The organism is Mycobacterium adipatum (genome assembly GCF_001644575.1).
Classification (GTDB): domain Bacteria; phylum Actinomycetota; class Actinomycetes; order Mycobacteriales; family Mycobacteriaceae; genus Mycobacterium; species Mycobacterium adipatum.
In genome coordinates, this window is the sequence record NZ_CP015596.1 from 2,734,645 (window position 1) to 3,649,799 (window position 915,155).

General features: G+C 67.3%; 858 protein-coding genes, 5 tRNA genes, 3 rRNA genes, 1 other RNA gene, 5 pseudogenes and 2 riboswitches (2 of these 874 only partly in view). Of the genes and pseudogenes, 447 read left to right on the plus strand and 425 right to left on the minus strand.

Features of this window, described 5'->3' with window-relative positions; all coding sequences use genetic code 11:
• The 3 genes from A7U43_RS12960 to A7U43_RS12970 all read right to left on the minus strand — a co-directional run.
• Nucleotides 1-211, minus strand: partial view of a bifunctional cytochrome P450/NADPH--P450 reductase gene (locus A7U43_RS12960; RefSeq protein WP_067995684.1) — the beginning only. It extends 2,933 nt beyond the left edge of the window; only the first 211 of its 3,144 coding nucleotides appear in the window; the start codon lies at nt 209-211; the stop codon falls past the left edge of the window.
• Nucleotides 212-306: 95 nt separating this feature from the next.
• Complete coding sequence (locus tag A7U43_RS12965) at nt 307-1,440, minus strand: cellulase family glycosylhydrolase (RefSeq protein WP_067995689.1); 1,134 nt, start codon at nt 1,438-1,440, stop codon at nt 307-309.
• Nucleotides 1,441-1,521: 81 nt separating this feature from the next.
• Complete coding sequence (locus tag A7U43_RS12970; RefSeq protein WP_082902120.1) at nt 1,522-2,370, minus strand: SDR family NAD(P)-dependent oxidoreductase; 849 nt, start codon at nt 2,368-2,370, stop codon at nt 1,522-1,524.
• 68 nt (nt 2,371-2,438) lie between these two features.
• Here A7U43_RS12970 and A7U43_RS12975 point away from each other — a divergent pair, with 68 nt between their 5' ends.
• The 3 genes from A7U43_RS12975 to A7U43_RS12985 all read left to right on the plus strand — a co-directional run bounded on the left by A7U43_RS12975 (nt 2,439) and on the right by A7U43_RS12985 (nt 5,360).
• A complete protein-coding gene (locus A7U43_RS12975; RefSeq protein WP_067995693.1) occupies nt 2,439-3,752 on the plus strand; it encodes an HNH endonuclease signature motif containing protein in 1,314 nt (437 codons plus the stop codon).
• Between the two features lie 184 nt (nt 3,753-3,936).
• A complete protein-coding gene (locus tag A7U43_RS12980; protein ID WP_197500004.1) occupies nt 3,937-4,467 on the plus strand; it encodes a YdcF family protein in 531 nt (176 codons plus the stop codon).
• Nucleotides 4,464-5,360, plus strand: a complete 897-nt coding sequence (locus tag A7U43_RS12985; RefSeq protein ID WP_067995696.1) for an alpha/beta fold hydrolase — start codon at nt 4,464-4,466, stop codon at nt 5,358-5,360. The genes A7U43_RS12980 and A7U43_RS12985 overlap by 4 nt, the downstream gene beginning before the upstream one ends.
• Here the strand turns inward: A7U43_RS12985 and A7U43_RS12990 are convergent.
• From A7U43_RS12990 to A7U43_RS13015, 6 genes are all read right to left on the minus strand, one after another.
• Entirely contained in the window at nt 5,357-6,436 is a 1,080-nt protein-coding gene (locus tag A7U43_RS12990; RefSeq protein WP_067995697.1) for a GGDEF domain-containing protein, read from the minus strand. The genes A7U43_RS12985 and A7U43_RS12990 overlap by 4 nt on opposite strands.
• Nucleotides 6,437-6,580: 144 nt before the next feature.
• Nucleotides 6,581-9,454: an MMPL/RND family transporter gene (locus tag A7U43_RS12995; RefSeq protein WP_067995700.1), complete on the minus strand. Its 2,874-nt coding sequence runs from the start codon at nt 9,452-9,454 to the stop codon at nt 6,581-6,583.
• Nucleotides 9,455-9,542: 88 nt separating this feature from the next.
• Nucleotides 9,543-10,346, minus strand: a complete 804-nt coding sequence (locus A7U43_RS13000) for a transglutaminase-like domain-containing protein (protein WP_068002591.1) — start codon at nt 10,344-10,346, stop codon at nt 9,543-9,545.
• 55 nt (nt 10,347-10,401) lie between these two features.
• Nucleotides 10,402-11,097 (minus strand): TVP38/TMEM64 family protein, encoded by a 696-nt coding sequence (locus A7U43_RS13005; RefSeq protein WP_067995702.1) that lies wholly within the window; start codon nt 11,095-11,097, stop codon nt 10,402-10,404.
• Complete coding sequence (locus tag A7U43_RS13010; protein ID WP_067995703.1) at nt 11,094-12,506, minus strand: NCS2 family permease; 1,413 nt, start codon at nt 12,504-12,506, stop codon at nt 11,094-11,096. The genes A7U43_RS13005 and A7U43_RS13010 overlap by 4 nt, the downstream gene beginning before the upstream one ends.
• Nucleotides 12,503-14,848, minus strand: a complete 2,346-nt coding sequence (locus A7U43_RS13015) for an AAA family ATPase (protein WP_068002594.1) — start codon at nt 14,846-14,848, stop codon at nt 12,503-12,505. Before A7U43_RS13015 ends, A7U43_RS13010 begins: the two co-directional genes overlap by 4 nt.
• Nucleotides 14,849-15,051: 203 nt before the next feature.
• Here A7U43_RS13015 and A7U43_RS29670 point away from each other — a divergent pair, with 203 nt between their 5' ends.
• Nucleotides 15,052-16,803: a hypothetical protein gene (locus A7U43_RS29670; protein ID WP_067995704.1), complete on the plus strand. Its 1,752-nt coding sequence runs from the start codon at nt 15,052-15,054 to the stop codon at nt 16,801-16,803.
• Between the two features lie 73 nt (nt 16,804-16,876).
• Here the strand turns inward: A7U43_RS29670 and A7U43_RS13025 are convergent, their stop codons facing one another.
• Nucleotides 16,877-17,284, minus strand: a complete 408-nt coding sequence (locus tag A7U43_RS13025; protein ID WP_067995706.1) for a hypothetical protein — start codon at nt 17,282-17,284, stop codon at nt 16,877-16,879.
• Nucleotides 17,284-18,024, minus strand: a complete 741-nt coding sequence (locus A7U43_RS13030) for an SDR family NAD(P)-dependent oxidoreductase (RefSeq protein WP_067995707.1) — start codon at nt 18,022-18,024, stop codon at nt 17,284-17,286. Before A7U43_RS13030 ends, A7U43_RS13025 begins: the two co-directional genes overlap by 1 nt.
• 64 nt (nt 18,025-18,088) lie before the next feature.
• On the opposite strand from A7U43_RS13030, the gene A7U43_RS13035 reads away from it, so the two are divergent.
• The 3 genes from A7U43_RS13035 to A7U43_RS13045 are packed head-to-tail and all read left to right on the plus strand — an operon-like array spanning nt 18,089 to nt 21,350.
• Nucleotides 18,089-18,622: a hypothetical protein gene (locus tag A7U43_RS13035; RefSeq protein ID WP_067995710.1), complete on the plus strand. Its 534-nt coding sequence runs from the start codon at nt 18,089-18,091 to the stop codon at nt 18,620-18,622.
• A 44-nt stretch (nt 18,623-18,666) separates the two neighbouring features.
• Nucleotides 18,667-19,695, plus strand: coding sequence for an NAD(P)H-dependent amine dehydrogenase family protein (locus tag A7U43_RS13040; RefSeq protein WP_068002600.1), 1,029 nt, complete (start codon nt 18,667-18,669; stop codon nt 19,693-19,695).
• Between the two features lie 35 nt (nt 19,696-19,730).
• Nucleotides 19,731-21,350, plus strand: a complete 1,620-nt coding sequence (locus A7U43_RS13045) for an Hsp70 family protein (RefSeq protein ID WP_082902411.1) — start codon at nt 19,731-19,733, stop codon at nt 21,348-21,350.
• 29 nt (nt 21,351-21,379) lie between these two features.
• Here A7U43_RS13045 and A7U43_RS13050 read toward each other — a convergent pair whose 3' ends face one another.
• On the minus strand, nt 21,380-22,462 hold the full coding sequence (locus tag A7U43_RS13050; protein WP_067995712.1) for a class I SAM-dependent methyltransferase: 1,083 nt from the start codon (nt 22,460-22,462) through the stop codon (nt 21,380-21,382).
• 66 nt (nt 22,463-22,528) lie between these two features.
• Between A7U43_RS13050 and A7U43_RS13055 the strand changes: the two genes are divergently transcribed.
• Nucleotides 22,529-23,281, plus strand: coding sequence for an SHOCT domain-containing protein (locus A7U43_RS13055; protein ID WP_067995715.1), 753 nt, complete (start codon nt 22,529-22,531; stop codon nt 23,279-23,281).
• A gap of 9 nt (nt 23,282-23,290) precedes the next feature.
• Here the strand turns inward: A7U43_RS13055 and A7U43_RS13060 are convergent, their stop codons facing one another.
• The 3 genes from A7U43_RS13060 to A7U43_RS13070 all read right to left on the minus strand — a co-directional run bounded on the left by A7U43_RS13060 (nt 23,291) and on the right by A7U43_RS13070 (nt 26,313).
• Nucleotides 23,291-24,424 carry a beta-mannosidase gene (locus A7U43_RS13060; protein ID WP_231963583.1) on the minus strand — a complete coding sequence of 378 codons (1,134 nt, stop codon included), beginning with the start codon at nt 24,422-24,424 and terminating at the stop codon, nt 23,291-23,293.
• A 174-nt stretch (nt 24,425-24,598) separates the two neighbouring features.
• Entirely contained in the window at nt 24,599-25,231 is a 633-nt protein-coding gene (locus tag A7U43_RS13065) for an MBL fold metallo-hydrolase (RefSeq protein WP_067995718.1), read from the minus strand.
• A complete protein-coding gene (locus A7U43_RS13070; RefSeq protein WP_067995719.1) occupies nt 25,228-26,313 on the minus strand; it encodes an S-(hydroxymethyl)mycothiol dehydrogenase in 1,086 nt (361 codons plus the stop codon). Before A7U43_RS13070 ends, A7U43_RS13065 begins: the two co-directional genes overlap by 4 nt.
• A 111-nt stretch (nt 26,314-26,424) precedes the next feature.
• Here A7U43_RS13070 and A7U43_RS13075 point away from each other — a divergent pair, with 111 nt between their 5' ends.
• The 4 genes from A7U43_RS13075 to A7U43_RS13090 all read left to right on the plus strand — a co-directional run bounded on the left by A7U43_RS13075 (nt 26,425) and on the right by A7U43_RS13090 (nt 30,676).
• A complete protein-coding gene (locus A7U43_RS13075) occupies nt 26,425-28,047 on the plus strand; it encodes a helix-turn-helix transcriptional regulator (RefSeq protein ID WP_067995720.1) in 1,623 nt (540 codons plus the stop codon).
• 88 nt (nt 28,048-28,135) lie between these two features.
• The gene (locus A7U43_RS13080; protein WP_067995721.1) at nt 28,136-29,206 is read left to right on the plus strand and encodes a class I SAM-dependent methyltransferase; all 1,071 of its coding nucleotides are present in this window, start codon (nt 28,136-28,138) and stop codon (nt 29,204-29,206) included.
• A gap of 10 nt (nt 29,207-29,216) precedes the next feature.
• Nucleotides 29,217-30,053: a serine hydrolase domain-containing protein gene (locus A7U43_RS13085; RefSeq protein WP_067995722.1), complete on the plus strand. Its 837-nt coding sequence runs from the start codon at nt 29,217-29,219 to the stop codon at nt 30,051-30,053.
• A 110-nt stretch (nt 30,054-30,163) separates the two neighbouring features.
• Entirely contained in the window at nt 30,164-30,676 is a 513-nt protein-coding gene (locus A7U43_RS13090) for a DUF3145 domain-containing protein (protein ID WP_067995725.1), read from the plus strand.
• Here A7U43_RS13090 and A7U43_RS13095 read toward each other — a convergent pair.
• The 3 genes from A7U43_RS13095 to A7U43_RS13105 are packed head-to-tail and all read right to left on the minus strand — an operon-like array spanning nt 30,673 to nt 33,431.
• Nucleotides 30,673-30,960: a DUF1905 domain-containing protein gene (locus A7U43_RS13095; protein ID WP_067995730.1), complete on the minus strand. Its 288-nt coding sequence runs from the start codon at nt 30,958-30,960 to the stop codon at nt 30,673-30,675. The two genes, A7U43_RS13090 and A7U43_RS13095, sit on opposite strands and share 4 nt — an antisense overlap.
• A 9-nt stretch (nt 30,961-30,969) precedes the next feature.
• Complete coding sequence (locus A7U43_RS13100) at nt 30,970-31,860, minus strand: diacylglycerol kinase (protein ID WP_068002608.1); 891 nt, start codon at nt 31,858-31,860, stop codon at nt 30,970-30,972.
• A 2-nt stretch (nt 31,861-31,862) separates the two neighbouring features.
• Nucleotides 31,863-33,431 (minus strand): FAD-binding oxidoreductase, encoded by a 1,569-nt coding sequence (locus A7U43_RS13105; protein WP_156526114.1) that lies wholly within the window; start codon nt 33,429-33,431, stop codon nt 31,863-31,865.
• Nucleotides 33,432-33,481: 50 nt separating this feature from the next.
• Here A7U43_RS13105 and A7U43_RS13110 point away from each other — a divergent pair, with 50 nt between their 5' ends.
• Nucleotides 33,482-34,066: a TetR/AcrR family transcriptional regulator gene (locus A7U43_RS13110; RefSeq protein WP_067995754.1), complete on the plus strand. Its 585-nt coding sequence runs from the start codon at nt 33,482-33,484 to the stop codon at nt 34,064-34,066.
• Nucleotides 34,063-35,598 (plus strand): glycerol-3-phosphate dehydrogenase/oxidase, encoded by a 1,536-nt coding sequence (locus A7U43_RS13115; protein WP_067995758.1) that lies wholly within the window; start codon nt 34,063-34,065, stop codon nt 35,596-35,598. Before A7U43_RS13110 ends, A7U43_RS13115 begins: the two co-directional genes overlap by 4 nt.
• Before the next feature lie 75 nt (nt 35,599-35,673).
• Here A7U43_RS13115 and A7U43_RS13120 read toward each other — a convergent pair whose 3' ends face one another.
• Nucleotides 35,674-36,549: a LysR family transcriptional regulator gene (locus tag A7U43_RS13120; protein WP_067995765.1), complete on the minus strand. Its 876-nt coding sequence runs from the start codon at nt 36,547-36,549 to the stop codon at nt 35,674-35,676.
• Between the two features lie 83 nt (nt 36,550-36,632).
• On the opposite strand from A7U43_RS13120, the gene A7U43_RS13125 reads away from it, so the two are divergent.
• Nucleotides 36,633-37,382 (plus strand): SDR family oxidoreductase, encoded by a 750-nt coding sequence (locus A7U43_RS13125; RefSeq protein ID WP_067995767.1) that lies wholly within the window; start codon nt 36,633-36,635, stop codon nt 37,380-37,382.
• Nucleotides 37,383-37,465: 83 nt separating this feature from the next.
• On the opposite strand, the gene A7U43_RS13130 is transcribed toward A7U43_RS13125, so the two are convergent.
• The 7 genes from A7U43_RS13130 to aceE all read right to left on the minus strand — a co-directional run bounded on the left by A7U43_RS13130 (nt 37,466) and on the right by aceE (nt 47,068).
• Nucleotides 37,466-38,887, minus strand: a complete 1,422-nt coding sequence (locus tag A7U43_RS13130) for an acyl-CoA carboxylase subunit beta (RefSeq protein WP_067995772.1) — start codon at nt 38,885-38,887, stop codon at nt 37,466-37,468.
• Nucleotides 38,888-38,940: 53 nt separating this feature from the next.
• Entirely contained in the window at nt 38,941-40,194 is a 1,254-nt protein-coding gene (gene kasB, locus A7U43_RS13135; RefSeq protein WP_067995773.1) for a 3-oxoacyl-ACP synthase KasB, read from the minus strand.
• A 54-nt stretch (nt 40,195-40,248) separates the two neighbouring features.
• Entirely contained in the window at nt 40,249-41,499 is a 1,251-nt protein-coding gene (gene kasA, locus A7U43_RS13140; RefSeq protein ID WP_067995774.1) for a 3-oxoacyl-ACP synthase KasA, read from the minus strand.
• Nucleotides 41,496-41,789, minus strand: a complete 294-nt coding sequence (gene acpM, locus A7U43_RS13145; protein WP_067995775.1) for a meromycolate extension acyl carrier protein AcpM — start codon at nt 41,787-41,789, stop codon at nt 41,496-41,498. Before acpM ends, kasA begins: the two co-directional genes overlap by 4 nt.
• 62 nt (nt 41,790-41,851) lie before the next feature.
• Nucleotides 41,852-42,757, minus strand: coding sequence for an ACP S-malonyltransferase (locus tag A7U43_RS13150; RefSeq protein ID WP_068002611.1), 906 nt, complete (start codon nt 42,755-42,757; stop codon nt 41,852-41,854).
• A 145-nt stretch (nt 42,758-42,902) separates the two neighbouring features.
• Nucleotides 42,903-44,186, minus strand: a complete 1,284-nt coding sequence (locus A7U43_RS13155; RefSeq protein ID WP_067995776.1) for a PucR family transcriptional regulator — start codon at nt 44,184-44,186, stop codon at nt 42,903-42,905.
• 92 nt (nt 44,187-44,278) lie between these two features.
• Nucleotides 44,279-47,068 (minus strand): pyruvate dehydrogenase (acetyl-transferring), homodimeric type, encoded by a 2,790-nt coding sequence (aceE, locus tag A7U43_RS13160; RefSeq protein ID WP_067995780.1) that lies wholly within the window; start codon nt 47,066-47,068, stop codon nt 44,279-44,281.
• Nucleotides 47,069-47,259: 191 nt separating this feature from the next.
• Here aceE and A7U43_RS13165 point away from each other — a divergent pair, with 191 nt between their 5' ends.
• From A7U43_RS13165 to A7U43_RS13180, 4 genes are all read left to right on the plus strand, one after another.
• Nucleotides 47,260-47,802: a hypothetical protein gene (locus tag A7U43_RS13165; RefSeq protein WP_197500005.1), complete on the plus strand. Its 543-nt coding sequence runs from the start codon at nt 47,260-47,262 to the stop codon at nt 47,800-47,802.
• 110 nt (nt 47,803-47,912) lie between these two features.
• Nucleotides 47,913-48,347 carry a DUF3052 domain-containing protein gene (locus tag A7U43_RS13170; RefSeq protein WP_067995786.1) on the plus strand — a complete coding sequence of 145 codons (435 nt, stop codon included), beginning with the start codon at nt 47,913-47,915 and terminating at the stop codon, nt 48,345-48,347.
• A gap of 2 nt (nt 48,348-48,349) precedes the next feature.
• On the plus strand, nt 48,350-48,811 hold the full coding sequence (locus A7U43_RS13175) for a peroxiredoxin (RefSeq protein WP_067995789.1): 462 nt from the start codon (nt 48,350-48,352) through the stop codon (nt 48,809-48,811).
• Between the two features lie 48 nt (nt 48,812-48,859).
• A tRNA-Val gene (locus A7U43_RS13180) sits at nt 48,860-48,934 on the plus strand.
• 92 nt (nt 48,935-49,026) lie between these two features.
• On the opposite strand, the gene A7U43_RS13185 is transcribed toward A7U43_RS13180, so the two are convergent.
• Genes A7U43_RS13185 through A7U43_RS13195 form a run of 3 tightly spaced genes read right to left on the minus strand, consistent with a single transcriptional unit; the run spans nt 49,027 to nt 52,373 of the window.
• Nucleotides 49,027-50,343, minus strand: coding sequence for a hypothetical protein (locus A7U43_RS13185; RefSeq protein WP_068002614.1), 1,317 nt, complete (start codon nt 50,341-50,343; stop codon nt 49,027-49,029).
• A 57-nt stretch (nt 50,344-50,400) separates the two neighbouring features.
• Nucleotides 50,401-51,792 (minus strand): tyrosine-type recombinase/integrase, encoded by a 1,392-nt coding sequence (locus tag A7U43_RS13190; RefSeq protein WP_067995790.1) that lies wholly within the window; start codon nt 51,790-51,792, stop codon nt 50,401-50,403.
• Between the two features lie 2 nt (nt 51,793-51,794).
• Nucleotides 51,795-52,373 (minus strand): hypothetical protein, encoded by a 579-nt coding sequence (locus A7U43_RS13195; RefSeq protein ID WP_067995794.1) that lies wholly within the window; start codon nt 52,371-52,373, stop codon nt 51,795-51,797.
• A 69-nt stretch (nt 52,374-52,442) separates the two neighbouring features.
• Here A7U43_RS13195 and A7U43_RS13200 point away from each other — a divergent pair, with 69 nt between their 5' ends.
• The 6 genes from A7U43_RS13200 to A7U43_RS13225 all read left to right on the plus strand — a co-directional run bounded on the left by A7U43_RS13200 (nt 52,443) and on the right by A7U43_RS13225 (nt 57,369).
• Complete coding sequence (locus A7U43_RS13200; RefSeq protein WP_067995796.1) at nt 52,443-52,691, plus strand: helix-turn-helix domain-containing protein; 249 nt, start codon at nt 52,443-52,445, stop codon at nt 52,689-52,691.
• A gap of 260 nt (nt 52,692-52,951) precedes the next feature.
• Nucleotides 52,952-54,889 (plus strand): AAA family ATPase, encoded by a 1,938-nt coding sequence (locus A7U43_RS13205; protein ID WP_067995799.1) that lies wholly within the window; start codon nt 52,952-52,954, stop codon nt 54,887-54,889.
• Nucleotides 54,890-55,443: 554 nt separating this feature from the next.
• Complete coding sequence (locus A7U43_RS13210; protein ID WP_067995800.1) at nt 55,444-55,941, plus strand: hypothetical protein; 498 nt, start codon at nt 55,444-55,446, stop codon at nt 55,939-55,941.
• On the plus strand, nt 55,938-56,405 hold the full coding sequence (locus A7U43_RS13215) for a flagellar hook-length control protein (RefSeq protein WP_067995802.1): 468 nt from the start codon (nt 55,938-55,940) through the stop codon (nt 56,403-56,405). The genes A7U43_RS13210 and A7U43_RS13215 overlap by 4 nt, the downstream gene beginning before the upstream one ends.
• Before the next feature lie 137 nt (nt 56,406-56,542).
• Complete coding sequence (locus A7U43_RS13220) at nt 56,543-57,145, plus strand: recombinase family protein (RefSeq protein WP_067995804.1); 603 nt, start codon at nt 56,543-56,545, stop codon at nt 57,143-57,145.
• Nucleotides 57,142-57,369: a hypothetical protein gene (locus tag A7U43_RS13225; RefSeq protein ID WP_067995805.1), complete on the plus strand. Its 228-nt coding sequence runs from the start codon at nt 57,142-57,144 to the stop codon at nt 57,367-57,369. The genes A7U43_RS13220 and A7U43_RS13225 overlap by 4 nt, the downstream gene beginning before the upstream one ends.
• A gap of 16 nt (nt 57,370-57,385) precedes the next feature.
• Here A7U43_RS13225 and A7U43_RS13230 read toward each other — a convergent pair whose 3' ends face one another.
• Nucleotides 57,386-57,886: a hypothetical protein gene (locus tag A7U43_RS13230; protein ID WP_067995808.1), complete on the minus strand. Its 501-nt coding sequence runs from the start codon at nt 57,884-57,886 to the stop codon at nt 57,386-57,388.
• A 3-nt stretch (nt 57,887-57,889) separates the two neighbouring features.
• Here A7U43_RS13230 and A7U43_RS29675 point away from each other — a divergent pair, with 3 nt between their 5' ends.
• From A7U43_RS29675 to A7U43_RS13280, 10 genes are all read left to right on the plus strand, one after another.
• Nucleotides 57,890-58,126, plus strand: coding sequence for a hypothetical protein (locus A7U43_RS29675; RefSeq protein WP_156525905.1), 237 nt, complete (start codon nt 57,890-57,892; stop codon nt 58,124-58,126).
• A 218-nt stretch (nt 58,127-58,344) separates the two neighbouring features.
• Nucleotides 58,345-58,578: a hypothetical protein gene (locus A7U43_RS13235; protein WP_068002617.1), complete on the plus strand. Its 234-nt coding sequence runs from the start codon at nt 58,345-58,347 to the stop codon at nt 58,576-58,578.
• Complete coding sequence (locus A7U43_RS13240; RefSeq protein ID WP_067995811.1) at nt 58,575-59,240, plus strand: hypothetical protein; 666 nt, start codon at nt 58,575-58,577, stop codon at nt 59,238-59,240. The genes A7U43_RS13235 and A7U43_RS13240 overlap by 4 nt, the downstream gene beginning before the upstream one ends.
• Entirely contained in the window at nt 59,237-60,052 is an 816-nt protein-coding gene (locus A7U43_RS13245; protein ID WP_082902126.1) for a hypothetical protein, read from the plus strand. Before A7U43_RS13240 ends, A7U43_RS13245 begins: the two co-directional genes overlap by 4 nt.
• A gap of 285 nt (nt 60,053-60,337) precedes the next feature.
• Nucleotides 60,338-61,057 (plus strand): hypothetical protein, encoded by a 720-nt coding sequence (locus A7U43_RS13255; RefSeq protein ID WP_067995815.1) that lies wholly within the window; start codon nt 60,338-60,340, stop codon nt 61,055-61,057.
• Between the two features lie 71 nt (nt 61,058-61,128).
• Nucleotides 61,129-61,395, plus strand: a complete 267-nt coding sequence (locus tag A7U43_RS13260) for a hypothetical protein (RefSeq protein ID WP_067995821.1) — start codon at nt 61,129-61,131, stop codon at nt 61,393-61,395.
• Nucleotides 61,392-62,897 (plus strand): terminase large subunit domain-containing protein, encoded by a 1,506-nt coding sequence (locus A7U43_RS13265; RefSeq protein ID WP_067995823.1) that lies wholly within the window; start codon nt 61,392-61,394, stop codon nt 62,895-62,897. Before A7U43_RS13260 ends, A7U43_RS13265 begins: the two co-directional genes overlap by 4 nt.
• Before the next feature lie 86 nt (nt 62,898-62,983).
• Complete coding sequence (locus A7U43_RS13270) at nt 62,984-63,187, plus strand: hypothetical protein (protein WP_231963584.1); 204 nt, start codon at nt 62,984-62,986, stop codon at nt 63,185-63,187.
• 40 nt (nt 63,188-63,227) lie between these two features.
• Entirely contained in the window at nt 63,228-64,049 is an 822-nt protein-coding gene (locus A7U43_RS13275; RefSeq protein WP_082902127.1) for a hypothetical protein, read from the plus strand.
• Between the two features lie 40 nt (nt 64,050-64,089).
• Nucleotides 64,090-64,527: a hypothetical protein gene (locus A7U43_RS13280; RefSeq protein ID WP_068002625.1), complete on the plus strand. Its 438-nt coding sequence runs from the start codon at nt 64,090-64,092 to the stop codon at nt 64,525-64,527.
• Between the two features lie 284 nt (nt 64,528-64,811).
• On the opposite strand, the gene A7U43_RS13285 is transcribed toward A7U43_RS13280, so the two are convergent.
• Complete coding sequence (locus tag A7U43_RS13285) at nt 64,812-65,369, minus strand: PadR family transcriptional regulator (protein WP_067995834.1); 558 nt, start codon at nt 65,367-65,369, stop codon at nt 64,812-64,814.
• A 118-nt stretch (nt 65,370-65,487) separates the two neighbouring features.
• Here A7U43_RS13285 and A7U43_RS13290 point away from each other — a divergent pair, with 118 nt between their 5' ends.
• Entirely contained in the window at nt 65,488-65,904 is a 417-nt protein-coding gene (locus tag A7U43_RS13290; protein ID WP_067995837.1) for a nuclear transport factor 2 family protein, read from the plus strand.
• A gap of 111 nt (nt 65,905-66,015) precedes the next feature.
• Here A7U43_RS13290 and A7U43_RS13295 read toward each other — a convergent pair whose 3' ends face one another.
• On the minus strand, nt 66,016-66,264 hold the full coding sequence (locus tag A7U43_RS13295; RefSeq protein ID WP_067995838.1) for a hypothetical protein: 249 nt from the start codon (nt 66,262-66,264) through the stop codon (nt 66,016-66,018).
• 540 nt (nt 66,265-66,804) lie between these two features.
• Between A7U43_RS13295 and A7U43_RS13300 the strand changes: the two genes are divergently transcribed.
• The gene (locus A7U43_RS13300) at nt 66,805-67,077 is read left to right on the plus strand and encodes a hypothetical protein (RefSeq protein WP_067995839.1); all 273 of its coding nucleotides are present in this window, start codon (nt 66,805-66,807) and stop codon (nt 67,075-67,077) included.
• Nucleotides 67,078-67,144: 67 nt separating this feature from the next.
• On the opposite strand, the gene A7U43_RS13305 is transcribed toward A7U43_RS13300, so the two are convergent.
• The 3 genes from A7U43_RS13305 to A7U43_RS13315 all read right to left on the minus strand — a co-directional run bounded on the left by A7U43_RS13305 (nt 67,145) and on the right by A7U43_RS13315 (nt 70,217).
• Nucleotides 67,145-68,668 carry a sensor histidine kinase gene (locus tag A7U43_RS13305; RefSeq protein ID WP_231963586.1) on the minus strand — a complete coding sequence of 508 codons (1,524 nt, stop codon included), beginning with the start codon at nt 68,666-68,668 and terminating at the stop codon, nt 67,145-67,147.
• Between the two features lie 66 nt (nt 68,669-68,734).
• Complete coding sequence (locus A7U43_RS13310) at nt 68,735-69,361, minus strand: SOUL family heme-binding protein (protein WP_067995841.1); 627 nt, start codon at nt 69,359-69,361, stop codon at nt 68,735-68,737.
• A 28-nt stretch (nt 69,362-69,389) separates the two neighbouring features.
• Nucleotides 69,390-70,217 (minus strand): oxygenase MpaB family protein, encoded by an 828-nt coding sequence (locus A7U43_RS13315; RefSeq protein WP_067995842.1) that lies wholly within the window; start codon nt 70,215-70,217, stop codon nt 69,390-69,392.
• A 37-nt stretch (nt 70,218-70,254) separates the two neighbouring features.
• Between A7U43_RS13315 and A7U43_RS13320 the strand changes: the two genes are divergently transcribed.
• Entirely contained in the window at nt 70,255-71,217 is a 963-nt protein-coding gene (locus A7U43_RS13320) for a cobalamin biosynthesis protein (RefSeq protein WP_067995844.1), read from the plus strand.
• On the opposite strand, the gene A7U43_RS13325 is transcribed toward A7U43_RS13320, so the two are convergent.
• Genes A7U43_RS13325 through A7U43_RS13335 form a run of 3 tightly spaced genes read right to left on the minus strand, consistent with a single transcriptional unit; the run spans nt 71,171 to nt 73,156 of the window.
• A complete protein-coding gene (locus A7U43_RS13325; RefSeq protein ID WP_067995847.1) occupies nt 71,171-72,010 on the minus strand; it encodes an SURF1 family cytochrome oxidase biogenesis protein in 840 nt (279 codons plus the stop codon). The two genes, A7U43_RS13320 and A7U43_RS13325, sit on opposite strands and share 47 nt — an antisense overlap.
• Nucleotides 72,007-72,432, minus strand: a complete 426-nt coding sequence (locus A7U43_RS13330; protein ID WP_231963643.1) for an arsenate reductase/protein-tyrosine-phosphatase family protein — start codon at nt 72,430-72,432, stop codon at nt 72,007-72,009. The genes A7U43_RS13325 and A7U43_RS13330 overlap by 4 nt, the downstream gene beginning before the upstream one ends.
• Nucleotides 72,433-72,478: 46 nt before the next feature.
• Nucleotides 72,479-73,156: an HAD-IA family hydrolase gene (locus A7U43_RS13335; RefSeq protein ID WP_068002629.1), complete on the minus strand. Its 678-nt coding sequence runs from the start codon at nt 73,154-73,156 to the stop codon at nt 72,479-72,481.
• 16 nt (nt 73,157-73,172) lie between these two features.
• Here A7U43_RS13335 and cobC point away from each other — a divergent pair, with 16 nt between their 5' ends.
• Genes cobC through A7U43_RS13355 form a run of 4 tightly spaced genes read left to right on the plus strand, consistent with a single transcriptional unit; the run spans nt 73,173 to nt 77,138 of the window.
• On the plus strand, nt 73,173-74,234 hold the full coding sequence (gene cobC / locus A7U43_RS13340; RefSeq protein ID WP_067995851.1) for an Rv2231c family pyridoxal phosphate-dependent protein CobC: 1,062 nt from the start codon (nt 73,173-73,175) through the stop codon (nt 74,232-74,234).
• Nucleotides 74,231-75,361 (plus strand): Nif3-like dinuclear metal center hexameric protein, encoded by a 1,131-nt coding sequence (locus A7U43_RS13345; protein ID WP_067995853.1) that lies wholly within the window; start codon nt 74,231-74,233, stop codon nt 75,359-75,361. Before cobC ends, A7U43_RS13345 begins: the two co-directional genes overlap by 4 nt.
• Nucleotides 75,358-76,086 carry a zinc ribbon domain-containing protein gene (locus A7U43_RS13350; RefSeq protein ID WP_067995855.1) on the plus strand — a complete coding sequence of 243 codons (729 nt, stop codon included), beginning with the start codon at nt 75,358-75,360 and terminating at the stop codon, nt 76,084-76,086. The genes A7U43_RS13345 and A7U43_RS13350 overlap by 4 nt, the downstream gene beginning before the upstream one ends.
• Entirely contained in the window at nt 76,083-77,138 is a 1,056-nt protein-coding gene (locus A7U43_RS13355; RefSeq protein WP_067995857.1) for a bifunctional RNase H/acid phosphatase, read from the plus strand. The genes A7U43_RS13350 and A7U43_RS13355 overlap by 4 nt, the downstream gene beginning before the upstream one ends.
• Here the strand turns inward: A7U43_RS13355 and A7U43_RS13360 are convergent, their stop codons facing one another.
• On the minus strand, nt 77,139-77,708 hold the full coding sequence (locus A7U43_RS13360; protein WP_067995859.1) for a helix-turn-helix domain-containing protein: 570 nt from the start codon (nt 77,706-77,708) through the stop codon (nt 77,139-77,141).
• A 47-nt stretch (nt 77,709-77,755) separates the two neighbouring features.
• Between A7U43_RS13360 and A7U43_RS13365 the strand changes: the two genes are divergently transcribed.
• The 3 genes from A7U43_RS13365 to A7U43_RS13375 all read left to right on the plus strand — a co-directional run bounded on the left by A7U43_RS13365 (nt 77,756) and on the right by A7U43_RS13375 (nt 82,448).
• The gene (locus A7U43_RS13365) at nt 77,756-79,285 is read left to right on the plus strand and encodes a bifunctional NAD(P)/FAD-dependent oxidoreductase/class I SAM-dependent methyltransferase (RefSeq protein ID WP_068002632.1); all 1,530 of its coding nucleotides are present in this window, start codon (nt 77,756-77,758) and stop codon (nt 79,283-79,285) included.
• Between the two features lie 175 nt (nt 79,286-79,460).
• Complete coding sequence (locus tag A7U43_RS13370; RefSeq protein ID WP_067995862.1) at nt 79,461-80,744, plus strand: IS481 family transposase; 1,284 nt, start codon at nt 79,461-79,463, stop codon at nt 80,742-80,744.
• A gap of 96 nt (nt 80,745-80,840) precedes the next feature.
• On the plus strand, nt 80,841-82,448 hold the full coding sequence (locus tag A7U43_RS13375) for an HNH endonuclease signature motif containing protein (protein WP_067995864.1): 1,608 nt from the start codon (nt 80,841-80,843) through the stop codon (nt 82,446-82,448).
• Nucleotides 82,449-82,450: 2 nt separating this feature from the next.
• On the opposite strand, the gene A7U43_RS13380 is transcribed toward A7U43_RS13375, so the two are convergent.
• Together A7U43_RS13380 and A7U43_RS13385 are read right to left on the minus strand one after the other, a co-directional pair.
• The gene (locus A7U43_RS13380) at nt 82,451-82,885 is read right to left on the minus strand and encodes a VOC family protein (RefSeq protein ID WP_067995866.1); all 435 of its coding nucleotides are present in this window, start codon (nt 82,883-82,885) and stop codon (nt 82,451-82,453) included.
• 10 nt (nt 82,886-82,895) lie between these two features.
• The gene (locus tag A7U43_RS13385) at nt 82,896-83,348 is read right to left on the minus strand and encodes a helix-turn-helix transcriptional regulator (protein WP_068002635.1); all 453 of its coding nucleotides are present in this window, start codon (nt 83,346-83,348) and stop codon (nt 82,896-82,898) included.
• Between the two features lie 29 nt (nt 83,349-83,377).
• Between A7U43_RS13385 and rnpB the strand changes: the two genes are divergently transcribed.
• Nucleotides 83,378-83,788, plus strand: an RNA gene (gene rnpB / locus A7U43_RS13390) — RNase P RNA component class A.
• Nucleotides 83,789-83,791: 3 nt separating this feature from the next.
• Here the strand turns inward: rnpB and A7U43_RS13395 are convergent.
• Nucleotides 83,792-85,252 (minus strand): CYTH and CHAD domain-containing protein, encoded by a 1,461-nt coding sequence (locus tag A7U43_RS13395; RefSeq protein ID WP_067995868.1) that lies wholly within the window; start codon nt 85,250-85,252, stop codon nt 83,792-83,794.
• A 142-nt stretch (nt 85,253-85,394) separates the two neighbouring features.
• On the opposite strand from A7U43_RS13395, the gene A7U43_RS13400 reads away from it, so the two are divergent.
• Nucleotides 85,395-86,177: an enoyl-CoA hydratase/isomerase family protein gene (locus A7U43_RS13400; protein ID WP_067995869.1), complete on the plus strand. Its 783-nt coding sequence runs from the start codon at nt 85,395-85,397 to the stop codon at nt 86,175-86,177.
• Here A7U43_RS13400 and panB read toward each other — a convergent pair.
• Entirely contained in the window at nt 86,171-87,001 is an 831-nt protein-coding gene (gene panB / locus A7U43_RS13405) for a 3-methyl-2-oxobutanoate hydroxymethyltransferase (protein WP_067995870.1), read from the minus strand. The two genes, A7U43_RS13400 and panB, sit on opposite strands and share 7 nt — an antisense overlap.
• 159 nt (nt 87,002-87,160) lie before the next feature.
• Between panB and A7U43_RS13410 the strand changes: the two genes are divergently transcribed.
• From A7U43_RS13410 to A7U43_RS13420, 3 genes are all read left to right on the plus strand, one after another.
• Nucleotides 87,161-88,552, plus strand: a complete 1,392-nt coding sequence (locus A7U43_RS13410; RefSeq protein WP_067995872.1) for a WS/DGAT/MGAT family O-acyltransferase — start codon at nt 87,161-87,163, stop codon at nt 88,550-88,552.
• A gap of 42 nt (nt 88,553-88,594) precedes the next feature.
• Nucleotides 88,595-90,103 (plus strand): alpha/beta hydrolase, encoded by a 1,509-nt coding sequence (locus tag A7U43_RS13415; RefSeq protein WP_197500006.1) that lies wholly within the window; start codon nt 88,595-88,597, stop codon nt 90,101-90,103.
• A gap of 80 nt (nt 90,104-90,183) precedes the next feature.
• A complete protein-coding gene (locus A7U43_RS13420; RefSeq protein ID WP_067995877.1) occupies nt 90,184-91,680 on the plus strand; it encodes an alpha/beta hydrolase in 1,497 nt (498 codons plus the stop codon).
• Here A7U43_RS13420 and A7U43_RS13425 read toward each other — a convergent pair.
• Entirely contained in the window at nt 91,653-92,855 is a 1,203-nt protein-coding gene (locus tag A7U43_RS13425; protein WP_067995882.1) for a hypothetical protein, read from the minus strand. The two genes, A7U43_RS13420 and A7U43_RS13425, sit on opposite strands and share 28 nt — an antisense overlap.
• Before the next feature lie 83 nt (nt 92,856-92,938).
• Between A7U43_RS13425 and A7U43_RS13430 the strand changes: the two genes are divergently transcribed.
• Complete coding sequence (locus A7U43_RS13430; protein WP_067995885.1) at nt 92,939-94,276, plus strand: glutamine synthetase family protein; 1,338 nt, start codon at nt 92,939-92,941, stop codon at nt 94,274-94,276.
• Nucleotides 94,277-94,285: 9 nt separating this feature from the next.
• Nucleotides 94,286-97,246: a bifunctional [glutamine synthetase] adenylyltransferase/[glutamine synthetase]-adenylyl-L-tyrosine phosphorylase gene (locus A7U43_RS13435; RefSeq protein ID WP_067995887.1), complete on the plus strand. Its 2,961-nt coding sequence runs from the start codon at nt 94,286-94,288 to the stop codon at nt 97,244-97,246.
• A 35-nt stretch (nt 97,247-97,281) separates the two neighbouring features.
• Here the strand turns inward: A7U43_RS13435 and A7U43_RS13440 are convergent, their stop codons facing one another.
• Nucleotides 97,282-102,012 (minus strand): Ig-like domain-containing protein, encoded by a 4,731-nt coding sequence (locus tag A7U43_RS13440; RefSeq protein WP_156525906.1) that lies wholly within the window; start codon nt 102,010-102,012, stop codon nt 97,282-97,284.
• Nucleotides 102,013-102,160: 148 nt separating this feature from the next.
• On the opposite strand from A7U43_RS13440, the gene A7U43_RS13455 reads away from it, so the two are divergent.
• Nucleotides 102,161-102,790, plus strand: a complete 630-nt coding sequence (locus A7U43_RS13455) for a PaaI family thioesterase (RefSeq protein WP_067995907.1) — start codon at nt 102,161-102,163, stop codon at nt 102,788-102,790.
• Here the strand turns inward: A7U43_RS13455 and A7U43_RS13460 are convergent.
• The 3 genes from A7U43_RS13460 to glnA form a co-directional block, all read right to left on the minus strand.
• On the minus strand, nt 102,787-103,203 hold the full coding sequence (locus A7U43_RS13460; protein ID WP_067995909.1) for a DoxX family protein: 417 nt from the start codon (nt 103,201-103,203) through the stop codon (nt 102,787-102,789). The two genes, A7U43_RS13455 and A7U43_RS13460, sit on opposite strands and share 4 nt — an antisense overlap.
• Nucleotides 103,204-103,236: 33 nt before the next feature.
• Nucleotides 103,237-103,662: a DoxX family protein gene (locus tag A7U43_RS13465; protein ID WP_067995911.1), complete on the minus strand. Its 426-nt coding sequence runs from the start codon at nt 103,660-103,662 to the stop codon at nt 103,237-103,239.
• 206 nt (nt 103,663-103,868) lie between these two features.
• On the minus strand, nt 103,869-105,305 hold the full coding sequence (gene glnA, locus A7U43_RS13470) for a type I glutamate--ammonia ligase (RefSeq protein ID WP_067995915.1): 1,437 nt from the start codon (nt 105,303-105,305) through the stop codon (nt 103,869-103,871).
• A 126-nt stretch (nt 105,306-105,431) separates the two neighbouring features.
• Here glnA and A7U43_RS13475 point away from each other — a divergent pair, with 126 nt between their 5' ends.
• A complete protein-coding gene (locus tag A7U43_RS13475) occupies nt 105,432-105,899 on the plus strand; it encodes an RDD family protein (protein WP_068002638.1) in 468 nt (155 codons plus the stop codon).
• A gap of 28 nt (nt 105,900-105,927) precedes the next feature.
• On the opposite strand, the pseudogene A7U43_RS13480 reads toward A7U43_RS13475, so the two are convergent.
• The 6 genes and pseudogenes from A7U43_RS13480 to sucB all read right to left on the minus strand — a co-directional run bounded on the left by A7U43_RS13480 (nt 105,928) and on the right by sucB (nt 112,848).
• Nucleotides 105,928-107,752, minus strand: a pseudogene (locus A7U43_RS13480) (amidohydrolase).
• Nucleotides 107,753-107,816: 64 nt separating this feature from the next.
• Nucleotides 107,817-108,569 (minus strand): DUF4191 domain-containing protein, encoded by a 753-nt coding sequence (locus tag A7U43_RS13485; protein WP_067995918.1) that lies wholly within the window; start codon nt 108,567-108,569, stop codon nt 107,817-107,819.
• Nucleotides 108,570-108,573: 4 nt separating this feature from the next.
• The gene (gene lipA / locus A7U43_RS13490; RefSeq protein ID WP_067995920.1) at nt 108,574-109,518 is read right to left on the minus strand and encodes a lipoyl synthase; all 945 of its coding nucleotides are present in this window, start codon (nt 109,516-109,518) and stop codon (nt 108,574-108,576) included.
• The gene (lipB, locus tag A7U43_RS13495; protein WP_067995923.1) at nt 109,515-110,171 is read right to left on the minus strand and encodes a lipoyl(octanoyl) transferase LipB; all 657 of its coding nucleotides are present in this window, start codon (nt 110,169-110,171) and stop codon (nt 109,515-109,517) included. The genes lipA and lipB overlap by 4 nt, the downstream gene beginning before the upstream one ends.
• A 10-nt stretch (nt 110,172-110,181) precedes the next feature.
• Nucleotides 110,182-111,093, minus strand: a complete 912-nt coding sequence (locus A7U43_RS13500; protein WP_067995933.1) for a TIGR01777 family oxidoreductase — start codon at nt 111,091-111,093, stop codon at nt 110,182-110,184.
• 3 nt (nt 111,094-111,096) lie between these two features.
• Complete coding sequence (sucB, locus tag A7U43_RS13505; protein ID WP_067995936.1) at nt 111,097-112,848, minus strand: 2-oxoglutarate dehydrogenase, E2 component, dihydrolipoamide succinyltransferase; 1,752 nt, start codon at nt 112,846-112,848, stop codon at nt 111,097-111,099.
• A 144-nt stretch (nt 112,849-112,992) separates the two neighbouring features.
• On the opposite strand from sucB, the gene A7U43_RS13510 reads away from it, so the two are divergent.
• Together A7U43_RS13510 and A7U43_RS13515 are read left to right on the plus strand one after the other, a co-directional pair.
• A complete protein-coding gene (locus tag A7U43_RS13510; RefSeq protein WP_067995940.1) occupies nt 112,993-113,349 on the plus strand; it encodes an oxidoreductase in 357 nt (118 codons plus the stop codon).
• 2 nt (nt 113,350-113,351) lie between these two features.
• Nucleotides 113,352-115,118, plus strand: a complete 1,767-nt coding sequence (locus tag A7U43_RS13515) for an SDR family oxidoreductase (RefSeq protein WP_068002641.1) — start codon at nt 113,352-113,354, stop codon at nt 115,116-115,118.
• On the opposite strand, the gene A7U43_RS13520 is transcribed toward A7U43_RS13515, so the two are convergent.
• On the minus strand, nt 115,115-116,629 hold the full coding sequence (locus tag A7U43_RS13520) for a leucyl aminopeptidase (protein WP_068002644.1): 1,515 nt from the start codon (nt 116,627-116,629) through the stop codon (nt 115,115-115,117). The genes A7U43_RS13515 and A7U43_RS13520 overlap by 4 nt on opposite strands.
• Before the next feature lie 10 nt (nt 116,630-116,639).
• Entirely contained in the window at nt 116,640-117,722 is a 1,083-nt protein-coding gene (locus A7U43_RS13525; RefSeq protein WP_067995943.1) for an adenylate/guanylate cyclase domain-containing protein, read from the minus strand.
• A 44-nt stretch (nt 117,723-117,766) separates the two neighbouring features.
• Here A7U43_RS13525 and gcvT point away from each other — a divergent pair, with 44 nt between their 5' ends.
• Together gcvT and A7U43_RS13535 are read left to right on the plus strand one after the other, a co-directional pair.
• A complete protein-coding gene (gene gcvT / locus A7U43_RS13530) occupies nt 117,767-118,864 on the plus strand; it encodes a glycine cleavage system aminomethyltransferase GcvT (RefSeq protein WP_068002647.1) in 1,098 nt (365 codons plus the stop codon).
• Nucleotides 118,865-118,887: 23 nt separating this feature from the next.
• Complete coding sequence (locus tag A7U43_RS13535; protein WP_067995949.1) at nt 118,888-119,994, plus strand: branched-chain amino acid aminotransferase; 1,107 nt, start codon at nt 118,888-118,890, stop codon at nt 119,992-119,994.
• Between the two features lie 151 nt (nt 119,995-120,145).
• Here the strand turns inward: A7U43_RS13535 and A7U43_RS13540 are convergent, their stop codons facing one another.
• Genes A7U43_RS13540 through A7U43_RS13560 form a run of 5 tightly spaced genes read right to left on the minus strand, consistent with a single transcriptional unit; the run spans nt 120,146 to nt 124,554 of the window.
• The gene (locus tag A7U43_RS13540; protein WP_067995952.1) at nt 120,146-121,546 is read right to left on the minus strand and encodes a protein adenylyltransferase SelO; all 1,401 of its coding nucleotides are present in this window, start codon (nt 121,544-121,546) and stop codon (nt 120,146-120,148) included.
• A 10-nt stretch (nt 121,547-121,556) separates the two neighbouring features.
• Nucleotides 121,557-122,279, minus strand: coding sequence for an adenosylcobinamide-GDP ribazoletransferase (locus A7U43_RS13545; RefSeq protein ID WP_067995954.1), 723 nt, complete (start codon nt 122,277-122,279; stop codon nt 121,557-121,559).
• A gap of 10 nt (nt 122,280-122,289) precedes the next feature.
• The gene (gene cobT / locus A7U43_RS13550; protein WP_067995957.1) at nt 122,290-123,336 is read right to left on the minus strand and encodes a nicotinate-nucleotide--dimethylbenzimidazole phosphoribosyltransferase; all 1,047 of its coding nucleotides are present in this window, start codon (nt 123,334-123,336) and stop codon (nt 122,290-122,292) included.
• Nucleotides 123,333-123,881 (minus strand): bifunctional adenosylcobinamide kinase/adenosylcobinamide-phosphate guanylyltransferase, encoded by a 549-nt coding sequence (locus tag A7U43_RS13555; protein ID WP_067995961.1) that lies wholly within the window; start codon nt 123,879-123,881, stop codon nt 123,333-123,335. The genes cobT and A7U43_RS13555 overlap by 4 nt, the downstream gene beginning before the upstream one ends.
• Before the next feature lie 10 nt (nt 123,882-123,891).
• Nucleotides 123,892-124,554: a DUF3043 domain-containing protein gene (locus A7U43_RS13560; RefSeq protein ID WP_068002650.1), complete on the minus strand. Its 663-nt coding sequence runs from the start codon at nt 124,552-124,554 to the stop codon at nt 123,892-123,894.
• A gap of 72 nt (nt 124,555-124,626) precedes the next feature.
• Here A7U43_RS13560 and A7U43_RS13565 point away from each other — a divergent pair, with 72 nt between their 5' ends.
• Nucleotides 124,627-125,685 (plus strand): glycerate kinase family protein, encoded by a 1,059-nt coding sequence (locus A7U43_RS13565; protein ID WP_067995963.1) that lies wholly within the window; start codon nt 124,627-124,629, stop codon nt 125,683-125,685.
• A gap of 73 nt (nt 125,686-125,758) precedes the next feature.
• On the plus strand, nt 125,759-126,115 hold the full coding sequence (locus A7U43_RS13570; protein ID WP_068002654.1) for a HesB/IscA family protein: 357 nt from the start codon (nt 125,759-125,761) through the stop codon (nt 126,113-126,115).
• A gap of 19 nt (nt 126,116-126,134) precedes the next feature.
• Here the strand turns inward: A7U43_RS13570 and A7U43_RS13575 are convergent, their stop codons facing one another.
• Complete coding sequence (locus tag A7U43_RS13575) at nt 126,135-126,725, minus strand: Rv0361 family membrane protein (RefSeq protein ID WP_067995965.1); 591 nt, start codon at nt 126,723-126,725, stop codon at nt 126,135-126,137.
• A gap of 158 nt (nt 126,726-126,883) precedes the next feature.
• Here A7U43_RS13575 and A7U43_RS13580 point away from each other — a divergent pair, with 158 nt between their 5' ends.
• On the plus strand, nt 126,884-127,870 hold the full coding sequence (locus A7U43_RS13580; RefSeq protein WP_067995968.1) for a carbohydrate kinase family protein: 987 nt from the start codon (nt 126,884-126,886) through the stop codon (nt 127,868-127,870).
• Nucleotides 127,871-127,883: 13 nt separating this feature from the next.
• On the opposite strand, the gene asnB is transcribed toward A7U43_RS13580, so the two are convergent.
• A complete protein-coding gene (gene asnB / locus A7U43_RS13585) occupies nt 127,884-129,815 on the minus strand; it encodes an asparagine synthase (glutamine-hydrolyzing) (protein WP_067995970.1) in 1,932 nt (643 codons plus the stop codon).
• A gap of 126 nt (nt 129,816-129,941) precedes the next feature.
• Here asnB and ctaC point away from each other — a divergent pair, with 126 nt between their 5' ends.
• The 4 genes from ctaC (at nt 129,942) to A7U43_RS13605 (ending at nt 132,998) form a co-directional block, all read left to right on the plus strand.
• Nucleotides 129,942-130,976: an aa3-type cytochrome oxidase subunit II gene (ctaC, locus tag A7U43_RS13590; RefSeq protein WP_067995974.1), complete on the plus strand. Its 1,035-nt coding sequence runs from the start codon at nt 129,942-129,944 to the stop codon at nt 130,974-130,976.
• 9 nt (nt 130,977-130,985) lie between these two features.
• Nucleotides 130,986-131,405 carry a cytochrome c oxidase subunit 4 gene (locus A7U43_RS13595; protein ID WP_067995978.1) on the plus strand — a complete coding sequence of 140 codons (420 nt, stop codon included), beginning with the start codon at nt 130,986-130,988 and terminating at the stop codon, nt 131,403-131,405.
• Nucleotides 131,406-131,535: 130 nt separating this feature from the next.
• Complete coding sequence (locus tag A7U43_RS13600) at nt 131,536-132,363, plus strand: MmpS family transport accessory protein (RefSeq protein ID WP_067995980.1); 828 nt, start codon at nt 131,536-131,538, stop codon at nt 132,361-132,363.
• On the plus strand, nt 132,363-132,998 hold the full coding sequence (locus tag A7U43_RS13605) for a DUF2561 family protein (protein ID WP_067995986.1): 636 nt from the start codon (nt 132,363-132,365) through the stop codon (nt 132,996-132,998). The genes A7U43_RS13600 and A7U43_RS13605 overlap by 1 nt, the downstream gene beginning before the upstream one ends.
• Here A7U43_RS13605 and A7U43_RS13610 read toward each other — a convergent pair.
• The 5 genes from A7U43_RS13610 to ctaE all read right to left on the minus strand — a co-directional run bounded on the left by A7U43_RS13610 (nt 132,995) and on the right by ctaE (nt 137,986).
• The gene (locus A7U43_RS13610; protein ID WP_197500007.1) at nt 132,995-133,429 is read right to left on the minus strand and encodes a mycothiol transferase; all 435 of its coding nucleotides are present in this window, start codon (nt 133,427-133,429) and stop codon (nt 132,995-132,997) included. The two genes, A7U43_RS13605 and A7U43_RS13610, sit on opposite strands and share 4 nt — an antisense overlap.
• A 240-nt stretch (nt 133,430-133,669) precedes the next feature.
• Complete coding sequence (gene qcrB / locus A7U43_RS13615; protein ID WP_067995988.1) at nt 133,670-135,319, minus strand: cytochrome bc1 complex cytochrome b subunit; 1,650 nt, start codon at nt 135,317-135,319, stop codon at nt 133,670-133,672.
• A complete protein-coding gene (gene qcrA, locus A7U43_RS13620) occupies nt 135,316-136,512 on the minus strand; it encodes a cytochrome bc1 complex Rieske iron-sulfur subunit (RefSeq protein WP_067995991.1) in 1,197 nt (398 codons plus the stop codon). The genes qcrB and qcrA overlap by 4 nt, the downstream gene beginning before the upstream one ends.
• Nucleotides 136,509-137,348 carry a cytochrome bc1 complex diheme cytochrome c subunit gene (qcrC, locus tag A7U43_RS13625; protein WP_067995993.1) on the minus strand — a complete coding sequence of 280 codons (840 nt, stop codon included), beginning with the start codon at nt 137,346-137,348 and terminating at the stop codon, nt 136,509-136,511. Before qcrC ends, qcrA begins: the two co-directional genes overlap by 4 nt.
• A gap of 26 nt (nt 137,349-137,374) precedes the next feature.
• Complete coding sequence (ctaE, locus tag A7U43_RS13630; RefSeq protein WP_067995996.1) at nt 137,375-137,986, minus strand: aa3-type cytochrome oxidase subunit III; 612 nt, start codon at nt 137,984-137,986, stop codon at nt 137,375-137,377.
• A gap of 125 nt (nt 137,987-138,111) precedes the next feature.
• Here ctaE and trpD point away from each other — a divergent pair, with 125 nt between their 5' ends.
• Nucleotides 138,112-139,191 (plus strand): anthranilate phosphoribosyltransferase, encoded by a 1,080-nt coding sequence (gene trpD / locus A7U43_RS13635; RefSeq protein WP_067995999.1) that lies wholly within the window; start codon nt 138,112-138,114, stop codon nt 139,189-139,191.
• A 1-nt stretch (nt 139,192) separates the two neighbouring features.
• Here trpD and A7U43_RS13640 read toward each other — a convergent pair whose 3' ends face one another.
• Entirely contained in the window at nt 139,193-140,953 is a 1,761-nt protein-coding gene (locus A7U43_RS13640; RefSeq protein ID WP_231963680.1) for a DEDD exonuclease domain-containing protein, read from the minus strand.
• Nucleotides 140,954-141,105: 152 nt separating this feature from the next.
• Between A7U43_RS13640 and A7U43_RS13645 the strand changes: the two genes are divergently transcribed.
• The 4 genes from A7U43_RS13645 to A7U43_RS13660 all read left to right on the plus strand — a co-directional run bounded on the left by A7U43_RS13645 (nt 141,106) and on the right by A7U43_RS13660 (nt 144,634).
• Entirely contained in the window at nt 141,106-141,363 is a 258-nt protein-coding gene (locus A7U43_RS13645) for a hypothetical protein (protein ID WP_068002657.1), read from the plus strand.
• Nucleotides 141,364-141,527: 164 nt separating this feature from the next.
• Entirely contained in the window at nt 141,528-142,661 is a 1,134-nt protein-coding gene (gene ripC, locus A7U43_RS13650) for a peptidoglycan hydrolase RipC (RefSeq protein ID WP_067996001.1), read from the plus strand.
• Between the two features lie 84 nt (nt 142,662-142,745).
• Entirely contained in the window at nt 142,746-143,471 is a 726-nt protein-coding gene (locus tag A7U43_RS13655) for a peptidase (protein ID WP_156525911.1), read from the plus strand.
• Between the two features lie 26 nt (nt 143,472-143,497).
• Nucleotides 143,498-144,634 carry a glycosyltransferase family 4 protein gene (locus A7U43_RS13660; protein ID WP_067996009.1) on the plus strand — a complete coding sequence of 379 codons (1,137 nt, stop codon included), beginning with the start codon at nt 143,498-143,500 and terminating at the stop codon, nt 144,632-144,634.
• 12 nt (nt 144,635-144,646) lie between these two features.
• On the opposite strand, the gene A7U43_RS13665 is transcribed toward A7U43_RS13660, so the two are convergent.
• Entirely contained in the window at nt 144,647-146,446 is a 1,800-nt protein-coding gene (locus tag A7U43_RS13665) for an AMP-dependent synthetase/ligase (protein WP_067996011.1), read from the minus strand.
• A gap of 99 nt (nt 146,447-146,545) precedes the next feature.
• Here A7U43_RS13665 and A7U43_RS13670 point away from each other — a divergent pair, with 99 nt between their 5' ends.
• The 5 genes from A7U43_RS13670 (at nt 146,546) to A7U43_RS13690 (ending at nt 149,859) form a co-directional block, all read left to right on the plus strand.
• The gene (locus A7U43_RS13670) at nt 146,546-146,923 is read left to right on the plus strand and encodes a polyketide cyclase / dehydrase and lipid transport (RefSeq protein WP_067996014.1); all 378 of its coding nucleotides are present in this window, start codon (nt 146,546-146,548) and stop codon (nt 146,921-146,923) included.
• 57 nt (nt 146,924-146,980) lie between these two features.
• The gene (locus A7U43_RS13675) at nt 146,981-147,424 is read left to right on the plus strand and encodes an SRPBCC family protein (RefSeq protein WP_068002660.1); all 444 of its coding nucleotides are present in this window, start codon (nt 146,981-146,983) and stop codon (nt 147,422-147,424) included.
• The gene (locus tag A7U43_RS13680; protein ID WP_068002662.1) at nt 147,421-148,695 is read left to right on the plus strand and encodes an ArsA family ATPase; all 1,275 of its coding nucleotides are present in this window, start codon (nt 147,421-147,423) and stop codon (nt 148,693-148,695) included. Before A7U43_RS13675 ends, A7U43_RS13680 begins: the two co-directional genes overlap by 4 nt.
• A complete protein-coding gene (locus tag A7U43_RS13685; protein ID WP_068002665.1) occupies nt 148,692-149,057 on the plus strand; it encodes a hypothetical protein in 366 nt (121 codons plus the stop codon). Before A7U43_RS13680 ends, A7U43_RS13685 begins: the two co-directional genes overlap by 4 nt.
• Nucleotides 149,058-149,145: 88 nt before the next feature.
• Nucleotides 149,146-149,859 carry a lysophospholipid acyltransferase family protein gene (locus tag A7U43_RS13690; protein ID WP_067996015.1) on the plus strand — a complete coding sequence of 238 codons (714 nt, stop codon included), beginning with the start codon at nt 149,146-149,148 and terminating at the stop codon, nt 149,857-149,859.
• Here the strand turns inward: A7U43_RS13690 and A7U43_RS13695 are convergent.
• On the minus strand, nt 149,856-151,142 hold the full coding sequence (locus A7U43_RS13695) for a glycosyltransferase family 87 protein (RefSeq protein ID WP_067996019.1): 1,287 nt from the start codon (nt 151,140-151,142) through the stop codon (nt 149,856-149,858). The two genes, A7U43_RS13690 and A7U43_RS13695, sit on opposite strands and share 4 nt — an antisense overlap.
• A gap of 95 nt (nt 151,143-151,237) precedes the next feature.
• Here A7U43_RS13695 and A7U43_RS13700 point away from each other — a divergent pair, with 95 nt between their 5' ends.
• Genes A7U43_RS13700 through A7U43_RS13710 form a run of 3 tightly spaced genes read left to right on the plus strand, consistent with a single transcriptional unit; the run spans nt 151,238 to nt 154,052 of the window.
• Complete coding sequence (locus A7U43_RS13700) at nt 151,238-152,095, plus strand: hypothetical protein (RefSeq protein WP_067996022.1); 858 nt, start codon at nt 151,238-151,240, stop codon at nt 152,093-152,095.
• Between the two features lie 3 nt (nt 152,096-152,098).
• Nucleotides 152,099-152,599 (plus strand): polyadenylate-specific 3'-exoribonuclease AS, encoded by a 501-nt coding sequence (locus A7U43_RS13705; protein WP_067996025.1) that lies wholly within the window; start codon nt 152,099-152,101, stop codon nt 152,597-152,599.
• Between the two features lie 52 nt (nt 152,600-152,651).
• Complete coding sequence (locus A7U43_RS13710; protein WP_067996028.1) at nt 152,652-154,052, plus strand: class II 3-deoxy-7-phosphoheptulonate synthase; 1,401 nt, start codon at nt 152,652-152,654, stop codon at nt 154,050-154,052.
• Nucleotides 154,053-154,076: 24 nt separating this feature from the next.
• On the opposite strand, the gene A7U43_RS13715 is transcribed toward A7U43_RS13710, so the two are convergent.
• On the minus strand, nt 154,077-155,303 hold the full coding sequence (locus A7U43_RS13715) for a protein kinase domain-containing protein (RefSeq protein WP_067996031.1): 1,227 nt from the start codon (nt 155,301-155,303) through the stop codon (nt 154,077-154,079).
• Between the two features lie 37 nt (nt 155,304-155,340).
• Between A7U43_RS13715 and A7U43_RS13720 the strand changes: the two genes are divergently transcribed.
• Nucleotides 155,341-155,742, plus strand: a complete 402-nt coding sequence (locus A7U43_RS13720; protein ID WP_369321150.1) for an Rv2175c family DNA-binding protein — start codon at nt 155,341-155,343, stop codon at nt 155,740-155,742.
• Between the two features lie 9 nt (nt 155,743-155,751).
• Here A7U43_RS13720 and A7U43_RS13725 read toward each other — a convergent pair whose 3' ends face one another.
• From A7U43_RS13725 to A7U43_RS13740, 4 genes are all read right to left on the minus strand, one after another.
• Nucleotides 155,752-157,272 carry an alpha-(1->6)-mannopyranosyltransferase A gene (locus A7U43_RS13725; RefSeq protein WP_067996038.1) on the minus strand — a complete coding sequence of 507 codons (1,521 nt, stop codon included), beginning with the start codon at nt 157,270-157,272 and terminating at the stop codon, nt 155,752-155,754.
• A 4-nt stretch (nt 157,273-157,276) separates the two neighbouring features.
• On the minus strand, nt 157,277-158,362 hold the full coding sequence (gene idsA2, locus A7U43_RS13730) for a bifunctional (2E,6E)-farnesyl/geranyl diphosphate synthase (RefSeq protein ID WP_067996040.1): 1,086 nt from the start codon (nt 158,360-158,362) through the stop codon (nt 157,277-157,279).
• A gap of 146 nt (nt 158,363-158,508) precedes the next feature.
• Nucleotides 158,509-159,186 carry an LppM family (lipo)protein gene (locus tag A7U43_RS13735; RefSeq protein WP_197500060.1) on the minus strand — a complete coding sequence of 226 codons (678 nt, stop codon included), beginning with the start codon at nt 159,184-159,186 and terminating at the stop codon, nt 158,509-158,511.
• A 28-nt stretch (nt 159,187-159,214) separates the two neighbouring features.
• The gene (locus A7U43_RS13740; RefSeq protein WP_068002668.1) at nt 159,215-159,772 is read right to left on the minus strand and encodes a GNAT family N-acetyltransferase; all 558 of its coding nucleotides are present in this window, start codon (nt 159,770-159,772) and stop codon (nt 159,215-159,217) included.
• Between the two features lie 253 nt (nt 159,773-160,025).
• Here A7U43_RS13740 and A7U43_RS13745 point away from each other — a divergent pair, with 253 nt between their 5' ends.
• The 19 genes from A7U43_RS13745 (at nt 160,026) to A7U43_RS13835 (ending at nt 180,171) form a co-directional block, all read left to right on the plus strand.
• Entirely contained in the window at nt 160,026-160,430 is a 405-nt protein-coding gene (locus A7U43_RS13745) for a DUF3040 domain-containing protein (protein WP_068002671.1), read from the plus strand.
• Between the two features lie 385 nt (nt 160,431-160,815).
• Nucleotides 160,816-161,247 (plus strand): division/cell wall cluster transcriptional repressor MraZ, encoded by a 432-nt coding sequence (gene mraZ, locus A7U43_RS13750; protein WP_067996046.1) that lies wholly within the window; start codon nt 160,816-160,818, stop codon nt 161,245-161,247.
• Nucleotides 161,222-162,346, plus strand: a complete 1,125-nt coding sequence (gene rsmH, locus A7U43_RS13755) for a 16S rRNA (cytosine(1402)-N(4))-methyltransferase RsmH (protein ID WP_082902131.1) — start codon at nt 161,222-161,224, stop codon at nt 162,344-162,346. The genes mraZ and rsmH overlap by 26 nt, the downstream gene beginning before the upstream one ends.
• Nucleotides 162,343-163,401 carry a cell division protein FtsL gene (gene ftsL / locus A7U43_RS13760; protein WP_067996053.1) on the plus strand — a complete coding sequence of 353 codons (1,059 nt, stop codon included), beginning with the start codon at nt 162,343-162,345 and terminating at the stop codon, nt 163,399-163,401. The genes rsmH and ftsL overlap by 4 nt, the downstream gene beginning before the upstream one ends.
• A complete protein-coding gene (locus A7U43_RS13765) occupies nt 163,398-165,272 on the plus strand; it encodes a peptidoglycan D,D-transpeptidase FtsI family protein (RefSeq protein ID WP_082902132.1) in 1,875 nt (624 codons plus the stop codon). Before ftsL ends, A7U43_RS13765 begins: the two co-directional genes overlap by 4 nt.
• 46 nt (nt 165,273-165,318) lie before the next feature.
• Nucleotides 165,319-166,824 carry a UDP-N-acetylmuramoyl-L-alanyl-D-glutamate--2,6-diaminopimelate ligase gene (locus tag A7U43_RS13770; protein WP_067996056.1) on the plus strand — a complete coding sequence of 502 codons (1,506 nt, stop codon included), beginning with the start codon at nt 165,319-165,321 and terminating at the stop codon, nt 166,822-166,824.
• Entirely contained in the window at nt 166,821-168,326 is a 1,506-nt protein-coding gene (locus tag A7U43_RS13775; RefSeq protein WP_067996059.1) for a UDP-N-acetylmuramoyl-tripeptide--D-alanyl-D-alanine ligase, read from the plus strand. Before A7U43_RS13770 ends, A7U43_RS13775 begins: the two co-directional genes overlap by 4 nt.
• Nucleotides 168,323-169,402, plus strand: coding sequence for a phospho-N-acetylmuramoyl-pentapeptide-transferase (gene mraY / locus A7U43_RS13780; RefSeq protein ID WP_067996063.1), 1,080 nt, complete (start codon nt 168,323-168,325; stop codon nt 169,400-169,402). Before A7U43_RS13775 ends, mraY begins: the two co-directional genes overlap by 4 nt.
• Nucleotides 169,403-169,611: 209 nt before the next feature.
• On the plus strand, nt 169,612-171,237 hold the full coding sequence (ftsW, locus tag A7U43_RS13785; protein WP_067996066.1) for a putative lipid II flippase FtsW: 1,626 nt from the start codon (nt 169,612-169,614) through the stop codon (nt 171,235-171,237).
• Nucleotides 171,238-171,293: 56 nt separating this feature from the next.
• Nucleotides 171,294-172,358 carry an undecaprenyldiphospho-muramoylpentapeptide beta-N-acetylglucosaminyltransferase gene (murG, locus tag A7U43_RS13790; protein WP_231963682.1) on the plus strand — a complete coding sequence of 355 codons (1,065 nt, stop codon included), beginning with the start codon at nt 171,294-171,296 and terminating at the stop codon, nt 172,356-172,358.
• Nucleotides 172,359-172,390: 32 nt separating this feature from the next.
• A complete protein-coding gene (murC, locus tag A7U43_RS13795) occupies nt 172,391-173,785 on the plus strand; it encodes a UDP-N-acetylmuramate--L-alanine ligase (RefSeq protein ID WP_231963683.1) in 1,395 nt (464 codons plus the stop codon).
• Nucleotides 173,782-174,765 carry a cell division protein FtsQ/DivIB gene (locus A7U43_RS13800; RefSeq protein ID WP_067996077.1) on the plus strand — a complete coding sequence of 328 codons (984 nt, stop codon included), beginning with the start codon at nt 173,782-173,784 and terminating at the stop codon, nt 174,763-174,765. The genes murC and A7U43_RS13800 overlap by 4 nt, the downstream gene beginning before the upstream one ends.
• Nucleotides 174,766-174,947: 182 nt before the next feature.
• On the plus strand, nt 174,948-176,099 hold the full coding sequence (ftsZ, locus tag A7U43_RS13805) for a cell division protein FtsZ (RefSeq protein WP_067996079.1): 1,152 nt from the start codon (nt 174,948-174,950) through the stop codon (nt 176,097-176,099).
• A gap of 6 nt (nt 176,100-176,105) precedes the next feature.
• Nucleotides 176,106-176,813 carry a peptidoglycan editing factor PgeF gene (gene pgeF / locus A7U43_RS13810; RefSeq protein WP_082902133.1) on the plus strand — a complete coding sequence of 236 codons (708 nt, stop codon included), beginning with the start codon at nt 176,106-176,108 and terminating at the stop codon, nt 176,811-176,813.
• Entirely contained in the window at nt 176,810-177,550 is a 741-nt protein-coding gene (locus A7U43_RS13815; RefSeq protein WP_067996085.1) for a YggS family pyridoxal phosphate-dependent enzyme, read from the plus strand. The genes pgeF and A7U43_RS13815 overlap by 4 nt, the downstream gene beginning before the upstream one ends.
• Nucleotides 177,551-177,615: 65 nt before the next feature.
• Nucleotides 177,616-178,263: a cell division protein SepF gene (locus tag A7U43_RS13820; protein ID WP_067996088.1), complete on the plus strand. Its 648-nt coding sequence runs from the start codon at nt 177,616-177,618 to the stop codon at nt 178,261-178,263.
• Between the two features lie 166 nt (nt 178,264-178,429).
• Nucleotides 178,430-178,732, plus strand: coding sequence for a YggT family protein (locus A7U43_RS13825; RefSeq protein ID WP_067996091.1), 303 nt, complete (start codon nt 178,430-178,432; stop codon nt 178,730-178,732).
• A gap of 175 nt (nt 178,733-178,907) precedes the next feature.
• A complete protein-coding gene (gene wag31 / locus A7U43_RS13830) occupies nt 178,908-179,738 on the plus strand; it encodes a DivIVA-like cell division protein Wag31 (RefSeq protein ID WP_067996093.1) in 831 nt (276 codons plus the stop codon).
• A gap of 28 nt (nt 179,739-179,766) precedes the next feature.
• On the plus strand, nt 179,767-180,171 hold the full coding sequence (locus tag A7U43_RS13835) for a hypothetical protein (protein ID WP_067996095.1): 405 nt from the start codon (nt 179,767-179,769) through the stop codon (nt 180,169-180,171).
• Here A7U43_RS13835 and A7U43_RS13840 read toward each other — a convergent pair.
• Entirely contained in the window at nt 180,168-180,815 is a 648-nt protein-coding gene (locus A7U43_RS13840) for a phosphoribosyltransferase (protein WP_067996098.1), read from the minus strand. The genes A7U43_RS13835 and A7U43_RS13840 overlap by 4 nt on opposite strands.
• Nucleotides 180,816-180,867: 52 nt before the next feature.
• On the opposite strand from A7U43_RS13840, the gene A7U43_RS13845 reads away from it, so the two are divergent.
• Nucleotides 180,868-182,208 carry a TIGR01777 family oxidoreductase gene (locus A7U43_RS13845; RefSeq protein WP_067996100.1) on the plus strand — a complete coding sequence of 447 codons (1,341 nt, stop codon included), beginning with the start codon at nt 180,868-180,870 and terminating at the stop codon, nt 182,206-182,208.
• Here the strand turns inward: A7U43_RS13845 and A7U43_RS13850 are convergent.
• The 4 genes from A7U43_RS13850 to A7U43_RS13865 are packed head-to-tail and all read right to left on the minus strand — an operon-like array spanning nt 182,187 to nt 186,488.
• Nucleotides 182,187-182,915 (minus strand): type 1 glutamine amidotransferase, encoded by a 729-nt coding sequence (locus tag A7U43_RS13850; RefSeq protein ID WP_156525913.1) that lies wholly within the window; start codon nt 182,913-182,915, stop codon nt 182,187-182,189. The genes A7U43_RS13845 and A7U43_RS13850 overlap by 22 nt on opposite strands.
• Nucleotides 182,916-182,924: 9 nt before the next feature.
• Nucleotides 182,925-184,151, minus strand: coding sequence for a serine hydrolase domain-containing protein (locus A7U43_RS13855; protein ID WP_067996104.1), 1,227 nt, complete (start codon nt 184,149-184,151; stop codon nt 182,925-182,927).
• Nucleotides 184,152-184,155: 4 nt separating this feature from the next.
• Entirely contained in the window at nt 184,156-184,824 is a 669-nt protein-coding gene (locus A7U43_RS13860; protein ID WP_068002680.1) for a response regulator, read from the minus strand.
• An 8-nt stretch (nt 184,825-184,832) separates the two neighbouring features.
• A complete protein-coding gene (locus A7U43_RS13865) occupies nt 184,833-186,488 on the minus strand; it encodes a sensor histidine kinase (protein ID WP_067996107.1) in 1,656 nt (551 codons plus the stop codon).
• Between the two features lie 68 nt (nt 186,489-186,556).
• Between A7U43_RS13865 and A7U43_RS13870 the strand changes: the two genes are divergently transcribed.
• The 4 genes from A7U43_RS13870 to A7U43_RS13885 are packed head-to-tail and all read left to right on the plus strand — an operon-like array spanning nt 186,557 to nt 189,986.
• Nucleotides 186,557-187,540 carry a Bug family tripartite tricarboxylate transporter substrate binding protein gene (locus tag A7U43_RS13870; RefSeq protein WP_067996110.1) on the plus strand — a complete coding sequence of 328 codons (984 nt, stop codon included), beginning with the start codon at nt 186,557-186,559 and terminating at the stop codon, nt 187,538-187,540.
• A complete protein-coding gene (locus A7U43_RS13875) occupies nt 187,537-188,052 on the plus strand; it encodes a tripartite tricarboxylate transporter TctB family protein (RefSeq protein WP_067996113.1) in 516 nt (171 codons plus the stop codon). Before A7U43_RS13870 ends, A7U43_RS13875 begins: the two co-directional genes overlap by 4 nt.
• Nucleotides 188,053-189,594, plus strand: a complete 1,542-nt coding sequence (locus A7U43_RS13880; RefSeq protein WP_067996115.1) for a tripartite tricarboxylate transporter permease — start codon at nt 188,053-188,055, stop codon at nt 189,592-189,594.
• Nucleotides 189,591-189,986, plus strand: coding sequence for a universal stress protein (locus tag A7U43_RS13885; protein WP_067996118.1), 396 nt, complete (start codon nt 189,591-189,593; stop codon nt 189,984-189,986). The genes A7U43_RS13880 and A7U43_RS13885 overlap by 4 nt, the downstream gene beginning before the upstream one ends.
• A 9-nt stretch (nt 189,987-189,995) precedes the next feature.
• Here A7U43_RS13885 and A7U43_RS13890 read toward each other — a convergent pair whose 3' ends face one another.
• On the minus strand, nt 189,996-191,555 hold the full coding sequence (locus tag A7U43_RS13890; RefSeq protein ID WP_067996121.1) for a DUF222 domain-containing protein: 1,560 nt from the start codon (nt 191,553-191,555) through the stop codon (nt 189,996-189,998).
• Between the two features lie 179 nt (nt 191,556-191,734).
• On the opposite strand from A7U43_RS13890, the gene A7U43_RS13895 reads away from it, so the two are divergent.
• Both A7U43_RS13895 and A7U43_RS13900 read left to right on the plus strand, forming a co-directional pair.
• Entirely contained in the window at nt 191,735-192,493 is a 759-nt protein-coding gene (locus tag A7U43_RS13895; protein ID WP_068002684.1) for an SCO6745 family protein, read from the plus strand.
• 286 nt (nt 192,494-192,779) lie between these two features.
• A complete protein-coding gene (locus A7U43_RS13900; protein ID WP_082902135.1) occupies nt 192,780-193,478 on the plus strand; it encodes an ABC transporter permease in 699 nt (232 codons plus the stop codon).
• 2 nt (nt 193,479-193,480) lie between these two features.
• Here A7U43_RS13900 and A7U43_RS13905 read toward each other — a convergent pair whose 3' ends face one another.
• Nucleotides 193,481-194,362, minus strand: coding sequence for a LysR family transcriptional regulator (locus tag A7U43_RS13905; protein WP_067996123.1), 882 nt, complete (start codon nt 194,360-194,362; stop codon nt 193,481-193,483).
• Between the two features lie 66 nt (nt 194,363-194,428).
• Between A7U43_RS13905 and A7U43_RS13910 the strand changes: the two genes are divergently transcribed.
• The 7 genes from A7U43_RS13910 to A7U43_RS13940 all read left to right on the plus strand — a co-directional run bounded on the left by A7U43_RS13910 (nt 194,429) and on the right by A7U43_RS13940 (nt 205,069).
• A complete protein-coding gene (locus A7U43_RS13910) occupies nt 194,429-195,784 on the plus strand; it encodes a malate:quinone oxidoreductase (RefSeq protein ID WP_231963310.1) in 1,356 nt (451 codons plus the stop codon).
• A gap of 4 nt (nt 195,785-195,788) precedes the next feature.
• Nucleotides 195,789-196,187: a TM2 domain-containing protein gene (locus A7U43_RS13915; protein WP_068002689.1), complete on the plus strand. Its 399-nt coding sequence runs from the start codon at nt 195,789-195,791 to the stop codon at nt 196,185-196,187.
• Nucleotides 196,177-196,578, plus strand: coding sequence for a DUF2752 domain-containing protein (locus A7U43_RS13920; protein ID WP_067996127.1), 402 nt, complete (start codon nt 196,177-196,179; stop codon nt 196,576-196,578). The genes A7U43_RS13915 and A7U43_RS13920 overlap by 11 nt, the downstream gene beginning before the upstream one ends.
• 96 nt (nt 196,579-196,674) lie before the next feature.
• Entirely contained in the window at nt 196,675-201,219 is a 4,545-nt protein-coding gene (gene gltB, locus A7U43_RS13925) for a glutamate synthase large subunit (protein ID WP_067996130.1), read from the plus strand.
• Nucleotides 201,212-202,714 (plus strand): glutamate synthase subunit beta, encoded by a 1,503-nt coding sequence (locus A7U43_RS13930; RefSeq protein WP_067996134.1) that lies wholly within the window; start codon nt 201,212-201,214, stop codon nt 202,712-202,714. Before gltB ends, A7U43_RS13930 begins: the two co-directional genes overlap by 8 nt.
• A gap of 27 nt (nt 202,715-202,741) precedes the next feature.
• A complete protein-coding gene (pyk, locus tag A7U43_RS13935; RefSeq protein WP_067996137.1) occupies nt 202,742-204,160 on the plus strand; it encodes a pyruvate kinase in 1,419 nt (472 codons plus the stop codon).
• Between the two features lie 30 nt (nt 204,161-204,190).
• A complete protein-coding gene (locus A7U43_RS13940; RefSeq protein WP_067996140.1) occupies nt 204,191-205,069 on the plus strand; it encodes an acyl-CoA thioesterase II in 879 nt (292 codons plus the stop codon).
• Here the strand turns inward: A7U43_RS13940 and A7U43_RS13945 are convergent.
• The 6 genes from A7U43_RS13945 to A7U43_RS13970 all read right to left on the minus strand — a co-directional run bounded on the left by A7U43_RS13945 (nt 205,066) and on the right by A7U43_RS13970 (nt 211,940).
• The gene (locus A7U43_RS13945; protein ID WP_067996143.1) at nt 205,066-205,503 is read right to left on the minus strand and encodes a DUF4190 domain-containing protein; all 438 of its coding nucleotides are present in this window, start codon (nt 205,501-205,503) and stop codon (nt 205,066-205,068) included. The two genes, A7U43_RS13940 and A7U43_RS13945, sit on opposite strands and share 4 nt — an antisense overlap.
• A gap of 11 nt (nt 205,504-205,514) precedes the next feature.
• Nucleotides 205,515-207,029 carry an ATP-binding cassette domain-containing protein gene (locus A7U43_RS13950; RefSeq protein WP_067996146.1) on the minus strand — a complete coding sequence of 505 codons (1,515 nt, stop codon included), beginning with the start codon at nt 207,027-207,029 and terminating at the stop codon, nt 205,515-205,517.
• Nucleotides 207,016-208,617 carry a thiol reductant ABC exporter subunit CydD gene (cydD, locus tag A7U43_RS13955; protein ID WP_068002692.1) on the minus strand — a complete coding sequence of 534 codons (1,602 nt, stop codon included), beginning with the start codon at nt 208,615-208,617 and terminating at the stop codon, nt 207,016-207,018. The genes A7U43_RS13950 and cydD overlap by 14 nt, the downstream gene beginning before the upstream one ends.
• 83 nt (nt 208,618-208,700) lie before the next feature.
• A complete protein-coding gene (gene cydB, locus A7U43_RS13960; protein WP_067996149.1) occupies nt 208,701-209,741 on the minus strand; it encodes a cytochrome d ubiquinol oxidase subunit II in 1,041 nt (346 codons plus the stop codon).
• A 10-nt stretch (nt 209,742-209,751) separates the two neighbouring features.
• Nucleotides 209,752-211,200, minus strand: a complete 1,449-nt coding sequence (locus A7U43_RS13965; RefSeq protein WP_067996152.1) for a cytochrome ubiquinol oxidase subunit I — start codon at nt 211,198-211,200, stop codon at nt 209,752-209,754.
• A 101-nt stretch (nt 211,201-211,301) separates the two neighbouring features.
• The gene (locus tag A7U43_RS13970) at nt 211,302-211,940 is read right to left on the minus strand and encodes an HdeD family acid-resistance protein (RefSeq protein WP_082902136.1); all 639 of its coding nucleotides are present in this window, start codon (nt 211,938-211,940) and stop codon (nt 211,302-211,304) included.
• A gap of 355 nt (nt 211,941-212,295) precedes the next feature.
• Here A7U43_RS13970 and A7U43_RS13975 point away from each other — a divergent pair, with 355 nt between their 5' ends.
• The 7 genes from A7U43_RS13975 (at nt 212,296) to A7U43_RS14005 (ending at nt 219,162) form a co-directional block, all read left to right on the plus strand.
• A complete protein-coding gene (locus tag A7U43_RS13975) occupies nt 212,296-213,159 on the plus strand; it encodes an ABC transporter substrate-binding protein (protein WP_156526120.1) in 864 nt (287 codons plus the stop codon).
• A 15-nt stretch (nt 213,160-213,174) separates the two neighbouring features.
• The gene (locus A7U43_RS13980; RefSeq protein WP_067996164.1) at nt 213,175-214,101 is read left to right on the plus strand and encodes an amino acid ABC transporter permease; all 927 of its coding nucleotides are present in this window, start codon (nt 213,175-213,177) and stop codon (nt 214,099-214,101) included.
• 32 nt (nt 214,102-214,133) lie between these two features.
• A complete protein-coding gene (locus A7U43_RS13985; RefSeq protein WP_068002695.1) occupies nt 214,134-214,886 on the plus strand; it encodes an amino acid ABC transporter ATP-binding protein in 753 nt (250 codons plus the stop codon).
• Between the two features lie 2 nt (nt 214,887-214,888).
• Nucleotides 214,889-216,031: a MacS family sensor histidine kinase gene (gene macS, locus A7U43_RS13990; RefSeq protein WP_067996167.1), complete on the plus strand. Its 1,143-nt coding sequence runs from the start codon at nt 214,889-214,891 to the stop codon at nt 216,029-216,031.
• A 20-nt stretch (nt 216,032-216,051) separates the two neighbouring features.
• Entirely contained in the window at nt 216,052-216,702 is a 651-nt protein-coding gene (locus A7U43_RS13995; protein ID WP_068002698.1) for a LuxR C-terminal-related transcriptional regulator, read from the plus strand.
• 66 nt (nt 216,703-216,768) lie between these two features.
• Nucleotides 216,769-218,619 carry a DUF2339 domain-containing protein gene (locus A7U43_RS14000; RefSeq protein WP_067996168.1) on the plus strand — a complete coding sequence of 617 codons (1,851 nt, stop codon included), beginning with the start codon at nt 216,769-216,771 and terminating at the stop codon, nt 218,617-218,619.
• A gap of 39 nt (nt 218,620-218,658) precedes the next feature.
• A complete protein-coding gene (locus tag A7U43_RS14005; protein WP_067996171.1) occupies nt 218,659-219,162 on the plus strand; it encodes a Dps family protein in 504 nt (167 codons plus the stop codon).
• On the opposite strand, the gene A7U43_RS14010 is transcribed toward A7U43_RS14005, so the two are convergent.
• The gene (locus A7U43_RS14010; RefSeq protein WP_231963311.1) at nt 219,137-220,408 is read right to left on the minus strand and encodes an adenylate/guanylate cyclase domain-containing protein; all 1,272 of its coding nucleotides are present in this window, start codon (nt 220,406-220,408) and stop codon (nt 219,137-219,139) included. The two genes, A7U43_RS14005 and A7U43_RS14010, sit on opposite strands and share 26 nt — an antisense overlap.
• A 617-nt stretch (nt 220,409-221,025) precedes the next feature.
• On the opposite strand from A7U43_RS14010, the gene A7U43_RS14015 reads away from it, so the two are divergent.
• A complete protein-coding gene (locus tag A7U43_RS14015) occupies nt 221,026-222,870 on the plus strand; it encodes a cellulase family glycosylhydrolase (protein WP_231963686.1) in 1,845 nt (614 codons plus the stop codon).
• 92 nt (nt 222,871-222,962) lie between these two features.
• Here the strand turns inward: A7U43_RS14015 and A7U43_RS14020 are convergent, their stop codons facing one another.
• The 5 genes from A7U43_RS14020 to A7U43_RS14040 form a co-directional block, all read right to left on the minus strand.
• Entirely contained in the window at nt 222,963-223,628 is a 666-nt protein-coding gene (locus A7U43_RS14020; RefSeq protein WP_067996179.1) for an HXXEE domain-containing protein, read from the minus strand.
• A complete protein-coding gene (locus A7U43_RS14025) occupies nt 223,625-224,101 on the minus strand; it encodes a TetR/AcrR family transcriptional regulator (protein WP_231963312.1) in 477 nt (158 codons plus the stop codon). The genes A7U43_RS14020 and A7U43_RS14025 overlap by 4 nt, the downstream gene beginning before the upstream one ends.
• A 213-nt stretch (nt 224,102-224,314) precedes the next feature.
• The gene (locus A7U43_RS14030; protein ID WP_067996184.1) at nt 224,315-225,460 is read right to left on the minus strand and encodes a sensor histidine kinase; all 1,146 of its coding nucleotides are present in this window, start codon (nt 225,458-225,460) and stop codon (nt 224,315-224,317) included.
• Entirely contained in the window at nt 225,457-226,113 is a 657-nt protein-coding gene (locus A7U43_RS14035) for a response regulator transcription factor (RefSeq protein WP_067996187.1), read from the minus strand. Before A7U43_RS14035 ends, A7U43_RS14030 begins: the two co-directional genes overlap by 4 nt.
• Before the next feature lie 120 nt (nt 226,114-226,233).
• On the minus strand, nt 226,234-226,656 hold the full coding sequence (locus tag A7U43_RS14040; RefSeq protein ID WP_156525915.1) for a hemophore-related protein: 423 nt from the start codon (nt 226,654-226,656) through the stop codon (nt 226,234-226,236).
• A gap of 147 nt (nt 226,657-226,803) precedes the next feature.
• Between A7U43_RS14040 and A7U43_RS14045 the strand changes: the two genes are divergently transcribed.
• Both A7U43_RS14045 and A7U43_RS14050 read left to right on the plus strand, forming a co-directional pair.
• Nucleotides 226,804-227,511, plus strand: a complete 708-nt coding sequence (locus tag A7U43_RS14045) for a polysaccharide deacetylase family protein (RefSeq protein WP_068002701.1) — start codon at nt 226,804-226,806, stop codon at nt 227,509-227,511.
• A gap of 252 nt (nt 227,512-227,763) precedes the next feature.
• Complete coding sequence (locus A7U43_RS14050; RefSeq protein ID WP_156525916.1) at nt 227,764-228,213, plus strand: hypothetical protein; 450 nt, start codon at nt 227,764-227,766, stop codon at nt 228,211-228,213.
• A gap of 130 nt (nt 228,214-228,343) precedes the next feature.
• Here A7U43_RS14050 and A7U43_RS29680 read toward each other — a convergent pair whose 3' ends face one another.
• From A7U43_RS29680 to A7U43_RS14085, 10 genes are all read right to left on the minus strand, one after another.
• Nucleotides 228,344-228,559, minus strand: a complete 216-nt coding sequence (locus A7U43_RS29680) for a hypothetical protein (RefSeq protein WP_156525917.1) — start codon at nt 228,557-228,559, stop codon at nt 228,344-228,346.
• Between the two features lie 161 nt (nt 228,560-228,720).
• The gene (locus A7U43_RS29685) at nt 228,721-229,053 is read right to left on the minus strand and encodes a hypothetical protein (RefSeq protein WP_156525918.1); all 333 of its coding nucleotides are present in this window, start codon (nt 229,051-229,053) and stop codon (nt 228,721-228,723) included.
• Nucleotides 229,050-229,364 (minus strand): hypothetical protein, encoded by a 315-nt coding sequence (locus A7U43_RS14055; protein WP_067996196.1) that lies wholly within the window; start codon nt 229,362-229,364, stop codon nt 229,050-229,052. Before A7U43_RS14055 ends, A7U43_RS29685 begins: the two co-directional genes overlap by 4 nt.
• 2 nt (nt 229,365-229,366) lie before the next feature.
• Nucleotides 229,367-230,239, minus strand: coding sequence for a phage major capsid protein (locus A7U43_RS14060; protein WP_067996198.1), 873 nt, complete (start codon nt 230,237-230,239; stop codon nt 229,367-229,369).
• 118 nt (nt 230,240-230,357) lie between these two features.
• Nucleotides 230,358-230,849, minus strand: coding sequence for a hypothetical protein (locus A7U43_RS14065; RefSeq protein WP_067996200.1), 492 nt, complete (start codon nt 230,847-230,849; stop codon nt 230,358-230,360).
• 14 nt (nt 230,850-230,863) lie between these two features.
• Nucleotides 230,864-232,231, minus strand: a complete 1,368-nt coding sequence (locus tag A7U43_RS14070; RefSeq protein WP_067996204.1) for a phage portal protein — start codon at nt 232,229-232,231, stop codon at nt 230,864-230,866.
• A 7-nt stretch (nt 232,232-232,238) separates the two neighbouring features.
• Entirely contained in the window at nt 232,239-233,696 is a 1,458-nt protein-coding gene (locus tag A7U43_RS14075) for a terminase large subunit domain-containing protein (RefSeq protein ID WP_067996207.1), read from the minus strand.
• A 419-nt stretch (nt 233,697-234,115) separates the two neighbouring features.
• Entirely contained in the window at nt 234,116-234,514 is a 399-nt protein-coding gene (locus A7U43_RS29690; RefSeq protein WP_156525919.1) for a hypothetical protein, read from the minus strand.
• Nucleotides 234,511-234,942 (minus strand): hypothetical protein, encoded by a 432-nt coding sequence (locus A7U43_RS29695; protein WP_156525920.1) that lies wholly within the window; start codon nt 234,940-234,942, stop codon nt 234,511-234,513. Before A7U43_RS29695 ends, A7U43_RS29690 begins: the two co-directional genes overlap by 4 nt.
• Before the next feature lie 235 nt (nt 234,943-235,177).
• On the minus strand, nt 235,178-237,421 hold the full coding sequence (locus A7U43_RS14085) for a bifunctional DNA primase/polymerase (RefSeq protein WP_082902138.1): 2,244 nt from the start codon (nt 237,419-237,421) through the stop codon (nt 235,178-235,180).
• Between the two features lie 158 nt (nt 237,422-237,579).
• On the opposite strand from A7U43_RS14085, the gene A7U43_RS14090 reads away from it, so the two are divergent.
• Nucleotides 237,580-238,281 (plus strand): plasmid pRiA4b ORF-3 family protein, encoded by a 702-nt coding sequence (locus A7U43_RS14090; protein ID WP_052543539.1) that lies wholly within the window; start codon nt 237,580-237,582, stop codon nt 238,279-238,281.
• A gap of 7 nt (nt 238,282-238,288) precedes the next feature.
• Here the strand turns inward: A7U43_RS14090 and A7U43_RS14095 are convergent, their stop codons facing one another.
• Complete coding sequence (locus A7U43_RS14095) at nt 238,289-239,611, minus strand: ISL3 family transposase (protein ID WP_052545499.1); 1,323 nt, start codon at nt 239,609-239,611, stop codon at nt 238,289-238,291.
• 543 nt (nt 239,612-240,154) lie between these two features.
• On the opposite strand from A7U43_RS14095, the gene A7U43_RS14100 reads away from it, so the two are divergent.
• On the plus strand, nt 240,155-241,282 hold the full coding sequence (locus A7U43_RS14100; protein ID WP_067996216.1) for a tyrosine-type recombinase/integrase: 1,128 nt from the start codon (nt 240,155-240,157) through the stop codon (nt 241,280-241,282).
• A gap of 24 nt (nt 241,283-241,306) precedes the next feature.
• Here the strand turns inward: A7U43_RS14100 and A7U43_RS14105 are convergent.
• A tRNA-Leu gene (locus A7U43_RS14105) sits at nt 241,307-241,383 on the minus strand.
• 99 nt (nt 241,384-241,482) lie between these two features.
• On the opposite strand from A7U43_RS14105, the gene A7U43_RS14110 reads away from it, so the two are divergent.
• From A7U43_RS14110 to A7U43_RS14135, 6 genes are all read left to right on the plus strand, one after another.
• A complete protein-coding gene (locus A7U43_RS14110) occupies nt 241,483-242,100 on the plus strand; it encodes an ANTAR domain-containing response regulator (protein ID WP_067996219.1) in 618 nt (205 codons plus the stop codon).
• A 202-nt stretch (nt 242,101-242,302) separates the two neighbouring features.
• Nucleotides 242,303-243,514: a branched-chain amino acid ABC transporter substrate-binding protein gene (locus A7U43_RS14115; RefSeq protein WP_067996221.1), complete on the plus strand. Its 1,212-nt coding sequence runs from the start codon at nt 242,303-242,305 to the stop codon at nt 243,512-243,514.
• A 108-nt stretch (nt 243,515-243,622) separates the two neighbouring features.
• Complete coding sequence (locus A7U43_RS14120; protein WP_067996224.1) at nt 243,623-244,633, plus strand: branched-chain amino acid ABC transporter permease; 1,011 nt, start codon at nt 243,623-243,625, stop codon at nt 244,631-244,633.
• Entirely contained in the window at nt 244,630-245,805 is a 1,176-nt protein-coding gene (locus A7U43_RS14125; RefSeq protein WP_067996227.1) for a branched-chain amino acid ABC transporter permease, read from the plus strand. The genes A7U43_RS14120 and A7U43_RS14125 overlap by 4 nt, the downstream gene beginning before the upstream one ends.
• On the plus strand, nt 245,802-246,650 hold the full coding sequence (locus tag A7U43_RS14130; RefSeq protein WP_067996230.1) for an ABC transporter ATP-binding protein: 849 nt from the start codon (nt 245,802-245,804) through the stop codon (nt 246,648-246,650). Before A7U43_RS14125 ends, A7U43_RS14130 begins: the two co-directional genes overlap by 4 nt.
• Complete coding sequence (locus A7U43_RS14135; RefSeq protein ID WP_067996233.1) at nt 246,634-247,383, plus strand: ABC transporter ATP-binding protein; 750 nt, start codon at nt 246,634-246,636, stop codon at nt 247,381-247,383. Before A7U43_RS14130 ends, A7U43_RS14135 begins: the two co-directional genes overlap by 17 nt.
• 10 nt (nt 247,384-247,393) lie before the next feature.
• Here A7U43_RS14135 and A7U43_RS14140 read toward each other — a convergent pair whose 3' ends face one another.
• From A7U43_RS14140 to A7U43_RS14150, 3 genes are read right to left on the minus strand one after another with little or no spacing between them, the layout of a single operon-like run.
• Complete coding sequence (locus A7U43_RS14140) at nt 247,394-247,621, minus strand: DUF167 domain-containing protein (RefSeq protein ID WP_067996236.1); 228 nt, start codon at nt 247,619-247,621, stop codon at nt 247,394-247,396.
• Between the two features lie 14 nt (nt 247,622-247,635).
• Entirely contained in the window at nt 247,636-248,838 is a 1,203-nt protein-coding gene (locus tag A7U43_RS14145; RefSeq protein WP_067996240.1) for a lipid-transfer protein, read from the minus strand.
• Nucleotides 248,835-249,275 (minus strand): Zn-ribbon domain-containing OB-fold protein, encoded by a 441-nt coding sequence (locus tag A7U43_RS14150; RefSeq protein WP_067996243.1) that lies wholly within the window; start codon nt 249,273-249,275, stop codon nt 248,835-248,837. The genes A7U43_RS14145 and A7U43_RS14150 overlap by 4 nt, the downstream gene beginning before the upstream one ends.
• A 152-nt stretch (nt 249,276-249,427) precedes the next feature.
• Here A7U43_RS14150 and A7U43_RS14155 point away from each other — a divergent pair, with 152 nt between their 5' ends.
• Entirely contained in the window at nt 249,428-249,796 is a 369-nt protein-coding gene (locus A7U43_RS14155; protein ID WP_067996246.1) for a hypothetical protein, read from the plus strand.
• A gap of 78 nt (nt 249,797-249,874) precedes the next feature.
• Here the strand turns inward: A7U43_RS14155 and A7U43_RS14160 are convergent, their stop codons facing one another.
• A complete protein-coding gene (locus tag A7U43_RS14160) occupies nt 249,875-250,681 on the minus strand; it encodes an Ig-like domain-containing protein (RefSeq protein WP_067996249.1) in 807 nt (268 codons plus the stop codon).
• 237 nt (nt 250,682-250,918) lie between these two features.
• Between A7U43_RS14160 and polA the strand changes: the two genes are divergently transcribed.
• From polA to A7U43_RS14185, 5 genes are all read left to right on the plus strand, one after another.
• Nucleotides 250,919-253,579 carry a DNA polymerase I gene (gene polA, locus A7U43_RS14165; RefSeq protein ID WP_197500061.1) on the plus strand — a complete coding sequence of 887 codons (2,661 nt, stop codon included), beginning with the start codon at nt 250,919-250,921 and terminating at the stop codon, nt 253,577-253,579.
• A gap of 31 nt (nt 253,580-253,610) precedes the next feature.
• A complete protein-coding gene (locus tag A7U43_RS14170) occupies nt 253,611-254,828 on the plus strand; it encodes a threonine/serine exporter family protein (protein ID WP_067996255.1) in 1,218 nt (405 codons plus the stop codon).
• Between the two features lie 96 nt (nt 254,829-254,924).
• On the plus strand, nt 254,925-255,392 hold the full coding sequence (locus A7U43_RS14175; RefSeq protein ID WP_067996257.1) for a nuclear transport factor 2 family protein: 468 nt from the start codon (nt 254,925-254,927) through the stop codon (nt 255,390-255,392).
• A complete protein-coding gene (locus A7U43_RS14180) occupies nt 255,389-256,234 on the plus strand; it encodes a Rossmann-fold NAD(P)-binding domain-containing protein (protein ID WP_067996260.1) in 846 nt (281 codons plus the stop codon). Before A7U43_RS14175 ends, A7U43_RS14180 begins: the two co-directional genes overlap by 4 nt.
• Complete coding sequence (locus A7U43_RS14185; RefSeq protein ID WP_067996263.1) at nt 256,231-256,824, plus strand: TetR/AcrR family transcriptional regulator; 594 nt, start codon at nt 256,231-256,233, stop codon at nt 256,822-256,824. Before A7U43_RS14180 ends, A7U43_RS14185 begins: the two co-directional genes overlap by 4 nt.
• Here the strand turns inward: A7U43_RS14185 and A7U43_RS14190 are convergent.
• A complete protein-coding gene (locus A7U43_RS14190; RefSeq protein ID WP_067996266.1) occupies nt 256,806-257,993 on the minus strand; it encodes a PrsW family intramembrane metalloprotease in 1,188 nt (395 codons plus the stop codon). The two genes, A7U43_RS14185 and A7U43_RS14190, sit on opposite strands and share 19 nt — an antisense overlap.
• Before the next feature lie 194 nt (nt 257,994-258,187).
• On the opposite strand from A7U43_RS14190, the gene rpsA reads away from it, so the two are divergent.
• On the plus strand, nt 258,188-259,633 hold the full coding sequence (rpsA, locus tag A7U43_RS14195) for a 30S ribosomal protein S1 (protein ID WP_067996270.1): 1,446 nt from the start codon (nt 258,188-258,190) through the stop codon (nt 259,631-259,633).
• Nucleotides 259,634-259,750: 117 nt separating this feature from the next.
• On the plus strand, nt 259,751-260,914 hold the full coding sequence (coaE, locus tag A7U43_RS14200; RefSeq protein WP_068002704.1) for a dephospho-CoA kinase: 1,164 nt from the start codon (nt 259,751-259,753) through the stop codon (nt 260,912-260,914).
• An 11-nt stretch (nt 260,915-260,925) separates the two neighbouring features.
• Here the strand turns inward: coaE and A7U43_RS14205 are convergent, their stop codons facing one another.
• Genes A7U43_RS14205 through A7U43_RS14215 form a run of 3 tightly spaced genes read right to left on the minus strand, consistent with a single transcriptional unit; the run spans nt 260,926 to nt 262,284 of the window.
• Entirely contained in the window at nt 260,926-261,474 is a 549-nt protein-coding gene (locus tag A7U43_RS14205; RefSeq protein WP_067996273.1) for a hypothetical protein, read from the minus strand.
• Nucleotides 261,475-261,484: 10 nt separating this feature from the next.
• Nucleotides 261,485-261,988 carry a ribonuclease FAU-1 family protein gene (locus tag A7U43_RS14210; RefSeq protein WP_068002707.1) on the minus strand — a complete coding sequence of 168 codons (504 nt, stop codon included), beginning with the start codon at nt 261,986-261,988 and terminating at the stop codon, nt 261,485-261,487.
• Nucleotides 261,989-261,990: 2 nt separating this feature from the next.
• Nucleotides 261,991-262,284 (minus strand): hypothetical protein, encoded by a 294-nt coding sequence (locus tag A7U43_RS14215; protein ID WP_067996276.1) that lies wholly within the window; start codon nt 262,282-262,284, stop codon nt 261,991-261,993.
• Between the two features lie 72 nt (nt 262,285-262,356).
• Here A7U43_RS14215 and uvrB point away from each other — a divergent pair, with 72 nt between their 5' ends.
• The 6 genes from uvrB to A7U43_RS14245 all read left to right on the plus strand — a co-directional run bounded on the left by uvrB (nt 262,357) and on the right by A7U43_RS14245 (nt 270,563).
• On the plus strand, nt 262,357-264,531 hold the full coding sequence (uvrB, locus tag A7U43_RS14220) for an excinuclease ABC subunit UvrB (protein ID WP_067996279.1): 2,175 nt from the start codon (nt 262,357-262,359) through the stop codon (nt 264,529-264,531).
• Nucleotides 264,532-264,593: 62 nt separating this feature from the next.
• Nucleotides 264,594-265,994 (plus strand): MFS transporter, encoded by a 1,401-nt coding sequence (locus A7U43_RS14225; protein ID WP_067996282.1) that lies wholly within the window; start codon nt 264,594-264,596, stop codon nt 265,992-265,994.
• A gap of 54 nt (nt 265,995-266,048) precedes the next feature.
• Nucleotides 266,049-266,801: a DUF899 domain-containing protein gene (locus A7U43_RS14230; RefSeq protein WP_067996285.1), complete on the plus strand. Its 753-nt coding sequence runs from the start codon at nt 266,049-266,051 to the stop codon at nt 266,799-266,801.
• A 487-nt stretch (nt 266,802-267,288) separates the two neighbouring features.
• A complete protein-coding gene (locus tag A7U43_RS14235; protein ID WP_156525921.1) occupies nt 267,289-269,208 on the plus strand; it encodes a cellulase family glycosylhydrolase in 1,920 nt (639 codons plus the stop codon).
• A gap of 91 nt (nt 269,209-269,299) precedes the next feature.
• Nucleotides 269,300-269,370, plus strand: a tRNA-Cys gene (locus A7U43_RS14240).
• A 92-nt stretch (nt 269,371-269,462) separates the two neighbouring features.
• Nucleotides 269,463-270,563 (plus strand): ferritin-like domain-containing protein, encoded by a 1,101-nt coding sequence (locus A7U43_RS14245; protein ID WP_067996291.1) that lies wholly within the window; start codon nt 269,463-269,465, stop codon nt 270,561-270,563.
• A gap of 8 nt (nt 270,564-270,571) precedes the next feature.
• Here the strand turns inward: A7U43_RS14245 and A7U43_RS14250 are convergent, their stop codons facing one another.
• Nucleotides 270,572-271,084 (minus strand): hypothetical protein, encoded by a 513-nt coding sequence (locus A7U43_RS14250; RefSeq protein ID WP_067996295.1) that lies wholly within the window; start codon nt 271,082-271,084, stop codon nt 270,572-270,574.
• 50 nt (nt 271,085-271,134) lie between these two features.
• A complete protein-coding gene (locus tag A7U43_RS14255; RefSeq protein ID WP_067996298.1) occupies nt 271,135-271,680 on the minus strand; it encodes an RNA polymerase sigma factor in 546 nt (181 codons plus the stop codon).
• 143 nt (nt 271,681-271,823) lie between these two features.
• On the opposite strand from A7U43_RS14255, the gene A7U43_RS14260 reads away from it, so the two are divergent.
• From A7U43_RS14260 to A7U43_RS14280, 5 genes are read left to right on the plus strand one after another with little or no spacing between them, the layout of a single operon-like run.
• The gene (locus tag A7U43_RS14260; protein ID WP_067996300.1) at nt 271,824-272,300 is read left to right on the plus strand and encodes an Asp23/Gls24 family envelope stress response protein; all 477 of its coding nucleotides are present in this window, start codon (nt 271,824-271,826) and stop codon (nt 272,298-272,300) included.
• The gene (locus tag A7U43_RS14265; protein ID WP_067996304.1) at nt 272,300-272,605 is read left to right on the plus strand and encodes a hypothetical protein; all 306 of its coding nucleotides are present in this window, start codon (nt 272,300-272,302) and stop codon (nt 272,603-272,605) included. The genes A7U43_RS14260 and A7U43_RS14265 overlap by 1 nt, the downstream gene beginning before the upstream one ends.
• Entirely contained in the window at nt 272,602-272,784 is a 183-nt protein-coding gene (locus A7U43_RS14270) for a DUF2273 domain-containing protein (protein WP_067996306.1), read from the plus strand. The genes A7U43_RS14265 and A7U43_RS14270 overlap by 4 nt, the downstream gene beginning before the upstream one ends.
• A gap of 1 nt (nt 272,785) precedes the next feature.
• On the plus strand, nt 272,786-273,541 hold the full coding sequence (locus A7U43_RS14275) for a hypothetical protein (protein WP_067996309.1): 756 nt from the start codon (nt 272,786-272,788) through the stop codon (nt 273,539-273,541).
• A gap of 14 nt (nt 273,542-273,555) precedes the next feature.
• Nucleotides 273,556-274,095 carry an alkaline shock response membrane anchor protein AmaP gene (locus tag A7U43_RS14280; RefSeq protein WP_231963313.1) on the plus strand — a complete coding sequence of 180 codons (540 nt, stop codon included), beginning with the start codon at nt 273,556-273,558 and terminating at the stop codon, nt 274,093-274,095.
• Nucleotides 274,096-274,176: 81 nt separating this feature from the next.
• On the opposite strand, the gene A7U43_RS14285 is transcribed toward A7U43_RS14280, so the two are convergent.
• A complete protein-coding gene (locus A7U43_RS14285) occupies nt 274,177-275,031 on the minus strand; it encodes an SDR family oxidoreductase (protein WP_068002711.1) in 855 nt (284 codons plus the stop codon).
• 272 nt (nt 275,032-275,303) lie between these two features.
• On the opposite strand from A7U43_RS14285, the gene A7U43_RS14290 reads away from it, so the two are divergent.
• Both A7U43_RS14290 and A7U43_RS14295 read left to right on the plus strand, forming a co-directional pair.
• Entirely contained in the window at nt 275,304-275,747 is a 444-nt protein-coding gene (locus A7U43_RS14290) for a universal stress protein (RefSeq protein ID WP_067996316.1), read from the plus strand.
• A 300-nt stretch (nt 275,748-276,047) separates the two neighbouring features.
• Nucleotides 276,048-276,962, plus strand: a complete 915-nt coding sequence (locus A7U43_RS14295) for an LLM class F420-dependent oxidoreductase (protein ID WP_068002715.1) — start codon at nt 276,048-276,050, stop codon at nt 276,960-276,962.
• 3 nt (nt 276,963-276,965) lie between these two features.
• Here A7U43_RS14295 and A7U43_RS14300 read toward each other — a convergent pair whose 3' ends face one another.
• Both A7U43_RS14300 and A7U43_RS14305 read right to left on the minus strand, forming a co-directional pair.
• Nucleotides 276,966-277,460, minus strand: a complete 495-nt coding sequence (locus tag A7U43_RS14300) for a DUF427 domain-containing protein (protein WP_231963314.1) — start codon at nt 277,458-277,460, stop codon at nt 276,966-276,968.
• Nucleotides 277,457-278,143 (minus strand): MBL fold metallo-hydrolase, encoded by a 687-nt coding sequence (locus A7U43_RS14305; RefSeq protein ID WP_082902139.1) that lies wholly within the window; start codon nt 278,141-278,143, stop codon nt 277,457-277,459. The genes A7U43_RS14300 and A7U43_RS14305 overlap by 4 nt, the downstream gene beginning before the upstream one ends.
• A gap of 85 nt (nt 278,144-278,228) precedes the next feature.
• Between A7U43_RS14305 and uvrA the strand changes: the two genes are divergently transcribed.
• Complete coding sequence (uvrA, locus tag A7U43_RS14310; RefSeq protein ID WP_067996319.1) at nt 278,229-281,135, plus strand: excinuclease ABC subunit UvrA; 2,907 nt, start codon at nt 278,229-278,231, stop codon at nt 281,133-281,135.
• Between the two features lie 64 nt (nt 281,136-281,199).
• Here uvrA and A7U43_RS14315 read toward each other — a convergent pair whose 3' ends face one another.
• Nucleotides 281,200-282,357, minus strand: coding sequence for a winged helix DNA-binding domain-containing protein (locus A7U43_RS14315; RefSeq protein WP_067996322.1), 1,158 nt, complete (start codon nt 282,355-282,357; stop codon nt 281,200-281,202).
• The gene (locus A7U43_RS14320) at nt 282,357-282,620 is read right to left on the minus strand and encodes a hypothetical protein (RefSeq protein ID WP_068002722.1); all 264 of its coding nucleotides are present in this window, start codon (nt 282,618-282,620) and stop codon (nt 282,357-282,359) included. Before A7U43_RS14320 ends, A7U43_RS14315 begins: the two co-directional genes overlap by 1 nt.
• A 163-nt stretch (nt 282,621-282,783) precedes the next feature.
• On the opposite strand from A7U43_RS14320, the gene A7U43_RS14325 reads away from it, so the two are divergent.
• The 3 genes from A7U43_RS14325 (at nt 282,784) to A7U43_RS14335 (ending at nt 286,405) form a co-directional block, all read left to right on the plus strand.
• Nucleotides 282,784-283,287: a lipoprotein LpqH gene (locus A7U43_RS14325; protein WP_067996325.1), complete on the plus strand. Its 504-nt coding sequence runs from the start codon at nt 282,784-282,786 to the stop codon at nt 283,285-283,287.
• Nucleotides 283,288-283,382: 95 nt separating this feature from the next.
• Nucleotides 283,383-285,080 (plus strand): hypothetical protein, encoded by a 1,698-nt coding sequence (locus A7U43_RS14330; protein ID WP_067996327.1) that lies wholly within the window; start codon nt 283,383-283,385, stop codon nt 285,078-285,080.
• Entirely contained in the window at nt 285,071-286,405 is a 1,335-nt protein-coding gene (locus tag A7U43_RS14335) for a CHAT domain-containing protein (protein WP_067996329.1), read from the plus strand. Before A7U43_RS14330 ends, A7U43_RS14335 begins: the two co-directional genes overlap by 10 nt.
• Before the next feature lie 14 nt (nt 286,406-286,419).
• Here the strand turns inward: A7U43_RS14335 and A7U43_RS30075 are convergent, their stop codons facing one another.
• Nucleotides 286,420-287,064 carry a hypothetical protein gene (locus tag A7U43_RS30075; RefSeq protein ID WP_067996332.1) on the minus strand — a complete coding sequence of 215 codons (645 nt, stop codon included), beginning with the start codon at nt 287,062-287,064 and terminating at the stop codon, nt 286,420-286,422.
• Between the two features lie 91 nt (nt 287,065-287,155).
• On the opposite strand from A7U43_RS30075, the gene A7U43_RS14345 reads away from it, so the two are divergent.
• Together A7U43_RS14345 and A7U43_RS14350 are read left to right on the plus strand one after the other, a co-directional pair.
• Nucleotides 287,156-288,484 (plus strand): hypothetical protein, encoded by a 1,329-nt coding sequence (locus A7U43_RS14345; RefSeq protein ID WP_068002724.1) that lies wholly within the window; start codon nt 287,156-287,158, stop codon nt 288,482-288,484.
• Nucleotides 288,481-289,551, plus strand: a complete 1,071-nt coding sequence (locus A7U43_RS14350; protein ID WP_067996335.1) for a hypothetical protein — start codon at nt 288,481-288,483, stop codon at nt 289,549-289,551. The genes A7U43_RS14345 and A7U43_RS14350 overlap by 4 nt, the downstream gene beginning before the upstream one ends.
• Here A7U43_RS14350 and A7U43_RS14355 read toward each other — a convergent pair.
• The 3 genes from A7U43_RS14355 to A7U43_RS14365 all read right to left on the minus strand — a co-directional run bounded on the left by A7U43_RS14355 (nt 289,545) and on the right by A7U43_RS14365 (nt 294,717).
• Nucleotides 289,545-290,891 carry an alpha/beta hydrolase gene (locus A7U43_RS14355; protein WP_068002726.1) on the minus strand — a complete coding sequence of 449 codons (1,347 nt, stop codon included), beginning with the start codon at nt 290,889-290,891 and terminating at the stop codon, nt 289,545-289,547. The genes A7U43_RS14350 and A7U43_RS14355 overlap by 7 nt on opposite strands.
• Before the next feature lie 54 nt (nt 290,892-290,945).
• A complete protein-coding gene (lysX, locus tag A7U43_RS14360) occupies nt 290,946-294,290 on the minus strand; it encodes a bifunctional lysylphosphatidylglycerol synthetase/lysine--tRNA ligase LysX (RefSeq protein ID WP_067996337.1) in 3,345 nt (1,114 codons plus the stop codon).
• Nucleotides 294,291-294,357: 67 nt separating this feature from the next.
• On the minus strand, nt 294,358-294,717 hold the full coding sequence (locus A7U43_RS14365) for a DUF1844 domain-containing protein (protein ID WP_067996340.1): 360 nt from the start codon (nt 294,715-294,717) through the stop codon (nt 294,358-294,360).
• Between the two features lie 285 nt (nt 294,718-295,002).
• On the opposite strand from A7U43_RS14365, the gene infC reads away from it, so the two are divergent.
• From infC to A7U43_RS14385, 4 genes are read left to right on the plus strand one after another with little or no spacing between them, the layout of a single operon-like run.
• A complete protein-coding gene (gene infC / locus A7U43_RS14370) occupies nt 295,003-295,614 on the plus strand; it encodes a translation initiation factor IF-3 (RefSeq protein ID WP_197500062.1) in 612 nt (203 codons plus the stop codon).
• A 24-nt stretch (nt 295,615-295,638) separates the two neighbouring features.
• A complete protein-coding gene (gene rpmI, locus A7U43_RS14375; RefSeq protein WP_067996343.1) occupies nt 295,639-295,833 on the plus strand; it encodes a 50S ribosomal protein L35 in 195 nt (64 codons plus the stop codon).
• A 51-nt stretch (nt 295,834-295,884) separates the two neighbouring features.
• Nucleotides 295,885-296,274 carry a 50S ribosomal protein L20 gene (gene rplT, locus A7U43_RS14380; RefSeq protein ID WP_067996345.1) on the plus strand — a complete coding sequence of 130 codons (390 nt, stop codon included), beginning with the start codon at nt 295,885-295,887 and terminating at the stop codon, nt 296,272-296,274.
• Complete coding sequence (locus A7U43_RS14385; RefSeq protein WP_068002730.1) at nt 296,271-297,038, plus strand: TrmH family RNA methyltransferase; 768 nt, start codon at nt 296,271-296,273, stop codon at nt 297,036-297,038. Before rplT ends, A7U43_RS14385 begins: the two co-directional genes overlap by 4 nt.
• A gap of 100 nt (nt 297,039-297,138) precedes the next feature.
• On the opposite strand, the gene A7U43_RS14390 is transcribed toward A7U43_RS14385, so the two are convergent.
• Together A7U43_RS14390 and A7U43_RS14395 are read right to left on the minus strand one after the other, a co-directional pair.
• Complete coding sequence (locus A7U43_RS14390; protein ID WP_067996349.1) at nt 297,139-298,374, minus strand: acyl-CoA dehydrogenase family protein; 1,236 nt, start codon at nt 298,372-298,374, stop codon at nt 297,139-297,141.
• A gap of 3 nt (nt 298,375-298,377) precedes the next feature.
• Nucleotides 298,378-299,433, minus strand: coding sequence for an oxygenase MpaB family protein (locus A7U43_RS14395; protein WP_067996353.1), 1,056 nt, complete (start codon nt 299,431-299,433; stop codon nt 298,378-298,380).
• Between the two features lie 223 nt (nt 299,434-299,656).
• Between A7U43_RS14395 and A7U43_RS14400 the strand changes: the two genes are divergently transcribed.
• The 14 genes from A7U43_RS14400 (at nt 299,657) to A7U43_RS14465 (ending at nt 314,308) form a co-directional block, all read left to right on the plus strand.
• Nucleotides 299,657-300,562, plus strand: a complete 906-nt coding sequence (locus A7U43_RS14400; protein ID WP_067996356.1) for an adenylate/guanylate cyclase domain-containing protein — start codon at nt 299,657-299,659, stop codon at nt 300,560-300,562.
• 36 nt (nt 300,563-300,598) lie between these two features.
• Nucleotides 300,599-301,630 carry a phenylalanine--tRNA ligase subunit alpha gene (pheS, locus tag A7U43_RS14405; protein WP_067996359.1) on the plus strand — a complete coding sequence of 344 codons (1,032 nt, stop codon included), beginning with the start codon at nt 300,599-300,601 and terminating at the stop codon, nt 301,628-301,630.
• Entirely contained in the window at nt 301,630-304,128 is a 2,499-nt protein-coding gene (gene pheT / locus A7U43_RS14410; RefSeq protein ID WP_067996362.1) for a phenylalanine--tRNA ligase subunit beta, read from the plus strand. The genes pheS and pheT overlap by 1 nt, the downstream gene beginning before the upstream one ends.
• A gap of 124 nt (nt 304,129-304,252) precedes the next feature.
• A complete protein-coding gene (argC, locus tag A7U43_RS14415; RefSeq protein ID WP_067996364.1) occupies nt 304,253-305,284 on the plus strand; it encodes an N-acetyl-gamma-glutamyl-phosphate reductase in 1,032 nt (343 codons plus the stop codon).
• Nucleotides 305,239-306,477, plus strand: a complete 1,239-nt coding sequence (gene argJ / locus A7U43_RS14420) for a bifunctional glutamate N-acetyltransferase/amino-acid acetyltransferase ArgJ (protein ID WP_411289571.1) — start codon at nt 305,239-305,241, stop codon at nt 306,475-306,477. The genes argC and argJ overlap by 46 nt, the downstream gene beginning before the upstream one ends.
• Nucleotides 306,474-307,346 carry an acetylglutamate kinase gene (gene argB, locus A7U43_RS14425; RefSeq protein WP_067996370.1) on the plus strand — a complete coding sequence of 291 codons (873 nt, stop codon included), beginning with the start codon at nt 306,474-306,476 and terminating at the stop codon, nt 307,344-307,346. The genes argJ and argB overlap by 4 nt, the downstream gene beginning before the upstream one ends.
• Nucleotides 307,343-308,512 (plus strand): acetylornithine transaminase, encoded by a 1,170-nt coding sequence (locus tag A7U43_RS14430; RefSeq protein WP_067996373.1) that lies wholly within the window; start codon nt 307,343-307,345, stop codon nt 308,510-308,512. The genes argB and A7U43_RS14430 overlap by 4 nt, the downstream gene beginning before the upstream one ends.
• A gap of 3 nt (nt 308,513-308,515) precedes the next feature.
• A complete protein-coding gene (argF, locus tag A7U43_RS14435; RefSeq protein WP_067996376.1) occupies nt 308,516-309,439 on the plus strand; it encodes an ornithine carbamoyltransferase in 924 nt (307 codons plus the stop codon).
• 1 nt (nt 309,440) lies between these two features.
• Entirely contained in the window at nt 309,441-309,917 is a 477-nt protein-coding gene (locus A7U43_RS14440; protein ID WP_067996379.1) for an arginine repressor, read from the plus strand.
• A gap of 38 nt (nt 309,918-309,955) precedes the next feature.
• Nucleotides 309,956-311,155, plus strand: a complete 1,200-nt coding sequence (locus A7U43_RS14445; RefSeq protein WP_067996382.1) for an argininosuccinate synthase — start codon at nt 309,956-309,958, stop codon at nt 311,153-311,155.
• Between the two features lie 77 nt (nt 311,156-311,232).
• A complete protein-coding gene (gene argH / locus A7U43_RS14450; RefSeq protein ID WP_067996384.1) occupies nt 311,233-312,645 on the plus strand; it encodes an argininosuccinate lyase in 1,413 nt (470 codons plus the stop codon).
• Nucleotides 312,646-312,660: 15 nt separating this feature from the next.
• Nucleotides 312,661-313,275, plus strand: coding sequence for a hypothetical protein (locus A7U43_RS14455; RefSeq protein WP_067996388.1), 615 nt, complete (start codon nt 312,661-312,663; stop codon nt 313,273-313,275).
• Nucleotides 313,272-313,853, plus strand: a complete 582-nt coding sequence (locus tag A7U43_RS14460; RefSeq protein ID WP_067996391.1) for a hypothetical protein — start codon at nt 313,272-313,274, stop codon at nt 313,851-313,853. Before A7U43_RS14455 ends, A7U43_RS14460 begins: the two co-directional genes overlap by 4 nt.
• Nucleotides 313,850-314,308, plus strand: coding sequence for a hypothetical protein (locus A7U43_RS14465; RefSeq protein ID WP_067996395.1), 459 nt, complete (start codon nt 313,850-313,852; stop codon nt 314,306-314,308). The genes A7U43_RS14460 and A7U43_RS14465 overlap by 4 nt, the downstream gene beginning before the upstream one ends.
• Here the strand turns inward: A7U43_RS14465 and A7U43_RS14470 are convergent.
• Both A7U43_RS14470 and A7U43_RS14475 read right to left on the minus strand, forming a co-directional pair.
• Complete coding sequence (locus tag A7U43_RS14470) at nt 314,274-315,584, minus strand: hypothetical protein (protein WP_067996398.1); 1,311 nt, start codon at nt 315,582-315,584, stop codon at nt 314,274-314,276. The genes A7U43_RS14465 and A7U43_RS14470 overlap by 35 nt on opposite strands.
• 14 nt (nt 315,585-315,598) lie before the next feature.
• A complete protein-coding gene (locus A7U43_RS14475; RefSeq protein WP_067996401.1) occupies nt 315,599-317,386 on the minus strand; it encodes an ABC-F family ATP-binding cassette domain-containing protein in 1,788 nt (595 codons plus the stop codon).
• A 118-nt stretch (nt 317,387-317,504) separates the two neighbouring features.
• Between A7U43_RS14475 and A7U43_RS14480 the strand changes: the two genes are divergently transcribed.
• The 3 genes from A7U43_RS14480 (at nt 317,505) to A7U43_RS14490 (ending at nt 321,273) form a co-directional block, all read left to right on the plus strand.
• Entirely contained in the window at nt 317,505-320,486 is a 2,982-nt protein-coding gene (locus A7U43_RS14480) for an acyl-CoA synthetase (protein WP_067996404.1), read from the plus strand.
• Nucleotides 320,487-320,560: 74 nt separating this feature from the next.
• Complete coding sequence (locus tag A7U43_RS14485) at nt 320,561-321,058, plus strand: hypothetical protein (protein WP_156525923.1); 498 nt, start codon at nt 320,561-320,563, stop codon at nt 321,056-321,058.
• Entirely contained in the window at nt 321,052-321,273 is a 222-nt protein-coding gene (locus A7U43_RS14490) for a Trm112 family protein (RefSeq protein ID WP_156525924.1), read from the plus strand. Before A7U43_RS14485 ends, A7U43_RS14490 begins: the two co-directional genes overlap by 7 nt.
• Here the strand turns inward: A7U43_RS14490 and A7U43_RS14495 are convergent.
• Genes A7U43_RS14495 through A7U43_RS14505 form a run of 3 tightly spaced genes read right to left on the minus strand, consistent with a single transcriptional unit; the run spans nt 321,245 to nt 323,417 of the window.
• Nucleotides 321,245-321,859, minus strand: coding sequence for a TetR/AcrR family transcriptional regulator (locus tag A7U43_RS14495; RefSeq protein ID WP_067996411.1), 615 nt, complete (start codon nt 321,857-321,859; stop codon nt 321,245-321,247). The two genes, A7U43_RS14490 and A7U43_RS14495, sit on opposite strands and share 29 nt — an antisense overlap.
• Nucleotides 321,860-321,891: 32 nt before the next feature.
• Entirely contained in the window at nt 321,892-322,665 is a 774-nt protein-coding gene (locus A7U43_RS14500) for an ABC transporter permease (RefSeq protein WP_231963315.1), read from the minus strand.
• On the minus strand, nt 322,662-323,417 hold the full coding sequence (locus tag A7U43_RS14505) for an ABC transporter ATP-binding protein (RefSeq protein ID WP_067996416.1): 756 nt from the start codon (nt 323,415-323,417) through the stop codon (nt 322,662-322,664). The genes A7U43_RS14500 and A7U43_RS14505 overlap by 4 nt, the downstream gene beginning before the upstream one ends.
• Nucleotides 323,418-323,426: 9 nt before the next feature.
• Between A7U43_RS14505 and A7U43_RS14510 the strand changes: the two genes are divergently transcribed.
• The 11 genes from A7U43_RS14510 to recN all read left to right on the plus strand — a co-directional run bounded on the left by A7U43_RS14510 (nt 323,427) and on the right by recN (nt 336,986).
• Nucleotides 323,427-324,086 carry a DNA-3-methyladenine glycosylase gene (locus A7U43_RS14510; protein ID WP_156526125.1) on the plus strand — a complete coding sequence of 220 codons (660 nt, stop codon included), beginning with the start codon at nt 323,427-323,429 and terminating at the stop codon, nt 324,084-324,086.
• Nucleotides 324,087-324,103: 17 nt separating this feature from the next.
• Nucleotides 324,104-325,396: a tyrosine--tRNA ligase gene (tyrS, locus tag A7U43_RS14515; RefSeq protein ID WP_067996419.1), complete on the plus strand. Its 1,293-nt coding sequence runs from the start codon at nt 324,104-324,106 to the stop codon at nt 325,394-325,396.
• A gap of 408 nt (nt 325,397-325,804) precedes the next feature.
• Nucleotides 325,805-327,322 (plus strand): 16S ribosomal RNA (locus A7U43_RS14520).
• Nucleotides 327,323-327,759: 437 nt separating this feature from the next.
• Nucleotides 327,760-330,875: ribosomal RNA gene (locus tag A7U43_RS14525) — 23S ribosomal RNA — on the plus strand.
• Nucleotides 330,876-331,055: 180 nt separating this feature from the next.
• A 5S ribosomal RNA gene (rrf, locus tag A7U43_RS14530) occupies nt 331,056-331,168 on the plus strand.
• The 16S, 23S and 5S rRNA genes sit together here, the layout of an rRNA operon.
• A 192-nt stretch (nt 331,169-331,360) precedes the next feature.
• Nucleotides 331,361-332,251 (plus strand): tetratricopeptide repeat protein, encoded by an 891-nt coding sequence (locus A7U43_RS14535; protein ID WP_082902141.1) that lies wholly within the window; start codon nt 331,361-331,363, stop codon nt 332,249-332,251.
• A 1-nt stretch (nt 332,252) separates the two neighbouring features.
• Nucleotides 332,253-333,248, plus strand: a complete 996-nt coding sequence (locus A7U43_RS14540; protein ID WP_067996421.1) for an HAD-IIA family hydrolase — start codon at nt 332,253-332,255, stop codon at nt 333,246-333,248.
• A gap of 26 nt (nt 333,249-333,274) precedes the next feature.
• Nucleotides 333,275-333,466 carry a hypothetical protein gene (locus tag A7U43_RS14545; protein ID WP_068002740.1) on the plus strand — a complete coding sequence of 64 codons (192 nt, stop codon included), beginning with the start codon at nt 333,275-333,277 and terminating at the stop codon, nt 333,464-333,466.
• An 18-nt stretch (nt 333,467-333,484) separates the two neighbouring features.
• On the plus strand, nt 333,485-334,291 hold the full coding sequence (locus tag A7U43_RS14550) for a TlyA family RNA methyltransferase (RefSeq protein ID WP_067996424.1): 807 nt from the start codon (nt 333,485-333,487) through the stop codon (nt 334,289-334,291).
• Nucleotides 334,288-335,226 (plus strand): NAD kinase, encoded by a 939-nt coding sequence (locus A7U43_RS14555; protein ID WP_067996428.1) that lies wholly within the window; start codon nt 334,288-334,290, stop codon nt 335,224-335,226. The genes A7U43_RS14550 and A7U43_RS14555 overlap by 4 nt, the downstream gene beginning before the upstream one ends.
• On the plus strand, nt 335,226-336,986 hold the full coding sequence (recN, locus tag A7U43_RS14560) for a DNA repair protein RecN (RefSeq protein WP_067996432.1): 1,761 nt from the start codon (nt 335,226-335,228) through the stop codon (nt 336,984-336,986). Before A7U43_RS14555 ends, recN begins: the two co-directional genes overlap by 1 nt.
• Here the strand turns inward: recN and A7U43_RS14565 are convergent, their stop codons facing one another.
• A complete protein-coding gene (locus tag A7U43_RS14565) occupies nt 336,987-337,883 on the minus strand; it encodes a pyridoxamine 5'-phosphate oxidase family protein (RefSeq protein ID WP_067996435.1) in 897 nt (298 codons plus the stop codon).
• 9 nt (nt 337,884-337,892) lie between these two features.
• Nucleotides 337,893-338,354, minus strand: a complete 462-nt coding sequence (locus A7U43_RS14570) for a VOC family protein (RefSeq protein ID WP_067996438.1) — start codon at nt 338,352-338,354, stop codon at nt 337,893-337,895.
• Nucleotides 338,355-338,461: 107 nt separating this feature from the next.
• On the opposite strand from A7U43_RS14570, the gene A7U43_RS14575 reads away from it, so the two are divergent.
• From A7U43_RS14575 to xerD, 6 genes are all read left to right on the plus strand, one after another.
• Nucleotides 338,462-338,983 (plus strand): CGNR zinc finger domain-containing protein, encoded by a 522-nt coding sequence (locus A7U43_RS14575; RefSeq protein WP_067996441.1) that lies wholly within the window; start codon nt 338,462-338,464, stop codon nt 338,981-338,983.
• Between the two features lie 100 nt (nt 338,984-339,083).
• Entirely contained in the window at nt 339,084-340,268 is a 1,185-nt protein-coding gene (gene steA, locus A7U43_RS14580) for a putative cytokinetic ring protein SteA (protein ID WP_067996444.1), read from the plus strand.
• Nucleotides 340,269-340,300: 32 nt separating this feature from the next.
• The gene (locus A7U43_RS14585) at nt 340,301-341,233 is read left to right on the plus strand and encodes a copper transporter (protein ID WP_067996447.1); all 933 of its coding nucleotides are present in this window, start codon (nt 340,301-340,303) and stop codon (nt 341,231-341,233) included.
• A gap of 120 nt (nt 341,234-341,353) precedes the next feature.
• Nucleotides 341,354-343,102: a CTP synthase gene (locus tag A7U43_RS14590; RefSeq protein ID WP_067996450.1), complete on the plus strand. Its 1,749-nt coding sequence runs from the start codon at nt 341,354-341,356 to the stop codon at nt 343,100-343,102.
• Nucleotides 343,095-343,709, plus strand: coding sequence for an NUDIX domain-containing protein (locus A7U43_RS14595; RefSeq protein WP_067996453.1), 615 nt, complete (start codon nt 343,095-343,097; stop codon nt 343,707-343,709). Before A7U43_RS14590 ends, A7U43_RS14595 begins: the two co-directional genes overlap by 8 nt.
• Before the next feature lies 1 nt (nt 343,710).
• On the plus strand, nt 343,711-344,658 hold the full coding sequence (gene xerD, locus A7U43_RS14600) for a site-specific tyrosine recombinase XerD (protein ID WP_067996456.1): 948 nt from the start codon (nt 343,711-343,713) through the stop codon (nt 344,656-344,658).
• Here xerD and A7U43_RS14605 read toward each other — a convergent pair.
• Nucleotides 344,640-345,398 carry an O-methyltransferase gene (locus A7U43_RS14605; protein WP_067996459.1) on the minus strand — a complete coding sequence of 253 codons (759 nt, stop codon included), beginning with the start codon at nt 345,396-345,398 and terminating at the stop codon, nt 344,640-344,642. The two genes, xerD and A7U43_RS14605, sit on opposite strands and share 19 nt — an antisense overlap.
• Before the next feature lie 108 nt (nt 345,399-345,506).
• On the opposite strand from A7U43_RS14605, the gene A7U43_RS14610 reads away from it, so the two are divergent.
• The 8 genes from A7U43_RS14610 (at nt 345,507) to A7U43_RS14645 (ending at nt 352,678) form a co-directional block, all read left to right on the plus strand.
• Complete coding sequence (locus tag A7U43_RS14610; RefSeq protein WP_067996462.1) at nt 345,507-346,367, plus strand: ParA family protein; 861 nt, start codon at nt 345,507-345,509, stop codon at nt 346,365-346,367.
• The gene (locus A7U43_RS14615) at nt 346,364-347,176 is read left to right on the plus strand and encodes a segregation/condensation protein A (RefSeq protein WP_067996464.1); all 813 of its coding nucleotides are present in this window, start codon (nt 346,364-346,366) and stop codon (nt 347,174-347,176) included. The genes A7U43_RS14610 and A7U43_RS14615 overlap by 4 nt, the downstream gene beginning before the upstream one ends.
• On the plus strand, nt 347,176-347,910 hold the full coding sequence (scpB, locus tag A7U43_RS14620) for an SMC-Scp complex subunit ScpB (RefSeq protein WP_067996468.1): 735 nt from the start codon (nt 347,176-347,178) through the stop codon (nt 347,908-347,910). The genes A7U43_RS14615 and scpB overlap by 1 nt, the downstream gene beginning before the upstream one ends.
• Before the next feature lies 1 nt (nt 347,911).
• On the plus strand, nt 347,912-348,655 hold the full coding sequence (locus tag A7U43_RS14625) for a pseudouridine synthase (RefSeq protein ID WP_067996471.1): 744 nt from the start codon (nt 347,912-347,914) through the stop codon (nt 348,653-348,655).
• Nucleotides 348,652-349,338, plus strand: a complete 687-nt coding sequence (gene cmk / locus A7U43_RS14630) for a (d)CMP kinase (protein WP_067996474.1) — start codon at nt 348,652-348,654, stop codon at nt 349,336-349,338. Before A7U43_RS14625 ends, cmk begins: the two co-directional genes overlap by 4 nt.
• Nucleotides 349,335-350,735, plus strand: coding sequence for a ribosome biogenesis GTPase Der (gene der, locus A7U43_RS14635; RefSeq protein ID WP_067996477.1), 1,401 nt, complete (start codon nt 349,335-349,337; stop codon nt 350,733-350,735). Before cmk ends, der begins: the two co-directional genes overlap by 4 nt.
• A 43-nt stretch (nt 350,736-350,778) precedes the next feature.
• Nucleotides 350,779-351,546, plus strand: a complete 768-nt coding sequence (locus A7U43_RS14640) for a sulfite exporter TauE/SafE family protein (RefSeq protein WP_067996480.1) — start codon at nt 350,779-350,781, stop codon at nt 351,544-351,546.
• Nucleotides 351,547-351,751: 205 nt separating this feature from the next.
• Nucleotides 351,752-352,678 (plus strand): sulfite exporter TauE/SafE family protein, encoded by a 927-nt coding sequence (locus tag A7U43_RS14645; protein WP_067996482.1) that lies wholly within the window; start codon nt 351,752-351,754, stop codon nt 352,676-352,678.
• On the opposite strand, the gene A7U43_RS14650 is transcribed toward A7U43_RS14645, so the two are convergent.
• A complete protein-coding gene (locus A7U43_RS14650; RefSeq protein WP_067996484.1) occupies nt 352,658-354,148 on the minus strand; it encodes a cryptochrome/photolyase family protein in 1,491 nt (496 codons plus the stop codon). The genes A7U43_RS14645 and A7U43_RS14650 overlap by 21 nt on opposite strands.
• 102 nt (nt 354,149-354,250) lie before the next feature.
• Here A7U43_RS14650 and A7U43_RS14655 point away from each other — a divergent pair.
• Nucleotides 354,251-354,327, plus strand: a tRNA-Pro gene (locus tag A7U43_RS14655).
• Nucleotides 354,328-354,467: 140 nt separating this feature from the next.
• Here the strand turns inward: A7U43_RS14655 and A7U43_RS14660 are convergent.
• Nucleotides 354,468-355,334 carry a CPBP family intramembrane glutamic endopeptidase gene (locus tag A7U43_RS14660; protein WP_067996487.1) on the minus strand — a complete coding sequence of 289 codons (867 nt, stop codon included), beginning with the start codon at nt 355,332-355,334 and terminating at the stop codon, nt 354,468-354,470.
• 501 nt (nt 355,335-355,835) lie between these two features.
• Here A7U43_RS14660 and A7U43_RS14665 point away from each other — a divergent pair.
• On the plus strand, nt 355,836-356,942 hold the full coding sequence (locus tag A7U43_RS14665; RefSeq protein ID WP_082902142.1) for a type III polyketide synthase: 1,107 nt from the start codon (nt 355,836-355,838) through the stop codon (nt 356,940-356,942).
• A gap of 9 nt (nt 356,943-356,951) precedes the next feature.
• Nucleotides 356,952-357,461 carry an isoprenylcysteine carboxyl methyltransferase family protein gene (locus A7U43_RS14670; protein ID WP_067996490.1) on the plus strand — a complete coding sequence of 170 codons (510 nt, stop codon included), beginning with the start codon at nt 356,952-356,954 and terminating at the stop codon, nt 357,459-357,461.
• Between the two features lie 70 nt (nt 357,462-357,531).
• Here the strand turns inward: A7U43_RS14670 and A7U43_RS14675 are convergent, their stop codons facing one another.
• Nucleotides 357,532-358,068, minus strand: coding sequence for a TetR/AcrR family transcriptional regulator (locus A7U43_RS14675; RefSeq protein WP_067996493.1), 537 nt, complete (start codon nt 358,066-358,068; stop codon nt 357,532-357,534).
• Between the two features lie 380 nt (nt 358,069-358,448).
• Here A7U43_RS14675 and A7U43_RS14680 point away from each other — a divergent pair, with 380 nt between their 5' ends.
• The gene (locus A7U43_RS14680; RefSeq protein ID WP_067996496.1) at nt 358,449-359,756 is read left to right on the plus strand and encodes an MFS transporter; all 1,308 of its coding nucleotides are present in this window, start codon (nt 358,449-358,451) and stop codon (nt 359,754-359,756) included.
• 114 nt (nt 359,757-359,870) lie between these two features.
• Here the strand turns inward: A7U43_RS14680 and A7U43_RS14685 are convergent, their stop codons facing one another.
• The 4 genes from A7U43_RS14685 to A7U43_RS14700 all read right to left on the minus strand — a co-directional run bounded on the left by A7U43_RS14685 (nt 359,871) and on the right by A7U43_RS14700 (nt 363,735).
• Nucleotides 359,871-361,013, minus strand: a complete 1,143-nt coding sequence (locus A7U43_RS14685) for a sulfotransferase family protein (protein WP_067996499.1) — start codon at nt 361,011-361,013, stop codon at nt 359,871-359,873.
• Nucleotides 361,010-361,792, minus strand: coding sequence for an SDR family oxidoreductase (locus tag A7U43_RS14690; protein ID WP_067996503.1), 783 nt, complete (start codon nt 361,790-361,792; stop codon nt 361,010-361,012). The genes A7U43_RS14685 and A7U43_RS14690 overlap by 4 nt, the downstream gene beginning before the upstream one ends.
• Nucleotides 361,793-361,795: 3 nt before the next feature.
• Nucleotides 361,796-362,923: a hypothetical protein gene (locus A7U43_RS14695; protein WP_067996507.1), complete on the minus strand. Its 1,128-nt coding sequence runs from the start codon at nt 362,921-362,923 to the stop codon at nt 361,796-361,798.
• A gap of 122 nt (nt 362,924-363,045) precedes the next feature.
• Entirely contained in the window at nt 363,046-363,735 is a 690-nt protein-coding gene (locus A7U43_RS14700; RefSeq protein ID WP_231963317.1) for an SRPBCC domain-containing protein, read from the minus strand.
• A gap of 100 nt (nt 363,736-363,835) precedes the next feature.
• On the opposite strand from A7U43_RS14700, the gene A7U43_RS14705 reads away from it, so the two are divergent.
• Nucleotides 363,836-364,684: a mycofactocin-coupled SDR family oxidoreductase gene (locus tag A7U43_RS14705; RefSeq protein ID WP_068002748.1), complete on the plus strand. Its 849-nt coding sequence runs from the start codon at nt 363,836-363,838 to the stop codon at nt 364,682-364,684.
• Nucleotides 364,685-364,748: 64 nt separating this feature from the next.
• Here A7U43_RS14705 and A7U43_RS14710 read toward each other — a convergent pair whose 3' ends face one another.
• Entirely contained in the window at nt 364,749-365,606 is an 858-nt protein-coding gene (locus A7U43_RS14710; protein WP_067996512.1) for an oxidoreductase, read from the minus strand.
• A gap of 69 nt (nt 365,607-365,675) precedes the next feature.
• Entirely contained in the window at nt 365,676-366,680 is a 1,005-nt protein-coding gene (locus A7U43_RS14715) for a 1-aminocyclopropane-1-carboxylate deaminase (protein ID WP_067996513.1), read from the minus strand.
• 148 nt (nt 366,681-366,828) lie between these two features.
• Here A7U43_RS14715 and A7U43_RS14720 point away from each other — a divergent pair, with 148 nt between their 5' ends.
• Entirely contained in the window at nt 366,829-367,503 is a 675-nt protein-coding gene (locus A7U43_RS14720) for an SRPBCC family protein (RefSeq protein WP_067996515.1), read from the plus strand.
• A gap of 41 nt (nt 367,504-367,544) precedes the next feature.
• The gene (locus A7U43_RS14725) at nt 367,545-368,111 is read left to right on the plus strand and encodes a dihydrofolate reductase family protein (protein WP_068002751.1); all 567 of its coding nucleotides are present in this window, start codon (nt 367,545-367,547) and stop codon (nt 368,109-368,111) included.
• A gap of 28 nt (nt 368,112-368,139) precedes the next feature.
• Here A7U43_RS14725 and A7U43_RS14730 read toward each other — a convergent pair whose 3' ends face one another.
• The 5 genes from A7U43_RS14730 to A7U43_RS14750 all read right to left on the minus strand — a co-directional run bounded on the left by A7U43_RS14730 (nt 368,140) and on the right by A7U43_RS14750 (nt 371,115).
• A complete protein-coding gene (locus tag A7U43_RS14730) occupies nt 368,140-368,427 on the minus strand; it encodes a hypothetical protein (RefSeq protein WP_231963318.1) in 288 nt (95 codons plus the stop codon).
• A gap of 94 nt (nt 368,428-368,521) precedes the next feature.
• Entirely contained in the window at nt 368,522-369,193 is a 672-nt protein-coding gene (locus A7U43_RS14735) for a dienelactone hydrolase family protein (protein ID WP_067996519.1), read from the minus strand.
• Complete coding sequence (locus A7U43_RS14740; RefSeq protein ID WP_067996523.1) at nt 369,190-369,624, minus strand: CBS domain-containing protein; 435 nt, start codon at nt 369,622-369,624, stop codon at nt 369,190-369,192. Before A7U43_RS14740 ends, A7U43_RS14735 begins: the two co-directional genes overlap by 4 nt.
• A gap of 64 nt (nt 369,625-369,688) precedes the next feature.
• Complete coding sequence (locus A7U43_RS14745; protein ID WP_067996526.1) at nt 369,689-370,123, minus strand: nitroreductase family deazaflavin-dependent oxidoreductase; 435 nt, start codon at nt 370,121-370,123, stop codon at nt 369,689-369,691.
• Nucleotides 370,124-370,185: 62 nt separating this feature from the next.
• Entirely contained in the window at nt 370,186-371,115 is a 930-nt protein-coding gene (locus tag A7U43_RS14750; protein WP_067996528.1) for an alpha/beta hydrolase, read from the minus strand.
• Between the two features lie 210 nt (nt 371,116-371,325).
• Between A7U43_RS14750 and A7U43_RS14755 the strand changes: the two genes are divergently transcribed.
• Entirely contained in the window at nt 371,326-372,453 is a 1,128-nt protein-coding gene (locus tag A7U43_RS14755) for a GGDEF domain-containing protein (protein ID WP_067996531.1), read from the plus strand.
• 6 nt (nt 372,454-372,459) lie between these two features.
• On the opposite strand, the gene A7U43_RS14760 is transcribed toward A7U43_RS14755, so the two are convergent.
• The gene (locus A7U43_RS14760) at nt 372,460-372,882 is read right to left on the minus strand and encodes a nitroreductase family deazaflavin-dependent oxidoreductase (RefSeq protein ID WP_067996534.1); all 423 of its coding nucleotides are present in this window, start codon (nt 372,880-372,882) and stop codon (nt 372,460-372,462) included.
• A gap of 182 nt (nt 372,883-373,064) precedes the next feature.
• Here A7U43_RS14760 and A7U43_RS29705 point away from each other — a divergent pair, with 182 nt between their 5' ends.
• Nucleotides 373,065-373,220: a hypothetical protein gene (locus tag A7U43_RS29705; RefSeq protein ID WP_156525926.1), complete on the plus strand. Its 156-nt coding sequence runs from the start codon at nt 373,065-373,067 to the stop codon at nt 373,218-373,220.
• 32 nt (nt 373,221-373,252) lie between these two features.
• Here A7U43_RS29705 and A7U43_RS14765 read toward each other — a convergent pair whose 3' ends face one another.
• Complete coding sequence (locus tag A7U43_RS14765; RefSeq protein WP_082902146.1) at nt 373,253-374,233, minus strand: lytic transglycosylase domain-containing protein; 981 nt, start codon at nt 374,231-374,233, stop codon at nt 373,253-373,255.
• 143 nt (nt 374,234-374,376) lie between these two features.
• Entirely contained in the window at nt 374,377-374,748 is a 372-nt protein-coding gene (locus tag A7U43_RS30080; RefSeq protein ID WP_197500109.1) for a hypothetical protein, read from the minus strand.
• A 16-nt stretch (nt 374,749-374,764) separates the two neighbouring features.
• Between A7U43_RS30080 and A7U43_RS14770 the strand changes: the two genes are divergently transcribed.
• Nucleotides 374,765-376,237 (plus strand): alkaline phosphatase family protein, encoded by a 1,473-nt coding sequence (locus A7U43_RS14770; RefSeq protein ID WP_231963319.1) that lies wholly within the window; start codon nt 374,765-374,767, stop codon nt 376,235-376,237.
• Here A7U43_RS14770 and A7U43_RS14775 read toward each other — a convergent pair.
• A complete protein-coding gene (locus A7U43_RS14775) occupies nt 376,234-376,854 on the minus strand; it encodes a VldE C-terminal domain-containing protein (protein ID WP_067996539.1) in 621 nt (206 codons plus the stop codon). The two genes, A7U43_RS14770 and A7U43_RS14775, sit on opposite strands and share 4 nt — an antisense overlap.
• Before the next feature lie 364 nt (nt 376,855-377,218).
• Between A7U43_RS14775 and A7U43_RS29710 the strand changes: the two genes are divergently transcribed.
• Nucleotides 377,219-378,949 (plus strand): hypothetical protein, encoded by a 1,731-nt coding sequence (locus A7U43_RS29710; RefSeq protein WP_156525927.1) that lies wholly within the window; start codon nt 377,219-377,221, stop codon nt 378,947-378,949.
• A 132-nt stretch (nt 378,950-379,081) separates the two neighbouring features.
• Complete coding sequence (locus tag A7U43_RS14785; protein ID WP_067996545.1) at nt 379,082-381,415, plus strand: esterase-like activity of phytase family protein; 2,334 nt, start codon at nt 379,082-379,084, stop codon at nt 381,413-381,415.
• A 134-nt stretch (nt 381,416-381,549) separates the two neighbouring features.
• Here A7U43_RS14785 and A7U43_RS14790 read toward each other — a convergent pair whose 3' ends face one another.
• A complete protein-coding gene (locus tag A7U43_RS14790) occupies nt 381,550-381,987 on the minus strand; it encodes a VOC family protein (RefSeq protein WP_067996547.1) in 438 nt (145 codons plus the stop codon).
• A gap of 70 nt (nt 381,988-382,057) precedes the next feature.
• Complete coding sequence (gene aceA, locus A7U43_RS14795) at nt 382,058-384,349, minus strand: isocitrate lyase ICL2 (protein ID WP_067996551.1); 2,292 nt, start codon at nt 384,347-384,349, stop codon at nt 382,058-382,060.
• A gap of 115 nt (nt 384,350-384,464) precedes the next feature.
• Here aceA and A7U43_RS14800 point away from each other — a divergent pair, with 115 nt between their 5' ends.
• Nucleotides 384,465-384,863, plus strand: a complete 399-nt coding sequence (locus A7U43_RS14800; protein ID WP_067996554.1) for a DUF4267 domain-containing protein — start codon at nt 384,465-384,467, stop codon at nt 384,861-384,863.
• Here the strand turns inward: A7U43_RS14800 and A7U43_RS14805 are convergent.
• Nucleotides 384,847-386,121, minus strand: a complete 1,275-nt coding sequence (locus A7U43_RS14805; RefSeq protein WP_067996556.1) for a spinster family MFS transporter — start codon at nt 386,119-386,121, stop codon at nt 384,847-384,849. The two genes, A7U43_RS14800 and A7U43_RS14805, sit on opposite strands and share 17 nt — an antisense overlap.
• A 195-nt stretch (nt 386,122-386,316) precedes the next feature.
• On the opposite strand from A7U43_RS14805, the gene A7U43_RS14810 reads away from it, so the two are divergent.
• From A7U43_RS14810 to A7U43_RS14830, 5 genes are all read left to right on the plus strand, one after another.
• Complete coding sequence (locus A7U43_RS14810; RefSeq protein ID WP_067996559.1) at nt 386,317-387,870, plus strand: alanine/glycine:cation symporter family protein; 1,554 nt, start codon at nt 386,317-386,319, stop codon at nt 387,868-387,870.
• Between the two features lie 78 nt (nt 387,871-387,948).
• The gene (locus A7U43_RS14815; RefSeq protein WP_231963320.1) at nt 387,949-388,590 is read left to right on the plus strand and encodes a sensor domain-containing protein; all 642 of its coding nucleotides are present in this window, start codon (nt 387,949-387,951) and stop codon (nt 388,588-388,590) included.
• A 55-nt stretch (nt 388,591-388,645) separates the two neighbouring features.
• Nucleotides 388,646-389,974 carry an acyltransferase family protein gene (locus tag A7U43_RS14820; RefSeq protein ID WP_067996562.1) on the plus strand — a complete coding sequence of 443 codons (1,329 nt, stop codon included), beginning with the start codon at nt 388,646-388,648 and terminating at the stop codon, nt 389,972-389,974.
• A 9-nt stretch (nt 389,975-389,983) separates the two neighbouring features.
• Nucleotides 389,984-392,344, plus strand: coding sequence for a Tex family protein (locus tag A7U43_RS14825; RefSeq protein WP_067996565.1), 2,361 nt, complete (start codon nt 389,984-389,986; stop codon nt 392,342-392,344).
• 20 nt (nt 392,345-392,364) lie between these two features.
• Nucleotides 392,365-392,634 (plus strand): YdeI/OmpD-associated family protein, encoded by a 270-nt coding sequence (locus tag A7U43_RS14830; protein ID WP_068002762.1) that lies wholly within the window; start codon nt 392,365-392,367, stop codon nt 392,632-392,634.
• A 2-nt stretch (nt 392,635-392,636) separates the two neighbouring features.
• Here the strand turns inward: A7U43_RS14830 and A7U43_RS14835 are convergent.
• Nucleotides 392,637-393,880: pseudogene (locus tag A7U43_RS14835) on the minus strand (MCE family protein).
• A 113-nt stretch (nt 393,881-393,993) separates the two neighbouring features.
• Nucleotides 393,994-395,151 carry an acyl-CoA dehydrogenase family protein gene (locus tag A7U43_RS14840; RefSeq protein ID WP_067996569.1) on the minus strand — a complete coding sequence of 386 codons (1,158 nt, stop codon included), beginning with the start codon at nt 395,149-395,151 and terminating at the stop codon, nt 393,994-393,996.
• A gap of 89 nt (nt 395,152-395,240) precedes the next feature.
• On the opposite strand from A7U43_RS14840, the gene A7U43_RS14845 reads away from it, so the two are divergent.
• From A7U43_RS14845 to A7U43_RS14855, 3 genes are all read left to right on the plus strand, one after another.
• A complete protein-coding gene (locus A7U43_RS14845) occupies nt 395,241-395,861 on the plus strand; it encodes a TetR/AcrR family transcriptional regulator (RefSeq protein ID WP_067996572.1) in 621 nt (206 codons plus the stop codon).
• 73 nt (nt 395,862-395,934) lie between these two features.
• On the plus strand, nt 395,935-396,321 hold the full coding sequence (locus A7U43_RS14850; RefSeq protein WP_068002765.1) for a YidH family protein: 387 nt from the start codon (nt 395,935-395,937) through the stop codon (nt 396,319-396,321).
• Between the two features lies 1 nt (nt 396,322).
• Entirely contained in the window at nt 396,323-396,670 is a 348-nt protein-coding gene (locus A7U43_RS14855; RefSeq protein ID WP_067996574.1) for a DUF202 domain-containing protein, read from the plus strand.
• Here the strand turns inward: A7U43_RS14855 and A7U43_RS14860 are convergent.
• From A7U43_RS14860 to A7U43_RS14880, 5 genes are read right to left on the minus strand one after another with little or no spacing between them, the layout of a single operon-like run.
• Nucleotides 396,667-398,013: an MBL fold metallo-hydrolase gene (locus tag A7U43_RS14860; protein ID WP_068002769.1), complete on the minus strand. Its 1,347-nt coding sequence runs from the start codon at nt 398,011-398,013 to the stop codon at nt 396,667-396,669. The genes A7U43_RS14855 and A7U43_RS14860 overlap by 4 nt on opposite strands.
• 35 nt (nt 398,014-398,048) lie before the next feature.
• Complete coding sequence (locus A7U43_RS14865) at nt 398,049-398,453, minus strand: DUF302 domain-containing protein (RefSeq protein WP_067996577.1); 405 nt, start codon at nt 398,451-398,453, stop codon at nt 398,049-398,051.
• A gap of 13 nt (nt 398,454-398,466) precedes the next feature.
• The gene (locus A7U43_RS14870; RefSeq protein ID WP_067996578.1) at nt 398,467-398,736 is read right to left on the minus strand and encodes a metal-sensitive transcriptional regulator; all 270 of its coding nucleotides are present in this window, start codon (nt 398,734-398,736) and stop codon (nt 398,467-398,469) included.
• 60 nt (nt 398,737-398,796) lie between these two features.
• Nucleotides 398,797-399,678 carry a sulfite exporter TauE/SafE family protein gene (locus A7U43_RS14875; protein WP_067996581.1) on the minus strand — a complete coding sequence of 294 codons (882 nt, stop codon included), beginning with the start codon at nt 399,676-399,678 and terminating at the stop codon, nt 398,797-398,799.
• 5 nt (nt 399,679-399,683) lie between these two features.
• Nucleotides 399,684-400,280 (minus strand): rhodanese-like domain-containing protein, encoded by a 597-nt coding sequence (locus tag A7U43_RS14880; protein WP_067996585.1) that lies wholly within the window; start codon nt 400,278-400,280, stop codon nt 399,684-399,686.
• Between the two features lie 206 nt (nt 400,281-400,486).
• Here A7U43_RS14880 and A7U43_RS14885 point away from each other — a divergent pair, with 206 nt between their 5' ends.
• The 3 genes from A7U43_RS14885 (at nt 400,487) to A7U43_RS30085 (ending at nt 404,574) form a co-directional block, all read left to right on the plus strand.
• Nucleotides 400,487-401,866 carry an MBL fold metallo-hydrolase gene (locus A7U43_RS14885; protein ID WP_067996588.1) on the plus strand — a complete coding sequence of 460 codons (1,380 nt, stop codon included), beginning with the start codon at nt 400,487-400,489 and terminating at the stop codon, nt 401,864-401,866.
• A 24-nt stretch (nt 401,867-401,890) separates the two neighbouring features.
• Nucleotides 401,891-403,087, plus strand: a complete 1,197-nt coding sequence (locus A7U43_RS14890; RefSeq protein WP_067996591.1) for an NAD(P)/FAD-dependent oxidoreductase — start codon at nt 401,891-401,893, stop codon at nt 403,085-403,087.
• A 260-nt stretch (nt 403,088-403,347) separates the two neighbouring features.
• Nucleotides 403,348-404,574, plus strand: coding sequence for a DUF7159 family protein (locus A7U43_RS30085; RefSeq protein ID WP_197499848.1), 1,227 nt, complete (start codon nt 403,348-403,350; stop codon nt 404,572-404,574).
• 7 nt (nt 404,575-404,581) lie between these two features.
• Here A7U43_RS30085 and A7U43_RS14900 read toward each other — a convergent pair whose 3' ends face one another.
• From A7U43_RS14900 to A7U43_RS14920, 5 genes are read right to left on the minus strand one after another with little or no spacing between them, the layout of a single operon-like run.
• Complete coding sequence (locus A7U43_RS14900; RefSeq protein WP_067996598.1) at nt 404,582-405,784, minus strand: cytochrome P450; 1,203 nt, start codon at nt 405,782-405,784, stop codon at nt 404,582-404,584.
• A gap of 1 nt (nt 405,785) precedes the next feature.
• Nucleotides 405,786-406,310 carry a hypothetical protein gene (locus A7U43_RS14905; protein ID WP_067996601.1) on the minus strand — a complete coding sequence of 175 codons (525 nt, stop codon included), beginning with the start codon at nt 406,308-406,310 and terminating at the stop codon, nt 405,786-405,788.
• Nucleotides 406,307-406,909: a carboxymuconolactone decarboxylase family protein gene (locus tag A7U43_RS14910; RefSeq protein WP_068002772.1), complete on the minus strand. Its 603-nt coding sequence runs from the start codon at nt 406,907-406,909 to the stop codon at nt 406,307-406,309. The genes A7U43_RS14905 and A7U43_RS14910 overlap by 4 nt, the downstream gene beginning before the upstream one ends.
• Nucleotides 406,910-406,923: 14 nt before the next feature.
• Nucleotides 406,924-407,346 carry a hypothetical protein gene (locus A7U43_RS14915; protein WP_067996606.1) on the minus strand — a complete coding sequence of 141 codons (423 nt, stop codon included), beginning with the start codon at nt 407,344-407,346 and terminating at the stop codon, nt 406,924-406,926.
• Nucleotides 407,346-408,701 carry an aromatic ring-hydroxylating oxygenase subunit alpha gene (locus tag A7U43_RS14920; protein ID WP_067996610.1) on the minus strand — a complete coding sequence of 452 codons (1,356 nt, stop codon included), beginning with the start codon at nt 408,699-408,701 and terminating at the stop codon, nt 407,346-407,348. The genes A7U43_RS14915 and A7U43_RS14920 overlap by 1 nt, the downstream gene beginning before the upstream one ends.
• Nucleotides 408,702-408,813: 112 nt before the next feature.
• Here A7U43_RS14920 and A7U43_RS14925 point away from each other — a divergent pair, with 112 nt between their 5' ends.
• Genes A7U43_RS14925 through A7U43_RS14935 form a run of 3 tightly spaced genes read left to right on the plus strand, consistent with a single transcriptional unit; the run spans nt 408,814 to nt 410,800 of the window.
• Nucleotides 408,814-409,419, plus strand: a complete 606-nt coding sequence (locus tag A7U43_RS14925) for a TetR/AcrR family transcriptional regulator (protein WP_067996615.1) — start codon at nt 408,814-408,816, stop codon at nt 409,417-409,419.
• Nucleotides 409,420-409,445: 26 nt separating this feature from the next.
• A complete protein-coding gene (locus A7U43_RS14930; RefSeq protein WP_067996618.1) occupies nt 409,446-410,363 on the plus strand; it encodes an SAM-dependent methyltransferase in 918 nt (305 codons plus the stop codon).
• Entirely contained in the window at nt 410,360-410,800 is a 441-nt protein-coding gene (locus A7U43_RS14935; protein WP_067996621.1) for an SRPBCC family protein, read from the plus strand. Before A7U43_RS14930 ends, A7U43_RS14935 begins: the two co-directional genes overlap by 4 nt.
• 36 nt (nt 410,801-410,836) lie before the next feature.
• Here A7U43_RS14935 and A7U43_RS14940 read toward each other — a convergent pair whose 3' ends face one another.
• A complete protein-coding gene (locus A7U43_RS14940; RefSeq protein ID WP_067996625.1) occupies nt 410,837-411,502 on the minus strand; it encodes a TetR/AcrR family transcriptional regulator in 666 nt (221 codons plus the stop codon).
• A 62-nt stretch (nt 411,503-411,564) separates the two neighbouring features.
• On the opposite strand from A7U43_RS14940, the gene A7U43_RS14945 reads away from it, so the two are divergent.
• Nucleotides 411,565-413,010, plus strand: coding sequence for a carotenoid oxygenase family protein (locus A7U43_RS14945; protein ID WP_067996628.1), 1,446 nt, complete (start codon nt 411,565-411,567; stop codon nt 413,008-413,010).
• A gap of 12 nt (nt 413,011-413,022) precedes the next feature.
• On the opposite strand, the gene A7U43_RS14950 is transcribed toward A7U43_RS14945, so the two are convergent.
• The 5 genes from A7U43_RS14950 to A7U43_RS14970 are packed head-to-tail and all read right to left on the minus strand — an operon-like array spanning nt 413,023 to nt 419,265.
• On the minus strand, nt 413,023-414,687 hold the full coding sequence (locus A7U43_RS14950) for an acyl-CoA synthetase (protein ID WP_067996632.1): 1,665 nt from the start codon (nt 414,685-414,687) through the stop codon (nt 413,023-413,025).
• A 52-nt stretch (nt 414,688-414,739) separates the two neighbouring features.
• Nucleotides 414,740-415,174: a cupin domain-containing protein gene (locus A7U43_RS14955; RefSeq protein WP_067996636.1), complete on the minus strand. Its 435-nt coding sequence runs from the start codon at nt 415,172-415,174 to the stop codon at nt 414,740-414,742.
• Between the two features lie 22 nt (nt 415,175-415,196).
• Nucleotides 415,197-416,387, minus strand: a complete 1,191-nt coding sequence (locus tag A7U43_RS14960) for an FAD binding domain-containing protein (RefSeq protein WP_067996639.1) — start codon at nt 416,385-416,387, stop codon at nt 415,197-415,199.
• A complete protein-coding gene (locus tag A7U43_RS14965; RefSeq protein ID WP_067996643.1) occupies nt 416,384-417,745 on the minus strand; it encodes an MFS transporter in 1,362 nt (453 codons plus the stop codon). Before A7U43_RS14965 ends, A7U43_RS14960 begins: the two co-directional genes overlap by 4 nt.
• A gap of 32 nt (nt 417,746-417,777) precedes the next feature.
• Complete coding sequence (locus tag A7U43_RS14970; RefSeq protein ID WP_082902147.1) at nt 417,778-419,265, minus strand: aldehyde dehydrogenase family protein; 1,488 nt, start codon at nt 419,263-419,265, stop codon at nt 417,778-417,780.
• Between the two features lie 167 nt (nt 419,266-419,432).
• Between A7U43_RS14970 and A7U43_RS14975 the strand changes: the two genes are divergently transcribed.
• The 4 genes from A7U43_RS14975 (at nt 419,433) to A7U43_RS14990 (ending at nt 424,694) form a co-directional block, all read left to right on the plus strand.
• Nucleotides 419,433-421,229 (plus strand): helix-turn-helix domain-containing protein, encoded by a 1,797-nt coding sequence (locus A7U43_RS14975; protein WP_067996647.1) that lies wholly within the window; start codon nt 419,433-419,435, stop codon nt 421,227-421,229.
• A gap of 83 nt (nt 421,230-421,312) precedes the next feature.
• A complete protein-coding gene (locus tag A7U43_RS14980; RefSeq protein WP_068002780.1) occupies nt 421,313-422,482 on the plus strand; it encodes an FAD binding domain-containing protein in 1,170 nt (389 codons plus the stop codon).
• Nucleotides 422,483-422,602: 120 nt separating this feature from the next.
• Nucleotides 422,603-423,595: an amidohydrolase family protein gene (locus tag A7U43_RS14985; protein WP_067996650.1), complete on the plus strand. Its 993-nt coding sequence runs from the start codon at nt 422,603-422,605 to the stop codon at nt 423,593-423,595.
• Between the two features lie 4 nt (nt 423,596-423,599).
• Complete coding sequence (locus A7U43_RS14990) at nt 423,600-424,694, plus strand: NADH:flavin oxidoreductase/NADH oxidase (RefSeq protein ID WP_067996653.1); 1,095 nt, start codon at nt 423,600-423,602, stop codon at nt 424,692-424,694.
• Nucleotides 424,695-424,704: 10 nt separating this feature from the next.
• Here the strand turns inward: A7U43_RS14990 and A7U43_RS14995 are convergent, their stop codons facing one another.
• On the minus strand, nt 424,705-425,109 hold the full coding sequence (locus A7U43_RS14995) for a hypothetical protein (protein WP_067996656.1): 405 nt from the start codon (nt 425,107-425,109) through the stop codon (nt 424,705-424,707).
• A 69-nt stretch (nt 425,110-425,178) separates the two neighbouring features.
• Entirely contained in the window at nt 425,179-425,535 is a 357-nt protein-coding gene (locus A7U43_RS15000) for a hypothetical protein (protein ID WP_067996659.1), read from the minus strand.
• 37 nt (nt 425,536-425,572) lie between these two features.
• On the opposite strand from A7U43_RS15000, the gene A7U43_RS15005 reads away from it, so the two are divergent.
• From A7U43_RS15005 to A7U43_RS15015, 3 genes are read left to right on the plus strand one after another with little or no spacing between them, the layout of a single operon-like run.
• Nucleotides 425,573-426,373, plus strand: a complete 801-nt coding sequence (locus tag A7U43_RS15005; RefSeq protein WP_067996663.1) for a nuclear transport factor 2 family protein — start codon at nt 425,573-425,575, stop codon at nt 426,371-426,373.
• A 54-nt stretch (nt 426,374-426,427) separates the two neighbouring features.
• A complete protein-coding gene (locus A7U43_RS15010) occupies nt 426,428-427,021 on the plus strand; it encodes a hypothetical protein (protein ID WP_067996666.1) in 594 nt (197 codons plus the stop codon).
• 20 nt (nt 427,022-427,041) lie between these two features.
• Nucleotides 427,042-427,398 (plus strand): DUF732 domain-containing protein, encoded by a 357-nt coding sequence (locus tag A7U43_RS15015; protein ID WP_067996670.1) that lies wholly within the window; start codon nt 427,042-427,044, stop codon nt 427,396-427,398.
• Here A7U43_RS15015 and A7U43_RS15020 read toward each other — a convergent pair.
• Together A7U43_RS15020 and A7U43_RS15025 are read right to left on the minus strand one after the other, a co-directional pair.
• On the minus strand, nt 427,384-428,181 hold the full coding sequence (locus A7U43_RS15020; RefSeq protein WP_067996672.1) for an SGNH/GDSL hydrolase family protein: 798 nt from the start codon (nt 428,179-428,181) through the stop codon (nt 427,384-427,386). The two genes, A7U43_RS15015 and A7U43_RS15020, sit on opposite strands and share 15 nt — an antisense overlap.
• Before the next feature lie 141 nt (nt 428,182-428,322).
• Nucleotides 428,323-428,610 (minus strand): hypothetical protein, encoded by a 288-nt coding sequence (locus A7U43_RS15025; protein ID WP_156525928.1) that lies wholly within the window; start codon nt 428,608-428,610, stop codon nt 428,323-428,325.
• 112 nt (nt 428,611-428,722) lie between these two features.
• Between A7U43_RS15025 and A7U43_RS15030 the strand changes: the two genes are divergently transcribed.
• Complete coding sequence (locus tag A7U43_RS15030) at nt 428,723-429,193, plus strand: NUDIX hydrolase (protein WP_067996678.1); 471 nt, start codon at nt 428,723-428,725, stop codon at nt 429,191-429,193.
• Between the two features lies 1 nt (nt 429,194).
• On the opposite strand, the gene A7U43_RS15035 is transcribed toward A7U43_RS15030, so the two are convergent.
• From A7U43_RS15035 to malQ, 3 genes are all read right to left on the minus strand, one after another.
• Nucleotides 429,195-430,598, minus strand: a complete 1,404-nt coding sequence (locus tag A7U43_RS15035) for a serine/threonine-protein kinase (RefSeq protein ID WP_067996682.1) — start codon at nt 430,596-430,598, stop codon at nt 429,195-429,197.
• A 23-nt stretch (nt 430,599-430,621) separates the two neighbouring features.
• A complete protein-coding gene (locus A7U43_RS15040; RefSeq protein ID WP_231963321.1) occupies nt 430,622-431,059 on the minus strand; it encodes a hypothetical protein in 438 nt (145 codons plus the stop codon).
• 64 nt (nt 431,060-431,123) lie between these two features.
• Nucleotides 431,124-433,244, minus strand: coding sequence for a 4-alpha-glucanotransferase (gene malQ / locus A7U43_RS15045; protein ID WP_067996684.1), 2,121 nt, complete (start codon nt 433,242-433,244; stop codon nt 431,124-431,126).
• Nucleotides 433,245-433,310: 66 nt separating this feature from the next.
• Between malQ and A7U43_RS15050 the strand changes: the two genes are divergently transcribed.
• The gene (locus A7U43_RS15050; protein ID WP_067996687.1) at nt 433,311-434,531 is read left to right on the plus strand and encodes an MFS transporter; all 1,221 of its coding nucleotides are present in this window, start codon (nt 433,311-433,313) and stop codon (nt 434,529-434,531) included.
• On the opposite strand, the gene A7U43_RS15055 is transcribed toward A7U43_RS15050, so the two are convergent.
• Nucleotides 434,500-434,823 (minus strand): DMT family transporter, encoded by a 324-nt coding sequence (locus tag A7U43_RS15055; protein WP_067996690.1) that lies wholly within the window; start codon nt 434,821-434,823, stop codon nt 434,500-434,502. The genes A7U43_RS15050 and A7U43_RS15055 overlap by 32 nt on opposite strands.
• Nucleotides 434,823-435,164: a DMT family transporter gene (locus tag A7U43_RS15060; RefSeq protein ID WP_067996694.1), complete on the minus strand. Its 342-nt coding sequence runs from the start codon at nt 435,162-435,164 to the stop codon at nt 434,823-434,825. The genes A7U43_RS15055 and A7U43_RS15060 overlap by 1 nt, the downstream gene beginning before the upstream one ends.
• Before the next feature lie 136 nt (nt 435,165-435,300).
• Here A7U43_RS15060 and A7U43_RS15065 point away from each other — a divergent pair, with 136 nt between their 5' ends.
• From A7U43_RS15065 to A7U43_RS15080, 4 genes are all read left to right on the plus strand, one after another.
• Nucleotides 435,301-436,827: a carboxylesterase/lipase family protein gene (locus tag A7U43_RS15065; RefSeq protein WP_231963322.1), complete on the plus strand. Its 1,527-nt coding sequence runs from the start codon at nt 435,301-435,303 to the stop codon at nt 436,825-436,827.
• A 60-nt stretch (nt 436,828-436,887) separates the two neighbouring features.
• Nucleotides 436,888-437,808 (plus strand): sterol desaturase family protein, encoded by a 921-nt coding sequence (locus A7U43_RS15070; protein WP_067996697.1) that lies wholly within the window; start codon nt 436,888-436,890, stop codon nt 437,806-437,808.
• Nucleotides 437,809-437,847: 39 nt separating this feature from the next.
• Nucleotides 437,848-439,254 carry an NAD(P)/FAD-dependent oxidoreductase gene (locus tag A7U43_RS15075; RefSeq protein ID WP_067996700.1) on the plus strand — a complete coding sequence of 469 codons (1,407 nt, stop codon included), beginning with the start codon at nt 437,848-437,850 and terminating at the stop codon, nt 439,252-439,254.
• Nucleotides 439,255-439,434: 180 nt separating this feature from the next.
• On the plus strand, nt 439,435-440,181 hold the full coding sequence (locus A7U43_RS15080; RefSeq protein ID WP_067996703.1) for an Rv1815 family serine proteinase: 747 nt from the start codon (nt 439,435-439,437) through the stop codon (nt 440,179-440,181).
• Here the strand turns inward: A7U43_RS15080 and A7U43_RS15085 are convergent.
• A complete protein-coding gene (locus A7U43_RS15085; protein ID WP_067996705.1) occupies nt 440,094-440,534 on the minus strand; it encodes a nitroreductase/quinone reductase family protein in 441 nt (146 codons plus the stop codon). The genes A7U43_RS15080 and A7U43_RS15085 overlap by 88 nt on opposite strands.
• A 101-nt stretch (nt 440,535-440,635) precedes the next feature.
• On the opposite strand from A7U43_RS15085, the gene A7U43_RS15090 reads away from it, so the two are divergent.
• Genes A7U43_RS15090 through A7U43_RS15100 form a run of 3 tightly spaced genes read left to right on the plus strand, consistent with a single transcriptional unit; the run spans nt 440,636 to nt 443,399 of the window.
• On the plus strand, nt 440,636-441,352 hold the full coding sequence (locus A7U43_RS15090) for a TetR/AcrR family transcriptional regulator (protein ID WP_067996711.1): 717 nt from the start codon (nt 440,636-440,638) through the stop codon (nt 441,350-441,352).
• Nucleotides 441,353-441,397: 45 nt separating this feature from the next.
• A complete protein-coding gene (locus tag A7U43_RS15095; protein WP_067996712.1) occupies nt 441,398-441,892 on the plus strand; it encodes a VOC family protein in 495 nt (164 codons plus the stop codon).
• Between the two features lie 22 nt (nt 441,893-441,914).
• Complete coding sequence (locus A7U43_RS15100; protein WP_067996716.1) at nt 441,915-443,399, plus strand: FAD-binding protein; 1,485 nt, start codon at nt 441,915-441,917, stop codon at nt 443,397-443,399.
• A gap of 27 nt (nt 443,400-443,426) precedes the next feature.
• Here the strand turns inward: A7U43_RS15100 and A7U43_RS15105 are convergent, their stop codons facing one another.
• Entirely contained in the window at nt 443,427-445,370 is a 1,944-nt protein-coding gene (locus A7U43_RS15105) for an ABC transporter ATP-binding protein/permease (RefSeq protein ID WP_067996718.1), read from the minus strand.
• A 193-nt stretch (nt 445,371-445,563) separates the two neighbouring features.
• Here A7U43_RS15105 and secA2 point away from each other — a divergent pair, with 193 nt between their 5' ends.
• From secA2 to A7U43_RS15170, 13 genes are all read left to right on the plus strand, one after another.
• Complete coding sequence (gene secA2 / locus A7U43_RS15110) at nt 445,564-447,834, plus strand: accessory Sec system translocase SecA2 (RefSeq protein WP_231963689.1); 2,271 nt, start codon at nt 445,564-445,566, stop codon at nt 447,832-447,834.
• 64 nt (nt 447,835-447,898) lie between these two features.
• Complete coding sequence (locus tag A7U43_RS15115; RefSeq protein WP_156525930.1) at nt 447,899-448,519, plus strand: CDP-alcohol phosphatidyltransferase family protein; 621 nt, start codon at nt 447,899-447,901, stop codon at nt 448,517-448,519.
• Nucleotides 448,512-449,420, plus strand: coding sequence for a DUF881 domain-containing protein (locus tag A7U43_RS15120; RefSeq protein ID WP_067996727.1), 909 nt, complete (start codon nt 448,512-448,514; stop codon nt 449,418-449,420). Before A7U43_RS15115 ends, A7U43_RS15120 begins: the two co-directional genes overlap by 8 nt.
• 38 nt (nt 449,421-449,458) lie before the next feature.
• Nucleotides 449,459-449,791, plus strand: a complete 333-nt coding sequence (locus A7U43_RS15125) for a small basic family protein (protein WP_067996730.1) — start codon at nt 449,459-449,461, stop codon at nt 449,789-449,791.
• Nucleotides 449,792-449,794: 3 nt separating this feature from the next.
• Nucleotides 449,795-450,571: a DUF881 domain-containing protein gene (locus A7U43_RS15130; RefSeq protein WP_067996732.1), complete on the plus strand. Its 777-nt coding sequence runs from the start codon at nt 449,795-449,797 to the stop codon at nt 450,569-450,571.
• Between the two features lie 31 nt (nt 450,572-450,602).
• Nucleotides 450,603-450,998: a glycine cleavage system protein GcvH gene (gene gcvH / locus A7U43_RS15135; protein WP_067996736.1), complete on the plus strand. Its 396-nt coding sequence runs from the start codon at nt 450,603-450,605 to the stop codon at nt 450,996-450,998.
• Between the two features lie 200 nt (nt 450,999-451,198).
• Nucleotides 451,199-451,663 (plus strand): glycogen accumulation regulator GarA, encoded by a 465-nt coding sequence (gene garA, locus A7U43_RS15140; RefSeq protein WP_057166076.1) that lies wholly within the window; start codon nt 451,199-451,201, stop codon nt 451,661-451,663.
• Between the two features lie 26 nt (nt 451,664-451,689).
• Nucleotides 451,690-452,433, plus strand: a complete 744-nt coding sequence (gene ftsR / locus A7U43_RS15145; protein ID WP_067996738.1) for a transcriptional regulator FtsR — start codon at nt 451,690-451,692, stop codon at nt 452,431-452,433.
• A gap of 45 nt (nt 452,434-452,478) precedes the next feature.
• Entirely contained in the window at nt 452,479-452,973 is a 495-nt protein-coding gene (locus A7U43_RS15150; protein ID WP_067996741.1) for a bifunctional nuclease family protein, read from the plus strand.
• 212 nt (nt 452,974-453,185) lie between these two features.
• Nucleotides 453,186-453,809 (plus strand): MerR family transcriptional regulator, encoded by a 624-nt coding sequence (locus tag A7U43_RS15155; protein ID WP_067996744.1) that lies wholly within the window; start codon nt 453,186-453,188, stop codon nt 453,807-453,809.
• Between the two features lie 246 nt (nt 453,810-454,055).
• A riboswitch (glycine riboswitch) is annotated at nt 454,056-454,154 on the plus strand.
• Nucleotides 454,155-454,245, plus strand: a riboswitch (glycine riboswitch).
• A 36-nt stretch (nt 454,246-454,281) separates the two neighbouring features.
• Nucleotides 454,282-457,110 (plus strand): aminomethyl-transferring glycine dehydrogenase, encoded by a 2,829-nt coding sequence (gene gcvP, locus A7U43_RS15160; RefSeq protein WP_067996747.1) that lies wholly within the window; start codon nt 454,282-454,284, stop codon nt 457,108-457,110.
• A gap of 9 nt (nt 457,111-457,119) precedes the next feature.
• On the plus strand, nt 457,120-457,986 hold the full coding sequence (locus tag A7U43_RS15165; RefSeq protein WP_067996750.1) for an alpha/beta fold hydrolase: 867 nt from the start codon (nt 457,120-457,122) through the stop codon (nt 457,984-457,986).
• Nucleotides 457,987-458,048: 62 nt separating this feature from the next.
• Nucleotides 458,049-458,903 carry an endonuclease/exonuclease/phosphatase family protein gene (locus tag A7U43_RS15170; RefSeq protein WP_082902150.1) on the plus strand — a complete coding sequence of 285 codons (855 nt, stop codon included), beginning with the start codon at nt 458,049-458,051 and terminating at the stop codon, nt 458,901-458,903.
• A 5-nt stretch (nt 458,904-458,908) separates the two neighbouring features.
• Here the strand turns inward: A7U43_RS15170 and A7U43_RS15175 are convergent, their stop codons facing one another.
• The 9 genes from A7U43_RS15175 to A7U43_RS15215 form a co-directional block, all read right to left on the minus strand.
• The gene (locus tag A7U43_RS15175) at nt 458,909-460,939 is read right to left on the minus strand and encodes a vWA domain-containing protein (protein WP_067996753.1); all 2,031 of its coding nucleotides are present in this window, start codon (nt 460,937-460,939) and stop codon (nt 458,909-458,911) included.
• Nucleotides 460,940-460,985: 46 nt separating this feature from the next.
• On the minus strand, nt 460,986-463,169 hold the full coding sequence (locus A7U43_RS15180; protein WP_067996756.1) for a malate synthase G: 2,184 nt from the start codon (nt 463,167-463,169) through the stop codon (nt 460,986-460,988).
• A gap of 27 nt (nt 463,170-463,196) precedes the next feature.
• Nucleotides 463,197-464,090, minus strand: coding sequence for a 3-methyladenine DNA glycosylase (locus A7U43_RS15185; RefSeq protein WP_067996759.1), 894 nt, complete (start codon nt 464,088-464,090; stop codon nt 463,197-463,199).
• Nucleotides 464,090-465,142: a hemolysin family protein gene (locus A7U43_RS15190; protein WP_067996762.1), complete on the minus strand. Its 1,053-nt coding sequence runs from the start codon at nt 465,140-465,142 to the stop codon at nt 464,090-464,092. The genes A7U43_RS15185 and A7U43_RS15190 overlap by 1 nt, the downstream gene beginning before the upstream one ends.
• Entirely contained in the window at nt 465,132-466,499 is a 1,368-nt protein-coding gene (locus tag A7U43_RS15195) for a hemolysin family protein (RefSeq protein WP_067996765.1), read from the minus strand. Before A7U43_RS15195 ends, A7U43_RS15190 begins: the two co-directional genes overlap by 11 nt.
• Nucleotides 466,500-466,713: 214 nt before the next feature.
• Nucleotides 466,714-468,150: a GuaB1 family IMP dehydrogenase-related protein gene (locus tag A7U43_RS15200; protein ID WP_067996767.1), complete on the minus strand. Its 1,437-nt coding sequence runs from the start codon at nt 468,148-468,150 to the stop codon at nt 466,714-466,716.
• Nucleotides 468,151-468,250: 100 nt separating this feature from the next.
• Complete coding sequence (gene gndA, locus A7U43_RS15205) at nt 468,251-469,705, minus strand: NADP-dependent phosphogluconate dehydrogenase (protein ID WP_067996770.1); 1,455 nt, start codon at nt 469,703-469,705, stop codon at nt 468,251-468,253.
• 77 nt (nt 469,706-469,782) lie between these two features.
• Nucleotides 469,783-470,730, minus strand: coding sequence for a M56 family metallopeptidase (locus A7U43_RS15210; protein WP_067996773.1), 948 nt, complete (start codon nt 470,728-470,730; stop codon nt 469,783-469,785).
• A gap of 14 nt (nt 470,731-470,744) precedes the next feature.
• Nucleotides 470,745-471,161 (minus strand): BlaI/MecI/CopY family transcriptional regulator, encoded by a 417-nt coding sequence (locus A7U43_RS15215; protein WP_067996775.1) that lies wholly within the window; start codon nt 471,159-471,161, stop codon nt 470,745-470,747.
• A gap of 216 nt (nt 471,162-471,377) precedes the next feature.
• Between A7U43_RS15215 and A7U43_RS15220 the strand changes: the two genes are divergently transcribed.
• The 8 genes from A7U43_RS15220 to A7U43_RS15255 all read left to right on the plus strand — a co-directional run bounded on the left by A7U43_RS15220 (nt 471,378) and on the right by A7U43_RS15255 (nt 477,079).
• Entirely contained in the window at nt 471,378-472,157 is a 780-nt protein-coding gene (locus A7U43_RS15220; RefSeq protein WP_068002792.1) for an iron reductase, read from the plus strand.
• Between the two features lie 154 nt (nt 472,158-472,311).
• Nucleotides 472,312-472,713, plus strand: coding sequence for a PaaI family thioesterase (locus A7U43_RS15225; RefSeq protein ID WP_067996778.1), 402 nt, complete (start codon nt 472,312-472,314; stop codon nt 472,711-472,713).
• 46 nt (nt 472,714-472,759) lie between these two features.
• Nucleotides 472,760-473,062, plus strand: a complete 303-nt coding sequence (locus A7U43_RS15230; RefSeq protein WP_067996781.1) for an urease subunit gamma — start codon at nt 472,760-472,762, stop codon at nt 473,060-473,062.
• 10 nt (nt 473,063-473,072) lie between these two features.
• Nucleotides 473,073-473,387, plus strand: coding sequence for an urease subunit beta (locus A7U43_RS15235; RefSeq protein ID WP_067996785.1), 315 nt, complete (start codon nt 473,073-473,075; stop codon nt 473,385-473,387).
• Entirely contained in the window at nt 473,384-475,105 is a 1,722-nt protein-coding gene (locus A7U43_RS15240) for an urease subunit alpha (protein WP_067996789.1), read from the plus strand. The genes A7U43_RS15235 and A7U43_RS15240 overlap by 4 nt, the downstream gene beginning before the upstream one ends.
• A complete protein-coding gene (locus tag A7U43_RS15245; protein ID WP_067996792.1) occupies nt 475,105-475,734 on the plus strand; it encodes an urease accessory protein UreF in 630 nt (209 codons plus the stop codon). The genes A7U43_RS15240 and A7U43_RS15245 overlap by 1 nt, the downstream gene beginning before the upstream one ends.
• 31 nt (nt 475,735-475,765) lie before the next feature.
• On the plus strand, nt 475,766-476,446 hold the full coding sequence (ureG, locus tag A7U43_RS15250) for an urease accessory protein UreG (protein ID WP_067996795.1): 681 nt from the start codon (nt 475,766-475,768) through the stop codon (nt 476,444-476,446).
• On the plus strand, nt 476,447-477,079 hold the full coding sequence (locus A7U43_RS15255; protein WP_067996799.1) for an urease accessory protein UreD: 633 nt from the start codon (nt 476,447-476,449) through the stop codon (nt 477,077-477,079).
• Here the strand turns inward: A7U43_RS15255 and A7U43_RS15260 are convergent.
• The 3 genes from A7U43_RS15260 to A7U43_RS15270 all read right to left on the minus strand — a co-directional run bounded on the left by A7U43_RS15260 (nt 477,076) and on the right by A7U43_RS15270 (nt 480,244).
• Complete coding sequence (locus tag A7U43_RS15260; RefSeq protein WP_067996802.1) at nt 477,076-478,476, minus strand: NAD(P)/FAD-dependent oxidoreductase; 1,401 nt, start codon at nt 478,474-478,476, stop codon at nt 477,076-477,078. The genes A7U43_RS15255 and A7U43_RS15260 overlap by 4 nt on opposite strands.
• Nucleotides 478,477-478,577: 101 nt before the next feature.
• Nucleotides 478,578-479,504, minus strand: coding sequence for an LLM class F420-dependent oxidoreductase (locus tag A7U43_RS15265; protein ID WP_067996805.1), 927 nt, complete (start codon nt 479,502-479,504; stop codon nt 478,578-478,580).
• 68 nt (nt 479,505-479,572) lie between these two features.
• Nucleotides 479,573-480,244: an SDR family oxidoreductase gene (locus tag A7U43_RS15270; RefSeq protein WP_067996807.1), complete on the minus strand. Its 672-nt coding sequence runs from the start codon at nt 480,242-480,244 to the stop codon at nt 479,573-479,575.
• A gap of 335 nt (nt 480,245-480,579) precedes the next feature.
• On the opposite strand from A7U43_RS15270, the gene A7U43_RS15275 reads away from it, so the two are divergent.
• The 3 genes from A7U43_RS15275 (at nt 480,580) to A7U43_RS15285 (ending at nt 482,319) form a co-directional block, all read left to right on the plus strand.
• Nucleotides 480,580-481,551 (plus strand): APA family fibronectin-binding glycoprotein, encoded by a 972-nt coding sequence (locus A7U43_RS15275; protein WP_067996810.1) that lies wholly within the window; start codon nt 480,580-480,582, stop codon nt 481,549-481,551.
• A 198-nt stretch (nt 481,552-481,749) separates the two neighbouring features.
• Nucleotides 481,750-482,013 (plus strand): GlsB/YeaQ/YmgE family stress response membrane protein, encoded by a 264-nt coding sequence (locus tag A7U43_RS15280; RefSeq protein WP_067996811.1) that lies wholly within the window; start codon nt 481,750-481,752, stop codon nt 482,011-482,013.
• Between the two features lie 9 nt (nt 482,014-482,022).
• A complete protein-coding gene (locus tag A7U43_RS15285; protein ID WP_067996815.1) occupies nt 482,023-482,319 on the plus strand; it encodes a GlsB/YeaQ/YmgE family stress response membrane protein in 297 nt (98 codons plus the stop codon).
• 24 nt (nt 482,320-482,343) lie between these two features.
• Here the strand turns inward: A7U43_RS15285 and A7U43_RS15290 are convergent, their stop codons facing one another.
• Nucleotides 482,344-483,120 (minus strand): CPBP family intramembrane glutamic endopeptidase, encoded by a 777-nt coding sequence (locus A7U43_RS15290; RefSeq protein ID WP_067996818.1) that lies wholly within the window; start codon nt 483,118-483,120, stop codon nt 482,344-482,346.
• Between the two features lie 84 nt (nt 483,121-483,204).
• Here A7U43_RS15290 and A7U43_RS15295 point away from each other — a divergent pair, with 84 nt between their 5' ends.
• The 3 genes from A7U43_RS15295 to A7U43_RS15305 are packed head-to-tail and all read left to right on the plus strand — an operon-like array spanning nt 483,205 to nt 488,498.
• A complete protein-coding gene (locus A7U43_RS15295) occupies nt 483,205-485,562 on the plus strand; it encodes a CaiB/BaiF CoA-transferase family protein (RefSeq protein ID WP_067996822.1) in 2,358 nt (785 codons plus the stop codon).
• A complete protein-coding gene (locus tag A7U43_RS15300; RefSeq protein ID WP_067996825.1) occupies nt 485,559-486,986 on the plus strand; it encodes an aldehyde dehydrogenase in 1,428 nt (475 codons plus the stop codon). Before A7U43_RS15295 ends, A7U43_RS15300 begins: the two co-directional genes overlap by 4 nt.
• Nucleotides 486,987-487,022: 36 nt before the next feature.
• Complete coding sequence (locus A7U43_RS15305; RefSeq protein WP_067996827.1) at nt 487,023-488,498, plus strand: acetyl-CoA acetyltransferase; 1,476 nt, start codon at nt 487,023-487,025, stop codon at nt 488,496-488,498.
• On the opposite strand, the gene A7U43_RS15310 is transcribed toward A7U43_RS15305, so the two are convergent.
• From A7U43_RS15310 to A7U43_RS15340, 7 genes are all read right to left on the minus strand, one after another.
• Entirely contained in the window at nt 488,499-489,494 is a 996-nt protein-coding gene (locus A7U43_RS15310; RefSeq protein ID WP_067996830.1) for a malate dehydrogenase, read from the minus strand. It lies immediately after the preceding gene.
• Between the two features lie 24 nt (nt 489,495-489,518).
• The gene (locus tag A7U43_RS15315; protein WP_067996834.1) at nt 489,519-490,742 is read right to left on the minus strand and encodes an NAD(P)/FAD-dependent oxidoreductase; all 1,224 of its coding nucleotides are present in this window, start codon (nt 490,740-490,742) and stop codon (nt 489,519-489,521) included.
• Between the two features lie 103 nt (nt 490,743-490,845).
• Entirely contained in the window at nt 490,846-491,178 is a 333-nt protein-coding gene (locus A7U43_RS15320) for a TfoX/Sxy family protein (RefSeq protein ID WP_067996836.1), read from the minus strand.
• A gap of 3 nt (nt 491,179-491,181) precedes the next feature.
• Nucleotides 491,182-491,559, minus strand: a complete 378-nt coding sequence (locus A7U43_RS15325) for a nitroreductase family deazaflavin-dependent oxidoreductase (protein ID WP_067996841.1) — start codon at nt 491,557-491,559, stop codon at nt 491,182-491,184.
• 9 nt (nt 491,560-491,568) lie between these two features.
• The gene (locus A7U43_RS15330) at nt 491,569-492,036 is read right to left on the minus strand and encodes an OsmC family protein (RefSeq protein WP_067996844.1); all 468 of its coding nucleotides are present in this window, start codon (nt 492,034-492,036) and stop codon (nt 491,569-491,571) included.
• A gap of 110 nt (nt 492,037-492,146) precedes the next feature.
• Nucleotides 492,147-494,477, minus strand: a complete 2,331-nt coding sequence (gene lon, locus A7U43_RS15335; protein WP_067996847.1) for an endopeptidase La — start codon at nt 494,475-494,477, stop codon at nt 492,147-492,149.
• 70 nt (nt 494,478-494,547) lie between these two features.
• Nucleotides 494,548-495,474, minus strand: coding sequence for an alpha/beta fold hydrolase (locus tag A7U43_RS15340; protein ID WP_082902151.1), 927 nt, complete (start codon nt 495,472-495,474; stop codon nt 494,548-494,550).
• A 190-nt stretch (nt 495,475-495,664) separates the two neighbouring features.
• On the opposite strand from A7U43_RS15340, the gene A7U43_RS15345 reads away from it, so the two are divergent.
• Both A7U43_RS15345 and A7U43_RS30090 read left to right on the plus strand, forming a co-directional pair.
• Nucleotides 495,665-497,434 (plus strand): BCCT family transporter, encoded by a 1,770-nt coding sequence (locus tag A7U43_RS15345; protein ID WP_067996853.1) that lies wholly within the window; start codon nt 495,665-495,667, stop codon nt 497,432-497,434.
• Nucleotides 497,435-497,600: 166 nt separating this feature from the next.
• Nucleotides 497,601-498,083 (plus strand): hypothetical protein, encoded by a 483-nt coding sequence (locus A7U43_RS30090; RefSeq protein ID WP_197499850.1) that lies wholly within the window; start codon nt 497,601-497,603, stop codon nt 498,081-498,083.
• A gap of 119 nt (nt 498,084-498,202) precedes the next feature.
• Here the strand turns inward: A7U43_RS30090 and A7U43_RS15355 are convergent, their stop codons facing one another.
• Entirely contained in the window at nt 498,203-499,198 is a 996-nt protein-coding gene (locus A7U43_RS15355; RefSeq protein ID WP_067996859.1) for an esterase family protein, read from the minus strand.
• A gap of 183 nt (nt 499,199-499,381) precedes the next feature.
• On the opposite strand from A7U43_RS15355, the gene A7U43_RS15360 reads away from it, so the two are divergent.
• Complete coding sequence (locus A7U43_RS15360; protein WP_067996862.1) at nt 499,382-500,713, plus strand: NAD(P)/FAD-dependent oxidoreductase; 1,332 nt, start codon at nt 499,382-499,384, stop codon at nt 500,711-500,713.
• Between the two features lie 12 nt (nt 500,714-500,725).
• On the opposite strand, the gene A7U43_RS15365 is transcribed toward A7U43_RS15360, so the two are convergent.
• From A7U43_RS15365 to A7U43_RS15405, 9 genes are all read right to left on the minus strand, one after another.
• Nucleotides 500,726-502,006 carry an alpha-amylase family glycosyl hydrolase gene (locus A7U43_RS15365; protein ID WP_068002795.1) on the minus strand — a complete coding sequence of 427 codons (1,281 nt, stop codon included), beginning with the start codon at nt 502,004-502,006 and terminating at the stop codon, nt 500,726-500,728.
• Nucleotides 502,007-502,060: 54 nt separating this feature from the next.
• Nucleotides 502,061-502,267: a hypothetical protein gene (locus tag A7U43_RS15370; protein WP_067996866.1), complete on the minus strand. Its 207-nt coding sequence runs from the start codon at nt 502,265-502,267 to the stop codon at nt 502,061-502,063.
• Nucleotides 502,268-502,400: 133 nt separating this feature from the next.
• Nucleotides 502,401-504,077 (minus strand): tetratricopeptide repeat protein, encoded by a 1,677-nt coding sequence (locus A7U43_RS15375; protein WP_067996869.1) that lies wholly within the window; start codon nt 504,075-504,077, stop codon nt 502,401-502,403.
• 20 nt (nt 504,078-504,097) lie between these two features.
• Entirely contained in the window at nt 504,098-505,141 is a 1,044-nt protein-coding gene (locus A7U43_RS15380; RefSeq protein WP_067996872.1) for a hypothetical protein, read from the minus strand.
• Between the two features lies 1 nt (nt 505,142).
• A complete protein-coding gene (locus tag A7U43_RS15385) occupies nt 505,143-505,754 on the minus strand; it encodes a TetR/AcrR family transcriptional regulator (protein ID WP_067996875.1) in 612 nt (203 codons plus the stop codon).
• 102 nt (nt 505,755-505,856) lie between these two features.
• Nucleotides 505,857-507,452 carry a SulP family inorganic anion transporter gene (locus A7U43_RS15390; protein ID WP_067996878.1) on the minus strand — a complete coding sequence of 532 codons (1,596 nt, stop codon included), beginning with the start codon at nt 507,450-507,452 and terminating at the stop codon, nt 505,857-505,859.
• A 12-nt stretch (nt 507,453-507,464) separates the two neighbouring features.
• Nucleotides 507,465-508,154 carry a cysteine hydrolase family protein gene (locus tag A7U43_RS15395; protein ID WP_067996881.1) on the minus strand — a complete coding sequence of 230 codons (690 nt, stop codon included), beginning with the start codon at nt 508,152-508,154 and terminating at the stop codon, nt 507,465-507,467.
• Nucleotides 508,151-509,551: an allophanate hydrolase gene (locus A7U43_RS15400; RefSeq protein ID WP_067996884.1), complete on the minus strand. Its 1,401-nt coding sequence runs from the start codon at nt 509,549-509,551 to the stop codon at nt 508,151-508,153. Before A7U43_RS15400 ends, A7U43_RS15395 begins: the two co-directional genes overlap by 4 nt.
• 56 nt (nt 509,552-509,607) lie before the next feature.
• On the minus strand, nt 509,608-510,279 hold the full coding sequence (locus A7U43_RS15405) for a GntR family transcriptional regulator (protein WP_067996887.1): 672 nt from the start codon (nt 510,277-510,279) through the stop codon (nt 509,608-509,610).
• A 132-nt stretch (nt 510,280-510,411) separates the two neighbouring features.
• Here A7U43_RS15405 and A7U43_RS15410 point away from each other — a divergent pair, with 132 nt between their 5' ends.
• On the plus strand, nt 510,412-511,035 hold the full coding sequence (locus A7U43_RS15410) for a PaaI family thioesterase (RefSeq protein WP_067996890.1): 624 nt from the start codon (nt 510,412-510,414) through the stop codon (nt 511,033-511,035).
• On the opposite strand, the gene A7U43_RS15415 is transcribed toward A7U43_RS15410, so the two are convergent.
• Nucleotides 511,007-513,025, minus strand: coding sequence for an FUSC family protein (locus A7U43_RS15415; RefSeq protein WP_067996892.1), 2,019 nt, complete (start codon nt 513,023-513,025; stop codon nt 511,007-511,009). The two genes, A7U43_RS15410 and A7U43_RS15415, sit on opposite strands and share 29 nt — an antisense overlap.
• A gap of 61 nt (nt 513,026-513,086) precedes the next feature.
• Here A7U43_RS15415 and A7U43_RS15420 point away from each other — a divergent pair, with 61 nt between their 5' ends.
• The gene (locus tag A7U43_RS15420) at nt 513,087-513,797 is read left to right on the plus strand and encodes an EthD domain-containing protein (RefSeq protein ID WP_067996895.1); all 711 of its coding nucleotides are present in this window, start codon (nt 513,087-513,089) and stop codon (nt 513,795-513,797) included.
• Nucleotides 513,794-514,549 (plus strand): enoyl-CoA hydratase/isomerase family protein, encoded by a 756-nt coding sequence (locus A7U43_RS15425; RefSeq protein WP_067996898.1) that lies wholly within the window; start codon nt 513,794-513,796, stop codon nt 514,547-514,549. Before A7U43_RS15420 ends, A7U43_RS15425 begins: the two co-directional genes overlap by 4 nt.
• A 3-nt stretch (nt 514,550-514,552) precedes the next feature.
• Here A7U43_RS15425 and A7U43_RS15430 read toward each other — a convergent pair whose 3' ends face one another.
• On the minus strand, nt 514,553-514,747 hold the full coding sequence (locus A7U43_RS15430) for a (2Fe-2S)-binding protein (protein ID WP_067996901.1): 195 nt from the start codon (nt 514,745-514,747) through the stop codon (nt 514,553-514,555).
• Nucleotides 514,748-515,239: 492 nt separating this feature from the next.
• Between A7U43_RS15430 and bfr the strand changes: the two genes are divergently transcribed.
• The 6 genes from bfr (at nt 515,240) to A7U43_RS15460 (ending at nt 521,313) form a co-directional block, all read left to right on the plus strand.
• A complete protein-coding gene (gene bfr / locus A7U43_RS15435; RefSeq protein WP_067996904.1) occupies nt 515,240-515,731 on the plus strand; it encodes a bacterioferritin in 492 nt (163 codons plus the stop codon).
• Nucleotides 515,732-515,812: 81 nt separating this feature from the next.
• Nucleotides 515,813-517,846 carry an MDR family MFS transporter gene (locus tag A7U43_RS15440; protein ID WP_231963323.1) on the plus strand — a complete coding sequence of 678 codons (2,034 nt, stop codon included), beginning with the start codon at nt 515,813-515,815 and terminating at the stop codon, nt 517,844-517,846.
• Between the two features lie 41 nt (nt 517,847-517,887).
• Complete coding sequence (locus A7U43_RS15445; protein ID WP_067996910.1) at nt 517,888-518,370, plus strand: carboxymuconolactone decarboxylase family protein; 483 nt, start codon at nt 517,888-517,890, stop codon at nt 518,368-518,370.
• 21 nt (nt 518,371-518,391) lie between these two features.
• Entirely contained in the window at nt 518,392-519,762 is a 1,371-nt protein-coding gene (locus A7U43_RS15450) for a type I glutamate--ammonia ligase (protein WP_067996912.1), read from the plus strand.
• Complete coding sequence (locus A7U43_RS15455) at nt 519,762-520,871, plus strand: amidohydrolase family protein (protein ID WP_067996915.1); 1,110 nt, start codon at nt 519,762-519,764, stop codon at nt 520,869-520,871. The genes A7U43_RS15450 and A7U43_RS15455 overlap by 1 nt, the downstream gene beginning before the upstream one ends.
• Nucleotides 520,872-520,875: 4 nt before the next feature.
• A complete protein-coding gene (locus A7U43_RS15460; RefSeq protein ID WP_067996918.1) occupies nt 520,876-521,313 on the plus strand; it encodes a hypothetical protein in 438 nt (145 codons plus the stop codon).
• Here A7U43_RS15460 and A7U43_RS15465 read toward each other — a convergent pair.
• From A7U43_RS15465 to A7U43_RS15485, 5 genes are all read right to left on the minus strand, one after another.
• On the minus strand, nt 521,264-522,130 hold the full coding sequence (locus A7U43_RS15465; RefSeq protein WP_067996921.1) for a cytochrome c biogenesis CcdA family protein: 867 nt from the start codon (nt 522,128-522,130) through the stop codon (nt 521,264-521,266). The two genes, A7U43_RS15460 and A7U43_RS15465, sit on opposite strands and share 50 nt — an antisense overlap.
• On the minus strand, nt 522,131-522,574 hold the full coding sequence (locus tag A7U43_RS15470; RefSeq protein ID WP_082902423.1) for a protein disulfide oxidoreductase: 444 nt from the start codon (nt 522,572-522,574) through the stop codon (nt 522,131-522,133).
• A 120-nt stretch (nt 522,575-522,694) separates the two neighbouring features.
• Nucleotides 522,695-524,053 carry a cytochrome P450 gene (locus tag A7U43_RS15475; RefSeq protein WP_067996927.1) on the minus strand — a complete coding sequence of 453 codons (1,359 nt, stop codon included), beginning with the start codon at nt 524,051-524,053 and terminating at the stop codon, nt 522,695-522,697.
• A gap of 31 nt (nt 524,054-524,084) precedes the next feature.
• A complete protein-coding gene (locus A7U43_RS15480) occupies nt 524,085-524,528 on the minus strand; it encodes a nuclear transport factor 2 family protein (protein WP_067996929.1) in 444 nt (147 codons plus the stop codon).
• On the minus strand, nt 524,518-526,323 hold the full coding sequence (locus A7U43_RS15485; protein ID WP_067996932.1) for an N-acyl-D-amino-acid deacylase family protein: 1,806 nt from the start codon (nt 526,321-526,323) through the stop codon (nt 524,518-524,520). Before A7U43_RS15485 ends, A7U43_RS15480 begins: the two co-directional genes overlap by 11 nt.
• 95 nt (nt 526,324-526,418) lie before the next feature.
• Between A7U43_RS15485 and A7U43_RS15490 the strand changes: the two genes are divergently transcribed.
• Nucleotides 526,419-527,324, plus strand: coding sequence for a dienelactone hydrolase family protein (locus A7U43_RS15490; protein ID WP_067996934.1), 906 nt, complete (start codon nt 526,419-526,421; stop codon nt 527,322-527,324).
• A 6-nt stretch (nt 527,325-527,330) separates the two neighbouring features.
• Here the strand turns inward: A7U43_RS15490 and A7U43_RS15495 are convergent, their stop codons facing one another.
• Complete coding sequence (locus A7U43_RS15495) at nt 527,331-528,257, minus strand: SDR family oxidoreductase (RefSeq protein ID WP_067996937.1); 927 nt, start codon at nt 528,255-528,257, stop codon at nt 527,331-527,333.
• 129 nt (nt 528,258-528,386) lie between these two features.
• Between A7U43_RS15495 and A7U43_RS15500 the strand changes: the two genes are divergently transcribed.
• Nucleotides 528,387-529,493 carry a glycosyltransferase gene (locus A7U43_RS15500; RefSeq protein WP_067996940.1) on the plus strand — a complete coding sequence of 369 codons (1,107 nt, stop codon included), beginning with the start codon at nt 528,387-528,389 and terminating at the stop codon, nt 529,491-529,493.
• A 57-nt stretch (nt 529,494-529,550) separates the two neighbouring features.
• Entirely contained in the window at nt 529,551-529,961 is a 411-nt protein-coding gene (locus A7U43_RS15505) for a hypothetical protein (RefSeq protein ID WP_067996944.1), read from the plus strand.
• Between the two features lie 4 nt (nt 529,962-529,965).
• Here the strand turns inward: A7U43_RS15505 and A7U43_RS15510 are convergent, their stop codons facing one another.
• On the minus strand, nt 529,966-530,610 hold the full coding sequence (locus A7U43_RS15510; protein WP_231963325.1) for a TetR family transcriptional regulator: 645 nt from the start codon (nt 530,608-530,610) through the stop codon (nt 529,966-529,968).
• A gap of 40 nt (nt 530,611-530,650) precedes the next feature.
• Between A7U43_RS15510 and A7U43_RS15515 the strand changes: the two genes are divergently transcribed.
• The gene (locus A7U43_RS15515) at nt 530,651-531,976 is read left to right on the plus strand and encodes an NAD(P)/FAD-dependent oxidoreductase (protein WP_231963326.1); all 1,326 of its coding nucleotides are present in this window, start codon (nt 530,651-530,653) and stop codon (nt 531,974-531,976) included.
• On the opposite strand, the gene A7U43_RS15520 is transcribed toward A7U43_RS15515, so the two are convergent.
• Both A7U43_RS15520 and A7U43_RS15525 read right to left on the minus strand, forming a co-directional pair.
• On the minus strand, nt 531,973-533,256 hold the full coding sequence (locus A7U43_RS15520; protein WP_067996952.1) for a cytochrome P450: 1,284 nt from the start codon (nt 533,254-533,256) through the stop codon (nt 531,973-531,975). The genes A7U43_RS15515 and A7U43_RS15520 overlap by 4 nt on opposite strands.
• A gap of 49 nt (nt 533,257-533,305) precedes the next feature.
• Complete coding sequence (locus A7U43_RS15525; protein WP_067996954.1) at nt 533,306-533,713, minus strand: DUF6188 family protein; 408 nt, start codon at nt 533,711-533,713, stop codon at nt 533,306-533,308.
• Nucleotides 533,714-533,989: 276 nt separating this feature from the next.
• On the opposite strand from A7U43_RS15525, the gene A7U43_RS15530 reads away from it, so the two are divergent.
• Nucleotides 533,990-534,859 (plus strand): cyclopropane mycolic acid synthase family methyltransferase, encoded by an 870-nt coding sequence (locus A7U43_RS15530; protein ID WP_068002797.1) that lies wholly within the window; start codon nt 533,990-533,992, stop codon nt 534,857-534,859.
• A gap of 4 nt (nt 534,860-534,863) precedes the next feature.
• On the opposite strand, the gene A7U43_RS15535 is transcribed toward A7U43_RS15530, so the two are convergent.
• Entirely contained in the window at nt 534,864-535,295 is a 432-nt protein-coding gene (locus A7U43_RS15535; RefSeq protein ID WP_067996958.1) for an acyl-CoA thioesterase, read from the minus strand.
• A 61-nt stretch (nt 535,296-535,356) separates the two neighbouring features.
• Between A7U43_RS15535 and A7U43_RS15540 the strand changes: the two genes are divergently transcribed.
• Complete coding sequence (locus A7U43_RS15540; protein WP_067996961.1) at nt 535,357-536,343, plus strand: threonine ammonia-lyase; 987 nt, start codon at nt 535,357-535,359, stop codon at nt 536,341-536,343.
• Here A7U43_RS15540 and A7U43_RS15545 read toward each other — a convergent pair.
• Nucleotides 536,311-536,532, minus strand: a complete 222-nt coding sequence (locus A7U43_RS15545; RefSeq protein WP_067996963.1) for a hypothetical protein — start codon at nt 536,530-536,532, stop codon at nt 536,311-536,313. The genes A7U43_RS15540 and A7U43_RS15545 overlap by 33 nt on opposite strands.
• A 218-nt stretch (nt 536,533-536,750) precedes the next feature.
• Nucleotides 536,751-538,222: pseudogene (locus tag A7U43_RS15550) on the minus strand (peptide MFS transporter).
• A gap of 260 nt (nt 538,223-538,482) precedes the next feature.
• Here A7U43_RS15550 and A7U43_RS15555 point away from each other — a divergent pair.
• Nucleotides 538,483-539,745 carry a DUF7159 family protein gene (locus A7U43_RS15555; RefSeq protein ID WP_067996965.1) on the plus strand — a complete coding sequence of 421 codons (1,263 nt, stop codon included), beginning with the start codon at nt 538,483-538,485 and terminating at the stop codon, nt 539,743-539,745.
• A 109-nt stretch (nt 539,746-539,854) separates the two neighbouring features.
• On the plus strand, nt 539,855-540,595 hold the full coding sequence (locus tag A7U43_RS15560; RefSeq protein WP_068002798.1) for a L,D-transpeptidase: 741 nt from the start codon (nt 539,855-539,857) through the stop codon (nt 540,593-540,595).
• A 19-nt stretch (nt 540,596-540,614) separates the two neighbouring features.
• On the opposite strand, the gene A7U43_RS15565 is transcribed toward A7U43_RS15560, so the two are convergent.
• The 3 genes from A7U43_RS15565 to A7U43_RS15575 form a co-directional block, all read right to left on the minus strand.
• Nucleotides 540,615-541,262: a sterol desaturase family protein gene (locus A7U43_RS15565; RefSeq protein ID WP_067996968.1), complete on the minus strand. Its 648-nt coding sequence runs from the start codon at nt 541,260-541,262 to the stop codon at nt 540,615-540,617.
• Nucleotides 541,259-541,981 carry a FadR/GntR family transcriptional regulator gene (locus tag A7U43_RS15570; protein WP_067996970.1) on the minus strand — a complete coding sequence of 241 codons (723 nt, stop codon included), beginning with the start codon at nt 541,979-541,981 and terminating at the stop codon, nt 541,259-541,261. The genes A7U43_RS15565 and A7U43_RS15570 overlap by 4 nt, the downstream gene beginning before the upstream one ends.
• 66 nt (nt 541,982-542,047) lie before the next feature.
• A complete protein-coding gene (locus A7U43_RS15575; protein ID WP_082902152.1) occupies nt 542,048-542,860 on the minus strand; it encodes a helix-turn-helix domain-containing protein in 813 nt (270 codons plus the stop codon).
• Nucleotides 542,861-542,910: 50 nt separating this feature from the next.
• Between A7U43_RS15575 and A7U43_RS15580 the strand changes: the two genes are divergently transcribed.
• A complete protein-coding gene (locus A7U43_RS15580) occupies nt 542,911-543,264 on the plus strand; it encodes a hypothetical protein (protein ID WP_067996972.1) in 354 nt (117 codons plus the stop codon).
• On the opposite strand, the gene A7U43_RS15585 is transcribed toward A7U43_RS15580, so the two are convergent.
• Nucleotides 543,224-544,465 (minus strand): cytochrome P450, encoded by a 1,242-nt coding sequence (locus A7U43_RS15585; RefSeq protein ID WP_067996975.1) that lies wholly within the window; start codon nt 544,463-544,465, stop codon nt 543,224-543,226. The genes A7U43_RS15580 and A7U43_RS15585 overlap by 41 nt on opposite strands.
• Before the next feature lie 207 nt (nt 544,466-544,672).
• On the opposite strand from A7U43_RS15585, the gene A7U43_RS15590 reads away from it, so the two are divergent.
• Nucleotides 544,673-545,140, plus strand: coding sequence for a hypothetical protein (locus A7U43_RS15590; RefSeq protein WP_067996977.1), 468 nt, complete (start codon nt 544,673-544,675; stop codon nt 545,138-545,140).
• On the opposite strand, the gene A7U43_RS15595 is transcribed toward A7U43_RS15590, so the two are convergent.
• From A7U43_RS15595 to A7U43_RS15605, 3 genes are all read right to left on the minus strand, one after another.
• Nucleotides 545,141-547,378, minus strand: a complete 2,238-nt coding sequence (locus A7U43_RS15595; protein ID WP_067996980.1) for a molybdopterin-dependent oxidoreductase — start codon at nt 547,376-547,378, stop codon at nt 545,141-545,143.
• Between the two features lies 1 nt (nt 547,379).
• A complete protein-coding gene (locus A7U43_RS15600; RefSeq protein ID WP_067996984.1) occupies nt 547,380-547,943 on the minus strand; it encodes a TetR/AcrR family transcriptional regulator in 564 nt (187 codons plus the stop codon).
• 251 nt (nt 547,944-548,194) lie between these two features.
• Nucleotides 548,195-549,325: a nitronate monooxygenase gene (locus A7U43_RS15605; RefSeq protein ID WP_067996987.1), complete on the minus strand. Its 1,131-nt coding sequence runs from the start codon at nt 549,323-549,325 to the stop codon at nt 548,195-548,197.
• Nucleotides 549,326-549,520: 195 nt separating this feature from the next.
• On the opposite strand from A7U43_RS15605, the gene A7U43_RS15610 reads away from it, so the two are divergent.
• Together A7U43_RS15610 and A7U43_RS15615 are read left to right on the plus strand one after the other, a co-directional pair.
• Nucleotides 549,521-550,141, plus strand: a complete 621-nt coding sequence (locus A7U43_RS15610) for a fatty-acid--CoA ligase (protein WP_067996990.1) — start codon at nt 549,521-549,523, stop codon at nt 550,139-550,141.
• Nucleotides 550,141-550,341, plus strand: coding sequence for a (2Fe-2S)-binding protein (locus tag A7U43_RS15615; RefSeq protein ID WP_067996992.1), 201 nt, complete (start codon nt 550,141-550,143; stop codon nt 550,339-550,341). The genes A7U43_RS15610 and A7U43_RS15615 overlap by 1 nt, the downstream gene beginning before the upstream one ends.
• Here the strand turns inward: A7U43_RS15615 and A7U43_RS15620 are convergent.
• Both A7U43_RS15620 and A7U43_RS15625 read right to left on the minus strand, forming a co-directional pair.
• Entirely contained in the window at nt 550,283-551,032 is a 750-nt protein-coding gene (locus tag A7U43_RS15620) for an HAD family hydrolase (protein WP_067996994.1), read from the minus strand. The genes A7U43_RS15615 and A7U43_RS15620 overlap by 59 nt on opposite strands.
• A gap of 25 nt (nt 551,033-551,057) precedes the next feature.
• Entirely contained in the window at nt 551,058-552,134 is a 1,077-nt protein-coding gene (locus A7U43_RS15625) for an NAD(P)H-dependent amine dehydrogenase family protein (RefSeq protein ID WP_067996997.1), read from the minus strand.
• A 103-nt stretch (nt 552,135-552,237) separates the two neighbouring features.
• Here A7U43_RS15625 and A7U43_RS15630 point away from each other — a divergent pair, with 103 nt between their 5' ends.
• From A7U43_RS15630 to A7U43_RS15645, 4 genes are read left to right on the plus strand one after another with little or no spacing between them, the layout of a single operon-like run.
• The gene (locus tag A7U43_RS15630; RefSeq protein ID WP_067997001.1) at nt 552,238-552,981 is read left to right on the plus strand and encodes a glucose 1-dehydrogenase; all 744 of its coding nucleotides are present in this window, start codon (nt 552,238-552,240) and stop codon (nt 552,979-552,981) included.
• Nucleotides 552,982-553,038: 57 nt separating this feature from the next.
• Nucleotides 553,039-555,729, plus strand: a complete 2,691-nt coding sequence (locus A7U43_RS15635; protein ID WP_231963327.1) for a glycoside hydrolase family 2 protein — start codon at nt 553,039-553,041, stop codon at nt 555,727-555,729.
• Between the two features lie 39 nt (nt 555,730-555,768).
• Nucleotides 555,769-555,993 (plus strand): hypothetical protein, encoded by a 225-nt coding sequence (locus A7U43_RS15640; protein WP_068002807.1) that lies wholly within the window; start codon nt 555,769-555,771, stop codon nt 555,991-555,993.
• A 25-nt stretch (nt 555,994-556,018) separates the two neighbouring features.
• The gene (locus tag A7U43_RS15645) at nt 556,019-557,293 is read left to right on the plus strand and encodes a competence/damage-inducible protein A (protein WP_067997004.1); all 1,275 of its coding nucleotides are present in this window, start codon (nt 556,019-556,021) and stop codon (nt 557,291-557,293) included.
• Here A7U43_RS15645 and A7U43_RS15650 read toward each other — a convergent pair.
• Genes A7U43_RS15650 through A7U43_RS15660 form a run of 3 tightly spaced genes read right to left on the minus strand, consistent with a single transcriptional unit; the run spans nt 557,290 to nt 560,031 of the window.
• Nucleotides 557,290-558,192: an LLM class flavin-dependent oxidoreductase gene (locus A7U43_RS15650; RefSeq protein ID WP_068002811.1), complete on the minus strand. Its 903-nt coding sequence runs from the start codon at nt 558,190-558,192 to the stop codon at nt 557,290-557,292. The genes A7U43_RS15645 and A7U43_RS15650 overlap by 4 nt on opposite strands.
• Nucleotides 558,193-558,235: 43 nt before the next feature.
• Complete coding sequence (locus A7U43_RS15655) at nt 558,236-559,096, minus strand: LLM class F420-dependent oxidoreductase (protein ID WP_067997007.1); 861 nt, start codon at nt 559,094-559,096, stop codon at nt 558,236-558,238.
• Between the two features lie 14 nt (nt 559,097-559,110).
• A complete protein-coding gene (locus tag A7U43_RS15660; protein WP_067997011.1) occupies nt 559,111-560,031 on the minus strand; it encodes an alpha/beta fold hydrolase in 921 nt (306 codons plus the stop codon).
• Between the two features lie 123 nt (nt 560,032-560,154).
• Here A7U43_RS15660 and A7U43_RS15665 point away from each other — a divergent pair, with 123 nt between their 5' ends.
• Nucleotides 560,155-560,535, plus strand: a complete 381-nt coding sequence (locus A7U43_RS15665; RefSeq protein ID WP_067997013.1) for a nuclear transport factor 2 family protein — start codon at nt 560,155-560,157, stop codon at nt 560,533-560,535.
• Between the two features lie 30 nt (nt 560,536-560,565).
• Here A7U43_RS15665 and A7U43_RS29165 read toward each other — a convergent pair whose 3' ends face one another.
• The gene (locus tag A7U43_RS29165; RefSeq protein ID WP_082902154.1) at nt 560,566-560,835 is read right to left on the minus strand and encodes a WhiB family transcriptional regulator; all 270 of its coding nucleotides are present in this window, start codon (nt 560,833-560,835) and stop codon (nt 560,566-560,568) included.
• Between the two features lie 121 nt (nt 560,836-560,956).
• Here A7U43_RS29165 and A7U43_RS15670 point away from each other — a divergent pair, with 121 nt between their 5' ends.
• On the plus strand, nt 560,957-561,574 hold the full coding sequence (locus tag A7U43_RS15670; protein ID WP_067997016.1) for a TetR/AcrR family transcriptional regulator: 618 nt from the start codon (nt 560,957-560,959) through the stop codon (nt 561,572-561,574).
• Between the two features lie 5 nt (nt 561,575-561,579).
• Here the strand turns inward: A7U43_RS15670 and A7U43_RS15675 are convergent, their stop codons facing one another.
• Nucleotides 561,580-562,455, minus strand: coding sequence for an AraC family transcriptional regulator (locus tag A7U43_RS15675; protein WP_067997018.1), 876 nt, complete (start codon nt 562,453-562,455; stop codon nt 561,580-561,582).
• Nucleotides 562,456-562,479: 24 nt separating this feature from the next.
• Here A7U43_RS15675 and A7U43_RS15680 point away from each other — a divergent pair, with 24 nt between their 5' ends.
• Nucleotides 562,480-563,742 (plus strand): amidohydrolase family protein, encoded by a 1,263-nt coding sequence (locus A7U43_RS15680; RefSeq protein ID WP_067997020.1) that lies wholly within the window; start codon nt 562,480-562,482, stop codon nt 563,740-563,742.
• 56 nt (nt 563,743-563,798) lie between these two features.
• Nucleotides 563,799-564,461, plus strand: a complete 663-nt coding sequence (locus A7U43_RS15685; protein ID WP_067997023.1) for a GNAT family N-acetyltransferase — start codon at nt 563,799-563,801, stop codon at nt 564,459-564,461.
• Nucleotides 564,462-564,498: 37 nt separating this feature from the next.
• Here A7U43_RS15685 and A7U43_RS15690 read toward each other — a convergent pair whose 3' ends face one another.
• The 5 genes from A7U43_RS15690 to A7U43_RS29720 all read right to left on the minus strand — a co-directional run bounded on the left by A7U43_RS15690 (nt 564,499) and on the right by A7U43_RS29720 (nt 569,643).
• Nucleotides 564,499-565,608, minus strand: a complete 1,110-nt coding sequence (locus A7U43_RS15690) for a hypothetical protein (protein WP_067997025.1) — start codon at nt 565,606-565,608, stop codon at nt 564,499-564,501.
• 181 nt (nt 565,609-565,789) lie between these two features.
• Complete coding sequence (locus tag A7U43_RS15695; protein ID WP_067997028.1) at nt 565,790-567,157, minus strand: WS/DGAT/MGAT family O-acyltransferase; 1,368 nt, start codon at nt 567,155-567,157, stop codon at nt 565,790-565,792.
• Nucleotides 567,158-567,200: 43 nt separating this feature from the next.
• Entirely contained in the window at nt 567,201-568,319 is a 1,119-nt protein-coding gene (locus A7U43_RS15700) for an esterase family protein (RefSeq protein WP_067997031.1), read from the minus strand.
• Between the two features lie 80 nt (nt 568,320-568,399).
• Nucleotides 568,400-569,146 (minus strand): peroxide stress protein YaaA, encoded by a 747-nt coding sequence (gene yaaA / locus A7U43_RS15705; RefSeq protein ID WP_067997035.1) that lies wholly within the window; start codon nt 569,144-569,146, stop codon nt 568,400-568,402.
• 44 nt (nt 569,147-569,190) lie between these two features.
• Nucleotides 569,191-569,643, minus strand: coding sequence for a hypothetical protein (locus tag A7U43_RS29720; protein WP_156525933.1), 453 nt, complete (start codon nt 569,641-569,643; stop codon nt 569,191-569,193).
• 15 nt (nt 569,644-569,658) lie between these two features.
• Between A7U43_RS29720 and A7U43_RS15710 the strand changes: the two genes are divergently transcribed.
• Entirely contained in the window at nt 569,659-569,916 is a 258-nt protein-coding gene (locus A7U43_RS15710; protein WP_082902156.1) for a hypothetical protein, read from the plus strand.
• A 7-nt stretch (nt 569,917-569,923) separates the two neighbouring features.
• Here A7U43_RS15710 and A7U43_RS15715 read toward each other — a convergent pair whose 3' ends face one another.
• Nucleotides 569,924-570,598, minus strand: a complete 675-nt coding sequence (locus A7U43_RS15715) for a FadR/GntR family transcriptional regulator (RefSeq protein WP_067997038.1) — start codon at nt 570,596-570,598, stop codon at nt 569,924-569,926.
• A gap of 26 nt (nt 570,599-570,624) precedes the next feature.
• On the opposite strand from A7U43_RS15715, the gene A7U43_RS15720 reads away from it, so the two are divergent.
• Complete coding sequence (locus tag A7U43_RS15720) at nt 570,625-571,911, plus strand: MFS transporter (protein WP_082902157.1); 1,287 nt, start codon at nt 570,625-570,627, stop codon at nt 571,909-571,911.
• Nucleotides 571,912-571,916: 5 nt separating this feature from the next.
• On the opposite strand, the gene A7U43_RS15725 is transcribed toward A7U43_RS15720, so the two are convergent.
• The 5 genes from A7U43_RS15725 to A7U43_RS15745 all read right to left on the minus strand — a co-directional run bounded on the left by A7U43_RS15725 (nt 571,917) and on the right by A7U43_RS15745 (nt 576,843).
• Nucleotides 571,917-572,492, minus strand: a complete 576-nt coding sequence (locus A7U43_RS15725) for a C40 family peptidase (RefSeq protein WP_067997041.1) — start codon at nt 572,490-572,492, stop codon at nt 571,917-571,919.
• A gap of 244 nt (nt 572,493-572,736) precedes the next feature.
• The gene (locus A7U43_RS15730; RefSeq protein WP_067991450.1) at nt 572,737-573,171 is read right to left on the minus strand and encodes a DUF5078 domain-containing protein; all 435 of its coding nucleotides are present in this window, start codon (nt 573,169-573,171) and stop codon (nt 572,737-572,739) included.
• Nucleotides 573,172-573,182: 11 nt separating this feature from the next.
• On the minus strand, nt 573,183-573,506 hold the full coding sequence (locus tag A7U43_RS15735; RefSeq protein ID WP_418287652.1) for a DUF732 domain-containing protein: 324 nt from the start codon (nt 573,504-573,506) through the stop codon (nt 573,183-573,185).
• Nucleotides 573,507-573,508: 2 nt separating this feature from the next.
• Nucleotides 573,509-576,412: an MMPL/RND family transporter gene (locus A7U43_RS15740; RefSeq protein WP_067997044.1), complete on the minus strand. Its 2,904-nt coding sequence runs from the start codon at nt 576,410-576,412 to the stop codon at nt 573,509-573,511.
• The gene (locus tag A7U43_RS15745) at nt 576,409-576,843 is read right to left on the minus strand and encodes an MmpS family transport accessory protein (protein ID WP_067997047.1); all 435 of its coding nucleotides are present in this window, start codon (nt 576,841-576,843) and stop codon (nt 576,409-576,411) included. The genes A7U43_RS15740 and A7U43_RS15745 overlap by 4 nt, the downstream gene beginning before the upstream one ends.
• A 270-nt stretch (nt 576,844-577,113) precedes the next feature.
• Between A7U43_RS15745 and A7U43_RS15750 the strand changes: the two genes are divergently transcribed.
• From A7U43_RS15750 to A7U43_RS15760, 3 genes are all read left to right on the plus strand, one after another.
• On the plus strand, nt 577,114-577,650 hold the full coding sequence (locus tag A7U43_RS15750) for a hypothetical protein (RefSeq protein ID WP_156525934.1): 537 nt from the start codon (nt 577,114-577,116) through the stop codon (nt 577,648-577,650).
• Between the two features lie 148 nt (nt 577,651-577,798).
• Nucleotides 577,799-578,986, plus strand: a complete 1,188-nt coding sequence (locus A7U43_RS15755) for an acyltransferase family protein (RefSeq protein WP_067997050.1) — start codon at nt 577,799-577,801, stop codon at nt 578,984-578,986.
• Between the two features lie 76 nt (nt 578,987-579,062).
• Nucleotides 579,063-579,746, plus strand: coding sequence for an Rv0518 family GDSL lipase (locus A7U43_RS15760; RefSeq protein WP_067997054.1), 684 nt, complete (start codon nt 579,063-579,065; stop codon nt 579,744-579,746).
• Here the strand turns inward: A7U43_RS15760 and A7U43_RS15765 are convergent.
• On the minus strand, nt 579,743-580,402 hold the full coding sequence (locus A7U43_RS15765) for an MOSC domain-containing protein (RefSeq protein WP_067997056.1): 660 nt from the start codon (nt 580,400-580,402) through the stop codon (nt 579,743-579,745). The two genes, A7U43_RS15760 and A7U43_RS15765, sit on opposite strands and share 4 nt — an antisense overlap.
• Nucleotides 580,403-580,456: 54 nt before the next feature.
• Between A7U43_RS15765 and A7U43_RS15770 the strand changes: the two genes are divergently transcribed.
• The 3 genes from A7U43_RS15770 (at nt 580,457) to A7U43_RS15780 (ending at nt 583,894) form a co-directional block, all read left to right on the plus strand.
• Nucleotides 580,457-581,599, plus strand: coding sequence for an alkaline phosphatase family protein (locus tag A7U43_RS15770; RefSeq protein WP_068002824.1), 1,143 nt, complete (start codon nt 580,457-580,459; stop codon nt 581,597-581,599).
• Between the two features lie 74 nt (nt 581,600-581,673).
• Nucleotides 581,674-582,633: an o-succinylbenzoate synthase gene (locus A7U43_RS15775; RefSeq protein WP_067997057.1), complete on the plus strand. Its 960-nt coding sequence runs from the start codon at nt 581,674-581,676 to the stop codon at nt 582,631-582,633.
• 4 nt (nt 582,634-582,637) lie between these two features.
• Nucleotides 582,638-583,894 carry a cytochrome P450 gene (locus A7U43_RS15780; protein WP_067997060.1) on the plus strand — a complete coding sequence of 419 codons (1,257 nt, stop codon included), beginning with the start codon at nt 582,638-582,640 and terminating at the stop codon, nt 583,892-583,894.
• 17 nt (nt 583,895-583,911) lie between these two features.
• Here A7U43_RS15780 and A7U43_RS15785 read toward each other — a convergent pair whose 3' ends face one another.
• On the minus strand, nt 583,912-585,504 hold the full coding sequence (locus A7U43_RS15785) for an HNH endonuclease signature motif containing protein (RefSeq protein ID WP_082902426.1): 1,593 nt from the start codon (nt 585,502-585,504) through the stop codon (nt 583,912-583,914).
• Nucleotides 585,505-585,637: 133 nt separating this feature from the next.
• On the opposite strand from A7U43_RS15785, the gene A7U43_RS15790 reads away from it, so the two are divergent.
• Nucleotides 585,638-586,921 carry an IS481 family transposase gene (locus A7U43_RS15790; protein ID WP_067995862.1) on the plus strand — a complete coding sequence of 428 codons (1,284 nt, stop codon included), beginning with the start codon at nt 585,638-585,640 and terminating at the stop codon, nt 586,919-586,921.
• Nucleotides 586,922-587,018: 97 nt separating this feature from the next.
• Here the strand turns inward: A7U43_RS15790 and A7U43_RS15795 are convergent, their stop codons facing one another.
• Nucleotides 587,019-587,912 (minus strand): aminoglycoside phosphotransferase family protein, encoded by an 894-nt coding sequence (locus tag A7U43_RS15795; RefSeq protein WP_067997065.1) that lies wholly within the window; start codon nt 587,910-587,912, stop codon nt 587,019-587,021.
• 74 nt (nt 587,913-587,986) lie between these two features.
• Between A7U43_RS15795 and tpx the strand changes: the two genes are divergently transcribed.
• Both tpx and ripD read left to right on the plus strand, forming a co-directional pair.
• Nucleotides 587,987-588,481: a thiol peroxidase gene (gene tpx / locus A7U43_RS15800; protein WP_068002826.1), complete on the plus strand. Its 495-nt coding sequence runs from the start codon at nt 587,987-587,989 to the stop codon at nt 588,479-588,481.
• 277 nt (nt 588,482-588,758) lie between these two features.
• Nucleotides 588,759-589,379: an NlpC/P60 family peptidoglycan-binding protein RipD gene (ripD, locus tag A7U43_RS15805; protein WP_068002829.1), complete on the plus strand. Its 621-nt coding sequence runs from the start codon at nt 588,759-588,761 to the stop codon at nt 589,377-589,379.
• 15 nt (nt 589,380-589,394) lie between these two features.
• Here ripD and A7U43_RS15810 read toward each other — a convergent pair whose 3' ends face one another.
• The 3 genes from A7U43_RS15810 to A7U43_RS15820 are packed head-to-tail and all read right to left on the minus strand — an operon-like array spanning nt 589,395 to nt 593,213.
• On the minus strand, nt 589,395-589,949 hold the full coding sequence (locus A7U43_RS15810) for a DUF4334 domain-containing protein (protein ID WP_067997066.1): 555 nt from the start codon (nt 589,947-589,949) through the stop codon (nt 589,395-589,397).
• Nucleotides 589,950-589,972: 23 nt separating this feature from the next.
• A complete protein-coding gene (locus A7U43_RS15815; protein WP_067997069.1) occupies nt 589,973-592,645 on the minus strand; it encodes a helix-turn-helix transcriptional regulator in 2,673 nt (890 codons plus the stop codon).
• Between the two features lie 43 nt (nt 592,646-592,688).
• Nucleotides 592,689-593,213, minus strand: a complete 525-nt coding sequence (locus A7U43_RS15820) for a DUF4333 domain-containing protein (protein WP_231963328.1) — start codon at nt 593,211-593,213, stop codon at nt 592,689-592,691.
• Between the two features lie 143 nt (nt 593,214-593,356).
• Between A7U43_RS15820 and A7U43_RS15825 the strand changes: the two genes are divergently transcribed.
• The gene (locus A7U43_RS15825; protein WP_067997072.1) at nt 593,357-593,719 is read left to right on the plus strand and encodes an NYN domain-containing protein; all 363 of its coding nucleotides are present in this window, start codon (nt 593,357-593,359) and stop codon (nt 593,717-593,719) included.
• Here the strand turns inward: A7U43_RS15825 and A7U43_RS15830 are convergent.
• Nucleotides 593,700-595,250, minus strand: coding sequence for a class I adenylate-forming enzyme family protein (locus A7U43_RS15830; RefSeq protein WP_067997075.1), 1,551 nt, complete (start codon nt 595,248-595,250; stop codon nt 593,700-593,702). The genes A7U43_RS15825 and A7U43_RS15830 overlap by 20 nt on opposite strands.
• Before the next feature lie 66 nt (nt 595,251-595,316).
• Entirely contained in the window at nt 595,317-595,997 is a 681-nt protein-coding gene (locus A7U43_RS15835; protein ID WP_067997079.1) for a DUF899 domain-containing protein, read from the minus strand.
• Nucleotides 595,998-596,090: 93 nt separating this feature from the next.
• Here A7U43_RS15835 and A7U43_RS15840 point away from each other — a divergent pair, with 93 nt between their 5' ends.
• From A7U43_RS15840 to A7U43_RS15860, 5 genes are all read left to right on the plus strand, one after another.
• The gene (locus tag A7U43_RS15840; RefSeq protein WP_067997082.1) at nt 596,091-596,423 is read left to right on the plus strand and encodes an ArsR/SmtB family transcription factor; all 333 of its coding nucleotides are present in this window, start codon (nt 596,091-596,093) and stop codon (nt 596,421-596,423) included.
• Nucleotides 596,420-596,857 carry an SRPBCC family protein gene (locus tag A7U43_RS15845; RefSeq protein WP_067997084.1) on the plus strand — a complete coding sequence of 146 codons (438 nt, stop codon included), beginning with the start codon at nt 596,420-596,422 and terminating at the stop codon, nt 596,855-596,857. Before A7U43_RS15840 ends, A7U43_RS15845 begins: the two co-directional genes overlap by 4 nt.
• A gap of 252 nt (nt 596,858-597,109) precedes the next feature.
• Nucleotides 597,110-597,313, plus strand: a complete 204-nt coding sequence (locus A7U43_RS15850; protein ID WP_067997087.1) for a cold-shock protein — start codon at nt 597,110-597,112, stop codon at nt 597,311-597,313.
• A 139-nt stretch (nt 597,314-597,452) separates the two neighbouring features.
• On the plus strand, nt 597,453-598,097 hold the full coding sequence (locus tag A7U43_RS15855; RefSeq protein ID WP_067997089.1) for a dihydrofolate reductase family protein: 645 nt from the start codon (nt 597,453-597,455) through the stop codon (nt 598,095-598,097).
• 111 nt (nt 598,098-598,208) lie between these two features.
• Nucleotides 598,209-599,807 (plus strand): threonine/serine exporter family protein, encoded by a 1,599-nt coding sequence (locus A7U43_RS15860; RefSeq protein ID WP_067997091.1) that lies wholly within the window; start codon nt 598,209-598,211, stop codon nt 599,805-599,807.
• A 4-nt stretch (nt 599,808-599,811) separates the two neighbouring features.
• Here A7U43_RS15860 and A7U43_RS15865 read toward each other — a convergent pair whose 3' ends face one another.
• Nucleotides 599,812-600,939 (minus strand): TIGR03364 family FAD-dependent oxidoreductase, encoded by a 1,128-nt coding sequence (locus A7U43_RS15865; RefSeq protein WP_068002835.1) that lies wholly within the window; start codon nt 600,937-600,939, stop codon nt 599,812-599,814.
• A 140-nt stretch (nt 600,940-601,079) separates the two neighbouring features.
• Between A7U43_RS15865 and A7U43_RS15870 the strand changes: the two genes are divergently transcribed.
• Nucleotides 601,080-601,736 (plus strand): hypothetical protein, encoded by a 657-nt coding sequence (locus A7U43_RS15870; protein ID WP_067997093.1) that lies wholly within the window; start codon nt 601,080-601,082, stop codon nt 601,734-601,736.
• A 1-nt stretch (nt 601,737) separates the two neighbouring features.
• Here the strand turns inward: A7U43_RS15870 and A7U43_RS15875 are convergent, their stop codons facing one another.
• The gene (locus tag A7U43_RS15875) at nt 601,738-602,103 is read right to left on the minus strand and encodes an RNA-binding S4 domain-containing protein (protein ID WP_067997096.1); all 366 of its coding nucleotides are present in this window, start codon (nt 602,101-602,103) and stop codon (nt 601,738-601,740) included.
• Nucleotides 602,104-602,143: 40 nt separating this feature from the next.
• Nucleotides 602,144-602,854: a cutinase family protein gene (locus A7U43_RS15880; protein ID WP_067997098.1), complete on the minus strand. Its 711-nt coding sequence runs from the start codon at nt 602,852-602,854 to the stop codon at nt 602,144-602,146.
• Nucleotides 602,855-603,003: 149 nt separating this feature from the next.
• On the opposite strand from A7U43_RS15880, the gene A7U43_RS15885 reads away from it, so the two are divergent.
• The gene (locus A7U43_RS15885) at nt 603,004-603,306 is read left to right on the plus strand and encodes a putative quinol monooxygenase (protein ID WP_231963329.1); all 303 of its coding nucleotides are present in this window, start codon (nt 603,004-603,006) and stop codon (nt 603,304-603,306) included.
• Nucleotides 603,307-603,311: 5 nt separating this feature from the next.
• Here the strand turns inward: A7U43_RS15885 and A7U43_RS15890 are convergent, their stop codons facing one another.
• From A7U43_RS15890 to A7U43_RS15900, 3 genes are all read right to left on the minus strand, one after another.
• Nucleotides 603,312-604,052 (minus strand): cutinase family protein, encoded by a 741-nt coding sequence (locus A7U43_RS15890; protein ID WP_067997100.1) that lies wholly within the window; start codon nt 604,050-604,052, stop codon nt 603,312-603,314.
• Between the two features lie 115 nt (nt 604,053-604,167).
• Complete coding sequence (locus A7U43_RS15895) at nt 604,168-604,839, minus strand: nitroreductase (protein WP_067997102.1); 672 nt, start codon at nt 604,837-604,839, stop codon at nt 604,168-604,170.
• Nucleotides 604,840-604,928: 89 nt separating this feature from the next.
• The gene (locus A7U43_RS15900; protein ID WP_231963330.1) at nt 604,929-605,615 is read right to left on the minus strand and encodes a cutinase family protein; all 687 of its coding nucleotides are present in this window, start codon (nt 605,613-605,615) and stop codon (nt 604,929-604,931) included.
• A gap of 173 nt (nt 605,616-605,788) precedes the next feature.
• On the opposite strand from A7U43_RS15900, the gene A7U43_RS15905 reads away from it, so the two are divergent.
• Entirely contained in the window at nt 605,789-606,463 is a 675-nt protein-coding gene (locus A7U43_RS15905) for a Crp/Fnr family transcriptional regulator (protein WP_068002844.1), read from the plus strand.
• A 44-nt stretch (nt 606,464-606,507) separates the two neighbouring features.
• Here A7U43_RS15905 and A7U43_RS15910 read toward each other — a convergent pair whose 3' ends face one another.
• Nucleotides 606,508-607,170, minus strand: a complete 663-nt coding sequence (locus tag A7U43_RS15910) for an FKBP-type peptidyl-prolyl cis-trans isomerase (RefSeq protein WP_197500068.1) — start codon at nt 607,168-607,170, stop codon at nt 606,508-606,510.
• Nucleotides 607,171-607,356: 186 nt separating this feature from the next.
• Here A7U43_RS15910 and A7U43_RS15915 point away from each other — a divergent pair, with 186 nt between their 5' ends.
• Nucleotides 607,357-607,572: a hypothetical protein gene (locus A7U43_RS15915; RefSeq protein WP_067997105.1), complete on the plus strand. Its 216-nt coding sequence runs from the start codon at nt 607,357-607,359 to the stop codon at nt 607,570-607,572.
• A 9-nt stretch (nt 607,573-607,581) separates the two neighbouring features.
• Here the strand turns inward: A7U43_RS15915 and A7U43_RS15920 are convergent, their stop codons facing one another.
• Nucleotides 607,582-608,199, minus strand: coding sequence for a DUF5701 family protein (locus tag A7U43_RS15920; protein ID WP_067997107.1), 618 nt, complete (start codon nt 608,197-608,199; stop codon nt 607,582-607,584).
• A 98-nt stretch (nt 608,200-608,297) separates the two neighbouring features.
• Here A7U43_RS15920 and A7U43_RS15925 point away from each other — a divergent pair, with 98 nt between their 5' ends.
• Together A7U43_RS15925 and A7U43_RS15930 are read left to right on the plus strand one after the other, a co-directional pair.
• A complete protein-coding gene (locus A7U43_RS15925; RefSeq protein ID WP_197499852.1) occupies nt 608,298-609,029 on the plus strand; it encodes a TetR/AcrR family transcriptional regulator in 732 nt (243 codons plus the stop codon).
• A gap of 99 nt (nt 609,030-609,128) precedes the next feature.
• A complete protein-coding gene (locus tag A7U43_RS15930) occupies nt 609,129-609,557 on the plus strand; it encodes a type II toxin-antitoxin system Rv0910 family toxin (protein ID WP_067997113.1) in 429 nt (142 codons plus the stop codon).
• Between the two features lie 20 nt (nt 609,558-609,577).
• Here A7U43_RS15930 and A7U43_RS15935 read toward each other — a convergent pair whose 3' ends face one another.
• On the minus strand, nt 609,578-610,429 hold the full coding sequence (locus A7U43_RS15935) for a phosphotransferase (protein WP_068002850.1): 852 nt from the start codon (nt 610,427-610,429) through the stop codon (nt 609,578-609,580).
• Between the two features lie 177 nt (nt 610,430-610,606).
• Here A7U43_RS15935 and A7U43_RS15940 point away from each other — a divergent pair, with 177 nt between their 5' ends.
• Together A7U43_RS15940 and katG are read left to right on the plus strand one after the other, a co-directional pair.
• Nucleotides 610,607-611,038: a Fur family transcriptional regulator gene (locus tag A7U43_RS15940; RefSeq protein ID WP_068002854.1), complete on the plus strand. Its 432-nt coding sequence runs from the start codon at nt 610,607-610,609 to the stop codon at nt 611,036-611,038.
• 45 nt (nt 611,039-611,083) lie between these two features.
• On the plus strand, nt 611,084-613,324 hold the full coding sequence (gene katG / locus A7U43_RS15945) for a catalase/peroxidase HPI (protein WP_067997115.1): 2,241 nt from the start codon (nt 611,084-611,086) through the stop codon (nt 613,322-613,324).
• Nucleotides 613,325-613,384: 60 nt separating this feature from the next.
• Here katG and A7U43_RS29730 read toward each other — a convergent pair whose 3' ends face one another.
• On the minus strand, nt 613,385-613,804 hold the full coding sequence (locus tag A7U43_RS29730) for a hypothetical protein (protein WP_156525935.1): 420 nt from the start codon (nt 613,802-613,804) through the stop codon (nt 613,385-613,387).
• Between the two features lie 175 nt (nt 613,805-613,979).
• Between A7U43_RS29730 and A7U43_RS15950 the strand changes: the two genes are divergently transcribed.
• Both A7U43_RS15950 and A7U43_RS15955 read left to right on the plus strand, forming a co-directional pair.
• Entirely contained in the window at nt 613,980-615,281 is a 1,302-nt protein-coding gene (locus tag A7U43_RS15950) for an FAD-dependent oxidoreductase (RefSeq protein ID WP_067997118.1), read from the plus strand.
• A 149-nt stretch (nt 615,282-615,430) separates the two neighbouring features.
• Nucleotides 615,431-616,153: an alpha/beta fold hydrolase gene (locus tag A7U43_RS15955; RefSeq protein WP_231963331.1), complete on the plus strand. Its 723-nt coding sequence runs from the start codon at nt 615,431-615,433 to the stop codon at nt 616,151-616,153.
• 6 nt (nt 616,154-616,159) lie between these two features.
• On the opposite strand, the gene A7U43_RS15960 is transcribed toward A7U43_RS15955, so the two are convergent.
• Entirely contained in the window at nt 616,160-617,146 is a 987-nt protein-coding gene (locus tag A7U43_RS15960; RefSeq protein WP_067997123.1) for an NAD(P)H-quinone oxidoreductase, read from the minus strand.
• Nucleotides 617,143-617,685, minus strand: coding sequence for a hypothetical protein (locus tag A7U43_RS15965; RefSeq protein WP_067997126.1), 543 nt, complete (start codon nt 617,683-617,685; stop codon nt 617,143-617,145). Before A7U43_RS15965 ends, A7U43_RS15960 begins: the two co-directional genes overlap by 4 nt.
• Before the next feature lie 112 nt (nt 617,686-617,797).
• Between A7U43_RS15965 and A7U43_RS29735 the strand changes: the two genes are divergently transcribed.
• The 4 genes from A7U43_RS29735 to A7U43_RS15980 all read left to right on the plus strand — a co-directional run bounded on the left by A7U43_RS29735 (nt 617,798) and on the right by A7U43_RS15980 (nt 620,473).
• A complete protein-coding gene (locus A7U43_RS29735) occupies nt 617,798-617,965 on the plus strand; it encodes a hypothetical protein (protein WP_156525936.1) in 168 nt (55 codons plus the stop codon).
• 34 nt (nt 617,966-617,999) lie between these two features.
• Nucleotides 618,000-618,578: a TetR/AcrR family transcriptional regulator gene (locus tag A7U43_RS15970; protein ID WP_067997128.1), complete on the plus strand. Its 579-nt coding sequence runs from the start codon at nt 618,000-618,002 to the stop codon at nt 618,576-618,578.
• Nucleotides 618,579-618,691: 113 nt separating this feature from the next.
• Nucleotides 618,692-619,558: an SDR family NAD(P)-dependent oxidoreductase gene (locus A7U43_RS15975; RefSeq protein ID WP_067997131.1), complete on the plus strand. Its 867-nt coding sequence runs from the start codon at nt 618,692-618,694 to the stop codon at nt 619,556-619,558.
• A 96-nt stretch (nt 619,559-619,654) separates the two neighbouring features.
• Nucleotides 619,655-620,473 (plus strand): alpha/beta hydrolase fold domain-containing protein, encoded by an 819-nt coding sequence (locus tag A7U43_RS15980; protein WP_068002856.1) that lies wholly within the window; start codon nt 619,655-619,657, stop codon nt 620,471-620,473.
• Here the strand turns inward: A7U43_RS15980 and A7U43_RS15985 are convergent.
• Nucleotides 620,454-620,957 (minus strand): DinB family protein, encoded by a 504-nt coding sequence (locus A7U43_RS15985; protein WP_067997134.1) that lies wholly within the window; start codon nt 620,955-620,957, stop codon nt 620,454-620,456. The genes A7U43_RS15980 and A7U43_RS15985 overlap by 20 nt on opposite strands.
• A gap of 232 nt (nt 620,958-621,189) precedes the next feature.
• A complete protein-coding gene (locus A7U43_RS15990; protein WP_082902159.1) occupies nt 621,190-622,071 on the minus strand; it encodes a sialate O-acetylesterase in 882 nt (293 codons plus the stop codon).
• A gap of 143 nt (nt 622,072-622,214) precedes the next feature.
• Here A7U43_RS15990 and A7U43_RS15995 point away from each other — a divergent pair, with 143 nt between their 5' ends.
• The 3 genes from A7U43_RS15995 to A7U43_RS16005 all read left to right on the plus strand — a co-directional run bounded on the left by A7U43_RS15995 (nt 622,215) and on the right by A7U43_RS16005 (nt 624,637).
• Nucleotides 622,215-623,435: an oxygenase MpaB family protein gene (locus A7U43_RS15995; RefSeq protein WP_067997136.1), complete on the plus strand. Its 1,221-nt coding sequence runs from the start codon at nt 622,215-622,217 to the stop codon at nt 623,433-623,435.
• A gap of 179 nt (nt 623,436-623,614) precedes the next feature.
• Entirely contained in the window at nt 623,615-624,058 is a 444-nt protein-coding gene (locus A7U43_RS16000) for a hypothetical protein (protein ID WP_067997139.1), read from the plus strand.
• A 114-nt stretch (nt 624,059-624,172) separates the two neighbouring features.
• Nucleotides 624,173-624,637, plus strand: a complete 465-nt coding sequence (locus A7U43_RS16005) for an SRPBCC family protein (RefSeq protein ID WP_067997142.1) — start codon at nt 624,173-624,175, stop codon at nt 624,635-624,637.
• 19 nt (nt 624,638-624,656) lie between these two features.
• On the opposite strand, the gene bla is transcribed toward A7U43_RS16005, so the two are convergent.
• Nucleotides 624,657-625,556, minus strand: a complete 900-nt coding sequence (bla, locus tag A7U43_RS16010) for a class A beta-lactamase (RefSeq protein ID WP_067997145.1) — start codon at nt 625,554-625,556, stop codon at nt 624,657-624,659.
• 161 nt (nt 625,557-625,717) lie between these two features.
• Between bla and A7U43_RS16015 the strand changes: the two genes are divergently transcribed.
• Together A7U43_RS16015 and A7U43_RS16020 are read left to right on the plus strand one after the other, a co-directional pair.
• A complete protein-coding gene (locus A7U43_RS16015) occupies nt 625,718-626,599 on the plus strand; it encodes a LysR family transcriptional regulator (protein WP_067997147.1) in 882 nt (293 codons plus the stop codon).
• Nucleotides 626,596-627,489, plus strand: a complete 894-nt coding sequence (locus A7U43_RS16020; protein ID WP_067997150.1) for a serine hydrolase — start codon at nt 626,596-626,598, stop codon at nt 627,487-627,489. The genes A7U43_RS16015 and A7U43_RS16020 overlap by 4 nt, the downstream gene beginning before the upstream one ends.
• 18 nt (nt 627,490-627,507) lie before the next feature.
• On the opposite strand, the gene A7U43_RS16025 is transcribed toward A7U43_RS16020, so the two are convergent.
• Nucleotides 627,508-627,717 (minus strand): DUF3072 domain-containing protein, encoded by a 210-nt coding sequence (locus A7U43_RS16025; protein WP_067997153.1) that lies wholly within the window; start codon nt 627,715-627,717, stop codon nt 627,508-627,510.
• A 192-nt stretch (nt 627,718-627,909) separates the two neighbouring features.
• Here A7U43_RS16025 and A7U43_RS16030 point away from each other — a divergent pair, with 192 nt between their 5' ends.
• Complete coding sequence (locus tag A7U43_RS16030; protein WP_197499853.1) at nt 627,910-629,133, plus strand: ISL3 family transposase; 1,224 nt, start codon at nt 627,910-627,912, stop codon at nt 629,131-629,133.
• A 53-nt stretch (nt 629,134-629,186) separates the two neighbouring features.
• Here the strand turns inward: A7U43_RS16030 and A7U43_RS16035 are convergent, their stop codons facing one another.
• A complete protein-coding gene (locus A7U43_RS16035) occupies nt 629,187-630,335 on the minus strand; it encodes an SGNH/GDSL hydrolase family protein (protein ID WP_067997155.1) in 1,149 nt (382 codons plus the stop codon).
• Nucleotides 630,336-630,398: 63 nt separating this feature from the next.
• On the opposite strand from A7U43_RS16035, the gene A7U43_RS16040 reads away from it, so the two are divergent.
• Nucleotides 630,399-631,670, plus strand: coding sequence for an MFS transporter (locus A7U43_RS16040; RefSeq protein WP_231963332.1), 1,272 nt, complete (start codon nt 630,399-630,401; stop codon nt 631,668-631,670).
• 6 nt (nt 631,671-631,676) lie between these two features.
• Here the strand turns inward: A7U43_RS16040 and A7U43_RS16045 are convergent, their stop codons facing one another.
• Nucleotides 631,677-632,486 (minus strand): LLM class F420-dependent oxidoreductase, encoded by an 810-nt coding sequence (locus tag A7U43_RS16045; RefSeq protein WP_067997159.1) that lies wholly within the window; start codon nt 632,484-632,486, stop codon nt 631,677-631,679.
• A 135-nt stretch (nt 632,487-632,621) separates the two neighbouring features.
• Between A7U43_RS16045 and A7U43_RS16050 the strand changes: the two genes are divergently transcribed.
• On the plus strand, nt 632,622-633,224 hold the full coding sequence (locus A7U43_RS16050; protein ID WP_067997162.1) for an LGFP repeat-containing protein: 603 nt from the start codon (nt 632,622-632,624) through the stop codon (nt 633,222-633,224).
• Nucleotide 633,225: 1 nt separating this feature from the next.
• Here the strand turns inward: A7U43_RS16050 and A7U43_RS16055 are convergent, their stop codons facing one another.
• The 4 genes from A7U43_RS16055 to A7U43_RS16070 form a co-directional block, all read right to left on the minus strand.
• Nucleotides 633,226-634,911, minus strand: coding sequence for a GMC family oxidoreductase (locus tag A7U43_RS16055; protein WP_067997164.1), 1,686 nt, complete (start codon nt 634,909-634,911; stop codon nt 633,226-633,228).
• A 56-nt stretch (nt 634,912-634,967) separates the two neighbouring features.
• The gene (locus tag A7U43_RS16060) at nt 634,968-635,201 is read right to left on the minus strand and encodes a hypothetical protein (protein WP_067997167.1); all 234 of its coding nucleotides are present in this window, start codon (nt 635,199-635,201) and stop codon (nt 634,968-634,970) included.
• Between the two features lie 50 nt (nt 635,202-635,251).
• Nucleotides 635,252-636,406 (minus strand): serine hydrolase domain-containing protein, encoded by a 1,155-nt coding sequence (locus tag A7U43_RS16065; RefSeq protein ID WP_067997169.1) that lies wholly within the window; start codon nt 636,404-636,406, stop codon nt 635,252-635,254.
• A 94-nt stretch (nt 636,407-636,500) separates the two neighbouring features.
• Nucleotides 636,501-637,448: a helix-turn-helix transcriptional regulator gene (locus tag A7U43_RS16070; protein WP_068002864.1), complete on the minus strand. Its 948-nt coding sequence runs from the start codon at nt 637,446-637,448 to the stop codon at nt 636,501-636,503.
• 63 nt (nt 637,449-637,511) lie between these two features.
• On the opposite strand from A7U43_RS16070, the gene A7U43_RS16075 reads away from it, so the two are divergent.
• Nucleotides 637,512-638,162: a TIGR03086 family metal-binding protein gene (locus A7U43_RS16075; RefSeq protein WP_197499854.1), complete on the plus strand. Its 651-nt coding sequence runs from the start codon at nt 637,512-637,514 to the stop codon at nt 638,160-638,162.
• A gap of 96 nt (nt 638,163-638,258) precedes the next feature.
• On the plus strand, nt 638,259-638,507 hold the full coding sequence (locus A7U43_RS16080; protein ID WP_067997174.1) for a DUF3297 family protein: 249 nt from the start codon (nt 638,259-638,261) through the stop codon (nt 638,505-638,507).
• An 8-nt stretch (nt 638,508-638,515) separates the two neighbouring features.
• Here A7U43_RS16080 and A7U43_RS16085 read toward each other — a convergent pair whose 3' ends face one another.
• Nucleotides 638,516-638,725, minus strand: a complete 210-nt coding sequence (locus A7U43_RS16085) for a hypothetical protein (RefSeq protein WP_067997177.1) — start codon at nt 638,723-638,725, stop codon at nt 638,516-638,518.
• A 78-nt stretch (nt 638,726-638,803) separates the two neighbouring features.
• Complete coding sequence (locus A7U43_RS16090; RefSeq protein ID WP_197499855.1) at nt 638,804-639,928, minus strand: amidohydrolase family protein; 1,125 nt, start codon at nt 639,926-639,928, stop codon at nt 638,804-638,806.
• A 171-nt stretch (nt 639,929-640,099) separates the two neighbouring features.
• Here A7U43_RS16090 and A7U43_RS16095 point away from each other — a divergent pair, with 171 nt between their 5' ends.
• Entirely contained in the window at nt 640,100-640,519 is a 420-nt protein-coding gene (locus A7U43_RS16095; RefSeq protein ID WP_067997181.1) for a hypothetical protein, read from the plus strand.
• Between the two features lie 226 nt (nt 640,520-640,745).
• On the opposite strand, the gene A7U43_RS29175 is transcribed toward A7U43_RS16095, so the two are convergent.
• The gene (locus A7U43_RS29175; RefSeq protein WP_082902160.1) at nt 640,746-640,919 is read right to left on the minus strand and encodes an SDR family oxidoreductase; all 174 of its coding nucleotides are present in this window, start codon (nt 640,917-640,919) and stop codon (nt 640,746-640,748) included.
• A gap of 466 nt (nt 640,920-641,385) precedes the next feature.
• Between A7U43_RS29175 and A7U43_RS16100 the strand changes: the two genes are divergently transcribed.
• A complete protein-coding gene (locus A7U43_RS16100) occupies nt 641,386-642,159 on the plus strand; it encodes an HAD-IIA family hydrolase (RefSeq protein WP_067997183.1) in 774 nt (257 codons plus the stop codon).
• Nucleotides 642,160-642,531: 372 nt separating this feature from the next.
• Here the strand turns inward: A7U43_RS16100 and A7U43_RS16105 are convergent, their stop codons facing one another.
• Complete coding sequence (locus A7U43_RS16105) at nt 642,532-643,578, minus strand: AraC family transcriptional regulator (protein WP_067997186.1); 1,047 nt, start codon at nt 643,576-643,578, stop codon at nt 642,532-642,534.
• A 165-nt stretch (nt 643,579-643,743) separates the two neighbouring features.
• Here A7U43_RS16105 and A7U43_RS16110 point away from each other — a divergent pair, with 165 nt between their 5' ends.
• The 5 genes from A7U43_RS16110 to A7U43_RS16130 all read left to right on the plus strand — a co-directional run bounded on the left by A7U43_RS16110 (nt 643,744) and on the right by A7U43_RS16130 (nt 648,981).
• Nucleotides 643,744-644,304 (plus strand): 2,4'-dihydroxyacetophenone dioxygenase family protein, encoded by a 561-nt coding sequence (locus tag A7U43_RS16110; RefSeq protein WP_067997189.1) that lies wholly within the window; start codon nt 643,744-643,746, stop codon nt 644,302-644,304.
• A gap of 13 nt (nt 644,305-644,317) precedes the next feature.
• The gene (locus A7U43_RS16115) at nt 644,318-645,148 is read left to right on the plus strand and encodes an SDR family NAD(P)-dependent oxidoreductase (RefSeq protein WP_067997191.1); all 831 of its coding nucleotides are present in this window, start codon (nt 644,318-644,320) and stop codon (nt 645,146-645,148) included.
• Nucleotides 645,145-646,017, plus strand: coding sequence for an alpha/beta fold hydrolase (locus A7U43_RS16120; protein ID WP_067997194.1), 873 nt, complete (start codon nt 645,145-645,147; stop codon nt 646,015-646,017). The genes A7U43_RS16115 and A7U43_RS16120 overlap by 4 nt, the downstream gene beginning before the upstream one ends.
• Nucleotides 646,014-646,397: a DUF1330 domain-containing protein gene (locus tag A7U43_RS16125; protein ID WP_067997197.1), complete on the plus strand. Its 384-nt coding sequence runs from the start codon at nt 646,014-646,016 to the stop codon at nt 646,395-646,397. Before A7U43_RS16120 ends, A7U43_RS16125 begins: the two co-directional genes overlap by 4 nt.
• 220 nt (nt 646,398-646,617) lie before the next feature.
• Entirely contained in the window at nt 646,618-648,981 is a 2,364-nt protein-coding gene (locus tag A7U43_RS16130) for an arylsulfatase (protein ID WP_082902430.1), read from the plus strand.
• Nucleotides 648,982-649,534: 553 nt separating this feature from the next.
• On the opposite strand, the gene A7U43_RS16140 is transcribed toward A7U43_RS16130, so the two are convergent.
• The 3 genes from A7U43_RS16140 to A7U43_RS16150 all read right to left on the minus strand — a co-directional run bounded on the left by A7U43_RS16140 (nt 649,535) and on the right by A7U43_RS16150 (nt 652,657).
• Nucleotides 649,535-651,133 carry a hypothetical protein gene (locus tag A7U43_RS16140; RefSeq protein ID WP_231963333.1) on the minus strand — a complete coding sequence of 533 codons (1,599 nt, stop codon included), beginning with the start codon at nt 651,131-651,133 and terminating at the stop codon, nt 649,535-649,537.
• A 76-nt stretch (nt 651,134-651,209) separates the two neighbouring features.
• The gene (locus A7U43_RS16145; RefSeq protein WP_067997206.1) at nt 651,210-651,557 is read right to left on the minus strand and encodes a helix-turn-helix domain-containing protein; all 348 of its coding nucleotides are present in this window, start codon (nt 651,555-651,557) and stop codon (nt 651,210-651,212) included.
• Nucleotides 651,554-652,657 carry a tyrosine-type recombinase/integrase gene (locus A7U43_RS16150; protein ID WP_231963334.1) on the minus strand — a complete coding sequence of 368 codons (1,104 nt, stop codon included), beginning with the start codon at nt 652,655-652,657 and terminating at the stop codon, nt 651,554-651,556. The genes A7U43_RS16145 and A7U43_RS16150 overlap by 4 nt, the downstream gene beginning before the upstream one ends.
• 677 nt (nt 652,658-653,334) lie before the next feature.
• Here A7U43_RS16150 and A7U43_RS16155 point away from each other — a divergent pair.
• Entirely contained in the window at nt 653,335-654,465 is a 1,131-nt protein-coding gene (locus A7U43_RS16155) for a tyrosine-type recombinase/integrase (protein WP_082902162.1), read from the plus strand.
• Nucleotides 654,466-654,853: 388 nt separating this feature from the next.
• Here A7U43_RS16155 and A7U43_RS30095 read toward each other — a convergent pair whose 3' ends face one another.
• Nucleotides 654,854-655,753: a hypothetical protein gene (locus A7U43_RS30095; protein WP_197499856.1), complete on the minus strand. Its 900-nt coding sequence runs from the start codon at nt 655,751-655,753 to the stop codon at nt 654,854-654,856.
• Nucleotides 655,754-656,827: 1,074 nt separating this feature from the next.
• Here A7U43_RS30095 and A7U43_RS16170 point away from each other — a divergent pair.
• From A7U43_RS16170 to A7U43_RS16210, 10 genes are all read left to right on the plus strand, one after another.
• Complete coding sequence (locus A7U43_RS16170) at nt 656,828-657,550, plus strand: TnsA-like heteromeric transposase endonuclease subunit (RefSeq protein ID WP_082902164.1); 723 nt, start codon at nt 656,828-656,830, stop codon at nt 657,548-657,550.
• Nucleotides 657,547-659,610 carry a Mu transposase C-terminal domain-containing protein gene (locus A7U43_RS16175; protein ID WP_067997218.1) on the plus strand — a complete coding sequence of 688 codons (2,064 nt, stop codon included), beginning with the start codon at nt 657,547-657,549 and terminating at the stop codon, nt 659,608-659,610. Before A7U43_RS16170 ends, A7U43_RS16175 begins: the two co-directional genes overlap by 4 nt.
• A gap of 81 nt (nt 659,611-659,691) precedes the next feature.
• Nucleotides 659,692-660,612: a TniB family NTP-binding protein gene (locus tag A7U43_RS16180; RefSeq protein ID WP_197499857.1), complete on the plus strand. Its 921-nt coding sequence runs from the start codon at nt 659,692-659,694 to the stop codon at nt 660,610-660,612.
• Nucleotides 660,613-661,634: 1,022 nt separating this feature from the next.
• A complete protein-coding gene (locus A7U43_RS30100) occupies nt 661,635-661,910 on the plus strand; it encodes a hypothetical protein (RefSeq protein ID WP_024445222.1) in 276 nt (91 codons plus the stop codon).
• Nucleotides 661,907-662,077, plus strand: a complete 171-nt coding sequence (locus tag A7U43_RS29190) for a type II toxin-antitoxin system Phd/YefM family antitoxin (protein WP_197499858.1) — start codon at nt 661,907-661,909, stop codon at nt 662,075-662,077. The genes A7U43_RS30100 and A7U43_RS29190 overlap by 4 nt, the downstream gene beginning before the upstream one ends.
• Nucleotides 662,078-662,291: 214 nt before the next feature.
• Complete coding sequence (locus A7U43_RS16190; RefSeq protein WP_024445221.1) at nt 662,292-662,819, plus strand: hypothetical protein; 528 nt, start codon at nt 662,292-662,294, stop codon at nt 662,817-662,819.
• Between the two features lie 40 nt (nt 662,820-662,859).
• Nucleotides 662,860-663,714, plus strand: coding sequence for a hypothetical protein (locus A7U43_RS16195; protein WP_067997228.1), 855 nt, complete (start codon nt 662,860-662,862; stop codon nt 663,712-663,714).
• A gap of 80 nt (nt 663,715-663,794) precedes the next feature.
• Nucleotides 663,795-664,163, plus strand: a complete 369-nt coding sequence (locus A7U43_RS16200; RefSeq protein ID WP_024445219.1) for a hypothetical protein — start codon at nt 663,795-663,797, stop codon at nt 664,161-664,163.
• A 49-nt stretch (nt 664,164-664,212) separates the two neighbouring features.
• Nucleotides 664,213-665,091, plus strand: coding sequence for a hypothetical protein (locus A7U43_RS16205; RefSeq protein ID WP_067997229.1), 879 nt, complete (start codon nt 664,213-664,215; stop codon nt 665,089-665,091).
• 4 nt (nt 665,092-665,095) lie between these two features.
• The gene (locus tag A7U43_RS16210; protein ID WP_051226544.1) at nt 665,096-666,109 is read left to right on the plus strand and encodes an ImmA/IrrE family metallo-endopeptidase; all 1,014 of its coding nucleotides are present in this window, start codon (nt 665,096-665,098) and stop codon (nt 666,107-666,109) included.
• 300 nt (nt 666,110-666,409) lie between these two features.
• On the opposite strand, the gene drmC is transcribed toward A7U43_RS16210, so the two are convergent.
• The 13 genes from drmC to A7U43_RS16275 form a co-directional block, all read right to left on the minus strand.
• Nucleotides 666,410-667,114: a DISARM system phospholipase D-like protein DrmC gene (gene drmC / locus A7U43_RS16215; protein ID WP_067997232.1), complete on the minus strand. Its 705-nt coding sequence runs from the start codon at nt 667,112-667,114 to the stop codon at nt 666,410-666,412.
• A complete protein-coding gene (gene drmB, locus A7U43_RS16220) occupies nt 667,104-669,155 on the minus strand; it encodes a DUF1998 domain-containing protein (RefSeq protein WP_067997235.1) in 2,052 nt (683 codons plus the stop codon). Before drmB ends, drmC begins: the two co-directional genes overlap by 11 nt.
• Complete coding sequence (gene drmA / locus A7U43_RS16225) at nt 669,155-672,868, minus strand: DISARM system helicase DrmA (protein ID WP_067997238.1); 3,714 nt, start codon at nt 672,866-672,868, stop codon at nt 669,155-669,157. Before drmA ends, drmB begins: the two co-directional genes overlap by 1 nt.
• Nucleotides 672,868-676,824 (minus strand): DNA methyltransferase, encoded by a 3,957-nt coding sequence (locus A7U43_RS16230; RefSeq protein ID WP_231963335.1) that lies wholly within the window; start codon nt 676,822-676,824, stop codon nt 672,868-672,870. The genes drmA and A7U43_RS16230 overlap by 1 nt, the downstream gene beginning before the upstream one ends.
• Before the next feature lie 131 nt (nt 676,825-676,955).
• Nucleotides 676,956-679,253, minus strand: coding sequence for a DISARM system SNF2-like helicase DrmD (gene drmD / locus A7U43_RS16235; protein WP_082902166.1), 2,298 nt, complete (start codon nt 679,251-679,253; stop codon nt 676,956-676,958).
• A 259-nt stretch (nt 679,254-679,512) separates the two neighbouring features.
• The gene (locus tag A7U43_RS16240) at nt 679,513-682,962 is read right to left on the minus strand and encodes a helicase-related protein (RefSeq protein ID WP_067997243.1); all 3,450 of its coding nucleotides are present in this window, start codon (nt 682,960-682,962) and stop codon (nt 679,513-679,515) included.
• Nucleotides 682,959-686,966, minus strand: coding sequence for an Eco57I restriction-modification methylase domain-containing protein (locus tag A7U43_RS16245; protein ID WP_067997246.1), 4,008 nt, complete (start codon nt 686,964-686,966; stop codon nt 682,959-682,961). The genes A7U43_RS16240 and A7U43_RS16245 overlap by 4 nt, the downstream gene beginning before the upstream one ends.
• A 40-nt stretch (nt 686,967-687,006) precedes the next feature.
• Entirely contained in the window at nt 687,007-687,186 is a 180-nt protein-coding gene (locus A7U43_RS16250; RefSeq protein WP_067997248.1) for a helix-turn-helix domain-containing protein, read from the minus strand.
• Between the two features lie 270 nt (nt 687,187-687,456).
• Complete coding sequence (locus A7U43_RS29195) at nt 687,457-687,957, minus strand: hypothetical protein (RefSeq protein WP_231963336.1); 501 nt, start codon at nt 687,955-687,957, stop codon at nt 687,457-687,459.
• A gap of 62 nt (nt 687,958-688,019) precedes the next feature.
• The gene (locus A7U43_RS16260) at nt 688,020-690,347 is read right to left on the minus strand and encodes a tyrosine-type recombinase/integrase (RefSeq protein WP_067997252.1); all 2,328 of its coding nucleotides are present in this window, start codon (nt 690,345-690,347) and stop codon (nt 688,020-688,022) included.
• On the minus strand, nt 690,344-691,342 hold the full coding sequence (locus A7U43_RS16265) for a tyrosine-type recombinase/integrase (protein WP_231963692.1): 999 nt from the start codon (nt 691,340-691,342) through the stop codon (nt 690,344-690,346). Before A7U43_RS16265 ends, A7U43_RS16260 begins: the two co-directional genes overlap by 4 nt.
• A 53-nt stretch (nt 691,343-691,395) precedes the next feature.
• Nucleotides 691,396-692,862 carry an SNF2-related protein gene (locus A7U43_RS30335; protein ID WP_231963337.1) on the minus strand — a complete coding sequence of 489 codons (1,467 nt, stop codon included), beginning with the start codon at nt 692,860-692,862 and terminating at the stop codon, nt 691,396-691,398.
• Between the two features lie 326 nt (nt 692,863-693,188).
• Nucleotides 693,189-695,192 (minus strand): AAA family ATPase, encoded by a 2,004-nt coding sequence (locus A7U43_RS16275; protein ID WP_067997256.1) that lies wholly within the window; start codon nt 695,190-695,192, stop codon nt 693,189-693,191.
• Between the two features lie 48 nt (nt 695,193-695,240).
• Here A7U43_RS16275 and A7U43_RS16280 point away from each other — a divergent pair, with 48 nt between their 5' ends.
• The 8 genes from A7U43_RS16280 (at nt 695,241) to A7U43_RS16315 (ending at nt 708,896) form a co-directional block, all read left to right on the plus strand.
• Complete coding sequence (locus A7U43_RS16280; protein WP_067997258.1) at nt 695,241-696,452, plus strand: exonuclease/endonuclease/phosphatase family protein; 1,212 nt, start codon at nt 695,241-695,243, stop codon at nt 696,450-696,452.
• Nucleotides 696,453-696,559: 107 nt separating this feature from the next.
• Nucleotides 696,560-700,327, plus strand: a complete 3,768-nt coding sequence (locus A7U43_RS16285; RefSeq protein WP_067997260.1) for a GTPase — start codon at nt 696,560-696,562, stop codon at nt 700,325-700,327.
• Nucleotides 700,324-701,946 (plus strand): GTPase domain-containing protein, encoded by a 1,623-nt coding sequence (locus A7U43_RS16290; RefSeq protein WP_067997265.1) that lies wholly within the window; start codon nt 700,324-700,326, stop codon nt 701,944-701,946. Before A7U43_RS16285 ends, A7U43_RS16290 begins: the two co-directional genes overlap by 4 nt.
• 112 nt (nt 701,947-702,058) lie before the next feature.
• Nucleotides 702,059-704,272, plus strand: a complete 2,214-nt coding sequence (locus A7U43_RS30340) for an AAA family ATPase (protein WP_067997266.1) — start codon at nt 702,059-702,061, stop codon at nt 704,270-704,272.
• Between the two features lie 2 nt (nt 704,273-704,274).
• Entirely contained in the window at nt 704,275-705,372 is a 1,098-nt protein-coding gene (locus tag A7U43_RS16300; protein ID WP_024445205.1) for a 5-methylcytosine restriction system specificity protein McrC, read from the plus strand.
• Nucleotides 705,373-705,460: 88 nt separating this feature from the next.
• On the plus strand, nt 705,461-705,568 hold the full coding sequence (locus A7U43_RS29205) for a helix-turn-helix domain-containing protein (RefSeq protein ID WP_231963338.1): 108 nt from the start codon (nt 705,461-705,463) through the stop codon (nt 705,566-705,568).
• A gap of 809 nt (nt 705,569-706,377) precedes the next feature.
• Nucleotides 706,378-707,685, plus strand: coding sequence for an NtaA/DmoA family FMN-dependent monooxygenase (locus A7U43_RS16310; protein ID WP_067997267.1), 1,308 nt, complete (start codon nt 706,378-706,380; stop codon nt 707,683-707,685).
• Between the two features lie 80 nt (nt 707,686-707,765).
• Nucleotides 707,766-708,896, plus strand: coding sequence for a ligand-gated ion channel (locus A7U43_RS16315; protein ID WP_067997268.1), 1,131 nt, complete (start codon nt 707,766-707,768; stop codon nt 708,894-708,896).
• Nucleotides 708,897-708,927: 31 nt separating this feature from the next.
• Here A7U43_RS16315 and A7U43_RS16320 read toward each other — a convergent pair whose 3' ends face one another.
• Nucleotides 708,928-709,314 (minus strand): hypothetical protein, encoded by a 387-nt coding sequence (locus tag A7U43_RS16320; RefSeq protein ID WP_197499860.1) that lies wholly within the window; start codon nt 709,312-709,314, stop codon nt 708,928-708,930.
• A 187-nt stretch (nt 709,315-709,501) separates the two neighbouring features.
• Between A7U43_RS16320 and A7U43_RS16325 the strand changes: the two genes are divergently transcribed.
• From A7U43_RS16325 to A7U43_RS16355, 7 genes are all read left to right on the plus strand, one after another.
• A complete protein-coding gene (locus A7U43_RS16325) occupies nt 709,502-710,767 on the plus strand; it encodes an alpha/beta hydrolase family protein (protein ID WP_067997269.1) in 1,266 nt (421 codons plus the stop codon).
• Between the two features lie 15 nt (nt 710,768-710,782).
• Nucleotides 710,783-712,195 carry a wax ester/triacylglycerol synthase family O-acyltransferase gene (locus A7U43_RS16330; RefSeq protein WP_067997270.1) on the plus strand — a complete coding sequence of 471 codons (1,413 nt, stop codon included), beginning with the start codon at nt 710,783-710,785 and terminating at the stop codon, nt 712,193-712,195.
• 36 nt (nt 712,196-712,231) lie between these two features.
• Complete coding sequence (locus A7U43_RS16335; RefSeq protein WP_472418833.1) at nt 712,232-713,857, plus strand: alkaline phosphatase D family protein; 1,626 nt, start codon at nt 712,232-712,234, stop codon at nt 713,855-713,857.
• Between the two features lie 153 nt (nt 713,858-714,010).
• Complete coding sequence (locus tag A7U43_RS16340; RefSeq protein ID WP_082902171.1) at nt 714,011-714,736, plus strand: cutinase family protein; 726 nt, start codon at nt 714,011-714,013, stop codon at nt 714,734-714,736.
• A gap of 124 nt (nt 714,737-714,860) precedes the next feature.
• On the plus strand, nt 714,861-715,895 hold the full coding sequence (locus A7U43_RS16345) for a nitronate monooxygenase (protein ID WP_156525939.1): 1,035 nt from the start codon (nt 714,861-714,863) through the stop codon (nt 715,893-715,895).
• A 96-nt stretch (nt 715,896-715,991) separates the two neighbouring features.
• Entirely contained in the window at nt 715,992-717,341 is a 1,350-nt protein-coding gene (locus tag A7U43_RS16350; RefSeq protein WP_068002878.1) for a cryptochrome/photolyase family protein, read from the plus strand.
• 17 nt (nt 717,342-717,358) lie between these two features.
• Complete coding sequence (locus tag A7U43_RS16355; RefSeq protein WP_067997276.1) at nt 717,359-717,811, plus strand: SRPBCC family protein; 453 nt, start codon at nt 717,359-717,361, stop codon at nt 717,809-717,811.
• Nucleotides 717,812-717,828: 17 nt separating this feature from the next.
• On the opposite strand, the gene A7U43_RS16360 is transcribed toward A7U43_RS16355, so the two are convergent.
• On the minus strand, nt 717,829-718,713 hold the full coding sequence (locus A7U43_RS16360) for a universal stress protein (protein WP_067997277.1): 885 nt from the start codon (nt 718,711-718,713) through the stop codon (nt 717,829-717,831).
• A gap of 174 nt (nt 718,714-718,887) precedes the next feature.
• On the opposite strand from A7U43_RS16360, the gene A7U43_RS16365 reads away from it, so the two are divergent.
• Nucleotides 718,888-719,766 carry a universal stress protein gene (locus tag A7U43_RS16365; RefSeq protein WP_067997279.1) on the plus strand — a complete coding sequence of 293 codons (879 nt, stop codon included), beginning with the start codon at nt 718,888-718,890 and terminating at the stop codon, nt 719,764-719,766.
• 7 nt (nt 719,767-719,773) lie between these two features.
• On the opposite strand, the gene A7U43_RS16370 is transcribed toward A7U43_RS16365, so the two are convergent.
• Together A7U43_RS16370 and A7U43_RS16375 are read right to left on the minus strand one after the other, a co-directional pair.
• A complete protein-coding gene (locus tag A7U43_RS16370) occupies nt 719,774-721,333 on the minus strand; it encodes a hypothetical protein (RefSeq protein ID WP_082902173.1) in 1,560 nt (519 codons plus the stop codon).
• 28 nt (nt 721,334-721,361) lie between these two features.
• A complete protein-coding gene (locus tag A7U43_RS16375; protein WP_068002885.1) occupies nt 721,362-721,829 on the minus strand; it encodes a winged helix-turn-helix transcriptional regulator in 468 nt (155 codons plus the stop codon).
• A 95-nt stretch (nt 721,830-721,924) separates the two neighbouring features.
• Between A7U43_RS16375 and A7U43_RS16380 the strand changes: the two genes are divergently transcribed.
• The 6 genes from A7U43_RS16380 to A7U43_RS16405 all read left to right on the plus strand — a co-directional run bounded on the left by A7U43_RS16380 (nt 721,925) and on the right by A7U43_RS16405 (nt 727,722).
• The gene (locus A7U43_RS16380; protein WP_068002888.1) at nt 721,925-722,626 is read left to right on the plus strand and encodes an SDR family oxidoreductase; all 702 of its coding nucleotides are present in this window, start codon (nt 721,925-721,927) and stop codon (nt 722,624-722,626) included.
• A 25-nt stretch (nt 722,627-722,651) separates the two neighbouring features.
• On the plus strand, nt 722,652-723,077 hold the full coding sequence (locus A7U43_RS16385) for a tautomerase family protein (protein WP_067997281.1): 426 nt from the start codon (nt 722,652-722,654) through the stop codon (nt 723,075-723,077).
• Nucleotides 723,078-723,143: 66 nt separating this feature from the next.
• The gene (locus A7U43_RS16390; protein ID WP_067997284.1) at nt 723,144-724,460 is read left to right on the plus strand and encodes an alkaline phosphatase; all 1,317 of its coding nucleotides are present in this window, start codon (nt 723,144-723,146) and stop codon (nt 724,458-724,460) included.
• A 40-nt stretch (nt 724,461-724,500) separates the two neighbouring features.
• Complete coding sequence (locus A7U43_RS16395; protein WP_067997286.1) at nt 724,501-725,127, plus strand: hypothetical protein; 627 nt, start codon at nt 724,501-724,503, stop codon at nt 725,125-725,127.
• Entirely contained in the window at nt 725,114-726,598 is a 1,485-nt protein-coding gene (locus A7U43_RS16400; RefSeq protein ID WP_067997287.1) for an adenylate/guanylate cyclase domain-containing protein, read from the plus strand. Before A7U43_RS16395 ends, A7U43_RS16400 begins: the two co-directional genes overlap by 14 nt.
• Nucleotides 726,598-727,722: an epoxide hydrolase family protein gene (locus A7U43_RS16405; RefSeq protein ID WP_068002892.1), complete on the plus strand. Its 1,125-nt coding sequence runs from the start codon at nt 726,598-726,600 to the stop codon at nt 727,720-727,722. Before A7U43_RS16400 ends, A7U43_RS16405 begins: the two co-directional genes overlap by 1 nt.
• On the opposite strand, the gene A7U43_RS16410 is transcribed toward A7U43_RS16405, so the two are convergent.
• On the minus strand, nt 727,694-729,136 hold the full coding sequence (locus A7U43_RS16410; protein ID WP_067997291.1) for a purine-cytosine permease family protein: 1,443 nt from the start codon (nt 729,134-729,136) through the stop codon (nt 727,694-727,696). The two genes, A7U43_RS16405 and A7U43_RS16410, sit on opposite strands and share 29 nt — an antisense overlap.
• 385 nt (nt 729,137-729,521) lie before the next feature.
• Here A7U43_RS16410 and A7U43_RS16415 point away from each other — a divergent pair, with 385 nt between their 5' ends.
• From A7U43_RS16415 to A7U43_RS16430, 4 genes are read left to right on the plus strand one after another with little or no spacing between them, the layout of a single operon-like run.
• Nucleotides 729,522-730,562: an ABC transporter ATP-binding protein gene (locus tag A7U43_RS16415; RefSeq protein WP_231963693.1), complete on the plus strand. Its 1,041-nt coding sequence runs from the start codon at nt 729,522-729,524 to the stop codon at nt 730,560-730,562.
• A 41-nt stretch (nt 730,563-730,603) separates the two neighbouring features.
• Entirely contained in the window at nt 730,604-731,794 is a 1,191-nt protein-coding gene (locus A7U43_RS16420; RefSeq protein WP_067997293.1) for a polyamine ABC transporter substrate-binding protein, read from the plus strand.
• 31 nt (nt 731,795-731,825) lie between these two features.
• Nucleotides 731,826-732,701 (plus strand): ABC transporter permease, encoded by an 876-nt coding sequence (locus tag A7U43_RS16425; protein WP_067997296.1) that lies wholly within the window; start codon nt 731,826-731,828, stop codon nt 732,699-732,701.
• The gene (locus A7U43_RS16430) at nt 732,698-733,531 is read left to right on the plus strand and encodes an ABC transporter permease (protein ID WP_067997298.1); all 834 of its coding nucleotides are present in this window, start codon (nt 732,698-732,700) and stop codon (nt 733,529-733,531) included. Before A7U43_RS16425 ends, A7U43_RS16430 begins: the two co-directional genes overlap by 4 nt.
• A 2-nt stretch (nt 733,532-733,533) precedes the next feature.
• Here the strand turns inward: A7U43_RS16430 and A7U43_RS16435 are convergent, their stop codons facing one another.
• The 6 genes and pseudogenes from A7U43_RS16435 to A7U43_RS16460 form a co-directional block, all read right to left on the minus strand.
• Nucleotides 733,534-733,884, minus strand: a complete 351-nt coding sequence (locus tag A7U43_RS16435; protein WP_067997301.1) for a PNPOx family protein — start codon at nt 733,882-733,884, stop codon at nt 733,534-733,536.
• A gap of 9 nt (nt 733,885-733,893) precedes the next feature.
• Nucleotides 733,894-734,772 (minus strand): EamA family transporter, encoded by an 879-nt coding sequence (locus tag A7U43_RS16440; protein WP_067997305.1) that lies wholly within the window; start codon nt 734,770-734,772, stop codon nt 733,894-733,896.
• 59 nt (nt 734,773-734,831) lie between these two features.
• The gene (locus A7U43_RS16445) at nt 734,832-735,644 is read right to left on the minus strand and encodes an acyl-CoA thioesterase domain-containing protein (RefSeq protein WP_067997308.1); all 813 of its coding nucleotides are present in this window, start codon (nt 735,642-735,644) and stop codon (nt 734,832-734,834) included.
• Between the two features lie 62 nt (nt 735,645-735,706).
• Nucleotides 735,707-736,397: pseudogene (locus A7U43_RS16450) on the minus strand (response regulator transcription factor).
• Entirely contained in the window at nt 736,394-737,611 is a 1,218-nt protein-coding gene (locus tag A7U43_RS16455) for a sensor histidine kinase (RefSeq protein WP_067997310.1), read from the minus strand. The pseudogene A7U43_RS16450 and the gene A7U43_RS16455 overlap by 4 nt, the downstream one beginning before the upstream one ends.
• 153 nt (nt 737,612-737,764) lie before the next feature.
• Nucleotides 737,765-738,421 carry a nitroreductase family protein gene (locus A7U43_RS16460; RefSeq protein ID WP_067997314.1) on the minus strand — a complete coding sequence of 219 codons (657 nt, stop codon included), beginning with the start codon at nt 738,419-738,421 and terminating at the stop codon, nt 737,765-737,767.
• Nucleotides 738,422-738,576: 155 nt separating this feature from the next.
• Here A7U43_RS16460 and A7U43_RS16465 point away from each other — a divergent pair, with 155 nt between their 5' ends.
• Nucleotides 738,577-739,047, plus strand: a complete 471-nt coding sequence (locus A7U43_RS16465; RefSeq protein WP_067997316.1) for an RDD family protein — start codon at nt 738,577-738,579, stop codon at nt 739,045-739,047.
• Nucleotides 739,048-739,106: 59 nt separating this feature from the next.
• Here the strand turns inward: A7U43_RS16465 and A7U43_RS16470 are convergent, their stop codons facing one another.
• On the minus strand, nt 739,107-740,501 hold the full coding sequence (locus A7U43_RS16470) for a GntP family permease (protein ID WP_067997318.1): 1,395 nt from the start codon (nt 740,499-740,501) through the stop codon (nt 739,107-739,109).
• Nucleotides 740,498-741,001 (minus strand): gluconokinase, encoded by a 504-nt coding sequence (locus A7U43_RS16475; RefSeq protein ID WP_082902175.1) that lies wholly within the window; start codon nt 740,999-741,001, stop codon nt 740,498-740,500. Before A7U43_RS16475 ends, A7U43_RS16470 begins: the two co-directional genes overlap by 4 nt.
• Before the next feature lie 120 nt (nt 741,002-741,121).
• On the opposite strand from A7U43_RS16475, the gene A7U43_RS16480 reads away from it, so the two are divergent.
• Complete coding sequence (locus A7U43_RS16480; RefSeq protein ID WP_067997324.1) at nt 741,122-741,850, plus strand: FadR/GntR family transcriptional regulator; 729 nt, start codon at nt 741,122-741,124, stop codon at nt 741,848-741,850.
• A gap of 8 nt (nt 741,851-741,858) precedes the next feature.
• Nucleotides 741,859-742,737 (plus strand): SCO6745 family protein, encoded by an 879-nt coding sequence (locus A7U43_RS16485; RefSeq protein WP_067997325.1) that lies wholly within the window; start codon nt 741,859-741,861, stop codon nt 742,735-742,737.
• An 11-nt stretch (nt 742,738-742,748) separates the two neighbouring features.
• On the opposite strand, the gene A7U43_RS16490 is transcribed toward A7U43_RS16485, so the two are convergent.
• Genes A7U43_RS16490 through A7U43_RS16505 form a run of 4 tightly spaced genes read right to left on the minus strand, consistent with a single transcriptional unit; the run spans nt 742,749 to nt 748,629 of the window.
• Nucleotides 742,749-743,075 (minus strand): YnfA family protein, encoded by a 327-nt coding sequence (locus A7U43_RS16490; protein WP_067997326.1) that lies wholly within the window; start codon nt 743,073-743,075, stop codon nt 742,749-742,751.
• Between the two features lie 28 nt (nt 743,076-743,103).
• Nucleotides 743,104-745,110, minus strand: a complete 2,007-nt coding sequence (locus A7U43_RS16495) for a DUF7064 domain-containing protein (RefSeq protein WP_067997328.1) — start codon at nt 745,108-745,110, stop codon at nt 743,104-743,106.
• A 41-nt stretch (nt 745,111-745,151) separates the two neighbouring features.
• A complete protein-coding gene (locus A7U43_RS16500) occupies nt 745,152-747,065 on the minus strand; it encodes a primary-amine oxidase (RefSeq protein WP_067997332.1) in 1,914 nt (637 codons plus the stop codon).
• A 52-nt stretch (nt 747,066-747,117) separates the two neighbouring features.
• Nucleotides 747,118-748,629 (minus strand): carboxylesterase/lipase family protein, encoded by a 1,512-nt coding sequence (locus tag A7U43_RS16505; protein ID WP_068002898.1) that lies wholly within the window; start codon nt 748,627-748,629, stop codon nt 747,118-747,120.
• Between the two features lie 65 nt (nt 748,630-748,694).
• Here A7U43_RS16505 and A7U43_RS16510 point away from each other — a divergent pair, with 65 nt between their 5' ends.
• Nucleotides 748,695-749,384, plus strand: a complete 690-nt coding sequence (locus A7U43_RS16510; protein ID WP_067997335.1) for an RAD23 family protein — start codon at nt 748,695-748,697, stop codon at nt 749,382-749,384.
• Here the strand turns inward: A7U43_RS16510 and A7U43_RS16515 are convergent.
• From A7U43_RS16515 to A7U43_RS16525, 3 genes are all read right to left on the minus strand, one after another.
• Nucleotides 749,381-750,049, minus strand: coding sequence for a hypothetical protein (locus tag A7U43_RS16515; RefSeq protein WP_067997339.1), 669 nt, complete (start codon nt 750,047-750,049; stop codon nt 749,381-749,383). The two genes, A7U43_RS16510 and A7U43_RS16515, sit on opposite strands and share 4 nt — an antisense overlap.
• Nucleotides 750,050-750,152: 103 nt before the next feature.
• Nucleotides 750,153-751,361: an alpha/beta hydrolase gene (locus A7U43_RS16520; RefSeq protein WP_067997342.1), complete on the minus strand. Its 1,209-nt coding sequence runs from the start codon at nt 751,359-751,361 to the stop codon at nt 750,153-750,155.
• 18 nt (nt 751,362-751,379) lie between these two features.
• Nucleotides 751,380-751,739 (minus strand): hypothetical protein, encoded by a 360-nt coding sequence (locus tag A7U43_RS16525; protein WP_068002901.1) that lies wholly within the window; start codon nt 751,737-751,739, stop codon nt 751,380-751,382.
• A 133-nt stretch (nt 751,740-751,872) separates the two neighbouring features.
• Here A7U43_RS16525 and A7U43_RS16530 point away from each other — a divergent pair, with 133 nt between their 5' ends.
• Nucleotides 751,873-752,208 carry an RNA polymerase-binding protein RbpA gene (locus tag A7U43_RS16530; RefSeq protein ID WP_057165293.1) on the plus strand — a complete coding sequence of 112 codons (336 nt, stop codon included), beginning with the start codon at nt 751,873-751,875 and terminating at the stop codon, nt 752,206-752,208.
• 89 nt (nt 752,209-752,297) lie between these two features.
• On the opposite strand, the gene A7U43_RS16535 is transcribed toward A7U43_RS16530, so the two are convergent.
• From A7U43_RS16535 to cobN, 8 genes are read right to left on the minus strand one after another with little or no spacing between them, the layout of a single operon-like run.
• On the minus strand, nt 752,298-753,071 hold the full coding sequence (locus A7U43_RS16535; RefSeq protein ID WP_067997345.1) for a polyprenol monophosphomannose synthase: 774 nt from the start codon (nt 753,069-753,071) through the stop codon (nt 752,298-752,300).
• Nucleotides 753,068-754,837: an apolipoprotein N-acyltransferase gene (gene lnt, locus A7U43_RS16540; RefSeq protein WP_068002903.1), complete on the minus strand. Its 1,770-nt coding sequence runs from the start codon at nt 754,835-754,837 to the stop codon at nt 753,068-753,070. Before lnt ends, A7U43_RS16535 begins: the two co-directional genes overlap by 4 nt.
• Nucleotides 754,830-756,434 (minus strand): amidohydrolase, encoded by a 1,605-nt coding sequence (locus A7U43_RS16545; protein WP_067997348.1) that lies wholly within the window; start codon nt 756,432-756,434, stop codon nt 754,830-754,832. Before A7U43_RS16545 ends, lnt begins: the two co-directional genes overlap by 8 nt.
• Before the next feature lie 12 nt (nt 756,435-756,446).
• Nucleotides 756,447-756,947, minus strand: a complete 501-nt coding sequence (locus A7U43_RS16550; protein ID WP_067997351.1) for an FxsA family protein — start codon at nt 756,945-756,947, stop codon at nt 756,447-756,449.
• A 48-nt stretch (nt 756,948-756,995) separates the two neighbouring features.
• Nucleotides 756,996-757,388 (minus strand): PPOX class F420-dependent oxidoreductase, encoded by a 393-nt coding sequence (locus A7U43_RS16555; RefSeq protein ID WP_067997354.1) that lies wholly within the window; start codon nt 757,386-757,388, stop codon nt 756,996-756,998.
• Nucleotides 757,389-757,395: 7 nt separating this feature from the next.
• Nucleotides 757,396-758,292: a formyltetrahydrofolate deformylase gene (gene purU, locus A7U43_RS16560; RefSeq protein WP_067997359.1), complete on the minus strand. Its 897-nt coding sequence runs from the start codon at nt 758,290-758,292 to the stop codon at nt 757,396-757,398.
• 2 nt (nt 758,293-758,294) lie between these two features.
• Nucleotides 758,295-758,678 carry a PPOX class F420-dependent oxidoreductase gene (locus A7U43_RS16565; protein WP_067997363.1) on the minus strand — a complete coding sequence of 128 codons (384 nt, stop codon included), beginning with the start codon at nt 758,676-758,678 and terminating at the stop codon, nt 758,295-758,297.
• 31 nt (nt 758,679-758,709) lie between these two features.
• A complete protein-coding gene (gene cobN, locus A7U43_RS16570; RefSeq protein ID WP_067997366.1) occupies nt 758,710-762,306 on the minus strand; it encodes a cobaltochelatase subunit CobN in 3,597 nt (1,198 codons plus the stop codon).
• Between the two features lie 348 nt (nt 762,307-762,654).
• Here cobN and A7U43_RS16580 point away from each other — a divergent pair.
• From A7U43_RS16580 to A7U43_RS16605, 6 genes and pseudogenes are all read left to right on the plus strand, one after another.
• A pseudogene (locus A7U43_RS16580) lies at nt 762,655-762,900 on the plus strand (TauD/TfdA family dioxygenase); the annotation flags it as partial.
• 41 nt (nt 762,901-762,941) lie between these two features.
• On the plus strand, nt 762,942-764,072 hold the full coding sequence (gene cobG, locus A7U43_RS16585; protein ID WP_067997374.1) for a precorrin-3B synthase: 1,131 nt from the start codon (nt 762,942-762,944) through the stop codon (nt 764,070-764,072).
• Nucleotides 764,073-764,082: 10 nt separating this feature from the next.
• Entirely contained in the window at nt 764,083-764,709 is a 627-nt protein-coding gene (locus A7U43_RS16590) for a precorrin-8X methylmutase (protein WP_068002905.1), read from the plus strand.
• Nucleotides 764,706-766,172: a precorrin-2 C(20)-methyltransferase gene (locus A7U43_RS16595; RefSeq protein WP_067997376.1), complete on the plus strand. Its 1,467-nt coding sequence runs from the start codon at nt 764,706-764,708 to the stop codon at nt 766,170-766,172. Before A7U43_RS16590 ends, A7U43_RS16595 begins: the two co-directional genes overlap by 4 nt.
• Nucleotides 766,173-766,224: 52 nt before the next feature.
• On the plus strand, nt 766,225-766,905 hold the full coding sequence (locus A7U43_RS16600) for a TetR/AcrR family transcriptional regulator (protein WP_067997378.1): 681 nt from the start codon (nt 766,225-766,227) through the stop codon (nt 766,903-766,905).
• Complete coding sequence (locus tag A7U43_RS16605; RefSeq protein ID WP_067997380.1) at nt 766,902-767,951, plus strand: phosphotransferase family protein; 1,050 nt, start codon at nt 766,902-766,904, stop codon at nt 767,949-767,951. Before A7U43_RS16600 ends, A7U43_RS16605 begins: the two co-directional genes overlap by 4 nt.
• Here the strand turns inward: A7U43_RS16605 and A7U43_RS16610 are convergent.
• Genes A7U43_RS16610 through A7U43_RS16625 form a run of 4 tightly spaced genes read right to left on the minus strand, consistent with a single transcriptional unit; the run spans nt 767,944 to nt 771,365 of the window.
• Nucleotides 767,944-768,669 carry a cobalt-precorrin-6A reductase gene (locus A7U43_RS16610; protein WP_067997383.1) on the minus strand — a complete coding sequence of 242 codons (726 nt, stop codon included), beginning with the start codon at nt 768,667-768,669 and terminating at the stop codon, nt 767,944-767,946. The two genes, A7U43_RS16605 and A7U43_RS16610, sit on opposite strands and share 8 nt — an antisense overlap.
• Nucleotides 768,670-768,671: 2 nt before the next feature.
• The gene (gene cobM / locus A7U43_RS16615; protein ID WP_068002908.1) at nt 768,672-769,427 is read right to left on the minus strand and encodes a precorrin-4 C(11)-methyltransferase; all 756 of its coding nucleotides are present in this window, start codon (nt 769,425-769,427) and stop codon (nt 768,672-768,674) included.
• Nucleotides 769,424-770,602 carry a bifunctional cobalt-precorrin-7 (C(5))-methyltransferase/cobalt-precorrin-6B (C(15))-methyltransferase gene (locus tag A7U43_RS16620; protein WP_067997385.1) on the minus strand — a complete coding sequence of 393 codons (1,179 nt, stop codon included), beginning with the start codon at nt 770,600-770,602 and terminating at the stop codon, nt 769,424-769,426. The genes cobM and A7U43_RS16620 overlap by 4 nt, the downstream gene beginning before the upstream one ends.
• A gap of 16 nt (nt 770,603-770,618) precedes the next feature.
• A complete protein-coding gene (locus A7U43_RS16625; RefSeq protein ID WP_067997387.1) occupies nt 770,619-771,365 on the minus strand; it encodes an SDR family NAD(P)-dependent oxidoreductase in 747 nt (248 codons plus the stop codon).
• Between the two features lie 35 nt (nt 771,366-771,400).
• Here A7U43_RS16625 and A7U43_RS16630 point away from each other — a divergent pair, with 35 nt between their 5' ends.
• Nucleotides 771,401-771,814 (plus strand): F420-dependent biliverdin reductase, encoded by a 414-nt coding sequence (locus tag A7U43_RS16630; protein WP_067997388.1) that lies wholly within the window; start codon nt 771,401-771,403, stop codon nt 771,812-771,814.
• Nucleotides 771,815-771,819: 5 nt separating this feature from the next.
• Here A7U43_RS16630 and A7U43_RS16635 read toward each other — a convergent pair whose 3' ends face one another.
• The gene (locus A7U43_RS16635; RefSeq protein ID WP_068002912.1) at nt 771,820-772,968 is read right to left on the minus strand and encodes a M24 family metallopeptidase; all 1,149 of its coding nucleotides are present in this window, start codon (nt 772,966-772,968) and stop codon (nt 771,820-771,822) included.
• Nucleotides 772,969-772,985: 17 nt separating this feature from the next.
• Here A7U43_RS16635 and A7U43_RS16640 point away from each other — a divergent pair, with 17 nt between their 5' ends.
• Nucleotides 772,986-773,945, plus strand: a complete 960-nt coding sequence (locus tag A7U43_RS16640) for a 5'-3' exonuclease (RefSeq protein ID WP_067997390.1) — start codon at nt 772,986-772,988, stop codon at nt 773,943-773,945.
• An 11-nt stretch (nt 773,946-773,956) separates the two neighbouring features.
• Here A7U43_RS16640 and A7U43_RS16645 read toward each other — a convergent pair whose 3' ends face one another.
• From A7U43_RS16645 to ectA, 15 genes are all read right to left on the minus strand, one after another.
• Nucleotides 773,957-774,703: a DUF4333 domain-containing protein gene (locus tag A7U43_RS16645; protein WP_067997392.1), complete on the minus strand. Its 747-nt coding sequence runs from the start codon at nt 774,701-774,703 to the stop codon at nt 773,957-773,959.
• A 67-nt stretch (nt 774,704-774,770) separates the two neighbouring features.
• Entirely contained in the window at nt 774,771-777,506 is a 2,736-nt protein-coding gene (locus tag A7U43_RS16650; protein ID WP_067997394.1) for a DEAD/DEAH box helicase, read from the minus strand.
• Nucleotides 777,496-778,440: a twin-arginine translocase subunit TatC gene (gene tatC / locus A7U43_RS16655; RefSeq protein ID WP_067997395.1), complete on the minus strand. Its 945-nt coding sequence runs from the start codon at nt 778,438-778,440 to the stop codon at nt 777,496-777,498. Before tatC ends, A7U43_RS16650 begins: the two co-directional genes overlap by 11 nt.
• Nucleotides 778,441-778,519: 79 nt before the next feature.
• Entirely contained in the window at nt 778,520-778,771 is a 252-nt protein-coding gene (tatA, locus tag A7U43_RS16660) for a Sec-independent protein translocase subunit TatA (RefSeq protein WP_068002916.1), read from the minus strand.
• A gap of 30 nt (nt 778,772-778,801) precedes the next feature.
• The gene (locus A7U43_RS16665) at nt 778,802-779,788 is read right to left on the minus strand and encodes a helix-turn-helix transcriptional regulator (RefSeq protein ID WP_067997397.1); all 987 of its coding nucleotides are present in this window, start codon (nt 779,786-779,788) and stop codon (nt 778,802-778,804) included.
• Entirely contained in the window at nt 779,785-780,771 is a 987-nt protein-coding gene (locus A7U43_RS16670; protein WP_067997399.1) for a helix-turn-helix transcriptional regulator, read from the minus strand. The genes A7U43_RS16665 and A7U43_RS16670 overlap by 4 nt, the downstream gene beginning before the upstream one ends.
• A 47-nt stretch (nt 780,772-780,818) precedes the next feature.
• A complete protein-coding gene (gene pafA / locus A7U43_RS16675; RefSeq protein ID WP_156525941.1) occupies nt 780,819-782,177 on the minus strand; it encodes a Pup--protein ligase in 1,359 nt (452 codons plus the stop codon).
• Between the two features lie 78 nt (nt 782,178-782,255).
• Complete coding sequence (gene prcA / locus A7U43_RS16680; protein ID WP_067997404.1) at nt 782,256-783,008, minus strand: proteasome subunit alpha; 753 nt, start codon at nt 783,006-783,008, stop codon at nt 782,256-782,258.
• Nucleotides 783,008-783,859, minus strand: coding sequence for a proteasome subunit beta (prcB, locus tag A7U43_RS16685; RefSeq protein WP_197499861.1), 852 nt, complete (start codon nt 783,857-783,859; stop codon nt 783,008-783,010). The genes prcA and prcB overlap by 1 nt, the downstream gene beginning before the upstream one ends.
• On the minus strand, nt 783,856-784,047 hold the full coding sequence (locus A7U43_RS16690; RefSeq protein ID WP_067997406.1) for a ubiquitin-like protein Pup: 192 nt from the start codon (nt 784,045-784,047) through the stop codon (nt 783,856-783,858). The genes prcB and A7U43_RS16690 overlap by 4 nt, the downstream gene beginning before the upstream one ends.
• 74 nt (nt 784,048-784,121) lie before the next feature.
• On the minus strand, nt 784,122-785,630 hold the full coding sequence (gene dop, locus A7U43_RS16695; RefSeq protein ID WP_067997408.1) for a depupylase/deamidase Dop: 1,509 nt from the start codon (nt 785,628-785,630) through the stop codon (nt 784,122-784,124).
• Nucleotides 785,631-785,673: 43 nt separating this feature from the next.
• Nucleotides 785,674-786,588, minus strand: coding sequence for an ectoine hydroxylase (gene thpD / locus A7U43_RS16700; RefSeq protein WP_067997411.1), 915 nt, complete (start codon nt 786,586-786,588; stop codon nt 785,674-785,676).
• A complete protein-coding gene (locus tag A7U43_RS16705) occupies nt 786,585-786,974 on the minus strand; it encodes an ectoine synthase (protein ID WP_067997414.1) in 390 nt (129 codons plus the stop codon). The genes thpD and A7U43_RS16705 overlap by 4 nt, the downstream gene beginning before the upstream one ends.
• Nucleotides 786,975-786,996: 22 nt before the next feature.
• On the minus strand, nt 786,997-788,292 hold the full coding sequence (gene ectB / locus A7U43_RS16710) for a diaminobutyrate--2-oxoglutarate transaminase (RefSeq protein WP_231963339.1): 1,296 nt from the start codon (nt 788,290-788,292) through the stop codon (nt 786,997-786,999).
• Between the two features lie 61 nt (nt 788,293-788,353).
• Entirely contained in the window at nt 788,354-788,905 is a 552-nt protein-coding gene (gene ectA / locus A7U43_RS16715; protein WP_067997417.1) for a diaminobutyrate acetyltransferase, read from the minus strand.
• 474 nt (nt 788,906-789,379) lie between these two features.
• Here ectA and A7U43_RS16720 point away from each other — a divergent pair, with 474 nt between their 5' ends.
• Nucleotides 789,380-790,054 (plus strand): response regulator transcription factor, encoded by a 675-nt coding sequence (locus tag A7U43_RS16720; protein WP_067997419.1) that lies wholly within the window; start codon nt 789,380-789,382, stop codon nt 790,052-790,054.
• Here A7U43_RS16720 and A7U43_RS16725 read toward each other — a convergent pair.
• A complete protein-coding gene (locus A7U43_RS16725) occupies nt 790,030-791,406 on the minus strand; it encodes a HAMP domain-containing sensor histidine kinase (protein ID WP_067997421.1) in 1,377 nt (458 codons plus the stop codon). The two genes, A7U43_RS16720 and A7U43_RS16725, sit on opposite strands and share 25 nt — an antisense overlap.
• Before the next feature lie 75 nt (nt 791,407-791,481).
• Here A7U43_RS16725 and A7U43_RS16730 point away from each other — a divergent pair, with 75 nt between their 5' ends.
• Nucleotides 791,482-792,648, plus strand: coding sequence for a hypothetical protein (locus tag A7U43_RS16730; RefSeq protein WP_197499863.1), 1,167 nt, complete (start codon nt 791,482-791,484; stop codon nt 792,646-792,648).
• Between the two features lie 123 nt (nt 792,649-792,771).
• Nucleotides 792,772-793,062, plus strand: coding sequence for a DUF732 domain-containing protein (locus tag A7U43_RS16735; protein ID WP_197499864.1), 291 nt, complete (start codon nt 792,772-792,774; stop codon nt 793,060-793,062).
• A 10-nt stretch (nt 793,063-793,072) separates the two neighbouring features.
• Here the strand turns inward: A7U43_RS16735 and A7U43_RS16740 are convergent, their stop codons facing one another.
• Nucleotides 793,073-793,972: a DMT family transporter gene (locus A7U43_RS16740; protein WP_082902432.1), complete on the minus strand. Its 900-nt coding sequence runs from the start codon at nt 793,970-793,972 to the stop codon at nt 793,073-793,075.
• A 72-nt stretch (nt 793,973-794,044) separates the two neighbouring features.
• Between A7U43_RS16740 and A7U43_RS16745 the strand changes: the two genes are divergently transcribed.
• The gene (locus A7U43_RS16745; RefSeq protein ID WP_067997430.1) at nt 794,045-794,953 is read left to right on the plus strand and encodes a LysR family transcriptional regulator; all 909 of its coding nucleotides are present in this window, start codon (nt 794,045-794,047) and stop codon (nt 794,951-794,953) included.
• Here the strand turns inward: A7U43_RS16745 and A7U43_RS16750 are convergent.
• Nucleotides 794,935-795,558, minus strand: a complete 624-nt coding sequence (locus tag A7U43_RS16750) for a hypothetical protein (protein ID WP_231963340.1) — start codon at nt 795,556-795,558, stop codon at nt 794,935-794,937. The two genes, A7U43_RS16745 and A7U43_RS16750, sit on opposite strands and share 19 nt — an antisense overlap.
• Nucleotides 795,559-795,567: 9 nt before the next feature.
• Nucleotides 795,568-797,400, minus strand: a complete 1,833-nt coding sequence (arc, locus tag A7U43_RS16755) for a proteasome ATPase (protein ID WP_067997434.1) — start codon at nt 797,398-797,400, stop codon at nt 795,568-795,570.
• 145 nt (nt 797,401-797,545) lie between these two features.
• On the opposite strand from arc, the gene A7U43_RS16760 reads away from it, so the two are divergent.
• On the plus strand, nt 797,546-798,040 hold the full coding sequence (locus A7U43_RS16760) for an MTB12 family secreted protein (RefSeq protein WP_067997435.1): 495 nt from the start codon (nt 797,546-797,548) through the stop codon (nt 798,038-798,040).
• Nucleotides 798,041-798,052: 12 nt separating this feature from the next.
• Entirely contained in the window at nt 798,053-798,580 is a 528-nt protein-coding gene (gene lppK, locus A7U43_RS16765; protein WP_067997436.1) for a lipoprotein LppK, read from the plus strand.
• Between the two features lie 14 nt (nt 798,581-798,594).
• Here the strand turns inward: lppK and A7U43_RS16770 are convergent, their stop codons facing one another.
• Nucleotides 798,595-799,437: a tRNA (adenine-N1)-methyltransferase gene (locus A7U43_RS16770; RefSeq protein ID WP_082902178.1), complete on the minus strand. Its 843-nt coding sequence runs from the start codon at nt 799,435-799,437 to the stop codon at nt 798,595-798,597.
• Between the two features lie 70 nt (nt 799,438-799,507).
• Between A7U43_RS16770 and A7U43_RS16775 the strand changes: the two genes are divergently transcribed.
• Nucleotides 799,508-800,347 carry a RecB family exonuclease gene (locus A7U43_RS16775; protein ID WP_067997437.1) on the plus strand — a complete coding sequence of 280 codons (840 nt, stop codon included), beginning with the start codon at nt 799,508-799,510 and terminating at the stop codon, nt 800,345-800,347.
• Complete coding sequence (locus A7U43_RS16780) at nt 800,344-801,135, plus strand: thioesterase family protein (protein ID WP_156526137.1); 792 nt, start codon at nt 800,344-800,346, stop codon at nt 801,133-801,135. The genes A7U43_RS16775 and A7U43_RS16780 overlap by 4 nt, the downstream gene beginning before the upstream one ends.
• Before the next feature lie 62 nt (nt 801,136-801,197).
• Here A7U43_RS16780 and A7U43_RS16785 read toward each other — a convergent pair whose 3' ends face one another.
• The 5 genes from A7U43_RS16785 to A7U43_RS16805 form a co-directional block, all read right to left on the minus strand.
• A complete protein-coding gene (locus tag A7U43_RS16785; RefSeq protein ID WP_067997441.1) occupies nt 801,198-802,577 on the minus strand; it encodes an FAD-containing oxidoreductase in 1,380 nt (459 codons plus the stop codon).
• Nucleotides 802,577-803,059, minus strand: coding sequence for a DUF4126 family protein (locus A7U43_RS16790; RefSeq protein WP_067997444.1), 483 nt, complete (start codon nt 803,057-803,059; stop codon nt 802,577-802,579). The genes A7U43_RS16785 and A7U43_RS16790 overlap by 1 nt, the downstream gene beginning before the upstream one ends.
• 64 nt (nt 803,060-803,123) lie before the next feature.
• Entirely contained in the window at nt 803,124-803,975 is an 852-nt protein-coding gene (hisG, locus tag A7U43_RS16795; RefSeq protein WP_067997447.1) for an ATP phosphoribosyltransferase, read from the minus strand.
• A complete protein-coding gene (locus tag A7U43_RS16800; RefSeq protein ID WP_067997449.1) occupies nt 803,975-804,256 on the minus strand; it encodes a phosphoribosyl-ATP diphosphatase in 282 nt (93 codons plus the stop codon). Before A7U43_RS16800 ends, hisG begins: the two co-directional genes overlap by 1 nt.
• A 48-nt stretch (nt 804,257-804,304) precedes the next feature.
• Nucleotides 804,305-805,777: a sugar porter family MFS transporter gene (locus tag A7U43_RS16805; RefSeq protein ID WP_067997452.1), complete on the minus strand. Its 1,473-nt coding sequence runs from the start codon at nt 805,775-805,777 to the stop codon at nt 804,305-804,307.
• Nucleotides 805,778-805,975: 198 nt separating this feature from the next.
• Between A7U43_RS16805 and A7U43_RS16810 the strand changes: the two genes are divergently transcribed.
• Nucleotides 805,976-806,797, plus strand: coding sequence for a serine hydrolase (locus A7U43_RS16810; RefSeq protein ID WP_067997454.1), 822 nt, complete (start codon nt 805,976-805,978; stop codon nt 806,795-806,797).
• Nucleotides 806,798-806,823: 26 nt separating this feature from the next.
• Here the strand turns inward: A7U43_RS16810 and A7U43_RS16815 are convergent, their stop codons facing one another.
• Nucleotides 806,824-807,507 carry an HAD family hydrolase gene (locus A7U43_RS16815; protein WP_067997456.1) on the minus strand — a complete coding sequence of 228 codons (684 nt, stop codon included), beginning with the start codon at nt 807,505-807,507 and terminating at the stop codon, nt 806,824-806,826.
• Nucleotides 807,508-807,582: 75 nt separating this feature from the next.
• On the opposite strand from A7U43_RS16815, the gene A7U43_RS16820 reads away from it, so the two are divergent.
• A complete protein-coding gene (locus A7U43_RS16820) occupies nt 807,583-808,395 on the plus strand; it encodes an SDR family oxidoreductase (protein ID WP_067997459.1) in 813 nt (270 codons plus the stop codon).
• Here A7U43_RS16820 and metH read toward each other — a convergent pair.
• Nucleotides 808,377-812,174: a methionine synthase gene (gene metH / locus A7U43_RS16825; protein ID WP_067997461.1), complete on the minus strand. Its 3,798-nt coding sequence runs from the start codon at nt 812,172-812,174 to the stop codon at nt 808,377-808,379. The genes A7U43_RS16820 and metH overlap by 19 nt on opposite strands.
• A gap of 323 nt (nt 812,175-812,497) precedes the next feature.
• Here metH and A7U43_RS16830 point away from each other — a divergent pair, with 323 nt between their 5' ends.
• The gene (locus A7U43_RS16830) at nt 812,498-813,346 is read left to right on the plus strand and encodes a PAC2 family protein (RefSeq protein WP_156526139.1); all 849 of its coding nucleotides are present in this window, start codon (nt 812,498-812,500) and stop codon (nt 813,344-813,346) included.
• A gap of 34 nt (nt 813,347-813,380) precedes the next feature.
• Here A7U43_RS16830 and A7U43_RS16835 read toward each other — a convergent pair whose 3' ends face one another.
• The 3 genes from A7U43_RS16835 to A7U43_RS16845 form a co-directional block, all read right to left on the minus strand.
• Entirely contained in the window at nt 813,381-814,262 is an 882-nt protein-coding gene (locus tag A7U43_RS16835; protein WP_067997483.1) for an SDR family oxidoreductase, read from the minus strand.
• A 26-nt stretch (nt 814,263-814,288) separates the two neighbouring features.
• Nucleotides 814,289-815,527 carry a cysteine--1-D-myo-inosityl 2-amino-2-deoxy-alpha-D-glucopyranoside ligase gene (gene mshC / locus A7U43_RS16840; protein WP_067997486.1) on the minus strand — a complete coding sequence of 413 codons (1,239 nt, stop codon included), beginning with the start codon at nt 815,525-815,527 and terminating at the stop codon, nt 814,289-814,291.
• Between the two features lie 122 nt (nt 815,528-815,649).
• Nucleotides 815,650-816,393, minus strand: a complete 744-nt coding sequence (locus A7U43_RS16845; RefSeq protein WP_068002932.1) for a 3'(2'),5'-bisphosphate nucleotidase CysQ — start codon at nt 816,391-816,393, stop codon at nt 815,650-815,652.
• A 132-nt stretch (nt 816,394-816,525) separates the two neighbouring features.
• Here A7U43_RS16845 and A7U43_RS16850 point away from each other — a divergent pair, with 132 nt between their 5' ends.
• A complete protein-coding gene (locus A7U43_RS16850) occupies nt 816,526-816,927 on the plus strand; it encodes a DUF2628 domain-containing protein (RefSeq protein ID WP_067997489.1) in 402 nt (133 codons plus the stop codon).
• Here A7U43_RS16850 and A7U43_RS16855 read toward each other — a convergent pair.
• The 5 genes from A7U43_RS16855 to A7U43_RS16875 are packed head-to-tail and all read right to left on the minus strand — an operon-like array spanning nt 816,924 to nt 820,236.
• Complete coding sequence (locus A7U43_RS16855; RefSeq protein ID WP_067997490.1) at nt 816,924-817,751, minus strand: SCO1664 family protein; 828 nt, start codon at nt 817,749-817,751, stop codon at nt 816,924-816,926. The genes A7U43_RS16850 and A7U43_RS16855 overlap by 4 nt on opposite strands.
• Nucleotides 817,735-818,325, minus strand: a complete 591-nt coding sequence (locus A7U43_RS16860) for a DUF3090 domain-containing protein (protein ID WP_067997505.1) — start codon at nt 818,323-818,325, stop codon at nt 817,735-817,737. Before A7U43_RS16860 ends, A7U43_RS16855 begins: the two co-directional genes overlap by 17 nt.
• Nucleotides 818,326-818,358: 33 nt before the next feature.
• Complete coding sequence (locus A7U43_RS16865) at nt 818,359-819,042, minus strand: histidine phosphatase family protein (RefSeq protein WP_067997509.1); 684 nt, start codon at nt 819,040-819,042, stop codon at nt 818,359-818,361.
• 15 nt (nt 819,043-819,057) lie between these two features.
• Entirely contained in the window at nt 819,058-819,888 is an 831-nt protein-coding gene (locus A7U43_RS16870) for an undecaprenyl-diphosphate phosphatase (RefSeq protein WP_068002935.1), read from the minus strand.
• A 36-nt stretch (nt 819,889-819,924) separates the two neighbouring features.
• The gene (locus tag A7U43_RS16875) at nt 819,925-820,236 is read right to left on the minus strand and encodes a hypothetical protein (RefSeq protein WP_197499865.1); all 312 of its coding nucleotides are present in this window, start codon (nt 820,234-820,236) and stop codon (nt 819,925-819,927) included.
• A 108-nt stretch (nt 820,237-820,344) separates the two neighbouring features.
• Here A7U43_RS16875 and A7U43_RS16880 point away from each other — a divergent pair, with 108 nt between their 5' ends.
• Genes A7U43_RS16880 through A7U43_RS16890 form a run of 3 tightly spaced genes read left to right on the plus strand, consistent with a single transcriptional unit; the run spans nt 820,345 to nt 822,687 of the window.
• Entirely contained in the window at nt 820,345-821,358 is a 1,014-nt protein-coding gene (locus tag A7U43_RS16880; RefSeq protein WP_082902179.1) for a YncE family protein, read from the plus strand.
• 25 nt (nt 821,359-821,383) lie between these two features.
• Nucleotides 821,384-821,626, plus strand: coding sequence for a DUF5703 family protein (locus A7U43_RS16885; RefSeq protein WP_067997518.1), 243 nt, complete (start codon nt 821,384-821,386; stop codon nt 821,624-821,626).
• Nucleotides 821,626-822,687: a quinone-dependent dihydroorotate dehydrogenase gene (locus tag A7U43_RS16890; RefSeq protein ID WP_068002938.1), complete on the plus strand. Its 1,062-nt coding sequence runs from the start codon at nt 821,626-821,628 to the stop codon at nt 822,685-822,687. Before A7U43_RS16885 ends, A7U43_RS16890 begins: the two co-directional genes overlap by 1 nt.
• On the opposite strand, the gene A7U43_RS16895 is transcribed toward A7U43_RS16890, so the two are convergent.
• Nucleotides 822,684-823,208, minus strand: a complete 525-nt coding sequence (locus A7U43_RS16895; RefSeq protein WP_067997521.1) for a YbhB/YbcL family Raf kinase inhibitor-like protein — start codon at nt 823,206-823,208, stop codon at nt 822,684-822,686. The genes A7U43_RS16890 and A7U43_RS16895 overlap by 4 nt on opposite strands.
• A 9-nt stretch (nt 823,209-823,217) precedes the next feature.
• On the minus strand, nt 823,218-824,561 hold the full coding sequence (locus A7U43_RS16900; RefSeq protein WP_068002941.1) for a M20/M25/M40 family metallo-hydrolase: 1,344 nt from the start codon (nt 824,559-824,561) through the stop codon (nt 823,218-823,220).
• 119 nt (nt 824,562-824,680) lie between these two features.
• Here A7U43_RS16900 and A7U43_RS16905 point away from each other — a divergent pair.
• A tRNA-Leu gene (locus A7U43_RS16905) sits at nt 824,681-824,766 on the plus strand.
• Between the two features lie 11 nt (nt 824,767-824,777).
• On the opposite strand, the gene A7U43_RS16910 is transcribed toward A7U43_RS16905, so the two are convergent.
• Complete coding sequence (locus tag A7U43_RS16910) at nt 824,778-825,632, minus strand: helix-turn-helix transcriptional regulator (protein WP_067997526.1); 855 nt, start codon at nt 825,630-825,632, stop codon at nt 824,778-824,780.
• Nucleotides 825,633-825,710: 78 nt separating this feature from the next.
• On the opposite strand from A7U43_RS16910, the gene ilvD reads away from it, so the two are divergent.
• Entirely contained in the window at nt 825,711-827,555 is a 1,845-nt protein-coding gene (ilvD, locus tag A7U43_RS16915) for a dihydroxy-acid dehydratase (RefSeq protein WP_067997528.1), read from the plus strand.
• A 4-nt stretch (nt 827,556-827,559) separates the two neighbouring features.
• Here ilvD and A7U43_RS16920 read toward each other — a convergent pair whose 3' ends face one another.
• The 3 genes from A7U43_RS16920 to A7U43_RS16930 form a co-directional block, all read right to left on the minus strand.
• Nucleotides 827,560-827,769: a hypothetical protein gene (locus A7U43_RS16920; RefSeq protein ID WP_067997531.1), complete on the minus strand. Its 210-nt coding sequence runs from the start codon at nt 827,767-827,769 to the stop codon at nt 827,560-827,562.
• 79 nt (nt 827,770-827,848) lie between these two features.
• Nucleotides 827,849-831,862, minus strand: a complete 4,014-nt coding sequence (locus tag A7U43_RS16925; protein ID WP_068002944.1) for a bifunctional nitrate reductase/sulfite reductase flavoprotein subunit alpha — start codon at nt 831,860-831,862, stop codon at nt 827,849-827,851.
• 138 nt (nt 831,863-832,000) lie between these two features.
• A complete protein-coding gene (locus tag A7U43_RS16930) occupies nt 832,001-833,392 on the minus strand; it encodes an MFS transporter (RefSeq protein WP_067997534.1) in 1,392 nt (463 codons plus the stop codon).
• Between the two features lie 363 nt (nt 833,393-833,755).
• Here A7U43_RS16930 and A7U43_RS16935 point away from each other — a divergent pair, with 363 nt between their 5' ends.
• The 4 genes from A7U43_RS16935 to A7U43_RS16950 all read left to right on the plus strand — a co-directional run bounded on the left by A7U43_RS16935 (nt 833,756) and on the right by A7U43_RS16950 (nt 838,689).
• Entirely contained in the window at nt 833,756-834,109 is a 354-nt protein-coding gene (locus A7U43_RS16935) for a molybdopterin oxidoreductase (protein ID WP_067997537.1), read from the plus strand.
• On the plus strand, nt 834,110-836,623 hold the full coding sequence (nirB, locus tag A7U43_RS16940) for a nitrite reductase large subunit NirB (protein WP_067997539.1): 2,514 nt from the start codon (nt 834,110-834,112) through the stop codon (nt 836,621-836,623).
• Complete coding sequence (locus A7U43_RS16945) at nt 836,620-836,916, plus strand: Rieske (2Fe-2S) protein (protein WP_067997542.1); 297 nt, start codon at nt 836,620-836,622, stop codon at nt 836,914-836,916. Before nirB ends, A7U43_RS16945 begins: the two co-directional genes overlap by 4 nt.
• Nucleotides 836,917-837,033: 117 nt before the next feature.
• Complete coding sequence (locus A7U43_RS16950; RefSeq protein ID WP_082902180.1) at nt 837,034-838,689, plus strand: DUF222 domain-containing protein; 1,656 nt, start codon at nt 837,034-837,036, stop codon at nt 838,687-838,689.
• A 21-nt stretch (nt 838,690-838,710) separates the two neighbouring features.
• Here the strand turns inward: A7U43_RS16950 and lgt are convergent, their stop codons facing one another.
• The 6 genes from lgt to A7U43_RS16980 form a co-directional block, all read right to left on the minus strand.
• Nucleotides 838,711-840,756, minus strand: a complete 2,046-nt coding sequence (lgt, locus tag A7U43_RS16955) for a prolipoprotein diacylglyceryl transferase (protein ID WP_067997548.1) — start codon at nt 840,754-840,756, stop codon at nt 838,711-838,713.
• The gene (gene trpA, locus A7U43_RS16960) at nt 840,753-841,541 is read right to left on the minus strand and encodes a tryptophan synthase subunit alpha (protein ID WP_067997551.1); all 789 of its coding nucleotides are present in this window, start codon (nt 841,539-841,541) and stop codon (nt 840,753-840,755) included. Before trpA ends, lgt begins: the two co-directional genes overlap by 4 nt.
• Nucleotides 841,538-842,797 (minus strand): tryptophan synthase subunit beta, encoded by a 1,260-nt coding sequence (gene trpB, locus A7U43_RS16965; protein ID WP_068002947.1) that lies wholly within the window; start codon nt 842,795-842,797, stop codon nt 841,538-841,540. The genes trpA and trpB overlap by 4 nt, the downstream gene beginning before the upstream one ends.
• Nucleotides 842,798-842,868: 71 nt before the next feature.
• The gene (gene trpC, locus A7U43_RS16970; protein WP_067997554.1) at nt 842,869-843,687 is read right to left on the minus strand and encodes an indole-3-glycerol phosphate synthase TrpC; all 819 of its coding nucleotides are present in this window, start codon (nt 843,685-843,687) and stop codon (nt 842,869-842,871) included.
• Nucleotides 843,688-843,803: 116 nt separating this feature from the next.
• Entirely contained in the window at nt 843,804-844,427 is a 624-nt protein-coding gene (locus tag A7U43_RS16975) for a TIGR02234 family membrane protein (protein ID WP_067997557.1), read from the minus strand.
• Nucleotides 844,424-845,974, minus strand: a complete 1,551-nt coding sequence (locus A7U43_RS16980; RefSeq protein WP_067997560.1) for an anthranilate synthase component I — start codon at nt 845,972-845,974, stop codon at nt 844,424-844,426. Before A7U43_RS16980 ends, A7U43_RS16975 begins: the two co-directional genes overlap by 4 nt.
• Nucleotides 845,975-846,035: 61 nt before the next feature.
• Between A7U43_RS16980 and A7U43_RS16985 the strand changes: the two genes are divergently transcribed.
• Together A7U43_RS16985 and A7U43_RS16990 are read left to right on the plus strand one after the other, a co-directional pair.
• Nucleotides 846,036-846,491, plus strand: coding sequence for a peroxiredoxin (locus A7U43_RS16985; protein WP_197500071.1), 456 nt, complete (start codon nt 846,036-846,038; stop codon nt 846,489-846,491).
• Nucleotides 846,492-846,493: 2 nt separating this feature from the next.
• Nucleotides 846,494-847,291: an ABC transporter ATP-binding protein gene (locus tag A7U43_RS16990; protein WP_068002953.1), complete on the plus strand. Its 798-nt coding sequence runs from the start codon at nt 846,494-846,496 to the stop codon at nt 847,289-847,291.
• Here A7U43_RS16990 and A7U43_RS16995 read toward each other — a convergent pair.
• Genes A7U43_RS16995 through hisD form a run of 10 tightly spaced genes read right to left on the minus strand, consistent with a single transcriptional unit; the run spans nt 847,288 to nt 856,306 of the window.
• Nucleotides 847,288-848,283, minus strand: a complete 996-nt coding sequence (locus tag A7U43_RS16995; RefSeq protein ID WP_067997563.1) for a hypothetical protein — start codon at nt 848,281-848,283, stop codon at nt 847,288-847,290. The two genes, A7U43_RS16990 and A7U43_RS16995, sit on opposite strands and share 4 nt — an antisense overlap.
• The gene (locus A7U43_RS17000; RefSeq protein WP_197499867.1) at nt 848,273-849,892 is read right to left on the minus strand and encodes an HsdM family class I SAM-dependent methyltransferase; all 1,620 of its coding nucleotides are present in this window, start codon (nt 849,890-849,892) and stop codon (nt 848,273-848,275) included. Before A7U43_RS17000 ends, A7U43_RS16995 begins: the two co-directional genes overlap by 11 nt.
• Nucleotides 849,893-849,927: 35 nt before the next feature.
• A complete protein-coding gene (gene hisI, locus A7U43_RS17005) occupies nt 849,928-850,272 on the minus strand; it encodes a phosphoribosyl-AMP cyclohydrolase (RefSeq protein ID WP_067997568.1) in 345 nt (114 codons plus the stop codon).
• Entirely contained in the window at nt 850,269-851,042 is a 774-nt protein-coding gene (gene hisF, locus A7U43_RS17010) for an imidazole glycerol phosphate synthase subunit HisF (RefSeq protein WP_067997569.1), read from the minus strand. Before hisF ends, hisI begins: the two co-directional genes overlap by 4 nt.
• A gap of 1 nt (nt 851,043) precedes the next feature.
• Nucleotides 851,044-851,856, minus strand: a complete 813-nt coding sequence (locus A7U43_RS17015; protein ID WP_067997573.1) for an inositol monophosphatase family protein — start codon at nt 851,854-851,856, stop codon at nt 851,044-851,046.
• Nucleotides 851,856-852,590 (minus strand): bifunctional 1-(5-phosphoribosyl)-5-((5-phosphoribosylamino)methylideneamino)imidazole-4-carboxamide isomerase/phosphoribosylanthranilate isomerase PriA, encoded by a 735-nt coding sequence (gene priA, locus A7U43_RS17020; RefSeq protein ID WP_067997576.1) that lies wholly within the window; start codon nt 852,588-852,590, stop codon nt 851,856-851,858. Before priA ends, A7U43_RS17015 begins: the two co-directional genes overlap by 1 nt.
• Nucleotides 852,591-852,613: 23 nt before the next feature.
• The gene (gene hisH, locus A7U43_RS17025; RefSeq protein WP_067997580.1) at nt 852,614-853,240 is read right to left on the minus strand and encodes an imidazole glycerol phosphate synthase subunit HisH; all 627 of its coding nucleotides are present in this window, start codon (nt 853,238-853,240) and stop codon (nt 852,614-852,616) included.
• 2 nt (nt 853,241-853,242) lie between these two features.
• Entirely contained in the window at nt 853,243-853,851 is a 609-nt protein-coding gene (hisB, locus tag A7U43_RS17030; protein WP_067997584.1) for an imidazoleglycerol-phosphate dehydratase HisB, read from the minus strand.
• Nucleotides 853,848-854,978 (minus strand): histidinol-phosphate transaminase, encoded by a 1,131-nt coding sequence (locus A7U43_RS17035; protein WP_067997587.1) that lies wholly within the window; start codon nt 854,976-854,978, stop codon nt 853,848-853,850. Before A7U43_RS17035 ends, hisB begins: the two co-directional genes overlap by 4 nt.
• Nucleotides 854,978-856,306: a histidinol dehydrogenase gene (gene hisD, locus A7U43_RS17040; RefSeq protein ID WP_067997589.1), complete on the minus strand. Its 1,329-nt coding sequence runs from the start codon at nt 856,304-856,306 to the stop codon at nt 854,978-854,980. Before hisD ends, A7U43_RS17035 begins: the two co-directional genes overlap by 1 nt.
• A gap of 67 nt (nt 856,307-856,373) precedes the next feature.
• Here hisD and A7U43_RS17045 point away from each other — a divergent pair, with 67 nt between their 5' ends.
• Entirely contained in the window at nt 856,374-856,808 is a 435-nt protein-coding gene (locus A7U43_RS17045; RefSeq protein ID WP_067997592.1) for a nitroreductase family deazaflavin-dependent oxidoreductase, read from the plus strand.
• Nucleotides 856,809-856,830: 22 nt separating this feature from the next.
• On the plus strand, nt 856,831-857,466 hold the full coding sequence (locus tag A7U43_RS17050) for a LysE family transporter (RefSeq protein WP_067997596.1): 636 nt from the start codon (nt 856,831-856,833) through the stop codon (nt 857,464-857,466).
• Here A7U43_RS17050 and nadC read toward each other — a convergent pair whose 3' ends face one another.
• Genes nadC through nadA form a run of 3 tightly spaced genes read right to left on the minus strand, consistent with a single transcriptional unit; the run spans nt 857,467 to nt 861,007 of the window.
• Nucleotides 857,467-858,351, minus strand: coding sequence for a carboxylating nicotinate-nucleotide diphosphorylase (nadC, locus tag A7U43_RS17055; RefSeq protein ID WP_068002955.1), 885 nt, complete (start codon nt 858,349-858,351; stop codon nt 857,467-857,469).
• Between the two features lie 8 nt (nt 858,352-858,359).
• Nucleotides 858,360-859,949, minus strand: a complete 1,590-nt coding sequence (locus A7U43_RS17060) for an L-aspartate oxidase (RefSeq protein WP_067997599.1) — start codon at nt 859,947-859,949, stop codon at nt 858,360-858,362.
• Nucleotides 859,946-861,007 carry a quinolinate synthase NadA gene (gene nadA / locus A7U43_RS17065; RefSeq protein WP_067997602.1) on the minus strand — a complete coding sequence of 354 codons (1,062 nt, stop codon included), beginning with the start codon at nt 861,005-861,007 and terminating at the stop codon, nt 859,946-859,948. The genes A7U43_RS17060 and nadA overlap by 4 nt, the downstream gene beginning before the upstream one ends.
• Nucleotides 861,008-861,055: 48 nt before the next feature.
• Between nadA and A7U43_RS17070 the strand changes: the two genes are divergently transcribed.
• Both A7U43_RS17070 and A7U43_RS17075 read left to right on the plus strand, forming a co-directional pair.
• Nucleotides 861,056-861,748, plus strand: a complete 693-nt coding sequence (locus A7U43_RS17070; RefSeq protein ID WP_067997605.1) for an NUDIX hydrolase — start codon at nt 861,056-861,058, stop codon at nt 861,746-861,748.
• 42 nt (nt 861,749-861,790) lie between these two features.
• A complete protein-coding gene (locus A7U43_RS17075; RefSeq protein ID WP_067997608.1) occupies nt 861,791-863,143 on the plus strand; it encodes a lipase family protein in 1,353 nt (450 codons plus the stop codon).
• Between the two features lie 4 nt (nt 863,144-863,147).
• On the opposite strand, the gene A7U43_RS17080 is transcribed toward A7U43_RS17075, so the two are convergent.
• The 4 genes from A7U43_RS17080 to bioB form a co-directional block, all read right to left on the minus strand.
• The gene (locus A7U43_RS17080) at nt 863,148-864,059 is read right to left on the minus strand and encodes an ATP-grasp fold amidoligase family protein (protein ID WP_067997611.1); all 912 of its coding nucleotides are present in this window, start codon (nt 864,057-864,059) and stop codon (nt 863,148-863,150) included.
• 97 nt (nt 864,060-864,156) lie between these two features.
• Nucleotides 864,157-864,798, minus strand: a complete 642-nt coding sequence (locus A7U43_RS17085) for a DUF2567 domain-containing protein (protein ID WP_067997615.1) — start codon at nt 864,796-864,798, stop codon at nt 864,157-864,159.
• On the minus strand, nt 864,798-865,034 hold the full coding sequence (gene bsaP / locus A7U43_RS17090) for a biotin synthase auxiliary protein BsaP (RefSeq protein ID WP_068002958.1): 237 nt from the start codon (nt 865,032-865,034) through the stop codon (nt 864,798-864,800). The genes A7U43_RS17085 and bsaP overlap by 1 nt, the downstream gene beginning before the upstream one ends.
• Before the next feature lie 11 nt (nt 865,035-865,045).
• Nucleotides 865,046-866,041 (minus strand): biotin synthase BioB, encoded by a 996-nt coding sequence (bioB, locus tag A7U43_RS17095; protein ID WP_068002961.1) that lies wholly within the window; start codon nt 866,039-866,041, stop codon nt 865,046-865,048.
• 55 nt (nt 866,042-866,096) lie between these two features.
• Between bioB and A7U43_RS17100 the strand changes: the two genes are divergently transcribed.
• Nucleotides 866,097-866,717 carry a TetR family transcriptional regulator gene (locus tag A7U43_RS17100; RefSeq protein WP_067997618.1) on the plus strand — a complete coding sequence of 207 codons (621 nt, stop codon included), beginning with the start codon at nt 866,097-866,099 and terminating at the stop codon, nt 866,715-866,717.
• On the opposite strand, the gene A7U43_RS17105 is transcribed toward A7U43_RS17100, so the two are convergent.
• From A7U43_RS17105 to A7U43_RS17120, 4 genes are read right to left on the minus strand one after another with little or no spacing between them, the layout of a single operon-like run.
• The gene (locus tag A7U43_RS17105) at nt 866,687-867,217 is read right to left on the minus strand and encodes a 2'-5' RNA ligase family protein (protein WP_067997622.1); all 531 of its coding nucleotides are present in this window, start codon (nt 867,215-867,217) and stop codon (nt 866,687-866,689) included. The genes A7U43_RS17100 and A7U43_RS17105 overlap by 31 nt on opposite strands.
• Nucleotides 867,196-867,897, minus strand: coding sequence for a dethiobiotin synthase (gene bioD / locus A7U43_RS17110; protein ID WP_067997624.1), 702 nt, complete (start codon nt 867,895-867,897; stop codon nt 867,196-867,198). The genes A7U43_RS17105 and bioD overlap by 22 nt, the downstream gene beginning before the upstream one ends.
• Nucleotides 867,894-869,039, minus strand: coding sequence for an 8-amino-7-oxononanoate synthase (locus tag A7U43_RS17115; RefSeq protein ID WP_067997628.1), 1,146 nt, complete (start codon nt 869,037-869,039; stop codon nt 867,894-867,896). Before A7U43_RS17115 ends, bioD begins: the two co-directional genes overlap by 4 nt.
• A gap of 49 nt (nt 869,040-869,088) precedes the next feature.
• Nucleotides 869,089-870,390, minus strand: coding sequence for an adenosylmethionine--8-amino-7-oxononanoate transaminase (locus tag A7U43_RS17120; RefSeq protein WP_067997630.1), 1,302 nt, complete (start codon nt 870,388-870,390; stop codon nt 869,089-869,091).
• A gap of 92 nt (nt 870,391-870,482) precedes the next feature.
• Here A7U43_RS17120 and A7U43_RS17125 point away from each other — a divergent pair, with 92 nt between their 5' ends.
• From A7U43_RS17125 to treZ, 4 genes are read left to right on the plus strand one after another with little or no spacing between them, the layout of a single operon-like run.
• Entirely contained in the window at nt 870,483-872,657 is a 2,175-nt protein-coding gene (locus A7U43_RS17125) for an acyltransferase family protein (protein WP_067997633.1), read from the plus strand.
• A gap of 1 nt (nt 872,658) precedes the next feature.
• Entirely contained in the window at nt 872,659-874,788 is a 2,130-nt protein-coding gene (gene glgX / locus A7U43_RS17130) for a glycogen debranching protein GlgX (protein WP_067997636.1), read from the plus strand.
• 13 nt (nt 874,789-874,801) lie between these two features.
• Nucleotides 874,802-877,090, plus strand: a complete 2,289-nt coding sequence (gene treY, locus A7U43_RS17135) for a malto-oligosyltrehalose synthase (protein ID WP_067997639.1) — start codon at nt 874,802-874,804, stop codon at nt 877,088-877,090.
• Nucleotides 877,083-878,810: a malto-oligosyltrehalose trehalohydrolase gene (treZ, locus tag A7U43_RS17140; protein WP_067997641.1), complete on the plus strand. Its 1,728-nt coding sequence runs from the start codon at nt 877,083-877,085 to the stop codon at nt 878,808-878,810. The genes treY and treZ overlap by 8 nt, the downstream gene beginning before the upstream one ends.
• Here the strand turns inward: treZ and ilvA are convergent.
• Nucleotides 878,798-880,078 (minus strand): threonine ammonia-lyase IlvA, encoded by a 1,281-nt coding sequence (ilvA, locus tag A7U43_RS17145; RefSeq protein WP_067997645.1) that lies wholly within the window; start codon nt 880,076-880,078, stop codon nt 878,798-878,800. The two genes, treZ and ilvA, sit on opposite strands and share 13 nt — an antisense overlap.
• A 103-nt stretch (nt 880,079-880,181) precedes the next feature.
• Here ilvA and A7U43_RS17150 point away from each other — a divergent pair, with 103 nt between their 5' ends.
• Nucleotides 880,182-880,376 (plus strand): hypothetical protein, encoded by a 195-nt coding sequence (locus A7U43_RS17150; RefSeq protein WP_082902181.1) that lies wholly within the window; start codon nt 880,182-880,184, stop codon nt 880,374-880,376.
• Nucleotide 880,377: 1 nt separating this feature from the next.
• Here A7U43_RS17150 and A7U43_RS17155 read toward each other — a convergent pair whose 3' ends face one another.
• Together A7U43_RS17155 and dnaE are read right to left on the minus strand one after the other, a co-directional pair.
• Nucleotides 880,378-881,208, minus strand: coding sequence for a hypothetical protein (locus tag A7U43_RS17155; protein ID WP_067997649.1), 831 nt, complete (start codon nt 881,206-881,208; stop codon nt 880,378-880,380).
• 257 nt (nt 881,209-881,465) lie between these two features.
• Complete coding sequence (gene dnaE, locus A7U43_RS17160) at nt 881,466-885,002, minus strand: DNA polymerase III subunit alpha (protein ID WP_067997651.1); 3,537 nt, start codon at nt 885,000-885,002, stop codon at nt 881,466-881,468.
• Nucleotides 885,003-885,151: 149 nt separating this feature from the next.
• Between dnaE and A7U43_RS17165 the strand changes: the two genes are divergently transcribed.
• The 3 genes from A7U43_RS17165 to A7U43_RS17175 are packed head-to-tail and all read left to right on the plus strand — an operon-like array spanning nt 885,152 to nt 887,609.
• Nucleotides 885,152-886,084 (plus strand): daunorubicin/doxorubicin resistance ABC transporter ATP-binding protein DrrA, encoded by a 933-nt coding sequence (locus A7U43_RS17165; RefSeq protein ID WP_067997653.1) that lies wholly within the window; start codon nt 885,152-885,154, stop codon nt 886,082-886,084.
• Nucleotides 886,081-886,818: an ABC transporter permease gene (locus A7U43_RS17170; protein WP_067997656.1), complete on the plus strand. Its 738-nt coding sequence runs from the start codon at nt 886,081-886,083 to the stop codon at nt 886,816-886,818. The genes A7U43_RS17165 and A7U43_RS17170 overlap by 4 nt, the downstream gene beginning before the upstream one ends.
• The gene (locus tag A7U43_RS17175; protein WP_067997659.1) at nt 886,815-887,609 is read left to right on the plus strand and encodes an ABC-2 transporter permease; all 795 of its coding nucleotides are present in this window, start codon (nt 886,815-886,817) and stop codon (nt 887,607-887,609) included. Before A7U43_RS17170 ends, A7U43_RS17175 begins: the two co-directional genes overlap by 4 nt.
• A 4-nt stretch (nt 887,610-887,613) precedes the next feature.
• Here A7U43_RS17175 and A7U43_RS17180 read toward each other — a convergent pair whose 3' ends face one another.
• Nucleotides 887,614-888,546, minus strand: a complete 933-nt coding sequence (locus tag A7U43_RS17180) for a glycosyltransferase family 2 protein (RefSeq protein WP_067997663.1) — start codon at nt 888,544-888,546, stop codon at nt 887,614-887,616.
• Between the two features lie 3 nt (nt 888,547-888,549).
• Nucleotides 888,550-889,872 carry a UDP-glucose dehydrogenase family protein gene (locus A7U43_RS17185; RefSeq protein ID WP_068002968.1) on the minus strand — a complete coding sequence of 441 codons (1,323 nt, stop codon included), beginning with the start codon at nt 889,870-889,872 and terminating at the stop codon, nt 888,550-888,552.
• 842 nt (nt 889,873-890,714) lie between these two features.
• Between A7U43_RS17185 and A7U43_RS17190 the strand changes: the two genes are divergently transcribed.
• Both A7U43_RS17190 and A7U43_RS17195 read left to right on the plus strand, forming a co-directional pair.
• Nucleotides 890,715-891,830 carry a glycosyltransferase gene (locus tag A7U43_RS17190; RefSeq protein ID WP_067997666.1) on the plus strand — a complete coding sequence of 372 codons (1,116 nt, stop codon included), beginning with the start codon at nt 890,715-890,717 and terminating at the stop codon, nt 891,828-891,830.
• Nucleotides 891,827-892,663: an FkbM family methyltransferase gene (locus A7U43_RS17195; protein WP_067997669.1), complete on the plus strand. Its 837-nt coding sequence runs from the start codon at nt 891,827-891,829 to the stop codon at nt 892,661-892,663. Before A7U43_RS17190 ends, A7U43_RS17195 begins: the two co-directional genes overlap by 4 nt.
• On the opposite strand, the gene A7U43_RS17200 is transcribed toward A7U43_RS17195, so the two are convergent.
• From A7U43_RS17200 to lspA, 4 genes are all read right to left on the minus strand, one after another.
• Entirely contained in the window at nt 892,660-895,767 is a 3,108-nt protein-coding gene (locus A7U43_RS17200; RefSeq protein WP_067997672.1) for an MMPL/RND family transporter, read from the minus strand. The two genes, A7U43_RS17195 and A7U43_RS17200, sit on opposite strands and share 4 nt — an antisense overlap.
• A 65-nt stretch (nt 895,768-895,832) precedes the next feature.
• On the minus strand, nt 895,833-896,747 hold the full coding sequence (gene rarD / locus A7U43_RS17205; protein ID WP_067997674.1) for an EamA family transporter RarD: 915 nt from the start codon (nt 896,745-896,747) through the stop codon (nt 895,833-895,835).
• The gene (locus A7U43_RS17210) at nt 896,744-897,673 is read right to left on the minus strand and encodes an RluA family pseudouridine synthase (protein ID WP_067997677.1); all 930 of its coding nucleotides are present in this window, start codon (nt 897,671-897,673) and stop codon (nt 896,744-896,746) included. Before A7U43_RS17210 ends, rarD begins: the two co-directional genes overlap by 4 nt.
• Nucleotides 897,673-898,326: a signal peptidase II gene (lspA, locus tag A7U43_RS17215; protein WP_067997681.1), complete on the minus strand. Its 654-nt coding sequence runs from the start codon at nt 898,324-898,326 to the stop codon at nt 897,673-897,675. Before lspA ends, A7U43_RS17210 begins: the two co-directional genes overlap by 1 nt.
• A 68-nt stretch (nt 898,327-898,394) precedes the next feature.
• Between lspA and A7U43_RS17220 the strand changes: the two genes are divergently transcribed.
• A complete protein-coding gene (locus tag A7U43_RS17220; protein WP_067997685.1) occupies nt 898,395-899,324 on the plus strand; it encodes an asparaginase in 930 nt (309 codons plus the stop codon).
• Nucleotides 899,325-899,337: 13 nt separating this feature from the next.
• On the opposite strand, the gene A7U43_RS17225 is transcribed toward A7U43_RS17220, so the two are convergent.
• Nucleotides 899,338-900,669 (minus strand): DNA polymerase IV, encoded by a 1,332-nt coding sequence (locus tag A7U43_RS17225; RefSeq protein WP_068002972.1) that lies wholly within the window; start codon nt 900,667-900,669, stop codon nt 899,338-899,340.
• Between the two features lie 59 nt (nt 900,670-900,728).
• Between A7U43_RS17225 and A7U43_RS17230 the strand changes: the two genes are divergently transcribed.
• A complete protein-coding gene (locus A7U43_RS17230) occupies nt 900,729-900,941 on the plus strand; it encodes an RNA-binding S4 domain-containing protein (RefSeq protein WP_067997689.1) in 213 nt (70 codons plus the stop codon).
• A gap of 2 nt (nt 900,942-900,943) precedes the next feature.
• On the opposite strand, the gene ileS is transcribed toward A7U43_RS17230, so the two are convergent.
• Both ileS and A7U43_RS17240 read right to left on the minus strand, forming a co-directional pair.
• Complete coding sequence (gene ileS, locus A7U43_RS17235; RefSeq protein ID WP_067997692.1) at nt 900,944-904,081, minus strand: isoleucine--tRNA ligase; 3,138 nt, start codon at nt 904,079-904,081, stop codon at nt 900,944-900,946.
• A gap of 240 nt (nt 904,082-904,321) precedes the next feature.
• A complete protein-coding gene (locus A7U43_RS17240) occupies nt 904,322-904,966 on the minus strand; it encodes a hypothetical protein (RefSeq protein ID WP_156525946.1) in 645 nt (214 codons plus the stop codon).
• Between the two features lie 134 nt (nt 904,967-905,100).
• Here A7U43_RS17240 and A7U43_RS17245 point away from each other — a divergent pair, with 134 nt between their 5' ends.
• Genes A7U43_RS17245 through A7U43_RS17255 form a run of 3 tightly spaced genes read left to right on the plus strand, consistent with a single transcriptional unit; the run spans nt 905,101 to nt 907,562 of the window.
• On the plus strand, nt 905,101-905,478 hold the full coding sequence (locus A7U43_RS17245; RefSeq protein ID WP_067997695.1) for a helix-turn-helix transcriptional regulator: 378 nt from the start codon (nt 905,101-905,103) through the stop codon (nt 905,476-905,478).
• 55 nt (nt 905,479-905,533) lie between these two features.
• Nucleotides 905,534-906,268, plus strand: a complete 735-nt coding sequence (locus tag A7U43_RS17250; RefSeq protein WP_067997697.1) for a hypothetical protein — start codon at nt 905,534-905,536, stop codon at nt 906,266-906,268.
• Nucleotides 906,269-906,308: 40 nt separating this feature from the next.
• The gene (locus A7U43_RS17255) at nt 906,309-907,562 is read left to right on the plus strand and encodes a glycosyltransferase (protein WP_067997699.1); all 1,254 of its coding nucleotides are present in this window, start codon (nt 906,309-906,311) and stop codon (nt 907,560-907,562) included.
• Between the two features lie 3 nt (nt 907,563-907,565).
• Here A7U43_RS17255 and A7U43_RS17260 read toward each other — a convergent pair whose 3' ends face one another.
• The 6 genes from A7U43_RS17260 to pks2 all read right to left on the minus strand — a co-directional run.
• Nucleotides 907,566-908,903 carry a hypothetical protein gene (locus tag A7U43_RS17260; protein WP_231963342.1) on the minus strand — a complete coding sequence of 446 codons (1,338 nt, stop codon included), beginning with the start codon at nt 908,901-908,903 and terminating at the stop codon, nt 907,566-907,568.
• A gap of 44 nt (nt 908,904-908,947) precedes the next feature.
• Nucleotides 908,948-910,714, minus strand: a complete 1,767-nt coding sequence (locus tag A7U43_RS17265) for an AMP-binding protein (protein WP_067997705.1) — start codon at nt 910,712-910,714, stop codon at nt 908,948-908,950.
• A 42-nt stretch (nt 910,715-910,756) separates the two neighbouring features.
• Nucleotides 910,757-912,115 carry a WS/DGAT/MGAT family O-acyltransferase gene (locus tag A7U43_RS17270; RefSeq protein ID WP_067997707.1) on the minus strand — a complete coding sequence of 453 codons (1,359 nt, stop codon included), beginning with the start codon at nt 912,113-912,115 and terminating at the stop codon, nt 910,757-910,759.
• 18 nt (nt 912,116-912,133) lie between these two features.
• Nucleotides 912,134-913,489, minus strand: coding sequence for a wax ester/triacylglycerol synthase domain-containing protein (locus A7U43_RS29750; protein ID WP_068002978.1), 1,356 nt, complete (start codon nt 913,487-913,489; stop codon nt 912,134-912,136).
• Nucleotides 913,490-913,521: 32 nt separating this feature from the next.
• The gene (locus tag A7U43_RS29755; protein ID WP_197499868.1) at nt 913,522-914,982 is read right to left on the minus strand and encodes a condensation domain-containing protein; all 1,461 of its coding nucleotides are present in this window, start codon (nt 914,980-914,982) and stop codon (nt 913,522-913,524) included.
• A 61-nt stretch (nt 914,983-915,043) separates the two neighbouring features.
• Nucleotides 915,044-915,155 carry the end of a sulfolipid-1 biosynthesis phthioceranic/hydroxyphthioceranic acid synthase gene (gene pks2 / locus A7U43_RS17285; RefSeq protein WP_231963696.1) on the minus strand. Its footprint extends 6,134 nt past the window's final position, so the window shows 112 of its 6,246 coding nt (coding positions 6,135-6,246); the start codon falls outside the window, past its right edge — the gene reads right to left on this strand; its stop codon occupies nt 915,044-915,046.

Below are 915,155 nucleotides of genomic sequence, written 5' to 3' on the forward strand. Positions count from 1 at the left end.
AGAGTTCGTCGACCAGTTCCATCGAGCACGCGTAGAGCTTGCGGACGCCGTTGTAGTCGGCGTAGAAGATCGGGCCGTGCAGCTCGGCGAGGATGTCGATGGGCAGTGCGTAGGGCCGGCCGGCCAGGTCCGCCGCGGTGGGCAACGGCTGCCCCTCGATCGACGGAACATTGTCCAGTGTGGGCGGCAGCGACGGCGCGAACTCGGGCATTCACGCAGCGTATGCGCTGATCGCGATGTCGCTCAGCGGATCGCCCGCAATTTACGACTTCGACATTTCGTCGTGGGTTTGAGAGGTGCGGTGCGTCAGGCCGGTGGGGCGGGGGCGGTCAGCTTCTGGATGGTGGCGATCTCGCTGGGGCGGTAGGCGCGGCCGTCCGGCTGGATCAGGTCGTGGAACCACGTCTTCGGTGGCGCGTCGTAGGGGTTGTCCCAGGAGTCCCAGGGCAGGTAGGTCTGGGTGCGGCCGGCGATCAGCCCCCAGTTGTAGACGCCGACCCCGCGTTTCTTCGCAACGGGGAGGATGCCTTCCACGGTGCTGCCCTCCTCGCGGGCCAGGTACTCGGTGCAGATCATCGGGCGCCCCAGCGGGGTGAGTTCGTCTATGCGGGCGTCGAATTCGTCAGGGTCGCCGTAACTGTGGAAGGTGATGACGTCAGAGTTGTCCAACTGGATGCTCGCGATGGCGCTGCGACGACTCGGGGCCCAGCTGCCCTGCCACACCCCGCTGGTCAGTGGTTGAACGGGATCCACCGCGCGCGCCCATTCGAAGACCTGCGGCAGCAGCTTCGCCACCACTTTCAGCTTGTCGGCGCGCTCGACCTTGCGGTACTGCTTGGCGGGATTGTCGGGTTCGTTCCAGAGGTCCCAGCCCAGGACGCGACTGTCGGCACGGAACGCGCCGATGATCCCGGTGACGTAGTCGTGCAGCACGGGAAGGTAGGCGGGGTCGTCGATCAGGTCGGCGCCCGGGCCCTGCACCCAGCCCGAGTTGTGCACCCCCGGTGTCGGCGCCCGTTGCGGACCGACCTTCGGATGGGGATCCCAGCAGGAATCGAAGAGCACGAACAACGGCTTGATGCCGCGGTTGGCGGCGATGGTGACGAATTGCTGTACGCGGCGCAGGAATCCGGCGCGGTCCTGGGCCCATAGCTGATCGTGCAGGAACACCCGCACCGTGTTCATCCCGATGCGCCGCGCCACCTGGAGTTCCCCGTCGATGCGCCGAGGGTCGTAGGTGCCCGGCTGCCACATCTCGATCTGATTGCTGGCCGTGACCGGAACGTAGTTGGCGCCGACCAACCAGCCCTGCGCCTTATACCAGCTGTTCGCCCGGGCCGCCGGCCAGCGGGCTGCGGCCGCGGAGGCGACCGGCACGGTGCTCAGGGTGGCGCCCGCCGCCAGCAGCAGCGGGAGTTTGAGGGCCGTCCGACGGTGCACCTACAGAATCTACGGTGGCGCGATCGTCGGCTTCGACCCCGCGCACTGCTTCGCAACCGGTCGGAGGTCAAACCGTGATGATCAGTCCGATTTCCCGAGCCCCTTGGCTTGGAAGCGTCCGATCGACACCACCGCGCGACGGCGCGACATCAGCCGCGTCTGTGCGAGCAGGAACAGCCGATTGGGCAGGCTCGGTACCAGCATGTGCTTGCGGCCGACCGCCTTGAAGACCCGGCGCACCACGGCGTGTGGTTCGGAGATCAACCACTGCGGATAGCTGTCGAACATGTCGCCCTGGGTGTTCATCAGGCCGCCCACCATCACCAGGACATCGACGCCGGTGCCGAGCAGCTCGAACCAGAGCGCCTCACCGAGGCCGATCTGAAAAGCCTTGTTCGCGCCGTAGGCCCCGGTGAAGGGGCTCGATGTCAGGCCGACCCCCGACGACACGATGATGATCGACCCCCGTCCCCGGGCCCGCATCCGGTTGCCGAAGCGGTGGATGAGATCGGTGTATCCGCGGGCATTGATGTCGATCATGCGACGGTGCATCTCCAGCGGCATGTCCAGGATCTCTGGAGTGTCCGCCGGCGTGAACATGTGGTTGCACACCAGCACATCGATGTCGACGCCGCCGGCAGCCTGTTCGATCTGCTCGATGGCGTTGGTATCGGCCATATCGCACGGCACGGCGCGAACGTCGACTCCGAATTCGGTGCGCAACTCCGTGACGCGGCTGGTCAGTTCCTCGTCGAGCACGTCGACGAGAATCAGGTTCAACCCCTCGGCCGCGAGTTGCCGCGCGAACGCATACCCCAGACCGACCTCGCGTGCCGAGCCCGTCACCACCGCCCACCCACCCCGGTAGGCGCTGATGCGGGATCGCCGCAGCCGCCGTAATCGGGGGCGATGCGAGGCCGTGCGTGTCATCCGAAGTCCTCTCGCTGCACCCCGCGACGCTATCCGAACGTGTCGTACCCCTCTGGGAGAATCGTGGTATGCCGCCTCCGACAGCGCCTTTGGATCGCGATCGGTTCGCGCCCAAGCGTATCGAGGTGTTGTTCGACGAGATGGCGGAGTTGACCGGGCAGCGCAATGCCATCGATGGCCGGTTGGTGGAGATCATCGCCGAGATCGACGGCGCGGGTAGCGCCGATGGCAACGCGTTGTGGGGTGCCACCGGGTGTCGGTCGTTGCCGGGGTTGGTGGCGTGGAAGACCGGGGTGAGCCCGCGGCGGGCCGAGACCATGGTCGCGGTGGCGCACCGGCTGTCAGAGCTTGGACGCTGCGCGGCGGGGCTGCGGGAGGGTCGGGTGTCGCTGGATCAGATCGGGGTGATCGCCGAGCGTGGCGGGCCGGGCTGCGATGAGCATTACGCGGAGTTGGTAGCGGTCGCCACGGTGAGCCAGTTGCGTACCGCGGTCAAGCAGGAACCCCGTCCCGAACCCGACCCGGCGGTGGAGCCGCAGCGGGCCTTTTCGCAGGTCGAGGGCGAGGGCTACACCAGCTACCGCCTCCGGCTGCCCACGGTGGAGGCGGCGATGTTCGAGGCCGGCCTGCAGTCGCACCGCGACAAGCTGATCGCGCAGTGGAAACGCGATCACGATCCCCGTGACGTGATTGATCCGCGCGAGGGGGATCAGTACGACGTCGACAGATCCGACACGATTTCGGTGCAGGCGCCGCCGTTGCCGAATCTCGTGGATGCGTTCATGAGTTTGGTGGTGGCCGGCTGGGATGCCGATGTGGCGGCGCGTCCGCACGGTCAGCACACCACCGTGGTGATTCACGCCGATGTGGACACCCCGGTCGCGGCGCTGCACCTGGGTCCGGCGCTCTCGGAGGCCGATCGCCGGTATCTGCTCTGTGATGCCACCTGTGAGGTGTGGTTCGAACGCCACGGTCGTCCTATCGGGGCGGGGCGGGTGACCCGGACGGTGGGGCGGCGGCTGCGCCGGGCGTTGGAGCACCGTGACCGTACGTGTGTGGTGCCCGGGTGTGGGGCGACCCGCGGGTTGCATGCCCATCATCTGGTGCACTGGGAGGACGGCGGGCCTACCGAACTGTGGAATCTGGTGTTGCTGTGCCCGTTTCATCACCGCTTGCATCACCAGGGTGGCATCACCCTCACCGGGCCCGCTGACACGCTGAAAGTCACCGACAGCGATGGCGAGGAACTGACCAATGCCGCGTTGGCCCGCCCACCCACCACGGCGGCACCCGAGGTGCCACCGTGCCCCGGCCCGAAAGGTGAACGCGCCCAATGGTGGTGGTACACACCATTCCAACCACCACCGGCGTCGATGAACTAGTCGTGGGGCCGGCCCGCGGTTGTGATCGAATGGGCTGATGACTGCCGGAAGACGACGGGTAGCGGTGACGACGGCAGCCCTGAGCATGGCGTTCTGCTGGGCCGAGTGGAGGACCTGGAGAGCGTCCAGAGACGCGCTTCCGAGCGGAGCTACCGATTCGCGGGACATCACGTCCGGTGAGTGTGTGCTAGTGCTGGGAAATCCACTACCGATTCTGCACCGCTGGCGGGTACGCATCGCGGTGCGCTCGACCGATCCGGATCGCGCGCGGTTCGTGTTCTCCGGCGGGGCCGTGCGCACCACCATTCCGGAGGCACGGATGATGGCCGACTATGCGGTGAACGAACTCGGCGTGCCGGCAGGCAACGTGGTGGTCGAGGACCAGTCGAGGACAACCGTCGAGAACATCAGGTTCACGGCACCGTACCTGGCCGACAGCCCGGTCATCAAGATCGCGTCGGACACCTTCCACGCACTGCGCGCCCGTCAGATTCTTCGCGACGAATCACCCGCGTTGGCAGATAAATTGGCCCGGGCGCGTGACTATCTGCCGGGGGAGTGGGGGCCGTTGCACACCGTCTTGGTGCTCTTCGAGTGCTGTCGGGTTCGACGCGCTCGTCGGAGGGCGGCTTCGGCATCTCGGCACGAACCGCGGCCGGGACGTCCACACGTTGGGCGTGTCATTACAGTTGATCGGCATGGGGGACCTGCATGACTGAGCCCGCACGCGGCCCGAGCGAGGCGGGTTCCGGCGTCGAGCCACCGATCGCGCCCCATGTGCGGGAACGGTTCGCCCTGCTCGAGCGGTTCGCGCCCGGTGAGGGCGCGCGGTGGGCCGCCGAATTGTGGTGCACCCCGCCGGCGGTGGAGATGAGCCTGCGGATGCCGCCGGGTGTCCCGCCGAGTCGGCCGATCGAAGCGGCCTGGGACGGAAACCGGGTCATCGGCGAGTCATGGGGGGAGGGCGATCCGGTCTACCTGGTGCACGGCTGGGGTGGCTGCCAGGCGCACCTGGGCGTGTTCGTCAAACCGCTCGTCGAGGCCGGCTACCGTGTCATCGCCTTCGACCTGCCCAGCCACAACGGGTCCGATCCGGGCGCGATGGCCCCGGGCCGCACCACCATCGTGGAATGCGCCAAGGCCGTCCACGCCGTCGTCGACGAATTCGGCCCCGCGCACGCGATCCTCGGCCACTCGCTCGGCGCCAAGGCCACCGCGCTCGCGGTGTCGTGGGGGGCCGCCGCGCAGCGGTTGGTGTTCCTCGCGCCGATGGGCGACTTCTCCTGGTACCTGGACGTTTTCACGCAACGCCACGGTTTCGGGCCGCGCATCCGGGATGGGCTGCACCGACGCCTGGACCAGAAGCTCGGGATGCCACTGTTCGACACCGACATCGCCGCGGTGGCCGACCGCCCCGACAATCCGCCGCTACTGGTCATCCACGATCCCGACGACCCCGACAGCCCGTACGGGTTCAGCGAACAGATCGTGACCGCGTGGCCGAACGCGTTGCTGCACACCACCAAGGGGCTGGGGCGGCTGGCGCACTACCGCATCCTGCGGCACCGGCCGGCGCTGGACGCGGCCGTCGCGTTCATCGCGTCCTAGGCCGGGCGGGCGTTCTTCGCCTCGTACATGAGCTCATCGGCGCGCGCCAGCAGTTCCTCGACAGTGCTGATGTCCTCGGCGGGCACCGCCATCAACCCGATGCTGGTGGACACCTCGTAGGAGCGGGCCGCGGTGTCGTTGAAATGCTGCATCGCCGCCGTGATGCGCGCCTTGAGTGCGGCCGGCTCGCTGTCCGCCCCGACGGCGAGCACGCAGAACTCGTCACCGCCGATCCGGGCCAGCAGATCGGATGTGCGTAGCGTCGCTCGCAGCACGTGTGCCACGTCCACGATGAGGGCGTCCCCGACGACGTGCCCCTGCCGGTCGTTGACCTTCTTGAGGCCGTCCACGTCGATGAAGCCGAACAGGCAGCCCAGCCCGTCGCGGCGGGCGGCCGCCAGCACCGATTCGGCCAGCAGATAGAACCCGCGCCGGTTGGTCACGCCGGTCAGGTCGTCGGTGACCGACAGCTGCAGCATCTCGTTGTTGACCCGTTCCAGGTCGGCGGTGCGGGCGAGCACCCGCTGCTCGAGTTCGGCGTAGATCTGCACGTTCTCCATGGCGACCGACGTCGCGTCGGCCAGCGCCTGCAGCAGTGACACCTCCCGTTCGGTGGGCATGTGCTCGTCGGCCCAGTAGTTGCCGATCGCACCGACCGGGTCGAGCGTGCGGATGGGCACCATGACCAGACTCTGCACGAACGTCGGGCGGTAGGCCTCGTGCGGTATCCGGTCGTCGTCGTAGATGTTGCGGATGACGACGGCACGACGGTTCAGCATGGTCCAGCCGCTGATACAGGTCTCGATGGGGAAACGCCTGCCCTTCCACAGCGGGGCGATGGCATCCTCGTCGGCGTACCAGCACATGTCGTTGTCCCGCAGGACGAAGGTGGCGCCGTCGCATCCGGTGAGCGCGCGCGCCGCGGCCCGGACGATCCGCTGGATCTCGGGAAGCCCGCGGGCCAGGGAGAGCTCCTGCACCGCTTGCAGCAGGTGCCCCATGCTGCCGGCATGGTCGTCGTCGGCGGACCAATCAGCGGTGGACGGGGCGGCGCGCGAGGGATCCTCGACGCTCATCCAGCCTCCGCGTGTCTCCTCCAGCGCCCCACCCGGGCGGTCCCGTCGAGATCGTACGCGGGATGCCGGTAGTTAGCGCGCGTTGACCGGACTCAGGTCATGAGCGGACACGCATTTGCTGAAGCCGCATGATCGGCACGAAAATCAGCGGGCGGGTTCGAGCGGCTGCGGCGGGGTGGCCGGCTGTGCGGGCCGTTGCCGAACCAGTTGCGGCCACCAGAACCACTTGCCCATCAGTGCGGCGATGGCCGGCGTCATGAAGGACCGGATCACCAGGGTGTCGAACAGCAGGCCGAGGCCGATGGTCGTGCCGACCTGCGCCACCACCGTCATCTCACTGACGAACATGGACATCATCGTGAAGGCGAAGACCAGACCGGCGGCGGTCACCACCGAACCCGTGCCGCCCATCGCCCGGATGATGCCGGTGTTGAGGCCCGCATGGATCTCTTCCTTCATGCGCGCCACCAGCAGCAGGTTGTAGTCGGCGCCGACGGCCAGCAGCACGATCACCGCCATCGCCATCACCATGAAGTGCAGTTCCACGCCCATGATGTGTTGCCACACCAGGATCGACAGCCCGAATGATGCGCCGAGCGACACCACGACGGTGCCGACGATGACGGCCGCGGCCACCAGCGCCCGGGTGATGAGCAGCATGATGATGAAGATCAGGCTCAGTGCCGCGATCCCGGCGATGACCAGATCCCAGTTGTTGCCCTCCTGCATGTCCTTGAAGGCGGCGGCGGTGCCGGCGAGGTAGATCTTCGATCCCTCCAGCGGGGTGCCCTTCACAGCTTCCTTCGCCGCGGTCTTGATCTCGCCGATCAGCTTGATGCCGTCCGGGGTCAGCGGGTCATCCTGGTGAGAGATGATGAACCGCACCGACTTTCCGTCGGGGGAGATGAAGCTGTCCATGCCGCGCTTGAAGTCCTCATTGTTGAAGGTCTCCGGCGGCAGGTAGAAGGTGTCGTCGTTCTTGGCGTCGTTGAACGCCTCGCCCATCGCGTGCTGGTTCTCCGACATCGCCATGCCCTGGTCCTGCATGCCCTTCTGGGTCTGATACATCCGCAGGATCATGTCGCGGGAGGATTCCATCGATGCGATCTGCGAGGGCATCGTCTCGATCATCTGCGGCATCAGCGCGTCGAGTTGATGCAGGTCGGGGATGACCGCCTCGAACTGGGTGGTCAGCCGGTCGGTGCCGTCCAGGGCGTCGAACACCGAGCGCATCGACCAGCACAACGGGATGTTGTAGCAGTGCGGTTCCCAGTAGAAGTAGTTACGGATGGGCCGGAAGAAGTCGTCGAAGTTCGAGATGTTGTCCCGCAGTTCGGCGACGTCGACCGCCATCTGCTCGGTTTTGCCGACCATGCTGTGTGTGGTGGCGCTCATCTCCCGCATCAGGTCCACCATCCGGTTCATCGTGTCGATGGTGGACTGCATGTCGTCGGCCTGCAGCAGCATGTTCGCGAACATGTCTTCCATGTACTTCTGGTTCATCTGCCGGTTGGTGCCGCCCATGCTCATCTGGGCCGGGATGGTGCTGAACTCCAGCGGCTCGCCCGACGGGCGGGTGATGGTCTGCACGTTGCCCACCCCGGGCACCTTGAACACGGCCTTGGCGATCTTGTCGATCACCAGGAAGTCCGCGGAGTTGCGCAGATCCTTGTCGGTCTCGATGAGCAGGAGTTCGGGGTTCATCCGGGCGACGCCGAAGTGCCGCTCGGCGGCCGCGAAGCCCTGCTGGGCGGGCAGGTCCTGCGGCAGGTAATTGCGGTCGTTGTAGTTGGTCCGATATCCGGGCAGCGCCAGCAGGCCGATCAGGGAGAGCGCGATGGTGGCCATCAGGACCGCGCCGGGCCAGCGCACCACCACCGCGGCGACACGTCGCCAGCTCCGGATGCGCATGGCGCGCTTGGGTTCCAGGATCTTGCCGAACCGGCTGGCGACCGTGATGATGGCCGGGCCGAGGGTGAGTGCGGCCACCACGACCACCACCATGCCGAAGGCCATCGGGACACCCAGGGTCTGGAAGTAGGGCAGGCGGGTGAAGTGCAGGCACAGCATCGCACCGGCGATGGTGAGGCCCGATCCCAGCACCACATGGGCGGTGCCGTGAAACATGCTGAAGTAGGCCGATTCCCGGTCCTCGCCCACCGATCTCGCTTCCTGATAGCGGCCTATCAGGAAGATCGCGTAGTCGGTGGCAGCGGCGACGGCCAACGTCACCAGCAGTTGGGTGGCGAATGTGGAGAGCCCGATGAGCTCGTGGTATCCGAGGAACGCGACGACCCCGCGCGCCGCCGTCAACCCCAGCACCACCATCACCAGCACCAGCAGTGTGGTGACGATGGAGCGATACACCAGCAGCAGCATCGTGATGATCACGACGAAGATGGCGCCCTCGATGATCTTGACGCTGCGGTCACCGGAGATCTGTTGATCGGCGGCCAGCGCCGACATGCCGGTGACGTAGACCTTGACACCCGGTGGCGGGGGTACGGCCTCGACGATCTTCGTTGCGGCCTCGACGGATTCGTTGGCCAACGACTCGCCCATGTTGCCGGCGAGATACACCTGCACGTAGGCCGACAACCCGTCGGAGCTCTGCGCCCCGGCCTCGGTCAGCGGATCACCCCAGAAGTCCTGGACGTGCTCCACATGGGCGGGGTCGGCCAGCAACCGGTCGACCATGTCGTTGTACCAGTAGTGCGCGTCGGCGCCGAGGGGTTGCTCGCCCTCCAAAACGACCATCACCGAGCTGTCCGACTTGTATTCGTCGAACACCTGCCCGACCCGCTTGCTGGCGATCACCGAGGGGGCGTACTCCGGTGTCATCGACACCGAGCGCATCTGCCCGACAATCTCCAGCGGTGGAACCGTGATGCTGAGCAGCGCGACGATCGCGATCCAGCCGATGATGATCAGGACCGCGAAGCGCCGGATGAAACCGGCGATACCGCCGCGTCGCTGCTGATGGGGGGTGACGACCGCGGCCGCTGAAGAGTCGGGCACGTCCGGTCAATCTCCTGATCATGTTTAGAGGTACTTGTTTTCTACCAGATTCGCGGCGGCGATGGCAGGACAGCCTTTCCTCACTCGCTCAGTGCAGCGTCGCCAGTTCGACGGGCGAATCCGACGGCAGCAACCCGTCGGTGACGGCGCGCACGTTGAGCAGGCTGAGGAAGATCGCCCCGTTGTGGTTGTCCAGGAAGGCGGTGTCGGCCGCGTCGCGCCCGGTGGCGATGCGCACCAGGCTGTCCCGCGGTGCCAGCAGCGTCGCGTCGACCACCCGCCACTGCCCCTCGACGAAGGCCTCGGCGACGGCATGGAAGTCCATCGGGTACAGGCCGGGGGCGTAGACCGACACCAGCCGGGCCGGCACCTTCACCGCGCGCAGCAGCGCGACGACCAGGTGGGCATAATCGCGGCACACCCCGGCGCCGGCCAGCATCGTGTCGACCGCTCCGTCGATCGGATCACTGGAGCCCGGCACGTACTGCAGTCGCCGGCCCACCCAGGACGACACCCGTTCCAGCAGACTCGCCGCGTCGCCGAGTTGGCCGAATTCGGTTCCGGCGAAACCGAACAGCTTGTCCGATTCGGCGTAGCGGCTGGGGCGCAGATACATCGACTGGTCGTACGGGGTGACCGGTGGCGGATCTGCGTAGCCGACGATCGTCGCCGCATAGTCGACCCGCAGATGGCCGACCCCGGCATCGAACTTGTGGATGCGGTTGCCGTGGGTGCCGCTGATCTCCAGCGGTTCGACCGGTTGCCCGTCCAGCACAAAGCTCAGCGACTCGGTCACCTCGGCGCCGGGGTGCGGCGCGACGGCGATCTGGAATTCGAGGGTTGTCGGAGCCAGGATGTCGACTTCGAGCTCGGCCGCGACGTCGCGTTGCATCACCCGATCATGCGGCAGGCGCGGCGAACATGCGAACCGGCGCCGGTGTGGTGCGTTACTCGGCCGAGTCGGTGCGGCCGGCGCGCCACCCCCGGTAGCCGCGGTGCGCGGCGAACGCACCGATGACGGCCGTCATACACCACACGGCGATGGCCACGTACACCAGCGGCGAGGACAGATCACCGACGGACGCCCCGAGCGCGGTGTAGACGAAAGCCCGTGGTGCCGACCCGATGAAGGCGCCGATCATCATCTGCCACAACGGAACCCCGAACGCACCGAACGCATAGGAGGCGGCGGCGTCGGAGATGCCCGGCACGAACTTCTGACCCACCACCGCCCAGAGTCCGCCGCGGGCGATCAACGCGTCGATGCGGTCGGCGCGCTCGGCGCCGAGCAACGCCCGGGTGCTGTCGCGCCCCGCCCGCCGTCCCGCGATACCGGCGATCGTGGCGGTGCCCACCGTCGCACCCAGGGTGACGAACGTCCCCAACACCGGACCGAACAACAGGCCGCTGCCGGCGGCCAGCAGGGGCCCCGGAACGAACACGCTGCCCAGCAGCGCGGACACCGCCACGTAGACCAGCGGGGCGGCCGGCCCGGTGGAGGCCACCGCATCGCGGATGTCGGTGATGTCGAGAATGCGGGCAACACCGATCAGATACCACAGCCCGAGCAGGAACCCGGCCAGCAGGACCAGCCGGACGATATGCGCTCGCCGGTTCGGGTTGACGACGTCGACGACGCTCACACCCCGATCAGAGAGTCGACCCAGCCGCGCGCGAAGTACAGCAGGAACCCCGCCGCGACCACCCACAGCAGCGGGCTGACCTCGCGGCCCTTACCGGCTGCCGTCCGCACGATGGCCCAGGAGATGAAGCCGACCCCGATACCGTTGGCGATCGAATAACTCAGCGGCATCACCGCCACCGTCAGCACCACCGGCAGGGCGACCGAGAAGTCGGCGAGGTCGATCTCACGCAGGTGCGAGGCCATCATGGCGCCGACGATGACCAGCGCGGCGGCCGCCACCTCGGTGGGCACGATGGCGGCCAGCGGCGTGAGAAACATTGCGGCCAGGAACAATACGCCGGTCACCAGGCTGGCCAGCCCGGTGCGCGCGCCCTCGCCGATACCGGCGCCGGATTCGATGAACACCGTGTTCGACGATGCCGAGGCCGCGCCACCGACCACCGCGCCCGCGCCCTCGACCACCAAGGCCGACTGCAGCCGCGGGAAGTTGCCGTGTTCGTCGGCGACCCCGGCTTGGCGGGACAACCCGGTGAAGGTGCCCATCGCATCGAAGAAGTTGGTGAACACCAGCGTGAACACCAGCATCACCGCGGCCAGGATGCCGATCCGCCCGAAGCTGTCCAGGCTGAATTCGCCGACCAGCGAGAGGTCGGGCACCGCGAACGGGGATCCGCTGAGCGTCGGCACCGACAGGCCCCACCCGCCGGGCTTCTCGGTGGCCGACCCCAGATGCCAGATGGCCTCGATGACAACGGCCACGACGGTGCCGGTGATCAGTCCGATCAGAATGCCGCCGCGGACCTTGCGGGCGACCAGGATGCCGGTGATCAGCAGCGTGAACACGAACACCACGGTCGGGATGCTGGTGACCGACCCCTCGCCCTGGCCGCCGAGACCGACCGGCGGGGACGGGCTGCCGGTGGAGGCCACGAACCCGGCGTCAACCAGACCGATGAACAGGATGAACAGACCGATACCTGCGGTGATGGCCAGTTTCAGCGGCATCGGCACCGCGTCGAAGATCATCCGCCGCAGCCCGGTGACGGCCAGCAGCACGATGATCAGGCCGTTGATCACCACCAGCCCCATCGCCTCAGGCCAGGTGAGCGAGCCCACCACCGAGGACGCCAGGAACGAGTTGATGCCGAGACCGGCCGCGAAGGCGAACGGCAGCCGGGCGACGACACCGAACACGATCGTCATCACGCCGGCGGCCAGCGATGTCACCGCCGAGACCTGGGTGAAGCCGAGCTGATTGCCCGCCACGTCCGGTGCTCCCGACAAGATGATCGGATTGAGCACGATGATGTAGGCCATCGCGATGAAGGTGACGACACCGCCGCGCATCTCGGAGGCGATCGACGACCCGCGCGCGCTGATTTCGAAGAAGCGGTCCAGCCGGTTCACGGTTCGACCTTAAGGTGCCCCGCGGGTGGGCGCTCGATGGCCCCGCCCGAATTCACCCAGGCCAGGAACTCGTCCGCCGAGATCACCGGCTTACCGAACTCGTGGGCCTTGCGGGCCTTACCGGACTGGGTGCCGGCCTCGGCGGTGACGAGCACCTCGCAGCGGGTCTTGGTCACCGTCTTCACCGCCACCAGCCCGGCCGCCTCGGCGAACGTCATCATCTGCTCGCGGGACACCTCGCGCCCCGCGGCGTCCTGCGCGGTGCCGGTGAAACAGACGCGCGCACCCGGCACCAGCACCGCGTCGATATCGGCACCGGCCGCTGCGGTCTGCACCGCGTCGTCGATGATCTCCACGCCGAGGATGCGCTGGGCGGCCCGCAACCGGGCCATCACCTCCTCGGTGAGCCGCACCCGGGTCGCCGCCGCCCGCAGCTGCGCGGCGACCGAGTGCCGTGCCGCGGCGATCCACGGGGTCACCTCTGCCGGTGCCGCCGCTACCTGCTCACCCAGCAGCGCGGGCCCGATCTGCCGGCTGACCTCCAGCAGCGCCGACAGGGCCGGTAGCGCCGCGGCCGTCGGGGTGGGCACCGGGTGGCTGCGGGTGACCAGATGCCCGGACAACGATTCCGGCGGGTCGCCGAACGGGGTGGATCCCGCGGTATCGACACCCGATTCGGTGAACTCGGCCAGCGCTGTCATCGCCTGGTCCAGCGCGGTGCCGCGGGTGCGCGGAGACCGCGGCAGATCCACACCGAGTGGCATCACCGTCACCTGGCCGAGGCGTTTGAGCTCGAAGTCGATCAGCCCGAGGGTGTCGTCGATGTTCGCGCCGACCGGTGTGCACCCGGTGAGCATCGGGGCGATGACACCCCACGCCTCGGCCAGCGTCGGTGCCAGCAGGATGTCGGACACGCTGATTCCGTAGGCCGTGCGGGCGTCGGCGAGGTCGCGTTGCGGGTTGAGCAGGCTGCTCACCGCCGTGCCGTCCGCGAAGGCGACGGCGATCTCCAGCGGACGCGGACGCGACAGGCGGCCCTCGTCGCCGACGGTCGATATGGCGATCGCACAGAACCGTTGCGGGGCAGCGCCGTCTCCGGTGCCCTGCAGGAAGCGGGCGATCCGGCGGTCGGTCTTGAGGTCCTTGGGCAGCACCGGCCGCTTGAGTACCAACCCGGCCATCGAGGTGCACCGGCTGAGCGCCACGTAGAGCTGCCCGTGCGAGAACATGCCACCGGTGAGATCGACGACCAGACGGTCCAGCGTCTGGCCCTGGCTCTTGTGGATGGTGATCGCCCAGGCGAGTTTGAAGGGCAACTGGGTGAACGTGCCGCAGACCTCGTGGCGCAGGGCACCGCCGTCCACGACCGGCTGGGTCGCCTCCCAGGTGAACAGCCCCACCTCGGCGCGGCTGCCGTCGGTGAACTCGACGACGACGGCGGTGTCGGGGCCGGCGACGCGGGCGATGACCTTGCCCAGTGTCCCGTTGACCCAACGGTCGGCCTGGTCGTTGTTGAGCATCATGATCTGGGCGCCGACCTTGAACCGCAGGGTTTCGTCGGCGGGTGGGTCGAACAGGCTCAGATCCCCGGTCTGGCGGGCGTGGTGCACGATCTCGTCGCCGGCGAGGCGCTCCAGCTGCTGACGGTTGCGCGCGGTCACCAGACGGTTCGTCGGGGCGAGGGTCAACCAGAACTCGTCATCGGGCGGCACGAAGTCGGGATCGGTGCGCGCGTTGAGTTGTTCGCGCGCGTGCCCGAGCAGCAGACCCTCGCGGATCTCGTTGAGAATCGCGGTCATCCGGTCATCGCCGAACTGGCGGAACACCGTCGTCAACGTGACGGTCGGGAACTCGTCGCGATGGAACGTGTCGGCGGAGAAAAAGTACGGCGTCCGGTAGCGGTCTGTGAAGAAGCCGGCCTCGGCCTCGGTGACGACCGGCGGCAGCTGGTAGAGGTCACCGACCAGGACGAGCTGCACACCGCCGAACGGGCTACCCGGGTCGGGGCCATAGCGGTGCAGTGCGGCGGCGATCTTGTCGAACAGGTCGGCGCGGACCATCGAGGCCTCGTCGATGATGAGGGTGTCCAGGGCCTTGAGGGTGCGGGCGAACCGCCCGGGGTAGTAACGGCCGGTGCTGATATCGGTGAGGGTGGTGGTGCTGGTGAAGCCGAACAGCCGGTGGATGGTGTAGCCCTGCACGTTGAGGGCCGCGATGCCGGTGGGCGCGACGACGACCACATTGCGATCCGTCTGGGCCATGAACCGGCGGATCAGTGTCGACTTCCCGGTGCCGGCCTTGCCGGTGAGGAAGACGTGGCTGCCGTGGGCCAGCAGGGCCATCGCGTCGCGGAATTCGTCGGTGAGGACGAAGTTGCGGGCGGGCACGCGACGATGGTGCCAGACGCTGTAACGCTGCGGCGCCCACGGCGATGAACTAGGCGAGACAGCTGCTGGGCCAGACGGCCGGTGTCGGGGGAGATGACTGCGAATCGCAGTAGTGGCTGAGAATTGCCCTGCTCCTGAAATCGAGGAGTCGATGCACGATGGGTGCAGCGCGTGAGGAGTTTCTGAGGCGTTCCATGGTGGCCGGACTGGCCTCGACCGTGGTGATATCGCTGACCGCACTCACCGCCGGCGTGGCGCCCGCGCTCGCGGATCCGGACACCGTGGTGACGACGACGGCGCAGGCACCGTCGGGTTCCGGCGGCTCGGAGGGGTCCGGCGGTTCGGGCGGTTCGGGCGGCGAAGGACGCGGCGGCCAGGAAGAGGCGCCGTCCGCCGCACCGGTCGCGACGCCGCAGGTGCCGGCCCAGCTACCCGCGGTCACCGAGGCACCGGCCGTCACCCAAGCGCCCGTCCCGACCGAGACACCCGTCCCGACCGAGGCGCCCGTCGTCACTCCGGCGCCCGTCGAGACGCCGCGTGCGACTCTCGCTCCCCAGCCGGTTGCCCCCGAGACGGTTGCCCCGAAGCCCGAGCCCGCGGTGCAACAGCCGACGACCACCACCACCAAGCGGCCGAGCACCCAGGTCACGACCGCCCCGGCGACCCCTTCCGCTCCCGAGGCCGCACCGAGCAGTGCGGCACCCGGCCCGGCCGCGGACGAGCCCGGGCGGACCGCACCGTCGAGTGCGGCGCCGTCGACCACCGAGGTGCCCCGGCCCGCCGGCGAGACACCGGAGTCCGCGCCGGCCGCCACCGAAACGGCCACCGAGACGGCCACCGAGACGACCAGCGAAACCTCGGCGGAGACGTCCAGCGCGGGAACGGCTCCCGAAACATCGCAAGTCGAGCAGCAGGCTGCGCGCGTCATCGAGACGCTGAAACCCGAGGTGCTCGACGCCCCGGCCGAAGATGTCGTGCTCGCCCGCAACGCCAAGCCCGTCGAGGTCAACCCGGAACCGGCCAAGGTGGAGGAACTCGCCCAGCTGTCATCGCTGATCGGCGTCGCCGACGAGCGCGACCGCCTCGCCGAGGAGCGCCGCGAACTCCGCGAGGACCAGCGCGAGTTGCGCGACGACCAGCGCCAGCTGCGCGAGGACCAACGCGAACTGCGCGCCGAACAACGGGATTGGGATCGCCGGGTACGGCAGTGGAGCCCCGACTGGGTGCAGTACGACGAGTTCTACCGGCCCATGATCGTCAACCCGTACCGGGATCCGGTGCGGATCGTCTACGAGTACCAGAACCAGCCCCGGGTGGTGACGATCCCGCCGTTGCAGCGGATGGTCATGTACGTCGCCGACCTCGCGGCATACAGCTTCACCGCCGTGGTGCTCAACACGATCAACACCGTGGTCAGCACCGCGGTGGGCGTCGCCGTGGGCAGCTTCTTCGGCGGTGGCTTCATCCCGACCATCGCGAACATCGGGGCCATCGCGCCGCCACCTCCGCCGCCGCTGTTCCGCTACGACAACGTGCCGGTCCAGGTGCGCTACTCGGACGCGGTGTACGAACCCTTCCGGGTGCAGCGCATCGTCGACGTCGGTGACGACGCGCGCTACGGCGAACGCCGGGTGCTGCTCGACGGGGTGACGCCGGCCTGGGGTGTGTGGAAGCAGAACGCCGCCGGCGAACGACAATTCGAGATACACCGCACCCAGCAGTACCCGGGTCTGGACACCCCGCGCGAGGGCCCGCTGCCCGGTGACTACCGGTTGCGGCTGGCCTCGGAGGAGGCGCCGTCGGGCACCGGTGGCAGCCAGACCGGGCTGATCGTCGCGGCCGTCGCGTGCGCGGTGCTTAGCCTGGGCGCCGTCGGGGCGGCCGGTCTGATGGGGCGCCGCCGGGTCTAAGCGGCAACGGTCGAGTGGCCAGTTATGACACGCCGATGAGCCAAAGGTGTGCCATAGCTGGCCACTCGGCGCATCAGGCGTGGACGTTGCGCAGGCCGACGCCCCCGCGCAGGCCGGAGCAGTTGACGCAGCCGACGCAGCCGACGCAATCGGTGCATGCCACGCACCCGATGCAGGCCCGGCACTTCCGACACGCCACGCAGCCCACGCAGGCGACGCATCCGACCAGGGCGGCGCACAGCAGCAGGAACGCGCTGCCCACCACGGCGAACCCGCCGGCCACCCCGGCGCTGCCACCGGTGCCGATCGACCCGGCGACGCCGGCGCTGTTCACCGTCGCGATGCACCCGGCGACGCCGGCGCTGCCGACGGTACCGATCGAACCGACCACTGCGGCGCTACCCACGGTGCCGATCGACGCTTCGGTCGCACTGCTGCCGACGGTGCCGAGTGAGTCTGTGCGCGTATCGATTTCGTCCATCAGTCGGCGCCCTTCCCGTTGTCGACGCGGTACACCGCGCCGTGGATCGCGGCCGCGTCGTCACTGGCCAGAAACGCGATCGTCTTGGCGACGTCGACCGGATCCATCATTCCGCGCGGCGCGGCGATCCGCATGATCAACTCCCAATCGGCGTCCTGCGGCGCGGAGAACTCGGTCACCTGAGCGGTGAGCATGCCGCCGGGGCAGACCGCGTTGACGCGGAGCTTCTCCATGGTGAACTCCACGGCCAGCGCGCGGGTCAAACCGATCAGCCCGTGTTTGGCCGCGCAGTACCCGGCCGAGTACACCTCGCCCTCGACACCGGCCACCGAGGCGACGTTGACGATGTTGCCGCCGGATTCCAGCAGGTGGGGCAGCGCGGCCCGGCTCAGGTAGAACGGGCCGTTGAGGTTGACCGCCAGGTCGAGATCCCAGTCGGCGTCGGTCACCGACGCGGTGCGCCGCATCTGGTGAAAACCCGCCACGTTGGCCAGCACATCGATGCGCCCGAAGGCCGCGACGCAGTCGGCCACGGCCTGCGCGCAGGCATCGGCGGTGCCGATGTCATAGGAGCCGAACCTCCCGCCCGGCACCTCGGCGAACACCTCGGCCATCCGGTCGCTGTCGCGGGCCACGCCGTACACCGTGGCGCCGCGTTCGGCGAACAGCCGGGCCGTTGCCGCACCGAGCCCCGCCGACGCGCCTGTCACCAGTGCCACTTTTCCGTCCAATGAGGTCATGTCCGTGACTCTCTCACGGGGCAAACCGCGAACGCGCCCGAGGCGTCCTGCAATACTGCGAGGCGTGAACATACTTCGCGGGTTGTTCAGTGCCGCCCTCCTGGTTGCTGCCATGGTCGGATTCGCGGCGCCGGCCCAGGCCCAGCAGCAGGTGCTGGAGGGGGTCTACAACTACCACCAGGAGGGCGTGGCCGAGGCCGGGACCTGGACGATCTACCCGGTGTGCGTGCCGGTGGTGGGTGACCTTCGTGCGGAGATCCGTGACCCGGTCGCGTGCATCCTGCACGTATCCGGCACGCCGACCAGCTGGGTCACCGGCGGTGACGCCAAGCTCACCGGCGGGCAGTGGGCCTATTCGGTGAACAAGAAGGACGGTCTGACCTGCCCGGATGGCAGCACCGCGCCGACTTTGACCACCGTCAAGTTCAACACCGACACCATGAGCGGCACCACCAGCGTCGCGCACAACCAAGTGTGCGGGATGCCGGCGACCATCGAGACCACACCGTTCACCCTGAGCTTCCGGGAGCCGCTGCCCATCCCGGTCCAGCAATACCCGCTCTACTGCGAACCCGGCGGCCTCAGGCGCTGCTTCTAGTGACCAAGCGAGTCGTGGTCTGGGGTACCGGCTTCGTCGGGACGATGGTGATCGCCGAGATCGTGCGGCACCCGCAGTTCGAGCTTGTCGGGGTGGGGGTGAGCGCCCCGGCCAAGGTGGGCCGTGACGTCGGCGAGATCTGTTCGCTGGGAGCGCCGTTGGGATTGACCGCCACCGACGATGTCGACGCGCTGATCGCCCTGAAACCCGACGCCCTGGTGCACTATGGGCCGACGGCCGCCCAGGCCGACGCGAACATCGAGCTGATCACCAAATTCCTGCGGGCCGGTATCGACGTCTGCTCGACCGCGATGACCCCGTGGGTATGGCCGAAAATGCATCTGAACCCGCCGAACTGGATCCAGCCCATCACCGATGCCTGCGCCGCCGGCGGGGCGTCCTGCTTCACCACCGGGATCGACCCGGGCTTCGCCAACGACCTGTTCCCGCTGACCCTGATGGGACTGTGCGCCGAGGTCAAGACGGTGCGCGCCTCCGAGCTGCTCGACTACACCCACTACACGGGGGATTACGAGTTCGAGATGGGCATCGGCCGCCCGCCCGGATACCGCCCGCTGCTGGAGAGCCCGGAGATCCTGATCATGGCGTGGGGCGCGACGGTCCCGATGATCGCCCATGCCGCCGGCATCACCCTCGACGAGATCACCACCACCTGGGAGAAATGGGTGACCCCGACCGACCGCGAGTCCGCGAAGGGCGTCATCGAGGCGGGCAATGTGGCCGCGGTCCGGTTCACCATCAACGGCCGGTTCCACGGCGAGACCCGTATCCAGCTCGAGCATGTCAACCGGATCGGGCTCGATGCCGCCCCGGACTGGCCGACCGGCAACGACAACGACGTGTACCGCGTCGATATCGAGGGCACTCCGAGCATTTCGCAGGAGACCGCCTTCCGGTTCACCGACGGCTCCGGGCGCGACGCCGCCGCGGCGGGCTGCCTGGCCACCGGGCTGCGCGCACTCAATGCGGTGCCCGCCGTCAACGATCTGCCGCCGGGCTGGGTGACCGCCCTGGATCTGCCGCTCATCCCGGGTGTCGGCACCATCCGCTGAGTAACGTGCACGGCGCGGCGGGCGATGTCGACGGTGTGAGTAACGCACCGGTGGGGCTGTCGATCGGTGCCACCAATCTGACGGCCGTCGCGGTGGGCCGCACCTCGCTCACCCGGCCGGCCCAGGTCGGCGTGCCCGGCCGGGAACTCACCGATTTCGTCGACCGGGTGGGTGACCCGGTGGCAATCCTGGCGCCCGACGGATCATCGCACCGCCCGGAGACGCTGCTGGTCGAGGCGTTGCGCGCGATGCTGCCGGGCGTGGGCGGCGCATCGCAGCTCGGCGTCACCCATCCGGTGCACTGGCGTCCGGCCGCGATCGATGCGCTGCGGGCGGCACTGGCAACGGCACCCGAACTGGCCGGCGCCGCACTGGTCGACGACGCCAGTGCCGCCGCCACCGCGCTGGCCGACCACCCGGGTCTGCCCACTCGGGGTGCCATCGCGGTATGCGATTTCGGTGGGTCGGGCACCAGCATCACCTTCGTCGACGCCGCCAACGGCTACCGCCCGATCGGGCCGGTGGTGCGCCATCTGGAACTGTCCGGGGCCATGGTCGACCAGGCCCTGTTGCGTCGCGTGCTGGCCGATCTGCCGGACTCCGCGACCGGGGCGGCGGGGACGTCGGCGCTCGGTTCGCTGTCGCGGTTGCGCGACCAGTGCCGGGCGGCCAAGGAACGGTTGTCCGATGTGGTCGCCACCGCGCTGCAGGTCGATCTGCCGACGCACCGGGCCGAGGTGCGGCTGACCCGCGACGAGCTCGATGCGCAACTGCGGGCCCCGTTGGCCGAATTCGTGCTGGTGTTGCGGGATGCCATGCAACGCAACGCTATCCGTCCGGGTGACCTGGCGGCCGTCGCGAGTGCCGGTGGTGGCGCGCGGATCCCGGTCATCACCACCACGCTGTCCGAACACCTGGGGATACCGGTGATCACCGCACCCTATCCGGCCTTGTCCGCGGCGATCGGGGGCGGCCTCACGGCGGTGGCTCGCGCCGGCGGCGACGCGGTCACCGCCGTGGCGACCGCTGCGCCGGTGCTCGCCGCCCCCGCGGTACCGGCATCCAGCCCGCCGCAGTTGGCCTGGTCGCAGGACACCGGCGCCATCGCCGAACCGGTGCCCTACGCCGGCCCGGTGCACGACCCCCGCCCGGAAGTCCGGTTCTCCGCCGATGACGCGTCCGAATCCGTTGCCGCCGTGTTTGTTCCGTGGTATCGCCGTCCGCACGTCCTGCTCGGGCTCGGTGCCGCGGTGGTGCTGGCGGCCGCCGTCACCGCCGTGGTCCTGCTGCAGCACGCCGACGACACTCCGGCGCCGAACCTCGATTCGACGTCCACCACCGCCGTGCCGGCGAGCCCGGAAACATCCGCGCCGGCACCCGCACCGCAGACCCCGGCGCAGACCGGCACCGTCGCCCCGCCGCCACCGGCGACGCAGGCGCCTCAGCCGGCGAGCGAGGCGCCGCCACCGGCGACACAGGCCCCCGAGCCGGCAAGTGAGGCGCCCGCGCCGTCCAGCACGGAAGCGCCACCGCCGCCGCCGCAGACGCAGACGCCGCCGCCGGCCATCCCGACCATTCCCACCATCCCGCCGATTCCCACGATTCCCGGTCTGCCGCCGTTCATTCCTCAACCCGGGCAGCTGGTTTCGCCCTAGCCCCGGTGCCGTCGCCGGCGGAGTCGGTCTTACAGCACCCGGGGACGCTTGTGCAGCACCACCTGGGCCATCGGGATCTGCATCTGCTCCGGCGCGGCCGCCAGCCGGGCCGCGACCCCGGCCTCGAGCGCGTCGCAGAACTGCGCACGCCGGCCAGGTGCGTCGTCGAGGGTGCTCGCCAACGTCTGGAACACCGCGGCGCGCAGGAACGCGCTCCACTGTGCGCCGAAGGCCGGCGCGTCGCCGTCCTTCTGATACTGCCGCCAGAACCTGTCCTCGGCATCGAACACCTCCAGGTGTTCGATGGTCAGCTGCTCCAGACGCCCGGACGGGGCGAACGGCGTGGTGAAGTCGGCCGCCCGGCGCCCACTGATCGGGATGCACATCCCGATCAGCTCGTCGGCGGTGATGACCGACCGCGCCACCAACTCGGCGAGTTCGGCGACCAGCGCCGCGAACAGCGGCCGGTAGCCGAACTCGCCGTTCTCACCGATGGCCATCGTCATCACGACCGCCCGGCCGCCCGGACACAGTTCGCGCCCACGGTAGGCGACGAACTCGTGCCAATCGCGGGCGGCGAGGCGCTCGTGGGCCGACCGGGTCGCCTCGTCGGCGCTGTAGGCGGCGTGGATGTGATCGGTGACCGGCGCGGGCACCCGGCTCAGCCACAGCACCGACCAGGCCGACCAGCCCAGGCTGACGGTGTTTGACGGCAGGATCTGGCCGTAAAAGGAGCGCCCGACCGCCGAGGAGAAGGCGGCCGGGTCATGGCGCAGGTAGCTGTCCGGATCATCGTCCAGGGTGCGAAATAGCGCGCTGAAATCGTTGTCCGGCACATCGGTGTGGGTCACCAACACGGAATGCTCGGGACGGGTGCGTCGCCGCAGGACGGAGATCGCCGCGTTGATCGGCAGCAGCGAGTTGTGCCCGTTGGCGGCGCCGTAGTCGGCGATCACGATCGGCAACGGTGCCGGGGGGATCGGCACCGCCGCGGCGGCCTGCTCGAACAGCGCGATGGCCTCTTTCAGCCCGGCGGCCTGCAGCCGCGAACTCGCGCTGTAGTCACCGCTGCCCACCGGCACCGGACGCACCACCACGCTTGATTCGGGCATGCCGTGAGGGTAGTCCCGTCTCGCCGTGCACGCCGTCGAAGCAACCGTCGTGCCAGACTTCCAGCCATGAGGTCGGCAACCGTCCCGCGTCTGCTCACCATCCTCGCGGTGGTGACCATGGTGGTCGCCGGGATCGGCTTCATCGTGACCCTGATTCTCAACGCGTTCGTCTTCGACAAATACAACGCCTACGGGGAGGTGCCGATCCCCGGTTCGGCGCAGCTGCAGTTGCCCGCCGGCGAGGTCGTCATCAGCTTTCACACCCAGATCATCGGCAGCGCCGGGGGCGGTGGCCTGCCGCTACCGGACCTGCAGATGGGTATCGACCCACCCGCCGGTGTGGCTGAACCGACGGTCAACGAGAGCATCGGCGGCACCACCACGGTGAACAACGATGCCCGCGTCCGGGTGTGGGTTGCCCAGTTCGCCGAGCCGGGCCGCTACACGATTCGCACCGACGGCAACGTCGGGGCGTACCTGAGCCCGCGGCTGGCCTTCGGCCACGGCAGCGCGTGGGGAGCGCTGCCGTGGTGGTGCGCCGCGGTGTTCGGACTGGCCGTCGTCGGCCTCGTCATCGCGCGGCTCTGGGCGGCCAAGGTGCGCCGTAGGCCCCGGCCGGTCGCGCCCGGCATGCCGGCGCCCACCTTCACCATCGGCGATGCGCCGCCGGTCACTCATCAGCCGCCACCGTCCTACATCCCCACCGAGGACGGTATCCGGATCGAGCAGCTGAAAACGCTCGCGGCTCTGCGTGATTGTGGTGCGCTGACCGATGCCGAGTTCGAAGCCGAGAAGCGCAGGCTGTTGGGCGGCGGGTGAGACCCTGCGTCAGTTCGGGGCGGTTCCGACGAGGCGCATCAGCGGGTCGGCGGGGCCGATGTCGAGTGTGCATTCGGTGGGTCGCGGGTCCGGGACGTAGGCCCAGAACATCGCACCCGCCGAGCCCCGATTACGCATCTCGGTGAAGGCGGCGCGCAGTACCCGCTCGCGCTCGTCGATCGATCCGCAGGATCCGGCCGCCATGCCGATTTCGGTGATCAGCAGCGGCTTGTTCAACGCCTTGGCCTGCTGGGTCCGCCGGGCCAGCCCGTCGAACACATTTCCGGGCAGGTAGTCGATGCCTTGGTAGAAGTGGTACTCCAGCACGTCGATCCCCGGTGAGGCGTTCACGAGCTCAAATGCGTCTCCCGCCGAACCGCATTGCCCGCCACCGGCGTGGCCGCTGAAAATCACTGCGCCGGGGTCGAGTTCGTGTATGCGGGCGCCGGTGGCGTCGTAGAACGCGCGGAGCACCCCGGCCGCGTCCGGGTCGCAATACCGTTGTGTCCAGTCGCATTGCCGGTCCCGGCACTGCGAGGGTTCGGGTTCGCCGACGGCCGTCCAGCCGGCAAGCGCAGGTGAGTCCGCCCAGCGCCGCACCACGGTCTCCATCCACGCCTGGAACGTCATCAGCAGGCCTGGTGTGATCTCCGACCGCCAGCCCTCGGTGTACCACCGGTGGTCCTTGAAGGTGCCGCTCTCGCAGCTGCCTTCGTTGCTGGAGAGCACCGCGATGAGCAGCTGGCCGTGCCGCTCGGCGGCGCGGACCACCGCGTCGAGGGCGCTGAAGTCGAGCTGGCCGGTGTGCTTGTTCACCGCAAGACTGGAGAATGCGTTGAACCGGGTCAGCGAATGCGGTTGCAGCTGACCGAAATACGTGTCGAGGTCCACCTGCGCACCGCAGCCGGCGTTCACCGACCAGTCGGTGCCCAGCTGATAGGCGTTGATGCCGATCGGCCACCACGGCTTGCCGTCGAGGGTCAACGATGTGCCAGAAACCCCGACGACCGGGATGTGGGCTGCGGGTGCGGTCGCCGAGTGCGTCGCTGCCCACTCGGGCTCAGCGGGCTGCGGGCCGGCGCAGCCGATCGCCATGGCCAGCATCAGGCACAGCGTAAGAGTCCGGAACGGCCGACGCGCCATGCGCCGACTTTAGCGTCCACCGCTCGCGTTTCGCGCATCTGACCTGCGGCTTTGTCGGAGAAGCGAGCGTCGGCGACGTTTCAGCAACGTCGCCGGCCGGGTGCCTTCGCCGAATTCCACGACATGGTCACGCGCGGTGCGAACACAGCAACCATTCGCCGAATTTCGCCGGACTCAGTGCCCGCGCGCCACCCATTCGTCGTAGTGCACGATTTCGCCGCAGATGGTGGTGGTGTCGCCGTGGCCGGTGTAGACGACGGTCTCGCCGGGCAGCGTGCCCAGCTTGGTGGAGATGGAGTCCAAGATGGTGGGGAAGTCCGAATAGGACCGACCGGTGGCACCCGGCCCGCCCTGGAACAGGGTGTCCCCGGAGATGACGGCGTTCAGTTCGGGAGCCGACCAGCACACCGATCCGGGGGAGTGCCCGGGAGTGTGCAGGGCGTGGAGTTCGATACCGCCGGCGGTCAGCACCAGACCCTCGGTGACGGTGCGGAATTCGGCATCGGGATGCACGGCGCGCCACAGCATCTCGTCGGCCGGGTGCAGGAACACCGGGGCGTCGAGGGTGCTGGCGAGTTCGGGGGCGACGGTGATGTGGTCGTTGTGGCCGTGGGTGCAGATCACCGCCACCACATTGCGGCCGCCGACCGCCTCGACGATCGGTGCGGCGGTGTGGGCAGCGTCGAAGACGATGACATCCTTGTCGTCACCGACGAGCCAGATGTTGTTGTCGACATCCCAGCTGCCGCCGTCGAGTTCGAACGTTCCGCTGGTGACCACGCGCTCGATGTTGGACGGTCCGCTCACAGCACGACCACCGAACGCAGGACCTCACCGGCGTGCATCTTGTGGAAGGCATCCTCGACGCCGTCGAGCGTGATGCGCTCGGAGACGAACTTCTCCAGCGGCAGGCGGCCCTGCAGGTAGAGGCTGATCAGGGTGGGGAAGTCGCGCTCGGGCAGGCAGTCGCCATACCAGGACGACTTCAGCGATCCGCCGCGGGAGAAGAAGTCGACCAGCGGCATTTCCAGTTTCATGTCCGGTGTCGGTACCCCGACGAGCACCACGGTCCCGGCCAGGTCGCGGGCATAGAAGGCCTGCTTCCAGGTTTCGGGGCGCCCGACGGCGTCGATCACGACGTCGGCGCCGAAACCGTCGGTGAGGTCCTGGATGGTGGCCACCGCATCGAGGTCGCGGGCATTGACGGTGTGGGTGGCGCCGAATTCGCGCGCGGTGTGCAGTTTGCGGTCGTCCACGTCCACGGCGATGATGCGGCGCGCGCCGACCAGGGCAGCCCCGGCGATGGCGGCGTCCCCGACGCCGCCGCAGCCGATCACCGCCACGGTGTCGTCGCGGTTGACCGCACCGGTGTTGACCGCGGCGCCCAGGCCGGCCATCACACCGCAGCCGAGCAGGCCTGCGACGGCCGGGTCGGCGGCGGAATCGACCTTGGTGCACTGTCCTTCGTGCACCAAGGTCTTGTCGGCGAAGGCCCCGATGCCCAGGGCGGGGGACAGTTCGGTGCCGTCGGTGAGCGTCATCTTCTGGGTGGCGTTGAAGGTGTCGAAGCACAGGTGCGGCCGGCCGCGCCGGCACGCCCGGCACTCACCGCAGACCGCGCGCCAGTTCAGGATGACGAAGTCGCCGACCTCCACGTGGGTGACGCCCGCACCGATCGTCTCGACGATGCCGGCCGCCTCGTGGCCGAGCAGGAACGGGTACTCGTCGTTGATGCCGCCCTCGCGGTAGGTCAGATCGGTATGACAGACACCGCACGCCTGGATCGCCACCACGACCTCACCGGGCCCCGGATCGGGGATGACGATGTCGACCAATTCGACTGGCTGACCTTTGGACCGGGAAATGACACCTCGCACCGTCTGACTCATGCCTATAACCTAATACCCGACCCCCGGGTTTGCCGGACAGGTGTCCAGTTTCGGGTGTCGGCCCAGCTGGGGGCTGTTGCCCCCGCGGTACCCGTAATACGGTGGACGCCGATGACAGCGTTGCGCACGGTCGAGGATCTGCTGCACGAGGCGCGGGCCGCGCACGCGCGGCGGGACTGGCGTGCCGCCTACGAAGGCTATGCCCGCGCCGACGGTGTGGGCCCGATGGGACTGGACGACCTCGACGCGTACGCCACCGCGGCATGGCGATTGGGCGAGATCAGAGACTCCATCCGATTGTCCGAGCGGGTGTACGGCCAGTTGGTGCGCCGCGACCCGGCGGCGGCGTCGATGAAGGCCGTCGAGATCGGCCTGGAGTGGTTGACCCGCGGCGATGTGACCATCGCCAACGGGTGGATGAATCGCGCGCGCCGGCTGCTCGCCGACGCACCGCCGGGGCCCACCCATGGCTACCTCGCCTACCTGGATGCGCTGGCCGCCTCGGCCAACCAGGACACCGGCGAACTCAACCGCCTGGCAGCACATATGAGCGTCATCTGCGAGCCCCTCGACGACCCGTCGCTGACCGCGCTGTGCCTGATCACCCGTGCGATATCCGCCATGCACGACGGGCGGGCCAGCGACGGCAACGATCTTCTCGACGAGGCGATCCTGACGCTGCTGACCGGCGACGTCCGCGTCGAATGGGCCGGGGACATCTACTGTGTCGTGCTCAACCTGTGCCACAAACTGGCCGATCAGCCACGCATGCGGACGTGGACCGACGCCATGGCGCGGTGGTGCGATGTCGATGGCAGCGCCGCCTACTACCGCGTCTGCGATGTGCATCGTCTGCAGCTGGCCGCCGCCGACGACGACTACCGGCAGCTGGAGAACCACTTGATCGTCGCCAGTGCGGCATTGGAGGGCGTCAACGCCTGGGTCGGCGCCGAGGGTTTCTATCAGCTGGGAGAGGTGCGCCGGCTGCGCGGAGACACCGAGGGAGCGCTGGTGGCGTTCACCAAGGCTCGCAGTCTCGGTATCGACCCACAGCCGGGTGAGGCACTGCTGCAGTGCCGGCTGGGCGACACCGAGGCGGCCTGGGTCGGCCTGCGGGTCGCGATGGCCGGGGCGGGAACCTTCGAGCGCATGCGCATGCTGCGCCCGGCGGTCGAGATCGCCTTGGCGCGTGACGCGTTGGACGAAGCCGAGCAGCACTGCCGAGATCTGGAGGCCGGCGCCGCGACCTTCGCCACCCCGGGTTATCGCGCGTGGGCGGCGCACGCCCGGGGCGCGGTTCTGGTGCGCCGCGGTGAGCATGAGGGTGCGCTGCAATCCCTTGAGACGGCGCTGCGGGCCTACCGCACCCAGCGGTCCCGCTACGAGACCGCCGAGGTGTACGAGTGGATAGCCCTGGCGCACAGCGGTATCGGGGCGGATGCTGCGGCCGCTGCGGACCTGGCGACCGCCGACACCATCTACGAGCAACTCGCGGTGCAACCGGCCGGGACGTGCGGGCGCCAGAGTCCCGGTGGCCTCACCAGGCGCGAGATCGAGGTGTTGCGGGTCATCGCGGGCGGTGCCACCAACAGGCAGGTCGCCGCGCAGTTGCACCTGTCGGACAAGACCGTGGGCAGGCACCTTGCCAACATCTACGCAAAGCTCGGCGTGTCGACCCGCACCGCGGCCGCGCATTGGGCCCATCAACAGGGTGTGCTCGCCGGCGACGGGTGACCTACAGCATTTGCACCACAGGCCGGCGGCGGGCGAACACATGATCTGCCCGATGACCGCGGCAGGTGGGTCGGCCTAGCGTGCTGACATGACCGAAACCACCGAAGAATTCGCCGGGCGCCTGATCGGCGCCATCGACGCGGCGAGTATCGCCCTGCTGCTGTCCATCGGGCACCAGACCAAGTTGTTCGACACCTTGGCCGCCCTGCCGCCGGCCACCAGCGCACAGATCGCCGATGCCGCCGGACTCAACGAACGCTATGTCCGGGAATGGCTCGACGGCGTGGTGTGTGGGGGCATCGTCGACTACGACGCGACGGCACAGACCTACGCCCTGCCCGGGCACCGTGCGGCCGCCCTCACCCGGGCCGCGGGCCCGGACAACCTCGCCCGCGTCGCCCAGTTCATCCCGCTGCTCGGTGAGGTCGAGCAGAAGGTGATCGACTGCTTCGTGAACGGGGGTGGGCTGTCCTATGCGGAGTACCCGCGCTTCCACACGCTGATGGCGGAGGACAGCGGCGAGGTCTTCGACGCGGCGCTGGTGGACGTGATCCTGCCGATGGTCGACGGTCTGCCCGAGCGGCTGGGCAGCGGCGCCGACGTGGCCGACTTCGGCTGCGGCAGCGGCCACGCCGTCAACGTCATGGCCGGCGCCTTCCCGGCCAGCCGATTCACCGGCGTCGACTTCTCCGAGGAGGGGGTGGCCGCCGGCGCCGGCGAGGCCGGACGGCTTCAGCTGGACAATGCCACTTTCGTGGTGGCCGACGTCGCCCGCTACGGTGCCGCGGAGGCCTTCGATGTCGTCACCGCGTTCGACGCGATCCACGACCAGGCGCACCCGAAAGCCGTGCTGGCCAACATCCACCGCGTGCTCCGCCCGGGCGGCACGTTCCTGATGGTCGACATCAAGTCGTCCAGCCGGGTCGAGGACAATATCGGAAAGCCGTTCGCGCCCTACCTCTACACCGTCTCGACCATGCATTGCATGAGTGTGTCGCTGGGTCTCGACGGTGACGGTCTTGGCACCTGCTGGGGGCGGGAGAGGGCCACCGCGATGCTCGCCGACGCCGGGTTCGGTGATGTTGAGGTGCGCGAGATCGACTCCGATCCGATCAACTTCTACTACGTGGCACACAAGAGCGGGGAGCCCGCTCAGTAGCATCCAGCGGGTGGGTGCTCTGGAACTTCTCGACAGTTGGCCGGTTCCGACGGCGGCCGCGGCGGTGGTCGGGCCGTCCCGCGGGGGTGTTTGCGTGCTCGCCACCCACGGCGACACCGCGGCCCGGTTCCGGCTGGCCTCGGTGACCAAGCCGCTGGTCGCCCGCGCCGCGCACGTCGCGGTGGAGGAGGGCGCCTTCGAGCTGGACACCCCGGCCGGCCCGCCCGGTTCCACGGTGCGCCACCTGCTGGCGCACGCCTCCGGGGTGAGCATGCAGGGGCCGGATCACCTGGCCGCGCCCGGGACCCGACGGATCTACTCCAACTACGGCTTCACCCTGCTCGCCGAGGCGCTGCAGGGGACCACCGAGATCGAGTTCGGCAGCTACCTGCACGAGGCGGTCTTCGAACCCCTGGGGATGGCCTCGACGGCACTGACCGGCGGGGCCGCGGCGGCCGGGTACGGCGGCGAGTCGTGCGTCGATGACCTGGCCCGCTTCGCCGCGGATCTGCTGCGCCCGGTGCTGGTGACGTCCGATCTGCATGCCGAGGCGACCACGGTGCAGTTCCCGGGCCTGGACGGCGTGTTGCCCGGATTCGGGTCGCAACGTCCCAACGACTGGGGGCTGGGGTTCGAGCTGCGTGCACACAAGTCGCCGCACTGGACCGGATCGGCGAACTCGCCGGCGACATTCGGGCATTTCGGCCAGTCAGGGACGTTTCTGTGGGTGGATCCGGTCGCCGACCTGGCCCTGGTGGTGCTCACCGACCGCGATTTCGGGGACTGGACGCACGCGGTGTGGCCGACCATCTCTGATGGAGTCCTGAGAGAATTCGGCGCACACTAGCGCAACACCCGTCTCACAGGGCACAATAGACACGCACGAAACAACTGCACATTTCGGTAACACCAGGTCGTTGGGGAAGACGTCCCTCGTGGAGCCGAAGGAGCAAAAGTATGCGTGCGTCGAACCAGTTCGCCGAGGCGACAACTGGCGTGGTTTACGTTCACGCCTCGCCTGCGGCGGTATGCCCACACGTGGAGTGGGCACTTTCGTCGACCCTGTCGGCGCGGGCGAACCTCAAGTGGACGCCCCAGCCCGCCATGCCCGGACAGCTGCGTGCCGTCACCAACTGGGTGGGCCCGGTGGGCACCGGCGCCCAGCTGGCCAACGCGCTGCGGTCCTGGTCGGTGCTGCGCTTCGAGGTGACCGAGGATCCCAGCGAGGGCGTCGACGGTCACCGCTGGTGCCACACGCCCCAGCTCGGTCTGTGGAGCGGCACCATGAGCGCCAACGGGGACGTGATGGTCGGTGAGCAGCGGCTGCGCACACTGATGGCTTCCGGAGCCGACGCGCTGGCCGCCGATCTGGACTCGGTGCTCGGCACCGCATGGGACGAATCGCTGGAGCCCTACCGCGGCGGTGGCGACACCGGCGAGGTCAGCTGGCTCAACCGCGGCGTCGGTTAATCGCCGACGCTCAGCCGCACCCGCACGACATCACCGTCGTCGATGCCTTCGGGCCGGCGTAGCGCCACCTTCAGCGGCACGAGGTAGACATCGTCTTTGGGGATCAGCGATGTCGTCACCTCGGTGGCGCCGACGCGCACCCGGGCCGGGATGACACCCCATCCGTACGTCAGCTCACCGAGATGGGCGTGCAGGAAATCGTCGACCTCGGGCGGTGTGGGAACGAAGAAGTACGGGGCCGGGCCGCGCCATTGGAACACCTCAGCGTCGAACTCCCAGTCCACCGCCTCAGATTAGGGCGTGAGGATCTTCAGCGCGCCCGGTACCGCGGACACCGTCACGGGCAGCGGACACACGTACTCACCGTCGGCGTAGGCATTGATACCTGGTGAATCGACGGTGATCGTCTTCGCCCGTGCCGTGCGCACCTCGTCCAGCTCGACGTGGGTGCCCTTGAACACGGTGGGGAACAGGCGGATCAGCTTCGTCCGCGACGCGGAGGCCACCATCGTCGCATCGAGCAGACCGTCCGTCGGGTCCGCGCCGGGGCAGATCAACATGCCGCCGCCATAGCTGCGGGTGTTGCCGAACGCCGCCAGCGTCAGCTCGGTGACCACCTCGTCACCCCCGTCGAAGCTCAGCCGGAACGGCAGCAGCCGCAGCTTGGAGATCTCGGCCACCATCGCCAGGTTGTAGCGCATCCGGCCGTGCGGCCAGGTCATCCGGTTGGTGCGGTCGGTGACCAGCGAGTCGAACCCGGCGGCCATCACGGTGCCGAACCAGCGGTCGGTGCCGTCGGCGCCGGAGATGCGGCCGAGATCGACCTCGGCGATGTTGCCATCGGCGATCACATCGGCTGCCGCCTCGGGATCCCTTGTCGGGATGCCGAACTCGCGCGCATGGTCGTTACCGGTGCCCGCCGGGATGAGGCCGAGGGGAATGTCGGTCCGGGCGAGCACCTGCAGGGCCAGCGAGATGATGCCGTCGCCGCCGACGACGACCAACGCGTCCATGCCGCGTTCCAGTGCGCCCTCGACGAGTTGGCGGGCATGCGCCGAGTCGCGACCCGCGATGGCCACCACGTCCACCCCACGGCGGTGCAACTGCGTGATCGCGCGTTCCGCGGCATGCGGTGCGCTGCCGTGCCCCGATGCCGGGTTGGTCAGCACGGTGACCCGGCCGATGGTCACGGAATCAGCTTGCCGGGGTTCAGGATTCCGACCGGATCCAGCGTCGCCTTCACCGACTTGAGGATATCCACGCCGAGATCGCCTATCTCGGCCTGCATCCAGGGTCGGTGATCGGCGCCGACGGCGTGATGGTGGGTGATGGTGGCGCCGGTGCGCACCATGGCATCCGTGGCGGCGGTCTTGGCGCGCTGCCACTGCGCGAGGGGATCACCCTGCTGGGCCGCGACGACGGTGAAGTACAGCGACGCTCCGGTGGGGTACACGTGCGAAATATGGCACATCACCAGGGCCTGGCCGAGCGATTCGGTCAGCGCTGCGGTGACGGCCGCCTTGAGCGTGGGCACATTGGACCAGTTGGTCGCGGTCTCCAGGGTTTCGCACAGCGCGCCCGCCGACAGCAGCGAATCACGCAGATACGGCGCGTTGAAGCGGCCGTGCTCCCAGCCTCTGGCCGGTGCTTCGCCCAACGAGGTGCCACCGTGCGCCCTCAGCAGCGCGGCGGTCTCGGCGTGCCGGCTCTCGGTGTGTGCGGCGCTGCCCTCGAACACGGTGATCCCCAGACAGCCCCCGGTGATGCTCTGCTCGCCGATGCTCTCGGTGGTGGCCAGGTTGACGCCGGTTTCGGCCTCATCGGACAGCCGGATCACGGTGGGGCCGGTGCCGGTCTGGATGACGGCGCGCAACGCGTCGGCGCCGGTGGCGAAGTCCGGGAATGACCAGGCCTCGTAGCGGGTCGACTGCGAGACCGGATGCACCCGGACCCGCACGCTGGTGATGATGCCGAAGACGCCTTCGGAACCCACGATCAGCTGGCGCAGATCCGGCCCGGCGGCCGAGGCCGGGGCGCGGCCCAGATCGAGCACCCCGGCCGGTGTGACTACGCGCAGGCCGCGGACCATATCGTCGAATCTGCCGTAGCCGGCCGAATCCTGTCCGGAGGACCGGGTGGCGGCGAACCCGCCGATGGTCGCGAACTGGAAGCTCTGCGGAAAATGCCCGAGGGAGTAGCCGTGCGCGCCGAGCAGTTCCTCGGCCCGTGGGCCGGTGACACCGGCACCCAGTTCGGCCTCACCGGACACGGTGTCCAGACCGTGCAGGGCGTCGAGCCGGCGCAGGTCCAGCGAGATGACCGCGGCGAACTCGCCGCGCTCGGGGTCGACCCCGCCGACCACGGTGGTGCCACCACCGAACGGCACCACGGCGATCCGGCGCTGCGAACAGACGCGCAGCACGTCGGCGATGTCGTCCTCGCCGGCGGGTAGCAGCACCGCATCCGGCGCGTCCTGGACGCCGGTGTCCTTGCGTCGCAACAAGTCCGGTGTGGATTTGCCGCCGGCGCGACGCAGCCGGCTGTCGTCGTCGGTGCGGCAGAACTGCGCCCCGACGATCGCTTCCAGTGCCTCGCGGTCGCTGTCACCCAGCGTCGACGGGCGCACCCGAACCTCGGTGATCTCCAGGTCCGGGGTGGCGGGCCCGTCGACGCCCAGGGCCTGCTTGAGCAGTGTCTTGATGCCGTCGGACAGCGGCTTCGCGGCCTGCGGGTCTCCCCAGGCATTCCACTTCATCGGGGGTTGCAGGGCTGCATCGGCGTGCGTCATGCGTTACAGTATTACATATGGTGTCAATCAGTAACGAGGAATCGGAAGCGCCCGTCGGGGATCGAATCCTCGATGCGGCCGCCGCCTGCGTCCTCGCCTACGGCGTCGAGCGGGTCACCCTCGCCGAGATCGCCCGCCGGGCCGGTGTCAGCCGACCGACGGTGTACCGGCGCTGGCCGGACACCCGGTCGATCCTGGCCGCGTTGCTCACCGCCCGGGTGACCCGGGTGCTCGACGACGCCGGTGACCGCGAGGTCGGCCGCACGGCACTGGTTGCCCGCATCGTCGCCGTCGCCGGACGGTTGCGCGACGACCAGATCGTGATGTCGGTGCTGCACAATGCGCCCGAACTGGCGATGGTCTACATCTCCGAGCGGCTCGGCACCAGCCAGCAGATCCTCATCGATGCCACCGCCGGCCAGATCAAACTGGCCCAGGAGCACGGCAGCGTGCGCGCCGGTGACCCGCGCCGGCTCGCCGCGATGTGCCTGCTCATCACCCAGTCCGCGGTGCAGTCCGCGCAGATGGTCGAGCCCATCCTCGGCGCGGACGAGCTGGCCGTCGAACTCGCCCACGCACTGAACGGATACCTGCAGCCATGACCCCGGCATCGATCGACGCCACCGCCCTGAACCGCGACCGGCGCAGTGCCGAACTCGCCGCGCTCGCCGACGGCCCCGCAGTCGATGTGCTGGTGATCGGCGGCGGTATCACCGGCACCGGTATCGCCCTGGACGCGGCCACCCGCGGGCTGCGGGTCGCGCTCGTCGAGAAACACGATCTCGCCTTCGGTACCAGCCGGTGGAGTTCCAAACTCGTGCACGGCGGACTGCGGTACCTGGCGACCGGCAGTATCGGCATCGCCCGTCGCAGCGCCATCGAACGCGGCATCCTGATGACCCGCAATGCGCCTCACCTGGTGTCCGCGATGCCGCAGTTGGTCCCGCTGCTCCCCGCGATGGGCCGGGCCTCGCGCGCCCTGGTTCGGGTGGGCTTCGCGGCCGGCGACGGATTGAGGGCGCTGGCCGGCACCCCGGCCCACGTGCTGCCCAGGTCACGCCGCGTCGACGCCGCGCGCGCCGTGCAACTGGCCCCGACGGTGCGCCGCGACGGGCTCGACGGTGCCTTCCTGGCCTACGACGGCCAGTTGATCGACGATGCCCGGCTGGTCACCGCGGTGGCCCGCACCGCGGCCCAGCACCGTGCCATCGTGTTGACTCGGGTCGGCGCCCATGCGGCACAGGGTGATTCGGTCCGCCTGGTCGACGAACTCACCGGGGAATCGTTGCACGTACGGGCTCGTGCGGTGATCAATGCCTCCGGTGTGTGGGCGGGAGAGGTCGATCCGTCGATCACGCTGCGGCCCAGTCGCGGCACCCACCTGGTGTTCGATGCGGCCGCCTTCGGCAATCCGACCGCCGCGCTGACCATCCCGATACCGGGGGAGCTCAACCGGTTCGTCTTCGCGATGCCCGAGCAGCTGGGCCGGGTCTACCTCGGCCTCACCGACGAGGACGCACCCGGGCCGATTCCCGATGTGCCGCAACCCACCCCGGCCGAGGTGTCGTTTCTGCTCGACACCGTCAACACCGCCCTGGACACCGCACTGACCCAAGCCGATGTCCGCGGGTCCTATGCCGGGCTTCGACCGCTGATCGAATCCGGCGGGCATACCGCCGATGTGTCGCGTGAGCACGCGGTGACCGAGTCACCCAACGGTGTCATCAGCGTGATCGGGGGCAAACTCACCGAATACCGCTATATGGCCGAGGATGTGGTGGATCGCGCGGTGGCGCTGCGCGGGCTGGCCGCCGCGGCCTGCCGGACCCGCAACCTGCCGCTGGTCGGGGCGCCGGGGAACCCGGTGTCCACGCTGCGCGCCCCGGTCGATCTGCCCGCGTCGCTGGTGGCGCGGTACGGCGCGGAGGCCCGCCACGTCATCGCGGCGGCCACCTGTGAGCGGCCGGGCGATCCGGTCGCGCAGGGGATCGACGTGATCCGTGCGGAATTCGAGTACGCGGTGACCCACGAGGGCGCCCTGACCGCGGAGGACATCCTGGACCGGCGCACCAGGATCGGCCTGGTGCCGGGCGACCGCGAGCGAGCCGAGGTGGCGGCGCACGAGTTCGTCTGAAACGACGAAACAGCATTCCCGACGGCAAATGTCGAGTGACGGCCGTCCGGAATGCTGTTTCGGCAAGGACAGGGGTTACAGCGGCACCGCGCTCAGGATGGCCTCTCGGACCGCCGACCGGGTATGGCGTTGCCACAGCGCCTGCACGCCGACCAGGAGCTCGGGTTCCAGGTCGATCACGTGGACGCGTCCGTCCATCGCCGGACCGGCCTGTGTGGTGACGAAGGCTACCGCGCCGGTGGTCAGGGGAGCGGCGACCGTGGCGGCGCCCTGCACGCGGCTGACGACGAAGTCGGGTTCGAATCCGGCGCGACGGCAGGCGCCCATCAAGAAGTCGCTGTAGTAGGACGACCCCGGCGGCGACCAGAGTGCGATGCGCTCACCGGCCAGGTCGTGGATATCGGCGGCCGGCGCGCCGGCCAACCGATGGTCGGCGGGCACCGCGAGTCGCACCCGGTCGTAACCGACGACGGCGGTGGACAGCTCGCTACTGGGCACCACGCCGCGGCGCAATCCGAGTTGTACTGTGCCCGAGATTATTTCCTGCCGAAGCTGGTCCGGGTAGAGCTGTCGGAAGGTGACCGAAAGATGAGGGAAGGCGGCAATGGCAGGTTCGGTGCAGGTGTACACCTCGGCGCCGCTGAGCGCGGGAGTGTGCCCGACGACGAACTGTTCATCGGCACCGTCGGCGGTGCGTGACACCCGGTCGGCGACGGTCCCGGCCGCGGCCAGCAGCACCTGGCCCTCGGCCAACAGTTGGGTGCCGGCGGCGGTCAAGGTGATGCGGCGGCCCGATCGGACGAACAGCGGTGCCGCCAGATCCTTTTCGAGCAGTTGCACGGATTGACTCAGGGCCTGCTGGCTGATGTGCAGTCTGGCCGAGGCCGCCGTGAAGCTGCCTGCGTCGGCCACCGCGACAAAGTGGGTCAGCCGTCGCAGGTCCAGGAGCATGATATCAATCTACAACTTATGTTTGTTGAAAAGCAGATTATCTCTGTTTTTCAATTGTCAAATGGCTGGCTAGCGTTCTGGCCATGAGTGAAATCAGAGGAAAGTCAGCAGTCGTCGCCGCCGGTGCCAAGAATCTCGGTGGCCTGGTCAGCAGGTCGTTGGCGCAGCGGGGAGTCAATGTCGCGGTGCACTACAACAGCGCGGCCACCGAAGCCGACGCAGACGCCACCGTCGCCGATATCGAGGCCGCCGGTGCGCGCGCCATCAAGGTCCAAGGTGACCTGACCGTGCCCGCCAATGTGGAGAAGCTGTTCGACGCCGCCATCGAGGCGTTCGGCAGTGTGGATATCGCGATCAACACCGTGGGCAAAGTGCTTCGCAAACCGATCGTGGAAACCACTGAGGCCGAATATGATTCGATGTTCGACATCAACGCCAAGTCCGCGTACTTCTTTCTGCAGCAGGCGGGTGTGCGACTGGCCGACGGCGGGTCGGTCACCACGATCGTCACGGCGCTGCTGGCGGCGTTCACCGACGGCTACTCCACCTACGCCGGGGCGAAGAGTCCGGTCGAGCACTTCACGCGTGCGGCGGCCAAGGAGTTCGCCGACCGCGGCATCAATGTCAACAACGTCGGGCCCGGACCGATGGACACGCCGTTCTTCTACGGGCAGGAGACACCCGAGCGGGTGGACTTCCACAAGTCGCAGGCCATGGGTGGTCGGTTGACGCTCATCGAGGACATCGCCCCGCTGGTGGTGTTCTTGGCCGGCGAGGGGCATTGGATCACCGGCCAGACCATCTTTGCCAACGGCGGCTACACCACCCGCTGACCCCCAGAAACGACGAAACAGCATTCCAGACGGCAAATGTCGAGTGACGGCCGTCCGGAATGCTGTTTCGGCAAGGACAGGGGTTACAGCGGGATGTTCTTGTGGCGGCCGCGTCGTGCGGGCGCCTCGGCCAGCGCTTGGGTGATCACGCTGCGGGTGTGCGCGGGATCGATCTTGGCATCCACCACGCCGATCTCGATGGCGCTGTCCACGCCGCCGGCGATCCGCTCGTGCTCGGCGGCCAGTTCCTCGTGCAGGGCATCGCGCTCGTGGTCGGCGGCGGCGGCCAGCTTGCGCTTGTGCAGGATGCCGACGGCGGCCTTGGCGCCCATGACGGCGACCTCGGCGTCGGGCCAGGCGAATACCTTGGTGGCACCGAGGGAGCGCGAGTTCATCGCGATGTAGGCGCCGCCGTAGATCTTGCGGGTGACCAGGGTGACGCGCGGGACGGTGGCTTCACCGAACGCGTGCAGCAGCTTGGCGCCGCGCCGAACCACCCCGCCCCACTCCTGATCCACGCCGGGCAGGTAGCCGGGGACGTCCACCACGACCACCAGCGGGATGCCGAAGGCGTCACATAGGCGCACGAAACGTGCCGACTTCTCCGCACTTTCGGAGTTCAGGCAGCCACCGAGACGCAGCGGGTTGTTGGCGATGACGCCGACGCTGCGGCCGGCCAGCCGGCCCAGGCCCACCACGATGGACGGGGCCCAGCGGGACTGGAACTCCTCGAACGGGGCGTCCCGGTCGAGGAGAGCCTCGACGATGGGGTGCACGTCGTAGGCGCGGCGCGCGGACTCGGGCATCAGGGCCTTGAGGTCGGTATCGCCGGCCTCGGCCTTGCTGCGGTCGAAATGGCCCTGCTGGCAGAACAACCCGACCAGGCGGCGACCGCGCTCGTACGCGTCGAGCTCGTCGTCGGCGACGATGTGACAGACGCCGGACTTCTTGTGATGCGCTTCGGGGCCGCCGAGGGAGACCATGTCGACGTCCTCGCCGGTGACGCTGCGCACCACGTCGGGGCCGGTGACGAAAATCTTGCTGTCCGGAGCCATCACGATGACATCGGTGAGCGCCGGACCGTAGGCGGCGCCGCCGGCGGCGAAGCCGACGACCACCGAGATCTGCGGGATGTAACCGGACGCGCGGATCATCGCCTCGAAGACCAGGCCGACGGCATGTAGTGCCTTGACGCCCTCGGCCAGTCGCGCACCGCCGGAGTGCCAGATGCCGACGATGGGGCTCTGCTCCTCGATGGCGGCGTCATAGGCGTTGACGATGTGGGCGCAACCCTCGATACCCATCGCGCCCCCCATGACGGTGCCGTCGGTGCAGAACGCGATGGTCTTCACACCGTTGACGGTGCCGGAGGCGGCCAGCACCCCGGACTTGTCGCGCTCGTGCAGCACCGAGACGCTGCCGTCGTCGAAGAACGTCTGCAGCCGTAGCAGCGGGTCGCGCGGGTCGAGTGACTCAGCGGCCGCTTCGGGAGCCATGATGGTCATCCAGTCCTCCTGGTTACGCGTCGGAATGGTGACCGGCGCCTTCGGTACTTCTGTCAGTACTTTCCGAAGGTGAGCGCCACGTTGTGCCCACCGAATCCGAACGAGTTGTTGATCGCGTACTTGTAGTCCCCGGTACGGGGCTCGCCAGCCACCACGTCCAGGTCGATCTCGGGGTCCAGATTCTTGAGGTTAAGCGTGGGCGGGACGATCCCGTCACGCAACGCGAACACTGTGAGAATGGACTCCACCGCGCCCACCGCGCCCACGGAGTGCCCGAGCGCCGATTTCGGTGCGTACACCGCGGGCTTGTGACCCTTCATCGCATTGTTGATGGCCACACCCTCGGCGACATCACCGACGCTGGTGCCGGTCGCGTGCGCGTTGATGTGGTCGATATCGCTGGGCTGCAGGCCCGCGAGCTGCAGAGAGCGCGTCATTGCGTACCCGGCCTGCTCGCCGTTGGGATCGGGGGCCACGATGTGGAAGCCGTCCGAGGTGACGCTGGCGCCCATGATGCGGGCCAGGATGTTGGCGCCGCGGGCCTTGGCGTGCTCCTCGGTCTCGATGACCATCATGGCGCCGCCTTCACCGAACACGAAACCGTTGCGGTCCCGGTCGAACGGCCGGCAGGCACCGGCCGGGTCGTCGTTGGTGTTGGAGAGCACGATGCGCATCTGGGCGAAGCCGGCGATCGGCACCGCCTCGATCTTCGTCTCGACGCCGCCGCAGATGGCGATATCCGCCTCGCCGAACACGATGTTGCGCCAGGCGTTGGCGATACCTTCCGAACCCGACGCGCAGGCCGAGATCACGGTGGTGACACCGGCTTTGGCCTTGCGCTCCAGTCCGACGGCAGCGGCTGCACCGTTGGGCATGTACATCTGCACGACCAGCGGCGAGACCGCGCGCAGGCCCTTGGCCCGCATGCCGTCGTAGGCGAAGACGAGTTCCTCGGCCGATCCCAGGCCGGTGCCGATGGAGACCATCAGCCGCTTGGGATCGACCTCGGGGGACCCTGCGTTCTCCCATACCCGACGGCCGATGACCGTCGACATCTTCTGCAGATAGGACAGGCGACGCAGTTCGACCCTGGTCAGCTCGCTGTCGAAGTCCTCGAGCAGATGACCGCCGATTCGCACCGGCAGGTCGTACATCTCGATGAAATCGTCTTCGAGCGTCCGGATGCCGCTTTCGCCCGCCAGCAGCTTCTTCCACGTCGTATCGGCGTCGGTCGCCAACGCGGTCGTCATGGCTACGCCAGTGACGACCACGTTGGGAAGACCGTTCCCCGTCGAGAGCCCAGTCACGCTGTTCCCCACCTCTTTACTGCCGCATTGCTTGGAGGACTCTCCCCTGAATCCTCAGTAACGTCCGAACGCCAACGCCACATTGTGGCCACCGAAACCGAACGAGTTGTTGATGGCGTACTGGTAGTCGCCATAACGAGGCTCGCCCGCAACAACATCGAGATCGATCTCAGGATCGGGGGTCTCGTAGTTGAGGGTCGGCGGGATGACACCGTCGCGCAGTGCCAGCACCGTCAGAATCGACTCGAGGGCGCCGACGGCGCCGATCGAGTGGCCCAGCGCCGACTTGGGCGCGTACACCGCGGCATGACCGACTCCGGCGACGCGCAGCGCATTGGCCTCTGCGGTGTCACCGATGGGCGTTGCCGTGGCGTGTGCGTTGACGTGGCTGATGTCCGAGGGGGACAAGCCCGCCGTCTCCATGGCGCGCTTCATCGCGTGGCCGGCCCGAAGACCGTCCGGTGCCGGAGCCACCATGTGGAAGGCGTCCGACGAGATGCCGGCACCCATGAGACGGGCCAGCGGCTTGGCGCCGCGAGCCTTGGCATGCTCCTCGGTCTCGATGATCATCATCGCCCCGGCTTCGCCGAACACGAAGCCGTCACGGTCCTTGTCGAACGGCCGCGACGCCCCTTCGGGATCGTCGTTACGCGTCGACATGGCCCGCATCATCGAGAACGCCGCGATGGGCAGTGCCTCGATCATGCCTTCCACGCCACCGCACACGGCGATGTCGGCGTCACCCATGACGATCTGACGCCACGCGTGGGCGATGGCCTCCGAACCGGACGAACACGCCGACACCGGGGTGATGACCCCGGCGCGGGCGCCGAGCTCGAGACCCACGACGGCGGCGGCACCGTTGGGCATGACCATCTGAACGGCCAGCGGCGACACCTTGCGGGGTCCGCCCTCGTTCATCGCGTCATACATCTCGACGATCTTCTCGCCGCCACCGAGGCCGGTGCCGATCACGACCGAGAAACGGTCGGGATCGACCTCGGGCTTACCGGCGGATTCCCACAGTTGATTACCGACGTACTTCGACATGCGCTGGACGTACGACATGCGCCGCAGTTCCAGGCGGGACATCAGCGGATCGAGCGGCTCCGCGAGGTGCCCACCGATCTTCACGTTCAGATCCCACTTGCCCACGAAGTCGTCTTCGAGGACACGAATGCCACTCTCGCCCGCCAGCAGACCCTTCCACGTGCTCTCGATGTCCGGCGCGAGCGCAGTGGTCGCCGTGACGGCGGTCACGACGACGTTGGGGAAACCGCCATTAGCAGTGGAAGGACGTGTCACTGTGCGAACTTCTCGCGCAGTGCGGCGGCAGCCTCGGGGTTCTCTTCTTCCAGCTTCTGGATGTAGGCGACGACGTCACCGACGGTGCGCAGGCCGGCCAGATCCTCGTCGGGGATCTTCACGCCGTACTTGTCCTCGGTCTGCACGGCGATCTCCACCATCGACAGCGAGTCGATGTCCAGGTCGTCGACGAAGGACTTCTCCATCGTGACCTCGGACGGCTCGATGCCGGTGACCTCTTCGATGATCTCGGCGAGGCCGGCGATGATTTCTTCTTGGTTGGCCACAATGGCTCCTTCTTGTTACGACACTCCGGCTATCGGAGTGCGGTTGGTTTCGGGTGGTACCTGGGCTAGAGCTCGGCGAGTCCGTCCAGGTCTGAGGGGGCCTTCACCGCGTGTGTCGGTGTGCCCTTCAGTTCTCGTTTGGCGATACCGACCAGGGTTCCCGCCGGCGGGAACTCCACGATGGCCGTGACCGCCATGCCGCGCAGGGTCTCGTTGCACAGATCCCAGCGCACCGGGCGGGTCATCTGCGCGACGAGTTTGGCCATCGCGTCGGCCGCCGAGTCGACCGGCTTGCCGTCGGCGTTGGACAGCAGTGTCGCGGTGGGCTCGTTGGTGGACACCGTCGCGGCCGCGGCGGCATAGCCCTCGGCGGCGGGTGCCATGTAATGGGTGTGGAACGCCCCGGCGGTGGCCAGCACGCGGACCCGGGCCTTGGCCGGCGGGTCCTCGGCGAGCTTCTCCAGCGCGGCGACCGCGCCGGCGGCGACGATCTGTCCGGCGGCGTTGCGGTTGGCCGGGATCAGGTCCAGTGACTCGAGGCGGGCCAGTACCTCGGCCTCTTCGCCGCCGAGCACGGCGGCCATCCCGGTGGGCTCCAGGGCGCAGGCCTTGGCCATCTCCGCACCGCGGGTCGCGGCCAGCCTCACGGCGTCGTCGGCGCTGATCACACCGGCGATGGCGTAGGCGGCGATCTCGCCGACCGAGTGGCCGGCCACCGCGGCGTCACTACGCAGCACACCGCGCCGGGTGGCTTCTTCGTGGGCGAGCAGCGTCGCGGCCACCACCAGCGGCTGGGTCACCGCGGTGTCGGTGATCTCCTCGGCGGTCGCGGTGGTGCCCAGGCGTGCGAGGTCGAGTCCGCTGATCTGCGACCAGGCGTCCAGGCGTTCAGCGGCGCCGGGCAGCTCCACCCACGGCGCGAGCATGCCGGGGGTCTGGGAGCCCTGTCCGGGCGCCAGCAGCGCAAGCACATTCATAGGGGGCACGGATTAAGAAAACACTGTGAGTGCCTCATAGTGCGGTGTAAGAGATTATGAACCTTGTCTTATTCTTTTGTGGAGTTTCCACAAAAGCGCACGTGAAGCGACCGGGCCGAGACCTGGCCGCAACAAGGGCTCACGGGTTGTAGCCGCCCCAGCGGGTGGGCTGTTGTCCACCTGACGCCGCGGAATAGCCGTTTGGCGAGCTGAAGTGGCTTGCGTCACCTTTGAGCCGACCCACCGTGGTGGCGACGCGCAGGATGTACGCATCCCGGGGAACGGTCGGATCGCGACCCGTGAAATCGGTGATTCGTTTGAGGCGATATCGCACGGTGTTTGGATGAACCGTCAATTTGCGGGCGCACGCCTCGATGGCGCCGCCGGAGTCGAGGTAGGCGTCGAGCGTCTTGGTGAGCGCGGGGTCGGCATCGGCGAGCGGTCGCATCACCTCGGTCGCCAGCACCGCCACCGCGGTGGGGTCACCCAGCAGGGCCCGCTCCGGGAGCAGTTCGCGCGAGGACACCGGCCGCGGTGCGCCGCTCCAGCCCGCGACGGCATTCATCCCGGCGATGGCCTCGGCAGCGCTGCGGTGGGCGGCACCGAGGGTCGGCACCGTCGGGCCGATGACCACCGGGCCGTCGCCGAACACGGTCATCAGTTCGGCCAGGAAGCGTTCGGTCGGGGAGAGCCCACCGGTCACGATGGTGACCAGCCACGTGCCGTGCACGTCGGAGAGCGCCGCGCGGCCGCACCGGTTGGCCGCGTCGTGCACGTCGTCGCCGGTCTGTTCGATGCGATCGGGCCGCGGCAGACCGACGATCACGGTCGCCGCCGCGGTCGCGTCCCAGTTCAGCGCCGCCGCCTGGGATTGCAGCTCCGGTCCCATGTCCCCGCGCACCACGGCATCGACCAGGTTGGCCTCCATCCGGGTGTCCCAGGCTCCGCGGGCCTCGGCCTGGTCCGCGTAAGCGGTGGCGGCGGCGAACGCCAGGTCGCGGCTGTAGCGCAGGATGCCCGCGGTCAGCGCCGTGAGCTGCTGCTCGTTGCGCGCCAGCAGCGGCACCACTTCCTCGAAGTACTCCATGGTGACCCGCACCATCTCCACCGACTGCCGCAGCGCGACCCGTCGGCGCAGATCCTGGGGCACCACCTCGAAGGCCTGGGCGGTATAGCCGACATCGCTGTTGGGGTCGCGCATCCACTCCACGAAGTTGATCACCGCGGTCTGCACGACCAGCTGCACACTGGCGCGCTGGGATGCCTCCAGGTCGGCGAAGAAGGGCAGCCGGGTCTCCAGGGCGTGCACGGCCTCGGTGGCCAGGCGTCCGGAGTACTGCTTGAGCCGGCGCAACGCCGATTCGGGAACGCTCTGCAGGACCTCCAGGGTGGACGCCGGCGGAGGGGAGAACTTGTCGACCACCCCTAAAATCTACGCCTATCTTTTGTAGAGATCCGTCCCCATGAGTTGTGGAGCGTCGGCCGCGATGGTGGCGGCCGACGCTCCATAATTCGTCAGGCGCTTCCGGTGTCGGCGTAGGAAACGTCGGCGGCCGTGACGTCGTCGATGCGGTACTCCCTGGCGGCGGCGATGGCCACCGAGGGGTCGATCTCGCCGTCGCGGGCCAGGGCTTCGAGCACCGCGACCACCACCGACTCGGCGTCGGTGTTGAAATAGCGGCGCGCCGCCGGGCGGGTGTCGGAGAATCCGAACCCGTCGGTGCCCAACGTGACGTAGGTGTTGGGCACCCACGGGCGGATCTGCTCGGGGACGGCGCGCATCCAGTCCGATACCGCCACCACCGGGCCGGCGGCGTCGGCGAGCACCTGGGTGACATAAGCCGTCGGCGCGGGTTTGTCGGGATGGCGCAGCACCTGCTTTTCCACCTCGACACCGTCGCGGTTGAGTTCACCCCAGCTGGTCACCGACCACACGTCGGCCGCCACGTCCCACTTCTCGGCCAGCATGTCGGCGGCCTTGACGGCTTCGGGCATGGACACGCCCGAGGCCAGGATCTGCGCGGTGCTGCTGCGCTTCTCGGGTGACCTGCGGAACCGGTACATCCCGCGCAGCACACCCTGGGGGTCGAAGTTCTCCGGCTCGGCGGGTTGGACGTAGGGCTCGTTGTAGATGGTGATGTAGAAGAACACGTTCTCCGGGTTGTCCCCGTACATCCGCTGCAGCCCGTTTTCCACGATGTGGGCGATCTCGTAGGCGTACGCCGGGTCGTAGGTGACCGCCGCCGGGTTGGTCGAGGCGAGCAACAGCGAATGCCCGTCGGCGTGCTGCAGACCCTCGCCGGTGAGCGTGGTACGCCCGGCGGTGGCGCCGAGCACGAACCCACGGGCCATCTGATCGGCCGCCGCCCAGAATCCGTCGCCGGTGCGCTGGAACCCGAACATCGAATAGAAGATGTAGATCGGGATCATCGGCTCGTTGTGGGTGGCGTAGGAGGTGGCCACCGCGGTGAACGACGCGGTCGAGCCGGCCTCGTTGATGCCCTCGTGCAGGATCTGGCCGACCTCGGATTCCTTGTAGGCCAACATCAGCTCGGAGTCCACGGCGGTATAGAGCTGGCCGTTGCGGTTGTAGATCTTCAGGCTCGGGAACCACGAGTCCATCCCGAACGTCCGGGCCTCGTCCGGGATGATCGGCACGATGCGTGGCCCGATGTTCTTGTCGCGCAACAGTTCCTTGAAGGTGCGCACGGTGGCCATGGTGGTGGCCACCGGCTGCTTGCCGGAACCCTTCTTGAGCGCCTTGTAGGTCTCGGTGCCCGGCAGTTTGAGCGCCTTGGACTTGGTGCGCCGCTCCGGCAGGAACCCGCCGAGGGTGCGTCGCCGGTCCAGCAGGTAACGGATCTCGGGAGCGTTGGGACCGGGGTGGTAGTACGGCGGCAGATACGGGTTCTCTTCGAGCTGCGCATCAGAAATCGGCACCCGGGTGACATCGCGGAAGGACTTGAGGTCTTCCAGGGCAAGCTTTTTCATCTGGTGCGTGGCATTGCGGCCCTCGAAGTGCTGGCCCAGCGTGTAACCCTTGATGGTCTTGGCCAGGATGATCGTCGGCTGGCCCTTGTGCTCCATCGCGGCGCGGTAGGCGGCATACACCTTGCGGTAGTCGTGCCCGCCGCGCTTGAGGTTCCAGATCTCTTTGTCGGTCATCGGATCGACGAGGGCCTTGGTACGCGGGTCGCGGCCGAAGAAGTGGTCGCGGACGTAGGCGCCGTCATTGGCCTTGTAGGTCTGGTAGTCACCGTCGGGGGTGGTGTTCATCAGGTTGACCAATGCGCCGTCGCGGTCGGCATGCAACAGTGCATCCCATTCGCGGCCCCACACGACCTTGATGACATTCCAGCCGGCGCCCCGGAAGAACGACTCGAGTTCCTGGATGATCTTGCCGTTGCCGCGCACCGGGCCGTCCAGGCGCTGCAGGTTGCAGTTCACCACAAAGGTCAGATTGTCCAGCGCCTCGTTGGCCGCCACCTGGATCAGGCCGCGGCTTTCGGGCTCGTCCATCTCACCGTCGCCGAGGAACGCCCACACGTGCTGATCGGAGGTGTCCTTGATGCCGCGGTCGGTCAGGTAGTGGTTGTAGCGGGCCTGATAGATGGCGTTCATCGGGCCCAGGCCCATCGACACCGTGGGGAATTCCCAGAAGCCGGGCATCAGGCGCGGATGCGGGTAGGACGGCAAGCCGCCACCGGAGTGCGAATGCTCCTGACGGAAACCATCCAGTTGGTCGGTGGAGAGGCGGCCCTCCAGGAAGGCCCGTGCGTAGATACCGGGGGAGGCGTGGCCCTGGATGAAGATCTGGTCGCCACCGCCGGGGTGGGACTTGCCGCGGAAGAAGTGGTTGAACCCCACCTCATAGAGCGAGGCCGAGGATGCGTACGTCGAAATGTGGCCGCCCACACCGACTCCCGGGCGCTGAGCGCGGTGCACCATGATGGCCGCGTTCCACCGGATCCAGGCGCGGTAACGTCGCTCGACGTCCTCGTCGCCGGGGAACCAGGGCTCCAGTTCGGTGGGGATGCTGTTGACGTAATCGGTGGAGGTGAGCGCGGGGATCGCGACGCGCTTCTCCCGGGACCGTTCCAGCAGGCGCAACATCAGGTAGCGCGCCCGGGCCGGGCCGGATCGCTCCAGCAGATCGTCGAACGATTCCAGCCATTCGCCGGTTTCGTCGGGGTCGATATCGGGCAGATAGGAGGCAACGCCCTCCCGGATCACACGAACCCGGTCGGGTTCGCCTGTGGTGCCAGAGTTTTGGGCCAGGTCTTGGCGCGCGAACTCGGTGGTCAACTACGGCTCCTCGGTTGAAAGGTGCTTGGTGTCGGATACTTGGTGCTTGTGGCACCCTCTATCGTCCCCCCATCCTGCCGCAGATCACCGGGCGGGGTTGCCTACTGCGATGATCTGCCCTTTGCGGCGGTGAACCGGTAAGTTTGGCGGCGATGCTGAACAGTTGGCGGGGCTCCGCAGCACCGCGGCGGATGCGCATCGCTGCGTTGGCAGCGGGTGCGCCTGCAACGCTCGCCCTCATCGTGGTGGGGTGCACGAGTGTTACCAGCGGTACCGCCACCCTGGACAAGGCCGACGCGCCGATCTACCAGGCGTCGGTGTCCGCATCGATCGCCGAGTCGGCGGCGAGTTCCAGCTCCAAGGAATCCGAACGCCAGGTGTCGATCACCAACCGCGCCGTCCGGACGTCGTGCGAGGCGATCAGCAACAGCAGCGCCGACGCGATCAGTGAGGTCAATGCCTACGTCGACGCGTACAACCAGAGCGCCGACGTGGCAGCCACCGCGGGTCCGGCGATCGACGCCCTCAACGGCAGTGCCGACCTGGTGGGCCAGAGCCTGTCCGACCCGCTGGGGCCCGAGCTGTCCGGTGCGCTGACGCGCTGGGTCGACGCCGCGCGGGCGGTGGCCTCGGCGATCGCCACGGACATCGGACCCGGTCCGTTCAACGACGCCATCAATGAATTGAACGATTCCCGGACGGTGGCGCTGGACCTGTGCGACGCGGCATATTGACGAACACGATCAAACTTGCCGCCGGTGAGCGGTTAGTACAGCACGACGTGCGACGATAGGGCTCCAGAAGTTCGGAGGCACATACGAAGCAGGATGAGGGAGGACAGAAGGTGGTCGCGGCGGGGAAGGATTCCGACCCGAATTACGCCCAGAAGCTGGGCATCGCCAAGGGGCAGGTCGTCCAGGAGCTGGGCTGGGACGAGGACACCGACGACGACATCCGGTTCGACATCGAGGATGCGTGCGGCGCTGAGCTCCTCGACGAAGACTCCGACGAGGTTGTCGACGTAGTGCTGTTGTGGTGGCGCGATGACGACGGTGACCTGGTGGACCGGCTGATGGACGCCATCACCCCGCTCGCCGATGACGGCGTGATCTGGGTGGTGACGCCGAAGACGGGCAAGCCCGGCCACGTGCAGCCGGCCGAGATCGCCGAGTCCGCGCCGACCGCGGGCTTGATGCAGACCTCGTCGGCGAATCTGGGGGACTGGATCGCCAGCCGATTGGTGCAGCCCAAGGCCAAGGCCGTCGCGAAAAGCCGATAGGCATGCTCGCTGTCGGCGACAGCGCGCCGGACTTCACGCTCAAGGACCAGCACGGCCGCGCCGTCACGCTGTCCGGACTCCGCGCCAAGAATGTCCTGCTGGTGTTCTTCCCGCTGGCATTCACCGGGGTGTGTCAGGGCGAGCTCGGGGAGATCCGCGACCAGCTGCCCGAGTACGAGAACGATGACACCGCGGTGCTCACCATTTCCGTCGGACCGCCGCCCACCCACAAGATCTGGGCCGCCGAGAACGGCTTCGCATTCCCGGTGCTCTCCGATTTCTGGCCGCACGGGGCGGTGGCGCAGTCCTACGGCGTGTTCAACGCCGACGCCGGCTACCCGAACCGGGGAACCTTCGCCATCGACCGCGGCGGCGTGATCCGGTTCGCGGAGATGATGCAACCCGGTGAACTGCGCGACCAGTCGGTCTGGCGCCACGCCCTGGAGGCGCTGCGGCGCCGGTGATCGAGGATTTCTCCGCAAGCGGGCACGGCGTGTAAGTTGCCTGCGACGGGGCGCGTAGCTCAGTGGTAGAGCTCTGGTTTTACACACCAGCGGTCGGCGGTTCGATACCGTCCGCGCCCACCATCAAAATCGCAGTTCAAGGCCTATTTGCCGGGCTGGGGACGGTTAGAGTCAACCCCCCGAGTGGCCAAGAAATGGTCAAGGGGGTCGGAAACCTAACCATCCGTGGCCGGGTTGTCTGCGGCGGCGTCGCTAGTCGCGGTATATCGATCTTCCTCACCCGACGCGTCGGCCTCCGCAATCATGTCCTCCCATGGCCAGCGCACCGTGGCGAAGCGGCGGTAGAGCAGAAGTTGGTGGTCGACGACCCGCACACGGCCCTCGGCGTACGACAGAACCAGCCCGCGCCCGTCGGAATCGACTTGCAGCCGTTCGATGTTCCCAAGTGCGGTCGTTAGGTTGCCCCTCTTGATCCGGTCCTCGCGGGCGTGGGCGACGGCGTAGATGTCTTGCTGCGGGATTCCAGCGATCAGCTTCTCGTCCGGCTCGTCGAGAACAGCGGCCATGGCGTGCGCGTAGATGCCGGTGGCGTTGTTCCGTCGGCGAATGCCGTTGGCCACGTTTTGCGCGAACTTTTGGTAGACGGTGTTCAACTCCTCGGCGTAGAACATCGCGGCGGCTTCGACGTGGCCGACGTCGGTTACCTGCTGCGATGTCAGCTTGCGCTCGTAGATCCCGGCGTGGTCCAGAGTGTCGATGGTGATGCGCTGCAAGATCCCGGCGTTGCCATAGCTGATGTCGACCAGCTTCTCGCGCACCTCGTGCGACATGTGGACGTTCAGGGCTGCGCAGCCACGGTCGAGAATCTTCCGAAGATCGGGGTCGGTCCAGATGACCGGCACCTCGCGTACGCGCCCCGTGAGGTCGGGGTTCAAATGGAGCAAGAGGTTGTTGTCACTCCAGACCCCGACCACGACGATATAGAGGCCGAGGTCCCACATCGACTTCATGTCGAAGCTGAACTTTTGACGCTCGGCCTGGTCGAGGTAGTGGAAGTCCTCGATGACCAGCCGTCGACCGGACTCCTTGATCAGCTCGCAGACGAAGTCGAGGTCGTTAATATTTTGGCGGAGCTTTTCGGTCGTGGTCTCGCTCGTCTTGGCGCCACTGAATCCGAGTTTCGCCTTCACCTTGCCGATGAGGTTGATGCCGAGTTCGGTCTCTGCCTCGACCGCGCCCTCCAGCGTGCTCGACTTCGTGGCGCTGGTCTCAAGCTTCACGCCAAGCTGACCGAGCGCTTCGCGGTAGATGTCGGTGACGGTCTTCTCGAGGCGGCATTGGATCTTGATGGGATCGTTCAGGATTCGCTGACGCAACCACGATTTACCGCTCTTTGATGCGCCGCGGATGGCGATGTGGTTGTCGCGTTCCAGGTACGACTCGATCTTGCTGTCGAGGTCGCCGCGGTCGACGTAAGAGTCCTTCAGGATCTCTGTCGACACACCAAACACCTCGGTGGACTTCTTAAACATGAACTCGACGATAGTGAACCCCTCCGACGACACGTCCACGCGACGCGGCCAAAGTGGTCAGTTGCCGTTCTCAATGGCCCGTGATCGGCCCATCAGGGCGTCGCCCGCCGAGGCCAGCGCGTCGTCGTAGACATGGCCGTACACCCGCAACGTGATGGCCGGATCATGGCCCAACCACTTGGCGGTGGCCAAGGGCGTGGTTCCGCCGTCGAGCAACATGGTGGCGGCGGTATGTCGGACGTCGTGAAGCCGGATCACTGGGACGCCCGCCGCCGCGCAGTGAGCGGCGAAAACCTTGGAGTAGGTCTCGGGCCGGATGGGGGAGCCGTCGGCGTTGACCGCCACCAGGTCGGTCTCGGGCCAGCCCGCGCCGAGGGCGAGGTGCTCCTCGGCTTGCCGAGTCTTGAATGCCCGCAGAGCGTTCAACAAGTCACGCGGCATTGGGAGCGTCCGCGCCGAGCGGGCGGACTTCGGCGCGCCAGTCACCGTGCCGCCGCTGACCACCACGCGGCCCTGAGCCACGGTGATCGTCCCGGCGTCGTGGTCAACGTCGGCCCACCGCAAACCCAGCACCTCCGACCGGCGCAACCCGGCCAGGGTCAAGAGCCAGCACGCCGCCAGCCTGTCGTCGGCCACATGGGCGCGGAACGCCGCCGCCTGTTCCGGTGTCCAGGTGGCCATCTCGGCGGTGGTCACCTTGGGCCGCTTGACCAGTCGGGCGACGTTGCGGGCGACGAGCCCCTGGGCCATGGCGTCATCGAGCGCCGAGGACAACACCACCAGCATCGTGACCACCGTGCGCGCGCTGGTACCACCGGCAACCTTGGGACGCTCGGGATCGGTGTCCCGCGCGGCGGCGTACCGTCCGCGCGCGGGCCGGGTCACTTCACCGGAGGCCATCAGGCGCGCCAGGGCTTTCTCTCCGGCGTTGCCGAACTCGGCGTACATCTCGCCGAAGCTGACTCCCTCAGGCCGGTCCCGCAGCCAGGCCAGCACCTCAGCCGACCGGCGACCGCGTTTGTCTCGCTGCGCCACCGACTGGCCTGCCATGCGCAGCGTCACCAGGGCGTCGAGGTCAATAGTCCGCAGGTGTTGCAGCGGGATCACACCGAGGTGGTCGATGACCGGCTTGAGGGAGTAGCGGTACCCAGTCAGCGTGCCCAGCCGGATATCGCGCCGGGCGTCCAGCCACTCGGTCAGGAACTCAGCCACGGTGGTCTTGTCACGCTTCACGAAGGTGCCCGCTGCCACCTCGGTGGAGACGCGTCGGTACTCCTTGCGGGCCTCGGCCAGCGTGGGGTAGGTGAACTGCTGCCGTAGACGGGTGCCATCAGGATTGATACCCAGATCGACGCGGAAGCGGTAGGACACCGCGCCGTTCTTGGCCACGTGCTTGGTGACCGGCTCGGCTCGGCGGGTGCGCTTGGCGGGCTGCGGTTCGCTGGTCATGGCTACTCGGTCTCCTGCGTGTCAGCGGTGGCGGTGCTCCAGTCGCGCCGAAGAAAACCGCGCTTCTTGGCCTGGGCGATCCAGCGGTCCAGAGTGGGGAGAGTCACCCCGAAGTAGTCGGCGGCGTAATCCCTTGGGGCCAGGCCAATCTCCCGTGCCCAACTGATCTGTGCGGCGACCTGGCGGTAGTGCTCATCGCCGAGGTTGCGGCGGCGCTTTCCTGGCTCTAGGTCGGGCCGGGCTGGGCCGGTCGGGTCATACACGTCACCGGCATCTGCGATGCCGTGCTCGGTCAAAGAGACGAACTTGGCGGCGGCCTTGGCTAGTCGGCGCACCGGGACGTTGCGCACAGCGGCGGGGTCAATCTCGCAAGTCCCGGTCTCGGCGCACACCATCCGCAGCTCGGTCAGGCGGGGCGTTCCGGCGCTGCGGTCGATGCGTACCTGATACCGGAAAGGGTGCCCATGCAGTGGGACTTGGATCAGGCCGTCGTCACTGCCGCGCTTACCACTCAGGCGTCGAATGTCATCGGCGAGAACGTCGCCCACGATGGGCGTGAAGGCGGGGTTATCACTCGTCACGAAAAGATGATAACCATAAAGATAGCAAAACGCCTAGACAACTATCACTAATCAAGTCAATGTGAAGACATGCCTGATTTAACCGACACCACAAAGACTTACCCGTCGCTGGAGCGCCTGCGCCAGGGGCCGCCCACCGTGAGCATTGAGACCTCCGCTGAATACCTTGGTGTGTCAAGGGCTTTCGCCTACTCGATGGCCAAGACGGGCCGACTGCCCGTGATCCACCTCAGCGCGAAGCGGAAACGGGTGCCCACCTCGAAGCTGCTCAAGATGCTGGAGGGGGAAACCGCCCAGGCCGCCGGGGGTGCCGCGTGAACCTCTATCGAACGAGTGCCTTCGAGGCGCGGCTGGAGGTGTACACGGTGATGCTGAACAGGTTGGCGCGCACTGTTTTTGGCCCCTGACAACAGCGATGCCGCACCAACTCCGCGCGTTTGGCTTCGGCGCGATGTGAGCCGGTGCGGCATCACCCCAACGACGACCCGCCGCCCAGGTGGGTCAACCCCTCTAGACCGACCAAAACCCAGAAGGAACATTGTGAATACTACCGCCAAGTCCGGCGACGAGGCCCGCCGATGAGCGGCGTCAACGGGGCTGACCCGTTCGCCGCTGTCGCTGACCCGGTGGGCTATTCGCCCGAACGCACGCTGGCTGAGGAGCCGGACCATCCTGACCCCGCCTCGGCGTTCCCGATTGAGATGGTGGTGCACAGCCTTGGCGCTGAACCCGGCGACGAGATCGCGGCGTACCTGACCGAGCCATCGCAATGGGAGCGCCTGCGAACCTGGGGGGCGCAGCAAGGGATCAGCATCGTCGCGCCCAACCCGGTCACCGAACGTGAGGGCACCCGATTCGAGGATCTGGGCGCGTTACCGGCAGGCGTGGCGGTGATGCTGAGCCCCGACCTGGACGGCACCAGCAAGGCCCAGGTTGCAGAGTTCATCGAGAACGCGGTGCTCTACGGCGACATCTCCGACCCTGAGGCCGAGCTGGCGCAGCGGGCCAAGGAGATCGACGCGCGCAAGCGTGAGCGGTCCGCCCAGCAGCAGCGGCTCAAGAAGGTCAGCGTCCCGCCTCACACGCCTTACAGCCTGGCCGAGATCGAGACCCGTTGCGGGCCTGAGGTGGCCGACCGCGCCCGTCGGATGATCGCGCAGCACAACACCGACACCTGGAACATGGGTCCGGCCGCCCGCAAGAAGCGCCGCGAGGAGCGCCCCTATCTGGTCAGCGCCGCCGATCTGGTCGGCCCGCTCGGGGTGGAGCCCGAGACCATCAAGGCGCTCACGGCGGCGACCGCCACCGACATCAGCGCCGCGTGGGCCGAACTGGCCGACGCGCGGACCCTGCACAAGTCGGGCGGCAATGCTGTCCAGAATCCGGTGAGCCGCCGCTGGCGCACCCTCAATGACCTCGACAACTTGCCGGGCGCTGACTGGCTGGTGAACCAGTTCTTGCCGGCCTCTTCACTGGTGCACCTGATCGGCATGTCTCAGTCCCTCAAGAGCTTCATCGCGCTCGATATGGCGCTGGCGTTGGCCAGCGGCACGCCGTTCGCCGGGTCGCCGAGGTTCGGGGTGAGCGAGCCGGTGCCCGTGCTGTACGTGGTCGGTGAGGGCGTGCGTGGCATCGCGAAGCGCGTGCGGGCGTGGTGCAAGCAGCGCGGCATCGACCGCCGTCAAGTGATGGCCAACTTGATCGTGCTGGAAGGCGCGGCGCAGCTCGGCTCCCAGCGCGACATGGATGACGTGACCGCCAAGGTGGTCGAGACCGGCGCGCAGCTGGTGGTGTTCGACACCCAGGCACGCTGCACCGTTGGGCTGGAGGAAAACTCGGCCACCGACCAAGGGCGCGCCGTGGCCCAGCTCGACACGCTCATGCGCCGGACGGGCGCGGCGGTGCTGGTGTTGCACCACACCACCAAGGCTGACCCCCGCAACGCGCGCGGATCGGTGGCGTGGCTGAACGCAGTCGACGTGCAGCTGATCGCGCTGCGAGACAGCCCCAAGGCCATGGAGGTCACCGTCGAGATCGGCAAGATGAAGGACGACGCCGTGAAGGGGCCGTACCAGCTCACGGCGGTCAAGGTCGAGCTACCCGGCGGCGACGATTCTCTGGTGATCGGGCCAGGCCCTGACCCGCACGCTGGCGAGGTCGACCCCGACCTGCCGATGGAGAAGTGGACGGGCAAGGGCAAGGCGTTCGTCAAGCCGATGTACGCGCTCGCCCAGGAGGCGTGCATCCCTGGTGAGGGTCTGACCCAGACGCGGCTGGCGGAGATGGCCAACGAGGTGACCGGCGAGGAGCGGACCCACTCGGGCATCACGCGCAAGGTGCGCCGGGTGTGCAGCAAGCACACCGCCACCGAGGCCGTAAAGCTGTTGGTAGAGCACAAGAAGCTGGTGGTCGCCAAGCGCGATCCCCTCGGCCATGTGTTCTATGAGCCCGTCGACTACCGGCCGTCTGACCCCGCCGCCATCAGCGCGTTGACCGGCCCGGCCCCGGCGGCCTGACAAGTCGACGGGCCGCGCCGTGTCAGCCGCCGCCCACACCGTCTCACCATCCTCGAAACTGGCTCTGAGCTGCGGAAACCCACCCCCCACCCACCTTGAGCGCGCGCCAGGGTGGGTGGGGGTAGCCCCTGATATCGAAAAACCGCTGGTCAGGGCGTTTCCCGCCGACCTCCGTCAGGGTGGGCCTGGGGTGGGTCCGGCCCCATCTCGGTGTGGTGGTGACCCACCCTGACCCAAGTCCCGACCCACCCCGCCTGAGCTGCGAAAACCCACCCAGACCCACCCGAAGACCCACCCTCAGCCCAACCCCACCCAAGTGTCGTCCCCCCCCTATGTAATAGGGGGACTTGGGGGTAGGGGACCCACAGCGAAGATGACCGCGCCGCCTGGCGCTGGGCCATGCAAGGAGCGGCGGCACCATCACTGGCGCGCCCGCTGGCTGGCTCAGCCGGGCAGGTGTGGGAGCGGCGGCACAGTCATTGGAGCCGAATCCTGTTGATTACCCGAGTAACTCGGTATTCTCGTTCTGCACCCTATGAAGACACAATGGGTACATGGCACCAACGATGAACCGGCAGGACTCCCGTGGCCGCGCTGAGGAGGCGTTCCGACTGCGGGCGGCGGGGCGCACCTGGGCCGAGATCAGCCGCACGCTCGGGTACAAGAGTCGGGGCGCGGCGGCCCTGGCCGTGAAACGCATGATGGACCGCAACCCGCCCGCCACCGCCGAGAACGCCCGCGCCACCGCTGACGAGAGCCTGCGCATCACTCAGTCGGTTCTGTTCGGTCGGCTGGCAGCGGCGACTCAGCGCGGCGACGACGAGACCCTCACCAAGGTGGCCAAGGAGATTCGCGCCACCGTGGCCGAGCGGTCCAAGCTGGCCGGGGCCTACGCGCCCGAGCGCCAGCAGGTGGACGTGAACGTGACCACCGACGCCACGGCCATCATCGACCGCATGGAATCCGAGCTGCTGGCCCTGGTGGCTCAGCGGCCTGCCCAGACCGCCCTGGGCGGCAACATCATCGACGCCGAGATCGAGGAGATCCGATGACCATCACCACCCCCGAAGACGCAATCAAGGCGGCGTCGTCCATCGCCCGTGACGTGGCCGACGGCAGGCTGACGCCCGCCGACATGGAGGCCCAACTCCAGACCGAGCTGCGCGCCCTGGTCGGTACCGTTGTTGGCGAAGGCGATCCGCTGTTCGACCTCCAGGTTGAGATCGCGCGCGGCGTGCTGGCCGTCGGCGGCATCCCTGTCGATGAGCTGGCCGAGTGGCTGGCGGTGGCCCGCCACCGGGCCGGCGAGCCCGTCAGCGTGCCCGAGCCCGACGATGCCCCGCCCGAGCCGGTTTCGTTGCCCACCGTGGCGCTCAGCCCCGAGTCTGTTGACGTTGAGGCCATCACCGAGACCCCCGCCGACGCTGAGCCCGCCCCGGTGGTCACGCCGCCGCGCCAGGCCGACGGGTATGACCCGCTGGCCGGGTGGCAGCCCGGCGGCGCGCGCCGACGCTGAGCAGACCGTCTCGAAACTTTAGCTTTGAGACACCTCCGCGCTACGCTGCTGGCACTGCCATCAACGGTGGTGGCGCGTCTCGAAAGTTGTCTCGTATTGAAATGATGTCGCACCGCTTTTTGAGATAGGCTCAGGCCATGACAACCGCCACAGCTGAGGCCACCGGCACCCTCCTCGGCTATGCCCGCGTGTCCACCGGCCACCAGTCCCTGGACGCCCAGGCTGACGCGCTCACAGCCGCCGGGGTGGAGCCGGCCAGGGTCTACTCGGACAAGCTCACCGGCACTTCCACCAAGGAGCAGCGGCCCGGCCTGGCCGCTGTTCTCGACTACGCCCGCGAGGGCGACACCATCATGGTGGTCGGCATAGATCGCCTGGGCCGCAACGCCGCCGAGGTGATGCTGACCATTCGCGACCTCGGCAAGCGCGGCATCGCGCTGCGGTCGCTGCGGGAGGGCATCGACACCACCAACGCCACCGGGCGCATGATCGCCGGGGTGCTGGCGTCACTGGCTGAGCTGGAGCTGGAGCTGGGCCGTGAGCGCCGGGCCGCCGCCAAGGCGTCACGCAAGGCCCGCGACCTTCCGATCGGTCGGCCCCGTTCACTGACCGCTGATCAGATCGCCTTGGCCGAGCGGATGCGCGCCAGCGGTGAGCCGGTGCCGGTGATCGCCGAAACCCTCGGCGTGAGCCGTGCGACGCTGTACCGGACCCTGGCCGAGAAGGAGACCGCACGATGACCCGCCAGAACTGGACCGAGGCCGACACTATCGCCGCTGATGACCTGTACCGGCGGCTCGGTGAGAAGCGGCTGGGTGCCACGCACCCCGAGGTTGTCGCGTTGGCCGAGCGGTTGGGCCGCGAACCGTCGGCGGTCGCGGCTCAGATCAACAACCTGCACAAGGCCCACAGGAACACTCACTGGCGTGCTAGCGAGATGGCCCGCAAGGCGGCCGAGCGATGATCCCGGCGACGCGCGCCTAACCCCCGCTACTCGCAATCGACGCCGCAATGAGCGTGGCCGCGATCAACGCCACAGTCGCCACGGCGAGCACCACGGTCGCCCACGCTGTCATGCGCGCTGCCCTGGCAGCTTCGCGCGCAAGGTCGACGTTCGCCTTCGTCAGTTCCGCCGCGTCGAGACTGGCGAGCTCATTTTGAAGGGATGCGGCCTTTCTGTGAGCATTCTCCAATGCCCACAGCTTCATCTCGCGATGCACGCGAAATCGCTCCACATCGGCCGAGGTGTGGGCGAGGGGCGTCCGAAGCACCTCGATGAGTTCACTGTCGGCCGACGCTAATTCCGCCGAAGTAATGAATTCATCGAGGACGGCAACCTCGAGAGACCTCTTGATCTGGTCGCGTGATGTGCGGTCGAAATGCGTCTGATTGACCGCCTCCCCGAACAGCTTGGCGCGTGTCTCACGAGCCGCCTTTACGACCTCGTCCGCAACCCGGCCGTCTTCCCACCAGTTCTCCATGGCGTGCAGTCAATCACTTTGCTCGCGCATGGCTGCGCGGCTCGCTTATCCTTCGGCTCGACATTTGGCAAGCGTGGAGGGCGTTCGCTGCCCGAGCACACCGCCTTCGACATGAACGCTCTCGTCGGCTCGGTGCTGGTTGAGCCGACCGCCCCGGCCGGTGAGGTGGTCGACGCCGCCGAGGCGGAAGCCGAGGCTGTCCTTGATGACGGTGTCGACGACGACGAATCAGACTACTGACCTCGGCCAGGGCTGGCGACCACGTCAGAACGGTCTCGACTGACACACCCGACACGCCCGGCGAACCCCGGTCACTGACGCTGGCCGGGATTCGCTGCGTCGCAGCTGGCCACTGGCGTTTGTTAGCCCTCCATTTCGGTATATAAAGATTATATCCAATTGCGCTGCAACATATTTCATCGTCGCAGCGACGCACCGCCGCGTCTACGGTGGTGTTCATGACAGGCGTTCTCACCACCGACCCGGCAGCGCGTTCGGCGGCCAGTTGGTCGGCCACGCTGGCGTCCCTCAAAAGTCGCGGCGTACCCGATGATGACCCCCGCGTCATCGCCGCGCGAGAGGGCTTGGCCTACCACCGGGTACACCGGGCGGTGACCGCCGAGTCTGGCCACCTGAGCGCCGTTGGTGTCGATCGGCTTGTCGCCCAGCTCCGACAGGGGTTCTCGGCATGACCATTCGAGCCAAGAACCGCACCTACGCCGCGCTGGCCCGCCGAGCTGGTGTGCCCGAACCGACGTATAACCAGACCGAGCAGCGCGACCGGCGGCGTCAGGGCTTCACCGGGCTCCTAGGCGGCGGCTGGTCACTCAGCGCGGAGGTCGCCGCGATCTGCTCGCCTCTGGCCAATCGTTGCGCCGAGCGGGGCGCACCACGCGCGTTCGTGCGATACGTCGAAGACGTTGCCGACGCGGTAGCCGAACTCATCTTCGTGGCTACCGGCCTGCTCGCTGAGGCCGATGCGCAGCGCCGGACACGGCATCTTCCGCTCCAGGAGCGGGAGCGCGCCCGCATCGCAATTCGTGCACTCACTCCGCGTCCGCAGCTCCCCGAGATCGCCAGTGACGATGTCGGTTCTGGCACTTGGGCTACCGCGCTGGCGACCCTGGCTGAGCCCTACAGCGCCGATCTGGCCCGACTGCTGGGCAACGCCGCGTCCAGCGCCGTGTCGGACCGCCTTCTGCGCGCCCTGGCTGAGGTTGACCACGCCGCCCGCGCGCTGGAACGCCGACTCGACCGCGACGACCGGCCCCGGTCGACCCGGTCATCCCAGACCCCCATCAGCGAGGCCGACCGCGCCCGCGCCGAACTCGAATCGCTAGGAGTGTCCCTGTGACCGCCCCGACTTCCCTCCCCGACTTCCTGGTCACCGAACACTCCGCACCGCTGGCGGTGCCGTTCACGCCGCCGCCGGTCAATCCCGCGCCCGGCGGCCTGAACGCGGCGGTCCAGTGGCTGCCAGAGTCCGGCCCCACGCGCTGGCTCGGCAGCGGCGTGCAGGTTCGTCCAGCGGGCAATTATGGCGGCGCTCAGTCCTCCGGGGTGTGGAACGCGCCATGGTGCGCCAGCCTCGATGACCTCACCCCTGAGGACCGCAAGGTCGGGCTCCGGCCCGAGGTGGCCGAGCCGTTCGAGGCCATGACCGTCTGGGCCGCCGACGAGTGCGATCTCACCGAGCCCAGCCGCGCCGAGGTCGAGGCCCGCGCCGCTCAGGTGTTCCGGCTTGAAGAACACGCCGCGCTGGAACGCCATTTCGCCGCCCGGCTGCTGACTGACGCCGGTGACCCCGCCGAGGCCGACAACATCATCGACGCGGTGAGCCAACTGGAGAACATGCTGGCGCGCACCGGCACCGTGGGGTTCATCCACGCCTCTACGGGGTGGGCAGCCCTGGCGGCTCAGGCCAACCTGCTGATCCGCACCGGCACCGGGTACACCACGCCGCTGGGTCATCGGTGGGTGCTCGGCGGTGGCTACATCGACGGTCTGACCTCCACGCTAGTAGCCACCAGCCAGCCCTACGGGTGGCGCAGTGAACTCCAGCTCCGCACCGCGATTGACGAGCGCGCCAACAGCTTCATCGCCATCGCCGAAAGGTCAGTCGTCGTCGGCTACGAACGCTTCATCGGCGCGGTGGAGATCGGCTGATGGGCACCTGTCAGAGCTGCGGCGGCCCGTGCCTCACCTACAAGGGCTCGGTCTGGCAGTGGACGTGCCAGACGTGCGTCCGCCTGGCGATGGACGCCCGCGCGGCCCGCGCCGACGCCAAGGACCAGCAGAACCGCGAGCGCCTGGTACACAGCCTCAAGACTCACTCCTCTGGTCGAACAACGCCGAAGGGCGGTGGCTCCGATAGCTATGTGCCGCACCGCCCTTCGGCGTTCGCTCCGAACCCGTGATGACCGCTGATAACCGGCCCCGAGAGGACCAATCATGACCGACCTGTTTCCTGCCGAGCTGGTGGCCACCGTGGCCAGCGCAGCCGTGAAAGCCACCCTGGCGGCGTCGGGTGGCGGCCTCAAGACGCCGAAGACGCCCACCCCGTCCCGGCCCGTCAGGCCGAGCTTGGCACCGGCGCGACCGGTCAGGCCTACCCATCAGACGCGGGCCACCGCCGAGGGTGCCCGCCGGGACCGCCTGGCCGTTGCGGTACACGAAGCTGGGCACGCCGTGGGGGGCGTTGTCCTCGGCGCTGAGCTGCGGTCGGCGGTGCTCCCGCCCGAGGGCGTGGAGCTGCGGGGCGGGCTCAAGGGCCAGACGTTCTTCAATGACCAGGCCGCCCACCACGATCCCCAGGTCGCCTACGCCGGGCCATGGGCCGAAGCGAAGTTCCACGCTGGTGGTCGCCGCCCGACTCAGCGGCAGTTCTACGCCGTCATGGACAGTCACGGCTGCCACGACCGGCGCGTGCTCACCGCCGCCGGAGGCACCCACGAGGGCTCGGGTGTGGTGCCGATTCTGCACCGCTGCTGGCCCGCTGTGCTCACCGTGGCCCGCACGCTCCACCACGTCGGCGAGATCCACCAGGAGGACGTACTGAGCGCCCTCGGCGTCACCGACGGCGGCGGGCCGTTCAGCGTCCAGCTCGCCAGCCTCCGCAGTGGCGGGCATTCCGTCCCGCCGTTCAACCCGAAGACGCGCCAGCCCGCCTGATTGTTCGGCCACCACAACCACCCACCAAAGGCACGGACACCTCACCCCAACGACCGAGGAGCCCAACGACCGTGACCGCCCCGACCATCACCCCCGAAGCCGCCCAGTTCCATGACCTCTGGTGCGGCGATTATTGCCCCACCTGCAACCCCGCCGGGGAGCACGCCGACCGTTGCGCCCGCCAGTGCTCCCTCACCGAGCCCGACGCCGTCACCTGGGGCGGCGGTGTCCGATTGCTCTGCGAGTACGTGTGTGACCGCTGTGGCCATCAGTGGCGGCGGGCCGACCTGTGGACCCCTGAGAACCTGGGCTTCGTGCCCCAGAGGAGCGCCGCGTGACCACTGTGAAGACACTGACCACCGCGCGTGCCTTCGGCGCTGCCCGAGGGCGTCGGCGTCCAGAATCGCCGGCCGAAATGGCCCGCCGGTTGATTCCCGGCTATGTGGTCACCCCCGCCATTCAGATGCTCTCTGATGAGCTGGTGCGCGCCGTCGAGACGCCCGACTCCAGGCTGATCGTGACGATGCCGCCCAGGACCGGAAAGAGCGTGCTGACCTCACAGGTGTTCCCGGTGTGGCAACTGTCCCGCGACCCCGACGCCGAGATCATCGTGAAGTCTTACGGTGATCAGCTCGCCGAGGAGCACAGCGCCGCAGCCCGCCGACTGATCGCGGAGAACCCCGAGGTGGTCGGCATCGAGCTGGCACAGGACAAGCAGGCAGTGGGTCGCTGGCGAGTGGCTGGCCACCGGGGCGGCATGCTGGCGGGCGGAATCCTGTCCAGCACTACGGGCTTCGGTGCAACCGTGCTCGTAGTCGATGACCCGATCCGAGGCGCAGCGGACGCTGACTCAGACGCCTACCGGCGGCGTCTCGCATCAGCCATGAACGCGGACCTCCTGACCCGGCTCATGCCCAACGGATCGGCCACCGTGGTCACTACCCGCTGGCACGCCGAGGACATCGCGGGCAGGCTGCTTAACGCGCCCGGTAGCCGCTGGCGGTGCGTCAACATCCCCGCCATCAGCACCGCCGGGGTGCCCGACGCCCTTATGCGCGAACGAACCGGCGTGGCCATGACCAGCGCGGTGGGCCGCACCGCCGCTCAGTTCCGCGAGATCGAAGCCGAGGTCGGTTCCCGCGCCTGGGCGGCAATGTATCTCGGCGCGCCCAGCACTCCCACCGGCGGCCTGATCAAGACGGCGTGGCTGGAGGATTGGCGGTTGCCGGCAGCGCCGCCGGGTGCCGTCAAGATCGTGGTTGGGGTGGACCCTGCTGACTCCGGGCAGGGCGACGAAACCGGCATTGTTGCAGCCAGCCTGGGCGCCGACGGCGTCATCGCGTTCATTGCGGATGTCAGCGGCCACATGACCAGCGACCAGTGGAGCCGCCGCGCAGTCGAGCTCGCCCGAGATGTCGGGGCCAGCGAGATCGCCATAGAAGCGTTCAGCGCCCGTACCACCTACACCAGGTTGGTCACTGAGGCGTTGCCGAAGTACACCCTCAATAGCCCAGTGCGCGTGACGGGTTGGCCCCCGAAGGGAACCGACAGGGGCAAGGGTGACGCCGTGGCGCGGGCCACCGGCCTGCTGGCCGCGCTCGAAACCGGCCGGGCCAGGGTGGCCGGGTACCTTCCCGAGTTCGAGGCCCAGGCGGTGACCTGGGAGGCCGGTCAGCACCAGCCCGACCGCGTGGCGGCAGCAGTGGTGGCCTACGACGTGCTGGCGCACTCCATCGGCCAAGGGATGACCATCGTCAGCCCGCTCGACACCGCCCGCCGAGCACGCGACGCGGGCCATCGCCCACCGGCGTGGATGACCCGCAGGGTAGGTGGCCGGTGAGCTACCGGGCCGCCCCGACCGTCTGCGCCAGCGCCCCCTCTGGCGGTCGGCTGGCTCAGCGGGGCAGGGCCATGCTCAGGACCGAGATGACCACGACGGGCGAAACCACCGGCTGCCCCTGCGGTGGGTGCTCGCCACCTCCTCCGCTCACGGACCTGGAGGTCCAGGCCGCGCTACACCACGTCTCGAATCAGCACGCGGTGGCGTTCGCCCAGGGGCAGGTCACGCTGGTGAGCTACTACGGGTGCCCCGAATGTGGGAGTTGGGTGCCGACGTTCACTGAGGCGTAGCGCCGCGGGAATGTCGGAGGCCGGTCGTACAGTTCGGCCTATGGCCCCGCAACCCACTCCGCAAACCATCATCGAGGGCTTCATTCTGCGCACCCGCCGCGTGATGGCACACTCGCTGATCCGCGAGCAGGCGGCGTTGATGACGAAGCTCAATTCCGGCGAGATCACCATCATGGTCACGGTCAACACCAAGACCGGTGAGGAGAGTCATCGGCGCAAAGCCGAGTACCCACCCGAGGAGGCGCTGGAGTCGCTCGCGAGCCGTGTGCGTCCGATGATCCTGAGTGGTGAACCGATCTACTACGAGAACGCCCTGAACGCGCTGGAGCAGTTGGTCGGTGCCGACGCTCTGAACGACGAGATCGACTTGGACTGGTGGAAGGGCTACTGGCGTCACGCCATTGACGGAAACCTGGGCGCGCAGGCGTACTGGGTCGCCACGCCCAGCGGAACGGTCACCGACCGGAAACTGATGTACGCCTGGCTCTACGGCGATGTGATCCACGCGAAGTCACCCCGGTCCGCGGTAATCCGCGACCTCGATATTGACCAGAGGTACTACGCCGCCGCCCCGGGCATCGCTCGCATCTGCGACCGGGTGATCTACACGAGCATCATGCTCAAGGGGCTGGTCGACAGGGGCCTGTTGACCGTGGCTCAAGACGTGCTGGATGAACCTGTGGTGGTCACCAAGACCACCGTTGACGAAGAGGTGATGGTCCGCGTCTCGGACGTTGGGGTGCCCATCCCTAGCGACCTCACCACCGTCGGTCCCGATGCCCTCGACCCCGAGGTCTGGCGGACACCTCACCAGGACATCGCCGCTCTCAGGGCTGATAACGCCGATCCGCCGACGGCCTAACCCCTCCTGGTTGTCGGTGGCCCTTGGCATACTCCCGGCCATGACCGAGGACACATGGCACAACCGCGACCTGCCGGTACTGAGAGCGGCGGTGGACATCTACGAGCGGACTGGGCGCACCATGAAGCCGCGCCAGATCGAGCAGGAGTGTGGTTTCGATACCGAGACCGTCCAGCGCGCGCTCCGGATGCTCAACCGAGAGCCCTACTTCGAGAAGGTCAGCGGAGCGTTCGGTGGCCCCATCCTGCTCGTGGGGGCACCGACGGCCGATGCCTTTCGGGTGGCAGGGAAGTGGCCGACGCCTCAGAACCAGCTTGAGCGCATGGTCGCCGCCCTTGAGGTCGCCGCCAACGAGGATGGCCGTCCCGAGGAGGAGCGCGGTCGGATCCGGCAGGCTATCTTGACGTTGCGCGGGGCCGCGTACCAGGTCGCCATCGGCGCGCTTGGCGGCGCTGGCGGCAACATGCTGACCGGCTAGCGGGAGGCCTCTCAACATGGCGACCCAACCTGTCGAACACCTGGTCGACCCAACCCCCCGCGTGGCCAAGAAGTGGCCAAGACGCGCCTAAACGGGCCGACACAAAGCTAGACGGGTTAGACAAAACAGCCTGGCAGCGTGGCATTTTCGCAGACGCAACGTCACGACGAGATACGCACTAGACATACCGTCACAGATTTACACACCAGTGGTCGGCGGTTCGATACCGTCCGCGCCCACCATCACCATTGCCTGTCAGGCACGCGTTTCGGCCGCCCGACGGGTCACTGTCCGAATCGTTGGTCGATGAGCGTCAGCGCATGTTCGGCCCAGTGGATGTTCTCGTGTTCGAAGGCGATGCCGCGTAGCAGGGTGAGATAGGGGCCGAGCGACTGGGTGTCGGCGAGGTACTGCTCTTCGCTGCGGTCGCCGAGCATCCGGATGCGCAGGCGTTCGAGGGCGGTGAGTTTATCGGTGGCCCAATGGATTTGTTGTGCGACGGCGTCACGGACGGTGGTGGTGTCGCCCGCGTCGAGGGCTTGCACCATGACGAGCAGGTCATCGCGGATGGCGATGGGTTTGGGCTGTTGGCGGGTGAACTCCCGGACGTGCTCGTAGCCGGCCGGCGTCACCGAGTACAGCCTTTTGGTGGGACGGCGTTGTTGTGGAACCACGCGGGCTTCGATGAGCCCGTCGGTGGCCATGGCGTCCAGCTCGCGGTAGAGCTGCTGGGGGGTGGCCGTCCAGAAGTTGGCGACCGAACGGTCGAAGCGTTTCGCGAGGTCGTAGCCGGATGCCTCGCCCTCCAGCAGTGCGGCCAGGACCGCATCACGAAGCGCCATGGCTGCGAACCCTATCAGCGCTAGTCAACAAAGTGATTATTAGTGTCTGGACGTAGCCGGCACGTCGGCGCTACTGTCACAGGCGATTACTCACTTTGATGACTAAGAGGGGTGTGGCATGCAACGGTTCCGTCAGGCCGTCGAGGCGCGTGACGAGCAGGCCATCGCGGCTCTGCTGGCCGACGATGTGGTGTTCACCAGCCCGGTGGCGTTCACGCCCTATCAGGGCAAGCCGATCACCGCGGCGATTCTGCGTGCGGTGATGCGGGTGTTCGAGGACTTTCGCTACATCCGTGAGATCACCGATGACGGCGGCCGCGATTCCGCGCTGGTGTTTCAGGCCGTCGTGGACGGCAAGCAGGTGACGGGCTGCGACTTCCTTCATGTCAACGACGACGGCCTCATCGATGACTTCATGGTGATGGTGCGGCCCCTGTCGGCGGCCAATGCGCTTTCGGCGGCGATGGCCGCGCAATTCGACCGCATTCAACGTGAGGCCACCGAAGCAAGCGAATCCCACGCCGCCGGCGCGTGATGGTGCCGACGGCCGCAGATGACAGCGCGGCCGGTGAGGCTGGGATGTCACGCCGCAGCACAAGAAGCGGGTCCGAACAGTGTTCGGACCCGCTTCTCGTATTGCGCTCGGTCAGTCGTTGGGGCCCTCGACGGTCTGCTGCGGCGCCGTCACCGGCGGGGTGAAGACGTTACCGCCGGTGGGGTTGATCGACTTCTCGGTCGGGGTCAGCGAGGACTCCGTGGTGGTGGTCGTGGTGGTCGACTCTTCGGGCTTGTCGCTGTCGCTGCTGCAGGCCGCGGTGAAGCCGATCATCGCGATGATGGCGGCACCGCCCACCGCTGCCGAAATCCGACGACGAGCCAGACGTGTTGATGCCATCTTCGGTCCTTTACTAGTTCTCGATGTGGTGAAATCTCGGTCGGCGCGAGGTCCGCGAAAACCGGGCAACAGTCCCAGGTGGCGCCCGGATCTGGTGTCAGAAACTCTAACGCAGCACCTGTGTCGTTGCATTCCTTTTGCCCGTGCGCGGCCACGCACGGGCAACTGTTCCCGTACCGGCGGTGTGGGGGCCGGCGCGGGTGGGGAAAACCCCCGGTGATGTCTCGGGCTTCCCACCTGGACAACAACCTTGACGAAATTCGACGATATACCCGGAATGTTCCTCGGTGCCGCAGTGTTGGTGTTTCGTATGAGTTCCGTGACGGCGTTCGTCGGGGGCCATACCGTGAAAGACATGCGAAGGTCAGTTCATGAAAGGCGGGTCTTTGTGCCTGAAACCAATTGAGATGCAAGCAAATAACGCGTAGTACACGTCACACCTAGTCATAGACAGCACGTTTCCCAACATCACGCGAACAGCCAGCGGGCGCGGCACTTGCGCTTCCGGGTGGATGGTCGCTGCCAGAAAGGCGTTTCACAATGCACAAGACTCGCTTCGTCACCGCCGGCCTGATCGCTTTGTCGGCAACGGTTCTCGGGACGGCACCCGCCGCGTTCGCCGCTCCGTCGGGCACGGCTTCGGCCGCCGAGACGGTGGAGGACCTGCGCGCCCAGGGATACAGCGTTCAGGTGAACGGCACCCGCAACGGGCCGTTGTCCAATTGTTCGGTCGAGTCCGTGCGCGGGCTCTCCGACACCCCGGGGTCGACGGTCTACGTGGACCTGTCCTGCCCGGCCGAATACCAGTACTGACCCCGCTGACCCGGACATGGTGGCGCCACGGTGGTGGCGCCACCATGTTTGTCTGCGCCGCGGGCGCCTAGCCTGTCGGCGCGGGTTCGACCCTCTCGTGGGCGATGGGCAGCCGGATGGTGAACGTGGTTACCCCACCGGCAGATTCGGCGGTGATCGACCCCGCGTGAGCCTCCACGATGGACGCGGTGATCGACAGGCCGAGCCCGAAGCTGCCGCCGTCATGCGAGCGGGACTTGTCGGCGCGCACGAAACGTTCGAACAGGTGCGGTAGTAGTTGCGGCTCGATTCCGCTTCCGTTGTCGGCCACGGTCACCACGACGTGGGGCGCACCGGGGTCGGTGGTGACCGTAGTGGTGACGGTGGTGCCGGCGGCGGTGTGCACCCGGGCGTTGGTCAACAGGTTCGTCAACGCCTGATGAAGCCGGGTTCGGTCACCGCGCAACCAAACCGGGTTGTCGGGCACGTCGGTGACCCAGCGCTGCGCCGGTGCGGACACCGCGACATCGTTGACCGCGTCGACGACGACGGTGACGATGTCGAATTCCGCGGTCTCCAGATCTTGGCCCTCGTCGAGGCGGGCCAGCAGCAGCAGGTCGGCCACCAGCGCGTTCATCCGCTGGGTTTCGGATTCGATACGCGCCAGCGAGTACTCGGTGGTTTCCGGGAGCACCGCACTGTCCTGGCGGGTCAACTCGGCGTAACCGTGGATGGCGGCCAGCGGTGTGCGCAGTTCGTGGCTGGCGTCGGTGATGAACTGCCGCATACGCCGGTCGGAGGCCGCGACATCGCGCAGCGCGCGTTCCACATGGTCGAGCAGACGGTTGAGCGTGTCACCGACCAGGCCGACCTCGGTGCGAGGATCGGTGTCACCGTCGGGCACCCGCACCGTGATCTCGTGATGATGGCGGTCCAGCGGAAGCGTGGCCACCTCGGCGGCCGTGGCGGCCACCCGGCGGAGCGGGCGCAGCGCGAACCGCACCACCGCCACCGTGCTCAGCGCCGCGATCAGCAGCGCCACGGCCGTCAGGAGGGCGACGATGGCGGTCTCGCGGACCATCGCTTGCCATGCCGGCGCGCGGGAGACAGCGGTGACCAGCAACTCACCCCGGTCGGTGGTCCGGGCGGTCATGCGGTACCACCCCAGTTCGGGCAGCTCGACGGTGCGCGCATCCGGTCCCAGTGACAATCCGGCGATCGTGCGCAGCGTCGCCGGCGGCGCCGGCCGCGCCTCGCCGTCGACGAAATAGGCGGAGTCGACGACCTGCCCGTCCCGGATCATGGCCACCACATTCCCGGGTGCCTGGCCCATCAGATACACCAGCGGCTTCATCGAGCCCGGCGGTGGCAAGGCGCCGCCGGGTGTGGGCGTGCTGCGGTATTTGGTCACGCCGGTGCTGAAGTTGTCGGCGGCCCCCGCGAGCTGGGCGTCGATGATGCCGAGTATCGAGGACCGCAGGGTCAGGATCGACGTGGTCCCGATGGCGGCCACGGCGATCATCACCACCACCGACACCCCGACCACCAGTTGACGGAGCAGGGTCCAGCTTCGCCAGACACGTCTCACTCCGGTGGCAGGCGCTGACGTCACGACAGTCATTCTCGTTGTAGCAGGCCTGCGGCGGCCCACCTTCATAGCGGATTCACATCCGCGCGCTCACGCGCTCAGCGGGACCGCGACCTCGTTGCGCCGGCGAAACGGCAGCGTCCACGGCGGATCGTAGAACCAGGCGACCGGCGGCCCGTCCGCATGGAAGGCGCTGCCGTGCAGGGCGTGCAGCAGCTCGGCGGACTTCGCGGTGACGGCGGTGCTGCTGCGGTCGCCGGTGAACCTCAGGACGGCGAACCGCTCGGCGGGCACCTCCACCACCGTCACCGCCGGGTCATCGGGTTCGGGCAGGGTTTCCATGGACCACTTGGACGGCATATAGAACCGGATCACCGAATCGCCACTGCCGCCGTCATTGCTCTGCGCCACCGGGGCGGTCATCGCGATCTTCTCGCCGTGCTGGGCGACTGGGGCGGTCATGGCGATCTTCGTCTTGCGGTGATTGGCCCCGAAGATGTAGCCGGCGAGCCGGCGGAACCCGGCGCTGCGGGCGTCCTGACCATCGCCGGGGACCCGGGTCTGCGCCGCGATACGCGGCCCGTACCGGCGGATCTCGATATCACCGAGGTCGTCTTCGTGCACATAGAGCGGCTCCTCGGTGCCCAGCCGGATGCCGAAGATGCCCCCGACACCCTCGGCGAGTTGGGCAACGGAACCTGCGATCTTGGTCAGCATGCCTGAGAGGTACCCGCTGCCGTGCCGCTCACACCACCGGTTTGCCGCGTCTCGCGCGGGCGCGCAGATCCCACAGATAGAGCTGGTAGCCGAACAGCCACAGATCGCGCGGGACCACCCGGTCGGCGGCCCGCAACACGACGATCAGCGCGTCGAACGCGCGTTGCCGCCGCGCGGTCCACGGCAGCCGCATCAGGGTGCGGAACTCGGCGGGCAGGAAGCCGCTGGTCGCGAACAGGTTCAGCGGTCCGGCGAGCTGGCGCAACGGGGTGGGCAGGAACGCCAGCGCGGCCACACCGTGCAGATGTCTGCGCACCGGCTCGTCGATCCGCAGCTCGTCCAGCGACCGCTTCCAGTACTCCTCGAACGCCGTCCGATCCGTCGGCCACATGTCCTCGCGCACCTGCAACGTGGTGCCGAGCCGGGCGGCGTCGCGGTACACCGCCTCGGCCGCCTCGTCGTCGAGCGGGCCGTACAGGAACTCGTGCTGATCGACGAAGTAGCGGTACAGGCAGGCCGCCACCCACAGCTGCAGCGCCGGGTCGAATGCGTTGTAGCGCACCGGGCTGCCTGGGCGCGACCGGATCTGGCGGTGTGCGGTGTCGACCGCCGCGCGGATCAGGGCCCGGTCGTGCTCGGTGCCGATGGTGGCCGCCGCCAGGTAGGTACCGGTGGTGCGCGCCCGTTTGAACGGATGCTTGTACACGTTGCCGCGGTCCACCGGGCTTTCCAGCACGCCGTACCCGACGGCCGGGGCGGCCAGTTGCATGATGACGTTCGCGGCGGGCGCGAGCACCGCGGCCGGGTTGAGCAGATCGGCGACACGTCTCGGATTCCGTGGGGGACCGAGCCTCATGTCATCGAGTACATCACCTTGTGAGACGCTGCCCGACGTGTTTGCGCGCAGAGGTTCCGCACGCGCCGTCGGCCTGGCCGCCGGTTATCTGGCTGATCTGTGCTTCGGCGATCCGCAGCGCGGGCACCCCGTCGCCGCATTCGGCACTGCCGCGGCGGCCTTGGAACGCCGCACCTACGCCGATGACCGGGCCGCCGGCGCGGCCCACACCGCCGTACTGCTCGCCGCGCTGGGCACCGTCGGGCTGCTCGTCGAGCGCGCCGCGTTCCGCCGCGGCCCGGTGTGGACGGCGGCAGCCACCGCGGTGAGCACCTATGTGGTGCTCGGCGGCACATCGTTGGCCCGCACCGGCGCCCGGCTGGCGCAGACCCTGGAACGCGACGATCTCGACGGCGCCCGCGCGCTGCTGCCCTCGCTGTGCGGCCGTGACCCGGCCGCGCTGGACGCCGACGGTCTGGCGCGCGCCGCGCTGGAATCGGTTGCCGAGAACACCTCCGACGCGCAGGTTGCGCCGATCCTGTGGGGCGCGGTCGCGGGCGTGCCCGGGCTGCTGGTCTACCGCGGGGCCAACACGCTCGATGCGATGATAGGCCACAAATCGCCCCGGTATCTTCACTTCGGTTGGGCGGCAGCACGGTTCGACGACGTCGTGAACTATGTGGGGGCGCGTGCGACCGGGCTGACGGTGGTGGCGGTCGGCGGCGCGCCGGTATCGGCGTGGCGGGCCTGGCGGCGCGACGCCGCCAAACATCCCAGTCCCAACGCCGGCGTCGCCGAGGCATCCTTCGCCGGCGCCCTCGGGGTGCAGCTCGGCGGCCCCACCCAGTACGCACACCGACTGGAGATGCGTCCCACCCTGGGGGACGGACCGCCCCCCACCACCGCCGATCTGCGTCGCGCGGTGCGGCTGTCGCGGGCGGTTCAGGCCGGCGCGACGCTGCTGGCGGTGGCGGTCAGTGTCGCTTGCCGTACCGGTCGGCGAGTTTCTGTTCGGCGGTGACCGGCTTCGGGGCCGCACCCGGATCGGATTCGGTGTGCGGGCGCGCGAGTTCCTTCTCCCGGCGTCGCACCCGCACCTCGGCGAGAATGAAATATCCGACCCCGATGGGCGCGATGATGCCGAACGCGATCCACTGGATTCCGTAGGACAGGAACGGGCCGGCGTCGAGCACGGGCAGTGGGATCACGCCGAGCCCGCCGGGCTGATCCTCGACGAGTTGCAGATAGGAACCCGTCAGTGGAACGCGGGTCACCTGGGATACCTGACCGGTGTTGATCGTGTACACCTGCATCGCGCCCTCGGCGCGGAACGGCTCCCGACCGGCGGCCAGCATCTCCGAATCGCGCAGCCGCCCGGTGATGGTGACCGTACCGGTGGGGGCGGGGGCGATGGGCGGCACCGCGGTGCCCTGCTCGGGTTTGACGTAGCCACGGTTGACCAACACGGTCGGGCCGCCGTCGACGACGAACGGCACCAGCACCTCGTAGGCGGGCGCACCGTCCACCGAGCGCAACCGGGCCAGCACCTGAGCCTCGGGCAGGTAGTGGCCGGTGGCCGTCACGCGTTGCCATTGGTGCTCGGGAGCGGACGCATCCTGGCGCGGCAGATATGTGGTCAGCGGGACCGGCTCGGTGTTCAGCGAGTTGGCGATCTGGGTGTTCTCGCGTGAGGTCGTGGTGTTCTTGCCGAGCTGCCACGGCGCGAGCACGGTGAAACACAACCAGGCGAAGGCCGCCACGACGACATACAGCGCCAGCCATTGCGGCCGGAACAAGAAGCCGAACCGTTTCATGAATGCCCCAGCTGTTCGTCGATCCAGTCGTGCAGGCCCGGCAGCGCGGCCTCGATGACGGCGAACACCGCCTCGAAGTCCTCCGGCCCGCCGTAGTAGGGATCCTCGACGTCCAGGGTGAAGGCGGCCGAACGCGGGTCGAAGGAACGCATCATCCGCAGCCGCTCCGCCGGCACGCCCATATCGGCGAGCATCCGGGCGTGGTTGCGGCCCATCGCGACGACCATGTCGGCGGCGAGGTGGTCCTCGTCGAGTTGGGCGGCGCGGTGCGCCGTCGGATAGCCGTTGGCCTGCAGGACCGCGTTGGTGCGGTGGTCGGCGCCGTCGCCGGCGTGCCAGCCGCCGGTGCCGGCGCTGGTCACCCGCACCCGGTCGGCGAGGCCGCGCGCCTCGATCTGGTGGGCCAGCATCTTCTCGGCCATCGGGGAGCGGCAGATGTTGCCCGAGCAGACGAACGTCACGTGCAGGCTAGACACCGAGCACCCTCCGCAGCTCCTCGATGGTGGCCACCCGGTGCCGCGGCGCGGGTGCGCCGGGTCCGTCGAAATCGGCCGCGCCGTAGCCCCAGCCGACCACCACGGTGTCGATACCGTGCGCGGCCGCCCCCTCGACATCGTGGCTGCGGTCACCCACCATCAGCACCCGCTCGGGCAGCGGGTCCAGCCGCTCCAGTGCGTAGGCCACGACGTCGGCCTTGGTGGCGCGGGTGCCGTCCGGGCTGGCGCCGGCGATGACCTCGAAGTACTCGTCGAGTTCGAAGTGGGTCAGGATGCGCTGCGCGGTGGGCTGGGCCTTGGAGGTCGCCACCGCCATGCGTACCCCCGCGGCGCGCAGCATCTCCAGCAGCTCCGGGATGCCGTCGAACAGCCGGTTCATCGACCAGCCGCGGGTGGTGTAGTCGGCCCGGTAGGCGGAGATGGCCTCGTCGGCGCGTTCCCCGAGACCCATCGATGTCAGGGTGTGATGCATGGGCGGGCCGACGATGCGGCCGGCGAGGTCGCCGTCGGGGACGTGGGCCCCGATGCTCTCCAGCGCGTGACGGAAGCTGGCGACGATCCCTTCCGCGGAGTCCGTCAGGGTGCCGTCGAGGTCGAAGAGCACCAACTGCGGAGTTCGGATCACGGTTTCAGGAACAACGTCGGTCACCACACCATTGTCGCCGATGTACCGGTGCCGCTGGTCGGCGCACTACTGTCGTGCTGTGGTTCACGAGGTCCGGCAGGCGGCGCGCTATCACGGCGACCAGGCCGTCACGTCCGGAATGCTCGACTTCGCCGTCAACGTGCGCCCCGGTGGGCCGCCGTCGTGGCTGCTCGAACGCCTCGGCGCCCGGCTGTCCGACCTGGGTGATTACCCGCGCGCCGCCGATGTCACCCGCGCCACCGAGGCGGTCGCCCGCCGGCACGGACGCGCCGCCGACGAAGTTGCGTTGCTGGCCGGGGGTGCCGAAGGCTTCGCGCTGCTGCCGAATCTCCAGCCGCGGCTGGCCGCGCTGATCGCGCCCTCGTTCACCGAACCGGAAGTCGTGCTGAGTGCCGCCGGGGTGCCGCTCCGGCATGTCGTCGTGCCGCCACCGTTCACGCTGACCGGCGTCGCGGTGCCGGAGCACGCCGATTTGGTCGTCGTCGGTAACCCCACCAATCCGACCTCGGTGCTGCATCCGGTGCGCGACATCCTCGCGTTGCGCCGGCCGGGCCGGATCGTGGTCGTCGACGAGGCGTTCGCCGATGCCGTTCCCGGTGAGCCGGAATCACTGGCGGCGGCGTCACTGCCCGATGTGCTGGTGCTGCGCAGCCTGACCAAGACGTGGTCGCTGGCCGGGCTGCGCGTCGGGTATGCCCTCGGTGCCCCCGAGGTGCTGGCTCGGCTGACCGCCACGCGGGCGCACTGGCCGTTGGGGACACTGCAACTGGAAGCGGTCTCGGCGTGCTGCACGCCGGACGCGGTGGCCGAGGCCGACGCCGGCGCGCGCCGGCTCGCCGCGCTGCGCGCCGAGATGGTCGCCGGTCTGCGGGACGCCGGGGTGGACGCGCTCGACGGCCGCGCGCCGTTCGTCCTGTTGCGCGTCGCTGACGCCCAACTGACTCGAAAGCACTTGGACACCAGGGGGATTGCCGTGCGTCGCTGCGACACCTTTATCGGCATGGACGGCGAGTACCTGCGGGTCGCCGTCCGTCCCGAGTGGCCACTGCTGGCCTCGGCACTGGCCGAGGTGGCGCGATGAGCGTGTCCCTTGCCGAGGTGATGGACGTGTTGGACGCGGCGTACCCCCCTGGGTTGGCCCATGACTGGGACTCGGTCGGGCTGGTCGCCGGTGACCCCACAGAGCCCGTGACATCGGTGACGGTGTCGGTGGACGCCACCGACGCCGTGGTCGCGGAGGTGCCCGAGGGGGGACTGCTGCTGGCCCACCATCCCCTGCTGCTCCGCGGCGTGGACACGGTGGCCGCCTCGACGGCCAAGGGCGCTCTTCTGCATCGGATGATCCGGTCCGGGCAGGCGTTGTTCACCGCCCACACCAACGCCGATTCGGCCACGCCCGGGGTCTCCGACGCCCTTGCCGACACCCTGGGCCTGGAGGTGGAGGATGTCCTCTCGCGTGGGCCGTCCGGACCCGAACTGGACAAGTGGGTGGTGTTCGTCCCGGTCGATCATGCGGCGCAGGTGCGGGATTCGCTGTTCGCGGCCGGGGCGGGGCAGATCGGTGATTACTCCTGTTGCAGCTGGAGCGTCACCGGGACCGGACAGTTCCTGCCGCACGCGGGCGCGACGCCGGCCATCGGCGAGGTCGGCACCGTGGAACGGGTCACCGAGGACCGCGTCGAGGTGATCGCCCCGGCGCGGTTGCGTTCCCGGGTGCTCACCGCACTGCGCGCCGCGCATCCCTACGAGGAGCCGGCCTTCGATGTGCTCGCGTTGGCGCCGCTGCCTGCCGACGTCGGCATCGGGCGGATCTGCGCCCTGCCGGAGCCGGAACCGTTGTCGGTGTTCGTCTCCCGAGTGCGCGCGGCCCTGCCCGCCACCACATGGGGCGTGCGCGCCGCCGGGGTGCCTGACGCGCTGGTGTCCCGGGTCGCCGTGTGCGGCGGGGCGGGGGATTCACTGCTCGGCGCGGTGAACGGGGCCGGCGTACAAGCCTATGTGACCGCAGACCTGCGGCACCATCCCGCCGACGAGCACGGCCGGGTATCAGATGTGGCACTGGTCGACGTCGCACATTGGGCAAGTGAGTTCCCCTGGTGTCACCAGGCGGCAGCGCTGCTGCGCGGCAATTTCGGCGAGGCATTACCGGTGCGCGTCAGTACTGTGCGCACCGATCCGTGGAATATCGATGGAGGTTCCGAATCATGAAAGCCGAAGTGAGTCAGCAACGTTCACTGTTGGATCTGGCCGAGGTCGATGCCGAGTTGCGCCGCGTGGACCACCGCGCCGGAAATCTGGCCGAGCAACAGGAATTCGATCGCGTGCAGGCGCTGCACCAGGAGGCCAGTGATCGGCTGGCCGTGGTGGAGATCGCTCTCGAGGACCTCGACGGGGAGATCACCAAGCTGGAGAGCGAAATCGATTCGGTGCGCCAGCGCGAGGACCGCGACCGATCGCTGTTGCAGGGTGGCACGGTCAACGCCAAACAGTTGAGCGAACTCCAGCACGAGTTGGAGACGCTGGAACGTCGGCAGGCATCCCTGGAGGATTCGCTGTTGGAGGTGATGGAACGCCGTGAGGTACTGCAGCGCCAGCAATCCGAGCAGTTGGCCGGCATCGAGGCCCTGAAGAACGAGATGTCGGCGGCGCAGTTGGCCCGCGACGCCGCCCTGGTGGCCATCGACAATGTCCGTCAGGTGTCCGCGGCGCGACGCGCCGAGCTGACGTCGTTTCTGAACGATGACCTGGTCGCGTTGTACGAGAAGCAACGCGAGCGGGGTGGCGCAGGTGCTGGCCTGCTACAGGGAAAGCGTTGTGGCGCTTGTCGTATCGAGATCGACCGAGGTGAGATGGCCAGGATATCCGCCGCCGCCGACGACGATGTGCTGCGGTGCCCAGAATGTGGGGCGATCCTGCTGCGGTTCACCAAGTGAAGGTCATCGTCGAGGCGGACGGTGGATCGCGGGGCAACCCGGGCCCGGCCGGTTACGGCGTGGTGGTGCTCAGCGACGACCGTGGCGCGGTACTTGCTGAGCGCAAGGAGTCGATCGGCCGAACGACCAACAATGTCGCCGAGTATCGCGGGCTGATCGCCGGGTTGACCGCGGCGGCCGAGCTGGGTGCCACCGAGGTGGTGGTCTTCATGGATTCCAAGCTGGTGGTCGAGCAGATGTCCGGGCGTTGGCGGGTCAAGCATCCCGACCTGCTGGAGCTCCATCGTGAAGCCACGCAGGTGGCCCGGCAGTTCGCGCGGGTCGACTACGGCTGGATCCCTCGGGCGGAGAACCTACACGCGGACCGGCTGGCCAACGAGGCGATGGACGGTGCACAGCCCGCGTCGGCGCCGGCTTCTCCGGGGTGGAGCGGCGCCCGCGGTGAACCCACCCGGCTGATGTTGTTGCGGCACGGCCAGACCGAGCTGTCGGTGGACCGTCGGTACTCGGGTCGGGGTAACCCCCCGCTCACCGAGCTCGGACGCGGCCAGGCCGCCGCGGCCGCCCGGCACCTCGGCGAGAAGGGCGGCATCGACGCGATCCTCTGTTCTCCGTTGGGGCGTGCTCAGGAAACGGCCGGCGCCGCCGCGAAGGCACTCGGTCTCGAGGTCGTCGTCGACGACGAACTCATCGAGACCGATTTCGGCGCCTGGGAGGGCTTGACTTTTTCCGAAGCCGCACAACGCGATCCGGAACTGCACAGCCGATGGTTGCGTGACACCACGGTGGCCCCGCCGGGCGGGGAGAGCTTCGATGCGGTGGCCGAGCGGGTACGCCGGGCACGCAACCGCATCGTCGAGGAGTATGCCGGGTCGACGGTGCTGGTGGTCTCGCATGTGACACCGATAAAGACGATGCTGCGTCTCGCTCTCGACGGCAATGCCGGCATTCTTTACCGCCTGCACCTGGATCTCGCCTCGTTGAGCATCGCCGAGTTCTATCCGGACGGGTTGGCCTCGGTGCGGCTGGTGAACCAGACGTCGTACCTGTAGTCAGCTGGAGTGCAGGTGCAGCCGTTCCCCGTGCACATCGAAGATCATGATTGCCTCGACCGGCCCGTCGACGGTGCCGAACCAGTGCGGGGTCCACGTCGAGAACTCCACCGCCTCACCGGGTTCGATGATGAAATCGCGTTCACCGAGAATCAGGCGCAGTTGTCCGGAGAGCACATACATCCATTCCTGACCTTCGTGCACCGGGAGTTCCGCGGGCGGCGTGTGGCGTTTGGTGCTCACCCGGACCTTGAAGGTGTGCCGGCCGCCGGTGGGGCCGTGCCGGGTCAGCGGCCAGTAGGTGACCCCGTGCCGAGTGTGCGAGCTACCCCGCACCCGGGGATCGTCGGACTCGGGTTCACGTAACAGTTCATCGGTGCTGACCGCCAATGCGGCGGCCAGTCGCGGCAGGTGATCCAGGGCCAGACGTCGTTTGCCGGACTCCAGTCGGCTCAGCGTCGACACGTCGATGCTGGCGCGGGCGGCCACATCCTGCAGAGTCAGACCTTGCTGGGTGCGTAGATCGCGCAGTCGCTTACGCACCGTGTCATCCACACTCTTTGCCTCCATGGCAAACCAGCTTGGCATCTGTGCGGTGGGTCGGCAAGCTCGACAGCATGAACAACGAATGGGACTGCATCATCGTCGGTGGCGGAGCGGCCGGCTTGAGCGCTGCGCTGGTGCTTGGTCGCGCCCGTCGTCGCACCCTGGTGCTCGACGACGGCGAGCAGAGCAATCTGGTCGCGCACGGCATCGGTGGGCTGCTGGGCCATGACGGTCGGCCGCCTGCGCAACTCTACGAGGCGGGGCGTGCGGAACTTGCCCAGTACCCCAGTGTCAGCTTCCGTGCGGCGCGGGTGATCGAGGCCAAGCCGGACGGCGACGGCTTCCTCGTCGAAATGGCCGATGGGAGTCGAGACCATGCCCGCCGAGTGCTGCTGGCGACCGGCATGCAGTACCGGCCTCCGCAGGTCGCGGGCTTGGAGTCGCTGTGGGGAGGATCGGCGTTTCACTGCCCGTTCTGCCATGGTTGGGAAGTCCGCGATCAGCCGCTGGCCGTACTCGCCGACGGTGACCGGGCGGTGCACATGGCGCTGATGCTCAAGAGTTGGACCGACGACATCGTCGTGCTGACCAACGGCGCGGCGCTGCAGGATGACCTGCTGGCCGCCGCCGGGATCACCGTCGATCACCGGGTGGTGTCAGAATTCCACGCCGAGGGCGGTGAACTGACCGAAGTGCGGTTCACCGAGGGTGCGCCGCTGCCGCGACGCGGTGTGCTGGTGGCGGCGGTGCTGCATCAGCGTTCACACTTGGCCGCCCATCTCGGCGTGACGTTCGCGCCGGCGAACCCCGTTGCGGCAGATGCCATCGTCGTCGACCAGTTCCAGCGCACCACGGTGCCGGGCGTATTCGCGGCCGGTGACGTCAGTGTGCAGATGCCCCAGGTGGCGGCCGCGGTGGCCAGTGGGTCGCTCGCGGCGGCTGCCGTGGTGCAGAGCCTGCTGGCCGATGACGTCGGGCTGCCCGTCCCGGCGTGGCCCGCGCCCGATGTCCAACAGCACTGGAACGAGCACTACGGCCAGCGCGATCGGGTGTGGAGTGGACGGGTGAACCTGCGGCTGTCCGAAGTGGCTGAGCCGCTGACCCCGGGGCGTGCCCTGGACCTCGGGTGTGGCGAAGGCGGGGACGCCATCTGGCTGGCGTCGCGGGGATGGTCGGTGGTGGCCACCGATGTCTCGCAGGTGGCTCTGCAGCGGGCCGCCGCCGATGCGGGGGAGTTGTTGAGTCACATCGACTTCCAGCACCACGACCTCGAGGTGAGCTTTCCCGAAGGTGACTTCGATCTGGTGTCTGCACAGTTCCTGCATTCGAAGATCCCACTGGACCGGGCACGGGTGCTGAAACGGGCGGCGGCTGCGGTGGCACCCGGGGGGCTGCTGGTGATCGTCGATCACGGCGAAGCGCCGCCATGGTCGAACCACCGGCACGTGGAGTTCCCCAGCGCGCAGGAAGTGGTCGACTCGCTCGACCTCGACGACGGTTGGGAGCGCGTGCAGGTGGGCCCGGTCGCGCGCGAGGCCACCGGCCCCGACGGGCAGCCGGGACATCTGATCGACAACGTGATGGTGTTGCGGCGGACGTGAAGTGACTCCCCGGGCGAGCGACATTCTCGGCTGCAGTGGGCAACTTGGGTTGGGAAATAGCCGCTCAACTTGTCACCCTGTTATGTCTCAAGACATCGGTGACAGTTCTGCATCAGGACATCGGTGACACTTTGAGGGGTCTTGGTGGTGACACTTCTGCGCCGAGGCTGCGGGGGTGGCTGTCAATGAACCCATCGATCCTCGTGTCCGCCTCGCGATCTCTCAGTGGCCTGATGACGCGCCGCGTGGGGCGGTCTCGACGTTCTGCGCTGAGCATGGCATATCACGAAATTCGTTCTACGAGTTACGTAAACGCGCCAAGACTGACGGGCCGGCTGCGGTTCTCGAACCTCGGACACGCCGACCGAAGTCGAGCCCGTCGACGCTGAGCGATGAGGTCAAAACCCGCGCCGTGGCCGTGCGGTCCGCGCTGGAGGTCTCCGGTCTGGATCACGGGCCGATCAGCGTGTACGAGAAGATGCGCGCGATGGGCCTCGATGAGGTTCCGTCCACAGCCGCGCTGTCGCGCATCTTCCGTGAGGCTGGTGTGGCTCGTGTGGAGCCGAAGAAGAAGCCCCGCTCGGCGTGGCGACGGTTTGTCTATCCGTGCCCGAACGCGTGCTGGCAACTCGACGCCACCGGGTACGTGCTCACTAGTGGACGCACGTGTGTGATCTTCCAACTCATCGATGACCACTCCCGCTACGCGGTCGCCTCGCACGTGGCCTGGAGCGAAACCGCCGAGGCGGCGATCGCCGTGGTCGACAAAGCGATCGCCACCCATGGCGTGCCCCAACGGCTGCTGACCGACAACGGATCAGCGCTGAACCCGTCACGGCGAGGATATGTGGGCCAACTCGTCGCTCACGTGAGCGCACTCGGAATCGAGGCGATCACCGGAAAGCCCTACAAACCAACCACGCAGGGCAAAAACGAACGCTTCCACCAGACCCTGTTCCGCTACCTCGACAAGCAGCCATTGGCCGACACACTGGCCGAGCTCCAAGCCCAGGTCGATGCCTTCGACCACATCTACAACACCGAGCGCCCCCATCAAGGCCTGCCCGGGCGCATCACCCCGCTTACCGCCTGGGAAGGGACCCCCAAGGCAGATCCACCCCGCCCCACAATCGATCGGCCGGCCTATGCACAGCCCGTCCCGAAGCGATACCAATTCCCGCGAGCACAGTCGCCCGTCGATCTGCCCGCCAACACCGTCATCCGGACGGTGGGCTCCATAGGCAACATCAGCTTGGACTCCGTCAGCTACCGAGTCGACGCACAACGCGCCTTCCAGCAAGTCCTGGTTGTCAGCGTCGACGACAAGGTCATCGTGACCGACCTGCACGGCGAAGTCCTCATCGAACACACCCGACCCGCACCGGGCGTGAAGTACGTCGGCAACGGACGCCCCCGCGGTCCGCGCCTCAAAAACGAGAAACCGTCACCGATGTCCTGATACATCAACTGTCACCGATGTCCTGATGCAGAACTGTCACCGATGTCCTGATACATCACACTCAACTTGTCACCCTGTCCGGGTAATATCGCACACATGTTCGATAGGGTCGGGTTGGCGGGGATGGGCGATGAAGCTCTCATCTCGGCGTTGACGGCTGCGACCCAGGATGAGGCCAAAGTGGCTGCCCGCAGGTTGGCGTTGATCGGTGAGGTGATCGCCCGCCAGTGCGATGGCGAGGACGATGATCACGCCCATCAGGTGGTCGACGGGTGGGCCTGGGCCCAGGCCGCGGTGGCCGCGGCCTGCAACCTGAACCCGCATGCGGCGTCCAAGCAGATGCGCATCGCCCAAGCCCTACGTGATCGGCTGCCGCGGACCGCGGCCCTGTTCGCATCGGGGGTGGTGTCGGCGACGGTGATCGATGCCATCACCTGGCGTACCCACCTGGTCGAAGACCCCGATGCGCTGGCCCTGATCGATGCGGCGATCGCTGGGGAGGCCGGCGAGTACGGGGCGCATTCGGAGAAGCAGTTGATCGGTGCGGTGGATGTGTGGGTGGAGAAGTTCGACCCCGACGCCGTGGTGCGGTCCAAACGCAACGCCAGGGATCTGTATGTGGAGTTCGGCGATAAGGACGACCCGAACGGGGTGGCCTCGTTCTGGGGGCGGCTGCGGGTCACCGACACGAAGGTCCTGCAGCAGCGCCTCGACGCCTTGGCTGACACGGTGTGCCCGAACGATCCACGCCGCCGCGGGGAACTACGCGCGGCGGCGCTGGCCGCGCTGGGCGTCATCGGCCCCGCACTGCAACGCCTGACGTGCGGGTGCGGGAACCCCGACTGCGAGGGCAGCGGGAAAGATCCCCGGGCCGGGGCGGTGACGATCTATGTGCTGGCCGATCAGGTGCCCGCCGCCGGCCAACAGGCACCCCAGCAGAGTGTGCCGGGTGCGGCGGGCACCCCGGAATCCGAACCCACCACGACCGAGCCCGAGACCACGTCCGAGTCTGACTCTGTGCCTGAGTCTGGTGGCGACAGCGAGCCGCAGGCACCGGCCGCGCAGTCTCGCCCCGCGGCTCCCGCGGCCTGCCATCCCAGTCCGGCGGTGATGCTCGACGGGGCCATCATTCCCGCCGCTATGCTCGCCGAGCTCGTCGCCGGCGGGGCCACCGTCAAACCGCTCGCCGAGATCGCTGACCTCCCTACCGAACGGCAGTACCGGCCCTCAGTAGCCTTGACCGCATTCGTCCGGATGCGGGCCATGACGTGTAGCTTTCCCGGCTGCAGCCGGGCCGCGCACCGCTGCGACCTCGACCATCTGATCCCGTGGCCGGCAGGGCCGACGCACCCGGGCAATCTCGGACCGCTCTGCCGTCTGCACCATCTGCTCAAGACTTTCGGCGGTTGGACACCCACCGCGAAACCCGACGGCAGCATCGGCTGGAGCGCGCCGACCGGGCACACTTATTCCAAGGCGCCCGGCGCGGCAATCCTGTTCCCGCACTGGAACATCCAGGCACCCATCCCGCGGAAACGCGCCATCACCCTGCTCGACGACACCGACCGCGACACCAAGATGCCGGTCCGGCAACGCACCCGCGCACAAGACCGCGCCCAACGCATCAACACCGAACGCACCCGCAACCACCAAGAACGCGCACTCGAACTCGCGGACCTGCAAGCGAACCCGCCACCCTTCTGAGTTCAGTTGAACGCGCTCACATCGGCGAGCTGAGTGAGTCGGACACTGTTGCCCGACGGGTCGCGGAATCCGCAATCGATGCCATACGGCATCGCGTGTGGCTCCTCGGTGAATTCCACTCCGCGGGAGCGCAGTTCCTCGAAGGTGGCCTGGCAGTCCTCGGTGGTGAGAAACACCGTTCCAGCGAAACCCTTCGCAGTAAGCTCGCGGACCTGCTCCTGGGTGGCTGTGTCCATCACCGGCGGCCCTGGGACGGCCATCAGGACGATCGACACATCGTCCTGTCCCCGGGGGCCGACCGTCAGCCAACGGAACAGGCCGTCGATGTCGGGTAGTGAAACATCCTGGCGTACTTCGAATCCGACCTTCTCGGTCCAGTATTGGAGAGCGACTTCCTGATCGTGCACCCAAAGGTGCGCGCTGGCAATTTTGATCATGAGGACAACGCTACGACTGCTTGTCGGTGCCCGTCTTCTTCCCGTGTGCTTTATTGACCCTGCTGGCCGGGGCACGTCGGGTATCGCGCTTGACGATGCAACTTGGCACTCGCGCGTAAGAGCTGGCAGCTGGCAGTGCGGCGCGATAGGCGGCCGGCGGGTTGCCATACACCCTCGCGAATGCCGTCGTGAAAGAGCCCACGCTGGTCAAACCGACCATCGCGCAGATGTCCGCAACCGAGCGGTCCGTATAGCGCAGCAGCGCCGCGGCCCGCTCAAGGCGGCGGCTCTGCAAGTACGCGCGAGGCGATTCCCCGAACGTGCGGCTGAACATCCGACTGAAGTGCGCCCGGGACAAACCGGCGGCCGCGGCAAGGTCATCGACGGTGATCGGCTCGGCGTAGCGCGCATCCACGAGATCCTTCGCGCGGAGCAAATATCGGGCTGTCGGCACCGGCGCCATGCACATAAGGGTACCGTGATCGGCGCGGACGAGTTGGCCGGGCGGCCGCGGATCCCGGGTTCACCCCGGGACTCGAGGAAAGTCCGGACTTCACAGAGCAGGGTGATTGTTAACGGCAATCCGGGGAAACTCGCGGGAAAGTGCCACAGAAAGTAGACCGCCACCTGTGCCCTTCGGGGCGTAGGGGGTAAGGGTGAAACGGTGCGGTAAGAGCGCACCAGCATCCCGGGTGACCGGGATGGCTAGGTAAACCCCACCCGAAGCAAGGCCAAGAAGGCCGCAACCTGGTTGTGGCTGCGCACGCGTTCGAGGGCTGCTCGCCCGAGCGTGCGGGTAGGCCGCTTGAGGCACCCGGCGACGGTGTGTCCAGATGGATGGTCGCCGCCTCACCGGATACCTCCGGTGAGGAACAGAATCCGGCTTACAGGCCAGCTCGTCCGCCCCTACTTCTTGACGGCCTTCTTCAGGGCCGCGAGGGCCTCGTCGATCCCATTCTCGGACTGCAACGCCACCTCGACCTCCTTTTGGTACAGCAGCCCGTAGGTGAAGGTGTCCTCGCCGGCGGCGTGTGCCGCGTCGGCCTGCTCGAGCAGGTGCGTGCGGCTGACCACACTGTCCTGATGATCGCCGAGCAGGCTTTGGATGGTCTTCGCCTTGGCCTCCACGGCCGAATTCCCAGTCGCCGCCGCCGTATAGCGAAGACGCTTGGCCCGCTTACGGATCCGGTGCAGTGACTCGTCGGTGCCGTCCTCCTCGGCCTGGTTCGCGGCCTTGCGGACCTTCTTGTAGGCGGCGGCCAGGCTCGCCGCGGCGGATTCGTCGCCGGATTTCTCCGCGGTCGGCGATGGCGCGGCCACCAGCTCATCCAACGCATCGAGCAACCGGAAGTACCGCTCGGAGCGCATCGCGTGCAGCGAACGACGCCACCCACTGACATAGCGCTGCTTGGCGCCGTCCACCAAGCGTTCGCGGACCGGCCCGCGCACCAACTCCGGCGCCAGCGCGTCGAGCGACTCCTCGTACTTCTCGGCAAGCACCTCGGCATCGCGCGCCACGCCGAGAATGCCCGCCAGCAGCTTCAGTTCGTCCAGTACCCAGGTGTCACCGGTCAGGCCGAACGACTCGTCGGCCAGCAGGCTGCGGATCTTGCGGGTGGTGACCCGCATCTGGTGCACGGAATCGTAGACATCGGCGCGCACCGCGCGGTCCCACGCGACCAACTCCTCGACGTTCGCCGCGACGGCCCGGCGCACCGGGTCCGAGGGCTCCACCGCGTCCGCGGCGGGTTCGGCGGTGGCCAGCACCCTGGCCAGCTTGGAGCCGTGACCGGCCGGCACCGCTCCCGCGTCGAACAGCCGGTTCGACAGCCGGTCCAGCACATCGGTGGAGCCGGCACCCTCGACCAGTTCCAGCTCCCATTCCCGCCAGGTCTGCGGCTCGCTGTCCGGGCGCAGCGCGGCCGCGGTCACCTGGTCATCGCAGAACTCCGCGACGGGCGCGTCATCGGCGCCGAACAGCAGCGAGACGGTGCGCTCGGTGGTGATCCGGGCCACGGCCCCCAGCGGCCGGTCCCGCACGATCGCCGCGACCACATCGCGGATGTCCTCGGGTACCGAATCGGCCAGTGGTGCGCGCACCTCGGTGCGGGCATCCGGGCCCGCGGGAAGCTTCACATGCCAGCCCGCGTCCGCCCCGCCGGTGCGCCGTCGCAGCGTGATGCGCTTGGCCGCCAGGTCGTAGTTGGGTGTGTCGTAGTACACCGCTTCCAGCGTCTGGCTGGGTGTGTGTTGCACCCTCGACACCACCGCCAGGCCCTCGAACGACGGCGAGACGGTGGTCTCGACCACGTCGAACTTCCGCTCAACCTCGGTGTGGCGCGACGCTTTTGGCTTATCAGCAGGCATGTTCACCCTTGTTCGGTACAGCTCGTGTCAGAAGTTGTGAACAGCGTGCCACATGCAGGTGAACAACCCCGGGTCGTGCGGCGCACCCGAATCGGGGGGCGCGTGTTACACATCGCGGCACCGCCGTAATACGGTGAGCGCCATGACCGCTTTCGAGACGCTGAAGTTCACCCGAGCCGGATCCGTCGTCAACATCGTGCTGGACCGGCCCGAGGCCGCCAACGGGATGAACGCCGCGATGACACGCGACCTGGCCGACGCGGCAACGTTGTGTGACACGGCGGAGACCAAGGTGGTCACCCTGACCGGCGCGGGGCGCTTCTTCTGCGCGGGCGGCGACCTCAAGGCGATGGCTGCCGCCGAGGATCCGGGCGTCTTCGTCAAGGGCATCGCCAACGATCTGCACCGCGCGATGTCGACCTTCGCCCGGATGGACGCGGTCCTCGTCACCGCGGTCAACGGGGTGGCCGCCGGGGCCGGGTTCTCCCTCGGCGTCTCCGGGGACCTGGTGCTGGCCGCCGAGTCGGCGTCGTTCACGATGGCCTACACCAAGGCCGGGCTGAGTCCCGACGGCGGCGCCTCCTACGTGCTGCCGCGGCTGGTCGGGCTGCGCCGCACCCAGGAACTGATGATCACCAACCGGGTGCTCAAGGCCCCGCAGGCCCTGGAGTGGGGTCTGGTGACGACGGTGGTCCCCGACGCCGACCTGCCCGCCGCGCTCGAGCAGCTGGCCGACGAGCTCGCTTCCGGGGCAAGAGGTTCCAATTCCGCGGTGAAGCAGCTGCTGCTGCACACCTATGGATCCGACTATGAGGCGCAGTTGGAGCGCGAAGCGCGCTTCATTGCCGGTAACGCCGCCGGCGCCGACGGTCGGGAAGGCGTGGCGGCGTTCCTCGGCAAGCGCGCCCCGGAGTTCTCTCAGTAGGAGTGCTCGTCGGCGGGGAACACTCCGCCGGCGACCTCGTCGGCGTACTGCGTTGCCGCACGCCGCAATTCGTTGCCGATCTCGGCGAATCGCTTCACGAACTTCGCGGTCTTACCCGAGGTCAGCCCGGCCATGTCCTGCCACACGAGAACCTGAGCGTCGCAGTTCGGTCCGGCGCCGATACCGACGGTGGGGATGGTGAGCTTGCCGGTGATCTGAGTGGCCAGTTCGGCGGGCACCATCTCCAGCACCACGGCCACCGCGCCGGCCTCGGCCACCGCGATCGCATCGTGGATGGTCTGGTCGCCGGCGTCGCCGCGGCCCTGCACGCGGAAACCCCCCAGACCGTTCACGCTCTGCGGGGTGAAGCCGATATGCGCGATCACCGGGATGCCGGCCTGGGTGAGGGCGGCGATCTGGGCGGCCACCCGCTCACCGCCTTCGAGCTTGACCGCGTGCGCGCCGGTCTCCTTCATGAACCGGGTCGCCGTCTCCAGCGCCTGATCGGCGCTGCGCTCGTAACTGCCGAACGGCAGGTCTGCGACGACCAGGGCGTGCTCGGCGCCCCGGACGACGGCCCGGACCAGCGGGATGAGTTCGTCGACGGTCACCTGCACGGTGGTGTCGTAGCCGTACACGACATTGGCGGCGGAATCGCCGACCAGCAGCACCGGGATGCCGGCGTCATCGAAGATTCGGGCGGTGGAGAAGTCGTATGCGGTGAGCATCGACCATTTGTGGCCTTCGGACTTCCACTTCTGCAGGTGGTGGGTGCGTACCTTCACGGGCGTCTTGGTGGCACCATAAACGGACTGCTCAGACATCTTTGTCCCTCGATGTGGTTGTCGGGTTGATCCTCGTGGCCCATCCGGGTCCCCGGGTCATCTGACGGCTACCAGTGTGCCACCCGGGAACCCCCCACGTGAACGGCCGGTTAAGTGGATTTCCTCACATCGGCACCGCACGGTCCTACCATCGGCTGCATGCAACGACTGAGCGGGCTCGACGCCAGCTTCCTCTATCTGGAAACCGCCGCTCAGCCGCTGCACGTCTGCTCGATCCTGGAGTTGGACACCTCGACGATGCCCGGTGGCTACACCTTCGACCGGCTGCGCGACGAGCTGAGTATGCGGATCAAGGCGATGCCGGAGTTCCGGGAGAAGCTGGCCGACAGCAGGCTGAACCTGGACCACCCGGTGTGGGTGGAGGACACCGACTTCGATGTGCAGCGCCACCTGCACCGCATCGGGCTCCCGTCGCCGGGCGGGCGCAGCGAACTCGCGGAGATCTGCGGTCACATCGCGTCGCTGCCGCTGGACCGCAGCCGGCCGCTGTGGGAGATGTGGGTGATCGAGAACGTGGCGGGCACCGACGCGCATTCCGGCGGGCGGCTGGCGCTGCTGACGAAGGTGCACCACGCGGCCGTCGACGGCGTCACCGGTGCCAATCTGATGTCCACGCTGTGCACCACCGAACCCGACGCGCCACCTCCGGACACGGTCGACGGCGTCGGGGGAGCGTCCGAGCTGGAGATCGCGGTGGGCGGCGCGGTCAAGTTCATCACCCGTCCGCTCAAGCTGGTCAACATGCTGCCCGCGACGATGTCCACGGTGGTCGATACCGCCCGCCGGGCCGCCAAGGGCCTCACCATGGCGGCGCCGTTCGCCGCGCCCAAGACACCGTTCAATGCCAATGTGACCGCGCACCGCAACATCGCGTTCGCCGAACTCGATCTCGACGACATCAAGACGGTCAAGGACCGCTTCGGGGTCAAGGTCAACGATGTGGTCCTGGCGCTCGTGTCCGGCGTGCTGCGACGCTTCCTGCTCGACCGCGGCGAGCTGCCGGATTCCTCGCTGGTGGCGATGATCCCGGTCTCGGTGCACGACAAATCCGATCGGCCCGGTCGCAACCAGGTGTCGGGCATGTTCTCCGAGCTGCACACCAATATCGCCGATCCCGCCGAGCGGCTGATGGCCATAGCCTCGGCCAATACCGTTGCCAAACAGCACAGTTCGGCCATCGGAGCGACCCTGTTGCAGGACTGGACCCAATTCGCCGCACCCGCGGTGTTCGGTGTCGCCATGCGCGTCTACGCGCGCAGCAAGCTGTCGGCGGCCGCGCCGGTGCACAACCTGGTCGTCTCCAATGTGCCCGGCCCGCAGATACCGCTGTACCTGCTGGGATGTGAGGTCAGGGCGATGTACCCGCTGGGCCCGATCTTCCACGGCTCGGGGCTCAACATCACCGTCATGTCGCTGACCGGCAAACTCGACGTGGGGCTGATCTCCTGCCCGGAACTGCTGCCCGACCTGTGGCCGATGGCCGACGACTTCACCGTCGCGCTGGAAGAGTTACTCGCCGCGCGCGACTAGCCTCACCTGCCTCGATGGTGGCGCATGGCAGCATGGTCAGCCATGAACCTCACGCGCGGGGTGCCCGCGGCCGCCATGGTGCTGCTTTTGGTCGCCGGTTGTAGCAATGCCATCGACGGCCGCGCCGTGATCTCCGCCCCCCGTCCCGGCACCCCGGTGCAGTGGGCGCCGTGTGAGGCGGCCGCCGGCGAGTCGCGGTTGCCCTCCGGCGCGGAATGCGGGCTGCTCTCGGTGCCGGTCAACTACGACAATCCCGACGGGGACGTCGCGCAGATCGCGATGATCCGGATCAAGGCCACCGGGGACAAGATCGGCTCGCTGTTCGTCAACCCCGGCGGCCCCGGCGAATCGGGGGTGGAGGCCGCGGTCAACCTGGTCGGCACCATGCCGCAGTCGGTGCGTGAGCGCTTCGACCTGGTCGGGTTCGATCCGCGCGGTGTCGGGGCGTCCAAGCCCGCGCTGTGGTGCAACTCCGACGAGGACAACGACAAGCTGCGTGCGGACCCGACGGTGGAATACACCGACGAGGGGGTCGAGCACATCGAGACCCAAACCAAGGAGTTCATCGACCGCTGCGTGCAGAAGATGGGCGAGGAATTCCTGGCCAATGTCGGAACCCAGAGCGTGGCAAAGGATCTCGACGCCATGCGGCAAGCCGTCGGCGACGAGAAGTTGACCTACCTGGGCTACTCCTACGGCACCCGGATCGGGGCCACCTACGCCGAACTGTTCGGCGACAAGGTGCGGGCGATGATCCTCGACGGCGCGGTCGACCCGAATGCCGACCCGGTCGAGGCCGACCTGCGGCAGGCCGCCGCCTTCCAGACCGCCTTCAACGACTACGCCGCGGACTGCGCGCAGGACCCGAACTGCCCGCTGGGCACCGACCCGGCGAAGGCCACCGAGGTGTATCACGACCTGGTGTACCCGCTGGTCGACGACCCGGCACCGACCAACGACCCGCGCGGCCTCGGCTACAGCGACGCGATCGTCGGCACCATCCTGCCGCTGTACTCACCCAACCTGTGGCGCCACCTCACCGACGGCCTGACCGAACTGAAGAACGGCCGCGGTGACACCATGCTGGCGCTGGCCGACCTGTACATGGGCCGGGATGCCAACGGTCACTACAACAATTCGACCGATGTGCGGGTTGCCGTCAACTGCGTCGACGAGCCGCCCATCACCGACCGGGAGACCGTCGTCGAGCAGGACCGGCGCTCCCGTGAGGTCGCCCCGTTCCTCAGCTATGGCGAGTTCACCGGGAACGCCCCGCTGGGTACCTGTGCGTTCTGGCCGGTGCCGCCGACCTCCGAGCCGCACGAACTCGACGTGCCCGGGCTACCGCCGACCCTGGTGGTGTCCACCACGAATGACCCGGCAACGCCGTACCAGGCGGGCGTCGACCTGGCCGAGCAACTCGGCGGCAGGCTGCTCACCTACGAGGGCACCCAGCACACGGTGGTGTTCCAGGGCAACACCTGCGTGGACGACATCTCCGCCAAGTACCTGATCGACGGCGCCCTGCCGCCCGTCGGTGCCCGCTGCTGAGACCCGGCGGGTCACAGCTCTGTCTCCGTCTGGTCTCCGCGCCGGTGCGCCGGTCGGGGCGCGGTGATGCGCATGCGAACATGGGCGCCATGTGGCTGGCGGGCAGACTTTTCGCGGTGCTGCTGGCCCTGATCACCGCGGCCGGCATGGTGTATGCACCGGCCCAGGCCGCACCACCGGCCTGGGGCGGGTGTGCGCAGTTCCTCGGTGACGCACCGGTGATCACGACGGCCCGGTGCACCACCGTCGCGGTGCCGATCGACTGGGCGAATCCGCAAGGGGCGCAAGCGCAACTGGCCGTCATCCGGATACCCGCGTCGGGCCCGAGGATCGGCACGCTGATGGTCAACCCGGGCGGTCCCGGCGCCTCCGCGGTCGACACCGTCGCCTCGATGGGCACCGCGCTGGCGGCCTCCCCGTTGGGGCAGCAGTTCGACCTGGTGGGCTTCGACCCGCGCGGTGTGGGCTACTCCACCCCGCAGCTGCGCTGCCGCAGCGACGCCGAGTTCGACGCCTACCGCAGCGAACCGATGGCCGACTACAGCCCGGCCGGGGTGGCGCATATCGAAGAGGTGTACCGGACGTTCGCGCAGTCCTGTCTGGACAACATGGGCCCGCAATTCTTGGCGAACATCGGCACCGCGTCGGCCGCGCAGGACATGGACGCGGTCCGGGCGGCTCTCGGTGAGGAGCAGCTGAGCTACCTCGGTTTCTCCTACGGCACCGAACTCGGCACCGCCTACGCGCAGCGCTACCCCGAACGGGTACGGGCGATGGTGCTCGACGGCGCGTTGGACCCCGGCTCGGATCCGATCAGCGAAAGCGTCTGGCAGCTCACCGGATTCCAGCGGGCCTTCGACGATTACGCCGCGGACTGCGCGAAGTCACCGGACTGCCCGCTGGGCACCGACCCCACCCAGTTCGTCGCGCGCTACCACCAGCTCATCGACCCGCTGGTGGCGCGGCCCGCGGCCACCAGCGACGGGCGCGGACTCGGATACGCCGACGCCATCACCGGCACCGCCAACGCCCTCTACGGCAAGCGCTACTGGCCGTACCTGACCAGCGGGCTGCTCGGCCTGCAGCGCGGCACCGATCCCGGTGATCTGTTGCAGCTGGCCGATGGCTACTGGCACCGTGACGCCACCGGGCGCTACCGCAACCAACAAGACGCCTTCACCGCGATCCGGTGCGTGGACGCCCCGTACCCCACGGACCCGGCGGCCTGGGTCGACGCCGATCGGCGTACCCGCGCGGCCGCACCCTTCATGGGCTACGGAACCTTCACCGGCTATGCGCCGCGAGATACCTGTGCGCTGTGGCCGGTGCCGTCCACTCGGGCACCCGCCGAGGCGACCTCACCCGGCCCGGGCAAGGTCATCGTGGTGTCGACGACGCGCGATCCGGCCACCCCGTACGAGGCCGGAGTGGAGCTGGCCCGCCAGCTCGAGGCGCCGCTGGTCAGCTTCGAGGGCACCCAGCACACCGTGGTGTTCAACGGCGACGAGTGCGTCGACACCACGGTGCTGGCATTCCTGGAGGGGCTGGTTCAGCCGCCGCCGGGGCTGCGCTGCTGAACGCCCTGCCTGGCCGCCTTGTCGTAGGGGATCATCTCCCGGGAGAGCAGCGCCCGCACCCGAGGATCGCGGCTGCATGCCACCGCGAAAACCGTCAGCAACACCCAGCTGCTCAGCGCGCTGGCGAGCACCAGCCCGAAGGCGGCCCAATCGCCGCCGGCCAGTTCGCGGGCCGCGTACTGCCGTGACCAGAGCCGCCAGTAGATCATCACGTTGACCGTCAACCCGACCCCGTAGGAGAGGGCGAACGAGAACAGGAACGGCTTCCAGGTGCCGTCGTGCAGGCGGGCCGAAACCGGTTCGTGTCGAAGCGGATACAGCACGGACAACACGTTCGCCACGCCCAGCCAGATGAACACCATCGTCACCAGCTGGTCGATCATGGCGACCGGGTTACCGTCTCCGATGGCGGTCAGCGCGCCGATCACCGGCAGCCCGGCGCCGATCACCAACACGGCGATGGTGATGTTCTTGACCACCAGGATGCGCCAGATGCGCTCGCCGTCGGCCAGCGCGCGGCGTACCCGTTCGGCCTCGAAACACAGGGCGTTGGTGCAGATCACACTGCCCACGATGGCCGCGAACAGATAGAGCGTCAGTCGGCCGGCGTCATAGCGGACCAGGCCGGAGAAGTGATAGAAGCCGACCAATGCCAACGCGATGCCCAGGGTGATGGCGGTCCGGACCAGGATCGCCCGCGGCTTGGCGCGCAGGACGTGGCGCAGTTCGCCGCCGACCCGGCGCGCCAGTCCGGGCAGCAGCCCCCGGATACCGCGCACCACCGCGGTCCGGGTCGGTGCGGGCGACACCTGCCGGGCCAGAGCCACCTGCAGTACCGCCTCGGCGACCGCCGCCCGGGCCAGCCCCACCGCCACCACGACGTTGGCCGCGGCCTGTCGGGGGGTCTGCGGCAGATCCCGGGTCGCGTCGACGGCGCGGGCGTGCTCCGCCGCGCGGGCCAGCCACTGTTCGGACGCCCCGGCCGCACCCACATCCGAGCCCACGTCGCGGTCGAGCTCGCTGCGGGCTCGGCCGGCCTCCTGGGCGAGGGCGGCGTCATCACCCCACTCGGCGGCGGCCGCGGCCGCCTCGGCGGCCCGCAACGCGCCGGTCAGGGCCCGTAACTCCTGGATGGCCGCGAGAAACTGTGACTCCCGGCCGGCATCGTCGATCACCGCATCACTGAATCACGTCGAGGTCGCCGCAACCGCGACGCGTGTGTAACACAGATTTAACAGCCGGTACCTAGGCTTCCAGCATGGACCGCCAGAAGGAATTTGTGCTGCGCACGCTGGAGGAACGCGATATCCGTTTCGTCCGGTTGTGGTTCACCGACGTGCTCGGATACCTGAAGTCGGTGGCTATCGCGCCCGCCGAACTCGAAGGTGCCTTCGAGGAGGGCATCGGCTTCGACGGTTCCTCCATCGAGGGCTTCGCCCGGGTGTCGGAGGCCGATATGGTCGCCCGGCCCGATCCGTCCACCTTCCAGGTGCTGCCGTGGTCCGACAGCGCCGGCAAGCACCACTCGGCGCGGATGTTCTGCGATATCACCATGCCGGACGGTTCCCCGTCCTGGGCGGACTCCCGGCACGTGCTGCGCCGTCAGCTGGCCAAGGCCAGCGACCTCGGATTCTCCTGCTACGTCCACCCGGAGATCGAGTTTTTCCTCCTCAAGCCCGGCTCGGATGACGAGCCCCCGGTGCCCGCTGACAACGGCGGCTACTTCGACCAGGCCGTGCATGACTCGGCGCCGAACTTCCGCAGGCACGCCATCGACGCCCTGGAACAGATGGGCATCTCGGTGGAGTTCAGCCACCACGAGGGCGCTCCCGGCCAGCAGGAGATCGACCTGCGCTACGCCGACGCCCTGTCGATGGCCGACAACGTGATGACGTTCCGCTACCTGGTCAAGGAGGTTGCGCTGGCCGACGGTGTGCGGGCCTCCTTCATGCCCAAGCCGTTCGGCGAGTACCCGGGCTCGGCCATGCACACCCACATGAGCCTGTTCGAAGGCGACACCAACGCCTTCCACAGCGCCGACGATCCGCTGCAGCTCTCCGATGTGGCCAAGTCGTTCATCGCGGGCATCCTCGAGCACGCCAGCGAGATCAGCGCCGTCACCAATCAGTGGGTCAACTCCTACAAGCGCCTGGTGCACGGCGGCGAAGCACCGACCGCGGCCTCCTGGGGCGCGGCCAACCGCTCGGCCCTGGTCCGGGTGCCGATGTACACCCCGCGCAAGGCTTCCTCGCGCCGCATCGAGGTGCGCAGCCCCGACTCGGCCTGCAACCCGTACCTGACCTACGCGGTGCTGCTGGCGGCCGGCCTGCGCGGCGTCGAGAAGAACTATGTGCTCGGCCCGCAGGCCGAGGACAACGTGTGGACCCTGACGGCCGAGGAACGTCGCGCGATGGGCTACAAGGAGCTGCCGGGCAGCCTCGGTGTGGCGCTGACCGAGATGGAGACCTCCGAACTCGTCGCGGAAGCCCTGGGGGAGCACGTGTTCGACTACTTCCTGCGCAACAAGCGCACCGAGTGGGAGAACTACCGCAGCACCGTCACCCCGTTCGAGTTGCGCAACTACCTGTCGCTGTAACTTGGGTGGGTGGCCAAACCCGCGACACAGCGCCCCAAACTGCCCGGTGTGGGCCGGCTCGGCCTCGTCGAACTCACCGCGCGGGAGGATCTGAGCAGGCTCGGCTGGACCACCGATGACCACGTGGAACTGCTGTGGTCGTTGTCGCGGGCACCCGATGCGGACGCGGCGCTGCGGGCCATGGTGCGCCTCGCCGATGCGCTGGAGTCCGACTGGCCCGAACTCAATCAGGCGCTGCTGAAGGACAAGGCGCTGCGCGGACGTCTGTTCTCGGTGCTGGGTGGGTCCCTGGCACTCGGTGATCATCTGGTGGCCCGCCCGCAGTCCTGGCATCTGCTGGCCGGTGCCGTCACGCTGCCCGCAGCCGAGGAGCTACGCCACAGCTTCGTCACCGAAGCCGAGAATGTCGCCGACCCGCGCACCGCCAGCCTGCCCTTGAAGGCGCTCTACCGGGACCGCTTGATGGTACTGGCCGCCCTCGACATGGCACCCACCGTCGAGAACGAACCGGTACTGCAATTCAGCGCCATCGGCGCGCACCTGTCGGATTTGGCCGACGCCGCGCTGGCCGCGGCGCTCACCATCGCGGTCAAGACGGTGTGCCCGAACGGCACTCCCGCACCGGTGATCTCGGTGATCGCCATGGGTAAATGCGGCGCCCGCGAACTGAACTATGTCAGCGATGTCGACATCATCTTCGTGGTGGAGAAGGCGGACGCCATCACCACCCGGGTGGCCGGCGAGATGATGCGATTCGCCGGAGACACCTTCTTCGAGGTGGACGCCGCGCTGCGCCCGGAGGGTAAACAGGGGCAGCTGGTGCGCACCCTGGAATCGCACGTCGCCTACTACGAGCGGTGGGCCAAGACCTGGGAGTTCCAGGCCCTGCTCAAGGCGCGACCGGCCGCGGGTGATCCCGACCTCGGGGTCCGCTACATCGAGGCGCTGATGCCGATGGTGTGGACTGCCTGCGAGCGTGAGGATTTCGTCGTCGAGGTGCAGGCCATGCGCCGGCGCGTCGAGGAACTGGTGCCCGCCGGGGTACGGGCCCGTGAGATCAAGCTCGGTACCGGCGGATTGCGTGACGTCGAATTCGCGGTGCAGCTCCTGCAATTGGTGCACGGCCGCAACGACGAGGCGCTGCACGTGGCCTCGACGGTCGACGCGCTGGCCGCGCTGAGCGCGGGCGGTTACGTCGGCCGCGACGATGCGGCCAACCTCACCGCGTCGTATGAGTTCCTGCGCCTGCTCGAACACCGCCTGCAGTTGCAGCGCCTCAAACGCACGCACATGCTGCCCGAGTCCGACGACGAGGAGGGGATGCGGTGGCTGGCCCGGGCCGCGCATATGCGTCCCGACGGTCAGCACGATGCACTCGGCGTGCTGCGCCAGGAACTCAAGCGGCAAAGCCTGCGGGTATCGCGGCTGCACGCCAAGCTGTTCTACCAGCCACTGCTGGAATCGGTGGGCAAGCCCGGGTTCTCAGACGGCATGTCGACCGAGGCCGCCGAACGCCAGCTTGCCGCACTGGGATACGAGGGGCCGCAGAGCGCACTGACCCATCTGGCCGCGCTGGCCAGCGAGGGCGGCAGGCGGGGCCGGGTGCAGCAGGTGCTGTTGCCCACCCTGCTGGACTGGCTGTCCGACACCCCCGATCCGGATGCCGGCCTGTTGTCCTATCGCCGCATCAGCGAGGAACTGGGGGACCTGCGCTGGTATCTGGCCACGCTGCGCGATGAGGGTGCGGTCGCCAAACGGCTGATGCGGGTGCTCGGCACCTCGGCCTACATCCCCGATCTGCTGATGAAGGCACCGGAGGTCATCCAGCTGTACGCCGACGGTCCGCAGGGCCCGAAGCTGCTGGAGGTCGACCCCGACACGGTCGGGCGGGCGCTGGTCGCATCGGCTGGGCGGCACCAGGATCCCGCCCGTGCGATCGCCGCGGCGCGCACGTTGCGCCGCCAGGAGCTGGCCAGGGTCGCGTCGGCGGATCTGCTGGGAATGCTTGAGGTCACCGATGTGTGCCGCGCCCTGACATCGATCTGGGTAGCGGTGCTGGAGGCCGCCCTGAACGTGGTGATCAGGGACAAAGCACCCGAGGCCGGCCCGCCGGCCCGTATCGCGGTGATCGGGATGGGCCGTCTCGGCGGCCGCGAACTGGGCTACGGGTCCGACGCCGACGTCATGTTCGTCTGCGAGCCGAACGCCGGGGTCGAGGAGTCGGTCGCGGTGAAATGGGCGGTGACCGTTGCCGAACAGGTACGGGCCCTGCTCGGAACTCCCAGCGCCGACCCACCTCTGGAGGTCGACATCGGGTTGCGCCCGGAGGGGCGCAACGGGCCGCTGGTGCGGACGCTGTCCTCCTACGAGGCGTACTACGCGCAATGGGCGCAGCCCTGGGAGATTCAGGCCCTGCTGCGCGCGCACCGGGTGGCCGGCGACGCCGACCTCGGGGAGCGGTTCCTGCTGATGGCCGACAAGACACGCTATCCGGCGGGCGGGGTATCCGCCGAGACCGTGCAGGAGATCCGCCGTGTCAAGGCCCGCGTCGACGCCGAACGGCTGCCGCGCGGTGCGGACCCCAACACGCACACCAAGCTGGGGCGCGGCGGGCTGGCCGATATCGAATGGACCGTGCAGCTGCTGCAACTGCGCTACGGACACAAGATTCCATCGCTGCACAACACCTCCACACTGGAGACGCTGGACGCCATCGGTGCTGCCGAACTCGTTGCCGAGGGCGATGTCGCGCAGCTGCGGGAGGCGTGGCTCACCGCGACGAGAGCGCGCAATGCACTGGTGCTGGTCCGGGGTAAACCGACCGATCAACTGCCCGGCCCCGGGCGGCAGCTCAATGCCGTTGCCGCGGCGGCCGGCTGGGCAGGTGGCGACGGCGGCGAATTCCTGGACAACTACCTGCGGGTGACGCGTCGGGCGAAGGCCGTGGTGCTCAACGTCTTCGGGGGCTGAACCTGTCGGGCGCTGAACCTGTCCGGCTCTGAGAATCAGGCCGGTTCGTCGGCGCGGATCCCCACCGCGTCGAATGCCGTCTTGATCGCCTCGATCTGGGCGCTGCCCAAGCCCTGGGCTCGTGCCGAGGAGATGATGGCGTACCGGGCATCGACGAATTTCGCGGTGGACGGCAGCCGGTACAGCGAGTCATAGAACACCCGGGCCCACTGCTCGCCCGACACCTGATCGCGGGTCGCCTCCATCATCTGGTAGGCGGCGAAGTTCATGATCCCGCTGTTGCTGTGCACGTAGTCGAAGTCGTCGTTGGCGTTGCAGCCGCACGGGTCGACCAGGAGGTTGCCGTAGTGCTCGGGCTGGCGGTAGTCCGATGGGTCGGCCATGTTGCGGTACGGATTTCCGTAGGCGTCTTCGGCGAAAAGCCAACGGGCCGTGCCGGTCTTGTTCTCGATGAGGGCGCCCATGATGTCGGCATAGGATTCGTTCATGGCGCCGGATTCACCCAGATAGGCCAGACCGTTGACGTACTGGACGACGGCGTGGGTGTATTCGTGGGCCACCAGGTCCAGCGCGGCCTGGGTGCTTCCGGCGTCGCCGAACACCATCACCGAACCGGTCCACGCGGCATTGCGCCAGCCACTGGCCGACACCCCACCGGGGTTGTAGTCGATGCTCATCTTGATCTCGGCACCGTTGTCGTCGAACGAGTTCCGCCCCAACACGTCTGTGTAGTAGTCGAAGACCCGGATCATGTTCGCCTGAGCCGACACCGCGGAGCGCAGCCAACTCGTCGTGTACCCGACCACACTGCCGGGAATGCTGGGCAGCCCGGACCAGGTGCTCTGGTAGGTGGTCGCGTAGGTGGTGATGTTGCGGCCGGCGTCGGTCAGCACGATCGAGGACCCGGTGTTGGCGGCCATCACCGTGCGGACCTTGCCCAGCTGATCGGTGCCCGACGAGCGCACCGGTGCCAGGGCGTGCTGCGCGCTGGCGAATTCGGAGATGATCGCGCCGGGTTTGGTGCCGTTGGCGGCGACGATATAACGCACCCCCACCGAGGGGTACGCGCTGTCGGGCGCCGAGGTGACGTGGACGTGCCAGGCCAGCTGCGGCGGATTGTTCAGATCCTCGTGGTAGAACACCAATTCGGTGTCGAAGTGCAGGGTCGCGAGGAAGGCATCCCGGGTCGCCTGGCTGGGGCTGCCGCCGAGATCGGATACCACATCGGCCTTGAGCAGGTCGATGACCTTGGATGCCCGGTCCACCGTTCCGATCGGGACGGTGCTGACCGCCGTGATTGCCGGATCGTAGTTGCTGATCAGTCCGGTCACCGTGCCGCTGCTGTCGGTGCTGAGCACCAGTTCGCTGCCCAGCACCCGCAGTCCGTTGATCTTCGGGCTGAGCCGGTAGAACACCGAGCCGAAGTCGTTGGTGGACACCGTGATATCACCGGCGCGCGCGAAACCCGCGGGTATCCCGAGCAGGGTGGATACCCGGTTGAGGAGGGCCGCCGCGGACGTCGGGTCGGTCACGGTGTCGACGGTGAAGGTCCCGTCGATATTGCGGATCTTGCCTTCCTTGTTCCGGCCGATGTCGACATGGCCGGTCAGTGCCAGGTTGCGCAGCTCGGCAAGGGTCAGCGTGCCGTCGACATCGGGGTGCACCGCCGAGATCGGGACGCTGACATCCACCGGGATGCCATGTGTTCCGTCCAGCGCGGACACCGTGAAGCTCAGCGTGTCCTCCTCTGGGGTGAACCAGGCGCGGTATCGCGCAACGGTATTCGGCGTGAAGACGAACGCGCCGGTGCCCTGGTTGACGGTGAGGGTGCCGCTGGTGGGTGTCGCCGAGGCGAGCAGGTAGCTCAGCGGCGACGAGTCGGAAACCTGGATCTGGCCGGTGACCACGCCGGTGATCGAGTTCGTGGCGTAGGTGATGGTGCCCGCCACCGGCAGGTCATCACCGGGTGCCGACGCCGCTACGGTGACCGACACCGCCAGGGTCTGGGTGGCGCCGTGTCCGTCGTCGATGCGCACCGTGAACGAGTCGGTGCTGGTGCCGGCCGCGCGGGCCGCGGCGCTCGGGGTGTAGCTGAACGTGCCGTCGGTATGAAGCACCACCGATCCGCGGGTCGGGCCGGTCGGGACGGTGAAGCGCAGCGGGTCCAGGTCGGCATCGGTGACGCTGAGCGCCCCGGTGACCCGCCCGGTGGCGAAGTCGGTGTCTAGACCGGTGATCGATGCGGCGGTGGGGGCGCTGTTGCGGGGACTGATGGCCATGGTCACCGGTACGGCGAGCACGCCCCCGTGCCCGTCGTCGACGGTGATGGTGAAGGTCTCGGTCCGCGCGGACGGGTCGGCGGTGGCCGCGGCGTGGCGGGCGGTGGCGGTGGGGGTGTAGGTGAACCGGCCATCGGCGCCGACGACGAGGGTGCCCTTCAGGGTGGCGGTGGTGCCGTCGTAGTAAATGCGGTCGCCGTTGGCGTCGGTGGCCTTCACGGTGCCGGTGATCACACCGGTCGACGAATTCGGTTTCCCTATTGTGACTTTCACCGTGGGATCGACATTGGCCGGAACGATGGCGATGGTGATGGTCTGCTGGACGACGCCGCGCCGTCCGTCGTCGACGGTGATGGTGACCGTGTCGGTCAGCGCGGACAGCGGGGCCGTGTCGGCGGCGGCGAGATGTCGCGCGGTAGCGGTGGGGGTGTAGGTGAAGGTGCCATCGGGGCCGAACGCGATGGTGCCCTTGGAGGGCTTGGTGAGCACCGTGATCGTCAACCGGTCGCCGTCGGCGTCGGTGACCCCGGTCGACCCGGTGACCTTGCCGGTGACCGGGTCGCCGGTACCGGTCGGCGCCGCCACCTCGGGTCGCTGATTGTCGGGCACCAGGGACACCACGTGCAGGACGCCGGCGGCGGCATCGGTGAGATACAGCTGCATACCGTCGGGACTGGCGGCCAGGGCGCCGGCAGCGGTGTGCAGAGTGGTCTGCGGAGTGTGGGTTCGGGTGTCGTACACCTGCAGATCGCCGTCGGTGGTGGTCAGGAACAGCAGGGTGCCGTCCTTGTGGACGGTGGCCCCGGTGACGGCCCCGGCGGTGTGGAACTCGGTACCGGTCGCGGCCCCGGTGCTCGTCAACACCCTGACCGTGGTGCCGCCGGTCACCGCGTAGACCGCCGCGGAATCCCGGCTGACCGCGATGACAGATGAATCGGCGGTACCGGCAAGGAGTTTGGCGGAGTTGGTCCACGACGATGTGGTGTACACGGCGATACCGGTGGGTGTGGTCGCGTACACGCGCTTGCCGTTGGGGCTCACGGTCATCGATGTCGTACCGCTGGTGTTGGCGATCCAGGCCGCAATGCGATTGGTCGAGGTGCTCAGTTTGGCCATCTTGCCGGTCGCATTGCCGATGTACAGTGCGCCACCGGACGGGCTGATCGCCAGCGCGGTCGGGGTGAAGCGCAGCGCGATCTGGCGCCGCACGGTGTTGGTGGCGGTGTCGATCACGGCGATGGAGCGGTTCCCGGCATCGGCCACGTAGGCCGTCCGGCCGTCGGCCTTCACCACCACCGCGACCGGGTTGGTGCCGACCGGAATCGTCGAGACGACCGTGCCGTCGATGGTGTTGATGACCGTGACGGTTCCCGCGGCCGAATTCACGAGGTATGCACGGCTATTGGTGGCAGCCACCGCACCCGGCCGGTCGCCGGTGGGTATCGGGTCGAGCAGCTGAACCGGCGTCGGGTCGACGGGGACGGCCACCGTCGCGACGACCTTGGCCGTCGTGCCGTCACTGACCGTCACGGTGAACACCGCGTCGGGCATGCTGGTCAGCCCGGCCCGGACACGTTGGGCCGCGGTCGGGGTGTAGGTGAACACGCCGGTGGAGCTGAATGTCAGGCCGCCCTCGGTGGGCCGGGTGAGCAGCGCGTAGGTGAGCCTGGCGCCCTCGGGATCGGTCGCCACGACGCGTCCGTTGACCGCGCCCGTGGTCGGGTCGGGGTTGCCGAGCACCGGGTCGCCGAGTACCGGGGCGATATTGGTGGCGGCGGCGACGGTCATGGCGGCCGGTGCCGATGCCGCCGTGGGAGCGGGGGAGAGACCGAGTTGACGCCGAGCCGCGGCCAGCAGTACCCACAGGCCGGGGAACTCGACGGTCGCACCGGACCGGCTGCCGTGCAACGGTGCGGCCAGGGCCGACAGCACGGTGCTGATCACCTTTGCCGGCGTCGGCAGTGTCGGTTCCGGGACCGACTGCGGCGTGGGGTTGCTCACGGTGGCCGCGGCGATCATCGGAGTGGTCACGGGCGCGGGATCGGCGGCGCGCAGCACCGTCGGCGCCACCGGTTCCGCCGACACCTCGGGAACCGGGGCGGTCGCGATTCGGGCGGTGCGCCGTGGGCCGGCCACGGTGCGGGGCTTCTTCTTCGGCGTCGCAGATCGCAGCGCGGGACGCTCGGATGTCGGCGCGGACGCGGCGGTCGGCGGATCCGGTTCGGCGGGGGTCGGGTCGGCCGCCGGCGTGGCACCGGAGGTCGGGTCCTGAGTCGAGCTATCAGAGGTGGCTGAGCCGTCCGAGGTGCCCGAGCCGTCCGAGGGGCCCGAGCTGGAGTCGGCCTGGCCGGTGCCGGACCCGCCGGTGTCCGGGTCGGCCCATACCGGTGCCGGGACCGCGATCGCCGAGCCGATGCCCAGGGCCACCGCCAGTGCGCCGACCCGGCCCACGTGGCGCGCGCAGCCCGTTGTCCTGGAGTCCCTCACGACCCACGCCTCCATTCCGACGCCGGTCAATTGACGGCAACGACAACCTGCCTGGAAGTAGACCACAAAAGGTGCTCCGACCGGAGGCGATGGCGCGTTTGGGTGCGCACCCGGCTACTGATAGACCGGCTAATGATAGAACTGATCGATGAGCCAGCCGTTCGCCGAGATCACTGCCGACGAGCACGACCGTCGGGCCGCCTTGCACGGCCCGTTGACGGCCGCCGTGCGGCGGCTGGTCGAGGCCAGCATCAGCACCGGCGCCGACTGCGAGACGATTCGCCGGGCGCAACGGGCGCTCGAAGAGATCGCGGACACGCTGGAGCAGCAGCGACACGACGATCCTCGCACCATGCGGCACGCCGAGACGGGTCGGCCGATCAGCTGGGCCGACCCGGTGATCGGACTACGCAACCCGATCGCGCCGCCGCTGACCGTCGAGCACACCGAGTCGGGGCGCTGCTGGGCCGAATTTACCCTGGGTGCGCCCTATGAGGGCCCGCCCGGGCGGGTGCACGGCGGCATCTGTGCGCTGGTGCTCGACCATATTCTCGGCGAGGTGGCCAGCGAGGGCCTGCGCAAACCCCGATTCACCGGCACGCTCACGCTGAAGTATCTGCGCGGCACCCCGCTCGGACCGCTGCGCGCCGAGGCCTGGGTGGATCGCACCGAAGGCATCAAAGCGTTTGCCCGCGGGCAGATCCTGGACGCCGAGGGTGTGACGGTGGAAGCCGAGGGCATTTTCATCATGCCCGCGTGGGCGCGGGAAGCGGGCTAGCTTTTGCGCCGGAGCACGCTGTCCAGTGCAATCGAACCGCCGCCGAGGAACACCAGCAGCAGGAAGCCGAAACAGAACAGCACGGCGGGTTCGCCACCGTTGTCGATGGGCCAGAACGCCGTCGGCAGGTGTGCGCTGAAGTAGGCGTAGGCCATCTCGCCGGAGGCGACGAAGGCGGCGATGCGGGTGAACAGGCCGGTCAGAATCAACAGGCCGAGAACCAGTTCGATCACCCCGGCGTACCAGTACGGCCAGGTTCCCATCGGGACGGTGCCGCTGGGCATCGCGGTGGGGAACCCGAGCAGCTTCTGCGTGCCGTGCAGGGTGAAGAGCAATCCGAACACGATCCGAAAGATCGAGAGGACCACGGGCGCGAACTGCGTCAGCTTGGTGTCGATGTCAGACGATGCCATGCGTCCATAATAGGACCACGGTCCGCTTATCTCCTAGCCCGCGGGTGTCCGTGTGCGCAGTCTGTCCACGGAGAAGGGCCCGGGCCCGGTGAATACCAGCAGGAAGAACACGAAGCAGAACGCGATCGCGTCGAGCCCGCCGTTACCGCCGTATTCCGGCGGCGCGATCGGCCACAGTCCCATCGGTTGGTGTTGCCAGAAGTAGGCCACCGCCATCGCGCCGGAGGCGATGAATGCCGCTGCGCGGGTGAACAACCCAACCATGATGAGCAGGCCGCACACCAGCTCGATCACCCCCGCGTACCAGGCCGGCCAGGAGCCGACGGGGATGGACATGGTGAGCGGCCAGTCGAAGATCTTCGAGGTGCCGAACAGGGTGAACAGGAAACCGAACACGACCCGGAGCAGACTGAGCACTGCCGGTGCGAGCGCGTCCAGGCGAGCGGACAGGTTGATCATGTCTGGCAACCCTACCGACCGAGGGTGACACGTTGCCGCGTGTCGGTGTCGGGAATCTGCAGCAGTTGTGCGCGCCATCGATCGCGGGGTGACATGTGTTCACGGTAAGCGGTACCGACGAAACCACCCGCACCACAATCGACTCGGCGATCGCGGCGCGGGTGGCGTCGTCAGGTGCGGACCCTACGGGTCAGACGTCGTAATGGTTAGACGTCGTAGTACAGGCTGAACTCGTACGGGTGCGGACGGATCTGGATCGGCATGATCTCGTTCTCACGCTTGTAGGAGATCCAGGTCTCGATGAGGTCCTCGGTGAACACGCCACCCTCGGTGAGGTACTCGTGGTCCTCTTCGAGCTTGTCGATCACCGCGGCCAGAGACGTCGGGGCCTGCGGGATGTTGGCGGCCTCGTCCGGCGGCAGCTCGTAGAGGTCCTTGTCGACCGGGGCGAGCGGCTCGATCTTCTTCTTGATGCCGTCGATACCGGCCATCAGCATGGCCGCGAACGCCAGGTACGGGTTACCCGAGCTGTCCGGGCAACGGAACTCGAGGCGCTTGGCCTTCGGGTTGTTGCCGGTGATCGGGATGCGGACACAGGCAGAGCGGTTGCGCTGGCTGTACACCAGGTTGATCGGCGCCTCGTAACCCGGCACCAGGCGCTTGTAAGAGTTCACCGTGGGGTTGGTGAAGGCCAGCAGCGACGGCGCGTGGTGCAGGATGCCGCCGATGTAGTGGCGGGCCATGTCCGACAGACCCGCGTAGCCCGCCTCGTCGTGGAACAGCGGCTTGCCGTCCTTCCACAGCGACTGGTGGGCGTGCATGCCCGAACCGTTGTCGCCGAACAGCGGCTTGGGCATGAAGGTGACGGTCTTGCCGTTCTGCCACGCGGTGTTCTTGATGATGTACTTGAACAGCAGCACATCGTCGGCCGCGGCCAGCAGCGTGTCGAACTTGTAGTTGATCTCGGCCTGTCCGGCGGTGCCGACCTCGTGGTGGCCGCGCTCCAGGACGAAGCCCGCGTTCTGCAGGTTGGTGGCCATCTCGTCGCGCAGGTCCACATAGTGGTCATACGGAGCGACGGGGAAGTAGCCGCCCTTGGGCCGCACCTTGTAGCCGCGGTTGGGGGAGCCGTCGGCCTCATAGGGCTCGCCGCTGTTCCACCAGCCCGACTCGGAGTCGACCTCGTAGAAGGTGCCGTTGATCTTCGAGTCGAAGCTCACCGAATCGAAGATGTAGAACTCGGCCTCGGCACCGAAGTAGCAGGTGTCGGCGATGCCGGTGCTGGTGAGGTAGTTCTCCGCCTTGCGGGCGACGTTGCGCGGATCGCGCGAGTACGCCTCACGGGTGAAGGGATCGTGCACGAAGAAGCTCAGGTTCAGCGTCTTGGCCGCCCGGAACGGATCGATGCGTGCCGTGTTGGGATCCGGCAGCAACATCATGTCCGACTCGTGGATCGACTGGAAGCCGCGCACCGAGGAGCCGTCGAAGGCCAGCCCGTCCTCGAACACGCTCTCGTCGAATGCCGCTGCCGGGATCGAGAAGTGCTGGACGACACCGGGCAGATCGCAGAACCGAATGTCGACGTACTCGACGTTCTCGTCCTTGATCAGCTTGAAGATGTCATCGGAGGTCTTTTCTGCCACTACAAGTTCTCCTTTTCTGGTGACCCGCGCGTTGACGCTATGGACACGATGTTGCACGGTCATCAACCATATGTTGCGTCGAAGTTACGCAATGCCTCTTGAGCGGCCCGCCCTATGCTGGTCGGCATGGCCCGCGAGATCTCATCCTGGTTGTCCGGACCGGAACCCACAAGCTCGGGTGGCGTGGGTGATGAGTACCCCGGGCACCGGCTCGGACTGCCCCGCACCGGGCCGGGCTCGATCGCCGGATTCGGGCGTCGCGCGGCTGCGCTGCTGGTGGACTGGTTGATCGCCTACGGACTGGCCGCGCTCGCGATGAGCCTGGGGCTGCTGTCGCTGCAGGCATTGTCCACCGCGGTCCTGCTGATCTGGCTGCTGTTGGGCGCCGCCTCGGTCCGGTTGTTCGGTTTCACGCCCGGCCAGATGGCGCTCGGGTTGATGGTGGTGTCGGTGGACAACCGCCGCCATGTCGGTATCGGTCGGGCGCTGGCCCGGGGTGTGCTGGTAGCGCTGGTGATTCCGCCGCTGTTCACCGACAGCGATCAGCGCAGCCTGTCCGACCTGGCGACCAAGACTGCCGTGGTGCGCCGGTGAGCGCTCGCGCGAAGAGCAGCGGGCACAGTTAGCGCTCCTGGCGGACCTTGCCGTCCATCATCGTCATGGTGACCACCGCACGGTGGATATCGTGTGGGTCGATGTCCGCCGATGTTGCGATCCAGCACGATCAGGTCGGCACGCTTACCGGCCTCCAGCGAGCCCACCTTGTCCTCCATGCGGAGCTGATACGCCGCCCCCAGAGTGTTGGCGTGCACCGCCTCGGCGACCGTCAGCGTCTGGTCGGCCGGGGCCAAAACCGGTGCGTCCGGCTGCCCGATCAACTGCCGGGTGACGCCGATCTGGATCGAGTCCAGCGGTTTGTAGGTCGAGAAATAGCCTGCCGCAGGCCAATCGGTGCCCAGCGAGATCCGCCCGCCCGTCGTCAGTACGTCCCGGGTGCGATAGAAGAGGTCCTGCCGTGGCCGGCCGTAGCGCGCGGCCATGTTCGTGACGGTGTCGGGATCCGCCGACATCCAGTTCGCGGAGAACTGTGCGATGACACCGAGCTCACCGAAGCGGGCCGAGTCGGGGTCCTCGACGTAGACCAGATGGGCGATGGTGTGCCTGCGGTCGCGTGCGGGATTCGCCTCGATCGCGGCCTCGATCGCGTCCAACGCGGTGCGGGCGGTGCGCTCGCCGCAGGCGTGGACGTGCACGTCGAAACCGGCGGCGTCCACCGCGCCGATCAGCTGTCGCCACTGGTCGCCGGTGAACGGTGACGCCCCGATCGAATCCGGTTTGTCTGCATAGGGTTCCAACAACCAGGCGGTGTACCCGCCCTGCGTGCCGTCGCCGATGATCTTCACCGCGCCGACCTGGACCAGGTCGGTCGAGACCCGTTGACGGATGTCGCGCAACGTCGCGACGGCGGTATCGACCGGTGGGGATTTCACGCTGTAGGACGCGACGACGCGGAACGGCAGGGTGCCGTCGGCCTCGCGGTCGGAGTAGAGCTGGATCAACGCGGCCTGGTCGTCGCCGATGGGTGGCACGCCGGCGTCGAACACCGACGTGATCCCGGCCGCCGACGCCTTGGGCAGCCAGCTGCGCAGCAAGGTGCCCATCGTCTCGGGAGTGATTGGCTCGATGGCGTTGACCAGACCGAGAACCGCGTTGACCTCCAGCACGTAGCCGGTCGGCTCACCATGTTCGTCGCGCACGTAGTAACTGAACCCGGGGATCGGGTCCGCGGTGTCGCGGGTGATGCCGGCCGCGTCGAGCGCCGTGCTGTTGGCCCACAGGCTGTGCCCGTCGATGGCGAAGAAGAACCCCGGCCGGTCCGGGAGCACCCGGTCCAAGTCGGCACGCGTCGGTCCGTCGGGGCCGAACATGTCCACCCGCCAACCGAATCCGCGCACCGGGCCGGTCGGGTTGTCCGTCGCGTAGCGCTCGATCGCGGCCAGCGCGTCGGCGCCCGTCGGTACCTGCAGGTCTACCCCGGAGGTGAGGAACGCTCCCAGGAAGGGATGGATGTGTCCCTCGACGAACCCGGGCATCAGCAGCTTGCCGCCCAGGTCCACCACCCGGGTCTGCGGTCCGGCCAGCGCCATGGCGCCGGCTTGCGAGCCCACATAGGAGATGGTGTTGCCGGTGACGGCCAGGCCCTGTGCCCAGGGGTCGGCGCCGGTGACGGTGTAGATCGGGCCGTTGTGGAACACGAAGTCCGCGACCGGATCCACGCCGGGCGCCGATGTCGGGGTGGGCGCGGGTGCCGAGCCGTCGGTACAGGCCGCGACCGTCCCGACGGCCGTCGCCGCCAGCACCGCGGTGGCGGCGCGCAGCAGCGCACGGCGGGTCGGCGTCGGATTCAGTGCGGCGAAATGCGGTGCCCAGTCACACGCGGTGCACATGCGCCCGCCCGGATGTCATGCGGGACATCTAAACAGGACGGGACGAGAAATTTTGCGGTTGCGACTATTTGCGGCGCACGGTGCGCTGCACGCCGCGCATCTTGGCGTTGCCCGGCATCGGGCCCTTGGGCATGGCCGCCGGCCCGATCTTGGAACCCAGCGCCACCAGGCGGGACTCCAGCGAATCGATCTGCTTGACGGTGATGTTGGCGGGCAGCTTGTTCAGATGCCGCTCCAGCTTGGCCAGCGGAACCTCGCCCTCGCCGTTGCCGACCATGATGTCGTAGATCGGCACGTCGCCGACGAGGCGGGCGGTGCGTTTCTTCTCTTGGGCCAGCAGCGGTTTCACCCGCGAGGCCGCACCTTCACCGACGAGCAGCACCCCGGGACGGCCGATCACCCGGTGCACCGCATCGAAATGTCCGGTGGCCGCGACACCGGGGGTGACCCGCCATTTGCCGCGCAGGTTGTCCAGCGCCCAGGCCGCCGCGCCGGTCTGGCCCTCGGCCTTCTTGTACACCGACTTCTGCGCGCGCCGGCCGAAGATGATGAACGCGACCAGGGCGCCGAGGATGACGCCGAGCGGGATCAGCAGATAGGTGGTGAAGCCACCGGCGACGATGCCCAGTGCCACCGATGCCGCGACGATGACGACGAACGCGCCCACCATGTAGGGCAGCAGCCGCTTGTCCTCTTTGCGCTGGATCTGGAATGCCTGCCAGAGCTGGCTGCGCCGCTGCTTGGAGGCCGCCTTGCGGGCGGCCTTCGCCTCGGCCTTGGCGGCCTTGGTCTGGGCCGGGTTACGCGATTTCGCCATTGGATCAGGATACGGGTGGTGCCGCGGATGCCCGCACCCGTGCCGCCTGCTCATAGAGCCGGCCCGCCCGGTAGGACGACCGCACCAGCGGACCGGCCAGCACACCGGCGAATCCGATGCCCTCGGCGAAGGTGGTGAACTCGACGAATTCGTCGGGATGGACCCAGCGATCCACCGGGTGATGCCGCGCCGACGGCCGCAGGTACTGGGTGATGGTGACGATGTCGCAGCCGGCTTCGTGCAGGTCGACCAGGGCGGTGCGCACCTCGTCGGGGGTCTCGCCCATACCCAGGATGAGGTTGCTCTTGGTGACCAGACCGAAATCGCGGGCGGCGGTGATGACGTCGAGGCTGCGCTGGTAGCGGAAGGCGGGCCGGATCCGCTTGAAGATGCGCGGCACGGTCTCGACGTTGTGCGCGAACACCTCAGGGCGTGACTCGAAGACCTCTTCGAGCTGCTCGGGGTTGCCGTTGAAGTCCGGGGCCAGCAGTTCGACGCCGGTGTTCGGGTTGAGCGCGTGGATCTGGCGGACGGTCTCGGCGTAGAGCCAGGCGCCGCCGTCGGGCAGGTCGTCACGGGCCACCCCGGTCACCGTCGAGTAGCGCAGGCCCATCGCCTGCACGCTCTCGGCGACGCGGCGCGGCTCGTCACGGTCGAGTGCGGCGGGCTTGCCGGTGTCGATCTGGCAGAAGTCGCAGCGCCGCGTGCACTGTTCGCCGCCGATCAGGAAGGTGGCCTCGCGGTCTTCCCAGCATTCGTAGATGTTGGGGCAGCCCGCCTCCTCGCACACGGTGTGCAGGCCCTCGCGCTTCACCAGCGATTTGAGTTCGGTGTACTCCGGGCCGGTGCGCAGCGTGGTCTTGATCCACGGGGGCTTGCGTTCGATGGGGGTCTCGGCGTTGCGCACCTCGAGGCGCAGCAGCTTACGGCCTTCGGGGACGACACTCACGCCGTCGATGCTACGCGGATCTGTCCGTCCAGAACGCCGGAGACGGCGTCCGCGACCGCGGTGGTGACATCTTTCACTCCGACCTCGCGGCCCAGTTCAGCGGTCAGCGAGGTCACCCCGGCGTCGGCGATGCCGCACGGGATGATGCCGCCGAAGGCGCCCAGGTCGCAGTCGCAGTTCAGGGCGAAACCGTGCTGGGTCACCCCGCGGGCCACCCGGATGCCGATCGCGCCCACCTTGCGGGTGCCATCCACCCAGACACCCGAGCGACCGTCCACCCGCCCGGTCGCCAGCCCCAGGTCGGCGCACACCGTGATCAGCGCTTCCTCAAGGCGGCGCACGAAATTCACCACGTCCAGCGGTTCGGCGAGCCCGATGATCGGATAGCCCACCAGCTGGCCCGGTCCGTGCCAGGTGATCTTGCCGCCGCGGTCGGTGTCGACCACCGGGACACCGTCGGCGGGTCGTTCCTCCGGCAGGGTGCGCTTACCCGCGGTATAGACCGGTGGATGCTGCAGCAGCAGCAGCGTGTCGGGGCCGCCGGCCACCCGCTCCGTGGCGATCTCCCGCTGTAGCTGCCAGGCCTCCCGGTAGTCGACGGTGCCCAGCAGCTTGATCTGCAGGGGAGCCGAGGAGGACCGGATGGATTGCATCCTGTCAACGCTACCCGGGCGGGCTACCCGCGGTGGCATAGGCCAGCGCCTCGCCCACGGTCGTGTGGTGGAACACGAAACCGGCCTGCTCGAGTGCGGCCGGGATGGCCCGCTGGCCACCGAGCAGGCCCTCGTCGGCGAACTCACCGAGCACGGCGCGCAGTGCAAAGCCGGGCGCGATCATCGGCGTCGGCCGGTTCAGGGCACGTCCGAGGGCGGAGGTGAACTCGCCGTTGGTGACCGGCGCCGGCCCGGTGACATTGACCGCACCGGACAGCGCGCCGTGCGAGATGGCGAACAGCATCGCGCGCACCTGATCCTCGAGGCTGATCCAGGGAAGGTACTGCCGTCCGTTGCCGAGGCGGGCGCCCAGGCCCAGCCCGAACAGCGGTCGCAACCGGCCGAGCATGCCGCCGCTGGGGGACAGCACCAGCCCGGTCCGCAGCAGCACCACCCGGGCTCCGGCAGCGGCGGCGGCCGCCGTGGCGACCTCCCAGTCCACGCACAACCGGGCCAGGAAACCGGTGCCGTGTGGGGTGTTCTCGTCCACCACCCGGTCGCGGGTGTCGCCGTAGTAGCCGACCGCGCTGGCATTCAGCAGCACGGGCACCCCGGCGTCGGCGACCGCGGCGGCGAGCACCTCGGTGGGGCCGATCCGGCTGTCACGCAGGCTCTGCTTGAACGCACCCGACCAGCGCTTCTCGCCGACGCCCACCCCGCACAGGTTGACCACCACGTCCACCCCGGCCAACGCGGCGATATCGAACTCACCGGTGTCCGGGTTCCAGAACACCTCGTCGGCGCTCGACGGGCCGCGACGCACGAGCCGGATCACCCGGTGGTCGGCGGTGCGCAACGCCGTTGTCAGAGCGGAGCCGATCAGACCCGAGGATCCCGCGATTGCGACGACCATGCCCGCCATCGGCTACAGCCCCAGATCGGCCTCGAATGCGCCCTCTTCGAGACGACGCTTGACGGTGGTCAGGAAGCGGCCGGCGTCGGCGCCGTCGATCAGGCGATGGTCGTAGGTCAGCGGCAGGTAGGCCACCGACCGCACGCCGATCGACTCGTTGCCGTTGCCGTCGACGACCACCCGGGGGCGCTTGACGATCGCGCCGGTGCCCAGCATCGCCGCCTGCGGCGGGACCAGGATCGGGGTGTCGAACAGCGCGCCCTGGCTACCGATGTTGGTGATGGTGAAGGTGCCGCCGGACAGCTCGTCGGGCTTGAGGTTGCCCGAGCGTGCGCGGGCCGCGATGTCGGCGATCGCCCGGGCCAGCCCGCCCAGGGACAGGTCACCGGCGTTGTGCACGACGGGGGAGAGCAGGCCCTGCTCGGTGTCCACCGCGAAGCCGAGGTGCTCGGCGTCGTAGTAGGTGATCTCCTTGGTGTCCTCGTTGTAGCTGGCGTTGACGTTCGGGTGCGCCTTGAGGGCGTCGACGACGGCGACCGCGAAGAACGGCAGGAACGTCAGATTCACGCCCTCGCGCTCGGCGAAGCTGGCCTTGGCCTTGGCGCGCAGTGCCACGATCTTGGTCAGATCGACCTCGTGGGTCTGGGTCAGCTGGGCGGTGGTCTGCAGGCTCTCGCGGGTCTTCTTGGCGGTGATCTGGCGGATCCGGTTGGCCTTCTGCGTGGTGCCGCGAAGGTGGGCCAGCGCGGGCGCCGCCGCGGGCTTGGCCGGGGCGGCCGGGGTGGACGCCGCCGCCGGTGCGGCGGCGGGTGCCGGTGCCTTCTTCGCCTCTGCGGCGGCGAGCACGTCCTGCTTGCGGATGCGGCCACCGACGCCGGTGCCGGTGACCGAGGCCAGGTCAACCCCGTTCTCGGAGGCCAGCTTGCGCACCAGCGGTGTCACGTACGGCGAACCGTCGCCCGCCGGTTCGCTCGGGGCGGCCGCCGCGGGGGCGGGTTCGGGCTTGGGCTCAGGCTTCGGTTCCGGCTTGGGTTCGGGTTTGGGTTCGGGCTTGGGTTCGGGCTTGGCCTCGGCCTTCGGCTCTTCCTTCGGTTCTTCTTTGGGAGTCGGCTCGGGCTCGGGCTCGCTCGCAGCCGGTGCGGCATCGGCGGAACCGATCTTGGCCAGCTCGCCACCGACCGGGACGACATCGTCTTCCTCGGCGGTGATCGACAGCAGGGTGCCGGCAACCGGCGAAGGGATCTCGGTGTCGACCTTGTCGGTGGACACCTCGACCAGCGCCTCGTCGACGGCGACCTCGTCGCCGACCTTCTTCAGCCAGCGGGTGACGGTGCCCTCGGTGACGGACTCGCCGAGTTCGGGCATGGTGATCGAGGTGGCATCGCCGCCACCGGAGGCGGCGGGCTTCGCGGGCGCGGCCTCTGCGGCGGGCGCCTCTTCTTCGGCTTCTTCTTCGGCGGCCGGCTCGGGTTCCGGTTCGGCTTCCTCGGCGGGTGCGGAATCGCCCGAGTCGCCGGTGGATTCACCCTCCTCGCCGATCAGGGCGAGGTCGCCACCGACCTCGACGACGTCATCCTCGGCCGCGATGATCTTGGTGAGTACACCGGCGGCGGGCGACGGGATCTCGGTGTCGACCTTGTCGGTACTGACCTCGAGCAGTGGTTCGTCGACGGCGACGGTGTCGCCCTCCTGCTTGAGCCATCGCGTGACGGTCCCCTCGGTGACGCTCTCACCGAGTGCGGGCATCTGGACGGAGATTGCCATGGGTTTTGACTCCTCGAAAGTCATCGTCACGTGTGGAATGGGGTGCCCTTCTATCCTGTCATGTCCGTCGCGTGTGGTCGTCGCGGACCGCCGACTCGATGCTCTGGCACCATCGAAGGAGGTGTCCGAGAGGAGTAACCCCAGTTGGGACTGTTCGACAGGTGGCGGCGTCCGCGTGGCGGATCGCGAGCGCAGACCCGCAAACAAACTTCCGCCGATCTGGCCTACCTGCGTGACTGGGTGGCCACCCACACCGGGGTCGAGGCCTTCGTGGAGCCCCAGACCACCGTCACCGAGGTCACCGTGGTGCTGGTGGCCGCCGACGGCGAGTGGACGCGGCGGCGCACCGGCGGCGACGCCGGGGCGCGCCGGCTGAGCAAACAGCTCGACATCCCGGTCTACGACGTGCAGAAAGTGGGCTATCCACAGCGCATGCGCGATTACGATGCGCGTCGCCGCATCGAACGCGACCGCGCGCTGCGCCGAGACCTCGAAGGGTGACCATGACCGAGACCACCGAACGGTTCGTCGACAGTGCCGACGGGACCCGCATCGCGGTCTACGAGCAGGGCGATCCGGACGGGCCGACGGTGGTGCTGGTGCACGGCTGGCCGGACTCCCACGTGCTGTGGGACGGCGTCGCCCCGCTGCTCGCCGAGGGCTACCGGGTGATCCGGTACGACAATCGTGGCGTCGGAAAATCTGCGGTGCCCCAACACCATTCGAGCTACACCATGGCGCGGTTCGCCGACGATTTCGACGCGGTGGCCAGGGCGGTCGGCGGGGGCCGGCCCGTGCACGTGTTGGCTCACGACTGGGGTTCGGTCGGGGTGTGGGAGTACCTGGCCCGGCCCGGCTCGGCGGATGTGGTGGCCTCGTTCACGTCGGTGTCCGGGCCCAGCGGCGACCACATCAATCGCTTCGTCATCGACGGACTCAAGCGGCCCTACCGGCCGCGCCGATTCCTGCGCTCCCTCGGCCAGCTCGGCCGGTTGTCCTACATGGCCGCGTTCTCGACGCCGGTGCTCGCGCCGGCGGCCGTGCGGGTTGCGTTCGCGCGCGGCGGGATGCGGCGCCGGTTGCTCGCGGACGGCATCGCCCCCGATAACATCCACCATTCCCGCGCGCTCGTCGGCGATGCCGTCAACAGCATGAAGGTGTACCGGGCGAACTTCTTTCCCGGCCTGCGCCACGCCCGGACCGATCATCGCGTCGACGTCCCGGTTCAGCTGATCGTGAACACCCGCGACCCCTACGTGCGGTCCTACTCGTACGCCGACATCCCGAACTGGGCGGCGCGGCTGTGGCGTCGCGACCTGATCGCCGGGCACTGGGCGCCGATGTCGCACCCGGCCCAGCTGGCCCGTGCCGTCACCGAACTCGTCGACCATCTCGGTGGTGCGCCGGCGAGCCGGGAACTCGCCCGCGCCGAGGTGGGAGTCGAGCGCGCCCCGTTCGGAGATCAGCTGGTGTCGGTGACCGGCGCGGGCAGCGGGATCGGGCGCGCCACGGCGCTGGCCTTCGCCGCGCACGGCGCGGAGATCGTGGTGAGCGATATCGACGAGAACGCGGCGGCGGCAACGGCCGCCGAGATCACCGCCGGGGGCGGGACCGCACACGCCTACCGCCTCGACGTGGCCGACGCCGACGCGGTGCAACGGTTCGCCGAGCAGGTGTGCGCAACGCACGGGGTGCCCGATGTGCTGGTCAACAATGCCGGTGTCGGGCACGCCGGGCTGTTCCTGGACACCCCGGCCGACCAGTACGACCGGGTGCTGGACATCAACTTCGGTGGGGTGGTGAACTGCTGCCGGGCCTTCGGGGCCCGGATGGTGGCGCGCGGCATGGGCGGGCACATCGTCAACGTCGCGTCGATGGCCGCGTACTCACCGACCCAGGCGATGAACGCCTACGCCACCAGCAAGGCCGCGGTGTTCATGTTCTCCGACTGCCTACGCGCCGAGCTCGATTCGGCGGGGATCGGGCTCACCACGGTGTGCCCCGGTGTCATCGACACCAACATCATCGACGGCACCCGCTTCGACGTGCCGACCCACAAGCGTTCCGAGGTGGAGACGCTGCGGGCACAGATCAAGAAGGGCTTCGCGCTGCGGCGCTACGGCCCGGAGAAGGTGGCCAAGGCCATCGTGTCGGCAGTGCAGAACAACACCCCGGTCCGACCGGTGACCCCGGAGGCCTACCTGGTCTACGGGGTGGCCCATGCGCTGCCGCAGGTGATGCGCAGCACCGCGCGAGCCAACCTGGGCTAGCCGTTGGCCGCGATGTCCTCCAGCACGGCGAACATGGTCCGGGTCGGGACACCGGTGCCGCCCTTGGGGGTGTAACCCCACGGACCGCCGGTGTTGTAGGCCGGCGCGGCGATGTCGATATGCGCCCACGCCACATCCTCGGCGACGAACTCCCGCAGGTACACCCCGGCCACCAGCATCCCCGCGTAGCGCGAGGAACTGACGTTGGCCAGGTCGGCGACCGTCGACTTCAGATCGTCCTTCAACTCTTCGGGAAGTGGCATGGCCCAGCCGTTCTCGCCGACCGCCTGGGACAACCGGGCCACCCGGTCGCGGAACTCGTCGCTGCCCATCACGCCCGGGGTGCGGGCCCCCAGCGCCACCGTCTGCGCACCGGTCAGCGTGGAGGTCTCGATCAGGTAGTCCGGATTGTCCTCGCAGGCCCGCACGATCGCATCGGCCAGGATCAACCGCCCCTCGGCATCGGTGTTGAGCACCTCGACGGTGATTCCGCCGTACTGGGTCAGCACGTCACCGGGGCGCTGCGCGGTGGCCGACGGCATGTTCTCGGCCATCGGCACGGTGGCGATGACATCGATGGGCAGCTTCTGCCGGGCGGCCAGCACCACCGTGGCGATGACGGCGGCCGCACCACCCATATCGGAGGTCATGTGGTGCATGTTCGCGGCCGGTTTGATGGAGATGCCGCCGGTGTCGAAGGTGACGCCCTTGCCGACCAGCGCGACCGTCTTGCCGCCCCGCTTGGCGCCCCGGTAGGTCAGCCGGACCAGCCGCGGCAACCGCGACGATCCCTTGCCGACCCCGACGATGCCGCCGTAGCCGGCCCGGGTCAGAGCCTTGTCGTCGAGCACCTCGACCTCCAGGCCGGCGGCCTCGCCCAATGCCTTTGCCTGCTTGGCGAATTCGGCCGGGAAGAGATGACTCGGCGGGGTGTTGACGAAATCACGGGCGGTCGCGACCGCGGAAGCGACGTCGACGGCGCGGGCGGCGGCGGCCTTGGTGGCGGCCTTCGCGTCGGATGCCAGTGCGACGATCTTGGTCAGACCCTTGTCCTTGGGTGCGGTCTTGTCGCTGCGGAAATCGGTGAACCGGTAGCCGCCCAGGATCAGGCCCTCGAGGGCGGCCTCCAGATCCAGGACCGACAGTGCGGTGACGACGGTGCCGACCTTGTCCAGCGCGCGGGCCGCGGCCCCCGCGGCGCGGCGGATCGTGTCGGCCGGCCACTCGCCGCCCGCGTCACCGAGGCCGACGGTCAACACGCTGGCCACCGGCAGCCCGGCGATCACCAGCCGGTGCAGCTGCCCCTCGGCGCCGGTCGCGTTCAGCGCCGAGAGCGCGGACTCGATGGCGTCGACGGCCTCGGCGTCGAGCACCGCGTCCACCCCGACGGTTCTCGGGCCGGTATCGCCGGTGACCACTGGGAGCACCAGCACGGCTTCGGCGACGCCCCTGCCGGGCAGGGACGAGCTGACGGTGACGGTGGGGGCCTGGTATCCGGGTGCGCTGCTCACCCGCACAACCCTAGACAGGAATCAGCGGGTACGCGTCGACCGGCTCGTCGAAGCCCTTCAGCCGGAGCGGCACCGCGGCGCCGGTCGCCCTGCCCGGTGTCAACGCGTGCACCGATTCCGAGAGCAGGATCTGTCCGGGTGCCGCGGCGGCGACCAGGCGGGCCGCCCGGTTCACCGGGTTGCCGAAGTAATCCCCACCGAATGTCAGCACCGTGCCGTGGTCCAGTCCGGCCCGGATCGGCAGGCCGGCCTCGGCCGCGCGTGGGTGCCCGACGATCTGCTCGGCGATGCGCACCAGTGGCTCGGGTCCCGGCGTCACCCACATCACCTCGTCGCCGATGAACTTCACCAGCCGTCCGCCCGCGGAATGGATGACATCGGCTGCGGCGGAGCTGAATTCGTTGAGCAACGCGGTCAGTTCCGGGATGGCCAGGGTCTGGGTCAGTGAGGTGAACCCGGACAGATCGGCGAATCCGACACCGCACACCACCGTCGCCGGATCCGCCCGGGCCACCTTCTCGAAGTACAGCCGGGTGGTCCGCAGGTGATGGCGGTGCACGGCATCCATCAGGGCGCCGAGTCGCGGGACGAACTCCGCAGCGGCGCGGTAGGCCCTGGCCGTGCGGTACTCGTCGTGCGATTGCTCGATCTGGATATCCGGGGTGCCGGCGCGGATCATCGAGGCCACCGCCTCGGAGAGCCTCGCCATGCCCGAGCCCAGCACCCGCAGCAGCGCGGTGGCGGCCTCGTCGCCGAGGACGGCGCGCATATCGGCCCAGGTGGCCAACCCGTCCACATCGGCCTGGCTGAGTGCGATCTCCTCCGGCCCGGCGACGGTGAGACCGAGTGCAGCCCACGCCCGCGCCACGTCGGGGACCGCAAGCCCGAGCGCCTGCGCCGCGGTCGTCAGGCTGTGCACGGGTGGGCCGGTCAGCTGGATCGCGTCACCGGCCAGGCCGAAGAGTCGCCCGCGCCGCTCGGCGTCGACCATCTCCTCGGCGCTGAAGCCGAGCCCGGCCAGGTACTCGATCAGCGCAGCCCGGTCGCGCGCGTCGGCGATCCCGGCGGCCTGCAGCGCGTCGAAATCCACCATCGGGGCCAGTGTGCCAGCAGCGAGCCCAGCATTAGGGTGTGTTCGTGAGTGACAACCTGCTGCACGGCCCGCTGGAAGAACAACACCGCGCACTGGGCGCCAACTTCGCCGAGTTCGGCGGCTGGCTGATGCCGGTGTCGTATGCGGGAACCGTCGCCGAGCACACCGCCACCCGCACCACCGTCGGCCTGTTCGACGTCAGTCACCTGGGCAAGGCCAAGGTGGCGGGCCCGGGTGCGGCGGCCTTCGTCAACAGCGCATTCACCAACGACCTCGACCGGATCGGGCCGGGCAAGGCGCAGTACACGTTGTGCTGCAACGAAGCCGGCGGCGTCATCGACGATCTGATCGCCTACTACGTCGCCGACGACGAGATCTTCCTGGTGCCCAACGCCGCCAACACGGCCGCCGTCGTCGCCGAACTGCAGCGCCTCGCCCCGGCCGGGCTGACCATCACCGACGAGCACCGCTCGTATGCGGTGCTGGCGGTGCAGGGGCCCAAGGCCGGCGAGATCGTCGCGGGCCTGGGGCTGCCCACCACGATGGACTACATGGGTTTCGCCGACGGGGAGGCGGTCGGTGTGCCCACCCGGGTGTGCCGCACCGGCTACACCGGTGAGCACGGCTTCGAGCTGCTGCCGCCGTGGGATCGCGCAGGCGCGGTGTTCGACGCGCTGGTCGAGGCGGTGCGCGCCGTCGGTGGTGAGCCGGCCGGCCTCGGTGCCCGCGACACCCTGCGCACCGAGATGGGTTACCCGCTGCACGGTCATGAACTCTCCCTCGAGATCTCGCCGCTACAGGCCCGCACCGGCTGGGCGGTGGGCTGGAAGAAGGACGCGTTCTGGGGCCGCGACGCACTGCTGGCCGAGAAGCAGGCCGGCCCGCGGCGGCTGCTGCGCGGGCTGAAGGCGCTGGGCAGGGGAGTGCTGCGCGCCGACCTGACGGTCCTCGATGGCGAGACTCCGGTGGGCGTCACCACCTCGGGGACGTTCTCACCCACTCTGAAGGTCGGCATCGCGCTGGCACTGATCGACACCGCCGCCGCGATCGAGGATGGGCAGACGGTCACCGTCGATGTCCGTGGGCGGGCGCTGGAGTGCGAGGTGGTTAGCCCACCCTTTGTACAGGCGAAAACTCGCTAGCCTGGGGGTTATACAATCGGCACATGACCGACGGCCCCCTCGAATTCACGCTTGCCCGCAACCCGTCTCCGGCAAGCGATGAAGTACGAGCCGGCATCCTGGCCGATCCGGGTTTCGGCCGCTATCACACCGACCACATGGTGTCGCTGAGCTACACCACCGCCGACGGTTGGCATGACGCCCGGGTGCTGCCCTACGGCCCCATCGAGCTGGATCCGTCGGCGATCGTGCTGCACTACGCGCAGGAGATCTTCGAGGGTCTGAAGGCCTACCGGTGGTCCGACGATTCCATCGTGTCGTTCCGCCCGGAAGCCAACGCCGCCCGGCTGCAGGCCTCGGCGCACCGGCTGGCCATTCCGGAGCTGCCCACCGAGCTGTTCCTGGAGTCGCTGCGCCAGCTGATCGCCGTCGACGAGCAGTGGGTGCCGGCCGCCGGCGGCGAGGAGTCGCTGTATCTGCGTCCGTTCGTCATCGCCACCGAACCGGGCCTTGGCGTGCGGCCCTCCGAGCAGTACCGCTACCTGGTCATCGGTTCACCCGCCGGTGCGTACTTCAAGGGCGGCATCAAACCGGTCAGTGTGTGGCTGTCCAACGAGTACGTGCGCGCGTCTCCGGGCGGCACCGGGGCGGCGAAGTTCGGCGGCAACTACGCGGCCTCGCTGCTGGCCCAGGCGCAGGCCGCCGAGCAGGGGTGCGATCAGGTGGTGTGGCTGGACGCGATCGAACGCCGCTACGTCGAAGAGATGGGCGGGATGAACCTGTTCTTCGTGTTCGGCAGCGGCGGGTCGGCGCGCCTGGTCACCCCCGAGCTGTCCGGCTCGCTGCTGCCCGGCATCACCCGGAATTCGTTGCTGCAGTTGGCCACCGATGCCGGCTTCGCCATCGAGGAACGCAAGATCGATGTCGACGAGTGGCAGAAGAAGGCCACCGCGGGTGAGATCACCGAGGTGTTCGCGTGCGGTACGGCCGCCGTCATCACCCCGGTGTCCCACGTCAAGCACCGTGACGGTGAGTTCACCATCGCCGACGGCCAGCCTGGCGAGATCACCATGGCGCTGCGCGACACCCTGACCGGGATCCAGCGCGGCACCTTCGCCGATACGCACGGCTGGATGGCCCGGCTCAACTAGCGGCGCGCCGGGAGGAGCTACCAGGTTTCAGTCTCGACGAGCAGGATGCCCGGAGACTGAAGCCAGGTAGCCCAAAGCGGCTCGCGGCCTACACCAGTTCAGCCGCGTGGCCGATAAGGGCAACGAGACTGAAGCCAGGTACACCAGAGTCCTAGGTGCCGCAGAAGGTGCGGTAACCGGCAGCGAAGTCCGCCGAGCCCGCCAGCGCGTAGCGCTGCAGGTCGGGCCGCTCGGTGAACGGATCGGTGATCGCGTCCAGGAGCGCGCCCGCCGGTGCCATATCGCCCGCGGTCGCGGCCGCCAACGCCTCTTCGACCAGATGGTTGCGCGGGATGTACACCGGGTTCGCCGCGTTCATCGCCGCGGTGTCCGGGGAGTGCTTCCGCCAGCGCTGCACCCACTCCATGTACCCCAGCGGTATGTCCCCGCGGGCTAGACCGCGGAAGAACGACGTGTAGTCCACCTGGTGTTCGGTCATCAGCGCGGGCAACTCGTCGACCAGTGCATCGTCTGGATTATCGTGCGCCAGTCCCAGTTTGGCGCGCATGCCGGTTCGCCAGGCCGTCTGGTAGCGGGGGGCGAACTCGCCGAGCGCCGCGGTGGCCAGCTCGATGGCGGTATCGGAGTCCTCGTCGAGCAACGGCAGCAGCGTCTCGGCGAACCGCGCCAGGTTCCAGCCGGTGATCGCCGGCTGGTTGCCGTAGGCGTAACGGCCCCAGCTGTCGATCGAGCTGAACACCGTGGCCGCATCGAAGGTGTCCATGAACGCGCACGGTCCGTAGTCGATGGTCTCCCCGGAGATCGTCACATTGTCGGTGTTCAGCACGCCGTGCACGAAGCCCACCAGCATCCAGCGGGCCACCAATTCGGCCTGGGCGGTGAGCACCGCGTCGAAGAGCGCCAGGTAGCGATTGTCCGCCTCGACGCAGCCCGGGTGGTGCCGGGCGATCGCATGGTCGGCCAGCCGGCGTAGCAGCCCCGTGTCTCCGGTGGCCGCGGCGTACTGGAAACTCCCGACCCGGATGTGGCTCGCCGCCACCCGCGCCAGCACCGCGCCGGGCAGCGCGGTTTCGCGCTGCACCGCCGCGCCGGTGGCGACCACCGCCAGCGCACGGGTGGTGGGAATCCCGAGCGCGTGCATCGCCTCGCTGATCAGGTATTCGCGCACCATCGGCCCCACCGCGGCGCGGCCGTCACCGCCGCGGGCCAGCGGCGTGCGCCCCGATCCCTTCAGGTGCAGGTCGCGGCCGTCGGCGAACTCACCGAGCAGCAGCGCCCGGCCATCGCCGAGGCGGGGTTGCAGTCCGCCGAACTGGTGACCGGCGTAGACCTGGGCGACGGGTGTGGCCGAGGCGGGCAACGTGGTCCCGGTGAGCAGGCCGATACCGGCCGGGGTGCGCAGCCAGTCGGCGTCGAGGCCGAGTTCGTGTGCCAGGGGCTCATTGAGCAGGAGCAGGGTGGGTCGGGGCGGGGTCTCCGCCTGCCAGCCGATCGCCAGTTCGGGGAACTCGGTGGCGAAGCGGCTGCCCAGCGAGACGGTCGACGTGGTCATCTCCCCGACGCTAGTTGATGGCCAGTCCCAGCGCCGTCAGTGTGGTGGTGACCTCGACGGATGCGCCCAATACGTCGCCGGTGATCCCACCGAACCGTCGGACACAGTGCGCCACCAGCGCCGCGCTCAGGCCCAACGCGCCCAGCACCACCAGTGGGCCCTGCCATGGTCGCGGGGTGGCGAATGCGGCCGCCCCGGCCAGCACGACGGTCCAGATCGCGACCACCCACATCGGCTGGGATCCGGCGACCAGCGCGCCCAGCGTGCTCCCCGGTGCGGCCGGCACCGAACGACGGCAGGTCCACACCACCGCCACCCGCCCCGCCAGCACCGCCACCACGATGGCGACCGGCGTCAGCACGCCGAACGTCAAGCCCTGCAGGGCGATCGCGATGACGACGGCGGCCACCCCGAACGGGCCCGCGGTCCCGCCACGCATCACCGCCAGTGCGCGCTCGGCGGGCCCGTAACAGCCCAGCCCGTCCACGGTGTCGGACAACCCGTCGATGTGCAGGCCCCGGGTGAGCAGCAACAGCGCCGCGACCGCCAGCACACCGGCCAGTGCGCCCGGCCCGAACAGGTGCCCGCCCGCCCACACCAGCGCGGCGGCCGCCGCGCCCAGCACGGCGCCGACGACCGGCAGGGCGGTCAGCGCACCGCGCCCGAACGGGGTCGCCGATCGCACCGGCAGCACGGTGCCGAACGCGAAAGCCGAACCGAGCGAACCGATCATCGTGGCCCGGTCACGCCGGTGCGGTGGAGATGCCGGCCGCGTCGAAGGTCGCCATCGCCGCCAGGGTGGCCACCGCGGCGCGCAGTACCGGCAGCGCCACCGCGGCGCCGCTGCCCTCGCCGAGGTGCATGCCGAGATCGACGATCGGCTCCAGGTCCAGTCGTTGCAGGGCCAGCGTGTGCGCCGGTTCGGTCGACCGGTGCCCGGCGCGCCACCAGGCCCGCGCGCCCGGGGCCAGCTCCTCGGCCACCAGGGCGGCGGCGGTCACCACCACACCGTCGAGCAGCACGGGTGTGCGCCGCACCGCGGCCTGGGCCAGGAAACCGGCCATGGCCGCCAGATCGGCGCCCCCGCACACCCGGAGCAGGGCCAACGGATCGGCGACGACGCTGCGGGCCCGGTACAGCGCGTCGCGAATCGCCGTTGCCTTGCGCGCCCACCCGAGATCGTCGATACCGGTACCGCGTCCGATCACCGCGACGGGTTCCGATCCGGTCAGTGCGGCGATCAAAGTCGTTGCCGGCGTGGTGTTCCCGATGCCCATGTCGCCCGCGATCAGCAGATCGGCGCCACCGTCGACCTCCTCGTCGGCGATGCTGCGCCCGGCCTGCACGGCGGCCAGTGCCTCCTCGGCGCTCAGGGCGTCCTCGACGGCGATGTTGCCGCTACCGCGGCGCACCTTGTGGGCACCGATCGCGGTGCCCGCGGGGGCGGCGTCCACCGCGATGTCGGCCACCCGAACGCCGGCCCCGGCGAGTTCTGCCAGCACGTTGATGGCGGCGCCGCCGGCGTCGAAGTTGGCGACCATCTGCGCGGTCACCTCGGACGGGAAGGCCGACACGCCCGCGGCGGTCACCCCGTGATCGCCGGCGAACACGACCACCCGGGCGCGGCTGAACTGCCGCGGTGGGCACACGCCCTGGCAGGCCGCCACCCACACCGACAGGTCCTCCAACCGTCCCAGTGATCCGGGCGGTTTGGTCAGCGTCTGCTGTCGGGACCGGGCGGCGCGCTCGGCTTCGGGGTCCGGGCCGACGACCGCGGGGAACGCACTCACCTGATCTCCTTCACGGCCACCGGTTGTCCGGCGATGACCAACACGACCCGGTCGCACACCGCGGCCAGTCGCTGATTCAACGTGCCCAGTTCGTCGGCGAACAGCCGGCCGGCGGCGGTCGCGGGCACCACCGTCAGCCCGACCTCCGGGCTCACCAGCACCAGCGGCCCGCGGTAGGCGTCGACCGCCGTGCGCAGGGCGTCGGTTTCGGCCGTGACCGATCCGCCGGTCCACGCCGATACCCGGTCCATCGCCGCGGTCAGCCAGCCGCCGATATCGTCGACCAACGTGGCGGTCGCTGCGTCGGCTCGCAATTGCCCTGCAACGTCCGGGGTTTCGACCGTCGACCAGTGTGCCGGCCGGCGGCTTCGGTGCGCGTGGACGCGGGCGGCCCAGTCGTCGTCACCCTCGGGTGAGGGGCCGGTGGCCAGATAGCGCACGGCGGCCGCCTCGGCGAGGATGCTCTCCGCGTGGTGCGATTTGCCGGAGCGGATACCACCGAGCACCAGTGTGCGCGTCCCGGCGCGGGCGGCGCGAGGGGGCATTACGCCCGGCTCAGACGTCGTCGCCGCGGTTGACCTGCGGACGCGGCGCGCGCATCCGGCGCAGCTGGGACGCCCGGCTACCCGCGTAGAAGCCGAGCTTCCAGCCCGATTCGGTGTTGTCCGGGAAACGTTCGTCGACCCGGCGGTTGACGTAGCGGCCCAGGATCACGCCGTCGATCGCCATCACGATCAGCAATACCGGCATCGCGAACGACAGGGGTTGCTGCACCGCCGGGGACGGGACGGCCAGCGTCACCAGGATGAGACCCAGCGCGATCGGCATGAAGAGCCCGAGCAGGTTGCGCCGCGAGTCGACCAGGTCACGCGCGTAGCGGCGGACCGGTCCCTTGTCGCGGGGCAGCAGGTAGGCGTCCTCGCCGGCCATCATCTTTTCGCGACGGTCGGCCATATCGGCGCGTCGGGTCAGCTTCTGCGCGCGCCGCTCTTCCTTGGTCAGCTTGCGGCCGCCGACCTCTTTGCGACGTTTGCGTGCCTCGGCGGTGGTCATCGGCGCCGGAGCGACCGGGCCGCGACGGCGGGCCGCCTCGCTGCGTTTCGGAGTCGGCCTGCCCTTCGGGGCGGTCCCGCGGGCGTCACCGGTTTCCCCCTGGGAGCCGGTGGATTCGTCATCCTCGGGGGGCGGATTGTCCTTCTTGCGGCCGAGCAGATTCACACCGACCAGATTACTTCCCGGCCGGCGGCCGCCCGCCATGCACCTCGGAAACGCAGGCTCTACGCTGCTGGAATGACGGGCCTCGCAGTGCTGATAGCGCCGGATTGCTACGGAGACAGCCTGACTGCGGTGCAGGCGGCCCACGCCATCGCCGACGGCTGGCAGCAGGCCCGCGGCGACGACGAGCTGACGCTGGCACCGCAATCCGACGGTGGCCCCGGGTTCGTCGACGTGCTGGCCAGCAGGCTGGGCGGGGTGCAGACCAGCACGGTCAGCGGCCCGCTGCAGGCCCGGGTCAGCGCGCACTGGGTGCTGCACGGCCAGACCGCCTATATCGAATGCGCGCAGGCCTGCGGTCTGACGTTGCTCGGCGGGCCGCCGACGGTGCAGACCGCGGTGGCCGCGCACAGCGGGGGTGTGGGGGAGCTGATCGCCGCGGCCGTGGACGCCGGCGCGCGCCGGATCGTGGTCGGTCTGGGCGGCAGTTCCTGCACCGACGGCGGGCGCGGCCTCGTGGACGCGCTCGGCGGTCTGGCGGCCGGACGGACCCGGCTGGCCGGGATCGAACTGATCGCCGCCAGCGACGTCGAGCACCCGCTACTCGGTCCGATGGGCGCCGCCGCGGTGTTCGGACCGCAGAAGGGGGCCGACCCGGCCACCGTGGAGCTGCTCGAGGCCCGGCTCACCGCCTGGGCGGCCGAACTCGGCGACGGTATCGCCGAGTCGCCGGGGGCCGGGGCTGCCGGTGGCATCGGTGCGGCCCTGCTGGCGCTCGGCGGCCGCCGTGAACCGGGGGCGGCCGTGATCGCCGAACACACCGGTCTGGCCACCGACATCGCCCGGGCGGACCTCATCATCACCGGCGAGGGCCGTTTCGACGATCAGTCCTTGCACGGAAAAGTGGTCAGTGCGCTGGCCGGCGGGGCGCGCGGGCGCGCAATCCCGGTGCTGGTGCTTGCCGGGCAGGTCACCCTGGCGCCATCCGCGCTGGCACCGGCGGGAATCGCCGCGGCCCACTCGATCACCGATTTCGCCGGGTCCGTGCAGCGGGCGATGGACGATGCCGAGGCCCAGCTGCGCGGGCTGGCCCGGCAAACCGCCGCCGATTGGACCGTGACGGCTCGGGAATAGCGGGCCGACAAGGTACCGTTGAGAACATCGCGCATGCATGCACTGGCTCTTCCAGGTACTTCAGGAGAATGCAATGACTATTCAGGACGACACCACCACCGAAACCCATGGTGCGGTGCTGACCGAAGCGGCCGCCAGCAAGGCCAAGGCACTGCTCGACCAGGAGGGTCGCGATGACCTGGCGCTGCGGATCGCCGTGCAGCCCGGTGGTTGCGCCGGTCTGCGCTACAACCTGTTCTTCGACGACCGCACCCTCGACGGTGACCTGACCACCGACTTCGGTGGTGTGGCGCTGACCGTGGACCGGATGAGCGCGCCGTACATCCAGGGCGCCACCATCGACTTCGTCGACACCATCGAGAAGCAGGGCTTCACCATCGACAACCCGAACGCCACCGGCTCGTGCGCCTGCGGCGACTCGTTCAACTGATCCCGTACCGGACGGTGGCTCAGCTGGAGCGCTGCACGTAGGAACAGACCAGGATCTGGTCGTCCGACTGCAACAGCTGGGCCACCACCTGTATCTCGGTGCCGGCGTCCGCGGATCCCCGGCCGGTTCCCGGTTCGACTACCGTCATCGTGAACAGTGCCTGGGCCTGATTCGTCGACCACGGGACCACCTTGTCCACCGAAGTCACCTCGACCTCGGTGAACTGCTTGCGGAAGGCGTCCGAGCTCAGATCGGCCAGCGCCAGATCCGAATTGCGGTCGTCGACCGCGTCGTAGAGCCCGCACAGCGCGTGCCGGGCGATCGCCTCGTCATCACCGTCGGTCAGCGCATCCAGGAAGCCCTGGATGGCGGGGCGCACATTCTCGGTGTTCATCACCACCGGCGCGTCGTCCCCGCCGGAGAACACCAGCACCGCACCGACGGCGGCGGCGGCGATGACCGCCACCGCGACGCCGGCGGCGGCGATGACCCGCCACGGTGAACGCTTCGGGTACTGCACCGGCGGCGGCAGGGCGCCCGGATAGGCGCCGGCGAACGGCGGAAACCCTTGCGGGGGAGTGGATTCGGGGTACGGCACGGGACCGGACATCGGGTGCTTTCTCAGGTGGCGGGGCGGGAGCGGGCTCAGATGCAGGCTAGCGCACGACCGTCACGGCCACCTCGGGCCGAAGCGCCGTCACCCGCGCGTCTGTAGTGTTCGCCTAGCTACACAAGTTCTCGAAGCGATGAATTGAAGGGCGACATTCCGTGACCATTGCCGTGACCGGCTCGATTGCGACCGACCATCTGATGAAGTTCCCCGGCAAGTTCTCCGAGCAGCTGCTGCCCGAGCACCTGCAGAAGGTCTCGCTGAGCTTCCTGGTCGACGACCTCGTCATCCACCGCGGTGGCGTCGCCGGCAACATGGCCTTCGCCATCGGTGTGCTCGGTGGCGATGTGGCCCTGGTCGGCGCGGTCGGCAAGGACTTCGGCGAGTACCGGCAGTGGCTCGACGACCACGGCGTCAACACCGACAACGTGCTGGTCTCCGAGACGGCCTACACCGCGCGGTTCGTCTGCACCACCGACGAGGTGATGGCCCAGCTGGCATCGTTTTATCCCGGCGCCATGTCCGAGGCGCGCAACATCGACCTCGCCGACGTCGTGAAGCGCAGCGGCGCACCGGAACTGGTGATCGTCGGGGCCAATGACCCGGATGCGATGTTCCGGCACACCGAGGAGTGCCGGGCGCTCGGCCTGGCGTTCGCCGCCGACCCCTCCCAGCAGCTGGCCCGCCTCTCCGGCGACGAGATCCGCCGGCTCATCGACGGCGCCGCCTACCTGTTCACCAACGACTACGAATGGGACCTGCTGCTGCAGAAGTCCGGGCTGTCCGAGGCGCAGGTGATGAGCAAGATCGAGCTGCGCATCACCACCCTCGGTGAGAAGGGCGTCGACATCGTGGGCCGCGACGGCACCTTCGTACACGTCGACGTCGTCCCGGAAACCCACCAGGCCGACCCGACGGGTATCGGCGATGCCTTCCGCGCCGGCTTCCTGACCGGCCGTGCGGCCGGACTGAGCTTGGAGCGCTCGGCGCAGCTGGCCTCGATGGTCGCCACCCTGGTGTTGGAGGCCCCCGGTCCGCAGGAGTGGACCTGGGACCGCGACGCCGCCGTCACCCGACTGAGCGGCGCCTATGGCGAAGAAGCCGGCGCCGAGATCGCGAAGGCGCTGGGCGCCGGCCTCGGCTGACGCCGGGTGCGGGTCAGAGTTGCACGGGGTAGCTCGGTTCGCTGATCTGCGGTGTGACGCTGCCATCGATGAATATGGCGTGCCACAACATGAAGATCAGCACCGTCCACAACCGACGGCTGTGATCGCTCGCGCCGACGCGGTGCTCGTCGAGCATGGTGCGGACCGCGTTCAGATCGATCAGCTCACCGGCCTGTGATGCCGCGACCGTCGCGTGCGCCCAGTCGAGCAACTCACCGGCCTTGAGCCAATGCCGGATGGGCACCGGGAAACCCAGTTTGGGCCGGTTGAGCACGTGCGCGGGCACGATCGGTTCCAGCGCGCGGCGCAGCGCGTACTTGGTGGTGGTCCGGGTGATCTTCTGGTCGTAGGGCAGCCGCGAGGCCACCGCGAACACCTCGGGATCCAGGAACGGCACCCGCAGCTCCAGTGAATTGGCCATCGTCATCTTGTCGGCCTTGACCAGGATGTCGCCGCGTAACCAGGTGAACAGGTCCACATGCTGCATGCGGGCCACCGGATCCCAGCCGTCGGACGCCGCGTACAGCGGCGCCGTCACGTCGGTGTGCGTCCACTCCGGGCGGAACCCGGGCAGTACCGCCCGCAGCTGCGCATCGGAGAAACTGCGGGCGTTGCCGTAGTAGCGCTCCTGCAGGGTCAGCGACCCGCGATGCAGCAGACTCTTACCGCGCATCCCCTCGGGCAGCGGCTGCGACGCCTTGCCCAACGAGCGTCGCACCGGTTTGGGTAGGTAGTCGAAGGCCTTCAGCGACAACGGCTCCCGATAGATGGTGTAGCCGCCGAACAATTCGTCGGCGCCCTCGCCGGAGAGCACCACCTTGACGTGCTTGCGGGCCTCGCGGGCGATGAAGAACAGCGGTACCAATGCGGGGTCGGCGACCGGTTCGTCGAGGTACCACACGATCTCGGGCAGCGCGGCGACGAACTCGGCGGCGCTGACCACCTTGGTGACGTGCCGTGCGCCGATCGCCTTCGCCGACTCCACGGCGACGTCGACCTCGGAGAACCCCTCCCGTTCGAAGCCCGTCGTGAAGGTGACCAGGCGCGGGTTGTGCCGCATGGCCAGCGCCGCGATGGCGGTGGAGTCGATACCGCCGGACAGGAACGCGCCGACGGTGACATCGGCGCGCATGTGCTTGGCGACGGAGTCCTCCAGCACCGCGGTGATCTCGTCATAGCGGGCCTGCTCGGCGCCCGCCTTGAATGCGACAGGGGTGAACTTCGGCTCGAAGTAGCGGGTGACCTCCGGCGCCTGGCCCGGGCGGATCCGGGCATAACTGCCCGATTCCAGCCGGCGGACGCCGCGCTGCAGGGTTTCGGGTTCGGGCACGTACTGCAGCACGATGTAGTGCTGCAGTGCGCGCGCATCGATGCCCAGGTCCACCCCGGTCGTCGCGGCGAGGTCGAGGATGCACTTCTTCTCGCTGCCCACCACGATGCCGCCCGGGCCGGTGGCCAGGTACAGCGGCTTGATCCCGAACGGGTCCCGCGCGCACAGCAGCTCGCCGGCCTGGGTGTCCCACAGTGCGAACGCGAACATGCCGCGCAACCGGGTCAGCACATCGGTGCCCCAGAAGTGGAAGCCCGCGACGATCGCCTCACCGTCACCGTCGGTGTGAAACACCGCGCCGTGCTCGGCGCGCAGGGCCTCCCGCAACTCCAGGTAGTTGTAGATCTCGCCGTTGAACACCAGCGCGTACCGGTCCGGCGCGTCCGCCGGGCCCCAGCGCAGCGGTTGATGGCTGTGCGCGATATCGATGATCGAGAGTCGGTTGAACCCGAGCACGATATCGCCGTCCGACCAGGTCCCGGGCTCGTCGGGACCTCGGTGACGCATCAGATGCGAGGCTCCCGACACCGCGTCGACCAGCGCGGGGGAGGTCTCGACGGACGGGTCGGTCAGATACGCCAGCAGTCCGCACACCGGGCCAGTATGCCCAATCGCCCGGTCGCTTCGCTCGACCCGGCGGGCGTGGTCTACGCTGCGTAGTATTCGCCAAGATTGACCGACCGCCCTGCGGTTCACCGACTTCATTTAGGAGGCGCCAACGTGACCGCTCGCGGGTACCGTTTGGTGGCGTTGTCAGTGGTTCTGGGTGGCGCGGCCATCCTGCTCAGCGGTTGCAGCTACCAGGAGATCTTCGGTCTGGGCTGGCCGGAGGGCATCACCCCGGAGGCGCGCCTGAACCGCGATCTGTGGGTCTGGTCGGTCATCGCGTCGTTCGTCGTCGGTGGCATCGTGTGGGCGCTGATCTTCTGGACCAGCGCATTCCACCGCAAGAAGGCCACCGACACCGAGCTGCCGCGTCAGTTCGGCTACAACATGCCGCTGGAACTGGTCCTCACCGTGGTGCCGTTCTTGATCATCTCGGTGCTGTTCTACTTCACCGTGGTCGTGCAGGAGCGGATGCTGCACAAGGACCCCAATCCCGAGGTCGTCATCGACGTCACCGCCTTCCAGTGGAACTGGAAGTTCGGGTATCAGAAGGTCGAATTCAGCGACGGGACACTGTCCTACGACGGTGTCGACGACGCGCGCAAGGCGGCCATGGCTTCGGTCCCCGAGGGCGTCGACGAGCACGGTATCGAGCAGGTCGGCCCCATCGCGGGCAAGAACTCCGAGGACCGCACCTACCTGAACTTCGACAAGATCGAGACGGTGGGCACCTCCACCGAGATCCCGATCCTGGTGCTGCCCAAGGGCAAACGCATCGAGTTCGAGATCGCCTCGGCGGATGTCATCCACGGTTTCTGGGTGCCGGAGTTCCTGTTCAAGCGGGACGTGCTGCCCAACCCCAAGGAGAACAACTCCGACAACGTGTTCCAGGTCAGTGAGATCGAGCAGACCGGCGCCTTCGTCGGCCGCTGCACGGAGATGTGCGGTACGTACCACTCGATGATGAACTTCGAGGTGCGCGTCGTGGAGCCCAACGATTTCAAGGCCTACCTGGATGCCCGGTCCAACGGTCTGACCAACGCCCAGGCGCTGGAGGCCATCAACCAGGCTCCGCTGGCCACCACCACCGCGCCGTTCGATACCCGTCGTGGCGAGCAGGTCGGCGTTCCCGCCCAGGCGAGCAAGTAAGGACGACTCATGCATATCGAAGCCCGGTTGTTCGAATTCCTGACCGCGTTCTTCCTGCTGGCATCCGTCGTGTACGGCGTGCTGACCGCGATGTTCTCCCCCGGGGGGATCGAGTGGGCGGGCACCACCGCGCTCGTGCTCACCACCGGGTTGACCCTGATCGCCGGGACCTTCTTCCGCTTCGTCGCACGGCGTCTGGACACCCGGCCCGAAGACTACGAGGACGCCGAGATCAGCGACGGCGCCGGCGAGCTGGGCTTCTACAGCCCGCACAGCTGGTGGCCGATCCTGGTCGCACTGTCCTTCTCCACCGCGGCCGTCGGTGCCGCCCTGTGGCTGCCCTGGCTGATCGTCGCCGGCATCTGCTTCGTGCTGGCCTCGGCCGCCGGCCTGGTCTTCGAGTACTACGTCGGCCCCGAGAAGCACTGACGTACTTCTGCCAGGTCACAACCGTGCGTCAGTTCCTGACGTGGCGCCGTGGCGTGGTCCCCGCCGTAGCCTGGTTGGGTAGTGTTGCCGAGGCAGCAGTCGAGAAGGATAGGCCGAGGTTTAGTTGCAGATGAGCGGGCCTTCAGGACCGGAGTCTCCAGGTGCGGACAAGGATCGCGGGTCCCGCGCCGACGAGACCGACATCCAATCCCGGGCGTACTCCGCGCCGGAGTCCGAGCAGTTCACCAGCGCTCCGTACGTACCGCCGGACCCGGCGTTGTACGACTACGACAACTACGCGCCCGTCGACCCCGAGCAGGATGTCCCGCCCAAATGGCCGTGGGTCGTCGGGGTGGTGGCCATCGTCGCCGCCGTCGCCCTGGTCGCGTCGGTGGCGCTGCTGGTGACCCGGACCGACAACACCGGCCTGGCCGGACCGGACACCTCGACGACGACGGCACCGCCGGTGCAGGACGCGATCACCACCACGCCACCCCCGCCGCCGACCAGTGAGCCGCCGCCCCCACCGCCGCCGACGACCGAGGCGCCGCCCCCGCCGCCGGAGACCGTGACGGTGACCCAGGAACCGCCACCGCCACCGCCGCCGCCGACCGAGGAGCCCGCGCCGCCGCCGGCCACCACCTCCGAGGCGCCGCCGCCCCCGCCGACGACCACCCGGCCCCCCGGCCCCCGCCAGGTGACGTACTCGGTCACCGGCACCAAGGCTCCTGGCGACATCATCACCGTCACCTATATCGACGCGTCCGGGCGTAGTCGCACCCAGCGCAACGTCTACATTCCGTGGTCGCTGACCGTCACACCGATCTCGCAGTCCGAGGTCGGTTCGGTCCAGGCGTCGAGCTTGTTCTTGGTCAGCCGGCTGAACTGCTCGATCACCACAAGCGATGGCACCGTGCTGTCGTCCAACACCGGTAACGCCGCACAGACAAGTTGCTGATGCTCAAAGACACCGAGTTTGCTCGACGTACCCTGTCCGGTCCGGAGAACCTGGAGCGCATCCTGATGGCGGCGTGTGCCGTCATCTGGCTGGCAGCGCTGGGCGCCGCGGTGGCCGCCACCGTGTCGCTGGTGGACCTGGCCAGCGGCCGCGGCACCGTGCGCGCCGAACTCTCCGAGGCATCCGGTTCGGACACCCCCTGGGTGCTCTACACCGTGATCGGCATCTCGGCGGCCGTCATCGTGGTGGCGATCCCGCTGCTGGTGCGCGCCCGCCGGCAGAGCGGTCACCGGTCCTTCACCCCGGGCTCAGGCTCGGTTGTCGACGACATCGCCGCCATACCGCCCCGCGACGCCCGGCGCAGGCAGGTCGAACCCGTCTCGGACACCCCCGCCCGGGGGGCCGCCGCCCTGCCGGCGGTGGTCGACCAGGTGTACGCGCGCTTCGGGCTGTCGATCGCATGTGCCGTCGGGGCGGGCACGCTCGCCGTGGGTGTGGCCACCTACCTGACCGCCGGCGACAGCGGTAGCGCCGCGGTGGCGTTCTACATCATCGCCGGCATCATCACCGTGGCGATGCCGGTGCTGCCCTGGTTCTTCCTGCGCGAGTTGAAGAACGTGGTGGGCACCGACTAGTTCGGTCCTCCCGGCAGCGGGCGCCACCGCAACGGTGGGTCCTCACCGACCCGTCCGTCCACCGCCTCCCGCAGCAGATCGGCGTGGCCGGTGTGCCGTCCGTATTCCTCGATGAGGTCACACAGGCTGCGCCGCAGGCTCGCCCGTTGCCCGTCCGGCCAGGCGATGCACACCAGTTGATCGAGGCCGCCGTCGGCCAGCGCCGCGGTCAGCCTGGCCCGGGAACGCGCCACGGTGCCGTCCCACAGCGAGTAGAGCTGCGCGGGGGTGTCGTGGGCAGCCGAGGTGAAATCCCAGTCCGGGTCGGCGTCCCAGTCGGCGGTGTCCCACGGCTCGCCCATCGCCGAATCGTCGAGGTCGGGGCCGAAACGCTGGGCCTCGGCGCGCGCGAGGTGCTTGAGCAGCCCGCCGAGTGTCAGCGTCCGAGGCACCCACCCGGGTCTGCAGTGCGGCGCTGTCGAGCCCATCGGCCTTCCAGCGGAACGTCATCCGCAGCCGGTCCAGCGCCGCGAGCAGATGCTGCTCCTCGGTACCGGCCAGTGGAGGCTCCCACGGCGGATCGGCCGGCGGATCAGCGTCCATGTGGGTGAGCGTACTGCGCGGGGTAGGGGAGTGGCGCACGAAGAAGGCCCGCGCAGACGTGCTGCGCGGGCCTTCTCCTGGTGAACTACTCAGTGGTGTCCGTTGGACCCGTTCGATCCGTTGGAACCGTTGGTGCCCTGATGCTCGGCGAGCACCGCCAGCGCCCGGTGTTCGGCGCTGTGCGCCGCCTCGGTGAGCGCATCGTGCTCTTCGACCGGGTCGGCGAACAGGAAGTTGCCGGTGCCGGGTGCGCCGCCGGATCCGAGCTTGTTCATCCGCTTGGGCAGGGGCGCGCCCTGGTATTCCAGCGGAATCGGATGCCCGTGATCGTCGACCGGGCCGAGCGGCTGGTGCAGCTCGATGTAGGCACCGTGCGGAAGCCGCGTGATGATGCCCGTCTCGATACCGTGCTCCAGCACCGCACGGTCACTGCGCTGCAGGCTGATCGCCCACCGGTAGGTGATGTAGTAGACGACCATCGGCAGCACCACCATGCCGATACGGCCGATCCAGGTGGTCGCGTTCAGCGAGATGTGGAACTTCAGCGCGATGATGTCGTTCATGCACATGAAGGTGAGCAGGATGTAGAACGAGATCGCCGCGGCGCCCACCGCGGTGCGCGTCGGTGCGTCACGCGGACGCTGCAGCAGGTTGTGGTGTGCGTTGTCGCCGGTGAGCTTGCGTTCGATGAACGGGTAGACCGACAGCAGCACGAACACCAGGCCCATGCCGACGGCCACCCACACCGACTGCGGGATGGTGTAGTTGCCGATGTAGAACTCCCAGGCCGGCCAGGTACGTGCCAGCCCGTCGGTCCACATCATGTAGAAGTCGGGCTGGCTGCCCGCCGAGATCTGCGAGGGCTTGTACGGTCCGAGCACCCAGATCGGGTTGATCTGCAGCAGACCGCCCATCAGCCCGAGCAGGCCGGTGATCATGGCGAAGAAGGCACCCGACTTGACCGCGAAGACCGGCATGACGCGCACGCCGACGACGTTCTTCTCGGTCCGGCCCGGGCCGGGGAACTGGGTGTGCTTCTGGAACCAGACCAGCGCCATGTGGGCGCCGATGAGCGCCAGCATGATGCCGGGGATCAGCAGGATGTGCAGCGCGTAGAGGCGCGGGATGATGATCTCGCCGGGGAAGTCGCCACCGAACAGTGCCCAGTGCAACCAGGTTCCGATGACCGGCATGCCGAGGGTGATCGAGGAGAACGCGGCCCGCAGACCGGTGCCCGAGAGCAGATCGTCGGGCAGCGAGTACCCGAAGTACCCCTCGAACATTGCCAGGATCAGCAGCAGCGAGCCGATGACCCAGTTGGCCTCGCGGGGGCGCCGGAACGCCCCGGTGAAGAAGATGCGCGCCAGATGCACCATGATCGACGCCGCGAACAGCAGCGCGGCCCAGTGGTGGATCTGGCGGACGAACAGGCCGCCACGTACCTCGAAGCTGATCTCCAGGGCCGATTCGTAGGCCCGCGACATCTGCACACCGCGCAGCGGTTGGTAGACGCCCTCGTAGGTCACGTGGGCCATCGACGGATCGAAGAACAGCGTCAGCCACACACCCGTGATGAGCAGGATGATGAAGCTGTACAGCGCGATCTCACCCAGCAGGAACGACCAGTGCGTGGGGAAGACCTTGTTCAGGATGCCGCGGCGCACCGCCTCGGAGGGGTGGTACCGCGAATCGATCGCATCGCCCTGTGCCGCTGCGATGTCTCCGAGCTTGGGACTCATGATTTGCGCTCCCAGAATGCCGGTCCGACGGGTTCGATGAAGTCGCCGTTCGCGACCAGATAGCCGTCCTTGTCGATGGTAATAGGCAGCTGCGCCAGCGCACGTGCGGCCGGACCGAAGATGGGCCGTGCGAAGTGCAGCGCATCGAACTGCGACTGGTGGCACGGGCACAGAATGCGGTAGGTCTGCTGCTCGTACAGCGAGGACGGGCAGCCCAGGTGCGAGCAGACCTTCGTGTAGGCGAACAGCTCACCGAAGTTGAAGCTCTCCTGGCCCTGCCGCTTGACGACCTTCTTCATGTCCTGCGGCTTGATGCGGATGAGCATCACCGGGTTGCGCACACCCATCGCCACCTCGAACAGGTGGTGGCTGGATTCCACGGTGACCCCGTCGCCGTCGGACTCACGCCACGGGAACACGGTCTCCATACCGCCGGCGTCGATGTCTTCGGGACGCATCTTCACGAACGGCGATTCGCCGGGGATGCCGGTGGCACGGGCCAGGTAGATGGTCTCGCCCTCGAAACGCGGGGTCCACCCCGAGGTCCAGAGCACGGCCTTCTTGCCCTCGGCCGTCTGCACGACCGGCTTCCACGGGTTCTTGATCAGACCACCGAGGAAGGCGACCAGGGTGCCCAGGCCGAACGCGCCCAGCCCGATGCCCAGCGACAGACCGACCAGCTTGCGCCGCTTGATGGTCGAACCTTCAAGGGCGTCGGTCAGATTCGCGACGATGGTCTTGCGGTGAATCTCCGCCGAGGCGCCGTCGTGGCGGTCCTGGATGGTGATCTCTTCGGGGATGAACTTCTTCTGGAAGAGCACCGCGCCGACGCCGATCGACAGGATCGACAGGCCGAACGTCAGGCCGTACAGCGGGGTGGCCAGCGTGTAGATCCGCTCACCCTCGGCGCCGTAGGGCACGTACTCCCACGGCCAGAACAGGAAGACCAGCAACAGGGCCAGGCCGGAGAAGCCGGCGAAAAGCAGCCAGTACGCGACGGTGCGCGAGGCACGCTTCTCGGCCTTGGTGCCCTCGACGGGCCAGCGCGGCTCCTTGTAGACAACCTCGACACCGTCGAGCTTGCCGCCGAGCGCGAGCAGTTCCTCGCGCGACATCTCCGCCAGTTCGGCGTCGGTGGGCTGACCCGGAACCGGACGTCCCGAGGTGTCACCGCCCTGAACATCTCCGCTCATGCGCGTGCTCCGATCCACAACGTCATGCCGACAGCCGCCACGATCCCGATGATCCAGATGGCCATGCCCTCTGTGGTGGGGCCGAACCCGCCGAGGCCGTAACCGCCGGGATCGGGCGTGTTGGCGGCCTGCCGCACGTAGGTGACGATGTCGGCCTTCTCCTCGGGGGAGAGCTGGCGGTCGGAGAACTTCGGCATGTTCTGCGGGCCGGTGAGCATGGCGGTGTACACCTGCGCGGGAACCTTGGCGGCTTCGCCGAGATCCGGTGCGTACTTACCGGAGGACAGGGCTCCGCCCTTACCGGTGAAGTTGTGGCAGGACGCGCAGTTCAGCCGGAAGAGGTCGCCACCGCGGGCGACGTCACCGGAGAGCAGGGACTCGTTCGCGATGTGGCCGTTGGCTTCTCGCGGCACGACGGGGCCGCCGCCGTTGGCCTGGACGTAGGCGCCCAGCGCGTCGATCTGATGCTCGTCGAAGACCGGCTCCTTGCGGGGGGCCTGGGCCTCACCGCGCATCGCGGGCATCCGCCCGGTGGAGACCTGGAAGTACACGGCGGCCTCGCCGGTACCGATCAGGCTGGGGCCGCGGTCGGGCACACCCTGCAGGTTGGCGCCGTGGCAGCTGATGCACGAGGTGTCGAACAGCTGCTTGCCGGTGCGCAGCAGCGCCGACTGTGATTCGTCGGCGACCGCGACCTGAGGCGTCGGGGTCAAGGTGGCCGCGACGGCGCCGGTCACGGACAGCCCGAGCAGCAGCAGCACGGCTGCGGACAGGCGTCGACGCAAGCGACGCTGCTTGACCGTCGCCGGCTTCCCGGAGCGGGACTTGCTGAACATCGAACCCCTTCTCATCGGCGTGCCGCTCATCGGACGAAGTAGATGACGGCGAAAAGAGCGATCCACACGATGTCGACGAAGTGCCAGTAGTACGACACGACGATCGCCGCGGTTGCCTGGGCGGGCGTGAACTTGGACAACCGGGTGCGGATGAGCAGGAAGATGAAGGCGATCAGACCGCCGATGACGTGCAGGCCGTGGAAGCCGGTGGCCAGATAGAAGACCGACCCGTAGGCACTGCCGGGGATCGTGGTGCCGTGCTCGACCAGGTGGATGTACTCGTAGCCCTGGCCGAGGACGAAGAACAGTCCCATCAGGAAGGTGAGCACGTACCACCGGCGCAGCCCGAACACGTCGCCGCGCTCGGCGGCGAACACGCCCATCTGACAGGTGAAGGAGGAGGCGATCAGCACCGCGGTCACCGGTACGGCGAGCCACAAGTTCAGCTCGGTCGGCTCCGGCGGCCAGGCACCCTGGGCCTGCGCACGCGCGGTGAAGTACATCGCGAACAGTCCAGCAAAGAACATCAGCTCACTGGAAAGCCACACAATGGTGCCGACACTGACCATGTTCGGTCTGTTCAGCGAATGTACGCGGGAGGTAATCGCGGTCCCCGAGGTCCCAACAGCGCTCGTCACAGGTGCAAGTATGACGCTTTGTAGTTGACCAACACCACCCGGGTTCGCAATTGAGTTCAAACGTGTCCCGGTAGGCAGTCGTGACAGGCTCGGGACGGGGCGTGCGCGGGCGATAGCATCACGGCGTGTCATCCGCGCAGAACGCTTCCGACAGTCCGATCACGTGGCCGCAGATCCTCGGTCGCCTCACCACCCACCAGGATCTGGTGCGCGGGCAGGCGGCGTGGGCGATGGACCAGATCATGACCGGCGCGGCCACTCCCGCGCAGATCTCCGGTTTCGCGGTGTCGATGCGGATGAAGCGGCCGACGTCGGCGGAGGTCACCGAACTCGCCGACACCATGCTCAAGCACGCACGCCGGGTCCCCGACAGTGCGACCGGGATCGACGCCGTCGACATCGTCGGCACCGGCGGGGACGGTTCCAACACGGTGAACCTGTCCACCATGGCCGCGATCGTCACCGCCGCGGCCGGGGTACCGGTGATCAAGCACGGTAATCGGGCGGCGTCCTCGCTGTCCGGCGGCGCCGACACCCTGGAGGCGCTCGGGGTGCGCATCGACCTGGGCCCCGACGAGGTGGCGCGCAGCGTCGCCGAGGTGGGCATCGCCTTCGCGTTCGCGCCGCAGTTCCACCCCTCCTACCGGCATGCCTCGGTGGTGCGCCGGGAGATCGGTGTGCCGACGGTGTTCAATCTGCTCGGGCCGCTGACCAACCCGGCGGCTCCGCGCGCCGGGCTGTTCGGTTGCGCCTGGGCCGACCTGGCCGAGGTGATGGCCGGGGTGTTCGCCGCCCGCGGCGCCAGCGCGCTGGTGGTGCACGGCGACGACGGTCTCGATGAGCTGACCACCACGACCACCAGCACCATCTGGCGGGTGCAGGCCGGCACGGTCGAGCGGCTGACGCTCGATCCGGCGGCGTTCGGCTTCCGCCGCGCCGATATGAGCGAACTCGTCGGCGGCGATGCCGAGGCCAACGCGGCCTCGGTGCGCGCGGTGCTGGGGGGTGCCAAGGGGCCGGTGCGCGACGCGGTGGTCCTCAACGCCGCGGGCGCGATGGTCGCGCACGCCGGGTTGTCCGGTGACGCGCAATGGGTGCCGGCCTGGCAGTCCGGATTGTCCCGCGCGGTCGAGGCCATCGATTCCGGTGCCGCGGAACGGCTTCTGGCGAACTGGGTGCGCTTCACCCAGAAGGCGGCCGGCTGACTCAGCCTGCTCTGACGCGACCGCGCCGCGGTGCGTGTACCCCGTACCGGTCGTCCAGGTCGTCGGCGCGGGTGTCGGGCTGTGCGGCGGCCAGCCGGGCCGAGCGTGCGGCGGCGGCCCAGTCCGCCCAGCGCGCCGCCGACCCGATCGGACTGCTGTACCCGCCCGCGCAGCTGACGATGCGGACCCCCGGTCCGGTCAGCCATCGGGTCAGCAGTGCCGTCTCCTCCACCAGCGCACCGCCCAGCGGTGCCTGCTGGGGCAGGATCGCTTGCGCCGCAGCGGTTATCGCCTCGACGACGGGCATCGGTGGCACGCCGCGCCGGGCACACCCGGCCGAGGCCAGCTGTCCGTGCCGGATGACGGCCAGTTCCCAGCCGCCGTGCCCGTCGGGACGCGCCGCGATCAGTTCGTCCACCGCGGCCAGGGCCTGCAGCCGCTGCCCCCGCCAGGTGGCCTGCACCGCGGCCGCGGTGTGATCGCGCAACCGGGCCGCCGTCTCGTAACGGTGCAGGCTCGCCAGCGCCTCGATCTGGGTGAGCACCGTCCTGAACGCGGCATCCTCGACGCCGTCGAGCAGGTCGGCGGCCCGTTGCGCGGCGCCGGCGTAGCCGGCCATATCGGCACCGCGCGTCGCGGGGCAGGGGGAGAGTTCGCGCTCCTCGCAGAGGTGGAGCGCGCTGCGCGACAGCCGGGCGGTGCAGGTCCGCACACCGGTGCCGCGGGCCAGGACGTCGACCGCGCAGACGGCGTCCGCGCGGGAGGTGAACGGCCCGATCATGCGGGAAGTGCGCGGCGCGCGCACCACCGAGAAACGCGGAAACGCCTCGTCGGTGAGGGTGATCCACCACCAGCGGCGCGGGAATTTGGACCTGCGGTTGTAGGGCGGGGCGTGCGCGGCCAGCAGCCGGAGTTCGCGCACCCCGGCCTCCAGTTCGTGCGCGCACTCCACGTGATCCACGCGGGTCGCCAGCGCCACCATCTCCTTCATCCGGGTCCGTGGGTCGGCCCCGGTGAAGTACTGGCCCACCCGGCGGCGGAGATCCACCGCGGTCCCGATGTAGAGCACCTCTTCGGACGGCCCGCGGAACAGGTACACCCCGGGCCGGGCCGGGACACCGTTGACCAGGTGCCGCTTTCGGCGCTGCGGGGCGGTGGCATCGGGCAGGTAGGCGCGTAGCTCCGGATAGCTGTGCACACCCTGGTTCCCGACCCGCTCGATGAGCCCGTGCAGCACGTCGACGGTGGCGCGGGCATCGTCGAGGGCGCGGTGGGTGGGGGTGGTGGTGGCCGAGAACAGCCGCGCCAGTGCCGACAGTTTCACGCTGGGCGCCTCGTCGCGGGTCAGCACCCGCCGCGCCAGCCGTACCGTGCACAGCACCGGCGGCCGAGGCCAGGTGATGTCGAGTCGCTGTGCCGCCGCCCGCAGGAACCCGATATCGAACCCGGCGTTGTGCGCGACGAGCACCGCGCCCCGGGCGAACTCCAGGAACGCGGGCAGCACGGTCTCGATGCGGGGTGCGTCGTGGACCATCGCCGAGGTGATGCCGGTCAACTGAACGATCTGCGGCGGGATGCTGCGGCCCGGGTCGACCAGGGTGGCCAGCTCGCCGAGCACCACGCCGCCGCGGATCTTGACCGCGCCGATCTCGGTGATCGCGTCATGGTCGTTCCCGCCGGGTGTGCTGGCGTTGGCACGGCCGCCGGTGGTCTCCAGGTCCACCACGACGAACGTGGTGTCGGCCAGTGCCAGATCCGCCATCGGGTCCACATCGGCGAAGCTCAGCTGCTGCACACCGGTGACGGTAGGCCCCGGCGCCGACAACCCGGTTCAGCGTGTCGGTCGTCGACGGGCGTGTCGGTACCCGTCGTTACGGTGCCGAGGAACTGCTCAGGACACGAAAGGCGACCCCGATGACACAAGACCGGACCGACCAGGTCGACGAAACACCGGACACCGGTTCGGTGGTGATCGACTGCGATGACTGCGCGGTGCGCGGGCCGGGCTGCCAGGACTGCGTGATCAGCGTGCTGCTCGGCGTACCCGAAACTTTGCTGGACGATGAGCGCCAGGCGCTCGCGGTGCTGGCAGACGCCGGGTTGGCGCCTCGGCTGCGCCTTGTTCCGATCCATCGCCACGAGGGTCCGGATGGTAGAACTGGTGTGGCGTGAGGACACGCGACTGACCTTTGGCAACGCCGGGAAGTCCGAATTTCATCCCGGATGCCTGTTAAGTTCACGTCTCCCGTTGGACAAGCCCGATGCCGTTTCGTAACCTATTCGAGACCTGAGAGCAGATCGTCGCGGCGTAAGCGCAGTGGTAAGGACGCAATATCTTGAGGCCCCATCGCACACATCGACGCAACAGTGGCGTTCAACGATCCCTGGTCGGTGCGTTGGCGAGCCTCATCGTATTCGGTGGCGCCCTTGCCGCCGGTGTGCAGGCCGACCCGGCCGAGGACGCACTGGCAAAGCTCAACGAGCTGTCGCATCAAGCCGAGATCGCTACCGAGAACATGCATGCCGCGCAGCTTGACCTCGACAACAAGCTGGCCGCGCAGCGTGCAGCCGAAGAAAAGCACGCCGCCGACATCGCGGCGGTCAACGCCGCCAAGGCCGATCTGGCAAAGTTTCAGGGCGCCGTCGACAAGATGGCCGCCGCGCAGTACATGGGCGGGCGCACCGACGGTCTGGACTCCATGCTGACCGCGAGCTCCCCGCAGGTGTTGATCGACCAGCTGGCCGTGCAGCGCGTGATGGCCACCGAGATGTCGGTGCAGATGCAGAACTTCCGGGACACCAACGTGCGGGCCGCCCAGGCCGAATCGGCCTCCGCCCAGTCCGCGGCCAACGCCAAGACGGCCGCCGAGCAGGCCGCCGCGGTGCGCGCGGACCTGCAATCCAAGCAAAGCAAACTGCAGGTCGAGATCGCCGTCGTCAAGTCGCAGTACGAGGTGCTCACCCCGGCCCAGCGTGAGGCGCTGGCGGCCATCCCGCCGATGCCGGCCCCGGCTCCCGCGCCCGCCCCCGAAGCGTTGCCGAACAACGACCCCGGTGTACTGGCCGCGCCGCCCGAGGGCATCCCGCCCGGGGATATCGCCCCGCCGGCAGCCGCGCCGGGTTCCGGTCCGGCCGCGGTCGCCATGCAGGCGGCGCTGACCCGCGTCGGCTCGCCCTACTCGTGGGGGGCCGAGGGCCCCGGCGCCTTCGACTGCTCCGGCTTGGTGAAGTGGGCCTTCCAGCAGGCCGGCATCGCACTCCCGCATTCCAGTTATGCGCTGGCTGCCGGTGGGCAGGCCGTGTCGACCGACCAGATGCAGCCCGGCGACGTGGTGTCCTACTACTCCGATGCCTCACATGTCGGCATCTACATCGGCGACGGCATGATGGTGCACGCTTCGACCTTCGGTAAGCCCGTGGTGGTGGCCCCGGTCAACAACGCACCGATCTACAACGTGCGTCGCTACTGAGGCACGCAGCTACTGAGGCATGCACTGTGCGGCGCGCTGACCGCCGCGGTCCTGCTGTCCGGGTGCCAGGCTGACTCACCGCCGGTGCCTCCAACGCCCAGTGCGACGCCCAGTTCGACGCCCAGTACCGCGGCGACAACCAGCATCTCGCTGCCCGACGGGCGCACCGCCCGACTGCGCGGCCTCGGCGGCGCACGCAGCACGCCGATGATCGGCCGCCTCAGCGCCGAACTCCCCGCGGCAGTGGCCGCCGTCACCGGGTTCTGGGGGCCTGATTGGCCGCGCGAGATCGTGGTCGTGGTCACCGAATCCACCGAACAGTTCCGTGTGCTCGCGCACGGCAGCCCCGATATCGCCGCGGCCACCACCGCCGACGGCATCGTGTTCGCGCCGGGCGCGGCGGACATGAGCGACACCGCGCTGCGGATCGTGGTGCGCCACGAACTGTTCCACTACGCCGCGCGGGGGCAGACGGTTGCGGACGCCCCGCTGTGGGGCACCGAGGGCGTCGCCGACTATGTGGGCCGCCCGGCCGCCGCTGCACCGGGACCCGAGCGTGCCGAGTTGTTGGCTCGGCTGCCCGAGGACACCGACCTGCAGACCACGGGGGCGGCCCGGTCGCTGGCCTACGACCGGGCGTGGTGGTTCAGCCGCTACATTGCCGACCGGTACGGCCCGCAGACACTGCGTGCGTTGTACCTGCGGGCCTGCGGCCCGGGACATCCCGACCCGGCCACCGCCGTGCGCGAGACACTGCACGAAGATATCGGCGACGTGCTGGTGCAGTGGCGCCGGTGGATGACCGGATGACGCCGCCGGCCGGTATGAGGAGAGCGATGACCCGGGTGCTGTTGGTGACCAATGACTTTCCCCCGCGTCGCGGTGGCATCCAGTCGTATCTGGAGGCCTTCGTCGGCGAGCTGACCAGCACGGGCAACCACGAGCTGACGGTGTACGCCCCGACCTGGAAGGGCGCGCCGGACTACGACGAGCGCGCCGGTTACCGGGTGGTGCGTCACCCGACCACGCTGATGGTGCCCGAACCGACGGTCGCCCACCGGATGCGTGCCCTGATCGCCGAACACGGCATCGAGACGGTGTGGTTCGGCGCGGCAGCGCCGCTTGCCCTGCTGTCACCGCTGGCGCGCAAGGCCGGTGCCACCCGGGTGGTGGCCAGCACGCACGGCCACGAGGTCGGCTGGTCGATGCTGCCGGTGGCGCGCCACGCGCTGCGCCGCATCGGCGACGACGCCGACGTGATCACCTACGTCAGCGGCTACACCCGGGGTCGGTTCGCCGCGGCGTTCGGTCCGCGGGCCAGCCTGGAACGACTGTCTCCCGGGGTCGATGTCGACCGCTTCACCCCCGACTCGGTGTCCCGCGCGCAACTGCGTGCCCGTTATGAGCTGGGGGACCGGCCGGTGGTTGTGTGCCTGTCCCGGCTGGTGCCGCGCAAGGGCCAGGACATGCTGATCCGCGCGTTCGACCAGATCCGCCGGCGGGTGCCCGGTGCGGCGCTGGTGATCGTCGGTGGCGGACCGTACCGGGAGAGCCTGCACAAACTCGCGCACCGCATCGGGGTGGCCGACGATGTGCTGTTCACCGGCGGCGTCCCGGGCGAGGAACTGCCGGCTCACCACGCGATGGCCGACGTGTTCGCCATGCCGTGCCGCACCCGCGGCGCAGGACTGGACGTCGAGGGCCTCGGCATCGTGTTCCTGGAGGCGTCGGCGTCCGGTGTGCCGGTGGTGGCCGGCCGCTCCGGGGGCGCCCCGGAAACGGTGCGCGACGGCGAGACCGGCTGGGTGGTCGACGGCACCGATGTGGACGCCATCGCCGCCGCCGTCGGCGACCTGCTTGCCGACCCGGACACCGCGGCCCGGATGGGCGCGGCGGGGCGGGACTGGGTCGTGCGGAACTGGCAGTGGCGCACCCAGGGTGCGCGACTGCAGCGGCTGCTGACGCCCCGCTGAGCCCGCGGGCGATCAGGCGTAGATCGCCGCGATATCGTCGGCGAACTTCTCCGCGACCACCTTGCGCTTGACCTTCAGCGTCGGGGTGAGCTCACCGGTGTCCTCGGTGAAATCGACCGGCAGCACCCGGAAGGTGCGGATCGCCTCGGCCTTGGACACCGCCTGATTGGCCTCCTTGACCGCCAGCTCGATCTCGGCGGTGAGGTCGGGGTCCTCGGTCAGATCGGCCACCGACGCGGACTCCGCCTTGCCGTGGCGCTGTTTCCAGCCCACGAAGGCCTCCGGGTCGATGGTGATCAACGCCGCGATGAACGGTTGGGCGTCGCCGACCGCCATCGCCTGGCTGATCAACGGATGCGCGCGCAGCCGGTCCTCGAGCACCGCCGGGGCAACATTCTTGCCGCCGGCGGTGACGATGATCTCCTTCTTGCGCCCGATAATCGTCAGGAAGCCGTCGGCGTCGATGTCACCGAGGTCGCCGGTGTGGAACCAGCCGTCGGTGAAAGCGTCCTTGGTGGCTTGCTCGTTGCGCCAATAGCCGCTGAACACCACCCCGCCGCGGAGCAGCAGCTCGTGATCGTCGGCCAGTCGCATGCTGTTGCCGGGCAACAACTTACCGACCGAACCGATCTTGACCGCGCCCACCTGGTTGGCGGTGACCGCGGCGCTGCTCTCGGTCAGTCCATAGCCTTCGTAGATGGTCAGGCCGACACCGCGGTAGAAGTGCCCCAGCCGGGCGCCCAACGGTGCGCCACCGGAGATCGCGGCGCGGCAATTGCCACCCAGGGCGGCACGCAGCTTGCCGTAGACCAGCTTGTCGAACAACGCGTGCTTGAGCTTCAACACCAAACCGGGCCCGCCGGCGTCGGTGGCCTGGCTGAACTCGATGGCGGTGTGGGCGGCGATGTCGAAGATGCGGCCCTTACCGTCGTTGCGCGCGTTCTGCTCGGCGGTGTTGTACACCTTCTCGAACACCCGCGGCACCGACACCACCAGCGTCGGCTTGAAGACGCCCAGGGCCGGCACCAGGTTCTTGATATCGCTGGTGAAGCCGAGCGCGACCTTGTTGGCGAACGCGCCGATGGTGATCGCCCGGGCCAGCACGTGCGCCAGCGGCAGGAAGACCAGCAACCGCTCGCCCTTGCGCAGCAGCGTCGGGAAGGCGGCCTTGGCGCCCCGGATCTCGTAGAGCAGGTTGGAATGGGTCAGCTGGCAGCCCTTGGGCAGGCCGGTGGTGCCCGAGGTGTAGATCAGCGTCGCCGGGTCGGTCGACTTGATCGCCGCGACCCGGGCATCGATGGCGGCGGGATCTTCGGATGCCCCGGCCCGGGCCAGCACGTCGAGGGCGGGCTCGGTGGTGGCGCTCTCGATGCGCAGCACGGTGCGCACCTCGGGCAACTGGTCTTTGAGCTGCTCGACACGGTCGGCGTGCGCATCGGTCTCGGCGAGCACCAGCACCGAGCCCGAGTCGGTGAGCACATGGCGGATCTGCTCGGGCGCCGAAGTCTCGTAGATCGGCACGGTGACCGCCCCGATGGACAGGATCGCGAAGTCGATGATCGGCCATTCGTAACGGGTGGCCGACAGCAGCGCGACCCGGTCGCCGGGGCGCACTCCGTGAGCGATCAGACCCAAAGCGGCCGAACGGATCTGGCCGGCGGCCTGAGCGCAGGTGACATCGGTCCAGGTGCCGTCCACCAGGCGCTGGAAGATGACATGGTCGGGGTCCTCGCGTTCGTGTGTGTAGACCGAGCTGACGACGGTGTCATACTCGGCGATCTCGAACGATGCCGGAACGGTGAACTCACGCACGATTGTGGCCCCTCGGGTCCTGGTGACGGATTTTCTGGCGACAGCCTAGTCGGCGACACCACAGCCCCGGCGGCGGCGCATGTGTGAAGCTATTGGGCCATGAACAGCGTGCAGATCGCCGATGAGACCTTTGTGTGCGCCGACCCGGCCGATGTCGGGCGGGCGGTCGCCGACACGTCGAGCTGGCGGCGCTGGTGGCCCGATCTGCGGCTCACGGTGGTGGAGGACCGCGGTCCGGCCGGCCAGCGCTGGACGGTGGCCGGGGCGTTGACCGGCACCATGGAGGTCTGGTTGCAGCCCATGATGGACGGTGTCATCCTGCACTACTTCCTGCACGCCGAGCCGCCCGGCGACCCGGCACGGCTGGATCTGGCAAAGCTGAACCACGCCCGCCGGGTGGCGGGCAAGAACATGGCCTTCGAGGTCAAGGCGCGGCTGGAGGCCGCGCGACCGGTGGGGGTCTCCCGCCTGGCCTGATGCGGTGGTCCCGCGACGCCGAGCCGGGGCCGAAGGGGTGAGGGTAGATTTCTGGGCGTGGCGGAGAAGACGGCGCAGACGATTTACATCGAGGCTGACCCCTCGACGGTGATGGACGTGATCGCCGATATCGGCTCCTACCCGCAATGGGTGGCCGAGTACAAGGAAACCGAGGTGCTCGACGCCGACGCCTCGGGCTACCCGAAGACGGCCCGGCTGGTGCTGGATGCCGCGGTGCTCCGGGACACCATGGTGCTGTCCTATCACTGGCCCACCGATCGTCAGTCGGTCACCTGGACGTTGGTCTCCAGTTCGCTGCTCAAGGCCCTCGACGGGGCGTATCGGTTGTCGCCCAAGGGTTCCGGCACCGACGTCACCTACGAGCTCTCCGTCGACCTGGTCATTCCGATGATTGGGCTGCTCAAACGCAAAGCCGAGCGGCGACTCACCGACACCGCGCTGAAGGACCTCAAGAAGCGAGTAGAGGTGGCAGTGAGCTGAGTGCCGAGGTTTCACCCGCGCCCGCCCGGGTCAGCCTGTTCGTCGGCAAGGGTGGGGTAGGCAAGTCGACGTTGGCCACCGCCACCGCTGTCCGCGCGGCGCGCAGCGGTCTTCGGGTGCTCATCGTGTCCACCGATCAGGCGCATTCCACCGGCGATGTGCTGGGCGTGAGCGTCGTCCCGACCGGACGACGGGAGCCGACCCGGGTATTGGCGGACCTGGATACCGGATCCGGCGACGGGGGCGGCGGATTCCTCGACGCGCTGGCACTGGACACGCTGGCCCTGCTGGAGACCCGATGGCGTGAGATCGCCGCCGTCCTGGTGGACAAGTTCCCGCACTCTGAGTTGGGAACGCTTGCTCCCGAGGAGCTTTCGGCGCTGCCCGGCGTCCAGGAGGTGCTCGGCCTGCACGAGGTCGGCGAACTCGCCGACTCCGGGGCGTGGGATCACGTCGTGGTGGACTGCGCCTCGACCGCCGACGCGCTGCGCATGCTGACCCTGCCCGCGACGTTCGGCCTGTACCTGGAGCGGGCCTGGCCACGGCACCGCCGTCTCGGCCAACCGCCGGCCGACCTGGCTTCGGCCGCCACCGTGGCGTTGGTGGAGCGGGTCGCCGACGGTACCGAGAAGCTCTCGGCCCTGCTTGCCGACGCGTCACGGGTGAGCGCGCATCTGGTGCTCACCGCCGAGCGGGTGGTCGCCGCGGAAGCCGCGCGCACGCTCGGGTCACTGGCGCTGATGGGGGTTCGGGTCGAGGAGCTGCTGGTCAATCAGATTCTGGTGCAGGATGATTCCTTCGAATACCGCAACCTGCCCGCGCACCCGGCGTTCGACTGGTACTCCGAACGCATCGCCGAGCAGCAGGTGGTGCTCGGCGAGCTGGACACCGCCATCGGCGATGTGAAGCTGGTGCTGGTGCCGCACCTGGCCGGCGAGCCGATCGGGCCCAAGGCGCTGGGTGAACTGCTCGATGCCGCCCGATTGCGGGACGGTTCACCACCACCGGGCCCGCTGCGCCCGGTGGTGGACCGCGAATCCGGCACCGGCCTCGATGCCGTGTACCGGATGCGGCTAGAGTTGCCGCAGGTCGACCGCGGTGCGCTCACACTGGGCCGGGTCGACGATGATCTGATCATCGGGTCCGGGGGGTTGCGCCGACGGGTTCGGCTGGCATCTGTGCTGCGACGCTGCATCGTGATCGACGCGCAGTTCCGAGGCGGGGAATTGACGGTGCGCTTCAGACCGAATCCGGAGGTGTGGCCCACATGACCGGCCCCCACACCGACATTCCACCGGAACTGCGGCAACTCGCGCAGGCCATCCTGGACAAGCTCGACCCAGCGGTACGGATGGCGGCCGCGCGCGCCGGCGCCGAAGGTTCCGGGCCCGGCCCGTGCCAGCAGGTGTGGTGCCCGGTCTGCGCGTTGGCCGCACTGGTCAACGGTGAACAGCACCCGCTGCTGTCGGTGATCGCCGAGCACAGCGTCGCGTTGCTCACGGTGATCCGCGCGATGGTCGGCGATCCGCAGCCGCCCGCTCCGCCGCCCCCGCCCCCGCCGCCGGCCGACGGTGATCGGCCGGTAGGCGGATTCGGCCGATACGAGCAGATCCCGGTGACGCTCGAGGATTGACGGCCGCCGTGTGGTCGCACTCACTGACGCTGGGTAGAGTTGTGCCGGTCTGGCCCGATCGTGGTGGGGCGACGTCGCAGGAGGGTCCATGTGGTTCTGGTTCTACAAGTACATCCTGATGGGCCCGTTGCTGTCCCTGCTGGGTCGGCCGAAAGTGCAAGGGCTGGAATATGTTCCGGACTCCGGCGCGGTGATCCTGGCCAGTAACCACCTGGCCGTCGCGGACAGCTTCTATCTTCCGCTGGTGGTCAAGCGCCGCATCACCTTCCTGGCTAAGGCCGAGTACTTCACCGGCACCGGCCTCAAGGGCAAGCTGACCAAGTTCTTCTACTCCTCGACCGGCCAGGTGCCGATCGACCGCACCGACGCCGACTCGGCACACGCTGCGCTGACGACGGCACAGCGAATTCTGGCCGAAGGAAAACTGCTCGGGATGTACCCGGAGGGCACCCGCTCCCCGGACGGTCGGCTCTACAAGGGCAAGACCGGCCTGGCCCGTGTCGCCCTGGAGAGCGGCGTCCCGGTCATTCCGGTCGCGATGATCGGAACCAACGTCGTCAATCCTCCCGGCGGCAAGATGTGGCATTTCGGGCGGGTCGAGGTCCGCTTCGGCAAGCCGATGGATTTCAGCCGGTTCGAGGGGCTGGCCGGTAACCGGTTCATCGAGCGTGCCGTCATCGACGAGGTGATGTACGAGTTGATGCGGCTGGGCGGTCAGGAGTACGTCGACCTGTACGCGGCCGATCTCAAGGAGAAGGCCGAGGCCGCAGCCAAGCCCGCGGTGACCGCCAAGGCGGGCTAAGTCGACTGCGCGGGCAGCGGGTCGGCGGGCTGGCGGCCGTCGACCGGAACCCGTGACGGGCGCACGGTGCCGGCCGCGATGATCACCGCGAGCGCCCACCACAGATACGATCCGCCGGCGAGCCTGCGCCACAGCGAGGCCGCCGTCTCCTGGTGTTCGGGCATCAGCGTGATCGGCGTCCAGATCGTCAGCGCCAGACCCGCCAGGCCCACCAGCACCAGACCCAGGGCGTGACGGCGCAGCCCGACGACCACGGTCACCACCACGGTCGGCAGCACCCACACCCAGTGATGCGACCACGACACCGGGGACACCACCAGCCCGAACATCGCCACGCAGATCACCGCCAGCACGGCCTCGTCGCTCTCGGCACCCGCACGCAGCAGCCGCAGCACCGCCCAGACGGTCAACCCGAGTACGGCGAAGCACAGCAGCACCCACAGCGCGAAACGCGCTTCCTCACCGGCGCCGAGCCGGGCCAGCATGCCGGAGATGTTCTGGTTGGTGTTCAGCGTCGCGGACCCGATGCGGTCGGTGTCACGCAGCGTCTCGGTCCAGTACACCCACGAGTCGCGCCAGGCCAGCGCGAACCCGAGCAGGGTGGCCGCCAGCGCCGAGGCCGTGGTGACCAGCAGCGCGCGCACGTCGCGGCGCAGCAGGAAGTACAGCAGGAAGACCGCCGGGGTCAGCTTCACCGCGATGGCCAGACCCAGCAGCAGGCCGCGCGGCCACGGCGTGCGCCGCGGCACGCAGTCGGCGATCACCAGCGTCATCAGCACCACGTTGATCTGGCCGAATTCGAAGTTGGCCCGGATCGGTTCGACGAATGTCACCGCCGGGGCCACCAGCGCGGCGGCCAGCCAGCCGCGGCGTGCCCAGGCCGGCGTCCGCAGCGACGAGTGTTCCCACACCCGCAGCCGGGTGAGCACGATATGCGTGGACACGATCAGCAGCACCAGGGTGGTCAGGGTGATCGCGGCGCTGGCCGCGGGCAGCGTGAGCACGGCGAACGGCGAGAACGCCGCGGCGGCCAGCGGCGGATAGGTGAACGGCAGGTCCAGTCCGGCCTGGGTCTGGAAGACGGTGGCGTCGTTGTAGAGCTCGGTGCCGTCCAGCCAGGCGCGACCGCCCATCCGGTACACGTCGATATCGATGCGGTAGACGGCGTGGCCCAACAGCCGCCAGGCCGCCCAGCCGAGCATCGCCAGGGTTGCCAGCTGAAAGAGCCGCCACAGCACCGACAGCCGCCCCGCAGGCCCGACGGGCGTCCACCGAATCCTCATTTCGCCGACCAGCCTATCGGGGGCGCGCGACGCGCTGGACGGCACACGGCGGCCGATGGCCCGGACAGGGCGCCGATCGGCGTATCTTCTCGACCGTGCATCTGAACGTCCAGCTGGACTTCATCACCAGCGACCGACTGCCGTTGTTGTGCTGTCTGATCGCGTTCATCATGACGTTCTTCCTGACACGCCTCATCGTGCGCTACATCCGCAGCCACCCCGCGACCGACGCGCCGCGCAAATGGTGGCAGCCGCGCAACCTTTCCGTCGGCGGCGGGGTGCACCTGCACCACGTGGTGATCGGCGTCGTGCTGGTCATGGTGTCCGGCGTGACCATGGTGACCCTGGCCGTCAACGGCGGGGTGGTCGAATTCACCGTCGCCGCGGTGCTCTTCGGGATCGGTGCGGCGCTGGTGCTCGACGAGTTCGCGCTGATCCTGCACCTGCAGGACGTGTACTGGGCCGAGGACGGCCGGACCTCGGTGGATGCGGTGTTCGTGGCGATCGCCGTCGCGGGCCTGCTCATCCTCGGGTTCAACCCGCTGTCCTTCTTCGATATCAACATCTGGCGGGCCGACGACACCCTGGCGGCCCGAGCGCTCGTCATCGCGATGGCGGTGCTCACCCTGGCGCTGGCGGTGGTGGTGCTGCTCAAGGGCAAGGTGTGGACCGGTCTGGTGGGCATGTTCATCACCCCATTGCTGTTCATCGGCGCCATCCGGCTGTCTCGGCCGCACGCCCCGTGGGCACGCTGGCGTTACACCACGCGCCCCCGCAAGATGCACAAGGCCCTGGAACGGGAACGCAAGTTGCGTCGGCCGGTGGTGCAGGCGAAATTGTGGGTGCAGCACGTGGTTGCCGGGGAACCGCACTTCCCGGACGATGCCTTGGTCAACGAGGAACTCGACCGCGAGATCCATGCCGCGCCGGCGCCCACACAGGGAGTTTCTTGACCCATGCGTTTCTTCTACGACACCGAGTTCATCGACAACGGTCGCACCATCGAGCTCATCTCGATCGGGGTGGCCGCCGAGGACGGTCGCGAATATTACGCCATCTCAACGGAATTCGATCCGGAGCGGGCCGGTAGCTGGGTGCGCAAAAACGTGCTGCCCAAGCTGCCCTCACCGTCGTCGAAGCTGTGGCGTTCGCGGCGGCAGATCCGCACCGAGTTGGAGGACTTCTTCGATATCGACGGGGACGAGCCGATCGAGCTGTGGGCCTGGGTCGGCGCCTACGACCACGTGGTGCTCTGCCAGCTGTGGGGTCCGATGACCGATCTGCCGCCGGCGATACCGCGGTTCACCAGGGAGCTGCGTCAGTTCTGGGAGGAGCGCGGCTGCCCGCGGATGCCACCGCGTCCGCGCGACGCTCACGACGCGCTCGTCGACGCGCGGCACAACCTGCACCGCTATGAGCTGATGACGGATCAGGGGGACTGGGCAGTTAGGTCCTGAGCTGCGGGTATGGCTGGTCAATCCGGTGTGGGCGCGCAGTTACCATGGAGCGGTGAACTGGACCGTCGACGTGCCCATCGATCAGCTGCCCGCGCTCCCGCCGCTTCCCGAGGGCCTGCGCCAGCGCCTCGATTCGGCGTTGGCCAAGCCGGCCCTGCAGCAGCCCAGCTGGGATCCCGGTCAGGCCAAGGCGATGCGCACCGTGCTGGAGAGCGTGCCACCGGTGACCGTGCCGTCGGAGGTCGAGAAGCTCAAGAGCCAGCTGGCGGCCGTCGCCCGTGGTGAGGCATTCCTGCTGCAGGGCGGCGACTGCGCCGAGACGTTCGTGGACAACACCGAGCCGCACATCCGGGCCAACATCCGGACCCTGCTGCAGATGGCCGTGGTGCTCACCTACGGCGCCAGCATGCCGGTGGTCAAGGTGGCCCGGATCGCCGGCCAGTACGCCAAACCGCGCTCCTCGGATACCGATGCACTGGGCTTGAAGTCCTACCGCGGCGACATGATCAACGGGTTCGCGCCCGACGACGCCATCCGCCAGCATGATCCGTCGCGTTTGGTGCGGGCCTACGCCAATGCCAGCGCCGCGATGAATCTGGTGCGCGCGCTGACCTCCTCGGGGATGGCATCGCTGCAGGCCGTGCACGACTGGAACCGCGAGTTCGTACGGACCTCGCCCGCCGGCGCCCGCTACGAGGCGCTGGCCGGGGAGATCGACCGCGGGCTGCGCTTCATGACGGCCTGCGGAGTCAACGACCGCAACCTGGACACCGCCGAGATCTACGCCAGCCACGAGGCGCTGGTCCTCGACTACGAACGTGCGATGCTGCGGATGGACTCCGGGGCGGCCCCCGATTCGGCCGACGAGCCCAAGCTCTACGACCTGTCCGCGCACTACCTGTGGATCGGTGAGCGCACCCGCCAGATCGACGGCGCCCATGTCGCGCTGGCCGAGGTGATCGCCAACCCGATCGGTATCAAGATCGGCCCGACCACCTCGCCGGAACTGGCGGTCGAGTACGTCGAGCGGCTCGATCCGCGCAACGAGCCGGGACGTCTGACGCTGATCAGCCGGATGGGCAACCAGAAGGTCCGCGACGTGCTGCCGGCGATCATCGAGAAGGTGCAGGCGTCCGGGCACCAGGTGATCTGGCAGTGCGATCCCATGCACGGCAACACCCACGAGTCCTCGACCGGCTACAAGACCCGGCATTTCGACCGGATCGTCGACGAGGTCCAGGGGTTCTTCGAGGTGCACCACGCACTGGGCACCCATCCCGGCGGTATCCACGTCGAGATCACCGGTGAGAACGTCACCGAATGTCTCGGAGGTGCGCAGGACATCTCCGATTCCGATCTGGCCGGCCGTTACGAGACGGCCTGCGACCCGCGGCTGAACACCCAGCAGTCCCTGGAGCTGGCGTTCCTGGTCGCCGAGATGCTGCGCGGCTGACCCCGGGAGCCGATCGACCCGGGATCAGATCAGGGTCGCCAGATTATTGCCCAGCGTCCAGGCGCCGACGGCCAGCAGCCCGGCCAGGATGAGCACGGTGACCACCCAGGCCGCCAGCACCCGTTTGCTGCGCTGACGCGCCCAATGGAACTGTTCGAGGTCTATTCCGGCGAATTGGCCTGTGAGGGGCTGATATTCGCGCTCATCGGGCAGCGGTAACTCGGCGGGGGAGAAGACCCGCGTATCGCGCCGGGGATCCGGTGCGCGCGCGCCGGCGGGTGGATGCCGGTCGGTGCTGGGGTCGGGCTGGACCCGACTGTGGAACGCGGTGGCAGCGCGGTGCTGGGCCGACTGGCTGGGCGCGGGGACCCGGAACGCGGGCAATCCGAGTTCGGCGATGACCTCTTCGAGTGCATCGCCGAGTTCGGCGGCGTCGGCGAACCGGACGGCCGGGTCACGGTCGGTGGCCCGGCGGACCAGGGCGTCGAACTGTGCGGGCACCCCGGCGATCGCCGAACTCGGCGGCGGCACATCGTTGTCCATCCGCTGGTAGGCCACCGACAGCGCGCTGTCCCCGGTGAACGGGGTGCGCCCGGTGAGCAGCTCATAGGCCAGGATTCCCACCGCGTAGACATCGCTGCGCGGGTCCGATTCGCCGGTGCCGACCTGCTCGGGGGACAGGTAGGCGGCCGTGCCCAAGATGACGCTGGTCGAGGTGATGCCGGCCTCCGCGACCGCCCGCACCAGACCGAAATCGGCGATCTTGACCTCACCGTCATCCGAGATCAGCACGTTCTCCGGCTTCACATCGCGGTGCACCAGTCCGGCGGCATGCGCCACCCCCAGGCCGTGGCAGATCGGCCGCAGCACGGCGGCGACCGCGTGCGGGGGCATCGGTCCGCGTTCACGCAGCAGTTCGCGCAGGGTGCCCCCGTCGATCAATTCCATGACCAGAAACGGCGGTTCGTCGCCGGGGGCCCCACCGCCCTGGTCGTAGACGGCGACCAGACCGTCGCCCTTCAACCGGGCCACCGCCTTGGCCTCGCGCTGGAAGCGGGTGAGGAACTGGATGTCCCCGCAGTAGCGTGAGTCCATCACCTTGAGCGCCACCGGCCGGTCCAGCCGGGTGTCCAGGCCGCGGTACACCGTCGACATCCCGCCGGTGGCGATGACGGCGTCGACGCGGTAGCGGCCCTCCAGCGCGGCACCGATGAGCGGGTCGGCTCGCTGGTAGGTGTCCATCGAAGTCATGGTACGGATCTCGGTGACTCCGCTTAGAATCTGTGCGGTGAGCATCCCGGCGGCCAAAGACATCCTCGATCCCGACGAAACCGTCCTCGAACTGTCCGAGGTGTCCAAGCTTCTCGGCGTCTCGGTCACCAAGGTGCACCAGCATCTGCGCGACGGCCACCTCATGGGCGTGCGCCGCAACGGCGCCATCGTGGTGCCGAAGGTGTTCTTCGACGAGAAGGGCAACGTGGTCAAACCGCTGCCGGGACTGCTCGTGGTTCTCAAGGACGGCGGGTTCGACGTCACCGAGGCCATGCGGTGGCTGTTCACCCCGGATGCGTCGCTGACGCTTAGCCGCGACGGCAGCACGGAACGCCTGGAGAACGCCCGGCCGGTGGACGCGCTGCGATCGCATCAGGCCCGCGAGGTGATCCGGCGCGCTCAGGCGATGGCCTACTAGGGCGGTGGCCTACTGGCCGGCGGGCTCACCCGCGGGCGCCTCCGGGGCCCGCGACAGCCAGAACCAGGCCGCCACCGCGCACGTGGTGGCGAGCAGCACGTGCAGCCACGAGTACATACCGTGCGACCCGTCGGGCTTGAAGATCACCATGATCCACGTCGAGAAACCGGCGATCAACGCGATCGCGGCGCGGCTCTGCCACAGCGTGGACAGCACCGCCAGCGGCCAGGTGTAGTACCAGGGCAGCGCGGCGGGCACAAACAGCACCACCACCCCGAGCGCCAGCGTTATCCCGGTCAGCGCCTCACGGTCGGTGTGCCGGAAACGCCACCACAGCAAGGGAAGTGAGATCGCGATGATCGCGATGCCGATGATGCGGGTGACTTCCAGCACGGCGTAGAAGTTGACCGGCATCAGCAGCCCGCCGATCGAGTTGATCATGTTGGCCGTCGCGGTGGGCAGGGTGAGCCAGTTGATGATCTTCACCGAACCGGCAAGGGCCGTCAGCCATCCCAGGCCGACCCCGGCCAGCAGGGAGAGCACCGCGAACACCGCGCCGAAGATGGCGATCGACGCCGCGGTCGCGAAGGCGAAGGCCGGCACCGGCCGGTAGCCGCGGGTGTCGCGCAGTCGTCGCATCCACACCCACACCATGAAGGGCAGCGCGATGCCCGCGGTGGCTTTGACCGCCACCGCGGTGGCGATGAAGCCCACCCCGACGATCGGTCTGCCGCCGAAGGTCAGCGCGATCGCGGCCATCATCAGCCCGACCATCAGCATCTCGTTGTGCACGCCGCCCATCAGGTGGATGATCACCAGCGGGTTCAGCACGCAGATCCACAGTGCCGCTGCCGAGTTGGCGCCGATATGGCGGGCGATCCGGGGCGTCGCCCAGATCAGCAGGGCCAGCCCCGGCAGCATGCACAGCCGCAGCAGCATGGTGCCCTCGACGACATTGTTGCCGACGATCATCGTCACGAATTTGGCCACCAGGATGAACGCCGGACCGTACGGGGCGGTGGTGGTGGTCCAGATCGGGCTGACATCGTCGAGCAGCGAGTTCTGATTCTCGATCGGCCCGACGACGTAAGGATCGAAGCCGTCCCGCAGCAGCGCGCCCTGCGCCAGGTACGAATAGGTGTCGCGGCTGAACACCGGCGCACTCAGCAGCAGCGGGGTCAACCAGAATGCGGTGGTCGCGAGCATCGTGTACTGGGTGGCGGTGCCGTCGACCACGCGGCGGCCCAGCCACATCCAGGCCAGCAACATCAGTGCGACGCCGCCCCACAGCAGTACCGAGGACAGCACCAGGCCGTGGCCGAAGCGCAGCCAGGACATGTGCAGCGATTCCAGCAGCGGATCATGCAGACGGGTACTGCCGGCCCCGAGACCGCCCGCGGTGATCAGCGCCGCCCCGAGGAAGCCCAACCGGGCCGGGCGCGCCGCCGGTGATGCGGCGAAAACGAGCAGTTTGGCTGCCTGCGCGCGGAGACCACGCTCGGTGGACTCGATCGATGCCGGGGTGGTCATCTCCTCAGGCGGACCGGTTCGACGCCAGACTGGCCAGCTCGGCGAGGCCGATCTTGGCCTGCGGGTCGATCTGGGCCTCGTTCAGCGCCGCCAGGGCGCGGCGGTTCAGCATGTCGATGCGGCTCTCCACCGCCGCCAGCGCCCCGACCGATTCGATGGCCGAGCACACCTCTTTGACGGCGACATCGGTCAACTCGGTGCCGATCGACTCGCGCAGCAGTTTGGCCGCCGCCGGGTCGGTGCGTTCGGCCAGTTCGACCGCCTCGGCCAGCAAGACGGTGCGCTTACCGGAACGCAGGTCGTCCCCGGACGGTTTGCCGGTCACCAGCGGGTCGCCGAACACCCCGAGCACGTCGTCGCGCAGCTGGAACGCCACCCCGAGGTCGGTGCCGATCTGATGGAAGACAGCCTGCACGTCCGGGCGGTCGGCCGCGGCGGCCGCACCCAGCTGCAGCGGGCGCGACACGGTGTAGGAGGCGGTCTTGTAGGTGTTGACGTTCATCGCCGAGGCCACCGAGTCCGCACCGCTGGATTCGGCGACGATATCGAGGTACTGCCCGCCCAGCACCTCGGTACGGATATCGGCCCACACCTTGTGCACGCGCAGGTGTGCATCGGGGGGCAGATCGGCGGTGGCCACGATATCGTCGGCCCACACCAGCGACAGGTCACCGAGCAGGATGGCGGCCGACAGGCCGAACTGCTCCGGCGAGCCGTGCCAGTTGTTGGTGCGGTGCAGCTCGGCGAAATGCCGGTGCACGGTGGGAAGTCCGCGCCGGGTGGCCGACGCGTCGATCACATCGTCGTGGGCGAGCGCGCAGGCGTGCAGCAGTTCCAGGGCGGAGAACAGGCGCAGCGCCTGGGTGTCGGATTGCCGGTCCTCACCCGCGACCGCACGCCAGCCCCAGTAGGCGAAGGCCGGTCGTACCCGTTTGCCGCCGCGCAGGACGAACTCTTCCAGGGCTGCTGTCAGCTCGGCGTACTCGGGGCCGATGTAGGCGGCATCGCGTCGGCGGTCGGCGAGGTACTCACGCAACTGCACGATCACGGCGTTCACCAACTCGGCGGCCGACGGTGCCGCTGTATCCACGCTCAGCGGTCGCCCCTTTCCTATCCGATGTGCTCCCCCGAGCGTATTCAGATTTGCTCCCCTGAGCCTCTCCAGCCTAGAGCGTCCCCGCCGGCTCGGGGGAGTCAGGCGCGCCCACGCAGCGGCCCGTTCGGTGTGCTCACCGCTCAGCTTGCCTTGTCGGGTTCTCCGACGCGCGGGGACTGATCGCGGCTCATCCACGCCACCGCGCCGATGACGCCGGCCACGAGCATGGATCCGATGCCCAGCCAGATCGCCGCGGCGGTGAACGAGCGCGCACTCGGGTCGGTGTAGCGGGCCTGGGCATTCATCGTGGTCACCACGCCGGGCTTGAGTTTCCACTCCACGACCTCGGTGGAGATCTGGTCGCCGTTGGTGGAGGTCACCTGTCCTGGGAAGGACACGCTCAGCGATACGTCGGCCTCGGGATCGCTGAGCGAGGTGAGGTCCACGCGGCCCTCCAGAATGACCAGGTCACCGGCTCGGCGCAGGGAGATGTCCACCCCCGCCGCATCGCGGTTCATATTGGCCAGCTGTGGTAGCTCGGCGAAGGTCAGATCGGAGAACACCGCCTGCGAGCCCACGTAATCGCCGCGCTCGTACCTGGAGACCGCCACCTTGTTGCTGAACGGCAGGGAGTTCAGCAACTGAGGCCCCTTGTCGTCGTCGTCGCGGGGGATGGCGGCGGCAACGATCTGGCCGGACACCCGGTCGTCGGGCGACACCGTGATCGAGGCGCGCACCCGCACGCAGCCCACGGCCAGCGGAACGAGGATCAGCAGCAACAGGACCAGGGCGGGGAGCCGGTGGCGGCCGGAGCACACGTGCACCGGGTCATCGTGCCAGACCGGGTCAGTCCAGGGGCAGTGACCGGCCCAGGATGGCGAAGGCCCGCGGGTCACCGGCGAAGTGATAGTCGCGGATGACATCGCCGAATCCGAGTCGACGGTAGAGCCGCCAGGCACGGTTCGCCTCACCGTTGATCTCCGGCGTGGACAGCAGCACATGCGCTTCGGGACGCCCGGCGAGCAGCCGCCGGGCCAGGGCCTCGCCGAGTCCGTGCCCCTGGGCGCGGGGATGGATGTGTAGTTCGGTGAGCTCGAAATAGTCGCCGAGCAGCCGTTCTGTGCGCTCGGGGTCGGTGCCGGTGCGGCGCAAGCCGTGCACCACCTGCTGCTGCCACCACTGGTCGGGTGCTCCGCTGTAGCCGTAGGCGACGCCGAGCAGGTCGGTGCCGTTGAGCGCCGCCACGGCCTTCCAACCCACCCGGCGGGTGTGCTCCAGCCACATCGAGGCCCGCTGTTCCTCGGTCCCGCGCGGATATCGCATCGCCTCGACGTAGACCGTCAGTGCCTCGGACAGGCGCTCACGCATCACATCTGCCGAGAGGTCCACCAGATATGTCGCCAACGGGTGTCCTTCACGGTGTCGTTCGGAGCGCACGGTCACCGTTCATTATCGGTCCCCGGTTCGGCGTGGTGGCGGTGCGGGTGAGGTGATGGCCGACTTTGGTGTTGCACGTCATACAATCGTGTGCCAAGTAGGTGGTACGGCTCAGATTGACCTCGTATCATGGGGATCAGCGCCCATGATCGCGGGCGGACTACACACAGATGACACGGATCCGGACGTACCGGACCAGAGCGCGGACAAGGAGGGACGGATGCCACTCTCCGATCATGAGCAGCGCATGCTCGACCAGATTGAAAGCGCGCTCTATGCCGAAGACCCCAAATTTGCCTCCAGTGTTCGGGGTGGCAATCTGCGGGCACCCTCGGCGCGTCGTCGGTTGCAGGGTGTCGCCCTCTTCGTCCTGGGTCTTGCGATGCTGGTGTGCGGCGTCGCCATCAATGCGACGTGGATCGGCGGTCTGCCGATCCTCTCGGTCATCGGGTTCATCGTGATGTTCGGTGGTGTCGTGTTCGCGATCACCGGTTCCCGCGCGTCCGGACCGGTCGACAAGTCGGCCCCGTCCTCGGGATCGGTGCGCGCCAAGCGCGGCAAGAGTCCCGGCGGGTCCTTCACCAGTCGTATGGAGGATCGCTTCCGCCGTCGCTTCGACGAATAGCGGTTCCCCACCTCACCCCACCGGGGCAGTTCCTTTCGGAGCTGCCCCGTTTTTCATGCCCGAACGCGTCCCGCAGACGGCGGCGTGTCGGGTCGGTCAGGGTGCGGGCCCCACGAACCCCCCACCGCACCCCACCGTCGCCCCCTGATTTGGTTTCGGGGTCTCTGCCTGCGGTTTTGTGACCGCCACCGGATTCCGGTCAGTGCCTGCGGGTCGGGCAAACCACCACATCCGGTGCCGTGGTGGGGCGGGTGGGCAAGTTGGTGGCAGCAAATGGAGCTAAGTGGGGGATTGTGGGGTAAAGTGGCGGACAACGGAGCAACCGGAGCTCCGTCAAGCGGGCAGAAGCGACTCGGGATCCAGCCGAGTGGTGGGAGGTGGCGGGATGTTTCTCGGCACCTACACGCCCAAGCTCGACGACAAAGGGCGGCTCACACTGCCCGCGAAGTTCCGCGACGCACTGGCAGGAGGGTTGATGGTCACCAAAAGTCAAGATCACAGCCTGGCCGTGTACCCGCGGTCGGAGTTCGAAAAGCTGGCCGAGAAGGCGATGTCGGCATCGCGCAGCGACCCGCAGGCCCGTGCCTATGTGCGGAATCTGGCGGCCGGTGCCGATGAGCAGCATCCCGACGCGCAGGGCCGGATCACCCTGTCGGCCGAGCATCGCCGGTACGCCAACCTGTCCAAGGAATGCGTGGTGACGGGCTCGCTCGGTCACCTGGAGATCTGGGACGCACAGGCTTGGCAGCAGTACCAGGAGACCCACGAAGAGACCTTCTCCGCGGCCAGCGATGACACTCTTCGCGACATCATCTGACCATCAAGCCCGTGCAACGAGGCCTCTGTCCGAACCGGCCCTGGCGTACTTCCCCGACGCCAGGTCCGCACCCTCGGACAGGGACCCCGGTGCAGGGGCGCCCCTTCCCGACAGGGGAGCCGCAGTGCCTGACGATCACGATCATGGCCACGTCCCCGTCCTCATCGACCGCTGTGTCGAGCTCCTGAGGCCGGCGCTGACCCGTCACCACCCCGACGGCGCCGGCGCCGTCCTGGTCGACGCCACCCTGGGGGCCGGCGGGCACACCGAACGTTTCCTCACCGAATTGCCCGGTCTGCATGTCGTCGGGCTGGACCGCGACCCCAACGCGCTGCGCATCGCCACCGCCCGGCTGGCGCCCTTCGGTGACCGGTTTCGGTCCGTCCGCACCCGCTACGACGGCTACTGGGCCGAGCGGGACGAGGTGACGGTCGACGGAGTGCTTTTCGACCTCGGGGTGTCCTCGATGCAGCTGGATCTTGTCGACCGTGGTTTTTCCTATGCCAACGATGCCCCGCTGGACATGCGGATGGACCCCGACGCCGAACTCACCGCTGCCGACATCCTCAACACCTATGACGAGCGCGCGCTGACCCGGGTGCTGCGCGAATACGGTGAGGAGCGGTTCGCCTCCCGGATCGCGTCGCGCATCGTCAAACGCCGCGCACGGCAACCGTTGCGCACCACCGCCGAACTGGTGGAGCTGCTCTACGATGCGATCCCGGCCGCGACCCGGCGCACCGGTGGGCATCCGGCCAAGCGCACCTTCCAGGCGTTGCGGATCGCGGTGAACGCCGAACTCGACTCATTGCGCGACGCCCTACCGGCCTCGCTGGCGGCACTGTCCGCCGGCGGGCGCATCGTGGTGATGTCCTACCAGTCCCTGGAGGACAAGATCGTCAAGGCGCTGTTCGCCGCCGCCACCGCGTCCCGCACGCCGCCCGGACTTCCGGTCGAATTGCCGGGCTACGAGGCCGAATTCGTCTCGCTGACCCGCGGTGCCGAGCAGGCCGACGCCGACGAGATCGAACGAAACCCGCGAAGCGCCTCGGTGCGGCTACGGGCATTGGAAAAGGTTGCCGGAAAGGAAGTCTCATGAAGGGTAAGCGACCCGCACCGGTACCCGGCGCCGATCAGCGCCGCCGCGGCAACCCGCAACGTACCCGCGCCCGGCAGGGCGAGGCCCCGGCCCGCAAGCGCCGCGGTGCACCCGAGCAGCGCCCGCAGCGCTCGGCGCCGAAGACCACGCCGCTGCGCCGCCCGGTCGACGGGCCCGCGCGCCCCAAGAACGCCAGCCAGGCGAAGGCCCGCGCCAAGGCGCGTAAGGCCAAGGCCCCCAAGGTCGTCCGCCCGCCACTGCGGGAGCGGCTGATCACCCGGCTGTCGGCCATCGAGTTCAACCCCCGGGCCCTCGCGGCGCGGGTGCCGTTCGTGGTGCTGGTCATCGGCGCGCTCGGTGTCGGGCTCGGCGTCACGCTGTGGCTGTCCACGGACGCCGCCGAACGTTCCTACGAGCTCGGGCATGCCCGGCAACTGAATCAGGCTCTGGCCCAGCAGAAAGAGGCGCTGGAACGCGATGTGCTGGAGGCGCAGGCCCCGCCGGCGCTGGCCGAGGCCGCCCGCGAGCTGGGCATGATCCCCTCCCGTGACACCGCGCACCTGGTGCAGGACGCCACCGGCGCCTGGGTGGTGGTGGGCACTCCGAAGCCGGCCGAAGGCGTACCGCCACCGCCACTGAATGCCCCGCTGCCCGACGACACCCCGGCCGTCCAGCGACCGGCCGCCCCCGGGCCCGCGGCGGCCGGCCCACCGGCACCCCGGGTGGTGGATCCGCGCGAGGTCGTGGTCCGGGTGCCCCCACGCACCCAGGCGCCGCTGCCCGCGACGCCGCTGACCGCTCCGGTCGCTCCGGTCGCCCCGATTGACCCTGTCGCCACCCCGGCGGACCCCGCGGCACTGCCGCCGGCGGCCGACCCGCTGAGCGCACCGCTGCCGGCCGACGGGCTTCCGCATCTGGCCGCGCCGGCACTGCCGGCACAGCCCGGCCCGGTCGGCGGCCTGGAGAACATCGGCCCGGCACCGATTGAGCCGCCCGCTCCGCAGTCGCCGATCGTGCCCGAGGTGCCCGTGGTGATGCCCGGGGCGCCGGCATGAGCCGGAGGACGCAGGAACATGCCGCGACCGACCGGCGCATCCGTCGTCCCGAGCCCCAGACAGGTTTGCGCAGTTCGTCCTTCGTGTTCCGGCACCGTGCGGGAAATGTCGTCATCTTCCTGGTCCTGGTGGTCGCCGCCGCGCAGCTGTTCAACCTGCAGATCTCCAATGCCGCCGGGCTGCGCGCCGAGGCCGCGGGCCAGCTGAAGGTCACCGACGTGCAGAAAGCGGTGCGCGGCAGCATCGTCGACCGCAACGACGACAAGTTGGCCTTCACCATCGAGGCGCGCGCGCTGACCTTCCAGCCCGTCAAGGTGCGCAAGCAGCTGGAGGAGGAGAAGGCCAAGGATCCCGACGAGCCGGACCCGGACACCCGGCTGCGCGAGATCGCGACCGAGATCGCGACCCGGCTGAACAACAAGCCCGATGTGAAAACCCTGCTGGGCAAGCTCACCAGCAAGGACACCTTCGCCTACCTGGCCCGCGCGGTCGATCCGGCTGTCGCCGAGGCGATCATGGAGAAGTTCCCCGAGGTGGGCTCCGAGCGTCAGGACATCCGCCAGTACCCCGGTGGTTCGCTGGCCGCCAATATCGTCGGCGGAATCGACTGGGACGGACACGGTCTGCTGGGTCTGGAAGACTCGATGGACGCCAAGCTGGCCGGTACCGACGGCTCGGTCACCTACGACCGCGGCTCGGACGGCGTGATGATCCCGGGCAGCATGCGCAACCGGCACGAGGCCGTGGACGGTTCCACCGTCCAGCTGACCCTCGACGACGATATCCAGTTCTACGTGCAGCAACAGGTCCAGCAGGCCAAGGACGTGTCCGGGGCCGGCAATGTGTCCGCCGTCGTCCTGGACGCCAAGACCGGTGAGGTGCTGGCGATGGCGAACGACAACACCTTCGACCCTTCCCAGGACATCGGCAGACAGGGCAACCGGCAGATGGGCAATCCCGCCGTCGCCTCGCCGTTCGAGCCGGGCTCGGTGAACAAGATCGTCACCGCCGCCACGGCCATCGAGATGGGATTGACCAATCCCGACGAGGTGCTCTCGGTGCCGGGTTCCATCGACATGGGCGGCGTCACGGTCAAGGACGCGTGGAACCACGGCGTCGACCAGTACACCACCACCGGGGTATTCGGGAAGTCCTCCAACGTCGGCACCCTGATGCTGGCGCAGCGTATTGGCCCCGAACGTTTCGCCGAGATGCTGGCCAAGTTCGGGCTGGGCGAGCGCACCGGTGTCGGGCTGCCCGGTGAAAGCGCCGGTCTGGTGCCGCCCATCGATCAGTGGTCGGGCAGCTCCTTCGCCAACCTGCCTATCGGACAGGGACTTTCGATGACCTTGCTGCAGATGGCGGGCATGTACCAGGCCGTCGCCAATGACGGGGTGCGCATCCCGCCGCGGATCGTCAAGGCCGTCATCGCGGCCGACGGCACCCGGACCGCCGAGCAGGCGCCCGAGGGCGTGCGGGTGGTGTCCGCGGAAACCGCGGCCGCGGTGCGCAACATGCTGCGCGCCACCGTGCAACGTGACCCGCGGGGCGTGCAGCAGGGCACCGGCTGGCAGGCGGCCGTGGAGGGCTACCAGATCGCCGGCAAGACAGGCACCGCTCAGCAGATCAACCCGAACTGCGGCTGCTACTACGACGATCACTACTGGATCACCTTCGCCGGGATGGCGCCCTCGGACAGTCCGCGTTACGTCATCGGCATCATGGCCGACAACCCGCACCGCACCGCGGACGGTCAGCCGGGCACCACCATGGCCCCGCTGTTCCACAACATCGCGGCGTGGTTGCTACAGCGCGAGAACGTGCCGCTGTCGGCCGATCCCGGTCCGCCGCTGACGCTGCAGGCCACCTGAGCGGCATCCCAGTCCCCGATCTGCCGACCGGTACTGTGGCAACGCCATGAAACTGCGTCCCTCCCAACCCTGCGGTGAGCTGCTCGGACCGCTGGCCCAGCGGATCGGGGTTCCGGCGGTGGGCGTCGACGCCCGGGTGACCGGGGTGACGCTGCGCAGCCAGGATGTCCGACCGGGTGATCTGTTCGCCGCCCTGCCCGGTGCCGCCGCGCACGGTGCCCGGTTCGCCGCCGATGCCGTCGCCGCCGGCGCGCTGGCGGTGCTGACCGATCAGGCGGGCGCCGACCAGCTGCCTGCCGATCTGGGGGTGCCGGTGCTGGTGCATCCCGAGCCCCGCGCGGTACTCGGCGCACTGGCCGCCGGCGTCTATGGGCACCCGTCCCGCACGCTGCGCGTCATCGGGGTGACCGGTACCTCCGGGAAGACGACCACCACATATCTGGTCGAGGCGGGTCTGCGGGCCGCCGGGCGATCCGCGGGTTTGATCGGCACCGTCGGGGTGCGCATCGACGGACGCGATGTGCCCAGCTCACTGACCACCCCGGAAGCCCCCGACCTGCAGGCGCTGCTGGCGGTCATGGTCGAGCGTGGGGTGGACACCGTGGTGATGGAGGTGTCCAGTCACGCGTTGACCTTGGGCCGCGTCGACGGGACGGATTTCGAGGTCGGTGGATTCACCAACCTGTCCCGCGACCACCTGGATTTCCATCCCACGATGCAGGACTATCTGGACGCCAAGGCCCGGTTGTTCGAACCCGGTTCGCCGACCCATGCCGCGCACGCCGTGGTGTGCGTCGACGACGACTGGGGCCGTCAGATCGCGCAGCGGTCCACCTCACCGGTGCGGGTCAGCGCGGGCGGTGCGGACGCGGACTGGACGGTCGACGCGGTGCGCGCGGTGGGCCGGGGCGGCCAGGAGTTCGTCGCCGTCGACCCGGCCGGCGTGCATCACACGCTGCGGATCGCACTGCCCGGGCGCTACAACATCGCCAACGCCCTGCTCGCGGTGGCGCTGCTCGACGCGGTCGGCGTCTCACCCGAGCAGGGTGCGCCCGGCCTGCGGACCGCCGCGGTGCCGGGCCGGTTGGAGAGCATCGAGCGCGGACAGGATTTCCTGGCTCTGGTGGACTACGCGCACAAACCGGGCGCACTGGAAGCGGTGCTGCAGACGTTGCGTGAACAGGCCCGGGGACGGCTGGCGGTGGTGATCGGCGCCGGCGGTAACCGCGACGCGGGCAAACGTGAGCCGATGGGTCGGGTCGCCGCGGAACTGGCCGATCTGGTCGTGGTCACCGATGACAATCCGCGCGATGAGGATCCGGCGGCCATCCGGGCCGCCGTCCTGGCCGGTACCGCCGGGCAACGCGGCGAGGTCGTCGAGATCGGGGACCGCCGCGCGGCCATCGAGCACGCCGTCGCGTGGGCGCGTCCCGGTGATGTGGTGTTGGTCGCCGGGAAGGGCCACGAGTCGGGGCAGACCAGCCGCGGGGTCACCCGGCCCTTCGATGACCGGGTGGAGCTCGCCGACGCATTGGAAGGGCTGACCCGGTGATCGCGCTGACCCTGGCCCAGATCGCCGAGATCGTCGGCGGCGAACTGGCCGACATCAGTCCCGTCGAGGCCGCCGAGGTCCGCGTCACCGGCACCGTCGAGTTCGATTCACGGGCGGTGACACCGGGCGGACTGTTCCTGGCGCTGCCGGGTGCCCGCTCGGATGGCCATGATTTCGCCGCCGGTGCCATCGCCTCGGGTGCGGTCGCGGTGCTCGCGGCCCGCCCGGTCGGGGTGCCCGCCATCGTGGTGCCCGCGGCTTCGGAGGCCGATACCGCGTCGGGGGCCCTGGAACACGATGACGCCGCCGGGTCGGGGGCCGCGGTGCTGGCGGCGCTGGCCAAGCTGGCGGCCGCGGTGGCCGCCGAGTTGGCCGCGGGTGGACTGCGCATCATCGGGGTCACCGGGTCGTCGGGCAAGACGTCGACCAAGGATCTGCTGGCGGCGGTGCTGGCCCCACTCGGTGCGGTGGTGGCCCCACCGGGATCGTTCAACAACGAGCTCGGCCACCCGTGGACGGTGCTGCGCGCGACCACCGATACCGACTTCCTGATCCTGGAGATGTCGGCACGCCACCCGGGCAATATCGCCGCGCTGGCCGCCATCGCGACACCGTCGATCGGGGTCGTGCTCAACGTCGGGACCGCGCATCTCGGTGAATTCGGTTCACGGGAAATCATCGCCGCGACCAAATCGGAGCTGCCCCAGGCTGTTCCGGCGGCCGGCGTGGTGGTGCTCAACGCCGATGATTCGGCCGTCGCGGCGATGGCCGACAAGACCGCCGCCCGGGTGGTGCGCGTCTCACGCGGGCCCGGCGCCGATGTCTGGTCGTCGGACGAGACCCTCGATGAGTTGGCCCGCCCACGGTTCACGCTGCACGCCGGCGGCGAGTCGGTGCCCATCACGCTGGCCGTGCACGGTGAGCACCAGGTGTCCAACGCGTTGTGCGCGGCGGCTGTCGCCCTGGAATGCGGGGCGTCGGTGGCGCAGGTGGCCGACGCGCTGGCGGGGGCCGGCGCGGTGTCGGCGCGACGGATGCAGGTCAGTACCCGCGCCGACGGCGTCACGATCATCAACGATGCCTACAACGCCAACCCGGATTCGATGGCGGCTGGGCTGAAGGCACTGGCCTGGATGGCGCGCGAGACCGTCGGGGCCACCGGCCACAAACGCCGTAGCTGGGCGGTTCTCGGCGAGATGGGCGAGCTCGGCGACGACGCGATATCCGAACACGATCGCATCGGCAGGTTCGCCGTGCGCTTAGATGTGTCTCGTCTGATTGTCGTGGGAACCGGGAGGCCGGTGAACGCCATGCTCCAGGGGGCGGTGATGGAAGGTTCATGGGGCAGTGAGGCGGTGTTGGTTCCCGACGCCGACGCCGCACTGGATTTGCTGAGGGCCGAATTGGCCGAGGGGGACGTCGTACTTGTGAAGGCCTCGAACGCCGCCGGCCTGGGCGCGTTGGCCGATCTGCTCGTTGAGCAGGGGAGTCAGCAGCGGTGAAGCAGATCCTGTTCGCGGTCGCGATCGCGCTGGCGGTCTCGATCATCCTGACGCCCGTGCTGATCCGGCTGTTCACCAAGCAGGGTTTCGGGCAGGAGATCCGCGAGGACGGCCCGCCGAGCCATCAGAAGAAGCGCGGCACGCCGTCGATGGGCGGCGTGGCGATCATCACCGGCATCTGGGCCGGATACCTGGGCACCCACCTGGTGGGCCTGGCCTTCAACGGCCAGGGTCCGTCCGCCTCGGGATTGCTGGTGCTCGGTCTGGCCACGGCCCTGGCGATCGTCGGGTTCATCGACGACTCGATCAAGATCCGTCGGTCCCGCAACCTGGGACTGAACAAGACCGCCAAGACCGTAGGACAGCTGACCGCCGCCGTGTTGTTCGGCGTGCTCGTGCTGCAGTTCGCCAATGCCGAGGGGCTGACTCCGGGCAGCGCCCAGCTGTCCTATGTGCGGGAGATCGCCACCGTCACGCTGGCCCCGTTGGTGTTCGTGATCTTCGTGGTGGTGCTGGTCAGTGCGTGGTCGAACGCGGTGAATCTGACCGACGGTCTGGACGGTCTGGCCGCCGGTGCCATGGCGATGGTCAGCGCCGCCTATGTGCTCATCACGTTCTGGCAGTACCGCAACGCCTGCGCGACCAGCCCTGGGCTGGGCTGCTACAACGTGCGCGACCCACTGGATCTGGCCTTGATCGCGGCGGCGACCGCCGGCGCCTGCATCGGGTTCCTGTGGTGGAATGCGGCCCCGGCCAAGATCTTCATGGGCGATACCGGTTCGCTGGCCCTGGGTGGCATCATCGCCGGGCTCTCGGTGACCAGTCGCACCGAGATCCTCGCGGTGGTGCTGGGGGCGCTGTTCGTGGCCGAGGTGACGTCGGTGGTGGTGCAGATCCTGGCTTTCCGGACCACCGGCCGCCGGGTGTTCCGGATGGCGCCGTTCCACCACCATTTCGAGTTGGTGGGCTGGGCGGAGACCACGGTGATCATCCGGTTCTGGTTGCTCACCGCGATCGCGTGCGGTCTGGGTGTGGCGTTGTTCTACGGCGAATGGCTGTCCATCGTCGGCGCGTAGGCGCCGCGAGACCCTTCGCCGAAACACGCGTTTCTGCTGCTTAGCACGCCGTCATGGCGACCGGTACGCGAGTTTCGCCGTTAGCTGGCAGGACCGTTACCGCGACACGCCCCAGATATCCGCGCCCTCCGGGGCGGGACGGGGGAGGATTCTGGGGTGCAGGGGACTAGTGGGGCTGGCGTGACGCCTGTGACTCTTGTGAGTGGCGGGTGAACAATCTCCTGACCGCGGCGCGGGCGAGGTTGCGCCGCCCCGGCAAGGCCGCTGCCGACAACGCCGGTTCCGACAAGGCCGGTGCCGACAAGACCGGTGCCGACAAGGCCGCCGCCAAGAAGTCCGCCACCGCCACCGCGCCGCCACGCACCCGGTTTGGGGTGTGGCTGGGCCGGCCGATGACGTCCTTTCACCTGATCATCGCGGTGGCCTCGATCCTGGTGACGCTCGGCCTGATCATGGTGCTGTCCGCCTCGGGGGTCTACTCCTATGACTCCGGCGGCTCGCCGTGGACGGTGTTTCTCAAGCAGGTGGTGTGGACCCTCGTCGGTCTGGTGGCCTTCTACGTCGCGCTGCGGATGCCGATCAGGATCATGCGCAAGCTGGCATTCCCCGCCTTCGCGTTCACCATCGTCCTGCTGGTGCTGGTGCTCGTCCCGGGAATCGGCAAGGTGGCCAACGGTTCCCGCGGCTGGTTCGTTTTCGGTGGGTTCTCCATGCAGCCCTCGGAGCTGGCCAAGATGGCCTTCGCCATCTGGGGTGCACATCTGCTGGCCGCCCGCCGGATGGAGCAGGCCACGCTGCGCCAGATGCTGGTGCCGCTGCTGCCGGCCGCGGCGCTGGCGCTGACGTTGATCTTCATGCAGCCCGACCTCGGGCAGTCGGTGTCGCTGAGCATCATCCTGCTCGGCCTGCTCTGGTACGCCGGTCTGCCGCTGAAGTTGTTCGTCAGCACGGTGTCCGGGGCCGTCGTCGCCGCCGGCATCCTCGCGGTGTCCGCCGGCTACCGCTCGGCCCGCGTGCAATCGTGGCTCAACCCGATGGCCGATGCCCAGGGCTCGGGCTATCAGGCCCGGCAGGCGCGCTACGCGCTGGCCAACGGCGGATTGTTCGGCGACGGGTTGGGCCAGGGCACTGCCAAGTACAACTACCTGCCCAACGCCCATAACGACTTCATCTTCGCGATCATCGGCGAGGAACTCGGCTATATCGGTGCCGCGGGGGTGCTGTGCCTGTTCGGCCTGTTCGCCTATACCGGTATGCGCATCGCCCGCCGCTCGGCCGACCCATTTCTGCGCCTGCTCACCGCGACGGTGACGCTGTGGGTGATCGGTCAGGCGTTCATCAACGTCGGTTACGTGGTGGGCCTGCTGCCCGTGACCGGGCTGCAGCTGCCGCTGATTTCCGCCGGTGGCACCTCCACCGCGACCACGATGCTCATCCTCGGCGTGATCACCAACGCGGCCAGGCACGAACCCGAGGCGGTCGCCGCGCTGCGGGCCGGCCGCGATGACCGCGTCAATCGGCTGCTGCGGCTGCCGCCGCCGGTGCCGTACGTGCCCAGTCGTCTCGAAGTGGCCCGTGACCGGCTGCGCACCAAGGAGGGCAAGCCGCCCGGCAAGGCCGTCAAGAAGGCACCGCCCAAGTCGCCGGTCAAGGCCGGCCAGAAAGCCCGGGCCAAGCAGCCCCGTAAGGTACCGGCGGCCGATGCGCGTCGCTCTGCCCAGCCGGGCGAACGGACGGCGCGGCGCGCAGGGCATCATGGAGAGGGCCGAAACGGCCGTCAGGGGCGAGGCCAACAGGGCCGGGCCCGGTCATTGGAAGGTCAGCGTTACGGGTGAGCACGATATCGGTCGTTCTGGCGGGGGGCGGCACGGCGGGACACGTCGAACCCGCGATGGCCGTGGCCGATGCACTGACCGAGTTGGACCCGCAGGTCCGGATCACCGCGCTGGGTACCGCGCGCGGCCTGGAAACCCGCCTGGTTCCTGAGCGCGGCTACGACCTGCGGCTCATCACCCCGGTGCCCCTGCCGCGAAAGCCGTCGATGGACCTGTTGCGCCTCCCGCTGCGGGTGCGCACCGCGGTCCGGCAGACCCGGGCGGTGTTCGACGCCGTCGAGGTGGACATCGTCATCGGTTTCGGCGGGTACGTCTCGGTGCCCGCCTACCTGGCCGCCCGGCCCGGTCTGCGACGGCCGCGCGTGCCGGTGGTGATCCACGAGGCCAACGCCAGCGCCGGCTGGGCCAATCGGCTGGGGGCGCGTTCGGCGCAGCGGGTGCTGGCCGCCACACCCGACCCGGGTCTCGGTGCCGTCGAGGTGGTCGGGGTGCCGGTACGCGCCAGCATCACCTCGCTGGACCGTGCCGCGCTGCGCGCGCAGGCGCGTGCCGCATTCGGATTCGACAACGACGCCCGCGTCCTGCTGGTGTTCGGCGGTTCCCAGGGCGCACAGTCGATCAACCGCGCCGTTTCCGGTGCGGCGCAAGCACTTGCCGCCCAGGGGATTTCGGTGCTGCACGCGCACGGCCCGAAGAACACCCTCGACCTGCCGGAGCCCTCGGGGCCGCCCTATGTCGCGGTGCCCTATCTGGACCGGATGGACCTCGCCTATGCCGCCGCGGATCTGGCCATCTGCCGGTCGGGGGCGATGACGGTGGCCGAGGTCAGCGCGATCGGCCTGCCCGCCGTCTACGTTCCGCTGCCCATCGGCAACGGCGAGCAGCGTCTCAATGCGCTTCCCGTGGTCCAAGCCGGTGGTGGTCTGCTGATCGAGGACGCCGACCTGTCACCGGCACTGGTCGCCGACACCGTGACCGCGGTGCTCGGCGATGCCGATCGACTGCAGCAGATGACGGCGGCCGCCGCACTGGCCGGGCACCGCGATGCGGCCCGCCGGGTGGCCGAGGTGGCGCTGGATGTGGCGCGGCAGTATCGCGCGGACCGAAAGTCGGTGCGGTGAAGGGCTTACCGCCGGAGCTGCAGCGGGTGCACATGGTCGGCATCGGCGGTGCCGGGATGTCCGGTATCGCCCGCATCCTGCTCGATCGCGGCGGGCAGGTCTCGGGTTCGGACGCCAAGGAGTCCCGCGGGGTGGCGGCGTTGCGGGCCCGGGGCGCGCAGATCCGCATCGGGCACGACGGTTCGGCGCTGGACATGCTCGAGGGCGGCCCGACCGCGGTGGTGACCACGCACGCGGCGATCCCGAAGACCAATCCCGAGCTCGTCGAGGCGCGCCGCCGCGGTATCCCGGTGATCCTGCGCCCGGTGGTGCTTGCCAAGCTGATGGCCGGTGACACCACGCTGATGGTCACCGGCACAGCCGGCAAGACGACCACCACGTCGATGCTCATCGTGGCGTTGCAGCACAGCGGATTCGATCCGTCCTTCGCCGTCGGTGGTGATCTCGGCGCGGCGGGCACCAATGCGCATCACGGCAGCGGCGCCTACTTCGTCGCCGAGGCCGACGAGAGCGACGGATCGCTGGTGCAGTACCAGCCCGATATCGCCGTGGTGACCAACATCGAGGCCGACCATCTCGACTTCTTCGGCAGCGAGCAGGCCTACGTCGACGTCTTCGATGCGTTCCTGGAACGCCTGACTCCCGGTGGCGCGCTGGTGGTCTGCGTGGATGACCCCGGCGCCGCCGCACTCGCTGAACGCACCGCGGCGCTGGGAATCAGGGTGCTGCGGTACGGCAGTTCGGGCGACGGTCTGGCCGGTGAACTGCTGGACTGGGAGCAGCACGGCACCAGCGCGGTGGCGAGCATCCGGTTGGCGGGGGAGAGCGGTCCGCGCACCATGCGGTTGGCGGTTCCCGGCCGGCACATGGCGCTCAACGCGCTGGCGGCCCTGCTGGCCGCGGTGCAGGCCGGAGCCGAACCCGGGGTCGTGCTGGACGCATTGGCCGAGTTCGAGGGGGTCCGCCGCCGTTTCGAACTGGTGGGCGTCGCGGCCGAGGTCAAGGTCTTCGATGATTACGCGCACCATCCGACCAAGGTCTCCGCGGCGCTGTCCGCGGTCCGCGCGCTGGCCGCCGAGTCGCGGGGTCGCGCCATCGTCGTGTTCCAACCGCATCTGTATTCGCGCACCCAGACTTTCGCGCGCGAGTTCGGTGCCGCGCTGAGCGCGGCCGATGAGGTGTTCGTGCTCGATGTCTTCGCCGCCCGCGAGCAGCCCATCGCCGGGGTCAGTGGTCGCAGTATCGCCGAGCATGTGAGCGTCCCGGTGCATTACGTGCCGGACTTCTCCGCGGTGGCCGAGCAGGTGGCGGCCTGCGCCGAACCGGGTGACGTGGTGGTGACGATGGGCGCCGGCGATGTCACCCTGCTGGGCCGCGAGATCCTGGACGCCGTGAATGCGCGCGCCGACGGGCGGCAGCGTCGATGACCGGCCCGGCCGACGCCGCCGAAGAGCCCGAAGAGCCCGGTGCACCGGACGCCACGGCGGCCGAAGAGAAGGCCGGCGCGGGCCCGGCGGAGAGCGCAGCGCACGCCGACGCGCCCGTCGACGGCGAGCAGTCCGCGGCGACGACGGACGCGGCCGAGGAAGACTTCGAAGGGCCCCGGCGGCGCGCCCGCCGCGAACGCGAGGAACGTCGCGCCGCGCAGGCCCGTGCCATCGCCATCGAGCAGAACCGCCGCGAGGCCAAGCGGCGGGTGTCCGGGCGGGCCGTCGAGGCACCCGCGCCCCGCCGCCGCGGGGTGATCCGCGGGCTGAAGGTACTCATGTGGTCGGCACTGATCGCGGTGCTCGCCGTCGGCGCGGGCCTGCTGCTGTACTTCACGCCGGTCATGTCCGCGCGCGAGACGGTCATCATCGGGCTGGCCGCCATAGCCGAGGACGAGATCCGCCAGGCCGCCGCGGTGCCGGCCGGCACGCCACTGCTGCAGATCGACACCGACGCGGTCGCCGAGCGGGTGGCCTCGATCCGCCGGGTGGCCAGTGTCCGGGTGCAGCGCGAATACCCGTCCACCCTGCGTATCACTGTGCAGGAGCGGATTCCGTTGGTGGTCAAGGACTATCCCGACGGTCCGCATCTTTTCGACAAGGATGGCGTGGACTTCGTGACGGCGCCGCCGCCGCCGGGCCTGCCCTATATCGACACCGAGTCCCCGGGACCCAACGATCCGGCGACCGACGCCGCGCTCGAGGTGCTCACCGCGCTGCCGCCGGAGGTTTCCGGCCAGGTGAGCCGGGTCGAGGCGCCCTCGGTGGCGGCCATCACGCTGATCCTGTTCGACGGCCGGAAAGTGGTGTGGGGCACCACCGACCGCACCGAGGAGAAGGCCCTCAAGCTGGCCGCCCTGCTCACCCAACCCGGGCAGACCTACGACGTGTCCAGTCCGGATCTGCCGACCGTCAAGTAAGACCCGCGGCACAGACGGGGAGAAATTGTCGCGCCGTGTCGGCGCGCCTGCCGGGTTCCGGCGCCGGGTCACCCTACCGTTCTGGTTGCGCGGAACTACTTGACATAACTCTAAGCCTATGGTTGAGGTTGAGGGTTTCGCTCACCGACATCGACATTCAGGTCAGGAAAGGGCGACCCGCGATGACCCCCCCGCATAACTACCTCGCCGTTATCAAGGTGGTCGGCATCGGCGGCGGCGGCGTGAACGCCGTCAACCGGATGATCGAGCACGGACTCAAGGGCGTCGAGTTCATCGCCATCAACACCGACGCACAGGCGTTGTTGATGAGCGACGCCGACGTCAAGCTCGACGTCGGTCGCGACTCGACGCGTGGTCTGGGCGCCGGCGCCGACCCGGAGGTCGGCCGCAAGGCTGCCGAGGACGCCAAGGACGATATCGAGGAACTGCTGCGCGGCGCCGACATGGTGTTCGTGACCGCGGGTGAGGGCGGCGGTACCGGCACCGGCGGCGCGCCCGTCGTCGCGACCATCGCTCGCAAACTCGGCGCGCTCACCGTCGGTGTGGTCACCCGGCCGTTCTCGTTCGAGGGCAAGCGCCGGTCCAACCAGGCCGAGAACGGCATCACCGCGCTGCGCGAGAGCTGCGACACGTTGATCGTCATTCCCAACGACCGGCTGCTGCAGATGGGCGACGCCGCCGTCTCTTTGATGGACGCCTTCCGCAGCGCCGACGAAGTTCTGCTCAACGGCGTTCAGGGCATCACCGACCTGATCACCACGCCGGGTCTGATCAACGTCGACTTCGCCGACGTCAAGGGTGTGATGAGCGGCGCGGGCACCGCGCTGATGGGCATCGGGTCCGCCCGCGGTGACGGCCGCGCGCTCAAGGCTGCCGAGATCGCGATCAACTCGCCGCTGCTGGAAGCGTCGATGGAGGGCGCGCAGGGCGTGCTGCTGTCGGTGGCCGGCGGCAGCGACCTCGGTCTGTTCGAGATCAACGAGGCCGCCTCGCTGGTGCAGGAAGCCGCCCACGCCGAGGCCAACATCATCTTCGGCACCGTGATCGACGACTCGCTGGGCGACGAGGTCCGGGTCACCGTGATCGCCGCCGGGTTCGACACATCGGGACCGAGCCGCAAACCCGTTGTGGGCGAAGGCACTACCGGTGTTGCCCCCGGGTCGGCCGGTAAGGTGCGCTCCAGCGTGTTCGAGCCCGCCGATGCGATGTCCGTCCCGGCCCACACCAACGGCGCGACCGTGAAGATCGGCGGTCCGGACGACGGTGGCATCTCCGACGACGACGTCGACGTGCCACCCTTCATGCGCCACTGATTCGTCGTGCCCGTCCGGGTTCGGCGCGTGACCACCACCCGCGAGGGCGGGGTATCGGCGCCGCCGTTCGACACGTTCAACCTCGGCGACCACGTCGGCGATGACCCGGCGGCCGTTGCGGCCAACCGCACGCGGCTGGCCGCCGCCATCGGCCTGCCCGCGGGCGCCGTGGTGTGGATGAACCAGGTGCATTCGGTCAATGTCGCGGTCGTCGACGGTCCGCGGGATGCGCCCATCGACCAGGCCGACGCGTTGGTGAGTACCACCCGCGGCCTGGCGCTGGCGGTGGTGACCGCGGACTGTGTGCCGGTGTTGCTGGCCGACGCGCGGGCCGGGGTCATTGGCGCCGCGCACGCGGGCCGGGTGGGTGCGCAGCGCGGGATCGTGCCGCGCATCGTGGAGGAGATGGTGAAATTGGGCGCTTCCGTCGCCGATCTGACGGTGTTACTGGGCCCCGCGGTGAGTGGGCGCAACTATGAGGTGCCCGCGGACATGGCCGACGAGGTGGATGCCGCACTGCCGGGCAGCCGCTGTCGCACCGCCGCCGGAACGCCCGGCCTGGACGTCCGCGCAGGGCTGGCCCGGCAGTTGACGAGTCTGGGCATCACGTCCATCGATATCGATCCCCGCTGCACCGTCGAGGACGCGGCGTTGTTCAGTCACCGGCGCGACGCGCCGACCGGGCGGCTGGCGTCACTGGTGTGGATGCCATGAGTACCCACCGCGATGCCGAACTCGCCGCGGCGCTGGCATCGGTGCGCAGTCGGCTGGCGCGCGCCGCCGAGGCGGCCGGGCGGCCGGTCCGTGACATCGAGCTGCTGCCGATCACGAAGTTCTTTCCCGCTTCCGATGTCATCATCCTGCGACGGTTGGGCTGTACCGAATTCGGCGAATCGCGGGAGCAGGAGGCCGCCAAAAAGGTGGCCGAGGTGCGCGACGCCCTGCCCGCCGACCACATCCGGTGGCACATGGTCGGCAAGATCCAGCGAAACAAGGCCCGTGCCATCGCCCGGTGGGCGCACACGGTGCATTCGGTGGACAGCGCGCGGGTGATCGCGGCGCTCGGCGCGGGTGCCGAACAGGAGCGCGACGCCGGGCGACGAACCGGACCGCTGCGGGTCTACCTGCAGATCAGTCTGGACGGTGACCCCGATCGTGGCGGGGTGGACGTGAGCACGCCGGACCTGGTCGACGAGCTGTGTGCCGCAACGCATGCCGCCGACGCGCTGGAGTTCGCGGGGTTGATGGGGATCCCGCCGCTGGACTGGAACGCCGAGGACGCGTTCGCGCGATTGCAGGTCGAACGTGACCGGGTGCAGCAGTTCTTCCCGCAGCGGCTGGGGCTGTCGGCGGGGATGTCGGGGGATATGGAGATCGCGGTGCGATACGGATCCACGTGTGTGCGTGTCGGAACCGCGTTGATGGGGCAACGTCCTCTAACGTCACCCTGAGTAGTCACTCCAGTCACATCTTCATCACAGACAACACAGACAGAAGTCGTTAGAAGGGGCAGGCGATGAGCACTCTGCACAAGGTCAAGGCCTACTTCGGTATGGCGCCGATGGACGATTACGACGACGAGTACTACGACGACGAGCGCGGGCCGCGCGCCTACCCCCGCCGCGGCGCCGACGAGCGCTTCGAGGACGAAGGCTACGGACGCGAGCCGCGCGCCTTCGACGACCGGATGCCCGCACGCGAATACGACGACCTCCCGGGTGCCTACCGCGGTGGCTACGGCGACGCCCCGCGTTTCGAGGGACGCTTGCGTGGGCCGCGTGAGTTCGACCGCCCGGCACCGCGTTTCGCCGCGCCGACCCGGGGTGCCAGCGCGCTGGCCATGGAACCGCGCCGGATGGCGGCGTTGTTCGAAGAGGGCAGCCCGCTGGCCAAGATCACCACGCTCCGCCCGAAGGACTACAGCGAGGCGCGCACCATCGGTGAGCGTTTCCGCGACGGCACACCGGTGATCATGGACCTGGTGTCGATGGACAACGCCGATGCCAAGCGCCTGGTCGACTTCGCCGCCGGGCTCGCCTTCGCGCTGCGCGGTTCGTTCGACAAGGTGGCCACCAAGGTCTTCCTGCTCTCGCCGGCCGATATCGACGTCAGCGCCGAGGAGCGCCGACGGATCGCCGAGGCCGGGTTCTACTCCTACCAATGACGCGTCCTACCGGTAGCGAGCGTCGCACCAGTCGCGGGCGCACGGCGGTCCCCGGGGCACTCCAGTCCGGCAGGTAGGCTGACGTCCTGGGATGGCACGCTCGTCCCACCTGCTCGAATGTCCCAGTACCTGCCCGATGTATCAGCAGTAGTGAGGTCGGCTTCAGTTGTCGATGGTCTTTCAAATCCTTGGTTTCGTGCTGTTCGTCTTCTGGCTGCTGCTGATCGCCCGCGTGGTGGTCGAATTCATCCGGTCGTTCAGCCGTGACTGGCATCCGAGGGGCGCCACCGTGGTGGTGCTCGAACTCATCCTCACCGTCACCGATCCGCCGGTGCGGCTGCTGCGCCGGATCATCCCGCAGCTCACCATCGGCGCCGTGCGTTTCGATCTGTCGATCATGGTGTTGTTGCTGGTCGCGTTCATCGGCATGCAGCTCGCATTCGGTGCCGCAGCCAGCGCGATGATGTGAGCCGACAGCGGTCCGGGATCGTCTCCGCCTGTCGCCAGAACATTGAGTTTCGCTCTTAATTATGAGCCTCCGGTGCAACCGTAGAGTCTGCTGTGACAGGATGGACGCCAGTTACTCGTACAGACGCTCTACACTTTGAAACCGGTTGACGGTCCAGACTTCAAGGGGGCAGACAATGCCGCTCACTCCAGCCGACGTTCACAACGTCGCATTCAGTAAGCCGCCGATCGGCAAACGCGGCTACAACGAGGACGAGGTAGACGCCTTCCTCGACCTGGTCGAGAACGAGCTGACCAGGCTCATCGAGGAGAACGCCGACCTGCGTCAGCGGGTGTCCGAGCTCGACTCGGAGCTGGCCGGCGCGCGTTCCGGTGGCGGCATCCAGGCAACCCAGACCATCCCGCCCTACCAGGCGCCGCAGCCCGAGCCGGAGCCCGAGCCGGTCCAGCCGGTGTACGAGGCCCCCGCGCCGGTCGCGCCCGTGGCGCAGCAGGCCCCGGTCTCCGAGGACTCCCACCTGCGTGCGGCCAAGGTGCTCAGCCTGGCCCAGGACACCGCGGATCGTCTCACCAGCACCGCCAAGGCCGAGTCGGACAAGCTGCTCGCCGACGCCCGCGCCCAGGCCGATGCCCTGGTCAGCGAGGCCCGCAGCACCGCGGAGACCACGGTCGCCGATGCCCGCGCCAAGGCCGACGCGCTGCTCTCCGACGCGCAGAACCGTTCCGAGACGCAGCTGCGTCAGGCCCAAGAGAAGGCCGACGCGCTGCAGGCTGACGCCGAGCGCAAGCACTCCGAGATCATGGGCACCATCAACCAGCAGCGCACCGTGCTGGAAGGCCGTCTCGAGCAACTGCGCACCTTCGAGCGCGAGTACCGGACCCGGCTCAAGACCTACCTGGAATCTCAGCTCGAAGAGCTGGGCCAGCGTGGTTCCGCCGCACCGGTCGATTCTGCCGCGGGTAACGAAGGCGGCGGATTCAACCAGTTCAACCGGGGCAACAACTGAGCGGCTGCGCACCGGCTAAGTTCGTCGCATGCTGATCATCGCGCTCGTTCTTGCCGTCATCGGTCTGGCCGCGCTGGTGGCCGCCGTCGTCACCAGCAACGAGCTGATCGCGTGGGTGTGCATCGGAGCCAGTGTCATCGGCGTGCTGCTGCTGATCGCCGACGCGCTGCGTTCCCGGCGTGAGGGCAATCCCGATGCGGATGCCGCCGATGCGGACGAGGACGAGCAGGGCGTCCAGGATTACCCCGAGGAGCCGGTCATGGCCGAGTCCGAGTCTGCCGAGTCCGAGCCGACTGTGTCCGAGTCGGCCGGGGCAGAGCCTGCCGAGCCCGAGCCTGCGGTCGCCGGTGTGACAGACACCGACGACGCCGAGGGTGAATCCGGCGGTTCGGTCGAGATCTCGCCCGACCCCGAGGAAACCCCGAAGAGCTAGGGGCGGCGGGCCAGCAGCGCGCGCACCTCGTCGTCGCTGGTCTGGGTGAAATCGCCGTAGGCCTGCCCCACCGCCCGGAAGTCCGGCGGGATGTCGACGCACACCACTTCGTCGACCTCGCGCCCGATGAGACGCCACGCTGACGCCGAAGCCACCGGCACCGCCACCACCACCCGCGCCGCGCCCGCACCCCGCACCGCGCGGACCGCGGCGAGCATGCTCGCCCCGGTGGCGATACCGTCATCGACCAGGATCACGGTCCGATCGGACAGCTCCGGTGCGGCTGCCGCGCCGTAGGCCGTCTCGCGGCGGCGCAACTCCGCGCGCTCACGCTCGATGACCGTGTGCAGTTCTTCTTCGGTGACTGCCTGGCTGCGGAGCAGATCCTCGTTGCGCACCACCGTGCCGCCGGAGGCCAGCGCGCCCATCGCCAGCTCGGGCCAATGCGGCACGCCGAGCTTGCGGACCAGGAACACATCGAACGGCAGGTCCAGGGCCGCCGCGACCTCCCAGCCGACCGGGACACCGCCGCGCGCCAGGCCCAGGACCACCGCGGCGGCGTCCGCGCGATGGTGGGACAGCGCCGTCGCCAGCACCCGGCCGGCTTCCCGGCGGTTTGCGAAGGTGCCGGCCGTTTCTCCCATACCATCCGGGGTACCCCGGGGCCGGGCGGGACCAACCAAGGGCGGAAAACACATGGGCATCGAGTTCGAGAGCATCGTCGACCATCCGATCGACGAGGTGTTCGCCTGGCACACCAGGCCGGGCGCCATGCGGCGGCTGGTACCACCGTTTCAGCCGATGACGGTGATCGCCGAGACCGACTCGCTCGCCGACGGGCAGGCGGTGCTCGGGCTGCCCGGCGGGTTGCGCTGGGTGGCGCAGCATGAGCCGGCCGAGTTCGACCCCCCGCACCGGTTCGTCGACACGTTGGCATCCGACGGGCCGGCGTCCTGGCCGGCCCGGGTGATCGGCACCTGGCGGCACACCCACGAGTACGCCGAGGCCGGTGCCGGCACTCGGGTGTACGACCGGGTCGATGCCATCGTGCCGGCGGCGGCATTGCGGCCGATGTTTGTCTACCGGCACACCCAGTTGGCCGAGGACCTCGCCGCCCACCGCGCCGCCGGGATGGCGCCGATGGTGATCGCAGTGACCGGTGCCAGTGGTCTCGTCGGTGACGCGCTAACGGCGTTCCTCAGCACCGGCGGGCATCGCATCATCAGGTTGGTCCGTGGCACGGCGACCGGACCCGATGAGCGGCAATGGGATCCGGACAATCCGGCGCCCGATCTGCTCACCGGCGTGGACGCCGTCATTCATCTGGCGGGCGCGTCGATCGCGGGCCGATTCACCGATGCGCACCGGGCCGCGATCCGGGACAGCCGGATCGGGCCCACCCGGGCACTCGCCGAGGTGGCCGCGCGGGCCGTCGACGGCCCCAGCATCTTCGTCAGTGCCTCGGCCATCGGCTATTACGGGTATGCGTGCGGTGACTCGCTGCTCACCGAGGACGCGGCCAGGGGCGACGGGTTCCTGGCCGATGTGGTTGCCGACTGGGAGGCCGCCACCGAACCTGCCGCGTCGGCCGGTCTGCGCGTCGTCACCGTACGGACCGGTGTCGTGCAATCCGCGCGTGGCGGCACCCTGCGGTTGCTCCGCCCGCTGTTTGGCACCGGGCTCGGCGGCCGGCTCGGCAGCGGCACCCAGTGGCTGTCCTGGATCGGTATCGACGATCTGCTCGATGTGTATCACCGGGCGCTCTACGACGACCGTCTCCGGGGACCGGTCAACGCGGTGGCGCCGGAGCCGGTGCGAAACACCGACTACACCGCGGCGCTGGGCACGGTGATGCACCGTCCGACGCTGTTGCCGGTGCCGTCTTTCGGCCCGAAGCTACTGCTGGGCGCTCAGGGCGCCCAGGAACTCGCCGAAGCCGATCAGCGGGTGGTACCGGCCAAGCTGGCCGGCTTGGGTCACACCTTCCGCCGCCCGGTGATCGACGCGGCGCTCGCTCACGAACTGGGGCACGGCTGACGCGCGGTATAGGTCAGGAATCCCTGTACCAGCCGCCTGATCCGGTGCGCCGCGTCATCGTGGAGTTCGGCTGTGCGGGTGCGTAACTCGTCGTGGGTGCGGCCGGCCAACTCGGCCTCTCCGGCCTCACGGTCATCGTCGAGCCAGCCCTCGAGCAGCGCCGGGTCCAGTTCGGGATGGAATTGCAGGGCCACCGACCGGCCCAGGGTGAAGGCCTGCGATGTGGTTGCGGTGCGGCAGATCTCGGTCGCGCCCGGCGGGATCGTCCAGCGATCGAAATGCCATTCGAACCACGGCCCCGCCGGGATCACGTCGTGCCGGTCGGACTCGACGTCGTACCAGCCGATCTCGGGGGTATCGGAACGCGACACGCTGCCGCCGAAGGCCTGTGCCAGCAGCTGACCACCGAAACACACACCGAGGGTGGGTACACCGGCGGCCGCGGCTTCCCGGACGAGTTCGGACTCCGCACCGACCCAGGCGGACCGCAGCGCGTCGTCGTACACCGGCCAGCGTGCGCCCAGCGGAACGATGACGTCGAAGGCGGTGGGGTCGGGAAAGGCGACGGTGACGGCCGGATCTGCGGTGCGCGACGGGGGAACCACCTCGAAGGTGTGCACGTCGTAGCCGGCGTCGACGAACGCCTCGCCGAGCATCGCCTCGGTGGCGACAGGATCGTTGTAGAGGAAGAGAACGGTGGGTGCCACCGGACAAATCTACTTGGCAGCGGCCGGCGGTGTCGGGGGAGCGTGGTCCGGCGCCAGCTCGGCACCGATCCGGCGGAACAGCGCCTCGGCAGCGTTGGGGTAACCGCCGCTGTCGTCGAACGCCTCGGGTTGATAGGTGACCGCGATGGCGATGGCAGTCTTTTCCGTGGGCAGATAGGCGGCCACCCCGGCCTGCCCGGCGAACATCGGATTCTGTAGCAGCCAGTCCCCGGAGATCACGATACCCATCCCGTACGTGTAGCCCTCGGTCTGCGGTGCGCAGGTGGGGCAGCCCGGCTGCGCGGACGTCGTGCCGCGCAGGTCCGGTGCGGTCATCTTCCGGTACGAGTCGGGGGTCAGCAGGATGCCGGAGCCGATTCCGGCCGCGGTGGCCTCCATGTCGTAGATGGTCGTGGTCTGGATGGCACCGCGGGTGATGGTCCAGGACGGGTTCCAGAAGGTCGACTCCTCGTAAAATGCTGTACCGCTGGGGATGCCGAGTGACTCACGGCGCTCCGAGGTGAACGCGTGCAAGGCCGGCGCGGGGATCTCGGCGGTGAACGAGTTTGCGGTGCTGGTCAGCCCGAGCGGTCCCAGCACCTCGTCGGCGAGCAGGTCGGCCATATCGCGTCCGGTGGCCTTCTCCAGCGCCAGCCCCAGCAGCACGTAGTTGGTGTGGGCGTAGTTCCAGTTGCTGCCCGGCGGGTAGTACAGCGGCCTGGAGGTGGCGTACCGCAACAGTTCCTCGGGGGTCCATTGCCGGAAAGGGTTGCTGTAGAACGCCTTCTGGAACTCCTCGTTGCCGAGGACATAGTCGGCGTACCCGGATGTCATCTGGGCGAGCTGTCCCAGGGTCACCTGGTCGGCATGCGGGATGCCGGGCAGCCATGTCGACAGCCTGTCATCGAGACCGACGGTGCCCCGCTCGACGAGTTTGAGCAGCAGGGTGGCGACATAGGAGATCGCGACCGCCCCGTTGCGGAAGTGCATCGCGGTGGTGGCGGGCACGCCGGTCATGGATTCACCGAACGCGCGGGTGAGCACGTCGTGTCCGTCCTCGGTGACCCGGATGATGACGGCCCGGAGGTGGTCGCGGTCCATCGCCTGCTCCACGATGCGTGCCACCGCATCGGCCCGGCCGGGATCGGGACGGTCTTGCGGGTTCCCCGCGCCGGTCGAGCACCCGGCCAGCACAACAACGGTGAGCAGCACCGCAAGCGCACGCCGGATGGTCATGGGGTCAGCCCGCGGTGCGGTAACGGCGCTCCGGCCGGCCCGCTCCGTATTGCAGGCGCAGTTCCAGAATTCCGGCGCTCAGGTAGTGCTCCAGGTAGCGCCGGGCGCTGACCCGCGAGATCCCGACCAGGTCGGCGCATTCGGCGGCCGAGACCTCGTCGGCGTTACGTACCGCCTCCAGCACCAGCCGTCCGGTCTCGGCGCCGAGCCCCTTGGGTAGCGCGTCGGGATCGGCGGCGGTCGTGGGACCGCCGAAGAGTGCGTCGATCATCGACTGGTCGGCCCCGCGGTCGGAGGCCAGCGCGTCGGCCCGGGCGGCGAACGCGGTCAGCTTGGCCCGCAACTGGTCGAACTCGAAGGGTTTGATCAGATAGTCGGCGGCTCCGCCGTCCAGCGCGCCGCGCACGGTGTCCAGCTCGCGGGCGGCAGTGATCATGATGACGCCCACGTGATCGCCCGCGGCGCGCAACCTGTGCAGTACCTCCAGGCCGGTCATATCGGGCAGGTACACGTCGAGCAGGATCAGGTGCGGGCGGTGGGCCGCCGCCGCGGTGAGCGCTTCGGCTCCGCTGCGGGCCACCGCGACCGGACGGAAGCCGTCGATCCGCTCCACGAAGCGCCGATGGATATCGGCCACCATGAAATCGTCGTCGACGATCAGCACGTCACGCACGGGCGCACTCATCGCTTGCCCGTCGCGGCGCTCGCCCGGGCCACCAAAGCCGACTCCGGCAGTCGCACCACGAACGACGCACCGCCGCCGGGTGCGTCACCGATCTCGGCGTGCCCGCCATGCTGGGCGGTCACCAGCCGCACCAGGGCCAGCCCGATCCCTCTTTTCTCTGCGGGTCCACCCGCCCCCTCCGGTTTCGAGGTGACGCCGCGGGCGAACACCAGCTCCCGAAGCTCCTGGGGCACACCCGGGCCCGAATCCGTCACCGCCATCAGCAGGCCGTCGGCATCATCGACCCGGACGGTCACCTGCGCGCGTTCGGAGCCCACCGAGACGTCGACGGCATTGTCGATCAGGTTGCCCAGCACGGTGATCGCGTCGGTGGCCAGCGCCGGTGGCAGCGCGCGCAGGTGGCTGTCGGTGTGCAGCGTCAGGGTCACCCCGCTCTCGGCGGCCAGCGAGGTCTTGGCGATCAGCAGGGCTGCCACCGCGGGGTCGGAAACCCGTTGGGTAACAGCATCGTTGATCTCCGCGCGGCGCCGGGTCAGGGTGCCGACCAGCTCGTGTACCGCGTCGAACTCGCCCAGCTGGACCAGCCCGGAGATGGTGTGCAGTTGATTGGCGAACTCGTGGGTCTGGGCCCGCAGGGTGTCGGTGACACTGCGGTGCGAGGACAACTGGGCCTGCAGGGCGGCCAGTTCGGTGCTGTCACGCATCGTGGTCACGGTACCGATACGCCGGCCCTGGCTGCTGGCAGCGCGCCGGTTGAGTGCCAGCACCCGGGTGCCGGTGGCAATCACGACATCGTTTTCGCCTTCGCCGGAGAGCAGAAAGTCCACCACGGCCTGTTCGAGGCCGATCGCATCGGCGCGGCGGCCGACGGCATCGGCTCCGACCCCCAGCAGTTCTTGGGCGCTGTCGTTGAGCACCGTGATGACCCCGTCGGGGTTCACCGCCACGACGCCCTCGCGGATGCTGTGCAGCAACGCTTCCCGATGGTCGGCCAGGCTCGCGATCTCGGCGACCTCCAGCCCGCGGGTGTGCCGTTTGATGCGTCGCGACAACAACCACGATGCCACCAGTCCGAGCACGGCGCCCAGGCCCAGATAGACCAGCAGCCGTTCACCGGCGCCGCTGAACAGTTGCCACACCGAGGGATAGCCCTCGCTGACCGAGGCGACCGCGAGCACCTCGCCGTCGCTGGACAGGATCGGGACCTGCCCGACCAGGCTGTGTACCCCGGCCACGTCGGCGTCACCGAACCATGCTCGGCCCTCGTCGGCCCGGCTGGGTCCCAGATCGGTCTGCGCCCCGACGCGGGAGGGATCCGAGGACGCCCGCACCGTACCGTCGGGGCCGAGGATCTCGGCCAGGCTCGCACCCGAGAGCGCGACCGCGCGGTCGACCTCGGCGGCCAGGAACTTCTCGGCGAACGGATCGGCCAACCGTTCCCGCACGATCGGTGTGGAGGCCATGTTCTCCGCGACGGCGATCATCCGCAGCCCGCGGACCTCGCGGAACTCGCTGGTCGACTGGGCCACCGACACCGCGGCCACCGCGACCAGCACGACCGCGACAACGACCAGCTGAAACACCAGGAACTGTCCGGCGAGGCTGCGGATCCAGCTCGTGTACTTAATGACCACTACTTCCTTTACGTCCATATCAGTGACCTGAGTCACTACCGGGGTCCAGTATTGCTGAGCATCACAAACAAGTGATTGGGGACGACATGTTCAACCGGGGTCGGGTGACCACAGGCGTGGTCATCGCCGTGATCGCCACGCTGCTGCTTTCCGCCTGTGGGGTCACCCGCGGCGAGGAGACCGGGCTGCACCGCCTGCGCATGATGGTGCCCAACAGCCCCGGTGGCGGCTATGACCTGACCGCGCGTACTGCGGTCAAGATCATGGAGGACGACGACATCACCGGGCGCGTCGAGGTGTTCAACGTGATCGGCGCCGGCGGCACCGTCGCGATGGCACGCCTGATGAACGAGCGCGGCAACGGCGACCTCATGATGATGATGGGTCTCGGCGTGGTCGGCGCGGTGTTCACCAACGGATCGACCGCCCGCGCCTCGGATGCCACCGCACTGGCCAAGATGGTCGAGGAGCAGGAAGGCATCCTGGTGCCCGCCGACTCGCCGTTTCAGACCGTGCAGGATTTCGTCGACGCGTGGAAGGCCGACCCGGCCAAGGTCACCGTCGGCGGCGGTTCCAACCCCGGCGGTCCGGACCACCTGTTCCCGATGGAGACCGCCAAGGCGGTCGGCCTCGACCCGACCAAGGTCAACTTCATCTCCTACGACGGTGGCGGCGACCTGCTGACGGCGCTGCTGGGCAACAAGATCGCCGCCGGTACGTCCGGCCTGGGGGAGTACGTCGACCAGATCGAGGCCGGCCAGGTGCGGGTGCTCGCGGTGTCCGGGAACGAGCGGGTCGAGGGTGTCGATGCACCGACGCTCAAGGAGTCCGGCATCGACCTGACCTTCACCAACTGGCGCGGAATCCTCGCGCCGCCAGGGATTTCCGAGGAAGACCGGGCCGCGATGGTCAAGATCCTGGAAGAGCTGCACGCAACCGACGCATGGAAGGAGGCGCTGGTGAAGAACGGCTGGACGGATGCCTTCATGACCGGCACCGCATTCGAGGAGTTCCTCGACGAGCAGGATCGTCGGGTCGAGACGACGCTGACAGATCTGGGGCTGGTGTGAGCACCGAACTGGACACGGCCGGCAAGTCACGGCCCGATTACGCGCAATACGTCGTCTGTGCGGTGATGGTTGCCGTCGGCGCCTATCTGCTCTACGACGCGCTGACCATGCCGGGCGGGTACGCCGAGGTGGATCCCGTTGGGCCACGGTTCTTCCCGATCGTCATCGGCGCGGGCCTGCTGGTGATGGCGGTCGTCTTGGCCATCGCGATCCCGCGCGGCCTCAAGGGTGAGGCCGACGCCGGTGAGGACATCGACCCCGATATGCCCAGTGACTGGCGCACCGTCGGCCTGCTGGTGGGTCTGTTCGTCATGCTCATCGTGCTGGTGAACCCGCTCGGCTGGGCGATCACCAGCGCGCTGTTCTTCGCCGGGTGCGCCACCGTGCTGGGCAGCAGGCATTACGTGCGCAATATCGCGATCGGCGCGGTGCTCGCGCTGGCCAGCTTCTACGCGTTCTACTCCGGGCTCGGAATCCCGCTGCCCGCAGGCATCTTGGATGGGATTCTGTAGATGGAGAATTTCGATTGGCTCCTGCAGGGGTTCGCCGAGGCAGCGACCCCGATGAATCTGCTGTACGCCGTGATCGGCGTACTGCTGGGTACCGCGGTGGGTGTGCTGCCCGGTATCGGCCCGGCGATGACGGTGGCGCTGCTGCTCCCGATCACCTACAACGTCAGCCCGAGCGCGGCGTTCATCATGTTCGCCGGCATCTTCTACGGCGGCATGTACGGCGGATCGACCACCTCGATCCTGCTGAATACGCCCGGTGAATCGTCGTCGGTGATCACCGCTCTCGAGGGCAACAAGATGGCCAAGGCCGGCCGTGCCGCGCAGGCGCTGGCCACCGCGGCCATCGGGTCCTTCGTGGCGGGCGCCATCGGTACGGCGCTGCTGGCCGCCTTCGCGCCGGCGATCTCGCGGTTCGCGGTCACCCTCGGGGCGCCGTCCTACCTGGCGATCATGTTGTTCGCCCTGGTCGCGGTGACCGCGGTGCTGGGATCCTCCAAGATGCGCGGCGTGATCTCGCTGCTGCTGGGTTTGGCGATCGGCATCGTCGGCATCGACTCGCTGACCGGTCAACCGCGTGCCACGTTCGGGCTGCCGCTGCTGGCCGACGGCATCGATATCGTCGTCATCGCAGTGGCGGTGTTCGCGCTCGGCGAGGCGCTGTGGGTGGCGGCGCATCTGCGGCGACGTCCGGCCGATGTCATCCCGGTGGGCCGGCCCTGGATGGGCAAGGAAGACTGGAAGCGGTCTTGGAAGCCATGGCTGCGTGGCACCGCGTACGGGTTCCCGTTCGGTGCGCTGCCCGCCGGCGGAGCGGAGCTGCCGACCTTCCTGAGCTATATCACCGAGAAGAAGCTCAGCAAGCATCCCGAGCAGTTCGGCAAGGGCGCCATCGAGGGTGTCGCCGGCCCGGAGGCGGCCAACAATGCCTCGGCCGCAGGCACTCTGGTGCCGATGCTGTCGCTGGGTCTGCCGACCAACGCGACGGCGGCGGTGATGCTCACCGCCTTCGTGTCCTACGGTATCCAGCCCGGTCCGACACTGTTCGACAAGGAACCGCTGCTCATCTGGACGCTGATCGCGAGCCTGTTCATCGGCAACTTCCTGTTGCTGGCACTGAACCTGCCGTTGGCACCGCTGTGGGCCAAGCTGCTGCGGACCCCGCGGCCGTATCTGTACGCGGGCATTCTGTTCTTCGCCGCGCTCGGTGCGTTTGCGGTCAACCTGCAGCCCCTGGATCTGGTGCTGCTGCTGATCTTCGGGTTGATGGGCCTGATGATGCGCCGGTTCGGACTCCCGGTGCTGCCGTTGATCATCGGTGTCATCCTCGGGCCGCGGATCGAACGACAACTGCGGCAGAGCCTGCAACTCGGCGGTGGCGACTGGGGCAACCTGTTCACCGAGCCGGTCGCGATCGTCACCTACGTGCTGATGGCATTGCTGCTCCTCGCTCCGCTGGTGCTGCGACTGTTCAACCGCAGCGAGGAAAGTCTGTTGATCGTCGAGGACGACAAGGACCAGAAAGCGAAGGCGTCGAAATCATGACCATCGTGATCGGATACACCGCCGACCAGTTCGGGCATGCGGCACTGGAACATGGGATCGCCGAAGCGAAGTTGCGGGGCACCGGCCTGCTTGTCATCAACTCGACATCGGGCGAGGCATACGTCGATTCGCGGTTCGCCAGCGGCACCCAAGCCCAGGATGTCGAGGCGCGATTGGCGGAATGCGGCGTGCCGTTCGAACTGACCCAACCGGTCGGCGTCGATGCCGTGGAGGAACTGCTGGCCGCGATGGACAGCCCGGAGGCCGAACTGCTCGTTGTCGGTATCCGGCACCGCAGTCCGGTGGGCAAGCTGCTGCTCGGCAGTGTCGCGCAGAAGCTGATCCTGGAGTGCCCGAAACCCGTTCTCGCGGTCAAGCCTTCGGAGTTCTGACCTCATCCGTCATCGTCCCGTCCGTCGGAATCGGGTGGTGGGAGGAGTTCGTCGCCGGTGGTAGTGGTGGTTGAGGGTGTCGCCGCCGGTGTTCATCAGGGGTGGTGGGTGCCAGTGCACGCGGCCGGTTTCGGGGTCGATGGTGTTGGTCCAGCCGAGTTCGGCCAGCTGGTTGTCCGGTCCGCAGCCCAGGCCGAGGTCGGGTGCGTCGGTGAGTCCGCCGTTGTTCCAGCTGGGATTGGCGTGGTGTGCTTGGCAGCGACATGCCGCTTGGGTGCAGCCGGGCCGGGTGCAGCCGCGATCCCGGTTGTAGAGCAGTAGCCGTTGGGCTTTGGTGGCCAACCGTTTGGAGCGGCCCATGTAGAGGGGTTCGGCGGTGTGGTGGCGGTAGACGATCAGGTAGTGGTGGGCGTGCTCGGCCAGCCGGATCAGATCGCGCATGGGCATGAGGGTGCCCGCGCCGGTGACCGCGATCCCGGCACCGGCCTCCAACTCTTTGAGCGTCGTGGAGACAACCACGGAGACGGGTAGGCCGTTGTGTTGGCCGAGCCTCTTGGACATCAGGGTGTCGCGTAGGACGGCCTTGAGTGCGTCGTGGTTGCGTTGGGACTGGGTGCGGGGGTCTCGCAGATGCGTCTCGGGGTCCCACGTGGGCGGCGGCGCGGCGGGCACGGGCGCCTGCGGCTCGGTCTCGGGCTCAACCTCCGATTCGGCCTCTGCTGATCCGGCCCCTACCTCTGTCTCACCCTCGAAATCGAACTCGACCTTGGATTCGGGTTCGGTGTCGGGTTCAACGGGGTCATCGTCGAGCGGGTTGGGTATCGGATTGTATTGCGGCGCCGCGTCGTCGGGGTTGTTGATCCCTGGCCGTGCCCAGACATCGAGGATGGTGCGTAGGTAGGCGGCGAATTCCGCATCCACCCAGCCCGACACTTTGGCCATTCCGTCGACGTCTTGGGCGCTGATGCTCAGCCCGCGGCGGTGCCGGGCCGGGTCGGGTCCCTCCCCGTCGGGGTTGATCAGAGCCAACGCGTGATCGGCGGCCTTCTGCAACGTCTCGGGGGTATTGGTGGTGGCGATATCGACCAGTGTGGATTCCAGTTGCCCGCGCGCGGTGGCATCCAGATACGCCGAGGTCTTGTTCAGCGTGGCACCGATGATGGCGATGTGTCCGGTGGTGATCCTCCCGGCGGCCAATGCCGCCGCACAGGCCGCCAGTACCGGTTCCAGGACGTCACCGGTCATGGTGTGGCGCGGTCCGAGGTCGCGGGCGGCCGTGATGCGCCGCCGGGCTTCGGTGGCGCTGAGGCGGTCCCGGGTGGCCAGGACATCGGTCCAGGTTTTGCCGCCGATCTCATGCGGGGTGGCCCGGTCCATCAGAGCGGCCAGGATGCGGTGATCGATGGCGATATCGGCGCGGGCATACTGCTCGCGTTGGGACAACAGGCCCAGTAGTTCGGCGGTGTCGAAGACGGTGAAATCGGCGTCCAGCAGCGCCTTGACCGACGCGGCGCGGGCCGACAGTGCGTGCTGCACCGCCTCCCGACCGTTGGCCACATCGCTGTCCATGGATCGAACATACGTGCGGTCACCGACAAAATCGGCCGAAAAGTGACCGGTGTGACCAATGAGCCAAGAGAAATCTCTGAGACTCGCCCATCGATCGAAAACCGCTGTAAGGCGGTCGCTCTCATGCCTATCGCGCTGACGCGACCGCGCTGATTCGGCCGGGCGCTATGGTGCGTGACATGAGCAACCCGGATCTCACCGAAGCCACCGCCGCCGCGGGCGCCGCCATCGAACAAGCGGTGGCGGTGTTCATGCTGCACCCCCAGACCTACGGCGCGAGCGTCGCCGCCGGATACCAGAATCCGCTGGCCGGATACGTGGCCGGTCGTGGTGGTGTGCTCGGTGAGGTCACCGGGGCGACCGTGAGCGCGGTGTTCGCCGTCTTCGAACCCACCGGCCTGGCGGCCATGTGGGAGGAGGGTGTCGCTGTCCGTGGCGCTGCCGGCGCGTCCCAGGTGTATTGGGAGCAGGCGGCCGAGTTCGGTCGCGCGTACTTGGCCGGGGCGGATGGCCTGGAACGTGTCGCGGCACTGGGGGAGAAGCTCATCGCGGTCACCCCCACGGCCGCCGCACCATTGTTCGCCGGCTGGCGCGCCATGCCGCTGGCCGACGATGCACCGGCCCGGGCGCTGCAGGTGATGTTCGTCCTGCGGGAGCTTCGGGCCGGGCTGCATTTCAACGCACTCAGCCTCTCCGGCATCACGCCGATCGAGGCGCACATGCTGAACAAGGGTCGGCGGTATGCAGCCATGTTCGGCTGGCCCGAACCGTACGCCGACGGCGCGGACAAGAAGGACCGCTACGCCGAGATCGAACACACCACCAATCGCCGGATGGCCGAACTCGTCGGCGCTGCCCTGGACCCCGCCGAGGCCGACGAGTTGGCCCGGCTGACCACCGCGGCCCTGGCGACGTTGAAGGCGAACGTGCCGCGCTGACGCCGTCGGCACGCTGCACCTTCTCTTGCGCTGGTCAACCTGACGCATGCCAGCGGACACCGCGATCCACTTTTTCTCCAGCTGACCGTCATCCTTGCTGCCTGCCGCCTCGCCGGGGTGATCGCTCAGCGGGTCGGACAGCCACAGGTCGTCGGCGAGGTGATTGCCGGCGTGGTGCTGGGGCCCTCACTGTTGGGACGAATTGCCCCCGATCTGCAAGCCGAGCTGTTCCCCACTGGGACGTCGAACCTTGTGCTGTACACCGTGGCGCAGGCTCACATTCTCGATGCCCGCGGTGATCTGCCTGCTGCTGGGCTCGATCTTCTCGGCGCAGCTGCCCGTCGGCGGTGTCAGCACCGGCGCGGTGATCGCGGCCAGCATGCTGGCCTACGGGATCCTGTCCACCTCCTTTATCAATCTCGGCATCAGCATCGCCGCCGACCGGGACTCCGGGGCGCTGCGCCGGCTGCACGGGACGCCCACGACCGCGACGTCGTACTTCATTGGCAAGATCATGCTGGTCAGCATCCTCAGCGTCGCCGAGGCCGTGCTGCTGCTGATGGTCGGGGTCATCGCCTTCGGGCTTCGGCTGCCCGCCGATGTCTTCGGCTGGTTCACCCTGGCCTGGGTCTTCGCGCTGGGGGTGGTCAGTTGCTCGCTGCTGGGCATTCTCATCAGCAATGTGGCGAGCAACGCCGTGTCGGCCGCCGCGCTGACCAACAGTCCCGCGGTCGGTCTGCAATTCCTCTCCGGGACATACGTGCCCATCATGGTGCTCCCGACCTGGATGCTGGTCATCGGCTCGCTGTTCCCGGTCAAATGGATGGCCCAGGGATTCCGGTCGGTGCTGTTGCCGCCCCAGTTGGCCGCCCTCGAACCGGCCGGCAGTTGGGAACACTGGCGGATCTTCTTCATGCTGGCGGCGTGGAGTATCGGTGGCCTGATCGGTTGCGTGGCGGTGTTCCGCTGGTCGGAGCGCAGCTGAGCCTAGAGCTGCTCGCGCAGGTACCGAAGCAGCCGCCGGCTGGCGGGGGTTGCCGCGGTCGGGGACCAGGCCAGTGCGATCTCGCGCCGGTAGGTGTTCGGGGTCAGCGCGATCTCGACGGTGTCCGGCGTGCCGCGTTCGTCGTGGGGCAGCAGTGCGATGCCGAGGCCGCGGCCGATCAACTCGCGAACGGTGGCGAACTCGGTGATCTCGACAGCGATACTGGGGGTGAAACCCGCTGTTCGGCACCAAGTCTCGGTCAGTTGGCGGAGGTTATAGCTCATCGGGTTGGCGATGAAAGGCTCGTCGCGCAGTTCGTTGAGGCGCAATCGTTTACGCCCGGCGAGCCGGTGCGTCGCGGGCACCACCGCAAGGACCGGTTGGGTGCCGATGACGCTGTGCCGCAACGTGTCCGATGCCGGTATCACCACCGCGACGTCGAGGTCGCCGGCCTTCAGATCAGCCGTCAGCTGCGACCCGTGCGCCTGTTTGATCTGTAACCGGATGCCCGGTGCGCGCCGATGGAACTCCGCGATCAGGGTGGGTAGTCGTCCAGAGCCCATGGTGAGCGGAAAGCCGAACCGCACGATGCCGTGCTGGGCATCCGCCTCCTCCGCCACGACGTCGACGGCGGCTTCCAATGCGTGCAGTGGATCGCGGGCCCGCTCGGCGAGCCGGGCCGCCGCCGGTGTCAATCGCACCGTGCGGCCGTCCCGGATCAGCAGCGTCAAGCCGAGCGTCTTTTCCAGGCCGTGGATGCGCCTGCTCATCGATGACTGCGGGATGCCGAGACTGTGCGCCGCGCGCGTCATGTGCCCATCGTGCACCGCCAACGCGTCCAGTGCGCGCAGTTGGGGCGCGAGTTCGGCCATCCATCGATCCATATACGGATGATATTCGTCCGAACATTCATTGGACGGATCAATATCGTTGGGTTCATGGTGAGCTGCATGAGCGAACAGGCAGCGGTCGATATCGTCCTGATCGGCGGGGGCATCATGTCCGCCACCCTGGGCGCCATGCTGGTGACGATGGAGCCCAGGCGGCGGATCGTCATCGTCGAGCGGGCCGGGCAGGTGGGCACCGAGAGCAGCCAGGCACGGAACAACGCCGGCACCGGACATTCCGGGTTCTGCGAGCTGAACTACATGCCCGAGCCCGCAGACGGGAGCATGGCAGCGCGGGTCGCCGCACAGTTCGGGCTGTCCCGACGGTGGTGGGACCAGCTGGCGGCGCAGGGCCTGCTGGAACCGGATAGCTTCCTGCATCCCGCCGCGCACATGAATGTGGTGTTCGGTGACCGCGATATCGACTACCTGCGCCGGCGCTTCCAGACACTGCACGCCGATCCGCTGTTCGCCGGACTGGAGTACACCGAAGACCCGATCACCATCGCCCGCTGGGCACCACTGGTGATGGAGGGCCGTGGCGGCGGGGAGCGTGTCGCGGCCACCCGGCATCCCGACGGCACCGACATCGACTTCGGTGCGCTGACAACCGCTTTGATGCGAATCGTCACCGATGCGGGGGGCCGGGTGCTGCTGGGCCACGAGGTGCGCGCCCTGCGGCAAACCCCCGAGGGGCACTGGCGGGTTGCCGGCCGGAATGCCGACGGTGCCTTCCACGTGCGGGCCCGCAGGGTCTTCGTCGGGGCCGGCGGCAATGCGTTGCGGCTGCTGCAGCGGGCCAGGCTCCCGGAGGTCCGCGGGTACGGTGTGCTGCCGGTGGGAGCGGCCTTCCTGCGCTGCTCGGACCCCCGGGTCGTCGGCCGGCACGATGCCAAGGTCTACGGGCAGGCCCCCATCGGGGCGCCGCCGATGTCGCTGCCGCACCTGGACAAACGGATCATCGCCGGCGCCGAGCATCTGATGTTCGGTCCCTACCCGACCTTCAGCACCAAATTGCTCAAACACGGCAGCATCACCGACTTCTTCGCGACACTGCGCGGGCACAACGTGGCAGTACTGGCGACGGCGATGTGGGCGAACCGCGCGCTGGTGCGGTACCTGGTCGGCCAGTTGGTGTCCGGTCGGCGGCGGAAGTTCGCCTGCCTCACCCGGTACTACCCGCGCGCGGATCCCCGGCAGTGGGAACTCATCAGCGCCGGACAGCGGGCCCAACTGGTGACCCCGGATGCCGGGCGCCGCGGAGTGCTGCGCTCGGGCACCGAACTGGTCATCTCGGCCGACGGCACGATCGCCGGGCTGCTGGGCGCCTCGCCGGGGGCGTCGACGGCCGTGCCGATCATGGCCGAACTGCTACAGCGTTGGGGTTACCGCGTGCCCGCCGACCTTCTGGCATCCTGAGGTGATGACCGATCCGCAGTGGTACGGAGGCGACCCGGGGAGCATCCCGCCCCAGGGCAACGCCGGTTTCCCGCCGCCCGGCACCCCGGGCTATCCGCCACCCGCGCCCCCCGGCGCCTACTACGACCCGCTGGCACCCTACGGCCGGCACCCGATGACCGGTGAGCCCTACTCCGACAAATCGAAGGTCATCGCCGGGTTGCTCCAGCTACTGGGACTGTTCGGGATCCTCGGCATCGGCCGCTTCTACCTCGGCTACACCGGGCTGGGGGTGGCTCAACTGCTGGTCGGCCTGTTCACCTGCGGTATCGGTGCCGTCATCTGGGGCATCGTCGACGCGATCCTGCTGCTGACCGACAAGGTGCGCGACCCGCAGGGTCGCCCGCTGCGCGATGGCACCTGAGACCGCGACCGCGCGGGCGGGGCTCATCGGCACCGGGCTCGCGCTCGCCGGTGCGCTGACCTACATCGGGCTGGCCGACCCGCACCGGCCCGGATTCCTGTTCCCCGGCTGCCCGTTCAAGGCACTCACCGGCCTGGACTGCCCGGCCTGCGGGGGACTGCGGATGACCCACGATCTGCTCAACGGTGATCTGGGCGCCGCGGTGGTGGACAATCTCTTCCTGCTGCTGGCGCTGCCCGTGTTGACGGTGTGGCTCGCGTTTCGCTGGCGTCGAGGGCGTCCGCTGATGCCGGCGCCGGCCACCTTCACCCTGATCGTCGCCGCAGCCGTCTGGACGGTGCTGCGCAACTGGCCGGGATTCCCGCTGGTCCCTACCGTTGCCGCCGGCTGAATATCGCTGGGAACTCGTGCGTTCACGCTGATACACTGCAGCTTCGGGCCGGTGCAGTCCCTCCTATCAGTACGGAGACTGCGGAGGTAGATTCGCTTGCTGTTCTCGGCACTTCCCAAGGCCCAAGGCCTGTACGACCCGGACAACGAGTCCGATTCGTGCGGCGTCGCCATGATCGCCGACATCGGGGGTCGCCGGTCGCACGGCATCGTCTCGGACGGACTCACCGCTCTGGAACATCTGGAGCATCGCGGTGCCGCGGGTGCCGAGCCCAACAGCGGTGACGGTGCCGGAATCCTCATCCAGCTGCCGGTGGAACTGTTCGCCGAAGTGGTCGATTTCGATCTGCCGCAGCCGAACGCCCAGGGCACGAACACCTTCGCCGCCGGGATCTGTTTCCTGCCACAGGATCCCGTCGCCAGGGCCGCGGAATGTGCGCGTATCGAGGAGATCGCGGCCCAGGAGAAGCTGGAGGTGCTCGGCTGGCGTGAGGTCCCGACCGATCCCGACGGCGCCCAGGTCGGGGCCACCGCGGTGAGCTGCATGCCGCACATGGCGCAGCTGTTCGTCGCCGCCGCCGACCGCTGCGGCGGTATCGACCTGGACCGCCGGGTGTACCCACTGCGCAAGCGGGCCGAGCAGGAGGCGGTCTACTTCCCGTCGCTGTCCAGCCGGACCATCGCCTACAAGGGCATGCTCACCACGATGCAGCTGCCGCAGTTCTTCCCGGATCTGCGCGACGAGCGCTGCCGCAGTGCCATCGCGATCGTGCACAGCCGGTTCTCCACCAATACCTTTCCGTCCTGGCCGCTGGCCCACCCGTTCCGGTTCGTCGCGCACAACGGTGAGATCAACACGGTGCGGGGTAACCGCAACCGGATGCACGCCCGCGAGGCCAAGCTCGCCAGCAGGCTCATCCCCGGTGAGCTGAGCCGGCTCTCACCGATCTGCCCCAAGGACGGCTCGGACTCGGCGTCCTTCGATCAGGTGCTCGAGCTGTTGCACCTGGGTGGGCGCAGCCTGCCGCACGCGGTGCTGATGATGATCCCGGAGGCGTGGGAGAACAACACCACCATGGACCCCGCGCGCCGCGCGTTCTGGCAGTTCCACGCCTCGCTGATGGAACCGTGGGACGGCCCGGCCTGTGTCACCTTCACCGACGGCACCGTGGTCGGCGCGGTACTCGACCGCAACGGTTTACGGCCCGGCCGCTGGTGGCGCACGATCGACAACCGCATCATCCTGGCCAGCGAGAGCGGCGTGCTCGACGTGCCCAGCTCCGAGGTGGTGGCCAAGGGCCGCCTGGAGCCCGGCAAGATGTTCTTGATCGACACCGCGGCAGGACGCATCGTCTCCGATGACGAGATCAAGGACGAACTCGCCGCGGCGCACCCCTACGGCGAATGGCTGCACGCCGGGCTGCTCGACCTCAAGACCCTGCCGGACCGCGCTCGCGTGCAGCCCAATCACGAATCGGTGGTGCGCAGGCAGGTGGCCTTCGGCTACACCGAGGAAGAACTGCGGGTGCTGCTCACCCCGATGGCGGCCTCCGGCGCCGAGCCGTTGGGCTCGATGGGCACCGATACCCCGATCGCCGTGATGTCGCAACGTTCCCGGTTGCTCTACGACTATTTCGTCGAGCTGTTCGCCCAGGTCACCAACCCTCCGCTGGATGCCATCCGGGAGGCCGTGGTCACCTCCATGAGCCGGGTGATGGGCCCCGAAGAAAATCTCCTGGAGCCGACCGCGGCCTCGTGTCGCCAGATCAGGCTCGGCTGGCCGGTGCTCGACAACGACGATCTCAACAAGATCGTGCACATCAACGACGACGGCGAGCAGCCCGGTCTGCGCACCGCCGTCCTGCGCGCACTCTATGACGTCGAGCGCGGCGGTGAGGGGTTGGCCGAGGCGCTGGAGGAGCTGCGTATCCGCGCCTGTGAAGCGATCGCGAAAGGTGCTCGCACCCTGGTGATCTCCGACCGCGACTCCGATCACACCCGGGCGCCGATCCCGTCCCTGTTGGCCGTTTCCGCGGTGCACCACCATCTGGTGGCCACCAAGGAGCGCACCAGCGTCGCGCTGGTGGTGGAAAGCGGCGACGCCCGCGAGGTGCACCACATCGCGATGCTGATCGGTTTCGGTGCCGCCGCGGTCAACCCGTACCTGGCCTTCGAGTCGATCGAGGACCTGATCCGCGAGGGCGAGCTCACCGGTATCGAACCGGCCACCGCGGTGCGCAACTATCTCACCGCACTCGGCAAGGGTGTGATGAAAGTGATGAGCAAGATGGGCATCTCGACGGTGTCCTCGTACACCGGCGCGCAGGCTTTCGAGGCGATCGGGCTGGACCGCGCCGTCATCGACGAATACTTCACCGGCACACCGATGCAACTCGGTGGCGTCGGACTCGATGTGCTGGCCAAGGAGGTCCGATTCCGGCACCGCCGGGCCTACCCGGAGAACCCCACCGAGCGAGCCTACCGCCGGCTGTCGGTGGGCGGGGAGTACCAGTTCCGCCGGGATGGTGAATTGCACCTGTTCACCCCGGAAGTCGTTTTCCTGCTGCAGCATTCGACGCGCACCGGGCGTCAGGACGTCTTCGCCCGGTACTCCGAGGAGGTGAACCGGCTCGCCAGGGAGGGCGGCGCGCTGCGCGGCCTGTTCGGCTTCAAGACCGGCCTGCGCCCACCGGTTCCACTCGACGAGGTGGAATCGGTGGAAGCGATCGTCACGCGGTTCAACACCGGTGCGATGAGCTACGGGTCGATCTCCGCCGAAGCGCACGAGACCATGGCGATAGCCATGAACAATCTGGGTGGGCGGTCCAACTCCGGGGAGGGCGGCGAGGACGCCGACCGGCTGTATGACCCCAAGCGGCGCAGCGCCGTCAAACAGGTCGCGTCGGGGCGGTTCGGCGTGACCAGTGACTACCTGGTGAACGCCACCGACATCCAGATCAAGATGGCGCAGGGCGCCAAACCCGGTGAGGGTGGCCAGCTTCCGGGTTACAAGGTGTATCCCAACATCGCCAAGACCCGGCATTCCACCCCGGGGGTCGGCCTGATCTCGCCGCCGCCGCACCACGACATCTACTCGATCGAGGATCTCGCGCAGTTGATCCACGACTTGAAGAACGCCAACGACCAGGCCCGTATCCACGTCAAACTGGTCAGCTCGGTCGGTGTCGGCACGGTGGCCGCCGGTGTTTCCAAGGCGCACGCCGATGTCGTGCTCATCTCCGGATATGACGGTGGCACCGGTGCGGCGCCGCTGACCTCGCTCAAACATGCCGGTGCGCCCTGGGAGATCGGACTGGCCGACACCCAGCAGACCCTGGTGCTCAACGGATTGCGTGACCGCATCACCGTGCAGTGCGACGGCGGTATGCGCACTGCCCGAGATGTCATGGTCGCCGCCCTGCTGGGCGCCGAGGAGTACGGCTTCGCGACCGCTCCGCTGGTGGTGGCGGGCTGCATCATGATGCGGGTTTGTCATCTCGACACCTGCCCGGTCGGGGTGGCCACCCAGAATCCGGAGCTGCGGGCGCGCTTCAACGGCAAACCCGAGTTCGTGGAGAACTTCTTCGCTTTCATCGCCGAGGACATCCGCAAGATGCTCGCCGAACTGGGCTTCCGCAGCCTCGATGAGGCGATCGGCCGGGTCGAGGTGCTCGACACCGCAGAAGGTGTCGCGCACTGGAAGAGTCAGGGGATCGACCTGCGCCCAATCTTCGCGGTGCCGACCGATGCGCACGGTGCCGAGCTGACCCAGCGCCGCCGCCTGCGCGAGCAGGATCACGGTCTGGCGCAGGCGCTGGACCAGACCCTGGTGGCGTTGTCCGAGGGCGCCCTGGAAGACGCTCATCCGGTCCGGCTGGAACTGCCGGTACGCAACGTCAACCGCACCGTCGGGACGCTGCTGGGCGCGGAGGTCACCCGGCGCTACGGGGCCGCCGGTCTGCCGGATGACACCATCCACGTCGCGCTGACCGGTTCGGCCGGTCAGTCGCTGGGCGCATTCCTGCCGCCGGGGGTCACCCTGGACCTGATCGGTGACGCCAACGACTATGTGGGCAAGGGCCTTTCGGGTGGCCGCGTGATCGTTCGGCCGCCCGAGGATGTGCTGTTCCTGCCCGAAGACAATGTCATCGCGGGCAACACCCTGCTGTTCGGTGCCACCGCCGGTGAGGTGTTCCTCCGCGGGCGGGTCGGCGAACGCTTCTGCGCCCGTAACTCCGGCGCGCTGGCCGTCGTCGAGGGCTGCGGTGACCACGCCTGCGAGTACATGACCGGTGGGCGCGTGGTGGTGCTCGGCGACACCGGACGAAACATGGCGGCCGGGATGTCCGGTGGTATCGCCTTCGTGCTGGGCCTGGATCCGGCGAAGGTCAACACCGAGATGGTGGATCTGCAGCGGCTCGATCCCGAGGATCTCAGCTGGCTGCACGACGTGGTGGCACGGCACGCGCAGGTCACCGGCAGCACGGTGGCGGAGTCCCTCCTGGCGGACTGGCCGCGCCGCAGCGCGCAGTTCACCAAGATCATGCCGACCGACTACGAACGGGTGCTGCGTGCCACCCGGATGGCGAAAGCCGAAGGGCGCGACGTGGATACCGCGATCATGGAGGCCAGCCGTGGCTGATCCGAACGGATTTCTCAGGGTTCGCAAACGGGAAGCGCCGAAGCGGCCGGTCGACGAGCGTGTCGGCGACTGGCGGGAGGTGTACGAGAGCCAGGACGCCGCCGAGAGAGCCGGCGAGGTGTCCCAGCAGGCGCGCCGCTGCATGGACTGCGGGATCCCGTTCTGTCACTCCGGCACCGCGGGCTGCCCGCTGGGCAACCTGATCCCGGAGTGGAACGATCTGGTTCGGCGTGGGCGCTGGGACGCCGCCAGTGACCGACTGCACGCGACGAACAACTTCCCGGAGTTCACCGGCAGGCTCTGCCCCGCACCGTGCGAGGCGGCCTGCGTGCTGTCCATCGCCGAGGAGACCACCGGCGGCAGTGTCACCATCAAACGGATCGAACAGTCCATCGTCGACCACGCCTGGCTGACGGGGGCGGTGGAACCGCAGCCGGCCGCCATCGCCTCGGGGCGCAGTGTGGCCGTGGTGGGGTCGGGGCCGGCCGGGCTGGCCGCCGCTCAGCAGCTCACCCGCGCGGGCCACCACGTCACCGTGTACGAGCGGGACAACCGCATCGGCGGGCTGATGCGCTATGGCATCCCGGAGTACAAGCTGGAGAAGGCCACGCTGAACCAGCGGCTGTCGCAGATGCGGGCCGAGGGCACCCGGTTCGTCACCGAATGCGAGGTCGGCGTCGACCTCTCCATCGAGGCGCTGCGTGCCCAGCACGATGCCATCGTGCTGGCCGTCGGTGCGCTGCGCGGCCGGGACAACCGGGTCGAGGGCCGCCAACTGGGTGGTGTGCACCTGGCGATGGAACATCTGGTGCCGGCCAACAAGGAATGCGAAGGTGACGGGCCCGCCGAGCTGACCGCCGCGGGCAAGCACGTGGTGATCATCGGCGGCGGCGACACCGGTGCGGATTGCCTTGGCACCGCGCACCGGCAGGGCGCGGTGTCGGTGACCCAGCTGGACTACAACCCGCAACCGCCGGGGACCCGCGACGACGAGCGTTCCCCGTGGCCCACCTGGCCGCTGCTGCTGCGCACCTCACCGGCGCACGCGGAGGGCGGGGCACGGCACTTCGAAGTGGCTGTGCAGCGGTTCCTCGGCGACGACCAGGGCAATGTGCGGGCGGTGGAGATCGCGGAGGTGAAGGTCGAGCGCGACGCCGACGGCCGACGCGTCATCACCCCGGTCGGCGATCCCATCGAGCTGCCCTGCGATCTGGCCCTGCTGGCGATCGGGTTCGAGGGCGTCGAGGAGATGGCGCTGCTGGACGGTCTCGGGCTGCGGCTCAACGGTCGCGGAACGTTGTCCTGCGGGTCGGACTGGCAGACCGAGGAGCCCGGTGTCTTCGTGTGCGGTGACGCGCACCGTGGCGCGTCGCTGATCGTGTGGGCGATCGCCGAGGGGCGCAGCGCCGCCCACGCGGTGGACACCTACCTCATGGGGGACTCGGACCTGCCGGCTCCGGTTCGGCCGGGCACGCTACCTCTGGCCGTCATCTGAATCGATTAACCGCTAAGCTTCGGAGTCGTGAATAGACGCGGAAAAATCGTCTGTACCCTCGGCCCGGCGACCTCGACGGACGAATCGGTGCGTGCGCTGGTCGAGGCCGGCATGGACGTGGCACGACTGAATTTCAGCCACGGCGACTACCCCGACCACGAGGAATCGTATCGACGGGTGCGCCAGGCCTCCGATTTCACCGGCCGTGCCGTCGGCATCCTCGCCGACCTGCAGGGGCCCAAGATCCGGCTGGGGCGGTTCGCCGACGGTCCGACGGTGTGGCAGAACGGCGAGACGGTCCGGATCACGGTCGAGGACGTCGCCGGCACCCACGACCGGGTGAGCACCACCTATAAGCGGCTGGCCAAGGACGCCAAACCCGGCGACCGGGTCCTCGTCGACGACGGCAACGTCGGGCTCGTCGTCGAACACATCGACGGTGACGACGTGGTGTGCACCGTCACCGAGGGTGGCAAGGTCAGCAACAACAAGGGCATGTCACTGCCCGGGATGAACGTCTCTGCTCCCGCGCTTTCGGAGAAGGACATCGAGGATCTGGAATTCGCGCTGCGGCTCGGTGTCGACCTCGTCGCCTTGTCGTTCGTGCGTTCACCCGCCGACGTGGAGCTGGTCCACGAGGTCATGGACCGGGTGGGTCGCCGTGTCCCGGTGATCGCCAAGATGGAGAAGCCGGAAGCGATCGAGAATCTCGAGGCGATCGTGCTGGCCTTCGACGCCATCATGGTGGCGCGCGGCGACCTCGGCGTCGAGTTGCCGCTCGAAGAGGTGCCGCTGGTGCAGAAGCGCGCCATCCAGATGGCGCGGGAGAACGCCAAGCCGGTGATCGTCGCCACCCAGATGCTCGAGTCGATGATCGAGAACTCCCGGCCGACCCGAGCGGAGGCCTCCGATGTGGCCAACGCCGTGCTCGACGGCGCCGACGCGGTCATGCTCTCCGGTGAGACCTCGGTGGGCAAGTTCGCGCTGGAGGCCGTGCGGACCATGGGGCGCATCCTGTCGGCGGTCGAGGGGAACTCCACCGAGGCCCCGCCGTTGACCCACGTGCCGCGCACCAAGCGCGGCGTCATCTCCTACGCGGCCCGCGATATCGGCGAGCGGTTGGAGGCCAAGGCGCTGGTGGCGTTCACCCAATCCGGTGACACCGTGCGCCGGTTGGCCCGGCTGCACACCCCGCTGCCCCTGCTGGCGTTCACCGCGCTGCCCGAGGTGCGCAGCCAGCTGGCCCTGACCTGGGGGACCGAGACCTTCATCGTCCCGCACATCGACACCACCGACGGCATGATCCGGCAGGTGGACCAGTCGCTGCTGGATCTGGGCCGCTACAAGCGCGGGGATCTGGTGGTCATCGTCGCAGGCGCACCGCCGGGCACAGTAGGCTCGACCAACCTGATCCACGTACACCGGATCGGGGAGGACGACCACTAACGAGACCGGGCTCCGGCCCAGGAGGCAACGTTGTCAGCCGAGCATCTGGCCGAATTGCTCACGGTGCTCGATCTCACCCCGGTCGGATCCTCCGGTGCCGGCTCGGATGCGTTCACCGGAACGCATCCGAGCCGCAACCCGGTGCGCACGTTCGGTGGGCAGATGATGGCGCAGGCTTTCGTCGCGGCGAGCCGCACGGTGCCCGAGAATCTGCCACCGAGCGCGTTGTCGATGCATTTCATCGCCGGCGGTGATCCCGCGAAAGACCTTGATTTCCAGGTGTTCCGGTTGCGCGACGAACGGCGTTTCGCCAACCGGCGGGTCGACGTCACCCAGGATGGCGCGCTGCTCGGCACGGCGCTGGTCTCGCACCTGGCCGGTGGCCGCGGGTTGGAGCACAACATCGCCGCGCCCGAGGTGCCCGCTCCGCATGGGCTGCCCACCATCGATGAACTGCTGGTGGGCTACGAGGAGACGGTGCCGCATTTCGTCAGCGCGTTGCGGCCCATCCAGTGGCGTTACACCAACGACCCCGCCTGGGTGATGCGCGACAAGGGCGGACAACTCGACCACAATCGGGTCTGGCTGACCGCCGACGGGCCGATGCCCGACGATCCGGTGCTGCACGCCGCGGCGATGGTCTACGCTTCGGACACCACGGTGCTGGATTCGATCATCACCACACACGGTCTGTCCTGGGGTTTCGACCGGATCTTCGCGGTCACGATGAACCATTCGGTGTGGTTTCACCGGCCGATCCGGTTCGACGAGTGGGTGCTGTACGCGACCTCGTCGCCGGTGGCCGCGGATTCCCGCGGGCTGGGCGGCGGGCATTTCTTCAACGAGCGTGGTGAGGCGCTGGCGACGGTGATGCAGGAAGGGATCGTCAAGCACTTTCCGGGACGCTAGCCGCCCGAGAGGCCGTAATCCCGTTCGACGCGCTCGCGGAAGGTGCTCTCGCACTGGAGCTGTGCGGTCCGGTCGGTCCCGGCGCGATCCATGCACCGCACGTAGTCACCCATTCCGGCCTCGGTGAAGAAGCCGATCCAGATCGGAACGAACGCCAATCCGACGATGACGGCCAGTGCGCCCAAACCGATCCCCGCGTTGGCGATGGGGCCGTTGTCCGCTTCCCCGCGCGCCGCCCGGCTGCGCCCGGTGATCCCGAGTGTGACCGCGATCAGTCCGCCGACGATGCCGCCGACGATGCTCCACGAGAACAGCAGCGCCAGCGTGGCGAGCACCAGCGCCCAGCTACCCAGCTCGTTGCGGGACCCGATCGGCGGCGGATATCCCGGATAGGGCGCGTGCGGCGGCGCGGGGTACGGCCCGGGGACACTCATGGATCAGCAGACTACCGGGCCGGGCCCCGGTCCGATCCGAGCCGGATCGTGCGGCAATCCAGGCCGGCGGGTAGGTGATGAGTGGCCACGACGACGGTCCGGTCGGCGGCGATCAGGCTTCCCGGGGTGAGCAGCTCGACGAGCAGGCGATCGCTGTCGGCGGCGTCGAGATGCTCGGTCGGTTCGTCGAGGAGCAGGATGGGGAAGTCGGAGATGAGCGCCCGGGCCAGCAGCAGACGGCGGCGTTGCCCGGCCGACACGGCGGCCGCCCCGCCGCGCAGCATCGTCGTCAGCCCGTCGGGTAGACCGGCCAGCCAGTCACCCAGCCCGACGTCGTGCAGTGCCGCCGTCAACTGATCGTCGGTGGCGTCGCCGCGGCCCACCAGTAGGTTGTCTCGCACCGTGGTGTCGAACAGATGCGCATCCTCGGCGAAGAACGCTGCGGTGAGCGGGTTCTCGGGGTGGTCGGCGGCGATCGCCATCAGCGTGGTGGTCTTACCGCACCCGCTCGGCCCGAGGACGGCCAAACGGTCGCCGGGGGTCAGCCGCACCGGCTCGGTGCCGGGACGTCGTCGGGTCGACGGTGCCGGCGTGGTCAGGTCGGCGAGCCGCTGCGCGGCGATCCGTGAGCGCACCAACTGGGCCGCCGCCCCCGGCAGCGCGGCGGTCGCCTCGAACGCCGAGAGCGGCACCAGCATCAGGATGGCCAGCGACGTCGGGCTGGTGTGACCGGAGATCATGATGCCGGCGATCACCGCGCCAAGTACCGAAATCCCCACCGCCGCCGTCGATATCGCACCGGCGGATGCAGCCGGGATCGCCGCCCGGTCCTGTGCCTGCCCGAGTTCACGGTGTTCCCGTTCGGACTCGGCGATCACCTGGTCCAGTCGGCCCGCGACGCGCAACTCGGCCGCGTGTTCCAGTGCGAGCAGGGTCGCGGTGTCGCGGGCGCTGTGGTGGCGGGCCGCCAGCGCCTCGGTGGCGACGGCGGCCCGGCCCGCCAGGTAGGGCGCGATCACGCCGGACCCCACCAGACAGGCGGCGAGAATCAGGGCCGCCCCGGCCGAGATCGGCGCGATGATGGCGACCGCCGCGGTGGACAGCACTGCGGCCACGCACATCGGCAGGACGGCGCGTACCAGCACGTCGGCGAGATCGTCGACGGCCGCGCCGACCCTGGCCACCAGGTCACCGCTGTGCAGCCGCAGGGCGGTCTCGGCAGGCACCTCCACCAGCTTGCGGTACAGGCCGACACGGGTGTTGCCCGCGGCACGCAATGCGGTGTCGTGGATGGCAAGTCGTTCGCAGTAGCTGAACACCCCGCGAGATATGCCGAGGGCCCGGACGGCCACGACGGCCACCGTGAGGTCGAGCACCGGCGGCATCTGCCAGGCCCGGGTGATCAGCCAGGCCGCGACGGTGGCCAAAGCCAGGGCGCTGCCGAGGGCCAGGGTGCCGAACAGTACCGCCAACAACAGGCGGGGGATGCGGGGCTGCAGCAGTCCCCACACCTCACGGGCAGACATGGGCACCGCCCAGTCGCACGATATCGTCGCCGATGGAAAGCACCGGTGCGCGGTGCCCGATCACCATCACGGTGGCTCCGTCCCGGGCGCGAGCCGAGATCGCTTCGAGCACCCGCGCTTCGGAATCGCTGTCGAGGTGGGCGGTCGGCTCGTCGAGCAGCAGGACCGGCGCCTCGGAGCCCAGCGCGCGTGCCAGACCGAGGCGTTGACGTTGCCCCAACGACAGGCCCGTGCCGCCGCGTCCGATGACCTCGTCGAGCCCTCCGGGCAGGGTGGCCAGCACCTCGTCGAAGGCTGCGGCGCGACACGCCGCGTCGAGATCGGACAGCGGACCGTACAGCTCCAGATTGCTGCGTACCGAGCCCGGGATCAGCGCCGGGCGCTGCGGCAACCAGGCGATCCGCCGCCACCACTGGGCCACGTCGATATCGGCGATGTCGACGCCGTCGATCAACACCCGTCCCGAGGTCGGTTGGGTCAGTCCCAGCACGGCCGCCACGGCGGTGCTTTTGCCGGCCCCGTTGGGGCCGGTGAGCACGGTGACCCGGCCCGGGGAGATGGTGGCACTCAACGCATCCGGAGCCGGGCCGTCCCGTCCGGCCACGGTCAACTCCGCCAGCCGGATCTCGATGTGCGCCGCGGCCGGCGGTCGCGTTCCGGCCGGGTGCCGAGGTTCGGCATCGATCAGCGCCATCGCGGCGTCCGCGGCGGCCTTGCCGTCCTGGGCGGCGTGGAACTGCACGCCGACCCGGCGCAACGGCCAGAACACCTCCGGGGCCAGCAGCAGCGCGGTCAATGCCGCGACGAGCGTCATCTCGCCGAACACCAACCGCAGCCCGACGTTGACCGCGACCAACGCGACACCCAGGGTGGCGATCAGCTCGAGGACGGCCGCCGAGAGGAAGGCGATGCGCAGTGTCTGCATCGCCGAGCGCCGATGCGCGGCACTCAGTTCCGAGATGCGATGCGCGGGACCGGTGGCGCGGCCGAGCGCACGCAGGGTCGGTATCCCGGCGACCAGATCGAGCAACCGGGACTGCAGGGTGGTCATGGCGTTCAGTGCCGCGGCGGATCGTTCGGCGGTCAACCGTCCGATGAGCACCATGAACAGCGGGATGAGCGGCAGCGCGACCGCGACCACCGCAGCAGCCTGAAGATCGGTCACGGCGAGCACCACAACCGTGGCCGGGGTGAGGATTCCGGCCAGGATGACCGCGGGCAGATAGCCGGTGAAATAGGGTCGCAACCCGTCCAGTCCGCGGGTCACCACCACGGTGGCCTCGTCGCGCACCTCGTCCAGCCGTTGCGGGGGCCGCGTGGTCACCGACCGCAGCACCTGGGCGGAGAGTTCACCGATCATCGCGGTGGCGGCGCGCTGGCTCAGGCCGGCCTGCAGGCGTTGCGCGGCCACTCGCACTACCCAGATGCCGCCGAGAATCGCCAGATCGGTGGCCCAGTAGCCGAGGGTGCGGGTGGCCGGGTCGGTGATGATCCCGGCGGCCACCCGAGCCAGCACGCAGGCACCGGCCACCGTCGTGGCGGCGATCACGGCACCGGACAGAACCGCTGCCGTGAGGTAGCGGCGCATCGCGGGGCCTCGGTGCATGGGCGAGCGCTGCGACGGGGAAGGTCGCTCGGGCGAGCGCAGCGACGGGGAATGTCGCTCGGGCGTCACGGTATGCGCGGGGAGAGGCCCGTGGGGTCCGGTATCCGTTCGGCCGAGATCCGTTGCCGGAAAACCCAGTAGGTCCAGCCTTGGTAGACGAGAACCAGCGGGGTGACCAGAACCGCAGCCCAGGTCATGATCTTGAGCGTGTATGCCGAGGACGAGGCGTTGTAGATGGTCAGGCTCCACGCCGGGTCCAGCGTGGACGGGATGAGATTGGGGTACAGGCAGCCGAAGATCAGTACGACCACGGCGATGACCACGGCGGTGGTGGAGCTGAATGCCAGGCCGTCACCGCCGTCGGTGTACACCAGCATCACCACGCTCAGCTGGCACACCACCGCGAATCCGAGGACCAGCCAGGTCCAGTGCGTGCCGTATGCCAGTTGCGTCCACAGCCCGAAGACGAGCAGCACCGCGGTCACCGGGAGCGCCAGCCGACGCGAGTACCTGCGCGCGTCGGAACGCACTGCGCCTTCGGTTTTCAGTGTCACGAACACCGCGCCGTGCAGCAGGAACAGTCCGCAGGTCGACAATCCGCCGAGGACTGTGTACGGATTGAGCACATCTGTCCAGCCCAGCGCGACCTGCTGGTCGGCGTCCACCGGCAGACCGCGCAGCAGTGCGGCGAACGTCAACCCCCAGAGCACCGCCGGCACCCACGACCCGACCGCGATCGCGATATCGGCTCGGCGCCGCCAGGTCGGATCGTCGACCTTGCCGCGCCACTCGATGGCGCAGATCCGGACGATCATCGCGAAAAGGATGGCCAGCAGGGGTAAGTACAGGCCAGAGAACAAGGTGGCGTACATGGCGGGGAACGCGGCGAACATCGCGCCGCCGGCGGTGATCAGCCACACCTCGTTACCGTCCCAGACCGGGCCGATGGTGTTGAGCACCGCACGCCGGTGTTTCTCGGGATCGCCGGTGGCCGTCCTGCCGAAGACCGCCATCAGCATCCCGACGCCGAAGTCGAAACCCTCCAGTACCAGGAAACCCACGAACAGTACGGCCAGCGTGACGAACCAGAAGATCTGAAGATTCATGGTGCGCCTCCTAATACGCGAACGAGAGCGGGGCGACTTCGTCCTCGCCGGGTGGGCTCGGTGGGATCGGTTCGGTGTCGTGCTCGAGCGGACCCTCCACGACATAGCGCCGGATGAGCCAGAACCAGATCACCGCCAGCACCGCATAGATGGCGGTGAAGATGATCAGCGAGGTCACCACCATGCCCGTCGAGTGGTGCGAGACACCTTGGGAGACGGTCAGTCGTAGCACCGGATCGCCGGTCGGGTTGGGCGCGACCACCCAGGGCTGGCGGCCCATCTCGGTGAACACCCAGCCGGCACTGTTGGCCAGGAACGGCGTCGGCAACGTCGCCAGCGCGAACATCGCGAACCAGCGTTGTCGGGGTATCCGGCCGCCGCGGGTGAGCCACAACGCGGTCACGGCGAAAAGCATTGGTATCGCTAAAAATCCGATCATCGCGCGGAATGACCAGTAGGTGACGAACAGGTTCGGACGGTAGTCGCCCGGGCCGAACTTCTGCTCATACGCGGCCTGTAGATCCTGAACGCCCTGCAGTTCGACGCCGCTGAACTTGCCCTCGGCCAGGAACGGCAATACGTAGGGCACCTCGATGAGGTGGGTGACGCTGTCGCAGTTGTTGTGTGTACCGACGGTGAGGACGGAGAAGTTGGGGTCGACCTCGGTGTGGCACAAGGACTCGGCGGAGGCCATCTTCATGGGCTGCTGCTGGAACATCAGCTTGCCCTGCACGTCGCCGGTGAAGGTCAACGCCGCCGCGGAGGCGAAAGCGACGAGGCAGCCCAGGATGACGGCCGGGCGGTGCATGCTGCGGGCATCGGGACTGTCGGGGTCGCGAACCATCCACCATGCGCAGATTCCCGCGACGAATGTCCCGGCCACCAGGAAGGCGCCGGCCACCGCGTGCGGAAAGGCCGCCAGCGCAGTGTTGTTGGTGAACAGGTCGACGATGCTGGTCAGTTCGGCGCGACCGGTCTCCGGGTTGTAGCGCGCACCGACCGGGTGCTGCATGAAGGAGTTCGCGGCGATGATGAAGAACGCCGAGGCGTTGACGGCGAGGGCGACGATCCAGATGCACGCCAGATGGACCAGCTTGGGAAGTCGGGTCCAGCCGAAGATCCACAGGCCCAGGAAGGTCGACTCGAAGAAGAAAGCGACCAGGCCCTCCATGGCCAACGGAGCGCCGAAGACATCGCCGACGAATCGGGAGTATTCGCTCCAGTTCATCCCGAACTGGAATTCCTGGACGATGCCGGTCGCGACCCCGAGTGCGAAGTTGATCAGGAACAGCTTGCCGAAGAACCGGGTCAACCGATACCAGGCGGTGTTGTCGGTGATGACCCACATCGTCTGGAACACGGCGATCAGGGGTGCCAGGCCGATCGTGAGCGGTACGAAGATGAAGTGGTAGACGGTGGTGATGCCGAACTGCCACCGTGCGACGTCGAGCGCTTCCATGTGCACCAACTTCTCGGCTGCGGGTCGAGCCTCGTCGCTCGACTACGACAAAGTGTAGTAGACCTCTTTCTCCCGTGCCCAGCGATCGTGGCGCGGATAACTCAGCTGGTCGGCGCGGACACCGCGGGGGCCGGGGGTTCGGCCGGCGGTGCCGCGGGCGTGGTGGGCGCGAGTTTCTTGGACGCGGACCGGATACCGAACGCGGTGACGACCTCCACGACTCCGATGACGATGAGCCAGATGCCGGTGACCAGGGCCAGTGTCCCGATCGACTCGAATGGCGAGCCCAGCACCACGATGCCGGCAACCAGGCTGATCACACCGACGAAAATGTTCCAACCACGCCCGGGCAGCGTCGGGTCGCTGATCGCCGACACCGCCGTTGCGACGCCACGGAAGATGAATCCGATACCGATCCAGATGGCCAGCAGCAGCACGGCGTCGAAGAGGTGCCGGAACGACAGCACCGCCAGGATCACCGATGCGGCACCGCTGATGAACAGCAGCACCCGGCCACCGGCCGACACGTGCAGGCTGAACGCGAACACCACCTGAGCGATCCCGGTGACCAGCAGGTAGGCCCCGAAGAAGATGGCGGCCACCAGGATGGAGATGCCCGGCCAGGCGACCACGGCGACACCGAGGCCGACGGCCAGCACGCCCGAGACCAGGGTCGCTTTCCACAGTTGTGGCAACAAGGTTGGGGGAGCGGCGGTTTGCATGGGGTGAGTGTCGCACAGGATGGGGTCGGCCGGTCTGAAATCCTCATCAGCCCCCTGGGCCGGGAACGCCCCGGCGGTGGCCCGAAACCGCCCGCGACAGTAGCCATGTCCCGGCGCGAGGTGCTGATTCCGCAGGCCGGAAAGGCGCCCCGGACGGACTGCAATTTGATGAGGACTGCGGCGTTCTCCTGCTTCGACGTTACGGCTCCACTACTGTTCCGTTACCGGCGCTGCGCGTCGGGCCATCGGTGGTTAACGTCCTTGGCTGGAGATGTCGACAGACGACACTGTGACAACTCATAAAAGAAAGTAGAGGGATACCGTGTTTGGTGGAATCCAGGACCGGACCAAGTTCTGGCGCGTCGCTGCCGTCATGGTCGCGTCCGGCGCGCTGGCGCTGTCCGGCTGTTCGAGCTCGGAGCCCAGTGGCGGCGAAGAGTCGCCGACCGCGGCCGCCCCGGCCGACAAGGTGGAGGCGATCGCGAACACCGTGCCGGAGGCCATCAAGGCTTCGGGCAAGCTGATCGTCGGCGTGAACATTCCGTACGCGCCCAATGAGTTCAAGGATGAGTCGGGCAAGATCGTCGGGTTCGACGTGGACCTGATGAACGCCGTCGCCGGCACGCTCGGGCTGACCCCCGAGTACCGCGAGTCCGATTTCTCGAAGATCATCCCCTCCATCCAAGGCGGCACCTTCAACGTCGGCATGTCGTCCTTCACCGACAGCAAGGAACGCGAGCAGCAGGTCGACTTCGTCACCTACTTCTCCGCGGGCACGCTGTGGGCGCAGCCGACGGGTGGCTCCATCGACCCGGAGAATGCCTGCGGCAAGAAGGTCGCAGTGCAGGCGACCACTGTGCAGGAGACCGACGAGCTGCCCGCGCGGAGCAAGAAATGCACCGACGCCGGGCAACCCGCGATCGAGATCGTTCCGTTCGACAGCCAGGATGCGGCCACCAACGCCGTCGTGCTGGGGCAGGCGGATGCGATGTCGGCGGACTCGCCGGTCACGCTGTACGCGATCAAGCAGACCAACGGCAAGCTCGAGCAGGCCGGTGAGACCTTCGATTCCGCGCCCTACGGCTGGCCGGTGGAGAAAGGCTCCCCGCTGGCGCAGTCCCTGCTGCAGGCACTGGAGCACCTGATCGAGTCCGGAAAGTACAAGGAGATCGCGGCGAACTGGGGCCTGGAAGAGGGCATGATCGACAAGCCGGTGATCAACGGCGCGGTCTCCTAAGAGAATCCGACACCCATGACTGATGCCGGTTCGCCGCCACCGTCCAGCCCGCCGGAGGCCATTGACGCGGTCCCGCTGCGCCATCCCTGGAGGTGGGTGGCGGCGACCGTCATCATCGTGGTGGTCGCCCTCTTTCTCTACGGAGCCGCGACCAACCCGGCCTACGGGTGGTCCACGTTCGCCAAATATCTGTTCAACGAGCGGATCCTGCTCGGTGTGTTCAACACCCTGCAATTGACCGTGTACTCGATGGTCATCGGTGTTGTACTCGGGGTGATTCTCACCGTGATGCGGCTGTCGTCGAATCCGGTGCTCAGTGCGGTCGCGTGGGTCTTCCTCTGGATCTTCCGCGGCACCCCGGTGTACGTGCAGCTGGTGTTCTGGGGTCTGATGCCGACGATCTACCAGAAGATCCAGTTGGGCGTGCCGTTCGGTCCGACGTTCTTCCAATTCGATCTGCAGAGCTTGTCGTTCCCGTTCGCGCTGGCGGTCATCGGCCTGGCGCTCAACGAGGCGGCCTATATGGCAGAGATCGTCCGCGCCGGCATCATGTCGGTGCCCGAGGGGCAGCTGGAAGCCTCGACGGCACTGGGCATGTCGTGGGGCCTGGCGATGCGCCGCACCGTGCTGCCGCAGGCGATGCGGGTCATCATTCCGCCGACCGGCAACGAATTGATCAGCCTGCTCAAGACGACCTCGCTGGTCACCGCGGTGCCCTACGCGCTGGATGTCTACGGGATCGCCACCCGTGAGATCGCCGCCCGCATCTTCGAACCGGTTCCGCTGCTCCTGGTGGCGGCGACCTGGTACCTGGCGATCACCAGCGTCCTGATGGTCGGCCAGTACTACCTGGAGCGCTACTTCTCCCGCGGGGCGTCGCGCAAGCTGACCTCCAAGCAACTTGAGGCGCTGGCCAAGGCGCAGATGGGTACCTTGCCGTGACCGAATCTTCCGCCACCGCGGCCGCTCACCCGATGGTGAAGGCCGAACTGGTCTGCAAGGACTTCGGCGCACTCAAGGTGCTCAAGGGCATCACACTGGAGGTGCAGAAGGGGCAGGTGCTGGTGCTCGTCGGGCCCTCGGGCTCCGGCAAATCCACCTTTCTGCGTTGTATCAATCACCTGGAGACGGTCAGTGCCGGCCGGCTCTATGTGGACGGGGCCCTGGTCGGCTACAACGAGCGCGGCGGCAAGCTCTACGAGATGAAGCCCCGCGAGGTCGCCAAGCAGCGACGCGATGTGGGCATGGTGTTTCAGCACTTCAATCTGTTCCCGCACCGGACCGCGCTGGGCAATGTGGTGGAGGCCCCCACCCAGGTGAAGCGGCTGAACAAGAAGCAGGTGACCGAGCGGGCGATGGACCTGCTCGATCAGGTGGGACTGGCCGACAAGGCCACCGCATATCCGGCGCAGTTGTCCGGCGGCCAGCAGCAGCGGGTGGCGATCGCGCGGGCGCTGGCCATGAGCCCCAAGCTGATGCTCTTCGACGAGCCCACCTCGGCATTGGATCCGGAGTTGGTCGGAGAGGTCCTGGCGGTGATGAAAAAGCTTGCCGCCGAGGGTATGACGATGGTGGTCGTGACCCATGAGATGGGGTTCGCGCGGGAGGTCGCCGACGAGCTGGTCTTCATGGACGGCGGCGTCGTCGTCGAACGCGGCGATCCCGGCGAGATCATGAGCAACCCGCAGCACGAGCGGACGAAGGCCTTTCTGTCCAAGGTCATGTAGGCATGGCCGAGTCGGTGGACCCGGCGGCACCCCTGTGGCGGGCCGCCCAGGTGTTCCGGCTACTCAGTTGGACCTACGCTCTGTACTTCCAGGTTTCCAAGAACGCCGAGTTGGACCGGCCGGTGCTGGGCTGGGTGCTCTTCGGCGTCCTGACCGGGTGGTCGGTGGCATGCGGGATCGCCTACCTGCGGGGCTTCGGGCGGCGCCGGGGGTGGGTGATCGCCGAGGCCGTCGTGGTGATCGCGCTGATGGCTGCCACGGTGGTCGTGGCACCGGAGCCCTGGGTGCAGGCCAACCAATCGCTGCCGACCACGCTGTGGGCGACCAACGCGGTGGTGTCGGCGGCCATCCTGGCCGGCCCGGTGGCCGGCATGGGTATGGGCTTGGCGGTGATGGCCACCGCCGCGGCGCTCAAGGGCGCGATCGCGGTCGACCTGGTGCGCAGCCCGACCATCCTGATCGAGCTCAGCGTGGGCCTCGCGATCGGTATGGCCGCGACCACGGCGCGGCGTGCCCACGCCGAGGTGGAAAAGGCGGCGCGGCTTGCCGCGGCGCTGGCCGAGCGGGAGCGACTGGCCCGGCACGTGCACGACGGCGTGTTGCAGGTGCTGGCGATGGTGGCCCGCCGTGGACGCGAAATAGGTGGCGAGACAGCACAATTGGCGCAGTCGGCCAGTGAGCAGGAACGTGCGCTGCGCCGACTGCTCAGCGCTGTCGATATCGAACCGCAGGGGATGGCGGACGCAGACGGCGATCTCGGTTCGATGTTGCGCCGCCATGCCAGCGACCGGGTATCGGTGAGCGTGCCGGCCGCCGCGGTGTATCTCGATCCGTTGGTGGCCGCCGAGCTCGAGGCCGCGGTCGTCAACGCCCTCACCAATGTCGAACGGCATGCCGGGCCCGAGGCGCGCGCTTACGTCTTGCTGGAGGATCTCGGCAGCGAAGTGGTGGTCAGCATCCGCGACGACGGGCCGGGGATCCCGGCGGGCAGACTGGAGGCAGCGGTCGTTGAGGGGCGGGTGGGTGTGAGCAAATCGATCAGGGGGCGGCTGGCGGCGCTGGGCGGGCGAGCGGAACTGACCACTCCGGCCGGGGGCGGCACCGAGTGGGAGTTCACGGTGCCGAGAGCGGCGGGCCGGCGGTGAACGCCGCGACGGTGACCGTGATGGTGGTCGACGACCATCCCATTTGGCGTGACGCGGTGGCGCGCGATCTCGCCGAGGCCGGATTCGAGGTGGTGGCCACCGCGGATGGCGTCGCATCCGCACGCCGGCGGGCCGAGGTGGTGCAGCCGGGCGTGGTGGTGATGGACATGCAGCTGGCAGACGGGACCGGCGCACAGGCCACCATCGAGGTTCTGGCGGTGTCACCGTCGTCGCGCATCCTGGTGCTCTCGGCATCGGACGAGCGCGCCGACGTGCTGGAGGCGGTGAAGGCGGGTGCGACGGGATACCTGGTCAAGAGTGCGTCGAAAATCGAACTGGGCGAAGCAGTTCGGGCGACGGCGGCCGGGCGTGCGGTTTTCACGCCGGGGCTTGCCGGACTGGTGCTGGGGGAGTACCGGCGCATCGCCCAACAACCCGACGCCGTCCCCGCCGGGGCGCCGGTGCCCAGTCTGACCGACCGGGAGACCGAGATCCTGCGCCACGTGGCGAAGGGGCTCACCGCCAAGCAGATCGCCGCACGGCTCTCGCTGAGTCATCGCACCGTGGAGAACCACGTGCAGGCCACCTTCCGCAAGTTGCAGGTCGCCAACCGGGTGGAGGCGACCCGCTACGCGATCGAACACGGGCTGGACCGGGACTCCGATACCTAGACCGACGCCCAACCGGAGTAGTCCTACTCATCCGTTCCGGGCCCGCCATGGGCGACGATGTCAGGCATGACCGAACCTCAGCAGGTGCTCGCGCGGCTGTCCGCCGACTTCGTGGCGATATCGCAGCAGTTGACGCGTGCCTCGGCCGAATTGACCCAGTTGGCCGCGACGCTGGGCGAGAGCACCCCGGTGTCCGCGCAGCCCGCCGCCCCGCCGGCTCCGTGGACGTACGCGCAGTATCAGCAGTACTACTCGCAATACCCCCAGGTCCAGTACCCGCCGTACCCGCCGTATCAGCAGCAGGCGCCGGCGCCCCGGGCTGCGGTGCCGGCGACCGCCGGTGCCTCCGGTGCCGCGGGCGCCGAGGCGCCGAAAGCCGGCTCGCAGAACTGGATCGGCAAGGCCCTGGCCGCCGCCGGTGTGGCGGTGACGCTGATCGGTGTGGTGCTGCTGGTGGTACTGGCCGCGCAGGCCGGTCTGCTTGCGCCGCCGGTGCGGGTCGCCGCCGGCGCGGTGCTCGCCGGCGGTTTGATCGCGGGCGCCCTTGCGCTCTACGCCCGCCCCGATGGCAGGCTCGGGGCGATCGCGTTGGCCGCCACCGGTATCGGCGGTGCCTATATCGATGTCATCGCGGTGACGACCATCTATCAGTGGCTGCCCGCGGCGGCCGGCCTGGTGATCTCGGCGGGGATCGCCGGCGGCGGCCTGACCCTGGCCCGCCGCTGGGATTCCGAGCACCTTGCCCTGCTGGTGCTGGTGCCGCTGACGGTGCTGGCGCCGGTGGTGGTCGGCGATCTGACACTGCTGCTCATCGGATTCATGCTGGCGCTCTCGGCGGCGACCCTTCCGGTGCAGGTGGGCCGCGACTGGACCTGGATGTATGCCGCGCGTACTGCCGCGGGCAGCGGCTCGGTGCTGCTCGCACTCGTCGGTGCCGCCTTCGGCTCCGGGCAGCATCTGTGGCTGGCCGCGGCCGCCGCGATCGCTGCGTTGCTGGCCATCGGTTCGGCGCTGATCCTGTTGCCGCACAGCGGGCACCGCACCGCTATGGCGCTGCTGGCGGCGGCGGGCGTGCTGCCCGTCCTCGGGGTCTCGGCAGCGGTGGACCGGATGCCGGCCGCGCTCATCATCGCGGCCGTGGCCGGCGCGGTGCTGGCGGTCGTGCTGCTCGGCGAGAAGTGGCCGGGGATGACACCGGCGGTGCGGCAGGTGTGGTCGGCGCTTTCGGCAGTCGCGGCTCTGGTGGCCGTCGGCGTCGCCTTCGACGGTGAGGTGGCCGGGCCGGTGCTGCTCGCGCTGGCGGTGGTGGTGGCGGTCGCCGGACGACACAGTGCGGCCGCCCAGTGCGCGGCGCTGGGCTTCGGCGCCGTCGGCGGCCTGTACTTTCTGGCGTTGGCGGGCCCGGAGACGCTGAGCACGGCGACGGTGATGCCGGTTCCCGAGGCCGTCTCGGTGCTGGTGTCCAGTGTGCTGCTGACCCTGTATGCGCTGGCTCAGACCTGGTCGCTGGCGCGGCGCCGCGATGCCGATACCGGCCGGGTGCTGATAGCGATCGCGGCGGTGGTGATCGCCTATGCCGTGACGGTCTTCACGGTGACCGCAGGGGTGCTGATCGGGGGTACCGGTGGCGGATTCCTGGCCGGGCACATGACCGCGACCATCTCCTGGATCGTGTTGGCGGCCGGGCTTTTCGGATATGCCACGAAGCTGGATCGGGCGGACCGCTCGGTGCCGATCGGCGGCGGAATGGCGCTGGTGGCCGCGGCGGTGGCCAAACTGTTCCTTTTCGACCTCGGCACGCTGGACGGCATCTTCCGGGTCGCGGTGTTCATTGTCGTCGGGCTGGTGCTGCTGGGTATGGGCGCGGGTTACGCGCGGCTGCTCACCCAGCAGGATCAGCAGCGAAACGAGCCATAATTCTGGAATGATTCCAGAAAAGTCGTGGTTGGACTGAGCATGACCACATCAATCACCGCGGGCAAGCGTCGTACCGATACCGATATCCGGGGGTTCCAGGCCTCGCCGGAACTGAGCGCGAGTCTGCAGCAGGTACTCGTCGACATGATTGAACTGCACCTGCAGGGCAAGCAGGCGCATTGGAACGTGGTGGGGACCAACTTCCGGGACCTTCATCTGCAGCTCGACGAACTGGTGGACTTCGCGCGGGAGGGCAGCGACACCATCGCGGAGCGGATGCGTGCGCTGCAGGCCCCCGCGGACGGGCGGACCGATACCGTGGCGGCCGAAACCACGCTGCCCGCGTTCCCGCCGTACGAGCACAGCACCGCCGAGGTGGTGGAGCTGATCTCCGCGCGGATCTACGCGGCCGTCGACACGCTGCGTGGGGTGCACGACACCGTCGACGCCGAGGATCCCACCACCGCCGACATCCTGCACCAGCTGATCGACGGCTTGGAGAAGCTGGCCTGGCTGATCAGTTCGGAGAACCACAAGGTCTGACGGCGGCGGTCCGCGCGGCCGGGCGCCGACCGATGAGGTACCAGGTGCGCATCGGGCCCTTGCCCTTCACCTCCACCTCGCCGCGCTCCTCGAACAGATAACTGTCGTTGATGCGCTCGTAGACGTCCTGGGGGACCTGAATGCGGCCCTCCACGTCGGTGCTCTCCATCCGGGACGCCAGATTGACCGCATCACCCCAGACGTCGTAGAAGAACTTGCGTGAGCCGACGACGCCGGCCACCACCGGCCCGGCCGCGATGCCGATCCGCAGCGGCACCTCTCGGCCCCGTTGATCGTGCAGGCCCGCAACGGCGTGCGCCATGTCCAGGGCGAGGCAGGCCAGGGACTCGAGGTGGTCGGCCCGCGGCTGGGGCACGCCGCTGACCACCATGTAGGAGTCGCCGCTGGTCTTGATCTTCTCCAGGCCGTGCCGGTCGACCAGCCGGTCGAAGTCGGTATAGAGCTGATTGAGGAACAACACCAGGTCAGCCGGGTCGGTATCGCTGGCCCGCTGGGTGTACCCGGCGATATCGGCGAACAGGATCGACGCGTCGGCGTACCCGTCGGCGATGATCGAGTCATCGCGGTCTTTCAGCCGGGTGGCGATGCTCTCGGGGAGGATGTTGGCGAGCAGCGCCTCGGACTTGGCGAATTCGCGCTGTAGCGCACTCTCGGCCTGTTCGATCCGGCGCATGGCGGAGCCCACCACGATGATCATCATCAGGCTTGCTGCCGCCACCGTGACACCGAAGCTGATCCGCATCGCGGACTCCGAATACACTCCGGTGTTGCGCGGAACCAGCCACTCCAGCGCCACGGCGAGCACCGCGCCGGCCACGGCGAGCAGGGACGCGATCACGATGTGGTCGCTGCCTATCACGAGGATGATCAGTGCCGCGCCCACGAAGAAGTAGAACTGTAATCCGCTGTCGGTTCCCAGTTGGGCGCAGACATAGACGGTGAAGGCGTACGCGGCGATGACGAATGCCGTCGCCGCGACCAAAGCGCCGAACCGATAGAGCAGCGGGGTGGCCATGAAAACCGCTGCGCTGGCGAGGTTTACCAGCCCGATATGCGGTACCCCGGGTATCAAGATGAGCTCGGCGATGCCGTAGATACCGACGATTCCGGCCGCAATCCGGGTGCTGATCGTCAGCGTCGCGCGCCGCCGACTGGCCGCGTCCGAGTAGTCCCGACGGCCCTCTGGAAGGTCGGGCAGGCACCCGCGAGGCCCCGTGTCAGCCACCATCGGAGCGTACTCCCGGGCTGCGGTGACGAAGGTCCCGATTTGGCGGATCTGCGCGCGCGACGGGCAGTCCTTGTCCAGAAATTGACGGATGTGTCATGTCCACCGATCGGGGGACAGGTGCGCATATTAGCTAACGTTTGCGTCAATATTCGCTAACCGAAACCCCGGCGTGTCGTGATCTTGAGCCGCCGACGCGAAATCGGTGCTCCCGCCAGCAAACTGCTGTGACTCATGTCACAAGACAGTCTCGGGCCGATCTCGATCTTGTTCCGGGTTTTCTTTGCCAATTTCGCATTGAACCGTCTCAATCCGAAATCGACAGCTCTTGACACGAGTTTGCTAGAAATGGCTAATTGCGACTAACAAATTGCCTTTGAAACGTACTTTCAAGTAAGTTTCGCAATTTGCTGCTGCATGCGTTAATTTCGAGCAGAGTGCAAGTCATGTCCGAACTTGCGCACGTCAGAGCAGGAGTCGCTATGTGGCACCAGGTGCATAATCCGATCCGTAGGGTTGCCATCAAGGCAACGATCGCCCTGATTGCGGCCTCGCTTTTCGCGGCCACCGCAAGTCAGCAAGTCTTGCCACTGACCAAACAACGGTCGTACAACGTGATGCAGGTCGCGCAGATCGACGAGGCCCCGTCGACCATCGGCATCGCCGACTCCGAGCTGTACTTGTCGACCTCGCTGGCGGAGATCAACGCCCGGCTGGACCTCATGCAGTCACTGGGTGTGACCAACGTCCGGATCATGGTTCCGTGGGCCGGCGTGCAGCCCCTGCACCCCGACACCCCGTTCGGGCTGGGTGCGCCCCGGTGGGACCAACTCGACATGGTGGTCAACGCCGCCGCGTCCCGCGGGATGGGCATCCTGGGCGTGCTGAACTCGACCCCGATGTGGGCGTCGGGCAGCACCCCGATCAACGGACAGCCGACCAACTTCGACCGGTTCGCGTCGTTCGCGAAGTCCGTCGCGCTGCGCTACGGCGACAAGATCTCGGCGTATGAGGTCTGGAACGAGCCCAACTCGATCCAGTTCTGGAACACCCTGGACCCGGCCGCCTATACCGAGATGCTCAAGAAGACCTACACGGCGCTCAAGCAGGCCGCCTCGCAGATCGGTACCGATATCACCGTCATCGGCGGGGTGGTCGGTGCGGGCAAGACCTGGCCCGGGCTGACCATGAACCCCGTGGACTTCGTGCGCAAGATGTACGAAGCGGGCGCGGACGGCTACTTCGACGCGCTGTCCTTCCATCCGTACAACTTCGAATGGAAGTTCTCCGTCGGCGAGAACCTGCCGTGGAAAGAGGGCATGCCGCTCTACCAGCTGAACAAGATCCGCGAGCTCATGGACTCGTTCCTCGAAGAGGGCGAGGAGCAGGTCAAGATCTGGATCACCGAATACGGCGCACCGACCAACAAGGTGTCCGAGGCCACCCAGGCGGCCTTCGTCCGTGACCTCATCGAGTTCTGGCAGACCATGCAGGGTGCCGGCCCGATCTTCCTGTACACCATCAAGGACTGGCTGAACCCGCCGGCCGACAACGACGAGGCCAACCTCGGCATCTTCCGTCCGGACGGCACCATGAAGCCGGTCGGGCAGGTCATCAAGGAGCTGATCGCCTTCCTGACCAAGCCGCCCACCGATCCGGGCCCGGGCACCGGCCCCGGACCGGGCACCGGAGCGGGAAGTGGCTCGACCAACCCGGTGGCCGCCTTCCTGAAGGCGATCTCGCAGGCCTTCACCGGCATGTTCAAACTGGGGCCGAACCTGTTCAGCGCCTTCGGTTCGATCTTCACCAACCTGCTCGGTGGCCTGTTCGGCAGGAAGACGACCACGGCCAAGACCGCGGCCGTGAGTGCCCGTACCGCCAGTGCCGGTGTGGATGTCGTGCAGGATCCCGTGGACGCGAGCGACGATGCAGCCGAAGCCATCGCCGACGGATCCGCTGATACCACCGAAACATCCACGGGCACAACGAAAGCTGTGCAGGACGTGTTGTCGGTGCTGCAGGTTCAGGAGGCCGCGCAGCCCGTGGTCGTCGACGAGGTGCCGGTTGTCGACGAGGTCGTGGTCCAGGAGCCCGTCCTCGAGGAGCCGGTCGTCGAGGCGGTGACCGAGGAGGTCGCGGTCGAGGAGTCCACCGAAACCGTCGAAACGGTGACCGACGAGGTGACCGACGAATCCGCAGCGAGCGAGCAGGTGTCTTCGGAAGCGGCCACCACGGCCCTTACCGGCGACCCTGAACTGGCCGTCGCGGAGTCCCCGGTCACCGCGGGCCCCGAGGTCCGCAAGGTCGCGGTGCCAAACCTCAAGGCGCGCCAGGCGCTGAGCACGCGCTCCCCGCGGGGACCGCGGCACGCGGTGCGGGCCAACAGTGACAGCGGCCAGGGTGGGTCCACGCCGACTCGCCAGCGCGCCGCGGCGGGATCAGCCCCGGGCGGTGACCGCTAAAAGCTCGGGAGGGGGCGAGGATCTGCCGCTGTGGGAACTCGGACATTCCTACAGCGGCAGATCCGTGTCTGGGGTCGCTCGGTGGGGGAGGGCTACCGCAGTGGCTCACTGCCGGCGCGGCTCTTCACCGCCGATGGGGTCTGCTCATCAAGTCGCTGCCAGCGTCGTACCATCGCGAAGAAACCTGCCGTGAACGCCAGTGCCAGCGCGAAGGTGAGCGCCAGGTCGAGCGGCGAGACCAGGCCTCTGTTGGTGTAGAACAACGTGATCGCGGTGAACCCCGGAATGTAGAGCAGGCCGCCGGTGACGGCACCCGGGAAGTAGCGCCCGGTCATCAGGGTGATGGTGATGTGGAAGAAGCCGTTGAGGAGCAGCACGGCGATGAAGAACCAGATCGCCGGTCGGTAGACAACGCTCAAGGCCAGGATGGCCACCGGGTTGAAGAGGCCGGCGACGGCATCGGTGACGAAGGCACGTCGCGCGGTGAGCGGGCCGTAGGGACTCGGGGCCCGCCAGGCGATGGCGTTGAAGTACCTGAGGAAGCCGCCGGGCCATATGTACTCCTCGACCGTGTGCAGTACGGCGATGGGCCACACCAACCAGAACACCCAATCCGGGTCGGTCCGCCTGGTTGGGTCGATCAGGATGAAGATCCCCAGGGCGATTCCGGCCACGGCGCCGGCCCCATTGAGGTACTGGGTGGCGCGGGTGTACCGGTGATACTCGTCGATCGAATAGGCGGGCTCAACGGTGTTCATGATTTCTCCTCCCTCGCATGGCCTTTCAGGTACTTCTCGACGTGCGCGTCGCCGTCGAGCTCTGGCGGATCCGGCAGCAGGCGTGAGACGATTCCGAGGTAGACCAGAGGGCCCACCAGCGCGGCATAGGCCTGCAACGGCGGCTCGTCGATGAGTAGCCCGCGCTGCTGGTACTTCGCGATGATGTCGGTCACGCGTGTCATCTCTCGAACCGAATGTGATGCGGCGGAGCGCAGTTCGGCGTTGGTGGCGAGTTCGGACAAGATCGCCGGGAGTACCGCCCGGCGACGCCCGGTGGCGTCCCAGACGGCCGTGACCATCCGCCGCAGGTCGCCGCGCAGGTCGGCGCTGTAATCTCCGACGGCGTCGCTCATCGCCGCTGCCTCGCGCTCGAAGGCGGCATTGATCAGGCCGGATTTCGAGCCGAAGCGCCGAAAGATGGTCACCTCGTTCACGCCGGCCAACTCGGCCACCCTGCGGGTGGTCAGGCCGGCAAAACCCTTCTCCTCAGCGCATGTCACACACGCGTCCAGGACCGCGATCTGCGTGTCGTCCCAGCGTTGATGGTCCATCGACACCCCTCCGATCTAATGCAAGCAAGTACTTGCATGCAATGGGAAGTTACTCGGGGACCGGCGTCGGCGCAAGGCCCGTCGTGACGCTGCGGCGGTGCGTTCGCCCGGCGGTCAACGCGCAAGGGGGAGGGTGACCTCCACGAGCAGGCCGCCGTCGGGGCGTGACGAGGCTCGTACCCGACCCCCGTGGGCGTTGGCGACCGATCGCACGATGGACAGCCCCAGTCCGGTGCCGCCGGCGCTCGATGCGGTCCGCGCCAGCCGACGGAACGGTTCGAACAGCCCGTCCACATCGGCCGGCGCGACCACGGGGCCGCTGTTCTCGACCGTGAGCAGGGCCCACCCGCCGCGGATGTCCACGCTGGTGCGCACCCATCCCTGCTCGGTGATGTTGTACCGGATCGCATTGTCCACCAGGTTTGCGGCCAGTCGCTCCAGCAGTCCCGGGTCACCCTGAACGACGCAGGGGACCAGGCTGATTCGCATGTCCAGGCACGCGCTGCGGGCCGCCGGCTCGGCGGTCTCGAGTGCGTGCCGGACAATTTCGGCAAGGTCGGTGAGTTCACGTGTCGGCAGTTGCTGATCGCTGCTGGCCAACACGAGCAGGCCGTCGATGAGGCGCTCCTGGCGTTGGTTCACCGCGAGCAGCGTCTCGCCGAGTCGGCGGGTCGAGTCCGGGGTGTCGGGATCATCGAGTGCGACTTCGATGAGGGTGCGGTTGATGGTCAAGGGTGTGCGCAACTCGTGGGATGCGTTGGCCACGAAACGATGCTGGCTGTCGAAGGCACGGTCAAGGCGTTCCAGCATGGCGTCGAAAGTGTCGGCGAGTTCCTTGATTTCGTCGTCAGGTCCGTCCAGCGCGATCCGCTCATGCAGGCTGCGCCCGGCGACCCGTCGTGCGGTGGCGGTGACCTCTTGCAGAGGTTGCAGCGCCCGACCGGCCAACAGCCACCCGGCGCCGCAGGCAAGTACGCTGATGATCACCAGCGCGGCAATCGACCAGCGCAGCATCCCGTGCATGAGCGCCTGTCGCTGCTGCTCGGCCTGGTTGGTCACCAGCGTCATCAGGGTGTCGAGGCGGGGAAAGCTGCGTGCTCCCCGTTGTTCGGCGAACTGACGGATGGTTGCCTGTAGCGCCGCGCCGGGCCGATGGTCCAGCGACTGTTCGAGATAGAAGTAGATCAGCCCGATCAACAGGGCGCCGGCCAGAAACAGCGCACCCGCGTAGAGCACGGTGAGGCGGGTCCGGATCTTCATCGCAGCCGGTACCCGACGCCGGGCTCGGTCTCGATCAAGGGGGGATCCCCGAGTTTACGTCGGACCATCATGATGGTGTACCGCACCACACCGGTGAACGGATCGGCATGCTCATCCCAGGCCTTCTCCAGCAGCTGCTCCGCGGACACTACTCCACCGTCTGCGAGCAATAGCTCGAAGAGGACTGCAAATTCCTTGCGGGACAGCGTAATCGGGCTTCCTTCGCGCGTCACGGTCCGCTGGTGTGGATCAAGTCGGATGCCATTGCGCTCCAGTACCGGTGGGGTTGCGGCGCGGGAGCGCCGGCCCAGTGCCTGGACGCGGGCGACCAACTCGGCGAACGCGAACGGTTTGTACAGGTAGTCATCGGCGCCCAGGCCGAGGCCGGCGACCCGATCGGCCACCGTCCCAGCGGCTGTCAACATCAGGATGCGCGCAGAACCGCCCCCTGCCACGAGTTTGGCGCAGACGGTATCGCCGGAGGTCACCGGCAGGTCGCGGTCGAGGATGACCACGTCGTAGTCGTTGACGGTCGCATGTTCGAGCGCCATGGCGCCGTCGTAGACGACGTCGACGGCCATCGCGTGCCTGCGCAGGCCGGCGGCGACGGCGTCGGCGAGCAGCTGTTCGTCTTCCACCACGAGGATTCGCACCCCACCATGGTGCCCGCGTGCGCGTTTGGTCGCTGTGAGGGTCACTCGATTGTTGCGGCCGCCGACGGCGCTCTGCCCCCGGGGCCCGGGGGACCGTCGGCGACCCGCAACGACCTCGGTCTAGTAGTTGTGGCAGGTTTCGGCGACCCGGTTCAGCTTGGCCACCGTTTCCTGGCCCTCCGGAGTGGACTTGCGCCTCTGCACCGCCGCACGAACATCCGGGTTGCGGTCGAGAAACCCCTGCACCCGCTGGCGGCGCTCGGGTACCGGAAGTGCCAACAGCTCCTGCACTTTGCTCTGCGCTTCCGGCCGGTTGTGCAGACGGTCGGCCATCTGCGGGGCCTCGGCCTGCAGCGCGGCATCGACTTGCGCGTAGCTGCAGGTCGTTTCGATCAACTTGCCGGAAGGTTCGGAGGCTGCCACCGGGGCGAGCCCGAAAGCCATTGCGGCCATTGCGGTCATGCCGGCGAACATGGGTACAGCGGAGTGGGAAAGCGCCACGGTCGTTGCTCTCTTTCGGATCGGTTCGGGCGTGCTGGTCACGCCCTTGAACCATTTGAGCAACCGCGGCGTTGGGTGGACGTTAGGGCGAGACGGTCGCCGTCGCGGGGGCGGACCAGCCACCGGCGGCGGTAGCCTGCGGAGATACGCGCAGTGGGGCGATCACTGCGGCCCGGAAAGGCAGAACTGTTGCGTCGGTGGATCATCGCGAGCTCGATCAGCCTCGTCCTGGTGCTGGCGGTCGCCTCGGCGACATACAGCCTGGCCCGTTCGCGCACCTATCAATTGGCCGGTGAACTGGTCAGCCGGGTGGACACCACCGAGAAGGTGGTCGCATTGACCTTCGATGACGGACCGAGCGATTCGACGCCGCAGATCCTGGACATGCTCGCCGAGGCCGGGGTATCGGCCACGTTCTATCTCAACGGTGCCGCCTTGGACCGTTACCCCGAGCACGGGGCGAGGATCGCGCGGGCCGGCCATGAGATCGGCAACCACACCTACACGCACCGCCGGATGGTCTTCGTGAGTGCGGGCACCGTCGCCAGGGAAGTCGAAACCACCGATGCCGCGATCGCGCGCACCGGATACCGAGGGCCCGTCACGTTTCGGCCCCCGCACGGCAAAAAGTTGTGGACGCTGCCTCACTACCTGGCCGAGCACCGGCGCACCACGGTGATGTGGGACGTCGAGCCCGACTCCGCAGGCACCCCGGAGACCGACCGCATCGTCGAGGAGACCGCGACGAGCGTCCGCCCGGGCTCCATCGTTCTGCTTCACGTCATGGACGACAGCCGGTCCGCTTCCAGGGCGGCGGTGCCGCTGATCGTCGGACGACTGCGCGCCGACGGATACCGTTTCGTGACGGTGAGCGAACTGCTGGCGCTGGGGAGATAGCGTCCCCGCGGTGGTTGCCGGGGCCGGAGACAGGGCCGACGCCGCGGTTGTTAGTGGTGCCCTCGGTGAGATTCGAACTGTAAATCGGGCCGCTGGTCAGGGTATCGAAACAGGCTCTGAACAGCAAAAACGTTTCACGGCAGATCACGGTAGATCAACGGATTTGTGGGCAGAATGTGGGCAAAATGTGGGCACGGATCACTGGACGAAATCAGCCCCACACGGTCGTCGGTTGCTTGTATGGTTCGGCCCATGCGACTGCTTGTGCCCGCCGTCTGTCTGTTGTTTTCGTCTGTTGTGGCGGCATGCGGCAGTGACGGAACACCTGCGGCGGAAACTGTGACGGTGAGCGCTTCACCTACCACTAAGGCCGCCGTGACCTGGAAATATCTCCAAAGTGGGTACGGCGATTTTCTGGCGCAGTCCTGTTCTGGGCCTGAGCTTGGCGAAGCGGATTACAGCATCTGCATCACCAAACAAAAGAACGGCATCGAGACGTTCGCGATAGACGCAGAGCAACTTCCGATATCCCCGGCACGAGCCGAACTGCTGAGTTCTGTCAACACGTTCACCGAGAGCTATGAAAGCTACATCGGCAATGGGTGCAAGTCGAGCGATTTCGACTGCCTTGTGGACTACGCAGGCATGGGACAAGGCTTTGCGGAGCTTGGCCGCATCGTCAATCGTGAAGCGGCGAACTAGGGCAGAAATATCAAGGGTGAGACAGTCCCGCCAGTCTTGGAGGACACACCGACGCGGGAGCTTGTACCGGCACGCGCATCGGCAATCTTCGGGACTCGCCACAAGTTCCGTCGATTGTGGCGGGACTGTCTCACGTTCTCTTTTTCTTCCGGTTGGCCTTCAAAATTTCGCGAGCTTCACGGCGTGCAGCGGCAGCGTCAAACGGAAGTTCTTCCAGCACCGTCGTCGGGTAGACGCTGACGCGCAGCGCGGTCAACCGTTCATGTTGGTAGTTCGCTAGCTCCACGTGTTTTGCGACGATGCGCCGGTCCACCAGTTGCCGAGACACCACGTGTTGCGCGCCCACGGCACCACCGATAGCGCCACCGACCGCAACAGCGGCAATAGCTCTCCGATTCCGCTGTCGTGCCCGTCTACTTTTGACTCCCCGGCGTCGTTTACGCGCTGACGCGGCCTGCGCCTTTTCCAGCGCTGCGCGCCTGGCGGGAGTCATCCGGTAGGCAGCCATCAGATTGCTTTCGCGATCATCTCGTAGTGATGCAATCGGCCACGTAGGTAATGCGGTTCTACCGCGCCTTCGGGCGATAGTGCGGTAAACGGTCCCCACGCCATCACCAGCGCCGAAGAACCGGCATTCGGTGGAATCGTGAATGCGAACGGACTCAGAATGATCTGTAGCCGCGAGCTAGTTTTTCCCCCGGCTGGATCAAACGTTGTGCCCGAATCTAGAAACGTCACGACACCAGGAACCGGACCCGAAAAGATCGTGACGAATGTCGCGGTTCCGCTGACGGTTCGTTTCTCTTTGAGAGTCACATTCACAACGTCGTTGAAGATCACAACGCCAACCTTCGATAGCGATTCAAAACGAACCGCTCGGCCAAGTTGAATCCGTTGAACCCGCCACGGATGGATACCGCGCCTACGTCAGTGGGTAGCTGTTCGGGATTGGCGACCAGGCGCGCGGTAGCGGTCACGATGACCGATGCGATTTCTTCGTTTGGTTCGCCGTCAGCAAAGCCGACACCGCGCGTGTAGGCGCGGCACATGTTCGTGACCACGCTCGCGTGATTCCCGGCGAGGGCGACCAGATTGGTATCAGCGCCCCCGCCGAGAAAGTCGGCCACGTGCTGGCCGGTGACAGCGGCCATCGTCAGATCGTGATGCCGGTCAGCTTGATCACGGCTTCGGGATTGAGCGGCTTCGCGTCGTAGCGGCACACCACGCGGATAGCCATCTGGTCATAATCGCCGTAGGTCTGATCAAGAATCTTCACGGTCGGTGCCAGATCACGCGCCACGGCAACCTGGCTGAAATCGACCAGTGCCGCGCGGGCAGTATCCGGCGTGGGTGCGGTGTCGTCTGGAATCCGGTTGGTCACGATCACCGAATGTCCCAGAAGCGTGTACCCGCCAGCGCCGGTCACGTCCGGTTGCACGATGTAGCGGCCCGTCGTGTCTTTGATCTTGCGCAGGTCGATCAGTTCACGGCTGGTCATCACCCATTTGAGTTGCGCGGTGTTGACGTTTTCACCGAGCGCCATCGCTTCGGCGTCGTGCAGATCGTCCAGTTCCAGAATCCCGTTGACGGGCAGCGTCTGCGTTCCGGCCCACGCGAACAGTCCCTGCGGTTCAGTGGTGCCGTTGCCCGATGCTGAAAACAGTTGTGCGTCAAGTTTTGTCGCTACATCGGTGACCAGCCGATCTTTGAGCGCTGCATCCAGCGCAACGACAGACTGGCGGGCAAGTTCGTTGGAGTACCGCGTCAACGTCTTGAGCGATTTCATCGAAGACGGCAGCAAGGTCACTTCGTCAAAATCGGGGTTGGCTTCGGGAATCTGTTCGTTCTCACCGACCCACGTGACAACGGTCGGTCCACCGAGCTTGGGAATCCGCAACTCGCTACTGGTGTCGAAAATACGCGGGCCAGCGGCCAGGAATTTAGCCGCTTCCTCAAGCGGCCTCACCAGAATTTTGGCGACCTGTTCCTGAGTAAGTTCGGTTGCGCTAGTAGTGCTGACAGCCATTGAAATCGTCCTAACAATCAAAAAAGAGAGCGGATATTTGATCGTTTACGTCATCGGGACGTTTAACGGCATTCGCGCATCAGGCGCGGTGTGGGCACTATAGCGCAACCGAACTCAGTTATGCACGCGCGCGCAGCATATCGGCCAAATTGACCGGCTCCGATGTACCGCCACGATTACCCTGCCCGATATCGCCATTCAGTCGCCGTGATGCCAGGTGCGGTTTACGGGTCAGCAATTCGTCAATCGCAGATTCCAGGGCATCGGCGTCATCCAGGTGCGCGGCGTCGAACGGCAGATCGGTGGGGTCAGCCAGTCGGCCCGTCGCGGCTACCAGTGAGTTGTGCAGACGTTGGGCCAGCGCGTCAGTTTGGTTGGCGCGCTCACGGTAACCGGCAGACTCTCGGCGCAGTTTCTCCACGTAGGTACGACTGAAAGTCGTTGCATCAGTTTCTATTTCGCTGTCATCGGTGGAAACGCCTGCCGCTGTTTGGCCGGCGTTTTCAGCGTCGGTCAGATCGTCGGTGGCCGATTCCACGGTCGCGTCGGTGTCCACCACGGTCTGCTCGGTGGCCTGGTCGTTGTTCTCATGTTCGTTGGGGCGTGGCATTGATCATTCTTTCGTTAGGTATCTGTGGCGGTTTCTTCGTTAGGCACTTCGTCATCGTCAACGACAGCCGAATATCTGACTTCGGCTTCAATCTCCAAGATTTCTTCGTCGGAGTACCCAAGTTTCCGCAGCGTGAATACACGCGGCAACAATCCAGCTTCAAACAGTTTCACGGCGGCATCGGCTTCCTGTGCCATGCTGCGCGTCCCGGCTTCGGACCAATAGACCGCAACATCATCCACAGTTGTGGGATCGACTTGATCTAATACGGCGGTCATCAATTTGGCGACTTTTTCCCACGCTCGGCCGAATGTTTCTTGGCGAGCTTCGGCCCGCGCCGTCAATGACGCTTCGGATGCTCGCAGCGCGTCAGCACTGGCGGGATTATCAGTAAAGACTCCGATGTAATGCGCGGGAAGTGTCGACACCGCCATAATCTGGCCGAGAAAAATCCGTACCGATGCTTCGTAACCCGCCAGGTCTGCGGCAGCCAGTTGGCCGAATTTAGCTTCGTGGTTCTCGGCGATCATCGCCCGATTGCCTTCGGGAATTGGGTTGACCGTTTCGATAATTGGTTCGCCGTCATCGTCCAGAACAGGATTGCCGTCAGCGTCCAGTTTCGGTTTTTCTTCCAGTTCGATTCCAGTTGCCCAACGGCGCGGCCTACCGACAAATTCACTGGTCGTCATCATGTCCACAAGTGACTTATTCAGTCCGTCCACCAGTGGCATCAGATCGTCTAATTCACTGGCACCGTAGTCGTCCAAAATTCGATCTGAGTTGCGCAGGTTGACGACCGGGACGACACCGAGCGGATTCTGAATTTCTGCGACTACCTCAAAACCAAGCGTTGCACCGATGTGGTTGGCCCGGTAGTGGATGATCCGATCCGGTAGGTACAACACCGCTTCGGTCGTGGCTTCGGTTTCCCAGCGCTTCGCAGCGGCCACAATTTCGCGCGTGCCAGGATCGAACAGACACGCAACTTGCTTGGCGCTCTCCACCGTAACCTTCGGCCTGCCAACAGAATCGGCCCACACCATGACGTAGGAATCACCGAACAGCAGCGCCTCACGATGCGCCACACTGGACAGTAGATCCATGTCGTTGCGTAGCCACTCCACCCACAGCGCAGCGTCGGAAAATCCGGTGATCTGCAACCGCTCGGTGAGTGCTGTCACCGACAGGCGCGGAATGTTCGATGCCATCCGACCGAAACGATTTCCCAGCGCCGTCTTTGACTCAGGACTCAGAAAAGCCAACGGCTGATTACCACTGTAGTACCGATCCAACAACGAATATCGGGCCAGCGGTTCATCGAGTTTATGCAGTATCTTGTGCAAAAAGTCGACTGGCGTAAACGGAATAATCGGAATCGTCATTGCTTTCCTATTGCGCAAAACTGACAGTGCGCTTTTTCGTTGTCTTTGTGGAGTGCCAAGCGGCCCTATCATAGGCCACAATTGCCGCCACGGCGGCGTCAATCTTGCGCGGCGAACCGCGCTTATCCTTGCTCACCAAATCACCCATTGGCGTGCGTTTCGCCACGCAATGTTCGATATGCGCGGCCAGATCGGCATTGCCATCGTGAGTGACCACCTTCGTCACTACAGCCTGATACAGCCGGTCAGTCGCCGGGGCCATGCGCGCAGCGGTCGCGGTGTTCCACTCCAACACTCGCTTTTCACCGTGCCGTGCGGCCCACGCTTCGATTTCCGAGCGCCAACCCCACGGATCACAGGCCAATTCCACAACGTCATACCGCTGGAAAGCTAAATCGACTGCCGCACTGACATTTTCACGCGGAACCCGCCAGCGGGGGTCACCGGGGTTTTCCCACAGTCCCTCAACCCACAGGTGCCCGTCCATCGTGCAACCGACCAGCGCCGTGGAATCGCCAGATGCCGAGCCGTCGAAAGCCAGAACTACGCGCTCACCAGGATTAACTTTGCGCTCGGCTTTACATTGCATCCACGCGCCCCACGGCAGCCACGATTGCACGCCAGTGACCCACTGGCCGAGACGCAACTGACGAAAAACCGGTTCACGAATCGTCTTCAACACCGATTCCAACCCGTCTTCGGATAAGAACGGGTCATCGCAGGACAGCGCCGGATTGGCAACCCGCCAGGCATCTCGGTCGTCTACCGCGCACCCGTCAGGCGCCAGGTACTCACGAAAATAAAAAGAGTCATCCGTGCCCGATCTGCCATGCTCGACCAGGCGCCACATCACAGAATCGGCAGAGTCCGCAGGTGTAGAAATCGCCAGCGTCAGAGATTCCGGCCTTTTGCCGGCCACCGATGTAACCGCTTCCCACACGTCTTCGGTGACCACGTGCAGTTCGTCCACGATCATCAGCGACGGGTCGTGACCGTGCAGCGCGCCAGGTTCAGCCGGTAATGGCAACAGCGTGGCATCGTTTTCCGGCAGATACAGCCGGTCAGCGTAAACCTGCACACGCTCGGCCAAAATCGGGTTGAGTTCCACCATGCGTTTTGCGTATCGCATGGTGATGTTCGCCTGACGCTGGTCGCTGGCGACCACCAGCACTTCGGCGGATGGCGGGCCGACGAACATTTCGGCCAGGCCCAACGCTGCGGCCAGCATCGTCTTGCCGTTTGCACGCGGCAGGCTCACCAGCGCGGTACGAACACGCGGAGCGAAAGCGCCGTCGATGATCTCTCGCTGAAAATCGCGCAGGTTGAACGGCAGTTTTGCGCCGTGACCGCGTGGCGTGATCAGAAAAGCCGAGATGAACACGTCGCGGCGCATCGCACGGTCATCGGGAAAACCGGACAGGTCCAGCGGCTCTACTTTTACGGTTCCCTTGGGGCCAGCTCTCATAATTCACACCGCCTGATTGCGAAAATCGCGCTCGGATGCGGTGTGTAACAAAAACTTAGCGCCCCCCTCGCGGGTTGTCGTTCCCCCGATAAGGGGATACCCCCCACCTTCGGATTTCTCGCGAGCAGCGCCGCGCTTTCTGTTGCACGGCCCACACACCACGTCGATATCTTTGAGCCGGATGGATTTACCGGCGAGCTTGCGTGCCCACGCAGTAGGCGAGTGGTCAGCCTGCAAATCATCGGTGGCACCGCAGTCAGCGCAGAATGGTTGCAGTCGTCGCGCACGTTGCGAGAGCTTGCGCCAGGCGTGGTCATATCCACGCGAGTCAGCAGATGTTTTCTGCCCACCAGTGCTCACGGTGTGCTCGGCGCACCGCGTGTTCTCTGACGGTTCGCCGCAGTCGATGCACGGACGCATCAGCATGATGGCACCGCATCATCTGCGCTGATCTGTTCATCGGCGCGGTTTTGTTCGCGCCATGCTTCGGTATTCAGTGTGCCGCGCCATGTGAACTGAACCCGCCAGGTCGGATCAGGCCGCTTCTGCAATCGGATCGGTTCGTCGTCGTAGACAACTTCAGTACCGAGCAGCGCATTCACCAGCAGCGCCATACCTTCGGCGAAGTACATTCCGGCTACGGCTACGTCGTAGTGGTTCAGATGATTTGGTGAGATGCCGTCACGTAAAAATTCGCGCAGCGCATCCTGCATTTTCGTGGTCATTGTTATGGCCTTGCGGTGCTCGGCGCATAGGCCGGTGCGGTCTGTGACGATGCCGTGGCAGCCATCGGCCTGGCAGCGCGGTATCGGGGTCATTGCTCTACCGGCCACACTCTGAACGGTGCGTGCAGGTTGATGACCGGCAGCGGCAGTAGTGCCTGCGCGCACCGCTGATAGTCGGCCAGGCGCACCGTGGCCGAATCGCGTTCGTCTTCGATGTAGTCGCGTGGCCGGAACCGGGACGCAGCATTTTTCACGTAATGCTTCGGTAGGTCTAAATCGCTGTTGCGGATAGTCAACCGGCACAGGCGACTCTCGCTGATTTCATCAGACGGCATGTACACAAGCGCACGCGCCACCACATCTACATCGTTCAGTGCGTGGTTGCAGATCGGATCAACGCGGGCAATCAAAACTCCATGCCCGCCACACTCTTTTATGTCCTCGGGCCATACGGGTGACAGCGATGCGAACACCGACACCGTCATAGATTTCACTAGTCCGTTGATTTCTTTGATATCCATTGCTCTAGTTCCTCTCGTTGTTTTTTGCGATTCAGGCCACCTCGCCATCCCTTAAGGGATGGGGATTGGCGAGGTGGTGGCGGTTTTCGGCGAGGTCGCGGCGAGGTGGCGAGGTCGCGAAATATGTGCAGGTAGGCAAGGGTTTTGACCTCGCCGGTTTGACCAGCCAGTGTCGGCGAGGTCGGCGAGGTCAAACCGGGCGGCGAGGTCGCGGCGAGGTCGCTTCAATGTCAATTCAGGCATGATTGTCGAGAATCTTTCCCAGCGTGTACATTTTTGCGCCTCTAGGTCCGTCCCAATTAGCCAATTCGCCGGATTCGACGCCAGTTTTTAACGCATTGCGCACCGTCTGACGCGACACATTCGGATGCTTAGTCGACTCGTCTTCAATTTTCTTTTGACTCAGGCCATTGCCGCCATTGCTTTGGTCGTCTCTGAGTAGCTTGATGATCTCAGTGTGTGCTGCGGTGGCTTTTCTTTGCTTCTGCGCATCTGACCGATTCGTACCGCGATAGGTCAGATGCCGCGTGGCGGGGTCATAGTCCAACAAACCCTGGGCAACTTCGACATCGCGACCGGTCGCCGAGAAATAACGTGGCGAGAACTCATCATCTGCGCTCTCGCGAACCAACTTCCAGATGGCATCGGGCCAGTCCTGAATTCGGCTATCGCCGCGTGATCGTTCGTTCGCGTGGCCCATGTGGTGAACGATCGTCGCGTCACCTTTGGTGTGTGCTTCGGCCAACAGTTCATCGAACGCTGTCAGAAACTTTCCGGCGTCGTGGTTTTCGTCCAGTCCGAGCGCATCCAACACAGGCCGCAGGCAATCGAAAATCAGGTAGTCGCAACCAAGGTCGCGCAGCCACTTGGCCCATTCGGCCCGACGATGGTTGTTGAGAATGTCGAATGTGGACACTTCACCACGTAGGCAGATCACATCGGCGACGGCATCGGTGTTGCGGATGCCCTGTTTCAGAAGCCAGTCGCGCACCATGTCAGCAGACAGTTCGTTGTCGATCAACACCAAACGCCTGGCGGGTTTGTTTACTGCGAACGCACCGAGAAACGGGTCACCGTCGACCAGGGCGCGAATCAGATTTCCGACTGCGGTTGTCTTTCCCGCTTTGTACGGCGCAGAGAACACCACGCGACCGGCATCAGGCATCAGACTGGCAATCCGCATCGGCGTTGGGTTGGGCGGTTGAGACAGAAAAGTGGTTAGGCTCATCGCCGAACGTTTCAGCGGCCCAATGGATTTAGCGTCAAAACGGCGCTTTGCTTCGGCGCGAACTTCCAGCCTGTGCAGTTCACGATCAACATCAGTGGTGTAGGTCGAAGATTCGGCCTGGTCGTCAGAGTCGATAGTGGTCGGATTCGGAAAGTCAATGACGTTTGACGTGTTCTGTTGACAACCCACCGTCACGCAACTTGCATCGACCGGCGCGGCTCCCCGTTGGATGCGGTCGTCGGATAGTCCTTTGATCTTGCGCAGCGCTTCGACGCGCGAGCGCCAGATTTCTCTTCGAAGTTCGGCGTCTGTTCGGTCGGTCGTCCCGCCACGGGCCAGGGCAGTCTTGTACAACACCGCTTCGTATTCGTTGATTGCGGCACACCAACCGTGATGACCCTCAAACGCCAGATGCAGAATGTTCCAATGCGCGTTGGTCAAAAGATCGTGATAGGTAGCGCTCTCGCGAACTTTCTTGATCGCGGCGTCTAACTTCTGCCGCATCAGGCCGCACGGTTGTGTGTCATCGTCACCGTAGAAAGTTGCATCGGCCCACTGTTCAATCTCGCCAACAGACGACACGGAATCCTTGCAGTGTTCGCGGTCGGTGCGTTGCCGATGACCGGTCAGGTGGTCAATCCATGAATCGGGCAACAGCGGCAGCGAATGCGCGTCAGGCACGGTGCCATCCCATACGCCACGATTGTTTGAAATCGGTTCTGTGCCAGGTGGATACCACCGATACTCGGTGCCGTCAGGATGCACAGACGGCCACACCACGGCATAGCGATGACCCTTGCGGATCAACTCAATATCACTGTCCACCTGACCGGGAAACGCCAGGCCGCTCGGAACCCGGAAAAACCGGATGCCACTCTTACCGTCCGTTCGCGCCGTCGCCGTCCACGTGTCAGGCAGTGAGCCAAGCTCGGCGATCAATTTTGTTAGTTGATCGAAGCCGGTTTTGTCCCTGTTGCCCTTGCTGTAGTGGTCAACGTCGATACCGATAACCTCGTGGTCGTCGTCAACTTCGGCCAGGCGCAGGCAGATGTTTTGCGATCCGGCCCGACTGCGCCATTGTTCGATCTGGTCGTCAGTCGGAAGCGGCGCAGCGTGGCCCGTCAACCCAACAGGTGGCGGGTATTTCTCTTTGAACGGCACGGGGAGCGGACCACGCCAACCAGCACGTCGATAATCGCGTGCCGTGTCAGCGTATGGATTCACTTCACCCGCCAGGCGGGCGGCAGTCATGCGACTACGCGCTAGTTTCTACGCGGTTGGCCTCAAGGTATGCCGGCTCTTCATGATTGAGGGTGTAGAACGGTCAGCTGCTGTCGGCCTGTGATTGGGGTGTCTGGTTGGCTGGGTGTGTGCCGGAGGAGAAGCGGAAGAGTAAGAGGAAGAGCGCGGTGTCCGGGGGTGGTGTGGACCTGTCGATGCTGCAACAGCTGATGGCCGATGCTGGCCGGGATTTGTTCGCGGGAGTGTTCGATGAACCGACACCCGAGGTGGGAGCTGTGCCGGAGCGTGTGCGGGGTTTCCGGGTGCGGGTCGACCTGATGTACGCCAAGCCGCCGATCTGGCGTCGTCTGGTCCTGCCGGGTGACCTCGTGCTCGATGAGCTGCATGACGTGCTGCAGGTTGCGATGGGCTGGCAGGACGGTCATCTGCATAAGTTCGGTGTCGGGGCGGACCGGCGTACCCGTGCCTACTTCGTCACCAGATTTGATCTCAGCGAAGGCGACGACGGTCTCGTCGAGGACGGTGTGCGCCTGGATCAGGTGGTCTCCGGTAAGGGCGACCGGTTGTTCTATGACTACGACTTCGGCGACGGATGGGAGCACGTGCTGGTGGTCGAAGACGTTCTCGATGATCCACCTTCGGCTCCGGTGTGCCTGGCGGGCAAGATGGCCTGCCCGCCGGAGGATTGTGGTGGCTTGGGCGGCTATGAGGAATTGGCTGCGTGGGTTCGTGGCGGGTACGACCCGCGGGCAACACCGATGGGGCTGGGTGCGCAGGAGATGCGCGACTGGCTGCCCCGAGGCTGGCACCCCGATCGTTTCTCGGTGACCGAGACCAATGACGCTCTGGCCGCGTCGAATATGCGTTGAGGACTCTTCACTGCCGAGGTGCAAGGAGCTGAGTTCGGAAGCCTCCGGTCTCGAGCAGTGACCGGGCGATGTAGTTGGTGAGGTTGCGGAAGCCCAGCGCGGATCCGCGCAGGTGTTCGAGGCGGCCGTTGATCGCTTCGGTGGGCCCGTTGGAGGTGCCGGGGCGGTCGAAGTAGGCCAGCACGTCGGCGGCACGCTTCTTCAGGGTCCGTCCCAGGGTGATCAGTTCGGTCAGCGGCTTGGGAACGCCGGTGCTCAGCGTGGTGATCAGCGCCGCCATCATCGTGCGGCCTTTCGTGCGGTCGGGTTCACGATACGCGGCCACGGTGCGCTGATACATCTGCCAGGTGGCCTCGACTTCTGCGTGGGCGTCGGCGGCGAACAAGGCGGCCAGCCGGGTGCGCTGGCGGTCGGTGAGCAGATCGGCACCGGTGTGCAGGGTGCGTCGGCAGGTGTAGAGCGGGTCGGACTTGCGGCCGCGGTGCCCACATGTCGCCAGCTGCACCCGGCGGCGGCACTCATCGAGGGCGTTGCCAGCCAGGCGCACCACGTGGAAAGGGTCCATCACCGTCGCCGCCTCGGGCAGTTCCTCGGCGGTAGCGGTCTTGAACCCGGAGAAGCCATCCATAGCAACAACGTCCACGCCGTCACGCCAGTCCTGCGGCCGCTCGGCCAACCAGTCCTGAAACGCCTTTTTTGAGCGACCCTCGACCATGTCGAGCAGCCGAGCCGGACCGGTCCCGTCACGCACAGGGGTGAGATCGATGATGACGGTGACGTACCTGTCACCGCGACGGGTGTGCCGCCAGACGTGCTCATCGACGCCGATCACCGCCACGCCGTCGAAACGGGCCGGATCGGCGATCAGCACCCGTCGGCCTTCTGCCAGCACCGCGTTGTTGGCGGTGTTCCACGACACCGCGAGCGCTTCGGCGATGCGAGCCACGGATAGATGCTGGCAGACAATGGCTTCCAGCGCCCACCGCAGAGCACGCCGCGACAGCTTGGCACGTGGTTCGGCCATCCTGGTGGTGTCTTGTCGCCACACGTGGGCGCAGCCGGCGCACCGGTAGCGACGGATGGTCACCAGCAGTGTGGTGGGGCGCCACCCGAACGGCTCATGGGCCAGAGTACGGGTGAGGCTGTCGCGTGGGATGCCTTCTTCGCCGCAGCGACGACACCACCGGTCCTCGTCGGTCACCCGGCACGCCAGCACAGCACGGCCGGGCTCAAGGCGTTGTCCGGTCACCTGCAGCCCAAGTTCGTCGAGGCGGCAGAAAGTCGTCAGGTCAGCGCAGGCGAAGCCCGCCCGACCGGTAGCGTCAGGCACGTCGAGGTCTTTCGGATGAGGAGTGTAGGAACCCTCATTTTCGAGAGACCTCGACCTCTATCCCGGCAACGACGCGCCAACCACCTCTACACCCTCATCTGTGAAGAGCCGGTATGCCAGCACGTCAGCCCGCAGATATCGCACGCGCTGTCCGCACTTCGTGTAGGTGATACCGCGGCCTAGATACCTGTCCTGAGACAGGGACGATTCGGGGATTCCGAGCCAGGTCGAAACTTGCTTCGGGGTTAGGACCTCTGGTAGTTCGGGCAGATCAGACATTCGAGACGCTTCCAACGTGGCGGTAATACTTTGACAGGGATAGCGGCCTGAGTCTTTTTGTTTGGTGTACCCGTGTGTGTTTTATCTGCCGATGTGGCGCGGCTGCTGCGGCCATAGTGCCTGCAAAGGCTAGACGTGTCAATGTCTGTGGCGAACCCGGTTGACGTGCGTATGCTGGTCGTCAATCCTCGCCTGGCCGTGAGGCTCTGACCAGCGGAGACGGCAAGAAAGTTACGGACAGTCCCTAACGTTTGGAGATTGCAGATGGCAACAGTCAGCAAATATAGAAATTCGGCAGGCGCAACGCTCTACCGTGTGCGTTATCGCACGCCAGAAAATCGTCAAACCGACAAACGGGGATTTAAGACAAAGCGTGATGCAGACGCTTTCGCCGCCACCGTCGAAGTGTCAAAAATGCGCGGCGAGTATATTTCGCCATCGTTGGGAAAGGTCACCGTAGGTTCTTTGGGGCCGGCATGGCTAGATCGCCAAAAAGGACATATGAAGCCTTCAGGTTTTCGAACCTATGAGAGCGCATACCGCAACCACGTTGTGCCGCGCTGGTCGGCGACCACGCTGAATAACGTGAAGTTCTCCGAAGTGCAGGCATGGGTTTCCGCGCTGTCGCTGAAACTGAGTCCGTCGATGCTCGCGAATGTGTATTCGGTGCTGGCGCGAATCTTGGATGACGCCGTGCGGGACCGGTTGATTCCGGCGAACCCGGCGCGCGGGGTCAAACTGCCCAAGCGCACCAAGCGCAAAAACGTCTACCTGACCGCTGAGCAACTTCGGCACCTGGCCGACGAATCAGGCCGCTACGGGTCGTTGATTCTCTTGCTCGGAACCGTGGGTTTGCGATGGGGTGAAGCCGCAGCGCTGCGCGTCTCAGATATCGACTTGCTGCGGCGTCGGATCGTGCTGCACGAGAACGCGGTAACAGTCGGCGCAACCACCTACGTGGGTTCACTCAAGACGGGCAAAAATCGCAACGTAGCCCTGGCGGGGTTTGTTGCTGACGCACTAGCTCAAAGCTGTGAGGGCAAGTCACGTGATGATCTGATCTGGCCGTCAGCGACCGGCGATTACCTCGGCCCGCCAGCGGGAAACAGATCGTGGCTCTCCGGTGCTGTGGATCGGTGCCAGGCCGCAGACCCGAAGTTTCCCCGCATCACCGCGCACGCTCTGCGCCACACGGCGGCGTCGTTGGCGATCAGCGCCGGGGCCAACGTTCTGGTCGTTCAGCGGATGCTCGGCCACGCTTCTGCGGCTATGACGCTGGACACCTACGCGGACCTGTTTGACGACGATCTGAACGGTGTGGCCGACGCTGTGGGCAAAATGTGGGCAGACGGTGGGCAGATGCCGAAATCTGCGGCCCGAAAATCGCTCTGACCTGCACCGTACGGTGTCAAGCTTTGGTGCCCTCGGTGAGATTCGAACTCACACTGCACGGGTTTTGAATCCGTTTCCTCTGCCAGTTGGGATACGAGGGCGCGAGCTACCACCTTAATGGATGCCGGGAGCGGCCTTCCCGGTAGGCACTGCTAACCCCAGGCTCGCCCCCCGCCGGCAATCGCGCGACAATATCCGTCATGACCGACGCTCCCGCACCCCGCCGTGTGCTCATCGCAGAAGATGAGGCGCTCATCCGAATGGACCTCGCCGAGATGCTGAGCGAGGAAGGCTATGAAGTCGTCGGGCAGGCCGGGGACGGTCAGGAAGCGGTCGACCTCGCCGAAAGCCTGAAACCGGATCTGGTGATCATGGACGTCAAGATGCCGCGCCGGGACGGAATCGACGCCGCCTCGGAGATCGCCACCAAGCGCATCGCGCCGATCGTCATCCTCACCGCCTTCAGCCAGCGTGAACTGGTCGAACGTGCCCGCGACGCGGGCGCGATGGCCTACCTGGTCAAGCCGTTCTCCATCACCGATCTCATCCCGGCGATCGAGGTCGCGGTCAGTCGATTCGGCGAGATCGCCGCCTTGGAAGACGAGGTGGCGAATCTGTCGGACCGGCTGGAGACGCGCAAGCTGGTCGAACGGGCCAAAGGTTTGCTGCAGGCCAATCAGGGTATGACCGAGCCCGAGGCGTTCAAGTGGATCCAGCGGGCCGCGATGGACCGCCGTACCACGATGAAGCGGGTGGCCGAGGTGGTGCTGGAAACCCTCGACACGCCCACCGAGGATGCCTCCGGCGCCGAGAAATGACCGCCTCCGGCGGCCCTGCCGGTTAAGACTGCGTTTCCGGGGACTCCATTTGACCGGCTAACCCGACCGATCTGCGCAACGCGTCGCGCAACATCACGCGATGGGCCGACGGAATGGTTATGGTTTTCGGCGAAGCATCCCCGCCGCGGCCGTCCCGAGCGGAACGAAGATGCCGACCTGAACATGGAACCGGAGGTGAGACGTGCGCGGTCACGTGGCACGCAAGGCATTTGCTCTCGGAGGCGCCGGCCTGATGGCCCTGGCGATTGCCGGCTGCAGTCAGAGCACGCCCGAAGAAGAGGCGTCCCAGACGAACCTCAAGATCGTGGAGAAGGTGCAGATCGACGAGAGCGGCGCCGAAGTGAAGGCCGCCGAAGGCGCGGCACCCGCCGATCCCGCCGGTGACGGCAAGGCCACTTGCCCGCCGGTGTCCATCGCCATGGCCGGCGCCCTCAACGGGCCCGACGCGGCACTCGGCATCAACATCAAGAACGGCGTCCAACTCGCCATCGACAAACACAATGAAGCCAACCCGGGCTGCCAGGTGCAGCTCAAGCCGTTCGACACCGAGGGTGATCCGCAGAAGGCGTCCAACATCGCGCCGCGGATCGTCGAGGACCAGTACACGATCGGCCTGGTGGGTCCGGCCTTCTCCGGCGAGACCAAGGCCACCGGCGGCGTATTCGACCAGGCCGGCCTGGTCGCCACCACGGCTTCGGCCACCAACGTGACGCTGTCGGAGAACGGTTGGAAGACGTTCTTCCGCGGGCTGGCCAACGACGGTGTGCAGGGTCCGTCCGTGGCGAACTACCTGAAGAACAATCTGGGGCACAAGAAGGTCTGTGTGGTCGACGACAGCACGGATTACGGTCTGGGCTTGGCCACCGCGGTGCGCGACACCCTGGGCCCGGTCGCGGATTCGGCGTGCAACATCTCGGTGAAGAAGGGCGACAAGGACTTCTCCGCCGCGGTCACCCAGATCAAGGGCGCCGCGCCGGATTCGGTGTTCTTCAGCGGTTACTACGCAGAGGCCGCACCGCTGGTTCAGCAGCTCCGCGACGGCGGCTTCGAGGGCGTGTTCGCCAGCGCCGACGGAACGAAGGATCCCGAGTTCGTCAAGCAGGCCGGCGAATCGTCCAAGGGCGCCGTGCTCGCCTGCCCGTGCGGCCCGGCCACCGGGTCGTTCGCCGAGGAGTACACCGCGAAGTTCAACACCGAGCCCGGCACCTACAGCGCCGAGGGTTATGACCTGGGCACCATCCTGCTCAAGGGTATCGACTCCGGTGCGATCACCCGTCCCGCCCTGCTGGACTTCGTCCGCAACTACAAGGGTCAGGGCGTGGCCCGTGAGTACCAGTGGACTCCCGTTGGCGAGCTCACCACGACGCTCATCTGGATCTACGACGTTCAGTAGCCGCTGAGGCGAAAGCGCGTCCGAGTGCGCATGCCTCGGACGCGCTTTCGTCTTCGTAGTCGCCGCCATACCTAACCGTCATCGCGTCAGCGAGGAGCTCACCGCCGGATGAACTTGGCCGCCAACATCAACTTCAATGTCGGAGCGCTGTTCGACGGCTTCTGGCAGTTGACGATCGACGGCCTGTCCTGGGGCGCGATCTATGCCCTGGTCGCTGTCGGGTACACCCTGGTCTTCGGCGTGCTGCGGTTGATCAACTTCGCGCACTCCGAGATTTTCATGCTCGGCATGTTCGGCGCCTACTTCGCGCTGGACATCCTGCTGGGGTTCACGCCGAGCGGCAACGCCTACAACAAGGGCGTGGCACTGACCATCCTCTACCTGGGGATCGCGATGCTGTTCGCGATGCTGGTCTCCGGTGGGGCCGCGGTGGGACTTGAGTTCATCGCCTACCGGCCGCTGCGCAAACGCAACGCCCGGGCCCTGACATTCCTGATCACGGCGATCGGGATGTCCTTCGTGCTGCAGCAGTTCGTGTTGTTCATCCTGCCCAAACTGATACCGGGTTACGGCGGCCCCAATGCCCAGCAACCGATCGTGCTGGTACAACCGAAAACTCAGTTCGAACTGTTCGGTGTGGCGATCTCCAACACCACGATCGTCATCATCGGGGCGGCGCTGGTGCTCGCGCTGCTCACCGACATGGCGCTCAATCGCACCAAGCTCGGCCGCGGTGTCCGCGCCGTGGCCCAGGACCCGAATACCGCGACCCTGATGGGTGTTTCGCGGGAGCGGGTCATCATGACGACCTTCCTGATCGGCGGGCTGCTCGCCGGGGCCGCAGCGCTGCTGTACACCCTCAAGGTGCCCCAGGGCATCATCTACTCGGGCGGATTCCTGCTCGGCATCAAGGCTTTCTCGGCCGCAGTGCTCGGCGGTATCGGTAACCTGCGCGGTGCGCTGCTCGGCGGTCTACTGCTCGGCATCATGGAGAACTACGGTCAGGCGGTATTCGGAACCCAATGGCGTGATGTGGTCGCCTTCGTCCTGCTGGTCCTGGTGCTGTTGGTCAGACCCACCGGCATATTGGGCGAGAGCCTCGGGAAGGCGCGAGTATGACGAGTTCGACCGGCCCGAGCACACGCTGGGCCAAGACGATGGACTGGTGGGACGGACTGACCAGAGCCCAGAAATGGGTGTTCGGCATCGTGCTGTTCGCCGGCATCGCGCTGTCGCCGCTGTTCACGCCGGCCTTTCTGGACACTCCCGGTATCAGTTTCGGCGGCACGATGGCCCAGTTCGCGATGGTGGCCATCATCGCCATCGGACTCAATGTCGTTGTCGGGCAGGCGGGCCTACTGGACCTGGGCTACGTCGGCTTCTACGCCGTCGGCGCCTACACGGTGGCGCTGCTGACCAGTCCGGAGAGCCCGTGGAACCAGATGGGCGCTTCGGGTTTCTTCAGTACCCCGTGGGCGTGGCTGTCGTGTGTGCCGATCGCGATGGCCGTGACCGCGCTCAGCGGCCTCATCCTCGGCACCCCTACCCTGCGGCTGCGCGGTGACTACCTGGCCATCGTCACGCTGGGCTTCGGCGAGATCATCCGATTGCTGGCCGACAACCTGGCCGATGTCACGAACGGTCCGCGCGGGCTCAATGAGGTTGCCTTTCCGCACTTCCTGGAAAGCGAGCAGCACCCCGAAGGAGTGTTCTCGGTCTCCAACTCCGGCGGTGATGCCAACTACGGCACCTGGTGGTTCTGGCTGGGTCTGATCCTCATCGTCGCGATCCTGCTGCTCGTCGGCAACCTGGAGCGCAGCCGGGTGGGCCGGGCCTGGATCGCGGTCCGCGAGGACGAGGACGCCGCAGAGGTCATGGGTGTCAACGCGTTCAAGTTCAAACTGTGGGCATTCACCATCGGCGCGGCCATCGGCGGGCTGTCCGGCGCGTTGTATGCCGGCCAGGTGCAGTACGTGGCGCCGCCTACCTTCAACATCATCAACTCGATGCTGTTCCTGTGCGCCGTGGTGCTGGGCGGACAGGGCAACAAGCTGGGGGTGATCCTCGGTGCGTTCATCATCGTCTACCTGCCCAACCGCCTGCTCGGTGTGCATTTCGCCGGTATCGACATGGGCAACCTCAAGTACCTGTTCTTCGGGCTCGCCCTGGTGGTGCTGATGATCTTCCGTCCGCAGGGGCTGTTCCCGGCACGTCAACATCTGCTCACCTACGCCAAGGCCGCGCGTGATCTGTTGCGCAGCAAGCCGGTGGACACGGAGCCGGTGTCATGACCGATTCCGAGAGCTTCGAGCACGTCGCGGAGATCGCCGGTGTGCACCGCGAGATCAACGCCGACGAAGGCGAAGTCCTGCTGCAGACAAACGATCTCACCGTCCAGTTCGGTGGACTGACGGCGCTGGACGCGGTGACCTTCAACATCAAACGCGGGGAGATCCTCGGGCTGATCGGCCCCAACGGGGCGGGCAAGACCACCTGTTTCAACGCCATCACCGGGGTGTACCGGCCGAGTTCGGGGTCTGTCACGTTCGACGGTTCGACGATCGGGCGCATCAAACGGCACCAGATCACCCGGCTGGGTATCGCGCGCACTTTCCAGAACATCCGGCTGTTCGGTGAGATGACCGCGTTGGAGAACGTCATGGTCGGCACCGACGCGCGCCATCACACCTCGGTGCCGGGCGCGTTGTTCCGGTCGTCGCGGCACCGTCGCGAGGAGCGGTCGGCGATCGAACGATCGGCTGCGCTGCTGCACTTCGTGGGCATTGCACACCGCGGCGAAGAAAAGGCCAAGAACCTGCCCTACGGCGATCAGCGTCGTCTGGAGATCGCGCGGGCGCTGGCCACCGAGCCCAAACTGCTGTGCCTGGACGAACCCGCGGCGGGATTCAACCCGAGCGAGAAGTCCGCTCTGATCGACCTGATCCGCAAGATCCGAGACGACGGCTACACCGTGCTGCTCATCGAACACGACATGCGGTTGGTGATGGGGGTGACCGATCGGATCGTGGTGCTCGAGTTCGGCCGCAAGATCGCCGACGGCCTGCCTGCCGAAATCCGCGAGGACCCTAAGGTCATCGCTGCCTATCTGGGGGTGCCCGATGACGAACTCGCCTGAGGCGGACACGCGCCCGGTTCTGCTGGAGGTGCGGGACGTCGTCGTGCACTACGGCCGGATCCGTGCCCTGCACGGCGTTTCGCTGGTGGTGCACGAGGGCGAGCTGGTCACGCTGCTCGGTTCCAATGGTGCCGGGAAAACCACCATGATGCGGGCGATCTCGGGGCTGCTGCCGCTCACATCGGGTTCGGTCTGGTTCGATGGCGCGGACGTCGGCAAGGTCAAGGCGCACCGACGGGTGGCTGCCGGGTTGATCCAGGCGCCGGAGGGACGCGGGGTCTTTCCCGGGATGACCATCATCGAAAACCTCGAAATGGGTTGCTATGGACGGAAATTTCCGTCCAAGGCCGAGCACGACGAGAAACTCGACTGGGTGCTCACCACGTTCCCGCGGCTCGCCGAACGCCGCAGCCAGGTGGGCGGCACGCTGTCCGGTGGCGAACAGCAGATGTTGGCGATCGGTCGCGCCCTGATGGCGCGACCGAAGGTGCTGCTGCTCGACGAACCCTCGATGGGGCTGGCGCCCATGGTGATCTCGCAGATCTTCCGCATCATCTCCGAGATCAACAGCCAGGGCACCACCGTGTTGCTGGTCGAACAGAACGCACAGCAGGCGCTCAGCAGATCCGATCGGGCCTACATCCTGGAGACCGGCGAGGTCACCCGCACCGGTGTGGCAGGCGAGCTGTTGAAGGACGACAGCATCCGGGCCGCTTACCTCGGCGTGGCGTAGCTGACCACCATCACGTGATGCGGAAACGCTTCATCCGCGATGTCATGCCCGACATCAACTCGACTCGACTGCGCGCGACGCCAAGGTGATCGGCGAGCACACCGATCACCGCGTCGTTGGCCTTCCCGTCCACCGCGCGCTCGCGCACGTAGATGGTCAACTGGCCGTCCGCTCCGGTCTCGACCAACGGACCTTTCTTGCTGCCGGGCTTGACCCGGACCGACACGGTCTCTGCCATCCGGGGGGTGCGGGCTATCTGGCGACGATGACTGAGGAGCCGTGGCCGAAGAGGCCTTGGTTGGCGGTGACGCCGACGGTGGCGTTTTCGACTTGGCGGCCGGTGGCTTGTCCTTTGAGTTGCCAGGTCAGTTCGCAGACCTGGGCGATGGCTTGGGCGGGGATGGCTTCGCCGAAGGAGGCGAGGCCGCCGGAGGCGTTGACCGGGATGGCACCGCCGAGGGTGGTGGCTCCGGAGCGCAGCAGGTGTTCGGCTTCACCCTTGGGGCAGAGGCCGAGGTGTTCGTACCAGTCGAGTTCCAGGGCGGTGGACAGGTCGTAGACCTCGGCCAGGGAGAGGTCTTCGGGTCCGATGCCGGCTTCGGCGTAGGCGGCGTCGAGGATCTGGTCTTTGAACACCCGTTGCGGCCCGGGGACGACGGCGGTGGAGTCGGTGGCGATGTCGGGCAGTTCGGGCAGGTGTTGGGGGTATTGGGGGGATTGCAGGCTGACCGCGCGCACCGAGGGCACGCCGGCGAGCGAGCCGAGGTGCTTTTCGGTGAAGGCTTTGGAGGCGACGATGAGGGCGGCGGCGCCGTCGGAGGTGGCGCAGATGTCGAGTAGGCGTAGTGGGTCGGAGACCACGGGGGAGGCCAGCACGTCGGCGACGGTGGCTTCTTTGCGGTAGCGGGCGTTGGGGTTGGCCAGGCCGTGGCGGGCGTTTTTGACTTTGACCTGGGCGAAGTCGTCGACGGTGGCGCCGTAGAGGTCCATGCGGCGGCGTGCCAGGAGGGCGAAGTAGACGGTGTTGGTGGCGCCGATGAGGTGGAAGCGTTGCCAGTCGGGGTCGTTTTTGCGTTCGCCGCCGACGGGGGCGAAGAAGCCTTTGGGGGTGGTGTCGGCGCCGATGACGAGGGCGACGTCGCAGAAGCCGGCCAGGATGTGGGCGCGGGCGGATTGGAGGGCTTGGCTGCCGGAGGCGCAGGCGGCGTAGCTGGAGGTGACGGGGATGCCGTTCCAGCCGAGTTTTTGGGCGAAGGTGGCTCCGGCGACGAAGCCGGGGTAGCCGTTGCGGATGGTGTCGGCGCCGGCGACGAGTTGGATTTGGCGCCAGTCCAGTCCGGCCTCGGCCAGGGCGGCGCGGGCGGCGACGACGCCGTATTCGGTGAAGTCGCGGCCCCATTTGCCCCAGGGGTGCATCCCGGCGCCGAGGATGTAGACGGGCTCAGGGGTGCTCATTGGGCGATCCTCCAGGCGTGGGTGGTGCGTTCGACACCGTCGTCGTCGACATAGAGGGTCATGGTGGTCAGTTCCATTGCCATGCCGACGGTCAGGTCGGCGGCCAGGGTGCCTTCGACGACCTTGCCCAGGACGATGAGGCCTTCGTCGGCCAGTTCGACGGCGGCCACGGCGAACGGAACGAAGGGATCCGGAGACGGATACGGCGGTGGGGGTGCGTAGCGGTTTTCGGTGTAGCTCCATACCGTGCCGCGGCGGCTCAGGGGGACCAGCGCGAGGGTGTCGCTGTCACAGGCCGGGTTGGGGCAGTTGGTTTCCCGGGGTGGGAAGACGTAGGTGGCGCACTGGGTGCATTTGCCGCCGATGAGGTGGGTGTCGCCGTCGTCATCGGTGGCGAACCACCCTTCGAACGCGGGCGCTGTCGTCGCTGCTGGCACGAGGCTCAGAATACCCAGACACCGGGCAAAACTGAAACGTGTTGCAGTTTGGCGCGCGAGTCGATGTTGGGATCGGTAGCCATACCGGCGCGGTGCACTTGTCGAGAGCAGCGCTCGGCAACCGCGCCGGGTCGGGAAGAACGGATGCAGCCATGGGATTTTTCGACAAGTTCAAGGACGAGGCCAAGAAGGTAGCGACGGCGGGGCAACAGTCCGCAAGGGTGCACGTGCGAGGCGCCGGACCGATCGATCCCGCCGCGTTCGGCGGCCCGTCGACCCGCTCGGTGGCCGGCGATGATCCGATGTGGGATCCGATCAACGGGATCTCGTTGCAGGACTACGCCGACCTTGCCCGCGCGGCGCAGGCGCACGGCATCACCGACGAAGCCGGCATGATTGCACTCGCCGGCGAGCGTGGCTGGAGCGCGGAGGCCACCAAGGCTGCCCTCGACGGCTGGGCGCAGCGGATGGGTCAGTCGATGGCGGTCGGCCAGAAGTTCCGCAAACTGCTCGGCTACTGACGGGCCACGACGCTCGCAACATCGATACGGCGTGGGAACCTGTGCCGGGCTGACGGTGCGGCTCGACCGGCGCGATCGCTAGGCGCCCGGCGGCACGGTCACCCCGACGTAGTGCTCGGTGTAGGCATAGGTCTGCGGGTTGTACTTGGGGAACTTGAACCGATTCTGCGGGATGAAGTAGTTCAGCAACTGGTACAGCGGGTCGAAGAGCAGGGCGGTGAACTCGTTGAGTCCGTGTAGATGCGTGCCGGCATTCGCTTCCACTATGCGGATGACGAATGAGTCCCTGCCGCCGTTGGTGGCCAGTTCTGCGCCGGGGGTATAGGTCCACGTGCCATCGGCGGCGACGGTGGCAGTGCCGCCGCTGGGACCGGTGTAGCCGATCGAATAGTTCAACGGATCGTCGTCGACGTCGGTGGCGATCACCTGCCCGGTGAAGGTGCCGTCGTCGTTGCGAACCGGGCCGGAGGAACCGGCATTCGTCGGCGCGGTATTGATGAAGGTCTTCCGGAACGCCTTCTCCAGCGCGGCGAACGGATCGAAGGTTGCGGCGGCGGTCGCACTCGTCCTCGCGGTGGCGGTCAGACTTCTTGCCGACGGGGCGAGGTCGGTGGCGTCGTCCTCGGTCGTGTCCGCTTTCGGTGACGGGGTTCGGTGTGTCCGAGCGGTCGCCACACTGCGCGGGGCAGTGCGCTTCGCCGTCGGTCCGGCGGACACGCCGCTGGACTGCGAGGAACTCTTCGTCCCACCCGTGTCGCCGGTATCGGCGCTCGCCACCGCGGTGCCGGTGGTCAGGGCGGCGCCGATGCCCAATGCGATGGCGCCGGTGCCCAGCCAGACCGCGACGGCGGGCGGCGAGGTCTCGGTGCGGTGTTTTCCGGCCATGGCGGCTCCCGTTCGTCCGGCAATACAGATGAATTGTCGCAGCCATCAATACCATGACCGCCCGCGTTGCCGCCTTCTGCCCTACGTGCCCGGCCGAACGCGCGGTCATCCGTACGTTCGACCGACAGCGCGGTCCGGCTGTCGGCCCGGTTGCCTAGAGTTGGGTGCGTGAGCCCCGCCAAGACCGCCGACCAGGCGCCCGCCGAGAAGCCCGGCACCGACGAGAAACCCACGTTGATGCTGCTGGACGGCAACTCCCTGGCCTTCCGTGCCTTTTACGCGTTGCCCGCGGAGAACTTCAAGACCCGGAACGGGCTGACCACCAACGCCGTCTACGGGTTCACCGCCATGTTGATCAACCTGCTGCGCGACGAGCAGCCCAGCCACATCGCCGCCGCCTTCGACGTATCCCGGCAGACCTTCCGCAAGGAGAAGTACCCCGAATACAAGGAAGGCCGGTCGGCGACCCCGGACGAGTTCCGCGGCCAGATCGACATCACCAAGGAGGTGCTGGCTGCCCTCGGTATCACGGTGCTCGCCGAGCAGGGCTTCGAGGCCGATGACATCATCGCCACCCTCGCCACCCAGGCCGAGACGGTCGGCTACCGCGTGCTCGTGGTGACCGGTGATCGCGATTCGCTGCAGTTGGTCAGCGATGACGTCACCGTCTTGTACCCGGTCAAGGGGGTCAGCGAGTTGACCCGCTTCACGCCGGACGCGGTACAGGCCAAGTACGGGCTCACCCCGGCGCAGTACCCGGATTTCGCGGCGTTGCGCGGGGATCCGAGTGACAACCTGCCGGGCATCCCGGGTGTGGGGGAGAAGACGGCGACCAAGTGGATCGTCGAGCACGGTTCGTTGCAGGGCCTGGTCGACAATGTCGACACCGTCAAGGGCAAGGTCGGAGATGCCTTGCGCGCCAACCTGTCTTCGGTGGTGCTCAACCGGGAACTCACCGAGCTGGTGAAGAACGTGCCGCTGCCACAGACGCCGGACACGCTGCGCATGTTGCCCTGGGACCGCGACCACATTCACCGGTTGTTCGACGATCTCGAATTCCGGGTGCTCCGGGACCGGCTGTTCGACACCCTTGCCTCGGCCGACCCCGAATCCGAGCAGGGCTTCGAGGTGCGCGGTGGGGCGTTGCAGCCCGGCGAGCTCGCGGAGTGGCTGTCCGAGCACAGCCTGGGCAACCGCTTCGGTCTCGCCGTCGTCGGTACCCATCTGGCGTTCGATGGAGATGCCACGGCACTGGCGATCGTCGCCAACGACGGTGACGGCCGGTACATCGACACCGCGACGCTGCAACCCGACGACGAGGCGGCGCTGGCGTCCTGGCTCGCCGACCCGGGGCCGCCCAAAGCATTGCACGAAGCCAAGTTGGCCATGCACGACCTGGAGGGCCGCGGCTGGAAGCTGGCCGGGGTCACCTCCGACACCGCGCTGGCGGCCTACCTGGTGCGTCCGGGGCAGCGCAGCTTCGCCCTGGACGACCTTTCGCTGCGCTACCTCAAGCGTGAGCTGCGTGCGGAAAATCCTGAGCAGCAACAGCTTTCACTCCTGGATGACAACGAAGGCGTCGATGAGCAGGCGGTGCAGGCGCTGCTGCTGCGCGCCGGCGCGGTGATGGACCTCGCCGATGCGCTCGACGAAGAACTCGCCCGCATCGATTCCTCGTCGTTGCTCGGACGGATGGAGCTTCCGGTGCAGCGGGTGCTCACCGAGCTGGAAAGCACCGGTATCGCCGTCGATGTGGCGTTCCTGCAAGAATTGCAGAGCGAGTTCGGCGACCAGATCCGCGATGCTGCCGAGGCTGCCTATGGCGTCATCGGTAAACAGATCAACCTCGGTTCGCCCAAGCAGCTTCAGGTGGTGATCTTCGACGAACTGGAGATGCCGAAGACCAAGAAGACCAAGACGGGTTACACCACCGATGCCGATGCGCTGCAAGGTCTTCTGGACAAGACCGGGCATCCGTTCCTGCAGCACCTGCTGGCGCACCGGGATGCCACCCGGCTCAAGGTCACCGTCGACGGTCTGTTGAACTCGGTGGCCTCCGACGGCCGAATTCACACCACCTTCAATCAGACCATCGCCGCCACCGGCCGGCTGTCGTCGACCGAACCCAACCTGCAGAACATCCCCATCCGTACCGAGGCCGGCCGCCGGATCCGCGACGGATTCGTGGTGGGTGCCGGCTACGCCGAGCTGATGACGGCGGACTACAGCCAGATCGAGATGCGGATCATGGCGCACCTTTCCCGCGACGCCGGCCTCATCGAGGCTTTCAACACCGGTGAGGACCTCCACTCGTTCGTGGCGTCACGGGCGTTCGACGTGCCGATCGACGAGGTCAATCCCGAACTGCGGCGGCGGGTCAAGGCGATGTCCTACGGGCTTGCCTACGGCCTGAGTGCCTACGGGCTCTCGGCGCAGCTGAAGATCAGCACCGAGGAAGCCAAGACACAGATGGAGCAGTACTTCGACCGGTTCGGCGGGATCCGCGACTACCTGCGCGACGTGGTGGATCAGGCGCGCAAGGACGGCTACACCTCCACGGTGCTGGGCCGCCGGCGCTATCTGCCCGAACTGGACAGCAGCAACCGCAACGTGCGGGAGGCCGCCGAACGTGCTGCGCTCAACGCCCCCATTCAGGGCAGCGCCGCCGACATCATCAAGGTGGCGATGATCAACGTGGACGCGGCGATCAAGGCCGCCGGTCTGACATCGCGGATGCTGCTGCAGGTGCACGACGAGTTGCTGTTCGAGGTGGCCGAGGGGGAGCGCGACACCCTGGAAGCCCTGGTGCGCGAGCACATGGGCAACGCCTATCCGCTGGACGTGCCCCTGGAGGTGTCGGTGGGATACGGACGCAGCTGGGACGCCGCGGCGCACTAGCGCCGCGCATGGCCCCGGTCGCACCGCTGACATGACCGCCACCGCCGAACAGCAGATCCGTTTCCTGGCCCGGCTGGGCGCGGCCATGTGCGCCGCCAACTACCCGGTGACTCTGGTGCGGCAGATGCTCGACCGCACCGCGGCGCACTACGGCGTCCGAAACGACGGGCTCGCCCTGCCCAACCACGTGCAGGTGGTGGGGCCGACCGCGGCCGAGGGCACGGTGGTGCGCGGTGCCCGGGTCGACTCCGACCTGCGCTTCGATCAGATCTTCCCGCTCGCGCGATTGGTCTCGGCGGCGATGGCGGGGCGGGTCTCGGCTCAGGACGGCGACACCAGACTCGACGAGATCCAGGGCAGTGCGCGGCGCTACCCCGCGTGGGTGACCATCATCGGCTACGGCATCCAGAGTGCCGGGCTGTCTTTGGTGCTGGAACCGACTCTGTTGAACGTGCTGGCGGCCCTGCTGCTGGGCGCGATGGTCGGTGGGTTCTTGGTGATGAGCCAGCGTGTTCCGGTGCTGGCCCAACTCGTGCCGGCGGTCAGCGCGTTCGCGGTCGCCTCGATCTGCATCGTGGCCGCATTGCGGCTGGAACTCGACCATGTCGGTCTGCGTGCGCTGATCCCGCCGCTGGCGGTGTTTCTGCCGGGTGCGGCCATCACCCTGGCCGTCATCGAGCTGACCTCCCGGGATGTCATCGCCGGAACCAGCCGGCTCATCGCCGGCTTCGTGCAGATCATCCAGCTCGCCTTCGGGATCCTGATCGCCACCCAGCTACTCGGGATGCGCGAGGACCAGCTCAGTTCGGAGGCCGTCAACCACATCGGGCCGTGGGCGCCCTGGCTGGGGGTCGCGGTATACGGGCTGGGGGTGATGCTGTTCTTGGCGCCGCCGGTGTCCTTCTGGCCGTGGCTGGTGCTCATCAGCTATACCGCGTACGCGGCGCAGTACCTCGGCGATCTGGTGCTGGGCAGTTATGCCAGCGGATTCTGCGGTGGCATGGCACTGACGGTGGTGGCGCTGGCGGTATCCCGGATGCGCAGCGCCCCGCCCGCGATCACCATGATCCTGCCCGGCTTCTGGTTGCTGGTGCCCGGATCGATGGGGCTGATCGGTGTCACCGAACTGTTCGGTGCCGACGGGGACTCGGCGTTGCCCGCGACCCTGATCTCGATGATCTCGGTGGCGTTCGGGTTGCAGGCCGGGCTGGTGCTCTGGCAGGTGACCCGACGGCGTAGCACCCGGTGACGCGATAGCCCTGCGGAGGGATCACCGAAATACATCGGACACGGCGATGGTTCCTCTCATACAATACGGAACTGTTCCGTATTGGAGAGGTGTCCGATGGCAGAGCAACACACCGCAGAGGCTCGCAGACGGCGAACACATCAGGTGTTCGATCGGCTGACGGCCGCGCTGATCACCCACGATATGGCGGCATTCGCCGACGAGTGGGCCCCGGATGGATCAATGGAGTTCCCGTTCGCGCCGCCCGGCTGGCCCACAGTGTCCGGCAAGGACGCCGTGCGCGAGTACCTCGCCAGATTTCCCGACAATGTCGACATCCGGGGCGTACGGCACCAGACACGGCACGACACCGGCGATCCCGACACGATCATCGTGGAATGGGGGGTGACCGGTGTCGCGACTTCGACCGGCAACCCCTACGACATCGACTACGTCGCCATCGTCACCGTGGGGGACCAGGGCATCACGGTCTACCGCGACTATTGGAATCCACTCGCCGCCGCGGCAGCGATGGGTGGACTCGAAGACGCGGTGTCCGCCTTCGACCACGGCCGATCGTCATGACCGGCACTGTGCTGGTGCTCGGTGCCACCGGTAGCACCGGCTCGGCGGTCATCGACGGGTTGCGTGGTCGCGGGCTTGCCGTGCGCACAGCGACACGCGCCTCGGCAGCGCCGACGAGCTACGAGCACGTTCGCTTCGACTGGTCGGACCCCGCGACCCACCCCGTCGCCCTGGACGGTGTCGAACGCATCTACCTGGTGGCCCCGGTCGGCGTGGCCGATCTGATAGGCATCGTCGGTCCGTTTCTTGAGCGGGCACGCATCGGCGGGGTCCGGCGGGTGGTCGTGCTGAGCTCATCGGCGGTGCAGACGGGCGATCCGGGGCTCGGCGAGGTTGCGGCCGCGGTCCGGGAGTCGTTGCCGGAGTGGGAGATTCTGCGGCCATCATGGTTCATGCAGAACTTCGTCGGGAACCATCCCATCGCCGACTCGATCCGCGCCGGCGGGGAGTTCCATACGTCCGCGGGAAACGGCCGACTTCCCTTCATCGATGCCCGCGACATCGGTAACGTCGCGGCACAGCTGCTCACCCGATCGCACTCCGGCAACAGCGAGCACCGGCTCACCGGGCCCGAGGCGCTCAGCTACGACGATGCGGCTTCGGTCCTGCAGGACACGACCGGTCGACCCCTGCGGCATCACGCGGTGAGCGCCGACCAGCACATCCGGTTCCTGGTGAACGCCGGGTACGCCCCCGAATTTGCCTCTGTCCTGGCGACATTGGACGCCCGGGTCCGTTCGGGTGCGGAGTCCACAGTCACCGACACCGTCGAGCAACTCACCGGACGGGTGCCGCGATCGTTCCGGGATTTCGTCTCGTCCCGACAATGTGTCCCGAAATGACCGGCGCACCGGGCCGGCCCAAGGATGCTCGGATCACCGGCGTCATTCTTGACGCGGCACTGACCGAACTGGCGGAGAACGGCTTTCGCGGATCGTCCATGGACGGTATCGCTCGGAGGGCCGAGGTGGGCAAGGCGGCGCTGTACCGCAGGTGGAAGTCCAAGTCCGCCCTGGTCGCAGCCGCCATGCAGACGGTCAGTGGTACCGATGCCGCGGTGCCGAACACCGGTTCGTTGCGGGGGGATGTCCGGGAGCTGCTCGACGGTGTCGCCACCTGGCTGGGCGACCACCGGACCCGGCGGGTGTATCCGGACCTGCTCGCCGAGGCCCAGCGTGACCCGGCCCTGGCTGAGGCGTTGATGGAGTACATCGGCGCACCGCGGCGCCGGCGCGGGCACGCCGTGCTCGAGCGGGCCGCCGCGCGCGGCGAGGTGTCCCCGGTCGCCGATCGCGAGTTACTGCTGGATGCCGTTGGAGCACTGGTCTTCTGGCGCCTGATCGCACTGAACCGACCGGTGTCCGCCGAGCACTTGGACCAGATCGCCGATGTCGTGGTCCTGCTGGCCGAGGGTCAGCCAGGAATCCGGTAACTGGCCAGGTACTGCAGCGTGGGGGCGGCCGCCTGCCGCGCGGCGTGCACGCGGTAGGACTCCTCGACGAGCAGCGCCTGCACCCGGTCATCTCCGAAACCCCGGTCGATGCGGTCCCGCACGAAGGCCAGCTCGACCACCTGGGTTGCGAACGCCTTGACGCTCTTGCCGGCGGTCTTCCCGGCGTGCCGGGACGCTTCGCCGATGGCGAGCTTGCGGTGCTGGATGGACCCCAGCCAGCTGGCCTCGTTGGGGGTGATCAGGTTCGCGGCCACCATGGTCGGCAATTTGGCCGCCACCACCTGTTGCTCACGGCGCCGACTGCGCACCGCCAGCCAGATCGCCAGGCCGAAGATCGGCATCATCCACACCAGGTAGACGAGGAAATACGCCTCGATACCGATCACCGAGGACCCGTTCCACAACGCGTGCATGATGACCGCCGCGAGATAGCCGGCGACGATGCAGGCGAGCTTGCCGACGAGATGGCGCTGTTTGAGCGCGAAGTACACCCCGACCGCCAGCATCGACACGAACAGCGAGTGCGCGAAGGGCGCCATGACCAGCCGCAGCGCAGCGATCGCCAGCGATGAGCCCAGCGTCTCCCCGTTAGCGATGTAAAGAATGTCCTCGAACCAGGCGAATCCCGCACCGACCAGGCCGGCGTACACCAGGCAGTCGGTCAGTGAGTTCAGCTCATGGCGGCGGTGCCCGGTCATCATGAGCAGCAGGAACAGGCCCTTGGCGGCCTCCTCGATGAGCGGCGCGCGCAGAGCGGTCGATTCAAAGCCGTCCGGCAGCCCCGGCGTGGGCAGGAACACCGCGTCGGCCCACAGCTCCAGGACCAGCGACAGGATGATCGCGACGGACGCACCCCACAGGAATGCCAGGATCAACAGCCGCGGCGGTTCGGGTTCCCAGCGGTCCAGCCACAGATAACACAGCAGCACCACGGTGATCGCGATGCTGGACAGGACGAATCCGATCGCGGTGCCGACCGGATTCGTCGCGGTGAGCAGGATCATCAGCAGCCCGACCACCACGCTGAGACCGATGATGGCCGCCAGCGGCGCTCCGGCCTTGCGGACGGTCGGCGGCCAAGTCGGCAGATGCGGGTGCGGAGGTTGTGGTGGCTGGGGCGTCACGGGCACGTTCAGGAGGGTAACCATGGGTGGACACCGGGGACCGGGTTTGTCCAGCGTGTACCGGTTCTAGTACCCTTGAGCAGTACCTGTGTGCCCACTCTTTTCGCGGGCCCCGCGGGCACACCGCATACCGGGGCCACCCATGCTGAACAGCCCTGTGTGCAGCACAAGTACACACACCGTCCCTACGATTAAACCTGTCCGGAGCAACCCACCACATGCCAAGTCCCTCCATCACCTCGCCGCAAGTAGCCATCAACGACATTGGCTCGGCCGAGGATTTTCTCGCCGCGATCGACAAGACCATCAAGTACTTCAACGATGGCGACATCGTCGAAGGCACCATCGTCAAGGTCGACCGTGACGAGGTTCTGCTCGATATCGGCTACAAGACCGAAGGTGTCATTCCTTCGCGCGAACTCTCCATCAAGCACGACGTCGACCCCAACGAGGTCGTTTCCGTGGGCGATGAGGTCGAGGCCCTCGTTCTCACCAAAGAGGACAAAGAAGGCCGCCTGATCCTGTCCAAGAAGCGCGCTCAGTACGAGCGTGCCTGGGGCACCATCGAGGAACTCAAGGAGAAGGACGAGGCCGTCAAGGGCACCGTCATCGAGGTCGTCAAGGGTGGCCTGATCCTCGACATCGGTCTGCGTGGCTTCCTGCCCGCCTCCCTGGTCGAGATGCGTCGGGTCCGCGATCTGCAGCCGTACATCGGCAAGGAGATCGAGGCCAAGATCATCGAGCTCGACAAGAACCGCAACAACGTGGTGCTCTCGCGCCGCGCCTGGCTGGAGCAGACCCAGTCCGAGGTGCGCAGCGAGTTCCTCAACCAGCTCACCAAGGGCGCCATCCGCAAGGGTGTCGTGTCCTCGATCGTCAACTTCGGCGCCTTCGTCGATCTCGGCGGCGTCGACGGCCTGGTGCACGTCTCCGAGCTGTCCTGGAAGCACATCGACCACCCGTCCGAGGTCGTCACCGTGGGCGACGAGGTCACCGTCGAGGTGCTCGACGTCGACATGGACCGCGAGCGGGTTTCGCTGTCGCTCAAGGCGACTCAGGAAGATCCGTGGCGTCACTTCGCCCGCACCCACGCCATCGGCCAGATCGTGCCGGGCAAGGTCACCAAGCTGGTGCCGTTCGGTGCGTTCGTCCGCGTCGAAGAAGGCATCGAGGGTCTGGTGCACATCTCCGAGCTGTCCGAGCGCCACGTCGAGGTTCCGGACCAGGTGGTCCAGGTCGGCGACGACGCCATGGTCAAGGTCATCGACATCGACCTGGAGCGTCGCCGGATCTCGCTGAGCCTCAAGCAGGCCAACGAGGACTACACCGAGGAGTTCGACCCGAGCAAGTACGGCATGGCCGACAGCTACGACGATGCGGGGAACTACATCTTCCCCGAGGGCTTCGACGCCGACACCAACGAATGGCTCGAGGGCTTCGACAAGCAGCGCACCGAATGGGAGGCCCGGTACGCCGAGGCCGAGCGTCGGCACAAGATGCACACCGCGCAGATGGAGAAGTTCGCCGCAGCCGAGGCGGAGGAAGCGGCTCGTCCGTCGACCTCCAGCAGCTCGTCTCGCCCGGAGGGTGAGTCCGCCGGCGGTTCGCTGGCGAGCGACGCCCAGCTGGCTGCCCTGCGGGAGAAGCTCGCAGGCAACGCCTAACCAGTTCGCCGTACGGACGCCCCGGCCCGATTGGGTCGGGGCGTTCGTCGTCTTGTCACCGCTCGCACTCGCCGATCCGGCGGCTGCGCAGAAAATCAACCTGACAGACTGGTGGGCGTGCTTCGTATCGGACTGACCGGCGGCATCGGCGCCGGCAAATCTACCGTCTCCTCGACCTTCAGCGAACTCGGTGGCATCGTCGTCGACGGTGATGTCATCGCCAGGGAGGTCGTCGAGCCGGGAACGGAAGGCCTGGCCAAACTCGTCGACGCGTTCGGTCGGGACATCCTGCACGACAGCGGCGAGTTGAACCGCCCCGCGTTGGCGGCCGTCGCGTTCAGCGATGACGAGAAGCGCCAGACACTGAACGGCATCGTCCATCCGCTGGTGGCGCACCGTCGTTCCGAGCTGATCGAGGCGGCCGCGGAAGACGCCGTCATCATCGAGGACATCCCGCTGCTGGTCGAATCCCAGATGGCGCCGATGTTCCCGCTCGTCATCGTCGTCAACGCCGATGTCGAACTACGCGTCAAGCGGCTCATCGAGTACCGGGGCTTCACCGAGCAGGACGCCAGGGCGCGGATCGCGGCGCAGGCCACCGAGGAACAGCGGCGCGCCGTCGCCGATGTCTGGCTGGACAACTCGGGCAGCGCCGGGGCCCTGGTCGAGCAGGCGCGCGCCCTGTGGCATGAGCGCATCCTCCCGTTCGCGCACAATGTGCGACTCCGCCGGCCGGCGCGGGCCGCCCCGGCTGTGGTCGCGTCCGACCCCAGCTGGCCGGATCAGGCGCGCCGGATCGTGGCCCGGTTGCAGACCACGTGCGGGCATCGGGCGGTCCGTGTCGATCACATCGGTTCGACCGCGGTGCCCGGACTGGACGCCAAGGATGTCATCGACGTGCAGGTCAGCGTCGCTTCGCTGGACGTTGCCGACGAACTCGCCGATGCGTTGCTGGCCGCGGGTTACCCACGGGTCGAGGGCAACGCCGCGGATACCCCGCATACAGCGGATACTGCCCGGTGGCGCAAGAGATTTCACGCCTCGGCAGATCCGGGCCGGCCCACCCATGTGCACATTCGCGTCGACGGCTGGCCCAACCAGCAGTTTGCGTTGTTGTGTGTCGACTGGCTGAAGGCCAATCCCGGTGTGCAGCAGGACTATCTGGCGGCCAAGCGGGCCGCCATCGGTGCACCGGACTACGCCGCAGCCAAGGAACCCTGGTTTCTCGACGCTTATCACCGCGCCTGGGAATGGGCGAACACCACCGGTTGGCGCCCCTGAGGCTTGTCGCGTCAGGTTGTGGGAACGGCCTCCGGGGCCGGCGGCGGGGGCGCGGCATCGGGTACCGGCACCGGCACGCCGATCGCTGGATTGTCCAGGGGCGCACCGCATTGCAGCACACCGTACAGCGGGTCGTCCTTGGCGCGGAACAGCCGCGGTGCGATGAATTGGTCGGCCTGCGCGACGATCTGGTCGTCGACCAGGATCTCGCAGTGCAGGTTCGACCCGTAGGGCCACTGAATGGAAAGCTCCATCCCGGCCAGGCTCGGGTCGGACATCACCGTGTTCACCTCGAATGTCTGGCCGGGCAGCATCGTCGGTTGTTCGCTGTTGACGTTGTGATCGTCGGCCTTGTAGGCGACGACGGCGCCGCGCGATGTGCCGTCGGCGCGCGCCCGGTAGGTGATGTTGTGCAGCAGACCGGGCTCGGCCTCGGTCACCTCGGGGGCGACGGGCTCGATTTCGGGTTCGGCATGGGCGGGTGCGGCCACCAGTTGGGCCGCGAACAGCAACGTGGCCATCGCGGCAGCCGTCACTCCTGAACGCCTGGTGACACTCATGATCGTGACTTTACGCCCGCCAGGTCAGCGCGACATCATGCACGGTCAGCCAGCGGTCCAGGTCATAGTCGTGGCGGGCCAGACCGTCCACCGTGGCGACCGCGGTCGCGATGGCCTGTTCGGCGCTCGCCGGGTCCAGTAGACCTGCCGACACGGCGGCCACCAGTTCGTCGATGTCCAGCAACTCGACGTCCCGGCCGGTACGCAGCACCAGATCAAGGTAGTGATCTTCGGCCAGCCACACGTCCGGGCCGGCGGTGTACCGGCCGATATCGAGGTAGAAGTCCTGATCGAGCTGGTAACCCGGGTTGAAGTGGAACACCGTGGCCCGCAGGTTCAACGCAGGCAGCAGCCAGGTCTCCAGGTAGTGGAATTGCGCCCGGCCGGGCGCCGGGCGCGCCATATAGAGCCCCCACGGGTGCACGGCGAACTCCTCGACACCGCGGACGATGCCCTTCGGGTCGGTGTTGGTGCGGGCCGCCAGATCGAAGGTCTCGCGCTTCGGCGGGTGCACGATCACCGCCGCCGGCGCAGGTCGAGGACCCGAGGACCCTTGCCCGCGGGTCTGGTCACCAGGCGCAGGACGGCGCCGAGGATGACGGCGACCCAGCAACCGGTCCATAGCAGGTCGGCGGCCTGGAACCAGTCACACTGCTGCGTGGACCGGCCGCCGTCGGTGGAGCAGGTGGCCCCCAGGCGGTCCGCGATCTCGGCGGGGCCGGGCCACACCAGCAGAACCGCGCAGACAACCCCCGCCACCAGCAGGATCAGTCCCAGTAGGCGCAGCAGGATCCGCACAGGTTCGGGCACGGCGTCACGGTAGCGCGCCCGCGGCGGTCTCGGGGAATGAACTTGTCGGTGTGCACGCTTAACCTGGGGACCATGGCTTTCGCGACCGAGCACCCCGTCCTGGCGCAGTCGGAGTACCGACCCGCCGCCGACGCCGTCGATGGCATCGTGCGCGCCGGTGGCCGGTTCGAGGTGGTCAGCGAATACGAGCCGGCGGGGGACCAGCCCGCGGCCATCGCCGAACTGGAACGCCGGGTCCGGGCCGGTGAGCGTGACATTGTGCTGCTGGGTGCCACCGGGACCGGTAAGTCGGCCACCACGGCGTGGCTCATCGAAAAGCTGCAGCGTCCCACCCTGGTGATGGCGCCCAACAAGACGCTGGCGGCGCAGCTCGCCAATGAACTGCGGGAGATGTTGCCGCACAACGCCGTCGAGTATTTCGTGTCGTACTACGACTACTACCAGCCGGAAGCCTACATCGCGCAGACCGATACCTATATCGAGAAGGACAGCTCGATCAACGACGATGTCGAGCGGCTGCGGCACTCGGCCACCTCGAGTCTGCTGTCGCGCCGCGATGTGGTGGTGGTCGCCTCGGTGTCGTGCATCTATGGTCTGGGCACCCCGCAGTCCTATCTGGACCGCTCGGTGGAACTGAAGGTGGGCGACGATGTGCCCCGTGACGGGCTGCTGCGCCTGCTGGTGGACGTCCAGTACGACCGCAACGACATCGCGTTCACCCGGGGTTCGTTCCGGGTGCGTGGTGACACGGTCGAGATCATCCCGGCCTACGAGGAACTGGCGATACGCATCGAGTTCTTCGGGGACGAGGTCGAAGCGCTGTACTACCTGCACCCGCTGACCGGCGATGTGGTGCGCAAGGTGGATTCGGTCCGGATCTTCCCGGCCACCCACTATGTGGCGGGGCCGGACCGGATGGCGATGGCGATCTCCAGTATCGAAGCCGAACTGGAGGCCCGTTTGGCCGAACTGGAGGGCCAGGGCAAGCTGCTGGAGGCTCAGCGGCTGCGGATGCGCACCAACTACGACCTGGAGATGATGAAGCAGGTCGGGTTCTGTTCGGGCATCGAGAACTACTCCCGTCACATCGACGGCCGCGGCGCAGGGACGGCGCCCGCCACCCTGATCGACTATTTCCCCGAGGATTTCCTGCTCGTCATCGACGAGTCACATGTCACCGTGCCGCAGATCGGCGGCATGTACGAGGGGGACATGTCCCGCAAGCGCAACCTGGTGGACTTCGGCTTCCGGTTGCCGTCGGCGGTCGACAACCGCCCGCTGACCTGGGAGGAGTTTGCGTCCAGGATCGGTCAGACGGTGTATCTGTCGGCGACACCCGGGAACTACGAGATGGCCCAGGCCGGCGGCGAGTTCGTCGAGCAGGTGATCCGCCCGACCGGGCTGGTCGATCCGCAGGTGCACGTGAAACCCACCAAGGGCCAGATCGACGACCTGATCGGTGAGATCCGGCTGCGCACCGAGCGCGACGAGCGGGTGCTGGTCACCACGCTGACCAAGAAGATGGCCGAAGATCTCACCGATTACCTGCTGGAGATGGGTATCCGGGTGCGTTATCTGCATTCGGAGGTGGACACGCTGCGCCGGGTGGAGTTGTTGCGTCAGTTGCGCCTCGGCGAATACGACGTATTGGTGGGCATCAACCTGCTCCGTGAGGGACTCGACCTGCCAGAGGTGTCACTGGTGGCCATTCTGGACGCCGACAAGGAGGGCTTTCTGCGGTCGCCGCGCAGTTTGATCCAGACCATCGGCCGCGCGGCTCGCAACGTGTCCGGCGAGGTGCACATGTACGCCGACAAGATCACCGACTCGATGCGGGAGGCGATCGACGAGACCGACCGCCGCCGGGCCAAACAGATCGCCTACAACACCGAGCACGGCGTCGATCCGCAGCCGCTGCGCAAGAAGATCGCCGACATCCTCGATCAGGTGTACCGGGAGGCCGATGACACCGAGGCCACGGTGGACGTCGGCGGGTCGGGCCGCAATTCGTCCCGCGGTCGCCGCGCCCAGGGTGAGCCCGGCCGCGCGGTCAGCGCCGGAATCGTCGAGGGCCGCGACACCGCGAACATGCCCCGCGCCGAACTTGCCGACCTGATCAAGGATCTGACCGAGCAGATGATGACGGCCGCCCGTGATCTGCAGTTCGAGCTCGCCGCACGGATCCGCGACGAGATCCAGGATCTGAAGAAGGAATTGCGCGGCATGGATGCCGCCGGCCTGAAGTGAACCCGGGTGCGATCGATTCGGTAGTTGAGCTCAACCATGGTTGAGCTTCTACGGTAGGGGGTGTGACCGACACCCAGGCGTTGACCGGCGGCAGCTGGCGTGAACTACTCGCACCCAAAAACCTTGGCGCCGCGACGGTTTTGGCCGGTGGTGTGGCGCTGTATGCCACCAACGAGTTCCTCACGATAAGCCTGCTGCCGAGTGCTGTGGCCGAGATCGGCGGTCACCGCTACTACGCGTGGGTGATGACGGTCTACCTGGTCGCCTCGGTGGCGGCCGCGACCACGGTCGGCGCCGCGGTGGCGCGATTGGGCCCACGATCGGCATACCTGGGTGCGTTGACGGTATTCGGCGCGGGCAGCGTGCTGTGCGCCGTCGCGCCCACCATGGAGTTGCTACTGGTGGGCCGCACCGTCCAGGGGGCTGCCGGTGGACTGCTTGCCGGTCTGGGATACGCGGTGATCAACGCCGCACTGCCGCGCGCGCTGTGGACCAGAGCTTCGGCGTTGGTGTCGGCCATGTGGGGGGTGGGCACCCTGCTCGGTCCGGCAGCAGGCGGGCTCTTCGCCCAGTTCTCCACGTGGCGGTGGGCTTTCGGTGCGCTGGTCATCTTGACGATGGCGATGACGGTGCTCGTTCCGCTCGCCCTGCCCGGGCGCTCCGACGCGGGCGGCGCGACGGTGATCCGGGTCCCGGTGTGGTCGCTGCTGCTACTCGGTGCGGCGGCGTTGATGGTCAGCGTGGCGGGTATCCCTACCGGCCTGCCGTTCACCATCGCGCTGCTCTGCGCCGCGGTGGTGTTGATCGTGGCATTCCTGGCCGTCGACCGGCGGGCTGCGGCGCGGGCGTCGGTATTGCCGCCCACCGCGTTTCGGCCGGGACCGCTCAAATGGGTGTATCTGACGCTGGGACTGTTGATGGCGGCGACCATGGTGGACATGTACGTGCCGCTGTTCGGGCAGCGGCTGGCGCACCTGGCGCCGCTGACCGCGGGATTCCTGGGCGTCGCGCTGGCCGTCGGCTGGACCGCCGGGGAGATCGTGAGTGCCTCCGTCGACCGCCGGGGTGCGGTGGTCCGGATCGTGCGCGCCGCGCCGGTGGTGATGACCATCGGTCTGGCTGTCGGCGCGTTGCTGGTGCGTGACGGGATGTCCGGAGGGATCGCGCTGCTGTGGGCACTGAGCCTGGTGCTGACCGGTACCGGTATCGGCATGGCCTGGCCGCACCTATCGGTATGGGCGATGACAGGTGTCGACGAACCGGCTGAGGGTCCGGTGGCGGCGGCCGCGATCAGCACCGTCCAATTGATCTGTGGCGCGTTCGGCGCCGGCGTCGCCGGCGCCATCGTCAATCGGGCGGGCGCCGATGCGGCGGCGGCAGGTTGGCTGTTCGCGTGCTTTGCGGGACTGGCGGTCGTCGGCGTGGTCGCCGCCTGGCGGGCTGGGGGCACCAACCCGCGATGAGTCTCGGGGTGCGCCGAAGTCTGCACATGGCAGGCCCCCGGTGAGGAGAAACTCATGTCGCAGGAACACGGATATCCCGATGTCGTATCCCGTGAGCAATGGCTCAAGGCACGTTTGGAGCTACTGGTCGCCGAGCGGGCGGCCACCCATCTGCGGGATGCCGTCAACGCCCAACGGCGGCGATTGCCGATGGTCCGGGTGGACAAGGACTACCTCTTCGCGGGGCCGAGCGGACGCTCCCGGCTGGTGGACCTGTTCGAGGGCCGCCGGCAGCTCTATATCCATCACTTCATGTGGCTGGATGAGATCGACCAGGGTTGCCCCAGTTGTACCGCGGCCGCCGATCTGACCTTCACCGAATCCGACCGGGCTCTGCTCCATGCGAAGGACGTGACGTTCGCCTGCGTCTCCCGCGCGCCCTATGCCAGCATCGCGCGGTACCGCGCCGCCCACGGCTGGACGTTTCCGTGGTACTCCACCGACGATGGCGACTTCAGCTACGACTTCGACGTCACGCTGGATCCCGGGCGTGGCCCGGTGCGGTACAACTACAAACCGCACGACGCACTGCGCCGCGACGGATGGACCGACGCCGACCTCCGGGGCGACTGGCCGGGGGCCAGCGTCTTCCTGCGCCGCGGCGACGAGGTTTTCCACACCTATTCCACGTATGCGCGCGGCCTCGACCACACGTCGGTGGGGTATCCCTTTCTGGATCTCACGCCGTACGGCCGACAGGAGCCGTGGGAGGACTCGCCGGCGGGGTGGCCGCAGGGCGGGATCGCCGCGGGGATGCCACATCAATAGCGACTGCAGGCGGGTTTCCCACATTGCAGGATGACGACGGCGCGATGCGTCGGCGACCATACAGTTGACACGTGTTTCCTACGTCGCGTAGTAGGACGACTGTCCGCTGATCGTATGACGTCCACAAAATTTGCTGGAGCGTAATCCTTGTGGGTGTGATCGGGCTGCTGTGAAGCGGGTCAACCGGTGTTGCCCATGGGGGCGATGGCTCCTAACTGGACTGTTGAGCCGGCCGAGGCGCACGAGTGGGGTATCACCCCGTCGATGGGTGCGGCGGAGCGATTTGCTAGAAACGCGGTTTCCTGCGTGCTGATAGATATTGCCGACCGGTCAATTCTTTGCCCAGAAATGGACAATTATTGCCTGTCAAAAAGTGGCGATATTACTTCTAGGTAAGTTACGAAAGTACCTAACACATCGGCTAATTTCCTAGCAGTGTCAAGCCTGACACCGTTTTGTGTCACGTCCTGAGAATCGGGTGATCAACATGTACAGAGGCGTCCCACAGTCGGTGCGAGGTATCGCCAAGCGTGCGGTGGTGGGTGTCACCACCGCGGCGTTGGTTGCGGCCACCGGAAGCCATTTTGTGGTACCAGAGGTGCGGCACGTCGTTGCGTACGACGTGATGAATGTGGCGGCGGTCGATGAGTCGCCGACGACAGTCGGTATCGCCGACTCGAACATCTACTTCACCGACAGCCTTGACGAGGTGCGGCATCGGCTCGACCTGATCGAGTCTCTCGGCGTAAATGATGTGCGCCTATTGGTCCCGTGGATGTTCATCCAGAACCAGGATCCGATGGGCGGTCCGGTCGACTGGGAACAGGATCTGGACTGGGCGAAACTCGACCAGATCGTCAACGAAGTGGAAAGCCGCGGAATGGGCATCCTCGGTGTGCTTCAGTGGTCACCCGATTGGGCTACTTCCGGCGACACCGGCGTTGGGCACCCCGACAATGTGCAGGACTACGCCGCATTCGCGACGGCAGTCGCGCAGCGCTACGGCAGCAAGATCACCTCCTATGAGGTGTGGAACGAACCCAATGCGTCGTTCTTCTGGAATCCCGTGGACCCGGTCGCCTATACCAATCTGCTGAAGGCGACCTATACGGCGCTCAAATTGGTCGACCCGAATATCACCGTTATCGGTGGTGTCGTGGGGGCGGGCCTGACATGGGGCGATACGACGATGAATCCGGTGGACTTCGTGCAGGCGATGTACGACGCCGGCGCCGACGGGTTCTTCGATGCGATCTCATTTCATCCCTACAACTTTGCGACACCGTTCTCCGAGCAGGACGATCTGGACTGGCGTGAACTGATGCCGCTGTACCAAGTCACGAAGATCCGCGAGTTGATGGACCAGCACATCGACCCCGGCGAAGAGCAACTCAAAATCTGGATAACCGAATACGGCCTGCCCACCAGTGTCGTTTCGGCCGAAACGCAACGGGCTTTTTTGGTCGACCTGGTCAACGCGTGGCAATCGTTCTCCGGAGCCGGTCCGATATTTCTCTACTCGATCAAAGATGACCTGAATGCAATTGGGGATGACCGCTTTTTCGGGATATTCGACGCCGATGGCAATTTCAAAGGCACCGAAGAGGCTTTTCTCGCGTTCAAGGAGCTGATCGACTGTCTCGATGGTTGCTCACCGACGAACCCGAACAACCCGGTGACGTCGTTGCTGCAGTTCCTGCAGCAGGTCATCACGCAGGTGCTGAGTTTCGTCCCGAATCTGATAGCTGGGGTCGTTTCGGCGCTTTCCAACCTGATCGGCTCGATCTTCGGCGGGTTGTCCGGGCTGGCGGGTGGTTCGACGGCGTCGACCGGCCTGGTGGGCGCTTCGCTGCGGACGGCGTCGGCAACCACCGATGAGGCCGCTGTGAACGCGGATTCGGTGGACGGTGATCTTGAGTCGGGGACCAGCGTGGACGGCACCGCCGCCGATGCGGTCGTGGGCGCCGAAGATGTGGTCACCGAAGACGCGGTGGCCGAGGAGGTGCCCGCCGCGGAGGTAGTGGTGACCGAACCGGTCGCGGAGGAGATCGTCACCGAGGTGCCGGTGGTGGAGGAGCCGGTCACCGAGGTCCCGGTGGTCGAGGAGCCCGTCGTCGAGGTGCCGGTGGTGGAGGAGCCCGTCGTCGAGGTGCCGGTGGTCGAGGTGCCGGTGGTCCAGGAGCCCGTAGTGGAGGAGCCGGTCACCGACGAGCCGGTGGTGGAGGTACCGGTCGCCGAAGAGCCGGTCGCCACGGACCCGATGGCCGCCGTTGACGAGCCGGACACGTCCGTGGACGAGGCAGAGCTTGCCGAGGAGTCGGCGCCCAAGCGCGGCTTCGTCGCTCCGAAGAAGCGCGAGGTCCGTAGCGTCCGATCGGCGGCGTCGGCCTCCTTGGGCGCCAGGTAGCCGTCCGATCGGCGCCGCGGCTCCGCACAAGCGATCACGGTGATCGCAACGCTGTACCCGCGGTGCGGGCGGTGGCAGGTTTGTCGGTGCTGCGGGTGTGGCTGAGTGGCTAGGCACCGGCCTGCAAAGCCGTTTACACGGGTTCGAATCCCGTCACTCGCTCGTAGTGGTCGTGTCTGCTTGACGCCGCCCATGGCTGCGCGCACTGTTGTGATAGCCGTCACAACAGTGTGATCAGCGGAGAGGGGCGCGCGATGTCTACCAGGGACAAATACACCGAGGTGCCGACTCCGTTCTCCTGGGAGGTGCCAAGCGTTGGCGACGCCCGCTTCACCTGGGAGTACGACGATGGTCGGGCCCGGCTGCTGTCGCTGTACCAGAAGGGCAAGGACAAACAGTGGGATGCCCAGTCGCGCATCGACTGGGCGCAGGACGTCGACCCGATGAACCCGATCGGCCTGCCCGACGAGTTTCATCCACTGTTCGGCAGCCCGATGTGGGAGTCCGCCGACGACGCCCGCCGCGCCGAGATGCGCCGGCATTCCCAGGCTTGGCAGTTCTCGCAGTTCCTGCACGGCGAGCAGGGCGCGATGGTGTGCGCCGCAAAGATCGTCGAGGTGGTCCCCGACATGGATGCCAAATTCTACGCGGCAACCCAAACCATGGATGAGGCTCGACACGTCGAGACGTTCGCGCGGTTCCTGCAGGAGAAGGTCGGGATGGTGTACCCGGTCAACACCAACCTGACCGCGCTCCTGGAGGACACGCTTCGTGATTCACGGTGGGATATGCCCTATCTCGGTATGCAGGTCCTCATCGAAGGGCTCGCGCTGGCCGCGTTCGGCGTGCTGCGCGATCTGACACCACCCAACTCGCTGGCCAAACAACTGCTGGCCTATGTCATGCAGGACGAGGCCCGGCACGTCGCGTTCGGCCGAATCTCGTTGAAGGACTACTACAGTGCGCTGACCACGGCGGAGCGCGATGAACGAGAAGAGTTCGTCGTGGAGGCGTGTTATCTGATGCGTGACCGCTTCCGGGGCGAGGAGGTGTTCGAGACACTCGGCCTCGATGTCCGCGAATGTGCGGATTGGGTCGAGAAGTCACCGTTGATGATCCAGTTCCGGTCACACCTGTTCAGCCGGATCGTGCCGATCGTCAAGGACATCGGGCTGTGGGGTGACAAGGTCCAGAAGGCGTTCTCGGACATGGGCGTCCTCGATATGGCGGCCTTCGATATCGACGCACTGATGCGTGCCGACGAGGATCAGGCCGAGGCGCTGGAGAAGGCACACGCGGAGATGGCGGTGCGCAGGGACGAGGTGGGCCAGGCCATCGCCGCGGGTGCGAACTGAGCCGCCGGCTAACGGCCGGCCACGACCACGTCATCCCAGATGGCGGTGATCTCGGCGGTGTGGTCGCCGAGGGTCTCGTCGAGGACCTGTGCCGCGTCGTGGCGCAGCGCGTCCCCGTCCTGCAGGTACGTCCGAGCCCGCTCGTCGGCGCCGATGCCGATGAGATGGATGCGGACCGCCGTCAGCGCGTGGTCGGTGACGGTCAGTTCGACATCGGCCACCGCGGCGGCCACCGACGCTGCCGGCTCGGCCAACGCCGCGGTGAGCAGCTTGGCAAGGGCGATGTGGCTGACACCGATACCCCGGCGTGCGGTGCGGATCATCTTGCCCTGCCGCGGCAGCGCCGAAATGCGTTGTGCGATACCGGTGCGTAGTGCACTCAACGCGGAACTGGTTTCGGCCCAACGCGGGTCGGTGGCGGCATCCATCTCGGCGAGGCCGGCGAACTTTCGGGTGGCGGCAGCAATCCAGGCCGCCGCCTCGGCGGTGGCTTCGTAATCGTCTTCGGCTGCCGTGCTCATGTGTCCTCCAGTCTTACGCACGTGGCTGCCGCTGTACAACCGACGGGCGCTCACGGACGAAACTCCGCAAGGGTGGTGGCCAGACGTTTCCGGGTGCGCTGCAACAGGCCTCGTACCGAGCCCTCGGTTGTGTGCAGCACGGTGGCGATCTCCGCGATCGGCAGGTCGTACACTTCGCGCAACCACCAGGCCGCGCGCGCGGGATAGGGCATGCCGGCGAGCTCGCGGTCGAGGGCGGCCAGAAAGTCGGCGTACTCGGCTCGCTGGCCGGGTCCCGGCCCGGCATCCACCGCCTCGGGCGCCGCATCCAGATCGCCTTGTGGGCGGCGCCGGCGTAGCGCGTCGATGGTCTTGCGTGACGCCAGCGAGTACAGCCAGGTGCGAAACTGCGCGCGGAACGCGAAGGTCGGTAGCGCTTTCCAGGCCGCGATGAACGTTTCCTGGACGATATCGTCGCAGTCGCTGGCCACCGGATAGGTTTGCCTGACAAATTTCAGCAATGCGGGCGCGTGCCGGACCACCAGCACGTCGAACGCCGCTGAGTCGCCACGTTGAGCGCGTCGGGCAAGCGTCTCATCGGGCAGCGAGTCCAGCACCCCGGCGGGGTGACCTCTTTCCGGCCGATCGAAACGCTTTGTGTTCTACATCTCCTGTGTGTGCCGATCGGACTCCCGGCTGCGTCTAACCCTATGAGCCGGATAGAGGCATCCTAGCTGGAAGAACATCGAAGGAGCTAGCCATGACCGCCGCAACCCAGTCCCGTGAGATCGCATCGGCCGGCCCGGCTCAGACCGCCGGCCAAGAACTCCAGAAGCTCGCGTCCGATCACGGCGTGACCACGATCGCCGACGTGGTGGTCTCCAAGATCGCGGGCATCGCCACGCGTGAGGTCGACGGGGTGCACGATCTCGGCGGGCAGGCAGCTCGGGTCGTCGGGAAACTCCGTGAGACTTTGCCTGGCACCACAAGCCTGACCCAGGGTGTCAGTGTCGAGGTCGGCGAGCGGCAGGCCGCCGTCGACATCGGCATCGTCGCCGAGTACGGCGTGGCCATCCACGACCTGGCCGACGGCATTCGCAACAACGTCATCACCGCGGTCGAGAACATGACCGGTCTCGAAGTCACCGAGGTGAACATCACGGTTCACGACGTGCACTTCGCCGACGACGAAGACGGCGCGTCGACCGAGACCTCGGCGCAGCCCCGGGTCCAGTGATGCAGAGCGAGCGGATCGATCGCGTCATCGCGGCGGTCTCCGCCGTGGATGGCGTGATCGGTCTGCACTCCGCGCCGGGGGTGCCCACCACGTACCTGCCGGGACGCATCGTCGGCGGGGTTCGCCTGAACGACTCGGGGGGAAAGGTGCACGTGGTCCTCGAACTCCGGAGCGCACTGCTGGAAACCGCGGAACGGGTACGGCAGGCCGCCAGCGTCGCCGCCGGCGTGCCCGTCGATGTTGTCGTGGGAGACGTCGCGGCACCCGAATCGCTGTCATCCCCAACCCCTAGGAGTGAGCAATGACCGGAACATACTTGCTGCCCGGACTTTTCGCCGGATTGCTGTTGGCGATCGCCGCGGTGGCCGGCGGGTTGAGCGGGTTCCTGCTGGCGCTCGTACTCGCCGCCGCCGGTGCGGCGATCGGCGCCCATCTGGACGGCACCATCGACCTGACCGCTCTCGGTCGCCGGTCCGGGGGCTGACATGACCAGCGAAGTGGCGGTGCAGGTGCCCACCGCACGCGGGCGCACCGTCATCGACAACCGGGTGCGTCAGCAGCTGATCGAGCGTGCCGTGCTGAGGGTGCCCGGTGTGGTGCCCCGACGGACCCTGGTGCCCGGCCGCCCCCTGCCGGTCATCGCAATCGGCGGCGACCGGGGTGCCGAGGCGGTGGCTATCCAGATCGCCGCCAGCTGGCCGGTCGCTACCGCCGACGTCCTCACCGCGGTTCGCGCCGCGGTGGCCGACGAGCTGTCGACGACGCTGGCCGAGCGGCCGGAGCGCATCGATGTGACGATCACCCGCGTCGAATCCGATCGCACACCCGCCCAGGTGGCGGACGCGTACGCCGCCGAACCGGCCCCCGCGCCGCAACCGGGCGAGCATCGTCGCTTCGCACCCCGGCCTGCCGCCCTGGCCAGCTATGGCGGCGTGCTGTTTGCGCTCGTCCTGATCGCCGCCGGGGTGGTGGCGGTCCGCGACGCCATGACCCCCGACGACCCGTGGATCGCCGCGGCACTGGGCCGACTGGCCGACGCGCACTGGCAGTGGTGGGTCTGGCCCGCCGCCGGTGCGGCTGCGGTGCTGGGGCTGGCGCTGTTGGTGGCGTCGGTCGCGCCGCGGCGCAGAACCCACGAGTACATCGGTGACCACGTATGGGTGCCCCGCGACCGCGGCGCCGACTGGCCCGGTGCCGGCCACGTCGTGCAGGGCCGGGACAGCAGAGGAGATGACCGATGAGGCCGGGGCTGCGAATGACCGATCGACTGATCACCTTTGTGGTCGCCGTCGTGCTGCTCACCGGTGCGGGGTGGATCATCGGCTACGGCCTCGACAGCGCATTCGCGCGCCAGGCCGCGGCGCGAATCGACGTGGCGGCGCTGGGACGTGCGCCCGAATGGCCGTGGTGGTCGGCGGCACTCGGCATCGGAGGCGTGATTGCCGTCCTCATCGGGGGGTGGCTGGTTCTCCTGCATCTGCGCCCACGGTCGGTGCGGGCGGTGGACACCGAACACGCCGGCGCGGTTGACCTGACGAGGATCGCCGACGCGGCGGCCGGCGACATCGGCCGGCATCCCGGCGTGCAGTCGGCGAAGGCGAGCACCCGGATCGCGGGCGGGTCCCCGACGGTACGCATCACGGTCGGGGTCGCCCCGACCACGTCGGAGGCCCAACTTCGCCGGTTCGCGCGCCACTGCGCCGACGATGTGCGGCGAGCGGCGGACGCCGATGTCGAGTTCCAGTTGCTGGTGCACCCCGTATCCGCTGACAAGGTGCGGCCGAGAGTCACGTGAATGGCAGGGCCGCAACACCTTTCGGTGTCGGCCTGACCAGTCCGGGGAGGCGTTGTTGGGGCACTGCCTGATCCGGCCCGGTCACCCCGTTTCGGTGCCGCGGGCGAACCGCCACAGGTAGCGCGGCAGCGCCCGCAACGGCACGCTGTCGGGCCAGTCGGCCGGGCGGAAGAATGCGTCGGTACCACCGTCGACGAAAATGACGCTGCCGCAAAGAAAATCAGCGGCGTCCGACAGCATGAAGGTGATCCACTCCGCCAGCTGGTCGGCCGCGCCGAACCCGCCGACGGGGATCGGAAACCTGCGCACCGCCTTGCCTTCCAAGGGTTCGGCCAGCTGCGCCTCCAGCAATGGCGTCATGACCGCGCCCGGGGCAAGCGCATTCAACCGGATGCCGGCGCCCGCCCAGTCCCGTGTCACCGAATGTCGACGCACCCACCGGCTGACCGCGATCTTGGACGCCGCGTACATCAGCGCCGAGCCGCGTTCGCCCAGCAGGCGGAGGCTTCGTACCGCCTTGTCCGGGTCGTGGGCGAGCAGTGCGTTGATTGTGCGGCGCGGTACCAGTGGCACGGTACTGGCGGAATTGCTTGCGATCACGACCACCTTCGCCCGGTCCGCGGCGGCCAGCGCGGGCCGCCACGCCGTAAGCGGTTCCACGACGCCCAGAAAATTCACCTGGGCGATGAGCCGACTGCGGTCACCACCGGATCCGGGACCCAGACCGGCGGCCAGCACCGCCCCGTCGAGTACGCCACCCGCGGACGCCAACACTGCATCCGCCGCGGCCCGCCGCCCGTGCGGCTCGGATAGATCGGCGATGACGTCGGCGTCCCTGAGATCGACGCCGATGACGCGGTGGCCGTCTGCACGCAGCCGACGTGCCGTGTGTAACCCCATGCCGGAAGCCGATCCGGTGATCGCATAGGTGCCGATGCCCTCAACGATAAGTGACACCCGTCGCGCTGTCCGCATCGATTTGTCCCGGGTCACTTCGGCTGAGACATGCGGTCCGCAAACACCGCAGACCGCGCCGTCGTGTTGCTCACGGAATGCCCGTACGGGCGGATTTTCGGGCTAGCATCACAAGTCGAACAGCGCCGACGAGACGGTGCCGGACGCGCCGCGTGTGGTGAATCGACCCCACGGTCGTCGGGCAACGCGTTAATGTCTCGGGTGGCTTAGCAATCGACACTGGGAGGGCATGAATGAGCGCCTATCGGACCGTGGTGGTCGGCACGGACGGATCTGATTCGTCGTTGCGTGCGGTGGACCGGGCTGGGGAGATTGCCGGAGGTTCGGGCGCGCGAGTAATCGTCGCGACCGCCTATTTTCCGCAGAGCGAGGATCATCACGCCGCCGACGTCCTCAAGGACGAAGGCTACAAGGCGACCGGTAATGCGCCCATCTACGCGATCCTGCGGGAAGCGACCGACCGGGCGAAGGCTGCCGGCGCCACCGAAGTGGTGGAGAAGGCCATCGTGGGCGCTCCCGTCGACGCCCTCGTCGAGCTCGCCGAAAGCGAGAAGGCCGACCTCCTGGTGGTCGGCAACGTCGGGCTGAGCACCATCGCCGGACGTCTGCTCGGATCGGTGCCGGCCAATGTGGCCCGCCGATCCAAGATCGACGTGCTCATCGTGCACACGTCCTGACGCCGCTCATACACTCAGGCCGAGGCCCAGGGCCGCCCGTACCGGGTGGCGCTGGGCCTCGGCTTTTTTGCGCGCGCCGGGCGCTCTTTACAAAGGAGCGCTTAAGTGTCACGGTGTTGAGGTGGTTGTCTTTCGTGCCGAGTGCTCCAACGGGATCACGGCGCAAGCGAGAATGTCGACAAGACAGTGCTTTTGGCGCTCGGTGCGCCCGGCTGCGGGACCGCTCGGCGGATCCGAGGTAGTTGGGCGCCCCGACGGTGCCTCTGTGTGGTCGGACTACGCGCCATGGGCGGGCGTTCGATGAAGTTCGCCTTCACCCACCCCATGCACAGTCACCCCTATAACCCCGAATTGGCCGGTGGGGCCGGCGTGGCCGCGGTCGCCGTGGCAGCGCAGGCCGCCGGCTTCGGCGGGTTCGGCTTCACCGATCATCCTGCGCCGACCCAGAAGTGGCTGGAGGCCGGCGGTCATGACGCCCTGGATCCCTTCGTGGCCATGGGTTTCGCCGCGGCCCACACCACGACGCTGCGATTGATCCCCAATGTGGTGGTGTTGCCCTACCGGAATCCGTTCGTCGTCGCCAAGGCCGGTGCGACGCTGGACCTGCTGTCGGGCGGCCGGTTCACCCTTGCCGTCGGAGTCGGCTATCTGAAGCGCGAATTCGCCGCGCTCGGTGTGGATTTCGACGAGCGCGGCGCACTGGTCGAAGAGGCGTTGCAGGTCATCCGGGCGGTGTGGACCGGTGATGACGTCAGCTACGCCGGCCGGCATTTCGCCGCGGCGGGCATCACCGCCCACCCGCGCCCCGCGGTACCGCCGCCGATCTGGATCGGTGGCAATACCGCGGCCGCGCGCCGCCGCGTGGCCGAACACGGAGACGGCTGGTGCCCGTTCCCGGCGGCCGGTGTGCTGGCACAGACCGCGCGCACCGACCCGATGGATTCGCTGGAGACGCTGAAGGCCGGCATCGACGACCTGCGCCGCCGTCTGGATGAGTCGGGACGGGACCCGGCCGCGGTCGACATCACCTTCAGCAATGCTGTCGGTGGCGCTCCGGGCGACGCGGGATTCGATGCGGGTGCCTACCTCGACGGGGTGGGGCGGTTGGCCGATCTCGGGGTGACATGGATCCAGGTGCCGGTGCCCGGTGGCAGCTTGGCGCACGCGACCGAGGCCGTCGCCCTGTTCGGCGAGCAGGTCATCGCGCAGCTCTGAGGCTCACCATCCCATCGACCCGGGGATGCCCTTGAACGGTCCGGTGACCCAGCTGGTGATCCAGCCCCCGTAGAAGCCGCCGGGCTGGGGAATGACGACTTCGCCGTTGACCGTGCACCGATCCACCGCGGCTGCCATCACCGCGATGGCACCGGCCAGCGGTGCGAACCCCGCCGTCGGCGACGGGTATGTCCACGCCGCCCGCGGCGCCACGGTGTCCTCGGACACCAGGTCGAAGTAGGCGGCCTGGCCCTTCCATTCGCACCATGACGAACCGGCGGCCTCGCGCAGAGCTCCCGGGATGAATACCGTCCGCGGCAGGTAGTACGTCGGCGGATGGCTGGTTTCCAGCACCCGCCAGCCGTCGGTGCTCGATGCGATCTGCTCGCCGCCGAGGTCGATGGTGATCGACCCGCGGAACTGCTCGAGTCGGGGCGGGCGCGGGTAGTCCCACACCGACTCCTGGCCGGGACCGGGTTTCTCGGGGACGGGTCTCACCAGCCGCGCCGCTTCCACTCCGCCAGGTGCGGGCGTTCGGCGCCGAGCGTGGTGTCATCGCCGTGCCCGGGATAGACCACGGTGGAATCGGGGTATACGTCGAACAACTTGTCCGACACGTCAGCGAGCAGCCGGTCGAAGTCACCGTCCTTCCAGGTCTTGCCGACCCCACCGGGGAACAGGCAGTCCCCGGTGAACAGATGGGTGGTGTCACCGTCGGCGCCGCGCAGCGCCAGAGCGACCGAACCCTCGGTGTGACCTTGGAGGTGAATCACGTCGAACGTGAGTTCGCCGATGGTGATCTTGTCGCCGTCGGCCAGCAGACGGTCCGGGCGCACCGGGAGCGGTTCGGCGTCGAGCTCGTGGGCCGCGGTCGGCGCACCGGTCGCTTCGGCCACGGCCGCGAGGGCCTGCCAGTGGTCATAGTGCTGGTGGCTCGTCACGATCAGCGCGATATCGGGCGCGTGCGCCCTGATCAGGTCGACCAGCGCGTCGGCATCGTTGGCGGCGTCGATGAGCAGGGTCTTCCCGGTGGCGGAACAGGTCACCAGGTAGGCGTTGTTGTCCATGGGGCCGACGGAGGCCTTGATGATCGTCGCCGCGGGCAGGGTGCGCCGAGCGGCGGCGCCGTTGTCGACGTGGCCGGTATAGGACTCGCTGAACACGATCTGAGGGCTGGTCACACCCCAACGCTATCCGGCTCGACTCCGGCTTGTCGGTGGGTGCACTTAGCATGGGCCGTGAATTCTGTCTTGGGAGGAAAACCCGTTGTCTGACCGTCTGATCGTCAAGGGTGCGCGTGAGCACAACCTGCGTGGAGTCGACCTTGATCTGCCGCGCGACGCCCTGATCGTGTTCACCGGCCTGTCCGGGTCGGGGAAGTCCTCACTGGCCTTCGACACGATCTTCGCCGAGGGGCAGCGCCGCTACGTCGAGTCGCTGTCGGCGTATGCGCGGCAGTTCCTCGGCCAGATGGACAAACCCGACGTCGATTTCATCGAGGGGCTGTCCCCGGCGGTGTCCATCGACCAGAAATCCACCAACCGCAACCCGCGCTCGACCGTCGGCACCATCACCGAGGTCTACGACTACCTGCGTCTGCTCTACGCCCGGGCCGGCACCCCGCACTGCCCGGTGTGCGGTGAGCGCATCGCCCGGCAGACCCCGCAGCAGATCGTCGACCAGGTGCTGGCCATGGAGGAAGGCGCCAAGTTCCAGGTGCTCGCGCCCGTGGTGCGCACCCGCAAGGGCGAGTTCGTCGACCTCTTCGACAAGCTCAACTCGCAGGGCTACAGCCGGGTGCGTGTCGACGGTGTGGTCTATCCGCTGACCGACCCGCCCAAGCTCAAGAAGCAGGAGAAGCACGATATCGAGGTGGTCGTCGACCGCCTCACCGTCAAGGCCAGCAGCAAGCAGCGCCTCACCGACTCGGTGGAAACCGCGCTGGGGCTGGCCGACGGCATCCTCGTGCTGGAATTCGTCGACCGCGAGGACGACCACCCGCATCGCGAACAGCGGTTCTCCGAGAAGCTGGCCTGCCCGAACGGGCACCCGCTGGCCGTTGACGATCTCGAGCCGCGGTCGTTCTCCTTCAATTCGCCCTACGGCGCCTGCCCCGAATGCACCGGCCTGGGCATCAAGAAGGAGGTCGACCCCGACCTGGTGGTGCCCGACCCGGAGTTGACGCTCGCCGAGGGCGCCGTCGCCCCCTGGTCGATGGGGCACACCGCCGAGTACTTCACCCGGATGATGTCGGGCCTCGGCGACGAGCTCGGCTTCGATGTGAACACCCCGTGGAAGAAGTTGCCCGCCAAGGCGCGCAAGGCGATCCTGGAGGGCTCCGACCACCAGGTGCACGTGCGCTACAAGAACCGCTACGGGCGCACCCGGTCCTACTACGCGGATTTCGAGGGCGTGCTGGCGTTCCTACAGCGGCGGATGGAACAGACCGATTCCGAACAGATGAAGGAACGCTACGAGGGTTTCATGCGGGATATCCCGTGCCCGGAATGCGCCGGCACCCGCCTGAAGCCGGAGATCCTTGCGGTGACGCTGGCGGCGGGTGAGTTCGGTGCCAAGTCGATCGCCGAGGTCGCCGAGTTGTCCATCGCCGACTGCGCCGACTTCCTCAACGCACTGACCCTGGGCACCCGCGAACAGGCCATCGCCGGACAGGTGCTCAAGGAGATCCAGTCCCGGCTGGGCTTCCTGCTCGACGTCGGCCTGGAATACCTGTCACTGTCGCGCGCGGCGGCGACGCTGTCCGGCGGTGAGGCACAACGCATCCGGCTCGCCACTCAGATCGGGTCCGGTCTGGTCGGCGTGCTCTATGTGCTCGATGAACCGTCGATCGGGCTGCATCAGCGTGACAACCGCAAGCTCATCGAGACCTTGGTACGACTGCGCAATCTGGGCAATACGCTGATCGTCGTCGAACATGACCTGGACACCATCGCGCACGCCGACTGGGTGGTCGACATCGGCCCGTACGCCGGTGAACACGGTGGTCGCATCGTGCACAGCGGAACCTACAAGGATCTGCTGAAGAACCCGGAATCTCTCACCGGTGCTTACCTTTCCGGCAAGGAGAGCATCGAGGTGCCGGCGATCCGTCGGCCGGTGGACCGCAAGCGCCAGCTCACCGTCGTCGGTGCACGGGAACACAATCTCAAAGAGGTCGACGTGACCTTCCCACTCGGCGTGCTCACCTCGGTCACCGGTGTCTCCGGCTCGGGCAAGTCGACGCTGGTCAACGACATCTTGGCGACCGTGCTGGCCAACAAGCTCAATGGCGCCCGGCAGGTGCCGGGGCGGCACACCCGGATCAACGGTATCGATCAGCTCGACAAGCTGGTGCGCGTCGACCAGTCACCGATCGGGCGGACCCCACGGTCGAACCCGGCCACCTATACCGGGGTGTTCGACAAGATCCGCACGCTGTTCGCGGCCACCACCGAGGCGAAGGTGCGCGGTTATCAGCCGGGCCGGTTCTCGTTCAACGTCAAGGGCGGTCGCTGCGAGGCGTGCTCCGGTGACGGCACGCTGAAGATCGAGATGAACTTCCTGCCCGACGTGTATGTGCCGTGCGAGGTGTGCCACGGCGCCCGGTACAACCGGGAGACGCTCGAGGTGCACTACAAGGGCAAGACCATCTCCGAGGTGCTGGACATGCCGATCGAGGAGGCGACCGAGTTCTTCGAGCCGATCTCCTCGATCCACCGGTACCTCAAGACACTGGTCGACGTCGGCCTCGGCTATGTCCGACTGGGGCAGCCCGCGCCGACGCTGTCCGGCGGTGAGGCGCAGCGCGTCAAGCTGGCCGCAGAATTGCAGAAGCGTTCGACCGGACGCACCGTGTACATCCTCGACGAACCGACCACCGGTCTGCATTTCGAGGACATCCGCAAACTGCTCAAGGTGATCAACGGCCTTGTGGACAAGGGCAATACGGTGATCGTCATCGAGCACAACCTCGATGTCATCAAGACCTCGGACTGGATCGTGGACATGGGCCCCGAGGGTGGCGCGGGCGGTGGCACGGTCGTCGCGGCCGGCACCCCCGAGGATGTCGCGGCGACACCGGAGAGTTACACCGGGCAGTTCCTGGTGGAGATGCTGGACCCGCCTGCCGCCCCGAAGGTGACCCGTAAGCGGCGGACCAAGGTCAGCGCCTGAGCAGCGGTCCGACGCGCGGCGCCGACGTCTGTGTTCAGGTCGATAGCCTCGAAGAGGGAGACCGTTAGATCTTCGTCAGCGGCGACGGGAACCGCGGTTTGATCAGGGTGCCGTCCAGCCAGTCGGTGAGGTCATCGGCCTTGCGCTGCAGGGCTTTACGTGCCGTGCGGCTGGCATCCCCGATCACCTGAACCTCGACCCGGCCATCGGCGGATTGCCGCCAGCCACCGACCACGCGGCCGTCCGCCCACGCCGTCGGTCCGGCGTTGCCCCGGCTGTCGAACACCTGGCCGCGCAGATCCTCCAGGTACCAGTCCCGGTCGACCCAGCCCATCGTCGTCACATCGAGTCCGGGTAGCAGTGCACACCATGGTTCGGTGTCCGGTTCGGGTTCCAGATCATCGGGCAGCGCCACCCCGGGGGTGCCCTGCATATCCACCTCGACCGCGCCGATAGCGGTCAGTGCGCGCCGGGTCCAGGTCAAGGTGTGGCCGAACCACCATTTGACATCGGCCACGGTGGCCGGCCCGAACGCCCGCAGCCAGGTGCGCACCAACGCGGCACTGGCGGCGTCGGGCTCGGCGGGATCTGATGCGTCCAGCCAGGAGGGGGCCGACACCCACAACGGACGTGACGACGTCCATCCGCCCTGATTCGGGCCCCGGACAACCTCACCGCGGACCGCGAGCACGGTGATGACCCGCGGCGACAGCGCAGTCACACCACCCCAGGGCTTTCCGGGTGCCGGGTCGTAGGTGCCCGCGAGTTCCGGCAGCGCCGCGCGCAACTGGGCCGCACTGGTGGGTCCGTTGGCTTCCAGGTATGCCAGCACCGCGGCGCAGGCGGTACGCAACCATGCGGCGCCGTCGGCAGCCACCCCGGCCCTCTCGACATCGGCGATCAGCTTGCGGCTCTCGCTCTCGGCGACGCGGTCGCTGGATGCCGCCTGCACCGCCGACACAGCGTCGGCGCGCACCACCCACAGCGTGCGGCGCATCGCGAGATGTTTGACCAGTGCGCGCTCTCGATACAACGTGGCGTCCAGATCGGCTCGGTCGAAGTCCGTGATCCGGGCCCACAGCGACAGGTACGGGGTGGCCGGATCGGTGGCGTGCAGCGCGACCATCGCCGATGTCACGGCGCATGGATCGGTGCCGTGCTCACTGAGGAAATGCCGCCGCGCCAACCGGGCCCGCCGTTCGGCGAGGGTGAAGGAGCGCACTAGTCCCGGTTCATCGATTCGCGGATCTGCTTCAACCGGTCGGCGGCTGCTTTCTGGCGTGCCTCGTACTGTTCGGACACCGAACGGCCTTCGGGGGTGTCTTCGGCGAGTTCGACGGCACCGAGCGCGGTCCCGAGACGGGTTTCGATCTTCTCGCGCACCGCATCGAAGGTCGGCACACCCGACTCGGTGTAGCCGGTGTCCACGTGAACGGGCCCCGGCAGCGCCGGTGTCGGCTCGGCTGGCGCTACCTCGGCTGGCATGACCTCGGCGTCGGTCTCCTCGCCGGCCGAAGGCTGCTGGTCATCGGGCATGACGTCACGGTACCCGCTACCGAAGTTTGGGATCGGTAGCAATTCGGCACGGATGTACTTACCGCACGACGGCGCCACTGGGGCGGCCGGCGAATGTAAAGGACACACACACATGACGAAGAATCGCGTTCTGGCCGCCGGGATCGGGATGCTCGCCACCGCGGCGGTACTGGTGGGTTGCTCCGACGAGAACTCGGCCAAGGGCAACGAGCCGGCCGGATCCGGCAACACCGGCAGCACGGCGCAGGTGGCCGGCGGCGGCAGCACCGAGGTCAAGGTGGAAGGCCAGGATCTGGCCGGGCTGGACCTCAAGTCCGTGACCTGTGTGAAGGCCGGCGGCAAGATCAACGTCGCCAGCGCCGCCATCGGCGGCCAGCAGGGCCTCGGCGTCGTGATGACCGACGATGCCAGCCCCAAGGTCGAGTCGGTCGGCCTGGTGGTCGACGGTAACGCCCTGGCGGTCGCCTCGATGGCCGGTGCGAGCTCCGGATCGGCTGAGGTGAAGGTCGACGGCAGCACCTACACCATCACCGGTGAGGCGGTCGGCGCCGATCTGAAGAACCCGATGGCGGGGATGATCACCAAGAAGTTCGAAATCAAGGTCAACTGCAGCTGATCGGCCCAGCCCACGACGGGGCGACCCTCGGCCGGCGGCGGCGGACGTGCACGTTCGTCCGCCGCCTTCGGCCGCGGTCACCCTATGATGGCGCGGTGTCGATCACCGGCGACCTGGATCGGGCCCGACGGCTCGCCTGGGCTGCCGACGAGTCGGCAGCCAAGGAGTTGCTGCTGTCGCTGCTGCCCGCCATCGAAGAGGCCGATCGCGACGACCTGGCCCTGGAGGTCTCCGCCCAACTCGGTGAGATCTACCTGGTGCGCACCGCCTACGACGGCGTGGACGAGTGCATCCGGCGCATCCGGGACTGCATCGCCGCCTACACGGCGTTGGCGCCGCACAGCCCCGATACCGCGTCCATGATGGCGCGCTACACCCGTCGGGCGCACTTCCTGCAGGCCGGATTGCACGCCGCCCGCGGCGCCCACGATCAGGCCGCGGACGCGGTGTCTGCACTGGTGACGGCCCCCGGACCGCCGGAGTGCAACGACGAACACCGATATCTGATCGGCTATGCCCGGGTGCTCTGTGCGACGGCACTCTCCGATGACGATCTGCATCATCTGGCGGCGCCCATGTGGGACCAGGTGATCGACACCGTCGACACCTCCACCGCCGACAACGGCCTGGGGGATCGGCTGTTGGTGCTCGCCGGCATCGGATACGGCGGGTTCTGCGTGCAGACCGGCAGACTTGCCGACGCCGAGCCATGGTTGCGCCGCGCCGGCGCGCGCGCCCAGGCACACGGTTGGGAGCTCGACACCGCCCGCACGCAGCTGGAGCGCGCGATCGCGTGCTGGTCGATGGGCGACCACAACGGGGTGGACCGGCTGATCGACGAGGCATACCCGGTCATCGCGAAGTACGCCCGTGCCCACGATGTGTCCCGCTGCTGGTTCTACCGGGGGTTCACCAGACTGGCCTCGGCGGCACTGGAGGAAGCCGATCAGTGCTGGGAACATGCCGAACGGCACTGGCGAGAGCTCGGCAAGCCCCTCTATCTGCACCGCATTCTGCTGCAGCGCAGCTGGATCCCGATCTTCTTCGGACGATTCGCCGAGGCCACCGAGCTGATCGCGCAGGCCCGCACCCTGCTCGACGGGTGGCCCCGCAGCAGCTGGCTACAGTACGCCCGGCTCGACGATCAGCTGGGCACGGTGTGGCGAGCCGACGCGCTCGGCGATCTGGGATTCGACGGCGCCGGTGATCTCGACGACACCTGGGACGAGATCGAGGCCAAACATGAAGCCTCACTGGGCACCACCAACGCCGAGACCGGCAGTGCTGCCTTCCGGCGGGCGATGGCCAAACTCGAACAGGCCGCAGAGCTGAAGGTGCCTGCGGCGCTCGCGGTGGATTCGGTGCGCTACACGATCATCGACGCGGCGGCCCGCGCGCAATGGGCGGCCAGGGTGTCGGCACCCATGCTGGCCGGGGCATTCGCGGTGTCCTGGGAGTGGGAGAATACCGCGCTCACCGCTGAGCTGATCGAATACCACAGCGCCAGAGGGAGTTTCAGCACAGAAACGGAGGCGGGCGCCGACGTGCCGATCTGGGCCGGGGCGCAGGCCGTACTGGTGGATGCGGAATTCGAACTGCCCGATCTGGCACTCGCCGATGTTGCGGCGGGGTCCGTCGCCGGCGGACCGTCGTTGACGCGACTCGGTCCGCTGCCGCCCCTGCAGATGGATCCCGGCGCACCCCCGATCCTCGGGCACTACCGCGCGCTGGCCAAGCAGCGCTACGGACGCAACATCACCAGCGATGAACCGGCCTGGCCCACATGGTCGTGACCGGCCGGCCGACACTGGTGCTGCGCTACGCCGATGTCGGAATCGCGAGCTACGCCAGTCTGCGCATGGTGGGGCGGCCCGAGTCGACCGTGACCTGGGTGGTGGAGGAGACCATCCTGCTGGCGGCACAGGAGGAGATCTTCGCGGCATTGCCGGATCCGCGTGACGGCGAGACGGCGCTGGAGGCCTTGGGGCGGGCGCTCTCCGGCGGTGCACTCACCGACACCGATGCCGAACTCACCCTTGCCTACCGGTTGGGCGTCTTGTTGATCTCGTCGGCGGGCTGGGATCTGCTGCAGCAGTGTGTAAGTGACCCGCGGGCGGTGTTGTTCGTCGCACCGAGTGCACGTCTGGGCCGGGTGCCGTGGGGTCTGCTGGCGCTGCCCGCGGTGCGGCCCGAGGTGACCGCCATGCTGGCCGCGCGTCAGGAGGCGATCACCCCGGACGGCCCGCAGCCGGCGTCGATACCGTGGCCTGCGGGGGAGATCGGCGAACTCACCGAAGGTCACCGACTGCTGGAGTTCGCCGACGTGCTGATGGCGGTGCCGGCGAATATCGCGCACTCGCGGCGCGTCAACGTAGCGCGCCCGGAGGCGGATCCGTTGTTGATTCTCGACCCTCGGGTGCCCGGACAGCGGCCGGATTCAGCGCTCGGGTCGGTGCTGGGCCGGCCGGCACCGGACACCCTGCTGGCGAGGCACTACACCGACCTGATGGCCCGCCGAGCGGTGATGCCGCGAGTGAGCACCGCGGTCGAACTCTTCCGGCGGACCGACACGGACCGGGGATGGCTGGCGAGCGCACTGGCTGCCCAGCCGGGCCGTCTGGTCTACGTCGGGCACGCCAGCACCGGGGACGGTGCCGAACGGGCGGCCCTGCATCTCGCGTGCCGGCACACGGTCGACGGGTACAGCGAGCCGATCGGCGAGCACCGGCCCCTCTCCGCGGCCGATCTGATGTCCGCGGACCTGCTGTTCCCGACCCGTGTTGCGTTGCTGGCCTGTGCATCCGGTGGTGACTACCGCTTCGACGAACCCACCGGGATCGTCGCGGCGATGGTGCTCGGCGGGGCCGAGGTGGTGACGGCCACGCTGTGGTCCTTGCCCACCAGCGCGGGGTTCCGGCGCTTTGTCGACCGTGGGCCGGCCGACCCGATGGGAGAGGTCATTGCCGCGGTCGACACCGCGCACCAGGCGGAATCCGATGCCGAGGCCGCGTTTTCGGTCAACCGGTGGCAGCGGGCACAGCTGCGGCGCTGGCGCGACGGCGACGTGGCCGCCGCGCCGGTGTATTGGGCTGCCCTGGTGAGCTTTGCGGTCTTCTGACCGATTCTGCCCCGTCAGGCCGGCGGCACGGCCACTGCGACCGCGGATTCGTCACCCCGTCGGTAGTAGGTGTCGATGACGCTGCCCGGGCGCACCCGGTCCAGCGAGGTGGCCGGGATCAGCGTGGTCTCGTGCGCGGGGAACTGTCCGCCCTCGGGCCTGCGGACCATCAGATCGAGCACCACCTCCCGGTAGTCCTCACGTGCGGTGCCGGTGGAACGCGCGGCCGTCACCACCCCGCTGGCCCTGGTGCCGTGCCGGATGAGTTCCAGCTGAGCATCGGTGAGCAGGCCTTTGTCCACCAGCATCCGGTCGAAGGCGGCGCGGATCGCGACCATGTCGTCGGCGAGTGAGAGCTGCTCGCGGGAGTCGGGGTCAAAGGTCAGCAGCAGCACCGCCCCGGGTCGGATCTCGGCGACCACCGGATCGTCAGGGGTGCCACGCAGGCGTCCGGTGAACTTCTGGCCGCACACGCTTTCCACCTCCACGGTGATCCGGTCGGAGACGGCACTGACGGTGCCGATGGCAACTGACGGAGCGCCGGCGGGTTTGGGCGCCGACCGGCCGCGCGGCGCCATGGCGGCGATGGCGGAGCCGACGGTGACGAACACGACGGCGGAGGCGACGAGGACCAGGAGGATCTGCAGTGACTCAGGCATGGACAACAGGGTCACCCCGTCGGCCGGCTACCGAACCCAACTTTTCACCGCGCGTAGCGACCGTGACGCCATCCGTGCCTATCCTGATCGGATGAGCACGGTTCCGGAGATCGCGGCACAGCAGGCGGGTGCGTCGTGCGCACAGCCGCGACGCGCCGTGATCGACCGTGCCTGGCGTGCGCTGGGCCCGGGTGTCGAGGTGCTCAGCGGCGACGACGGCGGGCCGCTGAGCCGCACCGTCAAGCGCATCCTGGATCCGCTGGTGCTGCGGCTACGGTCCAACCCGCACTACTCGACGCCGGTGGTGTCCGGCGAGGTGGCCGCCGAGATGCACCAGCTGATCCTCGCTCAGCGCGACCAGCTCTGTGCCACCGCATCATGGTTCGCGGTGCTCAAGGTGCATCGCCGCAAGCTCCGTTTCACCACCGGGAACGCGCAGGAACTGTACTTCCCGGTGTGTTACGAACTGGCTGTGACCAAAGGTCCACCGGTACAAGGTGATTCGGGTACCGCGGAGAACATTTTGCGGGGCATCCACGCAGACCGGGACCGCACCGCCATCGAAGTGCTCAACCGGTACGTCGCCGATGAGTCGGTGATCGGGGCGTTGTCGCGCCAGCTGCGGGACAGTTGGTCGGACGTGCGGCCGACCGCCGCCATCACCGACCCATTCCTGGCCGGCCTGAGCACCGTGCTGGGCGACGCCGTCGGCCACAACGAACAGACGGCCCGCCAACGGGTTTGGGCCGCACTGGTCGCCGACGCGACACCCTACAACCTGGGAGCCCGGGCCCGCGGCCCGGCGCCGGACCTGCCGTGGTCCCTGGTGGAGATCGGGCTCACCGCCGCGCTGCCGCAGCAGCCACCGCCCGTCCACGGCGGCGCCGACACCGATCGTCCGTTGAACCGCAGCGTCGTGGATCGGGTCCGTGCCACCCTGCGCCGCGCCCTGGACCGCGACGAACTCCCGGACGTGCCCCTGTTGTGCGCCGAGGAGGTGGACCGGGCCTGCGCGCCGTGGGGACTGCTCGCCGAGGACATCCAGGCCGCGATGGTGGCCGGTGTCGAGGTGGCCGTCGACCTGGCGCCGCTGAGCGAGGCGGCGGCCCCGCGCTACCGGTTGGCCGCGCAGATCCAGGCCAGGCTCCGCAAGGAGGCCTATGTGTTGCACGCGCGGCGCTACCTGGCCGACGGGCAGCCACTGCACCCGCGTCAACAGCAGGTGACCGACGAGCTTGCGGCGTTCGCCAGGCCGTATCTGAGCCGGCTGTGGGCTCGCCTGCACGGTCGCGACGTCTGGCAGGAGTCCTGTGTCGATGTCGATGAGATGCGCGCGCTGCTGGAAGGGGTCGCCCGGTCGGTGAGCCTGGACCACCGGCAGCGGATCAAGGCAATGCTGGAAATGGTGGCAGCTCGATGAACCTGGTTTCCCAGCAAGGCTTGTGGACCACCGGAGGGCCGGTGGCGGCCCCGCCGGCGGTCGCGGTCCTGGAGGTCGCCGGGGCTGTGCTGGCGTGGACGGTGGATGACCCGGCCCGGCCCGCGCAGTTGACGTTCACCGATGTGTCCGCAGCCGACTGGTTGTGGCGGGTCGTCGGGGAACAGGGGCACGTAGCCGTGATCGATGCGCTGGCAGGCCCGATCGCCGGCCCGCACTCCGGCATCGACATTGCCGATGTGGAACTGTCTGCCCAGGCGCTGGCACCGCTGCGCCGCCTCGCGCTGGGGCATTGGTTGCGCCGCTGGTGGCCGGCCAGCGTCCGCGACGGCATCGTCGATCTCGACATCGCGGTACTGGACGCAGAACTGGCGGTGCTGACGTCCGCCGCGCATGACTTCTTCGCCGAGGACACCCTGGACTCCGATGTCGAGGCGCTGCTGCGCCCGCACCGCGAGGCACTGCTGCGCCAGTTGCATCACGGCGCCCCCCGGGTGACGGCACTGGTCGAGTCCTGCCAGGAACTCATGGACTGGACCGAAAGTCCCGAACCCGTTGCGGCGTCCGAAGATCGCCGCCGCGATGACTACGCCCTGGCCGCCGGCGGGGCACCCTCGCAGCCGGATGCGATCGGTGCCGGTGTCGCATCGATCAGCTGGAGTGCGGTGCCTGCGGGGGTCTTCGATGCCGCCGAGGACACCGTCGAATGGTCGGTGCGCGGGGACGGGGCCGGCGCGGTGGTGGCCACCGTGCGAGCGGTCACCAGCGCATCGGCCGCCGGAGTCCCGGTGCGGTTACGCAGCGCCGATGTGGTCGGCGCGGGCGAGCTCGACGAGCGTGGCGCCGCGACGCTCAGCCTACCGGTGTCGGAATCGGCGGCGTGGAACCGTGATTGGGCCGAAACCGTGGTGACCATCGGTCAGGGGGGAACGGCCGGCGACGACCGGGAGACCCGGGATCGGCTGCGCGCCTTCGTACGCTCCCGGCTGGCGGTTCCGGCTGCCGACGCGTACCTGGCGGAGATCCTTGCCGCCGAGTCCGACTACTGACCGGGCCGCCGCTCGGCGACATCGACCGCGGTGGGTCCCTTCGCCGGCTGCTGCAGTGCTGTCCTGGGGACGCCCGGTGTCTGGATTTCGCCGGCAAGCCAGGGCAGTGCCTCGGCGAAAGCGTTTGCCGCGAAGGGCCAGTCATGCCGGCCAGGTCGGGTGATCACCGCGCAGTCGATGCCATGGGATGCCCCCAAACCGCACAGCGCCTGGGCGGCAGCGGCGGTCTGCGGTGGTGGCGAGGCACCCGCCCCATTGACCGCGAACCAACCTGACACCCCGGTGTACGGGCCGTGCCGGGTGATGACCGTGGTGGGATCGAAGGATTCATAGGCGGCTGCGTCACCGCCGAACAGGCGATCGATCGTCTGGGCCTTCGACCCGGAATTCGGGCTCAGGTCACCGGCGATGTCCTCGAACACCGAGAAGGTCTCTGGGTGCATGACGGTCAGGTCGACGGCGCAGGTGCCGCCCATCGACCATCCGACGACACCCCAGTTCGCCGGGTCCGAGCTCACGCCGAACTTCGAGACCATAGCCGGAACAACGTCTTTGGTGAGATGATCGGCGACCTTACCGCGACGGCCGTTCACGCATTCGGTGTCGTTGTTGAACGTCCCGCCGACGTCGACGAACACCAGCACCGGCGCCTCGCCGCCGTGCGCCGCGGCGAAGGTATCCACCGTCTGCACGGCGTTGCCTGCCCGCGCCCAGTCCTGCGGCGTGTTCAGTTCGCCGCCGATCATCATCAGTGTCGGCAGTCGTGGCGGGGGATCGGCGGCGAACCAGGCCGGCGGCAGATAGACGAACTCGCCGCGGTGTTTGAATCCGGACCCGGCGTCCCCGGTATCCACCGGAACCAGGGAACCGTTGTGCGGCACCGCATGCCGCACCTGGAACGCGGCGACGGTCGCCATATCGGTCTGATCGGGCAGCGGACCGGCGGTCAGCTGTCCCCAGGCTGTCGCCACGGTGGGGAAGTAGCCGGTCCACTGGTTGACGGCCAGTGCCGTGCACAGCACGCACAGCGGAACGGCCGCGAGCGCGGCGGCCCGTCGCCACCAACGGCGGTGCCGACAGCGGGTCACCAGCGCCGCGGCGGTGAACCCGGTCAGTGCGATCCAGATCCACAACGCCTGCGGCGCGGGATCCCCGGCCAGCCCCTGGCTGGCGATGTACCAGTGCGCGGCGGCGGCGGCCGCCACCCCGAAGGCGCCGGCGGCAATCAGGCGCCGGCGTCGCCGCAGGGCCGCCACCAGAACCAGGCCGGTGACCACCTGGGCGGTCACCGGCATCCAACCATGGGTCAGCGAATCATGGTGCTGCAAAAGCCCGGACATCAGTGTCACGAGATCATCGTGACGGTGCTTCCTGGAAGAGAGCTGTGACCGCGGCTAGCGGGGTTTGGCCAACGGGAAGGGCAGGGTCTCCCGGATGCTGCGGCCCGTGATGAGCATGACGACGCGGTCGACGCCGACACCGAGACCGCCCGTCGGGGGCATCGCGTACTCGAGGGCCTGTAGGAAATCCTCGTCGAGTTCCATCGCCTCCGGGTCGCCACCGGCGGCCAGCAGCGACTGCTCCTGCAGCCGCTTGCGCTGTTCCACCGGGTCGGTGAGCTCGCTGTACGCGGTCCCCAGTTCGACACCCCAGGCCACCAGATCCCAGCGTTCGGCGACACCGTCGATGCTGCGGTGCGGTCGGGTCAGCGGGGATACCGTGGTGGGGAAGTCCTTGTAGAAGGTCGGGTGCTCGGTCTGTCCCTCGACGAGACGCTCATAGAGTTCGAGTACCACCGCGCCGGCGTCCCAGTGCGTCAGGTACGGGACCCCGGCGCCGTCGCACAGGCTGCGCAGCCGGTCCAGCCCGGTCTGCGGACCGATCTGCTCGCCGAGCGCCTCGGACACCGCGCCGTGCACCGTCTTCACCGGCCACTCCCCGGAGATGTCCACCGCGATCAGGTCCCCGTCGGGTCCGGGCCGCATCACCACCTGCGCACCGTTGGCGGCCTCGGCGGCGTTCTGGATCAACTCCCGGCACCCGTGCATCCACACGTTGTAATCGGCGTGCGCCTGATACGCCTCCAGCAGCGTGAATTCCGGGTTGTGGCTGAAGTCCACGCCCTCGTTGCGGAACGCGCGGCCCAGCTCGAACACGCGCTCCACACCGCCGACGCACAACCGCTTCAGATACAGCTCGGGAGCGATCCGCAGGTACAGGTCGAGGTCGTAGGCGTTGATGTGGGTCGTGAACGGGCGGGCGTTGGCGCCCCCGTGGATCTGCTGCAGGATCGGCGTCTCGACCTCCAAGAACCCCTTGCCCACCAGCGTCTCCCGGATGGAATGCAGGATGCGGCTGCGGGCGGTGATGAGATCGCGGGCCTCGGTGTTGATGGCAAGGTCGACATACCGGGTACGCACCCGGGCCTCCGGATCGGTCAGTCCCTTCCACTTGTCGGGCAGCGGGCGCAGGCACTTGCCGATCAGCCGCCACCGGGTGACGAGCAACGACGGTGTGCCGTTGCGGCTGGAACCCATGGTGCCGGTGACCTCGACCAGGTCGCCGAGGTCGATCGAGCCGGTGAAGTCGGCATTGGTGCCCTGGGTGAGGCGCGAATTGTCCAGCAGCAGTTGCACATCGCCGGACCAGTCGCGCAGCACGGCGAACAGCACCCCGCCGTAGTCGCGCAACCGCAGGATCCGTCCCGCCACGGTGACGGTGACATCGGCGACGGGGGCGCCCAGTGCCTGCGCCACGGTATGGCTGGGCGCTTCGCCGACCGGGTAGGCATCGACGCCGCTGTCCTGGAGCGACTTCAGCTTCGCCATCCTGACCCGCACTTGCTCGGGTAGGCGGTTGTGCTCGTCGGCGGGCAGATCCTCTTGTAGCGCACCGATATCCGGCGCGCTGCCGTCCCGGTGCAACAGCCCACTGTCGACCAGGTTCTTCGGCGCGGCCACATGCTCGCCGGTGTGCTCCTTGCGGCGCGAGAACGGCAACACCAGGAAACCCTCGGCGATCACCGAGGCCACCCCGACGCGGGGCACCTCGCGGGCGTCTTCGTAGCACGCGAACCGCGGAACCCATTCCGGCTGGTACTTCATGTTGGACCGGTACAACGTCTCCAGCTGCCACCAGCGGGAGAAGAAGACCAGCAGGCCGCGCCACAGCCGGGCGATCGGGCCCGCACCCAGTTGGGCGCCCTGCTCGAACGCCGAGCGGAACATCGCGAAGTTCAGTGAGATCCGGGTGATGCCGAGATCTTCGGCCTGAAGGCAGATTTCGCTGACCATCAGCTCGATGGTGCCGTTGGGGGACTGCGGCGAGCGGCGCATCACATCCAGCGACACCCCGTTGGCGCCCCAGGGGACCAGCGACAGCAGCGCCACCACTTGATCATCGGAGCCGTCGGGTCCGGCTTGCACGGCCTCCACCAGTAGACAGTCACCGTCGGCGGGATCGCCCAAGCGCCCCAGCGCCATCGAGAAGCCGCGTTCGGTTTCGGTGTCGCGCCAGGCATCGGCGCGGCCGACGACCATGGCCATCGCATCGGCGGTCAGTTCACGGTGCCTGCGGATGCGGACCGTCAGGCCCGCGCGGCGGGCGCGGGTGACGGCCTGGCGTACCGGTTTCATGTCCGGGCCGGACAACTTGAAACGGTCGGGGTGCAGGATGGCCTCGTCACCCAGTTCGATCGCGTTGAGGCCGGCATCCCGAAAGGCCTGTGCGGCCGCAGCGCTGGCGCCCATCACGCCGGGTGCCCAGCCGTAGGACTTGCACAATTTGAGCCAGGCGTCGATGACGGCCGGCCAGGAGCGCGGGTCGCCGACCGGGTCACCGCTGGCCAGACAGACACCGACCTCGACGCGGTAGGTGATGGCGGCGCGGCCGTTGGGCGCGAACACCACCGACTTGTCCCGGCGGGTGGCGAAATAGCCCAGCGAGTCGTTCTTGCCGAACAGCTCCAACAGCCCGCGGATCGCGGACTCGTCCTGTCCGGTCAGCGCGTTGGTCGCCCGCTGGGACCGGAACAGCACGATCGCGGCGACCACGAGCGCCAGCGCGCCGAACAGACCGAGCAGGGCGTTGATCAGGACCCCGGGGTGTTGCCCGTCGAACACCGTGGCATCGACACCGGCAAACGCCGCCACGCGGTTGGCGGCGTAGCCGAGGCGATAGTCACGCTGCAGCGTGCCGGGGAACAGCTCCAGCAGAGCCCAGCCGATGCCGATACCCAGAGCCATCCCCGCCAGCAGGGTGCCGATCGCCTTGAACAGCGCGCCGCGGCGGACCTTGGCCCAGAATTCGTGACGGGCCAGCACCAGGAACCCGATGGCGGCCAGGTGGAACCCCAGGCCGATGACCTCGCCGAACTCCTCCAGCACCGATTCGTCGCCGGCGATCAGGTCGGCGATGTTCACCCCGACCGCGGCGACCATGTACAACACCAGGATCCACCAGGCGATGCTCTTGCGGGCGGCCAGCGCGGCTGCCAGCAGCGCCAGGACCGTCGCCCAGGCGAAACTGGTGTCGGGGAAGTTGAAGATGTAGTCGTTGACGAACTCGCGCGGCACCCGGATGGCCGTGCGGACCAGCGGCGAAATGCTCGCCACCAGCGACAGCGTGGCGATGACCCCGACGATCCAGCCCGCCGCGGTGGGCACCCACGAGAATCCCGACGGTCGTCGGGGCCTGGATGAACCCGGGACCGACGGATGCGGGACTGTGCTGGCCGTCATAGGGCGCGAGAATATGCCCTCAGCGGCCGACTTGGGCGCTTCTGCGGACCCGGGTGTCGGCCCGGGGTCACCAGACCGGGCCGGTGTACTTCTCCCCGGGGCCGTGACCGGGTTCCTCGGGAGCCGCGCTGGCCTCCCGGAACGCCAACTGCAGGCTCTTCAATCCGTCGCGTAACGGCCCCGCGTGCAAGCCCAGGTACTCGGCCGATGCGGTAACCAAACCGGCGAGGGCCGTGATGAGCCGGCGGGCTTCGTCCAGATCGCGGTGCGGGCTGTCCTCGGGGTCCTCGGCGCCCAGACCGATCTTCTCCGCGGCCGCACTCATCAGCATGACGGCCGAGCGGGTGATCACCTCGACGGCGGGAATCTCGGCGAGCTCCCTTACCTGCGGGTCTGCGCCGGGCGGAGTTTTCTGATCATCGGTCATGCCTGTTAGACTGGCACGATCGACCGTCCCGGCGAACGCCAGGGACAGTAAGTGGAGTCCCGCTCCCACCGCTGACCATACCGGTCCAGCGGTCCGGTCACAGGCATCTGCGGATGCCCTGTTCTGCGCATGCGCAGGCGGTGAAAGCCGTGATCGGTCGGCATCGGGCCCTGCTATATGCGGGGCCGTTCTGCTCTTCGGAGCGGAATGCTGATGGTGTGGTCCCTCCCTGCTGACCCGGCGCTCCAAACGGTCGTGGCACGAGCAGACAACGTAGGAGGCCCCATCAGCACTGAGACCCGCATCAACGAGCGCATCCGCGTACCCGAGGTTCGCCTCATCGGCCCCAACGGCGAGCAGGTAGGCATTGTCCGCATCGAAGATGCTCTCCGCGTCGCCGTCGACGCCGATCTCGACCTTGTCGAAGTAGCCCCAGACGCCAAACCACCGGTGTGCAAGATCATGGACTACGGCAAGTTCAAGTACGAGACGGCACTCAAGGAGCGCGAGTCTCGCAAGAACCAGCAGCAGACCGTCGTCAAGGAGCAGAAGCTTCGGCCCAAGATCGACGATCACGACTACCAGACGAAGAAGGGCCATGTGGTCCGCTTCCTGGAGGCCGGGTCGAAGGTCAAGGTGACCATCATGTTCCGCGGTCGCGAGCAGTCCCGGCCCGAACTGGGGTACCGACTGCTGCAGCGTCTCGGCGCCGACGTCGCTGACTACGGCTTCGTCGAGACCTCCGCCAAGCAGGACGGCCGCAATATGACGATGGTGCTGGCACCGCACCGCGGCGCGAAGACCCGCGCCAAGGCGGCCCACGATGCCGACGCCCCGACACCGAGGCCCGGGGGAGAGGCGAAGCCCGCCGAGCCCACCGAGACCCCGCAGAACTAGTCACTTCACACGAACTGAGGACACATGCCCAAGGCAAAGACCCATAGCGGCGCATCCAAGCGCTTCCGCGTCACCGGAAGCGGAAAGGTCGTCCGCCAGAAGGCCGGCAAGCGCCACCTGCTCGAGCACAAGCCGAGCAAGCAGACCCGTCGCCTCGACGGCCGCACCGTGGTGGCCGCCAACGACACCAAGCGCGTCAAGAAGATGCTGAACGGCTAGTACCGCCGCTTCACCCCCGACTTTTCACCTAGCAAGAACAGGAACACTCTCATGGCACGCGTGAAGCGCGCAGTCAACGCTCAGAAGAAGCGGCGCACAGTACTCAAGGCTTCCAAGGGCTACCGCGGCCAGCGGTCGCGCCTCTACCGCAAGGCCAAGGAGCAGCAGCTCCACTCGCTCACCTACGCCTACCGCGACCGTCGCGCCCGCAAGGGTGAGTTCCGCAAGCTGTGGATCTCCCGGATCAACGCCGCGGCGCGCGCGAACGACATCACCTACAACCGTCTGATCCAGGGCCTCAAGCTCGCCGAGGTCGAGGTGGATCGCAAGGTGTTGTCCGAGATCGCCATCAGCGATCCGGCCGCGTTCACCGCGCTGGTCGAGGTTGCCAAGGCGGCCCTGCCCGAGGATGTCAACGCACCGTCGGGCGAAGCCGCCTGACACCCCTTACCGAGAAGTCCAATCGGGTAGCTGCGGCGATCAAGCTGCAGCGTCCCGCCGGACGTCGCCACGCCGCACGTTTCCTCGCCGAAGGTCCCAACCTGGTCGAGGCAGCGTTGCGGCGTGGCGTCGTTTCCGAGGTGTTCGTCACCGAGGATGCCCTCACCCGGTTCGATTCGCTGATCGCCGGCGCCCCGGTGCATGTGGTGACCGACAAAGCCGCAAAGGCGTTGTCGGACACCGTGACCCCGGTCGGGCTGATCGCGGTGTGCGATATCCCCGAGGTGGAGTTGGCCGATGTGCTGGACGGCCCGAAGCTGGTCGCCGTCGCCGTCGAGACCTCGGACCCGGGCAACGCCGGCACGCTCATTCGGCTGGCCGACGCGATGGGCGCCGACGCGCTGATCCTGGCTGGGGACAGCGTCGATCCGTACAACCCGAAATGCCTGCGCTCGTCGGCCGGCAGCATCTTCGGGACCCGGGTGCTGTCGGTGCCCGACCCCCTCGACCTCATCGGCGCATTGCGCGAGGCCGGGCTGCAGGTGCTGGCCACCACCCTGGACGGCGCGACGGCGCTGCCGTCGGTGGATCTGAGCCGGCCGACGGCATGGCTGTTCGGCTCGGAGGCGCACGGGTTGTCCCCCGAGGTCGCCGTCGCTGCGGACACGCAGGTGACCATTCCCATGCTGGGCAGCGCGGAAAGCCTCAATGTGGCCGCCGCCGCCGCGATCTGCCTGTACCAGAGCGCGCAGGCGCTGTCCTGACTACCTGATTTCAGTCTCGGGGTCCGGGTGCTCGCCATACTGCACTGGCGTACGCCAGAGCGCCGAAACGTCTACCTGGTTTCAGTCTCGGCGGGCTATTTCAGGCGAGCAATCCCCGCGCCACGTGCGTGATCTGCACCTCGTTGGACCCCGCGTAGATCATCAATGACTTCGCATCACGGGCCAGCTGCTCCACCCGGTACTCGGTCATGTACCCATTGCCGCCGAAGAGTTGGACGGCCTCCATGGCCACGTCGGTGGCCGCCTGCGAGCAGTACCACTTGATCGCCGACGCCTCGGCCAACGAGATCGGTGAACCCTGCTGTGCGGACTCGATGACGCGGAAGAGCATGTTGCGCACATTCATCCGGGCCACCTCCATATTGGCCAGCTTGAGCTGGATCAACTGGAACTGGCCGATCTCCTTGCCCCACAACACCCGGTTCTTGGCGTAGTCCACCGACAGCCGCAGGCACTCCTCGATGACTCCCATCGCCATCGCCGCCACGCCGATCCGTTCGGCCGAGAAACTGGAGCGCGCACTGTCGCGGCCATCACCGGCGGTGTTGTTCTCGGTCTCACCGAGCAGGCGGTCGCGGCCGAGGCGGACATTGTTGAAGAACAGTTCGCCGGTGCGGGAGGAGTGAATGCCCATCTTGTGGAACGGTTTCGACTGAACGAACCCCTCCATGCCCTTGTCGAGCACGAACGTCAGCACCTTACGGTCGCGCTTCTCGACACCCGGCTCATCGAGCTTGGCGTACACCACCACCACATCGGCATCGGGGCCGTTGGTGATGAAGGTCTTCTGCCCGTTGAGGATGAAGTCCTCACCGTCGCGCACGACGTAGGACTTCATGCCGCCGAACGCGTCAGAACCCGAGTCCGGCTCGGTGATGGCCCAGGCGCCGATCTTCTCGTAGGTCACCAACTCGGGCAGCCAGCGTTCCTGCTGGGCCAGGGTGCCGCGGCTCTGAATCGTCGGCACCGTCAGACCCAGGCTGACACCCATCCCGGTGACCAGGCCCATGGACACCCGGCACAGCTCGCTGATCAGGACGAAACCCATGCCGGCCTGGTCGGGTCCGCCCCCGAACATCCCGCCGGATGCCTTGGGCTCCTTGGACTGGCCGCCGTCGCGCAACCGGGACAGTCTGCGCTCCAGGGACTCCCGGGCCATGACGTCGATACCGAAGGCCGAGAACAGCTTCCGGACGATGGGGTAGGGCTCCATATCGCCGCTCTCCAACGCGTCGATATGCGGCCGGATCTCCTTGTCCACGAACTCGCGCACCGCGTCGCGGACGGCGATGTCGACGTCGGACCATTCCAGCATCGGCTACGCGACCTTTCGTTTGGTTGCCGGCCGGGACAGCCCCGCCAGCGAGAACGTGGTGTGCACCAGCGAGCCCGCCCGATCCAGGAGTGATTTCGGCCTGGACGGTGTGTGGCGCGGCTGATAGTGCATTGCCAGGCCCCTGCGGTCCGCGGGCGGGGCCATGAACCCGGGCGCCTCCACCAGCGGCGCGTCCTCGGGGATGGTGCCGGCGGCCCGGCGATAGGCCGACACCGCGCGCGGGTGCAGTCGGATCTCGTCGGGTACCACGGTGAAGGCGAGCTCCACGGCCTTCCCGAACAGTCGCAACAGAATCTCGTCGCCGGGTGTCCAGCGCATCCCGGCCTTCTCCCGTACCGGTGCGTCGAACACCCCGGCCGCGACCCAGCGCTGCGCGCCGACCATCGGCCTGAACAGCTGATCCCACACGCCCGTCGGCATCAGTACGAACCACGGCTTGGGGATCCGGATGCTGAAGATGTCGAGGGTGGCGCGGTTGATCTCCAATTCCTCGCGGCATTTGTGGTCCCAATAGACCAGGAAGTCCTCCCAGCTTTCCGGGACCGGGCGCATGCTCATGCCGTACATCCGGTACCACTGCACGTGCTCGTCGAACAACTGGTGTTTCTCGGCCTCGGTGAGACCGCCGCAGAAGTAGTCGGCGGTCTTGATGATCAGCATGAAGAAGGTGGCGTGCGCCCAGTAGAAGGTGTCGGGGTTGAGCGCGTGATAGCGCCGGCCCTGCCCGTCGACACCCTTGATGTCGTGATGGAACCCCTTGATCTGCGCGCCGGTCTCGGCGGCGCGGTCGCCGTCGTAAACCACTCCCATGATCGGGTAGACGGATCTGGCCACCCGCTGCAGCGGCTCGCGCAGCAGAATCGAGTGTTCCTCGACCCCGGCGCCGAGTTCGGGGTACATGTTCTGGATCGAGCCGATCCAGACGCCCAGCAGTCCGGTGCGCAGATCCCCGAAGTACTTCCAGGTCAGCGAATCGGGGCCGAGCGGGATCGCCGCCTGGGTGACCGGCGGTGCGGAATCGTGCGGGGCAGCAGTCATGGCGTCTCCGTTGAGCCTTGAAAACTACGGATATCTGGCCACACTATGCGTGACAACATGCGTTGTCTACACATCGCGGCGGCGCGGCGGGAGGCTGTTATTCGTCGGCGACCGACCCTCCATATGTGCGTGACCTGGGTGTTCTTTCATCGCGCGGCGGTGTGAGCAACGTCTAGGGCGAACGTCGTTGCCGCTCTCAGAGGGTCCGCATAGGGTTGCGCGTGTGGATGTCGAATCGTTCGATGAACGATCCGCACGCACCGGGGAAGTCGAGCGCTCCGAGGTGCCGTACAGGCAGCCGGGACCGCTCGGGTGGATCACCGCCACCAACCACAATGCCAGCGTGATCGCGATGCTCAGGCGCGTGCGGCGGGCCCTGCCCGGAGACCCGGAGTTCGGGGACCCGCTGTCGGCCGCCGGTGAGGGTGGCCCACGTGCCGCGGCCCGCGCCGCTGATCGGCTGCTGGAGCGCGAAGCCGTGTCCCGTGAGGTCAGTCTCGGCGCTCTGCAGGTCTGGCAGGCGCTCACCGAACGCGTCTCGGGACGGCCCGCGAACCGTGAGATGACGTTGGTGTTCACCGATCTTGTCGGTTTCTCCGCCTGGTCGCTGAGCGCCGGTGACGACGCCACCCTGCGGCTGTTGCGTCGCGTCGCGCAGGTGATGGAGCCGCCGCTGTTGGCCGAGGGCGGCCATATCGTCAAACGGATGGGTGACGGTGCCATGGCGGTGTTCGGGGATCCGGCGACCGCGGTGCGCGCGGTGCTGAGGGCCCTGGACGCCGTCGGCACCGTCGAGGTGGACGGGTACACCCCACGGATGCGGGCCGGTATTCATACCGGGCATCCCCAGCGGATCGGCTCGGACTGGCTCGGTGTCGACGTCAACATCGCCGCCCGGGTGATGGAACGCGCCACCCGGGGCGGTCTGGTCATCTCCCACCCGACGCTGGAGCGGGTCACCGAGAACGGCGCGCTCGACGAGCTCGGGGTCACGGTGAAGAAGGTGCGCAAACAGCTGTTCGCGGCCAAGCCCAGCGGGGTTCCCGAGGACCTGCACATGTACTGGGTGAAGCCGGCTCCGCAGCTCGGCGGCGCCGACAGGTTCGACGCGGACGCCGAGGGTGCGTGACGTCGCTCTCATATCGGCATCACCTATGATCGCCGGGTGGCGGAGCTCTCAGAAGAAGGCCTGATCAACGCGGTGAGCGCGGCCCGGCAGGCTTTCGAAGCGGCCGCCGACCTGGACGCGCTGGCTCGGGCCAAGACCGAACACCTCGGTGACCGATCCCCGATCGCGCTGGCGCGTCAGGCATTGGGTTCGCTGCCCAAGACCGAGCGCGCCGATGCCGGCAAACGGGTCAACGTGGCACGCACCGAGGCGCAGCAGGCCTATGACGACCGTCTGATCGCGCTGCGGGCTGAGCGTGACGCCGCGGTACTGGTGGCCGAGCGGATCGACGTCACGCTGCCGTCGACCCGCCAGCCGATCGGTGCCCGTCACCCCATCACCCTGCTCACCGAACGCATTGCCGACACCTTCGTCGCGATGGGCTGGGAGCTGGCCGAGGGGCCCGAGGTCGAGACCGAGCAGTTCAACTTCGACGCGCTGAACTTCCCGCCGGACCACCCCGCGCGCAGCGAGCAGGACACCTTCCAGATCGCCCCGGAGGGTTCGCGTCAAGTTCTGCGCACGCACACCTCACCGGTGCAGATTCGCGCGCTGCTGGACCGCGAGTTGCCGGTGTACATCATCTCGCTGGGCCGCACCTTCCGTACCGACGAGCTCGACGCGACCCACACCCCGGTCTTCCACCAGGTGGAGGGCCTCGCCGTGGACAAGGGGCTGACGATGGCCAATCTGCGCGGCACGCTGGACGCGCTGGCCCGCGCCGAATTCGGGCCGGCCGGGCGCACCCGGTTCCGTCCGCACTTCTTCCCGTTCACCGAACCGTCGGCCGAGGTCGATGTCTGGTTCGAGAACAAGAAGGGCGGACCGGGCTGGGTCGAATGGGGCGGTTGCGGCATGGTCAACCCGAATGTGCTGCGCGCCTGCGGGATCGACCCTGAGCAGTATTCCGGCTTCGCGTTCGGGATGGGTCTTGAACGAACTCTGCAGTTCCGCAACGGTATTCCCGATATGCGTGACATGGTCGAGGGCGACGTCCGGTTCTCCCTGCCGTTCGGGGTGGGTGCCTGATGCGCGTTCCCTACAGCTGGTTGCGTGACACCGTCCGGGCCGGCGCACCGGGCTGGGACATGTCGGTCTCCGAGCTCGAGCAGACACTGATTCGCATCGGCCACGAGGTCGAAGAGATCATCCCGGTCGGCCCGGTCAGCGGACCGCTGACCGTGGGCCGGGTGACCGAGATCGAGGAGCTCACCGAGTTCAAGAAGCCCATCCGAGCCTGCAAGGTCGACGTCGGCTCCCAGAACCTCGATGGGCAGCCCCGCGATATCGTCTGTGGGGCAACCAACTTCGCGGTCGGCGATCTCGTGGTGGTGGCCCTGCCGGGAACCACGTTGCCCGGTGACTTCACCATCGCCAAACGCAAGACCTATGGCCGCACCTCCGACGGAATGATCTGTTCGGCATCCGAACTCAACCTCGGCGGAGACCACTCCGGGATCATGGTGTTGCCGCCGGGCACCGCCGAGCCCGGTGCGTCGGCCATCGACGTCGTCGGCCTCGATGATGTGGTGTTCAACCTGGCCATTACCCCGGACCGGGGCTACTGCCTGTCCATCCGAGGCATGGCCCGCGATATCGCGTGTGCGCTGGACCTGGACTTCGTCGACCCTGCCGATATCGCGCCGCTGCCCGTCGAGGGTGAGGCCTGGCCGCTGACCGTGCAGCCCGGTACCGGTGTGCAGCGCTTCGGGTTGCGTCCGGTCACGGGCATCGATCCGGCCGCGGTGTCGCCGTGGTGGCTGCAGCGACGGCTGCTGCTGTCCGGCATCCGCGCCATCTCACCGGCGGTCGATGTGACCAACTACGTGATGCTCGAGCTCGGCCATCCCATGCACGCGCATGATCGGTCGCTGATCACCGGCGCGTTCACCGTGCGGTTCGCCGAGGCGGGGCAGCAGGTCACCACGCTCGACGACGTCACCCGCACGCTGAACGACGGTGACGTGCTGATCGTCGACGACGTCGCCACCGCGGCGATCGGCGGCGTGATGGGTGCGGGCACCACCGAGGTGCGCGATTCCACCACCGACGTGCTGTTGGAGGCCGCGGTGTGGGATCCGGCGGCGGTGTCACGCACCCAGCGCAGGCTGCGGTTGGCCAGCGAGGCCGGACGTCGCTACGAGCGCACGGTCGACCCGGCCATCTCGGTGGCCGCGCTGGATCGCTGCGCGACGCTGCTCGCCGAGATCGCCGGCGGCGTCGTGGAGCCCACGTTGACCGACTGGCGCGGCGACCCGCCGCGCGAGGACTGGTCGCCGGCGGCCGTGAGCATTCCGGTGGATCTGCCGGACCGTGTTGCGGGCGTGAGCTATCCGGCCGGTGTTGCGGCGCGACGGCTCACCCAGATCGGCGCCGTGGTGACCGAGGACGGCGACCGGATCACCGCTGTCCCGCCCAGCTGGCGCACCGACCTGCGTGAACCCGCGGATCTGGTCGAAGAGGTGCTGCGCCTGGAAGGCCTGGATGCGATCCCGTCGGTGCTGCCGCTCGCGCCCCCCGGGCGCGGGCTGACGCCGGTGCAGAAGCGCCGCCGTGCGCTCGGGAAATCGTTGGCGCTCAGCGGTTATGTCGAGGTGCTGCCGACCCCGTTCCTACCCGCGGGCGTGTTCGACACCTGGGGTCTTGCGGCCGACGACCCACGGCGTTCGGTCGTGACCGTGCTCAACCCGCTGGAGGCCGACCGCCCACACCTGGCCAGCACCCTGCTGCCGGGTCTGCTGGAGGCGTTGTCGCGCAATGTCTCCCGCGGTGCGGTGGACACCGCATTGTTCGCGATCTCACACGTGGCGCTCAAGACGGCGGACACCCGCGCCGTCGACCGCATCCCGACCGACCGCCGCCCGACGGCCGCGGAGATCGCCGGGCTGGACGGCTCACTGCCGCACCAGCCCGAGCATGTCGCGGTGGTGCTGACCGGCCTGCGCGAACCCGCCGGGCCGTGGGGGGCCGGCCGGCCGGTGCAGGCCGCCGACGCCTTCGAGGCCGTCCGGGTGATCGGCCGCGCGGCCGGGGTGGAGTTCACCCTGCACGCCGCCCAGGAGCTGCCGTGGCACCCGGGCCGGTGCGCCGAGGTGCGCATCGGCGACCTGACGATCGGGTACGCCGGCCAACTGCATCCCGGGGTCATCGAGCGCACGGGTCTGCCCGCCGGTACCTGCGCGGTGGAACTCGACCTCGACGCAGTGCCGATCACCGAACGCCTGCCCGCCCCCGCGGTGTCACCGTTCCCGGCGGTGTTCCAGGACATCAGCCTCATCGTGGCCGAGGATGCCGCCGCCGCCGCCGTGGTCGACGCGGTCCGCGACGGCGCCGGAGCCCTGCTTGAAGATGTGCGGTTGTTCGATGTGTACACCGGCCCGCAGATCGGGGAGGGGCGCAAGTCGCTGACCTTGGCCCTGCGGTTCCGGGCCGCCGACCGCACGCTCACCGAGGACGAGGCCAGTGCCGCGCGGGACGCCGCGGTGGCCGCCGCGGCCGAGCGGGTGGGCGCGGTTCAGCGCGCCTGATTTCTCCCCCGAGCAGACGCAAATGGCCGGGAAATCGCCGCAATTTGCGGCCATTTGCGTCTGCTCGCCGACACGTGGACTAATGAGTTTGCATCCAACTGCATAACAATGCAAGGATCGGAGCATGACCTCAGTAGCCGTCGCCGGTGCCAGTGGGTACGCGGGCGGGGAGATCCTGCGCCTGCTGCTCGGCCACCCCGCCTATGCGGACGGGCGGCTGAGCATCGGTGCGCTCACCGCCGCTGCCAGCGCGGGCAGCACGCTCGGTGAGCATCACCCGCACCTGCTGCCACTCGCCGACCGGATTCTGCAGCCCACCGACGCCGAGCTGCTGGCCGGTCACGATGTCGTGTTCCTCGGCCTGCCGCACGGGCATTCCGCCGAACTCGCCGCCCAACTCGGCGATACCGTCATCATCGACTGCGGTGCGGATTTCCGCCTCACCGATGCCGCGGACTGGGAGAAGTTCTACGGCGGCACGCACGCGGGCACCTGGCCCTATGGCCTGCCCGAACTGCCCGGCGGCCGGGAAGCCCTCGTCGGTGCGACCCGCATCGCGGTACCCGGCTGTTACCCGACGTCGGCCCTGTTGGCCCTGCTGCCGGCCATCGAGGCGGGCCTCGCCGAGCCGGCCGTCACCGTCGTCGCGGTCAGCGGCACCTCCGGCGCCGGCAAGTCGGCCAAGGTCGATCTGCTGGGTTCCGAGGTCATCGGATCGGCGCGGGCGTACAACATCGCGGGCAAGCATCGGCACACTCCCGAGATCGCCCAGGGCCTGCGCAGGGTCACCGACAAGGACGTGACGGTGTCCTTCACGCCGGTGCTCATCCCCACCTCGCGCGGAATCCTGGCCACCTGCACCGCGCCGACTTCGGCCACCGACGCCGAGGTGCGGTCCGCCTACGAGAAGGCCTACGGTGGCGAACCTTTCATTCATCTGCTGCCGGAGGGTCAGCTCCCCAAGACCGGCTCGGTCATCGGCAGCAATGCCGCTCAGCTGGCGGTGGCCGTCGACGAGGACGCCGGCGTGCTGGTCGCGATCTGTGCCATCGACAATCTCACCAAGGGCACCGGTGGTGCCGCCGTGCAATCGATGAACCTGGCCCTGGGCTGGCCCGAAACCGAAGGACTGTCGACCGTGGGAGTGGCGCCGTGACCGTCAAGCTCGTCAGGACCCAAGGCGTGACCGCGCCGGCGGGTTTCCGCGCGACCGGTATCCCGGCCGGTATCAAGGCATCCGGAAAGCTGGACCTCGCGTTGGTGTTCAACGAGGGCCCTGACCACCATGCCGCCGGCGTGTTCACCCGCAATCAGATCAAGGCGGCACCGGTCCAGTGGTCCCAGCAGGTCCTCACCACCGGACGGTTGCGCGCGGTCATCCTGAACTCCGGTGGCGCCAACGCCTGCACCGGCCCGCTGGGCTTCCAGGACACCCATGCCACCGCCGAGGCCGTGGCCGCGGCGCTGAGCGACTGGGGCACCGAGACCGGTGCCATCGAGGTCGCCGTCTGCTCGACCGGGCTGATCGGCGACCGGCTCCCGATGGACAAGGTGCTGGCCGGTGTCACCGAGATCGTGCACGAGATGGCCGGCGGGCTGACCGGCGGAGAGGAAGCCGCCCGGGCCATCATGACCACCGACACCGTGCCGAAACAGGTTGCGCTGCATGCAGACAGCTGGACGGTGGGCGGAATGGCGAAAGGGGCCGGGATGCTCGCGCCCTCGCTGGCCACCATGCTGGTGGTCATCACCACCGACGCGGTGGCCGGTCCGGAGATGCTGCGCGCCGCTCTGAACAAGGCCACCGGGCGCACCTTCGACCGCCTCGACATCGACGGCAGCTGCTCGACCAACGACACCGTGCTGCTGCTGGCCTCCGGCGCCAGCGAGGTCACCCCCAGCCAGGAGGATCTCGACGCCGCGGTGCTGGCGGTGTGCGATGACCTGTGCGCCCAGCTGCAGGCCGACGCCGAGGGCGTCACCAAGCGGGTCGCCATCACCGTGGCCGGTGCGGCGAACGAGGAAGAAGCCCTCGTCGCGGCCCGCGCGGTCGCCCGCGACAGCCTGGTCAAGACCGCGCTGTTCGGCTCCGACCCCAACTGGGGCCGGGTGCTGGCCGCGGTCGGTATCGCCCCGGTCGCCCTGGACCCACAGCGAATCAGCGTGTCGTTCAACGGTTCACCGGTCTGCGTCGACGGGGCCGGCGCCCCAGGTGCTCGGGAGGTCGATCTGTCCGGTGAGGACATCGACGTGCTGATCGAGCTGTTCGCCGGTGACGCGAGCGCGACCATCAGAACCACCGATCTGTCGCACGCCTACGTCGAAGAGAACTCGGCATACAGCTCATGACCGAAACCACGACCAAGGCATCCGTTCTCGCCGGGGCGCTGCCCTGGCTCAAGCAGCTGCACGGCAAGATCGTCGTGGTCAAATACGGTGGCAACGCCATGACCGACGACACCCTCAAGGCGGCCTTCGCCGCCGACATGGTGTTCCTGCGCAACTGCGGTATCCGGCCGGTCGTCGTGCACGGCGGCGGCCCGCAGATCAGCGCCATGCTCAAGAAGCTGGGCATCGCGGGCGACTTCAAGGGCGGCTTCCGGGTCACCACACCCGAGGTGCTCGATGTCGCGCGGATGGTGTTGTTCGGTCAGGTCGGCCGCGAACTCGTCGGCCTCATCAATGCACACGGGCCGTACGCCGTCGGCGTCACCGGTGAGGACGCCCAGCTGTTCACCGCGGTGCGGCGCAGCGTCACCGTCGACGGGGTCGCCACCGATATCGGACTGGTCGGCGACGTCGAGCACGTCAACGCGGAGTCGCTGCTGGATCTCATTGCCGCGGGCCGTATCCCGGTGGTGTCCACCATTGCCCCCGATATGGACGGGGTGGTGCACAACATCAATGCCGATACCGCCGCCGCGGCCCTGGCCGAGGCGCTCGGCGCCGAGAAGCTGTTGATGCTCACCGATGTCGAGGGCCTCTACACCGACTGGCCGGACCGCAATTCACTGGTCAGCGAGATCGACGGTGCCGCTCTCACCCAGCTGCTGCCGAAGCTGGAATCCGGCATGGTGCCCAAGATCGAGGCCTGCCTGCGGGCCGTCAACGGCGGGGTGCCGAGCGCGCACGTCATCGACGGTCGCGTCGAACACTGCGTCCTCGTCGAGCTCTTCACCGATGAAGGAACCGGAACGAAAGTGGTGCCCGCCTCATGAGTCTGCAGACGCGGTGGGAAGCCGTGATGATGAACAACTACGGCACCCCGCCGCTGGCGCTGGCCGCCGGCGACGGTGCGGTGGTCACCGATACCGACGGCAAGAGCTACCTGGATCTGCTCGGCGGCATTGCGGTCAATCTGCTGGGCCACCGCCACCCTGCCGTCATCGAGGCTGTCACCACGCAGCTCAACACCCTGGGGCACACCTCCAATCTGTATGCCACCGAACCGGGTATCGCGCTGGCCGAAAAGCTTGTCGATCACCTCGGCGCACCGGCGCGGGCGTTCTTCTGCAACTCCGGCACCGAGGCCAACGAGGTGGCCTTCAAGATCACCCGGCTGACCGGACGCACCAAGGTGGTGGCCGCGGAGGGCGGTTTCCACGGCCGGACGATGGGATCGCTGGCCCTGACCGGCCAGCCCGCCAAACGGGCGCCCTTCGAGCCGCTGCCCGGTGAGGTCACCTTCGTGCCCTACGGCGACGCCGCCGCGTTGGCGGACGCCGTCACCGAGGACACCGCCGCGGTGTTCCTGGAGCCGATCATGGGGGAGGGCGGCGTCGTCGTCCCCCCGCCGGGCTACCTGGCCGCGGCGCGCGAGATCACCGCGGCCCGCGGCGCACTCCTGGTCCTCGATGAGGTGCAGACCGGGATCGGTCGCACCGGGATGTTCTATGCCCACCAACACGACGGCATCACCCCCGATATCGTCACGCTGGCCAAAGGCCTGGGGGGTGGGCTGCCCATCGGCGCCTGCCTGGCCATCGGCGACACCGCCGACCTGCTCACACCCGGCCTGCACGGCAGCACTTTCGGGGGCAACCCGGTGTGCACCGCGGCCGCACTTGCGGTGCTGCAGACGCTGGCCGCCGAGGACCTCGTCGCACAGGCCGGCGTGCTCGGCAAGGCCATCAGCCACGGTGTCGAGGAATTGCAGCACCCGCTCGTCAGCCATGTCCGCGGCAAGGGTCTGCTGCTCGGCATCGTGCTGACCGCCGAGAAGGCCAAGGCGGTCGAGGCCGCCGCACGCGAGGCCGGCTTCCTGGTGAACGCGGCCGCGGCCGATGTGATCCGGTTGGCCCCGCCGCTGATCATCACCGACACCCAGATCGACGAATTCCTCACCGCACTGCCTGCGGTGCTCGACAAGGGAGCCAAGGGGTAAAGCATGACCCGACATTTTCTGCGTGACGACGACCTGACACCCGATGAACAGGCCGAGGTGCTGGCACTGGCCGCCGCCCTGAAGGCGGCGCCGTTCAGCCGTCGGCCGCTGGAGGGACCGCGCGGTGTCGCGGTGATCTTCGAGAAGAACTCCACCCGCACCCGGTTCTCCTTCGAGATGGGCATCGCCCAACTGGGCGGACACGCCGTCGTCGTCGACGGCCGCAGCACGCAGCTCGGCCGGGAGGAGACCCTCGAGGACACCGGCGCCGTGCTGTCCCGCTATGTCGACGCCATCGTGTGGCGGACGTTCGCCCAGGAACGGTTGGCCGCCATGGCGAGTGGTGCCACCGTCCCGATTGTCAATGCGCTCTCCGACGAGTTCCATCCCTGCCAGGTGCTGGCCGATCTGCAGACCCTCGCCGAGCGCAAAAACGGTCTGGCCGGGCTCACCTTGACCTATCTGGGCGACGGGGCCAACAACATGGCGCATTCGCTGATGCTGGGTGGGGTCACCGCCGGAATCAACGTCACCATCGCCGCGCCCGCCGGTTTCGAGCCGCACCCGCAGTTTGTCGACGCCGCCCGGCGTCGGGCCGCCGAGACCGGGGCGACGGTCACCCTCTCCGACGACCCGAAGGCTGCCACGGACGGCGTCGACGTCCTGGTCACCGACACCTGGACCTCGATGGGGCAGGAGAACGACGGGCTGGACCGAGTGCGCCCGTTCCGGCCGTTCCAGCTCAACGCCGATCTGCTTGCCCTTGCCGACCCGGAAGCGGTGGTGCTGCACTGCCTTCCGGCGCATCGCGGGCACGAGATCACCGACGAGGTGATCGACGGTCCGCAGAGCGCGGTATTCGACGAGGCCGAGAACCGGCTGCACGCGCAGAAGGCGTTGTTGGCGTGGCTGTTGGAGCGTTCCTGACGTGAGTTCACCGACCCGGGTCGGTCGCCAGGCCCGCATCGTCACCCTGCTGTCCGCGAATGCGGTGAGCAGTCAGAGCGAGCTGGCCGCGATGTTGTCCGCCGAGGGGATCGAGGTCACTCAGGCGACCCTGTCGCGGGACCTGGAGGAACTCGGTGCGGTGAAGCTCCGCGGCGCCGACGGCGGCGTCGGTGTCTACGTCGTGCCCGAGGACGGCAGCCCGGTGCGTGGTGTCTCGGGCGGCACAGAGCGGGTGACCAAACTGCTCGGCGAGCTACTGGTGTCCACCGATGCCAGCGCAAACATCGCCGTGCTGCGCACCCCGCCGGGGGCGGCGCACTACCTCGCGAGCGCCATCGACCGGGCATCGTTGCCCCAGGTTGTCGGCACCATCGCCGGTGATGACACCATCTTCGTGATGGCGCGTGAGCCGATGACCGGTGCCGAGCTCGCGATCATGTTCGAGAACTTGAAGTAAGCGGTCCCCGGACCCGAAAGAAATAAGGAGATCAACCAATGTCCGAGCGCGTCATCCTGGCGTATTCCGGCGGTCTGGACACCTCGGTGGCGATCAGCTGGATCGGCAAGGAAACCGGGCGTGAGGTCGTGGCCGTGGCCATCGACCTCGGGCAGGGTGGTGAGGACATGGAGGTCGTCCGGCAGCGAGCGCTCGACTGCGGCGCCGTGGAGGCCGTCGTGGTCGACGCCCGCGACGAGTTCGCCGACGAGTACTGCCTGCCGACCATCCAGTCCAACGCGCTCTACATGGACCGGTACCCGCTGGTGTCGGCGATCAGCCGGCCGCTGATCGTCAAGCACCTCGTGGCTGCCGCCCGCGAACACAAGGGCGGCACCGTGGCACACGGGTGCACCGGAAAAGGCAACGATCAGGTCCGTTTCGAGGTTGGGTTCGCCTCGCTGGCGCCCGAGCTGAAGGTGCTGGCCCCCGTGCGCGACTACGCGTGGACCCGGGAGAAGGCCATCGCCTTCGCCGAGGAGAACGCGATCCCGATCAACGTCACCAAGCGGTCGCCGTTCTCGATCGATCAGAACGTCTGGGGCCGCGCGGTGGAAACCGGCTTCCTGGAGCACCTTTGGAATGCGCCGACCAAGGACGTCTACGACTACACCGAAGACCCCACCATCAACTGGAGCACCCCCGACGAGGTGATCGTCGGCTTCGAAAAGGGCGTGCCGACATCGATCGACGGTCGACCCGTCACGGTGCTGCAGGCCATCGAGGAGCTCAACCGGCGTGCCGGGGCACAGGGTGTCGGCCGCCTCGACGTCGTCGAGGACCGCCTGGTCGGGATCAAGAGCCGCGAGATCTATGAGGCGCCCGGCGCCATGGTGCTGATCACCGCGCACACCGAGCTCGAGCACGTCACGCTGGAGCGCGAGCTGGGTCGCTACAAGCGCGGCACCGACCAGAAGTGGGGCGAGCTGGTCTATGACGGGCTCTGGTACTCGCCGCTCAAGCGTGCGCTGGAATCGTTCGTCGCGCACACCCAGGAGCATGTCACCGGCGAGATCCGGCTGGTGCTGCACGGCGGGCACATCGCGGTCAACGGCCGCCGCAGCCCCACCTCGCTGTACGACTTCAACCTGGCCACCTATGACGAGGGCGACAGCTTCGACCAGTCCTCGGCGAAGGGTTTCGTGCATGTGCACGGGCTGTCGTCGAAGATCTCGGCCAAGCGCGACCTGGGACTCTGATTGCCGAGCAGACGTGAATGGCCGCAGAATCAGCCGAAATCGCGGCCATTTGCGTCTGCTCGCGGGGAAGAAGTGAGATGAGCACCACCAATGAAGGGGCGCTGTGGGGTGGCCGGTTCGCCGACGGCCCATCGGATGCCCTTGCCGCACTGAGCAAGTCCACGCACTTCGACTGGGTGCTGGCACCCTATGACGTCACCGCCTCGGCGGCCCACGCCCGGGTGCTGCACCGCGCCGGCCTGTTGACCGACGAGCAGCGCGACGGCCTGCTGGCCGGCCTGGACAGTCTGGGCGCAGACGTCGCCGACGGCAGCTTCGGCCCGCTGCCGACCGATGAGGATGTGCACGGCGCGCTGGAGCGCGGCCTCATCGACCGGGTCGGGCCGGAGCTCGGCGGCCGGCTGCGCGCCGGACGGTCCCGTAACGATCAGGTGGCCACGCTGTTCCGGATGTGGTTGCGCGACGCCATCAAGGCGGTCGGCAACGGTGTGCTCGACGTGGCGGCCGCGCTGAGCACCCAGGCCGCCGCGCATCCGACCGCGATCATGCCGGGCAAGACCCACCTGCAGTCCGCGCAGCCGGTGCTGCTGGCTCATCATCTCCTCGCCCACGCTCATCCGTTGCTGCGCGACGCCGACCGGCTCATCGATCTGGACAAGCGAACAGCGGTGTCCCCGTACGGTTCCGGGGCCTTGGCCGGATCCTCGTTGGGGCTCGACCCGGATGCGATCGCTGCCGAACTGGGCTTCCATTCCGCCGCGGAGAATTCCATCGATGCCACGGCGGCACGCGATTTCGCCGCCGAAGCCGCTTTTGTGTTCGCGATGATCGCGGTGGACCTGTCCCGGCTCGCCGAGGACATCATCCTGTGGAGCACCACCGAGTTCGGCTACGTCAAGCTGCACGACTCGTGGTCGACCGGCAGCTCGATCATGCCGCAGAAGAAGAACCCCGACATCGCCGAGCTTGCCCGCGGCAAGTCCGGCCGGCTGATCGGGAACCTGGCCGGGCTGCTGGCGACGCTGAAGGCGCAGCCGCTGGCCTACAACCGGGATCTGCAGGAGGACAAGGAGCCGGTATTCGATTCGGTGGCTCAGCTGCGGCTGCTGCTACCGGCCATGGCCGGACTGGTCGGCACGCTGACCTTCGATACCGACCGGATCGCACAATTGGCGCCGCTGGGCTACACACTGGCCACCGATATCGCCGAATGGATGGTGCGCCAGGGTATTCCGTTCCGGATTGCACATGAGGCCGCCGGTGCGGCGGTCAAAGCTGCCGAGGCGCGTGGGGTAGGCCTGGAGGAACTCGCCGATGACGAGCTCGCCGGAATTCATCCCGGCCTCACCGCGCAGGTGCGCGAGGTGCTGACCATCGCGGGCTCGGTCGACTCGCGCGACGCCCGGGGCGGCACCGCGCCGGTGCAGGTGGCGCGGCAGCTCGGGGTGCTGCGCGACGCCCTCGACGAACTGCGGATCAAGCTGCGCTAGGTAGTATCGGCAGCCATGGAAACGGCTCGGGGGAGCGCCGCCACCACGGTTACCGGACGTGTTCGGCGCTGGCTGTCGGGCTGGGGTTTCAAGGAGTGGCGCCGGGCAGGCCTGGTGGCCGTCCTGGTGGCCACCGCTGCGTTCGGTGGACTGGACACCGTGAACAAACAGATCACCGATCTCAAGCCGGGGGAGATGTTCGACAACGGTCGATTCGAGATGACGGTGCAGCGGGCCACGCTGGTCGACGAGGTGCGCGCCGGCAAACGGGTGCTGTTCTCCGACAAACCGGGCCGACGTTATCTCGGGCTGGTGATGAAGGTGCGCAATCACAGCACCCTGCCGGGCGCCGTGTACAACCCGATCGAACTACCCGGCCGGCCCGGTGCCCATTTCCTGTCCTCCATGCGGGTGGCCGACGGCACGGGCGAGATCGTTCTCGGCCCGGGTCTCGCCGACGAGGTCGTGCTGGTGTGGGAGCTCCCTGCGGAGGCGTTGTCCGTCGGCGACGAGGTGGCTGTCCGGATCCTGAGGGAGGTCCGCAAGCTCGGTGCAACCTACAGCCAGGGTTGGGTGCGCGACGAGGCCCGATACGCGCGGCTCACCGTGCCGGTGGGCGGTCCACGGTGACGCGACCGACGCGGCCCGGCGTGCTGCGCGCCGTCGCCACCGCGGTGATCATCGTGGCCGCAGCCGTGCTGTGGCACCGCCTACCCACTCCCGATGATGTGTACGGCCCCTTCGATGTCCGGGCCGGCGTCGGCCAGGCCGTCTCCGGGCGGGCCATCACCGCCCGGGTCGACGGTGTGCGCATCGCCCCGCGAATTCGCAAGGACCGGGAAACCTCGCCGGTCCTGGACGCCGTCGGCATCTGGATCGTGATCGATGGTGAGGCGATGACCACCCGCACCGACCAGAACCTGAGTTCCGAACTGATCGTCGGGCCCAATACCTACAAGTTCACCGGTCGCCTCGACTTCATGCCGCTGGCGGGCTCGCTCACCCCCGGCATTTCGGTGCACAGCTCGTGGGTGTTCGATGTACCCGCGGACCTGGTCGCCGCCGGGGCACAGACCATCACACTGCGGCTGTGGGTCGGCGACGGAAGGATGGATTCCCGGCTGGTGATCGACATGCCCCTTGACGATCCGCGGGTCGACCGCACCGATTTCGTTCGGTTGGCGCCGACCGTGCAGGTCGGCACATGAGGCTGCCGCTGTGGAAACGCAATGTGATCGGCGCCGCGGTGGCCGCAGCCGCGGCGACGCTGAGCGTCACGTTCATCTCCGGGCCGGCATGGGAGCGCTACCGCGCCACGGTGCGACCCGCGCACAGCGCCTCGACCGGTGAGTCGGTGGTCGTCGACGGGCAGAGCTGGTCGGTCCGCAATGTCAGCCGGTCCACGAAGCAACGTTCCGGTGCGCCCCTTCCCGAGGGCACCGTGCTGATGAACGTGCTCGTCGAGCGTTCCGGGACGACGGAGGCCGGATTCGCCTGCGTGGGTTATCTGTTCGACGGTGAGCGGTCGTGGCGTGCCAACGGGCCGCCCTGCGGCGCGGCGACCTCGATGCCGTGGACCTTCACCATCCCTGCGACGGCCGAGCCGACAGCGGTCGACATCAGAGACCTCAGCGGTTCGATACTGCTGCGGCTTCAGCTGTAGCGTTCGCCGCCTTGGCATTCCAGCGTTGCACGCACCATCCCAACGTCGCGGCGATCAGGCACACCCGCAACGATTCGATGACGGCGTGCGAGATCAGGCCCAGCCCGTCCCAGGTGCCGAACCAGAACGTGATGTCGTTCGGGCCGAACAGCCAACTCATGCCGCGCAGCAGGTAGCCGGACCCGATCTGAGCCCGGTAGAAGCTGCCGGACATGTCCAGCCAGGCAAGGCCCAGATAGCCCAGGACATACAGTGCGATCGCGAGCGGACCCCCGGCCACGATCACATGGGCGGAATCGGTGATCGGCTTGAACTTGCCGATCTGTCCGGTCAACTGGTCGCGCACCTCGGTGCGGACCTTCCCGGGGATGCGCTGCCACCCGGTGTGTAGCCGGGTTCGGCGGGGCGCGGAGCGGTCGATCCACCGGCCCACCCGCTCGCCGCCCAGCCGCCGTGCCTCCGCGTGCCAGTCGGGTTTGGTCGTCGCGCCGTAGACGATGCACGCGACGGCCAGCCAGATGAGCGGCACCGCCGCACCACCGAATACGGTCGTGATCGCCCACACCACGGCCTTCCAGAGCGACTCCAGCAGTTGGAGGTGGGAGAACACACTCTCACGGGTCTCGTTGAACCACACCACGATCCGACGCTCGGCAAGCCACGCCGACGGGTTGATCAGGACGGTGACCCCTTTGCTCGCCGAGAACGTCAGGACCAGGAACACCCACAGCGCGTCCAGGTACACCTGCAACGGCAGCAGCCAGGTCGGCATCCGGTCCTTGAACCGTCCCAGGACGAAGCGCGACAGCAGCGCAATGCCGACGATGACGAAGGTCATCGTGCCGACGGGCAGCATCTCAGGGTCGATCTCGGTCGCGGTGGACGTCAGCGCCTTACCCACTCGGTAGGGCACGGCGCGGTACTCGAACTCCAGCCAGTCCTCCCGAAACATCTGCCAGGCCAGATAGATGGCGAAGAACGGCACGATGACCGTGGCGAAGATGTCGATCTGGCGCGCGGAGCGCGGTGGCAACCCGGCCAGCGCCGGGATGCCCGGCCGGATCACCAGGAACATCGCCACGTAGGACCCGAGCCGGGCCATACCGGCGAGCGGCATGATCAGCGATGCCCACAGGTCGTTGTCGTACCCGGCCCACGCGGCCCACTCGATGGCACCTTGACGGCCGAGATAGCCGACCAGGTAGCAGGCCACCAACTGCGGGAAGTAGCGCACGAACAGCGTCAGCGGCGCCAGCACGTATCGCACGGCACTCATGGTAAGGGTGCCCGTCAGCCGATGGACTCGGAGAGCGTCAGCCACCTCTCCTCGAGTTCGGCGACCTCGGTTTCCAGCTCGCGCAGCGTGCCGGTGTGGCGTTGCAGCCCTTCGTAATCGTTCTGATCATGCTCGGCCAGTTTGATGTGCGCGGTGTCGATCAACCCGGTGAGCTTCTCCAGCCGGCGCTCGATCGACGAGATCTCCTTCTGTGCCGCGCGTAGGTCGGCCCCCGACAGGCCGTCCTGGGCGGCCGACTTGACCGGCGCCGGGCCGGTGGTCTCGGCGTGCGCGGCGCGCAGGCGCAGGTATTCGTCGACCCCGCCGGGCAGGTGGCGCAGGTGCCCGCCGAGGATCCCGTACTGCTGGTCGGTGACCCGCTCCAGGAAGTAGCGGTCGTGGCTGACCACGATCAGGGTGCCCGGCCAGGAGTCGAGCAGATCCTCCATCGCCGCCAGCATGTCGGTGTCCAGGTCGTTGGTCGGCTCGTCGAGGATCAGCACATTGGGCTGCCCGAGCAGGATCAGCAGCAGCTGCAGACGTCGCAGCTGCCCGCCGGAGAGATCCTTGACCGGTGTGGACAGTTGCGCGCTGGCGAAGCCGAGGCGTTCCAGCAGTTGCCCCGGCGTCAGCTCCTGGGCCTTGGAGCCGGTGCCGAACGTATAGGTGGTCGCGAGCCGGGCCAACACCACCCGAACGGGTTCGTCGAGATGATCGGCCAGTTCGTCGACGCCCTGGGTCAAGGTGGCGATCTGCACCGTCTTGCCGTGCTTCACTCGACCCTCGGTGGGCTGCACCGAACCGTCGATGAGGCCGAGCAGCGTCGATTTTCCCGCCCCGTTGACGCCGAGGATGCCGGTTCGCTCGCCGGGGGCCACCCGCCACTCGACATCCTTCAAGACCTCGCGCTCCGCGTAGCTCACCGACACGTCGAGCAGATCCACCACCTGTTTGCCCAGCCGGGTGACCGCCAGCGACTGCAGCGCCACCTTGTCCCGGATCTCCGGTACATCGGCGATCAACGCGTTGGCCGCGTCGATACGGAACTTCGGCTTGGACGTGCGGGCCGGGGCGCCGCGGCGCAACCAGGCCAATTCCTTGCGGGCCAGATTCTGCCGGCGGGCCTCACTCGAGGCGGCCTGCCGGTCGCGTTCGACCCGCTGCAGGATGTAGGCGGCATAACCACCGTCGAACGGTTCGACGATGCGGTCATGCACCTCCCAGGTCGTCGTACACACCTCGTCGAGGAACCAGCGATCGTGGGTGATCACCAGCAGCCCGCCCGAGGACGGCGACCAACGCCGCTTGAGATGCTGGGCCAGCCAGGTGATGCCCTCGACGTCGAGATGGTTGGTCGGCTCGTCGAGGGCCAGCACGTCATGGTCCCCGGCCAGCAACCGGGCCAGCGCGACCCGGCGCCGCTGCCCACCCGACAGCGTGCCCAGCACGGCGTCCCAGGCCAGCCCGCCCAGCAACCCGGCGATGACGTCGCGGCCGCGCGGGTCGCCCGCCCATTCGTGCTCGGGGGTGTCGCCGACGACGGCATGCCCGACGGTGTCGTCGGGATCCAGGGTGTCGCCCTGGTCCAACACGCCGATGCGGACCCCGCCGCGGACGGTCACCCGTCCGGAGTCGGGCGTGACGCGGCCCGCCAGCATGGCCAGCAGACTGGACTTTCCGTCGCCGTTGCGGCCGACGATGCCGATCCGGTCGCCCTCGTTGACGCCGAGGGAGACGGAATCGAATACGACCTTGGTCGGGTATTGCAGATGGAGGGCCTCAGCCCCGAGAAGATGCGCCATGTCCCCACCAGGCTAGGCCGACGGGTGGACCACATTCGCAGCGGCCGACCAGCAGCGCTGTGCCATGATGTCGTGGCAATCGGGGGATCGGGACTCACACAGTCAGGGGAGCGCGTAGGTGGATTTCTCAGTGATCACCGGTCCGGTGAGCCGATTCCTGGCCACCGCGCAGAACGGTATCGAGGTTCTGCGATACGGCGGTCTGGAAACAGGCGCGGTGCCCTCGCCGTATCAGATCATCGAGAGCGTGCCGATGTACCGGTTGCGCCGGTACTTCCCACCCGATACCCGGCCCGGTTCGGCGGCGCCGGGATCTCCGGTGCTGATGGTCCACCCGATGATGATGTCGGCCGATATGTGGGACGTCACCCGCGAGGACGGCGCCGTGGGCATCCTGCACGCCGCGGGCCTGGATCCCTGGGTCATCGATTTCGGCTCACCGGACCAGGTCGAGGGTGGCATGCAGCGCAACCTGGCCGATCACGTGGTCGCTCTCAGCGAGGCCATCGACACCGTCAAGAAGGTCACCGGCAGTGACGTGCACCTCGCCGGCTACTCCCAGGGCGGGATGTTCTGCTATCAAACCGCCGCCTACCGGCGCTCGAAGGATCTCGCCAGCATCGTCGGGTTCGGCTCCCCGGTGGACACCCTGGCCGCCCTGCCGATGGGTATCCCGCCGAACGTGGGCGCGGTGGCGGCGAACTTCATGGCCGACCACGTGTTCTCCCGAATCGACATCCCGGGCTGGCTGGCCCGCACGGGATTCCAGATGCTCGACCCGCTCAAGACCGCACAGGCGCGCCTGGATTTCCTGCGTCAACTCCACGACCGCGAGGCGCTGCTGCCGCGTGAGCAGCAGCGCCGGTTCCTCGATTCCGAGGGCTGGATCGCTTGGTCGGGGCCGGCGATCTCCGAGTTGCTCAAGCAGTTCATCGCCCACAACCGGATGATGTCCGGCGGCTTCTCCATTCGCGGAGAACTGGTCACTCTCGCCGATATCACCTGCCCGGTGCTGGCCGTGATCGGTGAGGTCGACGATATCGGCCAGCCCGCGGCGGTACGCGGTATCAAGTCCGCCGCACCCAGGGCGGACACCTATGAATACCTCATCCGCACAGGGCATTTCGGTCTGGTTGTCGGATCCAAGGCCGCCGGTCAGACCTGGCCGACGGTCGCGTCCTGGGTCAAGTGGCGCAGCGGCGACGGGCCGCTGCCCGAGGAGATCGCGCCGATGGGCGCCCAGCCGTCGGAATCCGCCATCGACGGTGGTGTGGCGCTGACCTCGCGGGTGGCGCACGGCGCGGCCGCCGCCTCGGAGATGGCCTTCGAACTGGCGCGTTCGGCCGCCGACGCGGTGGTGGCCACCAACAAATCCGCGCGCAACCTGATCGTCGAGACGGCGCGCACCCTGCCACGCCTGGCGCGGCTCGGCCAGATCAATGACCACACCCGGATTTCGCTCGGACGCATCATGACCGAGCAGGCCGAAAGCCACCCCGGTGGTGAGTTCCTGTTGTTCGACGGCCGCGTGCACACCTATGAAGCGGTGGACCGCCGCGTCAACAACGTGGTGCGCGGTTTGATCGAGGTCGGTGTGCGTCAAGGCGTACGTGTCGGTGTGCTGATGCAGACCCGGCCGAGCGCGCTCGTCGCGATCGCGGCACTGTCGCGGCTCGGCGCGGTGTCCGTGCTGATGCCCCCGGACGCCGACCTCGCCGAAGCCGCGCGCCTCGGTGGCGTCGCGGAGATCCTGACCGATCCGGCCAATCTGGAGATCGCCCGCACGCTGGATCGGCGGGTGCTGGTGCTCGGCGGCGGGGAGGCGCGGGACCTGCATCTGACCGAATCGGGCTGCGATGTCGCCGAAGTCATCGACATGGAGAAGATCGACCCGGACCGGGTCGAGCTCCCCGGCTGGTATCGGCCGAACCCCGGCTTCGCCCGCGATCTCGCCTATGTCGCCTTCGCGACCATCAACGGCGAACTCGTCGCCCGCCAGATCACCAACTACCGGTGGGCCCTGTCCGCGTTGGGCACCGCGTCGGCGGCCAACCTCGGCACCCGGGACACCGTGTACTGCCTGACGCCGCTGCATCATCCGTCCGGTCTGCTCGTCAGCCTCGGCGGCGCGGTGGTGGCCGGCGCGCGGATCGCGTTGTCCCGCGGGTTGGCGCCGGACCGGTTCGTGCACGAGATCCGTCAGTACGGGGTGACGGTGGTGTCCTACACCTGGGCGATGCTCCGCGAGGTCATCGATGATCCGTCGTTCTCGCTGTCCGGGACACATTCGGTGCGGCTGTTCATCGGCGCCGGTATGCCGACCGGCTTGTGGCGGCGGGTCGTCGAGGTGTTCGCGCCGGCAAAGGTGGTCGAGTTTTTCGCCACCACCGACGGCCAAGCGGTGCTCGCCAATGTGGCGGGCGTCAAGATCGGCAGCAAGGGGCGTCCGCTACCGGGCGGCCCGTATGTCGAACTCGCTGCCTACGACGTCGGCGACGACTTGATCCTGGAGGAAGACTCCGGCTTCGTGCGTCGTGCCGACGCCGGCGAGATCGGCGTGCTGCTGGCGCGTCCGCGGGGGCCGGTGGATCCGACCGCGTCGGTGAAGCGCGGCGTGTTCGCGCCGGCCGACACCTGGGTGTCCACCGAACAGCTGTTCCGCCGTGACGAGGACGGCGACTACTGGCTCGTCGACAACCGCAGTTCGGTGATCAGGACGCCGGACGGCCCGGTGTTCACCGCTGCGGTGAACGACGCCATCAGCCAGGCCGGCGCGGTCGATCTTGCGGTGACCTACCCCCTCGAGGTGCGCGGCGAGCCGCTGGTCGTGACGGCCGTGACGCTGCGTCCCGGTGGCAGCCTGCCCAGTGCGGAGATCAACGAGGCCATGGCGACGCTGCGGTTCGGCATCGGTCCCGCGGTGATCTACGTGGCGCCGTCGATGACCCTCGGCGCGTCCTACCGACCCGAGATCGGCCCGCTGCGTGCCGCGGGCATGCCGAAGGCGTCGCGTAACACCTGGTACTTCGATATCGATACCAAGCTGTACAAGCGCATGACGGCCGCCGTGCGTGCCGAGATCATCGGCGATCAGCCGTGATGCCCGGCAGCGGGCGCACTGTTAGGCTCGCCGAGAGGGCAAGGGAGAGGTTGGCGATGACGACGGAGAACTCCGTGACCGGCACAGTATTGCGGCGCTGGACGGCAGGCGCGCTCATCGGTGCGGCGGCCGTCGCAGGTCTGGGCCTGGCGCCGTTGGCGTCAGCCGAACCGGACTCCGCCCAGGAACAGCCGGCCCAGCAGGTCTCCCCGGATCAGGTGCTGATGATGATCTCCGACCAGTACCAGACCGGCAGCGGTGGTGGACAGGTGTCCAAGCTCATCGAGCAGGTCATGACACTGCGCCAGCGCGGTGTGCGGCCCTCGGCGGCCAACTCCCAGGCCCTGCTCGAAGGTCTGAATGCACGTCCCAACCAGAAGCCGCTGATCGACGCGCTGCAGGCCACGCTGTCCTACCAGCGCCGGATGATGAACCAGCAGGCCGCCGCCGGCTCCGGTGCACCCGGGCAGGGCTCGGCCGGTGCTCCCGCGCCCTGGGCGCCCGTGGCCGGCGACGACGGAAACAATGCGCTGATCCCACCCGGCTGGGGTGGGGACATGTCGCCGTGGTGAGTCTCGACGCCAAGCTGCTCGACATTCTGGTCTGCCCCGAGGATCACGGCACGCTGGAATACGTGCCGGGGGAGTGCCTCTACAACGCCAGGCTGCGCCGCGCATATCCAATCGTCGACGGCATTCCGGTGCTGCTGGTCGACGAGGCGGTGCCCGTGACCGATGACGCAGAGCACGATCGGCTGCTCAGCGCAGCGCGGGCAGATCCCCGGTGAGATAGCGCTGCAGGTTCGGCGCGATCGTCTCGGCGATGAGTTCCGGCGCCAGCCCCGCGAACGGCTCGAGCTCGAGGATGTAGCGCACCATCACCACACCCACCAGTTGTGATGCCACGAACTGAACCCGAATCGCTCCGGATCCGGGCGGGTCGTCCACCCGGGATCCCACTTCGACGCCGATGACCTCCTGCAGAAACGACCGGACCAGACTGACGTCGGCTCCCGCCAGCAGTGATCGCAATGTCGCGATGAACCCCTTGCCGAGTACGGAGTCCCACAGCGGCAAGAGGATTGACGGGAGAACGGTGCCGATCTGCTCCACCGGGGTCTCCCGCAGCGGTCCGATCACCTGCATGGGATCGATCGGGATCGCGATGGCGGCGGCGAACAACTGTTGTTTGGTCCCGTAGTAGTGGTGCACCAGCGCGCCGTCGACACCGGCGCCCGCGGCGACAGCACGTATCGACGTCTTGTCGAAACCGTTGCGCGCGAACAGCTCCCGAGCGCTTTCCAAGATCCGTTCCCGGGCGTCGGAGCTGCCCGGCGGTCGCCCGGGACGCTTTCGGTCGGCGCTGCGGGTCACGGTGTTCCTCTCGATCGCGGCGGTGCTGCCGGCTATGGCGTCCGGCGCCGCAGAGTTGCCGCGGCCAGTGCCAGTGCCAGAGCTGCGAAACCGACCACGACGGCGATGTCCCGGACGGCGATCGCGGTCGGTTCGGCGTGCGCGCCGACCTGCTGTAGCGCCTCCAGAGCGTAACTGGCCGGCAGCGCATTGCTGATCCACTGCAGCCATTCGGGCATCAGGTCGCGCGGGACGATGATCCCGCACAGCAGCAGTTGGGGGGCGATGACCAGGGGCATGAACTGGACGGCCTGAAACTCGGTGCGGGCGAAGGCGCTGCACAGCAGGCCCAACCCGACACCGAGGACGGCATTGACGATGGCGATCAGAAACACCAGCGCGGGACTGCCCGCGGTCTGGAAACCCAACAGCCAGAACGCGACCACACAGGCGAGCGTCGCTTGTACCGCGGCGGCGATGGAGAATGCCGTTCCATAGGCGGCCAGCAGGTCGAACCGGTGCAGCGGGGTAGTCAGGATGCGCTCGAGGGTGCCGGATACCCGTTCGCGCTGCATGGTGATCGAGGTGATCAGGAACATCACGATCAGCGGGAACACACCGAGCATGATCAGACAGGCATTGTTGAACGGCGCCGGGGTGCCCGGGCGGTGCGGCAAACCCTCGAACATGAAATACATCAACGTGATGATCAAGGTCGGCACCGCGACGATCATGGCCACGCTGCGGTGATCGCCGGCCAACTGGCGCAGGATGCGGATCGTGGTCGCCAGGTATGCCCGCAGCCGCGGTGTCCGGGTGGGCGTCATGCGGCGGTGCTGTGCCGGATGACGGACAGGAACGCCTCCTCCAGTGACGAACATCCGGTGTCCTTTCGCAGTTGGGCGGGGGTGGTGCGGGCGAGCAGCTGCCCTTCTCGCATCAGCAGCAGGTCGCCGCAGTGGTCGGCCTCGTCCATGACGTGGCTGGACACCAGCAGGGTGGTGCCGCGGCGTGCCAACTCGTCGAACTGTTGCCACAGGTCCACCCGTAGTACCGGGTCCAGCCCGACGGTCGGCTCGTCGAGTACCAGCAGTTCGGGCTGTGACACCAGGGCGCAGGCCAGCGATACGCGGGTGCGCTGACCGCCGGAGAGGTTGGCGCACAACGCCGTTCGGTGGTCGGTCAGGCCCACCGCGGCGACAGCCTCGTCCGCGGCGTGCGCATCGCTGCCATAGAGCGCGGCGAAGTAGCGCGCGTTGTCGATGACCCGCAGGTCCGGGTAGATGGTCGGCTCCTGGGTCACGTAGCCCACGCGTCGGCGCAGGGCGGCGCTGCCGGCCGGGTGGCCGAGCACGGTGACGGTGCCGGACGTGACGATCTGGGTGCCGACGACGGACCGGATCAGGGTGGTTTTGCCGCACCCGGAGGGGCCGAGCAGTCCGGTGATCGTGCCGCCTCGGATGGTCACCGAGATATCCGTGAGGGCGGTGCGCTTGCCACGGATGACGTGCAGGTTTGTCACCTCGACGGCGGCCCCGCGATCGGCCGGCAATAATTCATCGTTTGATGAACTCATCATGTGATGAATATGCGCCCGCGGGCGGTCGGTGTCAAGGGGGCGTGCACAATCGGGGGCGTGGATGTCTTGGCGCTTGCGGACGATCCCGTGGCGGCCGCCCGTCGCTTGCTGGGCGCACGGGTGCACGGCCGCGAGGTCGCCGCGACGATCGTCGAGGTCGAGGCCTACGGCGGCCCGCCGGACGGGCCGTGGCCGGACCCGGCCTCGCACTCCTTTCGTGGTCCACGCCTGCGTAACACCGTCATGTTCGGACCCGCCGGCCGGCTCTACACCTATCGCAGCCACGGCATTCACGTCTGCGCCAACGTGGCCTGTGGTGACGATGGCACGGCGGCCGCGGTGCTGTTGCGAGCGGCCGTCATCGATGATGGTGAACCGGTGGCCCGCCGGCGCCGCGGCGTGACCCCGGCGCCGCGAGCGCTGGCCCGCGGCCCGGGGAATCTGTGTTCCGCACTCGGAATCACCATGGAGGACAACGGGATAGATCTTTTCGCCGCGGACAGTCCGATACGTCTGGAACTCGGTGTCCCGATACCGGGGATCGCGGGACCCCGCGTCGGGGTGAGCACCGCCGCGGACCGGGCGTGGCGGTTCTGGCTGCCGGATCACCCCGAGGTGTCCGCCTATCGGCGCAGTCCGCGGGCTCCGGTACCGGGCAGCAGCGACTGATACAGGATGATGGCGGGGTGAGTACGGGCATCCTTGATGAGCTGGAATGGCGCGGCCTGATCGCGCAGTCGACCGACCGGGACGCGTTGGCGGACGCGCTCGCCGACGGGCCGCTCACGGTCTACTCGGGTTTCGATCCCACTGCACCCAGCCTGCATGCCGGCCACCTGGTCCCGTTGCTCACATTGCGCCGATTTCAGCAGGCCGGCCACCGTCCGATCGTGTTGGCCGGGGGCGCCACCGGGCTGATCGGTGACCCGCGGGACAGCGGTGAGCGCGTCATGCAAACCACCGACACCGTGGCCGAATGGGCCGGGCGCATCCGCGGCCAGCTGGAGCGCTTTGTCGAGTTCGACGACTCACCTACCGGGGCGATCGTCGAGAACAACCTGTCCTGGACCGGCCCGTTGTCGGCGATCGAGTTCCTACGCGATGTCGGCAAGTACTTCTCGGTGAACGTCATGCTCGACCGTGACACGGTGCGCCGCCGACTGGAGGGTGAAGGCATCTCGTATACCGAGTTCAGCTACATGCTCCTGCAAGCCAACGACTACGTGCAGCTGCACGAACGGTATGGCTGCGGATTGCAGATCGGCGGATCCGACCAGTGGGGCAATATCGTGGCCGGCGTTCGACTGGTGCGCCAGAAGCGGGGTGCCGCGGTGCACGCCATGACCACGCCGCTGGTCACCGACTCCGAGGGCAAGAAGTTCGGCAAGTCGACCGGTGGCGGCAACATCTGGCTGGATCCGGAGCTGACCAGCCCGTATGCCTGGTATCAATACTTCTTCAACACCGCCGACGCCGATGTGGTCGGCTATCTGAAGTGGTTCACCTTCCTGACGGCGGACGACATCGCCGCGTTGGCCGAGGCCACCGAGACCCGGGCCCACGAACGTGCCGCGCAACGCACGCTGGCCAGAGAACTGACCACGCTGGTGCATGGACAGGCGGCCACCGACGCCGTCGAATTGGCCAGTCAGGCGCTGTTCGGCCGGGGTGAGCTCGCGCAACTCGACGAAGCGACGCTGGCCGGGGCGCTGCGCGAGGTGAGTAACGGACAGGTGGCCGAGCTGGAGCCCGGCAGCGCCGACGCGATCACCGATCTGTTGGTGTCCACCGGACTGTGCAAGAGCAAGGGGGAGGCGCGCCGCACGGTCGGTGAGGGTGGCGCCTACGTGAACAACGTCCGAATCGAAAGCGACGAGTGGATACCACAGGCGTCGGACTTTTTGCACGACCGATGGCTGGTGTTGCGACGTGGCAAGCGCAACATTGCCGGGGTGGTGCGAGTAGCGGCCGCCGGGTAGCGCCGGCGGGTGGCTGACCAGCGCAGATACCGAGCTGACCTGGCGATTTGACTCGCTGTTAGCCCTGCCGTAACTTATTGCGAGTCAGAGCGACACGGCCTCCGGGCCGGGAAGCGAAGACAAATCCGAGAGTGAAACCCATTAAGTTGGGGTTCCTCACTGCCCGCACGACCTACCGCGGCTTTTAAGCCGGGGATCGTTGCGCGGTCAGACCGGGCGTGTTGTTTGAGAACTCAATAGTGTGTTTGGTGGTTTTTGTTTGTTGTTTTATGCCATCTCGGTGGGGGACTCCCCGTCTTCCTGCCGCGTGGGATGGTTTGTTTTTTGATGCCAGTTTTGGTGTCTTTTGTTTGGATATCGGATTTTTCCGAATGTGAATTCACCTGACTTTTTGGGTTGGGTTGTTTTTGTTTGGAGAGTTTGATTCTGGCTCAGGACGAACGCTGGCGGCGTGCTTAACACATGCAAGTCGAACGGAAAGGCCCTTCGGGGTACTCGAGTGGCGAACGGGTGAGTAACACGTGGGTGATCTGCCCTGCACTTTGGGATAAGCCTGGGAAACTGGGTCTAATACCGAATATGACCATGCACTTCCTGGTGTGTGGTGGAAAGCTTTTGCGGTGTGGGATGGGCCCGCGGCCTATCAGCTTGTTGGTGGGGTAATGGCCTACCAAGGCGACGACGGGTAGCCGGCCTGAGAGGGTGACCGGCCACACTGGGACTGAGATACGGCCCAGACTCCTACGGGAGGCAGCAGTGGGGAATATTGCACAATGGGCGCAAGCCTGATGCAGCGACGCCGCGTGAGGGATGACGGCCTTCGGGTTGTAAACCTCTTTCAGCACAGACGAAGCGCAAGTGACGGTATGTGCAGAAGAAGGACCGGCCAACTACGTGCCAGCAGCCGCGGTAATACGTAGGGTCCGAGCGTTGTCCGGAATTACTGGGCGTAAAGAGCTCGTAGGTGGTTTGTCGCGTTGTTCGTGAAAACTCACAGCTTAACTGTGGGCGTGCGGGCGATACGGGCAGACTTGAGTACTGCAGGGGAGACTGGAATTCCTGGTGTAGCGGTGGAATGCGCAGATATCAGGAGGAACACCGGTGGCGAAGGCGGGTCTCTGGGCAGTAACTGACGCTGAGGAGCGAAAGCGTGGGGAGCGAACAGGATTAGATACCCTGGTAGTCCACGCCGTAAACGGTGGGTACTAGGTGTGGGTTTCCTTCCTTGGGATCCGTGCCGTAGCTAACGCATTAAGTACCCCGCCTGGGGAGTACGGCCGCAAGGCTAAAACTCAAAGAAATTGACGGGGGCCCGCACAAGCGGCGGAGCATGTGGATTAATTCGATGCAACGCGAAGAACCTTACCTGGGTTTGACATGCACAGGACGCCAGTAGAGATATTGGTTCCCTTGTGGCCTGTGTGCAGGTGGTGCATGGCTGTCGTCAGCTCGTGTCGTGAGATGTTGGGTTAAGTCCCGCAACGAGCGCAACCCTTGTCCTATGTTGCCAGCGGGTTATGCCGGGGACTCGTAGGAGACTGCCGGGGTCAACTCGGAGGAAGGTGGGGATGACGTCAAGTCATCATGCCCCTTATGTCCAGGGCTTCACACATGCTACAATGGCCGGTACAAAGGGCTGCGATGCCGTGAGGTGGAGCGAATCCTTTCAAAGCCGGTCTCAGTTCGGATCGGGGTCTGCAACTCGACCCCGTGAAGTCGGAGTCGCTAGTAATCGCAGATCAGCAACGCTGCGGTGAATACGTTCCCGGGCCTTGTACACACCGCCCGTCACGTCATGAAAGTCGGTAACACCCGAAGCCGGTGGCCTAACCCTTGTGGAGGGAGCCGTCGAAGGTGGGATCGGCGATTGGGACGAAGTCGTAACAAGGTAGCCGTACCGGAAGGTGCGGCTGGATCACCTCCTTTCTAAGGAGCACCACGAGACTTGACCGGCCCCGTAAATTGCGGGATCAGCCGATTGTCAAGCGATTCGTTGGATGGCCCTTTCACCTGTAGTGGGTGGGGGTCTGGTGCAACTCAACAAACTTATTTGGTGCTTTCCCGTGTGGGGGGCGCTGGCTGCCGGACACACTATTGGGCTTTGAGACAACAGGCCCTGCGGCGTCACTGCGTTGGTGGTGGTTGCCGGCCGCGAGGCTCGGAAGTGATTCTGGGTCGGACGGTGTTTGTTGTTGCTCCATCTTTGGTGGTGGGGTGTGGTGTTTGATTTGTGGATAGTGGTTGCGAGCATCTAGCACGCAAGAAGACTGGGGTCTTCGCTCTCTCTTTGTGGGGGTGTGGGGGTCTTGGTGTTGTTGTGTGTGTTTGATGTGCAATTTTTTTCTTTATTTGGTTTATCTGTGTTGTAAGTGTTTAAGGGCGCATGGTGGATGCCTTGGCATTGGGAGCCGATGAAGGACGTGGGAGGCTGCGATATGCCTCGGGGAGCTGCCAACCGAGCGTGGATCCGAGGATGTCCGAATGGGGAAACCCAGCACGAGTGATGTCGTGTTACCCAACGGTGAATATATAGCCGTTGGGGGGGAACGCGGGGAAGTGAAACATCTCAGTACCCGTAGGAAGAGAAAACAAAAGTGATTCCGTGAGTAGTGGCGAGCGAAAGCGGAGGATGGCTAAACCGTATGCATGTGATACCCGGCGGGGGTTGTGTGTGCGGGGTTGTGGGGCGTTTCTTCTCATCACCGCCGTGATGGGCAACAGTGATAAAAGTGTGTGTTAGCTGAACTGGTTTGGGATGACCGGCCGTAGCGGGTGAGAGCCCCGTAGGTGAAAACATATGCTCTGTTGTGGGACTGTCCCCGAGTAGCAGCGGGCCCGTGAAATCTGCTGTGAATCTGCCGGGACCACCCGGTAAGCCTGAATACTTCCCAATGACCGATAGCGGATTAGTACCGTGAGGGAATGGTGAAAAGTACCCCGGGAGGGGAGTGAAATAGTACCTGAAACCGTGTGCCTACAATCCGTCAGAGCCCTCGCTTGCGTGGGGTGATGGCGTGCCTTTTGAAGAATGAGCCTGCGAGTCAGGGACATGTCGCGAGGTTAACCCGTGTGGGGTAGCCGCAGCGAAAGCGAGTCTGAATAGGGCGTATCCGCACAAGAGTGTGTGGTGTAGTGGTGTGTTCTGGACCCGAAGCGGAGTGATCTACCCATGGCCAGGTTGAAGCAGCAGTAAGATGTTGTGGAGGACCGAACCCACTTAGGTTGAAGACTGAGGGGATGAGTTGTGGGTAGGGGTGAAAGGCCAATCAAACTCCGTGATAGCTGGTTCTCCCCGAAATGCATTTAGGTGCAGCGTTGCGTGTTTCTTACCGGAGGTAGAGCTACTGGATGGCCGATGGGCCTCACAAGGTTACTGACGTCAGCCAAACTCCGAATGCCGGTAAGTGAAAGCGTGGCAGTGAGACGGCGGGGGATAAGCTCCGTGCGTCGAGAGGGAAACAGCCCAGATCGCCGGCTAAGGCCCCTAAGCGTGTGCTAAGTGGAAAAGGATGTGCAGTCGCGAAGACAACCAGGAGGTTGGCTTAGAAGCAGCCACCCTTGAAAGAGTGCGTAATAGCTCACTGGTCAAGTGATTGTGCGCCGATAATGTAGCGGGGCTCAAGCACACCGCCGAAGCCGCGGCATCGACCTTGTGTCGATGGGTAGGGGAGCGTCCTGCATCCAGTGAAGCAGCGGAGTGATCCAGTTGTGGAGGGTGTGGGAGTGAGAATGCAGGCATGAGTAGCGATAAGGCAAGTGAGAACCTTGCCCGCCGAAAGACCAAGGGTTCCTGGGGCAGGCCAGTCCGCCCAGGGTGAGTCGGGACCTAAGGCGAGGCCGACAGGCGTAGTCGATGGACAACGGGTTGATATTCCCGTACCCGTGTGTGCGCGCCCATGATGAATCAGAGGTACTAACCACCCAAATGGTGGCCTATCCAATCCTTCGGGAGCGGAAAGTCGCCGGCTGCGTGGGACCTTCTCTGGTAGTAGTCAAGCGATGGGGTGACGCAGGAAGGTAGCCGTACCAGTCAGTGGTAATACTGGGGCAAGCCTGTAGGGAGAGATCTAGGTAAATCCGGGTCTCATAGATCCTGAGAGGTGATGCATAGCCGATTGAGGCGAATTCGGTGATCCTATGCTGCCGAGAAAAGCCTCTAGCGAGCTCACACACGGCCCGTACCCCAAACCAACACAGGTGGTCAGGTAGAGAATACTAAGGCGTACGAGTGAACTATGGTTAAGGAACTCGGCAAAATGCCCCCGTAACTTCGGGAGAAGGGGGACCTCCTACTGTCATGGCCCAAGCGGTCGGCAGCGGTGGGGGGTGGCACAAACCAGTGAGAAGCGACTGTTTACTAAAAACACAGGTCCGTGCGAAGTCGCAAGACGATGTATACGGACTGACGCCTGCCCGGTGCTGGAAGGTTAAGAGGACCCGTTAATCGTAAGGTGAAGCGGAGAATTTAAGCCCCAGTAAACGGCGGTGGTAACTATAACCATCCTAAGGTAGCGAAATTCCTTGTCGGGTAAGTTCCGACCTGCACGAATGGCGTAACGACTTCTCAACTGTCTCAACCATAGACTCGGCGAAATTGCACTACGAGTAAAGATGCTCGTTACGCGCGGCAGGACGAAAAGACCCCGGGACCTTCACTACAACTTGGTATTGGTGCTCGATACGGTTTGTGTAGGATAGGTGGGAGACTGTGAAGCATGCACGCCAGTGTGTGTGGAGTCATTGTTGAAATACCACTCTGATCGTATTGGGCCTCTAACTTCGAACCGTATATCCGGTTCAGGGACAGTGCCTGGTGGGTAGTTTAACTGGGGCGGTTGCCTCCTAAAATGTAACGGAGGCGCCCAAAGGTTCCCTCAACCTGGACGGCAATCAGGTGTTGAGTGTAAGTGCACAAGGGAGCTTGACTGCGAGACGTACATGTCGAGCAGGGACGAAAGTCGGGACTAGTGATCCGGCACCTCTGAGTGGAAGGGGTGTCGCTCAACGGATAAAAGGTACCCCGGGGATAACAGGCTGATCTTCCCCAAGAGTCCATATCGACGGGATGGTTTGGCACCTCGATGTCGGCTCGTCGCATCCTGGGGCTGGAGCAGGTCCCAAGGGTTGGGCTGTTCGCCCATTAAAGCGGCACGCGAGCTGGGTTTAGAACGTCGTGAGACAGTTCGGTCTCTATCCGCCGCGCGCGTCAGAAGCTTGAGGAAACCTGTCCCTAGTACGAGAGGACCGGGACGGACGAACCTCTGGTCCACCAGTTGTCCCACCAGGGGCACGGCTGGATAGCCACGTTCGGACAGGATAACCGCTGAAAGCATCTAAGCGGGAAACCTTCTCCAAGACCAGGCTTCTCACCCATTCAGTGGGATAAGGCCCCCCGCAGACCACGGGATCGATAGACCAGACCTGTACACCTAGCAATAGGTTTAGGGAACTGGCACTAACCGGCCGAAAACTTACACACACCCCACCCTGTGGGGTAGCAGACAAAACCGTGTAAGAAAAAAATTGACGCACAAACGCGCTTGCAACCACACATCCACACCATCGGACACGTATCAACCAGAAATGGTCGACACACTCCACCACCAAAACACACTCCCCCACACGCGTGTGGGGGCACCCAGAAAAGGGTGAATAAAGTTACGGCGGCCATAGCGGCAGGGAAACGCCCGGTCCCATCCCGAACCCGGAAGCTAAGCCTACCAGCGCCAATGATACTACCCAACAGGGTGGAAAAGTAGGACACCGCCGAACACACATTAAGACCCGAGCCCCCCAAACACACATTTGGGGGGCTCGGGCATTTGTGCGTCGACATTCTTTTATGGACCATTTCCAGTGCGCGAATTGAATGGGAATCGATGGTCATATTCAGTGCAACTGTCGTGATTCGCCGGCTCCCGGCTATCCTTTCGGCGAGACGGTTGATCAATCAGGAAGGCGACTGTGGCCGAGGACAGACAAGGCAACAGCGACGATCGGCGACCTCGCCGGGCCGCGGGCGACAATCCGCGCGCCGGGGGGAACAGCGGACAACGTTCGAGCGCCGACGGCGCACAGCGTCCCGGTAGCGGAGGTTACGCGCGCCGCGGTGGACGGGACCGGCCGAAGCCGCCGTGGTCTTCGAGCCCGGACGGTCCACGACGAGACTTTCGGGGCGGCAGTGAGAACATCACCACCGGCCCGCGCATCCCACCGGAGATCGAAGCCAAACAGCTCGCTCCCGATGTCCGCAGTGAACTGATCACCCTGGACAAGTCCACCGCCGACGTCGTGGCACGCCACCTGGTGGCGGCCGGAGAGCTCCTCGAAGAGGATCCCGCGGCCGCGCTGGAACACGCCCGTGCCGCGCGCGCCCGTTCGGGCCGGATCGCCGCCGTCCGCGAAGCCGTGGGCATCGCCGCGTACTACTGCGGTGACTGGGCACAGGCCCTCGCCGAGCTACGGGCCGCCCGCCGGATGGGCAGCAAGTCCGCGCTCCTTCCGTTGATCGCCGACTGCGAACGCGGTGTCGGACGCCCCGAACGAGCCGTCGAGTTGGCCCGCAGCGAAGAGGCCCTCCAGCTCACCGGCGACGATGCCGACGAGCTGCGCATCGTGGTGGCCGGCGCGCGATCCGATCTCGGACAGCACGAGCAGGCGCTGGCACTCCTCGCCCGCCCGCCGCTGGATGCGACTCGGCTCGGGACCACCAACGCCAGGCTGTTCTACGTCTACGCCGAGACACTGCTCGCGTTGGGCCGCACCGAAGACGCGGTGCAGGCCTTCCTCAACGCCGCCGCCGTCGACGTCGAAGGTGTGACCGACGCCGAAGAACGTCTCACCGAGCTGACCTGAGGTGGCCACCCTGGCACAGGAGCATGACTGCCTGCTCCTGGATCTCGACGGCACCGTCTTTCGTGGCCACGAACCGACGACCGGCGCGGTGCAGAGCCTGGCGGCGCTGGACGCCCGCGCCCTCTACGTCACCAACAACGCGTCCCGGTCGGCCGCCGAGGTCGCCGGGCACCTCCAGGAACTCGGTTTCGCCGCCACCGCCGACGATGTCGTCACCAGTGCCCAGAGCGCCGCGCGGCTGCTGGCCGGCCAATTGCCCGCCGGTGCCGCTGTGCTGATCGTCGGCACCGAATCGCTGGCCGCCGAAGTGGCGGCGGTGGGCCTCAAACCGGTCCGGACCTCCGAGGACAATCCCGCCGCGGTCGTGCAGGGCCATAATCCCGAGACGGCCTGGCCGATCCTGTCCGAGGCGGCGCTGGCCATCCGCTCCGGGGCCCTATGGGTCGCGGCCAATGTGGACCGCACCCTGCCCTCGGAACGTGGGCTGCTGCCCGGCAACGGATCGATGGTCGCCGCGTTGCGGACCGCCACCGATGCCGAACCTCAGGTGGCCGGCAAACCGGCCCCGACCCTGATGAACGATGCCCTGGCCCGTGGCGATTTCGCCAACCCGTTGGTGATCGGCGACCGTCTGGACACCGATATCGAAGGGGCGAACGCCGCGGGGCTCCCCAGCCTCATGGTGCTCACCGGGGTGAACGACGCCGCCGACATGGTGTACGCGGCGCCGGGCAGCCGTCCGGGCTACGTGGCCGAGGATCTGCGCGCGCTGCACACCGACGCCGAGACCTTGCGGATCGCCGCGCACCCGGCCTGGCACACCGAGATCGCCGGATCGAGGCTTGTCGTGCGGGCAACCGGGGTCGACGCCGGTGATCCGTTGAGCATCGTCCGGGCGACCGCGCATGCGGTGTGGGCGGCCGGTGCCGGTGTCACCGTTGCGGCAGGCGACGACACCGCGGCCGCCGCTCTGCAACGCTGGTCGTTGCCGAGCTGACCGCATCGGCTAGCGTGATCAGCGATATGAGTACCGACCCTGAGCAGATCCGCACCCAGATCGCGGCCCTGCTGGCAGACCTGCCGGATATCGAATCCGGCGGGCTTGAGGACGCCGAGATCGACGCCGTCGCAGCGCGCCTGGAAGAGGCGCACGATCTGCTGGTGCGCGCACTGGAGTCGGTGGAGGGCCGGGGCGACGCGATCCGGGGGCAGTGACTCGAAGATGACGACCCGATGACGCGACGAGCGCGGGTGGACGCCGAACTGGTGCGGCGCGGGCTGGCCCGGTCACGGCAGCAGGCCGCCGAACTGATCGGCGCCGGCCGGGTCCGCATCGATGGGATGCCGGCGGCCAAACCCGCCACCGCGGTCTCGATGGATGCCAAACTCACGGTCGCCGCCGACGAACGCACCTGGGTTTCGCGTGGGGCGCACAAACTGATCGGAGCGCTCGACGCTTTCGGGGTGCCGGTGCAAGGCCGCCGCTGCCTGGACGCGGGCGCATCGACCGGGGGTTTCACCGAGGTCCTGCTCGATCGTGGCGCTGCCGAGATCGTCGCCGCCGACGTCGGGTACGGACAACTCGCCTGGTCGCTGCGCTCCGACGAGCGGGTCCACGTACTGGAACGCACAAATGTCCGGACCCTCACCCCGGAGGCGATCGGCGGCCCGGTCGATCTGGTGGTCGCCGACCTGTCCTTCATCTCGCTGGCGACGGTGCTGCCCGCGCTGACCGCATGCTGTCGCCGGGACGCCGACATCGTCCCGATGGTGAAACCCCAGTTCGAGGTCGGCAAGGACCGGGTCGGCGCCGGTGGCGTGGTTTCGGACCCCGCCCTGCGCGCCGAGGCAGTGCTCGCCGTCGCCCGCCGGGCCGCCGAACTGCACTGGAACACCGTCGCCGTCACGGCCAGCCCGCTACCCGGTCCGTCCGGCAATGTGGAGTTCTTCCTGCGATTCCGGGCGGAAACCGATGAGCCGCTGGTCGGCGAGGACCTCGAACGTGCCGTTGCTCGTGCGATTGACGAAGGGCCGCAATGACTTCCCAGGGATCCAGCAAGCAGCGATCCGTCCTGTTGGTCGTCCACACCGGCCGCGCGGAGGCCACCGAGACCGCCCGGCGCGTCGAGAAGGTGCTCGGCGACCACGATATCGGGCTGCGGGTGTTGACGGCCGAGGCGGTCGACCGCGGCTCGCTGCATCTGGCGCCGGATGAGATGCGGGCGCTGGGCGTGGACATCGCGGTCGTCGACGCCGACGAACATGCCGCCGAGGGGTGCGAGCTGGTGCTCGCGCTCGGCGGGGACGGGACGTTTCTGCGTGCCGCCGAACTCGCCCGCAATGCCGAGATCCCGGTTCTGGGACTCAATCTCGGGCGTATCGGCTTCCTGGCCGAAGCCGAGGCCGATGCGCTCGACGACGTCCTGGATCATGTCATCGCCCGCGACTACCGCATCGAGAAGCGCATGACTCTCGACATCGTGGTGCGCGCCGGCGGGGCGGTGCTCGATCACGGCTGGGCGCTCAACGAGGCCAGCCTGGAGAAAGGTCCACGGCTCGGGGTGCTCGGTGTGGTGCTCGAGGTCGACGGCCGACCGGTGTCGTCCTTCGGCTGCGACGGTGTGCTCGTCTCGACACCCACCGGCTCGACGGCCTACGCGTTCTCGGCGGGCGGTCCGATCCTGTGGCCGGACCTGGAAGCGATCCTGGTGGTGCCCAACAACGCCCACGCGCTGTTCGCCCGGCCGATGGTCACCAGCCCGGATGCGTCCATCGCGATCGAGATCGAGGCCGGCGGCAACGACGCGGTGGCCTTCTGCGACGGCCGACGCAAGATGGCCGTGCCGGCCGGGGCGCGCCTGGAAGTGACCCGCTGCGAGACATCACTGAAGTGGGTGCGCCTGGACAGTGCGCCGTTCACCGACCGGCTGGTGCGCAAGTTCCGGCTGCCCGTCACCGGATGGCGCGGCCAATAGTGCTCTCCGAGATACGCATCGAGTCCCTGGGGGCCATCAGCTCGGCAACGGCCGAGTTCGATCGTGGCCTGACCGTCCTGACCGGTGAGACCGGTGCCGGAAAGACGATGGTGGTGACAGGTCTGCATCTCCTCGGCGGTGCGCGCGCCGAGGCCAGCAAGGTGCGCACCGGCGCCGATCGGGCTGTGGTGGAAGGTCGTTTCGTCACCACCGATCTCGGTGACGATGTCACCGGGCGCATCGACGAGATTCTGGACTCGTCCGGTGCCGAGCGCGATGACGACGACAGTGTCATCGCGGCGCGGTCGGTGAGCCGGGACGGCCCGTCGCGCGCCTACCTCGGCGGCCGCAGTGTGCCGGCCAAGTCGCTGAGCGGATTCACCAACGAGCTGCTGGCTCTGCACGGGCAGAACGATCAGCTGCGGTTGATGCGCCCGGACGAGCAGCGCGCCGCCCTGGACCGCTATGCCGATGTCAGCGCGCCGCTGCGCAAATACCGGACCTTGCGCGCGGAGTGGCTCGCGGCCCGCCGCGATCTCATCGACCGCACCCAGCGCGCGCGGGAACTCGCGTTGGAGGCGGACCGGCTGACCTTCGGGCTCAACGAGATCGATGGGGTCGACCCGGCACCGGGTGAGGACGATGCCCTGGTCGCCGATATCCGTCGGCTCTCCGAACTGGACGCGTTGCGGGAGGCCGCAGCGGTGGCGCGGGCCGCGCTGGCGGGACTGCCCGAGGACGTCGGCACCGACGAAGGGTCCGCGGCGACCAACGTCGCGTCGGCCAGGGCCGCCCTGCAGGGCACCGATGACAACGCGTTGCAGGTGTTGGGGGAGCGGTTGGCCGAGGCGGTCGCCGTCATCACCGACGTGGCAGCCGAACTCGGCGCCTTCCTGTCCGAACTGCCCAGCGATGCAAGCACGTTGGAGGCAAAGCTGGCCCGGCAAGGTGAGCTGCGCGGGTTGACCCGCAAGTACGGCGCCGACATCGACGCCGTGTTGGCCTGGGCGAGGGAATCCCGCGAGCGGCTCGCACAGCTCGATGTCTCCGAAGAGGCACTGACAGGTCTGCAGCAGCGCGTCGACGAGTTGCAGGCCCGGGTGGTGGCCGCGGCCGCCGATCTCACCAAGGCACGCACCAAGGGCGCCAAGGGGTTGTCCAAGGCGGTCACCGCCGAGCTGTCCGGGCTGGCGATGGCGGGGGCCGATTTCGGTATCACCGTGACGCCGCTGGTGGCCCGTGCCGATGATTCTGCGCCGATCACGCTGGCCGGCGGAGTGTCCGCACACGCCGGACATCACGGGGTCGACGCGGTCGAGTTCGGGTTCGCCGCGCACCGCGGCACCGAACTGCTGCCGTTGGCCAAGAGTGCGTCCGGCGGTGAGCTGTCCCGCGTGATGCTCGCACTGGAAGTCGTGCTGGTGGCCTCGCGCGCCGATTCCATGGGCACCACGATGGTGTTCGACGAGGTCGACGCCGGTGTCGGCGGACGAGCGGCGGTGCAGATCGGTCGTCGGCTGGCCCGACTGGCGCGTACCCACCAGGTCATCGTCGTCACGCATCTGCCGCAGGTGGCCGCGTATGCCGACACCCATCTGGTGGTCGAGAGCGGCCCGAAGTCCAGTCGTGTCGTGCGCCTGCAGGACGAGGACAGAGTGGCCGAACTGGCCCGGATGTTGGCGGGGCTCGGCGACACCGACAGCGGCCGGGCGCATGCGCGCGAGCTGTGGGAGTCCGCCCAGCGCGACCGCACCGACTAGTCAGTCCGGGTTGGCCGGGGACAGTTCGGCCTCACTCCAGCGCAGCGGGCTCACACCGGACAGTTCGACGAGCTCTTCGATGGTGAACGCGACCGAGCACTGGGCGTGCGTGCTGCGTTCCCAGAGGATCTCGGCGCTGCCGGTGAGCTGCAGGGTGATACCGGTATCCCAGTCCGGGATCAGCAGCCCGGCCCGAGGGTTGACGCTGATATTTCCCAGCGTCATGAACATCGAGTTGCCCCGGTAATCGGGCCAGCGCAGTCTGTTCGGCGAAAGCACTTGCAAGAAACCCGGATTGCCGCCGCGGTGGGAGGCATCGGCGTTGCCCGCGGCGTCGGTGGACCCGATGAAGAACGTGTCGGCGGCCGAGACGATCCGCGTCATCCGCGCATCCAGCGACGGCGCATGGCGCACCGCACGCGCACCGGAGGAACCCGCGGCCCCCGTGACATGCCTGCGGGAAATGTACTTCGGGCAATTCGAGTAGACCTGGTCGGGCCGGATCAGCAGGCCTGCACCGGTCGGGGTGGCGACGCCGTTGACCCGCATGCGGCGCCGCGTCTGCGGCTGGATGGCGATCATGCCGACATGCCGGGGTTGCGCGGTCACCACCTCGCGCAGCGGGTCGCCGGTGACCGGCAGCGCGTCGATGACGATCTGCTCGGCATCCTCGGAGTCGGTGGCCACGTGCATGAAGCCGGGCGGACCGGTCACCAGACTGGCCCAGACGTGTCCGGAGTCATCGGCACCGGACAGCACGACCATCGGCTGGCCGGCCAGGAAATCTGCTGCGGCGTCCGGGATCTCGGCTCGGACCATGCGGCTCAGGCGCGCGGCGAGGTCGCTCTGGCCCAGCTGCCGCTGCACGGCCAGCTCACCCGGGTGGTAGACGGTCACGGCGCGCCCTCAGAAGAATCCGCAGGTCGGGCTCTCGCCGTTGGGCGCGGGCGCGGCCTCCGCGCCACTGGGCGCGTAGACCTCCAGTCGGATGCCGTCCGGGTCGGTGAAGAAGATGCCACCCGAGGATGTGCCCTCGCCGTGGGCCACCACACCGTCGTGGGCGAACCGCACTCCGAGTTCGTCGAGTACCGACTGAACCGCCCGCACCTGCTCGATGGTGTCGACCCGGAACGCCAGGTGATGCAGACCGGGTGTCCGGCCGGAGAACTCGCCATCGCTCTGCTGCCACAACGTCAGGCGCAGGTCGCCGTCGACGCCGAGGAAGGCGAACCGGCGGTCGCCCGTGTCGCTGATCCCGAGCTGCTCGAAACCGAGCGCGCTCCGATAGAAGTCGACCGAGCGGGTGAGGTCGGTGACATTGAGCCCGACATGGCCGGGTGCGAGCTGCGGGGCGGTGGGTGTACTCATTCTCAACCTCCATATAACCGATGAAATACAATTCAGAGGTTAGAACTGTGCGCCGTCGGTGTCAACCATCTAAGGCGGTTTCAGTGGTTAGCAGGTTACGCTTGGGTATGCGTGATCCGCGCCCACACCTCGGGGAACCGCTTGCGTTGGATCTGTTGAACACCGTGTGGATGTCCCCGGGCGGACTACGAGACCTGCTGACCGATGTGGCCGGCCTGCGGTGCTGGCTGGTGACCAACGGCCTCGATGAACGCTGCCCGGCCGACGAGAAAACGCGCGTCGCGCTGGTGCGGACCCGCGATGCCGTGCTGCGCGCGGTGTCCGCCGGTGAGATCGACGAGCTGAACGCGGTGCTCGAACACGGGCGGGTTCGTCGCACCCTGGCCGTTACCGGGCCGCACGACGAGGCGGATGTGGCGCATCCCGAGTGGCTACCCGGTTGGCTGGCGGCCAACGATCTGCTGCGACTGCTGGGAATGGCGCCGGATCGGATCAAGCAGTGCGCGCACGAGCATTGCGTGCTGTGGTTCTACGACACGTCCAAGAACGGCACCCGGCGCTGGCATTCGATGACCGCGTGCGGCAATCGGGCCAAGGCGGCCCGGCACTACGCCGCGAAGCGGGATTGAGATCGTGTTGGTGTTGCAGATGTGACAAAAGAAAACTTGTGAGGCTGGTGTTACGGCGCGCCTCCACCTCAACTTGAGGGTTGGCGGCCAGAATCGCCGCATGAAGATGTCAGCGTTGCTATCGCGTAATGCCAGCTCAAAGCCGGGCGTAATCGGTACCGCCCGCGTTGACCGGGACATCGATCGACTGCTCCGCCGCATCGGGCCCGGCGATATCGTCGTCCTCGATGCTCAGGACCTCGACCGCATCACCGCCGACGCCCTGGTGGAGGCCGAGGTGGCCGGCGTCGTCAACGCCTCGCCGTCCATCTCCGGGCGCTACCCCAACCTCGGCCCGGAGGTTCTGGTCGCCAACGGCATCGTCCTCATCGATGAGGCCGGCCCCGAGATCTTCAAGAAGATCAAGGACGGCGCTCGCATCCGGCTCAACAACGGAGGCGTCTATGCCGGCGACCGCCGCATCGGTCTGGGCACCGAACGCACCGATCTGGAGATCCACGAGCTCATGGTGGAAGCCAAGAGCGGGCTCGTCGCGCACCTGGAGGCCTTCGCCGGCAACACCATCGAGTTCATCCGCAGCGAGAGCCCGCTGCTCATCGACGGCATGGGGATCCCCGATATCGACGTCGACATGGACCGCAGGCACGTCGTGGTGGTGGCCGAAGGGCCGGCCGCGGCCGACGACCTGAAGGCGCTCAAGCCGTTCATCAAGGAGTATCAGCCCGTGCTGGTCGGTGTGGGCGCCGGAGCCGATCTGCTGCGTAAGGCCGGCTATCGGCCGGCGCTCATCGTCGGTGATCCCAGCACCATCAGCACCGACGCACTGCGCTGCGGCGCGCAGGTCGTGCTGCCCGCCGACGCCGACGGTCACGCCCCGGGCCTGGAACGCATCCAGGATCTCGGGGTGGGCGCGATGACCTTCCCGGCCGCGGGATCGGCCGCCGACCTGGCCCTGCTGCTGTGCCATCACCACGGCGCATCACTGATCGTCACCGCGGGCCACAGTGCCACCATCGAAGAGTTCTTCGACCGCTCGCGTCAGCAGAGCAATCCCTCGACGTTCCTGACCAGGCTCAAGGTCGGCGAGAAGCTCGTCGACGCCAAGGCCGTCGCCACGCTCTACCGCAGCCGGGTTTCGGCAGGGGCAATCGCCCTGCTGGTACTGGCGATGTTGGTCGCGGTGATCGTCGCGCTCTGGGTGACCCGGGTCGACGCGACCGTGATCGACTGGGTCGTCGAGTACTGGAACCGCTTCCTGCTCTGGGCGCAGGGCTTGGTCTCCTAGCTTCCTGCTCAACGTCTCGGAGAGGCTCTGACATGATTTCGCTGCGTACGCATGCTATTTCGCTGGCGGCGGTGTTCCTGGCGTTGGCCGTCGGCGTGGTACTGGGCTCCGGGTTGTTCTCCGACACGGTGTTGTCCGGGCTACGCAGCGACAAGGCCGATTTGCGTACCGAGATCAACACACTGACCGACGAGAAGAATGAGCTCAACGAGAGGCTCAGCGCAGCAGGGGAATTCGACGGCGCCATGGCGCCGAAGATCTTGCGCGACACCCTGCGGGACAAGGCGGTGGTCATCTTCCGGACCCCCGACGCCGCCGATGACGATGTGGATGCCGTGCTGCGGCTGGTCGGCCTGGGTGGCGCCACCAGCACCGCCACGATCTCCCTGACGCCGCAATTTGTGGAAGCCAATTCATCGGAAAAGCTGCTGTCGGTGGTGAATTCGCCCATTGTGCCGGTGGGTCGACAGCTCAGTACCGCATCGTTGGATCAGGGATCTGCAGCCGGCGACCTGCTCGGCATCGCGCTGCTGCGCGGCAAGGAACCGGCGGTCCCCGACGATCAACGCGAGATTGTGCTGAGCACCCTTCGCGATACCGGGTTCATCTCCTACGATGCGCCACCCGTCGGCGCCGCGGACACCGCCGTGATCATCACCGGTGGCTCGCTCGGCGACGATGCCGGCAACCGGGGCGCCACGGTGGCCCGGTTCGCCGCAGGGTTGGCGCCACACGGTGGCGGCATCGTGCTCGCCGGGCGGGACGGATCGGCCACCGGTACCGCGGCCGTCGCGGTGACACGTGCCGATGCCGCGCTGTCCGGCGCGGTGAGCACCGTCGACGATGTGGATGTCGAGTCCGGCCGGATCACCACCGCGCTGGCGCTCGGTGATCTGCTGGGCGGCGGGCAGCCCGGGCGCTACGGCATCGGGCAGGGTGCGACCTCCGTCACCGTCCCGCAGTAGATCGCCGCGAACCGGCGCGTCAGGCGCGGCTTGTCGGCGCTGGTGTTAAGGTGAGATTCCGTGGGTCGTAGGCCCTGAGTCGGTGAAATCCGACTCGCCCCATCGCCACGGAGGTTGCACTTGCCCGGTCAAGCGAAGTTACGCAAGCACCCGCAGACCGCGACCAAACACCTCTTCGTCAGCGGTGGTGTCGCGTCCTCACTCGGTAAAGGCCTGACGGCCAGTAGCCTCGGTCAGCTGCTCACCGCGCGCGGATTGCAGGTGACGATGCAGAAGCTCGACCCTTATCTCAACGTCGATCCCGGCACCATGAACCCGTTCCAGCACGGTGAGGTCTTCGTCACCGAGGACGGAGCGGAGACCGACCTCGACGTCGGCCACTACGAGCGCTTCCTGGATCGCGATCTGTCCGGATCGGCCAACGTGACCACCGGCCAGGTGTACTCCTCGGTGATCGCCAAGGAGCGCCGCGGGGAGTACCTCGGCGACACGGTGCAGGTGATCCCGCACATCACCGACGAGATCAAGCGCCGCATCCTGGCGATGGCCGAACCGGACGCCCAGGGCAACCGCCCCGATGTGGTGATCACCGAGATCGGCGGCACCGTCGGCGATATCGAGTCGCTCCCGTTCCTGGAGGCGGCCCGACAGGTCCGCCACGAGGTGGGCCGCGACAACGTGTTCTTTCTGCACGTCTCGCTGGTGCCCTACCTTGCGCCCTCCGGTGAACTCAAGACCAAACCCACCCAGCACTCGGTGGCCGCGCTGCGCAGCATCGGTATCGCGCCCGACGCCCTGATCCTGCGGTGCGACCGCGACGTGCCGGAGGGGCTGAAGAACAAGATTGCGCTGATGTGCGATGTCGACATCGACGGTGTCATCTCCACCCCGGACGCGCCCTCGATCTACGACATTCCCAAGGTGCTGCACCGCGAAGAACTCGACGCCTACGTGGTGCGCAAGCTCAACCTGCCGTTCCGCGACGTCGACTGGACGCAGTGGAACGACCTGCTCCAGCGGGTGCACGAGCCGCAGGAGACGGTGCGAATCGCGTTGGTGGGCAAGTACATCGACCTTTCCGATGCCTACCTGTCGGTCGCCGAGGCGCTGCGCGCCGGCGGGTTCGCCCATCACGCCAAGGTCGACATCCGCTGGATCGCCTCCGACGACTGCGAGACCGACGCCGGTGCGGTGGCCGCGCTGGAGGACGTGCACGGCGTGCTGATCCCGGGTGGCTTCGGTATCCGCGGGATCGAAGGCAAGCTCGGCGCCATCCGGTATGCCCGCAAGCGCGGGGTGCCGGTGCTCGGGTTGTGTCTGGGACTGCAGTGCATCGTCATCGAGGCGGCCCGCTCGGTGGGGCTGACCGAGGCCAGCTCCGCGGAATTCGACCCGGACACCCCCGACCCGGTGATCGCCACCATGGCCGATCAGCGCGATGCCGTCGCCGGGGATGCCGACCTGGGCGGCACCATGCGCCTGGGCGCCTACCCGGCGGTGCTCGAACCGGGATCCATTGTGGCCAAGGCCTACGGGGCCACCGAGGTGTCCGAACGGCATCGGCACCGCTACGAGGTCAACAACGCCTACCGGGACCGCATCGCCGAGAGCGGACTCAAGTTCTCCGGCACCTCGCCGGACGGACACCTCGTCGAGTTCGTCGAATACAGCGCCGACGTACATCCGTTCCTGGTGGGTACGCAGGCTCATCCCGAACTCAAGAGCCGCCCGACCCGTCCGCATCCGCTGTTCGCCGCCTTCATCGGTGCGGCGCTGGACTACAAGGCCGGCGAGTTGCTGCCGTTGGAGCAGCTGCCGCGTTCCAACGGGGCCGAGATCGAGGAAGCCGAACCGGCCCGCCGTGGCTGAACACGACTTCGTCACCCGCTCCGGCCGCACCGTCTACGCGGGAAAGATCCTCGCGCTGCGCGTCGATGACGTGCAGATGCCCGGCGGCGTGGTGGCGCGCCGGGAAGTGGTCGAGCATTTCGGTGCGGTGGCGGTCGTGGCACTCGACGAGCGAGACCGGGTGGCGATGGTGTACCAATACCGGCACCCGGTGGGGCGCCGGCTCTGGGAGCTGCCCGCCGGTCTGCTCGATGTCGATGGGGAGGAGCCGGTCCTGACCGCCGCCCGCGAACTGCACGAAGAGGCCGGGCTGGCCGCCGAAAACTGGTCGGTGCTGGTCGATATCGTGTCGTCGCCCGGATTCAGCGATGAGAGCATCCGGGTCTTCCTGGCCACCGGGCTGTCCGAGATCGGGCGGCCGGAGGCCGAACACGAGGAAGCCGACCTGACGCTGGACTGGCTGCCCCTCGGCGATGCCGTGCAGCGGGTGCTGGCCGGCGAGATCGTCAATTCGATTGCGGTGGCCGGTATTTTGGCCACTCATGCGGTGGCCGACCGGGCGACACTGCGGCCGGTGGACAGCCCGTGGACGGATCGCCCGTGGGCTTTCGCGGCTCGGCAGGACTGACATGGCGACCGCGACGGGTGTGCTCGACGAGCAGATTCAGGGCTACCTGGATCATCTGGCCATCGAGCGCGGCGTCGCGGCGAACACCCTGAGCTCGTATCGGCGCGACCTGCGTCGCTACGCCGAACACCTCACCGGACGCGGGATCGTCGACCTGCGCGCGGTCGGCGAGACTGATGTCAGCGACTTCCTGGTGGAGCTACGCAAGGGTGACCCGGACAACGGCACTGCCGCGTTGTCGGCGGTCTCGGCGGCCCGCACGCTGGTCGCGGTGCGTGGCCTGCACCGCTTCCTGACCGCCGAGGGTGTGGTCGAGGTCGACGTGGCCCGCGCGGTCAAACCCCCCACCCCGACCCGGCGGCTACCCAAGAGCCTCACCCTCGACGAGGTGGTCTCGCTGCTGGAGGCCGCCGGCGGCGATCGCGAATCCGACGGCCCGCTGACCTTGCGTAACCGCGCGCTGCTGGAAGTGCTGTACTCCACCGGCGCCCGGATCTCCGAGGCGGTCGGACTGGACATCGACGACGTCGACACGCAGTCACGCTCGGTGCTGCTGCGCGGAAAGGGTGGAAAGCAGCGGCTGGTGCCCATCGGCAGGCCGGCGGTCAGTGCACTGGAGAACTACCTGGTGCGCGGCCGGCCCGAGCTGGCGCGCCGGGGCAAGGGGGTGCCCGGCATCTTCCTCAACGCCCGCGGCGGGCGGTTGTCCCGGCAGAGTGCCTGGCAGGTGCTCCAGGATGCAGCCGCTACGGCGGGGATCGCGTCGGATGTGTCACCGCACACCATGCGCCACTCGTTCGCCACCCATCTGCTCGAGGGCGGTGCCGACGTGCGCGTCGTGCAGGAACTGCTGGGCCACGCGTCGGTCACCACCACGCAGATCTACACCCTGGTCACCGTCAGCGCGCTGCGCGAGGTGTGGGCCGGGGCTCATCCGCGGGCGCGCTGATCGCCGAGGTAGTCGGACTCGAGCACCAGATCGGTCAGCAGCGTCTGATACTCGGCGTGCGTCTTGTGCTCCACGGTCCGCCACCGGGTGCCCTCATGCTCGGACATGTAGGCGCGGTAGCGCGGGGCGCCGGGAATCCCGACGTTGTCGGCGACGACCACCGCACCCCGGCGCAGCCAGCCCCGGTCCAGGATGGCCTGCAGATCCGGCAGGTAGGCGTCCTTGTCGTGATCGATGAACAGGAAATCCAGCTGACCAGGGGAGAACCCCAGCGCGTCCAGTGTGGCACCGCCGTCGCCGATGGTGCCCACCACGCAGTGCACCCGGTCCGCGACGCCGGCGTGCGCCCAGATCCGACGGGCCACCCCGGCGTTGGCCGCCGACAGTTCGACGGAGAACACCTGCGCCTGCGGGGCGGCCCGGGCGATACGCAACGCCCCGTAGCCGCAGTAGGTGCCCAGTTCGAGTGCGGTAGCGGGGCAGGCCCGCCGCACGGCGGCGTCGAGCAGCAGCCCCTTTTCATCGCCCACGTTGATCAGATAGGAGTGCTCGTAGGCGAAGCGGTCGATGGTGGTGATCACATCGTCGATATCGCCGGGGCGGGCCTGGGCCTCCACGAAGTCCGCAGCCGCCGCCTCCCGCCCGTCGCCGATCTGCCCGGTGCTGGTTATGTTGCGCGCACCCCACGCGAGGCGCAGGAAGGACCAGCGCAGGAATGGCAACCGTTTGGTCAGCCCCATACCTGCGAGATTAGCCAGCGGGTCTGCGGTGCCGGGCGGTTATCCGCAGCTAGACTCTGCTGCGATGTTCGCCATGGATGAGGCCCGCCCGATCTGCGTGGCTGCCGCATGAGCGAAGACGACGCGGCACCCGAGATCGGCCTCACCGGGCGGCCGCCCCGCGACATTCCCGAGCCCCGTCCGCGCAGCGTGCACGGCCCGGCCAAGGTCATCGCGATGTGTAACCAGAAGGGTGGGGTCGGCAAGACCACCTCGACCATCAACCTGGGTGCGAGCCTGGCCGAATACGGCCGGCGGGTGCTGTTGGTGGACTTGGACCCGCAGGGCGCGCTGTCCGCCGGGCTCGGGGTACCGCATTACGAACTCGAACACACCGTGCACAACCTGCTGGTCGAGCCGAGGGTGTCGATCGATCAGGTGATCATCAACACCCGGGTGCCCGGGCTGGACCTGGTGCCCAGCAATATCGACCTGTCGGCCGCGGAGATCCAGCTGGTCAACGAGGTCGGCCGTGAGCAGTCGCTGGCCCGCGCACTGTATCCGGTGCTGGATCGCTACGACTACGTGCTCATCGACTGCCAGCCGTCACTCGGCCTGCTCACCGTCAACGGACTGGCCTGCGCCGATGGCGTGATCATCCCGACCGAATGTGAGTACTTCTCGCTGCGTGGGTTGGCCCTGCTCACCGACACCGTCGAGAAGGTGAAGGACCGGCTCAACCCCAAGCTGGAGATCAGCGGCATCCTGGTCACCCGGTTCGACCATCGGACCGTCAACGCCCGCGAGGTGATGGCCCGGGTGGTCGAGCGGTTCGGCGATCTGGTCTTCGACACCGTCATCACCCGCACGGTGCGTTTCCCGGAGACCAGCGTGGCGGGTGAACCGATCACCAGTTGGGCGCCGAAATCCACTGGTGCCCTGGCATATCGGGCCTTGGCCCGCGAGGTCATCGCCCGGTTCGGGTCGTGACCGAGGCGGCTGCTCCGGAGGCCGCCCAGGGTTTCCAGGTCCGGCTGAGCAACTTCGAGGGCCCCTTCGATCTGCTGCTGCAGCTGATCTTCGGGCACCGCCTCGACGTCACCGAGGTCGCCCTGCACCAGGTGACTGACGAGTTCATCGCCTACACCAAGGAGATCGGCCGCCATCTCGAACTCGACGAGACGACGGCGTTCCTGGTGATTGCCGCCACACTGCTCGATCTCAAGGCGGCCCGGCTGCTGCCTGCCGGCGAGGTCCACGACGAGGACGATCTGGCCCTGCTGGAAGTGCGTGACCTGCTGTTCGCGCGGCTGCTGCAGTACCGCGCGTTCAAGCACGTCGCCGAGATGTTCGCCGAACTGGAAGCCGCCGCGTTGCGCAGCTACCCGCGCGCGGTCTCGCTGGAACCGCAGTTCGAACAGCTATTACCCGAGGTCATGCTGGGTGTGGACGCTGATCGGTTTGCTCAGATCGCGGCGACCGCCTTCACCCCGCGTCCGGTCCCGACGGTGCGCCTGGATCACCTGCACATCCAGCCCGTCTCGGTTCCCGAACAGGCCAAACGCTTGATGGGGTTACTGGAGATGCGCGGCGTGGGGCAGTGGGCGTCGTTCTCCGAGCTGGTCGCCGACTGTGCGGGGTCGATGGAGATCGTCGGCCGGTTCCTGGCGCTATTGGAGCTGTACCGGGCCAGGGCGGTAGCATTCGAGCAAGTAGAACCGCTTGGTGTGCTCCAGGTTTCGTGGACCGGGGATCGGCCAACCAACGAACACCTAGCAGCCGCAGTGGAAGAAGACTGATGACCAACGATGTGACCGATACCGAGCCGGGTGTCGACCCGGCCCCGGAACCGGGCGCTGAAGAGGTCTCCGAGGACACCGCGGAGCCGGTCGCCGAGGCCCTCGACGATGCCGAGTTCCGCTCGGTCATCGAGGCGCTGTTGCTGGTGGTGGACACCCCGGTTACGGTGGAGGCGCTGGCGTCGGCCACCGACACCTCCGAGGACCGCGTCGCGGCCACCCTGGCCGAACTGGCCGCCGAGCTCACCGAACGGGGCAGCGGTATCGATCTGCGCGAGGCCGGTGGCGGGTGGCGGATGTACACCCGCGCCCGCTACGCCCCGTATGTGGAGCGGCTGCTGCTCGACGGCGCCCGTTCCAAACTGACCCGCGCCGCGCTGGAGACGCTGGCCGTGGTGGCCTACCGCCAGCCGGTGACGCGGGCCCGGGTCAGCGCGGTTCGCGGCGTCAACGTCGACGCGGTGGTGCGCACCCTGGTCGCCCGCGGTCTGATCACCGAGGCGGGCACCGATTCCGACAGTGGCGCCGTCACGTTCGCCACCACCGAGCTGTTCCTGGAGCGGCTCGGCCTGTCTTCGCTGGCTGATCTGCCCGACATCGCGCCCCTGTTGCCCGATGTCGATGTCATCGATGACCTGAGTGAAAACCTCAGCGCCGAACCGCGCTTCGCGAAGCTCGACGGTTCGCCCGCTGTACCCGGCACGCCGTCGGGTTTTGATGTGGACAAGGACTGACATGGTCGAGCCGGATGGTGTTCGGTTGCAGAAAGTGTTGTCGCAGGCGGGAATTGCTTCTCGTCGGGTGGCAGAGCGGATGATCCTCGACGGTCGCGTCGAGGTGGACGGCCGGATCGTCACCGAGCTGGGTACCCGGGTGGACACCGAAAACTCGGAGATCCGGGTGGACGGGGTCAAGGTGCGACTCGACGACACCCTGGTGTATCTGGCGATCAACAAGGAACGCGGTATGCACTCCACGATGTCGGACGACCGGGGTCGCCCGTGCGTGGGTGATCTGGTGGAGCACCGCGTGCGCGGGAACAAGAATCTGTTCCATGTCGGGCGCCTCGACGCCGACACCGAGGGCCTGTTGTTGCTGACCAACGACGGCGAACTGGCCCACCGTCTGATGCACCCGTCCTACGAGGTGCCTAAGACCTATCTGGCGACCGTAGTGGGCACGGTGCCGCGCGGGCTGGGCAAGAAGCTGCGGGCCGGCGTGGAACTGGACGACGGGCCGATCGCCCTCGACGATTTCGCGGTCGTGGACACCTTGCCCGGAAAGTCGCTGGTCAAGGTGACACTGCACGAAGGCCGTAAGCGCCTGGTGCGCCGGCTGCTGGCCTCGGTGGGCTTCCCGGTCGAGAGCCTGGTGCGCACCAGCATCGGCGCGGTGGAGCTGGGCGATACGCGTCCCGGCAACATTCGGGTGCTGACCCGCAAGGAGATCGGCGAGCTGTACCAGGCGGTGGGAATGTGAGTGCTGTGTTGACGATAGCTCTGGACGGACCCGCCGGGACCGGAAAGTCTTCGGTGTCAAGAGGTTTGGCGCGCGCCATGGGTCTGCGCTACCTCAATACCGGATCGATGTACCGCATCGTCACGCTCGCGGTGCTGCGTGCCGGTGTGGACATCCACGACGCCCAGCGGGTGGCCGATATCGCCGGCGGGGTGGACCTGTCGGTCGGGTACGACCCCGACCTGGACCAGGCGTACCTGGCCGGTGAGGACGTGTCGGCAGAGATCCGCGGTGACGAGGTCACCCGTGCGGTGTCGGCGGTGTCCGCGGTGCCCGCGGTGCGCGCCCAGCTGGTGCAATTGCAGCGCGCGCTTGCCGCCGGGGACGGCGGGGTGGTGGTCGAGGGACGCGATATCGGTACCGTCGTGCTGCCCGATGCCGACGTCAAGATCTACCTGACGGCGTCGCCGGAGGTACGCGCCCAGCGGCGCAACGCGCAGAACATCGCGAGCGGCGTCGAGGACGCTTACGAGGCCGTGCTCGCCGACGTCAAACGCCGGGACCACCTCGACTCCACCCGGGCGGTATCACCGCTGCGGCCGGCCGACGATGCGGTGATCGTCGACACCAGCGATATGAACGAGGCACAGGTGATTGCACACCTGCAGGAACTGGTACAACAGCGGGCCGGAGCGCACCGATGAGCGAAGACGGCACCTGGTACGACGAAAGCGACTGGGAAGAAGGATCGTTCGACGACGATGGCGTCGAGGAGGACTACGCGCCGCCGCCGGTGCTCGCCGTGGTGGGACGTCCCAATGTCGGCAAGTCGACACTGGTCAATCGCATCCTGGGCCGTCGCGAGGCCGTCGTTCAGGACATCCCCGGAGTGACCCGCGACCGGGTCTCCTACGACGCGAACTATCTGGGCCGCCGGTTCGTCGTACAGGACACCGGGGGATGGGAGCCCGACGCCAAGGGCCTACAGCAGAAGGTTGCCGAACAGGCCACGGTGGCGATGCAGACCGCCGATGCGATCGTCATGGTCGTCGACGCGGTGGTCGGCGCAACGTCGGCCGACGAGGCCGCCGCCAAGCGCCTACAGCGTGCGGGAAAGCCGGTCTTTCTGGCCGCCAACAAGGTTGACAACGAGCGCGGGGAAGCCGATGCCGCCGCGCTGTGGTCGCTGGGCCTGGGGCAGCCGTACCCGATCAGCGCCATGCACGGCCGCGGGGTTGCCGACCTGTTGGACAGTGTGCTGGAGAAGTTGCCCGAGGCCTCCGAGGTCGGCGGCGGTCCCGGTGGGCCGCGTCGCGTCGCGCTGGTGGGCAAACCCAACGTGGGCAAGAGTTCTCTGCTGAATCGGCTCTCCGGTGACGAACGGTCCGTGGTGCACGATGTCGCCGGCACCACCGTGGACCCCGTCGACTCGCTGATCGAACTGGGCGGTAAGCCTTGGCGTTTCATCGACACCGCCGGTCTCCGACGCAAGGTCGGCCAGGCCAGTGGGCACGAGTTCTACGCCTCGGTGCGCACCCACAGCGCCATCGACGCCGCCGAGGTGGTGGTGGTGCTGATCGACGGGTCACAGCCACTGACCGAGCAGGATCAGCGGGTGCTGTCCATGGTGATCGAGGCCGGGCGTGCACTGGTGCTGGCGTTCAACAAGTGGGATCTGGTCGACGAGGACCGGCGCTACCTGCTGGACAAGGAGATCGACCGTGAGCTGGCGCAAGTGCAGTGGGCGCCGCGGGTCAACATCTCGGCCAAAACCGGTCGCGCGGTGCAGAAACTGGTGCCGGCGCTGGAAACCGCGCTGCAGTCCTGGGATGCCCGCATCCCGACCGGCCGGCTGAACACGTTCTTCAAGGAGATCGTCGCGGCCACCCCACCGCCGGTGCGCGGCGGGAAACAGCCCCGCATCCTGTTCGCCACCCAGGCGGCCTCGCGCCCACCGACTTTCGTGTTGTTCACCAGTGGCTTCCTGGAGGCCGGGTATCGCCGGTTCCTGGAGCGCAAGCTGCGGGAGACTTTCGGTTTCGAGGGCAGCCCGATCCGGATCAATGTGCGGGTCCGGGAGAAGCGCTCCGCACGGAAGTAGCGCCCGTCGGCTGGGTAGGGTGGCCACAGTGTCGACCACCCACATGATCCTGATCGCATTGGCCGGCGTGGGGGCCGGGGCAATCAACGCGATCGTCGGTTCGGGCACCTTGATCACCTTCCCGACCCTGGTCGCGCTCGGCTTTCCGCCGGTCACCGCGACGATGTCGAACGCCGTCGGGCTGGTGGCCGGTGGTGTCTCGGGCACGTGGGGGTACCGCCGCGAACTGCGCGGGCAGTGGAACCGGCTGCGCTGGCAGATTCCGGCCTCGCTGCTCGGCGCCGGTCTCGGCGCGTGGCTGCTGCTACACCTGCCGGAAAAGGTGTTCACCCGCATCGTCCCGGTGCTGTTGATCCTCGCACTGGTGCTGGTGCTGCTCGGCCCGCGCATCCAGGCCTGGGCGCGGGCGCGCGCCGAAGCCATGGGCCAGACCGCCGATCATGTGTCGGCGGCCCGGATGACCGCTCTGGTGGCGGGAACATTCGCCGTCGGTGTCTATGGCGGCTACTTCACCGCAGCGCAGGGGATCCTGCTGGTCGCGGTGATGGGCGCGTTGCTGCCCGAAGATATGCAGCGCATGAACGCCGCCAAAAATCTGCTGTCGCTGCTGGTCAACGTGGTGGCCGCGGTGGCCTACACGGTGGTGGCATTCGACCGGATCAGCTGGGTGGCGGCCGGCCTGATCGCGGTGGGTTCGCTGGTCGGTGGATTTCTCGGTGCCCACTACGGGCGCCGTCTGTCGCCCGGTGCGCTGCGGGCCGTGATCGTCGTGGTGGGATTGATTGGGCTTTACCGGTTGTTGTCCGTGTAGTCTGGCCTGCGGCTTGAGAAACTGGGAGGACTCCGATGAGTGAACGCGCTGTCGCGGCGTCACCGTCTGAGTTGTGCGCGCTCGAGCCGTTTTGGCCGTCGCGCCGGTTGATGGCTTTCGACGAGTGGTGTTGTCGGCGTCCCTGACGTCCGCCCATCCGTCGCAAGGCCGCCCCGTGGCCTCCTGATCGAAAGCAGCCGAACCAGTGCGTTCGCTCATCATCTTCACGCTTGTCGGCGTCGGCGCCCAGCTCGTGGACGGCGCGCTCGGCATGGCGTTCGGTGTCACCGCCACCACCCTGCTGGTGCTCTCCAACGTCGGTGCCGCGCAGGCCAGTGCCGCGGTGCACCTTGCCGAGGTCGGCACCACGTTCGCCTCGGGTCTGTCGCACTGGAAGTTCAAGAACATCGATTGGGCGCTGGTGGCCAAGCTGGGCGTGCCGGGCGCGGTCGGTGCGTTCCTGGGGGCGACGGTGCTGTCATCGCTGTCCACCGAGCACGCGGCGCCGTTGATGGCCGCGATCTTGATGGCGATCGGCCTCTACGTGTTGCTGCGGTTTTCGCTGCGGACACCGCTGACGTTCGGCGGCCGCGGGACCAGCCACAGCACGAAGTTCCTTGCCCCGCTCGGGCTGTTCGGTGGATTCATCGACGCCTCGGGCGGCGGTGGCTGGGGCCCGGTGACCACCAGCACCCTGCTGTCGCAGGGCAAAACGGCGCCCAGAACGGTCATCGGTTCGGTCAGCGCATCCGAATTCTTGGTCTCGGTGTCGGCGTCGCTGGGCTTCCTGATCGGACTGCGCCAAGAGTTCCTGGAGAACTGGCCGGTGGTGGTGGGGCTGATGATCGGCGGCGTGATCGCTGCACCGGTCGCCGCCTGGCTGGTCAGCCGTATCAGCCCGGCGCTGCTGGGCACCGCGGTCGGCGGCGTCATCGTGCTCACCAACAGCCAGAAGCTCGTGCACTTCTTCGATATCCAGTGGCCGTGGTCGACCGCGATCTACTCGCTGATCGTGGTGGTGTGGGTATCGCTGGTGATCTACGCGTGGCGGGTGACGCGGGCGCCGCGGTTCGCCCCGGAAGCCGGGCCCGTGCCGGCCGGCGAGCCCGAGTCAGAAGCGGTCACGCGCTGATTCCTGCTCCAGGACGGCGTCGAGGTCGCTGAGCCGATCCATCGTCGACACCGATCGACGGGTCCGGTTGTTACGAGCCAGCAGGTCGCGGTGGCGGTGGGTGAAGGCCCAATAGCCCGCCGTGAACGGGCACGCGTCCTCGCCGAGGCGTTTCTTCGGGTCGAACGCGCAGTCGCCGCAGTGGTCGCTCATCTTGTTGATGTAAGCGCCGCCGGAGGTGTACGGCTTGGTCGCGAGCAGCCCGCCGTCGGCGTGCTGACTCATGCCCACCACGTTGGTGGGCATCACCCAGCGGAATTCGTCGACGTAGGCGGTGGCGAACCACTCGGTGAGTTCATCGGGGCGGTAGCCGCGCTGTAGGGCGTGGCTACCGAGAATCATCAGTCGCTGGATGTGGTGGGTCCAGCCGCGGTCCCGGACGCCCTGCAGTGCGGAGTGCAGGCAGGCGGCGGTGACCGCGTCGGCATCCAGGTCGGTCCACCAGTCGGGTAGCCGGGTGTGGGCGTCGAGCGCGTTGTTGCTCGTGTAGTCCGGGCCGAAGTGCCAGTACAGGTGCCACATGTATTCGCGCCAGCCCAGGATCTGCCGGACGAAGCCCTCGACGGCGGCCAGCGGCGCCGTCCCGTTGTGGTAGGCCTGCTCGGCGGCCTCGACCGCGTCGAGAGGGTGCAGCACGCCGAGGTTGAGCGGCACGGACAGCAGCGAGTGCGACATCGCCCAGTCCTGGCTCATCATGGCGTCCTCGTAGCGGCCGAAGACCGGCAGCCGGTGTTCGATGAATCTCTTCAGGGCGCGTCGTGCTTCTGCGGGGGTGACGGCGAACAGGCGGGGACCGTCGTTTCCGACGGTGTCGAGGTCGAGTGCGTCGAGGTCGCGGCGGACCTGTTGGTCGATGTCATCCTCCCGAGGTTTGTACGGGGCGGGGACATCAAGGGTCTTCTGCTTCTTCGGCGGTGGTTCCCGGTTGTCCTCGTCGTAGTTCCACCGGTGCCCGACGGGATCCTTGCCCTCCATGAGAACGTCGAAGCGGCGCCGCTGGTCGCGGTAAAAGTCCTCCATCCGGAAGCGGGTGCGCTCGCCGGCCCAGGTCCGGAAGTCCCTGCGGGGCAGCGCGAAGGTCGGGGTCGGCAGGACCTCGGTCACCAGCCCCTGCTTCTGCAGGCGGTGGACGAACTTCTCGGCGGCGTGCGAGGTCGGCTCGTGGACAAGGACCGGCCGGTTAAACGTCTCCAGGGCCTCGGTGTAGCTGTCGGCCTGAATGAGGGTGGCGCGGTCACCGAGGTCATGGGCGGCATGGCGCAGCGCCGAGAGCACCAGGTGCAGCTTCTGTCGGTGGTAGCGGCGCTTGGCCAATGCCGCGGTGGATTCGATGAGCAGCACCTCGCGATGGGCGTGTTCGCCGCCGTACACGGCGGGCCCGAGCTGGTCGGCGAACAGCCACAGGGGAGTGTCATCGCGGGTGTCCGGCACCCCTGATCAGTACCCAGATCCGCGACGGATGACGCGGTTGGGATTCGGGTAGGGGGCTGAGGTAGAGTTTCGACCGCCTACCGGCGATCCCGGGAGGCAACTCGGGCTGTGGCGCAGCTTGGTAGCGCACTTGACTGGGGGTCAAGTGGTCGCAGGTTCAAATCCTGTCAGCCCGACCAAGAAAACCCGCTCCGACCAGTGTCGGAGCGGGTCTTTCGGTTTGCAGGGGCGGCCAACGAGGGGGCCCGGTGGGGTCGAGGGCTTGTCGAGCGACCCGCGCTGGGCAGACGCAAGCTCCGCCGTAAGCCCCCGGTCGCCACTACGGTCGAGCGGTCCGAGGTCCGCGTCGCCGCCACAGGATCACGCCGCTACAGACTCCCTGCAGCATCACTACCGTGCTGACGGCGGCGGCGAAGACTCCGGCGGACTGATCGGCCGCCGTCAACAGGTCGAAACCGGCGTGCCAGAGCACCACCGGCACGATGCTCCACTGTGCGCCCACGGTCAGCCAGCTGAGTAGGTAGGACCCACACATCAGCGCCACCATCCAGCCGAGGAGACCCGCACCCATCGACATATAGGTCGGATTGAAGAAGAACGCGGGACCGTGCCAAGCGATCCACACTCCGGCGACGATCAGGGCCGCCCAGAAAACTGAGATCTGATGGGACAACCTGGGTAACAGCCAGCCACGCCAGCCCGCTTCCTCGCCCACGCCGAATGAAACCGCCCAGACCAATGCGACGGCGGGCCAGGGGAGTCCCGGCAACTTGTCGGTCTGCCCGAATCCGTTCAAGTCCGGCCACTGGCCGCTGGTCGCGCGAACTGCAAGACAGCCGATCATGAAGTAGCCCAATGGCATAGCGATGCACGCGATCCACCACGTCCGGGTGTACCGCAGTGAGAACACCCGTCGTGCCCACCTGATCAGGCCGCACCTTCCGGCTTCCCACCACGTCGCCGTCAACGCCCCGCACAGGGGGCCCACCGAGGCCAGGAAGAAGGTCCAGGGCATGGTATCGATGCCAGTGCTTCGCGCCCGGATGAGGATGGGCAGCCAGATCAACCACGTGACCGCGAATGTCGTGATGACGAAGACGGCGACTCCGCCGCCGCGGCCCGGCTCGTCGACAGCCCGCGGCGGGTAGGAACGAAGCGATGGTGGATTCTCTGAACGTTCAGTCATCCGTCGACTGCACCGCGATCAGATGATGTGCCACCGGATTCCCCTCGACCTTTCGCGCTGTTACCGATCCTGTCCTGTCTGCCGGATGTCGTTCCGGTGCAGATGCTCACCCCAGGATCGCACGGCGGGCGTCTGGGGACGGACGCCGCGCCGGCTCGAATCGGCCATCGCGCGGAAGGGCTTCGGTGGACCGGAAACCGTCGTCAGCCGAACAGCCGTTGAACCGACAGAGCCTGGAACCAAACGCGAACAAGAGCTCGCCGCAACGTCGTAGACACCGTTCTCAGGCGATCATCAGTAAAGCGGCACGTGCCGAACAGATTTCGGTCCTTTTCTGGGCGGCGCATGGCAATGCGGTGTCGAACCTGTCAGACTTCTCAGCAAAGTGGGCTTGAACTGCATTTATAGCGCGGATTTGTCAAGAGGGCGTTAATTCGCGCGGTATCTCACAAAGTGCCGTTTCGGATGAACCCATTCCCGGGTTGGCTGCGTTACCCGGGCATGACAGACACATCGGAAACCCCTTTTATCCACACCCTCGGCGACCCGCGTTCGGGTGCCCCGCACATCGCAGGGACCGGGGTGGCCATGACGCCGCACCGGTACTCGCAGGACGAGGTGGTGCGCGAGCTCAGTGCGATCATCGACCCGGCATTCACGCGGTTCGCGAGCACCAGCGGCGTCCAGACCCGCAGCCTTGCCCTTCCTCTCGATCGATATGCGACATTGGCGGGCTTCACCGAGGCCAACGAGGCCTACCTTCGCGTCGCGACGGAACTGGGTGAGCGTGCCGCCCGTGCAGCGTTGGACGACGCCCATCTGCGCCCGCAGGACGTCGATGCCGTCATCGCCGTCTCGAGCACGGGCGTGGCCGTCCCGACCATCGACGCGCGGATCGCGTCTCGGCTCGGGTTGAGGCCGGACGTCAAGTGGCTCCCGCTCTTCGGGCTCGGCTGCGTCGCCGGTGCCGCCGGCCTGGCCCGGGCGCATGATTACCTTCGCGGATTCCCTGACCATGTGGCGCTGTTGTTGTCGGTCGAGCTGTGCTCGCTGACGCTGCAACGCGATGACACCTCCATCCCGGCGTTGATCGGTCTGTGCCTGTTCGGTGACGGGGCCGGTGCCGTGGTGGCCACCGGGGCCGATCGAACGCCGGCCGGGCCCAGCATGATCGGCAGGCCGCGGGTGGTGTCGACCCGCAGCAGGTTGTTTCCCGACACCGTCGACGTGATGGGCTGGAATGTCAGCGCGAACGGATTTCAGCTGGTGATGTCGCGCGATGTTCCCAGGATGGCATCGGACTACCTGGGTGCCGAGGTCACCGACTTCCTGTCCGAGTACGGCCTGACGACCGACGACGTGACCACCTGGGTGTGCCACCCGGGTGGGCCCAAGGTGCTCGATGCGGTGTCGGAGGCGTTGGACGTCCCGCCCGCAGCGTTGCGACACAGCTGGGATTCCATGCGGGACAACGGCAACATCTCGTCGGCATCCGTGCTGGACGTGCTGAACCGCACGCTGACAGCGCCGCCGGCCCGGGGGACGACGGGCCTGCTGCTGGCCATGGGGCCGGGATTCAGCTTCGAGCTCGTGCTGCTGGGCTGGTAGGGGCGGGCGATGTATTACCTGTTCATCGCGCTGATCGGTGCCGAACGGCTGGTCGAGCTGGTGGTCTCGCGCCGGAACGCCACCTGGTCCTTCGCCCGCGGGGGCCGGGAGTTCGGTCGGGGTCACTACCCGGTAATGGTCGGTATGCACGCGGCACTGTTGCTGTCGTGCGTCGCCGAGGTCTTCTTCGCGCACCGTCCGTTCATTCCCGCTCTGGGGTGGCCGATGGTTGCCGTCGTGGCCGCCAGCACCGCCGTGCGTTGGTGGTGTGCCACCACGCTCGGCAAGCACTGGAATCCGAGGCTCATCATCGTGCCCGGCGCCGAGCTGGTGCGCAGCGGTCCCTACCGCTGGGTACACCACCCGAACTACATGGCGGTCGCCGCGGAGGTGGTGGCCCTGCCGTTGGTGCATTCGGCGTGGCTGACGGCCATCGTGTTCACCATCGCCAACGCGGCGGTGCTGCGGGTGCGCATCAGCGCGGAGAACCGCGCGCTGGGTTACTCGGTCGGCGCGTAGCCCGGCGGCGGCGTCACCGGTGACAACTGCACCTTCGGCCGTTTAGATGGCTGGTCGCTGGCCGCCTACCTCACGTTGGGCGGACCCCTTCGTTGCGCAAACGCTGATCCGACATTGTCAGACCGACCGCGGATACGCTGCGCTGCAACCGGTCCTGAAGCTCGGTGAGACCCATCCTGCGTTGCACGAGGGCCGGCAGGTTCACCATCCATATGTCGGTGACGAGTTCGCACAGCTCACCGCGGCCGCCGGGGCTGTCGCCGATGGCCAATGCGAACAGCGCACCAAGCCTCGCACGTACATTGTCTGACTCCATTGCCGTCGAGTTCGTCAGCAAGTAAGAGCGCACGAAGGCATCCGCGAGAAGTGGACGTTCGATGAGGCCAAGGGCGATACGCGCGGACACGTGCAGCATGCGGGAGACGGGTCCCCTGATGCCGACCACCTCGGCATGGACGACAGGGAACAGGTCGGAGAGCCAATTCTCAAGGCACGCTACGAGAAGCAGGTCCTTCGAAGGAAAGTGCCGGTAGAGCGTGCCGGGGGAGACGTGTGCGGCACGGGCCACCGCCCTGATCTGAAAACTGTCATAGCCCTCAGTTGTCATACCGGTCGCGGCAGCGAGGAGACGGTGCGCTGGCGAGGGTCGCCTGCCGTTGGTCGAAGACGAGTTGCAGGTGTCCATTGGCGCTCGCAACAACATCTCTCCTTGGGGCTCTCTCGACTGGCTTCGTCGCGTTGCGATGCAGAACCGAACGGGACCGGGCAACGCCGTGAGTCGAGGGTCACGATAGAACCGATCTGCTGGGTGTCGTTTGGCGACTGCTCAGTCAATGGAACGGTGATTCCGGTGCAGTTCGGCGGGGTCGGAATCGGTGGACGCACGGTGCCGAAGCTGCCATGCACACGTGCCGTCCCGGACGGTGAGACAGCACTGTTGCTGCCGGTCACGCAGGCAGAAAGATGTCCGTTGTTGTCTATCCGGCCATGAGGAGACACGTGAACGAGACGACGCCCACTGACCCGCGGCTACTGCCGAGGATCGCTTTCTCCAGTCTGTTGGGTACGGCGATCGAGTACTACGACTTCTTGGTCTACGCCACGATGAGCGCGCTCGTCTTCGGTCTGGTCTTCTTTCCGGAGTCGAACCCCGCGGTGGCTACCATTGCGGCGTTTGGAACGTTGGCGGCCGGATACGTTGCACGCCCCTTCGGAGGAATCCTGTTCGGGCACTTCGGCGATCGACTAGGCCGGAAATCGATGCTGGTGCTGACGATGGTGCTGATGGGTACCGCGAGCTTCCTCATCGGATTGCTGCCGACGTACGCATCCGTCGGCGTGGCGGCCCCGGTGCTGTTGGTCGTTTTGCGGGTAATCCAGGGCATTGCCATCGGAGGCGAATGGGGTGGGGCCACCTTGATGGTCACTGAACATGCCGACCCCGAACGTCGAGGATTCTGGAACGGCATGATGCAGATGGGGTCACCGATCGGTTCGCTGTTGTCCGTCGCCGTCGTCACTGCCATCACCCTGCTGCCGGATGAGGACCTTCTTTCCTGGGGTTGGCGCGTACCGTTTCTCTTCAGCTTGTTGTTGCTCGGCATCGGAATCTACGTACGCATGTCGATCGCGGAAAGCCCGGTGTTCGAGGCGGTGAGACATGCATCGTCGATCCACAAACCTCGTCTTCCGCTAATGGAAATCCTGCGGAGGCCGAGACCATTGTTGATGGCGACCGCGGTCGGTATCGGTCCGTTCGCGCTGACTGCCCTGATCGCGACGTACATGATCAGCTATGCCACGGCGATCGGCTACCACCGCACCGATGTCATGACCGCCCTGATCTTCACGTCGCTCACGGGATTGGTTGCCATACCGTTTTTCTCGGCACTATCGGACCGCGTCGGCCGGCGGCCAGTGATGCTGGCCGGTGCAATGGGAATCGTCATGTATGCCTGGCCGTTCTATGCGCTGGTGGACCTACGGGCACCGGCCTATCTGACGGCGGCAATGGTGGTCGCGCAGGTGATCCAGTCGATGATGTACGCACCGCTCGGTGCCCTGTTCTCGGAGATGTTCGGTACCGAGGTGCGCTACACCGGTGCGTCCATGGGGTATCAGCTCGCTGCTCTGATCGGCGCGGGGTTCACGCCACTGGTTGCCAGCAGCTTGCATGCACACGATGTCACGCGCACTCCACTCGTTCTGCTGGCAGCCGGTTGCGGAGTCGTCACAATCGTGGCGGTCTTGTTTGTCGACGAGACCCGTGGGAAGGACTTGACGACCGTCTGGTGACCTTGATCACCGGCGACCCGAGCGAGAGCTGGGTTCCCGGGATCAGGAACCCAGCGTTCGGCTGGTGAGACAGTGCCGTGACATGGGGGCCGTCGCGCCCAGCTCAGTGGGCGGCTACCGGCCGAATCTTTCGAGCACTTGTTCGGCTGTCAACCCGTAGTGACCCAGCGTGTACCGGTGCTTTGGTGCACGGTGACTTTCGTTGCCCTCTCGATGTGCGAGGTGCATGGCTGATATCGCGTCACCGGTCAATTCCAGAGCGAAACGACGGTACACCCCGGAAGCCACACCGACCGGATCGGCGACGAAGTCAAAGTAGTCAACGTCGCAGAACTGTTCGGGGTTGTAGTCGGCGCGTGACTTGTTGAAGCGCTCGATGCCTCGCGCCCAGGTGTCCAGGACGTCTTGGCCGATCTGGGCTCCCACGAAGGTGTTGGACCAGCCTTTCGTGCTGTGCTCGGCCAATGAACACATCGATGCCAGCAGTGTTTCGGCGGGGCGGTGGCACACAACGATCAATGCATCGGGGTACACGGACATGATCGCGTCGAGACTGAACAGGTGGCTGGGATTCTTGAGAACCCAGCGCTTGTGCGGCTCATTCAACCCGATCAACTGCAGGTTCTTGCGGTGCCGACGAAAGGATGGCGTCCAATCTTGGGCAGCCAACCAGCGTGTGTAGCTGGGCACGTGCGCCAGAGACTCGTAGGACACCGAGTGCAGTGACTGACGCAGCAGCTGCCAGCATTCCTCCAGGACGTCCTCCGCGATATAGTGCAAGCCCAGAAACTCGGGATTTTCTTGATGTGCCTTGGCGTAATACTCTTTGAGCGCCCGATATTCGGGAATGGTCTCCCACTGGTCGCGTGGCGGCCGAGGTTGAGGGTGCTCCGCCAACCAGAGCTCCAGCCCCTGATGCTTGGGGTCGGCGCCGAGTAGGCGGTGCAGCGCCGTCGTGCCGGTGCGGGGCAAGCCAGTCACGAAAATGGGTTGGGTGATTTCGACGTTCGAGTGGTCGGGGTTGCGTTTACAGGCTGCCTCGCTCAGCAGGCGTGCCACCAGTCCCGAGCGCAGGTAGTGACGCGTCATGGTTGCGCCCAGAGGCGTGAAATCTGCTTCACGGGAATAGCTTTCGAGAAGAACGTGCAGCGCTTCGGCGTAGTTGTCGGTGGGGTCACCGAAGTCGCTGTGGCCGGCAATCTCGACTGCCTGCTTACACAGCGCCTCTGCTGTTCCAACCTCGGACGTCACGGTCATGCTTTGTACTCCCCACAGTTGACATCAAGGGTCTGGCCGGTGATTCCACTTGCCAGTTCGCTGATCAGAAAGAGAATTGCCGATGCGACATCGTCCTCGGTCACCAACCGTTTCAGATCCGACGACGCTGCTGCTGCGGCATAGACATCATCGACGGACACCCCTGAGGCATCTGCCTGTTGCTGGAAGTAATCCTTGAGTACCTGCCCCCAAATATATCCGGGCGCAACAGAATTTATACGAATGCCGCGGTCTCCCAGCTCACTTGAAAGAGACTGGGACATGGCCAACAGTGCTGACTTGGCCATTTTATAGGGACCGTATAACGGATCGGAGTGTCTGATGACCATCGAGCTCAGGTTGACGATCGAACCACCCGATCCGGCGAGAGCGGGGGTAAAGGCCTGGACGGTGCGAAGCACACCCAGGACCGTCAGCTCCAAGGAATCGCGGATATGAGTGAAACTGGTTCCGGCAAAAGGCTTCATGGATGGATACATGAAAGCGTTGTTGACGAGGCCGTCAACCTTGCCGTAGGCGGACAGCGCTTCTTGGGCGAGGGCCTCTACTTCGTTGTCGACGGTGATATCCGTGGGTACGGCGACCGCGCGCCGACCGGTTCTGGCTACCATCTTGGCGATGTCGTCGAGCCGTGGCGCCGACCGCGCCGCCAACACCAGATCTGCACCTTCCTGCGCGCATCGCAGAGCCAAAGTGGTGCCCAAGCCTGGGCCGACACCCGTAATGACGACGACCTTGTCGTGAAGCAATTCCACCATGGTTCAGCCCAGCATTCTCTGACCGATCTGCGACTGCCGCAGCGCTATTCGTGCTCTCCAGTCAACTTCGGAGATCGTGTTCTGGGAGAAGAAGGGGAGCGTGTTGGCGACATCGGCGAAGTTGACGAGTCGAACAGTGGGGCCATCATCCTCGGTCAGTGTGCGCGACAACCGCTGCCAACGGAACTGGAGATAGCCGCGACGGTGGCCCACGGTCTCAACCCAGTTGGCGACACCAGGGTTCTGTTCGCTGACAACGATACGCACCAAACCGTCGGGGTCGACCTGCATTTGAGTGCCGTTGAGAGAAGTTTGGTGGTTGATGTAATCCAGGGATGTGTACCACATGTTGCCCAGTTGAAACCCCATGTACGGTGCATCGCTCATGGGCACCGTGATGATCAGCGCCTGATCCTGGTCCAGCGCGAAATGCCCCGCTGACGAGTACTGGGTGGTGAGACCGCCGGGGGTGGAACGCGGAGCCACGACGGTGTTGACCGGTAGGTTCAGATAGAACCACTGGGGAAACTGGAGCCACGTTTTCACCCGATTGATCAGTTGTGTTGCAGCAAGCTTGAATTGCTGCTCGACAAGCTCGGTGGTCAATGGCGGCGGAGCTGTGCCGACGGTATCGGTGCGATGGATGGTCAGAGTTCCCCGCTGTTGTGACCAGTCGCCATAAACCTCACGGACGACCAGTTGGCCCGAGCGCTGCGGGACGAATCGCCACTCGAAGTGGCCGTCTTCCGAGATGCTGAGGTCACGGTCGTCGAAGGCTACTTCGCTCTCGGGCACCGTGTCGTCGGTGTACTCGCCAGCAAGGTACTGGAAACTCAGGTCGGTGGTGTTCCCCCGGACTCCGGTGACGACGTACTCGAAGCCGGCCTGCATCTTCGCTCCGAGATACAGGGTGTCCGGGTTGTCGAGCCCCATCTTGGTGAAAGGGCCGGTGCCGGTGAGGAGAAAGGGATGGCCCGGGTATTGGTGAAAGGCCTGGTGGGTGCACGCAGCAATGCCCTCGGCCAGATAATGCAGACCTTCGGCGAGGTCGTGGTCGCTGTCGATGTGTGGCGCAGCCCTGACCAATCGTTCTGCTTCGCTCATTGCGTCGGCTAACAGGTCTGAGTTCATGTTCGGGACGCTAGCCACCGCCAGGTTGGCGTCGCCCGGGCGCGCCCACTCAGCGGAACGTTTTCAGGTGATGTTGGTTTATTTACCCAAGATTTTTCCCAGCGGTCTTGCTGGTGGGTGCATCATCTTGGGGCAAGGCTGCGGACGACGTGGACGAGCTCGCTGCGCCGCTTCAAAGCTGTTGCGGTGTCGTCGAAGGCACGTTTCACCCAGTGGCCCGTCGCCTCCATGATGGCGTGGGCATGATCGCCCAAGAAGGCGTCCGTGGAGTAGTACCGGCATCGGTTGGCATCGACGCGCTCGATCACCTGGTCCCTGCGCGCGGCGTATGGCGACGTTTCGCTGGCAACCAACTCCCAGGACAGCAACTGTTCAGGGACCACCGCGCAAACGAATTCGGTGTTGGTGAAGGTGCCCGCGCCGTGCTCGTAGTCTGTGAGCACCATGTCAACTGGGGCGCCGAGTTCCAGTGTCGATGCGGCCGAAACGCAGAATGGATTCCACAACGGGTAGCGGTCCAGGTCCACCAGTACATCCCAGACGACTTTCGACGGCGCATTGATCTCGACGGTGATCGATTCGACCAGTGTGCGCGGGTCGTAGGTGGGTATCTGAAGCTCTGGCATTGGGGCGCTCCTGTGAGAAGTGTTGCTAAGCAGGATGTTCAGCCGTGATCTGGATGAACTTTCGCATCGTGCCACCGCTGCAGGGGCTGGTTGCCGTTTAGGATCGGTCAGTGGGATGTGGCTGATCACGGCCGACCGCGTGTGCTTATTCTCCTGCGGTACTTCGCCGGCGCCGGATTCGGCCATTCGTCTCGACTATCTGGATGGCCCGGCGTGGCCGATACCGCCTTACGCTGACCGGCCTCGCGCCGAGTTTTGCGGGAAACGAGAGAAAGTCGAGACCGTGATGAGTGTCGGACCACTGGATGGACAGGTTGCCTTCGTGACCGGGGCCGCGCGCGGTCAGGGACGGTCGCACGCGGTCCGCCTCGCTAAGGATGGCGCGGACATCGTCGCACTCGATATCTGCTCGCCGGTATCAGGCTCTGTTGTCTATCCGTCGGCCACGAACGACGACCTGGCTGCGACGGTCGAACTCGTTGAAGCGCAGGGGCGGAGAATTCTCGCGCGCGCGGTCGACATTCGCGATTTGGCTGCCACCGAACTGCTGGTCAACGAGGCCATCGAGATGTTCGGTCGGCTGGACATTTTGATTGCCAACGCGGGTGTGCTGAGTTGGGGACGATTGTGGGAGTTGTCGGAGGAGCAGTGGGATGCAGTCATCGACGTGAACCTATCGGGTACCTGGCGCACTCTTCGTGCCGTCGTACCCGCCATGATTGCTGCCGGAAATGGCGGCAGCATTGTCATCGTCAGTTCCGCAACCGGTCTGAAGGCTACCCCCGGCAACGGGCACTATTCTGCGTCCAAGCATGGCCTTGTGGGCTTGACCAACGCCTTGGCAATCGAAGCCGGCGAGTACGGGATTCGCGTCAACTCGATACACCCGTACTCCGTCGACACCCCGATGGTGCAGGCGGAGGCGATGGCAGATCTTTTCGGCAGGTGGCCGCACTACCTACATAGTTTCGCGCCGATGCCGTTCCGCCCTCTCGAAGCAACGGGTGAGCCGAGAAGCGCCGATGTACTTCTGCCCGGTGAGGTATCCGATGTCGTCGCGTGGTTGGCGGGGCCAGGCTCGGCGACATTGTCGGGTTCCCAAATCGCCGTTGACCGCGGTGTGATGAAGTACTGATTGCACTCACGGTTGGCACCTCGGCACCTATCCGGAGCCGGTCGCAAACACGCAAGTACCCGATCTACGGCGCAAAGTCGGCGGGCAGCTCGATATCCGAGATCGCGACGTTCTCCTCGAGGTGGGTTATCGAGGAGGTGCCCGGGATGAGCAGGACGTTGGGAGCAACCGACAGTGTCCACGCCAGCACGACCTGGGCCGGCGTATAGCCCAGCTTCGCGGCGGTCTTGCGCACCGAGGCGTTACCGAGGACCGGGTTCTCGGGGTTGAACCCGGAGCCGAGCGGAAAGAACGGGACGAACGAGATGCCGTGTTCGGTGCACATGTCGAGCACCGGTTGTGAGGAGCGATCCAGCAGATTGTAGGCGTTCTGGACGGTGACGATCTCGGTGCGATCCAAGGCAATTCGTAGGTGATCGACCGAGGCGTTGGACAGCCCGATCCCGGTGATGAGCCCCTCATCGCGGGCGGCGATCATCGCCGTGAGCTGGCGGTCGAACAACTCGCGGTCGACGGGCCCGACGGTGCTCGGGTCACCGGAGTGGATACGGAGATTTACGGCGGCAAGCCGATCGGTCCCGAGGGTCCGCAGGTTCGCCTCGATATCAGCACGCAATTCGTCGGGCTGTTGTGCAGAGAGCCAGTCGCCGCGGTCGTTACGACGTGCACCGACCTTGCTGACCAGGGCCAGGTTGTCGGGGTAGGGATGCAACGCTTCGCGGATGAGTTCGTTGGACACGTTGGGCCCGTAGAACTGCGCGGTGTCGATATGGTCCACGCCCAGGTGCACGGCACGCTTGAGCACGGCGATGGCCCGCTCGTGATCACGAGGCGGTCCCATCACACCGGGGCCGGGCAACTGCATGGCGCCGAATCCGACGCGGCTCACCGTGAACGGACCCAGCGGGAAGGTTGTTCTCATGGCACAAACTACCTCGGTGCCCCCGGAGTTATTCCGACGAGGACATAAGTCGTTGCGGGTGGCGGGTTGTCAGAAGATGCCGCTGTAGGCGTTCAATGCCGGCTGTCCACCCAGGTGGGCGTAGAGCACCTTCGCGGTGGGTGCGATCTGCCGGGACTGCGCCAGGTCGATCAGCCCGGCCATGGATTTACCTTCGTAGACCGGGTCCAGGATGACACCTTCGAGCCGGCCGGTCAGCCTGATCGCGTCGATGGTGGATTGCACGGGTATGCCATACCGGTCGCCGGCCCAGCCGGCGAGAACGGTGATCTCATCATCGCGGAGCTCACGGCCGAGACCGATGAGCTCGGCGGTGTTGCGGGCGATGCGTTCGACCTGGGCGTGCGTCTGGTCCAGGGTGGCCGACGCGTCGATGCCGATGATGCGGCGCGGCCTGTCCTGGCCTGCGAAACCGGCGATCATGCCGGCGTGGGTGGACCCCGTCACCGTGCAGACGACGATGGTGTCGAAGAAGATGCCGAGTTCGGTCTCCTGCTGCTGCACTTCATGGGCCCAGTTGGCGAAGCCGAGTCCGCCCAGCCGGTGATCGGATGCGCCGGCCGGAATGGCATAGGGCCTTCCGCCGGCACGTTTGACATCTTCGATGGCGTTCTGCCAGCTGTCTTTGAATTCGATTCCGAAGCCGGAGGGGTCGAGTCGCACCTCGGCGCCCATGATGCGCGAGAGCAGGATGTTACCCACCTTGTCGTTCACCGAGTCCGGCCAATCTACCCACTTCTCCTGTACCAGTACGGCTTTCAATCCAAGACTGGCGGCGACGGCGGCCACCTGGCGGGTGTGGTTGGACTGGACGCCGCCGATGGACACCAGGGTGTCAGCGCCCTGCGCGAGCGCCTCCGGGATGAGATATTCCAGTTTTCGGGTCTTGTTGCCGCCGTACGCCAACCCGGCATTGACATCCTCGCGCTTGGCCCAGATCTCGGCGCCTCCGAGATGCTGGCTCAGTCGACGAAGTGGGTGGATGGGACTCGGGCCGAACGTCAGCGGGTAACGCGCAAAATCTTCGATGGCCATTGAATCTCTCCTCCGCAACTTCCCGGTTCGAATGTAAAATGCAATATATCGCACTCGTGGGATGGTGGCGGCTCCGCGACGGTGGGTTCCGCGAGGAAGGGACCAGCGACCCTAGTGCGTCGGTTCTCCGTGGGGCAACACTGGTCGCATGGCGACAGCGATGGCGAAGTTTCTTGCGGCGAGTGCGGTGTTGTACGCGGCCAGGCGCTATTTCCGGGACTGGGGGACCACCAAGGATGAAGCCAAGCGACGCCTTCTCGGCGACGGATTGGTTGCCCCTCCGGTGCTGCAGGCCACCGAAGGGGTGTGGATCGATGCTCCGACCGAACAGGTGTGGCCCTGGCTTGTCCAGATGGGCCAGGATCGCGGCGGGCTGTACACCTTCGAAAGGCTGGAGAACGCCCTCGCTCTGCGCTATCACAGTGCCGATGCGGTGCACCCGGACTGGCAGCATCTCGAAGCCGGCGACACGGTGAGGTTGGTACCCAAGGGCTGGCTCGGCCTCGCCGAGGGTGTCGAGCTCACCGTCGCCGAAGTCGTGGCGGGTGAATCGATCGTGCTCACCACCGCGGCGCCCCGGACACCGTGGCAGCTCGTGTGGTCGTTTCACCTGGTCCCGAACTGGGACGACCGCTGCCGGCTGCTGATCAGGTCACGGCTGGCGCTGCGTCATCCGGGCGAGGTTGTGCTGGCCGAGCTACTGGGTCCGGCGCGCGCCTTCGTCACCAGGGGGATGCTGATCGGCATCAAGCGACGGGTGGAGTCGCATCGGCCCGCCGACATGGCGTCGATATCCAGCCGTGCGGCGCACCGCGACCGATAGGCGTCGCGACGACTTTCGTGCGCCGGTGCAGTCTGATCAGCATGGGCACACTCATCTATGGCCTCAACGTATCGGTGGACGGGTACATCGCCGACGCGGCCGGCAACATCGACTGGTCCGATCCGAGCGAGGAACTGCACCGGTACTGGAACGATTTCGAACGCGATACCGCCCTGGCGTTCTATGGGCGGCGGCTCTACGACCTGATGTCGTCGTATTGGCCGACCGCCGACAAGTCGCCGGACGCCGACCCGCTCATCATCGACTTCGCCCGCATCTGGTGCAATATGCCCAAGGTCGTGTTCTCCCGCACCCTGGATTCGGTCGACTGGAACTCCCGCCTGGAACGTGGCGACCCGGTAGAGGTGGTGACGAGGCTGAAGGGCGAGACCGACGGCAACTTGGAGGTGGCCGGCGCGACGCTCGCCGCGCCGATCGTGCAGGCCGGACTGGTGGACGAGTTCCGGCTTGTCATCGCGCCCACCGCCGTGGGAGGCGGCACACCGTTCTTCCCGGCACTGCCGTCATGGCTGTCGCTGCGACTGTTGGAAAACCGCACCTTCCCCGGTGGCACGGTCCTGCTGCGCTACGCGGCGACACCCGACTGATTCGCCACACACACAGGTCCGGGATGGATCAGGCCGACTCGTTCACATCCACCGACAAGACATCGGCGATGGCGTAGGCCGCCGCCCAATCATTGTGGCGGATCGATCGGCCGAATTCCTCCACCAGAGCGCTGTGCGCATCGAGTTGGGCCAGCCACGTGAGCAGCGTCGCTGTGATCTGCTCGGCGGTGCTGCAGACGGCGTGATGTTGCTGCAAGCGATCCGTCAGCACGTAGGTGGCCGTGCCCTCACCCTTGCGCCGTGTCGACCAGCCCATCGTTTTCATGTCGGCCCCCTGTGCGTTCTGCCCCTCCATCACAACACTGGACCGCGCCGCGTCGCTAAGGCCGAAATGCGGTAACCGATGTGTGCTTTGGTCCCTTCGTCGCGGGTTCATCGCACCCACCGATTCAGAGCGCGGAGTGTTCGACCAGGTGGCGAATGAACCAGTCGCGCGCCAGGACAGCCACCTGCTCAAGGGCGCCGGGCTCCTCGAAGAGATGGGTGGCGTGCCGGATCACTTCGATGCTGCACTCGGCTGACATCGCCTCTCGGGCAGTATGGTTGAACCGCAGGACCATGGCGTCGCGTTCAGCCACGATGAACAGTGCCGCCGCGGTGAGCGTAGGCAGCTGCGCTGCCGCCAAATCTGGCCGACCACCGCGGGAAACCACCGCCGCAACGTGGAGGCGAGGGTCGCCGGCCGCCACCAGCGCCGCAGCCGCGCCCGTGCCGGTGCCGAGGTAGCCGATGGGAAGCGCCGCGGTGTCCGGTCGACTCCCGACCCACCGGGTGACGTCGATGAGCCGGGCCGCCAGAACCTCGATGGCGAACATGTTGGCGCGGTCGGCCTGCTCGGCCGGCGTGAGCAGGTCGAACTGCAGCGTGGCGAAGCCCGCATCGTTCATCAACGCTTCGACGCAGCCGTTGCGCATGCAGTCCCGACCACTACCACCGCTCTGGGCGAAAACGACGATCCCGCGGGCAGTCTCCGGAACCGCGAGACGACCGTGAAGCGCAACACCCGCCGCCGTGAATTCGACCCGCTGCCGAAGCGTCCCGGTTGAGTCTGTCGACGTCATCGACTCGGGATGGCCTGCTGCCCGCCGATTGCCGTCACGAACTGGGCGTGGGCGTGCTCGGGGAGGTGTCGGGCAATGTCGGACCCGCTGACGATACCGACCAGGCGTTCTTTGTCGACCACCGGCAGCCGTCGGATCTGATGCGATGCCATGAGGGTGAGCATTGTCTCGACGGAGGCCTCGGCGTCGACGTGGTAGGTGATGCCCTGGGCCACCTCGGCAGCCAGCATGCCGAAGGGATCACGGCCTACAGCAACGCATTTCACGATGATGTCGCGGTCGGTCACCATTCCCTGGAGGCGATCGTCGAGGCCGCAGATGGGCAGCGCCCCCACACCGGACTCCGCCATGTGTCGCGCCGCCGAGGCCAGCGTCTGATCCGCCCGGATGCATGTCACGGGTGTGTGCATGATATCCCGTGCTGTGGTCATGGTGTTTGCTCCTTGTGGTGCTTGCGGCTGATCGTGCTGCCCGATATGCATCTCGGAGCGCTGGTCACGAGGTTCCCGTCGAGCCGTCGGTGGCATGGGGCCGGACATCGAACTTGACGAACCGCTGAATTCCGAAACGGTCGAATACGCGTCGTCGCCGATCCGGCAATTCGGTTCCCGCCTGCGCCTGGTCCAACACCCGAGGGTTCATCACGTCGAAGGTCCGGCCGTCCGCGGTGACGGATGCGGATCCAGCAGCCATGACGTTCTGGAGCCAGTCCACGCGGTCGCCGTACGGCAGGGGCGTGATGAAACCGCCGTCGGGTACCCGTACGGCGACGGCCGGTGTCGCGTACCGCTTGCCGGTGGTGCGGCCGGTGTGGTGGATGACTGCGGCGTACCAGTGTCGGCGACCGGCCAGCCGGAGCATCAGCGGATTGAGAACGTGCTTGTTGAACTGACGTACCGCACTGCCGGCAGCGGTGGTGACGTTCGGCATGTCCTCATGCTCACCGACAGTCCGGATGTGCGTGCAGGGTCGTGTGGACTCGATCGACGGGACTAATGGCACAAGACGCGCTGCAGGAAATCGCGCTGGTCGCGCGCGACCTGGTCGCGGACCGTGCCGTGGTACATGTCGAAGTGTCCGACCGGGTACTCCTTCAGCGAGACGTTGGCGGCACCCGAACTCTTGCGCCGCACAAATGGTGTGGAGACCGCGGCATCGTCTCGCGCCAGTGTGATCAGCACCGGGCACGGTAGGCGTTGCAGGGTGCCGTTCCGGTATCGGGGGGCGTGCAGGAGGAATCTCGGGGTCACCTGGTTGCGCCAGGTCGGCGATCTCGTCTCAAGCTCGTGGAAATTGCTCGCCAGCGCGGGATCGCTGAAGACTGCGCGGCCCAACGGCCCGTACACGGCGAGGTAGTGGGGCGGGCATCCGAACCGTCCTCGAACAGCATCGGCGGCGGCGCAAACCACCAACCTGGCCGTGGCCGCCAGGGTGCGTACCGCTCCGGGGCGAAATGTGGAGGGTCTGAAGCGTCCGCGCAACCCTGAGTACATATCGAGTGCGGGCACATTGGCCACCACGGCCGCCACCCGGGCGTCACCGGCTGCGACGGTGACGACGTGGCTGCCACCCAGCGATGTGCCCCACAGCGCGACCCGGTCCGTGTCGATGTCCGGGCACGTCCTGGCGAAAGCCAGCGCCGCGCGAATGTCCTCGCGTTGTCGGTGGCTGTCGACCAGTTGACGGGGCTGACCGCCGCTCATCCCGAAATGGCGGTAGTCGAACAGCAGTACTGCGAGGCCGCCGTCGGCAAAGACGTCCGCGAAATCGGGCAGGATCCAGTCCATGGTCCCCGAGAAGCCGTGCGCGAAGACGACACACGGGCAGGGCATCTCCACGCCGACCGGGATGTAGAGCCGGCCGGCGATCGCCGACCCGCCCGAGGTGAATGACACCGGCCGGATGACGTAGCGGCGGGGCACTCCATGAGGCTAGCGACTCTCGGTGCCCGTGACACCCGCCCACCTGCCGGACGATCCTCGGCTGACGGTGTCATCAGGACAAGGTCTGTATCCTGCTGGGCGGGCCCCGGCCGAGCGGCCAAGCGGATATTCTGCCCAGGGCGGTTGCGCCGCACGGTGAGGTCTCGTCATACATGCCGCCCGGCCGCGCGTGGCAATGTCGAAGCGCCGATGGGGGGCCGATTGACCAAGTACTCGGTCAGCTTCGCGGTGTTCCGCCGACTCATCCGGGCCTGGTGGACCGAGCCCGTGGCCTACGGCACACAGGTGCAGTACTTCACCAGGCGCACCATGTCCAAGACGATTCAGGTCGCGATCGGGATCGGGACCGGCCTCGACGGAATCGTCTCGCTGGTGTTGTTGCAGCCGGCCGCCAGCACCGCCGCGTCCGGTATCGCGATGGCGACGTTCGCGGCGTTGCAGATCGGATGGGGCCTGGCTTGGTGCCTGTTGCCGTGGCCATCGCGACGGTTCTCACTGGCCTTCGTGGTGTCCGCCGATATCGCGATCGCCGCGGTGGTGTTACTCGACGGGAGCTGGCTGTTCGCACTGTTCGGCTGGTACTTCTTCACGCTGATGTCGGTGTACATGATGTTCTTCGACGGTCCTAAAGTCGCTGCGGGACACGCCATTTGGGTGACACTCACCGCTTGCCTGTTCGTGACTGTCGTAGACTCGGCGGCGCAGCCAGCGGGGCCGCACTTGCTCGTGCTGACCCTCGTATGGGTGGTGCCGATGGTCGCGGCACCCTTGGGCATCCAATGCGGGATCTGGGCGTTGCGTAACGACGCCTATGAGTCGGTGACCGACCCGCTGACCGGACTGCTGAATCGTCGTGGGTTGCAGCTGCACATCGGCGAGCTGTTGCGCGACACCGCCGCCACCGGTACCGACGTGGACGTGATGGTGATCGACCTGGACCGATTCAAGGACATCAACGACGCCTTCGGCCATCCGACCGGTGACAAAGTCCTCATCCGTTGTGCGCGGCGGATCAAGGCCGCAGTCCGCGGCAGCGCGCTGGTGGCCCGCGTCGGCGGCGAGGAATTCGTCGTCATCGATCTGGCCGACGCCGACCAGGCCGAACGGGACTGCGACCGTGTCCGGGATGCGATCGCGGCACCGGCGGATCCCCCGATCACGGCCAGTGTCGGTGTCACGAGCGTCGCCGCCGCCGACTTGTGGACGCCGGAAACCGACTCCGGGGCAGTGCTCGACGCGATCATCGAGCGCGCCGACAGGGCAATGTTCGACGCCAAACGCGACGGTGGCAACGCAACGGTCCGCATCCGGCGTTGATCCGGATCAGGAAGCTCGGACCAGCTCCACGACCGGGATGATGCGCTCGGTCTTGCGTTGGTACTCACCGAACTGCGGTTCAGCGGCAACCTGACGGGCGTAGACGGCGTCGCGCTCGGCGCCCTCGAGGACACGCGCGGTCGCGGGGAAGGTGTCGGTGCCGAGTTCGACGGTGATCTCTGGATGCGCGACCAGATTGCGGTACCAGTCGGGATGCGTATCGGCACCGCCCTTGCTGGCGAAGATGTAGATGCGGCCGCCGTCGAGCAACGGCACCAACGGGGCGATGCGTTCGAGCCCGGACTTGGCGCCGATGTGATGCACCAGCACCAGCGGCTTGCCCTCGAACATGCCACCGGCCTTACCGCCGGTCTCGCGGAACTCGGTGATGACCGCGCTGTTCATCTGGTCGAACTCGTGCTTGTCCATACGCCCAAGGCTAGTACGGCCAGGCGACACATCCACGCTGGAGAGTCCCACGAGCCCAGCACTGGCCGAGCGTCGACCGGGCGCTGTGAGCGTGCTCACCGGGATTGCAAAAAAAGCGCTGCCGCATGGCATGATTCGCCCTCGCACGGGGTACATGGGTGCGGACGGCGAAAGGAACTCCGATGGCTGGTGCCACTGCTCTCAGCGGACGCACGGTTGGCATCTGCCCAGGATGCGGCTACCCGGTGATGGGCCCGCAACCGTGCGCCGCCTGCGTGCCACTGGTGACGGCCGCCCAGGGTGTCACCGCGGCCAGCGGCCCCGTGGTGGCCGCCTGACTGACATCACGCCGAGCGGCACCCGTACCCCGTCACTGCGGATGGGCTGCCAGATAGTCGGCGACCGGTACCGGACCGGTCTGCTCGTAGCCGATCGGCAGCAGGACGTCTCCGGCCGTGGTTCGGTAGTACACCTCCCATCCGTGGTAGCCGTGGAGTGCGGTGGGGTCGGCGGCCAGCACGGCCGCGTAATTCTTGACCGCCTGCACGTAGTGGTCGGAGTGGTTGTACCGGTACAGAGCGTGATCCGGATCGGTGTTGAACCCGTTGGCCGCCAGATAGCGCCCGGCGGCCATGATGCTGTCGCGCGGCGCGTGGATATCGCCGCCTGCGCCGTAGGCGGCGAACGTCGACGGCAGGAACTGCATCGGTCCCTGCGCGCCCGCGGTGCTGGTACCCGCGATGCTGCCCAACCGGGTCTCGATCAGGTTCACCGCGGCCAGGTACTGCCAGCCGACCCCGGACTCGGCCTCGGCCTCGCGATAGAGGGCCAACAGTTCCTCGGCCGTCGGCGGCGCCTGGATGCGCCACGCCGGCAGTGTGTCGGTGGCCGCTCCGGTCAGCAGTGCGTCGAGGTGCCGCCGCGCCTGGACGTTCAGGTCATAGGCCGCCAGCAACGGCGGCGGGATTCGGGGGCGGGTCAGGGCGTCCCATTCCGGGTGCCTGCCGATGGCCCGATAGGCGGCCTGCTGGCGTCGCGCGGCGTCACGCCGGGCCCCCGGTGATGACGACGGATTCCGCAGTGCGTACTCATCGGCAACAAGATCATCGGCCACCTGCGCCGGTTCGGGCGCCAACCGGGGCTGGGCGGGAACCAGAGGCGGAGCGGGAGGCGGTGTCGTTGTGACGGTGGCGATTTCGGCCGTGGTAGCGGCGGCCGGGGACGATGTTGCCGCACTTGGATCCGATGTGTCCGAGCATCCCGATGTCGCGATGAGCATTACGAAGGCCGCGACGTACCGGGCGGCGATGCCGCCAACCGACACGGGGCCAACTCGTGCATTCGTGTCCATCGAACGGTGTCCGGGCGGTAATTTGCGGTACAGATTCGGCGAGCAGCGTGTGACAGCGATGTGGCGACGATAGCAACGCCGCGAATCGAATCGATCGCAGCCGCGCCGACCCGGTGCGCGAACGTCGGAAGGAACGCCATGGGTTACGCCAAGCACATCGGTCGGGTCGGAGCCTTGGCGGTGACCCTGGGGGTGGGTGTCGCCCTGGCATCCGCGCCGTCGGCGCTTGCGGAGACGGGTGACTCGTCGTCGAGCGCGAGCAGTTCGTCGAGCTCATCGGACAGCTCGTCCACGTCCACGAAATCCGGTACCTCCGCGGGTTCGAGCCCCTCCGGCACCGGCACCAAGACGACCGCCAAATCCCTGCGCTCCGCGGCCGGGGCCCACTCCGGCGGTGACACCGTCGGCATCCCGCTTGCCGACCGCACCTCCCCGGTGCGGGCGACGACCGCCCGCACCGCGCGGACCGGCCCGCGGTCGGTGGGCTCGCCGCGCGCTTCCGAGGCGGGCGTCACGCTCATCACCATCGACGTGAACCCGGCCGCGCCGCTGGTCAACCCCGAGCCCGGAACGCCGCCGGTGGAGGCGCCGGCGGCGCTGGCCGCGTTGGGTGCGGTGCGCGACGAGCTGGAGCGCAACACGCTGCGCCGCAACGCGACCGCCGGAGCGCAGATCGGCGTCGCTTCGGTCGACACCCCGAACGTGTTGGTCATCGGCGTGGACGGCACCAATCTGAGCCGGGTGCTCGCGGATCCGACCAACGTCAACTTCTTCAATCTCATCCAGAACAGTTCGACCGCACCGTCGAGCATCGTCGGGCACACCACCATCTCCAACCCGTCCTGGTCGACGATCCTGACCGGCAACTGGGGTGAGCGCACCGGTGTGATCAACAACATCTTCACGCCATGGACCTACAACAAGTGGCCTACGGTGTTCAACCAGCTCGAAGAAGACCATGACGAGGGCATCCAGACCACGGCGGTGGCCAACTGGGATGTGATCGCCGCCATCGCCGCCGCGGGAGGCGACCTGGGTGCAGATCTGGTGCGCTACATCGGAAAACGCGAGGACGACCCGAATTGGTTGAAGACCGATGACGCGGTCGGTGACACCACCGAACTGATCATCGCCGACTCGGATCCGACCGTCGCGAACTTCGTGTTCAGCTATTTCGTCGGCGTCGACGAGAACGGCCACATGTACGGTGGCGCCTCCGAGCAGTACAAGTTGGCGCTGAACAACTTCGACCGCAACCTCGGCGAGATCATGGACGCCGTCGAGGCCTGGGAGACGGTCAACAACGAAGAATGGACCGTCGTCCTGGTGACCGACCACGGGCACCAACCGCAGCGCGGCCTCGGTCACGGCTTCCAGTCGCCGGATGAGACCGAGACGTTCGTCATCGTCAACGGACCCGGGTTCACCCCCGGGGCGATCAGTCTGCAGTACGAGATCGTCGATGTCACCCCGACCGTGGTGACATTGTTCGGCGGAACCCCGCGGACGACCCAGGGCACGTCGATGACCGAACTCACCAACAATGTCATCCCGGTCAACAACGATGCGGCGCTGCGTGCGGCGCTGCAAGATCTGATCTCCAAGAACGGCTACCCGGACACCGTCACCAACATCGCCCTCGGGGCGCGCACCATCTTCGCCTCGATCCCGTACTTCCTGGTCGATATCGTCGACGGCATCGTCGGAGGCATCAAAACGGTTGCTGCACAGAATATCCCGGTCGTCAGTCTGCTGGCCGGGCTGGCGGTCGTGCCGGTGCGGTTCGTTGGTGACCTGGGGTATGTGGCGACGAATTTCGTAGCGCAGATCGTCGCCCGGATCACCGGGGTCACCGGGGCCAGCATCTATCCGTTCTGGCCGCCCGCGGCGCCGGACTTCCCGTCCTACACCCCGCCGGCGCCGCCGTCCATGCTCGTCGGGCTCCAGGTGTGCGCAGACCCGGCGCTCGGCGCCCGATGCGTGGATCCGTCGATCGCCGTCTAGGGCTTCATCGATCCCAGGTAGTAGGACTCGCGGCCGGTGGGGTAGCCACCACCGTCGGTTGCGATGTGGATGTGGTCGAAGTGGTTCAACGTCTCCGAGCCGTAGTCCGCCGTCCAGCTGGGTGCGCCGATCCCGGGGTAGAAGCCCTGCCGCCAGATGACGTGGATGACGCCCCAGCGTTCGGCGTTGGCCAAGGCCAGCCCGGCAATCTGATTGCCGAGCTCGATGCCCTCGTCGCTGTTGTGGTCGGGGATCATCACGTCGATGGCCAGGCCATTGGGGTGCCATTTCAGCGCATCTTGGCGGTAGCCGCCGATCGTGGTGATCTCCGGGTACATCATGCTGATGGCGCGGGCCACCCAGATGGTCTTGATCTGCAGACCCTGCTCGGGGGCGACACCCGCATCGAGCGGGAAATCGAGGACCCGGGTGTCCACGGGAGCGCTCGCCGCCAGCAGTTCGGCCTGGGTGGGGGCCTGCGCGGCAAGGCTGGGCAACAGCGGCGCGGCCGGCGCGGTGGGCGCCGGAACGGACTCGGCCCGCTCGACCGGGCGCGGCGACGCATTCTGGGCGTACAACACCCCGCCGGAGATGACGATGGAGCCGGCGATGGCCATCCACCGCCTCGCCGCTAACCCGCTACTGCCCACGCCGAGCACTCTAAATGCCGGATCGGTCGCACGGTGCCAATGTCGGCGAACTGTCTCCGGGTGCCGTCCCGGCACCGACGGGTGCGGCGAGACAGCTACCGGTCCTTTGACCCGTCGCGGCGGGGTGTCCGCGATCGCCAGCAAATCACCCGTTCGACAACGACTGGAGTACCGGTGCTCGGGTATCGGGGGAATGTTGCGGACAGTGGCCGATCTGCAGCCGTCAGCGCAACACTCGTCGATGTTCTCGCAAACTGAGAGGATTTTAAGCATCGGTCTGACATACTGCGGGCGGCAAATTAGGTGAGGTTAAGGAGCAGCGGTGGGAAACGTGCCCAGCACAATCTTTTCGGCTTTGGCGGCGGGAGTCTTGGCCACGACGGGTGTCACCGTTGTCGCAGCCGGCGGTGAGCGGGCGGAGGCCACCGGTGCGCCGGTGACGTCCAGTCCTGCGGTGCGCTACGCCCAGCCGACGCTGGCAGCGGCTGTTCTGCCTGCCCCGGCACCCAACGCTCTGATCGGCGCGCAGTTGGGTGGCGGCGCGCCCGAGGCAGCCGTGCCCGGTGTCGAGGCCGTCGAACCCAGTGGCACCTTGATCACCTTCATCCCCACCGGCGATACCACCGCGCCCACCGCCCAGCGCAGCGCCTCCGCGGCCACCGCCGGCGGTGGCGGCGCGCCTGACTTCACTCCCGAAGTCCTCGCCGAAGCTGTCGCCCGTACCGGCGGAGACTCCAACACCGAGGTCACGGTCATGGTGGCCGGCGCCACCGGTGCGCTGCAGGTGACCCAGACGACGCTCGGTGATCTGCCCGGCGCCATCGCCGGATTGCTCGGTGACATCGGCGGCCGGATCCCGGTCGTGAGTTTCTTCGTCCGCAACGGCACCATTTCCAACCCCGACGGTGGCCTGCTGATCGGCAACGGGTTCAGCTCCATCACCGCGGGCGTCAACGGCGGGCGTGGTGGCCTGCTGTTCGGTAACGGCGGGGCCGGTGGCTTCGGCGCCGACGGTGGCCAGGGCGGCCTGCTCGGCAGCGGCGGTGACGGCGGGCTCGGCGGCGGAAATGGCGGCGCGGCAGGTCTTCTCGGCAATGGCGGCCGCGGCGGCGACGGCTCCGGCCTGAACGCCGACGGCGGCAATGGTGGCCGCGGCGGCCTGCTGTTCGGCAGCGGCGGCAGCGGCGGAAACGGGGACCAGGCCGGTGCCGACGAAACCGGTGGTGCCGGCGGCAATGGTGGCGCGGCCGGACTGATCGGCGGTGACGGCGGGCACGGTGGCGCCGGCGGCAGCGCGGCGGGCGCCAACGCCGTCGGTGGCGACGGCGGTAACGGTGGCACCGCGGGCATCGTGGGCGGCGGTGGAAACGGCGGCGCCGGTGGCACCGCACAGGGCGACGGGGTCGGCACCGCAACCGGCGGCGCGGGTGGCGACGGTGGGCAGGGCCTCTACGACCCGGGGCGCGGCGGTGACGGTGGCGCGGCGACCGCAGGCACCGGAGGGTCGGCAGTCGGTGGCGCCGGCGGCACCGGCGGCGTCGTCGAGGTCGGCGGCGGCGGCTGGGGCGGCACCGGCGGTGATGCCACCGCGACGGACGGGGCCGCCACCGGCGGTGCCGGCGGCGAGGGCGGCAGCAACGCCATCCTCGGCAGCGGTGGGCGCGGCGGCAACGGCGGCGGCGGAACCTCCGAAAGCGGTGCGGCCACCGGCGGATCCGGTGGCTCCGGCGGCGACAGCGGCCTGGCCCTCGGTGGCGGTGGCCGTGGCGGCAACGGTGGCAACGGCACCAAGGACCTCGAGGGCGGTACCGGCGGCAACGGCGGTACCGGCGGCGACGGTCGGGGCATCTTCACCGGCGGTGGCCGCGGTGGCAACGGTGGCAACGGCGTCGGCGACCAAGGCCTGAACTCCGGGACCGGTGGCAACGGTGGCAACGGCGGCAGCGGCAACTTCGGTGGCTTCGGTGGTAACGGTGGCAACGGCGGCGAGTCCAATGGCTTCGGTGGACAGGGCGGCGGACCAGGCGGGCGTCCCGGAAACACCGGCGGCAACGTCGTCTGACATAGGTGAGTAGCGGGGCCGGTCCTGGACATCAGGACCGGCCCCTTCTCGTCGGACACCTGGGTGTTGCCCGGCGTTCATCCGGATTGGTCAAGATCACTCGACCTCACCGCCAACTGAACAGGGGTCCCCATGACGTCGAATCTGGGTCGCGTGACGGCTGCCGCCGCGGTCACCGCACTCTTCGCGGCCGCGTGCTCGCCGAGCGCACCGGAAGGCGAACAGGATGCGCCCGCACCGCAGACGCAGCGCGCCACCTCGCCGATCGATTTCGACCTTCCCGATGCGCAGCGCTACCACCGGTTGGCCACCTATCCGGTGTACCTGAACCGCCCTGCCGGCGAGGACCCCGCCACCGAGACCGTCGCCGAGATCTCCACGGTCACCCCGGACGGCAACACCGTCATCTACACCGACGCAGCAGCCAAGCGCATCGGGTTCACCGACATCCGGGACCCGCGCAAACCTGCAGGGCTGGGCACACTTTCGCTGGCCGAACTCGGGCACGCCGACGACCAGCCGACCTCGGTCGCCGCCCTGGGCGAGTTCGTCCTGGTCGTCATCGACACCACCGGCGGTGACTTCGCCAACCCGTCGGGCCGCGTCGACATCGTGCGCGTCGCCGACCGCACCCGAGTACGCAGCATCGATCTCGGCGGTCAGCCGGACTCGATCGCCATCAGCCCGGACGGCATCTTCGCCGCCATCGCCATGGAGAACCAACGCGACGAGGAGTTCACCCCCGCGGGCGGTGCGGAGGGCGACCTACCCCAGCCGCCGACCGGGTTCCTGCAGCTGCTCAGCCTGACCGGCGCGCCCACGGCCTGGGCGGCGCGCAAAGTCGACTTCGACGTCGAGCAGGCCCGCGCCGCCGGCCTGGACACCCCCGAAGACCTCGAGCCCGAATACGTCAGCATCAACTCGCGCGGCCAGATCGCGCTGACCCTGCAGGAGAACAACGGTATCGCCATCATCGACGGCAAGACCGGCGTGGTGTCCAATATCTTCTCCGCGGGCAGCCAGACGGTCGACGATATCGATATTGCCGAGGACGGGACCCTCGACCAGACGGGTTCGATCGAGGCCAAGCCGCGCGAGCCCGACGCAATCGGCTGGATCGGCGATGATCATGTGGCGACGGCCAACGAAGGGGACTGGAAGGGCGGAACCCGGGGCTGGTCGGTCTTCGACACCGCGACCGGCGAGGTGGTGTGGGACGCCGGTAACACCGTCGAACAACTCGCGGTGCGGACGGGCTTGCATACCGAAGGCCGCGCGGAATCCAAGGGCCCCGAGCCCGAAGGGTTGGCGATCACCGAGATTGACGGCCGCCCAACGGCATTGGTGGCCTCCGAGCGGAGCAACTTCGTTGCCGCCTATGACGTGAGCGACCCGGCAGCCCCGGTTTTCCGGCAGATCATGCCGACCACGCCCGGCCCCGAGGGCATCCTGGCGGTACCGGCGCGCGATCTGCTGGTCGTCTCGTCGGAGGCCGACGATGCGGAGAACCGGGTGCGGGCCTCGGTTTCCATCTACGGCTACGGGCAGGCCTACGCCGCCGACGGCGCCAAGCCGGCGTTCCCGTCGATCGTCTCCGGCGATATCGACGCCCACCCGATCGGGTGGGGTGCGCTGGGCGCGCTGTCCGCCGACCCGGCCGAACCGAACCGGCTGTTCACCGCCACCGACAACGCCTACGGTCCGGCGCGGATCCTCAGTGTGGACCTGTCCGCGACACCCGCGCTCATCGACAGTGCGCTGCCCATCACCGAGGACGGAGAAGCCGTCACCCTCGACGTCGAGGGCATCGCCGCGCGCCCGGACGGATTCCTGCTGGCCGTGGAGGGCGAGGAGGGTGCCGGCAACGAATTGATCAACGTCGCCACCGACGGCGCCATCGAGGATCGTGTCACGCTGCCCGCCGAGATCGCGGCCGAACTCGGCGGCCAGGGCCTGGAAGGTGTTGCCGTCGATGGCGACAACGTCTGGGTGGCACTGCAGCGTGAGCTCAAGTCCGACCCGTTGGGCGTGGTGCGCATCGGTCGCTACACCCCGGCGGAGAAGTCGTGGCAGTGGTTCGGTTACCAGTTGGAGCCCACCGCCGCCGAAGGGGATTGGATCGGCCTGTCCGAGATCGCGGTCCATGACGGGGCCCTGCTGGTGCTCGAACGCGACAAGCTCAACGGGCCCGACGCCCGGCTGAAGGCGATCTACCGGGTCCAGATTCCCACCGAGGACGGGGTGAAGGGTACCGAAGTGCCGAAGGTGCTGCCCAAGACGCGTGCCCGGGATCTGCTGCCGGATCTGCAGGCCACCAACAGTTTCGTGCAGGAGAAGGTCGAGGGTTTCGCGGTGGCGGGCAACGGCAACCTGTACGTGGTGACCGACAACGACGGGCTCGACGACGCAGGAGGCGAGACGGTGTTCCTGGATCTGGGCTCGGCCGACGAGGCGCTCAAGGGCTGACAACCACCAACTGGACGCGAGATTGTCGTTGTCGAGCGAAGGTTCGAGTAGAGGCCTCGATAACGGCAATCTGGCCAGACGGACCGCATCCGGCACCCACCTCGGTCTCGACAACGGCGTCGGTGGCTAGCCACTCAGCTCTTCTTGAGGTCCTCGGCGAGCATCAGCAGGATGCCGCTGGGGCCGCGCAGGTAGGTGAGCTTGTAGGCGTCCGCATAGGTTGCCACCCCGCGTACTGGGCGGCAGCCGTGCCGCGCGGCGATCTCCAATGCCGCATCGATATCGTCGACCGAGAACGCGACGCGGTGCATCCCGATCTCGTTGGGCAGCGTGGGATCGGTTTCGATCGCGTCGGGATGGATGTACTCGAAGAGCTCCAGGCAACCCTGGCCGTCGGGGGTCTGCAGCATCGCGATCTTGGCGTGGTTGCCGTCGAGGCCGACGGCGGTGTCCGTCCATTCGCCACTGACGGTGTCACGGCCGGTGACGGTGAGACCGAGGTCGGTGAAAAAGGCGATCGTCGCTTCGAGGTCGCGGACGGCGATGCCGACGTTCTCCATCTTGATGGGCATTGTTCGGATGCTACTCAGGCCGTTTCGGCGCGGCTCCGCACGCTGAGACAACGGAACCGCGCCGAAACCGCTAGTCCTCCTTGCGGATCAGTTTGCCCAGTGCCTTCCGGTCGGAGGCCAGCAACTCATCGATGCGGCCCTGGTTGACGTCGGCGACGATGATCTCGCCGACCTCCTGGTACACATTGCTGAAAATGCCGTGCTTCTTCATCTTCTCGGTCTGGTAGATGTTGTCCTCGGTCGGGGTCACGTAGTACACGATCTCGGGCTTGAACCGGTGGATGAGCCACAGGTGGATGACGTCCATCAGACGCTTCTTGCGCAGCTTCTCGGCGTAGGTGTTCTGATCGCGCACCGTCAGGATGTTGCGTCCGTGCCGGTCCTTGATCGGGTCGACCACCACGTCGGCGAGCTTGTCGTCGCCGTCGCCGTAGATACCGAGCTCGAGCACATCGGAGCCGGCCCGGCGCGGGCGCAACTGCACCCGCAGCGTCTCGCCGATCTGGTAGTGCTCGGCCCACAGCGCCAGCCATTCCTCCAGCAGCTTGCGTGGCACCTCGGTCTGCACCAGGTGCTGGTGCTGGGTGGAACCCTTGCCCATCGACTTGGTGGTCGCGGTCCGGCCCGAGGAGGCGGCCAGCGCCGCGTCGCTGCGCGGACCGCCTACCAGGGTTTGCGGTGTGCGGTAAGGGGATTCGACCAGACGCATCTTGCGCTGCAGCCGGGCCAGCGACAACATGCCGTCCTGGAGCAGGGCGGTGGCGAACTCCTCGGCCGCCACCCCATCGATCTGGTGCCCGCCGTAGGTCATGAAATTGAAGACGAACCCGAGCTTGCCGATCTCGGCGGGGAAGGCCCGCATCTCGTCGTCACTCATGCCGGTGGTGTCCCAGTTGAACGACGGTGACAGGTTGTAGGCCAGCATCTTGTCCGGGTAGACGGCGTGGATGGCGTGCGCGAACTCGCGGGCGTCGGCCAGGTCGGCGGTTTTGGTTTCCATCCAGAGGATGTCGGCGAACGGCGCAGCGGCCAGCGATTTGGCGATCGCGTACGGGATGCCACCGCGGATCTGGTAGTAGCCCTCGGGGGTTTTCACCCGCTCGGGATCCCAGGCCACATCGGCGCCGAGTTCCTTGGCCTTGCCCCTTGCCGCATACAGCGAGGCGCCGGCGGCGAACTGCCGCCACTCGGCCGCGCTCATGTCGCCCTGCTCGCCCTCACGCTCGCGGAACTCCAGCAACTCGGCGACCGCGTCGCCGTAGGTTTCCAGGCCGGCGTCGTTCTGCCAGGCCTCCACGAACTGCGATTCCACCCCGTCGAACAACGCATCGACGGACTGACCGGGCTCCTTCTTGTAGGACTCGACCGCGGTGGCGATCGCCGCCAAGATGCCTTGGCTCTCCAACCACGCCTCGGCCGCGGCATATTCGCCTTCCGGCAGCGCGTAGAGCAGATGGCCGTTGAGTTCGGTGACGCCCAGGGTGTGGAAATGCCGCGTCATCGCCAGAAAACAGGATTTGTACGGCGGGACCTTCAGATTTGTCGCACCCAGCAGGAACGGTTGGTCACGCTCGTCGGCCCGGCTGTCGATCAGGTTGGCCGCCTCGGCATCGGTGCGGGCCACGATGATGCCCGGCACCCGCATGATGTCGAGCTGGAACCTTGCGGTGTTGAGTCGCTTGATCTGTTCGTCGGAGGGCACCAGTACCTTGCCGCCCTGATGCCCGCACTTCTTGGTGCCCGGCCGCTGATCCTCGATGTGATATCCGGGCACGCCGGATTCGACAAAGCGGCGAATCAGGTTGCGCACGTGCGGATCACCACCGTGGCCGGTATCGGCGTCGGCGATGATGAACGGCCGGTAGTCCACCGCCGGGGTCGATGCACGCTGCTCGGGGGTCATCTTGAGCCGCAGATACTGTTGATTGCGGTCGGCGGTGAGCAGCGCGCGCACCAGGCCGGCTGCCTCGTCGGGCACCTGGCTCAGCGGGTAGCTGGCCAGGTCGGGCCCCGGATCCTCGCTGATCGATCCCTTCGCCGAGGTCGCCCAGCCGCCCAGATAGATCCCCTCGATACCCATCCGCTTCATCGTCACGGCCTGGCCGGGGGAGTACGGCCCGAAAGTGGTGATGCTCTTCTTCTGAGCGAACAGTTCCCGAAGGCGTGGGTAGAACGCGGCGGCCGCCTCCCGGGCCACCGGATAGTCCGACGGGATGGTGCCGCGCTGCTCGGCGACCTGGCGGGCCGAGTACAACCTCGTGATGCCCTCGAATCGTGGGCTGTCGAAGTACTCCTGGGTGGCCGCCACCTCCCGTTCGAAGTCCTGTTCTCCAGTTGCGGCGCCGGCTGCGCGTTTGGCCATGGGTCTGCTCCTCTTCGAGCTCGGGTCTGTTGATTATCGCGGGGTGCGGCGTGCACCGTAGGCGAGTTGGGCAATTGGGCACGGTCGCAACGGACTGAACCCTAGGCTTCCAGCCATGTCGATCGACCGGGCGGCGCTGGCCGCGGGCAGCATCCGATTGGCCTCGGGAGTGTCGTTTCTCGTGGATCCGATCAAGGCCAACCGCCTGTGGGGTTCGCCCGATACGCCCGACCCGACCGCGCAGCTGCTGCTGCGCTCGATGGGATACCGCGACGCACTGATCGGCGGCCTGCTGCTCGCCGCGGGACTGCGCGGAAAGGGCACCCGCGGTTGGTTTTTGGCATCCGGTGGGGCAGATGCCGCGGATCTGCTGGGCGGTGTCGGTGTGCATGCGCAGATGCCACGTTCGCAGCGGATCATCGGGCTCGGCGGTGCGGTGATCGGGATCGGGGTGGGGTTGTGGGGTGCGACGCGGCGGCCCGTGAAGGCCGAGCCGGCTAGCGTTCCTCGATGATGTCGCGGCGGTAGCGACGCGCGGCAAGCGCGTAGCAGCCGACCGCAACCAGCTGCATCGTCGGTACCAGGACCAGCAGGGCACGGCCCAGCGCCCGGGGCCCCAGCTCGCCGGTCAGTGCGTCGCTGATCACGCCGGTCAGGAACGGCCCGACAGCACCCAATGTCGCATTGAAGAACAAGAAGATCGCCGACGCCGTCGCGCGGTGCTCGGGCAGCACCAGGCGCTGGATGGCCGCGATGGAGGGCGCCAGATAGGCGATGCCGATGACATAACTCAACGCCAGCAGCCAGACGCACCACGTCCGGTTCTCCACGATGAACGCCAGCCCGGAGGCCGGCAGCAGGATCGCGATCAGGATGACCACGATCCACAGCAGCCAGCGCGGGTCGCGGGCCGCGAGCCGATCGGAGATCCGCCCGACGATCAGCAGACCCAGAATGCCGAGCAGCCCGGTCGCCAGGCCGTAGGAGATGCCGACCTGGCCCAGTGACATGCCGTGGGAGCGCATCAGGAACGCTGGCGCGAAGGCGGTCAGCGAGTAGCCTGCCGCCGAGACCAGTGCGGTGCCCGCCACCATCGCCAGGAAGCTGGGCTTGCGCAGCAGATCCCACCAGTTCACCGTGGTCGAGTGCTCCCGCAGCGGTGCGGTCGGCAGGCTCTGGCGACTGCCGACCACCCAGAGCACCAGCGGCACGAGCAGCACGCTGATCCCGCCCATCACCACGAAAGCCATTCGCCAGCCCAGGCTCTCGGCCAGCAGACCACCGCCGAGCAGGCTGGCGGCACTGGCGAGCGGGACGGACATGGTGATGACCGCCAGCGGGGCCGACCGTTTCGAGGGCAGGAAATTGCGCGCCACGTAGGCATGCGCGGCCGGTGTGCTGCCCGCCTCGCCGACGGCAACCCCGACACGGGTCAGCGCGAGCTGGAACCCGGACTGCACGGCGCCGCCCAACATGGTCATCGAACCCCACAGCGTCAGGCAGCCCGCGATCACCGCCCCGAACATGCCGCGGTCGGCGACACGGGCGATCACGATGCCCAGCACGGCGTACACGATCAGGAAGCCGAACCCGTTGATGATGCCGATCGCAGTGTCCGATAAGGCCAGATCCCGCTTGATGGGTTCGGCGAGTACGCCCGGCAGAAAACGATCGACGTAGTTGAGGGTGCCCACCAGCGCGAGCACCGCGACGGCGGCCCACGCGCGACGCGGGTCGTGCGTGGACTGGGGTTCGAGCGGGGCGGTCGACATCGTCTCCTCCGGGGCTTGGCCTGGCCGAGGTAGCTTTACAGAGCCGATTCAGGTTGTCAGAGGTTTGTGCGCGGGCGGGTAGCGGGTAGCGGATTCGCTAACACCGGATTGACGAGTTGTTAACACAAAGCCACCTTGCCTTTGCAACGATGCAGAGCGGAAACGCAGGCCAACCCGAGCACCGGACGGAGCATCGTGACCGAATTTCTCGACACTCTCAACAGCTATATCTGGAGCAACGCACTGATCTATCTGTGCCTGGCCGCGGGTGTCTACTTCTCGGTCCGCTCGCGTTTCGTCCAGGTCCGGCAGTTCAAAGAAATGATCCGGCTGATGCTGAAGGGCGAGAAATCGCCGTCCGGCGTATCATCGTTCCAGGCGCTGACGATGTCGCTGGCCGGGCGGGTGGGCACCGGAAACATTGCCGGGGTGGCCACCGCCATCGCGTTCGGCGGGCCCGGTGCGCTGTTCTGGATGTGGACGGTCGCCTTCCTCGGCGCGTCGACGAGCTTCGTCGAGTGCACCCTCGGCCAGATCTACAAGACCCGCGACCGCATCACCGGTGAGTACCGCGGCGGGCCGGCCTACTACCTCAGCCGGGCGATGGCGCACACCAAGGCCGCGCCGCTGTTCAAGGTGTACGGCCTGATCTTCGCGGCGGTCACGGTGCTCGCCTGCGGACTGCTGCTGCCCAGCGTCCAGTCGAACTCCATGGCGTCGGCGATGAACCAGTCGTGGGGTGTGTCGAAGTGGGTTGTCGGCGTGTGCACGGTGATCCTGTTGGCGTTCGTGATCATCGGTGGCGTCAAGCGCATCGCGGCATTCGCCTCGATCGTGGTGCCGTTCATGGCCGTCGTGTACATCGCGTTGGCGATGGTCATCGTGATCGCCAACGCCGACGCCCTGCCCGGTGTCCTCAAACTCATCTTCGAGAGTGCCTTCGGACTGGACGCCGGCTTCGGCGCCATCGTCGGGGCCGCGGTGATGTGGGGTGTCAAGCGTGGCATCTACTCCAACGAGGCGGGCCAGGGGACCGGCCCACACGCCGCCGCGGCCGCCGAGGTGTCCCATCCCGCGAAGCAGGGCCTGGTGCAGGCGTTCGCCGTGTACGTCGACACCCTGTTCATCTGTTCGGCGACCGGTTTCCTGATCCTGTCGACCGGCGCGTACCGGGTGTACGAAGGGGAGAGCGCGACCGGCGCGGTGCTGGCCGAGGGTGGCGCGCTGCCCGCCGATGTGGAAGTGGGGCCGACCTTCGCCCAAGTCGGATTCGACACCCTGTGGCAGGGCGCCGGTTCGAGCTTCATCGCGGTGTCGTTGGCGTTCTTCTGCCTGACCACCATCATCGCCTACTACTACATGGCCGAGACGAACCTGCGATTCATCCTGGGCAAGGCTGCGCCGGTGCCGGTACCGCTGATCAGGGGCACGGTCGGTGGCAACGCCACCATCCTGTTGCAGGCGTTGATCCTGGGCTCGGTGGTCTCGGGTGCGGTCTCGACGGCGACGGAGGCCTGGACCCTCGGCGATATCGGTGTCGGACTGATGGCGTGGCTCAACATCATCGGCATCATCATCCTGCAACAGCCCGCCTACAAGGCGCTGCGTGACTACGAAAAGCAGAAGAAGCAGGGACTCGACCCGATCTTCGACCCGATTCCACTCGGTATCGTCGGCGCGAAATTCTGGGAGACGCGCGACCCGGTCACCGGCAAGGAGCGGATGGCGGTGCCGACACCGGTCGAATGAGGCGCGGCAGCCTTGGTCTGCCGAGTCGCGGATTCGAAGCCGATCGGAGATGGGGCCGACCTACCTAGACTGGCCCGCGTGGCGCGATGGTGGGTGGCGTGGGTCGTGGCGCTTGTCGTGGTGGGTTGCACCCGGTCGATCGAGGATCCGCAGGCGCGGCCGGCGGCACCGGTGGGACCGGTCTCCCCGTTGCAGGTCGGTGACCTGCTGAGTCCGGATGTGATGACCAAGGACGGCAATCTGTTCGCCGAGGTCGAACCCGCGCGGTGCGCCGGGGTTGCCCGTGAGGTCGATCCGCCGTTCATCGTCGAGCACCACCCCGAGGCCCGAGACGGTGGGCACTGGTCTGCTGCTGTCGGTGGTGTCGAAGCCGTGGTGGAGGAGATGGTGGCGGTGATGCCGTCGACGTTCTCGGCAACCGACGCCCTGACGGCGGCCCGCGGCACCATCGCCGCCTGCCGCGACACCCCGGTCACCGTCACCACGATGTACGGCCGGACGTACACCTTCCGGGTGACCGAAGCGGAGCAGCCCGCCCCCGCGGGCGCGATCCTGTGGTCACTGCGTGCCCCCGAATGGAACTGCGACAACTTCCTCGCCGCCGCATACAACGCCGCCATCGAGCTGACCAGCTGCGGTGCGGCCGGCGGGATCGACATCGCCGCGGCGGCCGAGGATGCGCTCGGCCGCATCGAAGCGCTGGCCGATACGTCGGCCTGACACGCAGGTAGTCCTACTCATCCCGTTCCGGGCACCGGTCGGGCACGCTGTACCCATGCCGCTGCCCAACCTGCTTCCCGCTCGCGACAGTGTCGCGACCCCCGCGCCCGGCCGCGACCGCGCCATCGATGTCGCTCGGCTGTCCGCACTGGTGACGGTCATGTTCGGGCATTGCGCGCTGCTGCTGGCCACCATCGACGAGGGTGGCCTGCGGATCGGGAACATCCTGGGTGAGCTGCCACACCTGGCGCCGATCACCTGGGCCGTGCAGGTGATGCCACTGTTCTTCTTCGCCGGCGGTGCGGCCGGCGCCTACGGCTGGCATCCCGACGGTTCGGCGTCCGGTAAGACCTGGGGCAGCTGGCTGGTCGGCCGCACGCAGCGGCTGTGCCGGCCGGTGTTCTGGTACCTGGCGTTCTGGACGGCGGCCCTGCTGGTGGCGCGGCTGACGCTCGGAGCGGAGTCCGCCGACCGGCTCGGGCGCGAGTGTGTGGCGCTGCTGTGGTTTCTCGGCGTCTACCTCCTGGTCATCGCCTTCGTGCCGGCCCTGACCCGGTTGCGCCGGCCGGGCGGGGTCGCGGCGGTGACCGCGGCGCTGGTGGTGGCCGCTGCGCTGATCGACCAGGTGCGCTTCGCGGTGGGCTCCGCCGATGCCGGGGTGCTGAACTTCGTGGTGGTGTGGCTGATCCCGGTCGTGATCGGCGTGGGCTACGCCCGCCGCCTGATCCGGGTACCGGCGGCGCTGGCCATCGCGGCGGTGGCGCTGATCGTCCAGGTGGTGCTCGTCGTGTACGGGCCCTACGAGGTCGCGCTCGTCACCAACGGCAGCAGCGACGGGGTGTCCAATGTGTCGCCGCCGACGGTGCTGCTCGCGATGCACTGCGTCTGGATGTCGTGTGCCTTCGTGGCGATCGCCGGGATCGTCGAACGCGTGGCCGAACGTCCGCGGGTCTGGTATGTCGTGGCCGTCGGCAACTCCGGCGCGATGACGCTCTACCTCTGGCACATTCCGGCCATCGCCGTCGCGGCGTTCACCCTCAACGCGTTCGGCCTGGACGCCTGGGATGTGCACGCCCCGGATTTCTGGGCGCTGCTGGCCCTGCGGGCCGCGGTGTTCGCGGTCGTGATGCTCGCGACGTTCCTGCTGCTGTCTCCGCTGGAGCACCGCAGGCTGCCGTGGTGGGATGACGCCGTCGGTGCGACCGGCGTGCGTTCGATCGCGGCCGGGGTACTGGTCTGCGTGGCCGGTGTGTCGATGCTGCTGGTCGCGAAGAACGGACTGGCCGGTGTCGACGGTTGGGTGCCGCTGGCCGGTTTCCTGGTCGCGGTGCTGGCGGCGCGCGGGTGCGCCGGCCGGCGCGGTCTTGTCGGCGACGTTCGATAGGGTCTCCGGGTGACGTCGAGCGCGCCCGTGGGGATCAGCACATCTGTAAATGCCCGTCTCGCTGAGGAACTGGCTGTTGCCGAAGGGCAGGTGGCCGCCGCTGTGCGACTGCTCGACGAGGGTGCCACGGTGCCGTTCATCGCCAGGTACCGCAAGGAGGTGACCGGCAGCCTCGATGACGGGCAGTTGCGCACCTTGGAGGAGCGGCTGTCCTACCTGCGGGAGATGGACCAGCGGCGTGAGGCGGTGTTGGCGTCCATCGAGGAGCAGGGCAAGCTCACCGACGAACTGCGCGCGGCGCTGTTGGCGGCGGACACCAAGGCGCGCATCGAGGACATCTACCTGCCGTACAAGCCGAAGCGCCGGACCAAGGCGCAGATCGCCCGCGAGGCCGGCCTGGAGCCGTTGGCCGACCGGCTGGTCGCCGATCCCACCCTGGCGCCGGAGACCGTCGCCGCCGAGTTCGTCGGTGAGCACGTCGCCGACGCTGCCGCCGCACTCGATGGTGCCCGGCACATTCTGATCGAACGTGCCGCCGAGGACGCCGAGCTGGTCGGTGAGGTGCGGACCACGTTCTGGAACGAGGGCACACTTCGGACCGCGCCGTGGTCCGAGGAAGCGGCCAAAAGCCCGGCGGGACAGAAGTTCCGAGACTATTTCGAATACTCCGAGCCGCTGGAGAAGATGCCTTCGCACCGGGTCCTGGCCGTCATGCGCGGTGAGAAGGAACAGATTCTCGCGCTGAACTTCGACGGCGGAGACGAACTGGCCTATCAGGCGCGTATCGCGCGGAGCCTGGGCATCGACATGACCGCCGCCGACGCCGCCGCCACCGGTTGGCTGGCCACCACGGTGCGGCTGGCCTGGCGCACCAAGCTGATGATCTCGGCCGCCGTCGATGCCCGGCTGCGGCTGCGGCACCGCGCCGAGGACGACGCGGTCGCCGTTTTCGCCCGCAATCTGAAGGACCTGCTGTTGGCCGCTCCGGCCGGAACCCGTACCACCCTCGGGCTGGATCCCGGCTTCCGGACGGGGGTGAAGGTGGCGGTGGTGGACGGCACCGGCAAGGTCGTCGACACCTGCGCGATCTTCCCGCACCAGCCGCAGAAGCAGTGGGATGCCGCCAAGGCGACCTTGGCCGCGCTGGTCGCCCGGCACGGGGTCGAGCTGATCGCCGTCGGCAACGGCACCGCATCGCGGGAGACCGATGCGCTGGCCGCCGAACTGATCGCCGATATCCGCTCGACCGGAGCGAACCCGCCGGTCAAGGCGATGGTCAGCGAGGCCGGAGCGTCGGTGTACTCTGCGTCGGCCTACGCCGCGCACGAGCTGCCGCAGCTCGACGTCACGCTGCGCGGCGCGGTGTCGATCGCACGCCGGCTGCAGGACCCCCTGGCCGAACTGGTGAAGATCGAACCCAAGTCGATCGGCGTTGGCCAGTATCAGCACGATGTCTCCCCGGGCACGTTGGCGCGCAGCCTCAACGCCGTTGTCGAGGACGCCGTGAACGCTGTCGGTGTCGACCTCAACACCGCGTCGGTACCGCTGCTGGCCCGGGTGTCGGGGGTGACCGACTCGTTGGCCGAGGCCATCGTGGCACACCGGGAGAACACCGGTCCGTTCCGCAACCGCAGCGCGTTGCTAGAGGTTCCTCGCTTGGGGCCCAAGGCTTTCGAGCAGTGTGCCGGATTCCTGCGGATCACCGATGGGGAGGACCCGTTGGACGCCTCCGGCGTGCATCCCGAGGCCTATCCGGTGGTGCACCGCATCTTGGACCGCAAAGGGGTCACGCTGGCCGAACTGATCGGTAGCGAGCGGATGCTCCGTGCGATCAGACCCGCCGATATCGCCGACGAACGATTCGGGATCCCGACGGTCACCGATATCCTCGCCGAGCTGGAGAAGCCGGGGCGCGACCCGCGCCCGGCGTTCACCACCGCGACCTTCGCCGCCGGGGTGGAGAAGGTCGCGGATCTCAAGGTCGGCATGGTGCTTGAGGGGGTGGTCACCAACGTGGCGGCCTTCGGGGCCTTCGTCGATATCGGCGTGCACCAGGATGGACTGGTGCACGTGTCCGCCTTGGCGGATCGTTTCGTCTCCGACCCGCACGAGGTGGTCAAGTCCGGTCAGGTGGTGAAGGTGAAGGTACTCGAGGTCGACGTCGACCGTCAGCGGATCGGATTGTCGTTGCGTCTCAACGACACTCCGGGTGCGGGCAAACCGAAGCAGGCCGGCAAGCCAGCCGATCGCAACCGGGGTGGTAGCCAACCCCGAAACCAAAACCGTGCCAAGAACTCCGGCCGCCGCGAGTCCGCGGCGCCCAGCGGGTCGATGGCGGATGCACTGCGAAACGCCGGCTTCGGCCGGTAATCAGGCACTATCCTCAGGTGGTGACGACTCAACGGATTCCGGGTGGGGTGGTACACCGGATGCCGGCGGATCTGCGCGCCGCACTGCTGGCCAACGACACGGCGCTGGTGGCCTGGAAGGACATCACGCCGCTGGCGCGCAACGAATTCATCTGCTGGGTCGAGGATGCCAAACAGGAGAAGACCCGCGAACGCCGCATCCGCCGGACGCAGGAGGAGCTCGAGGAAGGCCAGCGTCGCCCCTGCTGCTGGCCCGGGTGCAAGCACCGGGAGCGTACCGGGAAGGCCTAGCGTCACGGGTTGATGGTGTCTTCCCCGGCCTGACGGCCCCACACGTACTCGGACGCCAGCGGTTGACCGATCTCGAAGTGGTTGTACGGCGCGATGCTGGCACCGGTGTCCATCACCAGGTAGGGCATCGGGAACAGGTCCCGGGTGATCGGCTGCCAACATCCGGGGCGCCCGCCGGGTCCGCCGCGGGCGTTGATCCGGGGAAGATTGTCCGGGAACACATAGCGATTGGCCGCCCCCACCAACTCATTCCGCAGCCTGAGCGAATAGCCGTTGCCGCCGAGCATCTCCGCGAAGCGGGGAGCGACATCGCTGTAGTTGCGCAGGGTGCACAGCAGCTGCGGACTGTAGTAGTCCAATAAGGCGCTCGTCGGCAACAGATCTTGTGCGCCGCGCACGGGCCGCCACGCTCGAACACCTCGGAGGCGGTATCGGCGAAGCCGACCGCCGCCATCAGCGCAGCATCGACGGTCGCCCGCTCGGTGTTGATGGTGTGCGCACCGATCGTGGCATGGTCGAGCCCGTCGAACAGGTCTGCCGCGGAGTCGGCGTAGATCGTCGACAGGTCGGCCAACCCGATGATATCTCGGCGGAGTTGCGGCATAAGGGAATTGAACTCACTCAGCACGACGTTACCGTCGACGAGCGCCCGGCCGAACTCGTCGCCCAGGCCGTTGAGCGCCTGCGCGGTCGCTGTCAGGGTCGCATTCAGCTTCACCGGGTCCACCTGCTCGGCTATGCCCATGATGGTCTCGAACACGGTGTTGAACTCGGTGGTTGTTGCCGTGGCGTTGATGACCGCATTCGGGGCGAGGCTGTCCCGGGATGGATGCGCCGGCGACAGGAACGAGATGTACTTGTTGCCGAAAACCGTTGTCGCCCGCAGTTGCGCGTCGACATTGGCCGGAACCAGGGGCAGATACTGCGGTTTGACGTCCAGCGTCAGCTTCGCCCGTGTGTGTCCTCCGTCGGTCGCCACGTCCGTGGATACCAGCCGGCCGATCGGGACGCCGTTGAAGGTCACCTTGGAACCGGGGTCCATGGACAGACCGGCGCGCTCGGCCATCAACACCACCGTGACATTGGTGTCGAAGTAACCGCGGAACAGCGCCCAGCTCAGCCCGAACACCAGCGCAACGATCAACAGCAGTACCGTGCCCGCGGTGCGGTAGGGCGGTTCCCTTGGATCGTTGGTCGGACCGTCGTCCGTCTCGTCGATCTGGTCGGCGGGTGGCACCGTGATCATCGGCCAAGTGCACCACAGGACAACAACTTTGCGCTCATCGCCGGACTGTGACCCTGGTGGTGCCGGGCCGCCGGTGTGATGCCGGCAACAATGCCGGAGGTGGCACTCGTGCGCTAGAGGCCCATGTCCTTGGCGATGATCATCTTCATCACCTCACTGGTACCGCCGTAGATGCGGCTGACCCGGTTGTCGGCGTAGAGCCGGGCGATCGGGTACTCGTTGATGTAGCCGTAGCCGCCGTGCAGCTGCAGGCAACGGTCGATGACCTTGGCGGCGATATCGGTGCAGAAGAGTTTTGCCGCGGCGGCGTCGGCCGGGGTCAGTTCGTCACGGTCATGGGCTTCCATGGCGCGGTCGACGACGGCCTCGGCCGCGTCGACATCGGCCTTGCAGGCCGCCAGTTCGAATTTGGTGTTCTGGAACGCCGCAACCGGTTTCCCGAATACGGTGCGGTCCTTGGTGTATTGGGCGGCGAAGGCGACGGCAGCCTTGGCCTGGGCGTAGGCGCCGACCGCGATGGCCAGGCGTTCGCGGGGCAGATTCTGGCCCAGATACGAAAAGCCCATGTGGAGCTCGCCCAGGACGTCCTCGACGGGCACCTTGACGTCGACGAAGTTGAGTTCGGCGGTATCGCTGGTCCGCAGTCCTAGCTTGTCGAGCTTGCGGCCCACCTCGTAGCCGGCGGACTTCGTGTCGACCACCAGCAGCGAGATGCCGTAGCGGCGGTCGTCCTCGCGTGGTGCGGCGGTGCGTGCGCAGACGATGACCCGGTCGGCGTGTACGCCGCCGGTGATGAAGGTCTTGGAGCCATTGAGCACGTAGTGCGTGCCATCTCCGGAAGGTTTTGCGGTGGTCCGCATTCCGGCCAGATCCGAGCCGGTTCCCGGCTCGGTCATGGCGATGGCGAACATGATCTCGCCGGACATCATGCCGGGGTACCAACGCTGCTTCTGTTCCTCGGTGGCAAGCGCCTTGAGGTAGGGCAGGCACAGTCCGATGTGCACGCTGGACCCGCCGAAGGACACCGCGGCCCGGGACAACTCCTCGGTGACGATGGCCTGGAATTTGTAGGAGTCGATCCCTGACCCGCCGTACTCGGTGGGGATCTCGATACCGAAGATGCCCAATTCGCCGAGCTTGTAGTAGAAATCGCGAGGGGCGATGCCGGCCTCGAACCACTCGTCGTATACCGGCACGACCTCGGCGGCGATGAAGTCCCGGATCATCGCGCGGAAGTCTTCGTGTTCCTGGTTGTAGACGGTCCTCTGCATCGGTGCCTCTCCTTTAGCGAACAGTGTTAGCTATTGACAACCACTATAAGCTAACGGCGTTTACTTGAGCAATCGCGGGAGGTGAGGACTTGGGCAGACCCCGCGTACTCAGTCGCGAGCGCATCCGCGACAGCGCACTGATGATCATCGACCGATCCGGGCTCGGGGAATTGTCCATGCGCAAACTCGCCGGCGAACTCGGCGTGCAGGCGGCCTCGCTGTACAAGCACTACTCGACCAAGGACGAAGTCCTCGACGATGTCGCCAGTCTGATCGTGACCACCGTGGACACCTCGGCCTTCGATGCCGACGAGAACTGGCCCGTCGCGCTGGCCGCCTGGGCACGCTCCTACCGCGCGGCGCTGGTATCGCACCCAAACATGGTGCCGTTCCTGGCCGGCGGCCCCGGCCAGCGCGACGAGAGTCTGCGCATCGCGGATTCCGTGCACGGCGGCCTGGTGCGGGCGGGCTGGCCGCCTCGGGAGGCGACTCTGATCGGCGCCGCCACCCGTTCGCTGGTGCTGGGATCGACCGTCGGTTCCTTCTCGCGCGGTTTCGTCGACGATGTCCAGGTGTACCGCGACCGCTACCCGCACATGGACCAGGCGCATCTGCTGCGTGCGAAGGCCAGTGAAATCGACACGGCCAGCTTCGAACTCGCGCTGACCGCCTTTGTCGATGGACTACGCATGCGGTTCGCCGCCGCGTGAACGGAACGCCGAGTTGTCGCGGGCTTCCCGGAGTACGCTCGCACCCAATGTGTCCCCGAGGATGGGTGTGCCGATGAGCTCAGCCGACGACGATCGGTGCACGGGCGGTCCTGCCGTCGAGGAGGAGCCCGACTATCGCTTCACGCTGGCCAACGAGCGGACCTTTCTGGCGTGGATTCGAACGGCGCTGGCGTTGATCGCCGGTGGCATCGCCGTCGTTCAGTTCGTGCCGTCCTTCGGGATCCCCGGCGTGCGGCACGGCCTGAGCGTGGTGCTGACCGCCGGCGGTGGGCTGTTGGCGGCACTGGCGGTGCGGCGCTGGCAGCGCGTGCAGGTAGCGATGCGCCGGCACGAGGACCTACCCGCCACGCGGGTGCCGGCGCTGCTCGGTGGCGCGATTTTCGTCGTCACCGTCGCGGTTCTGGTGATCTTGGTCGTCTGGCCGCCGGCGCGGGGGTGACATGGCGCGCCGAGAGCCCTGGAAGCCCGGGTTGCCTGCCGAGCGCACGTTGTTGTCCTGGGAGAGAAGCGCCTTCGGGTTCCTGGTGGGCGGCGCGTTGGTGCTACTACGACAGCACGGCCCGCTCGGACCGGGCCGGGTGGTCCTGGCGCTGATGGCGACGCTGCTCGCGTTGCTCGTCCTGGCCCTCGGCTACCGGCGGTCGCGGCAGATCAGGACGAGTCCGGTCGTGGCGGGGCGGATCGTCATACCCGCTGCGCACAACCTGATCCTGCTGATCGGGGGCGCCACCATCGCCTTCGCCACCGCGGTCGTTGTCGCCCTGCTGTATTCGATGGCGCTGGGCTAACGAACCAAACCCAGCTCTTCGGCTCGATCAAAGCCGTCGTCGACGAGGACCACCGTGCGGTCATCCCGGTCGATCAAGGACGCGGCGATGGACGAGCGGTACCCGGAGGCGCAGTGCACCCACACCTCACCGACGGGGATTTCACCCAGGCGAACGGTGATTTCGTGCAGCGGAATATTGAGTGCCCCGGGAACGTGACCGTCGGCGAACTCGCCGGTTTGCCGAACATCGAGCACGGAGAGGTCGTGGGTGCGCAGGGCCTCGGCAAGATCGGCGAAGTCCGCGACCCGATAGGACCGTAGTGGCTCGTCGCCGGTCAACGAACGGATATCGTCCACAGCCGACCCGGTCAGGTTGTCGACGCCGATGCGCGCGAGTTCGCGCCGAGCATCCGCGATCTGGGACTGGTCATCACCGATGAGGGTCAGCGGCGAACCCCAGGAGTAGAGCCATCCGAGGTAGGTGACAAACGAATCCGAGAGTTCGAAGCCCAGGGTGCCGCCGAGGTGGCCGGCGGCGAAAGCGGTCCGGTTGCGGAGGTCCACGACCCACTCGCCGGCGCCGATGCGGCGACGCAACTCCCGCGCGTCCACCGGCTGCGGAAGCGACAGATCCACCGGATCGGGCCCTTGGGTGTTGATCACGCCCATGTGCGCGTAGTACGCCGGATAGGCCGCCAGGCCTGCGATCAGCTGGTCGACATAGCTCTGCTCGTCCTGGGTGAGGGCCGGATTGTCCTGCCGCTGATCGGCGATGGTCGATGCGTCGCCGCTGGCCGGGGTCGCCGAGCAGAAGCTGCCGAACCCATGCGTCGGGTAGACCTGAGTGTGATCCGGCAATTCGGCTGCGAGCCGGCGCACCGAACGGAACTGCGCGTGCGTGAGCTCCTCGGTGTGCTCGGAGCCCAGCAGGTCGGTACGCCCGGTGGTCCCGTGCAGCATCGACCCTCCGGTGAACACGCCGGCGACCGTCCCGGCAGCGTCATGGAGCACGTAGCTGACGTGATTGTGGGTATGGCCGGGGGTGTGCATGACCTGCAACCGGAGGGGGCCCGCCGCGATCACATCGCCATCCCCGACCGCGCGTCGCTGATAGCCGACCTCATCGCCGGTGGGCACCACGTACTCGGCGCCGACGGTCCGTGACAGTTCCAGGCCACCGGTGACGTAGTCGTTGTGGATATGTGTCTCCAGGACGTGGGTGATGCGTACCCCGCGTGCGCGGGCCAGGTCGAGGACGCGATCGATATCGCGCTGCGGGTCGATCACGACGGCGATACCCTCGGCGCCGATCAGGTAGCTGCGGTCACCCAATCCGGACGTCTCGATGATGGCCACGTCGATCTCGGTGGACGTCGTCAACTGGCTGTGCGGCAACGTCATCGGCGTTCATCCGCCAGGGCGTCCAGCGCGGCCTGCAACTTGGCGGCGGCTTCGGCGGCGACCTCGCCAATGCCGGGTCCGTCGGAGAGTTGCACCATCACCTGCGGGTCCATCGCATCGACGATGACCGTGTCGGCATCGGCGCCGGCACGCACGGCGACGTTGCACGGCAGCAGCAGGCCGATTTGGCGGTCGGCGGAAACCGCACGGTGTGCCAGCGGAGGATTGCACGCCCCGAGGATCAGATAGTCCTCGATGTCCTCACCCAGCTTCGCTTTCAGGGTGGTCTTCATGTCGATCTCGGTAAGTACCCCGAAACCTTGATCGGCCAGTGCCTTTCGGGTGCGCTCCACAGCTTCGTCGAACGTGGTGTGCAGCGTTGTCGACAATGCGTAACTCATATCTACCTCCTGATCAAGCGAGCGCCATGAACAACTTCTCCAGTTCGGCTTCGGTCATCGGCTGTTGGCCGTCCTGAGCCTCACCCGTCAGGCATTCCCGCATTCCGGTGGCGACAATCTTGAATCCGGCGCGGTCCAAGGCCCGCGATACGGCCGCCAGTTGCGTCACGACGTCCTTGCAGTCGCGGCCCTGTTCGATCATCGAGATCACTCCGGCGAGTTGTCCCTGCGCCCGACGCAGCCTGTTGAGCACTGCGGCGATAGCGTCTTCGTCACCAACCATGGGTGTTGCTCCTCTCTACGGACAGTACAGCCATGGTACCCGCGGGGGTATTCCTCGCCGTTACGACGCGGCGGCCCGTCGTGAGCTCGAAGCCGCCACGATTCGCCGCAGTGGGCAGAAGTTCTTCCGGGTGCAGGCGTAGGTCATGGCCGCCGCGATGATGGTCAGCGCTGCCGCGGCCAAGCCCACGGCCAGGTGGATTTCCTGGGCCAAAATGACCGAGGACATGGCCAGGACGAACCAGCCGAAGGTTTTGCGGAGGGCGTCGGGGTTGATGATGGCGGTGAGTCGGGCGCCGAGGAGCGCACCCACGACGGCCGCGGCGGTCACCCCCAGTGCCACCGTCCAGTTGATCTGGACGCTGGACAGGTACCCGGCTAAGCCGGCGAACGACTTCATGGCGATCACGACCAGTGAGGTGCCGACGGCGATGGGCATGGGGAGTCCGCCGAGCAGGGCGAGGGCGGGCACGACGAGGAATCCGCCGCCGGCGCCGACGAGGCCGGTGACCAGGCCGACGACCAGGCCTTCGGCGAGGATTTTGGGTACCGGGAGCCGGTGGTCGTTGCTGTCGGTGGCCTCGACGGTTTTGCGGCCGCGCAGCATGGCGATGGCGGTGGCGATCATCATGATGGCGAATCCGATGAGCAGGACCGTGCCGGGGATGAATTGGGCCAGCAGGCCCCCGGCGTAGGCGCCGGCCATGCCGGCGGCGCCGAAGATCAGGCCGGTGCGCCATTGCACGCGGCCGGCGCGGGCGTGGGAGATCGCGCCGATGGCGCTGGTGACGCCGACCACGAGAAGTGAGGTGGCGATGGCCGCCTTGGCGTCCATGCCGGCCACGTAGGCCAGCAGCGGGACGGTGAGGATGGAGCCGCCGCCGCCGAGCAGTCCGAGGGCGATGCCAACGAAGACGGCCAGCCCGATGGTGAGGGCAATCATGGTGCTCAGCTCACTTTCTGGGTGGTGGTGTTGGCGTCGAGGAGTTGGGCGACGACGCTTTGGGCGTCGCAGGTGGTGGTGGGGCGGTTGTAGGGGAGTTTGGCCAGCAGCATGCCCATGGCGCAGGTGTTGGAGACCGCGGCGAAGGTGAGTCCGCCGCCGATGCCGGCGGCCAGCCATTTGAGCTTGGGGGCGGCGATGCTGCCCAGGACGGCGGTGAGCACGAGGGAGCCGGCGACGAGACGGACTTGGCGTTCCAGGTCCCAGCGCTGCGCGCCGCGGTTGACGGCGAAGCCGTTGGTTTCCCAGGCGGTGATGCCGCCGTCGAGGATGTGCACGTTGGTCAGTCCGGCGGTGCGCAGGGTTTCTTCAGCCTGGGCGGCGCGTTGGCCGGAGCGGCAGACCAGGACGACGTCCTGGTCGAGGTGGCCGATGATCTCGTCGCGGTGTTCGCGTAGCAGGTCCAGCGGGACGTTGTAGGCGCCGGCGATGTGGGCGGTCTCGAACTCTCCCGGGGTTCGGACGTCGAGGACCCGCGGCGGGGTCGCCGAACCCAGCAGTTGGTGCAGGTCGTGGGAATCGATGGTGGCCGGGGTGGTCATGGCGGGTCCTTTCGGTGGTGGGCTGGTGGTGACGAAAGGCCCTTGGCCTCGTATACCGCCAGGGGTATGTTTACCCGTGAGTCTAGATATACCCCTGCCGGTATTGTCAAGTGTGGAATGGCATACCCCCCGGGGTAGTTGACATACCCATAGGGGTATCGCCAAGATGGTGGTATCCGCTACCGAATAACGAAGGGGCTGTTGAGATGAAGTTCATCCAGTACTACCTGGATTGCCTGTCGCATGCGTCGTATCTGATCGCTGATGAGTCGACCGGGCGTGCGGTGGTGGTCGATCCGCAGCGTGATGTCGCCGAGTATCTGGCCGATGCCAAGGAGCTCGGGGTGATCATCGAGTTGGTGATCGAGACGCACTTTCACGCCGATTTCCTGTCCGGGCATCTGGAGCTGGCCAAGGCCACCGGCGCGAAGATCGTGTATTCCTCGGTCGCGCAGACCGAGTTCGTGTCGATGGGGGTGGACGACGGGCAGCGCTACTCGCTGGGCGAGGTGATGTTGGAGTTCCGCCACACCCCGGGACACACCCCGGAGTCGTTGTCGGTCGTGGTCTATGAGCATGCCGGCGATGAGGTGCCCTACGGGGTGCTGACCGGGGACGCGTTGTTCATCGGTGATGTGGGCCGCCCGGATCTGCTGGCCTCGATCGGGTTCACCCGCGAGGAGTTGGCCGACAAGCTCTATGACTCGTTGCACACCCAGTTGATGACGCTGCCCGATGCCACCCGGGTCTATCCCGCCCATGGTGCGGGGTCGGCGTGCGGGAAGAACCTGTCCACGGAGTTGTGGTCGACGATGGGGGAGCAGAAGGCCACCAACTATGCGTTGCGGGCCCCGGACAAGGAAACGTTCATGGCGTTGGTCACCGAAGGCCAGCCCCCGGCGCCGAGTTATTTCGTCTACGACGCGATCCTCAACCGCAAGGACCGTGAGTTGTTGGACGAGACGAAGATGCCGACCGCGATGAGCTATGCGCAGGTGCGCGACGCCATGAGCAAGGGCGCGGTGCTCGTCGACGGGCGTGGGCCTGAGGAGTTCGCGTTGGGGCACCTGCGGGGTGCGGTCAATATCGGGTTGGAGGGCCGCTACGCCGAGTTCGCCGGGTCGGTCGTCGCCACCGATGCCGATATCGTGTTGTTCACCGAACCCGGCCAGGAACTCGAAGCCAAGACACGGTTGGCGCGGATCGGGTTCGACCGGGTGATCGGCTATCTGGCGCGGCCGTTCGAGGTGATGTTCGACCACCAAGACCAGGTGCAGGTGGCGTCGCGGTTGACCGCTAAGGCCTTCGATGAGCGGGCCGCCCAGATCGCCGATCTGCAGGTCGTGGATGTGCGCAATCCCGGTGAGGTCGCCGCCGGGATGATCCCCGGCGCGGTCTCCATCCCGGTCGGTCAGCTGCCCGCCCGACTCGCTGAACTGGACCCCGCGCGCCCCACCGTCGTGTACTGCGCCGGCGGCTACCGATCCTCAGTCGCGGCCAGCCTGCTGCGGGCCCACGGCTTCACCGACGTCAGCGACATCCTGGGCGGCTACGGCGCCTGGGACGAAACACACCAAAACGCCTGAGCAGAAAGAAAGAACCGACACACCATGACCACCACCAAGCATCACATCCTGATCATCGGCGGCGGCACCGCCGGCATCTCGGTCGCCGCTCGACTGCTGCGCAAGGGCCACACCGACGTCGCCGTCCTGGAACCCTCCAGCAAGCACTACTACCAGCCGCTGTGGACGCTCGTCGGCGGCGGCCAGGCAAAAGCGTCGACCACCGAACGGTCCGAGGACTCGGTGATGCCCAAGCAGGCGACCTGGATCAAGAACGCGGCCGCCGCCGTCGACCCGGACAACAACACGGTCACCTGTACCGACGGGGCGGTCTACGAGTACGACGTACTCGTCGTGTGCCCCGGTATCCAACTGGACTGGGACCGGACCGAGGGGTTGGCCGACGCGCTCGGCACGAACGGGGTGTCCTCGAACTACCGGTTCGACCTCGCCCCGCGTACCTGGGAGTTCATCCGCAATACGCGTTCGGGCAGTGCGGTGTTCATGATGCCCTCGGGGCCGATCAAATGCGCCGGCGCACCGCAGAAGATCGCCTACCTCGCCGCCGACCATTGGCGCAAGCAAGGGGTGCTCAAGGACATCGATGTGCACCTCGTGGTGCCGACGCCACGGTTGTTCGGGATCCCGGCAATCGCCGACAACCTGGATGCGATCGCGGCCGACTACGGCATCACCGTGCATACCAATGCCGAGGTGACCTCCGTCGACGCGGCCTCCCGCAAGGTCGGAGTCTCCAGCGTGGGCGGCGGGTCCGACATCATGCTGCCTTACGACGTGTTGCACGCCGTGCCACGCCAGTCCGCGCCGGACTGGATCAAGTCCAGCCCGCTGTCCACCGGTGCGGCCGGCGGATACGTCGAGATCGACAAGCACACCATGCAGCATGTGCGCCATCGGAACGTGTTCAGTCTGGGCGATGCCGGGTCCTCACCGAACTCCAAGACCGGTGCCGCGATCCGCAAGCAGGCCCCGGTGGTCGTCGACAACATCGAGGCATATCTCCAGGGCCGGCCACTGAGCGCCCGCTACAACGGGTACGGTTCCTGCCCGATCGTCACCTCATCGCACTCGATGTTGCTCGCGGAGTTCGACTACGACCTGAACCTGACGCCGTCCTTTCCCGTGCTGGACCCGACCAAGCCGCACCGCGGGTACTGGTACCTCAAGAAGTACGGTCTGCCGTTCATGTACTGGAACCTGATGCTGAAGGGATTGGCCTGAAGGAGGGCGGCGACGTGAACGCCGGGTGAATTCACACCGCCATATCGCGCCGCTCGGCCCGGCGCGTCGGGACGTTCGCCGACCCTACGTGACCTGGTAACGCTCGCTGTTTCCCTGCCGATAAGCGAGTACACAACACCAGAAGCTGTCATTTCCGCCGAGATGCCGGGATCGAGCGAGCAAACTAGGCTCGTCGCGACCCGCCGACCAGGTGCGGTCCGACGCGGAGTGCAGTCACGAGACAGGAGTTGGGGCCGAGGGTGAAGACGGTACTTGGACTGTCGGTGACGTCGGCCGGTGTCGGCTGGGTCCTGGTCGACGGCACGGCCGCCGGTGGGCGCCCGGTGGACGACGACGAATTTGTCGTCCGTGACCTCGATGAACTCGTCGCACGTTGTCTCGCGGCCGTCCGCGGTGCCCAGGCCATCGCCGCCAGCAGTGGGCGGCCGATCTCGGCGATCGGCGTCTGCTGGAGCGCGGACGTCGAGGACCAGGTGAGCGTGCTGCTGGCGAACCTGCGCGCCGCCGGCTTCGGCGATGTGCGCTCCGTCCGACAGGTCGTGCCGATGCCCCGCGGTGACAGCGAACATCCGGTGACCGAGCACCCCGAACGGTCCGGCCTGTGTGGGCTGCTGGCGGGCCTGCTCGGCGACCTCGATGGGGGCGACGAGGCCGACCCCGACGACGTCGCCGACCTCGTCCACCATGACGTCATCGCGGGCCCCGAGGCAGGGCAGAAGCCGGCTTACGGGGCGGCGCAGGCCGTGCTGACCAACGCCGCGCCGGCTGAGTCGGTCGGGTCGACTCGTGCGCGCCGCACATTCGCGCTGCCCACGCCGGGGGTCCCGGTGTGGGCGTCGCCCCTCGCCGGTGCGCGGGTGATGACGATGGCTGCCGCCGCCGCGGTGGCCGCGGTGATCGCCCTGGTGGCCGTCGGATCGCAGTTCATCGGTGGGACGGGAGCCGGGCAACCAGGCGAGGCGACCCTGGCCGGCCGGTCCGAGGCTGCCCAGGCTGGCGAGACCACCGCGGTGGTCTCGTCCGCACCGCCGGGCGTGCAACCGCTGGCAGCGAAACCCGAGCCGGCGCCGGTCGTGGAAGAAGAACCCGAGCTGAGCGAACCCCCGGTCCAGCTGGCGTTGCCGCAACCGGAGCCGGTGCAGCAGCCGTCCACCGCAGTCGAGCCTCCGGTCAGTGCCGTTGCGTTGGCGGTCCCGCAGCTGCCCGAGATCGCTCCCGAAGCGCCGGTACTGCCGGTCGCGGATCCGGTTGCCCCCGTCGCGGCGCCTGTGCCCGTCGATCAGGCCGTGCCCGTCGCCCCGGCGGAGGTGCTGCCGCCGGCGCCCCCTGCGCCGCCACCGCCGTTCTGGTTGTTGCCACCGTTCGCGCCCCCTCCACCTCCGCCGCCGGCTCCCGTGCCGGCCGAGCAACTACCGGCTCCCGCTCCCGCTCCCGCGGTCAACCCGGTGTTCGGCGCGCTGCCCTGATCCGGGGTCAGATCCGGGCGGGCATGCTGTCCCAGCCGCGTACCACCGACGACGACGAGAACTCCGCCAGGTCGAGGTCGACCTCCCAGTCGGGAAAACGATTCAGGATCTCGTCCAAGGCAATTCGGCCCTCGATGCGGGCGAGCGCGTTGCCCAGACAGTAGTGGGCCCCCACCCCGAAGCTGAGGTGCTGACGAGGGGGGCGGGTGATGTCGAATTCCTCGGAGTCGGCGCCGAATCGAGACTCGTCGCGGTTCGCGGCGCCGATGAGCAAGATGATCGCACTGCCCTGCGGGACGGTGGCGTCCTGGAATTCGGTATCGCGGGTGACATAACGCGCGGCCTGCAGCGCCGGCGGTTCGTACCGCAGGATCTCCTCGATCGCGCCCGGAACCAGGGATCGGTCGGTGACCAGCTTGCGGCGCTGGTCGGGATGCTCGGACAGCAGCTTGCCCGCCCACCCGATCAGGCGCGTGGTGGTCTCCGATCCGGCGACGGCGACCACGGACATGAACAGCAGCAGTTCCTCGCGGCGCAGCTTGCGGACGGCGCCGGTCTCGTCGGTGAATTCGGCGTTGAGCAACTCGGTGGTCAGATCGTCGGCCGGATGGGCGATCCGCCAGTCGACGAATTCGGCGAAGAACTCCCCGTCGGTGATGGGACCGTCCGGGTTGTCGGTCATCTGGGCGCCGCGCTCGGTGCGCACGTGCTTCTCCCCGTCCGCGAGCACGCGATTCTGGTAATCCTCGGGGATGCCGAACAGCGCGCTCACCACGCGCAGCGGCATCACCGCCCCGAGATCCTTGACGAAGTCCAGCCGGTTCCCGCCGACCAGTGGGTCCAGGCATTGCGTCGTGAACGCGCGGACTTTGGGCTCCAGCGCGTTGATCTTGCGCGGCGTGAACGCGCGGGAGAGCAGATTGCGGTGGATGTCGTGGATCGGCGGGTCTTCGAAGATCAGTGTGCCCGCGGGGATGTCGATACCGGCCTTGATGATCTCCAGCACCGCGCCACGGGCTGAGCTGAACGTGGTGTGGTCCACCAGCGCTCGGTTGACGTCCTCGAACCGGCTGACGGCATAGAAGTCGTGCGCTTCGTTGTAGTAGAGCGGCGCTTCATGGCGCAGACGTTTGAACGTCGGATACGGGTTCGCGTTGAGGTCCGCATCCCATGGGTCGTAATACACCTTCTCGGTGGCGTTGGTGGTCATCCTAGAAGCTCAATCCGTTCTTCTCGAAATGCGCTGCCAGCGCCTGCATGTAGGAATCCCCGTGAAACGGACCGCGCGCCCCGATCGCGGCCTCCAGGAACGGCCCGTATTCCTCGTCGTTGACGTAGGTGGACCAGTGGGTGATCTGAGCGTCCTCGTTGGTGTCGACGAAACTGATGGAGTAGAAGCCCATCACCTCGCCGTTGTGGATGTTGGTGCCCTGCCAGCGGTAGCGCATCACGAATCCGTTCTCGGCGGGCCAGACGCGAAAGTCAACCGGCTTCCAGTCCGGGAAGGTGATGCCGTACGCCTTGGCTTCGACGGTTGCCGCGGTATACCAATGGGTGGCAACGTCTTTGAGGACCAACTCCTGATCGGCGACGAAGTAGGGGGAGGTGTAGACCGCATCCTCGGTGAACTCCCATTCGTCATAACTCTCGCCCGCGGCGACCTTCTGCAACACGTACTTGTCGCGGTAGCTCTCGGCCATCCGGCGATGCTTGGCGATGCGGTCTTCCAGGTTCACTGCCCATGCTCCTCTGTCGTAATCGAGTCCGGCGGCAGCGCTGCGCTGCCCGGCTTTGCTTGTAACCCCCAGGTGCCGAAGGCCATCGCGGTCAGGGTGTAGGTACCGACGAGGAAGATGACCTCCATCGCGGCGTGTTCGCCGAGCGTCTCGACCAGGCGCTGCCACGTCGGCCACTGCGCCTTACCGTCGGCGATGATCTCGTCGATGGCATCGAGCACCAGCCGGTCGTGGCCGTCGAACCCGTTGTTGCCCTCGATCAGCGCGGTCACGTCGTCGTCAGTGATGCCGACCGCGGCACCCAGCCTGACGTGCTGGCCCCACTCGAAGGCCGACCGGTGCACCAGCGCGACCCGCAGGATGATCAGTTCGCGCAGCCGGCCCGGTAGTTCTCCGCGTTGCAGCAGGAAACCGTTGAACTGTAGGAACAATCGGGCCATGCCGGGATGGCGGGCCAGCATCCCGATGATGTCGAAATTCAGCGGGTCATAAGGCTCGCCGGACCCGGCCCGGGGCACCTTGTCGGCAGGCAGACCGAGCAGCGCGCCGAACGCCGCGTACTCGGGGTCGCCCCATTGGTCGGCGGCCAGCGGCGTCATGCGCGGTGTGTCGGTCACGAAGGCAATGCCATCTGCAGGTACAGGTCGAGGCGCCGGATCCGGCCGTCCCCGCTGAACGCATACACCGACAGCGAATTGACGACGCTGCGGAAATCGCCGACCACGCTGCGCTCTTCGAGTTCCAGGAACACCAGATCACCGTGCTCGGTGATGCGCTTGAACGTGCACTCCCATTCGGATGTGGTCGCCCATCCGGTGAGGAAGGCGACATAACCTGCCCAGTCCATCTCCTCCTTGAACGCGCCGACCCGAAGGAAGTTCTCGGTGTCGACGAGGTCGGCCAGCGGTGCCCAGTCGTCTTCGGTGAACCCCGGCGCCTTGGCGTCGGTGACGAGACGTCCGGTCGTGGCGGCGTATTCGAGGACGGTACGGCTACGGCCCGTGTGCCGGGTGAGCAGCTCGGCGAGTTCGGGCATCAGAGCGCGCCCAGGTAGCGGTCGATCACTGAGTGGTAGTGCGCGATGACCACTTCCTCGTTGACCAGCGCCATATGGTCGAGGCGGGCATTGCGCAGGCCGGTCTGCTGGCGCGGCATCTGTTCGTAATCCTGTTGCAGCGCTTCGAAATACTTGAAGCTGCCCGGTTCCTGGACGTCGATGAGGTCCGCCGCGAACGCGCCACGGTGTTCCTCGGGCAACCACATGAAACTGGTGATGTGCCAGATGCAGCGGTTGGGGTCACCGTCGGGATGCGGTGTGGACATGATGACGGTTGCCTCACCGGCCCGGATGGTCATGAAGAAGTTGGGGAACAGAACCCAGCCGTGATTGTCGCTCATCTGCGCATCGGTGAGACCGTCCACATCGAGACCGTCGCGGGAGAGCGTGTCGCGGGTGGCCTGTTGTAGCAGGGTGCGTCCGGTGACACCCTCGGGGAACTGCAGGGTGCCGTCCGCGCCCCGGTGTTCGTCCACCAACTCGGTGAACCGGGGGAGCACCCGCACCACCCCGGGGAAGGTCTCGGGTAGCTCCATGATGCCTTCGACCTGCTTCTCCGGTCCCATCCCCTCGACGTGGGCGACCTCGAACGGGGCCACGGCGATGCTGTGCCTGTCCAAGAACCGGTACTTCACCTTGCTGGGGTCGATGACCAGCACCCGCAACAGTTGCGGATGGATACCGGAGACGTGATAACCCTCTTCGAAGGCGTCCATCACCACCTTCCAGTTGCAATCCAGTGCCTCCCGGACATTGAGCACCGTCGTCATCTGGTCGAGGTGATACGGCTCCAGGATCCGGATGACGTCCTCGCCCAGGAAATCGCGCAGCGGTGCGGCGTCCGGATCGGGATTGAGGAAGACGAAGCCGGCGAAGGTGTCCACCGGGACCTCGAGCAAACCGTAGTCGTCCTTGTCGATCTCGGGTTTGGAGCAGCCGCGCAGCTTTCCCTGCTGGTCGTAGGACCACAGATGGTATTGGCAGACGATGCGTTGTTTGGCGTGGCCATGTCCGCTGAAGAGCGGGTTCCCGCGATGTCGGCACGCGTTGACGAAACCCCTTATGACACCGTCATTTCCGCGCATCATGACGAAGGACTGGTCGAAGATCCGGTATTCCTTGAAATCGCCGGTCTTCTCCAGTTCGTCGACGCGACCGACGATCTGCCAGACGCGCATCCAGATGGCTGCACGTTCGCGGCTCACGAAATCCGGTGATGTGTAGCGATCGGTGGGAATCTGCATCCGGAACAGTGCGCTCGCGTCGTCGGGGCTGAGGCCATCGGAGTCGACCCATTCTCCTGGCCGGGCGGTTTGTGAGGAATCGATGGACATCGGTGTTCCCTTCTCGGGTGAGCGTCAGGCTGTGACGGCAGTCACGATGATACATAGATGATTTTCAGATACAAGAGTGTATCTAGCGCTGAAGTTTGCGAGAATGCCTGGTATGACCGAGCGCTGGACCAGGGAACGGCGCATGGAGCAGACCCGCACGGTGTTGCTCGATGCGGCCGAGACGATCTTCGCCAGCCGGGGGTATGCCGGTTCGCTGGAAGACATCGCCGACGCGGCCGGGTACACCCGGGGTGCGATCTATGCGCAATTCGGCGGGAAGGATGCGCTGTTCCTCGCGGTGATCGAACGGCATCGTCAGCGCTTCCTGGACGGTTTCGCCGATGTCATGGCGTCTTTTGACCGCTTCGCCGACGTCGATGTCGAGGGGTTCGCCGAGCGGTGGCGGCTGTTGAGTGGAGCCGATGCGCAGCGGGCGGCAGCGCTGAACTACGAGTTCACGCTGTTCTTGCTGCGCAACCCCGACGCCCGTGACCGGGTGGCCGCACAGCGCCGGGAAACGGTGCGGTCATTGGCCGAGTACATTGCCAAAGGTATTGCACGGCTTGGTGGTTCGCTGAAGATCCCGGCCGAGTCGCTGGCCCGGGTGCTGCTGGCCACCAACGACGGCGTCACGCTGGCCAGCCACCTCGACGGCGAGGACCTCTACCGCACCTTCCTGCAGCTGGTGCTCTCCAGTGTCGGCCCACCCGAGGACTGACGCGACGAAGCGTAGACTATCTAACTATGGGACGGACCGAGAATGACACCTGGGATCTTGCCTCGAGTGTGGGCGTGACGGCCACGGTGGTGGCCATGCAGCGGGCCATCGCCACCCGATCCGGCATTGCGGGGGTCAAAGATCCCTACGCCGAGCCGCTGGTGTCGGCGGTGGGCGTGCCCACCTACATCCGGCATGCCCGCGGCGCATACGGTGACGAGACACCCGTGGACGCGGTGCGCATGGCCGATGGCATCGCCGCCCGCACCCGCTGGTTCGACGAATTCGTCACCGACGCACTGGCGGCCGGTATCCGGCAGTTCGTCATCCTCGCCTCCGGCCTGGACTCTCGCGCCTACCGGTTGCCGTGGCCCGCCGATGCGACCGTCTACGAACTGGATCGGGCGGAGGTGATCACGTTCAAGACGCGCACGCTCGCCGATCTGGGTGCGGTGCCGGGTGCCGAGCACCGCCCGATCGCCGTGGACCTGCGTGACGACTGGCCCGCCGCACTGCGCGGCGCCGGCCACGAGGCCGGCCGACCGACGGCCTGGCTGGCTGAAGGCCTGCTGATCTATCTTCCGCCCGCGGCCCAGGATCGCCTGCTGGACAACATCACCGAGTGCAGCGCCGCGGGGAGCCGTATCGCCACCGAGAACACTCCGACGGTCAGCGTCGAGGACCTGCGGGAGATGAGCGAACGGATGCGCGCCACGCAACGGGAGTGGCGGGCCAAGGGGATGGACCTCGGTGCCGAGGTGGACGTGGCCGAACTGTTCTACGCCGGCGACCGGACCGAGGCGGCCACCTATCTGGCCGGGATCGGCTGGACGACGACGCCGCGCACCGGCTCGGAGTTGTTCGCCGATTATGGGCTGGCGCCATCGGCGGAGGGCCTTTCGTCGTTCGGCGACGTCGTCTATGTCAGCGCCACCCTCGGGTGATCGCACAGCGCACGGTCAGCGAGGTCATTGCGGCCGGGCCGGACGTCGTCCGCGATTTCTATGCCGACCTGGACAACCTCCGCACGCTGCATCCGCTGATCGTCGCGGTGCAGCGTACCGCGCGCACCGTCGGCCCCGATGGCCATGTCCTGACCTACCGGGTACGGGATCGGATAGTGTTGGGCCGCATCATACTTCCGGTCACCTACCGCGCGACGCTGCACGTGCCGGCCGAGGGTGACGTCTGGACCGAGGCCAGGCAGTTCCCGAAGGTGCGGTTGCGGGGCCGGGTGTCGTTCGACGAGGTCGACGGCGGCACCCGGCTCACCGAGCGGTTGAGCATCACCGCGCCGTGGCCGCTGGCCGGGTTCACGGCCCGCCAGGCGGTCGCCGCGCACGCCACGATGCTGGCCGGGATCCGAGCGCATTTCGCGTAGTCGGCGCCGTGCCGCCGACGCGGGCGGTCGAACGTGTCAGCCGGTGCGGCCGAGCATCTCGCCCGCCGCGGTGAGCGAGCGCAGCGTGTGGGTCCGCGTGTCGCCCATTCCGACGATGCAGTCGACCGTCAACGGGGCAAGGACATGTGTGAGGCCGTGGCCCTCGTGGCCGAAGAAGCCGGCCAGCTCGAGCATCACGGCTCCGTGTACGAGGCTCCAGAGCCTGCTGGCGACGCTCAGTTCGTCGTCGTCGCGGATGCGGCCCGACGCGATCATCCGGCGAACGGCATGCCGCAGGGCTGCAAAGGAATCGGCCCATTCTGCACGGTCGGTGGCGCTCCCGGTGCTGGTGACGTCGGTGCGCTGGCCGATCACCGACGCCGGGGATGTGGTGCCGAAGATCAGCTGATAGCGCTGAGGGTCCGCGAGCGCGAACGCTCGATAGGCCGCGCCCATGACGAAGAAGTCGCAGACCGGATCGTCGGTCTGGCCGGTGTCGGTCAGGGCCCGGGTGAACCGCGCGAACGCCTCGTTGGCGAGGGCGTCGATCACTCCGGTCATGCCCCCGAAGTGGGTGTAGACGGCCATCGTCGAGGTGCCGACCTCCGCGGCGAGGCTGCGCACGCTCAGTGCCTGCAGCCCGTCGCGCTCGAGGACGCGCATTCCTCCCTCGATCAATCGTTCCCTGATGTCACTCACCATTGCGATGGTGCCATAACGCTGTTATACAAGAGGCATCGATAACGCTGTTATGGAGGTTCGTCATGACAAACCGCTATCTGGAGGGGCCGTTCGCGCCGATCGATGAGGAGGTCACGCTGACCGACCTCGAGGTGTCCGGTTCGATCCCGGACTACCTGGATGGCCGTTACCTGCGCAACGGCCCGAACCCGATCGGTGAGATCGATCCCGAGCTGTACCACTGGTTCCTCGGCGACGGCATGGTGCACGGCCTGCGCATCCGCGACGGCAAGGCCGAGTGGTACCGCAACCGGTGGGTGCGCAGCCCGCAGGTGACCCGCGTCCTGGGTGAGCAGCGGCGAACCGGGCATACCGGGATCTCGGCGCTCGGCGCCAACACCAACGTGATCGGACATGCCGGCAAGACGGTCGCACTGGTCGAGGGCGGCGTGGCCAATTACGAACTGACCGACGAACTCGACACGGTCGGACCCTGCGACTTCGACGGCACGATCACCGGTGGTTACACCGCACACCCGAAGCGCGATCCGGCAACCGGGGAACTGCATGCAGTGTCCTACAACATGTTCCGTGGTAACACCGTGCAGTATTCGGTGATCGGCGTCGACGGCCGGGCATCGCGCACCGTCGACATCGAGGTCACGGGCAGCCCGATGATGCACGACTTCTCGCTGACGCAGCGGCACGTCGTCTTCTACGACCTACCGGTCACCTTCGACAATCGCCAGGCCGCAGAGATGACGGTGCCCCGCGGACTTCGGCTGCCGGCGCGGCTGGTGTTGTCCGCGTTGATCGGTCGCGTCCGCATCCCCGACCCGATCAGCGCGCGGATCCCGTCCGGGATGAGCGCCGACCGGCGATTCCCCTACTCGTGGAACCCGCGTTATCCCGCCAGGGTGGGGGTGATGCCGCGCGAGGGCGGCAGCGCCGACGTGCGCTGGTTCGACGTGGAACCCTGCTACGTCTTTCACCCGATGAACGCCTACGACGACGGCGACACGGTCGTCCTCGACGTGATCCGCCATCCGAAGATGTTCGACACCGATCACCTCGGCCCCAACGAGGGTCCACCGACGCTCGATCGCTGGACGATCGACCTCGCAGACGGCAAGGTGCGGGAGTCGCGGATCGACGATCGTGGCCAGGAGTTCCCGCGCGTCGACGAACGGTTGGTGGGCAGGCGGCACCGTTACGGCTACGCGCCCGCGGTCGGCGAGGGTGCGGGCGGGACCGGCACGCTGCTCAAACACGATCTCGTCGGCGGGAACAGTCAGGCACGGTCCTTCGGCGTGGACAAGTCGCTGGGCGAGTTCGTCTTTCACCCATCGGCGCCGGACGCCGACGAGGACGACGGGGTGCTGATGGGCTACGTCTACGACAGGCCGACCGACCGCAGTGAGCTGGCGATCGTGGATGCCCGCACGCTGGAGTCGGTGGCCGCGGTCAAGCTGCCGCACCGGGTACCCGCCGGCTTCCACGGCAATTGGGTACCCGCGGCACAGGCCTGATCCGGCGGAGGATCAGCTCGAGGTCACGCCCTCACCGCAGGCGACCGCCTTGGCCCACCGATAGTCGGCCTTGCCGGCCGGTGAGCGCACGATCTTGGGCTGGCGGATGAAGGCCTTGGGGATCTTGTAGCGCGCCACGGATCGCCCGCAGACCGCGGCCAGGTCCTCGTCATCGGCGCTGGCGCCCTCGGCCAACTGGACCACGGCCACCACCTCCGAACCCCACCGTTCCGACGGCCTGCCCACCACCACGACGTCGTAGACCGCCGGGTGCGCGGCGATGGCGCGCTCCACCTCTTCGACGAAGATCTTCTCGCCGCCGGAATTGATGGTGACCGAATCACGGCCCAGCAGTTCAATCCTGCCGTCCCGCAGGACGTTTGCCCGGTCGCCGGGCACCGACCAGCGCACCCCGTCGATGGTGGGGAAGGTGCGGGCGGTCTTATCCGGATCGCCAAGATAGCCCAGCGGGATCAGATCACGGCGGGCCAGCCAGCCACCGCCCTCGCCGGGGGAGAGCACCCGGCTGAAATCCTCGGCGACCACCGCGGTGTCGGACTGGGCGTCGAAGACGGCGGCGGTGGTCTCGCCGCCGGCGGTGGAGAAGGTGCTCAACTGTGCACCGGATTCCGAGGCGCCGACGGCGTCGAGCAGCATCACGTGCGGCAGAGCGTTCAGGATGCGCTCACGTACCGTCGGCGACAGCGCCGCGCCGCCGTTGGTGATGGTGAGCAACCCGGACAGGTCGTAGTCACCCTTCTCGATCTCTTCGACCAGCGGCCGGGCCACCGCGTCGCCGACGACCGGAATCGTCAGTACTCGTTCGCGTTCGGCCAGTCGCAAGACGTCACCCGCGCGCAACTTTTCGACATCATCGGGGATGACCAACCGGCCGCCCATGGTGATCGCGTTGTACGCGGCCCACTGGGCGGCGCCGTGCATGAACGGCGGGATCATCAGCATCGACATGGCGCCGGCTCCGGCGCGTGCCTTGTCTGCGAGTTCCTCGTACGAGGTGTGTGGCTGGTCGCTGCCGAACGGACGCCCACCCATGGAGGACAGGAAGATGTCATGCTGGCGCCACAGCACACCCTTGGGCATCCCGGTGGTGCCGCCGGTGTAGAGGATGTAGAGGTCGTCCCCGGATACCTCGGGAAGTCCGCCGGCGGGGGCCGGGGTATCCAGGGACGCCTCGTAGTCCACCGCGCCGGGTAGGAGCGCGTTGCCGGACTCGTCGGAAACCTGGATCAGCACCTGCAGGTGCGGTACGCGGTCACGGATCGCGGCGACACGCGGGGCGAACTCGGCGTTGTAGACGAGGGCGCGGGCCTTCGAGTCGGTGAGCAGATAGACGAGTTCTTCCTCGATATAGCGGTAGCTGACGTTGAACGGCGCGACCCGGGCGCGGTAGGCGCCGATCATCGTCTCCAGGTACTCGTTGCCATTGCGCAGGTAGATGCCCAGATGGTCCTGGCCGGACTGGTGACCACCGAGGGCGTCACGTTCGGTGTGGCAGCCGAGCCCGGCCTCGGCCAGGAAGTGGGCGAACCCGTCCACCCGGGCATCGAACTGCGCGTAGCTGAACCGGCGATCCCGCCAGACCAGAAAGGTCTGATCACCGATGGCCTCGGCCACCGTGCCGAATACCGACGATAGGTTGAAGGTCACGCCGCTCATGACATCAGACCATACATTGATCCGTTGTGCGTATGGTCAAGATCGGTCGGGGTCAGCCCAACGGTAGCGGAGGGTTCGCGCTGTCGAGGTGTTCCACGGTGGTGAAGACCAGTTCGGCGTCGCCGATGTTCTCGATATCGTGCAGCAGGAACTCACCGGGGCCGAAGTGGAAATGCCGGGTCTCGCCGGCGCTGTAGGACACCTCGCGCACGGTGCCGTCATGGGTGTGCTGGCGGCTGCGGCCGGCGGTGACGGCGGTCCAGAAGTAGTCGAGCACATGGCGATGCGCGTGCCAGCGTTCCCCGGGGGCCAGTCGGATCTCCCAGACCCGGACCCGGTCGCCTTCGCTGAGCAGACGCGACCCGACCTCGCCGTCGTGGGCGTGCTCGGTGAACTCGGTCTTCAACCACTCGGGCCAGTTGTCGAAATCGGTGGCGACGAGATCGCCGGCGAGGGGAAGATCCTTCAGAAAGCTGTTGTCGGTCATGAGATTGCCTTTCGTCGTGATGTCAGAGTCCGGGGCCGTACAGGCCGAAGCGCAGATCGGGATCGGCGGGGTCCCAGGTGTTGGTGAACTGGGAGCGTTCCCCCATGTCGACGACCCGGCGCAGCAGCGAATCACTGAGCTGCAGTTGCGCCGGTTCCCACTTGGCCAGTGCCGAGGGGATGTCGCCGGTGGTTTCGGCCAGCGCGGTGGCCAGTGTCCAGGCGTCGGCCGCTGCCTTCGCGGTCCCGGCCGCGGCGTGCGGCCGGGACGCACACGCGGCATCGCCGATGAGCGCGACCCGGCCCAGTGCCATCCGGGTCGAACGGACATCCGAGAGCACCTGCAGGTACGGCGTTTCGGTGTTCACGACCACCTCGGCGACCGCGGGAGCGAACAGTTCGGCAGCGGCGCTGCGCATCTCGTCGACATAGCGGTCCTGCACCTGACCGGGGTGGATCGACACCGAGCCGGAGAAGCCGCGCTTGTCGATGAGCATCTCGGTGAGCTCCGGGCCGTCCGGCACATTGCGATACCACACGTAATTGATCAGGCGGTGAGCTTCGTCGAGCCCCTCTTCGCCGGGGATCGGATACATGGTGATATGAGAATTGGGCACCAGATCGTAGGTGATCGCGTCATGCAGGACATCGCGGGTGGCGGGGGTCAACGCGGACTGCGCGACGGTGCCGCGCCAGCCGATGTACCCGGAGTAGCTGAGTTTGGCGTCGGGGTCGAAACGTTGCCGTGCAGCCGAGGTGATGCCGTCGGCGAACACCACCAAATCCGCCGATGCGGATCGGCCGCTGACGAACCGTACCGTCGCGAGGTCATCGTCCTGGCTGAACCCACAAGCGTATTCGCCGTAGTGGTAGTGCTCCGTGCCGAAGTCGGCAAGCAGCGCGCGATAGAACGTGCCCCACGAGGTGTAGGTCCAGCGGGCAGCCTCCCGATGCACGACGGTGCCGTCGCGGTCGAGGTATTGCACGTGCGAGGTCGCAGTGTGCAGGTCGGCCAGATCCCGGCTGCTGCGTTCGGCGAACCAGCGCACGGTGTCGGGCTGTAGCACGATACCGCCGCCCCGGCCGTCCAGCGGTGTCGCGGTGCGTTCGTAGACGTCGACGGCGAAGCCGAGATCACGCAGCAGCAGCGCGGCGGTCAGCCCGCCGATCGATCCGCCGACGACGATCGCCGACGCATGGGGGTATTCGCTCATGACAGGCTCTTTCCGCTGGAGGGTGCGAGGACGTGCGTGGGATCGGTGGGCAGCGGCTCGCCGCGGGTCTCGGCGGCGAACACCAGCCCCGCCACCGCGATCAGCCCGAGCGAGGACACCGCAGCCGTTGCCACACCGAGGTTTCCGCCGAACCACGAGGAGGCGATGACGCCGGCGCTGAGCGGACCCAACGCGGTCACATACCGGCCGACGCTGTTACAGACCGCCAGCGCGGTGGCGCGCACGCTCGGCGGGAACACCTCCGGTCCGTAGATGAAGGTGCCGGACAAGGCGCCGAACAGCCCGAACCCCAGCAGCGGCATGACGAACAGAAACTCGGTGTAGCTCCGCTCGAAGGGGAAGGTCCAGGCGATCGAGGCCGCCGACACGGCGAAGCTCAGCAGGAACGTCGTGCGTCGGCCCATCGCGTCGGCGATGAAACCCCATGAGGCGTATCCGATGATGCCGCCGGCGTTGAAGAGCATGGCGGTGATGGCTACCCGATGGTCGATCACCGCCTGAGGCGCACCCTCGATGGCGCTGATCTGGCGGATGATCTGCGGATACCAGGTCGACACACTCCAGAAGGCCAGCAGCGCACCCGATGCCAGCGCGGTGCAGACCAGCATGGGGCGGCGCAGCGGCGGGGACAGCAGCCTGCGCAGCACGAACTGCTCGCGGGTGCCGGCGGCCTTGCGCTGCTTGCGGGCATGCATGTGGGCATTGATCTCGGGCGGTTCGGGCACATAGCGCCGGATGAACCACACCAGCAGCGCCGGCAGGCCAGCCAGCAGCATCATGAAACGCCAACCATGATCTCCGAGAAGGGCATACACCGCCGCGGCGGCGAAGAAGCCCGCGGCGTAACCGGCCATCATCACCCCGCCGGCCCGGGCTCGGTAGCGGTTACGCCAGGTCTCGGCGATCAGCGCCGCGCCCACCGGTGCTTCCACGCCCGAACCGACACCGGCGATGAAACGCAGGATGCCCAGCTGCCACCAGGTGTCGGCAAAGGCGGCAAGCGCGCTGAACACCGCGTAGGTGAGGATGCCCACCGAGAGCACCCGGGTCCTGCCGAAGTAATCGGCGAGCATGCCGAACAGGATGCCGCCGGTGGCCCAACCGATGAGGAACAGCGCCACGGTGAGACCCCCGTAGAGTCCGATGGCCGAGGCGGAGACCGCGACCCCGCTGTTGGGTAGCAGTTCGGTCATCGTGGGACCGAGCACGAGGACGTAGAGGCTGCCGGCGAAGCCGTCCAGGCCCCAGCCCAGTGTCGTTCCCGCCAGTACCAGCCACTGCACGCGGGTGATCTCGTGTCGCCAGCCGGCTCTGGCTGGGTACGTTTTTTCGGACATCACAAGCCTTTCGGGGGAAGTCGGTGGCGGGATCAGTTCAGGCGACGCTGACCGAAGTTCCCGTACCAGTCGACGGGTTCGCTCGCGGTGCGCACCACGACGGTCTTGATCCAGGAGAAGTCGTCGAAGGACTCGGTGCCGGCGTCCTTGCCGGACCCGGATTCCTTGACCCCGCCCCAGGGCAGTGACGGCTCGAGGCGGTGATGATCGTTGACCCACACCATTCCGGCGGTGATCCGTGCGGCGACCCGATGCGCACGGGCGACATCGCGCGTCCACACCCCGGCGCCGAGCCCGAACGCATTGTCATTGGCCATCGCAACGGCCTCGTGTTCGGTGTCGAACGGGATCACCACGGCCACCGGCCCGAAGATCTCGTCACGGGCCACCGTCATCGCCATGGTGGCGTCCGCGAGGACGGTGGGCGACAGGAAGAAGCCGTCGTGCAAACCGTCCGGCAGTTCGGGGATGTCGCCGCCGGCGGCCAGGCGGGCACCCTCGTCGACCCCGGTCTGGATCAACCGCCGCACCTTGTCGCGCTGGCGGGCACTGATCAGCGGGCCCATCTGGGTCTGCGGGCTGCCCGGGTCGCCGACCGTGATGCGCTGCGCGCGCTGCACGAGAGCGTCGACGAACGCGTCATAGATGCTGCGGTGTACCAGAAACCGCGAACCGGCGACACAGGACTGGCCAGCCGCGACGAACGCCGCGAACGCGGCGCCCTCGGCGGCGTCGACGGGGTCGATATCGCCGAACACGATCACCGGGGTCTTGCCGCCCAGTTCGGCGGTGACCCGTGCGAACCGCGCGGCGGTCGCCACCGCCGCCGAACGGCCGGCTTCGGTGCCGCCGGTCAGCGTGATCTTGGCGACGTCGGGATGCTCGGTCAGCCGGATGCCGGCTTCACGGCCACCGGTGACGATGTTGACCACACCGGCCGGTACCCCGGCCCCGGCCAGGATCTCGGCGAGGGCGAGGGTGGTCAGCGGGGTGAGCTCGGATGGTTTGACCACCACCGTGTTGCCGTTGGCCAGTGCCGCCGACAGACTGCGCGCGAGGATGAGCAGCGGGTGATTGAACGGGGTGATGATCCCGCACACCCCCAGTGGCACGCGCTGCTGGTAGGTCAGGTACGGGCCATCCCCGGGGAGTACCGAATGACGCTGGGCGGCAAGAAGACCGGCGTTGTACCGAAACCATTCGGGCACCCGGGACAGCTGCGCGCGGGTTTCGGTGATCGGGCGCCCGTTGTTCTGTGCCTCCAGTGTGTAGAGACGTTCGGACTGGTCTTCGATCGCGTCGGCGATCCGCAGCAGCAGCCGCGCGCGATCGCTGCGCACCATGTCCGCCCACGGGCCGGTCTCGAATGCCGATTTCGCTGCGGCGACCGCGGCATCGACGTCCTCGGCACCCATCTCGGCGACGGTGGTGAGTACCGCTGCGGTGGCGGGATTGACGATCTCACGGACCTCGGTGGGTGCGGCGGCGGTGCCGGCGGTGGCGGTGTCGGTACTGGTCATGGTCGAATCCTTCGGGTCGGAAAGCGAGCCCGCCGCGGTGCGGTGTGAATCAGCACCGCGGCGTCGAATCGAGTGTCGCCAGTCACAGGTGCCGCCGGCAATGTCCGTAGGACCATAAGAAGTTCATTCGTATGTGTTCTCGAACATGGAAGTGGCATGCTGTGCAGATGGGTGCAACGACCGTCCACGGCAGGCCCAGTGCCGAGCTCTCCACCTGGCTGGGAGCGATGCGGGAACTCAGTGCGGCGGCGGCATCGGCTGCCGACCTCGGCCAGCTCCTCGGTCAGGTGGCGGCGACGGCACGGGCGCTGCTGGGTTTCGACTTCTGCGGGGTGCTCGTACCCGACGCCGATCGGGCCCGCCTGGTGGTGGCCGGATGGAGCGGACTGTCAGACGAATACGTGCAGCGGGTCAACGGTGACCGTCCGATCACCCTGGACAGCGGGGCGCCGTCCAGTCGGGCGTTTCACTCCGCCCAGCCGGTGGCCATCCGCGATATCGCCGCCGAAGCCGGTTTCTCACCGTGGGGCGGCGCCGCCCAGGAGCAGGGTTACCGGGCGATCATCAGTGTGCCGCTGATCGCCGCAGGCCGGACGCTGGGCACGCTGAACGGTTACTACAAGCCGGCGCACACCTTCACCCCGTTCGAGATCGAGCGGTTGATGCTGCTCGCCAATCATGCGGCCATCGCCTTGACCTCGGCCGACCGGCTCGACCAGCTCCGCCAGCTCAACGCCGAGCTACGCGAGCAGCGTGATGCGTTGGCCCGCTCCGAGGAGATACACAACAGCCTGCTGGCCGTCACCCTGCGTTCCGGTGGGTTCGCCGGTGTTGCGGTGGCGCTGTCGGATCTGATCGAGCGGCCGGTCCTGATCGAGGATCCGTTACACGAGGTGCTGGCCACCGCCGGCGACCGGGCACGGTTACCCGATGCCGCGCTGCGGGCCGCCGACGGTGTCTCAAGCACGCACAGCTCGCGGCCCGTGCGTGTCGCGGGCGACGAGCGGGACTTCTATGTGTCCTCACCGGAGCTCGATGGCGAGTTGGTGGCCCGGATCTGGTTTCCGGCAGGCGAATCGGGCCCGGACCCGATGATGGTACGGGCGGTGGAGCACGCATCGATGGTCGTCTCGCTCGAGGTGCTGCGGGCCCGCACCGCCGCCGAAGTCGAGCAGCGTCTGCGCGGCGAGCTGCTCTCGGAGGTGCTCGGTGCCGCCGCCGAACTCGATGATGCGGTGCTGCGCCGGGCACAACTGCTGGGTCACGACCTCACTGCGCCACATGATGTGATCGTCGCGCGGATCAACCGGCTGCCGGCTCAATCCGAAACCCTGTTGCGTCAGCGTGCGTTCACAGTGGTCACCGGGCTGGCCGCGGGTCACCGGCCACGCCCACTGGTGGCGACCATGCGTGACGACATCGTCGTCCTCTGGCCGCGTGACGAGGCCATCGGTACGCCGGCTGTCGGCGCCTCGGACCACGCGGCGACTATCCACCACTCGATCGTCGGGGTCGCCGAGGGCGTGCAGGCCACCGTGTCCGCGGCGACCGCGGGTGGTCGCGGCTACCGTGAGACGTATCGAACGGTGAAGGGCGCGTTGGCGATCGCCATCGCCGGGCAGAAACTGAACACCGTGGTGCAACTGGAGGATCTCGGCGTCGCCGGCCTGCTGCTCCAGCTCGACGATCCGGCGTTGCTGGGTACCTTCGCCGGCCGCACACTGGGCCCGCTGCAGGACTACGACCGCACGCACGGCACACGGCTCGTCCATACGATCCGGACATACCTGGGCTGCAATCAGGACCGCAAGCGGGCGGCTGCTGCGCTGCACATTCATCCCAATACGCTCACCCAGCGGCTGCAACGTGTCGAAACACTATGCAAGACATCGCTGTCGGATCCATCGACGATCCTGCAGCTGGCCACCGCACTGATTGTGGACGATGTTGCCGCCCAAAGCTGATCGCACGGTACCGGGCAGCCGGTAGCACGGGAGTAATGACAGCGGGAACGACGTGGGCCGCACGCGGTGCCACGATCGTGGCCATGGCATTCGACATCGTCACCGTCGTGGGTGGATCGCTCGGCGGGTTGGCCGTGGCGCATGAACTCCGCGCGATCGGAGCCGATGTCACCGTCTACGAGCGGTCCCGAGACCGCACCCAACCGCGCGGTGCCGGCATCGTCATGCAGCCCGAGGTTGCCGATCTATTGGAGCGGCTAGGGCACCCGGTCTCCTCGGTGAGCGTGCTCCTGCACGAACGCCAACAACTACACCGCGACGGCAGTATCACCCGCTACCACGCCCCGCAGTGGATGACGGCCTGGGACACAATATTCGGTGTGCTGCACCGGGCACTGCCCGCTGCGGCCTACCGGCTCGACAGCACGTTCACTGCAGCCGAGTCCGACGGCGAGGGCGTCACCGCCCACTTCGGCGCCGGGCACCGGGTCCGCTCGTCACTGGTCGTCGGGGCCGACGGGGTGGGCTCGGCGGTACGCGCATCGATGGGCGAGGGTGGCGCTGCGCGCTTCGCGGGATACGTCGCAGTGCGCGGGTTGGAGCCGGAGGCCGGTCTGCCCCGCGACCTGATCGATCTGTTCGCCGACCGCTTCACACTCTTCGGCACGCCCGGTACCCAGCTGCTGTGTTACCTGGTGCCCGGAGTCGACGGTCGGACCTCGGTGGGAGCTCGCCGGGTGAACTGGGTCTGGTATGTCAACGTCGGTGAGCCGGTGCTGGCCGGGTTGCTGACCGGGCGGACGGGACGGCGATACGACTATTTCGTCCCGCCCGGCGAACTGGCAGCGCCCGCCGTCGCCTGGCTCGGTGGGCTGGCCGCTACCGCGCTGCCGCCGCAGTTCGCCGAGTTGGTGCGGCACTCCAACGTCTTCTTGCAGCCGGTCTATGACATGCCGTCGGGACCCATGGTCGGTGATCGCGTCGTCGCCGTCGGTGATGCCGCCGGCACGGTGCGACCACACACGGCCTCGGGAACCTCGAAGGCGTTCGGTGACGCGGCCACCCTCGCGGCGACACTGGTGACCCACTGCGGCGGGGCCACCGAGGCACTGCGCCGCTGGGAATCGCGGCGGCGCGCCCATCAGGCGGCGCTGGCCGCTCACGGACTGGCGCTGGCGCGCCGGTCCGGTCTCGGGGACAGCGGTCCACGGTTCGACCCGACACCTCCGTTGCGAGTGTCCCTCGGCACATGAGACGGGGAGAAATATGTGTCTAAGCACATTGAGTCCACTACCGGCTCCGGACGACACTGATGGCATACCCGCAACTGAGAAGGGACGTTCCATGGCCGCGCACACCCGAGGTTTTCGCCCATGATCGCCGCGGCACCGGCGCCCGGAGTCATCGACGTGCACGCCCACTGGCTGCCGCGTCACCTGTTCGACCTGCCGGGGGACGCGCCGCACGGACGCATGCACGACCGCGACGGGCAGCTGTTCCTCGGCGATCTTGCGCTGTCCATCGCGACCGAGGCGATGAGTGATGTGGACGCCATCCGTGCCGACATGCGCCGTGCCGACGTGGGGGTGCGGGTGCTCTCCGCGCCACCGTTCGCCTTCCCCACAGCGCCCGGGCCTGAGGCGGACAGCTATGTGGCGGCGTTCAACGACGCGCTGACCGAGGTGGTCGCGCGGGCTGACGGTGCGTTGCTGGGTCTGGGCCTGGTGAGCCTGGCCGACCCGGCGGCGGTCAGCAGTCAGCTGGAGATCCTGGCCCGCACCGAAGGCATTGCCGGAGTGGCGATTCCGCCCCTGCTCGGAGCGCAGTCGCTGGACGGCCCGGCGCTGGGCCATGTCCTGCGGGAGGCCGCCCGGCTCGATCTCGCCGTGCTCGTGCATCCGATGCAACTCCCGCGCCCGGAATGGTCGGCCTACTACCTGAACAATTTGATCGGTAACCCGGTGGAATCCGCCACCGCCGTCGCCTCGCTGATCCTGAGCGGTCTCAAGGACGAGCTACCGAACCTGCGCATCTGCTTCGTGCACGGGGGCGGTTGTGCGCCTGGGCTGCTCGGTCGGTGGACGCACGGCTGGCGGGCGCGCGCCGACGTCCGTGCGGGGAACACCCGCACGCCCGACGAGGTGTTCGGCGAGCTGTTCTTCGACACCGTCACCCACGGCGCGGCGCAGCTGGCCCTGCTCAGCAATGTGGCAGGCACCGATCGGGTGGTCTGCGGCAGCGACTACCCGTTCGACATGGCCGATGCCGATCCCGCACGCTTCGCGGTCGAACACGGGCCCGGGCGGGAGAGCCTCATCCGCGCCGCCGCCACCTATCTCGGTGTGACAACCCGCTCGAAGGAGTGATCTCATGGCCCAGTTGTTCAGCCCGCTGACCCTGCGCGACGTCACCTTCGCCCACCGGGCGTGGATGTCGCCGATGATGCAATTCGCCGCCGTGTCCGCCGGGCCGGACGAGGGATCGCCCACCGACTGGCACCTGCAGCATCTTGGGTCCCGTGCGGTCGGCGGTGCCGCGCTGGTGATGGTGGAGGCCACCGCGGTGGATCCGGTGGGCCGTAGCAGCGTGTATGACCTCGGGCTGTGGAACGACCGCCAGGCCGGGGCGTTGCGCCGGATCGTCGACTTCGTCAGCGCGCAGGGGGCGGTGCCGGGCATCCAGATCGTGCACGCCGGGCGTAAGGGCTCCACCGGACGACCGTGGGAGCAACCGCTGACCGACCCGGACAGGCAGCGTTGGCCCACGGTGGGTGCCAGCGCGCTACCGTTCGGCCGGCTGCCGGCTCCCGAAGAGCTGAGTATCGACGAAATCGGTTCGATAACAGCCGCTTTCGCGGCATCGGCACGACGTGCCGCCGATGCCGGGTTCCGGGTACTCGAATTGCACGGCGCGCACGGATATCTCATCCACCAGTTTCTGTCCCCGCACTCCAACACGCGCACCGATCGCTACGGCGGCAGCCTGGTCAACCGGATGCGCTTCGCCTTGGAGGTGGTCGCCGCGGTGCGTCGGGTGTGGCCGGACACGTTGCCGTTGTTCTTCCGGGTATCGGCCACCGACTGGCTGGGCGGCGACACCGAGGATCCCCGCCCGGGGTGGACCATCGCGGACACCGTCGAGTTGGCGTTGCGGCTCAAGGATCTCGGTGTCGATCTGGTCGACGTCTCCAGCGGGGGCTCGGCGCCGGACGCTCAGATCGCCGTCGCACCCGGCTACCAGGTCCCGTTTGCCGCTCGGGTCCGCACGGAAGCAGGCATCGCGACCAGCGCCGTCGGCCTGATCACCGACCCGGATCAGGCCGAGCGGATCATCGTCGGCGAAGAGGCCGACGCGGTGTTCCTGGCGCGCGAGTTGCTGCGCGATCCCGCGTGGGTCCGCCGGGCCGCGGATCACCTGGGCGCCGAGCTCGGCTACCCACCGGCCTACAGTCGGGCTTTCCGCTGAGTGCGGCAGATCAGGCCGGGAAGAAGCCGTCGCCGGTCAGCACCCCGGGCTGCCAGCCGCGCGCACCCAGACAGAGCATCGGGCGCCCATCGGGTGTCTGCGCCGCGCCCTTGGCCACCGAGCACGGTGCGCCGACCTCCTGCACACCGTGCAGCGGGTAGGAGATCGTCCAGAACCCGGTGTAGACCGGCGGCCACTGGTTGGGGATCCAGCTGCACTTCATTGCCTGACCTCCGCGGCCGCGACCGAAGGTGAACAGCTGGGTGTTCTCACACGGGGCACCGAGCGCTGCGTGGTAGTTCATCCCCGGAACGTCGGTCGGGTAGCGGCCCGATTCGTCATCGGCCACGGCGGGCGCGGCGAAGGCCAGCGCGGCGGCCGCGATCGATGCAGCAACCGTCAATTCACGAATCATGTCCCACCCTTTGCCAGGTCTTCCCCGTACCGCGGCAGAGTTTAGTGGTGCCGGCCGTCCGCGCGGGGGCTATTCGGGCGCGTCGAGCACACTGACCGCGATCCCGTAGGGCAGGAAACGCACGCGCCGGGACGGGTCGGTGTTGTTCTTGTTCGCCCGCAGCGCGTCCAGTTCGCTGGGATAGACCTCTTCGATGTGGGCACCGCCCGCGGCGTCGACGCTGTAGATGGCCCACACACCGTCACCGGTGTCACCGGTGGTCTCGGGCCGGGCGGGCTGCGCCTGGCTGGTGAACTGATCGATCAGAGTGGACCAGCCGGCGCGCTTCCCGAACCGGTCGAGCGCGTCGCGCAGCCCCTCGCCGGCCTCGCGGGCGAGCCTGTCAAACTCTTCTGGGTCGATACCGAACGGCCCGTTCTGGCTCATCGCCGTCCTCCTTCACACCGGGGTGGTAACCAAGGATATGTCCACAACACGAAGTGCGGTTCTGGCAACGGTGGAGCGCTCGCCCGCGGCCGCCGGTGCGCATGATCGGACCGGCTGGGTCGGACTCTTCACCGGCGACGCGACCATCGAGGATCCGGTCGGTTCACGACCGCATGTGGGGCGCGCGGAGATCGAACGGTTCTATGACACCTTCATCGGGCCGCGAGACATCACCTTCGACCGCGCCATCGACATCGTCCACGGCCGCACCGTGCTGCGCGATCTGACGCTCACGGTCCGGATGGGTGCCGTGGTGACACTGCGCATCCCGGCCATCCTGCGCTACGACGTCGCCGGCGGCTCAACCGACGAGCTGCGAATCGCTTCGCTGCAGGCGTTCTGGGAGCTACCGGCGATGGCCTGGCGGTTCGCCCGGAACGGGCCCGCCGCGGTGCCGGCCTCGCTGCGGCTGACCCGCGCCCTGCTCGCCAATCAGGGGGTGGCCGGGGCGGCCGGATTCGTGTCCGGGGTGGTGGGCGTCGGCGCCCGCGGTAAGCGGCTTGTCGCGCAGTTGGTCGACGATGCGTGCGCAGGCAACGAGGTGGCGGTGAAACGGTCGCTGGGAGCAGCCGAGATCAGCTCCGGCGACGATGAACGGCTCAAGCCGACCGAACTCGTCGCGGCGCTGGCCGGTGCCCGCCGACGGACCACCCTGGCGGCGGGCCAACACGTGGCCCTCAGCGTCACCGGACCCGCTGGTGACGCGGTGTTGATCGCCGATGTGGCGGCGCGACCCGGCCGGGTCCAGCGGCTGCGGTTGTTCGTCGACCAGGCGTAGAAGCCCGGCCGGGAGAACGCGGCGCCTCGGCGACATGAGACGGTGATAACCACCATGGACAGTTCTTCCCCCGGACCTGCCGGCGACAGCGGGCCGCAGTATCTGCGATACGAGGAGTTCGGCCGCCGCTTCTTCGAGGTGGCGGTCTCGGAGAAGCGCGTCGCGGATGCGATCGGTGCGATCGCCGGCGACGAGTTCGAGATGGGCCCGATGGGCCAGGGCCCCGGCGGTATCGCCAAGGTCACCGCCCGGGTGCGCATCCAGGCGCCCCGGGTCACCCGCAACGTCGGCCAGACCATCACGTTCGACATCCGCATTCCGCTGGAGATCAACATGGTCATCGACCTGCGGATCGACCGGCCACGATTCATGGTGTTCGGGGAGATCGCGCTGCAGGCGACGGCCCGCGCGGCGGCCCCGTTGCTGCTGATCATCGACGTCGACAAGCCGGGACCCCGAGACATCGCGATCCACGTGACGTCCGGCACGCTGCGGGCCGAGGCGCTGCGGGTGCTCGCCGGCATCGATGCCGAGATCAAACGGTTCATCGCCGCGCACGTGGTGGGGGAGATCGACAGCCCGGGAGCGCGGCAGGCCCGGATCATCGATGTCGCCGCCCAGATCGACGCGGGCTGGGCCGGGATCTGAGCACCGTAGAATCGTCGACCATGCGCCCCATCGCGATGACCCTGTCCACCCTGAGCGCGGCCGCCGTGGCGCTCATCGGCGCCGCGCCGGCCGGCGCCGACTCCGTAACGGACAGCTTCCTCAACGCCGTCGACCAGGCCGGGGTGACGGCGCCGAACGCGGTGGACACCGCGGCGCTGGGGCAATCGGTCTGCCCGATGCTGGCCGAACCCGGTCAGGACGCGGCCAATGTCGCCGCCCGGGTCGCCGACACCGCGGGTATGCCGCTGGGCCCGGCCACCATGTTCACCGGTATCGCGATCTCGATGTTCTGCCCGGCCGCGGTGGCCGGTATCGGCGACGGCAAGGTCTTCGGAATCGACCTACTGGGCTTGTGAGCGTTGCGCCGACACCGGCGTGAGCTCCGGGTGGCGCGCCACCCGGCCGTGCCCGGCGCCCCTGCCACGCAGATGCCGCCAGATCCACGGCATGAACATGTTCTGTGTCCACAGCAGTTGCGAGTACATCCGCGACCGCAGCGACTGGTGTGCCGACACACCCGCGCGGGGCAGCGCCCAGTCGTGGTTGCTGCCCGGTAAGCCCAGTGCCTCGGCGGCCGCCGAGGCGAACAGCTCGTGGCCGGTGCGGGATCCGTGCACGCGGTCGGGGCTCCACACGTCCGGATCGGTCATCGATTCCGCGTCGTAGAGATCCACGAGTCGGAAGTTGTGGTCGGCCGCCGCGGACCGGATCACCTCGTTGATCTCCAGTACCCGCGCGACCAGCAGCCGGCCGGCGGGCAGGATGCGCGTGATGTCGGGAAACGTCGTCGTGACCACGGTCGCGCCGGATGCGGCCAGCCGCCGGTGCAGTTCGTCCAGGTCGGCGAGCGCCGCGCGGAACCTGCGGCCCGGGCGGGTCACATCGTTCATCCCGACGCATACCGTGACCAGGTCGGGTTGCATCGACAAGGCTTGGGGCAGCTGCTCATCGAGCACGTCGCGCACCCGTTTACCGCGGATGGCCAGATTGGCGTAGCTCAGCCCGGGGGAGTGCAGGTCGATCATCCCGGCCAGTCGGTCGGCGAATCCCATCAGCGCTCCGGAATCATCGACGTCCCAGAGTCCTTCGGTCTGGCTGTCGCCGACGGCGACATATCTGCGGTACCGGTGCTCGGCCACGGTGCAGACTGTAACGGGCCCAACGTGTTCCGCGCCGTGCGCTGTGGCGACGGCCACATCGTGTCGTGGTGGCGACGGCCACATCGTGTCGTGGTGGCGACGGCCACATCGTGTCGTGGTGGCGACGGCCACATCGTGTCGTCAGCCGATGCCGACGACGATCACGTTTGCGGTGGGTCGCAGCGGTGCCAGCCCGGGCGGCACGCCGGCCACCCTGGCTCGGGCCATGGGTGCGGCGCCCAGCGGGCCGATATCGACGAGGGTTGCCTCGCTTGCCTGTTCAACGGTGGTTTCGGTGCCGGTGTCAGGGCCCTCCGGGGCGGCCTGGGCGGGGGTGGCGAACGCGATCGACGCTCCCGTCAACGCCGCTGTGAGCGTGCCGCCGATATGCCCGCGTGCCCGCGGGATCTGCAAACCTCTTGCCGTCATGGCCAACTGCCTTCTTTCGCTGCTCTGCCGAGTCCAACCGACTTAGGTGGGACTACATTCCGGCGGCTGCAAATACTTGACATGTGACGTTCACCCCGGATTAACCTGCGGTATGCCGCGATTGAGCGCTGGTTTGTTGGTGTACCGCGTCATCGAAGGCGTCCCGGAGGTGCTGATCGGTCACCCTGGCGGGCCGTTCTGGGCCCGCAAGGACGACGGCGCATGGACGATACCCAAGGGTGAGTACGACGACACCGAGGATCCTTGGGTGGCGGCGCGGCGCGAGTTCGCCGAGGAGGTCGGCCTGCCCGCACCAGAGGGCCCGCGGCTGGCGTTCGCGCCGCTGCGCCAGCCCAGCGGCAAAGTGGTCACGGTGTTCGCCGTGGAGGCCGATCTGGATGTCCGGGACGCGGTGAGCAACACCTTCACCCTGGAGTGGCCCAGAGGGTCCGGCGTGTTCCGGGAGTATCCCGAGCTGGATCGGGTCGCCTGGTTCGGTGTGCTGGAGGCGCGCGAGAAACTGCTCAAAGGTCAACGGCCGCTGCTGGATCTACTGTTGCAGCGAATCGGCCACGGCGGCTAGCTCAGGGCAGGCCGTTGCTCTGGCGGATCTGCTCGCGGCATTCGCGGCGGGTTTGTCCGGTCTGCTGCATGCAGACCCGGACCGGGGATTCCTCGGCGACCGGCAGCGGGTCGTCGGTGGGGTCGGTCGTGACCGTCGGGATCGGAACCGCGCCGGGCGTCAGCGACCAGATGGTGGCGTTGGTGTCCTGGAGCGAGGCGCAGTAGGCCGCCGACCCATCGGAGGTCGTCGCGGTGCTGCCCACCGGCAGGCAGTCGGCGCCGATCACGACCGGCGCCGCTGCTGCCGACGACGTGGTGGCTGCCGGGGGTGCGGTGGCGGTGACCGGTGTGGTCGGCGCTGTGGTCGCCGGCGCGCTCGCCGATGCGGTCGTCCTGGTCGCCGACGACGGGGTCGGTGCCGCGGTCGGGCGGTCCTCATCGGCGCGGTTGAGTTCGAAGACGGCGGCGGCGATGGCGACACAGAGCAACACGGCGAGAACCGCGGCCACGATCACCGGGGTGCGCGGCCCGCCCGCGCGGGTGGGTGCGGCAGCCGGCGCGGCCTGTGTCAGGCCGAGGGTGTCGCCGTCGAGTTGAAGCCGCAGGGCCTGCGCGAAATCGCCGCACCGGTCGAACCTGTCGGCGGGGTCCTTGGCCAGCGCCTTGGCGAACACCGCATCCAGGTGAGCCAGTTCGGGGCGGCGGTCCCCGATGGCCGGGGGTAGCGCCGAAAGATGCTGACTGATCACCACCGCCGGGTTCGAGTTCTGGAACGGCGGCCTGCCGGTGAGCAGTTCGTAGGCGGTGGCGGCCAGTGCGTACTGATCGGCGCGACCGTCCACGGCGTTGCCCATCAGCTGTTCGGGCGCCGCGTAGGACACCGTGCCGACCGTCATATTGGTCGCGGTGAGCCCGCTGACATCGTCGGACCATCGAGCAATGCCGAAGTCGGCCAGCAGGATACGGCGATCGGCGGCCTGCGTGCCGGACAGCAGGATGTTGGCCGGCTTGACATCGCGGTGCAGCAGACCGCGTTGGTGCGCGTAGTCCAGCGCGTCGGCGACGGCGGTGACGATCTCCTCGACATGCGTGGCGGGCAGGCCCTGCGGATGGTGTTCGCGCATGAACTTCGCGGTGTCGGTGCCCGGCACGTAATCCATCGCGATCCACAGTTGACCGTCGTGCTCGCCACGGTCGTGCACGCCGACGATATGGGGATGCCACAGCGTGGCGGCGATATCGGCTTCGCGTTCGAAGCGTTGGCGGTACTCGTTGTCCGCAGAGACCCCGGCGCGCAGGATCTTCAGCGCATCCTGGCGGGGAAGCCTCGGGTGTTGGGCGAGGTAGACCTCGCCCATGCCGCCGGTACCCAGACACCGCACAACGGTGTACCCGGCGAAGTCAGCCCCTGCGGCCAATGGCATGGGCGGAATCCTAGACGGCAGGTCTAGGCGGGCGGCGGCACGGGCGCGGGCGACGTGGGAACGCCTGCACCGGGAGGCGGCACCGGGGTGGGTGTCACGGTGGTGATGCCGTTGGCGCCGATGGTGCGCCCGCCGGGGCCAGAACCGCTCGAGCGGTTCAGGCCGGCCTCGTCAAACGCCGCCTGGGTGCAGTTGAGCATCAGCTGCACGCGTCCGTTGCTGGTGAACTTCTGCTTCTCCACGACGCAGAGGCTCTGCTGCATATCGCTGCCCACGGCACCGCCGAAGGTGGCCTTCATGCCGGCGCCGGCCAGGATCTGCACCGCGCGGCCGTAGGGCTCGCCGACGACGTTGTAAGGGCTCTCCGCGGCCGGATCGGAGCTGGCGGTGCCCGCCGTGATCAGTGCCGCCATGGCTGCGGCGCTGGTGCCGAGCCCTAACGCGATGAGCTTCTTGTTCACGTGCCCTCCGGGTGTCGCGGTGCGGTGCGAACATATCGCAGAACCGCACCTGTAGAAACTCCAGTCACGTTTCCATCGTCCGTACCTGGGATTTCATTACTTCCGCCAGCGCCGCGGCCCGCGGGTCGACGAAGATGTCCTCGATCCGCACCCGACGGCCGTCCGGCCCGGTCAGCGGCACCCGCCAGTTCGGGTATTCATCGGTGGTGCCGGGCTGATTCTGGGCCCGCACATCGCCGACGGCGTCGGGCAACGCCAACGCCAGCAGCTTGGACGGGGTGCGGCCCAGATAGGCGTACAGACCGCGGATCATCTCGTCGGTGTCGGGGTCCGCGCCGACGAGGCCGAGCCGGCGTAATTCGGCCAGCCAGGCCGCCTGCTCGGCACGATCATGGGCGAGTTCGTCCTCGGCCGGCCGGGTCAGCAGGCCGAGCTCCTCGCGTATCCGGATGTGCTCGCCGGCCAAATACCCGGCAGTCGGGGGGAGGTCGTGGGTGGTGACCGAGGATAGGCAGGCGGCGCGCCACCGGTCGGCCGGCAGCGGCTTGTCCTCGCGGCCCCATTCGCGGTCGCGTTCGAACCACAGGATCGAGGTGCCGAACAGCCCGCGGACGCTCAGGTAGTCCCGCACCCACGGCTCGACCGTCCCCAGGTCCTCGCCGACCACCACGGCGCCGGCCCGCATCGCCTCCAGCGCCACGATGCCGATCAGCGCGTCGTGGTCGTATCGCACGTAGGTGCCCTCGGTGGGCGGTGCGCCGTCGGGGATCCACCACAGCCGGAAGAGTCCGATGATGTGGTCGATGCGCACCCCACCCGCATGCCGCAACACCGCGTTGACCAGCGCGCGGAACGGCGCGTAGCCGGCCTTCTCCAGCTGGTCGGGCCGCCACGGCGGCTGCGACCAGTTCTGACCCAGCTGGTTGTACTCGTCGGGCGGGGCGCCGGCGCTGACGCCGAGGGCCAGCACGTCCTGCAGCGCCCACGCGTCGGCGCCGTTGGGATCCACCCCGACCGCGAGATCGTGCATGATGCCCAGCGTCATACCGGCCTGCACCGCGGTCGCCTGCGCGACGGTCAGCTGGTCATCGAGCAGCCACTGCAACCAGCGGTGGAAGTCGACGGCCTCGGCGTGCCCGGCGGCGAACTCCGCCACCGCCGCGCCGTCCGGATGGCGCAACGATTCCGGCCACAAGTGCCAATCCGGTCCGTGCACCTCGGCAAGTGCGCACCAGGTGGCGAAGTCGTCGAGGCTGCGACCCTCGCGTTCCCGGAACGCGGTGTAGGCGAGTTCGCGGCCGGCCGAGCGCGGCACCCGGTACACCTGTCGCAGGGCGGCCCGCTTGACCTTCCATGCCGCGTCGCGGTCGATGCCGTCCTGCCTGCGGGCGCGGGCGGCGAGGTCGGCGCGCGCCTTGCGCAGCGGTCCGCGCTTGCGCAGGTGGGCGTATTCGACAACGGCCTCTACCCGCAGATAGAGCGGATTGACGAAGCGGCGGGAGGTCGGCAGGTACGGCGACGGTTCCATCGGCGCCACCGGCGCGGCCGCATGCAGCGGATTGACCAGGATGAACCCGGCGCCGTGCTGCGCCGCCGACCACACCGCAAGATCGGTCAGATCAGTGAGATCGCCTGTACCCCATGAATTTTCGGATGTCACGCTGTACAGCTGGGTGGCCAGGCCCCATTGTCGGGTCGCCGGGGCGGGCAGCGTGGCCGGCGCGACGATGAGTGTGGTGGCGGTGTCGGTCGAGCCGGTCTGGGCATGCAGTCGGTGATAGCCGGGCGGCAGGTCGGCGGGCAGTTCGAAGCTCGCCTCGCCGACCAGCCTGCCGTCCAGATCATAAGGCGGACGGTTGTTCTCCAGTTGCCGCAGCCCGGTGCGCACCGAACCGTCCTCCAGCCGGATCCACAGCCCCACCGGCTCGCCATGGGTGACATGCACCCAGAACGATGCCGACGTGCCCGAGCGGGTCACCACGGTCGGCGGCAACGCACGACCGAAGTGTTCGCGGTCGTAATTGCGCTGGGCCTCGTCGCGCTCGGCGGCGCTGCCGGCCGGCACGCCGAGGGCCCCCAGCACCGCGATCAGGGTCTGCTCGGGAACCGGCACCTCGCGCCCGCGCCAGTCGATGAATTCGGTCGCCACCCCGTAGCGCTGAGCGAGGTCGGCAAGTTCGGTCATGCCCGCAATCTTGCCGGATCCCCAGGCGCATCGCTGTCCACACAACGACCGGTACTGTCGTCGGGCATGGCGTCCGGACGGCTGGTGCCCGTACCGGACCGGCGGGCCAGGATCGCGGTGAGCGCCCTGTTCCTCACCAACGGAGCGGTGTTCGCAAATCTGTTGCCCCGCTTCCCCGAAATCAAGACCGATCTGGCTCTGACCAACGCGGTGTACGGGGCCGTCGTCGCGGCCTTCGCCGCGGGGGCGCTGGTGGCCGGCCTCGCCGCGGGCGTCATCGTGCGGCGGTTCGGCTCCGGGCGTGCCGCGGTGGTCTCGACCGTGGTCCTGGCCGCGCTCATCCTGGTCGCCGGGCTCGCCGGTAGCCCCGTGCTACTGGCCGGCGCGCTCTTCCTCGGAGGTGCCTGCGACGCGGTTACCGATGTCGCCCAGAACGCGCACGGCCTGCGGGTCCAGCAGCGCTACGGAAGGTCCATCATCAACGGACTGCACGCGGTGTGGGCGGCCGGGGCGATTCTCGGTGGCCTGATGGGAGCGGGTGCCATCGCACTGGGCATCGACCGCGGCGCGCATCTGTCGATCTCGGCGGCGCTGTTCTCGGCGGTGGCGCTGACCGCGTACCCGTTCCTGTTGCCGGGCCCGGACGGTGCCGAGCGCGGCCCGCACCGGCGCGGCGCCGGTCGCCGCGCCGGTGCGATGGTCTACGCGGTGCTGGCGGCGCTGGTCGCGATGGCCATCGCGGGCGCGGTGATCGAGGATGCCGGCAGCACCTGGGCCACGCTGTACATGCGCGACGACGTCGGGGCACCGGGCGCGGTCGCGGTGCTCGGCTACGTGGCCCTGATGGGGGCCATGTTCATCGGGCGATTGACCGGCGATCGTCTGGTCGACCGATTCGGGGAGCGCACGGTGACCTTCACCGGCGGGCTGGTGATCGCCGTCGGAATGGGTGTGGCGCTGGCATTTCCGAGTGTGCCGGGGACCGTCGCCGGCTTCGCGGCGGTGGGGCTGGGCGTGGCCACGCTGGTGCCGGCGGCCATGCACGGGGCGGATCAACTGCCCGGACTACGAGCGGGGACGGGGCTGACTGCGGTGGCCTGGCTGATGCGCGTCGGTTTCGTGGCCTCGCCACCGGTGGTCGGTCTGCTCGCCGATGCCGCCGGGCTGCGGGCCGGGCTGCTGCTGGTGCCGGCCGCGGGGCTGTTGGTCGCGGTGCTCGCCTGTATACCTGGGGTGCTGGGCGGGTCGGGGGCCGCTAGTGGGACAGGCCGCCGACCTCGATGGTGAGCACTCCGGCGATGATGAGGGCGATACCGGCCATCATCCGCCAGGTCAACGGGTCGCGAAAGAGTACCCGCGCGGCGACCGCCACCAGCGCGACCCCGCACGCGGTCCAGATGCCGTAGGCGACACCGACCGGCATGCCCAGTGACAGCGACACCCACAGCAGGTAGAAGGACACCAGATACCCGGCGGCCACGGGCGCGATCCATGCCCTGCGGCGGAACCCGTCGGAGGCGCGCAGGGACAGCGTCGCGAGTACCTCCATGCCGATCGCTCCGATGAGCGCGAGCCACATCATCCGGTCGCCGCCGCGGTCCGATCGTGCGAGCCGAATTCGACCAGCAGCACCCCGGCGATGATCAGGGTGATACCGGCCGCCAGCGGCCAGGTGAATGCCTCACCGAAGATCACCGACGCGGCCACCGCGGTGGCCGCGGTGCCGATCGCGCCCCAGATGCCGTAGGCCACGCCGACCGGCATACCGGCCCGCAGCACGGCCGCCATCAGGACGAACGAGGCGACGTACCCGATCACCACCACGATCAGCCATGCGGAGTGGTCTTGGGACGCGCGCAGGGACAGGGTGCCGGTGACTTCGGTGGCGATGGCCGCACCGAGGAGCACCCACTTGCGCATCGCGCCACCCTATCCGCGACCACCGGGTCGCGGCCCGTCGGGGCCGGCTGAACAGCGCGAACAACGGGTGACCGGACACACCTGGCCGGTTCTGGAACGCATGCGTACCGTGGAACGACGGAAGGCAGGAAAGAACATGACCGATGCACTCATCGTCGACACCACCAATGGGCCTGTCCGCGGGATCGGCGACGGCACCGTCTCGGCATGGCTGGGCATCCGCTACGCCGCGCCGCCGAGCGGTGACCTGCGCTGGCGCGCGCCGCAACCGCCGCAGCCCTGGACCGAACCGGCCGATGCCGGTGCGGTCGGCCCGGTCTGCCCGCAGCCGACCGATCCCCGGATTCCGCTCGATCTCGGTGCTCCGCAGGGCGAGGACTGCCTGACCCTGAACGTCTGGGTGCCCGCCGGCGGCGCCGCCGTCAAGCCGGTCCTGGTGTGGGTGCATGGCGGCGCCTACGTGCTGGGGTCCGCCGCCCAGCCGCTCTATCACGGACGGGAACTGGCCATCGGCGATGACGTCGTGGTGGTGACGGTCAACTACCGCCTCGGGGCGTTCGGCTTCCTCGATCTGTCCTCGTATGGCGACGGCTTCGCCACCAACAACGGCCTGCGCGATGTGCTTTTCGCGCTGCAGTGGGTGCGGGACAACATCGGCGCGTTCGGTGGCGACCCGCACCGGGTGACCCTGTTCGGCGAATCGGCCGGCGGCGGTATCGTCACCACCTTGCTGGCCAGCCCGGCGGCCGCCGGGCTGTTCCATCGCGCCATCGCGCAGAGTTCACCGGTGACCTCGGTGTACGACCAGAGCCGGGGCGAGCGGATCGCGCACGACTTTCTCACCGAACTCGGCATGTCGGACCGGGATGCCGCTCAGCTGCCGAACGTGCCGGTGCCGGCGCTGGTGGCGGCGACCAAGCAGCTGTTCAACGACGTCCCGAAACGGGCGCCCGGGACGCTGGCGTTCGTCCCGATCGTGGACGGGGACCTGGTGCCCGACTACCCGGTGCAGCTGGCACGGGCCGGTCGCACGCTGCCGGTACCGCTGATCATCGGGACCAATGAGCATGAGGCCGCGTTGTTCCGGTGGATGCGTTCGCCGCTGCTCCCGATCACCCCGCAGGCGATCACGGACATGTTCACCGCGATCGCCGCCGAGCAGCCCGGCCTGCAGATCCCGAGTCAGACCGAGATCGGGGCCGTCTACCGCGGTCGCGGGAAGAAGCCGGGTATGGGTGTGGCCCGCGACGTCGGTTTCCGGATGCCATCGATCTGGTTCGCCGACGGGCACAACGAGGTCGCGCCGGTGTACATGTACCGGTTCGACTGGGCCACCCCGATGCTGCGGGCGCTGCGCCTCGGCGGTGCGCATGCCACCGAACTGCCGTATGTCTGGGGCAATCTGGTCGCCGGGCCGAAGGATCCGACGTTCAAGCTGGGCGGCCTGGCGACCGGTAAGGAGGTGTCGCGCCGCATGCGGGCCCGTTGGTGCAGCTTCGCCGCCGGTGCCGAGCCCGACGCGGCCCCGACGGACGTGCGCTGGCGCCCATACCGTGACGACGACCGGGCAACCCTGCTGATCGGCGCACACGACACGGTTGCCGTCGATCCCGACCGCCTGCAGCGCGCGACGTGGGGCACCGAGGTGCTGAGCTTCCGATGACCGGTATCGGTGTCCGCGGGTCGGCATGCGACGCCGGCGTCGGGGTTTAAGCTCACCGCCATGGATGCGCTGCTGAGGGTGCTGGACGCGCTGCCGCCGCAGATGCGTGACCCGGTGCTGTTCGCGATCCCGTTCTTCCTGCTGATGCTGGTGCTGGAGTGGACCGCGGCGCGCAAGCTGGCGCAGCTGGAGGCCGGTGACCGCACCCCTGCGGGGGCCTATCATCGCCGCGACGCGTGGGCGAGCTTGTCGATGGGCCTGGTCTCGGTGGCCACCACGGCCGGCTGGAAACTGCTGGCGCTGTTGGGTTATGCCGCGATCTACGCATACCTGGCGCCATGGCATCTGCCCGCGGACCGGTGGTACACCTGGGTCATCGCGATCGTCGGGGTCGATCTGCTCTTCTATGCGTATCACCGTGTCGCGCACCGGGTCCGGTTGGTCTGGGCGACACACCAGGCGCACCACTCCAGCCAGTACTTCAACTTCGCCACCGCCCTGCGCCAGAAGTGGAACAACAGCGGCGAGATCCTGATGTGGATTCCGCTGCCACTGCTCGGAGTCCCGCCCTGGATGGTGTTCGCGAGTTTCTCGGTCAACCTGATCTACCAGTTCTGGGTGCACACCGAGCGCATCGACAAGCTGTGGCGGCCCATCGAATTCGTCTTCAACACGCCGTCGCACCATCGGGTGCATCACGGTATGGATCCGGAGTACCTGGACAAGAATTACGGCGGGATTTTCATCCTGTGGGACCGCATTTTCAACACGTACTCCGACGAGCTGTTCCGTCCGCATTACGGGCTGACCAAACAGGTGGACACCTTCAACATCTGGACGCTGCAGACCCATGAGTACGTCGCGATCGGGCGGGATGTCCGCGCGGCGAAACGTTGGCGGGACAAGCTCGGGTACACGTTCGGTCCGCCCGGGTGGGCGCCGCGTGACTCCGAGCGACCGGTGCCCAGCAGTGCGGGCTGAAGACGCTCGCGTCAGCCCCCGAACCCGTAGTCTCGTTCTGTGAAGACCGTTTTCGACGCCCCCGTCGACTCCGCGCTCGTCGAACGTTCCCTTGCCGCAACCGCGTTCGCGCCGATGTGGCTCGATATCGCCCGGCCGGAGCATCCCGCCCTGACCGGGGTGACGAGCTGCGACCTGCTGGTGATCGGTGGCGGCTACACCGGGCTGTGGACGGCGCTGCACGCCGCCGAGCGCAACCCGGGTCAGAAGATCGTGCTCATCGAGGCCAACCGCATCGGCTGGGCGGCATCGGGGCGCAACGGTGGTTTCGTCGACGCCAGCCTGACCCACGGCGCGGAGAACGGGAAGTCGCGCTGGGCAGCGGAGTTCGACACGCTGCAGGCGATGGGCCTGGAGAACCTCGACGGGATGGCCGCCGACATCGCACGGCTCGGCCTGGATGTCGAGTGGCAGCGCACCGGAATGCTGTCGGTGGCCACCGAGGCCCACCAGGTTGCGTGGCTGTCCGAGTCGGCCGCAGCGGGGGAGGGGCGGTACCTGGATGAGGCCCAGGTGCGCGCCGAGCTGGCCTCGCCGACATATCTGGCGGGATTGTTCGAACCCGACACCTGCGCGATCGTGCATCCGGCCAAGTTGGCGATCGAGCTCGCCAGGGCGTGCCGGGAGGCGGGAGTGCAGATTCACGAGCACACCCGGGCGGTGTCGCTGCAGACTTCGGGCGGCGGTCTGCGCGTCGGGACCGAGGCGGCGGTGCTGGACGCCAAACGGGTGATGCTGGCGACCAACGTGTATCCCAGCCTGGTCCGCCGTAACCGGTGGTACACGGTCCCGGTGTATGACTACGTCCTGGCGACCGAGCCACTGACCGATGACCAACTCGACCGCATCGGCTGGCGCAACCGCCAAGGCGTCGGTGACTGCGCCAATCAGTTCCACTATTACCGGCTGACCGAGGACAACCGGGTGGTGTGGGGCGGGTATGACGCCATCTATCACTTCGGCCGGCGCGTCGACGCGGTGTACGAGGATCGGCCTCAGACCTATCGACGGCTCGCCGAGCATTTCTTCATCACCTTCCCCCAACTCGACGACGTCAGGTTCAGTCACCGCTGGGCGGGCGCCATCGACACCAACACCCGCTTCTGTGCGCACTGGGGCACCGCCCATCACGGCCGGGTCGCCTACGTCAACGGCTTCACCGGGCTCGGGGTGGGCGCGACCCGGTTCGCCGCCGATGTCTGCCTCGACCTGCTCGACGGTGTCAGCACCCCGCGCACCGAGCTGGAGATGGTGCGCAAGCGCCCGCTGCCCTTCCCCCCGGAGCCGGTCGCCAGTGCCGGGATACAGGCAACCCGGTGGTCACTGAACCGCGCCGACCATTCGGCGGGGCGGCGCAACGTCTTGCTGAAGACCCTCGATGCGCTGGGGCTGGGTTTCGATTCGTAGCGCCCGTCACACCCCGCTTGTGCGCCCTCGGGGCTTCAGATTGTCGGCCGAAATGGTGCACGTGTGACACGCGACTCGTTATGAGACGTGTGGTGTAACGAGATCTATCCGTTATCCGATTGACCTCACAGCACCCCGGTAGCGTCGATTCCTGTGTGGGGTGGAGGATCGGAGGGCTCGATGCGTGCACGCCTTTTCCTGGGGCTGATGGCGGCTGCGCCGGCCGTGGCGATGGCCCTGGCCGTGGCACCCGCGGCGGTCGCCGAACCGGGAGTCACGGTGTATCCGGGTATGGAGATTCGGCAGGGCAGCACGATGTGCACCCTGGGTTTCGTCGATCCGGAGGCCCGCGCCGCCTTCACCGCCGGCCACTGCCGAGGCGACGGACCCGTCACCGACAAGACCGGCCGGGTCATCGGTGCGATGGCCCTGTTCGACGACAACACCCCCGACGGTGCGACGGTGACCGGCGATCACCTGATCGCCGATTGGGGTGCCATCGCGCTCGCCGATGACGTCCAGATCAACCCGGTGCTGCCCGGTGGCCGCGCGCTGGTGATCGATTCCGCGCACGCGATCAGTCAGCCCGGTCAGCAGGTCTGCCACTTCGGCGTCGTCACCGGCGAGAGCTGCGGCACGGTGGCTGTGGTCAACAACGGCTGGTTCACCATGGGCAACGGGGTGGTCAGCCAGAAGGGCGACTCCGGTGGTCCGGTGTACACCCTGACCCCGGATGGACGGGCGGCGATCGTCGGGCTCTTCAACAGCACGTGGGGCGGGGCCCCGACCGCGGTGACCTGGCAGTCGACCGGTCAGCGCATCCGTGAGGCCGTGGCGACTCAGCCGGCCAACTCGAACACCGGGATCGAAGCCGCGATCACCTTCACCTCGGAATCGGTGGATTCGGGCGTCAATCCGCCTGCGTGACCTTTGACCTCCCAGTACCAGCGATCCAGATAGCGCCGGATCAGCTCCGGCTTGGCCGCGTCGGGGACCTCTCGCACGCGGACCTGGCGCCGGCGCCAGCGCGGTCCCATCTCGACGCTTCCGGCGGCACGGGCGTTGCGCACCCACTGGGTGTTCCCGCGCGGTGAGACGACATAGTCGCGTCCCTCGACGGTGAGCACGTTGACCACCACCGACCGCCACTGGCCCGTGGTCCGGCCCCGCACCCGCAGGGATCGGCTGCCGGCTATCCCGATCCCCAGTTCGGTGAGCTGGCGGATCGCTTCGTTGAAGACCCGGGCGGCCCTGTTCGGCTGGTCATAGCGCGTCGTCACATTGTCTCCTCGCAATTCGAGAGCGGTGCTCTTGAATTCACTCTGACACGCGCGCCGCGGAAATTCAAGAGCAGTGATCTCGTTTCTGGCACACTGGCGCCGTGGGGAAACGGCAGCAGGCGCGCGATCGCATCGAGGCGCAGATCATCGAGGTGGGCCGGCGACATCTGGTCACTGACGGGGCGGCGGGCCTGTCGCTGCGCGCCATCGCCCGCGACATGGGCCTGGTGTCCTCGGCCATCTACCGCTACGTCGCCAGCCGCGACGACCTGCTGACATTGCTGCTCATCGACGCCTACACCGAATTGGCCGACACGGTGGACGCCGCCGCCGATGGCGTCTCGGGGGACTGGGCGGCGCGACTGGCGGCCATGGCGCACGCCGCACGCGGTTGGGCGCTCGGCCAACCGGCGCGGTGGGCGCTGCTCTACGGCAGTCCGGTGCCCGGCTATCGCGCGCCGGCCGACCTGACGGTTGGCCCCGGTACTCGGGTGGTCGGATCGCTGTTCGGAATCGTTGCCGACGGTATCCGCGCCGGCGCCATCCCAGATCTGAAAGGTGTTGCACCACAACAGATCGCGGGTGACATGGATAGGCTCAGGACGGAGTTCGATTTCGCCGGCGGCGACCCGGTGCTGCTGCGGTGCTTCCTGCTGTGGGCCGCGCTGGTGGGCGCGATCAGCCTGGAGGTGTTCGGCCAGTACGGTGCTGACACCCTGACGGAACCGACGGTGGTCTTCGACGGGCAGATCCGGCTGCTGGTGCAGATGCTCGCCTCGCCCGTTGCCGGCCCCTGGCGGGACACGGAGCCAAACTAGAACACGTTCTAGCCATCGTGGCGCGGTGGCGATATCCTCACTGCGATGCCGAATCAGACACCTGTCCAGGTCGCGTGGGTCACCCGTGACCTCGACGCGACCGAGCACATGCTCACTGCCCTGCTCGGCGCCGGGAAGTGGACGCGCATGCCGGGCATCCACTTCGGTCCGGATATGTGCACGCTGCGCGGTGCACCCGCCGATTTCATCGCCGACATCTCGCTGAGTTATGCCGGTGACCTCCAGCTGGAGCTGATCGCCCCGATCAGCGGGGACAGCATCTACACCGAATTTCTGGCCGCCTCCGGTCCCGGGATGCATCACATCTGCACGGCCGCCGCCGACGAGGAGGCCTTCGCCGACGCCGTGCGCGCCGCCGAGGACGCCGGTGCTCCCGTCGTCATGCAGGGGGTGATGCCCGGTGGGATGCGCTTCGCCTATGTCGGTGCCGCCGGCGCCGGGGTGCCCTATATCGAGATCGCCTACATTCCGCCCGATATCCAGGCCGTCTTCGACTACATCAAGAGCGAACAGCAGTGACCGCGCCCATGAGGAGAAACTTGTGACACTCGAACAGCTTCCGGACACCATTGCGGCCGCCGACGTTGCCGACTGGTCCGACGACGTCGACGTCGTGGTGGTCGGTTTCGGCATCGCCGGGGGGTGCGCCGCGGTGGCTGCCGCGGCGGCCGGCGCGCGGGTGCTGGTGCTCGAACGCGCCGCTGCCGCCGGCGGCACCACCTCGATGGCCGGCGGGCACTTCTACCTCGGTGGCGGCACCGCGGTGCAGCAGGCCACCGGCCATGCCGATTCCGCCGAGGAGATGTACAAGTATCTCGTCGCGGTGACCGAAGACGCCGAACTGGACAAGATCCGGGCCTATTGCGACGGCAGTGTCGAGCATTTCGACTGGCTCGAGGCGCTGGGATTCCAGTTCGAGCGCAGCTATTACCCCGGCAAGGTCGTGGTGCCGCCGGGGACCGAAGGACTGTCCTACACCGGCAACGAGAAGGTATGGCCGTTCAACGAGCAGGCCGTGCCTGCGCCGCGCGGACATTCCGTGCCGGTCCCCGGCGAACTCGGGGGCGCGGCCATGGTCATCGACCTGCTGCTCAAACGCGCCGCGGAGCTCGGTGTGCAGATCCGCTACGAGACCGGTGCGACCAACCTCGTCGTGGGTGACGACGGCGCCGTCGTTGGGGTGAACTGGAAACACTTCACCGAAACCGGTGCGGTCAAAGCGAAGTCGGTCGTCATCGCCGCCGGGGGATTCGCGATGAACCCGGACATGGTCGCCAAGTACACCCCAGCGCTTGGCCAAGAACGCAAGACCAAACACCACGGCATGGTGGCCCCCTACATCCTGGGCAACCCGAACGATGACGGGCTGGGAATCCGGCTCGGGGTGTCCGCCGGCGGCGTGGCCAAGAACCTCGACCAGCTGTTCATCACCGCGGCGGCCTACCCGCCGGAGATCCTGCTCACCGGGATCATCGTCAACAAGGACGGGCAGCGCTTCGTCGCCGAGGACTCTTATCATTCGCGCACGTCGGCCTTCGTCCTCGAACAACCGGACCAGGCGGCGTATCTGATCGTCGACGAAGCACACATGCAGATGCCGGAGATGCCGCTGATCAAGTTCATCGACGGCTGGGAGACCGTCGCCGAGATGGAGGCGGCGCTCGGCATACCGACCGGAAAGCTGGCCGCAACGCTGGACCGGTACAACGAGAATGCCGCCCGCGGAATCGATCCCGACTTCCACAAGCAGCCCGACTACATCGCCGCCCAGGACACCGGACCGTGGGCCGCCTTCGATCTCACCCTCGGGGTGGCGATGTACTCCGGGTTCACCATGGGTGGGCTGACGGTGTCGATCGACGGTGAGGTGCTGCGCACGGACGGCACTGCCGTGCCGGGGCTGTACGCCGCCGGTGCGTGCGCCTCCAACATCGCCCGCGACGGTAAGGGCTATGCCAGCGGGGTGCAGCTGGGGGAGGGTTCGTTCTTCGGGCGGCGGGCAGGCGCGCACGCCGCGGCGCGGTAGTTCTCGCCGAATCTGAACTCGATGGCGCTACGGGGCCGGATTCTCGCCATCGAGTTCAGTTTCGGCCGCTATGTCGTCAGCGACCTCACCGAGAACCCACCGACCGCCGCCGAGCAGATGCAGATGACGCTCATGGTGCTGGCCCACCGTGCTGCGGTGGGTCACGCTCACCAGGATGGTGTCCGGAAGTTCCCGGCGCACCAGGTCGTACATGCTGTACTCGAGGCCCTCGTCCAGCGCCGAGGTGGCCTCGTCGAAGAACACCACCCGCGGTTTGGTCAGCAATACCCGGGCGAACGCGATGCGCTGTTGTTCGCCCGGCGAGAGCACCTTGGCCCAATCGGCCACCTCGGCAAGGCGTTTCGCGCACTGCGGCAGCGACACCTTGTCCAGCGCGATCTGCAACTCGGCGTCCGAGAGCACATCGGGCCCCTTCGGGTAGGACACCACGGCGCGTAGGTCACCCAATGGGACGTAGGGCATCTGGGACAGGAACATGGTCTCGTTGCTGCCGTCCGGGCAGCGCAACGTGCCGCTGGTGTACGGCCACAACTGGGCCAGGCTGCGCAACAGGGTGGTCTTGCCGGTGCCGGACCGGCCGGTGATGATCAGCGTGTCACCGGGTTGCATCTGCAGGTTCAGATCGTCGATCAGGATTTCGCCGGCGGGGGTGTGCACATCGATGTCGACGAGCTCGACCGGGCAACTCCCGCACGGCTGGACGGTCAACTCGGGAAGGGCGCGGCCTTCCTCGTTGGCGATCACCAGGCCGTGCAGACGGATGATCGAGGCCCGCCACCCGGCGAACGCGTCGTAGGAATTGCGGAAGAACGACAGTGAGTCGTGGATATTGCCGAACGCCGACGAGGTTTGCGAGACGTCACCGAGCTGGATGTTGCCGCTGAACAGCCTGGGCGCCTGGATGACCCAGGGCAGCGGATTGATGATCTGGCTGATGGTGAGGTTCCAGCCGTAGAACCCGACCGACCGATTGATGAAGCGCTGGTAGTTCGAGACGATCGGTTCGAACCGTTTACGCAGCTGCACCCGCTCGGCGATCTCGCCGCGATAGAACGCCACCGATTCCGACGCGTCGCGCAGACGCACCAGGGCGTAGCGGAACGCGGCGTTGTATTTCTCGTTGTCGAAGCTCAATCGGATGATCGGGCGGCCGATCCAGAACGCGATGATGGTCGCGATGAAGACATAGACGAACGCGATCACGAACATCGCCCGCGGCACGGTCACACCGAACAGGGTCAGATCCCCGGACAGGTTCCACAGAATCATGGCGAACGAGATGACCGACACGATGGCATCGATGGCGCCGAACAACAGGGTGGATCCGCTGGTGTTGTTCGGGGTGTTGGGCAACGGGCCGACATTGGTGGTGAAGATGTCGATATCGGCCTGGATGCGCTGGTCCGGGTTGTCGATGGTGTCGTCGATGAACCGGCTGCGGTAATAGGCCTTCCCGTCCAGCCAGTCGCCGGTCAGCCGGTCGGTCAGCCAGGTACGCCAGGCCAGCATGAAGCGCTGCATCATGAACAGGTCCAACATGACCCGCGCGACGTGGAAGGTCGCCAGCAGGGCGAACATCCACAGCGCCGCCCAGAATCCGTCGACACCGGACTGTCGGATCGCCTCATCACCGCTGGATAGACCCTGCACCGCAACCTGGGCGCCGGTCATCATGTCGTTGCCTTGATAGCTGAACAACACGCTCAGTCGAACACCGGAGATCACCGACAGCAGGATCGCGCCGAGCCACAGCCACACCTTCACCGACTGGCGCCCGGTGAAATACGGGCCGGTGATCCGCCAGAACTGGCGGCCCCAGGTGGTGAACCGTCCGAGCAGGGCGAGCACCACCAGCGTCCCGACGGCCGCCATCGCCCACGCCTTGGCGATCCAGACCAATGAGGTGACGACCTCACTGCCCCAGTCGAGGGACGTGGTGAACATTTCCATGCGGGCAAGGTACCTCTAGAAGCCGCTGACAGGTGGGTGGAGGGTGCAAGCCGCGCACGGTGGGCCCGCACGGCGCCGCTGACACGATGTCGGTGCCGCGTACCGTATGAATGTGGCTGTGAGTTCCAAGACCTCCAAGGCGTCCAAATCCGGTGGATCGAAATCCGGTGGGCTGAGCAACCGGTTCTGGAAGATGCTCGGCGCGAGCACCGACAAGGACCAGGCCCGCTCCATGACCCAGGTGCGGGCCTCGGCCGCGTTCGACGACAAGGCCGCCGGCCTCGACGATGAACAGCTGCGTAAGGCCGCCGGCCTGCTCAACCTCGACGAGCTCGCCGAATCCGGCGATATCCCGCAGTTCCTGGCCATCGTGCGGGAAGCGGCGGAACGGTCGATCTCGTTGCGGCCGTTCGATGTCCAGCTGCTCGGCGCGCTGCGGATGCTGGCCGGCGACGTGGTCGAGATGGCCACCGGTGAGGGTAAGACCCTGGCCGGGGCGATCGCCGCCGCCGGTTACGCCATCGGCGGGCGCAGTGTGCACGTCATCTCCGTCAACGATTACCTGGCCCGCCGCGACGCGGAATGGATGGGCCCACTGCTGGAGGCACTGGGCCTGACCGTCGGCTGGATCACCGCCGACGCGACGCCCGAGCAGCGGCGTGCCGCCTACGCCTGCGATGTCACCTACGGGTCGGTCAACGAGATCGGGTTCGACGTGCTGCGCGATCAGCTGGTGATCTCGGTGGACGACCTGGTCTCGCCCAGCCCGGACGTCGCCCTGATCGACGAGGCCGACTCGGTACTGGTCGACGAGGCGCTGGTGCCGCTGGTCCTGGCCGGCACCTCACACCGCGAGACCCCGCGGCTGGAGATCATCCGGATGGTCGGCGAACTCCGCGAAGGCACCGAGTACGAGACCGACGCCGACCGGCGCAATGTGCAGCTCACCGAGGCCGGCGCGCGCACGCTGGAGGCCGCCCTCGGCGGGATCGACCTGTACTCCGACGAACACGTCGGTTCCACCCTCACCGAAATCAACGTCGCACTGCACGCGCACGTGCTGCTGGAACGCGACGTGCACTACATCGTCCGCGACGGCGCGGTGCACCTGATCAACGCCTCGCGCGGCCGGATCGCCTCGCTGCAGCGCTGGCCCGACGGCTTGCAGGCCGCGGTGGAGGCCAAGGAGGGCCTCGACATCACCGAGACCGGGGAGGTGCTCGACACCATCACCGTGCAGGCGCTCATCAACCGCTACCCGCGGGTGTGTGGGATGACCGGCACCGCGCTGGCCGCCGGTGAACAGCTGCGCCAGTTCTACAAGCTGGGGGTCTCGCCGATCCCGCCGAACAAACCCAATGTCCGCGAGGATGAATCGGACCGCGTGTACATCACGGTGGCCGCCAAGAACGACGCCATCGTCGAACACATCGCCGAGGTGCACGCGACGTCGCAGCCGATCCTGGTCGGCACCCGCGATGTGGCCGAGTCCGAGGAGCTGCACGAACGTCTGGTCAAGGCCGGTATCCCCGCGGTGGTGCTGAACGCGAAGAACGACGCCGAGGAGGCGGCCGTCATCGCCGAGGCCGGCGCTCAGGGCCGGGTGACGGTGTCCACCCAGATGGCCGGCCGCGGTACCGACATCCGGCTGGGTGGCTCCGACGAGTCGGGTCACGACGAGGTGGCAGAGATCGGCGGCCTGCACGTCATCGGCACCGGGCGGCACTACACCGAACGGCTGGACAACCAGTTGCGCGGCCGCGCGGGACGCCAGGGCGACCCGGGCTCCTCGGTGTTCTTCTCCAGCTGGGAGGACGACGTCGTGGTGTCCTTCCTGGAGCCCAACAAGCTGCCCCTGCAGACCGACGAAGACGGCAAGATCACCAGCAACAAGGCGGCGACCTTGCTCGACCATGCCCAGCGGGTGGCCGAGGGCAAGACGCTGGACCTGCACGCCAACACCTGGCGGTACAACCAGCTGACCGCCCAACAGCGCGCCATCCTGGTCGAGCGCCGCAACACCCTGCTGCGCACCTCCACGGCGCGCGAAGAACTCGCCGAACGCTCGCCGAAGCGCTACGAGCAGATCGCGGAAACCGTTTCCGAGGACCGGCTCGACGAGATCTGCCGGCTCATCATGCTCTACCACCTGGATCGCGGCTGGGCCGATCACCTGGCCTACCTGGCCGATATCCGGGAGAGCATCAGCCTGCGGGCCCTGGGCAACCAGAGTCCGCTCGACGAATTCCACCGGATGGCGGTGGACGCCTTCGCGTCCCTGGCGGCCGACGCCATCGAGGCGGCACAGCAGACCTTCGACACCGCGAACATCGTCGGCGGCGAGACCGGACTGGATCTGAGCCGGCTGGCGCGGCCGACCTCGACGTGGACGTACATGATTCACGACGATCCGCTGGCCGACAACGTGATGTCGGCGCTGAGCCTGCCGGGTGTCTTCCGTTAGGTTGGCCGGTATGCAGCCCGGGGGGAGCGCAGCGATGGGGGATCAGCCCGGGGGGAGCGGAGCGATGGGAAATCACCCCGGGGATCGGGTGCTCACCATCCCCAATGCGCTCAGCGTGCTGCGACTGCTGCTGCTACCGGTGTTCGGCTACCTACTCTTCAGTGGGGCGGTGGGCTGGGCGGTCGCCGTGCTGATGTTCAGCGGCTTCTCCGACTGGGCCGACGGCAAGATCGCCCGGCTGGTCGCCGACCAGTCCTCCCGCCTGGGTGAGTTGCTCGACCCCGCCGTCGACCGCATCTACATGCTGGTGATCCCGGTGGCGCTGGCCGTCGCGGGGGTGGTGCCGTTCTGGTTCGTCATGGTGCTGATCGGCCGGGATGTCGCGCTGGCCGCGACGCTGCCGGTGCTGCGCAGCCGCGGACTGACCGCGCTGCCGGTCACCTATCTGGGCAAGGCCGCCACGTTCGCCCTGATGTCGGGGTTGCCGCTGGTGCTACTGGGCCAGTTCGACGCGCTGTGGAGTCGGATCATCCTGGCCTGCGGCTGGGCGTTCCTGATCTGGGGGATGGCCCTCTACCTGTGGTCGGCGGTGCTCTACGTCGCTCAGGTGGTGCTGGTGGTCAGACGCCTGCCCAGGGTCTCCGGGATCGCCACGGCCAACCGGAGGTCCGGCCGGGATGGTTGACGCCCCGAACCCGCTGGGCGGCTACCATCCCGAGGCCGGCCTGAACCATCACGAAGCTGGTGCGCCGCAACGCATCCCGGTTCCCTCGCTGTTGCGTTCGCTGCTCTCCGAGCACCTCGACCCCGGTTACGCCGTAGCCGCCTCGGCGCGCCATGACAGGCCCGCCGGCCGGTGGCGGGCCGGCGGCTGGTCCGTGCTCGCCGGTATGACGGTGGCCGTCGTGTTCGCGGCGGCCGCGTCGCAGGCCCAGTCGGTGGCGCCGGTGAACCGGCAGACCCAACTGGTGCTGGCCGACAGCGTGCGGGCCGGTGAGACCCGCACCGACGCCGTGGAGGCGACCCGCGACGGTCTGGCCGCCGAGGTGGAGACCGAGCGCCGTGGTCGCCTCGCCGGCGGCGAGCAGGGCCGTGCGCTGCTGGCCGCCCTGGACGGGGCGGAGTTCTCGGCCGCCGTCACGCCCGCGATCGGTCCTGGGCTGGAGGTCACCGTCACCGATCCGGGAATGTCCAGGGACCTCACCGACGTGTCCAAACAGCGGGTGGCGGGCAGCCAACAGGCGATCCTGGACCGCGATCTGCAACTGGTGGTCAACTCGTTGTGGGTCGGCGGAGCCGAGGCGATGTCGGTCGGCGGGGTGCGGATCGGGCCCAATGTGACCATCCGGCAGGCCGGCGGCGGCATTCTGGTCGACAACCGTCCGATCACCAGCCCGTACGCCATCGTCGCGCTCGGGCCGCCGCATGCGATGCAGGATGTGTTCAACCGCAGTCCCGGTATGCAGCGGCTCACGCTGTTGCAGCAGTCCTACGGTGTCGGGGTTACGGTCAGTACCGGCGAGGCCCTCAGCGTGCCCGGGGGTTCGGTACGAGAGATCCGTTTCGCCAGACAGATGGAACGCTGAGGTATGGGGCTGAGGGTGATCCAGAGGTTGATCCAGACATGATCGGAATCGCCGCGCTCGTCGTCGGCATCGTGCTCGGGCTGGTCTTCCACCCCAGTGTGCCCGAGGCGATCCAGCCCTACCTGCCGATCGCCGTGGTGGCGGCGCTGGACGCGGTGTTCGGCGGCCTGCGCGCTTACCTGGAGCGGATCTTCGACTCGAAGGTCTTCGTCGTCTCGTTCGTCTTCAACGTGCTGGTGGCCGCACTCATCGTCTACGTCGGCGACCAGCTCGGCGTCGGCACCCAGCTGTCCACCGCGATCATCGTGGTGCTCGGCATCCGGATCTTCGGCAATGCGGCCGCGTTGCGGCGCAGGTTGTTCGGAGCGTAGCCGATGGTCGAGCACGTCGAATCCGGACATTCCGAGCACGGCCGCCACGAGCTGCCCGAGGATGGCGCACCGACGGCGCGGCGCACCCGTTCCCAGTGGGTCTTCGGCGCCCTGGGTGTCCTGCTGTGCGTCCTGCTCGGCATCGCGATCGTCACCCAGGTTCGCCAGACCGGCTCGGGTGACTCGCTGGAGACCGCACGACCGGCCGACCTACTGGTCCTGCTGGATTCCCTGCAACAGCGGGAGGCCGCCCTCAACACCGAGGTCGCCGATCTGCAACAGACCCTGAACGCGCTGCAGGCGTCCGGTAGCAGCGACCAGGCGGCCATCGAGAACGCCCAGGCCCGGCTTGCGGCACTGTCCATCCTGATCGGCACGGTGGCGGCTGTCGGGCCGGGTGTGACCATCGGTATCCAGGACAACGCCCGCGGCGTGTCGCCGGAGACGATGCTCGACGTGATCAACGAGTTGCGTGCCGCCGGCGCGGAGGCCATGGAGATCCGCGGTACCGGCGGGCAGCCGGTCCGGGTCGGGGTGGACACCTGGGTGGTCGGCTCGCCCGGTGCGATGGTCGTCGACGGTGAGACCCTCGGCTCGCCGTATTCGGTTCTGGCGATTGGTGATCCCCCCACCCTGGCGGCGGCGATGAACATTCCCGGCGGTGCCATGGACAGCGTCAAGCGGGTCGGCGGCGCGATGACGGTGACCCAATCCGAGGCGGTCGAGGTGACCGCCTTGCGGCAACCGAAACCTCGCCAATACGCTCAGCCCGTCAAGTAGTGCGTTCGAGTACCGCCGCCGAAGGAGCCACGTGAGCGAGATCCCGTCCGATCTGCAGTACACCGCCGAGCACGAATGGGTGCGACGGACCGGCGAGGACACCGTGCGGGTCGGCATCACCGACTACGCGCAGGCCGCTCTCGGTGACGTGGTGTTCGTGCAGCTGCCCGACGTGGGTGCCGCGGTCACTGCCGGCGAGGCGTTCGGCGAGGTGGAATCCACCAAATCGCTGTCGGACCTCTACGCCCCGGTCACCGCGAAAGTCGTTGCCGTCAACGGTGAGCTGGAGGGCAGCCCGGAACTGGTGAACTCCGACCCCTACGGGGCCGGCTGGCTGGTGGAACTGCAGACCGAGGCCGCCGCGCCGGCCGGTCCGCTGCCCGATCTCCTGGACGCGGACGGCTACCGCGGGATTCTCCCCGAGTAGGTGTTGTTAGGGTTTTGCGGATCGGTTGATCAGCGACAGGCGTGAGCACGTCTAGGTGACCGGATCCGGCGGTGGTGGACGCAATGGCCACCCCGGCGCGGTACGGTCGTCGTAAGACGCAGGGAGTCCGAGGGGGCCGCCGAACGGCCCCTGACGGCCGCCGGACGAGCACGCCACAGCAGCCAGTAGAGGAGCAGCGGGTGACGGAGAACAGCAACTTTCAGGCCGACCAGTCCGACGAAGTCACGGTGGAGACGACATCGGTTTTCCGCGCTGATTTCCTGAACGAGCTGGATGCGCCGGCCAGTACCGGTACCGAGAGCTCGGTGTCGGGCGTCGAGGGATTGCCTGCGGGTTCGGCGCTTCTCGTCGTCAAGCGCGGCCCGAACGCCGGTTCGCGCTTCCTGCTCGACCAGGCCACCACGTCCGCCGGCCGGCATCCGGACAGCGACATCTTCCTCGACGACGTCACCGTGAGCCGCCGGCATGCCGAGTTCCGGCTGGAGTCCGGCGAGTTCCAGGTCGTCGACGTCGGCAGCCTCAACGGCACCTACGTCAACCGTGAGCCGGTGGACTCCGCCGTGCTGGCCAATGGCGACGAGGTCCAGATCGGCAAGTTCCGCCTGGTGTTCCTGACCGGGCCGAAGACCGACGACGCAGGCTGACTGCGGAGCGCTCGCGCGAGGACTCGATGACCCAGCCCGAACCGGCACCCGCCGGGATGTCCATCGGAGCGGTTCTGGATCTGCTGCGCCCGGACTTCCCGGATGTCACGATCTCCAAGATCCGGTTCCTGGAGGCAGAGGGGCTGGTCACCCCGCAGCGGTCGGCGGCCGGCTACCGCCGGTTCACCGCCTACGACTGTGCGCGGTTGCGGTTCGTCCTGACCGCGCAGCGCGACCAGTACCTGCCGCTGAAGGTCATCAAGGCCCAGCTCGATGCGCAACCCGATGGCGAACTGCCGCCGCTGGGCTCGGCGTACACCGTCCCGCGGCTGGTGCAGCTCACCGGCGATGCCGGTCCGGACTCCGACCGCGCGGGCGCCGAGGCGGTGGCGCCGGCACAGGTGCGGCTCAGCCGGGAGGATCTGCTGTCCCGTTCGGGCGTGGACGGCCCGCTGCTGGCGGCGCTGGTCACCGCGGGCGTCATCAAGCCCGGCCCGGCCGGGTTCTTCGACGAGCATTCGGTCACCATCGCGCAGTGCGCGCGGGCGCTGGCCGATTACGGTGTCGAACCGCGGCATCTGCGGGCCTTCCGCTCGGCGGCCGACCGGCAGTCCGACCTGATCGCGCAGATCGCGGGTCCGGTGGCCGCGGCGGGCAAGGCCGGGGCCCGCGACCGCGCCGACGACCTGGCCCGCGAGGTTGCGGCGCTGGCGATCACCCTGCACACGTCGTTGATCAAGTCTGCGGTGCGAGACGTTCTGGACCGTTGAGGACTAGACTTTTCTCGACGGCTTCGTAGCGGAGGGCAGGCGCTGATGGGTGAGGTTCGGGTAGTCGGAATTCGCGTGGAACAGCCTCAGAATCAGCCGGTGTTGTTGCTGCGCGAGTCCAACGGCGACCGGTACCTGCCGATCTGGATCGGTCAGGCCGAGGCCGCCGCGATCGCGCAGGAACAGCAGGGTGTCGAGGCGCCGCGCCCGCTCACTCATGACCTGATCCGGGATCTGATCGCTGCGCTGGGTCATTCGCTCAAAGAGGTGCGCATCGTCGATCTGCGCGAGGGCACCTTCTACGCCGACCTGATTTTCGACCGCGATGTCAAGGTCTCGGCGCGTCCCTCGGATTCGGTGGCCATCGCGCTGCGCGTCGGGGTGCCGATCTACGTGGAGGAAGCGGTGCTGGCCGAGGCCGGGTTGCTGATCCCGGACGAGACCGACGACGAAGCCGACGGCCCGGTCCGCGAGGACGAAGTGGAGAAGTTCAAAGAGTTCCTCGACAGCGTGTCACCCGACGATTTCAAGGCGACCTGACGCGGTCGCGCCGGCGTGACGGTCAACATCACGGATGCGTCTCGTGAGTTCGACACGCGGGTCGAGTGTGACCCGCACGGGAAATGGGCAGCCATAATTTTGATCGACGACGAGCAGTAGCAGCAATGTGTTGAGCGTATGCTCGACACATTCAAACTCGGACGTGACGCGGTTGGGTCACGGGCCCGGGGGCGACGGCGAGAGGATGGACTGTGGGCGACACGCCACATCAGGGGGAGTTGGATCTGTCTTCAGCCGGCGGTGCCACACCGCCCATGAGCAGCGCACCCGGCGAACCCGTGCAGGGCGGTCTCTTCCCGGATGATTCCATCCCGGACGAGTTGGTCGGGTACCGCGGGCCCAGCGCCTGCCAGATCGCCGGTATCACCTACCGACAGCTGGACTACTGGGCGCGCACCTCGCTGGTCGTGCCGTCGATCCGCGGTGCCGCGGGGTCGGGCAGTCAGCGGCTGTACTCGTTCAAGGACGTCCTGGTCCTCAAGATCGTCAAACGTCTCCTCGACACCGGAATCTCGCTGCACAACATCCGCGTCGCGGTGGATCACCTGCGCCAGCGCGGTGTGCAGGACCTGGCCAACATCACCTTGTTCTCCGATGGCACCACCGTCTACGAGTGCACCTCCGCCGAAGAGGTCGTTGACCTGCTGCAGGGTGGACAGGGCGTGTTCGGGATCGCCGTGTCGGGCGCCATGCGGGAACTGACCGGCGCGATCGCCGACTTCCCGGGTGAACGTGCCGACGGCGGCGAATCGATCGCCGCGCCGGAGGACGAGCTGGCATCGCGGCGCAAGACCCGCGACCGCAAGATCGGCTGAGACAGGCCGTCGCACGTCGAAGAGGGCCGCCGCGGGCGGCCCTTTTTGTTGCCGTCTTCGGGCTCAGCGCCGCAAGTATCCACGGCTGCACGTGAATTCTTCTCGGTGGCATCGGTTTCCCGGGTGCGGGCGGCCCTGCGCGCGGCATCCACGGGCCTGGGCAACGTGTCCGCGGCGGCGCCGCGACGCCGCGGCACCGATGTGGACGGCGCTGGATCTGGCCGAGCGGTAGAATCGGCTCCGCATCGCCCTTGCGCGGGAGAGTTCCGTGACGGCCAGTCACGGGCGCCGAAGGAGCAACACCTCTCCGTCAACCTCTCAGGCCCCCAGGACCGCGCGCGGCCACGATGCCTCTGGAAAGTGGCGCTGCGTGCGCCCGCCCATGGGGAAAGGCCCGGTGGCCGAATCTCTCAGGCGCCCCGACAGAGGGAGAGGGACGTGGCTGTGTGCGCCCTCGACCAGGGGAGATCTCGTGTCTGTTGACCATTCCGGCTTTGTCGGCCGCCATATCGGACCCGACGCCGATGCCATCGCCACCATGCTGGGCGTCATCGGTGTGGGCTCGCTCGATGAGTTGGCCGAGAAGGCGTTGCCGGCGGGCATCCTCGACGCGGTGGACGGCAACGGTCTGGCGCCCGGGCTGGAACACCTGCCGCCGGCCGCGACCGAGGAGGAGGCGCTCGCCGAACTGCGCGCGCTGGCCGACTCCAACACCGTCGCCGTCTCGATGATCGGCCAGGGCTACTTCGACACGCTGACCCCGCCGGTGCTCAAGCGCAACATCCTGGAGAACCCCGCCTGGTACACCGCCTACACGCCGTACCAGCCCGAGATCAGCCAGGGCCGGCTCGAGGCGCTGCTGAACTTCCAGACCATGGTCGCCGACCTGACCGGCCTCGATGTGGCGAACGCGTCGATGCTCGACGAGGGCACCGCCGCCGCCGAGGCGATGACGCTGATGCATCGCGCGGTCAAGGGCCCGTCGAACCGTCTGGTGGTCGATGCCGACGTGTACGCCCAGACCGCGGCGGTGATCGCCACCCGCGCCGAGCCACTCGGCATCGAGATCGTGACCGCCGACCTGCGCGACGGCCTGCCCGACGGCGACGTCTTCGGCGTCATCGTCCAGCTGCCCGGCGCGAGCGGACGCATCGACGACTGGTCGGATCTGATCGCCGCCGCCCATGAGCGTGGCGCGCTGGTCGCGGTCGGGGCCGACCTGCTGGCCGCCACCCTGATCACCCCGCCCGGTGACCTCGGCGCCGACGTCGCCTTCGGCACCACCCAACGTTTCGGTGTGCCCATGGGATTCGGCGGCCCGCACGCCGGCTACCTGGCGGTGCACACCAAGCACGCCCGCCAGCTGCCGGGGCGGCTGGTCGGGGTCTCGCTCGACGCCGACGGCACCCCGGCCTACCGGCTGAGCTTGCAGACCCGCGAACAGCACATCCGCCGGGACAAGGCGACCAGCAACATCTGCACCGCGCAGGTGCTGTTGGCCGTGATGGCCGCCATGTACGCCAGCTACCACGGCGGGGCCGGATTGGCGGCGATCGCCCGCCGGGTGCACGAGCAAGCCGCGAAGATCGGTGCGGCCCTGGGCGATTCGCTGGTGCACCAGACGTTCTTCGACACCGTGCTGGCGCACGTGCCCGGCCGCGCCGATGAGGTCGTGGCGGCCGCCAAATCCGCCGGTATCAACCTGTGGCGCGTGGACGCCGACCACGTGTCGGTGGCCTGTGACGAGGCCACCACCGACGCGCATGTCGCGGCCGTGCTGGAGGCGTTCGCGGTGACGCCCGCGCAGCCCTCGGGCACCGATATCGCCACCCGGACATCGGAATTCCTGACCCACCCGGCGTTTCACCAGTACCGCACCGAAACCTCGATGATGCGTTACCTACGATCGCTGGCCGACAAGGACATCGCGCTGGACCGCAGCATGATCCCGCTGGGTTCGTGCACGATGAAGCTCAACGCCGCCGCCGAGATGGAGCCGATCACCTGGCCGGAATTCGCCGCGCAGCATCCGTTCGCCCCGGCATCGGACAACCCGGGCCTGCGCCGGCTGATCGCCGACCTGCAGGACTGGCTGACCGGGATCACCGGCTACGACGAAATCTCGTTGCAGCCCAATGCCGGCTCGCAGGGGGAGTACGCCGGGCTGCTCGCCATCCAGGCTTACCACCGTGCCAACGGCCAGGCCGAACGTGACGTCTGCCTGATCCCGTCCAGTGCGCACGGCACCAACGCCGCCTCGGCCGCGCTGGTCGGGATGCGGGTGGTGGTGGTGACATGCCGGGCCAATGGTGACGTCGACCTCGACGACCTGCGCGCCAAGGTGTCCGAGCATGCCGAGCGTCTGGCCGCGCTGATGATCACCTACCCGTCCACTCACGGGGTGTACGAGCACGACGTCGCCGATATCTGTGCCGCGGTGCACGATGCGGGCGGTCAGGTCTACGTCGACGGAGCCAACCTCAACGCGCTGGTCGGGCTGGCGCGGCCGGGCCGCTTCGGCGGCGACGTCAGCCACCTCAACCTGCACAAGACGTTCTGCATCCCGCACGGCGGCGGCGGCCCCGGTGTCGGCCCGGTGGCGGTGCGCAGCCACCTGGCGCCGTACCTGCCCGGGCATCCGCTGGCCGACGAGCTCGGCGATGACTACACGGTGTCGGCGGCGCCCTACGGGTCGGCGTCCATCCTGCCGATCACCTGGACCTACATCCGGATGATGGGCGGGGCCGGATTGCGGGCGGCGTCACTGACCGCGATCGCCTCGGCGAACTATGTGGCCCGCCGCCTCGACGAGTACTTCCCGGTGCTCTACACCGGTGAGAACGGCATGGTCGCCCACGAGTGCATCCTCGACCTCAACGGCATCACCAAGGCCACCGGAGTCACCGTGGACGACGTGGCGAAGCGGTTGGCTGACTTCGGTTTCCACGCGCCGACCATGAGCTTCCCGGTGGCCGGCACGCTGATGGTGGAGCCCACCGAGAGTGAGAGTCTGGCCGAGGTCGACGCGTTCTGCGACGCGATGATCGCCATCAAGGCCGAGATCGACAAGGTCGGCACGGGGGAATGGCCGGTCGAGGACAATCCGCTGCGCGGCGCCCCGCACACCGCCGACTCGCTGCTGGTCGAGAAGTGGGAGCATCCGTACACCCGCGAGCAGGCCGCCTACCCACTGGGCAAGGGGTTCCGGCCAAAGGTGTGGCCGCCGGTGCGCCGGATCGACGCCGCCTACGGCGACCGCAACCTGGTGTGTTCCTGCCCGCCGGTGGAGGCATTCGCTTAACCTGACTCCGTGTTGCCTGCAGCTGTCCAGGAGTGGCGCGCCGGTGGACGCTTCCTGACCACCTCGGCCGGTTCGGTCTTCGTCCGGTCCGCGCCCGGCACCGGACCCACGGTGCTTCTGCTGCACGGGTTTCCGTCGAGCTCCTTCGACTACCGCGCGGTGGTCACCGCGCTCGGCGGGCGGCCGTGGGTGACCATGGATTTCCTGGGCTTCGGTTTGTCGGACAAACCCCGTCCGCACACATACAGCCTGCTGGAGCAGGCCGATCTGGTGCAGGAGGTGTTGGCGCAGACTACCACCGGGCCGGTGTCGATGGTCGCCCACGACATGGGCACCTCGGTGGCCACCGAGCTGCTGGCCCGGGATGTCGACGGGCAACTGCCCTTCGATCTGCGTTCGGCCGTGCTGACCAACGGCAGTGTGATCCTGGAGCGGGCCAGTCTGCGCCCCTCGCAGAAGGTGTTGCGCGGACCGCTGGGGCCGGTGCTGTCCCGGCTGACCGGACGGGCCGGATTCGTGCGTGGCTTCTCCAGACTGTTCGGTGACGCACACCCGCTGAGCCCCGACGAGGCGCAGGCGCAGTGGGCCCTTCTGTCGCACAACGACGGGCACCGCATCATGCACCTGTTGTGCGCCTACCTCGACGAGCGGGTGCGTTATGCCCCGCGCTGGCACGGGGCGATCAGCGCGTGGCAGAAGCCACTGGGTTTCCTGTGGGGACTGCAGGACCCGGTGGCCACGGTCAACGTCCTGGCCGGACTGCGTGAACTGCGCCCGACGGCCCCGGTCGTCGAGTTACCCGGTGTCGGGCACTACCCGCAGGTGGAGGTGCCGGAGTTGTTCGGCAGGGAGGCGCTCGGACTGCTCGCGCTGTGAGCTGCGCCGCACGCCCGGCGCGCTGCCGAGGGCGAGTCCGGCTGCGGGGTAGCTTGGGCCCCATGGACCGGCTGTGGCAGCGCATCTTCGGTCGCCCGGCGACGGTGCCGGTGCTGCGGTTCGATCCCGGTCGGCAGCGGTGGAACACCGAGCGTGGCAACCGTACTCGATGCGACGCCGAGCGGCTGGCGCTCAGCACATACAACATCTGGTTCAACGAGGAGCACGCCGATCAGCGTCACCGCGCGATCGCCGACCTGTTGGCCCGGGAAGCGCTGGACATCATGGTCTTTCAAGAGGTCACCCCCGCCGCCCGCGCGGTGTTCCTCCAGCAGCCCTGGATCCGGGAACACTACCGCAGTGCCGCGGTCGTCGGCGGGCGCCGCGGCAATTACGGCATGCTGTTGCTGTCCCGCATCCCCGTCGACCGCGTCAGCTACACCCGGCTGCCGACCCGGCTGTCGCGCGGATACCTGACCGCGCAGCTCACCGTCAACGGCGAGCGGCTGATCGTGGTCGGCGTCCACCTCGAAAGCGGAAAGGCCTCCGCTCCGCTGCGTGCCCGCCAACTCGGGCTGATCTGCGGGTCCGTGCGGAACGCCGAGAACGCGGTGGTGCTGGGTGATTTCAACCTTCGTGACGGGGAGAACGGCATTCTGCCTGCCGACTATCGGGACGTCTGGCCGATGCTGCGCCCCGGCGAGCCGGGATACACCGAGGACACCACGATCAACCACATGCGGTTCGACATGAAGGACAAGCACCGCCACGTCCGGTTCGACCGGGTGCTGACCAAGGGGGACAGCTGGTTTGCGGAATCGGTCGACCTGTTGGGGCGCGAGCCGATCTCCCCGGCACTGCCGCGGGTGTTCCCCTCCGATCACTTCGGGGTGCGGTGCGTGCTGCGCCGGAGTTGACGGGTTCAGCCCAGGAACGCGGCGACCGCATCGGCGAGACCGGGATCGTTCGCGCCGGGCACATTGCGGTACTCGCCGCCGCTGGCCCGCGCCACCTCTTCCCACGTCGACCGGTCCGGATCGTCGCCCACGTCGATGACATTCACCGCCACCGGGCGTTCGGGGTCCGCCGCACCCTGGACGTAGGAGATCAGTCCCGGGCCGTCCAGACTGCGGTCGGTGTGCGGACCGGATGTGATCACCAGCACCGAATTCGGTTCGCCGGCCCGGAAGTTGGTCAATGCCTCGGCATAGACGAGTCGCAGCGTGGTGAAGGACACCGCGCCGCTGGCTGATCCGCCCTGGGATTGCAGGCTCGAACCCAGCGCCGCCGACCGCGGGGTGCCGCCGACATCGTCACCGAGCGGACCGGTGGTGATCGCCGAGCGACCGGCCACTCCGTCGAAGGTCCACAATCCCACCGCCGCTGTGGGGGGCAGTTGCTGCAGTCGATCGTCGAGTGCGCTGGCGACATCGGTCAGCCCGGGTGTCGCCTGGCCGAGCATCACGGTGACGGTGCCGCCTCGGGCCGGTGTGGCCAGCCGAGTGGCCAGCGCGGCGCGCGACGCCGGATCGCCGAACGACAGCGGCTGCGCGAGCGCTGGGAAATCGGTGACCGGACTGCTCGGCGGTGCGACACCCTCGACGCGGAAGCCGGCCTTGGCAAGCTCGGCGAGTTGTTCGGGTTTTCGCATGAAGCGGTCGAACTCGCTTGCCGCGGTGAGCTGTTCCTTGGACAGCCAGTCACCGCTGAGCAGCACTGCGGGGAAATCGGCGACAGCGGTCGGACCCGAAGGGATCCAGGCGCTGAGGACATTGGCGGCGTCGGCGACATCCGCACCCCGCTCGAACAGCTTCTGCTCGGTGGTGGCGACCGCGTGTACGGGTGCCGTCGCCGGGTCGGAGGCGTTGACGAGGGCATCCAGTGCCGTCGAGGCCGCGGTATCGGCCAACTCGGGTTGCCCGGCCAGCAGCCGTTGTGCGGCACCCGCGCCGGCAGAGCCCGGCGACCCGGCGGGCGCCGACGCGGCGGCCACCGCCTCGGCGGCCAGATAGGCGGCGTCGCTGTTACCGGTGAGCGGCAGCGACAATTTGAGTGCGCCCCAGCCCGGCAGGTTGAGCCCGTCCAGTGCGGCCGGATCGCTCTGCAGTCCGGGCAGGCTGGACCAGTTCTGCTGGGCCAGTGCCGCTTTGAGCTCGGGGCGGACGGCGAGCACGACCGGCGAGCTCACCAGCGGGCGGCTGTCGATGACGGTCTTGCCGCCGCTGGCGGTTTCCAGCCGCGCCGAGGAGATCGAACTCGCCGGGATCCACAGTGCGGGGCGCTCGCCGAGATCGCCGGGCCACGCCTGGCCGAAACCGTCGATCACCGCGGTGGAGTCCGCGGCCTTGACCGCGACCTGCACGCAGCGGTCACCCACCGGATCCGCGGTCTTGCTGTACTGCTCGGCCAGGGTGCCGACCTGATCGGCGATGGCGGGATCGGCGATGACCGCGACCGTCACCTCGCCCTCGACGCAGCGATCGGCGGAGGCTTGGCTGCGGTTGGACAGGGCGTCGCCGAAGAAGCGCCACAGAATGACGGCGCCGACCACCACGACGACGGTGATCAACGCACCGATGACGACCGGGCTGACCTTGCGCCGGCCCGGAGTCACCGCACGGTGACTGCCCGTCCATTCACCGCTGTCGTAGGCGCGCTGGCGACCGGTGACCGAGAACGCCTGGGTGGGCTGATCCTCGTCGGCGACCGCGGGGAATCCGCGCGGTGCCGGTGCGGGCTCGTCATAGCCGGCACCGGTGTCGTAGCCGGAGTCGCTGTCGTATCCGGAGTCGTCGTCGTAGCGGTAATCGTCGGGACCGTATTCGCCTGCGTCCGCACCGAAGTCACCGAAACCGGAGCCGCTCCCGGCGGCGTCTGACCCGTAACCGGCGTCCGGCCCCTGGGAGGTCCGGTCGCCGGTGTCGTCGGGGTCGGGAATGCTGTGCCTGCCCATCCCTACCCTCTTAGCTCGTCGTGTCGAATGCCCCGCCGAAGTCTAGTCACTGGCTCGCGGCACGCGCCTTGAACTCGCGGCGGCGGCGGTGCAGGATCGGCTCGGTGTAGCCGCTGGGCTGCTGGGTCCCGGCCAGGATCAGCTCCTGAGCCGCCTGGAACGCGATGCTGGCCTCCGGGTCGGGGGCCATCGGCAGATAGTCGGGATCTCCGGCGTTCTGCTCGTCGACGACCGCGGCCATCCGGCGCAGGCTGGCCTTGACGTCCCCTTCGGTGATCACACCGTGGCGCAGCCAGTTGGCCAGTAGCTGGCTGGAGATGCGCAGCGTGGCACGGTCTTCCATCAGCGCGACGTTGTGGATGTCGGGCACCTTGGAGCAGCCGACGCCGGCGTCGACCCAGCGCACCACGTAGCCCAGGATGGACTGGCAGTTGTTGTCCACCTCTTCGTGGATCTCATCGGGTGACCAGGCCAGCTCGCCGGCCAGCGGGATGGTCAGCAGCTCGTCGATGGTGGCGCGCTTCTTCCCGGCCAGTTCCTCCTGCACCGCGGCGACGTCGACCTGGTGGTAGTGCATGGCGTGCAGGGTGGCCGCAGTCGGGGAGGGCACCCACGCCGTGGTGGCGCCGGCGCGGGGCTGGCCGATCTTCTGCTCGACCATATCGGCCATCAGATCGGTCATCGCCCACATGCCCTTGCCGATCTGCGCGCGCCCGGACAGGCCGGTGGCCAGACCGACATCGACGTTGTTGTCCTCGTAGGCCTTGATCCACGGCTGCGATTTCATCGCGCCCTTGCGGATCATCGGGCCGGCCTCCATCGAGGTGTGGATCTCGTCGCCGGTGCGGTCCAGGAAACCGGTGTTGATGAACACCACCCGATCGGCGGCGGCCTTGATGGCGGCCTTCAGGTTCAGCGTGGTGCGGCGCTCCTCGTCCATGATGCCGACCTTCAGGGTGCCCTGGGGCAGGCCGAGAACATCCTCGACGCGGCTGAACAGCTCACAGGTGAACGCGACCTCGTCGGGGCCGTGCATCTTGGGCTTCACGATGTACACCGAGCCGGTGCGGCTGTTGCGGTACGGCCCGTTCTGGTCGCCCTCGGACAGTCCGTGCATCGCGATCAGACCGGTGAACAGCGCGTCCTGGATGCCTTCGGGAACTTCCGCGCCGTCCGCACCGTCGGCGTCGAAGACGATCGCGTCATTGGTCATCAGGTGCCCGACGTTGCGCACGAACAGCAGGCTGCGTCCGGGCAGGGTGAGCTCACCCTCGCCGTCCGGGCGGGTGAAGACACGGTCGGGGTTGAGCACCCGGGTGAACGACTTGCCGCCCTTGCTGACCTCTTCGGAGAGATCGCCGCGGTTGAGTCCCAGCCAGTTGCGGTATCCGAGCACCTTGTCTTCGGCGTCCACGGCGGCCACCGAGTCCTCGAAGTCCATGATGGTGGTGATCGCGGACTCCAGCACCACATCCTTGATGCCGGCCTTGTCGCCGGCGCCGATCGGGGAGTCCGGGTCGATGAGGATCTCGATGTGCAGGCCGTTGTGCTCCAGCAGCACCGACCAGGACGGGGAGCCGAGTTCACCGGTGTAGCCGACAAAGGCGCTCGGGTCGGCGAGGGCGGGCGAGAGCTGTCCGTCCTCGATCGTCAGGCCGTCGATATCGGCCCACGAGCCCGACGCCAGCGGCACCGCCTCGTCGAGGAACGTGCGGGCGTAGGCGATGACCTTGTCGCCGCGGACCGTGTTATAGGAGGAGCCTGCCTCGGCGCCACCCTCGTCGGAGATGACGTCGGTGCCGTACAGCGCGTCGTACAGCGACCCCCATCGGGCGTTGGCCGCATTCAGGGCGAACCGGGCATTGAGGATCGGCACCACCAGCTGCGGGCCGGCGGTGCTGGTGATCTCGGTATCGACCCCGGAGGTGGTGACGGTGAAATCGTCCGGTTCCGGAGTCAGGTAGCCGATATCGGTGAGGAACTGCTTGTACTCGGCCGCGTCGAACGGGCCGATGACCCGGGCCCGGTGCCACTTGTCGATCTGGGCCTGCAGGTCATCGCGGCGCGCCAGCAGATCCTGGTTCTGCGGGGTGAGGTCGGCGACGACCTTGTCGACACCGGACCAGAAGGTATCGGGGTCCAGGCCGGTGCCGGGCAACGCTTCGGCCGTGATGAAGTCATGCAGAACCTTGGCAACCCGCAGGTTGCCCACCGTCACGCGCTCGGTCATGTTTCCTCCCTTAGCAGTCGGACTAGTTTACCCGCCGGTAACTGCCGGCGACCCCGCGGTGGACCTGGTGAGCAGCAGCTCACACCGGCGAGCCAGTTCTGCGCGCAACGGCGCGGCCCGTTCGGTGATGCCCTGCTGGGCCTTGACGTACTCGGCGCGCCCGGCCGCGGTCTCGATGGTAATCGGCGCAAATCCGTAGTCGGTCAGGTCGTATGGGCTGGCACGCATATCGATGGCACGGGCGTCGGCGGCCAGGTCCAGACAGTCCATCACCAGTTCCGAGGGCACCAACGGACCCAGTTTGTAGGCCCATTTGTACAAGTCCATCGCCGCGTGAATGCACCCCGGCTGCTCGGTCGCCAGCTGGGTGTCGCGGCGCAACTGCTCACCGTTGAGCTCGGCGGCGGCCGGGGTGAAGAACCTGAACGCGTCGAAATGGCTGCACCGCAACGGCATCGCATCGACGACTGCATCGGTGCCCGGCGCCCCGAGTCGCAGCGGCACCTGACCGTGGCGCACCTCGGGGGACCGGTAGACCATCGCCCACTCGTGCAGCCCGAAACAGTTGAAGCGTGGCGCCCGGTCGGCCGTGGCCGACAGCAGCTCCGCGATGAAGGACACGGTGGGGCGCCGCGACGCCAGTGCGGTGTCGGTCACCGTCGCCGCGCCGTCGACACGGTCATAACCGGGGCGGGTGGCGAAGCGTCCGGCCGCCGGCCCGTCCAGATAGATCCCGAAGCCCGGGTGCCAGCGCCGCAACTGGCGGGGACGCAGGCTGTAGTAGGTGAACAGGAAATCCCACACCGGGTGCGGTTCGCCCCGTTGCGCGCGGTGCTGGTGCGGTGCGGTGAACCGGTGCACCCGCTGCTGGTGCGCGGCCTCGCGGGCCAGCCAGTCCGCTTCGGGCAGGACCGTGGCCATCAGACCCGGTGCGTCCCGTCGCGCACGGTGCCCACCAGGTCCTCCACCAGGTCCTCCAGCGTGACCATCGCGGTGATCCGACCGCCATCGGTCACCAGAGCGAGGTGACTCTTGTTGCGGCGCAACCGAGTCAACGCGTCCGGCAGCGGCAGCGTCGACGGCATCTGGATCAGCGGGCGGACCATCGCGGAGTCGAGCTGGGTGCGCTCCTCGCTGAGTACCGGCAGCACATCCTTGATGTGCAGATAGCCCAGGTAGCTGCCGTCGGCATTGGTGACGGGGAACCGGGAATACCCGGTCTCCGAGAGCGCCTGCTCGACGGCGGCGATGGTGGGGCCCGACCCCGGCGCGGCGACCGGCACCGCGCGGATACGGTCCAGTGGGATGGCCAGGTCCGCCACGCAGCGGTCGCGGATCTGCAGCGCGCGGGTCAACCGGGTGTGCTCCTCGCGGTCGAGCAGCCCCTCGGACAGCGATTCGGCGATCATGTCCGACAGCTCGACGGTGGAGACCGTGACGTCGAGTTCGTCCTTGGGTTCCACCCGCAGCGCCCGCAGCGTGGTGTTGGCGGCCCAGTTGTAGAACGCGATGAGCGGCCGTGCCGCGCGGATGTAGATCAGGTACGGCGGCACCAGCAGCATCGCGGTGGCCTCCGGGCCGGCGATGGCGATGTTCTTGGGCACCATCTCGCCCAGCAGCACGTGCAGGGTCACCACGACCGCCAGCGCCACGATGAACGACACGGTGTGCAGGACGGCGTCCCCGACCCCGAGCAGTGCGAACGGTTTCTCCAGCAGGTGGGCGACCGCGGGTTCGCCGACCCGGCCCAGCAGGATCGAGCAGATGGTGATGCCCAGCTGCGCACCGGCCAGCATCAGCGACAGGTTCTCCGCCGCTCGCATCACCGTGACGGCACGCTTCTTGCCCTGTTCGGCCAGCGCTTCCAGGCGGTCGCGCCGTGCCGAGATCAGGGCGAACTCCGCGCCGACGAAGAACGCGTTGGCGGCCAGCAGCAGCACGGTCAGCGCGACCGCGAACACGTCACCGCCCATCGGGACCCTCGACTTCGTTGCGGCCCTCGGTCTTGACCAGTTCCAGTAGGTCGATGCGACGGCCGTCCATCTTCAGGATGCGGGCCTGCCAGTACACCGGTTCATCGCCGGACTGGTCGGGGTCGAACTCGGTCAGCTCCACGGTTTCGCCGACCTCGGGGATGTGCCCGAGCTTCTCCAGCACGAGCCCCCCGATCGTCTCGTAGTCGCCCTCGGGTGCGCGGAACGGCGTCTCGGAATCCACCTCGTCGATCCGGAGCAGCCCGGAGACCTCCCAGCCGGCCCGGCTCTGCACCACATCGGGGGTGGCGTCGTCGTGTTCGTCGCGTACGTCGCCGACGATCTCCTCGATGAGGTCCTCGAAGGTGACCATGCCTGCCGTGCCGCCGTACTCGTCGACCACCATGGCGGTTTGGATGCCGTTGCCGCGGATCTGGGTCATCACGGCGTCCCCGTCGAGGGATGCGGGCACGGTGGGCACCGGAACCGCCAACCGGGACAGCGGGGTGCTGCCCCGGCGTTGCGGCGGCACCTCGAAGACCTGCTTGACGTGCACCATGCCGACGGTCTGATCCAGGTCACCGTCGACGATGGGAAATCGCGAGTAGCCGGTGCGGATCGCGGCGGACAGCAGGTCGGCAACGGTGTCCTCGAGTTCCAGCGATTCGATCTTCGACCGCGGGGTCATCAGCTCCTCGGCGGAACGGTCGCCGAACTGCAGGGAGCGGTCGACGAGCACGGCGGTGTCGGCGTCCAGCGCGCCACGGCGGGCCGAGGTCCGCACCAGCGACACCAGTTCCTGCGGCGATCGCGCCGAGCGCAATTCCTCGGCCGGCTCGATGCCCATCCGGCGCAGGATCCAGTTGGCGGTGCCGTTGGTGGCCTTGATGACCGGGGTGAACAGCTTGGCGAAATACCACTGCGGCGCGGCGGCGAACCGGGCGGTGGGCAGCGGCTTGGCGACCGCGAGGTTCTTGGGGACCAGCTCGCCGAAGATCATCGACACCGAGGTGGCGATCAGCAGTGCCAGCACCAACGCGATCGGGCTCACCCAGTCGGCCGGGAGGCGCAGCGCGGTCAGCGGCGCGTAGAGCAGGCGGGCCACCACCGGTTCGGCCAGGTACCCGGTGGCCAGGGTGGTGATGGATATGCCCAGCTGGGCACCGGATAGCTGAAAACTCAAGGTGCGGTGCGCCTTGAGGACGAACTGGTCGCGTCGCCCCCCGGTGCGGGCGTTGGCCTCGACGATGCTGCGTTCCAGAGCCGTCAAGGCGAACTCGGCCGCCACGAACAGCGCGGTTCCGGCCGTCAGCAGGACGAACGCCAGCAGGCTGAGAAGCGTCATGGTGAGGTTCATCGGATGCTCACCGGAGGTCTGCCGGGCCTGCTGCCCGGCTGGCTACTGGACGGCTCGGCGTCGGCGGGGTCGTGCGGGGCCGGTGTGCCGAGCGGAATCCCCGCGCCCACTTGAGAACCGTGGGCTTCCACGGGTGCCTGTGGCACGGAGTCCCTCTCTGGTCTGTGTCGACGAAATCCGGTCCATGGTAACCGCCCGCGGCGGGCGGGCGGAATCACCAACCGGTCGGCAGTGGATGCCCCTCGGCGAACCCGGCGGCCGACTGCACGCCGAGCACCACCTTGTCGTGCAGTTCGGGCAGCGTCGCGGCCCCGACGTAGGTGCAGGTGCTGCGCACCCCGGAGGTGATGTGGTCGAGCAGATCCTCGACACCGCCGCGCGCCGCGTCCAGCGCCATCCGGGAGCTGGAGATGCCCTCCTCGAACAGACCCTTGCGCGCCCGGTCGAACGCGCTGTCGGCGGCGGTGCGGGCGGCCACCGCGCGTTTGGAGGCCATTCCGTAGCTCTCCTTGAACGGCTGGCCGTCGCGGTCACGCAGCAGGTCGCCGGGGGACTCGTAGGTGCCGGCAAACCAGGAGCCGATCATCACGTTCGCCGCGCCGGCGGCCAGCGCCAGTGCCACATCGCGCGGATGCCGCACCCCGCCGTCGGCCCACACATGTCCACCGAGTTCTCTTGCCGCAGCCGCGCATTCGACAACGGCGGAGAACTGCGGGCGGCCGACCCCGGTCATCATGCGGGTGGTGCACATCGCACCGGGACCGACGCCCACCTTCACGATCGACGCGCCCGCCCCGATCAGATCCCGGGTGCCCTCGGCGGACACCACGTTGCCCGCCGCGATCGGCAGGCCGAGATCGAGCGAGGCGACCGCGGCGATGGCGTCCAGCATCTTGGCCTGATGGCCGTGCGCGGTGTCGATGACGAGCAGATCCGCGCCGGCCTCGGCGAGGCCGCGTGCCTTGGCGCCGACATCGCCGTTGATACCGACCGCGGCCGCGATCCGCAGCCGTCCCCTGGCGTCCACGGCGGGGGTGTAGATGCCGGCGCGGATGGCGCCGGTCCGGGTCAGTACCCCGGCAAGTTCGCCCTTGCCGTCGGTGAGCACCGCGATGTCGACCGGGGCATGCTCGAGCAGGTCGAAGACCTTGCGTGGGTCGGTGCCGACCGGTGCGGTGATGAAATCACTGATGGCGACGTCGCGGACCCGGGCGAAGCGGTCCACGCCGACGCAGGACGCCTCGGTGACCACGCCGATCGGGCGACCCTCGAACACCACCACCGCCGCACCGTGCGCGCGCTTGTGGATCAGCGCGGTGGCGTCGGACACCGAGTCGTCGGGGCCCAGGATCACCGGTGTGTCGACGACGAGGTCGCGGCTCTTGACGAAGTCGACGGTGTGCGCCACCACCGACAGCGGCAGGTCCTGGGGTAGCACCACGATGCCGCCGCGGCGCGCCACCGTCTCGGCCATCCGCCGTCCGGCGACCGCGGTCATGTTCGCCACCACCACCGGGATGGTGGTCCCCGACCCGTCGACGGTCGACAGATCGACGTCGAACCGCGACGCCACCTCGGAGCGCCCGGGCACGACGAAGACGTCGTTGTAGGTCAGGTCGTAGGGCGGGGTGTGGCCGTTGAGAAACTGCACACCCGTGAGTCTAGTGGGCTCCGAACATCCCGCGAGCAGACGCAAATGGCCGCATTTTGGCCCGTATTGGCGGCCATTTGCGTCTGCTCGCGGGGGAAAGCTAGGCCTGCACCTCGCTGCGGTCACCGCTCCACAGGGTGTGGAAGCGCTTGTCGCGGTCGGTGTCGATGCGGCCATAGGTGTGTGCGCCGAAGAAGTCGCGCAAGCCCTGGGTGAGTGCGGCCGGCAGCCGCTCGGTGCGCAGCCCGTCGTAGTAGGACAGCGCGGAGCTGAAGCCGGGAATCGGGATGCCCAGCGCGGTGGCCGTGACCACGACGCGGCGCCAGCTGTCGATGGCGGCCTCGATGGCGTCGCGGAAGTACGGGTCGACGATCAGGGTGGGCAGATCGGCGTTCTTGTCGAAAGCGTCGGTGATCCGGTTGAGGAACTTGGCCCGGATGATGCAGCCGCCGCGCCAGATGCGCGCCATATCGCCCGGGGTGATGTCCCAGTTGTACTCGGCACTGCCGGCCTGGATCTGGTTGAAACCCTGGGCGTAGGCGATGATCTTCGAGGCGTACAGCGCCTGACGGATGTCCTCGGTGAATTGCGCTGCGTCGCTGGGCTTTTCGCCGAGGCTGCCGGAGGTCAGGCCGGTGGTGGCGGTGCGCTGGGCGACCGAGCCGGACAAGGCGCGGGCGAACACCGCCTCGGCGATGCCGGTGACGGGCACGCCCAGATCGAGAGCGGACTTGACCGTCCAGCGGCCGGTGCCCTTCTGCTCGGCCTCGTCGAGGATCAGGTCGACCAGTGGGGTGCCGGTCTTGGCGTCGACCTGCTTGAGCACCTCGGCGGTGATCTCGACCAGGTAGCTGTCCAGATCGCCCTTGTTCCACTCGGTGAAGACATCGGCGATCTCGCCGGCCGCCAGACCGAGGCCGTCGCGCAACAGCTGGTAGGCCTCGCCGATGAGCTGCATATCGGAGTACTCGATGCCGTTGTGCACCATCTTCACGAAGTGCCCGGCGCCGTCGGGTCCGATGTGGGTGCAACACGGCACGCCGTCGACGTGCGCGGAGATCTCCTCCAGCAGCGGTCCGAGGGAGACGTAGGACTCGGCGGGGCCGCCCGGCATGATCGACGGGCCGTTGAGCGCGCCCTCCTCGCCGCCGGAGATGCCGGCGCCGACGAAGTGCAGCCCACGTTCGCGGATGGCCTTCTCGCGGCGGATGGTGTCGGTGTAGAGCGCGTTGCCGCCGTCGATGATGATGTCGCCTTCCTCCATCGCATCGGCGAGCTCGTTGATGACGGCGTCGGTCGGGTCGCCGGCCTTGACCATGATCAGCACGCGGCGCGGCTTCTCCAGTGCGTCGAGGAACTCGGCGATGGTCTCGGTGCGCACGAAGTTGCCCTCGGTCCCGTGCTCGGCCAGCAGTGCGTCGGTCTTGGCGATCGAGCGGTTGTGCAGCGCAACGGTGTAACCGTGGCGGGCAAAGTTCCGCGCGATGTTGGATCCCATGACCGCGAGGCCGGTGACCCCGATCTGTGCCTTGCCGGTGTTGCCCGAACTGGTCATGCGGCAGCCTTTCAACGTTGTCGTGGCGTCGTCGTGTCTTCAGATGGGTGAATCGCCGCCGGCTCTGGGTTTATGCCCTAATGACTGAACAGGCGGTGCAGCTCGGTGAGCCAGGGAAGTGCCAGCGCCACCGTGGGGATGATCAGGATCGCGGCGGCGGCGGTGTACGCCGCCGCTGCCAGGGCAAGACTATTGCCCTCGCCGCAGAGACGCTGCACGCGGACCACCGTGGTCGGTCCGCCGGCCGCCAGCGCGCCGGACGGGGTGCGTCCACCGGCGCAGGCCACCAGCGCGCGGGCCAGGGGAGTGGGCCCGGCGACCCGGACCGCGGCGTCGTCGGCGAGCAGTTCGATGAGCAGCCGGACCGCGTCGAGGGCGTTGCCGCTGCGCACGAAACGCGGGAACGCGGCATGGACCGCGGTGAACATCTCCAGCACCAGATCGTGGCGGGCACGCAGGTGGGCACGCTCGTGGCTGAGGATGGCGTCGATCTCGGATTCCGACAGCGTGGTGAGCGCACCCTCGCTGACGACCACGCGGCTGCGCACGCCGGGCAGGCAGTAGGCCATCGGCTGGGCGACGCCCAGCACGCGCAGCCCGCTGGGCCGGCGCACGAGATTGCGTACTTCGTCGCGGGACATCCCGACCAGGTCGACCACCATGCGGTGATGGGCGCGACGACGCCGGGTGGCAACGGCGACCTGCAGCACCGCGATGATCAGCCGCGCGCCGATCATCAGGGTGAGCGCAAAGACCACCACGTACAGCGCCCACAGCGGCCAGCCGAGGACGGCGATCTCGCTGGTCAGCGTGGCGGTGGGGCGGCCGTCGGGGCCGGGGACGAACAGCCGGCTGGCGATCGCGAGCCCGGCGGAAAACGCTGACAACACGGCAGCGAGTGCGATGGCCTGCCACAGCACGATGGCGGCACGCGGCGCGCGCAGCGGCCAGGATGCGCGCGCGAGGAGCGCGGGAACCGGACCGACGAGCACCAGCGCGACGATGGAGAAGGCCAGCGCGGACACGCCGTCAGTGTCCCTCAGCCGGTGCCCGAATTACCAGCGGGTGGGCCAACCCGGTGCTTGGACTCCAATTCGGCGAGTGCGCGACGCAGCGCGTCGGCCTCGTCAGCGCCCACGCGTTCGACGAAATGCACCAAGGCGGCCTCGCGACTGCCCGAGTCGGCTGCCTGGTCCAGTGCGTCGACCATCAGGCCGGCGACGAGCTCGTCACGGCCGTGCGTCGGGGCGTAGCGGTGGGCGCGGTCATCGCGATGCTGGACGACGAGATTCTTCTTCGCCAGCCGCTGCAGGACCGTCATGATCGTGGTGTAGGCGAGGTCGCGGCGCGCGGCGAGGGCCTCGTGCACCTGGCGCACCGTTTGCGGTTCGCGCGAGGTCCACAAGTGGTCCATCACTTCGCGCTCGAGTTCCCCGAGCCGCGTCAACTTGGCCATGTTCTGTTCACTCTCCTGAGCAATGGAATCAGGGTACTACGCCCTTACTACCGTGCGTCGTATCCCACCTACGGTCCAGGTCATTCGACGGGCGAGGCGCTCTTCGTGGCCGGTCATGGCCCATTTCCGAGTTATCTGTGAGTCCAGTCACAGGTATTGGTCCGGTTGTCGTCGATGACTATAGTAAGGCTAACCTAACCGAAGGAGGAGGTGCTGATGACGGTCGTGGTCGACGATCCGCTGATCGCGCGCATGTCGATCAGGCGGGCACTGCCGCTACACGAGTCCAGCCGGCGACTGCGGGAGCTCTACCCCGAATGCCCGCGGGTCTACGGGGTGGCGGTGATGGGTGACCTGTCCCGGCGGCGGTGGTGGCCGCTGGTCGAGGTGATGACCACCGACCGGCTGCGCGCCATGTTTGACGCCGCAATCGCCGAGACCGACAGTCGTGCCGCGGTGGCACAGCAGCTGGCGGCGACACTGTCGCACGTGGTGATCGGGCGGGTAGTGCCGCTGGTGGCGCTGGAGGGGCGCGCCTGGGACACCGGGTTGGAGAACCTGTGGGTGCATGTCGACTCCGAGGGCGCCATCGACTGGGTCGGAGTGGTCGATCCGACGCTGCGCGCTCTGCCCGACGACCCGTATCTGGCGCAGCGCGCCACGGTCGGCACGGTGCGCACCACCCGAGACGGCATCGTGGCGCTGCCCAGCGAGGCGGCGCTGACGACATGGGTGGCGCACCGCAGCCACCGCGCCCTGGCCCCGATGTTCGCCAAGCTCTACGAGGTCAGCGACGGCGCCATTTCCATCGCGTCGATGTGGAACATCGTCGGGGCGGCAGTGGTGGGCGCATCGACTCAGGTGCCGCTGCTGGCCGGGTCCAGCGAGCTGACGAGCATGTGCCGCGGCCAGGCGATCCTGGACGCTCTGGTCGGGTTCGGCCTGCCGGTGCGCGGCGCGAACAGGATCGCCGTAGGGAAGGCCTTGCTAAATTAGGGCAGCCTTGCCTATCCTATAGCTGCGAGGCTAACGGACCGAGCCGGAGTCCTGAGGGCTGCAGAGACCCCCGGTCCACTCGAAGGAAGGGCCCCACGCATTACGCGTGGGGCCCTTCCGCATTCTCGGACCAGAAGGTGTAGACACTGATTTCGTGACCGCATCTCTGCCTCCCGGCCTCGGCGCCGGCTTCGACAGCGAATTGGGACTGCAATACCTGGAGGTGACACCGGACGGCGGGCGCGCCAGCCTGGAGATCACCGACAAGGTGAAGCAACCGTGGGGGATCGTCCATGGGGGCGTCTACTGCGCGATCGTGGAGAGCCTGGCGAGTGTCTGCGGGCATGTCTGGCTCGCCGAGCACGGCGGCGGGACCGTCGTCGGCGTCAACAACAACACCGATTTCCTGCGTGCCATCAAATCCGGCACGGTGACCGCGGTTTCGACCCCGATCCACCGCGGCCGCCGCCAGCAGCTCTGGCTGATCACCATCACCGACGAGGACGGCCGCACGGTGGCCCGCGGTCAGGTCAGGTTGCAGAACGTCGCGGAATGACGGCGAGCGCTGCTGATTCACCCGCGGCGTGGCAGTATCGCGCACTATGCGTTTAACGCCGCATGAACAAGAGCGGTTACTCATCTCCTACGCGGCCGAACTGGCCCGGCGAAGGCAAGAGCGCGGCCTCACGCTGAACCACCCCGAGGCCGTCGCACTGATCACCGACCACATCCTGGAGGGGGCCCGCGACGGTCGGACGGTGTCCGAACTCATGGTCAGCGGCCGCGGGGTGCTCACCCGCGAGCAGGTCATGGAGGGCGTCCCGGAAATGCTGCACGACGTGCAGGTCGAGGCGACGTTCCCGGACGGCACAAAACTCGTCACCGTCCACCACCCGATCCCGTGAAAGTGGTGCCATGATTCCCGGTGAATACGTGTTCGGTGACGGTGACATCGATCTCAATGCCGGAGCGCCGCAGCTCTCGCTGCAGGTGGTCAACACCGGTGACCGGCCCGTGCAGGTGGGCAGCCATGTGCATCTGCCGCAGGCCAACTCGGCACTGGACTTCGATCGCGCCGCCGCACACGGGCACCGCCTCGATATCCCCGCGGGCACCGCCGTGCGCTTCGAACCCGGCATCGCCCAGCGTGTTTCACTGGTTCCGCTGAGTGGGACCCGCGAGGTGCACGGGCTGTCGCTGAACCCGCCCGGCAGATTGGACCAGTCGTGAGTTCGCTTTCCCGTGACCGCTATGCCGCGCTGTACGGTCCCACCACCGGGGACCGGATCAGGCTGGCCGACACCGACCTGTTCATCGAGATCACCGAGGACCGCAGCGGCGGGCCGGGTTTGGCCGGCGACGAAGCGGTGTTCGGTGGCGGCAAGGTACTGCGCGAATCGATGGGCCAGAGCCGGGCAACCCGGGCCGACGGTTCGCCGGACACCGTCATCACCGGAGCGGTCATTCTCGACTACTGGGGAATCATCAAGGCCGATATCGGAATCCGCGACGGGCGCATCGTGGCGATCGGCAAGGCGGGCAACCCCGACATCATGTCCGGCGTGCACCCCGACCTGGTGGTCGGTCCGTCCACCGAGATCATCGCCGGGAACGGCCGGATCGTCACCGCCGGCGCCATCGACTGCCACGTGCACCTGATCTGCCCGCAGATCATGGAGGAGGCCCTGGGCGGCGGCATCACCACCATCATCGCCGGCGGCACCGGCCCCGCGGAGGGCAGCAAGGCCACCACGGTCACCCCCGGTTCCTGGCATCTGGCCCGGATGCTGGAAGCGCTGGACGGCTGGCCGCTGAACGTCGCGCTGCTCGGCAAGGGGAACACCGTCAGCTCCGATGCGTTGTGGGAGCAGTTGCGCGGTGGGGCAGCCGGATTCAAGCTGCACGAGGACTGGGGCACCACCCCCGCGGCGATCGACGCCTGCCTGACGGTGGCCGAGGCGGCCGGCGTGCAGGCCAACATCCACACCGACACGCTCAACGAGATGGGTTTCGTAGAGGGCACGTTGGCCGCGGTGAAGGGCCGCTCCATCCACGCCTATCACACCGAGGGTGCGGGAGGCGGGCATGCGCCCGACATCATCACCGTCGCCGGTGAGCCCAATGTGCTCCCGAGTTCGACCAACCCGACCCGGCCGCACACCGTCAACACCCTCGACGAACATCTGGACATGTTGATGGTGTGCCACCATCTGAACCCGAGCATCCCCGAGGATCTCGCGTTCGCGGAGAGTCGAATCCGCCCGTCGACCATCGCCGCGGAGGATCTGCTGCACGATATCGGCGCGATCTCGATGATCGGCAGTGACGCCCAGGCCATGGGACGGATCGGCGAGGTGGTACTGCGCACCTGGCAGACCGCGCACGTCATGAAGCGCCGCAGGGGATTTCTGGAAGGTGACCTGCGGGCCGACAACAACCGGGCCCGACGCTACGTCGCGAAGTACACCATCTGCCCGGCGGTGGCGCACGGCATGGATCACGAGATCGGTTCGGTGGAGGTCGGCAAGCTGGCCGATCTGGTGCTCTGGGAGCCGGCCTTCTTCGGTGTCCGCCCGCACGCCGTCATCAAGGGCGGCATGATCGCCTGGGCGGCCATGGGCGACGCCAACGCCTCCATTCCGACCCCGCAGCCGGTGCTGCCCCGGCCCATGTTCGGTGCCGCGCCGGCGGCCGCGGCCGCCACGTCGGTGCATTTCGTGGCACCTCAAGCGCTGGAGGACGGTCTGCCCGACCGGCTCGACGTCCGGCGAAAGCTGCTGGCGGTGAGCAACGTCCGACGGGTGGGCAAGGCCCAGATGCCGCTCAACGACGCACTGCCACGGATCGAGGTCGACGCCGACACCTTCACCGTGCGTATCGACGGCGAGGTCTGGCAGGAGCAGCCCGCCGCCGAACTGCCGATGGCGCAGCGCTACTTCTTGTTCTGATGCTGGCCACACTGCTCACCCTGGCCGACTCCCGGCTGCCCACCGGCGGTCACGTGCACTCCGGCGGCGTCGAAGAGGCGATCACGGCCGGGCGGGTCACCGACGTCGAGACGCTGCGTGCCTACCTGTGCCGGCGCATCCGCAGCCAGGGTCTGGTCAGCGCGTCGTTGGCCGCCGCCGTGCACACCGGTGGTCTGTCGGTCGATGCAGCCGATGCCGAAACCGATGCCCGCACACCGTCTCCGGCGGCGCGGACCGCCTCGCGGGCGCAGGGCCGTGGGCTGCTGAGGCTGGCCCGACGGGTGTGGCCGGACCACTCCTGGGATCCGCTGGGGCCAAAGCCGCACCTCGCTGTGGTCGCCGGTGTGGTGGGTGTCGCCGGTGCGGTGGTTCCCGAGCACACCGCGCTCTCGGTCGTCTACACCACGATGACCGGCTCGGCGACCGCGGCGCAGCGGCTGCTCGCCCTGGATCCCGCCGATGTGGCGGCACTGACCTTCGAGTTGTCCGCGCTGTGCGAGCAGACCGCGGCGCGAGCGGTGACCGAGCTCGCCGACCTCTCCGATCCGCTGCTCGACGTGCAGGCCGAAGGGCACGCGGCGCGTGAGCGACCGTTGTTCTTTTCCTGAAAAGCCATGATTTGATTCGAAAGGTTCCGATATGCCACCACATTTCATCGACGGCGAACCGCATACCCACACCGACCGGCCCAAGCGGGTACGCCGCCCGGGGGAGCCGCTGCGCATCGGTGTGGGCGGTCCGGTGGGGTCCGGCAAGACGGCCCTGGTGGCCGCCCTGTGCCGCCAGTTGCGCGATGAGATATCCCTGGCGGTGCTCACCAACGACATCTACACCACCGAGGACGCCGATTTCCTGCGCAGGCATGCCGTCCTGCCGGACGAACGGATCGCCGCGGTACAGACCGGGGGCTGCCCGCACACCGCGATACGCGATGACATCACCGCCAACCTCGATGCCATCGACGACCTGATAGCCGCCAATCCCGGTCTGGACCTGATCCTGGTCGAATCGGGCGGCGACAACCTGACCGCGACATTCTCGTCCGGCCTGATCGACGTGCAGATCTTCGTCGTCGACGTCGCGGGTGGGGACAAGGTACCGCGCAAGGGCGGTCCCGGCGTGACCTACTCGGACCTGTTGGTGATCAACAAGACCGATCTGGCGCCGCTGGTCGGCGCCGACCTCGACGTGATGCGCCGGGACTCCACACAGGTGCGCGGTGAGCGGCCCTTCGTGCTCATCTCGCTCACCGACGACCCGACCGCCGCGCCGGTGTTGCAGTGGGTGCACGACCAGCTACAGATCCCGATCACCGCCTAGATGCGCTCCGACGTTCTGCTGGTGGCGCGGCCCGGCCGTGGCCCGCATATCGAATGCGCCGGCGCACTGGCCGCACGCCGCACAGAACCCGATGTGGTGCACCTCCTTTCGGCGGCCGCGACACCGCTGGGCGGGGATGTCATCTCGGTGCGCATCATCGTGGAGGCGGGCGCGCGGCTGCGGGTCCGCAGCGCCGCCGCCAGTGTCGTGCTGCCGGGTGCGGCGAGCCTGCTGTCGCACAGTTCCTGGGATCTGGAAGTCGCCGGTGAACTCGATCTGGACCCCCAGCCCACCGTCGTGGCCGGCGGCGCACGCCACCACACCAGCACCCGGCTGAGGGTGGCAGAGGCCGCCACGGCCCGGGTTCGGGAGAGTGTGCAGATCGGCAGAATCGGTGAGGACCAGGGCTTTTGGTCCTCGGCGCTGCATGCCGATATCGGCGGCAGTCCGTTGTTGCGGCATCGTGTCGAGCTCGGCAGGGGATCGGTAGCCGATGACGTGCTGGGGACGCCGAAGGCGTGCGTCAGTGAACTACGTTATCCGGCAACAGGATTCGACAGCGCCGGCACAGTCCTGGAATTGGCCGGTGGCGGCAGCCTGTCGACGTGGCAGGGGCAGCGACTGGGCGGCTAACTGGCCGCCTTCTCGCCCTCCTGCACCGCGGCCGCGATCTCCTGAAGCTCCTCGATGCGGGTACGGGCATAGGCCTGCTGCTCGGTGATGGTCAGCTGACCGCGCTGCCGGCTGAGGAACGTGACCGCCCACGACAGCAGGGTGGCGATCTTGGTCTTGAAGCCGACCAGGTAGATCAGGTGCAGTCCCAGCCAGGCCAGCCACGCGAAGAACCCACTGAATTCGAACTTGTTCTTCTCGCCGAGGGGAATCTGGGCGACGGCGTTCCACTTCGACACCGTGGCCATCGAGCCCTTGTCGAAGTACTTGAACGGCACCCGCGGCTTGGGCTTGGTGCCGTGTGCCCGGGCAGCGGCCTCGTTCTTGACGATCGCGGCGACGTACTTGCCGCCCTGGATGGCGCCCTGGGCCATCCCGGGCACGCCAGGTACGAAGGCCATATCTCCGATCACGAACACGTTGGGGTGACCGGGGATCGACAGATCCGGGTTGACGATCACGCGGCCGGCGCGGTCGATCTCGGTGTCGGACTGCGCGGCAAGGTCCCTGCCCAGCGGGCTGGCGGCCACACCGGCCGACCACACCTTGCTGGCCGATTCGATCCGGCGCAGGCTGCCGTCCTGGTCCTTGACGGTGATGCCGTTGCGATCGACGTCGGTGACCATGGCGTTCAGCTGGATCTCGACGCCCATCTTCTCCAGCCGCTCCTTGGCCTTGAGGCCGAGCTTCTCACCCATGGGCGGCAATACGGCCGGTGCGGCATCGAGCAGGATGACGTGCGCCTCGGTGGGGTCGATGTGCCGGAAGCTGCCCTTGAGCGTCTGATCGGACAGCTCCTGGATCTGGCCCGCCATCTCGACACCGGTGGGCCCGGCGCCGACGACAACGAAGGTCAGCAGCTTTTTGCGGCGTTCCGGATCGCTGGACCGCTCGGCCTGCTCGAAGGCGCCGAGGATGCGGCCACGCAGTTCCAGCGCATCATCGATGGTCTTCATACCCGGGGCGAACTCCGCGAAGTGGTCGTTGCCGAAGTACGACTGACCGGCGCCGGCGGCCAGGATCAACGTGTCGTAGGGCGTGCTGTAGGTATGCCCGAGCAGGATCGAGTCGACCGTCTTCTTCTCCAGGTCGATGTGCGTCACATCGCCGAGGAGCACCTGCGCATTGTCCTGCTTACGCAGGATCAGTCGCGTCGGCGGGGCGATCTCGCCCTCGGAGATGATCCCGGTGGCCACTTGGTACAGCAGCGGCTGGAACAGGTGGTGGGTGGTGCGGGCGATCAGCTTGATGTCGACGTCGGCACGCTTGAGCGCCTGCGCGGCGTTCAGTCCGCCGAATCCCGAACCAACGATGACTACCTGGTGCCGATCCGATGCCGTGGCTCCGGGGTGGCTCATCTGACGCTCCTAGCGAAGTACTTTGTTAATACAACCCTAGGGTAGTCGGTGCCCATCCCACCAGCGCGGTGAGATGGGGCACCCACCAAGAGTTCACCTCGCTACCCGGCCAGCACCGGCTTCAGCGCCTCGGCCACCGCGGTCACACCGCCGGGCACGTAACCGCCCATCGTCACCGGGCTGAGGATCACACCGTCGACGCCGACGTCGTAGACCTTGTCCTTGAGCTGTTCGGCGACCTGTTCGGGGCTGCCGAAGACGGCCTGTTGCTTGAAATCGTCGGGAATCATGTCCGCGGTGAACTGCTCGCCGATCAAGGCGATGACCAGCATGCTGGTCTCCAGGGTGGCCGGGTCGCGGTCGATCTCCTCGCATCGCTGACGCACGACGTCGAGTTTGCGGGGCAGTTCGTCGAAGCCGGCGATGATGTTGAGGTGGTCGAAGTGCCGTGCGGCCAGCGGGATGGTCTTCTTCTCGCCGCTGCCGCCGATCATCAGCGGGATATGTTCGCGGAAGCGGGGATTGGCGAAGGCTTCTTGGGTTTTGTAGTAGGCGCCGTCAAATGTGACGCGCTCACCCTTGAGCATCGGCACAATGATCTGCAGTGCCTCGTCGAGCTTCTTGAAACGGTCGGTGAAGGTGCCGAATTCGAATCCGAGGCTGTCGTGCTCGAGCTCGAACCACCCGGTGCCGATGCCCAGGATGGCGCGACCCTGGCTGATCACGTCCAAGGTGGTGATGGCCTTGGTGAGCACGGTGGGGTTGCGGTAGGTGTTGCCGGTGACCAGGGTTCCCAGCTGAACCCGCTCGGTGGCGTTCGCCAGCGCGCCCAGGGCGGTATAGGCCTCCAACATCGGCTCTTCGGGCGCGCCGAGGCCGGGCAGTTGGTAGAAGTGGTCCATCAGGAAAACCGAGTCGAAGCCGGCGGATTCGGCTTCCCGAGCTTGCGCGATGACCGTCGGGAACAGGTCCGCGACGCCGGTGCCGTAGGAAAAGTTGGGGATCTGAAGTCCAAGTCGAATGGCCATGGGCTCACGTAACCACAACTAAGCGGAGCGGTCACCCCGTTTTAGCTCGGGGCGAACAAGGGAATATCTCAGCCGAAGTCGGCGAGCGCACCCTGACTGACGTGCAGCGTCTCGCCGGTGATGTGCCGAGCCGCCGGCGTGGTGAGAAACATTGCGAGACGGGTGATCTCGTCGGCGGTGCTGGCGGGTGAGCCGGACAGTCCGTCGTAGCCGGGCTCCGCGCTGCGGCCGGCGGCCACCAGGTTGATGGTGATACCGCGGATGCCGAAGTGGGCGGCCTGGCCCGAGGTCCAGTTCGACAGTGCCGCCTTGATGGCGGCATCGGCGCTGCCGTCGGCGGGGTTGGACGGCAGCACGTTGATGATCGATCCGCCCGAGCTGAGCTGGTCGCCGAGCACCGAAACCGTCAACACCGCCGACAGGACCACGGTGTCCAGCGCGTGCCGCCACGCCGAGGCGCGCTCGGACAAGGTGTGGGTCCGTGGGTCGCCCGCGTTCCAGCGGGGGGCCGGCACGTTGACGATGCCGTCCAGGTGCTGCGGAAAGGCGCCGCGGGCCGCTTCGAGGCTGGCCGGGTCGTTGTTGTCGAACACCACGTAGTCGACGTCGAGTTCTTTTGCGGCGACTTCGAGCTCGGCGCGCTGGGCACCGGCGATCACCACGTTGTTGCCCGCGTCGCGGAATCCGCTCGCGATCACGCGACCCAGTTCGGTATCGCCACCGGTGACGAGCAACTCCATGGGACCTCCTTGGTTCAGCGCTGAAGCCAGCGAGTGACGATTATGTTACTGGACAGTAGCTAGCTGGGGGAAATCTGACGCGCCAGGCTTCCACCCCCGTTGCGGGCGTCGGTAACGGATCGCGGTATGGCGGCGACACATGGTGCAGAACCCCACCGTCGGCGTCGAGCGGTACACCCGGACGCCAACGGTGGACTCCGTCGTGGGGCAATCGCTCAGCAACGGCGAGAGCCGCACTCTGCGTAGGCTTTATCCGCCTTCAGCAACCTCCCAGTTTTCCGCTTAATGAGCAACTCGCACTTGCGTCACGGCCGTAACACGGTAGTTTCTTCACCATGGATCAGTCGGACGTGAACTCCTCACACCGCAAGCGGCTCGGCAAGCGGCTTTCGGTCGCCGCGGCGGTGGCGTCCGCGGCGGCCCTGGCCCTGCCGGTCGCGGTATCGCATGCCGAGCCGGTGCCGCCCGCCCCGGCGCCGGCCCCTGCCGAACCGACACCGGCACCGCCCCCACCCGGCGCCCCCGTACCGCCGGCCGCGCCGCTGCCTCCGGGCGTGCCGCCCCCGCCGGCCGATCCCAACGCGCCTCCGGTCGACCCGAATGCCCCGCCGCCGCCGCCGGCGCCCGAGCCCAACCGGGTCAACAATGCCCCCGGTGGTTTCAGTTACCTGCTGCCCGACGGGTGGAAGGTGGCCGACGCGACCCAGCTGTCCTACGGCCAGGCGCTGCTGACCAAGATCCCGCCGGCCGGCACCGAACAACCGCCGAACGACACCAGCGTGCTGCTGGGCCGGCTCGACATGAAGCTGTTCGCCGGGTCCGAGGCGGACAACGCCAAGGCGGCGGCTCGACTGGCCTCCGACATGGGTGAGTTCTTCATGCCCTTCCCGGGGACGCGTCTCAATCAGGAGACCACGCCGCTGACCGCGGGCGACCTCACCGGCACCGCGTCCTACTACGAGGTGAAGTTCACCGACACCAGCAAGCCGACCGGGCAGATCTGGGCCGGTGTCGTGGGTGCCCCCGCCGCGGCCGCGCGCGGGCAACGTGCGCCCGAACGCTGGTTCGTGGTGTGGCTGGGCACGGCCAACAACCCGGTGGACAAGGGTGCCGCGGTGGCGCTGGCGCAGTCCATCCGGCCGTGGAGCCCGCCGCCTCCGCCTCCGCCGCCGGACCCGAATGCGCCGCCACCGCCGCCGGATCCCAACGCCCCGCCGCCGGACCCGAATGCGCCGCCGCCGCGACCCGGTCTCGGTGTGCCCGTGCCGGTCGATCCGAACAGCGCCCCCGGGATGCTGCCGGCGTAGTCGGCACTGATCGACGCACTGTCGCCCTGAGCGGGCTGCCGTGGATGCATCTGCACGGTACGGCTCTCAGGGCGGCATTGCGTAAGCGTGCCGGGCGATGGCCGATCGTGGCTGTTTCGGCGGCGTGATCGTTACCTTGAGCTGGTAATCCAGAGGCTAAGGGTCGGCCGTCCGTGGCGGGCCCGGGGAGGATGTCTCATGGGCACCATCATCGGAACCATCATCTTCGGCGCAGTGATCGGCGTGTTGGCGCGACTGGTCATACCCGGCAAGCAATCGATCGGATGGCTCATTACCATCGCGCTCGGCGTAGCCGGTGCCCTCATCGGTTATTGGGTCTGGGGTCTGGTAGCCAGCGAGGGCAACACCGACACGGGCGGTATCGACTGGATCAGGTGGGCAATCAGCATCGCCGCTGCGGCGGTCTTGACTCTCGGTTACACGGCAGCAACTAAGAAGTAGGTAGCGCCGTTGAGTACTGCCGAACAACTCTATCTGGCATTGGCGCCACCGGCCGCGGTGACCTGGTTGAGCTATCTCGTCATCGGGGGGATAGCGGGTTGGCTGGCAGGCAAGCTGGTTCCCAGCATAGAGACTGGAATCCTGCTCAACGTTGTCATCGGCGTCATTGGCGGCTATATCGGTGGTTTCCTGCTCAGCTTTTTCCTCGGCACCGCGGGCGGCGGTTGGTGGTTCACGCTGTTCACCGCGGTACTGGGATCGGTCATCCTGTTGTGGATCGTCGGCTTGGTGACCAAGAAGTCCTGAGCCGGGCGCAGGGGCGTGCCGCCCTCAGGTGGACGCGTGCCACACCAGGGCGGCCGCCAACGCACCCATGCCGTTCAGCGACCAGTGCAACGCGATCGGGGCGATCAGACTGCCGCTGCGGCGGCGCAGCCAGGTGAACACGAAGCCGGCGGCCGCGGTGGCGATCACGGCGCCGACGACACCGGCGACCATCCCGAAGACGCCGCCGCCGAGAAGACGTGAGAATCCGACATTGCCGCTGGTGAGGCCGAAGGAACTGGCGATATGCCAGAGGCCGAACAGCAGTGATCCGGCGGCAGCGACGCCGCGGAAGCCCCACGCGCGGTCCAACGCGCCGTGCAGTACGCCCCGGAAGGCGAGTTCCTCGGGGATGACGGTCTGCAACGGGATGATGACCATCGACGCGATCAGGGCGCCCGACAACGTCGCATAGTGGTTGTTCATGAACATCGGGCGCGTCCAGGGCAGCAGTGCACCGATGGCGATGACGGTCAACACGATCCCGACGACGGCCGCGGCGTACCCGGCGCCCGAGCGCCACTGCTCGCGGCCCAGGCCGAGTTCGGACCAGCCCAGCCCGCGGGAGCGCACCAACACCACCAGGCCCACCGCTGCAGCAGGCACGATCACGACATTGGCCCACGGTGTGGTGAAATGCGCCACCAGATTGGTGAGCGCCAGCACCACCACGACGATCGCGACGTCGGCATAAACCCGGAAATGGTGCAGCGCCGACAACTGCCCGACCAGTGGATGGGCAGGCATTTCGATCGGTGGGGCCACCACGCCGGCGTCAGACATCGACTGCCAGTGTACGTGCTGCGGTTGTCTACCTAAGTTAGCGAACTGACACGCTAAGGTGTCGAGCGTGCTGAGGATGACGCGGTGACGGCCGAACTGCCCTTGCTGGGCGGGGTGCGGATTCTCGAGCTCGCCGGCGCCGGCGCCGCGGGGGTCACCCGATTGCTGGCCGACCTGGGCGCCGATGTGCTCAAGATCGACCTTCCCGGCGCCGCGGACGGGGATCGCCGCAGGGTGCCCCTGGTGGGCGATGTGAGCGTGCCGTTCACGCTGGACAACGCCAACAAGCGTGCGACGACGCTGGATCCCGCCGACGCAGCCGACCGGCACCGGTTCGGCGAACTGGTGGCCGGTGCCGACATCCTGGTCTCCGGGGCCGGCGACCTCCCCGGTGCTTTCGGTACATCCTGCGCCGGGCTCGCCGACCGCCATCCCGAGCTGGTGGCGATGTCGGTCACCGATTTCGGCACTGACGGCCCGTACCGGTCCTGGTCGGGCACCGACGCCGTCTTCTATGCGATGTCCACTGCGCTCTCGCGTTCCGGCCCCCCGACCGGGACACCGGTGCTGCCGCCGATCGGTATCGCCTCGGCGACCGCCGCGGCGCAGGCGGCCTGGGCGGTGTTGGCCGCCTACTACCACCGGCTGCGGCATGGCGCCGGGGACTACATCGACTTCTCCCGGTTCGAGGCCGTGGTGCAGGCCCTCGACCCGCCCTTCGGTTCGCAGGGGCAGGCCGCGTCCGGGCTGAAACGCTCCGGCGGGTGGCGCGGGCGGCCCCGGAACCAGCAGATCTATCCGACATTCCGGTGTCGCGACGGATTTGTGCGCATCTGTCTTCTCTCGGCCCGGCAATGGCGTGGCATGCGGGCTTGGCTCGGTGAGCCCGAGGAGTTCAGCGGGCCCGAATTCGATTCGATCGCTGCGCGATTCGCCGCTTCCAAGGAGCTGAACGCGGCGATAGCGGCCCTGTTCGCGCCCGAGAGCATGGATGACCTGGTCACGGCGGGGCAGGCGCGCGGCGTGCCGATCGCCGCGGTGCAGACGCCCGCCGAGGCACTGGCGTCGACGCATTTCCGCGCCGTCGGCGCGCTGGCGCCGATGCCGGTTGCCGGCGGCACCGTGACGGTTCCGGTCGGACCGTTCGTCGTCGACGGCACCCACCGGGGTTTGCGTACACCGCTGCTCGACGGGGCGGAACCCGTGTGGCTCGGCCCGGTCAACCCCCTCGGCCGGCCCCCCAAGAACGGCAAGCGCCCGTTCGACGGTCTGCGGATCCTGGATCTCGGCGTGATCGTCGCCGGCGGTGAACTCGGCCGGCTGTTCGCCGACCTGGGTGCCAGGGTGGTCAAGGTGGAGAGTGCGGCCTACCCGGACGGGCTGCGCCAGACCGCACCCGGGCAGCCGATGAGCTCCTCCTGGGCGCTGACGCACCGCAACGAACTGAGTTTCGGGGTGGACCTGCGCCACCGCGAGGGTGCCGAGATTTTCGCCAAGCTGGTCGGCCGCGCTGACGCGGTATTCGCCAACTTCAAGCCGGGAACGCTTGGCGCACTCGGCTTCTCCTTCGACGCGTTACAGACGATCAATCCCACCCTGGTGCTGGCCGAGAGCAGCGCCTTCGGCGATACCGGCCCGTGGAGCGACCGGATGGGCTACGGCCCACTGGTGCGTGCCACCACCGGTATCACGCGGCTGTGGCGGGGCGCCGGCGCCGAGAAGGACCAGTCCTCGCAGTTTTTCGACGCCACCACGATCTTTCCGGACCATGTCGCGGCCAGGATCACCGCGATCGCCACCCTGGCCGCGCTGATCCGCAGGGAACGCACCGGAACCGGTGCCCACGTGCATATCTCGCAGGCCGAGGTCGCGGTCAACCAGCTGGCCGTCGAGTACGTCGCCGAAGCCGCCGCCCAGGCCGGTCTGCCGATCACCGGGGACCCGGCCGTGCACGCGGTGTGTCCGTGTGCCGGCGATGACGAATGGTGCGTCATCTCGGTGCGCGACGAGTCCGACCGCGCGGCGCTGGCCGCACTCATCGGCATCGACCTGCCCGCCGACGGGAAAGCGTTGACCGCCGTCCTCGGCGCGTACACCGCGGGCCGCGACAAACATGTCGTCACCGACGAACTGCAGGCGGCCGGCATCCCGGCCGGACCGATGAACAGGCCGGGCGATGTGCTCGACGATGTCCAGCTGCAGTTCCGATCGCTGTACCGCGACCTGGAGCATCCGCTCTTCGAGGAGCCGATGCCCAGCGAGACCGGCCCGGCGCCCTACCGCGGCATTCCGCGCGGTGAACTGCGGCCGGCGCCGGTGGCCGGGGAACACACCCGTGACATCGCGCACCGGGCACTGGGCCTGGACAACGCCGAGATCGACCGGCTCATCGCCGAGAACGTGCTGTTCGAAGGCAGCATCGACCAGAGGAGCACACCATGAGCACCGCATCAGTCTTCATCGCCGGCCAGTTCCGCGACGCGGCCGACAGCATTGCCGTGATCGAGGCCGCGACCGAGGAACAGCTCGGGTTCGGTGCGGCCGCAACCGAATCCGAAATCGACGACGCCGTCGCGGCCGCCCGCGCGGCCCTGCCGGGCTGGCGGTCGACGCCGGCCGGTGACCGCGCCGGCGTGCTCCGGCTGATGGCCGAGGCACTGCAGAAGCGGGCCGCCGGCACGCTGGAGCTGTGCTCCCGGGAGAACGGTATGCCCGTCCGGCTGTCCAAGGGCGCCAACGGCATGTTCCCCGCGGTCCTGCTGCGCTACTACGCCGACCTGCTGGACACGACCGAGCAGGAAGAAGTGCGCCCCGCAGCGATCGGGCACACCATCGTGCGACGCGAGCCCGTCGGTGTCGTCGCCGCCATCACCCCGTGGAATTACCCGCAGGCGCTGGCCATGATGAAGATCGCGCCCGCGCTCGCCGCCGGATGCACCATGGTGCTCAAGGCCGCTCCGGAAACCGCCCTGGACGCCCTGATCTTTGCCGAAGCGGCGCAGGAGGCGGGTCTGCCCGCCGGCGTGCTCAACGTCATCGCCGGCGGCCCGCAGTCCGGCGCCTACCTGGTCTCGCACCCCGGCGTGGACAAGGTGGCCTTCACCGGGTCGACGGCGGCCGGACGCATCATCGCCGAAACCTGTGGTCGGTTGTTGCGGCCGGTCACCCTGGAGTTGGGTGGCAAGTCGGCCGCCATCATCCTCGACGACGCGGACCTGGACGCCACCGTCAAGGGACTGCGCTCGGCGTCGTTCGTCAACAACGGCCAGACCTGTCATCTGAGCTCACGGATCCTGGCGCCGCGCGCACGCTACGCCGAGGTGGTCGACGCGGTCGCCGCGTTGGCCGACGGCCTGGTGGTGGGCGATCCGCTGCAGAAATCCACCGATATCGGGCCATTGGTCAGCCGCCGCCAGCAGCAGCGTGTGCTCGAGTACATCGACGTCGGTAGGACAGAGGCGAAACTTGTTGCCGGCGGCTCGGTTCCGGCCGACCAGCCACGCGGATGGTTTGTGTCTCCGACGGTGTTCGCCGAGGTCGACAACTCTGCACGGATCGCCCAGGAGGAGATCTTCGGTCCTGTGCTGACGGTCATCCCGTACGCCTCCGACCAGGAAGCCGTCGACATCGCCAACGACAGCGAGTTCGGGCTGGGCGGCACGGTGTGGTCACCGGATGTGGACCGCGCCACCGATATCGCCCGCAGGGTGCACACCGGGACCATCGGCGTCAACGAATACCAGCTGGATGTCAACGCCCCGTTCGGCGGCGTCAAGGCCAGCGGGCTGGGCCGCGAGCTGGGCCCGGAGGGGCTGGCCGCCTACCAGGCCATCAAGTCGATCTACCGCGTCGGCCCCAGTGCCTGACGCCCGTTTCCGCCCGCTCGTGGAGAGGACCACACAGTGACCATCGACCCCAGAACCCCGGTGCTCGTCGGGTACGGACAGGTCAACCAGCGCGAAGAGAGCGCGACGACCGAGCCGGTCGACCTGATGGAGAGGGCCGCCCGCGCCGCCGCCGACCCCCGGGTGCTCGCCGCGGTGGACTCGGTACGGGTGGGCAATCTGCTGTCCTGGCGCTACCGTGATCCGGGCCTGCTGCTCGCGCAGCGCATCGGTGCGGGTAGCGCGGCGACCCGCTACACCCCGATCGGCGGCAATGTTCCGCAGTCGCTGGTCAACCAGGCCTGCCTCGATATTCAGCAGGGCCGCAACGATGTCGTGCTGATCACCGGCGGTGAAACCTGGCGATCCCGCACCCGGTTGCGGGCCCGCGGCGAGAAGCTCGTCGGCACCAAACAAGACGAGTCGGTGCCCTTGGCGCCGGGCTCCGATGACGAGTTCGCGCTCGCCGGCCCGGGTGAGTTGCGTATCCAGCTGGACCGGCCGGCATTCGTGTATCCGATGTTCGAGCAGGCGCTGCGCATCGCCGCCGGTGCGACGCCGCAGGATCATCAGCAGCGCATCGGCGAACTGTGGTCGCGGTTCAGCGCCGTCGCCGCGGACAATCGCCACGCCTGGAATCGGGAAGCGCGCTCCGCGCAGGAGATTGCCGTGCCGGGGCCGAAGAACCGGATGATCAGCGCTCCGTACACCAAGCTGATGAACTCCAACAACATGGTCGACCAGGGGGCGGCGCTGATCCTGATGTCGGCGGAGAAGGCCACCTATCTCCAGATCCCGCAGGATCGTTGGGTTTTCCCGCACGCCGGGACCGACTCGCACGACACCTACGAGATCAGCCACCGTGCCGAATTCCACGCGTCGCCGGCCATCCGCATCGGTGGCCGCCGTGCCCTGGAACTGGCCGGACTGGGTATCGACGATATCGCTCTGGTCGACGTGTACTCCTGCTTCCCGTCGGCGGTGCAGGTGGCGGCCAACGAACTCGGTCTTGCCCTGGATGATCCGCAGCGTCCGCTGACCGTCACCGGCGGGCTGACCTTCGCCGGCGGACCGTGGAACAACTACGTCACGCACTCCATCGCCACCATGGCCGAGCGGCTGATCGCCGAGCCCGGCGCGCTCGGACTGGTCACCGCCAATGGCGGTTACCTCACCAAGCACAGCTTCGGTGTGTACAGCACCCGGCCGCCCAGCGGCGGATTCCGCTGGGAGGACGTGCAACCCAGCGTCGATGCCGAGCCCACCCGGGCCGCCGAGGTCGAGTGGTCCGGGGTGGGCACCGTCGAAACCTGGACCACGCCATTCGATCGCGACGGTGTGCCGGAGAAGGCGTTCCTGGCAGTGCGCACACCGGGTGACAGCCGTGCGCTGGCGGTCCTCGACGATCGCTCCGAGGCCGCGGCGAGCGTTGCCGAGGATATCGCGGGAGCGAAGGTCACCGTGCGTGCCGACGGCACCGCCACGCTGGTGTGACTACAGCAGGCCCAGCGCCGCGACGGCGTCGCGCTCCTCGCGAAGCTCGGCGACCGACGCGTCGATCCGGGCGCGGGAGAACGCGTTGATGTCAAGCCCTTCGACGATCTCCCACCGGCCGTCGCGTGACCGGCATGGGAACGAGCACACCAGGCCTTCGTCGATGCCGTAGACGCCGGGGGAGGGCAGCGCCACCGATGTCCAGTCGCCATCGGGTGTGCCGTGCAGCCAGTCGTCGATATGGTCGATGGCGCCGTTGGCGGCCGACGCCGCCGAACTCGCACCGCGCGCCTCGATGATCGCGGTTCCGCGGCGCGCCACCGTGGGGATGAAATCGTCGGCGAGCCAATGGGTGTCGGCCGCGAAGTCGGCACCGGAACGGCCGCCGACGATGGCATGGAAGATGTCCGGGTACTGCGTCGGCGAATGGTTGCCCCAGATGCTCATCCGGCTGATATCGGTGACCGGAGCCCCGGTGTGGCGCGCCAGTGCCGCCACCGCGCGGTTGTGATCGAGGCGTGTCAGTGCGGTGAAGCGTTCGCGCGGAATGTCCGGGGCGTGGGCCGCGGCCACCAGCGCGTTGGTGTTGGCGGGATTGCCGACGACCAGAACCCGGACCTCGGATGACGCGCCGGCGTTGAGCGCCTTGCCGGCCGTCGCGAAGATCTGCGCGTTGGCGCCGAGTAGGTCGGCCCGCTCCATGCCCTTGGTGCGCGGCCGCGCACCGATCAGCAGGGCGACGTCGACACCGTCGAACGCCCGCACCGGATCGTCGTGAATCTCCACTCCGGCCAGCAGCGGGAAGGCGCCGTCGTCGAGTTCCATCACCACGCCTTCGGCAGCCCGGACGGCGTCCGGCAACTCCAGCAGCCGCAACCGGACCGGGGTGTGGCGGCCGAGCATCGCCCCGGCCGCGATGCGAAAGAGTGCGGCGTAACCGATCTGGCCTGCAGCCCCGGTGACGACGACGGTGATCGGTGGCTGGGTCGAAGACATGCACCCGACCTTAATCAACGGCTCCTAGACCAGTTCGGACAGTGGCACTTCGGGATCGGCGAGTCGGACGGTGTCGATCTTCGCGCCGGCCCGGATGATCGCCTTGATCTCATCCAGTCCGTCCCAGATGTTCACGTTCATCCCGGCCAACACCCGCCTCTTGGTGTCCAGCCAGAACACGGTGAACTCACGTTTGCCGACGTCACCGCGGAACACCACCGAATCGTAGTTCGGTGCGTGGCCGACGTACTCCATGCCGAGGTCGTACTGGTCGGTGAAGAAGTACGGCAGTTCGTCGTAGCTGCCTGGGTCGCCGAGCATCCCGGCCACCGCGACCGCGGGCTGCTTCAGCGCGTTCGCCCAGTGCTCGGTGCGGACGCGACCCTCGAACAGCGGGTGCTGCGCGGCGGCGATGTCACCGACGGCATACACGTCGTCATCGCTGGTCTTCAGCGACTCGTCGACGGCCACGCCACCGGCGGCCAGCGTGAGACCGGCTTTCTCCGCGAGGGCGATACCGGGCTGTGCACCGACGGCGATCAGAACCAGATCGGCCGGCACGGTGGACCCGTCGCCCAGTCGCAGTCCGGTCGCGGTGCCCCCGGCCGCGGTGGTGATGGCGTCGACGGTCGCGTTCAGCCGCAGATCCACCCCGTGCTCGGTGTGCAGCGCGGCGAAAACCTGCGCGACCTCGGGTCCGAGAGCTCCCAGCAGGGGCAGTTCGGCGCTCTCCACGACGGTGACCTGTGCGCCGCGGGTCCGGGCGGCCGCGGCGACCTCCAGTCCGATCCAGCCGGCGCCGACGATGGCGAGCCTGCTGCGCTCGGTCAGTGCCGACAGCAGCGCGGCGGCATGGTCCACGGTGCGCAGTACGTGCACGCCGTCGGCGTCGGCACCCGGCACATCCAGGTGACGCGCCCGGGACCCGGTCGCGAGCAGCAGCTTGTCGTAATGCTCATGGTGGCCGTCATCGAAGCCGACGCTGTGACCGCCGGTGTCGATGATCTGCACGCCGGTGCCCAGGCGCAGGTCGATATCGTGCTCGCGATACCACTCGGCGGGGTGCACGGTGAAATCTGCCAGTGACTTGTCGCCGGCCATATAGTCCTTGGACAGTGGCGGCCGCTCGTAGGGAAGGTGATCCTCGCTGCCGAACAGGATGATCTTTCCGTCGAATCCTTTGTCGCGCAGGATTTCCGCGGCCTTCGCGCCGGCCAGGCCGGCGCCGACGATGACGAATGTGGGCATGGTTGTTCTCCTTTTTGTCCGGGCGGCTGCGCCGACACGCGTTCGCGAGGCGCATCGCCCGGATCGGTGCGGGATACCCCGCTGCCCCGGGAGCTAACCGCGCTTACTTGGGGGGCAGGCCGCAGGCACACCCCGCGCCGCGGTCCACCCATGATTGCAGCTGGCGCCTCGTGGTCACGCCCGCCGCGGCCACCCGGACCCAGCCGCGAGTCTCCTTGCCCGCCATGATCATCGGCTCGACATGGGCCCGCTTCAACAGCGTCGCGGTGTCCTCGGCAGGCACCCGCACCATGATGCCGCCCTGCCCGGACACACAGACGGCCATGTGACCGCGCACCAGGAAGGCCAGGCCCCCGAACATGCGCTTCTCATCCACGGCTTCGACGGTGGCCAGCAGTTCACGGACCCGCTCGGCGAGATCCACGTCGTAGGCCATCGGTCAGTCCAGATCGATGCGGATGGTGAGCAGGTCGGTGCCCATCACGCGGACCACGGCGCTGTTGAACTGCGGCAGTTCGGCCAACCTGGCGATCGGGTCGTCCGACGGCAGCAGATGGGCGATACCGTTGCGCCACCGCCCCCGGATGCGCACCCGGACAGCGGGATTCGCCTTGATGTTCTGCACGTAGTGGGCATGTTCACCGTGCTCGGAGACCATCCAGAACTGGCCGTCGACGACCCGGCCGCCCACCGCGGTACGCCGCGGTTGCCCGGACTTGCGGCCGGTCGTCTCCAGCATGGTTATCGGGAGTTTCCTGCCGATCGGGTTGACCGCGAGTCGCTGCAGCGTGTGCACGACCTTGCGTTTGAGCGCCATACGCCGAGTTTAAGCGTCGGCGGGCTCGCAGCGGACCTCGAAGTTCACCGAGTTCGCGATGAAACACAGCTGGTGGGCGCGATGATGGATGTCGGCCAGCGCGACGGCTTGCGCAGGATCGGCGAGCTGCACGACCGGGCGCAGTGTCACCTCGGTGAAATACCCGCTGCCGTCCGAGGTCTGGGCCATCGTGCCGGACGGGTGATCGGCGTAGCCGGTGACCGTGACGCCCGCCTGGGCGCACAGCGACAGCACCCACAGCATGTGGCACTGGGCCAACGAGGCCACCAGCAGCTCCTCGGGGTTCCACCGCGCTGGATCGCCCCGGAACGACGGGTCCGCGCTCCCGGCGATGGTGGGCTTGCCGTCCGCGCTGATCTCGTGGGCGCGTGCGTAGTCGCGGTAGCCGCTCGTACCGGTCCCGGTGTTCCCGGTCCAGGTGATGTCCAGTTCGTAATGATGAGTCTTGCCCGTCATGGCGTCACCTTAACCGTGCGAGCAGACGCAAATGGCCGCCAAATCCGACGGATTTGGCGGCCATTTGTTGGGGGCACCTCCCGCTTGCGGGGGACTCGCGACGGTTGTGGCTAGGCCGCGACGGTGGCCGCCTCGGACGCCGGCTCCAACGCCAGCGCGACGATCTCGGCGACATCGGTCATCGGACGGACCTCCAGCGCCGCCAGCACCTCGGCCGGAACCTCGTCGAGATCGGGCTCGTTGCGCTGTGGGATGAACACCGTCTTCAGCCCGGCCCGTTGCGCCGCCAGCAGTTTCTGCTTGACACCGCCGATGGGCAGCACCCGGCCGTTCAGCGTGACCTCACCGGTCATACCGACATCACCGCGGACCTGACGTCCGGTGGCCATCGACACCAGCGCCGTCACCATCGTCACACCCGCGGACGGACCGTCCTTGGGCACCGCGCCCGCGGGCACGTGCACGTGGATCTGGCGGTCCAGCGCCTTCGGGTCGACACCCAGCTGCTCGGCGTGGGCACGCACGTAGGACAGCGCGATCTGCGCGGATTCCTTCATGACATCACCGAGCTGGCCGGTCAGCTTCAGCCCCGGGTCGCCGTCGGTCGACCCCGCCTCGATGTAGAGCACATCGCCACCCAGCCCCGTGACGGCCAGGCCGGTCGCCACGCCGGGCACCGCGGTGCGCTCGTCCGAGTCCGGCGTGAACCGCGGACGGCCCAGGTAGTCAACGAGATCAGGCTCGTCGATCACCAGAGGAGTGTCATCGGAAGCCAGTTTCGTCGTCACCTTGCGCAACGCCTTGGCCAGCAACCGCTCGAACTGCCGCACCCCCGGTTCGCGGGTGTAGTCCGCGGCGATCTTGCGCAGCGCCGCCTCGGTCAAGGTGACCTCGTCCGAGGTCAGCGCCGCCCGCTCGGCCTGCCGGGGCAGCAGGTAATCCCGCGCGATGGCCACCTTGTCGTCCTCGGTGTAGCCGTCGATCTGGATCAGTTCCATGCGGTCCAGCAGCGCCGACGGGATGTTCTCGATGACGTTGGCCGTCGCCAGGAACACCACATCGGACAGGTCGAGATCCAGCTCCAGGTAGTGGTCGCGGAAGGTGTGGTTCTGCGCCGGATCGAGCACCTCGAGCAGCGCCGAGGATGGGTCGCCGCGGTAATCCGAGCCGACCTTGTCGATCTCGTCGAGCAGCACGACCGGGTTCATCGAGCCGGCCTCACCGATGGCCCGCACGATACGGCCGGGCAGCGCGCCGACGTAGGTGCGCCGGTGCCCGCGGATCTCGGCCTCGTCGCGCACACCACCGAGGGCGACGCGAACGAACTTGCGGCCCAACGCCCGTGCGACCGACTCACCCAACGAGGTCTTTCCGACACCGGGAGGGCCGGCCAGCACCATGACGGCACCGGAGCCGCGGCCGCCCACCACCGACATGTTGCGCTGGGCGCGCCGCGCCCGCACCGCCAGGTATTCGACGATGCGGTCCTTGACGTCCTCCAACCCGTGATGATCGGCATCCAGGATCTCGCGCGCGGACGTCAGATCCGTCGAATCCTGGGTGCTTTCGTTCCACGGCAGCTCCAGCACGGTGTCCAGCCAGGTGCGGATCCACCCGCCCTCGGGGCTCTGGTCACTGGACCGTTCCAGCTTGCCGACCTCGCGCAGCGCGGCCTCGCGAACCTTCTCGGGAAGGTCGGCGGCCTCGACGCGGGCCCGGTAGTCGTCTTCTTCCCCGGTCCCGTCGGGACCCAACTCGCCGAGTTCCTTGCGGATCGCGTTGAGCTGCTGGCGCAGCAGGAATTCCTTCTGCTGCTTGTCCATTCCGGCCCGGACGTCCTCGGCGATCTTGTCGTTGACCTCCGTCTCGGCCAGATGTTCACCGGTCCACGCGATGAGTTGACGCAACCGCTGCGACACATCTTCGGTCTCCAGCAGTTCGCGCTTCTGCACATCGGTCAGGTAGGACGCGTAGCCGGCGGTGTCGGCCATCGCGGACGGGTCGGTGATCTTGTTGACCACGTCGACGATCTGCCAGGCCTCCCGGCGCTGCAGCATCGCCAGCAGCAGCTTCTTGTACTCGGCGGCAAGTGTCGTGATCTCCTCGGTCGCCTCGGCGTCGGCCACCTCGGTGACCTCGACCCACAGCGCCGCCCCGGGCCCGGTGGTCCCAGAGCCGATGTGGGCGCGCCGCTCACCCTTGACGACGGCGGCGGCGCCACCACCGGGAATGCGGCCGACCTGCACGATCGAGGCGAGCACGCCGTAGGTGGGGTAGCGGTCATCCAGGCGCGGGGCGATCAGCAGCCGGCCCGAGTCGCTGGATTGGGCGGCATCGACCGCAGCCCGCGCGGCGTCGTCGAGCTCGATGGGCACCACCATTCCGGGTAGCAAGATCGGCTCACGGACGAACAAGACCGGGACGGAGATGGGTTCAGGCATCAATCCTCCAAAGTTGATTCTGATGGACTCAACTCAGGGGAGCCTTGGATTGTTCCCGGTGCTCGTCGACCTAGGTGATGGACCAGAACTCGAGCAGGGTGCGAATGGTCGCCACCAGGGGGAGCGGTTGGTCCAGCATCGGGTGGTGTCCGGCCTCGGCGAGTTCGACAAACGGGCCACGCAACTGCAGCAGGGAACGGATCTGCTCGGCCATCGGCGGTGGCACCAAACCGTTCTGGCACCGCAAATACCCTATTCGGCAGGGAATTCGGGCGAAGACGTTCTCCAAGATCTCCTCGTCGGCCGGCGTCTCCTCCAGCCGTAGCCCGCCGAAGATCTCGGGGTCGAACTTCCACACCCACCCGCTCTCGGACTTGCGCACGGACTGCGAGGCGATATGGCGTTCGATGAACGGCAGCGTCACAGGTTGCGTGGGCACGGCTCGAAAGCGCGCCAGGATCTCCGCCTCGGTGCGGTACCCGGGAGTGTCCCGGCGCCGGGTCGCCAGCCGCGGCTCCTCGGGAACCCGGTCGTGCAGCGGTGAGTCGATCACCAGAACGCTGTCGATCTGCTTGCCGTACCGGGTGGCAGCCGCGGCCCCGACCCAGCCGCCCATGCTGTGACCCACGACGGTCGGGCGGGCGGTCGACCCGGAGGCCTCCGCCGCGGCGAGCACTTCACGCGCCCACATCGACATCGAGTATTCCGGGCGCGCACCACTGTCACCGTGCCCGCTCAGGTCGAGCGCGACCACCCGGTGGGTGGCGGTGAACAGGGGAGCGATGTGATCCCACCATCCGGAATGCGCGCCGCCACCGTGCACGAAGACCAGCGGCGGCTTATCCGTGTCGCCCCACAGCCGCAAATGGATGCGGCACCCGCGGACGTCGGTCGCGGCATGCTCGGGCGTGACGGCCAGCGCGGTGTGAAACCATTCCGGCTCGTCGACCGGCGGTTCCGGGTCCGACGGCTTCGGGCGTCGGATCTTGAGACTCACCTTGAGCAGTCTGTCTCATCGTCTGACCGGCCCGTGATCCGGCCCGTGCGCGTGCGGGGACCTCCTTGCCGTGGCTGGTGTTGCCGTCAAAGGTGCAGGTATGGTCGACCCTCGCTGGTCTGCACACCAGCACATGGCCAGAACGTGACTGGCGCACGTGACGAGACGAAGACGATGACGAGGTTGGCTGATGCCCGACGACGAGCGATCTGTGATGCCGAAGGCGTTCCGCGCCCTGAAACCGCAGGTGTTCATACCTTCCTCGGTGCTGATCATCGGTCTCATCGTGTTCTCGGTGGTCTTCGCGGCCACCGCCGAGGGGGCCTTCTCCGGTCTCAATGAAGCCATCGCCTCCACCGTCGGGTGGTGGTACATCCTGGTCGCCACCGGGTTCGTGTTGTTTGCGGTGTATTGCGGCGCATCGCGCATCGGCACCATCAGGCTCGGAGCCGATGACGAAGAGCCCGAATTCACCTTCGTGGCGTGGCTCGCGATGCTGTTCAGTGCCGGAATGGGCATCGGTCTTGTGTTCTACGGGGTCGCCGAACCACTGACCCACTACATCGATCCGCCCACCTCGCTGGGCGTCGACGGCGCCACCGCGCCCGCCGCGAACCAGGCTCTGTCGCTCACGTTGTTCCACTGGGGTCTGCACGCCTGGGCCATCTATGTCGTCGTCGGGCTCGGGATGGCCTATATGACGTACCGACGGGGGCGCCCGCTGTCGGTGCGGTGGCTGCTGGAGCCACTCATCGGTAAGAACCGTGTCGAGGGCCCGATCGGCCACGCCGTCGACGTGGTCGCCGTCGTCGGCACCTTGTTCGGGGTGGCGACCTCACTCGGCTTCGGCATCACTCAGATCGGCGCCGGCCTGGAGTATCTCGGTTGGATCGAACTGGACGGCACCTGGACCATGGTGCTCATTGCGGTGATCACCACGCTGGCCACGCTGTCGGTGGTCAGCGGTGTCGCCAAGGGCATGCAGTGGTTGTCCAACATCAACATGGGGCTGGCAGCCGCCCTTGCCCTGTTCGTCATGGCGCTGGGCCCGACGCTGTTCTTGTTGCAGGCGTGGGTGCAGAACCTCGGTGGGTATGCCCAGGCGCTGCCCCAGCTGTCCCTGCGCACGGGTCCGTTCAGTGACGGCAGCTGGTTGGGGTCGTGGACCATCTTCTACTGGGGTTGGTGGATCAGCTGGGCACCGTTCGTCGGGATGTTCATCGCCCGTATCTCCCGCGGCCGCACCATCCGCCAGTTCGTCACCACCGTCCTGCTGGTGCCCACGGTGATCGGGTCGTTGTGGTTCACCATCTTCGGTGACTCGGCGATCCTGCGGCAGCGCACCGACGGTGACATGCTGGTCGACGGGGCCGTGGACTCCAATACCTCACTGTTCCAGTTGTTGGCGACGCTTCCGTGGCCCACCATCACCAGCGTGCTGGCGGTGCTGGTGATCATGTTCTTCTTCATCACGTCATCGGATTCCGGTTCCTTGGTCATCGACATCCTCTGTTCGGGTGGAGATCTGGATCCGCCGAAAGCGACCCGCGTCTACTGGGCCGTGCTCGAGGGTGCGGCCGCTGCGGTCTTGTTGCTGGTGGGTGGAGCGGGATCACTGACAGCGCTTCAGACGGCGTCGATAGCCACCGCGGCACCGTTTTCACTGGTGATGGTGGCCGCGTGCGTGGCGATGTTGCGGGCGTTCCGATACGACCTCGCCACCACACCGCGGCTGCTCCACGTGAGCACACCTGACCTGCTACCGGCCCATCGCCGCCACGATGTCTCGGCCACCATGGCCGGCCTGGTGTCGGTCCGGACCATCGCCCCCGCGGACTGGGAGATTCACCCGGCCACCGGGGAGCTCTCCATCACCGAGCCGACGGATCCGCTGGCCGAAGACGAGCCGCCGAGCGACTCGGCCGCGCCGGCACGGAAAACAACAGACGACTCACGGTGAACGACGCGCGGTGTCGTCGGGCTCTCGGGCAACCTGGCCACCGTTCGCCCCCACATGGATCCGATGGCATTGGCGCGCAGACTATCCCAGCGGTTCCCGTGCTGGGGATGATCGGCCATACCGCCAACTCAACGCCGCTTCCTGTGGCGATGCAACCGATTTTCCGGTGCGCCAGCTGTCGTGCGTGGTGCCGTCGGGTCAACGCACCCGGTCCAGCCAGCGGGCGATCCGCGGCTCGGATACCGCGAGCAGGATCGCCGCGACGATCCACACCCGACAGCGCAACGGTGGTGTTCCAGGCGTCCATCGACAACCCTTCGTCGTTCTCGCTGTGGAAGTAGGGGGTGATGATGCCGTATTCAATGGCCGGGGCGACGGCGATGCTGAACGCGAGACCCGTTGTGGCGCCGAAGGCCCCGCGCAGCAGATAGGAGCGCGGGCTGCCGTTGGTCGGGGCAGGGTGATGGTGGGCGAGCAGGATCAACAGCAGCATCAAACCAATGACGACGGCCAGGATGTCCCAATCGTCGCCGGCGAAGATGAAGGCGACCGCCCCGCCGACCGTGGCCAACGCCAACGCCCCGGGATCGACGCGGTGCTGGACGTGCGTTGTCGGTGCGGTGCCCTGGTTGTCGGCTGCCATCACTGAACTGTAGGGCGGGCGCGCAGACCAGTCGGCCCGAATCGCGGCCCGGCACACACAAAAGCAGGGAGCCTGCCGTTCGGGGGGTACGGCAGGCTCCCTGGGTTTTGTGGATCGAGCTCGCGCTAGGCGACGGCTTGAGCTCCCAGCACACGCTGGATGTCCGGCTTCATCATCTGCAGCTGCTGTCCCCAGTAGCCCCAGCTGTGCGTCCCGTTCGGCGGGAAGTTGAACACGCCGTTGGTACCTCCGGCGGCGATGTACTTGTCGCGGAAGGCGATATTGGTGCGCAGCGTGAAGCCCTCCAGGAACTGCGCGGCCATCAGGTTCGCGCCGTTGGCGCCGACATCGAGATCCGACGGGGTGCCGGTGCCGCAGTAGATCCAGACCCGGGTGTTGTTGGCGACCAGCTGGTTGATGTTGACCATCGGGTCGTTGCGCTTCCACGCGGGGTCACTCGAGGGGCCCCACATGCTCTCGGCGTTGTAGCCGCCGGAGTCGTTCATGGCCAGACCGATCAGCATCGGCCACCAGCCTTCGGACGGGTTCAAGAACCCCGACAGCGTCGCCGCATAGATGAACTGCTGCGGGTGGTGGATCGCGTAGGTCAGTGCCGCGCTGCCGGCCATCGAGATGCCGACGGCGGCGTTGCCCACCCGCGACACGCCCTTGGCGGCCTCGAGGTAGGTGGGCAGTTCCTGGGTCAGGAACGTCTCCCATTTGTAGGTGTAGTTCTGGCCGTTGCCCTTCGACGGCTGATACCAGTCGCTGTAGAAGCTCGACTGGCCACCGACCGGCATGACGGTCGACAGGCCGGACTGGTAGTAGTACTCGAATGCGGCGGTGTTGATGTCCCAGCCGTTGTAGTCGTCCTGGGCGCGCAGACCGTCGAGCAGGTAGACCGCGTGCGGTCCGCCGCCCTGGAACTGCACCCGGATGTTGCGGTTCATGGACTGGGAGAACACATCCAGATATTCGACGGGCAGGCCTGGACGCGAGAACGCTCCAGCGGTCGCCGAACCCCCGGCGAAGCCGATCAGCCCGGGCAGTACCAGGACTGAGGCGGCGACCACCGCCGCCCTGCGCAGCAGTCCGCCTCGGATATTTCTGATGAACTTCATAACGGCAACCAACCCACCTTTCTTCACGTGTTAAGCAAGCGCCGCTGCTTTCTTCGTGAGGTAGTTCAACATGCGCCTCACTAGTCACACGCGTAACAGTGCGGCGTGGTGTGGTCGCGGGTTGCTAACGATTGCGACTCGGGCTCGAGACCATCCACGGCGCATGCGGTTAGTGTCGAAACGATGAGCGGCGAACGCACGAAAGTGCTCATCATCGGCGGCGGATTCGGTGGGCTGTTCTGCGCCCGCAGGCTCGGCGGGCACGATGTCGATGTCACCCTGCTCGACCGCGGCGCCGGCCATATCTTCCAGCCATTGCTGTACCAGTGCGCCACCGGCACCCTGAGCATCGGGCACATCAGTCGTTCGCTGCGCGAGGAGTTGGCCCGCCACCGCAATGTGACCACCCTGCTGGGTGAGGCGATCCGCCTGGACCCGGGCGCCCGCACCGTCACGGCGATGCGTCCCGACGAGACGACCTTCACGGTGGACTATGACGTCCTGGTGGTGGCCGCCGGCATGAAGCAGTCCTATTTCGGCAAGGAGCATTTCGCGGAATGGGCACCGGGGATGAAGACGCTCGACGACGCGCTGCGCATCCGTCAGCGGCTGTTCACCGCATTCGAGATCGCCGAGACGCTGCCGCCAGGGCCCGAGCGGGACAGCTGGCTGACATTCGCGGTGGCCGGTGGCGGCCCGACCGGGGTGGAGCTCGCCGGACAGATTCGCGAGGTGGCCAGCCGGACGCTGGCCAATGAGTTCCACAGCATCGCCCCCGAGGACGCCAAGGTGTTGTTGTTCGACGGCGGAGACCGGGTGCTCAAGAGTTTCGCCCCCGGGCTTGCCGAGAAGGCGGCCCGCACGCTGCGGTCCCTCGGTGTCGAGTTGCACATGGGCGTGCACGTGACCGATGTCGACCGCGACGGGGTGACCGCCACGCCGAAGGCCGGCGGGCCGGCCCAACGGCACGCCGCGCGCACCGTGTTGTGGACCGCCGGCGTGGAGGCCGTGCCGTTCGCGCGGCATGTCGCCGACGTTCTGGGCGCCGACACCGACCGGGCCGGCCGGATCAGCGTCGAACCCGATCTGTCGGTGCCCGGGCATCCCGAGGTCTTCGTCGTCGGGGATCTGGTGGGCCGCGATGACCTCCCGGGTGTCGCCGAGAACGCCATGCAGGGCGGTCTGCACGTGGCCGCCTGTGTGCGCCGCGACCTCGCCGGCGGCCCGCGCCGGCGCTACCGCTACCGGGATGTGGGGTCCGCGGCCTACATCAGCCGCGGCAACGCGCTGCTGCAGGTCGGCCCGCTGCGTGTCTCCGGGTTCGCCGGCTGGCTGGGGTGGGGGTTCATCCACATCGCGTTCCTCACCGGGCTCAGTAACCGGGTCAGCACCGTGTTCACCTGGATGGCGGCCATCGGCCGCGCCGACCGTCACCACCGGGCCTTCATGCTCGGTGGCGGAACCGCCGCCGAGCAGCGCTACACGTGGTCGGAGTGCGATGAGACGCCCGGCTGATCCCGGCCGGGGTCAGCCCGGCTCGACGATCACCCATCCGTGCGGGGGCACCACGAGCTGCTGGACGCGCTCGGTGGGTGGTGCCCCGGATCCGGCGATGATCCGACCCGCGGCGGTTAGCTGCGCCGACAACGGCTTGTCGTCGATGTTGAGCGCCACCACCAGCGCCCGGTCACCGGCACGGGTTCGGTAGACGTAGCCGGTGTTGGTCAGCTGTAGCGCTTCGGTGGTTGCGGTGTGCAACCACGGGTTCCGGCGCCGCAGGCCGATCAGATACTGGTGCAGCGACAGCGTGTCGTGCGGGCCTGGCTGCGGTCGGCCGAATTCGGGGCGCACCGCGTCATCACCACCGGCGCGCTCCTCCTTGACACCCCGCCAGGCCCACTCGTCGCCGGCGTAGATGCTCGGTGTCCCACCGGTGGTGAGCAGCAGCACCAACGCGTGTTCGAGGTGGCGTGCATCGTCGAGTTGGCTGGCGATCCTGCTCACGTCATGGTTGCCGATGAACGTGAGCGGGACAAAGGTGTCCAGAAACTCGTTGTGCCGCTGCAGCGCCCAGTCGAGTTCATGAAAGTTGGCGTCGTTGAGGCTGCTCCAGATCGCCTTCCACAGCTCGTATTGGGTGAGCGAGTCCAAGGTGCCCGCCTGCAGCAGCGCCGGGTAGTCACCGTGGATGACCTCGCCGACGAACCATGCCTCGGGATACCTGCGTCGAACCTCCGGCAGCACCGCGGCCCAGAACGACGGTGCCACGGCGTAGGCCGCGTCCAGGCGCCAGCCGTCCGCGCCGCGACCCAGCCAGTGGTCCATGACCTCGATCGTGTACGCGACGACCTCGGGGTTCTCATGGTTGAGGGCAATCAGTTCACCGTGACCCTCGAAGGTGGCAAATCCGTTGCGGTGTCTGCGAAACCAGTCATCGGGGCCATTTGCCAGGGCCGCACGGTAGCGCGGGAAATCGATTCCCACATGGTTGAACACACCGTCGAGCAGCACCCGCAGACCGCGCTGCCGGCATTCGCTGACCAACTCGTCGAAGTCGCCGTCGTCGCCGAGGCGCGGGTCGATCCGCAGATGGTCGGTGGTGTCGTAGCCGTGGGTGCGGGAGGCAAACACCGGACCCAGCGCGACACCGGAGACCCCCAGTCCGACTGCGTGGTCCAGCCATTCGACGATGCGCAGCAGCCGGTGCTCATCCGCAGCCGGCGGTGGTTCGGCGGGGAACGCCCCGACGAACCCCAGCGGATAGATCTGCCACCAGATGGCGTGCTGCACCCAGCCGGGATCGGTCACGGGCGACACGCCGCTTCGCGCGGCGCGGGCGTCGCTGATCGGCACACCGGCAGTTTACGCGGGCATGCGCGCCAGGCCGGGCGGCTCGGCGTCGGCGGTGGGGGCGGAGCCCCAGCACCAAGCGGCATAGGCCGCCGCGACCGCGATCGCCTCGAGGTCGTGGTCGTTGCCACCCGCCGAGCGCACCGGCTCCTCGACGGCACCCCGGATCATCCGGACCAGGGCGAACAACGGATCTTCAGCATGGCGTTCGCACGTCATCGGGCGTCCTCTCCACAGCGGAAGGCAGCACCTCTCGCAGATGTGTGCACGCCCCCGTATCGCTTCTACCGTCAACACTAGCCCTAACCACGGCAAATGGTGGCATGACACGTTGAGAGGCAAGCAAATTCATTTAATCGCAACATCCGCTCGGCTGGTCCGTGACATCGAGGCGGCATGCGCACGACGCCAACACCGGAACATCGGCGCGCGTCAACGCAGATTCGAGCTCCCGGGCGACGATGTCGGCCTCGTCATCGCGGCCCAGTCTGCGCAGGCATTCGTGGTATCCATGCAGGCTCCAGACGTTTCCGGGGTGCTGGCACGACCGGCGCAAGGTGTCATCGAGCCCGAGGTCGGCGGCATACACCGCGGCCGCCTCCGCGACGTGCCCCTGTTCGAGCAACAGCGCCCCGTAGGCATGCCGAGTCGGCTGCATCCAGCCCCACGGCTCGTCATAGGGCAGCGCGTCGTCGAGTGCGATGGCGCGCCGCAGGTGTGCGAACGCCCCCTCGAATCGTCCTTCGCGGTAGGCGATTTCGCCGTCCAGCATGGCGACCGCAATCGCAAGAATGTCCCGGCTGGTGTTGTTGAACAGGTAGCGGGAATCGGGGATACGTGCGTACGTCGCAGCAAGCGCCTCTCGTTCGGTGTGAGCCTGAGGTAACTGGCCCGTTGCGGCGTACGCGACGCCGCGGCCATAGTGGATGGTCGCGGTGGTGGTGCAGTAGAGCTGCTGGTCCGCGGGCAGCGCCATGGCGATGAGGTCGTCCCATCGCCCGAACCGCACCAGCACGTGCACCCGCAGCGGAGTGAACGCTTCCAGCCAGTCCGCCATCGGCGGCGACGCGATGCCCAGCAGCTCGGGTGTCAGCTGGCCGGCCAGCTCGGCGGCCGCGTCGTCGGCGATCTGGAACCGGCCCTCGAACATGGCGGAGTACACGACGAAATGCAGATCGTGCGCGCGATAGAGCGAGTAGAAGTTCAGCGGGCCCGCGTGGTCGACGAACTTGCGGTCGGCGCGCACGGCGGCCTGATTGGCGATCACCGAGGAGCGGTAGTCGCCGCACAGCACATCGATATGGCTCGGCATGTGCTGGAGATGGCCGGCGTCGGGGACCAGACCGCGCAACAGGTTCGCCGCCGGCAACGCCGCCTCCGGGTGCGTCGACATCTCCATCGCGTGGATGTAGAGGTGCAGCACGCCCGGGTGTGCGCGTCCGGCCGGTGTGCCCAGGGCGGCATCGAGAATGCGCGTCGCCTCGACCACCCGGGATCCGGCGGCGGGCTCCCCGGTTGTGCTGTCCCACAAAGCCCATGCGGTGACGTTGAGCAGGGCATCGGCGGTCAACGCCTGCACGTCGACATCGTCGGGGTGGCTCGCCAGCACCGTGGACATGGCATCGGCGTACGCCAGGTGGCCTGCGGCGAGAGCCGCCTCGTCGGTCGGGTCGTCGGTGGGGAAGCGCTGCGTCAGTGCCGCGATGAGGGCGCGCTCGGTGGCCGAGGCGCGCCCAGCGGCGGCGGTGGCCAGCTCGGCCCGGGCCCGTTCCAGTGCGCCCGCGAGGTCGATCGGATCGAACGCCTCCCACGCCTTGTTGTAGTTCGGCCCGACGGCGTACGCGATGCCCCACCGCGCGATCGCCAGGTCGCCGTCGTGCTCCAGCGCTCGTTCGAAACAGCGCACCGCTTCTTCGTGATTGAACGCATACGCCCACACCAGTCCGCGGTCGAACCACACCTGGGCCTGCGGAGCCGCGGTGTCGACCGGCCGGTGAAATGACCCCAGGTCGTAATACGGCTCGCTCATGGCGAGAACGATAGTTCGGTTCAGGTGCGCCCGGCGAGGCGTTGCCGCAACTGCTGCGCGGCGGGCAACCGCACGGTGGTCGCGACGACCGCGAACACACATCCCACTGCAGCCCAAACCATCAGCGTCGCAAGCGGTGTCAGCGCACCACGGCCATCGAAGTACTCGATGCTGCGCAGCAGGGACACCCCGGATCCCTGCGGAACGACATGATTGAAAGTCGTATAGAAGCCGGACAGCAGCGGGCGTCCGATCGGTCCGGCCGCGGCCGCGTTGCCGACGATCACCAGGAACGCGGTCACCGCCATCGCCGCGGCCGTTCCGAAGGCGGCCGCCACACCGGTCACAGCGCCGCCGACGGCCATCGCATAGAGCCACAGCGCGCCGAACACCTGCCAGGGATGGCCGGTGAGTGCGCCGAGCGCGGCATCCACATAGACGGTGACCACTCCGGCCAGCAGCGCCGAATAGGCGGACAGGGTGAGGGTGCGCAGTCCCAGCGTCCAGGGTTGCCGCACCGCGCCGACCAGTCGGCCGAACGCCGCGGCACCCACCGAGGCGCCGATGGACACGAAGATGACGGCATAGAACTCGACCGTGCCGGACGGGTCGCCGGCCGATGTCGGCGCGATATCGGTCACCACGGGTGCCAGGCCGGCCTCCGTCGCCGTCGCGCGTCCGACGGTCTCGGCGGCGGTCGCCACGCTGCGACCACCACCGCCGGCGACATAGATGTCGAGACGACCGTTCGGCTCGACGGCGAAAGCCGCATCGGCCTTGCGTTCCAGGACCAGTGCGCGGGCCGCGGCATCGTCACCGACGGCGGTGACTTCGAGCTCGGTGCGCGAATCCAGCGCATCGACGATCTGCTGAGGTGCCGCCACGGCGACCTGGAGATGGTGCAGGGTCGGTTTGGCGAAGGCCCCGGCGTAGCTGGCGATCATCGCGAGGACGAGCAGTGTGAAGGTGAGCATCGCCAGCACGACATGGCGCACCTGGGTGCCGGTGACCCCGTGTCCCCGCGGCCTGTCGTGCGTGGTGGTGGGGCTGTTGTGCTTACCCATGTCAGCGCCTTCCCGTGGAGTCGGGCACGGTGAGCAGTGCGTTGACGGTGTCGAACGCGGCGGCGACCCGGTCGCGTAGCCGGGCGGTGTCGCGGGTCGACGGTTCCTCGGCGGGCTCCTCCATCCAGGACCGCAGTACCTCCATGAAGCCGCCCACCAGGAAGCGGGTCACCGCCTCGACGGTCAGCCCGGCGATCGGTGGCACGGTGCCGCCCGGGCCGGTCCCGGCCCGCGCGATCTCGGCGCAGGCGGGCGTGAGTTCGGCGCGGAAGGCACTGACCACGCGCTGGGTGACCGAACTGGGTACCACGTTGCGGTACATGGCCCGGTGTTCCCCGGCGAAGTCGAACAGGCGCATGATGCGGGCCCGCGGATCCCCGCCGATGTCGGCCGTCGCCTGTCCGAAGGCCACCGAGAAGGCCGCGGCGACGGCGTCGTCGCGGTCACGGAAATGCTGGTAGAAGACCTGCCTGCTGACACCCGCGCGGCCCACGACGGTGGCCACGGTGAGCTCGTCGACCGGGTGTTCGTGGGCCAGTGCGAATGCGGCGTCGTGCAGGAGGGTGCGAACCCGCTCGGCGCGCGGGTCTGCGCTGTGTGTGCGTGCAGCCATGAGGCACAGCGTAGGCGACTTCGTAGACACATGACTACGAAAACTTAGGTTATCTATGACACCTGCCGTCGCACGTGTGATTCCCGCCGCAGCCCGGCCGGTTCAGTGGCCGGCGACGATATCCGACTCGTCGACCACCACCGGGTCCTTGGCACCGGGTAACAGCGAGTAGGCCAGGCAGATCGCGGCGAAGAACAGATAGCCCAGCGCGACCGCGGGATTGGCCGCCCACGAGACCTCTGGAGCGTGGATCAATCCGATGAAGGTCAGCACGGCGCCGACCGTCGCGGCGATCGCGGCGAAGCGGAACTTCTTCTCCAGGATGAAGGTCACCATGGTCCCGAGGATCAGGCCGACGAGCACCGCGCCCTCACCGAGGGTCTTCAGCCCCTCGTAGACCACACCCGCTCCGTTGAGGGCCTCCATGCCGACCTCCGACGCAGATGTGCCGGCCGCACTGAGGGCATTGTCGATCTGGGTCTTGGCCCACTCGGCGAGGTTGGGCAACAGGGCGGCCACCACGGCGATGGCATGCAGTCGCGGGACCGCCTGGAAGGCCTGGGCGCCGATGAGCAGACCGATATACAGCAGGATCGGCACGATCGCCGGCACCGGCAGCAGCGCGTCCAAGATGCCGAACAGGCCGACGAAACAGAAGATTCCGATCATCAGTCCGCTGGCCAGCGAGTAGCTCGCCCGGCCGCCGGCGTCCTTCCAGCCGGGGTGACCGATGTACACCGCGGGCGGGAACGGTGACCCGAACGCCGATCCGATGACCGCACCCGCGCCGTCGGCCAACAGCACGCTGCGCAGGTTGTAGTTGTCACCGGCGGCCGCCGCGCTCTCGACATTGCTCATCGCCTCGGTGAAGTTGTACACACCCAATGGAATTGCGGTGCCCAACAAGGGCGCCAGATTCGCCAGCCCGGAGAACAGCAGGTCCAGTCGAAGGTCGGGGATGCCGACGGCGATATCGGAGAACGCCTGCCCGACATCGGGTGCCGACATGTACCCGCCGACCCAGCCAATGGCGGTGCCGACCAGCAGTGCCGCCAATCCGACCGGGATGCCGAACGGCAGCTTCATATCGGTGAAGAACCCGATCAGGATGATCGCGAGCACCGGCAGCCCGATCCAGGCCGCCTCCCACATCTGTGCCGCGGGGCGCATCGAGATGAAGGTGATCGAGATGCCGGCCAGGGTGCCGAGCATCGCCGCCCGCGGGGTCAGCTTGCGGATGAACGGACCGACGAAGGCGCCGATCATCACGATGACACCGATCATGAACGCCCAGGCCAGTCCTGCCGACCAGGCCCGGGTCGGGTCATCGGTGCTCAGATACACCGGCAACATGACAACGAAGACCACGATGAACATGTGCGGGACCGACGGGCCGTACGGCAGCGCCGTGACATCGGACCTGTTCTCCCGCTTGGCAAGTCGTCGTGCCAGGAAGGTGTAGTACAGGTTGCCCAGGATCAGTGCGACACCGAGCGCGGGAAGGACCGTGCCCAGCACGTCACCGGCCGGGACGGCGATGACGCCGATCATCAGCCCGGTCAGGGTGAGGACGTTGACCAGGATGTTGAAGCCCAGGCCGAAGAAGGCATTGGTGTCGCCGCGGGTCCACCACGCCACCGTGGGCGCCGGTGCGGCGGGGGAGGGTTCGACGGGGGGATCGGTGATCTCGGTGCTCATCGGGAGGTCCTTTCAGGCGGCGGACAGCGCGAGGGTGTGGAGCGCGGGAATGACGGCGGTGCTGTCGGCGACCCAGCCGAAGATGCCCCCCTGGGCCTTGATCATGTCCAGCCCCACCCGCTGGAATTCCGGGAAATACGAACCCACGCAGTCGGATACCACCAGGCACTCGTAACCGCGATCGTTGGCCTCACGGGTGGTGGTGTGTACGCACACCTCGGTGGTGACACCGGTGACGAGCAATTGGGTGACGCCGGCGGCGGTGAGAACGTCCTGTAGCTCGGTGGCGTAGAAGGCGCCCTTGCCCGGCTTGTCGATCACCACTTCACCTTCGACAGGGCTGAGTTCGTCGACGATGTCATGGCCGTACTCGCCGCGAATGAGGATGCGACCGTACTTTCCGGGATCGCCGATGCGTCGCGACGGGGCGCCGCGGTTCAGCTTGGCCGGCGGACAGTCCGACAGATCCGGAAGATGGCCCTCCCTGGTGTGGATCACCAGGATTCCCGCGTCACGGGCCGCCGCGATCAATGCTGCCAACGGCGGCACGACCTTGAGCAGTTGCCCGACATCATTGCCCAGGCTCTCGCCGAACCCGCCGGGCAGCAGGAAGTCCCGTTGCATGTCGATGACGATCAGCGCGGTCTGACCGGGGATCAGTGGGAATGCCGAGGGCTCGGCGGACACCGTGATGGGACTCATACCTGCTCCTTGTGACGTGTGGTGGACGGTGGCTGCGCGACGGTGCGGGGTTCGTCGAGGAGGTGCGCGGCCAGCGCCAGCGCGGTGTCATCGGAGCCGGCGTTGCCCAGCAGCATGGCGCTGTGCGGGCGGCCGTCGGTGGTGGTGCCCACCGGCACCGCGATGCCGAGCAGGTCGAGCAGGTTTCCGAAGTGGGTGTAGTGCCCGAGCACGGTGTTGGCCTCGATCGGGCGGGCCAGCACCTGCTCCACCGTGAAGGTGGTGCCGATGGTGGGCAGCACAAGCACATCCATCGTCTGCCACACCCTGGCGACGTGCGCCTTCAGTTCGGCCAAGCGCTGCAGCGCGGCGAACGCATCGACGGCGGTGTAGTCCAGCCCGCCGCGGAAGATGTCACGCACCACCGGGTGGATCGAATCGGGATGGCTGGCAAGGAAATCCCCGAACTCGACCAGACGCTCGGCCACCCACGGCCCCTGGTAGAGCAGTTCCCCCGCGGCCAGGAACGGCTCCAGTGACACCTCGACCACGCTCACCTGCCGGCTGAGCTGCTCGCGGAAGCTCAGGTGCGCCGCCCGCATCGCGTCATCGCCGAAGAACTCCAGATCGTCCACCGGTGGCAGGCCGACCCGGATCGGGTGACCGTCGTGGCGCGCGCCGCGGGCCCGCGACCACGGATCGTCGTCGTCGCGACCGGCCATCACGTCGAAGACGGTGTCGATATCGGCGATGCAGCCGGCCATCAGGCTGATGCAGTCCAGGGATTTACAGGCCGGAACCAGGCCGACGGTGCTGATCACCCCACGCGATGGTTTGAACCCGACCACACCGTTGAGGGCGGCGGGCACCCGCCCGGAGCCCGCGGTATCGGTCGCGACGGCGAACGGAACCTGTCCGAGTGCCACCGCCAATGCCGAACCCGAACTGGAACCCCCGGAGATCATTTCGCCGCCGTACACGCTGCGCGGCACCGTGTACGGGGTCCGTGTGCCGTTGAGCCCGGTGGCGAACTGGTCCAGATTCGTCTTGCCGACATAGAGTGCGCCAGCGTCGAGTAGCCGCTGCACCGCCGGCGCGGTGCGCTCGGCGACATAGGAGTAGTCCGGGCACGACAGCGTGGTGGGCACCCCGGCGACATCGATGCTGTCCTTCACCCCGAACGGCACGCCGTACAACGGCAGCATGCGGGCCCCGGGGCGGCTCTCGATGTCCGCCGCGGCGGCGAGCAGGTCCTCCCGCGCGACGGTGGACAGCCAGGTCCCGTCATCGCCTCGGGCGGCGATGGCATCGGCCACCCGTGCGGCGGTCTTACTCGGTGAACCGGTCCCGCCGGCGTGTGAGGCGAGGATCTCCGCCACCGATGGTCCGATGGACGGGCCGTGCACTTCGAAACCCATGAAGGAAATTGTCGACAAAATGATGGCGTTCACGGAACGCCCATGTGTCGATCGTGTTAGCGATTGGGCGGCAGATTCAGGTACTGCAGATGTCCGTGATCGGCCAGCGCGGCGATCACGGTGCCCGAGTCGTTGCTCTCCAATGCGGTGAGGATTGCCAAGTGCCGGTCGATGCCGTCGCTGGACCGGTGGTGCCGGGCCTCCTCGCGCAGGTTCATCGCCATCGGGAGCTGCAGCTTGAGCAGGATCGGTTCCAGCGCGATGTCGAGTTGGCGTTGGCCCGCCAGTCCGACCACAGCGGCATGGAACCGGCGATGCGCATCGTCGCGCTCCAGGTCGTCGGTGGCACTGCTCATTTCCTCCAGCACCCGACGCACCGGTTGCAGGGCCGTCCGGGGGTCGGCCAACGGCAGTGCGGTTTCGATGGCATGGCGTTCCAGCACGTGTCGCAGCGCGAACAACTGCAGGATCTCGTCCGGCGACCACTCGGCCACCCGTGATCCGCGCCGTGGGAGCCGCTCGACGAGCCCTTGCTGGGTCAGCAGTCGTAATGCCTCCCGCAGCGGCGCCCGGCCGATGCCCAAATCGGCGCACAGCTGTTCTTCGACGAGTTTCTCGCCGGGCCCCAGTGCGCCGCTGAGAATGGCGGCGCGCAGTCGGCTGCCGGCCACGTCGACGAGCGTCGCGGGCGACCCGTGCCGGGATCCGTCCATTCTGGGTGCCGCCATGGCCGGTTCGGTGCCCCCTCATACCGGCGTGTACCGGCTCAGTGGCCATCGTAGGAAGTTCGGTGGTGTGCTGTCGTGTCGGCCCACCGGCGGCGACTCGACAGCACGGGTAGAACGTGTTCTAGTTCTTGGATGTTGGACTTCACTCTCGAGGACCTCAGTGCCGAGGATGTCGAGCGCCTGCGCCTCATCTATCGACCACTCACCGAGTCGGTTCGAGAACTCATCGACGCGACCATCCGTACCGCGGCCGACGCCGAGACGGTCGCGGCTGCCAAGGCGCAGATCGATGCGGCGACGGCGGCACTGCGCAGCGAACAGCTCGACGGCCCGTTCGGCGTGCGGTTCACCGCACACGGTGACCGGATGCCCTGGGGCAACGCCGTGATCGGACTGCGCAACCCGATAGCCCCGCCACTGCAGGTCCGGCACGAGGACGACGGTCGGGTGTCCGCCGAGTTCACCCTCGGTGCCGCCTACGAAGGCCCGCCGGGTCACGTGCACGGGGGAGTGGCGGCGATGATCCTCGACCATGTGCTCGGCGAGTCGGCCAGCCCGGCGCACAGCCCGCGGCTGACCGGCACCATCAGCATGCGTTACCTGCGTCCGACTCCGCTCGGAGCGTTGCATGTCGAGGCAGCCATCGTTCGTACCGAGGGTGTGAAAACCTATGCTGCCGGCTTCATCTCGGACGCCGAGGGTCCCACGGTGCAGGCCGAAGGCGTGTTCATCCGGCCGAAGTGGGCCCGGGACTAGACAATCCGATATCGCGCGTCGCGATCTCGGTGACCACCCCGGTGATGGTGGCGATCTCGCCGACCAGCAGCCGCTCGGCGGCGTGTGCATCGGTCAGTGACGCGGCGGCGGCGCGGACGCCGGCGCTGGCCGCGAGCAGCGCGTCGGTGTCGACACTCCATGGCGCGGCCGGGGTGGCGGGTTCCCCGCACAGTGCCTTGACGTAATCATCGACGGCGGCCACGAATTCGCGGTTCAGCTGCGGTGGCGGGTGTGGCGGCAGATGTGCCTCCAGGGCGGCGCACGATGTGGTCACCGAGTTCAGCGCGGCACGGTAGGAGCGCATCCAACGCCGCAGCGGTCCGGATTCGGTGCCGGTGGCGCCCGCGGTGGCTTCGAACGCGGCGCGTGCGCTGACCGCGCGCCCCCACGCCGATTCCAGCTGTTCCTTCGGGTGATCGAGGTCGTGCACGAATGCCCTGACCACCGTTGCCGCGTAGTCGATCTCGGTCTTGAGCAGTTCGCCGGCGCGTTGCCGCAAGCGGACCAGCGCGTTGTCGGGCACCAGTACGTGAACGGCCACGGCCAACCCGCCGCCGGTCACCACCGCCAGCAGCTGATCACCGATGGCATCGGCCCCGCCGGGGGCGGCGGTGCCGATCAGGAAGACCAGTGCTCCGGCGATGGCGGTGTTGACGCCGAGAAAGCTGTATTCGGCGGTGAGATAGCCCAGCGCCAGGAAACCGACCGCCAATAGCGCGGCGGCCGGCGCACTCGGTTCGGCCAGCGAGGCCAGCAGCGCGGCACCGGCCACTCCGGCCGCGGTGCCGCCGATGCGCGCCACGCATCGGGTGTAGGTGTGCGCGGTCTCGGGTCGCAGCACCATCAGCACGGTGAGCGGCACCCAGACACCGTGCGGCATTGCGCCGAATCGCCACAGCGTCACACCGACCGCGGTGGCGGCGGTGAGCCGGACCGTGTGCCGCAGGATGGGCGAGCTCCTGTTCAGCTGGCTGCGCACCAGCTCGGCGCCCGCGGTGAGGGCATCGGGTACCCCGGTGCGGCCGAGCTGCGCCACCTGCTCGGGTTCGAATTGCCCGAAGCGCAGCTCGACGGCCTCGCGCAGCTGGGTGGACAACCGCAGCGCGGCCTCGCGGGCAGTGCCCTGGACGGCGCCCGCGGCGCCATCCAATTGACCGGTCGCATAGCCGAGTTCGGTTCGGGAGTGGCGCCGGGCGTGGGCCACGGTGACCAGCAGTTCGGAAGCGCTGTGCAGCACCCGCACCACGGTGTCGTCACCGGTGTGTGGGGCCAGCGATGCCAGCGACTCGGCGATCCGCTCGGGCAGGCTGTACCAACCGCGATAGATCGGTGGCCGCCGTTTGGCCAGTACCTCGCTCACGGTGAAGGCGTCGCGGAGCCGGATCAACGGCTCCGGGTCGATGCGGGTATCCGGGTCGACGGCGATCCGGTCGGCATCGGCGGCCAGCGCGAGATACGCGCGGGTGAGCGCTTGTCGCTGGGTGCGCCACCGGCGTTGCGGCCAGACCCCGATCAGGACGGCCTGCGACAGTCCACCGATCAGCGCCAGCGCGGCGGTCGCCGAGACCGAACCCAGCGTGTGGGCGGTGGGCACCGTGATCAGGATGAGCGCCGCCCCCGCCGCGGCCACCAGGCCCGCGTTGGCGCTGATGGCCCAGTGCATTCCGGCCGCCACACACCACAGCGCCGTGACGACGACGAACGCGATGTTGCTGCCCTCGGTCAGCGAGCCCAGCAGCACGGCCAGCGCCATCTCCAGGGAGACCACCACGACGGTCGGGAACCGATTGCGTGGGCTGTCCTGCAAGGCGCTCGCGCCCGCGACGATGGCGGCGGCGCCGGCACTGACCGCGGCGGCCGGCGAGATCATCCAGCCCGAGACCACGATGACGACCACGACGCCGGCGAGGCTGCGCGCGACGGCCCCCGCGTCATACAACGTCAGTCGCAGGTGACGGCCGATGCTCACCCCGCCATTGTTACCCGGCGGGCGGGTGTGGCAGGTGCGATCGTCTTGTTAGGTTCAGCGGGTGGAAAAGGTGATGGTCACGCTGCGCGTGGAGAACCCCGACGAACAGTGGTGCACACGCTTGCGGACCGGGGTCGCCACCGAGCTGTCCGAACTCGACCTGGCCGGACTGACGGTCAACGTGCGTGACGCGGCGGTCAGCGCCTCGATGATGACCCTGACGACACTGGATCCGCCGGTGTCGGCGGTGGTGAGCATCTGGACGCAGCAGTACTACGGCGCGGCACTGGCCAAGGCTCTGGAGTTGCTCGCGGCCGAGTGTCAGCAGCTGGCGGCCTATCTGGTGACCGAGTCGGTCCCGTTGCCCGGCCCGGATGTCGCGCCGAGCGCGCGTACCCCGGGACTGGCGAATGTCGCGCTGCTGCGCCGCCCGCCGGAGTTGGATGTGGCGACATGGTTGCGGCGCTGGCACATCGACCACACGCCGGTGGCGATCGCGACCCAGGCCACCTTCGGATACACCCAGAACACGGTGGTGCGGGCGCTCACCGCCGATGCACCGCCCATCGATGCCATCGTCGAAGAGTTGTTCCCCATCGAGGCTGTTTCGGATCTGCACGCGTTCTTCGGCGCCGCCGATGATGTCGACCTCGGCGATCGGATGTCCAAGATGGCTGCCAGCGTGGCGCGCTTCGGTGCCGACCACAACATCGACACCGTGCCCACCAGCCGTTACGTGCTGTGGGCTCCGACCCTTACGCTGCACTCGTGACACTTCTGATCACCGATGAGAATCGGGTACGCACCCTGACGTTGAACCGCCCGGAGGCGCTCAACGCCTTCAGCGAGGCGCTCTACGACGCGATGACCGAGGCACTGTTGGCGGCGGCCGAGGACCCCGAGGTGTCGGTGGTGCTGCTGACCGGTGCCGGGCGCGCGTTCAGCGCGGGCAACGATCTGGTGGAAATGCAGCGACTGGTCACCGACCCCGATTACCAACCCGGCAAGCACGGGTTCCGCGGAATGCTGGAAGCGTTGGCAGCGTTCCCCAAGCCATTCATCTGCGCGGTCAACGGTGTCGGGTTGGGCATCGGTACCACCATCCTGGGATATGCGGATCTGGCGTTCATGTCGACCACCGCCCGGTTGAAATGCCCGTTCACCAGCCTCGGCGTGCCGCCCGAGGCCGCCTCCTCCTATCTGTTGCCGCGGTTGATCGGCCGGCAGAACGCAGCGTGGCTGCTGCTGTCCTCGGAGTGGGTCGACGCCGCCGAGGCGCTCCGCATGGGTTTGGTGTGGAAGGTCTGCGAGCCCGACGAGTTGATGACCGAGGCGCGCCGGCATGCCGAGGTGCTGTCCTCGCGGCCGCTCAACAGTCTGCTCGCGGTGAAACAGACGATGATGGAGCCGATCCGTCCGGGGATCGCCGCGGCCAGTGAGCGGGAGAACGCCTTGTTCGCCGAGCTGCTGGGCCAGGCGGCCAATGTCGACGCGTTGGCGTCCTTCGTCGACGGTCGCGGGTAACCGCTACCGGACGGCGTGCACCGGGCAGTCGGCGGCGGTGCGGGAGGCCGCGAGGATCGCGCGGACCGTACGGCGGCACCGCCCGCAGTCGGAGCCCGCACCGCAGGCATCGGCGACCTGTCGCGATGTGGTGGCCCCCGCGGCGACGGCGTCATGGACGGCTTGGGTGGTGGCACCGGTGCACAGGCACACGAACATGCGGTCAGCCCACCGAATCCGCGGGCGCAAGTCGGACAGGTAGCGAAGCGCGATTCGGTGCCGGCGCGGCAGTGAGATCGGCGGGGATATTTGCCCCGATATTCGCCGCGATATTCAGCGTGGCATTCGCCGAAGAATTGCTCCGATCAATTCCTGGCGGCCACGGTGACAGATTCTTCCGCGGATGCTTAGCGACGGCCGGAACGGCCGCATGCGTACCGAATTCCGCCACCGTTCCTCCCTGTGCATCCGCAGTGATCCGGGGGGCCGACGTCGACCGCCCACGAGTTAGGCCAGTATAGCCTAACTTGGGTAGCCAGTCCATAACTAGGCCTCTGACTAGGGGTAGGCTCACCTACGGCACGCCGTGCCCGGCCAAATATTGTCATCGAACCGCCGCGGCCGCTCTCGCCGTCGTCGGTCGACTCGACTAGATTCGGAACCGCACGGCATTAGCGAACTTGACCAGCCCTCAAGGTGCCTAGGAGCGATATGCAAGGCGATCCGGACGTTCTCAAATTGCTCAACGAGCAGTTGACGAGTGAGCTCACGGCGATCAACCAGTATTTCCTGCATTCGAAGATGCAGGACAATTGGGGATTCACCGAATTGGCTCGCCATACGCGGGAAGAATCGTTCGAGGAAATGCGGCACGCGGAAACGATCACCGATCGCATCCTGCTGCTCGACGGTCTGCCCAATTACCAGCGGCTGTTCTCGTTGCGGGTGGGTCAGACCCTGCGTGAACAGTTCGAGGCCGACCTCGCGATCGAGTACGAGGTGGTGGAGCGGCTGCGACCCGGAGTCATCATGTGCCGCGAAAAGGGCGACGCCACCTCAGCCGGGATCCTGGAGGGCATCCTCGCCGACGAGGAAGGCCACATCGACTACCTGGAAACCCAGCTGGAATTGATGAACAAGCTCGGCGAGCAGCTGTACTCGGCGCAGTGCGTGTCGCGTCCGCCCGGTGGAGGTGCCGGCTAAGCACGCGATGGCGCCGACCCGGCCGGCGTATATTAGATAGCAAGGCTAATATTCTGCTGGGTCGGGGAGGACCGGGGAATTGTGACCGCCGCCGATAGCGCGGTGAGCGCGCCGATCAGTCTGCAGCGACGCAACGTCATCTTCGTCGCCGTGCTGCTCGGCATGTTGCTCGCTGCCCTCGACCAGACCATCGTCGCCACCGCGCTGCCCACCGTGGTGGCTGACCTGGGTGGCGCCGGCCACCAGTCCTGGGTGGTCACCAGTTATCTGCTCGCGTCGACGATCGCCACCGCCGTGGTCGGGAAACTCGGCGACCTGTTCAGCCGCAAAGCGGTGTTCCAGGTCGCCGTCGTCTTCTTCCTCGCCGGTTCGGTGTTGTGCGGCCTGGCCGGCTCGATGTCGATGCTGGTCGGCGCTCGCGCGCTGCAAGGCATCGGCGGCGGTGCGCTGATGGTGACGGCCACCGCCGTCATCGGTGAGGTGATCCCGCTGCGTGACCGCGGCCGCTATCAGGGGGCCCTCGGTGCGGTCTTCGGGGTCACCACCGTGATCGGCCCACTGCTCGGCGGCTTCTTCACCGACCACCTGTCGTGGCGATGGGCGTTCTGGATCAATGTGCCCGTCGCGGTGGTGGTGTTCCTGGTCGCCACGGTCGCCATTCCGGCCCTGGCCAGGAAATCCCGGCCGGTGATCGACTACGCCGGGATCGCTCTCGTCGGACTGGGCGCCTCCGGTCTCACCCTGGCCACCAGCTGGGGTGGCGCCGAATACGCCTGGGGATCCCCGATGATCGTCGGCCTGTTCATCGGATCGGTCATCGCGCTGGCGGGGTTCGTGTGGGTGGAACTGCATGCGGCCGAACCGATCCTGCCGATCCGGCTGTTCGCCGGCCAGGTCTTCACGGTGTGCTGCATCCTGGCGTTCATCGTGGGTTTCGCGATGCTGGGCGCCATGACGTTCCTCCCGACGTTCATGCAGTTCGTCGACGGAGTGTCGGCGACGGTGTCGGGCCTGCGCACCCTGCCGATGGTGGCCGGCATGCTGATCACCTCGATCGGCAGCGGTTCCATCGTCGGCCGCACTGGGCGCTACAAGATCTTCCCGGTCGCGGGGACCGCCGTCATGTTCGTCGGGTTCCTGCTGCTGTCCACCATGGACGCGCAGACGCCGCTGGTGGTGCAGTCCCTGTTTCTGTTCCTGCTCGGCTCCGGGATCGGGCTGTGCATGCAGGTGCTGGTGCTCGTCGTGCAGAACACCTCCAACTTCTCCGATCTGGGCGTGGCCACCTCCGGTGTCACCTTCTTTCGCACCATCGGAAGCTCCTTCGGTGCAGCCATATTCGGATCACTGTTCGCCAACTTCCTGCACAGCCGCGTCGCCGAGGCGTTGGCCACCAGCGGAGCGCCCGCGGTGGCCGCCGAATCACCGCAGGCGTTGCGCGCATTGCCACCCGATATCGCGGCACCGATCATCGATGCCTACGCCGACGCGTTGGGCCTGGTCTTCCTGTGCGCCGCGCCGGTAGCTCTGGTCGGGTTCGCGGTCTCGTTGCTGCTCAAGGAGATCCCGCTGCGTGAGATGGAGACGGTCTCGGCGACCGATCTGGGCGAGGGGTTCGGGATGCCCGCGCCGGAAACCTCCGACGAGATCTTGGAGATGGCGGTGGCCCGGATCTTCCGGGACTCACCCGATATCCGGCTGCGCCGGCTGACCAGCCATCCCGGCTGCGAACTCGACGTCGCCCGATTGTGGGCGCTGATCCAGATCTACCGGCACAACCAGGTCTACGGTTCGGCGACGCTGAGCCAGATCGCCGAACTGCGCCGGCTTCCCGCGGAGGTACTGGAACCGACCTTCGACCGGTTGGTGGCGACCGGATATGCCTTGCGCACCGGCGATCAGCTCTGGCTCACGCAGGCCGGTGTGCGGCAGGTCGGCGTGGCGATCGACGCATTGGTCGGCAAGCTCACCGACCGGCTGGCCTCGTCGCCGGGCTATCAGGGCCGCCCGGACCGAATCCAGGTCGAGGCCGCGCTGGAGCGCATCGCGCACCGGATGATGCTGCAGCCCCAGTGGGTTGAGGACCGCGCCGAGCTCGGTGCGGCAAGAAACTAGAACACGTTCCACTTCGGCTGCTTCCGGCGTATGTTCGACCCATGAGCCGTATCGGAGACTTCGCTGACGATGACGCCGCCGCGTGGATCACCAAATCACCCGACATCGGTGTCGCGATGGCGGGCTTCACCCACGCCGTCTACAACAAGAGCCGGCTGCCCATGCGGGTGCGCGAACTCGCCCGGATGGTCATCGCGCTGGACAACGAGTGCGTGGTCTGCCAGAACACCCGCGACTCGGACGGGCCGGTGGCAGGGGTGGACGAAGACCTCTACGACCACGCCGCGCAGTGGCGGACCTGGCCCGGTTACAGCGCGCAGGAGCGTATCGCCGCGGAGTTCGCCGAACGCTTCGCCGGCGACCACACCCGGCTGCGCGATGACGAAGACTTCTGGGACCGGTGCCGCGCGGAATTCAGTGACGAACTGCTCACCGATCTCGCCCTCTCGTGTGCGATGTGGCTGGGTATGGGCCGCATGCTGCGCACTCTCGACATCGGCCAGTCCTGCAAGATCACGCTGTAGGCGGCGTCGGCCCGTAGCACAATGGCTGCTGTGACCACCGTGGGGCCCAAACCGCTTGCCGCCTCGACGATCGCCGAATGGGAAGCCGCCGGCGCCAGCACCGTCATCGGCACCGTGGTTAACCCGGCCGGTCTGACGCTGGCCAAGACGGTGCCGCTGCGCAGGATCGCGGCCTTCGCCGGACCCGGGTTGGGGGCCAGCCCGGTGTGGCACGTATTCGCCATCGACCAGACCGGCATCGTGTTCGGTGAGGGGACCGGCGTCATCGGCGATCAGCGGATCCGGATCGATCCGGCGGCCCTGCGCGACATCGGTGACGGACTGGTCTGGGCGCCAGGGGATTTCTTCGGCCAAGACGGCTCACCGGATCCCTATTGCAGCCGTGGCGCGCTGCAGCGGGTCCGGCGCCGGCTCGCCGATGCCGGTCTCGAGAGCCTGGTCGGCCACGAACTCGAGTTCGTCCTGGTCGGACCGGACGGTGCCGCGCTCCCGTCGGCATCCTGGGCCCAGTACGGACTGGCCGGCGTGCTGGAGTACGAGGGTTTCGTGCGCGAGGTGATCGAGACGGCGGCCCGCTGCGGACTGCCGATCGAGCAGCTGCACCCTGAGTACGGGGTCAATCAGTTCGAGATCTCCCTGGCGCCGGCCGAACCGGTGACGGCCGCCGACCAGGTGATCCTGGCCCGGATGCTGGTGTCCCGGGTGGCGCGCAGGCATGGGTTGCGGGTCAGCTTGTCCCCGGTTCCGTTCGCCGGCAGTGTCGGCTCGGGAGCCCATCAACACGTGTCCCTGACGCGGCACGGCACCGCCGTGTTCTCCGGGGGAACCGGTGCACGCGGTATGACCAGCGACGGAGAATCCGCGATCGCCGGTCTCCTGTCCGGGCTCGCCCAAGCCCAGGGCGTGCTGTGCGGTTCGATCCTTTCGGGCCTGCGGACCCAACCCGGGCACTGGTCGGGCGCTCATGTCTGCTGGGGCACCGAGAACCGGGAGGCGGCCGTGCGCTTCCTGCTCGGTGGGCCGAGCAACCCCTACGGGGCCCACGTCGAGATCAAGATCGTCGACCCGTCGGCCAACCCCTATCTGGCATCCGCGGCGATCCTCGGGCTGGCGCTGGACGGGATCGCCCGCGGGCTGCCCCTGCCGCCGGAGGTCGGGGTCGACCCGGCCGCCCTCAGCGATGCCCAGCGGGCCGATGCCGGCGTGACCACCCTGCCCGCCGGGCAGCCCGACGTGCTCGACGTCCTCCAGGGCTCGGAGCTGATCCGAGACATCCTCGGCGAGGCCGTGGTGGACGCCACCGTCGCAGTCCGACAGTACGAACAACAGACCTACGCCGACCTCACCGATGACCAGCTCGCCGAGAGGTTTCGGCTGGCCTGGAGTCTGTGATGGGCGACCCGCTGGCCGAACACCTCGGCGCGGTCGGGCTGATCGACCACCACGTGCACGGCTATTGGTTGCACACCGGCTCGCGGCGGGCGTTCGAGAACGGGCTCAACGAGGCCAACACCGACCCCTTGGCCGCCTTCGATTCCGCATTCGACACCCAGCTCGGCTTCGCGGTGCGCGCGCACTGCGCACCGCTGCTCGGTCTGCCCGCGCATGCCGATGCCGAGACCTACTGGGCGGCGCGCAGTGCGGTATCGGACAGCGAACTGGGGCAACGCTTTCTGCGTGCGGCCGGGGTGACCGACTGGCTTGTGGACACGGGTTTCGGCGACGGAGTCAGCGATCTGCCCACCATGGCCGCCGGCACCGGCGGCCGGATCCACGAGGTCGTGCGACTGGAAGCCGTCGCCGAGCATGCCGCCGCGCAACCCGGAGACTACGCGGGGGCCTTCGACGCGGAACTCGCGCAGCGGTGCCGTGGCGCGGTGGCCACGAAGTCGATCCTGGCCTATCGGGGTGGCCTGCGCGGCGATCTCTCCGAGCCCACCGCCGGCGAGGTGCGGGCGGCGGCGCAGCGGTGGCGCGCCGAAGGCGGGCGGCGGCTCACCGACCGGGTGCTGCTGCGCTTCGGTCTGCACCGAGCGCTCCGGCTGGGGAAACCACTGCAGTTCCACATCGGTTTCGGCGATCGTGATTGTGACCTGGATGCTGCGAATCCGCTGCACCTGTTGAGCTTTCTGCGACAGGCCGGCGAGACCCCGGTCATGCTGCTGCACTGCTACCCGTTCGAGCGCGAAGCCGGCTACCTGGCGCAGGCGTTCAATAACGTCTATCTGGACGGTGGCCTGGCCATCAACTATCTGGGCGCCCGATCGGCGGGATTCATCGCCCGGCTGCTCGAGATGGCCCCCTTCCGCAAGATTCTGTACTCCTCGGACGGCTTCGGGCCGCCCGAATTGCACTACCTGGGAGCTGCGCTGTGGCGCAGAGGAATTCACTCTGTGCTCGCCGGATTTGTCCGCGACCACGAATGGAGCCCCGCCGACGCGGTGCGGGTCGTCGATCTGATCGCGCACGAGAACGCGCGGCGCGTCTACCGATTGGAGTAGTCGAATGTCAGCGATGGCCGGATTCGCGACAGCCCTCACGTTCGTGTGGTTGGGCATGGTGCTGGCGATCTCATTCCTCGAGGCGCCGCTGAAGTTCCGGGCGCCCGGTGTGACGTTGCCGATCGGGCTGGGCATCGGCCGGCTGGTCTTCCGCGCACTCAACGGTGTCGAAGTCGTGCTGGCAATCGCGATCGTGGTCGCGCTGTTGCTCGGCGATTCGCCGGGCTGGGCGATCACCGCGATCTGCATCGCGGACCTGGCTCTGCTCACCCAATTGGTCGCCGTACGGCCCCAGTTGACCAAACGCTCCGACGCGGTGCTGGCCGCCGGTCCGAACGCTGTACCCGCATCACGGTCCCGCGCGCACTACGGCTACGTCGCGCTTGAGCTGGTCAAGGTTCTGTCGCTGATTGTCGCCGGGATCGTGCTGCTCGCCGGCTGAGCTCGATCGCGGCCGCAATCGACAGCACCGCCAGCAGAAGGGCAAGCCACGGCCATCCACCACCTGCGTGCACCCAGCCGGCCATCGCACCCTGCAGGCGTCCGGCCGCGCCGATCACCGGGTCGGCGGGGTCGCCGGAGGCGTGGAAGAGCCGAATCTCGTACCCGCCGTAGTACGCCACATACGCACCGACCAGGACCAGCAGTACTCCGCTGATCCTGTTGACATACGGCAGGATTCGGCGGACCCGATCCAGCAGGGCGGAGCTGGCGAATGCGGTGGAGACCGCCAGCGCCCCCACGATCACCGCGAAGCCGCCCGCATACGCCAGATAAACCAGCACGCCCTCGCGCCACGACGGCGCGCGGGCCGCGCCGGCAGCCACTGCAAGGAACGGTCCGACGGTGCAGGACAGCGAAGCCAACGCGAAGCCCACTCCGTAGCCGAGCATGGATCCGACCCGGGCGGTCGGTGCCCACCGCGAACTGGGCCGCACCGGCAGCCCCAATGACTTGCCGGCCAGCAGCCACCCACCGAGCACCATCAGCGCCACACCGATCAGCACGGTGGCGAACGGAACATACTGTTGCACCGTCGACGCGACCGACACTGTCAGCGCCCCGAACGCGACGAACACCCCCAACACCCCGGTGGTCATGGCCGCGGTGGCGATCACGGCGCGCCCCACCGCCCGGGTGGTGCCGGTATCGGTCCGGATGACCAAGCTGAGGTAGCCGGGCAGCATGGCGAACCCGCACGGATTGACCGCCGCAATCAACCCGGCGGCGAATGCCACGCCGAGCAGGTCGTCGTCCATCTAGCTGGTGAGCGCGCTGACCCGGTCCGCCAGGTCCTGTTCCGACATCGCCGAGGTCGGGTTGTTCACGAAAGTCGACGTCCCGTCGGCCTTGACGAACAGATAGGCCGGCTGCCAGGGCACCCCGAACCTGGCCCACAGCGATCCGTCGGCATCGTTGAGGTTGGTGAAGCCCAGGTTGTAACGCGATGCAAATGCTTGCATCGCAGCAACATCGGAGCGCGCCGCGACCCCCACGAAGGTCACGTCCGGGTTGGCCGCAGCCACTCTGCTCACGGTGGGCGCCTCCTGGTTGCAGAACGGACACCAGGGCGTCCAGAACCACAGCACGGCAGGCTTGCCCTGCAGGCCGGCGCCGTCGAACGGGGCTCCGGACAGTGTCGTGGCGGTGAACTGCAGGCGGTCGTCGGCCACCGCGGACGGGGCGCCCGCGATACCGAGCATCAGCCCGGCGGTGAGCAGAGCGACGATCAGTGCACGCAATCGTCGCGGGTAGGGGAATGTCACGGGGACCTCCGTCGGATTCTGCTGGTCGCCGGCGAGGTGCCGGGGACTCAGCTGGTATCACGTACCCGGTGACGGTCCGGTTCGAACATCGGCCGGATCCGCCTGCCCCGGGCAGGACATCCTCGGTGCGGCGTGCACGGCGCGGGCGCGGATCCGCGCTCCGCGGTGCGGAATCAGGATGACACCCTTGACCCGTGGCCGTTCCGCGGCCGCGCGGGTGGGAGCCAGATCGACCCGGCGCAGCACCTCACGCAGCACCACGGCCATCTCCACCAGCGCGAAGTTGGCCCCGAGACACCGCCGATTGCCGCCTCCGAACGGTAACCAGGTGGTCGGTCCGGGCGTGCCGCCGAGCATCCGGGCCGGGTCGAATCGGTCCGGATCGGGGTACTGCCGGGCATCGCGATGCACCAGTCCGATTCCCGGGGCGACCATCACCCCGGCGGGCAGCCGGTACCCGGCGACCTCGGTCGGCTCGGTGAGAATCCGCCCGACGTCGAACACCACCGGACGGATCCGCAGCACCTCCTTGCACACGGCGTCGAGGTACTCGTCGTCCCCGGTGCGTGCGGCGCGCACCGCCTGCTGCAGGACGGCCGGGTGCCGGGTCAACCGTTCCAGCGCCCAGGACAGCGCGGTCGCGGTCGTATCGTGACCCGCGACCAGCAGCGTCATCAGCTGATCGCGGAGCACGGTATCGGTCATGTCGCCGGTGCGGATCATCATCGCCAGCGCATCGGTCCGCTCGGCGAGGTGCGGGTCGGCCCGGCGTTCGGCGATCTCCGCGTAGAGCAGGCGATCGGCCGCGCGGAGCCGTTCGCGAAACGGGCGCCACGGCGCCAGCCGCTGCAGGCCCGGGGTGTTGATCGCCAGCGACTCCCAGACACCGACACTGAGCAACTTGGGCATGACGGCGCGCAGCTCGGCGAGCCGACCGGCGTCCGTGGCGCCGATGACGGTCCGCAGGATCACCTCCAGGGTGATCTCCGACATCCGCGGGGCGACCGCGAAGGTCCGGTCGACCGGCCATCCGCCGATGTTGTCGGCGGCGATCCCGGCGATCAGCGCGGTCTGGTCGGCGACGGCCTCGCGGCGAAAGGGCGCCAGCATGAGCCGCCGGCGGTTGCGGTGCTCATCTCCGTCGATCACCAGCACCGAGCTGGATCCGAGCAGACCGGCCAGCATCGAATTGGCCTCGCCGGCATGAAAGACCGCCGGGTCGCCACCGAACACCGCCTTGATGTCGGCCGGATGGGCCAGGTAAACCACCGTGCCCAGCGACGCCACCCGCAGCGTGAAGACATCGCCGTAACGGTGCCGGCACGTCGAGAGGAACCGGGGCCAGAACTTCATCAGCAAGCCGGCCTGGATTCCCGGCGGCAACGGTGGCCCGGGCGGTAACGCGGTCTCGGTCACCTGTGCGAGTCTATGGCGCGGACCGCGGTCCTCAGATCAGATCGGTCGCGTCGTAGACCCACGACATATCGGCGGTCGCGAAGTCGGCCAGCCAGTTCGGCGGTGCGAAATTGGCCAGCGCACTCATATCCCAGTAGTCCTTCCAGATGGTGATGCGGTCGTCCACCACCTCGTGCACGGTGACAAAGCGCAATACCGCGACCTCGCCGGTCGCCCACGTCCAGGTCTCGGAATGCTCGTACATGACATTGGGCCCGTCCGCGACCAGTAACCCGTCGTGATTCTGGTATCCGGCCAGGACTTCGAGGCCGATCTTCAGACGCTTGACGATGTCCTCGGGTCCGCGGGCCGCCGCGGCCGGGCCCACCGGCATATCGGCGTAGATGCAGTCCGGCGCAAGGTGGGTCTTCACCTGGTCCCAGTCGCGCGCCGACAGCGCCCGCCACATCCCCAGCACCGTGTCCTCAGCTGACACGGGTCAGCTCGCTCGTGTCGGTGGGCTCGTCTGTGTCGGTGGGTAATGCGGGGGAGCGGTGTGCTGCGCGCAGGAAACGGCCGGTGCGTTGCGTGCCGAGGATGTCGGTGGGCCGACCGTTCAGGAAGACGGCACGCCCGCCCACCAGGACGGCATCGACGGTGTCGTCATTGCGGTTGACCATCCTGGACAGTCCGCCGTAACAGTCGACCTCCGCCTCGGCGTAGGCCGCAACGGAAGCGTCCAGACGCTCGGGATCGATGATGACGATATCGGCACGGTCGCCGACGCGTAGATGCCCGGCGTCCAAGCGGTACCAGTCGGCGAGTTCACCGGTGAGTCGGTGCACGGCGTGCTCGAGCGTCATGAAGGGCTTCCCGGCGTTCTCGGCGTCGCGCACATGCTTGAGCAGCCGCAGGCCCATGTTGTAGAACGCCATGTTGCGTAGATGAGCTCCCGCATCGGAGAAGCCGAGCTGTATCCCGGGCTCGCGGGCGAGCTTTTTCAGCACCTCGGGCCGGTGGTTGGAGATGGTCGTGCGCCACCGCAGCGCACGGCCGTGCTCGCACACCAGATCCAGGAAGGCGTCCACCGGGTGCACTCCGCGGTCCAGGCCGACCTGTCCGAAGGACCTGCCGACGACGGTGGCATCGGGGCAGTCCACGATCTCGGCATCGTGGAAGTCGCGCTGCCACACCCGCACGCCGAAGCGACTCTCGTAGTCCTTGCGGAACTGCCTGCGGTACAACTCATCCCGCAGGAGATCGTTGCGTTCGACTTCATCGCGCAGGTGTAGTGCGGCAGCACCGGCGCCGAACTCCTCGAACACCACCAGGTCGATGCCGTCGGCATAGACCTCGAAGGGGACGGGCAGATGTTGCCAGCGGAAGTTGCCGCCCAGCGCGTTGATGACCCGTGCCAGCGGGCCGAGCAGCTTGATGGCGTGCGGATTGGCCTTGATGTCCGCCGCGGACAGCAGGCTGGTTTTGAGCGGATTGCGGAACAGGCCCAACGACTGGGCCAACTGCGACGCCAGGTTCAGGGGATTCTGAATGTCCGGGCCGGACTGCAGGACCCGACCGGTGCGACGCAGGATGGACTTCAACCGGCGTAACTCGCGCGGTCCGGCGTAGGTGGACGGCAGTGTCCGCGATCGGCAGGCCTCTCCGTCGATCTTGTCGAAAAGTAGCTGCTGCGAGGACATCCCCACGAATCCCGCCTCGAGCGCCTCGGTGAGCATGGCTTCCATCCGAGCCTGCTCGTGCCGAGTGGGCCGTCGCTCTTTGCGGGTGGCGCGGTCCAAACCCATGACCGCGGTGCGCATATCGGAGTGACCGATGAAGGCGGCCAGGTTGGGGCCCAGCGGTAATGCCTCCAGTGCCTCGACGTACTGGTCGGCGCCGGCCCAGGTCTTGTGGCGATCCACGGTGTCGATCACGAACTCGCGGGGGATGGCCTCGACCCGGCCGAAGAGGTCGCCGGCATCGGTGCCGCCGACGTGCACGGTCGACAGTGAGCACGAGCCGAGCATCACGGTGGTGACACCGTGACGCAGGGACTCCGGCAACGACGGCTGGCCGAGCACCTCGATGTCGTAATGGGTGTGGATGTCGAGCATGCCGGGCAGTACCCACTTCCCGGTGGCATCGAGGATCTGTGGGCAGTCGGTGTCGTCCAGTGGGTCGGCGCTGACCGCGGTGACCCGCCCGTCCCGGACGCCGATATTGCACAGTGCCGACGGTGCGCCGGTGCCATCGAACCAGCGGCCACCGCGGATGATTGTGTCGTAGGTCACCCAGACATCAGAACAGCGCGGTCGAGCGAGTGTCAACGAAAATCGTGAACAGATTCCAAAAGGTGTCTACTGGCGGAGGCGCATAATCGTCAAGTGTGACCCCGTTGCAGCGGTACATCGCCGAAGAGATCGCAACCGACCACGTCGACGGGCTGCTGTCCCGGCGTGAAGCGATGCGCCGTCTCGCGCTGCTGGGAGTTGGCGCGTCCGCGGCGACCGCGTTGATCGCGGCCTGCGGATCGAAGCCCGCCCAGCCGGCTCCGGCGTCGACCGAGACGGCCACCCCGGCGGCGTCGGCTCCGCCGGGCATGGACACCGCGCTGGAGACCACGCCGATTACCTGGGCCGGCCCGCAGGGTGAATTGCAGGGCGCCTGGGCGCAGGCGCCCGAACCCAAGGGCGCCATCCTGGTGATTCACGAGAACAAGGGCCTCAACGACTGGGTGCGTTCGGTCGCGGGCCGGCTCGCCGGAGTCGGCTACTCCAGCCTCGCGATCGACCTGCTCTCCGAGAACGGCGGCACCACCACCTTCGCCGACCCCGCCGAGGCGACCGCCGCGCTGGGCAACCGCGCTCCCGAGGACATGATCGCCGACCTGAAATCGGGGATCGGTGAGGTCTCGGCGCGCACCCCGGGCGTCAAGGTCGCGGCCATCGGCTTCTGCATGGGCGGCGGACTGGTGTGGCGGCTGCTGGCTGCGGGAACTCCCGAACTGGCCGCGGCCTTTCCGTTCTATGGGCCCACCCCGGATGATCCCGACTTCGCCGGGTCGAAAGACGTCGCCGTGCTCGGTTTCTACGGTGAACTCGACCAACGGGTGAACGCCACCGAGCCTGTGGCGCGGGCTGCGCTGGAGCGGGCCGGTCTGGTCCACCAGTTGGTCACCGAGCCTGGGGCGAACCACGCGTTCTTCAATGACACCGGTGAGCGTTACGACGCCGGTGCGGCCGCCGACGCGTGGCGACGGACGCTGGAGTGGCTGGCGGTCCACGTCGGCTGACGTGACTCAGCCGGCACCCCAGCCGTCCGGGCAGTAGCCGTCGACGTCGGTGAAGCCGTACTCCCGCGCCAGTGCGATCGATGTCACCGACCGCTGGTTCCAGCGAGCCCGCGTCTCATCGGCGGCGATGGCGACCACCCCGCGACCGACGAACCTCGGCGACTCGGACTCGGCGAATCCCGGCGGGGCGCTTGGATAGCCGTCGTCACGACGGGCGTGCAGCGCGGTGCGCCAGTTGGCCTCCGTCACTCCGTAATTGTCCAGCATCATCTCCGAGCGCAACCATCCCGGACTGACTGCGACCGCAGTGGCACCGAATTGGCGCAATTCGTGTCCGTGGCTGAACGCGAGCCGGTTGACCGACATCTTGGCGAGATCGTAGAACACCGACAGTCGGAACGTTTTGTCATTGTATTCGGTTGTGCCGTCGGTGATCTCGACCAGCAACCCGCCGGGCCGGGTGACCATCAGTGGCAGCAGGCAATGCGAGGTGATCAGGTGCGTGCGCACACCGAGCTCGACGATGCGTAGACCGTCATCGAGACTGTGCTCCCACATCGGGCGTCCCCAGGTCGCCGGCGGACCCTTGAGCACCTCCGCACCCCAGATATCGTTGACCAGGATGTCGATGGTGCCGTGCTCGTCCCGGATGCGGTCGGCCAACGCGCGGACCTGATCGGCTACCAGATGGTCGACCTGGATCGCCACCCCGGTTCCGCCGAGCGAATTCACCAGTGCCGCAGTCTCTTCGATGGTCTCCGGCCGGTCGTAGTCCGAGCCGCCGCGTCCGGTGACGCTGCTGCGTCCGGTGCAGATCACGGTGGCTCCGGCCTCACCCAGGGCGGCGGCGATGCCCCGACCGGCGCCTCGGGTGGCGCCGGCCACGACGGCAACCCGGCCGCGCAGCGCCCCGGGGCCCGGTAATCCGGCCATGGACGCAAAGTATGCGCGCGGATGCTCGACCTCGTGGCCGAACTCGCGTAGCGCACATTCACCTTCAGTTAATGCACTGGTAGACCGGGCGTGTACGACCGCACACGGTCGGCGACTGTGATGGCATGCATGCGGGTTGTCCAGGTCGCGAATTTCTACGGTCCGCGGTCTGGTGGGCTGCGGACCGCCGTCGACCGACTGGGTGCGGAGTACACCGCGGCAGGCCACGAGGTCACCCTGGTGGTACCCGGTGACCGCGCCGCGCGGCACACCCTGGATTCCGGCGTGACAAGGCTGTCCCTGCCCGCGAGGCTGATTCCGTTCACCGGTGGCTACCGCGCGGTGCTACCGGGCCCGGTCATCGAGCTGCTGGCCCAACTGCGACCCGATGCGTTGGAGGTGTCCGACCGGCTGACGCTGCGCTCGCTGGGCCCGTGGGGCAGGCGACACGGGGTGGCGACTGTGATGATCTCCCACGAACGGCTGGACCGCCTGGTGGGTCAGCTCCTGCCGGCTCCCGCCGCCCGCGCGGTCGCCGATATCGCGAACCGGCGCACCGCGAACAATTACGACGCGGTGGTCTGCACCACGTCGTTTGCCCGCGCGGAGTTCGACCGGATCGGCGCGAACAATGTGGTCACGGTCCCGCTCGGGGTGGACCTCGACCAGTTCCATCCCCGTCATCGCAGCGCGCTGCTGCGCAGCCGCTGGGCACAGCCCGAGCAGACCCTGTTGGTGCACTGCGGCAGGCTCTCGGTGGAAAAGCACGCCCACCGCAGTATCGACACCGTTGGCGCGCTGCGTGATTCGGGAATCGACGCGCGGTTGGTGGTGGTCGGTGAGGGGCCGCTGCGGACCCGGCTGGAACGGCAGGCGGCCGGTCTTCCGGTGGAGTTCACCGGCTACATCGGCTGTCGCGACACCGTGGCCGGGATCCTGGCCACCGCCGACGTGGCGCTGGCGCCGGGTCCACACGAGACCTTCGGCCTGGCCGCATTGGAGGCTCTGGCCTGCGGGACGCCCGCGGTGGTGTCGCGCACCTCGGCGCTCGCCGAGATATTGACCGCCGACAGCGGGGCAACGGCCGACAACGATCCGGCGGCGCTGGCGCGCGCGGTCACCGCGGTGATCGCCCGGCCCGAGCGGCACCGCCGGACCTGCGCGCGTCGCCGCGCCGAGCAGTTCACCTGGCCGCGGGCGGCCGCGGGCATGCTCGACGTCCTGGGCCGGCGCTGACCCCCAAAATTCGGCGGCCGGGCACGGCCGGTGCTCCGGTGCCCTACCATTCCGGGCATGACGGTCTCCGGCGTGACGTGGCCTGGGTGGGTGATATCCGCCGTGGTGGTGGCGGCAGCATGCGGGACCGGTTCTGCCGCGGCCGCGCCGGATGACCAGGGCTGCGCGACGACGCTGACGTCGCCGCAGGTGGTCGACGTGTCCGGAACCGCCATGGTGTCGGCCGCTGTCTCGCCGGGTGCGTGCAACCGCGCCGCACCACAACTGCAGGTGGCCTGTCTGCAAGTCGTCGGCAGTTCCGTGGCGCCGGTGTGTGTGCAGGCTGAAGGGCCGAATACCGCGCGGGTGAACTTCGCCCCCTACACGCCGGGTGCCAGTTATGTGGCCACCGGCCGCAGCTGTGCCAACGCGGGCAGCCCGCCCGTCACCTACTGCCGGTCGGCCGGCCCGGTCACCGTCACGCTGTAGGCCGTCACCGCGGGCGGAGCAGTTGGTCGGCGGTCAGCTGCACCAACCAGGCCCGGAACCGCCGGTGTGACCATCCGCGGGTCGTGACCATACGGCTGAACAAGACGGGATCGCTTGCCAGCCAAGCAATATCGACCGCGTCGGCGCGACGGACTCGGTCAGTGAGGGCGTCCAGCTCGTCAAGGCGTGCGATTACCGCGCGCGCTCCGTCCAGACGCTGGTGCTGATACTGCCCGAGCAGCTCCGCCGCCGCGTCGTCGGAGTCGGCGGCAATCTCCAAAGCGTGGAACAGCTGGGCGACCCGGGTGTCGACGCCCACCAGGACGTCCACCCATCCCTGCAGCACACGGGCGGGATCATCGGCGGTGAGCGCCGTGGACAGGTCCGCGCGCTCGACCAGGGCGGCGTCATCGTCATCGCCGGTGATCGCCCAGTCCAGCGCGGTCTTGAGGAGTTCGACCTTGCCGCCAACCGCGGTGAATACGGTTCTGCGGCTCACGGAGGCAGCCGCCGCCACCGCGTCGATGGTGGCGCCGGCAAACCCGTGTTCGACGAACACCGCGGTCGCGGCGGCAATAACGGTGCGCCGGGTCTGCCGGGCTTGCGCGGCTCGCAGGGTCGACCGGTAATCACGCTTGACGGAATCCACTATTTACCTCACTCTTAGTGAATTCACTACACTATCAGTAATGTCAATTGGGGGAGCGATGCGGATCGCCATCATCGGGGCAGGCCCGTCGGGGTTGTACTGCGCCATCGCACTGGCCCGGCGCGGGCACGACATGCTGGTAGATCGGGAGCCGGGGCCGCCGCCGCACGGCCTCTGGCGCCGCGGCGGTGTCATGCAGTTACACCACGCGCATACCTTCCGGGGCCCCGTGGTGGGCGCGCTGCGTGCCGAGATGCCGGATGTGCTCGACGATCTCGCGATGCGGCGGGCGGGAATCGTGTACGACGGTGACGGCAGGGCGATCGCGCTGCTGTGCCGTCGAGCCACCTTCGACGCCGTGCTCAGGCAGCGCGCGGAGCGCACCGCGGGTGTCTCGATCCGCACCGGATATGCTGCGCACACCCAGGCGGGCCTGCGAATCGACGGCTCTTCGGTCGCTGCCGATCTGGTCATCGATGCGACCGGACGCAGCGGCAGGCTCACCGGAAGGACCTCGCGGCCCGGGGCCGTCGTGGACTGTGGTGCCGTCTACGTCACCCGCCAGTACCGGCTGCGCGGGCCGGGACTGCCGCCGACCAACAGCCCGATCGGCCTGTCGCTCAGCTTGGACGGCTACGTGGCGATCGCCTTCATTCACGATGATCGGACATTCTCGGTCACGCTCATCCACGACGGCTCCGACCCGCTGCTGCGCCAACTCCGCCATGAGGCGGTCTTCGAGCCGGTGATCGCAGCCATTGCGCAACTCGGTGAGTGGACAGCGCCCGGCCGATCGGATCCCATCACCCCGGTGCTCGCCGGTGGACGCCTCTACAACGGGTACCGCGGACAACTCGACGACGCCGGGCGGCCCGTCGTCCCCGGGGTGATCTCCGTCGGCGATGCGGTCTGCACCACCACGCCACTTGCCGGGCGCGGCGTCACGCTCGCCCTGTGGCAGGCCCGCGAGCTTGTTCGCGGCATCGACGGAAAGGATCTGTCGCGCATCGACATCGAGGATCTCGCCGGGAACTTCGACGCCTGGTGCCGGGCGGCCATCAAGCCGTGGTTCGTTGACCAGGTTCACGCGGACAGGCATCGGTTGCGTCGGTGGGCGGGGCACGACGTCGACCTGTCCGAGCCGCTGCCCAGCGATCTGATCGCCGCTTCCGCCGAGGTCGACCGGCGAGTCGGCGCACTGATCGGTCCCTATCTGAGGATGGACGCTGGGCCGCACGTTCTGGCGGCGGCCGAGCCACTGGCCCGGGCGGTGTTCGCCACGGGGTGGCGTCCGGCACTGCCGGACGGGCCGTCACGCGATGAACTGGCTGCGCTGTGCCAATCGGTTTCCGCGCGCACCGCCTAACTCGCGGGCGTCCAGCGCACCGGGAGGCGCTTGATGCCGTGGATGAAGGCCGACAGCAGACGGTCGGGCTCGTCGTCCGCGGTCAGATCGGGAATCTGGCGGTGCAACTCCTCGAAGGCCAGGGTGATCTCCCGGCGGGCCAGATTGGCGCCGAGGCAGAAATGTGCGCCGCCGCCGCCGAAGCCGAGATGCGGGTTGGGGCTACGCCGGACGTCGAACAACCAGGGGTCGGCGAACCGGGTTTCGTCCCGGTTCGCCGACCCGTACCACAGGGTGACCTTGTCGCCGGCGGCCATGGCGACGCCGCCCAGCTCGGTGTCGCGGGTCAGGGTCCGCCGCATGTAGACCACGGGGGAGGCCCAGCGAATGATCTCCTCGACCGCGGTCGGCGCGAGCGCGTCGTAGTCCGCCCACCAGATATCGCGTTGTTCGGGGAAGCGACTCAAGGCGGCGACCCCATGGCTGATCGCGTTGCGCGTAGTTTCGTTGCCGGCCACCACGAGCAGGATGAAGAACGACGCCACCTCCGCGGAGGTCAACTGCTCGCCGTCCACCTCCGCGGCCACCAGCGCCGTGGTCAGGTCCTCGCCGGGTCGTGCCCGCCGGTCCTCGGCGAGTTCGGTGGCATACGCCCCGATCTCCATCGCCACCGTGGCGAACTCCTCGAAATCGGTCGTGAGATCGGGGTCGCCGAATCCCAGAATGACATTCGTCCAGTGGAAGATCTTGTCGTGATCGTGCTCGGCGATGCCCATCATGTCGCAGATCACCTGCAACGGCAGTGGGCCGGCCAGCGCCGTCACCAGGTCCGCGCGACCGTCGGGGTGCTCGGAGACCATGGTGGCCACCAGGTGGCGCGCGCGTTCACGCACGGATTCTTCGATCCGGGCGACCACCTTCGGTGTGAACGCGCTGCGCACGATGTTGCGTAGCCTGCTGTGCCGCGGATCGTCCATCGCGATCATCGATCCGAAGTACTCGGCGAGCTCGGGGGTCTGATCACCGATGGTGATGTTCGGGCTGGAGCTGAACAGGTCTGGGTGCCTGCTCGCGAAGTGCACGTCGTCGTAGCGCACCAACGCCCAATGCCCGGCGCCGGCGTCCACGCCTTCGCCGCTGATCGGCTCGTGGAACGAGACGGGGGCCTGGCGGCGCAGCGTGGCAAAGGCGCCGTCCCGGAAGTCGTCGTCCCGCGACCAGAACCGCCAGGATCCCAGATCGACGTCGCTCACATCGACGTGCGGAGGCGGCGAACCATTGACACGTGTCACGATCGGCATGGCCGTAGCTTAGGTTCGCGGCGGGTGGGCCACCGCGGCTTTCCGGTCCTCAGTCCGGCAGATCGTGGCGCACCACGCGCACCCTGCCGTGCGGCAGGCAGGCCGCGTAGCCGTGGTACTTGCCGTAGAGCTCCCACGAGGTGTGCGCATCGTCGCTGGGGACGTCGATGTGCTGCCCGCCGGAGAACTGCAGGTGCAGGCTGCCGTCCTCATCCCACTCGGCGTGCGTACAGGTCGACCCGGCGAAGTCGAACAGCGGTTTCTGTTCGTTGCGGACGGCTGTCGGATTGATCGTCACGACCTCGGCCGACCCGCGGGCCCCGCCGGCGAGTTCGGGCAAGGTCAGCTCCATCGGAACCGAGATGACGAGTTCGTTGTATTCGTCGAGGTTGAGCACCAGACCGTCGCGGAACATGATCCGCTGCAGTGTGCGCCCCTGGATCCATTGTTCGGTCATTTTCCCACTGTGGGCCGTTGCTGGGCGCGGCACAAGAGGCCATCGATCGTTCGCTCCGGTTCAGGGCCCCAGCCGCGGCCCTGACTGTAGAGCGCAGGTGAAAGCCGCTGGTCGAATCCCCTCCGGACGGCCCTCGATCGGCCACAATGTTCGCTGATGTAAACGTATCCGACCCGCGGGCGTAAACTCCACGCATCGGGGGAAGGGTTCACGCCGCGAGCCGGTCCATGTACGTGCACTAATGAAAGGGCTGAGTTGCCCGCATCAGACAACCGCATTCCCGAAACCGGCCTCAAACCGCACTTCGTGGATGTTCAGGCGCATTACGACCTGTCGGACGACTTTTTCCGGCTGTTTCTGGATCCCACCCAGACATACAGCTGCGCCTACTTCGAACGCGACGACATGACGTTGGAGGAGGCTCAGTACGCGAAGATCGACCTCTCGCTGGGCAAGCTGGGACTGCAGCCGGGGATGAAACTGCTCGATATCGGCTGCGGGTGGGGGGCGACCCTGAAACGGGCGATCGAGCGCTACGACGTCGACGTGGTCGGGCTGACGTTGAGCCGCAACCAGCAGGCCCACGTGCAGAAATTGTTCGATGGCCTGAACACCGACCGGTCCCGCGAGGTGCTCCTGCAGGGTTGGGAACAGTTCTCCGGTTCGGTCGACCGCATCGTGTCCATCGGTGCGTTCGAGCACTTCGGAGCCAGCCGGTACGACGACTTCTTCAAGATGGCCTACGCCGCTCTGCCGGCCGACGGCACCATGCTGCTGCACACCATCGTCAAGCCCAGCGATGCCGACTTCGCCGAGCGCGGGCTGCCGCTGACCATGACGAAGCTCAAGTTCTTCAAGTTCATCATGGACGAGATCTTCCCCGGCGGCATGCTGCCGTTCGTGTCCGTGGTGGAAGAGCACGCCGCCCAGGCCGGTTACGAGGTGCAGCGAGTGCAGTCGCTCCGCCTGCACTATGCGCGCACGCTGTCCATCTGGGCGGACACCCTGCGGGCGCGGCGGGACGAGGCGCTTGCCATCCAGTCAGAAGAGGTCTACGACAGGTACATGAGGTACCTGACCGGCTGCTCGGACCTGTTCCGCGACGGGTACACCGACGTCTGCCAGTTCACCCTGCACAAGCCCTGACGGGCTAGCGCGCAGCGTACAGGGAGCGGCGCAGATCCTCGGTCAGTTCCCGCTTGGCCCAGGTGTCGGTGGACACGACGACATAGACGTTGCGCCCGCGCACGGCGACCCGTTCGACGCTGTCCGGGTCGTCGCGCGCGGTGCGCAGCACGGTGAAGGCCACCGCGAAGCTGGTGGTGCCGATGTGGTCACAGACGGCGTCGATCCGCACGCCGTCCCGCCAGCGCACCGACGCCAGATAGTCGATTTCGCTGTGCACGACCTGGAAATCGATACCGGCGTCCGTCATCTCGGCGTAGTCGAGGCCATGCTCGGCGAGCAGTGCGGTGCATGCCTCGTCGAACCAGGTGAGGTAATGGCCGTTGAACACCACGCCCTGCTGATCGATCTCCGCGTATCGGGGCACGATTCTCAGTGAGCTCACGGCAGTCACCATGCACCACCGCGGCACCGCACGGCTAGCATCGTGCGGTGATCGCTGCCGCCACGGAACTGCCATGAGTGCACCCACCCTCGTCACGGTGGACGATGTCAGGGCGGCTGCGGATCGCTTGCGCGGCAGCATCATGCGCACACCGCTGATCCCGGCGCCGTGGGCCGATCCGCAACGACCGCTGTGGATCAAACCGGAAAGCCTGCAGGTGATCGGCGCGTTCAAGGTGCGCGGTGCCCTCAACGCCATCGGTCGCATCGATCCCGACGTCCGCACCCGTGGTGTGGTCGCCTACTCCAGCGGAAACCATGCTCAGGCGGTCGCTTATGCGGCCGCGCGCTTCGGCATCGACGCGCATATCGTCATGCCCGAGGAGACCCCGGCGGTGAAGGTGGCGCGGACCCGCGAACACGGGGCGCGCGTGGTGCTGTGCGGCGCTGGCCGGCGCGAAGCGGTCGCGGCGCAGCTCGTCGAGGAGACCGGCGCCACGCTGGTGCCGCCGTTCGACCATCCCGATGTCATCGCCGGCCAGGGCACCATCGGACTGGAGATCGCCGAGGATCTGCCCGATGTCGGCACGGTGCTCATCCCGGTCAGCGGTGGCGGGTTGGCCTCCGGGATCGGCACCGCCATCCGGGCGCTGTGTCCGGACGCACGCATCTACGGGGTGGAACCGGAACTGGCGGCCGACACCGCGGCGGGCCTGCGCCGCGGCAGCCGGGTCAGCATGTCGATCGAGGACCGTAACCGGACCATCGCCGACGGTCTGCGATCGCAGCCATCGGAGCTCACGTTCGCGCATCTGCAGCACGTGCTGACCGACGTGCTGACCGTATCGGAAGGTCAAATCCGTTCGGCCGTAGCGGAACTGGCCATACGCGCGCGTCTGGTCAGCGAACCCAGTGGGGCTGTCGCGCTGGCGGCCTATCGGCACCACCGTTTGCCGCCGGGCAAGACGGTGATCATCCTTTCCGGCGGCAATATCGAAGCCGATCTCTTGGCCCAGATCGTGGCCCAGTCACCAGAGGTCGGGGTTCACCAGGGGAACTGACACCGCACAACCCTGTTGTGCGCAGTGTGACCAGGCATCTTGTTCGGCGGCGGCCTTGAGCCGGCGACGCTGACCGGCCCATCCGCAGGAGCAGGTCGCAGTGGAATGGCCGAAACCACGGTTGTAGACGTAGACCGTTCCGTGTCGGGTCGACCCGGCGAACAGGTCTTCGAGCAGCATGGACTTCATCAACTATTCTCCTTCGTCGACCTGACCTCGGTGTCATGGTGACGTGCTGGCGCTGTTCGATTCTCCGCCCAGCCACGCCGGTGCGGCGGGATCTGCGGGTCACGAGTCGGTGCAGATCCTGTCAAGCCGACGTAACTGGCGTTGTCGATCTACCCGGGGTTCGGCGTTGCTAAACCCGCTGCCCGCGCACGTAATTGACGCTTGTGTAGCTTGCTGTGTCAGTGCACGCCCGGCATCAACCGACTGATGCGTCCGGTGTAGGCCAGCACCAGCAGGCCCGCGCCGATCGCGACCAGGCCGAGGATGCCGAAATAGGCGAACTCGTGGGCCGGGTCGTAATAGCGCGCCAGCACCCCGGACATCGACGTCCCGAGTCCGACCGAGAAGAAGTACAGCGCCATCATCTGCGCACGGAACGCATCCGGCGCGAGTTGGGTCGTCACGGCCAGGCCGATCGGGGAGATCATCAACTCGGAGACGGCGAAGCCGGCCATCACCGCGACGATGAACAATGCCGGCACGGCCCGCCCTGTGGTGCCGGCGAACGGCAGGAACAGCAGGAACGCCGCACCCATTCCGATGACGCCGTAGGCGAACTTGCGCGGTGTGGTGGGTGCTCGCCGGCCCAGGCGGGTCCACATCACGGCGAACAGCGGTGACAGCGCAATGATCCAGATGGGCTCGATGGAGCCGATCCAGCTCGACGGCGCCGTCCAACCGAAGATCGACCAGTTCATCCGCTCGTCGGAGTACACCGCCAGAACGGTGAAGATCTGCTGGAACAGGGACCAGAACACGGCATTGGCGATGAACAACGGGATGAAGGCGCGAACCCGGGTGCGTTCGCCCGCGTCGACCTTGGGGCTCGTCAGCAACAACGCGAAATAGCCGATCGCGGCGATGATGATGACACCGGTGGTCACCTGCGACAGGTTCGCCAGGGTCACCAGCCCGCTGGCGAAGGCGGCCACCGCAACGGCGACGACGCCCACCCCGACCGCGGCCGCCGGCAGAATACCGCTGCGCGGCAGCGGGTTCGGTACCTCTCGGCCATGGCTGCCCAGGTTGCGGCGGAACACCACGTACTGGGTGAGGCCGAGCGCCATGCCGATCGCGGCGGCGCCGAAGCCGTAGTGGAATCCCATCCGGGTCTGCAGCAGGCCGGTGATCAGCGGCCCGACGAACGCGCCCAGGTTGATTCCGAGATAGAACAGCGTGAAACCACCGTCGGCGCGCGCGTCCCCCTTGTCGTACAGGGTGCCCAGCAGTGAGGAGGCGTTGGCCTTGAGCGCACCGGAGCCGAGCGCGACGAGCACCAGACCGGCTGCCACACCGGTGATTCCGGGCAGCACGGCCAGTGCGATGTGTCCGAGCATGACGACCACGCCGCCGTAGAACACGGTGCGTTCCATGCCGAGCACCCGGTCGGCGAGCCAACCGCCGAGCACCGTCGACAAGTACACCAACCCGCCGTAGGCGCCGACGATCCCGGTCGCTGTCGTCTTGGACAGCTCCAGCCCTCCGTCGGTGGCCGAGTAGTACAGTACCCCAGGATGGTGAGCATCCCGTAGAAGGAGAAACGTTCCCACAGTTCGACGCCGAAAAGGTTGGCCAGCCCGATCGGGTGACCGAACAGTGTGCGTGCCCGCGGTGTTTCGGTCTGGCCCCCGGCCCGATTCGCCCCAGTCATGACCGCCACCTTTCCACGACGTCCGGTCGGGCAACCGCATCCGCCGGAGATGGCGCGCTGCGGTATCCACCCCGGCTAATCCGTACTATTGCTTTCACCTGCCATGAGGTGTGATTTGGCTAATCGTCAACCGAAGATCTTGGCGCTCGGGTGGGTTACCGGGCGCCGCGCAGGTAGTCTCAGCCGGATAACGGGACGGTGGCTGCATCGTCACGACGCGGTTGCCTGCGTGCGGCCGACGAGGGTCCGAAGGGGTACATGTGGACGCGGTGCTCGGATTGTCGATGACACCACGGTCGCTGTCCGTGGTGGTCGTGGGCGGCGGCGATGAGCCGGTCGGCAGCGCACACAACGCCTTCGAGTTGTCGGTGGAGGGATCCGACGGCCGGTCGGCGACCGAACGGGCCACCGCCGCGGTGGAGGCGATCGCGGCTGCCCGCGGCGAACGGCTGACGTCCATCGGCCTCACCTGGAGTGACGATGCGGACGCCGAGGCGTCGCTGTTGATGGAGTCGCTGACCGAATCGGGGTTCGACAATGTGGTCCCGATCCGGTTGCCGGAGGCCACCGAGGCGCTGGCCCGCGGCATGGCCGACGTCATCGGCTGCCGCACCACCGCGGTCTGTGTCATCGAACCGGACGCCGCGATCGCCTTGATCGTGCACACCGGCGACGGTGCGGTGCAGACCGCGGTCAACCACGGGATCGATTCCGACGAGAGCCTCGTCGGTTGGCTGAGCACCGTGTTCGCCCGGGCCGACTGGCAGCCCGAAGCCCTGGTGGTGGTCGGCTCGGCCGGGGGGTTCGACACCGTGCTGCCGCGGTTGGAAGAGGCACTGTCGGTTCCGGTCTTCGCGCCCGCGGAGGCGCCGCTGGCGTTGGCTCGGGGTGCCGCGCTTGCCTCGACCCACAGTGCCGGGCTCCCACTGGACTCCAGCCCGCTGTTTTCCTCGGAGGGTAGCGGACGCCACGCGGCGGTCGAAGCCCGGATTTCGCCGGCCAGCATCCTGACCGGACTCCTGGTCGCCGGCGTCGTGAGCTTCGTGGTGTCGGCGTCGGTGGCGCTCGCCGTCGAGCTCTCGCCACAGCAGCCTCAGGCACGCCCGGCCGTCACCGCCGAGCGCGTCGTCGACGAGGTCCCGGCGGTGCGGCCGAGCCCGAGCGTCGCGCTCCCGTCGCCACCGCCGCCGGCGGCTCCGGTCGTCGCGGAGCCGGTCGAAGCCGTCGCGCCGGTGGTCGAACCCGTCGTGGAATCGGTGCCGCCGCCCGAGGTCAACCCCGTGGTGGACGATGCCCTGGCCGACGGGAATACCCCGGCCGACGGGCCCTATGTCTTGCAGGCCCCGGCCGCCGCGCCACCGCCGCCGGTGGTGGCGCCGCCGACAATGGCGGGCCCACCGCCCGTGGTGGGGCCGGTCTATGACCAGCCCAAGAAACCGCTGCTGCAGCGCATCAGGGATAAGCTGCGGATCGGTGGCGACGATCAACCGCCGCCGATCATCATGAATCCGCCGATGGGCTGAGCGCCGACCCCCGTCTCTGGCTAACATTTCCCGCACTGGGCACGATCTAGGATGTAGTCCAGTACGCCAGGTCCGGATGTCCGGAAACAGGGAGGTCGGGAACTTGCGCATGAACTTTCGGAATGTGCTCGCGACGGCGGGTGTCGCCGCGGTTGCGCTGCTGGGTTCGACGGCCACCGGCGTGGCGGCCGTGTCTACGCCGCCGCAGGCGGTTTCGGTTTCGCCCGCTCCCGGTGATGTCGTGGGGGTCGCCTATCCGGTGACCGTGACATTCGCCGATCCGGTCCGCAACCGCGTTCAGGTCGAACGCGGCATCACGTTCTCGGCCGGCACTGTCCCGGCCGGCACCTTTGACTGGCTGGACGACTCGACGGTGCGTTTCACACCGACCGACTTCTGGCCCGCGCACTCGAGCATCTCGGTCCAGGCGATCGGATTCAAGTCGTCGTTCGATACCGGCGCTCAGGTGGTCGGCGTCGCCGATATCAGCGCCCACACCTACACGGTGAGCATCGACGGAGTGGTCGCCAGAGAGATGCCCGCCTCGATGGGCAAGCCCGGGTTCGCCACCCCGATCGGCCGGTTCACCGCGCTGGGCAAGGAGAGCGTGGTGGTGATGGATTCGCGCACCATCGGCATCCCGCTGGATGATCCGGAGGGCTACAAGCTCACCGTCTACGACGCGGTCCGGGTGACCTGGGGTGGCGTGTACGTGCACGGGGCGCCATGGTCGGTCAGTTCACAGGGGTACGCGAACGTCAGCCACGGCTGCATCAATCTCAGCCCCGACAACGCCGACTGGTACTACAACAACGTCAGCATCGGTGACCCGATCATCGTGCAGGCCTAAGGCTTTCGCGACCGGGCTTTCACGACCGGGTGTGCAGGTGTCGGGCCGTCGGTGAGGTCTCGACGGTGCCCGGGTCCGGGTAGGTGCCCAGCACCCGGTCGGCCGTGCCACTGCTGGTGACGGTGAACCAGTAGTGCTCGTTCTTGAAATGGTGCTGGCGGTGGTTTCGCCAGATCGACCGGTATACCGCGGATTTCGGCTTGTAGTCGGTGTGGATCAGGTAGTGGCACCATTCGTATGCGATGCCGAGCAACGCAAGGGATGTCAAGAAGGTGAGACCGCGTCCGAGGCTGGGGAAGACGACCAGCGCGATCGCCACGGCCAGCGGCAGCACCCACAGCAGCGACTGCCAGGGAATGAACACCAGCGCCACCTCGCGCGGCTCGACGTGATGGTCGCGATGCTTGCGCGACAGCAGCGGATCCACCGTGAGGCCGGCGATCCGGCGCGGACGCCAATGCAGGATCGCCACGTGGATCACCCACTCGACGAACGGGAACACCGCCAGCATCACCAGCGGTACCGCGGCGTCGGTGACCTGCCAGTCGCCGGCGGCCAGCCGGGCGGCGGCCGCGGCGAGCAATGTCGCGGTGAGCATCCACGGCGACGGGTGGCGCAGAAACTCCCGCCCCACGTCGGCCAGCGTCACCCCTCGTCGGGTACTCATCGGTGGTTCTCCAATTCGGTGAGAGCGCCCAGCAGCGCGGTGGTGGCGGGTTCCAGCAGGGCGCGTGCGGCGGCCGCGGCCGCCTCGGCGTCACCGCGCTGCACGGCCTCGGCGATCGCCCGATAGGCCTCCGGGCGGTCGACCTCGGCGGCCATCATGACGGCCAGCGCCGGCAGCGCGGGTTCGTAGGTCGCGCGCAGCGTGTTGTACATCAGCCGGAACGCGATCGAGTCCGCGCCGTCGACCAGGTGGTCCCAGAAGGTGAGCGCGTGGCGCTGGCGCTGCAGCGGATCGGTGTCCTCGCTGAGGGCCTCGATCGCCGCATCCAGCAGCGCGGCCAGCCCCGGCCCGCGCCGCGCCGCCGCGAGTTCGGCCACCTTGGGGCCGTTGTGCAGCCGGGTTTCCAGGATGGAGCGCACAACGGTGGTGTCCAGCTCACCGGCCTGCAACAGCAGCCGGGGGAGTAGGTCCAGGCCGGCGTGCCTGCGGAAGTCGCGCACCGTGGTGGTGTCGCCCTGGCGGATCTCGACGAGGCCGATCGAGGTCAGCCGTTTGAGGGCCTCCCGTATGGCCGGCCGGGAGACTCCGAGCACCTCGGCGAGACGACGCTCGCTGGGCAGCGAATCGCCCGGTTTCATCTCGCCGCTGAGCACCTCGGCGAGGATCTGTTCGAAGACATCCTCGGGAACCGAGCGCCGGTCGACCGGTTGGAGCGCCATGAAACGAGCATGCCACCCCCTTGGTAAGAGGTCAAGTGGTCATACCAGTGATAGGGGTGGGGTCATTCAGCGCAGCGCCTCGGCGGTCGAGCCGTCGGCGGGCAGAAACGCCTCGATGCTGAGCTCGGCGGCGGTGAGGTCGAGCGCGGTCCCGAAGGTGGTGACGGTGCTCAGGAACCGCAGCAGCTGCCCACCGGTGGTGACGAGTTCCAGCGGCACCACCACCCCGCCCAGATCGGCGGTCTCGTCCTCGCCGCCCGGGTACGACTCGATCTCGGCGAGGAGCGCGGCGGTCTGTGCCGACCCGCTGACCGCGGCCTCACGCCGCAGACGTCCGATCACATGGTGACGCCACTGCGCCAGATTCCGGATCCGCGGGGCCAGACCGTCGGGATGCAGCGAGATCCGCAGCGCATTCGGCTGGGCCAGCAGGTGCGCGGCCACCCCGTCCAGCATGACCGCGGCTCCGGCGTTGACCTGCAGCACGTTCCAGCTGCGATCCACGGCCAGGCACGGAAACGGGTTGTACGCGTTGAGGACTCGATCGACACCGGCCCGCACCGCGGACATTCCGGGATCATCCATGGCGCGCTCCGAGTAGGCGGGTGCCAGCCCTGCAGCGATCAGCAGTTGGTTCTGCTCGCGCGCGGGCACGGCGAGTGCTTCGGCGAGCCGCAGCACCATCGCCCGGCTGGGTGTGGCCCGGCCGGTTTCGATGAAGCTGAGGTGTCGGGCCGACACGTCGGCCTCCAACGCGAGATCGAGCTGGCTCAGGCGGCGACGTTGCCGCCATGAGCGCAGCAACGAACCGAACGGGGGAGTCTGCAGGTCGATACCGGCCACTGCGCCAGTCTCGACCAGATCCGGGCGCCGCACCATTACCTGGGTGGTAATTGCCGCGCTGACCCGTGCCGAGCACTGTGGGGGGCATGAACGACATCCACAAGCACGACGTCCCCCGGTGGCTGCGCGTGGTGCTGAGGTGTGACCGCGCCGGGTCGTCCTGGTACATCGGCACCGGATTCTTCTTCGCGCCGGTCCTCGCCGTGCTCTCGCCGTGGCCGACGTTGACCACGGCGTTGTGGGTGGCGATCGCGCTCGCCGGTCTGTGGCTGGGGCTGCTGGGCATCGCGATGGCCACCGGTCTGGCCATCGTGCTCCGACGTAACGGCGAACTCGACGAGGACTACTGGCGGTCCATCCTGGATTACCCGGATGTGTCCGGAGGTACTGCGCGACAGGCTATCTCGACGAACCGGCATAGTCGACCTGCCAATGTTTGATGCCGTTGAGCCAGCCCGACCGCAGCCGCTCGGGCTTTTCCAGCGGGGTCAGATCGGGCATCGCGTCGGCGATCGCGTTGAACATCAGGTCAATCGTCATCCGGGCCAGGTTCGCACCGATGCAGTAGTGCGCGCCGGTGCCGCCGAAACCGACATGCGGATTCGGATCGCGCAGGATGTCGAAGCTGAACGGGTCCTCGAAGACCTCTTCGTCGAAGTTCGCCGAACGATAGAACATCACCACCCGCTGGCCCTTCTTGATCGGCACGCCGCCCAGTTCGGTGTCCTGCAGGGCGGTGCGCTGGAAGGACGTGACGGGTGTGGCCCACCGGACGATCTCGTCGGCGGTGGTGGCGGGGCGTTCCCTTTTGAACAGCTCCCACTGGTCGGGGAACTCGGTGAAGGCCATCATGCCCTGGGTGATCGAATTACGGGTCGTCTCGTTACCGGCCACCGCCAGCAGGATGACGAAGAAGCCGAACTCGTCGTCGGAGAGCTTGTGGCCCTCGACATCGGCCTGGACCAATTTGGTGACCAGGTCATCGCCCGGCCGGGCCGACCGTTCGGCCGCCATCTGCATGCCGTAGGTGATGAGCTCCACCGAGGCGCTGATCGCGTCGTTGTTCGCGAACTCCGGATCCTGGTCGCCGACCATCTGATTGGACCAGTGGAACAGCTTCATCCGGTCTTCCTGCGGCACACCCATCAACCCCGCGATCGCCTGTAGGGGCAGCTCACAGGACACCTGTTCGACGAAGTCGCCGCGGCCCTCGGACAGGGCGGCCTGGGCGATCTGGCGGGCGCGCTCGGCCAGATCGGCGCGCAACTGCTCCACGGCCCGCGGCGTGAACGCCCGCGACACGATCTTGCGCAGATGGGTGTGGTGCGGGGCGTCCATGTTGAGCAGCACGAACTTGCCGGAGTCGATCTGCTCGCGGACAGTGCCGTCCTTGTACCGCGGCAGTGCGGTCTTCTCCAGACTGGAGAAGACATCGCTGCGCCGCGACACCTCCTTGACGTCCTTGTGCTTGGTGACCACCCAGAAGCCACCGTCGTTGAACCCGCCGGCGCCGTCGGGTTGTTCGTTCCACCAAATCGGGGCCACCTTGCGCATCTGGGCGAGTTCGTCGACGGGCAGTCGCTCGGCATAGATGTCCGGATCGGTGAAGTCGAATCCAGCGGGCAGGTCGGGTGTCGGCATCGCGCAAACCTCCGCGGTAGTAACTGGTGTCGCTATCGCATTGCTACACCAGAGTGATGCTCCGCGTCCTCGAGTCGGCCAAGGTGACGGTGGCTGACAGAACAGCCGAGGAAACTCCTATGAAAGTCACAGCAGTCGCAGCTGTAACGAAACAGCCGCCGGGACGGAAAATCAGAGGGCAGGGTTCACGAGAGAGGAGCGTCGGCGATGATCGATATCGGAGCCAAAGTACTCAGCGCAGCCATCGGCGGCGGTTTCGTCGCGTTGTTCTTTGCCTCCCCGGCGGCTGCCGAACCCGCCCCGCCGCCGCCGGCGCCCGCCGTGGACGGCGCCGCCATACAGGCCGCCCCGGTGCCCGCGGTCCCCGTGCCGGCCGCCCCGGAGGGCGTGCCGCATCTGCCGAGTCCGGATGCCCTGCCCCCGGGGTCGACCATGGACCCCAGTGTGATGGCCGGCAGCGAGTCCCCGAACGTGAGCTATCTGCGGGATCTGTGGCACGCGGTGCAGAACCAGGAGCTCAGCGGTAAGGAGGCGCTGCTACTGGGCATTTCGCAGCGCAATCTGAACACACCGATCCCGGCCCAGGCGCCCGGTCCGAACGTGCCGATCACCCCGGGTGATCCCGCGCCGGCGCCCACCCCACCGCCGGCTCCGGCCGCCCCCGTCGCGCCCTGATCAGACGCCGACGGGCTCGATGCGCGCCGGCACGTGCTTGTGCCAGGGGGTGCCGGCGTAGGCGTCGCGCCAATCCGACGCGGTCAACGCATTCGGCGCGACTCCGGGAGCCGACACCGTGCCGTCGGTCGCGACGAAATCCAGCCCGAAGCCGTTGGGCAACGCGGCATGCCCGGGCAGCATCGCGTCGCTGATCTCGACGCCGGCCTCCGCCGCCCCGGATGCCGTCGTGATGCGGGCCCGCCCGCCGTCGACCAGGCCCAGTGCGCGGGCATCCTCGACGCTGACCCGCAGGGCCCCGCCGGCGTCGCGGGTGCGCCAGGCCGGGTCGCGGATGATGTCGTTGGCCGTGAACGCGCGCCGCTCACCGGCCGAGAGCACGATCGGATACGCACTGCTGGTCAGCGGGGGCCGATCGGCGGCCAACGCGGTCAGCTCGGCGACCAGTTCCGGGATGTCGAGGGCGATGCGCGCATCCGGATGGCTGATGAGCGTCCAGTCGTCGGCGTACTCGTGCTCGGTGAAGGTCACCCCGGAGCGGCTCTCCAGGATGGCGGTGAACAGCGCATTGCCGTCGGCGTGCCCGGCACGGCGCACCGCGTCGGGGTAGGTCGCCGCCGCCTTCTGCGCCAGCCCCCACAGGGCCGCCGCGCCGGCCAGCCCGTCGGGCAGGCTGGGGCCCAACGTCTCGTACAGCACGTAGGGCAAGACCTTGCCCAGCATCGGATTCGCGCCGATGGCGGTGAAGAAGGCGCGGGTGTACGCGTCCAGCCCGTCGGCGGCGGCACGGCGCAGCGGCTGCAGGTCGGCGTCGTCGACGACACCGAGTTCGCGCACCAGCCGCGCCCAGATCTCCGGCTCGGGCAGGGTGCCCGGCAGCGGTGCCAGCAGCCGGTGGCGCAGATGGAAGGTGTTGTGCGGGAATTCGAGGTTGAAGAAGGTCGCCTCGGCCTTCTCGAACTGGCTGGCCGCGGGCAGTACGTAATGCGCCAGCCGGGCGGTCTCGGTCATCGCGACGTCGACGACCACCAGCAGTTCCAGTGCGCGCAGCGCCTCGCCCACCGCGGCCGAGTCGGCGATCGAATGGGCCGGGTTGCTGCTCTCGACGATCATGGCCCGGAAGCGGTCCGGATGGTCGCCGAGAATCTCCTGCGGCACCACGTTGGACGGCACCAGGCCGGCGATGATCGGCGCCCCGGTGACCGGTGTGCGGCCCACCCCGCCGGCACCGAACAGCGGCGCGAAGGCCGAATGCAGGTGCTGGCTACCGCGTTTGGCGAAGTTCCCGGTGAGGATCCACAGCAACTTGTTCAGGTAGGAGCACAGCGTGCTGTTGGGCGCCTGCTGGATGCCGAGATCCTCGAAAACCGAAACGCTTGCGGCGGAGGCGATCCGGCGCGCCGACCGACGCAACAGCTCGACGTCCACCCCGCACCGCTGCGCGTAATCGTCGATGTCCACCCCGGCGAGCGCCTGGCGCACCGGCGCCACGCCGGTGACATGCTCGGCCAAGAACGCTTCGTCACACAGGTCCTCCTGCACCAGGACGGCGGCGAGTGCACTCAGGCACCAGGCGTCGGTGCCCGGCCGCACCCGCAGATGGAAGTCGGCGAGCTTGGCGGTGTCGGTGATCACCGGGTCGATGACGATCATGGAACGCGCCGGGTCCTTGGCGATCTCGTTGAGCACGGTGCGGGCCCGCGGAAAGCTCTGTGACATCCACGGGTTCTTGCCCACGAACACCGCGACCTCGGCATGCTCGAACTCACCGCGGGTGTGTCCGCCGTAGAGCTGGCTGTCCACCCAGAACTCGCCGGTCTTCTCCTGGGCCAGCGCATTCGAGCGGTAGCGGGCGCCGAGCGCCTTGAGGAACGCGCCGCTGTAGGCGCCACCGAGGTGGTTCCCTTGACCGCCGCCGCCGTAGTAGAAGATCTTGTCTCCGCCGTGTTCGTCGCGGATGCGGGCGAAGCCCTCGGCGATCTCGGTGATCGCGGTGTCCCAGTCGATTTCCTCGTAATCGCCGGCGGGGGTGCGCCGCATCGGTGAGGTCAGCCGGGCCCGGTTGTTCTGGTAGTGGTCCAGGCGCAGCGCCTTGTTGCAGGTGTAACCCTGTGACGCCGGATGCGCCTTGTCACCACGGATCTTGGCCAGGGTGCGGTCCTCGACCTGCACCACGATGCCGCAGTTGCATTCACAGAGAATGCACGCGCTGGGGTGCCACTCGGCTGTGTCGGTCATGTCAGGCCTTTCCGTCGCCGGATGCGGCGGTCACGAGGGCGCGTAGCTGCCGGTGGACGAGGTCGAGCGCGGTGCTGTTTCCGGTGGTGCGGGTCACCAGCACCGCGCCCTCGATCGAGGTGGTGATCAGCATGGCGAGTTCGGCGGCGTGGTCCGGCGAGGCGCCGTCGGCTTGCAGACGCTCATCGATGAGGTCGATCCACCTGGTGAACGCGGCGCCGGCACGGGTGAGGACATCGGTGCCGTCGGCTTCCACGGCCACGGCCACGACAGGGCAGCCGGCTCGGAACCCGCTGTCTGTCAGCTGGTTCCGGAAGTTCTCGACGATGAGGTCGAGTGCCTTGACAGCAGTGGCGGCCGACGATATCCGGCGTGCGATGTGTTCTGCCGCGTAGTCGACGGCCTCGCAGAGCAGTTGGGTACGTCCGCCGGGGAAGTGGTGATACGCCGAGCCGCGGGGCGCGCCGCTGTGTTCGAGCACATCGGAGATGGCGGTGGCATGCGCGCCACGTTCGCGGATCAGCAGTGCTGCCGAGACGATCATGCGGTCACGTGGGCTGCCCATGGCGCGGGATCCTTTCGGACAGGCGATTATGTAGAGCATCATACATAGAACGGCGGCAGGCAAGAGTCGGTGTTCGCCGATTTCTGCACGAGGGTCGCGGTGTCACGGAAATCGCGACCGTGGTGTGGAAAACGGTGCGCGACCCTTCCCCGAAATGCACGAATCCCGCCGGTCCGGGAGAACGGAGGCCGGCGGGAGTCGCGGGTTTCGGCGGGCGGGAGCGTAGCGACCCGGGGAGTTGACTCGGCGGGCTACACCGAGGCCGCCTCGTTGAGCTCGTTGAGGGTGTTGGTCGACTCCAGGTACTCCTGGACCCAGCGCTCGATCACCGCGGCGGTCTTCTCCACCTTGGTGAACTGACCGACGACCTGACCGATGGGATTGAACGCCACGTCGATGGTCTGGTCGGGGAACTTGTGCGTGGCGGCCACGGCCATCCCGGAGACCATGTACTGCAGCGGCATCCCGAGGGGCTCGGGATTGCCCGGGGTCTGCCAGGCGTCGGTCCAGTCGTTGCGCAGCATGCGGCACGGCTTGCCGGTGAAGGAGCGGCTGCGCACGGTGTCGCGGCTGGAGGCCTTGGCGTAGGTGGCCTGCTGGACGGGGGTGTTCTCGGCTTCCTCGACCATCAGCCACTGCGACCCGGTCCAGGCGCCCTGGGCTCCCATGGCCAGCGCGGCCGCGATCTGGTGGCCGCTGCCGATACCGCCGGCGGCCAGCACCGGCCGCGGCGCGACCTCTTTGACCACCTGCGGCCACAGCACGATCGAGCCGACCTCACCGCAGTGCCCGCCACCCTCGCCGCCCTGGGCGATGATGATGTCGACATCGGCCTCGGCATGCTTGCGGGCCTGGGCGGGAGAGCCGCACAGCGCGGCAACCTTGCGGCCGCTGTCGTGAATGTGCTTGATCATGTCCGCGGGCGGGGTGCCCAGGGCGTTGGCGATGAGCGTGACCTTCGGGTGCTGGAGCGCGATCTCGACCTGCGGCGTCGCGGTGGCCTCGGTCCAGCCCAGCAGTTGCAGCGCGTTGTCGTCCAGGTCACCGGTGGGCACACCGTGGTCGGCCAGCAACTTCTTGGCGAACTCCAGATGTTCCTGGGGTACCAGCGCGTTCAGGGTCGACTTCAACTCGTCGGCCGACATGTCGGCATCCATGCCTTCGTACTTGTTCGGGATCACGATGTCCACGCCGTACGGGTGGTCGCCGATGTGCTCGTCGATCCAGTTCAGCTCGACCTCGAGCTGTTCGGGAGTGAAGCCGACCGCCCCGAGCACGCCGAACCCGCCGGCCTTGCTGACCGCGACCACCACGTCACGGCAGTGGGTGAAGGCAAAGATCGGGAACTCGATACCCAATTGGTCGCAGAGGGGAGTGTGCACGCAGGCTCCTAGGTTGGGCGATCGCAAATCGCAGACTGAAACGTGTTCTAGTTTAGTATCCCGCCCCTCGATTTCCGCAATGCCCGACGGTGCGTTTGTCGGCGTCGACGTCGACAGCGTGCGAGAATGTCGTTACCGTTTTTCGAGAGGGCGATTAACAATCGTCGTATTCGCCGCCGGTGGGAGGGCCACGATATGAAGGACTGGCTGGCCAACTCGTTGGTCCTGGTGTCGGACTACCGGGTGCCCGACCCGAGCACCGTCTGGCCGCTGCTGCAGCGCCGCACCGAATCCCTTGCCGATATGGGCGTGCACCATGTACTGGTCTACACCTCGACCACCGATCCCGAGCGCGTTCTGGTGATTCTGGGCATCCACGCCCGCGAGCCGGTGCTGGATCTGCTGCGGTCCCGGGTGTTCTTCGACTGGTTCGACGCCGTGGGCGTCCAGGACCTGCCCGCGGTGTTCGCCGGCGAACTGTTCGACCGCATCGATTTCGACCACGATGAGCATCCGGCACCGCCGGTGATGGTCTCGATGGTGACCTCGGTCGCCGATATCGCCGAACTGAACCTCCGGGTGCGCGGCGCAGCATCAGCCTTCCACGCCGCTGGAGTGCAGCGCTTCTGGAGCTTCCGCGCACTCGATGATCCGCACGAGGTGCTGATCCTGCAGCAGATCGACGACGAACTCAGCGCGCGGCGATGGCTGCACGACTCCGACGATGCCGCCGAATGGCTCGCCGAGGCCGGTGTGGGCGCCTATCCTCCGGTGTTCATCGGTCAGTTCCAGCAGATGATGCGCATCGAGCGCTGATGTTCGTCTGCCTCTGCAACGGCATCACCAGCCATGAGGTGGCTGCGGTGGTGGACCGCGGCGCGGCCACGACCAAAGAGGTGGCCTCCGCCTGCGGGGCCGGCGCCGACTGCGGCCGCTGCCGGCGCACGGTCCGCGCGATCATCGAATCCCGGGGCGCTGGACGCGAGACCACCAGCGCCGGTCCTCACCGGAACTGACCCGCAGCACCGGCCAGCCGTTCCTGGCCGCGGCGGCCGCCAGGCCGGGTCGCGGATTGACCGCGGTGGGATGCCCGACCGCATCGAGCACGGGCAGATCCTCGGTGCCGTCGGCGTAGCAGAAGCTCTCGGCCAGATCGATGCTCCGGCTGGAGCTGAACTCCATGACGGCCCTTGCTTTCTGGCGACCCCAGATGATGGGTCTGACGATCTGGCCGGTGAGCTTGTCCGCGGCGTCCACCTCGAAGTGGTTGCACAACACGTGCTCGATGCCCAGATGCCGGGCGACAGGACCGGCATGCATGGTCAGCGCCGACGAACTCATCGCCACGGTGTGGCCGCGCTCCTGGTGCGCGGCGACCACCCGAGTCATCGCCGGGAAGAGTCGGGTCGCGATCCTGGTGGTGAACAACTCGTCGCCGAGCGCCTCAAGATCCGCCAGTGGTTCGCCGGCGAGATAGCCCGCGGCGCGTTGTAACAGCCGGGCGAACTGCATCCGCCCGAATTTGTAGCGGAGGCTCGCCTCGAAGATTCCGGACAGTTCTCCGAACCCGGACTGCCCGTTGCGGATGCGGTGCCCGGCATGGACGGTTGCGGTGAACCCGCGCACGAGCGTGCCGTCCAGATCGAAGAACGCGCCGATGTGCGGGCCCGGCGGGCTCGCGAGGATGGCTGGCAGCGGGTCGGTCACAGATCCATTGTGCGTGCCGCCGGGACTAGGCCGGGTACACCAGGCCCTTGCCGGTGCCCAGCGGCAGATCGAGGGTGGTGCGGATACCGGGTGCGGCGGCCACCACATCGGGGATCGCGTTGACGATCCGTCCGGCGGCGGCCAGGATCGCGGCGTAGTTGTGGTCGCCGCGGCTGCTGGTCGGGCAGATGTCCACGACGTAGGACGGCTCACCGGTGATCTCCACCCGGTACGAGCCACCGGGCTGGGCCGGCTGAGCCCAGTCCGGGCGGAGATCCGCACGGACCCGGGTGATGTGTTCGACCACGATGACCGGCTTGCCCGCGACCATGCCGCTGATCTCGAATCGCATGGCGGCCACCGTGCCCTTGGCGATGACACCGGTGGCGACCGGGATATCTTCGGGCGCCGGTTCCAGTTCGTAGTGCTCGGTGATCTCGTCGACCTCGACCCCGAGACCGGCGGCCAGCATCCGGATCGCTGTGCCCCACGCCGCGCCGAGGACTCCGGGCAGGAAGAGCATGCCCGGCTGATCGAGGGGGTTGCCGAACCCCATCACGATGGACATCACCTCGGTGCCGTCGTAGGTGGCGTAGTCGGCGATCTCCATGGTCTTGATCTGATCGATGCGCTGGCAGGTACTGGCGATCGCAAACGGGATCAGGTCGGTGGCGAAACCCGGATCCACACCGGTGATGTACACGCTCGAATTGCCCTGTCGTGCCGCCTCTTCGACTCGCGCGATGGCCTTGTCGGGCATCGCACCCCAGGGGAACTGCAGCCCGCCGGGCGCCGACCCGACCACGTTGATGCCGGCCGAGAGCGCCGCGATCACGTCGCGGGTCGCCTCCACGGGGCGGGTGTCGCCCATCGCGCAGTACACCAGGCAGTCCGGCGCCGCGTCGATCGCCCCGTCGATACCCAGCGTCGCGGTCACCCCGGTGACGGTGTCGAGTCCGGCGAGTTCCCCGGCATCGACACCGACCTTGGCCTCGGTGGACGTACCCACCGCGACGAGGTCGAAGCGAGGGTCCCCGATGAGCTGGATCAGGGACAGCCGGCCACAGTTTCCGGTGCCGACGAGTGCCACGCGAATGGCCATACAGGACTCCTTGGGGTGTTTGGTCTGATCGCAGTATGCGGGGGTCGCGGGCAAATTGGAACAGGTTCTAGTTGATTTCGACGTTGAGGTAGCCTGTCGCCTCATGGGACGTGTGGACGGAAAAGTTGTACTGATCAGCGGTGGCGCACAGGGGATGGGTGCCGCGCACGCCAAGATGCTCATCGACGAGGGCGCCAAGGTGGTCGTCGGCGACATCCTCGACGAGAAGGGCGAGGCGCTGGCCGCCGAACTCGGCGACGCGGTGCGCTACATCCACCTCGATGTCACCGACGCCGACCAATGGGCCGCCGCGGTGAACCTCGCCGTCGAGACCTACGGCAGCCTCACCACGCTGGTCAACAACGCCGGCATCGTCGCGCTCGGCAAGATCGGCCAGTTCGATATGGCCAAATGGCAGAAGGTCATCGACGTCAACCTCACCGGAACCTTCCTGGGCATGCAGGCGGTCGTGGAACAGATGAAGGCCGCCGGCGGTGGCTCGATCATCAACGTGTCCTCGATCGAGGGCCTGCGCGGCGCGCCCATGGTGCACCCGTACGTGGCGTCCAAGTGGGCGGTGCGCGGGTTGGCCAAGTCCGCGGCGATCGAACTCGGAAAGTTCAACATCCGGATCAACTCGCTGCACCCGGGCTTCATCCGGACCCCGATGACCAAACACTTCCCCGACGATATGGTGACCTCGCCGCTGGGCCGGCCGGGCCGCTCCGAGGAGGTCTCGACCTTCGTGGTGTTCCTGGCCAGCGACGAGTCGTCCTTCTCTACCGGCGCTGAGTTCGTGGTCGACGGTGGCCTGATCACCGATGTGCCCCACAAGGATCTGTTCTAGGGGGCTGAAGGGAGCGACGCCATAGCGATACGGAGACGCTGGACCGCGCCGGTCTCTGTGTTCCTGGCGCTGGCGTTGCTACTGGTGTGCGCGGGCGATCACCCGCTGTTCATTCCCACGGATCCGCCACCGGTGACCGTCGAGCTGGACAGCGGCTGGACACTGGCGGCCTCGGGGCGCGTCGCCGACGCCGGTCCGCAGATCTCCGCTGCCGGCTATCTCGCGGCGGCACCCGTCTGGCACCGGGTGTCCCGGATGCCGGCCACCGTGCTGGACGCGCTCCAGCAAGACGGCACCTACCAGAACGTCTATGCGGGAACGAATCTGCGCGACGCCGTTCCGCAGGACCTCTACCTGCAGGACTGGTGGTACCGCACCACCTTCGAGGCACCCGCAGGCCATTCCACCTACCGGCTCGACTTTCCCGGTATCAACTACCGCGCCGAGGTGTGGCTCAACGGTGGCCTCGTCGCCGACAGCTCGCAGCTGGTCGGCATGTATGTCGACCACGACGTCGACATCACCGACCACGTGGTCGCCGGCGGGTCGAACGTGCTGGCGGTCAAGGTCGTCCCGGAGCGCGCCATGCAGGATGTCGACGGGGTCGAACTGGCCGACAGTTGGTACGACTGGATCAACTCCCGCTACCTCGGCGTCCCGGGCAACTCTTTCGTCCCCGACCGCAACGCGGGCATCTTCAAACCCGTTTACCTATCGGCCTCCGGCGCGGTCGAGATCGGCGCCGCCACCGTCAACACCGATGTCCATCTGCCCGAGGCGGATTCCGCGCGGCTCAACGTTTACGTCACCGTGCGCAACAACTCCGCGCGCCCGGCACGCGGCACGATGCGCGCTGTCATCAGCCGGGCCGGTAAGCCCGATATCGGCGTCGAACAGACGGTGACGCTCGGTCCCGGCGAGCGCCGCGAACTCACCTTCGACCCGGGCCGGTTCGCAGCACTGGAGCTCGACCGGCCCGATCTGTGGTGGCCCTACACCCTGGGCGATCCGGCGCTGTATGACCTCAAGCTGGAGTTCTGGCAGCGCGATCACGTGATCGACAGCACCAGCACGCGTTTCGGAGTCCGGACGTTCCGCCAGCACCGGGACTCCGATGAACGGTTCCCCGGCAGCGGCGGCAACTTCTATCTCACCGTCAACGGCAGGGACTTCCCGGTGCGCGGGGCGGTCTACACTCCGGATCTGCTGTTCCGGGACGACCCTGGCCGCGAGGACGCGACCCTGGCCTACACCCGCGATCTCGGCCTGAACATGCTGCGGCTGGAATCCAAGATCCCGGGCGAACGATTCTTCGAGCGTGCCGACGAGCTCGGCATCCCGCTGATGGTGGGCTGGATGTGCTGCAACCAATGGGAGAAGTGGGAGCAGTGGGATGACGAAGACCGCGCCGTGGCGCTGGACAGTCTGCGTTCCCAGGCCCAGATGCTGCGCACCCACCCGTCGGTTGCCGTGTGGGCGAACGGAAGTGACGGACTGCCGCCGGAGCCCTTGCGTACCCAGTACCGCGCCGTCCTGCGGGATCTGCACTGGCAGAACGCGGTCGTCGACACGGTGTCCGCACAAGCACGCGAGGACTGGGACGGTATCCACATGGCGGGCCCGTACAGTTGGCGCGCGCCCGGCTACTGGTTGGCCGGTCGGTACCCGGCCACCAGAGGGGCAACCGCGGAACAAGGCGACAACGAGCACATCCCGCCGTATGCCAGTCTGCGGCAGTTCATCCCGCCCGATGCGCTGTGGCCGATCGGCGAAACCTGGTACTTCCATGCCGGCTCCGATCCACGCAATGCCGTGTTGACCAGTGCCCAGCGGGTCATCAACCGACGGTACGGACCGTCCGCGGGAGCCGAGGAGTTTGCCCGCAAAGCCCAACTCGCACACTATGAGTCGACGCGTGCCCAGTTCGAGGCCTTTGCCGCAGACGGCTCGGCCGAACACAAGATGACGATGTACTGGATGCTCAACAGCCCGTGGCCGTCGTTCTTCGGTCACATCTTCGACTGGTATCTGCGCCCCGGCGGTGCCTACTTCGGCGCCAAGGCCGGACTGCGTCCGCTCTCGATGGTCTTCGATGCCTACGCCGGGGCCGACCACAGCGCGGCCGACATCACCGTGACCAACCAAAGCGCCTCCGATGCGGACGGTCTCACGGCGCGGGTCCGCGTCTACGACCTGCAGGGCCGGATCCGGGAAGACCGGACCGTGACCGATGTGGCGGTCCGCGCCGGCGATGCGCTCACCGTGGTGAGCCTGCCGCGGGTGGCGCGTGACTCACCGGTGTTCTTCGTGCGCTGCGAGTTGATCGCAGCGAACGGGGCCGTCGTCGCCGAGAACGTGTACTGGCAGTCCCAGCAGCGCGATGACGCGGGCGACCCGGCAGCCGATCGGCCGTTCGAGACTCGCCAGGTCAGCTGGGCCGACATGACAGCCCTGAACCGGATGCCCAGGGTGGCGCTGCAGCTCGGCGCCGAACGCAACCGGCACGGTGGGGTGACGGTGTTCCTGCGCAACCCGACCGGTCGCATCGCCTTCTTCGAGCGTGCCGAGATCCTGGCCGGCTCCGGGGGAGACGAGATCCTGCCGATCCGCTACAGCGACAACTATGTGACGGTGTTCCCCGGTGAAACAGTCGAGGTGTATGCCACCGTCCCCGCAGGTGGTCCCGAGCCCGGATGGGTGCGGGTCAGCGGTTACAACACGGCCGCGCAGGTCGTCCCGATCGGCTGACTGACATGATGGGGGCATACCACCACGGGAGGAATGACGATGGCCGACGCAACCGAACGGCAGGCGCTTGCCGAGATGACCGAGGAACGCGGGTGGACCCGGCGGGTCACCGACCGCGTCGACATCTACCTGCGGGGAGCCGCGCGCATCCGGGTGATCTGGCAGGGCGAGGAGGCCATCAGCGGGGGATCGCGCTACCACGACGACGGTATGGAGCAGTACACCCGTGATCTGGCGACGGTGAAGGGCTGGCTGACGCACTGACGGCGGCGCTGCTTAGGCTCAGACCATGACTGTGCGCGCGGCGATCGTGGTGACCGGAACCGAGGTGCTGACCGGGCGCATCCAGGATCTCAACGGGCCCTGGCTCGCCGACCGGCTGCTGGAACTGGGCGTGGAGTTGGCCTATGTCACCCAGTGCGGCGACCGCGCCGACGATATCGAGGCTCAGCTGCGCTTCCTGGCCGCCGAGGGTGTCGACCTGATCATCACCAGCGGTGGTCTGGGCCCGACCGCCGACGACCTGACGGTGGCGACCGTGGCCCGTTTCGCCGGTCGCGAACTGGTACTCGACGGCCCCCTCGAGGCCCGCATCGCCGAGATCCTGCGCACCCTGCTGGCCGGCCGCAGCGGAGTCGATTTCGAGGCCGTGATGGCCGCCAACCGCAAGCAGGCGATGGTGCCCGCCGGTGCGCAGATTCTCGATCCCGTCGGGACCGCTCCCGGCGTCGTCGTGCCCGGGTCGCCGACGATCGTCGTGCTCCCGGGACCGCCGCGCGAACTGCAGCCGATGTGGTCGCGTGCCGTCGAGACGGCCGGTGTCCAACAGGCGATCGCCGGGCGCACCGAGTACCGCCAGGAGACGGTGCGGATGTTCGGTCTCGCCGAGTCCGGACTGGCGGAGACGTTGCGGGAAGCCGAATCCGGCATCGACGGCTTTGCCGAACTCGAGGTGACCACCTGCCTTCGCCGCGGCGAACTGGAGATCGTCACCCGCTACGAGCCGCAGGCCGCCGGCGCGTACGCCGCGCTGGTCGACCTGCTGCGGTCGCGCTATCCGCGCGAACTCTTCTCCGAGGACGGCGCACTGATCGACGACCAGGTCGCCGCGCTGCTGGCCGGGCGCCGGTTCGCAACCGCGGAATCCTGCACGGCGGGACTGCTGGCCGCGCGGCTGGCGGACCGGGCGGGATCGTCGGCGTATCTGGCCGGTGGAGTGGTGTCCTACTCCAACGCGGCCAAGGTGTCGCTGCTCGGGGTGGACGCCGCGCTGATCGCCGAGTACGGGGCGGTGTCGGAGCCGGTGGCGCGGGCCATGGCCGAGGGCGCGCTGGCCCGGTTCGACGCCGACACCGCGGTCGGGATCACCGGTATCGCGGGTCCGGGTGGCGGTTCGGCGGAAAAGCCGGTCGGCACCGTGTGTTTCAGTGTGGCAGTCAGCGGCCGGCCGACACTGGCACACACGCTACGGATACCCGGTGACCGCAGCGACGTGCGGGAGCGCTCGACCACGGTGGCGATGCACCTGCTGCGCAGCGAGCTGTTGGCACTGTCGGCGGGTTAGCGCGAGAACTCGGAAATGACCTCACCGGCAAGGAGTTCCAGAGTCCGGTCGGAGGCGCGGTCGTGGGTGAACAACACCACCTGGCCGAAACCGAGGTCCTGCCAATGCCGCAGCCGCTCGACGATCCTCGGCGCGGTACCGATCAGGCCGCCCTCGGTGAGGCCGAAACCGGGTCCACCGAAGCGCTTCTCGGCGAACTCGCGGACTTTCGGCAGCGACTGTTCGTCCGGGGACAACGCCATCACCGCCTCCACCGACATCACGATGGTGGCCGGATCGCGTCCGATATCGGCGCAGAGGGTCCGCAGCACCGACTGCTTGTGCTCCAGTTCGCCGAGCGCATAGGTGGGCACGTTCCAGACATCGGCGTAGCGCGCGACCAGCGGCAACGTGTACTTTTCGCCGACCCCGCCGACCACGATGGGTGGTCGCGGCTGCTGGACGGCGCCGGGCCGGATGGGCAGATCGTGCACGGTGTAATGCGCGCCGCTGAAGTCGACGGTGCCGGTGCCGAACGCCTGGGTCAGGATCTCCAAGGTTTCGGCGAGTCGTTGCGACCGCGTCGCGAACGAGCCCCAATCCAGCCCCGTCCGCCGGTGCTCGTCCTCGATCGACCCGCTGCCGATACCCAGTTGCAGCCGGCCCGCCGATATCTGATCGAGTGTGGTCGCCATCTTCGCGAGCACCGCCGGGTGGCGGAACTGGTTGCACAGCACCATGTGCCCGACGCGTAGCCGTTCGGTGCGGGCCAGCAGCGCGGTGGCAAGTGTCCACGCCTCCAGCGAATCGATCTCGGGCATCCCGGGGCCGTACAGATGGTCGTACAGCCACAGCGACCCGATGCCCAGTTCTTCGCAGCGCACCGCTCGATGCAGCACGTCGGCATAGGAGAACCCCATCTGGGGCACGTACACGCCGATATCGAGGGCAGCCACCGGGGGATCAGTTCAAGACGGGTGCCAGCCGGCGCCATTGCGGCAGCGGCAGCGCCGAGGGGTCTGCATCGAGGATCTGAACGCACACGTGGTCGGCGCCGGCGGCCTTGTGCTCGTCGACGCGCGCCAGGATCGCTTCTTCGTTGCCCCACACCACGATCGCATCGACCAGGCGATCGCTGATCGAGGCCACCTCGTCTTCGGTGAAGCCGGTGCGCAGCAGGTTGTTGGCGTAGTTCGGCAACTGCAGGTAGCTGCGCAAGAAGTTCCGGCCGATCTTGCGGGCCGCGTCGGCGTCCGTACTGAGGATCGCGGCCTGCTCGGGCAACAGCAACGGTCCGTCGCCGAGGCGCTCCCGGGCGGTGGCCGTGTGCTCGGGGGTGACCAGATAGGGGTGTGCGCCGCGCGACCGGTCGGCAGCCAGGCGCAGCATCTTCGGTCCCAGCGCGGCGAGTACCCGGTCCGCCGCGGCGACGGGCTGCTCGGCGCTGTCCAGCCCGTCCAGAAAAGCCGCGGTGGCGGCCAGCGGTTTGCGGTAGGTGCCCGGTGCCTTGGAATCGATCAGTGGCGCGTGGCTGACGCCGATGCCCAACAGGAATCGCCGGCCGTGGGCCGCGGTCAGCCGTGCGTGGGCGGCCGCGACCTCGGCGGGCTCATGCATCCACAGGTTCAGGATGCCGGTGGCGATGGTGGCCGTCTTGGTGGCGTTCAGCAGGTTCTCGACCGAGTCGAGCACCGGTCCGCCGACATCGGGGATCCACAGGGCGGTGTAGCCGAGCTCCTCCAATTCGGCCGCGGCCTCGGCGGCCCGGCCGGCGTCGCCGTAGCGCAGCGGGGCGCTCCAGATTCCGGTCCCTGAAAGTTCCACGTGCCGAACTCCTTTCAGCGGGAGCCGCGGCCGTCGCGATCCCAGATGTCTTGCATGGTACGGAGGATGTCCTCGGCGCAGCCGAGCCCCCCGAGGTGGCTCTCGCCGGGCAACACCGTCATCTCGGCGTCCGGCAGCCGCGCCACCACGTGCGCGCCGTGCGCGAACGGGACGATGTGGTCCTTGTCGCCGTGCCACCAGTGGACCGGGACCTTCACCTCGTCGAGGCGGAATCCCCAGTCCCGGACAAAGTCGATGATGTCGTAGAACGGCGCTGCGAGCTGTTTGCGGCCGCCGTTGAGCAGGTCGTCGAGGAACATCGCCTTGAACTCGGGGCGTGCCAGGAGGCGGCGGTCACCCTCCGGGGAGATCCGGGCGTAGATCTCCAACGCCGGTGAGCCCAGCGGTGCGATGAGCTTGATCAAGGTGGCGGCGGCGACCCGGATCGGGGCGCCGGCCAGTTCGAGTACGGGCGCCACCGTGGAGCCGAGGTTCATCAGACCACTGGCGATGCCGTCGGTCCCGACGTAGGGGGCGACACCGCCGAGCACGCCGGCGGCGACCACCCGATCGGGCATCGCGGCCGCGGCGGCCAACGTGTACGGTCCACCGCCGGAGAGCCCGATGACGGCGAAATTGTCGATCCCGAGCGTGTCGGCGATGATGCGCAGGTCCTCGGCGAAAGCCAGCACGTTCGGGTACTGGTGCGGTGTCGAGGAGCCGATACCCGGGCGGTCCACACCGATCAGCCGGATCTTCTCCAGCTCGGCATAGGCCCGTGCCTCGGCGGGAATTTGCCGGCGCGCACCGGGGGTGCCGTGCAACCAGAAGATCGCCCGGCCCTGCGGGTCACCGAACTCGGCGAATCCGAGTTGGCGGTCGGTGCTGACGGCGACGTTGCCCTCGAGCTTGGGGCGCGCGATGGGAGGAACCATCGGCAAAGTGTGTCATGGATTACAGGCGCGCAATATTGTGCCCTCCGCACGTGCGCGCGGTCGTCGTGGAAGGGTCGGGTGCACGCACATCGATGTGCCGGCTTGCGCTCGAGGAGGACACCCATGGACGATTCCATCGATCGCGCCGCTGTCGCGCTGGCGTTCTCGACGCACCGATTCGAGGAGTCGCTGCCCCATCTCGCCAGGGACGTCCGGTGGACGATCGTGGGCTATCTGGTGCTCGAGGGTGCCGACGCCGTCATCCGCACCTGCAGCGAAACTCGGGAGAGCTTGGCCGACACCGAGACCAGCTTGCTGCGTTGTGTGGTGGCGGGGCAGGGCGACGTGGTGGCGGTGGACACCGTGGCCCGCTACAGCGGACCCAACGGTGTGACCGCTGTGGCCGGCTGCGACATCGTCGAGTTCACCGGCACCCGGATCAGCGCGATCACGTCCTACGCCGTGCAGGTCGACCCCGAATGCGCCGGGGCGCCACCACGGTAGGCGATGACCCGGGGCCGGTGAGTGCGCGTGTCAGCGACTGAATGCGCCCCCGTTGCGCTCCGCCAGCGAGCGCAACTGTTTGAGCGCGAACTGACGGCTACGCCCCGCCGGCGGCAGCGCGATACCGGCCCACAGACCCTCCGCCCCCGGGGTCACGCAGGCCTCTTTGGCGCACTGCCACCGGCGGGGACAGGCTCGGCACAAGGCCTTGGCCCCTTCGTCCGCCGTTGTCGTCCACCGGTCGGGATTCTGCGTGCACGGTGCCGTCCACACTCCGTCTTCGATCGATACCGGATACAACGTCCCCCCACCATCCCTTCCCGTCTCGACTGATGCTCAATGGACCATACGGTTGTATCGTACTGACGATACAGGCGGATCGACCAGCGGTCATGGAGTGAGATTGACTACGGTGGCAATTGTGAGATCTGAGGCCGCCGGGGCGGGCACCGAGGTGCCCCGCAGCATCGCGAACATCCGCACCGCGGCACTGCAGAGCTTCGCCGCGCACGGCACCGCCGCGACGACGCTGCGGGGGGTCGCCGCGGCGGCCGGGGTCTCCCTCGGGTTGGTGCAGCACCATTTCGCGACCAAGGCGGGCCTGATCAAGGCCGTCGATGACTACGTGGTCGAGGTGGTGATCACCCCGATGGCGGAGCCGGTCGCGGCAACCGCAGCCGATTCGGTCTCGGAGATCGGCGACCGGGTCAACCGACTGTTCGCCGAACATCCCGATGTGGCGGCCTACCTGGGTCGGGCGCTGGTCGACGGCAGCCAATTGGGTACCACGATCTTCGACCGGCTCTACGAAGTCGGCATCCTGCGCTGGCAGCAACGCGCCGACCGTGGTGAGACGCGCCCCGATATCGATCTGCCGTGGGCGGTCATCAATGCCCTGGTCCTGCCGCTCGGTGCGATCAGCATGCGCGGCCATATCGAACGCCATCTGTCGGCGTCGTTCACCGCTCCGGAGCAGTTGCAGCGGTGGCAGGCATCGGTGAACACGCTGTTGCGTGACGGCCTGTTCCGCAAACCGTAGCGGCGTCAAGCTTTTTCGCCGGCAACCCGTTTACGGTAGGCCGACGGGGTCTCACCACAGAACTGGGTGAAGCTGCGGGTGAACGAGCTGAGGTTGTCGAACCCCACCGCGGACGAGGTCGCCTGGACCGATTGGCCCGGTGCGGCCAGCAGCGCCATCGCCCGCAGCATCCGGGCGTGCAGCAGGTACGTCCGCCAGGACAATCCCAGGGTGTCGGAGAACAATCTGCGCAGTGTCCGCTCCGAGACCGCTACCGCGCGGCTGACGTCCTCGGCGGTCACCGATGCGAGGTGCTCCTTGGTGTAGGCCAGCGCCGCCGCGACGATCGGGTGATCCGATGTGGGCAGGCTCAACGGCGCCTCGTGGTCGAGTGCCTCGGTGACCAGGTGGGCCATCGTGCGGAAGAAATCGTCGGAGACCCCGGCGTCCTCGGTCGGGGATTGCGCCCGGTCGATGGGCCAGCGCAGCGCGTAGATCATCATCTCGCGGATCAGCGGCGACACCGCGATGATGCGTGCCCGCAGACCGGTGTCGGGAATCATCTGCGCGTCGAACATCACCGCGACGGTTTTGACGTCAGGGTTCATCACCGCCTGGTGTTCCAGCCCGGCCGGGATCCAGGCGGCCTGCTGTGGCGGCAGCAGGTAATGGCCGGCGTCGGTCTCCACCTCGACGACTCCGTGGAGCGCGTACTCGATCTGGTGCACCTCGTGGGAATGCCAACCGGTGATCAAGCCGTCGCCCTCGTAGAGATAGCTGCCCGCCAGTGCGCGACCACCGCGGCGCAGTTCGATCACCGGCCGGGCCGGGTCCGTATTGGCCGCTGTGTGCAACTTGGCCGAAAAGGTCAAACCTCTGTCCGATCGCGCAGAGACGGTCACGATTTCCGAGGGTACTAGTTGGTTATGCAGACCGACGACCTGATCCTGGTGAGCATCGACGACCATGTCGTCGAGCCGCCCGACATGTTCCTCAACCACGTGCCCGCCAAGTACAAGTCCGAGGCCCCGATCGTCGTCACCGACGACAAGGGCGTGGATCAGTGGATGTATCAGGGCCGCCCGCAGGGGGTCAGCGGGCTCAACGCGGTGGTGTCCTGGCCCGCCGAGGAGTGGGGCCGCGACCCGGCCGGTTTCGCCGAGATGCGCCCCGGGGTCTATGACGTGCACGAGCGGGTGCGGGACATGAGCCGCAACGGCATCCTGGCCTCGATGTGCTTCCCGACGTTCACCGGGTTCTCCGCGCGCCACCTCAACATGCACCGCGAAGAGGTCACGCTGGTGATGGTGTCGGCCTACAACGACTGGCATATCGACGAGTGGGCAGGTTCCTACCCGGACCGTTTCATCCCGATCGCGGTGCTCCCGACCTGGAACCCGCAGGCCATGGTCAAGGAGATCAAGCGGGTTGCCGCCAAGGGTTGCCGCGCGGTGACGATGCCGGAATTGCCGCACCTGGAAGGACTTCCGAGCTACCACGACGAGGACTACTGGGGCCCGGTCTTCCAGACGCTCTCCGATGAGCGGGTCGTGATGTGCCTGCACATCGGCACCGGATTCGGGGCCATCAGCATGGCGCCGAACGCCCCGATCGACAATCTGATCATCCTGGCCACCCAGGTCTCGGCGATGTGCGCCCAGGATCTGCTGTGGGGCCCGGCGATGCGCAACTACCCGGATCTGAAGTTCGCATTCTCCGAGGGCGGCATCGGCTGGATCCCGTTCTATCTGGACCGCAGCGACCGGCACTACACGAACCAGAAATGGCTGCGCCGCGATTTCGGAGACAAGATGCCCAGCGATGTCTTCCGTGAGCATTCGCTGGCCTGCTACGTCACCGACAAGACCTCGCTGAAACTGCGCCACGAGATCGGCATCGACAACATCGCCTGGGAATGCGACTACCCGCACTCCGACTGCTTCTGGCCCGATGCGCCCGAGCAGGTGCTCGCGGAGTTGAACGCCGCCGGCGCCTCGGATGCCGATATCAACAAGATCACCTGGGAGAACTCGTGCCGATTCTTCGGCTGGGACCCATTCAAGCTGACCCCGAAGGAGCAGGCGACCGTCGGTGCACTTCGGGCCACCGCCACCGACGTCGACACCTCGATCCGGCCGCGGGCGGAGTGGGCGCGGCTCTACGACGAGAAACGCTTCGCCAAGGTCTGACCGGATGCCGCGCCGGATCGCGACGCGGCCGGCGGCGGTTGATCTAGGCTTGTCCCATGACCGATCTGGATCGTGCCGCCGCCCGTCGTGAAATTGCCGAAGCCCTGTTGAAGGCGCTCGATCGCCGGCACGAGGTGCTCGACATCATCGTCGACGCCACCGACCGGGACGCCGCGGTGACGGCCATCGCCGAACTGCTGGGCACGACGCGTGCCGGCAGCGAGGCGGTGTTCGGGCTGTCGTTCCAGCAGCTGACCAAGGATGCCCGCAAGGTCATCGCGGCCGAACTGGAAGATCTCAACAGCCAGCTCACCTTCACCGTCAACGAGCGGCCGGCATCATCGGCCGAAACGCTGGTGCTACGCCCCTTCTCGGGGGAGACCGACCGAGACATCTTCTCGGCCCGGGTCGACGAGCTGCACACCGCCGGCGACGGCAAGGGTGGTCCCGCGGGCAGTCTCGATCACGAGATCACCTCCGCACTGGGACGTTTGGACGCCGAGGAAGCAGCGTGGTTTGTCGCGCTCGAGGGCGAAGAGAAGGTCGGTCTGGTTCTCGGCGAGCTCGTCGATCACGAGGTCGAGGTGCGTATCTGGATCCGCCCGGACCTGCGTAAGAAGGGTTACGGTACGGCCGCGCTGCGCAAGTCGCGTTCCGAGATGGCGATCTACTTCCCGGCGGTGCCGGTGGTGGTGCGCGCCCCCGCAACCGGGGCCTGATCGCCCTCGGCGACAGGGCTTTTCGGTCGGCGCATGCTCACCAGTCGGCGCGCTCAGCGTCCTCGGGTGTGCGCGCCGGCGGTGATTCGGCTGCGCTCGCCTCGTGTTCGGGGACGGTGGCCGACCATGCGGTGCCCTCGCACACGAGATCGGTCGGTAGCGAGATCTCGCTGGGAAGCGTGACCGGTAGGCCCGGCACGGTGGGCAGGGCCAGCGGCGGCGGGGGTGTGGCGGCCAGGACCGCCGGCGCCGAAGCGAGCATCGGGAGCACGCTGCCCGCTGTCTCGGCCGCCAACGCGGCCGCGGGTGCCCCGATGGCGACCGGCGGGGCGACCGCCGCCTCGATCGGTGCCACGGCGGCCACCGGTGCGGCGGCCTCGACCAGCACGTCCTCGACCGGGCCGGGCGGTGCCAAAATGCTTGCTGGAGAGGCGTTTTCGACCGGTGCGGCGGGCGCTGCGGGGGCCTCCGGCGCCGGGGGCGCCGGAGGTGGTGGCGGTGGCGGTGATGCCTCGGGCACCACCGCGGGGACAGCCTCGCTCACGGGAACAGCTCCCGCCGGGGGAACAGCGGCGGCCTCGATCATCGGGGCCGCGACGGGGGGTGCGGCCTCCGGAACCCCCGCGGGCACCGGCACCGCGGGCACCGGCACCGCCGGAACCGGCACCGGCGGCACCGGCGGCACGGCGATCGGCACAGCAGGCACGGCGGCGGGTACCGGGGCAGGCACGGCGGCGGGCGCCGGGGCCGGCATCGGGGCTACCGGCGGCCCGGCGATCGCCCGTTCCAGCACCGACATCGCCGCGGGCTCCGGCGGAATGACTTCCGTCGCGACCGGGGTCGCGGGCACCGCGGCGGCCGGCGCGACGTCCTCCACTGGGGGAGCCGGGACCGCGGCCGCCTCGATCAGCGGTGCCGCCGACTCCACGGGTGCGACCGGCACCAAGGCCTCGTTCAGTGCCGCGGTGCCGCCTTCCAAGGATTGCGGGATGATCTCCGGTGCGGCGGCCAGATCGGAGACCAGGTCCAGACACGGCACGCCCGGGCTGGGTTCAGCAAACGCGACCGGAGTGAGAACCAGTGCGCCGCAGTACAGGCCCGCGGCTGCAAAGGACGTCAGTGCGAGCCGATTTGTGCTGCGTGGCATAGATATTCCGGTCTCCCTGTGACTGACGACGAGGGGAACCTATCGCGATCTTGAATATGCGCAAACCGCTAATTTTCGCCGACACCGATCCGATATGAAGCGGTGCCCATCCTGTGACGGCAGCGGGGCACGACCCCGCGTCACCGCTGAGAAGCACGGCGCGCAAGCCACTTCACTGCGCTCAGAGTCCGGCGGCCCGCTCCAGCGCTGCCAGCGAATCCTCCAGATGGCTCAGCAACCTCTGCAGGTGCGGGACGCTTCGCCGGCACCCCACCAGACCGAAGTCCAGGTTGTCGGCATTGTTGGTGAGCGTGATGTTCAGCGCCTGGCCGTCGAGGGCGATGGACAGCGGATAATTGCCGTCGAGTCTGGCGCCCTTCCAGTACATCGGTTCCCGTGCGCCCGGCACATTGGAGATGACGATATTGAATGGGGGTGGTGCCGAGGACACGAACCCGGGCACCAGGCTGAGGCCGAGCCCGGCGACCAGGAAGCCCGACAGGGCGAGCGCCTGGGCGCGCGGTAGTTCACTGAACACGCGCTTGTTGTCCCGCATCGACACGCTGATGGTTCCCAGGCGCTTCATCGGGTCGACGACATCGGTGGCCAGGTTGCACAGGATCGTGCCGACCATGTTGCCGCCGGCGTCTTGTTCGTGTTCCCCACGCAGGCTCACCGGAACCATTGCCACCAAAGGGGTTTCCGGTAGGGCGTGCTGCTCGTCGAGGTAGGCCCGCAGCGCTCCTGCGCACATGGCGAGCACCACGTCGTTGATGGTCGCGCCGGGTGCGGCTTCCTTGACCGATCTGATCCGGTCCAGCTTCCAGGACTGTGCCGCGCACCGGCGGGCGCCGCCGATCGGCACGTTGAACATGGTCCTGGGTGCCCGGAACGGCAGCGTCAACTGTTGCTCGAACAGCGCCGAGCGGGCGAGCGAGATCGTCGAGGGCGCCACCGCGGCGACGCCCGTCGCCACCGCGCCGACCGTCCGGATCAAAGACGCCTGACTCGATGGTGTGCTGGGACGTCTCCGGGGGGCCAGCGTCCAGGGCACCCGGACGACCCGGTCGTCCGGGTCGGATGACAGCGTGCGGATCATCAGGCGCTGCGCGGACACCCCGTCGATGAGGGAATGGTGGATCTTGGTGTACACGGCGAATCGTCCGTCGTGCAGGCCCTCGATCAGGTACGCCTCCCACAGCGGCCGATGCCGGTCCAGCAGCGTGCCGTGCATCCGCGAGGTCAATTCCAGCAGATCACGGACCCGGCCCGGGCGGGGCAGGCCGGACCGGCGCAGGTGGTAGTCGACATCGACATCGCTGTCCAAAGACCAACCTACATTGGTGATTCCACCGAAGAAGCTCGCCGGGTGCTTGCGGAACGTCGGCTGGAAGTCGTCGTTCTCGACGATCGCGGCATGCAACTCGGCCACGAAATCCGGGCCGGCGTCGGCAGGGGGTTCGTAGAGCTGAAGTCCGCCGACATGCATCGGGTGTTCTCGTGATTCGCCGACGAGAAACAGTGCATCGGTCGGCGAGATCAGCTTCATGCCGCCACGCTACCGACACCCCCGGTCGGGGGTAGGGGAATGCTCAGGCGGGTCGGCTCGCGACCGGCACGCGCACCGCGGGGGCCGGTGCCACCGGCGCCACCACCGCGGGTACGGGAAGCGCGGGTGCGACAGCTCCCGGGGCCGGAACCGCCGGGACGGGAGCCGGCGCGGCAGGCGGCGGAGCGGGTGGCGTGACACCCAGTACGCGCAGCAGGTCGGGTTTCATCGCGAGCAGCTGTGCGCCCCAGTAACCCCAGCTGTGGGTGCCGTCCTTGGGGAAGTTGAACACCCCGTTGCGCCCGCCTGCAGCCAGATAGCGTTGCTGGAACGTCTTATTGGTGTTGAGCGTGATGTTCTCCAAGAACTGCGAACTGAACATCCCGCCGAAATCGCCCCCGGTGTCGAGATCGGATGGTGTGCCGTCACCGCAGTACACCCAGACCGCGGTGCGGTTGGCCGCCAGCATGGCGACGTTGACCATGGGGTCGTTGCGGCGCCAGGCCGGGTCGCTGGTCTGCCCCCACATATCGGTGGCGTTGTAGCCACCGGCGTCGCGCATGGCCAGACCGATCAGCGTCGGCCACAGGCCCAGTGACGGGTTGACGAAGCCGGACAGCGATGCGGCGAAGATGAACTGGGCGGGATGCCAAATGGCCAGGGTGAGCGCGGAGCCGCCCGACATCGACAGGCCGACAACGGCATTGCCGACCGGGCTGACACCCCGGTTGGCGGCCAGCCAGGCCGGCAGTTCCTGGGTGAGGAACGTTTCCCACTTGTAGGTGATGGGGCCTGAGCTGCCGACAGCGGGCTGATACCAGTCGGTGTAGAAGCTGGATTGTCCACCGACGGGCATCACCATCGAGAGCCCGGAATCGTGATACCACTCGAACGCGGCGGTGTTGATATCCCACCCGCTGAAATCGTCCTGTGCGCGCAGGCCGTCCAACAGATAGATGGCATGTGGTCCGCCACCCTGAAATTCGACCCGGATGTTGCGGCCCATCGCCGCCGAGGGGATGTCCAGCTGCTCGATGGGCAGCCCGGGGCGGGAGAACGCGGTGGCCGGTGGTGCGCCGGTCAGCGACCCGAGGACCACCGTCGCCACGGCGGCCGACACGCCTCGGCGCAGCCACCGCCGCATCGTTGTCGAAGGCGTCATACCCGGCAAGGTAACAAAGCCGCGGGAGTGACCGTCCGTCCGACGCGGGCTGTGATCGCGTTGTTATGTAACGGTTTAACTCAGGCCGGGACCACGATGACGAGGTCGTTGCCGGTGCGCTCGACCTGCATGCCGGCTTTGCGGGCAACGGCCGCGACCTTGGCCGCGTCATCGGGGTCGGATCTGCCGGCGGCCAGCGCGCGGGCCAGTTTGCCCTTGTGCGCCTTGTTGAAATGGCTGACGACGGTCCGGTGCCCGTCCGGGTGTTCGGCCAGTACATTGACCCGGACCGCGCCGTCGATCCTGCCGAGTGCGGCGTAGGACCCGGAGCGCAGATCCACCACCAGGTCCTGGGTGGCGATCTCGGCCAGCACCGGTTCCAGCACCGGCTTCCAGCGGGCGCCCAGCGTGGGTCGGCCGGGCAATTTGGACGATGCGGACAATCGGTACGGGGGTATCGGATCGTCGGCGCGCAGCAGCCCGAAGAGTGCCGAGCCGATGGCCAGCCGGGCCCGCGCCCGTGTTGCGCTCGCGCCGCGCAGCGATCCGATGTCCAGGGCGTCGTAGAGCACTCCGGTGTAGCGATCGATCGCCGGCAGTGTCGCGGCGGCCATCAGCGCCGCGTTGCGCGCTATCTCGGCGTCCTGTTTCGCGGTCAGCCCGAGCGCGCGCCGGCACGCGGGGACGTCGGCGGCAAGGCCGACGATGTCGTCGACGAGTTCGGTGCGCAGGGCGGTCAGCCCGGTATAGCTGAGCCGGTCGAGGCGCAACGGCGGACCGTCGCCCCCGGACCGTTTCGTCTCCGACGGCGGCAGCAGCACGATCACGCAGAGAGATTATCCGAGGCCGGGGGACCGTCCGGACCGCGCCTTCAAGCAAGCGCTTGGTTGAGGCAATCGGCGCGGTCATGACAATTCGCTGTATTACCCCGATTATGGCAGCAGAGGATGCGAGTTTGTTCGGACAGTGGCCGCAGAACGCAATACCGTGTGCCGGGCGTTGCCGAGAATATTGACAATCGCGCATTGAATATCCGACTATCGGCGTGTTCGATCAGGTGTTGGTCGGTGCGGGGGTCGATCGAGAGTTTGTTGCAGCTGCGGTGCAGAAGGATCGCAGAAGGATTGCAGAACGAAGTAAAGGAACCGGTAGTGGAGTCGACCCGCGGGAAGTCTGCGATCATCGACATCGTCGGGCGGGCGGGCTTGGATCGGTGCGGTGCTTTAGCTGCCGCCGTTGTTTGTCCGGCCATGAGCATCGACTCCGCAAATTCCGAGTCCAGGATTCGATCGCACGTCGGCCGCCTGTCGCGGTCGGCGAACATGACAGGGGAGCTCTCGTGACAGCTCAGGACATTGTCGGTGCCGACTCCGGTGATTCCGACGATCACGGCATCGCGGTGGATGTGCGTGTTCGGGTGCATGCCGGCACCGATGACGAGGCGGCCGGACTCATCGTCGACGACTTCGGCGACAGCGCAGGCTATTCCGTGGACATCGGCGACAACCACATCGCCGATCCGGCTCGCCGCTGGGCGGTGCTGCTCGACACCGGATCGTTGACCTTCGTCAACAGCGACGCACTGACCCCGGAGTAACGCGGGTTCAGCTCCCGCCGGGCAGTCCGTCCAGCAGTTCGTCGAGGAAGCCGCCGGCCTCGCGACCCGCCCGTGCGGTGTCCCGCGCGGCGATCGCCTCGATCAGCCCTCGGTGCCGGGCGAATTCGGCGATGGGCTGCACGGCTTTGGTGGTGATGACGCTGGCCGACACCACCTCGGTCAGACCCCGGTAGAGCGCGGTGAGCACCGCATTGTGCGAACTCCTGACCACCGCGAAGTGCAGTGCGGCATCGGCCCTGGCGAAGTCGTCGCCGCCTTCTGCGCGCAACGCCTCGCTGCGATCCAGTAACGTCCACAGCTCGTCGAGGTCGTCGGCTGTCCGAGCGGTCGCGGCCAGTCGGGCGCCTTCGACCTCCAGGCATCGCCGGACCTGGAGCACATCGCGGAACTCGGTGCCGCACAACCGCTGAAGCGCGCCCGAGACCTCGCTGGTGGCTCGGACGTAGGTGCCGTCGCCCTGGCGGACTTCGAGGATGCCGCTGTGTGCGAGTGCCCGCACCGCCTCGCGCACGGTGTTGCGGCCGACCCCCAGCGTCTCGGCAAGTGCGGGTTCGGTCGGGATTCTGGTGTCGACCGGCCATTCGCCGGTGCTTACCGAGGAACGCAGCTGTTCGATCACCTGGTCGACCAACCCGGTGCGACGCGTAGTGGCCAACGGCACAGAAACCCCTTTCATCCAATCATCGGATGTATGGCAGGGTAGTCCAGGTGATTGGAAGTCGCCACACGAGCGCGCTCGACGACCGTGCGTCCGAACTCGACGGATCGGCACTCGACCGATCGGTGAAGGCGCGACCTTCCACGACGGCGGCCGGGGGTGCGCTGCTGGTCGTGGCGGTCGTCCTCACCGCGTTGAATCTGCGGCCCGCGATCACCAGCGTCGGGCCGTTGCTCGCGGATATGCGCGGTGATCTGGGCGCCTCGGCGCTGTGGGCCGGAGTGCTGACCACCTTGCCCGGGTTGTGCTTTGCCGCGGCGGGCCTCACGGCGCCGTGGTTGGCTCGTCGTTTCGGCATCGATTCGGCGATCGCGGGCGCGCTGCTGGTGCTCACCACCGGGCTGTTGCTCCGGGTGATCGACGCTCCGCACGTCGTCATCGGTGGGACGCTGGTCGCCACCGCGGGCATCGCGCTGATCAATGTCTTGATCCCGGTGGTCATCAAGAGCTCCTTCCCCGCCCGCATCGGCCTGATGACCGGGATCTACACCGCGGCATTGCAGGGTGGTGGGGCGGCCGGCTCCGCCGTCACACCGGCGCTCGACGAGATGCTCGGCGGCTGGCGGTTCGCGCTGGGCGCTTGGGCCGTGCTGGCGGCCGCGGCCTTGGTCGTCTGGCTGTCGGCGATGCTGCGCAACCGGGCCACCCGCCCGCCGGCTCCCCGGGTCGAGGCCGTCGCCGCGGCGGGGCGCTCCCTGCTGCGCAGCAGGTTGGCCTGGATCATCACCGGGTTCTTCGGTTGCCAGTCGCTACTGGCCTATGTGGTCATGGGCTGGTTGCCGCAGGTGTTCATCGACAATGGCCTCAGCAAGGGCGACGCCGGCCTACTGCTGGGTCTCAACGCCGTCATTGCCGTGCCCATCAGCATCGTGGTGGCCCCACTGGCCTCGCGGCGCCCCAGCCAGAGCGGCTGGATCGTCGGTCTGGGCGTGCTCGGCATCACCGGAGTGGCGGGTCTGGCCATCGCGCCCGCCGCCGCACCCGTGTTGTGGACGGTGTTGCTCGGACTCGGCATGAGCGTGTTCTCGCTCGCGCTGGCCGTCATCGCGCTGCGTGCTCGCAACGCCGCGGACACCGCGCGGTTGTCCGGCATGGTCCAGGGGTTGGGTTATCTGCTGGCCGGTATCGGCCCGTTCGCGTTCGGGCTGCTCCACGAACTCAGCGGCGGCTGGACGGTGCCCTGGATGATGGTGCTGGGGATCTACGTGATCCAGATCGTCCTGGGGGCCCTTGCGGGCCGGCCCAGGTACGTCTGAACGAGTTACAGCGGGAATGTTGCCGGAGCCGGCGGGAGACCCTCGGGCGCCGGCGGCGGCGGTGCCATCGGATCCAGCGGGGGTGGCGGTGCGACGTCCAGCGGAACGGGCGGCTGCGCGCCGGCCGGCGGCGGCAATTCGGCGGGCGGCGGGGGAGCGAAGCCCGGCGGAGGCGGCGGGATCATGCCCTCGGGCGCGGGCTGCCCGGACGGTTCCATCGGCAGGTACATGTGCTTGGTGAACTGAGGTTGGTAGGCACCGCCGCCGCCGATCTTGACACCGCCGCCCTCCCCGGAGGAAACCGGTGTGCCGTCGGGCAGGGTGACCGCCGTGTGGCCCCCGTTCCAGCCGATGACGAGCGCGCCGGGCTGGGTGCCGTACTTGAAGCCGCGGGCCAGCAGGGCGCTCTCCTGGTTGCCGGTGTTGAACCGGTCACCGAACACCGGACGGTTCGTCGCGGCGTTGCTGACCCAGGATGCCAGGCCTGAGCAATCGGTGCCGGCAGGGGTGTCCCCGCCGGAGATGTATGGCGTCCCTGACACCTGGCTCACCAACGCCAGAAGTGAAGCTACAGCAAACATGCGGACGGACGTTAACAGAGGCGTTTGTAAGCGGGCAAAATTCTGTGACCCCCTTCACATCTCGGCAAAGTGCCAGCGCAACTCACAAAACAGCGAGTGAACGGCCTTGCGCGGGGCCCAGATTCGAAGGGCTACGTGCATTGATCTTGAGTTCTCGCAAAGTCAATGCGGGGCGAAGTCGAAACATGGCGGAGCGAAACGTGTTGTGCCGGTCAATCATTCAAAAGTGTTGCGGCACAGATGCTTACCAGACCCAGACGGACATGTCGTCGGGTGGGTAGTTCATGCAGACCGCGGTGGAGTGAGCGACGACGCCCTTGTTGTTGAAGAAGATCTTGGCCCAGTTGGGCCAGTTCCAGGCCAGCTGTTCGTAGAAGGCGTTGGTGGCGGTGTCTTCGGAGTATTGGCGCCGCCCGGCGTAGTCCATGGAGAAGAACCAGTGGATGCGGTCCTGCACGGCGCGGTGCACCTCGGGGGACTTGTTGTTGTAGTCGATCATGTAGCGCTCGTAGTAGACCGGGTCGGTGTCGCGGGTGGCGGCCAGGATCTGCTCGGCGGTGCACGGGGTGTGCAGGATCTTGCGCGGGATGGGGTAGTCCTCGGTGGCATCGGCGCCGGCGACCGGGGCCAGGGTGAGTGCGGCGGCGGCCGCGAGTCCGGCCAGTGTGAGCTTTTTCATGGGTGCTCCTTCTACTGAGTGAGCAGGACGCGTTTGTCGGGGCAGTAGTAGTTCATTGCCGCGCCGAGGAATTGGTAGGCCTGTTCGGTGCTGGAGCCGCGCAGCAGCTGATCGGAGACGAACTTCGCCGAGTCCTGGGCGGTGACGTCGACGCCGCGGTCCAGGCGTTTGCAGGCGATCTTGCCGATCCAGGCGTTGAAGTCCTTCTGCCCGTAGATCCCGTAGGTGTGCAGCTCCCTGGCGAAATCACTGTCCGGATCGGCCTGCGCCGGCGCTGCCAACAGGATCGCCGCGGCGGCGGTGAACATCGCTGCCCATGGGGTTTTCAACATCATCGTCAACTCGTCTCCTGCCCAGAGTGTCCGGCCGGGACCGGTTCCGGCTTGGGCCACGGCACCGGCACCGGTCGTTTGCGCACCGTGGTCGGCCACCAGAACCATTTACCCAACAGCGCCGCGATGGACGGTGTCATGAACGCCCGGATCACCAACGTGTCGAACAGCAGACCCAGACCGATCGTGGTGCCCACCTGTCCGATCACCGTCAACTCACTGACCGCCATCGACATCATCGTGAACGCGAACACCAGACCCGCCGAGGTCACCACCGAACCGGTGCCGCCCATCGCACGGATGATGCCGGTGTTCACGCCGGCGTGTATCTCTTCTTTCAGTCGCGCGACCAGCAGCAGGTTGTAGTCCGCGCCGACGGCCAGCAGCACGATCACCGCCATCGCCAACACCATCCAGTGCAGCGGGATCCCGATGATGTGCTGCCAGATGAGCACGGACAGACCGAACGCCGAACCGAGCGAGATCGTGACCGTGCCGACGATGACCGCGGCCGCCACCACGCTTCGGGTGATGATCAGCATGATGATGAAAATCAGCCCGATGGAGGCGATTCCGGCGATGATGAGATCCCACTTGGATCCCTCGGCCATGTCCTTGAACACCGAGGCCGTGCCGGCGAGGTACACCCGGGAACCTTCCAGCGGGGTGCCCTTGATGGCTTCCTTGGCGGCCTGCTTGATCGCCTCGATGTGTGCGATACCCTCCGGACTCATCGGGTCGCCCTCGTGGCTGATGATGAATCGGACGGCGTGCCCGTTGGGGGACAGAAAGTTCTTCATCCCGCGCTTGAAGTCTTCGTTCTCGAAGGTCTCCGGCGGCAGGTAGAAGGAATCGTCGTTCTGCGCGGCGTCGAAGGCCTCACCCATGGCCGACGAGTTGTCCTGCATCGCCGACATCTGATCCTGGATGCCCTTCTGGGTCTGATACATGGTCAGCATGTAGGTCTTCATATTCTTCATCGTCGCGATCATCGACGGCATCAACGCGACCATCTGCGGCATCAACGCGTTGAGCCGCTCCATGTCCGGAATGATCGCCTGGATGTCATCGGTCATGACGTCGATACCGTCGAGGGTGTCGAAGATGGAGCGCAGCGCCCAGCAGCCGGGAATGTTGAAACAGTGCGGTTCCCAGTAGAAATAGTTGCGGATCGGCCGGAAGAAATCGTCGAAATTGCTGATGTTGTCCCGCAATTCGGCGATATCGAGCGTCATCGCCTTCATCTTGGTGACCATGGAATTCGTCACCGCGGCCATCTGCACGGTGATGGCGCTCATCTTTTCCATGTTGGTGATGGTCGACTGCATGTCGTCGGCCTGCTTGAGCATGTCGGCCATCATGTCCTGCTGGTACTTCTCGTTCATTTTCTGCGTGGTGCCCTGCATGCTGATCTGGAACGGGATCGAGGTGTGCTCGATCGGGGTCCCCTGCGGACGCGTGATCGCCTGGACCCGGCCGACTCCGGGCACCCGGAAGACCGACTTGGCGATCTTGTCGATCACCAGGAAGTCCGCGGAGTTGCGCAGATCGTGATCGCTCTCGATCAGCAGCAGTTCCGGGTTCATCCGGGCCTGGGAGAAATGCCGGTCCGCGGCGGCGTACCCGACGTTCGCGGGCAGGTCCTGCGGGAGATATTTGCGGTCGTTGTAGTTGGTCTGGTAGCCGGGCAATGCCAGCAGCCCGATCATCGACAGCGCAATGGTCGCCACCAGGACCGGTCCTGGCCAGCGCACGATGACGGCACCGATCTTGCGCCAACCGCGGGTCCGCATGGTGCGCTTGGGTTCCAGCGTTTTGCCGAATCTGCTGGCGACCGAGATGACTGCGGGCCCCAACGTGAGGGCGGCGAGCACGGCGACCACCATGCCGATGGACAGCGGGATACCCAGCGACACGAAGTACGGCAGCTTGGTGAAGTGCAGGCAGAACGTGGCGCCGGCGATGGTCAGGCCCGAGCCGAGTACGACGTGCGCGGTGCCGTGGAACATGGTGTAGTACGCGGATTCCCGGTCTTCACCGTCGCCGCGTGCCTCTTGATATCGGCCTATCAGGAAGATCGCGTAGTCGGTGGAGGCGGCGATGGCCAGGGTCACCAGCAGGTTCACCGCGAACATCGAGAGACCGATGATTTCGTGATAGCCCAGGAAGGCCACCACGCCGCGGGTGATGCCGAGTTCGACGACGACCATCGCCAACACCAGCACCGTGGTGACCAGGGATCGGTAGATGATCAGCAGCATCACGATGATGACGGTGAAGGTCAGCATCTCGATCACCTGGACACTGCGATCGCTGGCGATGTGCTGGTCGGCGGCCAGCGCCGAGGGACCGGTCACATATGCCCGCACGCCGGGTGGCGGAGTGAGCCCGCCGACGATCTCCTGAGCCGCTTCCACCGACTCGTTGGCCAGCGCCTCGCCCTGGTTACCCGCGAGATACACCTGGACGTAGGCGGCTTTGCCGTCGGCGCTCTGCGCCCCGGATGCGGTCAGCGGGTCGCCCCAGAAATCCTGGACGTGTTCGACGTGTTTGGTATCGGCTTCCAGCTTGTCGATCATGTCGTCGTAGAACGCGTGCGCCGCCTCGCCCAGCGGTTCGTCGCCCTCGAGCACGATCATGGCCGAACTGTCGGACTTGAATTCCTCGAAGACCGAACCCACCCGCTTCATGGCGATCATCGAGGGCGCGCTCTCCGGGCTCATCGACACGGCGCGCATCTGCCCGACCTCTTCGAGCTGCGGGACGACGGTGTTCAGGATCACCAGCAGGGCGATCCAGCCCAGGATGATCGGTACGGCGAGCGTGCGGATGGTGCGGGGGATGAGCCCGCGGTGCTGGGGTTCGGCGACCGGGATGGCGTCGGTGCGCGGCTCGCTGCGCTCGCTCATGCGCTCTTGACCAGGCAGTAGGTGTGGGCGCCGACGCCGTTGACGGTGCGTTCGTCCTTCACCTCGTCATCGACGGTGATCCGGCACGACAACGTGCTGCCATCACCTTGACCCGAGATGGTCGGGAACACCGAGGGCGCGGTGGTGCTCAGCGTGATCTCCCACGGCAGGGTCACATTGTCGGCGCGCACCGGACGGGCATCGAGATCCATGTAGTTGACGTTGGCCGTGGCGCCGGGCTCACCCCACACCTCGTACTTGACGACCTTCGGGTCGAACGGCTCGGTGTCATCGGAGGCGCTGTTCTCCGTCGAGATGTACCCGGGACCGGTTCCGAAGAACGTCCGCACCCGCATCACGGTGAACGTCGCGACCAGCACCACCGCCACGATGACCAGAGGGATCCACGCGCGTTTCAGAATCGTCGCCATCGAGAATCGAGTTCCCCCGCTGCCTGTTCTCACCCCGTCGTGACCTGCCGGGCGCCGTTGAAGACCGGTCGAGGCCGGCGTGGTCGAAAACCCTCACCTTCGCCAGAGATTAGCTTAGGTAAGTGAGAGCTTAGCCCCTATAACAGAGTTACGTCTCGTCGATATCGCGTCCGCGCCGAGCAAACGCCCGCTGCGCTCCCGACCTGCGATGACTGTGACGCTACCCACGGAATTCCGGTTTGCGCCGATCCCGGCCTACCCTGGCTTGACATGGGGTTGAAACTGCCGATGATCACCGCAGCCGGGCTCGCTGTCGCCGGATTGATCGCCGCCGGACCCGCGGTGGCCGAGCCCGCCGAGCCGGCACCCCCGGCGCCGCCGGCGAGTGCGGAGCCCGCCGCTCCGGCGGCCCCGCGCAACGTCATCGACAAGGACGGCACCTACCGGGTGGGCAGCGATATCGTGCCCGGCGTGTACGCCTCGGCCGGGCCGTTCCCCGACGGCACCTGCTCGTGGCGGCGGATGGCACCGGTCGTCACCGAAGGCGAACCCGGCGAAACGCTGGATCGGGCATTCACCAAACAACCCCAGATCGTGGAGATCAAGCCCGACGACGGCGCATTCAAGACCACCGGGTGCCAGCCGTGGACACTGACCAACCAGCCGCCGCCCCCGCCCGGCATGTCCCCGGTGATGGCCGCGCTGCAGTGGAAGCTCTATATGGACACGCTGAACCGCAACGCTGCCCAGTACGAGGCGAACCCGCCCCAGCCTGCACCCGCGCCGCCTTCCGCGCCCGGATCGTGACTCCCAGCAACCACCCGGTCTCGGGCTCACGCAGCCACGCCGCTGGCGCTGTTATTCTTCGATGGCTGCCGGCTGTCTGGACGTAGGGGAGCGGTCCGCCCGGTCAGCGCGTAAGCGCAAGTAAAAACCGGAACCCGGAAAGAGTGTCGTGCGCAGCGGAGAAATCAAGGCCCTCACCGGTCTTCGTCTCTTCGCCGCCGTGTGGGTGGTGTTCTTCCACTTCCGCCCTCTGCTGGAGCAGGCGGCACCCGACGTCAGCTCCGCGCTGGCACCCGTGCTCAACAGCGGAGCCCAGGGCGTCGACCTCTTCTTCATCCTCAGTGGCTTCGTCCTGGCCTGGAATTATCTGGACCGGATGGGGCCGTCCTGGTCCACCCGCGACACCGTGCACTTTCTCTGGATGCGGCTGGCCCGAGTGTGGCCGGTTTACCTGGTCACGTTGCATCTGGCCGCGTTGTGGATCATCTTCACGCTCAACGTCGGACACGTCCCCGCAGAGAACGCCGACACCCTGACCGCCACCAGCTACATCCGTCAGCTCTTTCTGGTCCAACTGTGGTTCCAGCCGTACTTCGACGGTTCCAGCTGGGACGGTCCGGCCTGGTCGATCAGCGCCGAATGGTTGGCGTATCTGATTTTCGGCTTCCTGGCGCTGGTGATTTTCCGGCTGGCGCGGGCCACCCGCGCCCGCAGCCTGTTGTTGCTGGCGTTCGCCACCACCCTGCCGCCGGTGATGTTTCTCTTGGCCAGCGGTCAGTTCTACACACCGTGGAGCTGGCTGCCGCGGATCCTGTTGCAGTTCACTGCCGGGGCCATCGCGTGCGCGGCGGTCCGGCGCCTCGATCCCAGCGACCGCACCCGGATGCTGGCCGGGGTGGGCGCATCGGTGTCGGTGGCGATGATCATCGCCACCTTGTACTGGCTGGATGCTCACCCGATACCTGATGTGATCGACAGCGGCGGTGTGGTGGATCTGCTATTCGTCCCGCTGGTGGTGATGCTGGCCATCGGGGCCGGGACGTTGCCCAGGTTGCTGTCCACCCGGGTGCTGGTCTACGGCGGACAGATCTCGTTCAGCCTGTACATGGTTCACGAACTCGTGCACACCGCGTGGAACTGGACGGCCGAGCAGTTCGGGCTGATCTTGGCCGGTCCGGCCGGACCGTGGTTGCTGACGGCGGTCTTCGCGGTGACATTGGGTTGTTCTGCGCTGCTGTACCACGCGGTGGAGGAGCCGGCTCGGCACTGGATGCGACGCATGGTGGACATCAGAGGCACGGTCCCGGCGATGAAGTCTGCCGACAGCGGACGGGTCGAGCCGAAGTTGTCGGCCTGACGCGAATACTTTTGTGCGGCAGTTTATCTGCACGTTCCAGTAGGCTTTTCCCGGGTACTTCGAGCAGGAGGATGTCGTGCGCCGTGTGGCCGTGGTGGTGGTCTCGCTCGCTCTGTTGATCGCCGGGGTTCCGCCGAGTGCACCATCGGTGCAGCTCGCGGGGCGGGAGTCGACGCTCAGCAGAATCGCGGTGATCAGCGACTCATACACCACCGGTACCGATCTCGGTGGTCTCGGCGTCAACGGGTGGCCGTCCTTGGCTTGGCGGATCCTGGCCGAGGAGGGCAGGCCGGTGGCGGCCGATGTGGCGGCGGAGGGGCGTGCCGGCTACGGCGTGCGCGGTGATCACAACAGCACCTTCGGTGATCTGACCGCGCGGGCGGTCCGACCCGATGACGCCGTCGTGGTGTTCTTCGGATCCCGTAACGACCAGCCGGTCGACGCGATCGAGGTGGCCGGATTGGCCAGGAACGCTTTCGAACTTGCGCGACGCCGAGCGCCGACCGCTCGCTTCCTGGTGATCGGGCCCCCGTGGCCCACGGCCGATGTGCCGGTCCGGATCATGCAGATCCGCGATGCCCTGGCGATCGTCGCCCAGGCCTCGGGGGCCAGGTTCGTCGATCCGCTCGTCGAACGCTGGTTCGTCGGCAGGCCCGAACTGATCGGGGTCGACGGGGTGCATCCCACCGACAGCGGCCATCGCTACATTGCCGAGCGCATCGCCGGGCTCATCGCGGCGGAGCTGCCCGCGGCACGTTAGGCGTGCGCGCGACGGCGCGCCTTGTCCTTCAAGGGTTCCGGCAGAGCCTCGGCGACGAGCAATGCGGGTAGCAGGCTGGGATCCGTCATCATCGCGCGGAAGACCACCGCGATCGTCACGTCATGGTCGGGGCGTTCGAGGATCCGGATCGAATCGCCGGCCCGCACCGGCCCGGGGGTGATGACCCGCAGGTAGGCGCCGGGCATGCCGCGATCGGTGAACGTCTTGATCCAGCCGTCGATCTCCAACCATTTCGCGAAGGTGCGGCAGGGCGTACGGGGCCGGGTCACCTCGAGCACCAGCCCGCCGTCACCGACGGCCCACCGCTCGCCGATGACCGCGTTGGTGACATCGATACCCGCGGTCGTCAGGTTCTCACCGAAGACACCATTGCCGATCTGACGGTCGAGTTCGCTCTCCCAGGCGTCGAGATCCTCCCTGGCGTAGGCGTACACGGCCTGGTCGTCGCCGCCGTGGTGCTTCTGCTCACTCACCAGGTCGCCGACCAGTCCGCTGCCCAACCCGCCCCGCATGGGACCGGGCGCGCGCACCTCGACGGCCGCTGGCGCGGGCCGTTTGTCGATACCGGTCGGCTTCTTCAAGGTATCGGGGTTGGTGCGCGGGTGGGCGATGTTGACTGTCAGCACGCTCGACATGCGGTCAGCCTAGTGGCACCCGCCGACCGCGGCCTCCCGCATAATCTGGCAGCCATGTTCGTCACTCCGCGGTATGGCACCGGCGCCCTCGCCGATCTGGTCCCATCGGTCCTCGGCGTGCTGGGGGTGGCCGGGGAATCCGACCGGATCGGGCTCGGGCTCGACGGGGTGCGCCGGGTGGCCATCCTGTTGGTCGACGGTATGGGTGCCGAACTTGTCGCGGCCCGACCCGAGGCCGCACCGTTTCTGGCCGACCTGCCGGCGCGCTCGTTGACCGCGGGTTTCCCGAGTACCACGGTGGCAAGCCTGGCGTCGCTGGGTACCGGCTTGCCCGGTGGTGAGCACGGACTTGTCGGTTACCTGCTGGCGGTGCCCGATCATGATCGGCTGATGAACCCGCTGAAATGGCGGCTGATGGGTGAGGGACCCAAGGTTGATCTGCTCAAAGAGGTTGTCCCCGAGCAATTTCAGCCATCGGCGACGGCGTTCGAGAGGGCAGCCGCCGATGGCGTGGTGGTGACCCAGGTAGCGCCGATGTACCAGGCGGGTTCGGGACTGACCCGAGCGGCGTTGCGCGGCGGCGATTTCCGGCCCAGCTTCTCGTCCGGCGACCTGGTGCAGGGGGTGATCGACGCGCTCGCCGCCGGGGACCGCAGCCTCGTCTACGCCTACCACGGCGACCTGGATCTGACCGGACATGTGCGGGGACCGGCATCCGAGTCGTGGGCGCTGGAGCTTCAGCAGATCGACCTGACGATCCGCCTGATCACCGAGCGCTTGCCACCCGGCTCCGCGCTGATCGTCACCGCGGATCACGGCATGGTGCACGTCGGCGATCCGGTGGATTTCGATCAGCGCGCCGACCTGCGTGCCGGTGTGCGCGCATTGGGCGGCGAGCCCCGCGCACGACATGTGTACACCGACGCCGGGGCGGCCCCCGATGTCGCAGCGGCCTGGCGGGAGGCACTGGGCACCGATTTCACGGTCCTGACCCGTGCCGAGGTGATCGGCGCCGGCTGGTTCGGGCCGACCGTGCTGACCCCGGTGCAACCGCGGATCGGCGATGTCGTGGTGGTGGCCGACGGTGACCGCGCCATCATCCGGTCCGGCGCCGAACCGCTGCAGTCCCGGCTCGTCGGACACCACGGTTCGCTGACGCCCGCCGAGATGCTCGTGCCGCTGTACGCGCTTCGGTGATGTCAGCCCGCACTCCGGGGTGTTTTCCGTCGCTGTGCTCGTCGTGGCACGAACTCGACTAGCGTGCAGTTCTTGTGCAGACGCTGATCGACCTGGACACCGCACCGGTGTTCGCCATCCCCTTCCGCGACGGCGCCACCACACACGAAGGCGTCCTGGTGGAGGGACCGCAGGGCTGGGGGGAGTTCAGCCCACCGCCTGGCTGCCCCGACCGTCTGCTGGTGCGTTGGCTGACCGCGGCCACCGAGCCCGGCACCGTCGGGTGGCCGGATGCCCGACGCGGACGGGTACCGGTGGCCGTGACCGTGCCCGCAACGAACCCGGAACGCGCCTATGACCTGGTGACGGCATCCGGTTGCCGGACGGCGTGCGTCGAGGTCGCCGATCCGGCCGGCACACCCGCCGATGACGTTGCCCGTGTCGCGGCAGTGCGCGACGCGCTGGGCCCGGACGGTCGCATCCGCTGTGACGCCAAGGGCAGGTGGTCGGTCGATGCCGCGGCAACCGCCATCCCGGTGCTCGATCACGCGGCAGGGGGGCTCGAGTTCGTCCAGCAGCCGTGCCGGCACACCGCGGAACTCGCCGCGCTACGAGGGCGGGTCGATGTTCCGATCGCCATCCACGAATCTCTGGAGCAGTCGTTGGGGGATCCCGCGCTGACCCAGGCCGCCGATATCGCCGTTCTGCACTGCGGGTCGCTGGGCGGCGCGCGGCGGGCACTGCGGATCGCCGAGTCATGCGGGTTGCCGTGCACCGTCACCTCGGGCATCGAAACGAGCATCGGTGTGGCGGCCGGAGTGGCATTGGCCGGCGCCCTGCCGGACCTGCCGTACGCCGGCACCCTGGGATCCGGCACGCTGCTGGACGGGGATCTGGTGGCCGACTCCCGCAGACTGATTCCCGACGACGGCTTTCTACCGGTTGCGCCCATGTCGCCGGCTCCGTTGCCGGAGTTGCTGGACCGGTATACGGTGTCCGATCCGGACAGAATCCGGTGGTGGCGGTCACGGCTGGAAAGCGCAATTGCACAATGAGGAGATGACTTCGGTGTCCGAACCGGCGGTCCTGTTGGGGCAGGCCCTTGCTCCGTCGAACCGTGTCGACCCCTACCCGGCGTATCGCGCGTTGCGTGAACACGGTCCGCTGCAGATTCCCGAGATCAGTCTGACCGTATTGACTTCCTACGCCGATTGCGATGCCGCGATTCGGCATCCGGCCTCGTCCAGTGACCGGATGAAATCCGCCATTGCGCAACGCCAGATCGCCGCCGGTGAGGAACCCCGACCGTTCGGGCTGGCCGGCCTGGTCGACAAGCGCCGCACCCCGGCATTCCTGTTCCTGGATCCACCGGACCACACCCGGCTGCGCAAGCTGGTGGCCAAGGCGTTCGCACCGCGGGTGATCAACGAGCTGCGCAACGAGATCGTCGCGACCGTCGACGGACTGTTGGATACCGCGGAGGAGCGCGGCGAATTCGATGCGGTCAGCGGCCTTGCCTACCCGGTTGCGGTGGCGGTGATCTGCCGGTTGCTCGGCGTGCCGGTCGAGGATGAACCCAAATTCGGGCACGCGTCCACCCTGCTCGCCCAGACCGTCGATCCCTTCCTGACGGCGACCGGCGATGTGCCCGAGGGGTTCACCGATCGCATCGAGGCCGGCAAGTGGCTCCGCAAGTATTTCCGCGAGCTGATCAGCCGGCGCCGCAGCAGCCCCGGCGACGATTTGATCTCCGCGATGATCGCGGTGGAGGAATCCGGCGACCAGCTCAGCGAGGACGAGATCATCTCGACCTGCAACCTGCTGTTGATCGCCGGACACGAGTCGACGGTGAGTCTGATGGCGACCTCGGTGCTGGCGATGCTGCGGGACCGTACGCAGTGGACGGCGTTGGGGGCCGATCCGTCGCGGGCACTGCGCGTCATCGAGGAGACGTTGCGCTTCGACCCGCCCGCTCAGCTGTTGGGCCGGGTAGCCGCCGAGGAGATGAAGCTCGGGGACACCGTGATCCCCGAGGGCGACACCATCATCGTGCTGCTGGCCGCCGCGCACCGCGATCCGTTGGTCAATGAGAATCCGGATGTCTTCGATCCCGACCGGGCCAATATCAGACACCTCGGTTTCGGGCACGGCGCCCACTTCTGTCTGGGTGCGCCGCTGGTCCGCCTGGAAGCCTCGATCGCATTGTCCGCGGTGACAAGGCGATTCCCGCAGGCTGTGCTCGGCGGTGACCCTCAGTACAAGCCGAACGTGACGTTGCGCGGGATGTTGTCGTTGCCGGTCAGTGTGACGGGCTGAGTCGCGTCGCTTCGCTCTCAGAAGGGCGGGTCGCTGTCGCTGTGGGTGTGTTCGAGGGCGCGGGCGGTGGCGTTGTGTGCTCGTTCGGCTTTGATGCGTTGGGCGCGGTCTTGGGCGTGGGTGCGGGGGCGGACCGGCATTGTCGTTCGGGTGCGGACGGTGTGGCGATCGGTGTCGTCGAGGAGGGTGATCGCGCGTCTGCGGGGGACGGGTGTGTGGATGTTCCGGTGCGGGAACAGGATTGCCGCACCGGGAGCCTTGGTGTAGGTATTCCCGGTGGGTGCGTGCCAGTGCATGCTGCCGTCGGGTTTCGCGGTGGGTTCCCAGCCGCTGAACGTTTTGAGCATATGGTGCAGACGACATAGCGGGGCCAGGTTGGCGGGGTGGGTGGCCCCGGCCGGCCACGGGATCAGATGATCCAGATCGCAGCGGTGCGCTGCCCGGCTGCAGCCAGGAAATGAGCAGGTCATGGCGCGCATCCGGACGAACGCGGTCAGCGCGGCCGAGGGCCGGTATCGGGGTTCGGTGGGCAGGGCGGCGATCTCGGTGAGCGGCTGTACCTTGGCGCCCCCGGTGGCCAGTTCGGCGAGTAGGTGTGCGGGGATGATGGCGCCGTCGAGCATCACTGCGGGGCTGGGATTGCAGGCCGCGGGGGCCGCGGGGTCAGATTCCGCGGCCGGTGTCTGCGGCTCGGAGTCACCGCCGGATTCAGGCACGGTCTCGGTGTCGGGCTGGGATTCCGGGCTGCCCGCCGCACCCGCCACACCCTGCTGGGGTGTGTCCTGGCCGGCGGCGGGGATCTGATCGGCCAGCGCATAGATCGTCACCGCCCCGGCGCGGGGGTCTTTCCCGCTGCCCTCGCAGTCGGGGTTCCCGCACGCGCAGGTCAGGCGCTCCAACGTGGGGCCGACCGCCCCCAGCGCGGCCAACGCGGCCGCCCGCAGTTCCCCGCGGCGGCGCGGATCGTTCGGGCAGACGGTGTCGGCGAGGGCGTTGAGCCGTTGTTCGAGGACCTTTGTGTCGGTGACCCGCAGCCGACCCCAGAACGAGGCAACCCCGTTCGGGTCGTCCTTATCGTCGAACTCCACATACAGGTCCTTGGCGGCCCGACGAGACCTCACGACGGCGTCGGGGTCGAATTTCTCCACCCACACGTCGACGGCGGTGATCAGCTGCTTTTCCGAATGCGCCCCGTACTCGCCGGCCTCGGCGGCGATCGCGGTGTCGATCAGGGCCAGCGCATCCGTGTCCTCGACGAGGTGGGTGCGCCAGGTGATGGCATCGATCACCGTCGCCGACACTGTCCCCGACGCGAGCAGGGCGGCGGTGCGGGGCAGCCGGTCACGCAACGCTTGGGCGATGCGCATCTGCTTGGACGCCGCATACGGGTTCAGGTTGCAGGCCGCCGCCACCTGCGCTTGCGCCCAGGCCCACCCGTCGATCACCTGATGGGCGTGATCATCGTCCTCGCCATCGCACTGGCGGGCGATCACCTCACCGATCAACGCCAACCGCTCCGCGGCCGCCATCGCCTCGGCCCGGGTCGCGGCCGTCAACGCGGACACGAGCGCCTCATCGCCCATCTCCGCCAACCCGACCCTATCGAACATGTGTGCGATTTTACCGGCGCGGTCCGACATTCCGCGTGTCATGTCTCAAGACATCGGTGACAGTTCTGCATCAGGACATCGGTGACACTTCGAGGGTTCTTGGTGGTGACACTTCTGCGCCGAGGCTGCGGGGGTGGCTGTCAATGAACCCATCGATCCTCGTGTCCGCCTCGCGATCTCTCAGTGGCCTGATGACGCGCCGCGTGGGGCGGTCTCGACGTTCTGCGCCGAGCATGGCATATCACGAAATTCGTTCTACGAGTTACGTAAACGCGCCAAGACTGACGGGCCGGCTGCGGTTCTCGAACCTCGGACACGCCGACCGAAGTCGAGCCCGTCGACGCTGAGCGATGAGGTCAAAACCCGCGCCGTGGCCGTGCGGTCCGCGCTGGAGGTCTCCGGTCTGGATCACGGGCCGATCAGCGTGTACGAGAAGATGCGCGCGATGGGCCTCGATGAGGTTCCGTCCACAGCCGCGCTGTCGCGCATCTTCCGTGAGGCTGGTGTGGCTCGTGTGGAGCCGAAGAAGAAGCCCCGCTCGGCGTGGCGACGGTTTGTCTATCCGTGCCCGAACGCGTGCTGGCAACTCGACGCCACCGGGTACGTGCTCACTAGTGGACGCACGTGTGTGATCTTCCAACTCATCGATGACCACTCCCGCTACGCGGTCGCCTCGCACGTGGCCTGGAGCGAAACCGCCGAGGCGGCGATCGCCGTGGTCGACAAAGCGATCGCCACCCATGGCGTGCCCCAACGGCTGCTGACCGACAACGGATCAGCGCTGAACCCGTCACGGCGAGGATATGTGGGCCAACTCGTCGCTCACGTGAGCGCACTCGGAATCGAGGCGATCACCGGAAAGCCCTACAAACCAACCACGCAGGGCAAAAACGAACGCTTCCACCAGACCCTGTTCCGCTACCTCGACAAGCAGCCATTGGCCGACACACTGGCCGAGCTCCAAGCCCAGGTCGATGCCTTCGACCACATCTACAACACCGAGCGCCCCCATCAAGGCCTGCCCGGGCGCATCACCCCGCTTACCGCCTGGGAAGGGACCCCCAAGGCAGATCCACCCCGCCCCACAATCGATCGGCCGGCCTATGCACAGCCCGTCCCGAAGCGATACCAATTCCCGCGAGCACAGTCGCCCGTCGATCTGCCCGCCAACACCGTCATCCGGACGGTGGGCTCCATAGGCAACATCAGCTTGGACTCCGTCAGCTACCGAGTCGACGCACAACGCGCCTTCCAGCAAGTCCTGGTTGTCAGCGTCGACGACAAGGTCATCGTGACCGACCTGCACGGCGAAGTCCTCATCGAACACACCCGACCCGCACCGGGCGTGAAGTACGTCGGCAACGGACGCCCCCGCGGTCCGCGCCTCAAAAACGAGAAACCGTCACCGATGTCCTGATACATCAACTGTCACCGATGTCCTGATGCAGAACTGTCACCGATGTCCTGATACATCACACCGACATTCCGCGGCGGAGGGATGAATCCGATCCCGGCTATTCCTGGACCGCCTTGGCGACGGTCACGCAGGTGGTCAGCCATTTCGCGTCCGGCGTCTCGTTCTCGGTGAGTTCCCACATCGCGTTGTGCATCGTCCGTACGATCACCCACGCCCGCGCGCGGTCGACGTCCAATCCGGCGGCCTCGGCCACGGTGTAGAAACGGCGCCGCACACCTTCGCGGACGTAACCGGCGAGCTCACCCCAGCGGTCCCACAGCATCGGTGCGATCTCGTAGTGCGGATCGCCGCTCATCGGCTTGGGGTCGATGACCAGCCATGGCTCGCGGTCGGCGGCCAGGACATTCTCGTAGTGCAGATCGCCATGGATGAGCGTCCCGGTGCTCGCCGGGTCCGAGACCAGATCGGCGCTCAGGGTGAGCGCCTGTTCGACCAGACGGTGCGGCAGCGCGGCACTGCGTGGCAGGGCCGCGAGGTCTGCGCTCCACCTCTCGATGTATCCGGCCAGCGGGCGCAGCTGGGGTGGTGCCGGAACATGGATCCGGCGATACAGACCTGCCACGATCTCGCACGCCTCGAGATCCCAGACGTCATTGAGATTTCGCGCATGCAGCCGCTCTAGCAGCATCGCGCGGCGGTACGGGTTCGCACGCAGCAGCCGGACGGTTCCCTTGCCGTCCCAGCGGCGCAGTGCAAGGTGTTCGTGCTCGGACTCATCATCGGGAAAGGCGACCTTGAGCATGGCCGGAGTCCTGTCCGCGGTCCGGACCGGCAGGACGATCGAGCAGAATCCGTGTTGTGCCGCGCCGTCGGCGGTGAGCTGCCACTCCTGGATCTGGCTGCTCACGGACGTGGGGAGCTCGTCGACCCAGCGCTGCCATGCGGGTCCGCGGCCGGCCATCGCGAGGACCCCGTCGGGCAGCACGATCACAATCCGATGGTGCCACGCACCGTGATGGACCCCTGGGACACATGACCGGCGTCGGCTTTGACAGACTGGTCGGCATGGCACAGATCACCCTCAAGGGAAACCCCATCAACACCGTTGGCGAGCTGCCGGCTGTCGGCTCGTCCGCCCCGGCCTTCACCCTGACCGGCACCGACCTCGGCGCGGTCAGCAGTGACCAGTTCAGCGGCAAGCCTGTGCTGCTCAACATCTTCCCGTCGGTGGACACCCCGGTGTGCGCCACCAGCGTGCGAACCTTCAACGAGCGCGCCGCCGCCGGTGGAGCGACCGTGCTCAACGTGTCCAAGGACCTGCCGTTCGCGCAGAGTCGCTTCTGCGGTGCGGAGGGCATCGAGAACGTGGTGACCGCCTCGGCGTTCCGGGACAGCTTCGGAGACGACTACGGGATCACCATCACCGATGGCCCGATGGCGGGTCTGCTCGGCCGGGCCGTCGTGGTCATCGGCGCCGACGGCAACGTCGCCTACGCGGAGCTGGTGCCCGAGATTGCCCAGGAGCCTGACTACGATGCCGCGCTCGCCGCTCTGAAGTAATCCGGTTTGCCGCAACGGCACCGGTCAGCGCCGCCCTCCGGCCGCGCGGACCGGTGCCGTTGCGCTTTGCGTCACCCTCGGCGCCGGTGTCGGAATGGTCGCGGATTCGTCACGACCCGGGCTCGGCGGTCTCTTTTGGGTCACGGATCTGCATCTCATTTATGCTGTGCCACAGTCGAATTGGGCAAGCGTCGAATCGATCGGTAGAAATATCAGGGATGGCCGTCAATTAGTGGTCATCGCCGTTCCCGCCCTGATCGAAAGAGTTGACGACCCGATGAGACGCTTCTGTGCCCTGCTGCTCGGCCTGGCTGTGTTGACAGTGACTCCTGGTGTCGCCTCGGCTGATCCGTTCAATACCCGTCCTGCCCGCAATCAGCAGGCGGTCGACTATGTGATTGCGCGGGCGCTGTCCCAGCGCGGCGTGCCTTTCACCTACGGTGGCGGCGATGCCAACGGCCCCACCCGCGGCGTCGTCCGCGAAACGCCCGCCGAACCTGCCGCCGCCGCCATTCCCGGCGGGGTTCCGGGTCTGAACTTCCCCGGGTTGGCTCCGCCGGCCCCCGCGGCATCGCCGCTCACCCCGAGTGTTCCGGCGGTCCCGGATCCGGCCGCCAACGTCGTGGGTTTCGACGCCTCGGGCATCATCGTCTATGCCTTCGCCGGGGTCGGCGTGAAGTTGCCGCGGTCATCGGGGGAGATGTACAAGGTCGGCCAGAAGGTACTGCCCGCCCAGGCACTGCCCGGAGATCTGATCTTCTTCGGCCCGGAGGGCACGCAGAGCGTGGCGTTGTTCGTGGGCAACGGGCAGATGCTGGAGGCCGGCGACTCGGGTGTCACGGTGTCGCCCGTGCGGACCGCGTCGATGACTCCCTACCTGGTTCGCATCATCGCCTGAGTCGGGCGGCGCCATCTACTCGACGGGCAGCGAGTCGTCCCGTTGCAGGACGAAGAAGTAGGGGCGGGTGCCGCCGCGGTAGTCCATCGCGCCGATCACGGTGTCCTCGGAGATCTTGCGGAAGACGTCGTTGATCGGCAGGTTGTCGTAGATCATCGTGGCGCTGTCGATTCCGCGGTAGCGGGTGGTGCGCAGCCGGGCCTTGGGCGCCTTGGTCCGCAACGCGGGTCGCAATGCCGAGATGGGCTGCACGAGCGACAGGTTGCGCACCAGCGGCACCTTGGTGGCGATCCCGAGACCGCCGAAGGCCAACACGGGGTTCAGGGCCCACAACGCGGTCCCGCCGTCTTTCGGGAACAGCAACGGATGCACCGTCTCGGCGTCGACGAACTGCTTTCCCCACCAGCCGCTGGCGGCCAGCAATCCGTCCATCGGGTGCGCGGTCGGCAGTTCGGCGCCATGCCACGTGCCGATCATGAACTCGGGATCGACACCGGGGGCGGCGTCGAAGGCGGCCAGCGCTTCTGTGGTGGTGGTCGGCACGGTGGGCAGCACATCCTCGGCAAGCATGACCCAAGAATACTTGACAGGTGTCAAGTCCTCAAAGGTGAGTCGCTCGACGTGCCGTCATGCAGCAGCACGAAACGAACCGCTTCGGTGCGCGACGCGACGCCGAGTTTCCGGTAGGCGCGGTAGAGGTGATTGGCCACCGTCTTGGCACTCACACCGAGTCGCTTGGCGATCTGTTGGTTCGTCAGCCCGTTGGCGACCTCGTTGAGTACCCGTCCCTCCGCTTCGGTGAGCGCGCTGAGTTCGGGGGTGCGCCGGTCGACCTTGGCCGCCCAGGCGGCTGCACCGAGCCTGCGGAATCCATTGCGCGCCTCGGCGCGTGCGTTCTCGCGGTGTGTCGGGTCCATGGTCAAGCGGGCGATGTCATGGAACGTACGTGCCCGGTCGAACGCGTCGTGCGCGGGATCGTATATCTCGGCCGCGCGGTGGAGCAGACGTAGTGACGCTGCCGGATCGGTCTCGTGGTGCAGCAGCGCCTCGGCCCGGCACGCAGTGGCCTTGGTCCACCGGCTGGACCCCACCGCCGCGGCGACCACCTGGAGATGCTCCAGCACGGGGCGGGCGTCGTCGCTTCGACCCATGGCGATGTGGGCCTCGATCAGGTCGACGTGCCAGCGCGCCAACTGGGGAGCGAGGAATCCGCCGACCTGTTCGAAGGCCCAGCACGCGGACAGCGCGGTGACGGCGTCACCGGGGCGATCAGCGGTCAACGCGGCCAGTCCCGAATTGGCCAACAAGAAATAGCGGGCGCCGAACGTGGACAGCTCGTCCGAAATGGCGAAGCCGAGTTCCAGATCTGCGGCGGATGTGTGGTCATCCCCGCGGATCGCATGCACCCGTGCGCGCAGCGAGAGCCAAAACGGTGCGAAGGCTCGTTGGCCGGCCGCCAGGCTGAGTGCGGTCGCCTCATCAAGGCACACCAGGGCGTCATCGAAGCGTGAAGTGCGAACATAGGTTTCGCCGAGTGCGCCGAACACCATCGCGAGCGCGGATCGCGCATCCTCGCCCCGAAGTTGGGCGCTGAGCTCGGTCAGTGCCGCCACCGCGGCCTCGTACCGTTCCGCGATCGACAGTGCTCGCCCGAAATGCAGCCCGATCATCGGGTCGTGCCTGACGGCGGAGACGAGATCCAGTCCCGTGATGCCATCGACGAGTTGGTTGGATCGATTCTCGTGCCACGCACTGAGTGCATGAGCCAGGATCACCCGTGCCACATCGGAATCGGTAGAGACCGGATCACTCACGGCGACCGCCGCCGTTGCGGCATCGATGATCTCGCTGACCATCCCGAGTATCCCCAGCGGTATGGCCATTCGGGCGTACACCATGCCCACCTCGCGACCGGAGGCTCTGCTGGTGCACTCCTTGAGGCGCTGCAGGGCCATGGCTGGAGCGCCACCCACGGCTTCGAGGGTGGCAAGCAAGAGTGTTGCCGTGACGCGAAGATCGTGAGATGTGGGATCTTCCAGCATCGTTTCCAGTCGGTGCCGCGCGGAGTCGGTCTGTCCGGCCGTCATCAGCTCGCGGGCGGCCAACACCCTGAGTTCGGCTCGGCGGGAGTCGTCGCCGGTCAAGTCGATGGCGCGGTCGAGCAGTCTGGCCGCCGGTTCGGTGCCCCCTCTGCACCGAAGAATGCGCGCCGCCCCGACGAGATCGTCGACCAGGGATTCGTCCGGCCCCAGCGTGCCGTGCGCGCGGTGCACCAACCGGACGGTGTCGGAAAGTGCTTGGCAGTCTGCGAATTCCAGATGCAGCCGGCGCTGGTCCTTGAGCGACATCGCGGCGACGGTCGCACTGCGCAACAGTGGGTGCTGCAGCGTCAGCCTTCCGGAGCTCAGGCAGGCCAGTCCGCTGTCCTCCAACGCGTGTAAGGCCGTCTCGGCGATGGCCGGGCGCATCGACCGCAGCACCGACCACGACCCGTCGGCGGACAGCGAGGCCAGCTCCAGCAGGGTGCGCGCCGCCGTGCCGGGGCGGGGCAACTGCCGGCTGAACACTGTGCGCAGATCTCCGACGAGGGGAATGTGCTCGGGCAGTAGATCCGCACCAGAGAGTTGCTCCGGCGTCAACGCGTCCGGCAGATGACGCAAGACGAGTGGATTGCCCGCCGCGACATCCAACAGCTTTTCCATCACCGCTGCCGCGATGGGCACTGTGCTCGCCGTCTCGAGGATCGAGGCCGCGGCCTGCCGGTCGAGGCCGGTGAGCTCTTCGACGTCGAATCCCTCGGCGAAGCTCTCGGCCGACGGGACCCGACGGCCCGTCACGACCACCAGGACGGCGGCGTCGGTGCACCGTCGGATGGCCAGGTTCAGCGCTGTCCGGCTGGCGGCGTCGGCATCGTGGATATCGTCGATGAGCAGGACGGTCCCGGGCGCCCCCGCCAGCCCGGCACTGAGGATGTCGGCGACCTTGAGGGCGTCCACCTCGCCCGCCACCGAGCCCACCGGCACCGGTATCGGCAGCACCGAGGCGATCTCGGCGGCGGCGGACATCGGCGCCGCCATGTCGCCGCCGCGGCAGTTCACCAGATGGGCGGTCGGTCCGATTCGGTGCGCGAGCCGGGCGAGCGCACTTGACTTTCCGATGCCGGCATCGCCGAGCAGCACGATGGTTCGGCCGGCTCCCGCGCACGACTGCAGCCACGCCTGTTCAAGGCGATCGCCGAGTGTGCGTGTCGATCTCGAACCCACCATGTAGGTGGCAGGCTATCGCAGAGGCGACGTCGATCGACAGAAGTCAGTTCACCCCGATGAGCTCCCAACGATCGTCTTCGTCGATGCCGCCGGCGGTCACCTTCACCGGACGGGTGTCACCGCGGCGGTCGGCCGCGGTGCACTCGAAGGAATCCCCGACCTCGACGACCTTGAGTCCCTCGCCGCACGTGACGGTGACGGCGAATCCCCTGTCCGCAGAGATCTCCTTGGTCAGCCCCTGTGCCGTCTGAGACAGATCGTAGAGAACGTCCAGGGTGCTGTACTCGACGTTCTCTTCGTCGTCGCTGACGACGACCTGCACTCGCACAGTCGATCCGTCGACGTCGGCGTTACAGATGAACGTGTCACCCGCCTTCGGCGCGTTCGCCGGCCGCACGCATTCGACCTCGGATACCTCGCGGTCGATCTTCTGGTAGTTCGCATTCAGCTCGTCGGTGATCGCGCCCTCCAGCTTCGCGTAGTCGGGGCCGCCGGCGGACATCGAGAACGAGCAACCGGCCAGGGCCGCGGGAAGCATCAACAGCGTCAGGCGCGAGCGATTGGGCACGTCACGAGGCTAATCGCCCGAGTGCGAAGGTCGATATGGGTAAAAGTTCTCACCCGGGCTCATTCGCGCCGGCATGGTCGGGCAGGTGAGTTCCGGCCAGGGCGGATCGGTGGGCGACATGCCGCAGGTACGACGATGGTGCCATGCACTGGATCGTGGACGCCATGAATGTCGTCGGGTCGCGTCCGGACGGTTGGTGGAGGGACCGAGCGGGTGCGCTGGCCGCGCTGGTCGAACAGCTGCAGCGCTGGGCGGTGCAGGGCGGACACCAGGTCACCGTGGTGCTCGAACGGCCGATGCCGCTGGAGTCCGAGTTGGTCACCGTGGTGTGCGCGCCGCGTGCCGCGCCGAACTCCGCCGACGACGAGATCGTCCGGCTCGTCCGCAGTGCTGACACCCCGGCCGGCATCACCGTCGTGACCTCCGATGGCGCGCTTTCCGCTCGGGTGCACGATGCCGGCGCCGTGACATTTCCGGCCGGCCGGTTCAGGGCGCTGTTGGACTGATCGCAAGGGTTCCGGCGATGACGTTGGCCAGCAGCGTCTTTCGGTCGAACTTCCCACTCGACAGAGTCGGTATCTGGTCTGCGGTGGCGATGACCCATCGGGTGGGAACCTTGTAGGCCGACAGGCGTTCACGGGCCGCTTCCCGGACCGCGCCCAGATCCAGCGCGGCCTGCGCAGGCACCACCACCGCGCACACCTCCTGGCCCCGGTCGGCATGCTCGAGGCCGATCACGACGCACTGCGTGACCTGGGGGAGCCCGGCGATCACCGACTCCACCTCCACCGGCGAGACGTTCGCGCCGCCGGCCTTGATCAGGTCGGTGGTGCGCCCGACGTAGAACAGCCGCGGGTCATCGGCTCGTCGAAAGACACGGTCCCCGGTGTGATACCACCCGTCGGCGTCGAACACCTCGCTGCGTTCCCGCTTGTTGTAGCCGGCCATCGTGCCGACACCGCGGATCCACAATTCGCCGGTGGTGCCGTCGGGCACCGGCGTGCCGTGCTCGTCGACGATGGCGATATCGGTGCAGACGAATCCACCGGCGGTCTCGGACATGGTGCGGTGCAACGGAAAACCGTCGGGGACATCGGTCATGGCGATATCCAGCGGCCCGTGCCGGAGCATGGGCGCACTGGACAGGTCGCGTTCGGCGAAGCTGGGATGATCGCGCACCCGTTGGGTGAACGCCGGCCAGCCGACGATTCCGGTGCCACGCTCGGCCTCGATCAGATCCAGTGCTGTCTTTGCGTCCAGCCGTTCCATCACCAGCAGGCTGATCGAATCGTGTAGGGCACCCATCGCCGCCAACAGTCCACCGATCCAGAAGAACGGCATGGCGCACAGCACCTTTGGCCGGCCCGGGCTCGCGGTGACCGCCCGGATGGCCGACGGCCACATCGAGGTCTGGCGCACCAGTGTGCCGTGAGTGTGCAGCACGCCCTTGGGGTCGGCGGTCGAACCGGAGGTGTGCACCATGATGGCCAGATCGGCGGGGGAGACCTCCTGCTCCACCGCGGCGAGGACATCCGGTGAGACCTGCCGGGTCAGGTCGGCCCAGCGGGTGGCCCAGCCGTAGTCGACGTCATCGGTCAGCACGATGCGACGCAGGTACGGCGCGCACACGAGCGAGAGCTCATCGCGGCGCTGCTGCGGTAGCTCCGGCAGGGCCGCCTCCAGACGGGTGCCGGTTTCGGTGCCGAGGACCGCGGCAGGGGCGATCAGCATCGCGATATCGGCCAGTCGCAACACCTTGGCGATCTCGGCGGGTGCGTAGAGCGTGCTCAGCGGGACCACCAGGGCGCCGATCCGTGAGAGCGCGAGCCACCAGATGATCCACTCGATTCCATTCGGGAAGAACAAACCGACCCTGCTGCCCTTGCCGATGCCCGCGCCCAGCAGGAGTCGAGCGATATCGGCGGATTGCGCGTCCGCCTGCTCGTAGGTGAGCCGACCGGTGGGCGTGATCAGGTAGGTGTCACGTCCCGAGGCGCGAACCCGGTCGGCGAGCAGCGCGGGAACGGTCAGCGGCATTACACCGATGCGTGGAGATGTCACACTCCGATCATCGCCGATGACGCGTTCGCGCTCGTCGCCGCGTCACTGTTCGCCGTACGAGTCATGCCATCTCCACCAGGCATAGGGTGGGCTCTGCGGGTAGCCGGCGGGGGAGTCCTCCCACGACTCCTGACGGCCGAGCGCCGTGATGTCGAGGTAGCTCCAGGTGGTGCCGAATACCTCGTCGCCGCGGTTGTTGACGAAGTAGGTCCGGTAGACCTGGTCACCGTCGCGGATGAACGCGTTCGTGCCGTGCCACTGGTCGACGCCGAAGTCGATGTCGAACGCCGTGCCGGATTCTTCGATGATGGTGTACCAGGGGATGGTCCAGCCCATCCGGTCCTTGATGCGGGTGATGTCCTGTTGCGCACCGCGTGAGGCATAGACGAGCGTGGTGTCGCGCGCGTTGAGGTGACTCAGGTCGCCGACCTGGTCTGCCATCAACGAGCAGCCGGTGCAACCATGTTCGGGCCAACCGTGTACGCCGGGATCCATGAAGGCGCGGTAGACGATGAGTTGCCGTCGGCCGGCGAACAGGTCGAGCAGATTCACCCTGCCGTCCGGGCCGTCGAAGGCGTAGTCCGCCGGTACCGGTGTCCACGGCATGCGTCGACGCTGCGCGGCCAGCGCATCTCGGGCCCGGGTGAACTCCTTTTCCTTGATCAGCATCGCTGCGTGGGCGGCCGCCCACGCCTGCCCGTCCACTATCGGTGGTGTCTGCATCGTCGATCCTCTGGTCGCTGCTCCGGCAATTTATTCAACAGTTACGTTGAATATTGATCGAGCACACCACACGGCACCGTTATAGTCAACAAGATGGTTGAAGATCAGGTGTTGGACCGGGCGTACGCCGCGCTGGCCGATCCCACCCGTCGCCGGTTGCTGGAAGCGCTGCGCGAAGGTGATGCGCGCATCACCGATCTGGCGGCGCCGCTGCCGATGACGTTCGCGGGGGTGTCCCGACACATCGGGGTGCTGGAGTCGGCGGGTCTGGTGACTCGCGAGGTGCGCGGTCGCGAGCATTGGCTCTCCCTGCGTCAGGCCGGACTGACCCCGGCCGCACAGTGGATGGACGAGCAGGCCGACTTCTGGTCGACCCGCGCCGACGCACTTGCCGCGCGGCTGCGTCGCAAGAAGGCCGGCCGATGAACGAGACCCGCACGGTGCACGTGCAGCGGGTCATGCCCGCCCGGCCCGAAGAGGTATTCGACGAATGGCTGAATCCGGATTCGTTGCGGGAGTGGATGTGTCCGCGCCCGACGCGATGTGTGACGGTGACCGTGCAGCCGCGGGTCGGCGGGGCCTTCCGTTTCGACGTCGACGACGTCGGGACGAGCGTGCTGATCACCGGACAGTTCGTCGCGATCGAGCGGCCACGATTGCTCCGTTTCACCTGGACCAACTCGTACTGGGCCGATCCGACGACTACCAGCGTCGTCACGGTGACATTCGAACCTCTCCAGGACGATCAGACGCTGATGTCCATCGAGCACGCGATGCTGCCCGCCCAGGAGTACGACAACTTCCACCACGGTTGGACCAAGACCGCCGATCAGCTGGCGGACCTGCTCGATGCCGGGTGAGGCCGGACGAGCCGTCGGTGTGCCGAAATTAGGTCGACAGCCCTGGTGTTGGTAGTCTCGTCGAATACGCCGCACTCGTGAGGCGACGTATCTGTGTTCGGCCGAATCGCGGTCGGGTGCCAGTATCGCCCACTTACGGCCTGTGCCGGCATCGCACACCCAGAACTTGCTCGGATTGGCGACGATCGGTCGCACAACCAGGCTTGGTCGACATGACGTTCGGCCAGAAGTAAAAAAGAAAGAAGTAAGACCATGGCAGAAGGAACCGTTAAGTGGTTCAACAGCGAAAAGGGCTTCGGCTTCATCGCTCCTGACGGCGGCGCACCGGACGTGTTCGTGCACTACTCCGAGATCCAGGCCGGCGGATTCCGCAACCTGGAGGAGAACCAGCGGGTGAGTTTCGAAGTCACCCAGGGCGCCAAGGGCCCGCAGGCGGTCGGCGTCACCGGCCTCTAAAGACCTACTCGGACCCCCGGGTTCGGCCGTCACACAGTGACCGCTGAACCCGGGGGTTCGTGCTTTCCGGAGTTCGTGCGATGACTTTCCCGGCCCCTCCCGGTCTGACTACTGTCGGTGCCGATCCGAGGAGGAACGCGTGGTGCAACTGCTCAGAGTGCAGAATTTCGTGGTGTCGAAGGACGGCTTCGGGGCCGGCCGGGATCAGAGTTTCGAGCGGCCCTTCGGGCACGCGGACCCGCGGACCATGATGTCCTGGGCGGGAGCCACCGCGAGCTGGCCCAACCGCACCGATCCCGGTGGTAGCCGGGGGATCGACGACTACTTCACCAGGGATTTCACCCACAACATCGGTGCCGAAATCATGGGCCGCAACAAGTTCAGCCCCCATCGCGGCGCCTGGGCCGACCACGAGTGGAAGGGCTGGTGGGGTGACGAGCCACCATTTCACACTCCGGTCTTCGTGCTCACTCATCATGAGCGACCGTCATTTGCTTTGTCGGACACGACATTTCACTTCGTCAACACAGACCCGGGTACCGCGCTGGCGCAAGCCAGGCAGGCAGCGCAGGGCAAGGATGTGCGGCTCGGCGGCGGAGCGCAGACGATCCGGGAGTTTCTGGACGCCGATCTCGTGGACACCCTGCACGTGGCGGTGTCGCCGATCGAACTCGGCGGCGGAAGCCGGCTGTGGGAGACACCGGATGACCTGCTCGACAGATTCCACCGCGATGTGGTGCCCAGTCCGAGCGGCGTGACACACCACATCTTCTGGCGACGCTGACAGCGCGGCGCGTCCCGGCTGACGCCGGTAAACGTAAGCGCCACCAGGGATTTGCCATCGGATCGACACGGGGCCGCACCGTTGCGCGGCACGGCAGTATCGTGTCCGGTGATGGTTTCCGATCGGTCCGAGGGCGCGGCCCGCACACGTCGCAGTCTGCGGGGCGCCCTTCGTGGTCGCCGCGACCCGGCGCCGGTGGCCGGTCAGCGACGACGCAGCGCCACCCACGTCGGCGACGTGCACACCCGCAAGGTCCTCGACCTCACCATCCGGCTCGCCGAGGTGATGTTGTCCTCCGGATCGGGCACCGCCGACATCGGCGCGACCGCGCAGGACGTCGCGGCGGCCTACCAACTCAGCGACTGCGTCGTCGACATCACCTTCTCCACGATCATCGTCTCGGCGTTGCCCACCGTCGACAGCCCCCCGCTGACCATCGTCCGCTCGGTCCGCCACCGCGCCACCGATTACACCCGGTTGGCCGAACTGGACAAGTTGGTTCGGCGCGTCACCTGTGGCGGCGTCACCGTCGACCAGGCACATGACGCGATGGACGTGCTCAGCGAACGGCCGCATCCCTATCCGCGGTGGATGGCGACCGTCTGCTGGGCGGGGTTCGCGCTCGGCATCGCGATGCTGCTGGGCGGCACCTGGCAGATCTGCCTCCTCGCCACGATCACCTCGGCAGTCATCGACCGGGTGGGCCGGCTGCTCAACAGCGTCGGCACCCCGTTCTTCTTCCAGCACGCCGTGGGTGCCGCCATCGCGACCCTGGTGGCCGTGGCCGCCTACCGATTCGCCGACCAGAACCCGACGGCACTGGTGGCCACCGGAATCGTGATGCTGCTGTCCGGGATGACACTGGTCGGGTCGGTGCAGGACGCGCTGACCGGGTACATGGTCACCGCGGTCGGGCGGCTCGGCGACGCGCTGTTCCTCACGGCCGGCATCGTGGTGGGCATCGTGGCCGGCCTGCAGATCGCGACGCTGGCCGGGATCCAGATCGCCCTGCACATCGACGCGACCCAGACGATCATCGTGCCCAGCGGCACGCTGCGGATCGGCATTGCGGTGTTCGGTGCCGCGCTGGCCGGAGTGTGCCTGACCTTGGCGAGCTATGCGCCGCTGCGGTCGGTGGTGACCGCCGGCGTCGCGGCCGGCGCCGCCCAGGCCGTGCTGATCGGCTTGGGGCACGCGCAGTTCGGGGTCGTGCTGGCGACCGGCATCGCGTCCGTGGGCGTCGGCCTGTTCGCGACACTGACCTCGATCCGGCGTCAGGCGCCGGCGCTGGTGATCGCGACCGCCGGCATCACGCCGATGCTCCCGGGCCTGGCGGTGTTCCGGTCGGTGTTCTACTTCGCCGTCGACGAGCGATTCCTGGACGGCATCGCGCAGCTGTTGTCGGCGGTGGCCATCGCCCTGGCGATCGGTAGCGGCGTGGTGATGGGTGAACTGCTCGGGTCTCCGCTGCGGTACCGGGCGGGCCGGGTCGGCGACTTCGTGCGCATCGAAGGGCCGCCAGGTCTGCGCCGCGCCGTGGGCCGGGTGGTGCGCCTGCAACCGGCCGAGAACCCGCCCCCGACCGGTGCGCCCACCCCGCGCGCCCAGAGTGTGGCCCTGGAACCCGAGACCGTGTCCGAGGACCCGGTCGACGCCGCGTCGCAGAGCACCACCGACACCGACAGCGGGGACGACAACGCCGCGATGTAGCCGTCTACAGCGCGTCGAGCGTCTCCGCGGCCAGCCCGAAAGCCAGCGTCATGCCCAGCCCGGTCGTCACGGTCACCGAGCTGACCGTCGGCTCGTGTCGGGCACGCAGGACGTCGGTGCGCCCGCTGGAGGCGTAGACACCCTGCCAGCGCTGCAGCACGTCCAACCGATCGACCCCGAGGATTCGGCTGATTCCGCCGAGCAGGTGCGCGGAGACCTCCTCGTCGAGGAACGGGGGCGCGGTGAGGCCGTAATGGTGCGAATCCCCGATCAGCAGGGTGCCGTCGGGCCGGCGGGTGAACATCATGTTCGCGCCGAGCTCCAACAGTTCGGGGTTGCCGCGTTCGAGCTCTGCCCGCACCGGGGCGGCCGCAGCCAGCTTCGCCATACCCGCATACCGCAACATCGAGGTTCCGGTCAGCACCGCCGAATCCAGCGCGAAGCCTGCAGGCGCTCGCACCAGCGCCATCTGCAACCGGCACCGCTCGACGGCGTTGTCTTCGGCGGTCTTCGGATACAGCAGATCCAGATCGTGGCCGACACACACCAGCACGTGACGACCGCGCACCACCCCGCGGCTGGTGTGCACCGCTGCATCGGTGCACCGCACGGCATTGGTGCGCCAGTGCATCCGCACTCCGGGCTGATCGGCGAGCCAAGCGGCGATGGTGGCGACCGTGGACCGCGGATCGACGCGCAGATCCGCCGGCAGCAATGCCGCACCGACGATCGTGGGATCGGGTGTGCGGGCGGGTCCGCCCAGCCTGGAGGTGGCCTCGTCCGCTGTCAGCAGCCGGACCGCTTCGGCGCCACGCCGGTCGCGGAACTCCTCGATCAGGGCGGCCTCGGCAGGACTGCGGGCCAGCACGATGGCGCCCGCCTCCGGCGCCCAGAACCCGCACTGCGCTGCCGTGCGTAACCAGCCGCGCCGGGACGCCTGGGCCGTCTCCAGCAGGGCGGGGTCCTGCGCGGTGATGCAGGCGTGGCCGAAATTGCGCACCGAGGCGCCGACGGCTTCGGCGTCGCGTTCGACGATCTCCACGGTCAGTCCGCGGTGCACGGCCTCGACCGCGTGCGCGAGGCCGATGATCCCTGCCCCGACGATGACCAAATCCGGGATCGCAGCACTCATGTGGCCCATCTTCGGATGCCGCCGATCCCGGTGATGCGTGGGGTGGATTCGTTCACCAGCGGTTTGACTGCTCGTCACCTCCGGCGCCCTCGGGCCCTATCGGTGACGCGGACGACGACGAGGCGCTAGCCTTTTGACCCATGACCGATCGACAGCGTGCAGCGACGCGCTCCACCGTCAAGCTCGCGCTGGCGACGACCCTGCTGGCCGGGGGCGCGGTGTTCACCGCGGGGCTGGCCGCCGCCGAGCCGGCACCGCTGGTGCCACCGGGGGATCCGGCCGCGCCGGTCCCGGGTCAGCCGGTGGCCGTGAATCCCGACGAGCTGGTGGCCGCCCCACCGGCCCCGCCGCCGGTCGGCGCGCCGCCGGTGCCGGAGATGACCAATCCGGCCTACGGGCAGGGTTCCTCCGGTGGTGGGCTCGGCTACATCCGGGATCTGTGGAACGCCGCGCGATCGCCCGACCCGATGGCTGCGTTCTCCGAAGCCGGCACGGCCGCATTGCCCCAGGGAGCGCCCCCCGGAGCCGGTCCGGCGCCCAAACTCCCGCCCGGCTACATGTCGCTGACCGATCCGTCCTCGTCGACGCCGTCGTTGCAGGGCACCCCGCAGGTCGGCGGCCCGCCGCTGCCGCCGGGGTTCGTGTCGCTGTCGGATCCCAATCCGCCGGCGGACGTACTGCCCATCGGTGCACCCGGTGCGGCCCCGGCTGGGGTTCCTGCGCCGGGCGCACCCGTTCCGCCACCGGCCCCGGCGCCGCTGCCGCCGACGATCATCCAGCAGGGTCCGCTGGGCTGATTCAGCCCAGACCGGCCCGCCACTTCTCCAGGACCCTGCGGTCGCGTTTGGTCGGCCGCCCGGCACCGCGGTCGCGCACGGCCACCGGCACGACGGTCGTCGGCGGCACGACGGGCGTGCGATCCAGATAGCAGGTCACCGCGTCGGCGGCGCCGACCCGTTTCTGGATGACCCGCACCACCTCGACGATCCGGGCGCGTTCACCGACCAAGGCCTTCACCGTGTCGCCCGGCACGACCGTGGCCGACGGTTTCGCGACCCGGTCGTTGATCCGCACGTGGCCGCCCCGGCAGGCCGCGGCCGCGTCGGGCCGGGTCTTGGTCAGTCGGACCGCCCACAGCCAGCGGTCTATCCGCGTCGACTCCATCGCTCCATCATGACCGACCGTGGTCGGCGACGGTGCGCGTCTACACCTTGGCTGCGGCGTACGCCGCGGCCTCGTTGGTCATCCCGTTCATCGGGTACATGGCGTGTGCGAGGGACGGCATCGCACCGGGTGTGCCGTCACAGATCGTGTCACCGGGTGCGCACAGTTCCACGGTCTTGGGCGCATACCGGGGCCCGATGCTGCTCAGCGGTGCACCGAACTGCCTGAGGAACGCCTCGGATGGGTTGCCCATCAGTACCACCGCGGCGACGTGGTCGGACACGTCGTCGGGCAGCGGATTCGGAATGGACGACACATACTCGGCGGGTATGCCGTCGGGGATCGCGGCGGCGGTGACATATCCGGCCACCACCGCGCCCTGAGAAAAGCCGCCGAGTACCACCCGAGTGTCCGGGCACGCCGCGGCGGTCGCCTGGATATGGTTTCCGGCATCCCGAACGCCTTCGACCACGTTCTGGGCGAAGGCGATTCGGTCACCGAAGTTGTCGCTGGCGGGATAGTTCACCGGGTACACCGACACCGACTTGCCGGGCGTCTGCGCGCGTAACGCGTCGACGAATGCCTGGCCGGTGCCGCCGACCCCGGGTGCCTCGGCGGTTCCGCGGGCGAAGACGACTTCGACATCGGGGCAAGGTTCCGCGGTGGCGGCGGGCGCCGTGGCGGCGGCCACCATGCCCGAGGCGATCAGGGCGCCGGACCCGAGAAACCGCGCGATTCGACCAACACTCATCAGCGAAACTCCTTCGGGATGTGCCATGCCGCCGCCGATGACGGCTTGTGGGTCTGTACCCGTGATGTATGCCACCCAAACGGCGCGATGACTTCGACGCCTCATCGGGGTCGGATAGGGAACCACCGACAAGCAGAGGAGCACCCATCGTGGAGAACGTCGCCGGATACATCGTCGCCGGACACATCGTTGTCGAACCGGGAGATCGGGACACCTACCTGGCCGGCTGCATCAGCGTCGTGCGAGCGGCGCGACAGGCGAACGGCTGCCTGGACTTCGCCGTCTCCGCCGACCCGGTGGAGCCCGGCCGGGTCAATGTCTACGAGCGCTGGCAATCGCGGGCCGCCGTCGAGGAGTTCCGGGGCAGCGGCCCCTCCGAAGAGCTCGGCGCGGCCATATCGGAGGTGGTGGTGTCCGAGTACGAAGTCGTGCAGGTGCGGAATCTGAGCTGACGCACTCAGGTGGCCGACGTCGGCGTCGGCCCGGCAGCGATGGCGTTGGCCACGAAATCGGCGGCCTGCTGGGCCATGCCGTTGGACTTGTAGGAACTGTGGGCGCTGCGGTCCAGGCCGCCGGGGAAGCAGACCGGATCGCCCTGGGCGCACAATTGCACGGTCTTGGCCGCATACTGCGCGCCCACCGTGACCGGCGGTGCGTCATGGTCGACGAGGTTGAGGAACCAATTGTCGGGAGTGCCGAACAGCGCCACGGCCGCCACGTGGGGGGAGACCGATGCCGGCATCGGGCCGATATTGTCCGGCAGTGTGAGTCCGGCGGGGATGGTGTCGAAGGTGGTGTAGCCGGCCACCGCCGCGCCCTGCGAGTACCCGCCCAGGACGATCTTGGTGTCCGGGCAGTTCGCTGCCATGGTCTCAATCCTGTTGCTGGCGTCGGCGATACCGGCGGTGGCGGCCTCAAAGTCCAGTGAAGCAGGATAATTCACCCCGTAGACGTCCACGGATTCGCCACCCAGCCGGTTGGTGAGCGCATCGACGAACGCCTGTCCGGTGGCCCCGACACCCGGTGCCTCGAACGTGCCGCGGGCGAAGACCACCTCGACATCCGGGCACGGTTCTCCATTGGCCGCAAAGGCTTTCGCGGCCGTCAACGGCCCCATGGTCGCGACCAGGAACAGCGCGGCGGCGCTCAGGTAGGCGACGCGGTGTGATCGGCGGATGTACGACATCGTGGTGGCCATTTCGGTCCTTCGTCCGGGGTGATCTTGAATGTGGTGATCAGCATCCTCCCGATCGGTGCCGCGGCGCATTGACGCAGACGCCACTGCCGGTCTTCCTGCTAGCACTACCACCGGCTCACGTGGCATCCCCGACGAAGGTCACTGTCTCGTCCAGCGGTGCGCGCATCGTGCGGATGTGGTCGACGGCCGGATCGTCGTATCCGATCGACACCCCGCAGAAAAGCATGAGCTCCGGTGGCGGAGTCAGGGCTTCCTCGACCGAGGCGCGAACCTGCGACCACGCCATCTGCGGACAGCTGTGCAGACCTTCGGCACGCAACAACAGCATGACGGTCTGCAGGTACATTCCGAGGTCGGCCCACTGCGGCCGGCCCATGCCCCGGTCGATGAAGCAGAACAGCGCAGCGGGCGCCCCGAAGCACTCCCAGTTGCCGATGGCCGCGCGTTGACGCGCCTCCCAATCCTCGCGCGCGATCCCCAGCGCGGCGTAGCGCTCCTTGCCGAACCTGGACCGGCGATCACGGTAGGGCGGCTTCAGATCCGGCGGATACATCTGGAATTCGCGGTCGTCCCACGGGTCGCCGGCGACCACCCGTTCCACAGCGACCTTCTTGAGCTGTGCCAGCGGCGCGCCGGTGACGACATAGCTGTGCCAGGGCTGGATGTTGGATCCCGACGGTGCCCAGGCGGCGGCGGTGAGCACCCGTTCCAATACCTCCAGCGGTACGGGGTCGTCGGTGAACCCGCGCACCGCCCGACGACTGTGGACAGCTTCGTACACGTTCACGGTTCCGCCTCTCGATCTGATCTACACGATCAAGACTGGCAGCGACGGTGTGTGGGGGAGCCCTTGACTGCTCGTGGTCGGCGGGGGCCTCACACCCTCGCGGCGGCGAACGTGGCAGCCTCGGTCACCATGCCGTTTGCCGTGTACAGGTTGTGTGCCACCGGGTCCAGGCCGCCGGAGCAAATCGGGTCGTTGATGGCGCACAGGTCCAGCGTCTTGGCGGCGAACGCCGCACCGACCGGGACGTAGGGCTGCCCGATCAGGAAGAGGAACCGATCATTGGGCTTTCCGAACAACACGACGGCGTCGACGCGGTCGGCGACGTCGGCGGCCAGCGGTGTCGTCGCGCCGAACGCGAACGAATTCGGCGGTATCGCCGGGGCGTCGGCAGTGACGAGCTGGGCGACCGCCGCACCCTGCGAGAAGCCGCCGAGCACCACCTTCGTGTCGGGGCAATCCGCGGCGAGTTGGCGGATGCGGTTGCCGGCGTCGTTGACACCGATCACCGATGTCGGCCAATCGTGGTTCGCGGGATAGTTGACCGGGTAGAGCCCGACGGTTTTGCCGCCGACCTGATTGCGCAGTGCCTCGGTGAAGGCATTGCCGACGCTCCCGGCGCCCGGGCGTTCGGTGGTGCCCCTGGCGAACACGACCTCCACATCGGCACAGGGCTCGGCCGATGCACGCGGTGACCAGCCCAACAGCGTGCCCGTGCCGGTCACCAAGGCCGCCGCCAGCAGCGCGCAGCCCGACCTGATCTGAACTCGCATCGTCATGCGTCCCTTCCCGATGGCGGTGCGCCCGCGGTGCGTGGGCACAGTGTCCTGTGCCGCCGATGGTAGTGACCGCGTGAGACAGGCCACGTCGAACACGAATAGACTGACCTCCGAGCCGTCTCCGTCGACGCGAGACGGGTGTTGTGTCACCCGAGGTCCGGAAAGGCAACTCGTTGAACGCGGTTCTGGCGCGCACGGCCATTTTTCAGGATGTCGACCCGGACGCGATGTCGGCGCTGGAAGGTGAGCTGGAGTGGATCACGTTCCGCCGCAATCACACCGTGTTCACCGAAGGCGAACCCGGGGATCGCCTGTATGTCCTCGTGGAGGGCAAGGTGAAGATCGGTAAGCGCTCGGCGGATGGGCGCGAGAGCCTCATTGCGGTGATGGGTCCGGGTGAGACGTTCGGCGAGCTCGCGCTGTTCGACCCCGGGCCCCGGACCGCGACGGTGACCACGCTGACCGAGGTACGGGTGGCCGCGGTGGCCCGGCACGCGCTGAGTGGCTGGATTTCCGAACGCCCGGAGATCTCCGAGCAGCTGCTGCGTGTCCTGGCACGGCGGCTGCGCCGCACCAACGACGATCTGTGCGACATGATCTTCACCGATGTTCCCGGGCGGGTCGCCAAGCAACTACTCGACCTCGCCAAGCGATTCGGCAAGACCGAGGGCGATGTGCTGCGGGTGGATCACGAGCTCACACAACTCGAACTCGCGCAGCTGGTCGGTTCGTCCCGCGAAACGATCAACAAGGCGCTCTCGGAGTTCGCGAATCGGGGCTGGATCCGTCAGCAGGGAAAGACGGTGTTCGTCCTCGAACCTGCGAAACTCGCCCGCCGGGCGCGGTAGTCCATGCCCGCGGCTGCCGCCTCGGACATGGACTCGGCACGTCGCTAGTTCGAGGCCTCCAGGATCTTGATGGCGAAGATCAGGGTGTCGCCTTTTTGGATTCCCGCGGCGGGCTGGCCTTCGGCATAGCCGTCCGCGGAGGTCATGGCGACGGCCACGGTGGAACCGACCTTCTGACCCGCGATGGCCTTCTGGAAGCCCGGGATGACTCCGTCGAGGGGGAAGTCGACGGGCGAGCCGCTCTGGTAGCTGCTGTCGAAGACCGAGCCGTCGCGTCCGTTGACGCCCATGTAGCAGACCGAAACGGTCGCGGTCTCCGGGACCACCGGGCCGTCGCCGGCCTTCAGGGTCTGGACCTGGGTCTCGGTGACGCTGAACGGGCCTTGCACGTCCACCACCGGTGCGGCGGTATCGGTGGAGCCCGTGACCGCGATGCTGCCGGTTGCTCCCGACAGCGTCCATTCCGGTGCGCCGGGAGTTGCCGGGGCGGCCGACGGGCACGGGCTCGCCGCGGGCGTGGTCGCATCCGCGGTGGCCGGGAGGTCGAACACGTCGTTGGTGGTCGATGCGCTGGTCGAGGCCGCGCTCTGGGTGTCGGAACCGCATGCCGACACCGTGACGGCGATGGCTGCAGCACCGGCGAGGAGTGCGATGGAGGAAGGGACGCGGGAACAATTCACGTTCGCCACGCTACCGGCGCGACACATGGCTCCGGTCGGAAGGCTCGCCTTTGTCGAAGGTCGCTCGCGGCCTTGCGGTGCGGCCGGCGTGCTCGCGGTGTTCACCGCTGCCATCCGCAAAATTTGGTTGCAAGGTGCCCCGGGTTGTCGCCACCATAGGGGACCGGGCGTGTCCGGCGGGGAGGCCGGGCACCGGACTGAGGGGGAGTTCAGGTGGGGTACCGCAAAGGCGACATTGTCACCGCGCGTCGCCGGATCGAAGGGATCGACGTTCCGGTCGTGCCGGCCGGTGCGACCGGAACGGTGACGACGACGACGTTGTTCGGCAGCCCGAAGCGGGTGCACTTCGAGGTTTCTGACGGCTGGGGCGAGAAGAGTTTCCAGGTGCGGGTGCGTCGGGGAGACGTCGAGGCACCCGGCGCGCGATAGGCCTGGTGTCTAGGCGCAGGTTCGCCGCGCAGCGGAGGCCATGCCCAGCCAGGTGTGCCGATTGCCGGCCCAGCACCAGCCCACCTTGGGAGCCCCACGGTTGTGGGCCCCGTCGCGCCCCGTTCCGCCGCTGATCCAGATTGCGGGCGTCCTTGCGTCGTAGCCGCGCCTGGACAGCTTGCGGGACGCGATCGTCATGAAACAGTGATTGCTCTCAAGGGCTTTGGGTTTCTGCAGGAGCCAGCTGATGCCCTCGCTGATGGTCAGCGGGGTGCGGCCCCTGGCCAGTATTTCCGGCAGGGATTCATCGGGGCTCCAGTTGCGCAGATCGTCGCCCCGGTCGACACCGTGGATCAGGTACAGCGGTGCGTCCGGGATGGCGACGTCGGCGATCGGGCCGAACTCGGATAGATCGGTGAGGTCGGCCACGACGAAACCCGCCTTGCCATGGTGCCGCAGCAGCTCGGCCAGCGAGCGTGCCGGCAGCAACCGGGGGTGTACGGCGAGGACGGCATCCGGTTCGTCGGGCAGCGACGTTGCATAGCCGCGTAGTTCGTCGACCGTGATGGCGGCCGTCTCTGCGAGGCCGGCGGCGAGTAACGCATCGAGTTGATCTGTCGGGGTCATCGCCACTCCTAGCGCAGGGGTGTGCACGCCGCAGCGGCGCCGTACACTGCACCGTACATTGTACGGAAGGGTTTGCGATGCCGCAGCGAGGGACAGCAGTGACGGACCCGGTGCGGATGCTGCAGCTGCTGTGGTCACAAGACCGGCCCACCGGGCGTTCCGGGCTGTCACTCGGGGTCATCGTGCGCGCCGGTAGCGACATCGCCCGGACCGACGGGGTGGGCGCGGTCACGATGCGCCGCGTCGCAGCGGAACTCGGCGTCGCCACGATGAACCTGTACTCGCACGTTCCGGGGAAGGCCGAGCTGCTGGAGCTGATGCTGGATGCCCACGCCGGCGCGGTCTACGACGGCAGCGACCTGCCCTCGGCGCGAGCGGACTGGCGTGCCGCCGCGCTCTACGTGGCCGAACGCAACTTCGAGACCGCGGTGGCTCTGCCCTGGACGCTGCAGGTCTCCACTGATCGGTTGGTTCCCGGACCGGGGATGACCGCCAAGTACGAGGCCGAGCTCGCGGTGTTCGAGGGTATCGGGCTGTCCGATGTGCAGATGGACCATGCCTTGACCGGCCTACTCGGACTCGCTTCGGCGATGGCCCGACATCAGGTCGGGCTGCAGCGCGCCCGCGCCGCGAGCAACCGCGATGACAACCAGTGGTGGCAGCAGGTAGGCCCGGCGCTGGCCACCGCGATGCGCGGGCGGCAGTTCCCGCTGGCCTCGCGCGTAGGTACGGCGGCCTCGATGGCGGCGAACGCGTCCGCGGACCCGAAAGCGGCGCTCACCTACACCGCGACGCTGCTACTCGACGGCTTGGCACCCGGGCGCGCCTGATATGAGCCATGTCACGCGCGATATTCGGCGGCCGGTTTGGTGAGCGCGGCGATTGTGGGTACCCCGAGGGCGAGGTGCACCACTGTGCTGAGGGGGAACATGGCGAAAGTCAACGTGTCGGTGTCATCGGAGCTGACACCGGACCAGGCCTGGAAACTGGCGTCCGATTTGCAGCGGTTCGATGAATGGTTGACCATCTTCGCCGGATGGCGCAGCCCACCGCCCGCGGTCATCGAACAGGGCACCAAGGTGTCCTCGCTGATCAAGGTCAAAGGCTTCCGAAACACAATCCATTGGTGTGTCACCGATTACGACGAACCGCGCAGGATCCAACTGCAGGGTCGCGGCTTGGGCGGCGTGCGGATTGCGCTGACCATGACGGTGGCCGAATACCGGCCGGGGTCGACCTTTCACCTGGTTGCCGATCTTGCCGGCGGTCTGCTCAGCGGACCGGTGGGAGCGCTGGTCGCCAGGGTCATCACCGCCGATGTACGGAACTCGGTGCAGAATCTGAGCGCGCTGCGCTGAGTCGCGCCCGCGCGAGGCCCTCAAAACAACGTCAGGGCCTCGGTGATCATCCGGTGCCCTTGACGCTCGAACGGCTCGTCGCCGACCTGGCAGGCCCACACCGCGGTGCCGATCGCTTCATGCAGCGCGACCATCCGCCACCGGTCGGGCGTCCGCGGGTCGTCGCCGTAACCGGCGAAGAACGCCGTCTCCAGCCGCGGGTCCCCGCGCCACTGCTGGGCGGCCAGCCGGCAGAAGTCGCTGATCGCGGGACGCCACGCGAATCGCCCGAAATCGATCACCTTCACCGTGCCGCCCGCGACGAGCCAGTTGCGAGGTTGCCAGTCGCCGTGTGTCGGCACCACGACCACAGGTCCTGCCGTGTGGGCACCGAGAACGCTACGTAGCCGGGTCGCCACCTCTGGCGGTATGTGGTGCGGCTTGTCCAGCCATGCAAGGGATTTGGAGACCGCCTCGCGATCCCAGGTGGCATCCACACGCTGCGCTTGTCCGTGCAGCGTCCGCGCCAGCCGCCCGGCCTGGACGTAGGTGTCGGGGGAGAACTCGGCCGCCGACCCTTGCACGAGCGAACCGTCCAGGTAGGCGATGACCAGAAGTTTCGCGTCGCGGTCGTGGTGCAGCAAGCGGGACGCGGTGCCGTTACGGGTCAGTGGGGCGGTGAAACCGCGGAACGCCTCGATCTCGCGGTCGATGTGGTGGTTGGACGCGCCCCCGGCCTTGATGACCACCCGCCCGACTGCGGAGTCGACGTCCAGCACCGCCGTGCCCGCGGGCCCCCAACTCATATCGGCCCGGAGCCGAAGGCCCGGCAGCCAGGTTCGAACCAGTGCGTCCTGCCGATCGTCGAGCCGTCCGCCATGCCAGAAGTGCACATCCGTCACGGTATACGGCGACCCTGCTACCGCCGCGCTCTGCAGGCCGGCGAAACGACGCCCCGCGGGGTCGCTTATCGGCTATCAAATGTCGTCACTTGTCCTGACCGAGGATTGCGCGCAACGATTTTCGCGAAAAACTTGATACCTTCCAGAAGGCGGGCCACACTCGAGATGATGGCTCACGCTCCGGAAAGCAGGACGATGCTGCGGGCGGCCGGACTGCGCGTCACCCGGCCGCGCCTGATCGTGATGGACGTTGTGGAGAACAATCCGCACGCCGATACCGAGACGATCTTCAATGCCGCGCGCCGGGAGCTTCCCGACATTTCGCGCCAGACCGTGTACGACGTCCTCAATGCATTGACCGCCGTCGGGCTCGCCCGGCGCATCCAGCCGGCCGGCGCTACCGCCCGTTACGAATCGCGGGTCGGAGACAACCATCATCACGTGGTGTGCCGATCGTGCGGCACCATCGCCGACATCGACTGTGCGGTCGGCGAAACGCCGTGCCTGACCGCCTCCGATGACCTGGGTTTCGATATCGACGAGGCCGAGGTCATCTACTGGGGTCTGTGCCCCGATTGTGTGAACACCCGAACCACCTGATCGAACCGTTGTGCAGCCCGCACCACACCGACGAAAGGCGAGAAGATGACCGAGACCTCCGATGCCCGGCCTCCCCATTCCGGCACCGGGACCCACAGCAACAGTGAGTCGGAGAACCCCGCGATCGACTCGCCCACGCCCAAGGCGCATGCGCCGTTGACCAACAAGGACTGGTGGCCCGAACAGGTCGATGTGTCGGTCCTGCATCGGCAGCCGGCCAAGGGTAATCCGTTGGGCGAGGACTTCAAGTACAGCGAGGAATTCAAGAAACTCGACACCGAGGCGCTGCGCGCCGACATGCTCGCCTTGATGACGTCGTCGCAGGACTGGTGGCCCGCCGACTACGGCAGCTACGCCGGCCTGTTCATCCGGATGAGCTGGCATGCGGCGGGTACCTATCGCATCCATGACGGTCGTGGCGGCGGTGGGCAGGGCGCTCAACGCTTCGCGCCGCTCAATAGCTGGCCGGACAATGCCAACCTGGACAAGGCCCGTCGGCTGTTGTGGCCCATCAAGCAGAAGTACGGCAACAAGCTGTCCTGGGCGGACCTGATCGTCTACGCAGGCAATGTGGCGCTCGAGTCTGCCGGTTTCGAGACCTTCGGTTTCGCTTTCGGGCGCGAGGACATCTGGGAACCAGAGGAAGTGCTCTTCGGCCAGGAAGACACCTGGCTGGGCACCGACAAGCGCTACGGCGGCACCAACGACAGCGACCGCCGGCTGGCCGAACCGTTCGGCGCTACCACGATGGGCCTGATCTACGTCAATCCCGAAGGGCCCGAAGGGAAGCCGGATCCACTCGCGGCCGCGCACGATATTCGCGAGACCTTTGGCCGGATGGCCATGAACGATGAGGAAACCGCGGCGCTCATCGTCGGTGGGCACACTCTGGGCAAGACGCACGGCGCCAGCGCCGACGAGGTCGGCCCCGAGCCCGAAGGCGCGCCGATCGAGCAGCAGGGGTTGGGCTGGAAATGCCCGTTCGGGACCGGGAACGCCGGGGACACCATCACCAGTGGTTTGGAGGTGGTGTGGACCGGCACACCGACCCAGTGGAGCAACGGGTATCTGGAGATCCTGTACGGCAACGAATGGGAGCTGACCAAGAGCCCGGGCGGTGCCTGGCAATTCGAGGCCAAGGATGCCCCGGCCACCATCCCGGATCCCTTCGGCGGCCCACCGCGGAAACCCACCATGCTGGTCACGGACGTGTCGATGCGTGTCGACCCGATCTACGGGCAGATCACCCGGCGGTGGCTGGATCATCCCGAGGAGATGAACGCGGCGTTCGCCAAGGCCTGGTACAAGCTGCTGCACCGCGATATGGGACCGGTGAGCCGCTACCTGGGGCCGTGGGTCCCCGAGCCGCAGTTGTGGCAGGACCCCGTGCCCGCAGTGGATCACCCGCTGGTGGACGACTCCGATATCGCCACGCTGAAGACCAAGGTGTTGGAGTCGGGACTGTCGGTGCAGCAGTTGGTGAAGACCGCCTGGGCGTCGGCCTCGAGCTTCCGGGGCACCGACAAACGCGGTGGCGCCAACGGTGCTCGACTGCGCTTGGAGCCGCAGCGCCACTGGGAGGCCAACGAGCCCTCGGAACTGGACAAGGTGCTCCCCGTGCTGGAGCGGATTCAGCAGGACTTCAACGCTTCCGCAGCGGGCGGTAAGAAGATCTCGTTGGCCGACCTGATCGTGCTCGCCGGGTCGGCCGCCGTCGAGAAGGCCGCCAAAGACGGCGGTTTCGACGTTGCGGTGCACTTCGTGCCGGGCCGTACCGACGCCACCCAGCAGGACACCGATGTGGAGTCCTTCGCGGTGCTGGAGACGCAGGCCGACGGGTTCCGCAACTTCGTGCGGCCGGGGGAGAAGACCGCGCTGGAGCAGCTTCTGGTCGACAAGGCCTACTTCCTGGACCTGACCGCACCGGAGATGACGGTGCTGGTCGGTGGTCTGCGGGCGATCGGGGCGAACCACGGCGGGACCAAGCACGGCGTGTTCACCGACCGGCCGGGTGCGTTGACCAACGATTTCTTCGTCAACCTGCTCGACATGGGTACGGTGTGGAAGGGATCGGAGTCGGCCGAGAACGTCTACACCGGTTATGACCGCGGTACCGGCGAGGTGAAGTGGACGGCCACGGCCAATGACCTGGTGTTCGGCTCGAATTCGGTGCTGCGTGCGCTGGCCGAGGTGTATGCCCAGGATGACAACAAGGGCAGGTTCGTCGAGGACTTCGTCGCGGCCTGGGTCAAGGTCATGAACAACGACCGCTTCGATCTGGACTGATCTACTGCACACCCTGAAGGGGCGGAATCCGAGGATCCCGCCCCTTCTGAGGTGTCCCTGCTAAGGCGTCCCGACGCAGACCGACCCCACACACGCGCCGGCACCGCCGGGGCCCGCTTCCGCGCCGGCTCCCGGAACGCCGACCGACGCTCCGCCGGGGCCCGCTTCCGCGCCGGCACCGGGAACGCCTGCGGAGGCGCCGCCCGGTCCCGCTTCGGCACCGGCACCGGGAACGCTCGCGGTGGCTCCACCCGGTCCGGCTTCAGCGCCCGGAGCGGGCGCGGGAGCGGGCGAGGAGGGCGTCATCGTGGTGGTGGCCGCACCGGTGGACGGTGTGGTCGTCATGGTCGACTCGGTGGTTGTCGAGGTCTCGGTCGAGGTTCCGCTTTCGGAACTGCAGGCGGTGAGCCCGCCCGCGAGTACTGCGCCCGCCACGGCGGCCGCGACGGGTAGACGACGGACAATGTCAACGACGGTCATATGTGACTCGATTCTGCTAGTGCGGCTGCCGAACAGTGCGAACACCGCTCTGCGGGAACGACCCCGATGTGTTACCCGCTTTCAATGCGGGTTAAGCACCGATACGTGTCGTAGTAGTTTCGGTGCGGGGGAGGAACGCTATGTCGACGCAGTCAGCGGTGTGTGCGGGGCAAGCATGAGCGGCCTGTTGGCTGCTCTGGTCATGGCCGAAGCGTGCGACGCGGTGACGGTGATCGAGCGCGACGCACTTCCCGACAAGGTCGCACAACGGCCTGGGGTGCCACAGGGTCTGCACCTTCACATGCTGCTCAGCTCTGGTCTCAGAGCGCTCGAGGATCTCTTGCCGGGCGTCAGCGCGGAGCTGCGGTCAAAGGGCGCGCCGGTTCTCGATGCCCGCGACCTGTCGCAGGCTTACCTCGACATCAACGGGCGCGTTTTGTGCAGGCACGGGACCGTGTCTGATCCCGAAGCCATCAGGGTCATCCTGGCAAGTAGACCGCTGCTGGAATCCGTTGTCCGTGAGCGGGTTCGCTCGCTGTCGAACGTGACGATCCTGGACGGTCATGACGTGATCGAACCGACGGTGCGCGGGCGCACGGTGACGGGTGTCAAGGTCGGTAGCCGCTGCACAGTGCATGCGTTCGAGGTGCCGGCCGATGTCGTCATCGACGCATCGGGCCGATCGGCCCGGACACCGGCATTCCTGGAAGCTCACGGTTACGGTCGGCCGGTCGAACAGACCTACCGCGTGCAACTCAGCTATGCCAGCCAGCTTTTTCGCGTCCCGGGCGGAATGCTGCACGAGAAGGCCGCCGTCATCAGCCCGACCCTGCAACGTCCCACCGGCGCCGGACTGCTCGCGAACGAGAACGGCACCGTGATTCTCACGCTGATCGGTATCGGAGGACAGCGGTTGCCCGCCGATCTGCCTTCCGTCCTCGAGGGTGCAGCTCGACTCCTGCCACCGCATATCTGCTCGGTGCTCGGCGCGGCGGAACCAATCGGCGAACTTCACCACCGTCGGTACCCGGCCAGCGTGTGGCGGCGCTACGACAAGCTGACATCGTTTCCCGTCGGATTTCTGGTCGTGGGTGACGCGGTGTGCAGTTTCAACCCGGTCTACGGGCAGGGTATGACCTCTGCGGCGTTGCAGGCCCGCGCACTGCGAAAGGCCCTCGCCGACAACGGTGCTCCGGATCTGAGCGGAGCCTACTTTCGCAAGGCCGCCCGCCAGATTGCCCCGATATGGCACGCCAACCGGCTCAACGATTTTGCCGTCACACCGACAACGGGATGGACGATGTGGCCGCAGCGGGCGTTCAACGCCTACACGACGGCCTATATGGCCGCGGCCTCTGACGACGCGGGGCTCACCGAGGCGTTTCTCCGGGTCCTGCAGGGCATGGACTCAGGGCTGACGCTCGCCTCTCCGGTGCGCGCGGCGCGTGTCCTTGCGCACTCGGTCCGGCGGCGATGAGATCCGGGTTGCCAGGCGGTCCAACCACTATGGGAAACAAGCCTTCGCGAAGCGGTCACCTACCGATCAACGGTCTGGATCTGTACTACGAGGTGCACGGCGACCTCGCTGCCCCGGGGATTCCGTTGCTGCTCATTCCTGGCGCGTTCATGGCCACCGACTCGATGCCGGACTGGGTGGAGGCCTTTGCGAAAACCCGCGCCGTCATCGTGTTCGATCAGCAGGGGCACGGCCGTACCCCGGACACCGCCCGAGCCATGTCCTATGAGCAGTTCGGGGACGATGCCGCCGAATTGTTGCGTGCGCTGGAGGTGGCGCGGGCGGATGTGATGGGCTACTCCCAGGGCGGCGGCGCTGCCTTGCAACTCGCGATCCGAAATCCGGGCCTCGTGAGCAAGTTGGTGGCCATGTCGGCGACGTTTCACCGCGACGGCTGGCATCCGTCGGTGGCCGAAGCCATCGCGACTATGAGTGTCGCCGACTTCGCCGGCACGCCTGTGCACACCGCGTTCACCGCACACACCCCCGAGCCAGTTGCCTTCGATGCCTACCTGGAAAAAATGAAGGCACTGAACATCAACGATCAGCAGATCAGCGAGAGGCAGATGCGCGCCATCGCTGCCAAGACGATGGTCATCGTCGGTGACGCGGACTCGGTGATCCTGGAGCATGCGCTGGCCTTGTTCAGGCTGCGCGGGGGAGCGGACGACGAGGCGGCCAAAACAGGCTTATTGCAGAGTGTTCCGCAGGCGCGCCTGGCGGTATTGCCCGCCACATCGCACATAGGTGTCGCTGGACAAGCTGACGTGGTGGTGCCGATGGTGACCGCGTTTCTCGACGATGCGCCGCCGGTGGCACCCGATCTTTTCTGATCGGCATCACTGCGGCCGGTTGTCCAGGATCACCTTGCCGACGGTGCGCTTGGATTCCAGCAGCTGGTGCGCGCGAGCGGCCTCGGGTAGCGGGATGACGGTGTCGACGACGACGCGGACTGCGCCAGATACGAACAGTGGAAGGACGTCGCGGGTCACGCCGCTGATGATGTCGGCTTTCTGGTGCAGCGGGCGCGCGCGCAGCATGGTCGCGGACACGGTGGCGCGTTTGGACATCAGGTAGCCGACGTCCAGCGGTGTGGACCCGGTCGTGCCGCCGATGATCACCAGATGTCCGTCGGGTGCCAGGCATTCCAGGTTGCGTGCCAGGTACTCCGCACCGACCACGTCCAGGATGCTGTCGACACCGCGCCCGCCGGTGGCTTCCAGCGTGGCGGCGACGAAATCGCGTTCGCGATAGTTGATCGCGGTCTGAGCCCCGAGACGCAGGCCCGCCTGCACCTTGGCGTCACTGCCGGCGGTGGTGATGACATGGGCGCCGATCGCGGTGGCCCACTGGATCGCGAAGGTGCCGATACCGCCACCCGCGCCGTGGATCAGCACGGTCTGACCTTTGGCGAGTCCGGCAATCATGGCGAGGTTGGAATAGACGGTGGCGGCCACCTCGGGGATCGCGGCCGCTTCGATCACGTCGACACCGTGGGGGATCGGCATCACCTGGGCGGCGGGCACGGCGACTTCGTCGGCGTAGCCGCCGCCGTCGAGCAGCGCGCACACCTCATCCCCGGGTGACCACGCCGCGACATCTGCCCCGACGGCGGTGATCGTTCCGGAGCACTCCAGCCCCAGCGGGCGCGGAGCCCAGGACGGCACCGGGTAGTGCCCTCGCCGCTGCAACAGGTCGGCGTTGTTGATCCCTGCCGCAGCCACTTTGATCACCACCTCGTGGGGCCGGGGCGACAACCTCTCGACAGCCCGCCACTGCAGCACGTCCGGTTCACCGGGGTGATCGAACAGTATCGCCCCACTCATCGCGCGGCTGCCCAGCGGGCGATGCTCTGTGCGTACAGCGGGGTCTCGACCCGGCAGTGCCGTCCGGACGCTTCCTGGCGGGCCTCGGCCGCCTCGCTGAAGGTCTGGCCGTTCTCGGCGATGAACGTCAGGAACGCGTCGGTGGGATGGGAGGTGACGGTGTTGGTGTAGCGGCAGTGGTCACCGTCGAGCTGTTCCATGCGAAGCTCCCAGATGACCTGTGTCGTCGTCCACCCGGCGGGGGTGAGAATGTCCGACAGCGACACCATCTTGCAGTAGTGGGCTTCGGCGACCTCGAACCGGTACTGCTGGACGACCAGCCCGGTGCCGATCATCTCGATGTTGATCGACATGGGTGTGCCGTCGTCGTCGACCGTGTATCCCGCAGCCTTGTGATCGCCGGGCGCGCAACGCTGATACTCATGTGTGGGAAGGGTTTTCAACCATTGGGCGATATCGACACGATCGAATGGCGCTTCCACGTCGGCGGTGATCGCTGCGTGCGAGAGCACCAGGTCTTCGCGGACTGCGTTGCTCATGTTCTGCTCCTGTCTTCGATGGGGAGGCTCACACCACACAGCATGTCCGGGTGACCAAGGTGCGGACAATGACGCTGGCGTGACCTCAGCGGGTAGTGCTAGCTGCCAAACTGTGGTCGTGCTGATCGGCTACCGGCCCGGCGATGATCCACTGCACCTTGCCGAGAGTTACAGCAACAGCGTCGATTTCGTCGACGATCATGCGAACTTTGACATTGCACTGATTACCTCGACGCACACGGTCCGGCTGGATCCGATCGCGAGTTCGCCGCTGCGGTAGGACCGGCACTGGATCTACGGGCGTAGACTTATGTATGCCTTCAGCCCAGCCCCGTCCACGAAACGCGGCCGCGACCCGTGCAGCGATCCTGCAATCGGCGATCGAACACTTCGCCGGCGCCGGTTACGACGGCGCGGGCGTCCGCCAGATCGCTAAAGACGCGGGTGTCACCGCCATGCTGGTGAACCGGTACTTCGGTTCCAAGGAGCAACTGTTCGCCGAGGCTGTCGAGGCCGCGTTCGCCCCGCCGGTGTTCGTCGTCGAAGAGTCGGACGCGGTCGCCCGTGACGCTGCCGCCGCACTGGTGTCACGCACCGGGCCGGCGGGCGACCCGCCGAAATCCTTCCTCATCATGTTGCTCTCGGTGTCCGATCCGGTCGCCGTGCGCATCGTGCGAGAAGCGATCGAACGCCATGTCGGACAACGACTGGCGCGCCAGATCGACCGCCCCGATCGCGAGTTGCGCACTGAGCTGATGCTGTCGGTGATCAGCGGAGTACTGCTGATGCGCTCGGTCATCGGAACCCGCGCGCTGAGCGAAGCCGACCCCGTGAGCATCGCCGGCGCCCTCGAACCGGTCTTTGAGGCGATCATCGGCGCACCGGCGCGATAGTCGGCCTCGCCACATGGTGCGGGAATCAATCCCGCTATGTCTACGTTCGTATACATATCAGGTATACAGGTGTAGATGAGTCTGATCGCCGTACTAGCGAAAGGTGAATTCCCATGTCTCATGTCTTTCTCGTCTCCGGCGCCTCGCGGGGACTCGGTCGTGCCATCACCGAAGCCGCGTTCGAAGCCGGACACCGCGTGGTCGCCGGTGTGCGTTCGGCATCGGCTTTGACCGGCCTGGCCGACCGGAAGCCCGACCACCTCGCCGTTGTGGAACTCGACGTCACCGACGACGAACAAGTGCATGCCGCCGTCGCCACAGCAGTCGACAGATTCGGCCGCCTCGATGTGTTGGTCAACAATGCCGGTTACGCGAACATGGCCGCCGCCGAGGACATCGACTTCGACGACTTCCGCGCCCAGATCGACACCAACTTCCTCGGCGTCGTGCGTCTCACGCGGGCGGCGCTGCCGGTCATGCGCGCCCAGCGCTCCGGTCACATCATCCAGATCTCCTCCGTCGGTGGACGGATGGCCCGACCGGGGCTGGCGGCCTATCAATCCGCCAAGTGGGCGGTCACCGGTTACTCCGGTGTGCTGGCCCAGGAAGTGGAGCCACTGGGTATCAAGGTGACCGTGCTTGAACCTGGCGGTATGCGCACCGATTGGGCGGGCTCGTCGATGACCATCGCCCCGGTCCGCGACGAGTATGCCGCCACCGTGGGTGCCGCCGCACGGCTCAGCCAATCCGCCAACCTCGGCGCCAGCGATCCGGTCAAGGTCGCTGCGCTGCTGTTGGATATCGTGGAGATGGCGACGCCGCCGACCCGGCTGCTGGTCGGGCCCGACGCCTACCGCTATGCCACCGCAGCGGGACGTGAGCTACTGGCCACCGATGAGAAGTGGGAGGCGCTCAGCATCTCGACAGCGGCGGATGACATCACCAGCGACCAACTCGATCCGCTTGCCTCCGGCGCCTGAAGGGAAGCGGCGATGTCCATCCTGTCCCAGCAGATGATCGCTGACACGCTGGCGAGAGTGTTCGCCGCCGTGGTCAACCCGGCACCCAAGGCCGCCGTGCGGTTTCCCGAGATCGTCGGCAGCACGTCGCAGATCAGCATCCCGACGCGGTACGGTGCTGCGGCGGCCACCGTGTACCGCCCGCCGACTCCCACGGCCAACACTCCCGTCTACGTCAACATCCACGGCGGCGGGTTTGTGGTCGGGCATCCCGAACAGGACGATCCCTGGTGCCGCTACCTGGCGGCCAATGCGGATGTGTTCGTGGTCAACACCAGCTATGTGCTGGCGCCCGGTCACCGCTTTCCCGCTGCGCCACAACAGATTTATGACATCGTGTGCTGGGTCGCCGGTCCGGGCCGGGACTGGGACGGCACCCGGGTGTGTATCGGCGGCCAGAGCGCGGGAGGGAGCCTCGCCGCCGCAGCGTCGCGGCTCGCACATGAGAACAAGGGCCCGGATATCGCGCTGCAGGTCCTGCACTACGCGCCGCTCGACCTGGTGACTCCGACCGGTGACAAGCTGTCATCGGTGGGGAGCCGGGCGATCATGAAACCGTGGATGGGGGCGATCTTCGACACCGCCTATGTCCCCGACAGGAAGCAGCGCAGTGACCGACTCGCCTCTCCCGCCTGGGGCGACAATGCCAGGGGGCTCGCCGGCATTGCGCCGGCGTTGATCATCACCGCCGAGTACGACCGCCTGCGCGATGAGGCCCGCCGCTACGCTGATGCTCTCGCGGATGTCGCTGCTTTGGCCGAGTATCACGAGGTGCCTGGCGTAGATCACGGGTACAACATCATGAGCGACGATGTCGAGTCCACTCGCCAGACCTACGCTCGCATCACCGACCACGTCATCCGGGCAACGGGATAACCGGGCCCGCCTCGATCTGCTCGCGCAGGATATCGGCGTGACCGGCATGCCTGGCGAACTCCTCGATCATGGCCAGCAGGGTCCATCGCATGCTGAGTTCCCCCTCGACGGGGTTGACCTTGGTGTCGTCGAGGTCGAAGCCTGCCGCAATGGTGCGTGACAGCTGACTGGCACGCTCGAACTCGGCGATCACGTCGGACAGCGACTCACCGGCGTCGACGGCGAAGGTACCCTCGTCGCGCTCGGAGTACCCGTCACACTCCGATGCATCGAGGTTCGCCCAAAAGCGTTGAAACCATATGCGTTCCGCGGCGGCGGCATGCTTGATCAACGAGATGGGCGTGGTCAGCGAGGCGACGAGCCGGCGCCGGGCGTCGGACTCAGAGAGCCCGCGCACGGCGTCGATCAGCGCCGATCGGTTGCGATCCAGGGTGTTCTCGATGATCGGTCGCTCGGCGCCAATCCTGATGATGGTGACAGACATGAGTTTTCGCTCCGTTCCGGTGAGATGAGTGAAGGCACGACAGGTCCCGTCCCGTCAGGGAAAGTGGCGGGGAGGCAGATAGGGATGGTGGCCTACACCGATCGGGGGCCGAGCCTGACAACCAGTATGTCTCACCTATCCGGCTCTGCGCCAGGGTCGCGCTGTCGCACGATCGGGAGTGGGCGAAGGCCCGCACCGAGATCGTCCCCGGGTACGGCGCGGACGGTTCAGGTCAGCGGCGGTACTCCCGCAGGGCGGCAGCGTCGAGTCTCTGGTAGGCCGACCACATATCGCGCCCCAGGGCGCGGATGCCCTCGGCGTTGTAGTGCCGGTCGACCAGGCTGTTGAAAGCATCCCGGTTACCGGGGACAAAGGCGGTCCGCGACAGCCGGTTCGGGGTGTCCTTGTGCACGGCGTTGATCGGGGTGTAATCCTTGCCGCTGAGTTCCATCTCCTCGGGCACCATCCCGCCGAGGATGATCGGAGTCTCGGCTCCGTAGCGGACTCGGAGATCGTCGAACAGCGCATCCAGCTTTCGCTGATACACCGGCGCAGGGGTCAGCGGAACATCGGATTCACCTTGATGCCACAGCACGACGGCGACAGTGCTACCCGGATTCTGCGCCAATGCTGCGTCGATCGAGCGGACCGCCTCACGGTAGAGATTGCGCCGGGTCTTGGTGTCGTCGATGTCCCAGGTGTAGCCGTTCTTCGGATGAAACGAGGTGTCGCCGCGGGCGCACGGCACCAGCAGAACCGCGCGGCCGGTGGCCTCGGTCAGCGCCTTGGCGAACGTCACACCGAAACCGACCCGCCGCGAGGGTGTCTCGTGCATCAACGGATCGGCGCCGAGGATGACAGTGTTCTTCGAGGGACCGCTGTTGGCCCACTGGTGCACATTCGGGTGCGGTTTGTCGGCACCCTCCCGATCCAAGGGTAGGCCCATCCCGAACGCATTGGACTGCCCGAGGATGGGCACGACGAGGTACGGCTCGCGCGGCGGTGTCACGGGGATGCCTTTCGGGGCGATCCGGCGCTTGATGAAGCACTTCAACTCGAAGGCCGCGCGCTTCCACAGCGGGGCGTCGCCATCGGGATTGCGGGGCTTGCGCATGGCCAGGACAGTACAACCGCCCCCGACCGGCGCACATTCGAACCCGGGAGGTCCGCACGGTATGGCTTGTTGACACCTGTCGAGTGCCGCGTACCCTTTCCTGACTACAAGCGTTGTCTAAATCAGCTCAAAGGGGAGCGTCGATGACCGTGGATGTTCCGACCAGGCACCCCGCCGGACCCCGTCCGGTGCCGGGAATGATCAAGCTGTTGGCCGTCGGCCTGGGCATCGGCAGGCCGAACCCGGGCCAATGGCGTCGGCTCGGGGAACGGCTCACCGTCGGTGACGAGCCCATGGATCGGCTGCTGGACTGGATGATGGCCACCGGCCTGTCACAGACCCGTCCGCTGTTCGACCGGGCCCTGGCCGGCGGCATCGCGAGTCTGCCGGACGCGCCGCAAGAGCTCAGGGACTTCTTCTCAACGGTGGAGACGATGCCGCCGTGGGTCGACCCCGAGCTGCTCAGACGCGGTCAGCGGGCGATGCGGCGTGGCGGCGCCGACGGCATGTACATCGCCCGCGACGTGTCGCTGCTGGGCGGCTATCAGTTTTCCGGCTTCAACAAGACCCTGCTGCGCACCGGAGCCCTTGAGAAGGGGTCCAACAAGCGCTTCGCCGAGACGATGCAGTGGGCGATGGACGTCATCGCCGAAGACGGTCTCGGGCCGCTCGGGGTGGGTTATCGGTCCACGATCCGGGTACGGCTCATTCACGCCTTCGTGCGCAGGCATGTCGGTGCGATGCCGGACTGGCGCACTGACGAGTGGGGTGTGCCGGTCAATCAGACCGATATGGCGGCCACCTTGATCGGTGCGCTCATTGCTCCGCCGGCGGCCAGCCTCGGTATGGGAATCCTCACCGCGCCTGAGGATCTGGATGCCGTCGCTCACCTGACACGCTATGTCGGCTGGCTCATCGGTGTCGAGGATGAGTGGCTGCCGCACAGTTTCCGGGACGGCATCCGGGTGCTCTATCACACCTTGACCGCGCTCTCGGCGCCCGACGAGTCCACGCGGCAACTGGCCGCACCGATGGCCGACGATCCGCTGGCCTGGCATTTCGACAGCCTGCCCGCGCTGCGGCGGCAGCTGGCGCGGGCGCAGCACCTCTCGGTGACGAGCGCCTTCCTCGGACCCCGCGCCATGCGGATGCTGGGCCTGCCTGCCTTCGTGCCGCCGTGGTATCCGCTGCTCAAATTACCGGTCAACGTGGTGCGCAGTGCGGTCGACCTGACGCTGCCCGGCGGGATGGACCGCGCCGCCCGTCGCGGGGACCGTCAGCAGCATGCTCTGCTGAGCACGATGATGGGCGAAAGCGATGTCGCCATTGGTGATTCGGCGACGAGCGTCAACCAGGTCGCCTAGGGATCCTTCGTCCTGCGAGATCTGCGGCGCGGTGTTCCATCGGGTTCGGGCCGAGGCTTTCGAGCGAATGGTCATAGTCAAGGCCGGAGTGAAGTAGTTGGGATCGGTAGCCGGTCGGACGGAATGTACTGATCGGACAGCAATGCCAACGTGGCCGTGCTCGACGAAAGGAAACGGCTTTGAAGTTCTTGCGATTCACAGCCACGATCGGGGTTGCCGCCGGCGTCGCCGTGGCGGGCTCGGCCATGGGCGGTGCCACCTCGGCCGCGCAGGGGCCCAGCTATCAGGGCGGAAACTGCCCATCCGGCATGACATGCACCCACTGGTGCCCCGGCGATCCAGCCATCCCTGGCGGCCAGGTGTTGTCCTGGGATTGGAACGTCTGCCACGACTGGTACTGGAATTCCGACGGCATCGTCGACGTGACCACAAACATCATCTATCCGTGGTCGGGCGCGCCACGTCCGGCGACGCCTCCGCCTGTTGTTCCGCCCGCATCGCCGCCGCAGCCCCTGCCGCCCGGGACGCCGTTCTGCAGTCCACGAGGCTCGCTGATCATCATTCCGCCGATCTGCGATGAGATCGGCGTCGACATGCCACCGGGTTCGGTTCGCAACGGCTGAACGCCGCCAACGTGTCTACGCAAGCCGCCTTGTGGGTGGAGATCCAGCCACGCGACGGCTTGCCGCCCGGCGACCCGACGTTTCCCGCGACACGACTTTGGGCAGATTGAGGGGATGAGCAACGACAGTAAGGTCACGGTCGAACGAACCATCACAGCGCCTGCAGACGCGGTGTTCGACATCCTGTCCAACCCCCAACGCCACCCGGTGCTGGACGGCTCTGGGTTTGTCCGCAGCGTGCACCACGCCGACCGGATCCAGAAGGTCGGTCAGGTGTTCACGATGAACATGCAGGGTGACCACATGGGCGGGGAATACAAGACCGACAACCACGTCACCGGGTATGCGAAGGACAAGCTGCTGGCCTGGAAGACGGCGCCCGCGGGCACCGAGCCGCCCGGCTGGGAATGGCTGTGGGAGCTGGAGGCGCAGGGCCCGGGGGAGACGTTGGTCCGCCACACCTACGACTGGACGAAGGTCACTGACAAGAAGCTGCTCGAGAAGGTGAAGTTCCCGCTTGTCACCGAGGACCAACTGGATGACACGTTGTCCAGGCTCGCCGCCGAGGTGGCGTCCTGAGCCAAGGCTGGACGTGGCGTCACGTGTCGGCGAACCGATCGACGGTGAGCCGTACCGTGTCGGCGATCGCCTCGTTGAGAGGTGGGGTGTCGTACACATCGTCGCGGGAGCGGGTGAGAACCACCATGACAATCCGTTGACCGGCGGGCCCGATGAGGAGTCCGGCGTCGTTGGTGGAGCCGAAATCTCCCGCCCCGGTCTTGTCCGCGCTCGTCCATCCCGCAGGCAATCCGGCTCGAAACCGCTTCTGCGAGGTGGCGTTGGCTGTCATCCATGACAGTAGGCGCTCGCGTAGCTCGTGCGTGAGCGCGTCGCCGACCAGCACTTCGCGATAGCCCGACGCCAGGGCGCGTGGGGTCGTGGTGTCGCGTGGGTCGCCGGGCAGTGCGGTGTTGAGTTCGGTTTCCCAGCGATCCAGCCTGCTCTGGTCGTCGCCGACGCTGCGGGCGAACGTGGTGATGGCCGGGGGACCGCCTATCCGTTGCAGGAGCAGGTTGCCGGCGGTGTTGTCCGATTTTTCCAGTGCCGCTGCGCATATCTGCTCCACGGTCATCGAGCCGCCGACGTTCGCGCTCGTGACCGGCGAGTTCTCCACGATGTCGGATGCCTGGACCAGTACGGGGGTGTCCAGTCTCAGCTGGCCGTGCGCAGTCAGTTGCAGTACCCGGGCCGCGGCGTAGGTCTTGAACGTCGAGCACATGGCGAACCGGTCATCGGGTCGATGCTGCAGCCGCGCAGCGGAATTCAGGTCCACTGCGAACATGCCGATTCGGGCCCGGTATCGGTCTTCGACGGCGGCGAGGTCGAGTGTGACGGTGTCGTCGGGAACCGGAGTCGCCGCGGCGTTTCGACACCCAGCGAGGGCAGCCATGGCGGCCAGGCCGTAGAGGGCCTGACGTCGGGTCAGATATGCAGTCATGGTCGGTACCGAAGCACGGTGATTCGGGCCGCCGCCAAGTCCGCAGCTCGCCGGCGGCGATAGCCGTCTGGAATCAGCGCAGGTCAGGCCGGGATTTTTCGGCGGTCATCTCGGGTCTCGAGCCACCGTGTCCCGCGCTGGGCGTCGTGTTGAATTGAGCGGTGGATCTGATTCGACATCTGCGGTATTTCGTGGCGGTCGCCGAACACCGACACTTCGGCAACGCCGCTGCCAGCCTCGGCCTCACCCAGCCTCCGATCTCGCAGGGGCTGCGGCGCCTGGAACGGCATCTGGGGCTGCAGTTGATCGACCGGAGCCCGGCGGGCGCGACGTTGACCGAGGCCGGGGCGGCGCTTCTACCGCGCGCGCGATTGATCGTCGATGACTCCACTCGCCTCCTGGCCGATGCCGCGCAGTTGTTCGGTGGCCTGCAGGGCGTGCGCTGGGGTGCGATACCCCAACTCGACGACGAAGTTCTCGCGCGCTGCACCCATGCACTGCACGGCGCGTCGGCGTCCGCCGAGGCGCCGTTGACGACGGTGACGCGAAGCACCGCGGCTCTGTTGACCGATCTGCGGCATGGCCTCCTCGACATCGCGGTGGTCGCCCATCCCGCGGTGATCGCGGAACTGGATGCCGGCCCCGTCATCACGCTGCACCGAAATGTGGTGGTGCCCGCCGGTCATCGTGCCGCGGCAGCCGAGCACCCCCGCGCCCAGATGTTGCGCGGCCTGGCGTTGGCGACCGCGCCGCGGGAGGACAACCCGCCCGCTCACGATTTGCTGATGGACGTGTTTCGTCGGCACGGGCTCGACATGGCCCCGCAGTCGGCGTCGACCCACCGAGAGGTGAGCGCGGCAGTTGCCTCGGGCCAGTGCTACGGCTTGGCCACGGCGACCGCCACCGTCCACGCCGGCACCAGCCACCGGCGAATGCTCGTGGACGACGTGGCCCTTCGCGTGCGGATCGTGACCGCCCCAGGCCGCGATCTCGGGGATCTGACGTACGCTCTCGACCGGGAACTGCTCCGGGTCGGATCATGAACGACATTGTGCGACAGATCAACGACGTCTTCGTCGACGCCGGGTGTCAGGGGTGGCTGGAAGCACGGCCGATCGGACGCGAAGGCCCGCTCATCGATATCGGCGGCGCGGATCCGGTCGTCGCCGCGTCGGTGTACAAGCTGATCGTCCTGGTCGCGCTGGGGCGAGCCTTTGACTCCGGGTTGGTGCTGCCCCACGATGCGGTCCGGGTGGTGCCGGGGGAGTGCACGCCCGGGCCCACCGGATTGAGTCTGTTCAGTGATCCGGTCACCATGTCGTGGCTGGATCTCGCCAGGATGATGATCACGCTGTCGGACAACGCCGCGGCCGACGTCATCCTCGGCGCACTCGGCATCGAGGCGATCGGGGCGGTGATCACCGATCTCGAACTCACCTGTACGCGCGTCGTCGGCGGCACCGCGGCATTGCAACGTCAGATCATCCACGACTCCGGCGCACTGACGCTGTCCGAGGCGGTCGGGATCTTGTCGAGCAACGACATCATCCACGACAGCGCAGCCTTCGACCCGGCCTATACGACCGCGACGAGCGCCGCGGACATGAACGTGGTGCTCAGTGGCATATGGACCGACACAGTCGCGTCACCAGAGGTCTGCCTGCAGATGAGAACCATCCTCGCACAGCAAATTTGGCCACACAGAGTTCGTTCGGGTTTTCCGTTCGCCGATGTCGCCGTTGCCGGCAAGACCGGGACCATCGGGCCGATCCGCAACGAGGCCGCCGTCGTGGAAGTGCCCGGTGAGGTGCCGGTCGCCGTGTCGGTCTTCACTCGCGCCGCACGGTCGGATGTCTACCTGCCCATGGTCGACGCCGCGATCGGCCGCGCCGCTTATCTTGCGGTCAACGAGGTACGTGCGTGGCTGAGTTGACCCGATGAACCGGCCGGGTCAGCCGCGCCCGGTCTTTTGTTGCAGCTCCTCGATGAGGTCGGAGGCTTGCGCTTTCGTCACGTCCTCGGGCACCTCCACCCCCGCCTCCTGGGCGAGGGTATGCAGATAGCTGCGTTGCGGGCCGGTCATCGGCTCATCACCGGTGACCCACTGCGATGTGTCCTTCTCGGCGTTTTCGTTGGGGGCTTGGGTGCTGTCATCACTCATGACTGGGGAGATGCCCGTCGCACGCGTGTGGCGCTCCTAGTGTTCTAGTGGGCGCTTTTCTGCTGTTCAGGGCCGGTTCATACTGCAGCACAAGCGCTCTCGGCGTGTCAGCGTAGAGATGAAGGACGCGCACGCGGTGTGCCTCTAGGTTTCGGGGTTACCACACCAACCTCAACCAGAGGATCCATCCGCGTGCGCGTCAGTACTGCATTTAACCGTCTTCTTCAGATCCCCGGCGCATCGGTGGTCGACGTGTCGATCGGGGACCACGATGTAGAGATCACCGTACGGCCCAAAACGCGGCTGCTGACCTGCCCCTGCAGCAAACGCGTGAGGGCCGTCTATGACCGTCGCCGGCGGCGATGGCGCCACCTCGACCTGGGCACCAAACGACTATGGCTGATTTACCGCATCCGCCGGTTGCACTGCCCGGATTGCGGGGTCATCACCGAAGACGTGCCCTGGGCCCGACCGGGAGCCAGGTTCAGCCGAGACTTCGAAGACATGGTGTTGTGGCTTGCTCAGCGCACCGACCGCACGACGGTCTCGACCCTGATGCGGTGCAGCTGGGAATCGGTCACCTCGATCATCACCCGCGGAGTCGATGAGCTGCTTGATCAACGCCGACTCGACACCCTCTACCGCATCGGTGTCGACGAGATCTGCTACCGCCACCCGCACCACTATCTGACCATCATCGGCGATCACGACACAGGAACCGTCATCAATGTCCAGCCCGGACGCAGCGAAGACTCATTCGCAGCATTCTTTGAATCCCAACCAGATTCGGACCTAGAAACCATCGAAGCGGTCAGCATGGATGTCAGCAAGGCCTACCAAGCTGCCGCCCGAGAACACGCACCGACGGCGACCATCTGCTTTGACCCGTTCCACATCATGCTGTGGGTCAACCGAGCCCTGGACCGCGTCTTCGCCGACGCCGCCAGCGGCCCGAACAAAGTCGTCATGACCTCAGCACAATGGCGTCAAACCCGATGGGCCCTGCGTACCGGTGAGAACAAACTCAACGACACCAAACGGGCACTGGTCAACCAGATCGCGCGCGCCAGCCGACGCGTCGGACGAGCATGGACCCTCAAAGAACAACTACGCGACCTCTACCGACTCGATCACGAACCCGGCGCCGCTCGCGCACTCCTCAAGGCCTGGATCACCGCGGCCAAACGCAGCCGCATCCCCTCATTCGTCGAACTCGGCAAACGCCTCCAAGAACACTTCGACGCCATCATCGCCGCCGTCGAACTCGGAATATCCAACGCCCTCATTGAGGGCATCAACGCCAAGATTCGCCTCATCAACGCCCGCGGCTACGGCCACCACTCCGCCCGAGCACTGACCGCAATGATCTACCTCTGCCTCGGCGGATTACGCCCAAAACTACCCACGAAAACATGAGGAGTCGCACGCGTGTTCGAAACCTCGGGTCACCCGCGGATTCTTGAACGGATTCAATCGCCGGTGAAGATCTCGCGGATGGTGCCGGCGAATCGCTCGCCGACACGGTCGTGCACCTGTGGGCCGGGATGCACGTTGTCGGCGAGGGGGAGCTCAGCGAAGTCGTCGGGCCCATACAGCCGCAATCCATCGAGGTAGCGAAGGTGCGGGTCGACCGCGGACCGTCGTTCGACGATGGCCGCGAGTTCGCGACGGATGACGCTCAGTGTGAGCTTGCCCGCCCGGGTCTCTGCGGGATCTCCGGTGGCGACAAATATCATTGTGCCACTGCTGAAATCGGGTGCCAACGGCCCGGGAGTGTCTTCGTGGATGGGGCAGTAGAGTGCGGAGACGACGACGATCGGAGTTGTCGGGTGGCCGTCACGGAGGGTGTCGAGGAAGCCGTGGACGGCGGGTCCGAAGGCGCGCAGGCGCATCAGATCGGCGTTCACGACGTTGATGCCGATCTTGATGCTGATCAGATCGGCCGGAATGTCGCGCATCGTGCGTGCGGTGAAAGGATCCAGCAGGGCCGCGCCACCCATGCCGAGGTTGATCAATTCCACGTCGGCGGCCGCTGCGGCCAGCGCGGGCCAGGTACCGGTGGGGTGAACTGCGTTGGAGCCGTGACTGATTGAGCTGCCGTGGTGAAGCCAGGTACGCCGGGTACTCGGGGCGGCGTCCAGCGGGTGATCGCTTCGAAGGGCGATCAGTTCGATGGTTTCGTTGTGCGGCAGCCAGATCTCGACGGACTTCTGGTGATCGGGAAGATCGGCGAAACGAATCGTGCCGGCTTCACCGGGCAGCAGTTCCTCGGCGCCGCTTGCGGCGTCCTTCAACAGCACGTTGCCGCCCGTGGAGGTGGCCTGCGCCGCGAGCCGGCCGTCGATCAGCAGGTCGTAGACCCCGTCGGGTCTCGTCGGTACACCCCGATAGGCGGGTCTGGTGCGCAGCGTGTCCAATTCGATCACCGTGGATCGGGTCCGAAACACCAGCCGACATCCGGCGGGCTGGGATTCGACCATCGCCAGCTGCGGGTCCGCGCATTGCGCCCGAGCCCAGCCGGGCAATCGGTGGGGGAGCAGGCCGTGCGCCGTCGGCTCGAGTTCGAGAGCACCGCGCAACAGGTCCATCGAGATCGCGGTGGTGATGGAAGGCGGCATGGCAGTAGCACTCCGTTCAATTGTTGTGGCACCGGCATCAGTTGCTGATCGAACGCAGACTGTATGACGCAGCTACTGTCATGCCGGATTCCCGCCAGCATCCGGTTGCTCGTCCGAGAAAACTCCTTGGTCATGCAGACTCATTCGGTTCCGATCGACCACGCTACGTTCCTGAGGACTCCCGCTGCCTCGTTCATGGCACTGGCGGCTGCGATCGGCACGGCAACCATGTACCCGCTCCAACCAGGTGTAGCCGTGGTGGCCGATTCGATGGACACCTCAGTCGTCGAGATCGGTATCGCACTCGGGTGTGGTCCCGTCGGGTACTTGGTCGGACTGGTGGTGCTGGTGCCGTTGGTCGACCGGTTCGCGCCCCGGAAAGTGCTGTCTGCCCAGTTCGGCGCGCTGGCCATCGTCCTGGCCATCAATGCCGTCGTCGGAGTGCCATGGCTTCTTGGACTCGTTGTCGGTGTCGTTGGGGCCGGTTCATCTGTCGGCGCCCAATTGAGCTCGGTTGCGGGTCGGTTCGCTGATCCGCAGCGGCGCGCCACGGTCTTGGGCATCGTCACTGCGGGGATCTCGGCGGGAATCCTCGCAGGGCGGATCGTCGGCGGCTGGTTGACAGATGCCATCGGCTGGCCTGGCATGCTCCTCGCGTTCGCGACAGCGTGTGTATTGATTGCTGTTGCAGCCCTATTCGTCCTGCCTGCCACACCCGGGCCGGTCACGGCAGGATACCTCGCGACGGTCCGAGCGCTTCCTGGCTTGTTTGTCCGTCACCCGTTAATGCGACTGGCTGCCAGCCGAGGAGCCTTGTGGTTCTTCGCTTTCTGCGCCGTCTGGGCAGGTGTTGCAGTCGCGCTTTCACAACCGCCCTTCTCCTACTCGGCCGAGCGAATTGGTCTGTACGCGGCCGCCGGATTGCTGGGCATCGTGGCCACCCCTCTCGCCGGCGCCTGGACCGATCGTGTCGGAGCGCGCACGGTGATCCTGGTCGGGCTGGCCCTTGCAGTCATCGCTACTGGAGCACTGTGTCTCGTTCTGTCGAGCACCGTGGTGACCCTCATCTGTCTGGGCCTGTTCGACGCCGGACTGTTCGCCGCCCAGGTGGCCAACCAAAGCACCGTTCTCGCTATCGACACCACCGCGCCCGCCCAGTTCAACAGCGCCTATATGGTCGTCTACTTCATCGGCGGCAGCGTCGGTACGGCGTTTGGTGCGGCGGCGGTTGCTCGATGGGGATGGTCGGTTACCGCGGCCATAGCCGCTGGAGCAATTCTGATCGCAGCAGCGGCCACCGCGCTCGCGCGACAGGGAGGGATCACACCGGCTTGACGATGGTCACCCATTGTCCCGCCAGGTGAGCACCTCCTTGAGCGACGTGAGGTCGTAACCGTTGTCGGCGGTGAGTTCGGTCTGGAACAAGCTCACTCCCGCGGCGCGGAACGCGTCGGCGCCCTCGGCGTTCACCCACAGTGTCGAGCGCTCGATATCGGCGCCGTTGCGGCCGAACGTTTCTGCCAGCTCATCGACGCGGTCGCTCGACCTACGGAAGGCGTCAAGGTCGGCGAACGCGTGCCAGATGTCGGCGTGCCGGGCGACGGCGGGAAGTGAACGCTTGGGCCCCGTGCCGCCGATGAGGATCGGCAGCTTGCGTACCGGCGGCGGAATCAGCGCAGCGAGCCGCTTCTCGATCCGAATCAGACTCTCGTCGAACAGATCGAAGCGAGTGCCGAAGGTGCCGAAATCGTAACCGTAGGTGGTGTAATCCTTTTCGTACCACCCCGCGCCGAGCCCGAGGATGAGCCGACCGCCGCTGATGTGGTCGACGGTGCGCGCCATATCGGCGAGCAGGTCGGCGTTGCGGTAGCCGACGCCGGTGACGAGCAACCCGATCTCGGCGTGTGAGGTGATCTCGCCCCACGACGCGAGCGCGGTCCACCCCTCGAAGTTGGGGACGTCGGGCTGATCGTCGAACAGGACTGGCTTACCGTCGACGAGGGCCTTCATCGCCGGGCGGTGGAAGTGGTCGTAGCCGAAGATCACGTCGACACCGAGGTCGTCGGCGGCCAGGACCGCGTCGCGCCAGGTGCGGTAATCCGGCGTGCCGCCGGGCTGGATCTGTACGGCGACACGGACGGGACGGGTCATGGATGCTCCTGATTCGGGAAGTGGCGACTCTTGAGCCAAGTTGACCGGGCACGGAGTTTATTCCGGTTATCGACGGGCGCTTGGACCTCAAGCCAAGATTTGACCGAAGCCGACGGCAGACGCGAGAGTGAGCCCATGAGGACGACCGCATACCGCCACCAGGCCGTCGTCGGCGTGGCTGTCGCCGCACTGATCACCGTGGGCTGCAGCAATGGCAGGAGCGTCGATGCGTCGGTGCCGCCGCAGGTCGGGTTGATCGCCACCTCCGAGACGGCGGCCCCGCCGGCCGAAGTGAAGCTCATCGGGGAGAGAGACGTCGAGGTGACGCTGACCGGTCCGATCGCGGCCAAGTATGCGTCGGCAACCGAGCGTCAGCGGCAGGCCCTTGGCAAGCCCCTGACAGGGGACCGCAATGCAGGAACACGGGAGAGCGGTGTGGTGTTCCAGCAGTTCCAGGGCGGCGTGATCACTGCCAAGAACGATGAGGCGGGAACACCTGGATATATCACCTGGGGCAGGATCCGGGAGGCCTGGAACGTCCCGCGCGACCCGGAGGGCGTGCCGGCAGTCACCGGCGAGAACGGCTCGGTGGGTCCACTGGGTGCGCCCACGAGCGACGAGGACACCGTAGGGGAGCTTCTCGTGACGACCTTTGAACACGGCCAGATTTCCTACGACCCGACGACGGCTCGGGTTGAGGTGACGGTCAACGGCAAGGCGGTACCCGCCGGGCTCTGACCTACCCCAGGATTGCCCGTGCTGCGCGTTCGGCGATGAGCATGACCGGGGCGTTGGTGTTCCCGGACGTGATGGTGGGCATCGCCGATGCGTCGGCGACTCGAAGGCCGGCGACGCCGTAGACACGGCAGTCGGTGTCGAGAACGGTGGTGGCCGACCGCGGTAGACCGCGCGTGTCGAAAGCGCCCATCGCGCAGGTACCCACCGGATGAAAGATCGTGGTGCCCAACTCGCGGGCCGCCTGCTGCAGGTCGTCGTCGCTCACCAGTTGCGGGCCGGGGAGCAGTTCTTCGGGGCGGTAGCGGGCCAGCGGCGGCGCCGCCATGATCTGCCGGGTCATCCGCAGGCCCCGCACGGCGGCCTGAAGGTCGGCGTCGGTGGACAGATAGTTGCACGCGATCTTCGGGGCGGAGAGCGGATCTGCGTCGGCCATCCGCACGTGACCGCGTGAACTGGGGCGCAGATTGCAGACCGAGGGGGTGATCGCGCCGTACGGGTGCAGCGACTCCCCGAACTTCGGCAACGACAACGGCTGAACGTGCCACTCCAGATCCGGACTGGCCAGCGCGGGATCACTTTTCGCGAAGGCCCCCAGCGTGGACGGCGGCATGGTCATAGGTCCGGAGCGCAGCAGCAGATACTGCAGTCCCATACCCGCGCGGGTGATCCAGTTGCGGTACAGCGTGTTGACGGTCCGGGCGCCCTGTACCCGGTAAACCGTTCGCAGCTGCAGATGATCCTGGAGGTTCTCGCCCACACCCGGCAGATCGACGGCCACCGGAACCTGATGCTGGGCGAGCAGCCCCGCCGGACCCAGGCCGGAGACCTGCATGAGATGCGGCGAGCCGATCGCACCGGCGCTCAGGATCACCTCCCGACGCGCCTGTACGTCGATGATGTGGCCGTCCTTGAGTACGCGGACCCCGGTGGCGCGGTGGGCAGCGGTGGTCCAGGCACCGTGACGCTGATCGTCGCGGACGTCGTCGGCCAGCAGCAATTGCAGGGCCTGGGTGTGGGTGTAGACGGTCAGGTTGGGCCGGTGGGCGACGGGGTGCAGGAACGCGTCGGCCATCGACCAGCGCCGGCCGCGACGCTGGTTGACATGAAAGTACGCGCTTCCCGCGTTGTCTCCGCGGTTGAACTCGGCGATCGGGGCGATGCCCACCTGGGCGGCAGCGGCCTGCCAAGCGTCGAGGATCTTCCAGCGCACCCGTGGCCGCTCGACGGCGATCTCACCCCCGGCGCCGTGCCACTGGTCGGCTCCGCCGAAATAGTCTTCCAACCCCTTGTAGAGCGTCAGTGTCTCGCCGGCCGAATCCGGGCCGCCCCAACGCCATCGTTCGTCGCCGGTGGCCTCGGCCCACAGCTCGTAATCGCTTGCCTGCCCGCGCATGTGGATCATCGCGTTGATCGACGAGCAGCCACCGAGCACCCGGCCTCGCGCGTAGACGATGCTGCGGCCGGCCAGACCCGGGTCGGCCTCGGTGGTGAAGCACCAGTCGGTGCGGGGATTGGCGATCGTATACAGGTAACCGACCGGCACCTTGATCCAGAACCAGTCGTCTTTGCCTCCGGCCTCGATCAAGAGGACCCGGTGATCGGGGTTGGCACTGAGCCGGTTGGCGAGCAGACAGCCGGCACTGCCCGCTCCGACGATGACGAAATCGAACTCGGCGACGGGGCTCATGTCGGCATTGTTCCTCGACGCCCTCGGGTGCGTGTCGTAGGGGCGAGCGATAATCGCTACAGCTGGCCCAGTGGGCGGCAGACGTTGGACAACGCGTTCCAGTACTGGCCAGGCGCGCAGTTTTCGGCCGGACGCGGTGTCTGGCAGGTATTGGTGATCGGATCCCAGAACTGTCCGTTGATGCAGTTCAGGGGCTCCGCGGCAGCGGTCCCGACCCCGAACAGCGACATCGCGGCGACGGGAGCGGCGCAAAGAACGGCGACGAACGAGCGCGCATGGAGGTTTCTCATACGTTGATCTTGCCCGACGATGCCGGGTCCCAAACCAGGGGGAGTGCGGGTTATAGCGCGTTATACACAGCGGCGATGAGTCGATGGGCGCGGCGATCTCCGGCCAGCCAGTCGCGGCGCAGATTGGGCACGAAGGCGAAGGCGACGTTGTGTTCGAGATCCGCCAGTCCCACCGAGCCGCCGGCCCCAGGATGACCGAAGACGGTCCGTTGCGCGGGCTCGGGCACCACGAAATTCTGCGACGGCAGCATGTAGCCGAGGCCGAAGGCGCTTTCCAAGCGCAGCACCCGGTCGCGGCCGCGCACGCGTTCTGCGATCGCTTCGCGGAGGTGCCCTGGGGCGAGCAGGGTTCCGCCGATGAGATCGCTGTAGAACCTCGCCAAGTCACGTGCGGTGGTGACCAATCCGGCCGCTGGCCAGCCGGCCGCCAGGACCTCTGGATCGTTGAAGGAGGCCACGGGATTCGACGACGCCCGGATGAACAGTGACTCCGGATCGGCCAGCGCCGCCATCATGTCGGAGACGGTGTCGTCCGGTATCGGCGGCGCGTGCTCGGCGCTCCAGGCACGCTGCTCGGGCGGTGGGGAACTGATGCGGGCGGCCTCGGGCAGTGTGTCGGCCCCGCCGAGGAACAGCCGGTCACCGAGGTGGCGTCGAGTGAACTCGCCGACGGTCATACCGCTGTGTCGGCGCACGTATTCGCCGACCAGCCACCCGAAAGTCAAAGCGTGATAGCCATGTTCGGTCCCGGGCGCCCAGATCGGGCGCTGGCGCGCCAAGAGGTCGGCCATCGCCGCGGCATCCGCGGATGCCGCCACCGAAACCGGACGTTCCAGCACCGGCAGCCCGGCCCGGTGGGTCATCAGGTCGCTCAGCGAGGTCCCGTCCTTGCCGTGCTGTGCGAACTCCGGCCACCAGGCGCTCACGGGCTCGTCGGCGCCCAGACCCTGCTGCTGGGCCACCAGTAGGGCCGCGGTCGCCGTCACAGCCTTGGTGCAGGAGAAGGTCGGGCAGGCGGTGTCGCGTGTCCATGGTCGTCCGGTCCGTCGGTCGGCGATCCCTCCCCACAGGTCCACCACCGCATGACCGTCGACGAACACCGCCACCGCGGCACCGAGATCGTCGCCGTCGGCCAGACCGGCTTCGAATACGGCCTTCACCTCCGCGAACGCGGGGTCAGCGTGGCCCGCCGCTGCACTGGACACAGACCGAAGTAGAACACGTTGCAGTCTCGATCGGGCACGGTTGCTCCGGATAGCCCCCTGCGGGCTCATCGGGTTCGGGGCGGCCGGCTGTTGCTCAGCGGTAGCGCGCCACCAGCGCACTGCCGATCGAGGCGAGATGGTCGCGCACACCCTGCGGGCCGGTGACCTCGAGCCATTCGGTGAGCCAGGCAAGTTCGCCCGCGAGGGTGTATTCGGTGTGGCCGCGGATCACGACCTCGACCCGGCCGTCGGGAGTGGACGGACCAACCTCGAGGCGGCCACCGAGCATCCTGCGGAGCAGGCCGACCCCGTCGGGTGTGCAGACGGCCTGGGCCTCGACGGGCGTGCGCCTTCGGTCGACCTCGTCGGCGATCTCGCGCCAGCTTTCGGCAAGGTCGAATCCCTCGGGTCGCTGGACCGGATCGGCGGTCACCTCGACCGAGGAGACACGATCGACCCGGAAGGTCCGTTGACCGTCCTGCGTGTGGGAGAGCAGGTACCAGACCGGGCCCTTGGCAACGATGCCCAGCGGGTGCACGGTCCGCTCCGTCTCGCGGCCCTTGCGGTCGACGTAGCCGAGCCGTACCTGGACGCCGAGGATCACGGCCTCCTGAAGCTCGTCGAGATACCGGGGTGCCCGCGGCTCGGGCCGGCCGGATCCCCAGTGCTGTGGGTCCACGACGACCGATGTCGCGGCCGCCTCGGCCTGCTCGCGGAAGGGCTCGGGTAGCGCGCGGACGAGCTTGCGCAGCGCCGCCTTCACCGCCGGCGTCGCCGTCGACGCGGGTCCGGCCACCAAGAACAAGGCGCGCGCCTCACCCGCGGTCAGCCCGGAGAGGTCGGTGCGCGCGCCGCCCAACAGTCGCCACCCGCCACCGCGACCCGGCAGGGAGTACACGGGTATCCCGGCGACGCTCAACGCTTCGAGATCGCGACGAGCGGTGCGCTCGGACACTTCCAATTCGTGGGCGACCTCCGTCGCGGTGACCTGCTCGCGCCGCTGCAGCATGAGCAGGATCGCTACCAGTCGGTCGGCCCGCATGCGTTCACACTTCCACACAAAACTGGTCATAGGGTGACCGGTTTAGGTCGGCACACTGTCGCCATGACTGCACCGAAAAGTTCCAGCACCGACCATCTCGAGGACCCCCGGCGAATCCTCGACCAGGCCATCGCCACCGGGGAGGTCGTCATTTCCGGCGTTCGTCCGGCACAGCTCGCGGACCCGACGCCGTGCACCGACATGGACGTCCGGGCCTTGCTCGGCCACCTCATCGGCGTGCTCGACCGGGTGGCCGCGCTCGGCCGCGGCGAGAACCCGCTGGCCGTCACCGACACCGTTGCCGCCGAGGATCGCTGGCTCGATGCGTGGCAGCAGGCGGGCACACGAGCCGCGCAGGCCTGGAGCGATGACGCGGTGCTCGCACAACCCAGAGCGCTGCCGTGGATCCAAGGCAACGGCGCCCAGGTGTTGGCGTCCTACTTCTCCGAGCTGACCGTGCACACCTGGGACCTTGCGACGGCCACCGGCCAGCAGCCCGACTGGGACGACACGGTCGTCACCGCGGCGCTGGCGGCCGCACGCCGGATGTTGCCGCCCGAGAACCGCCGCGCTCTCTACGAGGCGATCTCGGCCGCGCGGGGCCTTGACGAGGTCGGCGTCCCGTTCGCCGAGGCGGTCCCGATCTCCGACGACGCCCCAGCCATCGACCGCCTGGTCGCCTGGAATGGGAGGGATCCGCACCGGTGGGCCTGAGAAACCGTCGACCGCGCGTGCGACCCCCTGCCGCCGGGTCGCGTAGATTCCTGGAGAACACACCAGGATCCAGCGCAGCATTCGACGAAGGCCATCATGTCCGAGGACCAGAACACCGACGTTCCACCGAACCACCTCTCCATCGATCCGCGCAGCCCGTTCTACAGCGAAGAGGTGCTACGCCGCGATGTGGGTATTCGCTTCAACGGCGTCGAGAAGACAAATGTTCACGAATACAACGTGGACGAGGGCTGGGTGCGTGTCGAAGTCCCCACCGCGAAGGATCGCCGCGGAAATCCGATGGTGGTCAAGCTCAGCGGCACCGTGGAACCGTATTTCCGCTGAGCAGGTGATCACGCGACACTGCTGATGATCGCCATCACCAGCCCGCCCAGGGTCAGCACCCCGACCAACACCGTGGCGGCGATCGCCCGGCGTCGGCGGTGGCGGCGTGCGTCGAAGATCGCCACCGCGATACCGGCGAGGATCAACGCGGCATAGGTCATCAGCCCGATCGTCAGCGCCGCCGTCGACGCGGGGCTGGCCAGGGTCACGGTGTGCACGCGGTGAGCCTACGGCGCGCGCGGATCGCGCCGTCCGAGCGACTGCCGTTCGCATGTCCGCGGCTCCGCACGAATGCGTCACACGCTGATGCCGAACAGCTTTTCTGCATTTCGGAACGCGATTTTTTCCTTGGTCTCGCGTGGCAGGTCCACGGCCCGAAACCAGTCGGTTCCTTCTTTCATGTCCGCAAATGGGTAGTCGGTTCCGAACATCAGTCGATCCGCGCTGATGTGCTTCAGCAGGAGATGAAGCAGTTCGTCCTGGAAGAACGCGCTGGTGGTGAACCAGAAATTGTCAGTAAAGTATTGTCCGACAGGCTTATTGAGAGAACCCTCGGTCGATTCTCCCAGATCTTCCACGATGCGATCGTAATAGAACGGAAGACCTTCTCCCATGTGGCCGATGATCATCTGCAGTCTGGGGAACCTGTCGAAAACCCCGGTCATGATCAGTCGCAGGGATTGAGTAAGCACCTCTTGGTGCCAGCCGTATCCTGAACCACTGAAAATGTAGTCCTGGTACTCATCGTTAAATCCCGGCCGCTCGATTCTGTAGTAGATATTGAAGACTTCTTTGGGCGGAAAGCCCGGATGCAGGTAGATCGGGACCGCAAGTGCCTCGGCACGCGCCAGAACGGTCTCGAAGTCCTGGTGGTCGAGGAACTTGCTGCCAATGAAACCATTGGTCATGGCTCCCACGAATCCGTCTTCGCGGACAGCGCGTTCCAATTCGTCCGCGGAGGCCTCTGGGTCCTGCAGTGGCAGGGTCGCATAGGCCTGGTAGCGCCCCGGATAGGTGGTCATCGGACCATCGGCGATCATCTTGTTGAGACGATACGCAAAATCGTTGCCCTCCTGACCGGGGAGATCCTGCACGCCCGGCGTATGCGCAGAGAGAATTTGAACATTGATACCCGCCGCATCCATTGCGCCGAGGCGGCCGGGCCCGAGGTCAGCAAGACCGGTTTCCTCGAGATACCTTGCGTGATCGTCGTTGAGCGCGTTCAGGGCAATGAGCTCATCGGTGGTGTAGGTCTCTTCCGTGGCGATGAACCGTAAGTCTCGGTCTCGCAACGCGATGTCCGAAATCTCTGCCGCCGGCTCATTGGATCCAGTGGCGCACGCCGACAATCCGGCGCCGAGGCCAAGCGCAGCGGCGCCGTGCAGAAAGTTACGGCGTCTCATCACGTGTTCTCGGCTCATGACCAGAGCATGCCGTTCGAAAATTCGAGTGTCACGGGGGATAACCTCCCGAGTCAGTGTTGGATAACCTCCGATGTTCACATCCCGTGCGGGTGCGCCATGTCGTGTAGCTGCGGGTCGGTTCTGCGAAGTTGGGATCGGTAGGCGCTTGGACGGTATTCACTCGACGACATGAAGAACATCATCATCGGCGCGATCACGGCCGTCTGCGCCGCCGTCAGCCTCGGTCTGGCGGCACCCGCCAATGCGGATCTCGCTCCCGGCAATTACCAGCACCGCAGCATCATGGCCAACGGGAACGTCACCGACAACCTGATGCGGGTGACGAGCTGCGGTCCCGGCTGCATCTCGATCTTCAACCTCACGTCGAACACCGACCAGGGTCAGGCCCACATCCAGGGCGGCCAATACGTGCTCGACCAGTTCGTTCCCGGTGGCGCGTTCTGCCCGGACGGACGTCCGGTCGACGTATTCACCCGCTCTACCTTCAACCTCGACGGTACAAACGGGCTCTACACGCTCAGTGGCCCCAATCCCTGCGGTACCAGCGGCCCGGTGGGCGAGACGCGGTTCTCGTTCACGCCCGCGTGAACCACCAGCCAAGGCGAATCCGTAACGCTGGCAGGGACGACGAGCTCAGGGCCGCAGTTCTGAAACACACTGACGCACTAGCCTGCTGGTAACCGTCGTATTCGACTCGGTCCTATTGCCGTCCGACGTCAAAGAGCCTGTGACAGAGAGGATTGCAGACGTTCGTCGGCGGTGATGTAATCGATGTCGCCAAGGGTGTGCGACGGGCGGCTGATCAATCTCTGAGTCAGATGGCGGAAAGTTCGCCGCCATCGACGACCAGGCTCGCTCCGGTGATCCACTGAGCCCGGTCCGAGGCGAGATAGGCGACGACTTCGGCAATGTCGCGCGGATCGCCCGGGCGACCCAGGGGGATTCCGGCCATGGTGTCGGCGGGTGAGACGCCCAACGCATCGGCCATATTCTGGCGTACTTCCGCTCCACGACGATGATTTCGAGATCGCTGCCGAGGTATTGCCCTTTTCAGTATCGGTGGGCGTTGGAACGGGGCAGTATCAGTTAGGTCAGGTCACGGTGTGGAATTGAAACCCTTTGGTGGACAGTACATTATGAAGTGGGCTACTGGCGATCCGCCATATTCGATTGCGTCGTGTTTCGCATTGTGCGCACCGATACGTCGGTTGCAGTGCGACAGGGGAGAAGCTTGATTGCCGGCCTGGCTGACGTCCGGTCGTCTGGCATATTCCAGCCGATATCTGAGTCCGGTTGATTTTGCTGGGACATGCGAACGAGAGGTAGATCCAGCACGTCAACTCGGGTCCGCCAAAGCGGGAAACATGATCGTCCTGGTGCGCCACGTGAGTGGCCGGTGCGTGTGGTCGGCGACTTCCATGTGGAGCGGCGGCAGCAACTGCAAGACTGGACGCATGAGCACCACAACACAGTGCTGGCTGACCGACATGGATGGCGTCTTGGTCCGGGAGGAGCACGCCTTGCCAGGGGCCGCGGAGTTCCTCCAGGCGCTCAGCGACCGGCAGCGACCATTCCTGGTACTCACCAACAACTCGATCTTCACGCCACGTGACCTGGCGGCCCGATTGGCGCGGTCGGGCCTGATTGTGCCCGAGGAGTCGATCTGGACCTCGGCCCTTGCGACGGCGGCCTTCCTGCACGACCAGCTGCCGGGCGGCTCGGCCTATGTGATCGGCGAGGCCGGCCTGACCACGGCGCTGCACCACGTGGGCTACACGTTGACCGACGTCGGTCCGGACTTCGTCGTGCTGGGAGAGACGCGGACTTACTCGTTCGAGGCCATCACCAAGGCAATCCGCCTGATTCTCGGCGGAGCGCGTTTCATCGCCACCAACCCCGACGTGAGCGGTCCGTCGGCGGAGGGGCCTCTGCCTGCCACGGGCTCGGTCGCCGCCCTCATAACCAAGGCGACCGGCCGAGAGCCCTACTTCGTCGGCAAGCCGAATCCGATGATGTTCCGCAGCGCGATGAACCGCATCGACGCCCATTCGGAAGGCACCGTGATGATTGGCGACCGGATGGACACCGACGTGGTTGCGGGCATTGAGGCCGGGCTGGAGACGATCCTCGTGCTCACCGGCTCGACGAGACGCGAGGAGATCGAGCGCTATCCGTTCCGGCCCAGCCGGGTGTTCGAATCCATCGCCGACGTGATCGAACTCGTCTGACGCGACGTCCGCGGTCGCGGTGAGTTAGCCGAGCAAGTAGTCGAGGTCGAGCGGGCGATGATGGCATTCCTCGGCCTTGCGCGATAGGTGAGAGCAATTGGGCCGCAGGGCAATACGATGTAGTTTACTGGTAACCCTCCGTATTCAATCCCGCCGTATTCCTCCTGATGTGCAGCCCTTCATCGGTCGAGATACCGCCGCGGCGGCGTCGACTGCCCGGACGACTATGGCGTGTGATCAACTGTCGCGTCGGCGCACGGTTCTGATGCAGGTTTGTTTGCTGAAGAGCGCGAGCGGCGTGTTATGGCAATGCTCCGGTTGGTGGGCGAGCGGAACCGTTGTTGGTGGGCCGTTTTGGCTAGGCTTATCCACCTAGCCTCCGGAGGTGTCGAGTTTGTGGTCGGCGTCGCGGTAGCTCGGGCGTGAGCGCGACTGTTTGCGGTAGGTAGCTGGGCTGCAGCCGAACCACCGGTGACAGGATCGGGTCAGCGCACTCTGTTCGGCATAACCGAGTTCGCGGGTCAGATGGCTCAGACTGATCCCGGTGGTGTGCAGGTAGCGTTCAGCGGCATCTTTGCGAACTTGGTCGACGAGCATCGTGAAGGTCGCCCCTTCGTCAGCAAGCCTGCGCTGCAACGTTTTCGGATGCAGGTTGAACTGGGCGGCGATCACCTCCATCGTGGTCGCACCGGTCGGAAGAAGTTGTCGGATGACTGTGCGAACGGACTGCGCAAGGCTGCTTTCGTGTGCGGTAAGGGTGTTGAGGTACTCGACTATCGCTCGGTGTGCGATGTCGTCACGATGCAGCGGGCGACCGAGATCCGAGGTCCGGATCGTGAAACCTGCTTTCCGCTCGGCGAAATGGGCCGTGCAGCCGAAGTAGGCGCGGTAGTCCGCCGCCGGCCCGAGGGGGTCGTGTGGAAAGTGCACCGACACCGCCGACCAGTCCGATCCCATCAGGAACCGCAGCACGCGCAACGACACCCCGAGCGATAGTTCTGTGCTCTGCGGTGCTGGCGGCGTGTGCTCGAGAAGGAACTCAAACACAACGAAGGATCGTTGAGGATCGTCGAGGGGTTCGACGTGAATACCGATCGCCGGGCTGTACGCGGCCATGTAGGTGCCGAAGATTTCTAACGCGTCGGCGACGGTGGCGGCGGTTCGGGCGGCCACCCCCACGGGGCCGAGGACCTCGATACCCTGCAGAGCAGCCAGTCGTCGACCGAAATCCGTTGTGGCAGTGGCGGTAGCTGCGGACTCGATCGCGTGCAGGACACCGCGAAACGGGAGGAACGCATCGTAGTCGCCCACATCGGCGGCTCGGATGCCCGCCGCGCGCAGCAGACGGGCCGGATCACCACCCAGCTGTGTCACCAAGCGTCGATAGTTCACCAGGGCGGTGCCACGGACCACAGACATGACCGGGACTGTCGCACAGTCATCATCCGAATGTCCCGAGATGATAAAAAATCGTCCTCTAAAGGCAAGACCGGGGCGTGGCTGGCACCCGATAGTTGACGTCGACAGTTACACCGACATTACCGCCCCGGGCACGCCGGGGGCCCACTCCCGAAGGACCCTGCGATGACGCTTACCGTCGAACCCACAACCGCCACAACTGGTTCGGGGGCAGTGCTGCCATTGGTCGCCTTGCCCCAGACCGAGCTGCTGACCATCAACGAGAAAACGATCCCGCTGATCACTGACTCGCTCAGCGAGGGTGTCCACGTCAAGCCGCTGCGGCTGGACCTGGAGGCCGGCTGCTGGGTGGTTCTGGCCACCTTCAGTCCCGGGGCCACGGTTCCGCTGCACTACCACACCGGTGTGGCCGAGGTGTACACCATGTCGGGCAGCTGGCACTACCTGGAATACCCGGACCAGCCGCAGACCGCCGGCTCCTACATGTACGAACCGGCCGGCTCGGTGCACACCTTCGTCTGCCCGGAAACCAACACCGAGGACACCACGCTGTTCATCCGCGTGGAGGGCGCCAACATCAACTTCACCGAGGACGGGCAGTTCCACTCGATCCTCGACACCACGATGATCCGCCACCTGGTCACCCAGCTCGCCCAAGCCCGCGGCCTGGGGGCGATCAACTACCTCACCGGCGGTGCCGCCGGCTTCACCGCATCGAAACCGTAAGGGGCACCATCTCATGTCTGCATATCGAGTAGCAATCACCGGCGGCGCCCGCGGCATCGGCCGCGCGACCGCAGAAGCGTGTCTCCGGGCCGGAATGTCGGTCGTGATCGGCGATGTCGACGGAGCGGCATGTTCGGCCGTCGCCACCGAACTCGGTGGGGGAACGGTCGGGCTCGCACTGGACGTGCGCGACCCGGCCGGCTTCGAGGCATTCCTCACCGAAGCCGAACAGCAGGCTGGCCCACTGGATGTTCTGGTCAACAACGCCGGCGTCGCGCCGATCGGCAGGTATGTCGACGAGAACCCGCGGGATACGCAGCGGCTGATCGATATCAACATCGGCGGCGTGCTCACCGGCACCCGGCTAGCCTTAGAGCGGTTCGGCCCCCGCGGCCACGGGCACATCGTGAACCTGGCATCCTCGGCCGGACAGATCGCCACCGCCGGTGGCGCTACCTACGCGGCGACCAAGCACGCCGTCGTCGGGTTCACCCGGGCGATCCGCGCCGAGACCCGCGGCACCGGCATCCGTACCACGATCGTGATGCCCGGCCTGATCCGCACCGACATGATCGCCGGATTCGACAAGCCGCGTGGCACCAGGATTGTCGGACCGCAGGCCGTGGCCGACGCCATCGTCGCGGCGCTGCACACCGGCCGCGAGGAGGTATTCGTGCCCCGCGAACTCGGGCCGATCGCCCGGCTGATCGCCGGCACACCCCCTGGCATCGCCGATCGGCTGAAAAAAGCCCTCCAGGCCGATTCGGTGATGATCCACGCCGATATGGGCGCTCGCGCTGCCTACACCCAACGGGTGGAAGAAGTGAAAGACATTGTGCAATGACCACTTTCGAGACACGGCGACTCTCGGTCAACGGGGTCACCTCGCCGGTGCTGATCGGAGGCACCGGCAACCCAGGCGAGGCGGTGGTGTTCGTTCACGGTAATCCCGACACCGGCAGCGACTGGGAACCGCTGATGACCCACGTCGCCGAGTTCGCCACCGTCGCCGCCCCCGACCTGCCCGGTTTCGGCGGCGCCGACCTGCGCGCCGACCAGGACTACACACTGGCGGGATACGCCGCGCACTTGGGTGGTCTGATCGACCAGCTCGGCATCAGACGGGTCCACCTGGTGGCTCATGACTTCGGCGGCCCGATCGCGATGACCTGGGCCGCCGGCCACACCGACCGGGTCGCCAGCGTAACCCTAATCAACACCGGCGTGCTCCTGGGCTACCGCTGGCACCGGCTCGCGAGAATCTGGCGCACACCGGTCCTGGGCGAACTGTTCATGCGTCTCACCAATGATGCGGCGATACGGTTCGTGCTGCGCCACGACAACCCCGGCCTACCCGAGCACTGGGTCGATCAGATCGCTCGCCACGCCCTACCGAGCGGTACCAAACGGGCGGTGCTGCGGCTATACCGATCGACCCGCCAACGCCACATGGATGTGCTGGTGGAACCTCTGCGTGCAGCCGACCTGGACGCGCTCGTGGTCTTCGGCGACGCTGATGTGTACATCCCTGCCGTTCAGGCCGCGCGGCAACGCGGTCCGTTCCCGCGCGTGCACATCGAAATGCTGCCCGGCATCGGGCACTGGTCCTGGCTCGAGCAACCCGACCAGGTCGCCAAACTGGTTGTTCCGTTCCTGCGTGAACGGGTCGGCACCGACATTCAACACCCAACCACGACAAGGAGATTCACATGAGCACCACACTGGACACCACCCCCGAGCAGTTCGCCGCCCTGGGCGCCCGACCGGCCGACGCACCGGTACTGATGGTCAACCTGCTGCAATTCAAATCCGAAGGCGGCCGCGAGCGCTACGAGCAGTACGGGCAAGAGGTCGCCCCGCACCTGGAGCGCGTCGGCGCCACCATCCGCTACGCCGGCACCGCACCGGCGGTCATCATCGGCGACGGGCAGCGGCCCTGGTGGGACGCCATCCTGATCGTCGAATACCCCACACCGGGCGCCTTCATTGACATGGTCACCACCGCCGAGTACGCCCAGGTGCACGAGCACCGCGCCGCCGCCCTCAACCGGGGCGACCTCATCGCGACATCGGCCTGGACGCTCGCTGACTGAACCTGCCATCCGGCGGAGATGCTAATGCCGCCGGGCCGCCGTCACGAATACCGAAGATTTCACTCGACGGTCAATAAACTCTACCGCCGCGGAGTGCATTCTGATCTTGCGCTGCTGAGGCCTTCCGAATACGCCCCGGAGGCAGCTCAGTAGCGTGTAGGGAAATGTACATCGCGTACAGCTGCGTCACGAATGAGAGGTATCTGCCATGGCCGACGAAATGCCTTATGCCAGAACTCATCTGCCGATTCCGAGCCCCTCGAGGACGGGTCTGATCACCTACGATGCGAAGGATCCGGATACCTCGTCCCCGCCGATCACGCCGCTGCGTCCGCCCAAGGGGGCCCCGAATGTGCTCCTGATTCTGCTCGATGATGTGGGCTTTGGTGCCTCGAGCGCGTTCGGTGGGCCGTGCCAGACCCCGGTCGCGGAACGGCTGGCGGCCGGCGGGCTGAAATACAACCGGTTTCACACCACCGCCCTGTGCTCGCCGACCCGCCAGGCCCTGTTGACCGGACGTAACCACCACTCCGCCGGCATGGGCGGCATCACCGAAATCGCCACCGGCGCCCCGGGATACAGCTCGATCCTGCCCAACACCATGTCGCCGCTGGCGCGCACGCTCAAGCTCAACGGCTACAGCACCGCACAGTTCGGCAAATGCCATGAAGTGCCGGTGTGGGAAACCAGCGCAGTCGGCCCATTCGACGCCTGGCCCACCGGCGGGGGCGGTTTCGAATACTTCTACGGCTTCATCGGCGGCGAGGCCAACCAGTGGTACCCGACCCTATATGAGGGCACCACCCCGGTCGAGGTGGATCGGACACCCGACCAGGGCTACCACTTCATGGCCGATATGACCGACAAGGCCATCGCCTGGATCGGGCAGCAGAAGGCGCTCGCCGCCGACAAGCCGTTCTTCACCTACTTCGCTCCCGGCGCCACCCACGCGCCGCACCATGTGCCCACCGAATGGGCCGACAAGTACGCAGGCAAGTTCGACGACGGCTGGGATCGGTTACGGGAGGAGACATTTGCCCGGCAGATCCAGCTGGGAGTGATCCCGCCGGACGCCCAGCTCACCGCGCGGCACACCGAGATCCCGGCGTGGGACGACATGCCCGAGGAACTCAAACCCGTGCTGCGCCGCCAGATGGAGGTCTACGCCGGCTTCCTCGAATACACCGACCACCACGTCGGCCGGCTCATCGAAGCCATCGACCGGCTCGGTGTCCTCGACGACACCCTGGTCTACTACATCATCGGCGACAACGGCGCCTCGGCCGAAGGCACCCTCAACGGCACGTTCAACGAGATGCTGAACTTTAACGGGATGGCGGCCATCGAAACACCGGAGTTCCTAATGGCCCGGCTCGACCAGCTCGGCGGCCCGCAGTCCTACAACCACTACGCCGTCGGCTGGGCGCACGCCATGGACACCCCCTATCAGTGGACCAAACAGGTCGCCTCGCACTGGGGCGGCACCCGCAACGGCACCATCGTGCACTGGCCCGCGAACATCCGCAGCCGAGGCGAGATGCGGTGGCAGTTCCATCACGTCATCGATGTCGCGCCCACGATTCTGGAAGCCGCCGGGCTACCCGAACCGCTGTTCGTCAACGGTGTGCAACAGCACCCCATCGAGGGCGTCAGCATGCTCTACTCGTTCAACGAGGCGCAGGCCCGGGACCGGCATGAGACGCAGTACTTCGAGATGTTCGGCAACCGCGGCATCTACCACAAAGGCTGGACCGCGGTGACCCGCCACAAGACGCCGTGGCTGCTCATCGGCGAACAAACCCCCGCCTTCGACGACGACGTGTGGGAGCTCTACGACACCACCCAAGACTGGACCCAGGCCAAAGACCTGTCCAAACAGATGCCAGACAAGCTGCACGAACTGCAGCGGCTGTGGCTGATCGAGGCGACGCGCTACAACGTGCTGCCGATGGACGACGACCTCGCCAAGCGAATGAACCCCGATGCCGCAGGGCGGCCGGTGCTCGTCAGGGGCAACACCCAGCTTCTCTTCGGCGGCATGGGGCGACTGTCGGAGAACTGTGTCGTGAACATCAAGAACAAGTCCCATGCCGTGACCGCCGAGATCGAGGTACCCGAGACCGGCGCCGAAGGCGTGATCATCGCCCAAGGCGCCAACATCGGCGGCTGGAGCCTGTACGCCAAGGACGGCAAGCTCAAATACTGCTACAACCTCGGCGGCGTACAGCACTTCTACGTCGAGGCCACCGACCCGTTGCCCGCGGGCGCTCACCAGGTGCGCATGGAGTTCGCCTACGCCGGCGGCGGACTCGGTAAAGGCGGCACGGTGACCCTCTACACCGACGGCACCAAGGTCGGCGAAGGCGAAGTCGGTGCCACCCTGGCGATGATCTTCTCCGCCGACGACGGCTGCGATGTCGGCGAGGACACCGGCGCACCGGTTTCGCAGGACTATGGCCCGCGCGGCAACGCCTTCACCGGCCGCGTCAAGGGGATCCAGATCGCGATCGCCGACGCCGCCCAATCCGAAGACCACAAGGTGTCGCCGGAGGAAGCGATTCGGATCGCCATGGCGCGCCAGTAAGCACACACAGGCTGCACGCGGCACTTACGTCAAGTGAAGTGACACTCACCTCGGAACGGTCATCTCATCTGAGCTGACACACCGCACGTCGGCTGCGTCAGCTCAGATGAGAACGGACACGTCGGTCACCGGCACGAATACCCGCTCGCGTCAAAGTTCAGTTGCGAAGCTAAGGGCTCGGGGACCGGAATGGGTTCTTTGCCGAGTGCGGTGCGCGTCCGCTGAGTTCCCGGTGCTCCCGCCGCTCGCTTCAATTGGTCCGTAGTTCTTGTGGCTGCCGTCTCTGTGATCTTGTCAGGCCCGGGGCACCATGATGTCCACGGTCGGGCTTTCACCCCTTGGTGCAGCGGATGCTGAATCGCCCCGGGTTTGATGCACACCGGTTTATTGGTGCGCAGCCTCGGATTGGGCTGTGTTCCTAGCGTAGTAGAGCGTCTCGTATTCGACCGGTGGGATGCGGCCCAGGCGGTGCATGAGCCGGTCGGTGTTGTACCAGTTCACCCAGTCGGCGGGGCGCCCCTACACGGCCGCAATCGACGTCGTGCAGGCCAGGTCATGACGAATCTTCGGAGTTGTCGTCAGCTTGCTCCGGGGCTTGATCGAAGTGAGCTTGAATTGGGCCGGCTGGAGAGTCAAGTTCGTCGCTGTTCTCCTCCACGATGAGATCCAAGGCCAATTGGTCTCCGGCGTCGGTGCCTGGGGCGTCTACGGCGCTCTGTTGCCCCGGGCGACTGCTCCGATGAAGAGCTGGGGAAGCGTAGGCAGCCCATGTATTGCCGGCTTCCGCAGCGTGTTTCTGGGTGACTTGGTCGCTGTAGCCGAGCACGTCGGCGACCAGAGGGGCGGGTATCTCAGAGGCGAGTTCCTGTAGTGCGGTGTTGCGTGAGCCCAGCAGATTGATGCCCAGCCATCGGAGCCGGTGCATGATCGATTGCGGGTCGAGGTGCTGGCCGGGTCGGCTGCTGGGGAACAGCCAGGCAGTGCCGATGGCTCCGCCTGCGGTGCGCAGGTTGGGCCGGTGGTGAAGGTGGTAGTTCAGTTGTGAGGCAAATGGTTCGGGCACCGGGATGGGTTCTTTGCCCAGGGCGATGCGGGTCTCGCCGTCGACTCGGGCGATCGCGGTAGCCTGCAGGGCTGCGATCTTGGAGAGCGGTTGCGCGTAGAGCAGCAGCAGGACGCCGGCGACGCGATAGGGAAGGCTTTCGGCGTCGCCGGTGAGCAGTTCCTTGAGCCAGCCCAGGCGCTGTTCTTGGGTGATCGTGGGTGTTGTTCTGGCCTGCCGGAACCCGATCTGGACACCGGTGTTGCCCCTGCTGCTCTTGGCCCAGATGAAGAAGGTCCGGATCAGGTGGCGAGTGGTCGGCCCGGAGGTGAGGTAGGCGTCGACATCGTGCTGTGTGCATTCGGCGGCGGTGCGGCCGTGGGTGTCCTCGAGCCAGGTCAAGAATTTGATCGTCTCGGTGATCTCCTGTTTCGCCGATCGTTTCGGGCCGTCGGTGCCTTGACCGGGCTTGGACTGGCTGCGGAGTCGGCGTAGGTGGTGCCAGGTGGCGAACTGTTCGACCGGCCCGCGGATCGCCGGTGAGCCGATGGCGTCCAGTTTGGCGCTCAACCATCCTTCGAAACGTGCGAGGTGTTCGTCGCGCGGGGGGAGCAGTCCATGGTGCTCCAGGATCGACCGCAGGTGGCTGATGTGCTTGCCGCGGCCTGCTGCGGTGAGCCCGTCATGGGTGAGAGGTATTGCGCCGGAGGTGATTCCGCCGAGTAGCTGCAGGACCTGCAGGCTGCGTTTCCAGGCCAGGATGCTCTCGGGCCGGTCCACGCCACACAGCACCTCGATGAGGGTCTCCATGGCGGCCGGGTCGGCGGGGTGGTGCAGCAGGATCCGGCAGAGGTCGTCACGCAAGGCACATCGAGCGCAGTCCCCGGCGCGGTAGATCTCGCCTTCATGTCCGCATGTCCGGCAGGTGAACTTGCCGGGGATACCGGCGCAGGTCAGGCAGACCGGACGCGGGTCGGTGTGATTCGCGCGCCCCGGCAGGACGCCATCGTGACCGCAGATCGGGCAGATGCCATGGGTGCGCATCGCACTGTAGAAGCAGCTGTGGCACAGCCGATCACCCGGCCAGTACACCCGCAGCTTGTTGGCCATGCGCCGGCACCTGCTGCATTCTTGGTCACCATCGGTAACCGGGGGCCGTCCACGTCGTGTCGAGCGGGGATTTGGCTCAATCGTCATCGCTGATGACCCGGGCACGCCGGGGCCGCACGGACTTGTTGAGTTCGACGACATTGGGCGGCGCGATGGTGGTTCCTGAGGCGGTCTTTCTGCGACGCGCGTCGGTGGCGGTCACCGTCACCAGATCCTCCACACCGCAGCCCAGAATGTCACACAACGCCGCCATCAGCTGCAGCGAGACACGTTCGGGCCGTTGATGAACGACCCGGTAGACCTGCGGGCGGGAAAGCTGTATTCCGCGCTCGGCGAGACGGGGGATCAGGTCAGTGCTGTTGTGCATCCCGTGGGCGGCCATGAGCTCGGCCAGCCGCCAGCTGTAGTCGACTTCGCGTTTCATGAGGTTTCCTCTCCCAGCGAGAGCGCGTCCTTGATGGTCTGGTCGAGCACGCGGCGCACGGTCCGAGTCCGAAAGTCGCTGGCGACACCGGTGTAGAGCGATGTGGTGCTGGCGAATTCGTGGCCGGCCTGGTCCTGGACGAACTTGGCGTCCCAGCCGTCCTCGATGAGGTGGGTGATGTAGGAGCGGCGAAACGAATGCAGATCCAGGCCGTCGGTCAGCCCGAGATCGTTGCAGTAGCGCCGGAACCGGCGCAGCAGCGTGTTCTCGGCGACCAGCGAGCCCCGCTCGCTGGGGAACAGATCGATGCTGTCGTCGATATAGGGCTGGCCGTGGGCCAGCCAGTCAGCAAGGATCTCCGGTGTCCAATCGAAGACCGTCAGCACGGTCCGGCGTTTCGGCGGTGAGCCTTTCTTCGCCTTGCCGTAGCGGACCTTGACCGCCCCGTAGCGGCCGAACTCCGCGGCGTGCGGGTTGCGGGAGAAGTCGACAGTCTGCAGATGCCTCAGCTCATTGAACCGCAACCCGTAGGAGTAGGCGACCTTGAACATCACCGAATCGCGGTAGGCCGGCAGCCAGCCCTTCTTGTTTGAGTTGGCGATCAGCGTGACCTGATCATCGGCGTGGTCGAGAAAGTCCTGCAGCTCCTGCTTCGTGAACGGACGCTTCTCGGGGGACTGCTCGTTGTCCTGGACATGTGTGGCGGTGTTCCACGCGAAAAACACCTGCGCCGGATGCGTACCAAACCGCTGTTCGCACACGCGGTCCCACCCGTAGTCCGGGTCAGCGATGTAGGAGCAGAACAACCGCAGCGCATTCTGGTAGCCGCGGACCGTGGACTGCCGACGGCCCTTAATGCCGCGCAAATCGGCGAAAAACTCCTCGACGATACCCGGTGTCCACGACCACGGGAACTCGTTACTGTGCGCGATGAAGCGGCGGACCGTGGCGATCCGGGCATCGATCGTGTCATGTGCCAGGTTGCGGCACAGTTGCTGGTTGCGCCAACCATCGAGCATCTCGTCGACCGTCTGGACCTCAGGATGCAGCAGAGGAACCGAGCCCACGAGGAACACGCGACCGCTCTTATCGACAGGCAAACCGGCCTCCAAGCTGTCTCGTCTGATGCATCATTGAATCATCTAATGAATCATTACCACATCGCCGCCGGTAGATCCATCGCTTCAAGGAGGCCCGCAGCAACGTGTCGAGGCACCGGGCCGAGGCCGGCGTCGTGGCCGCCCGCTGCAATGCGCCCAAACCTGCGGCCAGCCAGGACTTTTCACCCGATCGGGGCCGACGGGCGACAGCGCGGCCGATAGAGTCGACCGGTGCGGGGATGATTCATCTGATGAAAACGGCGTACTTGAGTTGACATAATGTAGATTATCGGCGAAACGGTAACGCTGGTGACCGGCTGGAACCGGTTATGCCATGCGGCTGTCCGATCCGGAACTAGTTGGGAGTAATCCGGGAAAACCTGGTAGCTGTCCGATTTCTCGCCCTCCGTTCCAGAACTATCTGACAGTGACACCGCCCAGGTCCCTGCCCATGCACCTGCGGATCTTCGGCCGGCGTGGCCATGCCGCTGAGTCTGAATCCATGACTATCTGACAGCGCCGGACGGGACAGTCGACAGTCCAGAACTATCTGACAGCGGCGGACACTCCGCGCTGTCGAGGTCCAGCGCCAACCATGCAATTCGTCACAGTGACGTTATGCAGGTGATGCAGCGCCCCCTGTTTGCGCAGGCTGGAGACGCGTGACACCCAATAATATGGATAACGTTGATTATCCATCTTTTATCTGCGAGGCTGACCGTGTGCCGCACGAGACCGATCCCGGCTACTCCGTCACCGAAGGCGTTGTCGAAGCTGCTGCCGTCGCGCAGGCCGTCGAGGAGATCCCCCAGTGGTTCCAGCAGTTCTTGGATCACCGGCAGGCAAGTAAACCCTCGGCGCACACGATGAAGGCCTATCGCCGCGACTTCGTCGCCATTGCCAATCTGCTTACCGGTGGTGAGCCGGCCCGTCTCAGTCCAGCTGACATAACTCGCGATTCGATGCGTACAGCGTTCGCGGCGTTTGCAGCCGACCACGAGGCGGCTTCCATCCGACGCTGCTGGTCAACGTGGAATATGTTGTGCACCTTCCTCTATACGAACGAACTGTTGGCGGCCAACCCCATGCAGCTCGTTGCACGACCGAAGTTGAAGAGGCCGATGCCGAAAGCCCTCCCCCGAACAGCGGTTGAAGCCCTGCTGTCTGCCGTCACGCAGGAGTCCGATACTCGCCGAACAGACTGGAAAGAAAGAGATCTCGCAGTCATTCTCACTGCACTCCTCGCCGGACTGCGGGCCGAAGAACTCCGCCTGGTCGACGTCGGTGACATACGGACGCTCGACGATGGCTCCGCGGTGATTAATGTGAAAGGCAAAGGCGGCAAGGAACGCAACGTCCCCATCGAATCAGCCCTGCTGGAGGTGATCGGTACGTATATGGATAGTCGTGCCGGACGGTTTCCTCAGGGCAAGAAGCGCACATCGTCGCCGAAGAGTACGCCATTGTCGGGCTGGCCGGCTTCCGTACCGCTATTCGTCGGTCGAGACGGTGAACGAATGACGCGTGGCACCCTACAGTCACGTATCAAGCGCGCGTTTAAACGGGCAGGGCCGGACGCGCGCCCCGTACCCGGCGCCCTGGTGCACGGCCTTCGTCACACCTATGCAACTGAGCTCGCGACCTCGAATGTCAGCGTCTACACACTGATGAAACTCCTTGGGCACGAGTCGATGACGACATCGCAGCGCTACGTCACGGCGGCGGGGATTGAAACACGAAGTGCGGCAGCGCAGAATCAGCTCTACTCCCTACTGACCGAACAACGGGAGGACGATGGGACGAGCTGAGAACGAAGCGATCCATGTGCCCCAACGACTTAGAAAGACTCCGCAATGAGTAAGCGAGTGAGCCTGATTCTCCGCGATGCGGACGAGGCGATGCTAGCTCCCTTCCTCCATCGGGGCTCGCCAGCTTTCGAGGTCCTGCGACAGTGGGCACACCACAATGACTATGCCTCGGGCGACATCAGCTCGGATGCCGCTGTACTGCGGACTCTGCTTCGGGTGGGCGCAGAGGCTATGCACGAACAAATCCTGGATGCTGGCTACGCCCAGCTTGCGTCCGAGTTCAATGGCGCATCAAAAAGATTCGAGCGACTGGCCGCACGGGGTCGTTCTGCGTCCCAGATCGACGAGCTCAGATGAGCCCGCTTGCGCCCCGCAGCGGTCACACGTATCAGGGCCGGCAAGTTCCGCACGACGGGATGGGCTTACGCACGGTGTTTGCGGCCCACTCTTCGGCGTCCGCCGAATGAATGGCGCACACCTTGACGTAGGCACCAGTCCACGGTCCGTTGTGCGGATTCTGACCGCTGATGGTGCGGCACGTGGCGTGATGCACCCGCGCGGTAGACACGCTGTAGTTACGGGCGATGTTCACGACGAAGCCTTCCGGGTTGGCGGCCAGCCAGGCCAGATAGCCAGCGTCGTCGTCCCGGAACTCGTGTGCGCGGGTGTGGTGATCCACTCCGGCGAGTGCATCGGCTGGCACGACGTCGATGAACTCGTCAACCGGACTTTGTGGGACGTCGAGCAAACTGTCCTCGGTAACACTCGCGGATTCGGCCGATGCGTAGATGCCCACCGCGACCTTGTTGCCGGCGTACTGGTCCACGGTGCAGTGCAGGCCGAGCTCGGTGATTCGGCCGTCGCGGGGATGCCATGCCCGATCTGGCCGGGTACGACCCAGCAGGGGGTCGAGCGCGTCGATCGTCTGCTTCCAGAGGTTGAGCCAATTGCGGCGTGGACCGACCACGAAGGATAGTTCGAGTCGAACTGGTCCATCCGGTAGCACCGCAGCGCCAGAGACGGCGGCGTGGATAGCCTCCTTGTAGGCGACGCTCGAGGAAGAAGCTGCAGTGGTCGCGACGATCACACCAGCGGCTGTGGGTGCAGGAACTTCTCGGGCGGCACAGATCCGCACAGACGACTGTTCATCATTGCGCTTCGTGCACCACACCGACACCAAGTCGACATCGCGCAGGCGCGACGCGAGCGGATACGCGTAGTTATCCAGGTCGCTGGCATCGAGCAGGTTTGTGAACTCGGTAAACCGACGTCGAGGCGCAGCGCCCACGGGCCCCTGATCCGTGCGCCAGCGATCAAAGCCTCCGTATCGTCGAGGTACTCCTGCAATCGGATCTGATCTGGATCGTCAGCCTTGTTCCACGATGCGAGCCGCGGGGCGACCCTCAGCTCCAGCGAGCGATTATCAGGGCGGGCAAACCAGCGCATCGGATCAAGATAGCGCGGCGCACCGACAGGCCTCGGGCGAGAACCAGAGGCACAGATTCGGAGACCCTGACGCTGCGAGTGTGGTGCCACGGTCGGTATGGCGGCGTCTTCGATGCAGTCGGCCGCGGATCTATCAGCAAACTCCGGAGTGCCAAGTCGATTTTATGTTAACCCCTTGCAAGGCAATCAGTTAACAGCAATTTGCTGGAAGGTCCAGCTCACAGGTGTTGCCTATAGGCAACACACGGACCCGCGTCGGCCAACTACACGCTGACGCTGGGACGCGGGTCAAAAGGCTTCTACCTTGCTAAACGCGTTAATTTAGTGTCTAGCAGTGGAATACAGACAGGCCTATTCTCCAGGTTCCTGGGTTCCAGCAGCCATCGGCGTTTGCAATCAACCCACGAAAGATTGCGGGATAGTTCGGCTCATCTCGGCAAAGCTGGTCAAAGTGGTAGTTGCTGCAACCCTTGTGCGATTCTGTCACTTTGTGCTCAACTGACGTTGCCAATTCCGGTGAGGAGGCAGGCCCTTCAGCCTGCGCATAAACGCACGGGGCTCGATGAGTGCGCCTATCGGAGGCAGTCGAACGTCCAGGTCAACGAGGAGGTGGCACCGCACAAGCGACTCAAATGTTTTCCGCTGACGGGGCATCAAGATTCCCCAGACGCTGAAAAAGCCGGGCTGGAATCCCGGCTTCTTCGGTGCGGCACTTGGCCGCTAATTGCCTACTTCACCCTTGAGAGGGAGACATGCTTATTTCAGCGCGCTTCCGGCACGATGTCAACCCCTGCTTTGCATCCTGGCCTCCGACCCCATCGCGGGCTGCAGGCCCCGATGGTTGGTGGAGACGGCAGTGACCCCGCCGCCGGTCCCGTCGGAAGGGCCACTGCCCGTCAATGACGCGCCCTACACGATGGTGCTTTATCAAGATCCGAAGACCGGGCAGCGGGTGCGGACCCGTCTCACACCTGAGGTTTCGCGTGTGTCATTTGAGCTATGCAGGCCTATCCGGAGTTTCCCGGCTTACCGGGGTCGCCGTTCCCATCAAGGCAAGTACTGGTTCTCGCGTTCACAAGGCCATGTCAGCTTTGAGTCGCGGTTCGAGATGACTGCCCTGATGACGGTCGACTTTCGGGGCGAGGCAATCGCGGTCAGCTCCAATCCGTTTTGGCTGCTGTGGCCGAAGGGCCAGACGCACCACCGGCACGCCCCGGACTTTTTCATCCGAAGACGCGACGGATCGGCTCTCGTTGTCGACGTCAAGCCGGCAGATCGTCTCCGCGAGAAGGATCGGCTCCAGCATCAACGCACGCGCGATGTATGTCGCGAGTTGGACTGGGAGTACGAGGAATTCACTACGATAGACAAGACTGCAGAACGCAACCTACGTCTGCTATGCGCCTACCACCATCCGCGGTTCGCGCCGTCAGCAGAAGCACGATCCGCTATCGCGATCTGCGTGAAGCGATCGGGGCGCAACGGCGTGCAGTTCGGCCAGCTGATCGACAACGCCTCGGACGGTGCTGAACTCGACGAGAACCATCTCATCTGCAGCACGTACCACATGATCTGGAACCGAGAGATTCACGTCGACCTGGCCCGCCCGCTGACCTGGACCACGGTGATCACCTCATGATCGAACTGCATATCGGCGACATCATCGAACTCCGTGGCCAGAGCTGGCATATCCGCGACAGCGACGGACTGGCCCTTCGACTCAAATGTCTCGATGACGGCAGCGACCTGACCTTGCCGGTAGCGATGTTGCTCTGCGACGACTCCTTCGTCGGTCCCGACGCCTCTGGACCAAGTATCGCCGATCAGAGGCTGCTCGACCTCGCCACCGACGAACAGCGACGAGATGCCCAGTTCTGGTATGAGCACCTCTCCGGCATCAAACACGCCATCGAACAGCCGGCTCAAGGACAAGCCATTTCGGGTGCCCCGATAGTGACTGTACAAGAACGACTTTCGGATAAAATATCCGAGCTACGAACCCTAGGGCGGCCGGTCTCCATGACCACCATGTGGCGCAAGTGGCAACGCTTCAACAATGCGGGCCTGCTCGGATGTATCGATCAGCGGGGTATGCCGGGTCATGTCCGTCTGTCCGGGGTGCACGAGCGTGTGATCGTCGTCCTGGAGATGGTGAAAGCGCACTACGTAGACAAGTCGACGCCTACCAAGAAGCAGATCCTCGAAATCGCAGAGCGCCGCCTTCGTGACGACAACGTGCCGGTGCCGTGCAGGTCATCGTTGTACGCCCTACTCGCCGCACTTGACCGCGGTGAGCACACCACCGGTGACGCGACGTCGCGCCGCAGTCACGCGAACAGCCCCAACCGAGCGTTCTCGAAGATTGTCGCGTTGTATCCAGGCGAAGAAGTGCAGCTCGACTCAACACCACTGGACGCAATGGCCTTACTGCCCGATGGTCAACCATGCCGCATCGATTTGGCTGCCGGCATCGACGTCGCAACACTGAGCATCACCGCGGCAATTCTCCGCCCGAACGCCTGCAAAACTGTGGACGCTATCGAACTCTGGGCCAACTCCTGTATCCCGCAACAGATGTTGCCAGGCTGGATTGAGAATATGACCGTCGCACGAAGTTACCTGTCGGACAAGCTATCCCCCCAGATCGATCTCGATAGGGCACTCGAAAACAAACCCATCATCGATGTGCGGGGTGTCGTAGTTGACCGTGGCAAGATCTTCGTCTCACCGGTCTTCGAACGAGCAACGGAACTTCGGGGAGTGCACCCTCGGGTCGCACCTCCGCACCAGCCCACCGCCAAGCCTCATATCGAACGCTTGCTCAAGACCATCGGCGACGACTTTGTCCGATGGATTCCGGGATACAAGGGACGCTCGGTCAGCCACCGGGGCCGAAACCCGGAGAAGGATACTGTGTGGCCGCTGTTTGTACTCCAGGCGCTGCTCGACGAATGGGTCATCACGGTGTATCAGAACCGTCCCCACTCGGGGCTTCACCTGACAGCGGCCCCTCGGATGCAGCTCTCTCCCAATGCCATGTATCGAGCGATGTCGGAGATGACACCAACTCCAGTACGGACGATGACACGCGACGATTGGATCTCGCTGAAACCACACGAGTTTCGTCGTATCAATCGCTATGGCGTCAACTTGGAGAACCTCGTGTACAACTCCGACTCGCCACGCTTTCACCAGATGCGACGAACGAAATCGTTGAATTCCAAACAGAATGGCAAGTGGGAGGTGCGCTACGACCCCACCAACCTGATGCAAATCTGGGTGCGAGACGAATCCCTAGTCTTCGACTCAGAGGGTCAGCGCAAAGTCGAAGACAATGGCTGGATCGAGTGCCGCTGGGTTCTCGCCGACTATGCGACCATTCCATTCGGAATCGACATGGTCAAAGCGATCCGTCGGGACATGAGTAAGAAACCAACCGACAAAGAAGTGCTCAGGCGCGCGGAGCAGATTCATCGTCAATTGCTCGGCGGCCCATCGGAACCGAAACCTCGACCGCTTTCCCGTGCCGAAGCGTCGGCCGGGCGCGCCAACCTCGCGCGACAAGAGCTCAGCGGCGGCCCTCCCGCTGAGGTCGTTGCGCCCGGACGAAGCGACGACACTCCGACACCGCCGGTTGTTCAGCCTACGCTCGGACCCGTTGAGCCCATGCGTCCGATGCGTCTGTCGGAAGGGTGGTGAACCTTGGCATCACCGACAACCCGCGAAGAGTGGCGCGAGTACTGCACCTACGAGCCCACCCCGGACTCGCAGCGCCCCTCGTTGAGTGCGGACGAGATCAAGGCTCTCGGCACCGTCGAGCGGTCGGCGTATAACGAACGCCGCATCGACTACCTGAACGAGGAACGCGTGTTTCCCACCCGGGATCTCACCCGCATCCTCAACCACGCACGGCGACTGCTTCGCCGATCACGAGCCAAGAAGTTCGTGGCCAGGCCCGGTATCCGAGTATCCGGGGAACCCAGGACCGGCAAAACCACCGATGTGATGGCCGCCGGCAAGCGACTGGACGCAGAAATACGACGGACTTGCGGCAGGGAGAACGATCTGTCCTTCCTTCCCGTCGTCTACACCACCATCGCCACGGCGACAACGACGAACAAACTCTGGGTGCGCCTCGCCGACTTCGTCGGTGCACGCGAGCTGCGAGGTAGCAATGCCGACGAGCGACTCGTGGACCTGGCGCGACTGCTGAAGAGCCTCGGCACCAAGTTCGTCATCCTCGATGACGTCCAACGCCTCAACACCGATCGCGCAGCAGGAGCCGAAGTCGCCGACAACATCAAGACCTTCGCCGAAAACCTCGATGCAACAATGCTCTTTGCAGGAATTTCATTGGAGACCGCTCCCCTGTTCAGCGGCGAGAACGGAGAGCAGTGGCGCAAACGTACCCGGCCCATCAACCTGAGCAACTACTCACTGTCGAATGACGCCGACCATAAGGAGTGGTTGCAGCTCGTCGCATCCTTCGAACGCATTCTTCCCCTCCCCCTGCATGAACACGGAATGCTCGAACGGCATGCGGACTACCTCTACCACCGCACCGGCGGCTCCATCGCATCCTTAAGCGATCTGATTATCGATGCCGCTACCGACGCCATCGACTTCGGTACCGAAGCGATCACGTTAGACCTCCTCGACTCGATTGCGATCGACGACGTGGACCCGGGGGTGGCCCGCTAATGCCATCCCGTTCCGAATTACCACTGACGCCCCCAGTGGGAATCCGTCACAGCCAACGGCGACTACCGGTACCGCTGTCGCCGATGAAATCTGAGACGCTGAAAAGCTACCTCCGACGGCTCACGGATCAGAATCTTTTGCGACCCGGCTGGTTGCCTCGACTCGCCCGGCATCGCCACTTCGTTGCAGACCTCGTCGAGTTAACCGGTTTCACAGAGCGCGGGCTGGTCGCGGCACTCCCAGAACTGCGAACCCCGCAGGCAGTTGAGCGATGGCCGCACCTGGTCGGCCACGTCTCCAAACGGGCGAGCACCCGATCGGCATGCACACACTGCGCCGCCGCCAAGACTCACGGCCGAACGGAAGTTGTGACTGTCTTCGCTAGCCATGAACAAGTGATCTGCACCGCGCACCAGCAGTGGACAGGCAGTTCTGCACTCAGATTTCCTGTTCAGGAACAGTTTTCAGTACGCAACTGTGTCGACGTCTCAGACGCACACCGCGAACACCTTCAACTCATCCGACGATGGGGCCGCGGCCCCGTGTATAGCTGCTTCTTTGCCGCCATCCGCTGTTTTACTCAGTGGTCACACTGGCCGGCCGTATCCCGAGCACCTAGTATCCAGCGTCGCAGGGAACGGCTCGATATCCCCGATGACGCACCACCAACGATTGCCCGACAGGTCGCCGCCTGGTACCCGAGCGCGGTAGCGCTAACAGACCTCATCATCTCGCTACGGCACGACTTCGCGAAAGAGGGTAGGTCATCGGCCGCGAAAATCGTTGCAAGCTCGCACATTCGACTCAGAAGCATCTTTCCCGACTTATCCCCGAGCGGCGCATCGGACCACTTCCGGCAGGCAATACTAGGCGAACTAGACACTCCCCCAGATGAAGTCGAAGTCGCACCGAGCAACCGATGACTGAGTCCCAGCGGTACAGAGAGGACGATGGTGGCAATGTCAAGCCGAAGCTGTGAGGAGCCCCCTACCCCAATCGGATCGCTCTGCAGTGAATGGGAGTTGGACCAAGGCATCGCATCCCGCGTCGTCTACACACCCGACCGGTTCCCCGCCGGATGCACGGCTGGAGTCCGTATCAGCGCGATTCAGGTCGAAGACGGCAGCTTTGAGACTGCTGCCGACGTTCCCCACATCTACCTCGAGTTCCACCCTGATTCTGGACTCACCATTGAGAACGCGCGGGCTCTCGCGCTCGTCCTCACCGAGTCCGCCGCTCAGCTCGAAAGTTGGATCGAGATGTTCGGTGCCGTCGCCGATCCTGGTGCCGAACGTTGATCGATCCCTTGCTTCCGCGCATCAGCATCACCGAACTACGCCGACATTTCAGCCGGTTCATCACTGAAGCCGAACAAGGGCGGACTTTCGTGATCACCCGGCAGGGACGCGAGGTTGCCTTGCTCGTACCTGCCGGGCGCTTCGCCGACGAAGATCTGCATCAGTGACGTATACGTCGTCCTCACGTCCCAAGGAGCGCTCGCCTACCAAAAGAGGACCACCAGCAGTATTGGAGTCATGCAACACCCAACATCCCGACCGAACTTCGACCACAGTCCCTGCTACCGCGACGGTCTGCACCCGCCTACGAAGCCCGGGCGCCAGTGGTGCCGCGCTCATGGTCCGGCCAGTCGCTCGCGAGGGTATGGCCAACCCGTCGCCGTGGCGTCACCGCCGCAGACCCAGCAAGACGACACCGGTCCTGCCGAGGTGCGCCGACGTCGTGCAGAGGCCGCCAAGCAGTACCAGCCCAGCAGGGTTCGGCTTCTGCTGGTGGCCCAAGCTCCACCTGACGCCGACGACCGCTACTTCTACTTTCTCGACGTAGCGCAGCACGACTGGCTGTTTCGGGCGGTCGCGCGGGCAATCCTGCCCCACGTAGAGCTGACCCGGACCAACAAGGCATCCGTGCTGGCGCAGCTGCGCGACCGCGGCATCTTCCTGATCGACCTCAAGCCCGATCCCGTGGACGGGTCCGACCTGTCGCCCTACGTGCCCGCGCTCCTTGACCGGGTTGCCGAGCTGGAACCCGAACGCATCATCCTGATCAAGGCCGATGTGTTCCGCGTGGCATATCCCGCGTTGGCCGCCGCAGGCCTTCCGGTCAGCCAGGTGCGGATCCCCTTCCCTTCGTCTGGGCGACAGAGAGAGTTCGCGGTCGCGTTCGGTCGAGCTCTCGCAGGCGAGTAACAGTTCGCGATGTCACCGTGCCTCGGTAGCGTCGCTTCCCATGGGACCGGATGACTTCTTCGAGGAAATCGAAACGGTCAGTCCATGGTCGAGTGAACCGTCCATCACGACGAAGCTCCGGAAGGACCTGCTGAACGAGCTGCGCGCCGGCCCCGTAGCCGGCGCGGACGACCTCGACGCGGCGATCGCGCTGACCCACTTGGTGTGGGATAACCTGACTGCGTTCGGCACCGACGGCAGCAACGCGCTCGACGACAAGGAAATCGCCCTTGCCCAGCGCGCCCTCACCGCGACCCTCTCGCGAATCGGCATTACGCTGAGCTTCCCCTGGCGGGACTTCGCCACCTTCAAGACGCATTGGTTGCGTAACGGCTGCTACAACTCGTGGCAAGCCCGCCGAGACCTCCTCAACGAGCTGTTTTCCCCAGTGCAGGCGGAGCTGGATCAGCAGGAGGAGGATCAGTTCCGCGCCGTGAACGCTGAGGCGGTGTCGCCGCACACCAAGACGGGCTGGCCGAAGGTTGACGAGGAGCTCACCGAGCTTCGCCGGCGTTTCCGCACCGCCACCACCACGCAGGACTATCGCGACGTCGGCAACCGCGCCGTTGGCGTGCTTGAGGCGTTGAGCCGCACCATTTACGACCCCTCCGTGCATCTCCGAGACGGCGAGACCGAGCCGCCGGCCGATAAGACAAAGCAGCGCATCGGCCGCTACGTCGAGGACTCCTTGGCGGGCAAGAACAACGAGGCGATCCGCGGCGTCGCGAACAAGGTGATCGAGCTGGCACACAGCGTGAAGCACTCCACCGCGCCTACACGGCGGGAGGCCGGAATCGCGGCGGATTCGGTGATCATGCTCGCGAACATCTTGCGCCGGGTCGATCAAGACTTCTGAATGGGTAAACGCAGCACGGGACCTGACACACGCAGCGCGGCGCTCCGGTGCTGTCGGTCAGCGCTTGTAGGCTGCCGCCCATGCCAGAGGAAGACGCCAAGTTCGGCGACGTCTACTGGGTGACCAAGGAGGCCACCCAGAATCCGGCGCGCGTCGGCAAGCCCGCACGTCCGATGGCATGTATGGCCGAGCGCCGCGAGGACACGACATGGGCCGGGCTGCCCCGGATCACCAGCGACGAAAAGCCTGAAGACCTGCCCAGCAAGGCGATGCCGGAGATTCATACGACCCGCTTGAACACCGCAGGGTGGTGGACGGCCCGGTACATCCACCCGGTCTACAAGGCGGTCACGGGGCATGCCGGAAAGTGCGAGTATCTCGGCCAGCTGCCCAAAGATGAGGTGACGGTGGCCAGGGAGGTCTACCGGGGTCGGCTGTACGACTCGTGACCTGTACTCTGGCGATTCTTTTTGCAGCGACGACCGAAGAAGGTGAGCAGTGAGCGGACGTGATCGGCCGGCCGGAATACCGGCATCTGCGCACCAGCTCTGGGACAACGGCGCGCAGAGCGAGCAGGTCCGCGCCGGAGACCTGTGGGTCCTCTCCTGGGACGGCGAGGTCGTAGGGCTCGCAGCGATCGCCGCGGCGAAGCACGGGTTCGTCTTGGCCTGGCCGGTGACGCTGCCCGGTGAGGTGTCGTTCGCTCCTGGTCTGGTTGTGGAGAATTCACCACTCGGGGTTCCGGTCACCCTTTGGCCGACCAGGGAGACTGGCATCGGTGACCACCTTCTCGATCGCAGCCTCGGGCAGCTGCTACTGCCCGACCGGATCCGCCCGATCTCCTTCGCGCTCGATGACAGCGACGACCCCGGCTTGGCCTTCGCACCAGGTTCCGCTCGCGACTCTGACAACACTGAGGCCGACCGATTGATGGTGGATCACTGGACCGAGCTGTGCTTCAACGCCGGCGGCGCCGAGGAGGGTTCATTTCTCGACTCGGCGAAGGTCCGGCAGGCTGGCGGAAGCTCGCGGATCGTCAGCGAGGTACTAGGACTCGCGCTGCCGGAACTGAGGGCCCTCATGGACGGTATCGTGCCGATCTCCGACGAGCAGCTCACCGCCGTCGCCGAGCGTCTCGGGGTCAACCGAGATGCGCTCGTCGGAGCCGACCCCCTCGCGGACGTCGTGATTGACCTCGCCTCTCCGAGCTACAAGCATCTCATCGCGGCGCGTACCGAGGCGACCGGCCTCGGAGAGGCGAACATTCGCCGCTTCGCCCGTCGCGAGTTTGCCCTCGCTGCGCGCAACGACAGCGACGCCCTGCGGGAGGCGAAGCTGCGAGACGCGATCAATCGCGCCGGCCGGGACATCAGGTAGTCCGGTGGACGGTTGGGAGGATCTCGCCGTCGGTCGTGACGCCCACGCGATCGCGTCCCGCATCATCGCAGAGTGCACCACCTTCAACTTCGCCGCGTTGCGCGACAACCCACTCGGAGCGGTGATGGGATCTGTCGGGATCGAGGTGGAGATCGAGGACGGACTCATCGAGACCGGTTGCGGCGGAGGCGGCTACTACCGCCCGAAACCGCCAACGATCCACCTCCACCCGGCGACCTACCGCCGTGACAACTTCACCGTGCTGCACGAACTCGGCCACCATCTGCAGCAGACGCACGACCAGTGGGGGTTCACGCTGATCGACATGGCCGAACGCGAGCGCCGCGACATCGAGGAGAAGGTGTGCGACCAGTTCGCCGCCCAGGTGCTCATGCCGGTCAGCGATACCGACCGCCACGCCACCTCACTTCACCCCGCCGATGTCATGGCCGGTCTCTTCGCCCGGTGGGAAGCGTCGCGTTCTGCCGTTCTGCAGCGCGTGCGCGAAATGATGCCCCAGGGCGCCCGCTGGCTCCTCGCCGTCTCGGACCTGGACGGGGTCGTGATCACTTCGGCGACCACTTACGAGGACCCGCAACCCCCAAAGGGATTAATGCAGGAAGGGTTCCGGCGCGTTGCGGTCGAGGCGGTGGATGCTGCAGTGCGTCGGGAGTTCCACGAGGGAATCGAATACAAAACCGGGTCCGTGCTCGACGGGATGCGGGTGGAGGCTGCGCTCGACCACGAGGAGCGTTACGTGTTCCTCGCCCTGCGGCCGACGACCGCGAACGGGGCGGGCACGTGGACGTACCCCTCCCGGGAATGCTCCAACCCAGCGTGTGAAAAGGCATTTCAGGCTACGTCGTCAAGCGGCCGCTGCGAGACCTGTCAGGACTTCAAGTGTCCGCACTGCCACCGATGCGGATGCACCGCGCCCGCACCTCCCGAGAAGTGCGGTACGTGCTTTCTGCCGTATACACCAGCCGAGATGGCATCAGGCAATCACGAGTGCTGGTGACCACGGAGGGAAGGCAGACGTTTGCCGGTCGTGATGAGAAGCACCTTGTCGCCGTGGCCCATCATCGGTACGCGTAAGTCGCGCACCGCGCCGGCAGAAATTGTTCCTATCAAGGACGAGTTCCATAGTGTCATCAATGGATCCGGGTGCGTCGAAATCTCAGCTGCATGTTTAGCGAAGCGATCCAGGGCCGGACTCCTGTCGTCGCCCGGCAGGGCGGGAAGTCGCCGTGTTCGTTGCCGCCAAAACACTCCTTGAGCCGCATCGTACCTCCGATCAAGCAGAAGCCCGCAACCTTGGCTACACCAGCTCGTACAAGCTCCCCCGCTTGCTCGCCATAGTTGACTCGATCGACGCTGCCAGGCCGCTGTCACGAATCAGCAGACCGAACTCAATGTTTCGATTCTCAGCGTTGTACGAGAAGTTTGCACTTGTCAGCAGAACGACCTCATGGTCGACGACAATGAACTTGGTGTGACTGACGATCGGCTGTCCGGTGGGCAAGTTCGCTGAGCGGTACACGACGGCTCGCGGGAGCCGTGCCTTGACGCCGCCAGGGTCGCCCTTGCCTGCATCGACGTAGACGCACACAACGACGTCGGGCTCCTCCGACGCTGCCTTAAGGGCGTCCCACATGTTCGATGTCGGCGAAAAGTTGTAGGTCGCGCAGGTGACCGAGGTACGCGCGGCGGCCACCACATCATGAAATTGGTTAGTGAGGTGCCCACTCGTCGCTTCGTTTCCGGGCATCGTCCAGACCGGCGTGAGGTCGCGATGCGCGGACTTCGCGCCCGCGATGCCGCGGAGCACCGCTACCGACAGAGCTGGTTCAGTGTGACCAATCCCAGCCGCCTTCAGAAGGTTTGCGACTCTGTCGCGACGGGCGTGGCTCACCGATGCGAGGGCATGTGTGGTGTGCTCGCCGGCGTCGATGAGCACCGCCAAGCTTTCAGCCTCGGTTGCGGTGAGGTACTCCCCTAGTTGTTTCAGCGGATCATCGGACATCAGGGCTCCCGAAAAACCCTGGCACCGGCTTGCCGTGCGCGCTGGGCAGTGTGAGCAGGAAGCGGCGGTCGAGGAACCGGTTGGCCCTCTCGCACGATGTCTCCGAGGCGAACGTGCAGCAGTGGCATGCCGCTCCGTGCAGGAAGTCCTCGGGGTCGTGCGGAGTTCGCATGGCGCACACAGGGTCCGATGAGCACCGGGCAGCCCGGCGAAGCGCCGAGCTCACCAGCCCCTGCAGCCGAGGCGGCTCTGACAGCGCCACGAGGCCACCGAGGGTGCCTTCGCTGTCTGAGGCGGTGGTGCAGATCAACAGTCCGGCAGCACCCTCACGGTGCGCGGAAGGCGGCCAGCCATAGATGCGCTCGGTGAGGCTCGCTGCACCGTAGCCACACGACATGGCCATCTCACGGATCAGCACGTGAGACAGGGTGTGCAGCAACCAGTATCGAGGTGCGGGTAGCCGGGTGTCGGGGTCCACAGCCTTGGCGGTCTCGGAGAAACGTCGATAGAAGTTACGCCGGTTAGCCGCCTGATGTGCCGCCCACAGCGGCGTCGTGTATACGATGTTCTCCCAGGCTTCGACGGCATCGAGGCTGAGTTGCAGGAAGATTCCTTCACCGCGGTCCTCCGTCGCGGGCACCCACGTCGGCTTGCCGTTGCGGGTGAGCTTGACCAGTCGGCCGGGCAGGTCGTTGATCCGGTCCATCTCGTCGAGACGGGTGAACCCGATGAAGGCGTTGACCTTCTTCATCTGGTTGACCGCGACCACACGGCTGATCTGTGGGGGAAGCTCAGGGCCGCGGGCCATGTCGGTCACCATCAGCCCCGTCGTGTTCTTCTGGGAGGGGAACAGTGCCGGCTTCTGGAGATACTGCCATTCGGGAACCAGGAGTTCCACGGGATCCCAGTCGTCGCGCTTCTTCTTGCGCTCCTCGTCGGACTCCGGCGGCGTAAGCGCGTCAGCAACCGCGGTCGAGAGACTCTCATTCGAGACGCTCGTCAGGTCAATATCTTTCATACCCGCCATCGCACGGATAACGTCGAGTTGTCCAGCGAATTGCTTGACGGTGTCAACGCCGAGCTCCAGCCGCAGCAGGTCACCAAGGGCTTCGGCTTTCTCGGCGTCGGTACGCGGCATGACGATGATCGATTGCGTCGAGGCGAACCACAAGTTCGAAGCACCCATCATGATCAACGTCGGCCGCGCGTCGCACTCTTTGTCGAAGGCGTTCAAATGTGGGTGACGTCCCCGGCACGTCTGCGGCAGCTTGTCGCGGCCCACCGAGCCCTGCGCCTCTGCCATGCCACGGGTGGCTCCACACTGCGTGCATGCGATCATCGATCCGACGCTCTTGCCGACGTTGGCGTCACGCATCTTCAGGTCGGGCCGCTCCGCCTTGGGGCATCGCCGGCCGCGGTGCACCCACAGTTCGTAGGGAAACTCGTCGACGTGACCGTTGGTGCATGTCAGCAGATGCTGCGCGGGTACGGCCGGGCTCTCCCGCTTCCCAGTCTTCGCGCCACCGCGCTGCGCACCGCGGCCCGGACAGCCCTTATGAGTGAACTGCGCGAGATCGGGGCGGAAGGGATGGGTGTTGGTGTAGCTGAACCGTGGCAGCGGGCCGAGGTAGTCACAGCCCGTGCAACGCAGCCACTGCGGGAATACCCGTGCGGGGATGCCCAAGTCGGCACCCTCTTTGGCGAACGAGTTCTGCTTCGGCTGCCAAGGATAGGGCCGCAGCGCGTCCACCTGCGGACCGAGGTGCATGCGAATCACATTGAGCAGCCGGGGCTCGATGATCGCGGGAATCTTCTCGCGCCGTTTCCAGATGGGCTCCCAGTCGTCCAACCCTGCGGGCATCACCGAGAAGCCGGGCAGATCCATGATCGCGCCCGGCCCGTAGGTGTACAGCAGCGACGACGGCCGTGACGAGCCCACTTTGGCGCGGTTCTTGACCACCGCGTCTTCGGCGTCGGCCAACGGGTCCAGCGCCTCCCCCGGATCGTGCAACATCACCTCTTCAGGCGCGGTGTCGGTCATCAGTCCTCATCCCCCACTGGCAGGGTCCACCGTGGTGCTCCGTCGGGAACGTGTGCGAACAGCCGCTCCGGGATCGGGCTGACGAGGATGTTGATCTCCGGCTGCACTTCCCGCATCGAGTTCGCGACGACGAACGGAGCCTGATTCGACGACCCGACACCGGCTTTGGCGTTCTCGGGGCTCATCAGCAACGGCAGGTACTTGTCCCCTTCCCCGGTGCGCTCGTACACCAGTGTCCTGTGCATGTCGCTGGCGCGGTTGGCGCGGTCGACCCACCGATCGATGCGGTTGACCAACCGGTCGCTGGCATACTTCACCCTTGCATCATCCTGCGCCGCAGCCGAGATCCGAGCTTTGAGTCGTTCGGCCACCCGTTCGACCACGTCCCGGTGCTCCTTGATCCGCCAGGCACCGCGTTCCTGGGAGAGCCCGTCGTCGAGGGGTGCCTGTATGACGCGGGCCACGCTGACCAACAGCCCGTCCAATCCTCGATCCAGCGATGTCGGCGAGTACGGCGTCACCGACAACGCTTCCACCTGAGAGTAGAACGTCTCGTGGTAGTGCCGGAACTGTTCGTAATGTGCCAGGTCTCGGGGCCGTGCCCAATTGCCCAGCGTCACAACCAACCCGGGCCGGGAGGAGTCGCGGCCGACGCGGGAGGACGCTTGAATGTACTCGGCGGTGTTCTTGGGCTGACCAACGACCAGCATCAGCCCGAGTCGTTGCACGTCGACACCGACCTGCAGCATCGAGGTGGCCAGTACCACGTCGAACGGGGCCTCCTTGCGAGTGGGCACCTTCTTGCCGTCGCGCTGTGCTGCCATCCGAGCCTGGAAGGCTTCGGTGGTGTCATAGTCGGGGTCGAAGTCCAACCCCAACCGGTCGAGGGTGCGGCCGATCTCCGACGACGCGATCCGTGCGGTGAGTTCACCGGTGTTCAGCAGACCGAACGCGGCGCCGTGGCGGGGCGGGAATCCGGAGTCTTTGCGGGGGCGCTTGATTCGGTTCTGTACGTCATCACCCATGTAGCGGGTCATGCCCGCCAGCTCGCGGGTGGCGTTGAAGTACCCGACCAGCGTCAGATAGGGATCGGCGGCGATGCCGCTGCGGTCCAACAGCAGCTGCCCGGCCGAGAGCAACACCTCCGAGACGCGAATCTCGGCGCTGGCGAGGCGCACGCCTTGCGCGCTCACTCCGATGTAGCGGCGGCCGGGTGTTGTCTTGGTGATCGGGATTTCGCGGGAGAAGTAGGTGTCAGCGACGTCGAGCACCTGCGGCGGAAAGATCTCCAGGCGCCGCCCGTACAGACCCCGCACCTGTTCCTGCGCATTACGAACGGTGGCGGTGGACGCGACAATCAGCGGCCGCACTGGCTTTCCGTCGGGTTGTTCCCAGGACGCCAGGGTCTCCACCGCCACCTCGAACAGGCCAACGGCGGTGCCCAACGCCCCTGTGATCAGGTGCAGCTCGTCCTGGATGATCAGATCCGGTGGCCGCAGCCGGTTCACGGGATGAACTGTTGCCGCGGGATATCCGGCCACGGCCGGATGCGCATTGGAGATGTTGCACGCCGCATAGTCGGCATGGACGTAGCCGTGGCGGGCGCAGCGCCGCCCGACGTAGCCGAACAATGCTGCGGCTTCGCCTTCGCGGGCCAGGCGGGCGAACTTGTCGACGGTGGCGATAACGAATGCCGGTGTCAGCCGGTAAATCTCCTCGTCCACGGTCAGAATCGGCAGACCCTCACTGACCTGCCCGCCTTTGGCGAACGGACAACGCGCAAGGTCATCGCCGCAGTAGACGAACACCCGCCGGGCCGTAGCGTCGGCCTTGACCTGTGCCGCGGTGATCGGGGTGCCACACCAGGGGCAGCGCTGGACCTGGAGCACGGTCAGCCGATGCGACCCGTATTCGTTGGCCTTCGTCAGCTGTTCGTCGGCTTCCTCGAAGCGTTTCGGGCTCACGTCGGTCCCCACCCACAGCCCGATGCGGAACGGACCACTGCCCCAGGTGGTTTCGTCAGCTTGACGCGCGAGCTCGGCCGCGCACACCAGTGCGGTGGCCCGCTGGAACTGCTGGGCGGTGAGCAGCCGCAGGGTGTAGCGCATCAGCACCGCTACGCCGTCGCGGCCATCCAGCGGGCCGTCGGTGGAATCGACGAGACCCTGGCGACGCCGGATCGCGAAGGTGAACGCGGCCAGTCCGAGGTAGGCCTCGGTCTTGCCGCCACCGGTCGGGAAGAACAGCAACTCGACTTGCGCCAAGTGCGCGGCGCTGCGCAGCGACGCTGCGGGGTCGGTGAGGGCTCCAAGTTGCATCAGAATGAACGCCAACTGGAAGGGCCGCCACGATGCCGCCTTCGCACCCGCCTCGGACACCTTCTTTTGCGCATCGGAGATCGACAAGGCCGGATCCGATGCCCGCAAGGCAGCCACCTGGGAGGCGATGCGCTGATCGCGCATGACGGCGTTCATGAACTGAAAGCAGCGCAGCGCTTCAGCATCGGCCGCAAGATGCTCGAGCCCCGCTTGCAGCCGCTTGTGCGCGCGGCGGGCTTCTACCAGTGCCAGCTCGGCAGTATCGCGCAGATGCGGCGGTAACTGCGTCGTCGCTTCTTCTTGGGTCCCGAGCCAGTCCCCGTAGCCGGCGATCAGAGGCTGCAGGCCGGCGCGGACCTGTTCTGCGGTCGAGGTCGCCAGAGAATCCATGGACAGCAGTGCGTTCTCGACGTCACGCGCCTGCGTCTGCGGAGTTTCAGCGACCGGCAACCACGTGGTCCACACTGCGGTTGCGCGTCGCGAGCCCTTCTTGACTGTCCAGCCCACCGAGCAGGTCCGACCGATCACGTACTCAAGCCGGTTGCGGTACTGCAGGTTAAGGCGTTGCACCTCGGGGTCGTGTTCCGGCAGGTCTTGCTCGAGCACATCGCACACCGGGAGAAATACCTCCGCTCCCCCGGAATCGATGTAGAGCTTGGTTTGGAACATCCACATGCCGATCGGGATCGGCATCGGTGTCTCGCGGTCGTTACACAACGCGATCTCGATGAGCACCCTTCCAAACGTCTCGTCATCGTAGCGGTCAACCCGGAGGCAGATGGTGTCGCGCAACGGGAACGTCGTCGTCTGCCCGGCGGCGAGATCGGCAAGGCGGACGGCGCGGGATTCTTCGACCGGTATACGTTGAAAATGGCGGATCGGACGGCCCGCCTTGGTGACCTTGTCGGTCTGCACCGACTCATACGTTCCCCACGAGGCCGTGACCGTGAACGCCTCCAAATCCGGCGGTACTTGAAACCTCAGACCCATCGACGAGGGAATCATCAACCCCTGCTTGGGTGCTCGGTCCTCAGCATCGTCGTCGGCAGCATCGGCCTCACTGTCGTCAGCGGCAAACGCGGGTATGCCCCGTCCCTCAGCCGCGGCATTCTCGTCAGCACGAGCTTCGGCCAGCTCGCCACGCTCGGTGCCTTCGGCAGCGTCACCGTTACCGGCTGTGGCGCCGGTGAGCCGCACCGGCGCGATGTATCCGACCAAGTACTGGGAGCGTGGACTGAAGGGCAACACCTCGTCGGGGCCATGGATGGGTCCGAGTAGCTCACGTTCCAGAATATCGACCAAGTTCTCTCGTACCGTGAACGACGAACCGTCCGGCTCGAAAGTCAAGTCGTAGGACGAGGCCGGTTCCTTCGCTTTTTCAGTGGCGCTGGTCATTACAGCAGTGTCCCTTGATCGTCTGATGCGCTCTTACCGCGACGGCCTTTGCTTCTCGTTGGCCGAGTCTGCTTTGCTTCCTCGGCGGCCCGCCGGTGGTTCTCCTCCAACAGCCGATCCAGGATCTCCACGCGCGCTGCGGGACTCACCGTCCAACGCTGCATTTTTCGATAGGTGTGAAAACCATGTCCCAGCGAGATGTCCGACCAGCCGTAGGAATCTGCTACGGCGTCGTCAAGCTCGACGTGGATGTCCCGCAAACGTCCAATTTCCGAATCTGTGACGCCGTTGACACGCGGGTCATTGATCAGATTGTAGGTGTCCGTCAAACTAACGCTGCGGCGCAGCATAAATTCCCGGCGCTCAGCATCAAGAGTCCGGCCGACCCGGTGGATCCAGTCCGTAGGTTCCGGGCTCGGGAATGTTTCGAACACGTCGGTCGGCGTGTACCTTACCCCTGCCCCTGCCCCGATCGTAGACGCGTACTTCACAGCCCAAAGATAATGAAACGACGATGAGAGTACCGCCTCGACCGCATACGAGCCCGTCGCGAACACGATCGTTTGTTCACTGAAGGTCTGCTTAGGTGAAACACGAACCGGCATAACGGTATTGCTGACTCGAGCGATTGCAAGTACCTCATCAAGTTCGGAGATGGCCTTCCGCAGTCCAGGGCGGCTATTCCAGAACTTCCACCACTCGTAGACCATTCGCGGGTATTTCGTGCCATCCTTCTGTTCCCGCTCGGGCCTCACCCGTTCCTGCACGCGCTTCCATGGGACCGAGTATGACGATGCGGTGTCCTCACCGCGTTCTCCAAAATCGATGATCCAGCGGGAAGCAGAACAGTCTGGACTTGAGTTAAGGTCTTCCCCGTTCAAATACGGAAAGACGACCTCTTGGTAGCGGGGATCCTTCGTGATCCAAGTCTCGGCTTCTTCAGGATCGAGGATAAACCCCTTGCCGAGAACCACGCAGCCCTGGAAGGCAATTCTGCCATTCTGTTTCAGCGCAATGGGATTACCCTCGACACGTCCTGCCGATTCGAGTAGCGACGTAATGTGACGTACGTAGGTGTTGTCGCTCATTCGCGGAACATCCTGAGCTACTGATCCAGTAGTGCCCCACACTGCAGCGTACTCGAGGGCTGCAGTAGAAACTGGCCACTTTCGGCTTTGAACGGACCTGGTGATAGTGAAGCCGGATGCGACCATTTGGTCCAACCCCACCTCTCGCGTATCACCCTGCGCGATGCTGTTGGTGGCGATAAGCCCAATGGTGCCGTTCTCCGAGAGCAACGAATGCGCTCGGAGAAAGAAGTAGGCCACCTGATCGGCATTTCCGGTCACCCCACTTGCGGTCACATTTACTAGCCATTCACGGACGTCAGACCCCATCGCGGGCGTGATCTTCTTCCCGCCGAGAAACGGTGGGTTTCCGATGATCGAATCGAAACCACCATGCTCTACGACGACATCAGGTGCTTCGATCACCCAGTGATTGGGTTGCCACCTCCGGTAGTCCGTGGGAACAGTTGGCTTAAGTCCTGAATCGATAATTGCGTCCAGTATTGCCGGTTCGGGACGACCCGACTCGGGATGTGCAGCCTTGACTGCAATCCGCAAATTCTCATAAGCGTCATCGAGAGCCTTGCCTGGCTTCGCGCCGAGCGGCAGGCCAGCCGCCACGATGCCATCGGCTACCGAGCGCAGTTCTGCTGTGACTTCCCGCAATTGAGCAAATTGCCTGCGTTTCGCTGTACTGTTGCGGGCGGGGTCGTTCTCGTCTATCTCGGTTGCGAGTTTGCGTCGTAGATCAGCAGCCTTCTTAACGATCGAGTTGATGTCGACATCGAAGATGTCAAACATGTCTTTCGTCGACACCCGAGACGGATCAATGTGCAGCTTGCGCAGTTGGTCAAGGCTGGTGACACCAAGCAGCGAGTTGCCGTGGAAGATCTTGTCGTCGACAAAGGAGAAGGGCAGATCGCGGTCCAAGGACACCAGCCAGAGCGACAGTTTGCACATCTCGACGGCCATGTCGTTGATGTCGGCGCCGTAGAGGCAGTTCGCGACGACCTCGCGGATGGCACGGCGGTGTAGATCACTGCGGTTGGCGTTGGCGGTATCTTCAGCGGTCCACGCTTCGACTACCCGCTCAGCGAGGTAGCTCGCCGCCGAGACCAGGAATGCACCTGAGCCACAGGCGATATCGGCGACCTTCAAGCTCAGCAAGTCATCTGAGGACTTGAGTTTCCACTCCGATTCGTCAGCGGTCTGATATGGACCAGGCGCATAGCACAGCGGTTGCAGCGCGTGCAGGACGACTTCTCTGGCCAGCGACTTGGGGGTGTAGTGCGCTCCGGCGTTCTTACGGGACGGGGTTTCCTTCACCATCAGCCCGCCGTCGAGCACCACGAACGGGCGACTCCGCAGATCCTGACGCATGATTCCCAGCCAGGGCAGCACGCGTTCACGCAGCGCTGTGTCGTCGCCGACCGCTTGCGCGAGGCCGCTGATCACACTCGGCTCGATCTGGGCGCCAATGCCTTTGGCGATTGCGGCAGCCGACTGGGGTTTGGCTGAGGGTTGATCGCGTTCGATGTATGCCCGGAGTGCGTCAGCCAGCTTCTTCGGCGCAGCGTTAGCCGCTGCAAGCCGTTCCAGTTCCGACAACGAGATCTCTGGCTCTTCGCCGCGGGCACCCTGCAATCCGAGGTAGGTCTCAGCGACGGTGGCAGCGGTGTAACCCAGCAGACCCTCGTAGATGTAGCCGATCTGTTCGACATCGATGTCGCGGAACGAGATTCGGCGTACTTCGTTACCTTTGAGGACTGCCTGCTGGACCGAGCGCAGTGCGTGCAGCATCACTCGGTCGGACACAGTGATGGCCAAGGTGCCGTGTGCGGTAAGCGCGGTCAGGAACGGGAATCGGTCGGGGTCGAAGAGGGAACCGCCGTAGGCAGGAACCCGCATGTTCTCGAACGACGCTCCTCCGTAGAGCGCCTGACTCGTGGCGAGCAGCCGGTGCCACGTGAGCGAGGTGGCATCGAGAGCCTCTTCACTTTCCTCGGCTTCGCGTGCTTGCAGCCGGTCCAGTTCGCGGGAGATGCCGTACCCCTGCTCGAACAACTCCCCCGACGGCAGCAAGCCGCGTTCCTCGGCGAACAGCAGGAACACGATCCGCATCATGATCGTCACCGCGGCTTCATAGCTTTGGTGGGTGTCTGCAGGTAGCGGATCGGGTTCGCCGCGTTGTTGAGCGTCGCGGGCCGATTCGGAGAACGACTGGATGAGCAGTTCCACCGCGCGACGCACCTGCGCGCCAAGGGCTTCGGTGATCTCCTCGGCAGCGGCCACGGATTCCTCGAACAGCACCGGCAGCCGCTCGTCTTCCTTGCCGCCGATGATGTGCTGGCGCGAGATCAGCATCAGGAACGCGTCGCGGGTGCGAGGTTCCTCCACCCAGGTCAGTGCGTCGACGACTCCAGAGGCGGTCATGGCGCCGGCACGTGCGCACACCAGCGCCCACCAGCGTCCGTCGGTGACAATGCCGATCGGAATGTCGTTCTCGCGCAGCAGCGCTTCCATTCGGTCCACCGGAGTGGCCGCCCACAAGTCGCTGGGAACCTGACGCAATGAGTCGACAGGGTCGATCACCGACACCAGCGCACCGATGGCTCCATCGGGGGTCAGCAGGGCTGCCTCGGCGCCGACGGTGACCGCACGGTTGGGTGACTGAGCCGTGATGCCGGCGACGGGTCCCCAGGATAAGGATTCGGCCCAGCCGACGACATCGCGTAATACGGTCTCGACCCATTTGTCGCGGGCGACGCGGTACGCGTCGTCGGTCGTGCCGTCGTCGCCGGTGGCTCGGTCTGCCGTCTCCCATGCGGCTTCGAAGTCCTTGCGGGCGTAGAGCAGTGCCTCTTTGCGGGTGTCATCCAAGGCTGGCATGCCCTGCGGCCATACCCGCTTGAGCGGTGCGATCGCCAGGAACGGGCCGTCAGTGTCGACGAGTTCGAGCCACGCATGGTGCAGCTCAGAGGCAGTCGGTGTTGAACGTTGCCGGGGTGTGCGGGGCGCCATCAGCGCAGCCCTCCTTTCGCGTCCTCAGGAGTGAGGGCGAACACCACGGCGGCGGCGGTGGTGTGGGGTTTGACGTCGGCGTAGCGGTCGGCGATGGCCGCGGTCTCGCGGGCCTCTTCGTCGTCAAGTTCGTCGAGACGGCGCTCCATCGAGTCGATGTCGCGGCGCCACTGCTTCTGCTGCTCGTCGGCCCAGAGCATGGCTTGGGCTTCGGCTTCCTTGCTGCGCAAGAGATCCAGTGATTCCCGCAGGTTGGTTCGGAATGCGGCGAAGATGTCACGCGCCCGCTGGATGTCAGCGGCCCGGCGTTTGTCCAGCTGCTCCAGCACCCGAGCGTGTCGGCGGTCGGCTCGAGCGTGCATAGACTCCTCCAACCGAGCGCGCAGCGGCGCGTCCGCCGCATTCCAGATCTCGCACAGCTCGTCGCGGACCCGGCGGCTGGCCAGCGTCAGGCGCTCCCCGTCCAGGGCATGATCAAGGGCGTGTTCGGCCTTCTCCTCGGCCATCGCGCGACGGCCCCGCAGGCGAACGCCGACCAGGAACACCTCCTCGTGCAGCCGCACTCCCCCGCGACCGACGAGCACCATGCGGGTCACCGCCGCCACGAACGACTCCGCCGTGTCGTCGATCACCACCGCGGTGACTCGGTTCAGGGTGGAATCCACACTCCACAGCGAGCGGCGCAGCAGGCGTTGCGCTTTCTGCACGATCGGATGTCCCAGGTGGACATACACCAGATCACTGCGTCCTTCGGCAGCGATCGGGTCGAACGTGATCGGGCGCAGCACATCAGGTTTCAGCCGGGTAGCCAAACCCTTGAGGGTGTCCTGCCAGGCCGGGCTCACCGGAGGCATTTCGAACACTTCGGCGTCGGTGTCGGCGTCGCCGACCGGCGCCAGTGGAAGCTGATGGTTGATCCGAAGCGCGGTGTCGACCACGCGACGCAGGTTCTGCGGTTCCAGATGAAGATCGGCCCGCGAGGCGTCGTAGCCGCGTTCCAGCTCCGTGAGCCGGGTGTTGAGTTCGATGCCGCCGGCCAAGGCTTCCTGGATCACCTGGTTGCCGTCGAGCCCCTTGGCTTTGCGTTTGGCGGGTTTGCGGCGGGCGAAGTGTTCCTGAATCTCGTCACCGATCACCTGGTTGGCCGATCCCAGGTCCACCTCGACCTGGGCGATCTTGCGGGCGATGCGGGCCATGAAGTTCGCGTCAGCGGCGTAGGTGGAGGACTGGTCGTCGGGCACGAAGTGAAACACCTCGGGTGTCTCGCTCTGCCCGTAGCGGTCAATGCGGCCGATGCGCTGTTCGAGTCGCGACGGATTGAACGGGATGTCGAAGTTCACCAACCGGTGGCAGTGGTTCTGCAGATCGATGCCTTCGCCGGCAGCATCGGTGGCCAGCAACACCCGCACCGGTTCCTCGGTCGGGTCAGCGGTGAACTGCGACCGGATGTACTCGCGGTCCTCGGTGGGGGTCGCACCCTCGATGACGGCCAGCCGGTCGGCGTAGCCGCGCTGAGTGACTACTCGCTGCAGCCAGCCAAGCGTGTGGGCGTACTCGGTGAACACCACGACCCGCTCATTGGACCAGTGGGTGCCGTCGGGCCGGCAGACCGCGTCCAGGAAGGTGAGCAGCCTCTCCAGGCGTGAGTCGGGACGGCTTTCGTAACTCAAGCCCCAGTCGGCGAGCTTCTCCAGCTGACCGGGCTCGGCGGCGCTCAGTGGGTCGGAGGCCTTGGACTCGCGCAGCCGCTCGGCCTCGTCGTGCTCCCACAGACCTTCCTCCTCGTCGGCCTGGCCCTCGCCGAAGATGTCGTCGTATTCGTCGTCGCGGAGTCCGCGCCCGGCGCGGGCGTCGCGGTAGTGGCTGATCGTCATCCCGAAGGCGAACGGACTGGACAGGAATCGCTTCTTGAGCAGCATGGTGACGATGTCGCCGCCCGGTTTGGTGCCGTTCTGCTTAGCGCTGCGGGTGACGATGTCATCGAGAAGGGAGAACGTCTCCTGTTCGCTATTCTCGGGCGTGAAGTCGAGGATCTTGACCTCGCGGTCTTTGAACCCTTTCCCAGTGAGATCGCGCTTAAGGCGGCGCACCGTCACGTCCTTGAGCGCGGTGGCGTCCAGGAGCGCGCCGCGGGAGAACCGGCGCGGGTCGATCATCTCCATGAGCGCGGTGAACGATTCCGGGTAGCCGTTGTGCGGTGTGGCGCTCAGGAACAGGCGGTGCTCGCAGGTGTCGGCGAGTTGGCGTACGGCGACGGTTCGTTGGGTGTCCACCGAGTAGCCGCGTCCGCCGGCGATGGTTGAGGGGCTCGACGGGGCGACGTGGTGGGCTTCATCACATTTACTGAACGGGTGCGCCTATGGAGGGCTCAAGGCGTGCAGGGATCATGTCACGCACATGTACGCGACATGACGGAGATCGGTGTCTCCGTCGTCGCGGCCTCGCTAGGGAAGATCGATTCAAGTCAAGTTCGATCACGCAACGCCAAGCACTGGTTGAATCGGGAGCCGAGGTGAGGGCCCCTCTCCACCGAAAGCGATCGCGGAGCCGTTCGGCTTACTTGATACCGGCAGTCCCTCGAACGGCCATCCAGGTGACGAGGCGGACTTCGTGCTTTTCGACCCCCGGAAGCGGTTCGCGTGGAGGGGGTGCCGTGATACCGGCCTCATCGAGGACTTCGGTGACGAGCGTGATGCGCTCTTCGTCAGTACGGCCTTGATTCAGCGCACCCCGGACTTGGCGAGACACCTTCGCCGACGGGACACTTCGAAGTCGGTTCGCGAGTTCAATCTGCGACTCCCTCCCGAGATAGCCCCCCCGTTGAAGAACGAGCGTGTAGGCGTCTCGGAATGCAAGCGGCAGATCGGGCTGGAATGCGTTGGGGTCAGTTAACTCGTTCCACGCATCGTAGGCGCTGTTACGTGCTACCTCCCATGCATCAAAAGCCTTGTCATAGACCGTATCTGGAAGCCAACGTTCGGCAGTGCCGTGAAGGGGGTCGGCTGCGCGGAGTGCAATAAGCGTGTCGGGTGATACGAACGGCTGCCCGTCCTCGTTGTACTTAATGCACCAGTCGTCACTCACAGGCACGTAGCGGAACCATGGCTTTTCGCTTTGTCCGATCTTGATACAGAAGACATAGCCATTTCCATGCACGACTGGATTGACGAATCCGCTGCCAGATCCGTAAGGAAGGCTGATGACATCGGTCTTCAGCATTGGTTCCATGCCGAAGGCATCGTAAAGTCTGCGGCGATACTCCTCTCCCGAGAGCGATGCACTTGAGCCGCCCGCGTCGAGCAGTTTCTCGAACTCATCGACCACTTGATCGTCGGCGAGGTTCACTTCATGCCCAGGACCGCGGCCCGGAAGTACTTCGCCTGCACCGACGGCCGCGTCGGCTAGCGCAAGCTTCCTCTCAAGACGTTCCTCCAGTGCCAACAGCTCATCTAGACGTTCCGCTGGGAAGAACAGGCCAAGATGGACGTAATCGTGCTTGGAGCCGATGCGGTCGATGCGACCGTGTCGCTGGACGATGCGCATCGGGTTCCACGGAAGGTCGTAGTTGATCATCTGACATGCCTGCTGGAGATTCACGCCCTCAGCCAGAACGTCTGTCGTGAAAAGGATATCGAACTCATCCTTCGCTGTTGCCTCACCGGCAGCGTTGCGAGGCCCGGCCGTCTGCGGGGCGAAACCCGCAATGGTGGCGGCGCGACCGCCCTGATCAACACCACCGGTCCTACCGCGCTCATGAGTCTTCGCGTAGGAACCCATGATCGGTGGAGCGATTCGACCTTTGTAATCGGATAGCGGTGAGTCGAGAGGGGCCGTGTCAATCGCTTTGATGACCGCTTCATGGACCGGGATGATCGTGTCGGTGAAGGCAGAGAACACGATCACCTTTCGACGATCAGCGCTCGATATTCCTCGCGGGTCGACTCGTCGTGCTTGAGCGGCGATGGCAGTAAGCTCCTCGACGATCTTGCGGACCTTGGGCTCGTTGTTCTTTACGACCACCTCGGCGAGGTCCCGCAGTCGATAGAGCAGTGCGATGTCGGACTCGATATCTGCCTTGAGTTCGGAGAGGTGGTAGCCGTCGACCGACTCGATTTGTTCATCGTCGTCAAACTCAGCCACGAACTCGTCGAGGTCATCGGAGTCAGATGAAACCCATTCACTCAGGGCTTCCCCCCTCAGCACGAATCCCCTGCGCAGCGCTTCTAGGAACGTCTCGTGCGAGGCGACCATCTTCTCCAGAGAGGAGTGCAAGGCCTGCGGGCTGGACTCCAGCCGTTTCAACAGCCCTGAACGCAGCAGGCCGCTGTTAGTGATTTGATAGGTCTGCAGATCGTGGTCGACGGTGTACATGCTTGACAGGTATCGAGCGAGCATGAGTCGTTCCGGGTCCCGGCTCCGGTCTTCCCATGCGTGAGGCGCATGTGGGTCAGTCGGATCGTCGAGGGCATAAACCATAGCGTCGATCAGGGCCAGGCCGTCGGCGTCGAGGACGTAGTCGATGCGGCGCACCTTGGGCTGGGGGAACTTGATCGTCGTGGGTTTGCCGTCGGGGCCAAAGATCATTTCGTTGGCGTAGTGCTCTTTGACGAACTTCCGGGTACGCCGTACGGCGACCTGGTCCATCAGGTCGAAGAGGTGTTCGGGCGTCAGGTTCGCTGGATCGATCGCCTGGGCCTGCCGGATGTATTCGCGGATGCTGGGAATGCCTAGCGCAGCGAATCGTGCGTCGTCTCGGATGAAGTACTTGATGAGTGTTTCGAGGTCGGTCAGCGAGTTGTTGACTGGTGTCGCGGTGAGCAGCACGACTTTCTTCGGGTTGCCTGCTGTGATCACTCGGTCGACCGCGCCGGATCGCTGCGCGCCGGAGTTACGAAGGTTGTGTGCCTCGTCGATAACGACGAGTGAGTAATCCTCGATCTCCCTCACGAATGCGTCGATAGGACCCTTCTCGGGGTCGAGGCGGTTCCGCACTTCTTCGTAGGAATAGACCGTCACCCAGCGGCTGAAGTCGTAGGTGGCCAGGAAGGGCTCCCACATCGCCGTCTTCAGTGCTGCGGGAGCAACGATTAGCACCCGCTGGCGGTTGATGTTCGCCGTGCGGTAGATCACCTCGCCCGCTAGGTACGTCTTGCCAAGACCCACCTCGTCGGCGACTAGAACGCCACCATGTTCTTCGAGGAGTCGCTCCATGCGAACGACTCCATCTGCCTGAAAGCGCGTGAGGCTCAAACCTGTACGGGCATTCGGGTTCTCATCGGCGTCAAGGTGTTCACCGTAAAGCTCCCAGAGCATGCGTAAGTAGATCGACCACGGCGTATGCGGCTCCCAAAGACGCCCGTAAAGATCGGCAAGATCATATGGATCGCTCAGCGCCCAGAAGTGCTCGAACCACTCATGAACCTTGTGCGCAGAATGGGTGCCGCCGCCAGTTCCGAGGTTGAGCTCAGCATTGTGCGCGAGGCCGGCGTAGGTCATGTTCGACGACCCGGCTATCGCTGCCTGGGTTGCGCTGTCTTCAACAAGGTAGGTCTTGCCGTGAAGGAAACCGCCTGTGTAGCGACGCACTTCAACCTTGGCGGTGTCCTGCGGGTCAACGCTCTCAAGCCATTTCACCATCCGCTTGGCTTGGACTGTGGGGATCCGCGCGAACCCCATGTTGTCGCGTTCAGCTTCAAGCCACGCCTGGTGATGCTGAATCGCGGCGTCGCGTCGCGAGTCCTGGTCGGAATCACCGGATGCGATTGCCCGCACCGACTCGGCTTCGGGTTCGGCTCCCAGTAAGAGGCGTACGCGTGGCGCAATCTCCAATTCGTCGGCGAGGAGCGCGAAACCTGCCGGGTTGATGTATGCGGTCGCAATCGCGATCGGCGGAGGCTGCACCTTGTTCTCGCGCAGCAGCCGGAACAATTCGTTGACGCGATCGGCAACCCTTACGGCCGCTTCGCTAGCGAGATGGTTGGTTGCGAAGTCGGGAAGTTGTGTCATGCCTTGCCCATCCACGTCCGATAGTGCTGCAGGACCGCCTCTAAACGCGGTTCGTACTTCCACCCTCGGTGGAAGGTCGCAAAGAGGTGTTCTACCTGATCTTCGCTAAGTCCATAGAGCAGGCTCACTAGGGCATCGAGTTCTGCGCACAGACCATCCTTCTCCGTCTGCGTCTCGACGGAGCCCACGGGCACCCCCACAGCGGACGCCCAGTCCGCATAGCGCTCGTCGACAGCCCCGAGCCTTCCTGCGATCTGGACAACTCGTTGGGCGATAGTTGATTCCCGGTCGTAGGCGGGAACGGGAAGTGGATTGAGCAATTCGAAGGTCAGATGGAGCTCGACCCAGCGGCGAGCGCTCCAATCGAAGGGGATGCTGGACATTACGCCGAGCAGGAATGCTTCGGACTTCTCGTCGCCCTGTCGCCTGACCAAAATTGGCGATTGGTGGACGGCGGCTGTGCCCGGCGGCAGGAGACAAGGTATGGCTGTGCGGGTATCGGTCGCGCGCGCGATGTCTCGGAAGGCGATTCGCGCTGAATCCATAGGGAGTCTCTTCGGCGGATACTTCAGTCCGTTGTATGCGGATCGGGAGTTCCTGACCGCGCCGTCGAGTTTGGCTCGGAGGTAGGGCCGGAGCACCTTCGGTGTGCCGTAGGCGAACGGTGTTCCGGCGTCTGGGTTCCAGATGTTGTAGCTTGCACCTGCGACGACCGGTACGCGGCCGCGGGGCGCGTCGACGTCGAATTCCATTACGTCACGGGCACCGCTTGCGTTCATGTCACCTTGGATGGGCCGGAATTCCCAGCCATCCCGAACGGTGTCGAAGCGCGGACTCTGCTTCATCCTGCGGAAGATTTGAGCCGATAGCGGATCGGGGATGAGCGGAAATGCTGCGCTATTCGACCAGGAGATAAATTCGTCGCCCGGGACCTCCGCGACATTGGTTGCCCCAGCGAGGAAGTCGCTCTCGTTCGCAAAAGGTCCTGACCACCGAACTACCCGTTCCTTGCTTTTTTCGCTGACTGTCAGACCGATCGTGTATTGCGGATGGACCTCTGAAAACACCCACCGTTGGTTGTTCACGACGAAACAGACGTCCGCGAATGAGCCGTTCGAAAGGACCTCTCGCCGCCACTGAGCAAGTCCTGACCCAGCAAGCGCGCCCCGCGGCAGAACGATTGCAGATCGCCCGCCGGCTCTCAACAACTGCCAATTGCGCCATGCGAACGCTTGATAGAGGTCCAAGTGAGCCGCGCCGAGGCCGGCGTAGGGCCCAGAAGCGACCGCAGCTGCCATCGCGCGGACTCGCTCGATTTCAGCTTCGTACTCCTGTTCCAAGTCAGGCCGGCCCGCTCGAAACGCGGCAAGCGTATCGTCTCGTTGTCGCGTTGGCATAGAACGCAATCCAGGCAGCTGCAGCCCCCACCACTGATGCTCTTCTACATGAAGCTTTTCCCAGGGCGGATTTCCGAGGATTACATCAAACCCCGGACCGTTCCGAAGGAACACCTCTGGAAACAAATAGGGCATGTGTGCCGGATGGAGTTTTTCGGCGGCCTCGGCTACCTCAGACCGTTTGAGTACGCGCTGGAGTGATCGCTCGTCGATAATCAACCCTGGGCCGATCCAGCCGATCCGGGCTGCAACCGCGGCGTCGAAAATTTGTCGTGCCGTGTCAGCCGCTTGCTTGGCTTGAGCGAGGAGTCTCGCACCTTCCTCGACTTCGGCTTTGTTGGCTTCGCTCGCATTCGCGACATCAATCAGAAGTGTCTTGGCCGAAGCAAGTTGGTCGGTCAGGATTTCGTCGAAAAGGGAAATCTCACCGGGTTTACGACCAGGCTGCAGAGCATCGAGCGCTTCGTCGATCACGCCGATGCCGGTGAGGCTGTTGGCACTGACCAACCCATGGTCGAGGTTGCTCATTGGCAAGCCAGGCACGAAGGTGTGAATCCAGAGGGCTAGGCGAGCGAGTTCGACTGCCATGGGGTTGATGTCGAGGCCGTAGATGCATCGGCGCGCGATCTGTCGGCGAAGTAGACCGACTTCGTCGACCTCACTCTTGGCGATGTCGTCCGTTCCGAGTGCATCTCGGGCCACAGCCGCCAGCCTGAGTAACTCCTCGATGACGCCGGGGACGGTGTGCTCGGTGAGGAAGGTGCGCATCAGGGCTTCGATCTTGTCTACCGCGGCAACGAGGAAGTGGCCCGAACCCATGGCCAGGTCTGCAACTCGGAAGTCGAAGAACTCGCGCGCTGCCGCGGCGGCGTCTCCCTTCGCGAGGTATGTAGCAATCCGCTCCAGGTGCTTAGTGAGCACTGGAACGATGGAGCGCTCGACCAAGTGGTCGACGACGACCTTGGGTGTGAAGTAGGAGCCTGTCGCCTTTCGCTCGCCGGATGCTGTGTGGAAATAGATCGCACCGGTCGGCGCCACTACTTCGTCGCCCTTGCCGGCAGGCACCCATGCCCCGTTGTCGTCGAATGTGAGATCGGTCTCGGCTAGGGAAAGCGAGCTTTCCAGAAGCCCTTCATAGATCGTCCCGAACTCGCGAACACTCAACGAACGGAAGTCAACGGGCCCCGGCACTCCGTCGTCGCTCACGTCGACGAGCAAGCTCTTCAAGGCCGGACCCAGCACGCTGTCGGGCAGCTCGATCTTCTTGATCAACGCACCCTCGGGCGAACGGTCGGGATCGGTGGAGAAGAGGCCGCCGTTGTAGGTGGGGATCTGCCACTGCGGGTTTCCCTGGTCGATTGCGTTCCAGACTTGGACGAGGTCGAACCACATCGTCGATGCGTTTCCGAACTCATCGATGTCGGAATCGAGTAGTCGTCGCGCAATTGTCTTGAGGCTGTTGGCGTCGAAGCCCTCGTTCCGGCCCGACGGCAACAGCCCGCGATCCTCGGCATAGGCTTGGAAGAGCAAGCGGAACAGTATGCGGAGCGTGACGCGATATGCAGTCGAGAGACCCTCGGCGTCGAGCTCAAGTTCCGCGTCGTTCGCAAGGTGCCAAGCAACCTCCTCGGCCAGCGGTGGCACGATGTCGTCGTAGATTCGCTCGCGGAGCCGCCGACCGAGTTCGGTTGCGTAGCGGCCGCTGTCGCGCAGTAGTTCCTCTGCTGTGCCGTCTCTCGTGAGTGCGGCCGCGGAGAAGATCAACGGCAGCAGGGCGGCATATTCAGCGTCGATGGTCGATAGGTCGACCTCGAAGAAGGTCTCTGCTTGCCCCTTTGATCCAACGCCAACACCGTCGCGGCCCGCATAAAGGCGGATCTGGTCTTTTCGAAGTACAACGAGCCACGGAAGTTCCTGACGCGAGGCTAGGGCGAGTCCAAATGCCACGGGCGAGAGCTGAAACCGCTGGGTCTTGGTGTCAAACTGCTCGGAGTCCTCTAGCAGAACCGCGACCGCGCGCGGTGGATGCTTGCCGACCGAGAGCAGGAGCGACCCATTGGGGCCGGGCTGAGTGCTGAAGCCCAGCGCCTCAACAAGTTTCGTCCGGCGCAGGCCGAGCAAGGGTGAGGCCTGCTTGCGAAGCTCGCCCCAGTCGGTCCGTTTCGGAACATTGCTCATGATGTGGTGGGTCGCGAAGAGTCCGCTGTTGGTAAATCCCGAGACTCCAGTGGTGCTGCTGGCCCGGCGGAAGCCAGCGAAGCGTTCAGTGGCAGCCAGGACGTCGGGTTCAGCAAGGACTGACTGGAGTTGACGTTCAGCTTGCTCGGCAGGCAGCTCGATGGGTTGGGCCTGTGGGTCAGGACCGCACAGTTGCACCTTTCCGCCGTGCACGACCGCAACTACAAGCTGCGTCTGGGTCTTTCCTTTGCGGGCCGTGAACAGATCCCGTAGCGCTTGCCGTGAGGGAGCCGCTAAGGCGCTTGCAACCGCGACCTGGAAGCCGCCGAGGCCGAACGGATCAGGGCCGAGGTAGACCTTCTCGGTCGTGATCCCGGTTGGCGCTGACGGGTCGTTCCAAGCGATTACCTTGTCGCCGGTCAACTGCATGGCGCGTCTCCTCCGGATTGGCGTTCGAAGGTACCCACCGTCATTTGCCCCCTGTCCCGCCGCTGCGAACCCAGCTGTCGACCTCGCTGGCCTGAAACTTCCAAAGGCGGCCGATCTTGTGGGCAGGCATCGCCTTGTCGGCGATCCACGCGTAGACGGTGTCCTTGGTGACGCCGAGGTGGGTGGCGATTTCCTCAGCTGATAACCAAGGCTCAGACATCTTTGTGCCACCCTCCCCGTTCAGAACCCGGTTTGACCGGGTATGTCCGAGACTAGCGGTGAGTGTGGCGGTTTTGTCGCGGATCGGCCTTCCCGGCCACGCCGGACACCCCGGTCACGATAAGCGAGGGCCTCCTTCGCCTGCGGACGGTTGTGATGTATCGGTATCGGCCTCGTGCAGCTGGCATGGCCGAGTCATCCCCAACCTGATCTCCGACGTGGCCACATTGGTCGCAGTCGCGAACAAGTGAATCTCCACCAGTCTGGGCTCTTAATGGACTCCGTTGAGAAGCTTGTCGGCTTCTCTCTGCCGCAGATGGCGGACATTCGACCGAGACGCTTCAAGGCGTCGCTCAGCCTCCGAACGAGCGAGACGCTCCGCGGCCAGGGCAGCACGCAACGACTCGTTCTGCTGCCGCAGTTGTTCCCTGTCATCTTCGATCCACGTCCCATCTGGGTCGCGAAGCTGACCGAGTAGATCAGCCACGGTTCGCGACAACGAGATGTTCTTCGCCCGGGTCTCACGCAGTTGCTGCTCGGCGAAGAGTGCTCGCTCGCGCCAATTGGCTTCGTCGACCGCATCAAGTGCGGGGGCTTCCTTCAACAGTGACGCTTTCATACGAATCTCTGCTTGCGCAAGAAGGTTCCGCGCGTCCTGATTCTGATAGAGGAAAGTTCGCGAACATCCCGCAAGGGCGGCGAGATGAGACCTGTCGATCTCAGTCACCTTCTGTTTGAGCAGCCGCTTCAACGCCTGTTCGACGCTGGCCAACTTCGTAAGAGAGTCCTTTTTGCGAGCAGCTATCGCCGCTCTTGGTGGACCGGATCTTTGCGTCATGCAGCCCCCTCGTCTTCTGATCCGAGCTGCGGCATTTCGGAAAGGTCAGCGGCGGTGGCCCGTTCGGTGAGGTCGATGAGGTCCTTTGCCCGCCAGCCGCGGTTCCAGATCGGGTCGAAGAAGTCCTGGTACGGGTTACGCAAATCGACGTTCTTCGCCTGCTCTAGGAGCCCCAGGGTCGACAGCGCCTTCTCCAGCCCGGCGATCGCCATCGACGAGTTTTGAAATAGTCGGTAAACGTAGGCGCGAGACGACTCATTGGGTGCGTTCTCTGCATAGGTCGCCCACCGTTCCTCTTGACGTTTCCAGTACGCATAGTCTGCGCCGGTCAGGACAAAGTCTTCGCAATCGTTGCAGTGCCGCCCCTTTGGGCATTCGGCACCGCCGACGACAGGCTTGAAGGTGCACAGCCCTCCTTCGGTCGGTAGCGCAGCGATGTCGATCAGGTTGAGTTGGATAGCGGAATTGGCCGAAGGATCCGGAGTCCGGACGAGTTCGCCCGGCGCACTGCTGCCGGGACCTGTCACCCACACTTGCTGTAAGTAAGGTTCGATCCTGGCTGACGAGATGAGCGTGTAATGCTCCGACATTCGTTCGGATACATGGCCGAGAATCTGCTTCACAACGACCATCGGTGCGCCGGCATCGACGAGCCGCGTTGCGAGGGTGTGCCGCGCCTGGTGGCTGACGTGTCCGGGCAGCTCGATGTCTTCCAGCCACTTCTTAAAGCGGTCCTGGAAGGTAGCGATGGCTATTGCGTTGACGAAGTGTGAGTTTCGCGTGGTGCTGGGAAACAGCGCGATCTTCTGCGCTGTCTTCCCGGTGGGTGTAGCACCGTGCTTGAGGCGATATCTTTCGGCAGTCTTCTTCTGCCGTTCGCGGATGACCCAGAACACGTCGTCTGGTATCAGGACGCCGTAGTCGAGCTGGTTGACCTTCGTCATGTCGAACCAGGCATATTTGCGGCCCAAGTGCTCGCTGACGCAGTCGTAGCGGAGATTGACAACTTCACCGATCCGGCGCCCAACTCGGATTTGAATGAACCAGATATCCTCAATGCCAAGGTCATTGGGGTCCCTGGCGGCGAGCAGCTGCATGTTCGTCGGGGAGATAAGGTGTTCGAACACGTCATCGCTCAACGGCCTGGGCCGTTTTGAGTGCCGCATTTTGCCTTCCGGGAAGGCGAGCATGAAGTCCCTACGCAATCCGACGGCCTCCGCGACACCGCTATCCAGCGCGTAGCGCATGAGCCGCCTGAGCCCGTTGAACGTCAACGACTTGCTGAGTTCCGTCGCAGTGCTCGGCTGACCATCTACCAAATAGAGGCCGAGTTGCGGCTCGCTGTTCTGTGCACGGCGAGTCAAATCAGCCACAAAGGCTCGGCCGACATCCTCGGTGAGCTGCGTGGCGTCCGCCCCACCATCTGGGACCGACCACTCCAAGTACGCGCTGAGTGTCACCGAGCAGCGCCTGAGCTGCTCTAGCGACGATTGGGTTCGGGGGCGATCCGGGGAGTCGAAGATTGCTGCAATGAGATCCCAAGTGAGAGTGCGCAACCAATCCTGGGTTATTGACCTGAGGTCGAACGGTGACCGGCGGTCCTTAAGGCGAAAGCCCCAATGCAGCGCGTCGATGTAGCCCAACTCACGGCTCTCCGCGCGGGTGACATGCACCGACGAGCAGTGGCCCTGCATGACCGCGATCATCAAATCGCAGACTTGGCCGTACTTCGGCCAGTGCTTCAGATTCTTCTTCCTGCCTGTTCCCGGTGCACGCCTCGTGGTGTCGATTTCCATGATCGACGCGACACCTTTTTCTTCGAGACCTTCGATCAGCGCCCGCAACCACTTCGGGTTCCACTTCGTTGGTCGTGGTGATGTCGCGTTGGCGAAGATCGCGTACCGGATTTCGGCTGCGGCCAGTGGCGGCAGCCCAGCCAAGGACACGATGCCGGTGCGCGATGTGTCGAAATGGGCAGGCAGATTGCGCGGTCGGGCTTGTTGCCTCCATTCCGGTTCCGGTATCCCGTTTTTTTCTGCGTCAAGCCGCTCGTTCTGGTGGCTCAAGCAGTAGACCTTGCCCGCTGTGGACAGTTCGCAGCCCGGGATATCGCACAGGTAGCCATAGTCGGGATCACGGCCGCGAAACTTGATGGGTTCTGCACGCAGATACTCATGGAAACTCGGTCCTGCGATGAGTTCTTGGAACCGCTGCAGGGGCGAGAGTTTCATGAATGCATCGACGGTCGAGAGCCGCACCAGCCGCGCGGTTGCCGGGGCAACCAGTGCTGCGTCGTCTACCGCAAGGTTGCTGGTATCACTCACGTTTCGTTCCTGCTCCATACACGTTCCAACGACGCGCTGACGACCTCGCTGGCTGCGAGGTGAAGATATGTTTCCTCAACGGTCTTCGCGCTTGCCCAACCACCGGCCTTCGCGGTAAGCGCGGGCATCCCGCTAACTTCAGTCAAAGCTGTTGCCCACGTGTGGCGAAATGCGTGTGGCCGCACCTTCCCGGCACCGGCACGCTTTCCAGCTCGCGCGAGCATCTGGCGCACGGCGTGGGTTGAGAGCGGCACGCCGACGTCGTTCTGAAGTTGGACGAGAACGAGATTGGTTGTCGCTAGCCCGCGCACGTCAAAGTATTCGTCGGTGAGGTACTCCAAGTACGTCTCGATCATCGCCGGGCTTGCGTAGCGGACACTCCCGCCCCGGACAACGGCATCTTCCAGCCGGGCGGGCTTGCCACGTTTGGCCCTCGCACGATTGGGGTTTGAACGTTTGACGACGTGGAAATGGGCGAGCTTCTCTTCGCCGCATTCATGGTTGGGCCGCAAGTGCAGATCGACATGGTGCAGGCCGCACAACTCGCCAACTCGTATGCCGGAGTCCTTCAGCCACGTCACGATCATGCGATCACGGGCGGTGTTGACCGAGTCGATCAGCGCAGCAGCCACCCCGTCGGGCAAGAGCCGCGGATGGCGTCGCGGTGGCGCCGCTGGGGCAAGTGGATTCGCGGGCAACTGCAGACCGGAGACGTGGGCAAGGAACTGCTTGTCTTTCAGTGCGCGGGTTGGCAGCCGGGTTTCAGTGAGTTGCTTGTTCAACTCGTCGTTGATGCGCTCCCGCGCCGTCACGTCGAGGTAGTAGCCCTTTACCACTGCGGCACGGACTTGCAGTGTCGACGCGCTGAGCGGTGCGTCGAGCCACGGAGAGCCCAGCGGCCCCGCGTGCTCGGCACCGCACAGCGCCATGTATCGACGGAGGTCCTCGAGACTCACCGCCTCCTCAGACGCGTTAACGGCCTTGAGCCACCGCAAGTGATCAACCAGGTGGTAGGCGTAGGTGCGCTGGGTGCCTTCGGAAAAGGTTCTCAGCCAGCGGTCGCTGCGGGAATGGATCTTGGCGGTGCCGGCGTCGAATATCGAGAAGCTCTGCGAATTGTCCTTGTGGTTCGCGGCCTGAACGAAGTACTCCAGCGTTCCCGAGTGCACCCGCCCCCCTCAACACGGCCAGATCCAGTCATCCTCATCGGGTGTCGTGAACAGTACCGTCGAGGTGTGTGACACAGCCGCATTTCACCGTGTTGACGTACGTGTCGTACAGGGTGAATGCGAGAGGAAAAATCGACGATGAGCATGTCGAAGGCGAAGCGCTTGCCCAGCTTGGGGTTCTTGGCCTGGGCGTAGACGTCGCGCAGCAGGCGCTGGCAGCGCACCTGTGGCAGCCACGCCATGGACACGATCACCCGCGGATACAGCTGGAAGGGGTTGGCGTGCAGGCCGTGGGTGCGGCGCACCTCGGCCATCAGTTCACTGTTGACGATGACGAACTGCAGGCCGAATTTGTCCCGCATCTCGTCCTGCCACTTCAACGCCAAGCTTGGCGGGCACACGATCACTGCTGTGCGGGCACGATGCCGCAGGAACAGTTCCTGCACCACCAGGCCGGCCTCGATGGTCTTGCCCAATCCAACGTCATCGGCCAGAAGCAGGTTGGTCCGCGGGCTGGTCAACGCCCGACGCAGTGGTTCGAGCTGGTATGCCTCCACGGTGACCCCCGACCAGAAGGGCGCCTGGTAGCGGTTCGGATCTGCCGAGGTGACCGCGCCCCAGCGCATCGCGTCGATGAAGCCGGCCAAGGTGACCGGATCATCAAAGCCCTCTGGGTTGATGTGCTCGGGCAATCCTTGCGGTGGGGTGACGGTCTTGCCGACCTCTAGCTCCCAGATCACCGACAGCTGTTCACCGAGGCGATCCTCGTCGAGCGACTGCAGGTCGACGACATGATTCAGCTTCGCGGCTGCGTCGTCAGCCGGGCTGAGCGGTAGACCCTGGGCTTGAACATTGGCGACCGCCCACGTCGAACCGCGCACCTCAACAACCTGACCGGGCTCGGGCAGGGACGGGGCAGCTACAGGCACAGGTGGTCCTCCGGGTGGTGGCGTTGGCCGAACAGTATCGCCGTCGATACCGACAACGGCGCGGATGGTGTCTTCGGACACTCCGAAGTGCTCGGCGGAGCGCTTGACCACCTCGGCGGCGGCAGTGCGTCGGCGGGTGGGGTCGGTAGTGGAGGTCGCAGCACTGAAGTCTCGTCGGATCTTGTTCCGCTGGCCCGAAGTCAGCAACTCCTCGGGCAACGCCGCCGGCAACTCGTCATGGAGCAGGTACTCGATGGTGTCGTAGGAGATGCCGTACTTAGCTTCGAGCTGGGCGCAGGTGTTGCGCATTGCCCACTCAATGCCGTGTTCATCGACCGCTTGTTGCACCGCCCGACGGATTGTTGAGCGTTGACCAGGCGACAGATGGTCAGCTTCGTCCCGCGGTGTCTCCCCCACGCATCACCACGGTAGCCGGGGATCTCGGAGATTGGTCGAATTTCGTCACTCGGTGGGGTGCTGCAGCAACTTCTGGCGAGTGTGGCAATATTTCGTCGTGGCTGACCGCTCTCACTGCATGAGGTAGTCGACACGCTCGCCGAGATGGACCTTGTGGATCTCAACAGCGACGGCCCGTGGCCTGGCGAACGAAACGACTCCGACGTGTACTGGGATTAGCGTTCACGGAGAATCGTCGGAGTCGTCAAGCCAGCAAGCGAGCACTGGCCCGGACACGATCGCGTTCTCGAGAGCCAACCCTTCTCGGGTGGCCCTACTGCGTCCGCCTAACTTCCAGCCCAGCCGACGATCTGGTCGACCACCCGACGTACGGACGGCATCTCCACCCCTGCCAGGTCGAGGGCGCGGACGAGGCGCCTTACCCCTTCCGGAGTTGTGATGGCGAGCCCGTAGTGCTCCTGGGCGTAGGTCTTCCAGTCAACAGAGTCCGACGAGGTCTTCCCGAAGGCGTCGCGGCACTCTTGTCGTAGCTCATGCCAACCCGGAAAGTCCGCCACGTTGCCCTCCGCGAGACCTGTTGCGTGCGCACGAATGCCATCTGCCGGCAACGCGAATAGCAAGTCGTCTTCAGGCACCCCGAAGACGGTCAGCTCAGGCAAACCCCTGGACTCGAATGTCTCGACCAACTTGATGACTTTGCGTTCTTCCCCTGACCGCTTCTTCTTGGGGCGCTCACGCATCGTGGCGGTGACGGTGTTGTCGGTGAGGATGCCCATCTTGATGCCCAGGCGGACGGTGAGTTCGGAGTCGATCAACCCTTCGAGGTTCTTCGTGCCGTGAATGGGGACGATCAGCACCCCGGCGGCGTCGAGCGATTGTCCGGCGTACTCGTCTAGCACCGCTTCATCGAGGGTGCCCTCGACGAACAAGACGGCCCGACGGAGAGACAGCGCCACAGCAGGGTGCATGCCGACCTCGGCGGCTAGTTCCTGCAACACGGGGGTCGCTTCAGTTGACAACGTGCGGGCGCGGGTGAGGACAGCATCGTGGACCTCGCCCATCACGTCGGTCCAGGTTCCGGCGCCACGGGTCATCTTGACGAACCTCACATCGCTGCCGGTCGTTCGCAGAAACTCTTCGTGGTGCGATGCGGCCACAACCTGGAAACCGGCACTCACCACGCGGCGACACCACCGAACCACACTCGCGACCGCGGATGGGTGAAGGTGTGCTTCGGGTTCGTCGACCAGGAGAACTGAACCCGAAAACTTCCTCGCCGCGTCATCGAGTACGGCTGATGTCAGCCAGTCTTTCTCCATGATGTGGATTGCCACCTGGAGCGCGATGGACAGCCACCGGGAGGCGCCCCGGCCGAAGTCGTTGATGGGGTGCCCGCGGTCGCTTCCCCGTTCCACGTACTGCACACGGACATAGGGTGAACCGGCCCATTCAGTCGGAACTTCAAGTTCCGTGCGGATCAGGCCATCGAGGAAGTCGGGCAGAAGATCGGTAGCCAACGCGGCCAGCTGATCCAGTCGTGCGGCTACCTCTGGCCGAACTCGCCAGGTGTCGGTACTGGGGTTTATCACCGGCCGGGTGTGCTCGAGACCCAGCACGCCGAGGACGCCTTCCAGCTCCTTATAACGATCATCCTCGGCTGCCCCTTGAATCCTCATCAGAACTCCACGGGAGCCGGGGATATATGTGTTGGACCCGTCATCTGTTTCCTGCATGCCACCTGATACGACGCTCAGATCGGCGATTGCGGAAGTCACCCATCGGTCAACGTCGGAGAACTCCCAGCCTAGGAACACGGGCCGCACATGCGGCTCGGCGCCGACCAGTCGGGTTCGATGGTCAACCGTGTGAACTTCGCCGGAAATTTCGTCGCGGATCTCCCCATCCAAGTCAGTCTTTGTCCAGTAGTCGCGCAGGTCCACGAACCAAAGTTCCTGCTGGCTGTCGGGGTTGGGCAGGCTCTCATTATCCGGAGTGCTGACATAGCAAACCTGGTCTTGCGGCAGTCTTGGAAGCCGGAGGTAGCCGCCATCCACGTTGTCAGGGATCAAAGCCAGGACAGCATCATCGAACTCCAGCCCCCGGTCCAGATCGACGTACACGGCTCCGTAGCTACCAGTGTCTGCACGCAGGTCACGGATGCGTTGTTTTCCGTCGGCGAAGACGTGTGGAGCAAGCACGCTGAAAATCGCTTCGAGCACGTAGGTCTTGCCGACGTTGTTCTTCCCGAACAACACGGTGAATGGTCCGACATCGAACTCCTCGACGGGGACCGCCCGATAGCCACCCAAACTGATTCTGGATATCCGCACAGCCAGAACCTACAGCCAGCGGTATGAGTCGATGGCATCCTCGACCGCATGGCCAGTAACGCAATCTCAGTGCGCCTCGTCGAGTGGAACGTCGCGATGTCCCTCCACACCAAAGCGCACCTACTGGCGGCGCTGAACCCCACCGTCGCGGTCCTGCCCGAATCTGCCGGCACCGCCTCAGCGAGAGACGCACTGCAGGCGGTCGGAGCGACATCCGTGGAATGGATCGGCGGCAATCAAAACAAGGGCCTCTCAGTCGCCGCGTTCAACGGATGGCAACTAGCCATCGATGACGACTACGACCACGGGTTCCAGTGGGTGATGCCCGTGCATGTCACCGGCCCAGGGCATATCCGGCTGCTGGCGGTATGGGACATGAATCACCGAGGGACTGGGCACCTATTGGCTCGGCAGCTCGGGGCTTGCCGCGCCTCCATCGACCACTACGAGCAGTTCCTCTCTGGCCCGGCCGATCTGGTGATCATCAGCGGCGACTTCAACAACTCGGTTCGATGGGACAAGCCCACCAAGCGGGCCAAGTTCGGCGACTTCATGGACCAGTTGGAAGCACGCGGGTTTGTCAGTTCCTACCACCACACCCGCGGCTGCGAACGTGGGGCAGAGCCAGACCCGACACTGTGGTGGACCAGAAACGCCGACAAGCCCTACCACATCGACTACACATTCGTGTCCCGGCCAGAAGCCGTCCAGACCGTCACAGTCGGCGTTCACTCCGATTGGCTCTCGTACAGCGATCACAGCCCAGTGACTGTCGACTTAAGGGTGAGCCCACGCGCCGACCTCGTCGCTGGTCCGCCGTCCAATCAAGTCGCCGACACAGCAGGCGATGATTCTCGAGATTTAAGAGCGGTGGACCCGTCCACGGAGTCGCATCTTGTCCGCCATCCCGGTCCTACCTGCGCGACTCCAGACAACAAACTGACGCGCTTTCAGCTCGAACCAGACAGCCTGCCCGACATGCTGTGCGGCGTGAACGGCGAAGGGTTCGTCCAGCCGTTTCGCCCGACCTCGTTCACCGCCGAGTGGACCCGCGGGGTGCTCGTCGAGGTCAGAATTTGGGGACCACGAGTGCTGCAAGACGGGTCACTCGGCAAGCGCGAACTCGATCATCGCTGGAAGAATGCGCACGCGGCTGGCGGGATCGACATCGCCGACCTACCACCACTCATCGCTGACCGGCTTCGGTCCGACACCGGCGCTAACGATGCCAACTGGCAGGAAGAGCGTCCGACTCGTTGAAGCGAACCCTGTGACGAGCGTAGGCCGTTCGACTGCGAAATCACCGAGCTCGGGATGCACGTCACCGTCAAGATTTGCAACGCAGTTGCGGCAAGGGGAATCCCGTCATGTATGAATCCAGTTCTGACAGCTCCTTCAAGGAGGCGTTGGCTGACGCCTTGGAGTTCGGTCAGCGGGAGATAGCGGAGCTGGCGTCAGTTATCGATGTTGCGGCAGCGGTCTACGACGATGCTGGCGCGAAGCTCGTCAGAGACGGTGATTTGGATGCCGTAATGGGCGAGTTCGCCCAAATGCGGCTGCGCTTTGCCGACGAGCTATCCACCCATCTCGCTGAACAGTCCAAAGTGCTATCGACCTTCAACGTCGCGTTCTTTGGCCGGACGGGAGCCGGCAAGAGCACGCTGTTGTCCGCGTTCGGTGAACTGAACGGCGAGGCTGTCTCCCCCTTCGGTGCGTCCGACTGGACGGAGACGGTAAAGCCCATCCGGTGGCGCGGCTGCCAGCTTTACGACACCCCGGGAATTAACGGATGGGGCCGCCGCAAGAGTCGCGAGGAGCTGGAGGCAACTGCGCGCAAAGCGGTCGAGACCGCCGATGTTGTGTTGCTGTGCTTCGACACTCAGAGTCAGCAGGCGAGCGAGTTCGCGAAAGTCGCTGCGTGGGTGACCCATTACGGCAAGCCGGTCGTGGCCGTTCTCAATGTGCGGAACCCGCGTTGGCGCCACCCCGCGCGGGTGCCCACTCAGGCAGCCCGACGCAATATGTCTGAACCTGTCGCCCAGCACGCCGAAAATATTCGCGTGGAGTTGGCCAACATCGGCCTCGACGATGTTCCCGTCGTGGCCATCTCCAGCAGACGAGCCCTGTTCGCCAGGGCTGCCACTCCATACCAAGGTCCTGCCAAGCAGAACTTCGACGATGATCGTGATAGGTACGGAATCGACTACTTGTCTCGCTGGTCGAACTTCGCGGCGTTGGAGAGTGTCCTAACTGCCGGCATTACCGCGGGTGGATCGCAGCTGCGCCTCAAGTCGCTTCGGGAAGGGGTCCGTGCCCGACTGATCGATGAAGCCACGTCACTCGAAGAACTGCGGATACGCCTCACCGAACGAATGAACGAAGTTGACCGAATCACGCAGAAATACCTGGAAGTGCTGGGTTACCTCGAAACCGAGGAGCGCTCAAGGGATCTGCATGATGACGTTTGGCACTCCGATCTGCTGACCCTCGCGGAGAGCGCACGGCGCAAACGCTACAAGGCGCCATCTGACGGTTCCTTGCTTCGACAGGTTCGCAACCTTCTCAAACCACACCTTGCCGAAGCCCGCAACAACGCGCTGCGCCGCTACAAAGACTTGGAGCATCAGGCGTTCCACGAAGGCAAAACGATTGATGCCGAGACCTTTGCCGAGCGGGTGTTTGATGGCGGGGAGCTCATCGGCGCCCTCGATCGAGTGAGCACCGAAGCGGCCGCGTTTCTGGCAAGGGAACTCTCCTTGGCAGGTGTGGAACTACGAATGAACGATGCCGCGGCCTACGAGAAGGCCGATTTGAATGGTGACGCGGGCGAGACGGCCGATCTGTTCGCAAACTTGCTTCGCGGTGGAGGTATGGCCGGAGGAGTGGCGGCGGTTGCCGTTCCCTTTCTGCTTGGAGGGCCCCTTGGTATCGCGGCGGGGGTCGGGGTCGGGGCGGCGGCAGCAGTTTCTAACTGGTTTGGGAGCAACAAGAGCCGTGACGCAGTTCGTGAGAAGGCCGAAGCTCGTGCGAAAGCAGCCCGCCAAGGACGCAGAGCCATCCACAACACTTTCGACGTTATTGAGCGCCAATTCGCTTCGGGCGTATCAACATCTGCTTGGGCAGCCGCTGCACCGCTGTTGCGTCCCGCCCTAATCGAGCTCATCGTCCTCACCAACTTGAGCACCGACATCGGAGCTCTCACCACCCATCTCCGCGGGCAAGCAACATCGATCGCGCAGACCCCGCCCCTTCACTTCCTTGATACGACCTTCCGCTTGCTAGACGGCGAAGACTCGGGCGGATACAAGGGTTTCCTGCTCGGTGAAGATTGGTTCGATCAAGACGAGTCCATTGAACTCAGCTACGACACCACAGATTCAGCGGATTTCTGTCGGGAACGCAACGGCGAGGACACCGATGCACTGCGTCATGCAATCGGGGAGGCATTCGCCCACCCCGAACCGTCCTCCATTCGCGGGTGGCTGCGGCAGGCGGCGGAGGCAGCTGTAGCCGACGAGGCCTTCGTCGGGGTGACGAATCTCGCCGCCCCACTAGCGCGTCCAGCGGTCGTCGTTGCCGGCGACTATAGCGCTGGGAAGTCCTCCTTCATCAAGCGGATGTTCACAGAGTTCGGCATCGAAGTGCCCGCTTCTCTGCACATTCGCGCAGATGCGACCACAGACGATGTGCACCGCTATGAGATGGGCCGTATCGATATCGTTGATACGCCGGGATTTCAGAGTCGAAGTGCCGACCATGATGATTTGACCCTGGCCGGGGTCCGTGATGCCGCGCTGGTGGTCGTCGTGCTGCATATAAATCTACTCATCGGCGACACCGCAGCGCTGCAGACGATCGCGAATGGGATGCCGACCGGTGTCGGAAAATGGCCACGCATGCTGTTCATCGTGAACCGCTGCGACGAGTTAGGCGTCGACCCGCTGGACTCCACCGCTGAGTACTTCAATCGCCGTGACCGCAAACTGACCGAACTCGGAGCGGCACTGCGCTCCCGCGGGATTGAGGTTGACGCTACGCATATCCACGGTGTCGCAGCCGACCCATACGGCAGCGTAGGTATGCAGTACCCGGTCACCGCAGCTGATTACGACGCCAACAGGGCCTGGGATGGGATAGGCGCACTGGTTGCCGCGCTACGGGAGTGGGTCGATGACGATCTGACGCGCGCTACTGCGCTTGCCGGATTCGACAAAGCCTGCTCAGCACTCCTCGTACTGCGGGAGGACACTCGCGCGGACATCGCGGCCTACCGCAACGAGACAGGCAAGCATGATTCCTTAATCGCAGCAATGGATATTGGCCTCGAAGACGCGGATTACCTGCAGCGGTCACTAGAACACGAACTCGACGATGTGCTCGCAGCCTTTGTCACCCAGGCTGTCGCCCGTATCCGAGCAGTCACTGTCGGTGAAGAGAAGGACCTTGCCGAAGCGATCAGTTCTTGGCGTAGTGCCGAAACCGAGGACGAAGTGAAGAGATTCATGGAAAGAGCAACCGCAAAGGTCAACGACTGGTCGACGACGCACGCTTCTACGATCAGCCGTGAAGAGGCAGCGGCTGCATTCGACGTTAACCTCAATCTACCGGGCGCGGCATCGGTAGGTGGTGTCGGTGATGCCGTCGGGCAGGCAGCCGGGGTAGCTGGCTCTGTGGCGAAGTTCGGAGCCCAATTGGGCAAGGTGCTTGGTAACCGCGAGGCAGCCTTGCAAATTGGCCATTTCTTCGGTCACAAGTTCAAACCGTGGGGTGCGATCAAAGCCGGCAAAGCCGTCGGGCGAGTCGGGGTGGTGTTCGGTGTTGTCGCAGTCGCCGCTGATGGAGCTGACTGGGCCTTTCAAGCGAGTAAGGCGCGGAACTGGGACTCCAAACGCGATGCTGCTGTGGAACAGGTGGAGTCGGATAAGCACGACGCAATACAACTGTTGCTTGCTGAACCTGATGGCCCCTGGGCGTACCTGAACGAACGCACCGAACAGGTCCGACTTCTTCGGGGTCAGTACGAAGGACGTCAGCGTGCTGCGCAGCAGGAGGCCGAGCGGCTGGAACGGCGACTGGAGGTGGCCGATGAACTTATTACTGCAGCACAAGAGCTACGGGGAGGTAGCGGGAAATGAGTGATCCCATCGATGTCGACGCCGCCAAGAATTGGCTGAATGCAGTTCCCGGTGGCGAGATCGGCCAACGCCTGGAACAAAGCTGGCAGGATTTCGCAGCCGTTACCGAGACGGTGGTGACAATCTACGGTTCGTACGACACCGGAAAGAGTTCGCTCCTGCGCCGGTTACTTATCGAGCTCGGGCAGGAGGTTCCAGCTTGGCTCACGATTAGTGCGCGACATGAGACCTTTGAGGTCAACGAGATTCGCGCCGCCGGGTGTCTGTTGCGGGACACACCCGGGTTCGTCTCGGGTGGCACCGATGCTCGCGCAGAGATGAATACCGGACTTGCATCGGACGCTATCGCACGGACCGACATCGGTATTGTCGTGGTGCCGCCGCAACTGGCCACTGCTGAATATCCTGTGCTTCGCGACTTGGTGCAGCAAGAGTGGGCGCCGGGATCATTGTGGTTTGTGATTTCGCGATTCGACGAAGCAGGGATAGATCCCGACGATGACCCGGACGGTTACCGTGCACTCGGCGAGCACAAAGTGGGTGAACTCAGGGCTGCCCTGAGTCTTGATGAGCGGGTTCCGGTTTACGTGGTCTGCCAGGATTTTGCTCAGATGGCAGGTACGGAACGTAATCCCGATTCAGCTGTTTGGGACGAATCACGCAGCTGGGACGGAATCTCGGAACTGATCGCTGCGATCACTGCTTTAGGTAGTTCGCCTCTAGCTGATATCAGACAAGCTGCCGCACAGAGGTTTTGGGGTAGCTCGGTTCAGCAAGTGCTTCATCAGTTGCGCGAGGAGTTCGCAACGCGCCTGGAGAACGCGGCCGTTAGTGACGAAGGTGAGCAACGGCGCGCGTCGTGGCTGGCGCAATTGGACACGTTGACTCGCGCCGCTGAGGCTGATTTGCGTGGAAGGGTGTCGGCGGCCGTTGGCGATGCCGTGGACAGTCCCGATCCGGCTCAGAGTTTCGCGCAGGCGTTGAAGACGTCTCTCGGCGCCTGGTACGCCGCCCTCAAACGCGACATCGACAAGCTGTTACGCAGCGTCGGAGATACGGTCGCGACTGAACGCATGCGGCCGGACTGGCAGCGGTTCGAGGAAATGGCCGCAACATTGCGACATGAGCCATCAGGACCTGAGCCTGCACCCGACGATGAGCTGATCTACGCCCCGGTGGTGCGACAGGTTGGCAATGCGGTCCTGAACGCGTTGCGGCACTACGAGCAGAGTCGCGGCCTGAAGCTGACTTCGCCCGCATCCGACGCATTGGGAGCATCGTCCGGTGTTGACCGGATGGCGGCTGCCGCCGCTGGCGTGTCCGTCATCGCAGAGTTGGCCGTCATCGCAGAACAGTTCGCCAACCGACAACGCGCGGCGAACGCGGCGGTGCAGCAGCGTGCACAACTCCAGTCCGAACTTGTCAGCGTCGGCGAAGAAGCGACAGCGCTGGCACAAAAAACGCTCAACGATCTCGCTGACGACGCCCACCAACGGATCAGCGACGCCACCGCCGACCAAGTTGAGCTCCGCGACGGCCTGCGACACCTGGTCGACGAGCTACGCAACCACATCACCTCAGGTGAGGCATTGCTTTCCGGCTTACGGGACGGCTCTTGACCATGCCGCACACCCGGCGTGCTGGTCAGGTTGGGACGATCGGATTTGAGGCGACCTTGTCGCCCTTTGCTGAGAGCATGGGGACGATGTCTGAACCCGGAGGATGCGACCGATGAGCACCGGCCCGACCGACCACACGATGTGGGGCATTCACAACGACCAGGCCGACATCGATCCCGTCGCTGACGGGGCCGTCCGCATTGGCTGGGACGACACTGGCGATCTCTCGCAGCTGTCAGCTTCGCGGGACGCGTTCAAGCAGCGCCTCGCCGAGACCATGCCTGCGGTCGAACAGAAGTCGATCCCCGGCTCGGCCGGCACGCTGTACCGCTTCGTCCACGAGATCAAGGTCGGCGACGTCATCGTCTCCCCGAACCGCAACAAGCGAACGCTCAACATCGGCAGGGTCAACGGCGCCTACCAGTTCCAGCCGGAAGCTGACATCCACCGACATTGGAGACCGGTCGAGTGGCTGGCCGTCGACGTGCCTCGTGACGAACTGTCCGAGGCGGCACAGAACGAGATCAGCTCTCTGATCACCCTGTTCAAGATCAACACCGGCCGCGAAGAGGTCGAGCAGATCATCGCCAAGCCGACATCGATGACAGCCGACTTCACCTGGACGACCTTCTATCCTGAACTGGCCGACCGGATCCTTGGCTACGCCAACGATCGCGAAGCCCTGCTCCAGAAGGTCTGGTCAGTCGCCGAGGCCTCGGGCTTCCCGCACCTGTTCAAGTACCTCAAGGGCGACCACCGCCTCGACGGCAGCTATGGCCCACTGCGTGACGTCGACCCCTTCACCGTGCTCGGCAGCTTCAACCGAGGCATCAAGCAAGACGCCCGCGCCGCGATCGCCGAAGCGTTCGCCGGCGAGTTCGGAGTCACCGCGCCGGTGCCGACCCAGTTCTCGGGCGTCCCGGTCGCGAACAACCTTAAGTCGTGGTTCATCCGCTGGGAGGTCGACCGCGGACCACACGACATCGACACGCTGTGGCGGCTCGCTGCCGCCGCGGTCGCTTATGCGAGGAACGCCGACGAGAACACCCGAGAAGATCTGGTCAGCGCCTTCGACGAATGTCCGATGAGCCACACCCGGCTGCTGACGATGGGCCTGTACTGGATCCGGCCCGCCACTTTCGCCGCCTACGACAACGTCAACGTCGCCTTTATCAAGAAGGACCTGCCTGACGTAGTCACCAAGCTTGCACTCGGCGCGAAGATCACCGGCGAGCAGTTCCTCGCCAACACCGAAACACTCCAAAGCTGGCTGGCCTCATCCTCCACGCCGTATAACAAGATCTGCGAACTCTCCTACGCCGCGTGGGTCGACGCCTTGGGCACTCAGGACGCGCACGATCACACTGCGGGGCAACCGCTCACCGATGCGCCCCTTGCTGAGGTTGCCGAGATCGCCGAGGAGCCGGACGATCCGTACGACGTCACCTCGATCCGCGAGGACGGCTGCTTCCTCGCCGAGGACGAGCTGCAGCCGATGCTCGAACGACTCCGATCGAAAAAGAACCTGGTCCTCCAGGGCCCTCCCGGTACCGGCAAGACCTGGCTCGCCCGCCGACTCGGCTGGGCGCTGTGCAACGAACGTGACACCAGTCGCGTCCAGATCCTCCAGTTCCATCCCTCACTCGCCTACGAGGACTTCGTTCGCGGATGGCGCCCTTCGACCAGTAGCACCGGTGGCGCGCTGACCCTCGAGGACGGGCCCTTCCTCCAAGCGTGCCAGCAGGCAACCGACGACCCCGCCCGTGACTACGTGCTGGTCATCGAGGAGATCAACCGCGGCAACCCCGCCCAAGTCCTCGGCGAGCTCTTAACCCTCATCGAGGCCGACAAGCGGAACCCGAGCTCGGCCATGCGGCTTGCGTACCCGCGCTCACCCGATGAGCGGTTCCACGTGCCATCCAACCTGCACCTCATCGGAACCATGAATGTCGCCGACCGCTCCCTGGCGATCGTCGATATGGCGCTGCGCCGCCGGTTCGCGTTCATCGAGCTCCGGCCTCGGCTAGGCGAGGATTGGGTCGAGTACGTCGGCCAACTCGGCTACGACCCCAAGCTGTTGGAGATCTACGGCCAGCGCGTCCATGCCCTCAACGAGCAGATCAGCAACGACAGCGCGCTGGGGCGCCAGTACTGCGTCGGCCACTCTTACTTCACACCTACTGTCGAGCTCGACACCACCGGCCTGGACACCAAGCAGTGGTGGGAACGCGTCGTCGACACCGACGTCCGACCCTTGCTCGAGGAATATTGGTTCGACCGTCCCGACCTCGCCGACGAGGCCTGCAAAAAGCTCCTCGGCGCCTGAATATGCAGATCCCGGTCCGCAACCTGTGGCTTCTGCAGTTCTTCGCCTCCGACTTTTTCCGGACCGAGGGCTACGGACCGGTCACCGCTGAGGACGCACCCGAAGAGCTGCCGAACCTGATGGCGCGGATGCTGGCCGACGAGGTCGCACAACGGCTCCATCGTGGTCTGTCCGTCGGGTTCCGCTCCGTGGCCCGTAACGAGCGGCGGGTGCGTGGGCGGATCAACCAGCTCGCGACCGAACGTCACCAGCTGCTCAGCCGCGGCCAGGTCAACTGCACTTTCGACGAGATCGTCACCGACATCCCCTCCAACCGGCTCGTCCGAGCGGCGCTCGAACGAGCCGCCGTCCTCCTACCCCGGGAGCCGCGGTACCGCTCTCTCGCCCGCCAGATGGAGACCGCTGGTGTGCGGGGTCCGTGTCCCCGCCTGGCGGAGGTGCCCCACCTGCGACAGCAGCGCCTGCTCCAACGCGACCGGACAATGCTGGCCACCGCTGAGCTGATGCTTACTTTCGCCATCCCGACCACGGACGAGGGCGATCGTCGCCTGCCGCTGCCGGCGGACGACGTCCACTACCTGCGCACGCTGTTCGAGCATGCCTCCCACGGGATCTACCGGCACCACCTGACACGCAAGGGATGGAAGGTGAAACACGGCCCCACTCAGCAGTGGGACATCTCCGACGCGTCAGCCGGGATGGACGCTGTGCTCCCGCAGATGAAGCTCGACATCGTCCTCGAACATCCGAACCCTGACGGCCAAGGATCGCGCCGGATCGTCATCGACACCAAGTTCGCCTCCGTCACGGAGGCCGGTTATTACCGCGCAACGACGCTGAAAAGCGACTACGTCTACCAGATCTACGCCTACCTGATGTCCCAGGCGGCGACGGAGGGCGAGAACCCTTCAGAGGGGCTGATGTTGCACCCCGTGGTCGACGGCCGCTTCGATGAGGAGGTCGTCATCCAGGGACGGCGCATCCGGTTCGCCACCGTCGACCTCACCGCGGCGGGGTCGAAGATCGCAGACGACTTTCTGGCCGCGGTGTCGCCAAGAACTGCGGCCAGCGCAGAGCCGAGGGCGTCTATGTGCGGGTGACGACCACGGACTCGTCGATCCAGGAGCTGCTGTAGATGTTGTAGGGGGTCGTGACCACTAACGGCGCCCCTCCGGTGTGGACCGTTCCGTGCTCAGCGGAGTCGAAAGCGGCCAGCGCGGATTGCCGTACGAGCGATTTTTTCGTATCGCCGACGCGCTCGGGGTGCCTGCGAGCGATTTGATGGTAGGTCAGTAGCGCTACGCCCTCGCAGCCCGCTCGCACATCCGCCGCTGCGCGGCGCGACGCGCGTATGGAAATCGCACGGCGCGATCCGGTGCCCGTGACGCCGCTGGATCGACCGGATGAGCCACTCTGACGCTCTCAGGTCTTTCTGGATTTCATCCGGCACTCTCACGTTGTCGTGGATTTCTTGGCCTGATGCCGTCCACAACCAGTTGAGAGTGCGCCGGTCAGCACTCCCCCGCACTCTCAGAAAGTTCCGGATCGGACAGCGGCCTTGCCGTCCTTGTCCTGTCCGCAACTCGTGAGAACGATCCGGGAAAACCGACTACTCACCCACACACCGCAGCGTCATCTGACGCCCCGCCCAGATCTACCGCCGATACGGCCGTCGTGGATTCAGCCGGCGGATCCCCGTCACCCTGAATCGGTAACTGTCGAGAGCGTCGGACCGGGACGTCGGCGGTCCTGACCTCTCCGGGGCCGACGGACGGCCACCCCTCCTGAGCAACGCGGTGTTCGATCAATTCGTCACTGTGACGTAATTATGGCGTGCGGCGGGTCCCATTTGCCACCCGTCCGTAGGCGCACAGCGTGCCCCCCACCGCAGCGCCGGTCGAACCTGGTCCGGCGATCGCGCGGTCCGTAGCGCGTTCCCTCCCAGCGATTTTCGCCCACGAGCCGCACAGTGCGACGTGGCTCGGCCGTGTGGTGAGTCCCGCGACCCATCCGGCCTAATTCGAGCGAGACACGCGAGAAACGCGGTGGATACGATGCCGCGATTGGATTTCGCTGACAGTTCAATCGGGCGCTAATGAGGTCACATGCCAGCAAAACCGTTCCACCTCGGGTGGTTTCAGACGTTCCAGGCCAACGAGTGGAAGACTCCGTACACGCTGTCGGAGGGCGTTCCGTTCACCGGCGACTTCTACGTCGAGCTCGCCCAGGCGCTCGAGCGGGCCTGCTTCGACTTCCTGATGCTGGAAGACACCGTCGGAATCCCGCGCGGTCTGGAAGGGACCACCGCCCGCGCCCTGGAAAACGGAGACTCCTGTCCGAAGCAGGACCCGGTGCCGCTGGCCGCGAAGGTCGGCGCGCTGACCCGGCAACTGGGCATCGTCGCGACGATGTCCACGACGTTCTACCACCCGTATTCGTTGGCGCGCCTGGCGTCCACGATGGACTCGCTCACCAGTGGGCGCTTCGGCTGGAACGTGGTCACCAGCGCCAAGGACGAAGCGGCCCAGAACTACGGCCTCGATGAGATGCCGGAGCACGATCTGCGATATGAGATCGCCGACGAGTTTGTGGAGCTCGTGAACGCCCTGTGTGACAGCTGGGAACCGGGGGCGATCGTCCGTGATCGCGAGAAGGGGATCTATATCGATCCCACGAAGGTCCACGACGTCGACTTCGTCGGCAAGCACTTCAAGTCCAGGGGTCCCCTGACCTGCGTCCGCTCACCGCAGGGCCGTCCCGTCTACCTGCAGGCCGGGGGGTCGCCGGCGGGGCGAGCCTTCGCCGCCAAGCACGCCGATGCCATCATCGCCTGGGCGACGGGGATCGAGGGGATGAAGGAGTACCGTGCGGACATCCGCACGCAAGCCGCCGCCGCCGGGCGCGATCCGGATGACGTAAAGGTGATGTTCCTGTTCTCCCCGATCCTCGGCGAGACCGAGGCGGAGGCACGAGCCAAGGTCAAGCCGATGAGCGAGGATGAGATCCCGGCCCGGCTCAAGGCGTTGAGCTCGAACTTCTACGCGGACTTCACCAAAATGGATCTTGACCAGCCGGTCCCCTACTTCGTCACGCGCGGCGAACAGGGATCACTGGCGGGGTTCGCCCAGTGGGGAACCGGCAAAACGCTGCGCCAGTGCATGCAGGCCCGATCGGCCGGCGGCGCGTCCTCCTTCGAGGCCGTCGGTACGCCGGACCAGGTCGCCGACATCATGGCGGCGGCGATGGAAGAAGTTGGCGGGGACGGCTTCCTGATCCCCGGAGATGGTGGCTCGCTGACGCGTCACAGGATCATCGAGATCTGCGACGGGCTGGCGCCGGCGCTGCAGGCCAGGGGTCTGACCCGGACGAGCTACTCACATGCCCTGCTGCGGGACAACCTGCGGGCGTTCTGAACCCCGATCGACCTGAATTCGATCTGGGATCGGTGATTTCGTGACACGTGCCGTGACATCGATGGCCAACCAGTTCCGCCATGGGACAATCCGCACGGCAGGCGCCTGACAGGCAGGCGGCAGAGGCGGTCATGCGGATGAGCCACAAGTATCGCGCAGTCGCGGCGCTGTTGAGCGTTCTGGTGGCGTTGGCATCCGGGTTGGCGGCCCTTATGACACTACCGGCGCCGGCAGGCGCAGACCCTGGCGCCGATCAGGTGTTCGTCGGCGCCTATGTCAAGGATGTGCAGGAGATCGATGTCGCGACGGAGAGTTTCACCGTCGATATCTACCTGTGGTTGCGCTGGAAGAACCCGAACATCAACCCGTCGGCCACCCTGGAAGCGATGAACTCAAGCGGCTTTGAGAACTCCACCACGTCGGCTACCGGTGGTGTCACACCCAAGATGCTCTACGACGCGCCGGTAGACCTTCCCGACGGATCCAAGTACATGCTCATGCGGTATCAAGGGGTCTTCAGCAGGAAGCTCATGTTGCGGGACTATCCGTTTGACACCCAGATGCTGCGAGTGGTGTTCAAAGACGAACGGGCCGACACCCGCACGCTCAACTTCGTGCCCGACACGGAACCGATCTCGATCAACAGATCACTGTTGAACACCATCCCCGGGTACTCGCTGGGCACTCCGACGTTGAGCATCATCGATCATCAGTACGAGACCAACTTCGGCGACATCAGAGTCCCGCCCGACGGCGTGCCCTTCTCCTGCATCGCGATCGACCTGCCTGTGAAGCGAAATGTGCTGCCCCACATAGTGAAGCTCTTCATACCCATCTTCATTGTCATTCTGATCACCGCGCTGATCTTTGTGCTGCCGGCTCGCCTGGAGGAGGCTCGCGCCGGGATCGGAATCACGGCCCTCCTGACCATCATCGCCCTGCAGTGGAGTACCGAAGGCGACCTACCCTCCGTCGAGTACCTGACGATGCTGGACGTGATCTACATCCTGTCGATGATCTACATCGTCGCAGCGACCGGCTATTCGGTATTGGCCAGCCGAAGGGGCCACCACGAGAAGCCGACTGCCGTGACAGCCACCCTCGACCGTAGGGTCGGCTTGAGTTCACTTGGGGTGTACGCCGTGCTGGTGGCGCTGACGGTCTATCTCCACATTCACAATGCGCCACCGGCGACGCACTTCTTCCACTAGAGCGGTCCGTCGCCGGACGATGAGGCGGCGTTCAGCTCAGGAAGATGGTGCGCTGGTGCGCCTGGACCGCGCGCTGCAACTCGGCACGGGACAGCTCGTGGGTGCCGCACTCACAGCGCGCCGGCAGCAGATCGTCGGCGAAGGCGTCGGCGTCGAGGAAGTCGACAAACCGGGTGCCGTGTGCGGTCCCGTGATGAGCGGTATCGATGAAGTCGCGATCTCCGTGTGCATGCGGTCCGACGAGCGCCTCGAACACCAGCCCGTCGACCGTATCGAAGACGGCGGCGACATGATGACTGCGCCCGCACCGCACTCGCACCACGGCGTGCTCATCGCGTCCCTTACCGAGCTCGTCCAGCGCCTGCCCGGCGAGCTGACGGCGTTCGCTGGGGCTCGCAGCATCAGTTTTGCGACTCATGAGATCCTCCGCATCGTCGGTCCGGCATACCGGACGCTACCGAGACGACGGCGGCCATCACTGGAGTCCAAAGTCCCACTCTTGCCGCGGTGACGACATTGGTCCCGCGCCCGATGGCCGAACGGCCCACCAATCCGTGATCGAAGCCCCTGTCGGGTCGCGGGCAACGAACGTAGCGTGACCGAGTATGGCGGTATCCGACCGCGACGACGCGGACCATTCGCCGACGAGCGGTGCTCGTCGCGGCCAAGCCCCGGGCGCGCAGGTGTTGGGTGCGCTGGTCGGGCCCGTCACGAAGACCGGCGGCTACTACGCGCGGTCGTGGCGAGACTACCTCGGCAAGAACGAACGCGAACTCCCGATTGCGCGACCCACGATTTCGCTTGCCGCGCATGCCTTTCGCGACGAGATCGTGCTTCTCGGGTTGCGAATGCGCCGACCCGTCAGCGATGAACGAGCCTTTGCGCGGATCAACGACGAGGTGGTCGCGGCGCTGGACTTCTACGGCCAACGCGGGTGGCTGGACAAGCCGGAGGGGTTCTTCACGCCTCCCCCGCCACTGACCGACGTCACGATCCGGCGTTTCACGAGCGCCGGCCGAGCCCACGAGCGCATCGTCTTCGACAGCGGGTACGCGCCGTGCGCGGGTGAACCCGGCGAGCACCGCTGGCGCAGCTACCAGGGCAACCAGCGCGAGTATGCACTGATGCTGCGGCACAAAGAACCTCGACCATGGCTGGTATGCATTCACGGTGCCGAGATGGGCCGGGCTCGGCTTGACATGACGCTGTTCCGTGCCTGGCATCTGCACAAGGACCTGGGCCTGAATGTGGTGTTGCCGGTCCTGCCGATGCACGGGCCGCGGGCACGCGGACTGCCCAAGGGGCGGGTCTTTCCGGGCGAGGACGTGATGGACAACGTGCACGCCGCCGCCCAGGCGGTGTGGGACATTCGGCGACTGCTGTCCTGGATACGGTCGCAGCAACCCGGGGCGCCGATCGGGCTGAACAGCATCTCGCTCGGTGGCTACGTGGCCTCGCTGGTCGCGAGCCTCGAGGACGGCCTCACCTGCGCCATCCTGGGCGTTCCGGTGGCCGATCTGATCGAGCTGCTCGGCCGGCATGCGGGCCTGGACCCCGACGATCCGCGCCGACACACGGTGTCCCTCGCCGAACTGATCGGGCAGATGGTGTCGCCCCTATCGCTGACCCCTCGGGTGCCGTTGTCCGGACGCTTCATCTACGCAGGCATCGCCGACCGGCTGGTGCACCCGCGCGAGCAGGTCATCCGGCTGTGGGAGCACTGGGGAAAACCCGAAATCGTCTGGTACCGAGGTGGACACACCGGCTTCTTCCAGTCACGCCCGGTGCAGCATTTCATCGACGACGCGTTGACGCAGTCGGGGTTGATCGGCGGGTCTGCGATCGTGCTCGAGACCGATCGACCGGCCTGACAGCGGGTGCGCGGGATGGACTGGCTGGATCCTCTGGACACCGCGATGATGGCCGCGGAGGTGCTGTCGGGCCCGCTGAACATCGGGGCCATGCTGGTCCTCACACCACCGCCGGACGCCGGCGAAGACTATGTCGATGACCTTCATCGCGATGCCGTCTCCGGGCAGACCCCGGTGCAGCCCCGGCTACGTCGCTACCCGCACCGCGGTGTGCAAACCGGCGGCGCCTGGGTGTGGCGCGAGGCCGCCACGATCGAGCTGGCCCGGCACTGCCGGCGCATCCGCCTGTCCCTGGGAAGCAGCGACGGCGACCTATGGCGGCTGATCGGCCGGCTGCACGCCGAACCGATCGACAGGTCCCGTCCGATGTGGATGTCCTACCTGATCGACGGTTTCGGCGACGGCCGGTTCGCCTTTTACGTCAAGGCCCACCACACGATCTTCGATGGTGTGGCCGGCTTCCAGATGATCGCGGACGCGCTCAGCAGCGATCCGGATCGCCGTTCGATGCCCCATTTCTACGCCGCGCAGCACGCGGATCCGAGCGCCCGGACAACGCGCCCGACTGTTCGCCTGCCCAATCCCCTCGCCGCGGTCCGGTCGATGGCGGGCGCGGCCGCGTCGAGCCTTGCGCTTGCCCAACGGGTCGCCGTCGGCGAGATCTCCGACCTGGTGGCCATGACGACCGGCGACACCACCGTGGCGCCGTGGGCTGCTCCGGTGACCCGGTTCAACGGCAGGCTGGGACCCGAACGCAGCGTCGCCGCGGGCAGCTGGCCCAAGGCGCGCATCCGGGCGGTGCAGGACAAGGCCGGCGTCACCGGCAACGACGTCGTCACCGCGGTGGTGGCGGCGGTGCTGCGGCACTGGATGCGCGACCACGGCGAACTGCCCGACCGGTCGTTGGTCGCCATCTGCCCGATCACCGTGCGCAGCCGTAGCCACGCGTCCACGGAGCAGCACAACAACATGTTCGGCGCCTGGCTGTGCCCGCTGGGAACGAACCTGGACGACCCGGTCGAACGGCTCGACCTGATCCACCGGTCGATGTCGGTGGGCAAGGCCCGGGTGGCCGAACGCGGCTCGGCAGCATCGCTGGTGCTGCTCGCCGCAGCGATCGGACCGACGGTGCTGCAACCGATGCTGCCGTTCTTCCCGAGAATCCGCACCGGCTACAACCTGCCGATCTCCCATGTGCCGGGACCGTCGGGCCAGATGTACTGGAACGGCGCGCCGGTGCAGGAGATCTATCCGGTGTCAGCCGTCTATGACGGCCAGGCACTCAATGTCACGACGTGCTCATACGCCGACCGGATCGGCTTCGGGTATGTCGCGGGCAGCACTGTCCTGCCCGATATCGACACCCTCGTCCCGCTGACCGAGCAGGCGCTGGCCGAACTCGAAGCAGCGCTGGGGCTCCTCGATTGACCAGACTGTGCGGGCAGCGCACGTAGTCTGATTCGGGTGAGACTCCTGCTCGGTCCTGTGCTGCGCCACGTCGGCGAAACCACCGCGATGGTCTGGGTGCAAACCGACGAACCCGCCCAGGTGCACGTACTCGGGCACTCCGCGCGGACCTTTCAGGTGCAGGATCACCATTACGCACTCGTCCCGGTGCAGGGACTCACCCCGGACACGGTCACCGAGTATCAGGTGCTCCTCAACGGCGTTCAGGTCTGGCCGGAGCCCGACTCCGCGTTTCCCCCGAGTGTGATCCGCACCCGGGGCCCCGCCGCGTCGGATCAGCTGCGGGTGATCTTTGGGTCGTGCCGATATCCGAAGACCGGCGTCGCGAAGATCGACGACAAACTCGGTCTGGATGCCCTGGATTGCTACGCGGCACGGCTGACCTCGCTGCCGCACGAGCAGTGGCCGGACGTGTTGATCCTGCTCGGCGATCAGGTGTACGCCGACGAGCTGACGCCGGAGGCACGGCGGCAGCTCACCGGCCGACGCACGAACAAGAAGAAGCGTCCCCCGGACGAGGTGGTCAGCTTCGGAGAGTACGTCGGGCTCTACCAGCACACCTGGGGTGATCCCGAGATCCGCTGGGTGATGTCCACCGTGCCCACCGCGATGATCTTCGACGATCACGACATCCGCGACGATTGGAACACGTCGGCGGCGTGGCGCGCATCGGTCAACGCGAAGCCGTGGTGGCGGGACCGGATCCGTTCCGGCTTGTCGTCGTATTGGGTGTATCAGCACATCGGCAATCTCAGCCCTCAGCAGCTGGAGCAGGACGAGGACTATCAGAATGTGCTGGCCGCCGCCGGCGACTGCTGGCCGTTGTTGGTGGACCTTGCCGATCGCGCAGACCACGAAGTCGACGGGGAGAAAGGTCTGCGGTTCAGCTTCCGCTGGGATCTCGGGCGCAGCAGGCTCATCATGATCGACTCGCGGAATGCCCGGATTCTGGAAGGCGGTAGCCGAAAAATGTTGGGCGACCGTGAGTTCAGCTGGGTCGAGAAGCACGTCAAGGAGGGTCTGGAGGACCTCGACCATCTGATCCTCGCATCCTCGCTGCCGTGGCTGCTGCCGCCGGCGATCGGTGATATGCAAACCGTCAACGAGTTCGCCGCCAACCGATCAGGCCTTCGCGGCGCGGTGGCCGAGAAGATCCGGCAGACCGTGGATTTCGAGCACTGGCCGGCCTTCTTGAACTCGTTCCTGCGGCTGAGTGAACTCATCATCGACGTGGCGGGCAATTCCCAGCACGGTCCTGCGACGGTGAGCGTGCTCTCCGGCGATGTCCACCACAGCTACGTTGCGCGGGCCGACTTTGCGGCCGGTTCCGCGGCCCGGGTGCACCAACTGGTCTGCTCCCCCGTCCACAACTATGTCCCGTTCTTCGTCAAGCCGGTGTTCAAGCTGGGCTGGTCACCGCGGGCGGCCCGGGTCGCCCGACGGTGGGCGCGTCGCCATGGCGCACCGGCTCTGCCGATGTCATGGCGCAACCTCAGCGGCCCGCTGTTCGGTAACACGATCGCTACCCTGCAGCTTGCGGGGCGCGGTGCACGCGTGATCTTCGAACAGCCTCGGGAAGACAGCGAACTGGTGGCGGTGACGGAGATTTCGCTCACCGATTGATCGGTCCCTGACGTAACGCCCCCGCGGCTGCTCCCGATGACTCCAGGGATGTGGTGTCACTCGACGAACACGTCGGAGACCGGGCGCGCAAAACACCGCCGCCCGGCCAGGGGGTCTGGCACAGTCGGCGCAAGGCTGTGCGGGGAGGATGGAATGGTCACTGGTATGCGTCGCATCGGGCGTTTGGCCGCGGCGAGCGTCCTGGCGGCGGCCGCGTTGCCGATCATGGTGCCGACGGCGGTGTCGCAACCGTGCCCGGACATCGGGGTGGTCTTCGCCAGGGGCACCTCCGAGCCACCAGGCGTCGGCAGTGTGGGGCAACGTTTCGTCGAAGCGCTACGCGCACAGGCATTTCCACGCACCGTAGGTGTACACGGCGTCAATTATCCGGCGAGCAACAACTTCGCCGACGGACCGGCATTCCAGATGAACGTCGTCGAAGGTGTGCGGGACGAATCCGCCCACATTCAGGGCGTGACCTCGGTCTGCCCGAACACGCGGATGGTGCTCGGCGGGTATTCCCAGGGCGCCGTGGTCACCGCGCTGGCCACCTCCGGGGTGGTGCCCGCGGCTCTGGCACCCGGGGCTGCTCCCCCGCCGCTACCCGCCGATGTCATCGACAATGTGGCCGCGGTGGTCCTCTTCGGGACACCGGCAGGGTGGTCAGCGGAGAAGTACGGCGCCGCGCCGATCGACGTCGGCACTGCGTATGCGGCCAAGGCGCTGGAGCTCTGCGCACCCGGTGACACGGTGTGCTCGGGTGCGGCACCGTCCGGGACGAGCGCGCCGCATCAGCAGTACGGCGTCAACGGGATGGCTGACCAGGCGGCAACGTTCACGGTCAGCCGGTTGGCCGCGCCGGCGCCGCCGCCGGTGTGACACCCCGCTCGGGTGCGAGCCTGCGGCTTCGGTGCAGGAGGCAACGTCTCCTAGCCCGATGCAGGGACCGGCGGCCAGAATCGTGGGAACGAGTGCCGACGCAATCCGATCGCGAGGAGTGACCATGGCGAGCACGACGGCCTCCCCACTGGCCGGGCTCGGTCTGACCATCCCGGTCATCGCCGCCCCGATGGCCGGCGGTGCCACCACAACCGCCATGGTCATCGCCGCGGCCCGCGCCGGTGGTCTGGGCTTCCTCGCCGCCGGTTACAAGAGCGCGCACACCCTGGAAACAGAGATCACGGCGGTGCGGCAGGCCTCGATCCCGTTCGGCGTCAATGTCTTCGTTCCGAACCCCGTGCCCATCACCGATGACGTCTACCGCCGGTACGCGGGTGCACTGCAGGCGGAGGCCGACCGATTCGGGCTGACCCTGCCCGCACATCCGGTCGATGACGACGACGCGTTCGACGCCAAAATCGACGTACTCCTGGCGAACCCCGTCCCGGTGGTCAGCTTCACCTTCGGAATGCCGGGCCACGGTGTGATCAGGGCACTGCAGAAGGCGGGCACGGTCGTCGTCCAAACCGTGACCACTCTGCCCGAAGCCGAACTGGCGGCCGCAGCCGGTGTCGATATGCTCGCCGTCCAGGCGAGTGTCGCGGGCGGCCACTCCGGAACGTTCAGCCCGGAGAAAATGCCGGCACCGGTGCCGATCGGCGATCTCATCGGTCAGATCAACGCCGGCGTGGCACTGCCCCTGATTGCCGCGGGCGGTCTGGCCACGCCGGACGCGGTGACCGGTGTGCTGACTGCGGGCGCGAGCGCCGCCGCCGTCGGCACGGTGTTGCTGCGCGCCGACGAAAGCGGCGCCTCGGCCACCCACAAGGCGGCTCTGGTCGATCCCGCCCGCACCGAGACCACCCTCACCCGTGCGTTCACCGGGCGCCCGGCGCGCGGCCTGCACAACGGCTTCATCGACCGCTTCGAGGCGATCGCTCCCCTGGGCTATCCGGCCATCCACCACCTGACCGGCCCGCTACGCAAGGCCGCCGCGGCGGCCGGGGAAGCCGACCTGGTGCATCTGTGGGCGGGCACGGGGTACCGCCATGTCCGCGATGCGCCGACCGAGGAGATCCTGCGGTCCTTGGCCGGCTGAAAGTCAGCCACCCTCAGGCGGTCTGGTGCACCGCGGCGTCGACGACCGGGATGCCTGCGACGTTTGAGCGCCCGGGTGCGCGGGCACAATGGTGCGATGCCGTCCGTGCTGTGGTTCCGCCGCGACCTCCGGTTGACCGATCTCCCGTCGCTGTTGGCGGCCGCCGATGGCGACGGTGACGTGCTGGCGTGCTTCGTCCTGGACCCTCGACTGGAGGCCTCATCCGGTCCACGGCGCCTGCAGTTCCTGGGTGACAGCCTGCGCCATCTGCAGGACGAGCTGGACGGGCGGCTGCTGGTGGTCCGCGGCGCGGCGGACAAGCGCATTCCGCTGATCGCCAAGGACATCGGTGCGGACGCGGTGCACATCTCCGGGGACTACACACCGTATGGCCGGCGCCGCGACGAGCAGGTCCGCCGGGCGCTCGGTGACACGCCCCTGGTGGCGACCGGCTCCCCGTACCTGGTGTCACCCGGGCGTATCCGCAAAGACGATGACACCCCGTACAAGGTGTTCACGCCCTATTTCCGCCGGTGGCGCGAGCACGGCTGGCGCGACCCTGCCAAGTCCGGCGCGCCCTCGGCGCGCTGGCTGGCTCCCTCGGAGGTCACGCACGCATCGCTGGAGCCCGTGCCGATCCCGGATCCGGGAGTCGAGATGGATGTCGTTGCCGGTGAAGCGGCCGCACTGGCGCAGTGGCGTGCCTTCATCGACGACGATCTGCAGGGTTATGACGAGGATCGTGACCGCCCCGATCTGGCCCGGACCAGCCGCATGTCGGGTCCCCTGAAGTTCGGCACCATCCATCCGCGCACCCTGGCCGCCGATCTGCGCACCCGCCGCAACGGTGACGCCGCCTACCTGCGGGAGTTGGCGTTCCGCGACTTCTATGCCGATGTGCTCCATCATTGGCCGCGCAGCGTGTGGTGGAACTGGAACGCCGATTTCGACGCCATCGAGACCGACAGCGGCGTCGACGCCGAGCAGCATTTCGCGGCGTGGAAGGCCGGCGAGACCGGCTTCCCGATCGTCGATGCCGGTATGCGCCAGCTTCGTGCGACCGGGTTCATGCATAACCGGGTCCGGATGATCACCGCGTCGTTCCTGGTGAAGGATCTGCACCTGCCCTGGCAATGGGGTGCCCGATGGTTCCTGGAACAGTTGGTCGACGGCGACATGGCCAGCAACCAGCATGGGTGGCAATGGTGCGCCGGCAGCGGCACCGACGCCGCCCCCTATTTCCGGGTGTTCAACCCCACCACGCAGGGCCAGAAGTTCGACCCGACAGGTGATTACATCCGCCGGTGGGTGCCCGAGCTGGTCGACGTCGATGATCCGCACCTGAAGAAGGGGCAGCGACCACGGGGCTACCCGGAGCCGATCGTCGACCACGGCCAGGAACGCACCGAGGCCCTGCGCCGCTACCAGGCCCTCACCGGAAAGTAGGCTGATACCGTGGCGTCATGCGTGATTCCGCCACGGTCGTCATTGATGCACCGGCACTGGACATCTGGAACGTGGTGGCCGATATCCGGAACACCGGCAAGTTCTCACCGGAGACCTTCGAAGCCGAATGGCTGGACGGCGCAACCGGCCCGGCGCTGGGCGCCAAGTTCCGGGGACACGTCAAACGCAACGAGATCGGACCCATCTACTGGACGACATGCCGGGTGACGGCCTGCACCCCGGGTGAAGAGTTCGGTTTCGAGGTCCTCGTCGGTGAGCGCGCCGTCAACAACTGGCATTACGCGTTCGATCCGAGCGGTGACTCGACGAAGGTGACGGAGTCCTTTTGGCTTCCGTTCCCGGCGCTGTTACGGCCGCTCGAGCCGCTCTATTTCCTGCGTCGGCGCCGCAACGTGCGGGATATGACCACCACGCTGCACCGGATCAAGGACTACGTCGAAAAGGGTTAGACGCGAACGGGTCACGCTCAGCCGGCGGCAGGGCGGCAGACGGCGACCGGCACCGGGGAATGGTGCAAGAGGTTCAGGCTGGTCGACCCGATCAACGCACTGGCCAGTGCGCCGTGTCCACGGGAGCCGACGACGACCAGCTGAGCACCGTCGAGGTGCGCCAGCAGCGCCTGGCTGGGTTTGGAAGGCTCGACGAAGAAGGTGACATCGACCTCCGGGCGGCGTTGCGCCCACGGGCCGACGGTCTCGGTGAGTGAACTCCACTCCATGGCTTCCAGTGCCTCCCAGTCGATCAGGAACGGAATCGTCACGTCCCCGGGAGCACGACGCGACGACGAGGACCGTACCGCCCACAGCGGAGCGTGCAGGGCGTCGGCGAGCTCGAACGCCAGCTCCAGCGCCGCATCGCTGTTCTGGCCGTCCACCCCGACGACGATCGGTTGCGTGGTCGGCGACAGCTTTCCGCCGCGCCAGGCGATGACCGGGCAGGCGGACCGGGTGATGGTCGTGAGGGTGAGCGACCCGATCAGCAGCGCGGAGGTCGTCGACACGTCCTGGGATCCCAGGACGATCAGCCGCGCCTGGGCGCTCAGGGCTTCCAGCACGTCGTCGGCGGTGTCGGCCGGTGCGCTGGTGGTGATCTCCACACCGGGTTCGGCACGCCCCACAGCATCGGCCGCCGCGCTGAGAATATCTGCCGCGGCTTCATGCTGACCGGTGATGGCGGCCGCCCGGACGGCCGCAGCGGCATCGGTGAAATTGTGCCCGAGGTAGGGCACGGCATACACGATGTGCAGGGACGCGCCCAGCCGAGCCGCCAATCCGCCGGCCCAGGTCGCCGCGGCCACCGCGCTCGCGGAGCCATCCACTCCGACCACGATGGGCTGTGCCGTATCGGTCATATCGCTGATGTCCTCTCGCCGAACCCCGTCGCCTCCCATCCTGCCCCATCCGGGACGGGGCTCACGCTTCCCGTGGGCCCCGCGGCAGTCGGGTGTCCAACCGCTGCCGGAGACACTGTCGTCGCCGGTGACGCTCGACTAGCGTCGACGGGAAACACAGCAGAGGAGCGTCGCATGGCAACGTCGGCTGAGAACATCGGCATCATCGTCGCGGTAGACGGCTCACCCGGTTCCGACGCGGCGGTGACGTGGGCGGCGGCCGAAGGCCTGCGCCGCAAGGTTCCCGTGACATTGCTCCATGTCATCGCACCGCTGATGGTGACGTGGTCTTCGTCGGCTGAAGATTCGAATATTGCTGATCTGCAGGCAGATTCGTCAGCCAGCGTGCTTGAGCGTGCAGAGGTGGTCTTCCGTTCGGCCCTCGACGATCCGAACGCCGTGGTGGTGCGCGTCGAGTCGCGACCCTCACCGGTGGTCGGAACGCTGGCCGAGGCGTCTCGCGCGGCGCTGATGCTGGTGGTCGGCAACCGCGGCACCGGCGGTCACAAGCGGCTTCCACTCGGCTCGGTGGCCGCAGGTCTGTTGCATCATGCGCACAGTCCGGTGGTGGTGATCCACCAGGACGATGTCGCGGAGCCCACGGCGCCGGTGGTGCTCGGTGTGGACGGTTCCCCCTCGTCGGAGGCTGCCACCCGGGTTGCCTTCGAGGAGGCGGCGCTGCGCGGGGTGGACCTGGTGGCGCTGCACGCCTGGAGTGATATCGGGGCGGTCCCGCTGTTCGCCCTGGACTGGCGGGTGTACGAGGAGGAGGCGCAGGAGACGCTCGCCGAACGACTCGCCGGATGGCAGGAGCAGTATCCCGGTGTGCGCGTGCAGCGCCGCCTGGTGCGCGACCGACCCGCGCACTGGTTGATCGAGGCGTCACAGAACGCCCAATTGGTCGTCGTGGGCAGCCGCGGTCGCGGCGGCTTCGCCGGTCTCTTGCTGGGTTCGGTGGCCTCGACCGTCGCACAGCTGTCGCATGCCCCGGTGGTCGTGGTGCGCAACAGCTGAGCCGCAGTCACCATCGGCAGTAGTTGGGGTTTCCCGGCTGGATGTAGCGGAAGTCCAACAGGTACATCTGCGCGTCGAGCGCGTCGGCGCGCCACATCGGATCGGTGACGATGTCATCGGTGGTGTAGCTGTACCCGTTGTGGGCGTAGGTCATCGGCACCCGGTAACCGGCCCGGCTCCAGGCATGTATCCACTTGCGGAACTCCACGACGGGCAGCGCATAGCCCCGGGGGGAGCCGTCGTAGTGGTAGATGACATCGCCGTAGCGATCATCGATATCGAGGATCCACACCACGTCTTCCTGGTAGTTCCACATCTTGATCGGATTGCCGCCCAGCAGCAGGTGATTGGAGGACGCACCTTCGGTGCGCAGGTTGCTGAACATGGAGAAGTTACCCGCAGTGCGCAGCCCCAGATACGGCGTCAAACCGATGAACAGCAACACGATCGGGAAGACGTAGAGCCATGCCGGCATCGCCCTGTCCACGATGTGCACGCCGTCCCAGCGTGGACGCTGCCCACCCGAAAAAACCGTCACCAGCAGCGGCCAGATCGCGATGATGACGGCCGCATCAAAGGCCAGTCCGGTGAGCAGTGCCGGCTCGGGTATCCGGTGAATGTGCGTACTCCACCCACACAGCAGCGCGATGGCGAAACAGATGCCCGCGTACACATGGAGGCGGCGCCCGGTCAACTGCCGGACGTAGCTCGTGGGCACGAAGGTGAACAGCAGCGCCGCGGCCAGCGCCCCGAAGTCGACGAACCCGATCAACGCCAGCGCGGCGTGCATGAGCAACGAGAACGCGATGATGGCTGCCTGCAACCGCGGAACGACCAACAGCAGGCCGCCGCCGAGCTCCCAGGCGATCACCGACACGGCCGCGATGAGCCCGATCGCCGAAGCGTACGGTCCCGGCCCGACGAGCACGAGCAGCACCCCCGCGAGGCCCGCGGCAGCGGCGCCGACCACGACGGCGGTGAACGTCCGGTTGCCTGGGCTGCCGAATCGTCCCCGGCGGAGCAGGCGGTAACCGAGACACGCCGCGGTAACCGCGACCGGCACGACCAGCGGTACCCCGAGGAACCGGGTGTGCATGGCGTCGATGATCGATGCGAGCATCCCCGCCGCGCACGATGCGGCCGGATCCAAGAAGTCCGAATTGAGCTTGTCGAACCCGGCGATCACGTAGACGAGGATGAGGCCGATGCGCAGGACCGGAAGCAGCGCGGCGTAATCGTGATCGGGTGACTCGTGCCCCCGGATCAGCGAGTACGCCATCACCGAGATCATCGCCACATTCAGGCAGAGCAGCAGGTTGACGTGATTGGCGACGTCCGGGAATCGGAAGACCAGAAAGTACGTCGTCGACGCGACCAGCAGCGCCAAGAACTTCGCCCGGGTCATTCCGGTGATGACCGCGGCCGCGGCGGCCAGGACGAAGCCGCCGGTGAACCACGGGTCGATCCACTGCTCGCCCAACTCCAGCACGATCGCGAGGGTGTAGAGCAGCGCGAAGATCGGGAACGAACTGAGCGCGGGACGGTCCCCGTCGGTCACCTGCGCCACGATCGCAGCTTAGCCGCGCCGGTCCGTCTCACCTGTTGTAGCGGATCTCCAGGTCGCTCGACTGCACGGCGGGAACGGCGGCATCGGCGGTGACGCGCACCTGTACCCGCCTGCCCTGCGAGTCGAGGAAGGACAGCGGCGGCCGCCCGTCCTGCAGGTGCATATCACCCCACTGGATCAGCGACAGGAACACCGGAAGCAGATCCTCCCCGGCCTGGGTCAGGCGGTACTCGTCGCGCACCCGTCGTCCGGGCTCGCGGTAGGGCACCCGCTCGACCACGCCCGCCGACTCCAGTTGTTTGAGTGCGCGCGACACCGCCGGTGCGGACGTGCCGATGCGCTCCACGAAGTCCTCGAATCGTGTCGTGCCGTAGAAGCACTCGCGAACAGTGAGGAATGCGGTCTTGGTGCTCAGCAGGTTCAGGACCTTGGCCGCCGAGCAGCGGTCCCCGATCGTCCAGGACGCACGATCTTGGAGCCGGGGCTCGAGTGTCATCGCCATCACCCGAGTGTAACTAACGCTTGCATTAGTCAGCTAGGCGTGCTTGTGTATGGGTAACGTAATCGTTACTCAGCAAGATGGAGGCAGACATGGTTGCAGTGCGCGGCAAAACGGTGTTGGTGACGGGTGGCCGGCGCGGACTCGGCTCGGCGCTGGTCGACGAGATGCTCGCCCGGGGTGCGGTCAAGGTGTATTCGACTGCTCGCGAGAGCTATTCGGACAACCGGGAGCGGGTGATCAGCCTCCCGCTGGAGGTCCGCGACGAGCAGTCCGTTGCCGCACTGGCCGACAGCGCGTCCGACGTCGACATCGTCATCAACAACGCCGGCGTGCTGCTGCCGGGTTCGCTGCTGACCGGCGATTTCGACGAGATCATAGCGACCTTCGACATCAACGCGTTCGGCCCGCTGCGAGTCACCCGCGCGCTGGCCCCGATACTGGCCGGCAACGGCGGCGGTGCCCTGGTGAACGTGCACTCGGTGCTGTCCTGGCTGGGCGGCAGCGGAGCCTATGGGGCATCCAAAGCCGCCATCTGGTCGCTGACCAACTCGTTGCGCGCCGAATTGAGCGCCCAGGGCACCCAGGTGCTGGGGGTGCACGCCGGCTTCATCGACACCGACATGGTGTCGGCCATCGGGTTACCCAAAACGGCGCCGGCCGAGGTTGCCGCGCGCGTGATCGACGCACTGGAGGCCGGTGCGCACGAAGTTCTCGTCGACGACATCACCGCAGCGGTGAAGGCCAAACTGTCCGGCCCCGTGGAAGATCTCGTCTTCGACCTCGCACACTGACCGCACCCACAGGAAGGCGGAAGCCATGCCGCTCTGGACCATTCACCACACACCCGGGATTTTCTCCGATGCCGAGAAGCGCGACCTCGCCGCGCGGATCACCGATCACTACGAGACGATCGGGCTACCACGCTTCTACGTGGTCACCATCTTCACCGAGACGACGCCGACGAATCTGTATGTGGGCGGCGAACCCACCCCGGCCGGGGTGCGGGTCGTCATCGAACACATCGCCCGCAGCAGCGTGGACACCGCGGGCAGACAACGCACCACACGCTGGATCAAGTCGATCCTGGAGCCCCACCTCGCCCGCCACGATGGACTGCACTGGGAGTTCCACGTCGACGAGACGAGCGAGGAGCTGTGGATGATCAACGGTCTCGTCCCGCCCCCTGCCGGGTCGGAGGCCGAACGCGAATGGGTCCGGTCCAACGCGGCATCGGCATACTGAGAACTGTTCGCCGGGCGTTCACCCTGCGGTGCAGCGGCGGCTTTGCGTCGCTGCAAGGGTCCTGGCATGCCCGCCACCCACCCCGCCCTACCGCTGCTCGCACTCGTCGCCGCCGGCGCCCTCGCGCTGAGCTCCTGCGGCGACTCGGCCTCCGAATCCGTGGCGCTGCCGCAGCATCCCAGCGTCATCATCCTCAGCGGAGACGGAATGGGATCACAGCAGCGCACCGCGATCCAGTACCACACCTACGGGCTCGACGAGCGCCAGCCGATGGACGCGCTGCCCGTCGCGGGCATGCTCGACACCATTCCGGGCGATCCCGAGTACGCGGTCAGCGATTCGGCCGCGGGTGCCACCGCATGGGCCGTGGGCAAGAAGGTCCCCAACGGCACCACCGGGCTGGGGCCCGACGGAGAATCCGTGCCGACGCTGCTCGACCTGGCCAAGCAGCGCGGCATGTCCACGGGCCTGGTCAACGACCACGACGTCACCAATGCCACGCTCGCGGCCTTCGGTGCGCCGGTTCCCGACCGGGACCTCAAGGTGGAGATCGCCGAGGGATACCTGGACCGCGGTGTCGATGTGCTGTTCGGCGGTGGCGAAAAGTACTGGTACCCAAAGGGTGACGCCGGCAGGATCCCGGACGAGGGTGACGACGATGCCAGCGAAGGTAGCGCGAACCTGGTGCAGCGCGCCGAGGAACTCGGCTACGGCTACGCCTATGACCGCGATACCTTCGACGCGCTGACCGGGCCCAAGGCACTGGCACTGGTGCAGGACAGCGCCAAGCGGCGTTCCAACGAGATCGAGGGCTACGACTACCACAGCGACCCGCACTACGTGGCGCCGGAGAAACTGGTGGCCAAGGCGCTGGATATCCTGGGCCGCAACGAGAACGGCTTCTTCCTCGTCATCGAGAGCGACGACCTGGATTCCGACGGCCACGAGCACGACGCCCAGAACATGATGCTGGCCGGCGAATCCATGAACGCGATGGTCCAGGTGATCACCGAATACCAGAAAGAGCACCCCGATGTGCTGCTGATCGTCACCGCCGACCATGAGACCGGCGGCATGGCGATCGAGAACGTGCTCGACGACGACGAGCCCGAACCCAACAGCGATCAGGTCGCCGACGACCCGGTGCCCTACTGGGCCGAAACGCCGGAGAACATGCCTCTGCCGGACGGCGGCGTGCCCAAACGCAGCGGTCCGTTCACCATCAAGGGCACCGACCGTCAGTTCAAGGTGGACTGGACGACCGCCGAGCACACCGGAACCATGGTGCCGGTGACCGCCGCCGGTCCGCTGGCCGAACGGTTCACCGGCGTGCACCACAACACGCACGTCTACGACGTGATCACCGAGCTGTTCGGCAACTGACCTACCCGGCGCGGACCGCACCCTCGATTACGCTGACCCGATGGCCCGTCCCATCGATCGTGCGGCCCGGTTCATTCTCGGTGCCGGTTGCCTGGTTCTGCTGGCGGCCGGCTGCGGCTCCCCCACGGTCGTCAACACCGGCGAACCGTGGACACCTGTCGAAACCTCCTCACCCCCACCGGGGTTGCCGGAGCACCGCACCAATGAGCAGCTGGCCGATGCCTCGGAGTTCTACTTACCGGCCGAGACACCGAAGGTGTACCGCTTCGTCACCCCGAGCGGGCGCTGGCAGTGCGAGATCGTGCCGCACGCCTCGGCGGGCTGCCGGGCCGTGACAGCGTCGCGGTTGCCCATCAGCGGGGCGCCGACATCGGTGCCGGGACCCGACGGGGAACCGAGGACGCCCGACACGATCCTCATCGACCGGGTATCCGATGTGCGGTTCGTCGCGATCGCCGCCGACGAAAACGCGACAGGCACCGACTCCGACACCGACACCGACACCCCGATCGTCACCCTGCCGTTCGGCACGGTGCTGCAGGTCGCCGGATTCCGGTGCAATGTCCAGGAAGCGACCGGAGTGTCCTGCGGCAGCGAATCCAGCGGCAAGGGATTTACCTTCTCGGCCGACGGCTACACCGCGGTCTACACCGATGTCGCTCACTAGAGCGGCCCGCTTCACGGCCGGCCTCGTCTTCGCCCACCTGCTCACCTCGGCCGAGGTGGTGATCGTCCTGGTGTCGCTGGGCAGCCAGAACCGCACGGCCGCGGAGTCGCTGCTCCCCAAGGCCGACCTGGGAGCGTTGCTGGTGGTGGTCCTGGCGGGCACGGTGCTCGCCGCGATCGGCGGATACCGCATCATTGCGCCCTCGCTGCGGTGGTTCGACGCCGGAGTCGAGCCCGATGCCCGCCAGCGCCGGGCGACGATCAACATCATCCGGCGCCAGTCCGTCCTGCTGATGGCGATCTGGTTGCTCAGCGGGACGATCTTCATCATCACCAATGGTGTGACCGGCTGGATTCCGGTGCTGCTGATCGAGGTGTCGGTGCTCTTCGGTGGCATCTCCACCGCCAGCAGCAGCCTGCTGTTCACGCAGCGCGTCACCCGTCCCCTGGTGGCCGCGGCGTCACGGGATTTCGAGGGCCGCGTGACCGCCCCGGGTGTGCAGGCACGACTAATTCTGATGTGGACGCTCACCACCGCCTTGCCGAGCCTCACCATCGCGCTCATGGTCGTGTTCCGGGCCAACGGCTGGCTGATCCCGCAAACGGCCTCGGTCGACGTTCCGGTGGTGCTGCTCTCCCTGGTATCGGTGTTCCTCGGTTTGCGCACCCTGATGTTGGTTTCCATCTCCATCTCCGATCCGTTGCGCGAGATCATCGATGCGATGGCCGATGTCGAGCAGGGCCGGATAGGCCACCAGGTCGACGTGTACGAGCGCTCCGAAATCGGCCGCCTGCAAAGCGGATTCAACCGTATGGTGACGGGCCTGCAGGAACGCGACCGGCTGCGCGACCTGTTCGGCCGCCACGTCGGACCCGACGTGGTGAGCATGGCCATCGAGACCGGCGTCGTCACCGACGACGTGCTGTCGGGCGAGGTGCGCGAGGTGGCGGTGCTGTTCGTCGATGTCACGGCGTCCACTGGGTTGGCGTTGACCCGGTCTCCCGCCGACGTCGCCGACGTATTCAACGATTTCTTCCGCATCGTGGTGGCGGCCGTCGATGCGCACAACGGGATGATCAACAAGTTCCAAGGTGACGCCGCGCTGGCGGTATTCGGCGCGCCGATCGTCTCGGAGGCGGCGGCCGCGTCCGCGCTGGCGGCGGCCCGCACCCTGGGCGCCGCCCTCGGGCGCCAGGAACTGGATTACGGCATCGGTGTCTCGGCGGGGCCGGTGTTCGCGGGCAATATCGGCGCCGAGAACCGCTACGAATACACGGTGATCGGCGACCCGGTCAATGAAGCGGCGCGGCTGGCCGACCTGGCCAAGACCCTCGCGGGGCGCATCGCGTGTTCGGGTGCCGCGGTGCAGCGGGCCGGCGCCGAGAGGGAACACTGGGACCGACACGGTGCGGTGACCCTGCGCGGGCGTTCCGAGCCGACCGATGTGCACGTGCCACGATGGTCACCATGATTGTGCCCTTCCGCATCGCCGCGACCGCCGATCAGGTGGACGACCTCAAGCGCAGGCTGGCCCACACCCGTTGGCCCGAGCCCGAATGCGTCGACGACTGGAGCCAAGGCATCCCGCTGGCCTACACGCAGGAGCTCGCCGCCTATTGGGCCGACGGCTACGACTGGCGCGCGCGGGAAGAGGGGCTAAATCGTTTCCCCCACTTCGTCACCGAGATAGACGACCTGGACATCCATTTCATTCACCAGCGATCCCCACACGAGGGCGCGTTCCCCTTGATCATCACTCACGGCTGGCCGGGATCGATCGTGGAGTTCGCCAAGATCATCGGCCCGTTGACCGATCCCACCGCACACGGTGGGCGCGCCGAGGATGCGTTCCATGTGGTCTGCCCGTCGCTGCCGGGCTACGGCTTCTCCGGCAAGCCTGCTCGCACCGGGTGGGGCATCGAGCGGATCGCCACGGCCTGGGACACCCTGATGGGACGGTTGGGCTACCAGCGTTACGGCGCCCAGGGCGGTGACTGGGGTGCGGCCGTCACCACCCAGATCGGACGAAACGGCTACGGCTGCGCCGCAATTCACACCAATATGCCGATCGGGCAACCTACTGCCGAGAGCCTGCAGAACCCCACCGATGACGACCAGCGGGCCTTCGCGGCGATGAAGCACTATCGGAAATGGGAATCGGGTTACTCCAAGCAACAGTCCACTCGGCCGCAGACGCTGGGCTACGGACTGGTCGATTCGCCGGTGGCCCAGCTGGCGTGGATCGTCGAGAAGTTCTGGTCCTGGAGTGACTGTGACGGGCACCCGGAGAACGTGTTCAGCCGCGACGAACTCCTGGACAACGTGATGCTGTACTGGCTGACCGGGGCCGGGGCGTCGTCGGCGCGGCTGTACTGGGAGAGCTTTGCGGCGTTCGGTCAGCGTGCACCGGTGTCATTGCCCACCGGTGTCGCCGATTTCCCCAAGGAGATCCTGCGCTCGCCACGGTCGTGGTGCGAACCGCACTACAACATCACTCGGTGGACCACCATGCCGCGCGGGGGTCACTTCGCCGCGTTCGAACAACCCGAACTGCTCGTCGAAGATGTCAGGGCGTTTTTCGCGACGGTGCGGTGACTCGGCGGGCAGGAGCGGAGCGACCGGGGGATGTGACAAGCCGGTAGCCACCGTAAAGAAGTGCCGCGACAAAAAAGTTCACGAAGTATGCGATGTCGGCACCATGCCATGCGACGGCAACCGGACCCTTGATCAGCGTGGTGTTCATGAACGGCATCGCCGCGGCGTAGGACACCACGAACACCACGAGCGCGGCCATGGCGTGGCGGCGTTCGGTGATCGCAGCGGCCACATCGACGAGCGGCCCCGCACCGCGGGTGCGCAGCACCCAGTCGATGCCGATGATGGCCACGAAGGCCGGGATCCAGTAACCGATCAGCAGTAGTACATCGAGGAACCGCGTGGAGGTGTCGGCGCCGTCCAGCCAGAGGATGAGGAAGAACGCCAGAACAGTGACCACGACCGCGGACACCGGCCGCCGCAGCCGCACGCCCAACGTCTGAAGGGCAAGCGAACCGCTGTAGTCGTTCATGACGCCCGAGCCCACCGAGGCCAGCGCAATGATCAACAGCGCCAGCGCACCCAGCGCGCCCCCACCCATCACATCGCGCACCCCCTCGGCGGTGTGCGCACCGATGACCTGGGCGCCGGCGATTCCGATGCCCTGCACAAAAATGTACGCAAGGACCATTCCGCCGAAGGTGTAGCCGAACACCCGAACCTTCGACGAATCGACCGGCAGGTAGCGGCTGAAGTCCGCGGCATAGCTGGCCCACGAGATCGTCAGGCTGAGTGCGATCGTCACCTCGAGCACGAACGCGCCCACGAGGTCGGCGCCGCTCAGCGTCGCCGGGGTGATGACATCGTGGCCCTCGACGAGTTTGACCGCGAACACCACGAAGGTCGCGAACAGCACCACCGTCAGTACCGCCTGCAGCCGGTGGATGAGTTCATAGCCCACGAATCCGACCGCGCCCTGCACGCCCAGCACGATCAGCACGGCGACCCAGAACGGGATGCCGAGCAACAATGCCAGCGCCTGCCCGCCGAAGAGGCCGACGAGAGCGTCCCAGGCGATCGAGGACAACCACTGCAGCGCGGCAGGCAGGGCCACCCCGGGACCGAAGGCCATTCTCGCCGTCGGCAGCTGCGCGGTGCCGGTGCGTGGGCCCCAGGTGGACAGCCAGGCCACCACCAACCCGCCCAGCACGGTGCCGATCGCCATGGCCAACAGCCCCAACCAGAAGCCGAGGCCCAACAGGATGGCCAGGGTGCCGGTGAAGACGCCGGTCATGTTGACCTGCGGCGCGAACCACACGGTGAACAGCCGGCCGGGGGTTCCGTAGCGGCGATCCGCGGCGACGGGCGCAATGCCGTGGGTCTCGACGGACAGGTCACCGGATCCGCTCGGAGACTTTCCACTGAAAGTCGGCGAGTTCAGTGCCCGAGAGCTGCTTGTCGCGCTGCTGGTCATGGGAGTATTCGATCACGTCGCCCCGGTCCGCCCGGGCCCCCGCCTCCGATGGTGGTGCGTGCCACCACATCGGCGCAGCGGATTCTGCCCCCGATGCCGGGAACAAGCTATGGATTCCATTGTCGAAATGTAAATTCGTTGCGGAATCGCTTGCGAAGGGCTTGGTGATCGGCAATTGTTGATCACGACCACCGCACTGCCCGAGGGAGGCTTCGCCCTGACCGGTACACATGCCACCGCCGCCGACCAGACCGTCGGCGATGACGGGACGACCCTGCGCAAGGGCGAACCCGTCATCGAGATCGACCACGTCGTGAAACGTTTCGACGACTACGTCGCCGTGGCCGACGCCGACTTCACCATCGCCGCGGGCGAGTTCTTCTCCATGCTGGGACCCTCGGGTTGCGGCAAGACCACCACGCTGCGGATGATCGCCGGGTTCGAGACGCCGACCGCGGGCGCGATCCGCCTGCAGGGTGTCGACGTGTCGAAGGTCCCCCCGCACAAGCGCAACGTCAACACCGTCTTCCAGCATTACGCGCTGTTCCCACACATGACCGTGTGGGACAACATCGCCTACGGCCCGCGCAGCATGAAGATCGACAAGACGAAAGGCAAAGGGGAGGTCAAGCGCCGCGTCGACGAGATCATCGAGATCGTCAAGCTCTCCGACTTCGCCAAGCGCAAACCCGGACAGCTCTCCGGCGGCCAGCAGCAGCGCGTCGCACTGGCCCGCGCCCTGGTCAACTACCCCAGCGCGTTGCTTCTCGACGAACCGCTCGGGGCGCTGGACCTGAAACTGCGCCACGCCATGCAGTTCGAGCTCAAACGCATCCAGCGCGAGGTCGGCATCACCTTCATCTACGTCACCCACGACCAGGAAGAGGCGCTGACGATGAGTGACCGCATCGCGGTCATGAACGCCGGCAACGTCGAGCAGATCGGTACCCCGGCCGATATCTACGATCGTCCGGCCACGGTGTTCGTCGCGGGCTTCATCGGGCAGGCCAATCTGTGGGCCGGTCGGCAGACCGGCCGCGCCAACCGGGATTTCGTCGAGATCGACGTACTCGGCACCACACTGAAGTCCCGGCCCGGCGAGACCACGATCGAGCCCGGCGGGCAGGCCACACTGATGATCCGCCCCGAGCGGGTTCAGGTCTCCACCGAACAGCCCACCGGTGATGTCGCCGTGGTCCGGGCAACCGTGCGGGACCTCACCTTCCAGGGTCCGGTGGTGCGGCTGTCGGTCGCGGCGCCGGACGACTCGACGGTGGTCGCCCATGTCGGACCCGAACAGAACCTGCCGCTGCTGCGCCCGGGTGACGAGGTCTACGTCAGCTGGTCCCCCGAGGCCTCGCTGGTGCTGCCGGCCGCCGACATCCCCACCACCGAAGATCTCGAAGAAATGCTCGACGAGTCCTGACCTCTACGCGTTCGCTCCGCTCCCCTCACGAAAGGCATCGCATGTCCAACGAGATCGATCCCCGACTGCTGTCCCGCCTGGCTGCCAACCGCACCAGCCGGCGACGGTTCCTCGGCGGCAGCGCCGCCGCCGGTGCGGCAGCGATCCTGGGCTCGTCTTTCCTGGCCGCATGTGGATCCGATAGCAGCAGCTCCTCCGGTTCGTCGAGCACCCAGGATTCCGGCGGCCCGGCCAGCGGCACCCTGCGCGTATCCAACTGGCCGCTCTACATGGCCGACGGTTTCATCGCCGCGTTCCAGACGGCATCCGGGATCACCGTCGACTACAAAGAGGACTACAACGACAACGAGCAGTGGTTCGCCAAGGTCAAGGAGCCGCTGTCGCGCAAGCAGGACATCGGCGCGGACCTGGTGGTCCCCACCGAGTTCATGGCCGCTCGTGTCAAGGGTTTGGGCTGGCTCAACGAGATCAGCGAGGCCGGTGTGCCCAACCGCAAGAATCTGCGGCAGGACCTGTTGGACTCGAAGGTCGACGAAGGTCGTAAGTACACGGCTCCGTACATGACCGGCATGGTCGGTCTGGCCTACAACAGGGCCGCCACCGGACGCGATATCACCACCATCGACGATCTGTGGGATCCCGCATTCAAGGGCCGGGTCAGCCTGTTCTCCGACGTCCAGGACGGCCTCGGCATGATCATGCTCTCCCAGGGCAACTCGCCGGAGAACCCGACGACCGAATCCATCACCAAGGCCGTGGACCTGGTCCGCGAGCAGAAGGACAAGGGCCAGATCCGGCGGTTCACCGGCAACGACTACGCCGATGATCTCGCCGCCGGCAATATCGCTGTTGCCCAAGCCTATTCCGGTGACGTCGTACAGCTGCAGGCCGACAACCCCGATTTGCAGTTCATCGTCCCCGAGTCCGGCGGCGACTGGTTCATCGACACCATGGTGATCCCGTACACCACCCAGAACCAGAAGGCCGCCGAGGCGTGGATCGACTACGTCTACGACCGGGCCAACTACGCGAAGTTGGTCGCCTTCACCCAGTACGTGCCGGCGCTCTCGGACATGACCGACGAGCTTGCCAAGATCGACCCGGCATCGGCGGAGAACCCGTTGATCAATCCGCCGGCCGAGATGCAGGCGAAGCTGAAGTCGTGGGCCGCGCTGACCGATGAGCAGACCCTCGAGTTCAACACCCTGTACGCCGCAGTCACCGGCGGCTAGGCCGATGGCACAGCGAATGCAGGGAGCATAAATGGCGGGAGTCGCCACCAGCGGCCGGCAGCGCAGCAAGATCGCGCCCTACCTGATGATCTTGCCCGCCCTGGCGTACCTCGCGGTCTTCTTCGTGGTGCCGTTCTTTTCGCTGGCACGGACCTCGTTGTCCTCATCGGGCGGATCGGTGTACCTACCGACACTGACCTTCGACTGGAACTTCGCGAACTTCGCCGATGCGTTCACCCTGTACAAGGACCCGATCCTGCGGTCGTTCGGCTACGCGGGCGTCGCCACGGTGCTGTGCATGCTGCTGGCGTTCCCGCTGGCCTATGTGATCGCGTTCAAGGCGGGCCGGTTCAAGAACCTGATCCTCGGCCTGGTGATCCTGCCGTTTTTCGTGACGTTCCTGATCCGCACCATCGCCTGGAAGACGATCCTCGCCGATGAGGGGTGGGTGGTCAGCGCACTGGGCAGCGTGGGGCTTCTCCCCGATGAGGGGCGATTGCTGTCGACGAGTTGGGCGGTGATCGGCGGTCTGACCTACAACTGGATCATCTTCATGATCCTGCCGCTGTACGTCAGCCTGGAGAAGATCGATCCCCGCCTGCTGGAGGCGTCGCGGGACCTGTATTCCGGTGGCACCCGCAGTTTCCGGAAGGTGATCTTTCCGCTGGCGTTGCCGGGTCTGCTGGCGGGAAGCCTGCTGGTGTTCATCCCGGCGGTCGGCGACTTCATCAATGCCGACTACCTGGGAAGTACCCAGACCACGATGATCGGCAACGTGATCCAGAAACAGTTCCTGGTGGTCAAGGACTATCCTGCGGCCGCCGCGCTCAGTCTGGGGCTGATGGGTCTGATTCTGGCCGGGGTGCTGATGTACACCCGCGCGCTGGGTACGGAGGACCTCGTATGACCGCCCTCTCGGAACGGCCGACCGCACCGAAAAAGGTTCGGGCTCGGCCGAAATGGGGCGACTATTCGCTCCGTATCGTGGCCGGGCTGGTACTGCTGTACCTGTTCCTGCCGATCTTTGTGATCGTGTTGTTCTCGTTCAACGATCCGGCGGGCAAGTTCAACTACACCTGGCAGGGCTTCACCCTGGACAACTGGGCCGACCCGTTCAAGTACCCGGCGCTCACCGAGGCGCTGAAACTGAGTATCAACATCGCGTTCGTGTCCACCCTGATCGCACTCGTGCTGGGCACGCTGCTGGCCATCGCCCTGGTACGCCAACGTTTCCGCGGCTACCGGGCGGTGGATACGTTCATGATCCTGCCGTTGACCGCGCCCGAGGTCGTGATGGGAGCCTCGCTGCTGACGCTGTTCCTGGATTTCGGTTGGGCGGCAGGCTATACCACCATCCTGATTGCGCACGTCGCCTTCGAGGTCAGCTTCATCGCCATGACGGTCCGGGCGCGGGTGCGCGGATTCGACTGGACGCTGGAGGATGCGTCGATGGACCTGGGCGCCAGCCCGACCCGGACGTTCTTCAAGGTGACCTTGCCACTGATCGTGCCGGGCATCGTGGCGGCGGGCATGCTGTCGTTCGCGCTGTCGCTCGACGACTTCATCGTCACCTATTTCGTCAGCGGATCGACCGTCACCTACCCGCTGTACGTGAACGCGGCTGTCAAAGCCGCGGTGCCGCCGCAGATCAACGTGCTGGCGACGGCGATTCTGGTGGTGAGCCTGCTGCTGTTGGCTGCCGGCACCCTGTATCGGCGCAAAAAAGTCGTCATCTGACATCAGGTCAGATCGACGACCACCCGTACCCGGCCGCGCTCATCGCGGGTGGCGACAGCATGGCCGGTGCGGTCGCTGCCGCGGAAGTTGAGCAACGTGATGGGTGCACCGTCACCGAGGAAGTTGCGCCACCAGCTCTTGGCCTCCGGCGACATCACGGCGATGGTGACCCGGTCGCCATCGAGCCGGTAGTTCACCGGGGTCTGGAAGCTGCGCCCGGATCTGCGCCCGGTGTAGCGGATCTCGACCAGGCTGCGACCAACCAGGTCACCGAGCACTGGCAGATGGGTCAGGCTGACCGCCGCTCGGTTCAGCGCGCGGGCGGCCGGGCTGTCGAAGATTCTGCTGGACATTCCTCGAGGCTAACCGTCCCGCGCCAGATCCACCGCGGCATGAGACTGGTGACGGTCGCCCGATCGGGCCGCGCCGACACCGGCGATGACGACGGCGGCGATGCCGATGACCCCGAGCAGCGCCGGGATCTGATGCAGGATCAGCCACCCCATCACCATCGCAAATGCCGGCTCCAGGCTCATCAACGTCCCGAACGCGGCGGCGGTGAGCCGGCGCAGCGCCAGCAGTTCGAGGACAAAGGGGATGACGGGTAGCAGGAGCGCCAGCCCGATGCCGACCAGCCACAGTTGCGGGGTCATCTGCCCCAGCACGGCGGGTCCGGCTGCGATCGACGCGACGAGGGCCGCCACCGGCATGGACACCGCAAGGCCGCCGAGTCCATGTATCTCGTCGCCGACACGCTGGGTCAGCAGAATGTAGGCCCCCCAACACAGTCCGGCCGCCAGGGCCAAGCCGACGCCGACCGGATCGACCGCACCGGCCCACGGCTCGGTGAGCAGCACCACGCCCAGTGCCGCGAGCCCCGGCCAGATGAACCTGTCACGCCCGTTGCCGTGCAGCACCGCGACGCCGAGCGGTCCGAGAAACTCGAGCGCGCTCGCCGTGCCCAGCGGGATGCGCTCCACCGCCATCATGAACAGCACGGTGATACCGGCGGTGACCACACCCAGCAGCACGGCGGCCAGCAATGACCGCCGGGTGAACGACGACGGACGTGGTCGCACGATGATCACCAGCAGCACGGCCGCCCAGAACAGGCGCAACCAGGCAGCGCCGACGGAGCCGATATCGTCGATCAAACCCACGGCGATGGCGGCGCCCAACTGCACCGAACACATCGCGGCCACGGCCATGAACGCGCCGTTACGTGCCTGCTGTGATGCCACCCCCGCATTCAACGGGGCCCGTGGCCGCACTGTCCACGAGTTTTCGCCCGCGGCAGGAATCAGCGGGTGCGATCAGGGAACGGGTCGTTGCGGAAGTCGATCTGTGCGCCCGGGTTGCTCACGGCCGTGACCATCCCGGTGCCGATGGCACCCGAACCGTCGAACAGTGTCGAGCTGCCCACCGAGATCCCGTCGACGGCCCAGTGCGAGTCGGCCTGCACGCCGATCCACTCGTCACGCGGCAGCCGAGCCAGCGCCACCGTGAGGTCGCCGTTGATATAGCCGACGCCGGCGGTGCCGAGATTGGTGACCAGGCTGGTGCCCTCGGCGGCCACCACGGCGCGCACGAAAGGGGTGTTGCGATGTCCGTCGACGACGTCAATGGTGCGCGTGAGGAAGCGCTTGCGCGAGGCGTTCTGGTGATCGGCGATGGCGCCGCTCCAGCCCGCCTCGTCGCTGCCGATGCCGATGCCGCGGGTCTCGTCGCGCGCGGACGGAGCCTCGAACTCGGTCGAGGACACCCATTCGGTGCCGCGCGGCGGCTCCGACAGCCGGTATTGCACCAGCGTGGCCCGCACCACCGTGACGCCGTCCTGGACGAGTTCGCATTCCGCGTTGCGCACCCGGCGGCCGTCGCGCACCAGGGCCAGTTTGGTGAGGGTGGGAACACCACGCGCCGCCTTGAACAGATCGACGGTGAGCCGCGACGGCAGGAACTCCGGGTCGCCGAAGCTCGTCTCCAAGGCGCGTGCCGCCAGCCCGACCAGCGCGGGGCCGTTCAGATGGTCGGCACCCCAGTGGCTCTGGGCATAGCCGCTGGGCACGAACGTGTCGTGTTCGGTCTGGGTGAAATGGAACGGTCGCGCACTCATCTGCGCATCGTCGCACAGTGACCATTCCGGCCCGGCGGCGCGCTCCTCGAGCGATATGGACGCTACTGGGGCGCGACAATTCCGTGGTCGTAGGCATAGACGATGGCGGCGGCGCGGTCACGCAACCGGAGCTTGTCGAAGATGCGCCCGATGTGGCTCTTCACCGTCACCCCGGGAGATGAACAACGCCTCGGCGATCTCGGCGTTGGTGTGCCCCTTGCCGATCAATGTCAGTACATCCAGTTCGCGCCCGGTCAACTCGCTGACCTGCACATCGGGGCGGCTTTCGGCCGATCTGCGGTACGTGCTGAGGACCCTGGAGGTGACCGCCGGGTCCAGATAGCTGTCACCGTGCGCGACTGCACGGACCGCGCGGATCAGTTCCTCGGCCGAGGAGTCCTTGAGCACGAAACCGGCCGCGCCGGCGCGCAATACCCCCGACAGCAGATCGTCCTCGTTGAAGGTCGTCAATGCCAGCACCGGGGGGCCGCCCGCCTCGGCCAGCCGCCGGGTGGCCTCGATACCGTCGACGCGCTTCATGCGCAGATCCATCACCACCACGTCGACGGCCTGCTCGGCCAGCGCGTCGAGAACCTCGTCACCGTCCGAGCATTCGGCCACCACCACGAATCCGTCCTTGCGGCGCAGGATCCGGCGCAACCCGGAGCGCACCAGGTCCTGGTCATCGACGAGCAGGACCGCGATATCGACCAGTCCCCCGTCGCCGCGCTCTGCCCGGGCCGACACCGTCATCCGCGGCACCCGAACCCGGCTGCAGCGGTGCCGGATTCACCGAGGGGCACCGCGGCGTGCACGGCCCAACCGGTGCCGGTCGGGCCGATATCGATGACACCGCCCAACAATTCGACACGTTGCCGCATGCCGCGCACCCCACGCCCGTCGGCTGCGCCGCGACTCCCGGCCGGCACCGCCACCGGCATCTCGTTCAGCACGGAGAGCTCGGCGCGCGTCGCGGTCACCGCCAGCGTGACCGTTGCGCGGGATTCGGGGGCGTGCTTGGCGATATTGGCCAGTGACTCCTGGGCGATCCGAAACATCGCCAGACCCACCGTCGGGGAGATGCCCGCCGTGGAGCCCTCGGTCCGCACCGTGACGGCGAGCCCCGCGCGGGCGAAATCGTCGGTGAGCCGGCCGATATCGTCGATGCCGGGCTCCGGGGCGATCTTCATCGGCGCCACGTCGAGCAGTCCGACGGTACGCCGGATATCGGCCATCGCCTCCCGGCCCAGCTTCTCGGCGTCCTCGAGCGCGTCGACCGCATCATCGATATCGCGGTCCTCCTGCAGGGCGCGCCGAGCCCCGGTGAGGTGCAGCAGTGTCACCGACAGCGAGTGCGCGATGACATCATGCACCTCACGGGCGATCCGCCGGCGCTCATCGGCGGCGGCGTGCTCGGCCAGCGCTTCCTGCGCCGCGCGCTGGGCGACGATCAGCTGCTGCTGGATGCCGATCAGATAACCCACCAGCCAGCCCATGCCGAGCACACTCAGATACAGCCACACCCCCTCGAGTCGGTGCGCGGCGGCCGCCGCCCCCAGGATGGCGGCCGCCGAGGCCGTGGCCGCCAGCCCCCCGGGCAGTGCCGTCATCGCCGTCACCACACCGACCATGAGCACCAGGATCAGCGGAGCGAAGTCGAACGGGATCGGGGTCGACGTCCCGAACAGGAAGATGGCGGCGGCACCCGACCATGCGCCCCAGATCAGCAGCGGGTTGAACGATGCCCCGGCCGCGAAGAACACGATCAGCGGGCACATCGCGACCACGATGCCCACCGGTACCGCGACCAGGTAGTCCGCGGGCGGGCGCTGCAGCGTCGATATCACCGCGATCAACGCCAGGGCGGTGTCGGTGGTGATGACGAACATCCAGCTCCAGCCAAGAGCGTTGAACTCGCGCTGACGCGCGAAACGCGCTTGGAGGAACTCGGGCACGGCAGCGCGCATCGATCAATCGTAGATCCGGCTGACGGTCCTGACCATCATGCCGGGGGTGGGCGCCCCGTCCTACCCGGGTAGGAGGCGGGTTCGGATGTGGGCACGGCGGTGCGGACATGATGTGTTGCCGGCCAGGCCTATTGGTGAGCGCACCCGCCGCGGCTACCTGCGGTGGCCGGCCAACAGATCGTCGGCAGGTTCGTCCCAGTGGTCCAGGTTGACCGCGTGGGTCAGCGGACGGCGCCGTAGCCGGCCGTGCCTGCCCTTGGGCCAGCCGATGACGATGTGACCGCCGAGCATCCAGTCGTCGGGGACGCCGACGGCCTCGCGCAGCAGGGCCTCACCGCCGTAGGAGGCCCAACTGGTCAGGCAGGCACCCAGACCTTGTGCGCGGGCGGCGAGCAGGAAATTCTGCATGGCCGGGAAGATGGAACCGCCCAGCAGCAATTCGGACGCGGTGGGAAAGCGCTTTTGCACGAAGAGTACGGAGGTGAACTCCTCGGCCCGGTCGTGCAGCTCGTAGGTGGCCCGGTTGTTGCGGGCGGTCACGTCGGTCTCCTGATCGGTCGGCCGGCTCATCCCGTATACCGGCTCGATCACCGACAGCGCCTGACGTGCGGCTTCGGCCACGACGGCGCGCTGCTCGGGGGAACGCAGCACGACGAACCGCCAGGCTTGCGCGTTCGCTCCGGATGGGGCCCAGGTGGCGGCTTCCAGACAGCGGGCCAGCGTCGCATCGTCGACGGGCTCGTCCGTGAAACGCCGGATGGTCCGCGCCGTCGACAGCACCTCCCAGATGTCACTGCTCCCAGTTGCCATGTCGGCACCCTAGCGTGCAGCCGGGGCGGACCGGCGGGGCCCGGCTGCAGCGCCGTCCCGCAGTCCGAACTCACCGCGCAGTCACCCGACGAGGCTGAGATCCAGCCCGGTTTTATCGCTTGCCGATACCGCCGGGACGAGTAGGTTCTGCAGGCATGACCACAGGTGGATTCGATCAGCAACCGGGCACGTACATCGCTTCCGGCGGGCAACCGGGCGGCCTCCTGCCGCGCTGGCTGGCCCGCATCATCGACGGCATCCTCATCGGCATCGTCGCGTTCGTGCTGGCCTTCTTCACGGACACGTTGTCCAACGTCTGGGTCACCGGTCTGTTCACCGGCGCCCTGACCTTCATCTATTACGTGGCCTTCGAGACAACCCAGGGATGGACGCCGGGCAAGAAGGTGCTCGGCCTGCATGTCAACGGTCCCGGTGGCGCCGCCAAGCCGACGGTGCAGCAGTCGGCCGTGCGCAATGCGTTCACGCTGCTGCCGATCATCCCGTTCGTCGGCGGGTTGCTCGGTGTCATCGCCATTCTCGTCATCGCGGTCACCATCAACGCCAGCCCGACCAAGCAGGGCAAGCACGACGAGCTCGCCGGCGGCACCCAGGTGCTCAAGAGCTGACTCCGGGTTGCCGAAAGTCCGGCGAATCCCGTGGGATTCGCCGGACTTCGGTGTGGGTGTCAGATGAAGAGGTCGAGCAGCAAGACCACGATCAGACCGGAGACCGACAGCACGGTCTCCATGATCGACCAGGATTTGATCGTCTGCCCGACGCTGAGCTTGAAGTACTCCTTCACCAGCCAGAAGCCGGCGTCGTTGACGTGCGAGAAGAACAGCGACCCGGCGCCGACCGCCAGCACCACCAGCGACACCTCGCCCGAACTCATGCCCTCGATCAAACCGATCATCAGCGACGACGCCGTGATGGTGGCCACGGTGGCCGACCCGGTGGCCAGCCTGATGGCCACCGCCAGGCCCCAGGCCAGCAGCATCACCGAGATATTGGTGCCCTCGGCAAGATTCTTGAGCGCGGTGCCGATGCCGGTATCGACGAGAACCTCTTTGAAGCCACCACCGGCGGCGACGATGAGGATGATGCCGGCGACCGGGGGCAGACCTGACTCGACACATTTGGTGATCTCGGAGCGGCTCATCCCGCCGCCGCGGCCCAGCGTCACCATGCCGACGATGACGGCGATCAGGAGCGCGATGAGCGGGGTGCCCAGGGTGTCGAAGATCTGCCGGAACCACTGCCCGTCATCGGAGATGAAGATGTCGACGAGCGCCTTGCCCAACATGAGGACCACCGGCAACAGCACGCTGAAGAGCGTGATACCGAAGGACGGTCGGCGTCGCTGCTGCCCCTCGGGCAGTGCATCCGCGTCGAAGATCTCGGGTGCGCCGACCACCACCCACTTGCCCGCGAGCTTCCCGAACAGTGGACCCGCGACGATGATCGTCGGGATGGCCACCGCGACACCGAGTGCCAGCGTGACGCCCAGGTCGGCACCCAGGTACCCGATCGCGGCGAGCGGGCCCGGGTGCGGTGGCACGAATCCGTGCATCGCGGAAAGACCTGCCAGCGCCGGGATCCCGATGGTGATCAACGACAGCCCCGAGCGACGCGCCACCAGGTAGATGACCGGCATCAGCAGCACCAGGCCGATCTCGAAGAACATCGGCAGACCGATGATCGCGCCGACCAGAGCCATCGCCCAGGGCAACATCCGTGGCGACGCGTGCCCGACGATGGTGTCCACGATCTCATCGGCCCCGCCCGAGTCCGCCAGCAGCTTGGCGAACATCGCGCCCAGCGCTATCAGGATGCCGACGCTGGCCGCGGTCTTGCCGAAGCCGTTGGCGAACGAGGTGAGCACCGTCGCGAATTCCTCGCCGGCCACCACCCCCACGGTGAGTGCACCGAAGATCAGGCCGAGGAAGGGATGCAGTTTCACCACCGTGATGAGCACGATGATCACCGCGATACCGGCCAGGAAGGCGAGCATCAGGTGCGGGGTCGACGCGACGGGCTCGACGAGTTTCGGCGGCTCCGCCAGGACAGTCAGGGTGTTCATCCGAGCTCCAGTCGGGTTTGGGTGACGTAGTTGTCGATGATGGAATCGATGCTCTGGTCGACGTCGATGGTCACGCCGGCCTCGTCGTCCGCGAGCGGTTCGAGAGTGTCGAATTGCGATGCCAACAGCGAGGCCGGCATGAAATGGCCTGGCCGGCTCGCCTGGCGGGCCCCGATCATTTCCGGGGTGCCGCTCAGATGGAGGAACTGGACGCCCGGACAGTGCCGGCGGAGTTGTTCGCGGTAACGACGTTTGAGCGCCGAACAGCTCATCACACCGCCGGTGGCGCAGTGCTCGGCCAACCACTCGCCGATGGACTCCAGCCACGGAAGGCGGTCCCCGTCATCGAGCGCTTCTCCGGCCGTCATCTTCGCGATGTTCGCCGGTGGGTGGAAATCATCGGCGTCGGCGAACGGAATCCGCAGGCGTTGCGCCAGTGCGGCGCCCACCGTCGATTTACCGGACCCCGATACACCCATCACCACGATTGGTGCCGTCATCTCACTCCACCTCCATGTGTCAGACCTCACATAGCGTGCATCAATAATCTGACTATTGCAAGCAGATCACGAAAAGATCGGTTTTTATGCAGGCCAGCCCAGCTATGACAGGATGTATCGATGGGGTACACGCCTAATGTCAGCGTGCTGCACGAGAACGTGCTGACCGCGCTGGGCACCGCCGTGGTGTCGGGCGCATACCCGGCCGGGAGTGTCATAAACCTGGAACGGGTCAGCGCGGAACACGAGGTATCCCGCAGCGTCGCGCGCGAGGCGGTGCGTGTCCTGGAATCGATGGGCATGGTGGCCTCCCGTCGCCGGGTGGGCATCACCATCCAGCCGGCAGAACACTGGAATGTTTTCGACCCACGGCTCATCCGGTGGCGGTTGGAATCCGGTGACCGGGCCGCCCAGCTGGTCTCGCTCTCGGAACTGCGCCGCGGGTTCGAACCCGCGGCCGCCGCGCTGGCGGCCCGGCGCGCGAACCCGCACCAGTGCCGCATCATGGCGGCCGCGGTATCCGACATGGTCGTGCACGGACGCGCCGGTGACCTGGAGTCCTATCTGCAGGCGGACAAGGTTTTTCACCGCACTCTGCTGGAAGCCAGTGGCAACGAGATGTTCCGGGCACTCAACGCCGTGGTCGCCGAGGTGCTGGCGGGGCGCACCCACCACGGCATGATGCCTGCCGCGCCCAACCCGGCCGCCATCGCCCTGCACGACGAGGTGGCCCGAGCGGTCCGGCTGCGCGATGAGGCGGGCGCCGAACGGGCCATGCGCGCCATCATCGACGAGGCGAAGGCGGCCGTCGCCGACGACGCGTCGGGCGATGCGGCGGCGGATGATTGACTGTCGAGGTGAGCAGAGCACCGTCTATCGCCCGTCGCCTGTTCGACCGGCTTGAGCCCGTCCACGCCGTCACCTATTTCGCGCCGGAAGCGCGAGCCGCCCTCGACGACCTCGGTTACCGCGGGTTCTGGATGGGCTATTTCGCGGCCCGATCGGCGCCACTGGGCCCGGTGTCTCCCGAAGTCGTGACCGCGGTGTTCTACAACTTCGCTCCCGCACGAGTCGCCAAAGCGCTGCCGGCCGCCTGGGAGATCGCCGCTCCCGCAACGGTCCTGCAGATACGCCAGGAATCCGCGACGGCGGCGCTGCGCCGATACGGGTGCACCGATCCCGATCGGGTCGCGACCGCTGCGTCACTGCTGTCTCGCGCCGCGCGTCAGGCCCCCATGGAGGGGCGGCCACTGTTCGCGGCGAACCTCGCGTTGGCGTGGCCGCAGGACCCGCTGTCCCAACTGTGGCATGCGACAACCCTGATGCGCGAGCATCGCGGTGACGGTCACGTCGCGGTGCTCGCCGCGTTGGGGATCAGCGGTCGCCAGTCCAACGTGTTGCATGCCGCGGCCGACCGGGTGCCCCGGGAGATGATCATGCGCAGCCGCGACTACGACGAGCAGCAATGGCAGCACCACGTCGGTGAGCTCGCCGACCGCGGTCTGCTCGACAGCTCCGGGACGCTCACCGCTGCCGGCGCCCAACTGAAGGCCGAGATCGAGGAGCGCACCGACCGGCTGGCGCTCGCGGCATTCGACGCGCTCGACGACACGGAGCTCGACGCTCTCTTCGCCGCCCTCACGCCGCTGACCCGGCTGGTGGTTGCGGCGGGCGATGTTCCGGCGGCGACCCCGATGGGGCTGGATCGCGGCGATCTCGACAACGACCGGCTCTAAAGGCGCGGATCTCAGCGCGGCGCGTACATGATGAGACCCACCCCGAGCAGGCACACCAGCGCACCGGAGATGTCCCAGCGGTCCGGCCGGAACCCGTCGGCGACCATGCCCCAGAGCAGCGAGCCGGCCACGAAGACCCCGCCGTAGGCGGCCAGCACCCTGCCGAAGTTCGCGTCGGGTTGGAATGCGGCGACGAAACCGTAGGCGCCCAAGGCGATCACGCCCGCACCGACGAAGGCCCAGCCGCGATGCTCGCGGACGCCCTGCCACACCAGCCAGGCGCCGCCGATCTCCAGTACCGCGGCCAGCGCGAACAGCACCATCGATTTGAGCACCATCACCCGTGCCAGTCTGGCACGCGTCGGATCAGAGGTTGCGGTTGAACTCCAGCCAGCCGACGCCCTTTCGACCGTCGGCGGTCGTGACCGTCGCCCAGGCGCGCGGGAATTGGCTGACCCGTCCGTCCGCGGAGGTGAGCAGCACCGGCGCATGTCCCACCATGTCGACGGTCAACTCGGTGTCCCCCGGTTGCAGCGTCAGCGTGGCCGTGGACGGCAGATCGTCATCGTCCAAAGTGTGCTGGGCGCACACCGATTCGAGCTCGACCAGTGCCTCACCCGCCCGCTGGGAGTAACCGATGCCGATCGGCGCCATCCCGGGAATCCGGATGTCCACCCCGTGCAGGTGGGTTCCGTCCTCGAGGTGCAGAGCGCTCCACGTCCAGTCCATGCTCCACCAGTCCCGCACACCCCAGGAATGGTCCCGCTGTCCGGGGACGCCGTTCAGCGGGTACTGCCGACCGTCGATGGTGGCGGTGCCCGACACGCTGCAGGCGATCTCGTAGCGCGGGGTGATCCGGTACAGGTACGGCGTGCCGACCGAGACGAATTCCAGGTCCAGGCCGACCTCGACCGGCCGTCCCGCCGCACCGCGCAACAGCCCGGCCGGGTCGTCGTAGGCCTCGCCGCGGGCCCGCAGCCGCACCCGGTAGCGCTGCAGCGGCGCGGCGGCGGACAACTCGAGGTCGATGCGCCCGGTGTGCACCCGAGCGGGGTCGGCGGGCAACGCTGCGTGCAGGTCATTGACGGCCACCGTCGGCATGCCGGGACCGCACAGCAACGCGTTGATCCAGGCGGTGTCCTGGTTCGGTATCAGGCCCAGGCGCACCCAGCCGCCGAGACCCTGTGCGGCATCCACGAAATCGAAGTACCAACTCTCGTTCCACAGCGCCTCGTCGGTGTGCGCGTGGGGTCCCTCGTCCGCGGCGTCGGGCGTCAACGGTTCGGGCGTCGCGGCGGCGGGCAGGTCCGCCAGGGCATCGGTGTCCAGCACGTGGGCACAGTGGCGCGCCAGCATCGTCATGAACATTTCGTCACCCCGCTCGGTCTGCGCGACCAGCATCGACGACACGATCGCCATCATCACCCCGAAGAAACTCTGCCGGCGCACCCCCGCCCGGACATCCTCGAGCGACAGTGGCGGCGTCGCGCCGAGCGCCTCGTGGTAGGCGCTCAGCAACGCGTCATAGTGCGCGCGGCGCATCTCGTCGGGCAGCGCACATCCGATGAAGTAGGCGACGTCGGTCAGCGCGGGTCCACGGGTGACGGTCTGCCAGTCCACCACGGTCAGGGGCCGTCGGGCGCCTTCCGTGCCGAACAGCATGTTGTCCAACCGATAGTCGCCGTGCACGAGCCCCTGCGGCGCGGCGGCCTCCTGTGCCAGGTACCCGTCGAAGGCCTCCACCAGGCGTTCGCACACCAGTCGGTGCTCCGGGGCGATCCGATCGCCGAAGCGGTCGGCGAATCCTGCCCACAGCCCGGCCAGCAGCGCCTGACTGACCGGTGCCTCCCGGTTCAGCCAGTCGGCGTCCTCGAGTCCGGCATCGCCGAGCAGCGGGCCATGCACCCGGGCCAGTTGCGTCAACGCCAGGAACGCCTGTTCGGTGCTGGCACCGCTGATCTCATCGCCCACCACCGCGGGCGCGGCATCACCAAGGAGCAGATCGAAGGCGCCGGTCTCGGCGTCATAGGCGTGGTGGAAGCAGGGCGCGAAGGGAGCTGCCGACCCCCCGTCGCTTCGCTCGCCCCCGGACAGGGTGGGCGCGATCTCCGCATAGAACCGCACCTCGCGCTCGTAGAGGCCCAGCGCCAGTCCGGTCTGGCGGCTGTTCGGATCGGCCGCAGCCACCTTGAGCACGACCGTCGCCGGTCCGGTATCGCCGTCGGCGTAGCGCAGATGGACCCGGTAGCACTCGCTCATCTGGCCGGTGCCGATGCGCTCGAAGTGGTGTCCGGTCACCGTGCCGGCGCCCAGCGCCGTGGTGAGCCAATCGTCGGTCAGATCGGTGGGGCGCTCGATGAGTTCACTGGGCACGATGTGAACCTAGCAGTGGCGCCGATCACACATGACAGGTGTCAACTCTTATGGCATTCCTTCGGGCTGGCGGCCACATCCAGGGCCGGGTTGCGGTCGAAGAACCCGAACGGTTTCAGCCAGAACGACACCACGTCCACCGGCATCACCGGCCAGTCCTCGGGCCGGGTGATGTGGTGAATGCCGAACACGTACCAAAGCACCACATCGGTGTTCTCGATCGGCCGGTTGGCCTTGGTCCATTCGCCGAGACCCGTGTCAGCAACCGACTGGTTGACGAATTCCCCGGCCGGCCAGCGCTCCTCGGCGGTATTCGGTGTCACCCACAGCGCGTGGCCGATGACGTTGGCGCGCTGCAGCACCGGTGATTGCGCATCGAACATCGCCGGCAATGCCCCGGCGGGTACCAGCTTGTAGGACGGGTGGGTGCCCAGGCCGTTGACGACGTTGGTGTTGACCACCTTCCAGGCGCGCTGGGTGGAGAAGTCGACGTCCTGTTTGCCCTCCTCCTCGGTGCGCAGCGCGACATTGCGGGTCACCAGCGACAGACCGTACGGGTTGTCCGGGCCGGTCGGCTCGGCGTAGGACTCCGACATGAACACCGTGTTGTCGGTGCCGTCGATGTCCAGGTCGAGCCGCGCCACCAGGAAATGCTGGTGGAACGGGGCATACGTGCGTTCGTCGACGAGGGTGCCGTTGGGGTTCGTCTGGCCGGCCGCCAGCGGCGTGGTGACCATGATGCCGGTCGCGCGCACCTCGCACTCGATGTTGCCGTCCTGGTAGAGCCGCCAGTAGACCAGGTATTCGTAGTTGGCGACGGTGACGTGGAACGACAGCGTGAGCCTGCGGATCCGGCGCACCTCGGCGCCGGTGTCGTGATCGACGTGCTTCCACAGCACCGCCGCGTCTTCCTCGTGGATGCAGATCGCGTTGGCGATGGTGTAGGGCTCGCCCTTGCTGTTGTGCAGCACGGCATCGAGGTAGCGGATCTCGCCGAGACAGTCGCAGCCCAGCTCCAAGGACTGCGTCATGAATCCCAGGCCCCACTCCCCGATATCGAACGCGGTGCGCCGATAGTGGTCGACCGACGAGTCGCGGTAGGGCACCACCATCTCGGCGAACGACATCCGGTGCGCGATGGAGCGGTCGAGGTCGCCGTCGCGGTACCGCACCGTGTGCAGCGTCATGCCCTCGCGGTAGTTGAAGCCGACCCGCAGCGACCAGTTCTGCCAGCGCAACAGATTGCCGTCCAGAGTGAACGACGGCCCCTCCGGCTGGGTGATGTGCAAGGGCTTGAGCGGTTCCCGGCGCGACGACGCACGGATGTGTTCCGGGATGTGCCGCGGTGCGTATTCGCCCATCACCGTGGGCATCTCGACGCTGCCGGTGTCCTCGACGCGCAGTAGCTCCATGGTGTTGAGGTCGATCACGCAGTGCAGTCCGCTGACCAGATGTGCGTACGGGTTCATCCCCGGCCCATCCTTGAGCCAGGTGTCCGACCAGCCCAGTCGGCGGCCGCGGAACTCGTCGGGGATCACGGCGTCCCCGTAGGTCCAGGTGTCGACGAACACCCGGTCGATATCGGTGATGCCGCGCGCGGCCAGAGCGGCGAGGAAATCGGGATGTCGGCGCAGCATCTGGTCGCATTCGACGAACTCGTCGACGGTGAAGTTCGGCTGCACCCCGGGCACGTGCTCGAACGACTCGACGCCACCGTCGGTCAGCGACACCACACCCTTGTAGGTGGCGTTGGACGCCCGTTCGAAGCACACCACGACGGCCCGCCGCGGCGGGACGGGCCCGTCGTGCTCGAACGCCACCAGTTCGGGCTTACCGGGTTCCGCCAGCTCGATGGAGGCGTATCGCCAACCCTCCCCGACACCGTGTTCGCGACCCAGGATCTCGGCGACCGCGGTGAATTCGTGGGGGCCCAGCGGGTCCAGCGGGTGTGTCATCGGACAAAACAACCACACACGGCGCGGGGTCGCATGCGGTTCACGCCAACCGCTACCGCGCAGCCAGCGTGAAACCCTCCCAGGCCCGCCTGCGATCCGCGTCGGGGTCGTAGTGCAACCGGGTCTGGCGGTCGAACACCAGGACGGCGCGCATGCTCTGCTCGTAGCGCGGCCAGCCCTCGCCGGGGTGGCCGATACGGCTGAACTCGCCCCACCGGGTCTGCATCTCCCGGCTGACCCGCTTGGCCGAGCTGCGGTCACCGCCCGCGGTGAGCAGCGCGCCGAGTCGGGTGCGGTAGATGCCGAACACCGCCAGCAATTCGGTGGCGTGCGTGGCGCCCAGACCGGACCAGCTCAGAACACGCGGGGCGTAGTCGTAGCGGTAGAAGTGGGTCGGGGCGTGCATGCTGTGCGCCTGGGCGATATCCCATGCGGCCGTGCCGAATGCGAAGTCCCCGCCCAGGCGGATACAGGCCCGTTTGCTGGGATAGTCCGGATACGCCCCGACGATCCGGTCGCGGGTTGCGGTGTCGGCATCGGCCAACAACATCTCGATGGTCTGTTCGGTCATCGGTAGCAGCTGCATGAACCGGGTGAACAGTTTGCCCTCATCGGCGTTGGTGCCCACGATCATCGGCAGCCGGTGCGCGGTGCCGGTCCGCATGGCGTGCAGCGGGTCCTCCGGCAGCAGTTCGGTACCGCTGGTCGGACCGGCCGGAAACGCCCCTGGCATATCCCGCCCGCCACGGGCGATCAGTTTGTCCAGCGCGGTGACCAATTCGGCGGGGCGGGCCGACATCACGGCCGCCGCGCCGTCGCGGGCGCTAGCGCCGAGCAGCCCGGCGAACTGCTCGGCGAAGATCGGTGCGGCCTCCGCGGTGCGCACCATGCCCGAGGCGGGGCTCTGTGAGATTGCCTGCGCGAAAAGACCTTTGGCAGCGGGGACGGCCATCAGTGTGGCCACCGCGTGCGCTCCGGCGCTCTCGCCGAAGATCGTCACGTTATCCGGGTCGCCGCCGAACACCGCGATGTTCTCGCGCACCCAGCGCAGCGCGAGCACCAGGTCGGCCAGGAACAGGTTGCCGTCGATCGGGTGCTCGGCGGTGGACAGCGAGGACAGATCCAGGCAGCCCAGCGCACCCAACCGGTAGTTGACCGACACGTAGACGCAACCGCGCCGGGCCAGCGCCACCCCGTCATAGACCGGCGTCGCCGAACTGCCCATGATGTAGCCGCCGCCGTGGATGAAGAACATCACCGGCAGCGGACCTTCAGTGTCAGGTTCCTCCGGCGCCACCACATTGATTGTCAGGCAATCCTCGCTCATGGGCTGGTATCTGCCGACGCCGGTCAGCGTGTACATCTTCTGCTGGGGCGCGCAGTAGGTGAACCCGTGGCAGTAGCGCACCCCGGGCCACGGGTCGGCGGGTACCGGCAAGCGATAGCGCCGGGGGCCCACCGGCGGCTTGGCGTAGGGGATGGATCGCCATCGATGCACCCCGTTGCGGGTGAATCCTTCGATGGTCCCGGTGCTGATACGAACCCGGACGGTGTGTTCGTGCATGACGCCGACGTTAGCGAAGATCCGGCCGTTCGCCGTGTCGAAGCGCACCCCGCTACCCTTGATCGATGCGGTTGGTGTTGTTGATGGTGGCGTCTGCCCTGGTGGCGGGCTGTTCGCAGACGCTGGACTCGCAGAGCTCCACGGCCCGCACCCCGCTGACCGTGCCGGCGCCGAGCGTTACCAGCGGTGCGTCGCCCTCCCCCGCCACCACCTCCGCGGCGACCTCGCCGCCAACCATCGCCGCCGGCGCGGCGATCGATGAGGTCATCTCCCGGGTCGAGGCCGGCACGCCGGCCGCCCCCGAGGATTTCGGGTCCATGTCCCGGGACGGGGCAATCACCGCGCTCGACGGCGGCGTCGCCTTCAGCACCGACACCGTCAGCTGCGTCAGCACACCGAAGTACCGGGACGCGATGCTGTCGTGCTTGGTGGATCTCACCAATCCGCCACCCCGACCCCCCGATGTGTTCACCGTGTGGAAGGGCAACTGGGTCGATTTCGACGGCTCCAGCGTGGAAATCGGATCGCAGCACGGAGATCCGGGACCCTTCGTCGACGGCGAGGGTGCCGCATTGCCGGCGGGTTCGTCGATCGCGTTCGGCGACTTCCGCTGCCGCGCCGACGCCGATGCCGTGCTGTGCGTCAACTACGCCGAGCGCTCCGCGGTGCAGTTGAGCGCCGACGGCGTCGACGGATTCGGCTGCCTGGCCGAGTCGCAGGCACCACCGGGCATCGGAGTGCGGATGTCGTGCTAGAGCCGGAAGTCGCCGTCGACGACCTGCAGCGTGACCACCTGACCGTTGATGTCGGCGGTGCCCTTCCCCTCCCCGAGCGATAGGATCGGCGAGGCCGGTCCCAGCTTGCGGGTATTGCGGATACGATCACGGAATTCCTTGCTGCTCAAGGCTTTCACATCGACCGTAGGTTCCGGACCGGGATCGTGTTGCACCCCGGTGGCCGAGTCGCCGGGACGCACCACCCAGGTGGCCCGCACCCCGCGCACCTCGCCGGTGTACATCCCGGCCGGCGCGGACACCGGGGCGGCGGTGAACCGATATGCCACGCCGTTCATGGTCAGATCGCCGACCACATCGGTGCCGTCGACCGATGCGGAAAGCGTGTCGCGGAACTTGCCGGTGATGTCGATACGCCCCTCGGCCTGATCGCCGAAGAACCACGCCTCATCATCGACACCGTTGCAGGCGTAGGCCGCCACCCGGTCACCGTCGACTGCGATACCGAGGGTCATGGTCTTGCCACCAGCGGCCGGCATATCGGCGATGTACTTGCCCGACTGCGGGAACGAAGCTTCTGCCGCGGGCGGTGACATGGTGGCCGTGGTGCTGGCGCCGCCCGAGCAGGCGGTCAGTACCAGCATGGCGGCGGCGCCCACGAGCAGGGCGGGAGTGTGCGATCTCATCTGCTCAGCGTGCTCCGCCGCGGCCCGGCGCGCATGAATTTTAGCTGGAGATCGGGTGGAGAAAGCCGAGTCAGGTATGCCGGGAGCAACGCAACGACGCGGATCAGAGCAGAAAGGCAGCCAGCTCGGTGCGGAACACCTGCCAGCCTGGTTCGGTCCCGGTGAGCAGATGGTTGTTGCTGTTCAGCGCCACCAGCCGGGAGTCGGGGATCAGTGCCGCGAGTTCCTCCCCGTACCGCATCGGGACGCGGCGGTCATCGGCGGAATGCATGATGAGTGTCGGGCACGAGACCCGCTGAGCCTCGTCACGCACATCGATACGACCGAACTCGTCGAGGAACCGTACCGCGTTCTCCGGCGAGGTGGTGCGGCGTTGTAGACGGTCGAAAGCCTCCCAGTCCGCCCGGGTGCCGTCGGGCTGGAACTGCGCGGCGAACACCTGCCGGAACGCGGGATCATCACGGCCCCAACCGACCCTGGCCAAGTCCAGATCCAGTGCCGCGGCCCGCTTTTCGTCCTCCCCCACCGCGCGCACGGCACGCCCGCGGGCGTAGGCGCCACACAGCACCAGATGCGACACCCGCTCAGGATGGCGCGCCGCGTAGGCCACCGCCACCGCGCCGCCCTGCGACACCCCGAGCAGCGGAAAGCGCTGCAGCCCAAGCGCCTCGACCACCGACTCCAGATCGGTGACCCAATCGTCAAAGGTGAAGTCCCCGATGTCCCAGTCCGAGAGACCGCAGCCGCGTTCGTCGTACCGGATGAAAGTGTGCGCACGCGCGAGATCTCGTACCCAGTGCCGCCACACCGGGCTCTCGATGTCATAGCCGAGGTGGGTCATCCAGTTGGCCGCCCGCACCAACGGCGGGCCGTCACCGGCCACTGCATACGCCAAACGCACCCCGTCGGCGGCCCGGCAGAAGGCGATGTGCTGGCGGGGCGGCGAGGCCTGCTCCGGCGCGGCGACCACGGCTTCGGTCAGGGTGCCGACGAACTGGTAGCCCCGGCCCCGGACGGTACGGATGAAGCGCTGGGATTCTCCGTCGTCACCGAGCGCTCGTCGGGCGGCCTTGATCCGGCTGGTCAGCGCGGCCTCGCCGACGAACCGGCCGCCCCACACCGAGTCGAAGAGCTCCTCCTTGGTGACAACCCGGTCGTGGTGGGACACCAGGTGGGTCAGAACATCGAACACCTGGGGCTCGACGTGCACCGGGTGGCCGGCGCGGCGCAGCTCATAGCGTCGGGCGTCCAGCACGAACTCACCGAATCGCCAGACGGCGTCCGGCGGGTCAGGCGGAAGGGGTGTGGTCACGACCGGTGCCCGCGTCCGTCAGCGCCAGCCGTCGGCGGCCTTCGCCGCCTGCAGCAGTGCCTCACACAGCTCGCGCAACTCCGTGCCGACAACACCTTCGTCGGCGGCGATCGCGACATCCTCGGCGGCGCAACGGACCTGATAGATGCGGTCGGACAGATCGGCAGCCTCGTCGGCGGTGAGCACCACCGCGTCGGGGGCCAACGAGGTGCCCTTGACCTGGGCACGCTGTTCGTAGGCACGCTGCCGGCAAGATTGGCGGCAGTACTGGCGCCGCCTGCCCATACCCGCATCGGGAACTTCGCGGCCGCACCAGCGGCACGGCTGGGGCCGATTGCGCCGTCGCGCAGCGGATGTACCAGGCGTTGCGGATGTCACGCGCCGACTGTAGACCGCCGGACCGGGAGTGCCCAGCATCTGCCGTATCCTGGTGGATTGAAGTCGGGAACTTCGCGCGGGTCCGCCGCGTTGATCATCCGGACGAATTGCGCGTGTTGAAGGAGAGTTGACGATGGCTGATCGTGTTCTGAGGGGCAGCCGGCTCGGCGCCGTGAGCTACGAGACCGACCGCAACCATGACCTGGCCCCCCGCCAGGTGGCGCGCTACCGCACCGATAACGGTGAGGAGTTCGAGGTTCCGTTCGCCGACGACGCCGAGATCCCCGGCACCTGGCCCTGCCGCAACGGCATGGAAGGCACCCTGATCGATGGCGACGTCCCGGAGCCCAAGAAGGTGAAGCCGCCCCGGACGCACTGGGACATGCTGCTGGAGCGGCGTTCGGTGGAGGAGCTCGAGGAACTGCTCAAGGAGCGCCTCGACATCATCAAGACCCGCCGTCGCGGCTGATACCGCCGCAGGCACAACCCACGAGCGTGCGTGATCGCGCGCCGGCACCCGGTGTGTCGGCCGCGGACACGCACGCTCGCGGTGTTTTTTTACAGCGAGGCGGGCCGGCTGCTGACGCCCCGGGCGCGATCGATGCGCCCCCGCATTCCCCACTCGGCGACCTTGAACATCGCCTCGCGAATGTTCGATCCGCTCATCTTGGACACGCCCAGCTCGCGTTCGGAGAAGGTGATGGGCACCTCGACCACGGTGAAACCGGCATTGATGGCCCGCCAGGTGAGGTCGATCTGGAAGCAGTACCCCTTCGAGTCCACCGCGGACAGTTCGATCTTCTCCAGCACCTCGCGCCGGTAAGCCCGATAGCCGGCGGTGATGTCTCGGATGTCGACGCCCAGCAGCACCCGCGAGTAGGTGTTTGCCGTGCGTGACAGCGCCAGGCGCCGCCACGGCCAGTTACGGACCGTGCCGCCGGGCACGTAGCGCGAACCGATCGCCACATCGGCGCCACCGTCGACGGCGGCGAGCAGCCGGCCCAGCTCCTCGGGGGCGTGGCTGCCGTCGGCGTCCATCTCGACCAGGACGGTGTATTCACGGTTCAGACCCCACTCGAAGCCGGCCAGGTACGCCGCTCCCAGGCCGTCCTTGCTGACCCGGTGCATGACGTGAATCCGGTCGGGGTCCGCGAGCGAGAGTTCGTCGGCGAGCCGACCGGTGCCATCGGGGCTGCCGTCGTCGACGACCAGGACGTGCACGTCCGGCTGAGCAGCATGGACCCGTCCCACGATCAACGGCAGGTTCTCCCGTTCGTTGTAGGTGGGGATGATCACCAGCGTGCGCCGGCTCGGCGACACCAGATCGCTCATGCTGTTCTCTCGTCCTCACTGCCCTCATCGGGCGAATCCTGTCCGGTGGCCGGTACCTGCGGGCCCTTCCGGGTGCTGCCGGCGGCATCTCGCCGTCTGCGCACGAACTCCCCATTGTGCAGCATGGCGGCGATCACAGCCGATAGGCCGACGCCCACCAGCACCCACTGCACGACCGGACCCCACTCGGTGGCGAAGGTGATGTTGGACTTCAGCCGCACCGCCATGTCCAGGTAGGCGGGTTCGAAGAACTCGGTGGTGGCCAGCGGATGCCCGTCGGGGGCGACCACCGCGCTGATTCCGGTGGTCCCCGCCACCACCACGTACCGGTCGTGTTCGACGGCGCGCAACCGGGCGAAGGCCAGTTGTTGGGCGCTCATCGCGGCATCGAAGGTGGCGTTGTTGGCCGGAACCGCGAGCAGCTGGGCACCGCCCAACACGGAATCGCGGACCGCCCGGTCGAAGATCACCTCCCAGCAGGTGGCCACCCCGATCGGGATGCCCGCCGCCTGGACCACGCCGGTGCCGTCGCCGGGCAGGAAGTAGCCCGCGCGGTCGGCGTAGGACGAGAACTTCTTGAAGAAGCTCCGCCACGGCAGGTACTCACCGAACGGCTGGATGATCCGCTTGTCGTGCCGGTCCTGCGGGCCGGATTCGGGGTCCCACACCAGCACCGTGTTGGTCGCCACCGGCGACTCTCGGGTGTAGCCGGGCGCCGCCAGCACCGTGCCGACCAGGATCGGGGCCCGAACGGCACGCGCGGCCTCCGCGATGCGGGCGGCGGCATCGGTGTTGCGCAACGGATCGATATCGGAGGAGTTCTCCGGCCAGATCACCACCATCGGCTGCGGCGCCCGGCCGGCCCGCACGTCCTCGGCCAGCCGCAGGGTTTCGGCGACGTGGTTGTCCAGCACGGCGCGGCGCTGCGCATTGAAATCCAGGCCCAGCCGCGGCACGTTGCCCTGGACCGCGGCGATCGTCACCGCGGGGTGCTCCCCGGCGCCCGCGCCGGCCTGCCGCACGCCGGGCCAGACCAGCGCGGTGGCCAGCAGTACCACGCAGATGAGCACGCCGGGCAATACCGCTTCCGGTCGGGCCGCGTCCGAGCCCGCCGACGCGGGGTGGCTGCGCCGCCACCACAGCACGATCTCCAGGGTCAGCGCGGTCAGGCTGAAGCCCACCAGCGCCACCGCCACCGACACCAGCGGCGCACCCCCGAGCTGTGCCAGCGGCAACAGCGGGCCGCCGGTCTGCCCGTAGGCGACCACGCCCCACGGGAAACCGCCGAACGGCACACTCGACTTCAGCCACTCCTGGACGGCCCATTCGGCGGCGAACCAGACCGGCCATCCCGCGAGTCCGCGCACCAGCACGGCCAGCAGACCGAACACCGCGGGGAACAGCGCCTGCAGCAGCGCCAGCGCCAACCAGGGGCCGGTGCCGACGAACAGTCCCACCCACGGGATCAACGGCAGGTAGAAGGCCAGCCCGAACAGCAGGCCGTAGCCGAAGCCGCCGGCGCGGGTGGTCTGCCGACGGGTCAGAACCCAGCCCAGCAACGCCAGCGACCCGAAGGCCGCCCACCACAAGCCCACCGGCGGAAAACTGAGATACATCAACATCCCGGCGAGCACGGAGATCGTCATCCGGATCAACCGGACGCGCAGCACCCGCCAGCCTGCGGCGAGAATCCGCGCGGCGCGGCCGGGGCCCGGGGTGTCCACGGTGGTGTCGTCAGCGGTGTCGACGGCGTCCACCTCAGCCATGGAGCACCGCGCCGCGGTGGACGGTTCGCAGGCAGCGCGGAAGCTGGGCGGCATCATCGAGCCGAGGCAATGCGGGCACCCGGGACCGCGGATCGGTGGACCAGCGGGCCGCCGCCTCCGTCGCCGGGGTGCTGACCTCGAGGTCACCGGCGTCCCAGATGGCATAGGAGGCGGGGGCCCCGGGCACCAGGGTGCCGGTGATGCCGTCACGCACCCCGCCGGCGCGCCAGGCGCCGCGGGTGGCGGCGGAGAACGCCGCCCGCGCCGACACCCCGCTGCCGGGAGTGCGGTGGTGGACCGCCGCCCGCACCGTTGCCCACGGGTTCAGGCCGGTGACCGGGCTGTCGGATCCGAAGGCGAGGGGCACGCCTTGGGATGCTAACAGCGCAAACGGGTTGAGCGTTGCCGCTCGGGCAACCCCGAGACGCTGGGCGTACATGCCGTCCGGGCCGCCCCAGCAGGCGTCGAAATTGGGCTGGACGCTGCCCATCACCCCCCACCGGCCGAGCTCGGCGGCCTGGGCGGCGCTCACCATCTCCAGATGCTCAAGCCGGTGCCCGCAGCGCGCGACGGCGGGCCCGCCGAACCGCTCGACGGTGTCACGCAACGCGTCGGTGACGGCGGTGACCGCGGCGTCACCGATCACGTGGAACCCGGCGGTGATCCCGGCCTCGGTGCAGGCGTGCAGGTGGGCGGTGATCGCGGCGGTGTCCAGGTAGGTGTTACCGCAGGTGTGTGCGGCGTCGGCGTAGGGCTCGTGCAGCCAGGCCGTGCGCGAGCCCAGGGCGCCGTCGACGAACAGATCCCCCGCCAGGCCTGCGGCCCCGGTCTGCGCCAGCAGGGTTCGGGCCTGATCCGCGGTCTGCACGGCCTCACCCCAGTAGCCGGTGACCTGCACGCCGTGCTGCAGCGCGTGCACGGCGTGCCAGTCGTCCAGACCACCGATATCGGGGCCACCACATTCGTGCACCGCGACGATGCCGTGGCCGGCCGCCGCATCGAGCGCGGCGTGTTGGGCCGCGCGTCGCTGCTCCGGCGCCAGCAACTCCCGCGCCGCGGCGCGGACCAGGTGGTGCGCGTCGGCGGTCACCGGCCGCTGCGGGTCGAAGCCGGCGGCGTCGGCGATCCCGGGTGCGCTCGCCCGCAGCGCGCTCGACGCGGCGCCCGAGTGCACATCGATCCGACTGAGGTAGGCCGACCGGCCCTCAAGTGCGGCGTCGAGGTCCGCGGTGCTCGGCGGCGTGGGGTCCGGCCAGCGGGACTCGTCCCATCCCGATCCCCACACGATGCCGGTCCGGTGGCGGCGCGCATGCTCGCGCACCAACGTCAGACAATGTTCGCGCGACGTGGCGCCGCGCAGGTCCAGGCCGGTCAGGCTGAGACCGGTGGCGGTGAGGTGGACGTGACTGTCCACGAACGCGGGGGCGACGAAGGCGCCGTCCAGATCGACGACGTCGGCGTCGGGGAACTCGGCGCGGGCGGTGTCATCGGCGCCCAGCCACATCACCGTCCCGTCGGGACCGTCGCCGAACGCGATGGCGGTGGCGTCGGGGGCGGCAGGGCTGTGCACCCGTCCATTGATCAGCAGAGTCGTCACGAAGGTGACAGGTTAATCGGCGGTGGGGGTCCGCTGCTCCACCGAGGTCGGTTCGGTGTCGACGACGTCGATGACCTCGCCGTCGACATAATCGGTGCGGCCGGGCGCCCGGTAGCCGGCGTAGCCCGCCGAATACGTCATGACCAGCGGAGTGGCGCCGGCCAGCCGCTTACCGATCGCCGCGACCGCGACCGGGCGCGCAATGCGCCGGGTCGGGGGCATCAGCAGCAACGCACCCAACACCGAGCTGGCCAGACCGGGGATCACCACCAGGACTGCGCCGAGCGCGACCAGTGCGCTGTCGGTGGCCAGCTCTCCGGAGGAGGAGCGCGCGTTCAGCGCCGCCTGCAGACGTCGGATATGCCGGGCGATCTGGGAACCGGCCACCGCCAGCCCGACCGCGAACGTGGCCAGCACCGCCAGTACCGTCCAGCCGAACCCGATGGTCGACACCAGGGCGACCAGCACCGCCAGCTCGACCAACAGGTACACCCCGAACAACCGCTTTGCCATATCGGGACAACGCACGAGCCACCGGAAGGGTTCCAGCCTCGACTCGGACTAGGGTTCGCCGACCGGCACGACCTCGATCGCGGCGTGCACCTTGTCCACGCCGCCGCGGATCAGGGCCTGCGGAATCCACCACCAGGCGTGCCACCAGTAGCGCCGGGTGACCATGTCGAAGACACGCCGAGTCTCCGATTTCGGCAGATTACGCGCGACGGCCTCGACCGGTTCCCCCTTCACCTTGCCCAGCACCCCGCACTTCTGGATGGTGACCCGCGGGGTGTTGTTGATCCTCTTGGTCTTCCACGAACCGTCGTCGGTGCTGATCAGCAGCTTGCCCTCGTGCGGCACGCCCCACACCGGGGTCGGCTTGGGCCGGCCGTCCTTGGTGAAGGTGGTCAGCAGCAGGTACTTCTCGCGGTAGACCTCATCGAATGTCGCAGCCATGACCCCATCAGAACACGACGGTCTCGTTGTCGTGCCGGACCACCCGGTCCTGGCAGTGCCAGAGCACCGCCCGTGACAGCACCGCCCGCTCGACGTCGGCGCCGAGGCGCACCAGGTCCTCCACGGTGTGGGTGTGGTCGATGCGGACGACGTCTTGCTCGATGATCGGGCCCTCGTCGAGGTTCTCGGTGACGTAATGCGCCGTCGCCCCTACCAGTTTGACGCCGCGCTCCTTGGCACGCCGATAAGTGTTCGCGCCGATGAACGCCGGCAGGAACGAATGGTGGATGTTGATCAACGGGGCTCCCACCGCGTCCAGAAACTCGGGGGTGACGATCTGCATGTACCGGGCGAGCACCACCAGATCGACGTTGCCGCGCAACAGCTCCAGTTGACGCGCCTCGGCCGCGGCGCGGGTGTCCCTGGTCGCCGGGATGTGCACGAAAGGAACACCGAAGGGCCGGACCTGCTCTGCCAAATCGGGATGGTTGGCGATGACCATCACCACCGACATGTCGAGTTCGCCCCGGCGGTTGCGCCACAGCAGGTCCAGCAGGCAGTGGTCGGCGGTGGACGCCAGGATCGCGACCCGTTTCGGTGTGGCGGCGGCGGTGAACCGGTGATCCATCTCGAACTCCGGCGCGATCCGAGCGGCGAATTCGCGTTCCAGCTCGGCGCCCGCGGCTGCCAGGCCCGGCAGGTGAAAGACCGTGCGCTGCAGGAATACTCCGCCCTCGGCCTCGGTGGAATGCTGATCCAGCGAGATGATGTTGGCGCCGGCGGCGGTCAGGAACGTCGATACCGCGGCGACGATGCCGGGACGGTCCGGGCAACGCAGCAGCAGCCGGCCGATGTCCTTGTGACGAACGGACGTCGAGGAACCAGCGGGATAACTTCCGGTCATCGTCAGTCGGCCGCGCGCAGCTCCAGCGCGAGGTTGTTCTTCATGCCGCCGCGCAGTTTGGAGAACAGGGTGAAGACCTTGCCGATCAGGCCGTAGCGCCTGCCGATTCCGTCGTAGACCCGGCCGACCTCGGACTGGTCCAAGATCGCCGCCACCGCCTCCACGTCCTCACTCTTGGGGTTGCCGCTGCGATCGCAGACCGCCACCGTCACCCGGGGGGTGTTGCGAATCCGCTTGACTTTCCAGGCCTTCGCCTGGGTGATGGCCAGCAGCCGGTCACCGTCGGGGACGGCCCAGATGGCGGTCGGCTTGGGCCTGCCGTCCTTGGTGAAGGTGGTGAGCAGGACATAGTCGGCGGTGGCGACATCGGCGAAGGTGAGAGCCATGGGGCAATCCTATGTGCACTTCGCGCACGGGTCAGCCTTCCAACTCCCCCTCGGTCTCCAACAGCACCTGCTTGAGTCCGTCGAGCGTGGCCGGGTCCGGGGCCGCCCACATACCGCGCCCGGCCGCCTCCAGCAGGCGCTCGGCCATCCCGTGCAGCGCCCAGGGATTGGACTCGTTCATGAACTTGCGGTTCTCGTCGTCGAGCACGTAGCTCTGGCTGAGCTGCTCGTACATCCAGTCCGCCATCACGTGCGCGGTCGCGTCGTAGCCGAACAGGTAGTCCACGGTGGCGGCCATCTCGAAGGCGCCCTTGTAACCGTGCCGGCGCATCGCGTTGATCCAGCGCGGGTTGACCACCCGCGCCCGGAAGACCCGGGTGGTCTCCTCGTTGAGGGTGCGGGTGCGCACGGCGTCGGGACGGGTGTTGTCACCGATATAGGCGGCGGGGTCCTTACCGGTGAGCGCGCGCACGGTCGCGATCATGCCGCCGTGGTACTGGAAATAGTCGTCGGAGTCGGCAATATCGTGCTCGCGGGTGTCGGTGTTCTTGGCCGCCACCGCAATCCGCCGGTAGGCCCGATTCATCTCGTCGGTGGCCGGCGCCCCGTCCAGACCCCGTCCGTAGGCGAAACCGCCCCACGCGGTGTACACCTCGGCCAGGTCCTGATCGTCGCGCCAGTTCCGGCTGTCGATGAGCTGCAGCAGACCCGCTCCGTAGGTTCCCGGCTTGGACCCGAAAATTCGTGTTGTGGCCCGTCGCTGGTCACCGTGCTCGGCCAGGTCCGCGGCGGCGTGGGCCCGCACGAAGTTGTCCTGCGGGCTCTCGTCGAGTCCGGCGACCAGCGCCACGGCATCGTCGAGCATGGCCACCACGTGCGGGAAGGCGTCCCGGAAGAATCCCGAGATACGCACCGTGACATCGATGCGCGGCCGGCCCAACTCCTGCAACGACATCGGTTCCAGATCCACCACCCGCCGTGACGCGTCATCCCAGATCGGCCGGACCCCGAGCAGCGCCAGCACCTCGGCGATGTCATCGCCGGAGGTGCGCATCGCCGAGGTGCCCCACACCGACAGTCCGACCGACGGCGGCCAGGTCCCGTGGTCCTCGCGGTACCGCGTGAGCAGCGAATCCGCCATGGCCACACCGGTTTCCCAGGCCAGCCGGGACGGCACCGCCTTGGGGTCCACCGAGTAGAAATTGCGCCCGGTGGGCAGCACATTGACCAGTCCGCGCAACGGCGAACCCGACGGGCCCGCCGGGATGTAGTGACCGTCGACCGCCCGCAGCACCGCCTCGATCTCCCCGGCGGTGCCCCGCAGCCGCGGCACCACCTCGTCGGCGGCGAACCGCAGAATCGCGGCCACCGCCGGGTCGTCGGTGATCCCGCCGACCGCGCCACTGTCCCAGCCGGAGGCCTGCAGCGCGGCGACGAGTTCCCGCGCCTGCGCTTCGGCGGCGTCCACGGCCGTGCGTTCGTCGGCGCCGTCCTCGGCGAGGCCGAGCGCCTGGCGCAGCCCGGGCACGGTGTGCTCGCCGCCGAACAACTGGCGGGCACGCAGGATGGCCAGCACCAGATCCAGCTCGGACTCCCCCACCGGCGGCTGACCGAGAATGTGCAATCCGTCGCGGATCTGGACGTCCTTGATCTCGCAGAGCCAGCCGTCGACGTGCAGCAGCATGTCGTCGAACGAGTCCTCGTCGGGCCGGTCCTCAAGGCCCAGATCGTGATCCATTTTCGCCGCGCGCATCAGCGTCCAGATCTGCTGGCGGATCGCGGGGAGTTTCGCCGGATCCAGCGCCGAGAGATTCGAGTGCTCGTCGAGCAACTGTTCCAGACGGGCGATATCGCCGTAGGTTTCGGCGCGCGCCATCGGTGGGATCAGGTGGTCGACCAGCGTCGCGTGCGCCCGGCGTTTGGCCTGGGTGCCCTCACCGGGGTCGTTCACCAGGAACGGGTAGATCAGCGGGAGGTCACCCAACGCCGCATCGGTGCCGCAGTCCGAGCTCATGCCCAGCGTCTTGCCCGGCAGCCACTCGAGGTTCCCGTGCTTGCCCAGGTGGATGACGGCGTCGGCCTTGAACGCGGCCGCGCCGCCGAATTCGCCGTCCAGCCACCGGTAGGCGGCCAGGTAGTGATGACTCGGCGGCAGATCGGGGTCGTGATAGATGGCCACCGGGTTCTCACCGAACCCGCGCGGCGGCTGCACCAGGATCACCACGTTGCCGGATGTCATTCCGGCAATCACGATTTCGCCGTCCGGATCGTGGGTGCGGTCGACGAACAGCTCCCCGGGCGGGGGCCCCCAGTGCCGCACCACCGCGTCGGCGAGATCGGCGGGCAGCGTGGCGAACCAGCGCCGGTAATCGGCGGCCGAAACCCGAATCGGGTTGCGCGCCAGCGTTTCCTCGGTGAGCCAGTCGGGGTCTTGACCGCCCCGTTCGATGAGGGCGTGGATGAGCGCGTCGCCGTCGCCGGCGTCCACACCGGGAACCTCGCCGATGTCGATACCGCGCTCGCGCATGGCGCGCAGCAGTGCCACCGCCGACGCCGGGGTGTCCAGACCGACGGCGTTGCCGATCCGAGCGTGTTTGGTCGGATACGCCGAGAACACCAGCGCGATCTGTTTGTCCGCGGCCGCGACGTGGCGCAACCGGGCGTGCCGCACGGCCAGACCGGCCACCCGCGCGCAGCGTTCCGGGTCGGCGCTGTAGGTGATCAGTCCCTCGTCGTCGATCTCCTTGAACGAGAACGGCACGGTGATGATGCGCCCGTCGAACTCGGGCACCGCGACCTGGGTGGCCACATCCAGAGGGGACAGCCCGTCATCGTTGTCCGACCAGGTGGCCCGCGAACTGGTCAGGCACAACCCCTGCAGGATCGGCACGTCCAGGGCGGCCAGGTGGGCGACGTTCCAGTTGTCGTCGGTCCCGCCGGCACCGACGGCGGCCGGGGTGGCGCCGCCGGCGGCGAGCACCGTGGTGACGAGCGCATCGGCGGTGCCCAGCAGTTCGAGCAGTTCGGGTTCCGGTGTGCGCAGCGAGGCGCAGTAGACCGGCAGCGGGCGGCCGCCGGCGGCGACGATCGCGTCGCACAGTGCAGTGATGTATCCGGTGTTACCGGCCAGGTGCTGCGCGCGGTAGTACAGCACCGCAACCGTCGGCCCGTCGCCGTCGGTCTGCGGATGCGGCAGCACGCCCCAACCGGGTACGGACACCGGCGGGTCGAATGCCTCGCCGGTCATGAGCAGGGTGTCGCACAGGAACCGATGAAGATTGGCCACGTTGGTCACGCCGCCCTGGGCGAGATAGATGTGGGCCTGCAATGCCACGCCGGCCGGGGCGGTCGAATACCGCATCAATTCGGCGTCGGGGGCCTGTTCGCCGGAGAGCACCACCGTGGGCACCGGACCGGCCACCAGTGCGTCGATACCGTGCTGCCAGGCGCGGTAGCCACCCAGGATGCGCACCACCACCAGATCGACGCCGTCGAGCAGTTCGGCGAGCTCACGGTCGAGTTCGTCCTGCAGCAGCCGGGCTGGATTCGCCCACCGATAGTCGGCGCCGCTGGCGCGGGCGGTGATCAGGTCGGTATCGGACGTAGACAGCAGCAGCACGGTCGGCACCGCTCAATCCTGCCGCACCACCGGCGCGGCGTGGTCCGCCGGTTCAGCGGTCGGAGCGGCTCCACCGGCCGTACCACGAGTCCCGGTAGGGCACCGAGATGGCGGCGACCACGAGGGTGACGCCGAGGGCAATGGCGATGAGTGAGGCCATGTTCTGGCCTCCTTCCTGAAGGAGGTACCGGCGGTACCGGGTTGATGATCGAAACGTAGCCCCCGGATGCGCCGCTACCGGCATTCTGTGCCTGAGCTGACAGCCGAGGAAAATCTGTGACATACCTCATACACACGATGTCGGTGTCGTCGCCCGGCCACCTACGACTACACGCCCGATCACGACGGCAGCACGAGCAGCTCCCCGACACCGTCCGCTGGAATTGGCGGCCGGGCGATGTCGCGATCTCGGACAACCGGGCCACCCGGCACTACGCGGTCGCCGACTACGACGATCAGTTCCGGCGGTTGAACCGGGTGACCCTGGCTTGGGATATCCCGGTCGATGTGCACGGCGCGCCCAGCCGCGTCGTCGCCGGGGATGCCGCCCGCTACGCACCCGTGGTCGACGCGGCGCCGAACCGGCACGCCTGGGCCGGCTGAACGGCTCTCGTCGGTTCCGGTGCGCGCAGTACCGTGAACGGGTGACCCGTTCCCGTGATCAGGACGCCTGCCCCGGCGCCCTGCAGGTTCACCAGGCGGCCGACGGTGCGCTCATGCGGGTGCGGCTGCCCGGCGGGGTGATCTCGGCGGCGGGTCTTGCGACGCTGGCTCACCTGGCCGCCGACCAGGGCGGCGGAGCACTGGAACTGACATCGCGCGGCAGCCTGCAGATCCGCGGTATCACCGACCCGGCCCGGGTCGCCGACGCGCTGTCGGGCGCCGGTCTGCTGCCCTCGCCCACCCACGAACGGGTGCGCAACATCGTGTGCTCCCCGCTGTCGGGCCGCCGCGGCGGGCTGGCCGATGTGCGCGGATGGGTGACAGCTCTGGACCGGGCGCTGCAGGCTGACGCGGCACTGGCCGCGCTGCCGGGCCGGTTCTGGTTCTCCATCGACGACGGCCGCGGTGATGTGTCCGGCCTGCGCGCCGATGTCGGGGTCCAGATCACCGACGGCGGGGTCATCCTCTTGCTCGCCGGTGCCGACACCGGTGTGCGGCTGGCCGCCGGGGACGCCGTGAGCGCCATGGTCGAGGTCGCCCGGCGGTTCCAGGCGGTGCGCGGGACGCGTTGGCGCGTCAAAGAACTCGACGATCCCCGACAGTTGATCAGCGATCACGGCGTTGCCGCGCCCGCGGCGGTCGGCCGGTATGCCCACCACACCGGCCATCCGCCGGTGGGCTGGATTGCGCAGACGCTGGACCCCGCCCCGCACCGGGTGGCCCTCGGCGCGGCGGTGCCACTGGGTGTGCTGCCGGCCCGCACCGCGGAATTCCTGGCGGCCATCGAGGCGCCCCTCGTGGTGACACCGTGGCGCTCGGTCGTCGTCTGCGACCTCACCGAGGATGTCGCCGACGCCGCCCTGCGGGTGCTGGCGCCGCTGGGTCTCGTGTTCGACCAGGACTCGCCGTGGTTGACATTGAGCGCCTGTGCGGGCAGTCCAGGGTGTGACAAATCTCTCTCCGACGTCCGTGCCGACGCCGCCGCCGCGTTGACCGAGGGCACCCCTGGGGTCCATCGCCATTTTGTTGGCTGCCCACGGGCCTGCGGCAGCCCACGGGACGCCGAGGTGCTGGTGGCCACCGGACACGGTTACCGGCCACGCCACCCGTAGGGTGATCGGCGTGCTCGATTACACCCGCGACGCTGCGGAAATCTACCGGCAGTCGTTTGCGACCATCCGGGACGAAGCCGACCTGACCCGCTTCCCCGAGGATGTCGCGCGCGTCGTCGTCCGGCTCATCCACACCTGCGGGCAGGTCGACGTCACCGACCATGTCGCCTTCACCTCCGATGTCGTTGCCAGGACCCACAGCGCGCTGGCCGCGGGCGCGCCGGTGCTCTGCGATTCGTCGATGGTCGCCGCGGGCATCACCCGCTCCCGGCTGCCGGCAGCCAACGAGGTCGTCTCGCTGGTCGCCGATCCGCGCGCGGCCGCCCTGGCCGCCGAACTCGGCAGCACCCGCTCCGCGGCCGGTGTCGACCTGTGGGCCGACCGGATGGGTGGCGCCGTGCTCGCGATCGGCAACGCCCCCACCGCGCTGTTCCGGCTGCTGGAACTGATCGACCAGGGCGCCCCGGTGCCCGCGGCGGTCCTGGGCGGCCCGGTCGGGTTCGTGGGCTCGGCCCAGTCCAAGGATGAGCTGATCGCCCGGCCCCGCGGCATGTCCTACCTGGTGGTGACGGGCAGGCGCGGTGGCAGCGCGATGGCCGCCGCCGCCGTGAATGCGATTGCGAGCGAACGCGAATGACTCTCCCCTCAAAAGGCACCCTGTACGGTGTCGGCCTCGGCCCCGGTGATCCGGAACTGGTGACGGTCAAGGCGGCCCGGTTGATCGGCGAAGCCGATGTCGTCGCCTATCACAGCGCGCGGCACGGCCGTAGCATCGCCCGCCGGATCGCCGCGCGGTATCTGCGCGACGGACAGATCGAGGAACATCTGGTCTATCCGGTCACCACCGAGACCACCGCGCATCCCGGCGGTTATGCCGGCGCGATGGAGGATTTCTACGCTGAGTCCGCCGAGCGCATCGCCGCACACCTGGACGCCGGTCGTAATGTTGCGCTGCTGGCCGAGGGCGATCCACTGTTCTACAGCTCGTACATGCACATGCACACCCGGCTCACCGAGCGGTTCGAGGCCGTCATCGTGCCCGGCGTGACGTCGGTGAGTGCCGCGTCGGCGGCGACCGGGACGCCGCTGGTGCAGGGCGACGAGGTCCTGACGATTCTGCCCGGCACGCTGCCCGCCACCGAGCTGACTCGCCGGCTTGCCGATACCGACGCCGCCGTGATCATGAAGCTGGGCAAGTCCTATCCCGAAGTACGCCAGGCACTTTCCGAAACGCACCGGCTCGACCGGGCGTTCTACGTGGAACGGGCCAGCACCGATCAGCAGCGCGTGCTGGCGGCGAGCGAGGTCGACGAGTCCTCGGTCCCCTACTTCTCGGTGGTGATGGTGCCCGGCGAAGCCGCGGCACCGCGCGGGGGTGGCAGCGTCGCGGTGGTCGGGCTGGGTCCCGGTGACCTGGACTGGATCACCCCGCAGGCGCGCCGCGAATTGGCCGCGGCCACCGATCTGATCGGTTACTTCCCTTATCTCGACCGGGTGGGCGCCCGGGCCGGGCAGACCCGGCATGCCAGTGACAACACCGATGAACCGGCGCGCGCCCGGCTGGCCTGTGAACTGGCCCGCCAGGGCCGGGCGGTGGTGGTGGTGTCCTCCGGCGACCCCGGCGTGTTCGCGATGGCCACCGCCGTGCTCGAGGAGGCCGTCGACTGGCCCGATGTCGAGGTCCGGGTGATCCCGGCGATGACCGCGGCGCAGGCGGTGGCCAGCCGGGTCGGCGCGCCACTGGGCCACGACTACGCCGTCATCTCACTGTCGGATCGCCTCAAGCCGTGGGAGATCATCGCCGCCCGGGTCAGTGCGGCCGCGGCCGCCGACATGGTGATCGCCGTCTACAACCCGGCCTCGAAGACGCGGACCTGGCAGGTCGGCGAGATGCAGAGACTGCTGCTCGAACACCGGGATCCCGCCACGCCGGTGGTGATCGGGCGCGATGTCGCGGGACCGAACGAGACGGTGCGGGTGGTGGCGCTCGGCGATCTGGATCCCGGTGAGGTGGACATGCGCTGCCTGCTCATCATCGGGTCCTCGCAGACCCGCCGGCACGGTGACACGGTCTTCACACCCCGCAACTACCCGCACTGACAACCGTCGAGAATCGTTGACAGTTGTCAGAGGCGGGGATAACGTCCCGCTGATGCAACGGGGTGACCATGTCGTGAGCCGCGCGGGACCGGCTACCCGGTCGCAGACCGACCGGCGCCGGCCACCGCGCAGCGACCAGCGCCGCGCCGCCATCCTGGATGCCTTCGACGCGGCGTTGCGCGCGCACGGCCTCGACGCGGTCAACATCGCCGATGTCGCCGCGAACGCCGGCGTCAGCCGGTCGGCGTTCTATTTCTATTTCGAGAACAAGGCTGCGGCCGTGGCCGCCCTGCTCGAGACGATGTACGACGACGTCTTCGCCGCGAGCGATATCGTCACCGCGTCCGAAGGCTCGCCGCGGTGGCGGATCCACTCGATGCTCGAAGCGCTGATGGAAACCGGTGCGGCGCATCGATACCTGTTCACCGCCATGCTGGACGCCCGCGCGGCGAGCAGCGCGATCCGCGAGATCTGGGACAGTTCCCGGGAAGCGTTCGTTCCGGTGATCGCGGCGATGATCGAGTCCGAGCGCGCCGCCGGCAACGCCCCCGCCGGTCCCGCAGCCGAGGTGCTCGCCGGGGTGCTGCTCGAACTCAATGACCGCCTCCTCGAACGCTTCACCCTCGGCGGACCGCGGTCCCGCGAGGAACTCATCCTCGGCGCGGAAACCATCTGGCTGCACACCATTTTCGGCACGGCGATCGGAGTAGATGAAGTGCGAGAGACGTCATGACCCACCCGATCCCCCGCCGCCCCGAGGAGGTGACCGCGGCCTGGCTGGGCGGTGTGCTGCGCGCCGATGTGCGCAGCGTCGAGGCCGCGCCCATCGGCACCGGTCAGACCGGAGCCACCTACCGACTGACGGTGCAGTACGGAGCCGATACCGGCCTGCCGAGCAGCTTCGCCATCAAACTGCCCTCCCAGGACGACACCGTCCGTGACCGGGTGGCCATCGGCTACCGGTCCGAGCACGCCTTCTACCGCGATGTCGCCGATCAGGTCCAGATCCCCATCCCGCGCAGCTACCACTGCGAAATCGGGGGCGACGGCGCCGAATTCGTCCTGTTGCTGGCCGATATGGCGCCCGCCGAACAGGGCGACCAGATCGCCGGGTGCAGCGCAGCGGAGGCGCGGCTGGCCGTACGGGCCCTGGCCGGGCTGCACGCACCGAGTTGGTGCGACCCGAAGTGGACCGACTTCCCCGGTATCGCCATGCCGAAGCCGGACGCTGCGATGGCCTCCGGGATGGGCGAGGTGGCCACCATGGCCACCGATCTCACCCTGGACAAACTCGGCGCCCGGATGAGCGCCGAGGACCGCGACACCCTGAAGGCGTCGATGGCGGTGGTGACACCGTGGCTGCAGACCGAGCCCGACCGATTCGCGCTCCTGCACGGTGACTACCGGCTGGACAACATGCTGTTCGATCCGGACCGCACGCAGATCACGGTGGTGGACTGGCAGACTTTGGGCTCCGGGCTGCCGGCGCGGGATCTCGCGTACTTCACCGGCACCAGCCTGGACCCGGTGACCCGCGGGAGCATCGAACGGGACCTGGTGGCCGACTATCACGCCGCGCTGGTGGCCCTCGGTGTGTCCGGGTACGACGCACAGAGTTGTTGGCGGGACTACCGCCTGGGCATGCTGCAGGCGCCGCTGATCATCGTGTTCGGGGTGGCGTTCGCGACCTCCACCGAACGCGGTGACGACATGATGCTCGTGATGGCCGAGCGGTCGTGCCGCGCGATCCGCGAACTCGACACCCTGGGCCTCATCTGAGGTTGGCCAGCCAGTCGACGGCCCCGTCGACACTGTTCACCACGCGCACACCCGCGGGCAGCGCCGGCCGGCTCACCATGACCACCGGGATCCCGGTCTCGGCGGCGGCCTGCAGCTTGGCCCGCGTCATGGCGCCACCGCTGTTCTTGGTCACCAGGGCGTCGATACCGAACTCACGCAGCAGTTTCCGTTCACCCTCGACGCGGTAGGGGCCGCGCGAGAGCAGCACCTCACGGTGCGCAGGCAACAGCTCATCCTCGGGAGCGGTGACCGCGCGGATCAGAAACCAGGCATCGGAGTCCCGGAATGCCGCCGTCCCGGAGCGCCCCGTGGTGAGGAACACCCGCCGGTAGCCGCGACGCGCCACCACCTCGGCGGCCTCGGTGTCGGAGCCGACCGCGATGGCGTCACCGTCCGGCCAGGCCGGCCGGGCCAGCACCAGATGCGGCAGACCGACCCGTGCGGCCGCCTGCGCGGCATTGGCCGTGATGGTCGCGGCGAACGGATGGGTGGCATCCACCACCGCGGTGATGCCGTTACCGCGCAGCCACTGCGCCAGTCCCGCGGCGCCGCCGAAGCCGCCGATGCGCACCTCGCCGACCGGCAGGGCCGGGTCGGGCACCCGCCCGGCCAGCGAGCTGATGACCGGGATATCCGGGTGCAGCCGGGCGGCCAGCGCGCGCGCCTCCCCCGTCCCGCCCAGCAGCAGAACCCGCATCCTCAGTGCCGGCTTCCGCGGCGGCGACCCGACGAGTACAGGTAGCTGTCGGCGAAACCCTCCGCCGCCAGCACATCGCCGACGATGATGACCGCGGTGCGGGTGATTCCCGCGGCCTTCATCTGGGCGGCGAGCTCGCCCAACGGGCTGCGCAGAACCTGCTCGGTGGGCCAGCTCGCGAACGCGACCACCGCGCAGGGGGTGTCGGCGGTATAGCCCCCCGCGGTGAGCTGCTCGACGATGGTGTCGATCTGCGCGGCGGCCAGATGCAGGATCAGGGTGTTGCCCGGTGCCGACAATGCGGCCAGCGTCTCCTTCTCGGGCATCGCCGTGGACAACGTCGCGACCCGGCTCAGCGTCACCGTCTGCGACACACCGGGCACCGTCAGCTCACGGCCCACGGCGGCCGCCGCCGCCGCGAACGCCGGCACCCCGGGCACGATCTCCCAGGCGATACCCAGCGCATCGAGCCGGCGGCACTGTTCGGCCAGCGCGCTGTAGATCGACGGATCCCCGGAGTGCAGCCGGGCCACATCCAGTCCGGCGGCGTCGGCGGCCGCCAGCTCGTCGATGATCTGTTCCAGGTCCAGCGGACCGGTATCGATGATCCTGGCGCCGTCGGGGCATTCCGCGAGCAGGTCTTCGGGCATGATCGAACCCGCGTACAGGCACACCTGGCAGCGGTTGAGCAGGCGCTGGCCGCGCACCGTGATCAGATCGGCCGCACCCGGGCCGGCCCCGATGAAGTAGACCGTCACGGCTTGACCACCGCCCACTGGGTGACCGGGTAGGCGGGCCGGAAGCCGGTGAACCCACCGATCGGTTCGCCGCGGTAGTGCTGAAACCGGCGCAACTGGCCTCCTAGCGTCGAATGGCGATCGATGACCGCGGCCTCCGATTCTGCCGTGACCACATTGGCCACCAATCGGCCCCCGGCCGGTAGCCGGTCGAAGCAGGCGTCGAGCAGACCCGGCTCGGTGATACCGCCGCCGACGAAGATCACCGAGGGCTCCGCGGCGCCGTCGAAGCCGGCCGGGGCCGGGCCGCGCACCTCGACGTTCACCCCGAACGCGACAACATTGGCGGCGATACGCGCGCGACGCTGCTCGGAACGCTCGAACGCCACCGCCGTGCACGCCGCCCCGCTGCGGCACCATTCGACGGCGATACTGCCCGAGCCGGAACCGACATCCCACAGTCGTTCACCGGGCCGCGGGCCCAACGCGGCCAGGGTCACCGCGCGGATGCCCTGTTTGGTGATCTGCCCGTCATGGGCGAAAGCCTCATCGGGCAGTACCTGGTAGCGCCTGTCATCGGGAAGATAGTGCACCGCAACGACATTCAGGTCGTCGATATCGCCCATCGCGCCGTCGGCCCAGTCCCGCGCCGAAGCGACCCGGCGCCGCTCGCCCGGTCCACCCAGCTGCTCGAGCACGGCCAGTTCGGAATCGCCGCGGCCGGTATCGGCCAGCAGAGCGGCCAGCGTCACCGGGCTGTTGCCGTCGCGGCTGAGCACCACTGCGCGCCCGCCACGGCGCACCGCGGTATGCACCGGTGCGGTCACCAGGCTGATGACCTCGGTGTCCTGCACGGACCAGCCCATCCGGGCGCACGCCAACGTCACCGAGGACACCTGAGGGAGCACGCGCACCGCATCCGCGCCGAATCGGCGGATCAGGGTTGCCCCGATACCGTGCAGCAGCGGGTCACCGCTGGCCACCACGTGCACATCGCCGTCACCGCCGGGATCGAGCTGCTCCAGCGCCGGCAGCAGCGGCGACGGCCACGACCGGCGCTGCGCCCCGACGGTGTCGTCGAGCAGATCCAATTGCCGCGGCGCGCCGTAGATGAGGGTGGCCCCGGCCAGTTCGGCCCGCGCTCCCGCACCGAGGCCGGACATGCCGTCGGCCCCGATCCCGACCACGACGATCATCTGGCTCCTCCACTCGTCATCGCGGCAACCGCCGCCAGATCGGCCCGGGCAGGATCCGGAACACCGCGGCGATCAGGCCGACCTGCCACGGCACCCAGACACTCCGGCGCCGGCCCGCCAGGGCGCGCACCGTGGCGTCGGCCACCTGGGCGGGAGTGCTGGAGAACGGTGCCGCTGCCATTCCCTCGGTCATCCGCCCGACCACGAAACCGGGGCGGACCACCAGCAGGCGCTTGTGGTGGGCGACGCGGGCGTACTCGGCGAAGCCGCTGCAGAATCCGTCCAGACCGGCCTTGGCCGAACCGTACACGTAGTTGGCGCGGCGGACCCGTACCCCGGCGATCGACGAGAACGTCACCATCGTCGCGGGCCCACGGGCCGACAGTGCGAGCAGTGCGGTCAGCAAGCTGACCTGCGCCACGTAATCGGTGTGCACGATCGCCGCGGCGTGCGCCGCGTCCAGCTCGGCTCGTTGCTGGTCGCCGAGCACCCCGAACGCCAACACCGCCGTGCTCCAGGACGCGCCGTGCCGGTCGACGATCGAGCGCAGAACGGCGGTGTGCGAGCCGATATCGTCGGCATCGAACTCACAGACGTGGACCTCCGCCGCGCCCGCGGCCCGCACGGCCTCGACCTCGGCGGTCAGCTCATCGGCCCGCCGGGCGGCCAACACCACGGTCCGTCCCGGCGCCAACCGCGTGGCCACCTGCACGCCGATCTCGCTGCGCCCGCCGAAAATCACGACGTAGCCCGTGTCCTCCATGGCAGTGATTATGTCCTGCGCTAGCGTGGACCCCGATGGGCAAGGCAACCACCCGACTGACCACTGATGCGCTGGCGTTCCTGACCGAGCGTCATCTCGCGATGCTGACCACCCTGCGCGGTGACAACTCGCCGCACGTGGTGGCCGTGGGGTTCACCTTCGACCCGACCACCCATATCGCCCGGGTGATCACGACCGGCGGTTCGCAGAAGGCCGTCAACGCCAAGGAGCGCGGGGTCGCGGTGCTCAGTCAGGTCGACGGTGCGCGGTGGTTGTCCCTGGAGGGTTCGGCCACCGTGAGCGGCGATCCCGACGATGTGCGCGACGCCGAATTGCGTTATGCGCAGCGCTACCGCACGCCGCGGGTCAATCCGCGCCGGGTGGTCATCGAGGTGCGTATCGAGCGGGTGCTCGGATCCTCGACGCTGCTGGACCGCACCGAGGCCTGAGTGCCCTAGACCGGCACCACGACCAGGTCGTGTGGACGCCGGTTCACCGATTCGGCGCCGTCCTCGGTGACGATGACAATGTCCTCGATGCGTGCGCCCCAGTGGCCCGGGAAATAGATGCCGGGCTCCACCGAGAAGGCCATACCCGGCGTGAGGGTGATCTCGTTGCCGGACACGATGTATGGCTCCTCGTGCACCGACAGGCCGATGCCGTGCCCGGTGCGGTGCACGAACACCTCGGCCAGTCCTTCCGCGGCCAGCACATCGCGGGCGACCGCGTCGATGGAACCGGCGGTGACACCGGGGCGAACTGCCCGGACCGCCTCGGCCTGGGCCCGCTGCAGCACCGCGTACCGGCGTGCGATCTCGGCGTCGGGCTCCCCGATGCTGTAGGTGCGCGTCGAGTCGGAGTTGTACCCGGGCTCATACGGTCCGCCGATGTCGACGACGACGACATCGCCGACCTGCAGTCGCCGATCCGAGCACTCATGGTGCGGGTCCGCGCCGTTGGGCCCGGACCCGACGATGATGAACGCAACTTCCGAATGGCCTTCGGCGACAATCGCTTCGGCGATATCGGCGGCGACGTCGGCCTCGGTACGACCGGGCACCAGAAACTCCGGAACCCGCGCGTGCACCCGGTCGATGGCCGCGCCCGCCTTGCGCAGTGCGTCGATTTCGGCGGCGTCCTTGACCATTCGCAGGGTGCGCAGCACATCGGTGGCCAGCACCGGCACCGCGCCCAGGACGCCGGCCAGCGGCAGCAGGTGCAGTGCGGTCATCGAGTCGGTCACCGCGACGGTCACCGGTGCCACCTGCGTACCCCGCAGTGCACGCGCGACCAACTCGTAGGGGTTTTCACCGTCCACCCAATCCACCACCGTGGCACCGATTTCGGACACCGCGGACTCGCGCAGTGCGGCCAACTCGAGGCGCGGCACCACCACGGTGGGCGTCGATCCGTCGGCCGGCAGCACCAGGGCGGTGAGCCGCTCGAAGGTTTGCGCCCGTGAGCCCACCAGATAGCGCAGGTCGTAGCCGGGGGTGATGACCAGCCCGGCGAGTCCGGCGCTCGCCGCGCCCGCGGCGGCCGCCCGGACGCGCTGGGCATAGACCTCGGTGTCGAAACGGGTTGTGTCGGAGCCGGTCGCCATACCCATAGGCTAGTGCCATGACCGGAGAAGCCCCCGTCCTGCTACTCGACGGCGCCAGCATGTGGTTCCGCTCGTTCTTCGGGGTGCCGTCCTCGATCACCGCCCCGGATGGCCGCCCGGTCAACGCGCTGCGCGGTTTCCTCGATGCCGTCGCGACCCTGGTCACCCAGCACCGGCCGTCCCGGCTGGTGGTCTGCCGGGATGACGACTGGCGCCCGCAGTGGCGGGTGGACCGCATTCCGTCCTACAAGGCGCACCGCGTCGAGCAGGCCGGTCCCGGCGATGCCCCCGATGTGGAGGAGGTGCCCGACGAGCTGACCCCGCAGGTCGACATGATCATGGCGATGCTCGACGCATTCGGCATCGCCACCGCCGGCGCGCCGGGCTTCGAGGCCGACGATGTGCTGGGCACCTTGGCGGCCGTCGAGCGGCGCGACCCCGTCATCGTGGTGAGCGGGGACCGCGATCTGCTGCAACTGGTCGGCGACGACCCGGTGGCGGTGCGGGTGTTCTACATCGGCCGGGGCCTGGCCAAGGCCGTCCTGTTCGGTCCCGCCGAGGTCGCCGACACCTACGGGGTGCCGGTGGGCCGGGCCGGGCCGGCCTACGCCGAATTGGCGCTGCTGCGCGGTGATCCGTCCGACGGTCTGCCCGGCGTGGCGGGTATCGGCGAGAAGACCGCGGCGACGCTGATGGCCCAGCACGGCTCGCTGGCGGCGATCGTCGCGGCCGCCGCGGACCCGTCGTCGAAAATGGCTGCCGCGCAACGCAAGAAGCTGTTGGCCGCCGCGGACTACATCGTGGCCGCCGAACCCGTGGTACGGGTGGCCACCGACGCACCCGTCACGCTGTCCCGCGACGACGATGTGCTGCCGCTCTCGGCGGCCGACCCGGCCCGGGTGGCGGCGCTCGCCGAGGAGTACGGCGTGGTGTCCTCGGTCGGGCGCCTGCAGAAGGCGCTGGACACCCTGCCCTGATCGCGAGCAGACTACTTCGGGCGGCCGACCTCGTAGGTTCCGTTGTCGTCCTGGAAGGTCACGGTGACCTGGCGCTTGGTGCCGTCGATGCTGACCTGGCAGGTGAAGGTGTCGCCCTTCTTCACCACGGGACTGACGCCGTCATTGCAGATGACGTCCTTGACGTTCTTGGCCCCGTAGCCGTTGGCCTCGTCGGTCAGGATCTGCTGCACACCGGTCTGGGCGGCCTCGACATCCAGGGTGGTGGTGACGAAGAACCCGGGCTTCCAGAAGCCGAGGATCAGGACCACCGCGACGATCACGACGACCAGCAGGCCGACCACGCTGCCGATGACGGCCAGCGATTTCTTCGACCCCTCTTCGCTGCCGGTCGGGCCGTACGGCGAGAACTGCTGCTGGTCGTACGGCGCGGGCTGGCCGTACTGCTGCGGTTGGCCGTACTGCGGCTGCCCATAGGGCTGCCCCGGCTGCTGACCGTAGGTCGGGTAACCCTGCGGCGCGTACGCGGTGGGCTGCTGACCGTACTGATCGGGCTGCGGAGGCGGGTTGTACGCGGGCTGCTGGTACTGCGGGTACTGCTGCGGCGCCTGCGGCTGCTGGTAGGCGGGCTGTTGCCACGCCGGGGCGTCGCCTGCGGGCTGCTCGGGCGTGGGCGGCGGCTGCCAGGCGGGCTGTTCGCCCGGCGACGGGGTACCGCCGGACTGCGGCGGCTGACCTGACCACGCCTGCGTGGGGTCAGATCCCTGCGGTCCGCTCATCGTGTCTCCTTGATCCGGGCTCGTTCTACGACATCGTGACCCGCCGCCGCGGATCTACGCCGCCACACTACCCTGCATCAACTGCTACGACGCCTCGTCGAATGTCGGTGATGGCGCGTTTCGCCGCACTCCGCAGTGCCGGTGTCGGCGCGGCGTTGCGGACCTGGTCCAGCAGATCGAGAACTTGGCGGCACCACCGCACGAAATCTCCCGCAGACAGCGGCGATCCGCTGCCGCTGACATCGGAGGCGGCCAGCGATGAGGCCAGGTCACCGGTGCTGGCCCACTGGTGGATGGCCGCGACGAAGCCGTCGTCGGGTTCGCGGCTGTAGGCAATGCGTTGCCGCTGTTCGTCACTGCGGATGCGGGCCCACAGCCGGCGGGTGTCCGCCAGGGTGCGCCGGATACCGCCGGTGGGGATCTGCAGACCCTGCGGGCCGGTGCCGTCACCGCGCGATTCGAACTGCACCGCCGACACCACCGCCGCCAACTCGGCCGGTGCCAGGCCCTCCCAGACGCCTTGGCGCAGGCATTCGGCGACCAAAAGGTCACTCTCGCTGTAGATCCGCGCGAGAAGCCGACCGTCCTCGGTGACCTTCGGCGTGTCGCCGGTGCGATCGACGAAACCGCGTTCGGTGAGCAGCTCCAGAATCTTGTCGAAGGAGCGGGCCAGCGAATTGGTGGCGGCCGCGATCTTCTGCCGGGTCTGCTCGTTGTCGCGGTCGATGCGCAGGTAGCGCTCGGCCGCGCGGACCTGGGTCTCGCGGTCGGCGGCGTCGTGTGCGCGGTGGCGGCGCAGCTGGTCACGCAACCGGGCCAGGTCGGGATCCACATCCCGTTCCCCGTCCTGCCCCCGCCGTCGGGACGGCACATCCAAGCCGACCGCCGCCGACCGCAGCGCCGACGCCAGGTCACGACGCACCCGCGGTTGGCGATGCTCGACCCTCTTGGGCAGGGTCATCGATCCCAGCCGTGCGGAGGCCCCCGAGTAATCGGCCGAGGAGATCCGGCCCGCCCAGCGGTGCTCGGTGAGGATCAAGGGCCGCGGATCGTCGCTGTCCTGCGCGGGCTCGAGCACCACCGCGAGCCCGCCGCGACGGCCCTGGCTGATGGTGATGATGTCGCCGCGGCGCAACTCGGCCAGCGCCTCGTCGGCCGCGCGACGCCGGTGCAGCCGGGACGCCCGCGACTGTGCCCGTTCCCGGGCGGTGATCTCGGCCCGCAGCCGCGCGTATTCGAGCATCTCCGGATCCAGCTCGGCGGCGATCTCGGCCAGCATCCGCTCGCCGCGCTCGACACCGCGCACCAAGCCCACCACCGAACGGTCCGCCTGATACTGCGCGAAGGATCGCTCCAGCAGTTGACGGGCCAGCTCCGGGCCCATCTGCTGCACCAGATTGATGGTCATGTTGTACGACGGCGCGAACGAACTCTTCAGCGGGAAGGTGCGGGTGGACGCCAGTCCGGCAACTTCGGCCGGGTTGGATGCCTCGTCGTCGGCGTGCCAGAGCACGACGGCATGGCCCTCGATGTCGATACCGCGACGGCCCGCCCGCCCGGTCAGCTGGGTGTACTCCCCCGGTGTCAGTGGGGCGTGCTGCTCGCCGTTGTATTTCACCAGCCGTTCCAGCACCACGGTGCGGGCCGGCATGTTGATGCCCAGCGCCAGGGTTTCGGTCGCGAACACGGCCTTCACCAGCCCGGCGGTGAACAGTTCCTCGACGGTGTGCCGGAACACCGGCAGCATGCCCGCATGGTGGGCCGCCAGCCCCCGCAGCAGGCCTTCCCGCCACTCGTAGTAGCCCAGCACATCGAGGTCCGAGCGGGCGAGGTCGGCGCAGCGCCGGTCGATGACCTCGGTGATGCGGGCCCGTTCCTCGTCATTGGTCAGCCGCAGCGGCGCCCGCAGGCACTGCTTCACCGCGGCATCGCAACCGGCCCGGGAGAAGACGAACGTGATCGCCGGCAGCAGACCCTCGGCGTCCAGGGTGGCGATGACATCGGGTCGCGAAGGCCCGCGGTTCACGCTCGGCCGGTTCTGCCTGCCGCGGTTGCGGCCCCGGGGTTGCCAGTCGGTGAGACGGTCGGCCTCGCGGCGGTGCGCGATGTGACGCAGCAGGTTCGGGTCCACCAGCGTGGTCTGCCCGCCGCCCTCGAACAGGTCGAAGAGTCGTTTCCCGACCATCATGTGCTGCGACAGCGGCACCGGGCGGTGCTCGTCGACGACGACGGTGGTGTCCCCGCGGACGGTCTGGATCCAGCCGCCGAACTCCTCGGCGTTGCTCACCGTCGCCGAGAGACTGACCAGCCGCACCTCCTCGGGGAGATGCAGGATGACCTCCTCCCACACCGCACCGCGCATCCGGTCGGCCAGGAAGTGCACCTCGTCCATCACCACGTGGGACAGCCCCTGCAGTGCCGGCGAGTCGGCGTAGAGCATGTTGCGGAGCACCTCGGTGGTCATGACGACCACCGGGGCATCGGAGTTGATGGACTGGTCCCCGGTGAGCAACCCGACCCGGTCGGCGCCGTAGCGACGCACCAGATCGAGATGCTTCTGGTTGCTCAGCGCCTTGATCGGGGTGGTGTAGAAGCACTTTCGGCCGGCCGCCAGTGCCAGGTGTACCGCGAATTCCCCGACGACGGTCTTGCCGGCTCCCGTGGGGGCGCAGACCAGCACGCCATGGCCGGACTCCAGGGCGGCACAGGCACGCACCTGGAACGGATCGAGCCCGAACGGGAGTTGCGCGACGAAACCACGCAGTTGCGGGCCGGGCTCAGGTGGCCGGGACTCAGGTGACATCGTCGTCGAACAATGCCTGGGAGGACACCGGGGTCGGCGGGGCGATCGGTTCGGTCGCCGGGATCGGGGCCGCCTCGTCCTCGGGCACCTCGGCAAGGGCTTCCCGGCGGGCCTTGCGTTTGTCGTGCACGCGGGTGACCTGGATGGCGAACTCGAGCAACAGGGTGAGCGCCAGCGCCAGCGCCAGCATGGAGAACGGGTCGGAGCCCGGCGTGGCGAAGGCGGCGAACACGAACAGCGCGAAGATCAGGCCGCGGCGCCATTCCTTGAGCTTCGCGTAGGGCAGCACGCCGATCACGTTGAGCATGATGATCAGCAGCGGGAACTCGAAGCTGATGCCGAACACCAGCAGCAGGTTGATCAGGAAGCCGAAGTATTGATCGCCCGAGAGCGCGGTGACCTGGACGTCACTGCCCACGGTGAGCAGGAAGCTCAACGCGGTGGAGAGCACCACGTACGCCAGGACGGCCCCGCCGATGAACAGCACCGCACCGACCCCGACGAACGCCATCCCGAAGCGGCGTTCCTTGCGGTACAGGCCGGGGGTGATGAAGGCCCAGAGCTGATACAGCCACACCGGGCAGGCCAGCACGATACCGGCGGTGAGGGCGACCTTCAGTCGCAACATGAACTGGTCGAACGGGCCGGTGGCCAGCAGCCGGCACTGTCCGTCGGGGGCGATGGTGGCCCGCGCCGACTCCGGAAGCGAACAGTAGGGGCCGCGCAGCCACTCGCCGAGGCTGTGGAAGCCGAGGATGCCGTGGGTGTACCAGAAGAAGCCGACGATGGTGGTCAGCACCACCGCCGCGGTCGCGATCAGCAACCGGTTGCGTAGTTCGGCGAGATGGTCGACCAGCGACATGGTGCCGTCGGGATTGGCCCGGGCGCGGCGCTGGCGCGGGTCGAACCGTTTGAAGATTCCAGGGGTGTGCACGGGCAGCCTTAACGTCGATGCAGGCAGGCGCGCGCTATCGACGCGACATCACACCGCGATGGGACGGACTTGGCAGCTATCAGGCCGGTCGCTTGTCGCCGGACTGCTCGGGCGCAGCCGTCTCCACGCGTTCGGAGGCGACCGGGGTGGCGGGAAGCGATGAGGCTTCCGGCTTCTCGGCCCCGTCGGCCTGCATCTCCTTGATCTCGGACTTGAAGATGCGCATCGACTTACCCAGGGAACGCGCTGCGTCCGGGAGCTTCTTGGCACCGAACAACAGAATGAAAGCCGCGATAACGATCAGCCAGTGCCACGGTTGAAGTCCGCCCAATTCAAACACCTCCGCAAGTTGTGGTCGAGTCTACTCGTCTTCGTATGCGCGCACCGCGGCCGAGGCGGTCTGACGGACCTTCTCGGCCAGTGAGTGCGGTGCCAGCACCCGCACCGCCGACCCGAAGCCCAGCACGAACCGAGTCATCCACTCCTCGGAAGCGTAGGTCATCGCGGCTTCGCATGCACCGTCGTCGAGTTCGGCGACGATCCGCAGCGGGTAATAGTCGAACATCCACTCCGCCGACCGCTCGATGCGTAGCCGGGCCGAGTGCAGCGAGGGATCCTCGGCATCGGCGTCGAACAACGCGGTGCCCGGCCCGGCCTGCACGGCCGGGGCCGGCGGCCGGGAGGGCTCGTCGAGCACGCGGGCGTCCACGATGCGGTCGAACCGGAACAGTCGCACCCCCTCGGCGCTGCGGCACCACGCCTCGAGGTAACTGCGATCGCTGACCAGCACCACCCGGATGGGATCGACGATCCGGCTCGACACCGTGTCGTGGGAGGCCGAGTGGTACTCCAGCGACAGCGCTCGACCGGTACGCGCGGCCTCGCGGACGGCGGCCGCCGTGGCGCTCTCGGGTTCCTCGCTGCCGGGTTCGTCGCCCCCGGACGCGTAGAGGTCGGCGTTTCCGACCGCCCCGGCGGTGCCCGCCGCCGATTCGATCTTGGCGATGGCGGAGCGCGCGGCGCGGGGATCGACCATGCCCGGCACGTCGAGCAGGGCGCGCAACGCGACCAGGATCCCGGTCGCTTCGGTCGAGGTGAGCCGCAGCGGGTGATCCACCCCGGCGGCGAACGTGACCTCGATGGTGTCACCGGTGAAATCGAAGTCGATGAGGTCACCGGGGCCGTAACCGGGCAGCCCGCACATCCACAGCTGCTCCAGGTCCGCGTCCAGCTGGGTGCGGGTGACTCCGAGGGCGGCGGCCGCCTCGTCGCGGGTCACCCGGGGGTTCGCCTTGAAGTAGGGCACCATGTTCAGCAGCCGGACCAGCCGCGTCGACACCTGACTCATGCGCGATCCGCCTGTGCACGCAGTCGGGCGACCACGTCGTCGCGCAGCTGGGGAGGGTCCAGCGCGACGGCATCGGTGCCGTAGCTGGCGATCTCCCGCGCCAGCCGGTCATAGGTGCCCAGGTCGACGGTGATCTCCTCCCCCGCCCGGCCCCGCCAGACCCGTGGGGTCGAGCTCGTCGCCTGGCGGCGCAGCGCGGTGGCCCGCCCCTGCGCGATCCACACCCGGGCCCGTTCACCGGTGGGCACATCGGCGACCACCCGCTGCACGATCCGGCGCAGATTGACCCCCTGCGGCGGTGTGACCGCCCCGGCGGCGCCGACCGGTCGGGCGCCGGTGATGCGCGACAACCGGAAGGTGCGGGTGTCCTCGCGGTCGCGATCATGGCCGACCAAGTACCACCGACCGCGGTGGGTGACCACGCCCCAGGGTTCCACGGTGCGGGTGCGGTACGGATCGTTGCGCGAGGCGCGGTGCTCGAACTGGACGACCCGCCCAGAGTTGCTGGCGGCCAACAAGACTCCGAGCACCTCCTCCGAACCGCGCAGCCCGGGCAAGGCGGCGGTGGAGGTGAACGCCACCCCGGCGTCCTCGGAGTCGACGTCGACCCCGGCGGCGCGCAACTTGAGCAGGGCGTTCTGCGTCGCGGTCACCATTTCCGGGGACTGCCACAGCTGGGTCGCGACGGCCACCGATGCCGATTCCTCGGCGGTCAGTTCGACCGCGGGCAGCGCGTAGTCCTTGCGGTTGATGCGGTAACCCTCGGTGGCGTCGAAGGACGACATCTTCCCGGTCTCCAGCGGGATGCCCAGGTCGCGCAGCTCGTTCTTGTCCCGCTCGAACATCCGTGAGAACGCTTCGTCACTGGCGCTGTCGGAGTACCCGGCCACGTTTTTGCGGATCTTCTCCGCCGTCAGGTACGAACTGGTGGACAGCAGTGCGATCACCAGATTCATCAGTCTTTCGACCTTGGATGTCGCCACCAAAGCAGCTTAGGTGGTGCCGGCGCCAGGATCCCGGCGCGACCCGCTCACATGCTCGCGATGAGCCGATTCACCCGCTCGTCGACCGACCGGAACGGATCCTTGCAGAGCACCGTGCGTTGGGCCTGGTCGTTGAGCTTCAGGTGCACCCAGTCGACGGTGAAATCCCGGCCCGCTTCCTGTGCCGCGCTGATGAATTCGCCGCGGAGCTTGGCCCGCGTGGTCTGCGGCGGCGTGTTGACGGCGGCTTCGATCTCCTCGTCGGTGGTGATCCGCGCGGCCAGCCCCTTGCGCTGCAGGAGGTCGAACACCCCGCGGCCGCGCTTGATGTCGTGGTAGGCCAGGTCGAGCTGCGCGATCTTGGCGTCGGCGAGGTCCATGTTGTAGCGATCCTGGTAGCGCTGGAACAGTTTGCGCTTGATCACCCAGTCGATCTCGGTGTCGACCTTGGCGAAATCCTGGCTCTCGACCGCGTCCAGCTGGCGCCCCCACAGATCGACCACCTGCTCGATCTGGGTGTTCGGTTCGCGGGTCTGCAGGTACTCCACCGCCCGGCCGTGGTACTCGCGCTGGATGTCCAGCGCGCTGGCCTGCCGCCCGCCCGCCAGGCGCACCGGACGGCGCCCGGTCAGGTCGTGGCTGACCTCCCGAATCGCCCGGATCGGATTGTCCAAGGAGAAGTCCCGGAACGCTACGCCGGCCTCGATCATCTCCAGCACCAGTGAGGCGGTCCCGACCTTGAGCATGGTGGTGGACTCGCTCATGTTGGAGTCGCCGACGATGACGTGCAGGCGGCGGTACTTCTCGGCGTCGGCGTGCGGCTCGTCGCGGGTGTTGATGATCGGTCGCGACCGCGTCGTCGCGCTGGACACGCCTTCCCAGATGTGTTCGGCGCGCTGGGACAGGCAGAAGGTCGCCGACTTCGGCGTCTGCAGCACCTTTCCGGCACCGCAGATCAGTTGGCGGGTCACCAGGAACGGCAACAGCACGTCGGAGATCCGGGAAAACTCACCGGCCCGCACGATCAGATAGTTCTCATGGCAGCCGTAGGAGTTGCCCGCGGAGTCGGTGTTGTTCTTGAACAGGTAGATGTCACCGCCGATGCCCTCATCGGCGAGGCGCTGCTCGGCGTCGATGAGCAGATCTTCGAGCACGCGTTCCCCGGCCCGGTCGTGCGTGACCAGTTGGGCGAGGTTGTCGCACTCGGCGGTGGCGTACTCCGGGTGTGACCCCACATCGAGGTACAACCGGGCGCCGTTGCGCAGGAACACGTTGGAACTGCGCCCCCAGGACACCACCCGCCGGAACAGATAGCGGGCAACCTCGTCCGGACTGAGCCGACGGTGACCATGAAACGTGCAGGTCACACCGAATTCAGTCTCAATCCCCATGATCCGTCGCTGCACACAGTCGAGCTTACGGGGTGGTTCTCGGTAACGGCATGCAAGGTTGGTCGGCGGTTCGTTCGTGCCGATCCCGCCGGATTACTGCGCGGCGGGCGCTTCGGGCTGCGCGTCGTCGGGTCCGTCGCCGCGCTCGGCGGGCACGAGTGCCTCCAGGGCGGGCCCGGTGATCCGGCGGAACGCTCGACGGGGGCGGCTCGCATCCAGGATCGCCACCTCCATGGTGGACGGTCCCAGCACGCGGGGTTCGGTTCCGCTGCCGCCGGCCCGCAGAGCGTTCACCGCGATCGTCACGGCATCGGCCAACCCGGCGTTCTCGGTGTAGGACTCCCCCAACGCCGTCGCGATGGGCTCGGTGGTACCGCCCATCACGACGAAATGCGGTTCGTCGGCGATCGAACCGTCGTAGGTGATGCGATACAGCTCAGGGGCTTTCGTTTCCCCATAGTGCGCCACCTCCGCGACGCACAGTTCGACCTCGAACGGTTTGGCCTGCTCGGTGAAGATGGTGCCGAGCGCTTGGGCGTACACGTTGGCCAGCTGCCGGCCGGTGACATCGCGGCGGTCATAGGCGTAGCCACGGGTGTCGGCGAACTGGATACCGGCCACCCGCAGCTTGTCGAACTCGTTGAAGCGACCGACCGCGGCGAAACCCACCCGGTCGTAGAGCTCGCTGACCTTCTGCAGGGACCGCGACGGATTCTCGGCCACGAACAGCACACCGCTGTCGTAGGCCAGCACCACTACGCTGCGGCCACGCGAAATACCCTTGCGCGCAAGCTCGGAACGCTCACGCATCGCCTGCTCGGGCGAGATGAAATAGGGGAAGCTCATCAGCCGTTACCGTCCGTCCGGGTGCGGCGCTCGATCACTTCACGGGCCAGCCCGGCGATCCGCGCCTCGGTGACCTCCTCGGCACCCGCGGACTCGATCAGTACCGCGGTCGGGTAGATACCGCGCACCAGATCCGGACCACCGGTCGCCGAGTCGTCGTCGGCGGCGTCGTAGAGCGCCTCGATCGCGGCCTTCAGCGCGCTATCGGCGTCGGTCACCTGCGGATAGAGCTTCTTGATCGACGACTTGGCGAACAGCGACCCCGAACCCACCGCCTGGTAACCCTCTTCCTCGATGTTCCAACCGCCGGCCGCGTCGAAGGACACGATCCGCCCGGCGCTCACCGGATCGGCGGCGTCGACATCGAAGGCCACCAGCAACGGCAGCGCGACGAAACCCTGAAGGGCCGCACCCAGGTTGCCGCGCACCATGGTGGCCAGCCGGTTCACCTTGCCACGGAAGGTCAGCGGCACTCCCTCGACCTTCTCGTAGTGCTCCAGCTCGACGGCGTACAACCGGGCGAACTCGACGGCGATCGCCGCGGTGCCGGCGATCCCGGTGGCCGCGTAATCGTCGGCGATGTGCACTTTCTGCACGTCGCGGCTGGCGATCATATTGCCCTGGGTGGCGCGCCGGTCCCCTGCGATGAGAACACCGCCGGGGTACTTGACGGCGACGATCGTCGTGCCGTGGGGCAGCTCGACGGCACCTGGTGCGGCGGTGTGCGAGACACCGCCGGGGAGCAACTCCGGGGCCTGCCTGCTCAGGAAATCCGAGAAGGAGGACAGGTTCAGATGTGCAGAGGAGAGGTCAAGGGGGTTGGCGGAAGGCTTATTGGACCAGACCGTCACTGGCCGCCCTTTTGGACATAGGCGCGCACGAAGTCCTCGGCGTTCTCTTCCAGGACGTCGTCGATCTCATCGAGCAGATCGTCGGTCTCCTCGGCGAGCTTTTCGCGGCGCTCCTGCCCGCCGGCCGTCGCGTCGGCGGCGTCATCGTCCTCGCCGCCACCGCCGCGCTTTGTCTGCTCCTGAGCCATCGCTACCTCCTGATTGCTCGTCAGTGTTCTTTCACACTACCGGTCAACACCGGCGATGCCTGGGATAGCGCAGCTTATGTGGTGAGCTGCGCGACCAATTCGGCGGCACTGTCCACCGAGTCCAGCAGCGCACCGACGTGAGCCTTGCTTCCGCGCAGCGGTTCCAGGGTGGGAATCCGGACCAGGGAATCTCCACCCAGATCGAAGATCACCGAGTCCCAGCTCGCGGCGGCGATATCGGCCCCGAACCGCCGCAGGCATTCACCGCGGAAGTAGGCGCGGGTGTCGGTCGGCGGGTTGTCGACGGCATCGATCACCTGTTGCTCGGTGACCAGACGCTGCATCGAACCGCGCGCGACCAGCCGGTTGTACAGGCCCTTGTCCAGGCGTACATCGGAGTACTGCAGATCGACCAGGTGCAGCCGCGGCGCCGACCAGGTGAGGTTCTCGCGCTGCCGGAATCCCTCGAGTAGCCGCAGCTTGGCCGGCCAGTCCAGGATCTCCGCACACTCCATCGGGTCGCGCTCCAACAGGTCCAGCACGTGCGCCCAGGTCTGCAGGACGTGGGAGGCGCGCGGGTCGGGGTCGCGGGCGTCCACCAGTTTGGCCACCCGATCCAGGTAGATCCGTTGCAGCGCAAGTGCGGTCAGTTCGCGACCATCGGCCAGCGCCACGGTGGCGCGCAGCGACGGGTCGCGGCTGATGACATGCACCGCGTGTACCGGTCGAGCCAGTGCCAGATCGGACAGGTCGATACCGTGCGCGGGTCCCTCTTCGATCAGGTCCAGCACCAGCGAGCTGGTGCCGACCTTGAGGTAGGTCGAGGTCTCGGCCAGGTTCGCGTCACCGATGATGACGTGCAGCCGCCGGTACTTGTCGGCATCGGCGTGCGGTTCGTCGCGGGTGTTGATGATGCCGCGTTTGAGCGTCGTCTCCAGACCGACCTCGACCTCGATGTAATCGGCGCGCTGGGACAGCTGGAATCCGGGCTCATCGCCGGACGGGCCGATCCCGACCCGCCCCGAGCCGGTCACCACCTGACGGGACACCAGGAACGGGGTGAAACCGGCAATGACGGACGAGAACGGTGTCTGCCGCGACATCAGGTAGTTCTCGTGGGTGCCGTAGGACGCACCCTTGCCGTCGACATTGTTCTTGTAGAGCTGCAGCTTGACCGCGCCGGGCACGCTGGCCACGTGTCGCGCGGCGGCCTCCATCACACGTTCTCCCGCCTTGTCCCAGATCACCGCGTCCATCGGGTCGGTGACCTCGGGAGCCGAGTACTCCGGGTGCGCGTGGTCGACGTACAGCCGGGCCCCGTTGGTGAGGATCATGTTCGCGGCACCGACCTCGTCGGCGTCGATGATCGGGGCGGGCCCGGAGGTGCGGGACAGGTCGAAACCGCGGGCGTCGCGCAGCGGCGACTCGACCTCGTAGTCCCAGCGGGTGCGCTTGGCCCGCTGCAGCCCGGCGGCCGCCGCGTAGGCCAGCACCGCCTGCGTGGAGGTCAGGATCGGATTGGCCGTCGGGTCCGACGGCGAGGAGATGCCGTATTCGACCTCGGTGCCGATGATCCGTTGCATAGGGCCACCCTAGGGGACGTGCCGCGGGCCGTGACCGCCCGCCTCACGCCGAGGGCGCCGCGAGCCCGAGCGAGCGGGTGGCCCGGGCCGCGAGGTACTCCGGCCGGATCCCGTCGGCCGCATACGGCGCGGTGAGCAAGTTGTCGACGGAGTTGAACACCAGGAAGACATTCGAGCGCGGCAGCGGGGTGATGTTCGACCCCGATCCGTGCAGCAGGTTGCAGTCGAACCAGAGCGCGGATCCGGCTGCGCCGGTGAACTGTTCGATACCGTCGGCATCGACCGCCTTGGTGAGGGTGTTCTCGTCGGGTACCCCGATCCGCTGGGCCACCAGCGACGAGGTGTGGTGGTCCCGGGGCGTGGCGCCCACACACGGGTAGAAGGTCCGGTGCGACCCGGGGATCACCATCAACGATCCGTTGTAGGGGTAGTTGCGGGTGAGTGCGATCGAGCAGGACACCGCGCGCATCGCCGGCATCCCGTCCTCGGCGTGCCAGGTCTCGAAATCGGAATGCCAGTAGAAGCCGGTCCCGGTGAACGCCGGCATCAGGTTGATTCGCGCCTGATGGATGTAGACGTCACTGCCGAGCAGCTGGCGCGCCACGGGCAGCACGGTGTCGAGACGCACCACATCGGCGACCAGAGCGCTGAGCAGATGCGGCGCAAAGATCGAGCGGATGGTGCCGCCGGGCTCGCGGATCACCCTCGGATCATCGGCGTCCAGTTCGGCGGCCAGGCGCTCCAGCTCGTGGCCCAGCGGTGCCAGCGCATCCTCGCCCACCGTGTCGGGCCGGATCAGGTATCCCTGCGCGGCAAAGGCATCCAGGTCCACGGAAGGCAGCGGACCGCTGCCGGCATCGCCCCAGACCGATGGCTCGTGGCGCGGAACGGGAGCGATCGCATGGTCCAGACGGGTCGGATACGGGTCATGGAGGCGGTCCTGCGACGCGGCGCTCATACGGCGGCGGGGGCCGGGTACGCGCCGGACTCGTCGTGCACCTCGTCCCCGCTGACCGGCGGGTTGAACACGCACAGCATCCGCATCTGCGTCGCACAGGTCACGCGGTGGCGCTCGTGGCCGTTGAGCAGGTACATGGTCCCCGGCGCGAGCGGGTACGCCTCGCCGGATTCCAGGTCGGTCAGGGTGCCGGTGCCCTCGATGATCCACACGGCCTCGACGTGGTGGCGGTAATGGAACTCACTGACCGAGGACGCTTCGATGGTGGTCTCGTGGAACGAGAATCCGACCCCGTCGCCCGCCAGGACGATGCGCTTGGAGCGCCATGCCCCGGCGGCCACGTCACGGTCGGTGCCGGTGATCTCGGCGGTGGTACGAACGATCATTGCGTTGTTCTCCTCCGGTATCTCAGACTGCGACGGCGACCGACTCGGCCAGGATGTCAAGGCCGGCCTGCAGATCGCCGGGCGAGGTGGTGAGCGGCGGGAGCAGCTTGACCACCTCATCGGAGGGCCCGCTGGTCTCCATCAGGACGCCGCGTTCGAACGCGGCGCGGCAGACGTCCGCGGCCAGATCGGCGTCGTCGAATCGCAGACCTTGCGCCATTCCTCGGCCGCGGGCCGATATCCCGTGGTGCGACAGTGCGATCTTCTCCAGCCCGGCGCGTACCAGCGCACCCTTGTCCGCCGTCTCGGCGGCGAACTCTGCTGTGCTCCAGAATATTTCGAGCGCCTTGCTGGCAGTGACGAAGGCCGGGTTGTGCCCACGGAAGGTTCCGTTGTGCTCCCCCGGCGCCCAGACGTCGAGCTCGGGCCTGAACAGGGTGAGCGCCATCGGCAGACCGTAACCGCTGATGGACTTGGACAGCGTCACGATATCGGGCACGATGCCCGCGGCCTCGAAGCTGAAGAACTCCCCGGTACGTCCACATCCCATCTGGACATCGTCGACGATCAACAGGATCTCGCGCTGGTGGCACAGGTCGGCCAGCGCCTGCAACCACTCCAGCCGGGCCACGTTCAGGCCGCCCTCACCCTGCACGGTTTCCACGATCACCGCCGCCGGACGGTTCAGTCCACTACCGGAGTCGTCGAGCACCCGCTCGAACCATCCGAAGTCCTCGGTGACCCCACCGAAATAGTTGTCATAGGGCATCGGCGTCGCGTGCACCAACGGGATCCCGGCGCCGGCTCGCTTCATCGAGTTGCCGGTCACCGACAGCGAACCCAGCGTCATCCCGTGGAATGCGTTGGTGAAACTGATGATCGATTCCCGGCCGGTCACCTTGCGGGCCAGCTTGAGCGCGGCTTCCACGGAGTTGGTGCCTGTCGGCCCGGGAAATTGCACTTTGTAGTCCAACCCGCGGGGTTTGAGGATGAGCCGGTCGAATGTCTCCAGGAAGTGCTGCTTGGCCGTCGTCGCAATGTCCAGCGAGTGCACGATGCCGTCACCACTCAGGTACTCCAGCAGCGCGCCCTTGAGGTGAGCATTGTTGTGCCCGTAGTTCAGAGCACCGGCACCGGCGAAGAAATCGAGATAGCGGCGACCCTCGGTGTCGGTCACCCAGGAGTCCTTGCCGCTGGCCAAGACCGTGGGCCAGCTACGGCAGTAGCTGCGTACCTCCGATTCCACCGTGGCGAACACCGACGGCAGGTCGGCGTCGGTGGGCGACGGAGCGGTTGCGGGCACAGCGTCGAGCAGCAAGGAATTGTCCTCCAATGGATTTCAGCATTATGCGGGCGGGCGAATGGGTGTCTTGCGGGGTTCACCTCGGGGCGTCGATCGGACCGATCCGCAGCAGGGGTTCGTCCTCGTGGGCGCCTTCGGCATCGAGTTGGTCCGCGGTGAAGTGCGGCTGTTCTGTCAGCGGGACATCGTGGCGGCGCGCGAAGGCGCCGAAGAAGGCTCGCGACCTCGCGTTGCCCGGGGACACGGTCGCCTCGACGGTCAACGGGCCGGCGCCCTCTTCGGAGAGCATTCGGCACACCAGGGCGTCGAGCATCGCGGCGGCCAACCCGCCACGTTGCGCACGCGGCGCCACCGCGACCTGCCAGACGAACAGCACATCGGGTCGCGGTGGCGGCCGATAGCCGGTGATGAAACCCAGCACATCGCCGTCGTCCTCGGCGACGATCGAGGTATCCGCGAAGTCGGTGCTCAGCAGCAGGTATGCGTAAGCGGAATTGAGGTCCAGCACTTGGGTTTCGGCCACCAGCTCGCGTATCGCGAGAGCATCGGAGCCTTGTGGGCGGCGTAGCATGCCCGTCCAATTGCGCGCTGCGCCAACGGCATCCGGAGCCACGTGTGCAGATGTCATATCGAGTAAAAGTCACCACCGAGCAGTCATCGATCTCATTTGGTTCAAGTCTTCGGTGCTCCGACGTTAGGCACAACGAAAGACGCCGATCAAGCTGCGAGCGCTCACGCGTGACAACGCCCGTCAGCCGGCGCTCGCGCTGTCACCTGCGGGTACAGCGAAACAACGGCTCAGGGTCGGCCTCGCGTAACGTTACCGAAACGTTATCGACAGTGTGACGCAGGACACCACGCGATTGCGCATCGCACCGCGCGGGCCCGTCCGGGAGCCGGGTGCGGAAATTGTTCGGCGATTTCGCCCACCAACCGCCCGGGCGAGGGCTAGCGTCCGTGCATACGCAGGCAGTACAGACCGTCGGCGCGCCACGCACCCGCACGTTCTCCCTCATGCTCATCGTTGACTCCCTGGCATGCGGGTCCCGCGGACAGCGTGGCGTGCCGACCTCTGTGCCGACGCGGTAGACATAGAGACGTTATGAGAGTTCTGATCGTCGAGGACGAGCCCCGGTTGAGTTCCACCCTGGCAATCGGACTGCGTGCCGAGGGATACGCCGTCGTGGAGGCCGCCAACGGCATCGACGGCCTCTGGCAGGCCACCGAACACGAATTCGACGTCGTGGTGCTCGACATCATGCTGCCCGGCCTCAACGGCTACGAGGTGCTCCGCCGGATGCGCGCACGTTCGGTGTGGACACCGGTGCTGATGCTGACCGCCAAGGACGGCGAGTACGACCAGACCGACGCCTTCGACCTCGGCGCCGACGATTACCTGACCAAACCATTCTCGTTCATCGTGTTGGTGGCCAGACTGCGCGCCCTGGTGCGCCGCGCGGCACCACACAAACCACCGACGCTGACCGCGGGCACGCTCACCGTGGACCCCGGCAGGCGCATCGTGCAACGCGGAGACAAGACGCTGTCATTGACCCCGCGTGAGTACGGGGTGCTGGAGTATCTGATGCGCAACAAGAACGTCGCCGTCACCAAGGCCGACATCCTGCGCAACGTCTGGGACGCACACTACGACGGGCCGGACAACGTCGTCGAGGTATACGTCGGCTATGTGCGCCGCAAGATCGATATTCCGTTCGGCACCAACACCATCGAGACGATCCGCGGAGTCGGCTACCGGTTGGCCGCCGACAGCTGAACGACCGCGCGTGTCCCGCCACCGGGACGGTCCTCGATGCGCACCCGTCCGTGGTGGGCGGCGACGATCTCCGACACGATGGCCAGACCCAGCCCGGTGCCGCCGGCACCGCGGGATCTCCCCTCGTCCAGCCGGACGAATCGATCGAACACCCGCAGCCGGTCGGCCTCCGGTATTCCCGGACCGTCGTCACCGATCGTCAGCACCGCGCGCCCCTGGCTGCAGCGCAGTTCCACCTCCACCACCGAGGCGGCATGCCGGGCCGCGTTGTCCAGCAGGTTGCGCACCACCCGTGCGAGCGCTCCCGGATCGCCGATGACCCGGACCGGTTCGATATGCGCGGTCACCTCGACACCGCGGTGGCGCCGCAACCAATCGACCTCGCCGGCCGCCAGATCATCCAGATCGACATCCTCACGGCGAATATCCCAGCCACGCTCATCGGCGCGGGCGAGCAGCAGCAGATCGTCGATCAGCGAGCGCATCCGCTGCGCCTCCGGCATCAGCGTGTGCTGGGCAAGCTCGGCGTTGAGCAAGTCCGGGTGCGCTTGCGCGACCTCGAGTGCCGAAATGATGGTGGCCAACGGGCTGCGCAGCTCGTGCGAGGCGTCGCCGACAAAACGCTGCTGGGCCGCGTGGCCGGCCTCGACCCGAGCCAGCATCGCGTTCATCGTCACTGCGAGTGCGGCGATCTCGTCGCGGCCCTCGGGCACCGGCACCCGTCCGGTCAGGTCCGAGGTGGTGATATCGGCGACGCGGGAGCGGATATCGTCGACCGACCGCATGGACCGCCGCACCAACAGGTAGGTCGCCGCCGCCGATACCGCGATGACCACCGGTGCCGCCACGGCGAGAGCGGTCACCACGGTGCCCACCGTGGAGAGCACCAGCGGACTGCCCTCACCGACGACGACCGTGTAACGCGCCCCGTCCGGTCCGGCGACCGTCTGGGCACTGAACCTGATCTGGCCGAACGGTGAATCGTGTTCGGGCATACCTATGCGCGGGCCCACGCCGATCTCACCGACCGGGATCAACGGGGTGGACGGCGCGCCCGCCGAACGGCGCCACACCGCGCCGTCGGCCCCGATCACCTGGACGGCCAGCACCCGGGTATCTGTGGCGAGCAGTTCGGCATCCAGTGCGCCGGGGCCTTGTGCCGCGATGACGGCGGCGACCTGGGCTACCCGGGCCGCGGCGGCGTTGTCGACGTCGCTGAGCAACGAGCGATACAGCACCGCGGCCAGCAGCACACCGGTGACGCCGAGCGCCACGAACACCACGCTGGCCGCGACGAACGCCGAACGGGCCGAGATCCCCCAGGTCGCCGGCCGCACCAGTCCCCGTCGCATCCGTCCACTGTGCCTGATCCCACCCGTGCCCGATCCCACGGGTGGCGCACCATTCGGCCGCCGAACGAGCACAATGTGGCGGTGCCCGACTCCAGCCCACCCAGCACCGACGAGCAGGTGCAGGAATGGTTCCTGCACCGCGGCCTGCCACTGGTGCTGACCCGCAGGGTGCGCTCGCGTGCGTTGATCGAACGATCCGCCCCGATGATCAGCTCGGTCGGTGCGCTGACCGCGATGACGATGTTGTTGGCCGAGGTCACCGGGGAGGGCCCGAACTACGCCTATGCGCTGCGCCTGGGGATCATCGCGGCGGTGCTGCTGGCCGCCCCGTTCGTGCTCGTGGCGCTGCACCGCCGATCCACCGCGCTCGGCGAGATGGCCCGGCGCTGGGGAGCCTGGGGCGTGATGGCCATCTTCGTGGTGGTGATGCCGGTGACGGTGAGCGGCTGGTCGAGCGCCGCGGCTGCCGAGGCACCGCTGTTCGTCCTGATCTCGCTGCTGGCGATCTGGTTGACCTACCTCGGCTTCGGGTCGATCGCGGCTTGGGCGTTCCGCTTCGCCTGGGTGCAACTGGGGGCGCTGGGCACCCTGATGAGCAGGGCGTTGCCGCTGCTCATGTTGACGGTGGTGGTGTACTTCACTGGCGAGCTGTGGCAGCTCTCGGCCCGGATGACACGTCAAAGACTGTGGGAGACAGTCGGATTCCTCGCAGTCGTGGCGCTGGTTTTCATGGTCACCACCATCCGCGACGAAGTGCAGGCGCTGCGCGACGACCGTGCCGAACACACCGACGCCGGCGGCCTGCTCGCCGGCACACCGTTCACCGCCCCGGCCCGCACCCGCACCCCGCTGTCGCGGGCAGAGCAGATCAACGTGGTGGCGGTGATGGTGGTCTCCCAAGCCATTCAGGTGGTGTTGTTCACGGCCGGGCTGTTCGCGTTCTTCCTCGCACTGGGGATCATCGCCATCCCCTATGACGTCACCGTCTTGTGGTCCAGCGAGGAGACCTGTCAGATCGGCCAACCGCCATGTGCGGGCACCTGGTTCGGCGTCCATATCCCGATACCGCAGACGGTGGTGCACACCTCGTTGTTCGTCGCCGTACTGTCCGGGCTGTATTTCACCGTGAGCACCAGCGTCGATCCGCTCTACCGGCAGCGGTTCTTCGACCCGTTGATCGCCGATGTGGCGGTCAGCCTCGCCGGCCGCGACGCTTATCTGGAGGCCGAAGCCCGATCCTGAGTCTGTGTGATCGGCGTGCGCACCCTGTGAGGTGGCTCTACACTTCCTACGCTGCGCATCACTCGGCGAATGTCCTGTGACCGGCAATCTACCTGCGCAACACGGGATGAAGGGATGACACTCATGAGGAAGCTGCTGCTCCCTGTTATCGCGGCGGCGTTCGCCGCGGGTCTCGGCCTCGCCGCTCCGGCCAGCGCCGACGAGACGAGCTACTTCACGGAACTGACCGATTACGGATATGGGGACACCTCACAAGAGGTTGCCCTGGATCTCGGCTACTCCATCTGCGAGGACCTCGCCAACGGTGTGCCCCAACAGGTTACGCTCGACGCGATCTACGAGAACACGAACGAGAACGTCGATGCCACCGACGCGACATTCCTGTACAAGGCCGCCATCGTGCACCTGTGCTGACTCCGAACGCTCACGCACGGTTTCGACTGCCGGCCCCCGGCGGTGAGATCGTTGCGCTGTCAATGACTCTGCCCCAGTTGGTCCCGGTCACGACGAGTACGGCGCCGAGCGCACCGAGCGCGGTGACCGGGTCGCCGGCCAGCCCGACGCCGATGACCGCCGCCCACAGCGGCTCGGTGCCCAGCAGCAGGCTCATCCGCGCCGGCGTGCTGTACCGCAGGGCCCACAGTTGGGCTCCGAACGCGAAGACGGTGCACACCAGCGCCAGGTAGCCGGTCAGCACCCAGTCCCATCCCGACATCTGCGGTAGTACCGCGAACTGTCCGAGTATCCCCGCGGGCACGGCCGTCAGCACCGACACGGTTACCAGTTGGACGAGCGTCACTGCCGCCGTGTCGAGCCGGCGTGACCGCTGCGATACCCGCGACATCACCGTGACGTGCACGGCGCGCAGCACCGCGGCGGTCGCGACCAGCAGATCGCCCGACCCGGGAAACGCGAAACCGCCGGCCTGGGTCAGCGCGATGCAGCCGAGGACGACCATCGCGGCGGCGCCATAGAACCGCCGCAGGACGGCCCGCCGGCCGCCCAGCAGCGGGGTGATGACAACGGTAAGCGCCATGATGAGGCCGGCGTTGGATGCCGATGTCCTTGTCACGCCGTAGGTTTCGCACAGACAGATGGCGGTCAGGATGGTCCCGAACAACGCACCGGCAAGCAGTTCATCGCGCCCGATGCGGCCGATCCGCCGACCGAGCAGCACGGCGAGGACGAGAGCGGCGATGGCGAAGCGCAGGGCCAGGAAGGCGGGAACGCCACCTGGGGCGACGGCCTCCTTGGCGGCGAGATAGCTCGATCCCCACACCACGGCTACAGCCAGCAGCGTGAGATCGACACGATAGCGGGTCACGGGCATGAGCCTGTCGCGCACCGACCCTTCAGTCCAGCTACTTCTTCTTTGCTAGAGCAGTAGACTTTCTAAATGGATGTCCTACGGTTGCGGATGCTGCGCGAACTTGCCGATCACGGCACCGTCGCCGCGGTCGCCGATGTGCTGTGCCTGACACCGTCGGCGGTATCCCAGCAGCTCAAGACCCTGCAACGAGAGGCCGGGGTCGCACTTCTGGAACCGGCCGGCCGGCGTGTGCGATTGACCGACGCCGGGCGGGTGCTCGTCGGGCACGCCGAGCGGGTGATCGCCGCCCTCGACCGCGCACAGGCCGAGATGGACAGCTACCGCACCACCGCGCGCGGTCAGGTGACGGTGTCCTTCTTCCCCTCGGGTGCGGCCATGCTGCTGGCGCCGCTGATCGTCACCTCCCGACCGCACGGCGTGGAGGTGATCGGCCGCGATATCGATGTGCCCGCCGCGCGGGCGCCGCAGCAACTGGCTGATTTCGACGTGGTGGTCGTGCACCGCGACGAGCGCGACACCGTCCCCTGGGGCCCGAGATTCAGCTCCACGGTGTTGCTGCGCGAACCCCTCGACGTGCTGCTCCCGACGAACCACCCGCTGGCCGACCATGCGCACATCGAACTTTGCGAGCTGACCGACCAGGATTGGGTGGGGGTGGAAGGCGGCCTGATGGTCGACGACGTGTTCAAGTCGATCGCCACCCTGACCGGCGTCACACCTCGGATCATCCAGCGGGTCAATGATTTCCGGGTTCTCGAAGAGCTCGTCCAAGCCGGCATCGGGATTGCGTTGATACCCCGCTACGTGCGGCTGGCTCGTGACCTGGTGCGCCGGCCGATCAGCGATATCAGACTCGCCCGCCGCATCGAAGCGGTGGTGCGCACGGGGGCCGAGTCGCGACCTGCGATCGCACTGGTGCTGGCACAACTGCGCGCGATCGCGGACCTGGCCGCCGGTCAGTCGGTGAGTGAGTAGCTGTTCGCGAGGTCGTCCTGGAGCACACTTGCGGGCCGCGTGGTGGTGTCGACGACAATCGCCGACGACGGCACCCGCGTCTCATAGCGCCACCCCGACGGCAGGGACAATCGGTCGGCGAGTCCGGCGAGATCGTCCAGACCCAGCGTCGGGTCGACGGTCTGACTGTAGGTCTGCATGATCCAGCGCCTGTCGTCCGGATCGACCAACTCATACACCGGGCGGCCGGCGTCGAAGGTGAATACCGCTTTTCGGTCCACCCTGTTCTCGGTGTAGGCAGCCGGGTTCATCGACGCGAGTTGCACCGTGGCCTGACGGTTCATCTCCAGGCCACCGAAGGTCTTGCGCTGCATCGATTCTCTGTCGGCTTTCCCGATGCCACTCATCAGCCAGTACCGGGGCCCGTTCAGGATCGCCGCGACGGCCCCGGCCTCCGCGGCAATCACCGTGGCGTCGAGCTCATCCCACAACTGCGCGGGACAGTCGTTGAGGCCGAAGGTGTTGTAGACCGTCGCTTCCGGACCGGACTCGGTGAGGTGAACCAACAGCACCTCGCCATAGCGCAGACCGAACACCCCGCTTTTCACCGCGACGTCGTCGGACACGGCACGCCCCTACAGGTACTGCCCAAGGTTGGACTCGGTATCAATAGCACGGCTGGCGCTACTGCTCTTGCCGGTGACGAGCGTGCGGATGTAGACGATCCGCTCACCCTTCTTGCCGGAGATACGGGCCCAGTCGTCGGGATTCGTGGTGTTCGGCAGGTCCTCGTTCTCGGCGAACTCGTCGACGATCGAATCCAGCAGATGCTGGATGCGCAGACCCTTCTGCCCGGTCTCCAGCACCGACTTGATGGCGTACTTCTTGGCCCGGTCCACGACGTTCTGGATCATCGCCCCGGAGTTGAAATCCTTGAAGTACATGACTTCCTTGTCACCGTTGGCATAGGTGACCTCCAGGAACCGGTTGTCGTCGATCTCGGCATACATCCGGTCGACGACCTTCTCGATCATCGTCTTGATGGTCAGGGCACGGTCGCCGGCGAACTCGTCGAGGTCATCGGTGTTGACCGGCAGGTTCTCGGTCAGATACTTCGAGAAGATGTCCTGCGCGGCTTCGGCGTCGGGGCGTTCGATCTTGATCTTCACGTCCAGGCGGCCCGGCCGCAGGATGGCCGGGTCGATCATGTCCTCGCGGTTGGAGGCGCCGATCACGATGACGTTCTCCAAGCCCTCGACGCCGTCGATCTCGCTCAGCAGCTGCGGAACCACGGTGGTCTCCACATCGGAGCTCACGCCGGTGCCGCGGGTCCGAAAGATCGAGTCCATCTCGTCGAAGAAGACGATCACGGGCGTGCCCTCGGACGCCTTCTCCCGGGCGCGCTGGAAGATCAGCCGGATGTGCCGCTCGGTTTCACCCACGAACTTGTTGAGCAGTTCGGGACCCTTGATGTTGAGGAAGTAACTCTTGGCTTCCCGGGAGTCCTCGCCCCGCAGTTCGGCCATCTTCTTGGCCAGCGAATTCGCGACGGCCTTGGCGATCAGCGTCTTACCGCAGCCGGGCGGACCGTAGAGCAGCACACCCTTGGGCGGACGCAACGAGTATTCGCGGTAGAGGTCCTTGTGCAGGAACGGCAGCTCCACGGCATCGCGGATCTGCTCGATCTGGCGGGTCAGACCACCGATATCGCCGTAGCTGACGTCGGGGACCTCCTCAAGCACGAGATCCTCGACCTCGGCCTTCGGAATGCGCTCGAAGGCGTATCCGGCCTTGGTGTCCACCAGCAGCGAATCGCCGGGCCGCAGCTTGCGCGGCTTGTCGTCCTCGTCGAGCTCCGCCTCGACACCCTCGGGCAGGAACTCGGCGGCCACCAACGGTTCGGCCAGCCAGACGATACGTTCCTCATCGGCATGGCCGACGACGAGGGCGCGGTGCCCGTCGGACAGGATCTCGCGCAGCGTGCTGATCTCACCGACGGCCTCGAAGGTGCCCGCCTCCACGACGGTCAGTGCCTCGTTGAGGCGGACCGTCTGGCCCTGCTTGAGGACACCGGCGTCGATATTGGGCGACAACGTCAGGCGCATCTTGCGGCCGGAGGTGAAGACGTCGACGGTCTCGTCCTCATAGGTCGCCAGCAGCACCCCGTACCCGCTGGGCGGCTGACCGAGCCGGTCGACCTCCTCGCGCAGGGCGAGCAGTTGCTGGCGGGCCTCCTTGAGCGTGTCCATCAGCTTGGCATTGCGCGCGGCCAAGGAGTCGATGCGCGCCTCAAGCTGCTGCACGTCGCGGGCGGTACGCAACCCGCTGCCGGCCCCGACGGTGGCCTCGAGTTGTTCACGCAGGGCGGCCGCTTCGCGGCGCAACCTCTCCAGTTCAGCGGCGTCCGCCGCGGACAGGTTCGACTCGTGGGGTGTTCCGAAACTCTCAGAACGCTCGGACTCACTCATGTTGCGCTCCCTCCCGCACCGGATGTTGGTGCAGTAACAACTTCAACGCTACCGGCGATTCAGCCTTTGTGTGCGGTCTAGGAATTCGACACACCAGCAACGCTGTTAACCTCCTTGCTTAGCTTGCCCCATTGAAAGGACCACTGTGATCCTGAAATCCCTCGCAATCGCCTTCGTCACCAGCGCCGCAGCGGCCGGCGCGGTAACTGCTGCGGCGACGGGCGTGTCGTCGGTTGCCGCCAGCGGCGCTCCCGCGATCAGCCCCGTGGTGTGGGACACCCCGCTGCCGCAGGCACCCGCGCCCGAATTGCAGGCGCCGCTCACCCAGACGCTGAGCATCCTCGCCGGACCCGGCTCCTTCTCCGGCAAAGCCACCTACATCCAGGGCGGCATCGGCCGGATCGAGGCCGTGGCCGCCGACCGCGCCTACAACAACGCCGCGCGCGAAGGCAAGTTCCCGCTGACCTTCAACATCGCCGATATCGACGTCAACGGCCCGGTCGCCACGGCCAACGTCACGGCCACGGCCGCGACCGGGGGCACCGCGACGCAGCCGGTGACCTTCATCGCCGGCCCGAGCCCCACCGGCTGGCAGGTGTCCAAGCAGTCGGCACTCTCGCTGCTCTCAGCGGCGGGCTGACCGCACGCGCCAATGCGCCGCACGCCCATCGCGGTCCTGAGCGCCACCACGTTCGTGGTGGCGTTCGGACTGTCGGGCTGCGGCGCCGAGCCGATCCCGGCGGCACCCGAGACGTCTGCCTCCGCACCGGTGATCGGCACGCAATCTGCACCGCAGGCTCCGCTCCCGCCGCCCGAGGCATTGACCGGCGTCCTGACCCGACTGGCCGACCCCGCGGTTCCCGGTGAGCAGAAGATCGCCCTGGTGCAGTACGCCACGCCGGAGGATGGCGCGGCGCTCGACCGCTTCGCCCGGGCCACGGTGGACGGCGGGCTCGCCCCACTGATCTTCACGGCCACCGACCTGAGCTGGTCACCGACCGACTACGGCGATGTGGTGGCCACCGTCACGGCCAGTCCGGCCAACCCTGCCCCGGACGCACGGCCCTTCACCTTCCCCATGCAGTTCACCCTCCACGAGGGCGCGTGGCAGCTGACCCGGGTGACCGCCGATCAGCTGCTCGAAATGGGACCGGTGCCGACCGGTGAGCCGCCGCGGTAGCCGTCGGGAGGCGGTCACACCTGGGGGCGTTTGCGGCGCAGCGGGGTCGGTGTCACGGTGCCCGGCGCCAGCTTGCGGGCACTGATCAGGAACGCGGTGTGCCCGCGCATGTTGTGCTGCGGTCGCACCGCCAGCCCCACCACGTTCCAGCCGCGCTGCATGGTCTCCCAGGAGCGGGGCTCGGTCCAACACTGTTGTTCGCGCAGCGCCTCCACGGTGCGCGACAGCTGCGTGACGGTGGCGACGTAGACGATGAGCACGCCGCCGGCCACCAGCGCCGCCGACACCGTGTCCAACACCTCCCAGGGCGCCAGCATGTCCAGCACGACCCGGTCGACCTCGGTGCGCTCGGCACCGGTCGGGTACTCGTTGAGATCCTTGATCCGCAGATCCCAGTTCGTCGGGCGCTCACCGAAGAAGGTCTCGACATTGCGGATGGCGTGCACGGCGTGGTCGTCGCGCACCTCGTAGGAGATCACCTGGCCGGTCGGCCCCACCGCGCGCAGCAATGAACAGGTCAGCGCACCCGAACCGGCACCGGCCTCCAACACCCGGGCACCCGGGAAGATGTCGCCCTCGTGCACGATCTGGGCGGCGTCCTTGGGGTAGATGACCTGCGCCCCGCGTGGCATCGAGAGCACATAGTCGATGAGCAGGGGCCGCAGCACCAGGAACGGATCGCCGTTGGTGGACGTCACGACGCTGCCCTCGGGCTGACCGATCACGGTGTCGTGGCCGATGGCGCCGCGATGGGTGTGGAACTCGGCACCGGGTGCGAGCACCATCGTGTAGTGCCGTCCCTTGGGATCGGTGAGTTGCACGCGATCGCCGATGACGAACGGACCTGTGATTTGCACGGGGTCAGCCTGCCAGACGCGCCGCCGCGGCTACGAATTGTTGTCGGCCCCCGGGCCTAGGCTGACAGCTATGAGCGCGCCTGCAGCTGCCCGCACCGGTCGGCGGCCGGCCCTGTCGCCGTCACGGGCCAGCGATTTCAAGCAGTGCCCGCTGCTGTACCGGTTCCGGGCCATCGACCGACTGCCCGAGCCGGTCTCACCGGCCCAGCTGCGCGGCTCGGTGGTGCATGCCGCGCTCGAAGAGCTCTATGCGCTGCCGGCCGCCGAACGCATCCATGACACGGCGCTGACGCTGGTCGATCCGGCCCTGGACCGCGTGATCGCCGAGGGCAGCGCAACCGGGCTGGTGCTGGAACCGGAACTGCGTGCCGAGCTGCTGCGTGACGCCCGCAAGCTGTTGTCGGGCTACTACCGCCTGGAGGATCCGACCCGATTCGACCCACACAGCTGCGAGCAACGCGTGGAGGTGGAGTTGCCCGATGGGACGCTGCTGCGCGGTTTCGTCGACCGGATCGACATCGCCGCGACCGGTGAGATGCGGGTGGTCGACTACAAGACCGGTAAGTCACCCTCGGAGCTGTGGGCGCTGGCCGAAGCCAAGGCGCTGTTCCAGATGAAGTTCTATGCCGTGGCACTGTGGCGATCCCGCAGGGTGCTACCGGCCAAACTCCGATTGCTCTACCTCGCCGACGGTCAGGTCCTGGACTACTCCCCCGACCTCGATGAACTCATGCGCTTCGAGCGGACCCTGACCGCGATCTGGCGGGCGATCCAGGCCGCGGGTAGCACCGGTGATTTCCGGGCCACCCGGTCGAAGCTGTGCAACTGGTGCGCCCATCAGCCGATGTGCCCGGAATTCGGCGGTACGCCCCCGGCGTATCCGGGGTGGCCGGCGGAGCCTGCGGAGTGAGCGACTGTCACTACCGGCGGATGGCCGAGTCCGACGGCTACCAGGTGTTCGAGTCGACCCCGGGTACCGCCAGCAACTGGGATGCCGCCATCCAGCACGGTTCGCCCCCGCTGGCGCTGTTGACCAGGGCCATCGAAGAGCTCTACCTCGACCGCCCCGAATTGCGGGTCGGACGGTTGGTGCTCGACATCCTGGGCGCGATCCCGGTGGCGCCGGTGAAGGTGCGGGCCTGGGTGGAGCGGCCCGGCGCCCGGATCACCATGGCGGTCGCCGAGATGCGCGCGGTACACGGTGCCGACCGGGCGCTGGCCCGGGTGAGTGCGTGGTTGCTGACCACCAGCGACACCGCCGATGCCGTCACCGATCGCCATCCGCCATTGGTGGAGGGCACGGCGATGGACAATCCGCACGGTTGGATGGGGGCGCCCGGTTATCTGGAGACCGTGAGCTGGCGCAAGCAGCGGACCGCGCCGGGTGAGCCCGCCGTGGTCTGGATGAGTCCTCTTGTGCCACTTGTCGATTCCGAACCCCTCACCGACCTGCAACGGCTGGCCATGGTGGTCGACTCGGCCAATGGCGTCGGCGCCGCACTGGATCCCGACGAGTTCGTGTTCATGAACACCGACACCGCGGTGCATCTGCATCGCGCGCCGAGGGGAACCGACTTCGCGCTGCGCGCCCGGGGCTCGATCGGTCCGGACGGCATCGGGGTGACCACCGCCGATGTTTTTGACCGGCAGGGATTCATCGGAACGTCGGCGCAGACGCTGCTCGTGCAGCGAAGGTAGGGGCCCGTGGCCGGACGTACGCTGGTCGGCAGTGACGGTGACCTGATGATCCGGGCGGAAGGCTAGGTCAGTGGCTTGAGGTCCTGGAGCAGCGTCGGCACCAGTTCGCTGACGGTGGGATGGATGTGCATGGTGCGCGAGATCGCCGTGTAGGGCAGCTTGGCGGTCATGACGTCGAGGATCGCGTGCACCACCTCGTCACCCCCAACCCCGAGAATGGACGCTCCGAGGATCTCGTCGGTTTCGGCGTCGACCACGACCTTCATGAAGCCCTTGGTCTCACCCTTCTCCACGGCCCGACCGACCCGGGTCATCGGACGGATGCCCACCAACGCTTTTCGGCCCGAGCGGCGGACCTCGTCGGCGGTCATCCCGGCCCGACCCAGGGGTGGATCGATGTACAGCGCGTAGGTGGAGACCCGGTCGCTGACCCGGCGCGGATCATCGTCGAGCAGGTTGGCCGCCACGATCTCGAAATCGTTGTAGGAGGTGTGCGTGAAGGCGCCCTTGCCGTTGCAGTCCCCCATCGCCCAGATGTGCTCGACGTTGGTACGCAGGGCGTCGTCGACCTCGATGTAGCCACGGCTGTCGGTGCGCACGCCGGCGTTCTCCAGGCCGAGGTCGTCGGTATTGGGCATCCTGCCCACCGCGATCAGGGCGTGACTACCGGCGATCGGTGTCGCACCGGAGTGCGGGGTGACTTCGAAACCGTTGTCCCGCTTGGTGAACCGGATATCGTCGGCCCCGACGTGGATCTCGATCCCTTCGCTTTCCAGGATCTCCCGGATGGCCGCCGAGACATCCTCGTCCTCGCGGGAGGTCAGTCGCGGCCCACGCTCGATCACCGTCACCTGGGCACCGAATCGCCGGTACATCTGCGCGAACTCCAGCGCGATATAACTTCCGCCGATGACGACGAGATGTTCTGGCAGCGTGTCGAGTTCGAGTAGTGACACATTGGTCAGGTAATCGATATCGGCCAGGCCCGGAATATCCGGCACCACGGCCCGGCCGCCGACGTTGAGGAAGATCCGGTCCGCCCGCAACAACGTTCCGTCGAGCTCGATGGTGTGTGGATCGACGAACCGGGCGTGCCCGCGCAGCAGGGTGGCACCGTCCATACCCTCGAGCCAGTGCTCGACACCGCGCCGGTCGCCCTCGACGATCGTGTCCTTGCGAGCCTTCACCTTGGCCATATCGACGCTGACATCGCCGGTGCCGATCCCGAATTCGGGTCCGCGCCGGGCCATATGGGCGGCGTGGGCGCTGGCCACCAGCGTCTTGGTGGGGATGCACCCGTAATTGACACAGGTGCCGCCGACCAGTTTGCGTTCGATTACCGCGACGGTCTGCCCGGCCTCGGTCAGCCGGCCGGCCAGCGGCGGACCGGCCTGGCCGGCGCCGACGATGATGGCGTCGAACTCGGTCACCGGCTCCGCCATCAGATAAAGCTGACCAGGAATGCGACCAGGAACCCACCGCCCACGGCGATGCCATCCTCGAGGAACGCACCGGGGCGGTCGTTACCGTTGTTGGCCGCGCCGAGTCTGCTGCGCAATTCCGCGCCGGCCAGGGTGCCCAGCACCGCGCCCACGATGCCGGCACCCGTGGCGGAGAAGGTGTGGAAGAACGCACTGCCGATCACCGCCCCGGCGAAACCGCCGGTGATCAAGCGGGCGATGAACTGCGGTGGCACCTTGCGGCTCGGGGTCTTCGGGAGCTGATCGGTGATGAGTTCGCCGACCAGCAGAATGCTCAGCACCGTCACCGTGATCGGATGACCGACCCATTCGGACCATTTGTCGGCGACATCGATCCAGCCGAGCATCGCCCCCCAGGCGACCACCGCCGGCGCCGTCATCGCGCGTAAGCCCGCGATGACCCCGATCAGCAGGGCGAGGAGCAAAGCGAGAACCTGCGTCATCGGACCTCCATGGGGTGGACGGACATCCGGACGCTAGCACGCGCGACGATGTCGCGCGTCGTGATCAGAAGCGGCAGAACCTGATGTCGGACGCCAGGATCGCCTTGGCGCCGATGGCGGCGAGCTGGTCCATGATGGCGTTCACATCGCGACGCGGAACCAACGCACGTACCGCCACCCAGTCGGGGTCGGCGAGCGGGGCGATGGTCGGCGACTCCAGTCCCGGTGTGACCGCGGTCGCCTCGTCGAGGACGCTGCGCGGGCAGTCGTAGTCGAGCATCAGGTACTGCTGGCCGAACACCACACCCTGAACCCGGGCGGCGAGCTGATCGCACGCGGGGTTGGGCTCGGAGTCCGCACGTTCGATCAGGATCGCCTCGGAATCGCACAGCGATTCGCCGAAGGCCACCAGGTTGTGCAGTCCCAGGGTGCGTCCGGAACCGACGATATCGGCGATCACATCCGCGACACCGAGCTGGATGGATATCTCCACCGCGCCGTCGAGACGGATGACGGTGGCGTCGATCCCCTTGTCGGCCAGGTTCTTACGGACCAGGTTGGGGTACGCCGTGGCGATTCGCTTACCGGCAAGGGAGTCCACCGTCCAGTCCTGGCCCTTGGGTGCGGCGAACCGGAAGGTCGAGGACCCGAAGCCGAGCGCCAGCCGTTCGCGTACCGGGGCGTCGGACTCGGCGGCCAGATCTCGCCCGGTGATGCCGAGATCGAGCTCTCCGGAGCCCACATAGATTGCGATGTCCTTGGGGCGCAGGAAAAAGAACTCGACGTTGTTGGCCGGATCGACGACGGTCAGATCCTTGGGGTCGGTGCGGCGCCGATAGCCCGCCTCGGACAGGATCTCGGCGGCCGATTCGCTGAGCGCACCCTTGTTCGGGACCGCCACACGAAGAGTGCTCATCACAGCTTCCGGTACACGTCGTCGAGGCCGAGCCCGCGGGACAGCATCAGCACCTGGGTCCAGTACAGCAACTGGCTGATCTCTTCGGCGAGTGCCTCGTCGCTCTCGTGTTCGGCGGCCAGCCATACCTCGCCGGCCTCCTCCAGGATCTTCTTCCCCAGTCCGTGCACGCCGGCCTCCAGCGCGGCGACCGTGCCGCTGCCGGCGGGCCGGGTCTGCGCTTTCTCGCTGAGCTCGGCGAACAGGGCGTCGAAGGTCTTCACGAGCTGCGATTCTTTCACGGACGCGCAGCCGCGGTCACGCGGGATTCCCGCCGGGGGCCCGCCCGGCTACCGGGAGGACGGGCGCCCGTCCTCCGCGAGCACCTCGGCGTGCATGTCCTCCAGTGACACACCCTTGGTCTCGCGGACCCACTTCGAGACGAACACAAACGACAGCACCGCGCACAGCGCGTAGAAGCCGTAGGCCAATCCCAGATGATTACGCAGCTCCGGGAAGCTCACCGTGATCAGCCAGTTGGCTGCCCACTGACCCGCCGCGGCCAGGCCGAGCGCGGCGGCGCGGATGCGGTTGGGGAACATCTCGCCCAACAGCACCCAGACCACCGGCCCCCAGGACATCCCGAATGCCACCACGAACAGGTTGGCGGCGACGAGCGCGATGACACCGGATGCGCCGGGCAGGCTTGGTGTGCCGTCGGGGTTGACCGTGGCATTGGCGAAGATCACCGCCATCGTGGCCAGCGTGACCGCCATGCCCGACGACCCGATCAACAGCAGCGGCTTGCGGCCGATCTTGTCGATGAGCGCGATCGCGATCAGGGTGGTCAGCACGTTGATCACCGAGGTGATCACGGTGTAGACCGCCGACTCGTCGGCGCTGAAACCGACCGCCTGCCAGAGCACGTTCGAGTAGTAGAAGATGACGTTGATACCGACGAACTGCTGGAAGATCGACAAGCCCAGACCGACCCACACGATGCCGTAGATTCCGCCCGACGGCTTGCGCAGATCACGCCATGACGGCTTGTCCTCGCGCTCCAGGGTGTCCCGGATTCGGGTGATGGTGATCTCCAGGTTCTTCTGGCCGAGCAGCATGCTCAACACCCGGCGCGCCTCCGGAATCTTATGGCTGGCAACGAGATAGCGCGGCGACTCCGGGATGGTGAAGGCCAGCGCGCCGTACACGACCGCGGGCACGGCCATGGCGAGGAACATCCAGCGCCACGCGTCCAGGCCGAGCCAAAGCACCTCGTTGGGTCCGCCCGCCGCCCATTGCAGCAGCCAGTTGACGGCAAACGACGCGAAGATGCCCAGCACGATCGCGAGCTGCTGCAGTGACCCCAGCCGGCCGCGGATCTGCGGAGGGGAGGTCTCGGCGATGTACGCCGGCGCGATCACCGATGCCACCCCGACGCCGATACCGCCGACGATCCGGAACAGCACCACCGTCCAGACCTCGTGCGCGAAACCCGTTCCGAAGGCACTGATCAGGAACAGCAGCGCGGCAATCTTCATCACCGCGATGCGGCCGATCCGGTCCGCGATCCGCCCCGCGGTCATCGCGCCGGCGGCGGCGCCGAGCAGCGCGGAGGCCACCGCGAAACCCAGCTCGGCATTGCCGATCCCGAAGTCCTCCTGTATCGAGGACACCGCCCCGTTGATGACGGCGCTGTCATAGCCGAACAACAGGCCGCCCAGTGCGGCTACCGCGGCGATCCGCACCGCCGTGCGACCGGAGCTGAACCCGGAATCGTCATCGAGGAACGAGGCGTCGTCGCCTCCCACCGGTCCGTGCGTCATGGATCGTCCTTCCAGCCCGTGCCGTGATGCGTGTCACATCACAATCGCACAGTCGCCCACCGATTTGGTCGGTAAGCGGCGGGCGAGTTCCGGCACCGGCGCCCACCGCCCGCCTTCGCGCTCGGCTGATTAGGCTGAGCAGCCGGTGGGTACAGCGTTGACACCGTGTGGGGTTCAGGATTCGTTCGAAGGAGACCGATGCGTCGCAGCTGGGCGATTGTCGCGGTGGCGCTGGTGATGGCCGGAGGCCAGGCGCAGGCGTGGGGTGCGCCGCCGACCGCACCGTTGGACGGTCTGCAGGCCCGCGTTCAGCAGGCCGCCGCCGATGCGGCCGGGTCCGGGGCCGAGATGGACATCGTCGTGCTGGACCGCCGCACCGGTCAGACCGCGTCCAGCGGCGCCGGCCGGCCCTTCCCCATCGCCTCTGTGGTGAAACTGTTCATCGCCGACGACCTGCTGCTGCAGCAGTCCCAGGGCGGGACCGAACTGTCCACCGCCGACCGCGCGTCGCTGGACGCCATGCTGCGTTCCTCCGATGACGGTGCCGCCCAGATGTTCTGGGACCGCAACGGGCAGAACGCCGTCATCGCACGCATCACGTCCCGATACGGGTTGACCGGCACCACGGCACCGGCCAACCGGCACTGGGACGTCACCCAAAGCACGGCAAGTGATCTCGTGCGGTATTACGACATGCTGCTCGACGGGACCGGTGGGCTGCCGCCCGAACAGGCCAACATCATCATCGGTGACCTGGCCAGGTCGACGCCGACGGGAGCCGACGGGTACCCGCAGCGCTTCGGCATCCCGGACGGACTGTATGCCGAGCCGGTGGCGGTCAAACAGGGCTGGTTCTGCTGCTGGAACGGCGGCAATCAGCTGCATGTGTCGACCGGTGTGATCGGACCCGACCGCCGGTACGTGATGGCGATCGGCTCGTTGGATCCGACCGGAGCGGCCACCGCGCGGGACAACGTGACGCGGGCCGTCAAGACCATGTTCCCCGGCGGCAAGGTCTGACGCCGGACCCGCCCAGGCGGGCCCGATCAGGCGGAGCGTGCGGTGATCTCGGCGCCCAGTTCGGCATGCACGTCGCGCAGGCCCTCGACCGTCAGGCCGGTCAACGACACGGCGTGGCGGCGTCCCGGGCCCGTCGGGACCTCGATCTCGTTGGGGATCACCAACACTGCGCATCCGGCCGCCTCGGCCGACGCGGTACCGGTCACCGAATCCTCGATCGCCAGGCAGTGCAGCGGGTCCAGCCCCAGCAGTTCGGCGGCCCGCAGGTACGGGTCCGGTGACGGTTTGCCCGCCGGGACCTCGTCACCACAGACGGTCACCGCAAAGTAGTGCCGGCCGATGCTGTTGAGTGCCTTCTCGGCCAGCCCGCGCCGCGTGTTGGTCACCAACGCCATCGTGACGTCGGCGGCGCGGAGTTCGTCGAGCATCTCGCGCGCCCCCGCGCACCACGGCAGGCCGGTCTCGAACAGCTCGCCGACGTAATCGTGCAACCAGTCCGCGGTCCGGGCGATATCGTGCGGGTCGGGTTCCAGACCGAGGTCGGCGTAGACGATCTGCATCACCGTCTCGCTGGAACCGCCGATCGTCGAGGTGCGTACGTCGGCGCTCAGCTCACGGCCGTGCCGGCGGTAGATCTCCTGGATGCCGATGTCCCACAGCTTTTCGGAGTCCACCAGGGTGCCGTCCATATCCCAGAGCACCGCGCGCATGCACCCGATTGTCGCATCGAAGGGCGCCGCGCCGGAAAACCGAACGCGTCGGCCCCCGCCGTTAGCCTGGGTGCCATGAAGATACTTGTGACGGGCGCCACCGGCAATATCGGTCGCCGAGTGGTCGACCGGCTCATCGACCTGGGCGTCTCCGATATCCGGGCGTTGACCGCCGACCCGCAGCGGGCGCGCCTGCCCGACGGTGTGGAAGTGGTCACAGGCTTCCTCGGCAAGCCCGAGACGGTGTCGGTCGCCCTGGCCGATGTGGACGCGGTGTACCTGGCGCCGTTTCCCCGGACCGTCGCCATCACCTGCGAGATGATCGCCGCCGCCCGGGTGTCCTACCTGGTCGCCCTGTCCGGGGGCGCGCACTGGCAGCAGCACGCCGAGCGCATCGCCGCGGCACCGGTGCCCAGCACCCAACTCGGGCCCGGCGAGTTCTGCGAGAACTTCGCCATGTGGGCTGCGCAGATCAGCACGGGTGTGGTGCGCGACGTCGCACCCGACGCCGTGCAGGCACCCGTATCGATGGACGATATCGCCCGGGTGGCCGCGCATCTGCTGGCCGATCGCCACGACCGCCATCTGGGGCAGATGTACGAGCTGACCGGCCCGGAAGCGATCACCCGTGCCGAGATCGCCGCGCAGATCGGCGCCGGGCTTCAGACCCCGGTGCAGATGCGGCGGTGCAGCCGGGCCGAGGCCAGAGAACTGCTGGAGCCGGTCATGGGTGACGGCGTGGACTGGTATCTCGACCTGGTCGAGCAGCACGGCGCGCCGCAGAACGCCAACGACAATGTCGAAAAGCTCACCGGGACAACGGCGATGTCGATGGCTCAGTGGGCGGCCGCCCACGCCGAGCTGTTCGCTCAGTCCTCGGGGTTGTAGCCGAGGTTGGGGGCCAGCCAGCGTTCGGCTTCGGCCAGCGTCCAGCCCTTGCGCTTGGCGTAGTCGGCGACCTGGTCCTGCGCCAGTCGGCCGACCACGAAATACTGCGACTGCGGGTGTGAGAAGTACCAGCCGCTGACCGCGGCCCCGGGCCACATCGCCATCGATTCGGTCAGCTCGATGCCGGTGCGCGCGTTCACGTCCATCAGCTCCCAGAGCGTCGCCTTCTCGGTGTGCTCCGGGCAGGCCGGATAGCCCGGAGCCGGCCGGATTCCGCGGTACTTCTCCCCGATCAGCGCGTCGTTGTCGAGTTGCTCGTCGGGCTCGTAACCCCAGAACTCCGTGCGGACCCGTTGATGCATCCGTTCGGCGAACGCCTCGGCGAGCCGGTCGGCGAGCGACTCCAGCAGGATCCCGCTGTAGTCGTCGTGTGCCGCCTTGAATTCGGCGATCTTGTCGGCGCTGCCGAGTCCCGCGGTGACCGCGAACGCACCGATGTGATCCGCCAGGCCCGTTATTTTGGGAGCCACGAAATCGCCGAGTGACCGGTTCGGGACGCCGTCGCGGTGCTCGCCCTGCTGGCGCAGATTGCGCAGCGTGGTCAGCACCTCGGTGCGCGTCTGGTCGGTGTAGACCTCGATATCGTCTCCGACGGCGTTGGCGCAGAAGAAGCCGATCACCCCGTTGGCGGTCAGCCACTTCTCCTTGATCGCGGTGTCCAGCATCTCCTGGGCGTCGTCGTAGAGCTTGCGGGCCGTCTCGCCCGAGACCGGGTTGTTGAGGATATCGGGGAAGCGGCCCTTCATCTCCCACGCGTTGAAGAACGGCTGCCAATCGATGTACTCGCGCAGCTCGGCCAGGTCGTAGTCGAGAAACTCGCGAACCCCGACCCCTTGCGCCGGAACCGGCGGGGTGTAGCCGTCCCATTCGATCGGTGTCCGGTTGGCGCGTGCCTTCTCCAGGGTCAGCATCGGCCGTTCGTTCTTCTGGGCGTGCCGTTCGCGCAGCGACGCGTAATCCTTCTCGGTGGTCTCCAGAAGAGCAGGCCGCTGCTTGTCGTCGAGCAGCGCAGCGGCGACCGGCACCGAGCGCGACGCGTCCTTGACCCAGACCACCGGGCCGCTGCGGCGCGGCGAGATCTTCACCGCGGTATGCGCCCGCGAGGTCGTCGCGCCACCGATGAGCAGCGGGATCTGCAGCCCCTCGCGTTCCATCTCGACGGCGAAGTTGACCATCTCGTCCAGCGAGGGGGTGATCAGCCCGGACAGCCCGATGATATCGGCGTCGTGTTCCTTGGCCGCGTCCAGGATTTTCTGGGCGGGCACCATCACACCGAGGTCGATCACTTCGAAGTTGTTGCACTGCAAGACAACCCCGACGATGTTCTTGCCGATGTCGTGGACGTCGCCCTTCACGGTCGCCATGATGATGGTGCCGTTGGTGTCCTTGCCGGCTTTGATATCCCCCGTCGCTGCGCTCGCCCCGGCGGCGGCCGCAATCTCTTCCTTCTCCGTCTCGATGAACGGCAGCAGGTAGGCCACGGCCTTCTTCATCACCCGGGCCGACTTCACCACCTGGGGCAGGAACATCTTGCCCGCCCCGAACAGGTCGCCGACGACGTTCATGCCGTCCATCAGCGGACCCTCGATCACCTCGATCGGGCGGCCACCGGCGGCCGCGATCTCGGCCCGCAGCTCCTCGGTGTCGTCGTCGACGTGCGCGTCGATGCCCTTGACCAGGGCATGGGTGATGCGCTCGCGAACCGGCAGCGATCGCCATTCCGCGGCCTTCGGGTCCTCACCCTTTTCCTTGGAGTTGAACCGCTCGGCGATCTCCAGGAGCCGCTCCGCCGCGTCCTCGCGACGGTTCAGCACGACGTCCTCGATGCGGTCCCGCAGCTCGGGGTCGATCGAGTCATACGGCACCAGCGCACCGGCGTTGACGATGCCCATGTCCAGGCCGGCCTTGATGGCGTGGAACAGGAACACCGCGTGGATGGCCTCGCGGACCGGGTTGTTACCGCGGAACGAGAACGACACGTTCGAGATGCCGCCGGAGATGTGCACCCCGGGCAGATTCTCCTTGATCCAGGCGCAGGCCTCGATGAAGTCGATGCCGTAGCTCGCGTGCTCCTCGATGCCGGTGGCCAGCGCGAAGCAGTTCGGGTCGAAGATGATGTCCTCGGCCGGGAAACCGACCTCCTCGGTCAGGATCCGGTAGGCCCGCCCGCAGATCTCCTTACGGCGCTCCAGATTGTCGGCCTGCCCCTGCTCGTCGAAGGCCATCACCACCACGGCGGCGCCGTACTTGCGGCACAGCCGGGCCTCCCGGATGAACTTCTCCTCGCCCTCCTTCATGGAGATCGAGTTGACGATCGGCTTGCCCTGCACGTTCTTCAGGCCGGCCTCGATGACCTCCCACTTGGACGAGTCGATCATGACCGGGACGCGGCTGATGTCCGGTTCGGCGGCGATCAGTTTGGTGAACCGGTCCATCGCGGCGACGCCGTCGATCATGCCCTCGTCCATGTTGATGTCGATGACCTGCGCACCGACCTCGACCTGCTGCAGGGCCACCGACAACGCGGTGTCGTAATCCTGCGCCTTGATCAGGTTGCGGAACCGGGCCGAGCCGGTGATGTTGGTGCGCTCACCGATGTTGACGAACAGCGAGCCGTCGGTGATGTTGAGCGGCTCCAAGCCGGACAGCCGGGTCGCGACGGGGATCTCGGGCAGCTCGCGCGGCGACTTGCCCTCGACGACCTTGGCGATCTCGGCGATGTGCGGCGGCGCCGTGCCGCAGCACCCACCGACCAGGTTGACCAGCCCGGCCTCGGCGAACTCCGCGATATAGCTCGCCTGGGCCTGCGGGGACTCGTCGTACTCGCCGAAGGCGTTGGGCAGCCCGGCGTTCGGATAGCAGGACACGAAGGTGTCGGCGATGCGCGCCATCTCGGCGATATAGGGCCGCATCTCCGGCGCGCCGAGGGCGCAGTTGAGTCCCACCGCGATCGGCTTGGCATGCCGTATCGCGTTCCAGAATGCCTCGGTGACCTGACCGGACAGCGTCCGCCCGGAGGCATCGGTGATGGTGCCCGAGATGATCAGCGGCCAGCGGCGGCCGCGCTCCTCGAACAGCGTCTCGACGGCGAAGACGGCCGCCTTGGCGTTCAGCGAATCGAAGATGGTCTCGATGATCAGCAGATCGGAACCGCCGTCGACCAGACCGTTGGCCGCCTCCAGGTAGGCGGCGACCAGCTGGTCGTAGGAGACGTTGCGCGCACCGGGATCGTTGACGTCCGGGGAGATCGACGCGGTGCGCGTGGTCGGGCCGATGGCGCCGGCGACGTAGCGGGGTTTGTCCGGGGTGCTGAACTCGTCGGCGGCCTTGCGCGCCAGGGCGGCGCCGGCGTAGTTGAGCTCGTAGGCCAGCTCGTGCATGTCGTAGTCGGCCAGCGACACCGCGTTCGCGTTGAACGTGTTGGTCTCCAGGATGTCGGCGCCGGCCTGCAGGTACTCGCGGTGGATGCCCTCGATGATCTGCGGCTGCGTCAGGTTCAGCAGGTCGTTGTTGCCCTGCAGCGCGCTCGGCCACTCCCGGAACCGGTCGCCGCGGTACCCGTCCTCGTCGGGGCGGTCGCGCTGGATCGCCGTGCCCATCGCGCCGTCGATCACCACGATGCGCCGGCGCAGCGCGGCGGTCAGCTCATCGGTGCAATCCGGGCGGATGTTCGGCGCAAAGGTGCTCGACGCTGGAATTTTCGGCTCCTGGGCATTCACAGTGCGCTCCTTCCATGACGGAAGGCGTCCTTGACTCCGCCGAGCGTGGCGGCCACCGATCAGGACCGGTGAACCGTTGCAACGCCTCTCGACGAGGAAAAGTCTACGTCGTCATCCAACAGACTTTTGGGCGCCATCGCGTGGCTGTGTCGGCTACGGCGGCGGCGCCACCATCAACCGGATTGCCACCGACCTTATTTCAGGTGTGTGCGCGCACCTTCGGCGGAGCCGGGTATCCGACCGCAAATCGCCGCACCGCCGGCTGTGACTCATCACCGCCATACAGGGCTTACGCTGGCAGTGTGACACCGTCGGATGCCAGCATGCCCGGCCTGCCGGACCTGCAGAACACAGTCGTCGTGGCCGCCTTCGAAGGCTGGAACGACGCCGGGGATGCGGCCAGCGGCGCGCTGGAGCATCTGGACTCCATCTGGGAAGCCGAGACGATCGTCGAGATCGATGACGAGAGTTACTACGACTACCAGGTCAATCGGCCGGTGATCCGGCAAATCGACGGGGTCACCCGCGAGCTGGTCTGGCCGTCGATGCGGATCAGCCACTGCCGTCCGCCCGGCAGCGACCGGGACATCGTGCTCATGCACGGCGTCGAACCGAACATGCGGTGGCGCACGTTCTGCGCCGAGCTGCTCGCGATCGCCGACAAACTCAATGTCGACACCGTCGTCATCCTCGGCGCCCTGCTCGCCGACACCCCGCACACCCGCCCGGTCCCGGTCTCGGGCGCCGCCTACTCGGCCGATTCGGCCAAGTTCTTCGGCCTGGAGGAGACCCGCTACGAGGGCCCCACCGGAATCGCCGGGGTCTTCCAGGACGCCTGCGTGCAGGCCGGCATCCCGGCGGTGACGTTCTGGGCGGCCGTTCCGCACTACGTGTCGCAGCCGCCGAACCCCAAGGCCACGGTGGCGCTGCTGCGCCGGGTCGAGGATGTCCTCGACATCGAGGTACCGCTCGCCGACCTGCCGAGCGCGGCCGAGGAGTGGGAGGAGGCGGTCACCGAGATGACCGCCGAGGACGAAGAGATCGCCGAGTACGTGCAGACGCTGGAGGAACGCGGCGACGCCGAGGTCGACATGAACGAAGCGCTGGGCAAGATCGACGGGGATGCGCTGGCCGCGGAATTCGAGCGTTACCTGCGTCGCCGGGGCCGCTAGTCCCAGCTGTGGGCCGCTTTGGCGATCTCTCGGGTCATCGCTGTTCGAGCGCCTCGGTGCGGGCACTGGTCGAGCGGCCGAGCGCCGCGATCTCGGCGTCGAGCTTGGGGAGCAGCTCCGGGGTGAACTTGCGGATGTCGCGCTCCCCGACCGCTGTCGACACCACGGGCCGGATCCAGCGGAAGGCGCCGACCCAGCCCGGGCAGTAGATCCGCTTCCGGCGTCGCTCGATGCCCTTGACGAAGGCGGCACCGCACTCGCTGACGGTGGTGGTCTTCTTCAGCGGGCCGGGCATCCTGGTCAGCATCTCCCGGAAGGTGGCCAGGTCGCTCTTGGCGTCCTGCACCAGCGGGGTGTCGATCCAGCTCATATGGGCCGAGCCGACATCCACGCCGAGGTGGGCCACCTCCAGGCGCAGCGTGTTGGCGAAGTACTCGGCACCGGCCTTGGACGCGTGATACGCCGCCAGCCCCGGCGCGGAGGTGAATGCGGCCAGCGAGGACACCACCAGCACGTATCCGCGGCGCTCGATGACCGACGGCAGCGTGGCGCGCACCGTGTTGAACACCCCGATCACGTTGACGTCGACCACCCGCCGGAACGCCGCCGGATCCACCTGCAGCACGGACCCGAAGCTGGCGATACCGGCGTTGGCAACCACGATGTCGATGCCACCGAAGTGCTCGACGGCGGCCTCGGCGGCCTGCTGCATGGCGGTCAGGTCGCGGACGTCGGCCAGCGCGGTCAGCACGTGGGCGTCCCCGCCCAGTTCGGTGGCCAGCTCGGCCAGCGGGGCGGCATCGAGGTCGGTGAGGACCAGCTTGGCGCCCTTGCGGCGGAGCCGACGGGCGACCTCCGCACCGACACCGCGTGCACCGCCGGTGATGAAGACGACCTTGCCGTTGACTGAGCTCATGGCGGTCAACGTACCCGCCGCGGGGTTTAGAGGTCTACACCGAGCAGCGCGTCGACGATATCGGCCACCAGCGCTGGAGCGGTGTCCTCAGATCCTCCGTAGCTGAGCGCGTCGGTACACCAACCATCAAGGGCGGCAAGCGCTTTCGGTGTGTCCAAGTCATCGGCCAGGTAGTGGCGCACCCGGCTCAGGACATCGGCGGCATCCGGGCCCGACGGCAGCGCCACGGCGGACCGCCAGTGCCGCAGCCGGGCAACGGCCTCGTCGAGAACCGCGGGGCTCCAGTACCGGTCGGCGCGGTAATGCCCGGCGAACAGTCCCAGTCGCACGGCTCCCGGGTCGACACCCTCGGCACGCAGCCGCGACACCAGCACCAGGTTGCCGCGGCTCTTGCTCATCTTGTGCCCGTCCCAGCCGATCATCCCGGCGTGCACATAGTGCCGCGCGAAACGCCGCTCCCCCGTGACGGATTCGGCGTGCGCGGCAGAGAACTCGTGGTGCGGGAAGATCAGGTCGGATCCGCCGCCCTGGATGTCGAGACCGGTACCGATGCGGTCCAGCGCGATCGCCGCGCACTCCACGTGCCATCCCGGGCGCCCGTTGCCGAACGGTGACGGCCAGCTGGGTTCGCCGGGACGTTCGGCGCGCCACAGCAGCGCGTCGAGCGGGTCGGCCTTGCCGGCCCGGTCCGGGTCACCGCCACGCTCGGCGAACAGTCGCGCCATGGTCTCGTGGTCATAACCCGACTCGTAGCCGAACTGGGCCGTGGCGTCGGCGTGGAAGTACACGTCCGGGTACTGCGCATCATCGACCACGTAGGCGGCCCCGCTGGCCAGCATCTTCTCCACCACCGCGATCACCTCGGCGATCGCGTCGGTGGCCGCGACGTAGTCGCGCGGCGGCAGCACCCGCAGTGCGGTCATATCGTCGCGGAACAGCTGGATCTCCCGGTCGCCGAGTTCGCGCCAGCCGATACCGTCGCGGGCCGCCCGTTCGAACAGTGGGTCGTCCACATCGGTGATGTTCTGCACGTAGTGCACGTCATGGCCGGCGTCCCGCCACAGCCGGTTGATCAGGTCGAAGGTCAGATAGGTCGCGGCGTGGCCCAGGTGGGTGGCGTCATAGGGAGTGATGCCGCAGACGTACATGGTGGCGGTCTGACCTGGGGAGACCGGCCGCACCTGGCGGTCGGCGGTGTCGAACAACCGTAGTGGTACACCCGCACCGGGCAACGTGGGAACGGTCGGCGCCGGCCAGGACTGCATGACGTCGACTCTAAGGTGTTCGGTCACCGATACCTTTCGCTGGTGTGCTCACTCGGGGCGCTCGCTCACGGGAACCGACAAGTTCGGCGTCGATTTGATTCCCGGATCGTCGCGGGCCGTACTCAGAACGCTGCGTGAATGGTCTCCAGCAGCGGTCCGGAGACCTCCGTCCGGCACATCAGCAGATCCGGCAGATACGGGTCGCGCCGGTTGTAGACCAGCGGCGCCCCGCCGAGCCGGGTCGCGTGCAGACCGGCGGCCCAGAGCACCCCGGCGGGCGCCGCCGAGTCCCACTCCCACTGCCCACCGGCATGGATGTAGGCGTCGACATCGCCGCGCACCACCGCCATCGCTTTGGCGCCGGCCGAACCGATCCGCACCACCTCGATGTCGAGATGCTCGCGCAGCCACCACAGCACGGCCGGCGGCCGGTAGGTGCTCGCGGTCACCCGGATGGGCCCCGGGCGCCGCGGCGGCGGCGGGGCCACGGTGTCGGTGCGGTACACCTGCCCGAGGGCGGGCAGTGCGACGGCGGCGTCGGTGATGGCGCCCAGGTCCCCCGTCCCGGGCACACCGTCGCGCTGCCACAGCGCGATGTGCACCGCCCAGTCGGCGTGGCCGGCCATCGAGAACTCCCGGGTGCCGTCGACGGGGTCGACGATCCACACCCGGTCGGCATGCACCCGGGAACGGTCGTCGACGGCTTCTTCGGAGAGCACCGCGTCGCCCGGGCGCAACTCGGCCAGCCGCTTGAGGATGAGCGCATTGGCACGGCGGTCCCCGGCGTCCCCGAGGTCATAGGAGTCCTGGAAGCCGACCTCCTCGCGGACGGCCAGCAGCAGGTCACCGGCCTCGGCGGCGATCATCGCGGCCACCGCGGCGTCGGTCTGCTCGGCGGGATTCACCGACTCAGTATTGCGTGCGGGGGAAACGCCCCGCACGCACCGCCCGATGAATGAGGATGATGCCCGACACCCGGGATGGAAAGGCCACGGCACATGACCGCACCCGAAGCCGGCGAGCTCGCCGCCTCCTGGCAGCGCCGGTTCGCGTTCTTCGACCTCTACGGGCTGCCCAACTCCAGCCCGACGGCCAAGGCCGCGTACCGCACGCTGCCGGTCTGGGACAAGGTGCGGCTGACATCCAACGTGTGGGCGTTACTGTTCGGCTTCGTCTACTTCTACGCCAAGGGCATGTGGCGCAAGGGCACCACCATCCTGGGTGCGGGTGTCGGCCTCGGCGCCCTGCTGTCGGTGCTGCACGCCCCCGGCTTCCTGTCCCAGGTGGTGACGTTCGGATTCGCCGGCGCCATCATGACGACGGCCAATTACGCGTACTACCTCCACGTCCGGGGCAGCCGGTCGTGGAATCCCTTCGAGGGTTTCGGTCCGCGCGCTTAGAACGCCGGCCACGGGATCGGCCGGCGCCGATCGGGGGCCGGCATCACCGGGTGATCCAGCAAGGCCGCGACCCTCGCCCGCAGGGCGGCGACCTCGGCACCGGTGATGTGCTCGCCGAGCTGGTCGGCGAGATCACCGGCCAGCTTGCCGTCCAGGGTGGCGATATCGGCCAGCGCGTCGTCATCGACCGGTTTGCCGGCCCACCCCCACAGCACGGTGCGCAGCTTGTCCTCGGCATGCAGGCTCACGCCGTGATCGACGCCACGCACCCGGCCGTCGGTGCTGACCAGGATGTGCCCGCCCTTGCGGTCGGCGTTGTTGATCAGCACATCGAAGATCGCCATCCGGCGCAGTCGGTCATCGTCGGCGTGCACCAGGGTGACGGGGTCACCGGCGTAGTCGTAGGCCTGCAGGATGCCCAGGTAACCGGGTGGCACCTGGCCCGCGGGCAGCAGATCGACAAGATCCGGTTCGCCGCAGTCCTCGTCGGCGGGGGCGTCCCCGGCGAGCGCGTCGCCGGGCTGGTCCACCCACCGTTGCACCATCCCGGGGCCGGCGGGACCCACCCGGATGATGGTGTGCGGCACGATATCCCACCCCAGCGCCGCCGACACCAGGTAAGCGGCGCGCTCCCGGCCGGCCAGCGTGCCGTCGGGGAAGTCCCACAGCGGCGCCTCGCCGGCGATCGGCTTGTAGACGCAGTGCACCTGCTGCTCGTCCACCGTCGCCGCGCAGAGGAAGGTGGCGTTGCTCGCCGAACGGATACGACCGATGACGCTGAGGTCGCCGTCGGTCAGCACCTGCTCCTCAGAACGGCGGTTCATCGTCGTCCACCGTGCCGAAGGCGCCGCGTCGATAACCGTTGGTGCGCACGCAGATGTGACCCTCGGGATCGAGCGGTTCATCGCACAGCGGGCAGGGCGGCCGGCCCGCGGAGATGACGCGGTTGGACCGGGTGGCGAACTCGCGCGCCGATTCCGGGCTCAGGAACACCCGGACCGCGTCCGGACCGTCCTCGGCGTCGTCGAGCACCACGGAGGCGTCGAACTCGGTGTCGGAGACGGCGAGCAGTTCGACCACCACGGTCTGGGCTTCGGCGTCCCACCCCAGGCCCATGGTGCCGACCCGGAACTCCGAGTCGACCGGCGTCAGCAGCGGATGCAGATCCTCGATCTCACCGGTATCGGGCGGGATCGGGGTGCCGAACCGGCGGTTGATCTCCACCAGCAGCGCCGAGATCCGTTCGGCGAGCACCGCCACCTGCTGCTTTTCCAACATGACCGACACCACCCGCTTGTCGTGGACCGCCTGCAGGTAGAACGTCCGGTTACCGGGCTGCCCGACAGTCCCGGCCACGAAGCGGTCGGGTGTGCGGAAGACGTGGATTGCGCGGGTCATGGCACCTTTCAAAATACCGGTAGCGGGGCGACCTCAATCGGTGGAGCCGCCGACAACCGCATCCGTTTCCGGTGCGGCGGCCGGCTTCGCACTCAATGCGGCGGTCAATCCGCTACCGGTGTGGTTGACGTGCAGCACGAACGGACGTGTATCGGTGTAGCGGACGACGCTCATCGAGGCCGGGTCGGCGGTGATGCGCTGGAACGTGTCCAGGTGAGTGCCCAGCGCGTCGGCCAGCACCGCCTTGATCACGTCACCGTGGGTACAGGCCACCCACAGCGCGTCGCCACCGTGTTCGTCGGCCAGCCGGCGATCGTGTTCGCGCACCGCGGCCACCGCCCTGGCCTGGACCTGCGCCAGGCCCTCGCCACCCGGGAACACCGCCGCGCTGGGCTGCTGCTGGACCACCTTCCACAACGGCTCCTTGACCAATTCGCCGATCGTGCGCCCGGTCCAGCTGCCGTAGTCCACCTCGATGATGCGTTCCTCGACCACCGGCACCAGCCCCAGCGCGGCCGCCAGGGGTTCCACGGTGCGCTCGCAGCGCAGCAGCGGCGACCGGACGATGGCTCTGACCGGCAGCTCGCCGATCCGGGTGACCACCGCCTGGGCCTGCTCGTGGCCCAAGGCGTCGAGGTCGACGCCTTCGGAGCGGCCGGCCAGGGTGTGCGCGGTGTTCGAGGTCGAGCGGCCATGCCGCAACAGGATGACGGTCATGAGGATCCTCCCTGCTTACTGCGCGGCCAGCACGCCGGTGGCGAGCAGCAGCAGGACCAGGGCACCGAGGGCGATCCGGTAGCCGACGAACCAGTACATGCTGTGGCGCACCAAGAATCGCAAGAACCAGGCGACCGCCGCGTAGCCGACCACGAACGCGATGAGGGTGCCCACCACGATCTGCGGCACCGTGGCACTCATTCCCGACGCACCGGGTTCGAAAACGTGACGTAGCTCGTAGAGCCCGGAGCCGAGGACCGCCGGGATGGCCAGCAGGAACCCGAATCGGGCCGCGGCCTCCCGTTTCTGGCCGAGGAACAGGCCGGCACTGATGGTCACCCCGGACCGGGAGACCCCCGGAATGAGGGCAAGCGCCTGGGCGGACCCGATGATGAGGCTGTCGCGCCAGGTGAACTGCCGGATGTCGCGGGTCTGTTTGCCGAAATATTCGGCGGCGGCGATGACGAACGAGAACACGATGAGCGCGGTGGCGATGATCCACAGGTTTCTGATGTCGCCGCGGATCAGGTGCTGCAGGGTGAAACCGAAGATGCCGATCGGGATGGTGCCCAGGATCACCCACCACCCGAGCCAGTAGTCCGGGGTGCGCCGGCCGGCGTCGGTGAGCCCACCGAACCAGGCCGTGAGGATGCGGCCGATGTCGCCCGCGAAATAGATGAGCACGGCGATCTCGGTGCCGATCTGCACGACGGCGGTGAACGACGCGCCCGCGTCACCGCCGAAGAAGGCCTCCGAGACGATTGCCAGGTGGGCCGAGGAGGACACCGGCAGGAATTCGGTCAGGCCTTGCACCACGGCCAGCACGACGACCTGCAACCACGACATCTCCGCCACGCGGACGACCGTACCGTGGGGGTCGGGTCAGCGCGCTGTGCGTACCGGCTCGGCTCCGGCGATGGCGTCCCGAACGGCGGCGGCTACGCTGCGCTCATCGGTGACGTCGATATCGGTCAGGCTGCGGGTGGCGACGGCGACGATGTCCTCGTCCTGCGGGACCGGTCCGCTCAGCCGCGGCCGATACACCTCGACGACCAGGAGCTGCCGGTCCTCGACGTGAAAGGAGAAGCTACGGCCACCGCCGAGCGCGCCGAATCCACTGGCATGCACACCCGTCGAGATGTCTTCGAGGGCGAACTCGCCTGCCGTCAGATCCGTTCCCGGGGCAAGACTCATGGTTGGCACCATACCGCCATATTGACGTCCGCGTCCGACTTGCGTTTCTTTGCCTAAAATTTGAAAACGGAACCACCGCAACAACGAAATCAGGAGTTTTTGGGGCCATTGCATACGAAATCCGGATTCCAACTCCTGGCTGCCGGCGTCTTGGCCCTGGTGACCGCGTTCAGCACGGCGTGCTCGTCGAGCCCGATCGATTCGCCACCACCGACCATTCCCGTCGCGTTGCCCGCGAAATCGCCGCCGGTCACCGGCGCGCCGCCGGGTCGGGTGGCGCCGCTTTCGGCCCCCGGGACGGCGGCCTACTTCGATATCCGCACCTCTGCCCTGGTGGTGCTCGGGCCCGCCGATCAGCTCACCGTGCTGCCGGCCGGCGGGCCGTCGCGCACCCTGGCCCTGCCCGCGGAGGCCACCGCGCTGACCGGTGACGGTTCCGGTGAGGTGTGGCTGTCCACCCGGGGCGGCTACCTGCGGGTGAACATCGCCGCCGCGGCCGCCACCCCGGTGGAGGTCGACGGCCACGCCGACACCGACTTCACCGCCATCGCGCGGCACGACGACGGGCGACTGGTGCTCGGCAGCGCCGACGGCACCCTGTACACACTGCGATCCGATACCGAGGTCGGCGCCTCGCTCCCGAAGTTCGCACGGGTGGATGTCGTTGTCGCGCAGGGTGACTCGATGGTGGTTCTGGACCGCGGCCAGACCTCGGTCACCGAGGTCGACGGGGGCGGGACCGCCTCCGAACAGTCGCTGCGGGCCGGCGAGGGAGCCACCTCGATGGCAACGGATCCGGCCGGACGCGTGCTGGTCACCGACACCCGGGGTGGCGCCCTGCTGGTCTACGGGACCGAGCCGCTCATTCTGCGGCAGCGCTTCCCGGTGCACGACGCGCCCTACGGCGTGACCGGATCGGCCGAGCTCGCCTGGGTGTCACAGACAGCGACCAACACCGTCGTTGGTTACGATCTGGCCACCGGAATACCCGTCGAGAAGGTGCGTTATCGGACCGTGCAGCAACCCAACACCCTGGCATTCGACGACGCCACCAACACCCTCTATGTGGTGTCGGGGTCCGGTGCCGGAGTGCAGGTGATCACCGGGGCGGCGCCCCGATGACGCCCCGGACGGAGAGGAGACCGTGATGACCACGGTTCAGCGGGGACGGATGCCGGCCGGGTGGGCCGCCGACCTGTCCGACGAGTACGACTGGGTTCCGCTGCGACTGCCTCCCGATGTCACCCGGTTGTCGGCGTCGGTGCGATTGTCGATCGAGGCGCAGTACCGCGGGTGGGAGCTGACCAGGGTGCGCCTGTACACCGACGGGAGCCGACGGGTGTTGTTGCGCCGCAAGAAATCCGTCCTCGGTGAGCAGCCCGCTCTGTGATCTACCGACTGCTTCGCCGCGCGTTCTTCCAGGTGGACCCGGAACGCATCCACACCTTCGTGTTCGCCGCTCTACGCCTGGCCACCCGCCCCGGTTTCACCCGCCGCCGGCTGTCCGGGAGTTTGGCGCCCCGTGATCCGGTGTTGGCCAGCACCGTGTGGGGTGTGCGCTTTCCCGGCCCGCTCGGGCTGGCCGCCGGTTTCGACAAGGACGGGCACGGACTGTCGGCATGGGGCGCGCTCGGGTTCGGGTATGCCGAGGTCGGCACGGTGACCGCGCAGCCGCAGCCGGGCAATCCGAAGCCACGGCTGTTCCGGCTGCCCCAGGACCGGGCCCTGCTCAACCGGATGGGCTTCAACAATCACGGCGCCGGCGCGCTGGCCGTGGCGCTGACCCGGCACACGCCCGACGTACCGATCGGCGTGAACATCGGCAAGACCAAGGCGACCCCCGCCGAGCGGGCCGTGGCTGACTACGCCGACAGTGCGCGCCTGGTCGGCCCACTGGCCTCGTATCTGGTGGTGAACGTGAGTTCGCCGAACACCCCGGGGTTGCGCGATCTGCAGGCGGTGTCCGCCCTGCGGCCCATCCTGGCCGCCGTCCGCAACGCCACCTCCACGCCGGTGCTCGTCAAGATCGCACCGGATCTGTCCGATCAGGACATCGACGAGATCGCGGATCTGGCAGTCGAATTGGGGCTCGCCGGGATCGTCGCCACCAACACCACGGTGTCCCGCGCGGGCCTGCGCACCCCCGGGGTCGCCGAACTCGGCGCCGGCGGGATCTCCGGCGCACCGGTTGCCGCCCGGTCCCTGGAGGTGCTGCGGCGCCTCTACGCGCGGGTCGGCGACCGACTGGTGCTGATCAGCGTGGGCGGCATCGAGACCGCCGACGACGCCTGGGAACGCATCCTCTCGGGTGCCACCCTGCTCCAGGGCTACACCGGGTTCATCTACGGCGGCGGCTTGTGGGCCAAGCAGATTCACGACGGCATCGCCCGCAGGCTGCACGAGGGAGGGTACGGGTCGCTGTCCGAGGCGGTCGGCGCCGGCGTCCGTTAGTTCTGCTCGTAGGTGGCGTGGATGACCGCGCGGGCGATCGCCTGGCCGAACAGATTGAAGCCCAGGTAGGCCGGGGTGGCGCCGTCGGGCAGATCCAGGCTCGCCACGGGCAGCGCGTGCACCGCGATGTAGTAGCGGTGCGGACCGTGCCCGGCCGGCGGCGCGGCACCGATGAACCGCTTCTGGCCGGCGTCGTTGGCGAGCGTGACGGCACCACCGGGCAGCGCGTCGCCGTTGCCGGCATCGGCGGGCAGGGAGGTCACCTCGACGGGCAGATCGGCGACCGCCCAGTGCCAGAATCCCGACAGCGTGGGGGCATCCGGGTCATACACCGTCACCGCGAAGCTCCGGGTCTCCTCGGGGAAACCCGACCAGCTCAACTGCGGCGAGATGTCCTTGCCCCCGGCGCCCATGATGCCGCTGACCTGATCGTTGCCGAACGGCTGCCCGTCGGTCACCGACTCCGAGGTCAGGGTGAAGGTCGGCAGATCCGGCAGATTGTCATACGGTGAGTTCGTCATCGCGCCCTTTCAGCAGTTGGTGAGGAAGTGTTCGAGGACCTTGGCTCCGAACTCTAGTGCGTCCACGGGTACCCGTTCGTCGACACCATGGAACAACGACGCGAAATCAAGGTCCGCGGGCAGCCGCAGCGGCGCGAAGCCGAAACAGCGAATTCCCAACCGTTGGAACGACTTCGCGTCGGTACCCCCGGACATCATGTAGGGCACGGTGCGTGCCTCGGGATCGAGCGCCAGCAGCGAAGCGTTCATCTGATCCACCAGATCCCCGTCGAAGGACGTTTCGTAGGACGGCAGGTCCCGCTCCCAGCTGCGCACCACGTTCGGTCCGATGAGCTCGTCCACCTCCCGCTCGAAGGCCGCCCGCCGGCCGGGCAGCACCCGGCAGTCCAGCACCGCCTCGGCGGTGGCCGGGATGACATTGGCCTTGTAGCCCGCCTTGAGCATGGTCGGGTTGGCGGTATCGCGCAGGGTCGCACCGATGATGCGGGCGATACCGCCGAGCTTGGCGATGGTGCCGTCCAGATCGGGTGAGCCCAGGTCGAACTGGTAGCCGGTCTCCTCGGAGATCGCCGCGAGGAACTGCTCGACGGGTTCGGTGAGGACCAGCGGGAACTGGTGCCGGCCCAACCGGGCGACGGCCTCGGCGACCTCGGTGACGGCGTTGTCGTCGTGCACCATCGACCCGTGCCCGGCCCGCCCTCGGGCGGTCAGCCGCATCCAGGCCAGGCCCTTCTCGGCGGTCTCGATCAGATACAGCCGGCGCTGACCGCCGTCGCGGCGCGGCACGGTCAGGGAGAACCCGCCCACCTCACCGATGGCCTCGGTGACACCCTCGAACAGATCGGGCCGGTTGTCGACGAGCCACTGGGCGCCGTAGGTGCCGCCGTGCTCCTCATCGGAGACGAAGGCGAACACCAGATCCCGCGGCGGCACGATGCCGTGCCGCTTGAAGTGCCTGGCGACGGCGATCATCATGCCGACCATGTCCTTCATGTCGACCGCGCCGCGTCCCCACACGTAGCCGTCCTTGACCGCCCCGGAGAACGGGTGCACGCTCCAGTCCGCGGGCTCGGCGGGCACCACGTCGAGGTGACCGTGGATCAGCAGGGCGCCGCGGTCGGGGTCGGCGCCGGGCAGCCGCGCGAACAGGTTGCCCCGGCCCGGTGCGCCGGCCTCGAGGTACTCACAGGTGTAGCCGACCTCCCGTAGCCGGTCGCCCACCCACTGCGCGCAGTCCGCCTCACCCTTGGTGGTGGCCGGGTCGCCGGTGTTGGAGGTGTCGAATCGGATCAGGGTGCTCACGAGGTCGACGACCTCGTCCGCGCTTGTGGGGGGAACGCTCACAGTCACCATTCGTACCACCGCCGCGAGGCGCTCGGGCGGGGTGGCGCACCGCCGGTGCGGGTCTGGTTTGGGCCAGACCGCCCCCATCCGTTAGCCTTAGTCGCTCCGTGCCGATGGCACGACGCAATGTCCGAGTGGCGGAATGGCAGACGCGCTAGCTTGAGGTGCTAGTGCCCTATTAACGGGCGTGGGGGTTCAAGTCCCCCCTCGGACACACTTTCTTGTTCAGTCTGGTTCGGAGTTCGACTCCGACTCCACCAGGCGCCTCAGTTTTTCCCCGGCCCCGCTGCCCGGCACCGGGAGATACGCGACGATCTGGATCTCCGGCACATCCGCGGGCGTCAGCTGGTGGTGCTCGAGCAGCAGTTCGCCCACCCCGGGGTGGAAGAACCGGCGTTCCCGGGAGGCGAACCGCTCGATGCTGCTGGCTTGCCAGCCCGCGCGGAAGTGCTCACTGTCGGCGGACAACCGGTCGATGAGCTGGGTGTAGGACGGCTCCCCCACCCGCGGGCCGGCCTCGGCGCGGAATTCGGCAAGGAAGCGCTGACTGTCGATCTCCCAGTCCGGCAACAACTCCCGGATCGCGGGGTCGGTGAACACGAGCGCCAGCAGATTGCGATCGGCGGCGTCGGTGGTCTGCACCCCCGGATACAGCGCGGCGTAGGCGCGGTTCCAGGCCAAGATCGTCCAGGTCGGTCCGATGGCGAAGGCGGGATAGCCGGCCAGCGCGTCGAGGAAGCGCTGGATGTGCGGCGGGGGCGGCCCGAGCGTCCCGATTCCCACGGGTGCTGCGGTGTAGCCGCCGAGTGCCAGCACATAGTCGTGTTCGGCGGGCGAGAGTCGCAGTGCCCGGCTCACCGCGTCGAGCACCTGTTTGGACGGGTTGATATCGCGGCCCTGTTCCAGCCAGGTGTACCAGGTGGCGCTCACCCCGGACAGCACCGCCACCTCCTCCCGCCGCAGTCCGGCCGTCCGCAGCCGGGGCACCGCCGGGAACCCGAGCTCGGTGCGCGACGCCGCTTCCCGGCGGGCCCGCAGGAACTCTCCGAGTGCCAGCCGCTGCCTGCTGCGCTTGTCCATCCCTGGATGGTAGTAGTGCCAGTTCTAGTATCAGCACCGTCTTCCCACGTAGACACCGCGAATGGCACCGTGTGTGCTATGGCAGAACTGCGGTCTCGCACGGTCACCCACGGTCGCAACATGGCGGGAGCACGCTCACTGCTGCGCGCCGCCGGGGTGGCCGGCTCCGATATCGGCAAGCCCATCGTCGCGGTGGCCAACAGCTTCACCGAGTTCGTGCCCGGGCACACCCACCTGCAACCCGTCGGCCGGATCGTGTCCGAGGCCATCTCGGCCGCCGGTGGGGTGCCGCGCGAGTTCAACACCATCGCCGTCGACGACGGCATCGCCATGGGTCACGGCGGCATGCTGTACTCGCTGCCCTCGCGCGAACTGATCGCCGATTCCGTCGAATACATGGTCAACGCGCACTGCGCCGATGCGCTGGTGTGTATCTCCAACTGCGACAAGATCACTCCCGGCATGCTGATGGCCGCGCTGCGGCTGAACATCCCGACCGTCTTCGTCTCCGGCGGCCCAATGGAGGGCGGCACCGCCGTCCTGGTGGACGGCACCGTGAAGACCCGGCTCAATCTGGTGTCGGCCATCGCCGACGCGGTGAACACCGAGGTCTCCGATGACGACATCACGCGCATCGAGGAAGCCGCCTGCCCGACCTGCGGGTCGTGCTCGGGGATGTTCACCGCGAACTCGATGAACTGCCTCACCGAGGCGCTGGGGTTGGCGCTGCCGGGCAACGGGTCGGTGCTGGCCACCCACACCGCGCGCCGGGCGCTGTACGAGAAGGCGGGCAGCACGGTGATGGACATCGTGCGGGCCTACTACGACGATGATGACGCCTCCGTCCTGCCCCGCAACATCGCCACCCGGGACGCGTTCGACAACGCCATGGCCCTCGACATCGCCATGGGCGGGTCCACCAACACCGTGCTGCACCTGCTGGCCGCCGCGCGGGAGGCCGAGTTGGACTACACCCTCGAAGACATCGAGAAGCGCAGCCAACTGATTCCGTGTCTGTGCAAGGTCGCCCCCAACGGGCACTACCTGATGGAGGACGTGCACCGCGCCGGCGGCATCCCTGCCATCCTCGGCGAGCTGTGGCGCGGCGGGCACCTGCACGAGACAGTGCACACCGTGCACACCGGTTCGATGGCGCAGTGGCTGCGCGACTGGGATATTCGCGGCGGGTCACCGACCGATGAGGCCGTCGAGTTGTTCCACGCCGCACCGGGATGCGTGCGCTCGGCGACCGCGTTCTCGCAGTCGCAGCGGTGGGAAAGCCTGGACACCGACGCCGAGAACGGCTGCATCCGGGACCTGGCGCACGCCTACTCTGCCGACGGCGGCCTGGCCGTGCTGCGCGGCAACCTGTCGGTGGACGGCTGCATCGTCAAGACCGCCGGCGTCGACGAATCCATCTGGAAGTTCTCCGGCCCGGCGGTGGTGCTGGAATCCCAGGAGGACGCGGTCGAGGCCATCCTGAACAAGCGGGTGCAGCCCGGCGATGTCGTGGTGATCCGCTACGAGGGCCCCAAGGGCGGCCCCGGCATGCAGGAGATGCTCTATCCGACAGCCTATTTGAAGGGTCGCGGACTGGGCGCCCAGTGCGCGCTGATCACCGACGGCAGGTTCTCCGGCGGTACGTCAGGCCTGTCGATCGGGCACGTCTCCCCCGAGGCGGCCGCCGGCGGCACCATCGCGCTGGTCGAGAACGGTGATTCGATCACCATCGACATCCCGCACCGCAGCATCCAGGTCGACGTGCCCGACGAGGAACTCGCCCGCCGCCGTGCTGCGCTGGAGGCGGCCGGCGGCTACCGCCCGAAGCACCGCGACCGCACCGTGTCGCCGGCCTTGCGGGCCTACGCGGCGCTGGCGCTGTCCGCCGACAAGGGAGCCGCCCGCGATATCGAGGCGCTGTAGGTCCTCAGCCGGCCAGTTCCACGTCGCCGCGGTGTACCTGCACGCAGGCGCGCTTGGTTCCCCACACGGTGGGGACGTCGAAGCACACCACCTTCGGCTGCCCGAACAGCGTCGTCTCCTCGACGGTGCCGGCGGCACCCTCGGGGACGGTCTGTACGTCCATCTGATCGATCTCGCGGAGCGCGGTCACCACGTCACCACTGTGCCAAGCCATCTCTGTCGTCTCCCTGACCACATCTACCCAAACGAATACGGCTGTGTAACGCCGCGGGAGCGACTTTTATTCGCGCCGATCAGTACACGTCGCGGACATAGCGTTTGGTGGCGACGAGTTCCTTCTTGTAGTCGTGCGCGGCCTCGGCCGACATCGAGCCGTGCTTACGGATGATCTTCATCAGCGCGTCGTCGACATCGCGGGCCATCCGGGTGGCGTCGCCGCACACATAGAAGTGCGCGCCGTCCTCCATCCAGCGCCACAGTTCGGCGCCGGCGTCGAGCATTTTGTGCTGCACGTAAATCCGGTGCGCCTGGTCGCGGGAGAAGGCGAGATCGAGATGGTTGAGCAGACCGTCGGCCACCATGTGCTCCAGGTCGTCGCGGTAGTAGAAGTTCTCGGCGCGGTGCTGGTCCCCGAAGAACAGCCAGTTGCGGCCGGTGTGGCCCAGCGCGCGCCGCTCCTGCAGGAATCCGCGGAACGGCGCGATACCGGTACCGGGGCCGACCATGATCATCGGGGTCGCCGAATCCGGCGGCGGCCGGAAGTTGGGCGAGCGCTGCACGAATACCGGAACCGTCGATGCCCGGTCGGCCAGGTGCGTGGAGGCCACCCCGCCCCGCATGGCGCCGCGGGCACTGCGGTAGCGCACCACCGACACGGTCAACTGCACCTCGTGCGGACTGACCAGCGGGCTCGACGATATCGAATACTGCCGCGGGGTCAGCCGCACCAGCGCATCCTGCCATTCCTCCGGGTCGGCCCGCAGCGCGAACTCCTCGACGATGTCGAGTCCGTTGCGCCCGGCCAGCCAGCCCTCCAGCTTTTCCCGCGGCTTGCGCAGCATCTTGGCCTCCGGGCAGTGCTCGGCGACGAAGCTCAGCAGATTCGGGGTGATGCGGCAGAAATCGTAGGACGCGGTGAGCGCGCCGCGCAGATCGGTCGCGGCGCCGTCGACCTCGATGATCTCGTCGCCCGAGAGCCCGGTGGCGGCAAGCCAGGCCGACACCGTGTCCGCGGAGTTGCTGACGAACACCCCGAGCGAGTCCCCTGCGGCGTAACCGACGCCGTGCTCGGCGACGTGTTCGGAGATGTCGAAACCGAACTGCCGCACCTCTTTGCGGGCCGACGGCGGGGTGAGCCGGATGTTGCGGCACAGCGGCGCCAGAACCGGGGCGTTGCGGGTCAGTGGCGCCGGGGCTTTGGTCGGGGCCGGGACGGTCGCCGGCGGTCCGGCGTCGCGCCCGACGCCGGCGATCACCTGGTCGGCCCAGGCCGCCATCGGGGTCTCGTCGTACATCTCGCAGTCGGCGCGCTCGACCGAGCGGACCGCGCCGAGTTCGGCGAGGCGGGCATCCAGCGACTTGGCGTGGCCGCAGAAGTTGTCGTAGGCCTTGTCCCCGATGCCGAGCACCGAGTAGCGCACACCGTCGAGGGCGGGCGCGTCCGCCGACCCCAGCCGGTCCCAGAACTCGGCACCGTTGTCGGGCGGTCCACCGTCACCGAAGGTGCTGGTCACGAACACGACATCCTCGGCTGCCGCGATATCGTCCAGGTCGGCGTCGTTCATGGTGAGCAACCGGGCGCCGGAGAGCCGGGCGGCCAGCTGGGCGGCGAATTCCTCGGCGTTCCCGGTCTGGGAAGCCCACAGGACCAACGGTCCGGTTCCGGGGACCTGTTCGGGTTCCGCTCTCGAATAGGTGCCGGCCAGCAGGCCGTCCACCCACAGCCTGACCTGAGCGCGTACCGGGGCCGCGGACGGGAGTACCGGAACGCCCGGCGTGCCCGCGCCGAGACCCGCAAGGAAACCGGACAGGTAGCAACTCTCGTCCTCGGTGAGCTGCGGTGGGGCCGTGTCCAGTCCCAGCGCGGCGAGGCCGGTACCGGCCGGCGGCACCACCTCGACCGGGCGCAGCCGCACCGCGCAGACCTTGAGTTCGGGTTGCAGCGACTCGGCGTCCACGGCGTCGTTGGTGAGCGCGTTGACGGTGAGGTACTCGCCCTGCTCGTCGTTCCAGTGGAACGGCGCCCACACGGTGCCGGGCAGCACCCGGTCGGTGATCAGCACGGGCAGTACGGCGCGACCGCGCCGTGAGGTGAGTTCCACCCGGTGGTTCTCGGTGATGCCCTGCGCGGCAGCGTCATCCGGGTGCACCTCGACGAACGGCGCGGCGTTGAGCTTGTTGAGTTTGTCGACCCGGCCGGTCTTGGTCATGGTGTGCCACTGGTGCTGCAGGCGTCCGGTGTTGAGCACCATCGGGTAATCGTCGTCGGGGAGTTCCCGCGCGTCCATGTGCGGCCGGGCCAGGAACTGGGCCCGCCGCGACGGTGTCGCGAATGCCAGCCGCGGCCGGTGCCCGGTCTCGTCGACGTGCAGGGTCTGGGACACCCCGTCGTTCAGGTAGCGAATCGGGTTGCGCCCCGTTGTTGTCGTGGCGTCTTCCTCGGGCGGGCACGGCCACTGCAGCGGGGTCTCGCGCAGCCGTTCATAGCTGGCACCACGCAGGTCGTATCCGGTGCGCGGGTTGGCGAACCGGCGAATCTCGTCGAAGATCTCCGAGCCCGACTTGTAGGCGAAATCGGCTCCGAAGCCCAGATATTCGGCGACACCGCAGATCAGTTCCCAATCGGCACGCGCCTCGCCGACCGGGGGAACCGACTGCTGCAGCAGGGTCAGATTGCGTTCGGAGTTGATCATGACAGCGTCCGCCTCGGCCCACAGCGCGGCGGGCAGCATGATGTCGGCGTATCGGTTGGTGGCCGTGTCGAGGTAGGCGTCCTGGGTGATCACCAGCTCGGCCGCCTCCAAGCCGGCGATCACGGTATCCCGATTCGGCACGCTGGCAACGGGATTGGTGCAGATGATCCAGCAGGCCTTGATATCGCCGGCGGCGGCCTGCTCGAACATCGCGATGGTGCCCGGACCGACGTCGGAGCGGATGGTGCCGGGTTCCAGCCCCCACTGCTGCTCGCAGAAGTCCCGGTCCTCGGCCGAGAGCACGGCGCGTTGGCCGGGCAATCCCGGGCCCATGTAGCCCATCTCCCGGCCGCCCATGGCGTTGGGCTGGCCGGTGAGCGACATCGGCCCGCTGCCCGGCCGGCAGATGGCGCCGGTCGCCAGATGCAGGTTGCAGATGGCATTGGTGTTCCAGGTGCCATGGGTGCTCTGGTTGAGACCCATCGTCCAGCACGTCATCCATTCCCCCGATTCCGCGATCATCGCGGCGGCGGTGCGGATATCGGCCTCGGGGATGCCGGTGATCGCGGCCACCCGGTCCGGCGGGTAGTCGGCGAGGAAGGCCGGCATGGCGTCCCAGCCGTCGGTGTGCTCGGCGATGAAATCGTGGTCGATATCGCCGTTGTGGACCAGCAGATGCAGCAGCCCGTTGAGCAGCGCCAGGTCCGTTCCGGGTTTGATCGCCAGATACAGGTCGGCCTTGTCCGCGGTCGCCGTGCGCCGCGGATCCACCACGATGAGCTTGGCACCGGACCTGAGCCGGTCGGCCATCCGCAGGAACAGGATCGGATGGCAGTCGGCCATATTCGCGCCGATGACGAAGAACAGGTCGGCGGAGTCGAAGTCGGTGTACGAACCGGGCGGCCCGTCGGAACCGAGGGACTGCTTGTACCCGGTGCCGGCGCTGGCCATGCACAGCCGTGAGTTCGACTCGATGTGCACGGTGCGCAGATAACCCTTGGCCAGCTTGGTCGCCAGATACTGAGCCTCCAGCGACATCTGGCCGGACACGTAGAGGGCGACGGCATCGGGCCCGTGCTCGTCGACGATGGCGCGCAGCCGGCGGCCCGCCTCGGCGACCGCGGCGTCCACCGGCACCGGCTCGGGCTCGGCACCCCGCGCGCTGCGCACCAGCGCGTTGCTCAGCCGGTGCTCGGTGGCGGCCATCATCTCGGCGTGGGTGGCGCCCTTGGTGCACAGCCTGCCGGCGTTGCTGGGGTGCAGCTTGTCCCCGGCAACCTTGGCGATGACGGGCAGACCGGTGGTGCGCTCGGCGGCGGTGGTGACCTCGATGCCGCAACCCACGCCGCAGTACGAACACGCCGTGCGCGTGGTGCGTCCTGCCGCCGTGGTCATGCCGTCATCGTGCGCGGGCACTGTTCCGGTTCCTTTGAGCCGACGTTAGCGCGAGGAAAACTGGACCTCACAGCGGGCTCACCCCCTCGGTGAGCCCGCTGCGGGGCAGTTTCGGTGCAGGTGCAGGCCGGGAAGCCGTCACACCCCTGCCTGTGCCATCCGCGTGCTCTTGCGCAGGTAGCAGTACCAGGTGACACCGAGGAGCAGGATGAAGAAGGCGACATAGAACTGCAGCGCAGGCTCGATCGTGCCGAAGCGGGCCTTCGACCACGCATAGGCCAGCGGGACGATGAACCCGCCGAAGGCCCCGACCGAAGAGATGATGCCCAGCGCGCCGGCCGCCTGTCGACGCATGTGCACCATGGTTTCCGGGTCGCCGCCGGCGTCTTCACCCTTGACCCGGAAAATCTTGGAGATCATCCGGTAGGTCGAACCGTTGCCGATACCGGTGGCGACGAACAAGAACATGAAGGCCACGAAGAACATCGGCAGGTTCACCGCCTTCACCGACCACAGTGCCGAGGCCGCGCCGATCGCCAGCATGATGAAGCTCACCGCCGTGACGCGTGCGCCACCGATTCTGTCGGAGAGTTTGCCGCCGAGCGGCCGGGCCACGGACCCGATGCCGGCGCCGAGGAACGCCCACATCAATGCGATGTCGCCGCGGTCGAACACGGCCTTGAGCAGTGTCGGGAATGCCGCCGAGTAGCCGATGAACGACCCGAAGGTGCCGATGTACAGCAGCGACATCACCCACGTGTCGCTGTGGCGCAGCGACTGCCACACCGGCTTCACATCCGCCTTGGCTTCGGTCAGGTTGTTCATGAACAGGAAGGCGCAGATGGCGGCGACGACGGCGAACGGTACGTAGAACAGGCCGGCGTAGGACAGGGTGACCCCCGCACCGACCGTGACGACGACCGGAATGATCTTCTGCGCGACGGCAACACCGATGTTGCCGCCCGCGGCGTTCAGTCCCAGTGCCCAGCCTTTCTCGCTCTCCGGGTAGAAGAACGAGATGTTGGCCATCGAGGACGCGAAGTTTCCTCCACCGAAGCCCGCGGTGGCCGCGATGAGCAGCAGCAGTGCAAAATCGATATCGGGATTGCTGACCGCCCACGCCAGCCCGAGACACGGAATCAGCAGCAGCACCGCGGAGATCACCGTCCAGTTGCGGCCGCCGAAGATCGGCACGGCAAAGGTGTACGGCAACCGGAGGAACGCGCCGACACCACTGGGCACCGCCACCAGCCAGAGCGCCTGCGTGGTGGAGAGTGCGAAACCGGACGCCGCGGGGGTTCCGTCGGCCGACGCGGTCATCTGCACCACGACGATGCTCCACAGCAGCCACACCGAAAACCCGATGTGCTCGGCGAAAATCGAGAAGATCAGATTGCGCCGGGCCACCGGCTTACCGACGCTGCCCCAGAACTCCGGGTCCTCGGGGCGCCAGTCGTCTATCCAGTGCTTGCCGCGGCCCGGCGGGGGTGAGGCGGTGGCTTCGATGGTGGGATTGCTGGTGACGGTCATGTCGAATCTCCTGTCTAGGAATGGTTACCGCTGAAGCCGGACGCGGCATGGGCGCCGACCTGGAGCCCTGACATCTGGCGGAGACGCTATGACCACGGTGTTACGCCGCGTCACGTTGGGCGTTAATCCGCCGCAACAAAGAACTCAGCGCGCAACGGTGGCCGATGTCAGCGACAATATTCATCACGGACGCACCGCCGAAACGGCGTGGTAACAAAGCCGCCCTAGCTTCGGCGCAAAGGAGACGGATTCGCCGGCGAGCCCGACTCCGAGTCCCGATCTCAACTTACTGTCCGACATCATGATTGAGCAGGCGTAGTCGATCGACCGCGGAGAACCGACGACGAGGGGGCCGGCATCCCGATGAGTGACGGCAGTTCACCACGATTTCTTCAGGGCGCCTTTGCATTCGTCGGGGCGGGCTTGGACAAGCCTGTGCCCATCGATGCCGCACTGCGCTATGTCGTGCCCGCGGGGGCCGTCACGCAGCCGGTCTATTTCCGGGGCGGGAACTCGACCAAACAGATGATCTCGGTGGTGTTGGTCCGCGACGGTGCCCCGATGCGCTACTTCCCCATCGCCGCCAAGGGCGCAACCCATGTGGCGTTGCGTGTGGTGGAAGATCTGCTCGCCGACACCGTGCTCGAGTTGCACATCGCCGCACCCGAGGGTTGTTCGGGGACAGTGATTCTGGACCTCGGGTTGGTGGAGGTGTAGATGACCGTCACCGAAACCCTCACGCACAACGGGAGTCGGTCGACCACCACGAAGGCGCGCCTGGTGGTGGTCGGTAACGGGATGGCCGGTATCCGCGCCATCGAGGAAGTGCTGGGTCGCGGCGGCGGCGAGCAGTTCGACATCACCGTGTTCGGCGACGAGCCCTACGGCAACTACAACCGCATCCTGCTGTCCAATGTGCTGGCAGGCAGCGATGATCCCGCCGAGATCTACCTCAATGCGCTGGACTGGTATACCGACAACGACATCGATCTGCGGGCCGGGGTCCGCGTGGTGCGGGTGGACACCTTCGCCCACCTGGTGCACGCCGACGACGGCACCTCGATGCGCTACGACAAGCTGATCCTGGCGACCGGCAGCCGATCGTTCTTCCCGCCGATGACGGGTTTATGGGCCGATGACAAGACCCTGGCCGACGGGGTGTTCGGGTTCCGCACCCTCGACGACACGTCGACCATGATCGCCGAGGCCGCGACCAGGAGCAAGGCCGTGGTGATCGGCGGTGGGCTGCTGGGGCTGGAAGCCGCACGGGGACTGCAGAACCGGGGATTGACCGTCGATGTGGTGCACGCCGGCAGCACGCTGATGAACGCCCAGCTCGACGACCTCGCGGGGGCGATTCTGCGCAAATCGGTGGAGGCCCTCGGCATCGGTGTGCACACCGAGAAACGCACCACCGAAGTGGTGGTCGAGGATGGCAGGCTGGCCGGGATCGTGTTCTCCGACGGCAGCCGGCTCGACTGCGACATGCTGGTGATCGCCGCCGGGATCCGGCCCAATGTCGGCCTGGCCCAGCGTGCCGGGCTCAGTGTCGAGCGCGCCGTCGTCACCGATGACCACATGCGCTCGGTCGACGACGACGACATCTACGTCGTCGGCGAATGCGCTCAGCACCGCGGCCAGGTGTACGGCCTGGTAGCGCCGTTGTGGGAGCAGGCCAAGGTGCTCGCCGACCACCTCACCAGGAGCAACCCCAAGGCCGAGTATCACGGCTCCCGGGTCGCCACCAAGCTCAAGGTTGCCGGGGTCGATGTCGCCGCGATGGGGGTCAAGGGTCCCGAACGACCCGACGACGAATTCGTGCAGTACTCCGAACCCCGGCACGGAATCTACAAGACCGTCGTGATCCGGGACGGAAAGCTGGTGGGCGCCACGCTGGTCGGCGACGTCAGCAAGGTATCGTTCCTGACCCAGGCCTTCGACAACGGTCTGCCGCTGCCCGAGGAACGGGTGTCGCTGATGTTCGACATCGGCACCCCCGATGTCGAGGTGGGCGTCGCCGAACTCGCCGACGATGCCCAGGTGTGCAACTGCAACGGGGTGTCCAAGGCCGCGCTGGTGTCCTGTGTTCGGGACGGCACCACGTCGGTCTCCGGCGTGATGAAGAAGACCAAGGCCGGAAAGGGCTGCGGGTCGTGTAAGCAGCTCGTCGGCCAGATCGTGGAGTGGGCGGCCGGCGGCGCCGCAACCGAGGATCCGTCGGCATCGTGGTACGTCCCCGGCGTGCCCTACCCGAAACCCGAACTGATGCAGCTGATCCGCGAGCTCCAGTTGCATTCGGTGTCCTCGGTGTTCAACGCTCTCGCACCCGACGGCAAGCACGATGCCGGCTCGAAGATGGCGCTGGCCTCACTGCTGGAGATGATGTGGGCCGACGAGTTCGTCGATGAGCGGGATGCCCGGTTCATCAACGACCGGGTGCACGCCAATATCCAGCGGGACGGCACCTTCTCGGTGGTCCCGCAGATGAAGGGTGGCGTGACCAGCGCCGGGCAGCTGCGCAAGATCGCCGATGTGGCCGACAAGTATTCGATTCCGATGATCAAATGCACCGGCGGTCAGCGCATCGACCTGCTCGGTATCCGTAAGGAGGACCTGCCCGCGGTGTGGGCGGATCTGGACATGCCGTCCGGGTACGCCTACGGAAAGAGCTTCCGCACCGTGAAAACCTGTGTCGGCAGCGACTTCTGCCGGTTCGGCGTGGGTGACTCCACGGCGCTGGGCGTTGCCCTGGAGGAGCGGTTCCAGGGTCTGGCCAGCCCGGCGAAGATGAAGCTCGCGGTCACGGGATGTCCCCGTAACTGTGCCGAGTCACTGTGCAAGGACCTCGGGGTGGTGGCCGTCGACGGTGGACGCTGGGAGATCTATGTGGGCGGCGCGGCCGGTGCCCACATCCGCAAGGGAGATCTGCTGGCGACCGTCGACTCCGCCGCGGAGGTGATGACCCTCACCGGCCGGTTCCTGCAGTACTACCGCGAGAGCGCCAACTGGCTGGAGCGCACCTACGCGTGGGTGCCCCGGGTGGGTATCGACCACATCCGGGCGGTCGTGGTCGAGGATGCCGAGGGACTGGCCTCCGGCCTGGACGCGCGGATGCAGAAATCGATCGATGCCTACCGCGACCCATGGCTCGACGGGCGGGAACCGGCGACCGAAGGGCAGTTCCGCACCTCGTTGCCACTGTTGCCGCTGCCGCAGGTGCCGGTGCGGTGAGCGACCTCGGGCCGGCCTCCCAGGTCCCGCTGGGCGAGGGACGCACATTCGCCGTGGCCGACAGCCAGATCGCGGTGTTCCGGTTGCGCGACGGGTCGCTGCGCGCACTGGACGCGGTGTGCCCGCACAAGGGCGGGCCGCTGGCCGACGGACTGGCCGATGACGAGGTGGTGGTGTGCCCGTTGCACGGCGCCACCTTCGATATGCGCACCGGCGCCGAGCTCGGTGGCGGTGTACCGGTACGCAGCTACCCGGTATGTGAGGTCGAGGGGCGGATTCAGATCGAGACATGAGCGCTGCTCGTACTCTCTAAAATGTCTGTGCGCCAATACTTTTTAGGCATCTGTGGATAGCCGGCTCGGCTGTGGACAACCATTCTGCATGTCGGTAGCCCTCGATAGAATTCGAACATGCTTACGAATCAGGTGTCGGATCGGGAAGCCGTGCTGGCGGCCTTCGATGCCTACGATGCCGTGTGTAAGCAGTTGGCCGCACTGGATTTCACCCGGATGACACCGGCCGAGCTGTTCGAGTTGCAGTCCCGCCGCGAGCACCGAGCCCGCACCACCGCTGTGGCGGACCACCGGATCCTGTCGGCACTGCAGGCGCAGGCAGCACCGAAGGACATCGGCGCGCGATCCTGGCCGGAGATCCTGTGCACCCGGTTGCGGATCTCCAAGGATGAGGCCGATCGCCGCCTCGCCGACGCCCGCGATCTCGGACCGCGCCATGGCATGAACGGTGAGCTGCTGGAGCCCCACATGGCCGCCTGCGCGGACGAATTGGCCACCGGCACCATCAATCGCGAACACGTGCACGAGATCCGCAAGGCGCTGACCGCCGCGGCCAAGCATGCTGACCCTGCCGCCTGCGCCGAGCTGGAACGCGTACTGGCCACCGCCGCGACCGGGATCACCCCGCGTACGCTTCGGGAAGTCGCGACATACGCGCTCAACACCCTCAATCCGGACGGCGACGGCCCGGATCCGGCCGAGCACAAGCGCGGAATCACGTTCGGGCGTCAGGATGTCGACGGGATGATCCGGGTCAGCGGTCATGTCGACGCGGAGCTCGGCGCCTACCTGAAGACGATCACCCAGGTCTGGGGCGCACCGGGAGTCAACAACCCCGCCGACGCCGAGCCGGTGCACAACCCGGTACCGAATCCGCTGGTGGATAATCCGGGGATGCCGCCGACCGCCGAGTCGGTGCCGCCGGCGGTGCCGGCCGAACCGCGGCCACCCGAGGCGTCCCCGGTGCCACCCGAGGAGAACTGGCTTCCCGACGACGCCAGCGTGCTTGCCGAGCTGGTCGACTATCCGCCGGAACCATTTGCCGAACGCCGGACCGCGCTGGATACGGCGACGGGCGACCCAGAGCTGTCGGCCGATCAACTCGCCGAGCGACGTTCGGAGTTCGATTCCGCGCTCGATGCCGGGGAAGGTACCGCCGCTGCCCGCGACACCCGGACCAAGGCTCAGCGCAACCACGACGCGCTCAAGGCGGTCATGCGGAATGCCTTGATGTCCAAACAGCTCGGCCAGCACGGCGGCCTGCCGGTGACCGTTGTCGTTTCGACCACGTTGCGTGAACTACAGGATGCGGCCGGGGTCGCCCGGACCTCCGTCGGAACGACGATGCCCATCCGCGACCTGATCCGCCTGGCCGAACATGCGTACCACTACCTGATCGTGTATCGCGAGCACATCGCGGAACCGCTGTACCTGGCCCGGACGAAGCGGCTGGCCTCCAAAGCCCAGCGCTTGGTGATGATCTCCCGCGACCGGGGGTGCACCATGCCGAACTGCCCCGTCGCGGGTATCGACTGCGAGGGGATGCATGCCGAGTTGGACTGGGCCTCTGGCGGACGAACGGATATCACCGGTCTCGGACTCGGCTGCGGATCCGACAACCAGCTGGCATTCGAAACTGGTTGGGCCACAACGATTGGCGAGGACGGTCGGGTGCATTGGCACCCGCCGCCGCTACTCGACGTGGGGCAGGACACCCTGAACCACTTCCATCACCCCGAAGAGCTGCTCAGACCACCTGACGAGGATCCGTAGTCAGCTGCGCGGGTGCGGTGGTCAACCGTTACGCCGGAACCACCGCGGTGCGCGGAATCGTTCACCGACGCGCTTGGCATCTGAGCCGGCTTTTTCACCGGCGTCGGCGGGCTCGGGCTCGGGCTCGGGCTCTTCAACAGCATCGGCCGCCTCAGCATCACCGCTATCACCCTCGACCAACTCTGTCTCGGGCGAGTTATCCCCCGCTACAGGCTCGACGGCATCAATCTGCGCCGACTCCTCAACCGCAGGCTCAGCTGCCGCGGCATCTGCCGCCTCGGTCTCGGGCGACTCTTCAGCCACCGGAGCGTCAGCGGCACCAGGATCGTCAACTGCTTCTGCTTCTGCAGAATCGTCGGCGGTCTCCGCATCAACCGACGCGACAACAGCCGAACCCTCGGCAGATTCGGTCTCGGGCTCGGTCTCGACGGGCTCCTCGACATCGGCAGCCTCGTCACCCTCCACAACCTCGGGCGACTCCTCGGCCACCGGAGCGTCAGCCGCATCAAGCTCGCCAACAGCCTCTGCTTCTGCTTCTGCTTCTGCTTCTGCTTCTGCAGAATCGTCCGCGGCCTCCGCGTCAACCGACGCGACAACAGCCGAACCCTCGGCAGATTCGGTCTCGGGCTCGGTCTCGACGGGCTCCTCGACATCGGCAGCCTCGTCACCCTCCACAACCTCGGGCGACTCCTCGGCCACCGGAGCGTCAGCCGCAACAGGCTCTGCTTCTGCTTCTGCTTCTGCAGAATCGTCCGCGGCCTCCGCATCAACCGACTCGACATCAACCGACTCGACATCAACCGACTCGACAACAGCCGATCCTTCGGTGGCCTCGTCGGCCTCCACAACCTCGGGCGACTCCTCGGCCACCGGAGCGTCAGCCGCATCAAGCTCGCCAACAGCCTCTGCTTCTGCTTCTGCAGAATCGTCCGCGGGCTCCGCATCAACCGACTCGACAGGCTCGGCGTCCCCGGCCGACTCCTCAGCCACAGCCTCGGTCTCGACGGGCTCTTCCACATCGTCGGCCTCGTCGGCGGCGTCAGCGACGGTGACCTCTTGCGCGGTGGTCTCGCCGCCACCGGCCGCGTCCTCACCCTCGGCGGCACCCGCCGCCCTGGCGGCAGCCACGATTCCCGCGGCCGCACCCACCTCGATCACCTCGGTGGCCACCTCATCGACCGCCGAATCCCCGTCCACCAGCGGCGCATTGCCGCGCAGTGACGCCGGGTCCTCGCGCCCCTTGGGCGCTACCATCACATACACGACGGCGGCGATGAAGATGAATGTCGAGGTGAACGAGTTGACCCGGATGCCGGCGATCAGTGTCGCGGCGTCGCTGCGCATCAGCTCGATCCAGAACCTGCCCAGGCAGTACCCCGCCACGTACAGCGCGAATACCCGGCCGTGACCGAGTCTGTATCGCCGGTCAACCCAAAGCAACAATGCGAAAATCAGTAAATTCCAGAGCAATTCATACAGGAACGTCGGATGGACGACGGCCACCAACTCCCCCGTGGACACGCCGTTGAGCGAATCCCGGAACCCCGCCGCATCGCGGCGCTCGTAGATCTCCAGGCCCCACGGCAGGGTGGTCGCCCGCCCGTACAGCTCCTGGTTGAAGTAGTTGCCCAGCCGGCCGATCGCCTGCGCCAGAATGATCCCCGGGGCGATCGCATCGCCGAACGCGGGCAACGGTATCCCCCGTCGCCGGCACGCGATCCACGCGCCGACCCCGCCGAGCGCCACCGCGCCCCAAATGCCCAGTCCGCCATCCCAGATCCGGAATGCCGCGCCCAACCCGGCGCCACCGGCACCGAAGTACGTCGGCCAGTCCGTCATGACGTGATACATGCGCCCGCCGACCAACCCGAACGGCACGGCCCACAGCGCGATGTCATAGATCACGCCACGCTCGCCGCCGCGCGCCTCCCACCGGCGATCGCCGATGACCAGCGCCGCAACGATCCCGGCGATGATGCACAACGCGTACGCGCGCAGCGGAACGGGCCCGAGGAACCAGACGCCCTGTGCCGGGCTGGGGATGTAGGCCAGCGTCGTGACCGTCATGCCCGCACCGCCTGGCGCACGCCCTCGGCAAGTTCGGCGGTCAACGCTCGCACCGCGGGCAGACCCTCGTCGAGCGCCGATACCAGCGCCGACCCGACGATCACCCCGTCGGCGTAGGCACCGATCTCGGCGGCCTGCTCACGGGAGCGCACACCCAGGCCCACCCCGACGGGAATGTCGGAGATCTCCTTGACCCGGCGCACCAGTTCGGGCGCGGCATTCGACACGGCATCGCGTGCACCGGTCACACCCATCGTCGACGCGGCGTAGACGAAACCACGCGACGCGTTGACCGTCGCGGCCAGTCGCTCCGGCGTCGACGACGGCGCCACCAGAAAGATCCGGTCCAGATCGTGGCGCTCGGAGATCTGCACCCACTCGTCCGCCTCGTCCGGAATGAGATCGGGGGTGATGAGTCCCAACCCCCCGGCCGACGCCAGATCCCGGGCGAAGGTCTCGACGCCCTTGCGCAGCACCGGGTTCCAGTAGGACATCACGACGGCGCTTCCGCCCGCATTGCTGATGGCTTCGACCGCGCGCAACGCGTCATACACCCGCACCCCGCCGGCCAGCGCGGCCTCGGTGGCCCGGGCGATGGTGGGTCCGTCCATGCCGGGATCGGAGTACGCGACCCCGACCTCGATGATGTCGGCCCCGGACTCGACCATGGCGGTCATCGCCGCGATCGAGGTGTCCACATCCGGATAGCCGGTCGGCAGATACCCGATGAGCGCCGAACGCCGCTCCGCCCGGCACCTGTCGAACACTCCGGCCAGCCGGCTCACGAATCACCGTCCATCAACCCGAACCACTTCCCTGCGGTCTCCACGTCCTTGTCACCGCGTCCGGACAGGTTCACCACGATAATCGCGCCCTTCCCGAGTTCGGTGGCCAGCTTCGCCGCGCCGGCCACCGCGTGCGCGGACTCGATCGCCGGGATGATGCCCTCGGTCCGGCACAGCAGCAGGAACGCATCCATGGCCTCGGTGTCGGTGATCGGCCGGTACTCCGCGCGCCCGGCATCCTTGAGCAGCGCATGCTCGGGTCCGACACCGGGATAGTCCAGACCGGCCGAAATGGAATGCGATTCGAGAGTCTGACCGTCCTCGTCCTGCAGCAGGTAGGAGAACGATCCCTGAAACGCGCCCGGGGATCCGCCGGTGAAGGTCGCGGCGTGCCTTCCGGTGGCCACCCCGTCGCCAGCGGCCTCGAAGCCGACGAGCCGAACATCCGGATCATCGAGGAATGCGTGGAAGATGCCGATCGCGTTGGAGCCGCCGCCGACACAGGCGGTCACCGCATCGGGCAGTCGCCCGGCCTGATCGAGGATCTGCACCCGGGTCTCCATCCCGATGATCCGCTGGAAGTCGCGGACCATGAGTGGGAACGGATGCGGGCCCGCCGCGGTACCGAAGCAGTAGAAGGTGTCGTCGGCGTTGGCCACCCAATCCCGGAAGGTCTCATTGATGGCGTCCTTGAGGGTCTTCGACCCGGACTCCACCGCAACCACGCGGGCACCCAGCAACCGCATCCGCGCCACATTGAGCGCCTGCCGGGCGGTATCCACGGCACCCATGTAGATGACGCAGTCCAGGCCGAGCAGAGCGCACGCGGTGGCGGTCGCCACGCCGTGCTGCCCGGCGCCGGTCTCGGCGATCACCCGGGTCTTGCCCATCTGACGGGCCAGCAGCGCCTGTCCCAGCACGTTGTTGATCTTGTGGGATCCGGTGTGGTTGAGGTCTTCTCGCTTGAGGAAGATCCGCGCCCCACCGACATGCTCGCTGAGCCGCTGCGCCTCGTACAGCGGCGACGGGCGGCCACTGTAGTGGCGCTGCAGACGGTCGAGTTCGTCGAGGAACGTCTGATCGCTGCGGGCCTTCTCGTAGGCGGCGGTCACCTCTTCGATGACGGCCATCAAGGCCTCGGGGACCAACCGCCCGCCGTAGGCACCGAAATGGCCTTTGGCGTCCGGGTCGTGACTGGTGGGTTCGGCCAGGGCTGCGCTGGTGTGGGGCAGCTCGGGGCCCGCGATATCGGCCAAAGTCATCTGCTCTCTTCGCGCAAGCGGCTCATCGTTGTCTACTTCTCTTCGCGCAAGCGGCTCATCGACAATCAGCGTGCGGGTTTGGGGCACGACGGGTGCGCGCCGGCGGTGACCAGATCGGAGACGGCGCTCCGCGGGTCACCGCTGGTGACCAGGCCCTCCCCGACCAGGACGGCGTCCGCGCCGGCGCCGGCGTAGGCCAGCAGATCGGCGGTGCCGCGGATACCGGATTCGGCGACGCGGATGACCTTTGACGGCAGCCCCGGCGCGATCCGCGCGAAGCAGTCCCGATCGACCTCGAGGGTCTTGAGGTTGCGGGCGTTGACGCCGATGACACGCGCTCCGGCCTGCAGCGCGCGGTCGGCCTCATCCTCGGTGTGCACCTCCACCAGGGCGGTCATGCCGAGCGATTCGGTGCGGTCGAGCATCGACTCCAGCGCCTTCTGCTCCAGCGCCGCCACGATCAGCAGCAACATGTCCGCGCCGTGCGCACGCGCCTCATGGATCTGGTAGGGCCCGACGATGAAGTCCTTGCGCAGCACCGGAATCGAGACTGCCGCCCGGACACTGTCGAGATCGTCGAGGGACCCGTGGAAGCGGCGTTCCTCGGTCAGCACGCTGATGATGCGCGCGCCGCCGTCCTCGTAGGCCTTGGCCAGCTGCGCGGGGTCGGCGATCGAGGCCAACTCACCACGCGACGGGCTGGCGCGCTTGACCTCGGCGATGACAGCGATGCCGGGTGCCTGCAGCGCGGCCACCACATCCAGCGGGGGCCGGGCGTCCTTCGCGCGTTGCTTGATATCGGCGAAGCTCACCGCGGCTTCACGGGTGGCAACGTCGGCGCGGACTCCTTCGATAATGGAGTCGAGCACGGTCGCCGAACTCATTGGCCATCGTCCTTTTCCGTCGGCCGGGATCCCCCCGGAATGGTCTGCGTCGACCCAGTCGTTGTCGTGGACACCGTTGTTTTCTGAAAGGTTAGTCGCCGGGGCCACACGTTCTGTCACCGACCCTTGTTGTCCGGATCCTGCGGGTTCGGCTCGCCGGTGGGATCGCTGCCCTCGTCCAACGCGTCCCACATCATCCGCTCAGACATTCCCTGCGTCCCGGAGCCGTCCACCGTTTCCGAGTGCACCGCATCGCGGCGCGCCGCCGGCGCGGCGTACCGGGCCGACGCGGTCGGTGTCCGCGCCGCCGAGCGCATCAGCAATCCGGCCGCGACCAGCGCAATCACCGCTGCGACGACCGCCACGGCGGCGCCTGCGTAGAAGCGCTGGGATCCCACCAGCGCCGACACCGGCACCTCGGCCAGCTCCGCACCGCGCACCGCGACGTCGTGGACCACCCACTGACTGATGCCCAGGTAGGCGACTCCGGCGCCGGACACCGCCACCAGTACCGCGACCGCGCGCAGCAGCAGACCGCGTACCGCCAGCGCCGCGACCGCGGCGGCCAGCAACACCAGCGCCAGTGGGACCAGCGCCGTCGACCAGTCCGCGCCGGAGAGGGTGGAGGTCTTGGGTTGACCGAGTCCGTCGAAGGTGCTCACCTGCACCCACGGCAGCCGCGAGGCTCCCCACAGCGCCAGCGCGCCGAGGACCAGCAGCGCCTGCGCGAGCCTGATCATGGCGCCGGGGTCTGCGGATCGGTGAGCGTCTCGGCCGCGGCGATCGCGTTCAGCACCGCCTTGGCCTTGTTCGCCGACTCGTTGTACTCATAGGGCCCGTTGGAGTCGGCGACGACTCCCCCGCCGGCCTGCACGTAGGCGGTGCCCGCGCGCATCAGGGCCGTGCGGATCGCGATCGCGAAATCGGCGTTACCGGCGAAGTCCAGATAGCCGAGCACACCGCCGTACAGACCGCGCCGGGTCAGCTCGACCTCCTCGATGAGCTCCATGGCGCGCACCTTCGGCGCCCCCGACAGGGTGCCCGCCGGGAAGCAGGCCGTGACGGCGTCCAGGGCGGTCTTGCCCTCGGCGAGGTGCCCGGTCACCGTCGACACCAGATGCATGACGTGGCTGTAGCGCTCGATGTGGCTGTAATCCTCCACCCGCACCGTGCCCGGTTCGCACACCCTGCCCAGGTCGTTGCGGCCCAGATCGACCAGCATCAGGTGCTCGGCGCGCTCCTTGTCGTCGGCCAGCAGTTCCTTCTCCAGCAGCACGTCCTCCTCCTCGGTGTCCCCCCGCCACCGGGTCCCCGCGATCGGGTGTGTCGTCGCCTTGCCGTCCGTGACGGTCACCAGCGCCTCCGGGCTGGAGCCGACCACCGAGAAGTCGAGTCCCCCTTCGGCATTCGGCACGTTGAGCAGGTACATGTACGGGCTCGGGTTGGTCGCGCGCAGCATCCGGTAGACGTCGAGTGGGTCTGCGGTGGTGGTCATCTCGAAACGCTGTGAGGGCACCACCTGGAACGCCTCGCCGGCCTCGATGTCGCCGACCAGCTTGTCCACGATGGCGCTGTACTCCTGCACGGTGCGCTGCGCACGGAACTGCGGCTGCGGCCGGCTGAAGGTGGCGACGCTGGAATGCAGCGGCTCGCCGAGCGCCGCGGTCATCACATCGAGCCGGGCCACCGCATCGTCATAGGCCTCGTCGACCCGCTCGTCGGTGCCATTCCAGTTCACCGCGTTGGCGATCAGGGTGATGGTGCCCTCGTGGTGGTCCACCGCGGCGATATCGGTGGCCAGCAGCAGCAGCATGTCGGGCAGCCCGAGATCGTCGACGGTGATCTCCGGGAGCCGTTCGAGCCGGCGCACCATGTCGTAGGCGAAGTAGCCCACCAAACCCGAGGACAACGGCGGCAGGCCGGGCACCGCGGCGGTGGCCAGCAGTTCCAACGTGCTGCGCAGCGCCGCGAGCGGGTCACCGCCGGACGGCGCGTCCTGCGGTGTGACACCCAGCCAGACCGCCGCGCCGTCACGCACCGTCAACGCCGACGGCGCGCCCGCGCCGATGAACGACCACCGCGACCAGGAGCGCCCGTTCTCCGCCGATTCCAGCAGGAACGTGCCGGGCCGGTTGGCGGCCAGCTTGCGGTAGGCCGACAGCGGTGTCTCACTGTCGGCGAGCACCTTGCGGGTCACCGGGACCACCCGGTGCCCGGCGGCGAGTTCCCGGAAATCCTCACGTGGGGTGGTGACGGCCAGCGTGGCGGCCGCGGAAGCGTGTTGCACGCCGACAATCCTCCCAGACGGCCACCCGGTGGTGGGCGTAGCGTGGGCGACCGTGACGCTTATCAAGACCGGTGACCGCGTGGCCGAGTTCGAATTGCCCGACCAGACCGCCACCAACCGCAGCCTGACCTCGCTGCTCGCCGGCGGCCCGGTGGTGTTGTTCTTCTACCCGGCGGCCATGACCCCCGGCTGCACCAAGGAGGCCTGCCACTTCCGTGACCTGGCCGCCGAGTTCGCCGCCGCCGGCGCCTCCCGGGTCGGCATCAGCACCGATGCGGTGGCCAAGCAGGCCGAGTTCGCCGAGCAGCAACGCTTCGACTACCCACTGCTCTCCGATGCCGACGGCACCGTCGCCACCGCGTTCGGGGTCAAGCGCGGCCTGCTCGGCAAGTTCATGCCGGTCAAACGCACCACCTTCGTGATCGACACCGACCGCACGGTGCTCGAGGTGATTTCCAGCGAGTTCAGCATGGATGCCCACGCCGACAAGGCGCTCGAGGTGCTGCGGGCGCGGTGACGGTGACACCGGTTCTGGAGCTCACCGAGGTCACCTTCCGCCGGGACGGCAAGCAGATCATCGACGGCATCTCGCTGACCGTGCGGGCCGGCGAGCACTGGGCTCTGCTGGGCCCCAATGGCGCCGGCAAAAGCACGCTGCTCGGATTCTGTGCGGCAGTGACGTTTCCGAGCAGCGGCACGGTGCGCATCCTCGGCGGGCAGATGGGGCGCACCGATCTGTCCGTGCTGCGCCGGTCCATCGGGCATGTCAACCCCCGGCACCGCCTGCAGTACCCGTTGACGGTGCGCGAGGTGGTGCTCACGGGTTTCACCGCGACCATCGATACCGCCGCACGCTGGACGCCGAGCGCCGAGCAGCTGCGCCGGGCCGACGCGCTGATCGACACGGTGGGTCTGTCCGCGCGCACCGATGCGGTGTGGCCGACGCTGTCCCACGGCGAGCGCGGGCGGACCCTGATCGCGCGCGCCCTGATCGGCGAACCGCGGCTGCTGCTGCTCGACGAACCCAGCACCGGCCTGGACGTGGCGGCCCGCGAACAACTGCTGGAAACCATCGACAGCCTCGATGCCACGCATCCGGAGATGGCGTCGATCCTGGTGACCCATCACCTGGAGGAACTGCCCACCAGCACCACCCACGCGCTGCTCATCGGTGCGGGCCGCACCGTCGCGATGGGCCCGGCCGAGGACACGGTGACCACCGAACACGTCAGCACCGCATTCCGCCATCCGGTGACGGTGGGGTTCACCGACGGCCGGTGGAGCGCACGGGCGAGGGCCAGCTCGAGGGTGCTCTAACCGACCGGCGCCTGCTCACGACGCCGACGCGCCTCGCGGTGCCGGGTCACCGGCGCGGTGTCGATGACGCGGTTGGCCATGATTGCCAGGAATCGGGCCGGCTGCAGTTGCGGTGGCACCACATCGTGGCGGATGGCGATGTCGGGCAGCGCCGCCAGCGCCTCGTCAACCCGCGCGGTGGCGACATCGATGATCTCGAAAAGCGTTTCAGCATCCGCCTTCTCGATGCTGTCCACCTCGTCTTCTGGTGACTCCACACCGTCGGCCTGGTAGTCGATCATGATCAGCGCGGTGGCGTGATAGGCGTCGTCCTCGGTGCCCAGTTTGCCCAGCAGGTCGATCAGCCATTCGGCCTTGTCGGGTTCGGTGCTCAGGATCGTCGAGCGCAGCCCGTAGACGAAACCGAGCGCGGCCAGCGGGTGGCGCAGCCGGAGGTTCTTGGCGTCGCCGTAGCTTTCCTCGACCCGGTTCGCGGCGTTCTTGCCGAAGCTGGAGTCCATCCGCTTGGTGCTGATGAGCAGCTCCGGCCCGGTGTCCCAGTCCGACATGACGACATCGACCTGCTTCATGTAGTGCTTGCCCAGCACGCTGGCGCTCGAACCGGCCACCCCCTTCATCGAGCGCCCCAGCCGCGCCTCGATGAGTTGACGTTCCCGCTGCGGCAGGCCGTCGAGCAGGCTGGAGATGGCGCCCGGCATGATGCGCGGGTCGGTGGGTCGCGGCCAGACCGCATCCGGGTCGAATCCGGCACGGCGCAGCTCGTAGGACATCCACACGTCCAGGGCCAGCGCGGGCACCCCGGTGGTCGACGGCGCATCCAGGTACAGCGGCACGCCCAGCAGCTTGCGCAGCACCTTAAAGTCGGGGCGGTAGGTCAGCCGGTCCACGGTCCGCAGCCACGGGTTGGTGTGCACCCCGGCGGGCGCGGCATCGGCGACGATCCGGTCGAAGATCGCCCACGCGGTGGCTTTCGTGGAGGGCTCAGCGGGCACGCCGCGACCTTACCGCCCGCCTCGTCGCCAATGAATGACGTGCGGCCCGAACCGATTCCAGGTCGGCGTCCAGGTCGAGCGCGGCATCGACGAGACCGACCGCCTCGAGCAGCCTGCCGCGACCCAGCAGCGCCGCCACCGCGCGGCGGGCGGCATGCAGTTCGGCGGCGCGGGCCGCGATCAGCTCCGGGGCGGGCACCAACCAGCGATCGGCCTCGCGCGGTTCGATTTTCAACACTCCGCCGCCGTAGGCGCGGCCCACCATCTCCGCGTGCAGCACGGTGACCGAGTTCAGTGCGGCCAGCGGCAACAGATCCCGGCCCAGTGCGGCGACCTCGTCGCGCAGGTACACCCCGTGCACGGAGTTCAGGTGATGGGCGGCGGCCCGGTTGGTGACCAGCCGCGGTGTGTCGGCATTCATGCAGGTCAACAGCAGGTCGGCGGGTGGCACCAGGGGCACCCGATACCACGGCGTGCGGACCCGGCACTTGTAGGCCAGATGCACCCCGGCGGCGTGCCCCGCCTCGACATAGCGCTGCGCCGGCGCCGAGAGTCGCCCGGCGGGCCGGAACAGGTGCACCGCCTTGCCATCTGCGCCCAGCAGCGCGAGGTGCTGCGCGGACAGCGTCAGCCCGCGCAGGTGGCCGCTTCCCGGCGGGGACAGGGTCAGCAGATCGGTGGGCCGGAGCCCGAGTTCGGCCACCCGCGCCGGGGACAGCGCGAAGAAACCGTTGTTGCCGGTGACCATGCCCAGCGTGGTGTCACCCCACTGCTCGAGGGTAGCGAACCGGGCATCGTGGTGCAGCCCCTGCAGAACCTCCACGGGCCGGTTGCCGATGAGTCCGCTGACCCATTTGTCGGCGGGATCTGCCGGTGACCAATGCCGTTGCACCAGTTCCGAAGTCAGCGATTCGGCATTGCGGGCACGGTGGATGACGGCATGCCCGGATGGCCCGGCGCCGAAACCGTCGGCCAGCAACAGCACCACATCGGCCTCGGCGCCCGGGAAGACCTGCTCATCGAACATCACCAACTCGACGCTGGAGAATCGGTCGAACAGGAATTTGCGCACCGCGGCGGCGTAGTTGACGCTGAGCAGCTCGGCGGGCAGCACCAGCGCCATCCGCCCGCCGGGGCGCAGGAACAGCGCGGCATGCACGGTGAACGCGGCCCAACTGGACGCCAACGCCGACAGCGTGACTCCGGCGGCCAGCGCCGCGCGCCGGGACTGCGCCCGTTGCGTACCGCGGAAGTCCTGGTAGCGGATATAGGGCGGGTTACCCAGCACGGCCGCATACCGCGGCGTCGGTGCGATATCGAAGAAGTCCGCAGTGCGGATCCGCGCGGTGGCCCCGGCCTCGGCAACCCGGCGCCGGGCGGTCGCGACGCTGGCCGGATGAATTTCCACCCCGTCGAGTCGCGGGCGTTCGACACCGAGCCGACGTAACCGCTCGGCGGCCGCCACCAGGAAGGCGGCATCACCGGCCGACGGCTCGAACACCGCGTCATCGGGTGCGCGCACCGCCCACTCGGCCAGGTACCGGGTGATCTGCGGTGGGGTGAAGAACGCACCGCGGGCCTTGCGGGTGGCGGCGCTGTCTTCGGTCACCGGGCCATTGTCACGGATGCCACCGACAAATACCGTCAAGCGTCGCCGAGCAGCAGGTCCGCGTCGAAGCAGCTGTGATCCCCGGTGTGGCAGGCCCCGCCGACCTGGTCGACCTCCAGCAGCACGCTGTCCCCGTCGCAGTCCAGTCGCACCGAGCGCACGTACTGGGTGTGCCCGGAGGTGGCGCCCTTGATCCACTGCTCGCCGCGCGAGCGCGAGAAGTAGGTGGCCTCGCGGGTCTGCAGGGTGCGGGCCAGCGCGTCATCGTCCATCCAGGCGACCATCAGCACATCACCGGTGCCGTGTTGCTGCACCACCGCGGTGAACAGGCCGGCCTCGTTGCGTTTGAGGCGGGCGGCGATCGAGGGATCCAGGCTCATCGAACGGTGATCCCCGCGGCAGCCATGGCGGCCTTCACCTCACCGATGGTGAGTTCACCGAAGTGGAACACGCTGGCGGCCAGCACCGCATCGGCACCCGCCTGCACGGCCGGCGCGAAATCGGCCGCCGCACCGGCACCCCCGCTGGCGATCACCGGCACGGTGACCGCCTCGCGCACCGCGTGCAGCATCGGCAGATCGAAACCCGCCTTGGTGCCGTCGGCGTCCATCGAGTTCAGCAGGATCTCACCCACCCCGAGTTCGGCTCCGCGCCGGGCCCATTCGACCGCGTCGATGCCGGTCCCCTGCCGCCCGCCGTGCGTGGTGACCTCCCAGCCCGACGGGGTCGGGGTGCCACCTTCGGGCACGGTGCGGGCATCCACGCTCAACACGATGCACTGCGAACCGAACTGGCGCGACAGCTCGGCCAGCAGCTCCGGGCGGGCGATCGCGGCGGTGTTCACCGACACCTTGTCGGCCCCGGCGCGCAGCAGGGTGTCCACATCGGCGACCGAACGCACCCCGCCACCGACGGTGAGCGGAATGAACACCTGCTCGGCGGTGCGGCGCACCACCTCGAGCATGGTGGACCGTCCCGCCGAGGATGCGGTGACATCCAGAAAGGTCAGCTCATCGGCGCCCGCGGCGTCATAGGCGGCCGCCAGCTCGACGGGATCGCCTGCATCCCTGAGGTTCTCGAAGTTGACACCCTTGACCACCCGGCCGTCGTCGACATCCAGACACGGGATCACCCGAACCGCGACAGCCATCTCAGTAGTCCTCCGGAGATCCTGCGGCGGCCACCAGCGCGAGAATCTGCTCATGGATCCCCGGGGCCGCCGCCAGTGCCGACTTCGACTCGGCGGTCCAGTGCTGCCCGGCCAGGTCGGTGACGATGCCACCGGCGGCCCGCACCAGGGCCACTCCGGCCGCGTGATCCCAGATGTGATGACCGAAACTGATCGCGCCGCCGAGGATTCCGGCCGCGACGTAGGCCAGGTCGACACCGGTGGCGCCGTGCATGCGGACCCGCGAGGACACCCGGCTCAGGTTCGCCAGCACCTCGGCGCGGTAGCGGCCGGGAAAGCGCCCCCGCGAGTCGATGTTGAAGGTCTGGATGCCGATGATCGAATCGGCGAGGGTGGTGTGCTCCAGCGGGGGAAGCTCGGTTCCGTTGTCCCGCACCGGCCCACCCGCCAGCGCGGTGTAGCGGTTGCCGACGAAGGGCAACCAGGTCAGGCCGGCGACCGGCTCACCGTCGGCGAGCAGGCCGAGCAGGATCGCGGCCATCGGTGAGCCGGCGGCGTAGTTGAAGGTGCCGTCGATCGGGTCGAGCACCCACACCAGTTCGGAATCGATCGGCGCGCCGCCGAATTCCTCGCCGTGCACCCCGATGCCGGTCTGCTCGGTGAGCGCCGCCACCACCTGCCGTTCGATGGCGAGATCCACTTCGGTGGCAAAGTCGTTGCCGTGTTTGCGCACTGCGGAGTCGGCCCGGTGCCCGTCGACGAACGCCTCCGACACATCGTCGAGTACGTCGGTGGCGGTCGCGAGCAGCGCCGCGAGCTTTCCGGGTTCGACCATCAGCCGCTGACCGCGCTGAGCGCTTCGGGCAAGGTGAACCGCCCGGCGTACAGCGCCTTCCCGACGATGGCGCCCTCGACGCCGCGGTCGGTCAGGGTGGCGATGGCCCGCAGGTCGTCCAGGCTGGACACCCCGCCGGAGGCGATCACCGGCGCGTCGGTGCGCTCGGTGACGGCGGTGAGCAACTCCAGGTTCGGCCCGTTGAGGGTGCCGTCCTTGGTGACGTCGGTGACCACGAAACGTGAGCAGCCTTCCCCGACAAGGCGGTCCAGGACCGGCCAGAGGTCGCCGCCGTCGGTTTCCCAGCCGCGGCCGCGCAGCCGGTAGTCCCCGTTCTCCAACTTCACATCCAGCCCGACTGCCACCTTGTCGCCGTGCTCGGCGATCGCCGCGGCACACCACTGCGGATTCTCCAGCGCCGCGGTGCCCAGGTTGACCCGCCGGCAGCCGGTGGCCAGTGCGGCCCGCAGCGACTCGTCGTCGCGGATACCGCCGGACAGTTCGACCGCGACATCGAGCCTGCCGACCACATCGGCGAGCAGATCGCGGTTGGAGCCGCGCCCGAAGGCGGCGTCCAGGTCGACCAGATGGATCCATTCGGCACCGTCACGCTGCCAGCCCAGCGCGGCGTCCAGCGCCGAACCGTACTCGGTTTCACTGCCGGCGACACCCTGCACCAGGCGGACTGCGCGGCCCTCGACGACGTCGACGGCGGGGAGAAGAATTAGCGACACGTGCGGTTACCTTACTTGCCTCGTCAGCCGAGGCTCTCGACCCAATTGCGCAGCAGTGTCGCACCGGCGTCACCGCTCTTCTCGGGATGGAACTGGGTGGCCGACAGTGGCCCGTCCTCCACCGCCGCCAGGAACGGCACCTGATGCGTCGCCCAGGTCAGCTTCGCGTCGCTGTTGCCCTCCCAGGTCTGCGCCGCGTAGGAGTGCACGAAGTAGAAGCGGGTGTCGGCGTCGAGGCCGCGGAACAGGGTGCTGTCCGCCGCGGCGTCCACGACGTTCCAGCCCATGTGCGGGATCACCGGGGCATCGAGGCGGGTCACCGCGCCCGGCCACTGCGCACAGCCCTCGGTTTGCACCCCGAATTCGACCCCGCGGGCGAACAGGATCTGCATCCCGACGCAGACGCCGAGCACCGGGCGCCCGGCGGCGAGGCGTTTGGCGATGATCTGCTCACCGCCGATATCGCGCAGCCCCGTCATACAGGCCTCGTAGGCGCCGACACCGGGCACCACCAGACCGTCGGCCTCGAACGCCGCGGACGCGTCGGCGGTGACCTCGACATCGGCGCCGGTGCGCTGCAGGGCGCGCTGCGCCGAGCGCAGGTTGCCGGACCCGTAGTCCAGCACCACAACCTTTTTCGCAGCGCCCACGGTTACAGGGTGCCCTTCGTGGACGGGACCCCGGTGACCCGCGGGTCGTACTCGACGGCCTGGCGCAGCGCGCGGGCGACGGCCTTGTACTCGGCCTCGGTGATGTGGTGCGGGTCGCGCCCGTAGAGAGTGCGCACGTGCAGCGCGATGCGGGCGTTGTAGGCCAGCGATTCGAAGACGTGCCGGTTGATCACGGTGTGGTAGGGGGTGCTGGATCCTGAAATGGTGAACTCCACCATGTAATCCGGTTCACCGGTGTGCACGAAGTACGGGCGACCGGAGACGTCGACGGCGGCGTGCGCGAGCGTCTCGTCCATCGGGATGTAGGCATCGCCGAACCGCCGGATGCCCCTCTTGTCCCCCAGCGCCTGACCGAGCGCCTGGCCGAGCACGATCGCGGTGTCCTCGACGGTGTGGTGCCCCTCGATCTCGATATCGCCGCGGGCCTGCACGCTGAGATCGAAACTGGCATGGCTGCCCAGCGCGGTCAGCATGTGGTCGAAGAACGGCACGCCGGTGTCGATGTCGACCTTGCCGGTGCCGTCGAGGTCGATCTCCACGACGATGTCGGATTCCCGGGTCTTGCGTTCGACTTTCGCGCGACGGGTCATGAGGCTCCTTGGGTCTGGTGGACGACGCCCGATTCGGCGATCTTGGCGCTCACGTCGAGCAGCAGATCGTTCTCGTCGATCAGGCCGATGGTGGTGCGCAGGTACCCGGGGATGCCGACATCGCGGATCAGGACGCCGGCGTCCAGGTAGCTCTGCCAGACCGCGGGTGCGTCGGCGAATCCGCCGAACAGCACGAAGTTCGCGTCGCTGGGGATCACCCGGAAACCCATGCCGGACAGCGCCGCGGCGACCCGCTCCCGTTCGGCGATCAAGGTGGCGACGCTGCCAAGGGTGTCATCGGCGTGCCGCAGGGCGGCGCGGGCGGCGGCCTGGGTGAGCACCGACAGGTGATAGGGCAGCCGCACCAGTAGCAGCGCGTCGATCACGGCGGGGTCGGCGATCAGGTAACCCAGCCGGCCGCCGGCAAAGGCGAACGCCTTGCTCATGGTGCGGGTGACGATGAGTTTGGCCGGGTAGTCGGCGATGAGGCGCACCGCGCTGGGCTGCGAGGAGAACTCGCCGTAGGCCTCGTCCACGATGACCACCCCGGTGGCGGCATCGAGGACCCGGCGCAGATCATCGGGCGAAACACTCTGTCCCGAGGGGTTGTTCGGGCTGGCCAAGAAGACCACGTCGGGTTTGGCGGCGGTGACCGCAGCGACGGCGATGTCGGTGTCCAAACCGAAATCCTCGGCGCGGGAGGCTTCCAACCACGCGGTCTGGGTGCCGTCGGAGATGATCGGGTGCATCGAATAGGACGGCACGAAACCCATGGCGGTGCGTCCGGGACCACCGAACGCCTGCAGGATCTGCTGCAGGATCTCGTTGGATCCGTTTGCCGCCCACACGTTCTCCACCGACACCTGGACGCCGGTCTGGCCACTGAGGTAGGCCGCAAGGTCGGTGCGCAGCGCGATGGCGTCCCGGTCGGGATAGCGGTGCAGATCGGCCGCGGCGTCGCGCACCGACTCGGCCACATCGTCGACGAGGGCCTGCGTGGGCGGGTGCGGGTTCTCGTTGGTGTTCAGCCGCACCGGTACCGACAGTTGCGGTGCACCGTAGGGCGTCTTCCCGCGCAGGTTGTCCCGCAGCGGCAGGTCGTCCAGGGAGATACGCGACGCGGACATCAGTGTTCGAACCTCCGTCGGACGGCTTCTCCGTGGGCCGGCAAATTCTCCGCCTTCGAGAGTGTGATCACGTGTCCGGCAACATCTTTGAGTGCCGCCTCGTCGTACTCGACCACATGGATACCGCGCAGGAAGGTCTGCACCGACAGTCCGCTGGAGTGTCGGGCGCAGCCCGCGGTGGGCAACACGTGGTTGGAACCGGCGCAGTAGTCACCCAGGCTCACCGGCGACCAGGCGCCGACGAATATCGCGCCCGCCGCGGTGATCCGGCCCGCGACCGCAGCCGCGTCGTCGGTTTGGATCTCCAGATGTTCGGCGGCATAGGCGTTGACGACCCGGACCCCGGCGGTGATGTCGTCGACCAACACGATCGCGGACTGCCGCCCGGTGAGCGCGGCGGTGACCCGCTCGCGGTGCACGGTGGTCTGCAGCTGGGCGAGCACCTCGGCATCGGCGGCCTCGGCCAGCGCGACGCTGTCGGTGACCAGCACGCTGGCGGCCATCTCGTCGTGCTCGGCCTGGCTGATCAGGTCCGCGGCAATGTGGCGGGGATCGGCGGTGTGATCGGCCAGGATGGCGATCTCGGTGGGGCCGGCCTCGGCGTCGATACCGACCTGGGAGCGGCAGATGCGTTTGGCGGCGGTGACGTAGATGTTGCCCGGCCCGGTGATCATGTCCACCGGGTCGAGCGGGGTGCCGTCGGTATCGCCGCCATTTTCCCCGGCGCCGCCATAGGCCAGCAGCGCCACCGCCTGGGCGCCGCCGACGGCCCACACCTCGTCGACGCCCAGCAGTGCGGCGGCAGCCAGGATGGTGGGGTGCGGCAGACCGCCGTGATCGGCTTGGGGCGGGCTCGCGATCACCAGCGAGGCCACCCCGGCGGCCTGGGCGGGCACCACGTTCATCACCACGCTCGACGGGTAGACCGCATTGCCGCCCGGTACGTAGAGCCCGACCCGTTCGACCGGGACCCAGCGCTCGGTGACGGTCGCACCCGGGGCCAGGGTGGTGGTGGTGTCGGTGCGGCGTTGATCCGCGTGCACAATGCGGGTCCGGTCGATGGCGACCTCGAGGGCGGCGCGCACGTCGGCGTCCAGACCCGCCAACGCGGCCTGCAGCTTCTCGGCCGGTACCCGCACCCGGTCGGGCCGCACACCGTCGAACTTCTCGCCGTACTCCAGGGCCGCGACCGCGCCGCGCGCGGCGACGTCCTCGACGATCGGACGGACCTTCGGGACCACTGCGTCCACGTCGACGCCGCCGCGCGGCAGCGTCGTCCGCAAGCGGGCCGCGGACAGGTCCGCGCCGCGCAGATCGATGCGGGCCATGAGGGATCGTGGTGACGTCACGCCGTCTATTGTCCCAGAGCAGGCCAAATCGAATTCGGGAGCCGTCATGTCCGCGTCATCGTCACGTAAACACCATCCCAACAACGCCTCCGGCGTGCCGATGCTGGTGCCGCCGGCGCTGGAGAGTTTCCAGATCAAGTACATCAACCCGCTGATGACACCGATCAGCAGGAAGCTGCCCGGGATGAGTGTGATCAAGCACACCGGGCGGACCTCCGGCACCGCCTACGAGACCCCGGTGACGGCCTACCGCAAGGGCAACACCCTGGCCATCGGGCTGATCCACGGCAAGACGAACTGGGTGAAGAACGTGCTGGCCGCGGGTGAAGCCGACATCGTGGTGTCGCGCAAGAACCTGCATCTGGTGAACCCGCGGGTCCTGCCCGCCGGCACGAAGGATCCCTCGCTGCCGTTCCTCGCGCGCACGATGGCCCGCAGGTCCGGGGTCTTCGTCGCCGATATCGCCGGAAATATCGGTTGACCGCGCCTGCGACACTGCTGGCATGACCTGGCAGGTGTGGTTGGCGTTCCTCGGCGCGGCGATTCTGATCAGCATCGCGCCCGGCCCGGGCGCGGTGCAGTCGATGGCCACCGGGATGACCGATGGGCTGCGGCGCGGCTGGTGGAGCGTGCTGGGCCTGGAGATCGGCCTGATGCTGCAGCTGGTGCTGGTGGCCGCCGGTGTCGGCGCGGTCGTCGCGGCATCGGCGCTGGCGTTCACCGTGATCAAGTGGCTCGGGGTGGCCTACCTGGCCTACCTGGCCTTCCGGCAGTGGCGCACCGCCCCGCGCGATCTGCGCGAACAACTCGACACCGCGACCGGCAGCAGCCGCCGCGGGCTGGTGGCACGCGGATTCCTGGTCAACGCCACCAACCCGAAGGGACTGGTGTTCTTCCTGGCAGCGCTGCCGCAGTTCGTGGTGCCGGCGGCGCCGTTGCTGCCGCAGTATCTGGCCATCGGGCTGACGATGATCGTCGTCGACATCGTGGTGATGGGCTTCTACACCGGACTGGCCGGCCGGCTGATGCACTGGCTGCACAACGCGCGCCAGCAGACCATCCTCAACCGGGTCGTCGCCACGATGTTCGCGGCGGCCGCCGTCGTGCTGTCCCTGGTGCGCCGCGGCACGCCCGCCTGATCAGGTGTCCAGGCCGATATCGAGCACCCGCACCGAGTGGGTCAGTGCCCCGACGGCCAGGTAGTCGACGCCGGTGCCGGCATAGTCGGCGGCGGACTCCAGCGACAGCCCGCCCGAGGATTCGAGTTTCGTTCCCGGTGAACGGGTGTCACGACGTTGCACCGCGACCTGGGTCTGCCAGACCGGGAAATTGTCCAGCAGCACCAGTTCCACGTCGGCGCCCAGCACGTCGTCGAGTTGCTCGAGCGAGTCGACCTCGACCTCACACGGCAGATCCGGCGCGGCCGCGCGCACGGCACTCAGGGCGGCCAGCACCGAACCCGCCGCCGCCACGTGGTTGTCCTTGATCAGCGCGGCGTCCCCCAGCCCCATCCGGTGATTCACGCCGCCGCCGACGCGGACCGCGTACTTCTGCAGCATCCGCAACCCGGCCAGCGTCTTGCGGGTGTCCCGGATCTTGGCACCGGTGCCCTCGACGGCATCCACCCAGCGCGCCGTCGCGGTCGCGATACCCGACAGGTGACACACCAGGTTGAGCATCGTGCGCTCGGCGGTCAACAGTCCCCGCGTCGGCGCGGTGAGCCGCAGCAGCGGCTGACCGGCCTGCACGCGGGCACCGTCGCGCACCCGCTCGGCCACGGTGTACCCGTCGGCGCCGAGCACCTCGTCGAGCACCAGCAAGGCGAGGTCGACACCGGCGACGACACCGGGTTCCCGGGTGGCCATCGTCGCCGTCGTGGTGGCGTCGGCCGCGACAGTGGCCAGGGTGGTGATGTCCGGCCCGTAGCGCAGGTCCTCTTCCAGGGCGCGGGCGATCACCGCCTTGGCCTCCTCGAGCTCGCCGGCCGACAGTGCTGTTGAGCTCACCTGTGCTCCTTGTGTCATAGCCGTCATCAGCCGGCCACCTGCGGCGCGGTGACGACGGGATCGGCGGTGGTGTCGGTGCGCACCGAGATGCTGAACGCCTGCGCGGCATCGGTTTCCGGGTGATCGGCGCGATGGTGGCAGCCGCGGGATTCGGTGCGCGCCAGGGCCGCCGCGGCGATGGCCCGCGCGGTCAGGGTGAGCGCGGCGTCCTCGGCACCGCCACGGTCGGTGACCAGGCGCCGCGGCGCGTCGGCGAGCATGCCCGCCAACCGCACCAGCCCGTCGGCGTCGCGTACCACCGACGCGTGCCGGCTCATCGCGTGCTGCAGTGCGGGGCGCGCCAGCACCGGCAGGCGCACGGCCGCCGGCGCGACCGCGGTGGTCGGACCGGACTGCCCGGCATGGGCGGATGCGGCACGACCGGCCCGGCCGCCGACGACCAGACCCTCCAGCAGGCTGTTGGAGGCCAACCGGTTCGCCCCGTGCATACCGGTGCGCGCCACCTCACCGGCGGCGAACAGCCCCGGCAGATCGGTACGCCCGTGCACGTCGGTGTGCACCCCACCGCAGCTGTAGTGCGCCCCGGGCACCACCGGGATCGGGTGGACGGCCGGGTCGATGCCGGCGGCCAGACAGGCCGCCGTGACGGTCGGGAAACGCCCGCGCACATCCTCGATGCCGGTGGCGTCGAGATAGACGCAGGGGTCCCCGGTTTCGCGCAGCCGGGCATCGATGGCGGCCGCAACCACGTCACGGGGGGCCAGGTCGCCGAGCGGGTGCACCCCGGCGGTGACGGAACCGCCGCGCCGGTCGACCAGCCGTGCCCCCTCACCGCGCAACGCCTCGGTGATCAGCGGGCGGCGCCCACCGGCACCGCCCGAATACAGCATCGTGGGGTGAAACTGGATGAACTCGATATCGGTGACGCGCAGTCCCGCCTGGAGGGCGAGGGCCACCCCGTCACCGGTGGAACCGTCGGGATTGGTGGTCGCGGCGTAGAGGTGCCCGAGCCCGCCGGTGGCCAGGATCACCGAGGGTGCGTGCACCACCCCGGGCCCGTCGGAGCTGTGCACCAGCACGCCGGTCACCTGGTCGCCGTCGTGGCAGATCTGCAGCGCGACGTGGTTGCGCCGGATGTCGAGGTGGGTGGCGGCGTGATCGAGCGCGCGCTGCACCTCGGCGCCGGTGGCGTCGCCGCCGGCGTGGATGATTCGGCGCCGGCTGTGCCCGCCCTCGCGGGTCAGCGACCAGTGTCCCGGCGCGGCCTCGTCGAACCGGGCGCCGGCGTCGACGAGGTCGGCGACGGCCGCGTACCCGTCGGCGACGATGGACCGCACGGCGTCGGCGTCGCACAGCCCGCCGCCGGCGGCCAGGGTGTCAGCGACGTGCGCGGACACCGAGTCTCCGTCGGCGCGCAGCGCATCGGGCAACACGACCGCGATACCGCCCTGGGCGTAGAACGTGGCGGTCTCGGCGATCTTGCTCAGCACCACGACCTTTCGGCCCTCCCGGACGGCGGCCAGGGCCGCCACCAGACCGGCCACCCCGGTGCCGATGACGACGACATCGGCGCGCTGCTGCCAGTAGCCGGCTCCCCCGCAGGAAGCGCTGGTCATTCCCCGCCGCCGGGCTGCCCGATCTCGATCATGCGCTGCACGCTGGCCTGCGCCAGTGTCGCGGTCTCCAGATCGACGTGCACCTCATCGGCGCCCTCGACCAGGCACCGCAACAGCGCGGCCGGGGTGATCATCTTCATGTATCCACACGAGGCGCGGTCGTTGACGGCCAGGAAGTCCACATCGGGTGCGGCGCGGCGCAACTGGTGCAGCATGCCGACCTCGGTGGCCACCAGCACCTGACGGGCGTTGGTCTCGCGGGCCGCGTCGAGCATGCCCCCGGTGGACAGGATCTTCACCCGGTCCTCGGGCACCGCACCCTCGCCGGCCAGGTACAACGCCGATGTGGCACAACCGCATTCGGGGTGCACGAACAGTTCGGCATCCGGATGCGTGCGGGCCTGCTCGGCCAGTTCGTCGCCGTTGATCCCGGCGTGCACGTGGCATTCGCCGGCCCAGATGTGCAGGTTCTTACGGCCGGTGACGCGCCGCACGTGCGCGCCCAGGAACTGGTCCGGGCAGAACAGCACCGTGCGATCCTCCGGGATGGAGGCCACCACCTCCACCGCATTGGAGGAGGTGCAGCAGATGTCGGTGAGCGCCTTGACCGCCGCGGTGGTGTTCACATAGGACACCACCACGGCGTCCGGGAACTCGTCCTTCCATGCCTGCAGTTGCTCGGCGGTGATCGAGTCGGCCAGCGAGCAGCCGGCCCGCTGATCGGGGATCAGCACCGTCTTGGTGGGCGCGAGGATCTTGGCGGTCTCGGCCATGAAGTGCACCCCGCAGAACACGATGGTGTCCTCCGGCGCCTCGGCGGCGATGCGGGACAGCGCCAGCGAATCGCCCACGTGGTCGGCGACATCCTGGATGGCGGGCAGCTGGTAGTTGTGCGCGAGCAGCGTGGCATTGCGCAGTTTCGCCAGCCGGCGCACCTCCGCCGCCCACTGCGCGTCGCCCACCACGCCGGCGTAGCCGCCGGGCCCGTCGACGATGCGCGAGGCGAGCACACTGCTGGTTTCGCCGGGGCGAGCACCTGTGCGATCCAGGACCGTCATGGCAGTCTCCTTTTTGCCAACCGAGGTTTTCGACTTACAATCGAAAACATGGCTCATGGTAGCACCGACCACGAAGTGCTCGCCGTCGTGCTCCAGGTTCGCCGGCTGGACACCAAGAATCCGCAGCTCAGCGTGCTGCTGTGGGAGCGCGCGATGGATCCTCAGCGCGGCGCCTGGTCCCTGCCGGGTGGGCGGCTACGACATGACGAGGACATGATCAGTTCAGTGCGGCGTCAACTCGCGGAGAAGGTCGACCTGCGCGAACTGGCCCACTTGGAGCAGTTGGCGGTGTTCTCCGATCCCCAGCGGGTGCCGGGCCCGCGCACCATCGCCTCCACCTTCCTGGGCCTGGTGCCCTCCCCCGCCACCCCGGAGCTGCCGCCGGACACCCGCTGGCACCCGGTGTCGGCCCTGCCGCCGATGGCCTTCGACCACGGCACCATGGTGGCCAACGCATGTTCCCGGCTGATCGCGAAACTGTCCTACACGAACATCGGGTTTGCCTTGGCGCCAAAGGAATTCGCGCTGTCGACGCTTCGTGACATCTACAGTGCCGCGCTCGGGCACCCGGTCGACGTGACCAATCTGCAACGGGTGCTCGAGCGCCGCAATGTCATCACCAGGACCGGGACGACCGCACGCTCGGGGCGCAGCGGGGGCCGTCCGGCGGCGCTGTACCGGTTCACCGAATCGCGCTACCGGGTCACCGACGAATTCGCCGCGTTGCGTCCCCCCGGGTGAGTCGGGTGGCTTCTTAGACCCTTCTTAGGGAACAATGCCCGGATGGACTTTGGCAGCACTGCGGCCGCGCCCGACGCCGAATGGATCGGAGCCGTCCCCCACCAGCCGCTGGACCGCTCCGCCCGTCCGCAGTTGCCCAAGGATGATCCCTTTTACGTCGCGCCGTCCGGCTTCCAGCACGCCGCCCCGGGCACCGTGCTGCGCAGCCGCGATGTCGAGCTGGCATTTCTCGGTCTGATCCCGCAACAGGTTCGCGCGGTGCAGCTGCTGTACCGGACCATGGACATGAACGGCAATCCCGAAGCCGCCGCCACCACCGTGGTGATCCCCGTCGACCGCGGACCGGAGCGCATCTGCCCGGTGGTCTCCTATCAGTGTGCGATCGACGCCATCTCCTCGCGGTGCTTCCCGTCCTACGCGCTGCGTCGCCACGCGGTGGCGCCCGGCGCGGTGCCCCAGTTCGAGATGCTGCTCGTGGCCGCCGCCGTGGCGGAGGGCTGGGCGGTGTCGGTGCCCGATCACGAGGGCGTCAGCGGCGCCTGGGGCACCCCGTACGAGCCCGGCTACCGCGTCCTCGACGGGCTGCGCGCGGCGATCAGCTCCGAACAACTGACGCTGTCGCAGATGGCGCCGATCGGGTTGTGGGGCTACTCCGGTGGCGGATTGGCCAGCGCCTGGGCCGCCGAGATGAGCGGTTCCTACGCCCCCGAGCTCAATATCGTCGGCGCGGTCCTGGGCTCGCCGGTGGGCGACCTGGGCCGCACCTTCCGCAAGCTCAACGGGACCTTCGCCTCGGCCCTGCCCGCGCTGGTGGTCGCCGCACTCGCCGATGTCTATCCCGGTCTGCAACGCATCATCGCCGAACATGCCAGCGAGAGCGGACGGGCCCTGTTGGAGCGGTTGCATCACATGACGACCGTCGAGGCCATCGTCCGGCTATGGCGCACCGACATGGGCGACCTGCTCGATCAGCCCCTGGAGCAGATCCTGTCCACCCCCGAGGTGCAGCACGTCTTCGCCGATATCAAGCTCGGGGTGGCGGTGCCCACCCCGCCGGTGCTGATCATCCAGGCCGTCCACGACGAGATCATCTCGGTGGACGGCATCGACGAGTTGGCCGAGACCTATGCCTCCGGTGGCGCGCATGTCACCTATCACCGCGACATGTTCAGCGAGCACCTGCTGCTGCATCCGATGTCGGCACCGATGGCGCTGCGCTGGCTCTCCGATCGCTTCGCCGCCCGCCCGCTCGGCGAGCACCTGCTGCGCACCAAGTGGCCGACACTGTTCAATCCGTCGACCTACAAGGGGATGGCGCGTCTGGCCGTGATCACCGCCAAGGTGCTGACCGGCCGCAAGGTGCATCGCCTGCCGTTGTCCGAGCTCGACCGCTAGCTGCTCAGGGCCGGCCCCGCTGCACCTCGTCCAGGCTCGGCAGCTGCCATTGCCGCCCCTGCTCCAGATCGAAGCTCATCGGCTGATAGCGCAGCAGCCCACTGCCCGGGTACGGGGTGTACTCACCGAACCAGACCTCGCCGTCCACGGCGTAGAGGTCGACGCGGATGAAGTCCCAGCCGGCCCCCAGGGCACGGGCGACCTCCATCATCTTGTCCAGCTCGGCGGGCCGCTGCTCGTCGGTCACCGGCTGAATCCGCCAGCGCACCGGCAGCCGGCGCCAGTGCGCATCAAAAAAGGTCGCGGTCTGCTGTTTCCCGAATCTGCCGCGGTTGACCTGGATCAACTCGATGCGGCCGTCGAAGACGAAGAACTTGTAGTCCACCGGCGGCCGGCCGTCCGGGGTCGGGATGCGCTCCTCCAGCAGCAGCTGCGGCCGGGCCTGGCTGTAGCCCCATTCGCCCAACTCCAGCGGCGTCTCGTCGAACCAGGTACTGGTCTGGCGGAGCAGGTCGGCCAGATCCGTCTGCGGATCAGGCCCGAACAGCGCGCGCCCACTGCTGGCATTGGGTTTGAGAACCCACGGCGGGAGCGTTGTCAGATCGGGGGCCTCGCGCAGATCGGTGCCGGACCAATAGGTGGCCGGGATGCGCAGATCGGCACTCGGATAGGCGTCCCGGGCCATCTCCTTCATCCACATCTTGTCGCAGGCCTTCACGATCCGGTCCCGCCGATCGTTGAAGATCCGCCAGTTCACCTTCTCGTTGAAGGTCTGCGGATCGGTGAAATTGCCGCGCTTGCGGATCATCGAGAGGTAGAGCAGGTGCCGCATGGTGGTCAGCGGGATGCGCTCGACCACGCGGCGACGGGAGGCCTGCAGCCACGGCGGCGTCGACATGTATTCCAGCAGCGGCATCGCGGTCCTCACTCACGGGTCATGAGCGCAGCCGTCATGTGCTCCTGACGCGGCTGTGCGCGCGTCAATCTACCGCCGCGTCTTGCCGCTGTGGGGGCTACGTTTGCGCAGGATCGACGGCCGGTGCCACGGCGACCGCGACCGGGGGGTACGTCCCGGCGTACTGCACCGGCGGCCAGGCGCCGAGGTCATCGCGGGAGGTGGCGGCCGTCAGCAGGGCGTAGGTCAGGGCGGCCACCGCGGCGGGCAACAGGATGCCCGCGGCGATCACCAACGGCCCGTGCCCGAAGAACACCGCGGGTGCTTCCGTCACGTAGTGCACCCGATTGGCCTCCGAGACCGGCGCGGCCGCCACATCGATGCTGCCGTAGCGCCAGTGCACCAACATCGCACCGACACCGGCGGCCGCGCCGGCGGCCGCCGCCATGCCGGCGGCCAGTGCCAGCACCTGGCCGGGCCCGCGGTGGGCCCGCCACTGCCAGAGGCCCACCGTCGCCACCACGGCAACCACCGCGAGCAGGCCGACCTGCAGGAACGCCCCCAGGAAGAGGTGGTCGGAATCGTTGCCCAGGTAGGCCCGCACCCGCTCACCGGCGCGGGTCAGCGCGATCACGCCCTGGATCGGGGGCGCCAGCCACGCCCATAGCGCGCCGACCAGCACACCGACGCCGAGCAGCCCCAGGAATACCCGAACGGCCGCCGCCCGCGCCGAAAGAGTCGGCGCCGCAGGCAGATCCATCATCGCCGGGTGTCCAGGTCGGTGGAGTCGACCTGACCGTGCCGCGAGCACTTCGCCCACCAGCCGGTCGGGCGGACCTGGACGATCATCCGTCGGCCGCATGCGGCGCAGAACCGTGGCGGCTCCAGCCCGAGCTGGGCGGCGGTCGGGATGACGGTACCTGCCGCCGCGCCGGTGTAGACGTTGTAGGCACCGGCCCCGACGGGTGCGGGTAGTGCCTGGGTTTCGTCGATCATCACCAACAGTTCTACAGCGTCGCGTTGAGCGCCTTGATCGGCATCTGCAGATCGTCGAGCAGTTCCAGGTCAGCCTCGGCCGGCCGGCCCAGCGTGGTCAGGTAGTTGCCGACGATGACGGCGTTGATACCGCCCAGGATGCCCTGCTTGGCGCCGAGATCGCCGAGGGTGATCTCGCGGCCGCCGGCGAAGCGCAGCATGGTGCGTGGCAGCGCAAGGCGGAACGCGGCGACAGCGCGCAGGGCATCGCTGGCCGGCAGCACCTCGAGGTCCCCGAACGGTGTGCCCGGGCGCGGGTTCAGGAAGTTCAGCGGTACCTCGTGCGGGTTCAGCTCGGCCAGGTTGGCGGCGAACTCGGCACGCTGCTCCAGCGTCTCACCCATGCCCAGGATGCCGCCACAGCAGACCTCCATGCCGGCCTCGCGGACCATGCGCAGAGTGTCCCAGCGCTCTTCCCAGGTGTGGGTGGTCACGACATTGGTGAAGAACGACCGGGCCGTCTCCAGGTTGTGGTTGTAGCGGTGCACCCCCATCTCGGCGAGGCGCTGCACCTGCTCCTCGGTCAGCATGCCCAGCGAGCAGGCGATCTGGATGTCGACCTCGTTGCGGATGGCCTCGATACCGGCGGCGACCTGTGCGAGCAACCGCTCGTCCGGGCCGCGCACCGCGGCGACGATGCAGAATTCGGTGGCACCGGTCTTGGCGGTCTGCTTGGCGGCCTCCACCAGGCTCGGGATGTCCAGCCATGCGCTGCGCACCGGAGAAGCGAAAAGACCGGACTGCGAACAGAAGTGGCAGTCCTCGGGGCAACCGCCGGTCTTGAGGCTGATGATGCCCTCGACCTCGACATCGGGACCGCACCACTTCATCCGGACGTCGTGGGCCAGTTCGAGCAGCGCGTCGAGCTGATCGTCGGGCAGTTGCAGCACCGCCAGGGTCTGCTCCTGATCGAGGCCGACGCCGCGCTCCAAGACCTGCTCGCGCGCCTGAACCAGAATGTCCGTCACCGGTACGTCTCCCTCGCTGCTGACCATTGAACGGTGTTCAGGTTAGGCTACCTGCGTGCAGCTGCACAAACGTGACCTCGTCGACGCCGCCACGGCGATCCTGGACAATTTCGGGATCGCCGACCTGACCATGCGCCGACTGGCGCGCGAACTCGGTGTCAGCCCGGGTGCGCTCTACTGGCATTTCGCCAACAAACAGGAACTGCTCGGTGCGGTGGCCGACCGGATCCTGGCGCCCGCCGCGCGCTCTGGGCAATCCACCGACCACTGGCGCGACCGCGTCGGCGCGGACTGCCACCGGCTGCGTGATGCGTTGCTGTCGCACACCGACGGCGCCGAACTGGTTTCGGCCAGCTTCGCCGCGGGCCAGTCCGAGGCGATGACGCACGTCGTGGCACGACTCGCCGAGGCCGCGGCACAGTCCGGCGTCGACGCCGCGCACGCCGAGTTGGCGGCCCGCACCGTCGTGTACTACGTGCTGGGCTTCACCGTCGATGAACAATCCCGGCTGCAATGGGACGCCGCCGGCGCGGACCTGCCGGAGAGTCAGTCGGCGCTCGCCGAGGACGTCGGGCAGCGTTTCGCGTTCGGCCTCACACTGCTCATCGACGGCATGGCGGTACACCGGGACGCGGCGAATCGCGGTCAGCCGGACACCGAAATCGGGTGCTCCTGACGGGCATCGCCGTCCCAGTGCCGTAACCCCGCGAACGCACCCTCGATGTCCGCACCGGTGCACACCGCGCGCAACGCCCGCTCCAGCAGACCGGCATCGACCCGCCGGGCCAGCGTCACATGGGGCGTCCACTGCCCCGCCATGGTGTGCCCCAGCGGACCGGAGGACATGTGCGGCCGGCAGATTCGGTTCACCTGCGCGTGCAGATCGAGTAACTCGGCCGACGGGATGACCAGCAGCACCAGGGTGTAGGGACCGCGTCCGAAGATCATCGGCGCCCCCAGCCGGCAGGCCAGCGGAAGCCCCGCCGCAACCGGTGCCAGATCGGACGCGACCGCATCGGATATCTGCGCCGCGACGGTCAGGGTGACGTGCGGGCGGTTGGTCGGCGAACGGTGCGCGGCCTGACTGCGCACCCCGGTCTCGGCAATCCCCCGCCACAGATCGCGGACGGCGGCGTCGGCGGCGGCGTCGAGGGTCAGTTCGATCGAGTGCACCACGAGGACACCAGGCTCGCGATCCAGTTCCTGTCGAAGGCCTCGGCGCTGAGCGCCTGGAAGTCCGCCGGGGACAGGGTCGCGGCGCCCTCGGGCAGCACCGCGCGCACATCGGCCAGCGCCGCCAGCGCCTCCCGGTTGCCCTGCTCGGCGATCCCGGGTTCGCGCGGCCAGGAGCCGACGACCAATCCTGCTGACCGAATACCCTGTCCGGCAAGGGATTCCAGGGTCAATGCGGTGTGGTTGAGGGTGCCCAGGCCCGGCGACACCACCACCAGGACCGGCGCGGACAGCGCGGCGGCGATATCGCGCACAGTGACCCCGTCGGCGCCCATCTCGACGAGCAGACCACCGGCGCCCTCGACGATGGTCAAGCGCCCCGGCGCATCCGCGGTACGCACCGACGCCAGCAGTTCGTCGCGGGTCGGCAGCGCCAGGCCGGCTCGCGACGCCGCGGCCACCGGCGCCAACGGCTCGGGATAACGCCACACCCCGTGCAGCGCGTCGACCCCGGACAACCGGCGCACCTCACCGAGATCGTCGTCGCCGTCCGCAAATCCCGTCTGCACCGGTTTGCACACCGCCACATCGATACCGGCCCGCCGGGCCGCCGCGGCCAGCGCCGCCGTCGTCACCGTCTTGCCGACCCCGGTATCGGTGCCGGTCACCACCAGCACACTCATTGCGCGAGGCCGAGAACCTCGGCGAGCACCCGGGCCGCCAGCGCGATCTCGTCATCGGTGAGCGCGGCGCGGGCGGTCAGCCGCAGCCGCGAGGTGCCGGCCGGCACCGACGGCGGCCGGAAACAGCCCACCCGCACCCCCCGTTCCAGGCAGGCCGCGGCGGCGGCGACGGCCACCTCGGGGTCACCGAGGATCACCGAGACGACCGCCGAGGTGGGTTCCTCGGCCACATCGCAGATCCGCGCGAGTTCGGCGGCGCGCGCCAGCACCGCGGCCGCCAGCTGCGGCTGATCCACCAGCACCCGCAGGGCGGCCAGCGCGGCACCGACGGCGGCCGGCGCCAGACCGGTGTCGAAGATGAAGGTGCGGGCCGCATCGATGAGGTGCGCTCGGACCGCGGCGGGACCCAGCACGGCACCGCCCTGGCTGCCCAGCGACTTGGACAGGGTGGTGGTCATGACGATGTCCGGCGCGCCGGCCAGGCCGACCTCGTGCAGCAGACCCTGACCGCCGGCGCCGCGGACCCCGAGCCCGTGCGCCTCGTCGACCACCAGCAGCGCTCCGTTTCGGCGGCACACCTCGTGCAGGTCACGCAGCGGGGCCAGGGCACCGTCGGTGCTGAACACCGATTCGGTGACCACGACCGCGCGTTCCTCGGCGCGACCGGACAGCGCCGCGTCGACGGCGGCGATGTCGAGGTGCGGTGTCACCGCGACGCGCGCGCGTGACAGCCGGCAGGCATCCACCAGGGAGGCATGGGTGAGCGCATCGGAGACCAGCAGTGCGCCGGGCCCGGTCAGCGCGACGACCGCGCCGATATTGGCGGTGTATCCCGAGGAGAACACCAGAGCCGACTCGGCGCCGGTGAACGCCGCGAGCGCGGCCTCGAGCTCCTCGTGCAGTTCGGTGTTCCCGGTGACCAATCGCGAGCCGCCGGCCCCGGCACCCCAGGTACGCAGCGCCTCGACGCCGCCTTCGAGCACCGCCGGATGCTGGGACAGCCCGAGATAGTCGTTGGAGGCGAGATCGAGCTCGGTGCCCACCGGCGGGCGCACCCGCAGGGATCGCCGCAGGCCCTGCGCGCGGCGCTGCGTCTCGACATCGGCGAGCCAGGCCAGCGGGGAGAGACCGGTGCGCGGCACAGCACTTCCTTTCGACACTTGAACGGTGTTCAGGTCAGTGCTGTTCAGGTTAGTGCATCGGCGTTAGTGCATTGGCGACGGCGACCATCCCGGCACCGATCTGCGCGATCTCCTCGGCGGTGCAGATGAACGGCGGCATCGCATACACCAGCTTGCCGAACGGCCGTAGCCACAGGCCGTGCTCGATGGCCGTCCGGGTGGCCACGGCCATGTCGACCGGTTCGCGCATCTCGATCACGCCGATGGCGCCCAGCACCCGCACATCGGCAACGCCGGGCAGCGCTCGCGCCGGCTGGAGCCCGGCCCGCAATCCGGACTCGATCTCGCGCACCCGGACCCGCCAGTCGCCGTCGAGCAGCAGTTCGACGGCGGCCACCGAGACCGCGCAGGCCAGCGCGTTGGCCATGAAGGTGGGCCCGTGCATCAGCGCCCCGGGCTCCCCCGCACTGATGGTCGCCGCGATGTGCGCGGTACACATGGTCGCGGCGAGCGTCACGTAGCCGCCGGTAAGGGCCTTGCCGACGCACATGATGTCGGGGCTGACGCCGGCATGGTCGGCGGCGAACAGCTCCCCGGTGCGCCCGAACCCGGTGGCGATCTCGTCGAAGATGAGCAGCACGCCGTGGGCGTCACACAGTCGCCGCAGGTCGGCGAGATAGCGCGGATCGTGGAAACGCATTCCCCCGGCCCCCTGGACCACCGGCTCCACGATCACCGCCGCCAGCTCGTCGGCGTGCTCGGCGAGGTGACGCTCGAACACCGCGACATAGTCCGGGTCGTACCCGGCGGGTACCTGCGGGGCGAACACCTGCCGGACCAGGACATCGGACCAGATCGAGTGCATCCCGCCGTCCGGGTCGCAGACGCTCATCGGGGTGAAGGTGTCCCCGTGATAGCCGCCGCGCCACGTCATCAGCCGGTGCTTGGCCGGCCGCCCGCGGCTGCGCCAGTACTGCAGCGCCATCTTCGCGGCCACCTCGACGGCCACCGACCCCGAGTCGCTGAAGAACACCGAGTCCAGACCGTCCGGTGTGATCTCGACGAGCAACTGCGCAAGCCTGGCCGCCGGTTCATGGGTCAAACCGCCGAACATGACGTGGTTCATGGTGGCCAGCTGGGCGGTCATCGCGGCGTCCAGACGGGGGTGGCCGTGCCCGTGCACCGCCGTCCACCAGGAACTCATGGCGTCGATCACCCGCACGGAGTTTCCGTCGTGCACCAAGGTCAGCCAGGCGCCCTTGGCGGCCACCGCGACCACCGGGGGCATCGCCCCGGCACCGATGGTGCTGTACGGGTGCCAGATGTGCGCGGTGTCGATCGCGCTGATCTCGGCCGGTGTCAACGCGGGCATGGCAACGGACACTATCGCCTCGCTGCGCTGGTGTGACGTCACGCCCACGACCTGAGGCACCCAGGGTTCTTAGGTAGATTGACTCCCCGACCATGATGACGCTCGCACCAGCCCGGCCCGCCGCCCGCGGCACCTCCAGCCCCGGCCCGGCCTCGACCGCCGGCACCGGGATGGGTACCCGCACATCGGGCTTCTACCGGCACGACCTCGACGGACTCCGCGGAGTCGCGATCGCGCTCGTGGCGATCTTCCACGTCTGGTTCGGCCGCGTCTCCGGCGGCGTCGACGTGTTCCTCGCGCTATCCGGATTCTTCTTCGGAGGTCGTCTGCTGCGCGCCGCGATCGACCCGGCGACCACGCTCCGGCCGATTCCGGAGGTCGTCCGCCTGGTCCGCCGACTGCTGCCCGCGCTGATCGTCGTGCTCGCCGCCGGGGCGGTGCTGACCATCCTGATTCAGCCGGAAACCCGCTGGGAGACGTTCGCCGATCAGAGCCTGGCCAGCCTCGGGTACTACCAGAACTGGGAACTGGCCAACACCGCCGCGGACTACCTGCGCGCCGGGGAGACGGTCAGCCCGCTGCAGCACATCTGGTCGATGTCGGTGCAGGGCCAGTTCTACATCGCCCTGCTGGCCATCATCTTCAGCCTTGCCTATCTGCTGCGCCGACCGCTGGGCAGGCACCTGCGCTGGGTGTTCATCGTGCTGCTGAGCGCGCTGACCATCGCGTCCTTCGTGTACGCGATCATCGCGCACAACGCCGATCAGGCGGTGGCGTACTACAACAGCTTCGCCCGCGCCTGGGAGCTCACCCTCGGCGCCCTGATCGGGGCCCTGGTTCCCTATGTGCGGTGGCCCATGTGGGTGCGCACCCTGGTGGCGACCGTCTCCCTGATCGCCATCCTGGTGTGCGGCTGGCTGATCGACGGGGTGCGCGAGTTCCCCGGCCCGTGGACGCTGGTCCCGGTCGGGGCCACCGTGCTGTTCATCCTGTCGGCGGCCAATCGGGTCGCCGATCCACACACCGGCGGCAAGCTGCCCGCGCCCAACCGGCTACTGGCCACCAAACCGTTCGTCGCGCTGGGCTCGATGGCCTACTCGTTGTACCTGTGGCACTGGCCGCTGCTGATCTTCTGGCTTGCCTACAGCGGCCGCGACCACGCCGGTTTCACCGACGGAGCCATCGTGTTGCTGGTCAGTGCTGTGCTGGCCTGGCTGACCACCCGCTATGTGGAGACTCCGTTGCGCTACCGGGCGCCGGCGCAGCGACCGACGGGCGTTGGATGGCGCACCCGGTTACGCCGGCCGACCATCGTCCTGGGTTCGGTGGTGACCCTGCTGGGCGTCACGCTCACCGCGACATCGTTCACCTGGCGCGAGCATGTCACCGTCGAGCGGGCCAGCGGCAAGGAGCTGTCCGGGCTGTCGGCGCGCGACTATCCCGGAGCCCGCGCTCTGCTCAACAACGCCAAGGTGCCCAAGCTGCCCATGCGGCCCACCGTGCTGGAAGCCAAGAACGACATCCCGGAGTCCACCAACGCCGGCTGCATCAGCGATTTCGACAACGTCGACGTCATCAACTGCACCTACGGCGACAAGGACGCGCAGCGCACCATCGCACTGGCCGGCGGCTCCCACGCCGAACACTGGATCACCGCGCTGGACCTGCTCGGCCGGATGCACGGCTTCAAGGTGGTCACCTACCTGAAGATGGGTTGCCCGCTGACCACCGAGGAGAAACCACTGGTGATGGGCGACAACCGCCCGTACCCGAAATGCCGGCAATGGAACGACGTGGTGATGCCGAAACTGCTCGCGGACAAACCCGATTACGTGTTCACCACCTCCACCCGGCCTTGGAACATCAAACCCGGTGATGTCATGCCGAGCTCGTATCTCGGTATCTGGCAACAGTTCTCGGATGCCGGTATCGACGTGCTGGCGATGCGTGACACACCATGGCTGGTGCGCAACAACAAGCCGTACTTCCCGGCCGACTGCCTGGCCGACGGGGGCGACGCCATCTCCTGCGGCATCAAGCGCTCTGCGGTACTGTCCGACGACAACCCGACATTGAATTATCTGCAACGGTTTCCGAACCTGAAGCCACTGGACATGACCGACGCGGTGTGCCGACCGGACTTCTGCCGAGTAGTGGAGGGAAATGTGCTGATGTATCACGATTCTCACCATCTATCGACAACCTACGTCCGCACCATGACCAACGAACTCGGGCGACAGCTCGCAGCCGCCACCGGCTGGTGGTGACGTGGACATCACGGTCTGGCCCGGCACCGCATATCCGCTCGGGGCCACCTACGACGGGGCCGGCACCAATTTCTCGCTGTTCTCCGAGGTCGCCGACAAGGTCGAGCTCTGTTTGATCGCCAAAGACGGTACCGAGCAACGGATCCCGCTCGACGAGGTGGACGGCTACGTGTGGCACGCCTACCTGCCGACGGTGAGCCCGGGACAGCGCTACGGCTTCCGGGTACACGGGCCGTGGGACCCGGCCGCCGGGCACCGCTGCGACCCCAGCAAGCTGCTGTTGGACCCCTACGGCAAGTCCTTCTACGGCGATTTCGACTTCACTCAGGCCCTGTTCTCCTACGACCTGGAGTCCGACGACCCCGCCCTCACCCTCGCCGACCCTGCGGTCGACTCGTTGGGCAACACCATGACCAGCGTCGTGATCAACCCGTTCTTCGACTGGGGCTCGGACCGGGCGCCGCGCACGCCCTATCACGAGACGGTGATCTACGAGGCCCACGTCAAGGGTTTGACCCGGCTGCATCCCGATATCCCCGAGCAGCTGCGCGGCACCTACGCCGGGCTGGCACACCCGGTGATCATCGAGCACCTGAAATCCCTGAACGTCACCGCCATCGAACTGATGCCGGTGCACCAGTTCCTGCACGATCACCGACTGCTCGAACTGGGTCTGCGAAACTACTGGGGCTACAACACCTTCGGGTTCTTCGCCCCGCATTCGGATTACGCGGCCAACCGGCATGCCGGCGGGGCGGTCCCTGAATTCAAGGCGATGGTGCGGTCCTTCCACGACGCCGGCATCGAGGTCATCCTCGACGTCGTCTACAACCACACCGCCGAGGGCAATCATCTCGGCCCCACCCTGAACTTCCGCGGTATCGACAATGCGGCGTACTACCGGCTACTCGACGGTGAGGAGCAGTTCTACAAGGACTTCACCGGCACCGGGAACAGCCTGAACGCCCGGCATCCGCACACCTTGCAGCTGATCATGGATTCGCTGCGCTACTGGGTGCTGGAGATGCATGTCGACGGCTTCCGCTTCGACCTCGCCTCGACCCTGGCCCGTGAGTTCTACGATGTCGACCGCCTCTCGGCCTTCTTCGACCTGGTCCAGCAGGACCCGGTGATCAGCCAGGTCAAGCTGATCGCGGAGCCGTGGGACATCGGCGAGGGCGGCTACCAGGTCGGTAACTTTCCCGGGCTGTGGACCGAATGGAACGGCAAGTACCGCGACACGGTGCGCGACTACTGGCGCGGCGAGCCGGCCACCCTCGGCGAATTCGCCTCCCGGCTGACCGGCTCCTCGGACCTCTACGAGAACACCGGGCGGCGGCCCGGTGCGAGTATCAACTTCGTCACCTGTCATGACGGTTTCACCCTCGCCGACCTGGTGTCTTACAACGAGAAGCACAACGAGGCCAATGGTGAGGACAACCGGGACGGCGAGAGCCACAACCGGTCCTGGAACTGCGGCGTCGAGGGCCCGACCGATGATCCGGACATCATCGCGTTGCGGGCGCGCCAGATGCGCAACGTGATCGGCACCCTGATGGTCTCCCAAGGCACCCCGATGATCAGCCACGGCGACGAGATCGGGCGCACCCAGGGCGGCAACAACAACGCCTACTGCCAGGACTCGCCGCTGGCGTGGGTGGACTGGACCAGACTGGCCGACAACGCCGAGCTCCTCGAGTTCACCCGCAAGGCGGTCGCGCTGCGCAAGAAGCACCCGGTGTTCCGCCGGCGCCGCTTCCTGGCGGGCAACCCCATCCGCAGCGGCGAACAGGAACGCGATATCGCCTGGCTGACGCCGGCCGGCGCCGAGATGACGCCGGAGGACTGGGATTCGGGCTTCGGTCGCAGCATCGCGGTTTTCCTCAACGGTGAGGCCATCCCGGAACCCAACGCCCGCGGCGAGCGCGTGCGCGACGATTCGTTCCTGCTGTGCTTCAACGCACACGACGAACCGCTGGATTTCGTGCTGCCACCCGATGATTACGCGGAAAAGTGGGTAATAGCGTTGGACACCGGCGATCCCGCCGGTGCCGAGGAGATGACGGTCTCGGCGGGCGAGAAGATCTCCCTGCAGCCGCGGTCACTTCGGGTGCTCAAGAAAACGACCTAGGCGGTAATGGCTGATGGGTGTCCCGCTCTCCACGTATCGGCTCCAAATGCGCGGTGATTCCTTCACCTTCTCCGACGCCCTCGAGCTGCTCGACTATCTGGACGACCTGGGTGTCTCGCATTTGTACCTGTCGCCGATCCTGACGGCGGCCACCGGCTCCAGCCACGGCTATGACGTCACAGATCCGACCACGGTGTCCGCCGAACTCGGGGGCCCGCAGGGCCTGGCCGCGTTGTCCGCCGCGGTCCGGGCCCGCGGCATGGGGCTGATCGTCGATATCGTGCCCAACCATGTGGGGGTGGAGGACCCGACCCAGAATCGGTGGTGGTGGGATGTGCTCACCCACGGGCGGGAGTCGGCGTACAGCACGTACTTCGACATCGACTGGGATCTCGATCACGGGCGGATCGTCTTGCCGGTGCTCGGGTCCGACGCGGACGTCGCCGAGCTGACCGTCGACGGGGACACCCTGCGCCTCGGCGACCGGGTCTGGCCGCTGGCACCGGGCACCGCGGACGACGGTGCGCCGGGATCGCAGGTGCACGACCGCCAGCACTACAAGCTCATCGGCTGGAAGAACAACATCTGCGGTTACCGCAGGTTCTTCTCCATCACCTCGCTGGCCGGTCTGCGCCAGGAGGACCCCGCGGTGTTCGAGGCGTCGCACGCCGAGGTGGGCCGCTGGTTCGCCGAGGGACTGGTCGACGGGTTGCGCATCGACCATCCCGACGGGCTGGCCCAGCCCGCCACCTACGCGGCGGATCTGCGTGAGCTGGTCGGCGACGCGGCCTGGATCGTGATCGAGAAGATCCTGGCCCCCGACGAGGCGCTCGACACCGGGTTGCCGGTCGACGGCACCACCGGATACGACGGACTGCGCGAGATCGGTGGACTGTTCATCGACCCCACCGGCGAGCCCCTGCTGACCGAGCTCTACCAGAGCAGCGGCCCGCACCGGGGAACCGCCGAGGAACAGGTGTCCGAACTCAAGACCACCGCCGCCACCGTCACCCTCGGCAGCGAACTGGCCCGCGTGCGGCGGACGATCGTGACCGAAACCGGGTCCGACCATCCCCTGCTGCCCGATGCGGTGAGCGCGCTGCTCACCCACGTACACGTGTACCGGTTCGACTACCTCAACCTGACCGCCATCGGACCGACCGCCATCGCCGAAACCGTGCGTGCGCGACCGGAACTGGCCGAACCGCTGCAGCTGGTGGCCGCGGCGCTGGCCCTTGACGGCGAGGCCGCGATCCGCATCCAGCAGCTGTGCGGAGCGGTGACCGCCAAATCCGTCGAGGACTGCCTGTTCTACCGCGACGCCCGGCTGGTCTCGCTCAACGAGGTGGGTGGCGAACCCGAGCTGTTCGGGGTGAGCGCCGCCGAGTTCCACGAGCGCTGCGCCACCAGGGCACGGCTGTGGCCGCATGCCATGGTGACGCTGTCCACCCATGACACCAAGCGCGGCGAGGACGTGCGGGCCCGCATCGGGGTGCTGTCCCAACTGGCCGGCGAATGGGCCGAACGCGTGCACCGCTGGTCGCAGATCGTGCTGAGCCCGGACCCGGCGACCACACTCTTTCTGTGGCAGAACGTCTTCGGTGTCTGGCCGGTGGACGGCGAGGTGTCCGAGACGCTACGGCGCCGGTTGCACGCCTACGCCGAGAAGGCCATCAGAGAGGCCGCGCTGCACACCTCATGGAACGATCCGGACGCGGATTTCGAAGCGTCGGTGCACGACTGGGTGGACGCGGTCATCGACGGGCCGGTGTCCAAGGAAATGACCGCGTTGGTGGCGCGCGTCGATGCGCACGCCCACAATGACAGCCTCGGCCAAAAGCTGCTGGCCCTCACGGTGCCGGGCATCCCGGACGTCTACCAGGGCACCGAGCTCTTCGACGACAGCCTGGTCGATCCGGACAACCGCCGGCCGGTGGACTACGCCACCCGCCGCGCCGCGCTGCGGGCCGGCACCGACCCAAAGCTCCGGGTGGTGGGCGCGGCGCTGCGGCTGCGCAGGGAACTGCCGGACACCTTCCGCGACGGTGGCTACCGTCCGGTGCCCGCCACCGGTTCCGCGGCCGCACATCTGGTCGCCTTCCTGCGCGGCGACGATGTGCTGGTGGCGGTGTCGCGGTGGACGGTCAAGCTCGCCGAAACCGGCTGGGGGGACACCACCGTGACACTGCCCGAGGGCATCTGGACCGACCGGCTGACCGGGCGCACGCACGCCGGCAGCCCCGCGGCCTCCGAGCTGTTCGCCGAGCTGCCGGCGGTACTGCTGGAGCGCACCGATGTCTGAGCGCGCCTTCGCGGTATGGGCGCCGCGCCCGACCCGTGTCCAGCTCGACGTCGACGGCGCCCGGCACCCGATGCACCGCGATGCCGACGATTGGTGGCGGGCCGAGGTCCCCGCGAATCCGGACAGCCGTTACGGCTTCGTTCTCGACGACGACGACACGGTGCTGCCCGACCCGCGTTCGGCCCGCCAACCCGACGGTGTGCACGCCCGCTCGCAACTGTGGACGCCGGCCGCGCCGCCGCGCCGGTGGCCCGGGCGCAGTATCGAGGGCGCCATCATCTACGAGCTGCACGTCGGGACGTTCACCGAGGCGGGCACCTTCGAGGCGGCCATCGACAAGCTGCAGTACCTGGTCGATCTCGGTGTCGACTTCGTCGAACTGATGCCGGTGAACGCCTTCAGCGGGACCCACGGCTGGGGCTATGACGGTGTGCTCTGGTACGCCGTGCACGAACCCTACGGCGGTCCGGACGCCCTGCTGCGCCTCATCGACGCCTGCCACGACATCGGCCTGGGTGTGCTGATCGACGCGGTGTTCAACCATCTCGGGCCGTCCGGGAACTACCTGCCCCGCTTCGGGCCGTACCTGTCGACCGGCAGCAACCCGTGGGGCGAATCGGTCAACATCGCCGACGCCGGCGCCGATGAGGTGCGCCGCTACATCATCGAGTGCGCGCTGCGCTGGATGCGCGAGTTCGGGGCCGACGGGCTGCGTCTGGATGCCGTGCACGCCCTGGTGGACACCACCGCAATCCACATCCTGGAGGAACTGAGCACCGAAACCCAGGCACTGGCCGCCGAATTGGGCCGCCCCCTGTCACTGATCGCCGAGAGCGACATGAACGACCCACGGTTGATCACACCGCGGGAGCAGGGTGGTCTGGGGCTCACCGCCCAGTGGGACGACGATATCCATCACGCCATCCACACCGCGGTCTCCGGGGAACGGCAAGGCTATTACGGAGATTTCGGCACCGTCGGGACGCTGGCACAGACGCTGACGCAGGGCTACTTCCATGCCGGCACCTATTCGTCGTTCCGTGGGCGCCGGCACGGCCGCCCCCTGGACACCGCGACCATCCCGGCGACCCGGCTGCTGGCCTACACCCTGACCCACGATCAGGTCGGCAACCGCGCCACCGGGGACCGGCCGTCGCAGAACCTGACCAGTGGGCAGCTCGCCGTGAAGGCCGCGCTGGTACTCGGATCCCCGTACACCGCCATGCTGTTCATGGGTGAGGAGTGGGGGTCGAGCAGCCCGTTCCAGTTCTTCACCTCGCACCCGGAACCGGAGCTGGGGCGTGCCACCGCCGAGGGTCGTAAGGCCGAGTTCGCTGCGCACGGCTGGGACGCCGACGAGATCCCGGATCCGCAGGACCCCGCGACCTTCACCCGGTCGAAGTTGAACTGGGCCGAAGTCACCGAGGACGGGCACGCGCGGCTGCTGCAGACCTACCGCCAGCTGATCGCGTTGCGCCACGACGAACCCGACTTCGCCGACCCGTGGCTGGACCACCTACGGGTGGACTACGACGAGGACGCACGCTGGATCATCTTGCACCGTGGGGCTTTCGCGGTGGTGTGCAATCTCGGCGAGGCCGCGGTCGGGGTGCCGGTCACCGGCGAGACCGTGCTGGCCTGGGACGAACCGACCACCGACGGTGCGTCCACCGTGATCCCGGGACACTCCTTTGCGGTGCTCCGGACTCAGGTCAGGTAACGGTAGGTCGGCGAACCCGGTTCCAGCAGTTCCACGTGCGCCTCGGAATCCTGCATCCGCGCCAGCAGCCCGTCCAGATCGGTGGCCGAACCCAGCTCGATACCGACCAGGGCCTCCCCGGTCTCCCTGTTGTTGCGCTTGACGTATTCGAACAGGGTGATGTCGTCATTGGGTCCCAGGACGGTGTCCAGGAATCCGCGCAGCGCACCGGGTTCCTGTGGGAAATCGACCAGGAAGTAGTGCTTGAGCCCCCGATGCACGAGTGAGCGTTCCAGGATCTCGCCGTACCGCGACACATCGTTGTTGCCACCGGAGATGATGCACACCACGGTGGAACCCGGCGCGATATCGGCTTCCATCAGCGCGGCGACCGACAGGGCACCGGCGGGTTCGGCGATGATGCCCTCGCTCTGATAGAGGTCGAGCATCGCCGAACACACCGCGCCCTCGTCGACCGCGGTGATCGAGACCATGTCACCGGCCGCGGCCAGCGCGGCGTGCGTGTGCATGCCGGCCCTGGCCACCGCGGCACCGTCGACGAACTGATCCACATGCTCCAGTGGCACCGGCTGGCCCGCCGCCAGCGCCGCCATCATCGAGGCCGCGCCCGCGGGCTCCACGCCCAGCACCGCGGTGTTCGTGGTGCGTTCGGACAGGTAGGTGGTGATCCCGGCAATGCAGCCGCCACCGCCGACCGGGACGATCACCAGGTCGGGCTCCTCGGGGAGCTGTTCGAGCAGTTCCACGGCGATGGTGCCCTGCCCCGCCATGGTGCGTGGGTCGTCGTAGGGCGGCACCAGGGTGGCCCCGGTGCGGGCGACATCGGCCAGGGCCGCCTCGGCGGCCATGTCGTAGGTCTTGCCACCGATGATCAGCTCGATGAACTCGCCGCCGTGATAGCGGATGCGGTCGCGTTTCTGCTTCGGCGTCTTGGCCGGGGCATACACCCGCCCGTGCACGCCCATCGAGCGGCACGCGAGCGCGAATCCCTGGGCGTGATTGCCCGCCGAGGAACACACCACTCCGGCGGCCAGCTCCTCCGGCGTGAGCTGCATCAACAGGTTGTAGGCGCCGCGCAGCTTGTAGGAGCGCACCGCCTGCAGGTCCTCCCGCTTGAGGTAGACCTGCGCACCGGTGGCCTGGGAGAGCCGGTCGCTGAGCTGCAGCGGGCTCACGGTGACGACACCGGCGATTCGTGCCGCGGCCTCGTCGATGTCGGCCGCGGTGAGCGGCGATACCTGCGGGCTTTGGATCACGTCTGCGGACACCGCTCAATGGTGCCACTACCAGCTCCGGGAGTGAAAACGGGTCCCGCCGGAAACCCCCGGGTTTCGGTTGCCCGAACTCTTGGTTGCGAGTTATCGTGTCCTGGTGACCACGCACACCGAAATCATCGTCGCCGGCGTCCCCTGGCCGGCGTACAAGGTGGTGGCGCTGCTCGTCGGCGCCCTGGTGCTCGTCGCGGTCGGCCTGGTCACCGCCAGCCTGGGACCCGCTGTGCTCACCGCGGCCGCCATCGCGACGCTGATCTGGCTGGCCGGCGGGATGTCCGCGCGGACCAGCTGACTCAGTCCAGCAGCCACGCCCGCCGGGTGCCTTCGGCGATCGCGTCGTTGGCCGTGCCCGCACCATCCCACAGCCCCCGGGCGGCGGTGCGCGGCATCGCCCACCACAGCACCGAGGTATCGCGGACCTGCCGAATCGGCACACCGGTCGCGACCGCCGCGTAGTGCAGCCAGAAATCGTCGGCGTACGGACAGATGTCGGCGAACTGGTCCCCACGCTGCCTCAGCGTGGCCAACAGTCTCGGCGGATAGGCCACCCCGGACACCCCGGTGGCGAACACCCGCTCGGACGGTTCGGTGGTCGCGCACGTCCGCCATGACCGGTAGGGCGCTTCGGTCCGGATGCGCGCCCGGAAGGCCGTGACCTCGTCGGGTCGGTGCGCCGCCAGCAGTTCTTCCAGCCAACCCGGCGGATAGAAGACATCATCGTCGGCGGTCACCAGCGTGCGTTCGGGTTCATCCGGAAAGATCTCGCAGACATACGGGTAGTACTTCTTGTGCGGACCGTAGTCCCGGCAGTAACGAAGCTCCAGCCCGCGCGCGCAGAGCCGTCGCAGCGCCGCCGGCGGATTCGCGAGCGAGGCGACGTCATCGAGCCACAAGATGATGCGGCGCGGGCGGACGGTCCCGGCGCCGATCGTCTCGATCGTCTTCCACACCGTCGCGATCCTGGCACCATAGCTGGTGAGCGACACATTGGCCGGGGCGTCCCCGACGATGGGCGCGGTGGACCGGTGATTGACGACGCGCAGCCTGGGCTCCTGGACCAGGAACTCGGCCAGCGCCGGTAGATATTTGATCGGGTTCTTCGGAATCGCACCCGTGTTGCGCATGGTGAGCCCCCCAAGGCCGATGTCCCCACGTCGAGGACAGTCTAGCGAAACCCGTCCCGCTCGGCCCGCCGGCGACAGGTCGCCCCCGATGGCGGTCGTGGCGTGCGGCCACGCCCGCGTCGAACGTTGCCGATTCACAGCACATTCCCACCCGTTCCGCGGCCGAGAGTGGCCGCACAGGGCGGATAATCAGCCAGATTCGTGGGCACCGGCGGTCCAGCTCAACCGTCTACAGCAAACAGGGGTGACGGGACGCGTCAACCACCCAGGCAGCCGGGGCCCAGCAGCGCCTTGAGGTCGCCCATCAATGCCGAGGACGGTGTCACCCGCAACGACTGATCGAGCTCCAATGTCGTGATCCGTTCGCCACTGATGAGACGCAGGTGTACCTGCGAGGTCCCGGGATGTCGCGCCAGCACTTGTTTGAGGGCGCTCACCTTGTCATGGGTGCATTGCCGGGTCGGCAGGCTGACCGCGACCGGCCGGTCCCCCTGCGCGTTCGAGAAGTCCGGCACCACAAGGTCATTGGCGATAAGCGAGATCCGGTCATCCCGGATGGCCACCTTCGCGCCGACGATGACCACCGCGTCGTCGGCGATATCGGCGCCGAACGCCGTGTAGGTCTGCGGGAAGAACAACACCTCGATACCGCCGGTGAGATCCTCCACCTGGGCCGAGGCCCAGGGCAATCCGTTCTTGTTCACCCGACGGTTCACCGAGGCGAGGATGCCGCCGATGCGGACCTGGGTGTCGTTGGCGATATCGCCCTCCAGGATCGCCGGGATCTGGGTGTCGACCTGGGCGGTCAGCAGGTGGGCCACCCCGTCGAGCGGATGGCCGGACACGTAAAGACCCAGCATCTCGCGCTCCAGGGCCAGCTTGTGTTTGTCCTCCCACTCCCCCTCCGGCACCGGAATCGTGAACACCGACTCCATCCCGGAATCGGCGTCCCCGCCACCGAACAGATCGAACTGGCCGATGGCCTCGGCCTTCTTGGTGCCCAGCACCGAGTCCACCGCGTCGGCGTGCACCAGGAACAGGCCCTTACGCGGGTGGCCCAGTGAATCGAACGCCCCGGCCTTGATCAGCGATTCGGTCACCTTCTTGTTGCAGGCGCCGATATCGATCTTGTTGAGGTAGTCCGAGAAGTCGGTGTACTTACCTTTGTCGTTGCGCGCGTTGATGATCGACTGCACCACGTTGGCGCCGACGTTGCGCACGCCGCCGAGCCCGTACCGGATGTCGTGGCCGACCGAGGCGAAGTTGTGCACCGATTCGTTGACATCCGGTGGCAGCACGGTGATCCCGAGCCGGCGGCAGTCCGACAGGTAGATCGCGGCCTTGTCCTTGTCGTCACCGACCGAGGTCAGCAGCCCGGCCATGTACTCGGCCTGGAAGTTGGCCTTCAGGTACGCGGTCCAGAACGACACCAGCCCGTAGCCGGCGGCATGGGACTTGTTGAACGCGTAGCCGGCGAACGGGAGGATGGTGTCCCACAACGCCTTGACCGCGGCCTCGGAGAACCCGTTGGCGGTCATGCCCTCCTTGAAGCCCTTGTATTCGGCTTCGAGCACTTCGAGTTTCTTCTTGCCCATGGCTTTTCGCAGCGCATCGGCCTTGCCCATGGTGTAGCCGGCGACCTTCTGGGCGATGAACATGATCTGCTCTTGGTAGACGATCAGACCGTAGGTCTCGGCGAGGATCTCGCGCAGCGGTTCCTCGAGCTCCGGGTGGATCGGTTTGATCGGCTGCCGGCCGTTCTTGCGGTCGGCGTAGTCGTTGTGCGCGTTCATGCCCATCGGGCCGGGGCGGTACAGCGCGAGCACCGCGACGATATCGTTGAAACCGGTGGGCTGCATGCGCCGCAGCAGGTCACGCATGGGCCCGCCGTCGAGCTGGAACACACCCAACGTGTCACCGCGCGAAAGCAACTCGTAGGTCGCCGGGTCATCGAGCGGCAGATGATCCATGTCCAGATCGATACCGCGGTTGGCCTTGATGTTCTCCAGCGCGTCACCGATGACGGTGAGGTTGCGCAGCCCCAGGAAGTCCATCTTGAGCAGACCGATGGCCTCACAGGACGGGTAGTCCCACCCGGTGATGATCGCACCGTCCTGGGGGCGCTTCCACAGCGGGATCGCGTCGACCAGCGGCTCGGAGCTCATGATCACCGCACAGGCGTGCACGCCGGCGTTGCGGACCAGACCCTCAAGGCCGCGCGCCGTCTCGTAAATGGTGCGGACATCGGGGTCGGTGTCCAGCAGAGCCCGCACCTCGGCAGCTTCCTTGTAGCGCTCGTGGTTGGGGTCGGTGATCCCCGACAGCGGAATGTCCTTGGCCATGATCGGCGGCGGCAGCGCCTTGGTGATCCGATCGGCGATGGCGAAGCCGGGCTGGCCGTAGTTGACGCGGGCCGAATCCTTGAGCGCGGCCTTGGTCTTGATGGTGCCGAAGGTGATGACCTGCGCGACGCGGTCACTGCCCCACTTGTCCGACGCGTAACGCACCATCTCGCCGCGCCGGCGGTCGTCGAAGTCGATATCGATATCGGGCGCCGACGGGCGCTCCGGGTTCAAGAACCGCTCGAACAGCAGGCCGTGCGGGATCGGGTCGATATTGGTGATGCCCATCGCATAGGCCACCAGTGAGCCGGCGGCCGAGCCACGACCCGGCCCGACCCGGATGTTCACCGAACGGGCGTAGTTGATCAGGTCGGCGACGATCAGGAAGTACGCCGGGAAACCCTTGTCGCAGATGACCTTGATCTCGTAGTCGGCCCGGTCCAGGTACTCCTGGCCGGCGCCCTCGGGAAACCGGCGGGCCAGCCCCTGCGTGACCTCGTGACGCAGCCAGGTCTCCTGGTTGTGCCCTTCGGGTACCGGGAACACCGGCATCCGGTCCCGCGGCGCCCACACCTCGGCGTAGGGCTGCACCCGTTCGGCGATCAGCAGGGTGGAGTCACAGGCCCCGGGCACCTGCGCGTCCCACAACGCGCGCATATCGGCGGCCGACTTGAGGTAGTAACCGTCACCGTCGAACTTGAACCGGGCCGGGTCCGACAACGTCTTGCCGGTCTGCACGCACAGCAGCGCCTCGTGGCTGTGCGAGGCCTCCCGCGTCACGTAGTGGCAGTCGTTGGTAGCCAGCGGCGGGATGCCGAGCTTGCGCCCCACCTCCAGCAGGCCGTCGCGGACACGGCGCTCGATCTCGATACCGTGATCCATCAACTCCAGGAAGAAATTGTCCTTGCCGAAGATCTCCTGCCATTTGGCGGCGGCCTCGAGCGCCTCCTTGTCATGGCCCAGCCGCAACCGGGTCTGCACCTCGCCCGAGGGGCAGCCCGTCGTCGCGATGATGCCCTCGGCGTGCTCGGCGATCAGTTCGGCGTCCATGCGCGACCACTTGCCGAGCTGACCCTCGAAGGAGGCCATCGAGGACAACTTGAACAGGTTGCGCAGCCCGGTCGCGTTCTCGGCGACCATGGTCATGTGGGTGTAGGCGCCGCTACCGGAGACGTCATCGCCCTTCTGACTGCGATCACCCCACTGGACACGCTTGGTGTCGAAGCGCGACCCCGGCGCGATATAGGCCTCGATGCCGATGATGGGCTTGATCCCGGCATCGGTGGCGACGTTGTAGAACTCGCTGGCCCCGAACATGTTTCCGTGGTCGGTCATGCCGATCGCCGGCATCCCCAGGCGCTGCGCCTCGGCCACCATCGGTTTGACCTTCGCGGCACCGTCCAGCATCGAGTATTCGGTGTGGTTGTGCAGATGCACGAAGGAGGCACTCATAGGGTCGCCAGTCTATTGGTCCGCTCCGACAGTTCCGGGCGTGTCGCGTGACGTGTCTTGCGCCCCGCCCCGCACGGGTGCTGCGGGCCCCGCGTGACCCCGCGACCGAAGGTCTCACATAACCGGCGGCGGCTGTATCGTATGACTCCGTGATCGAGCTCAATAATGTCGCCAAGACATTCGGCGGCAGCGTTCCCGCCCTGCGCGACGTGAGCTTTTCCGTTCCCACCGGGTCGGTGCTGGGGTTGCTGGGACACAACGGCGCCGGCAAGACGACGACGGTCAAGATCCTGTCCACCTTGCTCACGCCCAGTTCCGGCCAGGCGATCGTCGCCGGCTACGACGTCGCCCGCGAACCCGCCAAGGTGCGCCGCAACATCGGGGTCACCGGTCAGGACGCCGCGCTGGATCCGCGACTGACCGGTCGGGAGAATCTCGTGTTGTTCGGGCGGCTGCGCGGCCTGCGCAAGGCGCAGGCCCGCGCGCGCGCCGACGAACTCATCGCCCAGTTCGACATGGGCCACGCGGCCGACCGACAGGTCAACGGGTACTCCGGCGGTATGCGCCGGCGTATCGATATCGCCATCTCGCTGGTGGTGCTGCCCAAGGTGCTCTTCCTCGACGAGCCGACCACCGGTCTGGACCCGCGCAGCCGCCGCGACGTGTGGAACCTGGTCGGCTCGATGAAGGCTCAGGGCATCACGGTGCTGCTGACCACGCAGTACCTGGAGGAGGCCGACCTGCTCAGCGACTCCATCGTCATCCTCAACGCCGGACAGATCGTCGCCCAGGGCACCGCCGACGAACTCAAGCGCCAGACCGGATCCAGCTACTGCGAGATGACACCACTGGACCCCGACGACCTGCCGCGGATCGCGGCCGCGCTGTCGGACTTCGACGAGGTCGAGGTCGACACCGATGCCACGACGGTGTCCGTCCCGGCGCCCAAGGGCGTCGCGACCCTGAGCGAGGTCTTCCGGCGGATGGATGAGATCGGTGTCGAACTCATCGACATCTCGCTGCGCAGGCCGTCGCTGGACGAGGTGTTCCTGCACCTCACCGCCCCGGTCACCACGACGTGACGGCGGTAGCGATCCTCTCGGCCCGCATCCTGCGCAAGGGCCGGGTGGATTTGGCGTTCGCCGCCCTCGTGCCGATCAGCGGGTTGATCGGGCTGACTTTCCTGCTGCGCGACATCATCTCGACCGGGGAGATGAGCTACGCCCAGTACGTGCTGCCCGCGATCGTCGTCCAGGCGATGCTGTTCGGCGCGCTCACCACCACCGACCGGGCGGCCTGGGAGAAGGTCAGCGGGATCGGCGCACGGATGCGCACGCTGCCCATCTCGCCCTATGCACCGCTGATGGCCCGGATGACCTACTGCCTTGTGCGCGGCGTGCTGGCGCTGGCCGCCTCGTTCCTGGCCGCGTACCTGTTCGGCTTCCGGCTGGACCGCGGGATCGGCTACGCCGCGGCGTTCGTCGCGCTGGCACTGGTGCTGACGCTGGCGCTGTCGTTGGGCGCCGACGCGATCGGGGCCAAGGCGGGTCGCACCGAGGTCGCCAGCCAGATCCTGCTGGTGCCGCAGTTGCTGCTGGTGCTGCTGTCCACCGGGATCGCGCCGTTGGATGCCTTCCCGACCTGGCTGGCCCCGTTCGTGCAGTACCAACCGATCTCCCAGATCACCGAGACGCTGCGCGGATTCACCAGCGGCCAGGTCGTGACCGGCAACCTGGTCACCAGCCTGGCCTGGTGCATCGGGATGCTGGTCGTGTTCGGCACCATCGCCATCCGAATCCAGGGGCGCCGGCCATGACCACGAGCTCACAGCACGAACACTCGCTGATGACGGAGAGCTGGATTTTCGCCGGCCGGCTGTTCATCCAATGGCGTCGTTACCCCATGGTGCCGCTGCAGGCGCTGCTCTTCCCGACCGGCCTGCTGATCATCTACGGGCTGCTCGTCGGCAAATCGATGACCCGGATCACCGGCAACAGCGGTATCGACCTGTTGATCCCGGTCTGCGCCCTGGCCGGGGCGATGTCCGCCGCGGTCGGCGCCGGTCTGGCCGTGCCCTACGACCGGGACAGTGGCCTACTCACCCGGTTGTGGATCATGCCGGTGCATCGCACCGCCCCGCTGACCGGCGCCCTGCTGGCCGAAGCGGTACGTACCTTCGCCGGCACCGCACTGGTGGTCGTCACCGCCTACGTGCTGGGTTTTCACTTCCAGGGCGGCTGGCCCGGGATGATCGTCTATCTGCTGATACCGGTCGTCGTGGTCGTCGTCTTCGCCACCATCGTCATCACTCTGGCACTGCGGCCCCAGGGCCGGATCATCCTCACCTGGACGCAGAGTGGCTGCATGGGCCTGGCTTTCGCCACGCTCATCCCCCTCGACCGGATCCCGGCGGTGCTGCGCCCGCTGGCCGAATACCAACCGATCGCCCCGCCCGCCGCCGCGATGCGGGCGCTGTCCTCGGGCGGCGACCTGATGCAGCCGCTGCTGCTGACGCTGCTGTGGACGGTGGTGCTCGGCGCGCTGTTCGTGCCGGCCACCGTGCGCGGCTACCGGGCGGCCGTCGAGGGCGGCAAGCTCGACGGCTAGCGCGTTACCCGGAGTCCGGGCCCGGGGCGACGTCGAAGCGGGCCGGCATCTCGAACTCCGAGCGCTTCAGCCACGCCGAGACGAAGCCGTACTGAAACGCCAGGCCGACCACCGCGTTGGCCGCGAGTTCGCCGACGGGTCGCCGCATCTCGGCGCGCAGCGTCCGCCATGCCTCGGTCGGCGACAGCTTGGCCGACGGGTGGCCCGCGGCGCCGCCGCTCTCGTGGCGATGCGCCCAGCGCAGATAGGCGTTGCTGTGCCCGTAGCGCTTCCACTGGCTGCCCATGTCCCGCATCGAGGCCCGCGGCTCCCACTCCATGAGCACCCGGGTATCGGTGGCGATCGTGCCGTCGGTCTGCTCCTGGATGCGCCAGCAGATATCGAGGTCGCCACCGCCACGCATGGCGCGGAATCCCCCGACCTTCGCGAAGGCGATCCGGTCGATGCCGAGGTTGGCCGTGGGATAGTAGTCGGGTTTGGGGGGCACCATCCCGATGGTGGCCTTCATCGCCCCACCCCCGCGCGGCAGCATGAACGGTTGCATCCTGGCCGCCATCCGGGCGGCCACGGTCGGGCCGGACACGGTGCGAACGTTGGTGCACGACAGTGCGACTCCGGGCCGGTTCTGCAGCGCCCGGTGTGCGTCGAGCAGTCCCGGCAGTGGGCGACAGCGGCCGTCGATGAACAGCAGAATGTCGGCGATGGAGCCGCTCGCGGCCAGCTGGCGCGCGTAATAGGGACCCCGGCTCTCGGTCACCGTCACCACCTGGGCGCCCAGGGCGCGGGCCACCGCCTCGGTCTCGTCGGTGGAGGCGTCGTTGACGACGGTGACACGGTCACCGTCGGAAAGCTGATCCAGCAAGGGCTGCAACAGCTTCGGCAAGTGCTCGGCCATATCCCGGACCGGGATGATGACGTCGATGGACTGCTTCGCCATGGGTCAGCCGGTCAACCCACCGCGGCCCAGGCTGTACACCTGCCAACCCGCACCGGTCCAGTAGTCGCGGTCGATGGCATTGCGGGTGTCGAGCAGCCGGGCCTGTTTGACGACCGACCGGAACGAGGCCGGATCGATATTGCAGTATTCGTCCCATTCGGTCGCCAGGACGATCAGATCGGCATTGCGGCAGGCTTCTTCGGCGCTGTCGAAGTACCCGAGCGTCGGGAACCGGGCCTTGGCGTTCTCGATCGCCTTGGGGTCGTGGACCCGCACGTCGGCACCCTTGAGGTGCATGGCCGCGGCCACGTTGAGGGCCGGCGAATCGCGGACATCATCACTGTTGGGCTTGAACGCCGCGCCCAGCACCGCGATGCTCTTGCCGAGGAAGTCACCGCCGACGAGGGCGCGCGCCACCGCCACGGCCTTTTCGCGGCGGCGCAGGTTGATCTTGTCGACCTCGTGCAGGAACCGCAGCGCGTCCGAGGCGCCCAACTCACCGGCCCGGGCGCTGAAGGCGCGGATGTCCTTGGGCAGGCACCCGCCGCCGAAACCCAAGCCCGCGTTGAGGAACCGCTTTCCGATCCGGTCGTCGTAGCCCAGCGCGCGACTGAGCGTCACGACGTCGGCGTCCACGATCTCGCATACCTCGGCCATCGCGTTGATGAAGGAGATCTTGGTGGCCAGGAAGGCGTTGGCGGCCACCTTCACCAGTTCCGAGGTCGGAAGATCCGCGGTCAAATGCGGGGTTCCGGCCTCGATGATCGAGCCGTACACCTCCTGCAGGGTCTTCTCGGCGTATTCGGAGGTGACGCCGAAGACCAGGCGGTCCGGTGCCAAGGTGTCCTCGATCGCCTTGCCTTCCCGGAGGAACTCCGGGTTCCAGGCAACCTCGAGACGATGCTCCGAAGAGGTCTCGGCCACCTCGGCGGCCAGCCGCTGCGCGGTCCCCACCGGAACCGTCGACTTGCCGACGACCAGGCCGTCGCAGTCCGCGTGGGCGGCAACCGAGCGGAAGGCGCTGTCGACGTAGGCGATGTTGGCCGCATCCGAGCCGGCCAGCTGCGGGGTGCCCACACACACGAAGTGCACGCTGGCCCCCGTGACGGCCTCCTGCACGGACTGGGTGAACCGGAGCCGGCCGGTGGCGAGCACCTCGGCGAGCAGCTCGTCGAACCCGGGCTCATAGAACGGTGAGGCGCCGGTGGACAGCGTGGCGATCTTGGCGGCGTCGGTGTCGTAGGCGACGACCTCGTGCCCGATATGGGCCATGCACGCGGCGTGCACCGCGCCCAGGTAGCCCGTTCCGATCACACTCATCTTCATCTGACTGAACTCCAGGCGGTAGCGGTATGTGGTGAGCACGCAGAGGGCGGCATATGCAGGCAAGATCGGTGATCGGCTGCGGTTTTTGTCGCACAGGGATCGGGTCTGCCCGCCAAGAATTTCTCCTTGCCTATGAGATGCCTGCCAGGTACCGAGTCCCACGCCGGGCGGGCCGGCTGGAGACGCTGAGCCATCGACGCTAAGTACACCACATCGCGGCGGCGCCGTTACGCCTAGTCAACCCTCGCGGCACATCGTGCGGACCCGGCCGGCCGAGCTCGGAGAAGATTGCCGGCGCAAACACGGGCCGGCCCGTGAGCCCGGCGGTGACTAACCGCGCACGGGTCGCGACAGCCAACACCAGACACCCGCTGCCAGATTCGCCAACGGACCTTCGGCGGGCGGACTCGCGCGCCCGCCCCGCGTTGCCGGATCGGGTAACCCCCAGGGTTGCGATCACGTCAATTAACGCGCCGCACCGGCGGGGCACCCTCGCCGCACCCCCGCGGACCCGAAACCCCGGCGCAGTCAGAATATACTGCCCTTCAATACCTTTGAGGTCATCCGCCGGGACGAACAGCGCCGGCCACCGCCGCAGCGACACCGCCCGCGACACCGCGGCCCCCCCGTGGTGGCAAACCGGGCAGACTTTGCCCCAACCACACCTGCTGCGACGGCGACGGCCCTCCGGCACCTCGGGCATCGATCGCCGGCCACCGGCAGCATCGAGGAAAGTCACACTCTGGCAGCAAATTTGGCACGACATCCGACGACCGGTCACTTTCGACGCGATCGCGCCGAGAGTCTCCGACGCAGCAAAATCCGCGGTAACGTCTCCCGTCATGGCCCGCTCGTCCGGTCGCGCCACCCGAACCTCGCCGGCACCGTTCACCGGCCTCGACGGTGCTGCCACCGGCCGCGCCGCCGCAGCCGTGCAGGTGCTCGAGTGGCCGCGCTGGCTGAGCACCAACTACCTGCCGAGGATCATCGACAGCCTGCGCGACGACGGGGTCACGGTCCACACGCCCTACGTTCTTGCGACCGGCTCAGCACGCCTGCGGGCCGGCGACTGGGTGCACCTGCACTGGCCCACCGAGTCGCTCACCCACCGGGTGCGCTGGGTGTACACGGCCCGCGCGATGGCATTTCACCGCCGCCTCCGGCTGCTCAAGGCGCGCGGGGTCCGCATCGCTTGGACCGCACACAATCTCGTCCCGCACGACGACCCGCACCCGGACCTCGGTCGGCAGTACCGCGCGGAGCTGTTGTCACTGGTGGACCACGTCTTCATCCACTTTCCGAGCGCTCGCGCGACGCTCGCCTCGGAGTTCGGATACACCGGACCGTGCACCGTCACCCACCATCCGCACTACGTCGACCGGCACCCGGTGCCACCCGCGCGGGCGTCGGCGCGCGCCGACCTGGGTTTGCCCGCCGACGGTTTCGTCGCACTGTCGTTCGGAAAGATCCGGCCGTACAAGGGAACCGACGACATCATCCGCGCCTTCCTGCAGATGGCCGGCCGCGATGATCGCCTGCTGATCGCCGGCAGCCCCGAGGGCGACGTCTGCGAGATACTCCAGCTGGCGCATCTCGATGACCGCATTGTGCTGCACGACAGGCGGATTCCCGATGAGGACGTACCGACCTATTTCGCCGCCGCCGACACCGCGGTCGTCTCGCATCACGCCTTCTTCACCTCGGGCAGCGCCATGCTTGCCCTCAGCATGGGCTGCCCCCTGGTGGGTCCGGCCATCCATCACCTCGCCGATCTGGCCGGCGGTGCGCGGGTGTTCCCGACCGGGCCCGGGGTCGACGGCCTGGCCGCCGGGCTGAGCGTGGCGCGCGAACACGCGCGCGGGGTCGATCGCCAGTCGCTGCGGAACTGGGCGGCGGCGCACGGCACGTGGCGTGAGGCCGGCACCCGCACGGCAGCCGTCTTCCGGGGGCCGCCGTGACTTCGGCGTCGAACACACCGCCGATCACCGGTCTGCTGCACCGCTTCGAGCGTGCGGTCGACGCGATCGGGGTGCGCGCCGTCGTCGCCCGCGAACGCGTCTGGTGGAGCCTGCGCACCGGTGAACCCGAACTGAGACTGCTGTCACTGCTGGGCGACCGTGGCGCCGATTTCCTGGATGTCGGTGCCAACCGGGGCATCTACGCATACTGCGCGCTGAAACACTTCCGCACCGTGATCGCGGCGGAGGCGAACCCGGCCATGGTCGCCGGGCTGCGACGGATCATCAAGCGCGAGAACACGGTACTGTCCGTGGCGTTGTCCGACGGGGTCGGTGAGACCACCCTGCACATCCCCACTCAGCACGGTCGCGATGTCAGCACCCGCTGTTCACTGCAGCGTGACGCCAACCCCGGCTTCGGCCTGCGGACGGTCACCGTGCCCACCACGACGATCGACGAACTCGCGCTGGCCAGGGTGGGAGTCATCAAGATCGATGTCGAGGGGCACGAGTCGGCGGTACTGCGCGGCGCTCGGCAGACCCTGCGCGCGACCCAGCCCACCTGCATCGTCGAATGCGAAGAACGACACAATACCGGCGGCGTCGCAAGGACTTTCGCATTCTTCGACACGATGGGCTATCGCGGGTACTTCCTGCACCGGGGACGGCTGCGGGCGGTGGCCGACTTCGACATCACGCAACTGCAGCGGCCCGAGAACGCGAAACCGGTGGACGGTACCCGATCCGGCGACTACGTCAACAACTTCGTCTTCATCCACGCCGACAATGACAGTCACCTGGAAAAGATCGGCGCGGCCTTCGGAACGGGCTAGCGGGACCGCCAGGCCGCGGTGACCATCGACGCCTTGGCCACTGCGACACCGTAACCCACGTCGGTGTCATCGTCGGCCGGGTCGTCGTCGACGGGGAACGTCATCGGCTTCGGACCGGCGGGCACCGGCTCCCGCCGGGAGAACGGGATGCGCTGCTTGAGCTCATTGGGAACCGTCGAGGGCCACCAGTTCTTCTCCCCCAGCAAGACGGTCAGCGCCGGCACCGTGATGGTGCGCACCACGAAGGTGTCCAGCAGCAGGCCGACGCCGATGATGAACCCGAGCTGCACGATGGCGGCGATATGACTCACCGTCATCGCGAGCATGGAAGCCGCGAAGATGAGGCCGGCGGAGGTGATCACGCCGCCGGTGGCACCGATGGTGCGGATCACGGCGACCTTCGTGCCGCGATGCGCCTCCTCGCGTATCCGGGAGATCAACAGCAGGTTGTAGTCGGCGCCGACGGCCACCAGGACCAGGAAGGTGAAGCCCGGCGTGTTCCAGAAGATCGGTTGGTCGAGGATGATCTGGAAGAACACCACCGCGATGCCCAGTGCGGACATGTAGGACAGCACCACCGAGAGCACCAGATAGATGGGTGCCACGATCGCCCGCAGCAGCAGCGCGAGGATCAGGAACACCACGACCAGTGTCACGATGACGATGTAGCGGATATCGCCGTTGTAGTAGTCGCGGATCTCGCTCTGGTACACGCTGGTGCCCACCATGGCGATATCGGCGTCGGCCAGGGTGGTGTTGGGCATCGCGCTGCGGGCCGCCGCGATGATCTCCTCGACCTGGTCCATCGCCGGCGCGCCGAACGGGTCGTGCGCGGTCTGCACCATGTAGCGCGCCGTGTGGCCATCCGGGGAGATGAACAGCCCGGCGGCCTTCTCGAACTCGGGCCGGGTCAGGATCTGCGGCGGAATGTAGAACCCGGACATCGACGGATCCGACGCGTCACGTTTCATCGCCAGCAGGAAGTCCGACGCCTGGCTCAGACCGCCACCCATCTGCCGGGTCTGGTCGACCAGCAGCTGCACACCCTGGGCCAGCGCCTCACTGGAGTCGGCCAGCGTGTTCACACCCGTGAGCAGTTCGTCCATCTGCTGCTCCACGTCCTGGGGACTCTCCAGTCCCAGCTGATCGGCGGCACCCAGGGCCTGCTCCAGGTTGGTGGTGACGCCACCCACCGAGCGTTGCAGGCTGTCGCCCTCCTGGGTGGTCTCCATCTGCTTGGACAGCTCGTAGAGCTGCTGGATGGTGCCGTCGTCGTAGGCGGTCACGATGCGTTTCATGTCGATGCGCACCGCGTTGCACGCCGGGTCCAACGTGCAGATCGGGCTGTTGTCCAGCAGGGCCACCATCGGCGCCATCCAGGTGTAGTTCAGCACCACCTGCTCCAGTCCGACGCCCATGGAGCGGCCCAGCTTGCGCATCACCGTCACCAAGGTCGCACCGGCGTTGATGTCCTTCAGGGTCGCCGCGCCGCCGTACTCGTTCTCGATCTCGATCAGTGATTTGAGGATGGTGCGCACCGACGGTGCCGCGGCCACCACCTGGTCGCGGATCTTGTCCAGCGCCTTGGCCAAGGTGTGCGCGCCCTCGGACAGCTGGGTCAGCCGGGAGTCGTTTTCATCGATGAGATTCGTTGCCTCGCCCAGCTTGTCGCCCACCTCACCGGCCTGATGGGTCGCGCGCGCCTCGGTCAGCATCTCCCCGTTGGGCCGGGTGATACCGCGGACCGCGGCGATATCGGGCAACTGGCTGATCCGCATGGCCATCTGCTCCATGTCCGCCAAGGAGCGCGGTGAGCGCAGGTCCTGGGTCTCGGAGTGCACCACGATGAACTGCTGGATCGAGGCGCTGGCCGGGAAGTGCGCGTTCATCGTCTGATAGGAGTTGTTGCTGTCGGACTCCGTGGGCAGGTTCTTACGGTCGTCGTAGTTGAAGTCGACCAGCAGTGCGCAGCCGGCGAGGGTGACCAGGATGACCAGGCTGACGAACAGGTTGAGTTTGGGCTTGCGGACGATGCTGACGCCCATCCGACGCCACATCGGGCCGGTGATGTCTTTGCGCGGATTCACCCAGCCCCGGCGTCCGGCCAGCGTGATGAACGCCGGCAGCAGCGTAATGGACCCGAGGAAACCGATGAAGATGGTGGCCGCCAGCGCCGGTCCCACGCTGGAGAAGACGCTCAGCGTGGCGAAGGACAGCGCCGAGAAGGTGATCGCGACCGTGCCCGCGGAACCCGCGATCACCTCGCCGATGGTCACCATGGCACCGACGATGGCCTCGTCGGTGGGTACACCTTTTCGGATGTACTCCTGATATCGGCTGAAATAGAACACCGCGTAGTCGACGCCGGCACCCAGCATCATGCCGGTGATCAGCACGATCGTCTGGGGCGCCAGGCCCAGCCCCAGCAGGCCCAGGCCGGCCACCACCTGCTGCGCGACGGCAAGGGAGATGCCGATGCTCAGCAGCGGGATCACCATCGCGACGAGGTTGCGGTAGACGATGATCAAGATCAGCAGCACGGTGACGACGGTGGAGATCTCGATCAGGTGCTGGTCGCGCAAGGCGATCTCGGTGACGTCCTCCATCGTGGCCGCCGCGCCGACGATGCTCGGTGTCAGCGTCGTCCCGGCCGTGGTCTCCTCGATGATCTTGACGGCATCGCGGTAGGCCGCCTGACCGACACCGGTGCCCATCGTGCCATTGAGGCTGACGGGCAGGTTCCAGGCCTTCCCGTCTTTGCTCGACATCGCCGGCCGGATTTCCTTGATGCTGACGAAGTCCTGCATCGAGACCACGATGTCGGTGCGCGCCCGCAGGTTCTCCACGATCTTGCGGTAGGTGGCCTCGTCGGCGTCGGTCAATCCGTTCTCGTTGACCAGGATGACCGCGATCAGGTTGGTCGCGTCGGCCTCGTTGAAGGCGTCCTTCATTTGCTGGCTGGTCGCAAGGACCGCCGCGTCGCGGGGCATGAAGTCCGGCGGGTTGCGCTGGGCGACGGTGATCAGCGGCGGCAGCGCCGCGAACAGGGAACCGGCGATGACCAGCCATGCGGCGATGACGAGCACGGGATGACGCACGATCATTCGACCGTTTGAGGCGAGAAGGCCGCGCGCGGTCACCTTCGAACGTCTGGACATTGGCGACAAGGCTACATGGTGTTGCTGTTAACTCCGTCAGCTACGAGTGCCGACCGGGCGCGCCGCACCGCGTCCACGGTGAACACCGCCAGCGCCACCCAGATCAGCCCGAATCCCAGCCAGCGGGCGGGCGGCATCGGTTCGTGCCCCACCAGGACGCCCCAGGACAGTTGCATGATCGGCGTCATATAGAACAACAACCCCATGGTCACCAGCGGCAACCGATGTGCGGCGGCGGCGAACAGCAGCAGCGGCACCGCCGTCAGCACCCCGGCCAGCACCAGGAGCACCACGTGCCCGGCGCCGTGCCCCACGAAGACCGCCTGCCCGCCGGCCTGCAGCACGATCAGGTAGCCGACCGCGAAGGGCGTCGCCAGCGCCGTCTCGATGCCGACGCTCACCCGGGGATCGACCGGCACGGCCTTCTTGACTGCGCCGTACAGGCCGAAGGACAACGCCAGTCCCAGCCCGATATACGGCGGGGCGCCGACCTGCACCGTGAGCACCACCACCGCGGCGAGGGCGATGCCCACCGCGGCACCCTGCGCCCGGTTCAGACGCTCGCCGAACACCACCAGCCCGAGCAGCACCGTCACCAGGGGGTTGATGAAGTAGCCCAGCGCCGCGTCGACCACATGACCGTTGTTGACCGCATAGACATAGATGAGCCAGTTGACCGATATCAACGCCGACGCCAGCGCCAACAGCACCCAGGTGCGGCCGTTGATCGCGCGCAGATCCCGCAGCCGGTGCACCGCGGCGACCACCACGACCAGGAACAGGAAGCCCCAGACGATGCGGTGCGCCAGGATCTCCACCGCGCCGGCCGGTTTGAGCAGCGGGAAGAAGGCCGGGAACAGCCCCCAGCAGCCGTACGCTCCGATGCCGAAGAGCAGCCCGCCGCGCTGCCCGGTACGCGCGCTCACTGGTCGTGGCTGCGCAGGATGTCCAGTGCGTGCTGCAGGTCGGCCGGGTAGGGGCTGGTGATCTCGACCCGCCTGCCGTCGGCGGGGTGCGCGAACGCCAGCGACCGGGCGTGCAGCCACTGCCGGTCCAGACCGAGTTTCTTGGCCAGGGTGGGGTCCGCGCCATAGGTCAGGTCACCGCAGCAGGGATGGTGCAGAGCCGAGAAGTGCACCCGGATCTGATGGGTGCGGCCGGTTTCCAGGTGGATGTCGAGCAGGCTGGCCGCGACGTGCGCCTCCAGGGTGTCGTAATGGGTGATGCTGTCGCGGCCGTGCTCGGTGACCGCGAACTTCCAGTCCTGGCCGCGGTGCCGCCCGATCGGGGCGTCGATGGTCCCGCTGGACGGGTCGGGATGGCCCTGGACCAGTGCGTGGTAACGCTTCTCGACGGTGCGCTCCTTGAACGCGCGTTTGAGCACCGTGTAGGCCCGCTCGGAGATGGCCACCACCATGACACCCGATGTGCCCACGTCCAGGCGGGACACGATGCCCTTGCGCTCGGCCACCCCGGAGGTGGTGATCCGGAATCCCGCCGCGGCCAGCCCACCGAGCACCGTGGGGCCGGTCCAGCCGACCGAGGCGTGCGCGGCCACACCCGCCGGCTTGTCGACCGCGACGATATCGTCGTCGGCGTACAGGATGTCCATGCCCTCGATCTCGACGGGCGTGTTCTCCACCGGGGCAGCCGGTTCGGGCAACCGCACCTCGAGCCAGGCCCCGGCGACGAGCTTGTCGGATTTGCCGGCGGCGGCACCGTCGAGTTCGACGCCACCCTCCTCGGCGATCGCCGCGGCGACCGTGCGGGACAGCCCGAGCAGCCGGGCCAGGCCCGCGTCGACTCGCATTCCCGCCAAGCCCTCGGGTACCGGCATCGAACGCGTTGTCATCAGGTGGACGCGCCCGGTTGCTCGTCGGCGACCGTTTCCGGCAGGGGCTGCTTCTCGGGCGCGGGTTCGGACTCGGTGGTGGGCTCGGTGGTGGGCTCGGTCTCGGGTCTGCGCCGCCCGGAGGTGTCGAAGTCGAAGCCGAACAGCGACAGCACCACCAGCAGAATCGCTCCGCCGACCACCGCAGGGTCGGCGACGTTGAACACCGGCCACCAGCCGACGGACAGGAAATCGACCACATGTCCGCGCAACGGTCCCGGCGACCGGAAGAACCGGTCGACCAGATTGCCGAGCGCGCCACCGAGGATCATGCCCAGTCCCAGCGCCCACCACGGCGACACCAGCCGGCGGCCCATCCAGATGATGCCGATCACCACACCGGTGGCGATCAGGGTCAACACCCAGGTGTAGCCGGTGGCCATCGAGAACGCCGCCCCGGAGTTCCGCACCAACGTCCAGGTCACGGTGTCGCCGATGATCGACACCGGTTGACCGGGCACCAGCAACCGGACCGCGAGCACCTTGGTGACGATGTCGAGCGCCAGCACCACGGCGGCGATCGACAGCAGCAGGCGCAGGCGCTTGCGGGGCTGCGGTGGCGCTACCGGGTCCGCGGCCGCCCGCTCGGCCGAGCCTGTTGATTCCTCACTCACCCGCCCATCATCCCAAACTGTTCGGGCGGTCTCCGCGCAGCCGCCCGGCGGGGTGAACAATTGCGGGCATGCATCGCCTCGTCGTGATCAGCACCGGCGGCACCATCGCCACCAGTTCCGGGCCCGATGGCGTGGCCCGCCCGACCCGAACCGGCGCCGACCTGACCCGCGGCATGGATGTCGGTGTCGTCGAGCTGATGGCGCTGGACAGTTCCGCGCTCGGGCCGACCGAGTGGGACCACATCGGCGCGGCGATCGACGCTGCCGTCGCCGACGGTGCCACCGGGATCGTGATCACCCACGGCACCGACACCATGGAGGAGACGGCGCTGTGGCTGCAACTGACCTACGGGGGCTCGGTGCCGGTGGTGCTCACCGGGGCACAGCGCAGCGCGGACGCCCCCGACGCGGACGGCCCGGACAACCTGCGCGACGCGCTGGCGGTGGCGGCCAGCGCCGAGGCCTCCGACGCCGGTGTGCTGCTCAGTTTCGCCGGTGTCGTCTGGGAGCCGCTGGGCCTGCACAAGGTCGCCACCGAAGATCTGCGCGGTTTCGCCGGATCCGCGGTGGGGTCGGTCCGGCAGGGGGTGGTCCGATTCGACACCGCACCGCGCCGGCCGAGGCTCGGTGCGCTGAGTGCCGCCACCGCGCCGCGGGTCGACATCGTCGCCGTCTATCCCGGCGCCGATACCGTCGCGTTCGACGCATGTCTGGCCGCGGGTGCGCGCGGTGTGGTGCTGGAGGCGCTCGGGGCGGGCAATGCCGGCGAGGCATTCGTCGACGGCACCCGGCGCGCCCGCGCGGCCGGGGTCGACGTCGCGGTGTCCACCCGGGTGCCGGGCGGGCGGGTGCGCCCCGCCTACGGGCCGGGCGCCGCGCTGCTCGACGCTGGGGCGGTGCTCGTTCCCACCCTGCGGCCCGCCCAGGCCAGGGTGCTGCTGATGGCCGCGCTGGCCGCGGGATCGCCCATCGCCGAGGTGTTCGCCCAGTGGGGGTGAGCGGCCCGCCGGGTCAGTCGTCGCCGGGGTGGACGGCGTCGAGATAGTCACGCCAGTCCAGGCTGTCGACCGGGTTGGCGCGGGTGATCTCGGGCAGGTCGGCACGGAAGGTCCGCGCGATGCCCGGCCCGCGGGCCCTGGTCTCGAAGCGGATGGTCATCACGCCGTGACCGGCGCCCTGCACCCAGCCGTGACCGTGATCGGGATGGCGCACATCGTCTCCGATGCGCCACTCGGCGGGCCCGGTCACCGGGTGCGCCGGTGCCGGGCCCTCGGTACCGGCGACCGGTTCGTCCGGCCCGCCCTGGTCCAGATCCGGGAACAGCGAGTCCTGCTGCACCTCGGATAGACCCGAAAAGCCAACGCCGAGCAGGCGTATCGGGCCGATCTCGATCGGGTCGAGCAGCAGCCGGCGTGCGGAGGAGATGAGCAGCGTCGCATCGGTCGACGCGTAGGGCAGCGTCGCCGAACGGGTCAGCGTGCTCATATCGGAGCGTTTGATTTTCACCGTCACCGTGCGCGCCCCGCGCCCGTCCTTGAGCAGCCGGCGATGCGCGTGCTCGCCGATCGTCGCGGCGGCGTCGCGCAGCTGGTCCAGGGTGCGCAGGTCCTCGGCGAACGTCGACTCGGCACTGATCTGCTTGGCGTCGGCGCGCTCGGCGACCGGGCGGTCATCGATACCGCGCGCCAACCGGTGCAGCGCGGGCCCGACCGTCGCGCCCAGCACATCGGCGACCTCGTTGTCGGACAGTTCGGCCAGCGCCCCGATGGTCTCGATACCGAGGCGGCGCAACTTGTCCTCGGCCACCGGCCCGATCCCCCACAGCCGACGCACCGGCAACCCGGCCAGCAGCCCGCGCTCCTCCGCCCGCCCGACCACCCGCACACCGTCGGGTTTGGCCAACCCGGAGGCGATCTTGGCGACCTGTTTGCCGGACCCGGCGCCCACCGAGGACACCAGACCGGTTTCGGCAAAAACCTTGGCGCGCAGCGCCTCACAGAATTCCTCGACCTCGGCGGCGGTCGACCCGGCGATCTCGGCGGGCTCGCCGAACGCCTCGTCGAACGACAGCTGCTCCAGCACCGGGACCACCGTGCGGATGATCTGGAACACCCGCCGGCTCGCCACGCCGTACACCACGCCGCGCGGCGGCAACACCACCGCGCCGGCGCCCACCATCCGCCTGGCCTGATGCATCGGCATCGCCGAGCGGGCGCCGAAGACCCGGGCCTCGTAGCTGGCCCCGGCGACCACGCCGCGACCGCCGAGGCCGCCGACCAGCACCGGTCTGCCGCGCAGCGTCGGACGGGTCAACTGTTCCACGGACGCGAAGAACGCGTCCATGTCCAGATGCAGCACCCAGCGCTCCACCTCGCAGATGTTAGGTGGCTACTCTGACGGGCATGGACGACGTGCCGATTCGCGACGCATCGATCCGGCTCGGACAGTTCCTCAAGCTGGCCGGGCTGATCGATTCCGGTGCCGACGCCAAAGCGGTGATCGCCGACGGGCAGGTCAGCGTCAACGGCGACGTCGACCTGCGCCGGGGGCGCCAACTGCGTCCCGGCGACGAGGTGTGCATCGCCGGGCACACCGCCCGCGTGGTCGCGGGCTGACCTCACGCCTTGGCGATGGCCACCCGCACGCCGTCGCCGATCTCGGTTCCGTCGGTCGCGCTGCCGAAGACGAACGAGGTGGCCAGCACCTCACCGGCGATCAGGTCGGCGTGGGTCTGCGCCCAGTCCGCCTTGTCGGCGGGGACCTCGATCACCACACTGATCCGATCGGATACCTCCAGGCCGGTGGTCTTACGCAACTCCTGCAGTTCACGGATGCGGTCTTTGGCCCACCCTTCGGCCTCGAGCTCGGGAGTGACCGCACCGTCGAGCACCACCAGGCCGGCGCCATCGTCGAGCGCGGCGGTCCATTCGGGATCGGCGGCAACGAGTTTGGAGGTGTACTCGGTCGGCAGCAGCGTCGCGGGCCCGGCGGTCAGCGTGCCGTCGGGGTTGACCACGCCCGCACCGGACTTGACGGCCTTGATCGCGGCCTGCACGTCCTTGCCGATGCGCGGCCCGGCGACCCGGGCGTTCACGGCCAGTTCGAAACGGCCGTAGCTGTCCACGTCGTCGGTCAGTTCGACCGCTTTGACGTTCAGCTCGTCGGCGATCAGGTCGACGAACGGCCGCAGCTTCTGCGGATCGTCGACCGCCACGGTCAGTTTCGGTAGCGGCAGCCGCACCCGCAGCTGCTTGGCCTTGCGCAGGGACGAACCGGTGGAACAGACCTCGCGGACCTGATCCATGGCGGCGACCAGTTCCGGATCGGCGGGCAGCTCCTCGGCCGTGGGCCAATCGGTCAGGTGCACCGATCGCTGGCCCGTGAGACCACGCCAGATGACCTCCGAGACCAACGGCAGCAGCGGCGCGGCGAGCCGGCCGGTCACCTCGAGCACCGTGTGCAACGTGTCGATGGCGTCGCGGTCCTCTTCCCAGAACCGCGAACGTGACCGTCGCACATACCAGTTCGTCAGGGCCTCGGTGAACTGGCGCAATTGGTCACAGGCTCCGGAGATATCGCAGACATCCAGCGAGGCGGTCAGCTCGTCGCGCAGTGCGGCCAGTTTGGCCAGGATGTAGCGGTCCAGCACGTGTGCCGAATCGGTACGCCAGGTGCCCTTCTCGCGCGCGTACAGGGTGAGGAACGTGTAGGCGTTCCAGAACGGGAGCTGCACCTGCCGCACTCCCTCGCGGATGCCCTGCTCGGTGACGATCAGATTGCCGCCGCGCAGGATCGGCGAGGCCATCAGGAACCACCGCATGGCATCGGAGCCGTCGCGGTCGAACACCTCGGACACGTCCGGATAGTTGCGCAGCGACTTGCTCATCTTCGCACCGTCGTTGCCCAGCACGATGCCATGGGAGACACAGGTTTTGAAGGCCGGCCTGTCGAACAGCGCGGTGGCCAGCACGTGCATGGTGTAGAACCAGCCGCGGGTCTGGCCGATGTACTCGACGATGAAATCGCCGGGAAAATGCGGCTCTTCATGATCTGATCCGTCGAACCATTCCCGGTTCTCGAACGGGTAGTGCACCTGCGCATACGGCATGGACCCGGAGTCGAACCAGACGTCGAGCACGTCCTCGATCCGCCGCATGGTCGATTTGCCGGTCGGGTCATCGGGATTCGGGCGGGTCAGCTCGTCGATGAACGGCCGGTGCAGGTTGTCCGGGCGTACCCCGAAATCGCGTTCGAGCTCGTCGAGACTGCCGTACACGTCGGTGCGCGGGTAGGCCGGATCATCGGAGACCCACACCGGGATGGGCGTGCCCCAGTAGCGGTTTCGTGAGATCGACCAGTCCCGGGCATTGGACAGCCACTTGCCGAACTGGCCGTCCTTGACGTGCTCGGGATACCAGGTGATCTGCTGGTTCAGTTCGACCATCCGATCCCGGAACTCGCTCACCTTGACGAACCAGGACGACACGGCCCGGTAGATCAGGGGGTTGCGGCATCGCCAGCAATGCGGATAGGAGTGGTCATAGGTCTCCTGGCGCAGCAACACCGGGGCGTTGACCGCGGCCGGGCCGGTCCCGTTCTTCAGGTCGCGGATGATCTGCGGGTTGGCCTCGAACACCTGCAGGCCGGCGTAGTCGGGCACCGATCCATCGAACCGACCCTTGGAGTCCACCGGGGTGACGGCGACGATGTCGGCGGTGTCGGCGGTGGCCTTGTCATCCTCGCCGTAGGCCGGGGCCATGTGCACCAGACCGGTGCCGTCCTCGGTGCTGACGAAGTCCGCGGCCAGCACCTGGAAGGAATTGCGCGCCTGCTCGGAGTCGGCGAAGTAGGCGAACGGCGGCAGGTAGTGCGTGCCGAGCAGCTGTTCGCCCAGATGGGTCGCCACCACGACCGGCTCCTCGCCCAGTTCGCGTGCGTAGGCGCCCAGCCGGGCCTCGGCGAGCACGAACCGGTGCCCGTCCGGCCCTTCGACGGTGACGTAGGACACCGCGGGGTTGACCGCGACGGCCTGATTGGACGGCAGCGTCCACGGCGTGGTGGTCCAGATCAACAGGTAGGCACCGGCCACCGGCCCGTCGGTGGCCTTGAAACCCACTGTGAGCGCCGGGTCCTGCCGGCTCTGGTAGACGTCATCGTCCATCCGCAGCTCATGGTTGGACAACGGGGTCTCGTCGTTCCAGCAATACGGCAGCACCCGGTTGCCCTGGTAGGCCAGCCCCTTGTCCCAGAGCTGCTTGAAGGCCCAGATGGTGGACTCCATGAAGCCCAGATCCATGGTCTTGTAGTCATTTTCGAAGTCAACCCAGCGCGCCTGACGGGTGACGTAGGCGCGCCATTCGCCGGCATACTTCATCACCGAGGCACGGCAGGCATCGTTGAACTTCTCGATGCCCAGTTCTTCGATCTGACTCTTGTCGGTGATCCCGAGCTGGCGCTGCACCTCAAGCTCGGCGGGCAGTCCGTGGGTGTCCCAGCCGAAGCGTCGTTCCACCTTGTAGCCGCGCATGGTGCGATAGCGCGGCACGATGTCCTTGACGTACCCGGTGAGCAGGTGCCCGTAGTGCGGCAGGCCGTTGGCGAACGGCGGGCCGTCGTAGAACACGTACTCGGGCGCACCGTCACGTCGGGCGATGCTGGCGCGGAAGGTGTCGTCGGCGCCCCAGTAGTCCAGGACGTCGGACTCCAGCGCCGGGAAGTTCGGTGCCCCGGCGGCCGGCTTCGGGTAAGCGGTCACTGCTCGTCGTCTCCTGTGCCCAGCGATTCAGGCACGGGGACGAACATCGCGACAGGTGCGCGAGCCCGCGGTACCACCCCGCTTGCGCACCGTGCCGGTTCGGCGTGGTGCACCGCTCAACTGGGCGATGACGAGCCCGACCGTCCGGTTCTACTGGGCGCCGCCGGGACCGGCGGCGCTGTTCTTCCGGAGGCTCCCCGGTGATGGCCGGATCGACGCCTGTGCCGACGAGTTTAGCGCTCAGGCCACGTCGGTGAATCCGGGGACGGCCTCCGAGGTGATCTCGATGAGCGCCTGTGGGAACTGCTCGGCGAGTTCTTCCACGGTGTAGCGCTCGAACCGGCGGGCGTCGTAACACCATTCCAGCTCGACCAGGCCGTTGTCGCGACGGGCGCGCAGTTGCAGCGCGTGGCCGGGCAGCGGCTCCTCGGCGGGGCCCGCGCACCGGAACGCCACATCGGCCGGAGCCTGCTCGGGCCGGCGCGCGGTGGATCCGGCCAGCGCCGAACACACGTGCGCGAGCATCTCGGTGGCGTCCAGATCGGCGGGCATCACGCAGTCCAGCGCGATGATGTGCGCGTCGACGTCCACGGCGACGACGCCGCAGCCGATGGTGCGTGCCACGGCGCGGCCGAGCGCCGCCAGCAGCAGTTTGCCGGCGAGAACGCCCAGGTGGGCGGCGGCGCCGTCGAGTTCGGCACTCAGCGACTCGGTCAACGGCATGGCGACCCGCTGGAGGTCCGCGGCGGTGGGGGCACCGGCGGCGTCGTAGTCGGCCAGCGTCAGGGTGGCGGCAATGTCGTGCGCGTTCCCTACGACGAGCTCGAAGCCCGGCGCGGGGAAGTCCTCGACGTAGACCCGGTCCTGGAAAAGCGGAGCAACCATGCGACCCACAATAAAGTCTTTGTCCCAGAATTGGGACATCACTCCCGAAAGTCTGACACCCCTGTCAATTAAGGTCCGGGTGTCCGTCAATCGGTTGCTGGCACCCAGCAACGGGATAGGGCTATTGTTGGTGGGTGCCACGTACAGACGAGAACGGCCGACAGCTGAAAGCCCTGCTCGACTACCTGCTGGACGGTGATGTCGAAGCAAAGGACATCTACGACGCGCTCGACATCTCCAGCAGCACCTACTACCGGCGGATCAAGGAAACCAGTTATCCCGACGCGGAAGAACTGCGCCGCGTCGCCGACCGCTTCAATCTGAGTTACCCGGACCTCCAGATCCGGTTCGGCCTGATGAGCAGGCAAGAGGTGTGGAACTACATCGAATCGACACCGTTCACCGTCACCGCGGTGCAGGACTCCGTGCGGGTCGAGGCCGCACCGCAGCAACAGACCCGCCCTCGCAAACTCTCCGAATTGTCGCCACGGCCTGACGCACCTCCGCTTTAACACGTAGTATTTGCTGAGGTAACTCACAGCTCACAGGCCTCGAAGGCGACGCACGATGGAAATTGCAGTTCTCATCGCGATCACGCTTACGTGTATCGCGTGGAGCCTGTGGATCCGCCGTGTCACCTGGACCTGCCGCTGGGAAGTCGCGGCGACGCTGAACATCGCCCTGCAGGGCGGCGCCATCCTGCTGATGTCACCGCTGGCCTCCGACACCGTCGGCAAGGCACTGCACTCGGTGACCGGCATGTGGAATCTGGAGGACTTCGTCGGCCACGACATGTACATCGTGGCGGCATCGGCCATCGTCTACAACGCCGTCGGCCGACTGCAGGACGACCACCAGATGCAGCGAGCCTTCCGCCAGTACGTCGAACTGCCCGCCACGCTGTGCATCCCCCTGCTGCTGGCCACCTTCTCGCTGAGCAGCGCGCACACCGTCTACGCGCGGGACTTCTTCGCCTCCCCCACCGACAGCTGGCTCAGCCTGTACTGGGTGATGCTGTGCGGCATGCTCATCTATCTGCTGGGGTACGGCGCGCGTGCCCTGCTGGTACTGCGCAAGGACCCGCGTTCCCGGCGGATCGCCAACGTGTACCTGGTGGCCTGCGCCAGCGGCATCATCGCCTGCATCATCCGGATCATGTCCGCCATCTTCCCGGCCTTCCTGGCCTGGGAGCGCGGGGTGTTCGTCTGGATTTTCGCGTGCGCCTGCGGTGCCGGTTTCGCGCTGTCCTCGGCACACTCGTGGCGGATCAAGACCCGGTGGTTCTCCAAGATCGATCGCTGAGTCGTCCCGGCCGCTGCCCGACCGCCTACACTGCGACCTGATGAAAATCGTTGTGGCAGTCCACGGGACACGTGGCGATGTCGAACCCTGTGCGGCCGTCGCCCGCGAGCTCCGCACCCGGGGTCACGATGTGCGGATGGCCGTCCCCCCGAACCTGATCGGGTTCGTCGGCACGGTCGGTTTCACCGACGCGGTGCCCTACGGCGTGGACTCCCAGAAACAGGTGGAGAGCGACGCGTTTCAGAACTACTGGCAGTTCCACAATCCGCTGACGGTCGTCCGCAAGGCCGTCGATTACTACACGGCGGGCTGGAGCGAGATGAATGCCGCGCTCACCGAACTGGCCGCCGACGCCGACATCATCCTCACCGGCACCACCTATCAGGAAGTGGCCGCCAATGTCGCCGAGCGCTACGGCATCCCGCTGGCCGCGCTGCACTACTTCCCCAATCGGCCCAACAGCCAGTTGATCCCGGTGCCGGCGCCGCGCTGGGTCGCGAAGTCCGGCTTCGCGGTGCTCGAGTGGGGTCTGTGGCGCGTCTCGAAGAAGGCCGAGGACGAGCAGCGCCGCATCCTGGGCCTGCCGAAGACCGGCGTGCGGTCGGCCAAACGCGTCGTCGACAGCGGCACCTGCGAGATCCAGGCCTACGACGAACTGTTCTACCCCGGGTTGTCCGAGGAATGGAACGGCAGCCGGGCGTTCACCGGTGCCATCACGCTGGGCCTGCAGACCGAGACCGACGCGGAGGTGACATCGTGGATCGCGTCGGGCACGCCGCCCATCTACTTCGGTTTCGGCAGTATGCCGGTGCAGTCACCGGCCGATGCGGTCACGATGATCACCGAGGTGTGCGCCGAACTCGGTGAACGCGCCCTGATCAGTTCCGGGGTCTGGGAACTCGACGCCATGCCGCATGCCGAGCACGTCAAGCTCGTCGGTGCGGTCAACCATGCCGCGATCTTCCCGACCTGCCGCGCGGTGGTCCATCACGGCGGGGCCGGCACGACGGCGGCCGGCGCCCGGGCCGGGGTGCCGACGCTGGTGCTGTGGGTGTCCGCCGACCAGCCCGTCTGGGCCCGGCAGGTGAAGAAACTGCGGATCGGCACCTCGCAACGATTCACCCGGATCACGAAGAAATCGCTCACCGAGGCGCTGCGCACCGTCTTGGCGCCGGATATCGTCGAGCGGGCCCGCGAGTTCGGGGCCCGGCTGGCCACGCCCGAGCAGAGCGTCGCCAAGGCCGCCGACCTGATCGAGCAGAAGGCCGCGGCGGCGCAGCGCGCCGCCCGGTAGGGCTCAGCTCAGCGGGCCCTCGACGGTGCCGGTCAAGCCGTAGTCGGCCAGGACCTTGAGCACCACCTCGCGCAGCGCCTCCTTGGAGTTGTGCTGACCCACCGTCCAGGAACTGACCGACACGGCCACCCGGCCACGGGAGCGGCAACCGCCCAGCACCAGTTGGCCGCCGATCCGGTTGAGCACCCGGCTGGTGATCTGCGGTTCGGCACCTCGCATCATCACGTAGTCGGCGTCGGTGCCGTCGGGCCTGTTGAACGCCGGGTCCAGGTCCCCCATGTTGGAGCAGCCGATCGGACTGTTCACCGACAGCACCATGCCCTCCAGCCGGCGCAGCACCACCCGCGGGGTCAGCGGTGTCAACGGCAGCGGCCCGGTCATCCGCACCGACGTCTGCGCGGACTCCGACAGCGCACGTTTCATATCCGCACGCACCACGGTCAAATCCGTCAGCACCTGATCCGGATCGGCGGTCATCGTCGCCGCCACCAGAGCATTGGCTCGGGTGTCGCCCTCGGTGCGCTCACTGACCGGCCAGGACAGGTTCACCCGACCGTCCGGCCCGACCCGGCCCAGCAGCTGGCCGAGCCGGGCGGCCATCCCGCAGAACAGCGAGTTGGCGGTGCCGCCCAGGCGCTGCGCGCATTCATCCCACTGCGCCGCGTCGACGAACACCACCACCGACGGGGCGACCATCGGCTCGTCGTCACCGGGCGGCACGTCGCCGGCGGCCTTGAACGAGGTCGCCAGCTCGGCGCGCTCGGCGCGGGCCACCCGCACCGATGCCGCCACCGCGGCCACCATCTGCGGAACCGCGGCCAGCGTCTGCCGCGCATCCTGGGCCAGCGCCGCGCGCCGGGTCCGCGACCGCGGCGGCGGATAGCCGAGGTTGCGGTCCACCCCGTTGACGGCGTCGGTGACCGCGATGACCAGGCCGTGGCCATCGGCGATCGAGTGCGAGACCACCAGACTGACGGCCGCGCCGCCGTCGGTCAGCGGCTGTACCGCCAGCCGCCAGCCGGGACCGTGCTCGGGATCGATCGGCGCACCCAGGCAGGTGTCCGCCCAGTTCCACACGTCACCGCGCGGACGCTCCTGCACCGACAGATCCAGCGACTGCGGTGCCGCGTCGGCGACCCAATGATGCCGGCCGAACGGCAATGCCGACCGTTCGATCCGGCGTCCGAACAGACCCTTGGCGAGGTTGCGCCGGAACCGGCGCAACCCGTCCATGTCGACCCCGCGGTCGTACACCCAGACGGCCTGCACGATCGGCCCACGACCGAGCGCCCGCAGGCCGAGGAAGGACCCCTGGTCGATATAGGCGAGGGTGTTGTCCACTCTCACATCGTAAGTGCGCTCGGCACCGGTCGGCCGTCCGCGGCTCAGGCGGTGGGGACCTTGTCGTCCAGCCGGGAGAACTCGTGGTTGTTGTACTTCTGGACGCAGGACTGTCGGCGGATCTTGCCACTGGTCGTGATCGGGATGGCACCGCGTGGCACCAGCACCAGGTCGGCCGCGGCGATACCGTGCGTCTGCGAGACCGCGGAGGCGACATCCCGCTTGATGGTGAGCAGGTTCTCCAACACGGCCTCTTCGGTCTCGCCGCGCTTCTTGACCTCGATGATCGCCACCAGCTGCTCGCTGCGGTCCCCCTCGACCGCGATCGCCGCGACCCGGCCGCCGGTGATCTCCTGGATGGTGGCCTCGATATCGTCGGGATAGTGGTTGCTGCCGCGCACGATCAGCAGATCCTTGATCCGCCCGATGATGAACAGCTCGCCGTCGGAGAGGAAGCCGAGATCGCCGGTGCGCAGCCACGGACCCTCCGGGGTGCCCTCGGACGGATTCTCGATGCGCCCGCCGAAGGTGTGCTCGGTCTGCTCTGGCTTCTCCCAGTAGCCCAGGCAGTTGTTCTCCCCGTAGGACCAGATCTCCCCGATACCGCCGGCCGGCACCTCCCGGCGGGTTTCGGCATCGACGATGCGCACCACCGGATCCTCCGGGTGGCCATACCCCACCAGCTTGGTGCCGCTGCCGTCGGTGGTGCGCTCGGCCACCCCGGCGGACAGCTTCTCCGGGTCGAAGGCCACCACGCTCGGCGGGCCGGGCACGCCGGTGCCGACGAACAGCGTCGCCTCGGCCAGCCCGTAGGAGGGCCGGATGACCCCCTCGTCGAAGTTGAACTTGGCGAACCGCTGGGAGAACCGCTTCAGGGTGGTCTCGTGCACGCGCTCGGCCCCGCTGTACACCGCGATGACATCGCCGAGGTCGATACCGTCGAGATCCTCGTCGGTGGTCCGTCCGGCCGCCAGTTCGAACGCGAAGTTCGGCCCACCGGTGACCACACGCGGGAAGCTGCCCATCAACTGGATCCAGCGCGCGGGCCGGGCCAGGAAGGACAACGGGGTGGTGAACACCGTGCTCCAGCCGCCCAGCACCGGGGCGACGATGCCGAGCAACAGACCCATATCGTGGTAGAAGGGCAGCCAGGACACCACATGCGCACCCGACGGCGGCACCTTGCCGAAGTGCGGGAAGAACGCGCACATCATCTGCTCGAAATTGGAGGTCAGGTTGCGGTTGGTGACCATCACCCCGGCCGGGGTGCGGGTGGAACCCGAGGTGTACTGCAGGTAGGCCGTCGCCGGCTTCTCCTCGCGGCTGGACAGCGATTTGCGACGCGCGTCCAGGTCCAGGGTGTCCACCTCGATGACCGTCGCGGCCGCCGCTGCGCCCTCCCCATCGGCGCTTTCGGCCTTCGCGTATTCGGCCACCGTCGCGGCCACCGCCGAGGTGGTCAGGATGAGCGACGGCGCGGAGTCCTTGATGACGGCGGACACCCGCTCGTCGTGCTGGCCGACCATCGGCACCGACAGCGGCACCGCGATGATGCCGGCTTCCAGCGAGGCCAGGAACCCGATCACGTATTCCAGGCCCTGTGGCGCCAGGATGACGGCGCGGTCACCGATTTGGCCGATCTGCCGCATCTCGAACGCGAGGCTGCGCACCCGCCGATACAGTTGCGCCCAGCTCAGGGTGGTGGAGACCCCGTCCCAGTCGTGGTCGTAATCCATGAAGGTGTAGGCAATGTCCTCGGGTTGGAGGCTCGCGCGTTCGCGGAGCACGCCAATGAGGGAGGTATCGGACATCGGGTGTGAGCCTTTCTCAGCCGTGCAGATCGAAATGCAGTATTAAACGAACACGCCGGTCAGGTCGAATTCGGCCAATGTCTGGGCGGTCAGGTCCCGCAGGCGGGCCTTCGAGTTCTCGGCCCCGGACTGATAGGCGACGATGCCGATGATGATCTTGCCACTGATCCGGCCGGAAACCACGACCAGCTGCCCGTCACCGTGTTCCAGCTCGCCGCGCGGGGTGGCCTGATCGACACCGTAGAACGCGGTGTACTCGGCCTCGGTGCCGTCCGGACAGGTCAGCACGGGCGGCAGGTCGCCCATGTTGGAGCACACCACCGGCATGTCGTCGGAGGCGATCATCATGTCCGCGACCTTCTTGACCAGCCGCTTGGGCACCAGGGGTGTCAGCGGCATCAGTTCCAGGATCTCGTCGGGTTGATCCTTGGCCGACTTCAGGGCCTCGCGCAGGATCCCCCGGGTGGCGCTCAGATCCTTGGTCACCTCGGTGGGGTCGACCTTCGCGTTCACCAGCGTCATCGCATTGGCGCGGACATCGGTCTCGGAGGTGCGATCGCTGATCGCGATCAGCAGCGACACATTGCCGTCGGCGTTGCGCCGACCCATCCGTTCCCCCAGCTTGGCGCTGATGGCCGCCAGCAGCGAGTACCCGTTGCCGCCGAGGGCCTCGGCCCGCGCATCCCATTCGGCCAGATCCACATAGGTGGTGATGGCCGGGACGATGACCAACTCGTCGGGGTCGGCGACCGGCGGGCGCACCGGTTTCGCCGGCGCCGCGGCCGCCTCGCCACCGGCGCGCAACACCTTGACCGCCTTGCGGGCGGCCCGGGCGATGGTGGGCAGCTCACGTACGGTCTCGCGCAGGTCCTCGAGGATGGCGCGGCCGGTGCGCCGCGACAGCGGCGGCGGGTAGCCGATGTCGATGTTGGCGCCGGCCACCGCGGTGCCCACCGCGAGCAGGGCTGCCACGCCGTCGCCGAGGCAGTGTGAACCCACCACCGAGATGGCGGTGACGCCGTCGGTGAACGACTGCACGGCCATCTGCCAGCCGGGCCCGTCCTCGGGGTCGACGGTGACCTGGGCCCACCGGTCGGCCCAGTCGCTGATCTGCTCGCGCGGCAACGGGTCGGTGTTGATGTGCAGCGGCGCGGCCGGGCCCAGTGCAGACACCCAGCGGTAGCGGCCGAACGGCAGCGGGGAGCGCTCCACCCGCCGACCGGCCATCCCGTAACCGAAGTTGCGGTGGAAGCGCCGCACCTGGTCCATGTTCACCGGATGCTCGTAGACCCAGACCACCTGGATCATCTGCACCCGGCCGGTGGCCCGGTTCGCCCGCACCAGGGCCTCGTCCCACAGGGTCAGCCGGTTACCCTCGGCGGTGCCGTTAGTGAACTCCAAAAGACCTGTTCCCCTTCACTACTCGATCACGCCCGACAGCTCGAAGGCCGCGAGCGTGCGCTCCAGTTCGGCCCGCAGCCACGCCGTGGTGTTCTCCGCACCCGGTGCGTAGGCGGCGAAGGTGAGTGTCTCGGTGCCGTTGATCCGCCCGGCCACCACGGTGAGCAACCCGCAGCGCTGCTCCAAAGCGTGCAAGGTGGCGACCCGGTCGATACCGCGCAGGAAGACGATATCGGCCGGGGTGCCGTCGACATTGGGCACGCCCTCGGGGACGTCACCCATGTTGGAGCAGGACACCGGCAGTTCGGTGCTGAACCCGAACGCGACATCGGCCATCGTGCGGACCACCCGCTTGGGGATGTACGGGGTCAGCGGCAGCAGCCGCAAGTTCTCGTCGGGCACCTCGCGTGCCCGACGCAACCCTTCCTTCATCGCCGCGCGCGCCTCGGTCAGGTCGGTGGTCACCTTCGCCGGGTCGATGGCCAGGTTCACCAGCACCACCGCGTTGGCGCGGGTGTCGTCATCGCCGGGTCCCCGGTCCCCCTGCGGGATGTTCAGGGTCACCATGCCGTCCGGACCCACCCGCCCGATGTTCTGCGCGAGTTTCGCGACGAACCCGGCGACCAGCGAATGGCCGTTGCCACCGAGTTCGCCGGCGCGCCGGTCCCAGTCGTCGAGCTTCACGCAGACGGTGGCCGACGGGGTGAAGACCTGCCGGTCCGCACCGGTGACCACGGGTTTGGCGGCACCGGAACTCGACAGTTCGGCGCGCCGCCGGATGGCCTGGCGGGCGGCCTCGACCAGGGTGCGCCCCACCTCGGGCAGCCCGCGCACGGTGGCGCGCAGGTCGGCGCGCAGCGCCTGGCCGCGGGTGCGCGACCCCGGCCGCGGGTAGCCGTAGTCGAGGGTGCGGGCGTGCACGGCGTTGACCATCGAGGCCAGGGCACCGCCGCCGTCGCTGACGCAGTGCGAGATCACGATGCTGACGGCGGTCGACCCGTCGGTCATCGGCAGCACACCCATGTGCCAGGCCGGTCCGTACTCCGGATCCAGCGGCATGGTCGAACGTTCGTCGATCCAGCGCCCGAGGTCCGCGCGTTCCCGCGGCGCGTCGATGTCCAGGTCGGACTGCGGGCCGAGCGCGGAGACCCAGCGGTGTCGGCCGAACGGCAACGGCGACCGTTCGATCCGCCGGCCGAGCAGACCGTGGCCGATGTGCGCATGGAAGCGTCGGACGCCGTCGAGGTCGATGGGGCGCTCATAAATCCACACCACCTGCATGACGGCCTCCTGGCCGGTGGCACGCAGCCCCAGGAACATCGCCTGGTCGGTGAAATCGAGCCGGTTGTCGGGCGCTGTCACGGCACGAGCCATCGCGACGGTACCTCCGATACCCACAACGACGATCAGGCCGTCTTGAGATCCAGGTCGACGGTGTCCGCGGCGATGGCGGCGACCGCGACGCTGCGGCCCTCCACGACGCTCAGGTACACGGACTTCATCGCCTGCAGATAACGCAGCACCGATTCGCGGGCGATCGGATTGCTCGGGAAGGCGGCGGTCACCGTGGTCTCCTGCTCGACCCGGTTCACCCACATGCCGACCTGGTAGGCCGAGCGCGAATCGCTGTAAATGGTGCCGTTGAGGCGCTGCCACTCGGCGATGACGCCGGGCGACAGCAGACCCGCATCCAGGTAGGACAGCATCGGCACGCCGGCTTCGGGCGCCCGCAGTCCGTGCGAGGCCGCCCCCAATTCCAGCACCCGCTCGACCGGGACGTGGGCCAGGTCGAGGCCGCCGTCGAAGGATTCCTGCGCCGCGCGGGCGGTGTCGTCGAACGATTCCGGGTCGACGGGGACGGTGATCGGCACCAGCCCGGTGAACCAGCCGGTGGTCATGAACTCCGCCGGGGTGCGCCGGGTGGTGGTCGGGGTGATGACGCGGTAGGTGTCGGTTCCGGTGAGCGCCGCGTTCGCGATGGCGCCGCAGGCGAACACACCGCCGCTGAAGCGGGCTCCGGCGGTGATGCAGGCCTGCTCGAACTTGTCGCCCTGCTCCTTGTCCAGCAGCTGCACGGTGATGACATCACCGGTGTAGGCCACCGACGGGTCACCGAGCGGCAGCGGGAAGGTGGGCAGTGTGCCGCCGTTGTGCTGCAGGAACTCGATCCAGTCGCGCACCTCCGGCGATTCGGTGGTCAACCCGGACACGTAGGCGTGCTGCTCGCGGCAGTAGGTGTCATAGCTGCCCGGTTCCGGCAGCTTCAGCGGCGCCAGACCTTCGACCAGCGTGTTGTACATCATGTGGATCTCGACGAAGGCCAGGCCCATGAACATCGCGTCGGTGTGCACGTGGTCGACGCTGATGTAGATGGTGAAGTGGTCCTCGCGCTGGATCATCCCGATGTGGAAGCAGTCCCAGACCCACGGGCTGGCGGTGCCCAGCACATGTTCGCGCCACTGCGCCGCGTTCATCTCGCCGTGCTCGACGGGAGTGAACTTGATATCCCGCGGGTTGGTCACGGTGTGCCGGACGATCTGGTCGGCCGAGTCGGCCCCGCCGGGGACGTACTCGAACCAGCTGTGGAAGGTGTCGTGCCTGCGCAGGTAGGCATTGATGACATGGGTCATCGCCCGCACATCGCAGCGCCCCGGGATATCCCAGGAGGGGATGTTCAACCGGGCCATATCGGTGCCGGAGGCCTCGTGCTTGCGGTAGGCGAGCAGATGCTGAGCCTGCTGGTAGCTCACCGGGACGTCGCTGACCGGCGCATCCTTGACCTTGGCGAGCGTCGCCCGCGACGGATGCCAGGAAGTCACAGCCCCGGGTTCGCCGACCCAGTCATGGATCGGTTTCATCGCAACCACTATTCATCTCCTGCTTCGACGACGCCCGACCACGTATCGAGCCACGCTGCGCGACCCGTGATCATGACGGAACCGATACTTCGTCAGGTGCCAGCACATCGCACAAGCGATCGGCCAGCGCCCGGATGGTGGAAATATCTGTCGATCCGATACGAATACCTGTCTCCGCTTCG

What these genes read in the sequence shown, in the direction of transcription:
- A7U43_RS16475 (WP_082902175.1), bottom strand. Translation starts at nt 741,001, where the DNA reads ATGACGGCACCAATCGTGGTGATGGGTGTATCGGGGTCCGGTAAATCG.
- A7U43_RS17080 (WP_067997611.1), bottom strand. Translation starts at nt 864,059, where the DNA reads ATGCCGCTGCTGGAATACATGTCGACGCCGCCGTGGCTGCAGGCCTCC.
- A7U43_RS14680 (WP_067996496.1), top strand. Translation starts at nt 358,449, where the DNA reads ATGAGGAGACACGTGAACGAGACGACGCCCACTGACCCGCGGCTACTG.
- A7U43_RS14185 (WP_067996263.1), top strand. Translation starts at nt 256,231, where the DNA reads ATGACCGGCGCACCGGGCCGGCCCAAGGATGCTCGGATCACCGGCGTC.
- A7U43_RS15005 (WP_067996663.1), top strand. Translation starts at nt 425,573, where the DNA reads ATGTCCACAACACGAAGTGCGGTTCTGGCAACGGTGGAGCGCTCGCCC.
- A7U43_RS15355 (WP_067996859.1), bottom strand. Translation starts at nt 499,198, where the DNA reads ATGAAGTTCATCAGAAATATCCGAGGCGGACTGCTGCGCAGGGCGGCG.
- A7U43_RS15395 (WP_067996881.1), bottom strand. Translation starts at nt 508,154, where the DNA reads ATGAGTCCCATCACGGTGTCCGCCGAGCCCTCGGCATTCCCACTGATC.
- A7U43_RS15535 (WP_067996958.1), bottom strand. Translation starts at nt 535,295, where the DNA reads ATGGTGACTGCCGTGAGCTCACTGAGAATCGTGCCCCGATACGCGGAG.
- A7U43_RS16020 (WP_067997150.1), top strand. Translation starts at nt 626,596, where the DNA reads ATGAACGACATTGTGCGACAGATCAACGACGTCTTCGTCGACGCCGGG.
- A7U43_RS15060 (WP_067996694.1), bottom strand. Translation starts at nt 435,164, where the DNA reads ATGCGCAAGTGGGTGCTCCTCGGTGCGGCCATCGCCACCGAAGTCACC.
- A7U43_RS15765 (WP_067997056.1), bottom strand. Translation starts at nt 580,402, where the DNA reads ATGTCGAGCGTGCTGACAGTCAACATCGCCCACCCGCGCACCAACCCC.
- A7U43_RS15025 (WP_156525928.1), bottom strand. Translation starts at nt 428,610, where the DNA reads ATGACGGCAAGAGGTTTGCAGATCCCGCGGGCACGCGGGCATATCGGC.
- A7U43_RS15230 (WP_067996781.1), top strand. Translation starts at nt 472,760, where the DNA reads ATGCGTTTAACGCCGCATGAACAAGAGCGGTTACTCATCTCCTACGCG.
- A7U43_RS13205 (WP_067995799.1), top strand. Translation starts at nt 52,952, where the DNA reads ATGAGCGGCGTCAACGGGGCTGACCCGTTCGCCGCTGTCGCTGACCCG.
- A7U43_RS13090 (WP_067995725.1), top strand. Translation starts at nt 30,164, where the DNA reads ATGCGTGCGTCGAACCAGTTCGCCGAGGCGACAACTGGCGTGGTTTAC.
- A7U43_RS15185 (WP_067996759.1), bottom strand. Translation starts at nt 464,090, where the DNA reads ATGGCCACGGTCCTGCCCGAAGCGGACTGGCTGGCCCGCGAGGCCGCG.
- A7U43_RS16785 (WP_067997441.1), bottom strand. Translation starts at nt 802,577, where the DNA reads ATGGCGGAGCCGGTGACCGAGTTCGACGCCATCATCGTCGGCGCCGGC.
- A7U43_RS15030 (WP_067996678.1), top strand. Translation starts at nt 428,723, where the DNA reads ATGCCGCGATTGAGCGCTGGTTTGTTGGTGTACCGCGTCATCGAAGGC.
- A7U43_RS17075 (WP_067997608.1), top strand. Translation starts at nt 861,791, where the DNA reads ATGGACTTTGGCAGCACTGCGGCCGCGCCCGACGCCGAATGGATCGGA.
- A7U43_RS13515 (WP_068002641.1), top strand. Translation starts at nt 113,352, where the DNA reads ATGACCGAGACCACCGAACGGTTCGTCGACAGTGCCGACGGGACCCGC.
- bfr (WP_067996904.1), top strand. Translation starts at nt 515,240, where the DNA reads ATGCAAGGCGATCCGGACGTTCTCAAATTGCTCAACGAGCAGTTGACG.
- murG (WP_231963682.1), top strand. Translation starts at nt 171,294, where the DNA reads ATGGCCGTGGCCGATGCACTGACCGAGTTGGACCCGCAGGTCCGGATC.
- A7U43_RS15625 (WP_067996997.1), bottom strand. Translation starts at nt 552,134, where the DNA reads ATGGCCATTCGCGTGGCACTCGTCGGCACCGGAAACTGTGGCCGGCTG.
- A7U43_RS15560 (WP_068002798.1), top strand. Translation starts at nt 539,855, where the DNA reads ATGAACTTTCGGAATGTGCTCGCGACGGCGGGTGTCGCCGCGGTTGCG.
- A7U43_RS14015 (WP_231963686.1), top strand. Translation starts at nt 221,026, where the DNA reads ATGCAGGTCGCGCAGATCGACGAGGCCCCGTCGACCATCGGCATCGCC.
- A7U43_RS16325 (WP_067997269.1), top strand. Translation starts at nt 709,502, where the DNA reads ATGGCGGTATCCGACCGCGACGACGCGGACCATTCGCCGACGAGCGGT.
- A7U43_RS13475 (WP_068002638.1), top strand. Translation starts at nt 105,432, where the DNA reads ATGGCCCGCGAGATCTCATCCTGGTTGTCCGGACCGGAACCCACAAGC.
- rpmI (WP_067996343.1), top strand. Translation starts at nt 295,639, where the DNA reads ATGCCCAAGGCAAAGACCCATAGCGGCGCATCCAAGCGCTTCCGCGTC.
- A7U43_RS13465 (WP_067995911.1), bottom strand. Translation starts at nt 103,662, where the DNA reads ATGATCAACCTGTCCGCTCGCCTGGACGCGCTCGCACCGGCAGTGCTC.
- A7U43_RS16490 (WP_067997326.1), bottom strand. Translation starts at nt 743,075, where the DNA reads ATGGTGCTCAAATCGATGGTGCTGTTCGCGCTGGCCGCGGTACTGGAG.
- macS (WP_067996167.1), top strand. Translation starts at nt 214,889, where the DNA reads ATGGCCGAGTCGGTGGACCCGGCGGCACCCCTGTGGCGGGCCGCCCAG.
- A7U43_RS15785 (WP_082902426.1), bottom strand. Translation starts at nt 585,504, where the DNA reads ATGTTCGATAGGGTCGGGTTGGCGGAGATGGGCGATGAGGCGCTCGTG.
- A7U43_RS14270 (WP_067996306.1), top strand. Translation starts at nt 272,602, where the DNA reads ATGACCGGAACATACTTGCTGCCCGGACTTTTCGCCGGATTGCTGTTG.
- A7U43_RS15545 (WP_067996963.1), bottom strand. Translation starts at nt 536,532, where the DNA reads ATGAAGTCCATGCTGCTCGAAGACCTGTTCGCCGGGTCGACCCGACAC.
- argH (WP_067996384.1), top strand. Translation starts at nt 311,233, where the DNA reads ATGAGCACCACCAATGAAGGGGCGCTGTGGGGTGGCCGGTTCGCCGAC.
- A7U43_RS15990 (WP_082902159.1), bottom strand. Translation starts at nt 622,071, where the DNA reads ATGCGCAAGCCCCGCAATCCCGATGGCGACGCCCCGCTGTGGAAGCGC.
- A7U43_RS16815 (WP_067997456.1), bottom strand. Translation starts at nt 807,507, where the DNA reads ATGCGCGCGGTGCTCTGGGATATGGACGGCACCCTGGTGGACTCCGAA.
- A7U43_RS30075 (WP_067996332.1), bottom strand. Translation starts at nt 287,064, where the DNA reads ATGCCTGAGTCACTGCAGATCCTCCTGGTCCTCGTCGCCTCCGCCGTC.
- A7U43_RS15345 (WP_067996853.1), top strand. Translation starts at nt 495,665, where the DNA reads ATGCCCGACGACGAGCGATCTGTGATGCCGAAGGCGTTCCGCGCCCTG.
- drmC (WP_067997232.1), bottom strand. Translation starts at nt 667,114, where the DNA reads ATGTCCGATGATCCGCTGAAACAACTAGGGGAGTACCTCACCGCAACC.
- A7U43_RS14125 (WP_067996227.1), top strand. Translation starts at nt 244,630, where the DNA reads ATGACGAGTTCGACCGGCCCGAGCACACGCTGGGCCAAGACGATGGAC.
- A7U43_RS15740 (WP_067997044.1), bottom strand. Translation starts at nt 576,412, where the DNA reads ATGAGCGAGCGCAGCGAGCCGCGCACCGACGCCATCCCGGTCGCCGAA.
- A7U43_RS14170 (WP_067996255.1), top strand. Translation starts at nt 253,611, where the DNA reads ATGACCGCCACCGCCGAACAGCAGATCCGTTTCCTGGCCCGGCTGGGC.
- A7U43_RS14725 (WP_068002751.1), top strand. Translation starts at nt 367,545, where the DNA reads ATGGGCACACTCATCTATGGCCTCAACGTATCGGTGGACGGGTACATC.
- A7U43_RS15950 (WP_067997118.1), top strand. Translation starts at nt 613,980, where the DNA reads ATGAGCGGCCTGTTGGCTGCTCTGGTCATGGCCGAAGCGTGCGACGCG.
- A7U43_RS14295 (WP_068002715.1), top strand. Translation starts at nt 276,048, where the DNA reads ATGAAGTTCGCCTTCACCCACCCCATGCACAGTCACCCCTATAACCCC.
- hisD (WP_067997589.1), bottom strand. Translation starts at nt 856,306, where the DNA reads ATGGCCCGCATCGATCTGCGCGGCGCGGACCTGTCCGCGGCCCGCTTG.
- A7U43_RS14585 (WP_067996447.1), top strand. Translation starts at nt 340,301, where the DNA reads ATGATTTCGCTGCGTACGCATGCTATTTCGCTGGCGGCGGTGTTCCTG.
- A7U43_RS17175 (WP_067997659.1), top strand. Translation starts at nt 886,815, where the DNA reads ATGACCACGAGCTCACAGCACGAACACTCGCTGATGACGGAGAGCTGG.
- A7U43_RS16460 (WP_067997314.1), bottom strand. Translation starts at nt 738,421, where the DNA reads ATGGCAACTGGGAGCAGTGACATCTGGGAGGTGCTGTCGACGGCGCGG.
- A7U43_RS13410 (WP_067995872.1), top strand. Translation starts at nt 87,161, where the DNA reads ATGCAACGACTGAGCGGGCTCGACGCCAGCTTCCTCTATCTGGAAACC.
- A7U43_RS14180 (WP_067996260.1), top strand. Translation starts at nt 255,389, where the DNA reads ATGACCGGCACTGTGCTGGTGCTCGGTGCCACCGGTAGCACCGGCTCG.
- A7U43_RS16310 (WP_067997267.1), top strand. Translation starts at nt 706,378, where the DNA reads ATGCCAGCAAAACCGTTCCACCTCGGGTGGTTTCAGACGTTCCAGGCC.
- A7U43_RS14060 (WP_067996198.1), bottom strand. Translation starts at nt 230,239, where the DNA reads ATGGCTGTCAGCACTACTAGCGCAACCGAACTTACTCAGGAACAGGTC.
- A7U43_RS13600 (WP_067995980.1), top strand. Translation starts at nt 131,536, where the DNA reads ATGAGCGGGCCTTCAGGACCGGAGTCTCCAGGTGCGGACAAGGATCGC.
- A7U43_RS13345 (WP_067995853.1), top strand. Translation starts at nt 74,231, where the DNA reads ATGAGCGTGTCCCTTGCCGAGGTGATGGACGTGTTGGACGCGGCGTAC.
- A7U43_RS15410 (WP_067996890.1), top strand. Translation starts at nt 510,412, where the DNA reads ATGTTGGACTTCACTCTCGAGGACCTCAGTGCCGAGGATGTCGAGCGC.
- A7U43_RS15175 (WP_067996753.1), bottom strand. Translation starts at nt 460,939, where the DNA reads ATGGGCAGGCACAGCATTCCCGACCCCGACGACACCGGCGACCGGACC.
- A7U43_RS13485 (WP_067995918.1), bottom strand. Translation starts at nt 108,569, where the DNA reads ATGGCGAAATCGCGTAACCCGGCCCAGACCAAGGCCGCCAAGGCCGAG.
- A7U43_RS13660 (WP_067996009.1), top strand. Translation starts at nt 143,498, where the DNA reads ATGACCCGGGTGCTGTTGGTGACCAATGACTTTCCCCCGCGTCGCGGT.
- A7U43_RS15920 (WP_067997107.1), bottom strand. Translation starts at nt 608,199, where the DNA reads ATGACCCCGACAGATCAACTCGATGCGTTACTCGCCGCCGGCCTCGCA.
- A7U43_RS15385 (WP_067996875.1), bottom strand. Translation starts at nt 505,754, where the DNA reads ATGGCTGCACGCACACACAGCGCAGACCCGCGCGCCGAGCGGGTTCGC.
- A7U43_RS15540 (WP_067996961.1), top strand. Translation starts at nt 535,357, where the DNA reads ATGAGTGCACCCACCCTCGTCACGGTGGACGATGTCAGGGCGGCTGCG.
- A7U43_RS13300 (WP_067995839.1), top strand. Translation starts at nt 66,805, where the DNA reads ATGCACAAGACTCGCTTCGTCACCGCCGGCCTGATCGCTTTGTCGGCA.
- A7U43_RS15150 (WP_067996741.1), top strand. Translation starts at nt 452,479, where the DNA reads ATGGGTGAGGTTCGGGTAGTCGGAATTCGCGTGGAACAGCCTCAGAAT.
- A7U43_RS14625 (WP_067996471.1), top strand. Translation starts at nt 347,912, where the DNA reads ATGGTCGAGCCGGATGGTGTTCGGTTGCAGAAAGTGTTGTCGCAGGCG.
- A7U43_RS14175 (WP_067996257.1), top strand. Translation starts at nt 254,925, where the DNA reads ATGGCAGAGCAACACACCGCAGAGGCTCGCAGACGGCGAACACATCAG.
- A7U43_RS14205 (WP_067996273.1), bottom strand. Translation starts at nt 261,474, where the DNA reads ATGAGTGTCACCAGGCGTTCAGGAGTGACGGCTGCCGCGATGGCCACG.
- A7U43_RS16345 (WP_156525939.1), top strand. Translation starts at nt 714,861, where the DNA reads ATGGCGAGCACGACGGCCTCCCCACTGGCCGGGCTCGGTCTGACCATC.
- A7U43_RS16805 (WP_067997452.1), bottom strand. Translation starts at nt 805,777, where the DNA reads ATGACGCACGGACCGGTGGGAGGCGACGACGCCTCGTTCCTCGATGAC.
- A7U43_RS16640 (WP_067997390.1), top strand. Translation starts at nt 772,986, where the DNA reads ATGACCGGAGAAGCCCCCGTCCTGCTACTCGACGGCGCCAGCATGTGG.
- A7U43_RS16790 (WP_067997444.1), bottom strand. Translation starts at nt 803,059, where the DNA reads ATGACGCAGGTTCTCGCTTTGCTCCTCGCCCTGCTGATCGGGGTCATC.
- A7U43_RS14005 (WP_067996171.1), top strand. Translation starts at nt 218,659, where the DNA reads ATGACCACATCAATCACCGCGGGCAAGCGTCGTACCGATACCGATATC.
- A7U43_RS16350 (WP_068002878.1), top strand. Translation starts at nt 715,992, where the DNA reads ATGCCGTCCGTGCTGTGGTTCCGCCGCGACCTCCGGTTGACCGATCTC.
- A7U43_RS17045 (WP_067997592.1), top strand. Translation starts at nt 856,374, where the DNA reads ATGTCCGCGTCATCGTCACGTAAACACCATCCCAACAACGCCTCCGGC.
- A7U43_RS29175 (WP_082902160.1), bottom strand. Translation starts at nt 640,919, where the DNA reads ATGGCCGATGCGTTGGGCGTCTCACCCGCCGACACCATGGCCGGAATC.
- A7U43_RS15880 (WP_067997098.1), bottom strand. Translation starts at nt 602,854, where the DNA reads ATGAGTGTTGGTCGAATCGCGCGGTTTCTCGGGTCCGGCGCCCTGATC.
- polA (WP_197500061.1), top strand. Translation starts at nt 250,919, where the DNA reads ATGCTGCTGGACGGCAACTCCCTGGCCTTCCGTGCCTTTTACGCGTTG.
- A7U43_RS14020 (WP_067996179.1), bottom strand. Translation starts at nt 223,628, where the DNA reads ATGAACACCGTTGAGCCCGCCTATTCGATCGACGAGTATCACCGGTAC.
- A7U43_RS16550 (WP_067997351.1), bottom strand. Translation starts at nt 756,947, where the DNA reads ATGGCAAAGCGGTTGTTCGGGGTGTACCTGTTGGTCGAGCTGGCGGTG.
- A7U43_RS14775 (WP_067996539.1), bottom strand. Translation starts at nt 376,854, where the DNA reads ATGGCCATCGCCGGCTCCATCGTCATCTCCGGCGGGGTGTTGTACGCC.
- A7U43_RS14925 (WP_067996615.1), top strand. Translation starts at nt 408,814, where the DNA reads ATGACCGAGCGCTGGACCAGGGAACGGCGCATGGAGCAGACCCGCACG.
- A7U43_RS13105 (WP_156526114.1), bottom strand. Translation starts at nt 33,431, where the DNA reads ATGAAGTGGAATGCCTGGGGAGACCCGCAGGCCGCGAAGCCGCTGTCC.
- A7U43_RS15965 (WP_067997126.1), bottom strand. Translation starts at nt 617,685, where the DNA reads ATGAGCAACGCAGTCCGCGAAGACCTGGTGCTCTCGCACGCAGCGATC.
- A7U43_RS13270 (WP_231963584.1), top strand. Translation starts at nt 62,984, where the DNA reads ATGACCACGACGGGCGAAACCACCGGCTGCCCCTGCGGTGGGTGCTCG.
- A7U43_RS13380 (WP_067995866.1), bottom strand. Translation starts at nt 82,885, where the DNA reads ATGATCAAAATTGCCAGCGCGCACCTTTGGGTGCACGATCAGGAAGTC.
- A7U43_RS14755 (WP_067996531.1), top strand. Translation starts at nt 371,326, where the DNA reads ATGGGGGGCCGATTGACCAAGTACTCGGTCAGCTTCGCGGTGTTCCGC.
- A7U43_RS13200 (WP_067995796.1), top strand. Translation starts at nt 52,443, where the DNA reads ATGCCTGATTTAACCGACACCACAAAGACTTACCCGTCGCTGGAGCGC.
- A7U43_RS15890 (WP_067997100.1), bottom strand. Translation starts at nt 604,052, where the DNA reads ATGGCCACCACGATGTCGTACATCCGCCGATCACACCGCGTCGCCTAC.
- A7U43_RS15875 (WP_067997096.1), bottom strand. Translation starts at nt 602,103, where the DNA reads ATGGAGTCGACGCGGATAGACCGCTGGCTGTGGGCGGTCCGACTGACC.
- A7U43_RS16115 (WP_067997191.1), top strand. Translation starts at nt 644,318, where the DNA reads ATGTCTGCATATCGAGTAGCAATCACCGGCGGCGCCCGCGGCATCGGC.
- A7U43_RS13000 (WP_068002591.1), bottom strand. Translation starts at nt 10,346, where the DNA reads ATGCAACGCGACGTCGCGGCCGAGCTCGAAGTCGACATCCTGGCTCCG.
- A7U43_RS15375 (WP_067996869.1), bottom strand. Translation starts at nt 504,077, where the DNA reads ATGAGCGAGCCGTATTACGACCTGGGGTCATTTCACCGGCCGGTCGAC.
- A7U43_RS29730 (WP_156525935.1), bottom strand. Translation starts at nt 613,804, where the DNA reads ATGACCGTCGTTGACATTGTCCGTCGTCTACCCGTCGCGGCCGCCGTG.
- A7U43_RS15450 (WP_067996912.1), top strand. Translation starts at nt 518,392, where the DNA reads ATGGCTGCTGTGACCACCGTGGGGCCCAAACCGCTTGCCGCCTCGACG.
- A7U43_RS13040 (WP_068002600.1), top strand. Translation starts at nt 18,667, where the DNA reads ATGGTGATCGCCGAGATCGTGCGGCACCCGCAGTTCGAGCTTGTCGGG.
- A7U43_RS14575 (WP_067996441.1), top strand. Translation starts at nt 338,462, where the DNA reads ATGCGTGATCCGCGCCCACACCTCGGGGAACCGCTTGCGTTGGATCTG.
- A7U43_RS14130 (WP_067996230.1), top strand. Translation starts at nt 245,802, where the DNA reads ATGACCGATTCCGAGAGCTTCGAGCACGTCGCGGAGATCGCCGGTGTG.
- A7U43_RS13555 (WP_067995961.1), bottom strand. Translation starts at nt 123,881, where the DNA reads ATGCCCCCTCGCGCCGCCCGCGCCGGGACGCGCACACTGGTGCTCGGT.
- A7U43_RS14950 (WP_067996632.1), bottom strand. Translation starts at nt 414,687, where the DNA reads ATGAGCGGCGTGACCTTCAACCTATCGTCGGTATTCGGCACGGTGGCC.
- ripD (WP_068002829.1), top strand. Translation starts at nt 588,759, where the DNA reads ATGAGACGCTTCTGTGCCCTGCTGCTCGGCCTGGCTGTGTTGACAGTG.
- A7U43_RS15575 (WP_082902152.1), bottom strand. Translation starts at nt 542,860, where the DNA reads ATGGTGCGGCGCCCGGATCTGGTCGAGACTGGCGCAGTGGCCGGTATC.
- A7U43_RS29750 (WP_068002978.1), bottom strand. Translation starts at nt 913,489, where the DNA reads ATGGCTCGTGCCGTGACAGCGCCCGACAACCGGCTCGATTTCACCGAC.
- A7U43_RS13545 (WP_067995954.1), bottom strand. Translation starts at nt 122,279, where the DNA reads ATGATCGGTTCGCTCGGTTCGGCTTTCGCGTTCGGCACCGTGCTGCCG.
- A7U43_RS17050 (WP_067997596.1), top strand. Translation starts at nt 856,831, where the DNA reads ATGACCTGGCAGGTGTGGTTGGCGTTCCTCGGCGCGGCGATTCTGATC.
- A7U43_RS16925 (WP_068002944.1), bottom strand. Translation starts at nt 831,862, where the DNA reads ATGACCACGGCGGCAGGACGCACCACGCGCACGGCGTGTTCGTACTGC.
- A7U43_RS13310 (WP_067995841.1), bottom strand. Translation starts at nt 69,361, where the DNA reads ATGCTGACCAAGATCGCAGGTTCCGTTGCCCAACTCGCCGAGGGTGTC.
- A7U43_RS15315 (WP_067996834.1), bottom strand. Translation starts at nt 490,742, where the DNA reads ATGCCCACATTCGTCATCGTCGGCGCCGGCCTGGCCGGCGCGAAGGCC.
- A7U43_RS16480 (WP_067997324.1), top strand. Translation starts at nt 741,122, where the DNA reads ATGGGGTACACGCCTAATGTCAGCGTGCTGCACGAGAACGTGCTGACC.
- rsmH (WP_082902131.1), top strand. Translation starts at nt 161,222, where the DNA reads ATGACACTCTTCGCGACATCATCTGACCATCAAGCCCGTGCAACGAGG.
- A7U43_RS14455 (WP_067996388.1), top strand. Translation starts at nt 312,661, where the DNA reads ATGGAAACGGCTCGGGGGAGCGCCGCCACCACGGTTACCGGACGTGTT.
- A7U43_RS14030 (WP_067996184.1), bottom strand. Translation starts at nt 225,460, where the DNA reads ATGAAGATCCGGACCCGCCTCACCGTGCTCTACGCGGGTGCGCTGTTT.
- A7U43_RS14350 (WP_067996335.1), top strand. Translation starts at nt 288,481, where the DNA reads ATGAACCTGGTTTCCCAGCAAGGCTTGTGGACCACCGGAGGGCCGGTG.
- A7U43_RS13745 (WP_068002671.1), top strand. Translation starts at nt 160,026, where the DNA reads ATGCCACTCTCCGATCATGAGCAGCGCATGCTCGACCAGATTGAAAGC.
- A7U43_RS16935 (WP_067997537.1), top strand. Translation starts at nt 833,756, where the DNA reads ATGAGTGACGGCAGTTCACCACGATTTCTTCAGGGCGCCTTTGCATTC.
- A7U43_RS14745 (WP_067996526.1), bottom strand. Translation starts at nt 370,123, where the DNA reads ATGCCGAACGTCACCACCGCTGCCGGCAGTGCGGTACGTCAGTTCAAC.
- A7U43_RS16005 (WP_067997142.1), top strand. Translation starts at nt 624,173, where the DNA reads ATGAGCAACGACAGTAAGGTCACGGTCGAACGAACCATCACAGCGCCT.
- A7U43_RS13420 (WP_067995877.1), top strand. Translation starts at nt 90,184, where the DNA reads ATGGGCGCCATGTGGCTGGCGGGCAGACTTTTCGCGGTGCTGCTGGCC.
- A7U43_RS13315 (WP_067995842.1), bottom strand. Translation starts at nt 70,217, where the DNA reads ATGAGGCTCGGTCCCCCACGGAATCCGAGACGTGTCGCCGATCTGCTC.
- A7U43_RS16455 (WP_067997310.1), bottom strand. Translation starts at nt 737,611, where the DNA reads ATGCGCGCTGCCGTGCCCGAGTTCCTCCAAGCGCGTTTCGCGCGTCAG.
- A7U43_RS13695 (WP_067996019.1), bottom strand. Translation starts at nt 151,142, where the DNA reads ATGAGGATTCGGTGGACGCCCGTCGGGCCTGCGGGGCGGCTGTCGGTG.
- A7U43_RS13605 (WP_067995986.1), top strand. Translation starts at nt 132,363, where the DNA reads ATGCTCAAAGACACCGAGTTTGCTCGACGTACCCTGTCCGGTCCGGAG.
- prcA (WP_067997404.1), bottom strand. Translation starts at nt 783,008, where the DNA reads ATGAGCTTCCCCTATTTCATCTCGCCCGAGCAGGCGATGCGTGAGCGT.
- A7U43_RS14685 (WP_067996499.1), bottom strand. Translation starts at nt 361,013, where the DNA reads ATGACCGTGACGTCCGAGGTTGGAACAGCAGAGGCGCTGTGTAAGCAG.
- A7U43_RS13845 (WP_067996100.1), top strand. Translation starts at nt 180,868, where the DNA reads ATGGGCATCGAGTTCGAGAGCATCGTCGACCATCCGATCGACGAGGTG.
- A7U43_RS14070 (WP_067996204.1), bottom strand. Translation starts at nt 232,231, where the DNA reads ATGACGATTCCGATTATTCCGTTTACGCCAGTCGACTTTTTGCACAAG.
- murC (WP_231963683.1), top strand. Translation starts at nt 172,391, where the DNA reads ATGGTCGGCATCGGCGGTGCCGGGATGTCCGGTATCGCCCGCATCCTG.
- A7U43_RS16465 (WP_067997316.1), top strand. Translation starts at nt 738,577, where the DNA reads ATGACCACAGGTGGATTCGATCAGCAACCGGGCACGTACATCGCTTCC.
- lnt (WP_068002903.1), bottom strand. Translation starts at nt 754,837, where the DNA reads ATGGCTGAGGTGGACGCCGTCGACACCGCTGACGACACCACCGTGGAC.
- A7U43_RS15055 (WP_067996690.1), bottom strand. Translation starts at nt 434,823, where the DNA reads ATGTGGCTCGCGCTCATCGGAGCGATCGGCATGGAGGTACTCGCGACG.
- A7U43_RS13985 (WP_068002695.1), top strand. Translation starts at nt 214,134, where the DNA reads ATGGTGAAGGCCGAACTGGTCTGCAAGGACTTCGGCGCACTCAAGGTG.
- A7U43_RS16620 (WP_067997385.1), bottom strand. Translation starts at nt 770,602, where the DNA reads ATGATCGTCGTGGTCGGGATCGGGGCCGACGGCATGTCCGGCCTCGGT.
- A7U43_RS12985 (WP_067995696.1), top strand. Translation starts at nt 4,464, where the DNA reads ATGACTGAGCCCGCACGCGGCCCGAGCGAGGCGGGTTCCGGCGTCGAG.
- A7U43_RS15815 (WP_067997069.1), bottom strand. Translation starts at nt 592,645, where the DNA reads ATGGTGGGTTCGAGATCGACACGCACACTCGGCGATCGCCTTGAACAG.
- A7U43_RS15275 (WP_067996810.1), top strand. Translation starts at nt 480,580, where the DNA reads ATGGATCAGTCGGACGTGAACTCCTCACACCGCAAGCGGCTCGGCAAG.
- A7U43_RS15215 (WP_067996775.1), bottom strand. Translation starts at nt 471,161, where the DNA reads ATGGCCAAGTTGACGCGGCTCGGGGAACTCGAGCGCGAAGTGATGGAC.
- A7U43_RS13120 (WP_067995765.1), bottom strand. Translation starts at nt 36,549, where the DNA reads ATGCTCCTGGACCTGCGACGGCTGACCCACTTTGTCGCGGTGGCCGAC.
- A7U43_RS14765 (WP_082902146.1), bottom strand. Translation starts at nt 374,233, where the DNA reads ATGGACACGAATGCACGAGTTGGCCCCGTGTCGGTTGGCGGCATCGCC.
- A7U43_RS16975 (WP_067997557.1), bottom strand. Translation starts at nt 844,427, where the DNA reads ATGATCAGGCTCGCGCAGGCGCTGCTGGTCCTCGGCGCGCTGGCGCTG.
- A7U43_RS13050 (WP_067995712.1), bottom strand. Translation starts at nt 22,462, where the DNA reads ATGCCCGAATCAAGCGTGGTGGTGCGTCCGGTGCCGGTGGGCAGCGGT.
- A7U43_RS15070 (WP_067996697.1), top strand. Translation starts at nt 436,888, where the DNA reads ATGGATGCGCTGCTGAGGGTGCTGGACGCGCTGCCGCCGCAGATGCGT.
- A7U43_RS16080 (WP_067997174.1), top strand. Translation starts at nt 638,259, where the DNA reads ATGTCCGAGGACCAGAACACCGACGTTCCACCGAACCACCTCTCCATC.
- A7U43_RS16195 (WP_067997228.1), top strand. Translation starts at nt 662,860, where the DNA reads ATGGGACCGGATGACTTCTTCGAGGAAATCGAAACGGTCAGTCCATGG.
- drmB (WP_067997235.1), bottom strand. Translation starts at nt 669,155, where the DNA reads ATGACCGACACCGCGCCTGAAGAGGTGATGTTGCACGATCCGGGGGAG.
- A7U43_RS15470 (WP_082902423.1), bottom strand. Translation starts at nt 522,574, where the DNA reads ATGCTCGGTATCGCGGGCGCCCCGTCCGCGGTGGCCGACGACCGCCTG.
- rpsA (WP_067996270.1), top strand. Translation starts at nt 258,188, where the DNA reads ATGCCAAGTCCCTCCATCACCTCGCCGCAAGTAGCCATCAACGACATT.
- A7U43_RS13295 (WP_067995838.1), bottom strand. Translation starts at nt 66,264, where the DNA reads ATGGCATCAACACGTCTGGCTCGTCGTCGGATTTCGGCAGCGGTGGGC.
- katG (WP_067997115.1), top strand. Translation starts at nt 611,084, where the DNA reads ATGACCGAGACCTCCGATGCCCGGCCTCCCCATTCCGGCACCGGGACC.
- A7U43_RS14965 (WP_067996643.1), bottom strand. Translation starts at nt 417,745, where the DNA reads ATGTCCGAAAAAACGTACCCAGCCAGAGCCGGCTGGCGACACGAGATC.
- A7U43_RS15830 (WP_067997075.1), bottom strand. Translation starts at nt 595,250, where the DNA reads ATGCCGCTGACCGTTCCCGCGCTGCTCGCCGACCGGGTTCGCGCCTCG.
- A7U43_RS16090 (WP_197499855.1), bottom strand. Translation starts at nt 639,928, where the DNA reads ATGAGCCGAGAACACGTGATGAGACGCCGTAACTTTCTGCACGGCGCC.
- A7U43_RS12975 (WP_067995693.1), top strand. Translation starts at nt 2,439, where the DNA reads ATGCCGCCTCCGACAGCGCCTTTGGATCGCGATCGGTTCGCGCCCAAG.
- A7U43_RS29720 (WP_156525933.1), bottom strand. Translation starts at nt 569,643, where the DNA reads ATGTTCGCCGACCGCGACAGGCGGCCGACGTGCGATCGAATCCTGGAC.
- A7U43_RS16845 (WP_068002932.1), bottom strand. Translation starts at nt 816,393, where the DNA reads ATGATCGCCGCCGAGGCCGGTGACCTGCTGCTGGCCGTCCGCGAGGAG.
- nadC (WP_068002955.1), bottom strand. Translation starts at nt 858,351, where the DNA reads ATGACACAAGGAGCACAGGTGAGCTCAACAGCACTGTCGGCCGGCGAG.
- A7U43_RS14335 (WP_067996329.1), top strand. Translation starts at nt 285,071, where the DNA reads ATGGTCGTGACCGGCCGGCCGACACTGGTGCTGCGCTACGCCGATGTC.
- A7U43_RS16385 (WP_067997281.1), top strand. Translation starts at nt 722,652, where the DNA reads ATGCCGCTCTGGACCATTCACCACACACCCGGGATTTTCTCCGATGCC.
- A7U43_RS16870 (WP_068002935.1), bottom strand. Translation starts at nt 819,888, where the DNA reads ATGTCGTGGTTGCAGGTCGTCGTGCTGGCCGTGGTGCAAGGCCTGACC.
- A7U43_RS16420 (WP_067997293.1), top strand. Translation starts at nt 730,604, where the DNA reads ATGTCCAACGAGATCGATCCCCGACTGCTGTCCCGCCTGGCTGCCAAC.
- A7U43_RS17190 (WP_067997666.1), top strand. Translation starts at nt 890,715, where the DNA reads ATGGCCCGCTCGTCCGGTCGCGCCACCCGAACCTCGCCGGCACCGTTC.
- A7U43_RS15125 (WP_067996730.1), top strand. Translation starts at nt 449,459, where the DNA reads ATGATCGGAATCGCCGCGCTCGTCGTCGGCATCGTGCTCGGGCTGGTC.
- A7U43_RS13915 (WP_068002689.1), top strand. Translation starts at nt 195,789, where the DNA reads ATGACCGATCCGCAGTGGTACGGAGGCGACCCGGGGAGCATCCCGCCC.
- A7U43_RS16400 (WP_067997287.1), top strand. Translation starts at nt 725,114, where the DNA reads ATGTCGCTCACTAGAGCGGCCCGCTTCACGGCCGGCCTCGTCTTCGCC.
- A7U43_RS15660 (WP_067997011.1), bottom strand. Translation starts at nt 560,031, where the DNA reads ATGGTTCCTCCCATCGCGCGCCCCAAGCTCGAGGGCAACGTCGCCGTC.
- A7U43_RS13115 (WP_067995758.1), top strand. Translation starts at nt 34,063, where the DNA reads ATGACCCCGGCATCGATCGACGCCACCGCCCTGAACCGCGACCGGCGC.
- A7U43_RS14000 (WP_067996168.1), top strand. Translation starts at nt 216,769, where the DNA reads ATGACCGAACCTCAGCAGGTGCTCGCGCGGCTGTCCGCCGACTTCGTG.
- A7U43_RS13910 (WP_231963310.1), top strand. Translation starts at nt 194,429, where the DNA reads ATGAGCGAACAGGCAGCGGTCGATATCGTCCTGATCGGCGGGGGCATC.
- A7U43_RS15515 (WP_231963326.1), top strand. Translation starts at nt 530,651, where the DNA reads ATGTCAATTGGGGGAGCGATGCGGATCGCCATCATCGGGGCAGGCCCG.
- A7U43_RS14855 (WP_067996574.1), top strand. Translation starts at nt 396,323, where the DNA reads ATGGCGCGCCGAGAGCCCTGGAAGCCCGGGTTGCCTGCCGAGCGCACG.
- A7U43_RS16565 (WP_067997363.1), bottom strand. Translation starts at nt 758,678, where the DNA reads ATGGCTCTCACCTTCGCCGATGTCGCCACCGCCGACTATGTCCTGCTC.
- A7U43_RS14505 (WP_067996416.1), bottom strand. Translation starts at nt 323,417, where the DNA reads ATGATGAGTTCATCAAACGATGAATTATTGCCGGCCGATCGCGGGGCC.
- A7U43_RS16110 (WP_067997189.1), top strand. Translation starts at nt 643,744, where the DNA reads ATGACGCTTACCGTCGAACCCACAACCGCCACAACTGGTTCGGGGGCA.
- A7U43_RS14735 (WP_067996519.1), bottom strand. Translation starts at nt 369,193, where the DNA reads ATGACGTCGACAGACTCAACCGGGACGCTTCGGCAGCGGGTCGAATTC.
- A7U43_RS15590 (WP_067996977.1), top strand. Translation starts at nt 544,673, where the DNA reads ATGATCGATATCGGAGCCAAAGTACTCAGCGCAGCCATCGGCGGCGGT.
- A7U43_RS14250 (WP_067996295.1), bottom strand. Translation starts at nt 271,084, where the DNA reads ATGAGCACGGCAGCCGAAGACGATTACGAAGCCACCGCCGAGGCGGCG.
- A7U43_RS16435 (WP_067997301.1), bottom strand. Translation starts at nt 733,884, where the DNA reads ATGTCCAGCAGAATCTTCGACAGCCCGGCCGCCCGCGCGCTGAACCGA.
- A7U43_RS15325 (WP_067996841.1), bottom strand. Translation starts at nt 491,559, where the DNA reads ATGGCGCTCAAACGCAAGGTCGTGCACACGCTGCAGCGACTCGCGGTC.
- cydB (WP_067996149.1), bottom strand. Translation starts at nt 209,741, where the DNA reads ATGAATCTTCAGATCTTCTGGTTCGTCACGCTGGCCGTACTGTTCGTG.
- A7U43_RS16865 (WP_067997509.1), bottom strand. Translation starts at nt 819,042, where the DNA reads ATGACCGTCATCCTGTTGCGGCATGGCCGCTCGACCTCGAACACCGCG.
- A7U43_RS13165 (WP_197500005.1), top strand. Translation starts at nt 47,260, where the DNA reads ATGCGCATCGCTGCGTTGGCAGCGGGTGCGCCTGCAACGCTCGCCCTC.
- A7U43_RS16705 (WP_067997414.1), bottom strand. Translation starts at nt 786,974, where the DNA reads ATGATCGTTCGTACCACCGCCGAGATCACCGGCACCGACCGTGACGTG.
- A7U43_RS15505 (WP_067996944.1), top strand. Translation starts at nt 529,551, where the DNA reads ATGACGGTCTCCGGCGTGACGTGGCCTGGGTGGGTGATATCCGCCGTG.
- A7U43_RS14665 (WP_082902142.1), top strand. Translation starts at nt 355,836, where the DNA reads ATGACAGACACATCGGAAACCCCTTTTATCCACACCCTCGGCGACCCG.
- argF (WP_067996376.1), top strand. Translation starts at nt 308,516, where the DNA reads ATGACCCGACATTTTCTGCGTGACGACGACCTGACACCCGATGAACAG.
- A7U43_RS14900 (WP_067996598.1), bottom strand. Translation starts at nt 405,784, where the DNA reads ATGACCACCAACGCCACCGAGAAGGTGTATTACGACCCATGGGATGCG.
- nirB (WP_067997539.1), top strand. Translation starts at nt 834,110, where the DNA reads ATGACCGTCACCGAAACCCTCACGCACAACGGGAGTCGGTCGACCACC.
- A7U43_RS14075 (WP_067996207.1), bottom strand. Translation starts at nt 233,696, where the DNA reads ATGAGAGCTGGCCCCAAGGGAACCGTAAAAGTAGAGCCGCTGGACCTG.
- A7U43_RS15565 (WP_067996968.1), bottom strand. Translation starts at nt 541,262, where the DNA reads ATGAGTACCCGACGAGGGGTGACGCTGGCCGACGTGGGGCGGGAGTTT.
- A7U43_RS16930 (WP_067997534.1), bottom strand. Translation starts at nt 833,392, where the DNA reads ATGACCGTCACCAGCAATCCCACCATCGAAGCCACCGCCTCACCCCCG.
- lipB (WP_067995923.1), bottom strand. Translation starts at nt 110,171, where the DNA reads ATGCAATCCATCCGGTCCTCCTCGGCTCCCCTGCAGATCAAGCTGCTG.
- A7U43_RS16505 (WP_068002898.1), bottom strand. Translation starts at nt 748,629, where the DNA reads ATGCACGAACACACCGTCCGGGTTCGTATCAGCACCGGGACCATCGAA.
- A7U43_RS14500 (WP_231963315.1), bottom strand. Translation starts at nt 322,665, where the DNA reads ATGACGCCCACCCGGACACCGCGGCTGCGGGCATACCTGGCGACCACG.
- A7U43_RS16610 (WP_067997383.1), bottom strand. Translation starts at nt 768,669, where the DNA reads ATGCGGGTTCTGCTGCTGGGCGGGACGGGGGAGGCGCGCGCGCTGGCC.
- A7U43_RS16600 (WP_067997378.1), top strand. Translation starts at nt 766,225, where the DNA reads ATGCAACGGGGTGACCATGTCGTGAGCCGCGCGGGACCGGCTACCCGG.
- argC (WP_067996364.1), top strand. Translation starts at nt 304,253, where the DNA reads ATGACCTCAGTAGCCGTCGCCGGTGCCAGTGGGTACGCGGGCGGGGAG.
- A7U43_RS13705 (WP_067996025.1), top strand. Translation starts at nt 152,099, where the DNA reads ATGCGTTTCTTCTACGACACCGAGTTCATCGACAACGGTCGCACCATC.
- A7U43_RS16895 (WP_067997521.1), bottom strand. Translation starts at nt 823,208, where the DNA reads ATGACGAACTCACCGTATGACAATCTGCCGGATCTGCCGACCTTCACC.
- A7U43_RS14135 (WP_067996233.1), top strand. Translation starts at nt 246,634, where the DNA reads ATGACGAACTCGCCTGAGGCGGACACGCGCCCGGTTCTGCTGGAGGTG.
- A7U43_RS16375 (WP_068002885.1), bottom strand. Translation starts at nt 721,829, where the DNA reads ATGACACTCGAGCCCCGGCTCCAAGATCGTGCGTCCTGGACGATCGGG.
- A7U43_RS13375 (WP_067995864.1), top strand. Translation starts at nt 80,841, where the DNA reads ATGTTCGATAGGGTCGGGTTGGCGGGGATGGGCGATGAAGCTCTCATC.
- A7U43_RS15695 (WP_067997028.1), bottom strand. Translation starts at nt 567,157, where the DNA reads ATGAAGCTGATCTCGCCGACCGATGCACTGTTTCTCGTCGGCGAATCA.
- A7U43_RS12990 (WP_067995697.1), bottom strand. Translation starts at nt 6,436, where the DNA reads ATGAGCGTCGAGGATCCCTCGCGCGCCGCCCCGTCCACCGCTGATTGG.
- A7U43_RS14085 (WP_082902138.1), bottom strand. Translation starts at nt 237,421, where the DNA reads ATGACTGCCGCCCGCCTGGCGGGTGAAGTGAATCCATACGCTGACACG.
- A7U43_RS13690 (WP_067996015.1), top strand. Translation starts at nt 149,146, where the DNA reads ATGTGGTTCTGGTTCTACAAGTACATCCTGATGGGCCCGTTGCTGTCC.
- A7U43_RS17230 (WP_067997689.1), top strand. Translation starts at nt 900,729, where the DNA reads ATGGACGACGTGCCGATTCGCGACGCATCGATCCGGCTCGGACAGTTC.
- A7U43_RS15035 (WP_067996682.1), bottom strand. Translation starts at nt 430,598, where the DNA reads ATGCCATTGGCCGCAGGGGCTGACTTCGCCGGGTACACCGTTGTGCGG.
- A7U43_RS13400 (WP_067995869.1), top strand. Translation starts at nt 85,395, where the DNA reads ATGACCGCTTTCGAGACGCTGAAGTTCACCCGAGCCGGATCCGTCGTC.
- ftsL (WP_067996053.1), top strand. Translation starts at nt 162,343, where the DNA reads ATGAAGGGTAAGCGACCCGCACCGGTACCCGGCGCCGATCAGCGCCGC.
- malQ (WP_067996684.1), bottom strand. Translation starts at nt 433,244, where the DNA reads ATGACCGAACTTGCCGACCTCGCTCAGCGCTACGGGGTGGCGACCGAA.
- A7U43_RS13025 (WP_067995706.1), bottom strand. Translation starts at nt 17,284, where the DNA reads ATGGACGAAATCGATACGCGCACAGACTCACTCGGCACCGTCGGCAGC.
- A7U43_RS15400 (WP_067996884.1), bottom strand. Translation starts at nt 509,551, where the DNA reads ATGGGTTTCGAAGTGCACGGCCCGTCCATCGGACCATCGGTGGCGGAG.
- A7U43_RS13175 (WP_067995789.1), top strand. Translation starts at nt 48,350, where the DNA reads ATGCTCGCTGTCGGCGACAGCGCGCCGGACTTCACGCTCAAGGACCAG.
- A7U43_RS29670 (WP_067995704.1), top strand. Translation starts at nt 15,052, where the DNA reads ATGGGTGCAGCGCGTGAGGAGTTTCTGAGGCGTTCCATGGTGGCCGGA.
- A7U43_RS14675 (WP_067996493.1), bottom strand. Translation starts at nt 358,068, where the DNA reads ATGACAACTGAGGGCTATGACAGTTTTCAGATCAGGGCGGTGGCCCGT.
- A7U43_RS14640 (WP_067996480.1), top strand. Translation starts at nt 350,779, where the DNA reads ATGATCCTGATCGCATTGGCCGGCGTGGGGGCCGGGGCAATCAACGCG.
- A7U43_RS15130 (WP_067996732.1), top strand. Translation starts at nt 449,795, where the DNA reads ATGGTCGAGCACGTCGAATCCGGACATTCCGAGCACGGCCGCCACGAG.
- A7U43_RS17255 (WP_067997699.1), top strand. Translation starts at nt 906,309, where the DNA reads ATGAAAATCGTTGTGGCAGTCCACGGGACACGTGGCGATGTCGAACCC.
- A7U43_RS13220 (WP_067995804.1), top strand. Translation starts at nt 56,543, where the DNA reads ATGACAACCGCCACAGCTGAGGCCACCGGCACCCTCCTCGGCTATGCC.
- A7U43_RS15585 (WP_067996975.1), bottom strand. Translation starts at nt 544,465, where the DNA reads ATGCCGACACCCGACCTGCCCGCTGGATTCGACTTCACCGATCCGGAC.
- A7U43_RS17220 (WP_067997685.1), top strand. Translation starts at nt 898,395, where the DNA reads ATGCATCGCCTCGTCGTGATCAGCACCGGCGGCACCATCGCCACCAGT.
- A7U43_RS16060 (WP_067997167.1), bottom strand. Translation starts at nt 635,201, where the DNA reads ATGAGAAACCTCCATGCGCGCTCGTTCGTCGCCGTTCTTTGCGCCGCT.
- cydD (WP_068002692.1), bottom strand. Translation starts at nt 208,617, where the DNA reads ATGCGCCGCTACCTCACGGCAGCGGTTCTGTCCGGTGCCGTGATCGCC.
- A7U43_RS13125 (WP_067995767.1), top strand. Translation starts at nt 36,633, where the DNA reads ATGAGTGAAATCAGAGGAAAGTCAGCAGTCGTCGCCGCCGGTGCCAAG.
- A7U43_RS16360 (WP_067997277.1), bottom strand. Translation starts at nt 718,713, where the DNA reads ATGACCGATACGGCACAGCCCATCGTGGTCGGAGTGGATGGCTCCGCG.
- A7U43_RS15960 (WP_067997123.1), bottom strand. Translation starts at nt 617,146, where the DNA reads ATGAGTGGGGCGATACTGTTCGATCACCCCGGTGAACCGGACGTGCTG.
- A7U43_RS13815 (WP_067996085.1), top strand. Translation starts at nt 176,810, where the DNA reads ATGAGTACCCACCGCGATGCCGAACTCGCCGCGGCGCTGGCATCGGTG.
- A7U43_RS15320 (WP_067996836.1), bottom strand. Translation starts at nt 491,178, where the DNA reads ATGGCCTACGACGTGGATCTCGCCGAGCGGGTCCGTGAACTGCTGGCC.
- A7U43_RS15260 (WP_067996802.1), bottom strand. Translation starts at nt 478,476, where the DNA reads ATGAGCCACCCCGGAGCCACGGCATCGGATCGGCACCAGGTAGTCATC.
- A7U43_RS14730 (WP_231963318.1), bottom strand. Translation starts at nt 368,427, where the DNA reads ATGGAGGGGCAGAACGCACAGGGGGCCGACATGAAAACGATGGGCTGG.
- A7U43_RS16665 (WP_067997397.1), bottom strand. Translation starts at nt 779,788, where the DNA reads ATGAGTCAGGTGTCGACGCGGCTGGTCCGGCTGCTGAACATGGTGCCC.
- A7U43_RS14915 (WP_067996606.1), bottom strand. Translation starts at nt 407,346, where the DNA reads ATGCCCGAACTCGCCGAGCTGCTCACCCGGCACACGGGCCGTAGCCGT.
- A7U43_RS15900 (WP_231963330.1), bottom strand. Translation starts at nt 605,615, where the DNA reads ATGACGATGCGAGTTCAGATCAGGTCGGGCTGCGCGCTGCTGGCGGCG.
- A7U43_RS13130 (WP_067995772.1), bottom strand. Translation starts at nt 38,887, where the DNA reads ATGACCATCATGGCTCCCGAAGCGGCCGCTGAGTCACTCGACCCGCGC.
- A7U43_RS15455 (WP_067996915.1), top strand. Translation starts at nt 519,762, where the DNA reads ATGGGCGACCCGCTGGCCGAACACCTCGGCGCGGTCGGGCTGATCGAC.
- A7U43_RS13255 (WP_067995815.1), top strand. Translation starts at nt 60,338, where the DNA reads ATGACCGACCTGTTTCCTGCCGAGCTGGTGGCCACCGTGGCCAGCGCA.
- A7U43_RS14465 (WP_067996395.1), top strand. Translation starts at nt 313,850, where the DNA reads ATGAGGCTGCCGCTGTGGAAACGCAATGTGATCGGCGCCGCGGTGGCC.
- A7U43_RS14140 (WP_067996236.1), bottom strand. Translation starts at nt 247,621, where the DNA reads ATGGCAGAGACCGTGTCGGTCCGGGTCAAGCCCGGCAGCAAGAAAGGT.
- A7U43_RS16285 (WP_067997260.1), top strand. Translation starts at nt 696,560, where the DNA reads ATGTATGAATCCAGTTCTGACAGCTCCTTCAAGGAGGCGTTGGCTGAC.
- A7U43_RS13525 (WP_067995943.1), bottom strand. Translation starts at nt 117,722, where the DNA reads ATGGTGGATTTCGACGCGCTGCAGGCCGCCGGGATCGCCGACGCGCGC.
- A7U43_RS14800 (WP_067996554.1), top strand. Translation starts at nt 384,465, where the DNA reads ATGTCGATCGACCGGGCGGCGCTGGCCGCGGGCAGCATCCGATTGGCC.
- A7U43_RS13715 (WP_067996031.1), bottom strand. Translation starts at nt 155,303, where the DNA reads ATGACTTCGATGGACACCTACCAGCGAGCCGACCCGCTCATCGGTGCC.
- mraZ (WP_067996046.1), top strand. Translation starts at nt 160,816, where the DNA reads ATGTTTCTCGGCACCTACACGCCCAAGCTCGACGACAAAGGGCGGCTC.
- A7U43_RS15970 (WP_067997128.1), top strand. Translation starts at nt 618,000, where the DNA reads ATGCCTTCAGCCCAGCCCCGTCCACGAAACGCGGCCGCGACCCGTGCA.
- A7U43_RS14945 (WP_067996628.1), top strand. Translation starts at nt 411,565, where the DNA reads ATGACAAACCGCTATCTGGAGGGGCCGTTCGCGCCGATCGATGAGGAG.
- A7U43_RS16070 (WP_068002864.1), bottom strand. Translation starts at nt 637,448, where the DNA reads ATGCGGGCCGACCGACTGGTAGCGATCCTGCTCATGCTGCAGCGGCGC.
- A7U43_RS15120 (WP_067996727.1), top strand. Translation starts at nt 448,512, where the DNA reads ATGGTTGACGCCCCGAACCCGCTGGGCGGCTACCATCCCGAGGCCGGC.
- A7U43_RS17225 (WP_068002972.1), bottom strand. Translation starts at nt 900,669, where the DNA reads ATGGACGCGTTCTTCGCGTCCGTGGAACAGTTGACCCGTCCGACGCTG.
- A7U43_RS13055 (WP_067995715.1), top strand. Translation starts at nt 22,529, where the DNA reads ATGAGGTCGGCAACCGTCCCGCGTCTGCTCACCATCCTCGCGGTGGTG.
- A7U43_RS14390 (WP_067996349.1), bottom strand. Translation starts at nt 298,374, where the DNA reads ATGCTGGAATGGTCCGACGTCGACATCGCCGTCCGCGACGCGGTGCGC.
- A7U43_RS13280 (WP_068002625.1), top strand. Translation starts at nt 64,090, where the DNA reads ATGACCGAGGACACATGGCACAACCGCGACCTGCCGGTACTGAGAGCG.
- A7U43_RS15235 (WP_067996785.1), top strand. Translation starts at nt 473,073, where the DNA reads ATGATTCCCGGTGAATACGTGTTCGGTGACGGTGACATCGATCTCAAT.
- A7U43_RS15195 (WP_067996765.1), bottom strand. Translation starts at nt 466,499, where the DNA reads ATGAACCTCACCATGACGCTTCTCAGCCTGCTGGCGTTCGTCCTGCTG.
- A7U43_RS14545 (WP_068002740.1), top strand. Translation starts at nt 333,275, where the DNA reads ATGAGTACCGACCCTGAGCAGATCCGCACCCAGATCGCGGCCCTGCTG.
- A7U43_RS13870 (WP_067996110.1), top strand. Translation starts at nt 186,557, where the DNA reads ATGTTCAACCGGGGTCGGGTGACCACAGGCGTGGTCATCGCCGTGATC.
- steA (WP_067996444.1), top strand. Translation starts at nt 339,084, where the DNA reads ATGAAGATGTCAGCGTTGCTATCGCGTAATGCCAGCTCAAAGCCGGGC.
- A7U43_RS13415 (WP_197500006.1), top strand. Translation starts at nt 88,595, where the DNA reads ATGAACCTCACGCGCGGGGTGCCCGCGGCCGCCATGGTGCTGCTTTTG.
- A7U43_RS16875 (WP_197499865.1), bottom strand. Translation starts at nt 820,236, where the DNA reads ATGAGTCTTGCCCCGGGAACGGATCTGACGGCAGGCGAGTTCGCCCTC.
- A7U43_RS15700 (WP_067997031.1), bottom strand. Translation starts at nt 568,319, where the DNA reads ATGACGCCTTCGACAACGATGCGGCGGTGGCTGCGCCGAGGCGTGTCG.
- A7U43_RS13215 (WP_067995802.1), top strand. Translation starts at nt 55,938, where the DNA reads ATGACCATCACCACCCCCGAAGACGCAATCAAGGCGGCGTCGTCCATC.
- scpB (WP_067996468.1), top strand. Translation starts at nt 347,176, where the DNA reads ATGACCAACGATGTGACCGATACCGAGCCGGGTGTCGACCCGGCCCCG.
- qcrB (WP_067995988.1), bottom strand. Translation starts at nt 135,319, where the DNA reads ATGAGTCCCAAGCTCGGAGACATCGCAGCGGCACAGGGCGATGCGATC.
- A7U43_RS17125 (WP_067997633.1), top strand. Translation starts at nt 870,483, where the DNA reads ATGATGACGCTCGCACCAGCCCGGCCCGCCGCCCGCGGCACCTCCAGC.
- A7U43_RS15650 (WP_068002811.1), bottom strand. Translation starts at nt 558,192, where the DNA reads ATGGGGTTCTCCTATGCCGACGTGCTGCATCGAGCGGTGCGCTGCGAA.
- bioD (WP_067997624.1), bottom strand. Translation starts at nt 867,897, where the DNA reads ATGAGTGTGCTGGTGGTGACCGGCACCGATACCGGGGTCGGCAAGACG.
- A7U43_RS14970 (WP_082902147.1), bottom strand. Translation starts at nt 419,265, where the DNA reads ATGACCAGTACCGACACCGCCACCGCCGGCACCGCCGCCGCACCCACC.
- A7U43_RS16100 (WP_067997183.1), top strand. Translation starts at nt 641,386, where the DNA reads ATGAGCACCACAACACAGTGCTGGCTGACCGACATGGATGGCGTCTTG.
- A7U43_RS14145 (WP_067996240.1), bottom strand. Translation starts at nt 248,838, where the DNA reads ATGAGCACCCCTGAGCCCGTCTACATCCTCGGCGCCGGGATGCACCCC.
- A7U43_RS15000 (WP_067996659.1), bottom strand. Translation starts at nt 425,535, where the DNA reads ATGAGCCAGAACGGGCCGTTCGGTATCGACCCAGAAGAGTTTGACAGG.
- A7U43_RS13110 (WP_067995754.1), top strand. Translation starts at nt 33,482, where the DNA reads ATGGTGTCAATCAGTAACGAGGAATCGGAAGCGCCCGTCGGGGATCGA.
- A7U43_RS13210 (WP_067995800.1), top strand. Translation starts at nt 55,444, where the DNA reads ATGGCACCAACGATGAACCGGCAGGACTCCCGTGGCCGCGCTGAGGAG.
- A7U43_RS15180 (WP_067996756.1), bottom strand. Translation starts at nt 463,169, where the DNA reads ATGACCGAGCGCGTGACGGTGGGCAACCTGCGGGTTGCCAAGGTTCTG.
- hisG (WP_067997447.1), bottom strand. Translation starts at nt 803,975, where the DNA reads ATGAGCACTCTTCGTGTGGCGGTCCCGAACAAGGGTGCGCTCAGCGAA.
- A7U43_RS12970 (WP_082902120.1), bottom strand. Translation starts at nt 2,370, where the DNA reads ATGACACGCACGGCCTCGCATCGCCCCCGATTACGGCGGCTGCGGCGA.
- A7U43_RS15610 (WP_067996990.1), top strand. Translation starts at nt 549,521, where the DNA reads ATGAAGGACTGGCTGGCCAACTCGTTGGTCCTGGTGTCGGACTACCGG.
- A7U43_RS13885 (WP_067996118.1), top strand. Translation starts at nt 189,591, where the DNA reads ATGACCATCGTGATCGGATACACCGCCGACCAGTTCGGGCATGCGGCA.
- A7U43_RS13540 (WP_067995952.1), bottom strand. Translation starts at nt 121,546, where the DNA reads ATGACCACGTCGACCGTCTCGCTGGGCAGCCGCTTCGCCACCGAGTTC.
- A7U43_RS15665 (WP_067997013.1), top strand. Translation starts at nt 560,155, where the DNA reads ATGGACGATTCCATCGATCGCGCCGCTGTCGCGCTGGCGTTCTCGACG.
- A7U43_RS16500 (WP_067997332.1), bottom strand. Translation starts at nt 747,065, where the DNA reads ATGACACACCCGCTGGACCCGCTGGGCCCCCACGAATTCACCGCGGTC.
- A7U43_RS16130 (WP_082902430.1), top strand. Translation starts at nt 646,618, where the DNA reads ATGCCTTATGCCAGAACTCATCTGCCGATTCCGAGCCCCTCGAGGACG.
- A7U43_RS16055 (WP_067997164.1), bottom strand. Translation starts at nt 634,911, where the DNA reads ATGAGCCCCGTCGCCGAGTTCGATTTCGTCATCGTCGGAGCGGGCAGT.
- trpC (WP_067997554.1), bottom strand. Translation starts at nt 843,687, where the DNA reads ATGAGTTCGGCGACCGTGCTCGACTCCATTATCGAAGGAGTCCGCGCC.
- A7U43_RS13950 (WP_067996146.1), bottom strand. Translation starts at nt 207,029, where the DNA reads ATGTCTGCCCGTGAGGTGTGGGGACTGCTGCAGCCCCGCATCCCCCGC.
- A7U43_RS13880 (WP_067996115.1), top strand. Translation starts at nt 188,053, where the DNA reads ATGGAGAATTTCGATTGGCTCCTGCAGGGGTTCGCCGAGGCAGCGACC.
- A7U43_RS14050 (WP_156525916.1), top strand. Translation starts at nt 227,764, where the DNA reads ATGCGACTGCTTGTGCCCGCCGTCTGTCTGTTGTTTTCGTCTGTTGTG.
- ureG (WP_067996795.1), top strand. Translation starts at nt 475,766, where the DNA reads ATGCCACCACATTTCATCGACGGCGAACCGCATACCCACACCGACCGG.
- bsaP (WP_068002958.1), bottom strand. Translation starts at nt 865,034, where the DNA reads ATGATCGACGAAACCCAGGCACTACCCGCACCCGTCGGGGCCGGTGCC.
- uvrB (WP_067996279.1), top strand. Translation starts at nt 262,357, where the DNA reads ATGGCTTTCGCGACCGAGCACCCCGTCCTGGCGCAGTCGGAGTACCGA.
- A7U43_RS13570 (WP_068002654.1), top strand. Translation starts at nt 125,759, where the DNA reads ATGACTATTCAGGACGACACCACCACCGAAACCCATGGTGCGGTGCTG.
- A7U43_RS29695 (WP_156525920.1), bottom strand. Translation starts at nt 234,942, where the DNA reads ATGGATATCAAAGAAATCAACGGACTAGTGAAATCTATGACGGTGTCG.
- A7U43_RS14920 (WP_067996610.1), bottom strand. Translation starts at nt 408,701, where the DNA reads ATGTCCATCGATTCCTCACAAACCGCCCGGCCAGGAGAATGGGTCGAC.
- A7U43_RS14110 (WP_067996219.1), top strand. Translation starts at nt 241,483, where the DNA reads ATGACCGACGCTCCCGCACCCCGCCGTGTGCTCATCGCAGAAGATGAG.
- A7U43_RS15270 (WP_067996807.1), bottom strand. Translation starts at nt 480,244, where the DNA reads ATGGAGTTGCTCGTCACCGGTGGCGATACCGAACTGGGTCGCGTGATC.
- A7U43_RS16245 (WP_067997246.1), bottom strand. Translation starts at nt 686,966, where the DNA reads ATGCAGTTGACCGGCGACAAGGTAATCGCTTGGAACGACCCGTCAGCG.
- lgt (WP_067997548.1), bottom strand. Translation starts at nt 840,756, where the DNA reads ATGACGGTCACGACGCTGGCCTACATCCCCAGCCCGGCACAGGGCGTC.
- A7U43_RS16745 (WP_067997430.1), top strand. Translation starts at nt 794,045, where the DNA reads ATGGATGTCCTACGGTTGCGGATGCTGCGCGAACTTGCCGATCACGGC.
- A7U43_RS16535 (WP_067997345.1), bottom strand. Translation starts at nt 753,071, where the DNA reads ATGAGCGATCTGGTGTCGCCGAGCCGGCGCACGCTGGTGATCATCCCC.
- drmA (WP_067997238.1), bottom strand. Translation starts at nt 672,868, where the DNA reads ATGACCAGCGCCACTGAAAAAGCGAAGGAACCGGCCTCGTCCTACGAC.
- A7U43_RS17240 (WP_156525946.1), bottom strand. Translation starts at nt 904,966, where the DNA reads ATGGTTGCTCCGCTTTTCCAGGACCGGGTCTACGTCGAGGACTTCCCC.
- xerD (WP_067996456.1), top strand. Translation starts at nt 343,711, where the DNA reads ATGGCGACCGCGACGGGTGTGCTCGACGAGCAGATTCAGGGCTACCTG.
- A7U43_RS16430 (WP_067997298.1), top strand. Translation starts at nt 732,698, where the DNA reads ATGACCGCCCTCTCGGAACGGCCGACCGCACCGAAAAAGGTTCGGGCT.
- A7U43_RS15845 (WP_067997084.1), top strand. Translation starts at nt 596,420, where the DNA reads ATGAACGAGACCCGCACGGTGCACGTGCAGCGGGTCATGCCCGCCCGG.
- A7U43_RS14985 (WP_067996650.1), top strand. Translation starts at nt 422,603, where the DNA reads ATGATCGCCGCGGCACCGGCGCCCGGAGTCATCGACGTGCACGCCCAC.
- A7U43_RS16320 (WP_197499860.1), bottom strand. Translation starts at nt 709,314, where the DNA reads ATGAGTCGCAAAACTGATGCTGCGAGCCCCAGCGAACGCCGTCAGCTC.
- A7U43_RS15495 (WP_067996937.1), bottom strand. Translation starts at nt 528,257, where the DNA reads ATGGCCGGATTACCGGGCCCCGGGGCGCTGCGCGGCCGGGTTGCCGTC.
- A7U43_RS16690 (WP_067997406.1), bottom strand. Translation starts at nt 784,047, where the DNA reads ATGGCTCAGGAGCAGACAAAGCGCGGCGGTGGCGGCGAGGACGATGAC.
- A7U43_RS14975 (WP_067996647.1), top strand. Translation starts at nt 419,433, where the DNA reads ATGGGTGCAACGACCGTCCACGGCAGGCCCAGTGCCGAGCTCTCCACC.
- A7U43_RS15360 (WP_067996862.1), top strand. Translation starts at nt 499,382, where the DNA reads ATGAGCGGCGAACGCACGAAAGTGCTCATCATCGGCGGCGGATTCGGT.
- A7U43_RS14100 (WP_067996216.1), top strand. Translation starts at nt 240,155, where the DNA reads ATGGCAACAGTCAGCAAATATAGAAATTCGGCAGGCGCAACGCTCTAC.
- A7U43_RS14840 (WP_067996569.1), bottom strand. Translation starts at nt 395,151, where the DNA reads ATGCAGAGGACCGTCTACAACCAGGAACACGAAGACTTCCGCGCGATG.
- A7U43_RS14740 (WP_067996523.1), bottom strand. Translation starts at nt 369,624, where the DNA reads ATGACCACAGCACGGGATATCATGCACACACCCGTGACATGCATCCGG.
- hisB (WP_067997584.1), bottom strand. Translation starts at nt 853,851, where the DNA reads ATGACCCGTCGCGCGAAAGTCGAACGCAAGACCCGGGAATCCGACATC.
- A7U43_RS14705 (WP_068002748.1), top strand. Translation starts at nt 363,836, where the DNA reads ATGAGTGTCGGACCACTGGATGGACAGGTTGCCTTCGTGACCGGGGCC.
- A7U43_RS14265 (WP_067996304.1), top strand. Translation starts at nt 272,300, where the DNA reads ATGCAGAGCGAGCGGATCGATCGCGTCATCGCGGCGGTCTCCGCCGTG.
- A7U43_RS15840 (WP_067997082.1), top strand. Translation starts at nt 596,091, where the DNA reads ATGGTTGAAGATCAGGTGTTGGACCGGGCGTACGCCGCGCTGGCCGAT.
- A7U43_RS16105 (WP_067997186.1), bottom strand. Translation starts at nt 643,578, where the DNA reads ATGTCTGTGGTCCGTGGCACCGCCCTGGTGAACTATCGACGCTTGGTG.
- A7U43_RS14345 (WP_068002724.1), top strand. Translation starts at nt 287,156, where the DNA reads ATGAGCACGGTTCCGGAGATCGCGGCACAGCAGGCGGGTGCGTCGTGC.
- panB (WP_067995870.1), bottom strand. Translation starts at nt 87,001, where the DNA reads ATGTCTGAGCAGTCCGTTTATGGTGCCACCAAGACGCCCGTGAAGGTA.
- A7U43_RS15850 (WP_067997087.1), top strand. Translation starts at nt 597,110, where the DNA reads ATGGCAGAAGGAACCGTTAAGTGGTTCAACAGCGAAAAGGGCTTCGGC.
- A7U43_RS14280 (WP_231963313.1), top strand. Translation starts at nt 273,556, where the DNA reads ATGACCGATCGACTGATCACCTTTGTGGTCGCCGTCGTGCTGCTCACC.
- A7U43_RS16340 (WP_082902171.1), top strand. Translation starts at nt 714,011, where the DNA reads ATGGTCACTGGTATGCGTCGCATCGGGCGTTTGGCCGCGGCGAGCGTC.
- A7U43_RS17180 (WP_067997663.1), bottom strand. Translation starts at nt 888,546, where the DNA reads ATGGCGAAGCAGTCCATCGACGTCATCATCCCGGTCCGGGATATGGCC.
- A7U43_RS14260 (WP_067996300.1), top strand. Translation starts at nt 271,824, where the DNA reads ATGACCGCCGCAACCCAGTCCCGTGAGATCGCATCGGCCGGCCCGGCT.
- A7U43_RS14760 (WP_067996534.1), bottom strand. Translation starts at nt 372,882, where the DNA reads ATGGACAAGCACGAGTTCGACCAGATGAACAGCGCGGTCATCACCGAG.
- A7U43_RS16045 (WP_067997159.1), bottom strand. Translation starts at nt 632,486, where the DNA reads ATGACCCGTCCCGTCCGTGTCGCCGTACAGATCCAGCCCGGCGGCACG.
- A7U43_RS16625 (WP_067997387.1), bottom strand. Translation starts at nt 771,365, where the DNA reads ATGGAGGACACGGGCTACGTCGTGATTTTCGGCGGGCGCAGCGAGATC.
- A7U43_RS13060 (WP_231963583.1), bottom strand. Translation starts at nt 24,424, where the DNA reads ATGGCGCGTCGGCCGTTCCGGACTCTTACGCTGTGCCTGATGCTGGCC.
- A7U43_RS14910 (WP_068002772.1), bottom strand. Translation starts at nt 406,909, where the DNA reads ATGACGCCGCTGGCCGCCGACCAATGGGGCGACCCCGAGTACGCGGCG.
- A7U43_RS14960 (WP_067996639.1), bottom strand. Translation starts at nt 416,387, where the DNA reads ATGAGCGAATACCCCCATGCGTCGGCGATCGTCGTCGGCGGATCGATC.
- A7U43_RS15255 (WP_067996799.1), top strand. Translation starts at nt 476,447, where the DNA reads ATGCGCTCCGACGTTCTGCTGGTGGCGCGGCCCGGCCGTGGCCCGCAT.
- A7U43_RS29690 (WP_156525919.1), bottom strand. Translation starts at nt 234,514, where the DNA reads ATGACCCCGATACCGCGCTGCCAGGCCGATGGCTGCCACGGCATCGTC.
- A7U43_RS15380 (WP_067996872.1), bottom strand. Translation starts at nt 505,141, where the DNA reads ATGGGTAAGCACAACAGCCCCACCACCACGCACGACAGGCCGCGGGGA.
- A7U43_RS13920 (WP_067996127.1), top strand. Translation starts at nt 196,177, where the DNA reads ATGGCACCTGAGACCGCGACCGCGCGGGCGGGGCTCATCGGCACCGGG.
- A7U43_RS14550 (WP_067996424.1), top strand. Translation starts at nt 333,485, where the DNA reads ATGACGCGACGAGCGCGGGTGGACGCCGAACTGGTGCGGCGCGGGCTG.
- A7U43_RS16415 (WP_231963693.1), top strand. Translation starts at nt 729,522, where the DNA reads ATGCTGGGACCCTCGGGTTGCGGCAAGACCACCACGCTGCGGATGATC.
- A7U43_RS13800 (WP_067996077.1), top strand. Translation starts at nt 173,782, where the DNA reads ATGACCGGCCCGGCCGACGCCGCCGAAGAGCCCGAAGAGCCCGGTGCA.
- ilvD (WP_067997528.1), top strand. Translation starts at nt 825,711, where the DNA reads ATGGCAGAACTGCGGTCTCGCACGGTCACCCACGGTCGCAACATGGCG.
- A7U43_RS17185 (WP_068002968.1), bottom strand. Translation starts at nt 889,872, where the DNA reads ATGAAGATGAGTGTGATCGGAACGGGCTACCTGGGCGCGGTGCACGCC.
- A7U43_RS13975 (WP_156526120.1), top strand. Translation starts at nt 212,296, where the DNA reads ATGGTCGCGTCCGGCGCGCTGGCGCTGTCCGGCTGTTCGAGCTCGGAG.
- A7U43_RS16720 (WP_067997419.1), top strand. Translation starts at nt 789,380, where the DNA reads ATGAGAGTTCTGATCGTCGAGGACGAGCCCCGGTTGAGTTCCACCCTG.
- A7U43_RS15390 (WP_067996878.1), bottom strand. Translation starts at nt 507,452, where the DNA reads ATGAGCACCGAGATCACCGATCCCCCCGTCGAACCCTCCCCCGCCGCA.
- A7U43_RS15985 (WP_067997134.1), bottom strand. Translation starts at nt 620,957, where the DNA reads ATGTCTGTCACCATCATCAGGATTGGCGCCGAGCGACCGATCATCGAG.
- A7U43_RS16885 (WP_067997518.1), top strand. Translation starts at nt 821,384, where the DNA reads ATGACCACGGTTCAGCGGGGACGGATGCCGGCCGGGTGGGCCGCCGAC.
- A7U43_RS16365 (WP_067997279.1), top strand. Translation starts at nt 718,888, where the DNA reads ATGGCAACGTCGGCTGAGAACATCGGCATCATCGTCGCGGTAGACGGC.
- A7U43_RS16595 (WP_067997376.1), top strand. Translation starts at nt 764,706, where the DNA reads ATGACTCTCCCCTCAAAAGGCACCCTGTACGGTGTCGGCCTCGGCCCC.
- A7U43_RS16170 (WP_082902164.1), top strand. Translation starts at nt 656,828, where the DNA reads ATGGTGCTTTATCAAGATCCGAAGACCGGGCAGCGGGTGCGGACCCGT.
- A7U43_RS16810 (WP_067997454.1), top strand. Translation starts at nt 805,976, where the DNA reads ATGCGTCGCAGCTGGGCGATTGTCGCGGTGGCGCTGGTGATGGCCGGA.
- A7U43_RS14870 (WP_067996578.1), bottom strand. Translation starts at nt 398,736, where the DNA reads ATGGTTGGTGACGAAGACGCTATCGCCGCAGTGCTCAACAGGCTGCGT.
- A7U43_RS13575 (WP_067995965.1), bottom strand. Translation starts at nt 126,725, where the DNA reads ATGTCCGGTCCCGTGCCGTACCCCGAATCCACTCCCCCGCAAGGGTTT.
- A7U43_RS14365 (WP_067996340.1), bottom strand. Translation starts at nt 294,717, where the DNA reads ATGACCGATGATCAGAAAACTCCGCCCGGCGCAGACCCGCAGGTAAGG.
- A7U43_RS15290 (WP_067996818.1), bottom strand. Translation starts at nt 483,120, where the DNA reads ATGTCTGACGCCGGCGTGGTGGCCCCACCGATCGAAATGCCTGCCCAT.
- qcrC (WP_067995993.1), bottom strand. Translation starts at nt 137,348, where the DNA reads ATGTTCAGCAAGTCCCGCTCCGGGAAGCCGGCGACGGTCAAGCAGCGT.
- A7U43_RS15975 (WP_067997131.1), top strand. Translation starts at nt 618,692, where the DNA reads ATGTCTCATGTCTTTCTCGTCTCCGGCGCCTCGCGGGGACTCGGTCGT.
- A7U43_RS15745 (WP_067997047.1), bottom strand. Translation starts at nt 576,843, where the DNA reads ATGGCGACGATTCTGAAACGCGCGTGGATCCCTCTGGTCATCGTGGCG.
- A7U43_RS13230 (WP_067995808.1), bottom strand. Translation starts at nt 57,886, where the DNA reads ATGGAGAACTGGTGGGAAGACGGCCGGGTTGCGGACGAGGTCGTAAAG.
- A7U43_RS13185 (WP_068002614.1), bottom strand. Translation starts at nt 50,343, where the DNA reads ATGTTTAAGAAGTCCACCGAGGTGTTTGGTGTGTCGACAGAGATCCTG.
- A7U43_RS13365 (WP_068002632.1), top strand. Translation starts at nt 77,756, where the DNA reads ATGAACAACGAATGGGACTGCATCATCGTCGGTGGCGGAGCGGCCGGC.
- A7U43_RS14355 (WP_068002726.1), bottom strand. Translation starts at nt 290,891, where the DNA reads ATGTCCGGGCTTTTGCAGCACCATGATTCGCTGACCCATGGTTGGATG.
- A7U43_RS16035 (WP_067997155.1), bottom strand. Translation starts at nt 630,335, where the DNA reads ATGCCGCCTTCCATCACCACCGCGATCTCGATGGACCTGTTGCGCGGT.
- A7U43_RS13670 (WP_067996014.1), top strand. Translation starts at nt 146,546, where the DNA reads ATGAACAGCGTGCAGATCGCCGATGAGACCTTTGTGTGCGCCGACCCG.
- A7U43_RS17070 (WP_067997605.1), top strand. Translation starts at nt 861,056, where the DNA reads ATGGCTCATGGTAGCACCGACCACGAAGTGCTCGCCGTCGTGCTCCAG.
- A7U43_RS14430 (WP_067996373.1), top strand. Translation starts at nt 307,343, where the DNA reads ATGAGTCTGCAGACGCGGTGGGAAGCCGTGATGATGAACAACTACGGC.
- A7U43_RS15595 (WP_067996980.1), bottom strand. Translation starts at nt 547,378, where the DNA reads ATGACCGACACAGCCGAGTGGCACCCCAGCGCGTGCATTCTCTGTGAA.
- A7U43_RS14700 (WP_231963317.1), bottom strand. Translation starts at nt 363,735, where the DNA reads ATGGCCGAATCCGGCGCCGGCGAAGTACCGCAGGAGAATAAGCACACG.
- A7U43_RS14570 (WP_067996438.1), bottom strand. Translation starts at nt 338,354, where the DNA reads ATGAGTACACCCACCGCCCCGCAGCTCGCACCCGGCCATGTCGGGCTC.
- A7U43_RS14695 (WP_067996507.1), bottom strand. Translation starts at nt 362,923, where the DNA reads ATGAACTCAGACCTGTTAGCCGACGCAATGAGCGAAGCAGAACGATTG.
- A7U43_RS15735 (WP_418287652.1), bottom strand. Translation starts at nt 573,506, where the DNA reads ATGATGTTGAAAACCCCATGGGCAGCGATGTTCACCGCCGCCGCGGCG.
- A7U43_RS15095 (WP_067996712.1), top strand. Translation starts at nt 441,398, where the DNA reads ATGCCGAATCAGACACCTGTCCAGGTCGCGTGGGTCACCCGTGACCTC.
- A7U43_RS16775 (WP_067997437.1), top strand. Translation starts at nt 799,508, where the DNA reads ATGAGCGCGCCTGCAGCTGCCCGCACCGGTCGGCGGCCGGCCCTGTCG.
- A7U43_RS13500 (WP_067995933.1), bottom strand. Translation starts at nt 111,093, where the DNA reads ATGGCGGGCATGGTCGTCGCAATCGCGGGATCCTCGGGTCTGATCGGC.
- A7U43_RS14980 (WP_068002780.1), top strand. Translation starts at nt 421,313, where the DNA reads ATGGCATTCGACATCGTCACCGTCGTGGGTGGATCGCTCGGCGGGTTG.
- A7U43_RS14995 (WP_067996656.1), bottom strand. Translation starts at nt 425,109, where the DNA reads ATGATTCGTGAATTGACGGTTGCTGCATCGATCGCGGCCGCCGCGCTG.
- A7U43_RS16050 (WP_067997162.1), top strand. Translation starts at nt 632,622, where the DNA reads ATGAGGACGACCGCATACCGCCACCAGGCCGTCGTCGGCGTGGCTGTC.
- A7U43_RS16200 (WP_024445219.1), top strand. Translation starts at nt 663,795, where the DNA reads ATGCCAGAGGAAGACGCCAAGTTCGGCGACGTCTACTGGGTGACCAAG.
- A7U43_RS14160 (WP_067996249.1), bottom strand. Translation starts at nt 250,681, where the DNA reads ATGGCCGGAAAACACCGCACCGAGACCTCGCCGCCCGCCGTCGCGGTC.
- A7U43_RS16315 (WP_067997268.1), top strand. Translation starts at nt 707,766, where the DNA reads ATGGGACAATCCGCACGGCAGGCGCCTGACAGGCAGGCGGCAGAGGCG.
- A7U43_RS14940 (WP_067996625.1), bottom strand. Translation starts at nt 411,502, where the DNA reads ATGGTGAGTGACATCAGGGAACGATTGATCGAGGGAGGAATGCGCGTC.
- A7U43_RS15570 (WP_067996970.1), bottom strand. Translation starts at nt 541,981, where the DNA reads ATGGCGCTCCAACCGGTCGACCGGCGCTCGGTTCCCGAGGATGTCTTC.
- A7U43_RS13820 (WP_067996088.1), top strand. Translation starts at nt 177,616, where the DNA reads ATGAGCACTCTGCACAAGGTCAAGGCCTACTTCGGTATGGCGCCGATG.
- A7U43_RS15170 (WP_082902150.1), top strand. Translation starts at nt 458,049, where the DNA reads ATGGACCGGCTGTGGCAGCGCATCTTCGGTCGCCCGGCGACGGTGCCG.
- A7U43_RS16950 (WP_082902180.1), top strand. Translation starts at nt 837,034, where the DNA reads ATGCTTACGAATCAGGTGTCGGATCGGGAAGCCGTGCTGGCGGCCTTC.
- A7U43_RS13595 (WP_067995978.1), top strand. Translation starts at nt 130,986, where the DNA reads ATGCATATCGAAGCCCGGTTGTTCGAATTCCTGACCGCGTTCTTCCTG.
- A7U43_RS14880 (WP_067996585.1), bottom strand. Translation starts at nt 400,280, where the DNA reads ATGACCACCCCGGCCACCATCGATTCCCACGACCTGCACCAACTGCTG.
- A7U43_RS17210 (WP_067997677.1), bottom strand. Translation starts at nt 897,673, where the DNA reads ATGACAACGCGTTCGATGCCGGTACCCGAGGGCTTGGCGGGAATGCGA.
- A7U43_RS14610 (WP_067996462.1), top strand. Translation starts at nt 345,507, where the DNA reads ATGAGCGAAGACGACGCGGCACCCGAGATCGGCCTCACCGGGCGGCCG.
- A7U43_RS15645 (WP_067997004.1), top strand. Translation starts at nt 556,019, where the DNA reads ATGACTGTGCGCGCGGCGATCGTGGTGACCGGAACCGAGGTGCTGACC.
- A7U43_RS15115 (WP_156525930.1), top strand. Translation starts at nt 447,899, where the DNA reads ATGGGAAATCACCCCGGGGATCGGGTGCTCACCATCCCCAATGCGCTC.
- ftsR (WP_067996738.1), top strand. Translation starts at nt 451,690, where the DNA reads ATGACCCAGCCCGAACCGGCACCCGCCGGGATGTCCATCGGAGCGGTT.
- A7U43_RS13765 (WP_082902132.1), top strand. Translation starts at nt 163,398, where the DNA reads ATGAGCCGGAGGACGCAGGAACATGCCGCGACCGACCGGCGCATCCGT.
- A7U43_RS16145 (WP_067997206.1), bottom strand. Translation starts at nt 651,557, where the DNA reads ATGAAACGCGAAGTCGACTACAGCTGGCGGCTGGCCGAGCTCATGGCC.
- A7U43_RS13535 (WP_067995949.1), top strand. Translation starts at nt 118,888, where the DNA reads ATGACCGACGGCCCCCTCGAATTCACGCTTGCCCGCAACCCGTCTCCG.
- A7U43_RS14660 (WP_067996487.1), bottom strand. Translation starts at nt 355,334, where the DNA reads ATGACTGAACGTTCAGAGAATCCACCATCGCTTCGTTCCTACCCGCCG.
- A7U43_RS15220 (WP_068002792.1), top strand. Translation starts at nt 471,378, where the DNA reads ATGACGGTCGTGGTCGACGATCCGCTGATCGCGCGCATGTCGATCAGG.
- A7U43_RS16635 (WP_068002912.1), bottom strand. Translation starts at nt 772,968, where the DNA reads ATGGCGACCGGCTCCGACACAACCCGTTTCGACACCGAGGTCTATGCC.
- A7U43_RS14820 (WP_067996562.1), top strand. Translation starts at nt 388,646, where the DNA reads ATGCCGCTGCCCAACCTGCTTCCCGCTCGCGACAGTGTCGCGACCCCC.
- A7U43_RS15080 (WP_067996703.1), top strand. Translation starts at nt 439,435, where the DNA reads ATGCGTGCACGCCTTTTCCTGGGGCTGATGGCGGCTGCGCCGGCCGTG.
- A7U43_RS14670 (WP_067996490.1), top strand. Translation starts at nt 356,952, where the DNA reads ATGTATTACCTGTTCATCGCGCTGATCGGTGCCGAACGGCTGGTCGAG.
- A7U43_RS14470 (WP_067996398.1), bottom strand. Translation starts at nt 315,584, where the DNA reads ATGAGTGCCGTGCGATACGTGCTGGCGCCGCTGACGCTGTTCGTGCGC.
- A7U43_RS16120 (WP_067997194.1), top strand. Translation starts at nt 645,145, where the DNA reads ATGACCACTTTCGAGACACGGCGACTCTCGGTCAACGGGGTCACCTCG.
- A7U43_RS15780 (WP_067997060.1), top strand. Translation starts at nt 582,638, where the DNA reads ATGACTTCGGTGTCCGAACCGGCGGTCCTGTTGGGGCAGGCCCTTGCT.
- A7U43_RS14065 (WP_067996200.1), bottom strand. Translation starts at nt 230,849, where the DNA reads ATGCCACGCCCCAACGAACATGAGAACAACGACCAGGCCACCGAGCAG.
- A7U43_RS14235 (WP_156525921.1), top strand. Translation starts at nt 267,289, where the DNA reads ATGTACAGAGGCGTCCCACAGTCGGTGCGAGGTATCGCCAAGCGTGCG.
- lon (WP_067996847.1), bottom strand. Translation starts at nt 494,477, where the DNA reads ATGCCTGAACCCATCTCCGTCCCGGTCTTGTTCGTCCGTGAGCCGATC.
- A7U43_RS14555 (WP_067996428.1), top strand. Translation starts at nt 334,288, where the DNA reads ATGACTTCCCAGGGATCCAGCAAGCAGCGATCCGTCCTGTTGGTCGTC.
- A7U43_RS15280 (WP_067996811.1), top strand. Translation starts at nt 481,750, where the DNA reads ATGGGCACCATCATCGGAACCATCATCTTCGGCGCAGTGATCGGCGTG.
- A7U43_RS14245 (WP_067996291.1), top strand. Translation starts at nt 269,463, where the DNA reads ATGTCTACCAGGGACAAATACACCGAGGTGCCGACTCCGTTCTCCTGG.
- A7U43_RS15265 (WP_067996805.1), bottom strand. Translation starts at nt 479,504, where the DNA reads ATGGCCATTCGACTTGGACTTCAGATCCCCAACTTTTCCTACGGCACC.
- A7U43_RS14445 (WP_067996382.1), top strand. Translation starts at nt 309,956, where the DNA reads ATGTCCGAGCGCGTCATCCTGGCGTATTCCGGCGGTCTGGACACCTCG.
- qcrA (WP_067995991.1), bottom strand. Translation starts at nt 136,512, where the DNA reads ATGAGCGGAGATGTTCAGGGCGGTGACACCTCGGGACGTCCGGTTCCG.
- A7U43_RS16850 (WP_067997489.1), top strand. Translation starts at nt 816,526, where the DNA reads ATGACCGCACCCGAAGCCGGCGAGCTCGCCGCCTCCTGGCAGCGCCGG.
- A7U43_RS16330 (WP_067997270.1), top strand. Translation starts at nt 710,783, where the DNA reads ATGGACTGGCTGGATCCTCTGGACACCGCGATGATGGCCGCGGAGGTG.
- A7U43_RS17085 (WP_067997615.1), bottom strand. Translation starts at nt 864,798, where the DNA reads ATGGATCTGCCTGCGGCGCCGACTCTTTCGGCGCGGGCGGCGGCCGTT.
- A7U43_RS13235 (WP_068002617.1), top strand. Translation starts at nt 58,345, where the DNA reads ATGACAGGCGTTCTCACCACCGACCCGGCAGCGCGTTCGGCGGCCAGT.
- A7U43_RS14990 (WP_067996653.1), top strand. Translation starts at nt 423,600, where the DNA reads ATGGCCCAGTTGTTCAGCCCGCTGACCCTGCGCGACGTCACCTTCGCC.
- ftsZ (WP_067996079.1), top strand. Translation starts at nt 174,948, where the DNA reads ATGACCCCCCCGCATAACTACCTCGCCGTTATCAAGGTGGTCGGCATC.
- A7U43_RS16630 (WP_067997388.1), top strand. Translation starts at nt 771,401, where the DNA reads ATGGGCAAGGCAACCACCCGACTGACCACTGATGCGCTGGCGTTCCTG.
- A7U43_RS16175 (WP_067997218.1), top strand. Translation starts at nt 657,547, where the DNA reads ATGATCGAACTGCATATCGGCGACATCATCGAACTCCGTGGCCAGAGC.
- rplT (WP_067996345.1), top strand. Translation starts at nt 295,885, where the DNA reads ATGGCACGCGTGAAGCGCGCAGTCAACGCTCAGAAGAAGCGGCGCACA.
- A7U43_RS14955 (WP_067996636.1), bottom strand. Translation starts at nt 415,174, where the DNA reads ATGACCGACAACAGCTTTCTGAAGGATCTTCCCCTCGCCGGCGATCTC.
- der (WP_067996477.1), top strand. Translation starts at nt 349,335, where the DNA reads ATGAGCGAAGACGGCACCTGGTACGACGAAAGCGACTGGGAAGAAGGA.
- A7U43_RS14395 (WP_067996353.1), bottom strand. Translation starts at nt 299,433, where the DNA reads ATGACTGCTGCCCCGCACGATTCCGCACCGCCGGTCACCCAGGCGGCG.
- A7U43_RS14155 (WP_067996246.1), top strand. Translation starts at nt 249,428, where the DNA reads ATGGGATTTTTCGACAAGTTCAAGGACGAGGCCAAGAAGGTAGCGACG.
- A7U43_RS16920 (WP_067997531.1), bottom strand. Translation starts at nt 827,769, where the DNA reads ATGGCTTGGCACAGTGGTGACGTGGTGACCGCGCTCCGCGAGATCGAT.
- lppK (WP_067997436.1), top strand. Translation starts at nt 798,053, where the DNA reads ATGCGCCGCACGCCCATCGCGGTCCTGAGCGCCACCACGTTCGTGGTG.
- A7U43_RS13900 (WP_082902135.1), top strand. Translation starts at nt 192,780, where the DNA reads ATGCCCGCGGTGATCTGCCTGCTGCTGGGCTCGATCTTCTCGGCGCAG.
- A7U43_RS14275 (WP_067996309.1), top strand. Translation starts at nt 272,786, where the DNA reads ATGACCAGCGAAGTGGCGGTGCAGGTGCCCACCGCACGCGGGCGCACC.
- A7U43_RS13645 (WP_068002657.1), top strand. Translation starts at nt 141,106, where the DNA reads ATGACACAAGACCGGACCGACCAGGTCGACGAAACACCGGACACCGGT.
- A7U43_RS17155 (WP_067997649.1), bottom strand. Translation starts at nt 881,208, where the DNA reads ATGCGCAACACGGGTGCGATTCCGAAGAACCCGATCAAATATCTACCG.
- A7U43_RS15730 (WP_067991450.1), bottom strand. Translation starts at nt 573,171, where the DNA reads ATGAAAAAGCTCACACTGGCCGGACTCGCGGCCGCCGCCGCACTCACC.
- A7U43_RS16605 (WP_067997380.1), top strand. Translation starts at nt 766,902, where the DNA reads ATGACCCACCCGATCCCCCGCCGCCCCGAGGAGGTGACCGCGGCCTGG.
- A7U43_RS14710 (WP_067996512.1), bottom strand. Translation starts at nt 365,606, where the DNA reads ATGAGAACAACCTTCCCGCTGGGTCCGTTCACGGTGAGCCGCGTCGGA.
- A7U43_RS29705 (WP_156525926.1), top strand. Translation starts at nt 373,065, where the DNA reads ATGGCTGGTGCCACTGCTCTCAGCGGACGCACGGTTGGCATCTGCCCA.
- A7U43_RS13075 (WP_067995720.1), top strand. Translation starts at nt 26,425, where the DNA reads ATGACAGCGTTGCGCACGGTCGAGGATCTGCTGCACGAGGCGCGGGCC.
- A7U43_RS15405 (WP_067996887.1), bottom strand. Translation starts at nt 510,279, where the DNA reads ATGGCGGCACCCAGAATGGACGGATCCCGGCACGGGTCGCCCGCGACG.
- A7U43_RS14190 (WP_067996266.1), bottom strand. Translation starts at nt 257,993, where the DNA reads ATGGTTACCCTCCTGAACGTGCCCGTGACGCCCCAGCCACCACAACCT.
- A7U43_RS16510 (WP_067997335.1), top strand. Translation starts at nt 748,695, where the DNA reads ATGCGGTTGGTGTTGTTGATGGTGGCGTCTGCCCTGGTGGCGGGCTGT.
- A7U43_RS13070 (WP_067995719.1), bottom strand. Translation starts at nt 26,313, where the DNA reads ATGAGTCAGACGGTGCGAGGTGTCATTTCCCGGTCCAAAGGTCAGCCA.
- A7U43_RS16040 (WP_231963332.1), top strand. Translation starts at nt 630,399, where the DNA reads ATGACGCAGCTACTGTCATGCCGGATTCCCGCCAGCATCCGGTTGCTC.
- A7U43_RS13640 (WP_231963680.1), bottom strand. Translation starts at nt 140,953, where the DNA reads ATGGCGGATCTGGCACTGGCCGACACCACGTTCGTCGTGGTGGACCTG.
- A7U43_RS13840 (WP_067996098.1), bottom strand. Translation starts at nt 180,815, where the DNA reads ATGGGAGAAACGGCCGGCACCTTCGCAAACCGCCGGGAAGCCGGCCGG.
- A7U43_RS13430 (WP_067995885.1), top strand. Translation starts at nt 92,939, where the DNA reads ATGGACCGCCAGAAGGAATTTGTGCTGCGCACGCTGGAGGAACGCGAT.
- treZ (WP_067997641.1), top strand. Translation starts at nt 877,083, where the DNA reads ATGTCTGAGCGCGCCTTCGCGGTATGGGCGCCGCGCCCGACCCGTGTC.
- A7U43_RS14890 (WP_067996591.1), top strand. Translation starts at nt 401,891, where the DNA reads ATGACCACCACCAAGCATCACATCCTGATCATCGGCGGCGGCACCGCC.
- A7U43_RS16470 (WP_067997318.1), bottom strand. Translation starts at nt 740,501, where the DNA reads ATGAACACCCTGACTGTCCTGGCGGAGCCGCCGAAACTCGTCGAGCCC.
- nadA (WP_067997602.1), bottom strand. Translation starts at nt 861,007, where the DNA reads ATGACGGTCCTGGATCGCACAGGTGCTCGCCCCGGCGAAACCAGCAGT.
- A7U43_RS14715 (WP_067996513.1), bottom strand. Translation starts at nt 366,680, where the DNA reads ATGGCCATCGAAGATTTTGCGCGTTACCCGCTGACGTTCGGCCCGAGT.
- lysX (WP_067996337.1), bottom strand. Translation starts at nt 294,290, where the DNA reads ATGACGGCCAGCACAGTCCCGCATCCGTCGGTCCCGGGTTCATCCAGG.
- secA2 (WP_231963689.1), top strand. Translation starts at nt 445,564, where the DNA reads ATGCTCGGCGCGAGCACCGACAAGGACCAGGCCCGCTCCATGACCCAG.
- A7U43_RS13015 (WP_068002594.1), bottom strand. Translation starts at nt 14,848, where the DNA reads ATGGCCCTGCTGGCCCACGGCAGCCACGTCTTCCTCACCGGCAAGGCC.
- A7U43_RS16835 (WP_067997483.1), bottom strand. Translation starts at nt 814,262, where the DNA reads ATGAGCTCAGTCAACGGCAAGGTCGTCTTCATCACCGGCGGTGCACGC.
- A7U43_RS13385 (WP_068002635.1), bottom strand. Translation starts at nt 83,348, where the DNA reads ATGGCGCCGGTGCCGACAGCCCGATATTTGCTCCGCGCGAAGGATCTC.
- gndA (WP_067996770.1), bottom strand. Translation starts at nt 469,705, where the DNA reads ATGACCAGTTCGGGCAACACCGGCAAGGCACAGATCGGGGTCACCGGC.
- bla (WP_067997145.1), bottom strand. Translation starts at nt 625,556, where the DNA reads ATGACTGCATATCTGACCCGACGTCAGGCCCTCTACGGCCTGGCCGCC.
- A7U43_RS15580 (WP_067996972.1), top strand. Translation starts at nt 542,911, where the DNA reads ATGAACGACATCCACAAGCACGACGTCCCCCGGTGGCTGCGCGTGGTG.
- A7U43_RS13770 (WP_067996056.1), top strand. Translation starts at nt 165,319, where the DNA reads ATGAAACTGCGTCCCTCCCAACCCTGCGGTGAGCTGCTCGGACCGCTG.
- cobC (WP_067995851.1), top strand. Translation starts at nt 73,173, where the DNA reads ATGTACCGGTGCCGCTGGTCGGCGCACTACTGTCGTGCTGTGGTTCAC.
- argB (WP_067996370.1), top strand. Translation starts at nt 306,474, where the DNA reads ATGACCGAAACCACGACCAAGGCATCCGTTCTCGCCGGGGCGCTGCCC.
- A7U43_RS16735 (WP_197499864.1), top strand. Translation starts at nt 792,772, where the DNA reads ATGAGGAAGCTGCTGCTCCCTGTTATCGCGGCGGCGTTCGCCGCGGGT.
- A7U43_RS17035 (WP_067997587.1), bottom strand. Translation starts at nt 854,978, where the DNA reads ATGTCCGCGTCGCGTATCTCCCTGGACGACCTGCCGCTGCGGGACAAC.
- A7U43_RS15430 (WP_067996901.1), bottom strand. Translation starts at nt 514,747, where the DNA reads ATGTTCGTGTGCCTGTGCACCGGTGCCACCACCCAAGCCGTCCATGAC.
- A7U43_RS14885 (WP_067996588.1), top strand. Translation starts at nt 400,487, where the DNA reads ATGAAGTTCATCCAGTACTACCTGGATTGCCTGTCGCATGCGTCGTAT.
- A7U43_RS14475 (WP_067996401.1), bottom strand. Translation starts at nt 317,386, where the DNA reads ATGGCGCATCTTCTCGGGGCTGAGGCCCTCCATCTGCAATACCCGACC.
- A7U43_RS13725 (WP_067996038.1), bottom strand. Translation starts at nt 157,272, where the DNA reads ATGACCACCCCGGCATCGATCGAGTCCACCGAGCGTGGTCTCCGCGCG.
- A7U43_RS15930 (WP_067997113.1), top strand. Translation starts at nt 609,129, where the DNA reads ATGGCGAAAGTCAACGTGTCGGTGTCATCGGAGCTGACACCGGACCAG.
- dop (WP_067997408.1), bottom strand. Translation starts at nt 785,630, where the DNA reads ATGCAACGGATCATCGGCACCGAGGTCGAATACGGCATCTCCTCGCCG.
- A7U43_RS16445 (WP_067997308.1), bottom strand. Translation starts at nt 735,644, where the DNA reads ATGAGTGCGCGACCGTTCCATTTCACCCAGACCGAACACGACACGTTC.
- A7U43_RS14510 (WP_156526125.1), top strand. Translation starts at nt 323,427, where the DNA reads ATGCGCCCGCGGGCGGTCGGTGTCAAGGGGGCGTGCACAATCGGGGGC.
- A7U43_RS14875 (WP_067996581.1), bottom strand. Translation starts at nt 399,678, where the DNA reads ATGATTGCCCTCACCATCGGGCTGGCCGTCTTCGTTGGCATCGCCCTC.
- A7U43_RS16140 (WP_231963333.1), bottom strand. Translation starts at nt 651,133, where the DNA reads ATGGCCAACAAGCTGCGGGTGTACTGGCCGGGTGATCGGCTGTGCCAC.
- A7U43_RS15370 (WP_067996866.1), bottom strand. Translation starts at nt 502,267, where the DNA reads ATGACGTGCGAACGCCATGCTGAAGATCCGTTGTTCGCCCTGGTCCGG.
- A7U43_RS14850 (WP_068002765.1), top strand. Translation starts at nt 395,935, where the DNA reads ATGAGCTCAGCCGACGACGATCGGTGCACGGGCGGTCCTGCCGTCGAG.
- A7U43_RS15750 (WP_156525934.1), top strand. Translation starts at nt 577,114, where the DNA reads ATGGGGTTGAAACTGCCGATGATCACCGCAGCCGGGCTCGCTGTCGCC.
- A7U43_RS13835 (WP_067996095.1), top strand. Translation starts at nt 179,767, where the DNA reads ATGCTGATCATCGCGCTCGTTCTTGCCGTCATCGGTCTGGCCGCGCTG.
- A7U43_RS16515 (WP_067997339.1), bottom strand. Translation starts at nt 750,049, where the DNA reads ATGAGATCGCACACTCCCGCCCTGCTCGTGGGCGCCGCCGCCATGCTG.
- A7U43_RS15865 (WP_068002835.1), bottom strand. Translation starts at nt 600,939, where the DNA reads ATGAGTGCTGCGATCCCGGATTTGGTCATCGTCGGGGCAGGGATCATC.
- A7U43_RS13030 (WP_067995707.1), bottom strand. Translation starts at nt 18,024, where the DNA reads ATGACCTCATTGGACGGAAAAGTGGCACTGGTGACAGGCGCGTCGGCG.
- A7U43_RS13080 (WP_067995721.1), top strand. Translation starts at nt 28,136, where the DNA reads ATGACCGAAACCACCGAAGAATTCGCCGGGCGCCTGATCGGCGCCATC.
- tpx (WP_068002826.1), top strand. Translation starts at nt 587,987, where the DNA reads ATGGCACAGATCACCCTCAAGGGAAACCCCATCAACACCGTTGGCGAG.
- A7U43_RS15015 (WP_067996670.1), top strand. Translation starts at nt 427,042, where the DNA reads ATGCGCCCCATCGCGATGACCCTGTCCACCCTGAGCGCGGCCGCCGTG.
- A7U43_RS16125 (WP_067997197.1), top strand. Translation starts at nt 646,014, where the DNA reads ATGAGCACCACACTGGACACCACCCCCGAGCAGTTCGCCGCCCTGGGC.
- A7U43_RS14605 (WP_067996459.1), bottom strand. Translation starts at nt 345,398, where the DNA reads ATGGGGCTGACCAAACGGTTGCCATTCCTGCGCTGGTCCTTCCTGCGC.
- A7U43_RS13240 (WP_067995811.1), top strand. Translation starts at nt 58,575, where the DNA reads ATGACCATTCGAGCCAAGAACCGCACCTACGCCGCGCTGGCCCGCCGA.
- A7U43_RS14120 (WP_067996224.1), top strand. Translation starts at nt 243,623, where the DNA reads ATGAACTTGGCCGCCAACATCAACTTCAATGTCGGAGCGCTGTTCGAC.
- A7U43_RS14785 (WP_067996545.1), top strand. Translation starts at nt 379,082, where the DNA reads ATGACGTCGAATCTGGGTCGCGTGACGGCTGCCGCCGCGGTCACCGCA.
- A7U43_RS16860 (WP_067997505.1), bottom strand. Translation starts at nt 818,325, where the DNA reads ATGACCCGCGCAATCCACGTCTTCCGCACACCCGACCGCTTCGTGGCC.
- A7U43_RS13895 (WP_068002684.1), top strand. Translation starts at nt 191,735, where the DNA reads ATGAGCAACCCGGATCTCACCGAAGCCACCGCCGCCGCGGGCGCCGCC.
- A7U43_RS16280 (WP_067997258.1), top strand. Translation starts at nt 695,241, where the DNA reads ATGGCCAGTAACGCAATCTCAGTGCGCCTCGTCGAGTGGAACGTCGCG.
- A7U43_RS15050 (WP_067996687.1), top strand. Translation starts at nt 433,311, where the DNA reads ATGGCGTCCGGACGGCTGGTGCCCGTACCGGACCGGCGGGCCAGGATC.
- A7U43_RS16230 (WP_231963335.1), bottom strand. Translation starts at nt 676,824, where the DNA reads ATGCCAGCCTTGGATGACACCCGCAAAGAGGCACTGCTCTACGCCCGC.
- A7U43_RS15500 (WP_067996940.1), top strand. Translation starts at nt 528,387, where the DNA reads ATGCGGGTTGTCCAGGTCGCGAATTTCTACGGTCCGCGGTCTGGTGGG.
- arc (WP_067997434.1), bottom strand. Translation starts at nt 797,400, where the DNA reads ATGAGTGAGTCCGAGCGTTCTGAGAGTTTCGGAACACCCCACGAGTCG.
- A7U43_RS16300 (WP_024445205.1), top strand. Translation starts at nt 704,275, where the DNA reads ATGCAGATCCCGGTCCGCAACCTGTGGCTTCTGCAGTTCTTCGCCTCC.
- A7U43_RS14320 (WP_068002722.1), bottom strand. Translation starts at nt 282,620, where the DNA reads ATGCCAGCCGAGGTAGCGCCAGCCGAGCCGACACCGGCGCTGCCGGGG.
- A7U43_RS16250 (WP_067997248.1), bottom strand. Translation starts at nt 687,186, where the DNA reads ATGTCTGAGCCTTGGTTATCAGCTGAGGAAATCGCCACCCACCTCGGC.
- A7U43_RS15615 (WP_067996992.1), top strand. Translation starts at nt 550,141, where the DNA reads ATGTTCGTCTGCCTCTGCAACGGCATCACCAGCCATGAGGTGGCTGCG.
- A7U43_RS14325 (WP_067996325.1), top strand. Translation starts at nt 282,784, where the DNA reads ATGACGAAGAATCGCGTTCTGGCCGCCGGGATCGGGATGCTCGCCACC.
- hisI (WP_067997568.1), bottom strand. Translation starts at nt 850,272, where the DNA reads ATGAGCCTGGATCCCTCGATCGCCGCCCGCCTCAAACGCAACGAGGCC.
- thpD (WP_067997411.1), bottom strand. Translation starts at nt 786,588, where the DNA reads ATGAGCGCCGCGTCGCAGGACCGCCTCCATGACCCGTATCCGACCCGT.
- A7U43_RS15825 (WP_067997072.1), top strand. Translation starts at nt 593,357, where the DNA reads ATGCACTGGATCGTGGACGCCATGAATGTCGTCGGGTCGCGTCCGGAC.
- A7U43_RS13890 (WP_067996121.1), bottom strand. Translation starts at nt 191,555, where the DNA reads ATGGACAGCGATGTGGCCAACGGTCGGGAGGCGGTGCAGCACGCACTG.
- A7U43_RS16155 (WP_082902162.1), top strand. Translation starts at nt 653,335, where the DNA reads ATGGATAACGTTGATTATCCATCTTTTATCTGCGAGGCTGACCGTGTG.
- A7U43_RS15445 (WP_067996910.1), top strand. Translation starts at nt 517,888, where the DNA reads ATGAGCCGTATCGGAGACTTCGCTGACGATGACGCCGCCGCGTGGATC.
- A7U43_RS16555 (WP_067997354.1), bottom strand. Translation starts at nt 757,388, where the DNA reads ATGGCTGCGACATTCGATGAGGTCTACCGCGAGAAGTACCTGCTGCTG.
- A7U43_RS15300 (WP_067996825.1), top strand. Translation starts at nt 485,559, where the DNA reads ATGAGCACCGCATCAGTCTTCATCGCCGGCCAGTTCCGCGACGCGGCC.
- A7U43_RS15870 (WP_067997093.1), top strand. Translation starts at nt 601,080, where the DNA reads ATGACCGATCGACAGCGTGCAGCGACGCGCTCCACCGTCAAGCTCGCG.
- A7U43_RS13995 (WP_068002698.1), top strand. Translation starts at nt 216,052, where the DNA reads ATGGTGGTCGACGACCATCCCATTTGGCGTGACGCGGTGGCGCGCGAT.
- A7U43_RS13395 (WP_067995868.1), bottom strand. Translation starts at nt 85,252, where the DNA reads ATGCCTGCTGATAAGCCAAAAGCGTCGCGCCACACCGAGGTTGAGCGG.
- A7U43_RS15065 (WP_231963322.1), top strand. Translation starts at nt 435,301, where the DNA reads ATGACCGATGCACTCATCGTCGACACCACCAATGGGCCTGTCCGCGGG.
- A7U43_RS16380 (WP_068002888.1), top strand. Translation starts at nt 721,925, where the DNA reads ATGGTTGCAGTGCGCGGCAAAACGGTGTTGGTGACGGGTGGCCGGCGC.
- A7U43_RS14055 (WP_067996196.1), bottom strand. Translation starts at nt 229,364, where the DNA reads ATGGCCGCTGTCACCGGCCAGCACGTGGCCGACTTTCTCGGCGGGGGC.
- A7U43_RS16410 (WP_067997291.1), bottom strand. Translation starts at nt 729,136, where the DNA reads ATGACCAGCAGCGCGACAAGCAGCTCTCGGGCACTGAACTCGCCGACT.
- A7U43_RS15465 (WP_067996921.1), bottom strand. Translation starts at nt 522,130, where the DNA reads ATGGACGACGACCTGCTCGGCGTGGCATTCGCCGCCGGGTTGATTGCG.
- hisF (WP_067997569.1), bottom strand. Translation starts at nt 851,042, where the DNA reads ATGGCTGTCGCGGTTCGGGTGATCCCGTGTCTGGATGTCGACGACGGC.
- A7U43_RS15525 (WP_067996954.1), bottom strand. Translation starts at nt 533,713, where the DNA reads ATGACCGAACAATGGATCCAGGGGCGCACACTGCAGCGGATCATGTTC.
- A7U43_RS16820 (WP_067997459.1), top strand. Translation starts at nt 807,583, where the DNA reads ATGAAGATACTTGTGACGGGCGCCACCGGCAATATCGGTCGCCGAGTG.
- A7U43_RS15725 (WP_067997041.1), bottom strand. Translation starts at nt 572,492, where the DNA reads ATGTTTGCTGTAGCTTCACTTCTGGCGTTGGTGAGCCAGGTGTCAGGG.
- A7U43_RS16425 (WP_067997296.1), top strand. Translation starts at nt 731,826, where the DNA reads ATGGCGGGAGTCGCCACCAGCGGCCGGCAGCGCAGCAAGATCGCGCCC.
- A7U43_RS13965 (WP_067996152.1), bottom strand. Translation starts at nt 211,200, where the DNA reads ATGGAAGCGCTCGACGTCGCACGGTGGCAGTTCGGCATCACCACCGTC.
- A7U43_RS15010 (WP_067996666.1), top strand. Translation starts at nt 426,428, where the DNA reads ATGGACAGTTCTTCCCCCGGACCTGCCGGCGACAGCGGGCCGCAGTAT.
- A7U43_RS16530 (WP_057165293.1), top strand. Translation starts at nt 751,873, where the DNA reads ATGGCTGATCGTGTTCTGAGGGGCAGCCGGCTCGGCGCCGTGAGCTAC.
- A7U43_RS16910 (WP_067997526.1), bottom strand. Translation starts at nt 825,632, where the DNA reads ATGGACAAGCGCAGCAGGCAGCGGCTGGCACTCGGAGAGTTCCTGCGG.
- A7U43_RS13945 (WP_067996143.1), bottom strand. Translation starts at nt 205,503, where the DNA reads ATGAGTGTCCCCGGGCCGTACCCCGCGCCGCCGCACGCGCCCTATCCG.
- treY (WP_067997639.1), top strand. Translation starts at nt 874,802, where the DNA reads ATGGGTGTCCCGCTCTCCACGTATCGGCTCCAAATGCGCGGTGATTCC.
- A7U43_RS15310 (WP_067996830.1), bottom strand. Translation starts at nt 489,494, where the DNA reads ATGTCTTCGACCCAGCCACCGATCACCGTCGTCGTCACCGGGGCTGCA.
- A7U43_RS15810 (WP_067997066.1), bottom strand. Translation starts at nt 589,949, where the DNA reads ATGCTTGCCGAGGATGTGCTGCCCACCGTGCCGACCACCACCACAGAA.
- A7U43_RS16025 (WP_067997153.1), bottom strand. Translation starts at nt 627,717, where the DNA reads ATGAGTGATGACAGCACCCAAGCCCCCAACGAAAACGCCGAGAAGGAC.
- A7U43_RS16240 (WP_067997243.1), bottom strand. Translation starts at nt 682,962, where the DNA reads ATGACACAACTTCCCGACTTCGCAACCAACCATCTCGCTAGCGAAGCG.
- aceA (WP_067996551.1), bottom strand. Translation starts at nt 384,349, where the DNA reads ATGGCCAAACGCGCAGCCGGCGCCGCAACTGGAGAACAGGACTTCGAA.
- A7U43_RS13455 (WP_067995907.1), top strand. Translation starts at nt 102,161, where the DNA reads ATGAGCCAGCCGTTCGCCGAGATCACTGCCGACGAGCACGACCGTCGG.
- A7U43_RS15630 (WP_067997001.1), top strand. Translation starts at nt 552,238, where the DNA reads ATGGGACGTGTGGACGGAAAAGTTGTACTGATCAGCGGTGGCGCACAG.
- A7U43_RS14230 (WP_067996285.1), top strand. Translation starts at nt 266,049, where the DNA reads ATGTCGCAGGAACACGGATATCCCGATGTCGTATCCCGTGAGCAATGG.
- A7U43_RS16355 (WP_067997276.1), top strand. Translation starts at nt 717,359, where the DNA reads ATGCGTGATTCCGCCACGGTCGTCATTGATGCACCGGCACTGGACATC.
- A7U43_RS13225 (WP_067995805.1), top strand. Translation starts at nt 57,142, where the DNA reads ATGACCCGCCAGAACTGGACCGAGGCCGACACTATCGCCGCTGATGAC.
- wag31 (WP_067996093.1), top strand. Translation starts at nt 178,908, where the DNA reads ATGCCGCTCACTCCAGCCGACGTTCACAACGTCGCATTCAGTAAGCCG.
- A7U43_RS16855 (WP_067997490.1), bottom strand. Translation starts at nt 817,751, where the DNA reads ATGAACCGCCGTTCTGAGGAGCAGGTGCTGACCGACGGCGACCTCAGC.
- A7U43_RS14805 (WP_067996556.1), bottom strand. Translation starts at nt 386,121, where the DNA reads ATGTCGACCGCCCCGCTCGAACCCCAGTCCACGCACGACCCGCGTCGC.
- A7U43_RS13905 (WP_067996123.1), bottom strand. Translation starts at nt 194,362, where the DNA reads ATGGATCGATGGATGGCCGAACTCGCGCCCCAACTGCGCGCACTGGAC.
- A7U43_RS15910 (WP_197500068.1), bottom strand. Translation starts at nt 607,170, where the DNA reads ATGTGTCGCGCCGGTAGCGTGGCGAACGTGAATTGTTCCCGCGTCCCT.
- A7U43_RS16390 (WP_067997284.1), top strand. Translation starts at nt 723,144, where the DNA reads ATGCCCGCCACCCACCCCGCCCTACCGCTGCTCGCACTCGTCGCCGCC.
- A7U43_RS15835 (WP_067997079.1), bottom strand. Translation starts at nt 595,997, where the DNA reads ATGCAGACACCACCGATAGTGGACGGGCAGGCGTGGGCGGCCGCCCAC.
- A7U43_RS15330 (WP_067996844.1), bottom strand. Translation starts at nt 492,036, where the DNA reads ATGACGGGCAAGACTCATCATTACGAACTGGACATCACCTGGACCGGG.
- A7U43_RS15770 (WP_068002824.1), top strand. Translation starts at nt 580,457, where the DNA reads ATGTTCGTCACTCCGCGGTATGGCACCGGCGCCCTCGCCGATCTGGTC.
- A7U43_RS17060 (WP_067997599.1), bottom strand. Translation starts at nt 859,949, where the DNA reads ATGACCAGCGCTTCCTGCGGGGGAGCCGGCTACTGGCAGCAGCGCGCC.
- A7U43_RS13275 (WP_082902127.1), top strand. Translation starts at nt 63,228, where the DNA reads ATGGCCCCGCAACCCACTCCGCAAACCATCATCGAGGGCTTCATTCTG.
- A7U43_RS15955 (WP_231963331.1), top strand. Translation starts at nt 615,431, where the DNA reads ATGGCCACCGACTCGATGCCGGACTGGGTGGAGGCCTTTGCGAAAACC.
- A7U43_RS13980 (WP_067996164.1), top strand. Translation starts at nt 213,175, where the DNA reads ATGACTGATGCCGGTTCGCCGCCACCGTCCAGCCCGCCGGAGGCCATT.
- A7U43_RS13325 (WP_067995847.1), bottom strand. Translation starts at nt 72,010, where the DNA reads ATGAAACGGTTCGGCTTCTTGTTCCGGCCGCAATGGCTGGCGCTGTAT.
- mshC (WP_067997486.1), bottom strand. Translation starts at nt 815,527, where the DNA reads ATGCAGTCCTGGCCGGCGCCGACCGTTCCCACGTTGCCCGGTGCGGGT.
- A7U43_RS13360 (WP_067995859.1), bottom strand. Translation starts at nt 77,708, where the DNA reads ATGGAGGCAAAGAGTGTGGATGACACGGTGCGTAAGCGACTGCGCGAT.
- A7U43_RS16900 (WP_068002941.1), bottom strand. Translation starts at nt 824,561, where the DNA reads ATGGTGACTGTGAGCGTTCCCCCCACAAGCGCGGACGAGGTCGTCGAC.
- A7U43_RS15105 (WP_067996718.1), bottom strand. Translation starts at nt 445,370, where the DNA reads ATGGAAATGTTCACCACGTCCCTCGACTGGGGCAGTGAGGTCGTCACC.
- A7U43_RS17015 (WP_067997573.1), bottom strand. Translation starts at nt 851,856, where the DNA reads ATGGTCGAACCCGGAAAGCTCGCGGCGCTGCTCGCGACCGCCACCGAC.
- A7U43_RS14690 (WP_067996503.1), bottom strand. Translation starts at nt 361,792, where the DNA reads ATGGTGGAATTGCTTCACGACAAGGTCGTCGTCATTACGGGTGTCGGC.
- A7U43_RS13350 (WP_067995855.1), top strand. Translation starts at nt 75,358, where the DNA reads ATGAAAGCCGAAGTGAGTCAGCAACGTTCACTGTTGGATCTGGCCGAG.
- A7U43_RS13460 (WP_067995909.1), bottom strand. Translation starts at nt 103,203, where the DNA reads ATGGCATCGTCTGACATCGACACCAAGCTGACGCAGTTCGCGCCCGTG.
- A7U43_RS16645 (WP_067997392.1), bottom strand. Translation starts at nt 774,703, where the DNA reads ATGAGCGGACCGCAGGGATCTGACCCCACGCAGGCGTGGTCAGGTCAG.
- A7U43_RS13330 (WP_231963643.1), bottom strand. Translation starts at nt 72,432, where the DNA reads ATGGCCGAGAAGATGCTGGCCCACCAGATCGAGGCGCGCGGCCTCGCC.
- A7U43_RS30340 (WP_067997266.1), top strand. Translation starts at nt 702,059, where the DNA reads ATGAGCACCGGCCCGACCGACCACACGATGTGGGGCATTCACAACGAC.
- A7U43_RS15640 (WP_068002807.1), top strand. Translation starts at nt 555,769, where the DNA reads ATGGCCGACGCAACCGAACGGCAGGCGCTTGCCGAGATGACCGAGGAA.
- pheT (WP_067996362.1), top strand. Translation starts at nt 301,630, where the DNA reads ATGCGCGTTCCCTACAGCTGGTTGCGTGACACCGTCCGGGCCGGCGCA.
- dnaE (WP_067997651.1), bottom strand. Translation starts at nt 885,002, where the DNA reads ATGAGTGCCTCCTTCGTGCATCTGCACAACCACACCGAATACTCGATG.
- A7U43_RS15190 (WP_067996762.1), bottom strand. Translation starts at nt 465,142, where the DNA reads ATGGGCGGTGACGTGTTCGCGGTCGCGCTGACCGTGCTGCTGCTGGCC.
- A7U43_RS16725 (WP_067997421.1), bottom strand. Translation starts at nt 791,406, where the DNA reads ATGCGACGGGGACTGGTGCGGCCGGCGACCTGGGGGATCTCGGCCCGT.
- ectA (WP_067997417.1), bottom strand. Translation starts at nt 788,905, where the DNA reads ATGACATCTGCACACGTGGCTCCGGATGCCGTTGGCGCAGCGCGCAAT.
- A7U43_RS16290 (WP_067997265.1), top strand. Translation starts at nt 700,324, where the DNA reads ATGAGTGATCCCATCGATGTCGACGCCGCCAAGAATTGGCTGAATGCA.
- A7U43_RS17200 (WP_067997672.1), bottom strand. Translation starts at nt 895,767, where the DNA reads ATGATCGTGCGTCATCCCGTGCTCGTCATCGCCGCATGGCTGGTCATC.
- A7U43_RS13565 (WP_067995963.1), top strand. Translation starts at nt 124,627, where the DNA reads ATGACGGGCCTCGCAGTGCTGATAGCGCCGGATTGCTACGGAGACAGC.
- A7U43_RS17265 (WP_067997705.1), bottom strand. Translation starts at nt 910,714, where the DNA reads ATGTCCGATACCTCCCTCATTGGCGTGCTCCGCGAACGCGCGAGCCTC.
- A7U43_RS14865 (WP_067996577.1), bottom strand. Translation starts at nt 398,453, where the DNA reads ATGAGTTACGCATTGTCGACAACGCTGCACACCACGTTCGACGAAGCT.
- A7U43_RS15245 (WP_067996792.1), top strand. Translation starts at nt 475,105, where the DNA reads ATGCTGGCCACACTGCTCACCCTGGCCGACTCCCGGCTGCCCACCGGC.
- A7U43_RS15460 (WP_067996918.1), top strand. Translation starts at nt 520,876, where the DNA reads ATGTCAGCGATGGCCGGATTCGCGACAGCCCTCACGTTCGTGTGGTTG.
- A7U43_RS17250 (WP_067997697.1), top strand. Translation starts at nt 905,534, where the DNA reads ATGGAAATTGCAGTTCTCATCGCGATCACGCTTACGTGTATCGCGTGG.
- A7U43_RS15520 (WP_067996952.1), bottom strand. Translation starts at nt 533,256, where the DNA reads ATGCCGATCGTGACACGTGTCAATGGTTCGCCGCCTCCGCACGTCGAT.
- A7U43_RS16095 (WP_067997181.1), top strand. Translation starts at nt 640,100, where the DNA reads ATGAAGAACATCATCATCGGCGCGATCACGGCCGTCTGCGCCGCCGTC.
- A7U43_RS13865 (WP_067996107.1), bottom strand. Translation starts at nt 186,488, where the DNA reads ATGGACGTAAAGGAAGTAGTGGTCATTAAGTACACGAGCTGGATCCGC.
- A7U43_RS13190 (WP_067995790.1), bottom strand. Translation starts at nt 51,792, where the DNA reads ATGACCAGCGAACCGCAGCCCGCCAAGCGCACCCGCCGAGCCGAGCCG.
- A7U43_RS14930 (WP_067996618.1), top strand. Translation starts at nt 409,446, where the DNA reads ATGGGACGGACCGAGAATGACACCTGGGATCTTGCCTCGAGTGTGGGC.
- A7U43_RS15600 (WP_067996984.1), bottom strand. Translation starts at nt 547,943, where the DNA reads ATGGGCAGCCCACGTGACCGCATGATCGTCTCGGCAGCACTGCTGATC.
- A7U43_RS16830 (WP_156526139.1), top strand. Translation starts at nt 812,498, where the DNA reads ATGCCCGGCCTGCCGGACCTGCAGAACACAGTCGTCGTGGCCGCCTTC.
- A7U43_RS13285 (WP_067995834.1), bottom strand. Translation starts at nt 65,369, where the DNA reads ATGGCGCTTCGTGATGCGGTCCTGGCCGCACTGCTGGAGGGCGAGGCA.
- A7U43_RS15860 (WP_067997091.1), top strand. Translation starts at nt 598,209, where the DNA reads ATGGTTTCCGATCGGTCCGAGGGCGCGGCCCGCACACGTCGCAGTCTG.
- A7U43_RS13290 (WP_067995837.1), top strand. Translation starts at nt 65,488, where the DNA reads ATGCAACGGTTCCGTCAGGCCGTCGAGGCGCGTGACGAGCAGGCCATC.
- A7U43_RS13855 (WP_067996104.1), bottom strand. Translation starts at nt 184,151, where the DNA reads ATGACCATCCGGCGTGCGCTTGCGGTGCTGCTCACCGTTGTTGTGCTG.
- A7U43_RS16075 (WP_197499854.1), top strand. Translation starts at nt 637,512, where the DNA reads ATGACTGCACCGAAAAGTTCCAGCACCGACCATCTCGAGGACCCCCGG.
- A7U43_RS15680 (WP_067997020.1), top strand. Translation starts at nt 562,480, where the DNA reads ATGCAGACCGACGACCTGATCCTGGTGAGCATCGACGACCATGTCGTC.
- A7U43_RS14790 (WP_067996547.1), bottom strand. Translation starts at nt 381,987, where the DNA reads ATGCCCATCAAGATGGAGAACGTCGGCATCGCCGTCCGCGACCTCGAA.
- sucB (WP_067995936.1), bottom strand. Translation starts at nt 112,848, where the DNA reads ATGGCAATCTCCGTCCAGATGCCCGCACTCGGTGAGAGCGTCACCGAG.
- A7U43_RS15720 (WP_082902157.1), top strand. Translation starts at nt 570,625, where the DNA reads ATGTATGGCAGGGTAGTCCAGGTGATTGGAAGTCGCCACACGAGCGCG.
- A7U43_RS15685 (WP_067997023.1), top strand. Translation starts at nt 563,799, where the DNA reads ATGACCGATCTGGATCGTGCCGCCGCCCGTCGTGAAATTGCCGAAGCC.
- A7U43_RS16395 (WP_067997286.1), top strand. Translation starts at nt 724,501, where the DNA reads ATGGCCCGTCCCATCGATCGTGCGGCCCGGTTCATTCTCGGTGCCGGT.
- A7U43_RS17120 (WP_067997630.1), bottom strand. Translation starts at nt 870,390, where the DNA reads ATGCCCGCGTTGACACCGGCCGAGATCAGCGCGATCGACACCGCGCAC.
- A7U43_RS15690 (WP_067997025.1), bottom strand. Translation starts at nt 565,608, where the DNA reads ATGCCACGCAGCACAAATCGGCTCGCACTGACGTCCTTTGCAGCCGCG.
- purU (WP_067997359.1), bottom strand. Translation starts at nt 758,292, where the DNA reads ATGACCGGAAGTTATCCCGCTGGTTCCTCGACGTCCGTTCGTCACAAG.
- A7U43_RS15940 (WP_068002854.1), top strand. Translation starts at nt 610,607, where the DNA reads ATGGCTCACGCTCCGGAAAGCAGGACGATGCTGCGGGCGGCCGGACTG.
- A7U43_RS13685 (WP_068002665.1), top strand. Translation starts at nt 148,692, where the DNA reads ATGACCGGCCCCCACACCGACATTCCACCGGAACTGCGGCAACTCGCG.
- A7U43_RS14720 (WP_067996515.1), top strand. Translation starts at nt 366,829, where the DNA reads ATGGCGACAGCGATGGCGAAGTTTCTTGCGGCGAGTGCGGTGTTGTAC.
- A7U43_RS16650 (WP_067997394.1), bottom strand. Translation starts at nt 777,506, where the DNA reads ATGTCACCTGAGTCCCGGCCACCTGAGCCCGGCCCGCAACTGCGTGGT.
- A7U43_RS14290 (WP_067996316.1), top strand. Translation starts at nt 275,304, where the DNA reads ATGAGCGCCTATCGGACCGTGGTGGTCGGCACGGACGGATCTGATTCG.
- A7U43_RS15995 (WP_067997136.1), top strand. Translation starts at nt 622,215, where the DNA reads ATGACCGTGGATGTTCCGACCAGGCACCCCGCCGGACCCCGTCCGGTG.